We start from the raw sequence: 905,422 nt of genomic DNA on the forward strand, positions 1-905,422 counted from the left end.
CGACCCGGCGGTGCAGCCGCTGGCGGTGGGTCAGGCCGCGGCCCGAGGGGAGCTTGGGCAGCGTGGAGGGCAGGTTCTCGTAGCCCTCCAGACGGATGACCTCTTCGGCGAGGTCGTTGGGGTCGGTCAGGTCGGGCCGCCAGGACGGGACGGTGACGATCAGCTCGTCCTGTCCGTAGACGTCGCAGCCGATCTCCTGGAGGCGCCGGACGACGGTCTCGCGGCCGTAGTCCACACCCGCGACCTTGTCCGGGTGGTCGGCCGGGACGGTGATCGTGTGCGGGGCGGAGGGCGCGATGATCTCGGTGACGCCGGCCTCGGCGGTACCGCCCGCGAGCAGCACGAGCAGGTCGACGGTGCGCTGGGCCGCGGCGGAGGCGGCCTGCCGGTCGACGCCCCGCTCGAAGCGGCGGGAGGCCTCGGACGACAGCTTGTGACGACGGGCCGTACGGGCGATCGAGACCTCGTCGAAGTGGGCCGCCTCGATGACCACGCCGGTCGTGGCGTTCTCGACATCGTCGTGGTCGGCGATCTCCGTGTTCGCGCCGCCCATGACACCCGCGAGGCCGATCGGGCCCCGCTCGTCGGTGATGACGAGGTCCTCGGCGTGCAGCCCCCGCTCGACGCCGTCGAGGGTGACGAGCTTCTCGCCCTCCGCGGCGCGGCGCACGCCGATGGTGCCCTGGACCAGGTTCCGGTCGTAGGCGTGCAGCGGCTGGCCCAGCTCCATCATCACGTAGTTCGTGACGTCGACGGCGAGCGAGATCGGGCGCATGCCGACCTTCTGCAGCCGGCGCCGCAGCCAGATCGGGGAGCGCGCCTCGGGGCTCAGACCGGTGACGGTGCGGGCGGTGAAGCGGTCGCAGCCCATCGGGTCGGAGACCTGGACCGGGTAGCCGAAGGCGTTCGGGGCCGGTACGTCGATCAGGGCCGGGTCGCGCAGCGGCAGGCCGTAGGCGATCGCGGTCTCGCGGGCGACGCCGCGGATGGACAGGCAGTCGCCGCGGTTGGCGGTGACGGCGATGTCGATGACCTCGTCGACCAGCTCCAGCAGCTCGATGGCGTTCCTGCCGACCTCGGTCTCCGGCGGCAGCACGATGATGCCGTGGTTGCCGTCGTCGCCCATGCCCAGCTCGTCGCTGGAGCAGATCATGCCGTGGGACGTCTTGCCGTAGGTCTTGCGGGCGGCGATCGAGAAACCACCGGGCAGCGTGGCGCCCGGGAGGACCACGACGACCTTGTCGCCGACCGCGAAGTTGCGGGCGCCGCAGACGATCTCCTGGGGCTCGCCGGTGCCGTTGGCCTGGCCGACGTCGACGGTGCAGAAGCGGATCGGCTTCTTGAACTCCGTCAGCTCCTCGATGGTCAGCACCCGGCCGACGACCAGCGGGCCCTTGAGGTCGGCGCCGAGCTGCTCGACGGTCTCGACCTCGAGCCCGGCCGAGACGAGCTTCTCCTGGACGTCGCGGCCGGATTCCGTCGCCGGCAGGTCGACGTACTCCCGCAGCCAAGAAAGCGGGACCCGCATCAGATCTCCATCCCGAACGGCCGGGTGAACCGGACGTCACCCTCGACCATGTCTCGCATGTCTTCGACGTTGTGGCGGAACATCAGCATCCGCTCGATGCCGAACCCGAAGGCGAAGCCGCTGTACTTCTCCGGGTCGACGCCGCAGGCGGCGAGCACCCGCGGGTTGACCATGCCGCAGCCGCCGAGCTCGATCCAGCCCTCGCTGGAGCAGGTACGGCAGGGCCGGTCCGGGTTGCCGACGGACTCGCCGCGGCAGACGTAGCAGACCATGTCCATCTCGGCGGACGGCTCGGTGAAGGGGAAGAAGTTCGGGCGCAGCCGGGTCTTCATGTCCTCGCCGAACAGCGACTGGACCATGTGGTCCAGAGTGCCCTTGAGGTCGGCCATGGTCAGGCCCTCGTCGACCGCGAGCAGCTCGACCTGGTGGAAGACCGGGGTGTGCGTGGCGTCCAGCTCGTCGGTGCGGTACACGCGGCCGGGGCAGATCACGTAGACCGGCAGCTCGCGGTCGAGCAGGGAGCGGATCTGGACGGGCGAGGTGTGGGTGCGCAGCACGACACCCGACTCGCCGGTGCCGTCCGGGCCCTCGACGAAGAAGGTGTCGGCCTCGCCGCGGGCCGGGTGGTCCGGGCCGATGTTGAGCGCGTCGAAGTTGAACCACTCCGCCTCGATCTCGGGGCCCTCGGCGACCTCGTAGCCCATGGCCACGAAGACGTCCTCGATGCGCTCCGAGAGCGTGGTCAGCGGGTGCCGGGCGCCCGCCGGGACGCGGTCGTGGGGCAGTGTGACGTCCACGTCCTCCTCGACCAGCACACGGGCGTCGCGCTCGGCCTCCAGCTCGCCCTGACGGGCGGCGAGGGCCTTGTTCACGGCGCCGCGGGCCATGCCGACGCGCTTGCCGGCCTCGGCTTTGGCGTGCGGGGGCAGGGCGCCGATCTCGCGGTTGGCGAGGGCCAGCGGGGAGGCCGGGCCGGTGTGGGCGACCTTGGCCTCGTGGAGCGCGTCGAGGGAGCTCGCTGCGGCGAAGGCGGCGAGCGCCTCGCCCTGCATGCGCTCGATCTCTTCCGGTTTCAACGCCTCGACCTCGACAGGGTCGTACGACTTATTGGGTGCCGACATCTCTTCCCGTGCTTCCGATTGGCTGGCGGATGGTCCCCGTCACCGACTCGCGAGGGCCGCGTGAAGGACACAAAGGTGCCAAAGGCCGAGTCTAACGGGGCGGAGGTGTACGAAGAGCCCGTGGGCCGCTAGGCGAGATACGCCGGGGCCGCCACGGGCAACGTAAATCGGAACTCGGCGCCGCCGCTGGACGCGCGGCCGACCGTGATGGTGCCGCCGTGGGCCTCGACGATGCCCTTGACGATATAGAGCCCGAGGCCCGTGCCGCCGCGCTTGCTGCCCCGCCAGAAGCGGGTGAAGACGCGGTTCATGGATTCCTCCGGGATGCCGGGCCCTTCGTCGCTCACCGTGACCGACGTGCCGGTTTCCTCGCCTTCGCGCGGGGATGCCGAGGGCGTGATGTCAATGGTGACAGTTCCCTCGCCGTGGCGCACGGCATTTTCGACGAGGTTGCTGAGCACCTGGTCGACCTTGTCGGGGTCGGCCCACAGGGCGGGCAGCGGCTGCTCGATGCGCAGCAGGAAACGGTCGGCGGGCTGTCCGGCGGCGACGTAGGCCTGGATGTGCCGGCCGACGGCCGCGCCGATGTCGACGGGCTGGCGGCGCACCTCCAGGCGCCCGGAGTCGATGCGGGAGATGTCGAGCAGCTCGGCGATGAGCCGGGTGACGCGGTCCGCGTCGGCGTCGACGGTCTCCAGCATCAGCCGCTTCTGGTCGTCGGTGAAGCGCTCCCACTTGGCGAGGAGCGTGGCGGTGAAGCCCTTGACGGAGGTCAGCGGCGAGCGCAGCTCGTGGGCGACGGTGGCGATCAGCTCGGCGTGGCTGCGTTCGGTGCGGCGGCGGGCCTCGGTGTCGCGCAGGGAGACGATGACGCGGTGCACGGGTCCGAGGGGCGCGGTGCGCACGTACCGCGCGCAGACCAGTACCTCCCGCCCCCCGGGGAGCAGCAGGTTGCGCTCGGGCTGCCGGACCCGGATGGCGAGGCCGCCGTAAGGGTCGGTGAGCTGCCACCAGCGCCTGCCCTCCAGGTCCTCCAGGGGCAGCGCCTTCTCCAGGTGCTGCCCGAGGGCGTCGGCGGCGCTCAGGGCGGTGATGCGTGCGGCGGCGGCGTTGAAGCAGATGACCCGGCCGTGCTCGTCGGCGACGACGAGGCCGTCGGGCAGCTGGTCGGGGTCGAGGCCGAGGCCGGTCTCGGTGCGGTCGCCGTGCCGGGGCGCGGGTGTGCGGCGCACGTCCCGCCCGTCCGGCGCAGTGCTCGTGCCGACCACGCTCATCCCCGTACCCCACCTCTCAGCCGGCGCAGGGCCCCGAGCTGGTCACCCTACTAGCTCTCGGTGACGGAACGGCACCCTGTGCGGGCGCGCTGTGCACGGGCCGATGCATACAGACATACGGCGGCGGCCGTGGCGAGGTTCAGGCTCTCGGCCTTCCCGTGGATGGGGACGCGTACGACGGCGTCGGCGAGGTCGCGGGTCTCCTCCGGGAGCCCCCAGGCCTCGTTGCCGAACACCCAGGCGGTCGGCCCGCCCATGGTCTGCTCGTCCAGCTCCTCGTCCAGGTCCCGGTCGCCGGCCCCGTCGGCCGCGAGGATCCGCACTCCGGCGTCCTTCAGCCCCGCCACGGCCTGCTCGACGGGCACGCCGACGGCGACGGGCAGATGGAACAGGGAGCCCACGGAGGCGCGTACGGCCTTGGGGTTGTACAGGTCCACGGAGGCGTCGGTGAGGACGACGGCCTCGGCGCCCGCGGCGTCGGCGCAGCGCAGCACGGTCCCCGCGTTGCCCGGGTCGCGGACGTGGGCGAGCACGGCGACGAGCCTCGGCCGGGCGGCGAGGATGTCCTCGAAGGGCGTGTCCAGGAACCGGCAGACCCCGACCAGTCCCTGCGGGGTGACCGTGGTCGAGATGTCGGCGATGACCTCTTCGGAGGCGAGGTGGACACGGGCGCCCGCTTGCCGCGCCTCGCCGATGATGTCGGCGTAGCGCTCGGCGGCCTCCACGGTGGCGAACAGCTCGACGAGGGTCGCCTGCCCTCCGGCCCGATGCCCGGCGGCCTCCCGCACGGCCTGCGGCCCCTCCGCGAGAAACAGCCGGTCCTTGCCCCGGAAGTTCCGCTTGGCGAGCCGCCGGGCGGCGGCGACACGGGCGGACCGGGGGGAGATCAGCTCGGGAGTGACGGGGGGCATCTTCTTCACCTTCGGGAGAGCTTCAGTTTCGCGCCCCGAAGGGGCGCGGGGAACTGCGCGGCCAGCCCCCACCGGCCCACAGCCGAAACGAAGGCTGAGGGCCCCAACAACAGGACCCGCAAGCCATGACAGCCTGCGGGTCCTTCAGTCACGTCGGCCTAGAGCCAGCGCGGCGTCACGCAGCCTTGGGCGCGTTGACGTCCGCCGGCAGCGCCTTCTGCGCGACCTCGACGAGCGCGGCGAACGCACCGGCGTCGTTCACGGCCAGCTCGGCCAGGATCTTGCGGTCGACCTCGACGTTCGCGGCCTTCAGACCCTGGATGAAGCGGTTGTAGGTGATGCCGTTCGCGCGGGCAGCGGCGTTGATGCGCTGGATCCACAGCTGACGGAAGTCGCCCTTGCGCTTCTTGCGGTCGTTGTAGTTGTAGACCAGCGAGTGGGTGACCTGCTCCTTGGCCTTGCGGTAGAGGCGCGAACGCTGACCGCGGTAGCCGGAGGCCTGCTCGAGGATCGCCCGGCGCTTCTTGTGGGCGTTGACTGCCCGCTTGACGCGTGCCACTTGTTAACTCCTTGTAGCGGGGTCGTGGGGGTACACACACGACCCGGAAACGACTGGGTCCCGGTCCTGGCGTACGGCGCTCGGATTCAAGCGCCGGTACGTCACTTGCCGAGAAGCTTCTTGATCTTCGCGGCGTCGCCCGGGGCCATCTCGGCGTTGCCGGTGAGGCGACGCGTCACGCGGGACGACTTGTGCTCAAGCAGGTGGCGCTTGCCGGCGCGCTCACGGAGCACCTTGCCGGAGCCGGTGATCTTGAAGCGCTTGCTGGCACCGCTGTGCGACTTGTTCTTCGGCATAGCGCCGTATCTCCTCGTCGGGTGGCGCTCCGGTGCCCGGTCACGAAAACCGGGCACGGTGGAGCGTCGCTCTTCTATCAGTTACATCCTCGGGGACTTGCGTCCCGCGGGATCACGCCTCGGCGGGCTCCTCGGCGGACGCCTCAGCCTCGGCAGGGTTCTGCGACCGACCGGGGTTCGCCTTCGCTTCCGCCTTCCGGGCTTCCTGCGCCTGGCGGGCCTCGGCCATGGCCTCGGTCTTCTTCTTGTGCGGACCGAGGACCATGATCATGTTCCGGCCGTCCTGCTTCGGGTTCGACTCGACGAAACCGAGGTCCTGGACGTCCTCCGCGAGACGCTGCAGCAGTCGGTAGCCCAGCTCGGGCCGGGACTGCTCGCGACCACGGAACATGATCGTGATCTTGACCTTGTCGCCCTGCTTGAGGAACCGGACGACGTGACCCTTCTTGGTGTCATAGTCGTGCGGGTCGATCTTCGGCCGGAGCTTCATCTCCTTGATGACCGTGTGCGCCTGGTTCTTGCGCGCCTCACGGGCCTTCATGGCCGACTCGTACTTGAACTTCCCGTAGTCCATGAGCTTGCACACGGGCGGACGGGCGTTCGCCGCGACCTCGACCAGGTCCAGGTCGTACTCCTGCGCAAGCTCCAGTGCCTTAGCGAGCGGGACGATGCCCACCTGCTCGCCACTGGGACCGACAAGTCGCACCTCGGGAACGCGAATCCGGTCGTTGATGCGGGGCTCGGCGCTGATGGATCCTCCTCGGTAGCACCACACGGCGGTCTGGCGGACAGCCGCGTACGTCTCTTTTCGTGAGACCTAACCGCGCCGAAGCACAAAAAATGCCCCGGACGATCACAGGCGGGGCTCCCAAAGCAACCGGAGCACCGTCGCGAAGACCGCGGGGCGCGCATCGGGCGACTCCATCGTCCGTACGGAACGATGGTGGCCGCCTGACCGGAAGACCCGCCGTCCCGGAGGACAGTCAGGTGGGAGATCGGAGCCTCCACTTGTGGGCCGGACACAGTCATGTCCGGCCGGTCGCCCACCAGATTAGCAGGATCGCTTGACAAGGGCTAATTGAGGCCGGGTGGGCCTGATGAAGGCACCCGCACGCCCTCGCCTATCGTGTGGGGCATGAGTGAGACCCCTCCTGAGAACACCGACTTCGACGCGATGACCCGGGACATCGCCGAGGTCCCCGCCGTCGAGGTGATCGTGACGGTCGCCGTCAACCTGATGAGCGCCGCCGCCGTGAAGCTCGGGCTGACCGAGGAGGGCGACAAGTACAAGGACCTGGACGAGGCCCGCAAGCTGATCACCGCGCTCGCCGGTCTGCTGGACGCGAGCGCGACCGAGATCAGCTCGTTCCACGCGGCGCCGCTGCGCGACGGCCTGAAGTCGCTGCAGCTGGCCTTCCGCGAGGCGTCGATCGTGCCGGACGAGCCGGGCCAGGGTCCGGGCGAGAAGTACACCGGGCCGGTCTACGGCTAGCCGACGGGGGTATTTTCACCCCCGTACGTACAAGGGCTCGCCCGGAGGGGTGGTCCCGGCCGGCAGCAGTGCCAGGTCGAGGCCCCGCACCAGGCGGGCCCTCAGCGTGTCGTCGGCGGCCAGCCGCTCGGCGACCGCGCGGGCGGCCTCGGCGGGAGCGGCGGCCGGGTCGAGAACGAGGGCGAGGGTCCCGTCGGCCCGGCCGGGCCCGAGGTGGGCGCGCAGCACGGCGGGCTCGGCGGCCACGGCCGCGCGCACGGCCTCGACGACGGCCGGATCGGCGAGCGGGTCGGTGCTCGTGCGGCCCTCGGCGAGGGCGACCAGCGTCGGACCGGTCAGTTCGAAGGGCACCGGTCCGGCGAGGTCGAGCACGACCGTGTCCGCCTTCTCGTGCGCGGCGGCCTCGAGCGCCTGGTGCACGGGTACGGCGACGGGGCGGGCCGCCGGGTCCCAGCGGGCCAGGGAGTCGGTGGAGGTGAAGGCGGGCAGGGCGGTGCGGTCGCCGGCCTTCAGGGTGGGCACGGCCATGTCACTGGTCTTCTCGCGCCGCAGCCCGTTCTCGTCCTCCTCGACCTCGCCGAGCACGGCCACGACGGGAACCAGCAGCCGGGCACCCTTCAGTGCCTCCAGGACCGGGCCCACGGCCGTGCGGTCCTCGGCCCAGGCGGCGAGCGCGGCGCTCAGCCGGGGGTCGGCGGAGCCGTCGTCGTCGGAGAAGCCGGGGTCGGGAATGTTCTTGTTCGCCACGGTCACCGACCCTATAGGGGGGATGCCGCCTGCTTCGTGCGGGGCCGGTGGACGGGCCGGCACCGCCTTCACGGGGATCTCAGCGTTCCCTGACCCCGGATCTCATCCCGTCCCACGGGGCACACGGGCGGCACGGTCTGTGCGAAGGCACGGGCGCTCTCCGCCGCCGACGCCGTATCGTCGGCGGCGTCGCCGTCGGCCTCCTCCTCGGCCACGGCGGGCGAGGAGGCATCGGTGGAACCCGTGACGTCGTCTTCGGCCGCCGGCCGGAAGCGGCTGCCGGCGAAGGTCATGGCATCGGTGGCGGTGCCGTCGGGAGCGAAGGTGTCGGCGGCGGTGCTGGACCTGGAGTCCGGGGCGAGTGCCGCGTACGGCGAGGACACCTTCGACACGGCGAGCATCGTCAAGGTCGACATTCTGGCCACGCTGCTGCTGCGGGCGCAGGACGCGGGGCGGCGGCTGACGGCGACGGAGCGGGCCTACGCCACGAAGATGATCGAGAACAGCGACAACGCTTCCGCGACGGCCCTGTGGCATGCCATCGGGCGGGCCGAGGGGCTGGACGCGGCGAACGAGCGCTTCGGTCTCTCGGCGACCTCGGGTGGTGACGGTGACCTGTGGGGGCTGACGCGGACCACGGCCGCGGATCAACTGGTGTTGCTGCAGCAGGTGTTCGGTGCGCAGTCGCTGCTGAGCGCGGCTTCTCGGACGTACGTCCAGGGGCTGATGGAGGGGGTGGAGGCCGATCAGCGGTGGGGGGTGTCGGCGGCGGCCGTCGGGTCCTCGTGGGCGCTGAAGAACGGGTGGATGCCGCGCAGCGCGACCGGGCTGTGGGATGTGAACAGCATCGGGCGGGTGACGGTGGACGGGGCCGGTCTTCTGGTGGCCGTGCTGTCCAAGGGGACGGTGAGTCAGGCGGAGGGGATTTCGTTGGTGGAGGCCGCGGCGAAGGCGGCGGTGGCCGGGTTCGCCTCTGCGTCGTAGGGGCGCCGGCCGTGTGGCGGGTGCGGGTTGTCCGTAGTCGGTCGCGCCCGCGCGGCGGCAGCCGCACATCGACACAGCCCCTCGCCCCTCAAGGAGTTGCCCTGCGGTTTCTCCACAGGACCAACCCCGCTACCAGGAGCACTCCCCCGATGCTGCCTGCCAGAGGGCCCGCCCAGTCGGAGGTTGAGGTGGTGGACCTGGGGGTGTCCGGGCCCGTGCCGAAGTACCTCTTGTCGTACGACGCCGGGCGCAGGGCCTGTGGCTTGAGCCTGGCCGCCGCCTTGAGGGCGGCCGCGGGGTCGATCATGCCGAAGCCCCGGGAGTCGTCGCGGCCGCCGACCGGGGCGTCCCGGGCCGTGTCCTCCAGGAGTTTCTTGATCTGGGCGGGAGCCAGGTTTGGGTGGGCCGCCTTGATCAGGGCCGCCGCGCCGGAGACGAAGGCGGAGGCGGCCGAGGTGCCCCAGCCCGCGTAGTACTTGTGGTCGGGGTCGGCGATCACGACGTCCACGCCGGGTGCGCTGACCGCGGAGTACCAGCGGCGGGTGGAGAAGGAGGCGCGCGTGCCGTACTTGTCCACGGCGGTGGCGGCGATGACGCCCGGGTAGGCGGCCGGGTAGGAGACGTGGTCGCCCTTGTCGCCCCCGTTGCCCGCGGAGGCCACGACGACCACGCCCTTCTTCAGGGCGTACTGCACGGCCTCGTCCTCGCTCGGCTCCGGGTGCGCGGAGTCGGAGTCGTCGCCGAGGGAGAGGTTGATGACGTCGGCGCCGTGGTCGGCGGCCCAGCGGATGCCGTCGGCGAGGGCGTTGCCGCGGGTGGTACGGGCCTTGGTGCGGGCGGAGTCGCCGTCTTCGAGGATGACCCGCACGGGCAGGATCTTCGCCTCGGGGGCGACGCCCATGACGCCGTCGGTGTCGCCGGGTCCGTGGCCGTGTCCGGCGATGATGCCGGCCATGGCGGTGCCGTGCCGGGCCCAGGTGCGGTCGCCCGGCTCGGCACCGAAACCGATCATGTCCTTGGCGGGCAGGACGTTGCCGGCCAGGTCCGGATGGTCGGCCTCGACCCCGGTGTCCAGGACGGCGACGGTGATGCCCCGGCCCTTGGTGGTGCGCCAGGCCTCGTCGAGGTGGAGGGCGGACAGGCCCCACTGCTGGGCCCGGATGCCGTCGGCGTGGGCGGCCGCGGACGGCAGCAGGACGAGGGCGCCCGTGAGCAGGAGGCTGATCGTCGCGCCCGCGCGGCGGCTGCCGCGCGTCCATCGCCTCATGAGGGCTTCTCCGTGGCCGAGTTGACGGACTGCCGCAGTCGCCGTTCGATGCGGTCGGCCAGACCCTGCGCCTCGTTGCCGAGGCCCGCCTGGGCGGATGCCGAGGTGGCGCCGGAGCTGGTGGCGTCCGCCGCGGGCTGCGGAGAGTCGACGGTACGTCCGTCGGCCCAGCCGGAGACGGAGTAGGCCACGACGGGAGAGTCGGTGAGGACGGAGATGGTCCAGGTGGCGCGCTGCTTGTCGCCGAAGCCGGCCGCGACGGTGCCCTTGGCGGCGTACGGCCGGGGCATCAGGTCGCTGCGGAGGTCCAGGTGCTCGTCGCGGAAGCGGGCGGCGAGCGCGGACATGCTCGCGGAGCCGCCCTTGGTGAACAGCAGGCCGACGGTGGTGACGTAGGTCTGGGTGGCGTCGGTGTAGGTGGCGCGCAGCAGGCGCTGGCAGCCGACGGGGGTGAGGGCCTTGTGCAGCAGCGGGTCGAAGGCGTCGGCGCAGCCGCTGTCCGGGGCGACGGCGATCCGGGTCCAGGTCCGGTCGGCGCCGCCGGGTCCGGCTCCGGTGCCCTGGACGGTGGGCGGGAAGAGCTGGTCGACGGGCACGCTGTGCCAGAGCGTGGTGGCCACGCTGAACTCGTTCCCGGCGGGGCCGTCCCCGCCGTCCCCGGTGAGCCAGCTCCCGGTCACCGCACCGCCGATGAGGCCGAGCCCGAGGACCAGGCAGGCGGCGGCAGCGGCCGTACGGGGCCGCAGCCGTAGCCCCGGTGCCCGCACCCCTGTGCGCTCGCCGTACCCCTCGGGCTCCCCGAAGGACAGGATCGGCCGGGCGGCCGTCGCGGCACTCCAGGAGAACGACGGGTCCGGAGAGGCCGTCGGGGGGTGGGCGGGGTCGCTCGGACTCCACGCGGTCCGGAGATCGCGCGCGCCGGGCACGGACGGGGACACCGGGGAGGACGAAGGGGGCCGCGCCGAGGAAGCCTCGCGGTCGGGGGCCGACGCGGCACCCGCGTACCCGGCGGCGGATCCCGGCGTGCGCCCGGAGGCGGGTGAGACCACGGAACCCACGGAACCCTCGGGCGCCGACCGGATCGGCCGGAGCCGTGCCGTCGTCTCGGACGCGGCCTCCGCAGGCGCTCCGGAGGGGCCAGGCCGGGAGCCCGCGTACGGCGCCGCCGATGAATCCTCGCGGTCGGCGACGGGAGCCGGGGCGGAGGCGGAGAAGGGGGCCGAGGCGGAACCCGAACGCCCGCCGGCAGAGCCCGGCTCACCCGGGCGCCCGGCACCGGACGCCGCCACACCCCCGGGTCGCCGCGCCCCGCCCGCCGACGGAATCGGCCGCAGCCGAGCCGTCGTCTCCGACGGGGACTCCGCGGGGGCCTGCGACGGGCGGGGCTGAGCCCCGGGGCCCTGTCCCGGGCGCGGCGGAACGGAGGTGGCCGCACCACCGACCGTCGGGGCCTCGGGGCGATGGGTCTGAGACCCCGGACCACGCACCGGACGCGGCGGAACGGACGCGACCGCACCATCCACCACCGGAGCCTCCGGACCATGAGACTGAGACCCCGGGCCACGCACCGGACGCGGGACGGAGGTGGTCGCACCGTCGGCCGCCGGGGGCTCGGGGCGGCGAGGCCGGGATCCGGGGCCTTGCGGCGGGCGCGGCGGCTGCGTGGTCGTGTGCGCGTCGTGGGGTGTGCGGCCCGCGCTCGGTGGGGTGTCGGGGAAGCGGGCCGAGGCGGGGGGCGGTGGCGGGCTCACCGGGTCGGTGGCCTCGGGTACGGCGGAGGGGCGGGAGGCGGGGATGCGGGAGGAGCCGGCGCCGGTCGGGCCTTCGGTGCGCCCGCTCTGCGCGTGCCGCTCCCCCGCCGTCCGGCCGGACGCGCCCCGCGCGGCGCGCGGGGCGAACACGGAGGGTTCGTCGTCGAGGTCGGCTTCGAGGTCGCGGAGATCCGGCCTGGTCGCCTGGGCCGCGAAGCCCGTGCCCGGCCTTCCGGCGGCGGGCGCCGGGCCGGCTCCTCGGGCCGGCGATCCCGGCGTGGCCGTGTCGCGGCCGGCAGCCGCGTGACCGGTCGTCGGCCGACCGGCGGGCGTGCCCGATGACGGCGTGCCGGAGGCGGTGGTGTCCTGGGTGGGGGCGGGAGGCGGGGACGAGGGGCGCGGAGGGATCGGGGCGCGGCGCGCTTCCGTGCTCATGCACCCCCCGTTTCCTCGTGCCCGGGCCGTTTCCTCGTACGCGGGCCGTCATGCTTTCCGGCCGCGCCCGGTGGGAGAACTCCGTCCGGGCACGCATACCCGTACGGCTGGACCGGCATCCCGGTTCAGGTGAAGCGGCCGGGTGCGTTCCGCCGTACGTGCGCGTCACTCTACGGGTTGTCCGGAAGAGAACGAGAACCAGTCCGCCAGGCCGGGGCATCTGCCCGGAACGTCCCCCTACCCTGCGGTAATCCTGTCTGGCAGGCTTCCGTCATGACTGCGCCTGCCGCCGCTCGGGCCCGTTACGACCGGGCCACCGCCCATCTCGACGCCCCGCTCGCGATCGTGGACCTGGACGCCTTCGACGCCAACGCGGCCGACCTGGTCCGCCGCGCCGCGGGCAAGCCCGTCCGGGTCGCCAGCAAGTCGGTTCGCTGCCGGGCCCTGCTGGAACGTGTCCTGGCCAGGGACGGTTTCCAGGGGATCATGTCGTTCACCCTGGGCGAGTCGCTGTGGCTCGCCCGCTCCGGGTTCGACGACATCCTGCTGGCCTATCCGTCCGCCGACCGCGCGGGCTTCGCGGAGCTGGCCGCCGATCCCAAGCTCGCCGACGCGGTCACCGTGATGATCGACGACATCGCCCATCTCGACCTCATCGACGCCGCCCGTGACGGCGGGAGTGAAGTGGTGCGGGTCTGCCTGGAGTTGGACACCTCGCTGAAGCTGCTCGGCGGCCGGGTGCGGGTCGGGGCGCGACGGTCGCCGCTGTACTCGCCCGCCCAACTCGCCGAGCTGGCCCGGGCCGTGGCCCGGCGGCCGGGGTTCCGGCTGGTGGGGATCATGGCGTACGAGGGGCACGTCGCCGGGGTCGGGGACACCGTGGCCGGGCGGCCGCTGCGCTCGCGGGCCATCCGGCTGATGCAGGCCGCCGCCCGGCGCGAGCTGGCCGAGCGGCGCGGCGCCGTGGTGCGGGCGGTGCGGGCCGTGGTGCCCGGCCTGGAGTTCGTCAACGGCGGTGGCACGGGCAGTGTGCAGCACACCGCGGCCGAGGACGCGGTCACCGAGATCGCGGCCGGTTCGGGGCTGTACGTGCCCCGGTTGTTCGACAACTACACGTCCTTCTCCGGCCGTCCGGCCGCCCTGTTCGCGCAGCCCGTCGTACGGCGGCCCGGGGTGGGTGTCGTCACCGTGCTCGGCGGCGGATATCCGGCCTCCGGTGTCGCGGGTCGCGACCGGCTGCCGGTGCCGTACCTGCCGGAGGGGCTGAGGTACGACCCGCAGGAGGGCCCGGGCGAGGTGCAGACCCCGCTGCTCGGCTCGCCCGCCGACGACCTGCTCATCGGCGACAAGGTGTGGTTCCGGCACGCCAAGGCGGGCGAGATGTGCGAGCGGTTCGACACGCTGCACCTGATCGAGGGGGACGTGGTGACGGCTACCGTGCCCACCTATCGGGGTGAGGGGCAGACGTTCCTCTGAGGCCGTCGTCGCCGTGGGCAGCGGCCGCCGGAGCGGCGGCCGCTGCCCGGGTCCGTGCCCTACAGAGGCGTGACGTACGCGCCCGCGATTCCGCCGTCCACCAGGAAGTCGGTGGCGTTGACGAAGGAGGAGTCGTCGCTGGCCAGGAAGGCGACGGCGGCGGCGATCTCCTCGGCCTCGGCGAACCGGCCGACCGGGATGTGGACGAGCCGGCGGGCCGCCCGCTCCGGGTCCTTGGCGAACAGCTCCTGGAGGAGCGGGGTGTTGACCGGGCCGGGGCACAGGGCGTTCACCCGGATGCCCTCGCGGGCGAACTGCACGCCCAGCTCGCGGGACATGGCGAGGACGCCGCCCTTGGAGGCCGTGTACGAGATCTGGGAGGTGGCGGCGCCCATCCTCGCCACGAAGGACGCCGTGTTGATGATGGAGCCCTTGCCCTGGCGGCGCATGTAGGGGATGGCGGCCTTGCAGCAGAGGTAGACGGAGGTGAGGTTGACCTCCTGGACCCGCTTCCAGGCCTCCAGGCCGGTCTCCAGGATGGAGTCGTCGTCGGGCGGGGAGATGCCGGCGTTGTTGAAGGCGACGTCGACGCTGCCGTAGGTGTCGTACGCCGTCTTGAACAGCGTCTCGACCTGCTCGGGGTCGGTGACGTCGACCTTGACGAAGAGCCCGCCGACCTCGTCGGCGGCGGCCTTGCCGCGGGCCTCGTCGACGTCGGCGCAGACCACGTGCGCGCCCTCGGAGGCGAGGCGGCGGGCGGCGGCGAGGCCGATGCCGCTGCCGGCTCCGGTGACGACGGCGGTACGGCCGACCAGGCGGCGGCAAACGGTGTTGTCGGTCACTGTGCGGGGCCCTCCGTGCTGATGAAGACGTTCTTGGTTTCGGTGAAGGCGGTCAGGGCGTCCGGGCCGAGTTCACGGCCGAGTCCGGACTGCTTGAAGCCGCCGAACGGGGTCGAGTAGCGGACGCTGGAGTGGGAGTTGACGGACAGGTTGCCCGCGCGGACGGCCTGGGAGACGCGCAGGGCGCGGCCCACGTCCCGGGTCCAGATGGAGCCGGACAGGCCGTAGGGGGTGTCGTTGGCGAGGCGGACCGCGTCGTCCTCGTCGGTGAAGGGGAGGAGGACGGCGACGGGGCCGAAGATCTCCTCACGGGCCGCCGCGCTGTCCGGCCGCCCCCCCGTGAGAACGGTCGGCGGGAACCAGAAGCCGGGTCCGTCGGGGGCACTGCCGCGCAGGGCCGGGGCGTCCTCGGGAACGTACGACCGTACGCGGTCGAGCTGCTGACGGGAGATCAGCGGGCCCATCTGGGTCTTCTCGTCGGCCGGGTCGCCCACCACGACCCCGGCCAGCGCGTCGGCGAGGAAGTCGCGGGCCTCGTCGTACACCGACTCCTGGACGAGGATCCGGGTGCGGGCGCAGCAGTCCTGGCCGGAGTTGTCCAGGAAGGAGAAGGGGTCGAGGGCGGCCTTGAGGTCGGCGTCGGCGAAGACGATGTTGGGGCTCTTGCCGCCGAGTTCGAGCGTGAGGCGCTTGGTCTGGTCGGCGCAGAGCGCCATGATGCGCTTGCCGACCCGGGTGGAGCCGGTGAAGACGATCTTGGCGACGCCCGGGTTGCGTACGAGGGACTCGCCCGCGATGTCGCCGCGCCCGGGCAGGACCTGGAACAGGTGCTCGGGCAGGCCCGCCTCCAGGGCGAGTTCGGCGAGGCGCAGGGCCGTCAGCGGGGTGGTCTCGGCGGGCTTGAGAAGGACCGCGTTGCCCGCCGCGAGCGCCGGGGCCGTGCCCCAGGCGGCGATCGGCATCGGGAAGTTCCAGGGCGCGATGACCCCGACGACGCCGAGCGGTTCGAGCAGGGTGACGTCGAGGCCGCCGGCGACCGGGATCTGCCGGCCGGACAGCCGCTCCACTCCGCCGGCCGCGTACTCCAGCAGATCGCGGACGTTGCCGGCCTCCCAGCGGGCGTTGCCGAGGGTGTGGCCGGCCTCGCGCACCTCCAGCCGGGCGAGTTCCTCGATGTGGCCGTCGACGACGGCGGCGAAGCGGCGCAGCAGCCGGGCCCGGTCGCCGGGCGCGGCGGCCGCCCACGCCCGCTGGGCCCGGGCGGCCCGGGACACGGCCGCGTCGACGTCCTGCTCGACGGCGCCGGGTACGGTCGCGATCACCTCTTCCGTCGCGGGGTTGAGGACGTCGAGTTCATACGGTTGCGACACGTCATGCCTCACATGCGTTCGAAGGAGCGGCGCAGCTCCCAGTCGGTGACCGCGGCGTCGAAGGCCTGCAGTTCGACGCGTGCCATGTTGCGGTAGTGCGCGACGACCTCGTCGCCGAAGGCGGCCTTGGCGATCGGGCTGTTCTCCCAGAGGTCGGCGGCCTCGCGCAGGGTGGTCGGGACGTGCTCGAAGCCGGCGGTGTAGGCGTTGCCGGGGCAGGGCTCGGGCAGTTCCAGCTTCTGCTCGATGCCGTACAGGCCCGCCGCGACCAGTCCGGCGACGGCGAGGTACGGGTTGACGTCGCCGCCGGGGAGGCGGTTCTCGAAGCGCAGGGAACGGCCATGGCCGACCACGCGCAGCGCGCAGGTGCGGTTGTCGTGGCCCCAGGCGACGGCGGTGGGGGCGAAGGAGCCGGGCTGGAACCGCTTGTAGGAGTTGATGTTGGGGGCGTAGAGCAGGGAGAAGTCGCGCAGGGCCGCGAGCTGTCCGGCGAGGAAGTGCCGCATCACGTCGGACATTCCGTCGGGCCCGGCCATCGCGTTCTCGCCGTCGGCGTCCGCGAGCGAGAGGTGGATGTGGCAGGAGTTGCCCTCGCGCTCGTTGTACTTGGCCATGAAGGTGATCGAGACGCCCTCCTGGGCGGCGATCTCCTTCGACCCGGTCTTGTAGAGGGCGTGCTGGTCGCAGGTGACGAGGGCCTCGTCGTAGCGGAAGGCGATCTCGTGCTGGCCGGGGTTGCACTCGCCCTTGGCGGACTCCACGGTCAGGCCCGCGCCCGCCATGTCGTTGCGCAGGCGGCGCAGCAGGGGCTCGATACGGCCGGTGCCGAGGATGGAGTAGTCGATGTTGTACTGGTTGGCCGGGGTCAGGCCACGGTAGTTCGCGTCCCAGGCCTGCTCGTAGCTGTCCTTGAAGACGATGAACTCCAGCTCGGTGCCGACCTGGGCGGTGTAGCCGAGTTCGGCGAGCCTTGCGAGCTGGCGGCGCAGGATCTGGCGCGGGGCGGCGACGACCGGGGAGCCGTCGTTCCAGGCGAGGTCGGCGACGAGCAGGGCGGTGCCGGGATGCCAAGGGATGCGGCGCAGGGTGGCCAGGTCGGGGTGCATGGCGAAGTCGCCGTAGCCGCGGTCCCAGGAGGACATCTCGTAGCCGTCGACGGTGTTCATCTCGGTGTCGACGGCGAGCAGGTAGTTGCAGCCCTCGGTGCCGTGCCGCAGGACCTCGTCGAGGAAGAATCGGGCGGCGAACCGCTTGCCCTGCAGCCGCCCTTGCATGTCGGGGAAGGCCAGGACGACAGTGTCGATCTCACCGCCGGCGACGAGGGCGTGTAGCTCCTCGACACTGAGCGGGGGTGTGCGGTCTGCCACGGGAGAGCCTCCTTAGGCTGCTTCGCGTTTTGCGGCGGGGCCGGGAGCCATAAGGTATTGCCGAGAACCATTGCTTGGGAAGGGGGTAAAGCCGGATGTCGCAGGACGTGGATCCGAGCGGACTGAACGACCGGCTCACTCCGGTGCTGCGGCCGGTGCGGGCGGGCAACGGCTTCGAGGAGGCGCTGGAGCAGATCCTCCAGGTCGTGCGGCTCGGTCTGGTGCCGGGCGGCGAGCGGCTGCCGGCCGAGCGCGAGCTCGCGGAACGGCTCGGGATCAGCCGGGTGACGCTGCGCGAGGTGCTGAAGGTGCTCCAGGACCAGGGCCTGGTGGAGTCCCGGCGCGGCCGGTACGGCGGAACGTTCGTGCTGTCGCGCACGGACGCGGGCGGCGAGGACGAGCTGCGCCGGCGGATCGCCGAGGTCGACATCGAGGACGTACTCCGGTTCCGCGAGGTCCTCGAGGTGGGAGCGGCGGGGCTGTGCGCGGCGCACGGGCTGACCGACGAGCAGGCGGTGCGGCTGCGGGAGGCGCTGGACCGGACCCACGAGGCCCCGCTCGCGGACTACCGGCGGCTGGACACGCTGCTGCACCTGACGCTGGCCGAACTGTGCGGCTCCCCGTCGCTGACCGCGCAGTACGCGGCGGTGCGGGCGAGCGTCAACGACCTGCTGGACTGCATCCCGCTGCTGGTGCGCAACCTGGAGCACTCCCAGCGCCAGCACACCGCGCTGGTGGAGGCGGTGCTGGACGGGGACGCGGACGGCGCGCGGGAGATGATGCGCGAGCACTGCGCGGGCACTGCGGCGCTGCTGCGGGGCTTCCTGGCGTGACCCGGCTCTGCAAAGGTATGCACGTGGACCTTTTGATTTCGGGGAGGGCAGCGTGACCGTACGACCGCTGATCGGTGTGAGTACGTATCTGGAGACCGGTGCGCGCTGGGGCGTGTGGGAGCTGGACGCGGTGCTGCTGCCGGCCGGCTATCCGCGGCTGGTGCAGGAGGCCGGGGGGCTCGCCCTTCTGCTGCCGCCGGACGCGCCCGAGCGGGCCGCCGCGGCGGTGGAGCGGCTGGACGGGCTGGTGATCGCGGGCGGGCCGGACGTGGATCCCTCCCGCTACGGCGCCGAGCGCTCACCCCGTACGGGGCCGCCCGCGCCGGAGCGGGACGCCTGGGAACTCGCGCTGATCGACGCGGCGCTTCGCGCGAGCGTGCCGCTGCTGGGGATCTGCCGGGGCATGCAGCTGCTGAACGTGGCCCTCGGCGGCACGCTGGTGCAGCACCTGGACGGGCACGCGGAGCAGGTCGGCGTGTTCGGCCGGCATCTCGTGAAGCCGGAGCCGGGGACGCTGTACGCGGGGATCGCCCCGGAGGAGACCTCCGTGCCCACCTATCACCATCAGGCGGTGGAGCGGCTCGGGGAGGGGCTGGTGGCCTCGGCCCGTGCGGCCGACGGGACCGTGGAGGCGCTGGAGCTGCCGTCCGGCGACGGATGGGTGCTGGGGGTGCAGTGGCATCCGGAGATGGGCTCGGACCTGCGGGTCATGCGGGCGCTGGTGCGGGCGGCGTCCTGACCCCGCTCACCCCCTGGTCAGCGACAGCAGCTCCCGGGCCGGCCCCGTCGGCCGGTGCCCCGTCGGCCACACCGCTCGCAGGTCCCGGTGCAGGGACACTCCCTCCACCGGGATGCTGACCAGACGCCGCATCGCCAGCTCCTCCCGCACGGCCAGTTCGCTCAGGACCGAGGGGCCCGCGCCGCTGACGGCCGACGCCTTCACCGCCGTCGTCGAGGAGAGTTCGATGAGGGGACGGGCGAGACCGCCCAGGGCCGTGTCCAGGACCTGGCGGGTGCCCGAGCCCCGCTCGCGCAGGATCAACGGCGTGGCCGCCAGCTCCCCGGCCGTCACGGGGCGCCGGCGGCGGGCCCAGGGATGACCGGGGGCCGTGACGACGATCAGGCGGTCATGGGCGATCACGGCGGAGTCCAGGCCCGCCGGGACGGTGAGCCCCTCCACGAAGCCCAGGTCCGCCTCGTCGGCCAGCAGCAGCTCCGCGACCTTCGCCGAGTTGCCCGCGAGCAGCGACACCGCCGTGTCGGGGCGATCGGCGTGCAGGGCGAGGAGCCAGCCCGGGAGCAGGTATTCGGCGATGGTCATGCTCGCCGCGACCCGAAGCCGTGAGTCCCGCCGGTCGCGCAGGGCCCGCGCGCCCGCGTCGAAGGCCGCGGCCGCCTCCACCACCCGCCGGGCCCAGTCGGTCACCAGGGCGCCCGCGTCCGTGAGCCGCGAGCCGCGCGGCGAGCGGTCGACCAGGGCCACACCCAGCTGCCGCTCCATGGAACGGATGCGGCTGCTGGCGGCGGGCTGGGTGATGCCGATCTCCCGCGCGGCCGCCCCGAGGCTGCCCAACCGGGCCACGGCCAGCAGCAGTTCCAGCGCGCCGAGGTCCGGCACCCGGTGCGCCAGCGAGCCGCCGGGCCGGCCGTCGTCCGTCACAAACTCCTCACTCATAAGACCAGCTTATGCCCTGATAGACACGAACTCCCTGGTCAGCGGCGATCGGCGGCGCGAGGCTGGAGTCATGGTCACCGCAGTACATTCCCTTCCCGCCCCTCGCACCGTCAGCGTGAGGCACCTCGGCCCCAACTGGTACGCCTCCGTCATGGGGACCTCCGTCGTCGCCACGGCCGGCGCCGCGCTCCCCGTACACCTCGGCGGGCTGCGCGCCGTCTGCACGGCCGTCTGGGCCCTGTCCTCCGTTCTGCTGGCGACCTTGCTGACCGCCCGCGCCCGGCACTGGGCCCACCACCGCGACCAGGCCCGCGCCCACCTTCTGGACCCGGCCGTGGTCCCCTTCTACGGCTGTCTGTCGATGGCCCTGCTGGCGGTCGGCGGCGGTGCCGTGACCGTGGGCCGGGACTGGATCGGCACCGGTGCGGCCGTCGCACTCGACACCGTGCTGTTCACCGCGGGTACGGCGGTCGGGCTCGCCGCCGCCGTCGCCGTGCCGTACCTGATGGCGGTGCGGCACCGCGTCGAGCCCTCCGAGGCCACCCCCGTCTGGCTGCTGCCGCTCGTCGCGCCGATGGTGTCGGCCGCGCTCGGCCCGCTGCTCGTGCCGCACCTGCCGCCGGGGCAGCCCCGGGAGACCCTGCTGCTGGCGTGCCTGTCGCTGTTCGGGCTGAGTCTGCTGGCCACGCTGCTGATGCTGCCGCTGGTCTTCGCCCGGCTGGTCAGCGGCCCGCTGCCGCTCGCGCTCACCCCGATCCTGTTCCTGGTCCTGGGCCCGCTCGGGCAGTCCACCACCGCGCTCAGCCTGATCGCGGACGACGCCGCCGGGGTCGTACCGGCGCCTTACGCCCGTGGTCTCGGTGTGTTCGCCGTGCTGTACGGGGTGCCGGTCATGGGGTTCGCGCTGCTGTGGCTGGTGCTCGCGACCGCACACGTGGTGCGGGCCCGGCGGCAGGGCATGGGGTTCGCGCTGACCTGGTGGGCGTTCACCTTCCCGGTGGGCACCTGTGTCACCGGTACGGCCGCCCTCGCCCGGCACACGGGGCTCGCGGTGTACGACGCCCTGGCCGTCGGCCTGTACGCCCTTCTCGTCACCGCCTGGGCGGCGGCCGCCGCCGGGACCGTGCGCGGTCTGTTCAGGGGCGAGCTGCTCGCAGGGCCTCGCCCAGCACCCGGGGCGCCTCGGCCAGCGACGGTCCGTACCAGGTCAGGTGCCGGCCGCTGACCAGGGCGCAGCGCAGCCCGGGGAAGGCCTCCGGGCCGTCTTCGGCGGTGAACCGGTAGGGCTCGTCGGGCAGGACCACGAGGTCCGGGTCCGCCGCCCGCAGCTCGTCCGGCGGGACGCGTGGATAGCGCTCGGGGTGGGCGGCGTACAGGTGGTGCACACCGAGGCGGGCCAGGACGTCGCCCGCGAAGGTGTTCCGGCCCAGGACCATCCAGGGGCGGCGCCAGATCGGCACGACCGCCGTCGTACGGGTCCCGGGTTCCGGCGGCGCGGCCCAGGCCGCCTCCGCCTCGTCCAGCCAGCGGGGCCGTACCGGCGCGCCGCACGCGCCCAGCACCCGCTCCAGCTCCCGGAAGGCCTGGGTCACCGTCCGCACCTCGGTGACCAGCACCTCCAGACCCGCCGAGCGCAGGGCGTCCAGATCCGGGGCCCGGTTCTCCTCCTCGTTGGCGATCACCAGGTCGGGGGCGAGGGCGAGGATCCGGTCCGTGTCCGGGTTCTTCGTGCCGCGGATCCGGGCTACGTCGAGCGCCGCCGGATGAGTGCACCAGTCGGTGGCACCGACGAGAGCTCCGGGCACCGTCAGGGCTACGGCCTCGGTGAGGGACGGGACCAGGGAGACGACCCGCACTGAGCAACTCCGGCGATGTCAGCGCGCCCGAGGGGCGCGGGGCTGTGTTTCATGTGAGGCTCCGCCGCGTGGGCGCGACCAGCCACAACGCACCCGCGGACAAGCGACGATCCAAGATCGCCCTGCCGCGGAACTCTCAGCGAGACCTGTCCTGCACGGCCTCGATGTGTTCGGCGACCGCCACCACGATGACCCGGGTGTCCGGCACCGTAGCCCGCCAGCGGTGGCGGACCCCGCCGGTCAGGTAGAGGGTGTCGCCGCGGCCGAGGCGGTACGCGCGGCCCTCGGCCTCGATCTCGACCGCGCCGTCGGCCACGTACATCAGCTCGTCGTTGCGGTGCTGGAACTCGCGGCCGGCGTCGTGGTCGCCGGTGAACTCGGAGGCGTGCAGCTGGTGGTGACCGCGCACCAGGGAGCGCGTGCGCGGATCGAAGTCGCCCTCGGCGATGGCCTCGGCGCGTACGACGTCCACGCTGCACGCCGGGTCGGCGGCCGCGAGGAGTTCCACGGCCGTGGTGCGCAGGGCGTCGGCCAGCTTTTCCAGGGAGGTGCGGCTCGGGCGGGCCCGGTCGTTCTCGACCTGGCTGAGGAAGGGCACCGAGAGGCCGCTGCGCTCGGCGACGACGGCGAGGGTGAGTTCCAGCGCACGGCGACGCCGCCGGACGGCCGCGCCCACCCGCACGGGCTGCTGCTCTTTGTGGTCGCCCATCGCTCCGGCTCCCTCCTTCACTCGTCGTGCCGCCGACGAGGGTGCCCGCCGCCGGGCACACCCCGATGAGTTGTCTGCACCCTACGCATGTTCGGCAAACCGTTTCACGCGGCTGTCACATCCCTGACACGCCCGGGGGCCCGTACCCTCACGGTTCTCGCCAGTGCGGTGGCCGGCCGTGCGGGACGGGTCTCTCCTGCTTCAAGGCTGGAGCGGGCGCCCGTGTTCCCGCCGGTGCGGGGTCCATGGCGCTGTGTAGTTGGCCGGATCCTTGCCGTAGGCGGGGGGCTCTGCGCCGGGGTCCGGACGACGCGAGGGGCGGGCAGCGCCCCACGCCCGTCGACGGACGTACGGCGACACCCGCCCCTCGGACGGCGATCCGGGCCGGTCAGGTCACCCGGTCGCCCGCTTCTCGGCACCCGCCCGGGCAACCGGAGCCCAGGTGTCGGCCAGTCCCGGGTGCTGCCCCAGCCAGGTGCGGACCGCGTCCTGCTCCTTGCCCTTGCCGGACTTCTGGATCTGCGCCTCCAGGCCGGTGAGCTGCTTCTCGGTCATCGAGAAGTTCCTCAGCCACTTGCCGACCTGGGGATTGTCGGCGGCGAAGCCCTTGCGGGCGAGGGTGTGCACACCGTCGCCCTTGCCCCAGGCGCCCTGGGGGTCCTTGAGCTTCTTCAGGTCGTAGTCGCTGTACGCCCAGTGCGGGGACCAGAGCGTGACGAGGACCGGCTGCTTCCTGGCATAGGCGCGCTTCAGCTCGGCGAGCATGGCGGGCGTGGAGCCGTCGACCACGTCGTAGCCGCCCTCGAGGCCGTACTCCTTGAGGACCTTGCTCTTGAGCAGGCCCATCATGCCCGCGCTGGGCTCGATGCCGACGATCTTGCCGCCGAACTCGGAGGCGTGGTCCTTCAGGTCCGCCAGGGAGTTCACGTCCTTGACATAGGAGGGGACGGTCAGCTCCAGGGAGGTGGGGCCGTACCACTTGCCGAGGTCGTCGAGCTTGTCGCCGTACTTCTTCCAGTACTCGGCGTGCGTGGTGGGCAGCCAGGAGTCGGTCTGGAAGTCGAGCTGGCCGGTGGCGAGACCGGTGTAGAGGGGGCCGGCGGCGTACTGGTCGATCGTGACCTTGAAGCCGCGCCGCTCCAGCAGCTCCTTCCAGAGGAAGGTGGAGGCGATGCCCTCGTCCCAGGGGATGTAGCCGATCCTGATCTCCTTGCCCTTGCCGACGTTCGGCCCGGAGACCGCGGAGGTGCCGGCGGAGGAGCCGAAGATCCCCAGGCCGCCCGCGACGAGCGCGAGGACGACCACGCCGGCGACGGCGACCGCCGGGCGCGGCCGGTACGACCACGCGGTCGTCCGGGCCTTGGCGGCGGCCCTGCGGCCTTGCGGGGACAGCTGGGTGCCGAGGGCGCCCGTCATGCGGTCCAGGTAGATGGCGAGGACGACGATGCCGACGCCCGCCTCGAAGCCGGTGCCGATGTCGAGCCGGCCGATGGCCTCGTTGACCGCGCCGCCGAGGCCGCCGGTGCCGACCATGCCGGCGATGACGACCATGGACAGGCCCAGCATGATCACCTGGTTGACGCCGGCCATGATGGTCGGCAGGGCGAGCGGCAGCTGGACGCGCAGCAGGGTGTCGCGCGGGGTGGTGCCGAACGCCTCGGCGGCCTCGACCAGTTCGGCGTCGACCTGGCGGATGCCCAGCTCGGTCATGCGCACGCCGGGGGCGAGCGCGAAGATCAGGGTGGCGACGACACCGGTCGCGGTGCCCAGACCGAAGAAGAGGCTCGCCGGGATGAGCAGGACCATCGAGGGCATCGTCTGGAGCAGGTCCAGGACGGGCCGTACGACCGAGCTGACCGTCTTGGAGCGGGCGGCCCAGATGCCCAGCGGGACGGAGATCACCAGGGCGATGACGGTGGCGACGAGGACCAGGGCCAGCGTGGACATGGCCCGGTCCCACAGGTCGAGCGAGTCGACGAGCGCGAACCCGGCGAAGGCGAGGAGGCCGGCGACCAGGCCGCGCAGCCACCAGGCGACGACCGCGAGAATACCGGCCAGCAGCAACGGCTCGGGCGCGGTCAGGACCGCGTCGATTCCGTCGTACATGCCCTCCACGACCGTGCGGATCGCGTCGAACAGCCAGGACAGGTGGGCGAGCAGCCAGTCGACGCCCGAGTCGACCCAGTCGCCGAGGTGCAGCCTAGGCACGGGTGATCACCTTCCCGTCGTCGCCGCACGCGCTGGGTTCGCCCTGCTCGTCGCCGAGGAAGCCGACGAGGCGCCGCTGGGGTACGACACCGACGAGCGCGCGGTCGGCGTCGAGGACGGCGACCGGGTGGGTCAGGCGGGCGCTGATCGCGCACAGTTCGGCGAACGGTGTGCCGGGGGCGGCCGTCTCGCAGCCGCAGTCGGCCTCGTCGCCGCGGACCTCGGTGTCCATCACGGCGGCGGCGGTCAGCACACGGGAGCGGTCGACGTCCTGGATGAAGGAGGCGACGTAGTCGTTCGCGGGGCGCAGCAGGATGTCCTCCGCGGTGCCGGTCTGCACGATGCGGCCGTCGCGCATGACGGCGATGCGGTCGCCCAGGCGCATGGCCTCGTTGAGGTCGTGGGTGATGAAGACGATGGTCTTCTTCAGGGTCTTCTGCAGTTCCAGGAGCTGGTCCTGCATGTCGCGGCGGATCAGCGGGTCCAGGGCGCTGAAGGACTCGTCCATCAGGAGCAGGTCGGCGTCGGTGGCGAGGGCGCGGGCGAGGCCCACGCGCTGCTGCATGCCGCCGGACAGCTCGTCGGGCCAGGAGCCCTCCCAGCCGGCCAGGCCGCACAGGGCGAGCGCCTCGTCGGCACGGCGCGCGCGCTCGGCGCGGGGCACGCCCTGCACGGCCAGGCCGTAGGCGGCGTTGTCGCGGACGCTGCGGTGCGGGAAGAGCGCGAAGTGCTGGAAGACCATGCTGATCTTGTGCGAGCGCACCTCGCGCAGGGCACGGTCGGTCAGCGCGGTCAGGTCCTGGCCGTCGAAGCGCACGTGGCCCGCGGTCGGTTCCAGCAGGCCGTTGAGCATGCGCAGCAGGGTGGACTTGCCGGAGCCGGACAGGCCCATGACGACGAAGATCTCGCCGGCCTCGACCGCGAAGGAGGCGTCGATCACGGCGGCGGTGGTGCCGTCGGCACGCAGTTCCTCCCGGTCGGCGCCCTGTCGCAGCCGTTCCACTGCCTGGTCCGGTCGTCTGCCGAACACCTTGAACAGATGCTCGACCTCAAGCCTGGGTGACACACGTACCTCTCGTCTGGCGGGACAGGACAGAGGCCGCGCCTTTCCAGAAGCGTCTTGGTCAAACTTTTAAGTGGCTCAGCTCACAGGGGCCCGACCCTTGCGACGGGTGACCGTCAGTGCCGTACGGCATGATGCGAGCGTGACCGGACGACTCATGCTTCTCGACACCGCCTCGCTGTACTTCCGCGCCTACTTCGGCGTGCCGGACTCCGTGAAGGCGCCGGACGGCTCGCCGGTGAACGCCGTGCGCGGGCTGCTGGACTTCATCGACCGACTGGTCAAGGATCACCGGCCGGAGCGGCTGGTGGCCTGTATGGACGCCGACTGGCGGCCGCAGTGGCGGGTGGACCTCATCCCCACCTACAAGGCGCACCGGGTGGCGGTGGAGCACGAGGGCGGGCCGGACGAGGAGGAGGTGCCGGACACGCTCTCCCCGCAGGTGCCGGTCATCGAGGCCGTGCTGGACGCGGCCGGCATCGCCAGGGTCGGCGTCGAGGGGTACGAGGCGGACGATGTGATCGGCACGTTCACCGCCCGCGCGGACGGCCCGGTGGACATCGTCACCGGCGACCGCGACCTCTATCAGCTGGTCGACGACGAGCGCGGGATCCGGGTGCTGTACCCGCTCAAGGGTGTCGGCACGCTGCAGATGACCGATGAGGCGGTGCTGCGCGAGAAGTACGGGGTCGACGGCCGGGGGTACGCGGATCTGGCGCTGCTGCGCGGCGATCCGAGCGACGGGCTGCCGGGCGTGGCCGGCATCGGCGAGAAGACGGCGGCCAAGCTGCTCGCCGAGTTCGGCGATCTGGCCGGGATCATGGCGGCGGTCGACGACCCGCAGGCCAAGCTCACCCCGTCGCAGCGCAAACGGCTCGACGAGGCCCGGCCGTATGTCGCCCTCGCGCCGAAGGTGGTGCGGGTCGCGGACGACGTCCCGCTGCCGGACGTCGACATCGCCCTGCCGCACGCCCCGCGGGATCCGGCGGGACTCGAGGCGCTGGCGGCGCGCTGGGGGCTCGGCGGCTCCCTGCAACGGCTGCTGACCACGCTCGCGGAGTGATCCCTACGGAATATTCCTGCAAAACGCGTTCATGAAGCGTTCCCGGAGCCCCTGTTGAGCGGAGAGAGATGCTAACTTAGGTAAACCTAACCAATGCAGCAGGAGGTCGTGATGGCCGAGCGTCCGGGACGACAGCCGCGCAAGCCCCGTACCGCACGGGTGGTGCGCACCGAGCGGCTCACCCCGCACATGCAGCGCGTGGTGCTCGGTGGCGAGGGACTCGCCGGTCTCCCGGCGGACACCTGCACCGACCACTACGTGAAGCTGCTGTTCGCACCGGCGGGCGTGAGCTACCCGGAGCCCTTCGACCTGGAGCGGATCCGGGCGGAGTTCCCCCGTGAGCAGTGGCCGGTCACGCGGACGTACACGGTGCGCGCCTGGGACCCCGAACACCTCGAACTGACCCTGGACTTCGTCATCCACGGCGACGAGGGCCTGGCCGGGCCGTGGGCCGCCCGGGTGCGGCCCGGGGAGACCGTGCGCTTCATCGGTCCTGGTGGCGCGTACGCGCCCGACCCGAGCGCCGACTGGCATCTGCTCGCCGGTGACGAGAGCGCGCTGCCCGCGATCGCCCGCGCCCTGGAGTCGCTGCCGGCCGGTACCCGGGCGCATGCCTTCGTGGAGGTGTCGGGCCCCGAGGAGGAGCAGAAGATCGACTCCGAAGTGGAGGTCGTCTGGCTGCACCGCGGGGACCGGCCGGTGGGCGAGGCCCTGCTGGAGGCGGTGGAGGCGCTCACGTTCCCGCAGGGCCGGCTGCAGGCGTTCGTGCACGGTGAGGCGACCTTCGTGAAGGAGCTGCGCCGGCTGCTGCGGGTCGAGCTGCAGATCCCGCGCGAGGACCTGTCGATCTCCGGTTACTGGCGCCTCGGCCACAACGAGGACGGCTGGCAGGCCGGCAAGCGGGAGTGGAACGCCCGTATCGAGGCCGAGCAGGAGAGCGGCGGGGCCGCGGCCGCGTAGGACCGGCCCGCTCAGGGCGCCGTTTCGTTGATCTTGCCGAAGGGGACGTGCACGCTCGGGGTGGTCCGCGAGGTGCGCTCCAGGTGGGTCACCTGGTCGTCGAAGAAGATGTGCGGGTTCAGCACCTTCATGACGGCGCCCTTCTCTATGCCGCCGAGGAAGAAGGCGTCGTTGACGGTGACGCCCCACTTCTTCAGGCTCGTCACGGCACGCTCGTGCGTCGGCGCGCTGCGCGCGGTCACGATGGAGACGTGCACCCGGATCCTGTAGTCCGGGTCGTCGCGCCGGCGCTGCTCCTCGCGGCGCTGTATCCGGTTCACACTGGCCAGGAAGTCGCGCAGCGGCCCGGGGTCGTGCGGGGTCGCGGCATTGCGGGCCTCATGGGCGCGGAACTCCTCCAGACCGCCCGTCTGGTACACCTGCTCCGAGGCGTCACCGGCCAGGACGCCGTCGAAGTCGAAGGCGATGCGCAGATCCCGGTCGACGGGGTCGTCCGCGTGCGGGGAGCCGAGGACGTGCCCCGCGGGCAGGCCCGCGGCGACGGCCTCGCGCACATCGTCCCCGTTCGCCGACAGGAACAGCGACATGTTGAAGGCCGTCATGAACGGGTGGGGGGACCGCCCCTGCATGAAGACGGCCCGGGTGATCGGCAGGTCGTGCGCCTGGATGGAGCGCATGACCCGCAGACCGGTGTCGGGGTCGTTGCGCGAGAGGATGATGACCTCGACGAGCGGATCCCCGGGGTCGCCGAGGTCGTTCAGCGACAGCAGCCGCTGGACGAACGCGAACGCGACCCCGGGGCGGAGCGTGTTGTCCAGATTCTCTTCCTGGTAGGCCCGGTAGGCCTCCTCCCCCTGCTCCCGGAACACCGCGTCCGACTCCTCCAGATCGAACAGGGCGCTGGAGGCGACGCCGATGACGAGTCGGTCCGCAAGCTCGTAGGGCGGCATGACCTTCACCTCGGGGCGGGAGAATCGGACGCCCCATCATGTCATCGATCAAGCGGCGGATCCGGGCCCGGAAGCGCTCACACCGACCGCTGGTACGACCTGAGCGCCCTGATCGACAGCCACACCGCGGCCACGGCCAGCGCCAGCAGCGCCCCGCCCCGGTCGGCCACGGCCATCCGGTCGGGGTGTGCGGACAGCGCCGAACGGCCCGCCACCATGGCCCAGTTGAGCGGGTTGAAGTCGGCGACGTGCCGCATCCAGCCCGGCATCTGGGACGGCGCCATGAAGGCGGAGGACAGGAAGGTGAGCGGCAGCAGCAGGAAGGTGTTGATACCGATGACCGACTCGCGTTCGCGCACCAGCATGCCCAGCGCGTTGGACAGCGCACCGAAGACCGTGCCGAGCAGCACGGAGGCCAGGACCAGGACCGCGATGCCGCCGAGTCCGCCCGGGTAGTCGGCACCGCCGAGCAGCCCCAGCAGGACGATGATCACCGACTGGAGCGCGGTGACCAGACCGTTGTTGACGACGTTGCCGTTCATCAGCGCGGCCCTGCTGACCGGGCTGGTCAGGAAGCGGTCGAGGGTGCCGCGCTGGATCTCCTCCAGCGTGCCCATCCCGGCCCACATGTTGGAGCTGAGGGCGCTCATCACCACCACACCCGGCACCAGGTAGTCCAGGTAGGAGGTGGTGCCGAAGCCGCCCAGTTCGACCACCTTCTTGAAGAGGCCGCCGAAGAGGAACAGCCAGATCACCGGCTGGACCAGGGTGATGATCGCATAGGCGGGCTGCCGGGCGAACACCAGCAGCTGACGCTGTGTCATGTACCAGGTCTGTGCAACGGCGTTGCTCATCGCGCACCTCCGGCGGGCACGAGGGTCCCGGCGCTCTGCGCCTCGGCGTAACGACGGCCCGCGTGGCGGAGGTAGACGTCGTCCAGCGAGGGCCGGGCGACGGTCGCGGAGGCGACGGTGACCCCGGCGCGCTCCAGACCGGCGAGCAGCCCGGGCATGGCGGCCGCTCCGTCGTCGGCGCGGACGCTGATCCGGCGCCCCTCGCACAGCACCTCGTGCACGCCGGGCAGTGCGCCCAGGGCGTCGGTGAGCAGCGCGCGGCCCGCCTCGCCGACCGGCTCGCGCAGTTCCAGACGGACTGCGTCGCCGCGCAGTTCGCCCTTGAGCGCGTCCGGAGTCCCCTCGACGACGACCCGGCCGCGGTCGACGATCGCGATGCGCCCGGCGAGCCGGTCGGCCTCCTCCAGGTAGTGCGTGGTGAGCAGGATGGTCAGCCCCTCCTCGCCGGCCAGGCGGCCGATCTCCTCCCACATCGCGGTGCGCGCCTCGGGGTCCAGGCCGGTGGTCGGCTCGTCCAGGAAGAGCACCTCGGGCCGGTGCACCAGCCCGAGGGCCACGTCCAGGCGGCGCCGCATGCCGCCCGAGTAGCCCTTGACCGGGCGCCGGGCGGCATCGGCGAGGGCGAACCGCTCCAGCAGCTCGTCCGCCCGGCGGGTCAGCGTGGCGCCCCGCATCCCGTGGAGCCTGCCCTGGAGCAGGAGGTTCTCGCGGCCGGTCGCCACCGGGTCGGCGCCGGAGTGCTGGGCGACCACGCCGATGGCGCGGCGCACCCGGTCGGGGTGGCGCAGTACGTCGTGTCCGGCGACGGTGGCGGTGCCGGAGTCGGGACGGGCGAGGGTGGTCAGGATCTTCACGGTGGTGGACTTGCCGGCGCCGTTGGGGCCGAGCAGCCCGAAGACGGTGCCGGCAGTGACGGTGACGTCCATGCCGTTCAGGGCGGTGACGTCCCCGGGATAGGTCTTGATCAGCTGGCGCGCCTCGACTGCGGGCGCACGGGTGTTCATGTCGGCTGCTCTCCTCGGTGAGCGGTATCAGCGGATGACGGTCGGCTGATCCGCGCGAAGAGCGCCCGGCTATCCTGGGTGTGCCGCACCTCGATCGCCTGGAGCCGCTTCACGGCGGATTCAGCCCGGGGTTCGAGACCCCGGCAAGGCTGCTGCAACAGCCCTGCCGGGGTCTGTTCGGTTCTGGGTCACTCCTCGGTGTCGTGCGCCTCCAACTCCCGGAACTCGGGCGGGATCTCGCCCGTTTCATGGAACCGCCGCCAGCCGTCGACTCCGGGCAGGGTGCCCTTCCCGATCTCGTCCAGGACGTCGCGCACCCATGTGGCCTGCGCCTGAAGCATGTGCAGCTGGTACTCGGTCTCCACCAGGAAGAGCCGCGGCAGCGTCTCGTACAGCTTCTGCAGGGCCCCGCGACCGCTGGCCACCTGCACCTCCAGGGTCGCGAGCCGCTCCTCCAGGAGCCGGACGACCTCGTCGGGGTGCAGCACCCCCATGAGGGAGAGCGCGGTCTCGAAGATCGGGAACTCCTTGACCGGTACGGCCATGAGGTCGGACATCCACTCGGTCAGCTCCTCGCGCCCGGCGTCGGTGAGGCCGTAGACGGTGCGCTCGGGGCGGTTGCCCTGCCGCTCGACGTCGGTCACCTCGACGAAACCGTGCTTCTCGAGGTTCTGCACGACCGTGTAGAGCGAGCCGTAATTGATCTTCGTACTCGTGTCCTTGCCCTGCCGGCGCAGGGTCTGGGCGATCTCGTACGGATGCATCGGCTTCTGCCAGAGGGTCGCCAGGACGGCGAGCGCCAGCGGATTGCCGAGCTTTCGGCGCTTGACGCCCATGACCACCACCTCGCTTCCGAATATCCGTGGACGAACATATCGCGAGTTCTCCGCCACGGTCAATACACACGATGTATCGCGTTCCGGAGTCCACCGCGAGGCCGGTGGCTTCGCGGCAGGCGCGGTCAGTCTCCGCGCACGCGTGCGTGCAGGTGCATGTCGTGCCAGCCGTCCGCGTGCAGGCAGGCGCTGCGCTTGGTGCCCTCCAGGGCGAAGCCGGTCTTGGCGGCCACGCGGCAGGACGCCTCGTTGGCGGTGGCGTGCAGGAGTTCGAGGCGGTGCAGGCCGATCTCCTCGAAGGCCCAGCGGGTCAGCGTGGTCGTGGAGCGCGCCGCGACGCCCCGGCCCCGGGCCTGTGCCACGGTCCAGTACGCGACCTCGGCCACACCGTCGCCGAGCATGATCTGCCGGAGGGCGACCCGGCCCAACAGCTCGTCCGTGTCCTCCTCCACGACGGCCCACTGGGCGTTGTCCTCGCCCTCCCAGGACGACCGCCACTCCTCGATCCAGGCGGCGGCCTCGTCCTCGGAGTCGCAGGACTTGATGTGCCACTGGTGCAGGACCGGATCCTGGAAGGCGGCATGTACGGCGGGCGCGTCCGAAGCCCGCCAAGGGCGAAGGACCAGGCCGTCGCCGGTCGGGAGGGTGGGCTGCGGGGTACGGGCGAGGACTCCGGCGGTCAGAACCGGGCTGGTGAGGTAGGGCATGATCGGCATCCTGCCAAGGTCCCGGGCCGTGCCCCAACCGTATTCTGGGTGGCGATGAGACGCCGTACGCCACCCCCGCCCGCCCCGCTCCCCCAGCACGACGGAGTCGACCCGGTGCGGGTGCGGCTGCCGTTCGGCGGGCAGTGGGCCACCGTTCGGGAGCATCTGGTGGAGCGGCTGACGGGCGCCGGGCCCGGCGTGGTCGCGGGGATGTTCGACGCGGGGCTGGTGGTGGCGGCCGACGGGCGGGCGGTGGCGCCGGACGCGCCGTACGAACCGGGGATGTTCGTGTGGTTCCACCGGGAGCTGCCCGAGGAGATCACCGTGCCGTTCCCGGTGGAGGTGGTCCACCGGGATGAGCACATCGTCGTCGCCGACAAACCGCACTTCCTCGCGACGACCCCGCGCGGCACGCATGTCGCCGAGACCGCGCTGGCCCGGCTGCGCCGCGAGCTGGACCTCCCTTCGCTGACCGCCGCGCACCGGCTGGACCGGCTCACCGCCGGACTCGTGCTGTTCACGGTGCGGCCCGAGGAGCGCGGGGCGTACCAGACGCTGTTCCGGGACCGGCGGGTGCGCAAGGAGTACGAGGCCGTCGCGCCCTACGATCCCGCGCTCACCCTGCCCCGGACCGTGCGCAGCCGGATCGTGAAGGAGCGCGGGGTGCCGGCCGCCCGGGAGGTCGAGGGCGAGCCGAACGCGGTGACGCGGGTGGAGTCGGCCGGGCACCGGGCGGGTCTTGGCCGGTACCGGCTCATCCCCGAGACCGGGCAGACCCATCAGCTGCGGGTGCATCTGAGCGCGCTGGGCGTGCCCATCCTCGGCGACCCGCTCTATCCGGAGGTGACCGCCCCCGTACCGGCCGGTGACTTCCGGCGTCCGCTGCAACTGCTCGCGCGGAGGCTGGAGTTCACCGATCCGGTCACGGGGGCGGAGCACACCTTCGTCAGCGGGCGGACGCTGTCGGCGTGGTCGGACCCGGCCGAGTGGGCCGACCGGGCGCCGTAGCCGCGCCGCCCCTCGGCATCACTCGCCGCGCCACCAGCGCAGCAGGCGCCGCCACAAGCCGGCGCGGCGGGCCTGCCGCGGTGCGACGGCGGGCTCGGGAACCGGCGGCGGGACCATCGGCCGGGGCTCGGCGGCGGGTGCCGGCTCCGTGCGCGGGGTGCCGGTCTGCCAGGTGGCGCGCTGCGACGGGATGGGTGCGGGGCTGGGCGGGCGCTGCACGTCCTGCTGGGGCTTCGGTTCGAAGCGCACCGGCAGGGCCACCAGGTGCCGGGAGGCGATGGACGACCGCCAGCGCAGGTCCTCCTCGGGGCAGTCCAGCTGGATGTCCGAGAGCCGCGTCAGCAGGGCGTCCACGCCGACGTCGGCGATGGCACGGCCGATGTCCTGGCCGGGGCACTCGTGCGGGCCGCCCCCGAAGGCGAGGTGCGAGCGGTTGCCCTGCATGCTGGCGGACAGGTCCGGGCGGACGCGCGGGTCCACGTTGCCCGGGGCGGGCGCGAAGAGCAGTCCGTCGCCCTTGCGGATGATCTGGCCGCCCAGCTCCGTGTCCTGCTTGGCGAAGTAGCCCAGGACCGTGCTGAACGGCGGCTCGTCCCACAGGGACTGCTCGATCGCCTCCGGCACGGTCATCTGGCCGCCGTTGAGCTGGGCGCGGAAGCCCGGCTCGGTCAGGACCATGCGCAGCGCGTTGGCGAGCAGGTTGGCGGTGGCCTCGTAGGCCGCGAACAGGACGAGGCGCAGATGTTCGCGCACCTCGTCGTCGGTCAGCCCCGCGGGGTGGGTGATGAGGTGACTGGTGAAGTCGTCGTCGGGCCGGGCACGGCGGCGGGTGGTGAGCCGGCTCAGCGCGTCCATGACGTAGGTATGGCTCTGGATGGCGGTCTCGGTGCCCTTGAGGGCGTCGCGGGCGGCCTGCACCATCCGGTCGTTGTACTCCTCCGGCATGCCGAAAAGCTCGCACATGACGGCCATCGGCAGGTGCTCGGCGAACTGGGAGACCAGGTCGGCACGGCCCCGTTCGCAGAAGTCGTTGACCAGTTCCTGGGTGTAGCGGCCGATGTGACGGCGCATGTTGCGGTGGTCGATGGTCGACATGGCGCCGGTGACCGCCGCGCGCAGCCGCTGGTGCTCGTCGCCCTCGGCGTGCGAGCAGATGGGCTGCCAGGCGATGTGCGGCATGAGGGGGTGGTCGGGTTTGACCATGCCCTCCTGCAGCGGGGTCCAGATCCGGCTGTCGCGGGTGTACTGGGCGGGGCTGCGCACCAGGTGCAGGTTCTCGGTGTGCCCGAGGACCACCCACATCGGTACGTCGTCGTGCAGCAGCACGGGCGCCACGGGGCCGTGCTCGTCGCGCAGGCGCTCGTAGAGGTCGTCCAGGTCGGCCGCGTCGGGGCCGTAGAGCCGGTGCGGTCCCCCGGCGCCCAGGCCGTGGGCCGGGCAGCCCGGCGGCGGGCCGGGGACGGGGTCTGTGCCGGTCAGGGATTGCGGTTCAGGCGTCACAGTGTCGCTCCGGAACGGAAGGTGTGGGGGTATTGCGGTATGCGGGTCAGGTGAGGGCGCCGGACAGGGCGAGCGAGTGCAGGAAGCGCATCAGGGTCATCAGTACCTCCTTGCTGGAGGCCCGGCGCCGCACATCGCAGTCCATGATCGGGATGTCCGGGGTCAGGTCCAGCGCGGTGCGCAGTTCCTCGACGGGGTAACGGGGCGCGTCGGGGAAGGAGTTGATGGCGACGACGAAGGGCACCCCGCGCTCCTCCAGGCGTCCCATGACGTCGAAGCTGACTTCCAGGCGCCGGGTGTCGACCAGGACGACCGCGCCGAGCGCGCCTTCGAACAGGCCGTTCCACAGGAACCAGAAGCGCTCCTGGCCGGGGGTGCCGAAGAGATAGAGCACCAGCTTGTCGGTGATGCTGATGCGGCCGAAGTCCATGGCCACGGTGGTGGCGGTCTTGGATTCGGAGCCGTAGTTGTCGTCGACCCCGATGCCGGCCTGGGTCATGGTCTCCTCGGTGGTCAGCGGTCTGATGTCGCTGACCGAACCGACCATGGTGGTCTTGCCGACGCCGAAGCCGCCCACGATCACGATTTTCACCGCGGCCTGCGCCGTGTGCGGCAGATGGTCCTCGGTGCGTGGTCCGGGGATGGTGTCAGAGCCGTTGAAGTCCATGCATCACCGCTTCGAGGATGGAACGGTCGGCGACCGCCTTGCGGACGATCGGGGCGCGCGCCTGCACCAGTTCGGTCGTGATCAGCTCGGTGATCAGGACGGTCATCGCGCTGAACGGCAGATTGAGATAGGCCGAGAGCTCGGCCACGGACAGAGGGGCGGTACAGAGCCGGAGCACTGCCGCCTCCTCCGGTGAGGCGGACGGCGGCGGCGCGGAATGCGCCACGATTAAGGTGACCAGATCGAGTTCGGCCCGGCCGCCGCCGTCGGTGCCGGCGATGGTGTACAGACGTTCGGGATACCTGCGCGGTTGCTCGCCGTCCGCCGGCCCGGCGGGCGGGGGCGGCGGGGGCGGCAGTGGCTGCGGCCGGCGCCGTTTGCGTTGCGGAGGAGTCATACGGCCTGCCCGTTCCGCCGGGGCGGACTGGTGAGGTGAGCGCCCACCCGGACGACCAGGTCGCGCATCATGCCGCCCATCCGGCCCGGCTCGCAGGTCACGTCGGCGAGCACGGCGAGGTAGGCGTTGGCACCGGCGTTCATGAGGTAGAAGTAGCCGCCCTCGATCTCGATGACGACGAGCTTCATGTCACCGGCACCCGGGATCTCCTGGATGATGGCACTGGCGAGGCTCTGTACGCCCGCGCAGGCGGCGGCCACCCGGTCGGCGGCGTCGGGGTCACCGCCATGGCGGGCGATGCGCAGTCCGTCGGCGGAGAGCACCACGATCATCTCGACGCCCGGTACGCCGTCGTTCAGCTGCTTGAGCATCCAGTCGAAGTTGCCTCGCTGCTGGATCACTTGAGGTCCCCCTCGTCGTCGGCCTCGGTGCCGGTGTCCGAATCGTTGAGCAGGTGCGTGTACGCGGTCGGGTTCAGCGTGAAGTCGGTCAGTTCGCTCGCGGTGGCGCCCTCGGGCATGCCCTTCTTCAGGCCGTTCCAGAAGTCGTCGACCCACATGCCCGGCGGCCGCTCCCGGAGCTTCTTGATCTCGGGGTCCATCTCGGGCTCGGGTTCGGGCTCGGGCTTGTGCTGGGACCAGATGGTCGGCCTGCCCTCGCGCTCGGCGCGCTCGATGGCGGCCTGCTCGGCGATCCGCTGGCTGAGCGGGGTCTTGACCCGGCTGCGGCGCTGCGGCAGACCGCCCGCCGTCCACTCGGTGACCTCGGGGACGTCGTCCTCCATGGAGATCCCGGCGGGGATGCGGGGGCTGGTGGGGCGGCGCTTCTTGGGCGGGCGCTTGGGGCCCTCGACCGCGCCGAGTTCGGGCTTCGGCACGGCGGTGGCACCGATGCCGTGGGCGGCGCCGACGCCGGGCTCGGTGGTGGTCATGACGCCCGGTACGACGAGGATCGCGCGGACACCGCCGTAGGCGGAGGCGCGCAGCGAGACCTTCATGTCGAAGGCCTTGCAGAGCCGGCCGACGACGGCGAGGCCGAGGCGCGGGCTGGAGCCCAGGTTCTCCGCGTCGTCACCCGCCATGGCGTCGGTGATCGCCTTCTCGATGCGGGCGCGGGACTCCTCGTTGAGGCTGACGCCGGCGTCCTCGATCTCGATGACGACGCCGGTCTGCACCTCGGTGGCGGTGACGTGCACCTTGGTCGTCGGCGGCGAGTAGCGGGTGGCGTTGTCGAGGAGTTCGGCGGCCGCGTGGATGATCGGCTCGACCGAGGTGCCCTTGATGTTGATGTTGACGATCGAGTTCAGCTCGATGCGCCGGTACTCCAGGATCCGGGACATGGCACCGCGCAGCACGCTGTACAGCGAGACGGGCAGGGGCCACTGGCGGCCGGGGCGCCCGCCGCCGAGCACGGAGATGGTGTCGGCGAGACGGCCGATCAGCGAGGTGCCGTGGTCGAGGCGCAACAGGTCGTCGAAGACCTCGGGGTTGCGGCCGTGGTCCTCCTCCATCTCGCGCAGTTCGTTGGCCTGCTGGTGGACGATGGCCTGGATGCGGCGGGCGATGCTGACGAAGGAACGCTCGGTCGCGTCGCGCATCGAGATCTCGTGGTCGGCGCCGCGCAGCGCGCTGTACAGCAGGACGCGCTGCGACTCGGGGATGTGGCGCAGCTCGGGGTCGAGGTCGATGACCTTGCGCATCACCTCCCTGAGCGATTCTCCGTGGCGCAGCCGGTGCAGCGCGGTGGGCAGGACGTCGGTGGCGAGGCGGACGATCTCCTCGTCGTGGGCGGCGAGGCGGCGCTCCAGATACGCACTGTGACGGGCGTGCTCGGCCTGCGCCTCGCGGAGCTTGCGTCCTCGGCGGACGGCTTCGGCGGCCGTGGCGAGGACCAGAAGCACGGCCACCGCCCCGCACCCACCGACGGCGATCCGGGCCGTGGCAGGTACGAGGGCGACGGCGGCCCCGGTCGCCGCGGCCATCACTATGGCAGGCGGCAACAGCACGCGCGCGTAAGGACGTTCACGGCCGCCGGGAGGCTTTCGAACACTCACCATGGATGCCTTCTGAGACGAATCGGCTGGGTGTCGGAGGAGCTTTTGAGGGGAAGGTTCATGGAACTGAGGGGATCTTCTGGATACTTGGGAACAGACGCACGAATACACCTCAACTCGGTGCGCCGCGGGCGAGCTTAGTCCGAGCGGATCATCGCCGTGTCATATTCGGCAAGCACCTGAAATCGCCCACGCAACAGGAGTACGCTCGGCTCCATTTGTACGCTCGGAGATCATTCGAACACGCCACGTTACGACATACAGGCGTGCGAAGGTGACTCACCGTGATGAGTGAATGAGAGCCCCGATGGACCCCGGACGCCGCCGGCGGCCCAGGATCACGGCCGCGCGCCGGATCGACCGAACGGGGCGGGCGCACCGGTACGGATGACCGGTCTCGCACCCTTCAGGGAAGCCGCCGTCGCGCCCTACGGGGTGCGCTCACGACCGAGCGGCGTACGACAGTGACTGCCTTTGTCGACAAATTGATCGCCCTCTTCGATCGGGCGGTGGACGACGGGCGCGGGCGGCCATCGGCGCACCCGCACCCGTCGTCCGACGACGTCATCCCACGGACGAGTAGGCGACCACTCCGCGGAGCAACGCGTCGACGGCCTTGCGCGCGTTCTTCGCCACGGTCGAGCCCTCCGCGGGAGAAGCCGCGGCGATCTGCCCGAGGACGTCGATGACCTGCTTGCACCAGCGCACGAAGTCGCCCGCCGGCATCTCCGCCTCGCGCAGCACCTCGTCCAGGCCCGTGCCGGAGGCCCACATGTAGGCGGCCCAGGCGAAGCCGAGGTCCGGCTCGCGCTGGCCGACGCCCTCGGTCTGGTTGATCCGGAAATCCTCCTCCACCGCGTCCAGGCGGCCCCAGATCCGGACCATCTCGCCGAGCGCGGCCTTCGCCTTGCCGGAGGGCAGCTTGGGCGCCATGGCGTCGTCGCCGACCCGTGCCTCGTACACCAACGCCGAGACGCAGGCCGCCAGTTCGGCCGGGCCGAGGCCCTCCCAGACGCCCTCGCGCAGGCATTCGCTGGCCAGCAGGTCGAGTTCGCCGTAGAGCCGGGCGAGCCGTCTGCCGTGCTCGGTGACCTCGTCGCCGCGCAGGTAGTCCAGCTCGGTCAGCAGCGCCACGATCCGGTCGAAGGTCCGCGCGATGGTGTTCGTACGGCCCTCGATGCGGCGCTCCAGCTGCGAGGTGTCACGCAGCAGGCGGTGGTAGCGCTCGGCCCAACGGGCGTGGTCCTCACGGTCGTTGCAGCCGTGGCAGGGGTGGGCGCGGATCGCCGTGCGCAGCCGTGCGATCTCGCGGTCGTCGGCGGCCTGCGAACGCTTCTTGCGGGCCCGCTCCGGCGGGATGTGCCCGGCCTTGGCGCGCAGCGCGGAGGCGAGGTCCCGGCGGGACTGCGGGGAGCGCGGGTTGAAGCTCTTCGGGATCCGCATCCGGTCCAGCGGCTCGACCGGTACCGGGAAGTCCATCGACGCCAGCCGTTTGACCTGCCGTTCGGCGGTCAGCACCAGCGGGCGCGGGCCGTCGTGGTGGTCGAAGCCGCGGTGGCCGTTGGAACGGCCGGCGGGCAGGCCCGGGTCCAGGACCAGGGCGAGACCCGCGTACTTGCCGGTGGGCACGTGGATGACGTCGCCCGGCTTGAGCTTCTCCAGGGCGACGGCGGCCTCCGCACGCCGCTCGTTCGCGCCCTGCCGGGCCAGCTCCGTCTCCCGGTCCTTCAGTTCGCGGCGCAGCCGCGCGTACTCCTCGAAGTCGCCGAGGTGGCAGGTCATGGAGGCCTTGTAGCCTTCCAGGCCCTCCTCGTTGCGCTGCACCTGGCGGGAGATCCCGACGACCGACTTGTCGGCCTGGAACTGGGCGAAGGAGGTCTCCAGCAACTCGCGCGAGCGGTGCCGGCCGAACTGCTCGACCAGATTGACCGCCATGTTGTACGACGGCTTGAAGCTGGAGCGCAGCGGGTACGTACGCGTGCCCGCGAGACCGGCCAGGTGCTCGGGGCTCATCCCGCGCTGCCAGAGCACGACCGCGTGCCCCTCGATGTCGATGCCGCGGCGCCCGGCCCGGCCGGTGAGCTGGGTGTACTCGCCCGGCGTGATGTCGGCGTGCTGTTCGCCGTTCCACTTGACGAGCTTCTCCAGCACCACCGAGCGGGCGGGCATGTTGATGCCGAGGGCCAGGGTCTCGGTCGCGAACACGGCCTTGACCAGGCCGCGCACGAACAGCTCCTCGACGACCTCCTTGAACGTCGGCAGCATGCCCGCGTGGTGGGCTGCGATACCTCGCTCCAGGCCCTCCAGCCACTCGTAGTAGCCGAGGACGTGCAGGTCCTCGGACGGGATGGCGGCGGTGCGCTCCTCGACCAGCGCGCGGACCTGTTCCCGCGCCTCCTCGTCGTTGAGTCTGAGGCCCGCGTACAGGCACTGCTGGACGGCGGCCTCGCAGGCGGCGCGGCTGAAGATGAAGGTGATCGCGGGCAACAGCCCCTCGGAGTCGAGCCGCTCGATGACCTCGGGCCGGCCCGGCGTCCACACGCGCGAGCGCTGTCTGCGCTCGCGCTCACGGTCGGCCTCGCGCATCGCCCGGCCGCGTCTGCGGTCCTGGTACGAGGGCCGGGTCGCCTCCATGCGGGCGAGGCGGGCGAGGTCGGGGTTGACGGCCTTCTTGTGGCCCTCGCCCTCCTCGAACAGGTCGTACATCCGGCGTCCGGCGAGGACGTGCTGGAACAGCGGGACCGGCCGGTGCTCGGAGACGATCACCTCGGTGTCGCCGCGGACGGTGTCCAGCCAGTCGCCGAACTCCTCGGCGTTGGACACGGTCGCCGACAGTGACACCAGGGTCACCGACTCGGGGAGGTGGATGATCACTTCCTCCCAGACGGCGCCGCGGAAGCGGTCCGAGAGATAGTGCACCTCGTCCATGACCACATAGCCGAGGCCGAGGAGGGTCTGGGAGCCCGCGTACAGCATGTTGCGCAGCACCTCGGTGGTCATCACGACCACCGGGGCGTCGGAGTTGATGCTGTTGTCGCCGGTGAGGAGGCCGACCATGCCGTCTCCGTAGCGGCGGCACAGGTCGGCGTACTTCTGGTTCGACAGTGCCTTGATGGGTGTCGTGTAGAAGCACTTCTTGCCCTGCATGAGGGCGAGGTGGACGGCGAACTCGCCCACGATCGTCTTGCCCGAGCCGGTGGGGGCGGCCACCAGCACACCCTTCCCCGCTTCGAGCGCCTGGCAGGCCTCGATCTGGAAGGGGTCGAGGCCGAAGTCGTACATCTCGCGGAAGGACGCGAGCGCGGTGGCCTGCTCGGCTGCCCGCCTGCGGGCTGCCGCGTACCGCTCGGCCGGTGAGAGGTCCTCTGTCATCGTGCTTTCGAGCGTACCGGGCGCCACTGACAACAGGACGATCATTATCCGGATCTTGGGCTGATCAACAACGGCGGATGCCCCCGTCCTCGCGGGACGGGGGCATCCGCAGCGCCTCGGTGCGCGGCCGGCTCAGCTCATGGCCGGTGGCGTCAGGTGATGTCGTCGTAGCCGTTGACCCGGTCGGTGTCCGACTGCTCGGGCAGGGCTCGGGTGGCGGAGACGGGCTCGATCTCGCCGATCTCCTCGGGCGTGAGATCCAGCTCGGAGGCCTCGTCGTCGGCGGGCCCCGTGGCCTCCCGACGGGCCTTGCGCCGGTCGTTGATCATCGAGAAGGCCACGGCGATGAAGAACAGCGCCCAGATCGGCGCCGCCAGCGCCAGCATCGTCCCCGGGTCGGGGCTCGGCGTGGCCACCGCCGCGAAGGCGGCGATGCCGACGATCATGCCGCGCCACCAGCCGAGCATGCGCCGACCGGACAGGACGCCGGTGAGGTTGAGCATGACCAGCAGCAAAGGCATCTCGAAGGCGAGTCCGAAGACCACGATCATGCGCGTGACCAGGTCGAGCAGCTCATCCAGCGGCAACAGATTCTCCGCGCCGCCGGGCGTGAGGTCGATCAGCACCTTCGCCGTCATGGGCAGCACGTTGTAGGCGAGGTAGCCGCCGCCGAGGAACAGCGGGAAGCCGAAGCCCACGAACGCGTACGCGTACCTCTTCTCGTGCCGGTGCAGACCGGGCGCGACGAATGCCCACAGCTGGTAGAGCCAGACAGGCGCCGCCAGGACGACGCCGGCCGTCAGCGCGACCTTCAGGGCCAGGGTGAACGGCGCCAGCAGACCGCTGACGGTGATGTGCGCGCAGTGAACGTTCTTGTTCTTGGCCAGCTCTCCGAAGGACTGCCCGCAACCGACCTTGTCGAGCACCGGCTGGGTGATGAAGTTGATGATGTCCTTGTAGAAGAAGGCCGCCACCACCGCGACAACGACGATCGCCAGGACTCCCTTGGCGAGCCGGTTGCGCAGCTCACGCAAGTGGTCCGCGAGCGGCATCCGCCCCTCGGGATCCCTCTCCTTGTTGCGGGCAGACTTGGGCAACCCACATCCTCATCTCGTACAGCGGACCGGATGCCCCGGTCCTCCCGTCAGCGCTGGGTCGTGTCCGTCGGCTCGTTGACCGGCCGGGAGCTGGTCACGTCGCCGGGCGAGGCCTGGATCGTGCGCTGGGCGGGGGTCTGCTCGTCGGCCGGCTGGGCGGAGGTGGTGGACTGCTTGCCCTCGTCCTTCATCGCCTTGGCCTCGCTCTTCAGGATGCGCGCGGACTTGCCGAGTGAGCGCGCCATGTCCGGGAGCTTCTTGGAGCCGAACACGAGGACGATCACCAGAACCAGGAGCACCAGGTGCCACGGCTCAAGTGCGTTGCGGAACATTGGTCTTCACCTTCTCACTGAGGCGGGGCGACGGGGCATGTCCGACCGGTCGGACAAATGTCTGACCATCGTGCTGGCAGCGATCGTAACGCCCGGGGGTGAACGTAGAACAATCCCCGTGCGTACTCCTGCTCTCTGCGGACCGTGCCTCGTACTCCGGGCCGCGACCAGCAGCGTACCTGGCCGGACCGTCAAGGTGACAGGGCGAAGTGACCCAAAGCGCATCACTTGCGTCCCATCAGAGCGCGTCCACGGCGCGGGCCGCGCTCGCCGCCGACCGTTCCAGATCCTCGGCCGCCCTGTTGATACGGCGCGCGGAGTCCGCGACCTGCTGTCCGAGGCGCCGCGCCTCCAGGAAGACCCGAACGGCGAGCACCCCCAGGACGGCGAGACCCAGGAAACCCACGGCTACCGCGAACATCGGCCAGAACATGACGTCGAGCCTAGACGGTCCTAGACCGTGGAGTGCAGCCGCAGGGTCCTGACCCCGCCACCGGTGAGCAGCTCGACGATGCGCTCCCCGGCGGGCTTGCGGACCACGGCCTCGCACTCGGGGCAGGTGAAGGAGTAGAACGTCGTCCGGCTGGTGGCCCCGATGGCCAGCCGCAGGGCGCTCGCGGCGAGCTCGAAGCGGCCCCGGCAGTCCGGGCAGCCCGCCTTGAACACCACGGGGACCGCTCTCTTCATCCCGGCGAAGGCGGCCGCCACCGTCATTTCCCCCGCACCGGACACCGGAGACTCGCTCACAGCCCTCGCTCCTCGTCTTCTGGTCGTTCGCCTGCGGGACCGCCGCAGGCGGCACCGAAAGACCGGCCGTGCCGGCTCCCCGGGCCCGCGGGCGCCCTGCCCCTCGGGACCGGCACGGTCCCGTGGCTCACTTCTGCCTGTCCTACCGGCCGTCGTCCGGACCGCCGGGCACCCCATGCGCCGCGCCCGCCGGTATGTCGTACGCCGCCAGGGCCTGGCTCGCCGCGCGGCGGGCGCTGTCGGCCAGCTCGGGCGGCGAGACGATCCGGCCGTCGCGGCCGAGCCGCAGGGCCAGCCGCCTGAGGGAGGCCGGATCGGGGGTGCGCAAAGTGATACGCAGCCCGCCGTCGGGAAGCTCATCGGCACTGTCGTGGGGGTAGTACTCGGCCACCCAGCGGCCGCCCGGGCCGACCTCGACCACGACCTCCGGATCCTCGGCGGCCGGCTGCACCAAGGCCTCCGACAGGTCCCGCAGCTCGATCTCCGGCGGCGCGGACGGCTCGTCCAGGATCCTGATCTCGGCGACCCGGTCGAGCCGGAAGGTGCGGCGCGCCTCCGAGCGGCGGCACCAGGCCTCGACATAGGTGTGTCCGACGCTGACCAGACGGATGGGGTCGATCTCGCGCTCGGTGACCTCGTCCCGTGCCGGGGAGTAGTAGCGGATCCACAGCCGGCGGCGCTCGGCGATCGCCCGGTCGACGTCGGCGAAGACACCGCCCTCGGACTCGAACGTCACCGACAGGCGGGAGCTGGCACCCGCGGCCTCTCCGGCGGCCGCCTCCACCTTGGCCGTCGCCCGCAGCAGGGCCTGCCGGTCGCCCTCCCTCAGGCCCGGCAGCGTCGAGACCGCGCGGGCGGCCACCAGCAGGGCGGTCGCCTCGTCGGCCGCGAGCCGCAGCGGCTCGGCCGCATCCTCGCCGAGCGCGGCCGGGTTGTGCCACCAGATGCGCTCGCCGTCGGTGTCGATGTCCAGCAGATCGCCGCCGCGGAAGCTGGTGCCGCACATGGGCAGCAGATCGAGGTCGGAGACCAGCTCGTCCTCGGTGATGCCGAAGGCGCGCGCCACATCGGCGATCCGGGCGCCGGGGCGCTCCCTGAGGTAGGTCACCAGGGAGAGCATCCGCCGGGTCTGGTCGATGGCGTTCACGGGCCTGACCGGTTTGCCTGCCATAGTCCTGCTCCGCTCCCCCTCAGCCCTTGGCCACGGCACTCAGCCGGTCCACCACGTCGGCCCGCAGCTCGGCCGGCTCCAGGACCACCACGTCCGGCCCGAACTCCACCAGCCAGGCGTCCAGACCGTGCCCGTACGGAATTTCCAACTCGTCCCACCCGTCGCCGAGTTCCCGGACCTTGGTGGCCTTCGCCCGAAGGGGGTAACCGGCACCGGCACGCAGCCGGATCAGCGCCGAGCGGTCGGCGATCTCGCCCGCCCAGCTCGCGACGGTCTCACGCACGGTGACGACGTCGGGCACCTCGGCGGTGAAGCCCGTACCGCGCGAGCGGACCCTTCCGGTGATCCGGGAAAGCCGGAAGACGCGCTCGGCGCCCCGGTCGCGGTCCCAGCCGGCCAGATACCAGTGGCCGCGCCAGCACTCGAGCGCCCACGGCTCGACGTGCCGCGGCTCGGGATGGGCCGCGGACGCCTTGCGGTAGTCGAAGACGACGGGCCGACGGTCGCGGCAGGCCAGCATCAGCGGTTCGAAGGCGGCCTCGTGCACGGGGATGCGCGGCTCCAGGGCACCGTGCGCCTCGTAGGGGTCGACCTCTTCGGGCAGCCCGGCCGCGCGCAGCTTCTGCAGGGCGCCGCTGGCCGCGCCGGCCAGCCGGGCCTGCTGCCAGACCTTGGCGGCCAGGCCCAGAGCGGCGGCCTCCTCGGCGTCCAGGGTGATGGGGGGCAGGCGGTTGCTGTCGCGGCGGGCGAGATAGCCGACCTCGCCGTCGAGGTTCTCCACCGTCGCGATGACGAGGCCCAGCTCGCGCAGGTCGTCCTTGTCCCGCTCGAACATCCGGTTGAAGGAGTCGTCGGACCCTGCTTCGAGGTAGGCCTCGATGGACTCGCGCAGCTCGCGCTTGCTGAGCGGCCGCCGTGTCCCGAGCAGACACAGCGCGAGGTTCATCAGCCGCTCGGCCTTGGCAATGGCCATCGACGCCCTTCGCCTTCCTCATGGTGCTTCCGACCGATGACCGTACCGCTCCCGTGGGTCGCGGGAAAAGCCGAGGGCCCACGCCCGGGCAGGCATGGGCCCCAGATGATCGGATCCGATCAGACTCCGAGCAGGTCCACCACGAAGATCAGCGTCTCGCCGGGCTGGATCGCCGGGGTCGGGCTCTGGTTGCCGTAGGCGAGGTGCGCGGGGATGGTCAGCTGGCGACGGCCGCCGACCTTCATGCCCTGTACGCCCTGGTCCCAGCCCTTGATGACCCGGCCGCCGCCCAGCGGGAAGCGGAACGGGGTGCCCCGGTTCCAGCTGGCATCGAACTCCTCGCCGGTGCTGAAAGCGACACCCACGTAGTGGACGGTGACGGTCTGACCCGCCTGCGCCACCTCGCCGTCGCCCTCCCAGATGTCCTTGATCTCGAGGTCCGCCGGGGGCTCGCCGCCCGGGAAGTCGATCTCGGGCTTGTCGATGTTCACGTCAAAAGCTCCTGCTTGTGTACGACACGGAACACGGACAGTCTTTCATCCGCGCAGGTCTGCCGCCCGCCACAACCACCGGCGGTGCCCTGCCTACAACGAGGCCAGGATGTCCACCGAGAACACCAGCGTGGAGTCCTTCTTGGCGGGTCCGCCGCTCGGCGGGTTGTCGCCGTAGCCCAGGTCCGGCGGTACGACGACGAGGACCCTGCTGCCCACCTTCTTGCCGGTCAGCCCCTGCGACAGACCCTTGACGACCTGCTGCATCTGCTCCAGCGAGATCTGGCTGAGCCGCCCGGAGCCATACGTCTGCTGAAACGCCTTGCCACTGTCCCAGACCACACTCTTGAACTGGCACAGGATCGCCTGGTCCGCCTTGAGCTCCGGCCCGTCGCCCTCCAGGACGTAGGTCGACACCAGCTTCTTCGGCGGGGCGGACTTCGGAACAGTGATCTTGGGCTCACTGCCGTCGGTGTTGGTGCCGACCTTCGGCAGAGCGGCATCGCTCTGCGCGACCGGCTTGCCCTTGGCGGAGCTCTTGGAGTTGAAGGAATCGATCACATCGATGACGAAGACGAGGGTGTCGGTGCCCTTGATCCCCGCCTGGGAGTTGCCCGACTTTCCGTACCCCCACGTGGGCGGGACCGCGATCTGCACCCGGCTGCCGGTCTTCTTGCCCGCGAGCGCGTACCGCCACCCGTCGATGATGCTGCCCCGGGCGAGCTGCATGACCAGCGGACGGTGACGGTCGTAGGAGTTGTCGAAGACCTTCCCCGTGCTCCAGACCTGGCCCAGGTAGTTGGCCTGGACGAAGTCGAGCTCCGCGACCGTGCGGCCCCCGCCCGCGATGACCGTCTTGACCGCGAGGTTCTTCGAGGGATCCCCCGACCCCTTGGCGACCGTCGGCTTCTCACCGAACTTCGTACCCGCCGTGATCGCCGGCAGCGGACCGTCCACGATCTTGGGCGGCGGAGGGGCCGACGCCGAGGCCGCCGGCTTGGGCGCGGCGGACTTGCTGGAGTCGGACTTGCCGTCGCCGCAGCCGGCGAGCGTGACCAGTCCTGCGGGAACGGCGGCGAGGAGGAGCGAGCGTCGGCGCACGGAGAAGCCTCGTAATCGATCGATCTTGCGGATTGGCGTGCGCGCAACTCTACGACGCGAGAAGGGCGCCGTACCCGAAACGTACGGCGCCCGTGTGGCGTTCCCGTATTCCGACGCGGAAACGCTCGACTCACATACCTTCGTCACATTCCGGCGATGAGCTTCTCCACGCGATCGTCCACCGAACGGAACGGGTCCTTGCACAACACCGTGCGCTGCGCCTGGTCATTGAGCTTGAGGTGCACCCAGTCGACCGTGAAGTCCCGGCGCTGTTCCTGCGCCCGGCGGATGAAGTCACCGCGCAGCCGCGCCCGAGTGGTCTGCGGAGGAACCGACTTGCCTTCGAAGATCTTCAAGTCGTTGCAGATCCGGGCCGCTTGCCCCTTTCGCTCCAGCAGGTAGTACAGCCCACGACGGCGGTGGATGTCGTGGTAGGCGAGGTCTATCTGGGCGACCCGCGGATGGGACATCGTCATGTTGTGCTTGGCCCGGTACCGCTCGATGAGCTTGTACTTCATCACCCAGTCGATCTCGGTGCCGATGCGGTCGAGCTCCTCCGACTCGATCGCCTCCAGCGTACGGCCCCACAGCTCCAGGACCTGCTCGACCGTGCCGGTACGGATACCGCGGCGGTCACAGAAATCGACCGCCTTGTCGAAGTACTCGCGCTGCACCTCCAGCGCCGAGGCCTCCCGGCCACTGGCCAGACGCACCTTGCGCCGGCCGGTGATGTCATGGCTGACCTCACGAATCGCCCGGATCGGGTTCTCCAGGGTGAGATCACGCATCACCGTGCCCGCCTCGATCATGCGCAGCACCAGATCGGTGGCCCCGACCTTGAGCAGCATGGTCGTCTCGGACATGTTCGAGTCACCCACGATGACATGCAGCCGGCGATACCGCTCCGCGTCCGCGTGCGGCTCGTCGCGGGTGTTGATGATCGGCCGGGAACGCGTCGTCGCCGAGGACACGCCCTCCCAGATGTGCTCCGCGCGCTGACTCACGCAGTAGACGGCGCCGCGCGGGGTCTGCAGGACCTTGCCCGCGCCGCACAGCAGCTGTCTGGTCACCAGGAACGGGATGAGGATGTCCGCGAGCCGGGAGAACTCCCCGTGCCGGGCCACCAGATAGTTCTCGTGGCAACCGTAGGAGTTGCCCGCCGAGTCGGTGTTGTTCTTGAACAGGTAGACGTCGCCCGCGATTCCCTCCTCGTGCAGGCGTCGTTCCGCGTCCACCAGGAGTCCCTCGAGAATGCGCTCGCCGGCCTTGTCGTGGGTGACCAGTTCGGTCACATTGTCACATTCGGGTGTGGCGTATTCCGGATGTGACCCCACGTCGAGATAGAGCCGGGCGCCGTTTCGCAGAAAGACATTGCTGCTGCGGCCCCATGACACGACACGGCGGAAGAGGTACCGCGCCACCTCGTCAGGCGACAGGCGGCGCTGTCCCCTGAACGTGCACGTGACGCCGTACTCGTTCTCCAGCCCGAAAATGCGGCGGTCCATGACTGAACATTACGCCCGATCCCCCGAGCTGAAACGGGGTTCGACAGCACGATTTGGATCATTTTCCGATGAAGCCGCAACCACCCCGCCCCGCGCGGGAGCTGCGAGGACCCGTCCGGTGACGAGCAGCACCAGCAGGGACACGGCCCCCGCCGCACCCGGAAGCGCGAAACCCCACAGCGCACCACCACCCTGGACGACCGGTCCCGCCAGCCCCGTTCCGACCGACGCACCCACGGTGAACGTCGTCACAAGCCAGGAGAACGCCTCGGTGACGGTTCCGCTCGGCGCGTGCCGGTCGACGATGATGAACGCACAGGCGATACAAGGCGCCAGGAACACCCCCGACACCGCGGTCAGCAGCACCATCGCCACCACGCCCGGCATCAGCGTCAACGGCAGATAACACACCGCCAGAAGTGCCACCAGCACCCGCAGTCGCCGCTCCGGCGTACCGCTCCACCGCCGCGCGCCGTACACCGTGCCACCCGCCAGTGCGCCCAGACCGAGCGCGGCCATCAGCCAGCCGTAGACCGCGTCACCACCATGAGCGTCGGCGTACGACACCGCGGCCACCGTGATGGAACCGAGCGCGATCCCGACGAACAGGAAGGCACCGAGCAGCGCCAGCAGGCCCGGCGAGCGCAGAGCACCCAGCCAGTGCGCCTCGCGCGGTTCCGAGCGCCACGCGCGCGAGGGCGGCGAGACGACGACGGAGAGCGCGCCGAGGACACCCACCACGTTCAGCACCAGCAGGGCCGCCCGCTCCGACCACAGCGACACGCACAAGGTCACCAGCAGCGGCCCCACGGTGAACATGACCTCCTGCGCGACCGCGTCCATGGCGTACGCCGTGTGGACCTGCTCCTCCCGGCGCAGCACGGAGGGCCACAGCGCACGCAGGCCGCCCTCCAGAGGCGGGGTGAACAGGCCGGCCGCCGCGACCGACGCGTACGCGAACGGCAGCGGGTCGGTGCCCGAGAAGGCGAAGGCCGTCATGGCGAGGGCGGAGGCGACCGCCGCGGGCAGCTGCACACGCGGCTGCCCGTACAGATCCACCAGCCGGCCGAGCACGGGCTGGCCCACGGCGTTGGCGACGCCGTACACCGCCGCGAGGGCGCCCGCCAGGCTGAAGGAGCCGCCCTCGGCGCGCACGAACAGCACCAGGGCGATCGCGGCGGTCGCGTTGGGCAGCCGGCCCACCAAAGTGCCCGTCAGCAGCCGGGCCGCGTGCTTCGCCCTGAGGATCTCCAGGTACCCCGCGGCCATGCCCCGCCTCCAAGTGTTACGTATAACGTCGCTTCTCATACGTACCATGTGCGCTGTTCACAGTCCAGACGACCGACAGTGAGCCACGGGGCGCGAGCACCCGAAGGCACACGACCAGACAACGAGGAGCAGGCCCGCGGTGGCACCCAGCAGCACGCGCCCGACCAGCCGTGACGTCGCCCAGGCGGCAGGAGTCTCCCAGGCGGCCGTCTCACTCGTGCTGGGCGACAAGTGGCGCGGCCGCGTCTCGGAACCCACCGCCGAACGAGTCCGCGAAGCGGCACGCGCACTCGGCTACCGGCCCAACCTCGCCGCCCGCAACCTGCGCCTCGGCCGCACCCGCACCGTGCTGCTCGTGGTACCGGCCCTGACCACCGAATTCTTCGCCGGCGTCTACACCGGCGCGGCACGGGTCGCGGCCCAGAACGGCTTCGGAGTCGTCCTGTACCCCTCCCCCGAAGGCATCGGCCCCGCCCGCGACCCCTTCGCCTCCGCACAAGCCGCCCTCGACGGCGTCATCGCCTCCTCCATGGCCGCCGACGCACTCACCGCCATCCGCGGCGACCAACTCCCCCTGGTCATGCTCGACAGCGACCCGGCAGGCAGCCTCGGCGCGGCAACGGTCAACCTCGACATCGCCGACGGTGTCCGCCAAGTCGCCGAACATCTGCTCGACCTCGGCCACCGCCGCATCCTCCACCTCGCCGCCGACGTCCCCTCCTGGACCTTCGAGATCCGCGCGCGCGAACTCGCGGCACGCCTGGCCGCCGCCCCCGGCACGAACATCCGTACCGCCCCCGCGCCGATCTCCATCGCGGGAGCCCTGGCCGCCACAGAGGCCGCGCTCACCGCACCCGGCCCCCGGCCGACAGCCATCGTCTGCGACGACGACAAACTGGCCGCCGGCGCCTACAAGGCCCTGCGCCGCCTCGGCCTCAGGGTTCCCGACGACGTCTCCGTCACCGGCCTGGACGACCTGGCCCTGGCCACCGCCATCGACCCCGAGCTGACGACGGTACGGCTGGACGCCGAGCTCTTCGGAGAACGCGGCATGAAAGCCCTGCTGGCCGTCCTGGAGGGCCGGGAGCCCGACGGCGGCGACATCCCCGTCGAACTCGTCGTACGAGGCTCCACAGCGCCGCCTCACACGCCCTGAAACGCCGCGTGCCCCGACCGGAGAACCGGCCGGGGCACAACAGGAACGGGACAGGGGCGGACCTACTCCTCCTCGGAGCTCTCCGCCTCGGTCGCCGCGCCGCCCTCCTCCAGCAGACGCGAGAGCTGACGGCCGACGATGCGCTTGAACTTGCGCTTCTGCGGACGCGTACGGTCCAGAACCGCGACCTCAAGGCGCTCCGCCGGAATCTCCCGCTGGCTGCCGTTCGACTCACGGGACAGGGCCTGCACGGCCAGCTTCAACGCCTCGGCCAACGTCATGCCGTCCTGATGACGCTGGTCGAGGTAGTTGCTGATCAGCTCCGCATTGCCACCGACGGCGACCGAACCGTGCTCGTCCACGATCGAGCCGTCATGCGGCAGCCGGTAGATCTGGTCACCCTCCGGGGTCTCCCCGACCTCGGCCACGACCAGCTCCACCTCGTACGGCTTCTCGGCCGCGCTGGAGAAGATCGTGCCCAGAGTCTGGGCGTACACGTTGGCCAGACCGCGGGCGGTCACATCGTCCCGGTCGTAGGTGTAACCCCGCAGGTCGGCGTAGCGAACGCCACCGATCCGCAGATTCTCGTACTCGTTGTACTTACCGGCGGCCGCGAAGCCGATCCGGTCATAGATCTCGCTGAACTTGTGCAGCGCACGGGACGGATTCTCGCCCACGAACACGATGCCATCGGCATACTGCAACACGACCAGGCTGCGGCCACGGGCGATGCCCTTGCGGGCGTACTCCGCCCGGTCGGCCATGGCCTGCTGAGGTGAGACATAGAACGGCGTCGACACCGGTTATCCGTCCCTTTCTGTCATGGTCACTGGATCACCTTCACAAGAAACGGGCCCGCACTCAGAGCAGGGCGGCCTTGGGGCCGTCGGGCTCCTCCAGACGCCGCTGCAGCACCGCACGGGACAGCTCGGAGGTCTCGTCCTCGGTGAGCCGGCGGAAACCGTCCTCGGTGATCACCGTGATGATCGGGTAGATCCGGCGGGCGACATCGGGACCACCGGTCGCCGAGTCGTCGTCTGCCGCGTCGTACAGGGCCTGGACCACCAGGGTCGTGGCCTGCTCCTGGCTCAGATCGTCACGGAACAGCTTCTTCATCGCCCCACGCGCGAAGATCGAACCGGAACCCGTCGCCGCGAAATGCTGCTCCTCGGAACGGCCGCCCGTGACGTCGTAGGAGAAGATGCGCCCCCTCTCCCGGTCCAGGTCGTACCCGGCGAACAGCGGCACCACGGCCAGGCCCTGCATGGCCATGCCGAGGTTGGAACGGATCATCGTCGACAGTCGGTTCGCCTTGCCCTCCAGCGACAGCTGGGCGCCCTCGACCTTCTCGAAGTGCTCCAGCTCCAGCTGGAAGAGCTTGACCATCTCGACGGCCAGACCGGCGGTACCGGCGATACCCACCGCCGAGTACTCGTCCGCCGGGAAGACCTTCTCGATGTCCCGCTGAGCGATGACATTGCCCATGGTCGCCCGGCGGTCACCGGCCAGCACCACGCCACCGGGGAAGGTCACCGCCACGATGGTCGTGCCGTGCGGCGCCTCGATCACCCCCTGGGTGGGCGGCAGCTGCCGCTTGCCGGGCAGCAGCTCGGGCTGGTGCTCCGACAGGAAGTCCATGAACGAAGAGGACCCAGGCGTCAGGAAGGCAGCTGGTAGACGCCCGGTGCCACGAGTATTGGCTTCCACGAGTTTCCTTCCAGATAGGCGGCTGCCCGGCGTACGGCGTCGGGGTTGTCACCCAACTTGCCGATGGCCGAATTGCAGTTGAAGCACAGTACGCCACGGACCCTACCCGTCTTGTGGCAGTGATCCACATGCACGGCGGGGGCATCCAGGCAGATCACGCAGAGCCCGCGCTGAGCGGCGATCATCGCGTCGCGTTCGGACTCGGTGAGGCCGTAGTTGCGCTTGAGGTGGTCCGCCCGCCCACGGACGGCACGGCAAGCCTTGCATCGCGTCGACAGCCCATCGGAAGCGGTCGCGTTACGGTGCCATTCGCTGTGGGACTTGATCTCGCCGCACGACCGGCAGAGCTTGTACCCGTTGGGCACGTCCACCTTCTCGCGCACCGTCTTGCCCCGTGCTTCCTGTCGTCGCCGGTAGTACTCGGCAGCGCACTCGCGACAATTGACCTGCAGGCCGTCAGGCCGAGACCTGTTGCCCGCGAATGCGCCGACCGAAAGTACCTTCTGGCATGTCGAGCACTTCTTCGATCCCCCGTCGTTCATGGATGTGACTACTGTCCACCCTTTTGAACGAACGAGCGTACGAAGTCCTCCGCGTTCTCCTCCAAGACATCGTCGATCTCGTCCAGGACGGAGTCCACGTCGTCGCTCAGCTTCTCGTGACGCTCCTTGAGGTCCTCGGAAGCCTGCGCGTCCTGCGCCTGCTCCTCGACCTCCTCGGTGGAGCGTGTGGCCTTCTGCTGGCCGCCGCCGGTGTCCTTGGTTGCCATAACCCTCACCCCGCTCAGTTCGCCCGACATGGTCGACGGGTCGGCATTCCTGCCGATCGGTGATGATCAGACCCTACAAGCCGGGTCCGACATCGGCCCCGCAGTTTCGACAACGTACGGGGGCCACCTCGATGATTCCCGGGCGGTGGGATTTCCACCCTGTCCGCCCGGGGTGGTGCGTGTGCCCGCTGATCGCGCTCAGCCGCCTGACAGGACCCTGACCAGGTCTTCTGCGGTGCGGCAGCGGTCCAGCAGTTCCTTGACGTGATTTCGCGTTCCGCGTAGCGGTTCGAGGGTTGGAACGCGCTGGAGGGAGTCGCGGCCGGGGAGGTCGAAGATGACCGAGTCCCAGGAGGCCGCGGCCACGTCGTCCGCGTACTGCTCCAGGCAGCGGCCGCGGAAGTAGGCGCGGGTGTCCTCCGGTGGCTTCGTGCGGGCCCGGTCGACCTCGGACTCGTCCAGGAGCCGCTTGATGCGTCCGCGGGCCGCCAGACGGTTGTAGAGGCCTTTCTCGGCGCGTACGTCGGCGTACTGGAGGTCGACGAGGTGGAGCCGGGCGGCGTCCCAGTCGAGGCCGTCGCGGCGGCGGTAGCCCTCCATCAGTTCGCGTTTGGCGACCCAGTCGAGTTCGCCGGCGAGGCTCATCGGGTCGTGCTCCAGCCGGTTGAGGGTGTCCTCCCAGCGGGAGAGGACGTCCTTGGTCTGGTCGTCGGCGTCGGCGCCGAAGCGTTCCTCGACGTACTTGCGGGAGAGCTCGAAGTACTCCATCTGCAGCTGGACGGCTGTCAGGGTCCTGCCGCTACGCAGGGTGATCAGTCGCTTGAGCGAGGGGTCGTGGGAGACCTGGTGGAGTGTGCGGACGGGCTGGTCGACGGCGAGGTCGACCGCGATGAAGCCGTCCTCGATCATGGACAGGACGAGGGCGGTCGTGCCGAGCTTCAGGTAGGTGGAGATCTCGGAGAGGTTCGCGTCGCCGATGATGACGTGGAGGCGGCGGTACTTCTCGGCGTCGGCGTGGGGTTCGTCCCGCGTGTTGATGATGGGGCGCTTCAGCGTCGTCTCCAGGCCGACCTCGACCTCGAAGTAGTCGGCGCGCTGGCTGAGCTGGAAGCCGTGTTCGTGTCCGTCCTGGCCGATGCCGACGCGGCCCGCTCCGGCGAAGACCTGGCGGGAGACGAAGAAGGGGGTGAGGTGGCGCACGATGTCCGAGAAGGGGGTTTCCCGCTTCATCAGGTAGTTCTCGTGCGTGCCGTAGGAGGCGCCCTTGTTGTCGGTGTTGTTCTTGTAGAGGTGGATCTGCTGGGCGCCGGGGAGCTGGGCGGCGCGTTCGGCGGCTTCGGCCATGATGCGTTCGCCGGCCTTGTCCCAGAGGACGGCGTCGCGGGGGTTGGTGACCTCCGGGGCGCTGTATTCGGGGTGGGCGTGGTCGACGTAGAGGCGTGCGCCGTTGGTGAGGATGACGTTGGCGAGGCCGATGTCCTCGTCGGTGAGCTGGCTGGCGTCGGCGGCTTCTCGGGCGAGGTCGAAGCCTCGTGCGTCGCGCAGCGGGTTTTCCTCCTCGAAGTCCCAGCGGGCCCGGCGGGCCCGGTGCATCGCCGCCGCGTAGGCGTTGACGATCTGGGATGAGGTGAGCATGGCATTGGCGTTGGGGTGGCCGGGGACGGAGATCCCGTACTCCGTCTCGATGCCCATTACTCGCCGTACGGTCATGCGGCCCTCCTTGCCCGGCGGAGCCCTCGGTCGTGGGCACCGCTCACGTCCCGCTGGCGCTCCGGTGCGTGTGCGGTGCCCGTCCCCGCACTGCGCGACTCGGCGGTAGGAAAGAGCCTAGAACGCCTTTGCGCTGGTGGGGAGATCATTTGCGTCATTGCCTGCTCCGGTCGTGGCCGGAAAAACAGTCGGCTGCGGGTGCCCGGTGGGGGCACCCGCAGCCGCCCTGCTTTTACAGGTACTGTCCGGTGTTCGCCACCGTGTCGATGGAGCGTCCGGTGTCTGCGCCTTGCTTTCCGGTGATGAGGGTACGGATGTAGACGATCCGTTCGCCCTTCTTTCCGGAGATGCGGGCCCAGTCGTCGGGGTTGGTGGTGTTGGGCAGGTCTTCGTTCTCCTTGAACTCGTCCACGCATGCCTGGAGGAGGTGGGAGACGCGCAGACCCTTCTGGTTCTTCTCCAGGAAGTCCTTGATCGCCATTTTCTTGGCGCGGCCCACGATGTTTTCGATCATGGCTCCGGAGTTGAAGTCCTTGAAGTAGAGGACTTCCTTGTCGCCGTTGGCGTAGGTGACTTCCAGGAAGCGGTTTTCCTCGGATTCGGCGTACATGTGCTCGACCGCCGTCTGGATCATGCTCTGGACGGTGGTTTCCTTGCTGCCGCCGTGTTCGCCGAGGTCGTCGGCGTGCAGCGGGAGGCGCTCGGTGAGGTACTTGCCGAAGATGTCCTTGGCCGCTTCGGCGTCCGGGCGCTCGATCTTGATCTTCACGTCGAGTCGGCCGGGGCGCAGGATGGCGGGGTCGATCATGTCCTCGCGGTTGGAGGCGCCGATGACGACCACGTTCTGCAGGCCTTCCACGCCGTCGATCTCGGCGAGGAGCTGGGGGACGATGGTGTTCTCCACGTCCGAGCTGACGCCGGAGCCGCGGGTGCGGAAGAGGGACTCCATCTCGTCGAAGAAGACGATCACGGGGGTGCCCTCGCTGGCCTTCTCACGGGCACGCTGGAAGACGAGGCGGATCTGCCGCTCGGTCTCGCCGACGTACTTGTTGAGCAGCTCGGGGCCCTTGATGTTGAGGAAGAAGCTCTTGCCGGCGGCTTGGCCGGTGACCTCGGCGACCTTCTTGGCGAGCGAGTTGGCGACGGCCTTGGCGATGAGTGTCTTGCCGCAGCCGGGGGGGCCGTAGAGCAGGACGCCCTTGGGCGGGCGCAGCTCGTGCTCCTTGAAGAGGTCGGGGTAGAGGTACGGGAGCTCGACGGCGTCGCGGATGGCCTCGATCTGGTTGCCGAGGCCGCCGATCTGCTCGTAGCCGATGTCGGGGACCTCTTCGAGGACGAGCTCTTCGACCTCGCTCTTGGGTACGACTTCGTAGACGTAGCCGGAGCGGGGTTCGAGCAGGAGGGCGTCGCCGGGCCGGATGGTGACGTCCAGCAGCGGCTCGGCGAGCCGTACCACCCGTTCCTCGTCGGTGTGCCCCAGCACGAGGGCTCGCTCGCCGTCCTCGAGGATCTCCTTGAGGGTGACGATGTCGCCGACGCTCTCGTACTCCATGGCCTCGACCACGTTGAGCGCTTCGTTGAGCATGACCTCCTGGCCACGCCTGAGGTCGTCGACCTCGACGCTCGGGCTGACGTTCACCCGCAGTTTGCGGCCGCCGGTGAAGATGTCGGCGGTGCCGTCCTCGTTGGCCTGCAGGAAGACTCCGAAGCCGGCCGGCGGCTGGGCGAGACGGTCGACCTCCTCCTTGAGGGCCACGATCTGGTCGCGGGCCTCGCGGAGGGTGTTGGCCAGTCGCTCGTTCTGCGCGGAGACGCCGGCCAGGTTCGTCTGCAGCTCGACGATCCGCTCTTCGAGAATCCTCGTGTGTCGCGGAGAGTCGGCGAGCTTGCGTCGCAGGACGGCGATCTCCTGCTCAAGGTAGGCGATCTGCCCGGCCGGGTCGTCGGACCCTCGTCCCGGGCGGATGCCGCGGTTCATGTCGTCGTCGTGGGCTGCCACGGTCCTCACCTCCTCCAAGGGGAGCTGGACGCTTCCAGACCCTACCTGGGTGGGTGACGATTGAAACCCCTAGATCACAATGACTGTCAAGGTGTGTCGTCGGTCACCCGGTGCGCTCCCTCTCGCACGGAGGGGATACCCACTGAACGTGATTCGGAAGCGACTTGTTCCTTGTCGGGGGTGGTCAAAACCCTTCAGGAGTGGCTGGAGTTGTCCGTTCCGGGCCGGTCGGCCGGTTGGCGAGCGGGATCGGGGTCGCTCGCACGTTCATCACGCTGAGCGACGGTTCGGGTGTCCGGCGTCACCGTCGAGCGGCCTGAGGTGTTCGTCACGGGGCTTGCCGGGGCCGGCGTCCCCGGCCGGGTGTCCGCACCCCGGGGTACCGGAGTGGGGTCCCGGTACCGGTCGAGGCCGGCCGGATCGCGGGCAGAGGTAGGGTCGGGGTGTTCAACAGCCGCTGGAGCGGACCCGGCTGGCCTTGGTGCCGGGGCACGGTCCGGCGCACCGACGGCAGGAGAGATGACCGTGCAACAGGAGGCCCCGGGCGGCGAGGCGCTGGAGGTCTGGATCGATCAGGACCTGTGTACCGGCGACGGGATCTGCGCCCAGTACGCCCCTGAGGTGTTCGAGCTGGACATCGACGGGCTGGCCTATGTGAAGGGCGCGGACGACGAGCTGCTTCAGGACGGAGGGGCGACGACGCCCGTGCCGTTGCCGCTGCTCGTGGACGTGGTGGACTCGGTGAAGGAGTGTCCCGGCGAGTGTATTCATGTGCGCCGGGTTTCGGACAGGGTCGAGGTGTACGGGCCCGACGCCGGCTGAGTCCGGGCCGGGCCCGGGTGGGTCAGACGCTGTGGTCCCCGGCCGGGGTGGAGCGGAGGAACGCGTTGCCGTTCCACTGCCACTTGGCCGGGGTTTTCGTGTCGGGGCAGCAACTGGGCACGTCGGACGAGGAGTAGCCGAGCAGGGTGGCGCCGACGGCTCGCGCGCGCAGGGTGAAGTCGGTGACGGTGAGCCGGTCCTTGGGGTCGACGAGGGTGGCGACGACGCGGGCCTTGCCGCCGTCGGTGCCCCGGGTGAGGACGTAGACGCCGTCGGGCGGGGTGCCCATGGGGGCGTCGCAGTGGACGACGGCGACGGTTTCCGGCCTGCCGTCCCCGTCGAGGTCTCCGGTGGCTTTCTTGACGACCACGGCCTTCACGGGTCCGCATGCGAGGGGGAAGGCCACACCTGTCGTGCTGGGCGGTGCGACGGCTGCGGGGGCCGACTTGACCTCGGTGCCGGGGGCGGGCTGGGCGGCCGTTGCCGATCCGGGCTGGACGAGCGAGGAGAGGGCCACGACGCCGGAGACGGCGGTGGCGGTGGCGACCCAGTGGATGGGGCGGGTGTGGGCGTGGGCGAGCTCCGGAGCGGCGGATTGCTGCACTAGGAGTGTCTCCTGTGAGGGCTGTGCCGGTGGGGGCGGTGGCCAGCATCGTGCCACACGTCACAGGACGGGGGAACGGCGGGGTCGGTACGGATTTTCGCAGGCGGGCGACGTGCGCGCGGGGGGCGTGCGCGTGGTGCCGGCCCGTCAACGGGAGGGCGCCGCGACCGGGTTCCCGGGATCGGTGGGGAACTCGGGCACGGCGCCCTCGCGTTGTGCCGGGTGGGGGCCGGTCAGCGGCCGGTGCCGCCGTCGGCGTTGGGTCCCGCGTAGTCGTCGCCGTAGGCGCCCTTGGCGGGGCGGCGGCGGCGCATGGGCGGCTCGACGCCGTCGGCGAGGCGGCGGGCGGTGAGCAGGAAGCCGGTGTGGCCGATCATGCGGTGGTCGGGGCGGACGGCCAGGCCTTCGATGTGCCAGTTGCGGATCATCGTCTCCCAGGAGGTCGGCTCGTTGAAGCAGCCGATCTCGCGGATGGACTCGACGGTCCGGGCGAGCTGGGTGGTGGTGGCCACGTAGCAGCACAGGATGCCGCCGGGGACGAGTGCCTTGGAGACGGCTTCCAGGCATTCCCAGGGGGCGAGCATGTCGAGGATGACGCGGTCGACGTCGGTGTCGGACAGGTTGTCCTGGAGGTCGCCGACGGTGAGCTGCCAGGCGGGGTGGGGGCCGCCGAAGTAGCGCTCCACGTTCTGCTGGGCGATCTCGGCGAAGTCCTCGCGGCGCTCGTAGGAGTGCAGCATGCCCTGGTCGCCGATGGCGCGCAGCAGGAAGCTGCTGAGCGAGCCGGAGCCGACGCCGGCCTCCACGACGCGGGCGCCGGGGAAGATGTCGGCGAAGGCGAGGATCTGCCCCGCGTCCTTGGGGTAGACGACGGCTGCCCCGCGGGGCATGGACAGGACGTAGTCGGGGAGCAGGGGGCGCAGCGCGAGGTAGGCGACGTTGCCGGTGGTGCGGACAACGCTGCCCTCGGGAGCGCCGATCAGTTCGTCGTGCGGGAAGGAGCCCTTGTGGGTGTGGAAGTTCTTCCCGGCTTCGAGCGTGAACGTGTAGTGGCGGCCCTTGGGGTCGGTCAGCTGAACCTGGTCCCCGACCTTGAAGGGCCCGCGCCTGCGGGCGGCACCGGTCGGTTCGGACATGTGACCAGCCTACCGGGGTTTGTGGGGGCCGCCGACCACTACGAGGGCCTGGCCATGGCCCTCACGAAGGCGCGCTCGACGTCGGCGGCGGACAGGACACCGTAGATCTCGCCGGTCTCCTCGACGACGAGGTATTCGGTCGCCGGGGTGGCGCGCAGGGTGTCGAGCAGTGCCTCTCCGGCCAGCTCTGCGGAGACGCGCATGCCGTCGGTCAGGTCCTGGGCGAGGCCGCTGACGGCGACCCAGGGGCGGCGGTGTTCGGGTACGCCGACGATGGCGGCCTCGCGGACGAGGGAGAGGGGGTTGCCGTCGGCGTCGACGACGACCAGGGCGCGGGCGCCGGCGGCGTTGGCGCGGCGCAGGGCTTCGGAGAGGGGGGTGTCGGTCTGTACGGGGACGGCGCGGCGGGTGAGGGTGCGGGCGCGCAGTTCGGGGAGGTGTTCGCGCAGGCGGGCCATGCGCAGGCTGTTGCCGGCGCCGGTCCAGATGATCGCGGCGAGGATGGCGGCGAGCAGGGCGTCGGTGACGGTGTCCATGCCGCCGACGTCCTCGTTGCCGCCGCCGAGGGCGCCGGACTGGTTGAGCAGCGGGAGGCCGATGAGGACGGAGAGGGCGAGGGCGCGGCCGAACCAGGCGGCGGCGACGGTGCCGCTCATGGGCTTGCCGGTGATTTTCCAGACGACGGCGCGGAGCATGCGGCCGCCGTCGAGGGGCAGGCCGGGGAGCAGGTTGAAGACGGCGACGATGAGGTTGGAGATCATCAGGCCGGCGAGCAGGACGCCGGGGACGGTGTCGGGTTCGACGGTTTTCATGGCCAGGTAGAACAGCCCGGCGAGGACCAGGGAGAGCAGGGGGCCGACGAACGCCAGGACGAACTCGCGGCCCGGGGTCTCGGCCTCCTTCTCGATCTCGGAGACGCCGCCGAAGAACTGGAGCTGGATACGGCGGACGGGGAGCTTGAAGCGGATCGCGGCGACGGTGTGGGCGAGTTCGTGGATGAGGACGGAGGCGTAGAAGGCGACGGCGAAGAAGAGGGACACCAGGTAGCGGGTGGCGCCGAGTTCGGGCAGGACGCGGTCGAGCTGGCCGCCGAAGACCCAGGTGATGAGGGCGGCGACGAGGAACCAGCTCGGTGCGACGTACACGGGTACGCCGAAGGGCCGGCCCATCAGCAGGCCGCCGCCGGGCTCCTTGGGCCGTGGCTGCGGCGGTTCGCCCTTGGCGATACCGGAGTGTGCGAGGGACCGGTGCTCACCGGACCGCGCGTCGCCGCCGCTCCGCGGCTCCGGGGTGGCACCTCCGGCGCCCTCACCGGTCGACGGCTCCGGCCGCGGGGCTTCCCCGGGCTCACCGGTCGACGACTCCGGATGCACGACTCCGTCAACCTCGCCGGTCGCCGGCCCAGGACTCCCCGCTCCCCCGTCCTCACCGGCCCCCGACGCCGAGACGCTCGCTCCCGCCCCCTCGTCGGTCGACGGTTTCGGGCCTGCCGCCGGTGTGTTCTCGGCGGCCGTCGGCTGTGGGTGGACGGGGGCTTCGGGGGCGTCGGTCGTCGGGGCCGGGCTCTCCGCTCGGGTGTGCCCGTCGGCCTGCGGCTCCGGGGTCTGGGCTGTCCCGGGCTCGTCGGGGTGGGGCTTCGGGTTTGTCGGCCGGGTGGACTCGTCGGTGTCCGGTGGCGGGCTCGGGGCCTGCCGGGAGTGTTCGGGGGGCGTGTCCTCGTGGTGGGGTGGGTTCTGTAGGGGTGCGGGGGCGTCGTGGGGCTCCGGCCCGGGGTGGTCGGTGGGTCCGGCTGCCGGGGCCGCAGGTGCTGCGGGGTGCTCGGCCTGCTCGTCGTTGCCGGACCGCGGCTGCCCGCTCCCGCCGCTCACGTCCACGGTGTCCCCTCGATCGAAGCGTCTTCCGCGCCGTGCCGGCCGGAAGGGTCTGTGGTCGATGGTATGCGGCCGTGGTGGCGCGTTCCGCCCCGGCACCCCTTGAGTTTGCTCTGCCGTCGCATGGCCGGCGCGGCACACGGCTGGGTCACTGTCAGTGCCGGGCCGTATGGTCTGTGGTCATGGACAGCAGCATCGAGGACGGGGTCCAGCCGGTGGGCCGGACACCGGCGGACGCGGAGGCGGCCACCGTCAGCAGCAGTGCGGCCGAGCCGGTGGGCGAGCGGGCGGCCATGGCGCCGACCTCGTTGTCTCCCTCGCGCGCGAGTGACTTCATGCAGTGTCCGCTGCTGTACCGGTTCCGGGTGATCGACCGGCTGCCGGAGAAGCCGAGCGAGGCGGCGACCCGGGGGACCTTGGTGCACGCGGTCCTTGAGCGGCTGTTCGACGCGCCGGCCACGGAGCGGACCGCGCCGCGGGCCAAGGCGCTGATCCCGGGACAGTGGGACCGGCTGCGGGAGACCCGGCCGGAGGTCACGGAGCTGTTCGCGGACGATCCGGACGGGGAGCGGCTCGCCCGGTGGCTCGGTGAGGCGGAGCGGCTCGTGGAGCGCTGGTTCACGCTGGAGGACCCGTCGCGGCTGGAGCCGGCCGAGCGGGAGCTGTTCGTCGAGGCCGAGCTGGATTCCGGGCTGCGGCTGCGCGGGATCATCGACCGGGTGGATGTGGCGCCCACCGGCGAGGTGCGGATCGTCGACTACAAGACGGGCAAGGCGCCGCGGGCGGAGTACGCCGAGGGCGCGCTGTTCCAGATGAAGTTCTATGCCCTGGTGGTGTGGCGGTTGAAGCGGGTGGTTCCGCGGCGGCTTCAGCTGGTGTACCTCGGCAGCGGCGACGTGCTGACCTACGACCCGGTGATGGCCGATCTGGAGCGGGTGGAGCGCAAGCTGCTCGCGTTGTGGGAGGCGATCGAGCGGGCGACGGAGTCGGGTGAGTGGCGGCCCCGGCCGACGAAGCTGTGCGGCTGGTGCGATCACCAGGCGCACTGTCCGGAGTTCGGCGGCACTCCCCCGCCGTATCCGCTGCCGGTGCGGGCGCCCGAGTCGGACGCCAGGTGAGCCCAGGGCGAATCAACGCAGACGCGCAGGGCAGAATGGGGCCGGACTAGCGAAGGAGTGTCACGTGGCCATCCGCGTCCTACTGGTCGACGACCAGCCGTTGCTGCGTACGGGTTTCCGGATGATCCTGGAGGCCGAGCAGGATCTCGCGGTCGTGGGTGAGGCCGGTGACGGCTTGCAGGCCCTCGATCAGGTGCGGGCCCTGCAGCCCGATGTCGTACTGATGGACATCCGGATGCCTCGGATGGACGGGGTGGAGGCGACACGGCAGATCACGGGGCCGGGGCGGGACGGTCCGGCGAAGGTGCTGGTGCTGACCACGTTCGACCTGGACGAGTACGTGGTGGAGGCGCTGCGGGCCGGGGCGAGCGGGTTCCTGCTGAAGGACGCGCCCGCGCATGAGCTGGTGCAGGCCATCAGGGTCGTCGCGGCCGGTGAGGCGATGCTGGCGCCGAGCATCACGCGTCGGCTGCTGGACAAGTACGCCACGCATCTGCCCTCCGGCGAGGAGCCGGTGCCGGACACTCTGCACACGCTCACCGACCGTGAGGTGGAGGTGCTGAAGCTGGTGTCGCGCGGGTTGTCGAACGCGGAGATCGCCGCCGATCTGTTCGTCAGCGAGACCACCGTGAAGACGCATGTGGGGCACGTCCTGACCAAGCTGGGTCTGCGGGACCGGGTGCAGGCCGCGGTGTACGCGTACGAGAGCGGGCTGGTGCGTCCGGGCGCGCAGTAGGCCGGTACGACGCCGAGGGCGCCCCTCCCGGGTGGGAGGGGCGCCCTCGGCGTCTGCGGGGCGGGTGTCAGCTCTTGCTCAGTTCCCAGAAGCGGAACACCGTCGAGGCGTCCAGGCAGTACTCCAGGCCGTAGACACCGTCGCGGGCGACCGCGTACTGCTTGGCCTGCCAGATCGGCAGGACGGGCAGTTCGTCGGCGACGATGTTCTGCAGCTTGCCGAAGTCCTGGTCGGTGGCGGCGCGGTCGCTCTGCGCGGCCGTGTGCGGGATGAGGGTGCCGGTGATGGTGTTGTTGCCGTAGTGGTTGCCGAGCACGTTGTCCTTGCCGAAGAAGGGTGCCGTGAAGTTGTCGGCGTCCGGGTAGTCGGGCACCCAGCCCTTCACGTACACGCCGTAGCGGCCCTTGGCGATGTCCTTCTCGTACTGGTCGAAGGGGACGGACTTGACGTCGGCCTGGAAGAGCCCGCTGGCGTTGAGCTGGCCGGCGATGGCCTTCAGCTCCTCGTCGGTGGCGGGGCCGTAGCGCGAGGGCGTGGACCAGAGGGTGAGCCTGACCTTGCCGGTGATGCCGGCGGCGCGCAGCGCGGCGGCGGCCTTGTCCTTGGAGGGGCGGGCGCCGTAGGTGTCGAAGAAGGCCGTGTTGTGCCCGGCGATGCCCGCCGGGATGATCGAGTACAGCGGGGTGGCGGTGCCCTGGTAGACGTTCTTGACGAGGGCGTCGCGGTCGACGAGGTAGGCCATGGCCTTGCGGACGCCGAGCTTGCCGGCGACCGGGTCCTTCATGTTGAAGACCAGGTGCTGGACCTCGGCGCTGGTGCCCTCGACGACGTCGACGCCCTTGCTGTCGTCCTGGCGGTCGAGGCCGGCGATGTCGCTGGCGGTCAGGCCTCGGTAGGCGAGGTCGATGTCGCCGTCTTCGAGGGCCTTCTTCAGGGCGGTGCGGTCGCCGTGGAAGAACTTCAGGGTCACGCCGGAGTTCTTGGCCTCGACGGTGCCCTTGTAGTCGGAGTTGACGGAGAAGACCGCCTGGTCCTTGTCGAAGGAGTCCAGTTTGTAGGGCCCGGAGCCGACGGCCTTGTCGTCGGTGCGCAGGCCGTTCGCGTCGTACTGCCGGTGGTCGACGATGGAGCCGGCACCGGAGGCGATCTTGCTGGGGAAGGTGGCGTCGGGGACCTTGAGCTTGAAGACGACGGTCTTCGTGTCCGGGGTCTCGACCTTGTCCAGCGTGGGGAACATGATCGCCGGGCCGGCGGGGTCGTTGATCTTCAGCATGCGGTCGAAGGAGAACTTCACGTCCTCGGCGGTGAGGCCGTCGCCGTTGCTGAACTTCAGGCCGGGCTTGAGTTCGCACCGGTAGACCATGGCCTGGTCGTCGCTGAAGGAGCAGTCCTTCGCCGCCTCCGGCTGGGGCTCGGTGGCACCCTTGGGGAAGCTGAGCAGCGACTGGAAGACGTTGTTGAACAACAGCCAGGAGCCCGGGTCGTAGCCGGAGGCGGGGTCCGTGGCGAGGACGTCGTCGGACATCCCCATCACCACGGAGGAGCCGGTGCCCCCGGACGTCCCGTTCTGCGAGCCGCAGCCGGTCAACAGGCCGGAGGCCAGCCCCGCCACGATGGGCAGGACTGGCCACTGGTTGCGCATGTTCACTGCATGTGCCTTGTCGTCGTTTCGTCGATCCGGAGCCCCCGTTCCGTGCCCCGGACATGAGGGGTGTCTCCTGGATCCTGTCGACGGCGCGCAGGACACCCCCTTGGGAGAGAGGTCAGCCGCTCACACCGCGGCCGAGCTCCCACAGCTGAAGCGTCGAGGAGGAGTTGAGGGCGTAGGAGACGCCCGTGATGTCGTCCCGTGCGGCGACGTACTGCTTGCCCTGCCACAGCGGCAGCACGGGGACGTCCTCGGCGACGGTGTCCTGAATCTCGGTCAGGGACTTGGTGGCGTTGAGCCGGTCGGCCTCGCGCCGGGACTCGGGGATCAGCGTGCGCTGGATCGTGCCGTTCGAGTACGGCGAGCCGAGGAAGTTGTCCTTGTCGAGGAAGGGCGCGAGGAAGTTGTCGGCGTCGGGGAAGTCGGGGAACCAGCCCATGCCGTAGACGTCGTACTGGCCCTTCCGCTCGGCGGGGCGGAAGGTCGCCCAGGGGTGGCCCTGGATGGTGACGTCGAACAGGCCGCTGCCGTTGAGCTGCTTCTGCAGGATCTCGAACTCCTGCTTGGTGGCCGAGCCGTAGTGGTCGGTGGTGTAGTGCAGCGTCAGCTTGACCGGGCCGGTGATGCCGGCCTTGGTGAGCAGTTCCTTCGCCTTGGCGGTGCTCGGGTTGCCGTACTTGTTGAAGAACGAGTTGGAGTGGCCGGTCAGGGTGGCCGGGACCATCGAGTACAGCGGCTCGGCCTGGGTGCCGTACACCTTGGAGACGACTTCGCCGCGGTTGATGACCTGGGCCATGGCCTGGCGGACGGCCTTGTTCTTCACGGTCGGCGCGTTGGTGTTGAAGGCCAGGTAGCGGATTTCCAGGCCGGGCATGTCGACCAGATCGACCTTGTCGTCGCCACCGCCGTCGAGCTTCTGGATCTGCGCCGGCGACATGGTGCGGGTCATGACGTCGATGTCGCCCTTGTCGATCGCGGTGCCCATGGCCTCCGCGCTGTCGTAGGAGCGCATCACGACCTTGTCGTTGTTCACCTTCACATAGCCCTTGTAGGAGGGGTTCTTGGTGAAGGTGGCGCTGACGATCACGTTGTCCTTGACGTCGGCCTTGAAGGTGTAGGGGCCGGAGCCGTCGACGTCGAAGCCGTCGCGCAGCTTGTCCTTCGCGTAGTCCTTGGGGTCGACGATGCCGGCGACCGGGGTGGACAGCTTGTACGGGAAGGTGGCGTCGGCCGTCTTGAGGTGGAAGATGACCTCGCGCTTGCCCTGGGTCTCGACGGTGTCGATGGTGTTCAGCAGGGCGGAGACACCGCTGTCGGCCTTCAGGCGCAGCGCCCGGTCGATGGAGTACTTGACGTCCTCGGCCGTGACGTCGTCGCCGCTCGCGAACTTCAGGCCGTCGCGCAGCTTGCAGGCGTAGCGCTCGCTGCCGCTGTCGGTGAAGCCGCAGCTCTCTGCGGCGTCCGGCACGGGCATGCCCTCGCCCCTGGGCTGGGTCATCAGGGTCTGCACGGTCTGGCGCAGGATGTTCCAGGTGCCGACGTCGTAGGCGTAGGCGGGGTCGACGGGCGCGGGGGCCTCGCTCGTGGCGGTGAACCGGTCCGTGGTACCCACGACGATGGCGTCGCCGCTCTTGCTCCCGCTGTCGGATCCGCCGCATGCGGCGAGAACCGGGGTGAGCAGGCCGGCCACTGCCGGCAGCACCAAAGTCTTGCGGTTCATGCGGGGGATTCTCCAGAGCTGTTCGTGTCCGTGTACCCGGCATGCATGGGTGGTGCGGCGGATCACGGGGGTTGCGGCGATGTTCTCGCGACGAGATTAGTCCGCGCTCGCAGGGCGGTTCACAGCCGTGTGAGCTGAGGCCCCATCACGCAGTGAAACCGGGTGCGGACAGACCGAAAACCCGACAGCGGCAGGATTAGTGCAGCGTCCCATCAATCGGGACACAAGGGCATGCCGATCCGCCCCGACCGGGGGTGTTCGGCACACTTGGACAGCGTTGTCGAGGCCTGCCGGCGTGGGGAACGTCACACTTCCAACTGGGTTGGGGGGTACCGGAATTCAGCCGGGCAGCCCGCTTCGAATTCCAGTTGGGTGTACTCCCCCAGATTTTTGTCCAAGCCGTCCAATGGACTTTGCACGCTGGGTGAACAACTAGCGCATTTCCGTCATCAGGCCGCGCAGAAATGCCAGGTCGACCTCTTCGAGGGAGGTCACGACGGTGCGCCGCTCGGCCGGGGCGATGGGCGCCACCGAGGGTACGGCGACGACCCGGCAGCCCGCGGCCTCGGCGGCCTCGACGCCGGTCGCGGTGTCCTCGATCACCGCGCAACGGGCCGGGTCGGCACGGAGGCCGGCGGCGGCGAGCAGATACGGGTCCGGGTACGGCTTGGTGCGCGACACTTCGTCGCCGGCCACGGTCAGGGCGAAGTGCTGGGGCCCGAGAAAGTCCAGCACGCGGTCGATGATGCGCCGGTGCGAGGCGGAGACCAGGGCGGTCGGGATCTCGTACTCGTAGAGCTCGGCGAGGAGCCGGGCGGAGCCCGGCATCAACGGCAGGGTGCGGCCGATGCGGTCCTCGAACCCTTCGTTGAGCAGGGTCGTGAGCTCGGCGAGGGTGATGTCGGCGCCGGTGGCCTCGATCAGGAAGCCCGCGCTGCGGGTCATGGGACCGCCGACCACGATGTGGCGCCAGGTGTCGTCCAGGGTGTGGCCGAGGGCCCCGAAGACCTCCACCTCCACGTCCCACCAGAAACCCTCGGTGTCCACCAGGGTGCCGTCCATGTCGAGGAGCACGGCCTGCAGGGCTGATCCTTCGGCCGTACGGGTTCCGAGCGCGGGAACCGTGCTGGTCATCCTGGCGCACCTCCTTGAGGGACGACCAGGCCGGTTCCCAGGAAGGAAACCGGCCTGCGGTGGACCGACCAGTGTACGACTTATCGGATCAGTGCGCTGTGCGGCACGCCTCACCGTGCATTGAAGTACTTCGCCTCCGGGTGGTGGATCACGATCGCGTCGGTGGACTGTTCCGGGTGCAGCTGGAACTCCTCGGACAGGTGGACGCCGATCCGCTCGGGTTCGAGGAGTGCGGCGATCTTGCCGCGGTCCTCCAGATCGGGGCAGGCGCCGTAGCCGAGGGAGAAGCGGGCGCCGCGGTACTTCAGGGCGAACATGTCCTCGATGCCGGCCGGGTCCTCGCCGGCGAAGCCGAGCTCGGCGCGGACACGGGCGTGCCAGTACTCGGCGAGCGCCTCCGCCAACTGCACGGACAGACCGTGCAGTTCGAGGTAGTCGCGGTAGGAGTTGGACTCGAAGAGCTTGGCCGTCTCCTCGCCGATGCGGGAGCCGACGGTGACGACCTGGAGGCCGACGACGTCCGTCTGGCCCGACTCCTCCGGGCGGAAGAAGTCGGCCAGGCACAGCCTGCGGCCGCGGCGCTGGCGCGGGAAGGTGAACCGGGTGCGTTCGTTGCCCCGCTCGTCCAGGATGATCAGGTCGTCGTCCTTGGACACGCACGGGAAGTAGCCGTAGACCACGGCGGCTTCCAGCAGGTTCTCGGTCTGGAGCCGGTCGAGCAGGCCGCGCAGGCGGGGGCGGCCCTCGGTCTCGACGAGTTCCTCGTAGGTCGGCCCCTCGCCGGTGCGGGCCTGCTTCAGGCCCCACTGGCCCTTGAACAGGGCGCCCTCGTCCAGCCAGCTCGCGTACTCCTTGAGCTGGATGCCCTTGATGACGCGGGTGTCCCAGAACGGCGGGGTCGGCACGGGGTTGTCGGTGGCGACGTCGGAGCGGACATGGCCCTCCTCGGGCCGCTCCTCGACCTGGACCGCGGCCGCCTGGCGGACCCGGCGCTGCTTCAGCTCGGGCAGCTGCGCGCCGGGCACGCCTCGCTTGACGCCGATCAGGGCGTCCATCAGACGCAGGCCCTCGAACGCGTCGCGGGCGTAGCGGACCTCGCCCTCATAGATCTCATGCAGGTCCTGCTCGACATACGCCCTGGTCAGGGCGGCGCCACCGAGGATGACCGGGAAGCGGGCGGCGAGGCCGCGCTGGTTCAGCTCCTCCAGGTTCTCCTTCATGATCACCGTGGACTTCACCAGGAGGCCGGACATGCCGATGACGTCGGCGCGGTGCTCCTCGGCGGCTTCCAGGATCGCGGAGACCGGCTGCTTGATGCCCAGGTTGACGACGTTGTAGCCGTTGTTGGACAGGATGATGTCGACGAGGTTCTTGCCGATGTCGTGCACGTCGCCGCGGACGGTGGCCAGCACGATGGTGCCCTTGCCCTCGGCGTCCGACTTCTCCATGTGCGGTTCGAGGTAGGCGACGGCGACCTTCATGACCTCGGCGGACTGCAGGACGAACGGCAGCTGCATCTGGCCGGAGCCGAACAGCTCGCCGACGACCTTCATCCCGTCCAGGAGGGTCTCGTTGACGATGTCGAGAGCGGGGCGGTCCTCGAGGGCCGCGTCCAGGTCGGCTTCCAGGCCGTTGCGCTCGCCGTCGATGATGCGGCGCTTGAGTCGCTCCTCCAGCGGGAGGGCGGCCAGCTCCTCGGCCTTGCCCGCCTTCAGGGACTTCGCGGTGGCGCCCTCGAAGAGCTGCATGAGCTTCTGGAGGGGGTCGTAGCCCTCGGCACGGCGGTCGTAGATCAGGTCGAGGGCGGTGGTGACCTGCTCCTCGTCGAAGCGGGCGATCGGCAGGATCTTGGAGGCGTGCACGATCGCCGAGTCCAGGCCGGCCTTGGCGCACTCGTCCAGGAAGACGGAGTTCAGCAGGATGCGGGCGGCCGGGTTGAGGCCGAAGGAGATGTTGGACAGGCCCAGGGTGGTCTGGACGGCCGGGTGCCGCTTCTTCAGCTCGCGGATCGCCTCGATGGTGGCGATGCCGTCCCCGCGGGACTCCTCCTGACCGGTGCAGATGGTGAAGGTCAGGGTGTCGATGAGGATGTCCTCCTCGCGGATGCCCCAGTTCCCGGTCAGGTCGTCGATCAGCCGTTCGGCGATCTCGACCTTCTTCTCGGGGGTGCGGGCCTGTCCCTCCTCGTCGATGGTCAGCGCGATCAGGGCGGCGCCGTGCTCCCGGGCCAGCTCGGTGACCTTGGCGAAACGGGACTCGGGCCCGTCGCCGTCCTCGTAGTTGACGGAGTTGATCACCGCGCGGCCGCCGAGCTTCTCCAGACCGGCGCGGATGACGTCGACCTCGGTGGAGTCGAGGACGATCGGCAGGGTGGAGGCGGTGGCGAAGCGGCCGGCCAGTTCCTCCATGTCGGCGACGCCGTCCCGGCCGACGTAGTCCACGCACAGGTCGAGCATGTGGGCGCCCTCGCGGATCTGCTCGCGGGCCATCTCCACACAGTCGTCCCAGCGGCCCTCCAGCATGGCCTCGCGGAACTTCTTGGAGCCGTTGGCGTTGGTGCGCTCACCGATGGCCAGGTAGGAGGTGTCCTGGCGGAACGGCACCGTCTGGTAGAGGGAGGCGGCGCCCGGCTCGGGCCGAGGCTCGCGCCCGGGCGGGGTGAGGCCCCGGACGCGCTCGACGACCTGGCGCAGGTGCTCGGGGGTGGTGCCGCAGCATCCGCCGACCAGCGAGAGGCCGTACTCGCGGACGAAGGTCTCCTGGGCGTCGGCCAGCTCGGGCGCGGTCAGCGGGTAGTGGGCGCCGTCCTTGCCGAGGACGGGCAGGCCCGCGTTTGGCATGCAGGACAGCGGGACACGGGCGTTGCGGGCGAGGTAGCGCAGGTGCTCGCTCATCTCGGCCGGGCCGGTGGCGCAGTTCAGGCCGATCATGTCGATGCCGAGCGGTTCCAGGGCGGTGAGGGCCGCGCCGATCTCGGAGCCGAGCAGCATGGTGCCGGTGGTCTCGACGGTCACCGACACGATCACCGGCACGTCCAGGCCGAGGGCGGCAAGGCCCCGGCGGGCGCCGAGGACGGACGCCTTGGTCTGCAGCAGGTCCTGGGTGGTCTCCACCAGCAGGGCGTCGGCGCCGCCGGCGACCAGGCCCTCGGCGTTGCGCTGGTAGGCGTCGCGCAGGGTGGTGTAGGGGGCGTGGCCGAGGGTGGGCAGCTTGGTGCCGGGGCCGATGGAGCCGAGGACCCAGCGGGGCCGGCCGTCCCGGGCGGTGAACTCGTCGGCGACCTCGCGGGCCACGCGGGCACCGGCCTCGGACAGTTCGTACACACGGTCCGCGATGTCGTACTCGCCGAGCGCGGAGTGGTTGGCGCCGAAGGTGTTGGTCTCGACGCAGTCGACGCCCACGGCGAAGTACGCCTCGTGGACGGAGCGGACGATGTCGGGGCGGGTGAGGTTGAGGATCTCGTTGCAGCCCTCGAGATGCTCGAAGTCCTCGAGTGTCGGTTCCTGGGCCTGGAGCATGGTGCCCATCGCTCCGTCGGCGACCACCACACGGGTGGCGAGCGCCTCTCGGAGCGCGGACGCACGGGTCCGGCTGTCGGCGGAAGGGGACGTTGGCAACGAGGCCATGAAGGGGCTCCCTGAGGTGCGACGGCTGTCGGCTATGCGGCTTCCCCGGCATGGGCCGGGCAAGGGGCACGGCGCCAGAGTAACCGGGAGTGGGCTTGGATGGGCATCGGCGTCCACGAGGCGGACGCGGGCGGCGAGTCCGGATGGCCGAGATGCCACGGGCGGGCCACGACCGATGTAACAGGTGTCGTCCGACCATTAGCGGGAGGTCGACATGGACCGGTAGTGTTCGACATTGCCGAACAGTGTGTTGCGCCATGCTGTTCGTCGACGGTCGAAGGGGACGGAGGCAGGACGCGGATGGCACGGAACATCCAGTCGCTCGAACGGGCGGCCGCGATGCTGCGACTGCTGGCGGGCGGAGAGCGACGGCTCGGTCTCTCGGACATCGCCTCGTCGCTGGGCCTCGCCAAGGGCACCGCCCACGGCATCCTGCGCACCCTCCAGCAGGAGGGGTTCGTCGAGCAGGACGACACCTCCGGCCGCTACCAGCTGGGCGCCGAGCTGCTGCGCCTCGGCACCACCTACCTGGACGTGCACGAACTGCGGGCACGGGCCCTGGTGTGGACCGACGACCTGGCGCGGGCCAGCGGGGAGAGCGTGTACCTGGGGGTCCTGCACCAGCAGGGCGTGCTGATCGTGCACCACGTCTTCCGGCCGGACGACAGCCGGCAGGTGCTGGAGATAGGAGCCATGCAGCCGCTGCACTCCACGGCGCTCGGCAAAGTGCTCTCGGCGTACGACCCGGTGGCGCACAGCGAGGCCCTGGAGGCCGACCGCAAGCCGTTCACGGACCGCACGGTGTGCGACATGACGGACTTCGAGCACCTCCTCGACATCACACGCGCGCGTGGGTACGCGGCGGACGTGGAGGAGACCTGGGAGGGCGTGGCCTCGGTGGCCGCGCCCATTCACGACCGGCGCCGCATGCCCGTGGGCGCGGTCGGCATCACGGGCGCGGTGGAACGGCTGTGCCGTGACGGGGAGCTGCGCCCCGAGCTGATCGCCGCGGTGCGCGACTGCGCCCGCGCGGTCTCCCGGGACCTGGGCGCCGGGCGGTTCTGAGCGGCTCCCGACCGGGGCCGATCCATAACGGTGACGAGCGGTGACGACCGGGACGCAAGGCGGCGTCCCGGTTCTCGCCCTACCCTGAAATGGACATATCGGGTGATAAGGCACGTGAGCGCGCAAAGAACAATAGCTGGCAGCGATCAATAACGATCCTGTTTTCGATAACAGAACTCTTGACGCACGCGTAACGCCGAAGCAAGACTCCCGTCCATCGGTCGGCATTGTCGAACACCTACCGGCAATACGCGCTAGAGTGTGACAACGCCAAGGGCCAGCACATCGCTCTCACCCCCGAGGGCAGCTCGAACTCCCGGAGGGACCCGGGGTTCGGTCCCCTGGACGAAGGACAAAGGAGTCGCGGGTGTCCAGCTCCGACATCTTCATCGGCGAGACCATCGGTACCGCCATACTCATCCTGCTCGGCGGAGGCGTCTGCGCCGCCGTGACCCTGAAGGCCTCCAAGGCCCGTAACGCCGGTTGGCTCGCCATCACCTTCGGGTGGGGCTTCGCCGTTCTGACGGCCGTCTACACCTCGGCGCCGCTGTCCGGCGCCCATCTGAATCCGGCCGTGACACTCGCGCTCGCGATCAAGGACAAGGACTTCAGCAACCTCCCCACCTACTGGGGCGGCCAGCTGCTCGGCGCCATGATCGGCGCGGCCCTGGTCTGGGTGGCCTACTACGGCCAGTTCCACGCGCACCTGACCGACAAGGAGATCGTCGGCGGTCCGGGCGCGCAGGCGACGGCGGCCAAGGCCGTCGAGGCCCAGGAGAAGGGCGCCGGCCCGGTCCTGGGCATCTTCTCCACCGGTCCCGAGATCCGGAACGCGGTGCAGAACCTCCTCACCGAGATCATCGGCACCGTGGTGCTGGTGCTCGCCGTCCTCACGCAGGGCCTGAACGACAAGGGCAACGGCCTGGGCACCCTGGGCGCCCTGATCACCTCGCTGGTCGTCGTGTCCATCGGCCTCTCGCTCGGCGGCCCCACGGGCTACGCGATCAACCCGGCCCGTGACCTGGGTCCGCGCCTCGTGCACGCCCTGCTGCCGCTGCCCAACAAGGGCGGTTCCGACTGGAGCTACGCCTGGATCCCGGTGGTCGGTCCGCTGCTCGGCGGCGCGATCGCCGCAGGCATCTACAACGTCGCCTTTGCCTAGGAAGCAACGAGTCCTCGAGCACGCGCCGTACGTACAGCTTCATCACCACGGATCTTTCAGGAGCACACAGTGACCGACGCCCACACCGCAGGCCCGTTCATCGCGGCGATCGACCAGGGCACGACCTCCTCGCGCTGCATCGTCTTCGACAAGGACGGCCGGATCGTCTCCGTCGACCAGAAGGAGCACGAGCAGATCTTCCCGAAGCCGGGCTGGGTCGAGCACAACGCCAACGAGATCTGGACCAACGTCCAGGAAGTCGTCGCCGGAGCCATCCAGAAGGCCGGCATCACGCGTGACGACATCAAGGCCATCGGCATCACCAACCAGCGCGAGACCACCGTGCTGTGGGACAAGAACACCGGTGAGCCCGTCCACAACGCCCTCGTCTGGCAGGACACCCGCACCGACTCCCTCTGCCGGGAGCTCGGCCGCAACGTCGGCCAGGACCGCTTCCGCCGCGAGACCGGTCTGCCGCTCGCGTCGTACTTCTCCGGTCCGAAGGCCCGCTGGCTGCTCGACAACGTCGAGGGCCTGCGCGAGCGCGCCGAGGCGGGCGACATCCTCTTCGGCACGATGGACACCTGGGTCATCTGGAACCTGACCGGCGGTGTCAACGGCGGCAAGCACGTCACCGACGTCACCAACGCCTCCCGCACCCTTCTCATGAACCTGCACACGATGCAGTGGGACGAGAAGATCGCCGAGTCGATCGGCGTGCCGCTGCGGATCATGCCCGAGATCCGGTCCTCCGCCGAGGTCTACGGCGAGGTCACCGGCGGCAGGCTGGGCGACCTGCTCGGCGGCATCCCGGTGGCCTCCGCGCTCGGCGACCAGCAGGCGGCCCTGTTCGGCCAGACCTGCTTCTCCGAGGGCGAGACCAAGTCCACCTACGGCACCGGCACCTTCATGGTGATGAACACCGGTGACAAGATCATCAACTCCTACGCGGGCCTGCTGACCACGGTCGGCTACAAGATCGGCGACCAGCCGACCGTGTACGCCCTGGAGGGCTCGATCGCCGTCACCGGCTCCCTGGTGCAGTGGATGCGCGACCAGATGGGCCTGATCTCCACCGCCGCCGAGATCGAGACGCTCGCGCTCTCGGTCGAGGACAACGGCGGCGCCTACTTCGTACCGGCCTTCTCCGGTCTGTTCGCCCCGCACTGGCGCTCCGACGCCCGCGGTGTGATCGCCGGCCTGACCCGGTACGTCACCAAGGCGCACCTCGCGCGCGCCGTCCTGGAGGCGACCGCGTGGCAGACGCGGGAGATCGCCGACGCCATGGTCAAGGACTCCGGCGACGAGCTGGTGGCCCTGAAGGTCGACGGCGGCATGACCTCCAACAACCTGCTGATGCAGACGCTCTCGGACGTCCTGGACGCACCGGTGGTGCGCCCGATGGTCGCCGAGACCACCTGCCTCGGCGCCGCCTACGCCGCCGGCCTCGCCGTCGGCTTCTGGTCCAGCACCGACGAACTGCGCGCCAACTGGCGCCGGGCCGCCGAATGGACCCCCCAGATGGACGCGGACACCCGCGACCGTGAGTACAAGAACTGGCTCAAGGCCGTCGACCGGACCATGGGCTGGATCGAGGACGAGGACTGAGCGGCCCGGACCGCCCAGTCAGCTCTGACGAGGAGTAAGAACCCGACATGACCAGTCAGTCCACCCTGAAGTCCGTGCCTGCCCTGGGGACCCACCCGGCCTCCGGCTCGAACCCGAGCCGGGCCGAGACCAGGGAGCAGCTCGCCAAGGCGTCGTACGACCTTCTTGTGATCGGCGGCGGCATCCTGGGCATCTCCACCGCCTGGCACGCCGCGCAGTCCGGACTCAGGGTGGCGCTGGTCGACGCCGGCGACTTCGCCGGCGCCACCTCCTCCGCCTCCTCCAAGCTGCTCCACGGCGGTCTGCGCTACCTGCAGACCGGCGCGGTGAAGCTGGTGGCGGAGAACCACTTCGAGCGCCGTGCGGTCTCCCGCCAGGTGGCCCCCCACCTGGCGAACCCGCTCACCTTCTACCTCCCCGTGTACAAGGGCGGGCCGCACGGCGCGGCGAAGCTCGGCGCGGGCGTCTTCGCCTACTCCGCGCTCTCCGCGTTCGGTGACGGCGTGGGTCACCTGCTCTCCCCCGCCAAGGCGGCGCAGGACGTGCCCGAGCTGCGCACCGAGAACCTCAAGGCCGTCGCCGTCTACGGCGACGACCAGATGAACGACGCGCGCATGGCGCTGATGACGGTCCGCGCGGCCGTCGAGGCGGGCGCGGTCGTCCTCAACCACGCCGAGGTCACCGGTATGCGCTTCACCAAGGGCCGGGTCACCGGCGCCGAGCTCCGGGACCGCATATCCGGCGAGGAGTTCGGGGTCAACGCTCGCCTGGTGCTGAACGCGACCGGCCCCTGGGTCGACCACCTGCGCCGGATGGAGGACCCGAACGCGGCCCCGTCCATCCGCCTGTCCAAGGGCGCGCACCTGGTCCTGAAGCGCACCTCCCCCTGGAAGGCCGCGCTGGCGACCCCCATCGACAAGTACCGCATCACCTTCGCCCTCCCCTGGGAGGACATGCTGCTGCTCGGCACCACCGACGAGGAGTTCGAGGGCGACCCGGCGGACGTCGCGGTCACCGAGAAGGACATGGCCCAGATCCTGGACGAGGCCGCGTTCTCGGTCCGGGACCAGCAGCTGCAGCGCGACCTGATCACCTACGCCTTCGCCGGTCTGCGCGTGCTGCCGGGCGGCCCCGGCGACACCGCCAAGGCCAAGCGCGAGACCGTCGTCACCGAGGGCAGGGGCGGCATGCTGTCCGTCGCGGGCGGCAAGTGGACCACCTTCCGGCACATCGGCCGCACGGTGATGAAGAAGCTGGAGGAGCTGCCGGGCCACCCGCTCGGCGACGACTTCGAGCCGATCTCCTCGCTGCCGAAGAAGCTGCCGCTGCCCGGCGTCGCCAACCCGCGCGCGGTCGCCCACCGGCTCCTGGTGGACCACCCGGCGCCCGGCCCGCGGATGGCCGCCGACACCGCCAAGCACCTGGCCACCCACTACGGCTCGCTGGCCTTCGACATCGCCCGCCTGGCCAACGAGAGCCCGGAGCTGGCCGAGCGCGTCCACCCCGACGCCCCGGAGATCTGGGCGCAGGTCGTCTGGGCCCGTGACCACGAGTGGGCCGAGACGCAGGACGACGTGCTGCGCCGCCGTACGACGCTGACCATCCGGGGTCTTGCCACGGACGAGGTCCGCGCCAAGGTCCAGGACCTGCTCGACAAGAAGTAGGCGAGAGGCAGTCCGCCGGAACACGGCGCTCGGCCCCACCGGTCCGCTCCGGTGGGGCCGAGCGCCGTTCAGGACACCGCGTGATCAGGCCGTCGGCAGCTTGCCCTTGCTCGTGTGGACCTCACCCATGAAGTCGGAGTCATGCGAGTTGAGCCGATACACATTGATCCGGACCTGATGGCCCTCCGGGATCGCGAACGGGCAGGACGTGAAGCCGGACGTCTTGCAGTGGCCCTTCAGCTTCCGCGCCGTGACGTCGTACACCTCGGTCCAGATGTAGTGGCCGTCCCTGCTCAGGTCCTGGACGTCCACCCGCTCGTCGTCCCTCGCGGAGTCACGCGGCTCGAACACGACCATCGCCCGCTTCTTGCCGCCCGAGGAGAAGTAGTCGACCGTGTTGGGCTTGGCCGCGGCGTGGGCCGTCGCGACGCCGGAGGTGAGGGCGAGGCCCAGGGCGGCTGCCACCGTGATGCCCGCTCGGGCCATCGGCTTCCTCATCAGCTGTGACACGTGGATGAATCCTGTTCTCTCGACGATCTTTCCGTCACTCCTGTCCCAAGACCCCCGCACCGCGGCCAATGGTTCCCGCGCACGCCGCATAATGTGCGCTGAGACATCCGATGTCTCAGACATGGGGTGGGGTCTGGGACATGGGGCGGGCGACAGGAGGCCGGTCATGGCAGTCACCGACGAGGCGATCGAGAAGATCAAGGGAATGATCGTCTCCGGTGCGCTGCGGCCCGGGGACCGGCTGCCCAAGGAGAGCGAACTGGCCGCCGATCTCGGCCTGTCCCGCAACTCGCTGCGGGAGGCGGTACGGGCCCTGTCGCTGATCCGGATCCTGGATGTGCGCCAGGGCGACGGCACCTATGTCACCAGCCTCGATCCGCAGTTGCTCCTTGAGGCGATGAGCTTCGTCGTGGACTTCCACCGCGACGACACGGTGCTGGAGTTCCTGGCGGTGCGCCGGATCCTGGAGCCGGCCGCGACGGCGATGGCGGCCTCGCGCATCAGTGAGCGGCAACTGGACGCGCTGTCCGCCCAGTTGGACGCGCTCGGGGCCGAACCCTCGGTGGAGGAGCTGGTCGCCTGCGATCTGGACTTCCACCGGGGCATCGTGCAGAGCGCCGGGAACTCGGTGCTGTGCTCGCTGCTGGACGGCCTGTCGGGGCCGACCACCCGGGCCCGGATCTGGCGGGGACTCACCCAGGAGGACGCGGTCGCCCGCACCCTGCGCGAGCACCGGGCGATCCTCGCCGCGCTGCGCGACCGGGACGCGGAGGCGGCCCGCTCCTGGGCGACCGTGCACATCGCGAGCGTGGAGCAGTGGCTGCGGAGCACGCTGTGAGTTCGGCCGGGAGCGCCGTTGGGGTGCGGGCCGTCTTGTTCGTTCCGGCTCGTTGTGGCTGGTCGCGCAGTTCCCCGCGCCCCTGGGCCTGGCACGCCGGCCCGAGTGAGAGCGCTGGGGTGTTCCACGCCGGTGAACGGGGCAGTGATCCGGGCACTCCCCCACGCAAGGGGGCTGCGGGCGCCCCCGCAGGACGCCGTAAGGTTGGTGAGTCAAGCGAGGGCACGTCGGAAGGAGGCACTGGGTGATCGAGCTGGAGGGGGTTCCCGAGCTGATCGACCCAGTCATGGTGGCCGCGTTCGAAGGCTGGAACGATGCCGGCGACGCCGCCTCCACGGCGGTCGCGCATCTGGAACGAGAGTGGAAGGGCGAGGTGTTCGCGGCGCTGGACGCCGAGGACTACTACGACTTCCAGGTGAACCGCCCCACGGTGTTCATGGACGGCGGAGTGCGCAAGATCACTTGGCCGACGACGAGGCTGTCGGTGGTCCGGGTCGGCGGCGAGAAGCCGCGCGACCTGGTGCTGGTCCGCGGCATCGAACCGTCCATGCGCTGGCGCTCGTTCTGCAACGAGCTGCTGGGCTTCGCGCACGAGCTCGGCGTGGAGCTGGTGGTCATCCTGGGCGCCCTGCTCGGTGACACCCCGCACACGCGTCCGGTCCCGGTCAGCGGGGTCACGTCCGACCCGGACCTGGCCCAGCGCATGGACCTGGAGGAGACCAAGTACGAGGGCCCGACGGGCATCGTCGGCGTCCTGCAGGAGGCGTGCACCCACGCGGGTGTCCCGGCGGTGTCGCTGTGGGCGGCCGTGCCGCACTACGTCTCCCAGCCGCCCAACCCCAAGGCCACGCTGGCGCTGCTGAACCGTCTGGAGGACCTGCTGGACCTGCGCGTCCCGCAGGGCGAGCTGCCCGAGGACGCGCGGGCCTGGCAGGTGGGCGTGGACCAGCTGGCCGCCGAGGACAGCGAGGTCGCCGAGTACGTCCAGACGCTGGAGGAGGCCCGGGACACCGCCGAGCTGCCGGAGGCGTCCGGCGAGGCGATCGCCCGCGAGTTCGAGCGGTATCTGCGGCGCCGGGACGTCAGCCCGCCGGGCGGGCACGCGACGGCGGACGGCCCGGACGCCTCGTATCTGCGGGACAACCCGAGTGGCAGGACGCGGCCGCCGAAGCCGCCGAAGCCGGGAGCGTCCGGAACCGCGGAAGGCCCCTCGGAAGGTTTCGCCGAAGGTTTTGCCGAAGGCTCCGCCGGCGGTTCCTCCGGAGGACCTTCGGGAGAACCGTCCGAGGGTCCCGCGGAGGGCTCCTCCGAGGGTCCCGCGGAGGGCTCCGCGGAGCGCGGCGACGAGGACACCTCGGAGGACTGAGTAGCGAAGAGGGGCGGTTCCCCGGTGGGAACCGCCCCTTTGCCGTACCCGGGCTACAACGCCACGCCGAGCAGTGCGTCCACCGCCCGGCTCACCAGGCCGGGCGCGCCGATGTCGGTGCCGCCCTCGGCCTCCTGGCGAGCCGCCCAGCGGTCCACGGCGGCGAGCGCCGCGGGGGCGTCCAGGTCGTCGGCGAGGGCCTCGCGGATCTCCTCGACGAGCGCGTCCGCGGACGGGCCGTCGGGCCGGGAGACGGCCGAGCGCCAGCGCCCGAGACGGTCGACGGCGTCCCGCAGGACCTGGTCGGTCCACTCCCAGTCGGCGCGGTAGTGATGGGAGAGCAGGGCCAGCCGGATGGCCGCCGGGTCGACGCCGTCGCGGCGCAGCCGGGAGACGAAGACGAGGTTGCCCTTGGACTTGGACATCTTCTCGCCGTGCAGGGCCACCATGCCGGCGTGCACGTACGCCTTGGCCATCGGGAACTCGCCGGTGAGCACCTGGGCGTGCGAGGCGCCCATCTCGTGGTGCGGGAAGGCCAGGTCGGAGCCGCCGCCCTGGACGTCGAAGCCCATGCCGAGGTGGTCGAGGGCGATGGCCACGCACTCGATGTGCCAGCCGGGCCGGCCACGGCCGAGGGTGCCGCCGTCCCAGCTGGGCTCGCCCTCACGGGCGGCCATCCACAGCATCGGGTCGAGCGGGTTCTTCTTGCCCGGGCGGTCCGGGTCGCCGCCGCGCTCGGCGGACAGCAGCCGCATGGCGGCCGCGTCGAGGTTCGAGACCTGGCCGAAGTGCGGGTCGGACTCGACGGAGAAGTAGATGTCGCCCTCCAGCTCGTAGGCCGCGCCGATCTCGCGCAGCCGCTCCACGAGCGGGACGATTCCGGGTATCGCCTCGACGGCGCCTATGTAGTGCCGGGGCGGGAGCATCCTGAGGGCGGTCATGTCCTCGCGGAAGAGGACCGTCTCCTTCTCGGCGAGGGCGACCCAGTCGATGCCGTCCCGCTCCGCGCGCTCCAGCAGCGGATCGTCGACGTCGGTGACGTTCTGGACGTAGTGGACCTGCCGCTTGGTGTCGAGCCACACGCGCTGAACGAGGTCGAACGCGTTGTAGGTCGCCGCGTGACCCATGTGGGTCGCGTCGTACGGGGTGATGCCGCAGACGTAGATACGGGCGACGGGACCGGGGTCGAGGGTGACCGAACCGCCGGTCGCGGTGTCGTGGATCCTCAGGTCGCGGCCCTGACCAGGCAGGGCGGGGACCTCGGAAGCGGGCCAGGCATGCATGTACATGAGCCTAACCGGCCGCGAGCTGCGGATACGAACGGGACCGGACCGGATGACCGGATCGGCGTTCTTGCGCCTGGGCCGCCGATGTGCTTACACCGGAGGCCACGGGATGGCCGGCCACTCCCCGCCCGGCTCCGGGTGCCTGCCGGAGGTGAGCAGCGCGTCGACCCGCGCGTGCGTGGCGTCGATCTCGGCCGCCGTGATCAGGCCGGCCAGCCGCCCGTTCAGCTCGCCGCCCTCGGCGAGGCCCTCGCGCAGCCCTTCGAGCACGTCGACGGCCTCTGCCGTGAGGGGTTCCCCGGCCCAGCCCCACAGCAGCGTGCGCAGCTTGTCCTCGGCGTTGAAGGCGACCCCGTGGTCGATGCCGTAGAGCCGTCCGTCCGTGGTGGGCAGCAGGTGGCCGCCCTTGCGGTCGGCGTTGTTGATCACGGCGTCCAGCACGGCGAGGCGGCGCAGCCGCTCGTCGTCGGCGTGCACCAGCAGCGCGGTGCGGCCCTCGCCGACGTCCGCGAACCCGATCGCCTTCCAGCCCGGTCCGGGCTCCTCGCCGTCCACCAGCGCGAGCAGCTCGGCCTCGGCGCTCACGTCGATCCACAGCTGGCACATGCCCTCGCCGTACGGGCCCTCGCGCAGCACGGTCGGGGGGACGAGTCCCCATCCGGTGGCCTCGGAGACCTCGTAGGCGGCCACCTCGCGGCCCGCCAGGGTGCCGTCGGGGAAGTCCCACAGCGGGCGCTCCCCGGCCACGGGCTTGTACACACAGGAGGCTTCGCGGCCGTCGAGGGAGACCGTGCAGAACAGTGCCGCGTTGGACGCCTCGCGGATCCGCCCGCGCACGGTCAGTTCACCGCGGGCGAGCAGCTCCGCGGCGGCCGTGTCGGCCCCCTGGCCGGCGGCCGTCACGCTCCGCGGCGGTATCCGTTCTGGCGCGGACATACGTGTCCTTCCGGATCGAGCGGGAGGCTGCACAGCGGGCACGGCGGCCGCCCGGCGTTGACGACGTCCAGGGCGCGCTTGGCGAAGGCCCTGGCCTGCGCGCCGGTCAGCCGGACCCGCAGCATCGGGGGCCCGTTCTCCTCGTCCTGGAGCAGCCGCTCCTCGGCCTCGGCGAGATCTTCCTCGGTGTCGGCGTCCAGCTCCACCAGGGCCTGCGCCTCGACGATCATGCGTTGTTCCTCGCCGTCCCAGGCCAGGGCCATGGTGCCGACGCGGAACTCCTCCTCGACGGGGGTGTCCAGCGGATCCGTGTCGGCGATCTCGGAGGGGGCCATGGCGGGGACGGCCGCGCTGCCGCCGCTGCGCCGTACGACCTCGTCCAGCAGCTCGTCCATGCGCTCGGCGAGCGCGGCGACCTGGGTCTTCTCCAGAGCCACGCTGGTCACCCGGGCGCCTGCCGTGGCCTGGAGGAAGAACGTACGGCGTCCGGGCAGCCCGACCGTGCCGGCCACGAAGCGGTCCGGCGGATCGTAGAGGAACACCTGACGGGACACGTCCTGTCTCCATTGGATTCGAGAGTTACTGCGGGTGCGGGCCGTACGGGAAGGCGCCTGTGCGGATCGCTTCACCCTACTGCGCCCGACGATCACGGTGCGCCCGCACCGCCCCCGACCGGTGCGTCTTCCCCCGGAGGTTCCTCGCGCGGGGCAAGGGAGGCGAAATCGCCGGTGTCGCCGAGGCGAACGAGAAACGGCCTGAGGCGGGTGTAGCGGATCGCGGTGACGGAACACGGTTCCACGGAGATCCGCTGGAACAGGTCGAGGTGGAGTCCGAGGGCGTCCGCGACGAGCGACTTGATGATGTCGCCGTGCGAGCACATGAGGTAGACGGCGTCGGCGCCGTGGTCGCGCTCCACGCGCGCGTTCCACTCGCGTACGGCCTCGGCGGCGCGGGTCTGCATGGCCCGCAGGGACTCGCCGCCCGGGAAGGCGGCGGCCGACGGGTGCGCCTGGACGACCTCCATCAGCGGCTCGTCCATCAGCTCGGCGAGCTTGCGGCCGGACCAGTCGCCGTAGTGGCACTCCCCGATCCGTTCCTCGGTGTGGGCGCGCAGCCCGGGCCGGGCGTCGAGCAGCGGCCGTACCGTCTCCTGGCAGCGCTGCAGAGGGCTGACGACGACCTCGGAGATCGGCAGTCCCTGGAGCCGTGCGGGCAGCGCGGCGGCCTGCGCGGCCCCGCGCTCGTCCAGGGCGACGCCTGGCGTCCACCCGGCGAGCACGCCCGAGGTGTTGGCGGTCGACCGTCCGTGCCTGAGGAGGATCAGCGTGGGCATGCCGCCCAGGGTAAGCGCATCCCCGTCTCCGGGACGCAGGCGTCCCGGAGGCAAAAGACGACACGGCATGCGGGGGCGGGCGGACGAGGGGAGAATGCGCTCCGTGATCGTGGACTGCGCCATCTACACCCACGGGCACCGCACCGAGGGCCCGGAGGACCTGTCCGACGCGCTGGACGAGGCGCGGGCGGCGGGCGGGTTCGTGTGGATCGGACTGTACGAGCCCTCGGAGCGGGAGTTCGATCTGGTCACCGAGGAGTTCGGGCTGCATCCGCTGGCGGTCGAGGACGCCCTCAAGGCCCATCAGCGGCCCAAGCTGGAGGTCTACGCCGACTCGCTGTTCATGGTCCTCAAGCCGGTGGTGTACGAGCCGAAGGGCGACACGGTCTCGGCGGGCGAGGTCATGGTCTTCGTCGGCGACGCCTTCGTGGTGACCGTCCGGCACGGCGAGGGTTCGCCGCTCGCCGCCGTGCGGCACCGGCTGGAGGAGGAGCCGGAGATGCTCGGCAAGGGGCCCACGGCCGTGCTGTACGCGATCTCCGACGCGACCGTCGACCACTACCTGGAGGTGGCCACGGAACTGCAGACGGACCTGGAGGAGCTGGAGGCGGAGGTGTTCTCGCCGGGCGGCGGCGGCTCGCGCAACACCGCGTCCCGGATCTACACCTTCAAGCGGCAGATCCTGGAGTTCCGGAGGGCCACCGTGCCGCTCGCGCTGCCGCTGACCCGGCTGGCAGGGACGGGCCAGTTCGGTGGCGGGCTGCCGTTCGTGGACGACAAGGCGCGGCCCTTCTTCCGGGACGTGAACGACCATCTCGCGCGCGTGAACGAGTCCGTGGAGGGCCTGGACCGGCTGGTGTCGGACATCCTGTCGGCGCATCTGGCGCAGATGAGCGTGCGGCAGAACGACGACATGCGGAAGATCTCCGCGTGGGCGGCCATGGCGGCCGTCCCCACGATGATCGCGGGTGTCTACGGCATGAACTTCGACCACATGCCCGAGCTGCACTGGCTGTGGGCCTACCCGGTGGTGATCGTGCTGATGGCTTCCCTGGAGGTGCTGCTGTACCGCCAGTTCAAGCGGCGCGGCTGGCTGTGAGGGCCGCTCAGGCGAACTCGGGAGCGGCGGTGGCGGGCCCGCCGAGGGCGTCGCGGTGCTCGGGCATGCGCAGGGTCACCATGCGGCGCCAGCCGCCGAGGCGTTCGTAGGCGTACACGGCGTGGATGCCGGCCGTGAGGGCGACGGACTTCGGCTTCGGCCAGCCGAGGATGCGGCCCATGCGGGCCATGACGGCGAGGCTGACGTCCCGGTAGACGCGGATCTCGGCGAGCGCGCACGCGCGCAGGGTGCGCTGGATCAGCCGGCCGTGCCCGGCGGCGGCGAAGCGCAGCAGTTCCTCGTGGGTGTAGGCGAGGTGGTTGTCCTCGTCGTGGGCGATCATGCGGACGGCCTTGCCGACCTCGGGATGGTCGGCGAAGCAGGCGCGGAGCATCACCATCTGGTCGACGGCGCGCTGTTCGGTGACCCTGCTGTGCGAGAGGTAGACGATGATGTCGCGCACGGCGAGCGGCTCGTCGCGCCGGAGCCTGTCGTGGGCGAGGCCGATGCCGTGCCGCTCCAGGAGCATCGTGTAGTCGGTCCCGGGCGGGACGGGGACGGGTGCGAGGCCGCGCTTCTTCATGAGGGCGTCGAAGATGCGTCCGTGCTTGTCCTCGTCGGCTCCGTGGCGGGCGATCTTGGGGGCGAGGGCGCGTTCGTCCGGCGGTACCAGCGCGGCGATCCGCCCGTTCTCCCAGCCGCCCTGGGCCTCTCCGCCGGCGGCGATGGAGCAGAAGAGCCGGAAGGACTCGTCGTCGTCGAGGATCTCCTGGAACACACTCTTGGCCGACAGCATGGAAGACCCCTCTCTGCGCAGTCCACTCCCTGCACATTCCGCAGGATTCCACAAAGAACGAGTCAAATGCGGACAGATGGGAGTCGCAACAGCAGTGCGCACCGGCTCGGCCGACCGGAGGAACCCCAGGGTCGTAACCGAGCGGCGCCCGGCGCGTTGTTTCCCGTGACGGCCGTGGCGGGGAAGACCCCCGAGCCCCCACCACGGCCGCTGGAATCTCCCGCTCTAGCCGAGCCCGGCGCGCTCCAGGGCCTCGCTGCCGGCCCGGAGCGAGGCGAGCCGCTCGTCGAGGGTGAAGCCGGCGGGGGCCAGCGAGAGGGTGGTGACCCCGGCCGCGGCGTAGGCCCGCATCCGGTCGGCGATGCGCTCCACCGAGCCGAGCAGCGTGGTCTTGTCGATGAGGTCCTGCGGGATGGCGGCCGCGGCGCCCTGCTTGTCCCCGGACAGGTACATCTCCTGGATCTCGGCGGCCTGCTTCTCGTATCCCATGCGGCGGGCGAGCTGGTTGTAGAAGTTCTGCTTGGCGCTGCCCATGCCGCCCACGTACAGGGCGGTGTAGGGGCGGAAGGTGTCGGCGAGCCGGGAGACGTCCTTGTCGTCGCCGACGGCGAGCGGCAGGGTCGGGCAGATGTCGAACCCGTCGAGGGTCTTGCCGGCCTTCTCCCGCCCGGCGCGCAGGTGGCCGACGGTGGTCTCCTCCAGGTGCTCGGCGGACGGGAAGATCACCAGCGCCCCGTCGGCGATCTCACCGGTCTGCTCCAGGTTCTTCGGCCCGATGGCGGCGATGTAGAGCGGAATGTGCTCGCGCTGCGGGTGCACGGTCAGCTTGATCGGCTTGCCCGGGCCGCCGGGCAGCGGAAGCGTCCAGTGCTCGCCCTCGTAGGACAGGCGCTCGCGCGTCATCGCCTTGCGTACGATCTCCACGTACTCGCGCGTGCGCGACAGCGGCTTGTCGAACTTGACGCCGTACCAGCCCTCGGAGACCTGCGGGCCGGAGACGCCGAGTCCGAGCCGGAAGCGGCCCTTGGAGAGCGAGTCCAGGGTCGCCGCCGTCATGGCGGTCATCGCCGGCTGCCGCGCCGGGATCTGGAAGATGGCCGATCCGACGTCGATGCGCTCGGTCTGCGCGGCGACCCAGCTGAGCACCGTGGCGGCGTCGGAGCCGTACGCCTCCGCCGCCCAGCACACCGAGTAGCCCAGTCGCTCGGCCTCCTGTGCCACGGCCAGATTGTCCGCGTCCATTCCGGCACCCCAGTAGCCGAGGTTGATCCCGAGCTGCATGGCCGATTCCCCTTACCCGTGAGTAACGTCCGTTGGCGGGAGACCTTAGCGCGGCGTCGGGGCCCGCGGGCAGTACACGCCTCGGACGAGGGGCTGCTCATCCGGTCGATCATGGTGAACGGAGTTGTCCACAGGCAACCACGTCACCAGTTCTGGCCAGTAATCTCGCGCACATGGAGCAGAGGCATCTCGGCCGCACAGGCCTGCGCGTGTCCCGGATCGGACTCGGCACCCTCACCTGGGGCCGGGACACCGACGAGCACGACGCCGCGGACATGCTGAAGGCGTTCTGGGAGGCCGGCGGAAACCTCGTCGACACCGCGGACGTGTACGGCGACGGTGAGGCCGAGTATCTGCTCGGACGGCTCATAGAGGGCCTGGTGCCACGCCGGGATCTGGTCATCTCCACCAAGGCGGGCAGCGTCCCCGACCCCGACCGCCGGTTCGACGGCTCGCGCGGCCATCTGCTCGCCGCCCTCGACGCCTCCCTGGCCCGCCTCGGCACCGACTACGTCGACGTGTGGCACATCCACGCCTTCGACCCCGAGACCCCGCTGGAGGAGACGCTCCAGGCCCTCGACCTGGCCGTGAGCAGCGGACGCGCGCGGTACGCCGGGGTCTCCAACTTCTGTGGCTGGCAGCTGGCCAAGGCGGCCACCTGGCAGCTCGCCGCGCCGGGCACCCGCACCAGGCTGGCCTGCACACAGCTGGAGTACTCCCTGCTGCAGCGCGGCGTGGAGCGTGAGGTGCTGCCCGCCGCTCTCGACCTGGGCGTCGGCCTGCTGCCCTCCTCCCCGCTGGGCCGCGGTGTGCTGACCGGCAAGTACCGGCACACCACTCCCCCGGACTCGCGCGGCGCCTCCGAGCACCTCGCGCCGTTCGTCGAGCCGTACCTGGACGACACGGCGACCCGCATCGTCGACGCCGTGACGACGGCCGCGGACGGGCTCGCGGTCACCCCGCTCCAGGTGGCCCTCGCCTGGGTCCGGGACCGGCCGGGCGTGGCCGCCCCGATCGTCGGCGCGCGCAACGCGCACCAGCTCACGGCGGCATTGTCAGTGGAGGCCCTTAGTCTTCCTGACGAGATCTGCCGGGCGCTCGACGATGTGTCGGCGCCCGTGCACCGCTATCCCGATCACGACTGGAGCACGCTGTGAGCACGGAGCCGGAGACCACGCAGGAAGCCGGGCCGGAGGTCCCGGAGGTCCCGGAGGCCGAGGGGCAGGAGACGGCGCCCGAGGACGGCCGCGCGGCACAGGGCGGCGAGCCCGGCGGCGACGCCGAAGGCGCCGAGGGTGCCGAGGGCGAAGGCGCGTCGCGGTTGTCCGAGGCGGAGGCCGAGCTGGCCGCGCAGCGGGTCGAGCGGGAGCGGATCGAGCGGCGCAAGGCCGAGCGGCAGGCGCCGATCGACAGCGGCGCCGGGCTGAGCGGCAAGGCGGCCGACCTGCTCGCCGCGGTCCGGGCGGTGGAGAGCGGCGAGAAGCCGGCCGCCACGGTCTTCGCCGGGCCCGCGCCCGCCCCGCGCCGCCCCGCCCCCGAGCCCGTACGCCGGCCGCAGCCCGCCCCGGCCGCCACCGCGCCCGGCGCCCCCGCCCCGGAGGTGGTCGAGGCCGTCCGCCGCGTGCTGGACGAGGGCGGCGCACCCGAGACCCTGGCGCCTCAGACCGCGGCGGCCCTCGGCGAGGGCGCCGACACCGTGCTCCGCGAGGACCCCTGGCAGTTGCTGCGGGTCACCGGCGTACGGCCGGAGCAGGCCGACGGGTTCGCGCGGACGCTGCTGGGCGAGGCGTGCGGTCCGGACGACGAGCGGCGCGCCCGCGCGGTGACCGGCTGGCTGCTGGAGCAGGCGGCGCTCGCCGGGCACACCGCGCTGGAACTGCCGGCGCTCATCGCGGCGCTGGCCCAGCGGGGCGTGCCCGACCCGGACGCGGCCGTGCAGAGCGCGCTCGCGGAGGGCGAGGCGCTGGCCTTCCAGGACGCCCTGGAGGAGCCGGGTGCTCCGGCACCCCGGGACGGCGACGGCGAGCGGGACGACGAGGCCGAGGAGCCGGAGCGTCCGGTGCGCGTCCTCGTCGGCCTGGAGCGGTACGCCCTCGCCGAGGAGAGCCTCGCCGACGGCCTGGCCCGCCTGGTCAACTCCCTGGCGAAGGAGGCCGCCGAGCCGTGGGAGACGGCCGCGGCCGGGGCGCCCGGCGGTGCCGCCGAGCTGGCCCGCGCTCTCGCGGGGCACGGACTGGTGCTGCACACCGGCGGCGAGGCGGCCCGCGCCGAACCGGCCGCGCTGCTCGGTGCCGCCCGGGCCGCGGGCCTGCGCGCGTTCGCCGTCTGCCACAGCGGCGACGGACGCGGTCGCCTCACCGCGCTGCTGGGCGAGGACGCCGAAGAGGGGGCCGTGGGCACGGTGGCCGGTCTGCTCTCCGGCGCCGAGGGGCCCGGCCGGGACGCGGACGGCGCCCTGGACCTCGATCTGCTGATCGTGCTGGACGCACCCCAGCTCGACGTGGAGAGCGCCGCGATGCTGGTGGAGTCGCTGCCGGACGGGGCGCGGCTGGTCCTGAGCGGCGATCCCGCGGTGCTGTGGTCGGCCGGGCCCGGGCGGGTCTTCGCCGATCTGCTCGCGGCCCGCGCCTGCCCGCAGATCGCCTCCCGCCTCCCGGACCCCGGCCCGCTCGGCGAGCTGGTCTCGGGCATCGGCATCGGCGAGCTGAACCAGGTGGAGGCACCCGGCAAGGAGATCGTCATCGTGCCGGTGCGGGACGCGGCCGAGGCGGTGCACCGGACCGTGCAGCTGGTCGCGGACTCGGTGCCGCGGGCGATCGGGGTGCCGCCCGAGCAGACCGTGGTGATCACCCCGGGCCACGGCGGTGCCGCGGGCACCCGTGCGCTCAACACCGCCCTGAAGGGACGCCTCAACCCCGGCCCCGGCCGCTTCGGCGGCTTCGACCCCGGCGACCGTATCGCCTACTCCCCCGCACCGGGCCGTACGGTGCCCGGCCGGGTGGTGAACGCCGACGCCGACGGGCTGCACCTGGAGTGTGCGGGCGCCGCCGTCGTCGTACCGCGGGAGCGGGTGGAGCAGTGCGTACGGCACGGCTGGGCGCTGACCGCGCACCAGGCGCTGGGCAGCCGCTGGCCGGCCGCGGTGGTGGTACTCCCCGGGGACGCCGCCCAGACACTCAGCAGGCCGTGGGTGTACACGGCGTTCAGCCGGGCGGAGCGCCACCTGTCGGTCGTGCACGGTGTGGAACAGGCCCTGCCGAAGGCGGTGGCGGAGATCCCGCCCAAGCCCCGTACGACCCGCCTGCAGACGCTGCTGCGCACCCAGGTCGCATCGGCGGGCTGATCCGCTCGTTCCACCCGCCACGACGGCGATCAGCCGTGACGGCGGAATCCGGCGGTGCCGCACGAGCCCGAGGCTTGTGCGGCACCGCCGGACGCGGCTCATCTCTCGGCGTCCAACGGCTCCAGATCGTCGTCCTCGTCCAGCTCGTCGTCGGCCTCCTCGGCCACGTCGTCGTCCTCGTCGTCCGCGTCGTCCTCGTCGTCGAACACCGCGCTGACGTCGAACCGGCAGACCACCCGCTGCGGGTCGATCTGCTCGAACGGGGCCTCCAGCCACTCACCGGGCTCGGCCGGCTCGTCCGCGGCGGTGACCCAGAGCGTGGAGTCGCCCTCCTCCAGGCCGAACTCCTTGTGCCGGGATGCGATCTCGTCCGGTTCGAACTCGCCGAACAGGATGCCCAGCGCTCCGTGGACCGTGCCGGCGGCATCCTCGCCCGGGCCGCCGTCCTCGTACTCCACCGCCTCGACCCGCTGGGCCTGCGCCAGCAGCCGCTGAGGCTCCGCCACGGCGTAGTCGCGGCGGATCAGGACGCTGATCGCGTTGGGCTCCTCGGGGCCCGCGTACGGCGGCAGCGAGTCCTCCGCGCCGGGGATCTCGAAGGGCGTGACCTCGTCGTAGCGGTCGTAGAGCAGTTCGTCGTACGCCTCGGCGGCCGCGGCCAGCTCGTTGAACGCCTCGTAGACGGCCGGGTCGTCCTCCCCTGACCTGCGTTCGACCGCCGCCAGGTGGCGGTCGAGCGCGGCCTTGATCGCCTCGGCGGCGGCACGTACCTCGGCAGCGGTGGGCTGCGCAGCATCAGACATAGTGCAGACGCTATCCGTACCGGGCACCAGCCCGCACAATAGATGCGATGCCGGAATACGAATTTGTCGACGTGTATGTACCGCGCGGGGTGTCCCGCAAGGAGGCCACACGTCTACTGACGGACCATGCCGAGTACGGACACTGGGAGTTGGACCGACTGAGCCTGCTGCGCGACGGCAGCCGCAGGGTGCGGTTGCGCCGACGGATCATCCGTCAGGTGCGGGCCACGTGGTGAGGCGGTACGCCTGAACGGAGCGGGCCCCGCCATGGCGGCGGGGCCCGCTCCGTTTCCTGTTCCTACAGCCGGTCGCTACATCGAGGCCCGGGCCTTGCGGTACAGCACCGCACCCGCGAGCAGCGTGCCCGCTCCCGCCGGCAGCGCGATGCCCAGCGGCAGGTCACTGCCGGTGTGGGCGAGCTGGGCGGGGCCCGAAGGCAGGCCGGAGCGGCCGCCCTGCTGCTGGGCATGAGACGGGCCGTGAGGCGTGTGTCCCCCCTTGCCGGGCGGAGTGCCCGGGTGACCCGGCGTTCCCGGGTGGCCCGGTGTACCCGGGTGCCCCGGCTGACCGGGGTGACCCGGCTGACCAGGATGTCCCGGCTGACCGGGGTGGCCCGGCTGTCCGGGGTGACCTGGCTGGCCGGGGTGGCCCGGCTGGCCCGGATGCCCCGGGTTGCCGGGGTTCCCGGGCGGGTTCTCGTGTCCGCCGCCCGGCGGACGGCTGTCGTGACCGCCGCCGTTGGAGCAGTCGTTGTCGGTGGTGGCGTTGCCGACGCCGATCACGTTCACGCTGTTGCCGCACGCGTTCACCGGAGCGTCGATCGGCACCTGGACGGTGTTGCCTGAGCCGACGCCGGGCGAATCGCTCGTGCGGCCGCCCGCGTGCGAGCCGCCGGAGCCGCCCTGGCCGCCGTGCCCGGCCGAACCGCCCCCGTCGTGGTTGGCGCACCTGTTGCCCACCGACGGGTTGAGGATCCCGACGACGTTCACGGTGTTGCCGCAGACGTTCACCGGAGCGTGCACCGGCACCTGCACCGTGTTGCCGGACAGTACGCCGGGCGAGCCGATCGCGGAACCGATCGCGCCCGAGTCGGCCTGGGCGTAGCCGCTCGCGGCGGCGATCACACCGGTGGCCGCCGCCACCGTCATCAGGCCCTTGCGGGTGCCCTGTCGCATTTCTGGATTTCCCCTGCCTTCGGTTCTCTTTGCGTTCCGCGAAAGGGAGTTCCGCGGAAAAAGACCGGTCGGCCTCGGAGCGCATGGCGCGCGCTCCTGGGCCGACGGTTCGAAAAGACGCCCCCCCCCTCAGGGAGTCGACGTCACTTGTTGAAGCAGACGTTGCCGAAGGCGGGGTTCAGGATCCCGACCACGCTGATCGTGTTGCCGCAGACGTTCACCGGGACGTGCACGGGCGCCTGGACGACATTGCCCGAAAGGACACCCGGGGAGTGCAGGGCGGCACCCTGGGCACCGGAGTCGGCGGCGGCCATGCCCGCGCCGGCGAGAACCAGACCACCGGTGGCAACAGCGGCAGCGACGATCTTCTTGATCATTATTCCTCCTTGTTGACAATGCGATCCCGTGTTGCAGATCGCATTACCTGTAACGAGGAGGAAGTAATGGAGCTACGAGCTTATGGTCGCATTCACTCTTCTCAGTCGATCTCGTACGGGCGCCCGATTACCTGGGCCCAGAGCGTCACGACGCGTCGATGAACCGGTCGAGCACCCGCACACCGAACTTCAGCCCGTCCACCGGCACCCGCTCGTCCACACCGTGGAACATGCCGGCGAAGTCCAGCTCCGGGGGCAGCTTGAGCGGCACGAAGCCGAAGCCGCGGATGCCGAGGTCGTCGAAGGACTTGGCGTCGGTCCCGGCGGAGAGCGTGAAGGGGATGGCCTTGGCGGTCGGGTCCTCGGCCAGCAGCGAGGACTGCATGGCCTCGACGAGCGCCCCGTCGAAGGTGGTCTCGATCGCCTTGTCGGCGTGCACGTCCTCGCGGCGGATGTTGGGCCCGAGCAGCCGGTCGAGGTCGGCGAGGAACTCCTCCTCGTGGCCCGGCAGGAACCGTCCGTCGATGTGTGCGGTGGCCTCGCCGGGGATGACGTTGACCTTGTAACCGGCGTTCAGCTGGGTGGGGTTGGCGGTGTTGGACAGGGACGCACCGATCAGCTTCGCGATCCCGCCGAGCTTGGCCAGGGTGGCCTCCATGTCCTCCGGGTCCAGCTCGGTGCCGAGCGCGTCGCCCAGTTCGTCGAGGAAGGCCCGGGTGGTCTTGGTGACCCGCACCGGGAACCTGTGCCGCCCGACCCGGGCCACGGCCTCCGACAGCTCGGTGATGGCGTTGTCCCGGTGGATCATCGACCCGTGTCCGGCGGTGCCGGCCACGGTCAGCTTCATCCAGTGCATGCCCTTCTGGGCTGTCTCGATCAGGTACAGCCGCCGCTGCTCGTTCACCGTGAACGAGAACCCGCCCACCTCGCTGATCGCCTCGGTGACGCCCTCGAACAGGTCGGGGTGGTGGTCGACCAGGTGCCGGGCGCCGTAGGTGCCTCCCGCCTCCTCGTCGGCGAGGAAGGCGACGACGATGTCCCGGGGCGGCCGCCGCCCGCTGCGCAGCCGGTCCCGCACGACCGCGAGGGTCATGGCGTCCATGTCCTTCATGTCGACGGCCCCGCGGCCCCACACACAGCCGTCGGCGATCTCGCCGGAGAAGGGGTGGTGGGTCCAGTCGTCCGCGTTGGCCGGTACGACGTCCAGGTGGCCGTGGATCAGGAGGGCGGGGCGGGACGGGTCCTCGCCCTCGATGCGGGCCACCGTGGAGGCGCGGCCCGGGTGCGACTCGAAGATCTTCGGTTCCAGCCCGACCTCGGCGAGCTTCTCCGCGACGTACTCGGCGGCCTTGCGTTCGCCCGGGCCGGAGTGGTCGCCGTAGTTGCTGGTGTCGAACCGGATCAGCTCGCGGCAGAGGTCCACGACCTCGTCCTCACCGGTGACGCCCTTGGCCGTGTCCGTCTCGCTCACGCTGCTTCCTCCCACTGTCACTGCTGGTGGTCTTCCTTCATCCTCTCTCCGGTCCGGCCCGGGCCCAAGGCCGGTCCCGGCCCGTCACACGCCGTTCACGCGGACCGGGCCGCGGGGACGGGGTGTGATCGGCCATCTCCGAAAGCCTGGTAATGTTTCCTCTGTCGCCGCGAGGGAAACCCCGCACGACAGACACCTTGTCCGGGTGGCGGAATGGCAGACGCGCTAGCTTGAGGTGCTAGTGCCCTTTATCGGGCGTGGGGGTTCAAGTCCCCCCTCGGACACCAGAGAAGGCCCCTGCTCAGCAGGGGCCTTCGGCTTTTCCCCCCACGGCTGCGCCGCCAGGGTGGATCATGGGCCGGTGGCGGACGAGAAGAGTGTGGAAGCGGCGGCCGAGGGCTTCGACCGTACGGCGTCGGCGGACGTACTGACGCGTGCCGAGCGGGACCGGCAGAAGGTCGTGGAGAGGTTCCCTCTCGAGGAATGGTCCGGTCTCCCCTTGCGCCGGTACGCGCTCGGCACGGACGACTTCGACCCCGACGGACGGGGCGGCCCCCCGTTCTGCCGGCTGATGGAATACGGGACGGACGCGCTCGGCAGCATGCGCGGCGGCAGCGCGGCGAAGCACATCATCTACCGGAGCAGGCGCAGCGGTGAGTGGCGGCTGCCTGCCCCGCTGCAGAGGGCGAACCCCGAAGAGGCCTGGGAGCTGGTGCGTGGGCAGTTCCTCGCCGCGTTCACCGCCGTGCGGGTCAGGGAATTCCGGGCCATCGACGACATGAACCTGCTGTCCTTCGGGCAGGCGCTGGTCACGAAGTCCCTGGCCACCTACTTCCCGGACGACTTCCTGCCCATCTACTCGGCCGCCCACATCAGGCACTTCACGGATCTGCTCGGCGGCACCGGGCATCAGGCCTACGGGAACGTCCGTTCCTGGCAGGCCAACCAGGACCTGCTCGCACTCGTCCGCCGCAGGCCGGAGTTCGACGGATGGCACCCCCTGGAGGTCATGCGCTTCCTGTACGGCGAGTTCTCGCCGAAGCCCCGGCACCGCGGCACCTGGAAGATCGCCCCCGGGCAGGGCGCCCGGCTGTGGGAGGAGTGCCGGGCGGGAAGGCACATCCGGGTCGGCTGGGACGAGGTCGGCGATCTCGGTGACTACGAGAGCGACACGGAGCTCAAGCAGGCGCTGGACGCCGTCTGGCCGCGGTCGACGGGCGGGAATCTGCGGCTCGCGCGGCAGCTGCTGACGTACCGCGACCTCGAACCCGGCGACCGCGTCGTCGCCAACCGGGGCAAGTCGGAGGTGCTCGCGCTCGGCGAGGTCACCGGCGGCTACACCTACGACGACTCGTACGCGGAGTTCCGGCACAAGGTTCCCGTGGCCTGGGACGAGAGCTACGCCCAGGTCTTCCCGTCGCCCGAGAACGCCTGGCAGCCCACGTTCGCGAAGGTCCCCGACAAGCTTCTGCGGCGCATCAGGGAAGGACGCGCGGCCCTGGCCGCGCTGCCGGTGCCGGTACCGGAGGAGTTTCCCGCAGCGGTGCAGGACGTGCTCGACGCGCTGAAGCACAAGGGGCAGGTGATCCTGTTCGGTCCGCCCGGCACGGGTAAGACGAGGCTGGCGCTGAGTGCCGCGCTGGCGCTGGCCGGGCGGGCGGACGCCATCGACGCGCCGCCCGCCGAACGCGCGGCCGCCGTGGCGGGGCTGCTTCCCGCCCCGGGTGCCTCCGAGGTGACCGGCGTTTCCCTGGTCACCTTCCATCCGTCGTACGGCTACGAGGACTTCGTCGAGGGATACAAGCCCGATACGGCCTCGGACCAGGCCGGGCTGAACCTCAAGTGGCGCGAGGGGATCTTCCTGCGGATCTGCGCGGCGGCCGAGAAGGCGCCCGAGAAGACGTTCCTCCTGATCATCGACGAGATCAACCGGGGCGACCTGCCGCGGGTCCTCGGCGAGCTCGTCACACTGCTGGAGCTCGACAAGCGGGCGATCCCGGTGACCCTGCCCATCAGCGGGCGGCAGGTCGGCATTCCGCCCAACGTCCGGATCATCGGCACGATGAACACCGCGGACCGCAGCGTCGGCCACCTGGACGCGGCCGTCCGGCGGCGCTTCGCGTTCCTGGACGTGCCGCCGGATCTGGACTCCGTCGAGGGCTCCGTGGGCGCGCTCGACCTCGCGGCGTTCCTCGCCGGGCTGAATACGAGGCTGGTCCGCGAGTTCGGTCCCGACCATCAGATCGGTCAGGCGTTCCTGCTGCGCGAAGACCGGCCCGTCAGCACGGAGGAGGAGCTCAGCGCCGTCTTCTACCACGACATCGTGCCGCAGATCGAGGACCACGGCATGGGCCGGCCCGAGCCGTTGCGGGCCGTTCTGGGCGACCTCGTCGACCCGGAGTCCGGCCGTATCGCCCGGATGGCGGCGCAGGACCTCCCCAACAAGCTCGCGGCCGAGTTCACGGAGCCGGACGATGCCGTCGAGCGGTGAGCGCCGCCCGGGGCTCAGGGACGTCCTGCTGGAGGAACACAAGTCCGTTCTTCTGGAGCCCGGCGACCTCACCGAGGCCGATCTGCGCGTCCTCACCGCGCTCCTCGACAAGGACCGGCTCCGGCTGCAGCGGACACCGGCCGGCTGGAAGCTGAGGGCGAAGTCCACGGTCGGGGTCCTCAGGCTGGAGCGCGTGCGTCTGGTCGTCGCTCCGAAGATGGCCATCTCCGGTGCCCGGCTGATGTCCTGGCTCTGCTACGCGAGCGACACCCGGCTGCCGCTCGACGGCCCGGCCCCCAGGAAGTGGCTGACGGGCACGGCCGGTTACGCCGCCGTCGTCCCGCACGCCCTGCTCGCCGAGTGCCGGGCGCTGCTCGACGAGGGGCTGCGGCGTGACTACGTACGGACCGAGCAGGTGCGGCCGGTGCTGCGCGGGCAGCTGGACCTGCGGGCACAGCTGACGCACCGGTACGGCGCCGTCGACCGGTTGCACGTGCGGAACTTCGAACGGCGCGTGGACATCTGGGAGAACCTGATCTGCGGTGCCGCGCTGCGCGCGGCGATACCGCTGGCCGCCGACGCGAACCTGGCCCTGGCCCTGCGGGACCTGGCCGCACGCTTCCCCCGGCCACAGCTGCCGGCGACGGCCCCGCGCCTGCTGGCCCGCGCCCGCTACACCCGGCTCAACTCCCGTTACCGGCCTGCCCACACCTGGGCCGGGCTGGTCCTGGGCGGCGGCGGGGTCACCGATCTGCTGCACGACCGCGGCCTGCCCGCGGGGAGCCTGCTGCTGCGGACGGACCGGCTCTGGGAGGTGGTCGTGCGGCGGATGGCCGCGCGGGCGGCGCGGGAGTTCGGCGGGCGGCACGTGGAGGTCGCCGAGGTCCCCGCGATCAGGACGAGCGACGAGGCCGGCCCGTACCCGCAGCCCTTCCGGCCCGACGCCCTCGTGCGGTTCGAGGATCCGCGGACGCGCTTCCTGCCCGTCGACGCCAAGTACATCGGGTACGACGGGAGGCGGCTCAGCGCCGAGAACCGGCATCAGCTCCTCACGTACATCGCCGGATACACGACAGCGGACGCCCCGCTCGCCGCCCTCGTCCACCCCAGCCCGCAGGGCGCCACGAGCCGGACCGTGCGCATCGACGGACCGGGCGGGCGGCATCTGGGGACGATCAGGGTCCTGGGCATCGACACCCGGCTGGCCCCCGACCAGGCGGCACAGCCGCTGCGGGAGCTCGTCGCGGAGTTCGCGGCGGGCGGCGGCAGCTGACCGGATGCGCGAACTGCCCCTGGATGTCCGGGCCTTGGCGGTGTGTGGGGCATCTCTCGCCCCGTTCGAGAACCAGCAGGTCAGCGGGCTCGGGTCGGCCATTCGGCGGACACACGGACGGTCCTGCCGAGTGGCCCGGCGAAGAGGCGGCGCCTAACGTCGTACTAATATATCCGGCTTGTTACCGAGCTGGAGCCGGACAACCCCAGGCAGACCTGCGGGCCCGCCAGCGCCCCGGAGGCTTCCGGGTTCGAGACGCGAGGACCGGATGGCAGCCATACACGAGGGCAGTGCCCTTGGGCTCGACGAGGAGATCCGCGAGCAGTTCGGCGACAGGGCACGCTTCTCCGCGGGGCCGGCCGCCTCGCCGCGCACGCTGGTGGACGTCTTCGACGCGACCGTGCGGTCGTATCCGGACGAGCCGGCCCTGGACGACGGGACGACGAGCCTGACGTACCGGGCGCTGGCCGCCGAGGTGGAGCGTCTGCGGCAGCGGCTCGCGGGCGCGGGGGTCGGGCTCGGGGACCGGGTCGGTGTGCGGGTTCCCTCGGGGACCAATGAGCTGTACGTGGCGATTCTCGCGGTCCTCGCCGCCGGTGCCGCCTATGTGCCCGTCGACGCGGAGGACCCGGACGAGCGGGCCGAGCTGGTGTTCGGGGAGGCGGAGGTGCGGGCCGTCATCGGGGCCGGGCACTCCCTCTCCGTGCAGGCCGGCTCCGGCTCCCCCGCCGGACGGCCCCGTACCGGGCACGACGCCTGGATCATCTTCACCTCAGGGTCGACCGGGAAGCCCAAGGGCGTCGCCGTCACGCACCGCGGCGCCGCCGCCTTCGTGGACGCCGAGGCGGCCCTCTTCCTCGTCGACGAGCCGATCGGGCCCGGCGACCGGGTCATGGCGGGGCTCTCCGTCGCCTTCGACGCGTCCTGCGAGGAGATGTGGCTGGCCTGGCGGTACGGCGCCTGTCTGGTGCCCGTCCCGCGGTCTCAGGTCAGAAGCGGTGCCGATCTGGGGCCCTGGCTGGTCGAGCAGGAGATCACGGTCGTGTCGACCGTGCCGACACTGGCCGCGCTGTGGGAGCCCGAGACGCTCAACGACGTACGGCTGCTGATCTTCGGCGGTGAGGCCTGTCCGCCCGAGCTGGCGCAGCGGCTGGTCACCGAGGGGCGCGAGGTGTGGAACACCTACGGGCCGACCGAGGCGACGGTCGTGGCCTGTGCGTCGCTGCTCACGGGTGAGGAGCCGGTGCGGATCGGGCTTCCGCTGAACGGCTGGGAGCTGGCCGTCGTCGACGAAGCCGGTGAGCCCGTGCCCATGGGCGGCAGCGGGCAGCTGGTGATCGGCGGGGTCGGGCTCGCGCGGTATCTCGACGCCGAGAAGGACGCCGAGAAGTACGCGCCGCTCACGTCGCTGGGCTGGGAGCGGGCCTATCGCAGCGGTGACCTGGTGAAGGCCGAGCCCGAGGGGCTGATCTTCCTGGGGCGGGCCGACGAGCAGATCAAGCTCGGCGGGCGGCGGATCGAGCTCGGCGAGGTGGATGCCGCGCTGCAGGCGCTGCCCGGGGTCGCCGGGGCCGCCGCTGCCGTGCGCACCGCCCGCAGCGGCAATCAGCTCCTCGTCGGGTACGTCGTCACACAGGACGGCTGGGACCACGCGGCGGCCGTCGAGAAGCTGCGCGCGGAGCTTCCGGCCGCGCTGGTGCCGCTGCTCGCGCCGGTCGCCGAACTGCCGACCCGTACGTCGGGAAAGGTGGACCGGGGCGCCCTGCCCTGGCCGCTGGAGGGCGTGGAGGCCCCCAAGGCCGACCTGTACGGCACCGAGGCCTGGCTCGCCGAGCAGTGGGCGGAGGTGCTGGGCATCCCGGTGACCGGCGCCACCGACGACTTCTTCGCGATCGGCGGCGGCAGTCTGGCCGCCGCCCAGCTCACCACCCGGCTGCGCACCCGCTACCCGAGCGCCGCCGTCCTCGACATCTACCAGCAGCCCACCCTGCGCAAGCTGGCCCGGCGCCTGGAGGCCTCGGCGCAGGACGACGGCGCGCGGCGGACGGTCGCCCCGGTCCCGCCGCGTGCCCAGGCCGTCCAGCTTCTCCTGCTCGTCCCGCTGGTCACGCTGCTCGGGCTGCGCTGGACGGTGCTCCTGGCCGCCGCCGGGAACCTGCTGCCCGGCTACGCCTGGCTGCCGACGGCCCCCTGGTGGCTGCTCGCGGCCTGCGCGCTGCTGTTCTTCAGCCCGCCCGGCCGGATCGCGCTCGCGGCGGGCGGGGCGCGGCTGCTGCTGCGGGGCCTCGAGCCCGGGCGGTATCCGCGCGGCGGGAGCGCGCATCTGCGGCTGTGGACCGCCGAGCGGCTGGCCGAGTTCAGCGGGGCCACCTCGCTGACCGGATCCTGGCTGGAGCGGTACGCGCGGGCGCTGGGCGCCAAGGTGGGGCCCGAGGTGGACCTGCACTCGCTGCCGCCGGTCACCGGCATGCTCCGGCTGGGGCGCGGGGCGGCCGTGGAGTCCGAGGTGGACCTGAGCGGGTACTGGCTGGACGGTGACCGGCTGGAGGTCGGGCCGGTGAGGATCGGCGCGCACGCCGTCGTCGGGACGCGCAGCATGCTGTTCCCGGGCGCGCGGGTCGGCAAGCGGGCCGAGGTGGCGCCGGGTTCCGCGGTCACCGGGCAGGTGCCCACCGGCCAGCGGTGGGCGGGCGCGCCCGCGGTCAAGCTCGGCAAGGCCAAGCGCAACTGGCCCAAGGAGCGGCCGCAGCGGGGCACGTACTGGCGGGTGATGTACGGCGTGGCGGGCATCGCGCTCGGCGCCCTGCCGTTGCTCGCGGGCGTGGCCGCGCTGCTGGTCGCCCGGGTCTTCGTCACCCCCGGCAGCTCACTCACCCAGGCCCTGCGCGGGGCCGCGCTCGGGCTGGTCCCGGCCACGCTCGCCTACGGGCTGGCGTACGCGCTGCTGATCCTGATCGCCGTACGGCTGCTCAGCCTGGGCCTGCCCGAGGGCACGCATCCGACGCACAGCCGGGTCGGCTGGCAGGCGTGGACCGTGACGCAGCTGATGGACCGGTCCCGCCAGACGCTGTTCCCGCTGTACGCCGGGCTGGTCACGCCGGTGTGGCTGCGGCTGCTGGGGATGCGGATCGGGCGGGGCGCCGAGGTGTCGACGGTGCTCGCGCTGCCGAGTCTGACCACCGTCGGCGAGGGGGCCTTCCTGGCCGACGACACGCTGACGGCGCCGTACGAGCTCGGTGGTGGCTGGGTGCGGATCGGGCGTGCGCAGATCGGGCGGCGGGCCTTCCTCGGGAACTCCGGGATGACCGCTCCGGGACGCAGCGTGCCGGACGGCGGCCTGGTGGGCGTGCTGTCGGCGACACCGAAGAAGGCCAAGAAGGGCACCTCGTATCTGGGGCTGCCGCCGGTGAAGCTCCCACGCAGCGCCGCCGACGCGGATCAGAGCCGTACCTACGACCCGCCGGCCCGGCTGCTGTGGGCGCGCGGTCTGGTGGAGCTGTGCCGGATCGTGCCGGTGCTGTGCTCGGCCGGGCTGGCCGCGGGGACGGTGGCGGCGCTGTGTGCGCTGGGCCCGTGGGCCTGGGCGCTGTCGGGTGCGGTGCTGCTCGGGGCGGGTGCCCTGGCGGCGGTCGTCTCGGTCGTCGCGAAGTGGCTGCTCGTGGGGCGGCACCGGACCGGGGAGCATCCGCTGTGGAGCTCCTTCGTGTGGCGCAACGAGCTGGCGGACACGTTCGTGGAGGTGCTGGCGGTGCCGTGGCTGGCCGGGGCCGTGCCGGGGACGCCGGTGATGACGGCGTGGCTGCGCGGGCTCGGCGCGCGCATCGGCAGGGGCGTGTGGGTGGAGAGCTACTGGCTGCCGGAGACGGATCTGGTGACCCTGGAGGACGCCGCCACGGTCAATCGTGGCTGTGTGCTGCAGACGCACCTCTTCCACGACCGGATCTTGCGGACGGATACTGTGGTCCTCCGTGAGGGCGCCACACTGGGCCCTGGCGGGATCGTGCTGCCCGGCAGCACGGTCGGGGCCCGTACGACCCTGGGTCCCGCGTCGCTCGTCATGGCCGCGGAGTCCGTCCCGGACGACACCCGCTGGCTCGGCAACCCGATCGAGGCATGGCGTCCGTGAGCGCGGCCTTCTCGGGGCCGGTGGGCGGTGCACCGGCACGGAGTGGTGGCACAGCGCAGGGAGCGGACACAGCAGTGGCAGTTCAGCAGTCGGTCGGCCCGGACCCGTACTTCCCGGACAACGGTGACTCCCGCTACCGGGTGCACCGCTACGAGCTCACGCTGGACTACCGCCCGGGGCCGAACCGGCTGGCGGGCACGGCCCGGATCAACGCCATCGCGGGACGGGCGGCGCTCACCGAGTTCCAGCTCAATCTGGCCGACTTCAAGATCGGCCGGGTGCGGGTGGACGGCCGGCAGCCGCACTACACGCACCGCGGCGGCAGGCTGCGCATCCGCCCGGCCAAGCCGGTCCGGGCCGGGGCCGCCTTCACCGTCGAGGTGCACTGGTCCGGCAACCCCAGGCCGGTCTCCAGCCCCTGGGGCGGGATCGGCTGGGAAGAGCTGTCGGACGGGGCGCTGGTGGCGAGCCAGCCGATCGGGGCGCCGTCCTGGTACCCGTGCAACGACCGGCCCGCCGACAAGGCGTCGTACCTGATCTCGGTCACCACACCGTCCGCGTACGCGGTGGTCGCGGGCGGGCGCCTGCTGACCCGTACGACGAAGGCCTCGACGACCACCTGGGTGTACGAGCAGGCCGCGCCCACGTCCAGCTATCTGGTCGGTCTCGCGATCGGCAAGTTCCAGACGGTGCTGCTGGGCGACCCGGGACCGGGCGGCATCCCGCAGCACGGGCACATCCCGGCGCATCTGCTCCCGGAGTTCTCCCGGGACTTCGCGCGGCAGCCCGCGATGATGGAGCTGTTCCAGGAGCTGTTCGGGCCGTATCCGTTCGACGAGTACGCGGTCGCGGTGACGGAGGAGGAGCTCGATGTGCCCGTCGAGGCACAGGGGTTGTCGCTGTTCGGCTCCAACCACGTGGACGGCGCGAGGGGTTCGGAACGGCTGGTGGCGCACGAGCTGGCGCACCAGTGGTTCGGCAACTGCGTGTCCATCGCCGACTGGCGGCAGATCTGGCTGAACGAGGGCTTCGCCAAGTACGCGGAATGGCTGTGGTCCGAGCGCTCGGGCGGCCGCAGCACCCAGCAACTGGCCGCCGTCGCACACCAGTTGCTGTCCACGCTGCCGCAGGATCTGCGGCTGGCCGACCCGGGCCGCAAGTCGATGTTCGACGACCGGCTCTACGAGCGGGGCGGCCTGACCCTGCACGCGGTGCGCTGCGCGCTCGGCGACGACGCGTTCTTCCTCATGCTGCGCAGCTGGGTGCGGCTGCACCGGAACGGGACGGTGACGACGGCGGCGTTCACCGCGCATGTGGCCCGGTTCACCCACGGACCGCTGGACGGGCTGTTCCAGGAGTGGGTGTACGGGTCGAAGCTGCCGCCACTGCCGTCGCTCGGCACGCGCACGACGGTCTAGCCGGGGCCGTACCCGCACGCTTCGGTCCGTCGCGACGGCGCCCGGCCCGTACGGCGTCGTCCGGCGGTGCCGGACTCAGCGCGGCCCGGTCGGAGCGGGCCCACCCGCTCCTTGACGTCGGCGATCCCGGCGGCCACGGACGGGCCGTCGGTCACGTCGAACACCGCCGTGCGCACCCGGTCGCCGGGCCGTGCGGCCGCCGATGTCGAAGAGAGGGCGGGCCGTCATCGCCGTATCGCTCCCAGCCGAGCCGTGACGTTCCTAGACGACCAGGGACAGCAGCAGGACCAGACCGCCGGCGACCACCGAGATGATCGTCTCCATCACCGACCAGGTCTTGACGGTCTGTCCGACGCTCAGCCCGAAGTACTCCTTCACCAGCCAGAAGCCGGCGTCGTTGACATGGCTGAAGAAGAGCGAGCCGGAACCGACGGCCAGGACGAGCAGAGCGGTGTGGGTGGTCGACATGTCGGCGGCCAGCGGGGCCACGAGACCCGCGGCCGAGACGGTCGCCACCGTGGCCGAACCCGTCGCCAGCCGGATCGCCACCGCGATCAGCCAGGCCAGCAGGAGCGCCGGGACCGACCAGTCCTTGGAGATCTCCAGGATCATCCGGCCCACGCCGCAGTCGATGAGCGTCTGCTTGAAGCCGCCGCCCGCGCCGACGATCAGGAGGATGCCGGCGATCGGCATCAGGCCCTTCTCGACGGTCTGCTGGAGGCGCTCCTTGCCGAACCCGGCGGGCCGGCCCAGGGTGAAGAAGCCGAGGAGCACGGCGGCGAGCAGCGCGATCAGCGGGGAGCCGATGACGTCCAAGACCCGCTGGGTCATCCGGGTGGGGTCGTCGACGACGATGTCCACCAGGGCCTTGGCCAGCATCAGCACCACGGGCAGCAGCACGGTGGCGAGGGTCGCGCCGAAGCCGGGCCGGTGCTCCAGTTCCTCGGAGGCGCGCTGCGGGAGCATGCGGTCGGGCACCGGGACGTCCACCCAGCGGACGGCGAACCGCGAGAAGACCGGACCGGCGATGATCACCGTCGGTATCGCGACCAGGATGCCGAGCGCCAGGGTCACCCCCAGGTTGGCCTTGACCGCGTCGATCGCGACCAGCGGGCCGGGGTGCGGCGGGATCAGGCCGTGCATCACGGACAGACCGGCCAGGGCCGGGATGCCGATGCGCATGACGGGGTAGTTGCCGCGCTTGGCGACCATCAGCACGACCGGGATCAGCAGCACGATGCCGACCTCGAAGAAGAGCGGCAGACCGATCACGGAGGCGATCAGCACCATCGCCCAGGGCATGGCGCGGCCCTGCGCCCTGGCGAGGATCGTGTCCACGATCTGGTCCGCGCCGCCGGAGTCGGCGAGCAGCTTGCCCAGGATCGCCCCGAGCGCGATCAGGACGCCGACGCCGGCCACCGTGCCGCCCAGGCCGGTGGTGAAGCTGGTGATCACCTTGTCGAGCGGCGCCCCGGCGACGGCCCCGAGCGCCAGCGAGCCGAGGGTCAGGGCCAGGAAGGCGTGCAGCTTGAACTTGGTGATGAGGAAGACGATGACGGCGATGCCCGCCAGGACGGCGATGCCCAGTCGGGCATGACCGGCCGAGGTGATCGGCTGGACGGTGTCCGCTGCCAGCATCCCGACGCTGAGTCTGGTCACGGGGTTCCCTTGCAGGTACGGGGGTGGGTGCTAGGCGGAGGTGTCGGGAAGCGCGTCCAGTGCCCGCACGGCGCGTTCGGTGATCTCCTCGGGGCTGCCGCCGACGTCCACGGCGACTCCGGCCTCGTCGGCCTGGAGTGGTTGCAGCGCGGCGAACTGGGAGTCCAGCAGCGCGGTCGGCATGAAGTGGCCCCGCCGCCGGGACATCCGGTCCTCGATGAGCTTCCGGTCGCCCGTCAGATGCACGAAGACGATCCCTGGGGCCACGGCCCTGAGCCTGTCGCGGTACGACCGCTTCAGCGCGGAGCTGCTGACCACACCGCCCAGCCCGGCCCGTCCGTGCGCCCAGCGGCCGATGGCGTCGAGCCACGGCCACCGGTCGGCGTCGTCGAGCGGGATCCCGGCCGACATCTTGTCGACGTTGGCCTTGGGGTGGAAGTCGTCGCCCTCGGCGTAGGGGACGCCCAGCCGGGCGGCGAGCAGCGGACCGATCGTGGTCTTGCCCGTCCCGGCGACGCCCATCACCACGACGACGTGGGGGGTACGCATCTCTGCCTCGCTGTCTTCCTCGACATCCGACGCCGACATCCGGCGTCGGCCACACTGAAACCCATTAGGTCCGATGAATTCAAGGGTGTGTGACATATAAGTCTGACTTTTTGTGGCTGTGATCCACGCCGTACGCTGAGTGCATGACCACAGCGGGCCGGGGGCTGCACGGCCGTGTACTGGACACCCTCGGCCCAGCGATCACGGCGGGCGAGTACCCGCCGGGCAGCGTGCTGCGCACGGACGAACTCGCCCAGCATTTCGAGGTGTCGCGCTCCGTGATGCGCGAGGCGGTGCGGGTACTGGAGTCCATGCACCTGGTCGAGTCCCGGCGCCGGGTGGGCGTGACGGTGCGCCCCAGGTCCGAGTGGAACGTCTACGACCCGCAGGTCATCCGCTGGCGTCTGGCGGGCGCCGACCGGCCGCACCAGCTGCGCTCGCTGACCGTGCTGCGCTCGGCGATAGAACCGGTGGCGGCGGGTCTGGCCGCCAGGCAGGCCACCGCCGAACAGTGTGCCGAACTCACCGAGTGCGCGCTCGGCATGGTGGCCAACTCACGCGGCCACCGGCTGGAGGAGTACCTGGTCCATGACATCGCCTTCCACCGGGTCATCCTCACGGCCTCGGGCAACGAGATGTTCGCCCGCCTCGGCGACGTGGTCGCGGAGGTGCTGGCCGGCCGGACCCATCACGAGGTGATGTTCGAGGACCCCGACCCGGCGGCCGTCACCCTGCACGTCCGGGTCGCCGAGGCGGTCCGGGCCGGCGACGGCGCCCGCGCCGAGGAGCTGACCCGGGAGATCACCGTGGGCGCCCTCCACGAACTGGACATCCTGGCGCCGTAGCCGGGCCGGCGTTATTCGAGGAAGTCCCCGTCGACGTACGCCCACGCCCCGTCCACCCGCTCGAACCGGCTGCGCTCGTGCAGCGAACCGCCCCGGTAGGAGGCGCGGAAGGTCACGGTGCCGGTGGTGTGGAAGGCGGAGCCGTCGGTGGTGTCCAGGATCTCCAGGCCCGTCCACTTCATCCGGGGATCCAGGTCCAGCCCCTCGGGCCGGGTCCGCGGGTGCCAGGTGCGCAGGAGATGGCCCGCGTCCCCCTTCACGAAGGCGCTGTAGCGCGACCGCATGAGCGCCTCGGCACTCGGGGCGGCGGCACCCGCGTGGAAGCGGCCGCAGCAGGCGTCGTAGGACTCGGGACGGCCGCAGGGGCAGGTGCGCGTGGTCATGCCCCTATTCTGCCCGGGCCAGGGGAGGCGCCCGCCGCCGGTGCGGTGCACAGTGGAAGAGGAGACGCGTCGGCGCGTCCCGCGGCCTCGCGACGCAGTGAGGAGAGACGGACGATGACTCGACCCCTGAGCAGCCGTCCTCCGTCCGTCAAGGAATGGCGGCTGAACCTCTATCTGTCCGAACACGACCCGGACACCACGGCCCGGATCGTCCTGGACACCGGTGACAACGTCCTGGAGAGCCACGCGGAGGCCCGCCGGAACCCCTACGACCGCGCGATACCGGAGATCGGCGACGAACTCGCCGCCGGACGCGCGCTGATCGCCATGGGCCGCCGGCTGCTGCGCGCGGCCGCGGGCGACATGAAGGCGGTCGGAGCGGACGAGACGGAGACTCCCGTGCCGCTGTGGCTGCCCCGGGAATGACGGGGCCCGCCGTGCTCTTCACCGACCGACTCGAAGCGGGGCGGCGGTTGGGCGCCCGCCTGGAGTATCTCCGGGGCCAGGACGTCGTGGTGCTGGGGCTGCCGCGCGGCGGTGTGCCGGTGGCGGCGGCGGTCGCCGAGGCGCTCGACGCGCCGCTGGACGTGTGCCTGGTGCGGAAGCTGGGCGTGCCCGACCAGCCAGAGCTGGGGATGGGCGCGATCGGCGAGGACGGCGTGCGGGTGATCAACCAGGAGGTGCTGCGCCACACCGGCGTCGGCCAGGCGGACCTGGACCGGGTCGAGGCGCACGAGCGCGGGGTGCTCGAACAGCGCGCCGCCCGCTACCGGGGCGCGCACGCGCCGGTGGGCATCGCGGGCCGGACCGTCGCGGTGGTCGACGACGGCGTGGCCACGGGCTCCACCGCGCGGGTGGCCTGCCGGATCGCCCGGGCCCGGGGCGCGGCACGCATCGTGCTGGCGGTCCCCGTGGCACCGCGGGACTTCGCCCCGCGCCTCGGTGCGGACGCGGACGAACTGGTCTGCCTCGACACCCCGCTCGACTTCTTCGCGATCGGCCAGTTCTACGGCGACTTCACGCAGGTCGGCGACGAGGAGGTGACGGCCCTGCTGCGGCAGGCGGCCAGGCGCCAGGAGCGCTTCGGCACGGGACCCGAGGACCGCGAGGCGGAGGTGGCGGCCGGTGCCGTACGGCTGCGCGGGCGGCTCACCCTGCCCTCCGGGGCGAGCGGGATCGTCGTCTTCGCCCACGGCAGCGGCAGCGGCCGGCACAGCCCGCGCAACCGGTTCGTGGCCGAGGGACTGAACCGGGCCGGCCTCGGCACCCTGCTGTTCGACCTGCTCACCGAGGCCGAGGAGCGCGACCGGAGCAACGTGTTCGACATCGCGCTGCTGGCGGGGCGGCTGGCCGGTGCCACGGGCTGGCTGCGCGAGGAACCCGACACCGAAGGGCTCGCCATCGGCTACTTCGGCGCCAGCACCGGCGCGGCCGCCGCCCTGTGGGCCGCCGCGGAGGTGTCGGCGCGCCCCGCGGCGGTCGTCTCCCGCGGTGGCCGGCCCGACCTCGCGGGGGCGCGGCTGCCCGAGGTGACGGCGCCCACGCTGCTCATCGTGGGCGGCGCCGACCCGCAGGTGCTCGGCCTGAACCGGGAGGCGCAGGCCCGGCTGCAGTGCGAGAACCGGCTGGAGGTCGTGCCCGGCGCCACGCACCTGTTCGAGGAGCCCGGCACGCTGGAGCGGGTGACCGAGCTGGCCCGCGACTGGTTCACGGACCACATGGCGCCCGCGCACGTGTAGGCGGGGATCATGCGCGAGGGGGCCGTCACCCTGTTCCTCGCCGGTGACGTCATGCTCGGCCGGGGCGTCGACCAGATCCTGCCGCACCCCGGTGATCCCGCCCTGCGCGAGGACTACGTACGGGACGCCCGCGACTACGTCGCCCTGGCGGAGGCGGCGAACGGTCCGATACCGCGGCCGGTCGGCCACTCCTGGCCCTGGGGCGAGGCGCTGCCGGTGCTGGAGCGTGCCGCGCCCGACGCACGGGTGATCAATCTGGAGACCGCCGTCACCCGGGACGGCGACTTCGCACCGGGCAAGGGCGTCCACTACCGGATGGACCCGGCCAACCTGCCCTGTCTCGGCGTGGCGCGCCCCGACGTCTGCGTCCTCGCCAACAACCACGTGCTCGACTTCGGACCGCTGGGTCTTGCGGAGACCCTGGACTGCCTGGCGGCGGCACGGCTGCGTACGGCGGGGGCGGGCCGGGACGCGGCCCGCGCGTGGCGGCCGGCGAGCGTCCCGCTGCCGGCGGGCGGACGGGTGCTGGTCTTCTCGTTCGGCATGCCCTCAAGCGGTATCCCGCGCGGCTGGGCGGCCACCGCCGAGCGGCCCGGAGTGGCGTTGGTCGCCGCGCCGACCGCTCAGGCCGCGGCCGCCTTCGCGGACCGCCTGCGGCGGGCGGGGCGGCCCGACGACCTCGTGGTCGCGTCCGTCCACTGGGGCTCGAACTGGGGATACGCCGTCTCCCGCGCCGAGGTCCGCTTCGCGCACGCGCTGGTCGACGCCGGTGTGGACGTCGTGCACGGCCACTCCTCGCACCATCCGCGTCCGGTCGAGGTGTACCGGGACCGGCTCGTCCTGTACGGCTGCGGTGACCTCGTCGACGACTACGAGGGCATCGGCGGCTACGAGCGCTACCGGGACGACCTCCGGCTGCTGTACCTGGCCTCGCTGGAGCCCGGCACGGGCCGGCTGACCGGCCTCAGGATGGTGCCCCTGCGGGCGCGCCGGATGCGTCTGGAGCACGCGTCGGCCGGCGACACCGCGTGGCTGTGCACCGCCCTGGACCGGTGCAGCCGTCCCCTCGGCACCCGGGTGGAGCAGGAGGAGGACGGCACCCTCACGGTGCGGCCCCTGCGGTGAGCGGGGAGGTCAGTTCCGGCCGCTCTTGCGTAGGAAGCGGCGCAGGCGGGTCAGCGTCCAGGTGTTGATCACGTCGTCCTTGGTGAGCCAGCCGCGCTGCGCGGTGCCGACGCCGTAGCGCAGGTGGGCGAGGTGGAGGACGGAGTGGGCGTCGGTGTTCACGGCGAACCTCACCCCGTGCCGCCGGGCTCGCAGGATGTCCTCGTCGCGCAGGTCCAGGCGGTCGGGCTGGGCGTTGACCTCCAGCGCGGTGCCGGTGCGGGCGCACGCGGCGAACACCTCGTCCCAGTCGGCGTCGACGCCCGGCCGCTTGCCGATCAGCCGCGTGGTGGGGTGGCCGATGACGTTCACGTACGGGTTCTCGCAGGCCCGCACCAGCCGCCGGGTCATCGCCCGGCGGTCCTGGTCGAAGTGCGAGTGCAGGGAGGCCACGCACAGGTCGAAGCCGGCCAGGAACTCCCCGGGCCAGTCCACCTCGCCGTCCGGACCGATGTTGAGTTCCGTTCCGTGCAGGAGCCGCATCCGGCGCCGGGTGCCGTCCAGCTCCCGCAGCCGCTCGCGCTGGGCGAGGATCTTCTCGTCGGTCATGCGCTGCATGTACAGGTTGGGCGCGTGGTCGGTGACCGCGTAGTACGCGTAGCCGCGTCGGGCGGCCGCCTCCACCATCGTCTCCAGCGACGCGAGGCCGTCGGTGAGGTCCGTGTGGGTGTGCAGGTCGCCGCGGATGTCCCGCTCGGTGAGGATCTCGGGCAGCTCGCCGCGCAGCGCGGCCTCGATCTCCCCGCGGTCCTCCCGCAGCGCGGGCGGGATCCAGGGCAGGCCGAGCCGGGCGTACACCTCCTCCTCCGTCCGGGAGGCGAGCGACTTCCCGCTCCTCGTGTCGAACAGGCCGTACTCGGAGAGCTTCAGACCTTCGCGCACGGCGATGGTGCGGGTGCGGATGTTGTGCGCCTTGGACCCGGTGAAGTACTGCATCCCGGCGCCCCACGACCTGGGCGGCAGCACCCGGAGGTCGACCTGGACGCCCTTGTGGGTGCGGATCGACGTCTTCTTCTCCCCGTGCGCGATCACCTCCGCCGTCGACGGCATCGAGACCAGGGCGTCCATGAAGGGCGCCGACCGGCCGGCCGCGACGAGGACGTCGATGTCGCCGATGGTCTCCCTCATCCGCCGCAGCGATCCGGCGTACGCGCTGCTCTCGCAGCCGGTCACCGCGGACAGCTCGGCGAGGACCTCCTCGGCGGTGTCGAGGGCCAGGTGGACCGGGATGCGGTCGCCCGCCTGCCGCAGCAGCCGGATGCCGTGCAGGATGTTCTCCTGCGTCTTCTCGCCGAACCCCTTCAGATCGGCCAGCGCGTCCGCCTCGATGGCCGCGGTCAGCTCGTCCACCGACGAGATGTGCAGGTCCTCGTAGAGCCGCAGTGCCTTCTTCGGGCCCAGCGTGGGGATCGCGATCAGTTCGCGCACCCCGTCGGGGATCCTCGCCCGGCGTTCCTCGACCGCGGCGACCTTCCCGGTGCGCAGGTACTCGAGCACCTTCTCGGCGATCGACCTGCCCACGTTCGGGATCTCCATGAGCCCGTCGGCGTCCAGTCCCGAGACGTCGGCGGGGTGGCCGCCGATGGCACGCGCGGCCTTCTCGTAGGCGCGTGCCTTGAAGGCGTCGCCTCCCGTGATCGCGATGAGGTCCGCGTACTCCCCGAGGAGCGCCTCGACCTCTTCATTGCGCCGGGCCACCCCTCAAGTCTAGGGACGCCACAACGGGTGCTCCCGCTTCGCCCACTCCCGGCTCACCGACCCCGTCCGCAGCCCGCGCCGCGCCTCCGGGTCCCCCAGTGCCATGCCGATGTGGCCGGCCAGGACCACGCCGATCGTCAGGGCCAGCCAGTCGTGGACGAAGGTCGCCGAGGTACGCCACATCAGCGGGGTGAGGTGGGTGAACCACATCATCAGGCCGGTGCCGAGCATGACCAGGGTGGCGCCGGCGATCCAGGCCGCGTAGATCTTCTGGCCGGCGTTGAACTTGCCCGCCGGGCGCGAGGAGTGGCGCTTGTCCCGGACCAGTGCGGCGCGCAGCCAGGTGCGGTCGTGCGGGCCGAAGCGGTTGAGGAAGCTCAGGTCGGTACGGAGGGCGCGGGAGGCCAGGCCGAGCAGGACGGGCACCGGCAGGGCGAGGCCCGCCAACTCGTGGACGCGCACGACCAGTTCGCGGCGGCCGACGAGCACGGCCAGCTGCGGGATGTAGAGGCAGGCCGCGGTGATCACGCACACGCCCATCAGCGCGGCCGTCGTGCGGTGCACCCACCGTTCGGCGCGGCTGAAGCGGCGGATCCGGGCGTTCGGCGGCGCCGGGGTCTCAGCTCGTACGCTCATCGGTGCGTCCGTTCGAGCGGCCGACCCAGGCGTCGACGTCGTAGCCGAGGTTCTCCCAGTAGCCGGGCCTGACGTGGTCGGTGACGGTGATGCCGGAGAGCCACTTGGCGGATTTGTAGAAGTACATGGGGGCGACATAGAGGCGGACCGGGCCGCCGTGGTCGTGGCCGATGTCCTTGTCCTGCATGCGCAGGGCGACCAGGATGTCCGGGCGGCGGGCCTGGTCGAGTGTGAGGCTCTCGCTGTAGGTGCCGTCGAAGCAGGTGAAGCGCAGGGCCTTGGCGGTCGGCCGTACGCCGGCCGCGTCCAGCAGGTGGGAGAGCCGTACACCCTCGAAGGGGGTGTCCGGGACCCGCCAGCCGGTGACGCACTGGACGTCCTTGACCAGCCGGGTCTGCGGCTGGGCGCGCAGGTCGGCGAGGGTGTAGGTGCGCGGGTGGTCGACCAGGCCGTCGATGGTCAGCCGGTAGTCCGCGGGCCCCTTGTGCGGGACGGACGCGGCGACCGAGTAGTAGCGGAAGCCTCCGCCGTTGGGCAGGAGGCCGGTCAGGCCCGTCGGGTCCTTGCCGGCGACGGCGGCGAGGACGCCCTCCATGCCGCGTTGCAGCACGGGAGCCGAGACCACGCCGAAGGCGCCCAGGCCGAGGGTGCCGAGGAAGACCCGGCGGCCGATCGGCCTGCCCCGTGCGTCGGGTCCCTCGGATGGTTCAGAGTTCACGCATTCATTCGAGCACTTCCGGCCCCCGGGAGGCCAGGGAGGGCGGCCGGCGGTCAGACTTCCGTAAGCACTTCTCACCCGGGGCGTGGAACACCGCGCCTCACAAGGCCGCGCCGAGCGAGCGGCAGCGGGCGGCGCGGAAGGCCTGCCGGCCGTCGCGGTGCGGATAGGACCAGGGGGCCGGGGTGGCGTGCCGGCCGATGCGCTGGAACAGGGCCGCCGCCTCGGCCGGGCGGCCGGCCGAGGACATGGCGTAGGCCAGGTGGTTGAGGTCGAGGTGGCGGCGGGGGTGGTCGTCGTGCTCCCATTCCAGCCACCAGTCGAAGGACGCCCGCAGGATCCGCCGGGCCCTGGGGCCCGACCAGTGCCCGCAGGCGGCCGGGTCGGCGGGGGCGAGGCCGGTGGCGGCCAGGACCCGGTAGCGCTCGGCGTACGCGACCACCGGCAGGACGGCCAGCGGGGAGTCGGCGGGGGCCTCGGCGGCGGCCCGCTCGGCGAGGTCGTACACCTCGTGGGACTCGGCCCGGCCGCTCTGGGGCCGCTCGGCGAGACGGGCGACCAGCAGATGGTGGGCGTGGTGGTGCTCGGGGTGGCGGTCGCGCAGTTCCGCGAAGGCGCCGAGCAGCTCGCTCTCCGGGCCCAGGGTGCGCGCCAGCAGGAGCAGGCCGAGCCAGGGGGTGGGGTCGGCGGGGGCGAGCGCGGCAGCGGCTTCGCAGGCCTCGCGGGCGCGGTCGGGTTCCTCTTTGCCGCGCAGGGCGCGGTGGACCAGGGCCAGGGCGAGCAGGGTGGCGGCGTCGGCGGAGCCCGGCTCGGCGAGCTGCCACTCCCGGGCCCAGGCGGCGGCGTACGGCTCGGCGGCGAGCCCGGTGACGCGGTGGCCGCGGCGGTCCCAGTCGTCGCCGGTGTGCAGCAGCAGCGAGCGGGCGGCCTGCCAGCGGCCCTGGGCCAACGCGGCCCGGGCGGTGCGGAGTCCGGCGTCGTCGAGAGCCTCGTCGAAGGCGCCGCCCTGGGCGCCTTCGGAGGCGGTGGATAAGGCGCCGGAGTCGTCCGGGGCGCTCTCGCCGGACGACTCCGTGAGGGCCCGGCGAGCGCCGAGCAGGGGCAGGGGTGGGGGCACCGCGGGACTTCCTGTTTCTCGGGCTGCTATCGACCGATCACGCACAGCAAACCCTCAGCCAAGGATCGCGTCAAGCGGAACCCGAAGTGTTACTGGCTTCAATCACCTTGACACGAGCGGCACTTGACACATGGGAGCCCTGGTCCGGGTACTCCGGAGGCGGGCGGCGACGGATTTCTGTGGCGTACGCCATGGCGCCGGGCGTCCGGGCGGCTCACCATGGGCCGCACGGTCCCCCGCCGGCGGCCACCCTAGCGACCGACCGGGCGGCGGGACCGGCCAACTGCCCGGTTCCGGGCGCTCTCCGGGGCAATGCGGCCCCGGGAGCGCTACAGTCGGCCATTACGCGTCCATGGTCCGGCCGGATGATCGAGGTACGCAGCGTGTCCGTTCTGGTTCTCCTGCTCGCCGTGAGTGCGGCCTGTTGCGTCGGCTTCGGGTTCGTGCTCCAGCAGAACGCCGCCCAGAAGGCACCGCTCGGCGACTTCCTGTCCTTCCGGCTGCTGCTGGACCTGATGCGGGTGCCGCGCTGGCAGGCCGGCATCGCCCTGATGGTGGCCGGCATGGCGCTGGGCGCGATCGCCCTCGGCAAGGGCGAGATCTCCCTGGTCGAGCCGTTGCTCGCGACGAACCTGCTGTTCGCGCTCGCCCTGTCCCGCCACCAGACCAAGCAGCCTCTGGGCCGCCAGGGCTGGACCGGCCTCGCCCTGCTGGCCGGCGGCGTCACCGCGTTCATCGTGGCGGGCGAGCCGCGCGGCGGCCACGCCGTCTCCGATCCGGTGCGGCACTGGCTGATCATCGGCGCGATGCTCGGCGCGGCCATGGTGCTCACGACGTACGCCAAGCGGTCCCGGCTCAGCTGGGGCCCGGTACTGCTGGCCACCGCCGCCGGGCTGCTGTACGGCGTGCAGGACGCGCTGACCCGCGTGAGCGGCACCCGCTTCGGCGCCGGCGGCCTCACGGAGCTGCTCACCGGCTGGCAGCCCTACGGTGTGCTCGCGCTCGGCGTCACCGGCCTCGTCCTGGTGCAGAGCGCCTTCGAGACGGCTCCGCTGCGCATGTCGCTGCCCGCGCTCACCGCGGCGCAGCCGCTCGCCGGGATCCTGTGCGGGGTGGGCTTCCTCGGCGACCGGCTGCACACCGACACCGGCGCGCTGGCCTGGGAGGCCGCGGGGCTCGCGGCGATCGTCGCCGGCATCGTGCTGCTCGGGCTGCACCCGGCGATGCCGCGCGGTACGGCGCGCAGGGAGCCCGCCCGGGACCTCCAGGCACGCTGAGCCGCCCCGGTCCGGGTCCTGCTTGGATTGGGGCATGAATCCTGCTGACGAGATCCTCGACATCGTCGACGAGCACGACCGGGTCGTCGACCGGGTCCCGCGCGGCGAGGCGTACGCCCGGGGCCTGCGCCACCGGTGCGTGTTCGTCCGGGCCCGGGACGCGGCCGGACGCCTCTTCGTGCACCGCCGCACCGCGACCAAGCTGGTCTTCCCCTCCCTCTACGACATGTTCGTCGGCGGAGTCGTCGGAGCGGGCGAGTCCTACGACGAGGCCGCGCTGCGCGAGGCCGAGGAGGAACTGGGGGTCAGCGGTCTGCCCCGGCCGGAGTTCCTCTTCAAGTTCCTGTACGACGACGGGACCGGTAAGAGCTGGTGGTCGGCGGTGTACGAGGTGCGCTGCGACCTGCCGGTACAGCCCCAGGCGGAGGAGGTCCAGTGGTACGACTTCCTGCCCGAGGACGAGGTGGAGCGGCGGCTCGGCACCTGGGAGTGGGTCCCGGACGGGCTCGCGGCGTACGAGCGGCTGAGGGCGTTCCGCGCCGCCCGGTGAGGCCACCGGTAGGGTCCTGCGCGTGATCGAATTCGTGCGTAACGTCCGGCTCTGGTTCGCGCCGGAACAGGTACGGGAAGAGGGCAGCACTCCCGACTACCGGTTCTCGCTGGCCAACGAGCGCACGTTTCTGGCCTGGTTGCGGACCGCGCTCGCGCTGATCGGCGGGGGTTTCGCGGTGGACCAGTTCCTGCCCGACCTGCGCTGGGCGTGGCGGGTCGGCCTCGCGCTCGCGCTGCTCGGCGCCGGCGTGCTGTGCTCGCTGCGCGCGGTGAACCACTGGGTGCGCTGCGAGCGGGCGATGCGGCGGGGCGAGGATCTGCCGGCCTCCCGGTTCCCGGCGCTGCTGAGTCTGGTGGTCGCGGTGGTGGCCGTGGCGATGGTCGTGGTGGTGCTGGTCGGATGGGAGGGGTGAGCCCACCGGGCCGGGATCCGGGGCTGCAGCCGGAGCGGACCCGGCTGGCCTGGCGGCGTACGACGCTGTCGAGCACCGTGGCGGCCGTACTCGCCGTGAAGACCGCGCTGCACGGTGGCGCCTCGGCCCTCGGGATCGTGGTGTGCGCGCTGTGCTGCGCGCTCTGGCTGGGCTTCCTGTGGGTGGCCCACGACCGCATCCGGGTCCTCGAGACGAGCCCCCGCCCGGCCGCGCTGGCTCCCCGGCACGCGACGACGGCGGTGCTGTGCGCCGTGGCGATGGCGGTGTGCGCGGCCGTACTCGTCTTCTAGCGGCCGTACTCGCGGTCCGGCGGCCGCGCTCGTGGTCTAGGGGGTGGCTTCCTCGGCCGCCCAGTCCACCGTCACCACGATCTTGCCGCGGGTGCGCCCCTCCTGGCTGAGCCGGTGGGCGTCCGCCGTCCGCTCCAGCGGGAACGTCTCCTGGACGTGCACGGACACGGCCCCCTCCTCCGCCAGCCGGGACAGCTTCGTCAGATCCTCGGCGTCGGCGCGGGCGAAGCAGTAGCGGCCGCCGTAGCTCAGCACCTCGGAGTCGGCGATGGACGCGAGCCGGCCCTCGGGCGCGAGCAGGTCGGCGGAGGTCTTCAGCGTCTCGCCGCCGATGGTGTCGAAGGCCGCGTCCACCCCCTCGGGAACCAGTGCGCGCACCCGGTCGGCCAGCCCCTCGCCGTGGGCCACCGGCTCGCCGCCGAGGCCCCGCACGAAGTCGTGGTTGTGCTCGCCCGCCGTGCCGATCACCCGGGCGCCGAGGTGGACCGCGATCTGGACGGCCAGCGAGCCGACCCCGCCGGCCGCCGCGTGCACGAGGACGGTCTCGCCCCGCTCGACCTCCAGCGCCTTGACGAGGACCTGGTAGGCGGTGAGCCCCGCGAGCGGCAGCCCGGCGGCCTCCTCGAAGGACAGGTTGCGCGGCTTGCGGGCCAGAGTGCGCACGGGCGCGGCGACGTACTCGGCGAAGGTGCCCCGGGACAGGAAGTCCTCGCGGACGTAGCCGATGACCTCGTCGCCGACGGAGAACTCCGGCACCGAGGTACCGGGCTGCACCACCACCCCGCTGACGTCCCAGCCGGGGACAACCGGGAAGACGACGTCCAGGACCGCGTCGAGATAGCCCTCGCGGCACTTCCAGTCGACCGGGTTGACGGCCGCCGCGCGTACCTTGACCAGCACCTGGTCCGGCCCGACCTTCGGGTCGCGCACGTCGCCGTACTCCAGCACCTCGGGTCCGCCGTAGCGGCTGTAGCTGATGCCCTTCATGTCCACGACCCTCCGGGGTACTCGTACGCCACGCAACCGGGATGCCCCAATATGCGCCTTTCGCGTGGCAGCCTTTCCGACGTCATCACCCCGTACCACCGAAGGCGAGCACCATGACCACCCTCCACCAGGAACACTCGGCGCACGGCACACACCGCCACGGGCCGGACTGCGGGCACACGGCCGTGCCGCACGGCGACCACCTCGACTACGTACACGACGGACATCTGCACCGGGAGCACGACGGCCACTGGGACGAGTGCGAGCCGGCCGGCCACACCCCGCACGAGGGCCACGAGCACGTGCACCACGAGGAGTGCGGGCACGCGCGCGTGCAGCACGGCGACCACGTCGACTACCTGCACGACGGGCACCGGCACGCCGAGCACGGGGACCACTGGGACGACCACTGACCCTGCCGGCGGGCAGGGACCGACGGCTCCCCGGGAGAAACGCGCCGGGGAGCCGTCGGCCCATCGTGGCTCCGGTCACGTTTCCCCTCACGTTCGACCTGCGCACTGGACGGCATACCGACCGGTCGGCATCATGAGTCGAGTTCCTGTTCATCCCGTTCGTAGGAGTGACGTATGAGCGCCGACCATCCGCCCGGACTCGATCTCGACCGGCTGCGCGGCCTGCTCGACCGTGAGCGGCCGGGGCTGGTGAACGGCCCGCTGACCGGCCGGCTGATCGAGGGCGGCCGGTCGAACCTCACCTACGCGCTCTCCGACGGCACCTCGAAGTGGGTCGTCCGGCGGCCGCCGCTCGGGCATGTGCTGGCCACCGCGCACGACATGAAGCGCGAGCACCGGGTGATCAGCGCGCTGCACCCGACCGAGGTGCCGGTCCCCCGCCCGGTGCTGCTGTGCGAGGACGAGGAGGTGCTCGGGGCGCCGTTCTACGTCATGGAGTTCGTCGAGGGCACCCCGTACCGCACCGCGGCCCAGCTCGCCCCGCTGGGCGCGGAGCGCACCCGCAACGCCGTGCTGTCCCTGGTGGACACGCTGGTCGGACTGCACGCGGTGGACCCCGCGGAGGTGGGCCTCGCGGACTTCGGCCGGCCCGCGGGCTTCCTGGACCGGCAGCTGCGCCGCTGGGGCAAGCAGCTGGACGCCTCGCGCAACCGCGAGCTGGCCGGCATCGACGAGCTGCACGCCGCCCTCGGACGCGCCCTGCCCGCCTCCCCCGCGCCCACCGTGGTGCACGGCGACTACCGCCTCGACAACGTCCTGATCGGGGACGACGACCGGATCAAGGCCATCCTCGACTGGGAGATGTCGACCCTCGGCGACCCGCTGACCGACCTGGGCCTGCTGGTGATGTACAGCCAGCCGCTGGGCATGGCCGAATCCCCCGTGTCCACGACCGCCGAGGCTCCGGGGCACCCGTCCCCGCGGGAGCTGATCGAACGGTACGCCGCGCGCTCGGGGCGCGATGTCTCCGCCGTCTCCTGGTACACGGCGTTCGCCTGGTTCAAGCTCGCCGTGATCCTGGAGGGCATCCACTACCGGTACACGCTCGGCCAGACGGTCGGGCGCGGCTTCGACCGGATCGGCGAACTCGTGCCCGTCTTCATCGACCACGGACTGACCACTCTTCAGGAAGGCTGACCGGACATGGACTTCGCGTTCGACGCGCGTACGGAGGAGCTGCGCGGCAGGCTGCTCGCCTTCATGGACGAGTACGTCCATCCGGCCGAGGCGGTGGCCGAGGAACAGCGGGCCGCGCTGGCGTCCCCCTGGGACACCCCGGCCGTGGTCGAGGAGCTGAAGGCCGAGGCCCGCAGGCAGGGCCTGTGGAATCTCTTCCTCCCCGACGCCGAGTACGGCGCCGGGCTGACGAACCTCCAGTACGCCCCGCTCGCCGAGATCACCGGTCGCTCCCCGCATCTGGCGCCCACGGCGACGAACTGCGCCGCGCCGGACACCGGCAACATGGAGGTGCTCGCCCAGTTCGGCAACGAGCAGCAGAAGAAGCAGTGGCTGGAGCCGCTGCTGGCCGGCGAGATCCGCTCGGCGTTCGCGATGACCGAGCCGGAGGTGGCCTCCTCCGACGCCACCAACATCACCACGCTCATCGAGCGGGACGGCGACGAGTACGTCATCACCGGCCGCAAGTGGTACATCTCCGGCGCGATGAACCCGGACTGCAAGATCTTCATCGTGATGGGCAAGACGGACCCGGACGGCGCCGACATCCGCCGTCAGCAGTCGATGGTCCTGGTGCCGCGCGACACCCCGGGCGTCACGGTCAGGCGCGCGATGCGGGTCTTCGGTTACGAGGACCACTCGCACGGCGGCCACGCCGAGGTGGTCTTCGACCACGCGCGCGTACCGGTGTCGAACCTGATCGGCGAGGAGGGCGGCGGCTTCGCCATCGCCCAGGCCCGGCTCGGCCCCGGCCGGATCCACCACTGCATGCGGCTGATCGGCATGGCCGAGCGGGCGATCGAGCTGATGTGCCGGCGGGCCGTGTCCCGTACCGCGTTCGGCAAGGCGCTGGCCCAGCAGGGTGTGGTGCACAACTGGATCGCGGACGCCCGGGTGACGGTCGAGCAGCTGCGGCTTCTCGTCCTGAAGACGGCGTGGCTGATGGACACGGTCGGCAACAGGGGCGCGCACACGGAGATCCAGGCCATCAAGATCGCCACGCCTCGCGCGGTGGTCGACATCATCGACCGCGCGATCCAGCTGCACGGCGCGGGCGGCGTGAGCCAGGACTTCCCGCTGGCCGAGCTGTACGCGGCGGCCCGCACCCTGATGATCGCCGACGGCCCGGACGAGGTGCACCAGCGGTCGCTGGCGCGCCGGGAGCTGAAGAAGTACCTCTAGGCAAGAGTGCGCGAGGGGCGGTCGCCGCGGGCGACCGCCCCTCGCGTCTGTCTCCGGGGGCTACGGCCGCAGCGCCCGCAGCAGCAGGTCGGCCAGGTGGTCGGCGACCTGCTGGGGGGTCAGGGGGCCGTCGGGGCGGTACCAGGTCGACAGATGGTGGACCGAGCCGAAGTGGTAGTCCACGACCAGGTCGGCCGGGGTCGCCGTGGAGAAGACGCCCTCGCGCTGGCCCTCCTCGATGAGCGCGCGGAAGCGTTCGTGGTAGCGCCGGCGCTCGGCGCGCACCTGCTTGTTCTTCTCCGGGCTCAAGTGGTGCATGGAGCGGAAGAAGATCATCGCGTCGTCGAGGTTCTCGATCGTCGTGACGACGACGTCCGCCGCCGCGCCTCTGAGCCGCTTCTCCACCGGTGCGTCCATGGTGGCGAAGTGGTCCAGCCGCTCCTGCTGGACGCGCAGCACGCGCGCGTACACCTCGTGCAGGAGGTCGTCCTTGGAGCCGAAGTAGTGGTACAGCGCCCCCTTGGTGACGCCGGCCGCCTCCACGATCTCCTGCACCGAGGTGCGGTCGTAGCCCTGCTCGGCGAAGAGGCGAGTGGCGGCGTTCAGCAGCCGCTGCGGAACGGGGGTCCCGTCTCCGTCCGTCGTCCTGGGCACTGCCGCCACCTGCCTTTCCGTCGTTGTCACCGACTGTCGTCGTTGTTCCCGCGCGCGTGGGAACGCAGTTCCCGACGGAGGATCTTCCCACTCGCCGTCTTGGGCAAGTCGGGCAGGATCTCCACCTGGCGCGGGTACTTGTAGGCGGCCAGTCTCTCCTTGCAGTACATCGCGAGTTCATCCGGGTCCGCCTGCGCGCCCGGACGGAGACTGATGTAAGCCCTGACGGTCTCCCCGCGGTAGCCGTCCGGGACGCCGACGACGGCCGCCTCGCGCACCGCCGGATGGGTGTAGAGGACGTCCTCCACCTCGCGCGGCCACACCTTGAACCCGGACGCGTTGATCATGTCCTTCTTGCGGTCCACGACGTACAGCCAGCCCTGCGGGTCCATGAACCCGATGTCACCGGTGCGCAGCTCGCCGTCCGGGAAGGTCTCGGCGGTGGCCTCGGGGCGCCGCCAGTAGCCGGGGACCACCTGGGGGCCGCGTACGACGATCTCGCCCTGTTCGCCGAGGGGGACCTCCTCGCCCCGCTCGTCCACGATGCGCACGAGCGTGTCGGCGCCGGGCAGGCCGACCGACAGCGTTCCCGAGCCGGGGTCGACGGGCGCCTCCAGACGGGGCGGCACGGCGGCGCAGGGGGCGGTGCACTCGGTGAGGCCGTAACCGTTGCGGATGTACGGCCCGAACCGCTCGCGGAACCGCTCCACCAGGGCCGGCGGAAGCGGCGCGCCGCCGGAGGCGATGCCGGCGAAGGACGCGAAGTGCTCGCGGGTGACCCCGGGGTGGGCGGCGAGCGCCATGAAGGCGGTGGACGGGCCGACGGTGTAGTGCGGACGGTGCTCGGTGAACGCCTCCAGGACGACACCCGGCTCGAAGCGGTAGGTGAGCACCAGGGTGCCCGCGCTGTTCAGACAGGCGCCGAACTGGGCCACCATCCCGGTGATGTGGAACAGCGGCGCGAGCGCGTAGTAGACCGGCGGGTCGGGCAGGGCCAGACCGGTCCGCTGGCGCTCGGCGTTGTACATGATGTTGCCGTGCGTGTTGGTGGCGCCCTTGGGGGTGCCGCTGGTGCCCGAGGTGTAACTGATCAGCGCGATGTCCCCGGGACGCGGCGCGCGGCCCTCGGGTGCCTTGCCGCCCTGCCGGGCGACGGTGACCAGGTCGTCGGCGTCTGGGGCCTGGGGCAGCCGCTCGAAACTCAGCACGCGCGCGTCGTCGCGCGTCTGGAAGTCCAGCTCGCACCCGGTGAGCACGATCCGCACCGGCGAGTCGGCGGCCGTCTCCCGCAGGTACGCCTCCCAGGCCCGGTCGGAGCAGATCAGCGCGGCGACCTCGCCGTCGTGCAGGACGTGGCCGACCTCGGCGGACTTGTACATGGGGTTGACGGGCACGACCGTCGCGCCCGCCTTCAAGGCGCCGAGCACGGCGAGCACGAAGTGCGGGGAGTTCTGGAGCAGGACGGCGACCCGCTCGCCGCGCTCCAGACCGCGCCCGGCGAGGTGGGCGGCCACCGAATCGCTCAGCTCGTCGGCCTCGCGGTAGCTCAGCCGGGCGTCGAAGTAGGCGAGGAAGGTGCGGTCCGGGGTCTTTGCCGCCGCGTCGCGCAGGGCGTGCACGAGCGAGTCGGCGGGGGCGATGGGCCCGCGCTGGACGTCGTCGAGCAGGGCCAGCCAGGGCCTGGCCGCGTACGGGGAAGTGCTCACCTCGCGGCCTCCCACTTCTGCTGGACCCGGTTCATACCGGCCAGCCAGCGGTCGGGGGCGGTGGCCCGCGCCTGGTAGTACCCCTCGACCTCGGGGTGCGGCAGGATCAGGAAGCGGTCCTGCTCGATGCCCCGGAACAGCGCGTCGGCGACCGCCTCCGGCTCGATCGCGGTCGACTGCAGCACCAGCTCGCCCGCGCTGCCGGTGGCGGCCAGCATGTCGGTGCGCACGCCCTGGGGGCAGATCGCGTGGACCTTGACACCCCGGTGGCGGTAGGTGAGGGACAGCCACTCGGCGAAGGCCAGCGCGCCGTGCTTGGTGACGCTGTAGGAGGGGGCGCCGATCATGGTGAGGAGTCCGGCGGCCGAGACCGTGGAGACGAACCGGCCGCGACCGCGCTCCAGCCAGTCGGGCAGCAGCTCGTGGGCCGCTCGGACGTGCGCCATCACATTGACGTCCCAGGACAGCGCCCAGGCCTTCTCGTCGAGGGGCTCGCCGGCCGCCGCGCCCTCGAAGGCGACGCCGGCGTTGGCGCAGAAGACGTCCACGGCACCGCCGAGCGCGTCACGGGCCGCGTCGACGATCCCGGAGGCGTCGCCCGGTACGGCGATCCCGCCGATCTCCCGCGCCACCGCCTCGGCCTTGTCCGCGTTCAGGTCGTTGACCACCACCCGGGCACCCTCTGCGGCGAACCTGCGGGCCAGCGCGGCCCCGATCCCACCGCCCGCTCCGGTGACGACCACTCCCGCATCCTGCACGGCTTCCACCATCGGGCTCCTTCGACGCGACACGGCTCGGCAATGGCCAGACTAACCGGTCGGTATGTGTGAGGGAAGGGTGCCTGGGCCAACCTCAAGGGGCGCGGGACGGTGTCCGATACGCGGCTCCGCCGCGCGTGCGCGAGCAACCACTGACGGCCCGCACGCTGCACACGACGGAGGCACCCCCATGCACCTGTCCCGACGGAACCTGCTCGCATCGGCCACACTGGCGACCGTTCCGGTCACACCTCGCCGCCGCGAGCGACTGCACACCGGTTTCGAAAGACTCTCGGCCGACGGCTACACCCTCCTGGCCGGCCAGAAAGTCGGTGTCGTCACCAATCCGACCGGCATCACCCGGGACACCCTGCACATCGTCGACGTCATGCACGCCGACCCCCGCTGCGGACTCACCGCGGTCTTCGGCCCCGAGCACGGCTTCCGCGGCACCGCCCAGGCAGGCGGCTCCGAGGGCCGCTACGACGACCCGGCGACCGGCCTGCCGGTCTACGACACCTATCTGAAGAGCGGCCGGCCGCTGGCCGACATCTTCACCGCGTCCGGCGTCGACACGGTCGTCTTCGACATCCAGGACGTGGGAGCGCGCTTCTACACCTACATCTGGACGCTCTACGACTGCATGGAGGCGGCCCAGCTGGCGGGCAAGCGGTTCGTCGTCCTCGACCGGCCCAACCCCGTGACCGGCCGCTCGGCCCAGGGACCGGTCCTGCACAAGGAGTTCGCCACTTTCGTCGGCCGCCGGCCCATTGCGCAGGCGCACGGCATGACGGTCGCCGAGCTGGCCCGGCTGTTCAACGGGGAGTTCCTGAGCACGCCCGTACCCCTGGAGACCGTCCTGATGACGGGCTGGAAGCGCGGGCAGTTCTACGACGCCTGCGGCCTGCCCTGGGTGCCGCCGAGCCCGAACATGCCGACCCCGGACACCGCGCTGGCGTACTCGGGCACCTGCATGTTCGAGGGCACCAACCTCTCCGAGGGGCGCGGCACGACCCGGCCCTTCGAACTCCTCGGCGCCGAGGACATCGACGGGCGGTGGGCCGCCGCGGTCAACGGACTCGGGCTGCCCGGCGTGCGGTTCCGGGAGGCGTACTTCGCGCCCACCTTCTCCAAGTTCCAGGGCAGGACGATCGGCGGCGTACAGGTCCATGTGCACGACCGGGCCGCCTACGACCCCGTACGCACCGGGATCGCGCTGCTGGTGACCGCCAGGAAGGTCTGGAACGGCTTCGCCTGGCGTCCGGACGACTGGATCGACAAGCTCACCGGCTCCGCCCGGGTGCGGACGATGATCGACGCGGGCGCGGGCACCGACGAGGTGGTGGGCGCGTGGCAGGAGGAGCTGGGGGCGTTCCGGAGCGTTCGAAAGAAATATCTGCTCTACAAGTGACCCGTCGTGTATGGCCAACTCCGCTCCGCCGCAGGACGATGCGCCCATATCGCATCGTTTCGGGGGGACGAGGGAGCCTGACATGGCGGAGCCTGGGATGAGCGTGACTCCCTACTGGGAGCTGACCTTCGACGCGGACGGAGACGTGGACGGCTCCGAACGCGACCGGCTGCTGGCGCAGGTCACGGACCACGGCGTCCGTGACCTGATCGTCTTCGCACACGGCTGGAACAACGACCGTTCGGGCGCGACCGCGCTGTACCGGCATTTCTTCGCGCCGGTTCCGGCACTCGCCCCGAAGGCGCGGATCGGGTACGTGGGTGTGATCTGGCCGTCGATGAGGTTCTGCGACGAGCCGATCCCGGACTTCCCCAGGTCCGTGGCCGCGACGGAGGCGGTGGCGGGTCCGGCGCTGGACAAGGACACCCGGCGCGCCCTGGTGGCGGCCTTCCCGGGCCGGGCCGCCGTGCTCGACCAGCTGGCCGGGATGCTCGACGAACGGCCGGCGGGGGACGCCGAGCTGGCGGAGTTCGGGCGGCTGGCGCGGCTGCTCACGGAGCCCTCGACGGACGGATCGCAGCCGGTGGGCGCGTCGGACACGGGCGAGGAGGGCGAGCCGGCCGCGCTCGGCGGGGACCCGGTCGCGATCTGCTCCGAGTTCGCGCGGGCACTCGCCGGGCTCGGCTCCCCCGGCTCCGCCGACGGGACCGCGGCGTTCGCCCTGCCCAACCCCTGGGAGGGCGCCAAGGAACTGCTGCGCCAGCTGACGTACTACACGATGAAACGGCGGGCCGGGACGGTGGGCGAGCACGGACTCGGGCCCGTCCTCGCACGGCTGGCCGGTGCGGCCGCGGGCGTGCGGGTGCATCTGGCCGGGCACAGTTTCGGCGGCCGGCTGGTGTCGTTCGCGCTGCGCGGGCTGCCCGGCACGGTGCGCACGGTGAAGTCGGTGACCCTGCTTCAAGGGGCCTTCTCCCACTACGCGTTCGCCGCGCGGCTGCCGCAGGACACTCGTGCGGCGGGCGCGCTCAAGGACCTGCAGCACCGGATCGACGGCCCGCTGGTGTGCTGCTACTCGCGCTTCGACTCCGCGCTCGGCACCGTGTATCCGCTGGCCTCGCGAATGTCGGACGACGACCGGTCGGTCGACGGGTTCGATCTCGGGCGGATGCTGGGTGCCCGGTGGGGAGCCATGGGTCACGACGGGGTGCAGGCGGTGCCGGGCACCGTCGGACTCGACCTCGCGGCGGCCCTCGGCGGGCACCTGCCCGCCACGGGCTGCGTGAACGTCGACGCGGCCGCGGTCGTCCGGCGCGGGGGCCCGCCGGCCGGGGCGCACAGTGACATCCTGCACCCCGAACTGGCCCGGGTGGTGCTGGCGGCGGGCCGTATCACCTGACCCGCCGCCGTTCGGACGTCACCGGTGCGAGGTGTACTCCACGACCTGCTGGAAGGTCGGCCGGTTCTGCCAGCCGATCTTGCCGTGCTTGATGCCGCCCAGGGTGCGCTGGTTGATCGAGTCGGCGCACCACTGGTCGCCGGCGGAGCACAGATCGTCGCCGGGGTAGACCTGGGCGGCGGTCAGGCCGGCCGCCTGCTTCAGGGTGCTGATCAAGGCGTCCCGGCAGGCGCCGAGGCTGCCGCCGCCGCAGTACTTCTGCGCGAGCCCGCCCTGCACGGACTCGCCGAGAACCGCCCGGATGTCCTTGTCGACATAGCTCCACCAGCCGTACTGGAAGGAGCTTCCGGCGTGCGAGCCGGTCGGGCCGTGTCCGGCGGACGGTGCCTCGTCCACGGGCAGGTCGGCGGTGAACGCGGTGTACAGATCGCTGCCCAGACCGGGTTCGAACTCGGCCTTCACCAGAAGGGGCCACCAGGCGTCCAGGATGCGGATCGCGTCGGCGTCGGCGTACGTCTTCGAACCGGCCGAGGTCTGCGTGCGCTTGGCGCCCGCGGTCACCCACGCCTGGAGCTTGTTCACGGCGTCGGCGGCCGTGGGGTCGCTCACCGCCGAGGAGTTGATCACCTTCAGCAGTTTGGGCAGCACGTCCTCGGCGCGCAGGTCGGCGAGGGCCGCGTCCGCCATGGCCTGCGCCAGTTTCGTACGGGTCACCCCGCCGGCCGCGACCAGCTTCTTCACCCGGTCGTCGAGGAGGTTGCCGCGGTGCACGGACCCGTCGCCCCAGGACGCGGTCGTGTAGTCCTTGGCCTGCTTGTTGTTCCAGGAGATGTAGTAGTCCTGGTCGACCGAGTTGGGGTGCGCGGAGGCCGGGGTGTAGTCGGCCGTGTTGGTGGCCGGGTCCCAGTTCTTCCACTCGTACGCCGGCTGCGCCCACACCGGGAACTCCGCGTCGACGCCGGCGGCCCGGACCGGGTTGTCACCGCTGTTGTAGTACGCGGTGTGCTGGGAGTCGGCGTAGAACCAGTTGAAGGTGTAGTTGATGTGCTGGGCCGCGCTCTGGAAGTCCTTCGGGCCCTTGACGTAGCCGGGGTCGTTCAGCATCTGGAAGCCGATGATCGAGTCGGCCTCGTGCAGATAGGAGGAGCGCAGGCTGGTGTAGGCGACCTTCTTGCCGCCGACGGTGGCCCGGTACTCGACGGGCCCGTACTTCGTGCGCCACACGCGCATGGTGTACGACCCCGCGGCCGTGCCGTCGGCCAGGGTCGGCTTCCAGGCGTTCTTCTGCTCGACCTTGTCCATGGCGGTACAGGTGCCGTGGTACAGGTAGTGGTAGTCGTCCTGGCACAGCTCGACGGCGTAGGTGTCGATGATGTCCTGGCCCGAGGTGGTCGCGCTCCAGGAGTAGTCCTGGCCGCGGCCCAGTTCGACATACATGCTCAGGCCGGCGAAGGAGGCGCCGCGGGCGCTGATGCCGGGGCCCTGTATCTCCTGGAGCATGAGCAGCTGCGGGGCGAAGTAGCCGGTCTGCGGTCCGAAGACGGCGATGGGGTGACCGCCGGCGGTGTACTTGCCGCTGACGACGAGGGCGTTGGACATGCCGCGCTTCGCGGAGCCGAGCGTGGTCTTGGCGGCCGCGGCGGAGGTGCTCCTGGCGCCGGCGGTGGCGGCGCTGCCTGTGCGGTCGTAGACGAGCGGCTCCTGGGCCACCGAGCCGGCGTCGGGCATGGCCTCGCCCTTGGGGTCGTCGGGCCTGGAGGCGTAGGGGAAGCTCTCGCCGTTGTGGACGGTCAGGGCGGCCTCGGCGTCGTTGCGCTCGCGGAAGGACTCCCAGACCTTGGTGCCCTGCTCCACGCCGTACTTGGACTGGGCCGCGATCAGCGAGAGGGCGTTGTCGACCTCGCCGCCCCCGCCGGAGCCGAACAGCGAGCCGATGACCGAGGCCAGTGCCACGAGGTCGGTGATCTTGAAATGGTCGATGGTGCCGGCGTTGGTGACCGCGTCCTTGTGGCCGGTCAGGTCGTACTCGCCGGGGAAGTAACGGCCGCTGTCGGAGGCGTCGATGTAGGAGTTGATGCCGTCGAGGTAGGCGCCCGCGTCGGTGAGGGCCTGCTGGCCGCGGGCGCCGTTCTTGGCGACGGCGTTGTCGATCTGTGCCTGCAGGTCGGCCTCGGTGTACGGCGCGTTGCGGTAGAACTCCTGCTCAAGGCCCTGGTTGGCAGGCGCGCCGCCGGCGAAGGCGGTCAGCTGGCCACGGCCGACATGCCGGAAGACGTCCATCAGCCACAGGCGGTCCTCGGCCGCCGCGTACCCCGCGCCGAACTCGGTGCCGTACCGGGTGGTGCCTGTGATGTGCGGCACACCGGACTTCTTGTCCCGGACGATGGTCACGTCACCGCGCCCGGCCGGCTTCTCGGTGGAGGCCACCTGGTCGGAAGGGACGCCGAACGAGGCGTCGTCGAAGAAGTTGTTGATCTTCGCATCGGTGAGGCCCGAGTAGCCCGTCGCCAGGTCGGCGTATGGGCCGAGCTGGTCCTCGGCGTGTGCGGGCTGGGTTCCGAAGGCCTGGTTGAGCAGGATCTGGGCGAGGGTCGCGTTGCCGTTCTCGCCGGGCGGCAGGATGTCCGAGCACTGGCCGCCGCAGTAGTCGTTCGAGGCCGTGGCGTTCTGAGCCGCCGCCGCCTGGGTGAGCGGGGAGAGCAGACCGGCGATCAGAACGCAGACGGATGCCGCTTTCAGGAACCCGGTGCGCTTGCGAGGAGTTCTCAGTTTGTCGAACAGCACGTTGCGTGGGGTGCGCCGTGGCATGGCAGCTCCTCCCGACGGGGGTTGGCCGGATGTTACCGCCGGTATCCCCGGGATTGAAGATGAACATGCGTCACCTTCTAGAGTCACTGCAGTCGGTGCCCGGCGGTCAACCCGGGGCGCCTTATGGGAGGGCATCGGAAATCGGATGGAGCCGATTCGCGTGTCGATACGTCTACTCGGCGGCGTTGCGCGGAACTCGTACGGCGACGTCGAAGTGACGGAAGCGGACGCAGGAATGACGGAGGTGCAAGGCGATGGCCGGATTCCGAAGTCTGGCGAGACAGGTGCGCGATCCACGGTGTGATCTGGCACTGCGACGCTACTCACTGCGCAAGTGCCTGGAGCGGTTCGCTCCCTACGGGCACCGGGCGACCTGGGACCACCTGTGTTCCCGGGCCGGTTTCGGTCCGGAGGACCGGTCCCCCGACCCGGCGCGGCTCGTGGCCGCGCTGGAGGAGCTGGAGGCGGCGCGGGCGGTCTGGCTCGGCTATGAGGCCGAGTTCGCCGAGCGCCGCAAGAAGGAGAAGCACGACGGGCTGCGCCGGCCGGGCAGCGTGGACGACTGGCACCGGCTGACCTGGGGCGGGTTCGGGGTCGCCTGGTGCGACGATCCGCGGGTCCACCCCGACGAGCCCCTGGCCGAGGTGCTGCGCCGGCTCATCGCCGCGCTGAACCGTGAACCGGGCTCGGTCTGCCCGGTGTGCGGCGGCGAGCGCCTCGTGTGGAAGTACGGCCTGGACCACGAGCCGTCGTCCGGTCCGGTCTGCGCGGACTGCGGGATCCTCGTGCCCCGGCCCGTGCTCACGCCCCATGCACTGGCCCATGCCAGGCGGGGACGCTTGCTGATGTCGGCCTGATCGGCGAGGGGGGAGGAACCGGGGGGTGCGCTGGGGGATGCCGCACCCCTTGCCGCGACGCGCCGCCCGGGGGTGCGAGACGCGGCCCGGGACCGTTGTCAGTGCCGTCCGGCACCATCGGAGCATGATGCAGGTGTGTCTCAACGGACGCCGCTCGGCCGCCGATGGCGCGTGCGTGCCGTTGTCCCCGGAGGAACTGGCGCGGTCCGCGGCCGAGGCCGTCGCGGCCGGAGCCACGGCGGTTCATGTCCACCCCAAGACGCCGTGCGGGCGCGACAGTCTGTCCCCGCGCGTGGTCGAGGCGACGATCGACGCGATACGCGGCCGGGTGCGGGTGCCGGTCGGCGTGACGACGGGAGCCTGGGCCGCGCCCGACCCCGCGGCCCGGTGCGCACGCGTCGGCTGCTGGTCGGTGCTGCCCGACTTCGCCTCGGTCAACTGGCATGAGCCGGGCGCCGAGGAGGTCGCCGAGCAGCTTCTCACCATGGGCATCGGCGTGGAGGCGGGCATCTGGTCCGGCACGGACGGGGCGGCCCGGTTCGCGGCCTCGCCGCTCGGCCCGAGGGTACTGCGGGTGCTCGCGGAGGTGACCGACCCGGACCCGGCGACCGCGCGGGCCACGGCACACGATCTGCTGGCCGCCCTGGGGGACGCGCACGGCCGTCCGGTCCTGCTGCACGGCGAGGAGGGCGGCACCTGGCCGGTGCTGCGGCTGGCCGGACGACTGGGCCTGGCCACCCGCACAGGCCTGGAGGACACGCTGTTCCTGCCGGACGGCGAACGGGCCTTGTCCAACGCTCAGTTGGTGGCGGAGGGCCTGGTCCAGTACGGGTCGTTCCAGCGGTCCTCGTAGGGCAGGCCGACCAGCCGGGCCCGGATCGCCAGGTCGGCCTCGCCCTGGGCGCGCAGCCGGTCCGAGGCGTGCCGGGCGAGCCAGGACCGCAGTTCGGCGACGCCTACGGCCTCGTCGTCCCGGATCCACCAGGTGAACGGCCAGGAGTCGTCGATCAGGTCGTAGAGCCATGAGCCCGCGCAGCCGACGAGATGGGTGTCGGCGACCGGATGCGGCTCCCACCGGTCGAGCAGTGGGGTCATCGTGCGCAGGATCGAGGCGCAGGTCTCGAACACGTCCTCCACCGGAAAGGGCGGGTCGGGGGTGGTGAGCACGTCGCACCACCAGGCGAGCACGAACGCCTCGACGGCCGATGCCTGCTCGGTGGGCCAGGCACGCCAGTCCACCCGGCTCAGTCCGTGACGGCCGTTGAAGCGGATGCCGTCCATGCTGCCGTCGGCCAAGGCGTGGGCGCACTGCGGCAGCAGGCGTCGCATCACGGCGGCGTGGTCCTCGAAGTGGTCGGGGACCTTGTAGACGAAGCGGCGCAGCAGACCGGTCGGGAGCCTGGTGTACGGAGTCCGCAGAAGGGCCGTCTCCTCCGGTGCGAAGCAGCGCTCGCAGCCGGTCTCGGCGGGGCTGGCGAACCCGTTGAAGACGGTGTCGATGTCCGCGAGGGCGGCGGCAAGGGCGGGTGTGGGCATGGGAGTTCGGCCCCGTTCGGTACTCCGTGCCGGGCGTCGCCGCCGGCCGAAGAGCATGACGCTAGCAGGCCCTAATCCGGTCGCTCCACCCCTTTCCCATGCGGACAGTGGGTGCCGATGAAACCGAACTGAGGAACCGAGGAGTCCCCAGATGTCGACGCTGCGCGTCACCGCCGAAGTGCTGACCGTCCACGAGCATCCGAACGCCGACGCGCTCGAACTGGCCCAGGTGGGCCTGTACCGAGCCGTCGTCGCCAAGGGCGCCTACCGCACCGGCGACGCCGCCCTCTACATCCCCGAACAGTCCGTGCTCCCGTCCGGGCTGATCGAGGAGCTGGGCCTGACCGGGCGGCTGGCGGGCGGCGAGTCCAACCGGGTCAGGGCGGTCCGGCTGCGGGGCGAGCTGTCGCAGGGCATCGTGTGCCGGCCCACTGCGCTCGCGGACGTCGATCTGGCGCGGGCCGCCGCCGAGGGCACCGACTTCGCCGAGCGGCTGGGCATCACCAAGTGGGTGCCGCCGATCCCGCCGACCATGAGCGGAGAGGTGGAGTCCGCTCCCGGCCTGCTGCCATGGGTCGACATCGAGAACATCCAGCGCTACCCGGACATCTTCGCCCCGGGCGAGCCGGTCGTCCTCACCGAGAAGCTGCACGGCTCGGCGTGTCTGCTGACGTATGTCGCCGACGAGGACCGGGTGTACGTGTCCTCCAAGGGCTTCGGGGCGAAGTCCCTGGCCCTGAAGGAGGACCCGCGCAACCTCTACTGGCGGGCGATACGAGGACACGGCGTCGCCGAGACGGCGGCGCGGCTCTGCGAGCGGCTGGGCGCCGCGCGGGTCGGCATCTTCGGGGAGGTGTACGGCGCCGGGGTGCAGGACCTCACGTACGGGGCCGACGGGCGGCGGGAGACGCTCGGGTACACGGCGTTCGACGTGTCGGCGGAGATCGACGGGGCGCTGTGCTGGCTGGACTCCGCCGAGTTGCTCGAGGGTGAGTTGCCCGTGGTGCCACGGCTGTACTCGGGGCCGTACGACATCGAGCGGGTGCTGGAGTTCGCGAGCGGGCGGGAGACGGTGTCCGGGCGGGAGCTGCATCTGCGGGAGGGCGTGGTGATACGGCCTGCCGTGGAGCGGTACAGCGCGGTGACCGGGGGGCGGGCGATCGCCAAGGCGGTGAGTCCCGCGTATCTGACGCGCAAGGGCGGCACCGAGTACGAGTAGGTCTCCGGTTGCCCGGTGCCGCGGCCGGGCGGGGGGTGGGGGGCGCCGGCGGGTTGCCGCCGAGCCGCCCCTACCGCCCCTCGGCCAGGAGGCGCGAGCCCACCCTCCGCTCGCCGAACACATCGTCCGGGTTGGACAGAACACACGTGTCCAAGGACAGACACCCGCACCCGATGCAGTCCGTGAGGTGGTCCCGCAGTCGGTTCAGCTGCTTGATGCGCTCGTCGAGTTCGGAGCGCCAGGCCTCCGAAAGCCGGGCCCAGTCCTCATGGGTCGGGGTGCGTTCCTCGGGGAGCTGGGCCAGGGCCTCGCGGATCGTGGCGAGGGGGATGCCGACCCGCTGGGCCGCGCGCACGAAGGCGACCCGGCGCAGCGTGTCGCGGGTGTAGCGGCGCTGGTTTCCGGAGGTGCGGCGGCTGGTGATCAGGCCCTTGGACTCGTAGAAGTGCAGGGCGGAGACGGCGGCACCGCTGCGCGCGGACAACTGGCCGACGGTCAGCTCATGGATCTTCTCGGGAATCTGGGGCACCCCTCAGAGACTACCCACACGCCTCGGAGGACGAATCGTTGACAGGCGCCCCTCACCCGACCATGCTAAGCAGTTGCTTAGACCTACGAGCGAGAGGCCGGGAACATGGCAGAACCGAGGACCTTCACCTCCCCCGACGAGCTGAAGGCCGCCGTGGGCGAGCAACTGGGCCACACCGACTGGCTGGAGATCGACCAGAAGCGGATCGACCTGTTCGCGGAGGCCACCGGCGATCACCAGTGGATCCATGTGGACCCGGAGAAGGCCGCCGCGGGGCCGTTCAAGACCACCATCGCCCACGGCTATCTGACCCTCTCGCTGCTTCCGCTCTTCGGACCGCAGCTCATCAAGGTCGAGGGCGTGACGATGGGCGTCAACTACGGGACGAACAAGGTGCGTTTCCCCTCACCCGTCCCGGTGGGCTCCCGGCTGCGCGCCACCGCGACGATCACCGGTGTCGAGGACGTCAAGGGCGGCGTCCAGGTGAGCGTCGCCTTCACCGTGGAGCGCGAGGGCGGCGACAAGCCGGTCTGCGTCGCGGAGTCGGTGTCCCGCTACTACCTCTGAGCGCGGCGCGCCCTACTTGGCGCCCACCATCCGCAGCACGAGGTCGGCGTAGAGCGCGCCGACCTCCTCGGGGGTGCGCGGCCCGTCCACGGTGAACCAGCGCGCCACGTCGATGCACAGCGACAGCACGGCGAGCGTGGTGCCGTGCACGTCCAGCACGTCGAACTCGCCCGAGGCCACTCCGTCCTCGACGATCCCGCGCACCTCGGCGTCGACCTGGCGGCGCAGCGCGACGATCTCGGCCCGGGCCTCGGGCCCGAGCGCGTCGAGTTCGTACTGCACGACCCGCGCCGTGGTGCGCCGCCCGGCGTGCCAGCGGACGAAGGAGCTGACGGCGTCGGACAGCCGCTCCGCGGCGCTCCCCTCGCGCCCGGCCGCCGTCCGCAGGATGTCCAGGGCCCTGTCGTGGCCGATCCGGCTGATCCGGTGGAGCAGCTCTTCCTTGGTCTTGTAGTGGATGTAGAGAGCGGCCGGGCTCATGCCGGCGCGGCCCGCGATGTCGCGTGTCGTCGTCGCGTGGTAGCCGCGCTCGGCGAAGGCCTCCACGGCGGCGATGAGCAGCCGCCGGGCCGCGTCAGGGGTGACCTCTTCCCACGGCTCGACCTCGCCGCCGGCCGTCTCCTCCGCCGTACTCATCGCTCGCTCGCCCCTTCCGGTCACAGGAGGTACACCATACCGCCGAAAGTGAGCGCTCGCTTAGTGTGACGCCCAGAGCCCCTAGAGCTTCTCACAGCACCTCAGAGCTTCTCGAAGGGGTCGTGCTCGGCGAGCAGCTTGTCCAGACGGGCCTGGTCGACCCGGCTGACGATCTGCCCGGCCTCCTGGCGGTCCCGGATCACCTTGGCGAGGGTGAAGGCGGAGGTGACGAGGTACAGGACGGCGATCGCCAGGAAGCCGCGCACCCAGGCGTTGGCGTTGAGCTGGTAGATACCGACGGCGGTGGCGGCCATGGCGACCGAGAAGGATGCGACGGCCTGGCCGTAGAACGCGGCCGTGCTCTGCTGCTTGACCGGTGTGTCACTCATGGGAGCCAGCATCGGCGGACGTGGCCCACGCCACATCCGCCGAGATACTCAGGCGGATACTCAGAAAGCGGAGACGCCGGTCAGTGCCCGGCCGATGAGCAGCTTCTGGATCTGGCTGGTGCCCTCGTAGAGCGTCATCACGCGGGCGTCGCGCAGGAGTTTGCCGACCGGGTACTCGTCGATGTAGCCGTAGCCGCCGAAGACCTGCAGGGCGTTGCCGGCGGCGCGCACGGCGGTCTCGGAGGCGAACAGCTTGGCCTTGGAGGACTCCACGGCGAACGGCCGGCCGCGGTCGATCAGGTCGGCCACCCGCCAGGTGAGCAGCCGGGCCGCGTCCACGTCGACGGCGATGTCGCTGATCAGCTCCTGCACCAGCTGATGGCGGGCGATGGGCTTGCCGAACTGCTCGCGCTCGCCCGCGTACTTCACGGCCGCGTCCAGCGCGGCCTGGGCTATCCCGACGCAGCCGGCGGCCACCGACATCCGTCCCTTGGCCAGGGCCGACATGGCGACGGAGAAGCCCTTGCCCTCCTCGCCGATCATCGCCGAGGCGGGCACCCGGACGTCCTCGAGGACCAGTTCGGCGGTGGCCTGGCCGCGCAGGCCGAGCTTGCCGTGGATGGTGCGGCGGGTCAGCCCGGGCGTGGCGGTGGGGACGAGGAAGGCCGAGACACCCTTGTGGCCGGGGGCGTCGGTGGAGCGGGCGAAGAGGAGGACGACGTCGGCCCAGGTGCCGTTGGTGATGAACATCTTGGTGCCGTTGAGGACGTAGTCGCCGCCGTCGCGCACCGCGCGGGTGGTGAGGCTGCCCGCGTCGGAACCGGTGCCGGGCTCGGTGAGGCCGAAGCAGCCGACGCACTCGCCCGCTGTCAGCCCCGGCAGCCAGCGCCGCTTCTGCTCCTCGCTCCCCCACGCCGCGATCGACTTGGCGACCAGGCCCAGGGAGACGGAGACGATCCCGCGGACCGAGGAGTCACCGCGCCCCAGCTCCTCGGTGACCAGGCAGTACGCGAGATGATCGCCGCCCGAGCCGCCGTACTCCTCGTCGACGGTCAGCCCGAGGAAGCCGACCTCGCCGAGCTTCTTCACGATGCCGCGGTCGACCTCCTCGGCCCGGTCCCAGGCGACCACGTGCGGGGCGATCTCGCGCTCCACGAAGTCCCGGGCGAGCTGCCGTACGGCGGCCTGCTCCTCGCTCAGCTCCAGGTTCACCACGCGATCACCCCACACAGACGGAATCTTGAAAACTATACATTTAAATTAGCACTGCTAGTTTCCAGGGAACAGCCCTACTATGTGCGCCATGGCCCGACCGCGCAAGCCCCTTCTCAGCACCGACCGGATCGTCGAGACGGCCCGGGAACTCGTGGACGCGGAGGGCCTGGCGGCCGTCTCCACCCGGCGGCTCGCCGCCGAGCTGGGGGTGAGCGGGCCCTCGCTGTACAACCACTTCCGCACCAAGGACGAGATCCTGGAGGCGGTCGCGGACTCGGTGAGCGCCCTGGTGGACCTGTCGATGTTCGAGGACCGCCGGCACTGGCGGACCGCGCTGCACGACTGGGCCGTCTCCTACCGGGCGGCCCTGCGCGACCACCCGAACATCGTCCCGGTCCTGGCCCGGGGGCCGGGGCGCCGCCCCGCCGCGCTCCGCCTCGCCGACGCGGTCTACGGCGCGATGGTCGACGCGGGCTGGCCGCCGGCCCAGGCGACCTCCATCGGCGCGCTGATGCGCTACTTCATCATGGGCTCCGCGCTCGGCTCCTTCGCCGGAGGCTTCGTGGACGACGCGAGCGCGTACGACCCCGCCGACTATCCCCACCTCGGCCAGGCCCACCTGCTCGCCGAGCAGCAGGAGAAGATCGACGAGCGGGCCTTCGAGGCCGGGCTCGCGGCACTGCTGGACGGACTGGCCCAGCAGTACGAGCAGGTGCGCCAGAGCGTGTGAGGACACTTCGGCCGGCGCCGAAGTGTCGGTGCCCCATGCTGGGTGCATGACCACGAAGGACTCCCGGACCGCCCACGGCTCCCAGGCCGCCGACCTGGCCTCGCTCGCCTCGCTGGTCGCCGACGAGACCCGGGCCGCGTGTCTGCTGGCCCTGCTGGACGGGCGGGCCTGGACGGCGGGTGAGCTGGCCCGGCACGCCGGGGTCGCCGCGTCCACGCTGAGCGAGCACCTGGGCAAGCTGGTGGCCGGTGGGCTGCTCGCGGAGGAACGGCAGGGCAGGCACCGGTACGTCAGGCTGGCCGACGCCCAGGTGGCACAGCTCGTCGAGGATCTCGCCGCGCAGGTGCCGGCGGTGCGGCAACGGCCGCGCACTCTGCGGGAGTCGAGCGCGGGCTCCGCGATGGCCCGGGGGCGTACCTGCTACGACCATCTGGCCGGCCGGCTCGGCATCGCGGTCACGGACGCGCTGACCGAGCGGGGACTCCTTCGGCAGGACACCGGGTTCGCGCTCACGGACGCGGGGCTGGAGTGGTTCGCCACGGTGGGCATTCCTCTCGACCGTCAGGGGCGGCGCCCGCTCGCCCGAGCCTGCCTCGACTGGACCGAGCGGCGGCCGCATCTCGCGGGTGCGGCGGGGGCCGCGCTGTGCCGGCATGCGCTGGATGCCGGGTGGTGCGTGCGGATCGGTTCCGAGCGGGCGGTGAAGGTGACGCCGTCGGGCGGGCGGGTGCTGTTCGAGTTGCTGGGCATCGAGGCGGGATCGGTGTGCTGAGGGCTACGGGGCGGGGCGGCTCTGTGGTGTGCCGGGTGCGGTTCGTTCTTGGCCGGTCGCGCCCACGCGGCGGAGCCGCATATCGGTACAGCCCCGAGCCCCTTCGGGGCGCACAGCTGCGGGCAGTCGTGCCTCCCCCAGTGCCTTGAAGGCCTACCCGTGAACCCCGTCCGATTTCCGCCGGTCCGCCTGCCGGCCCATACCTAGCCTCAGGAGCATGATGAACGCCACGCCACGCCACCACCTCCTCCCCGCCGTCGCAGCGGTCGTCACCGTCGTGCTGTGGGCCTCCGCCTTCGTGGCGATCCGTAGTGCCGGGGACGCCTACTCGCCGGGCGCGCTGGCGCTCGGGCGGCTGCTCTCCGGGAGCGTGGCCCTGGGGATCATCTGCGTCGTACGGCGGGAAGGGTGGCCGCCGAGGTCCGCCTGGCGGGGCATCGGCCTGTCCGGGGTGTTGTGGTTCGGGTTCTACATGGTCGCCCTGAACTGGGGCGAGCAGCAGGTGGACGCCGGCACCGCGGCCCTCGTCGTGAACGTCGGCCCGCTCCTGATAGCCCTGCTCGGCGCCCGCCTGCTCGGTGACCCGATGCCGCCCCGGCTGCTGGCGGGCATGGCCGTGTCGTTCGCCGGTGCCGTGACCGTGGGTCTTTCGATGTCGGCCGGGGGCGGTTCCTCGGTGCTCGGTGTGGTGCTGTGTCTGCTGGCGGCCGTGGGGTACGCCTTCGGGGTCGTCGCGCAGAAGCCCGCTCTCGGCCGGGCGAGCGCTCTGCAGGTGACGACGTTCGGGTGTCTCGTCGGTGCGGTGGTGTGCCTGCCGTTCGCCGGGCAGTTGGTGGGGCAAGCGGCCCATGCGCCTGCCTCGGCCACCCTCGACATGGTGTATCTCGGGATCTTTCCGACCGCGCTCGCCTTCACCACCTGGGCCTACGCCCTCGCCCGGACCACCGCCAGCCGGATGGGCGCGACGACGTACGCCGTTCCGGCCCTGGTCGTGCTGATGTCGTGGCTGGCGCTCGGGGAGGTGCCGGGGCCGCTCACGCTGGCGGGCGGGGTGCTGTGCCTCGCGGGCGTCGCGGTGTCGCGGTCCCGGGCGCGCGGGCGGACGCGGCGGGTCGCGGCCGGGGAGCCGCGACCCGAGAAGGTCGGCTGAACCTCAGAACACCACGAGCGCCCGGCCGCCCTTGCCCGCGAGCATGTTGTCGAAGGCCGCCGGGATGCCCTCCAGGGCGATCCGCTCGGTGACCAGCGCCGAGAGGTCCAGGCGGCCCGCCCGTACATGCCCGGCGAGCAGCGGCAGATCGCGGGCCGGGTCGGTGTTGCCGTAGACGCAGCCGGACAGGGTGCGGCCCCAGTGGAAGATCTCCAGGGCGTTGAAGGTGACCTCCTGGTCCTTGCCGCCGATGCCGACGACGGTGGTACGGCCGCCCCGGCGGGTGACATCCCAGGCGGCGCGGATGCTGACCGCGCGGCCCACGCACTCCACGGAGACGTCGACGCCCTGCTTGTCGGTGAGGGCGCGGATCTCGCGCGCGGTGGCGTCGGAGGCGAGGACGTAGTCGGTGGCGCCCGCCGCCCGGGCCAGCTCCTCCTTCCCGGGGGAGACGTCCACCGCGATGATGCGGGACGCGCCCGCGATCCGGGCCGACTGGAGGGCGGCCAGGCCGACTCCGCCGACGCCGAACACCGCGACCGTCTCGCCGGGCTGGACCCGTGCCGAGTGGTGGACGGCGCCGTAGCCGGTGAGGACGGCGCAGCCGAGGAGGGCCGCGTCGGTGAGCGGGACGCCCTCCGGCAGGGGCAGCACGCAGGACGCGGAGACCACCGTCTCCTCGGCGAACGCGGCGACGTTCAGGCCGGGGTGGAGGTCGGTGCCGTCGGTGGTGCGGGCGTAGACGTCTGCGGCGCCGTTCATCGCGTTGGCGCACAGCCAGACCTCGCCGAGCGCGCAGGCGTGGCAGGTGCCGCAGGAGGGGGCCCAGTTGAGGACCACGGGGTCACCGGGCGAGACATGGGTGACTCCCTCGCCCACGGCCACGACGGTGCCGGCTCCCTCGTGACCGAGGACCGCCGGGACCGGCACCCGCATGGTGCCGTTGGACAGGGACAGGTCGGAGTGGCAGACACCGGCGGCGGCGAGGCGGACGCGGACCTGTCCGGGGCCCGGGTCCGGCAGCTCGATGTCGGTGATCTCCAGGGGGGCGCCTATGGCGGGCAGAACGGCGGCTCGTACGGCCATGACTCTCGGACTTCCTTAGAACTGGAGGGACTTGGTCTGGAGGTACTCGGCGAGTCCGTGCCCGCCCAGTTCCCGGCCGACCCCGGACTGCTTGTAGCCGCCGAAGGGGGCGAGGGGGTTGAACCGGCCGCCGTTGATGTCGACCTGGCCGGTGTCCATGCGGCGGGCGAAGGCGACGGCCTCGGCCTCGTCGGCGGCCCACACGGCGCCCGCGAGGCCGTACACCGTGCCGTTGGCGATGCGCAGGGCGTCCTCCTCGTCCTCGTAGCGCAGGATCGTGAGGACCGGGCCGAAGATCTCCTCCTGGGCGACGGTCATCTCCGGGGTGACGTCGGCGAAGACGGTCGGGCTGACGAAGCAGCCCCGCTCCCGGGGGGATTCGGGGACGCCGGCGACCAGGCGGGCGCCCTCGGCGATGCCCTTCTCGATGTAGCCGCGCACCCGTGCCTGCTGCTTGGCGCTGACGACCGGGCCGATGCGGTCGCCGTACTTGGCGGCCGCGGCCCCGGCCAGTTCGACCGCCTCGTCGTACTGGTCGCGGTGGACCAGCATGCGGGTCCAGGCGCTGCACGTCTGGCCGGAGTTGGACATGACGTTGGCGACGCCGACGCTCACGGCCTTGGCGAGGTCGGCGCTCGGCAGGATGACGTTGGCGGACTTGCCGCCGAGTTCGAGGGCGACCTTCTTGACGGCCGCGCCGGCCACCGCGCCGATCTGCCGGCCGACCGCCGTGGAACCGGTGAAGGAGACCAGATCGACACCCGGGTGCTCGGCGAGGGCCTGCCCCGCGACCGGGCCGAGGCCGGTGACGAGGTTGAACACACCCGCCGGGACACCCGCCTCGTGCACCGCCTCGGCGAAGAGCTGGGCGGTGAGCGGGGTGTCCTCGGCGGGCTTGAGGACGATCGTGCAGCCCGCGGCGAGCGCCGGGGCCACCTTGGCGACGATCTGGTGCAGCGGGTAGTTCCAGGGGGTGATCGCGCCGACGACGCCGATCGGCTCGTGCAGGACGGTCGAGTTGCCGACCTTCTCCTCGAAGGAGTGGGTGGCGGCGAGCTCGGCGTAGGAGTCCGCGACCGCGATCGGCACGCCCGCGTGCACGGTCTGCGAGAACTGCGGCGGTGCGCCCAGTTCGGCGGTGACCGTCTCGGCGATCTCGTCCTTGCGGGCCGTCATGACGTCCCGCAGGGCGGCGAGCCGGGCGGCCCGCTCGGCCGGGGGTGTGGCGGCCCAGCCCGGGAGCGCGGCGCGCGCGGCACGTACGGCGGTGTCGACATCCAGGGCGCCGCCGGCCGGGACCTTGCCGATGACCTGCTCGTCGGCGGGGTTCACGACCTCGATCACGTCCCGGCTCTCGGCGGGGCGCCAGGCGCCGTCGATGTACAGGCCGTCGTGTGCCTTCATGCTGCTTCCTTCCGGGCGGTGCCGTGTCGTCGTCCGGTTCACAAACTAGCGGCGTTAGTTTTCGTGCACCAGACGCCTCATGACATCAGAAGTCGGCCCGTGCCCGGTCGTCCACCCTCCCCACGGACTCCTGGCCGAAAGCCTTCTCGTACGCCGTGCGGATCTCCTCGATCTTCCGGTCGCTCCCGACGGCGTCCCCCACCGGGTACAGCAGGATCAGCTCGTACGACCGCTCCTTCTCGATCCTGCCGCGCGCGTCCCGCCACTGGCCGCGCCCGTTCTGCACGGTCAATCCGTTCGGGAAATCGGGCGTGACCTCGTGGTCGACGAAGGCCATGAACTGCTCGTCGGTGACGGCGGGGCCGCCGTCGGGGCGTTCGGTGCCGAAGAAGAGCTGGGTCTCGACGTACGGCGCGCCGCGCTCCGGTACGACGGGATCGGCACCGTCGAGTGCCGCGTAGGCGGTCGGAGCGGCGAGGGCCAGGAGGAGCCCGACCGCCGCGAGGACGGCCCGGCTTCGGGTGAGATGCACGTTCATGTACGCATCTGTAGCGAAGTCGACGCCTGTGTGCGGGAGTTCCTCATGGACGTCACTCGTCCAGGTCGGGTGGCGAGGCGCCCGCTTCCCGTCCCGACGGATGCTCCGGGACCACCGCCGGCCCGCTTCCGCGGCCGGCCGGCACGGTCAGCGGGTCGCGGACAGATGGGCGAAGACCACCACGTTGCTCGTGTAGCCGGTGCGCCGGCTGAACAGGCCGCCGCAGGTCAGCACGCGCAGCTCCGGGCGCCCGGTGCGCCCGTACACCTCGTCGTCGGGAAAGCCGACCTTGTCGTAGACCTTCACCCGGTCCACGGTGTAGACGGCGGTGCGGCCGTCCGCGCGCCTCGCCTCGATCGGCTTGCCGGGCTTCACCAGAGCGAGCGCGGAGAACACGGCGGGGCCGGTGCTGGTGTCGCGGTGGCCGACGGCGACGGCGGTGCCGGACTCCCCCGGCGTGGGACCGCCCCGGTACCAGCCGACCGCCTTCGGCCCGTCGACCGGCGGTGTCTCCAACTGCCGGTCCCGGTCCAGCCCTACGCCGATGACGGGCGCGTCGACGCCCAGCGACGGGATGCGCAGGGAGGTCGGGCGGGACCGGGACAGCGGGCGGGGCGGGGGCGCCTGGCCTGCCAGGCCCGGCCCCTCCCGGCCCGCCCGGACCGGCCCGTCGTCTCCCCCGCACCGGACGCCCACCGTCACCAGGACGGCGATGAGCAGGGCCGACCTGATGAGGCGGTAGGCGCGGGTCCGGTGCCACGGCCTGCGTCCGCGCCTACGCGGCGCCATGCGGCCGGCGGCGGATCAGCCGGACGTACACCGCGCAGCAGACCGAGACCAGGCCGACCGCCGCCGCGGCGGCCACCGGCGAGAACCCCTCCGTGGTGTCGACCATGCCGCCGCCGCCCGCGTGCACTCCGCCCTTCGGGCCGTCGTCGCGGTCGCCGCCCTGACCCCAGCCCGAGTCGTCGCGGTGGTCGTCGTCGCGGTGGTCGCCCTGCGGGTCCTGCTGGTGGTCCGGCTGGTGGTCCTCGATCTGCCCCGGACCCTGCGCCCCGTCCTGTTTGCCGTCGTGGCAGTTGATGCGGAAGACCTTCTCCTTGGGGGCACCCGCCGTGACCCAGGTGAGCTTGTACTGCCCGTCGGCCAGACCCAGCACATCGGTATGTCCGGCGCCGCCGGTCAGCTGGATGATGCCGGTCACGGTGGCCGTGGTGGGCAGCGGGGGCTGCGCCTGGATGATGTAGGCGATGTTGGGGAGGATGTCGAAGTTGACGGCGTCGAGGTAGAACCTGCACGCCACCGGGTCGTCCTTCGAGACACCGAAGGGCACGCCCACGCGGTGAACCCTGATGTCGCCGTTTTCCCCCTGGGCAGCCGCCGGGGGCGCCGCCACCCATGACGCGCCGGCAGCGGCGAAGGCGGTGAAGGCGACGACGGCACCCGCGCGGGAGAAGGTCCGTGGAAGTGTCTGGGTCGACATACAGGCTCCTCCGTATTAGACGATTTTCATACAAATCGACCTTTCGTTGGGGACTCTCACCCATCCACTCCACGAGCTGTGGCATCAACGCCGGACGCGCCGTCAGATATCCCTCGTGCGGCGCAACGCCGAGCCTCTCCGCCGTGCCCGGGCCACCCGTTCGGCCCCCTCGGACCGCCCCGCACGAGCGCCGGGATCGTCGGCTTCTTCAGGCGCTTGTACAGCGGGTACATCGCCGAGACGGTGATCATGAAGGTGGTCGAGCCGTCGCCGTGAATACTCCAGGTCACAGGGTTGCGGTGAGTTCGACGGGAACGCCGTTGAGGACCGCGTTGCCCGACAGCGGGTCGAGCAGGCTGCCGTCGAGGAGCTGGTTGACGTTGACACCGGGCTCCCGGACCGCATGGCTCATACGGGTCCCGGGGCGGTCGTGGCCCCAGCCGTGCGGGAGGCTCACCACTCCCGGCCGGACGCCGTTCGTGACCTCGGCGGGAGCGACCACTTCTCCCCCGGCCCCCGTCACGCGTACGTCGGCCCCGTCCCGCACGCCCAGGCGCTCCGCGTCCTCGGGGTGGATGTGCAGGGTGCAGCGGTTGGAGCCGCCGGTGAGGGCGGGCACGTTGTGCATCCAGCTGTTGTTGGAGCGCAGATGGCGGCGGCCGACGAGGACGAGCCCGGCCGGACGTTCACCCAGGGCCTCGCGCAGCCGGGGCAGATCGCCGACGATCGGCTCGGGCAGCAGCTCGACCTTGCCGCTCACGGTCTTCAGCGGCTGCGGCAGGCGGGGGCGCAGCGGGCCGAGGTCGATGCCGTGCGGGTGGGCGAGCAGCCGGTCCAGGGTGAGCCCCTCGGGCCGTACGCCGAAGCCGTCGCCGTAGGGGCCGAGGCGCAGCATCAGGTCGAGCCGGCGCTCGGGGCCGGTCTCCCCGGTGAGCTGTCCGGCGAGTTCCCGCGGGTCACGGCCGTACACCGGGGAGTGCGGCTCCTGGACGGCCTTGCCGAGGGTCTGGTCGATGACCATCGTGTCCACGGCGGCCGGGTCGGCACCGTGCATCCCGGTGGCGGCGAGGATCAGCCGGGCGAGGATCTCGGTCTCGGCCATGCGACCGGGTTCGAGGGGGACGGCGGGGCGGCTGTAACGGACCTGGTTGCGCACGGCCAGGGTGTTGAAGGCGAAGTCGTGGTGCGGGCTCTGCGAGGGCGGGGGCGGCGGCAGCACGACGTCGGCGTGGCGCGAGGTCTCGTTGAGATAGGGGTCGACGCTGACCATGAAGTCCAGGGCGTCCAGGGCCTTGTCCAGACGCGCTCCGTCGGGGGCGGACAGCACCGGGTTGGCCGCGACCACGATCAGCGCCCGGACGGATTCGCCCTCCGCGGTGGCGGTGTCGATCTCCTCGGCGAGCGTGGAGAGCGGCAACTCTCCCTTGGCCTCGGGGTGCTGACGTACGCGGGAGTGCCAGCGGCCGAGCGCGAAGCCGCGGCCGGGGCCCGCCGGGCGGGGTGTCCTGTCGGTGGCGGCCTGCGGGAACAGGGCGCCGCCCGGCCGGTCCAGATTGCCGGTGAGGACGTTGAGGACGTCGACCAGCCAGCTCGCCAGGGTGCCGTGCGGGACGGTGCAGCTGCCGATGCGGGCGTAGACGGCGGCGGCGGGTGCGGCGGCGAGTTCGCGGGCGAGGGTGCGGATGAGGGCCGCGTCGACGTCACAGGCTCCGGCGACGGCCTCGGGGGTGAACTCCCGCAGGGCCTCCCGCACTTCCTGGACGCCTTGGACGTGCGGGGCGAGATCCCCTAGCCCGGTCAGGTCCTCCTCGAACAGCACGGTGGCCATCGCGGCGAGCAGCAGGGCGTCGGTGCCGGGGCGGATGGCGAGGTGCCGGTCGGCGAGCTTCGCGGTCCGGGTGCGGCGCGGGTCGACGACGGTGAGCCGGCCGCCGCGGGCCTTGAGGGCCTTGAGCTTGCCGGGGAAGTCGGGGGCGGTGCACAGACTGCCGTTGGACTCGAGCGGGTTGGCGCCGATCAGCAGCAGATGGCCGGTGTGGTCGAGGTCCGGCACCGGGATGGCGTTGGCGTCCCCGAACAGCAGCCCGCTGGAGACGTGCTTGGGCATCTGGTCGACCGTGGAGGCCGTGAACAGGCTGCGGGTGCGCAGCGCGGCGAGCAGCACCGGCGGGTAGAGCGCGCCGGCCATGGTGTGCACGTTGGGGTTGCCGAGGACGATACCGAGGGAGTCGGCGCCGTACCGCTCGACGACCGGGCGCAGGCCCGCGGCGACCGCGTCGAAGGCCTCCTCCCAGGTGGCCTCGCGCAGGGCGCCGTCCTCGCGGACGAGCGGGGTGCGCAGCCGGTCGGGGTCGCCGTCGACGGCGCCGAAGGAGGCGCCCTTGGGGCAGATGAAGCCCTGGCTGAAGACGTCCTCCCGGTCACCGCGGGCGCCGGTGACACGGGTGCCCTCGATGGTGAGGGTCAGCCCGCAGGTGGCCTCGCACAGGGGGCAGACGCGCAGAGCGGTGCGGGACACGGGTCCTCCCGGAGGGTCGGCGGCGGTGCCGCGCGGGCACGGGCGAGCTCGGAGCCGAGCATACCGACCGGTAGGCATGGAGGGGAGCCCCTTGCGGCCTTTGCGAAGCCTCGGGAAGGCTCAGTCGAGCACGCGCCCCAGATAGGCGCGCAGCAGCTCCCGCGTCTCGTGGATGATCGCCTCGTCCCCCTGGGGATCGACCCGGAAGGCCAGTTGCACCAGGGTGTCCGCGCTCTCCACGGCGACGAGGAAGACGCGCCGCAGCTCCTCGTCGGGGGTGCGCCCGAGGTAGCCGGAGAGCAGGCCGGTGAGGCGATCGGCGACCCGGGTGTTGGGCTCGCCGTGCCGGACGCCGACCGGGATCTGGTTGCCGAAGTCCACGAGCGAGAAGCCGGGCGCGGTGCGCTTCATGCTCAGGTACTCGTCCAGTACGGCGTCCATGGCGGCCCGCCAGTCTCCCTGCCGTGCCCGCTTCAGCCGCTCGTTGACGCGCTCGGTGTACCGCTCCAGGTTGCGCTGGGCGAGGGCGTCGGCCATCTGCCGCTTGTTGCCGAAGAAGCGGTAGACCGATCCGATGGGCACCTCGGCGCGCAGGGCGACCGCCCGGGTGCTCAGGGCGTCGTAGCCGACCTCGTCGAGGAGGTCGGCGCAGGCGTCGAGGATCCTGGTCAGCCGTTCGGCACTGCGTCGTTGGACGGGCGCGCGGCGAAGCGATGTCGCGTGGGGCACGGGCTTCATGATGCCTTTCCGCAGGGGACGGGTGAACCTCGCCCCCTGGTACGAAAAAGAATGGTCGGCACACTCATCGGCCGGCGGTGCGGGTCGCGGTGGCCTTTCTGCCCGGGGCGGCTTTCCTGCCCGGGGCGGTCTCCCTGCCCGGAGCGGCTTTCCTGCCCGGGGCGGCCTTCCCGGAGGGCGGTGCGGCCGATTCCGTCTCGGTGCCGGAGGCCGTGATGTCGGCGGTGCTCTCGACCGGCCGGCCGCGCACGGCCCACGCCGTCCCGTCGTCGGCGTACAGACGGGCGGTGACGTGGTGGGTGCCGTGCGGGACGAGGCGGTCGGCCAGATGGCACTTGTACGCCCGCAGCCTGCTCACCAGGCGTCCGTCGACCAGGAGGTAGGCGAGCCCGCGCGCGGGGAGCGCCTTCGGCCGCGCGCCGGCCGACGAGAAGCGGTAGTGGCGCAGCGTCAGCAGGACGTCCCAGCCGCCGACGGGGTCCGGGGCCACCTCTATGGCGACCTCGGGCGCGTCCGCCTTCCCGACCTCCCGCAGGTGCCGGCCGGTGTCGTCCGTGTCGCCGAGGACCTTGCCCACCGGCGAGGGCGAGACGGCACCCCCGTGCCCGTGCGCCCCGCCGGTCCCGCAACCCGCCGCTCCGAGCGGCAGCAGGACGCCGACCGCGAGCGCGGTGAGAGATCTGCGTGTCCACGACATGATCGGGAGCCTAGGACAACGCGTCGGCGTCCGAATCCCCCTGAAGTCTTGTTCTCGCCCTACCACAGAGGGAGGACCGGGGACCCTCTTGCGCCCGCCCCGACTCATTCCTACGGTGTTGCATAGGAATCAGGAGCGCAAGGGAGCGATCATGAGCGGGGACGCACGGAAGACCGCCGAGGGACTGTCGTATCTCTCCGGGTTCGGCAACGAACACGCCTCGGAGGCGGTGCCGGGCGCCCTGCCCGAGGGCCGCAACTCGCCGCAGCGCGCGCCGCTCGGCCTCTACGCGGAGCAGCTGAGCGGCACGGCGTTCACCGAGCCGCGGTCCCACAACCGCCGCTCCTGGCTGTACCGCATCCGCCCGTCGGCCGCGCACCCGGCGTTCGTCCGCACCGAGAACGGCGCGATCCGTACGGCGCCCTTCACCGAGACGGTGCCCGACCCCAACCGGTTGCGCTGGAACCCGCTGCCCGAGCCGCCGTCCGGCACGGACTTCCTGGCGGGCCTGTGGACCCTGGGGGGCAACGGCGACGCGACCCAGCGCACCGGCATGGCGGTGCACCTGTATCACGCGAACTCCTCCATGGAGCGGGTGTTCAGCAATGCCGACGGGGAGCTGCTGATCGTGCCGGAGCGCGGCGGGCTGCTGCTGCACACCGAGTTCGGCCGGCTCCATGCGGAGCCCGCCGAGGTGGCGTTGATCCCGCGCGGGGTGCGCTTCCGTGTGGAGCTGCTCGACGCCTCCGCCCGGGGATATGTGTGCGAGAACTACGGGGCGCCCTTCCAGCTCCCCGACCTCGGGCCCATCGGCGCCAACGGACTCGCCAACGCCCGGGACTTCCGGGCGCCGGTCGCCGGGTACGAGGACGTGGAGGGGCCGGTGGAGGTGGTGAACAAGTTCTGCGGCAACCTCTGGACGGCGACGTACGACCACTCGCCGCTCGATGTGGTCGCCTGGCACGGAAACCATGTGCCGTACGTCTACGACCTGCGCCGTTTCAATGTGATCGGCACCATCTCCTACGACCACCCGGATCCGTCGATCTTCACGGTCCTGACCTCCCCGTCGGACACCCCGGGCCTGGCCGGCGTCGACTTCGTGGTCTTCGCCCCACGCTGGCTGGTGGGCGAGGACACCTTCCGGCCGCCGTACTTCCACCGGAACGTGATGAGCGAGTACATGGGCCTCGTCGAGGGCGCCTACGACGCCAAGGCGGAGGGCTTCGTGCCGGGCGGCGGCTCGCTGCACAACATGATGTCCGCGCACGGCCCGGACCGGGAGACCTTCGAGCGGGCGAGCGCCGCCGAGCTGCGGCCGCAGAAGATCGACGACGGACTGGCGTTCATGTTCGAGACCCGCTGGCCGGTGACGCTCGCCCCGCACGCGGCACGGGCGGACCATCTCCAGCAGGGCTACGACGGTGTGTGGCAGGGACTCGAACGTCACTTCCGGCCGTTGCACTAGCCGGTCCCGACAGGTACGGATAGCCGCGTGACCTCCTTCGCTCCGGATTCGATCGTCCTGAACCGCAAGTTGCCCCTGTGGTACCAGGTGTCGCAGTCGCTGCGCGCCTCGATACTCGGCCGTTCTCCGCGGGACCCGCTGCGGCTGCCCACCGAGGAGCAGCTGGCGGAGCACTACGGGGTCAGCGTGCTGACCATGCGGCAGGCGCTGAAGGAGCTGGAGGACGAGGGGCTGATCAGCCGGCACCGGCGGCGCGGCACGTTCATCGAGCCCGGGGTGCGCCGCGGGGCTCCCGTGCGGCTGCTCGGCTCGGTGGACGCGATCGTGGCCCAGCAGTCCGGCATGACGACCGAGCTGCTGGCCCACGGCCGCGCCCCCGTGCCGACCGATCTCGCCGAGTACTTCCCGGACCTCGCGGAGGTGGCGACGTACCACCGCCTGCGCAGCGACGAGAAGACCGGCGAGCCGACCAATCACGCCGTCAACCACGTACGTCCCGAACTCTCCGCGCGCATCGACCTGGACGACCTGGTCCGCTGGCCGATGACGAAGGTGCTGCGGGACGTGGCCGGGGCGGACATCAGCCGGATCACGGACACCGTGGAGGCAAGGCTCGCCGACCCCGACACCGCACGGCTGCTGCGCGTGCCGCTGCTCAGCCCGATCCTGCACTACACGGGCGTGACGTACGACACCGAGGGCCGGGTGCTCGACGTGGCCGTCATCCACTACCGGGGCGACCGCTTCTCCTTCACGGTGACGCTGGACGCGTGAGCGCTCCACCGGGAGTGCCGCGACGCAAGGTGCCGCGATGTGCCGTTGGTCGTCTGCGGCCACGTGGTGGCGGGTCGCGCCCCGCGGCGGATTCGCCGATCGAGCGCAGCCCCGCGCCCGTTCGGGGCACTGCCGTACCATGCCCAGCGTGACGCACGACGACGCTCCGCTGCTCGCGGACCTCATGCCGTGGTCCGTCGCACCTCTGCGGCCGGGCCGTGCCTGGCCGACGGCACCCGACCCGGCGTCCCTGAAGGCCCGCTGGGAGGCCCTGCTGAAGGCCGAAGGGCCGGACCGGGAGGCCCTGTTCGAGCCGACCCGCGCCCGTACGCCGCACTCGTCGGTGGGCCAGCTGCCCGGCCAGCCGACCGGCACGGAGCGGCTGGCACGCGCCGAGGGCCCCTGCGCGGAGCCGGTACGCGTGCTGACGGCGCCGTTCGACGAACAGTGGCTGATCCCGGACCACCGGCTGATCGACACGGCCCGCCCGGAGCTGTGGCGGGTGGCGGACGAACGGCAGGTGTTCGTGGTCGAGACGGGCACGGAGACGCCCGAGGAGCCCCCCGTGCTGGCGACTTCCCTGCTGCCCACCCTCCGCACCGGCCGCATCCGTCCCCTGTACCGCCGCCCGGGCGGCACGGAACCGAACCTGGCGCCGGGCCTGCTGGACCATCTCTCGGCCCGTCTGGGCGAGCGCCCCGCCCCGTCGGACGTCCTGGCCTGGATCCTGGCCACGATCCGCCCCGACCTCACCGTCCCGCTCACCGAGGACGCCGGACTCTGGTCCCGGGGCGTCGAGTCGGGCCGCCGCATGCTGTGGCTGATGCGCCGCGACGGCGAGCGCCCGAAGCTGCCGGGCGGCCGCCGCCCCTACGTCCGCGCGCCCCTGCCCCGCACCCCCCTGACCCTCCACTACGACCGCGACGAGGAGACCCTCCACCTGGACGAGGGCCGCATCTCCCCCGTGCCGCCCGAGGCCTGGGACCACGAAGTGGCCGGAGTCCGCGTCCTGGAGGCCTGGTTCGCGACCCGCGCGACCCCGGCCGAGCCCGGCACCCTGGCCGCGATCCGCCCCGCGACCTGGCCGCAGGCCTGGACCTCGGAGCTGCTGGAACTGATCACGGTCCTGACCCTGCTGGCTGAACCGCGGCCCCGGCTGACGGAGGTGAAGGCGACCTCACCGATCACGAGGGCCGGCCTCCAGCGGGCGGGCGTGCTCCCCGTCCCGGCGTCGGCCCGCCGCCCGGCCTCGGTCCTCGACCACCAGGAGGAGGGGCCGGAGGGCCAGTTCGCCCTGCTCTAGGAGCGGCCCCGCAGGGCTGCCTCAAGGCGCGCGATGTCTTCCGCGTCCTTCGCACGGCGCGGCCGGGAAGGGTCCCACACGGGCATCATGCGCTTGATCTCGATCTGGGCGCGCGGGCCGACGATCGGCGCCTCCAGCGCGCCGATACGGCCGGGCTCCGCGTCGAGCAGGCCTTCGGGCCAGGGGGTTCCGGCCCAGGGCCCGCCCGCGACCGTGATGCGGCCCTCGGTGTCCTGGGCGAGCAGGGTGAAGCTGGTGTCCAGGCCGTCCTTGACGAAGTCGAGCTGGAGGTCGGGGGGCGGTCCGGGGACGGGCCGGTGGCCGAGCCGGGTGAGGATCCCCTCCAGGGGCGCCGCGTCCCGCGCCCGGGCGAACCAGTCGATGTCGGCGTGGTCGCGCGTGACCTCCCCGAGGAAGAAGTCCATGGCCCAGCCGCCACGCAGCCACAGCGAAACCCCGCGGTCACGCGCGGCCCGAAGAACCTCCGCGATCACGTCGAGCTGACACCGAACACGCTCCTGTTCCACCGAGGCCCCCATCGCCGTCAAGCCGGTCTCACCACAACTCCCCGAGGGCATGGGGCAGTTCCGATACACGGCACCGCCGCGTGGGCGCGACCAGCCGCACACCACCACCCGCACCCGCCGAACCGGCCGGGCTAGCGCGGCGCGAATCCGTCCAGAACCCGTTCCAACGCCCGCTCGAAGACCGCCTCCAGATCGACCGGTCCCGGGTCCTCGCTGAACGCCGCGGCCATCCTCGGGTACGCCCCCGAGGCAATCCGCCCGCCCAGGTAGGCGATGCGCACCGCGTTCTCCTCACCTTCCGACCAGGGCAGCGCGCGCACGCGCTCGGCCGTGTCGAGTTCGTTGCGCACGTAGGCGGTCACGACGCCGTTCAGCATGGCGATCAGTTCGAGCTTGGTGCCGTAGGACGCCTCCATCGGGTCCAGGCACACCAGGCAGTGCTCCAGATAGCGCAGAGCGTGCGGGCTGAAGCCGTAGACCGGGGACATCAGACGCGGCACCCAGGTGTGCCGGTACATCAGCGCCCGCGTCTCGTGCGCCACCCGGAGCAGGTCCGCCCGCCAGTCCCCGCTCGGCTCCCACGGGACGTGCTCCGCGCTGACCGCGTCCACCATCAGCTCGTACAGGTCCTCCTTGCGCGGGACGTAGTTGTACAGCGACATGGTGCCGCAGCCCAGCTCGGCCGCGACGTGCCGCATCGACACCGCGTCGAGCCCCTCGGCGTCGGCGATCCGGACGGCCGCGGCCGCGATGTCGTCGCGCGTGTACGCCGGCTTCGGGCCCCGGCCCGTGCGCTCGGGACGTGCCCAGATCACTTCGGGGACGGCCCCTCGGACTGCCATCGATCATCACCTCGACCTCCATCCTAGTTACGTACAGCGTACGTAGTCGTGTATGGTCACCGCATGACTACTACGTACGCTGTACTTAGTGAAGGTCTCCAGAAGCGCTTCGGCGACGTGCACGCCCTGCGCGGCCTGGATCTGGCGGTGGCTCAGGGGACGGTCTGCGGGCTGCTCGGCCCGAACGGAGCCGGGAAGACGACGGCCGTACGGCTGCTCACCACGCTGCTGCGGCCCGATGCGGGCTCGGCGCGAATCGCGGGTCACGACCTGGTGCGCGAGGCGGCGGCCGTACGGCGCCGGATCGGCGTCACGGGGCAGTACGCCTCGGTCGACGGGGACCTCACCGGCCGGGAGAACCTGCGGCTGTTCGCACGGCTGCACCGGGTGCGCGGCCCGGCCGGGCGGGCCGACGAGCTGCTGGAGCGGTTCGGGCTGTCCGAGGCCGCGGGGCGCAAGGCCTCGGACTACTCGGGTGGCATGCGGCGCCGGCTGGATCTCGCGGCCAGTCTCATCCGGCGCCCCGACGTCCTCTTTCTCGACGAACCGACCACCGGACTCGACCCGGCCAGCCGCAACCGCATCTGGCAGGCGGTGCGCGAGCTGAAGGCGGACGGCACGACCGTGCTGCTGACCACGCAGTATCTGGAGGAGGCCGACCAACTGGCCGACAGCATCGTCCTGGTGGACCGGGGACGGGTGACGCACACCGGATCGCCCACCGAGCTCAAGTCCCTGATCGGGTCGTACGCGGAAGCGGTGGTCGCGGACCCCGACGGGCTGCCGCGAGCGGCCGCCGTGCTCGACCAACTCACCGGCGCCGCGCCCGTGTTCGACCACGAGCGCGGCGCCGTCGGCGCGGTCACCACCGATCCGAGCCTGACCCTGCCGCGTCTGGTGCGCGAACTCGATGCCGCGGGCGTGCCGTTGCTGGACGTGAGCCTGCGCCCGCCCACCCTCGACGACGTCTTCCTGCGGCTCACCGGCGAGTCCGCCCACGGCAAGGAGCTCGCCGCATGAGCGTGTTCGTCCACGACGGCCTGGCGATGACCGGCCGGCAGCTGCGCCGGGTCCGCAACAGCCCGGGCCTGGCGATCCTGACCCAGATCATGCCGATCAACATGCTGCTGTTCTTCGGCTACGTCTTCGGCAGCGCACTGGCGATGCCCGGCCACGAGTACCGTTCCTTCCTCGTACCCGGGCTGCTGGTCGCGACCGCGGCCGGCGGGCTGATGACCGGCATGTTCCAGGCGGCCGCGGACACCCACCGGGGCGTGATGGACCGTTTCCGCACCATGCCGGTGAGCCGGGCCGCCGTACCGCTCGGACAGGCGGTGGCGGACCTCGTGGTCACGGCCGTCGGCACGGTGCCGCTGCTGCTGGTGGCACTCGCGGTGGGGTGGCGGATCGAGGGGTCCGCGCTCGGGGCTGCCGGAGCCGTGGGGCTGCTGCTGCTCTTCCGGTTCGCCTGCACCTGCGCCGGGATCTTCCTCGGGCTGCTCACCCGCAGCGAGGACGCCGCCGGGCAGCTCGGCGCCGTCTCCTTCGTGCTGCCGCTGCTGTCCGACGCGTACATCCCGACGGACCATCTGCCGGGCTGGCTGCGTGCGCTCGCCGAGTGGAATCCGATCAGCGCGGTGACCACCGCCCTGCGGGACCTCTTCGGCAACGCGCCGGTGCCGCACGATGCCGCCTGGCCGGTGGCCCACCCGGTGGCCGGGGCGCTCGCCTGGAGCCTCGCCCTGACCGCGGTGTTCCTGCCGCTGGCCGTGCGCCGGTACACACACGGGCAGCGGTGACCGGCTACTGACAAAGCCGCCGGTCAGGGGAGATCATCCACCCCATGGACCATCTCCCGCTGCCCCTGGAGGGCATCACCGTCGTCGCCGTCGAACAGGCCGTGGCCGCGCCCTTCGCGACCCGGCAGCTCGCCGACCTGGGCGCCCGGGTCGTCAAGGTGGAGCGGATCGACGGCGGCGACTTCGCGCGCGGTTACGACACCGCGGCCGGCGGTCTCGCCTCGCACTTCGTCTGGTGCAACCGCGGCAAGGAGTCCATCGCCCTGGACCTCAAGGATCCGCGCGGTCTCGACGTCGTACGGCGGCTGATCGCGGACGCGGACGTGTTCGTGCAGAACCTCGCCCAGGGGGCCGCGGCCCGGCTGGGCCTGGACGCGGCCACCCTGTGCGCGGCGCACCCGCGGCTGATCGCCGTGGACATCTCGGGGTACGGCGGCTTTGGGCCGTACGCGGACAAGCGGGCCTACGACATGCTCGTGCAGTGTGAGGCCGGGCTCGTGTCGGTGACCGGGACGCCCGAGCAGCCCGTCAAGGCGGGGATTCCGGCGGCGGACATCGCGGCGGCCATGTACGCCTTCTCCGGGGTGCTGGCCGCGCTGGTGCGGCGCGGTACGACCGGGCGGGGCGGGCCGGTGGAGGTGTCGATGCTGGAGGCGCTGGCCGAGTGGATGGGACATCCGCTGCACCACTCGATGCATGGAGGCGAGCCCCCGGCGCGTACCGGGCTCGCGCACGCCGTCATCTCGCCCTACGACGCCTATGCGACGGCGGACGGCGGACGGGTGCTGTTGTCGGTGCAGAACGACCGGGAGTGGCGTCGGCTGGCCGAACAGGTCATGGGCCGACCGGAGCTGGGGACGGACCCGGACTACGCGACCAACGCGGCGCGGGTGACGAACCGGGAGCGGACCGACGAGCTGGTCGCGGGAGCGCTGGGCGTGCTGGCCGCCGACGAGGCGCTGGCCCGGCTGGAGAAGGCGGGCATCGCGTGCGCCCGGCTCAGGAACCTGCACGAACTGGCCGAGCATCCGCAGCTGGCGGCCCGGGAGCGGTGGCGTCAGGTGGGGTCGCCGGTCGGGCGGCTGAAGGCGCTGCTGCCTCCCATCACACTGCCGGGCGGGGACGAGGCACGGATGGGCGACGTGCCCGCGCTCGGACAGCACACCGGGGCGCTGCTGCGTGCCGTGGGGATGACGGACGACGAGATCGCAGCGTTGCGCCGGGACGGCGTGGCGGCCTGAGCGCGGGCCCTCGAAGACTCCGGTGAGGAACGCCGGTTCGCTCGGGACGGGATGCGATACCGCTCAGTGCCCGCCGAACAGCGAGCGACGCAGCCGGCGCAGCGGAGCGAAGAGGGAGACGCGGCTGACCCGCGTGCCTCGGTCGCTGCGCTGGTGCCGGGTGTCACGTGCCGTCAGCTCAAGCATCAGCGAGGTCGCCTCGGCCGCCTTCTGCTGCGATATGGCGGGACCCGCCAACACCGAGAGATGGCGGTCGAGGCGCGAACTGGTCGCGCTGCTCCCGCAGGTGATCGCAGGGACCCTGGCCCTGTTGCGCACTGTTATCTGATCCATGTCACTCCCCACCCGTACGAGTCCACCCGGCCCGGGCAGGGTAACCCTATCGCCCCGGTGGGGCACGCGGGTATCACGACCACAGGATTCACCTTCCTCGCAAGGCGGTTGACCATCCCTCGATGACTACTCTCCGAATCCGACCGATTTCAGGGTGAGTTGAACAAGGGGCTGGCTGGTGGGCTGCGCGGAGCCGCCGTTCGGCTCGACGGTTACGGCGAGTGACGCCGACGACTTGTCGAGACCCTTCGCGACCAAGGGCGTGTCGCCCTCGAAGAGCCCGAGGGAGCGCGGTTGCGCATGGGGGCGCATGGCCCAGAGCTGGTGAACGCGACCGCCGGACGGGGTGCCGTATCCGCTGAGGGTGACGACGGCCCGCCCCTCCGATACGGAAGCGATCACTCCGATACCGCGGCCCCGGGCGTCCTCGCTGCCGGCCGCGCGGGCGTCGGGAGCGGCGAGAACGTGGGCGATCTCACGTGTCTGGGACCGCTCGGCGTCGAGCTGGTCCCGCGTGTGGTTCGCCTGGACGGCGAAGAGGGAGGCGACGACGAGGGCCGCGGCGGCGGTCGCCGTGGCGAAGGGGACGAAGAGGGGGCGCGTGCGGGGGGTACGGGTGCGCGAGGGCGGGGGCTGGGTGCCCCAGACATGCGGCGGCAGCTGGGGCGCGCGCTCCCGGGCGGTCGCCGGTGCCTGCTCCTGCGGGGTGGTGCGGACGGCGGCCAGCACCCGGTCGCGCATCGCGGCCGGTGCGGGGGCGGCCGTGGACCAGGCGAGGCGCACCGCGTCCTCGGACAGCGCCCGCACCTCGGCGGCGCAGCGGTCGCAGCCGTTCAGATGCTTCTCGAAGCGGCGGCGCTCGCCGGGGTCGAGGGCGTCGAGCGCGTAGGGCGCGGCGAGGGAGTGCGGGTCCCCGCGGCCCAGCAGGCGGCCGAGGACGCTCATGCGGCACCTCCCAGGCACTCGCGCAGCCGGGTGAGTCCGTCGCGCATCCGCGTCTTGACCGTGCCCAGCGGCAGCTTGAGCCGCTCGGCCACCTCACGGTACGTGTAGCCGTCGTAGTAGGCGAGGGTCACGGACTGGCGCTGCAGGGCGGTGAGCCGGTCCAGGCAGCGGCGCACCCACTCGCGTTCCAGGCCCGCCTCCACCTCCTCGGCGACATGGTCGAAGGCGGGTTCCCCGGCGCGCAGGGCCTCGCGCTGCTCGCGTTCGCCGGCGGCGCGGGCGCTGCGCACCCGGTCGACGGCGCGACGGTGGGCGAGGGTGAGGATCCACGACAGCGCGCTGCCCCGACGGGGGTCGAACCGGGCGGCGGAGCGCCACAGTTCGAGCAGCACCTCCTGGGCGACCTCCTCGGACTGGGCGGGGTCGCGCACCACGCGCCGTACGAGCCCGAACACCGGTCCGGAGACCAGTGTGTAGAGATCCTCGAAGGCCCTTTGATCGCCGCCCGCCACGAGCACCAGAAGCTCGTCCGCCTCCACCCCGGTCCCCCCTCTGTGGCCGCATCCGGCCGGTCTGCCTCTGACCCCACGCATCCGCACGAGCGCACACCTCCGGCGGGTGATACGGATCGGCGGGCCGAAAACGCGGGTCCGGAACGACGAAAAAAAATCTTCCGCCAGACCAATCCGATCGGCTCCTCCGCTCCGTATTCCCGTCCGTCAAGGCAAGTTGGCACTGAGGACGGACGGCATGACACCTCTCTTCTCCAGGAGCGGCACGGGACGCAAGGGCCTGGTCACGCTCATCTGTGGTGCGCTGGCCGCCGGGGGGCTCGCAGCCGCCGGCGTCGCCACGCTGGAACCCGGGGCGGCCTCCGCCTCCTCCCACCGGGAGGCCCCGCTGATCTCGGGGACCCCGCAGTACGACAACACGGACCTGTACGCGTTCGTCAGCCCGGACAAGCCCGACACCACGACGATCGTGGCCAACTGGATCCCGTTCGAGGAACCGGCCGGCGGCCCGAACTTCTACACGTTCGCGGACGACGCCCAGTACGACATCCACATCGACAACAACGGTGACGCGCAGGGCGAGCTGCTGTTCCGCTACACCTTCAAGACGCACGTCAAGAACAAGAACACTTTCCTCTACAACACGGGGGCGGTGAAGAGCCTCGACGACCCGAACCTGAACATCACGCAGACCTACGACATCGACCTGGTCAAGCTGCACAACCAGAAGGTGGTCTCCAAGACACGGCTCGCGGACAACGTGCCGGTCGCGCCGTCGGACGTCGGCAAGGCGTCGATGCCGGACTACGCCAAGCTGCGGTCCCAGGCCGTCTACAAGACGGCGGGCGGTGCCGCGACCTTCGCCGGGCAGGCCGACGACCCGTTCTTCGCGGACCTGCGCGTCTTCGACCTGCTCTACGGCGGGAACCTCTCCGAGGTCGGGCGGGACACGCTCAAGGGCTACAACGTCAACACGATCGCGCTGCAGGTGCCCAACGACCTGATCCGTGAGTCGTCCAAGCAGCCGATCGTCGGCATCTGGTCGACGACCCAGCGCAGGAACGCGCAGGGCTACTACGAGCAGGTTTCGCGCCTGGGCAACCCGCTGGTCAACGAGGTCGTCAACCCGCAGAAGGACAAGGACAAGTTCAACGCGTCCCAGCCCTGGTACGACGCCCAGTTCCTGAAGAACGTGACCAACCCCGAGCTGCCGAAGCTCATCGAGTCGATCTACAAGATCAAGGCACCCGCCGAGCCGCGCAACGACCTCGTCGACGTGTTCCTCAAGGGCGTCAAGGGTCTCAACCAGCCCCCGTACGTGAAGCCTTCGGAGGAGCTGCGCCTCAACACCTCGATCAAGCCGAGCATGCACCCCAAGCGGCTGGGTGTCCTCGACGGTGACAACGCGGGCTTCCCGAACGGCCGTCGCCTCACCGACGACGTGATCGACGCCTCGCTCCAGGTGGTCGAGGGTGAACTGGTCGGCTCCAAGAACGACCTGGGTGACGCGGTCGACAAGAACGACAAGGGCTTCGAGAAGTACTTCCCGTACGTGGCCGAGCCGACGGAGGGCTCCCGGGGCGCCCTCGCCAAGGGCACGTCCGGCAACGCCGACGTACGCAGTCAGCTCGGCGACGCCCTGCAGCCGGCCGGGTCCTCCTCCGGCGGCTCCGGCAACACGATGCTGATCGCCGCCTCCGCGGCCTCGGGCGCGGCCGGGATCCTGCTGATCGGCACCGCCTTCGCCTGGTGGCGCCGTCGGATGCAGCGCCCGTACTGACCCGCATCCCACCGACCGGCGCGGCCCGTACCCCCCTCCCCCACGGCGGGCCGCGCCCTTCTTTTCGACGACGACCAGGCGACCTAGGAGAGGGCATGGCCCCGCGTATCGATGACGAGGAGTCCGGCGGGCGGACGGTGAGCAAGGGCGCGGGCGCCACCCCGGCGCCCGCCGCCCGCGCAACCGGACCGATCGGGTCCGGAACGGACTCGGCCGTGCCACAGACGCAGCCGTCCGTACCGGACACGACGACGGCAACACCGGAACCGGAGACCTCCCTGCCCGACACGGAGACGGCAACACCGGAGCCGGAGACCTCCGCGCCCGGCGCGGAGGCGGTGGCGTCTGATGCGGTGCCGGAGGCCGTGGCGGCGGAGACGGGCTCTGTGCCCGGCGCCGACCGGCGCGTGGCCGCCGTCCGCCGGCTCGCCTCCGCGGGGCGCCGCCGGCACGCCGCTCAACTCGTCTGCTCCGCCGCGCTGTTGGCCGTCGCGCTGACCGGCGGTGCGATCGCCGTCGGGGCGGCGCGGGACGGCGGGCCCGCCGTGGCGGCCGCGTCCAGTGCCGTCGACCCCGGGGTTCTGGGCGGCGGCAACCTGGACGCGGCCATCGCCTCCCTCCAGACCCATCTGCGGTCCCAGCCCAGGGACTCCGGCAGCTGGGCCACCCTCGGCCTGGCCTACGTGGAGCAGGCACGGACCAAGGGCGACCCCGCCCGGTACCCGCAGGCCGACAAGGCCCTGAGGCGGTCCCTCGCGCTGGCCCCGGGCAACGACCAGGCCCTGGCCGGCCAGGCCGCCCTCGCCGCCGCCCGGCACGACTTCAAGGACACCCTGACCTACGCGGACCAGGCCCTGAAGCAGAACCCGTACAGCGAGCGCGCCCTGTCCTCCCGTGTCGACGCCCTGGTGGAATTCGGCCGGTACACGGAGGCGTCCCGGGCCGTCGACACAGCGGACACCCGCAAGCCGGGCGTACCGGTCTTCACCCGGTACGCGTACGTGCACGAGCTGCGCGGCGATGTGCCGACCGCCCGGCGCGTACTGGAGCAGGCCCTCTCCGTCGCCACGTCACCGGGCGATGTGGCGTACGTGTCCGCCCAGCTCGGCCAACTGGCCTGGAACCAGGGCGACTACAAGAGCGCGCTCGGCTCCTACGCCCGGGCGCTCGCCGCCGACGAGAACTACCTCCCCGCGCTGGAGGGCCGGGCCCGCGCCCAGGCGGCGACCGGCGGACGAGACGAGGCGATCAAGGGTCTGGAGACCGTGGTCTCCCGCTATCCGCTGCCCGGACCGCTCGTCGAACTCGGCGAGCTGTACGAGGCCCGCGGCGCGGCCGGCGACCGGGCCAGGGCACGCGACCAGTACGCACTCGTGGACGCCTGGATCGGCCTCGCGCGCGCCAACGGCGTCAACGCCGACCTCGACACCGCGCTGGCCGCCGCCGACCACGGCGACAAGGCGTCCGCCCTGCGTGCGGCCCGCGCCGAATGGGCCCGCCGGCACACCGTGCACACCGCGGACGCCCTCGCCTGGGCACTGCACGTCAACGGTCATGACCAAGAGGCCCTTTCCTACGCCCGCGGCGCCACGGCCACCGGCTACCGCAACGCCGCCTTCCTCTACCACCGCGGCATGATCGAGCTGGCCACGGGCCACACCAAGGACGGCCGGGCCTCCCTGACGGCGGCCCTGAAGCTGAACCCCGGCTTCTCCCCCTTGGGCGCGGCCGCGGCCCGCAAGGCCCTGGAGGCCGCCCGGTGAACCTCCGTCGCCAGCTCGCCCGCGCCGCGGCCGTCCTCGCGGCCGCCTGTGCCCTGGCGCTCGCCCCGGCCGCGGCCGCGAGCGCCCACCCCCTCGGCAACTTCACCGTCAATCGCTACGACGGCCTCGTCGCCGCCCCCGGTCAGCTCCGCGTCGACCATGTGGAGGACCTCGCCGAGATCCCGGCCACCCAGGCCAAGCCCGGCATCCAGCGGCTCGGCCTGACCGCGTGGGCCGAGCAACGGTGCGCCGAGGCGGCGAAGGGCAGCGCACTCACCGTCGGGGGGCGGCCCGTCACACTGGCCACCGGCGCCGCCCGTGCCCGCCTGCGCCCCGGGCAGGCAGGGCTGAACACGCTGCGCGTGGAGTGCCGGTTCACCGCACCCCTCCCCCGGCAGGAGTCCGTCGCCCTCGGCTTTCACAGCGCGGGTGCCACCGGCGGGCCCGGCTGGCGGGAGATCACCGCGCGCGGCGACCGGATGACGCTCACCGCGACGGACGTACCGGGGAAGTCCGTCTCGCACGAACTCACCACGTACCCGAAGGACCTGCTCTCCTCGCCCGCCGACACCACCAAGGCCTCCCTGCGCGTGCGCCCCGGCGGTCCCGCGCTCGCCGAGGAGCGGCAGGACGCCCCGGGCGCCGGCGTGCTGCCCCGGGGCGCCGACCGCTGGACCCGCGCCCTGGACGACCTCGTCGCCCGCCACGACCTGACCCTCGGCTTCGCCTCGCTCGCCCTGCTCATCGCGGTCGTCCTGGGCGCGATGCACGCCCTCGCTCCCGGCCACGGCAAGACCCTGATGGCCGCGTCGGCGGCGGCACGCGGCGGCCGGGCCCGGCTGCGGGACGTGCTGCCCCTGGCCGCCTCGGTCACGGTGACCCACACCCTCGGCGTGGTCGCCCTGGGCCTGCTCGTCACGGCGGGTTCCGCCGCCACGCCCTCGGTGATCGCCTGGCTGGGCATCGCCAGCGGCGCCCTGGTGCTCGCGGCGGGCGCGAACCTCGTACGACGGGCCTGGCGCAACCGTGCGCACGAACAGGCTCATGCACATGCCCATGAGGAGGTGCGGGAGCGTCAGTTGGCCGGCGTGGGCGCGCACCACGGAACAGCCCACGATCACGATCACGATCACGATCACGACGATGCCCATGCCCACACCCATGCGCACGACCACGACCACGACCACGACCACGACCATCATCACCATCATGGGCACTCTCACCACCACGCCGTCGAGCACACCCATGGCGGCCACACCCACAGCCACCCCACCGCCCCCACCCTCCGCGGCACGATCCTGCTCGGGTTCGCCGGTGGTCTGGTGCCCAGTCCCTCCGCGGTCGTCGTGCTCGTCGGTGCCGCGGCGCTCGGCAAGGCCTGGTTCGGGCTGCTGCTCGTCGTGGCGTACGGCGCCGGTCTCGCGCTGACGCTCACGGCGGCCGGGTTCGCCGTGGTCCGGCTGGGCTCGGGCGTCACCCGGGCGCTGGAGCGGCGCCCACGCTGGAGTGTCCACCCGGTCGCCGCCCTGGTGCGCCGGACCCTGCCGCTCGCTTCCGCGCTGGTCGTCGTCGCCCTGGGTGCCGGATTGGTGCTCAAGGGGGCCGCATCCGCGCTGGGCTGAGCTACTTTTGTGGAGAAATCACGTCAGATGCCGTGGGGGGCGCCCGTGTCCGAAGAACCGGGCCGTGACCGCGTGATCGCGGGCCGCTACCGTCTGCTGTCCCCGCTGGGCGAGGGCGGCATGGGCACGGTGTGGCGCGCCCGTGACGAGGTGCTGCACCGCGAGGTGGCCGTCAAGGAGGTGCGGGCCCCGGCCGGGCTGCCCGTGTCCGACGTCGAGCGGATGTACGCGCGCCTGGAGCGCGAGGCGTGGGCGGCGGCCCGGGTCGCGAACCGCAACGTGGTCACGGTGTACGACGTGGCGATCGAGGGCGGCCGCCCGTGGATCGTGATGGAGCTGGTGCGCGGGCTGTCCCTGGCCGACCAGCTGGAGGCCGAGGGTCCGCTGCCGCCCCAGCGGGCCGCGCACATCGGTGCCGAGGTGCTGGCCGCGTTGCGCGCCGCACACGCCGCCGGGGTGCTGCACCGGGACGTCAAGCCGGCCAACGTGCTGCTGGCGAACGACGGCCGGGTGGTCCTCACCGACTTCGGCATCGCGACGGTCGAGGGCAGCTCGGCGCTGACCATGACCGGAGAGGTGGTCGGTTCCCCCGAGTTCCTCGCGCCGGAGCGGGCGCTCGGGCGCACGCCGGGCCCGGAGTCGGACCTGTGGTCGCTGGGCGTGCTGCTGTACGCGGCGGTCGAGGGCAACTCCCCGTTCCGGTACGACACTCCGCTGAGCACCCTGCGTGCCGTGGTGGACGAGGAGCTGCCGCCGACGCGCCGGGCCGGACCGCTCGCCCCCGTCATCGAGGGACTTCTGCGCAAGGACCCGGCCGAGCGGCTGTCCGCCGAGCGGGCCGAGCGGGACCTGCGGATCGTCGCCGCGGGCGGGGCCGCTGCCCGTACGGAGCCGATACCGGTCCCGCCGTACGACCCGACGCTCGCAGCCCGGCCGCAACGGCCGTCTCCCGCACCGCCGGTGCCGGTGCCCGGCGGACGTCCGCAGCCACGGACCACGGCCGTGACGCCGGACCGCAACCGCCGGACCGGCCTGGTGCTGGTGGCAGGTCTGCTCGCGGTCGTCCTGGCGGTGGCGGGGCTGACGTACGCGCTGCTCAACCGTGACAACGGCGGCAGCAGGGGCAGCGACAGCGCGCAGACCGGCCGGGCGAGCGGCAGGGCGCATTCCCCGTCCCCGAGCACCGGTACGGACTCCGGCGCCGGGGCGCGGCCACCCACGCACAGCGGCGCGACGACGAACAGCCCGCCGGCCCAGTCCGTACAGGTGACTCTCACGGGTTCGCACACCGCGTACGACGGGACCTGCCCGCCGCCGACCGGGCAGGCGCCTACGTTCACGGCGACGTTCACGGTCGGGCGGCTGCCCGCGCAGGTGGAGTACCGGTGGGTGCTGGCGCACGGGTCGGTCTCCGACCCGGGGTGGAAGACGCTGGCGTTCCCGGCGGGCGGCGGGAGGACCCGGCAGGTGCGGGTGGTCGTGAGCGCCTACTCGGAGGGCGGGACGATCGAGAACGGGATCAGCGTGGAGGTGCGCGGTCCGGTGCGGGCCACCTCGAACTCCGTGCCGTTCTCGGTGACCTGCTCGACGGCACCGACGGAGACCCCGTCGGACGGGGCCTCCGCTTCGCCTTCGGGCTCGCCCTGAGGGGTTCGGCCCTACGGCTCAGGACGCGTTCGTCGTGAGCACGGGCAGATAGCCGCCGGACTGGCCGGCCGCGGTGGGGTGGTACGACTCGCCGATGTCGAGCCAGTTGACGCTGTGCAGCCAGGAGTCGCCGGAGCAGATCTCGTGGCTGGAGAACGGGGTGCGCACGTCGCCGTAGACGAAGTCGTGGTCCAGGGCGCGCTTCTGGACGGCGGCGTCGATGTAGTCGGCGGCACCGTTGATCGCGGACCGCTTGGTGTCGGAGAGGCCGAGGCAGGTCTGGCCGAGCAGATAGAAGCGGGGGTAGCCGAGGACGACCACCCGGGCGGAGGGGGCTTTGGCGCTGATCGCGTTGTAGACGGCGTCGAGCTTGCCGGGGAGCGTCGAGTCGACGTAGGCCTTGGCGCTGTTGATCTTGGACAGGCAGGTGCTGTCGGACGAGAGGACACAGGTCGTCATGACGTTGCTGAAACCGGCGTCGTTGCCGCCGATCGTGATCGAGACCAGGGCGGTGGAGGAGTTGAGAGAGCCGAGCTGACCCGCGAGCACATCGTCCGTCGTGGCGCCCGAGCAGGCGTTGAAGGCGAACGAGGACGGGCTGTGGGCGGCGTTCCACAGGTACGGGTACGCCTTGGTGCTGCGGTCGCAGCCACCGCTCGAGCTGATGTAACTGCCCGCTCCCACGCCGGAGGAGTAGGAGTCGCCGAGTGCCACGTAGCCGCCGGTCGCGGCCGTCGGGGAAGCCTGCGCCGTGGCCGCCCCGGTGAGGGCGAGGCCGGTGGCGAGGAGGAGTGAGGTCACGTATGCCGTAAGTCGGGAACGTCTCATGGAACCTCCCTTTAGCAGGATCTCTGCCACAACTGTCGTAGCAACTACGCGTGTTGAACGGAAGTGTCCATGCCAAGAACTTTTGATGCCTCAACAGGATCGGTCCGAGATGTTCACCGAACACATGTTTAAGGACGGACCGTCATCTTGACGGCCCCCCTGGGGCTGGGCCACATTGAAGCCCGGCATCCGGCGCGTCGGGGGGCAAAGTCGCCAATGCAGACCTTACGCATCAAGACACCTTCATCGGACGGCACTTCGGAGGGCGCCGGGCGGGTACGGAGGGGTCCGGGGAGGGACCTGTCTCCGCTGCTCGCGGGAGCCTCGACAGCCATCTGCGCGGTCGGCGCACTGCTCACGCTCACCGACTCCGACTCACCGCTGCGCGCACCGTGCACGCTGTTCTTCCTGCTCACCGCGCCGGCCGTGGCGATCGGGGCGGCGCTGCGCGGGCTCAATCCCGTCGGCCGGGCGCTCAGCGCACTTGCGGGCGCGGTCGTGCTGAACATGCTGGTTGCCCAGGGCATGCTGGCCGTGCACCGCTGGTCGGTGCGCGGTGGGGTGATCGCGGTCGCGTCGCTCAGCCTGCTGCTTCTGCTGCTCGTCCTCACCCGAGGGAAATCGCGTTCGAGGAAACGAACGCAAGATGGAACAACCCAGGCCAAAGTTGTGTAACGGCCCAACCAACAAAAACGTGAGACCTCGGTGCAGGTCTTGCCATTCTGCTTCAATCATCAATACCGTCGTACATCTCACCCGCATCGGTCCGTCGGCACACGGTTCAGGGGAGGGCTCAGGGCCGTGACGTATCGGCGCGGGGCGCGGTAGGGGGGTGCCGTGCTCGGTGACCGTAACTGTTTCCGAGTCGTGCCGCGCGACCGGCTGCCGTTTTCTTCCGGCAGCCCGGCCTGCTTTGCCAGCTCATCTGCGTGCACGGAGATCGCTTTGCCGTGCCGAAGACGAGAACCCCCCTTTCGAACCGGACACACAGCCGGGCCGCCCAGGGGCGGGCGGTCCACCGGACGAGAGGGACACCACCTATGAGTTCCGTTCTGCATCCGCCGAGTTCGGGCCAAGATCCGTTAATGGCCGCCCAATACCGGCCCATCTCCACTCACCTTGCGATCACTCCGCCGGTGAGCGTGGTGATTCCCGCCATGAATGAGGCGGAGAATCTGCCCTACGTCTTCAAGACCCTTCCGGACTGGATACAGGAAGTGGTTCTTGTGGACGGCAATTCCACCGACGACACGGTCGAGGTGGCCCGTTCCCTGTGGCCCGAGGTGAAAGTGGTCGAACAGCGGGGCAAGGGCAAAGGGGATGCCCTGATCACCGGGTTCGAGGCGTGCAGCGGCGACATCATCGTGATGGTCGACGCGGACGGCTCGGCCGACGGCAACGAGATCGTGTCGTACGTCTCCGCCCTCGTCTCGGGCGCCGACTTCGCCAAGGGCTCGCGTTTCGCCAACGGCGGCGGCACGGACGACATGACCTTCATCCGCAAGCTCGGCAACTGGGCGCTGTGCACCATCGTCAACCGCAAGTTCGGCGCCCGCTACACCGATCTGTGCTACGGATACAACGCGTTCTGGCGGCACTGCCTCGACAAGATCGACCTGGACTGCACCGGCTTCGAGGTCGAGACCCTGATGAACATCAGAGTGGTCAAGGCGGGGCTCAAGGTCCAGGAGATCCCCAGCCACGAGTACCTCCGCATCCACGGCACGAGCAATCTGCGGGCCGTGCGGGACGGGCTGCGGGTGCTGAAGGTCATCCTCGAGGAGCGCTCCAACCGCCGTGCCCTGCGCCGACGCGCCCACCACTCGCCGCTGCTGAACACCGGGCAGGGAGAGGCGTCTTGACAGATCCCGGCATCTCCGTCGTGATCTGCGTGTACACCGAGGACCGCTGGGAGGACATCCTCGCGGCGGTCTCCTCGGTGCGCGCGCAGTCGTATCCGGCGCTGGAGACGCTCCTGGTCGTGGACCACAACCCGGTCCTGCTGGACCGGCTGGCCCGCGAGTACAAGGAGTACGAGAAGGGCACGGCGGCCGGTGACGTCCGGGTGCTCGCCAACGCCGGCCCGCGGGGGCTGTCGGCCGGCCGCAACACCGGTATCGCCGCCTCCCACGGCGAGGTGATCGCCTTCCTGGACGACGACGCCGTGGCCGAGCGGGACTGGCTGCGCCGCTTCGCCGAGGGCTACGCCGACCCGCGCGTGATGGCGGTCGGCGGCCGTACGGAACCGGTCTGGGCGTCGGGCCGGCGTCCCGCCTGGTTCCCGGAGGAGTTCGACTGGGTGGTGGGCTGCACCTACCGGGGGCTGCCGCGGGGCCGGGTCCGGGTCCGCAACGTGCTGGGCGGAAACGCTTCTTTCCGGCGCACGGCGTTCACGGCGGCGGGCGGCTTCGCCACCGGCATCGGCCGCGACGGCGACCGGCGCCCGCTGGGCTGCGAGGAGACGGAACTGTGCATCCGGCTCACCCGGGCCCGCCCCGACGCCGTCCTGCTCATCGACGACCGCGCGGTGATCCACCACCGGGTGCCCGAGGCCCGCGAACACTTCGCGTACTTCCGCACCCGGGCCTACGCGGAGGGCCTGTCGAAGGCGCTGGTGGCCAAGAGCGTCGGCACGGACAAGGGGCTGGAGTCCGAACGCCGGTACGCCACCCGGGTGCTGCCGGCCGGGGTCGCCCGCGGTCTGCGGGACGCCCTGCTCGCCCGTCCGGGCGGCGCCGGGCGCGCGGGCGCGATCGTCGCGGGCGTGCTCACGGCGGCGGGCGGCTATGCGATGGGCAGCATGCGGGCGCGGCGGGGCGGGACGACGTTCTCCGTCGTACGGATCGAGGGGGACGCCGTGAACGGCCCGGGCACACCGGCCGAGGGGGACGCCGTGCGCGACCCGGGCCCGAGCAGCGAGGGGGAACTCGTATGAGCCGACCGGGCGTACGGATCGAGGGGGAACGCCCATGAGCGGTACAGCCGTACCGATCCTCATGTACCACGCGGTGGCGACCGCGCCGGGCGACGCCACCCGCGCCCTGTCGGTCGCCCCGGAGGCGTTCGCGGAACAGATGGCGCTCGTCGGCGACCTGGGCCTGACCCCGGTGACGACCGCCGACCTCGCGACGCGCTGGCGCTCCGGCCGCCCGCTGCCCGAGCGGCCGGTGCTGATCACCTTCGACGACGGCTACGAGGGCGTCCACCGCCATGCCCTGCCCGTGCTCGCCGAGCACGGCTTCCCGGCCACCCTGTTCGTCTCCACCGGCTGGATCAAGGGCGCCTACGACACCGGAGGCGCCCTGGACACCATGCTCGACTGGCAGCAGGTGCGCGAGCTCGCGGACGCCGGGATCGAGATCGGCGGGCACAGCCACAGCCACCCGCAGCTCGACCAGCTCGACGACGCCGCCCTGCGTTCGGAGCTGGTGCGCAGCACGGAGATCGTCACCGGCGAACTCGGCTCGCGCCCGGTCTCGTTCGCCTACCCGTACGGCTACTCCAGTCGCCGGGTCCGCCGGGCCGTGCGGGAGGCCGGATACACCCAGGCACTCGCCGTCGGCAACGGTCTCGCCCGCCGCCGGCAGGGACCGTACGCCCTGCAGCGCGTCACCGTCCGCCGCGGCACGGGCGTCGAGGAGTTCGAGCGGCTGCTCCAAGGCCGCGCCATCGCCCGTAACTTCGCCAGGGACCGCGCCCTCACCAAGGGGTACGCCCTCGTCCGCAGAGCACGCCAGGTCCGCCGGAAGGCCATCCGTTCCCGTGTCTGACACGACCACCACAACCGAGGCCGCGTCGCCCGAGAGCCGGGCGCCCGAGCAGCCGGGGCGCCGCATCCGGCTGCCCGGGATGGGCCGCTCGCCCGGCGGCGACCAGCTGTTCCGCAACGCCTACGCGCTGATGCTCAACACCGGCATCTCCGCCGTGCTCGGGCTCGGCTTCTGGCTGGCCGCGGCCCGCTACTACTCCGAATCGGCGGTCGGGCAGGGCTCGGCCGCCATCGCCGCGATGAAACTGCTGGCCGGGCTGACCGCGGTGACCCTGACCGGCGCCCTGGCCCGCTTCATCCCGGTGTCCGGGCAGCGCACCGGCCGGCTCATCTTCCGTACCTACGCGGGCAGTTCGCTGATCGTGGCGCTCGCGGCGGGCGTGTTCCTGATGACCTTGGACGTGTGGGGGCCGTCGTACCGCTTCCTGCACGGGCCGCTGAACGGCCTCGGGTTCATCGCGGCCGTCATCGCCTGGAACCTGCTCACGCTCCAGGACGGCGTGCTGACCGGGCTGCGCAGCGCGCCCTGGGTGCCGGTGGGCAACACCGTGTTCTCGGCGGTGAAGCTGGGGCTGCTCGTCGCGTTCGCGGTGGCGATCCCGACCGCCGGCGTCTTCGTCTCCTGGGTCGCCGCCATCGCCACCTCGGTGGTGCCGCTGGGCTGGCTGGTGTTCCGGCGGCTGGTGCCCCGGCACGTCAAGGCCACCGAGGACCGCGCCGAGCCGCCGACGCTGAAGGAGATCGGGCGGTTCCTCGCCGGGGACTACACCGGCTCGCTCTTCTCGCTCGCCGTGGTCTACCTCATCCCGGTGATCATCGCCTCGCAGGTCAGCTCCGAGGACAACGCCTACTTCTACATCACCACCACCATCGGCGGCACCACCAACCTGCTCGCCATCAACATGGGCGCGTCCCTGACGGTGGAGGGCTCGCACGACCCGGGGCGGCTGGCCGCCAACACCCGGGCCGCGCTGAAGCGGATGGCCCGGATCATGCTGCCGATCGCGGGCGTGCTGTTCGTCGGCGCGCCCTGGATCCTCGGCGTCTTCGGCGACGGCTACGCGCACGCGGCGACCCCGCTGCTGCGCTGGTTCGCGGTCGGCGCGCTGCTGCGGGTCGTGATGGAGACGTACTTCGCGGTGCTGCGCGCGCAGAGCCGCACCTCCGGACTCGCCTGGCTGCAGGGCCTGTTGTGCGTGCTGGTGCTCGGGCTGACACTGCTGCTCCTGCCCCGGATGGGCCTGACCGGTGCGGGCGTCGCCGAGATCTCCAGTCTCGCGGTGATCGTGGCGATCGCCGCGCCGAGGCTGTGGAAGACGGTCCGGGCCGTACCGCAGGCCGCCGCGGAGACGGCGGCACCGGACGGGGACCTCTCCGACCTGGGGGCACGGGAGGCTCCGGCCGCTGCCCCGGCGCACCGGAACAGTCCGGCCTGGGCGCTGGACCGCGACACCCTCGCCCTCGGCATCCACGTCGACTTCGACCACCTCGAACGCCGGCCGGACGTCCGCCCCGGCCCCGGCACCCCGCCCACCGGCACACCCGTACGGCTGCCGGCCGAGGGGCCGGAACCGGGCGCCGAGGCGTCCCTCGGCCCGGCCGAGGCGGCGCTCTTCAGGGAAGCGGTGGTCGACGCGCCGTTCGGCGAGGAGACGGCACCCGAGAGCGCCGCCGGGGAAGACGGCGTACCCGATGAGCCACCGCCGCCCGAGCCGCCGGGTCGCCTGGTGCCCACCCGCTCCGGTCTCGTCCTCGGCTGTCTGCTGATCGCCGCGCTGTTGCTGTACTGGGTGCCCGCGCTGCGGCTCGGCGAGGCCGATCTGGACCGGATGGGCGGGCTCGGCCTGATCTCCGTGCTGCCGCTGCCGACGCTGGTGGGGGCGGGCCTGCTGATCACGGTGTTCGCCGCGCTGCTCTGGCTGCGCCGGGAGCACCGGGCCCTGCTGCTGGTCACCCTGCTGGCGACCGTGGTGTCGCTGCACGCGCTGCCCGCGGTGCTGGAGACCGAGCCGCGGTTCGCAACGGCCTGGCAGCACCTCGGCTTCATCGACTACATCGACCGCACCGGGTCCGCCGTACCGGACCTGGACGCCCGCTGGAGCTGGCCGGGCTTCTTCGCGGCGGCCGCGTTCACCGCCCGGGCGTGCGGGATCGGCGACTTCACCGAGATCATCCGGTGGTGGCCGACGGCCGTCCAACTCGCCTATCTGGCCCCGATGCTCCTGCTGACCCGCTCCCTGCGGGCGAGCTGGCGGGCCAAGTGGACGGGCGTCTGGTTCTTCGTGCTGTGCGGCTGGGTCGGCCAGGACTACTTCTCCCCGCAGGGCTTCACCTATCTCCTCTACCTCGTCTTCGTGGCGATCCTGCTGGTCTGGTTCCGTGCTCCGCACGTGATCTGGGCGAGGTTCCGTCCGGGCGAGGCCGAGGCGGAGCCCACCGACCGGCGCCAGCGGGCCGTGCTGCTCATGGTGGTGATCGGCCTGTACGCGGCGAGCGTCCCGGCGCACCAGCTCACCCCGTTCGTGATGCTCGGGGTGCTCGCGGCCCTGGTGATGCTGGGCCGGTCCGAGCTGCGGGGCCTGCCCGTGCTGTTCGCGGTGCTGGTCGCGGCCTGGGTCGGCTTCATGGCCGAGCCGTACTGGTCCGGGCACTTCAACGACCTCTTCGGCGGGGTCGGCGGGGTCGGCAGTAATGTCCAGACCTCCGTCTCCGGCCGTATCCAGGGCGGGAATTCGACACACAAGCTGGTCCTGTACACCCGGGTGCTGCTGGCCGGCTCGCTGATGGCCTTCGCCTGCTGGGGCTGGTGGCGGCGGCGTTTCCACCGGTACCGCGAGCGGTCGCTGCTGGTGCTCACCTTCGTGCCGTTCCTGGGCTTCGGTATGCAGTCCTACGGCGGCGAGATGGCGCTGCGCGTCTTCATGTTCGCCGTGCCGGGCGCGGCCCTGCTGGCCGCCCTCGCCCTCTTCCCGCGCACCGGCGTCACCGCGAAGGAGCGCGAGAAGGACCGGGTCAGTCTCGCTCCGCTGGCCGCGCTGCTGGCCGGGCTGCTGCTGATGGGCGGCTTCCTGGTGGCGCGCTGGGGCAACGAGTCGTTCGAGCGGACCCGGCCCGGCGAGGTGGCGGCCATGGACTGGGTGTACGCCCATGACAAGCCGACGGTGCGGCTGCTGTGGCTGAGCCAGGACACGGTCAACGACGTCACCCCGGCGATGCCGTGGGGCGCGCGGGACATGGAGCGGGTGAACTATGTGCCGACGCTCGCACCCCCCGACCCCGTGCTGGTGTCGGGCCTGGTCAAGGCGCTCAAGGACGCGGGCCCGAACTCGTATCTGATGATCAACGAGAGTCAGGCCACCTATCTGGAGCTGGACGCGGGCTACCCGGCGACCTGGAAGTCCCGGCTGATCCACAACCTGGACAACCGGCAGGAGCTGACCAAGGTCCTGGTCAACGACGACGTCACCGTGTACGCGCTGCGCAAGCAGCCGGCGGGCCCGGTGCCCAGGCCGAACCCCGGTCCGATCGGGCCGCAGGTGACGTGGACGCCATGGTCGGTGGTCGGCGCGCTGGCCGCCGTCGCGCTGGTCCTGCTGCTCACCACCCGCGAGGTGGTGCGGGTCGCGGTGCGGCCCGGGGTACGGCAACTGCGCTGGCTGCAGGGCACCTTCTGGTTCTCGCTGCCCCTGCTGGCGGTGCTGCTGGCCTCGCTGGTGCAGCGGTTCTCGACGATGAAGTGACGGGTGCGGGGCGGCGGTGGCTCAGCGGTCGAGCCACCGCACCTCGTAGGCCCGCATGTCGAACCGCTTCCCGTCGACCTGCGCGCCGATCGCCCGGTCCAGGGTGTTGACCACGAGGATCGTCCTGTCACTGGCCAGCACCCGCACGTTGGGAACGTCGTCCTGGGCGACGGACACGGTCTCGTACCTGGTGCCGGGCGGGAACGCCTTGTCGAACCGGGACACCAGGTCGTACATGGGCAGTGCCCTGCCCCCGTCGGCGCTGTCGGTCGGCGTCCACAGACAGCCGGGGCAGCCGGGGCCCTTCTCCTTCTCCGGGTTCCAGTAGAAGCCCGAGTCGGCACCGCCCTTGACCATGGCGATCAGCCCGGCCGCGTGCACGGCGATGCGGTGCGCCTCGGACCAGCCCCGGCGTTCGTCCTTGCCGTCGGCGGGCTCGACGTAGTACTCGGCCCACCACAGGGGAAGGTCATGGGTCTGCCGCCGTACCCACTCGCCCACCGCGGTGAGTTTGTCGGTGGCGCCGAACTCGTCGGGCAGCAGGTCGTCGTCGTTGGTGTAGCTGGAGCCGTCGACGACCACGAAGTCGGCGCCGGCCTTGTGGCTGTTCCAGTAGGAGAAGGCGTCGAGGACCCGCTGGTCCAGGGCGCCCCAGGAACCTCTCAGGGTGGTCGAGGCGTTGTCCTTCTGCCGTGGGTCGACGCTGTCCATGACGAGGTACGGCCCGCCGACCATGATGTTCCTGTCGACCTTCTTCAGCGCCTGGTAGACGAGGTTGTACATCTTCGTGTAGCCCTCGTAGTCCCAGCGGCCCTCGGCGTTGTTCCAGAAGCCCTTGAACTCGTTCCAGACGATGAAGTGGCGTACGTCGGGATACCGCTTGGCGACGGTCGCCGCGAGGTCGGCGAAGTCCTGGTAATGCTGCGGTCGCGGCGCCGTCTCCAGGGCGGGCCGGCTCCAGTCGGTGTTGTCGACACCGGCTCTGCCGCCCTTCATCCAGTCCGGCGAGCAGCACAGCGTGACCACGGGGGTGCCGCCGGACCTGCGGATGAAGTCGATGCGGCGGTCCATCGCCCCGAAGTCGTAATGCCCCTTCACCGGCTCGGGGTTGTCGGCTCCCCAGCCCATGATCGCCTGGTCCTGCGGCAGCCCGCCGTCCTTCGACAGCAGCGTCTCGACCCGCCCGGTGGCCGTGTCGCTGCCCTCGTCGGCGCTGTACTGGGTGTGGGTGAAGCCCCAGCCCACGTACGGCCGCGGACGCCCGGGCGGGGTGGCGGGCGTGCCGTGCACCTTGTCTCCGTCGCGCGAGGTGCCGGCAGTGCTCGCGCCGCTCCCGGGCAGCGTGTTGAGCAGGGTCACCACCAGGGCCAGAGCGGCCACTCCCACGCCGAGCAGGGCCGTCAGCCGCCACCGACGAGTCTCCGTATACCACCCATGACGTCCCATCAAGGACAACAGTAATGGCGGGAACCACGGCGGGGGCGGTTCTTCGGGAACACCCGGAGCAGCACCCCGCGAGGGGCGCGGGGCCGTTCTCGACGCGCGGCTCCGCCGCCCGGGCGCGGCCTGCCACGGACGGCCCGCGGTTTCGGTTCTTCCAGCGGAGTCAGCGGTGGAAATGCCGTGCACGCAGGGCATCGGTGCCGGATCATGGCGGCATGTCTGCGAACCCACACGACGCTCTGCCGATCCGGCTCCACGTCGACGACTCCGACTCGCCGTCCGACGTCGTCGACGCGCTGTTCCTCGGCCGCTTCGCGACGGGCGAGCAGCCGTACTCGCACGCGGCCAACATCGACCGGGTGCGCTCCGGCGCGACCCTGCTGCCGGAGGGCGCCCGGGTGCTGCGGGTCGCCCGCGACGACGACCGCAGCGCGACCCTCGCCGAGGGCGACGGCTGGACGCTGCTGGTCTCGCGCTGGAACCGCGGCGCCGACGTCACCGTGACCGCGACCAGTGCCGAACTGGCCAAGGACGTCCTCCACCGGGCCACGGACGGCGCGGCCGACGAGCCGGAGCCGCAGCCGGAGAACGTGACCATGGGCTTCTGGTACGTCTCCCCGAGGCGCGGCCCGCACCGCACCACCCGGCAGATCTCCGCGGGCACCTGGGACGAGGTCCGGCCCAACTACACCGCGCCCGTGGCGGAGGCGATGGACCGCCTGATGAAGACGACGCCGGAGGACATCGCGGGCCGCCTGCTGCTTCTGCACGGTCCGCCGGGCACCGGCAAGACCTCGGCCCTGCGCACGCTGGCCCGCTCCTGGCGGGACTGGTGTCAGGTGGACTGCGTCCTCGATCCCGAGCGGCTGTTCTCCGACGTCGGCTATCTGATGGACATCGCGATCGGCGAGGAGGACAGCGCGGGCAAGGGCCGCTGGCGTCTGCTCCTGCTGGAGGACTGCGACGAACTGATCCGCGGCGAGGCCAAGCACACCGCGGGCCAGGCCCTGTCCCGGCTGCTCAATCTCACCGACGGCCTGCTCGGCCAGGGCCGCAACGTGCTGGTGGGGGTCACCACCAACGAGGACCTGGAGCGCCTGCACCCGGCCGTGGTCCGCCCCGGCCGCTGCCTGGCCCGCATCGAGGTGGGTCCGCTGACCCGGCCGGAGGCGGTGAGCTGGCTCGGTTCCGAGGAGGGCGTCGGCCGGGAGGGCGCGACGCTGGCCGAGCTGTACGCGCTGCGCCGGGGCACGGCGCCCACGTCGGTGCCGGGGGCGCGGGACGCGGCGGACGCGGGCCTGTATCTGTAGAAGCCGGCTCCGGGTGTTTTGATGGATGTATGACCCTGTTCGTCGGCACGTCGGGGTGGCAGTACAAGGACTGGCGGGACATCGTGTACCCGGCGGGGGTTCCGACGCGGCTGTGGCTGGAGGAGTACACGCGGCTCTTCTCCACGGTGGAGATCAACAACGCGTTCTACCGTCTCCCCTCCCGGGAGAACTTCGAGGCCTGGCGGGACCGGGTGCCCGCGGACTTCACCGTCGCGGTCAAGGCCAGCCGCTACCTGACCCACATCAAGCGTCTGAAGGATCCCGCGGAACCGGTCGACCGCCTGATGAGCCACGCGGCGGGCCTGGGCGACCGCCTGGGCCCGGTCCTCCTGCAGCTCCCGCCGACCCTGCGCGCGGACCCGCCCCTGCTGGACGTCTGCCTGGCCTGCTTCCCGCCCCGTACGAGGGTCGCGGTCGAGCCGCGCCACGACTCCTGGTGGACACATGAGGTGCGCGGGGTGCTGGAGTCCCGGGGCGCCGCCCTGTGCTGGGCGGACGTCCAGGCCCACCCGGTGACCCCGCTGTGGCGCACCGCCGACTGGGGCTACGTCCGCTTCCACGAGGGCCGGGCCCGGCCCTGGCCGCGCTATGGCCACCGCTGTCTGGAGACCTGGGTGGACCGCGTCGCGACGACCTGGTCCGACACGCACGACGTGTACGCGTACTTCAACAACGACCCGGGCGGGGCCGCGGTGGAGGACGCGGTGACGTTCGGGAAGGCGGCGAGGCGGGCGGGGCTGAGGGTGACCCGGACACCGGAGCCCGCGGAACTCCGGTAACCGCCCCCCTACTCCCCATATGCCGCCCGCAGGGCATCCCGCACGGCGGCCGACGCCTCCTCCTCCGCCAGCCCCAGCCGGCGCACCCGCTCCGCGTACTCCTGCGCGGCCGCCGCGGCCTGACGCTCCGCCGCCGAGCCGGCGGCGGCCACGAACGTTCCGTTGCGCCCCCGCGTCTCGATCACCCCGTCGCTCTCCAGTGCCCGGTACGCCTTGGCCACCGTGTTCACCGCGAGCCCGAGCGACTCGGCCAGCCCCCGCACGGTGGGCAGCCGGTACCCCACCGGCAGCACGCCGGAGAGCGCCTGCTCGGAAATCTGTGCCCGCACCTGCTCGTACGGCGGCGCGCTGTCATCGATATGGATCTTCAGGCTCACACGGCCGATTGTCCCGTACCCGGCGGAAAATGAGAGGCACCTCGGTACCTCTCCCCGTACGGTGCCTGCCTATGACCGTGATCGTGCGCGAGCTGCGTCCCGACGTCCCGGCCGACACCGAGGCCTTCGCCCGGGTCCGCCATCTCACCCTTCCGTACATCCTGTTCACCGCCGACTCGGCCCGCCACGTGCTCACGCACAGCCATCCCGACGCCCACTTCCGCTCCCTCGTCGCGGTGGAGGACGGCGAGGTGATCGGCACGGCCCAGGTCGCCCTGGTGCACGACAGCCCGGAGCCGGGCCAGGGGTACGTCAACGTGTACGTGCACCCGGACCGGACCCGGCGCGGCGCCGGCCGGCTCCTCGTGCGAGCCGCCGAGGAGCATCTCACCGCCCTCGGCGCGACCAAGCTGTTCAGCTGGGTCCTGGACGAGCCGGGCAACCGCGCCTTCGCCGAGCGGTACGGCTACCGGAGCGGCCGTCCGGCCCACTTCCTCCGCCTCGACCTGGCGGGCGGCACCCTCCCGCCGCTTCCGGAGGTCCCGCGGGGCGTCGAACTGCGCACGGCGGCCGACTTCGCGGACGACCCGCGCCCGCTGTTCGAGCTGGACGCGGCGACGGTGCTGGACGAACCCGGCGACATCGCCATCGAGTTCACGGACTACGACGCCTGGCTCGAGCAGAACTGGAAGCATCCGCTGCTGGACCACGAGCTGACCACGGCCGCGGTGGTGGACGGCCGTCCGGTCGCGTTCACCGTGGCCTACACGGACGGCGCCGGCCGCTACTCCACCGCGATGACCGGCACCGTCCGCGCCCACCGCGGCCGCGGCCTGGCCAAGCTCGCCAAGACCCACTCCCTGTACCGGGCCCGTGCGGCCGGCATCACCGAGGCCTTCACCGGCAATGACGCGGGCAACGAGCCGATGATCGCGATCAACAAATGGCTCGGGTACGAGATCTGCGCGACGGAGGTGCACCATGTCCGCGTACTCGGCTGAGCCCGCGGCCCGGGTCGAGGTCGTCCTGGTCAAGGGCGGCCGTACGAAGATCCGTTACCCGGCCGAGCTGCTGTCCGACGACGGCGTCCATGTCTGCGTCCGCGCCCCGTGGGCGGGTGAGGGCGTCCGCGACTTCGGCTTCGTGCGTTTCGAACCGGGCGACGTGTTCACCGAGCACTACTGGCGCGACCGCTGGTACGCGGTGAAGGAGGTCCGCGCCGGGGACGGCACCGTCAAGGGCTGGTACTGCGACATCACGCGCCCTGCCGTGCGGTCCGGCACGCAGCTGGTCGTCGAGGACCTCGACCTGGATCTGTGGCGCTCCGCCGACGGCACGGACGTACGGCGGCTGGACGAGGACGAGTTCGCCGAGAGCGGGCTGGCGCGCACGGACCCCGAGGCCGCGTCCGCGGCCTCGGCCGCCCTGGACGAGCTGGAGGCGCTGGCGCGCGAACGCGGCTTCGAGGACCTGTCGGCCTGACGTCGTCGTCCGACGCCTTCGCCTCACACCGTGGCCAGCACCGCGTACCGCTCGTCGTCCACGGTCTTCCCCCACAGCAGCGGGTCGTCGGACAGTCGCTCCACGCGCGTGTGCCGGGCGACCGGGGCCAGCAGGGCGGTGAGCCGGTCCGCGGGTATGCCGACCGGGCTCAGGGTCCCCCAGACGCCCTCGACCAGCAGGAGCAGGCCCTCGGGCCGCAGCAGGGTCCGCCAGTGCCCGAGGACCCGCGCGGGGTCGGGCAGCGTCCACAGCACATGCCGGACGAGGACGACGTCGTAGCGCCGCTCCCCCACCGGCGGGGCCGCGGCGTCCCCGTGCAGGACCACCGCGTCGTGTCCGGCGAGTTTGGCCCGGGCCCGCTCGACCATGGCCGGTGACCGGTCGACTCCGGTGACCCGGTGTCCCTGCTCGGCCGCGAGGAGCGACAGGCTGCCGGTGCCGCAGCCGAGGTCGAGGACGTCGGCGGGGTGCCCGGGCAGCCAGGAGCGGAGCCTGGCCGCCCAGGCGGCCCGCACCTCGGGGGCGCGCAGGCCGTGGTCCGGCTCGTCGTCGAAGGCGGCGGCCTCGGCGTCCCAGTCCACCTCGGTACCCACCGCGACCGTGTGCTCACGTTCGTTCGTCATGCCCCCACAGTGACACCTGCCACTGACAGTCCCGACGTGACAGCCGCCACTGACAGACCGGAACCGATGAGGAACTCTCGCCGAAAGGGTCCGCCTCCGTGCCGAACACGGAACCGGGTGGGCACTGAAGGAGGCAGCCATGCGCCGCATGACCGTGCACAAGCCCCTGAAGAGGACCGACAGCCGCCGTATCCGTGAGGAGGCGGAGGAGCGCCCCGCCGAACGCCCGGAGGTGCGCAAGGACATCGCGCGCACCTGGTGGCCGGACGGCTGACGCCGCCGGCATCCGTCAGGCCGGCCGTTTCCGGTAGTGGATGCGGTCGTACGGCCCGTCGACACGCCGCTCCACCACCTCGTAACCGAACCTCGGATAGATCTGCTGGTTCTCCCACATCATCGCGTTCGTGTAGAGCCTGACCTCGGGCAGTGCGAGCGCACGCGCGCGTGCGTCCACGAACTCCAGCAGGCGCCGCCCCGCCCCCTTGCCGTGCGCGTCGGGGCGGACGGCGACGCTGTCGAGGAACAGGTGGTCGTCGTGAGCCTCGATGACGACGAGCCCGATCACCGGCTCCCCGAGGACGAACACCTTGCCCGCGGCGACGTTCGCCGCGTGGTCCGCCTCCATGGGCTGCGGCACCACCCCGATGCGCTCGATGTAGTGCTGGTAGGCGGCGTCGGTGACGGCTTTCACGGCGGGTACGTCGCCCTCCACGGCGAGCCGTATCTCGTTGTCGGTCATGCGCGAACGTTAGCCGCCGGATGCCGGTCCGGGTTCGGCAGTATCCAGAACTGCCAGGCGACCCCGGCGCAGTTGCGGACGTTGATCCCGGCAGGCACTTGCCGTTCGGATGCGTGGTGATCATGAAGGGGTCCGCCGCTTTCACGGCGGTGACGTTGCCGGGGGCCGGCGCGGCGGCGTGAGCCGACGGCTCCGCGGCGAGCAGCGGATTCACCGCAGAATCGATTACGTCACGGGCTCCTTCGGGGGTGTTCGCACTCAGGAGCAGAGATTCACGTGTCGGACGGCCAGGACGTGCCCCGCCGCGTCGATGAGGCGGCTGCGGGCGAGGTGTCCGCCGGCCACCGCATTGGTGATCGCCGTGGCGATCGAGGAGGTCTGGGAGCCGACGTTGCCCCCCAGGTCGAACATGACCATGTCGGCGCCGGAGCGCAGGGCCTGGACGGCGGCGGTGTCAAGGCTGAAGCCGGCCGCGGAGATCGCCTTGGCGCTGAGGGAGTCGGTGACCACCAGCCCCTTGAAGCCCAGTTTGCCGCGCAGCTCGGAGCTGATGACGGTGGGGGACAGGCTCGCCGGATTGGTGCCCAGGCCCGGCACGACGTTGTTGGAGACCATGATGGCCGGGGCGCCGGCCTTGATGGCCGCGGTGAACGGGGGGATGGCCACCTTTTGCAGGGTGGACCAGGGCAGGGTGCGGGCGGGGCCGAAGTCGGAGTTGTAGCTGGAGCCGCCGAGGCCCGGGAAGTGCTTGACAACGGCTGTCACACCTCCGGCGCGCAACCCGTTCATGTACGCGACACCGGCCTTGGAGACCACCGAGGTGCTGCCGCTGAAGGACCGCCAACCGTCGGGATTGGTCTTGCTGGGGGGCACGTTCCTGCCGTCGACGTCGACCACCGGAGCGAGGTCCATGTTCACCTGGGCGGCCGCCATCCTGGTCGCAACCTTGGTGACGTTCTGCTGGATCTGTGCCGGGGTCCAGTGCGTGCCCATGTAGGCGGCCCAGGGCAGGGAACCGACGAGGTTCGCCATGCGCTGGATGCCACCGCCCTCCTCGTCGGTCATCACCAACAGGCCCAGATGGCCCGGTACATGCGTCTTCAGTGTGGTCAGCCTGGAGCCGAGGTCCGACGGCGCCTTGCCACCGAACAGCAGCACGCCGCCCGCACCGGCGCTCACCTCGGAGGTGACGTCGGACACCGAGGTCTCCGACACCGGGACGGCGACGGTCAGCATGGCCAGCCGGCGGTTCGACCACCCGGCCAGCTTCGTGCTGTTGGTGCACGCGGTGGCGGTGGCGGCGGTGGAGAGGTCCGGGGCGAGGGACGGACGGGGCGAGGAAGGCGCGGCGGACGGGGCGGGGCCGCTGGAGTGCGGGGCCGCCTCGGGGGCGCTCGTGCCACAGCCCGCCAGGAGCATCGCCGCCACGGCGGCGGTGCCCAGAATTCGCGCGTTCCCGGCCCGGCCGGGGAGCGGCGGCGGTGCTGTCGTTGTTCTGCGGTCACGGTACGACGGGAGATTCATCGTCCGGCCTCCTTCGGGACTGAGGGCCGCATGAGCATGAGGTGGCCTCTATGGCGCGTAGATGCGCACCAGCCGGCATTTGTTCGCCGGTCCACAGTCGGACTGCCAGGATCTCGCGTCTCGGGGTCGAACGAAAGTCCGGCGGACGCGAGTGCGGCCCGCTCAGGAATTCGACTTCGATCACGCCTCACCTTGGTCGCACCGAGACGGCACCGGGCGGCGGTCGACAGGGGCTCCGCGACACACCTCCGACGCAGTGACCGTCCCCTGCCCTGCCCGCCCCCGCTCCGCCGCAGGTCAGTGGGGGCAGGAGCCGCCGGGAGCCGATCCGGGAACCAACCGAGGCGTCCGACCGCGGACGACCACGAACCGCCACGGACGGTAGCGCCGCTCGGACGCAGGTGGGCCAGGGGGGGGTCCACGTCTCTTCCTGAGCCCTCGGTTAGCCCCGCCTTAAGCCGACCGTGAGGACGCAAAGGGCTCCTGGAGGCAGCGTTCTCGCAGGTCAGAGGCAGGGCTGCTGGGACTCGTCCAGGCGTGGGGAGCCAAACAGGGAGCCACGGTCAGGAATCTGTTCCAACTTTCGCTTCATGGATCAAGGCGGCTCGCTCTGCTCACCGCGCGCGGCACGGCCCCCGTCCGGGCCTGCGCTCCTGGCTCCGCCCCGCTCCAGCCCGGCCGGCGCCCGTGCCGCGCGCACAGCAATCAGCCACCTGCCGTCAGAGAAGGGGTCCGTCGTGGCTGGGGCAGTCGGCTCCACGGCTTTACGGGGCCATGATCGCTCGCGCCAAAGCAGCGCCACCCCAAAGCCGTTCCACCGACCGCGTGCTCTCGTGCCCCCTCCAGATTTCCCGGCACACCCAACGCACTGGGGTGTGAAGGCCTACCCTGGGGCGCACGAACGTCCCGGGATGTCCTGGTAACAGGCGTGCGCGTGACGGGGGTTGGACATGGTCAGTGCGGAGATCGGGCAGTGAGTGGAGCAGGCTAGCCCTGCCGTGACGGCCGCAGTGAGTGCCTACGGGGCGGCGGTGCTGACCCGGGCGCAGGACGCCGCCGCCGACGCCACGGTCGGTATCGGGCAGCGGATCCTCCAGGCGGTGTGGCGACGCCGGGACGAGGCGGGCCGGACCGAGCTAGAACGAGTGGTGGACGAGGCCACCGACGAACAGGACGACGCGTACACCACGGCCGTAGTGAGCAGGCTACTCAAACGCGCGTTGCAGGACGACCCTGAGCTGAGGGAGGAACTGGCCGCGATGCTGCCCGTCCCTGCCGCAGGCACGGTCACCATCACTGCGTCCGGCGAGCGGTCAATCGCCGCACAGCACATCGGCACCGCGATCACTGGTGACGGTCACACCTCACAGCCATGAGCGCAGACGATGCCGTTTCCAGGCGGATCAAGGCCGCCGGGCACCGATCGATCGCGGCCGGACAGATCGGCAACGCCTACACGGGGGACGTGCTGCCTGCCGAGGCGTTGCATGCACCGGAGAAGGTCACGGCGGCCCCAGGCACCTCAAACCTGCCCCCGGCCGCCCTCTGTCTGGGGCGTGAGGAAGAGCTGGCCTGGCTGCGCCACATCTTGACCGACCAGCGTGAGGGTGCGATCACCCAGAGTGGGACAGCGCACGGCTTGGGTGGGATCGGCAAAAGCACCCTCGCACTGCACTACGCCCACCGCTACCGCGGCGAATACACCCTGATTTGGTGGATCAACGCTACCTCTCCGGACTCCATCGAGCAGTCCCTGACAGGAATCACCCGCCGGCTGGTCCCTGTCTGGGCGGCGACGTCAGCCCGCGAGGCACAGGTAGCGTGGGCTATGCAGTGGCTGAGCTGGCATAGGGGCTGGCTGCTGGTCTACGACAACGCTGAGGATCCCGCCGATCTGGAGCGCTACACCGGATCCCTCAACAGTGGGCACCACTTGGTTACTAGCCGCCGCAGCCGAGGGTGGCCGGACGGCGCTGCCACTCTGCTGCTCGGAACCCTGGACCCCGACGACGCCGTTAACGTGCTGTGCACCCTTGCTTTCAGGGACGCCACCCCCACTCTGCGTCAGAGAACTGATGCGCGCGCTCTAGCCGCTGATCTGGGATATCTGCCGCTTGCCCTAAAGCAGGCCGGCTCCTACCTCAACCGAAACCGCGGCATCACCCTCGACGCCTACCGCCGCAGTCTGGGCACCAAGCTGCACAAAGCCGACGATGGCATCTCCGCTGAGCGGACTATCGCCCGAATCTGGCACCTGACGCTGCACATATTGGCTTCGCGTGACCCTTTGGCCGTGGATGTGCTCTACACCGCCGCGTGGCTCGCTCCCGACAACGTCCCTCATGCCCTGCTCGCCCCGCATGGCACCGACCCGGACGACCTTGCCGAGGCCATCGGCACGTTGGCCTCATACAGCATGGCCACCGACACTGGCACCACCCTGAGCATCCATCGCCTCGTCCAAACCGTTCTGCGCACCCCCCAAGACCTCAGTGATCACCGGCCCCATGAAGGGCGCGAGCGAGCTGAACAAGCCCTCGTCCGTCACCTGGCACCACCTCCCGGCCAGGAGACGACCACCGAAGGCCAATGGGATGCTCTTATTCCCCATCTGATCGCTCTCGCCGCCAATACCCCGCCTGGACACCACAGCGACCCTCTCATCGACGCATACGAGTGCGCTGCCTACCGCCTCCACCAGCAAGGCCACACCACCCCCACTATCCCGCTGTGGGAGGTAACTCTGTCCCATCGTGAACGGCTGCTGGGCGACACCCACCCCGACACCCTGACCAGCCGCCACCACCTCGCCTATGTCTACGGGGCGGCAGGGAATCTGCGGCGGGCCATCCCCCTGTACGAGGCCACCCTCGCCCAGCGCGAACAGGTGCTGGGCGACACCCACCCCGACACCCTGACCAGCCGCCACCACCTCGCCACCACCTACAGAGGTCAGCAGGCCGTCTGGACCAGGCGATCCCCCTGCTGGAGACCACCCTGGCTCAGCGCGAACAGGTGCTGGGCGACAGACACCCCGACACCCTGACCAGCCGCAACAACCTCGCCACCGCTTATGAGTCGGCGGGAAACCCAGAGCGGGCGGTCCCCCTACTCGAGACCAACCTCGCCCTCTGCGAGCAGGTCTTGGGCGACACGCATCCCCATGCCCTGGCCAGCCGCAACAACCTCGCTCATGCACGCCGTGCCGCGGAGGCCGTACAGCAGAGGAGTACAGAAACCTCAACGACCGAAGCTGACCCTCAGCAGCCGTCCAGGACCGATTGACCAGCCGATCAGGCCCAGATGACCATCCGGCCGAGAGTTCAGGACGATGAGGTCGTGCCAGACGCGTGCCAGATCGTACGGGGACTCACGGGGAACATCGGAGAATCAACGGACTCGCCACCAGGCATCGAACCCTTTCCGTCGCAGGTCAGCCCACAGCGAGCCTTAGATCACCTTAGCTTCCCAAGCTGAGGTGATAGCGCTGGTGGACATCGTTCACGGGCGCACTCTGGCCAGTGGTCAGGCAGGCGCGGGCCGAGCTCGGGGAGATGGTTCGCCCTGGTCCACAGTGCACATGAAAACAAACCGGTCAGCGAGCAGTCCGCCGCAAGGCAACGCGCCAGGGTCCGCCCGGCCGCGGAGGCGTCCGCAAAACAAGTTTCGAAGCCTCCGTGAACTGCCTCCGCGCCTGATGCGCCAGAGTCATCAACGCAGGCCACGAGTGCCAGTCGCGCTCGAATGGCTCATCCGGGTTTGTCTGATGGTTGAGATACCCGGACGCAGCATCAAAGGCGTTGTCCATCGCAATGACCGCCGCGTCCACCGATGCTGGGCCCAGGATGGCAGCACGATCCAGCGGCTTCGACAAGCCCCGCCGGGCGTCTACGAGGTCTTCCTCTACGGTTATCGCCATCTCATAAGGTTCACCGCCCTGACTATCCAGCCACTCCTCTCGCTCCGGCCAAAGGTCCACTGTGCGTTCGAGTTTGCTGACGGCGGTGTCCCAAGCGTCGAGAAGAGCGACGTAGGCCTCTTGCCGCTGACCGCGCAGCCATTGCTCGTGCTCGACTGCAGCTTGGTCCGTGGTCTGGCGACGGTTGCCATGGACGCCGGTGTAGGCGACGACGACGGTGCCGGCCACACCGAGGGCTGCGGTGAGAATGACGGGCCACTGATCGCTCATGGCGGTCGTCCTGCCGTAGAGGGGCATACACGAAGATGGTCACTCATGCCTTCGTTGGTGCACGGGAAACAGCGCTCCGCAACGCCCTTGTCGAGGTCGCAGGCCGTGGCCGACGGCACGGAGCCCCTTTGACAGCGGCAAGCGGCTTCCGTACCGCTGCTGTACAGCAGCCGAGTACAGCAACCACCGCAACCGCAGGCAACCGTCAACGAATCCCGACGGCCGACTGACCTTGGCCTCAGACTTCAATGACTGACCAACCAATAGTTCGGGACGAAGTGGTCGTGCCCAGATCGTGCAGGAGAGCGGGCGCCAGACCGAGTGTCGGATCCTCAACTGTCGGTCAAGTCTTCATTAGATCCCGCTGACCTCAGGAGTCGCAAGCAATCTCGCCCAAAATTGGTGAGAATCCACATTTCCCGAAATCCGTCGTCCGCAACGAGGCGATTGATTCCGTCATCCACAGCCAGGCCCTCAGAAGTGAGGCGGGCAATTGAAGCATCGAGCACATCGGCGTAACCGGGGATCTCGGCCAAGATCTCTGGGCGGCGCCACCCAGGCCAGCGTACGTTCTTGTCAGGGCCAAGTTCATGGGGTGGCATAAGGGGAGGCTGACGCTCTAGCAACTCCATCAACTTAACTTCCGGCTCATCGATTCGGGCTAGTCCTCGAATCCGCAGTCTCTCTTCGTCGACTTTCGCCTCATCACGCACGCCACGGCCAAGGCAGCGTCCTAGAGCCTGCACTTTGATATCCAGGGGCGTATCCATGGCTGCTTGGACACTCTCTGCCATGAGAGCAAGGAGACGAGGGCTGGACTCAATAGATGAGACGAACCTGTTGAGGTCCATGCCCGCTTCATCGCCACCCACGGATAGCACTCGACTCGCTCGGGCTCGTCGGTACTGCAGGTACTTTTCGATCAGGCGCTGTCCAGCGGCGTCGACTACTTCCTTCGCCGCCAGAGCCGCAGCACCCGCCTCCAGGCCGAGCGTTGCACCGGTGACGCCAGCCCCCACGCTCGTGGTTGCTCTGAGGACCACCTCTGCCGCGTTGCCGACGCTCTCCTCGGGTATGCGATCATCCGTCACGGCGAGCAGGTTACTGTAACGGCCGCCACCTCAAGATGGCTTCAATAGAGCTCGCGCTTCAGCGGGCACAAAGTGCGCGCCCCTACCTGACATCCAGCCCTGACATCAACGACAACAGACAACAGCAACTACGAGCGGCCACGGACGACCTTGGCTCCCAGGCGCCAGAGCCTCATGAGGCCACGTGGACCGAACTCCTAAAGCGGGTGTCGCAGGTTCGAATCCTGCCGGGGGCACAGAGAGAAGGGTCGGCTCAGGAGGAGTTTCCTCCCAGGCCGGCCCTTCGGCCTCTCAGGGGTCGTGCCACAGGCGTGCCACTACGGGCCCGCAGGGTGACACACGAGCGGCCCCCGACCGAGAACCGAGGTCGGGGCCGTTCTCAGGCCGTGCTCGGTCAGCGGGACGCGGGCGGAATGCTCTGGTCGTACTGGAAGACGTTGCGGGGGTCGTAATCTGCCTTGATCGTGCGCAGTCGGCCGAAGTTGGATCCCCAGTAGGCGGTCTCCCAGTCCTGCATGCCGATGTTCGGCACGTTGGCGTAGGCGCCGTCCACGTAGGGGCGCAGCGCCTGGCTGAATTCGGCGATCCAGGCCTGGGCCTTCGGGGTGAGCGGGTCACAGACGCCCGGCTGGTCACTGCGCTTGCCCCAGCCGGCGCCGGGCTCGGCGTAGAAGAGCGCATCGCGGTGCGGGAACGCCGTGCCGCCGCGGGGGGTCCTCCTGACCGCACCCCCGAACGCCTGAACGAAGTAGTTGCTGTCGTCCGTGGGTGCGTCCTTCATGAACGAGGCGATCACGTCGATCGCCTTGGTCGGGAACGGCTTCTTGGTGAATTGCGAGTAGAACTTCCAGTGCGCGGGTTCGGCCGCGATCGAGGTCTGGAAGCCCGCATACACGTGGCCCCAGTTTCCTACCTGCACCGTCACCTTGGGGCTGTCGATCGACAGGATCGGGGCCAGCAGCTTTTTCGCCTCCGCGGGTATTCCTTCCGCGAGGACCGCGAACAGCAGGATCTGGTTCGGGTGAATTTCGAGTTGGGTGCCAAGGCGGTTGTCGATGTACGGCGCCGTGCGCTGGTAAGCCTCGAAGATCCTGCGCAGGTCGCCGACTCCGTCCCACGTGACCTGCATATAGGTGACGCTCTTGAGCGGGGCCAGTTTGTAGGTCAGTGAGGTGACGATTCCGAAGTTGCCGTTACCCGCTCCGCGCAGCGCCCATAGCAGGTCCGCGTTGTGGTTCAGATCGGCCTTGATCACCTTGGCACACTCGTCGCCTTCCGCGACGACGACCTCGGCGCCGATCAGGCTGTCGCAGGCCATGCCGAGCCAGCGGGTGAGGAAGCCGAAGCCGCCGCCGAGCGTCGCGCCGACCAGGCCCACGCTGCCTTCGGTACCGGTCGTCACCGCGAAGTTCTGCTTCGCGAGCGTCGTCACCGCTTCCAGCTGGTTGAGCCCGGACCCCACCGTCGCGACGCGAGCGGCGCTATCGATGTGGACCGACTTCAGCCCGCTGATGTCGATCACGAGGCCGCTGTCGACGTTCGACCAGCCCTCAAGGCTGTGACGGCCGCTCCGGATCCGCAGCGCGACGTCGTTCTGCCGCGCCCACGTCAGGGCGTTGACCACGTCCTGGGTGTTCCTAGCGAAGACGATGACCAGCGGATAGTGGGAGAAGAGCTGGTCCCAGCCGAGGCGCGCGTCCGTGTACCCGGGGTCGTTGGGGCGGACGATGCGGCCGGTCAGCTTCGCCGGCGGGCACTGTTCCCCGTACCCCTCGCTGACGGTGGCCTCGGTCACGGCACTCGCACCGGGGGCTTCGGCCGCCGCAACGACCGGCACGACGACCGCGCCGGCGCCTGCGACCGCCGTCGTCTTGAGCAGTCTGCGACGGGAAAAGTCGTTCACGGTCCGCGTCCTCTCACTCACCAATGGTTACCAATATGCCCCTTATGGACTATTTACGCGAAGTGGACGTAAGCAAGGACGCTCACGGTAAACCGTCTCGACACGCTCGCAACCTCAGACGAGGCGCCTGACGCCGCAGCTCCGCACCTCCCGCGTCGGCCGCGCCCGGACGAAACCCGTCCGCGCACCAGCGAACCGGGGCAGCGCCTTGAGGCGCGCGGAGGTCTGACGGACGACCCGGAGACCTTTCAGGTCCCGCCCCTTAGACCACGGACCATGACGGTTCTCTGGCCGGCCTCGGTGCAGGGCAGCCTGGCGAGGGCCACTGACATCCATCGCTGACACCAACGGGCCCGGACATCGGCGGATCTCGACGGCCGAGTGCAGAGGCACCACAGAGCCACGCCACGGCACCATGGGGGCCGTGATCGAACTCCTAGAGCGGTGATCCGTCCGTAGGTGATGCCGCCCGAAACCCACTGAAGCATTCCGTGCAGCCGCAGCGCAGTCGTGCGGCCACAGCCCTGTCCCGAGTGTCCGGGCTGTAACATCCGCGGCACAGCCAGCCTCACAACCCATCAAAGCACGGACCGCGTTGTTCCCTGCTCGCCCAGCAGAGGCCGACCCATGCGTGAGTGGCGCGTGAGATTAGTGGGCGGAACCACGCCCCACCGTGTTTCAGCAGCTCCGGGGCGCCCTGGAAGCGCGATCTTGCTTGGCCTCCGGAGCCATGTGCACAGGTTGGTGAGGCGAGACGCATAGGAGCCGCCGGGAGCCGATCCGGGAACCAACCGAGGCGTCCGACCGCGGACGACCACGAACCGCCACGGACGGTAGCGCTGCTCGGACGCAGGTGGGCCAGGGGGTTTCCACGTCTCTTCCTGAGCCCTCGGTTAGCCCCGCCTTAAATCGACCATAAGGATCTCCGTCACCCACTCCCAGCAGGCAATTCCACGATTTCTTGGGGCTAGCTTCTGATCGCCCCCACGGGATTCAGACCAGCCCCGAGGACCGTTTCGAGGAGTTCCCCATGTCCGTACGCCGCACGGCCGCCGTCGTCGTCCTCGGCGCGACGCCGCTCGCCCTGACCGCGCTCGCCGCCGCTCCCGCCGCCGCGCACGGCTCGATGGGCGACCCGGTCAGCAGGGTGTCGCAGTGCTACGCGGAGGGACCGGAGAGCCCCGAGTCGGCCGCGTGCAAGGCCGCGGTCGCGGCCGGCGGGACGCAGGCGTTCTACGACTGGAACGGCGTCCGGATCGGCGACGCCGCCGGACAGCACCAGAAGCTGATCCCGGACGGCAAGCTGTGCAGCGCGAACAACGAGGAGTTCAAGGGGCTCGACCTGGCCCGCGCGGACTGGCCCGCGACGAGCGTGAAGAGCGGCTCGTACACCTTCAAGTACCGCGTGACCGCTGCGCACAAGGGCACCTTCAAGGTCTACGTCACCAAGTCCGGCTACGCCCCGACGAAGCCGCTGGCCTGGGCGGACCTGGATCTGGAGCACCCGGTGGCGACGGCCACCGACCCGGTCGCCTCGGGCGGCTTCTACACGTTCTCCGGCACGCTGCCCGAGCGGTCCGGCAGGCAGCTGCTGTATGCGGTCTGGCAGCGTTCGGACAGCCCGGAGGCGTTCTACTCCTGCTCGGACGTCGCGTTCGGCGCCGGCGGCGGCACGGGAGGCGGCAGCGGCACGGGGGACGGAGCCACGGCCGCCCCGACGGCCTCCGCGCCCTCCGACAAGCAGATCGAGGACGGTGCCGACAAGTCGACCATCGAGCACCACGGCCACGGCGACGACGACGCGAGCACGTCCGCCGAACCGACGGCGACGGCGGCGGCCGGCACCCCGGCCAACGGGCCGAAGGCCGCCGGCACCTCCGGGAACCTCGCCGAGACCGGCGGTGACAGCAGCACGTCGTACCTCGCGGTCGGCGGTGCGGCGGCGCTCGCGCTCGGTTCGGCGGCGCTGTTCATGTCGGTGCGCCGACGGGCGGCGGGCGGCCGGCACGGGCGCTGAACCAGGGGTTCCGGGGCCTGTCCGGCGGCTCAGGTCGGACAGGCCCCGGCGGCACGTCAGCTGAAGGCCGACGCGCAGGTGGTGGTGGTCGCGTGGGCCGGGTCGAGCGCGTTGGCCACCTCGTGGAAGGCGATGCGGTCGAACAGGCCGATCGCCACGTGCTCGGACAGGTCGAGCGGGCACAGGTCCTGGAGCAGGACATTGTGCACGTCCGAGCCGCTCAGGTACTGGTCGCGCCAGGGTGTGGCCACCTCGTCGTACTTGGTGGCGATGACGGTGTAGTGCACTCCGGGGACGGTGTCGCCGCCCGCGTTGAGCTTGGTGAGGAAGGCGGAGCGGGCGATCTGGTCGGCGAGGCCGGGGGTGGTGGCCTTGATCAGGTCCTCGGCGCCGGGGAAGTACGGCAGCAGGTGGGTGAGGCCGTCCAGGTCGGTGCCGTGGTTGTCGGGGGCGAGGCCCACGAGGGCGTTCACCTTGGCGGATCCGCCGAGGAACTTCAGGTAGTAGCGGGGCATCATGCCGCCCTGGGAGTGGCCGACCAGGTCGGCCCTGTCGGTCCCGGTCGCGGAGAGCACCTTGTCGACGAAGGCGGACAGTTGCTCTGCCGACTTGTCGATGGGGCCGAGGCCGTAGAAGAGGGGGACGCCGGGCAGCTGGCCGTAGTCGAGGGAGTAGACGCAGTATCCGCGGTCCTTCAGATACGGGGCGAGGGACAGCCAGTTGTCGACGGAGTTGCCCAGGGTCCCGTGGACCAGGACGACCGGGCGGGGATGGGTGACGGAGGGCTTGCAGGACCAGTCGTTCCAGCCCCTGCTGGGGGCGTCGGAGGCATGGGCGGTCGCTGCGGGAACGGCGGCTACGGCGGCGGTCAGAAGCAGCGCGGCGAGGGGTCTGAACACTCGCTTCCAGGGCAGCATCGTGTGATCTCCTTGCGGCTCAAGGGAGGTGCGACGGCCTAACCCTGTGATCCGGATCACGAGGATGCTGTTCACTCGTCAAGTTACGGGCGAGTAGTGCAGATGTGAAGTTACGCGCCAGTAAAAACTTCCAGTGATAACCAGAGGTGCATGCGGCAACGAGGGATCGTCACCGGACGGGCCCGATGGGGCCATAGGGCGCGATCCGCGTCAAACGGTCGCGCACCGCGCGCACTTCACCCTCGCCCGCCTCAGGTCCGTGAATCCGCGGGCCACGACCCCGTCATGGATGCGTTGCGTGAGGTCGCCCGCGACGGCGAGCAGGCCGACGGCACGCGCATCGCTCCGCCGTGGGCCAACCGACACACTCCGCACTGGCGTTACGCCGCCAGCGTCCCCGGCATCACCGCGCGCGGCCCGAACTTCGCCCGCGCGCGGTCGGCGACCTCCTCGATCCGGCGGACCTTGTCGTCCACGGGATCGAAGGTGAGCTGGTAGGAGGCCTGGTCGGCAGGGGCCAGGCCCTCGGCGCGCAGGACGAGCGCACGGACCCGGGCGCGCTGGAGGCCGAGCGCCTCGTACAGACCGTAGGCCGCCCTGGTGAGGGCCGCCGAGTGCGCGGTCGGCTCCTTGAGGGTGCGGCTGCGGGTGGTCGAGACGGGGGTCCCCCCGCTCGAGCGAAGCCGAGAGGGGGGGAGGCCGGCGTAGCGCACGGTCAGGGTCAGAGTGCGGCAGACCTTCTCCACCGCGCGCAGCCGGGCGCCGATCTCCTCGGCGGCCGACAGCAGAGCGCGGCGATGCCGGTCCGGGTCCAACTCGTCCAGGTCGAAGGGCCGTTCGGCGACGAGAGACCGGGATACGGCGTTCGGGACGACCCGGCCGCGGTCGATGCCGCTCGCCCGCTCGCGCAGCTCGCGGCCCGCCTTCGCGCCGATCAGCCGCTGGAGCGTGGACAGCGGCGCCGCGGCGACCAGGCCCAGCGTGTCGAGGCCGTACTCGCACAGGGTGCGGGCGGTCGCCGCACCCACGCCGGGCAGTGCGGCGACGGGCCGGCCGGCGAGGAAGTCCGCGACGGCGTCCGGCTCCTCGGGCACGGCACAGGTCACCCCGGGACGGGCGTCGCGCAGCGCCACGCGGGCCAGCATCGGGCCCGGCCCGGCGCCGATCGCGCAGTCGACGCCGTACAGCGCGAGGGCGCGGACCCGGATCACCGAGGCCAGTTCCACGGCGTCACGCCCGAAGTAGCGCTCGGCGCCGCGGAGATCGGCCAGCGCCCCGTCCGGGGGCAGCGCCTCCACGACCGGGGTGAACTCCTCAAGGAGGCCGAGCAGCCCGGGCAGGGCCGCCTCGCGCATCGGCGGCAGCTGGAAACGTATACAGAGAATGGTCATCCCGCGCTCCCCGGACTCTGGTGCCACAACTTCCGTACCGTCGAAGGCCCTTGCGAGGCCTCCTGGCCCGCGGGCCGCAGATCGGCCCACGGGTGCATCTCGTATCCGGTCGGCAGCTGGATCCGGCGGCCGCCCGTCGGGTCCGCCCCGTCCGGCCGTCCCTGGACGGGCTCGGCCAGCCGGGCGGCCACCTCGTCCAGGCCGCCCTCGGCACGCAGTTCGACCAGCTCCGCGAGGTTCCAGGCGGCGGAGCCCACCACGCTCAGGCTGCGCGGACCCCGCCGCTGCACCACTCCGCGCACCAGCAGCAGCCAGGAGTGGAAGACGGTGTGCGCGCAGGCGTCGTGGGAGTCGTCGAAGAAGGCGAGGTCGACCAGGCCCGTGCCGTCGTCCAGCGTGCTGAAGATGACCCGCTTGCCGGAGCGGATCGGCGGGGTCTGGGTGGCCGCCTTGGCGCCCGCGACCAGCACGGTCTCCCCGTGCCTGGCCTCGCGCAGCCGGCGCGCCGACACCACGCCCAGCTCCTTCAGGAACACCTGGTGGTCGTCCATCAGATTGCGCGAGGCGTCCATGGACAGCACGCCCAGCTCGGCGCTGAGCCGCTCCGCCGAGGTGAGGTCGGGCAGCCCGGCCGACGCCGTCTCGCGCCCGCCGGCCAGAGGGAGCTGGCCGCCGCCCGCACCCCGGGCACCCCGGTGCAGCTCGGTCAGATGCAGTTGCAGATCACGGCGGTTGGCCCCGAAGGCGTCCAGCGCGCCCACCTGAGCGAGCCGCTGGGCCAGCGGACGGCTCGGCCGTGCCCGCTCCCAGAAGTCGAGCAGCGAGGCATACGGCTGCCCCTCGGCGATCCGCGCCGCCTCGGCCTCACTGATGCCGTGCACGTCGGAGAGGGCCAGCCTGAGCCCCCAGACCTCAGGTGATTCAGACACCAGTTCGATCCCGTGTGCGACCCCGGACGCGTTCACGTCCAACGGCAGGATCGGCACCCCGCGCCGCCGCGCGTCCGCCAGCAGCAGCCGCTTCGGATACATCCCGGGGTCGTGCGTGAGCAGCCCGGCGTAGAAGGCGGCCGGGTGATGGGCCTTCAGCCATGCCGACTGATAGGTCGGCACGGCGAAGGCGACGGCGTGCGCCTTGCAGAAGCCGTACGACCCGAAGGCCTCGACGATCTCCCAGGTCCGCCGAATCGTTTCCGCGTCATATCCGTCGGCCGCCGCGTGCTGGGCGAACCACACCTTGATCCGCCCCTGCGACTCCGGATCGGACAGCCCGCGCCGCACCCGGTCCGCCTCACCGCGCCCGCACCCGGTCATGATGGCGACGATGTCGATGACCTGCTCGTGAAAGACGACGACCCCGTACGTCTCCTCCAGCGGCCGCTGAAGGTCCGGGTGCGGATAGCGCACCGGCGCCCGCCCGTGCCGCGCCTCGATGAAGGGCCGCACCATGTCGGCGGCGACGGGCCCCGGCCGGAACAGCGAGATGTCCACGACCAGGTCATGAAAAGTGGCGGGCTGCAGCCGCCCCACCAGATCCCGCTGACCGGGCGACTCGATCTGGAAACAGCCGAGCGTCTCGGCGGACCGGATGAGCCGGTACGTCACCGGATCACCCGGCGGCAGCGCGTCCAGGTCGACCCGCTCCCCCGTCGCCCGCTCCACCTCCGCCACCGCATGCGCCATGGCCGACTGCATCCGCACGCCCAGCACGTCCAGCTTGAGCAGCCCGAGGTCCTCCACGTCCTCCTTGTCGAACTGCGACATCGGCAGCCCCTCGCCGCTGGTCGGCACCACCGGCGTACGGGCGAGCAGGGAGGCGTCGGAGAGCAGCACCCCGCACGGATGCATGGCGACTCCGCGCGGCAGGGCGTCGAGGGCCTCGACCAGCTCCCACAGCCTGCCGTACCGCTCACCTTCCCGCCGCAGCTCCCCTGCCAGTTCCTTCAGCTCGGGCAGTTCCTCCAGCGCGGCACGGGCATCGCGAGCCCGGATGTGCGGAAAGGACTTGGCGATACGGTCGATGTCGGCGGGATCCATGGACAGCGCGGCCCCGACATCGCGGACGGCATGCCGCACCCGATAGGTCTCCGGCATGGAGACGGTCGCCACCCGCTCCTCCCCGAACCGCCCGATGATCGCCCGGTACACCTCCAGCCGCCGCGCGGACTCCACATCGATGTCGATGTCGGGCAGCACGACCCGCTCCTTCGACAGGAAGCGCTCCATCAGCAGCCCGTGCTCGACCGGATCGGCGTGCGCGATGCCGAGGAGATGGTTGACGAGGGAGCCCGCACCGGAGCCGCGCGCGGCCACCCGGATCCCCATCTCCCGTACGTCATCGACCACTTGGGCGACCGTCAGAAAGTAGGAGGCGAAGCCGTGATGGGCGATGATGTCCAGCTCGTCGTGCATCCGCTCCCAGTAGGCACGCCGGTCGGCGTAGCCGTGCAGCACCATGCCCGCCGCCGCCCGCGAGGCGAGCGCCCGCTGGGCGGTGCGGCGGCCGGCGCCGACGAGGTGCGCCTCGGGAAAGTGGACGGTGCCGATGCCGAGATCGTCCTCGGGGTCGACCAGACACTCGTCAGCGGTGGCCCGAGTCTGCTCCAGCAGCCGATGAGCGGTGTCCCGCCGGTAGCCGGCCGCCTCCACGACCCGCTCGGCGACCCGCAGCATGGCCCGCGCGTCCTTCAGCCAGGCCTCACCGGAGTCCAGCTCCTTGCGGGGGTCGATCGGAACCAGCCGGCGAGCGGCATCCAGCACATCGGCGACCTGCCCCTGGCCGGGGTCGGCATAGCGGACGGCGTTGCTGAGCACCGGCCGGATCCGCTGCTCGGCGGCGAAGCCGACGGTACGGGCGGCCAGCCGCAGGGAGCCGGGCCCCGTACCTTCCCGGCCGTGCCAGACGACCTCCAGACGGAGCGCGTCGCCGTAGATCTCGCGCCAGGGGACGAGCAGCCTGGCGGCCCGGTCCGGACGTCCCGCGGCGAGGGCACGCCCCACGTCGGAACCGGGGCCGAGCAGCACGGTCAGGCCGTCACCGCGGTTGCCGGACCAGGGCAGCGAAGGCACACCCTCGCCCTGGTGCGCCACCGTGACGATCCCGCACAGGTCGGCCCAGCCGCGGGCGCCGTCCCGGGCGAGGAAGGTCGCCCGGGAGGCCGGCTCGTCGACGAAGACACCACCGCGCACCGGGGCGCGCCGTCGCTCACGCCGGGGTGCCACCCCTTCCGACAGCGACGGACCGGCCACCGCCAGATCGACACCGAACAGCGGACGGACCCCCGCCTTGGCGCACGCCTTGGCGAAGCGGACCGCGCCGGCGAGGGTGTCACGGTCGGTGAGGGCGAGGGCGTCCATGCCCCGCTCCGAGGCACGCTCGGCGAGCCGCTCCGGGTGCGAGGCGCCATAGCGCAGGGAGAACCCGGAGACGGTGTGCAGATGCGCGAAGCCCGGCACACGCACCTCCCGTACTCGTGAGTCCCGAACGACTCTCGAACATCAGTTCCCACCTCCACCATACCCCTATTCCGAACAAGTGTGCGACATCCATTCGAGCGCCTCCCACCTGCGCAAACGCCCGCGACCTGGTACCGGTGCAACAGCGAAGCCCCGCCCCTCACACCCGGGGCGGGACTTCACGGAACAGGAATGCCCGCGACAGGTCAGCCGATCTGGCTGCCGGTCGCCGACAGGGCCTCGGTGACCGGCTGGAAGAACGTCTCCCCGCCGGAGGTGCAGTCGCCGCTGCCGCCCGAGGTCAGGCCGATCGCGTTGTCGCCCGAGAAGAGCGAGCCGCCGCTGTCACCGGGCTCGGCGCAGACGTCGGTCTGGATCAGACCGCTGACCGTGCCCTCGGAGTAGTTGACGGTGGCGTTCAGGCCGGTGACCGTCCCGTCGTGCACCTGGGTGGTCGAGCCGCTGCGGGTGACCTTCATGCCGACGGTGGCCTCGGCCGCGCCGGTGATCTTCTGGGTCGAGCCGTTGTAGAGGTCGACCTCGCTCGGGTGGGCGGTGTCCGCGGTGTACTTGACCAGACCGAAGTCGTTGCCCGGGAAGTCGGACTGCTCGTTCTTGCCGATGACGTTGCCCGAGGAGTCCGACCAGGTGGAGATGGCCGCGGTGCAGTGCCCGGCGGTCAGGAAGTACGGCTGCCCGCCCTTGACCACGTTGAAGCCGAGCGAGCAGCGCCCGCCGGAGCCGGAGATCGCGTCGCCGCCGGCGATGAAGGGCTTGAACTCCCCCTTCGACCGCTTCAGCTCCGCCTTCGTCCCGAGCCCGTCGACCACCTTGCCGAGCTTGGCCCACTCCGCGCCGGACACCGTCTTGTCGGCGGTGACGACGACCTTGTTGGTGACCGGGTCGGTGGCCCACGAGGTGCCGGGGATGGTCGCGTCCGCCTTCAGGGTCGCCCGCGCGCCGTCGAGTTCGGCGAGGGAGTGGGCGACGACTCTGGCCTTGGCGCCGGCCGCCTGGACGGTCTTCGCGGCACCGGCGTCGAGCACGTTGACGACGAGGCGCTTCGCCCGGGCGTCGTAGTAGCTGCCCGCCGCGTCGGACCCGAGATTCTTGACCAGCGTCGAGGCGAGCTTTCCGGCCGCGGGCGCCGACAGGGCCTGCGCTTCCGGAGCGGACTTCGAGGGTTCGCTGGCGTTCGCAGTCTGGAAGGTGACACCCGCGGCGACCAGTGCGGCGATTCCCGCACCGGCCAGCACGGCCCGCCGCCCGGGTATGCGTCTGTGCTTCAACTCACGTCCTCCTGTGGGGGGTCGGCCCGGAGGATGTGGGGACCTCGCGGACCGGAAGGCTGGTTGACGGGCGCCTACTCTTCCGAACCGCACAGGGAGCACACAAGGTCGAGTTCAGGACGCGCACACGAGGAGCTCGTACGCGCCCGTCGCATTTGATCGAGGACAGTCACCCCAGGGAATTCGCACTGCAAACACTACGCGCGAGTAACTCGTCGGCGGACAGTGACCGTCGCTCCTGGCCGGAAACCGCCTCAGGCCCGTTGACGCGGAGCCCCGGGCAAGCGCGGGCCCCCGCACGCGAATTGCGCGCGGGGGCCCCGAACCGACGGATACCCGTACTCGTACCCGTCTCCGTCAGGGAAGGGTCACACCGTAGTAGCTCAGCGCCTCGGTGACCGGCTGGAAGAAGGTCGTGCCGCCGGAGGTGCAGTCGCCGCTGCCGCCGGAGGTCAGGCCGTAGGCCACGCTGCCTCCGTAGAGCGGGCCGCCGCTGTCGCCGCCCTCGGCGCAGACCGTGGTCTGGATCAGGCCGTGGACGATGTCACCGCTGCCGTAGTTGACGGTGGCGTTCAGCGCGGTGACCCGGCCGCTGTGCGTGCCGGTCGTGGAACCGCGGCGGTAGACGGTCGTCCCCACGGACGGGGTGGCCGCGCTGCTGATGGTCTGGCCGCCCACCGCGCTCGGGTGCGCGATCGAGGAGTTGGTGTAGCGCACCAGCGCGAAGTCGTTGTCCGGGAAGCTGTAGCCGACGTTCGTGCCCAGCACGGTGCTGTGGCCGGAGTTGCTGTACCAGGTCGAGGCGACCTGACCGCAGTGACCGGCGGTCAGGAAGTAGTAGGTGCTGCCGCTGTGCACGTTGAAGCCGAGCGAGCAGCGGTAGGAGCCGCCGTAGATGGCGTCGCCGCCGCTGATCAGCTTCCTGAACTTGCCGGGGGTGTGCTTGATGGTCAGCGCACCGGCGTTGCCGCCGGCCTGCTGCTTGATCTTGGCGATCTCGGCCTTGGAGACCGTGCTGTCGACGGTGACGACGACACGGTCGGTCCTGTTGTCGACGGCCCAGGCCGTGCCGGCGACGTCGGCCTTGAGGACGGAGTCGCTCGCCGTGGCGAGCTGGCCGGCGCTGAACGTGTGGTCGTCGCTGGCGTTCGCGGTGGGGGCGGCGAACGCTGCTGCGGCCAGGAGGCCGGTGGCCACGGCGGTCAGCCGGGTCCGTCTTGCCGTGCGGCTGTGGGGAATGGTGCGCTTGATCCTCACTTTTCGTTCCCTCCCAGGGGAAGTCGGGGGCCCGCGTGGGGGTCGGGGCCCGTGAGGCGCAGCCAGGAACAGGTTCGACAATCCGAACACACATGCCCCTGACAAGCGCTGATGGGGAGTATTCGGCCGAACGGACGGTAGGCACAAGAGTGCCTTTCGGCCGTCGACCTTTGAACCACTTTTTAAATGATGCCCACTGACATCACCTCAGACCGCGCTCTCCCGCCTCGATCTCCACATTCAGCCGATTGCCGGTGGCGGGAAGGGGCGGATGAGGCGTCCGGTGCCCGTGGGTACAGAGAGCGGCAGCCGGTGTCGCCGCTCGTGGCACCGGCGAGGATGCCCGCGCTCGCGTCCGTCCGCGGTGCGGAACCCCACGGTCGGCACCACCCCGTCACCATCCGCCACCCGTATCCCGGGAATGTCCGGAAGTCGGCCCTCGGATGACCCTCGACGCGCCTGCCGTCGGCCACGGACACCACCGTGGCGGCGACCTCGCGGGCGAAGGCGGTCTCGTGCGTGACGACATTCGCCGTCGCGTCGTCTTGGACCAAGTCCCTTATTTCTTTGACGACTTCATAGCCCGGCTCGGAATCCGGCGCCGCAGTCGGCAGGTCGGACAACGGTGGCTTCGGCTCCAGCGTGAGCGCCCGCGCCGAGCGAACCGAAGCTCCTCTGGACGGATCCGATGTCGGCCATGACGCTCGTCGCGGAATTCCTCGGAGTCGGGGGTTCATGCGGCTGCGCGGAGGGCGAGTTCGGACAGGAACCGCAGCGCGGCCCGCGCCGTCGCGTCGTTCTGCCGGAACGCGGGCCCGCCGGTACGCGGCCGGGTGAAGGCGCCGGGGGTACGGGCGTCGGTGTACGGGCCGAGCGCGAAGCGCCGTGGATGCGGTCGCCCGGACGTGTCGAGGATCCGCCCGTCGGCGGGGTCGACACGCAGCAGCCCCTCGGGGGTCTCGGCGGCCCCTTCGGCGTGCAGTTCCCTCAGCAGCGTGTCGCGGGCCCGCCCCACGGTCGGCTCGGGCAGCCGGGCCTCGACCAGGGCCCGTGCCTCGACGGCGAAGCCCGGCACGGTGGGGCTCGTGGCCCGGAACACGCCGTCGTCGGCGGTGACGGTCATGCCGGCGCCGACGAACCGCAACAGGCCGGCCCGGGACAGCGCGAGCATCTGCCGCAGCCGGGGTCCGGGCGGACCCGAGGCCAGAAAGCTGAAGAAGCCGTGCCACCAGGGGCCGATGTCCCCGAGTCGCACCAGCTGCCCGTAGACGGACAGCAGGCCGAGGAAGAGGCCCAGATCGGCACTGTGATCCGGATCGTGACGTCGGCTCAGATCACGTTCGACATAGCCGCGCAGGCCCTCCTGGAACTCCTCGTGCGAGGCGTGGCGCACCCCGTCGAGGGGATGGTCGAGCGCGGTGAGGTCGAGGCGGTCGGCCGGGCCGGGTACGGCGGCGGCGACGAGCGCCCGGAACTCGGCGGGGCCGGCGGCGGCCGCGTACTTCTTCTCGAAGTCGGCCCATCTCATCGCCGTGCGCTCGGGGTGGGCGGTGAACAGGCGGTGGTAGTGGGCGAAGCCCAGCTCCTTCTCCACCAGCGGCCACACATCGCGCCGGAAGTCGAAGCCTCCCGGCCTGGCCAGCAGTTCCCCGACCTCGGCGGGCCCGAGGAAGCGGGGCAACGGGGGCCGGGCGCCGGTCCAGTCGTAGCCGATCTTCGAGTGGTACGGCACTCCGCGCCGCGAGCCGACATACAGCACGGGTTCGCGGCCCGAGGGGAGGTAGGTGTCACCCTCGTAGCGCCCGCCCCGTCCCTCGGTGAGCAGCACCATCAGGTCGACGAAGGCGAGGCCGAAGCCCCGGACGAGGACCGCCTCGCCGGCCTGCAGCGGGGTCAGGTCGCTGTCGGCGGTGAAATCGGGCGGCAGGTGGACCAGGCCGTGCTCGCGGGCGTAGGCCGCCAGCTCGGCCTGCTGGGGGCCGAGTTCGGCGTCGAGGTGGCCGAGGGCGAGGACGACCAGGTCGGCGAGGAGGGGACGCGGGCGGCCCTCCAGCCACACCTGCTGGCGTCCCTCGCGCGGGCCGCTGACCCGCAGGGCACGCCGGGCGTGGTGGTGGACGGTGATGCCCGGAGGCAGCTCGGCGCGGGCCCGCTCGTACGCCCAGCGCAGATAGCGGCCCTGGAGCTGCCGGTCGGCGAAGGTACCGCCGTCCAGGCCCGCCCATTCGCGCAGGGTGGGACCCTCGCGCACCGGACCGTCCATGGGCACCGTGTCGTCGGTGAACATGGTGACGTCCTCGGCGTGCGAGTTCATCCACAGCAGCGGCGACTGCGCCTGGCGCCAGATGCGTCCGCCGCCCGGCGGGTGGGGGTCGACCAGGTGGATGTCGAGGTCCGAGCCGGCGTACAGCTCGGGGGCGTTCGCGGCGACGCGTTCGAGGAGTCCGGTCCCCCGCGGTCCGGCTCCCACGATCACCAGCCGGGGCCTCATCGGGCGGACTCCGTCGCGACGGCGACCGGGCCGAGCGGGATGACGGTCCTCACCCCGAGGATCCGCGGGTACAGCGCTCCGTTGCCGGACCCCGACAGCGGTTGCGGCAGGACCGGCATCGACCGGAACAGCCGGACGTACCCCCGGCCGGCCGTGCGCGGCACCGGGTTGGCAGACAGCCAAAAGACGCGCCGCGGGACGATCGTCGGGGTGTCCGCGCGCTCGGGCGCCCGGGGTGCGGCGGGGACTTGGGCGAGGGTGTCGAGTGGCATGCGAAGGCTCCGTGGTGGAGTCCCCCGCTCGGGCGAAGCCGGGAGTGGGGGAAGGTCGGACACGGTGGTGCCTTCACAGCGCCGGGCCGCGCGGCGCGGATACGGCCGAGCCCCTCAGCAGGGCCGTCCGTCGAGAGTACGTGGACGTTTCGGTCCGGTGTCAAGGCCGTCCGCACGGTGAGCCGTACGTCTCAACTCGGTTGACGCACAAGCGGATGCCTGTTCCACTTGGCCCATGCGTCCACAGCAGTGGCTGGTCACCCGCTCCCACATCGACTTCGGTCGCGTGTGGTCCTCGTCCTGTTGAGCTGACCCCCTGCGCACGCCTGCCCCGCGGCGGGCGTACTCGCGTTCTCCCTCTTCACGCACACGCCTTCACACGCGCACCCCCTCCCCTCGCGCTCCGCACCCGTTCCGCTCTCAGGAGACCACCACTCGATGCGCACACCCATGTGTCAGTTCCCCGCGGCGGCCGGCCCACCGCGCGCTCAGCAACCATCACAAGGGCAGCAACAGTCACACCCATCGCAGCCGTCGCAGCCGTCGCACCCATCGCAAGGGCAGTCGCAGTCGCAGTCGTTGCAGCACCCTTCCCGCTTCTTGCGGGACCACGGCCCCTCGTACTCGTCCGCGCAGCACATCTGGCAGCTGCAGCACAGCACCAGGAACATCCCGCAGCCGGGCAGAAATCCACGGGACTTCGGCGGATGGTGCTCGACGGGGCCGAACGCCCGGTCCACCGAGCGCCGCAGCTCGTGCGCGAGCAGGAGATGAACGAGCTTGCCGTCGGTGAACTCGGCCTCCCGCAGGGCGAGCCGGATGCCGTGCAGGGCGTCCTCGGCGAGCCGGCGCGCCTCGGTCGGAGACGTACCGGTCGCGGTGAGCGGATTCCACGCACCCGAACGCGCGTCGGCCTCTCTGTCCTCGACGGCGTCCAGGAGGTGCGCGAGCCGGCCGAAGAGGCGGCCTGCCTCGGCGAGCGGCTCGGCGTTGGCGGGCCGCCCGGCCAGTACCGCGGTGTGCGCGAAGGCGGCCGCGGTGGCCGTCTCGGTGGGCTCGGTGACCGTCAGGATCGGCGTGCCGGGCCCGGCCAGGGTCTCGATGCCGAGCTGCCGGTCGACGGCGTCGACGAGGACGTCGGTGTCGAAGCCGACCGCCGATCCGCTGTGCGCCCCGGCCCGCCCCCAGCTCGCGGCGACTCGGCGCGCCGCGGCCGCGACCGGCCTGCGTGCCAGCAGCCCGTCCCGGTCGGCGACATGGTCGCGCACCTTGGCGGAGGCGAGCACCAGCGAGACGGCGGCGGCGAGCCGCGCCCCCTCGCCCTGCGCGACGGACGCCGTACGCATCCCGCGCAGCGCGCACGGCCCGGCCGTACGTCTGGAACCGCTCACCGCTCCGGCCTGAGCCTCCGTCAGAACCGATATGAGAAGCCCGTCATAGTTGGTGACGATCCGCGCCAACTGCCCGTGATCCTTGCGCAGCGCGAGACACAGCCCGCACAAGTGCGCCATCCATTGGGCCTTGAGACTCTCTCCGAGCCGGTGACCGCACGGCCTGACGATTCCGAACACGATGATCCCCCGTGGTGTGCTGCGACGTTGAGCTGCGGCATCGTATCGACCGACTGTCGGTTCGTATCAGCGCGCACGTTCACCCGGACGCCCCGTATATCACCCATCCGCCGATGACAATCATATTTCACTCACAGTCAGCAGCCGTACGAGTCACGACCCTTGGGGCACAAGGACTCTCGACGGATCGTCTGTGCACCAGTACCGTCACAAACCCCCCGCGCGGCGTCTATCCGCTTGGCGCGCCGTCCGCATCATGGATGACCATAGGGATGCGGATACAAGAAGGACCGCTGTGAGAGGAGGCGTCCATGGGATCGGTACGCAAGGCGAGTGCGTGGCTCGGCCTCGTCGACGACAACGATGACGAGCGCTACTACGACGACGACTACTCCGAGGGCACCGAGTCCGGGAACGCCTGGGTCACGGACCCCCGGGTGAAGGTGGCCACGGACACGGCCGAGGAGAAGGGTCACCGGATCGGCACGATCACCCCGGACAGCTTCCGGGACGCCCGTGCCATCGGCGAGCTGTTCCGCGACGGTGTCCCGGTCATCATGAACCTCACGGCGATGGAGCCGTCCGACGCCAAGCGCGTGGTGGACTTCGCCGCCGGGCTGACCTTCGGCCTGCGGGGGACGATCGAGCGGGTCGCGAACCGGGTCTTCCTGCTGACGCCCCTGAACACGGAGATCGTCAGCGGTGAGCCGGCGGCCCACCGGGAGGACGGCTTCTTCAATCAGAGCTGAGGCAGGGCCGCTCACCGGCCCTGCCCCACCCCTGGGGGGATCAGCGGAAGGCGTCGAGCCCGGTGAGCGCCTTGCCCAGCACGAGCTGGTGCATCTCGACGGTGCCCTCGTAGGTGAGCACCGACTCCAGGTTGGTCGCGTGCCGCATGACGGGGTATTCGAGGGAGATCCCGTTGGCACCGAGGATCGTCCGCGCCGTACGGCAGATCTCGATGGCCTCGCGGACGTTGTTGAGCTTGCCGAAGCTGACCTGCTCGGGACGCAGGCGGCCGGCGTCCATCCGCCGCCCCAGATGGTGGGCGAGCAGAATCCCCTTGTGCAGTTCGACCGCCATGTCGGCGAGTTTGGCCTGGGTGAGCTGGAAGCCGCCGATGGGCCGGCCGAACTGCTCCCGCGTCCGCGCGTACTCCAGGGCCGTCTCGAAGCTGCTGCGCGCCGCTCCCATCGCGCCCCAGACGATGCCGTAGCGGGCGTGCGAGAGACAGCTGAGCGGTCCGCGCAGTCCGGTGACCCCGGGGAGCACGGCGGTGGCGGGCAGCCGCACGTCGTCCATGACGAGTTCGCTGGTCACGGAGGCACGCAGGGACCATTTGTGCTTGATCTCGGGGGCCGAGAAGCCGGGGCGGTCGGTCGGTACGACGAACCCGCGGATCCCGTCCTCGGTCTGCGCCCAGACGACGGCCACCCCGGCCACGGACCCGTTGGTGATCCACATCTTGCGGCCGCTCAGCACCCAGTCGTCGCCGTCGCGCTTGGCGTGGGTGCGCATGGCGGCGGGGTCGGAGCCGTGATCGGGCTCGGTGAGCCCGAAGCAGCCGATCACCTCGCCGGCCGCCATGCGGGGCAGCCACTCCCGCTTCTGCTCCTCGCTGCCGAACCGGTGGATCGCGTACATGGCGAGCGAGCCCTGCACGGAGACCAGGGACCGGATGCCCGAGTCGGCGGCCTCCAGCTCCAGACAGGCGAGGCCGTACTGCACGGCCGTGGCGCCCGCGCAGCCGTACCCGGTGAGGGACATGCCGAGCGCGCCGATGCCGCCGAGTTCGCGGGCGAGTTCCCTGATGCCGGGCAGCTCGCCCTTCTCGTACCAGTCGGCGACGTACGGCAGCACGCGGTCGTCCGCCCAGCTGCGGACGGTGTCCCGGATGGCGAGGTCCTCCGGATCCAGCAGGTCGTCGATCCCGAGCGGATCGGCGGGATCGAACGGGGGCAACTTCGCGGACGCGGACATGGAACACCCTCCGGCACACTCAGGCACAGTGAAAACTAGCAGCGCTAGTTACAACTCCGCAGCCGACGTTACGGCGCAGTGTCCCGTACGTCCAGAGCCGGGGTCAGGCCGACACTCTCGGCTGTGCGGCCTCCCGCGGGGCGGGCAGTTCCACCCCGGCGCGCCGCTGCGCGCTCTCCTCGCCGCACTGCATCACCCGCGGCAGCCGCAGCGCCATCACCGCACCCAGCAGCAACAGGCCCGCGCTCACCAGCAGCGTGACGTGCAGCCCGTGCACGAAGGAGTCCCGCGCCGCCCGGCGCAGGGCATCCCCCACGGGTCCGCCGATCCGCCCGGCGACCTCGTACGCCTCGCCCAGCGAGTGGCCCGCCGCGGCCGACTCGCGCGAGGGCACGCCCGGCACCGAGGCGAGACCGGGCGCGTAGGCCGCGTTCATCACGCTGCCCAGCAGCGCGATCCCGATCCCGGCGCCCAGCTGGTACGACGTCTCGCCGATCGCCGCCGCCCCGCCGGCCTGCTCGGCCGGGGCCTCGCTCAGCATCGACTCGTAGGCCCCGAAGAGCGTGGTCTCCAGGCCGAAGCCGAGCGCCACGAAGCCGAACAGCAGCAGGCGCGCGTTGTCGGTGCCGCCCATCGCGGTCAGCGTCACGACCGCGGCGGCGGTGAGGCAGAAGCCGAAGCACACCATGCGGCGCGGTCCGAAGCGGCGCAGCATCCGCGCGCCGGCGAGGCCCGCCGCCATCGCCGCGATCGTCAGGGGCAGCAGCCTCAGGCCCGTCTCCAGCGGCGAGAGGCCGAGCACCAGTTGCAGGTACTGGGCGGCTATCAGCTCCAGGCCCACCAGCGCGAGCATCGCCAGCACGATGCAGCCCACCGACGTGCTGAACGCCGGCCGCCGGAACATCCGCAGGTCAACCAGCGGATGCGGGCGCCGCCCCTGGCGCCGTACGAAGAAGACGAGCAGCGCCGCGCCCACCAGCAGCGGCACCAGGGTGAACGGGCTCGCCACCGGCTCCCCGCCGCCGAGCCGCTTCACCCCGAGGACGACACCGAACAGGCCGACCGCCGCCGTCAGCGCGCCGACCACGTCCCACGGGCCGTCGCGCTCGCCCCGCGACTCGGGCAGCAGCATCCGACCGACCGGCAGGCTGACCAGCATCAGCGGGATGTTGACCAGGAAGACCGCGCCCCACCAGAAGTGCTCCAGCAGGAAGCCGCCGAGCAGCGGTCCGACGGCGGCGCCGACGGCGGCCACCGCGCTCCAGATACCGATGGCCAGGGCGCGCTCGCGCCGGTCGGGGAATACCTGACGGAGGATCGACAGGGTCGCGGGCATGATCATCGCGCCGCCGACGCCGAGCAGCGCCCGGGCGAGGATCAGCGTCTCGGCGGTCTGTGCGAGCGCGGCCACGGCGGAGGCGACCCCGAAGAGGGCGTAGCCCAGCAGCAGGATGCGCCGGCGGCCGACCCGGTCGCCCAGCGTGCCGAAGAGGATCAGCAGCGAGGCGCAGACCAGCGGGTAGATGTCGACGATCCAGAGCAGTTCTATGGCACCGGGCCTGAGGTCCTCGGTGACGGCGGGGACCGCCACATGCAGTACGGTCGCGTCGAGGGCGACGAGCAGCAGGCTCACGCAGAGGACGACGAGGACGACCCAGCGGTTGGTGGCACCGGCCCCGGCCGCCCGACGGCGCGGCCGAACGGCAGCCGTGGTCGTCCCGGACATGTACGTACCTCCCAGATGATCCCTCGCGTGCTGCGGATCGACGGGGTGGGGACTTCCCCGTCGTACGGCCGGAGAGGAGCGGTGTCTCCGGCCTGCGCGAACCCTCGCGAGTGACTCGTCAGCGTACGCGAGTTCGCCGCGCGGACGCGTGGCGGACCTCTCACACGCGGGACCGAACCCGTGTGGCGTACGCCACTTCGCCTGCCCTTGACCACGCCCCGGCGAGCGGCCCGGTTCCCGGTCCCGTCGATAATCGGGCCCGTGACCGATCTTGACACGCGCGCGACCCCCTTCCTGCGCCGGGCGGCGCCGGCCCTTCTCGGGTACGCGGCCGTCCGCGCCCTGGGCCTGGTCGTGCTGGCCGGATGGAGCGCCGCGCGCGGCAAGAGCGCGTACACGCTGCTGACCGCGCGCTGGGACTCCCTCTGGTACACGCGGGTGGCCGAACTGGGGTACGGCTACGAGGTGCGGCTGCCGAACGGCGACGTCCACTCCAACCTGGCGTTCTTTCCGCTGCTGCCCTGGCTGGAGCGGCTGCTGCACGCGGTCGCGCCGCTGTCGTACGCGGACGCCGGCTTCGTCGTCGGCCTGCTCGCCTCGCTGGCGGCGGCCGGAGGGATCTTCGCGGTCGCCGAGCACGTGTACGGCCGCCGGGTCGGGGTCTGCGCGGTGCTGCTGTGGGCGGTGCTGCCGGTCGGGATCGTGCAGTCGATGGCGTACAGCGAGTCCTTGTTCACGGCGCTGGCCGCGTGGTCGCTGTACGCGGTGCTGACCGGCCGGTGGGTGAGCGCGGGCGCACTGGCGGCGCTGGCCGGGCTGACCCGGCCCGTGGGGCTCGCGGTGGTCGCGGCGGTGTGGGTGGCGGGCGTGATCTCGTTCGTGCGAGACAGAAGCACGCGGGGCGCACACGCCGAGCGCGTGGCGGACGCAGATGGCGCGCACGAGACACAGTGCGCCCCTTCTTCTATGGAAGGCGCGCACGGAGAGACGCACGCCCCTGCTCTCGCCAGCGCACCGGCCTGGCGGCGCGCCCTCGGTATGCTCTTCGCTCCCCTGGGCGCCGCCGGCTATGTGCTCTGGGTCGGCCACCGCACCGGCAAGGGCCCGCTCGGATATCTCGATGTGCAGGCCGGCTGGCGCAACGGGTTCGACGGCGGATACGCCTTCGCCCGCTTCGTGGCCGACAAGTTCACGTCATTTCCGTCGGCCCTCGCCGGCACGGGTCTGATCATCGGCGTCGCCCTGCTGATCTGGCTCTATGCGGCCGGCGTACGTCAGCGCCAGCCCGTGGCGCTGCTGGTGTACACGGGTGTCGTCCTCGCGCTCGCCCTGTGCGCGTCGAGCTACTTCGGGTCGAAGCCGCGGCTGCTGATGCCCGCCTTCCCGGTGCTGTTCCCCCTCGCGCGCGCTCTGGCCCGGCCGCGGACGTCCAGATCGGTGCTGGTCACAGCCGGCGTGGCGGCGGCGACGGCGGTCTACGGGGCCTTCTGGCTGAACGGTTCCGGTCCTCCATGATCAACTCTGCCGCGTCGATGAGCACCCTCTGAATTCCATCCCATGATTCGGTGAACGAATTCATAAGCACCCAAAAACCGACCGCGCAACATGATCAAAGGAATTGCAGGAAGCAGGCCCACGGGATTGCGGAATCCTAGGAATTCGGACCGCGCCTGAGAGGTTTCCCACATCACATCGTCATCACAAACCCGCTGTATCGACCGGGAACAGAGCTCACTCGCTGTAACGTCGATTGGGTGCGTACCGAACGAAACCTCACCCGGAGTCTGGACCGGGTGTTCGCCAGGCTGGACCGTGAGCCGGAACGACCGGCTCACATCGATGTGCCGCGGATGAGCCGGCACCGGGTCGTGCTGTTCACCGCGACCCTGGCCTTTTACCTGGCGATCATCTGGGCCGTGGTGATCACGTCATGGCTGGTCCGGCTCGACTGGCAGGTCATGTTCTTCCGGCCGTACCAGCAGTGGCCGCAGATCCACGCCTTCCTCGACTACTACGTGGTGCTCGGCCAGCGCGGCCCCACCGCCGTCATGGTCGCGGCCTGGCTCGGCTGGCGCTCCTGGCGCCAGCACACGCTGCGACCGCTGCTGACCCTGGCCACCTCGCTGCTGCTGCTGAACATCACGGTCGGCGCCGCCAAGCTCGGCATGGGGCGGCTCGGTCCGCACTACGCGACCGTCATCGGCTCGAACGAGATGGGCCTGGGCGGCGATATATTCCCCAGCGGCCACACCGCCAACGCGGTGGTGACCTGGGGAATCCTGGCCTATCTGGCCTCCACCCCGAGAGCCCGCCGCTGGCTGTCCGCGCTCTCCGCGATCACCTCCCTCGGCGTCGGTCTCACCACGGTCTACCTCGGTACACACTGGCTGAGCGACGTGCTGCTGGGCTGGGCCGCGGGCCTGCTGATCCTGCTCGCCCTGCCCTGGTTCGAGCCGCTGATCGCCAGGACCGAGACCGCGCTCTTCGACCTGCGCGACCGCCTGCGCGCCCGCCGCGGCCGCACGGCGCCCGTACCGGCCGCCCCGGTCACGCCGTCGCCGGTACTGCTCAAGCCGCTTCCCGCGCCCGCGGAGCGGTCCGCCCCGGCGCGCGAGCCGGTGTCGTCGGCGCGCGGCCCCCGGGCTCCGATCCACCGGACGCCGAGCCCGCACACGGTCCGCTCGGAGCGCACCCCGGTCACCCCGGTGGGCAGCCGCCGGCCGCCGCACGCCGACCGCCTGCCGCGCGGCACCTCCCAGCCGGCCCGTCCCGTGACGGGCGGCTGAGGCTCGGCCACGGCGGCGGGGTCCGGTACGCACAGCCCACCCCGGCCGCCACGGCGAAGGCCCCGCCTCCCTCTTCGGGAGGCGGGGCCTTCGCCGTCCGGGCGAGGAGTCTCAGCCCTTCCAGGCACGGGCCACCCGGCCGTCACGCACCTCGAAGTTGAGCCGACCCACCCGGTACTCCATGGTGATGATCGCGCCCGGCGGCAGGGACCGTACGGTCGACCACCCCCGCTCCCGGGCGAGCCGCTCGGCTCGTGGGGCGTCGAGGCCGACGTACCCGTCCGGACTGTCCTTGGGCTCCGCTGGCGGAGTGGGGATCGGTGCCATGCGGCCACGCTAGGCCGCATCGGGCGGCGACGGAAGCGGTAACCGGCGCCGGGCACCCCGGGTCCCTCTCCGGTCACACTTCTGTCACAGGTTCCCGACACCCGTTTCCGCCGAACTCCATCACACGTACGGGGGTTTCCGTTCCGCTCGCCGGGGCAATCGAACAGAATTCCCGCGTGTCGGATCGCCTCCCGAATTACCCGGCCGAAAACCTACGAGTAGTGACCGAAGGCGGCACCGAGGAGCGATTCTTCCGGAATCCGGCACATTGCGACGCGAGCTGACGCCGTATAGGAAATTCACGGATTCCGCACACAATCACCCTGCGCCCTCTGCCGGAGCATCGGCCCGGCACGAGGAGGGGCGGCCGGTCCGTCTACCCACCGCCCGCGCGGTCCCCTGTACGCGCGCCGGGTTCCGCGGCCCGGGCCAGCGCGGCATCGAGCCGGTCACGAACCGTCTTGATGACCTCGTTCATCTCGGTGGGCTCGAGCACCTCGAACGGGACGCCCATCATCATGATGTGAATGACCATCATCTCCAGGTTCGGCGCGCCGCTGCGCAGGACGCACGCGTCGTCGCCGTCGGCCTCCAGCGTCCCCGCGGACGGTGAGATCCGCTCGGCCGCCTGGTGCAGCGGCACCAGCAGCCGAACGGCGGAGTGCGTGGCGTACGCCCGCGTGGAGACGCCCTTCGAGACATAGGCGGCGAGATCCTCGGCGGGCGGCTCGCGCGGGGTGAACCGGGGGCCGTGCGGCGGCTTCGGGGTGAGGCGGTCGACGCGGAAGGTCCGCCAGTCCTGCCGGTCCACGTCCCAGGCGACCAGGTACCAGCGCCGCTCGGTGCACACCAGCCGGTGCGGTTCGACGGTGCGGCGGCTCGAGGTGCCGTCGTGGCTCAGGTAGGCGAAGCGCAGCCGCTCGGCGTCCCGGCACAGATGGGCGAGTTCGGTGAGCACGGCCGGGTCGACGGGGGCCGACGGCGGACCGGGGCGCAGCATGGGCACGGTGAAGGCGTTGAGGGCGCTCACCCGGCGGCGCAGCCGGTTCGGCAGCACCTGTTCCAGCTTGGCGAGGGCGCGTACGGAGGACTCGCCGATGCCCTCGATGCCCTGTCCGGCGGCGGTGCGCAGGCCCACGGCGACCGCGACGGCCTCGTCGTCGTCCAGCAGCAGCGGGGGCAGTTCGGCGCCCGCGCCCAGCTGGTAGCCGCCGCCGATGCCGGGGCTGGCGTTGACCGGGTAGCCCAGCTCGCGCAGCCGGTCCACGTCCCGGCGGACGGTGCGCGGGGTGACGCCGAGCCGCTCGGCGAGTTCGGCGCCGGACCACTCGCGGTGGGCCTGGAGCAGCGAGAGCAGGCGAAGCAGTCGTGCCGAGGTCTCCAACATGGGGCCGAGTCTGCCAGCGGATGCGGACAGCCGCTGTCCTGGAAGGGGACAGCGGCTGTGCGCGTCAGGTGACCGGCACCCGGGGCCCGTTCAGAGCGCGAGGCGCTGGCCGGGCACGATCAGGTTCGGGTCGTCGCCGATGACCTTCTTGTTGGCGGCGTAGATCCGCTGCCAGGTGGTCCCGTGCCGGGCGGCGATGGCGCTCAGGGTGTCGCCCTCGCGGACGGTGTAGGCACCCCGGGAGGCGCTGCGGTCGGTGTGAGCGGCCGGGCGCTCCGGCGTCTTCCCGGCCGCGGCGGACTTGGCCGGTGCGGACTTCATGGGAGCGGACTTCACGGGAGCGGACTTCGTCGTCACGCTGCCCTTGCCGGCGCTCGTGCCGGACGAGGAGGCCGCCGGTGCGGCGCCGTAGGCTCCGGCGCGACCCGAGCAGACCGGCCAGGCGCCCCAGCCCTGGGCGCGCTGGACCTTGGTGGCGACGGCGATCTGGGCGCTCCTGGAGGCCTGGTCGGCCGTCGGGGCGTAGGCGGTGCCGCCGTACGCGCGCCAGGTGCCGGCGGAGAACTGGAGCCCGCCGTAGTAGCCGTTGCCGGTGTTGATGTGCCAGTTGCCACCGCTCTCGCACTGGGCGATGCGGTCCCACACTCCGTTGTCCGCCGCGGCGGCGTTGCCGCTCACGGCCAGCAGGCCCAGCGGGGCCAGCAGCGCCGCCCCGGCGAGGGCGGCCGTCGTACGGCCCTTGCGGGCGCTGTCGTGACGATCGGTGGTGCGGGTGGTATCGGCACACTCGGACATGTAATTCCCTCTCCACGAACCCGGGCTCCCCCGGACGAGGCGCGCCTTGCCGCGGATGACCGCGGTTCCTCGCGCCCGTCCCGTCCGCCACGACCGGTGCGGCGACATTGCTCTGCCTGATGCCGGTCGGCGGACGTACCCGAGCGGTGCTCGTTGCACACGGCGGAGGAATGTAGGGAGGTAGGGCGGCCGATATCAACCAACTCGCTGTCATTCCAGGCCAGTTCGCCGTTACCCAAGGTATCGGCGATTTTCGGCCAGCCATTTCATGCGCTGATTTCACCATTTATCGACCACCCATCGAAGGGGCCTGTGACCCACTTCACCCTTTCAAGTTCCTTGACAGCGCGAAGAGTTGACCGTGAGTGGCCGGTTCCGTACCGGAGGTGACCCTGTGCGGCGGATGGTTCGATTCCGTTCTCCCCAGAGCGTGACTCCCACCACAGGACGCCCGTTGTCTTCTTCATGAGCCCGGAACGCCGGGGCTCAGGGGCCGGGAGCCACCCGGTCGACCCAGCACCGCATCCCGAGGGAGCCACCGTGCCGCGCATGCTCGACGTCAGTGACGCCGTACGCGCCGAGATCGGCGACGAAGAAGCCGACCGGCTGCTCGCCGGAGAGAACGCACCGGGCAGCTACGACTGCACCTCCTGCCGCACCCCGGGCGACTCCGAGCAGGAGCGCACCAGCACCGTTCTGTTCGTCGGCGACGAGACCGCCGTCCTCGCCTTCGCCCACGCCAGCTGCCTGCCCTCCCAGGTCGTCCAGGTCACCGAGGAGCAGCTGCAGGGCGCCGTCCGCTCCATCGGCGGCACCGGCAGCGACATGGCCGCCGGCGGTGCGCACCAGACCGCGCCCGAGCAGGCCGTGCTCGGCGTGACCAGCGGACTCGTCCTGATCGAGGGTGAGCTGCACCCCGCGCTCGTCGTCGAGCCGACCGCGCCGATCGTGCGTCCGGGTTCCACCGGGGCCGGTGACGACTTCCTCCCGCTCCTCATCGAGCAGGGCTTCATGCCGGTGACCGAGCTGGCGTCCGTTCCTCCGGTGCTGCACGGCTGGTCGGTGCTGCTCGCCGTGGGCCGGCTGCACGCGGTGCTCCAGCCCGGTCCCGACGGCGGGCAGCCGGTGGCCTGGTGGCAGGCGCACCAGCCGCTGCAGGTGACCGACAGCTGGCGGGCGGCGGCCAACAAGCACCAGCAGGTGCTGATGTTCGCGGCGCCGGTGGGGGCGATCGGGCGGCAGCCCCGGGAGGATCTGCTGCGGGAGGCGCTGGACAAGGCGGCGGCGAACGGGCAGTTGGTCGCCGCGGCGCTTCCTCTCGCGGGGACCTGAAAATCGCCTGAGGGGCGAGGGACTGCGGTGCGTTCGCGCGTGCGGGTGCGCCGCGGCTTCTCGCGCCGTTCCCCGCGCCCCTAATTGTCCGACCGCATCTCTTTAAAGTTCCGGTCGTTTGGACATACGTGCACGCATACGACACTCCTCCCCGTCGGTCCCCCTTCTCCTCCGTACCCTCCGCCCGGTCGGGGCAGGAGGGAGCCGGTGTGCCATCGGCCACGCCGATCTACGACTCGCTCTACGCGGAGTGGGTCAAGACCTTCCGTACGCTGCCAGGGGACCGCAGCGGAGAGGAGGAGCTCGGCTTCGTCGCCTTCGGGAGTCTCGGCCTCCCGGACGTCACGGGCTCGTACGGCGGCCACCGGCCGGGGTCGTTCAGCAGTTCGTACAGCGCCTACAGCGCGGGGGCCTACAGCGCCCGGCAGCAGTCGCAGTGGCAGCGGGTCGGCACCCTCGGGCGACAGCAGGACACCGGGATGCACTACGTCCCGGCGGCGCTGCCGCCGGGACCGCGCCGCGGTGCGTGACGTACGGCGAAGGGCGGCCCTCGTACCCCGGGGCCGCCCTTCGCCGTACAGTGCCGCGTCGGCTACTTCTTCTTCGTGCCGCGCTTCTCGCGCACCCGCACCGAGATGTGGATCGGGGTGCCCTCGAAGCCGAACTCCTCGCGCAGACGGCGCTCGATGAAGCGCCGGTAGCCCGCCTCGATGAAGCCGGAGGCGAAGAGGACGAACCGCGGGGGCTTGGTGCCGGCCTGGGTGCCGAAGAGGATGCGCGGCTGCTTGCCGCCCCGGACCGGGTGCGGGTGCGCCGAGACCAGCTCGCCGAGGAAGGCGTTCAGACGGCCCGTGGGAACACGCGTCTCCCAGCCCGCCAGCGCCGTCTCGATGGCCGGGACCAGCTTCTCCATGTGCCGGCCGGTGCGGGCCGAGACGTTGACCCGGGGCGCCCAGGCGACCTGGCCCAGCTCGGTCTCGATCTCCCGCTCCAGGTAGTAGCGGCGCTCCTCGTCGAGGGTGTCCCACTTGTTGAAGGCGAGGACGACCGCGCGGCCCGCCTCCACGGCCATGGTGACGATGCGCTGGTCCTGAACCGAGATGTTCTCGGAGGCGTCGATCAGGATGACGGCCAGCTCGGCCTTCTCGACGGCGGCCGCGGTGCGCAGCGAGGCGTAGTAGTCGGCGCCCTGCTGGAGGTGGACGCGCTTGCGGATACCGGCGGTGTCGACGAACTTCCAGGTCACGCCACCCAGTTCGATCAGCTCGTCGACGGGGTCACGCGTGGTGCCGGCCAGTTCGTTGACGACGACGCGCTCCTCGCCCGCCACCTTGTTCAGGAGGGAGGACTTGCCGACGTTCGGGCGGCCGATGAGGGCGATGCGGCGCGGGCCGCCGACGCCTGCGCCGCCGAAGGTCTGCGCGGGCGCATCCGGCAGCGCCTCCAGGACGGCGTCCAGCATGTCGCCGGTGCCGCGGCCGTGCAGGGCGGAGACGGGGTGCGGCTCGCCGAGGCCCAGGGACCACAGGTAGGTCGCGTCCGCCTCGCCGCTCGGGCCGTCGACCTTGTTGGCGGCCAGCACCACGGGCTTGCCGGCCTTGCGCAGCAGCCGTACGACCGCCTCGTCGGTGTCGGTGGCGCCGACCTTGGCGTCCACGACGAAGACGACCGCGTCGGCCGCCTCGATCGCGTACTCGGCCTGGGCGGCCACGGAGGCGTCGATGCCGAGGACGTCCTGCTCCCAGCCGCCGGTGTCGACGACCTTGAAGCGGCGGCCCGCCCACTCGCCCTCGTAGGTGACGCGGTCGCGGGTGACGCCGGGCTTGTCCTCGACGACCGCCTCACGGCGGCCGATGATCCGGTTCACCAGGGTCGACTTGCCGACATTGGGGCGGCCGACGACGGCGAGCACGGGCAGCGGGCCGTGACCCGCCGCCTCGATGGCACCCTCGACGTCCTCGATGTCGAAGCCCTCTTCGGCGGCGAGCTCCATGAACTCCGCGTACTCGGCGTCGCCGAGAGCCCCGTGCTCGTACTCGTGCTCGGCCGAGCCGTCGGGCTGGATCTGGTCGTTCATGAAGTCCGTACCTCGTCGTTCATCGTGGTGATCGGTGGAGCCGCCCGCCAGGGGCTGATCCACTACTCAAGTGTCGCTTAGCGCCCGGTCAGGCGCCTGGCGTTTTCCAGGTGGCTGGTGAGCTGCTTCTGGATGCGCTCGGTCGCCTCGTCCAGCGCCCTGCGCGTGCGCCGCCCGCTGCCGTCGCCCGCGTCGAACGGGTCGCCGAAGACGACGTCGACACGGGAACGCAGCGGGGGCAGTGCCTTTATCAACCGGCCGGGCCGATCGGAACTTCCCAGGACCGCCACGGGCACGATCGGTGCCCCGCTGCGGACCGCGAAGTACGCCAGCCCGGCGCGCAGCGAGGCGAAGTCGCCCTCGCCCCGGGTGCCCTCCGGGAAGATGCCGAGCACTCCCCCGTTGTCCAGGACGCCGAGGGCATCGGTGATCGCGGCGCGGTCGGCGGACACGCGGTCCACCTTCAGCTGGCCGATGCCGGTCAGGAACGAACCCAGCGGGCCGACGAACGCCTCCTTCTTGATCAGGAAGTGCGTCGGCCTGGGCGACACGCCCATGACCATCGGGCCGTCGATGTTGTGGGAGTGGTTCACGGCGACGATCGCCGGGCCGGTCGCGGGCAGCTTCCAGGCGCCGAGCACCCGCGGCTTCCACAGCCCGTTCATCAGGCCGACCCCGATGCGCCGCCCGACCTCGGCGCCCCGCTCGGACGGAACGCTCACTTCCCGGCCCGCTTCTCCTCGACCAGGGTGACGACGCACTCGATGACCTGGGCGAGGGTGAGCTCGGTGGTGTCCACCTCGACCGCGTCGCCGGCCTTGGCGAGCGGCGAGGTCTTGCGGCTGGAGTCGGCCGCGTCCCGCTTGATGAGCGCCTCGCGGGTGGCGTGGACGTCGGCGTTCTTCAGCTCGCCGCTGCGGCGGGCCGCGCGGGCCTCCGGGGAGGCGGTGAGGAAGATCTTCAGGTCGGCGTCCGGCAGCACGGTCGTACCGATGTCGCGGCCCTCGACGACGATGCCCTGCTCCGCGCCGGCGGCCAGCGAGCGCTGCAGCTCGGTGATCCGGGAGCGCACCTCGGGCACCGCGCTGACCGCGCTGACCTTGGAGGTGACGTCCTGAGTGCGGATCGGGGCGGCCACGTCGACGCCGTCGACCGTGATGGTCGGGGCGGACGGGTCGGTGCCGGAGATGATCTCCGGCTTGCCGGCGACGGCAGCGATGGCGGTCGGGTCCTCCAGGTCGATCCCGTTGGACACCATCCACCAGGTGATCGCCCGGTACTGGGCGCCGGTGTCCAGGTAGCTCAGGCCGAGCTGCGCGGCCACGGCCTTCGACGTGCTCGACTTGCCCGTGCCGGAGGGGCCGTCGATCGCGACGATCACGGACTTGGCGGTCGGGGCGCCGTTTTCCACGGGGGGACACCTTCCTGGTGCGGTGCGATGAGCGGGGTGCGGGGAGCGGGAGTGCCCTGCACAAGGTTACTGGGTGCGGGTCACTCGTCCGGACGGCCCGCGGGCGCCGCCCGCTCCCGGGCGCATCCGGCACGTCCGGCGGCCACGGACGAGGCCCCGCGGAGCCGGCGCGGGGGCTGGGGGGCGGCAGCCCCGGGAGCGGCCACCCCCGGCACGCGGCTACTGCCGCAGCGCCCACCCCCGCTCGGCCAGCGCGGCCCGCAGCACCGGCACCGCCTTCGGCTCCACCATCAGCTGCACCAGACCGGCCTGCTGCCCCGTCGCATGCTCGATGCGCACGTCCTCGACGTTGACCCCGGCCTGTCCCGCGTCCGCGAAGATCCGGGCCAGCTGCCCCGGCTGGTCGTCGATGAGGACCGCCACGACCTCGTAGACCCGCGGAGCGGACCCGTGCTTGCCGGGCACCCGCACCTGTCCCGCGTTCCCGCGCCGCAGCACGTCCCGGATGCCCGAGCTGCCCTCGCGCCGCTTGTCCTCGTCGGAGGACTGCAGGGCGCGCAGGGCCCGCACGGTCTCCTCCAGGTCGGCGGAGACGTCCGTGAGGAGGTCGGCGACCGGGCCGGGGTTGGCGGAGAGGATGTCGATCCACATGCCCGGGTCGGAGGCGGCGATCCGGGTCACGTCCCGGATGCCTTGCCCGCACAGCCGCACGGCGGCCTCCTCGGCGTTCTCCAGACGCGCGGCGACCATGCTGGAGACCAGGTGGGGCATGTGCGAGACGAGCGCCACGGCGCGGTCGTGGGCGTCGGCGTCCATGACGACCGGCACGGCCCGGCAGTGCGAGACCAGTTCCAGGGCGAGGTTGAGCACCTCGGTGTCGGTGTCCCGGGTCGGGGTGAGCACCCAGGGGCGGCCCTCGAAGAGGTCGCCGGTGGCGGCCAGCGGGCCGGACTTCTCCCGGCCGGACATGGGATGGGTGCCGATGTAGCAGGACAGGTCCAGGCCGCGGGCCTCCAGCTCGCGGCGCGGGCCGCCCTTGACGCTGGCCACGTCGACGTAGCCGCGGGCCACACCCCGGGTCATGGCGTCGGCGAGGAGCGCGGCCACGTGGGCGGGCGGGGCCGCGACGATCGCGAGGTCCACCGGGGCCTCGGGGACCTCGTCGGTGCCGGCGCCGAGCGCGGCGGCCGTACGGGCCTGCGCGGGGTCGTGGTCGGTGAGGTGGACGGTGACGCCGCGCTGGGTCAGGGCGAGCGCGGCGGAGGTGCCGATGAGCCCGGTGCCGATGACGAGTGCGGTCCTCACTGGGCGATGTCCTTGCGCAGAGCGGCGGCGGCGCCGAGGTAGACGTGGGCGATCTCGGCGCGGGGCCGGTCCGACTCGACGTGGGCGAGGACCCGCACGACCCGGGGCATGGCGCCCTCGATGTCCAGTTCCTGGGCACAGATCAGGGGCACGTCGACGATGCCGAGTCCCCGGGCGGCGGCCGCCGGGAAGTCGCTGTGCAGGTCGGGGGTGGCCGTGAACCAGATGCTGATCAGGTCGTCCGCGGCGAGTGAGTTCCGCTCCAGGATGGCGGTGAGCAGGGCGCCCACCTGCTCGTCCATGTGCCCGGCCTCGTCCCGCTCCAGTTGGACGGCCCCCCGGACCGCTCGTACCGCCACGGCGCTGCTCCTTGCTGAGATGCGTATCGGCTCTTGGTCCGTCCAGCGTAGTCAGCCCGCGTCGGTCGGGCGCGCGGCGACCGGTCGCTGAGACAGTGCAGAGATTCCGGTATTTCCTTTTTGATCACTATGTACGTTCGGAGTGATGACATGTCCCAGTGCTCGACCCGCCGCAACGTTCTCGCCACGGGCGCGGCCGCGTTCGCCGCCGTCGGATGCGTGGGATGCGGCGGCACCAAGACCAAGAGCCCGTCGTCCCCGAGCGGGAGCGCGAGCCCCTCGTCCCCGAGCGGGAGCCCGAGCCCCTCGTCCTCGGGCGGGAGCGCGAGCCCCCGGTCCCCGGGCGGGAAGGCGCTGGGGAACACGAGCGACATTCCCGTGGGCGGCGGCAAGGTCTTCAAGGAGCAGAAGGTCGTGGTCACCCAGCCGACGGCGGGCGACTTCAAGGCCTTCTCGGCGATCTGCACCCACATGGGCTGCGAGGTGAACCGGGTGGCGGACGGCACGATCGACTGCCCCTGCCACGGCAGCAAGTACCACGTCGCCGACGGCTCGGTGGCGCACGGTCCGGCGACGAGGCCGCTGCCCGCCGAGACGATCAAGGTCGAGGGAAATTCGATCCGCCTGGTGTGAACGGCCCGCGTACGCTCCGGGCATGCGACCGAAGGACCCCGAGCGTCTCGTACGCGACCACACGATCTACGCCTGCGTCATGGGTTCGCGGGCCTTCGGCCTGGCCACGGAGGCCAGCGACACCGACCGGCGGGGCGTCTTCCTCGCCCCCACTCCCCTGTTCTGGCGGTTCGAGAAGCCGCCGACCCATGTGGAGGGGCCGGGTGAGGAGCGGTTCTCCTGGGAGCTGGAGCGGTTCTGCGAGCTGGCGCTGCGCGGCAACCCGAACATCCTGGAGTGCCTGCACTCCCCGCTCGTGGAGCACATCGACGACACCGGCCGCGAGCTGCTGTCCCTGCGCGGCGCGTTCCTCTCCCGGCACGCCTACGACACCTTCACCCGCTACGCCCTCGGCCAGCGCCGCAAGCTCGACGCCGACGTCCGCACGACGGGTGCCCCGCGCTGGAAGCACGCGATGCACCTGCTCCGCCTGCTGATGAGCGCCCGCGATCTGCTGCGCACCGGGGAACTGCGGATCGATGTCGGCGAGCAGCGGGAGCCCCTGCTCGCCGTGAAGCGGGGCGAGGTCTCCTGGACGCGGGCCGAGGAGTGGATGGCCTCGCTCGCGGCCGAGACCGAGGAGGCGCTGCGCCGCACCCCGCTGCCGCCGGAGCCGGACCACGCGCGCGTGGCCGACTTCGTCTTCCGGACGCGGCGCGCCTCAGCCCTCCAGGCGGAGGCGGACCACCAGGTCGTGCAGGGCGTCGTGGGCGGTGGGCGCGTCGGGCAGGTCTGAGGCGGCCTGCGCCTCGTCGAGCACGGCGTGCAGCCGCTCCACGTCGGCCTCCGCGCGCATGTGGTCGAGCTCGGCGGTGCCGTGCTCGCGCTCCGCCTTGGCGGCTATCAGCTCGGGCAGATAGCCGGGCGCGCCCACCTGGTCCAGGAGCGTGGGCAGATGGGCCTGGACCTCGCCGCTGCGCATGAGGTGTATGCCGGTGAGCAGCACGCGGAACGTGTAGAGCAGCGGCTTGAGTTCGCCGGTCTTCTCGAACAGCCGCCACTGGGTCACGGCGAAGCCCCGGTAGTGGTGGGCGTGGTGGCTGGTGAGGACGCCCGGCACGAGCGCGGTGAGCTCCCGGTGCGCGTCGGTGCTGTGCGCGACCAGGGGGGAGAGCAGCTGCTCCAGCACATAGCCGTTGCGCCGGAGCATCAGCCGTACGAACTTGCGCAGGTCATGGGTGACGAGGTCCATCTCGACGCCGAACCGCACCCAGACCCGCGACCGTGTCTCCTCCGGCTCGCGCAGCCCGACCAGATCGGCGGCGGGCAGCAGGTGGACACCGCGCAGATCCAGGTCGGAGTCCTCGGAGGGGAAGCCGTACAGGTGGGCTCCGGAGACGGTCGCGAACAGCAGCGGGTCGGGCTGTTCGGCGATCACCGATGTCAGGTTCAGGTCGAGGTCGTCGATCATGCGCCTAAGCGTCCCAGAGCGCCCCCAGCGTCAACAGGTCGCCTCCGTACTCGATCCGGTCGGCCCACTCGGCCGGCCAGGCGTCCGCGCCCCGCCAGGCGCCCGCGAAGGCCCCGGTGAGGCAGGCGATCGAGTCCGAGTCGCCCGAGGAGCAGGCGGCCCGGCGCAGGGCGGTGACGGGCTCGTCGGGGAAGAGCAGGAAGCACAGCAGTCCGGTGGCGAGGGCCTCTTCGGCGATCCAGCCCTCGCCCGTGGCCAGGCACGGGTCGGTCTCCGGGGAGTGGGTGCGCACGGCCTCCTGGAGGCGGCCGAGGATGTCCAGGCACTCGTCCCAGCCGCGTGCGATGAAGTGCTCCGGGCTGGGGTCGTGGGAGCGGGTCCACAGGTCGCCGAGCCAGGTGTGGTGGTAGCGGGTGCGGTTGTCGTGGGCGTACGAGCGCAGCTGTCCGACGAGTCCGGCCGGGTCGGTGCCCTGGGCGAGCAGGCGGACGGCGCGGGCGGTGAGGTCGGAGGCGGCCAGCGCGGTGGGGTGTCCGTGGGTGAGCGCGGACTGCAACTGGGCGGCGCCGGCGCGCTGTTCGTCGCTCAGGCCGGGGGTGAGACCGATCGGGGCGACGCGCATGTTGGCGCCGCAGCCCTTGGAGCCGATCCGGCTTGCCTCCTGCCAGACCCGGCCCTCCTCCTTGAGCAGGGCGCACGCGGTCAGGCAGGTGCGGCCGGGGGCGCGGTTGTTCTCGGGCGACTGGTACCAGTCCACGAACTCCTCGCGCAGCGGCCGCTCCAGCCGCTTCGGCGCGAGCACGCCCCGGTCCATGGCGGTCCTGAGCGCGCGGCCGACGGCGAGGGTCATCTGGGTGTCGTCGGAGACGAGGGCGCGCGCGGGCAGCTCCATCTCCCGCCAGGGCCCGCACTTGGCGAGGATCGTGGGCACGTCGTTGAACTCGGTCGGGAAGCCGAGGGCGTCCCCGAGGGCGAGGCCGAGCAGCGATCCGGTGGCGGCGCGCTTGCTCGTCCGAGTGGTGGTCATGAGCGGGGTCCTTCCCGGGACGGTCGGAGCAGGGGCGGGTGCAGGGCGCCTGCGGTGCCCGCGCGGTAGAGCGCGGCCGGTTTGCCGCGGCCTCCGGTCAGCCGGGCGGCGCCGGGGACGGGTTCGACGAAGCCGGGCGTGGCGAGCACCTTGCGGCGGAAGTTGGGCCGGTCCAGGGCCGTGCCCCACACGGTCTCGTAGACCTGCTGCAGCTCGCCGAGGGTGAACTCGGGCGGGCAGAAGGCGGTGGCGACGCAGCTGTTCTCCAGCTGGGCGCCGATCCGGTCGTGGGCGTCGGCGAGGATCCGGTCGTGGTCGAAGGCGAGCGGCCCGGCCGTGCCGTACGGCTGCCAGCGGGCCTGGGCCGCGTCACCGCCGCCGCGGGGCTCGGGGGGCTCGGGGAGCAGTGCGGTGAAGGCGACGGAGACGACCCGCATCCGGGGGTCGCGGTCCGGCTCGCTGTAGGTGCGCAGCTGCTCCAGGTGGAGTCCGGAGACGTCGGCCAGACCGGTCTCCTCGGCGAGTTCGCGCCGGGCGGCCGTCTCGGCGGACTCGTCGGGCAGCACAAAGCCGCCGGGCAGCGCCCAGTGGCCGGCGTACGGCTCCTGCCCGCGCTCGACCAGCAGCACGTGCAGGGCGCCGGTGCGGAGGGTGAAAACGGCGAGGTCGACGGTGACGGCGAAAGGTTCGTAGGCGTACTTGTCGTAGCCCTCCATGGCCGGCCGGTCCTCCTTTATGGTCAGCATGACTAATAGTCGTCATGACTATAAAGAGTGGCCATGGTGATCCGCAACCCCCTCAGCGCCTCCCGCTGCCCCGTTCCCGCATACGACGACGGCCGGTCCCGGGTACCCGGGACCGGCCGTCGGAAAGCCGTGCAGGCGCCTTCTAGAGGTCGACCTCCTTCATCAGCATGCCGACCTCGGTGTTGGACAGGCGGCGCAGCCAGCCCGACTTCTGGTCGCCCAGGGTGATCGGGCCGAAGGAGGTGCGCACCAGCTTCTCGACCGGGAAGCCCGCCTCGGCGAGCATGCGGCGCACGATGTGCTTGCGGCCCTCGTGCAGGGTCACCTCGACCAGGTAGTTCTTGCCGGTCTGCTCGACGACGCGGAAGTGGTCCGCGCGCGCGTAGCCGTCCTCCAGCTGGATGCCGTCCTTGAGGCGCTTGCCCAGGTCGCGCGGGATCGGACCCACGATGGCGGCGAGGTAGGTCTTCTTCACGCCGTACTTGGGGTGCGTGAGTCGGTGCGCCAGCTCGCCGTGGTTGGTGAGCAGGATGACGCCCTCGGTCTCGGTGTCGAGCCGGCCGACGTGGAAGAGCCGGGTCTCGCGGTTGGTGACGTAGTCACCGAGGCACTGGCGCCCCTCCGGGTCCTCCATCGTGGAGACGACGCCGGCGGGCTTGTTGAGCGAGAAGAACTGGTACGACTGCGTCGCGACCGTCAGGCCGTCGACCTTGACCTCGTCCGTCTCCGGGTCGACGCGGCGGCCCTGCTCCAGGACGATCTCGCCGTTGACCTCGACGCGGGCCTGCTCGATCAGCTCCTCGCAGGCGCGCCGGGAGCCGTAGCCCGCGCGCGCGAGGACCTTCTGCAGCCGCTCGCCCTCCTGCTCGGCGCCCGGGAAGGTCTTGGGGAGCTTGACGTCCTTCTTGCCTGCGTAGCGCTCGCGGTTGCGCTCCTCTGCACGCGCCTCGTACTCGCGGGAGCGTCCCGGAGCCGTACGCCCGCCGCTCTGCTGAGGCTGCCTGGGCTGGCCCTTGGCGCCGCCGCGGGCCGCGCCGCCGCGCCCGGACTTGGGACCGTCCGTGCTCGCGCCGGGGCCGACGTCGTAGCGGCGCTCCTCGGGGCGGGGCTTGCGGGGACGGCCCTGCCCCTGCCGCTCGTCCCTGTTGTTGCCGGCACCGCGGTAGTTACCGCGCCCGCCGCTCTTTCCGCTGCCGCTGCTTCGCATCAAAGTTCCGTCTTAGTCGTCCGCATCCTGACCGCCGGGCGCGTCGGGCGCGTCCGGGTCGAACGACGGGACTCCCTCCTGGGTCTCGGCCTCGATCGCCTCCGCCTCCGGGAGGAAGGGCGCGAGCTCCGGAAGCTCGTCCAGGCCGCGCAGGCCCATCCGCTCCAGGAAGTAGTTCGTCGTCCTGTACAGGATCGCACCTGTTTCGGGTTCCGCGCCCGCCTCCTCGACCAGACCGCGCTGCAACAGGGTGCGCATCACACCGTCGCAGTTGACTCCGCGCACGGCTGAGACGCGACTGCGGCTGACCGGCTGGCGGTAGGCGACGACCGCGAGGGTCTCCAGCGCGGCCTGGGTGAGGCGGGCGGTCTGGCCGTCCAGCACGAGCCGCTCGACGGCGGTCGCGTACTCGGAGCGGGTGTAGAAGCGCCAGCCGCCCGCGACGAAGCGCAGCTCGAAGCCGCGGCCCTGCACGGTGTACTCGTCGGCCAGCTCGCGCAGCGCGTCCGCGATCTGCCGCCTGGGCCGTTCCAGGATCTTGGCCAGGTGCTCCTCGGTCGCGGGCTCGTCCACGACCATGAGGACCGCCTCCAGGGCGGGCTTGAGATCAAGGCCGGCGACGGTACCGAGGCCCGCCGGCACTTCCGCGGTCTCCTCACTCATGCCTTCTTCTCCTCCTTCGTCTCCTTGGGCGCCTCGGGCGGCCGGTCGAACTCGTCGGTGACCATCGGCGCCGCCTCCGCGTCCCCGCCGGTCCAGCGCACGAGCAGCTCCCCGAGCGCGTCCTCCTGCTCCAGCGCGACGGCCTTCTCGCGGTACAGCTCCAGCAGGGCGAGGAAGCGGGCGACGACGGTGAGGGTGTCGTCGGTGTCCGAGACGAGCGCGCGGAAGCTGGCCTCACCGAGCTCCCTGAGCCGCCCGACCACGATCCGCGCCTGCTCCTGAACGCTGACCAGCGGGGCGTGGATGTGGTCGACGTACACGGCCGGCTTGGGCCTGGGCTGCATCGCCTTGACGGCGAGCTTGGCGAACCCCTCGGCGCCGATGCTGATGACGACCTCGGGCAGCAGCTCGGCGTGGTGGGGTTCGAGGCCGACGGTACGGGGGTAGCGGCGGGCCTCGTCGTCGAGGCGCTCGGTGAAGATGTCGGCGATCCGCTTGTACGCGCAGTACTGGAGCAGTCGCGCGAACAGCAGGTCACGGGCCTCCAGCAGCGCCAGGTCGGCCTCGTCCTCGACCTCGGCGGTGGGCAGCAGCCGGGCCGCCTTGAGATCGAGGAGGGTCGCGGCGACGACCAGGAACTCGGTCGTCTGGTCCAGGTCCCAGTCCGGTCCCATGGCCCGGATGTGCGCCATGAACTCGTCGGTGACCTTGGAGAGGGCGACCTCGGTGACGTCCAGCTTGTGCTTGGAGATCAGCTGGAGGAGGAGGTCGAAGGGGCCCTCGAAGTTCGAGAGGCGGACCTTGAAGACGCCGTCGGCCGACGCCGGCGGTTCCTGATCCCCTGCGGATGCGGGGGGCGGGGCCGACCCGGCCTCGGGCTCCGGTGCAGGCTCGGGCTCGGGCTCCGGTTCGGATTCCGGCTCCGGTACGGGCTCCGGTTCGGGTTGCGGCTCCGGCTCCGGTGCGGATGGCTCCGGCGTCGGCGCGGGAATCTCCGGCTCGGCAAGGTCCGGCTCGAGAACGTCCGGCTCGGCGGCCTCCGCGGTCGTCCGGAACGGCTCGACGCTCCCGGCTCCCGGCCCCCGCCCCAGCACACGTCGGCGGCCGGCGCCGGCGCCGGGGGCGGGTACGGGAGCGTCGTTCGAGGTCATGGCCCCCGCAGGCTACCGCTACCGCCCGCGCAGCCGCCGTACCAGGATGCTCGCGTCCCCTCGGGACTCCAGGTCGGCCAGGACCACGGCGACCGCCTCCCGGACGATCCGGCCGCGGTCGACGGCGAGCCCGTGCTCGCCTCTGAGGACCAGTCGCGCGTGCTCGAGGTCCATGAGTTCCTCGGCGGACACGTACACCGTGATCTTCTCGTCGTGCCGCTCGCGCCCGCTGGGCCGCCGGGACGCCGCGCGCCCGCGCTTGCGCGGCTGAGCGGCCGCGGCGGGGGCGGCAGAACCTTCCTGCGCCGTCTGTCGGCGTGCCGGGCGGGTGCGGGACTCGCCGGCTTCGGCCGGCTCCGGCTCGACCGCCGCCACATGCTCCGCGCCCTCGCCGTCCCCGCCCTGCGCGGGCACCGACTGCGGTGCGTCCTCCGCCCCTGCGGTGGCGGCCACCGGATCGCTCTCTCCCGCGGGAGCCGGCACCCGGGCCTCGCCGTTGGCCGCGCGCCGGGGCGAGGACGGCTGGAGCGCCATCCCCCCTGTCGTGCGGAACAGTTCGTCGGCCCCGGGCAGACTCACTCGGCGTGACACCGGGCGAGCACCTCCCTGGCGAGCTGGCGATAGGCGGCGGCACCGACGGAGTTGGAGGCGTACGTGGTGATCGGCTCACCGGCGACCGTGGTCTCCGGGAAGCGGACCGTGCGGCCGATGACCGTGTGGTAGACGTGGTCGTCGAACGCCTCGACCACACGGGCCAGGACCTCGCGGCTGTGGACCGTGCGCGAGTCGTACATCGTGGCGAGGATGCCGTCCAGTTCCAGCTCGGGGTTGAGCCGCTCCTGGACCTTCTCGATGGTCTCGGTCAGCAGGGCCACACCGCGCAGCGCGAAGAACTCGCACTCCAGCGGCACGATCACCTTGTGCGCGGCCGTCAGCGCGTTGACGGTGAGCAGGCCGAGCGAGGGCTGGCAGTCGATCACGATGTAGTCGTAGTCGGGCAGCAGCGGCTTGAGCGCCCGCTGCAGGGTCGACTCGCGCGCGACCTCGGAGACCAGCTGGACCTCGGCGGCCGACAGGTCGATGTTGGAGGGCAGCAGGTCCATGTTGGGGACCGCCGTCTTCAGCAGGACCTCGTCCGCGGACATGCCCCGCTCCATGAGCAGGTTGTAGACGGTGAGGTCGAGCTCCATCGGATTGACGCCGAGACCCACCGACAGCGCGCCCTGCGGGTCGAAGTCCACGAGCAGCACGCGCCGGCCGTACTCCGCGAGCGCGGCACCCAGGTTGATGGTCGACGTCGTCTTGCCGACGCCGCCCTTCTGGTTGCACATCGCGATGATCTTCGCGGGGCCGTGGTCGGTCAGCGGGCCCGGAATCGGGAAGTACGGCAGCGGGCGTCCGGTCGGACCGATGCGCTCACGGCGCTGGCGGGCCGCGTCGGGCGCGAGCGTGGCCGCGTACTCCGGGTCGGGCTCGTACTCGGCGTCGGGGTCGTAGAAGTGCCCCTCGGGCAGTTCGTCGTAGTCGGCGAAGTGGTTGTGGGGCGCGCCACTTCCGTCGCCGGCCATGGCGTTCACGTGATGGCCATCCATGCTCTGGTGTGCTGTCCGGGCGGTCTGTGGCCCCGGACTCTGGTGGGCTGCGAAGGTGCGCACTGCTACGGAGCCGACAGCCTCGAATCCCGCGGGGCCATGGCCCCGTACAGGCATTCCTGGTTGACCACCCCCGGGAGAAAATGTCGACTCATTCACAAGTCGTCTTACCTCCTTGGTGACCAGGGAACTTCTAGACAAGGTCAGCGTGGCACCATGCCGACGGTTGGCGACTCTATGGCGTGTCGGCGGTCCGCAGCAACACAATCCGCCGGACCCGGCAGGATGTGTCGGCAATGAAACATCCCGCTGTCAAGGGCGTACGGCCGTCGCACAGCAGGTTTCACCGGTGTGCGAATCGGTCGAAGGGTTACGTTCGAGGCGAGTTGACCAAGAGTCGCCAAGTGACCATACACACATCCGGCCGGACCTTGTCGGGCAAGGTCCGGCCGGGTGCGCACGGTTGACGACCTGAGTTGACGTATCGCCTTTTACCTGTCGGTGACTTAGCGACTCACCGGGTCGGACGGTCAGCCGAGCAGGGACTCCAGCTCCACGTGCTCCAGACCGTGGGCCTCGGCGACCTCCTTGTAAACGACCTTGCCGTCATGGGTGTTGAGACCCTTGGCGAGCGCGGCGTCGCGGCGCAGCGCCTCGACCCAGCCATTGTTGGCCAGCGAGACGATGTACGGCAGCGTGGCGTTGGTGAGGGCGTTGGTGGAGGTGTTCGGCACCGCGCCCGGCATGTTGGCGACGCAGTAGAAGACCGAGTCGTGGACCCGGAAGGTCGGCTCGGCGTGCGTGGTGGCACGCGAGTCCTCGAAGCAGCCGCCCTGGTCGATCGCGATGTCGACAAGAACACTTCCGGGCTTCATGCGGGACACCAGCTCGTTGGTGACCAGCTTGGGAGCCTTGGCGCCCGGGATCAGGACGGCACCGATGACGAGGTCGGCGTCGAGGACGGCCTTCTCCAGCTCGAAGGTGTTGGACATGATCGCCTTGACCTTCGTACCGAAGATCTTGTCGGCCTCGCGCAGCTTGTTGATGTCGCGGTCCAGCAGGGTGACCTCGAAGCCCATGCCGATGGCGATCTGGGTGGCGTTCCAGCCGGAGACACCGCCGCCGATGACGACGGCCTTGGCCGGGGTCACGCCCGGGACGCCGCCCGGCAGCACACCGCGGCCGCCGGCCGGGGCCATCAGGTGGTAGGCGCCGACCTGCGGGGCCAGGCGGCCCGCGACCTCGGACATCGGGGCGAGCAGCGGCAGCGCGCGGTTCGGCAGCTCGACGGTCTCGTAGGCGATGGCCGTGGTGCCGGACTCGATGAGCGCGTCCGTGCACTCCTTGGAGGCGGCCAGGTGCAGGTAGGTGAAGAGGATCTGGTCCTTGCGGAGGCGGTGGTACTCCTCGGCGATGGGCTCCTTGACCTTCAGCAGCAGGTCGGCGGCGGCCCAGACCTCGTCCGCGGTCTCCAGGATCTCGGCGCCGGCGGACACGTACTCGCTGTCCGTGATCGAGGAGCCGAGGCCGGCACCCCGCTCGATGACGACCTGGTGGCCGTTGCGCACCAGCTCGTGCACACCGGCGGGGGTGATGGCCACCCGGAACTCGTTGTTCTTGACCTCGCGGGGGATGCCGACCTTCACGTCGATCACGGTCCTTGGCTCAGAGGGTATGGGGGGTGCATTACAAGACATACCCAGGCATGCGGGGGCATACCGGGAGACACCGCAGGAGAACGAGCGGCAGAGCCAGTTTAATGAAGGTGTTCCGAGTGTCTAGCCTTTCATTGCATCAATCTTGGCTGGATGCACTACGGATTTCGCAGGCGTCAGCGTCATCTTCCGAGGTGGACCCGTCTTCGGGCTCCTCCTCGCGCAGCATGCGCTCGGCCATCGCGCGGTGCAGGTGGGCGGCCGTGGGGTCGCCGAGCCGGTCCAGGGTGTCGGCGAGCCGGAGCCGCAGCGCGGCCTGCAGCCGGACGTCGTCGGCGCGCCGTGCCCACTCCACCGCCTCCTGGCAGGTGCGCAGCGATTCCTCGGGCCGTCCCGCGTACTCCTGGACCCGGGCCACCTCGCTCAACGCCCGCGCGTGGGCGGCGACATCATCGTTCTTGCGGTACCCGGCGGCGGCCGCCCGCCAGTTCCTGAGCGCCTCGCCGTAGCGGCCCGCGTAGGTGTGCGCGGTGGCGATCCGGCCGTACAGCCGGGCGGCCTCCGCGCGCTCGCCCCGCGCCAGCCGCTCACCGAGGGCCCGGCCGAACCAGTCGGCGGCCCGGTCGTAGTCCCCCAGCTCCTGGTGGGCGCCGCCTACGGATTCCATCGCGCGGCGGGTCGCGTACGGGTCGTTCGCCGCGCGTGCGGCGTCCAGGGCGGCCCGGTAGCGGGCCAGCGCGGCCTGGGTACGGCCGGTCTGCGCGTCCAGATCGCCCAGGTTCAGCAGGGCCGCGGCCTTCTCCCGGTGCAGCCCGCGCCGCTCGGCGACGTCCAGGACGAGGCTGTGCACGCCGTACAGGTCAGAGGCGGCCGCCTGGGTGCCGAAGTGCGCCGCCATGGCCCTGACCAGCTGGGACATCAGCCGGCGGGCGAGGGTGTCCAACTCCCCGTCGGCCACGGCCAGACGGACGGCGGCCAGCAGCGCGGGCCTGCGCACGCGCAGCCACTCGGCGGCCGCGCGCGGGGTGGGGAAGCGGAGCGCCGGGGGCGTCTCCTGCAGCTTCTCCCGGGCCTGCGGGCTGTCCGTCTCGGTGATCGCCCGGCACGACTGCAGCAGCCGTACGGTCCGCTCCAGCATGCGGGCGCGGGCCAGCTGCAGCTCGGCCGGGCGCTCCTGGCTCTCGGCCCGGGAGCGCAGCAGCGGGTGCAGACAGCCGGGGACGTCGTACTCGGGCAGCGGGGAGTCCACGGTGCGCAGCAGGCCGAGGGTGACCAAGTCGTCGAGAGAGGCGCGGGCGGCTTCCACCGAGCAGCCGGCCAGGGCCGAGGCGGTGTGCGGGTCGATCAGGCCGGCCGGGGCGAGACAGAGCAGTCGCAGTATCCGGGCGGCGGGGCCGGGCAGCTGGTCGTAGACGAGCCGGAAGACACGGGCGAGGGGGCTGCCGTCGACGCTCTCGGCGCCCGCTTCGGGGTCCGTGTGCATCCGCTTGGCGAGGTCGGACACGGCCGCCTGGGGCCGGGAGCTGAGCCAGCCGCCGGCCAGGGTGAGCGCGGCCGGGTGGCCCTGGCAGGCCTCGGCCAGGCTCTCGGCGGAGCGCGGGTCGACCGTGATGCGGACGGAGCCCGCGTAGCGGGCCAGGAATTCCACCGCCGACTTGGTGTCCAGGCCCCCCAGGGTGCAGGGGCGGACGTCGGCGATGCCGGTGAGCGGGCCGTCCGAGACGGCGACCACCAGGCAGTCGGGGGCGTCCGGCAGCAGCGCGTCGACCTGCTCGGCCCCTGCCGCGTCGTCCAGCAGGAGCAGCGCGCGCCGCTCGGCGAGGGCCGCGCGCAGCGCCTCGGTCAGGTCGTCCTCGCCGGCTCCGGCGGGGGCCCGTACCTCCAGCGCGGCGAGCAGCTCGCGGGCGGCGCGTTCGATCGGCACCGGGGTGCCGTCGGGCTCGCTGAGCCGGGCCCGCAGCACTCCGTCGGGGTAACGCTCGGCGACCCGGCGCACGAGTTCCTCGGCGAGGGCGGTCCGGCCGGAGCCGGGGCGGCCCGCGATGAGGAGCACGCGCGCGCGGGGGACTTTCCGGCCGGAGAGGGTGTCCAGGCCCGCGCGCTCGATGTCGGCACGCAGCTCTTTCAACTCCCGTGTACGGCCCAGGAAATGGTCCCGCACGGCCGCAGATGCCGGCAGCCGCGAGGTGCCTGTGTCCACCGCCTGTTCCGTCACGGGCCACACTCCCGTCCCACCGCATGCGCAAATCCGCCGGGTCCTTCCGGTACGGGGGTTGCACCTGCTCTTCGGCTCACTCACGAAGAGCCTAGTTCACGCTCTGCGACGTTCCGTGAAGAGCAGGGCGGGCACGTCCCCCGATCGGATCAGGCGATCGTCACACCATCGCGCGAAAGGGTGAGTTCAGGACGCGAACGGACGCGCGGGCCACGGCGCGTCGGCCGGGCGCAGGGCGTCCAGCCCGTCCGCGCCGCGCGCGGCGACCAGGGAGAGGACGCCCACGACGAGGCAGTTGTTGTGCACGTCACCGGCGAGCACCCGGCGCACCAGCTCGTCGACCGGCACGCGCGCGTACTCCATGTCGGTCTCCTCGTGCTCCGCCTCGAAGCGCTCCCCCTCCGCCTCGGCCAGATCGCGGGCGAGGAAGATCCGCACGGCCTCGTCGCAGCCGCCGGGGGTGGTGTACACGTCGGTCAGCACCCGCCAGTCCTCGGCCTTGACGTGCGCCTCCTCGTACAGCTCGCGCTGGGCGGCGTGCAGCGGGTTCTCGCCCGGCACGTCGAGCAGGCCGGCCGGGATCTCCCACAGCTTGTGCCGCACCGGGTGGCGGTACTGGTTGATGAGCAGGACCCGGTCCTCCTCGTCCAGGGCGAGGACGGCGACCGAGCCCGGGTGCACCTGGTAGTCGCGGCGGACCACCGAGCCGTCGGGCATGACCACCTCGTCCGTGCGGACGGAGGTCTTGTTGCCCGTGAAGGGCGTCTCCGTCGAGCGGATCTCCCACTCCTCGGGGGTGTCCTTGATCGTCATGCCCTGCTCCTCCACACATGCACAAGCGGCTGGGGTGCGATCGTTCTGAACGCGCGCGCCCCAGCCACCGTACAACTCATGTGTTACTTCGAGATCTTCCGCTCGACGGCGGCCTTCACCAGGCCCGCGAAGAGCGGGTGCGGACGCGTCGGCCGCGAGCGCAGCTCGGGGTGCGCCTGCGTGGCGACCAGGTAAGGGTGCACGTCACGGGGGTACTCGACGTACTCCACGAGCTTGCCGTCGGGCGACGTCCCGGAGAACAGGATGCCCGCCTTCTTCTCCAGCTCGGCGCGGTAGGCGTTGTTGACCTCGTAGCGGTGGCGGTGCCGCTCCTCGATGTACTCCTTGCCGTCGTAGACCTCGCGCACGATGGAGCCCTCGGCCAGCTTGGCCGGGTACATGCCGAGCCGCATGGTGCCGCCCATGTCGCCCTCGCCGGCGACGATGTCCATCTGCTCGGCCATGGTGGAGATGACCGGGTGGCCGGTGGCCGGGTCGAACTCGGTGGAGTTGGCGTCCGGGATGTCGGCCAGGTTCCGGGCGGCCTCGATCACGATGCACTGCAGGCCCAGGCAGAGGCCGAGCAGCGGGATCTTGTTCTCGCGGGCGAAGCGGATGGCACCGACCTTGCCGAGCACACCGCGGTCGCCGAAGCCGCCCGGGATGCAGATGCCGTCGACGTCGCCGAGCTGCGCCTTGGCGCCCGCCGGGGTCTTGCAGTCGTCCGAGGTGACCCACTTGATCTTGACGCGGGCCTTGTTGGCGAAGCCGCCCGCGCGCAGCGCCTCGGTGACCGACAGGTACGCGTCGGGCAGGTCGATGTACTTGCCGACCAGGGCGAGGGTGATCTCGTGGTCGGGGTTGTGGACGCGGTCGAGCAGGTCGTCCCAGGTCGTCCAGTCCACGTCCCGGAAGGGCAGGTCGAGCTTGCGGACGACATAGGCGTCCAGGCCCTCGGTGTGCACGACCTTCGGGATGTCGTAGATCGAGCGGGCGTCGGGGCAGGCCACGACGGCGGCCTCGTCCACGTCGCACATCAGCGAGATCTTGCGCTTGATCGCGGTCGGCACCTCGCGGTCGCAGCGCAGCACGATCGCGTCGGGCTGGATACCGATGTTGCGCAGCGCGGCGACGGAGTGCTGGGTCGGCTTGGTCTTCAGCTCGCCGGAGGGGCCGATGTAGGGCAGCAGCGAGATGTGCACGACGAAGACGTTGTCCCGGCCGACCTCGTGGCGGACCTGGCGGACGGTCTCCAGGAACGGCAGCGACTCGATGTCGCCGACGGTGCCGCCGACCTCGGTGATGACGACGTCCACCTCGTCGGTGGCCATGCGCCGGATGCGGTGCTTGATCTCGTTGGTGATGTGCGGGATGACCTGGACCGTGTCGCCCAGGTACTCGCCGCGCCGCTCCTTGGCGATCACCGTCGAGTAGACCTGACCGGTGGTGACGTTGGCGGAGCCGTCCAGGTCGCGGTCGAGGAAGCGCTCGTAGTGGCCGATGTCCAGGTCGGTCTCGGCGCCGTCGTTGGTGACGAACACCTCACCGTGCTGGAAGGGGTTCATCGTGCCCGGGTCGACGTTCAGGTACGGGTCGAGCTTCTGCATCACGACGCGCAGACCGCGGGCCTTGAGCAGCATGCCCAGGCTGGAGGCGGTGAGGCCCTTGCCGAGCGAGGAGGCGACACCCCCGGTGACGAAGATGTGCTTGGTCGTCGTGGATTTGGGCGTCATGGCCAAGAGGGGGCTCCCGTGGTCGCTGTCTGTGATGCGTTGCGGCCCCCTGCCCGGAGATTTCCGCGCTTTCACGCTTTTCTCAGGGAGGAGCCGTCGCTGCGGTTCGGGGGTTTGTCGCCCACCGGTCCACGGGCTACCAGCGTAACAGCGCCTCGGGGTGATGGCTCCCGGCCACGCTCCGCGCTCGTGCCGACACGCAACCCTCGCCGCACCCGTCACATGCGTCGACACAGACGCGCAGCCGACACAAGGGCTTCATCCGTTGCTCACCCGTTCGGCCCACACGGGTTGCCCGGAGCGGCACGCAGATCATCTACGTGCGTCGTATCCTGCTCGGACACTCGCTGCCGAGCCCGGCCGGAAACGACGGCACACCCCCGCCTGCATCACCCGGAACAACGAGAGCGCGGCAGTTCGTTGAGCAAAGACTGTCGTGTTGCCTCAGGGCTCGGCGGGCTGCTTTGCTTCACCGCTCAACGACGCACAACAACGACCCCTTGACCGCACTAGCGACAGCCCCCTGTGCGGGGGTGACGTGGCCGTTCGACTGGAGTTGCACGTGGCCGGGCGCATCGAAGATTACGCACTCATCGGAGACATGCAGACCGCTGCGCTGGTCTGCCGGGACGGCACAGTGGACTGGCTGTGTCTGCCCCGCTTCGACTCGCATGCCATCTTCGCCGGCCTGCTGGGCACCGAGGAGCACGGCTTCTGGCGGCTCGGCCCGGCGCACGCCGCCGATTCGCAGCCGCCCAGGGCCGCCCGGCGGACCTACCGGGGCGACTCGCTGATCCTGGAGTCGGAGTGGGACACCCCGCGCGGCACCGTGCGGGTGACCGATTTCATGCCCCCGCGTGACGGCGCCCCGCAGCTCATCCGGATCGTGGAGGGCGTCACCGGCCGGGTGCCGATGCGCTCGGCCCTGCGGATGCGGTTCTCCTACGGCCGGGTGGTGCCCTGGGTGCACAAGCACGAGGGCCGGACGGTGGCGGTGGCGGGGCCGGATTCCGTGTGGTTCGACACGGAGGCCGAGACCTACGGCAAGTCACTGACGACCTACGCCGACTTCACGGTCGCCCCCGGCGACCGGATCGCGTTCACGATCTCGTGGCAGCCCTCGCACAAGGAGCCGCCGCCGCTGCCGGAGCCGGAGCAGTCGCTGGAGGCGACGGAGGAGTTCTGGCGCGACTGGGTGGAGCACTGTACGTACCACGGTCCGTACCGCGAAGCGGTGATCCGCTCGCTGATCACCCTGAAGGCGCTGACGTACGCGCCGACCGGCGGCATCGTCGCCGCTCCCACCACCTCCCTGCCCGAGGACATCGGGGGCGTGCGCAACTGGGACTACCGCTACACCTGGCTGCGGGACGCGGCGATCACCCTGTCCTCGCTGCTGCGCACCGGCTACCGCGAGGAGGCCCGCGCCTGGCGCGAGTGGCTGCTGCGCGCGGTCGCCGGCGACCCGGAGAACCTGCAGATCATGTACGGCATCGCCGGTGAGCGCGAGCTGGGCGAGGCCGAGCTGGACTGGCTGCCGGGCTACGAGGCCTCCGCCCCGGTCCGGGTCGGCAACGGCGCCGCGCACCAGCTCCAGCTGGATGTGTACGGCGAGGTCACCGAGGCTCTGCACCTGGCGCACATGACGGGCCTGGCCCGCAACGACTACGCCTCCCTGCTCCAGCTGAAGCTGATCCGCTACCTGGAGGACCACTGGCAGGAGCCGGACGAGGGCATCTGGGAGGTGCGCGGCCCGCGCCGGCACTTCGTGCACTCGAAGGTGATGGCCTGGGTCGCGGTGGACCGCACCATCAAGCTGATCGAGTCCGGGGACGCGGACGGCCCGCTGGAGCGCTGGAAGGAGCTGCGCGACGACATTCACCGGGACGTCTGCGAGAAGGGCTACGACCAGGAGCGCAACACGTTCACCCAGTCCTACGGCTCCAGGGAGCTGGACGCCTCGCTGCTGCTGATTCCGCAGATGGGCTTCCTGCCGCCGGACGACAAGCGGGTGATCGGCACCATCGAGGCGATCCAGCGCGAGCTGTCCACCACGGACGGGTTCATCCTGCGCTACCCGACGGAGGGCGAGGACGAGGGCGTCGACGGCCTGCCGGGCGACGAGGGCGCCTTCCTGGCCTGCTCGTTCTGGATGGCGGACGACCTGGCGATGATCGGCCGGGTGGACGAGGCCCGCAAGCTGTTCGAGAAGCTCCTCGGGCTGCGCAACGACCTCGGCCTGCTCGCCGAGGAGTGGGACCCGCGCCTGCAGCGCCAGGTCGGCAACTTCCCGCAGGCCTTCAGCCACGTCCCGCTGATCGACACCGCACTGCGGCTGACGGCTTCGGGGGCGTACGGCGGCTGAGGCGCGTGCGGAGTGGCTCCGCTCACGTGAGTTCCACGACCAGCGGCGGACCGGCACGGCCAAGGGCGGGCGCGGAGAGGAACCCGCGGCTCGGGCCTAGGCTGGAGGCGCACGGGGGTGTCCCTTCCGGAAGGGGACCGCCATGGTCCGTTCCAAGGCGGGCACGGCTCTCGCGGCACTGCGCGAGGACCTGTCCGGCCAGGCGTTCACCCCCGGGGATCCGGGCTACGACCAGGCCCGCACCGCCTTCACCAAGCTGCCCGACCGGCGGCCTGCCGTCATCGCGCGGTGCGCGGACGAGGCCGATGTGATGCGGGCCGTGCGCTTCGGGAGGGAACTGGACCTGCGGATCGCGGTGCGCGGCGGCGGCCACGGTCTGGCCGGTGCCCTGGTCGACGGGGCACTCGTGGTGGACCTGCGCCGGATGCGGCGGGTGACCGTCGACCCGGTGGCCGCGACCGTACGCGCCGAGGGCGGTGCCACGGTCGGCGATGTGGGCCGGGCCACGCGGCGCTGGGGCCGCACCGCGGGCGGGACGCGCAGTCCTGCCATCGGTGTGGGCGGCTTCGTACTGGGCGGGGGCATCGGCCTCCTCGACCGGAGCATCGGCCTCGCCGTCGACAACCTGCTGGGCGTGGAACTCGTGACCGCCGGTTCCGAGCGGGTACGGGCCGGGGCCCAGAAGCACGCCGAGCTGTTCTGGGCACTGCACGGCGGCGGCGGCAACTTCGGCGTCGCCACGGCCCTCACCCTGAGGCTGCGCCTGCTGCCGCGTGTCTGCCCGGCGCTGCTGCTGTGCCGGCCCCGGTCCGGCCCCGCCGTGATCCGGGCCTTCCGCGAGGTCGTCCGCACCGGCCCCGACCGGGTGAGCGGCGCCGTCACCCAGGTGACCGCGGGCCTGCCGATGTACGCCGTCCTGCTCACCTACGCCGGGGACGAGGCGGATCTGCGCAGGCTGGCCGCGCCGCTGCTGGCGCTGCCGCACGAGGCCGAGGTGTGGGGTGCCGAGGCGTACCGTCTGCTGGATTCGCCGTCCGGCATGCGTGCCCACTGGTCGGCGGAGTGCCTGACCGGTCTGCCGGACGAGCTGGTGGACGTCTTCTGCGCCCGCACCGAGGCCCGACCGGTGCCGGCCTGGTCGCGGCATCTGCTCTTCCCGCTCGGCGGTGCGGTCGCCGCCGGGCCCGCCGGGTATCCGGTGCCGTACCGGGACGCGGCCTGGGTGGTGCATCCCTTCGCCTGCTGGCCGGACCCGGCCGACGACGAGCGGGCCGTCGCCTGGGTGCGGGACGCCTGTGCCGACGTCCGGCCCTGGAGCACGGGCGCCGTCTGTCTCGGTCTCGTCGGCGACGAAGGCCCCGAGCGCGTCCGCGCGGGTCTGGGCGCCGGGAACCTGCTGCGGCTGGAGAAGGTGAAGCGGGCCTACGACCCCGACAACGTGTTCCGCTTCAACCACAACATCCGGCCCGTGTAGCCCGTAGCGCAGGCTGTCGTCCGGGCGTTCGCGCAGGTAGCGTCCGCTGCATGGACAGCGGTACGGAGAGCAGATTCGCCACCCAGAGCGCGGGGATCACCGTTCAGCGGGCACTGGAGCTGCCGGGGCTGCGCAGCGGACTCCCGGAGATCGTGGCGGGCGCCGACCGGCTGGGGCGCACGGTGCGCTGGGTGCACGCGGGCGAGGTGCCGAACATCGCCTCGCTGCTCAAGGGCGGCGAGCTGCTGCTCACCACCGGCTACGGCCTCGGCACCCGCCCGGCCGAGCAGCGGGCGTTCGTGCGCACGCTCGCCGAACGCGGCATCGCGGCCCTGGTGGTGGAGCTGGGCCCGCGCTTCACCCGGCTGCCCGCCGCCCTGGTGGACACGGCCCGCAGCGCGGGACTGCCGCTGGTCCAACTGCACCGCGAGGTGCCGTTCGTGACGGTCACCGAGGAGATCCACACCGAGATCGTCAACGGGCACTACGCGCTGCTCCAGCGGGCCGAGGAGGTGCACCGGCGGTGTACCGAGGCGCTGCTCGGCGGTGGCGGGGTGCCCCAGGTGCTGGGCATCCTGGCCGACTTCGGCGCGAATCCGGTGTTCCTGGAGACGGCGGACGGCCGGCTGCTGTACGCCGCCGGCTCCGGCCCCGAGGGCGCGGATCCGCTGCAGGTGTGGGAGGGGCTGCGCGGTCCGCACAAGGACGCCCCGCCACCGGCCGGTTCGGTGCTCGTGGACGTGCCCGGCGGCGGCCCGGGGGCGGGGGCGGTACGGGCCCGGCTGGTGCAGCTGCCGGTGTGTGCGCCGCTGGCTCCGGTGCACCGGATCGCCGCCGAGCGGGCCGCGGGCATCCTGGCCGTGGTGCTGATGCAGGCCAGGCAGGAGGAGGAGCTGGCGGCGCGCGGGCGCGGCGACTTCCTCACCGACCTGGCCGAGGGCCGGATCGCGGCGGAGGACGCGCCGGCCCAGGCCCGGGTACTCGGTTTCAAGCCCGGCGACAGCCCGCTGCTGCCCGTGGTGATGCGTGTCGGGGACTCGCTGTCCCCCGGCGGCAGCTGGGCGGTGCTGGCGCGCGCGGTCGCCGAGGAGCTGGCCTCGGTGGGGGTGCCGGTGCTGCTGGGCGTCAGGCCGGTCGAGGGCCGGGTCCCGGTGCTGCTCGGGCTGCGCTCGGAGTCGGAGCGCTCGGCGGTCGCGGACCGGGTGTCGGCGGCGCTGCGGGCGGGCGTCGAGCGGGCCGGGATGCGGCGGCCGGGCGCCCCGCCGCCGGTCGTGGTGGTGGGGGTGGCCGGCGGCTGGGCGGCCGCGTCGGCCGGGCTCAGGCACGCGGCGGAGACGGCGACGGCGGCCCAGGGCCTGACCGACCGCCCCTGGTACGACGCCCGCCGCCTGGACATCGACCTGCTGCTGTGGCGGCTGCGCGACCACCCGGACCTGGCGGCCTTCGTGGACCGCGCGATCGGCCCGCTGCGCGACCACGACCACCGCTCCAAGCCGCCGCTGCTGCCCACTTTGGAGACCTATCTGGCGCACGCGGGCCGCAAGGCGGAGACCGCCCGCGAACTGCACCTGAACCGGCAGACCCTGTACAACCGGCTGGCCCGCATCGGGGAGTTGCTCGGCACCGACCTCGACGACCCGCAGACGGTACTCGCGTTGAGCCTCGCCCTGCGGGCCCGCCGGCACGCGCCCTAGACCATGGGCCTCGGCTGGGTCAACTCGTCGTAGACGCTGAGGACTTGGGCGACGGTCTCGTCCTCGGTCGGCCAGGTCGCGGCCTGCCGCAGGCCCCGCTCGCGCAGCAGCTCGCGCCGCTCCGGATCCGCGAGCAGCCGTACGACGGTGTCCGCGAGGGTCTCCGCGTCGCCGTACGGGACGAGTTCGGCCCCGTCGCCCACCAGGTCCGGGATGCCGCCGACGGCAGTCGCGACGAGCGGTACGCGCGCGTACAGGGCTTCCTGGGCGAGGACGGAACGCGACTCCCAACTGCTGGTCAGCAGCGCCAGATCGGCGGCCGCGAGCAGTTCGGGCACGTCCTCGCGCCGCCCGATGAGCCGCACCGGCAGCTCCTCGTCCTCGATCCGCCGCTGGAGCTCCGGCCGCAGCGGCCCCTCCCCGGCGACGGCGACCAGCGGTACGGGGTCGAGGTCCCGCCAGGCCCGGGCCGCGTCCAGCAGGACGTCGTAGCCGCGCTGCCGGTCGAGGGATCCGACGGCCATGAGCAACGGACGGCCGGTGGCGCCGAGTTCGGCACGGAGCTTGGGCGGACGCGGGTCCGGGTCGTCGTGGGACGGGGATCCGCCCGCTGGAACGGAACCGGGAACGGGCAGCGGACGGCGCCTGCCGGGCAGGGTCACGGCCGCGAGCCGGGCGTCCCGTGCCCCCGTGCCGCGCGCCCGGTCGACCAGGTCGGAGGTGGTGCCGAGGACCACCGCGGCCGTGCGCGCCACGCGCCGCTCCAGCAGCCGCAACAGATGTGCCCGCGCGCCCTCGGCCCGCGCCCGGTCGTGCCAGGTGACCACCAGCGGGGTGCGGCGCCCGCTGAGCGCGAGCACGGCACGGAAGGAGGCGTGCAGCCCGTGGGCGTGGACCAGATCGGCGTCCGCGCAGGCCGCCCGGAGTGCGGCGACGGAGGCCGGGTCGCTGCTGCGCGGGACGTGCACGTGCTCGGCGCCGACCCCGGTGAAGTCGTAGGCGCGGTCGGCCTCCACGGGGGCGCACACGGTGACCCGCACGCCCCGGGCGACTAGCCCCTCGGCCAGGGAGCGCACGTGCGCGCTGCTGCCGGCGTTGCCCCCGCCCAGCACCTGCACGGTGCGCAGCGGCGACTGGCCGTGCGGTGCGTTGCTGCTCAAGGGGCTCACGGGGGCCGGGGCTCCTGATTCGGCGCGGGGCGGTCACAAAGAAACGTACAGAAAGCAGTGGGCGGAGAGGGGCGGAAGGATGTACCGCGCGCCTCCCGCGCGGACTGCGCTCGACCCGCCGTCCGCCTCGCGTTCTCTGCCAAGCATGCCAGGACACACGGCCGTTCCGGGAAATCCGGGGAGGCGCACAGCGCGGCGGGCCGGAGCAGTGCGCCGGAGCACGTCACCCACACGGGTGAGAAAGACCCCGCCTCAACGGCACGGTCTCCACGCCCGAACCGCGAGGTCAGAGGCTCACAGCACCCTCACCGGGCCATCCACCCGGCCCTCCGCGCATCGCGACAGCCGCCACCACCGTAGCGCGCGCCCGCGGATCACCGGTCATCGACAAGGGCAGCTTCCTTCCTCGCACAAGCGTTCATCACATCACCCCATGGACGTCGCCCGGCCCTCGGAGCACACACGGCTGTCAGTGCCCCCTGTCACGATGCGCATACCGAAAGCGACGTCGCTCAATTGGGGGGCACATGGCGAAGAGGTCGAGGCAGCAGGCACGGAAGCCGAGAGCGGCCAAAGGAGTGGCGATCTATCACGACATGAAGGTGTACGAGAACTTCGAGCGCAGCGCCCGGCGCATCTTCGAGTGCGTGCAGGACGCCCAGCGCAGGTCGCCCGGAGCCCGCCGGTACCTGTACCTGGACGTCCAGGGACACCGCAACGAGGCCGGCGGATACGACCACGACGCCTTCGAGTTGATGCAGGAGTTCACCCTGGGCTTCCTCGGCGACTACCTCACGGAGATCCACACCCCGCTCTGTCACGCCCGCAATCCGAAGCGGCAGCGCAACGACCTTCCCGATGTGCTGCGGATCCACTACCCGGACGACGGCAGCGACTACGGCTACAACGCCTCGGCGCTCCCGGTGAAGCCCAGGGAACGGCACCCGGCCGACCGCAAGTCCCCGCCCACGGTGAAGGCCATCGCGAACTATCTGGGCCTGGAGGACCCGGCCTGCCTGGTGTGCTGGCGCAAGCCGGTGGAGCGGGCCCATGTCGTGCCGATCCAGCTCGGCGGATCCATGGACGTACGCAATTTCGCCCTGCTCTGCCCGGCCCATCACGCCGAGGCTCCGGACGTCGCCGACGCCGAGAGTTTCTGGGCGTGGGTGGACTACGCCGAACTCAGAGACAGTCCGGACAAATGGCTCGACGCCCCTGACGAGCTCAAGGGCCGGCTCCAGGACCTCGGCGTCGCCATCGGCGTCGGCGAGCGGGAACCTCTGACCTTCTTCTCCGCTGTGAAGCACGAGCTGAAGGCGCTCTACGGCTGGACCGACGGCGACTTCACCGTGACGGACTGGGCCGCCCTGATGGACGAGTTCCACAAGGTGCTGGAACAGGCCACAGGACGTCACTTCGCGGTGGAGAAGAAGGTGTCGACCCACGCGTGGGCGTATCACATGGCCCGCCGGCGGCTGAACGGAACGGAGTGAGGCTCCCGGACGGGCAGGCGGCGCGACCGCGTGCCCGTCCGGCGTTCGTCAGAGGTCGGCCCTGGCCGTCGCCAGCAGTTCCTCCGCGTGGGCGCGCGCCGTCTCCGAGTCCTCCTGGCCGGCCAGCATCCGGGACAGTTCGCGGACCCGCTCCTCGCCCTCCAGCACCTTCACGCCGGAGCGGGTGACCGAGCCGTCGTTGGTCTTCTCGACCAGCAGCTGCCGGTCGGCGAAGGCGGCGACCTGCGGCAGGTGGGTGACGACCACGACCTGTGCGGTCTTGGCGAGTTTGGCCAGGCGCCGCCCGATCTCGACCGCGGCCTTGCCGCCGACACCGGCGTCGACCTCGTCGAAGAGGTACGTCGGCACGGGGTCGGTGCCCGCGAACACGACCTCCACGGCCAGCATCACGCGGGACAGCTCACCACCGGAGGCGCCCTTGGCGATGGGCCGCGGCGGGGCGCCCGGGTGCGGGGCGAGCAGCAGCTCGACCTCGTCCACGCCCGAGGGCCCGTACGCGACGGCGCGCCCGCCGACCTCGACGCCCTCCGGGTCCTCGGTCTGCCGGATGTCGAAGGACACACGCGCGTGCGGCATCGCCAGCGAGGCCAGCTCCGCGGTCACGGCGGCGGCGAACCGCTCGGCGGCCTCCGTCCGCGCGTCCGTCAGCGCCTGGGCGAGCCCGCCCAGTTCGGTGCGCAGCGCGTCCCGCTCGGCGGTCAGCTCCTCGATCCGCTCGTCGTCGCCGTCCAGCTCGGTCAGGCGTGCGGCGCTCTGCTCGGCCCAGGCGAGGACGGTGTTGATGTCGTCGCCGTACTTGCGCGTCAGGCCGGTGAGCGCTGCCCTGCGCTCCTCCACGGCGGCCAGCCGCAGCGGATCGGCGTCCAGGTCGTCGGCGTACCCGGCCAGCTCGCCGGCCACGTCACCGAGCAGGATCCCGATCTCGCCGATGCGGTCGGCGAGGGAGGCGAGCGCCGGGTCGTGGGACCTGACGGCCTCCAGGGCCCGGTGCGCACCCGCGACGAGGGTCGAGGCGTCGATCCCCTCGGGGTCCTCGGGATTGCCCGCGAGAGCCGCGTGCGCGGCGGTGGCGGCGGACGACAGCGCCTCGGCGTGCCCCAGCCGCTCGGCCTCCTCGGCCAGCTCCACGTCCTCACCGGCCCGCGGCTCCACGGCGGCGACCTCGTCGAGCCCGTAGCGCAGCATGTCGGCTTCCTGGGCGCGCTCACGCGCGCGCGTGACGATCTCCTCCAGCTCGGCGGAGGCGGCCCGCAGCCGACGGTAGGCCTCGGTGTACTTGGCGAGCGGTACGACGACCGCGTCCCCGGCGTACCGGTCGAGGGCCTGCCGCTGCCGGGACAGCTTCAGCAGCCCCTGCTGGTCGGTCTGCCCGTGCACGGCCACCAGATCGTCGGCCAGCTCGGCGAGCAGTCCCACGGGCACGCTGCGCCCGCCCAGGTGCGCCCGCGAGCGGCCCTCGGCGGAAACGGTACGGCTGATCAGCAGGGCCCCGTCGTCCAGCTCGGCCCCGGCCTCCTCGGCCCGTACCAGGGCGGCGGCGTCCCCGGGGACGGCGACCCGCCCCTCCACGACCGCCTTCTCGGCCCCGATCCGCACGAGCGCCGGGTCCGCCCGCCCGCCGAGCAGCAGCCCCAGGCTCGTGACCACCATGGTCTTGCCCGCACCCGTCTCACCGGTGACGGCGGTGAACCCCGGCGACAGCTCGACGACGGCATCGTCGATGACTCCGAGCGACCGTATCCGCATCTCCTCCAACACGGACAAGACCTTACGAGGTCGGAGGGCAGGAGTGCGACGGGCCCCGGCACGGTTGTGTGAAGGTGCAGGTGACGAATGTGTATCGGCCTCGCATTGTCACCCGGGCGAGTGCTACGGCAGCACCGTCAGCGCCTTCAGCAGCGCGACGCCGTCGGGTACGCCGTGTCCGGTGACGGCGTCGTAGCCGGGTTTGACGGGGTAGCCCACGGCCGGCGGGTGCGAGCCGTTGTCGTGGCCGACGGCGATGTCGCGGCAGACGGTCTGGCCGAGCATCGTGCCGTTGGTGCCCCTCTCGTAGAGCCGCGGCGTGAGGAAGCGCTGCCGCTTCTCCGCCGGGAGCAGGGCGTCGACGCGCGCGATCAGGGCGGCCCACAGGGGCGCCGAGGCGCTGGTGCCGCCGTTGGGCGAGGGCCGGCCCAGCAGGATCAGGTCGTAGAACGGCGGGCCGGCGAGCGCGGCGACGTCCGGCACGACCCGTCCCTTGACGCTGCCCGGGTTCAGGGAGTCGACGTTGATGTGCTGCTGGTAGTCCGGGCGTACGAACCGGGTGGAGACGCCTCCTCCGCTGGAGCCGCCGCCCTTCCTGGTCCGCCGTCCGGGCGCCTGCCACCAGGCGACTTCCTGGCCGTGGGGGTCGATCATCGTGCCGCCGACACCGAGCACGTACGGGCTGGCGCTCGGGAAGTCGACGTGCGCCCGGCCGTCCGGGATCTGGTCCCCCGCGCCGTCGTCCCCGGACGCGCTGCAGACCGTGATGCCCTTCTTCGAGACGCCCTTGAGACGCTTGTCGATCTCGTCGAGCGCGGTCTGCGACCATTCGGGCGACTCGTCCGCCAGGCCCCAGCTGTTCGAGACGACGACCGGGTTGTCCGCGATGGTCTGGTCGAGGACGTCGATCCAGCCCCGCTGGTCGAACGGGGCGAAGTAGACCGAGATCTGCGCCGCCGGGCAGAGGGCGGCGATGATCTCCACGTCCATCATCACTTCGCTGGTCGCGTCGAAGTAGTCCTGCTGGTCCTGGGGCGGCAGCTGCCTCAGTTCCTGGAGCGACCGCGGCGGTTCGATACCCAGGGCCACCACGTCGATCTGCGGCACCGGCCTGTTGTGCGCGGCGCAGAATGCCTGGATGTCGTCGTGGAAGATGCCTCCGAGGAACTCGAAGACGACGAGCTTCTGCCCTTCCCCGTCACCCGCCGGGAAGTTGTACAGCTTCTCCAGATCCTCGGGCGTGAAGGACCCGTTGAAGCCCGAGCCCGGGGCGACGGCGGCGCGGCGGGCCACCCGGCGCTGGTCGAGGCCGAAGACGCCGGTCACGACTCCCGCCAGCTCGGCCGGGATCTGCAGCTGGCCCTCGCGGCCCCGGAAGTCGCCCTGCTCGAGGCTGTGGTAGATGCCGAGGTCCGCCTTGAAGGCGGCGTTCATGGCGGACACGGGTCCACTCGCCACGATGCTGCCCGGTTCGAGCCGGACCTGGTCCACCGAGAGGCCGTACCGTTCGAGAACGGCCTTCGTCTTCTGGGCGTCCTCGCGCCGCTCACCGGGGATCTCGCCGGCGGCGGCCACGTCCCCGCGCAGGGTGAGGGTGACGGTCACCTGGTCCTGTGGGTCCGCGGCCCGTACCCGGGTCGCGTCGGCCTTGGCCGGCCGCGTGCTGCCGGCCAAGGCCACATGCTGCTCGTTCATCGTCGTCTCCTAGGTGCCGGCCCGCCTCTGACCGGGCTCGCCGGCTCGCGCCCGGACCGCACTACTCACCCATACATATCCGGACATGCCGGAAACATATGCCAGATGTGGGCCGGGCCACCCGGACAGGGCATGCCCGGCCGGGGCGGAGCGGACGTGAGCGACGCCTCAGTGCGGCGCCCCCCGCCACCCGGACACGGGCAGCGCGAACTTGGCGACCAGCCGGTCCGTGAACGACGCATGGTGCAGCCGAGCCAGCCGCACCGGCACGGCGCCCCGCCGCACCTCCACCCGCGCCCCCGGCGGCAACTCGACCGTCCGCCGTCCGTCGCACCACAGGACCCCCGGCGGAATGTGCGGCAGCACCTCCACCGCGAGCACCGAATCCGGCGACGTGACCAACGGCTTCGCGAACAGCGCGTGCGCGCTGATCGGCACCATCAGCAGCGCCTCCACCTCGGGCCACACCACCGGTCCCCCGGCCGAGAACGCGTACGCGGTGGACCCGGTGGGCGTGGACAGGACGATCCCGTCGCACCCGAACCCCGTCACCGGACGCCCGTCGATCTCCAGCACGACTTCCAGCAGCTTCTCGGCACCGGCCTTCTGCACGGCCGCCTCGTTCAGCGCCCAGTCCGTGTGCACGATGTCCCCGTTGCGGTGCACGACGACATCGACGGTCATCCGCTCCTCGACCTCGTACGACCGTGCCACCACCCGGTCGACCACCCGGTCGAGGTCGTCCCGTTCGGCCTCCGCGAGGAATCCGACGCGCCCGAGGTTGACGCCGAGCATCGGCACCCCGGAGGCCCGGGCGAACTCCGCGCCGCGCAGCAGGGTGCCGTCGCCGCCGAGCACGATCAGCAGTTCGCAGCCGTCCAGGCACTGCGGTGTCGCCTCCTTGACGAGTTCCACCTCGTCGGGCAACGGCAGGTCGCGCGCCTCCTCCTCCAGCACCCGCACCCCGATGCCGGATCGCAGCAGCCCTTTGACCACCAGTTCGGCGCTGCGGATCGCCGCAGGCCGCCCGGTGTGGGCGAGCAGGAAAACAGTACGCGCTCGGTTCTGTGTCAACGCGGCCCCTCCGCCACTGCACGGTCGACTTCGGCCGGGTCCAGTTCGGGGGCCCCGGACCGCAGCCAGAGAAAGTACTCGACATTGCCCGAGGGACCGGGCAGCGGACTCGCGGTGACTCCACGCACCCCGAGCCCCAGCTCCCAGGCCTTCTCGGCCACCCCCCGCACGGCGTCCGCCCGCAGCTGCGGACTCCGTACGACACCCCCGCTGCCCAGCCGTTCCTTCCCCACTTCGAACTGCGGCTTGACCATCATCACCAGGTCGGCGTCCGGCTTCACGCACCGCTTCAGGGCGGGCAGCACCAGCCCGAGCGGAATGAAGGACAGATCACCCACGACAAGATCCACAGGATCCCCATCGATCGCCTCGAGCGTCAACTCCCGCACGTTCGTACGGTCCTTGACGGTGACGCGTTCATCGTTCTGGAGCGACCAGGCGAGTTGGCCGTATCCGACGTCCACGGCGACGACGTGTGCGGCGCCCGCGCGCAGCAGGACGTCGGTGAAGCCGCCGGTGGACGCGCCGGCGTCCAGCGCGCGCCGGCCCTCGACCACGAGCCCCCGGGGTACGAACACCTCAAAGGCGCCGGCGAGCTTGTGGCCGCCCCGGGAGACGTAGTCCGGGTCGCCCTCGTCGGCCTGGACCACGATCGCCGCGGCGGTCTCCACCTGTGTGGCCGGCTTGGTCGCCACGGTCTTGCCGACGGTGACCCGCCCGGCGACGATCAGCTGGCTGGCGTGCTCGCGCGAGCGCGCCAGCTTCCGGCGGACCAACTCCGCGTCCAGACGGCGGCGTGCGACTCCTGCCACGTTCGGTTCAGCTCCTGCTTTCGTACGGTGATCGATAGGTGTGACCCGAAGGGTCTCACCGAGGGGCGGCGGTCGGGTGACCGGTGGGAACCGGTGGTCCCGGGCGGGCGTCGAGCGCGGTCAGCGCGTCGCGCAACCCCCGGTGTACATCCTCGTACACCTCGATGTGCCCGTCGGTGGCCAGGTGGTCGGTGTCGGCCAGCCGCTGCAGCTGGGCGTCGACCTCGGCGTTGCCGGTGGGGGTGCGCGGGACGTTCAGGGGGGCCGGTGCGGCAGGGTCGTACTCGGGCTCGGCCGCTGTGACGATCTCGGCCTCGGACACGGACTCGCTCATGCCCAGACGCTACCCCGAACCGCTGGGGTACCGTCGTGCGCGATGGCCACGATCGAGGAGTGCCGCACCGCGCTGGGAAAGTTCTCGGACAACATGCAGGGCGCCGAGGGCGATGTCCGCGCGGCAGCCGCCCTGGACCGCTCGGTGAGCTGTCACATCACCGACCTGGACGTCACCTTCGCCGGCCGGCTGACCGGCGGCCGGATCGCGGTGGACGAGACCCTCCCCGGGCCGCCGCGGGAGAAGGCGCAGATAAGACTCGCCATGGCCGGGGACGACCTGGTGGCGCTGGTGGGCGGTGAGCTGAACTTCGCCACCGCCTGGGGCTCGGGCCGGGTGAGGCTGGAGGCGAACCTGCTGGACCTGTTCCGGCTCAGGAAGCTGCTGTAGCGGCGTCCTCCCGGGCGGCGTCGCGTGCCTTCCTGGCGGCCGGCACGACCAGCGGAGTGCCGGTCTCGGGGTCGTCGATGACCTGGCAGCGCAGCCGGAAGACCTCCTCGACCAGTTCGGCCGTCACGATGTCGTTCGGCGCGCCCTCGGCGATCACCCGGCCGCCGCGCAGGGCGATGAGATGGGTGGCGTACCGGGCGGCGTGGTTGAGGTCGTGCAGGACGGCGACCAGGGTGCGGCCCTGGGTCTCGTGCAGCTCGGCGCACAGGTCGAGGATGTCGATCTGGTGCTGGATGTCCAGATAGGTGGTCGGCTCGTCCAGGAGCAGCAGCGGGGTCTGCTGGGCGAGCGCCATGGCGATCCACACCCGCTGACGCTGGCCTCCGGACAGCTCGTCGACGTACCGGTCGGCGAGTTCGGCGACGCCCGTCTGCGCCATGGACTCCCGCACGACCCGCTCGTCCTCGGCGGACCACTGGCGCAGGATGCCCTGGTGCGGGTAGCGGCCGCGGCCCACGAGGTCGGCGACCGTGATGCCGTCGGGTGCGATGGAGGACTGGGGCAGCAGGCCGAGCGCGCGGGCGACCTTCTTCGCGGGCATCGACTGGATGACCTGCCCGTCGAGCAGCACCCGGCCCTGGCTGGGCTTGAGCATCCGCGACAGGGCCCGCAGCAGCGTCGACTTGCCGCACGCGTTCGGGCCGACGATCACCGTGAACGAGTTGTCCGGGATCTGAACCGACAGCTGCTCGGCGATGACGCGCTGGTCGTAGGCGAGGGTGACGTTCTCGGCGGACAGGCGGTTCACAGTGCTCCTTCGGGTGTTCTGGTGCGAGCCGCTCATATCCGGCCCGCCCTGCGCTCGGTGACCAGCAGCCACAGCAGATAGCCGCCGCCGAGGACGCCGGTGACCACGCCCACGGGCAGCTGGTCGGCGCCGAAGGCGCGCTGCGAGGCCCAGTCGGCGGTGACCAGCAAGGTGGCGCCCATGCAGAGGGAGGGCATCAGGTTCGGCCCGGGCGAGCGCGTGAGGCGCCGGGCGAGCTGCGGCGCGGTGAGCGCCACGAAGCTGACGGGTCCCGCGGCGGCGGTGGCGGCCGCGGTGAGCAGGACGGCGGAGACCATCAGCACCAGCCGTACGCGCTGCACGCGCACCCCGAGGGCGCCCGCGACGTCGTCGCCCATCTCCATCATCCTCAGGCCCCGCGCGCCCACGAGGACCAGCGGGACGAGGACGGCGCACAGCCACAGCAGCGGCCAGACCTGGTCCCAGTCACGGCCGTTGAGGGAGCCGGTCATCCACACCACCGCGCGGGCCGCGTCGACCAGGTCCGCCTTGGTGAGCAGGTAGCCGTTGACCGCGGTGGCGACCGCGGAGACGCCGATGCCGACCAGGACCAGCCGGTATCCGTGCACGCCCTGCTTCCAGGCGAGCAGATAGATGGCGAGGCCGGTCACCAGGCCGCCGGCCAGGGCACCGAGGGTGACCTGTGTGGTGCTGCCCGACATCAGCACGATCACGACCAGCGCGCCCGCCGTCGAGCCCTGCGAGAGGCCCAGCACGTCCGGGCTGCCCAGCGGATTGCGCGAGACCGCCTGGAACAGCGCACCGCCCAGGCCCAGCGAGGCACCGACGAGCAGGCCGACCAGGACACGGGGCAGCCGCAGCTCGTTGACGATGAAGTCCTGGTACGCCGTGCCGTTTCCGGCCAGTGTGTCGATGACGTCGGACGCCGGGATCTTCGCGTCGCCGGTGCCGATCAGCGCCACCCCGGCGGCGCACGCGGCGGCCAGCAGCAGCACGACGACGATCAGCGCGCGCACGTCCAGGCGCAGCGAGAGCCCGCCGGGGGTGCGTACGGTACGGCTCCTGGAGAGTGTCTTCACAGCTGGGCCGTCCTCCGCCGTCGTACGAGAAAGATGAAGACCGGGCCGCCGATGATCGCGGTGACGATGCCGACCTGGAGCTCCGAGGGGCGGGCGACGACCCGGCCGATGACGTCGGCGCCGAGCAGCAGCACGGGCGACAGGACGGTCGCGTACGGCAGGATCCAGCGCAGGTCGGGACCGGTGAAGGAGCGCACGACATGCGGGACCATCAGGCCGACGAAGACGATCGGGCCGCAGGCGGCGGTCGCGGCACCGCACAGCACGGTGGCGGCCACCATGGCGAGGGCGCGGGTGCGGTTGAGGTTCGCTCCCAGGGCGCGGGCGGTGTCGTCGCCCATCGCGACGGCGTTCAGCGGCCGGGCCAGCGCGAGCGCGAGGACCGTGCCGACCGCGAGGAACGGCAGCACCTGGAGGACGGTCGAGTTCGTGGCCGAGGCCAGCGAACCCACGGTCCAGAAGCGCATCTTCGCCAGCGCCGCGTCGTCCGTGATCATCACGGCCTGGAGATAGCCGTACAGCGCGGCGCTGATCGCCGTACCGGCGAGCGCCAGCCGCACCGGCGTGGCGCCCCGGCTGCCGCCGAGGAACCAGACCAGCGCACCGACCGCCGCCGCACCGGCGAAGGCGAACCACACATAGCCGGTGAGGCTGGTGACGCCGAGGTAGGTGATGGCCGTGACGACGGCGGCCGAGGCACCCGCGTTGATGCCGAGCAGCCCGGGGTCGGCCAGCGGATTGCGGGTGAGCGCCTGGAGCACGGCCCCGGACAGGCCGAGCGCGGCACCGGCCAGCAGACCGAGGACCGTGCGCGAGAGCCGCTCGCCGACGACGACGTCGCCGTATGTGCCCGTGTCGTGGAACAGGCCGTGCCAGACCTGGTCGAGTGAGAGCGCTTTCGCCCCGATCGCGATGCTCGCCACGGCGACGAGCACCAGGATCGCGACGGAGGCGAGGAGCCCAAGGGCCCGCACCGCCCGGCGATTTGGGGGCGCGGGGGCGGTCTCCGCGCGCTGTTCCGGAGGACTGTCGACCAACACGAGGTTAGGTTAGCCTACCCTCGCATGTGATCTCGATCCGGAGACCGCCGAAGAGTCAGAGCCCGAGCCGCGCCAGTACCTTGCCCCCGTCCAGCTCGCAGGAACCGTCCCCGGCCGCGGTCCAGGCCGCCGCGCACAGCGCCCGCAGTCCGTCGAGCGCCCCGCCGTCGCCCTCCAGCTCCAGCTGCTCCGCCCCGGCGGACGCCGTCCAGCCGCCGCAACGGAAGCCGTCGCCTTCCCGGGTGATCTCCGGCTGGCCGGTGAGCAGCCCGCGCAGATCGGCGTCCACGTACGTCGGCCGGTGCTCCGGCCCCGCCGCGAGCAACTGGGGGCCGTCGGTGACACCGGTCAGCACCAACAGCGAGTCCACCCCGCCGTTGAACGCGCCCTCGATGTCCGTGTCCAGCCGGTCCCCGACGACCAACGGCCGCTCGGCGCCCGTGCGCAGGATCGTCTCCCGGTGCATCGGGGGCAGCGGCTTGCCCGCCACCTGGGGCTCGGCGCCGGTCGCGATCCGTACGACCTCCACGGCCGCCCCGTTGCCCGGCGCGATGCCCCGCCCGCTGGGAATCGTCAGGTCGGTGTTGGACGCGAACCACGGCACCCCACGCGCCACGGCGTACGACGCCTCGGCGAACCGCCCCCAGGGCAGCTCGGGCCCGCCGTACCCCTGCACCACCGCCGCCGGATCGTCGTCCGCCGACTCCACCGGCACGAGGCCGCGCTCGCGCAGCGCCACCCGCAGCCCCTCACCACCGACGACCAGCACCCGCGCGCCGGCCGGCACCTGCTCGCTGATCAGCCGCGCGACGGCCTGCGCCGAGGTGATGACGTCGTCCGCCCCCGTCGGTATCCCCAGCTCCGTCAGATGCCGAGCCACCGCGTCCGGCGTCCGCAGGGCGTTGTTGGTGACATAGGCCAGATGCATCCCGCCCGCGCGGGCGCTCGCCAGCGAGTCGACCGCGTGCACGATCGCGTTCCCGCCCGCGTACACCACCCCGTCCAGATCGAGCAGCGCCGTGTCGTACCCCTCGCTCAGGGGCCTCCCCGTGCCCTCGGGCCTCGTCCTGACGCCCTGGCTCATTCCACATCGCTCCTCGCTCGACCGTCTTTCCCCGATCATGCCCCACACCACTGACACACGTACGATGCCGGGATGAACACTGCAGGTCACTCGGAAGCAACGGCGCACCGAGGCCTGGAACTCAACCCGTTCCGAGGCCTTCGATACGACCCCGACCGGGTCGGCAGCCTGGCCTCCGTCACCTCCCCGCCCTACGACGTCGTGGTACGCCCAGACGGCCTGCACCACCTCCAGTCGGCCGATCCGCACAACATCGTCCGGCTGATCCTTCCCCAGGACGGCACCCCCAGCGCCCGCAACGAACAGGCCGCAGACACCCTGCGCCGCTGGCGCACCGAGGGCGTCCTGACCACCGACCCGGAACCCGCCCTGTACGTGTACGAGCAGCGGGACGGCAACGGCATGCTCCAGCGCGGTGTCATCGGCGCTCTACGCGTGTCCGACCCCTCGGAGGGCGTGGTGCTGCCGCACGAGGACGTCATGCCGCCGGTCGTCGCCGACCGCGCGGCCCTGATGCGCGCCACCCGCGCGAATCTGGAGCCCCTGCTGCTGACCTACCACGGCAACGGCGCGGCGGCCGACGTCGTCGAGCGCACGGCGGAGCGGCCCCCACTGCTGGCCACCACCACCGAGGACGGCTTCCACCACGCCCTGTGGTCGGTCACCGACCCCGCCGACGTCACCCGTATCCAGTCCGACCTGGCCAACCACCAGGCCCTCATCGCCGACGGCCACCACCGCTGGGCCACCTACCGGCAGCTGCGCGCCGAACACCCCTCCCCCAGCCCCTGGGACCACGGCCTCGTCCTCCTGGTCGACACCGCCCGCTACCCGCTGCGCGTGCGCGCCATCCACCGCCTGCTGCACGGCCTGCCGGTCGCGGACGCGCTGGCGGCCCTGGACGGCCTGTTCCGGGTACGACAGCTCGCGGCACCGCTGCCCGAGGCCCTGGACGCGCTCGCGGACGCGGCCTGCTCGGGCAACGCCTTCCTGCTGGCCGGTGACGGCGGCTTCCACCTGATCGACCGCCCGGATCCGGACCTGCTGGCCCGGACGATCCCCGCGGACCGCCCGGCCGCCTGGCGCTCGCTCGACGCCACCGTCCTGCACGCCACGCTCCTCGAACACGTCTGGCGCATCCCCGAGGACTCTCCCGCCGACATCGCCTACATCCACGACACGGCCGCGACGGTCGCGAAGGCGGAGCGCGACGGCGGTACGGCCGTCCTGATGCACCCGGTCCGCGAGGAGGTCGTACGCGACCTGGCCCGTCAGGGCGTGACGATGCCCCGCAAGTCCACGTCGTTCGGCCCGAAGCCGGCGTCGGGGCTGGTACTGCGGGCACTGGAGATCTGAGCCCGGACATGCGGAAGGGCGGGACCGCCGGGGTCCCGCCCTTCGTCACATGGCCACCGTCACCCGGTCACCGTAACCCGCTCACGGGCTCACATCAGTCCTTGTCGTCCTGCCCGGGCGTGTCCGCGGATTCGGCGCCCTCTTCGCGCTCGGTCCCGGTCGCGTCCTCGTCCGCGGCCTCGGCCCCGGTCACGTCCCCGGTCACGCCGGTCACGTCCCCGGTCACGTCCTCGGTCTCGTCCAGTGCGTCGACGAACTCCACACCGTCCAGCTCGGCGAGCCTGTCGGAGGCGTCCGTGCTGCCGTCCCGGTCAGCCTCGACGGCCTTGGCGAACCACTCGCGTGCCTCGTTCTCCCGGCCGGCGGCCAGCAGGGCGTCCGCGTAGGCGTAGCGCAGGCGCGCGGTCCACGGCTGGACGGAGTTGGAGGCCAGCTCGGGGCTCTGCAGGGTCACGATGGCAGCGTCCAGCTGTCCCATGTCACGCCGGGCACCGGCCGCGACGAGCCGCATCTCGACCTGCCCGGCCTTGTCCAGCTTGTGCACCTCCGGAGCGCCGGCCATGTCCAGCGCCTTCTCCGGCCGCCCGAGGCCACGTTCGCAGTCGGCCATCACCGGCCACAGCTCCACGGTGCCGGTCATGCGCCGCGCGGCGCGGAACTCGGCGAGGGCCTCGGAGTACTTCTGGTTGGCGTACGCGGCGAACCCGGCGGCCTCGCGTACGGCGGCCACACGGGACGCCAGGCGCAGTGCCACCCTGGAGTAGCCGTACGCGCCCTCGGGGTCCTCGTCGATGAGCCGGGCGACCATCACCAGGTTCTTGGCGACGTCCTCCGCGAGCGTCTTGGGCAGGCTCTGCAGCTCCTGCCGTACATCCTTGTCGATCTCGTCGCCGGTGACGTCCTCGGGGATCGGCAGCCGCTTGATCGGCTCACGGTCCCGGTCCCGGTCACGCTCGTCGCGGAAGCGGCCACCGCCACGCCGGTCGTCCCGGCCACGGAAGCCACCGCCCGGGCGCCCGCCCCGGTCGTCACGGCGGTCGTCACGGCGGTCGTCACGGCGGTCGTCACGGCGCGGGCCGCGGCTGCGGTCGCCGCGGTCGTCACGGCCGCGGAAGCCGCCACGATCACCGCGGTCGCCCCGCTCACCGCGGTCGTCGCGGGCACGGTAGCCGCCGCGGTCGCTGCGGAAGTCGCCTCGGTTGTCGTCCCGACGGAAGCCACCGCGCTCACCACGGTCACCACGGGCGTCGCGGTCACCACGGGCGTCGCGGTCGTCGCGTCGGCCGTAGCCGCCACGGTCGTCACGGCGGTCGTCACGCCGATCATCGCGGCGGTCGTCCCTGCGGTCGTCACGGCGGAAGTCGGAGCGCTCGCCGCCGCGGCGGAACCCGGGACGGTCACCCTCGCGTCGGTCATCGCGGCGGTCGTCACGTCGGTCGTCGCGCCGGTCGTCGCGGGCACGGTAGCCGCCGCGGTCGCTGCGGAAGTCGCCTCGGTTGTCGTCCCGACGGAAGCCACCGCGCTCACCACGGTCACCACGGGCGTCGCGGTCACCACGGGCGTCGCGGTCGTCGCGTCGGCCGTAGCCGCCACGGTCGTCACGACCCCGGAAACCACCACGGTCACCGCGGTCACGGTCGTCACGACGGCCGTAACCCCCACGGTCACCCCCACGGTCACCGCCGCGCTCGTCGTCGCGACGGAAGCTACGGCGGTCGTCGTCACGGCGGAAGGAGGGCCGGTCGTCACGGCGGAAGCCACGGTCACCGCGGTCACCACGGGCATCGCGGGCGTCGCGGTCACCACGGGCATCGCGGTCGTCGCGTCGCCCGTAGCCGCCACGGTCGTCACGACCCCGGAAACCACCACGGTCACCGCGGTCACGGTCGTCACGACGGCCGTAACCCCCACGGTCACCGCCGCGATCGCCGCCACGGCTGCCACCGCGGTCGTTCCCATGGCCGCTGCCACGGCGCGGACCACCGCGGTAGCCGCCACGGTCGTTGCGGTCACCACTGTCCCGTCGCCGCTGGTCGCGCTCCGGTCGGTCCTCAGGCGAGTTGGTGGACATGGTGACTCCTGTCTTCGGTACCGCAAGCATTGTAAAAACGAAAGGACCCCTGGTCCCAGCTGAACGCTGGGACCAGGGGTCCTCCAAAGATTGTTCGGCGGCGTCCTACTCTCCCACAGGGTCCCCCCTGCAGTACCATCGGCGCTGTGAGGCTTAGCTTCCGGGTTCGGAATGTAACCGGGCGTTTCCCTCACGCTATGACCACCGAAACCCTAATGGTTTCGAGCGAACAAGCACACTCTTCATTTGTGTGTTCAGCTCTCAGCCGGCAACCGTTCGTTGCCTCAGAACATACACAGTGAACGCGAGCATCAATGGACAAGCCCTCGGCCTATTAGTACCAGTCAACTCCACCCGTTACCGGGCTTCCATATCTGGCCTATCAACCCAGTCGTCTACTGGGAGCCTTACCCTCTCAAGGAGGTGGGAATACTCATCTCGAAGCAGGCTTCCCGCTTAGATGCTTTCAGCGGTTATCCCTCCCGAACGTAGCCAACCAGCCATGCCCTTGGCAGAACAACTGGCACACCAGAGGTTCGTCCGTCCCGGTCCTCTCGTACTAGGGACAGCCCTTCTCAATATTCCTACGCGCACAGCGGATAGGGACCGAACTGTCTCACGACGTTCTAAACCCAGCTCGCGTACCGCTTTAATGGGCGAACAGCCCAACCCTTGGGACCGACTCCAGCCCCAGGATGCGACGAGCCGACATCGAGGTGCCAAACCATCCCGTCGATATGGACTCTTGGGGAAGATCAGCCTGTTATCCCCGGGGTACCTTTTATCCGTTGAGCGACGGCGCTTCCACAAGCCACCGCCGGATCACTAGTCCCGACTTTCGTCCCTGCTCGACCCGTCGGTCTCACAGTCAAGCTCCCTTGTGCACTTACACTCAACACCTGATTGCCAACCAGGCTGAGGGAACCTTTGGGCGCCTCCGTTACCCTTTAGGAGGCAACCGCCCCAGTTAAACTACCCATCAGACACTGTCCCTGATCCGGATCACGGACCCAGGTTAGACATCCAGCACGACCAGACTGGTATTTCAACGACGACTCCACAAACACTGGCGTGCCTGCTTCAAAGTCTCCCAGCTATCCTACACAAGCCGAACCGAACACCAATATCAAACTGTAGTAAAGGTCCCGGGGTCTTTCCGTCCTGCTGCGCGAAACGAGCATCTTTACTCGTAGTGCAATTTCACCGGGCCTATGGTTGAGACAGTCGAGAAGTCGTTACGCCATTCGTGCAGGTCGGAACTTACCCGACAAGGAATTTCGCTACCTTAGGATGGTTATAGTTACCACCGCCGTTTACTGGCGCTTAAGTTCTCAGCTTCGCCCCACCGAAATGGAGCTAACCGGTCCCCTTAACGTTCCAGCACCGGGCAGGCGTCAGTCCGTATACATCGCCTTACGGCTTCGCACGGACCTGTGTTTTTAGTAAACAGTCGCTTCTCGCTGGTCTCTGCGGCCACCCCCAGCTCGAGGAGCAAGTCCCCTCACCAGGAATGGCCCCCCTTCTCCCGAAGTTACGGGGGCATTTTGCCGAGTTCCTTAACCATAGTTCACCCGAACGCCTCGGTATTCTCTACCTGACCACCTGAGTCGGTTTAGGGTACGGGCCGCCATGAAACTCGCTAGAGGCTTTTCTCGACAGCATAGGATCATCCACTTCACCACAATCGGCTCGGCATCAGGTCTCACCCTGCATGAGTGGCGGATTTGCCTACCACTCGGGCTACACCCTTACCCCGGGACAACCACCGCCCGGGCTGGACTACCTTCCTGCGTCACCCCATCACTCACCTACTACAAGTCTGGTTCGTCGGCTCCACCACTTTCCTTTCCCCGAAGGGTCCGGAACGGCTTCACGGACTTAGCATCGCCTGATTCAATGTTTGACGCTTCACAGCGGGTACCGGAATATCAACCGGTTATCCATCGACTACGCCTGTCGGCCTCGCCTTAGGTCCCGACTTACCCTGGGCAGATCAGCTTGACCCAGGAACCCTTAGTCAATCGGCGCAAACGTTTCTCACGTTTGTATCGCTACTCATGCCTGCATTCTCACTCGTCAACCGTCCACGACTACCTTCCAGTGCCGCTTCACCCGGCAGACGACGCTCCCCTACCCATCACAGCACCCGTTGGGGCTATACGCTGCAATGACACGACTTCGGCGGTACGCTTGAGCCCCGCTACATTGTCGGCGCGGAATCACTAGACCAGTGAGCTATTACGCACTCTTTCAAGGGTGGCTGCTTCTAAGCCAACCTCCTGGTTGTCTGTGCGACTCCACATCCTTTCCCACTTAGCGTACGCTTAGGGGCCTTAGTCGATGCTCTGGGCTGTTTCCCTCTCGACCATGGAGCTTATCCCCCACAGTCTCACTGCCGCGCTCTCACTTACCGGCATTCGGAGTTTGGCTAAGGTCAGTAACCCGGTAGGGCCCATCGCCTATCCAGTGCTCTACCTCCGGCAAGAAACACACGACGCTGCACCTAAATGCATTTCGGGGAGAACCAGCTATCACGGAGTTTGATTGGCCTTTCACCCCTAACCACAGGTCATCCCCCAGGTTTTCAACCCTGGTGGGTTCGGTCCTCCACGAAGTCTTACCTCCGCTTCAACCTGCCCATGGCTAGATCACTCCGCTTCGGGTCTTGAGCGTGCTACTAAAACGCCCTATTCGGACTCGCTTTCGCTACGGCTTCCCCACCCGGGTTAACCTCGCAACACACCGCAAACTCGCAGGCTCATTCTTCAAAAGGCACGCAGTCACGAGATGCAGCAAGCTGCATCCGACGCTCCCACGGCTTGTAGGCACACGGTTTCAGGTACTATTTCACTCCCCTCCCGGGGTACTTTTCACCATTCCCTCACGGTACTATCCGCTATCGGTCACCAGGGAATATTTAGGCTTAGCGGGTGGTCCCGCCAGATTCACACGGGATTTCTCGGGCCCCGTGCTACTTGGGTGTCTCTCAAACGAGCCGCTGACGTTTCGACTACGGGGGTCTTACCCTCTACGCCGGACCTTTCGCATGTCCTTCGCCTACATCAACGGTTTCTGACTCGTCCTGTTGCCGGCAGACAACAGAAGAGAGATCCCACAACCCCGCATGCGCAACCCCTGCCGGGTCTCACACGCATACGGTTTGGCCTCATCCAGTTTCGCTCGCCACTACTCCCGGAATCACGGTTGTTTTCTCTTCCTGAGGGTACTGAGATGTTTCACTTCCCCTCGTTCCCTCCACACTGCCTATGTGTTCAGCAGCGGGTGACAGCCCATGACGACTGCCGGGTTTCCCCATTCGGAAACCCCCGGATCAAAGCCTGGTTGACGACTCCCCGGGGACTATCGTGGCCTCCCACGTCCTTCATCGGTTCCTGGTGCCAAGGCATCCACCGTGCGCCCTTAAAAACTTGGCCACAGATGCTCGCGTTCACTGTGCAGTTCTCAAACAACGACCAGCCACCCATCACCCCGAACCAATCAGGTCCGAGTTCACTGGGGCCGGCGACTGAGGAAAAATCCATTCCCTCAGACACCCAACAGCGTGCCCGACACCCTCGCCTCTTCCCTCATCCGTTCCACGCCGAAGCAGTACTAGGAGGAGAAGCAATCCGAGAAGCGCCGAATAATCAACGTTCCACCCATGAGCAACCAGCACCGGACATTCGCCGATGTACTGGCCTCTGACCGAGCGAACCCGGTAAGAAGTGCTCCTTAGAAAGGAGGTGATCCAGCCGCACCTTCCGGTACGGCTACCTTGTTACGACTTCGTCCCAATCGCTAGTCCCACCTTCGACAGCTCCCTCCCACAAGGGGTTGGGCCACCGGCTTCGGGTGTTACCAACTTTCGTGACGTGACGGGCGGTGTGTACAAGGCCCGGGAACGTATTCACCGCAGCAATGCTGATCTGCGATTACTAGCAACTCCGACTTCATGGGGTCGAGTTGCAGACCCCAATCCGAACTGAGACCGGCTTTTTGAGATTCGCTCCACCTCACGGTATCGCAGCTCATTGTACCGGCCATTGTAGCACGTGTGCAGCCCAAGACATAAGGGGCATGATGACTTGACGTCGTCCCCACCTTCCTCCGAGTTGACCCCGGCGGTCTCCTGTGAGTCCCCATCACCCCGAAGGGCATGCTGGCAACACAGAACAAGGGTTGCGCTCGTTGCGGGACTTAACCCAACATCTCACGACACGAGCTGACGACAGCCATGCACCACCTGTACACCGACCACAAGGGGGGCACTATCTCTAATGCTTTCCGGTGTATGTCAAGCCTTGGTAAGGTTCTTCGCGTTGCGTCGAATTAAGCCACATGCTCCGCTGCTTGTGCGGGCCCCCGTCAATTCCTTTGAGTTTTAGCCTTGCGGCCGTACTCCCCAGGCGGGGAACTTAATGCGTTAGCTGCGGCACCGACGACGTGGAATGTCGCCAACACCTAGTTCCCACCGTTTACGGCGTGGACTACCAGGGTATCTAATCCTGTTCGCTCCCCACGCTTTCGCTCCTCAGCGTCAGTAATGGCCCAGAGATCCGCCTTCGCCACCGGTGTTCCTCCTGATATCTGCGCATTTCACCGCTACACCAGGAATTCCGATCTCCCCTACCACACTCTAGCTAGCCCGTATCGAATGCAGACCCGGGGTTAAGCCCCGGGCTTTCACACCCGACGTGACAAGCCGCCTACGAGCTCTTTACGCCCAATAATTCCGGACAACGCTTGCGCCCTACGTATTACCGCGGCTGCTGGCACGTAGTTAGCCGGCGCTTCTTCTGCAGGTACCGTCACTTTCGCTTCTTCCCTGCTGAAAGAGGTTTACAACCCGAAGGCCGTCATCCCTCACGCGGCGTCGCTGCATCAGGCTTTCGCCCATTGTGCAATATTCCCCACTGCTGCCTCCCGTAGGAGTCTGGGCCGTGTCTCAGTCCCAGTGTGGCCGGTCGCCCTCTCAGGCCGGCTACCCGTCGTCGCCTTGGTGAGCCATTACCTCACCAACAAGCTGATAGGCCGCGGGCTCATCCTTCACCGCCGGAGCTTTCAACTCTCACAGATGCCTGCGAAAGTGATATCCGGTATTAGACCCCGTTTCCAGGGCTTGTCCCAGAGTGAAGGGCAGATTGCCCACGTGTTACTCACCCGTTCGCCACTAATCCACCCCGAAGGGCTTCATCGTTCGACTTGCATGTGTTAAGCACGCCGCCAGCGTTCGTCCTGAGCCAGGATCAAACTCTCCGTGAATGTTTTCCCGTAATCGGGATGAACACCACGAGAGCGGTGCGAGAGGAGGAATGATCCCCTCGCACACAGCGTCCTCGCTGTGTTATTTCAAAGGAACCTCGTCCCAGCAGATGCTGGAGACGGGGTATCAACTAATCTGGCGTTGATTTTTGGCACGCTGTTGAGTTCTCAAGGAACGGTCGCTTCCTTTGTACTCACCCTCTCGGGCTTTCCTCCGGGCTTCCCTTCGGTGTTTCCGACTCTATCAGATCTTTTCTCGATCCGATTTCCTCGGTGCTTTCCAGGTTCCCGCTCTCGCGTTTCCCTTTCCGGCGGTTCCGACTCTATCAGATCCTTTCGGCGTCCGATTCCCGGTCGGCGGGATTGTCTGGAGGTTTTTGGACTTTCGTCCGTCGGCCTTTCGACATTCACTACGCTAGCCCATTTCCTCGGCGACTCATAATCGAGTCTCACGAGTTCGAATTTTGGGCACGCGGGCGCGCCAAAATCGACCCCGTTGAGGGCTTGTAGCTGAGTAGTGGGTGGCCGCTCCGGCTGCAGGCGAATGCCGTACCCGGTTCAGCGGCTCGGGCTACATTACGCACCTCGCAAGGCCGCGTCAACTTGGTCGGCGCCTCGGCGCGTGGGCCCGATAAGGGCTCACCGTCGGGTCGTTGGCGATCCAGAAGCGCCACGGGTGCGCGTCGCCGTTTCCGCCCTCGCCGGCGACTCCGGTGCGCGGACCGCTTCGTACCTGGTCGGAGGGGGCGGGTGTACCCGTCAGCATGCGCAAGGGGGAGTCCCCCGAGGCGCAGGCGTCGGTGCCGTCCAGAGCTCGGTCGACCTCCAGGGCCGTGGCCAGGCGCGCCGGACCCTTGGCCAGTTCCTTGTCGTTCCGGGCCGAAAGTCGACGTTTGCGAGCCAGCTCGGCGCCGTCGACCACCTCACCCGCACGGAGCAGCACGGCGCTCGCCCGGCCCTCGGGTCCGCAGACGAGGTTCATGCAGTGCCACATGCCGTAGGTGAAGTAGACGTATACGTGTCCGGGGGGACCGAACATCACCTCGTTGCGGGCGGTGCGCCCGCGGTACGCGTGCGACCCCGGGTCGTTCGGTCCGTCGTACGCCTCCACCTCGGTGAGGCGGACGGCGATCGGACCGTCGGGAGTCGTCCGGACCAGGATGCGGCCGAGGAGATCGGGAGCGACCTCCAGTACGGGGCGGTCGAAGAACTCTCGGGGCAGTGGCATACGGTCCGGGGGCGCGATCATGCCGTCCGAGCGTAGTCCAGACGGGTCAGCGGGCCGGCGGAACCAGTCGTGGGCGGATCGCGTTTGTACGGGTCGAGGTCCATTCGTAAAGGGAGAGTCATGGCGTTTAAGAAGCTGCTCGCGAGCCTCGGGGCCGGTGGGGCCTCGGTCGAGACGGTACTGACCGAGATCAACGTGGTGCCGGGTGGTGTCGTCCAGGGTGAGGTGAGGATCCAGGGCGGATCCGTGAACCAGGACATCGAGGGGCTGTCCGTGGGCCTGCAGGCCCGGGTGGAGGTGGAGAGCGGCGACGAGGAGTACAAGCAGAACATCGAGTTCACCAAGGTGCGGCTCGGCGGTGCCTTCGAGCTGCAGGCGGGGGCCGTGCACGCGGTGCCGTTCGGGCTGGAGATCCCCTGGGAGACACCGGTCACGATGATCGACGGGCAGGCGCTGCGCGGGATGCACATCGGGGTGACGACGGAACTCGCGATCGCGCGCGCCGTGGACTCCGGTGATCTGGACCCGATCAACGTGCACCCGCTGCCGGCGCAGAAGGCGATTCTGGACGCCTTCATCCAGCTCGGCTTCCGCTTCAAGAACGCGGACATGGAGCGCGGCCACATCCGGGGTACCCGGCAGCGGCTGCCGTTCTACCAGGAGATCGAGTTCCACCCGCCGTCGCAGTACCGGGGTCTGAACCAGGTCGAGCTGAGCTTCGTGGCCGACGAGCACGCCATGGACGTCGTCCTGGAGATGGACAAGAAGCCGGGGCTGTTCAGCGAGGGCTCGGACACCTACCGCTCCTTCCAGGTGGGTCTGCACGACTTCCACGGGACCGACTGGGCGGCTTACCTCAACCAGTGGCTGTCCGAGGTCGGCAGCAAGCGCAACTGGTTCTAGGCTCTGACCGACTGAACGAAAACGATCAGGAGGTACCGAGGTGACCGAGCTCAAGCGGCGGCCGCTCCCCCACGACTTCCACCCGCCCGTACCGTCGTTCACGGTGACCAGCGAGGACGTCGCGGAGGGCGCGACGCTCGGGAGCGCCCAGGTCTACGCGGAGGGGAACCTCTCGCCGCAGCTGCGGTGGGAGGGCTTTCCGGCGGAGACCAAGAGCTTCGCCGTGACCTGCTACGACCCCGACGCGCCGACCGGCAGCGGATTCTGGCACTGGGTGCTGTTCGACATCCCCGCCTCCGTGACGGAGCTGCCGGTGGGGGCGGGCGGCGGCAAGTTCGAGGGTCTGCCCGAGGGCGCGGTGCACGCGCGCAACGACTACGGGACGAAGGACTTCGGTGGTGCCGCTCCGCCGCCCGGGGACGGCCCGCACCGGTACGTCTTCACGGTGTACGCGGTGGACCAGGAGAAGCTCGGGCCGGACGCGGACGCTTCTCCCGCCGTCGTCGGCTTCAATCTCCGTTTCCATGCGATCGCGCGCGCCCAGCTCATCGGTGAGTACGAGAATCCCGCTCAGGGCTGACGCAGCGCACTGATTCAGCCGAGCGTTCATGGAACGTTCGCCCGTCTCCGGTCTTGGAAGTGATCGGAGACGGGCATTTTTTATTGCGTTGTCCATCTCGGCGCGCCCGTCCAGAGTTGATCCAAGCCCGCCGGGGGGTGGGCAGGTGCACACGGGAGGTGGGCTGGATGCGTGACACGTTGGTCCTGAACGCGAGCTTCGAGCCGCTGTCGACGGTGACTCTGAACCGAGCCGTCGTCCTGGTCCTCCAGGACAAGGCCGTCGTCGAGCAGGCCCATCCCGAACTGCGGATGCGCGGTGCCGATGTGGACATACCCGCGCCGCGGGTGATCAGGCTGTGCAGATATGTACGGGTGCCGTTCCGAAGACAAGCTCCCTGGTCGAGGCGGGGCGTGCTGGTCCGGGACCGGCACCGGTGCGCGTACTGCGGGCGCAGGGCGACGACCGTGGACCACGTGGTGCCGCGGGCGCAGGGTGGGCAGGACACCTGGCTGAACACCGTCGCCGCCTGTGCGGAGGACAACCACCGCAAGGCCAACCGGACTCCGGACGAGGCGGGCATGGCCCTGCTGCGGGAGCCGTTCGAGCCGACTCCGGCGGACGCGATGCTGCTGGCGCTGCGGGAGGACGACTTCAAGACGCTGCCGGAGTGGCTGGCGCAGCCGGCGGCGTAGCCGGTCAACTCCGGGTGTACCGCGAAAGTTGCAGGAACCGGTGGCGTACGGCGTCCGTTGCCCGCCAAGGTCAACCCGGTGCGGGACGACGGCCGGGTGGCCGCGTCCGTAACTTCTTGCACCAGCACACCACGGCGGGTCCCGGCTGACCGGGCCCGCGTGGGCCGCGGGTCGATGGAGGGGCCCGAACGGGGGGACCCCGACCCGCGGCGTGCGGAAGGGACGATGACGTCATGAGCAAGCTCAGCCTGCGCACCCGGGCCGCTCTGTCGGCCACCGCCGTCGTGGCGGCGACGCTCGGGTTCTCCGGGATGACCGCCGGAGCGGCCCAGGCCAACACCCATGCGCCGACGCTCAACTCCGGCTCCTCGGGCCACGGCGTGTGGTGCGTCCAGCGCATCATCAACCGCAACTACCCGGGGGCGGTGCAGGAGGACTCGCAGTACGGCAGCTACACCAAGGCATGGGTGAAGTACTTCCAGGAGCACCACGGACTGACCGGCCGCAACGCCGACGGCATCGTGGGCAAGAAGACGGGCAACGCGCTGCTGAAGTCCATCGGCGGCGACAGGTACTGCTACAAGTACCTGCCCACCTCGTACTGACCGCCGCCCCTGGGTTTCGCCGGACGGCGGGGCCCGCGGGGTGAGCGACGGCCCGCCTTCCTCAGGAAGGCGGGCCGTTGTCGTGTGTGTCGCCGTGGTCAGTCGATCTGCGGCTTCTCGCGGCGCTCCGCGCCCGAGCCGCCGTTGCCCGACGAGCCCTGGGCACCGTTGCCCGAGCCGCCGCCCAGCGGGCCGAAGTTGCCCATCGCACCGGACAGGCCCTTGAGGGCGTCGCCGATCTCGCTGGGGACGATCCAGAGCTTGTTGGCGTCGCCTTCGGCGATCTTCGGGAGCATCTGGAGGTACTGGTAGGAGAGGAGCTTCTGGTCCGGGTCGCCGGCGTGGATCGCCTCGAAGACCGTGCGGACGGCCTGGGCCTCGCCCTCGGCGCGCAGGGCGGCGGCCTTGGCCTCACCCTCGGCGCGCAGGATCTGGGACTGCTTCTCACCTTCGGCGGTGAGGATGGCGGCCTGGCGCGTACCTTCGGCGGTGAGGATCGCGGCGCGCTTGTCACGGTCGGCGCGCATCTGCTTCTCCATCGAGTCCTGGATGGAGGTGGGCGGTTCGATGGCCTTCAGCTCGACGCGGTTGACGCGGATGCCCCACTTGCCGGTGGCCTCGTCGAGGACGCCGCGCAGGGCCGCGTTGATCTCCTCACGGGAGGTCAGGGTGCGTTCGAGGTCCATGCCGCCGATGATGTTGCGCAGCGTGGTGACGGTGAGCTGCTCGATGGCCTGGATGTAGCTGGCGACCTCGTAGGTGGCGGCGCGGGCGTCGGTCACCTGGTAGTAGATGACCGTGTCGATGTTCACGACCAGGTTGTCCTGGGTGATCACCGGCTGGGGTGGGAAGGGGACGACCTGTTCGCGCAGGTCGATGCGGTTGCGGATGGTGTCGATGAAGGGGACCACGATGTTCAGGCCCGCGTTCAGCGTCCGCGTGTAGCGGCCGAAGCGCTCGACGATGGCGGCGCTGGCCTGTGGGATGACCTGGATGGTCTTGATCAGGGCGATGAAGACCAACACCACCAGAATGATCAGGACGATGATGACCGGTTCCATCGTGTTCCCCGTACCCCTCTCCGCCTCGGCGCTTCGGCAGATCTTGTGGTTGTTGAAGATCTTGCTGGACGAGTCTGACAGACCGTCGCGGAACTCGTGGGCGGTTCCGTCCAGTTGAGTCCTACGAGGTCAGCTGGAGGTCGGCCGGCTCAGATGACGATCGCGGTGGCCCCTTCGATCTCCACGACGTCCACCTCCTGGCCCGCTTCGTAGGCGCGGCCGGTGTCGAGGGAGCGGGCCGACCAGACTTCTCCGGCGAGCTTGATCCGGCCGCCGGAGCCGTCCACGCGCTCCAGGACGACCGCCTGCTTGCCTTTCAACGCGTCTACGCCGGTGGCCAGTTGGGGTCGCTGTCTGCTGTGCCTGGCCGCGATGGGCCGGACGACGGCGATGAGGGCGACCGAGACGGCGAGGAAGACGAGGACCTGGACCACGACGCCGAGGCCGAGGGCGGCGACGACCGCGGCCGCGACCGCGCCCACCGCGAGCATGCCGAACTCCGGCATCGCGGTGACCACCAGCGGGATTCCGAGCGCCGCCGCGCCGACGAGCCACCACGCCCATGCGTCGATGTCGTTCACATGGTCATGGTAGGACCGCGGGTCGGGCGGCGGACAGGGCGCGAACGGGAGTGGGTCGTCGTCAGGACAGCGGCAGGCCGTGCGCGGTCCAGCGGTCGCCGACCTGCTCGACGACGAGCGGGAGGCCGAAGCAGCGGGAGAGGTTGCGGGAGGTGAGTTCGAGTTCGATCGGGCCCGCGGCGAGGACCTTGCCCTGACGGATCATGAGGACGTGGGTGAAGCCGGGGGCGATCTCCTCGACATGGTGGGTGACCATGATCATCGAGGGGGCGATGGGGTCGCGGGCGAGTCGGCCGAGGCGGCGCACCAGGTCCTCGCGGCCACCCAGGTCGAGGCCGGCGGCGGGCTCGTCGAGCAGCAGGAGCTCGGGGTCGGTCATCAGGGCACGGGCGATCAGGGTGCGCTTGCGCTCGCCCTCGGAGAGGGTGCCGAACTTGCGGTCCACGTAATCGGTCATGCCAAGGCGGTCGAGGAAGGCGCGGGCGCGCTGCTCGTCGACCTCGTCGTACTCCTCGTGCCAGCCGGCGGTCATGCCGTAGGCGGCGGTGAGGACGGTCTGGAGGACGGTCTGGCTCTTGGGGAGCTTCTCGGTCATGGCGATGCCGGCCATGCCGATGCGCGGGCGCAGCTCGAAGACGTCGACCTTGCCGAGGGTGTCGCCGAGGATGGTGGCGGTGCCCTTGCTCGGGAAGAGGTAGCTGGAGGCGACGTTCAGGAGGGTGGTCTTGCCGGCGCCGTTGGGGCCGAGGATGACCCAGCGCTCGCCCTCCTTCACCGACCAGGAGACCTGGTCCACCAGAGCCCGGCCCTCGCGGACCACGGATACGTCCTGAAGCTCCAGAACATCGCTCATGAGCGCGTTGTCTCCCCTTGCAGTGTGGCCGGTCTCGGCTGTCGCGTACGCCTGTGGCTCGGTCCGCCGCGCCGGTGGGCGCAGCCCATATGAAATCTACGCCACCAGTGCCACGCTCCATTCCATCGGTCCGGTCCTTAGGGTGGAGGCATGCTCTCGGAACCGCGTTCAGGACGCTTCACAGCATGGGGAAATGCCCTTTTTGCCGGACTTGCCTCTCCGGATGACGCCGCGCTCGCCATCGTGGGCGAGGACGCGGTGCACCGGGTGGAGGGGTTGCCGGGTGAGTCCGCGCCGGTCGGGCTCACGCTGGCGCTGGGGCGGCTGCGGACGCTGGGGGTGACCGGCCTGCGGATGGCGCTGCCCGCGCCCGGGCATCCGCTGGGGCTGAGCGGTCCGCCGGAGTTCAATGCGCGGGCGTTGGAGGCCGAGGAGGCGGTGGTCTGCTTCGGTGCCGCGTTCGGGCTGGTGCCTGAGGTGTACGAGGCCGGGCCCGAGGGTGATGTACATGTCGAGGTGGTCTGGCAAGTACTGCCGGTGCGGGAGGCGCCGCCCGCCGATGTGCCGTCGCTGGGAGAGGCGGAGCGGGAGCTGGCGGAGGCCCTCCGGGAGGCGACCACGGTGCTGTCGCGGCTGGATGTCGCCGGGTCGGGCCCGGTGGCGGAGGCGGCGATCGACGCGTACCGGGCGCGGGCCGAGCGGGGGCGCGAGGTGCTGGCGCCGGGGTACCCGCCGCGTGCGGTGCGGGTGCTGGAGCTGGCTCAGCGGGTCGGGCTGCTGGTGTCCCTGGCGCACGACAGGGGGCACGGGGCGGCGGTCAGCTCCGGCGAGATGGTGGCGCGGTCCGAGGCACTGCGGCCGGTGGAGCGGACGGCTCGGCGGGCCCAGGTGGCGGCATACAACGCGATCGTCGAGGAGCGGGAGCGCGGAGTCCGCTGAACGCCGGTTCTTCGGTGTCCCGGATCGTCCGGCGTCCCCGGCTCCTCGGTGTCCCTGATTCATCGGTGCCGGGCCCGGGGGCGGGGGCGATGTGGCCGGGAACCTGACAGGCCTCCCGGTGGATCCGGGAGGCCTGAGGTCGTCTACGGCGGTGGCTCAGTGGTTCGAGCCGAGGTTGCCGAAGGCCGGGTTCAGCACGCCGACCACGTTCACGCTGTTGCCGACCACGTTGACCGGGACGTGCACCGGGGCCTGAACGACGTTGCCCGAGGCGACACCCGGAGAGCCGAAGGCGTCACCGTTGGCGCAGGCGCCGTCCGTGGCAGAGGCCATCCCCGCACCGGCGGCCAGCAGACCACCGGCCACCATCGTCACGGCCGCTGCCTTCTTCAGGTTCTTCACTGTCTAAGCCCTCCTTGGCGATCACCGCGGCGGTTCGCCGCGGCACGCACTGAGAAACGGCGGGGATCGCCTGAGGATGCGCCATGCGGGTGACATTCCCACGACGGTATGAATCTCAGCCCGGAGCGGAACCTTCCGAGTTGCCGTACGTGAGGCACTGGGGAAGGCGTTTCAGCCCGTCACGCCATGGCGTACGGCCCACAGGGCGGCCTGGGTGCGGTCGGCGAGGTCAAGTTTCATGAGGATGTTGGAGACATGCGTCTTGACGGTCTTCTCGGACAGGACGAGGGCGCGGGCGATCTCACGGTTGGAGCGGCCGTCGGCGATCAGGCCGAGCACCTCGCGCTCCCGTTCGGTCAGCGAACCCCCTCTCCCCTGGCCCGAGTTGGCCTCCTCCTGGGAGAGCAGCGCGCCGGCGACCTCCGGCTGGAGCAGGATGTGACCGGCGTGCACGGAGCGGATGGCGGCGGCGAGCGCGTCGGGGTCCACGTCCTTGTAGACGTACCCGGCGGCGCCCGCGCGCAGGGCGGGGACGACCGTGCGCTGCTCGGTGAAGCTGGTGACGATCAGCACGCGTGCGGGGTTGTCGAGTTCGCGGAGCTTGCGCAGGGCGTCGATGCCGTCCATGCCCGGCATCTTGACGTCCATGAGGACGATGTCGGGCCGCAGTTCCTCGGCACGGGCGACTCCCTCGGTGCCGTCGGCGGCCTCGCCGACGACCTCGATGTCGTCCTGCACCTCCAGGAAGGTGCGCAGACCCCGGCGCACGACCTGATGGTCGTCGACGAGCAGGACCTTGATCGCGTCAGCCACCGGGGACCTCCATCTCGATCGTGGTGCCCTTGCCGGGGGCCGATTCCACGGCCAGCGTGCCGCCGACGCCGCTCGCCCGGTCCCGCATCGAGACCAGGCCCAGGTGGCGTCCGGCGCGGCGGACCGTCGTCGGGTCGAAGCCGCCGCCGTCGTCGGTGACGCGCAGGACGGCTCCTGGGCCGCGCCGCTCCATGCTCACGTGGACGTGCTCGGCGCCGGAGTGGCGCAGGGCGTTGTGCAGGGCTTCCTGGGCGACCCGCAGCACGGCCTCCTCCTGCGCGGCGGGCAGGGCGCGGCAGCCGGCGACGGCGAAGGTGACGCGCGCGGTGTGGGCGCGGTCGAGGACCTGTATCTGGGTGCGCAGGGTGGCGATCAGGCCGTCCTCGTCCAGGGCGGCGGGACGCAGCTCCACGACGGCGGCGCGCAGTTCGTCGGCCGCCTCGGCGGCGAGCGCGGCGACCTGGTGCAGCTCGCCCTTGGCGCGGGCGGGGTCGCGGTCCACCAGCGCGGCCGCGGCCTGGGCGGTCAGCCGCAGGGAGAAGAGCTTCTGGCTGACCGCGTCGTGCAGTTCGTGGGCGAGCCGGGAGCGTTCCTCGGCGATGGTCAGCTCGCGGCTGCGCTCGTAGAGGCGGGCGTTGGTGAGCGCGATGGCGGCGTGCTGGGCGAGGGTGGAGAGCAGTTCCTCGTCCTCCGCGGTGAAGCCGCAGCCGCCCTCCGGCTTGGAGCAGCGCTTGTTCGCGAGGAAGAGCGCCCCGATGACGTCCTCGCCGTCCTTGATCGGCAGTCCCAGGAAGTCGGACATCTCCGGGTGGGCGGACGGCCAGCCCTCGAAGCGCGGGTCCTTGCGCACGTCGGCGAGGCGCTCGGGCCGGGCCTCGTGCAGCATCGCGGCGAGGATGCCGTGCTGGCGGGGCAGCGGGCCGATGGCCTTCCACTGGGTGTCGCTGACGCCGTCGACGACGAACTGGGCGAAGCCGCCGTGGTCGTCGGGGACGCCGAGGGCGGCGTACTGCGCGTCGAGCAGCTCGCGGGCGGAGGCGACGATCGTCTTGAGGACGTCGCGCACCTCCAGATGCCTGCTCATGGCCAGCAGCGCGGAACTCACCGCGGCGAGGCCGGACCGGGGGCCTTGACTCATGTCCTCACGGTACCGGCGGGGTGTGACAGTGCGGATCGGTCCTGTGACGGCCATGTCCCAGGGCGCTGGGCCTAGGTCCGGCGGTCTAGGTCCTCGGCCCCGGACCTGCGGTGTACGCCGAAGGACCGCGCCGCTCTGCGGCCCGCGCCCGAGGCGGCGCGGGGGGTGCCGTTCCTACGTTGTGGCCACCGCCCGGAAGAGGGCGGCACACGACGAGGGGATGGTTGTCATGCCGGTAGCGATCATCACGGGGGCCTCCAAGGGGCTGGGGCGGGCGCTCGCCGAGGCGCTGGCCGCGCGGGGCTGGGACCTGGTGCTCGACGCGAGGAGCGCGGGGCCCCTGAAGGAGGCCGCGGAGGCGGTCGCGGGGCACGGGACGCGCGTGACGGCGCTGCCCGGGGACGTCACGGACGCCGGGCACCGGGCCGAGCTGGTGGCCGCCGCGCGGACGCTGGGCGGTGTCGACCTGCTGGTGAGCAACGCCAGCGCGCTGGGCGCCGAGCCGCTGGTGCGCCTTTCGGACCTGCCCCTCAAGGGGCTGCGGCGGGCTCTGGAGGTGAACGTGGTGGCCGCGCTGGGCCTGGTCCAGGAGGCGCTGGGGCCGCTGCGGGAGTCGCCGGGGGGCGCGGTGATCGCGGTCAGCTCGGACGCGGCGGCGGAGGCGTACGAGACATGGGGCGGCTACGGCGCCTCGAAGGCGGCCCTGGACCAGCTGGCCGCGGTGCTCGGCGCGGAGGAGCCGGGGCTCAGGGTGTGGGCCGTGGACCCGGGGGACATGGCGACGGACCTGTACGCGACGGCCGTACCGGACGACGACGAGCCGCGGCCGGCGCCCGTCAGCGTCGTACCGGCGTTCCTGCGGCTGCTGGACGAGCGGCCGGCGAGCGGGCGGTATGCGGCGCCGTCACTGGTGGAGGGGCGATGACCATCGCTCTGGGGGTGCCCGGGGAGCTGTCGGCGCGAGTGCCGGCCGAACAGCGCGGGCCGGGGCTCGACCGGGACGCCGTGCGGCTGCTGGTGTCGCGCGGCACCGAGGTGTCGCACCACGGCTTCGCCGAGTTGCCGCGGCTGCTGCGGGCGGGGGACCTGCTGGTGGTGAACACCTCGCCCACGCTGGCCGCCGCCGTGGACGGGCGGATCGGGCACGCGCGCGTGGTGGTGCACTTCTCCACGCGCGGGGACGACGGGCGGTGGGCGGTCGAACTGCGGGAACCGGACGGGCGGGGCACTACGCGCGCGCGTAGGGAAAGCGGGGCGCGGAGCGCTCCTCGCAAGGGTGGTGACGGGAGACGGGCGGGCATACCCGCGGGAACGGAGGTGCGGCTGCCGGGCGGGGCGCGGCTGGTCCTGGAGGAGCCGCTGAGCGGGCGCGGCGAGCGGCTGTGGTGGGCGCGGGCGTCCGGGGCGGAGGTCCTCCAGGTGCTCGGGGAGCACGGGCGGCCCATCCGCTACTCCTATACGGAGCGGGACCAGCCGCTGTCGGTGTACCAGACCGTGTTCGCACTGCCCTCGCCGGACGGGTCGGGCAGCGCGGAGATGCCGAGTGCGGCGCGGCCCTTCACCGCGCGGCTGGTGGCCGAGCTGGTGAGCCGCGGCATACAGATCGTGCCGGTCACGCTGCACACCGGGGTGGCGTCGGCAGAGGCGCACGAGCCGCCGTATCCGGAGCGGTTCGCGGTCCCGGAGGCCTCGGCGCGGTCGATCAACGCCGTCAAGGCCGGCGAGGGGCGGGTCATCGCGGTGGGGACGACGGCCGTGCGGGCCGTGGAGTCGGCCACCGGGCCGGACGGGGTGGTGCGGGCGGCCCGCGGCTGGACCGATCTGGTGGTCACCCCCGAGCGCGGGGTGCGCACGGTCGACGGGCTGCTGACCGGGCTGCACGAGCCGGAGGCCTCGCATCTGCTGATGCTGGAGGCGGTCGCGGGGCGGGCCGCGGTCGACCGCGCGTACGAGGAGGCACTGCGCGGGCTCTACCTGTGGCACGAGTTCGGCGACGTCCACCTCATCCTCCCGGAGGAGAGCCCTCACCCAGAGCGTTGCGACGGCAACTCATGGTGAGACCGTTACGTCTCCGATGTGAGCCCGCGCATAGGGTGCACATCACGTACGAACGGACATAGGAGATAAAGCATCCCCGGGTGAACGGGACAGATAATCCAGTCTGTCCCGTTTTGCCCTTCCCCGATCCACTACCGCGGATCGTACGTCACACCTTTGCCAGGGCATTTTGCGGCCGCTAAGAATTGCTCTCGTCGCTCAGCGCCGTGGGTTCTCCCCCGCGGCGTTCGTGCGGGAGGAGCCGATTCCCCCGGCGGACGCAGGAGCGACCTCCGCGCTACTCGAAGAGGTCTGTCAGCCATGCCCAAGAACATCCTCAGCCGTGGTCATAGTCGTACGCTGACCAAGCAGCACAAGATCGCCATCGCCGGTGTCGCCACGCTCGGTGCCGCCGCCGTCGCCCTCTCGGCCGTCCCCAGCAGCGCCAAGACCATCACCGCCGGCGCCCCGGCCGCGGCGGCCCAGGTGCAGTACGCCGCCCAGCCGGTCAAGGACGTCAAGGGCACGCTGACCGACCAGCTCGCCACCCAGACCGTCAAGCTCGACGCCTTCGCGGCCAAGAAGGCCGCCGCCGACGCGCTCGCCAAGAAGCAGGCCGCGGCGAAGCAGGCCGAGGCCAAGCAGAAGGCCGCCGCCGCGGCCGCCGCGAAGGCTGCCCAGGAGCGCGCCGCCAAGGAGGCCGCGAGCCGCTCCGCGCAGCGCCCCGAGGTGCAGCTGGTCGCCGCCAAGACCTACTCGAACAACCTGGACGGCTGGATCCGCCAGGCCCTGGACATCATGAAGTCCAAGGGCATCCCGGGCAGCTACAACGGCCTGCACAAGAACATCATGCGCGAGTCGTCCGGCAACCCCATGGCCATCAACGACTGGGACGTCAACGCGATCAACGGCATCCCGTCGAAGGGCCTGCTGCAGGTCATCCCGCCGACCTTCAACGCGTACCACGTCGCCGGCACGTCCTGGGACATCTACAACCCGGTCGCCAACATCACCGCCGCCGCCAACTACGCGGCGGACAAGTACGGCTCGATCGACAACGTGAACAGCGCGTACTGAGGCCTGGCGCGGGACCTCTGACACACGCGGAAGGGCGGCACCCCTCGGGGGGATGCCGCCCTTCACGTTGTGCCGACCGCGGTCACTTCGGCACCGCGGTCACTTCCGCATGACCTCCGGCTCGTGCCGGCGCAGGAAGCGGGCCACGAAGAAGCCGCAGATCACACCGAGGACGATCAGCGCGACCATGTCCAGGCCCCAGGCCGAGGCCGCGTGGTCCCACAGCGGGTCCGTGCTGCCCGGGTCGTCGTTGTTCGGCGCGATGTTGTTGAAGTCCAGCGTGGCGCCCGCGGCGGCCACCGCCCAGCGCGACGGCATCAGGTACGAGAACTCGTTGACGCCGAGGGTGCCGTGCAGGGTGAAGAGGCAGCCGGTGAAGACGACCTGGATGATCGCGAACATGACCAGCAGCGGCATGGTCTTCTCGGCGGTCTTCACCAGCGAGGAGATCACCAGACCGAACATCATCGAGGTGAAGCCGAGCGCCATGATCGGCAGGCACAGCTCGAACAGCGTCGAGCCGCCGAGGACGAGCCCCTGGTCAGGGATCTCACGGCTGGAGAAGCCGATCACGCCGACCATCAGGCCCTGGAGCACGGTGACCGCGCCGAGGACGACCACCTTCGACATCAGGTAGGCCGACCGGGACAGGCCGGTCGCGCGCTCCCGCTCGTAGATGACCCGTTCCTTGATCAGCTCACGGACGGAGTTCGCGGCACCCGCGAAGCAGGCGCCGACCGCGAGGATCAGGAGCACCGTGGTGGCCGTACCGTTCGGGACGTGCTGGCCGGTGCGCGGGTTGATCGCCTCGTTGACCAGCAGGCCCCGGTTGTGGTCGATCAGGAGGCTGACCGCACCGAGCACCGCCGGCAGGATCACCGTCAGCGCCAGGAATCCCTTGTCGGAGGCGATGACCGACACATAGCGCCGGATCAGGGTCATCAGCTGCGAGCCCCAGCCCTGCGGCTTGGGCGGCTTCATCGCCTGCGGCGGAGGCATGTGTACGGACTGCGGGGCGACCGCGTCGATGTCCGCGGCGTACATCTGGTAGTGCTGCGAGCCCTTCCAACGGCCCGCCCAGTCGTAGTCGCGGTAGTTCTCGAAGGCGGAGAAGACGTCGGCCCAGGTGTCGTAGCCGAAGAAGTTCAGCGCCTCCTCCGGCGGGCCGAAGTAGGCGACCGCGCCGCCCGGCGCCATCACCAGGAGCTTGTCGCACAGCGCCAGCTCGGCCACCGAGTGGGTGACCACGAGGACCGTACGGCCGTCGTCGGCCAGGCCCCGCAGCAGCTGCATGACGTCGCGGTCCATGCCCGGGTCGAGGCCCGAGGTCGGCTCGTCCAGGAAGATCAGCGACGGCTTCGTGAGCAGCTCCAGGGCCACCGAGACGCGCTTGCGCTGGCCGCCGGAGAGGGACGTGACCTTCTTGTCCTTGTGGATGTCCAGCTTGAGCTCGCGCAGCACCTCCTCGATGCGGGCGTCGCGCTCCTGAGCGGTGGTGTCGGACGGGAAGCGCAGCTTGGCCGCGTACTTCAGAGCCTTCTTGACGGTCAGCTCCTTGTGCAGGATGTCGTCCTGCGGGACCAGACCGATGCGCTGGCGCAGCTCGGCGAACTGCTTGTAGAGGTTCCGGTTGTCGTACAGCACCTCGCCCTCGTTGGCGGGCCGATAGCCGGTGAGCGCCTTGAGCAGGGTCGACTTGCCGGATCCCGACGGGCCGATGACCGCGATCAGCGACTTCTCCGGGACGCCGAAGGAGACGTCCTTCAGGATCTGCTTGCCGCCGTCGACCGTGACCGTCAGATGGCGCGCCGAGAAGGAGACCTCACCGGTGTCGACGAACTCCTCGAGGCGGTCGCCGACGATACGGAAGGTGGAGTGACCGACACCGACGATGTCCGCCGGGCCGAGCAGCACCGAGCCGCCCTTGGCGATCGGCTGGCCGTTGACGTACGTGCCGTTGTGCGAGCCGAGGTCGCGGATCTCGAAGCGGCCGTCGGGCGTCGAGTGGAACTCGGCGTGGTGCCGGGAGACCTGCAGGTCGGAGACGACCAGCTCGTTCTCCAGGGCACGGCCGATGCGCATCACGCGGCCGACGGCGAACTGGTGGAACGTGGTGGGGCTGCGGTCGCCGTAGACCGGCGGCGCCCCCGCGCCACCGCCGGGTGCCTTCTGCGCGTACTGCTCGGGCGGCCCGCTCTGCTGCTGCGGGAAGGGTGCGACCGGCGCGGCCTGCGGCTGCTGCCAGTCGCCGGGCCCGGCCTGGTGCGGCACCTGCTGGGCCCAGCCGGGGCCCGCGCCCTGGGCGGCGTACGGCGCCGCCTGCGGCTGCTGCTGGGGCTGCGCGACCGGGGCCGCGGCGCCGGAGAGGTTCAGGCGCGGTCCGTCGGTCGCGTTGCCGAGGTGCACCGCCGAGCCGGGACCGAGCTCCATCTCCTGGATCCGCTGGCCCTGCACGAACGTGCCGTTGGTACTGCCATGGTCCTCGATGACCCAACTGCGGCCGTTGAAGCTGACCGTGGCGTGCCGCCAGGAGACCCTGGCGTCGTCGAACACGACGTCTCCTTGCGGATCGCGTCCGAGTGTGTAGGACCTGGACGAATCGAGCGTCCAGGTCCGTCCGTTTGATTCCAGTACGAGTTCCGGCACTCCATGCCCCACTGAGTTGTCCCCCGAGTTACCCCCATCACAGGGAGTCTAGGGATGTCGAACATCGTGGGGAACTATTTCAGGCTCGGCGCCGTGACCGAAAGTCGGGCCTTGTGAAGGGCGCCCGCGCGCGCTTCAACTCGCCCCGTTGACGGGGTTGAAACCGGGCCGGAGAGTGGTAATCCCCCGCGAGGGGGACAAGGGCGGCGACGGTGCCGCGCCGCGGATCGGGGGGTCTGCCATGAGCGCTGCCACAGGCGTCGGGACCGCACGACGAGACACTTCTCTGCCATGGGCGGACATCCTGCTGTCCGCGATCGCCGCCGTGAGCTGGGCGTTGATGGGGATGGCGGGCACGGCCGCGCTCGGTCTGCATCTGCTGCGGGCCGACGCGGCGGGCTCACTGGGCCCCATGACGGCGGCGGTTGTGGCGCTCGGGGCGGGTGGTTCGATCTCACCGGCGGGCGATGTGTCCGCTTTCGGACTGAAAGGCGCCCAGGCGCACACGGCCGTCGAGATCACGCCACTGGGCGTCAGCCTGGTGGGCGCACTGCTGCTCTCGTGGTTCTTCCTACGGTCCCTGCGCACGGCCGGAGTTGTCATCGCACCCGTCGAACTCCTCGCGCGCGCGGGCGCGGTGGTCGCGCTCTTCGTGGCCATGCTCGGCGGGCTGGCCTGGGCCGGGCACGACGTCATCACGATCGACGGCGGCTCGCTCGGCCTGGACAAGCTGCCCGGCGGGGGCGGCAAGGGGGGCGGCCTGCACATCCCGGGCCTGGGGGACATCGGCGGGCTGCTGCCGGACCGGATCGGGGACCTGATTCACGCCAAGGCAGCCGTCGGCTTCACCGTGGACAGCGCGCCCACGCTCCTCGGCGGCCTCGGCTGGTCCGCCGGCATCCTGCTGATCGCCCTGCTCGCCTCCCGACGCACTCCCCTGCCGCGCGGCTGGGAGGCCGTGCACCGGGTGGTGCGGCCCGCCGTCTCGGCGCTCGTCACCGTGCTGCTGGTGGCCGTCGTCGCCGGGTTCGCGGCGGCGGCGTACGCGGCGATCGGCGACGACCACCCGCGCCGGATCGCGGGCGCGGCCCTGCTCGGCGCCCCGAACGGGGTGTGGCTCGGCGTCCCCCTCGGCCTGTTCGTCCCCTGGGACGGCAGGGCCACCGGCGCGCTGGGCAAGCTGCTGCCCCACCCGCTCGACCAACTGCTGAGCGCGCGGTCGGACCAGCCCGTCACCCTGGGCCGGCTGGCCGGTCTCGACGGACGGGTGTGGCTGCTCGCGGTGGCGGCGGCGCTGCTGATGCTGCTGGCCGGGGTGCTGACGGCGGTGCGGACACCGGTGCGGGGCTCCTCCGGTGGGCCGGGAGGCGCCCTGGGCTTCGCCGGGCGCTGCGCCCTGCGGCTCGGGATCGCGAACGCGCTGGTCCTGCCCCTGCTCGCCTGGCTGACGGACGTCTCGGTGGACGCCTCGCTGTCCGTGCTGGGCTTCGACGCCTTCGGCGCGGGCATCGAACTGCACGGGCACCTGGGCATGGCGCTGCTCCTGGGCGCCGTGTGGGGCGCGGGGGCCGGCGCGGCCGGAGCGCTGCTGGCCTGGGTGACGGGGGCCGCGGGGAGCCGGGTCGTGGGGCCGGGTACGGGTGAGGCACGGGGCGCGCCGGCCACGGCGGCGGACGGGAGCGGGCAGGCCGGGTACGCCGGAGGTGCCGCGGGACACCCCGAGTACGGCGGCGGGGTCGCCGGGCCCCCTGGCCACGGCGGCAGGCCGGCCGGGCGCGGCGGCGCGGTCGGGCACTCGGGGTACGGCGGCACGGCCGGGCCGTATGCGCCGGGCAGGCCGTACCGGCCGCCGAACCCCGACACGAACCCCTATCTCCAGGTACCGGAGGGACTGCGGGCGCGGCCCGAGGACGCGCGGCCGCCGTCGGCCGGGGACGACATGTACGGCGCCCCCACCGTCGCCCGGCCCTACGATCCGCCTCCGCCCCGCAGCCGTCCCGGCGGGCGCGCGCGTGATCGTTCGCGGGAGGGGCCGGACGACGGGCCGCCGCCTCCGCCGCCCCCGCGACCGCCCAGAACGCCCGGCAAGTGAGCCCGCGGCACCGATCAGGAGCAGGCACCGCCGCTGGTCGCGGGTGGGCTGTGCGCCGGGGCGCCGGCGGTGGCACAGTCGTGATGAGCCCTGGCTCCTCGTCCCCGAGCTCCGGCTTCCCGGCCGGGACGGTCGGGCCGTCGCCGGGAGGCAAGATCCCTTACATCGGCCGGACACCCATTGTTCCGTGTCCGTCAGGCGGACCTCAGGGGCAGAAGGCACTGGGTGCCGGATACGGTGGTGACACCATGAGCGCTTCGCAGACCTCCGAGGTCCCCACTCTCCTCGTCAAGATTTTCGGCAAGGACAGGCCGGGCATCACGGCCGGCCTCTTCGACACCCTGGCCGCGTACCTCGTCGACGTGGTCGACATCGAGCAGGTCGTCACCCGGGGCCGACTGGTGCTGTGCGTCCTGGTCACCCAGCCGCCGGCCGGCCTGGAGGGCGACCTGCGGGCGACCGTGCACAGCTGGGCCGAGTCGATGAAGATGCAGGCGGAGATCATCTCGGGGCACGGCGACAACCGCCCGCGTGGTCTCGGCCGCTCCCTGGTGACCGTTCTGGGCCACCCCCTCACCGCCGAGTCGACCGCCGCCGTCGCCGCCCGGATCGCCAAGGCCGGCGGGAACATCGACCGTATCTTCCGCCTCGCCAAGTACCCGGTGACGGCGGTGGAGTTCGCCGTGTCCGGTGTGGAGACGGAGCCGCTGCGCACGGCCCTGGCATCCGACGCGGCGGCACTGGGTGTCGACATCGCGGTCGTCGCGGCGGGCCTGCACCGGCGCGCCCAGCGGCTGGTCGTCATGGACGTGGACTCCACGCTCATCCAGGACGAGGTCATCGAGCTGTTCGCCGCGCACGCCGGCTGCGAGGACAAGGTCGCCGAGGTGACGGCCGCGGCCATGCGCGGGGAGCTGGACTTCGAGCAGTCGCTGCACGCGCGCGTGGCGCTGCTGAAGGGGCTGGACGCCTCGGTGGTGGAGAAGGTGCGCGACGAGGTGCGGCTGACGCCGGGCGCGCGCACGCTGATCCGCACCCTGAAGCGCCTCGGCTATCAAGTAGGTGTCGTCTCCGGCGGGTTCACGCAGGTCACGGATGATCTGAAGGAGCGGCTGGGGCTGGACTTCGCGCAGGCCAACACGCTGGAGATCGTCGACGGGCAGCTGACCGGGCGGGTCACCGGCGAGATCGTGGACCGCGCGGGCAAGGCGCGGCTGCTGCGCCGGTTCGCCGCGGAGGCCGGGGTGCCGCTGTCGCAGACGGTGGCGATCGGCGACGGCGCCAATGACCTGGACATGCTGAACGCGGCCGGTCTCGGTGTCGCCTTCAACGCCAAGCCGGTGGTCCGCGAGGCCGCGCACACGGCGGTGAACTTTCCCTTCCTGGACACCGTCCTGTATCTGCTGGGCGTCACCCGTGAAGAGGTCGAGGCGGCCGACACGCACGACGAGGACTGAGCGGCCTCGGCCCCGTTCGCCGTACACGGCGGGAGGGCCCGGCACCGCAACGGTGCCGGGCCCTCCTGACGTGGGTGCCGTCACTCGGAGGGTGCCCAGTACTCCGTCAGTGTGGCCACGCCCGGCTCCAGGCCCTTCCAGGCACCGTCGAAGGTCAGCATCGCGAAGCCGGCGGCGGGAAAGCCGCGGCGGTTCATCCGCTCGCGGGCCTCGCCCTCGAAGTCACCCGCGAGGACCTCGGCCAAGCCGTGCACGCCCGGGTTGTGACCGATCAGGATGGCATTGTGCACATCGTCCGGGATCTCGTTGAGCACGGCGATCAGCTCGCCGGGCGAGGCCTCGTAGACCCGCTCCTCGTAGAGGGTTTTCGGCCGGTGCGCGAGTTCGTGGACGGCGAGCTTCCAGGTCTCTCGGGTCCGGACGGAGGTGGAGCACACGGCCAGGTCGAAGGTGATACCGGTGTCGGCCAGCTTGCGGCCGGCGACCGCGGCGTCCATGCGGCCCCGCTCGGCGAGCGGGCGGTCATGGTCGGACACCTGGGGCCAGTCGGCTTTCGCATGCCGGAAGAGGACGATCCTGCGGGGTTCTGCGACGCTCATGGGACCCAGCTTCGCATGAAACAGGCCACCTGGCGCAGGGAGTTGACATGCGGATTCACCGCGTGAGGGGGCTCCCCGTCAGCGCGCGAGGAGCTGCTGCACGCGCTCGAAAAGGTGCGTGATCGCCGGGTCGCCGCTCGCCGCGTGGGCGTCCGAGGGGTTCAGTATCAGCGCGAGCAGCGCGATGAAGGCGAGCGCGGGCAGGGCGAGCGCCCACCAGGGCAGCCGGATGTCGACGCTGCTCGTGGTCGCCGGGTGGAGCCGGGTGTGCGAGCGGGCCGGCATGATCGCCTCCGTGGATCCTCGAGTGGCCTTGACCGCCTGGTGCGGTCACATCTCGAAGCTACGGAACATCGGGCCGCCAACCCATCCGGGCATCCACCCAGTTGACCCTGACCCTGGCCCCCTAGGGGATGGTGGGGTTAGCCCCACCCGAGGTCGCCGGGCGCGCCGGAGCGGGTCAGGGCGAGGCGATCGTCGCGATGACGGCGATGATCACGAAGATGGCGAGGAACGCGCCGAAGACGAGCAGCATTTTCTTCTGGCTGTTCTTCGGGTTCGGGTCGAGCACTGGCTGCATGCGCCCAGTCTCGCACCCTTCGTCCGGAACGGATCCGCGGGGGGCGGGAGACGGGGCGGCGGATGGGCCGATCGGCGGATCGACGAATCTGCGGATCGGCGGATCGGGGCGGGACGGACTAGCGGGCCGCCTCCTCCTCCACCGTACGGTTGCGGCCGGCCAGGAACCCCACCGCCATTTGGGGCAGCATCAGGCCGGCCATGAGGGCGATCGGCAGCCCCCAGCCGCCGCTCTGCTGGTAGAGCACGCCGACGAGCAGCGGGCCGGGGATGGAGATCAGGTATCCGGTGCTCTGCGCGAACGCGGACAGCTGGGCCACGCCCGGACCGGTCCTGGCCCGCATGCCGACCATCGTCAGCGCCAGCGGGAAGGCACAGTTGGAGATGCCGAGCAGCAGGGCCCAGGCCCAGGCGCCGGCGGCCGGCGCGAAGTACAGGCCGGCGTAGCCCGCGAGGCCGCAGACGCCCAGGGCCAGCGCGATCGGCCCCTGCTGGGGCAGCCGGGTGGCGAGCCGCGGGATGACGAAGGCCAGCGGCACGCCCATCACCATGGTGACGGCGAGAAGCAGTCCGGCCGTGCCCGCCGGGACACCGGCGTCCCGGAAGATCTGCGCCATCCAGCCCATGGTGATGTAGGCGGCGGTGGCCTGGAGGCCGAAGAAGACGGCGAGCGCCCAGGCCGTGCGGCTCCGGGTGATGCGCAGCGGGGCCTGCGCTGGCCGCTCCTCCGCCTCCCGCGGCCGCTCCCTGGGCGTACCCGCCGGGGGCTCCTGGGCCGGGGCGGCGTCCCGCTCCCGGACCAGCGGCAGCCAGGGCAGCACGGCGGCTGCCGCGAGCCCCGCCCACACCGTGAGCCCGGACTGCCAGTCGCCGCCCAGGGCGTCGGTCACGGGCACGGTCACCGCGGCGGCGAGGGAGGTGCCGAGGGCGAGGGCCATGGAGTACAGGCCCGTCATGGAGCCGACCCGGTCGGGGAACCAGCGCTTGACGATGACCGGCATGAGCACGTTACTGACGGCGATGCCCATGAGGGCGAGGGCGCTGGCGGCCAGGAAGCCGACCGTGCTCCCGGTGTACGGCCGTATCAGCAGGCCGGCGGTGATGGCGACCATACCGGCGCACACCACGGCGCCCGCTCCGAAGCGGCGGGCCAGGCGTGGCGCGGTGACACCGAAGACGGCGAAGCAGAGCGGGGGCACCGAGGTCAGCACCCCGGCCACGCCGCCGCTCATGCCGAGGCCGTCGCGGACCTCCTCCAGGAGCGCGCCGAGGCTGGTGATGGCCGGGCGGAGGTTCAGCGCGGACAGCACGATGCCGACGACGACCAGACGTGTCGCCCACGCGCGCGTGGGCGGTGTCCGCCCTGGACCCGCCGCCGTGGCCGTACCGGGTTCGGGCGACGGCTTCCGGGCCGAAGACATCGCCGTACGGGTTTGCGCGGTCCGGGTTTCCTCACTAGCCATGCCGCCCATCATAGAATCATGGGATGATTGGTTGTCCACTCCCGGGAGGCCCCCGCCCGGGCTCCTCGTGCGAAGGTGTGCCATGCCCTTGAGCCACCCGCGCCGTTCGGCGCTGTCCGAGCAGGTCATCGCCGCGCTGCGCGGTCAGATCGCGTCCGGCGAGTGGCCGGTTGGCTCGCGCATCCCGACCGAGCCGGAACTGGTGGAACAGCTCGGAGTCGCCCGCAACACCGTCCGCGAGGCCGTCCGCGCGCTCGCGCACAACGGCCTGCTCGACATCCGCCAGGGTTCGGGCACCTATGTCGCGGCGACGAGCGAGCTGGCCGGCGTGATGCACCGCCGGTTCGCCGACGCCGACCCCCGGCACATCGCCGAGTTGCGCTCGGCCCTGGAGTCGTCGGCGGCGAAGCTGGCCGCCGAGCGGCGCACCGAGAAGGACCTCAAGCAGCTGGACACGCTCCTGACGCGCCGCGAGGAGGCCTGGGAGGCCGGCGAGGCGGAGGCGTTCGTGACCGCCGACGCGACCTTCCACCTGGCCGTGGTGGCCGCCTCGCACAACGACGTCATGACGGCGATGTACGCCGACCTGGGCGAGGTGCTGCGGGACTGGCTGCGCGCGGACGTCGGCGCGGAACTGACGCCGGAGACGCACATGGACCACGCGCGGCTGGTGGACGCGATCCGCGCGGGCGACGCGGAGGCGGCGGCCACGGAGGCCGCGAGCTATCCGTTCCTGTGCCGGCCGGACCGGTTCAGCGCGCCTTCTGGTGGCTGATCCACACCGAGCGGACGTTCTTCCAGCAGCGGCCGGTGAGCCGTACGGTCATGGCGGGCCCCGTGTCCACCGGGGCGCTGTCGGTGTCGATGTCCCACCAGCGGTCGCACTCGATGTGCAGGCGCACCCGGTCCGTGTCGACGTAGGGGTTGTGGCAGTAGGCCACCACATGGGAGCCGTGTACGGCCGTGCGGCAGGTGGCGCCGAACAGGGTCGGCGCGGACGGCTTGCCGTCGCCCGCGCGCGCGCGGGACATCGCGTCGTACGGCAGGGAGATCACGAGAGCTGCGGCCACGGTCACCGAGGCCAGGCTGCGGGGCAGGCGCACAAGGGAACCTCCTCGGCCGGGCTGCGGAGGGACGCGCGAGGTGAACGCGTAATCCAGCGTGCGCCGCTCGCTCCTGGCTCCGCCCGGCCGGATGGGCCGAACGAGTGACGTCCCGCCCCGCGGTACGGAGAAACGGGTGACGCCCGGCTCCCCGGGGTGCGGAGAAACGACCGGCGCCCCGCCTCCGCGGGTGCGGAGAACGGGGCGCCGGTGTCAGACGAAGGTCACGCGCCGATGGCGTGCAGACCGCCGTCGACGTGGACGATCTCGCCGGTGGTCTTCGGGAACCAGTCGCTCAGCAGGGCGACGACACCGCGGCCGGCCGGCTCCGGGTCCTTCAGGTCCCACTCCAGCGGGGAGCGGGTGTCCCACACGGACGCCAGCTCCGCGAAGCCCGGGATGGACTTGGCGGCCATGGAGCCGATCGGGCCCGCCGAGACCAGGTTGCAGCGGATGTTCTGCTTGCCGAGGTCGCGCGCCATGTAGCGGCTGGTGGCCTCCAGGGCGGCCTTGGCCGGGCCCATCCAGTCGTACTGCGGCCAGGCGAACGAGGCGTCGAAGGTGAGGCCGACGACCGAGCCGCCGTTCTGCATCAGCGGCAGGCAGGCCATGGTGAGCGACTTCAGGGAGAACGCCGAGACGTGCATGGCGGTGGAGACCGACTCGAACGGCGTGTTCAGGAAGTTGCCGCCGAGCGCGTCCTGCGGGGCGAAGCCGATGGAGTGGACGATGCCGTCGAGGCCGCCCAGCTCCTCGCCGACGACGTCGGCCAGCCGGGCCAGGTGCTCGTCGTTGGTGACGTCCAGCTCGATGACCTTGGCCGGCTTCGGCAGCTTCTTGGCGATGCGCTCGGTCAGCGTGGGCCGCGGGAAGGCGGTCAGGATGATCTCGGCGCCCTGCTCCTGGGCGAGCTTGGCGACGTGGAAGGCGATGGAGGACTCCATCAGCACACCCGTGATCAGGATGCGCTTGCCCTCGAGGATTCCGCTCATGGTGATCAGTGACCCATTCCCAGTCCGCCGTCAACGGGGATGACGGCTCCAGTGATGTACGAGGCGTCGTCGGAGGCCAGGAACCGCACCGTCGCGGCGACCTCCTCGGGCTGCGCGTAACGGCCGAGCGGCACCTGCGACACGATGGTGGCGCGCTGCTCGTCGGTGAGCGCCTTGGTCATGTCGGTGTCGACGAAACCGGGCGCGACGACGTTGAAGGTGATGTTGCGCGAGCCCAGCTCACGGGCGAGGGAGCGCGCGAAGCCGACGAGACCGGCCTTGGAGGCGGCGTAGTTCGCCTGGCCGGGGCCGCCGTACAGCCCGACGACCGACGAGATGAGGACGACGCGGCCCTTCTTGGCGCGCAGCATGCCGCGGTTGGCGCGCTTGACCACGCGGTAGGTGCCCGTGAGGTTGGTGTCGATGACCGAGGTGAAGTCCTCCTCGCTCATGCGCATCAGGAGCTGGTCCTTGGTGATGCCCGCGTTGGCGATCAGGACCTCCACCGGGCCGTGCTTCGCCTCGATCTCCTTGTAGGCCTGCTCCACCTGCTCGGGGTCGGTGATGTCGCACTTGACGGCCAGGAAGCCGGCCGGCGGCTCACCCGAACGGTACGTGATCGCGACCTTGTCGCCGGCGTCGGCGAAAGCGCGGGCGATGGCGAGGCCGATGCCCCGGTTACCTCCGGTGACGAGAACCGAGCGGCTCAACGGATCACCCTTTCGATAGCGGTCTGAAGCGGTCCGACAACCCGCCCGAACACCTGGATGGCAGGCGGCTTCATCGAAAACCTATCGGTAGCGCCCCTTCCGTGGGCAAGCGGGCACCGACAGTGGCGCAGGGCAGTCCCTGTCGGATCCCTACAGAAAGGACCCGCACGGGAGCGAAACGTGTGGTCCGCCGTGCCGCTCCCACGACATGATCGGATCCGACAGGCGACGACAGCAGGGAGACCTCCGTGCCTCATTCCATCGACGAAGCCTTCACGGCGCTTCCGCTAAGGGCCCTCGCGGACGCCGCGCTCGCACGCGCGCGTGCGCTCGGGGCCGCGCATGCGGACTTCCGGTTCGAGCGGGTGCGCAGCGCGTCCTGGCGGCTCAGGGACGCCAAGCCCGCCGGATCGTCGGACGTCACCGACCTCGGGTACGCGGTCCGGGTCGTGCACGGCGGTACCTGGGGCTTCGCGTCCGGGGTGGACCTCACCCTGGACGCGGCCGCCAAGGTCGCCTCGCAGGCGGTGGCGATGGCGAAGCTCTCGGCACAGGTGATCAAGGCCGCCGGTTCGGACGAGCGCGTGGAGCTGGCGGACGAGCCGGTGCACGCCGAGAAGACCTGGATCTCGTCGTACGAGATCGACCCCTTCTCGGTGCCCGACGAGGAGAAGACCGCGCTGCTCACGGAGTGGAGCAGCCGGCTGCTGGCGGCGGACGGCGTGAACCACGTGGACGCCTCGCTGCTCACCGTGCACGAGAACAAGTTCTACGCCGACACCGCGGGCACCGTGACCACCCAGCAGCGGGTGCGGCTGCATCCGGAGCTGACGGCCGTGTCGGTCGACGAGTCGAGCGGCGAGTTCGACTCGATGCGGACCATCGCGCCGCCCGTCGGGCGCGGCTGGGAGTACCTGACCGGGACCGGCTGGGACTGGGACGCCGAGCTGGCGCGGATCCCGGAGCTGCTGGCCGAGAAGATGCGGGCACCGAGCGTGGAGCCGGGCCTGTACGACCTGGTGGTCGACCCGTCCAACCTGTGGCTGACCATCCACGAGTCCATCGGGCACGCCACCGAGCTGGACCGAGCACTCGGCTACGAGGCCGCCTACGCCGGCACCTCCTTCGCCACCTTCGACCAGCTGGGCAAGCTGCGGTACGGCTCCGAACTGATGAACGTCACCGGTGACCGCACCGCCGAGCACGGCCTGGCGACCATCGGGTACGACGACGAGGGCGTCCAGGCGCAGTCCTGGGACCTGGTGAAGGACGGCACGCTCGTCGGCTACCAACTGGACCGCAGGATCGCGAAGCTGACCGGGTTCGACCGGTCCAACGGGTGCGCCTTCGCCGACTCCCCGGGGCATGTTCCGGTGCAGCGCATGGCCAATGTGTCCCTGCGGCCGGATCCCGCCGGACTGTCCACCGAGGACCTGATCGGGGGCGTCGACCGGGGCATCTACGTCGTCGGGGACCGGTCCTGGTCGATCGACATGCAGCGGTACAACTTCCAGTTCACCGGGCAGCGCTTCTTCAAGATCGAGAACGGGCGGATCACCGGGCAGCTCAAGGACGTGGCCTACCAGGCCACGACCACCGACTTCTGGGGGTCGATGGCCGCCGTGGGCGGTCCGCAGACCTATGTCCTGGGCGGCGCCTTCAACTGCGGCAAGGCCCAGCCGGGCCAGGTCGCCGCGGTGTCCCACGGGTGCCCGTCGGCCCTGTTCAGGGCAGTGAACATCCTCAACACGACACAGGAGGCCGGTCGATGAGCGCGCCCAGCAACAAGGCGAACAAGCCGCACGAGGTCGTCGAGCAGGCGCTCGCGCTGTCCCGGGCGGACGGCTGTGTCGTCATCGCCGACGAGCACTCGACCGCCAACCTGCGCTGGGCGGGCAACGCCCTGACCACCAACGGTGTCACCCGCGGTCGTACCCTCACGGTGATCGCGACCGTGGACGGCAAGGAGGGCACGGCCTCCGGTGTCGTGTCGCGGTCGGCGGTGACGGCCGAGGAGCTGGAGCCGCTGGTGCGGGCGGCCGAGGCCGCCGCGCGCGGGGCCGGGCCGGCCGAGGACGCCCAGCCGCTGGTCAGCGGCGTTCCGGAGGCGCCGGACTTCACGGACGCGCCCGCCGAGACCTCCTCCGCCGTGTTCGCGGACTTCGCTCCGGCGCTCGGCGAGGCCTTCGCACGCGCGCGTGCCGGCGGCCGTGAGCTGTACGGCTTCGCCAATCACGAGATGATGTCGACGTACGTGGGCACGTCCACCGGGCTGCGCCTTCGGCACGACCAGCCCACCGGCACTCTGGAGCTGAACGCCAAGTCCCCGGACCGTACGCGCTCGGCGTGGGCGGGCCGCTCCACGCGGGACTTCAAGGACGTCGACCCGGGCGCCCTGGACGCCGAACTGGCCATGCGCCTCGGCTGGGCCGAGCGGCGCGTGGAACTGCCCGCGGGCCGCTACGAGACGCTGCTGCCGCCGACCGCGGTCGCCGACCTGATGATCTACCAGCTGTGGTCGGCCTCGGGGCGGGACGCGGCCGAGGGCCGGACGGTGTTCTCCAAGCCGGGCGGCGGCACCCGGGTCGGCGACAAGCTGGCCGAGCTGCCGCTGACCCTGCGCAGCGACCCGAACGAGCCGGGCCTCGAGTGCGCGCCCTTCGTGGTCGCCCACTCCTCCGGCGGCGACCAGTCCGTGTTCGACAACGGGCTGCCGGCGCACGCCACCGAGTGGATGAGCGAAGGCGTGCTGAAGCACCTGACCACCACCCGGCACAGCGCGGGTCTGACCGGTCTGCCCGTCGCCCCGGCGCTCGGGAACCTGATCCTGGACGGCGGGCAGGACCGCTCGCTGGAGGAGATGGTCGCGGCGACCGAGCGCGGGCTGCTGCTGACCTGCCTGTGGTACATCCGCGAGGTCGACCCGGCGACGCTGCTGCTCACGGGCCTGACCCGGGACGGCGTGTACCTCGTGGAGAACGGCGAGGTGACCGGCCAGGTGAACAACTTCCGGTTCAACGAGTCGCCGGTGGACCTGCTGGGGCGGGCCGCGGAGGCGGGGCGGACCGAGAAGACGCTGCCGCGGGAGTGGAGCGACTGGTTCACCCGGGCCGCGATGCCCGCGCTGCGGATCCCCGATTTCAACATGAGCTCTGTCAGTCAGGGCGTATAACCTCGTAGTCGGTCGTCACCCGACGGCCCCGAGATCACCGAGGAGACACGAGAACCGTGACGGACATCGTCGACGAGCTGAAGTGGCGTGGGCTGTTCGCCCTGTCCACCGACGAGGACGCTTTGCGCAAGGCGCTCGCGGACGGTCCCGTCACGTTCTATTGCGGTTTCGACCCGACGGCGCCGTCGCTGCACGTGGGGCACCTGGTGCAGGTGCTCACCGTGCGCCGGCTCCAGCAGGCCGGGCACCGGCCGCTGGCACTGGTCGGCGGCGCCACGGGCCTGATCGGTGACCCGCGCCCGACCGCGGAGCGCACGCTGAACGACCCGGAGACGGTGGCCGGCTGGGTCGGCAGGCTGCGCGCGCAGATCGAGCCGTTCCTGTCCTTCGAGGGCGACAACGCCGCGGTCATGGTGAACAACCTCGACTGGACCGCGGGCCTGTCCGCGATCGAGTTCCTGCGGGACATCGGCAAGCACTTCCGCGTCAACAAGATGCTGACCAAGGACTCCGTGGCCCGCCGCCTGGAGTCCGACCAGGGCATCAGCTACACGGAGTTCAGCTACCAGATCCTGCAGGGCATGGACTTCCTGCAGCTCTACCGGCGCCACGGCTGCACGCTCCAGCAGGGCGGCAGCGACCAGTGGGGCAACCTCACGGCCGGCCTCGACCTGATCCACCGGCTGGAGCCGGACGCCGAGGCGCACGCCCTGGCGACCCCGCTGATGACCAAGGCGGACGGCACCAAGTTCGGCAAGACCGAGGGCGGCGCCGTCTGGCTCGACCCGGAGATGACGACGCCGTACGCGTTCTACCAGTTCTGGCTGAACGTGGACGACCGTGACATCTCGAAGTACATGCGGATCCTGTCCTTCAAGTCCCGCGAGGAGCTGGAGGAGCTGGAGCGGCAGACCGAGGAGCGTCCGCAGGCCCGTGCCGCGCAGCGCGCGCTGGCCGAGGAGCTGACGACGCTGGTGCACGGCGCGGACCAGACCGCCGCCGTGATCGCCGCGTCCAAGGCGCTGTTCGGCCAGGGTGAGCTGACGGAGCTGGACGAGCGGACGCTGGCCGCGGCGCTGTCCGAGGTGCCGCACGTCCAGGTCGCCGAGCTGGGCCTGGTGGTCGACCTGTTCGCCGCGGTCGGTCTGGTGGCCAGCAAGTCCGCGGGGCGGCGGACCGTGAAGGAGGGCGGGGCCTACGTGAACAACGTGAAGGTCACCGCCGAGGACGCGGTACCCGCGAAGGAGGACCTGCTTCAGGGGCGGTGGCTGGTGCTGCGGCGCGGGAAGAAGAACCTCGCCGCCGTGGAGGTCGTTTCCGCGTAGCGCCGTAGGGGCGTGGGTGACCTGCGGGCTGCGGCCTGTCGCGGTTGCTCACGCTCGTGCGGCGGGGCCGCATGGCCATGCGGCCCCGCCGCCCCTGAGAGGCGTGGGGCGTTCAGGTTCGTTGCTTTCTCTTGCCCAGCGTCGCCACGTAGAGCGAGTCCACGGCGAAGACGATGATGATCGCGGCGATCACCTGGAATGCGTGGCGGCTCCAGTCGATGCCGGGGGTCGCCGCGACGCCGAAGGCGCGGGCGATCGAGTTGCCCGCGATGGCGCCCAGCATGCCGCAGATGGTGGTCAGCCACAGGGGACTGTGCTGCTTGCCAGGAATGACCGCCTTGGCGATGACACCCAGCACGAGTCCCACGATGATCGCCCACAACCAGCCCATGGCTTCCTCCTCTTACGGCTCGACGTGAGCATTACGGTCAGTCTGGGTCCGCCCGCCGTACGGCGCATGTCGGGTTCCCCCGTACGAGCCAGGGCCGAGGGCATTCGCGCAGGCAGGAGGCGACCCGGTCTCGATGGCCGCGGGGGCGCGGCGTACCGTGGAAGGTGTTCCGGGCCGGTTCCCCTCCGGGTCCGGACGACCAAGGTGCGGGCCGGGGAGAGTCCGATGCGGGCGGATGGTGACAGGTGATGCGGAAGCAGCGCGGCGACGTCCAGGTGTTCCGGATCACCGGCGCCCGGACCGGACTGGCCGAGGACGTACGGGGCCGGCAGCGGCGGTATGTCATCTCGATGACGATCCGCACCGCCTCGGTGATCCTCGCGGCCACGCTGTGGAACGTCGAACGGTACGTCGCCATCGTGGCGCTGGTGTTCGGTGCGCTCCTCCCCTATGTCGCCGTGGTGATCGCGAACGCGGGCCGCGAGCGGCCGCCCTCCCTTCCCTCGACGTTCGTCACCGTGCCGACGCCGCCGATGATCGCGCCACCACGAGCGGAGGACGAGGCCGCGCAGAGTGAATCCGTTCCGGAGGATGTGCCGCCGGATCCGGCGGCGGGTGTGCGGGGTGAACGGCCAGGCAGCGCCTGACCACGACGGATACGGAAATGCAGGTCGGGGGCACTGCGTCAAGCTCAAGAAAAGCTCAGATCAATCGTGTAGTTCCAGTGCCGAGCGGTGGCTTACCCGTGACATACTGCGTACGCGCTCCGCATCCCCCGTCGGAGCGACGGACCGACGCCGGGCAGCTCCCCCCGTGGCTGCTCGGCGTCGCCTTGTTTGCGGGGCTCTGCGAGACGGAACCAGTGACGAAGCCGTGAGTGACGAGAACCCCATCTGCTCCGCCAAGGGGTGCCGTGCCGATGCCGTGTGGGTGCTGGCGTGGAACAACCCGAAGATTCATACGCCGGAGCGGCGCAAGACGTGGCTCGCCTGCGAGGAACATCGCGAGCATCTTTCGCAGTTTCTCGGGGTGCGGGGGTTCCTGAAGGACGTTGTGTTGTTGGCTGAGTGGGAGGACCGGGCGGAAGAGGGCGGCTGAGGTCGTCTCCGGGCCGCGAGCGATCACGGGCTGGTGGCGCCCTCGGGCGGAGCCGGATATCGATGCGGCCGCGCGCCCCTTCGAGTGAGCCGCTCAGCCGCCGATCGCGGACATCGGCCGGTCCGGCTGCACGAACGACGGGTCGTCCAGGCCCGCCCCCGCCTTCTTCCCCCACATCGCCAAGCGCCAGATGCGGGCGATCTCCTCGTCGGGGGCTCCGGAGCGCAGGGCCGTTCTCAGGTCCGTCTCCTCCGCGGCGAACAGACAGGTCCGTATCTGACCGTCGGCGGTGAGGCGGGTGCGGTCGCAGGCCGCGCAGAACGGGCGGGTGACCGAGGCGATCACGCCGACCCGCTGCGGGCCGCCGTTCACCAGCCAGCGCTCCGCCGGTGCCGAGCCGCGTTCGTCCGCGCCCTCCGGGGTGAGGTCGAAGCGGGTGCGCAGGGAGGCCAGGATGTCCCCGGCGGTGACCATGCCCTCGCGCTTCCAGCCGTGCTGGGCGTCGAGGGGCATCTGCTCGATGAAGCGCAGTTCGTACTCGTGCTCCAGCGCCCAGGCCAGCAGGTCCGGGGCCTCGTCGTCGTTCATGCCCGGCATCAGGACCGCGTTGACCTTGACCGGGGTGAGGCCGGCCTCGCGGGCGGCGAAGAGGCCCTCGATGACGTCCTTGTGGCGGTCGCGGCGGGTGAGGGTCTTGAAGACGTCCGGGCGCAGGGTGTCCAGGGAGACGTTGACCCGGTCCAGGCCCGCCGCCTTCAGGGCGGACGCGGTGCGCTTGAGGCCGATGCCGTTCGTCGTGAGGGACGTCTGGGGGCGGGGGGCCAGGGACGCGACCCGCTCGACGATGCCGGCCAGGCCGGGGCGCAGCAGAGGCTCGCCGCCGGTGAAGCGGACCTCCTCGATGCCGAGCAGGCGGACCGCGATGTCGATCAGGCGGACGATCTCGTCGTCGGTGAGCAGATCGGGCTTGGCCAGCCACTGCAGCCCCTCTTCGGGCATACAGTACATACAGCGCAGATTGCACCGGTCGGTCAGCGAGACCCTCAGGTCGGTGGCCACGCGGCCGTAGGTGTCGATGAGCACGTGGGCCCCCTCCCTCGATCCGGAGCATTTGTTTTCCGTTACCTGCGAGCCTACGTGAGACCGCTGACAACGACAGCGACCCGATCCGACGAGGTACGCCACGGCCGCGTCGTAGGACCGTACGATCCCGGACGACGCGGCCGTCGTAGGAACGTCAGTGCGCTCCCGTCCCGGTCAGGGACCGCACCTCCAGCTCCGCGTACTTGCCTGCGTCCGGGACCTCCTTGGAGAGCAGGGTGCCCACGGCGCCCAGGAGGAAGCCGACCGGGATCGAGATGATGCCCGGGTTCTCCAGCGGGAACCAGTGGAAGTCGACGTCGGGGAACATCGAGGTCGGCTTGCCGGAGACCACCGGCGAGAACAGCACCAGGCCGACCGCGGTGACCAGGCCGCCGTAGATCGACCACAGGGCGCCCGCGGTGGTGAACCGCTTCCAGAACAGGCTGTAGAGGATGGTCGGCAGGTTGGCGGAGGCGGCGACCGCGAAGGCGAGGGCGACGAGGCCGGCCACGTTCAGGTCTCGGGAGAGGGCGCCGAGGACGATCGAGACGGCACCGATGCCGACGGTCGCGTAGCGGGCCGCGTTGATCTCCTGCTTCTCGGTGGCCTGTCCCTTCTTGATGACGTTGGCGTAGATGTCGTGGGCGAAGGAGGAGGACGAGGCCAGGGTCAGGCCCGCGACGACCGCGAGGATCGTGGCGAAGGCGACCGCGGAGATCGTGGCCAGCAGGATCGCTCCCCAGTCGGAGTCCACACCGCCGAGGTGCAGGGCGAGCAGGGGTGCGGCGGTGTTGCCCGCCTTGTTGGAGGCGATGATCTCGTCCGGTTTGATCAGTGCGGCGGCGCCGAAGCCGAGGGCGAGGGTCATCAGGTAGAACGCGCCGATCAGGCCGATCGCCCAGATCACGGACTTGCGGGCGGCCTTCGCGGTGGGGACCGTGTAGAAGCGGATCAGGATGTGCGGCAGGCCCGCGGTGCCGAGGACCAGGGCGATGCCGAGCGAGATGAAGTCCAGCTTGGTGGTGCCGGTGGCGCCGTACTTCAGGCCGGGCTCCAGGAACGCCGAGCCCTTGCCGCTGTTGTCGGCGGCCTTGCCCAGCAGATCGGAGACGTTGAAGTGGAACTTCAGCAGGACCAGGAAGGTCAGCAGCAGGGCGCCCGCGATCAGCAGCACCGCCTTGACCATCTGGACCCACGTGGTGCCCTTCATGCCGCCGATGGTGACGTAGACGATCATCAGGACGCCGACCAGGGCGACGATGCCGATCTTGCCGCCGTCGCTGGTGATGCCCAGCAGCAACGACACGAGCACGCCCGCACCGGCCATCTGGGCGAGCAGGTAGAAGATCGACACGACGATGGTGGAGGTGCCCGCGGCCGTACGGACGGGCCGCTGGCGCATCCGGTAGGCCAGCACGTCGCCCATCGTGTAGCGGCCGGAGTTGCGCAGCGGCTCGGCGACCAGGAGCAGGGCTACGAGCCAGGCGACCAGGAAGCCGATGGAGTAGAGGAAGCCGTCGTAGCCGAAGAGGGCGATGGCGCCCGCGATGCCGAGGAAGGACGCGGCGGACATGTAGTCGCCGGAGACGGCGAGGCCGTTCTGGAAGCCGGTGAACTGGCGCCCGCCGGCGTAGAAGTCGGCGGCGTCCTTGGTCTGCCGGCCCGCCCAGACGGTGATGACGAGGGTCGCGGCGACGAAGACCGCGAACAGGGTGATGATCAGCGGCCGGTGCTCGCTCGCCTCGCCGGCGGCGAGCAGGGTGTGCTGTGCGGGGCTCATGCTCCGCCCTCCATCCGGGACTTGATGGCCTCGGCCTTGGGGTCGAGCTTGGCGGCGGCGTGCCGTGCGTACCACCAGGCGATGAGGAACGTGGTGAGGAACTGGGCGAGACCCAGGACGAGGGCCACGTTGACGTTGCCGGCCACCTTGGTGCCCATGAAGCCGCCCGCGTAGTTGGAGAGCAGGACGTAGAGCAGGTACCAGGCGATGAACGCGACGGTCAGGGGGAAGGCGAAGGAGCGGTGGGAGCGGCGCAGTTCACCGAACTCCGCGCTCTGCTGCACCTCGGCGAACTCCTCGGTGGAGGGAAGGTGGACTTGGGGTTTCGCGGGGGGCGGTGTCTCGGTGGCCACGGAGTCTCCTCGCATTGCGGGCATGCGCTGTCTGATCTCGCAGGAACGGGGATCACGTTACCGGGTGTCACCGGATGACTCCCCATGGTGATTCCGATGAGGGCACGATCCTGGTGGGCCCTCTGCCCACGGTCACGGCGCCACGCGAGGAGCGGTTCAAGTCCGCCGCGCCCTTCCGGAGATCAGCGCGTGGGGATAGCTTCGCCCCTGCACCACTCGTCATGTACCTGCCCGAGCGCCGCTGTGTCTCGGGGGGTTTCGTATCCGGATGATGTGGAGATCCCATGGTTCATCTGCGCTCCAGACGCCGGCTCGCGCTCGCCGTGCCGGTCGTGCTGTCCCTGACCGCTTCGCTCGGCCTCCTGCCGGCGGCGGTCTCGGCGGCGGCCCCGGCACCGACGGCGGCGCGGGCGGCGGACGGCCCGGCCCTCGCATACGTGGTCAACACCAGGACGGACCACCACACGATCGAGTCGGCGCGGCAGGCGATCACCCACAACGGTGGCACGGTCGTGGCGAGTTACGACCGGATCGGCGTGATCGTGGCCCACTCCGCGAACCCGGACTTCGGCACGCGGATGCGCGCGATACGCGGAGTGCAGTCGGCGGGAGCCACCCGCACCGCGCCCCTGAGCGCCGCGGGCACGACGGACGAGGGTGCGGTTCAGGTGCTGTCCAAGGCGGAGGCCGCGAAGATCGCCGGGGCCGCGGCGCCGGGCGAGGAGCCCCTGGAGGCGGACCAGTGGGACCTGCGGGCGATCGGCGCCGACAAGGCCGCCGACATCGACCCGGGCAGCAGGAGCGTGACCGTCGGTGTCATCGACACCGGCGTCGACGACACCCATCCGGACATCGCACCGAACTTCTCCGCCTCCCAGTCGGCGAACTGCGTGAGCGGCAAGGCGGACACGACCTACGGCGCCTGGCGGCCGGTGGACGCCGACCACTACCACGGCACTCATGTGGCGGGCGAGATAGCCGCGGCCCGCAACGGCATAGGCGTGGCGGGTGTGGCGCCGGGAGTGAAGGTCGCGAGCATCACCGTGGCCCAGCCCGACGCGACCTCGCTGTTCTACCCGGAGAGCGTGGTCTGCGCCTTCGTGTTCGCCGCCGACCACGGCATAGAGATCACCAACAACAGCTACTACGTTGATCCGTGGCTGTACAACTGCATGGACGACCCCGATCAACGTGCCATCGTTGACGCGGTCAACCGTGCGCAGATGTACGCCCAGCGCAAGGGCACGCTCAATGTGGCCTCCGCCGGCAACTCCAACGACGACCTCGACGCGAACGCTCTCACGGACGCGTCCAGCCCCGACGACTCCACCGCCGCGCACCGGACGGTCGACCCGCACGAGTGCTTCGACGTGCCGACCCAGCTGCCCGGTGTGGTCACCGTGAGCGCGGTGGGGGTCAAGGGCGCCAAGTCGTACTACTCCAGCTACGGCCAGGGCGTGGTCGACGTGGCGGGGCCGGGCGGCGACAAGTACCAGATCCCGGACACTCCGTCGAAGAACGGCCGCATCCTGTCCACGCTGCCCAACGACCAGTACGGCTTCCTCCAGGGCACGTCGATGGCCTCCCCGCACGTGGCCGCCGTGGCCGCGCTGCTGAAGTCGGCCCATCCGCACGCCGCCCCCGCCCGGCTGCGGGCCCTTCTGAAGGCCCAGGCGGACAACCCGGGCTGCCCGAGCGCCCCCTACGACGGGGACGGCGACGGGGTCGTGGACGCGACCTGCGTCGGCGGCGCGCGCGTCAACGGCTTCTACGGCTTCGGGATCGTCGACGCGCTGCGCGCGGTCCGTTAGACGCCCCTCGCCCACCGCCCCTCGCTCATAGATTGATTCAATCAATACTGCATAGTGCAGTCATGACTGGAATCAAGTTCGCATGGTCCGCCCTGGGCGGCGATCCCGCCCTCGCGGAACAGGTCACCACCGTGGTGCGGGAGGGCGCGCTTGCGGCGCGCCTTCCCGTGCGGGAGCTGGCCCGCGCGTGCGTCGGCGCGTGCGCGCTGGCCGCCGCCGAGCTGGGCGCGCGGCGCGCGGGGCTCGGCGAGGTACCGGAGGTACTGGTCGACGACGGTGCGGTCGCCGCCGCCTTCCACAGTGAGCGGCTCCTCCAGGTCGACGGACGGACCCCGGTAGCCTTCGCTCCCCTGTCGCGGTTCTGGCGGACGGCCGACGGCTGGGTGCGCACCCACGCCAACTATCCGCACCACCGGGCCCGGTTGCTCGGCGCGCTCGGCCTGCCGGAGACGGTCTCCGTGGAGGAGGTGGCCACAAGGATCGCCGAACGGCCCGCCCTGGAGGTGGAGGCGGCCGTGTACGGCGCCGGCGGCCTCGCCGTGGCCCTGCGCACCCCGAAGGAGTGGGCGGCCCACGAGCAGGCCGCCGAGGTGGCCGCACGGCCGCTCGTCGAGCGCGAGCGCCTGGACTCCGCGCACACGCGCGTGCTCACCCCGCCGGCCCCCGGCGCCTCTCCCCTGCTGCCCGCCGCCGGGCTCCGCGTCCTCGATCTCACCCGGGTCCTCGCGGGCCCGGTCGCCACCCGCACCCTCGCGCTGCTAGGCGCCGACGTGCTGCGCGTGGACGCCCCGCACCTGCCCGAACTCGCCGACCTGCACGCCGACACGGGCTTCGGGAAACGGTCGGCGACCCTGGACCTCGCCACCGACCGAGACACCTTCGAGGAGCTGCTCGCCTCGGCGGACGTCGTGGTCACCGGCTACCGTCCGGGGGCCCTGGACCGGTTCGGGCTCTCCCCCGAGGCGCTGGCCGAGCGGCGGCCCGGTCTGGTCGTGGCGCAGGTGTCGGCCTGGGGCGCCTACGGGCCCTGGGGCGGGCGGCGCGGCTTCGACAGCCTGGTGCAGGTCGCGACCGGGATCGCCGTCACCGAGGGCTCGGCCGAACGGCCCGGCGCGCTGCCGGCGCAGGCCCTGGACCACGGCACCGGCTATCTGCTGGCGGCGGCCGTGCTGCGGGCGGTGACCGAGCAGTCGTACGACGGAGGCGGCCGGCTCGTGCGGCTGGCCCTCGCCCGGTCCGCGCACTGGCTGGCCGACGGAACGGGCACGGACCCGGCCGGGAACGCCGCCCCCTACGAGGGCCCGGACGCCTGGCTGACCGAGACCGACAGCCCCCGCGGGCGGCTGCGGCACGCCAGGCCGGCGGTCTCCTTCGCGGGCGGTCCCGCCGGCTGGACGTGCCCCGCGGTGCCGTGGGGTTCGGACCCGGCCCGCTGGGCATGAGCGGGCGGGCGGCCGGAAACGTACGTATGGGTGGAATGCCGTAGCCCCAGTCGTTTTCCGGGAGTTGCCCGGTTCTGCGGCGGCTGGCGAAGATCACGGGGTGACCTTGTTACGACCGAGTGCCGATGCCGCCGACGCGAACGACCCGGCCCGACGCCCCGGCACCGGCCGGGCCGCCGCGGTCCTGGTCCTCGTGACCCTTGCCGCCCTGATACCCCTGCTCGGGCCGACCGCCGCGCTGCACGGCACCGGGGAGGCCGCCGCTCCCGGCGTGGGGGGCATCGCACTGCTGCGCGGGGTGCTGTTCGCCGCGCTGTGCGTCCCGCCGGGCGAGCTGTTCGTGCTCCGGCTCGCCCGGCGGCTGCCCGGTGCCCCGTCCGAACGGCCGCACAGCTGGGCGGTGTTCTCGAACGTCACCGGGTTCGCGGCCGCACTGCTGCTCGCCTCGGTGGTCGCCACCGGAAATCTCGTCCCGCACAGCCTCGGCCAGATCGACGTCGGCGGCCTGTACGACTCCCGTGACGGCAGGCTGGCCCTGCTGGAGGTCAACGCCTTCCTGGTGGCGGGGCTGTGCGCGCGCTCGCGCCGCCCGGCGGCCCAGGTGTGGCCGCTGGGTGCGGTGGTGGTCGCGGAGGCGCTGCGCGCCCATCCCCCGGCCGAGCAGAGCCCGCTGACCGGTTCCGGTCTGACGCTGGTGCATCTGACCTGCGCGGCGCTGTGGGTGGGCGGCCTGCTGCACGCGCTGCGGACCCTGCGCCGATGGCAGGGCGACCCGGCCGGGGCCGTGCTGCTCGGGCTCTACGCGCGCGTGGCGGCCGTCCTGCTCGCGGTTCTCACCGCGACGGGCGTGTGCAGCGCGCTGCGGCGTATGCCGAAGGCCACGATCCTGGACCAGCTGACGACGACGGCGTACGGACGCACCCTGCTGGCCAAGGTGATCCTGGTCGCCGTCGTCGCCGGGCTCGCCCTGTGGGCGCGGATCCGGCTGCGCCGGGCGGCCGACCCGCTGACCGCGTACACCTCGGCCCGGGCCGAGGTGATCGCCCTGGGCGCCGTGGTCGCGGTCTCGGGTCTGCTCACGGCGCTGCCGCTGCCGATCCGCTGGTCCTGACGGGGTTACCGGTCGTTGGTGACGAGCACCTTGAGTGCCGTGCGCTCGTCCATCGCCTTGTAGCCGTCCGGCACGCCCTCGATGTCGACGGTCATGTCGAACACGGGCGAGGGGTCGATCGTGCCGTCGAGGACGTCGGGCAGCAGGTCGGGGATGTAGGCGCGGACCGGTGCGACGCCGCCGCGCAGGGCGATGTTCCGGTCGAACATGACGCCGAGGTCCAGGCCGGTGCCGCTGCCGTGGGGCACGCCGACGAAACCGATCGCGCCGCCGTCGCGGGTGATGTCGACGGCCGTACGCATGGACTGTTCGGTGCCGACGGCCTCGACGACGGCGTGCGCGCCCTGTCCGCGGGTGAGTTCCCGGACGGCCTCGACGGCCGCGTCCCCGCGCTCGGCGACGACGTCGGTGGCGCCGAAGCGGCGCGCGATGTCGGTGCGGACCTCGTGCCGGCCCAGCGCGATGATCCGCTCGGCGCCGAGCCGCTTGGCGGCCAGCACGGCGCACAGGCCGACCGCGCCGTCGCCGACCACGGCGACCGTGGCACCGGGGCGTGCGCCCGCACCGAGGGCCGCGTGGTGGCCGGTGCCGAGGACGTCGGAGAGGGTCAGCAGGGCGGAGAGCAGGTGGTCGTCGGAGGCCGCCTCCTTGGGCAGCCGGACCAGGGTGCCGTCGGCGAACGGCACGCGCACGGCCTCGCCCTGGCCGCCGTCGTAGCCGACGGAGCCCCAGAAGCCGCCGTGCTCGCAGGACGTCGTCAGGCCCTCGCGGCAGTAGTCGCAGACGCCGTCGGACCACATGAAGGGCGCGACCACCAGGTCACCGCGCCGCACGGTGCTCACCTCGGAGCCGGTCTCCTCGACGACGCCGAGGAACTCGTGCCCGATGCGCTGCCCCGGCTGCCGGGCCGCCTCACCCCGGTACGCCCACAGGTCGCTGCCGCAGATGCACGCGCGCAGCACGCGCAGCACGGCGTCGGTGGGCAGCTGCACCACGGGCTCGGGCACGTTCTCCACTCGCATGTCGTACGGAGCGTGGATGGTGGTGGCGCGCATGGCGAGGATCCTTCTCGTGCGGGGTGTCGTGCGGTGCGCTCAGGGGGTGGTCGAGCGCACTTCACCGTACGCCGTCGCCCTCGCGGGCCGCTCGCCGAGGGTGCGCCGGACCAGCGGGTCCGGCGCGACGCCGCGCTAGACCCCCGCCGCCCCCAGCAGGCTCCCGGCCGCGTAGGTCACCCCCATGGCGAGCGCGCCGCCCACCACGTTCCGCAGCACCGCGCGCTTCGGGTGGGCCGCTCCCAGCCGGGCGCTGCTCCACCCGGTGAGAACGAGCGCGCCCAGCACGGACACCACGGTGACCGGGACCCGCCAGCCGGCCGGGGGCAGGACGATGGCCAGCAGGGGCAGCAGCGCGCCCGCCGTGAAGGCCAGGAAGCTCGCCCAGGCCGCGTGCCAGGGGTTGGTCAGCTCGTCCGGGTCGATACCGAGCTCCACGCGCGCGTGCGCCCTGAGCGCGTCCCGCGCGGTGAGCTGCTCGGCGGCCTCCCGGGCCACGCCCGGGGACAGGCCGCGTCTGCGCAGCAGCTCGGCGAGTTCCTCCAGCTCGGCCTCCGGCTGCTCCCTCAGTTCCCTTTTCTCCACGGCCAGCGCGGCCATCTCCGAGTCGCGCTGGGTGGAGACGGACACGTACTCACCCGCCGCCATGGACATCGACCCGGCGAGCAGCCCGGCCAGGCCGGCGGTGAGCAGGGCGGCCCGGTCCTGGGTCGCGCCGGCCACGCCGACGACGAGTCCCGCGGTGGAGACGATGCCGTCGTTCGCGCCCAGCACGGCCGCGCGCAGCCAGTTCAGCCGGGATCCGAGCGCGCCGCCGTGGGGTTCGTCGTGGATCGGTTCCTCCGTCACACGACGGAGGATCGCACCCCGAGCGGCACCGGACGCGCACCGACGCTCCACCCGCTCCGGAGGGCACCGCACGCGCACCGGCATTCCGCCAGGGAGCCCCGGACGGGCTCCGTCACCACACCCGGACCGACGCCCCCCGCGCGAACACCGGGCTCGTCGCGTCCGCCGGTGGTTCCTTCAGTGGCTCGGCGATCTCCGCCACCGTCGGTCCGACCCGCGCCGCGACGGGGTCCAGGACGTCCAGGTCGAAGCCGTAGACACGGGCCGCGTTGCCTCCGAGCATGGCCGCGACCTCCGCGTGCGGGACGCCGGAGTAGGCGAACCGCAGGCCCTCGCGGGTGTACGGGTAGGTGCCCTCGTCGTGCGGGTAGTCGCTGCCCCACATGATCTTGTCGATGCCGATGCGGTCGCGGAGCGGGACCTCGTGCGGGCGCATGAAGCTCGCGCCGACGTAGCAGTGGTCGCGCCACACCCGGGACGGCGCCTCGCCCATGCCCTCGGCCAGGCCCGCGCCGAACTTGGCCTCGGCGGTGTCGGCCTCGGTGGCCGCCGAGACCAGGCGGCCGTGGTAGTAGTCCAGCATGTCGAGGACGCCGGGGATCCAGCCGGAGCCCTGCTCGGTGAGTACCAGCTTCAGCCCGGGGTGACGGCGGAAGACGCCGCCGAAGACCAGGTGCCACAGCGCGCGGTGGGAGAACCAGGTCGTCTCGACCATGAAGACCGCGCGGGCGGCCGGTTCGTCGCCGAGCGGCGGGGAGGCGGAGCCCGCGTGGTGGTTGACGGGGACGCCGAGCTCCGCGCAGGCGGCCCAGATCGGGTCGTACGCGCGCGAGTACAGCTCGGGCAGGCCGGAGCCCGGCGGGGTGCCGGGCAGCATCAGGCCGCCCTTCAGGCCCGCCCCGGCCGCCCACCTGATCTCCTTCGCGGCCTCCTCGACATCGCCGAGGAGGATCTGGAAGACGCCGGCCCGGCGGCCCGGCGCGGCCGCGCAGAAGTCCGCCAGCCAGCGGTTGTGGGCACGCAGGCCCGCCCACCGCCGTTCGAGGTCCTCGGCGGTCTGCGGCTGCGTCATCAGCGAACTCGACGGGAAGAACGGCGGGATGGTGTTCGGGAAGATCACCTCCGCGACGATCCCGTCCGCCTCCAGCTCCGAAAGGCGCCGCTCGGAGTTCCAGTTCCGGTCGGCCGCGTCGGCGAGCAGGTCCTCGTGCGGGTTGACGTAGGTGGCCGCCCAGACGTCGAAGTCGTCGTGGTACCGCTTCTCCAGGTACGGCTTGTAGTCCAGGAGATCGGCCCCCGCGTGGCAGTCGGCGGAGATCACTGTGTAACGGTCGCTCATCGCGTCACCCCCAGCACCGGGAAGTCGTGGTCGGTCAGCCAGTGCCGGCCCGTCTCGCGCGAGCGCGCCCAGGAGGCCTCCACGGCCGCCTGGTCGGCCGGCTGGCCGAGGTCTGCCGGGGTCGGGCCGATGCGGCGGGCCAGCGGGGCGAGCCTTTCGACGTCGAAGCCGAAGGCCTTTGCCGCCGCCAGGCCGAGCATCCGGCGGGTCTCGCTCACCGGGATGTCGTGGAAGGTGCGGCGCAGCCACGCGCGCGTGTCGGGCCAGGTGCCCTCGGGATGCGGGAAGTCGCTGCCCCACAGGATGTTGTCGACGCCGATCTCGTAGCGCTGGGCCAGCTCGCGCCGCTTGGTGTTGGTGGCGCAGACGAAGACCTGCCGGTCCAGGTACTCGTGCGGCGGCCGCTTCAGCTCCTGGAACGGGGAGAGCTTCTTGCCGCCGTGCGCGCCGAGATAGAGGCGGTCCATGAACCACAGCAGGTTCGGCAGCCACCAGCAGCCCGACTCGGCGACGCCGAACCGCAGACCGGGGTGGCGTTCGAAGACGCCGGACCACAGCAGGAACCACAGCGGCCGGGCGGGCCACCAGGTCACCTCGCTGACGAAGATGCCGAGGTGATCGCCGTACTCGTGGCGCGGCGCCGATCCGGAGTGGGTCAGCACCGGCATCCCGCACTCGGCCGCCGCCGCCCACACGGGGTCGTACCGGCGGTCGTGGTACGGCTCCCTGTCGCCCCACAGGGCCGGGATCATCAGCGCGCCGAGCCCGGACTCCTTGGCGCGGCGGACCTCGGCGACGACCTCGCGGACCTCGCCGGTGATCGGCAACAGGGCCACTCCGCAGTGCCGTTCGGGGTGCTCGGACACGAACTCCGCCAGCCAGCGGTTGTGCGCCTTCGCGCCCGCCATGCCGAGCTCAGGGTCCTGGTCGCCGGACAGACCGAGGCCCACGCCGAAGGGAGCCGCGGTCCGGCTGTCGACGGCGTCGGCGTCCGGGAAGACCACCTCGGCGGCCACACCGTCCCCGTCCAGTTCCTTGAGGCGCTGCGCGGTGTCCCAACCGCCGCGCAGTCCCTCCTCGTTGTCCTGGAACCACTTGTCCGCGAACGCCTCGTTGCGGACGCCGAGCCGTGTCATCTCCTCGCGGCGCCGGTCGCGGCCCGCGAGGAACTCGTCGAAGTCCCGGTGGAAACGGGACTCCAGATAGGGCCGGTACTCCTCGGTGGGCAGCCCGGCATGGCAGTCGGAGGAGATGATCAGGTACGGGTCCTGGTCGGTCATCGCAGTCCCCTCTCAGTCCAGGATGCTGCATCCCCCGGGGGCAACCCCCGGACCCCCGGCCGAGCAAGGCTCCCCTCGGCCGAGGGGTACAGCAGCGATCAGTCAAGGATGAATTGTTCGAGGTACGACGGGTTCGCGCGGTCCAGCATCGAGTGCGCCCGCGCGCGGATCTGGGCGTCGCTGTGCTCGCTCGCCGGCAGCAGCCAGAAGCGGCCGGCGCGGATGCCGTCGACGACCAGGCCGGCGACCTCCTCCACGGGCGTGAAGCGCACCTCCTTGCCGGCCTCGCGCATCGCCGCCTCCCACTGGTCCAGGCTCCGGTACGGCGTCTTGCGGGGGCGCTGCTTGGCGTAGCGGGCGGGCCGGTTGCGGTGGGACTCCCACAGACCGGTGCGCAGCATGTGCGGCCCCGGGAAGAGCACCGAGGCGCCCACGCGCGCGTGCTCCGCCTTCAGATGGGCGTACAGGGACTCGGTCATGGTGACGACGGCCGCCTTGGTGACCGCGTAGACGGAGGCGGTCGGCAGCGGCGCGATGCCTCCGTCTCCGGAGGATGTGTTGACGACATGACCAGGTTGACCCGACTTGATCATCCGTGGCACGAACGCCTGGATGCCGTGGAAGACGCCCCACACATTGACGGCGAAGGCCCACTGCCAGTCGTTCGGTTCGTGGTCCCACATGCGTCCTTCGGCGCCCGAGCCGACCCCGGCGTTGTTGCACAGCACATGCACGGCGCCGTAGGTCTCGTACGCCGACTCGGCCAGTTCCAGGACCTGTTCGCGCACGCCGACGTCGACCACGCGCGCGTGCGCGTCGGCGCCCTCGGCGCGCAGGTCCGCGGCGGCCTTGTCCAGCGCGGCCTCCTCGACATCGGCCAGGACCACCTTCAGCCCCTCGGCGGCGAACCGCCGTGCCATCGCCAGCCCGATCCCGCTCGCCGCCCCGGTGACGACGGCGACCTGTCCCGCCCTCAGCTCCACGGCCGCTCATCTCCCCACGTCGCCCTGGCCGACTCGGCTCGCGGCCGGGGGGCCGGGGGCCGCCCCCCGGGCAGACACGGCATCACGCGCTCCCTTCGGGCGGCCCGTCGTGGATCTGGAGCGGGTCGTCGTAGCGCTGGTGGACGTACGGCAGCAGGGCACGGGCGTCGACCCGTTCGGCGACCCGGCCGCTCTGGTCGCTGGTCTTCTCGCCGATGGTGATCTCCAGCAGGCGCAGCACCGGGAGGTCGGCGACGGGGTCGTACACGGACTCGCGGAGCACCACGTCCCCGGTGACCCGCTCCAGCCGGCGCACCTTCTCGTTGCGTACGCAGTGCACCAGCACGGGGTCGCCGTCGAAGCCGGAACCGTCCACGGCGGGAAGGAACTTGAAGTAGAAGTCGGTCTTGCGGGACGGCTCCGGCAGGGGCAGCGCCCCGCTCGCCGTGCCGCGCACCTCCACGAACGCGATGCCGTGCCGGGCCAGCGACGCCCGTACGGCAGAGCCCTCGCGCCCGACCGTCACCTCGCCGAGCTTCTTGGGCTCCCCGAAGACCTCGCGGCCGCCGGTGAGGGCGCGCTCGTGGGTCATCGGCATCACCAGCGGATACCAGCCCTCGACACCCGCGTGGGCGGCGGCGACCGCGAAGGAGCCCGCGCCGAGCGGGTATCCCGGCAGGTCGACCTCGCTGATGTTCACCCGTACCAGGGGCCGTGAGGTCGGTTTGAGCGGGGGTGGCAGCACCGCCGCCACCGCGTCCGGGTCGGTCTCCCAGAGGGCCACCACACCGGTGGACCAGATCTCCGGGAGCCGCGCACTCGCGGTGCGTGCGGCGGCGATCTCCCGCTCGGTCCGTGCGCCGTACCGTACGTGTGCCATACGTCGTACCGCCCTTCTTCTGACGGACCGTCATCTGTAACACAGTTACAGCAGACCGCGCGCGGGGTAAATACACGTGCGCCCACGGGAGTCGGGAGGATCATGCCGAGAGCGTCGAGCGGACCGCGTGGACCGCGGGCCGCGCTGAGCCGGGACGAGGTGCTGGAGACCGCCGCGGGCCTGGTGAAGCGGCACGGCCCGCAGGCGCTGACCATGCGGGGGCTCGCCGCCGAGCTGGACACCGCCGTCACCTCGATCTACTGGCACGTCGGCGGCCGCGAGGCCCTTCTGGACGCCCTGGTGGAGCGGACCGTGGCGGATCTCGGCGAGATCCGCCCGGAGGGCCGCACACCCGAGCAGCGGGTCGTCTCCGTCGCCCGCGCCCTGCGCCGGCAGCTGCGCGACCATCCGCACCTGGTGGCCCTGGTGCACGAGCGCGGACTGACCGAGCGGATGTTCCTGCCCGCCCAGCAGGTCCTGGTCCGCGAGGCGCACGCGGCGGGGCTGCGTGGCGCACGGGCCGCCGATTTCGTCCGGGCCGTGCAGTTCCAGGTCGTCGGCCATGTGCTGGTCGAGCGCAACCGCGAGCGCGCCCCGGCGCAGCACCCGGACGAGGAGGAGCTGTGGAGCGCCGAGACCGCCGGCGCCGACCCCGCCCTGGCCCGCGCGCTGGCCCGCCCCGTGGACGCGGAACGGCTGTTCCTCACCTCCGTACGGGCCCTGGTGGGGGCACTGCTCGCCTCGCGCGGGCACTGACGGGAAGGCCGAACCGTCCCGCGGGTCGGCCGCGTTGCGGGCACGCACACGTGTGCGCCGTCCGAGCGGGAGGGCGGGCGTGAGAGGGCGGGGTCGGCCCTGAGGGACAGCACTGTCGGTCGCGGCCCGTATCCTCAGTGACCATGCTCGAAGACCGTGCGACCGCAGTGTCCTCCCCCACCCAGTGGCCGGCCGCGTATCCGAAGGGATACGCGGTCGTTGACGTGGAGACCACCGGCCTGGCCCGGGACGACCGGATCATCTCGGCGGCCGTCTACCGGCTGGACGCGCGCGGCGAGGTCGAGGACCACTGGTACACCCTGGTCAATCCGGAGCGCGATCCGGGCCCCGTGTGGATACACGGCCTGACGAGCGAGGTGCTCGAAGGGGCACCGCTCTTCGCGGACGTCGCCGAGGAGTTCGCCGCCCGCCTCGACGGCCGGGTGCTGGTCGCGCACAACGCGGTCTTCGACTGGCAGATGATCGCGCGCGAGTACGCGCGCGTGCGGCGCGAGGCGCCGGTGCGTCAGCGGCTGTGCACCATCGCCCTGTCGAAGGAGCTGGGGCTGCCGCTGCCCAACTTCAAGCTGGAGTCCTTGGCGGCCCACTTCGGGGTGGTCCAGCAGCGGGCGCACCACGCGCTGGACGACGCGCGTGTGCTCGCCGAGGCGTTCCGGCCGAGTCTGCGGGCCGCGGCGGCGGGCGACGTACGGCTGCCGCTGCTGGAGTGCCGGCCGCTGACGGAGTGGTCGGACACGCCCCGGATCGGCCGGCAGGCGAGCGGCGGGTACGGCGGGTACCGCCCCGGCAGCTGGCGCCCGTCCCGGAAGCGGCCGGCCTGCCCCTACCCCAACCCGGGCCGGTACGAGGACGGCAAAGGCCTCAAACAGGGCATGCGGGTGGCGTTCTCCGGCGACACGTCCACCGAACGGGAGCTGCTGGAGGACCGGGCGACCGAGGCCGGACTGCATGTGGCGACGAGCCTGTCCCGGCTGACCAGTCTGCTGGTCACCAACGACCCCGACTCCGGCACCTCGAAGGTGGTCAAGGCGCGGCAGTTCGGTACGCCGGTCGTCGACGAGGCCGCCTTCGGGCAGCTGCTGCGGGACGTCGAGCCCGCCGACGAGTGATCGTACGAAAGAGTGATTGGCTCACGACTCACCCGAAACCCCCTCGCCACGGCCCCGGGAAGGGCTCACCCTGTGGCGCATGGCCAAATGTGAAGTTTGCGGCAATGAATACGGAATGACCTTCGAGGTCCACGCCCAGGGCGCAGTCCATGTCTTCGACTGCTTCACCTGTGCCATCCACCGTATGGCGCCCGTCTGCGAGAACTGCAAGGTCCCGATCATCAACCAGGGCGTGGAGGCCGACGGCTCCTTCTTCTGCGGCGCCCACTGCGCCCGCGAGAAGGGGAAAGTGGGGATCGTCGACCGAGTGTGACCCGGTACCCGCGCGATCGCACCCCACGACCGAGTTGTACCGTCGTGGGGTGCACCGCTACCGCTTCCTGCTGACCCGCCAGTGGGTGATCCTCACCCTCGTCGCGATCGCGCTGATCCCGACGATGATCAGGCTCGGCTTCTGGCAGCAGCACCGGTACGAGGAGCGCACCGCGCGGAACAACCTGGTCTCCGACGCGCTGCACGCCAAGCCGGTCCCGGTAGAGCGGCTGACCTCGCCCGGGCACGCCGTGACCCGCACCGAGAAGTACCGCACCGTCACCGCGACCGGCACCTTCGACACCTCCCGGGAGGTCGTGGTCCGGCGCCGGACCAACTCCGACGACGAGGTCGGCTTCCATGTCCTGACCCCGTTCGTCCTCACCGACGGCAAGGTGCTGCTGGTCAACCGCGGCTGGATCCCCTCGAACGGCGTGCAGACCGCCTTCCCCAAGATCCCCGCGCCGCCCGCCGGCCGGACCACCATCTCCGGGCGTCTGAAGGCCGACGAGACCACCGCGGCGAGCGGCATCAAGAACGTCAAGGGGCTGCCGGACCGGCAGATCATGCTGATCAACAGCGCGGAGGAGGCCCGGCGGCTCGGCGCGAAGGTGCTCGGCGGCTACGTCGAGCAGACGGCCCCCGAGGCCAAGGACGGCTCCCCGGAGCAGATCACCGACCCGGGCAGCGAGGACGCCCCGCTGAACTACGCGTACATGATCCAGTGGTGGCTGTTCGCCGCCGGCGTGCCGGTGGGCTGGTGGTTCCTGGTCCGGCGCGAGATCCGCGACCGCGAGGAGGCCGCGGCCGAGCAGAAGCCGGAGGAGACGGAGGAGACGGCGCCGGCCACCGTGTGATCCCGGGCCGGCGCCCCGGGAACGTGTCACTCCCCCGGCGCACCACCTGATTGGCCCCCAGGCCCGGCGGGAAACCGCATCCCGTGAACGCGCGCATCGAGGACTACGCCCTCATCGGTGACGAGCAGACGGCGGCACTGGTCGGCCGGGACGGCTCGATCGACTGGCTGTGCCTGCCCCGCTTCGACTCCGGTGCCTGCTTCGCCCGGCTCCTCGGCAACGAGGACAACGGCCACTGGAGGATCGCGCCGAAGGGCGCGGACACCTGCACGCGCCGCGCCTACCGGCCCGACACCCTCGTCCTCGACACCGAGTGGGAGACCGCCGAGGGCACGGTGCGCGTCACCGACCTGATGCCGCAGCGCGACCGCGCCCCCGACGTCGTACGCATCGTGGAGGGCGTCAGCGGGCGCGTCACCGTGCACAGCACGCTCCGCCTGCGCTTCGACTACGGATCCGTCATCCCGTGGATGCGCCGCTCCGACGGCCATCGGGTGGCCGTCGCCGGACCCGACTCGGTGTGGCTGCGCACCGAGCCGCATGTGGACATGTGGGGCGAGGATTTCGGCACCCACGCGGAGTTCACCGTCGCCGAGGGCGAGCGGATCGCCTTCGTGCTCACCTGGCATCCCTCGCACGAGCCGCGCCCCCCGCTCGTCGACCCCTATCAGGCGCTGAGCACGAGTGTCCGGGACTGGCGGCGCTGGACGTCGCGCTGCCGCTACGACGGGCCGTACCGGGACGCCGTCGTACGGTCCCTGATCACGCTCAAGGCCCTCACCTACGCCCCGACCGGCGGAATCGTCGCCGCGGCCACCACCTCGCTGCCCGAGGAGCTGGGCGGTGTGCGCAACTGGGACTACCGCTACTGCTGGCTGCGCGACTCCACCCTCACCCTCGGCGCCCTCCTGTCCGCCGGCTACCACAAGGAGGCCGAGGCATGGCGGGACTGGCTGGTGCGCGCGGTCGCGGGCGACCCGGCGGACCTGCAGATCATGTACGGGCTGGCGGGCGAGCGACGGCTGCCCGAGTGGGAGCTGCCCTGGCTGCCCGGCTTCGCCGAGTCCGCGCCCGTACGGGTCGGCAACGGCGCCGTCGACCAGCTCCAGCTGGACGTGTACGGCGAGGTCATGGACTCGCTGTGGGTGGCCCGCGGCGCGGGACTGCCCACCAAGCCGCACATGTGGGCGATCCAGCGCACTCTGATGACGTTCCTGCAGTCGGCGTGGCGCCAGCCCGACGAGGGCCTGTGGGAGGTGCGCGGCGGCCGGCGCGATTTCGTCCACTCCAAGGTGATGGTGTGGGTGGCCGCCGACCGCGCCGTACGGACGCTGGAGCGGCACCCGGAGCTGAAGGGCGACCTCCCGGGCTGGCGGGCGATGCGCGCCGAGGTGCACCGGGAGGTGTGCGAGAAGGGCTACGACTCCCGGCGCAGGACCTTCACCCAGTACTACGGCTCGCGCGAGCTGGACGCCGCCCTGCTGCTCATCCCCCGCGTCGGCTTCCTGCCGCCCGACGATCCCCGGGTGACCGGCACGGTCGACGCGATCCGCGCGGACCTGGGACGCGGCGGCTTCGTGCGCCGCTACGACACGGACGCCGTCGGCGTCGACGGAATGCCGGGCGGCGAAGGCGCCTTCCTCGCCTGCTCGTTCTGGCTCGCCGACGCCCTGCACATGACGGGCCGCACAGACGAGGCCCGGGACCTGTTCGAGCGACTGGTGGGCCTCACCAACGACGTGGGACTGCTGGCGGAGGAGTACGACCCGGAACTGGGCCGCCAGGTGGGCAACTACCCGCAGGCGTTCAGCCACATCGCGCTGGTGAACACCGCTCTGACGCTGTCCGGGGGCGAGGGGGCAGGATAGGGGCCATGGATCTTGGACTGAAGGACCGGGTGTACATCGTCACGGGCGCCACGCGCGGGCTGGGCAACGCCGCCGCGCGGGAGCTGGTCGCCGACGGGGCGAAGGTGCTCATCACCGGGCGGGACGGCAAGCGGGTCGCGGAAGCGGCCGCGGAACTGGGCCCGAACGCGCTGGGCGTGGCCGTCGACAACGCCGACACGGGTGCGCCCGAGCGGCTGATCGAGGCCGCCCGGGAGCACTTCGGCGGCTTCCACGGGGTTCTTGTCAGCGTCGGCGGGCCGCCGCCCGGATTCGTCGCCGACAACACGGACGAGCAGTGGCGGGACGCGTTCGAGTCGGTGTTCCTCGGCGCGGTCCGGTTCGCTCGCGCGGCGGCGGCCGAGCTGGAGCCGGGCGGGGTCATCGGGTTCGTGCTGTCCGGGTCGGTGTACGAGCCGATTCCGGGGCTGACGATCTCCAACGGGCTGCGGCCGGGGCTGGCCGGGTTCGCCAAGTCGATCGCCGATGAGCTGGGGCCGCGCGGGATCCGGGTCGTGGGGCTGCTGCCGGCCCGTATCGACACGGACCGTGTGCGTGAGCTCGATACGCTGTCCGCGGATCCTGAGGCCACTCGGGCGGCGAACGAGTCACGGATTCCTTTGCGCAGGTATGGGAAGCCCGAGGAGTTCGGACGGGTTTCGGCGTTTCTGCTGTCTCCTGCCGCGTCCTATCTGACGGGGATCATGGTGCCTGTGGACGGGGGCATGAGGCACGGGTTCTGAGGATTCGGTTTCGAGTGCGGCGGTGTGGGGGCTGGTCGCGCCCACGCGGCGGAGCCACATGTCGATACAGCCCCGCGCCCCAGGGAAATTCGCCTTCCGCAGGCGTCAAGTCACCCTGTCCGCACGGTGTTTGACCGCCCTCAGCCGTACTTCCGCCGGAAGCGACGCCAAACCGGCCGACTCCCGCGCATGCCTCAGGGCCTGGGCCGCGAAGTCGCTCAGTGAGGAGCCGGGGGCCACGTGCGGCTCCAGCCGGAGCCAGGCTCGGGCCTCCGGTTTCGTGCGGCTCCGGCCCGTCAGGAGGACCTCGGTGCGGGCCACCCCGTCCTGTAGGGCGGCGTCCGCGGCCAGGACGGACTCCAGGGTCCTGCCCCGCAGCAGAGCGCCCTCGCCGTCGCCGGTGTCGACCAGGACCTCGGTCAGGCGGCGCCTGCGCAGGACGGCGGTGAGCCACCACAGGGCGAGCAGGACGAGGACGGCCAGGACCGCGATGACGGTCGGCCACCACCCGCCGGCAGCCTGCCGGCGGGTGCGCTCGGCGTGGCTGAGCAGGACGTCGTGCGGGCCGGAGTGGATCCACCAGTGCGGCGGCCGTACACCCAGGCCGACGACGAGGACCGAGGCGCCCCCGGCGAACAGCAGCAGACCCACGAGTGCGAGCAGGACGCGGTTGACGACACCCCTGCGCATCCGCCTCACCCCCTCCGTCCGGGCCGTCGGACGTGCACCGACAGCGCGGGCGGACGGGCCAGCCCGAGCCCACGGAGCGTGTCGGCGAGTACCGCGTCCAGATCCGCGTGTACGTCGTCCAGGTCCCGGAAGTGCGAGACCGCGCGGACGGCGGCCTTCTTCCGGCGCATCCGCACCCGCACCGCCCGTACGCCGGAGACCTCCATGGCGCGGTCGCGCAGCACCAGCGCGGCCGCCTCGCGCCGCAGTCCGGCGCGGACGTCGGGGTGCGGGCGCCGCATGGGCAGCAGGTCCCGCAGGCCGGGCGTGACGGCGAGCGCGATCAGCCACAGGCCGACGGCCGCGGCGATGCCCGCGCCGACCAGCACCCAGGTGTCGTCCAGGGGCCGCTCGGCGAGCTGCCGGGCCAGCGCGCGGCGCCAGTGCATCGCGGGACGGTGGGCGCGGACGGCGGCGATGTCGTACAGGAACACGCCCGCGCCCGCCAGCAGGAGCGCGGCGACGATGCCCGCCGGGACGCGGCGCGCCGACCAGAAACGCCCACTGCCGTCGGGGAGCAGGGGCGGCGGGGCGGGCGGGGTCTTGTCGAGGACCGGGGGCGGCCGGGTGGTGCTCTCGGGTGGTCGGGGCTCGCTCATGGCGTCCTCCCGTGTGGCGCGCCGGGTGCCGGTGCCAGATGCAGCCGCTCCACCTGGACGGCGACCTCCGGCACCTCCATGCTCACCAAAGCGCCTACCCGTTCCACGACTTGGCGACGCACGGCGGCGCAGCGGGTGCCGATGTCGCAGGGGTAGCCGAGTTCGAGATGGACGCGGACGCGGGCCGTTTCCTGATGCACGACGACCGTGGCGTACGGGGCCGCGGCGCCCGCGGGCAGCGGGGCGAGGGCCTCGCGTGCGGCCTGCGCGGCGATCTTCGCGACGACCCGGTCGGCGATCCGGGTGGCACCACGCTCACCCGGCGGCAACGGCTCCAGGGGCAGGCGGGCCGTGCCGGTCTCCGCACTCATGGCGGTCACCGCCGCCGGTCACGCCGGTCGTCGCGGGTGCGGAAGAAGTCGCCGAGTTCGATGTCACCCTCCGCGAACCGGCCGGCGACGAACCCGATCGCGCCCAGCGCCGCCACCAGCAGGAAGGCTCCGAACCCGCCGAAGTACCCGGCGAAACCCAGCGCCATCCCGGCGATCATGCCGACCACGGCCATGCTCATGCAGCACTCCTCAGCTCATCGGACGGGCTGCGTCCGGTGCTGTGATGCCTCAGATGCCTCACTGGATCCGGGGCTCCGGCTCCTCTTCCTCTTCATCGGGCAGCTTGACGTCGCTCACGGCGATGTTGACCTCGACGACCTCCAGCCCGGTCATGCGTTCCACGGCGGCGATCACGTTCTCCCGCACCGCGCGGGCGACCTCGGAGATGGACACGCCGTATTCCACGACGATCTCCAGGTCGAGCGCCGTCTGGACCTCGCCGACCTCGGCCTTCACACCCCGGGCCACCGACTTCGAGCCGCCCGGCACCCGGTCGCGCACGGCTCCGAAGGTGCGGGAGAGTCCGCTGCCCATGGCGTGTACGCCAAGGACGTCGCGGGCGGCCAGCCCGGCGATCTTCTCCACGACCCCGTCCGCGATGGTCGTCCGGCCCCGGGCCGCCGGGTCCCCGCCGCCGCGCCGCGTGGTCTTGCGGGTCGACGTCTGGGGTTCGTTGTCACCGTCTGGGGTCGTCGCCATCTCGGTCATCGCCGTACGTCCCTTTCGGTCGTCGTCCTTCGACCACCGTAAGCAAGGTTGCTCGGTTGCGCGCCGAGTGTGCGGCAGGCTGGAGGAATGACGGCGGACCGGTGGGCGCGAGAGGTACGGCATCAGCTGGGGCTGGGCAGGCTGCTGCCGCTCGGCGGCCCGCCGGACGGGGTGTGGATCGCGGAGTCGGCCGCCCGGGCGGTGCTGGGACGCGCGGCGGCCGGGGTACCGGATGCGCGGCTGGGCGCGCTGCGGATCACGCTCGCCGATCCGGAGAACGTCTGCGAGCCGGCCGTACCGGCCCCGCCGAGCGCGCTTGCGCCGGGCCCGCTGCGGGTGACGGCGGACTTCGCCGCCACGGCGGCCGAGCCGTTGCCGACGACGGCCGCCCGCCTGCGGCAGGCGCTGGCGACGGCCGCCGTGGAGCGGCTGGGCCTTGCGGTGACGGAGGTGGACCTGCGGGTGACGGCCCTGCTGGACACGGCGGACGACCGGCCCGCCGAGGCACCCGCGGCGCAACCGCCGCCCGCCCGCGAGACCACGGATCCGGACGAGAACCGCGTGGCCGCGGCCGCCCTCACCGTCCCCGGGGTCACCCGTCCGACCGGCTCACTGGGCGGCCTGGGGCGCGCGGCGCACATCGAGGAACACCACGTGGGCGGCACGGCGCTGCCCCGCCGCCACGTCCGGTTGGAGGTGGCGGTGGGGACGGACTACCGAGCGGTGGACGTGGCCCGCCAGGTGCGCGCCGCGGTACGAGACGCGCTGGAGGACCGTCCGACGGTGGCGGTCCTGATCACGGCAGTGGTCTGAGCCGACGGCCGCTTCGCCGGGTGCCTGCCCGACGAACGTGTCATTCGCCGACGCCGGCCAGGTCCCGCAACCGCCGAGCCTGCGCGGCCCGCTCAGCCGCACGCTGCTCCTCGTAGGTACGACCGGCCGCACCGCGCAGCAACGCCTTCGTCTCCACCACCGCATCCCGCGGCGCGGCCAGCAGCGCCGCGGCCAAGTCCCGTACCGCGCCGTCGAGTTCCGCGACGGGCACCGCGAGATTGGCCAGCCCGGACGCCACCGCCTCCTCGGCGTGCACAAAGCGCCCGGTGGCGCAGATCTCGAGCGCGCGGGCGTACCCGACCAGTCCCACCAGCGGATGCGTGCCGGTCAGGTCGGGGACGATGCCGAGGCTGGTCTCGCGCATGGCGAACTGCACGTCGTCCGCGACGACTCGCAGGTCACAGGCGAGCGCGAGCTGGAACCCGGCACCGATGGCGTGCCCCTGGACAGCGGCGATGGACACGATGTCGTTCCGTCGCCACCAGGTGAACCCCTCCTGGTATTCGGCGATGGTCGCGTCGAGCCCGGCGTCGTCACGGCGCGCAAGCTCGGTGAAGGTCGGCTCGCCCGGAATCCCCTCCGGGGTGAACATCTGGCGGTCCAGCCCGGCGGAGAAGGACTTGCCCTCGCCGCACAGCACAACGACCCGCACGGAGCCCGGCAGCAGCCGGCCGGCCTCGGCCAACGCCCGCCACAGGGCCGGGCTCTGCGCATTGCGCTTGGCCGGGTTGGTCAGCGTCACCGTGGCGAGCGTGTCGTCGACGGTGAGCCGTACGCCGTCCTTGTCGAGTACAGGAGCGAGGTCCTGGTCGGGCGAAGCCATGGGGCGCCTCCGATGAGTGCAGTCATCACGCATTGCCGTTACGGCATGCTAAGTGACTGCACAGTAACCACCCGGCCGATCAGACAACCGACCGGGTGGCCACCATCGAAGGCGATGGGCCGCCCGGAGTCAGGACGATGCGGCCTTCTTGCCCCGGGTCGCTCCGCCACGCCCACGGAGCGTGACGCCCGACTCGCTGAGCATCCGGTGCACGAAGCCATACGAGCGGCCGGTTTCCTCGGCCAGCGCCCGGATGCTCGCACCGGAGTCGTACTTCTTCTTCAGGTCTGCCGCGAGCTTGTCGCGCGCGGCGCCGGTCACCCGGCTGCCCTTCTTCAGAGTCTCGGCCACCCGTGCCTCCTCATGGGAAGTGCGCTCTGGTCTCCTCATGATCACCCCTCCGGGGCGTGATGGCCACCCATTCGGCAAGGTCCGTGAGACATCGTTGTGACGACAGGAGCACATCCCCACAAGCGGAATCCATGATTCAAAGGCGGTATGTCCGCAGGGCCGAACGAGTGGATTCATGAAGTGCCAGGTCAGAGACGCGAAGCGGCCGATCCCTTGGAGGCCAAGGGATCGGCCGCGAAATCGATGTACGACACACCTCGATACGAGGAGATCTCACACAGATGGTGGATCACGTATCGGCCGAATGATCCATACGCAGTGGATCAATCTCTCGATCAAGCCAAGGCGACGAGATCCGCGTAGTCGGAACCCCACAGGTCCTCGACACCGTCCGGCAGCAGGATGATCCGTTCCGGCTGGAGGGCCGCGACGGCACCCTCGTCGTGGGTGACGAGGACGACCGCGCCCTTGTAGGTGCGCAGCGCGCCGAGGATCTCCTCGCGGCTGGCGGGGTCGAGGTTGTTGGTCGGCTCGTCCAGGAGCAGCACGTTCGCCGAGGAGACGACCAGGGTGGCCAGGGCGAGCCGGGTCTTCTCGCCGCCGGAGAGGACGCCGGCGGGCTTGTCGACGTCGTCGCCGGAGAACAGGAACGAGCCCAGCACCTTGCGGACCTCGACGAGGTCCATGTCGGGGGCGGCCGAGCGCATGTTCTCCAGGACCGTGCGGTCGGGGTCCAGGGTCTCGTGCTCCTGGGCGTAGTAGCCCAGCTTGAGGCCGTGGCCGGGGACGACCTCGCCGGTGTCGGGCTGTTCCACCCCGCCGAGCAGACGCAGCAAAGTGGTCTTGCCGGCGCCGTTGAGGCCGAGGATGACGACCCTCGACCCCTTGTCGATGGCCAGGTCGACGTCGGTGAAGATCTCCAGCGAGCCGTACGACTTCGACAGGCCCTCGGCCATCAGCGGGGTCTTGCCGCAGGGCGAGGGCTCCGGGAAGCGGAGCTTGGCGACCTTGTCGGACATCCGGACCTCTTCGAGGCCGGAGAGCAGCTTCTCGGCACGGCGGGCCATGTTCTGCGCGGCGACCGTCTTGGTGGCCTTGGCGCGCATCTTGTCGGCCTGGGCGTTGAGCGCGGCGGCCTTCTTCTCGGCGTTGGCGCGCTCCCGCTTGCGGCGCTTCTCGTCGGCCTCGCGCTGCTGCTGGTAGAGCTTCCAGCCCATGTTGTAGACGTCGATCGTCGAACGGTTCGCATCGAGGTAGAAGACCTTGTTGACGACCGTCTCGACCAGGTCGACGTCGTGGGAGATCACGATGAAGCCGCCGCGGTACGTCTTCAGGTAGTCGCGCAGCCAGATGATCGAGTCCGCGTCGAGGTGGTTGGTCGGCTCGTCGAGCAGCAGGGTGTCGGCGTCCGAGAACAGGATGCGGGCCAGCTCGATGCGGCGGCGCTGACCGCCGGAGAGCGTGTGCAGGGGCTGGCCGAGCACACGGTCGGGGAGGTTGAGCGCGGCGGCGATGGTGGCGGCCTCGGCCTCGGCCGCGTACCCGCCCTTGGTGAGGAACTCGGTCTCCTGGCGCTCGTACTGCTTGAGGGCCTTCTCGCGGGTGCCGCCCTTGCCGTTCGCGATGCGCTCCTCGTTCTCGCGCATCTTGCGGATCAGTACGTCGAGGCCGCGTGCGGAGAGGACGCGGTCGCGGGCGAGGACGTCGAGGTCGCCGGTGCGGGGGTCCTGCGGGAGGTAGCCGACCTCGCCGGAGCGGGCGACGGTGCCGGCGGCCGGGATGCCGTCGCCGGCGAGGACCTTGGTGAGGGTGGTCTTGCCTGCGCCGTTGCGGCCGACGAGGCCGATGCGGTCGCCCTTGGCGACACGGAACGTGGCGTTCTCGATGAGGATGCGCGCACCGGCGCGCAGCTCGATACCGGAGGCGGAGATCACGGACAGACTCCAGGGCGGGGTGGATTGACGGTATGGGCGGCTGAGGACGTTCCCGCCGTCTAATGCGCGAGGAGAATGGCCATGGGGACAAGTCTAACGGGGCCGTGCAAGCGGTTTTTCTACGTCCATGCGTTCGGGCCGGCCGCTCGGCCCGGCGCCCGGGACGGAGCGGCGTTGTCAGTGGGGGCTGCAAGACTTTGGACCACGGCAGAACCGGCGCACGAAGGAGTGATCGGCATGGCAGGCACGGGCGGACGGCCGAGCATCTATCCGTCGCTGCTGTACGCGGACGCGAAGGCGGCGATCAGAGAGCTCACGGAGGCCTTCGGCTTCACCGAGCTGTCGGTGTACGAGGCGGCGGACGGCACGGTGATGCACGCCGAGCTCGTCCAGGGCAACGGCGCGGTGATGGTCGGCTCCAAGGGCCGGGGCGGCCGGTTCGACGCGGCGATGAAGGACGCGGGCCCCACGGGGGTGTACGTCGTCGTGGACGACGTCGACACTCATCACCAGCGGGCCGTCGAGCACGGCGTGGAGATCCTCATGCCCCCGACGGACCAGGACTACGGCTCGCGGGACTACATGGCCCGTGACGCCGAGGGCAACATCTGGAGCTTCGGGACGTACGCCCCCGAGATCGGCGCCTGAGCGGCCCGGTCCCGCCGGCTATCCGCCGGTGTGCACCTGGAAGGCGGCCCGGCGCACGGCCTTGGCGAGGGCGGGGTCGGGGTGGGCCGCGGCGAGAGCGACCAGGACCTGCACGGTGCGCGGATGGCCGACGGCGCGGACCTCGTCCAGCAGCACCGGGACGGTGGGCTGCACGGCGGCCTCCAGGTGCCGTACGAGCATCTCCGTCTCGCCGTGGTCGGAGACGGCGGCCGCGGTGTCGACCCACAGCCAGGTGGCCTCCTCGCGGGTGAGGACCTCGTGGGCGTCCTCCGGGTCGATGCCGTCGTGCTCGGCCAGCCACAGCAGGGCGTACGGCCGCAGGGCCGGCTCGTCCACGACGGAGCGTACGTCGGGCTCGGCGGGGGCACCGACGACGCGCAGGGCTTCGAAGGCGAGACCGCGCAGCAGGGCGTCCTCGCCCCGGGCGGCGCCGAGCAGTTCGGTGACGGCACTGCCGACGGGACGGGCGGCGAGCCAGGCGCGGTATTCGGCACGGGCCGCGTTGGGACGCAGCTGCGCGCAGCCGCGGAGCATGTCCTCGGCGGACTGCTCGATGTTGCCGGCGGGGCTCTGCGCGGCCACGCAGATCTGCTCCAGCTTGACCCAGACCGCCCAGCTGCCCAGCGGGGTGAGGGTGGCCTGGCCGTCGCCGTAGGTCAGGGCGCCGACGGAGGCGAGGGCCTTGACGGCCCAGTCGAGGAGGGGAGCGAGCGGGGTGTCCCCGGCGGGTGCGGCTTCCCCCTGTCCCAGGGACTCGACGGGCCCCGGGGACTCGGCGGAGCCCGGCTCGTAGGGGACCTCGCAGCGCTCGGTGCGCAGTTCGGTGACCCGCTGCTGGAGCAGGTCGAGCAGCTGCTCGACCGGGACGGGACCGGCGGAGAGCTGGAGGAAGGAGAGCACCTGGGGCATCGCCGAGACGACCTCGGCCACGGCCGCCGGCTCCTGGTCGGCCGGTTCCGGGCTGGCGAGCGACCAGGCGTCGAAGAGGGCGACCCAGCCGCGCAGTACGGCGCTGTCGTCACGGTCCCAGGCGCGCAGTCGCCAGCCGGGACGCGCGCTGTCCCCGTGCACCTCGATGAGTCCCGCGAGGCGCGCGGTGTCCCAGTCGGCGCGGATCCGGGCGGCGCTCAGGCCGAGGTCGTCGGCGGCGCATTCCGCGGTGGCGTCGGAGAGCGTGGCCTTGCCGTCGGTGGAGGCGCCGTTGCGGCCAGGGCCGAGGGCGGCGTCGGCCCAGCGGGCGACACGAACCGCGCCGGCCAGGCCGGTGCGCGCCAATCTGGCCAGTTCGCCGGGGGCCGGGGTGCCCTCCGGCGGCCGGGGGGCGGGGCGGCGCGGGCGCCGCTGGTTCACAGCTCTGGGGGCGGCGGCCAGGGGTCGCGGTCGGACGAGTCGAAGCCTGGAGTCGCGCGGGATACGGGACGTCACGGGTGCAGTCTTCCGGTTGACGGTCCGAAAACCCAAACGGAATGTCACTGGGGGCGACGGGGCTGGCCAACGCACATGGCCCGATGCCGGGCGAAGAGTCGTCTTCCGGCCAGTCGTACGACCTTAAACGGAACGGCTGGAACCGGGGCTTCCGACTTGTGCCGAGGGATCGGGGCGCGCTCACATCAGCGGGGTCAGGAACCGGCGCAGGCGCTCCTCGTACTCCTTGGGGTCCGCGTTCCACATCGCCGCGTGCGGGGCCTCGGGCACGGTGTGCAGGGCGACGAGGTCGGGACGGCGGGCGGCGAGGCGGCGGGAGTACTCCCAGGGGGCGACCGTGTCGTCCGGGCCGTGGACGATCAGGGTGGGTACGGCGAGCCGGCCCTGGTCGGCGGCCTCGGCGAGCCCGTCGGTGTGCAGCCCGGCCCGGCCCTGCGCGGCCCGCACCGCGAGCGGCAGCAGCGGCTCCGGTGTGTGCCGGGCCTGGGCGAGGGCCCGCAGGGTGGCCGGCCAGCTGAGCACCGGCGAGTCGAGGACCAGCCCGGCGACGCGCTCGCGCACGGCGGAGTGCTCGGCGGCGCGCAGGGCCATGGTGGCGCCGGTGGACCAGCCGAGGAGGACGACCCTGCGGGCACCGTAGCGGACGGCGTAGCGGATCGCGGCGTCCACATCGCGCCACTCGGTCTCGCCGAGGTGGCCCAGCCCGTCCGGCGGGCGCGGGGCGCCGAGGTCGCCGCGGTAGGCGAGGGCGAGCACCGGCAGGCGGCGGCCGTGCAGGAACCCCATGACGTTCATGGCGTGCTCGCGGGTGGTGCCGAGGCCGTGCACCGCGATCACCCAGGTGTCCCGGAAGCCGGGCACGAACCAGGCGGGCAGGGCACCGAGTTCACCGGGGACGTTTATGTCGGAGTGGTCGATGCCGAGGGCGGCGCCCGGATCGCCGACGTACAGGTTCGGGGTGAGCCAGACCGCGTCGCCGGGGGCGAGGGTGCCGTGCGTGACGCGTACGAGACGGCGTACGACGGTGTCGGCGGTGTGCTCCGCCGCCTCCAGGACGGGACCGACGACCGCGTGGGAGCCGTCGCCGGCCAGGCCGTAGGTGCCGGGGCGCAGGGAGGCCAGGTCGCGGGTGAGCGCGATCCGGCCCGCGGCGGTGCCGTGCACGGTGAGCCGGGGTTCGGTGGGCAGGGGGCGGCCCGCGGGCGCCTTCAGCGCGGCGTCGCTGGCGAATCGGCCGGCGGCCACGGACACGGCGCCGGCGGCCAGCACCGCGGTGAGTGCGGCTGCGGTCGCTTTGACGGTGCGCACGGATCCAGTGTCGTGGCGCGCCGGGCCGACGGCCAGCGGAGGGCCCGGCCGTCACGACGGATCCGGACGAGGGTGCGGTCACCCCCGCTGGCCGTACCCCTTCAAACGTGCCCCGGCCTCTTCCATCTGTTCCTCCGTCAGCAGGGAGGGCGCGCGGCCCGGCGCCGCGGACGCCGTCAGCCACAGCCGGCACATCCACTCCAGCTGGGCGGTGCGGTCGTAGGCCTGGTCGAGGGTGGCGCCGTAGGTGATCATGCCGTGGTTCCGCAGGAGGCAGCCGGAGCGGCCGGCGAGGGCGCTGAGCATGTTCTCGGCCAGTTCGTCCGTGCCGTAGGCCGCGTAGGGGGCGACCCGGGCGGGGCCGCCCATGGCCGCGGCCATGTAGTGGATCGGGGGCAGCTCGGTCACGAGGGTGGAGACGGCCGTGGCGTGCACCGCGTGGGTGTGGACGACGGCGCGGGCGTCGGTGGTGCGGTAGACGGCCAGGTGCATGGGCAGCTCGCTGGTCGGCACGAGCGTGCCGAGCACCTGGCATCCGTCGAGGTCGACGCCGGTGATGTCGTTCGGGGTCAGCCGGTCGTAGGGCACGCCCGACGGGGTGACCAGCACGAGGTCCCCGACGCGCGCCGACACATTGCCGGAGGTGCCGACGACCAGCCCGTCGGCGACGGTCCGCCGGGCCGTCGCGACCACGCCCTCCCACAGGTGTGACTCTTCCGCTTCCGGATCCCGTCGCTGTTCAGCCATGCGGGGATCCTGCCAGCCGGCCCGGCGCCGCGGGGTCCCGTGGCGTGAATCGGGCCTGAATTCGTACTCCCGAGCGGGCGCCGGACGGCGCGCCGCTCGCCCGTCTCGGCGGCGGCCCGCGGGGTGACCAGGATCTCTTTCGCGGGCCGCCGAGGCGACCGCGGGCCTTCGCGCGCGGCCGGCAGCCATGGGGCGCCTGGGATGTCGACCCGAACACGACCCCGACAACCCGCCACTGACATCCTGAAGCCCGCTTCAGTTCACTTTCCGTTCACCCAGGTTGCCTACGGTCCAACAGCCAATGACCTCGAACGATTGCCTGGGTAAATGGAAAACTTCTCGCTGATCCTCGCGATTGTGGTGGTAACCGCACTCGCGTTTGATTTCACGAACGGTTTCCACGACACCGCCAACGCGATGGCCACGACCATCTCGACCGGTGCGCTCAAGCCCAAGGTCGCGGTGGCCATGTCCGCCGCCCTCAACCTTGTAGGCGCCTTCCTCTCCGTGGAGGTCGCCAACACGATCTCCAAGGGTCTCGTCGACGAGAACGGCATACGTCCCGAGGTCATATTCGCCGCGCTGGTCGGCGCGATCCTCTGGAACCTGGTGACCTGGCTGGTGGGACTGCCCTCCAGCTCCTCCCACGCGCTGATGGGCGGCCTGATCGGCGCCACCGTCGCCTCCGCCGGCTTCGGTGCCGTCCACGGTGACGTCCTGGTCACCAAGGTCCTGCTCCCGGCGGTCGCCGCCCCGGTCGTGGCGGGTCTCGCGGCGATGTTCGCCACCCGGTTCTCCTACGGCATCGGCCGCGGCGCCGAGGGCGAGGCCACCCGCAAGGGCTACCGCGCGGGGCAGATCGCCTCGGCCGGCCTGGTCTCCCTGGCCCACGGCACCAACGACGCCCAGAAGACGATGGGCATCATCACCCTGGCGCTGATCGCGGGCGGCGCGGTCGCCCCCGGCTCCAACCCTCCCACCTGGGTGATCCTCTCCGCGGGCCTGGCCATCGCGCTCGGTACCTACATCGGCGGCTGGCGCATCATCCGCACCATGGGCAAGGGGCTGACCGACCTGGAGCCGCGACAGGGCTTCGCCGCCCAGACCAGCGCGGCCACCGCCATCCTGGCCTCCTCCCACCTCGGCTTCTCCCTCTCCACCACCCATGTCGTCTCCGGCTCGGTGATGGGCGCGGGCCTCGGCCGCAAGGGCGGTGTGGTCCGCTGGTCCACCGCGACCCGCATGGCCGTCGCCTGGGTGCTCACCCTCCCGGCCGCCGCACTGGTCGGCGCGGGCGCCGAGTCCGTCACGGACCTGGGCGACTGGGGCACCGCGGTCGTCGCCGTCTTCCTCGTCGGCGCCAGCGCCACGATCTGGAAGATCTCCCGTCGCCAGGTCGTCGACCACACCAACGTCGTGGCCGACGACACCGCCGAGCCGGCCGGCGTGGTGACCACCGCCATCGCCGCGGTGACCCCGCCGCCCGCGGGCACCGTCACCGAGGGCCTGACGGCCACGATCCCGTCTCCGGCCGCCGCCACCGACCCGGCCCCCGCCGCTCCGGCGACCCCGCCGGCCGCCACGGTCTGACCCGAGCACCCGGTAACTGAAGGAAGCATCCCCATGAAGATCGACTGGGCGGCCCTCGGCTCCGTCTTCGGCGTCAGCCTCGTGTTCACGGTGGGCCTGGTGGCCCTGTTCACCCTCGGCATCAACGGCCTCGCGCGCCGCGAGAAGGCCGCCGCACAGGGCGGCTCCGCCGCGCTGGCGGTGACGGGCGCGTACGTGTGCTTCGCGGCCTGCGCGGCCGCGGTGGCCTACGGGATCCATTTGATCGTGGCCAAGGCCTAGTTCCCCGGAGTCCCTCCTGCGCCCTGCCGGGCCGGCACGTCAGCCGGAGCGGCAGGGCGCAGGTGTGTCCACGGCGGGCGGGACCCGCCCACCACCTCCGGCGGTACGACCTGACCGTCGTCCGGCGGCAGTTCGGCCACGTACGCCACCGTGCGTCTCCCCCGCGTCCGTTGCATCCCGTATGAGACGTACGCACCCTTGCCATGCTCACGGTGTGTGAGCACAAGAGGGATCCCCGAACGTCGCCCGGAGGAGGGGGAATTCACCGCGACCCGGTCGTCGGGCACGGCCCGGCGGGCCGGCGATGTGGGCCTCAGCACAGTCCACCGTCCCAGGTCAAAGGCAAGTTGACGGCCCTTCCGGGTGCGTGGTGGACTGCCCACGCCATGTACGGCGGCAGAAGAGGAAGCCGGTGCGAATCCGGCGCGGTCCCGCCACTGTCACCGGGGAAGAACATCCCCGGGAGCCAGGAACTCTCACCGCCGGTCTCGTCGAACCAGGGCGCGGACACCCTGAGTGAGGACACATATCGCCATGCTCGGCCGCCGATCGAGGACCAGTACCGGACCCGCCCCTGAGCCCACGGCCGGCTGAGCCGATGGGTGCCGATCGCTCATACGCGTACGGCGCCGCCGCCGGCCTTCTCGGCGACCTGTTCCTCGGCGATCCGCGCCGCGGGCATCCGGTCGCCGTGTTCGGGCGCGCGGCCGCGGCCGTGGAACGCGTGCTGTGGCACGACCACCGTGGCTGGGGCGCCCTGCACACCGCCGTGTGCGCGGGCGGCGCCGTGGCGCTGGGGGCCGTCGCCGAGCGGGCCGTACGCCGCTCCCCCGCCGCCTCCGTCGCGCTGGCCGGTGCCGCCACCTGGGCCGTCGTCGGGGGCACGTCGCTGGCCCGGGAGGCCCGGACCGTCGGGCGCGCGCTGGAGGCCGGGGACATCGAGGCGGCGCGGGCGCGGCTGCCGCATCTGTGCGGCCGGGATCCGCAGGCCCTCGACGCCGACGGGATCGCCCGGGCCGTGGTCGAGTCCGTCGCCGAGAACACCTCCGACGCCGTCGTGGGTGCGCTGGTGTGGGGTGCGGTGGGCGGGGTGCCGGGGCTGCTCGGGTTCCGGGCCGTCAACACCCTGGACGCGATGGTGGGGCACAAGTCGGCCCGCTTCCGGCGCTACGGCTGGGCCTCCGCCCGGCTCGACGACCTCGCCGGCTGGCCGGGGGCGCGGCTGACCGCCGTACTCGCGGCCGCCGCCGGACCCGACCCGCGCGGCGCCCTGCGCGCCTGGCGGGCCGACGCCCGCAAGCACCCGAGCCCCAACGCCGGGCCCGTCGAGGCCTCGTTCGCGGGCGCTCTCGGTGTGCGGCTGGGCGGCACGCTCTCCTACGGCGGACGCGTCGAGCACCGGCCCGTGCTCAACGGGGATTCCGGGCGGGCCGTCCAGGTCACCGACATCGACCGGGCCGTACGGCTCTCCCGCCGCGTCGGCCTGCTCGCGCTCGGCGCGACGGTCGCCGCGCGCCGACTCGTGAAGGGACGTGGGAAGTGAACGGTGGTCTCCTCGTCGCCGGTACCACCTCCGACGCCGGCAAGAGCGTCGTGACGGCCGGGATCTGCCGGTGGCTGGTGCGCCAGGGCGTCAAGGTCGCGCCCTTCAAGGCGCAGAACATGTCCCTGAACTCGTTCGTGACGCGCGAGGGCGCCGAGATCGGGCGGGCGCAGGCCATGCAGGCCCAGGCCTGTCGCGTCGAACCGACGGCGCTGATGAACCCCGTGCTGCTCAAGCCGGGCGGCGAACAGAGCAGCCAGGTGGTGCTGCTGGGCAAGCCGGTGGGCGAGCTGAGCGCGCGCGGGTACCACGGAGGGCGCCGGCAACGGCTTCTGGGCACGGTCCTGGACTGTCTGGCCGAGTTGCGGGGCACGTATGACGCGGTGATCTGTGAGGGGGCCGGTTCGCCCGCGGAGATCAATCTGCGGCGGACCGACATCGTGAACATGGGGATCGCGCGGAACGCGCGGCTGCCCGTGCTCGTCGTCGGCGACATCGACCGGGGCGGTGTCTTCGCCTCGTTCTTCGGCACGGTCGCCCTGCTCTCACCGGAGGACCAGGAACTGGTCGCCGGGTTCCTGGTGAACAAGTTCCGCGGGGATGTCAGCCTGCTGGAGCCGGGGCTGGACATGCTGCACGGGCTCACCGGACGGCACACCTACGGCGTGCTGCCGTTCCGGCACGGGCTCGGCATCGACGAGGAGGACGGGCTCCGGGTCTCCCTGCGCGGCACCGTCCGCGAGTCGGCCGTGGCTCCCCCCGTCGGCGAGGACGTGCTGCGGGTCGCCGTCTGCGCGGTCCCGCTCATGTCGAACTTCACGGACGTGGACGCCCTGGCCGCCGAACCGGGCGTCGTGGTGCGGTTCGTGGACCGGCCGGAGGAGCTGGCGGACGCCGATCTCGTGGTGATCCCGGGAACGCGCGGGACGGTACGGGCTCTGGAGTGGCTGCGCGAGCGGGGCCTGGCCGACGCGCTCGTCCGCAGGGCCGCCGAAGGCCGCCCTGTCCTCGGGGTCTGCGGCGGCTTCCAGATCCTCGGCGAGCACATCGAGGACGAGGTCGAGTCGCGCGCCGGCAGCGTCCCGGGACTCGGAGTGCTCCCGGTGCGGGTGCGGTTCGCCCGCGAGAAGACCCTCACCCGGCCGGTGGGGGAAGCCCTCGGCGAGCGCGTCGACGGGTACGAGATCCATCACGGGGTGGCCGAAGTGACCGGCGGGGAGCCCTTCCTGGACGGCTGCCGGGTCGGCCGGACCTGGGGCACCCACTGGCACGGCTCGCTGGAGTCGGACGGTTTCCGGCGGGCCTTCCTGCGCGAGGTGGCCGCCGCCGCGGGCCGCCGCTTCGTGCCGGCCCCCGACACCTCGTTCGCCGTGCTGCGCGAGGAGCAGCTCGACCGGCTCGGCGACCTGATCGAACAGCACGCGGACACGGACGCGCTCTGGCGGCTCATCGAGTCGGGCGCGCCGCAAGGACTGCCTTTCATTCCACCGGGAGCGCCCGCATGAGCACAGTGTTGTTGTTGTCGACCGCCGACACCGATCTGCTGGCGGCCCGGGCCTCCGGCGCCGCGTACCGGATCGGCAACCCGACCCGGGTGGACGTCGCGGAGGAGCTGCCGGGCCTGGTCGAGGGCGCCGGCATCGCCGTCGTACGGCTGCTGGGCGGCAAGCGCGCCTGGGAGGACGGGCTGGCCGCGCTCAGTGCCTCCGGGATCCCGACCGTGCTGCTGGGCGGCGAGGCCGTGCCGGACGCCGAGCTGATGGCCGAGTCGTCCGTGCCGGCGGGTGTCGTGGCCGAGGCGCTGAAGTACCTGGTCGAGGGCGGCTCCGCGAACCTGACCGAGCTGGCCCGGTTCCTGTCCGACACCGTGCTGCTGACCGGTGAGGGCTTCGAGGAGCCACGGAAGATGCCGGAGTACGGGGTGCACGGCGAGCGTGACCTCGTCGCGGGCCGCCCCACCGTCGGCGTGCTCTTCTACCGGGCCCACGAGCTGAGCGGCAACACCGCCTTCGTGGACACCCTGTGCGACGCGATCGAGGCGCACGGAGCCAACGCGCTTCCCGTGTACTGCGGTTCGCTGCGCGGCGCGGACGCCGGGCTGTACGAGATCCTCGGCCGGACCGATGCCCTGGTCGCCACCGTCCTCGCCGCCGGCGGTACGCACGCCTCCGAGGCGTCGGCGGGCGGCGACGAGGAAGCCTGGGACATCGGAGCCCTCGCCGACCTGAACGTCCCCGTGCTGCAGGGTCTCTGCCTCACCTCCTCGCGGGCCGCCTGGGACGAGTCGGACGCCGCCCTCTCCCCCATGGACGCGGCGATGCAGGTCGCGATCCCGGAGTTCGACGGGCGGCTCGTCACCGTGCCGTTCTCCTTCAAGGAGCAGGGCCCGGACGAGGTCCCGGTGTATGTCGCCGATCCCGAGCGGGCCGGGCGCGTGGCCGGAATCGCCGTACGGCACGCCCGGCTCGGGCACAAGGCGAACGCCGACAAGCGGCTCGCGCTCGTCTTCACCGCCTACCCGACCAAGCACTCGCGCGTCGGCAACGCGGTCGGCCTGGACACGCCCGCGTCGGCGGTGCGCGTCCTGGACGCCCTCAAGGAGGCGGGCTACGGCCTGACCGAATACCCCGCGGGCGGCGACGAGTTGATCCACCGGCTCATCGAGGCCGGCGGGCACGACGTCGAGTGGCTGACGGAGGACCAGCTGGCCGCCGCGCCCGCGCGCGTGCCGCTGGCCGACTACCGGGCCTGGTTCGACAGGCTCGACCCGGAGCTCAGGGACGCCATGCTGGAGGCGTGGGGCGAGCCGCCGGGCAGTCTGTACGTGGACGGCGACGACATCGTGCTCGCCGCCCTCCGGTTCGGGAACGTCGTCGTGATGATCCAGCCGCCGCGCGGCTTCGGCGAGAACCCGATCGCGATCTACCACGACCCCGACATGCCGCCCTCGCACCACTACATGGCGGCCTACCGCTGGCTGGAGAACAGTTTCGGCGCGGACGCGATCGTGCACATGGGCAAGCACGGCACGATGGAGTGGCTGCCCGGCAAGGGTCTCGGCCTCTCCCGGGGCTGCGCGCCGGACGCCGTCCTCGGCGATCTCCCGCTGATCTACCCGTTCATCGTCAACGACCCCGGCGAGGGTACCCAGGCCAAGCGGCGCGGGCACGCCACGGTGGTCGACCACCTCGTACCGCCGATGGCCCGTGCCGACACCTACGGCGACCTGGCCAAGCTGGAGCAGCTGCTGGACGAGTACGCGCTCGTCTCCGATCTGGACCCGGCGAAGGCCCCGGCCGTGCGGGCGCAGATCTGGACGCTGGTCAAGGCGGCCGAACTCCACCACGACCTGCACGTGGACGAGCAGCCGGAGGACGGCGACTTCGACGAGTTCGTCATGCACATCGACGGCTATCTGTGCGAGATCAAGGACGTGCAGATCCGCGACGGGCTGCACATCCTGGGCGGCGGGCCGGTCGGCGAGCCGCGGGTGAACCTGGTCCTCGCCGTGCTGCGCGCCTCGCAGGTGTGGGGCGGGCGGGCGAACGCGCTGCCGGGGCTGCGGGCCTCGCTGGCCGAGCACTTCGGGCTCGTGGAGAAGGAGTTGCTCGCCGAGCCGGGCGCGCCGGTGAAGGTGCCGGTCGAGCTGACGGATCTGGTCGAGGGCCCGTCCCGTACGGCCGCCGACGCGATCGATCTGCTGGAGCAGCTGTGCCGGCGGATCGCGGAGGCCATGGAGGCCCGCGGCTGGGCGGTGGCCGAGAGCGCGCCGCTGGTCCGCGAGGTCCTGGGCGCCGAGCTCCGGGACGCGGTCGCCGTGCTGGAGTTCGCCTGCACGGAGGTGGTCCCGCGGCTCGCCCGCACGACCGACGAGATCGGCCACATCCTGCGCGCGCTGGACGGCGGTTACGTCCCGGCGGGCCCGTCCGGATCGCCGACCCGCGGTCTGGTCAACGTCCTGCCGACCGGTCGCAACTTCTACTCGGTCGACCCCAAGGCCATCCCCTCCCGGCTGAGCTGGGAGGTCGGCCAGTCGCTCGCCGACTCGCTGGTGCAGCGGTATCTGCAGGACACCGGGGAGTACCCGAAGTCCGTCGGCCTCACGGTGTGGGGCACGTCGGCGATGCGCACCCAGGGCGACGACATCGCCGAGATCCTGGCGCTGCTGGGCTGCCGCCCGGTCTGGGACGAGGCCTCGCGCCGGGTGACAGGGTTCGAGGTGATTCCCCCGGCGGAGCTGGGCCGGCCGCGCATCGACGTCACGGTCCGTATCTCCGGCTTCTTCCGGGACGCGTTCCCGCATGTGGTCGGGCTGATCGACGACGCGGTGCGGGCGGTGGCCGAGCTGGACGAGCCCGGCGAGCAGAACTTCGTGAAGGCGCACGCCGACGAGGACACCGCCGGGCACGGCGACCGGCGGCGGGCCACGGCCCGTATCTTCGGCTCCAAGCCGGGGGCCTACGGCGCCGGTCTGCTGCCGCTGATCGACGCCCGCAACTGGCGCTCCGACGCCGATCTCGCCGAGGTGTACGCGGTGTGGGGCGGTTACGCGTACGGGCGCGGACTCGACGGGCGGGCGGCGCGCGGGGACATGGAGACCGCGTTCAAACGGATCGCGGTCGCCGCGAAGAACGTCGACACCCGCGAGCACGACCTCGTCGACGCCGACGACTACTTCCAGTACCACGGCGGCATGGTCGCCATGGTCCGCCATCTGACCGGCGCCAACCCCGAGGCCTACGTGGGTGACAGCGCCGTACCCGACCAGGTGAGGACCCGCACGCTCGGCGAGGAGACCCACCGCGTCTTCCGCGCCCGCGTGGTCAACCCGCGCTGGATGGCGGCCATGCGCCGGCACGGCTACAAGGGCGCCTTCGAGATGGCGGCGACCGTGGACTACCTCTTCGGCTACGACGCCACGGCGGGCGTGGTCGACGACTGGATGTACGAGAAGCTCAGCGCCGAGTACGTCTTCGACCCGGAGAACCGGGACTTCATGAAGAAGTCCAATCCGTGGGCGCTGCGCGGGATCACCGAGCGGCTGCTGGAGGCGGCGGACCGCGGGCTGTGGGCCGAGCCGGACGCGGACACGCTGGAGCGGCTGCGCGCCACCTATCTGGAGCTGGAAGGCGACTTGGAGGGCGAGGAGAAGTGAGTACCCCGTTTCCGTTCACGGCCGTCGTCGGCCAGGACGACCTGCGGCTCGCGCTGTTGCTGAACGCCGTGTCGCCGGCGGTCGGCGGTGTGCTGGTGCGCGGCGAGAAGGGCACGGCCAAGTCGACGGCGGTGCGGGCCCTTTCGGCACTGCTGCCTGAGGTGTCCGTGGTCCCCGGGTGCCGCTTCTCCTGTGATCCGGCCGCGCCGGACCCGTCCTGCCCGGACGGGCCGCACGAGACCGGTGCCGGTGCGCCGCGGCCCGCGCGGATGGTCGAGCTGCCGGTCGGCGCCTCCGAGGACCGGCTGGTGGGCGCACTCGACATCGAGCGGGCGCTCGCCGAGGGCGTGAAGGCGTTCGAGCCGGGCCTGCTGGCCGACGCGCACCGCGGGATCCTGTACGTGGACGAGGTCAACCTCCTCCACGACCACCTGGTCGACCTGCTGCTGGACGCGGCGGCCATGGGCGCGTCCTACGTCGAGCGCGAGGGTGTCTCGGTACGGCACGCGGCCCGCTTCCTGCTCGTCGGCACCATGAACCCGGAGGAGGGCGAGCTGCGGCCGCAGCTGCTCGACCGGTTCGGGCTGACCGTGGAGGTCGCGGCCTCGCGGGAGCCCGACCAGCGGGTGGAGGTCGTGCGGCGCCGGCTGGCCTACGACGACGACCCGGCCGGGTTCGCCGCACGGTGGGCCGACGACGAGGCCGCCGTACGCGGGCGGATCGTGGCGGCGCGGGAGCTGCTGCCACAGGTGCGGCTGGGCGACGGGGCGCTGCGGCAGATCGCGGCGACCTGCGCGGCCTTCGAGGTGGACGGCATGCGCGCCGACATCGTGATGGCGCGAACGGCGACCGCGCTGGCCGCGTGGGCCGGGCGGACGGACGTGCTCGCCGAGGACGTCCGGCAGGCCGCGCTGCTCGCGCTGCCGCACCGGCGGCGCAGGAACCCGTTCGACGCGCCGGGGCTCGACGAGGACAGGCTCGACGAGACGCTGGAGCAGTTCTCCGGGGACGACGCGGACGGCGACGAGGATCCCGACCCGGACGGGCCCGGAGGCGGCGGTGGGCAGCCGGCGCCCGACAGCGGCCCGCAGAGCGACGGCGGCAGCGGCGCGCGGCCCGAGACCGGCGAGGGCGGCGAGCCGCAGGCCTCCGGGGCGCGGGAGCAGTCGCCCGTACGGGCGGCCGAACCGTTCCGTACCAAGGTGCTGAGCGTGCCCGGGCTCGGCGAGGGTGCCGCCGGGCGGCGCTCGCGGGCGCGGACCGAGCACGGGCGGACGACCGGGGCCCGGCGGCCCCGGGGCACGCTGACCAAGCTGCATCTGGCGGCGACCGTGCGGGCCGCCGCCCCGCACCAGCGGGCGCGCGGGCGGTCCGGGCCGGGTCTTGTGCTGCGCCGGGACGATCTGCGGCAGGCGACGCGGGAGGGGCGCGAGGGCAACCTCGTGCTGTTCGTGGTCGACGCCTCCGGGTCGATGGCGGCGCGGCAGCGGATGAGCGCCGTGAAGGGTGCCGTGCTGTCCCTGCTGCTCGACGCCTACCAGCGGCGGGACAAGGTGGGGCTCGTGACCTTCCGGGGCGCCTCGGCCGATGTCGCCCTGCCGCCGACCTCCTCCGTGGACGCGGCGGCCGCCCGCCTCGAATCGCTGCCGACGGGCGGCCGTACCCCGCTCGCGGCCGGGCTGCTCAAGGCGCACGAGGTGCTGCGGGTGGAGCGGCTGCGCGATCCGGCGCGCCGGGCACTGGTCGTGGTGGTGACCGACGGGCGGGCCACCGGCGGCCCGGAACCGGTCGCGCTGGCCGGGCGTGCGGCGCGGCTGTTCGCCGCCGAGGGTGTCGCCTCGGTCGTCGTGGACTGCGAGTCGGGGCCGGTGCGGCTCGGGCTCGCCGGGCAGCTCGCGGGTGAGCTGGGCGGTACGGCCGTCACGCTGGACGAGTTGCGGGCCGACTCGATCGCCGGTCTGGTCAGGGACGTGCAGGGGACTTCTAGGAGGGTCGCGTAATGCCGCAGGGACAGCCGAGTGTGGTTCCGGACGACGGGCTGACGACCCGGCAGCGGCGCAACAGGCCGCTGGTCGTCGTCCACACGGGCATCGGCAAGGGCAAGTCGACGGCCGCGTTCGGGCTTGCGCTGCGCGCCTGGAACCAGGGCTGGCCGATCGGGGTGTTCCAGTTCGTCAAGTCGGCGAAGTGGAAGGTCGGCGAGGAGAACGCGCTGCGCGTGCTCGGCGCCTCCGGCGAGGGCGGGACCGTCGACTGGCACAAGATGGGCGAGGGCTGGTCCTGGGTCCAGCGGGACGCCCAGATGGACAACGAAGAGAAGGCCCGGGAGGGCTGGGAGCAGGTCAAGCGGGATCTGGCGGCCGAGACGTACCGGCTGTACGTGCTGGACGAGTTCGCGTACCCGATGCACTGGGGGTGGGTGGACACGGACGAGGTCGTGGAGGTGCTGCGCGACCGGCCCGGTACGCAGCATGTGGTGATCACCGGGCGGAACGCGCCCGGGAAGCTGGTGGACTTCGCGGATCTGGTGACCGACATGTCCAAGGTCAAGCACCCCATGGACGCGGGGCAGAAGGGCCAGAAGGGCATCGAGTGGTGAGTGCCGTTCCCCGGCTGGTCATCGCCGCGCCGTCGTCCGGCAGCGGCAAGACCACCGTCGCCACGGGGCTGATGGCCGCGTTCGCCGCGCGGGGGCTCGCCGTGTCCCCGCACAAGGTCGGGCCCGACTACATCGATCCCGGGTATCACGCGCTCGCGACCGGGCGGGTGGGCCGCAACCTGGACGCGTACCTGTGCGGCCCCGAGCTGGTCGCTCCGCTGTTCCTGCACGGGGCGCGGGGCTGCGATCTCGCCGTCGTCGAGGGTGTGATGGGGCTGTACGACGGGGCCGCGGGCGAGGGGGAACTCGCGTCCACGGCCCATGTCGCCAAGCTGCTGCGGGCGCCGGTGGTACTGGTCGTGGACGCGTCGTCGCAGTCGCGGTCGGTGGCGGCGCTGGTGCACGGGTTCGCTTCCTGGGATCCGGAGGTGCGGCTCGGGGGCGTGATCCTGAACAAGGTGGGGTCGGACCGGCACGAGTCGCTGCTGCGGGAGGCGCTGGATTCCTCCGGGGTGCCTGTGCTGGGTGTTCTGCGGCGGGTGCCTCAGATGGACACGCCTTCTCGGCATCTGGGGCTGGTGCCGGTCACCGAGCGGCGCTCCGCCGCGGTCGACTCCGTCGGGGCCATGGCAGCGCAGGTGGCTCAGGGGTGTGACCTGGGCGCACTGGAAGCACTCGCGCGCAGTGCCGGTGCCCTCCCAGGGGGCTTCGCCCCCTGGACCCCCGCTGGGCCGGACCGGCAACCGACGCCCGGCCCACCGGTGGTGGCCGTCGCCGGCGGGCCCGCCTTCACCTTCTCCTACGCCGAGCACACCGAGCTGCTCACCGCCGCCGGTGCCGAAGTGGTCACCTTCGATCCGCTTCGGGACGAGCAACTGCCCGAAGGGACGGCCGGGTTGGTCATCGGGGGCGGTTTCCCCGAGGTGTACGCCGCCGAGCTGTCCGGCAACGAGCCGCTGCGCAAGGCGATCACCGAGCTGGCGCTCGGCGGTGCGCCCGTCGCCGCCGAGTGCGCCGGGCTGCTCTACCTCTGCCGGGAGCTGGACGGCCGGCCCATGTGCGGCGTGCTGGACGCGACCGCGCGGATGACGGAACGGCTCACCCTGGGCTACCGGGACGCGGTGGCCGTCGGGGACAGTGTGCTGGCCGTCGCGGGGACGCGGATGCGGGGGCACGAGTTCCACCGCACGGTCGTCGAGCCCGGCGCCGGCGCGGCTCCCGCCTGGGGCGTGCGGACCCCGGTGCGGCGGGTCGAAGGTTTTGTGCAGCAAGGTGTGCACGCGAGTTATCTGCACACGCACTGGGCGTCCGAGCCCGGTGTGGCCCGTCGGTTCGTGGAGAGGTGCCGGACGTCATGAGCAGCAGGCTGATCGGTGTCGGGGTCGGTCCCGGTGACCCGGAGCTGGTGACCGTCAAGGGGGTCGACGCGCTGCGCGCGGCCGACGTCGTCGTCGTACCCGTGATGGCCGCGTCCGATGGAACGGATGGCGGCGAACGGGGGCGGGCCGAGGCGACCGTGTTGCACTACGTGCCCGAGGACAAGGTCGTCCGGGTGGTGTTCGCGCTGAACGAGCGGACCGACCGGGCGCGCCGGGAGGCCGCCTGGGACGCGGCGGGCGAGCGGGTCGCCGGGCTGCTGCGCGCGCACGGGTCCGTCGCCTTCGCCACCATCGGGGATCCAAACGTGTACTCGACGTTCACGTATCTCGCGCAGACGATCACGGAGCTGGTGCCGGGTGCCGTGGTGGAGACGGTGCCCGGGATCACCGCCATGCAGGACCTGGCCGCCCGGTCGGGGGCGGTACTCACGGAGGGTACCGAGCCGTTGACGCTGGTGCCGGTGACGGCGGGCTCGCAGGTGCTCAAGGAGGCGCTGGCCGGGCCGGGGACCGTCGTGGCGTACAAGTTCGGGCGGCAGGCCGCCGAGGTCGCCGAGGCGCTGCGGGAGACCGGGCGGATCGGGGACGCCGTGTGGGGGTCGGCGCTCGGGCTGCCGGAGGAGTCGGTGCGGCCGGCCGCCGAGTGGGACGGGGAGCCGCTGCCCTACCTCTCGACGCTGATCGCGCCGCCGCGGCGCGACGGCGGGCGGGGCGGGAAGCTGTGAGGCGGCCGGTGCGGTCAGCCGCCGGAGATGCCGACCACCAGCCAGATGAAGGCCGCGCCCGCCACCGTGCACAGCAGGGTGGAGCGGGCCGGGTGCTCGTGGTGGGCCTCGGGCAGGATCTCGGCGGCGGCGAGGTAGAGCAGTACGCCGCCGAAGAGGCCGAGATAGCCGCCGAGCACCGGTTCCGGGATGTGGAAGAAGGCGGTCGACAGGGCGCCCACGAGGGGTGCGCAGGCGTCCGCCACGAGCATGCATATCGCCCGGCGGCGCGCGTTGCCGTACAGGCTCGTGATGGTGAAGGTGTTGAAGCCGTCGGCGAAGTCGTGCGCGATCACGGCGAGCGCGACGGAGGTGCCCATGCCGCCGCCCACCTGGAAGGCCGCGCCTATCGCCACGCCGTCCATGGCGCTGTGGCCGACCATCGCGGCGGCCGCCGTGAGGCCCACCTCGGGCGCCCGGTGGTTGTGCTCGGCGCCGCCGTGGGCCGCCTGGCGCACGGCCAGGGTGCGTTCCACCAGATGGGCCAGCAGGAAACCGGCCACGAACAGCAGCAGGGCCGTGGGTACGCCGAAGACCTCGCGGCTCGCCGCGCGCAGTGCCTCGGGCAGCAGGTCCAGGCCGACCACGCCCAGCATCAGGCCGCCGGCCAGTCCGAGGACGAGATGGCGACGGTCGGTCACGCGCTGTGCCGTCCAGCCGCCGGCCAGCGTCATCAGGAACGCGCCGAGCGCGACAAAGACCGCCATAGGCCCTTGCTATCCGATGGAAGCGCCTTCGCGCACATCCGCGGCCACGCCGACCGCCCCAGACCGTGACATTCCACCCGCTTACGCCTTGCGTTTCCGTATGAGAGGACCCCTTCCCATGGCCGATGCCCCCACCGGCAAGGTGACGTTCGTCGGTGCCGGCCCCGGCGCCGCCGATCTGCTGACGTTCCGGGCCGCGCGCGCGATCGCGGAGGCGGACGTGGTGATCTGGGCCGCGAGCCTGGTCCAGGCGGAGGTCCTGGAGCACGCGCGCGAGGACGCGGAGATCCTGGACTCGGCGGCCATGTCCCTGGAGGACGTCGTGGCCGTGTACGAGCGGGCCGCTGCCGAGGGGCTGAAGGTGGCCCGTATCCACTCCGGCGACCCGGCGCTGTGGGGCGGCACCCAGGAGCAGCTGGACCGGTGCGCCGGGATCGGGATCGAGACGGAGGTCGTGCCCGGCGTCTCGTCCTTCTCCGCCGTCGCCGCGCTCGCGCGGCGTGAGCTGACCATCCCGGAGATCGCCCAGTCCGTGATCCTGACCCGGCTCGGCGGCGGCAAGACGCCGATGCCGCCCGGCGAGGAGGTGCGCGAGTTCGCCCGGCACGGCACCACCATGGCCGTCTTCCTGTCGGCGGCGCGCAGCGGCCAGCTGGTGCGCGAGCTGCTGGAGGGCGGCTACCCGACGGACACCCCCGTGGTCGTCGCCTACCAGGCGACCTGGCCGGAGGAGCTGGTCGTGCGGTGCACGATCGGCACGCTGGAGGAGACGGTCAAGGAGCACAAGCTCTGGAAGCACACGCTCTTCCTGGTCGGCCCGGCGCTGGACGCCCACGGGACGCGTTCGCACCTGTACCACCCGGGGCACTTCCACGGCTACCGCAAGGCCGACCCCGAGGCCCGGCGGGCGCTGCGCGAACGGGGTGCGAACAGTTGATCACGGTCGTCGGTACGGGGACGGGGGCGCCGCCGGTCCCCGAGGACGCCCTCGCCGGTGCCGCTCTGGTCGTCGGCGGGCGGCGGCATCTGGACGCCGTACGGCTGCCCGAGGGCGCGGAGCGGATCGTGCTCGGGCCGCTGGCGCCCGCCCTGGACGCGATCGGCGAGTACGTCGGCAAGGAACTGCCGGTTCTCGTGCTGGCCTCCGGGGATCCCGGGTTCTTCGGGATCGTGCGGGCGCTGGCCGAGCGGTTCGGGTCCGGGCGGCTGGACGTACGGCCCGGGGTGTCGTCCGTGGCGACCGCGTTCGCGCGGCTCGGGCTGCCGTGGGACGACGCGGTGGTGGTGAGCGCGCACGGGCGTGATCCGCGCACGGCCGTCAACGTGTGCCGGGCGCACCCGAAGGTGGCCGTGCTGACCGGGCCGGGGGCCGGGCCCGCCGAGCTGGGTGCGGCGGTCGGGAACGGCCGTGTCCTGGTGGTGGCGAGCGCGCTCGGCGATCCGGATCACGAACGCGTGGAGCGGGTGACGCCCGCCGAGGCCGCGGCCCGGGACTGGGGCACGGCGGTGAGCGTGGTGCTGTGCCTGGACGAGACGCGGGCGCTCGGTGCCGTGCGCACGGTCGCCGGGGTGTCCGCGCGGCCGGACCGATGGGCGCTGGACGAGAGCGAGTTCGCGCACCGGGACTCGATGATCACCAAGTTCGAGGTGCGGGCCCTGGCACTCGCCCGGCTCGGGCCGCGCCCGGGCGACCTGGTGTGGGACGTCGGCGCGGGCTCGGGCTCGGTGGCCGTGGAGTGCGCGCGGCTCGGCGCGGCCGTGGTCGCCGTCGAGAAGGCCCCGGACGGGGTCGAGCGGATCCGTGCCAACGCGCACGCCCACGGTGTCGACGTGGACGTGGTGCACGGCTCGGCACCGGCCGCGCTGGCCGGGCTCGGCGACGATCCCGACGCCGTGTTCGTCGGTGGCGGAGGGTGCGAGCTGCCCGCCGTCGTCACCGCGTGCGCGCGGCGGGCACGGCGGACCGTCGTCGTCGCGATGGCCGCCCTGGACCGGGTGCCCGCGGCGCGCGAGGCGCTGACGGCCGCCGGATTCACCTGTGACGGGGTGCTGCTGCAGTCGTCGCGGCTCGCACCGCTGCCGGGCAACGTGACCCGGCTGGCGGCGACCAATCCCGTTTTCCTGCTGTGGGGCGTCAGAACCCCGGCGTCTAACGAAGGAGTGACTCAGTGATCGGCCTCATTTCCGCCACCGCGGCGGGGGCGGCGGCGCGCGACCGGCTGGCCGCGGCCTGGCCGGACCGTACCCGGGTGTACGACGGCCTGGCCGGGGAGGCCGTGCGGGCCGCGTTCGCCGAGTGCGAGCAGCTGGTGTGCTTCCTGGCGACGGGCGCGACGGTACGGCTGCTCGCGCCGCTGCTGGCCGACAAGGCGGCGGACCCGGGTGTGGTCTGCGTGGACGAGGCAGGCCGGTTCGCGGTGTCGCTGGTCGGCGGGCACGGCGGCGGCGCCAACGAACTCGCCCGCGAGGTGGGCGCGTTGCTGGGGGCCGAGCCGGTGGTGACGACCGCGACGGACGCGGTGGGGCTGCCGGGTCTGGACACGCTCGGGTTCCCGTACGAGGGGTCGGTGGCGACGGTGTCCCGGGCCCTGCTGGACGGCGAGGAGGTCGTCCTGGAGGCCGAGGTGCCGTGGCCGCTGCCGCCGCTGCCGAGCGCGCCCGAGGGGTCGTACACCGTCCGGCTCACGGACCGTGCCGTCGAACCGGGCGAGCGTGAGGTGCTGCTCAGGCCGCCGTCCCTGGTGGTCGGGGTCGGCGCCTCCAAGGGTGCGCCGGTGGAGGAGATCCTCGGGCTGGTCGAGGACGCGCTGCGGGAGGCGGGGCTCTCGCCGAAGTCCGTGGCCGAGCTCGCCACCGTGGACGCCAAGTCCGAGGAGCCGGGCCTGGTGGCCGCCGCCGAGCGTCTTGGGGTGCCCCTGGTGACGTACCCGGCCGAGGAGCTGGCGGCCGTGGCGGTACCCAATCCGTCCGACGCGCCGCTCGCGGCCGTCGGCACCCCGTCCGTCGCCGAGGCGGCCGCGCTGCTGCGTGGCGGTGAACTCCTGGTCCCCAAGCGGAAGTCCGCGGCGCGGCCGGCCATGGCCACCTGTGCCGTGGTACGGCGTCCGGGGCGCGGGCGGCTCGCGGTGGTCGGGCTGGGCCCCGGTGCCCGGGATCTGCTCACCCCGCGCGCGGCGGCCGAGTTGCGGCGGGCCTCGGTGCTGGTCGGGCTCGACCAGTACGTGGACCAGATCCGCGACCTGCTGCGGCCCGGCACCCGGGTGCTGGAGTCGGGGCTCGGCGCGGAGGAGGAGCGGGCCCGCACGGCGGTCGCCGAGGCCCGCAAGGGGCACGCGGTGGCGCTGATCGGCAGCGGGGACGCGGGTGTGTACGCCATGGCCTCCCCCGCGCTCGCCGAGGCGTCCGACGACATCGACGTGGTCGGTGTGCCGGGCGTGACGGCCGCGCTGGCGGCCGGGGCGATCCTGGGCGCGCCGCTGGGCCACGACCATGTGTCGATCAGCCTGTCCGACCTGCACACGCCGTGGGAGGTCATCGAGCGGCGGGTGCGGGCCGCGGCCGAGGCGGATCTCGTGGTCACCTTCTACAACCCGCGTTCCCGGGGCCGCGACTGGCAGCTGCCCAAGGCGCTCGCGATCCTCGCGGAGCACCGGGAGCCGGCGACCCCCGTCGGTGTCGTGCGCAACGCCTCGCGGCCGGACGAGTCGAGCCGGGTGACCGCACTGGCCGCGCTGGACCCGGCGACGGTCGACATGATGACGGTCGTGACCGTGGGCAACACGGCGACCCGGGACATCGCGGGGCGCATGGTGACGCCGCGCGGCTACCGCTGGCAGACATCGCGGGAGGACGCCAAGTGAACCGTGTGGTCCACCCCATCGAGCAGGAGTCCTTCCGGCGGCTGCGGGCCCGCCTGGACACCTCGCACTTCCCGCCGCTGACCCGGGCGGTGGTGGAGCGGGTCATCCACTCCGCCGCCGACCTGGAGTACGCGAGCGACCTCGTCATGGACGAGGGCGACCTGGTACGGGCCCACGCCGCGCTGCACTCCGGGGCGCCGGTCGTCGTGGACGTGGAGATGGTCGCGGCCGGTATCACCAGGCGGGAGACCGTCTGCCGGCTCAAGGACGCCGGGTCGGGGCCGGGGCTGACCCGTTCGGCACACGCGGTCCGGCTCGCGTACGAACAGGTCGGGCCCGGCGCCCTGTGGGTGATCGGCTGCGCGCCGACCGCCCTGGAGGAACTGCTCACGCTGGACGCCTCCCCCGCGCTCGTGATCGGCCTGCCCGTCGGCTTCGTCGGCGCGGCCGAGTCCAAGGAGGCGCTGCGTGCGAGCGGGCTGCCCGCCGTGAGCAACGTGTCCGAGAAGGGCGGTTCGGCGGTGGCCGCGGCCGCGCTCAACGCCCTGCTGTACCACCCCCTTTCATCTTCCGAGGAGACATCGTGACCACCCCGCCGCCCGCCCTGCTCATCGCCGGCCACGGCACCCGGGACGAGGCCGGGGCCGAGGCGTTCCGCGACTTCGTGCGGCAGCTGCAGCTTCGGCTGTCCGAGGTTCCGGTCGCCGGCGGCTTCATCGAGCTGTCCCCGCCGCCGCTCGGCGACGCCGTCGCCGGGATGGTGGCCCGGGGCGTACGACGGTTCGCGGCCGTGCCGCTGATGCTGGTGTCCGCCGGGCACGCCAAGGGGGACATCCCGGCGGCGCTGGCCCGCGAGAAGGAACGCCACCCGGGCATCTCGTACACCTACGGCCGCCCGCTGGGCCCGCACCCGTCGCTGCTGTCGGTCCTGGAGCGGCGGCTGGACGACGCCCTCGGCGGGAGTGCCCGTACGCCCGAGGACCGGGCCGATGTGACCGTGCTGCTGGTGGGTCGGGGCTCCACCGACCCGGACGCCAACGCCGAGGTGTTCAAGGCGGCGCGGCTGCTGTGGGAGGGGCGCGGGTACGCCGGTGTGGAGACGGCGTTCGTGTCGCTGGCGGCGCCGGACGTGCCGAGCGGGCTCGACCGGTGCGCGAGGCTGGGGGCGAAGCGGATCGTCGTCCTCCCCTATTTCCTGTTCACCGGGATCCTGCCGGACCGAGTGCGGGAGCAGACGGAGGGCTGGGCGGCCGCGCATCCGGAGACCGAGGTGCGCTCGGCGGACGTCATCGGGCCCGAGCCGGAGCTGCTGGACCTGGTGATCGAGCGGTACGAGGAGGCGATCAAGGGTGATCTGCGCATGAACTGCGACTCCTGCGTGTACCGGATCGCGCTGCCGGGCTTCGAGGACAAGGTGGGGCTGCCGCAGCAGCCGCACTTCCACCCGGACGACGACGGCCACCACCACGGGCACCACCACCACGGCGGGCACTCGCACAGCCATGCGCACTGAGCACACCACGGCCGCCGGGGACGCCCTGCGCCATCACGGGGACGCCGAGGTCCGGGACGACGGAGCGGGGCTGGTCGATCTCGCGGTCAATGTCCGCGCGGACACGCCTCCGGTCTGGCTGCGGGAGGAGATCGCCCGTTCGCTGTCCTCGCTCGCGGCCTACCCGGACGGGCGGGCCGCACGGGCGGCGGTGGCGGCGCGGCACGGGCTGCCCGTGGAGCGGGTGCTGCTGACGGCGGGCGCGGCGGAGGCGTTCGTGCTGCTGGCGCGGTCGCTGGAGGTACGCAAGCCGGTGGTGGTGCATCCGCAGTTCACCGAGCCGGAGGCGGCGCTGCGGGATGCGGGGCACACCGTGGCCCGGGTGCTGCTGCGGGAGGCGGACGGCTTCCGGCTGGATCCGGGGGCCGTTCCGGAGGACGCCGATCTGGTGGTGATCGGGAATCCGACCAATCCGACGTCGGTCCTGCACCCGGCCGCCGCGATCGCCTCGCTCGCCCGTCCGGGGCGGATCCTGGTGGTCGACGAGGCGTTCATGGACGCGGTGCCCGGTGAGCGGGAGGCCCTTGCCGGGCGGACCGATGTGCCCGGTCTCGTCGTGCTGCGCAGTCTGACCAAGACCTGGGGGCTGGCCGGGCTGCGGATCGGCTATGTGCTGGCCGCGCCGGAGACGATCGCCGAGCTGGAGCGGGCCCAGCCGCTGTGGCCGGTGTCGACGCCGGCGCTGGCGGCGGCGCGGGCGTGTGTGGCGCCGCGGGCACTGGCGGAGGCGGCGCACGCGGCCCACCGGATCGCGGCGGACCGGGCCCATCTGGTGGCGGGGCTGGCCGCCTTCGCCGACCGGGGTGTGCGGGTGGCCGGTCCCGCCGAGGGGCCGTTCGTGTTGGTGCGTACGGCGGGCGCCGCCGCGGTACGACGGCGGCTGCGCGAGCTGGGCTACGCGGTCCGGCGCGGGGACACCTTCCCCGGCCTCGACGACGACTGGATCCGCATGGCCGTACGGGACAAGGCCACGGTGAACGGATTCCTGGCGGGGCTGGACCGCGCGCTGGGCTGACCCCGCCAGGAGTTCCGTCAGCTCTTGCGGCGGCGCGCCACCGCCACCGCTCCCCCGCCCGCCAGCACCAGCGCGAGCGCACCGCCCGCGATGTACGGCGTTGCCGAGCTGCCGCCCGTCTCCGCGAGGTCGGCACGGGCACCCTGGGGCTTCACGCCGGCGGCCGGGTCGTGGCTCGGTACCGGGTGTCCGGTGGGCGGGAACATCGGTGACTCGCAGGTCGCCTTGGCCAGAGTAATCGTTCCTTCGACCTCGGCCACGTTGAGCTTCAACGGGTTGACGGAGACCTTGAGTTCGAGGGCCGTCGCGGCCGCCGTGCGGGTCGTGGTGGCGTGCCGGGAGAGGTCGAGGCGGACCTCGCCGACGCCGGGCACCTTCACCTCGGTCGGGCCGCCGGCGGTGAGCGTGACACGCTTGCCGAGGACCGTGACGGCGCCGAGCACGTCCGCGGTGGCGACGGGCGGCTTCCCCACCGCGCAGGTCGCCTTCGCCGTGACCGTGCCGACCTCCACGAGGGAGAGCAGGGGCAGGCCCGGGACGTGCAGCCTGGCGTCGGCGACGCGGACCGAGCCCTCGGCGAGCCGGTCGTTCACCGTGGCTCCGGCCGACGCCGCCTGAGCGCCGAGGACGGTGAACGGACTGCCGCCGTTCACCCCGTCGAGCCGGGCCGTCAGAGCGGTCTTCCGGGCGCTCTCGGGCGCCTGGACCTCATTGAGGGTGACCGCGAGCGGGACGTTCACGGTCTTGTTGAGCAGGGACACGTCGAGTCCGGTGCGGAGCACGACGGCGGAGGCGCGACCGTGGCCACCGGTCGCGTGCGCGGCGCCCGCGCCCAGGACCGCGGGACCCGCGGCCAGGGCGGTGACCGTCGCGACCGTGGCGAGACGGCGTGCGGGCATACGGAAGTTGTTGCTGTTCAAGGCGGGGGACCCCCAGACGGAACATGCTTGGGACTCGTCAACCTTGTACGCACTGTGGGTGAACGGTCAGCCGTCCTGGGTTACTTCACTCCAACGTGAATACCCGCACGCTCCTTCGAATCACCGGGCACACGCGTTCCCCTACCCGACCACGACCCCGTTCAGCACCACTCGGCGCGGCGCCGCCAGCACCCGTACGTCCGCCCGCGGATCGGACTCGTACACCACCAGGTCGGCCGGTGCGCCCTCCTCGAGGCCGGGGCGGCCCAGCCAGGCCCGGGCGCCCCAGGTCGTCGCCGACAGCGCCTGGACGGACGGTATGCCCGCGGTGACGAGTTCGGCGACCTCGGCAGCCACCAGGCCGTGCGCCAGCGAGCCGCCCGCGTCCGTGCCGACGTACACCGGGATGCCGGCGTCGTACGCGCCGCGCACGGTGTCGTAGCGCCGCTCGTGCAGCCGGCGCATGTGCGCCGACCAGAGCGGGTACCTGGTCTCGCCGCCGGCCGCGAGCCGCGGGAAGGTGGCGATGTTGACCAGGGTCGGGACGATCGCGACACCGCGTTCGGCGAACAGCGGGATCAGGTCCTCGGTGAGGCCGGTGGCGTGCTCGACGCAGTCGATGCCCGCCTCGACCAGGTCGCGCAGCGAACCCTCGGCGAAGCAGTGGGCGGTCACGCGGGCGCCGAGGCGGTGGGCCTCGGCGATGGCCGCCTCCACCGCCTCGCGGGGCCAGCAGGCGGACAGGTCGCCGAGGTCGCGGTCGATCCAGTCGCCGACCAGCTTGACCCAGCCGTCGCCGCGCCGGGCCTCCTGGGCGACGTACGCGACGAGGTCCTCCGGCTCGATCTCGTGGGCGTAGTTGCGGATGTAGCGGCGGGTGCGGGCGATGTGCCGGCCGGCCCGGATGATCTTCGGGAGGTCGTCGCGGTCGTCGATCCAGCGGGTGTCGGAGGGCGAGCCCGCGTCGCGGATCAGCAGGGCGCCGGCCTCGCGGTCGGTCAGCGCCTGCTTCTCGGCGGTGTCGGTGTCGACCGGGCCCTGCTCGTCCAGGCCCACGTGGCAGTGCGCGTCGACCAGGCCGGGCAGGGCCCAGCCCTCGACGGTCCGGACGTCACGGACGCCGGCGGGGCGGTCGTAGGACACCCGGCCCCCGACCACCCACAGCTCGTCACGGACGTCCTCCGGTCCCGCCAGGACCCGGCCCCTCACGTGCAGTACCGCGCGATCGCTCATGTACGGAACCTTAGCCAGCGGGCCCCTACTCTCCGGAAGTCCCCTCTTCCACGTCGGCCATCGCCGGGTCCAGCAGGCGGGACAGGAAGTGGCGGGTCCGTTCGTGCCGCGGGCTGCCGATGACCTGCTCGGGGCTGCCCTCCTCGACGATCACACCGCCGTCCATGAAGACGACCCGGTCGGCGACCTCGCGCGCGAAGGTCATCTCGTGGGTGACGACCATCATCGTCATGCCCTCGGTGGCGAGCATGCGCATGACGGCGAGGACGTCGCCGACCAGTTCCGGGTCGAGCGCCGAGGTCGGCTCGTCGAAGAGCATGACCTCCGGGCCCATGGCGAGCGCGCGGGCGATGGCCACGCGCTGCTGCTGGCCGCCGGAGAGGGAGGAGGGATAGGCGTCGGCCTTCTCGGACAGCCCGACCCGGGCGAGGTTCTCGGCGGCGACCGCGGCGGCACTCGCCTTGTCCCGCCCGAGGACCCTGCGCTGCGGGAGCGTGAGGTTCTCGGTGACGTTCAGGTGCGGGAACAGGTTGAACTGCTGGAAGACCATGCCGATACGGCGGCGTACGGCGTCGATGTCGACGTCGGGGTCGGTCACCTCGGTGCCGCCGACGAAGACCTGGCCCTCGGTGGGCTCCTCCAGCAGGTTGACGCAGCGCAGCAGCGTCGACTTGCCGGAGCCGGAGGGGCCGATGACGCAGACGACCTCGCCCTGGCCGATCTCCAGGTCGATGCCGCGCAGGACGTCGTTGTCGCCGAAGGACTTGTGCAGCCCGCTTACCTGGATCTCCGGGCGGCTCACCGGATCGCCTCCTGGGACTTGGACTCCATACGGCGTACGACGAAGCTGAGCGGGATCGTGACCAGCAGGTAGCACAGACCCGCGACCAGGATCGGCGTGGAGTTGGCGGTCGTACTGGCCAGGTCGCGGCCGTACTTGGACAGTTCGCGCTCCTCCAGGGTGACGCCGAGGAACAGCACCAGCGAGGAGTCCTTGAAGAGGAGCACCAGTTCGTTGGTGAGCGGCGGGAGGATGATGCGGAAGGCCTGCGGGAGGATGATCGAGACCATGGCCCGGGCGGGCGAGAAGCCCAGCGAACGGGCCGCCTCCATCTGCCCCTTGGGCACGGCCTGGATGCCCGCGCGGATCGTCTCCGCCATGTACGCGGCCGAGACCAGGCCGAGCGCGAGGGCGACCTTGCCGTAGGTGCCGCCGGGGATCTCCGTGCCCGGGAATGCCAGGGGCACGGCGACACCGACGAAGATGAAGATCAGCAGGGCTGGCAGGCCGCGGAAGATCTCGATGTAGACGCTCGCGACCCAGCGGTAGGGCCCGACCGAGGACAGCCGCATCAGCGCGATGACCATGCCGAGGACGAGCCCGACGACGAAGCCGGACAGCGTGTAGAGCACGGTGTTCTTCAGCGCCAGCGTGATGACGTCCGGGAACATCTGCTTCGCGATGTCGGCCTGCGCGAACTGGTTCTGCAGCCGTCCCCAGTCCGCCGTGGCCGCGAAGGCGATCACGGCGGCGACGAAGACGGCGTACTGCGCGCCCCGGGACAGCCGGCGCCTCTGGCGCCGGGTGAGTCCCTTCTTCTTCGGCTGGAGTCTTACGTCGGTATCGGTCATGAGGCGGCGGGAGAGGCGACGGAGGCGTTGTACGGGCCGATCCACTGCTCGTAGAGCTTCTTGTAGGTACCGTCGGCCTTGGCGTTCTTGATGGCCTTGTCGATGGCCTCGCGCAGGGCGGTGTTGCCCTTCTTCACCGTGAAGCCGTACTGCTCGCCGGTCTTGAGGTTGTCGACGACCTTGAACTTGTCCGCGTTGGCCTTGTCCTTCAGCCAGCCCTGGACGACCGGGAAGTCGATGACGACCGCCTGGACCTGTCCGGTGCGCAGGCCGTTGAGGACCGCGTCGGAGGACTCGAAGGAGATCGGGTCGTAGCCCTTGCCCTTGACGTAGTCCTCGCCGGTGGTCTGCGCCTGGGCGCCGAGCTTCTTGCCCTTGGCCTTGACGTCGGCGAGGGAGTTGATGCCGCTCTTCTTGTCGACGAGGACGGCCTGGGTCGCGTCGAAGTACGGGTCGGAGAAGTCGACGTTCTTCTTCCGCTCCGGCGTGATCGTCATGCCGGCGGCGGCCAGGTCGCACTCGCCGGAGTTCAGGAAGGCCCCGGTCTTGAAGTTCTCGAACGGCGTGTCGAGGATCTGCTGCTTGACGCCGAGGTTCTTGGCGACGAGGTCGATGAGGGAGACGTCGAAGCCCTGCACCTTGCCGTCGATCTCCGACTGGAACGGCGGGTACGGCAGGTGGGTGCAGGTGGTCAGCTGACCGCCCTTGACGAGGTGGACTCCCTTGACGGTCGTCGGGCCGCTGCCCGAGTCGCTGGAGGAGCAGCCGGCCACGAGCACGAGCCCGGCCGTCGCGGTGGTGGCTGCCAGAAGGCGGGTCCGGCGTCCGAGCGTTTTCATGGGGTGATCTCCGTAGGGGGGAAGTATGGGTTCCGATTATAAGGAAGAGTTTGAGCCTCTCAAACCAAACCCATGGTTACGAAGCCGTTCGCCTTAAGATCGGTGGAGTCGATCGCTGTGACCGAAGCCCGTGAACGGAGAGAGAAGCGCCGTGACCCACCCCTTCCTCGACCTGCCCCCGCTCAGTGCCGAGCGCTTCGCCGCCATCGAGGACCGGGTGGCCCGGTTGCTGGAGACCCGGCAGGACGTGGTGATCACACAGGGCGAGGCGCTGCTGCCCCTGGAGGGCGCGATCCGCGCGGCGGCCCGTCCGGGCACGACCGCGCTGAACGTGATCACGGGCCCGTACGGGCAGACCTTCGGGAACTGGCTCCGGGACTGCGGCGCGACCGTGCACGACCTGTCCGTCCCGTTCCACACGGCGGTCACCGCGTCCCAGATCCGGGAGGCCCTCGCCGAGCACCCGGAGATCGACTTCGTCTCACTCGTCCACGCGGAGGCGGCGACCGGCAACACCAATCCGGTCGCGGAGATCGGCGAGGTGGTGCGGGAGCACGGCGCGCTGTTCTACCTGGACGCGGTCGCCTCCGTCGGGGCGGAGCCGGTGCTGCCGGACGCGTGGGGCGTGGACCTGTGCGTGATCGGGGCCCAGAAGGCGATGGGCGGCCCGGCGGGTGTCTCGGCGATCTCGGTGAGCGAGCGGGCGTGGTCCCGGATGGCGGCCAACCCGAACGCCCCGCGCCGCTCCTACCTCTCCCTCCTCGACTGGAAGGAGCGCTGGATCGACGGCGGCCGCAAGGCCCTGCTGCACGCTCCGGCCCAGCTCGAGATGCTGGCCCTGGAGGCGTGCCTGGAGCGGATCGAGACGGCGGGCGCGCGGACGGTGATGGCCCGGCACGCGTCCGCCGCCGCGGCGACGCGGGCGGGCGCGGCGGCCCTGGGCGGGGGCATCGAGCCCTACGTCCACGAGGCGAGGGACGCGGCGCCGGTCGCGACGACGCTGCGGGTCCCGTCCGGGGTGGTGGCCTCGGAGCTGGTGGCCCGGGCCCTGGCGAGCGACCCCGCGCTTCCGCTGGCCGCCGGCGGCGGCGCGCTCGCCGAGGAGATGATCCGCGTCAACCACTACGGCCCGGACGCGACGCCGGGCGCCGTGCACAGCTGCCTGTCGGCGCTGGGCGCGGCCCTCGCCGAGCGGGGACCGACGGTGGATCTGGAGGGTGCCCGCCGCGCGGCGGACGAGGCATGGCGGTAGCGGCGTCCGGCTGAAGGACGAGGCCCGGCCCTGCCGCGGCCCGACCGCAACCGCTGCAGGCCGGAACGGGACGGTCCGCGCGAAGACGCGCGGACCGTTGTCAGTGCCGCGTGCCAGGCTGTCTTCATGACCACGAGGACTCCCGGCACCCTTCCCGACGGCCGCCCCGTCCCCCTGATGACCGGCCCCGAGCGCCCCATGCTGGAGAGCTGGCTGGACTTCCACCGGGCCACTCTGGAGCTGAAGTTCCGGGGACTGGACGACATACAGGCGCGGCTCGCCCCGGCCGAGCCGTCCGCGCTGACGCCGCTCGGGCTGGTGCAGCATCTCGCCGAGGTCGAGCGGAACTGGTGGCAGCGCGTGGTGGCGGGGCTCGATGTGCCACCGGTGTTCGAGGAGGCGACGGGGTACGCCCTCGATCCGGGGCGCGGGCTCGACGAGGCGTTCACGGCGTGGCGCGGGGAGGTCACGCGGGGGCGTCGGCTGCGTGCCGCGCGGTCACTGGAGGACACCGGGCGGATCACCGACGGGCCGATGACCGGGGCCGAGGTCAGTGTGCGGTGGGTGCTCATTCACCTCATCGAGGAGTACGCCCGGCACAACGGGCACGCCGACATACTGCGTGAACGCATCGACGGAACCACGGGCTTCTGAATTCAATTTACCTTCACAATTCCCGCTTATTCCCCGGACGATAGCTCCCCGTATTCTTCTGCCCGCTTTTTTCGAGGTTAAACAGAGAGTTTTTCATACGGGCTTCTAACAGGTTTCCGCATTGTGACACACTCCACAGCGGGTATCTTTTGTACAGATTTATGGTGGTGCAATTCTGGCATTTCACCGCCCCTGCCCTCATCCCTCCCCCCGCTGCCGTCAATGCGCCCGTGCATTCCTGAATTTGCCTCGCTAAATTCGTGCCGCATGACTGCCGCACAAGCAGACCTGTTCATCGACCGACCGGCGGTGTCCGACGGACCCGCGCTGTGGCGTATCGCCAAGAACTCGGAAACCCTCGACCTGAACTCCTCGTACAGCTATTTGCTGTGGTGCCGGGACTTCGCCGCCACCTCGGCGGTGGCGCGTGGCGCGGACGGCGAGCCCGTCGGTTTCGTGACCGGGTACGTGCGGCCCGACCGTCCCCGCGTCCTGCTCGTCTGGCAGGTGGCCGTCGACGCCGCCCACCGGGGGCGCGGCATCGCCGCCGCGCTGCTGGACGGGCTGACCGCCCGGCTCACCGGCGAGCGCCTGATCACCGGCATCGAGACCACCATCGCCCCCGGAAACACGGCCTCCGAGCGTCTGTTCACCTCGTTCGCCGCCCGGCACGGAGCGGACCTCGACCGCGAGGTGCTGTTCCCCGCCGACCTGTTCCCCGACGGCCAGCACGATGCCGAAGTCCTGTACCGCATCGGTCCGTTGACCCCGTCCACCGCCCTCTGAGGAGCGATTCACCGTGACCATCACCCAGCCCGACCTCAGCGTCTTCGAGACCATCGAGTCCGAGGTGCGCAGTTACTGCCGCGGCTGGCCCACCGTGTTCGACCGGGCGCAGGGCAGCCGGATCTACGACGAGGACGGACACGCCTACCTCGACTTCTTCGCCGGTGCCGGCTCACTCAACTACGGCCACAACAACCCGGTACTGAAACGGGCGCTGATCGACTATCTGTCCCGGGACGGGGTGACCCACGGCCTGGACATGTCGACCAAGGCCAAACGGTCCTTCCTGCAGACCTTCCAGGACCTGGTGCTGCGCCCGCGCGACCTGCCCTACAAGGTCATGTTCCCGGGCCCGACCGGCACCAACGCCGTCGAGTCGGCGCTGAAGCTGGCCCGGAAGGTGAAGGGCCGGGAGGCGATCGTGTCGTTCACGAACGCCTTCCACGGGATGTCGCTGGGCTCCCTGGCCGTCACCGGCAACGCCTTCAAGCGGGCCGGCGCGGGCATCCCGCTGGTCCACGGCACGCCGATGCCCTTCGACAACTACTTCGACGGCACGGTGCCGGACTTCCTGTGGTTCGAGCGGCTCCTGGAGGACCAGGGCTCCGGTCTCAACAAGCCGGCCGCGGTGATCGTGGAGACCGTGCAGGGCGAGGGCGGCATCAACGTGGCCCGGCCCGAATGGCTGCGCGCCCTCAAGGACCTGTGCGAGCGGCAGGACATGCTGCTGATCGTCGACGACATCCAGATGGGCTGCGGCCGGACGGGGGCGTTCTTCTCCTTCGAGGAGGCCGGGATCGTGCCCGACATCGTCACCGTGTCCAAGTCGATCAGCGGCTACGGCCTGCCGATGGCGCTGTGCCTGTTCAAGCCCGAGCTCGACGTCTGGGAGCCGGGCGAGCACAACGGCACCTTCCGCGGCAACAACCCCGCGTTCGTGACCGCCACCGCGGCCCTCGAGACGTACTGGGCCGACGGCTCCGCGATGGAGAAGCAGACCCGCGCCCGCGGCGAGCAGATCGAGCAGGCACTGATCTCGATCACCGAGGAGAACCTCGCCGATGTGAAGGAGTACCGCGGCCGCGGTCTGGTGTGGGGTCTGGAGTTCCACGAGAAGGCGCGGGCCACCCGGGTCGCCCGGCGGGCCTTCGAACTCGGCCTGCTCATCGAGACGTCCGGCCCGGAGGGCGAGGTCGTCAAGCTGCTGCCCGCGCTCACCGTCACCCCCGAAGAGCTGGACGAGGGCCTCAGCATCGTCGCCCGCGCCATCCGCGAGACCGTCTAGCGCCATCCACCGAGGAGGAAGCACAGCACCGTGATCGTCCGATCGTTCAAGGACATCGAAGGCACCGACCGGCATGTGAAGGCCAAGTCCGGCACCTGGGAGAGCAAGCGGATCGTCCTCGCCAAGGAGCGGGTCGGCTTCTCCCTGCACGAGACGGTCCTGTACGCCGGGACCGAGACGTCGATGTGGTACGCCAACCACATCGAGGCCGTCGTCTGCGTCGAGGGCGAGGCCGAGCTCACCGACCACGAGACCGGGAGGACGCACACGATCACTCCCGGCACCATGTACCTCCTGGACGGGCACGAGCGGCACACGCTGCGCGTCAAGGAGGACTTCCGCTGCCTCTGCGTGTTCAACCCGCCCGTCACCGGCCGGGAGGACCACGACGAGAACGGCGTCTACCCGCTGCTCACCGAGCCCGAGGAGGTGTGACCCATGACCACCGTCACCGACCTGTACCCCAGCCGCGGCACGAGCGAGGTGACCGTCCCGCGCCAGGACCCGGTCGTCTGGAGCTCCCCGGACACGCCCGGCCCGATCACGACGGCCGACCTGCAGTCGTACGAGCGTGACGGCTTCCTCGCCGTCGACCAGCTGATCACCCCGGACGAGGTCGGGGTCTACCGGAGCGAGCTGGACCGGCTCGTCGCCGACCCGGCGATCCGCGCCGACGAGCGCTCGATCGTCGAGCCGAAGTCCAAGGAGATCCGTTCGGTCTTCGAAGTGCACCGGATCAGCGAGGTGTTCGCGCGCCTGGTGCGCGATCCGCGGGTGGTCGGCCGGGCCCGGCAGATCCTCGGCTCGGACGTGTACGTCCACCAGTCCCGGATCAACGTCAAGCCGGGCTTCGGCGCGAGCGGCTTCTACTGGCACTCGGACTTCGAGACCTGGCACGCCGAGGACGGCCTGCCGAACATGCGCACGGTGTCCGTCTCGATCGCGCTGACCGAGAACTACGACACCAACGGCGGGCTCATGATCATGCCGGGCTCGCACCGCACGTTCCTGGGCTGTGCCGGGGCCACGCCCGAGGACAACTACAAGAGGTCGCTGCAGATGCAGGACGCGGGCACACCGTCCGACGCGGCGCTGACCACGCTGGCGAGCGAGTACGGCATCCGGCTGTTCACCGGCCGGGCGGGCTCGGCGACCTGGTTCGACTGCAACTGCATGCACGGGTCCGGCGACAACATCACGCCGTTCCCGCGCAGCAACGTCTTCATCGTCTTCAACAGCGTGGAGAACGCGGCGGTGGAGCCGTTCGCGGCGCCGGTACGGCGGCCGGAGTTCATCGGCGCACGGGACTTCACTCCCGTGCGGTGACGTGACGCGCGTCGTTCCAGGGGCCTCCGTGCGACAGCCGGAGGCCCCTGGCGCGTTCCACCGCGCGAGGTACCCGGGTCAGCCGGACAGCGCGCTCAGCAGACGATCCACGTCGGCGGGCGTGTTGTAGAGGTGGAAGGACGCGCGCAGGTTGCCCGCGCGGTCGGAGACCTCGATGCCGGCGCGGCTCAACCCGGGCTGGCGGTCGCCGAGTCCGGGCACCGAGACGATCGCCGAGCCGGGGGCGGGCAGGGGTTCGTGGCCGAGGGCCGCGAGTCCGTCCCGGAACCGGTCGGCCAGGGCCAGGTCGTGGGCCTGTACGGCGGCCACGCCGAGTTCCTCGATCAGGGCCAGGGAATGGCGCACTCCGGTGTAGGTGAACAGGGCGGGGCTGACGTCGAACCGCCGTGCGGAGTGGGCGAGTTCGGCCACCGGGCCGTAGCAGCTGTTCCACGGCTCCTCGGCCGCGACCCAGCCCGCCAGCAGCGGGGAAAGCCCGCCGAGGTCCTCGGGGACGACGAGGAAGGCCGCCCCGTGCGGGCCGAGCAGCCACTTGAAGGTCGTGGAGACGGTGAAGTCGTGGGCATCGGCCCGCATGGGCAGCCAGCCGGCGGACTGCGAGAAGTCGACGTAGGTGCGTGCCCCGTGGGTCCGGGCGGCCTCGCGCAGGGCGGACAGATCGGCGATCCGGCCGTCGGCGGACTGGGCGGCGCTGACCGCGACGAGTGCGGTGCCGGGCCGCACGGACTCGGCGAGCCGCTCCAGCGGGACCGCGCGGACCTTGAGGTCTCCCCGGGTGTAGAAGGGGTTCACGACCGAGGTGAAGTCGTCCTCGGCGGTCAGGACTTCGGCGCCGGCGGGCAGGGAGGTGGCGACCAGAGCGGTCTGGGTGGCCACCGAGGGTCCCGCCGCCACCCGGGTCACCGGCACTCCGGCGAGCCGGGCGAACGCGGCCCGGGCCAGCTCGACGTCCTCGAACAGCGGATCGAGCGGCCTGCCCTCCGCCCGGATGGCCACCGCCTCGCGCAGTGCGGCGACGGTACGGGCGGGCAGCAGGCCGCTGCTCGCGGTGTTGAGGTAGGTGTTCTGCGGGGTGAACTCGGCGCGGACGAGGTTCTCGAACGTCTCCGTGGTCTCCATGGGTCCACTCTGCGGCCCCATGAAGTCGTAGTCCATTGCGGATTTTTACGTGGAGTGGCTTAGGAGTGCTTATACATCGGCGCGACCTGCGGTTTCTCAGTGCTGCGGCACCGCGCACCCGTCCGGGCCGCATGCCTCGGCATCATCCTGGCCGACCGGCTCCAGCGGGGAACGCTCACCCCAGGCCTGGCTCAGCGCCTGGGTGAAGACCTCGGCGGGCTGGGCGCCGGAGACGCCGTACTTCCGGTCCAGGACGAAGAAGGGCACGCCGTTCGCCCCGAGCTGGGCGGCCTCGCGCTCGTCGGCGCGGACCTCGTCGGCGTAGGCCGCCGGATCGGCGAGCACCTCGCGGACGGCGTCGGCGTCCAGCCCGGCCTCGACGGCCAGCTCCACCAGGCGCACGTCGCCCTCGGTGAAGACGGACCGTTCCTCGGCGAAGTTGGCGCGGTACAGGATCTGGATCAGCTCGTCCTGGCGGCCCCGCTCCTTGGCGAAGTGCAGCAGGCGGTGCATGTCGAACGTGTTGCCGTGGTCACGGCCCCGGGTGCGGTAGTCCAGGCCCTCGGCGGCGGCCTGGGCGCCCAGATTGTCCTCGCCGGCCTGGGCCTGCGTCTCGCTCATGCCGTACTTCCTGGTGAGCATGGTGATCACCGGCTGCACATCGCCCTTGGCGCGGCCCGGGTCCAGCTCGAAGGAGCGGTGCACCACCTCGACCTCGTCGTGGTGCGGGAAGGCGGCGAGCGCCTTCTCGAAGCGGGCCTTGCCCACGTAGCACCAGGGGCAGGCGATGTCGCTCCAGATCTCGACGCGCATGTCTTCGGCTCTCTCCAGGTCGTACGGGCGTGGAGGCTCTCTCCGCCCAGTACGTGAACGTTCAAACAGCGGCGTTCATTCCCCGGGCACGGCTCATTTCCCGGGCACGGCGAAGCGCAGGAAGAGGTGGTGGTCGCCCTCGGCGGGCGGGTTCTCCGGGTCGGGGAGCCAGCCCTGGCGGGCGTAGAAGGCCTGGGCGCGGGCGTTGTCCGTATGCACGTCGAGGACGGCCGTGCGCTTGCCGTCGGCCTGCCACTCCTCCACGCAGGCCGCGTGCAGGGCCATGCCGATGCCGCAGCGCCAGTGGTCGGGGTCGACATGGAACTGGAAGAGCTTGACCGTGTCCGCGGGTGCGCCGTCCGGGGTGCGGAAGGAGGCGACGCCGACGATCCGGCTCTGCGCGACGGCGCAGAGCACGTGCCCGTCGGACCGCTCGATGGAACCGCGCCAGGCCTCGGCCCAGTCGACGTCGGCCTGCGGGACGCCGTCCGGGTAGTACGTCGAACGGGCGCGGAAGTGCAGATCGGCGATGGTCTCGGCTTCGGCGGGCAGGGCGGTGCGGATCACCCGGGCGCCGGTCACACGTTCACTGATCATGCAACGGAGGACGTGACGGCACCGGGCCCGGTTCCATGGCGGCTGAACTGGGCGCGGTAGGCGCTCGGCGTGAGACCGGTCCGGCGGACCAGATGGGCGCGCAGCGAGTCGGCGGTGCCGAGACCGCAGGCGGTGGCCACCTGGTCCATCGGCAGGGTGGTGGTCTCCAGGAGTTCCTTGGCCCGCTCGATGCGCTGGTGGAGCAGCCACTGCAGGGGGCTGACCCCGCTCTCGGCGTGGAAGCGGCGGGTGAGGGTGCGCACGCTGACGCCGGCGTGCCGGGCCAGGTCGGTGAGGGTGAGCGGCTTGTCGAGGTTGCGCATGGCCCAGCCCCGGGTGTCGGCGCAGGCGGTGCCCCGCTCGGGCGGCAGCGGGGTGTGGGTGAACTGGGTCTGGCCGCCGGGGCGGACCGGCGCGACCAGGGCGAGCCGGGCGACCTCGTTGGCGACGGCGGCGCCGTAGTCGGTGCGGATGATGTGCAGGCACAGGTCGATGCCGGCGGCGTAGCCGGAGGAGGTCAGGAACGGCCCGTCCTGGGCGTAGAGGACGTCTCCCCGGACGTCGATGTCGGGGTGGCGCCGGCGCATCTCCTCGGCGTGGGCCCAGTAGGTGGTGGCCGTGCGGCCCTTGAGCAGGCCGGCTTCGGCGAGCGAGAAGGCGCCGGAGCAGATGGAGGCGATCCGCCGGTCCGTCCCGGCGGCCTCGCGCAGCGCCGCCACCACGCGCGGGTCGGGCGCGAAGGGCTCCCCGGTGCCCGCCACGATCACCGTGTCCGCGTCCCGCAGCGCCTCCAGGCCGTGCGGCACCTGCAGGGTGAGCGAGCCGGTGGTGGGTACGGCCCCGGGGTCGGGGGCGCAGATGACCACCTCGTACCCGGGCCGCCCGGCCACCTGGACCTTCTCGAACAGCAGCTCGGGAATGGCGAGGTTGAACATCGACACGGGCGGCGAGGCGACGACGGCGACACGAAGCATGGCCAGAACCTCCGGATGCGTGGCATTCAGGCCACTACTGTACGCCGGGAAAGATCCGCAGCATGGAGCCATGCCAACGAACGAGACCGTCAGGAAACCCGGACTCTCCGAAATACAGGGCGAGTTGAGGGGTCAACAGTCACCCGCACTCGCCCTCACCGCCGCCCTGCTCGGCTTCGCGCTGATCACCCTAGACGCGTCCGTGGTGAACGTGGCCCTCCCGGCGATCGGCTCCGCGCTCGGCGGCGGCCTTGCCGGACTGCAGTGGGTGGTGGACGCCTACACCCTGGCCTTCGCCGCCCTGATGCTCTCCACGGGCGCCTTCGCGGACCGGGTGGGGGCGAGCAGGGCCTACGCCCTCGGCATCGCGGTGTTCACGCTGGCCTCGGCGGCCTGCGGCCTGGCGCCGGGCCTGCCGGCGCTGATCGGCGCGCGGGTGGTGCAGGGTGTGGCGGCGGCCGTGGTGCTGCCGGCTTCGCTGTCCCTGGTGCGGCAGGCGTACACCGATCCGGCCCGGCGGGCCCGGGCGGTGGCCGCCTGGGCGGCCGGGGGTTCGGTCGCGGTGGCGCTGGGCCCGGTGGCGGGCGGCGCACTGACCACGGCCTGGGACTGGCGGGGGATCTTCTTCATCAATCTGCCCCTCGGCGCGGTCGCCCTGGCCCTGCTGCTGCGGGCGCCGCGCTCGGAGCGCCGGCCCGCACCGCTCGACCTGCCGGGCCAGCTGTCGGCCGTGGTCGCCCTGACGGCCGTCACCTTCGCGGTGATCGAGGGCGGTACGACGGGCATCGCGGCCTTCGCCGTGGCGGTCGCCGCCGGCGTCCTGTTCGTCCGCACCGAGGCACGGCAGCCGCACCCGGTCGTCCCGCTCGGGCTGTTCCGCGACCGGGCGGTGCGGGTGGCGGTCGCGGCGGGGGCGGCGTGCAGTGTGGCGTTCTACGGCGTGGTGTTCGTCTTCTCGCTCTTCTTCCAGCAGGTGCAGGGCCGTTCGCCGCTCTACACCGGGCTGGTGTTCCTGCCGATGTCCGGGCTGATCGCGGTGACGAACGTGGTGTCCGGGAAGCTGGCCGGGCGGTACGGCCCGCGTCTGCCGATGCTGCTCGGGCAGGCGCTCGCCCTGGCGGGCCTGCTCGGTCTGCTCAGCGTCGACGCCGGCACGTCCGCCGGCGTGGTGGCCGCGCTCCTCGTCCCCATGGCCCTCGGCTGCGCGCTGACCATCCCGCCGCTGACGGCCGTGATGCTGGACGCCGTACCGGCCGAGCGCGCCGGTCTCGCGGCCGGGGTGCTCAACGCGGCGCGGCAGGTGGCCGGAGGGCTGGGCATCGCGGTGTTCGGTTCACTGGTGGCGGGCGGCTTCGTCGCCGGGATGCGGGCGAGCCTGGCGCTGGGCGCGGCCCTGTTCGCGCTGACCCTCGTCCTCAGCTTCCGTCTCGCAGATCGCTCGGCCAGGCGGGCCTGAACCGGAGGTGGTCGTACGTCACGACACACCCCTCCCCCATCGGCGACTGCGTCATGAAGCCGACCAGCGCCGCGCCGGTCTCCTTCTCCTCGCCCAGCGTGAACAGCCGGACGAAGGTCCAGCGCTCGCCGTCCCGGGAGGCGTGGAAGGCGAAGGCACGTCCGGTGCGGCTGACCCGCAGCCACACTGAACTCCCCTGGACGGTGAAGGAGTTCGCGTCGTCGGAGTGGCCCCGGGTGACCACCGTACAGACGGTGGGCACGTCCGGGGAGTACTCCAGACAGAGCTTGGCCCAGGCGCGGTCGCCGACATGGACGTAGAGCACTCCGGCGTCGAAGGAGGCACCGAACCCGACGGTGACCCGCGCGATCAGCTGGAAGTCCCCCTCGGGCGCCCCGAGCAGCCGGGGCGCGTCGGAGGCGGGGTCCAGGGCTTCACCGATGGGGGGCACGAACCGGTCCTGCCGGGGCTCGGCCCACCCCGTGAGCACACCGCCCTCGTAGGACCAGTCTCCGTCGGGCCCGTAGGTCCGCAGGGGGAAGGGAAGTTCGGGAAGCTCTATGTCCATCGCCAAAGTGTCGCAGGCAGGGAGACGCGGAGATCGCGGGTGCCGGTGCCGGTGCCGGCGGCGAAGGCCACCTCGGCATGCCGGGCCGGCGCCCGGCCGGTGGTGGCCAGGTCCGCGGGCGCCACCGCCGGCCACAGCCGGGTGCGGACCGGCAGCCCGAGCCGTGTGCCGCCCGAACACCACCGCGGCCCTGGCCGAGGCCGTGCGCACATCCCGGTACCTCTACCGGCGCTACCGCTCCAGAACCCCGTTGAACCGCCGAGGAAGCCCCAGCGGATTCTCGTCATGGAGCTCCTTGGGCAGCAGAGCCTCGGGCGTCCCCTGATAGACGACCGGCCGCAACCACCGCTCGATGGCCGTACCGCCCACGGACGTGGACGTGGAGGTGGTCGCGGGGTACGGCCCTCCGTGATGCTGGGCCGGAGCCACGGCGACACCCGTCGGCCACCCGTTCACCAGCACCCGCCCGGCCAGCGCCGTCAGCTCCGCGAGGATCTCGGCACCACGCCCCTCGCCCGCGGCCTCCGCACCGGACAGGTGAACCGTCGCCGTCAGGTTGCCCGGCAGCCGCGACAGCACCGCCGTGGCCTCGTCCGCGTCCTCGTACCGGACCACCACGGTCACCGGCCCGAAGCACTCCTCCAGCAGCAGGTCGTACGCCCCCTCCTCGGCCAGCTTGCGCGCCGGAACCGTGAGGAAGCCCGCGCTCACCGAGTGCTCGCCCCCCGCGCCCGGCGTGACCGGCGTCTCCACCTCGGGCAGCTGTGCGCGCTCGGCGACGCCCGCGATGAAGTTGTCCCGCATGCGGTGGTCGAGGAGGACACCCGCGTCGGTGTCGGCGACGGCGGCGGTGAGGGCCTTGACGAGGCCGTCGCCCGCCGCGCCGGACGGCACCAGCACCAGACCCGGCTTCACGCAGAACTGGCCGACACCCAGGGTCATGGATCCGGCGAGCCCGGACCCGATGACCTCCGCCCGCTCGGCCGCGGCCGCCTCGGTCACCACGACCGGGTTCAGCGAGCCCAGTTCACCGTGGAACGGGATCGGCACCTCACGCGCGGCGGCCGCGTCGAACAGCGCCCGCCCGCCGCGCACCGAGCCGGTGAAGCCCGCGGCGGCGACCAGCGGGTGCCTGATCAGATCGACGCCCGCGTCGAAGCCGTGCACGAGGCCTACGACGCCCTCGGGGATGTCGTGTTCGGCCGCGGCCCGGCGCAGCACCTTGGCGACCAGCTCGGACAGGGCCGGGTGGTCGGGGTGGGCCTTGACCACCACCGGGCAGCCCGCGGCCAGCGCGCTCGCGGTGTCGCCTCCGGCGACGGAGAAGGCGAAGGGGAAGTTGGAGGCGGAGTAGACGGCCACGACGCCCAGCGGGACCTTGTGGCGGCGCAGGTCCGGGACGGGCGGGGTGGCGGTGTCGTCGGGGTGGTTGATGACGACGTCCAGGAACGCGCCCTCGTCGACGATGTCGGCGAAGGACTGCAACTGGTAGGTCGTACGGGCGAGTTCGCCGGTCAGCCGGACGGGGCCGAGGGCGGTCTCGGCGTCGGCCGTCTCGATCAGGCCGTCCCGGGCGGCGTCCAGGCCGGCCGCGGCCGAGCGCAGGAAGGCGGAGCGGACCGAGCGGTCGGCGAGGGCGGCTCGCGCGGCGTGTGCCGCCTCGACGGCCGCGTCCACCTCCTGGGCTGTGGCCTCCACCGCAACCTGTTCACGCTGCTTCCCGGTGCGCGGGTCGACGCTCCAGACTGGTGCTGCTGCCACCGCGGATCCCTCCAAGTAAGGCCGCACTTTCGAGGTCAACCATCAGCCGCGTTCGATATACTGAACGCCGTCTCCGATGATGAATAAGCTGCTCGGAGACTATATATCCAGGTCCTCGTCGAACGAAGGGGTCAAGGTCGATGTCGGCAGGCGAGACAGGCGGCGGGGCGCAGGTCAAGTCCGCGGTGCGGACCGTTGAATTGCTCGAGTACTTCGCCGGCAAACCCGGCATGCACTCCCTCGCGGCCGTCCAGGAGGCCGTGGGCTATCCCAAGTCCAGTCTGTACATGCTGCTGCGCACACTCGTGGAGCTGGGCTGGGTGGAGACGGACGCGACGGGCACACGGTACGGCATCGGGGTGCGGGCGCTGCTGGTCGGCACGTCCTACATCGACGGCGACGAGGTGGTGGCGGCGGCCCGGCCGACCCTCGACCGCCTCTCGGACGACACGACCGAGACGATCCACCTGGCCCGTCTCGACGGCACGAACGTGGTCTACCTGGCCACCCGCCAGTCGCAGCACTACCTGCGCCCTTTCACCCGCGTCGGCCGGCGCCTGCCCGCCCACTCCACATCGCTCGGCAAGGCGCTGCTGGCGACCCACACCGACGAACAGGTCCGCAAGCTCCTCCCGGAGACCCTCCCCGCGCTGACCGAGCACACGATCACCGACCGCGAGAAGCTCATCGAGGAACTGCACCAGGTCCGCGAGCAGGGCTTCGCCGTCGACCGGGAGGAGAACACGCTGGGCCTGCGCTGCTTCGGCGTCGCGATCCCGTACCGCACCCCGGCCCGGGACGCGATCAGCTGCTCGGTACCGGTGGCCCGTCTGACCCCGGCCCACGAACAGATGATCAAGGACGCCCTCTTCGACGCGAGGGACCGGCTGACGCTGGCGACGCGAAGGCTGTGATCAGCAGGACTCCGCCCGGCAACCCCGGCTGCCCGAATCCGAGCACCGCCGGCCGCCACTGCGGTGGCCGGCGGTGTCGTGTCCGACTCGGGCCGTTGGTGTCTCCCCCGAGCGGCGGAGCCGGATCATCGTCGCGCAGGAAGTGCGACGGAATGGGGACGCGGGAGCGTTGAGGCATGACTTCCTCCACCGTCACCGCCGTCATCGGCTCGCGGCGCGCCCCCGTCCTGCGGCTCGTCGCCATCGCCGCCTGTCTGCCGTATCTCTGCCTCAAGGTCGCCTGGATCGCCGGAAGTCATCTCGGCATCCCGGCCGGCAGTCCGCTGCTGAAGAACCGGGCGACCATGGCCCTGGCCAACGGGCTCACCGTGCTGATGGACGCGGCCGTCATCGTGCTGGCGCTGTTGCTGACCCAGCCGTGGGGACGCCGGGTGCCCGCCTGGCTGCTCGCGGTGCCGATGTGGGCCGCCACCGGGCTGCTCGCGCCGATCATGGTGGGGTTCCCGCTGCAGTTGATCACCCACGGGGGTTCGCAGAGCAGCGGTGACGACCGGCCGTTCCTCGACGGGTGGGTGTTCGGGGTCGTGTACGGAGGATTCATCGTCCAAGGGCTCGCCCTGGGCACACTGTTCGTCGGGTACGCCCGCGAGCGGTGGGGGTACCTGTGGCAGGGGCGGATGCGGGAACTGCCCGCGCAGAGCACGGCGGCCGCGCAGCGGCTGACCGCGGTGGCGGCGGCCGTACTCGCACTGATCCCGGCCGCGCTCCGGCTGCTGTGGGCCTGCGGGATGACGGCCGGGCGGAGCATGAGCGACGGCCGGCTCCTGGAGCTGATGTACGTCGGCTTCCTGGCCGCCGCCGCCACCGGCGCCTGCCAACTCGCCTTCCGCCGCGGCCGCCGGCTCCCGGTCGCCGTGCCGCTCGCCCTGGCCTGGACCGGCTCCGGGGCCGTGGCCTGCTGGGGCGGCTGGATGGTGCTCGCCTCCCTGGTGAACTCCCACGACCTCGCCGACCGCCCGGCACCGGCGTCGAGCCTGACCTACGCTGTCCAGATGATCGTCGGCCTGCTCGTGGCGACCGTCGCCGCGCACTACTTCGCGGACCGGTCCGCCAGGACCCCACAGTGACCGAGGCGTTGAGGCTCCTGTTCGGCGGGCGGGCGCGGCGTCGCTGGATCCATCTGATCCTGGGCGGCGCGCTCGCCATGCCGTACGTCCTCGTCGGCTCGGTGATCGTGGGGCCCTTCACCGGCGTGAACGACGTCTTCGGCTCGCTGCCCCTGCAACTCGCCTCGTTCGCCGTCGGGTTGCCGATCGCCACCGTCACCTCGTTCTTCCCGCTGACCCGGCCGCTGGAGGTCGGCGCCGCCCGCGCCCTGTGCGGCGTCGACGCGGACGCCCTCGCCCACGGCCCGGCCCGCACCCGGGCCGAACGAGGCCGTACGGCCGCCTGGTTCACGCTGCATCTGGGGCTCGGCGGGATCATCGCGGGGATGTCGCTGGCCGTTCCGCCGTTCGCGGTGGTGCTGATCGTGCTGCCCCTGTTCGCGCAGCTCCGCGACTCCCCGCTCGGGCTGCCGGACGCCCTCGACCATCCCTGGGCCCTGGCGCTCTGCCCCGTCGCGGGCCTGGCCACGCTGGTCGCCCTGGCCGCGTGCGCCGCCGCCTGCGGGGCTCTGCTCGCCCGCTGGGCACCCGTCCTGCTGGGGCCGACCCCCGAGGACCGGCTCGCGGCGGCCGAGGCACGCGCCGCCGACCTCGCCGTGCGCAACCGGCTCGCCCGCGAGCTGCACGACTCCGTGGGCCACGCGCTGAGCGCCGTCACCCTCCAGGCGAGCGCCGCCCGCCGGGTCCTGGACAGCGATCCGGACTTCGTCCGCGAGGCGCTCGCCGCGATCGAGGACACCACCCGGCGCACGGTCGGCGAACTCGACGCGGTGCTCGGCGTGTTGCGGGACGGCGACGCCCCGGGCACCGCGCCGGCGCCGACCCTCGCGGCCGATCTGGCCGGGCTGCTGCGCCGGACCAGGGCGGGCGGACAGCGCGTCACGGCCACCGTCGACGCCGACCCCGCCGCCCTGCCCCCGCTGGTCTCCCGGGAGGCGTACCGGATCGTCCAGGAGGGCCTGAGCAACGCCCTCAAGCACGCGGACGAACCGGTCGGCCTGCGTATCTCCACCTCCGACGGCCACCTGGAGATCACCGTCGAGAACCCCCTCGGCGCCCGCCGCGCTCCGCGCCCCGGCGGCGGCCACGGCCTGCGCGGCATCGCCGACCGGGTCCGGTTGCTGGGCGGTACCTCGCACGCGGGCGCGTCCGACGGTGCCTGGCGTCTGCACGTCCGGCTGCCGCTGAAGGGAGCCGCGTGACCGAGGAAGGAACCCATGTGACCGACGAAGGGACCCACGTGACCGACGAAGGGACCGGCATGAGCCGGCCCGCGATCCGGGTCGTCCTCGCAGACGACGAGCGCATGGTCCGTACGGCCCTGCGCGCCATCCTCTCCGCCGAGCCCGGCCTGGAGGTGGTCGGCGAGGCGGCGACCGGCGCCGAGGCCGTGTCCGTCGTACGGGAGCTGCGCCCCGACGTCGTCCTGATGGACGTCCGCATGCCCGAGATCGACGGCATCCGGGCCACCGAGCAGATCCTCGCCACGCTCGACGAGCCGCCCCGGGTCGTGGTCGTGACCACCTTCGAGAACGACTCGTACGTGTACGACGCGCTGCGCGCCGGGGCCGCCGGGTTCCTGCTCAAGCGGGCGGACGCCGACGCGCTGGTCCAGGCGGTGCGGCTGGTCGCGCGCACCGACAGCCTGCTGTTCCCGTCGGCCGTACGGTCCCTCGCGGCCGAGCACGCGCGCAGGGCGGCGCGGCCTCCGGCGTGGGTGAGCAGGCTCACGGGGCGGGAGAGCGAGGTGCTGCGGCACATGGCGGGCGGGCTGACCAACGCGGAGATCGCCCGGCGCATGGAGGTCGGCCCCGCCACCGTGAAGTCGCACGTCGCGGCGGTGCTGGCGAAGACGGGCACCCGGGACCGGACGCAGGCGGTGATCGCCGCGTACGAGGCCGGTTTCCTGAACGTGGGATGAGAAAAGCGGGCGCAGGGGAACGATTGCCCCCTTCTCGATCGTCTAGTCGAGCGGGATGAACAAGACGATCAGGCGAGCGTCCGTCTTCGCGCTGCTGCTCGTGCTCGCCCTGCTGGTCAGGGCGACCTGGGTGCAGTACTACGACGGCAAGGCCCTCGCGGAAGACAACGACAACCGGCGGAACGCGATCGGGACGTACTCACGCCCGCTCGGGAACATCATCGTGGCCGGCGACTCGATCACCGGCTCGGCACGGACCAAGGGGGGCGATCTCGCTTACAAGCGCACGTACAAGAACGGCAAGCTGTATGCGGCGGTGACGGGCTACGCCTCGCAGGCCTACGCCCCGACACAGCTGGAGGGCATCTACAAGGACCTGCTCAACGGCACGGACAACCGGCTGAAGACCGTGCTGGACACGGTCACCGGCAAGCGCGCCGACCCGGGCAACGTGCTCACGACGATCGACCCGGCGGTGCAGAAGGCGGCGTACGATGCGCTCGGCGGCAACAAGGGCGCGGCCGTCGCGATCGACCCGAAGACCGGCAAGATCCTCGCGGTGGCGTCGACCCCGTCCTACGACCCCGCGCAGCTCACCGACGCGAACACGGCCGGGTCGGCCTGGAAGCTGCTCAACGCGGACAAGGACAAGCCGCTCACCAACCGGGCGCTGCGCCAGCCACTGCCGCCGGGCTCGACGTTCAAGCTGGTCGTGGCGGCGGCCGCGCTGGAGAGCGGGCTGTACGAGAAGGTGGACGACCCCACCCGCAGCCCCGACCCGTACACCATGCCGGGCACGACGCGCCCGCTGGAGAACGAGAACAGGTCGGCCCCGTGCGAGAACGCCTCGATCCGGGTCGCCCTGCGCTACTCCTGCAACAACGTCTTCGGCAAGATGGCCGTCGACCTCGGCCAGGACAAGGTGAAGGCGATGGCCGAGAAGTTCGGCTTCAACGACGACGAGCGGGATGTGCCCGTGCGGGCCTACGCCAGCGTGTACCCCTCGGACATGGACAAGGCGCAGACCGCGCTCTCCGGCATCGGCCAGTTCGACGTCACCGCGACGCCGCTGCAGATGGCCATGGTGTCGGCCGCCATAGCCAACGGCGGCAAGCTGGTCTCGCCGCATATGGTCTCGCAGATCACCGACAGCGACGGCGACGTGCTGAAGGACTACGACGACAGCGCGGACACGAAGCAGATCGTCAGCTCCGGCACGGCCGAGCAGTTGCGGTCGGCGATGGAGACGGTGGTGAAGGACGGCACCGGTACGAACGCGCTGATCGACGGGGCGACCGTCGGCGGCAAGACCGGTACGGCCCAGCACGGCGAGAACAACAGCAAGACGCCGTACGCCTGGTTCACCTCGTACGGCAAGTCGGACGGCAGCGGCAAGGAGGTCGCCGTCGCGGTGATGGTGGAGCAGTCGGATGCGGCGCGGTCGGAGGTCAGCGGTAACGGGCTGGCCGCGCCGGTGGCGAAGGCGATGATGCAGGCGGCGTTGAAGTGAGGAGGCCGCGCGATCAGCCGCGGGTCCACTGTGGCTGATCGCGCCCACGCGGCGGAGCCGCATATCGACACAGCCCCGCGCCCCTCCGGGGCGCCTACCTGACCCCCAGAATCTGCTCCACCGGATCGATCGCGAAGTACACCAGGAACAGTGCCGACACCCCCCACAGCAACCAGTTGACCTCCTTCGCCTTGCCCAGCACCGCCTTGATGAGGACGTACGACACGAAGCCCGCGCCGATGCCATCGGTTATCGAGTAGGTGAACGGCATCGCGGCGATGGTGAGGAACGACGGGATGGCGATCTCGTGCGTGTCCCAGTCGATGTGCTTGACATGGGTCATCATCAGGAAGCCCACCGCGATCAGCGCGGGCGCGGCCGCCTGGAGCGGGACGATGGTCAGCAGCGGGGTGAGGAAGAGGGCCAGTCCGAAGAGGCCGCCGGTGATCAGGTTGGCGAAGCCGGTGCGGGCGCCCTCGCCGACTCCGGCCGCGGACTCGATGTAGGCGGTGTTGGAGGAGGCGGAGCCGGCACCGCCGGCGACCGCCGCGGCGCCGTCGATGAACAGCACGCGCCCGATCCCCGGCACCTGCCCCTTCTCGTCGAGCAGTCCGGCCTCGGCGCTGATGCCGACGATGGTGCCCATGGCGTCGAAGAAGTCCGACAGGATCAGGGTGAAGACCAGCAGGACGGCGGTGAGGACACCGGCCTTGGCGAAGCCGCCGAACAGGCTGAAGTGACCCACGAGTCCGAAGTCCGGGGTGTCGACGATCCTGTCCGGGACCTTGGGGGTGGTCAGGCCCCAGCTCTTGATACCGGCGACGGCGTCGATGACGATCGCGACGACGGTCATCGTCACGATGCTGATGAGGATCGCGCCCTTCACCTTGCGGGCCAGCAGAGCGATGGTCAGCAGGACACCGAGACAGAACACCAGCACGGGCCAGCCGGTGAGGCGGCCGACGGCGCCGAGCTGCACGGGCACCGTGGTGTTCGCGGCGTCCGGGACGCGGCTGACGAACCCGGCGTCGACGAAGCCGATGAAGGCGATGAACAGTCCGATGCCGACGCCGATGGCCTGCTTCAGCTGCTGCGGGATCGCGTTCATGATCGCTTCCCGGAGTCCGGTGAGGACCAGGAGGCAGATGAGCAGGCCTTCGAGGACGACCAGCCCCATCGCGTCGGGCCAGCTCATCAGCGGGGCCAGCTGGAAGGCGACGACGGCGTTGAGGCCGAGGCCTGCGGCGATCGCGAGGGGCAGGTTGCCGCCGACGCCCATCACGATCGTCATCACACAGGCCACCAGAGCGGTGGCGGTGACGAGTTGGCCGGTGTCGAGGTGGTGGTGGAACTTGTCCTCGGCGCTGCCGAGGATGATCGGATTCAGGACAAGGATGTAGGCCATGGTGAAGAACGTGGCGAAGCCGCCGCGTATCTCCCGGCCGAAGGTGGATCCCCGTGCGGAGATCTCGAAGAACCGGTCGAGGCTGTTCGCCGCGGGGAACGCGGCCCTTGGCCGGTCGGCCGCCTTCTTGGTGTCGGACATGCGGGCGCTCCTTGTTGCCTGGCCGATCGTGCGCGGAACCTGGCTGGATTGTTCCCGCGTTGAACGCGTTTCAGGTTTTCACCGTGTTACGGAATCAGAGTCGGCCCGCCAGACCATGTTCGAGACCCTGTACAAACCAAGCGGTTGATCACGCAATGCGGGAGAAGACCGAGAATCCCGACATCGCGGGCGCGGTCGACGTCCAGGAGGCGCTGCGCAGGCAACTCACGTCCCTCACCGTGAACCCCCGCCACGGCACGGTGCTGCCGGTGACGGGGGCCGGGTACGAGCGGCTGCTCAGGACGTACGGCTGAGCGTCAGGAGACGAAGTACGTCGGGTTGGGCAGCTTGTAGGTGCGGTCGGCGTAGCCGCCGTCCAGGTCCGAGTACTGGTCGCCGAAGTTGGCGATGACCTCGTACCCGAGGTCGTCCTCGATGTGCTTGCGGGTGCCGGACTTGTACTGCACCGTCGTGCAGTTCCAGGCGCCCGGGGTGGCGCAGTCGCCCAGGTAGGCCGGCGGGTTGGCCTTGTCCTTGAGGAACATGTGGTCGGCGTCGAGGTTCACATCGGCGCCGATCTTCTTCAGGTTCGCGACGGCGGCGGTGCGCTGCGCCTCGCTGAGACCGGAGTTGTAGAAGACCTCGACGCCCTGGGACTCGGCGTACCGCACCAGCTCGGGGCTGCCGAACACCGCCGGCCGGTCGGCCTTGTTCACGTAGTCGTTCCACGTGGTGGGGTTGAACGTGTAGTTGTAGCGCTTCTCGTAGTCGAGGCTGAGCAGCAGCGTGTCGTCGATGTCGAAGACGACGGCCGGCTTCTCCCCGTGACGGACCGCCTTGCGGGCCGCCCTGTCTATGTAGCGCTTGGCGTCGCGGTCCATGCGCGCCAGGTCCTTGGCGTACGGGCTGTCCGGGGACGCCTGGTAGACGCCGTTGCTGTCGGCGGTGGTGCCGTAGTACGTGTCGATGTCCTTCGCCAGGAGCCCGATGTTGTAGGGCTCGTGGGTCGAGTTCGCCGTCGACTGACCGGCCGTGGCCGCGCCGGCACCGTACAGCGCACCGCCGGCGAGAGCACAGGCAGCAGCGATCGCGCCCGCTCTGAGGGACTTCCGCATGGATTCTCCGGAATGTGTTTGGTGAGTGTTGCACCAGGTCACGCACTGTCTACGCGCATCACGCACCGCTCCGCGAGCCTCGTTACCCGATCGATATCGGATTCGGCGGTTTCGACGGAAGTCCCCCCGCTCTCAAGGCAGTCGAGCGATCCCGGCCGTGCCGGCTTGTACGCCCCGTCCTCCGCCACGGCTACGGCTTGGGCGATGACTGTTCTCCGTTCTCGGTCATCACCATCCGATCGTCGGAGCCGCGGTCGAGGGTGGCTCAGCCCGCGTACGGGTCCGGCACCGTGCCGGGGCGGGCCAGGAACTCGAAGTCGCAGCCGGTGTCGGCCTGGGTGATCTGCGCGTTGTAGAGCAGGCCGTAGCCGCGCTCGTGACGGACGGGCGGTGGTGTCCACCGCGTCCGCCTGCGCTCCAGCTCCGCGTCGTCCACATGGAGCCGGAGGGTGCGGGCGTCGACGTCCAGGGTGATGAGGTCTCCGTCGCGCACCAGCGCCAGCGGTCCGCCGATGTGCGACTCCGGTGCCACGTGCAGCACACAGGCGCCGTAACTCGTCCCGCTCATACGGGCGTCGGAGATCCGCACCATGTCCCGTACGCCCTGCTTCAGCAGATGGGCCGGCAGGGGGAGCATGCCGTACTCGGGCATGCCGGGACCGCCCTTGGGTCCGGCGCCCCGCAGCACCAGCACACTGTCCGCGGTGATGCCGAGCGACGGGTCGTCGATGGTGCGCTGCATGGTCCTGTAGTCGTCGAAGACGACCGCGGGTCCGGTGTGCCTGAGCAGACGGGGCTCGGCGGCGATGTGCTTGATGACGGCGCCGTCCGGGCAGAGGTTGCCGCGCAGCACGGCGACCCCGCCCTCGCTCGCGACCGGGTTGTCGCGGGGGCGGATGACGTCGTCGTCGTGCACCCGCGCGCCCCGCAGCTGCTCGCGCAGGGTGTCGTACGACACCGTCGGCCGGTCGAGGTGGAGCAGGTCCGGGATCCGGGAGAGGAAGCCGGGCAGGCCGCCCGCGAAGTGGAAGTCCTCCATGAGGTGGCGCTGTCCGCCGGGGCGGACATCGGCGAGGACCGGGACCGTGCGGGCGATGCGGTCGAAGTCGTCCAGGGTCAGCCTCACCCCGGCCCGGCCCGCCATGGCGATCAGATGGATCACGGCGTTGGTGGAGCCGCCGAGACCGAGCACGGTGGTGACCGCGTCCTCGAAGGCCTCACGGGTCAGGATCGTGGAGAGTCCGCGGTCCTTGCGGACCAGTTCGACGACGGTCAGGCCCGCCCTCGCCGCCATCCGGTCGTGCCCGGAGTCGACGGCCGGGATGCTGGACGCGCCCGGCACGGTCACGCCGAGCGCCTCGGCGGCCGCGGTCAGCGTGGATGCCGTTCCCATGGTCATGCAGTGGCCGGGCGAGCGGGCGAGGCCGCTCTCCAGCTCGGCCATCTCGCAGTCGCCGACGAGGCCGGCCCGCTTGTCGTCCCAGTACTTCCACATGTCGGTGCCGGAGCCGAGGACCTCGCCCCGCCAGTGCCCCGGGAGCATGGGCCCCGCCGGTACGAAGACGGTGGGCAGGTCCACGGAGGCCGCGCCCATCAGCAGCGCCGGGGTGGACTTGTCGCAGCCGCCCATCAGGACGGCGCCGTCCACGGGATAGGACCGCAGCAGCTCCTCGGTCTCCATCGCGAGCAGGTTGCGGTAGAGCATCGGGGTCGGCTTCTGGAAGGTCTCGCTGAGGGTGGAGACCGGGAACTCCAGCGGGAAGCCGCCCGCCTGCCACACCCCGCGCTTGACGGCCTGGGCCCGCTCCCGCAGATGCACATGGCAGGGGTTGATGTCGGACCAGGTGTTGAGGATCGCGACGACCGGCTTGCCGAGGTGTTCTTCGGGCAGGTAGCCGAGCTGGCGGGTGCGGGCGCGGTGGCTGAAGGAGCGGAGCCCGTCGGTGCCGTACCACCGATGACTTCTGAGTTCCTCCGGCCGCTTCACAGGGACCATCCGGCGACGATGGCGGCGACCTCGGCACGCTCGTCCTCGGGCAGCTGTCCGCTCGGCGGACGGACCTCCCCGCGGCACAGGCCGAGCGCGGCGAGGGCCTCCTTGACGACGGTGACGTTGTGGGCGGAGCCGTGGGCGGCGCGCAGTTCCTCGAAGCGGCGGATCTGTTCCCAGACCTTCATGGCGGCCGGATAGTCGCCCGTTCGAAGCGCTTCCCTCATGGTCAGCGAAACGGCCGGGGCGACGTTCACGAGTCCCGAGGTGAAGCCGGTGGCGCCCGCGGAGAAGTAGGAGGGGGCGTAGGGTTCGGCGAGGCCCGCGACCCATACGAAGCGGTCCAGGCCCGCGTCCCGCGCGAAGGCCGCGAACCGTGCGGCGTCCGGGACGGCGTACTTCACTCCGACGACGTTCGGGCAGTGGTCGGCGAGTTCGGCGAGGCGGGCGCCGGGCAGCCGGTCGTCGCGGATGTAGGGGACCACGCCCAGGCCGGGCACGGACTCGGCGATGGCGCGGTGGTAGTCGACCCAGCCGGCGGCCGAGATATACGGGTGCACCGGCTGGTGGACCATCACCATCCGGGCGCCGAGGTCGCGGGCATGGCGGGCGGAGGCGATCGCGGTGGGCAGGTCGTGGCCGACGCCGGCCAGGATCACGGCGCGGTCGCCGGCCTCCGCCACGGTCAACTCGGCGACCAGGCGGCGCTCTTCGGGGGTGAGGGCGTAGAACTCACCGGTGTTGCCGTTCGGGGTGAGGGTGGTGATCCCGGCGTCGAGCAGGCGGCGCAGCAGGGCCCGGTGGGTGTCCCGCGCGACGGAGCCGTCCTCGGCGAAGGGGGTCACCGGGATGGCCACCACGTCGGCCAGGGCCGCCCGTTGGGTCTCGAACGTCACGCCGCTCATTCCTGGCCTTCCTCCGGCCGGGGCTCGGGAAAAGCCCGCTGGACGAACGACTCGATGTGGGCGTGCAGGGCGCTCGCGGCGCCGTCCGCGTCGCGGTCCAGGGCGAGCCGCAGGATCTCCCGGTGCTCGGCGGCCTCCCGGTCCCAGGAGGGTTCGGCCGCCCAGGCCACGGCCGAGACGAGGGCGGCCTGGTCGCGGACCTCGTCCAGCATCCGGCCGAGCAGCGGGTTGCCGCAGGCCAGGTAGAGGGCGCGGTGGAACTCCCGGTTGGCCAGGGAGCGTTCGGCGGTGTCGGCGGCGGCGTCGGCCCGGGTGAGCGCGTCACGGGCGGCGTCGAGGGGGGCACCGCGCCGCACGGCCCGCCGCAGCGCCTCGGGCTCCAGCAACAGCCGCACGTCGTAGACCTCGCGTGCCATGTCCGCGTCCACCATGCGCACCGTGACGCCCTTGTACTGGCTCATCACGACGAGACCGGTCCCGGCGAGGGTCTTCAGCGCCTCCCGGACCGGGGTCTTGGACACCCCGAACTGCGCGGCGAGCTCCGTCTCGACCAGGGCCTGACCTGGCGTCAACCGTCCGGTGAGGATGCGGTGTCTGATCGCGTCCAGCACATATTGCGTGCGGGAGGGGATCGGGGTGGGCACAGAGGTCATGCGGCCCTCTCGGATCTCACATATCGCGTCTCATATATGACGTACGAAGGACGACGCGTTGAAGGTAGGAGGGGGCGCGTGCTGCGTCAATGCCTGTGACAAAGGAAGTCGGGGATGCCGGGCGGCGGTTCAGACGGTGCGGATGTCGCCCTCGACGGCCGGGTATGTCGGCCGGCCGGCGACCCCGGCCGCGCGGGCGGTGGCCGCCTCGCGGGTGAGCGTGGGGCCGACGTGGGTGACGAGGAGTTCGCGCACGTGCGCGTCCCGGGCAGCGCGACCGGCGTCCTCCGGCGTCAGATGGACCTGTTGGACGTGTTCGCCGTCGCGATGTGCGTCCAGGTCCGCCTCGCACAGGAACAGGTCGGCACGGGTGGCGAGTTCGGTGAGCGCGGGGCAGGGCCCGCTGTCCCCCGAGTACGCCAGCACGCTGCCCTGGCTCTCCGCGCGCAGCCCGTACGCCTCGGTGTCGTGGGCGACGGCGCGGGCGGTCAGACGGAGGTTCCAGTGCCGCACGTCGTGGCCGTCGTGCAGGTCCCGGAAGTCGAAGACACCCTTCAGGAACTCGACGTCCGCACGGCCGAAGAAGCCGGCCAGCCGCCGCGCGCAGTCCTGGGGCGCGTACACGGGGATCGGCGCGTGCGGGGTCATCCCGCCGAAGGCGAAGGCGTAGGCGGCGGCGAGCAGGTCGGCACTGTGGTCGGCGTGCAGATGCGAGATCCAGATCGCGGTGAGCCGGGCGGGATCCGTGTGCCGCTGCAACGCGGCGAACGTACCTGGCCCCGCGTCCACCCACACCTCGGCGCCGCCGCCGGACACCAGGTAGCCGGAGCAGGGCCGGTCCGGACCCGGGTGCGGGGAGGCGGTGCCGAGGACGGTGAGCGTGAGGGGCATGGGAGGGAGAGTACGACGCCCTGAGGGCCGCGGTGTCCCGCAGGGCCCGGTGTCACGGACGCCACTGCGGATCCCGCCCGCTCAGCCCCACCGCCCGGTCCAGCGGGGGCGCCTCGCCCGGAACCGGGACGACCGGGCCGAAGGGGCTGTCGCCGCGGTCCGGGTCGTCGGCCGCGGCGAACAGGAAGACGAGGGCGGAGTCCAGGGCGGCGGGATCGGGGGCGTAGGACCGGCCGGTCGCGCGGGCCAGGTCCCAGCCGTGGATCACCAGCTCGTCGGCGACGATCGCGCCCGCGATCGCGCCCGGCAGGTCCACCCCGCCCGCGCGGGTCATGCCGGTCCAGGCGGCCGGGTCGCGCCAGGCGTCGGCGAGGTCGTCCAGCGCCTTGGCCAGCTCCTCGCGCCAGCCGGGCCCGATGTCCGACCCGGCCACGTCCGGGCTGGTGTCGGTGGTCGTGCCCAGGTCCTTGCGGGCCGCGTCCCGGAAGGCGACGGACAGTCCCAGCAGGTGGCCCAGCAGATTGCGTACCGCCAGGCCGGGGCACGGTGTGAGGGCCGACAGCTGGTCGTCGGTCACCGCCTCGGCGAGCCGCGCCACGATCCGGGTCTGAGGGCCTAGGTCGAGAAGGGTGTCGGTGGTCATGCCTTGCTCCTGGGAGGTAGCGGTGACTGTACGGAGGGCAGACCGGTCGGTTCGCCGGAACTCATCGGTGCCCTGCGGCCGCGCAGCCGTTCCCACGGTGACCGGCCGCCCCCGAAGCACCACACCGCGATCACCGGATCGCACAGCGCGCAGCCGAAGGACGAGTCGTGGGCGAACGGGATGATCGGGTGGCCCTTGAGGTGGTGGACCACGTCCCACGCGGTGTGCAGCAGCCAGCCGACGCCGATGAACGTCCAGGAGTCCAGCCCCCGGTAGGCGACGTAGGTGGCCACCGCGGTGAACGCGAACTCCCAGCCGCCGAGACCTCCGCCGCTGAGGTAGGCGGCACCGGCGCCGGCCACCATGACCGCGTTGAACCGGCGCCGGTGGCGTTCCGGGAGGAGTGACATGAGCAGGATGCAGAGGAGGCCGACGAGGATCGGGGCGATGTAGCGCATGGGGTCGACGGTAGGGACGGGGCCATGGGTGTCCCAGGGGCATTACTGACGGGTTCCGACGGATTGTCGCCGCCGCGCGCGGTACGCGGACCAGGCAGGTGACCGATCCGCGCACACCCCCCTTAGACCCACGATGACCAGGCATGACGACTTCTTGGACCGTGGTCCGCGTGCTGCGCGACCGCAACGGCCGGCTGTATCTCACGGGTTTGCTGGTGTCCGCCTTCGGCAGCTCCTCGCTGTGGCTGGCGTCGGGTGTGTGGGTCAAGGACCTCACCGGTTCCGACGGCCTGGCCGCCCTGTGCATGCTCGCCCTGTGGGCACCCACCCTGGCGGGCCCCGCGCTCGGCACCCTCGCCGACCTCCACCGGTCTCGGCTTCGCTCGACCGGGCGGTGCCCCCATCGCCCAGGGTCCCTCCTCATCACCCTGAACCTGGGCCTGGCAGCCCTCCTCCTCACCCTCTTCACCGTCGACTCGCCCGGCGGCCTGTGGCTGCTGTTCGCCGTGCTGTTCCTGTACGGCGCCGCCGACGTCGTCGTCGATGCCGCCGCGTCGGCGCTGGTCACCGCCGTGGTCTCCCCGGACCTCCTGGGCGACTTCAACGGCCTGCAGCTGACCGTCAGGGAGGGCATGAAGCTCGTCGCCCCGCTGACCGGCGCGGGCCTCTACGCGGTCTACGGCGGACCGGCCGTCGCCTGTCTCGACGCGGTCACCTTCGTGCTCGCCGCCGGGCTGTTCGCCCTGCTGCGTGTGCGCGAGGAGCGGCCGGTGCGCTCCGGCGACGGCTGGTGGCGGGAGACGGCGGAGGGCGTCCGTCACCTGTGGGGGCACCCCGGGCTGCGTCCGCTGGTGCGGGCGGGCGGTACGACGATGCTGCTCGCCTCGCTGAGCAGTACGACGCTGTACGCCGTGGTGGACCGTCTCGGGCACTCCCCCGCCTACGTGGGCGTGCTGTACGCCGTCCAGGGCGCGGGCTCGGTGGCGGTCGGGCTGGTCTCCGGGCCTGCGCTGCGGCTGCTGGGCGCGCGCCGGTTCGCGGCGGCGGGGATCGCGCTGACGGCGGCGGGGGTGGCCGCGCGCGCCGTGCCGTCGGCCCCGGTGGCCCTGCTGGCGGGTGCGGCGAGCGGCCTCGGTCTGCCCTGTGTGCTGATCGCCGCGCTGACCGCCGTGCAGCGCGAGACCCCGGGGCCGCTGCTGGGCCGGGCGACGGCCACCGCCAACACGCTGATCTTCACGCCGAACGTGATCGGGCTGGCCGCCGGGGCCGGTCTGGTCGAACTGGCCGGCCCCGGACTGCTGCTGCCCCTGTACGCTCTGGGGCTGCTCCTTACGGCCGCCGCGCTCGCCTAGGGGGTGTCTTCTCTCTCCCCCGGCGCTCGGCTTCGCTCGCGGAGGGAACCCACTTCCCGCCGACGCGATCCGGAAACCATCCCCTGGCCCGCGGCGAGCGCCACGCGTACCGCCGCGAGGTCCCCGTCCGACGCCAATCCGGCGTGGTAGAGCCGCAGTTCCGTCGCGCCCTCGGCACGCGCGCGTGCCGCGTCCGTCGCGAGCGTGCCGGGGCTGCCGCCCATCCCCGAGACCACCGTGAAGTTGGCGGCCAGGACCGTCCGTTCGCGCGCGTGCTCGGCGAAGGGCGCCAGCAGGGACGTACCGCCCGTGCACGGCACCACCACGCCGTCGGCGACGGAGAGGATATGGGCGGGGTCGACGCCGGCGTTGGCGCCGCAGTGGTAGGAGACCGGATCGGCGTGCAGCAGGATCCGGAAGCCGGCCGGTGCGGCGGTGCGTACGGCGGTGACGGCCTCCTCCTGGAGGGTGCGGGCGGTGGTGTCGCGCCACGCGCGCGTGGCGGCCGCCGTGTCCTCGCCGAGGAGCTTCTCGACCGCCGGCCAGCCGCCGTCGTCCGCGGCCTCCCGCCACAGCGGCTCCAGTGCCGTGCGTACGGCGGCCGCCAGCTCGTCCGCGTCCAGGCCCTGTGCCCCGTAGCCGGTGCGGCAGGAAAGGCAGAAGCACAGGGACATCAGGTACTGCCCGGCCTCCCCGAGGCCGACCCCGGACGTCTTGTCGTGCGCGTGCAGATGCTGGAGGCCGTACCAGCCGAGGGACTCCAGCTCGGTGCCGTGCGCGCCGGGGCGCACGGCGGCCTCGGCGGCCAGGTCGACCAGGTACGCGCGCGTGGCGGGCTGCGCGATGCAGGGCGCCCACGGGTAACGGTCGCCGTAGGCGTTGACGACCGAGGTGTCCGGATGTTCGGCGCCCAGGCGGGAGTTGTGCGCGAGGACGACCCAGGTGTGCACCTCCAGTCCGGCCGCTGCGAGGGCCTCGGCCGCCTCGCCGTAGGCATCACCCGGGGCCCAGCGCCCGGCGGGGTAGGGCCGCAGACCGCGGCCCGCCCAGCGGTCGCCGGGGGGATAGAGGGCGGCCGCGTACTCGGCGGTGACGACGCGGTGGCGGGGGTGGCGGGGGGTCAGGGTGCGGGTGGAGTGGTAGACGGACGCGAGGGTCGCTTGCCGTACGCCGAGTGCGGCGGTCCGGGCGGGGGCCTCGGGGTCACCGTTGACGTCCCAGGGGTAGACGAACGCCGACGCCTTCACGCCTCCCCCAGCAGCGCGTATCCCCGCTCGATCAGCTGGGCGAGCTGCTTGACGTGGTCCTCGCCCGGCTCGTGCAGCGGGGGTCGGACCTCGCCCACCTCCAGGCCGCGCAGCCGTACGCCCGCCTTGACGAGGGAGACGGCGTAGCCGCGGCCCTGGGCGCGCAGTTCCGCGAACGGGCGGTAGAAGCCGTCCAGGAGGCGGCGCACGGTGTCCTGGTCGCCGGCCCGAAGGGCCCGGTGGAAGGCGAGGGCGATCTCGGGGGCGAAGCAGAAGACGGCCGAGGAGTAGAGGGTGACGCCGAGGGCGCGGTAGGAGAGCTGGGTCAGCTCGGCGGTGGGCAGGCCGTTGAAGTACAGGAAGTCGCCGGGGACCTCGGTGCGCACGGTGCTGACGATCCGCTGCATCAGGTCCAGGTCGCCGAGGCCGTCCTTGAGGCCGATGACGCCGTCGGTGCGGGCGAACCCGGCCACCGTCCGCGGGGTGAAGACGGCGTTGTCGCGCTGGTAGACGATCACCGGAAGGGCGGTGGCGGCGGCGATCTCCCGGTAGTGCCGCAGCAGGCCCTCCTGGCCCGCGAGGACGAGGTACGGCGGCATGGCGAGGAGCCCGTCGGCGCCCGCGGCCTCGGCGAGCCGCGCGTAGCGGACGGCGAGCGCGGTGCCGTAGCCGACGCCCGCGATCACCGGGACACGTCCCCCGGCCGCCTCGACGGCCGCCCGGACGCAGACCTCGAACTCCTCCGGCAGCAGCGCGTGGAACTCCCCGGTGCCGCAGCAGGCGAACACGGCGGCGGCGCCGGCCGCGACACCCCTGCGCACATGGGTGCGGTAGACGTCGAGGTCGAGGGAGCCGCCCTGGCCGTAGGCCGTGACGGGGAAGAAGAGCGGCCCCTTCGGGTCGCGGAGCCGGGCGGCGAGAGGGGCTGGCGTCACGGGCGCTCCCTGTCGGTGCATGTTTCTGATCGGCGTCTATATTTCTGAACGGCTTCACGCTACGGGCCCGTCTCGGGGCGGGTCAAGCGGGCAAACCCGCTACACGGCACCGGATTTCCCCACTCCACGGCACACTTGACTGGGCCTGTCACCGCTCTCTAGCGTGTCCATGAATGTGAATCGCGTCCACACATGCGACCGACGTTCGTCAAGGAGATCGAGGATGCCCGCTCCCCGCACCGTTCTGCTCACCGGCGCCGCCGGCGGGCTCGGCACCCTGATGCGGTCCCTGCTGCCGGAGTACGGCTACACGCTGCGCCTGTTCGACGTGCGCCCCGTCGAGGACGCGCCCGGAGCCATCACCGCGGACCTCACCGACAAGGAGGCGCTGCGCGAGGCGGTGCGAGGCGTGGACGCCGTCCTCCATCTCGCGGGCATCTCCCTGGAAGCGCCCTTCGAGAAGATCCTGAGGTCGAACATCGAGGGCACCTACAACCTCTACGAGGCCGCGCGCCTCGAAGGCGTGCCCCGGATCGTCTTCGCCTCCTCCAACCACGCCGTCGGCTTCACCCCGGCCCCGCGCGAGGGCGACCCGCCGATCCCCGTCGACACCCCGCGCCGCCCGGACACCTTCTACGGCCTGTCGAAGTCCTTCGGCGAGGACCTGGCCCAGCTCTACTGGGACAAGCACGGCCTGGAGACCGTCTCGGTGCGCATCGGCTCCTGCTTCCCGGAGCCGAACAGCGTGCGCATGCTGTCGGTGTGGATGAGCCCGGCCGACGGCGCCCGGCTCTTCCACGCGGCCCTGACCGCCGAGGAGGTCGGCCACACGGTGGTCTACGGCTCCTCGGCCAACACCCGCCTGTGGTGGGACCTCACGTCGGCGCGGGCGCTCGGCTACGAGCCGCAGGACGACTCCGAGCCGTACGCAGAGAAGCTGATCGCCGAGCAGGGCGAGCTGGACCCGGACAACCCGGCGCACAGCCACCTGGGCGGCCACTTCGTCAGCGACCCCCCTATTTGGCCGTACTGAGCACCGGCGAGGCGGAAAACGATCGCTCACGAGGGCGGGCGGGCACCGAACGGGCCCGCCCGCCGCCGCATTCGGGCACCCGGGCCGCCCGCTCTCACCCCTCGCCGCGGAGCCGTGCAGGTCCGAGGCGGGCACGGCGCTTCGCAAACGGGCGCACACGGGCAGTATCGGGCGGCCAGCAGACCTGGTCAGTGCCGCGCACCCACTGTAGAACTTCCCCCATGGGCCCGAACGGGCAGCTCCACAGGGAAGTGGGTGACGAGATGAGCACGAGGACGGCGGAAGAGCGCCAGCGCGAGATCGTACTGGCCGCACGGGCCACCGGCTCCGTCGACGTCACCGCGCTCGCCGCCGAGCTGGGCGTGGCCAAGGAGACCATCCGGCGCGATCTGCGCGCCCTGGAGGACCACGGACTGGTCCGCCGTACTCACGGCGGCGCCTACCCGGTCGAGAGCGCCGGTTTCGAGACGACACTCGCCTTCCGCGCCACCAGCCACGTGCCCGAGAAGCGCAGGATCGCGGCCGCCGCGGCCGAGCTGCTCGGGGACGCGGAGACGGTCTTCGTCGACGAGGGCTTCACCCCGCAGCTCATCGCCGAGGCCCTGCCCACGGACCGGCCACTGACCGTGGTCACCGCCTCCCTGCCGGTCGCGGGCGCCCTCGCCGAGACCGGGAACATGTCGGTCCTGCTCCTCGGCGGGCGGGTCCGGGCCGGCACGCTGGCCACCGTCGACCACTGGACGACGAAGATGCTGGCCGGCTTCGTCGTCGACCTCGCCTACATCGGGGCCAACGGCATCTCCCGCGAGCACGGCCTCACCACCCCCGACCCCGCGGTCAGCGAGGTGAAGTCCCAGGCCATCCGCGCCGCACGGCGCACCGTGTTCGCGGGCGTGCACACCAAGTTCGGAGCGGTCAGCTTCTGCCGGTTCGCCGAGATCGGCGCACTGGAGGCGATCGTCACGAGCGCGCAGCTTCCGGCGGCCGAGGCCCATCGCTACTCCCTGCTGGGCCCGCAGGTCATCCGGGTCTGAAAAACAAACCCACTCCCCTGATACACCTTCACACCCTGTAGTGCCCCATATATACCGTTAAATCCAGATACATTCAGGAGCGATCCATGCGCACCCCGAGCCGACGGAGGCCGCGAGCCACGCTCGCCATGGCCGCCGCAGGGACGCTGCTCGCCCCGCTGCTCTCCGGCTGCTGGGTCGGTGCGGGCGGGACCGGTTCCGGCGGCGATTCCATCAATGTCCTGATGGTCAACAACCCCCAGATGACCGAGCTGCAGAAGCTGACCGCCGCGCACTTCACGAAGGACACCGGTATCAAGGTCAACTTCACCGTCCTGCCCGAGAACGACGTCCGCGACAAGATCAGCCAGGACTTCGCCAACCAGGCGGGCCAGTACGACGTCGCCACGCTGTCCAACTACGAGATCCCGATCTACGCCCGCAACGGCTGGCTGCACGAGATGGACTCGTACACCGCGAAGGACCCGGGCTACGACGAGCAGGACGTCCTCAAGCCCATGCGCCAGTCCCTCACCGCGGCCGACGGCAAGCTCTACGGCCAGCCCTTCTACGGCGAGTCGTCCTTCCTGATGTACCGCAAGGACGTGTTCGCCGCGAAGGGCCTGACGATGCCGGCGCACCCCACCTGGCAGCAGGTCGCCGACCTCGCCGCCGAGGCGGACGGCGCGCGGCCCGGGATGAAGGGCATCTGTCTGCGCGGACTGCCCGGCTGGGGCGAGCTGATGGCGCCGCTGACCACCGTCGTGAACACCTTCGGCGGCACCTGGTTCGACAAGAACTGGAAGGCTCGCCTGGACTCCCCCGAGTTCGAGAAGGCGACAAAGTTCTATGTCGATCTCGTCCGCGGCCACGGCGAGTCGGGCGCGGCCCAGTCCGGCTTCGCCGAGTGCCTCAACGACATGACCCAGGGCAAGGTCGCCATGTGGTACGACGCCACCTCCGCGGCCGGCCTGCTGGAGGCGGCCGACTCCCCCGTCAAGGGCAAGCTCGGCTACGCCCCCGCCCCCGTGGAGAAGACGGACTCCTCCGGCTGGCTCTACACCTGGGCCTGGGGCATCCAGAAGGCCTCCCGCAACCCCGACAAGGCCTGGAAGTTCGTCTCCTGGGCGTCCAGCAAGGGCTACGAGCAGCTGGTCGGCCGGACCAGCGGCTGGTCCGACGTCCCGGCGGGCAAGCGGGCCTCGACCTACACGAACGCCGACTACCGCAAGTCGGCCGCCGCCTTCCAGGAGATGACGAAGGAGGCCATCGAGAGCGCCCGCCCCAGCGACCCCGGCGTGCAGCCGCGCCCCGCGCCCGGCATCCAGTTCGTCGGCATCCCCGAGTTCACCGACCTCGGCACCAAGGTCTCCCAGGAGATCAGCGCGGCCATCGCCGGACGCCAGTCCACCGAATCGGCCCTGAAGAAGTCCCAGCAGCTCGCCGAGAAGATCTCCAAGGAGTACGAGGGACGATGACAGCGACGACAACGGCCCCCCTGGCGACCGCCCCCGTAAGAACTATGAAACAACCCTCGGCCCGGCTGCGTGCCTGGGCGACGCGGGGACCGCTCCTGCCGGCCCTCGTCTTCATGATCGTGGTGACCCAGCTGCCGTTCGTGGCCACGCTGGTGATCTCCTTCTTCGACTGGAACGCCCTCTATCCCAAGGCCCGCCACTTCACCGGCCTCGACAACTACCACCAGGTGCTGACCGACGCGGACCTGCGCCACTCGGTGTGGACGACCGTGCTGCTCACGGTGGCGGTGGTGCTGGCCAGCCTGGTCCTCGGCCTGGCGCTGGCCCTGCTCCTGGACCGGAAGTTCCGCGGCCGGGGCGTCGTACGCACCCTGCTCATCGCACCGTTCCTGGTGGTGCCCGTGGCCGCGGCCCTGCTCTGGAAGCATGTGCTCTACAACCCCGAATACGGCCTGTTCAACGGGTTGTTGCACTATGTGGGCGGCCCACAGCCGGACTGGATCTCCAAGACCCCGCTGCTCGCGGTCGAGGCCTCCCTGGTGTGGCAGTGGACGCCGTTCATGATGCTGATCCTGCTCGCCGGGCTGCAGAGCCGGGACCACGAGCAGATCGAGGCCGCGCGGGTGGACGGCGCCAACGACTGGCAGGTCTTCCGCCATCTGACGCTCCCGCACCTGCGCCGCTACCTGGAACTCGGCGCCCTGCTGGGCTCGATCTACATCGTGCAGAACTTCGACGCGGTGTTCACGATCACCTCCGGCGGCCTCGGCACCGCCAACCTGCCCTACACCGTCTACCAGAGCTTCTACCAGGCCCACGAGAACGGCCTCGCCTCGGCCGCCGGCGTCCTGGTGGTCATCGGCTCGATCATCATCGCGACCTTCGCCCTGCGCGTGGTCTCGTCCCTGTTCCGCCAGGAGGTGTCCCGCGCATGAGCGATCTCGCCGTACGCATCGGAAAGCACCGGGGTCTGAGCCTCGGACTGGTGGCCTGGCTGGCCGGCATCGTCTTCTTCCTGCCCATCGCCTGGATGGCGCTGACGTCCTTCCACTCCGAGGCGGACGCGGCGACCAACCCGCCCTCCTTCGCCGCCTCCCTCACCCTGGACGGCTACCGCGAGTTCTTCGGCACGGGCGGCGGGGCGAGCCCGTGGCCCGCGCTGATCAACTCCACGGTCGCCTCGGTGGCATCGACGGTCTGCGTACTGCTCCTCGCCCTGCCGGCGGCGTACGCGCTGTCGATCCGGCGGGTGCGGAAGTGGACGGACGTCCTGTTCTTCTTCCTGTCCACGAAGATGCTGCCGGTCGTGGCCGGTCTGCTGCCGATCTACCTGTTCGCGAAGAACACCGGGATGCTGGACAACATCTGGTTCCTCGTCATCCTCTACACCTCCATGAACCTGCCGATCGCGGTGTGGATGATGCAGTCCTTCCTCGCCGAGGTCCCGGTGGCGGTGATCGAGGCGGCGCAGATCGACGGCGCCCGGCTGCCGACGATCCTCGCGCGCGTGGTGGCCCCGATCGCCCTGCCCGGCATCGCCGCAACCGCCCTGATCTGCTTCATCTTCAGCTGGAACGAGCTGCTCTTCGCCCGAGTCCTGACGGGCGTGGTGGCCGAGACCGCCCCCGTCTTCCTGACCGGCTTCATCACCAGCCAGGGCCTGTTCCTGGCGAAGGTGTGCGCCGCGTCGCTCGTCGTCTCCCTGCCGGTGCTCGCCGCGGGGTTCGCCGCCCAGGACAAACTGGTCCAGGGCCTGTCGTTGGGAGCTGTGAAATGAAGGCCGCCGTCATCGAGTCCGTGGGCCGTGCCGTCGTCGCCGAGGTCCCGGACCCGACGCCAGGGCCCCGCGAGGTGGTCGTCGAGGTGGCCGCCTGCGGACTGTGCGGCACCGATCTGCACATCCTCCAGGGCGAGTTCGCGCCCAAGCTGCCGCTCGTGCCCGGGCACGAGTTCGCGGGCGAGGTGGTCGGGGTCGGCACCCAGGTCACGGAGCTCGCCATCGGCGACCGGGTGGCCGTGGACCCCTCCCTGTACTGCTACGAGTGCCGCTACTGCCGCACCGGCCACAACAACCTGTGCGAGCGGTGGGCTGCGATCGGCGTCACGACGGCGGGCGGGGCGGCCCGGTACGCGGCGGCGCCCGTGGCGAACTGCGTGAAACTGCCCGAGCATGTGCGCACCCAGGACGCCGCCCTGGTGGAGCCGCTGTCCTGCGCGGTACGCGGCTACGACGTCCTGAACTCCCGGCTCGGCGCCCACATCCTGATCTACGGCTCCGGGACCATGGGCCTGATGATGCTGGAGCTGGCCAAGCGCACGGGCGCGGCGAGCGTGGACGTGGTCGACCTCAACCCCGACCGGCTGCAGACGGCTCGCCGTCTCGGCGTCTCGCGCGCGGCGAGCGGCGCGGACGAACTGGACCGCCCGCAGGGCTGGGACGTGGTCGTGGACGCGACCGGCAACGCGGGGGCGATCCAGGACGGCCTGGGCCGGGTGGCGAAGGCGGGGACCTTCCTGCAGTTCGGGGTGGCCGACTACGCGACGCGGGTGACGATCGATCCGTACCGCATCTACAACCAGGAGATCACCATCACCGGTTCCATGGCGGTGCTGCACAGCTTCGAGCGGGCGGCCGAGCTGTTCGCGAACGGGGTACTGGACCCGGAGGTGTTCATCAGCGACCGCATCCCGCTGGAGCGGTACCCCGAGGCGCTGGAGCAGTTCGCGGCCGGGGTGGGGCGGAAGATCGTGGTGGTGCCCTGAGCCGATCGGGGGTCCCATAGGAAGGCGTCGGCGCGAAGCGCTGTCGTTGAGGGGTGGTGGTCGGGTGACGGGTGGGCGGTAAGGGAACGGTAAAGCGGTGTCGTTCGTTCACCCGGCATGACAGCTATGACCCCTGGCTCGAACATCCCTCTGTCGGCCGCCCGCGTGACGGTGGACGTCGCCGCGCCGGTGCGGCTCGACGTGTCGGGCCTGCTGCTCACCACCGACGGCAAGGTGCGCTCCGACGACGACTTCATCTTCTACAACCAGCCCGCCGGACCGGGCGTGACCTACACCTCCGGCGGCGGCGCGGCGCCCGACGCGATCACGGTCGACACCGGTGCCGTGCCGCCGGACATCGAGAAGATCGTGGTCACGGCCAGCCCGGACGCGGCCGGCCAGACCTTCCAGGGCATCGAGCCGACGGCCACGGTCCGGGACGCGGACGGCGGCTCGGTCCTGGCCACGTTCACACCGCCGCAGCTCGGCGCGGAGACGGCGCTGGTGATCGTGGAGATCTACCGCCGGGGCGGCGCGTGGAAGGCCCGCGCCGTCGGCCAGGGGTACGCCGACGGGCTGGCGGGCATCGCGACGGACTTCGGTGTGACGGTGGAGGAGCCCACCGCGGCCCCGGCGGCTCCGCCGCAGCCGGCCGCCGCCCCACCGGCACCCGCCGCACAGGCCCCGGTCACGCCCCCGGCGCCGGCCGCCCCGCCGGCCCCGCCCGCTCCCGGCGCCGGGAAGATCAACCTGGACAAGGGCCGGGTCAGTCTCCAGAAGAACCAGACCGTGTCCCTGGTCAAGGGCGGGCGTCCGCTGCTCTCCCTCGTGCAGATGGGCCTGGGCTGGGAGCCCGCGTTCCGCGGCCGGGACATCGATCTGGACGCCTCGGTCATCGCCTACGGCCCGCAGCGCAACGCCGTCGACAGCTGCTATTTCGGCAAGCTGACGATCCTGGGCGGCGCGGTGCGGCACTCCGGTGACAACCTCACCGGCGAGGGCGGGGGCGACGACGAGGTGATCACGGTCGACCTCGGCCGTATCCCGCAGGAGGTCACCGGCCTGGTCTTCACGGTCAACTCCTTCTCCGGCCAGAAGTTCACCGAGGTCGCCAAGGCCTACTGCCGCCTGGTGGACGCGGCGACCGGCGAGGAACTGGTGCGCTTCGACCTCACCCACGCCGAGCCCCAGACGGGCGTGATGATGGCCAAGCTCATCCGGCAGTTCTCCGGCGAGTGGGACATGACGGCGATGGGCGAGTTCGTGAAGGCGCGCACGGTACGCAACATGGTCGAGCCGGGGGCACGGGCGCTGTGACACCGTGCCGGACCGGGGCGGGGGAACGGCGGCCCGGTCCCCCGCCCCGGTCCGGCCACCGCGCGGGCTTCATCCGCAAGCGCGCCCCTCGTCGGAGATCGCCCAGGTGATCCGGTCGGTGGCCACGGGCGACACCCTGCTGACGGTCGGTCCGGAGACGGTCAAGGCACACGTTGGCCGACGCCACGGTGGCCGACCCGCCTCGCGCCGCGCTCACCGCTCCGGCCGCAGCCCCTCCGTCAACAACGTCAGATAGCGGCGGATCTCGCGCCCCTGCCCGTTCGCCAGCTCCGAGGCCGTGGCCACGCCGTGCGCCAGCCGCAGCACCTCGATCGGCTCCAGGTCGGCCCGCAGCGCCCCCTGTGCCTGGGCCGCCCCCACCAGCCGCGTCGCCGCGCCCTTCACCGACGTGCCACAGGCCGTCATCGCGACCGAGCCGCCGTCCGTGACCGCCGAGCCCAGCAGGGACTTCAGCCCGCGCACCTGGATCGTGGCCACGCACAGCTCGTTCAGCCACTCCATGAGCGCCTCGTACGGCGGCAGCTCCTCGGCCAGCTCGTCGGCCCGCGTCCCCAGCGCCTCGATCCGGTCCACGTACGCGGCCTCCAGCAGCGCCTGCCGCGTCGGAAAGTGCCGGTAGAGCGTGCCCGAGCCGACGCCCGCACGCTTGGCGATGTCGTCGAGCGACGCGTTCTCCCCATGCTCGGCGAAGGCCTCCGCCGCCACCTTCAGCAACCGCTCGTAGTTGCGCCGAGCGTCCGCGCGCATGGGCCTGACCTGCGGCATCCAGATACTCCTTGCGAACCGGGGATCCTCTTCGCAGCCTACCGAGCATCCACCGAAGACAGCTCCGGCTCATCTTCGCGGGCACTGCGCGCTGTTCGGGCGCGGCAACCGCCGTCAGTGCCGTCAGTGCCGCTCCGGCGGCTCGTAGCCGCCGGTGACCGGGTCCGGTCCGAGGTCTCGGCGTACCGTTCCGGTGCCCAGGCCGACCGTGGCGCGCGTGCGCATGGGGCCGTCGCCGCGGCGGGAGAGGAGCACGATCTCGGCCACGCGCGCGTGCAGTACGCCGAGCCGGGCGGCGCATTCGGCCGCGAGGACGCGCGGGACGCGGGTGCGCCCGAGCGAGAGGTGCGGGGTGAAGCGCGGGAAACGGTCCGTGCAGCACGGGAAGGGTTCCCCCAGCGCGCTCCGGAGCTCCGTCCAGGGCGCGGCACCGGCCGCCGCGGGGTCGAGCCACACGGTGGCGTGGGACCGGTGGCGGAAGGCACGGACCCCGCTCAGCCGGATGTCGAAGGGCTCGCACCCGGCGGCCGCGGCGGCCAGCAGCGGGAGCGCCGCCGGGAAGTCCTCCTCCGGTACGAAGCCGAAGAGCAGGTTCACATGGGGCGGCCAGCGGCGGATCTGCGGGTCGTGCTCGGCGCGGATGTGCTGGATGGCGGGCCAGAGTCCGGCCGGGGGAAGCCAGGCCACGGCTGTCCGGGGCGTGGGTACCGACTCGATGCGGCCGAGGGGTCCGGCCGGGCCGGGCGGGCCGGGCGTCGGGGGGCGGGGCACACCGCCATCATGGCCCCGCCCGCCGACGGCCGCCGCCCCTGGACCGAGGCGGGTGGCTCACGCAACCGATGTCTGCACGGAGGCCCAAGCGCTGGAGAAGCGCTCGACTTCAGCCCCACGCTCGTGCTCGTGCTTCTTCCACGCCGGACGCTTGTGCTCGTGCTTCTTCCACGCCGGACGCTTGTGCTCGTGCTTCTTCCACTCCGGGCGCTTGTCCTCGTGCTTCTTCGCCGCCGGACGCTTGTGCTCGTGCTTCTTGGCCGCAGCGGGCTTGTGCTCGTGCTTGTTCACCGCCGCGGGCTTCTGGTCATGCTTCTTCGCCGCGGGCTTCTTCTCCTGCTTCTTCGCCGCGGGCTTCTGGTCCTGCTTCTTCACCGCGGGCTTCTGGTCCTGCTTCTTCACCGCCGCGGGCTTCTGCTCATGTTTCTTCGGCGCCGGACGCTTGTGCTCGTGTTTCTTCGCCGGATGCGGAGTCACGTTCGAGTCGGTGTCCTGCTCGATGTACGGGGCATCCCATGTGACCACGGCGGTGGCTTCCGCGGAGGCCACCGCGGAGACCTCCTGCGGACCATCGGAGTCGTCGGCGTGGCCGACGCCGACGCCGAAGGTGGACAGCCCCGCCACCACCGCGGCTACGAGTGCGGCGCGCTGGAACTTGCGCATGCTTTGACCTTTCTCACCTGAGCCTGAATCCTTGTCAGTATTGACTACTCAGCGTGAGAATATACGCACCGATCGTAGCAACTTGTGATCTTAGAGCGGGCGCCGCGTCAACCCCTCGCATGGGCCAAGCCCGCCCGGAACCAGAACAGGGCTCAGGCAAGCCACGGCCAACGCCCGTCGCAGCCACCCTCGATCAGTGAAACCATGCGGAAGGCGGCATCCGAAAGACCCGCGAACACGTGCCGGTTTCCGGTGCCCGACGGTCCGTGGCCCGCCCGGTAACCCTCCAGGTTCCAGGTGTAGACCGGGACATGGGCCGGGATCTGGGCGGTCGGGTCGCCGTGCTGGTGCGCGGTGTACTGCTCGTCGGTGACGATCAGCACCCGGTCGTGCTTCCTGTAGTGCCGGCGCACCGCCTCGGTGGTGTCGGTGCCGCCCAGGTTGCCGAAGCGCTCCAGGATCTTCAGCACCGACTCGCCCTTGCGGAAATCCACCTTCGCGCTGGACGAGCCGAACTCGACGAGGTCGGCGTCGGCCGCCCGCAGCGCGAGCGCGGAGCCGAAGATCGCCGCCGCGTCGGCCCGGGTGAGCTGAGCGCGCTCGGACACCTGCGACCAGAACATCGAGCCCGAGCGGTCGACCAGCACCAGGGTGCGGCCCGGCAGCGCGGGCACGTTGGCCAGCGAGTGACCGAGCGCCCGCTCCAGCGGGTACGCCCAGCGCAGCGAGGGTGCGTGCCGGTACGCGGCGAGGTAGCGGAACGGGAACTGCCGCGAGCGTGCCACCTGCTCCGGGTCGCTGATCTTCGCCGCGACCTGGGCGGCGACCTCGTCCGAGACCCCTGCCTCGTCGAAGTTCCGCAGGTTGCGGACCAGCGCCATCGCGCCCATGGACGGGATCAGGGCCTCCCAGGCCGCCTTGTCCATCGGGCCCTGCAGCCAGCCGGCCAGCGCCTCCCAGGTGATCCCGGCCGCCGCCAGCCGCTCGGCGCCACCGGGCGCGGTGACGACCGCCCGCCGCTGCTCGACGGGCAGCGCCATCAGCTCGCGATGGGCCGTGAGCACCGGCAGCGACGCGGGCGGCACGGCGCTGTCCGGGTTGTGCCGCCGGTCGAGCGCGTACCGGAACAGCTCGCCCTGCCACGGCTTGTCCGCGTCCGGCGCCGCGTGCACCAGGTTGAGGATGTCGCCGAAGCGGTAGCCCTTGGACGCCGTGTCGTACTTGAGCAGCGACTTGGCGTGGTAGAGCCGTCGTACGGCGTCGGCGACGCCGCGCTTGACGGGCTTGGGGACGGCGCGGCCGTAGGTCGCCGTCCAGTAGGCGAGCAGCTCGCCGGGCTCGTCCGGGCGCTGGAGCACGGAGTCCACGACCTGCCGGTTGGACGGGCCGTCGGTGGCGCCCGCCGTCAGCCGGGCGTGCACGTACTCGGCGGCTCCCACGAGGGAGGCCGTCCGCATGTTGCCCTCGCCACGCAGCCAGCCGAGCAGACCTGCCGTCCATTCCGGGTCGCTGACGGCGAGCTCGCGGACGAGACGGGTGAACCGGTCGTCACGGTCGGCGCCGCTCTCGTAGAAGGTGTCCTGCGAGACGAAGTTGGAGACCGCGAGAAGGAAGAGTTCGGAGCGCGGCTCGCGCTCCTGGCCCCGGCCGCCCTCATAGGTCCGCAGGATCCGGCCCGTCGATGTCACCGCCGACTTCAGCTGCGCCTTGGCGGCACGCGTGTTGAATCGCGCCATGGTGAATTCCCCCGAATTCGTTCGTGTTTCGGAGGGAGGCACAGCAAATGGAGGGTGCCCGAGATCGGGAGTCGGCGACGGACTTGTCCGGACGCTCTTCCATTGAGCTACACCGACCCGGGGTCGGATGACGGGAATCGAACCCGCACGCTTCCGGTCCGATGAAGTAACCGCTGCCTGCGCACCGGACACCCACCATGTGCTGCGCCTCCCGAGATCAATTCGGCGGCGGTCGTGGATTCTCTTTGCAAAAGAAGGAACCGCAGCCTGCGCACCGGGAGGTGCGTGAAGTTTTCGGTGTCCAGAGATCGAGGCCGGCGGAACCGACGTGTTGGTGCTCTGACCCCTGAGCTACACCGGCCCGTTGAGCCGGTGGCGGGACTCGAACCCGCGGCCTCCCCGTTATGAGCGGAAGTAGGTCCTGCCTGTCGCACCTGGACGAGGATCACTCTAGGAGGGGAACCGCGGGGCGAGCGAGCGAATAAATTACCGCGCGGAGGTCAGTCGCACTTCTGGCGCTTCCAGGGCCCGGTGATGGCGAGCATGATGCCCGGCTCCTGGATGTTGGCGAACAGGGTCCGGCCGTCCGGGGAGAAGGTGACGCCGGTGAACTCGCTGTACTCGGGCTTCTCCACGGTGCCGATGTTCAGCTCGTTGCGGGCGATCGGGTAGGTGCGGCCGCTGTCGGTGGCGCCGAACAGGTGCTGGACGCCCTCGCCGTCCTCGGCGATGACCAGGCCGCCGTACGGGGAGACGGTGATGTTGTCGGGGCCGTCGAAGGCGCCGTCCTTGGACGGGTCCGGGTTGACGCCGAGGAGGACCTTGAGCGTCAGGGTGCGGCGCTTGGGGTCGTAGAACCAGACCTGGCCGTCGTGCTGGACGGGGCTCTCCGCGCGGGCGAAGGAGGAGACGATGTAGACACCGCCGTCGCCCCACCACATGCCCTCCAGCTTGCGGGCGCGGGTGACCTGGCCGTCGGTGAACTGCTTGCGGACGGAGGTCGTCCTGGCGTCACGGTCGGGGACGTCGACCCAGTCGACGCCGTAGACCGTGCCGATCTTCGTGGCCCGGGACAGGTCGTCCACGAACTTGCCGCCGGAGTCGAAGCACTTGAAGGCCTGCAGGACGCCCGCGTCGTCGGCGAGGGCGCGCAGCTTGCCGCGGCCGTGGCGGAAGTCCTCCGGCGGGGTCCAACGGTAGAGGAGGCCGTTGGGGCCGGCCGCGTCCTCGGTGAGGTAGAGGTGGCCGCGCTTGGTGTCCACCACGACGGCCTCGTGGGCGTAGCGGCCGAGCGCCTTGAGGGGCTTGGGGTCGTGGTTGGCACGGCGGTCGGCGGGGTCGACCTCGAAGACGTAGCCGTGGTCCGTGGTCATGCCGTTCTGGCCGGCCTTGTCCTCGGTCTCCTCGCAGGTCAGCCAGGTGCCCCACGGGGTGTTGCCGCCCGCGCAGTTGGTGGAGGTGCCGGCGATGCCCACCCACTCGGCGACGTGGTCGCGGCGCACCTCGACGACCGTGCAGCCGCCGGAGGCGGCCGGGTCGTACACGAGGCCCTCGGTGAGCGGCACCGGGTACTTCCAGTTGGCGCGCGGGCCCTTGAGCTCGTGGTTGTTGACTAGGAGGGTGGCGCCGCGAGGGCCGTCGAAGGTGGAGGTGCCGTCGTGGTTGGAGGGGGTGAACTCGCCCGACTCCAGCTTGGTCCTGCCGCTGTAGGTGATGATCCGGTACTTGAAGCCGGCGGGGAGCGCGAGGATGCCGTCCGGGTCGGGGATCAGCGGGCCGTAGCCGACGCCGCGGTGGCCGTGCGCCGACTCGCCGTCCACGGTCTCGATGTCGTCCGTGGCGGCGAGGGCGTTCGGGGCGGTGGCGAGGGCGCCGACGCTGCCCGCCAGTGCGACCCCGGCACCGGTGATCGCGGATTTCCTGGCGAAGTCCCTGCGGGTGAGCGACATGGTGTCTCCTGTGACGGTGGGCGTGCCGTGGAGGGTGGCGGACCTCGTTGCGGCGCTCACGCTCCCGCCACCTTCTGAACGGGAGTTGAACACCCGGCTGCTTCAGAGACCCCTGTTCCATGAATCCGTATGCACAGCCCCATGGCCGCCCAAAGCGCCGGCCATGTCTTACCCGCCGTCACCTACTCCTTCGTCCCCGCCGTAACGGCGCTCAGCCCAGCCGGCGCGGTCCGGCGGGGCCCTCAACCGCCTTGCTGGGAACGCGCCTTGAACGCCGCCTTCCGCGCTTCCTTCGCCACCTTCTTGTCCGGGTGCAACCGCCCCATCGCCTCCAGCACATCCGCGGTGGCGGGATGCTCCACCCGCCAGGCGGCCGCGAAGAACCCGCGGTGCTGCTCGGCCAGGCCCTCCACCAGCGCCCGCAGCTCCTCCGAGTTGCCCTCGGCGGCCAGCTGCGCGGCGACCGTGTCGATGGTCAGCCAGAACACCAGTTCCTGGGAGGGTGCGGGCACGTCGGAGGCACCCCGCTCGCTCAGCCATACCCGGGCGAGCCCCCCCAGCTCGGGATCGTCGAGAACGTCCCGCAGCGCGGGCTCGGCCTCCGCGCCCACGAGGGACAGCGCCTGCTGGCAGCGCAGCCTGCGCAGCGGTGCACCGGCGTCGCCGCCGCGCGCCGCCGCCAACAACTCCCGGGCCGCGGCGAGCGGTTCACGGCGGGTCAGCCACTGCTCGGTCTCGGCGCGCGCGGCGGACTGCCCGAAGTGCGCGGTGCCGTCGAGCAGCGCGTCCGCGCCCTTGTCGGAGAGTTCACCGACCGCGGGCGCCTGGAACCCGGCCTCCAGCAGCCGGGCCCGCAGCCCGTACGCGCCGAGCGGGGTGAGCCGGACCATGCCGTAGCGGGAGACGTCGGTGTCGTCCACGGGGGCGGCGGGCTCCTCGCCGGCGTCCTCCATGTCCGCCATCAGCGCCTCGTCGACGGGCTGGTACGCCACGAGCCCGGCCGGCTCCAGCATCCGGAACTGGTCGTCCAGGCGCATCATCGCGTCGGAGACCTGCTCCAGGACGTCGTTGGTGGGCTGCCCCATGTCGCTGGGCACGATCATCGAGGCGGCGAGGGCGGGCAGCGGCACCGGAGCCTCGCCGGGGCCGTCCTCACCGACGGTCAGCAGATAGAGGTTGCCGAGGACGCCGTCGAGGAACTCCGCCTCGGCCTCCGGGTCCCAGTCGAGTGACGAGAAATCGACCGTGCCGCCCTCGTCCATGGTGTCGATCAGATCGTCGAGGTCGGGCACGCTCGCGTCCGCGATGACGGTCTCCAGGGCGGCGAGCCAGACGGCGAGCACGTCGTGCGGCGAGCCGCCGGTGAGCAGCGCGAGCTCCTCGCCGGCGGCCACGGTCCCGGCCTCCTCGTCGGTGATCTCCACCAGCCCGGCGTCCACGGCCACCCGCCAGGCCTCGCTCGCGTAGGCGGCGGCGTCGTCCCCGCCGAGGCCGAGCAGTTCGGCGGCGGCCGGCAGCTGCTCCTCGACCAGGCCGCCGCCGGCGTCCACGCGGGTGTCGGGCCCGGCCCAGCGGGCGAGGCGGGCGGCCCGGGAGAGCAACGGCGTGGACAGCGCGGCGCGCGCCAGCTCCGCTTCGGGGTGCAGCCGTACGGGCGGCAGGGGGGAGCTGTCTGACATCGGCTGGTTCTCCTCGGACCGTGAACGGACTCAGCCGCTCAGCCTAGACGGATTTCCACCCATGCCGCCCGGTTCATCTCTCCGTCGGTGGCCGTACATGGCCGAAACCTTGACAACTCCCGTCAGCAGGCAGGAGATTGACGCGCGTAGAAGTTGGGGGGACAACTGTTCACTCTGCTCTACGCGTGTCACAGAGGGCTACGTCCCCTGCACGCTCCCGTTCCATCCTCGTCCCGGCGCTCACGCATGTCCCCGGAGGGAACCCTTGCCGAGCAGGTCTTCCGCGCGCCTCGCCGCGCTCACCGTCGCCGCCGTCTGCAGCGCGACGTCCGCAGTCGTCCTCACCTCGCCGGCCCACGCCGACTCGGTGCGCATCCACGACGTCCAGGGAACGACCCGAATATCGCCGTACGCGGGCCAGAAGGTCACGGACGTCCCCGGCGTCGTCACGGCCACGCGCACCTACGGGTCCTCCAGGGGTTTCTGGATCCAGGACCCGACGCCGGACGACGACCCGGCCACCAGTGAGGGCGTGTTCGTCTTCACCAGCTCCACGCCGAAGGTCGCGGTCGGCGACTCGGTCACGGTGACCGGCACGGTCTCCGAGTACGTCCCGGGCGGTACCTCCTCCGGCAACCAGTCGGTGACGGAGATCACCAAGCCGACGGTCACCACCGTCTCCACCGGCAACGCGCTCCCGGCGCCGGTCGTGATCGGCAAGGACTCCGTGCCGGACGAGTACGCCCCCAGCGGCGACACGGCCGCGAACGGCTCGATCAACGGCCTGTCCCTGGACCCGTCGAGGTACGCCCTGGACTACTACGAGTCCCTGGAGGGCATGAACGTCCAGGTCGCCGACGCCCGCGTGGTCACCGGCACCGACCCGTACAGCGAGCTGTGGGTCACGGTGAAGCCGCGCGAGCACCGCACCCACCGGGGCGGCACGCTCTACGGCTCCTACGACTCCCAGAACACCGGCCGGCTGCAGGTCCAGTCGCTGGGCGCGACCGCCGACTTCCCGAAGGCGAACGTCGGCGACACCCTGGAGGGCGCCACGACGGGCCCGCTGGACTTCAACCAGTTCGGCGGCTACGCCCTGGTCGCGAGCAAGCTCGGCACGCTGAAGAGCGGCGGTCTGCAGCGGGAGACCACGCAGAAGCAGGCGCGCGGCGAGCTGGCGGTGGCGACGTACAACGTCGAGAACCTCGACCCGTCGGACGCCACCTTCGACCAGCACGCCGCCGCGATCGTGAACAACCTGCAGTCGCCGGACATCGTGTCCCTGGAGGAGATCCAGGACAACAACGGTGCGAAGGACGACGGCACGGTCGACGCGAGCCAGACCGTGAACAAGCTGATCGACGCGATCGTCGCGGCGGGCGGCCCGAAGTACGACTGGCGCTCGATCAACCCGGTCAACGACCAGGACGGCGGCGAGCCGGGCGGCAACATCCGCCAGGTGTTCCTGTTCAACCCCGAGCGGGTGTCCTTCGTGGACCGTCCGGGCGGCGACTCCACCACCGCCGTCGGTGTCACCAAGGTGAACGGCAAGGCGCAGCTGACCGTCTCGCCGGGCCGGATCGACCCGGCGAACGAGGCCTGGAAGAACAGCCGCAAGCCGCTGGCCGGCGAGTTCGTCTTCCGCGGCCGGACCGTCTTCGTGATCGCCAATCACCTCAACTCCAAGGGCGGCGACCAGGGTCTGACCTCGCAGTACCAGCCGCCGGTGCGCGGCTCGGAGGTCCAGCGCCACGCGCAGGCGACCGAGGTGAACGCGTTCGTCAAGGACATCCTGTCCGTGCAGAAGAACGCGGACGTCATCGCGCTCGGCGACATGAACGACTTCGAGTTCTCCGGGACCGCGAAGATCCTCGAAGGCGACGGCGAGCTGTGGTCGGCGATCAAGTCGCTGCCGAAGAGCGAGCGCTACACCTACGACTACCAGGGCAACGAGCAGGTTCTGGACCAGATCCTGATCAGCCCGGCGATCCGGCGCGGCTGCGACTTCGAGTACGACAGCGTGCACGTCAACTCGGAGTTCAACGACCAGATCAGCGACCACGACCCGCAGGTGCTGCGGTTCCGTCCGTAACTCCCGCTCAGGACTGGCTGAACACGCCGTTCAGCCAGTCCTGCCAGGCGCTCTCGTTCGCCTCGGCGTCGGCGTCCGGCGCGAAGTCGTGGACGCTGATGCCGACCGGGACGCCCCAGTGGCCGCGTCCGAAGAAGCGGATGAGGGCGTTGTCGGTGCGCAGCCCGATGAAGTACGGGTTGCGGTAGTCGAGCACGGCGTCCAGGGTCCGCCCGCCGGGGCCCTGGACGATGACCTTCGTACCCGCGGCCGCGTCGTCCGCGAGGCCGAGGGCGTGACCGACGGCGGCGAGGGCCCGCGGGGTCTGCGAGGCCACGGGCCCCTGCAGCTGGGCGAAGGTGACCGGGCGGGGCGCGAAGTGCGTGAGGTACTCGCACAGGGTGTGCAGATAGAAGTTGGTGTGCTTGCTCGCGCCGTCGTACTGGTTGTTCCAGTCGTCGGTGAAGATGCCGCTGTGCACATAGCGCACCCAGGCGCGGCGGCCCTCGTCGCGCGGCTCGATGGTGTAGTCGAGCTGGTTGACGGACTGGACCGGGAAGCCGACGTCCTCGCTGCGGTTGGTGTAGCGGTGGGGCGGGTCCCAGGCGGTGACGGTGGATCCGAAGGGTCCGCTGCCACCCACCCGGGGCTCGGGCGGGTCCATCGGCCACAGGTATCCACCGGTTCCGGTGGTGACGGCCTCCCAGACCTTCTCGGGCGGGACGTCGACCTCGAACTCGCGGACGATCTCGAATTCCTTGGACATGGCGGGGCTCTCCTGCTCGAAAAGGCTTACTGGGGGTCGAGTTCGGGCTGGTCCTTGACCGTGGGATGGAGGGCCACGACGATCCGGTGGTCGCGGCCGCCCTCGGCGTCGGGGGCGTCGTACTTGCGGATCAGGGCGCTCACGCCCGCCGTCAGCTCCTGCACGAAGGCCGCGCGGTCGGCGGCGGAGGCGAAGCGGAGCTCGCCGTCCAGGGCGTAGGTCGCCAGCCGTTTGCGGGCCCTGTCGGCGCCGGTGATCAGCGCGCCGACGTCCCGCACCAGACGGGCGCCGAGCGCGAGCAGCCAGCGCGCGGAGAGCTGGTCACGGAAGCGGTCCGGATCCGGCTGCACGGGGGCGAGCGCGGCCGGCGAGATGACGTACGACGCGGCGGTCGCGCGCATCAGCCGCTCGGTGACGTTGCCCTTGCGGCGCTCCCCGGCCAGCTCCACCAGGCCGTGCCGCTCCAGCGCCTTGAGGTGGTAGTTCACCTTCTGCCGGGGCAGTCCGACCTGGCCGGCCAGCATGGCGGCGGAGGCCGGCCCGGCGGCCAGCTCTGCGAGCAGCCGGGCTCGTATCGGGTCGAGCGACACGGCTGCGGCCTCGGGGTCCTCGATCACGGTCACGTCCAGCATGCGCCCACCCTCCCACCGAAAACTTTTTTTGTCCAGGCGGATCAAGTTGTCGGTGGGAGGGTGGCGTGAAGCCCCTGGCCTCCGGGGGGACCGGGTGAGGTCAGTGGTGCCGGCGGCGCAGCACGCCCACCGTGGCGAGGGCGGCGCCCGCCGCGCCCGCGACCATCAGGGGGCGCGGGTGCCGGAGTACGGCCTGGGTGGCGCTCGAGCGCAGCTGTACGGTCGCCGCGCCGGCCTTGTCCCTGAGGTCGGCGGCGCGGGTCAGCGCCCGGCCCTTCACATCGGCCCTGCCGAGCCGGCTCCTGGCCTGCTCGATCTGGTGCCGCAGCTCGTCGGGGCCCTTGGCGCCCGAGCCGTGCGGGTTCCTGTGCGTCATCGCTGTGCCCTTTCCCTGATCGCGTCCGGCCGGACGCGTCCGATCGCGGTGTGGAGCCTCCTCTCGGCATGGAATCCGGGTACCCCGGCCGGGACCGTCAGTCCCGCTCCGCTCCCCCGGCGCCGCGTTCGCCGAGGCGGGCGAGTTGGGTCTGGAACCAGTCGAGGCGCGCCTGCAACAGGGCGGCCTCGGCGACGAGTTCTGGTACGCCGGGCTCCCCTTCGGCCGGCAAGTCGGCGGGCGGGACCGCCGCGGGGCCGCCGCCCGCGACCACCCGCAGCCCCTCACCGGCCAGCCGGGCGAATCCGGCGAGCGAGACGGAGGCACGACCGCGCACACAGGGCGCGCAGGCGGGCGCGAGGGCCCGCCAGCCGGGCCTGCCCCAGCCCGCGTCGGCGAGCGCGCCCGCGGTGGCGCCGCAGTCGCACGGACCGGGGGCCGCCGTGCGCACGCGCTGCCGGGCGTAGCGGAAACCGCGCTCGAAGCGGATGTAGGCACCGAGTACGGAGACTTCCAGCAAGGCCGCGGCCCGGTGCTCCGCGGTGCACAGCAGAGCCTCGGCGGCCGTGCGGTCGTGCACGCAGTGGAAGCCGCAGTCGCACAGGCGCGCGGGCGGGCGGTGCCTGCGCCCGTAGACGCAGGAGGCGTCGTCGAGCACGCCGTACGGCAGCGCGCCGCCCAGTGACACACCGGTGAACCCGGCCCGGGTGCCGTCCTGGGACAGCACCGGGTGGGCGATCTTGTAACCGGTCGGCGGCTCCGTCGGGCGTTCCACCGGGAGCCGCAGCCTCATCGGGCCGCCGGTACCTCTTCGCGGGCCGGCTCGGCCGGGGCGGTGAGGGTGATCTCCTCGGGGAGTCGCGGCTCCTCCTCGTGGGCGAGCGGCCGCTCCTCGGCGACTCCGATGGCCAGTGCCTTGCCGAGCTTCATGGTGCCTCCCATGACCGACGACGATGACCGTCCCGGCCCATAGTGACCCATGAAGGGCCGAGTTGGACACAGGGACTTCGGCCGCCTCGCCCAACCCATCAGCAATACTTAGCAATATCTCGTAGAAGAATTAAGTAGTGCTTCAGTGTTGTGCTGCCGAGACTACTCTCATGACGAACCGACGCAAGCCCTTCGGACGCACCCTGTGCGCGATGATCACCCCGTTCACCGAGACGGGCACGCTCGACCTGGAAGGTGCTCGGCAGCTGGCCGGCCACTTGGTGGCGCGGGGCTGCGACGGGCTGGTCCTGAACGGCACCACGGGCGAATCGCCGACCACCTCCGACGCGGAGAAGGCGGAGCTGATCGCGGCCGTCCGGGAGGCGGTCGGCGAGGGCGTCGCGCTGGTGGCGGGCGTGGGCACCGCCGACACGCGGCACACCGTCGAGGCCGCCCTCGCGGCCGAGAAGGCGGGCGCCGACGGTGTGCTGGTGGTGACGCCGTACTACAGCAGGCCGCCGCAGGAGGCGGTGGAGGCGCACTTCCGTCAGGTCGCCGACGCCGCCGGTCTGCCGGTGATGCTCTACGACATCCCGGGCCGCACCGGCACCCGGATCGAGCCCGAGACGATGATCCGCCTCGCGGAACACCCGCGGATCGTGGCGGTCAAGGACTGCTCCTACGATTTCCTCGGTACCCAGAAGGTGCTGGCACGCACGGACCTGGCGTACTACGCGGGCTGTGACGAGCACATCCTCGCGCTGTACGCGGTGGGCGCGGCCGGGTGCGTGAGCACGGTCGCCAACGCCGTGCCGGGCCATGTCGCCGCGATCCTCGACGCGTTCGACGCGGGCGAGACGGCCCGCGCGGCCGAACTGCAGCTGCGGGCCATGCCGTTCATCGAGGCGATGATGGGCGCGGGCCTGCCCGGCACGGTCACCGTCAAGGCCCTGCTGCCCGCACTCGGCCTGCCCGCCGGCCCGGTGCGCGCCCCGCTGCTGCCCGCCGGCCGGGAGACGGCCGACGGGCTGCTGGCGCTGCACGAGGAGCTGACGGCGGTGTGATCAGCGGTCCGCGAAGACCGGCTGCCAGTACCCGGAGGCGTCGTCCATGTCCCGCTTCTGGTAACCGCTGAGCGGGACCACCTTCGCGCTGCCGATCGTGACCAGCACGAGCCGGGGCCGGTACCGCTCCTCGTGCGGGTCCCGCTCCCAGGCGATGAGCCGCTTGTCGTCCGCCCAGGCGAGCAGCTCCGCCCCGCGCACCCGGGTGATCTCCTTGCCGGTCAGCGGATCGCGGATCGAGGAGTAGGAGGTGCCGTGCGGCTCCGCCACCAGCCCCCAGGCCGCGAGCCGCCCGTCCGGGGACAGCCGGGCACTCACGTCCCACCTCAGACGGCGCTCGTTCCCGGGCGCGGCGACTTTGCGGCCCGTGACGTCGTAGAACTGCTCCATTCCGTCCCGGGGGCCCACGACGCGCCCGTACAGCAGGTCGCCGGCGCGGCCGAAGGCGAAGTCCTCCCGGCCCTGGACGGCCCGGTCGGGCGCGACACGGGCCCAGGTCCCCCTGCCGGAGGCCACGTCCAGCACCTCGAAGCCGGTCCGGGGTGTGGACCCGAACCGCGGACCCCACGTAAAGCGGCCCGTGTGCGCGTCGGTGATCTTTACGAAGATGTCGGGATTCCCGCTGTACGTCGTGGCGACCAGCCTGCGGCCGTCAGCCGAGAAGGCGAGCCCCCCGACGGCGTGGGACACCGGGATCCACCGCTCGACCTCCCCCGTCGCGAGGTCGAGCAGGCCGATGCGGGCGGCGGGCAGCTCGCGCTCCAGCACGGCGGCGGTCCTCAGACCCGGGGCGACGGCCACGACCGACCAGCGGGCGTCCTTCTCGTACCGGCCGGTCCCGGGGTTCAGCAGCCAGTACGTGCGCTCGCCGACCGCGAGGTCGGCGGACTGCCGCACGGTCCGGGTCGTGTAGTACGCGGCCAGCGCCGACCGTCCGGCCGCGATCAGGTCGCGCGGCGGCGACTGGTCCGGCCGGGCGGACACCGCACCGGAGTGGAGCACGCTCGAGGGCCGTTCGTCGCCCTTGCCCGAGTGCGGCAGGGGCGCCCCGGCCGTCACGGCGACCAGCGCGACGGCGGCCGCGGCGGCGGTGACCCCCGCGGCGGCCGCGAACCGGCGGGCGCGTCGGCGCCGCCGGGCGGCCAGTACCCGCTCGACGAACCCCGGGCCGGGCGGCGGCTGCTCGCAGGCCTGCTCCCACAGGGCGTCGCTCAGCAGTTCCTCGATCTTCACGAACGCACCTCCACGGGCGAGAAGTCACGGGACGGCCGCCGCTCGGCGCCGCTGTCCCGGCCGAACACGGCCAGCTCCGGCGCGAGCGTGCGCAGCCGGGCCAGGGAACGATGGGTGGTGGACCGTACGGTGCCCACCGAGCAGCCCAGCAGCCGGGCCACGTCGGCCTCGGGCAGGTCCTCGAAGTACCGCAGCACCAGCACGGTGCGCTGGCGGGCGGTGAGCCGGGACAGGGCCGTGCGCAGCACGAGCCGCAGCTCGGCGGCGCCGGACGCGTCCGGCGCCGTGGGGGCCTCCGGCAGCTCGGCGACCGTGACCTCGCGCCGCGGCCACTTCAGCCGCCAGCGGCCGACCTGCTGCCGATAGAGGATCCGCCGGACGTAGGCCTCCGGTTGGTCGATCCGCTGCCAGCGCCCGGCCGCCTTGACCAGTGCGTTCTGCAGCAGGTCCTCGGCGGCGTGCCGGTCTCCGCCGGTCAGCAGGACGGCCGTCTTCAGCAGCGCCGACGACCGGCCGGCCACGAACTCCCGGAAACTCTCCTGCGCCTGGGCATCCATCGTCACCTTCTCTTCCCCCGGGCCGACCCGCTGTCGGAGCCCCGCATCCCCGCTGACGCGTGGGCGAGTGCGCCGCTATGCCTGCCCGGCGGAAAAAAATCTCCGCGCCCCGCCCGCCCCGCGCACCCTACGGTGAGCTCGTGAGCCATCCCTTGTTGTTCCTGGACGTCGACGGCCCCCTCAACCCGTACGCGGCCCGGCCGGAGCGCCGCCCCGAGGGCTACACGACGATCAGGGCGGACCTGCATGCGCGCCGCCCCCTGCGGGTGTGGCTGAATCCGTCCCACGGCCCGGCGTTGCTGTCGCTCGACTACGAGCTGTGCTGGGCGACGACCTGGATGGCCGAGGCCAACCGCTGGATCGCGCCGGTCCTCGGCCTGGGGGTGCTGCCGTACGTCGACTTCGGCGCCGATCTCTTCGCCGAGCGGCCGGACGGGGTGCACTGGAAGACGGAGGCGATCGTCAGGCATGCCGCGGGCCGGCCGTTCGCGTGGGTGGACGACGAACAGGGCCCGGCGGACACCGCCTATGTGGCGACGCACCATCCCGGACCGGCTCTGCTGCACCACGTCGACCCGAGAGTCGGCCTGCGCACACAGGACTTCACGACGCTGGCGAAGGCCACGGCCGGGCTCGGGACACGTCGGTGACGACCCATCGGGCGAAGGAGGCTGGTCGCGTTCTTCCGCAAGGACGTGATCTTGCCACCGAACCAACAAGTACGGCTGGGTCCGTGGCGACCACGGGTCCAAACGCACGAGCGCCCTCCCAGGCCGTGGAAGGGCGCTCGACGATGACCAATGCCGACCACTGCCGACAGCTCGGCAGCGGTCGGAGCGTTGATCGACGAGGCGGCCGCGGGTCATGGCCGCCGATGGTCAGTTGTGGCTGTGCAGGATGTCGTTCAGGCCGCCCCACACCGCGTTGTTCGGACGGGCCTCGACGGCACCGGTGACCGAGTTGCGGCGGAAGAGGATGTTGGACGCGCCGTTGAGCTCACGGGCCTTGACGATCTGGCCGTCGGGCATCGTCACCCGGGTGCCCGCGGTGACGTACAGGCCGGCCTCGACCACGCACTCGTCGCCGAGCGCGATGCCGACGCCCGCCTCGGCGCCGATCAGGCAGCGCTCGCCGATGGAGATGATCACGTTGCCGCCGCCGGACAGCGTGCCCATGGTGGACGCGCCGCCGCCGATGTCCGAGCCGTCGCCGACCACGACACCCGCGGAGATCCGGCCCTCGACCATGGAGGTGCCGAGCGTGCCGGCGTTGAAGTTGACGAAGCCCTCGTGCATGACCGTGGTGCCCTCGGCGAGGTGCGCGCCCAGCCGGACCCGGTCGGCGTCCGCGATCCGCACGCCCTTCGGGGCGACGTAGTCGGTCATGCGCGGGAACTTGTCGATCGAGGTGACCTGGAGGTGCAGGCCCTCGGCGCGGGCGTTCAGCCGCACCTTCTCGACGTCGTCGACGGCGACCGGGCCGAGCGAGGTCCAGGCGACGTTGGCGAGGTGCCCGAAGATGCCGTCCAGGCTCTGGCCGTGCGGCTTGACCAGGCGGTGGGAGAGCAGGTGCAGGCGCAGGTAGACGTCGTGCGCGTCGATCGGCTTCTCGTCGAGCGAGGCGATGACCGTACGGACCGCGACCACCTCGACGCCCCGGCGGGCGTCCGGGCCGATGGCCGCGGTGGCGCCGGCGCCGAGCAGCTCCGCGGCCCGCTCGGCGGACAGCCGCTCGGTGCCGGCGGGGCCGGGCTCCGCGACCAGCTCGGGGGCCGGGAACCAGGTGTCGAGAACGGTGCCGTCGGAGGCGAGGGTGGCGAGGCCGGCGGCGACGGCGCCGGTGGTACGGGAAGCAGTGTCGGTCATGCAGGAAACCTAACGTGGGGAAGGCCGTCGGGGCGAACCCGTGCGGGGGGCGTCTCAGGTGCCGGGCGCCGGTTCAGGGGATCACCCGAGCCAGCACGGCACGCGCGTACTCCTCGTCGTACGAACCGCCGGTCAGCAGCACCTGAAGACAGATGCCGTCCATCAGCGCGAGCAGGGCCCGGGCCGTGACCGCGTCCGTGCGCCGGGCGAGCCCGGCCGCCGCCTCCTCGGTCCACTCGGCCGCGACGGGGCGCAGCGCGGGCCGCCGCAGCGCGGCCAGATACAGCTCGTACTCCAGCTCCACGCCCGTGCGGTCGCCGCCGAGCCACTCCCCCAGCGCCCGGGCGAGGTCCGTCGCGAGGTCGCCCCGGCCGCCCTCGGGCAGCCGCTCGGCCAGCACCTTGGCGAACCCCTCGTTCGCCTGCCGCAGCGCGGCCACCATCAGCTCTTCCAAGGTGGCGAAGTGGTACGTCGTGGAGCCCAGCGGCACATCCGCCTCGGCCGCGACCGTGCGGTGGCTCAGCCCCGCGATGCCCTTGCTGGCGACCACCCGGATCGCCGCGTCGATGATCCGCTGCCGCCGCTCGGGGTCGTGGCGGCGGGGCATCAGTGAGCGCCTCCCATGTTCAGCACCACCACTCCCCCGACGATCAGCAGGATCCCCGCGACCTTGGTCGCGCTCAGCCCCTCTCCGAACAGCAGCAGACCCAGGACGGCGATGCTCGCGGTGCCCACCCCGGACCAGATCGCGTACGCGGTGCCGATCGACACGGTCTTCAGTGTCCGGGCGAGCAGCGCGAAGGCGACGAGGTAGCCCAGGGCCGTCACGAGGGAGGGCCAGAGCCGGCTGAACCCCTCGCTGTACTTCATCGCCGTCGTCGCGACGACCTCGGCGGCTATGGCGCCGGCGAGCAGCAGGTATCCCATGTGTACAAGCGTACACAACGTTGCGTACGGACGTACACATAACAAGTCTCACTTTCGCCACGGCCGACGGCGGCTGTCTGCCCAGAACACCGACCTGTACCGGGCGGACTCGGCGTTCCTGCTCGTGGACGCACTGGCCTGAGCACACGAAAGCGGCGGCACCCTTCGGTGCCGCCGCTTCACACACGCGGATGTCTCAGACGTTGAACCCGAGCGCCCTCAGCTGCTCGCGACCGTCGTCCGTGATCTTGTCGGGGCCCCACGGCGGCATCCAGACCCAGTTGATGCGCAGCTCGTTGACGAGGCCGTCCGTGGCGGACTTGGCCTGGTCCTCGATGACGTCCGTCAGCGGGCAGGCCGCCGACGTCAGGGTCATGTCGATCGTCGCGATGTTCGCGTCGTCGATGTGGATGCCGTAGATCAGGCCGAGGTTGACGACGTCGATGCCCAGCTCGGGGTCGACGACGTCGTACAGCGCCTCACGGAGTTCTTCCTCCGAGGCCGGCTTCATCTCAGCGGTGTCGGTCATGCCGTCTTCCTTTCGGCGTCGGCGCCACCCAGCGCCTGGGCCGTCGCGTCCTTCCACGCCATCCAGCTGAGGAGGGCGCACTTGACCCGGGCGGGGTACTTGGAGACACCGGCGAACGCGACCGCGTCCTCCAGCACCTCCTCCATCGCGTCGTCCGGCTCGATCCGGCCCTTGGACTGCATCAGCTCCAGGAAGGTCTCCTGGATCTTCTGCGCCTCGGCCAGTTCCTTACCGACGAGGAGCTCGTTCAGGACGGACGCCGAGGCCTGGCTGATGGAGCAGCCCTGGCCCTCGTACGAGACGTCCTTGATCGTCGTTCCGTCGTACCTCACACGAAGGGTGATCTCGTCGCCGCACGTCGGGTTCACGTGGTGCACCTCGGCGTCGCCATCCCTCAGACCACGCCCGTGCGGGTTCTTGTAGTGGTCCAGGATGACTTCCTGGTACATCGAATCCAGCTTCACGGTCTCAGCTCACGCCTCTCAGCCGAAGAAGTTCCGTACGTGCTCCAGCCCCTCGACCAGTGCGTCGATCTCGGCCGGCGTGGAGTACAGATAGAACGACGCTCGCGTGGTCGCAGGAATTCCGTAGCGCAGGCAGACGGGGCGGGCGCAGTGGTGGCCGACCCGGACCGCGATGCCCTGCTCGTCGAGGACCTGGCCCACGTCGTGCGGGTGGATGTCGCCGAGGGTGAAGGAGATCGCCGCGCCGCGGTCCTCGGCCGTGGTGGGGCCGATGATCCTCAGGTCCGGGACCTCCGCCAGGCGCTTGACCGCGTACTCGGTGAGCGCGTGCTCGTGGGCGAGGATCTTGTCCATGCCGATCGAGTTGAGGTAGTCGATCGCGGCGCCGAGACCGACCGCCTGGGCGATCGGGGGCGTGCCCGCCTCGAACTTGTGCGGCGCCGGGGCGTACGTCGAGGAGTGCATCGACACGGTCTCGATCATCTCGCCGCCGCCCAGGAACGGAGGCAGGTCCTCCAGCAGCTCCTGGCGGCCCCAGAGCACGCCGATGCCGGTCGGGCCGCACATCTTGTGGCCGGTGAAGGCCACGAAGTCGGCCTGGAGGGCCTGGACGTCCAGCGGCATGTGAGGCGCCGCCTGGGAGGCGTCGATGCAGACCAGCGCACCGACCTCCTGGGCGCGGCGGACTATCGCCTCGACCGGGTTGACCGTGCCCAGGATGTTGGAGACCAGGACGAAGGAGACGATCTTCGTCTTCTCCGTGATGACCTCGTCGATGTTGGACAGGTCCAGGCGGCCGTCGTCGGTGAGGCCGAACCACTTCAGCTTCGCGCCCGTGCGCTGCGCGAGCAGCTGCCACGGCACGATGTTGGAGTGGTGCTCCATCTCCGTGATGACGATCTCGGTCTCGTGGTCCACCCGGTAGGGCTCTTCGGCCCAGCCCAGCATGTTCGCCACGAGGTTCAGCGACTCGGAGGCGTTCTTGGTGAAGATCACCTCGTCGCGGCTGGGCGCGTTGATGAACTCGGCGACCTTGTCACGCGCGCCCTCGTACAGCGCCGTGGCCTCCTCGGCGAGCACATGCACACCGCGGTGGACATTGGCGTTGTAGCGCTCGTAGTACTCGCTCAGGGCGTCCAGCACCTGGCGCGGCTTCTGCGAGGTCGCCGCGTTGTCCAGGTACACGAGCTTCTTGCCGTCGTGGACCAGACGGTCCAGGACGGGGAAGTCCTTGCGGATCGCCTCGGTGTCGAGGAGGCCCGGCAGCTGTGTCACGCGGATGCGCCACCCTTCGTGTAGGCCTCGTAGCCCTCGTCCTCCAGCTTGTCGGCGAGCTCGGCACCGCCGGACTCGACGATGCGGCCGCCGGAGAAGACGTGGACGTAGTCGGGCTTGATGTAGCGCAGGATGCGCGTGTAGTGCGTGATCAGCAGGGTGCCGACCTCGCCGGTCTCGCGGACGCGGTTGACGCCCTCGGAGACGATGCGGAGCGCGTCGACGTCCAGGCCGGAGTCGGTCTCGTCGAGGATCGCGACCTTCGGCTTGAGCAGCTCCAGCTGCAGGATCTCGTGGCGCTTCTTCTCACCGCCGGAGAAGCCCTCGTTGACGTTGCGCTCGGCGAAGGCCGGGTCCATGTTGAGGCGCTCCATGGCCCCCTTGACCTCCTTCACCCAGGTGCGCAGCTTGGGGGCTTCGCCGCGGATCGCGGTGGCGGAGGTGCGCAGGAAGTTGGAGACCGAGACGCCGGGGACCTCGACCGGGTACTGCATCGCCAGGAACAGGCCCGCGCGGGCGCGCTCGTCGACGGACATCTCCAGGACGTCCTCGCCGTCGAGGGTGACGGTGCCGCTGGTGATCGTGTACTTCGGGTGACCCGCGAGCGAGTAGGCGAGGGTCGACTTGCCGGAGCCGTTGGGGCCCATGATGGCGTGCGTCTCGCCCTGCTTCACGGTGAGGTCGACGCCCTTGAGGATCTCCTTCGTGGCGTTGTCGGCCTCGACGGTGACGTGCAGGTCTCGGATTTCAAGCGTTGCCATGGGTGCCTCAGGACTCCTGGGTGAGGGAGACGAGAACGTCGTCCCCTTCGATCTTTACGGGGTAAACGGGGACGGGGCGCGTCGCGGGGAGGCCGGACGGCTTACCGGTGCGCAGGTCGAAGGCGGAGCCGTGCAGCCAGCACTCGATCTGGCAGTCCTCCACCTCGCCCTCGGAGAGCGAGACGTTCGCGTGCGAACAGATGTCGTAGATCGCGAACACCTCCCCCTCGGTCTTCACGACCGAGACCGGCGTGCCGTCGAGTTCCACCCGCTTGGGGGTGTCCTCCTCCAGCTCGCTCAGCCCGCAGGCGCGCAGGAACGTCGACGGGGCAGTCATGCGACCGACGCCTCCAGCTCCTCTTCGATCTTGGCGATGAGGCGCTCCTCGATGTCCGCCACGCCGATCTGCTGGACCAGCTCGGCGAAGAAGCCGCGGACGACGAGGCGGCGGGCATCGTGCTCCGGGATGCCGCGCGCCATCAGGTAGAAGAGCTGCTCGTCGTCGAAGCGGCCGGTGGCGGAGGCGTGTCCGGCGCCGACGATCTCGCCGGTCTCGATCTCCAGGTTCGGCACCGAGTCGACCCGCGCGCCGTCGGTCAGCACCAGGTTGCGGTTCATCTCGTAGGTGTCCGTGCCCTCGGCGCTGGCCTCGATCAGCACGTCACCGATCCACACGGCGTGCGCGTCCTCGCCCTGGAGCGCGCCCTTGTAGACGACGTTCGACTTGCAGTGCGGGGTGTTGTGGGTGACCAGGAGGCGGTGCTCCTGGTGCTGGCCCGCGTCGGTGAAGTACAGGCCGAAGAGCTCGGCCTCGCCGCCGGTGCCGGCGTACTCGACGCGCGGGTGCAGGCGGACGACGTCGCCGCCGAAGGTGACCACGAACGACTTGAAGGTGGCGTCCCGGCCGATCAGCGCGTTGTGCTGGCCGACGTGCACGGCCTTGTCGTCCCAGTCCTGGACGGAGACGACGGTCAGCTTGGCGCCGTCGCCCAGGATGTAGTCGACGTTGGCGGCGAGCACCGCGTCACCGGCGTGGTCGATGACGACGACGGCCTCGGCGAAGGCGCCCAGCTCGATCACCTGGTGGCCGTAGGCGACCCCGCCCTGGCCCTGCACGGCGATGCGGATCGGCTCGGTGAGCACCGTCTCCTTGGGGACGGTGACCACGCCGGCCTGCTCGAAGGCGGAGTACGCCTGGGCGGCGACGCGGTCCACCGGGGTGCCCGCCCTGCCGAGCCGCGCGTCGTCGCGGCCGACGGTCTCGACGGTGACGCCCTCGGGGGCCTCGACGGCGACCTTCACGCCCGCGCCGTTCGCGACGGCGGTGCCGTCGTGCAGACCGCGCAGCCGCTCCAGCGGGGTGAACCGCCACTCCTCCTCGCGGCCGTGCGGGACCGGGAAGTCCGCCACGTCGAAGGACGGGGGCGCGCTCATGCGCGTGGCGACGGTCGACTCGGCGGCCACCGCGATCTGGCCCGCGGTGGTGGAGCCCACGGGGATGTTCTGAGCCTCAGCCATGGCTGTCGTAGTGCTCGCTTTCTCAGTAAGACGTGTGCTGACCGTGGGGCGGGCCTTAGCCGACCGCGCCTTCCATCTGCAGCTCGATCAGCCGGTTGAGCTCAAGGGCGTACTCCATCGGCAGCTCCTTGGCGATCGGCTCGACGAAGCCGCGCACGATCATCGCCATCGCCTCGAACTCGGACAGACCACGGCTCATCAGGTAGAAGAGCTGGTCCTCGGAGACCTTGGAGACGGTCGCCTCGTGCCCCATGGACACGTCGTCCTCGCGGACGTCGACGTACGGGTACGTGTCGGAGCGGGAGATGGTGTCGACGAGCAGCGCGTCGCACAGCACGTTCGACTTCGAGCCGTGGGCGCCCTCGCCGATCTCGACCAGGCCGCGGTACGAGGTACGGCCGCCACCGCGCGCCACCGACTTGGAGACGATGTTGGAGGAGGTGTTCGGCGCCATGTGGACCATCTTGGAGCCGGCGTCCTGGTGCTGGCCCTCGCCCGCGAAGGCGATGGAGAGGGTCTCGCCCTTGGCGTGCTCGCCCATCAGGTAGACGGCCGGGTACTTCATCGTCACCTTGGAGCCGATGTTGCCGTCGATCCACTCCATGGTCGCGCCCTCGTAGGCCACGGCGCGCTTGGTGACCAGGTTGTAGACGTTGTTCGACCAGTTCTGGATGGTCGTGTAGCGGCAGCGGGCGTTCTTCTTGACGATGATCTCGACCACGGCGCTGTGCAGCGAGTCCGACTTGTAGATCGGGGCGGTACAGCCCTCGACGTAGTGCACGTAGGCACCCTCGTCGACGATGATCAGGGTCCGCTCGAACTGACCCATGTTCTCCGTGTTGATGCGGAAGTAGGCCTGGAGCGGGATCTCCACGTGGACGCCCGGCGGGACGTAGATGAAGGAGCCACCGGACCACACGGCGGTGTTCAGGGAGGCGAACTTGTTGTCACCGACCGGGATGACGGTGCCGAAGTACTCCTTGAAGAGCTCCGGGTGCTCCTTCAGCGCGGTGTCGGTGTCGAGGAAGATGACGCCCTGCTCCTCCAGGTCCTCGCGGATCTGGTGGTAGACGACCTCCGACTCGTACTGGGCCGCGACACCGGCGACGAGGCGCTGCTTCTCGGCCTCCGGGATGCCCAGCTTGTCGTAGGTGTTCTTGATGTCCTCGGGCAGGTCCTCCCAGGACTCCGCCTGCTTCTCCGTGGAGCGCACGAAGTACTTGATGTTGTCGAAGTCGATGCCCGACAGGTCCGAGCCCCAGTTCGGCATGGGCTTCTTCTCGAAGAGGCGCAGGCCCTTGAGGCGGAGCTTGGTCATCCACTCCGGCTCGGACTTCTTCGCCGAGATGTCCCGGACCACGTCCTCGTTCAGACCACGCTTCGCAGAGGCGCCGGCCTCGTCGGAGTCGGCCCAGCCGTATTCGTACTTGCCCAGGCCCTCGAGTTCGGGGTGGGCAGTCTCCGTGGGGAGAGTCATGCGGGGTTCCTCCCGGCCGTGCTTGCAGATGCTTGTTGGCTCTGGTGATCGGTCTTCGAAATCTTGGGGATGAACGTCGTACAGACGCCGTCGCCATGGGCGATGGTCGCCAGTCGCTGGACGTGGGTCCCCAGCAGTTCGGCGAAGATCTCCGTCTCCGCCTCGCACAGCTGCGGGAACTGTTCCGCCACGTGGGCGACCGGGCAGTGGTGCTGGCACAGCTGCTCGCCGACCGGTGCGCTACGCGCCGTAGCAGCGTACCCGTCCGCACTCAGGGCCTTGGCCAGCGCTTCGGCGCGCTTGTCGGGGCCGACGCCCTCGACGGCCTTGCGGTACGCGCCGGCCTGGGCGGCGATCCTCGCGCGCGCGAAGGCGGCGACCGCCTCGGCGCCGCCCTCACGCTCGGCGATCCAGCGCAGGGCGTCCACGGCGAGCTTGTCGTACGACTGGTCGAAGGCGTCGCGGCCGCAGTCCGTCAGCGCGAAGACCTTGGCGGGGCGGCCACGGGTCCGGGCGCCGTACACGCGCTGCTCGCGCGCCTCCACGACGTCGTCGGCGACCAGGGCGTCCAGATGGCGCCGCACGGCGGCCTGGGTCAGGCCCAGCCGGCCGGCCAGCTCGGCGACGGTCGACGGGCCGTGGTCCAGGATGGACCGCGCGACTCGGTTGCGCGTCGAGCGCTCTCCGGTCGCCAGCTCCTCGTGCGGGGTACCCACCGGGGTCTCCCGAGCCTCGCCGACGTTTTTCACAACGCCATTGTTGCGTAATTCCTCGGAGGCTGACAAGCCGCGTCCCGATCACCGGACGGTGCCCTGCATCACTTAGGCATACCTAATCTGACCTGCGGAAACGATCTTCTGATCGATCATCCGGCACGGGCCACCAGGCTATTTCGGTGGCGCGGGACGGGCCCGTCGGGGAGACTCCCGAATCATGCCCATACCCCCTCCGACCGGCCCTCTTGTCACTCGCGACACCGTCGCCGCACAGCTGCGCCTGCTGGGTGTGGAGACGGGCGAGATCCTCCTGGTGCACACCTCGCTCCGTTCCCTCGGCTGGGTCAACGGAGGGGCCGTCGCCGTGGTGCGGGGGCTCCTGGACGCCCTCGGTCCGTCCGGCACGCTCGTCGTCCCGACCCAGACCGCGGACCTGTCCGACCCGGCCGTGTGGAGCAGCCCTCCGGTGCCCGAGGAGTGGTGGGACAGGATCCGCGCCACGATGCCCGACTACGACCCGCTGATCACCCCCACACGCGGGGTCGGCGTACTCCCGGAGACCGTGCGCACCTGGCCCGGCGCCCGGCGCAGCGCGCACCCGCAGACCTCGTTCGCGGCACTCGGGCCGCGCGCCGCGGAGATCACCGAGGGCCACGCCCCCGACTGCCGACTGGGCGAGCGCAGCCCGCTCGCCCGGCTGGAGAAGCTGGCCGCCCGGGTCCTGCTGCTGGGCGCGGGCTACGACGCCTGCACCAGCTTCCACCTCGCCGAGTACCGCATACCGTCCCCGCTGGTACGGGTGGGCCGGCCTGCGCCGGGCGGCGGCTGGGAGACGGTGACCGAGGTGTCGATCACCTCGGACCGCTTCGACGAGCTGGGCCACGACTTCGAACGGGACCGGCCCGTCGTGCGGGGAAGGGTCGGCGCGGCCGACGTACGGCTGTTCCCGGTGGCGGACGCGGTGGCCTACGCCGAGCGGTGGCTGCCCGTGCACCGGCCCCGTGCGGAGGAGTTCCCGCACCCGGCCGTCTGAACACCGCGGCATCGCCTTAGACTCCGGATCCATGCGAAGTGAGCCCGCCCGCCCGTCTCCCGACCCCCACCCCTCGACGAGACGCTTCGCGCCGCACCCGCTCATCGAGGTCCAGGCCCTGGTGAAGCGGTACGGCACGAAGACCGCGGTGGACGGCCTCGACCTGGTGGCCCAGGCGGGGGTGACCGCCGTACTCGGCCCCAACGGGGCGGGGAAGACGACCACGGTCGAGACCTGCGAGGGGTACCGGAAGCCGGATTCGGGCACGGTGCGCGTCCTGGGCCTCGACCCGGTACGGCAGTCCGCCGAGCTGCGTCCACGGATCGGCGTGATGCTGCAGTCCGGCGGCGTGTACTCCGGTGCCCGGGCGGACGAGATGCTGCGGCACGTCGCCCGGCTGCACGCGCACCCGCTGGACGTGGACGCGCTGATCGAACGCCTGGGACTCGGCTCCTGCGGGCGCACCGGCTACCGCCGGCTGTCCGGCGGCCAGCAGCAGCGGCTCGCGCTCGCCATGGCCGTCGTCGGGCGCCCGGAGCTGGTGTTCCTGGACGAGCCGACCGCCGGCCTCGACCCGCAGGCCCGCCGGGCCACCTGGGACCTGGTCCGGGACCTGCGCGCCGACGGCGTCTCGGTGATCCTGACCACGCACCACATGGAAGAGGCCGAGCAGCTCGCCGACGACGTGGCGATCATCGACGGCGGCCGGGTCATCGCCCAGGGCTCCCCCGAGGAGCTGTGCAAGGGCGGCGCCGAGAACACCCTGCGCTTCACCGGCCGCCCCGGCCTCGACGTGGGCTCGCTGCTCAAGGCGCTCCCGGCCGACTGCACGGCCGCCGAGCTGACCCCTGGCGGCTACCGGGTCGTCGGCAAGGTGGACCCGCAGCTGCTGGCCACGGTGACCTCGTGGTGCGCCCAGCACGGGGTGATGCCGGACCGGATCTCCGTGGAGCGGCACACTTTGGAAGACGTCTTTCTCGAGCTCACGGGCAAGGAATTGCGCTCATGACGACCGCGACGGGTACCTACGCCCCCAAGCCGGGCGCCGCCCCGCTCCCCCGCATGATCGCGGCCCAGGCGGCGCTGGAGACCAGGATGCTGCTGCGCAACGGCGAGCAACTGCTGCTGACGGTCGTGATCCCGACCCTGCTGCTGGTCCTGTTCAGCTCCGTGGACATCGTCGACACCGGCAAGGGCAAGGCGGTCGACTTCCTCGCCCCGGGCGTCCTGGCCCTCGCCGTGATGTCGACGGCGTTCACCGGGCAGGCCATCGCGACCGGCTTCGAGCGCCGCTACGGCGTGCTGAAGCGGCTCGCCTCCTCCCCGCTGCCCCGCTGGGGCCTGATGGCCGCGAAGACGGCGTCCGTCCTGGTCACGGAGGTCCTCCAGGTGATCCTGCTGACGGCGATCGCCTTCGCGCTGGGCTGGTCCCCGCAGGGCGCTGGGACATTCACCAGCGTGCTCGCCGTCCTGCTCCTGCTGGTCCTCGGCACCGCCGCCTTCTCCGGGCTCGGCCTGCTGATGGCGGGCACGCTGAAGGCGGAGGCGACCCTGGCCGCCGCCAACCTGGTCTTCCTGCTGCTGCTCGTCGGCGGCGGCGTGATCGTGCCGCTGGAGAAGTTCGGCCCGGCCGGGCAGCACGTCCTCGGGCTGCTGCCGGTCTCGGCGCTCTCGGACGGCCTGCGGGACGTGCTCCAGCACGGCGCCGGAACGCCGTGGGGCGATCTGGGGATCCTCACCGTGTGGGCCGTGCTGGGGCTCGCGGCCGCGGGAAAATTCTTCCGCTGGGAGTGACCCTCGTGAAAGCGTGCACAAGCGGCGGCCTACGATGGTGCGCGTGCCAAAGCTGACCCGCGCCGACGCCGTAGCGGCCCTGCGCAACCCGCTCGCCTTCATCGCCGACCGCTGGACCCCTGCCCCCCGCACGGTCCGCAGGGCGGCGCTCGCCGCGCTCGTCATGTCGGTGGTCATCGTCGTCACCGGCGGTGCCGTCCGCCTGACCGGCTCGGGCCTGGGCTGCCCGACCTGGCCCGAGTGCACCGACGGCTCACTGACGCCGACGAGCGCGCTGAGCTATCACAGCGCCATCGAGTTCGGCAATCGCATGCTGACCTACGTGCTGTGCGCCGCGGTCGGCTGGGCGATCATCGCCGCGCGCGCCGGAAAGCCGTACCGGCGCGGCCTGACCCGGCTGGGCTGGGCGCAGTTCTGGCTCGTGATGGGCAATGCGGTCCTGGGCGGCATCGTGGTGCTCGTCGGCCTCAACCCGTACACCGTCGCGGCGCACTTCCTGCTGGCGACGGCCCTCATCGCGGTCGCCGTGCTGATGTGGCAGCGCGCCCGCGAGGGCGACGGCGCGCCCCGGCCGCTGGTCGGCAAGGCCGTGCAACAGCTGGTCTGGTTCCTCGTCGTCGCCTCCGTCCTGCTGATCGCGGTCGGCACGTTCGTCACCGGCGCGGGCCCGCACGCGGGCGACACCAGTGACGTCAAGCGCATCCCGATCGACTGGGAGACCATCGCCAAGCTGCACGCCGTGCTCGCCTGGATCGTGGTGACCCTCACCTTCGCCCTGTGGTTCGTCCTCAAGGCCGTCGACGCCCCCAAGGGGCCCCTCGACCGCACCCGCGACCTGTTCCTGATCCTGCTCGGGCAGGGCGTCATCGGCTACGTCCAGTACTTCACGCACCTGCCCGAGGTCCTCGTCGGCCTCCACATGTTCGGCTCGTGCCTGGTGTGGATCTTCGTGCTGCGCGTTCTGCTGTCGCTGCGGGAACGCCCTCAGGACGCCCTGGACGTGCCCGGTCCCTCGGCCGGGGTGACGGTGGGCACGCGCGCGTGAGTCACCCGTACGTGTTCACCAGCGCGTCGATCGCGGGACCGAGGTAGGCGCGGGTCAGCTCGGCGCGGCGGTCGGGCCAGCCGGCGTCCGCCGGGGCCGGCTCCTCGTAGCGCCGGCGCGTGATGTCCTCGACGACCTCCTCGGGCGCGCCGAGAGCGGGCAGTTCGGCGAGCGCCTCCCGCTTGGAGATCAGCCGCCCGTCCCGCAGGGTCACGGTGGCCCGAGCGAAGGTCAGCAGCCCCAGGTCGACCCAGATGTCCTGGCGCCACAGCCGTGCCTTGTCGACCGCGGGCCGCCAGAAGCCGCGCTGGTCGTCCACGACGAAGTCGTTGAGCTGCCGGTCCGGTACCGCGGGGAGCAGTCCCGCCGGTGCCCTGCCGTGCAGCACCCGGCCGAAGTCGTGCAGCTCGCGCCGGGTGACGGGGGTGACCGGCCGGCGCATGACATGTCCGTGGGCCCAGGTCAGGTGCGAGCGGCCCGGGTCCTGAAGCGTGGCCGGCGTGAGGTAGCTGCAGTGCAGCCGTCCGGCGAGCGGCTCGGAACGCAGCCTCCGGTGCAGCGTCACCACCCGCCGTACGGTGCTCAGGCTCCGCGGGCCCGGCAGGACCGCGATCAGATCCAGGTCGCTGCGGCCCTCCTGGTAGTCCCCGCCGGCCAGTGAGCCGTGCGCCCAGACGGCGACCGGGCTCAGGTCCGAAAGCGCGTGTAAGAAGCGGGCGAGGAGCGCGTCGGTCGGCATCGCACCATTCTGTACGGCACCCGCACTTCCGTACAGCGCTCAGCCCTCACCCCTCAGCCCGTACACCCGCCGCGCGGTGTCCGCCGCGACCATCCGGGCCACCCGCTGCGCGTCCCCGAGGCTCCACGCGCCGTCGGCGACCCAGGTGCCCAGCACCCGGGCGAGGGCCTCGCGGAACAGACGGGCGCCGACGACGTGCAGCTCGGGCAGGCCGTGGGCGCCGCTGGAGAAGAGGATCTTGCCGAAGGGGGCCAGCTCCAGGATCTCGGCGAGCACCGTGGCCGCGCGGGCGCCGGTGCGCACGAGGGCGGCGCCCGAGTCGGCGTACACATGCGGGAAGACACCGGCCAGGTGGGCGGCGTGGCGGTGGTACGGGTAGCCGTGCAGCAGGATCAGGTCGGTGCCGAGGCCCGCGGTGGCCCGGACGAAGTCGGTGAGCAGCACCGGGTCCGTGCGGTCGATGCGCGAGCCCGGTTCGCCGAGGCCGGCGTGCAGTTGAAGGGGCAGCCCCGAGGCGACGGCGATCCACAGCAGGTGCCGCAGCAGCACCGGGTCGGTCAGCTCGCCGCCCACCCGCCGCCCGGCCAGCCAGCGGGCCGCCGCACCTCGCACCTCCCCCGGCCCGGGCGGTTCGGGCGCGAGGGCGAGGCCGTGTCTGAGACCCGCGACGGAGGTGAAGGCGACGGCCTGCCCGGCGGCTCCGTGCACCGATTCGGCGAGATTGGCGAGGAAGGACTCGACGGTGCCGGAGGTGTCGGCGACCTGCTCCGCGAGCAGTTCGAGGCGGACGATCTCATGAGCCTGGGCGGCACCGGCCGACGCCATCTCGGTGGGGCCGGTCAGGTCGCCGGGCAGGCCCGTGTCGACCAGATACGTGGTGATGCCGCTGCCGCGCAGCAGCCTGCGGCCCGCCTCCAGGACGCCCAGTTCACGGCGCCTGGCCAGGTAGTGGGCGGGCGCACAGTGCGGTTCCAGGCCGAGGAGGGGCGGGCACCAGCGCCGTACGGCGAAACCCGTCTGGGTGTCGAAGAGGGTGGTGCCGGCGGCGGGCGGACCCTCGGTGCGGGCCAACTGGGCCTCGAAGGTGCCGAGGCCCAGCTCCGTTCGCAGTACGCCGTGGCAGTACTGGTCCACCAGGGACGGCGTCTCGATCATTCCGGCTCCCCGTGGGTCGTGGTCTTACACGTCCTAACGGGTGAACGGGATTGAGGTCGCGGTTCGGGCTCGGGAGTGCGCGTGGCTGCGCGGCTTCGGGCCGGATCCGGCCGGTCGCGCCCACGCGGCGGAGCCGCACACCGATACAGCCCCACGCCCCCGAGGGGCGCGCTGGTCAGCCGCCGAGCTGAATGCCCGCCATCCGCTTCCACTCGTACGGGCCCGTCTTCACCTTCGCCGCGAACTCGCCGTCGAAGGACTCGTGGACCGTGATGCCGGACTTCTCCACCGCCTGCTGGGCGATCTCGGTGCTGGGTGCCACCAGGTCGCCCCAGCCGCCGTCCTCGCCGACCAGGACGATGCGGGCGCCGCGCTCGCCGATGTGGGCCACCTGGCCCTCGGCGCCGCCGTGCGCCTTGGCGAAGGCGCTGATCTGGTGGGCGAGCCGGGTCGCCGTGCGCTCGGCCTTCGGGTCAACCTGCTGCGTGTCTGCCATGACCTGGATGCTACTCACGAGTAGATCGGCTGGCGAGAGCAGGCCCCTGTGACGTGTGTCAGCGCAGGAAGGGGTCCACCGCGACGGCGACGAACAGGATCGACACATAGGTGATCGACCAGTGGAACAGCCGCATCTCCTTGAGCTTCACGCCCGTCACCTCGGCCCTCGCCCGGTTCTGCAGGCCGTGCGCCTCCCACAGCCAGAAGCCGCCGGCAGCGAGCGCGACCACCGTGTAGAACCAGCCGGTGTAGCCGAGCGGGGTCAGCAGCAGGGAGACGACGACCATCACCCAGCTGTAGATGACGATCTGCCGGGCGACCACCTTGTTGGAGGCGATCACCGGGAGCATCGGCACGCCCACGCGCGCGTAGTCCTCCTTGACCTTCATGGACAGCGGCCAGTAGTGCGGCGGTGTCCAGAAGAACATGACGAGGAAGAGGATGATCGGCGCCCACGACATGGAGTTCGTGACGGAGGACCAGCCGATCAGCACCGGGAGACAGCCGGCGATGCCGCCCCACACGATGTTCTGGGACGTACGCCGCTTGAGGATCATCGTGTAGACGACGACGTAGAAAAGGAGCGCTCCGAGGGACAGCCAGGCGCTCAGCCAGTTGACGGTCAACCCGAACAGCAGCGTCGAGACGACCGCGAGGGTGATGCCGAAGGCCAGGCACTCGGGCGGGCTGACCATGCCGGTCACCAGCGGGCGCTGCGACGTACGGTCCATCAGGGCGTCGATGTCCCGGTCGATGTACATGTTCAGCGCGTTGGCGCCGCCCGCCGAGAGGTAGCCGCCGACGCAGGTCAGCAGCACCAGCTTCAGATCGGGAACACCCCGCTGCGCCAGGAACATCACCGGAACGGTGGTGATGAGCAGCAGCTCGATGATCCGCGGCTTGGTCAGCGCCACGAACGCCTTGACACGGGCCCCGAACGGCCGGTGAACCGGGCCCCGGCTCGCACCACCGAGCTCGCCCTCCCCCAGAGCCTTAAGGGCCTGGGAGGTGCCCCCAGGACGGGATTCGACGGCCGTCACGCACACCCCTGACAGAGACATCCCAGCAAGCCTCCCCGTGTGAAGTCCCGGTAAAGGCTCGCGCGTACCACGCCACTTTAGACGTTGCCCATACCCCGGCCTTCGCGGGGGTGGGGTCGTGTTGGCGGGCGTCCCATCAGAGGGGTCATAGGGCTCGATTGAGCGGTCAGATGAGCGGCTCCGTATTCATGTGCCGAATGCGTTCTCGGCCAGTCGGGAGGCGGATCGCACAGAGTCCCGGCAGTCTGGAATCACTCGAAAAAATGCACGTCCTCACGGGGGTAGGCTCAGCACGGCCGGTGGGGCAGAAGCGCACCGGCAGCCGGGGTGGGCGCATGCCCCGAGGACCGGCGACCTGACATGTGGAGAGGAGCCCTGACCCAGGGTGAGCACCAAGCCGACCACCACAGACCTTGAGTGGAACGAGCTGGACCAGCGGGCCGTGGACACCGCCCGCGTCCTGGCCGCCGACGCCGTACAGAAGGTCGGCAACGGCCATCCCGGTACGGCGATGAGCCTGGCGCCGGCCGCCTACACCCTCTTCCAGAAGGTGATGCGGCACGACCCCGCCGACCCGGAGTGGGTCGGGCGCGACCGCTTCGTGCTGTCCGCCGGCCACTCGTCCCTGACCCTCTACACGCAGCTGTTCCTGGCCGGTTTCGGTCTGGAGCTGGACGATCTGAAGGCGTTCCGGACGTGGGGGTCGAAGACCCCGGGCCACCCGGAGTACGGGCACACCAAGGGCGTCGAGACGACGACCGGCCCGCTCGGTCAGGGTGTCGCCAACGCGGTGGGCATGGCCATGGCCGCCCGCTACGAGCGCGGTCTGTTCGACCCGGACGCCGCGCAGGGCGAGTCCCCCTTCGACCACTTCGTCTACTGCATCGCCGGTGACGGCTGCCTCCAGGAGGGCATCTCCGCCGAGGCCTCCTCGCTCGCGGGCCACCAGCGGCTCGGCAACCTGGTCCTGCTGTGGGACGACAACCACATCTCGATCGAGGGCGACACCGAGACCGCCGTCTCCGAGGACACCGTCAAGCGCTACGAGGCCTACGGCTGGCACGTGCAGCGGATCGCCCCGAAGCCGGACGGCGACCTCGACCCGCACGCCATCTACAACGCGATCGAGGCCGCGAAGAAGGTGACGGACAGGCCGTCCTTCATCGCGATGCGCTCGATCATCGCCTGGCCGGCCCCGAACGCGCAGAACACCGAGGCCGCGCACGGCTCTGCGCTCGGCGACGACGAGGTCGCGGCCACCAAGCGCGTCCTCGGCTTCGACCCGGAGAAGACCTTCGACGTCTCCGCCGAGGTGCTCGGCCACACCCGCGAGGCCCTCGACCGCGGCCGCCAGGCCAAGACCGAGTGGGAGAAGTCCTTCCAGGAGTGGCGCGACAACAACGCCGAGCGGGCCGCCGAGTTCGACCGCATCAGCCAGGGCGAGCTGCCCACCGGCTGGGAGGAGAAGCTCCCGGTCTTCGAGGCGGGCAAGGGCATCGCGACGCGTGCCGCCTCCGGCAAGGTGCTGCAGGCGCTCGGCGCGGTCGTCCCCGAGCTGTGGGGCGGCTCCGCCGACCTCGCCGGGTCGAACAACACGACCATCGACAAGAACAGCTCCTTCCTGCCGGCGGACAACCCGCTGCCGGAGGCCGACCCGTACGGCCGGACCATCCACTTCGGCATCCGCGAGCACTCCATGGGCGCGGAGATGAACGGCATCGCCCTGCACGGCAACACCCGGATCTACGGCGGCACGTTCCTCGTCTTCTCCGACTACATGCGCAACGCGGTGCGCCTGTCGGCCCTGATGCACCTGCCGGTGACGTACGTGTGGACGCACGACTCGATCGGCCTCGGCGAGGACGGCCCGACCCACCAGCCGGTCGAGCACCTGGCCTCGCTGCGCGCCATCCCGGGCCTGAACGTCGTCCGCCCGGCCGACGCCAACGAGACCGCGATCGCCTGGCGCGAGATCCTCGCGCGCTACACCAAGGAGTTCGGCAAGGGCGCCCCGCACGCCCTCGCGCTGACCCGCCAGGGCGTGCCGGTCTACGAGCCCGACGACGACGCGGCCAAGGGCGGCTACGTCCTGTTCGAGGCCGACGGCGGCGAGGCCCAGGTCATCCTGATCGCCACCGGTTCCGAGGTGCACGTCGCCGTCGAGGCGCGCGAGCAGTTGCAGGCCGACGGGGTACCGACGCGGGTCGTGTCGATGCCGTCCGTGGAGTGGTTCGAGGAGCAGGACCAGGGGTACCGGGACAGCGTCCTGCCGCCGCACGTGAAGGCGCGGGTCTCGGTCGAGGCAGGGATCGGTCTCACCTGGCACAAGTACGTGGGGGACGCCGGTCGCATCGTTTCCCTGGAGCACTTCGGTGCTTCCGCCGACGGCAAGGTGCTCTTCCGCGAGTTCGGCTTCACTGCCGAGAACGTGGCCGACAAGGCCCGGGAATCCCTCGCCGCCGCCCAGCGCTGACGCTCATATACGACACGTAGGAGATGTAATTCCATGACAGACGCACTCAAGCGCCTCTCCGAGGAAGGCGTCGCGATCTGGCTGGACGACCTGTCGCGCAAGCGGATCACGTCCGGCAATCTCGCCGAGCTGATCGACCAGCAGCACGTCGTGGGCGTCACCACCAACCCGACGATCTTCCAGAAGGCGATCAGCGGCGGCGACGGCTACGAGCAGCAGCTGTCCGACCTCGCCGCCCGCAAGGTCACCGTCGAAGAGGCCATCCGCATGATCACGACGGCGGACGTCCGCGACGCCGCCGACATCCTGCGCCCGGTCTTCGACGCCACCGACGGCCAGGACGGCCGGGTCTCCATCGAGGTCGACCCGCGCCTGGCCCACAACACCCGGGCGACCGTCGCCGAGGCCAAGCAGCTGGCCTGGCTGGTCGACCGCCCGAACACCCTGATCAAGATCCCGGCCACCAAGGCGGGTCTGCCCGCGATCGCCGAGACGATCGGGCACGGCATCAGCGTCAACGTCACGCTGATCTTCTCCCTGGAGCGCTACCGCGCGGTCATGGACGCCTACCTCACGGGCCTGGAGAAGGCGCGCGAGAAGGGCCTGGACCTCTCGCTGATCCACTCCGTGGCGTCCTTCTTCGTGTCCCGCGTGGACACCGAGATCGACAAGCGGCTGAACGCCCTGGGCACCGACGAGGCGAAGGCGCTGCGCGGCAAGGCCGCCGTCGCCAACGCGCGCCTCGCCTACGAGGCGTACGAGGAGGTCTTCTCCTCCGACCGCTGGAAGGCCCTGGAGAACGCGGGCGCCAACAAGCAGCGTCCGCTGTGGGCGTCGACGGGTGTGAAGGACCCGGCCTACCCGGACACGCTGTACGTCACCGAGCTGGTCGCGCCGAACACGGTCAACACCATGCCGGAGGCCACGCTGGAGGCCACCGAGGACCACGGCGAGATCACCGGCGACACCGTCTCCGGCACCTACGCAGAGGCCCGCGCCGACATCGACGCGCTGGAGAAGCTCGGCATCTCCTACGACGACGTCGTACAGGTGCTGGAGGACGAGGGCGTCGACAAGTTCGAGGCGTCCTGGAACGACCTGCTGAAGTCGACCGAGGCGGAGCTCAAGCGCCTCGCCCCCTCGGAGGGCTGAGTTGTCACCCCTTGCTGGTTCCGGAGCGAACCCGCTTCGTGACCCCGCCGACCGACGGCTCCCGCGTATCGCGGGGCCGTCGGGCCTGGTGATCTTCGGCGTCACGGGCGACCTGTCCCGCAAGAAGCTGATGCCCGCGGTGTACGACCTCGCGAACCGGGGTCTGCTGCCGCCGGGCTTCTCCCTGGTGGGCTTCGCCCGCCGCGACTGGGAACACGAGGACTTCGCCGAGGTCGTGCACGACGCGGTCAAGGAGCACGCGCGCACGCCCTTCCGTGAGGAGGTCTGGCAGCAGCTCATCCAGGGGATGCGCTTCGTCCAGGGCACCTTCGACGACGACGACGCCTTCGAGCGGCTGCGCGCCACCATCGAGGAGCTGGACAAGGCGCAGGGCACGGGCGGCAACTTCGCCTTCTACCTGTCCGTGCCGCCGCGCTCCTTCCCGGTGGTCATCCAGCAGCTGAAGAAGCACGGCCTGACCGACCAGAGCGGCGGCTCCTGGCGCCGGGCGGTCATCGAGAAGCCGTTCGGCCACGACCTGAAGTCGGCCGAGGAGCTGAACAAGGTCGTGCACGAGGTGTTCGAGCCGGACCAGGTGTTCCGGATCGACCACTACCTCGGCAAGGAGACGGTCCAGAACATACTGGCGCTGCGTTTCGCCAACACGATGTTCGAGCCGATCTGGAACCGGTCCTTCGTGGACCACGTGCAGATCACCATGGCCGAGGACATCGGCGTCGGCGGCCGCGCCGGCTACTACGACGGCATCGGCGCCGCCCGGGACGTCATCCAGAACCACCTGCTCCAGCTCATGGCCCTGACGGCCATGGAGGAGCCCGCCTCCTTCGGCGCGGACGCGCTGGCCGCGGAGAAGGAGAAGGTGCTCGGCGCGGTCCGGCTGCCGAAGGACCTGGGCCGCAGCACCGTCCGCGGGCAGTACGCGGCAGGCTGGCAGGGCGGCGAGAAGGTCATCGGCTACCTCGAGGAAGAGGGCATCGACCCGAAGTCGAAGACCGACACCTACGCGGCGATCAAGGTCGAGATCGACAACCGCCGGTGGGCGGGCGTCCCCTTCTACCTGCGCACCGGTAAGCGTCTCGGCCGCCGCGTCACCGAGATCGCCGTCGTCTTCCAGCGGGCCCCGCACTCCCCCTTCGACCACACGGCGACGGAGGAGCTGGGCCAGAACGCGATCGTGATCCGTGTCCAGCCGGACGAGGGCATCACGGTCCGCTTCGGCTCCAAGGTGCCGGGCACCTCGATGGAGATCCGGGACGTGTCCATGGACTTCGCCTACGGCGAGTCCTTCACGGAGTCCAGCCCGGAGGCCTACGAGCGGCTGATCCTGGACGTGCTGCTGGGCGACGCCAACCTCTTCCCGCGCACGGAGGAGGTCGAGCTGTCCTGGAAGATCCTCGACCCGATCGAGACGTACTGGGACAAGCACGGCAGGCCCGCGCAGTACAAGTCGGGCACCTGGGGCCCCGCCGAGGCGGACGAGATGCTCGCACGAGACGGACGGAGCTGGCGCCGGCCATGAAGATAGACCTGACCGGCACCACCGCCGGCGCGATCAACAAGGCGCTCGTGCAGGGCCGCCGCGCCATCGGCACCCCCGCCGTCGGCATGGTCCTCACCCTCGTCATCGTCACCGACGAGGAGAACGCCTACGACGCCCTGAAGGCGGCCAACGACGCCTCGCGCGAGCACCCCTCGCGCACGCTGGTGGTCATCAAGCGGGTCTCCCGTTCCCCGCGCGACCGTACGACGTCCCGTCTGGACGCCGAGGTCCGGGTGGGCGCGGAGGCGGGCACCGGTGAGACGGTGGTGCTGCGGCTGTACGGCGAGGTGGCCGACCACTCCGACTCGGTCGTCCTGCCGCTGCTGCTGCCGGACGCCCCGGTCGTCGTGTGGTGGCCGGTGAACGCCCCGCTGGACCCGGCGAAGGACCCGCTGGGCGCGCTCGCCCAGCGCCGGGTCACCGACACCTACGCCGCCGAGCAGCCGGTGCGGGAGCTGTCGGCCCGCGCCGATGCGTACACGCCCGGCGACACGGATCTGTCCTGGACCCGGATCACGCCCTGGCGCTCGATGCTGGCGGCCGCCCTGGACCAGGTGGTCTGTGACGTGAAGGCCGTCGAGGTGGAGGGCGAGGAGTTCAACCCGAGCTGCGAGCTGCTCGCGATGTGGCTCGCGGACCGTCTGGACGTCCCCGTCAAGCGCTCGCTGTCCTCGGGACCGGGTCTGACCGCCGTCCGCATGGACACCAGCTGCGGAGCGATCGTCCTGGACCGTGCCGACGGCTCGCTGGCCAACCTGGCCATCGAGGGCCAGCCGGCCCGCGCGGTGGCGCTCAAGCGGCGGGACACCGCCGAGCTGATCGCCGAGGAACTGCGCCGGCTCGACCCGGACGACACCTACGCCTCGGCGCTGCGCTACGGCGTGGACCGGCTGGCCTCGGGCGCCGAGCCCGCCGCGCCGGAGCCGGTGGCGGAGCCCGAGGCTCAGGCCGCCGAGGCTCCTGCCAAGAAGGCGGCCGCCAAGAAGGCCCCGGCGAAGAAGGCGGCGGCGAAGTGAGCACTCCACAGCTGGTCGTGCACCGCGACAAGGAACTGATGGCGCAGGCCGCGGCGGCCCGTCTGATCACGAAGATCGTGGACGCGCAGGCCTCCCGGGGCCAGGCGTCCGTGGTCCTCACGGGCGGCCGCAACGGCAACGGCCTGCTGGCCGCGCTGGCGGCGGCGCCGGCCCGGGACGCCATCGACTGGAGCCGGCTCGACCTGTGGTGGGGCGACGAGCGCTACCTTCCCGAGGGCGACCCGGAGCGCAATGTCACGCAGGCCCGCGAGGCCCTGCTGGACGCCGTCCCCCTGGACCCGGAGCGCGTACACGCAATGCCCGCCTCCGACGGCCCGTACGGTGCGGACGTGGAGGCGGCGGCCGAGGCCTACGCCGCGGAACTGGCGAAGGCCGCCGGGCCGGAGAACCACGGCTCGGTGCCCACCTTCGACGTGCTCATGCTGGGCGTCGGCCCGGACACCCATGTGGCCTCGCTCTTCCCGGAGCTGCCGGCCGTGCGGGAGACGGAGCGCACGGTGGTCGGCGTGCACGGCGCGCCCAAGCCGCCGCCGACCCGGATCAGCCTGACCCTCCCGGCGATCCGGTCGGCCCGCGAGGTATGGCTGCTCGCGGCCGGCGAGGACAAGGCGGAGGCCGCGGCCATCGCCCTGTCGGGCGCGGGTGAGATCCAGGCTCCGGCGGCGGGCGCGTACGGGCGCTCGCGAACGCTGTGGCTGCTGGACGCGGCGGCGGCTTCGCAGTTGCCCCGGTCGCTGTATCCGCCCGCGTCGCCGTAGGTTTCGTGCACGGTCCAGGGGGCGGAGCCCCCTGGACCCCGGCCTATGCCCACCCACCGGCTGACTCGGTGGGTGGGGCGGGGCCCCCAGGCAGGTCGAGACGGCTACTTCACCGACCCGGCCATCACGCCCTGCACAAAGTGCCGCTGGAACGCGAAGAACACCACCACCGGCACGATCAGGGACAGGAACGCGCCCGGGGCCAGTACGTCGATGTTGCTGCCGAACTGGCGGATCTGGGACTGGAGTTCCACGGTCAGGGGCTGGGACGAGCTGTCGGCGAAGAGCAGGGCGACCAGCATGTCGTTCCAGACCCACAGGAACTGGAAGATGGCGAGCGAAGCGATGGCCGGACGCCCTACCGGCAGGACGAGCCGGGTGAAGATGCGCCACTCGCTGCCGCCGTCCATCCGCGCCGCCTCCAGCATCTCCTTGGGCATCTCCGCGAAGTAGTTCCGCAGCAGGAACACCGCGAAGGGCAGGCCGTAGGCGACGTGGAAGAGGACGACCCCGGGAATCGTGCCGAACAGGCCCAGCTGTCCGAAGAGTTTGGCCACCGGCAGCAGGCCGATCTGCACGGGTACCACCAGCAGGGCCACCACCAGCAGGAAGAGCGGCTCGCGGCCGGGGAAGTCCAGCCAGGCGAAGGCGTATCCGGCCAGTGCCGCGATGACGACGACCAGGGTGGTCGCCGGCACCGAGATCAGCACGGTGTTCCAGAACGCCTGGGTCATGCCGGAGTTCTTCAGCAGTGCCGAGTAGTTGTCGAAGGACAGCTGGCCGGGGCTCGCCAGGGCGGTCCACCAGCCGCCCTTCGCCGTGTCCTGGGCCGACCGGAGGGACGACACGAACAGTCCCGCCAGCGGAGTCAGCCAGACCAGGCCGATCACCACGAGGAAGGCCTGCACCAGACCGTTGCCCAGGCCGCGCCTGACCGTGTTCATGGCCGAGCTCATCGCTGACTCCTTCGGAAACGGCGGACGTTGAACACCATCGCGGGGATCACCAGGAGCAGGAGCAGCACACCGAGCGCGCTGCCGAGGCCCTGGTTGTTGCCGCCGCCGAAGGACACCAGCCACATCTGGGTCGCCAGCACGGTGGCGTCCTCCTGCACGGGTCCGGGCGCGATGATGTAGACGAGGTCGAAGACCTTCATCACGTTGATCACGAGGGTCACGAAGACCACGGTGAGGACGGGGGCGAGCAGCGGGACGGTGATGCGGCGGAAGATCTGCCACTCGTTGGCGCCGTCCATCCTCGCGGCCTCCAGAGCGTCCCGGGGAAGGGTCGACAGACCGGCGCCGATCAGCACCATCGCGAAGCCCGTCCAGATCCACAGGTACGCGCCGATGATCGCCGGGGTGACCAGGGTCGGGCCGAGCCAGGAGACGCCCTGGTAGGGCGGCGCGAAGTTCGACGCGGGCAGCTTCACCGTGTACGAGCCCTCCCGGAGCCCGGGGAAGCGGAAGGAGCCGTCGGACGCGGAGGTCGTGCTCCCGACGGTCTTCCCGTCGCGCAGCGCCTCGACCTTCAGTCCGGGCAGGCCGCTCTCCTTCGGGTCGACCTTGCCCTGCCTTCCTCCCCCGCCGGGTGTGAAGTCCAGGTAGACGACACCGCGCACCTCGCCGGCGGCGGCCTTCTCCGTCGCGGCCGGGTACGCGGGCGACGCGCCCCTGGGCAGGTCCTTGGGCAGCACGCCGACGATCGGAAGCGTCACCGGGTCGCCCGGCGAGGCGGTCGTACGGTACGAGCCGTCCCGGTCCTGGGTGAGCAGCCCCGCACGCCCCCGCGCCGTCGGATACGACGAGGTCCCCTCGAAGGCGTCGTGGACGGAGACCACGGCGGCGTTGAGGACACCCTTGCCCGGGTCCTCGTCGTAGGCGAGGCGGAAGATGATGCCGGCGGCGAGGAAGGACACCGCCATCGGCATGAACAGCAGCAGCTTGAACGCCGTCGCCCAGCGGACCTTCTCCACCAGGACGGCCAGGATCAGGCCGAGGCCGGTGAGCAGGGCCGGGGCGACGACCACCCAGATCGTGGTGTTCCGGATGGCCTTCAGGGTGGCCGGGTCGCGGAACATCTCGGTGTAGTTGTCGCCGCCGACGAAGCGGGTGCCGGAGGCGTCGAAGAAACTGCGGCCGACGGAGAACAGCACCGGGTAGACGACCAGCGCGCCGAGCAGGAGCAGGGCGGGGAAGACGAAGAGCAGGGCGACGATCCGGGCGCGCCGCCGGCCGCGGCGCCCGGGGGCCGCGCCGGCGGCCCGCGGGCTCGCCTTCTCGGATACGAGCGTGGTGGCGGTCATTCTTCAGCTCAGTCCTGGTAGGCCTTGGCCGCGGCGGACTCCAGCTTCGCCGCGGTCCCCTTCGGGTCGGAGGGGTCGCGCAGGAAGTCCTGGAGCAGCTTCCACTCGCCGGCGCCCTTGGTGCCGCCGAAGGCCGCCGGTGCCTGGTCGGACATGTCGAAGCGGACCGAGTCGCCCGCGCCGACCAGGGACTTGGCGGTGGCCCGGGCGACGTCGTCGGCGTAGGACGCGAGGTCGAGCTTCTTGTTCGGGGACAGGAAGCCGCCCGCCTTCGCCCACACGGCCGCGGCCTCGGGGGTGGCCAGGTACTCCAGGAGCTTCATGCCGGCCTTGGCGTTCTTGCCGTCCTTCAGGACCACGGCCGCGTCGCCGCCGCTGACCACGGGTGCGGTGCCGCCGCCGACCGCGGGGAACGGGAAGAAGTTCGCGTCCTTGCCGATGCTCTTCTGGAACTGGTCGTGGGCGACCCCGGCGACGAAGTCGCCCTCGTAGACCATGCCGGCCTCCGGCTTGGGGCCGAAGACCTTCTCCACGGAGCTCGGGAAGTCGGTGTTCAGGGCCCCCTTCTGGCCGCCCGCGACCAGCTGCTTGTCCTTGAAGAGCTTGCCGAGCGTGGTGAGCGCCTGGACCACGCTCGGGTCGGTCCACTTCAGCTTGTGGGCGGCGAGGGCGTCGTACTTCTGGGGTCCGGCCTGGGAGAGGTAGATGTTCTCGAACCAGTCGGTGAGGGTCCAGCCGTCCTGGCCCGCGACGGCGAAGGCGGCGAGCCCGGAGTCGGAGACGGTGTGCCCGGCCTTGAGCATCTGGTCGTACGTCTTCGGCGGCTTGACCCCGGCCTGGGCGAGGGCGTCGGGGCTGTACCAGACGGTCGACTTGTGGGCGGCCTTGAAGTAGAGGCCGTAGAGGGTGCCGTCGACGCTGCCGTACTTCTTCCACACGGGCGCGTAGTCGGCGGTGACCGTCTGCTGGGCGGCCGGCGAGAGCGGCTTGAGCCAGCCCTTCTTCGCGAACTGCTGGAGCACGCCGACCTGCGGGACCATCACGACGTCGGGTGCGTTGCCGCCCTCGATCTTGCTGCCGACGACGGTGGAGACGTTGTCGCCGGTGGAGACGAACTGCGTCTTGGCGCCGGTCTTCGCGGAGAACGCGTCGAGCACCTTCTGGAAGTTCTTCTGCTCGCTGCCGGACCAGACACCGGCCACGGTGACGGTCTGGCCGCTGAGCGCCTTGTCGCCGCCGCCCGCGGAGACGTTGCCGCCGCCGCAGGCGGTCGCGCCGAGGGCCAGGGCGAGGGCGGTGCAGCTCGTGAGCAGGGTCGTACGTCGTCGCATCATCGTTGATGTCCCTTCGAAGGAGTGGGAACTGACGGGGATCAGAGCTGGTCGCTCAGCCACCAGGCGGCCGTCGAGCCGGGCAGTACGCCGGCCGGACACGGACCGCTGGACAGCAGGGGGGTGCCGGAGGCCGGCGCGGGTGTGGGGGACGTACCGAAGTTGACGGCGCAGACCAGGCCGTCGCCGCGGACGAAGCCGAGGACGCCGGGCGGGGTGTCCAGCCAGCGCAGCGTTCCCTCGCCCAACTGGGGGAGCGAGGAGCGCAGTTGGAGGCCGTCGCGGTACAGGTGCCAGAAGGAGCGGGTGTCGGCGAGGGCCCGGTCGGTGGCGTGCTCGGCGAACCAGTCCGGCTGCGGCAGCCAGGGCTTGGCACCCTCGACTCCGGAGGTGAAGCCGAACGGGGAGGCCTGTCCGGACCACGGCAGGGGCACCCGGCAGCCGTCGCGTATGCGGGCGCGGCTTCCGGTGCGGCGGAAGATCGGGTCGGTGAGCACGTCGTCGGGCAGGTCGACGACCTCGGGCAGGCCCAGTTCCTCGCCCTGGTAGATGTACGCGGCTCCGGGCAGCGCCAGCATCAGCAGCGCGGCGGCGCGGGCGCGGGCGGGGCCGAGGCCGCTGCCCTCGGGGGTCGGTTCGCCGTAGCGGGTGACGGTGCGGACCTGGTCGTGGTTGTTGAGGACCCAGGTGACCGTGGAGCCCGTGCCCGCGATGTCCTCCATGGCCTCGGAGATGACCTTGCGGAAGGAGTCGGCGTCCCAGGGGGCGCCGAGCAGGTCGAAGAAGAAGGCCTGGTGGAGTTCGTCCGGGCGGACGTACTGGGCGTGTTCGCGGGCGGTGGGGACGGAGACCTCGCCGACCAGGAGGCGTTCGCGGCCGTCGCGGGCGGTGTACTCCTCGCAGGTGGCGCGCCACTGTCGCCACACGTCGTGCACCTCGGGCTGGTTCCAGGCGAGCGGGTTGACCGAGTCGCGGGTGCGGGCGTCGGCCTCCGGGTCGTCGGAGTCGGGCAGTTCGGGGTGCTTGTAGAGGCCGGCGGCGACATCGATGCGGAAGCCGTCCACGCCGCGGTCGAGCCAGAAGCGCAGGACGCGGTCGAACTCGGCGGGGACCTCGGGGGTGCGCCAGTTCCAATCGGGCTGTTCGGGCGTGAACATGTGCAGGTACCACTGGCCGGGGCGGCCGTCCGCCTCGACGACGCGGGTCCAGGCCGGGCCGCCGAACATGGCGTGCCAGTTGTTGGGCGGCTCGCCGCCGTCCGGGCCGCGGCCGTCGGCGAAGTGGAAGCGGGCGCGGGCCGCGCTGCCGGGTGCGCTGTTCAGTGCCTCGCGGAACCACGGGTGCTCGCTGGAGCAGTGGTTGGGGACGATGTCCAGGAGCACCTTGATGCCGATCCGCCGGGCGGCCGCCACCAGCAGGTCGAACTCGGCGAGGTCGCCGAAGAGCGGATCGACGTCGCAGTAGCAGGCCACGTCGTAGCCGTGGTCGTGCTGCGGCGAGGGATAGAACGGGCTCAGCCAGATCCCGTCGACACCGAGCTTCTTCAGGTACGGCAGTCCGGCGCGGACCCCGGCGAGATCACCGATGCCGTCACCGGTGCTGTCCAGGAAGCTGCGGACGTACACCTGGTAGATCACCGCGTCACGCCACCAGCGGCACTTACTCAACATGTATGCATGTTAGGTAGGCGTGGCGCGGAGGTGTCAATGAAAAGAACAGATGCTACTGCCGAGTTGGGGCGACAAATACGGACTTACCTGGGCATCCGACCGGCAGATGAGATATCCGCGTTACCTAACAAGTAACTATCGACGGGAGATGGCGGCCAGCTCGCGGGCCAGTCGCCGCACCGCCGCCGCAGGCGTCTCGTGCCCGGTGAGCGCGTCCTGCACGACCGCCTGCACCACCAGGCTGACCTGGTCGTAGTGCGGGCTCTTGGGACGCGGAGCGGCCGTGAGGACGGCCGAGCGCAGGGTGGGCAAATAGGGGAACCGCCGTACCAGCGCGGGGTCTTCGTACAGCGCGGCGCGGACGGGGGGCAGCGCGCCCCGGGTGAGCACCTGCCGCTGAACGGGCTCGCTGGTCAGGTACGCGATCAGCCGCGCCGCGGAGTCGGGGTGCCGGGCGTGCGTGTTGACGGCCAGATCGGAGCCGCCGAGGACGCTCGTCCCCGGTCCGTGCGGCCCGGGCAGCGGCACGGCGCCGATCCGGCCGGCGACCCTGGAGCCCCTGGCCGAGGCGACGGCGTAGGCGTAGGGCCAGTTGCGCAGGAAGAGCAGACGGCCGTCCTGGAAGGCCTGCTTGGACTCTTCTTCCTTGTACGTCAGCGCCTTTTCGGGGATCCATCCCTCGCGGATCCCGCGGGCGAGGAAGCCGATGCCCTCGCGGGCGGCGTCCGAGTCGACGGTGACACGGGTGCCCTCGTCGCCGAGGATCGTGCCGCCCGCCGAGTACACGGCCTCGGCCGCGTTGACGGTCAGTCCCTCGTAGGGCAGGAACTGGCCCGCGTAGCCGTCGAGGCCGTACTTGGGCGCGATGGTCCTCGCGTCGTGCTCCAGCTCGGCCCAGGTACGCGGCGGGGGCACGCCCTCCTTGGCGAGGACGTCCTTGCGGTACAGCAGCAGTCCGGCGTTGGTGACGTACGGCACGGCGTACAGCCGCCCCTGGTACGTGGCCGTGTCCACCACCGGCGGCAGGAAGCTCTTCAGCGGGAAGCGGTCCGGGGGCAGCGGGCGGATCCAGCCGGCCGCCGCGAACTCCGAGGTCCAGTTCACGTCGATGTTGAGGACGTCGAACCGGCCCCGGTCACCGCCGCGCAGGTCGGTGGTCATCTGCGCGTGGGTCTCGTCGGCGGAGTCCGGCAGCTCGACGAGGGTGACCTTCTCGGCGGGATGGGTGCGGTTCCAGCCCTGGAGGAGCGGGCCGAGATAGCCGGTGAGATCGCCGGCGGTGGCCAGGGTGAGCGGGCCGCGACCGCCGGGGGCGCTCTCGTCGGCGTGCGCACCCGAGGCCACGTACCCGGTCAGGACCACGGCCAGAACGAGGAGCCCCCTACCGGCGGCGCGCATCCACCGCATAGGTTCCTCCCTGAACACGTACACCCGGCCGCGGGCACCCTTGCCCGGGGTCAGAGGCCATGTATACCTGTTAGGTATGGGCGATACTAGGGCCTGGAGCACATTGAGCAGACAGGAGGACAGCACGAGTGCGCCTGCCCCTCCTGGCACTCCTCGCGCGCGGCCCGGCCCACGGCTATGAGCTGAAGCAGGACCTTGAGCTCCTGCTGGGCTCCGCGTACCCTCAGCCGAACGTCGGCCAGATCTACGTGACCCTCGGCCGCCTCGAGAAGTCGGGACTGATCGAGGGCGAGGACGTCGAGCAGTCCAGCCGACCCAACAAAAAGGTCTACCACCTCACCGACGCCGGGCGCGAGGCGCTGCACGCCTGGTTCGAGGAGACCGAGGACGAGCCGCGGGTACGGGACGAGTTCTTCATGAAACTGGCACTCGCCCCGCAGACCGGTCTCGCCGACCAGATCGCCCTCATCAACAAACAGCGGCGCCAGTACCTCAACACCATGCGCAATCTGTCGAAACTGGCCGCGGCCGAGAACCGGGACAACCGAATCGCCCATCTGCTCATAGAGGGCGCGATGCTGCACCTGCAGGCCGACCTCGACTGGCTGGAGCGGTGCCAGGAGGAACTGGAGGAGCCGGAGTGAGTGACGTCTCCTCTCCTGTGCACGGGCACGCTCCCGTGCTGCGTGCCGAGGCCCTGGTGAAGACCCACCACGGCGAGGGCGCGCCCGCGCGTGCCGTGCGCGGGGTCGACCTGAGCGTCGCGCGGGGCGAGTTCGTGGCGATCACCGGCCCGTCCGGGGCCGGGAAGTCGACGCTGCTGCACCTGCTCGGCGGGCTGCAGCGACCGGACGAGGGCAGCATCTGGCTGGACGGCGAGCGCACCGACTCCTACAGCGAGGCGCGCTGGGCGGTGGAGCGGCGGAAGGCGATCGGGATCGTCTTCCAGTTCTTCAACCTGGTGTCGAACCTGTCGGTCGCCGACAACGTCGAGCTGCCCGCCCTGCTCGCCGGCGTCCCGCCGAAGCGGGCTCGCGCCGAGCGCGAGGCGCTCCTTTCCGAACTGGGCCTCACCGGCAAGGAGCGCAGCATGCCGGGCGAGCTGTCCGGCGGCGAACAGCAGCGGGTCGCGCTCGCCCGGGCCCTGGTCAACCATCCGCCGCTGCTGCTGGCGGACGAGCCCGCCGGCAGCCTCGACAGCAAGGGCACCCGCGAGGTGATGCGGCTGCTGACCCGCTTCCACGGGCGCGGGCAGAGCATCGTCCTCGTCACCCATGACGCCCGGCTGGCGAGCGCCGCCGACCGCGTGATCAGCTTCTTCGACGGCCGGATAGCCGACGACGCCGCGCTGGACGGCACTCCGTCCCGCCGCGGCGGTACCTCCGGTGTGCTGGAGCTGAGGGACTGATGGCGCACCGACCACCCGGCAGCGGGGACTGAGCCGTGCGAGCCACCCTGCGCTGGGCCCACTCCGATCTGCGCACGCACCGCGGCGAGGCGCTGTTCATCACGCTCGCCACCGCGGGCATCGTCGCCTCGCTGCTGCTGGCCGCCGCCCTCTTCGGCTACGCCACCAACCCCTGGCAGCGGGTCTTCACCCAGGCCCACGGGGCACATGTGTGGATCCACACGGCCGCCTCCGCCGACGCCGGCAAACTCGCCCGGCTGGACGGCGTCCAGTCCGTGGCCGGCCCCTACCGCACCGAGTCCGCCACCGTGGCCGTCCGCGGCACCCGCGCCTCCGTGGAGCTGCGCGGCACGCCCCGGCTGCCCTCCGTCGACCGCCCGCTGCTCACCGCGGGCCACTGGCTGGATCCGGCCGAGCCGGACGGTGTGGTCCTGGAGAGCAGCCTGGCCCGCGCCCTGCTGGCCGAGCCCGGCGACACCCTGACCCTCACCGGCACGGCCCGCAGCCTCACCGTCGAGGGCATCGCCGACAGCGCCGAGCCCCGCTACAGCCCCGGCGAACAGCCGGGACTCGTCTGGGCTCTGCCGCCCGCCGTCCGTGCCCCCGGCGGCCAGGTGACGGGGCTGCGCCTCGCCGATCCGGGCGACACGGACTACGCGGTGCAGCGTGCCGTCACCGTGCTGGGCGCGGGCGCGGTCGGCGAGGTCTCCACCTGGCAGCAGGCGCGGGCCGAGGCGCAGGGCGAGAACCGGCTCCTCGGGCAGGTGCTCGGACTGTTCGGCCTCGGTGCACTGGTCGCCGCGGGCTTCGCCGTGCACGGGGCGATCGGCACCCGCATCCGCGGCCATCTGCGGGACATCTCGGTCCTGAAGGCGATCGGCTTCACCCCCGGGCAGGTGGTACGGATCTTCCTGCTCCAGCACCTCGCCTACGCCGCTCTCGGCGCGGTGGCCGCGGCCGCGCTCACCGAGACCCTGGGCGGCCGGGTCCCGGGGCGGATCGGTGACGCGGTGGCGGTGTGGGCGGGGCTGCCCGGGCACACCGCGGCCCTGGTCGCCGTGTCCGTGGGCGCGGTGCTGTTCATCGGTCTGACGACGGGACTCGCGGCCTGGCGGGCGGGCCGGGTGCCGCCGGTGCCGGTGCCACGCCCCTCGGCCGCGGGGGGCGGGCGGCTGACCGGCCTGGCCCGGCGGGCTCTGGGACTGCGCCTGCCGGCCGCGCTGGTGCTGGGCTGCCACAAGGCGTTCGCGGGCCGTGGCCGGTCGCTGGCCGGAGTGGCCCGGCTCGCGCTGCCGCTGCTGCTGATCGTGGTGGCGCTCAGCGCGTGGACCACCATCGACCGGTTCCACACCAGCCCGGAGCGGATGGGCCTGCCGACTGCGCTCACCGTCCGCTCGGACGCAGGCGTGAGCGATCCGGACGTACGGGCCCTGCTGGCGGCGGACTCCAGGGTCGCCGACGCCTATCCGGGCGTCGAGGTGGCCGCCCTCGTCCCCGGCCAGACCGGGACGATCGCCCTGCGCGGCCTCGGTACCCGCACCCGGCCCTATCCGTACACCCTCGCCGAGGGCCGGGCCGCGCGCGGACCGGACGAGGCGGTGGCCGGTCAGGGCCTGCTGGACCTGCTGCATGTGCGGGTCGGCGACTGGGTGCGGATGACGGTCGGCGAGCAGCCGCAGATCCTGCACATCGTCGGCCGGAGCATCGAGCCGCAGAACGCCGGCCGGGTCGTGACGACCTCCCTCGACACCCTGCGCGAGAACGACCCCCGGGTCTCACCGGTCTTCTACCAGCTCCGTCTGCGGCCGGGCGCCGACCCCCAGCGGGTCGCGGCCGCCCTCACCACGGCCGGCCGCGGGCACCTGGACGTGCACGCCGTGCCGAACCCGGCCGACGGGCTGTCCCCGCTGCGCGCGGTGGTCACCGGGCTGATCGCCGTCCTCGCCCTCATCGGGCTCGTCGAGCTGCTCACCACCATCGGCGGGAGCGTCCGGGAGGGCGAGCGGGACATGCTGGCCCTCAGGGCGATCGGCATGTCCCCCCGGCAGATCACCGCGATCACGGTCACGGCGACGAGCTGTACGGCGCTGGCCGCGGCGGTCGCCGGTACGGCACTGGGGCTGCCGCTGGGCCGCCGGCTGATCGACGCCCAGGGAAGCTCCAGCGGCATCGGCGCCGGCATCGCCCGCTCGCCCTCGCCCGGCCTGCTGCTCCTGCTGGGCGCGAGCGCCGTGCTGGGGGCCGCCGCTCTCGCCGCCCTGCCCGCGGCCCGGGCGGCCCGCCGACGGCTGGCGGATACGCTGAGTGCCGTGGCCTGACGGCCGGTGCGGGCGGCTCGGAAGGAGGCGTGACTCAGACGGGGACGTGGCACGAAAAGAGGTCTGGCCCGGGAGTCCGGCTCAGGAGGAAGCCTTCCGCCATTCCTCGGGCCGCGCCCGGATCTTGGCCAGCAGCGTGTCGAAGATCTGCCCGTCGAAGAGCACGCCGTTGCTCTGCGGCGGGATGCGTACGCCGTTGATCTCCGCGGTGGGGGTGCCCGGACCATTGGGCTCGGCGGCCCCGCCCGCACGCTCGTACGCCTTCTCGGCGGCGGTCACGAACGAGCGGTACTTCATGGTCTTGACGGCCGAGTCGAAGGCGGGCCCCCGCAGCCCGTCGATCCGCCCGGCCAGCTCGAGCAGATAGGCGTCGGTGAATCCGTCCACGCTCTCCTCGGGCTGGTGGGCGTAGAGCATGTCGTGGTACTCGGCGAACTTGCCCGCCTCCAGCGCGGCCCGCAGGGCGTTCACCGCCTTCTTCGAGCCGCTGCCGCGGAGCCGGTCGTCCAGGAAGGAGGCGAGGGTGTACTGGGTCCTCGTCTCCCGCCGGAGGGTGGCCGCGCGCAGCTTCGGCCCGCCGCCCTTGGTCTCGAACTCCTCGCACACCGGGCATCGCGGGTCCTCGTACAGGTGCACCGTGACCTTGGCGTGCGGGTCGCCCACCGTGATGGTCGTCCCGTCCTTCTCCAGCCGCGCCGGCACGTCCTTCAGACCGGAGTAGGCCGGCTCGGCCACCGTCGTGGCCGCGGGACCCTTGTCCTCGGACTCCGCCTGCTCATGTCCGCTCCCGCAGCCCACGGCCGACATCCCCAGCACGGCCACCGCGGCCACCGCGGCGAACTCCCGACGCCTCATGCGCACATCCTCCCCTTGGATTCAATGGAAACCCTAGGGGATGACCAGCGAAAACGCACAAAACAGTCGCCGCGGCGGCCATAAGCGAGAGTCAGCTCCGACCGCGGAGCTCCCGGTACCTGGCGACGAGCGCCTTGGTCGACGCATCCAGGCCGGGGACCTCCGCGCCCTCGGTCAGGGCCGGTTCCACCCGCTTGGCGAGGACCTTGCCCAGCTCCACGCCCCACTGGTCGAAGGAGTCGATGTTCCAGACGGCGCCCTGGACGAACACCTTGTGCTCGTAGAGGGCGACGAGCTGGCCGAGGACGGACGGGGTCAGCTCACGCGCGAGGATCGTCGTCGTCGGCCGGTTGCCCTGGAAGGTCTTGTGCGCCACCAGCTCCTCGGCGACGCCCTCCGCACGGACCTCCTCGGCGGTCTTGCCGAAGGCGAGGGCCTGGGTCTGGGCGAAGAAGTTGGCCATCAACAGATCGTGCTGCGCCCTGAGTTCGGCGCTGAGCTCGGCGACCGGCTCCGCGAAGCCGATGAAGTCCGCCGGGATCAGCTTCGTGCCCTGGTGGATCAGCTGGTAGTAGGCGTGCTGCCCATTGGTGCCGGGCGTGCCCCACACGACCGGGCCGGTCTGCCACTCGACCCGCTTGCCGTCCCGCGCCACGTACTTGCCGTTGGACTCCATGTCCAGCTGCTGGAGATAGGCGGTGAACTTGGAGAGGTAGTGGCTGTACGGCAGCACCGCGTGCGACTGGGCGTCGTGGAAGTTGTCGTACCAGATGCCCAACAGGCCGAGGAGCAGCGGGACGTTGGCCTCGGCGGGCGCGGTGCGGAAGTGATCGTCGACCAGGCGGAAGCCGTCGAGCATCTCCCGGAAGCGGTCCGGGCCGATGGCGATCATCAGGGACAGGCCGATCGCGGAGTCGTACGAGTACCGGCCGCCGACCCAGTCCCAGAACTCGAACATGTTGTCCGGGTCGATGCCGAACTCGGCGACCTTCTCGCCGTTGGTCGAGAGGGCCACGAAGTGCTTGGCCACCGCGGACTCGTCACCGAGCGCGGCCAGCAGCCACTTCCGCGCGGAGGTCGCGTTGGTGATCGTCTCGATGGTGGTGAAGGTCTTGGACGCGACGATGAACAGCGTCTCGGCCGGGTCCAGGTCGCGGGTGGCCTCGTGCAGGTCGGCGCCGTCCACGTTGGAGACGAAGCGGACCGTGAGGTCGCGGTCGGTGAAGCTGCGCAGCACCTCGTAGGCCATCGCCGGGCCCAGGTCGGAGCCGCCGATGCCGACGTTGATCACGTTCTTGATCCGCTTGCCGGTGTGCCCGGTCCAGGCGCCGGAGCGGACCCGCTCGGCGAAGGCGCTCATCTTGTCCAGCACGGCGTGCACCGCCGGGACGACGTTCTCCCCGTCGACCTCGATGACGGCGTCCCGCGGCGCGCGCAGCGCGGTGTGCAGCACCGCCCGGTCCTCGGTGACGTTGATCTTCTCTCCGCGGAACATGGCGTCCCGCAGGCCGAAGACGCCGGTCGCGGCGGCCAGCTCGCGCAGCATCCGCAGCGTCTCGTCCGTGACCAGGTGCTTCGAGTAGTCGATGTACAGATCACCGACCTGCAGGGTGTACCCGGCGCCGCGCCGGGGATCGGCGGCGAACAGATCCCGCAGATGGGTGTCGGCCAGCTCCTCCCGGTGCTTGGCGAGAGCGGTCCACTCGGGCGTCTGGTTGAGCCTGGTACGGCCGTCTGCGTTCATTTCCGACTTCAGCCTTCTTTCGTCCCTGTCCCAGCTGTTCCAACCTAATTGATCACCCCGGGGCGCGAGCCGTCGTGACGTCGTCGTCCGGCGCAACAACAGGTACGTCCGGCTTGCGCGCCGGTATCAGGGCGGTGACGGACAGGACGAAGAAGGCGGCCGTGAGCAGAGGCGGGGTGTTGCGGCCCCCGGCGGTGGCGACGGCGCCGCCGAGCAGGGCGCCCAGCGGGGCTCCGGCGACGGCCAGCGTGCGGAACGCGGAGCTGACCCGGCCGACCATGTCGGCGGGGGCGCGTTGCTGCATCAGTGTGGTCGTGTTGACGTTCCACAGCATGCCCATGCTGCCGAAGACGGCGAGGGCGGCCACCAGGGCGGTCAGGCTGCGCACGGTGCCCATGACGAGGAGCGCGCCGATCTGCACGGTGCCCGCGAGCAGCACGGTCCGCAGCGGGCCGAGCCCGGCCGTGATCCACCGGTTCAGCACGCCCCCGGCCAGGCCGCCGACCGTGTAGGCGGTCGCCACGGCCGCGTATCCCGCGCTGCCCGCGTGCAGCCAGCCGGTCACCAGGATCACCAGGGTGGCGATCAGGGCACCCATGCCGATGTTGCACAGGGCCGTGGCCGCGCACAGCCCGCGAAGGGCCCGGTCGTGCCACAGGGTGCGCAGCCCGGCGGCGATCTCCCGGCGCAGGGTGCTGCCCGCCGCTCTCGCAGCGCGCTCGGGGGCGGCGGTCCGCAGGGCGGCGACCAGGGCGGCGGCCAGGAGGAACGTGGCGGCGTCGGCCAGGAACGGGACAGCCGCTCCGGCCGCGATCAGCACCGGCACGGCGGGCGCCCCCACCAGTCCGCCGGCGATCTTCTGTCCGGTCATCAGCCGGGCATTGGCACTGCCGAGGGCCTGCCGCTCCACCAGGGAGGGCAGCAGGGCCGTGGCCGCATTGTCGAAGAGGGTCTGCAGGGTGGTCAGTGCGAACGCCAGCGCGATCAGCAGGGCGATCGAGGCGTGCCCCAGGGCTACGACCACGGCGAAACCCGCCACCAGCAGTCCCCGTACCGCATCCACGGTCCACATCGCGCGCCGCTGGTCCACGCGGTCGGCGACGGCCCCGCCGAGCAGCCCGAAGACGATCCAGGGCAGATAGCCACAGGCGGTGACCGAGGCGATGAGCAGGGGCCGGTCGGTCAGCGAGGCGGCGAGCAGGGGCAGCGCGGCCGTACGCAGCGCGTCACCGAAACTGGAGAGCACGGCGGCGCTCCACAGCCGCCCGAACCCGCCGTGCCATACGGGCGCACGTCCGCCCGTTCGCTCGACCGCCGTCACAACTCCCCCTCATGGTTCTCGCCTTCACGAAAACCGTAGGGGGCACCACTGACAATCGGCCGGGCGCGGACGGAGGAAGACGGCTCCGGCCAGCCACCCGCGGGTGCCCGGCCGGACCGTAACTTCTAGATCTCGCCGCGCAGTTTGGCGAGCGCCTCGGCGAGGATCGCCTCGCCGTCCGCGTCGCTGCGCCGCTCCCGTACATACGCGAGGTGCGTCTTGTACGGCTCGGTGCGCGGCGGGTCCGGCGGGTTGTCCCGGTCCTGACCGGCCGGGAAGCCGCAGCGCGGGCAGTCCCAGGTCTCGGGCACCTGTGCGTCGCTGGCGAAGCTCGGCTGGGTCTCATGCCCGTTGGAGCACCAGAAGGAGATGCGCAGACGCGGCGCGGACTCGCCGCGCTCGGCCTCGCCCATCGGCCCCGCCCCGACCCGGCTTCCCCGGATCGCGTTGCCACTTGCCACGGTCATAACTCCCTGCGTGATGGTGCCGCGAAGCGAGTCGACGTTTCGCTTCGCCGCGAGCGCCTCAGTCTACGTAAGGCCCAACGCGCGTCCAGTGATTGGAGTTACAACCCCCACATCCAGACGCAAGCCCCATGATAGGCCGCGCTCACAAGCGCGTACCGAACATGGGGCCTTACGTGCGGAATGTATATGTTTGTGAGCCGCTGATCGGCTGTGTGCGCGCTGTCAGCGAGTCGTCGGGTGTCAGCCGTTCGACTTCATCAGAAGACCGAGCACGATGATGCACGCGAACCACAGCACACCGATCACGATGGTGATGCGGTCGAGGTTGCGCTCGGCGACCGAGGAGCCGCCGACGGAGGACTGCATGCCGCCGCCGAACATGTCGGAGAGGCCGCCGCCCTTCCCCTTGTGCATCAGCACCAGCAGCATCAGCAGCAGGCTGAAGACGATCAGGGCGATCGAGAACCCCAAAACCACGGCTGGACCAACTTCCTCGGATTCGGATGGAGTGCGGGGGCACGGCCCTGGGCCATGCCCCCGCAAGGGTACGACGGATCGTCGCTACCGCCTACTCACAGCTCGTCCTACTGATCGCGGAACCGCACGATCTTGACGAACTCGTCGGCGTCCAGCGAGGCACCGCCGACCAGGGCGCCGTCGATGTCGGCCTGCGCCATGATCTCGGCGACGTTGCCCGACTTCACGGAGCCGCCGTACTGGATACGGACCTGGTCGGCCAGCTCCTGCGAGTACAGCTCGGCGATCTTGGCGCGGATGGCGGCGCAGACCTCCTGCGCGTCCTCGGCGCCGCAGACCTTGCCCGTTCCGATGGCCCACACGGGCTCGTAGGCGATCACGACGGTCTCGGCCTGCTCGGCCGGCAGACCCTTCAGACCGACCTCGACCTGGGCGAGGGTGTGGGTGACGTGGTTGCCCGCCTCGCGGACGTCCAGCTCCTCGCCGACGCACAGGATCGGGGTCAGGCCGTGCTTGTAGGCGGCCTTGACCTTGGCGTTCACCAGCTCGTCGGTCTCGCTGTGGTGCTGGCGGCGCTCGGAGTGGCCGATCACCACGTAGGTGCACTTCAGCTTGGCCAGCATCGGGCCGGAGATGTCGCCGGTGTAGGCGCCGGAGTCGTGCTGCGAGATGTCCTGGGCGCCGTACTTGATCTTGAGCTTGTCGCCGTCGACCAGGGTCTGCACGGAGCGCAGGTCGGTGAAGGGCGGCAGGACGGCGACCTCGACGGCCTCGTAGTCCTTGTCGGCCAGGGCGAAGGCGAGCTTCTGGACGTGTGCGATGGCCTCGAGGTGGTTGAGGTTCATCTTCCAGTTGCCCGCCACCAGCGGCGTGCGCGTGCTCATTGAGGTCAGTCCTCCAGTGCGGCGAGGCCGGGGAGCGTCTTGCCCTCGAGGTATTCGAGGGAGGCGCCGCCACCGGTCGAGATGTGGCCGAATGCGTTCTCGTCGAAACCGAGCGTGCGCACGGCGGCGGCGGAGTCACCGCCGCCGACGACCGTGAAGCCCGGCGATTCGACGAGGGCCTGGGCGACCGCCTTGGTGCCCTCGGCGTAGTCGGGGTGCTCGAAGACGCCCATCGGACCGTTCCAGAAGACGGTGGCCGCGTCGGCGAGCTTCGAGGCGTACAGCTTGCGGGTCTCCGGACCGATGTCCAGGCCCTCCTGGTCGGCGGGGATCGCGTCCGCGGCGACGGTGGTGGGGTTCGCCGGAGCCTTCGTCTTCAGGTCCGGGAACTCGGGCGACACCAGGACGTCGACCGGGAGCACCAGCTCCACGCCGTTCTTCTCGGCGCGCTCCATGTACTCGGTGACGGCCGGGACCTGGTCCTCCTGGAGGAGGGAGATGCCGACCTCGTAGCCCTTGGCCTTCAGGAAGGTGTAGGCCATGCCGCCGCCGATGAGCAGACGGTCGGCCTTCCCCAGCAGCTCGTCGATGACGGCGAGCTTGTCGGAGACCTTGGCGCCGCCGAGCGCGACGACGTAGGGGCGCTTGACGTCCTCGGTGAGCTTCTTCAGGACGCCGACCTCGGTGGCGATCAGGTAGCCGGCGAAGTGCGGCAGCCGGGCCGGGAGGTCGTACACGGAGGCGTGCCCCCGGTGCACGGCGCCGAAGCCGTCGCCCACGTAGACGTCCGCGAGGCCGGCGAGGGCGTCGGCGAACGCGCCGCGCTCCGCGTCGTCCTTGCTGGTCTCACCCGCGTTGAAACGCAGGTTCTCCAGCAGCGCGACCTCCCCGTCCCCCAGTGCGGCGACGGTGGCCTTCGCGCTGTCGCCGACCGTGTCGGCGGCGAACGAGACGTTCTTGCCCAGGATTTCACCGAGTCGCTCGGCGACGGGGGCGAGGGAGAACTGCGGGTCCGGGGCGCCCTTGGGACGGCCCAGGTGGGAGGCGACGACCACCTTGGCGCCCGCCTCGGCGAGCTTGGCGATGGTCGGGGCGACGGCGCGGATCCGGCCGTCGTCGGTGATGGTGGCGCCGTCCAAGGGGACGTTGAGGTCGGCGCGGACGAAGACCCGCTGGCCGGCTACGCCTGCGGCGAGGAGTTCGTCGATCGTCTTCATGAGTGAGGCTCCCGAGGGCTGATGGTGCTCCGTGATCGTAGTCATGGCTGTTCTGTACGTGCGTCAGGGCCCGGGCCGCGCGTCCCTGCGCTGCCCGGGCCCTGCACTCACGCTGAGGTGCCTGATACGGCGATCAGAGCTGGCCGCCGACGAAGACCGTGAGGTCCACGAGGCGGTTGGAGTAGCCCCACTCGTTGTCGTACCAACCGATGACCTTCACGTTCTTGCCCTCCTGGACCATGGTCAGGGAGGAGTCGAAGGTGCAGGACGCCGGGGCGTTGACGATGTCGGAGGAGACGATCGGGTCCTCGGTGTAGTCGAGGAGACCCTTCAGCTCGCCCTCGGCGGCCTTCTGGAAGGCGGCGTTGACCTCTTCCTTGGTGACCTCGCGGCCGAGCTCGACGACCAGGTCGGTGACCGAGCCGGTCGGGACCGGGACGCGCATGGCGATGCCGTCCAGCTTGCCCTTGAGCTGCGGCAGGACCAGCGCGGTGGCCTTCGCGGCACCCGTGGTGGTCGGGATGATGTTCTCGGCGGCGGCACGGGCGCGGCGCAGGTCCTTGTGCGGGAAGTCCAGGATGCGCTGGTCGTTCGTGTACGCGTGCACCGTGGTCATCAGACCCTTGACGATGCCGAAGTTCTCGTCGAGGACCTTCGCCATCGGCGCCACACAGTTGGTGGTGCAGGAGGCGTTGGAGATGACGTGGTGGTTGGCCGCGTCGTACTTGTCCTGGTTGACGCCCATCACGATGGTGATGTCCTCGTCCTTGGCCGGGGCCGAGATGAGGACCTTCTTCGCGCCGCCGGCGATGTGCTTCGCGGCGTCTTCCTTCTTCGTGAAGATGCCGGTCGACTCGATGACGATGTCGACGCCCAGCTCACCCCAGGGGATGTCGGCCGGGTTGCGCTCGGAGAGCACCTTGATGGTGTGGCCGTCGACCGTGATCGTGTCGGCGGTGTGGGTGACCTCCTGCTTGAGGCGGCCCAGGATGGTGTCGTACTTCAGCAGGTGAGCGGTGGTCGCGGTGTCACCCAGGTCGTTGACAGCCACGATCTCGATGTCGGCACCCTGCTCCAGCAGTGCGCGGAAGTAGTTACGCCCGATACGGCCGAAGCCGTTGATGCCTACGCGGATCGTCACGAACCGATCTCCTCGTTGGTACGCCGGCCATGCGGTGCCGGCGAGCTGTATTTGGGATGTCCCCGACCACCCCCGACCCTACCTCTCTGAGGCCCCCGGAGCGGCATCGAGATGCCGCATACACGGGCAGGCGGTCCGTACCGGCCAGTAGGGTACGGACCACCCCGGATCGGGAGTCGTTTCGCCGCCCTTTGTTACGTAATGCCGGTGCCCGTTGACGCTCTTTTCACTCGTTCGTGAGCGGGTCGGCTCACCTGATGAGGTCCCCTTTCACGCACCGATGAGTGAGGGTCCCGCTCACATGTCGAATACGGCTGTCTCATCTGTCGAACGAGGCGAACGCCTTCTTCAGCAGGGCCGCCCGGTCGGCCGCCGACGGCACCTGTTCCAGGCCGAAGCCGAGCAGCACGGTGTCCTCGGTGGTCACCGCTCCGTAGGTCTGGAAGAGCGTTCCGGTGCGCTTCCAGTCCTTCAGCACCGCCGGGCTGCCCGCGGGCGGTCCGGCCACCCTCCAGGCACCCAGGGACGTCTCGAAGCCCTCGGCCTCCTTCACCGCGCCCCCGGCGGCGAGCGAGGTGTCGTCGGCCAGGACACCGTGTCCGCCGGTGCCCGGGTCGGTGATGTAGCTGATCGAGACCTCGACGGACTTGCCCGCGTACGCGCTCAGATCGAAGCTCACCTGCCGCCAGCCGCCCGAGCTGCCGGTGAGGCTGTTCCAGGAGCCGGTGGTGCCGGTCGCGGTGCAGGCGTTGCCGGAGAGCGTGAGGTAGTGCTTCAGCCAGGGGTGCTCGCCGATCAGGAACCCGGACCCGCATTCGGACGGCACGGCGTTCTTCGTGGCGCCGCCGGCCTCCGGCAGGGTCGTCCAGTCGTCGGCGCCCACGGTGTGGATCTCGACGACCGCGTGGTCGTAGCCGGGCTCGGTGTCCCACATCAACTGGGTGCGCAGGGCGGGCTTGTCGGCGGCGCTGACACCGGTGAGGTCGATGGTGCGGGTGAGGCGCTTGTAGGCGTCGTCGGTGTGCACGGCAGCGGCCATGGAGGAGCCGGCGTACGGGCCGTACGGGCTGACGGTCCCGGCGAAGCGGCCCGCGCCCGCGCTCTTGAACTGCGGGTACCTGGCCGCGGGCAGCTCGTCCGAGGTGACACCGTAGGTGCCGGCCTTGTCGAGCGGGTTGCCCGACGCGTCGCCGAGGGGGCCGCTGTAGCCGCCGAGCGAGCCCGAGCCCGTGAAGCCGGTGGCCCCCTTGGTCGACGTACGCGAGTACGCGCCGAGGTAGTACTGGCTGAAGTCGTCGGAGGGGGTGCCGTCGCCGAGGTCGACGCTGCCGCCGGCCAGCTCACCCGCCTCGATCAGCCGCCCGCCCTCGTTGAGGTAGGCGCGCAGCTGGAGCTGGGTGGCGTTGCCCGGGCCCTTCGCGCCCGAGTAGTGCACGACCGTCCTGAAGTGCCCCAGCACCCCGAGCGCGTCCGGGGCGCCCTGGGTGGCGACGTCCCACACGATCGCCCTGTGCCCGGCCTCCCTCAGCGCGTCCGCGTACGTCCGCGCCTGCTTGGCGGACGCGCCTTCCTCGGCGACGACGAGGGTGTCGGCCTTCGGCCGCTTCGCGACGGTGTAGGTGAAGTGGGAGCTGGCGACCTTCCTGCCGCTCCTCGTCTTGCCGGTGAACCACACCTCGACCTTGTCGCCCGGTCCGCCGTCGCGCACCTTGGCCCGGTACTCGTCGAAGTAGAGGTTGTCCCCTCCGCCGTAGGTCTCGCCGCCCTTCCAGGGCCGCAGGGCCTGGTCGAGCGTACGGCCGCCGTTCACGCGGTACTTGAGTTCCTTGTCGCGCACCGCCTTGCGGACGACCACGGACACCTGCTGGCCGGCGCCGCGGGAGTACGACGTGGGGAACGCGGCCGGCGTGAAGTCGGCGGCGCTCAGACCGACCGAGGAGACCGGCCGGTCGGGGTGGGCGGCGGTCTCGGCGACGGAGAGCGCGAACGGGACGTTCTTCTCGAACTCCCGCTGGATCAGCTTCTCGTCGTCGGGGAAGTTGAAGACCGACTGGCAGTCGTCGGGGTTCCAGGCGTCGTTCGGGTCGACGTCGGACGCGGTCTCGCAGGTCGACATCTCGGGGGTGAACATCGCCATGCCGTCGACGTTCGAGGCGTGTCCGTCCGCCTCGCCGTTGGTCGTGTACAGCTCCGAGGAGACCTGCGACCGGTATCCGGGGATGGCCGGACGGTCGGGGGTGCCGGCGAGCGCCTTGTAGAGGACGTCGTCCGGGGTGGGGGTGGCGACCTGCCAGCCGACGCCGTAGAGGAGGAGTTCGGCGGCGGAGTGGTAGTTGACGCCGTACGCGAACCCGACGCGCTTCTCGAAGGCGTCGAGGGCCCTGGTCTCGGGCTCGGACTCGGGACTCGCGCCGCGGTAGGTCTCGCTGGTCGGGTTGGGGGACGACCCCTCGTCGTCGTAGCCCCACTTGTAGGCGAAGTTGCGGTTGAGGTCGACGCCGTCACCCGTACTGATGACGCCGTCGCCGTTGACGTCGCGGAGATTCTTGCGCCACAGGCGGGCGGCGGAGTTCTTGAAGGTGTAGTCGTAGCCGTCGGGGTTGGCCGACAGGACGAACCACAGCTCGGTGGAGTCGACGATCTTCTTGATGCGCCGGTCCGTCCGGTAACGGTCCAGGTAGTAGTGCATCAGACGCCGGGTCATCTCCGGCGTGATCCACTCGCGCGCGTGCTGGTTGGACATGTACAGCACGGCGGGCTTGGAGCCGTCCTTCGACTTCTTCGCGTTCCCGGTCAGTTTGAGCGCGAGGATGTCCTGGCCGTTGACGGTCCTGCCGATGGACTCGACCTTGGCGAGGCCGGGATGGGCCTCAGCGGTCCGGAGGATCTCCTCCTTGAGGCCGCCGCTTCCGCTGTAGGGCCGGAACACCCCCTGGGAGGCGCCCTGCACGTGCGCCGCCGCCTTGGCCGAGAGGGTGTGCTCGGTGAGGGCGACGCCCTGTTTCCTCAGCTTTCGGGCCTGCTGGTCGGTGAGGTAGACCTCGACGGTGGCCTTCCCCTTCCCGGCCACCTGCTCACCGAGTTCGTTGCCGTCCTGTCCGGCCTTGAGGAGCAGGGGAACCTGCTGCCGGGTGACTTCGGCGCGGAAGACCTTGACCTCGTCGGGGCCGGGCCCCGGGGAACTCCCGTTCTGTGCCTGGGCGATGGGTGCAAGGCTCGCCCCGCCGAGCAGGAGCGCGCCGACAGCGAGGATCGATCTCGCTCTGTGTCTCATGAACCCCCCTAGCGGTGGTCCGCCACAACGGCGAACAGGTTGCCAGGCTCATGTCACTCGATGATCGAGTCAAGGGCGCCTCATGGACACGCAAACGCCGGTGCCGACCACCCGGATGGGCGTCGGCACCGGCACATCGGGTACGGCAACCGGGTCAGCCCGCCAGGTTGTCCGCCAGCTCCTCGCTGAGGTTGGCCTCCGTGCCCGGGATGCCGAGGTCGGAGGCGCGCTTGTCGGCCATCGCCAGCAGCCGGCGGATCCGGCCCGCGACCGCGTCCTTGGTGAGCGGCGGGTCGGCGAGCGCGCCCAGCTCCTCCAGGGAGGCCTGTTTGTGCTCCATACGCAGGCGCCCGGCGGCCGCGAGGTGATCGGGCACCTCCTCGCCGAGGATCTCCAGGGCCCGCTGGACCCGGGCACCGGCGGCCACGGCGGCGCGGGCCGAGCGGCGCAGGTTGGCGTCGTCGAAGTTGGCCAGCCGGTTGGCGGTGGCCCGCACCTCGCGGCGCATCCGGCGCTCTTCCCAGGCCAGCACGGACTCGTGCGCACCGAGGCGGGTGAGCAGGGCGCCGATCGCGTCACCGTCGCGGACGACCACCCGGTCCACCCCGCGCACCTCGCGGGCCTTCGCGGCGATGGACAGCCTGCGGGCGGCGCCGACCAGGGCGAGCGCGGCCTCCGGCCCCGGGCAGGTGACCTCCAGGGAGGAGGAGCGGCCGGGCTCGGTCAGCGAGCCGTGCGCCAGGAAGGCCCCGCGCCAGGCCGCCTCCGCGTCACAGGTGGCCCCGGAGACCACCTGCGGGGGCAGCCCGCGGATCGGACGGCCCCGGCCGTCCACCAGACCCGTCTGGCGGGCCAGCTGGTCGCCGCCCGCGACCACCCGCACCACGTACCGCGAGCCACGGCGCAGCCCGCCGGGCGCCATCACGATCAGCTCCGAACTGTGGCCGAAGATCTCCAGGATGTCCCGCTTGAGCCGGCGGGCCGCCATGGCCGTGTCCAGCTCCGCCTCGATCACGATGCGCCCGCTCACCAGGTGAAGGCCGCCGGCGAACCGCAGAATGGCGGAAACCTCCGCCTTCCTGCAGCAGGTCCGGGTGACGGGGAGCCGGGAGATCTCGTCCTTCACCGCTGCCGTCATCGCCATGGGCCGATCCTTCCATGCATCCGAAAAATACGGTCGTACGCGGCGGCCAGGAGCTCCGGGTCGTGCCGGGGGCTCCCGTCGGTCCGGGCCACCTGCGCCAGCTCGACCGCGGCTCCCAGCCGCTTGGCGGCCTCGGTGAGCGAGTCGCGGTCGGGCACCGCGGCCTCGTCGGCCAGCACCACGTCCAGGGCGAGTTTAGGGGCGTGTCGCCCCAAAACCTCCAAATGACGCTGCGGGGAGAAGCCCTCGGTTTCTCCGGGCTGCGGGGCGAGGTTCAAGGACAGCACGCGGCGCGCCTTGGTCTCCGTGAGAGCGTCCAGCAGCTCGGGCACCAGCAGGTGCGGGATGACCGAGGAGAACCAGGAGCCCGGGCCGAGCACCACCCAGTCCGCGTCCAGCACCGCCGCGACGGCCTCCGGGACGGCGGGCGGGTCGTGCGGCACCAGGTGCACGGACTGCACCTCGCCGGGCGTGAGGGCGACGGTCGCCTGCCCGCACACGGTGTCCACCTCGTCGGGCCGGGCCGGGTCGTGCCCCTTGACCAGGGCCTGCAGCTCCAGCGGCACGGCGGACATGGGCAGCACGCGCCCGTGCGCGCCGAGCAGCTTGCCGACCAGGTCCAGGGCCTGCACATGATCGCCGAGCTGCTCCCAGAGAGCGACGATCAGCAGATTGCCGACCGCGTGCTCGTGCAGGTCGCCCTGGGACTGGAAGCGGTGCTGGATGACCCGGGCCCAGGTCTGGCCCCAGTCGTCGTCGCCGCACAGCGCAGCGAGGGCCTTGCGCAGATCACCTGGCGGCAGCACGCCCAGCTCGTCGCGCAGGCGCCCGCTGGATCCGCCGTCGTCGGCCACCGTGACGACGGCGGTCAGGTCGCCGGTGATCCGGCGCAGCGCGGCGAGCGAGGCGGACAGGCCCATGCCGCCGCCGAGGGCGACGACCTTGGGCTGGGCGCCGCGCCGGCGGGCCCGGCCGCCCCGCGCCTCGGCGATCCGGCCCGCCCGGACCTCCGCCGCGGTGCGGCCCGAACGGCCCTCGGGCACCACCCGGCGCAGCCTGCTCAGCCGCGGTGTACGTTCCGTCATTCCCGTCCCATGTCCCGGTGTACGACCACCGTCTCCACGCCCTCGGCCGCGAGACGCGCGGCGAGCTTCTCCGACACGGCCACCGAGCGGTGCTTGCCGCCGGTGCAGCCGATGGCGATCGTCACATAGCGCTTGCCCTCGCGCCGGTACCCGGTCGCGATCAGCCGCAGCAGCTCGGCGTACCGGTCGAGGAACTCCTTGGCGCCGGGCTGGTTGAAGACATAGGCGGACACCTCCTCGTTGAGGCCGGTGAACGGGCGCAGCTCCGGGACCCAGTGCGGATTGGGCAGGAACCGCATGTCCGCGACCAGGTCGGCGTCGACCGGGAGGCCGTACTTGAAGCCGAAGGACATCACGGTGGCCCGCAGCTCGGGCTCTTCCTCGCCGGCGAACTGCGCGTCCATCTTGGCGCGCAGCTCGTGCACGTTGAGGCTGGAGGTGTCGATCACCAGGTCGGCGTCGCCGCGCAGCTCGCGCAGCAGCTCACGCTCGGCGGCGATGCCGTCGACGATCCGGCCGTCGCCCTGGAGGGGGTGCGGACGGCGCACCGACTCGAAGCGGCGCACCAGGGCCTCGTCGGAGGACTCCAGGAAGACGATCCGCCGGGTCACGTTCCGGGTGGCGAGGTCGGCGAGGGATTCACGCAGATTGTCGAAGAAACGCCGGCCGCGTACGTCGACGACGACCGCGATCCGCGCCACGTTGCCCTGGGAGCGGGCACCGAGCTCCACCATGGTGGGGATCAGGGCGGGCGGGAGGTTGTCCACGACGAACCAGCCGAGGTCCTCCAGACACTTCGCGGCCGTCGACCGGCCCGCTCCCGACATGCCGGAGATGATCACCAGCTCGGGGATGGCCGCTTCGGGGGCCCCGGCCGGTGTGACGTCCGTACTCACCTGTGCTCCGTTGTCCTGGACCGCCTCTGGCGGCTCGGCGGCCGTCTGATCTCGGTCCGCTGTGGGCTGTGCGTCGTGCTCGGTCATGTCTCCTGCCCCCGTCGTTCGTCCGGGAGGCCCGCGGTTACGGGCTCCCCCGAGGAACCCCCCGTCGTATCGGGTTCCTCGTCATCAATGATCTCTCCGGTCGCCGTGTTCACGGCGGGTGCGGCCGGGGCCGCCCGGGCGAGCGCCGCGGCGATCGTCTCGGCCGTCTTTCGGCCTATGCCGGGCACCTGCTGGATCTGTTCGATTGTGGCGGACCGCAGCTTCTTCACCGAGCCGAAATGCTTGATGAGCGCCTGTTTGCGTGTCTCGCCGAGGCCGGGCACCTCGTCCAGGGGGCCGGAACGGAAGCGCTTGGCGCGTTTGGTGCGCTGATAGGTGATCGCGAAGCGGTGGGCTTCGTCGCGGACGCGCTGGAGCAGATAGAGGCCCTCGCTGGTGCGGGGCAGAACCACCGGGTCGTCCTCGCCGGGCACCCAGACCTCCTCCAGGCGCTTGGCGAGACCACAGACGGCGATGTCGTCGATGCCGAGCTCGTCCAGCGCCCCCCGGGCCGCCGCGACCTGCGGCTGACCGCCGTCGACCACGACGAGCTGAGGCGGATAGGCGAACTTCCTGGGGCGGCCCTCGTCGTCCTTGAGGGCGCCGGTGAGGGGGTCTCCGTCGGTGAGCGCGTTCTCGCCTTCGGTCCACTCCCCCGTCTTCTCCTTCTCGGCGAGATAGCGCCTGAAGCGGCGGGTGATCACCTCGTGCATGGAGCGGACGTCGTCCTGGCCGACGAAGCCCTTGATCTGGAAGCGGCGGTACTCGCTCTTGCGCTGCAGGCCGTCCTCGAAGACGACCATGGAGGCCACCACGTCGTCGCCCTGCAGATGGGAGATGTCGTAGCACTCGATCCGCAGCGGGGCGCTGTCCAGGTCGAGGGCCTCGGCGATCTCCTCCAGGGCCCGCGAGCGCGTCGTCAGGTCGGAGGCGCGCTTGGTCTTGTGCAGGGCGAGCGCCTGCTGGGCGTTGCGCTGCACGGTCTCCATGAGCGCCTTCTTGTCGCCGCGCTGCGGGATGCGCAGCGACACGTTCGACCCGCGGCGGCCGGTCAGCCACTCCTGGACCGGTCCGACCGGCTCGGGCAGCGCCGGGACCAGGACCTCCTTGGGGACGGCATCGCCCGTCTCCTCGCCGTACAGCTGCTGCAGCGCGTGCTCGACGAGGGCGGAGGTCGTGACCTCCTCGACCTTGTCGGTCACCCAGCCGCGCTGGCCGCGCACCCGGCCGCCGCGCACGTGGAAGATCTGGACGGCCGCCTCCAGCTCGTCCTCCGCGACGGCGATGAGGTCGGCGTCGGTCGCGTCCGCGAGCACGACCGCGTTCTTCTCCATGGCCTTCTTCAGGGCCTCGATGTCGTCGCGCAGGCGGGCCGCCCGCTCGTACTCCATCTCCTCGGCCGCCTCCATCATCTGCTTCTCCAGACGGCGGAGGTAGGTGCCGGTGCGGCCCGCCATGAAGTCGCAGAACTCCTCGGCCAGCTCACGGTGGTCCTCGGGGGCGATCCGGCCGACACAGGGGGCCGAGCACTTGCCGATGTAACCGAGCAGGCACGGGCGGCCGGTGCGGGTGGCGTTCTTGAAGACGCCGGCCGAGCAGGTGCGCACCGGGAAGACCCGCAGCAGCAGGTCCACGGTGTCCCGGATGGCCCATGCGTGGCCGTACGGTCCGAAGTACCTGACGCCCTTCTTCTTGTGACCGCGCATCACCTGCACGCGCGGGAACTCCTCGTTCATCGTCACCGCGAGGTACGGGTAGCTCTTGTCGTCGCGGTATTTGACGTTGAAGCGGGGGTCGTACTCCTTGATCCAGGAGTACTCCAGCTGCAGTGCCTCGACCTCCGTGGACACCACGGTCCACTCCACGGACGCGGCGGTGGTCACCATCGTCCGGGTACGCGGGTGCAGGTTCGCCAGGTCCTGGAAGTAGTTCGCCAGGCGCTGGCGCAGGCTTTTCGCCTTTCCGACGTAGATCACCCGGCGGTGCTCGTCACGGAACCTGTACACCCCCGGGGAGTCCGGGATCTCACCCGGCCTGGGGCGGTAGCTGGAGGGGTCGGCCATGTCTCACACCCTACTGGCGAGCACCGACACCGCGTCGGGCCTGTGGACAACGCCCACGGACGGCCGTCCGGGCGGCGCCCACCGGTGCGGTCGCCTCGCCTCCCGGACCCCTGAGGCGGCATTCAGGCCATGCCGCACCCCTGCGGACCCGTCCCCCGGCGCACCCGGGCACGCGCGCCCGGGGCCAGGGGCGGCCCCGGCACCCGCTCGGGGGTCGCGGCTCGGCCAGGAGCGCGCAGTGACCGGTCCGAGGTGTTGTCGGGGCCTGGTCAACACGCTTCAATGCGGGGGAACTCGGGGCCGTGCACGCCGGAGTACACACCCGGCGACGCATGCACGGGCGCCAACCGCGCCCACGGGGGTGGCCCCGCACATCCGCTCCAGCGGTCTGACCAGCCGCCGTGACAACTCAGAGAAAGGCCCCTGTGCATGCGGCACGCCACAGAGCACGCGGACGTCCCCACCGCGGAACTGGACACGGCCCTGCGGGGCGGCCCCTTCCACGTGGCGCTCCGGGCCGCGATCGCCGCCCGCGGGCTGCCGCTCCAGCGCGTCCAGCACCATCTGTCACGCCACGGGGTCAAGGTAGGGGTGACCAGCCTGAGTTACTGGCAGCAGGGTGCCCGCCGCCCGCAGCGCCCGGAGTCGCTGCGCGCCGTACGGGCCCTGGAGGAGATCCTCCAGCTGCCGGACGAGTCCTTGATCCGGCTCCTCACGGAGTCCGGCATACGCAACGCCACCGGCCGCACCTCGGGCCGCTCGTACCGCTCCCTGATCGAGGCCGCCGACGTCCTGAACCGGCTCCAGGCCGAGCTGGGCTGGTCCCTGGACGGCGGACTGCACACCCTGGGCCACCACGAACGCGTCCGGATCGGCGCCCACCGCCAACTCGCGGCCCGCGAGTCCCACCACATCGTGCGGGCCCACCGCGACGGCGTCGACCGCTTCGTCGCCGTCCACCACGGCGACCCGGGCTGCAGCCCGCGCACGATGACGGTGCACGCCCTGGAGAACTGCCGCACGGGACGCGTCCGCCTGGACCAGGACACGGGTGTGCTGGTGGCCGAGCTCCTCTTCGGCACCCGGCTGCGCTCCGGCGACACCTTCCTCTTCCGGTACGCCGTCGAGGACGGCACGGCCGGGGTCTCACGCGAGTACGTGCACGGTTTCGGGTTTCCCGGCGGTCAGTACGCGCTCCAGGTGCGCTTCGACGGGGCCGCGCTGCCGATGCGCTGTCACCGGTTCACCCAGCACTCGCCCGCGGCCCCGCGCAGCGGCCGGCACGAGCTGCCCATCAGCGGACCGCACCACAGCGTCCACGTGGTCGAGCCTCGGATCCGGCCGGGGCTGCTGGGCATCGCCTGGGACTGGGAGTGAGTGCCCGGCTCTTGCCCTGGCCGTACGGGCCGATCAGGCACCCGGGCCGGCGACGATCCTGCCGTTCGTGGTCCTGACCGGCAGCTCGTTCAACGGCTCGGTGGCCGGGGCCTGGACCACCTTGCCGGTCACGGCGTCGAACTGGCTGCCGTGGCAGGGGCAGATCAGGGTCGTTCCCTGGAGCTTGTTGATGGGGCACCCCGCGTGCGTGCAGATCGTGCTGTACGCCTTGAGGGCCCCGCTCCCGTCCCGGCTCACCACCACATTGTGTTCCCGGTAGAGCTTGGCGCCGCCCTTGGAAACCTCGCTCTCGGCGCCGAGGTCGACCGGCGCCGTCGGAGTCGCGTCGGCCGAGGCACCGCCGGGGGCCGCGCAGGCGGCCAGCCCGAGCCCGGCGACGGGGGCCACGGCGGCTCCTCGAAGGACGGTACGACGACTCGTGGGCGGATGCGACGGTCGGGCGGGCATCAGGGACTCCGTCTCCACTGGTCAGGGGGTGTGCAGGCCGACGATACCCGGACAGAACGGCCGGGTGGGGGGCGGGGCCCCGCCGAGGGCGGGAGCGGGCCGAGGGCGGGGGCGAGTCAGGGGTATCAGGGGAGGTGAGCGCGAGCGGGGCCATGAATGAGCGCGAAATGGGGCGCGTAAACGTTTGCGTAAGCGTTTACGCGGGGCCGTTGGATGGGGTACCTTCCCGGCCTGAGGCCCGCTCGCGGCACCGTGGCGCAGTGGCTGCGGCCCCGCCGTCACGTGGGCGCGAGGCGATGCGGTCACGCGGTCATGTCGCGTGACCGTGCGGTCGTACGGTCCACCGGTCCAGTGAGGGGAACGCGATGCCCACCATGGCGGACGTCGCCCGGAGCGCGGGAGTCTCCGTGGCCACCGTCTCCCACGTGCTCAACGGCACGCGTCCGGTACTGCCCCACACCCGCCAGGCCGTGCTGGAGGCCGTCGACGCCCTCGGCTACACGCCCAACACCCTCGCCCGCTCCCTGGTGACCTCCCGCACCCGCTCGATCGGCCTCGCGGTGTCGGCGATCAGCAACCCGTACTTCACGGAGATCCTCCAGGGCGTCGAGGCCGCCGCCCTGGACGCGGGCTACAGTCTGCTCATCGCCGACCCGCACGACGACCCCGTGCACGAACGCAAGGTCGTCCAGCTTCTGCACGAGCGCCGAGTGGACGGCATGATCGTCGCCCCTTCCGCGAGCCCCCGGGATCTCGTCGCCTACCTGAGCCGCCACGCCGTGCCGACGGTGTTCCTGGACCGGGTGCTCACGACGGGTGACCGTCCCACAAGCGCGCCACACCTCGATCAGCCCTCGGGGGACCACCACGGCGACGGCTCACCCTCCCCCGGCCGACCCTGTTTCGATCAGGTCTGTGCCGAGAGCACCGGTCCGACGGCCCGCCTCGTCACTCACCTCGCCGGGCTCGGCCATCGCCGGATCGGCCTGGTCACCGGGCTGCCCGGACTCAGCACCACGAGCGAGCGGATCACCGGCTACCGGCAGGCCGTCGCCGACGCCGGCCTCGCCCTCGACGAGGATCTCGTGGTGTCCGGCAACTCCGAGTCGGCCGGCGCCGAGCGGGCCACGGCCACCCTGCTCTCCCTCCCCGCGCCGCCCACGGCCCTGGTCACCGCCAACAACGCCATGACCATCGGTGCCCTGCGCGCCCTGCGCCGTCAGGGTCTGGTCGTGCCGGACGACATGGCCCTGTGCTGCTTCGACGACTTCGCCTGGGCCGATCTGTTCTCACCCCGGCTCACCGCCATCGCCCAGCCCAGCAGGGAGATCGGCGCCCAGGCCGTCCAGGTGCTGCTGGACCGGCTGGCCGCACCGGACCGACCCGCCCGGACCGTACGGCTGCCCTGCGCCTTCGTCCACCGCACCTCCTGCGGATGCCCGGAGGGCCGGGACCAGGCCGAGGGCCCCGGGCCGGACGAGCCCGGCGGCCGAACCGAACCATCCGCGCTGCCCGAGAAGGGAACCATCTCGTGATCGTCGTCGCCGGTGAGGCACTGATCGACCTGGTACCGCACGGCCCGGGGGCCCTGGCGGACCTGAAGCCGGCGCTCGGCGGCGGCCCGTACAACACCGCCGTGGCCCTCGGTCGTCTGGGCTCCCCGACCGCCTTCTGCTCCCGCACGTCGCACGACGCCTTCGGTGAGGCCCTGCTCGACGGGCTGCGGCGGGCGGGGGTGGACGTGTCGGGTGTGCAGCGCGGTCCCGAGCCGACCACCCTCGCGGTCGCCACCGTCGACGCCGGTGGCTCGGCCGCGTACTCCTTCTATGTCGACGGCACCGCCGACCGCCTGTTCACCGCGCCGGCCGGCCTGCCCTCCGGCACGCGCGCGGTGTCCTTCGGCACCTGCTCGCTCGTCCTGGAACCGGGGGCGAGCGCCTACGAGGAGCTGATGCGGTCCGCCGCCGGACGGGGCCTGTTCACCGCGCTGGACCCCAACGTCCGGGCCGGTCTGATCCCGGACGCGGACGCCTATCGGGCGCGTTTCAAGAGCTGGCTGCCCTCGGTGACGCTGCTGAAGCTGTCGGAGGAGGACGCGGAGTGGCTGGGCGGCACGCCGCGCGAGTGGCTGGCCGCGGGACCGTCGGCCGTCGTGGTCACCCGGGGCGGCGACGGTCTCACCGTCCACACCCGGGAGGCCGCGGAGTACTCCGTACCGGGCGAGAAGGTCGAGGTCGTGGACACCATCGGCGCCGGTGACACGGTGAACGCGGCCCTGCTGCACGGTCTGTCCGCCCAGAACGCGCTGTCGCCGCAGGGGCTCGCCGGCCTGGGCGCGGACGGCTGGCGGCGGCTGCTGCGGTTCGCGGCACGTGCGGCGGCGATCACCTGCTCGCGGGCGGGGGCGGAACCGCCGTACGCGGCCGAGCTGGGCGAACTGTGATCTCGATGTAGTGGTCAAGGTGCGGCCGGACATGCGGTGCGCGGAACGGGTTGAGCCTGTCGAACCGCAGGGCCGGGGTGTCTGATGGTGGAACGAGCGGTGCCCCGCGGGGAGTTCCCGCGGGGCACCGCTTATTTGATGATGTGTCAGAGCGAGGTCCGTATCGCGCCGGAACCTGTCTCAGGCCTTGCGGGCCCGCGTCGTCTTCTTCGCGGGTGCCGCCTTCTTCGTGGCCGTGGCGGCCTTCTTGGTCGCCGTGTTGTTGGCCTTGGCCGTCACCGTCCTCTTCGCCGTCGACTTGGCGGCCGCCGTCTTCCTGACCGCCGTGCCGCGCGGCGCCTTCACCGGTTCCGCGTCGCTGATGCGGTCGGCACCGAGGACGTCGCGCAGGAACTTGCCCGTGTGACTGGCCGGGACCCCGGCGACCTGCTCGGGCGTGCCCTCGGCGACCACGAGGCCACCGCCGGCGCCGCCCTCCGGGCCCATGTCGACAATCCAGTCGGCGGTCTTGATCACATCGAGGTTGTGCTCGATGACGATGACCGTGTTGCCCTTGTCGACCAGACCGGACAGGACCTTGAGCAGCTTGCTGATGTCCTCGAAGTGCAGACCGGTGGTGGGCTCGTCCAGGACGTAGACGGTGCGTCCGGTGGAGCGCTTCTGCAGTTCGCTGGCGAGCTTCACGCGCTGCGCCTCACCGCCGGACAGGGTGGTCGCGGACTGGCCGAGCCGGACGTAGCCGAGGCCGACGTCCTTCAGCGTCCTCAGGTGCCGGGAGATGGCCGGGACGGCCTCGAAGAAGTCGGTCGCCTCCTCGATCGGCATGTTCAGCACGTCGGCGATGGACTTGCCCTTGTAGTGGACCTCCAGGGTCTCCCGGTTGTACCGGGCGCCGTGGCAGACCTCGCACGGGACGTAGACGTCCGGGAGGAAGTTCATCTCGATCTTGATCGTGCCGTCGCCCGCGCAGTTCTCGCAGCGGCCGCCCTTGACGTTGAAGGAGAAGCGGCCGGGCAGGTAGCCGCGGACCTTCGCCTCGGTGGTCTCGGCGAACAGCTTGCGGATGTGGTCGAAGACGCCGGTGTAGGTGGCCGGGTTGGACCGCGGGGTGCGGCCGATGGGCGACTGGTCGACGTGGACGACCTTGTCGACGAGGTCGTCGCCGTCCACGCGCGTGTGCCGTCCGGGGACGTTGCGCGCACCGTTCAGCTCGCGGGCCAGGTGCGTGTAGAGGATGTCGTTGACCAGCGTCGACTTGCCGGAGCCGGACACGCCCGTGACGGCTGTGAACACACCCAGAGGGAAGGACACATCGATGTCCTGGAGGTTGTTCTCACGGGCGCCGTGCACGGTGAGCCGGCGGGACGGGTCCTGCGGGCGGCGGATGTCCGGCAACGGGATGGACTTCTTGCCGGACAGGTACTGACCGGTCTGCGACTCGTCGTTGCCGAGCAGCTCCTTCAGGGAGCCGCTGTGCACGACCTTGCCGCCGTGCTCACCGGCGCCGGGGCCGATGTCGACGATCCAGTCGGCGACCTTGATGGTGTCCTCGTCGTGCTCCACCACGATGAGCGTGTTGCCCATGTCGCGCAGCCGGACCAGGGTCTCGATCAGCCGGTGGTTGTCCCGCTGGTGCAGACCGATGGAGGGCTCGTCCAGGACGTACAGGACGCCGACGAGGCCGGAGCCGATCTGGGTGGCCAGGCGGATGCGCTGCGCCTCGCCGCCGGAGAGGGTGCCGGCCGCGCGGTTGAGGGAGAGGTAGTCGAGGCCGACGTCGACCAGGAACCGCAGCCGCTCGTTGACCTCCTTGAGGACCCGCTCGGCGATCTTCTTGTCGCGGGCGTTGAGCTTCAGCTCGCCCAGGAAGTCCGCGCAGTCGCTGATCGACATCGCGGAGACCTCGGCGATCGACTTCTCCATGATCGTGACGGCGAGGACGATCGGCTTCAGGCGGCTGCCCTCGCAGGAGGGGCAGGGGACCTCCCGCATGTAGCCCTCGAAGCGCTCGCGGCTGGCGTCGCTCTCGGCCTCGCTGTGCCGGCGCTTGACGAACGGCACCGCGCCCTCGAAGGGCGTGGTGTAGACGCGCTCGCGGCCGTACCGGTTGCGGTACCGGACCTCGATCTGGGTCTTGTGGCCGTGGAGCAGGGCCTTCTTGGCGCGCTGCGGCAGACCGGCGAAGGGGATGTCCGTCCGGAAGCCCAGGGCGTCCGCGAGGGCGCCGATCAGGCGGCCGAAGTAGTCCTTGGTGTGCCCGTGCGACCAGGGATGGATGGCGCCCTCGTCCAGGGACTTGTCCTCGTCCGGGACGATCAGCTCCGGGTCGACCTCCATGCGCGTGCCGATGCCGGTGCACTCGGGGCAGGCGCCGAAGGGCGAGTTGAAGGAGAAGGAGCGGGGCTCCAGCTCCTCGAAGGACAGGTCGTCGTACGGGCAGTACAGGTGCTCCGAGTACATGCGCTCGCGCTCGGGGTCGTCCTCCGGGAGGTCCACGAAGTCGAGCACGATCATGCCGCCGGACAGGCCGAGGGCAGTCTCCACGGAGTCGGTGAGACGGCGCTTGGCGGAGTCCTTCACCGTGAGGCGGTCGACGACCACCTCGATGGTGTGCTTCTCCTGCTTCTTCAGGGCGGGCGGGTCGGACAGCTGGATGGTCTCGCCGTCCACACGCGCGCGCGAGTAGCCCTTGGTCTGGAGGTCCGCGAAGAGATCGACGAACTCGCCCTTGCGCTCGCGCACGAGCGGCGACAGCACCTGGAAGCGGCTCCCCTCCGGCAGCTCCAGGACCTTGTCGACGATGGCCTGCGGCGACTGGCGCGAGATGGGGCGGCCGCACTCGGGACAGTGCGGCTTGCCGATACGCGCGAAAAGCAGACGCAGGTAGTCGTAGACCTCGGTGATGGTGCCGACTGTCGAGCGCGGGTTGCGCGAGGTCGACTTCTGGTCGATGGAGACCGCCGGGGACAGACCCTCGATGAAGTCGACGTCGGGCTTGTCCATCTGGCCGAGGAACTGCCGGGCGTACGAGGAGAGCGACTCCACGTACCGGCGCTGCCCCTCGGCGAAGATCGTGTCGAAGGCCAGAGAGGACTTGCCCGACCCGGACAGGCCCGTGAAGACGATGAGCGAGTCGCGAGGCAGGTCGAGCGAGACATTCTTCAGGTTGTGCTCGCGCGCGCCACGGACGATGAGACGGTCGGCCACGCCGGTCCGCACCTTTCTTGAGAGAAGTGACAGGGGCGGGGCCCCCGTGCTTCTTCGAGACTAGGGGGAGCCACTGACAACGCCGGTCGGATTTCCCGGTTGCATAACAACCTCCGGACATCCAGCATGCCCGACGCCGCCTCCGACGATATAGCACGTGCTTTCGATTTGCGGGCGGGGTTCACCACCTTCACCCAAAGGTGTGGCGGGGCTAGGGTCAGGCCCATGATTGATCACGCTCATGACCTGGCCTGTGTACGTGACGCGACGGAGCGGCTCCTCACCGCTGTCGCCGCACTGGACAACGCGTCGCTCGCCGAGCCGTCACGGCTTCCCGGCTGGACCCGCGGGCACGTCCTCGCTCACCTCGCCCGCAACGCGGACGCGCTCGTGAACGTCCTCGAAGGGCGTCCCATGTACGCGAGCGCCGAGGTGCGCGACGCCGACATCGAGCGGGACGCCCCGCGCCCTCTGGACATCCAGCTCGCCGACGTGCGCGAGAGCTCCGGCCGCTTCCGGGAGACGGGGGCCGCACCGGCCGACTGGACGCGCACGGTGGAGCTGCGCAACGGGGTCACCGACTCCGCGTCCCGGGTGCCGTTCCGGCGCTGGGTCGAGGTGGAACTGCACCACGTCGACCTCGGCGCCGGGTACGAGCTGGAGGATCTTCCGGCCGAGTTCACGGAGCGGGAGATCGACTTCCTGACGCGGCGGTTCTCCGGGCACCCCGGCGTCCCGGCGACCCGCGTCACGGACGGCACGCGCGCGTGGAGCACGGGACGCGAGGCGTCCGAGCCCGAGGTCACGGTCAGCGGCGCTCCGGCGGACCTGCTGGGCTGGCTCGCCGGGCGCCGCGAGGGGGCCGCCCTGAAGGCGGTGGGCGGCGCGCTGCCGCGACTGCCTCCGTTGTAGGCCGACGACGGTCCTTCGAGCACCCCCCGGCGATAGGCTGATCGACATGATGTACACCGGAGAGGTCAAGGTCGGCGGACCGGCAGAGGTGCACGAGCTGAAAGACCTGATGATCACCAAGATCGCGGTCGGCCCGATGGACAACAACGCCTATCTGCTGCGCTGCCGGGCCACCGACGAGCAGCTCCTCATCGATGCCGCCAACGAGGCACACACACTGCTCGCCATGATCGGTGACGACGGCATCGCGTCCGTCGTCACCACCCATCAGCACGGCGACCACTGGCAGGCGCTCGCCGAGGTCGTCTCCGCCACCGGCGCCCGTACGTACGCCGGACGGGACGACGCCACGGGCATCCCGGTGCCCACCGACGTCCTGGTCGATGACGGTGACGTCATCACGGTGGGGCGCGTGGAACTCACCGCGCGCCATCTCGTCGGGCACACCCCGGGCTCCATCGCGCTGGTCTACGACGACCCGCACGGCCACCCGCACGTCTTCACCGGGGACTGCCTCTTCCCGGGCGGAGTCGGCAACACGCGCAAAAACCCGAAGGCCTTCGCCAGTCTGATCCACGACGTGGAGACGAAGATCTTCGGCACGCTGCCGGACGAGACCTGGGTCTACCCCGGGCACGGCAACGACACCACTCTGGGAGCGGAGCGGCCGCATCTGCCGGAGTGGCACGCGCGCGGGTGGTGAGCGCCGGGCGCCCAATAGTCCGGAGCGCTTGGCTCGGGTGCGACTGCGGCTTCGCCGTGGCTCGTCGCGCCCACGCGGCAAGCCACACAGGGATGCAGCCCCGCGCCCCTATGCCCTGCGCACGCAGCTCGAGTTGAGGGCGTTTTCGCGCGCCCGCGCACACCTCACTCACCCATGCGCCCCGCGCATACCTCACCGCACGCGCCCCGTGTGAACGCTTCGCACGCGCCGGGCGCGCGTGCGCGCTCCCTGGGGCCGCCGGCACACAGTCAACTGGTGGCAGCCCCGCACAGGATGACGGCTCCTGCGCGGTAGGGGCCGCCGGTCTTCCAACCCCGCCCTCGACCGGCGGCCCAGGCCGCTTCAGGAGCGGTGTTCACACGAGTGCAACACCGGTTCCCACTATGCGGACAATGAACCCCGTGACCTGGACAAACGGGGGGTTCGCTGCCAATCTCCCGCCATGCACCCTGCCTCTCGCGCACTGCGCCGCGCGGTAGCCGCCGCCACCGTAGCCCTGCTCGCCACCGCTGTCGGCTGTGCTCCGCAGCCCGAGGACAAGGCGTCGGCCACCCCGTCCGGGTCGGCCGCGAAGAGCTGTGCCAAGGGCGAGTTGGCCACCAGGACGTCCGGGAAGCTGACGATCGCGACGGACGAGCCCGCGTACGAGCCGTGGTTCAAGGACGACAAGCCCGCGAACGGCAAGGGCTTCGAGTCCGCGGTCGCCTACGCGGTGGCGAAGCGGCTCGGCTACGACACGAGCGCGGTGCTCTGGCAGAGCGTGCCGTTCAACAAGGCCTTCGCGCCCGGCGTGAAGACGTTCGACTTCGACATCAACCAGGTGTCGATCAGCACCGAACGCAAGAAGGCCGTGGACTTCTCCTCCGGTTACTACGACGTGCGCCAGGCCGTCATCGCGCTGAAGGGCGGCAAGGCCGCCGCGGCGAAGAGCATCGCGGACCTGAAGAACCTCAAGCTGGGCGCCCAGGTGGGCACCACGAGCCTCGACTACATCACCGATGTGGTGAAGCCGAAGCAGGAGGCCGCCGTGTACGCCAAGAACGACCAGGCCAAGTCCGCGCTGAAGAACGGTCAGGTCGACGCCGTCGTCACCGACCTGCCGACCGCGTTCTACATCACCGCGGCCGAGGTGACGAACGCGAAGATCGTCGGCCAGTTCGAGAACCAGGGCGGCACGCCCGAGCAGTTCGGGCTCGTGCTCGACAAGGGCAGCGCACTGACCTCGTGCGTGACCGGCGCCGTGGACGCCCTGCGCAAGGACGGGACGCTCGCGAAGATCGAGAAGCAGTGGCTCTCCGACGCCGTCGACGCCCCGGTGCTCAAGTGACCGTCACCAAGGGCGAGTCCACCCCTCAAGGGGCGGACGACGAGGGTGACATGACCGGTGGCGCCCGGGGCGGGGCACCCGTCGCCGACGACGGCTACGTGCCCTCGGAGCGGCGGCTGGAGCGCGAGCGCTACAAGAGGGCACGCGCACGCCGCGCCACGGCGATCGCCGCGCTCTCCACCCTGGTCACGGCCGCCGTGCTCTACCTGGTCGTCGTCGACGCGCCGGGCTGGCCACGCACCAAGGAGACGTTCTTCAGCGCTCAGTACGCGCGCGAGGCGTTCCCGAAGGTCCTCGAAGGGCTGTGGCTGAACGTCCGACTCCTGCTCGTCTGCGGCGCCGCCGTGCTGATCCTCGGCATGCTGATCGCCGTCGCCCGTACTCTGCGCGGCCCGGTGTTCTTCCCGCTGCGCGTGCTGGCGGCGGCGTACACGGACTTCTTCCGCGGTCTTCCGCTCATCATCAACTTGATGATCGTGGTGCTGGGCGTACCCGCGCTGCGGCTGCAGGGCGTGACGGTCGATCCGGTGCTCCTGGGCGGTACGGCGCTGACGCTGACGTACTCGGCGTACGTGGCCGAGGTGTTCCGCGCCGGCATCGAGTCCATCCACCCCTCGCAGCGTGCCGCGGCCCGCTCCCTGGGCCTCACCAACCGGCAGGCCCTGCGCCATGTCGTGCTGCCCCAGGCGGTGCGCCGTCAGGTGCCGCCGCTGCTGAACGACCTGGTGTCGCTGCAGAAGGACACCGGCCTGGTGTCGATCGGCGGCGCGGTGGACGCCGTTCGGGCGGCCGACATCATCGTGGGCCGCAGCCTCAACTACACGCCGTACATCGTCGCGGGCCTGGTCTTCGTGGCGCTGACCATCCCGATGACCCGCTTCACGGACTGGGTGACGGCCAGGATGGACCGGCAGCGGGCTCAGGGAGGATCGATATGAGCACGGCACCCCCGGACGGCTCCCCTGTGCTGCGGATGGAGTCGGTCCGCAAGACCTTCGGGGGGTCGGTCGTGCTGCGGGACGTCGACCTGGAGGTCGCTCCGCACACGGTGACCGCGCTGATCGGCGCCTCCGGTTCGGGCAAGTCCACGCTGTTGCGCTGCGCCAACCTCCTGGAGGAGATCGACGACGGCGCGATCTGGCTGGACGGCGAGGAGATCACCGACCCGCGCGCGGACCAGGACGCGGTACGACGCCGTATCGGCGTAGTCTTCCAGGCCTACAACCTCTTCCCGCACATGACCGTGCTGGACAACATCACGCTCGCCCCGCGCCGGGTACACCGCGTCTCTCGCGCGGAGGCCGAGGAACGGGCCAGGGAGCTGTTGGAGCGCCTCGGGCTCGGCGGCAAGGCGGACGCCTACCCGGACCGGCTGAGCGGCGGCCAGCAGCAGCGTGTGGCGATCGTACGGGCCCTCGCCGTACGGCCCCGGCTGCTGCTGCTCGACGAGATCACCGCCGCGCTCGACCCCGAACTCGTGGGCGAGGTACTGGACGTGGTCCGTGGTCTGAAGGACGAGGGCATGACCATGGTGCTGGCGACGCACGAGATGGGCTTCGCCCGGGACGTCGCCGACCAGGTTTGTTTTCTGGACGGAGGGGTCGTGTTGGAACGCGGCACCGCGGACGAGGTGTTCGGCGACCCGCGGCAACAGCGCACGCGTCGCTTCCTGCGGCGGATCGTGGAAGCCGGCCGCCTGTAGTCCCGCGCGGGCTACGCGCCGGCCCGCGCCGCCCCGGCCAGGGCGGCGACCCGTTCCACGCCGAACACGTAGCCCTGCACCCCGCAGCCCGCGATCACACCGTCGGCGCGCAGCGAGACGTACGAGTGGTGTCGGAACGACTCGCGCTGGTGGATGTTGGAGATGTGCACCTCCAGCACGGGCATGCCGTCGCAGGTGTTGAGTGCGTCCAGAATCGCGACCGACGTGTGGGAGTAGGCGCCGGGGTTGATGACGATCCCGCAGTGGTGGAGCCGGGCCTCGTGGATCCAGTCGACGAGCTCGCCCTCGTGGTTGGACTGCCGGAAGTCCACCGTGCCGCCGTGCGCGGCCGCCGCCTTGGCACACATCCCCTCGACGTCGGCCAGTGTGTCCTTGCCGTAGATCTCGGGCTGGCGCTGGCCGAGGAGGTTCAGGTTGGGCCCGTTGAGGATCATGATCGGGGCGTTGGCCAGGGTGCGGGGCACGGTTCCTCCGGTCCGTTCGGGGCGGTGCGTCGATGACCGCCGCTCGGACCCGGTCTATCACGGTGTCCCCGGCGGGCGACGGGCCGCGCGCGCCGTCCGCCTCGGCGCACACCGCGGTCCCGTTGATCACCTCCACGCGCCCCCGTAACCCTCGGTCACTGTGGGTAGTTGACGCCACATGCACGAAGTACGCGCCGTAAGGGCTCCCTCCATGCCGCGGCTCGCCGCGGCCTCGCTCGCCGGGACCGCGATCGAGTTCTACGACTTCTTCGTCTACGGGACCGCCGCGGCCCTGGTCCTGGGGCCGCTGTTCTTCCCGACGTTCTCGCCGGTGGCGGGGACGCTGGCGGCGTTCGGGACGTTCGGGGTGGGGTTCGTGGCCCGGCCGCTGGGTTCGGTGCTGTTCGGGCACCTCGGCGACCGGCACGGGCGGCGGCCTGTGCTGGTCGGCTCGCTGCTGCTGACCGGCGCCTCGACGGTCGCGGTCGGGTGCGTACCGACGTACGAGTCCATCGGCGCGACGGCCCCCGTTCTGTTGCTCGTGCTGCGCTTCCTGCAGGGGCTGGGGCTCGGCGGGGAGTGGGGCGGGGCGGTGCTGCTGACCGCCGAGCACGCGCCCCCTGCACGGCGTGCCCTGTGGTCCAGCTTCCCCCAAGTGGGGCCCGCGTTCGGCTTCGTGCTCGCCAACGGGGTGATGCTCGTGCTGTCGGCCGCCCTGACCGACGCGCAGTTCGCGCAGTGGGGCTGGCGGGTGCCGTTCTGGGCGGCCGGTGTGCTGGCGCTGGCCGGGCTCTGGCTGCGCTCGTCGCTCGCCGAGAGCCCCCGGTTCCTGGAGATCGACGACCACGCGCGCGTGCCGCTCTTCGAGGTCGTACGGCACGACTGGCGGCTGGTGCTGCTGACGGCGGGAGCACTGACCGTCGGATACGCGGTGTTCTACGCGGTGACGACGTGGTCGCTGGCGTATGCGACCGGACATCTCGGAGTGAGCCGCACCGTCATGCTGACCTGTGTCATGGCCGCCGTGGTCGTGAAGGGTGCGCTGACACCCCTCATGGCGCTGCTCGGCGATCGCTGGGGGCGCCGTCCGATGTGCCTGGCGGGGTGCACGATGTGCGCCCTGTGGATGCTGCCGATGGTCGCGCTGCTGGCGACGGGCGAGCCGCTGCTGATGTTCCTCGGCATCCTGGGCGCGCTGATCGCCTTCATCACCATGTTCGCGGTGATCGCCGCATATCTGCCGGAGCTGTACGAGGCCCGGGTCCGCTGCACGGGTGCCGCGGTCGGCTACAACCTCGGCGGGGTTTTCGGCGGCGCGCTCACCCCGATCGTGGCGACCACCCTCGCGGAACACGGCGGCCGCGTTCCGTGGGGCGTGGGCGCGTATCTGACGGGCATGGCGCTGCTCAGCCTCGGCTGCTTCGCGCTGCTTCCGGAGACGCGGCCGATGCCCGTACCGGCGGTGGAGCCGGCCACGGGCTGACCGGGCAAGCCGCGCTACGGGTTGATCGCCAGCTCCAGGTAGGCCGCGAACAGCACCAGATGCACACCGCCCTGCAGAGGTGTGGCCCGGCCCGGGACCACCGTCAGGGAGCTGACCACCACTGTCAGCGCCAGCAGCAGCATGTGGGTCGCACCGAGACCGAGGACGAGTGGACCGGACAGCCAGACCGAGGCGAGCGCGACGGCGGGGATGGTCAGGCCGATGCTGGCCATCGCCGAGCCGAGTGCGAGGTTGAGACTCGTCTGCACCCGGTCGCGGCGGGCGGAGCGCAGGGCGGCGATCGTCTCGGGCAGCAGCACGAGCAGGGCGATGATCACGCCGACGACCGCCTGGTGAAGACCGGCCGCCTCCACTCCGGACTCGATGGTGGGCGACACCCCCTTGGCCAGGCCGACCACACCGATCAGGGCGAGGCCGAGCAGTCCGAGGCTGATCCAGGCGGTTCGCGCCGACGGGGGCTCGGCATGGGTGTCCGCGGTGATGACCTCCCCCTGCCGGGTGATCGGCAGGAAGTAGTCGCGGTGCCGCACGGTCTGGGTGGCCACGAACAGGCCGTAGAGGATGAGCGAGGACAGTGCCGCGAACGTCAGCTGCACGGTGGAGAACTCGGGCCCGGGCTTGCTGGTGGTGAAGGTCGGCAGCACCAGGCTGAGCGTGGCCAGAGTCGCCACGGTCGCCAGGGCGGCGCCGGTGCCCTCGGGATTGAAGACCGCGGTGCCGTGACGCAGGGAGGCGACGAGGAGGCAGAGCCCGACGATGCCGTTGCAAGTGATCATCACAGCGGCGAAGACCGTGTCGCGGGCCAGGGTGGAACTCTTGTCGCCGCCGTCCGCCATGAGGGTGACGATCAGGGCCACCTCGATGATCGTGACGGCGATGGCGAGCACCAGCGAGCCGAAGGGCTCGCCGACGCGGTGGGCGACCACTTCGGCATGGTGCACCGCGGCCAGAACGGACCCGGCGAGGATCAGGGTCACCAGCGCGACGACCGCGCCGGGCAGATCCCGGCCCCAGGTGAAGACCAGCAGGACGACCGCGAGCACCGGCACGAGGAACGTCCACTGCGTGGTGAGCGACCTGAGCCGAGTGATCATGCAGCGATGGTTACAGACCGCTTCAGGGTTCGCATTCCGTTCTTTTCGGATCCCTTCTCATCCTTTCGGCGCGAGACCCCGGCGCGGGTGCGCCCGGGGCCTCGCAGGGTCGGGCGACTGTTGGCGCGCCCCTACGGTCGGAGGTCGACGCTGTCCTTCGCGGCGCTGTCGCTCCCACTGCGCGCGGCCTCGGTGGCCGCCTGCTTCCTGGTGGCCATCAGGCTGGTGATCGTGGTGACCACCAGGACCACGCAGATCACGCCGAGCGAGACCGGGATGCTGATCTCGGGGACATGGACACCGGACTCGTGCAGCGCGTGCAGCACCAGCTTGACGCCGATGAAACCGAGGATGATCGACAGGCCGTACGACAGATGGACCAGCTTCTTCAGCAGTCCGCCGATGAGGAAGTACAGCTGTCGCAGGCCCATCAGGGCGAAGGCGTTGGCGGTGAAGACGATGTACGGGTCCTGGGTCAGGCCGAAGATCGCGGGGATGGAGTCCAGCGCGAACAGCACGTCCGTGGTGCCGATGGCGAGCATCACGACCAGCATCGGGGTCATGACCCGCTTGCCGTTCTGCTGGATCCACAGCTTGGTGTCGTGGTACCGGTCGGCGACGCCGAACCTGCGCTCCGCGGCCTTGAGCAGCTTGTTCTCCTCGTACTCCTCGTCCTCCTCGTCGGTACGGGCCTCCTGGATGAGCTTCCAGGCGGTCCATATCAGGAAGGCGCCGAAGAGGTAGAACACCCAGGAGAAGCTGGCGATGATCGCGGCTCCGGCCGCGATGAAGACGGCCCGCAGGACCAGGGCTATGAGGACACCGACGAGCAGGACCCGCTGCTGGTACTGCGAGGGCACCGCGAACTTCGCCATGATCAGGACGAAGACGAAGAGGTTGTCGACACTCAGGGACTTCTCGGTGATGAAGCCCGCGAAGAACTCGCCGGCCGGCTGACCGCCGCCGAAGACGAGCAGGCCGAGTCCGAAGAGCCCGGCCAGGGCGATCCAGACGACGGTCCAGATTCCGGCTTCCTTGATCGACACGTCATGGGGCTTGCGACCGATGAAGAAGTCGATCGCGATCAGGGCGGCGAGCCCCACGATGGTCAGGACCCACAGGGTCATCGAGACTTCCACTGCACCTCCGGCATTGCGTAACGGCAAACATCAGGGCTGTCGCTGCCGGAGGTCTCTTCCACCCGCGATGGGGCCGACGTCCCGGGATCCTCGTCGATCCGTACTGACGGGTGCGTCGCAGTCAGGGAGTACTCCCCTCCGTACGGAAGACCATACCCAATGACCAAGAAAAGGTAAAGTATCAGGTAAAGAAACATCCAAATTGGCTGGTCGGAGCCGCTTTACCTGTGCTTGGTGCGAGCCGCTGTCGCCTCGGCGAGCACCTGCTGGAGGATGCCGCTGCCGGACGGCACCAGCGAGGGCTCGTACGTCCAGGCATGGCCCACCCAAGGGTCGGCGAGGTGATCGTCGGGCATGGGGGTGAGCCGCATGAGCGAACGCCACAGTGGGTCGAGCAACGGGCCGTAGGCCGCGGCGTCCTCGCGATCCGCGACCATCACCAGGTGGACGCCGACGGCGGGACCCTCGTCGGCGAGATAGCGAAGCTGGGTCACGGCCCGGTCGTCGAAGCCGTGCGGGAAGTCATTGACGATCAGGAGCTGCTGCGCGGTGTCGACATCGGGTGGCAGCGACTCGGCCGCGTCGCCCCGGACCGCCATCTGCATCAGATCGACATGTCTGGTGAGCCGGCCCAGGACGTCCGCCACGCCGACGGCACCGGTCGCGGGCGGCGCGGCCAGGGCCCCGGCCCGGGTCAGAGGCTGGAGCGCCTGGGCCCCGGCACCGGCCGGATCGATGACCTGTACGGCGAACTCCCCCGCCGGGTGGACGGCGAGCAGCCGGGCCGCGAGGGCCACCGCGGTCTCCATGGCTAGCCGGCGCAGCTCAGCGGTGTCCGGGACGGTGTCGTCGGGACCTGCCACCGGGCCGCCGTCGATCCACAGGCCCCGCTCCAGCGGCAGCCTGACCAGCATCGGGATACGCAGCGGGATGCTCTCGGGGAGATGGAGATCGCCGAGCCGCAGGGCCAGCGGCGGCTCGGCCGGCACGCGGTAGCCGTGCCAGACGGGGTTGTCCCAGCGGGCGTAGGCCGGCGGGAGCGCGGGCTCGACGACCTCGGACTCGGCGGTGAGCTGGGCGAGGTCGCGGTCGAACGCCGCCCGGGCCTGGTCGACCAGCTGGGAGTGCCGGGCATGGGCCGCCTCGCGAGCGGCCTCTCCCGCCGCGCCGAGCCGGCTGCGCGGGTCGGTGAGGACCTGGTCGAGTTCCTTCTCCAGGCGGGAGTCGGCGAAGTCGACGGCGCTGCGGTACGCGGCCGTGGTGCGGGCCAGGTCCTCGAACATGCCCCAGATCTGGTTGTACAGACGCTCCTCCATCGACCAGCCCACCGCGTCACCGGCCACGGGCCGGGCGGGCTGCCCGTCCTGGGCCGGACCCGGAGTGGGCGCGGGCGGGGGCGGAGCGGTGTGCCCACGGCGGCCGGGGTGGGTGTAGTCGACCGGGCCACCGGAAGCCGGTACACCGTGCGTGTCAGGAGTGTCGTAGGACGGCGTGGGCGCGGATGCCGTGGCATCCGGGACGTGCTGCGGTGGTGGTGCCGGTATCGCTCGGGCCAGGCTCCGCGTCACCGCCTCCTGGATGTGCGCCGCGAGTTCTCCGGCCTGAGGCAGGCCCTGGTCGGAGAGGAGTGCGGTGAGGCCCCCGGCATAGCCCTGGCCCACCGCGCGTACCTTCCAGGCGCCCTGCCTGCGGTACAGCTCCAGAGCGACGACCGCCGACTCGGCGTCCAGGCCGGAAAGGGTGAAGCGGGCGATCCCGGTGCCGTCGAGGCCCGTGACGACCGTCGTCGGAGCGGCGACCGCGCCGAACCGCAGCGTGCCTCCCGGCCGTTCCGGCAGGGCGAGGAGCACCGAGACGCGGTGGACCGCCTCGGGCAGGGCGGCCAGGTCGACGGCCAGACGGTGCTCGGTGGCGGCCTGCCCCGAGACCTCGATGCCGGGCAGGGCGGGGGCGCCGGGGTGAACCACCCACGAGGCACCCGGCACGGCGCCGTGCTCGTCGCCGAGCGTGGCCCCCGCCAGGATCGGCACCGCGGCCGAGACCCGGATCTCCAACCGGACCTGGGACAGCGGATGGTTCTGTCCCCGCACCAGCTCGGCCGTCATCGCCGTCGCCCCCTGTGTCGTGTTGTCGTACGCGCCTGCCCGGTCGAGCCGGCCTTCTACAGGTGCGGCAGGATCGCCGGCATCAGGTCCTGGAAGGTGCGGCCGTTGGCCGGGGTGCCCAGCGCGGTCATCGTCCAGCCCGAGCCCACCCGGTGCACCTTGGCCATGATCTGGGCGGTGTACTCGCCGCCGCCGTTGAGCGTGTAGCGGGCGAGCTCTTGGCCGTTGGTCTCGTCGACGAGGCGGCAGAACGCGTTCTCCACCTCTTGGAAGGTCTGGCCCGTGAAGGAGTTCACGGTGAAGATGATCTGGTCGATGTGGACCGGGACGCGCTGCAGGTCCACGAGGATGGACTCGTCGTCGCCGCCCTGGCCGACACCGCCGACGAGGTTGTCGCCGGTGTGGCGCACGGAACCGTCGTCGCTCACCAGGTGCCGGAAGAAGACGACGTCGACCGGCTGCTTCTCGGCGAAAAGGACCGCCGAGGCATCCAGGTCGATCTCACGGGTGCGCGAGCCGAACAGGCCGCGCCGCTTCGCCGCCTGCCAGCCGAGACCCATGCGCACCGCGGTCAGGCTGGCCCCGTCCTGCTTCTCCAGGCTGATGGCCTGACCCTTGGTCAAGTTGACGGACACGGCTGGTTCCCCTCTCGGTGTTCCCCTGTTGCCACGCACTGCGCGGTGTTCAAGAACCCTACGCAGGTGCACTGACAGTGCCGAACCCCGGCCCGCGCTTTGTGTCGGTGTTGCAACACAGGCCGCATATGCCGAGGTCCGACCCCCTTGCGAGAGCTCAGGCGAGGCCCGCTTCCCGCATCTGGCGCAGTTCCTTCTTCATCTCGGAGACCTCGTCGCGCAGCCGGGCGGCGATCTCGAACTGCAGCTCGGCGGCGGCGGCGCGCATGCGCTCCGTCATCTCCTCGATCTGCTCGGCGAGTTCGGCCGCCGGGCGGTCCGTGGGCACCGCGGCCTGTGCCTTGCCCTTGGCGGACTTGGCGCCCTTGCCCGCCTTCGCGCCCTTGGCCGCCCTGTCGCCGAGCGACGGGACCGGGGCCTTGGCGCCCTTGCCGTCCTTCAGCTTGCGGTAGCCGGAGCCGAGCAGCTGCTCGGTGTCGATCTCCTCGCGGGCGATCTGAGCGACGATGTCGTTGATCTTCTTGCGCAGCGGCTGCGGGTCGATGCCGTTGGCCTTGTTGTATTCGACCTGCTTCTCCCGGCGCCGGTTGGTCTCCTCGATGGCCTTCTCCATCGCCGGAGTGATCTTGTCGGCGTACATGTGGACCTGACCGGAGACGTTGCGCGCCGCACGGCCGATGGTCTGGATCAGCGAGGTACCGGAGCGCAGGAAGCCTTCCTTGTCGGCGTCGAGGATCGCCACCAAGGACACCTCGGGCAGGTCGAGGCCCTCACGCAGCAGGTTGATGCCGACCAGGACGTCGAACTCGCCGGAGCGCAGCTCGCGCAGCAGCTCGACGCGGCGCAGGGTGTCGACGTCGCTGTGGAGATAGCGCACCTGGATGCCGAGTTCCAGGAAGTAGTCGGTGAGGTCCTCGGCCATCTTCTTGGTGAGCGTGGTGACCAGGACGCGCTCGTCCTTCTCGGTGCGCTTGCGGATCTCGTGCACCAGGTCGTCGATCTGCCCCTCGGTGGGCTTGACCACGACCTCCGGGTCGATGAGGCCGGTGGGGCGGATGATCTGCTCCACGACACCGTCGCCGCGGGACAGCTCGTAGGTGCCCGGAGTGGCCGACAGATAGACCGACTGGCCGATGCGCTCCTGGAACTCCTCCCACTTCAGCGGCCGGTTGTCCAGGGCGGAGGGCAGCCGGAAGCCGTGCTCGACGAGGGTGCGCTTGCGGGAGGCGTCACCCTCGTACATGGCTCCGATCTGGGGGACGGTGACATGCGACTCGTCGATGACGAGCAGGAAGTCGTCCGGGAAGTAGTCCAGCAACGTGTTGGGCGGGGAGCCGGGCAGGCGGCCGTCGAAGTGCATCGAGTAGTTCTCGACACCGGAGCAGGTGCCGATCTGGCGGAGCATCTCGATGTCGTACGTGGTGCGCATCCGCAGGCGCTGGGCCTCCAGCAGCTTGCCCTGCTTCTCCAGCTCGGGCAGGCGCTCGCCCAGCTCCTTCTCGATGTCGTTGACGGCCCGCTCCATGCGCTCGGGCCCCGCGACGTAGTGGGAGGCTGGAAAGACGTACAGCTGCCGGTCGTCGCTGATGATCTCGCCGGTGACCGGGTGCAGCGTGGACAGCGCCTCGATCTCGTCGCCGAACATCTCGATGCGGACGGCCAGCTCCTCGTAGACCGGGAAGATCTCGATGGTGTCGCCGCGGACCCGGAAGGTGCCTCGGGTGAAAGCCATGTCGTTGCGCGTGTACTGGATGTCGACGAAGCGGCGCAGCAGCTCGTCGCGGTCGAGCTCGTCGCCGACCCTGAGCGGGACCATGCGGTCCACGTACTCCTGCGGGGTACCGAGGCCGTAGATGCAGGACACCGAGGCGACCACGATGACGTCACGGCGGGTGAGCAGCGAGTTCGTCGCCGAGTGGCGCAGGCGCTCCACCTCCTCGTTGATCGAGGAGTCCTTCTCGATGTAGGTGTCCGACTGCGGGACGTAGGCCTCGGGCTGGTAGTAGTCGTAGTACGAGACGAAGTACTCGACCGCGTTGTTCGGCAGGAGCTCGCGGAACTCGTTGGCCAGCTGGGCGGCCAGCGTCTTGTTCGGCGCCATCACGAGGGTGGGGCGCTGGAGCTTCTCGATCATCCACGCCGTGGTGGCGGACTTGCCGGTGCCGGTCGCGCCGAGCAGGACGACGTCCTTCTCACCTGCCTCGATGCGCCTGGCCAGCTCGGCGATGGCCGCCGGCTGGTCTCCGCTGGGCTGGTAGGGGCTGACGACCTCGAAGGGCGCCACCGTGCGTTCGATGTGGGAAACGGGCCGCATGTCATCCACCGTACGACCCCCCACTGACAACGGGTCCCGATCAGCGGTTCTGAGGGGTTCGGGACTCGTGGTGCCCCGGATCACGGACCGGGTGTCCACCGGAATGGAGTGACGGATGACGGACGTGGTGGGAGGCGACGGCGGCGGCCGGAACACCCGGTTTGTCCTCCACCACGACCCCGGTCGGCCTGCCCATGACCATCAGCGGGTCGAACATCACGACGACGCCGGCGAGGAGCAGGAAGGCGAGCGGACCGATCAGCATCGGTGCGAGCACCGAGGCCGGCGAGCCGCCGGCGCCCGAGGTGCCGTGGAGGTGGACTTCGAGGGCCGCCATGCCGGTGTAGTGCATGCCGCTCACGGCGAGACCCATCACGAGGCTCGCACCGACGCTCCACATGAAGCCCCGGACGCGCCCGGCGGCCCACAGCGCGGCGGTAGCGGCCACGACCGCTATGACGACGGAGACCGCGACCGTGACCGTGTTGTAGGTGAACCGCCCGTCGAAGTGCATGCCGGCCATGCCGAGGTAGTGCATGGAGGCGACACCCAGGCCGGTGATCGTGCCACCGGTGTACAGGGAGGTACCGGTGGCGCCCCGGTACCCGACGATGAAGATCCCGATGCCCACCATGACGATGGCGAGACCGAGGCTCGCATAGGTGATCGGCACGTCGTAGTGGATCGGTGTCTCCTTGATGGTGAAGCCCATCATGGCGACGAAGTGCATGGTCCAGATGCCGGAGCCGATGGCGGCCGAGCCGAGGGCCAGCCAGGCGGGCCTGCGGGAGTGCGTGACCAGTAGGGACCGGGTGGTGCAGCGCAGGCCGAGGGCGCCACCGAGGCAGGCCATCGCATAGGCCACCAACGGGGTGACGACCCCGTAGCTGAATCCGTCGACCGTGCCTTGCATGCGCGGCTGCCCTTCCGCCCTCTTGCGTCCCGGAATATCTCGAATGCGCCCCCGTCCCAGGACCGCGGCGGCGGTCAAGGTTGACGCAGAGAGTATGACCCCCACCGGAATGGTCGAACGATTTTCCGGCAAAGAAACACGTCTCTGACTCACTTGTGCGGCACCGGTGTGCGGACTTGGACATCTCCATTCAATGTGTGGCCGTCCTGCACCCGGGTGTCCTTGACCCTCTGCTGTCAAGCTGGTGCTGTCGGTATTCGCTCGACGCGAGGAGTACGCATGCACGCGCGCGTAGTCGCCGCCATCACCACGGCGGTCCTGGGGATGGCCGCCCTGCTGAGTCCCATGCCCGTCGCCCGGGCGGGCGAGTCCGGCAAGCCCACGGTGATCGCCCACCGCGGAGCCTCGGCCTACGCTCCGGAGAACACCCTGGCCTCCATCGACAAGGCGGCGAAGCTGGGGTTCTCCTGGGTCGAGAACGACGTCCAGCGCACCAAGGACGGCGAACTGGTCGTCATCCACGACGACAGCCTGGAGCGCACCACGAACGTGAAGAAGGTCTTCCCGGGCCGGGCGCCCTGGAAGGTGAAGGACTTCACCGCCGCCGAGATCGCGCGCCTGGACGCGGGCAGCTGGTTCTCCCCCGCCTACGCGGGCACGCGCGTGCCGACCCTGCGGCAGTACATGTGCCGGGTCGAGCACAACCACGAGAAGCTGCTCCTGGAGATCAAGAACCCGGAGCTGTACCCCGGGATCGAGCAGCAGACCCTGAAGCTTCTCGGCAACGCGGGCTGGCTGGACCGGCAGCACCTCGGACGGCTGATCGTGCAGAGCTTCAGCGCCGACAGCGTGCGCACCGTCCACGATCTCAAGCCGGCGCTCACCACCGCCTACCTCGGCAGTCCGACCGTGGCGCAGCTGTCCCGGTACACGCCCTTCACCGACCTGATCAACCCGTCGTACGGCTCGCTCTCCCCGGCCTACGTCTCCGCCGTGCACAGCTTCGAGGGGCCGCACGGCAAGCCGCTCGGTGTGTTCGCCTGGACGGTGAACGACGCTGCCACGGCCCGGAAGGTCACGGACTACGGCGTCGACGGGCTCATCACCAACAAGCCCGACGTGGTCCGGGCGGCGCTGGAGGCGGACTGAGTACTCCGGCGCGGCGGGCGTTGTCAGTGGCGGGTCGTACCGTGGGCGCATGGACAGCCATGGGCAGGACGAGCAGCGGGTCGTGTGGGCCGTCGTGGGCACCGGCATCGGCCCGTTGATGCTGGCGGCGACCCGCGACGGACTGGTCAACGTCGTCTTCCACGCCACGGACGCGGTGCGCGAGCGGGCTCTGGAGCGGCTGGCGGCCCGGCTGGGCACCGAGCCCGCCGAGGACCCGGACTCACCGCTGCTGGCCGAGGCGATACGGCAGGTCGAGGCGTACTTCGCGGGCGAGCGCCACGACTTCGACCTGCCCTTGGACTGGTCGCTGATCTCGGGTTTCAACCGGCAGGTGCTGCGCGAGCTGGCCTCCGGCGTGCCGTACGGGACCGTGGTCGGGTACGGCGATCTGGCCGGACGGGTGGGGCAGCCGGGCGGGGCCCAGGCCGTGGGCGCGGCGATGGGTGCCAATCCGCTGCCGGTCGTCGTGCCGTGCCACCGGGTGGTGGAGAGCGACGGCGGCATCGGCGGCTTCGGGGGTGGCCTGGAGGCCAAGCGGAAGCTGCTCGCCCTGGAGGGTGTGCTGCCCGAGCCGCTGTTCTGACGCCGGCGCCGGCCGAGGTGCCGGGCCTCGGGTCCGACACCGGCGCTAGGCGTAGTGCCGGGCCTCGAAGACGTTGCCGTCCGGGTCGCGGAAGTAGAAGTTGCGCGTGGCCTTCCCGCGGGCGCCGAAGGAGTCGTGGCCGATGTCGCTCATGGGGACGCCGTGTGCGTCCAGGCGGGCGCGCAGGGCGTCGAAGTCGGCGGACGACAGGGACAGACAGACGTGATTGACGGGGTGGCCCGCGCTGTCGGCGGAGCCGGGGAGCATGTTCATGCGCTCCGCGATGCCGCGCGGCGCGAGGTCGAGGATGGTCTCCTCGTTGACGCGGACGGAGGGGAACGACACCTTTCCCTCACTGAACTCGGCGACCCTCATGGGCTCCAACCCGACGGCTTTCTCGTAGAAACCGGCCGCCGCGACGGGGTCGGACACCCACAGGACGACGTGATCGAGACGCGTGGTGTGGTTCGCCATGCGGCCCAGGCTGGTGGTATCCCCCACAGACCGCAAGCGTTTAGCCGAGCGTGCCGCCCGCCAGAGATGAGGGAGGACCGACGGACAGGAGGCGGGCGCGTGATGCTTTTGGTGTCGGAGGAAGTCCGGGCGGCGATCGACGCGCGGCGGCCGGTGGTGGCCCTGGAGTCCACGATCATCGCGCATGGGCTGCCGCGTCCGCGCAATCTGCAGGTGGCGCTGGAGCTGGAGGACGCGGTCCGGCAGGAGGGCGCCGTACCCGCGACCATCGCCGTACTGGACGGGCGCCCCAGGGTCGGCCTGGACAAGGAGCAGCTGGAGCGGGTGGCGAACGAGGAGGGCATTCGCAAGCTGGGCCATCGCGACCTCCCGCTGGCCGTGGCGGCGGGGGTGAGCGGGGCGACCACGGTGTCGGCGACGGCACAGCTGGCGGCGCTGGCCGGCGTGCGGGTGTTCGCCACCGGCGGGCTGGGCGGCGTGCACCGGGAGTGGACGGTGACGCAGGACGAGTCGGCCGATCTGGGCCTGCTGGCACGGACGCGGATCACGGTGGTGTGCGCGGGCGTGAAGTCGATCCTGGACGTGCCGGCGACGCTGCAGCGCCTGGAGACGCTGGGCGTGGCGGTCGCCGGATACGGCACCGACCGGTTCCCCGGCTTCTATCTGTCGGACTCCGGGCATCCGGTCGACTGGACGCTGCGGAGTCCGGTTCAGGTCGCGGACGTCATGCGGGCACAGGACGCGCTCGACGCGGCGGATTCGGCGCTGATCGTCGCCAACCCCGTGCCGCAGGAGCAGCAGCTCGATCCCGGGCTGCACGCGCGTGTGCTGGCCGACGCGCTGCGCGCCCTGGAGGAGCGGGGGATCACCGGCCAGGCGGTCACACCGTTCCTGCTCGACCATCTGGTCCGGCACACGGACGGCGCCTCGCTGGACGCCAATCTGGCCGCCGTACGCGGCAATGTGCGGCTGGCGGCGCGGATCGCCACAGCGTGGACCAGGGCGTGACCACGGGCCGGGACGGGGCGCTGCTGGTCGTCGGGGACGTCGTCACGGACGTCGTCGCCCGGCACCGGGGGCCGCTGGCGGCCGGCACCGACACGGCCGCCTCGATCCGGACGCTGCCGGGCGGTGCGGGCGCCAACGTGGCCTGCTGGGCTGCCCACGCGGGCTGTGCGCAGGTACGGCTGCTGGGCCGGGTGGGCGCGGACGCGGTGCAATGGCACGAGCGTGAACTGCTGGCGGCCGGGGTGCGGCCCAGGCTGGTGGTCGACCCGGACGCGGCGACCGGGACGGTGATCTGCCTCGTCGACGCGGGGGCGTCGGCCGAGCGGACGTTCCTCACGGACAGTGGGGCGTCCCTCCGGCTCGAACCCGCCGACTGGTCGGACGCGTTGCTCGACGGCGTCGCCCGGCTGCACCTGTCGGGCTATCTGCTGTTCTCGGAGCCGAGCCGGGCACTCGCCGAGACGGCCCTCGCGGCGGCACGCGCGCGGGGCGTGCCGGTCAGCCTGGATCCGGCATCGGCGGGCTTCCTGGTGACGCTCGGCGTGGACCGTTTCCTGACCTTCGCGGAAGGGCTGGACGTGCTGCTGCCCAGCCGGGACGAGGCGTTCCTGCTGACGGGTCTGCCCGACTGGGCCGACGCGGCGGCCAAGTTGAGCCGGCTGGTTCCGCTGGTGGTGGCCAAGTCGGGTGCGGACGGGGCGCTGGTGGCCCGTGCCGGGACCGTGGTCGCGCGGGTTCCGGCCGCACCGGCGGCGCCTGTGGACACCACGGGCGCCGGCGACGCGTTCACCGGCGCGTTCCTCGCCGCGCTGCTCGCGGGCGCGGATCCGAAGGAGGCGGCGGCGCAGGGGTGCGGGGCGGGAGCGCGGGCGGTGGAACGGCTGGGCGGCAGACCGCCACACCCGGACACCGGCGGACAGGCGACACGCAACGACCGGATTCGCGGGGCGCTCGGCTGAGCCTCACGCCACCAGCGGGCGCCCGCGCGTCGGACAGCCAAGCCTCGCTCCACGACCCAACTCCCCCACACCGAACGGCTCAGCCTCACACCATCACCAGACTCCCGCGCCACGAACAGCCAAGCCTCGCTCCACGAGCCAACTCCCGCACACCGAACGGCTGCCGTGTCCTGGCTCACGCGCCGCACCCCCGGCTCGAGGGCCACCACGCCCTTGCCTCGCCCACCCACAGACGTATGCGGCCAGGCCTTGCGGAATCGCTGCCGGGCGCAGTCTCTAGGCCTTGCGGCCCCAGGCCGAGATCATCGGCGCGGTGGCGAGGTCCATGCCGCCCGCTTCCACGTTGGCCAGGTGCCGGTCGACGTCCTCGTCGGTGGCGAGACCCGCGTCGACGAGCCGGTCGCGGATCTGCCGGACCGTGGCGGCCTCCAGGGCGGCGCAGGCGGGCGAGGTCATGGGGAAGTAGGCGTCGGCCTCCACATCGCGCAACCCGGCCTCGCGGAGCAGACGCGGAAGCTTGCGGCCGTACGACAGGTCGGCGCCACGATCGGCGAGCAGCTTGCGGAAGCCGTGGCGCAGCCGGTTGGCGAGCTGCTGCTCGGGGCCGTGCTCGTCGGGGCAGATCAGGGGCTGGAGGGCCGGATCGGCATCCTCGATCAGCAGCCATCCGCCGGGCCGCAGTGCCTTGATCATGGATTGCAGGGCCCTGGCCCGGTCCGGGACATGGACGAGGACCAGCCGGGCGTGCACCAGGTCGAAGCCCTCGCCCGGCGGCTCCTCCGTACCCACGTCGTGGACGCGCGCCTCGACCGGGGGACGGACCGCGGCGGTGAGGAGCGAGGTGTCGAGGTCGGTCGCGACGATCCTGCCGTCAGAGCCGACCTTCTCGGCCAGCCAGGACACGACCGAGGTACCGCCGGCCCCGACCTCCCAACAGCGCATGCCCGGTCCGATCCCGAGGGCCTCGACATGCCGGAAGGTCGTCGGATCGAAGAGAGAGGCGAAGGCGTCGAACCGCTCTCCCGCCTCCGCCTGCCGGTTGTCCAGGAGGTACCCGTCGGATCGCGTCATGCCGCGATCATCCCACTCGTCCCGGTGTATCCGGAGCGGTCAGCTCGTTGTCCACAGGCGGGAACAAAGCGGAGGCCGCCATTCCCACAGGCTGACCCGCACTTTGCACCGGACTGGCAGACTTGCCGGGCAAGGCGCGGAAGCATTGTGCGAGGAGATCCAGGCAAGGAGATCCAGATGCCCATGGCAGGGAATCTGCGGAAGGTCACGGGGCTGGGCAGGGTCGGCGGCCTGCGCAATATGGCGCGGCTGACCCGGCTGCGGCCCCGCGTGGACCTGAGCCATCCCGCCCGGTCACCGCTGGGCTCCTCGGTGGTTAACTGCGTGACGTACCAGGAAGGTGCCCGAGTGCCGGGGTGCACCGACCTGGTGGATGCCGTGGAGAAGGTACGCAAGAGCGGTGAGGGGTTCGTCTGGCTGGGACTGCACGAGCCGACGGACCGTGAGTTCGCGGGGATCGCCGAGCTGTTCGACCTGCACCCGCTGGCGGTGGAGGACGCGGTGGAGGCCCATCAGCGCCCGAAGGTGGAGCGGTACGGGCATACGCTCTTCGCGGTGTTCAAGACCGTCTGTTACGTGGAGCACGAAAAGCTCACGGCGACGAGCGAGGTGGTCGACACCGGCGAGATCATGGTGTTCATCGGCGAGGATTTCGTCATCACGGTACGGCACGGGCGGCACGGCTCACTGGGCCCGCTGCGCGAGGAGCTGGAGGCCGATCCGCAGCAACTCGCCAAGGGGCCGGCGGCGGTGCTGCACGCGATCGCCGACCATGTCGTGGACGACTATCTGAGCGTCACGGACGCGGTGCAGGCCGACATCGACCAGGTCGAGACGGACGTGTTCTCGGAGAACGGCGCGCGGGCCGATCCCGGGCGGATCTACCAGATGAAGCGTGAACTCCTGGAACTGAAGCGGGCGGTGGTGCCGCTGGCCCGCCCGGTGGAGGATCTGGCCACTCAGCCGATACGCGTGATCGACCCGGAGATTCAGGCCTACTTCAGGGACGTGCTCGACCATCTGATGCGGGCCAAGGAGCAGATAGCCGCGTTCGACGAACTGCTCAACTCCATCCTGCAGGCACATCTCGCGCAGGTGACGGTCGCGCAGAACGAGGACATGCGGAAGATCACGGCCTGGGCTGCGGTGATCGCCGTGCCGACGATGGTGTGCGGGGTCTACGGCATGAACTTCGACCACATGCCGGAGCTGCACTGGCGGTTCGGCTATCCGCTCGTCATGGGCGTGATGGCGGCGGCCTGTCTCGCGCTGTACCGGGGCTTCAGGCGCAACGGCTGGCTCTGACCGCTCACACCGAGAAGGACACCACCTTCCGCGGGACGATCCTGATGATCACGCGGGCCTCGTCGTCGTTCTCCGCCGGCGGGTCGATGCCGAGGTACTTGTGCGACAGCTCGTACGGGAGCCGTTTGCCCTCGTCCGGGAGGATCTCGGCGACACCCCGGATCTCGGCCGAGCTGTAGGGGTTGGCCAGATCGAAGACCGTCAGGCTGATGCGGGGGTCACGGCGGAGGTTGCGCACCTTCTGGCGGCCGTCGACGGACGAGAAGAGCACGGCGTCGCCCTCGCGCTTGATCCAGACCACCGAGTTCTGCGGGGCGCCGTCGGGGCCGAGCGTGGCGACGCTTGCGAAGTTCTTGCCGTCGAGGAGGGCGCGGACGGAGTCACCGAAGGCGACGGCACTGTGCGATGAGGTCGTCATGCCGCCACTCTAGTTACATGCACACGCATGCAAAAGGGGGTTTCTGATTCCCGCGGGTCAGCCGCTCCACGCGGGATGCCTCGGGTCGTCGGCACGCACGAGGATGTCGGCCACGCCGGCAGGATCGCTCTCGGCCTCGTAGCGCTCGAAGGCGGGGAGCGTCCAGTGGTCGGCCTCCGGGGTACGACGGCGCAGAGCGCTCGGAGAGAGGAGGAGATGGACGGTCAGGTCGAAGGGGAACCAGTGACGCAGGAGGAGGGGGCCATGGAGCAACAGCACTCCACGGGGCGGGAGTTGGACATAAGGGCTGCGGGTGGCACGGTCGGTGGCCGGGTCCCACAGGTCGGGCAGGATACGGCCGTTCCCTCCGGGATCGAGGGGGCCGAAGACCTCGCGCCACAGGGCACTCGTGTCGAACCAGCCGCTGTAGTACGACTCCGCGTCCCTTCGCCCATGCTCCAGGCGGAGTGAAGCGGGACGCAGGAAGCCCTCGGCACCGACGACCAGCGAGGGCCTGCCCCGCACACGCAGTGCCTGGGCAACTCGCTCGGCAAGGTCGCCCGGGCCGGCGGCCGACGCCCCGTCGAAGCCGACACGCGGCCAGGCACTTCCGTCGGCCGGCTTCACCTCGAGCAGCCGGTCGGCAAGCAGCTCGGCGAGCCGGTCCCAGGTGATCGCTTCCAGTCGCACAACGCCCATGATGCCGGGTGGGGTCGGTGGGCGACGGCGGGAGGGCCCTGCCGCGGTCACGGGACCGGCGGGCGGTCGGCCGGTGGCCGGTGACCAGTCGGCCGGTTACGGATGGCCAGTCGGCCGGTGCCCGGTCAACCGACGGCCGGTGGCCGGTGGCATTCCTGACGGCGAGGCCCGGCTGCCCCCGGCGGACCTCGCGGTGACGATGGTGGGCGGGATCGCCACGCGGGTACTGCACCGCGCACGGGTGTCGGTGTTCAACCACCAACGGACAGAAGGACGAGCAGAAGAGCGAGCAGGAGAGAAGGAAGGAGGACGTGGAAGGAGGACGTGGAAGGAGGACGTGGAAAGGAACGTGGAAAGGCGGCGAAGAAGACCGGGTGGGCCGGCGTGGGAGCCGGGGGCTGTGACGGGGAAAGAACCGCGTATGGCGCGTTACGCAACTCCCCTCCTTCCCAGTGGACTTGTCGTCATCCAGCCCTTGCGGAGCAAGCGCTGTGCCGGGTGCCGGCGTGGGCCGCTCTCGCTCCTCGTGCTGGAGGACGGGGCGCCGCGCTGCCTCGTCTGCGCGGACCTGGGGCATCTGGTGTTCCTGCCGCGGGGCGACACGGCACTCACCCGCAGGGCGCGGGAGGAGAGCACGCTGTCGGTGGTCGTGGTGCGGTTCAACCGGCGCCAGAGCCGGTACGAACGGCAGGGCGTGCTCGTGGAGGAGACTGCGCTGGCCCGGGCCGAGGCGCGGTGTCTGGCGGACGCCGAGGCCAGGCGCCGGCGACGGGCGCGGGACGCGCGGCGCAGGGCGGCGGAGGACGAGCGGTTCGCGGCGGCGTTCGCGGCGGAGATCCGCAGGCTCTTCCCCGGGTGTCCGGACAAGCGGGCTCGTGCCATGGCGGCGCACGCGTCCGTACGAGGCAGCGGACGGGTCGGACGCAGCGCGGCCGGGCGGGCGCTGTCCGAGGGAGCGGTGATCTCGGCGGTGGTAGCGGCGGTACGGCATGTCGACACGCCGTACGACCAACTGCTGATGAGGGGGGTACCGAGGTACGAGGCGCGGCGGCGGATCGCGCCGACCGTGGAGAACGTGCTGCGGGGGTGGAGCGAGGCGGCCGACGTCGGCTGAGAACCCCAGCCGACAGGGGGTGGGCGGGGGGGTGCCCCTATGACTTTGGTCAAGGGGTGATCGGGGTTGGGGGTTGGTAGAAGGTGCCGTCGCGGAGCATGGCGAAGAGCACGTCGGCCCGACGTCTGGCGAGGCAGAGGAGGGCTTGGGTGTGGTGCTTTCCCTGGGCGATCTTCTTGTCGTAGTAGGTGCGGGAGGTCGGGTCGGCCAGGGCAGCGAAGGCGGAGAGGAAGAAAGCCCGCTTGAGCTGCTTGTTTCCCCGGCGGGAGGGCTGTTCGCCGCGGATCGAGGAGCCCGAGCTTCTCGTTGCCGGGGCGAGGCCGGCGTAGGCGGCCAAGTGGGCGGCGGACGGGAAGTTGGTGCCGTCGCCGACGTCGATGAGGATGCGGGCTCCGGTCCTGATGCCGATGCCGGGCATGGACATCAGGACCTGGGAAAGAGGGTGGGCCTCCAGGAGTTCCTCGATCCGGTGAGCGAGGAGTTTGCGCTGGTCGAGGACTGCTTGGAGCGAGTCGGCCAGGCTGGGGACGATCAGCGCGGCTGCGTCCGTGCCCGGGACGATGACCGTCTGTTCGTCGAGTGCGGTGAAGACCTCGTCGATCAGCCGTTCCGTCATCCTGGGAGCCTTGGGGCGGATCAGGGTGATCAGCCTTCGGCGTCCGGCCTTGCGGATCTGGGCTGGGGAGCCGAACTGGCTGAGCAGTTTCAGCACGGCGGGGTGCTGCATGCGCGGGCCCAGGACGCGTTCGAGGTGAGGGTGGACCTGGGTGAACAGGCCGCGGAGCCGGTTGGACAGTCGGGTGGCTTCGGCGGCGAGGTCGTCGTCGAAGCCGACGATCATCTCCAGCTCGGCGACGGTGGCGTCGTCCAGGTCGAGCGAGCGCAAGGTGTGCGGCATGGCGCGGGCTGCGTCCGCGATGATGAATGCGTCGCGGGCGTCGGTCTTGGCCTCGCCGGGGTAGAGGTCGGCTATCCGCCGCATCGTGAGGCCGGGCAGATAGGCGACCTGGCAGCCCATGTCGCGGGCGACGGCCAGCGGCAGGGCCCCGATCGTGGCCGGCTGGTCGACGACCACGAGGACGGTGCCGTGCTTGGCCTGCAGTTTCGCGAAGACCTCACGGAGTTTGGGCTCGCTGTTGGGCAGCCGCTTGTCGAAGGCTTTCTTGCCGGCCGGGGTGACGGCGGTGGCGTGGTGTTCGCCCTTGCCCACGTCCAGGCCGAGGTAGACGTCGATGTCGCGGGTGTCGATCACGTGCAGTGTCCTCCGGTCGTACTCGTCCGGCCCTGCCACGGCACTGATCGCCACATCCACATTACGAAGAGCCTCCCGACCTGGGGAAAGGCCGGTGGTCATGCCCCTAATCAGCGGTCTGTCAGTGCCTCCGGAGCTGGTGACACCACCCCCCAGGCCATGCACTCGACAAGGGGAGGCAGTCATGCCAACTCCGAAGGCCGGTAACCCCGTTGCGGGGCCACGAAGACGGTAATGGGGAGGCTCCACCAGACAGGGAGCGGATTAGGTACGACTCCGCCAGGCTGAGCACGTTCGGCACCGCCGGGCCGCGCCGTCGTGGCCGCGCACGGTCACGGCGGGTTTTCAGGCCGGGCCGAGTACAGAACGTGCGGAGCCGAGCACTGGAGCTGCCCCACCAAGCACACAACCCACGGAGCCGAACACAGCACCCACCCCACCAAACACACAACCCACGAAGCCGAACACAACACCCACCCCACAGAGTGCAGAACCCCTCAGCCCACGTGCTGCTCCCCCCGACCGAGATCGCGACCTGGACGTTCGCGCATGCTCGTGCGGTGCTCGGCCATGGTGGGGCGGTGGTCCCACGCATTCACTGGAAGAAGGGCCGGCGCCGAGTCTCGGCCCGGGACGGTGTGGTCGTGATCGTGATCGACGGGCCGTTCTTCGTGTTGATCGTGCTGGGTGTGCTGGGCACCGGGCTGGTGGCCGGTGCCTTCTGCGGATTCTCGACCTTTGTGATGCGGGGCCTGTCCGCGCTGCCGCCCGCGCAGGGTGTCGCCGCGATGAAGGCGATCAACGTGGCCGCCGTGCGGCCCGCCTTCATGCTGGTGTTCACCGGTTCGGCGGTGCTGTGCGCGATGATCGCGGTGGTGACGTTCGTGGTGTGGCCGGACGACGGGAAGGCGGAGCTGCTGCTGGGCAGCGCGCTGTATCTGTTCGGCTCCTTCGGGCTGACCATGACCGCGAACGTGCCCCGTAACGACAGGCTGGCGGGGCTTGCCCCGGGCAGCCCCGAGGCCGCGGCGTACTGGCCGGTCTATGTGCGCGAGTGGACGTTGTGGAACCACGTCCGCACGGTCGCCTCCGCCGCGGCCGCCGTCGTGTACGTGCTGGCCCTTGCCTGAGCGTCCGCTGCGCGGGATCGGGGTGCGGGCCGTCCCCGCGCCGAGGGAGGTCTTCGGAAACCGCTCTCCGCCACTCTGCGCGGGTGTCGGCGGCGACGTATCGTGGCCGAAAGAGTGCCGCCCACCGAGGCACGGCCCGTCGTACACCCAGTACCTCCCGGTACACGTACGCGAGGAAGACGACCATGGCCGATCCCAAGGGGTTCATGACCACGCCGCGCCAGGAGTGGCCGCGGCGGCCGGTCGAGGAACGGGTCCGGGACTGGGACGAGGTCTACGTCCCGGGGGCGCTGCTGCCCATCATCAGCAAGCAGGCGGACCGCTGCATGGACTGCGGCATCCCCTTCTGCCACGACGCCTGCCCGCTGGGCAATCTGATCCCGGAGTGGAACGACCTGGTCTCCCGCGAGGACTGGCGGGCGGCGAGCGACCGGTTGCACGCGACGAACAACTTCCCCGAGTTCACCGGCAGGCTGTGTCCGGCGCCCTGTGAGGCGGGGTGTGTGCTCGCGATCAACCAGCCGGCCGTCACCATCAAGAACGTCGAGTGCGCGATCGCCGACCGGGCCTGGGAGGAAGGTTTCACCCCGCCGCGGCCTCCGGATCGGCTCTCGGGCAAGACCGTCGCGGTGATCGGCTCCGGGCCGACCGGGCTGGCCGCGGCGCAGCAGCTGACCCGGGCGGGGCACACCGTCGCCGTGTACGAGAAGGACGACCGGATCGGGGGGCTGATGCGGTACGGCATCCCCGAGTTCAAGATGGAGAAGCGGCATCTGGAGCGGCGTCTTGAGCAGATGCGGGCCGAGGGGACGAGGTTCCGTACGTCGACGGCGGTCGGCCGGGATGTTCCGGCGGACGATCTGCGCACGAGATACGACGCGGTGGTGCTGGCCACGGGCGCCACGGCGTGGCGGGAACTTCCGGTTCCGGGCCGGGAGTTGACCGGGATACACCAGGCGATGGTGTACCTGCCGCTGGCCAACCGGGTGTGCGAGGGGGATCTGGAGGTCTCGCCGCTGTCCGCGGCCGGCAAACATGTGGTGATCGTGGGCGGCGGGGACACCGGTGCCGACTGTCTGGGGACCGCGGTGCGCGAGGGGGCCGCGTCCGTGACCCAGCTGGACATCTACGCACAGCCGGGTGCGGGGCGCGACGAGGACATCGAGCCGTGGCCGACGTACCCGAAGGTCTACCGGCTCTCGGCCGCGCACGAGGAGGCTCGGGATCTGCGGACGGCTCCGGCGGCGGACGCGGACGCGCGGCTGTTCGCGGCGTCCACGCTGCGCTTCGACGGGGACGACAGCGGGCATGTGCGCTCACTGCACCTGATCGAGGTGGACGAGCGTCGGCAGCCGGTGGCCGGCACCGGGAGGTCGCTGCCCGCCGACCTGGTGCTGCTCGCGCTCGGCTTCTCCGGGCCCGACCGGGAGGACGGGCTCGTCGATCAGCTGGGGCTGATGATGGAGCCGCGGGGCACGATCGCCCGCGACGGCGGCTTCGCGACCAACGTCGCCGGCGTGTTCGCCGCCGGGGACGCGGCGCGCGGTCAGTCGCTCATCGTGTGGGCGATCGCGGAGGGGCGGGCGGTGGCGGCAGCCGTGGACCGCTATCTGACGGGGAGTTCACGGCTGCCGGCGCCGATATCGCCGTACGACCGCCCGATGGCCGTGTAGCCGACGGAGCCGGCGGCACGGGGGGCGGGCCGTGGTGCCTTCGGCCACCGGGTCGCGAGCTCAGCGGCGGCGTTCGTCCGTGCCCGCGACCTTGCCCGTCGCCAGTGCCATGCGGTTCCACGTGTTGATCGCGAGGATCAGGGCGAGTACGCGGGCCAGTTCGGCCTCGTCGAAGTGGGCGGCCGCCTCCTCGTAGGCCGCGTCGGGGACGCCTGCGTCGGCGACCAGGGTGACCGCCTCGGTCAGGGCGAGAGCCGCCTGTTCCTTCGAGGTGAAGAAGTGCCGGGCCTCGCGCCAGACCGCGACCATGTGCAGCCGGTCCTCGCTCTCACCGGCCTTGCGGGCGTCGTTGGTGTGCATGTGGAGGCAGTAGGCGCAGTGGTTGAGGTGCGAGGCACGGATCTGGATCAGTTCGACGAGCGCCGGGTCGAGGCCTTCGCGCGCGGCGGCGTCGAAGCCGATGAGGGCGCGGAACGCCTTCGGGGCCGCCTTCGCGAAGTCCAGGCGGGTGCGGCCGGCCTCGGCGGCGGTGATCGCCGCGCCGGTGCCGGCGGCGGGGGTGGTGGTCGTGGTGTGCGCGGTGTCGATCGTGTTCGTCGTCATGTGATTCAACCTACGGGCCCGAAAGACCGGCTGTAGGGTGCATTTCCATGGCGGAATCGTGGGTCAATTCGGCGGAGCGGATCGGTGTCGACCTGCATCTGGAGCTGCCGGGGCCGGGCGGGCGGCGGGCGGCGCTGATCCGGGCGCTGCGCGAGGCCGTGCGGGGCGGGCGGCTGGCGCCAGGCACCCGGCTGCCGCCGTACCGTTCGCTCGCCGCCGATCTGGGCGTGGCCCGCAACACCGTCGCGGACGCGTACGCGGAACTGATCGCGGAGGGCTGGCTGACCGCCCGGCAGGGTTCCGGGACCCGGGTCGCCGACCGGGCCGTACCGCTGCGGCCTGCCGAGCGAGTGCCCGTGAAGGCACCTGCACGCGCGCGTGGGACGCGGCACGACCTGAGGCAGGGCACGCCGGACGCGTCGGCCTTCCCGCGCGCGGCCTGGTCGGCCGCGTACCGCAGGGCGTTGCAGGCGGCGCCCAACGAGGCGTTCGGGCCGGGGGATCCCGCCGGGCGCCGGGAGCTGCGGGAGGCACTCACGGAGTACCTGGCACGCGCGCGCGGGGTGCGCACCGACCCGGACCGGATCGTGATCTGCTCCGGCTTCGCGCACGCGCTGCGGCTGCTGTTCGGGCAGGGCGCAGGGCAGACCGCGGGCCAGGGCTCGGGCGGCGTGCTGCGCGGTCCGCTGGCCGTGGAGGCGTACGGGCTGGACTTCCACCGGGGGCTGCTCGCCGCGGCGGGCGTGCGGACCGTACCGCTTTCGCTGGACGAGCACGGGGCGCGGGTGGACGGGCTGGGCCGGGAGCGGGCCGTGCTGCTCACGCCCGCGCACCAGTTCCCGACCGGAGGTCCGCTGCACCCGGAGCGCCGCGCGGCGGTGATCGACTGGGCACGCGCGCGTGGAACGGTGGTTCTGGAGGACGACTACGACGGCGAGTTCCGGTACGACCGCAGACCCGTGGGCGCGCTCCAGGGCCTCGACCCGGAGCGGGTGATGCACATCGGTTCGGTCAGCAAGAGCCTGTCCCCGGCGCTGCGACTGGGCTGGATGGTGCTGCCGGAGCGGTATGTCGGGCCGGTGCTCGCGGCCAAGGGCGAGCGCGAGGGCTGGGCGAGCGTGCCGGATCAGCTCGCCCTCGCGGACTTCGTGGCTTCCGGGTCCTACGACCGTCATGTGCGGCGCATGCGGCAGCACTACCGGCGCCGGCGTGACCGGCTGGTCGCGATGCTCGCCGCGCGTGCGCCGCACATCGAGGTGACGGGTATCGCGGCGGGGCTGCACGCGGTGCTGAGGCTGCCGTCCGGCACCGAACGGTCCGCGGTGAAGGCGGCCGCCTGGCAGGGGGTCGCCCTGGACGGACTCGCCGCCTTCCGGCACCCGGACACGGACATGCCGGCGCCCGACGGTCTGGTCGTCGGATACGCCACGCCGCCCGAACACGCCTACGGCGCGGCGCTGGAGGCGCTGTGCGGGGTGCTCCCGCCGGGGTGAGGGTTCAGCGAACGGGGTCGACGCGCGGCCGGACCCGCCGCCCGCCCGCGACCCTCGTCATCAAGTCAGCATCGTCATAAGGGTGTTGAGTGAAAAAACAACAATCATCGGCCGTTCAGGAGAGCAGGAAGTCGGCCTCCCCCGCCTTGGCACCTTCGATGAAGGCGGTGATCTCGTCCGTGGTGTAGATCAGCGCCGGTCCGTCGGGGTCGGTCGACTGGCGTACGGCGACCCGGCCGTCGGCGAGCTTCATCGCCTCCAGGCAGTTGCCGCCGTTGCCACCGCTCCAGGGCTTGTGCCACCCTTCGCTGCCCAACTCCCGTGCGGGCATGCCGTTGTAGACACGACCGCGCGGCGTGATGCGATCCATTCACAGCTCCTTGCGGAGATCCCGGAGGATCTCCTTCGTGCGTTGTGCCGTGGCGGCCTGCGCCGCCATGCGGTCCATGACCTCCAGGTGGGTCGCCACCTCGGAGCGCGCGTCCAGGTAGACGGCGCCGGTCAGGTACTCGCTGTAGACCATGTCCGGCAGTTCCGCCATGGCGAATCGGAAGAGCACGAAGGGCCCGTACGTGCCCGGGTGCGGCCCGTTGGCGAACGGGGCGACCTGGAGCGTCACATGGGGCAGCTTCGTGGCCTCGAGCAACCTGTCGATCTGCGCGCGCATCACCTCCGGGCCGCCGACCGGGCGGCGCAGGGCGGCCTCGTCCATCACCGCCCAGAAACGGGGAGCATCGGGACGGGTGAGGAGTTCCTGACGTCTCATGCGCAGCGCGACATGGCGCTCGATGTCGTCGGGGCTCGTCTGGCCGATGGCGCCCGACTTCAGCACACCGCGCGCGTAGTCCTCGGTCTGCAGCAGGCCGGGGACGAAGTGCGGCTCGTAGGAACGGATGAGACTGGCCGCGCCCTCCAGGCTGACGTACATCGAGAACCAGCCCGGCAGGATGTCGTGGAACCGCTGCCACCAGCCGGGCCTGTTGGCCTCCTCGGCCAGTTGGACGAAGACCTCGGCCTCGTCGTCGGGAACTCCGTAGGCCTTCAGCAGCAGTTGCACGTACGGGATCTTGAGGGCGACCTCGGCCATTTCCATACGGCGGACGGTGGCGGGGGCGACGCGGAGCACCTGCGCGGCCTCCTCGCGCTTCAGCCCGGCGCGTTCCCGCAGGTCCAGCAGGCGCCGGCCGAGGACCACCTGGCCCACGGTCGGCGCGGACCGCGGTTCGCTCACGCTCCCACCTCCACCTGAAGAGTCCGCTCCGGCCAAAGAATCCCGTACAGCCCTGCGGCGCCGTTCGAAGACTCATTCGAAGATCCGGCCGGATCACCGACGGTCCCAATTGGCGCCGCTCGAGGTGCTGTTGCGAGCAGTGTGCCACGCTCCTTGACCGAGTCACAGCGCACTCTGCATTTTTCAGAGTGACACTTGCCAAGTGTTCACGGCGGGGAGATAGTGGCAAGCGTGATTCCGTCCGCGCCCTTAGGAACAGACGCCGCCACAGACCGCCCCGGTCTCGGCGCCGATGGGGGTTCCCCCACTCGAACACGTTCGAGAGCGGTGGAGGGAGCAGTCCCTGGTGGGGGCGCCGCCGGGCGCCGGTTCCGCTTCGAGCTGGCCGCGCATCCGGGTTCCCCCGGCCAGGCGCGGCGCCTGACGCGTTCCCGGCTGACCGGCTGGTCGGTCTGCGCGGACACCTGCGACACGGCGGCTCTGGTCATGTCCGAGCTGGTGACCAACGCGATCATGCACACCGTGAGCAGTCGCGTGGTCTGCGAACTGCACGATCACGACGACACGGTACGCATCGCCGTGCTCGACGAGGGCCGTGCTCCTGGCGAACCCCACCCGTCCCCGCAGCGACCCGATGAGGAGCACGGGAGGGGGTTGCTTCTCGTCGACGCGCTGTGCCGGGCCTGGGGCGCCCAGGAGCACGGCCCGGGGCTGCTGGTCTGGGCCGAGCTGGCCCGCCGGGCCGACGCCGCCCAGGACGCCGCCGAGCCGTCCAACGACCTGGGCTGGGGTCCCCGCTCCAAGCCGGGCCCCACGCCCGCTCCGGGCGATGAGGAGGAAGCGGCGGCCGGGCACGGGGCGATACCGGCGGCGCGGCGCCACGGGCAGGCACCGCGCGGGACACCGCCGGGGCGGCACCGGGCCTGGGGGCAGCCGTGAGCGGCACCGGCGAAACCGGCCGGCCGCTGGGCCTGGACACCTTGATCCACCTCGGACGCCGCAGGCACACGCAGGACCCGGTCCACCGCCTGCCGGTCCCCGAGGGCATGACGGCACCGCTCGGCTGTGACGCGGTGGCCGTACCCGACCGCCTGGGACCGCTGATCGTGCCGCGGCTGCCACGGGTGGGATGTGTGTACACCGACGGCGCGCACTGGTGGTGGATCGTTCCGTCGGACTCCGACTACGCCCTCCCCTGGCCGTCCCCCGCCCACTACGCCCCCGGCGCCCTGGTCCCGGCCTCCGCCCGCCTGATCCACCGCCCCGAGGGCACGGTCCCCTACACCCCGCCGATCCCCCTGTACCTCGCCCTGTGCCGGGTCATGGGCATGGCACCCGACTGGTCCCGCGCCGTCTCGGCGTGACACCGCACCGCGTCCCGCACCGTCGCGCAGGACGCCCGGCCGGCCTCGGCGGCCGGTAGGGCGGTGAGCCGCCGCAGTGCCCGCCTGACGCCGTACACCCGACGTACGCCCCGGCTCGTGCCCGCCGGCCGCGCCCTGCCCCGCTCAGCACCCCCTTCACGCCCCCGGTACTCCCTCTTGCGCCCTGCCCCCGCGCCGTGCCGCCCGGGATAGTGGCCGTCCGGTCATGGCCCGGGGGAGGACGTTCGGTGGGGAAGCGACATGGGGCGGGCAAGCCTGAGCCCTCGGCGTCGGAGCGGCTGTTGTTCGGGGGGCCGCTGCGGTACGACATGGGCTGGAACGAGCACGCGGACGCGTTCCTGGAGCTGAGCTTCCGGGCGATGCTGGTCAGACTCCCCGGCATGCTGGCCTCCAGCCTGCGGCTCGCCCGGACGGCGGACCCGCGGGCCGCGGGCCTCGTGCTGGCCGCCGAGGCGGGCCGGGGCGTCGCCCAGGCGGTGAGCCTGCTGGCCGTGAACAACGCGCTCGGGAAGCTGCTCGCCGGACCCGACATCGGCGAGCGGCTGCGCGCGGCGGCTCCCGCCCTGGCCGTCATGGCCGCCGTGATGCTGGTCGCGGCGCTGCTGCGGGCCGCGTCGACCTATGCCACCGGACGGCTGGAGCCGAAGGTGGAGCGGGTGGCGACCGAGCTGTACCTGGAGCGGGCGGCGGACGTGGAGCTGGCCGCGATCGAGGACCATGCCTTCCACAAGCTGCTGGACACCGCCCAGTACGGCGCCCGCTCCGCCCGCAGCATGATCACGTACGGCGCCCGGGTGATCAACGCGGTGATCTCCCTGATCGCGGCGGCCGGTGTGCTCACCGTGCTGCATCCGGCGCTTCTGCCGCTGCTGGTCACCATGACCCTGCCCAGCGCCTGGGGCGCCCTGACCAACGCCCGCCGCCGCTACGAGTCGTTCCACACCTGGGTGCAGCACGCCCGGGCCGGCCATCTGATCGGCAACCTGCTCACCGAGCCCGCCGCCGCCCCGGAGATCCGGGTGCACGGAGTCGGCCCGTTCCTGCTGCGGCACTTCCGCTCCATGTCGGAGACCGCCGAGGCGGAGCAGGCCCGGCTGTCCCGGCTGGCCGCCCGGACCGGGCTGATCGCGGCCGCCTGGACCGGGCTCGCGACCGTCGCGACGTACGCCACGCTGGGCGCGCTGCTGCTGGGCGGCGCGATGGCCCTGTCCGTGGCCGGTACGGCGGTGATCGCGATCCGTACCGGGTCGGCGAGCCTGGACACGCTGGTGCTGGAGATCAACGAACTGCACGAGGAGGCCCTCTTCGTGGGCGATCTGCAGCGGCTGTACACCGAGGCGGCCGAGCGGGCGATCCCGTCCGGCGGCCTGCCGCTGCCCGAGAACCCAACGGAGATCCGGTTCGAGAACGTCACGTTCGGCTATCCGGGTGAGGCGGCCCGGCCCGCCCTCGACGACGTGACCCTCACGCTCCCCCTCGGCCGGATCATCGCGCTCGTCGGGGAGAACGGCTCGGGCAAGACCACCCTGGTCAAGCTGCTCGCGGGCCTGTATACCCCGGACCGGGGCCGGATCCTGTGGGACGGCGTCGACGCGGCCGGTGCCGACCGGCGGCTGCTCGCCGAGCGCATCGCGATGGTGGCCCAGGACTTCAAGCGCTGGCCGTTCACCGCCCGGGTGAACGTGGCCGTCGGCCGCTCGTCGGCGCCCCTGACCGAGGAGCGGCTGGCCGCGTCGGTCGCCGAGGCGGGGGCCGAGGAGGTGGTCGCGGATCTGCCGCGCGGCCTGGACACCCTGCTGGCCCGCAACTTCAGCGGCGGGCACGAGCTGTCCGGCGGTCAGTGGCAGCGCCTGGGCATCGCCCGGGCCGCCTACCGGCGCGGGCGCATCCTGATCGTGGACGAACCGACGGCGGCTCTGGATGCGCGGGCCGAGCTGGAGGTGTTCGACAAGATCCGGGCGCTGGCGGGCAGCGGTCAGACGGTCGTCCTGATCACCCATCGGCTGGCCTCGGTCCGCCACGCCGATCTGGTGCACGTGCTGGAGCACGGGCGGCTGGTGGAGTCCGGCACTCCGGACGAGCTCCTGGCCCGGGGCGGTGTCTACGCGGAGCTGTACACGCTCCAGGCCGAGCAGTTCACGGCGAAGGTGCCTGCCCCGAAGCCGGCCTGAGCCGTCTCACTCCGCGCCGGCGCCGCCCCGCACGATCACCAGGAACGTGTCCGTCGCGAGGTCCATGACCACCTCGGCGGGCAGGCCTTCGAGACGCCGCGCGTGCGCGAACTCCTCGGCGGGCCACGATCCTCGCGGGCCGCCGGCGGGAAAGCGTTCGAGCACGGTCCGCCCGTTCACCATCTCGCACCTCCGGAAAGCGTCGTACCTGTGGGAGTTAACGCCCCGGGGAAGGGAATCGGCTCGGTCGGTGACGGGACTGAGACATTGTTGACACTCGTTCACGTCGGACCGTGAGGATCCGTGCACTTTGCGACACGAATGACACGTTCGGCGACGCGGTCGGGACCGTGCGTGTCAGTCGTCGTGGGCGTCGTGATTCCGGAGCCGGTCGCCGTCCTGTGCCGACCGGTACCGCACGGGCAGTTTCCTCAGCCCTCGTGCGCGCAGCGAGGGGCGCCAGTTCACCTCGTCCTCGGCGAGGGCCAGTTCGGGGAACCGCTCCAGCAGGGCCGCGAGGGCGATCTCGGTCTCCATACGGGCCAGGGGTGCGCCCAGGCAGTAGTGGATGCCGTGGCCGAGGGCGAGATGACCCGAGGCGTCACGGGAGAGGTCGAGGCGGTCGGGGTCGGGGAAGCGGGCGGGGTCGCGGTCGGCGGCGGACAGCGAGACCCAGACCGTCTCGCCCGCCGGGACGGTCACCCCGGCGATCGTCACGTCCTCGACCGGGAACCGGCGCATGGCGAGCAGCATGGGGCCCTCGTACCGGGCGAACTCCTCGACGGCGCCGGGGAGTCGGTCCGGGTCCTCGCGCAGGGCAGCGAGCTGGTCCGGGTGCTGGAGGAGGGCGAGCACGGCGTTGCCGATGAGCTGGACCGTGTTCTCGTACCCGGCGAAGAGGATGAGGAAGGCCAGGGACATCAGCTCGTCCTCGCCGAGCCGGTCGCCCTCGTCGCGTACGGCGATCAGGTCGGAGAGGAGGTCGTCGGCGGGCGCCTGGCGCTTGGTCTCCAGCAGCCGGGTGAGGAAGCCGAGCATGGCCGCCATCGCCTCCTTGGCGGCCTGGGGGCGGGCCAGGTCGGGAGCCGTGAGGCCGTCGGTCCACTGCCGGAAGTCCAGCCGGTCCCCCTCCGGGATGCCGAGCAGGTCGCAGATGACGGTGATCGGCAGCGGGGCGGCGTACGAGGCGACGAGGTCGGTGGTGCCGTGCGGGCCGAGGGCGTCGAGGAGCTGGTCGGCGGTGCGCCGGACCGGCGCGCGGAGCTGCTGGACACGGCGCGGGGTGAAGGCCCGGCCGACCAGGCGCCGGATGCGGGTGTGATCGGGCGGGTCCATGTTGAGCAGGTTGACGTCGAGGGCGGGCGGCAGCGAGAAGCCCTTGTACGTGCCCGGAGTGGCGTGCCGTTTGTCGAGCGAGAGCCGTGGGTCGGCGAGCGCTGCCTTGACGTCCTCGTACCGGGTGACGAGCCAGGCGGGGGTGCCGTCCGGTCCGGTGATGCGGTGCACGGGCGCGGTGTCGCGCAGGCGCCGGTAGACGTCGTAGGGGTGGTCGAGCAGGCCGTCCGCGAGATCCATGGCGGTCAGCCTACGTGGACTCAGGTGTCGTAATCCTGGACGCGGTGCCCGTGGCTCCGGTCCACCAGGGCGGGCAGCCGCTGTTCCAACTCCCTTACGGTCGACCGCACATCGAGGGTGAGCAGTTCACGGTCGCGCATCAGGACACGGCCGTCGACGACGGTGGTGCGGACGTCGGCGGAGCGGGCGCTGTGCACGAGGGTGGCGGCGAGGTCGTGGACCGGCTGGGTGTGCGGGCCGCTGAGGTCGACCAGGACGATGTCGGCGCGCCGGCCGGGGGCGAGGCTGCCGATGCTCTCGCCGAGGCCGACCGCGCGGGCGCTCTGCAGCGTGGCGTGATGCAGGGCCTGACGGGAGGTCAGCCAACGCGGGTCGCCCTCGGCGGACTTCTGGATCAGGGCGGTCAGGGCCATCGACTCCCACACGTCGAGGGTGTTGGTGGAGGCTGCGCCGTCCGTGGCGAGTCCGACGGGGACGCCGATCGCGCGCAGGGACCGTACCGGAGTGGTGTCGGGCCAGGCGAACTTGAGGTAGACGCGGGGTGCGGTCGCCACCGCCGTACGGCCGCCCGTGCGGGCGAGCAGCGGCAGGTCGCGCTCGATGATGCCGGTGCCGTGGGCGATGAGCAGGTCGGTGTCGAGGAGTCCGCTGCGGTCGAGGACCTCGACGGGCGTGACGCCGTGCCGGGCGAGGCTGGTGTCGGTCTGGTCGCGGTTCTCGGCGGCGTGGAGGTGGACGGGCAGGCCGTGGGTGCGGGCGAGGTCGGCGGTGGCGGCGAGGTCGGCGTCGGTGACGGTGTAGGGGGCGTGCGGGGCGAGGGCGGTGGTGATGCGCCCGCCGGCCGCGCCCCGGTGGTTCAGCGCGAACTCCAGGGACCTCTCCCGCCCTTGCGGGCCCTGGGAGGAGAAGTAGGCTTCGCCGAGGTGAGCGCGCATCCCGCACTCGGTGACGACGTCGGCGACCGCGTCCATGTGGAAGTAGTGGTCGGCGAAGCAGGTGATCCCGCCGCGGATCATCTCGGCGCAGGCGAGCCTGGCCCCGAGCTCCACGTCCTTCTCGGTGAGGTTGGACTCGGCTGGCCAGACGACGTCGTTGAACCACTCCTCGATCGGCAGGTCCTCGGCGAGTCCGCGCAGGGCGACCATCGGCGCGTGCGTGTGGCAGTTGACGAGTCCGGGCAGCGCGACCTGCCCGCGCGCCTCGATCCGCTCCGCCGCCGCCAGGTCCGCCGCGCCGGCCGCGTCGGTCACGGCCTCGATCACCCCGTCGCGTACGACGATCGCGGCGTCCTCGCGGAAGGCGATCCGCTCCTCCTCGTCGTGCACGAGGACGGTGCAGCCGGTGATGACGAGGTCGGCGGGAGAGGCGCTCATGGGCCCAACGTACGACGGTGCCGTGCCGCGAGGTGAGCCGAACCGCGCATCCGGGCGCTATGCGGCGGCGGGCAGTCCGGACCACTCCGGACGCTGCTCCAACTCGTCGAGCAGCTGCCGCAGTTGCCGGGTGTGCCGTGGCGTGAGGCGGCCGGTGTCGTCGAGGTGCACGGCGCAGGCCGTGGTGGTGTCGACGAGCCGTTCGAGGACGGCGGCGACGGCGTCCGTGCCCTCGGTGTGCCGGGCGAGGGCGGGCAGTTCGGCGGCGGCCAGCGCGATCGTGGTACGGGCCTCGGCGAGGGTGCGATACGCCTCGCGGCGCAGCGCCCACCGTTCGGCGCGGTCGCCGGACTCGCTCAGGACGTGCACGAGATAGGCGTGCGCGGCGCTCCCGGCGGCGGCGAGCCGGGCCCGCACCCCGCCGCCGCGCTCCCCCGGCATCGGCAGATGCCCGACGATCAGCACGAGCGCACAGGCCAGCAGCGTCTCCGCGATCCGGCCGGCGGAGGCCTGCGGCTCACCGCCGACCATGACCAGGGCGAGGACGAGGACGGTGACGACGGCGGTCAGCGCGGCGAAGTTCCGGGTGGCGACCGGGACGAGGGCCCCGCACACCGCCACCAGCACGATCAGGCCCGCGGGGCGCGGCAGCAGCGCGGCGAACCCCGCGAACACGAGGGCGCCGAGCACGGTCCCGGCGGCCCGGCCGAGCACGCGGGAGGCGAGCGGCCCGAGGTCGGGCTTGACGAGGAAGACGGCGGTGGCGGGCAGCCAGTACCAGTGCTGGTGCTGCCCGTACCAGCGGGCGTGGTGCAGGGCCTGGGCGATGGCGGCGCTGGCCCCGAAGCAGAGGGCGACACGCAGCCCGTACTCGCGCCCGCCGGCGCCGAGCGCGGCCCGGACGGCGCCCTTCGCACCGCGCCGCCGGGCGAACAGTCGGCGTTCGCCACCCTCAGCCCGCACGGCACCCCCGGCATCCCGCCATCCGGAGAACACCCGGCGTTCGCCACCCTCGGCCCGCACGACGTCCTGGGCATCCCGCCGCCGGGCGAACACCCGGCGGGCACCGCCCTCGGCACGGTCGAAGGTCTCCGCGGCACGCAGCAGGGCGTCGTCCAGGGCGCGCAGGGCGGGCGCGGACCTGCTGGGGGCGGGCAGCGGACCGGTGCCGGTGTTGCCCCGGACCGCGGCCGCGAGCCGCCGGGGCCCTTCCGCCGCCCGCGCGGAGACGGGCTCGCCCGCCCAGGCGAGGGCGGTGGCGGCCTCGGCGAGGGGCAGCGCGGCGGCGTACTGGGCGTGCAGCCTGCGCTCGGCGGCGGAGCTGGCGTGGCGGCGCAGCCGCGGTCCGGCGAGGGCGTCCTGGGCGTGGTCGAGGGCGGCGGTCAGCGCGGCCCGCCGGGCGGTGGCGTGCGCACCGCCCACGGCGTCGAGCAGCGCGGCGACGGCGTCGTACACGTCGGCGACCGCATCCCGCTCCCCGTCGAACCGGAAGTCCCCGCCGATCGCACCCGGCGTGGGCAGCGCCAGCCGCAGCACGAGCAGCCAGCCGGCCCCGGCGAGGAAGGCGAGAGCCCGCTGCCAGCCGCTCTCGGCCGCGGGCATCCCGGCACCGACGGCGGCGGTGACGAGCAGTTGCGTGCCTGCGGCGGAGGCGACGGGCCCGACGGCGCTGATGCCTCCGGCGATCAGCCCGAGCACGGTCAGCAGCAGGGTCAGCGGCACGGCGGTCAGCTGCTGCCCGGCGTACGTCCCCACCAGCAGCCCGAGGGCTCCGGACAGCGCGGGCACGCCGAGCCGCCTGACCGAGGCCCGACGGCTGCCGGGCCGGTCGTTGATGCCGGCGAGCATCGCGGCGATGGCGGCGAGGACGCCGTCGGCGACCCGGCCGCCGAGCACACCGGCGAGCAGCAGCGGCCCGGCGGCGAGCGCGCCCCGGGTGACCGCGCTCCAGGGGACGGGCCCGCGCTGGGAGCGGAAGGCGTGGGCGAGCCAGGGCGGCAGTGACGGGGCGGCGGGGCGCGACACGGGGCTCCTGTTCATACGAGGGCGGGGGTGGGCCTTCGGACGACGGCGGCCGGGCGGTGGGGTGTGCTGCCCACGGTAGATCGCGTTCACCGAGCAAACGGGACAATCACGTTTCGGGGAGGTGAAAGGTGCCGGGGAGGGCGGTTTCTTTATGAACGCAATTCCCTCGGCGACCAGAGGGAGAGACCAGAAGGGACCGGAAGGCAGCGGAAGAGCCCGGAAAAGGAGCGGACCCGAGGGCGTAGCCTGCCCTCGGGCCCTGTGATGCCGCCCATGTGCGCACGCCGGCCCGCTGAAGAGCCCGGATCAGTCTCACGGCGCCGCGTCCTGCCTTTGGACCACCACGCATCGAGCTGCGCGGACTGGACTTGAACCAGCATCTCGGCGCACCGGGGTCCGGGCCCGGTGGTTCCGGCGATCGGCGGCGAATGCTGAGTCTGGAGCGAGAGTCTGAGATTGAACGCGGTCCGCCCTTCAGGCGGGGGACCGCTCATCACGACAAGCCTCAGCTTCAGCTTGCGCTCCTCGCGCACCCCGGCCGCGAAGGACCGGGGAGTCTTCAGTTTATCGGAGTCGGCCTCAGCCGAAGAGGTAGCCGAACACGGCGTCACCGACCCGCTGGTCGACGACGTCGACGCCGTTCGCCTCCTCACGGGCGAACTTCACGGCGTGCTGCAACTTCTCCACGCGGTCGAGGAGTTCGTTGACACGGCGGGCCGGGAGGGCGCCGGAGAACTTCACGGTGGTCCAGTAACCGACCGGCACGTCCTCGTAGTAGACCTCGACCTGCGCGGGATGCTTCTCCGTGGCCTCGGCCTTGACGTGGTTGCGCGGCACCTTCTTGGTGCGCAGTGTCCGCACGGGCTCGGTCTTCCACGCGTCGGTGGAGGGGTCCTGCACCCAGGACTCCGAGGCGTCGAGGACCGGCAGCCTGCGGACCAGGCCGTTGAGGTCGGCGAGCTGCTTCTCCAGGAACAGCAGGTACGACACCGGCACGTCGGCGACGAGCACCCGGCCCTCGACCCGCACATCGGCGCGGGCCGCACAGTTGGCCCAGTCCTTGGTGGCGGTCACGTCGAAGAGCCGGGTCAGGATCGCGGCGGTCTCGCGCAGCGCGTCCTCGGCCTTCACCTGCACCCGGGTGGACTCGGGCGGCAACTGCTCGCCCTCCTCGTCCTTCGGCTGGTACGTCCGCGCGATACCGGCCAGCAGAGCGGGCTTCTGCAGGCCCTGGTGAGCGGCCGTCAGGTCCTGCTGCGCCTTGGACTTGACGCCCTTCTCGACTGCGATGATCTGGTTGAGTTTCGCCACGCGGTGGACGTTAGCAGCGACATCGGGCGCGATCCCAAGGATTATCGGCCCGCAGGACCGGCCCGGTGCCGGAGGGCACGTCACGGTGTCGTGGAAATTCGGATGCGGTCGTCGCCGCCGGAACCGATCATCGGGAAGTTGCCCCTGAGCGTCGTAGGAGCCGCTTCCGTGATCCAGCGCGTCACCGCCCCCGCCCTCTTCCCCCCACCCGCCTACTCGCACGCCTCCGTCGTCGAAGCGGGTACCAGGCTCGCCTTCCTCGCGGGGAGCGTGCCGCTCGACGAGAAGGGACGGTTGGTCGGGGCCGGGGATCCCGTGCGGCAGGCCGAGCGGGTCATCGGCAATCTGCGGGAGCAACTGCACGCGGTGGGCAGCGACTTGGCGCATGTCGTGTCGACCGACGTGTACGTCGTGAGCGGTGAGCCCTCGGTGCTGTCCGCCGTCTGGGAGGTGGTCGAGGCGTCGGGGCTCAGTGCCGGGCCGCACTCGTCGACCCTCCTCGGCGTGGCCTGTCTCGGGTACCCGGGGCAGTTGGTGGAGATCACGGCCACGGCCGTCGTGCCCGAGGAGGCACGCCCCGTGAGCGGGGGTGCCCGGCCGGAGGCCGTGCTGCGCCGGGCGGCCGACCCGGACTCCGCCGCCGTCGCCGATGTGTGGCTGCGCTCCTACACCGCCGCGTTGCCCACGGTGGTCCGGGCGCACTCCGACGACGAGGTGCGCCACTACTTCCGGGAGGTCGTGGTGCCGTCGCAGGAGACCTGGGTCGCGGAGGCGGACGGCGCCGTCGTGGGCATGATGGTGCTCGACGGGGACATGCTGTCCCAGCTGTACCTCGACCCCGACTGGCGCGGCCGCGGCATCGGCGACCGCTTCGTCGCCCTGGCCAAGGAGCGCTGTCCGGACGGGCTCGGCCTGTGGACCTTCCAGGTCATCACGCCCGCGCATCGCTTCTACGAACGGCACGGGTTCGTCGCCGTCGAGTACACGGACGGCAGCGCCAACGAGGAGCGGGAGCCGGACGTGCGGTACGAGTGGCGGTCGCGGGCCGCCGACGTCCCGGGTCACGGCGGCTAGGGCAGTCCGGCCGCGTCGGCCGCCGCGCACAGCACCTCGCGCAGCATCCCGGGGGTGAGCCGGCCGGTGAAGGTGTTGCGCTGGCTGACATGGAAGCAGCCGAAGACGTCCAGGTCCCCCAGGGTGACGCGGGTGCCGTGGGCGAAGGCGGGGCGGGGCCGGGGCACGGGCCAGCCCGCCTCCGCGAACGCGGGCAGTGCGGCCTGCCAGCCGAAGGCGCCGAGCACGACGGCGGCCCTGAGGGCCGGGCACAGCAGCCTCAGTTCCTGGACCAGCCAGGGGCGGCAGGTGTCGCGTTCGCCGGGGGTGGGCCTGTTGGCGGGCGGGGCGCAGTGCACGGGCGCGGTGACCCGGACGCCGTACAGCTCCAGGCCGTCGTCGGCGCGGACGGAGGTGGGCTGCGAGGCCAGGCCCACGTCGTACAGCGCCTGGTAGAGCACGTCTCCGGAGCGGTCACCGGTGAACATGCGGCCCGTGCGGTTGCCCCCGTGCGCGGCGGGCGCCAGCCCGATGATCACCAGGCGGGCGTCGGCCGGCCCGAAGCCGGGCACCGGCCGCCCCCAGTACGTCCAGTCGGCGAACGCGGCCCGCTTGGTCCGGGCCACCTCCTCGCGCCATTCGACCAGCCGGGGACAGGCCCGGCAGTCCGCGACGCGCCGGTCGAGCCGGGCGAGGGCGCTGCTGTCGTCCATACCGCCACGGTATGCCCGGCGCGGTCGGGCGGCCCGGGGCACGGCGACCCGGGGACGGCGGCCTTCGCACAGGCGCGGCGTCCCCGCGTCAGGTGACGGTGAGGGTCGCTCCGAGATGGATGCGCGCCGAGGAGCTCCCGATCTTGATCTCGAAGGTTCCCGGCTCCACGACGGTGCGCAGTCGTTCGTCCACCAGGGTGAGATCCCGGCCCGCCGTGATGCCGAAGCCGACCGTGACCCGTTCACCGGGCTCCGCACGAACCTTTCGTACCCCGCGCAGCCGGATGTACGGCAGCGACACCGACGCCTGGTTGTCGGTGACATACAGCTGGACCACCTCGGTCCCGGCCCGCCGTCCTGTGTTGGTGATGTCGACGAGGACCCGGGTGGTGCCGTCGATCCCGATGGAGTCGCGGGTCAGCCGGACGCGGTCGTAGCGGAAGGTCGTGTAGCCGCGTCCCGCGCCGAACTCGTACAAGGGCGTGGAGGGCATGTCGATGTAGTCGTCCGCGTCCGCCCTGGCACGCTTGCGGTCGTAGGACATCGGCAGTTGACCCACGTGGCGGGGGAACGTGACGGGCAGGCGGCCGGTCGGCTCGGTCTCGCCGAACAGCGCCTCGGCGACCGCCCGGCCCCCCCATTACCGTCTTCGTGGCCCCGCAACGGGGTTACCGGCCTTCGGAGTTGGCATGACTGCCTCCCCTTGTCGAGTGCATGGCCTGGGGGGTGGTGTCACCAGCTCCGGAGGCACTGACAGACCGCTGATTAGGGGCATGACCACCGGCCTTTCCCCAGGTCGGGAGGCTCTTCGTAATGTGGATGTGGCGATCAGTGCCGTGGCAGGGCCGGACGAGTACGACCGGAGGACACTGCACGTGATCGACACCCGCGACATCGACGTCTACCTCGGCCTGGACGTGGGCAAGGGCGAACACCACGCCACCGCCGTCACCCCGGCCGGCAAGAAAGCCTTCGACAAGCGGCTGCCCAACAGCGAGCCCAAACTCCGTGAGGTCTTCGCGAAACTGCAGGCCAAGCACGGCACCGTCCTCGTGGTCGTCGACCAGCCGGCCACGATCGGGGCCCTGCCGCTGGCCGTCGCCCGCGACATGGGCTGCCAGGTCGCCTATCTGCCCGGCCTCACGATGCGGCGGATAGCCGACCTCTACCCCGGCGAGGCCAAGACCGACGCCCGCGACGCATTCATCATCGCGGACGCAGCCCGCGCCATGCCGCACACCTTGCGCTCGCTCGACCTGGACGACGCCACCGTCGCCGAGCTGGAGATGATCGTCGGCTTCGACGACGACCTCGCCGCCGAAGCCACCCGACTGTCCAACCGGCTCCGCGGCCTGTTCACCCAGGTCCACCCTCACCTCGAACGCGTCCTGGGCCCGCGCATGCAGCACCCCGCCGTGCTGAAACTGCTCAGCCAGTTCGGCTCCCCAGCCCAGATCCGCAAGGCCGGACGCCGAAGGCTGATCACCCTGATCCGCCCCAAGGCTCCCAGGATGACGGAACGGCTGATCGACGAGGTCTTCACCGCACTCGACGAACAGACGGTCATCGTCCCGGGCACGGACGCAGCCGCGCTGATCGTCCCCAGCCTGGCCGACTCGCTCCAAGCAGTCCTCGACCAGCGCAAACTCCTCGCTCACCGGATCGAGGAACTCCTGGAGGCCCACCCTCTTTCCCAGGTCCTGATGTCCATGCCCGGCATCGGCATCAGGACCGGAGCCCGCATCCTCATCGACGTCGGCGACGGCACCAACTTCCCGTCCGCCGCCCACTTGGCCGCCTACGCCGGCCTCGCCCCGGCAACGAGAAGCTCGGGCTCCTCGATCCGCGGCGAACAGCCCTCCCGCCGGGGAAACAAGCAGCTCAAGCGGGCTTTCTTCCTCTCCGCCTTCGCTGCCCTGGCCGACCCGACCTCCCGCACCTACTACGACAAGAAGATCGCCCAGGGAAAGCACCACACCCAAGCCCTCCTCTGCCTCGCCAGACGTCGGGCCGACGTGCTCTTCGCCATGCTCCGCGACGGCACCTTCTACCAACCCCCAACCCCGATCACCCCTTGACCAAAGTCATAGGGGCACCCCCCCGCCTCGCCGGGCAGCCAGGCGATCAGGAGTGCGGGCAGGTGTGCGGCGGCCCAGCGCGGGGCCAGCGCTCTGCCGGTGACCACCACGGCGGCGGTCGGCGTACCGGTCGCGCGGACCTCTTTCAGGAGCCTCTCCTGGAGGCCGGTCAGCTCCAGCGTGGCGCTGTCCTTCAGTTCGCCGTCGGTACGGTCGGGAGAGAAGTAGCCGCCCCTGGTCCGTTCGCCGACCACCACGACCGCCGCGTCCGCCTGCCGCGCCGCCGCACGGGCCGCCGCCAGGCCGGAGGCGTCGTCCCCGGTGATGTCGCAGCCACGGACGTGCACGATCCGTACGTCGTCGCCCACCAGTTCCTGGAGCGCTTCGCGGATCGAGGGAACCGGATGCAGGGTGGGGAAGGCGTTGTACTCGCCCAGCAGGTTCAGCCCGTCGTCCGCGAGGGGGCCGATCAGAGCGAGCGTGCGCACCCGGTCGCGGGACAGTGGCAGCAGCTCCTTGTCGTTCTCGAGGAGGACGAGGGACTCCCGGGCGGCCGCGCACCACCCGGCTCCGCCCCGCACCGCGGCCCGGACGGCCCGGCCGACCGGTCGGATCCCCGTCGGCCAGGGGCCCGCCGCCGTCCGCTCGCCGGAAAACGGATCCGGGTCTCCCGCCCCGGCGGGCTAAGGTCGGGAACATGGCTTCCGAGGACGCGGACGAGAACGTGCACGGTGACAGCGGCGGGCCTGGCGGGACGGCTCCCGCCCAGGACGCCGGGGGTTCCGGAACCGCCGGCGCCCAGCCGCTCGATCCCGAGATCGCCGCCGCGGTGGCCGCCGCCGAGGCCGCCGGAGCGGCCCGGGGCGAGACCGTACGGATCGACAGCTGGATCTGGGCCGTCCGCCTGATCAAGACCCGTTCTCTGGGCGCGGCCGCCTGCCGTGGCGGGCACGTCCACGTCAACGGCGAGCGTGTGAAGCCCGCCTACTCCGTGCACGTCGGCGACGAGGTGCGGCTGCGGCACGAGGGCCGGGAACGGGTCGTGATCGTCAAGCGCCTGATCCGCAAGCGGGTCGGCGCTCCGGTGGCCGTCCAGTGCTATGTCGACAACTCCCCGCCTCCCCCGCCCCGCGAGGCCATCGCCCCCGCCGGCCTGCGCGACCGCGGCACCGGCCGCCCCACCAAGCGGGACCGCCGCGAGCTGGAGCGACTGCGCGCACTGCGCGGATCGGGCGGACCGCTGATGGGCGGACCTGGCGGGCCTGGCGGCGGGCCGCAAGGACCCGGCGGGCCGGGCGGGCGGCCGCGGGGCCGATAGGCCACAGCCGCCCCGCGCGCACGTCCTCTCCACGCCCGCGCATCCCCCTGTCCCGCACACCGGTGACGTCGGCCGGGCCCCCGCGCCCCTGCCGACGTCATCGGCGAAGTCCCTTACGGGTCACGCCCGTCGGCCCGCCCCCAGCAGCCGCAGCAGTTCCGCGTTGCTCCCGCGCCGGGCCCAGGCGATCAGGACGAGCGGCACGATCAGGATCAGCGGGGTCGCCGCGTACTGACCGTCGAAGACGGTGAGCTGGACGATGAACGCGCCGACCATGAGCGCGCTCAGCGCCACCGCCGCCACCGACTGCAGCACCGGCACCAACAGGGCGACCGCGCCCGCCAGTTCGAGCGCGCCGATGGTGTACATGCCCACACCGCCCCAGCCGATCTTGTCGAAGGACTCGACGGCCGACGGGTGCGCGATCAGCTTGGGCAGCGCGCTCGCGATCCCGTAGAAGAGCGCGAGCAGCACCTGCACCGCACGCAGGGCGATCCGGGCGAACCGACCACGGGCGGTCCCGGAAACGGCGGAGGTGGAAGTGACGGGAGCGGTGGTCTCGGACATGGGGGTCTCCTGGGGGAAGCGGTCCCGGTTGCTGTCACCGAGGTAGACCGGCCGCGCCCCGAGAACTCATCGCCTTTCACCCCACCGGTTCCGCCCTCTTCCCCGTCCCGGTCGGCGTCGGGGTCGTCACCGCCACGGCGGAAACCGTCCGTGAGGAACTCCCGGGCCGCGCCGGGGAACGGTCGCGGGCGGACGGCGTGAGCGGACCGTGGAAGCCGGGGGTGTGGAGGTTCAGGCAGGCCGTCCCCGGTGCCGCGTCCAGGCCGGCCGCCGCGAGCACCGGCGCGGTGCGCCGCCCGAGTCGCGCCCGCTCGAACCGCATCCGGCCCAGCTAATACAGCTCCCCGCGGAAGTGGTGGGCGAGCCGACGGCGGCTGCACCCCGGCCAGACCGTGCCGTCTGCGGTGCACCGCCAGGTGACGGCCCAGGTCGGCCAGGGTGCGCCGGGAGATCTCGGGCGGGATGCCCCGCTCCCGGTGGTGGGCGAGCCTGTGCGGAAGCGCGGCGAGGAAGACGTACACGGCGAAGGCGTCCCGCAGCGCGGCCGGGGCGGACGCCGACAACTGGCAGCTGGCAGCGGTCGGACGTGCGGCCCGTCTCGTCCGGGTCCCGGAGCAGTTCCTCGACGCGGTCGTCGAGGAGTCCCGGCGTGCCCGGGTCACCCGTCACCGTGCGCCGCTGCGCGACCAGTTCGTTGCTGCCCTCGTGCGGGACGGCCAGGTCGAGGAGTGTCTCGGGCAGGTCGTCGGCATCCGGCGGCACGGTGCGTCCCCTCTGTCACGAACGTCGTTGGTGCACGCCTTCGACGAAGAGTACGTTGCAGGGAGGAGTGGTGATCCGATGCGTACGGGCAGTGAACCGGCGACCGCGCGCAGTGCGCTGCGGGCGCGGTTCTGGCTGAGCGTGTGGGGGCTGGTCTGGGCGATCTTCGGCACGGCGGCGTTCGCGCTGGCCGGACGCCCCGGCTGGGCGGCCGCCTGCGGGGTGCTGTGGCTGGTGGCCACCATCGACATGGCCATGATCCTCCGGCACATCCGGCAGGGTCCGCACTACCAGCCGGGCCCGGACATACCGCCGTATCGGCCGCCGGACGGCGGTCCGCCCAGCCCGGGGCCGCCGCGGCACCGCCATCCCTGACCGGGTCTCGCGTCCCTCGCCCGCAGGTCAGTGCTCGAAGCGGGCCGCCTTCAGGTACTGCGGATTGGGGTCGAGCGCGGCCGCCAGCCGGAAATGGCGTTTGGCCTGGTCGGATCGGCCCTGGCGTTCATAGGTACGGGCGAGCGCGAAGTGCGCGAACGCGTTGTCCGGCTCGCGCTCCAGCACGATCGTGAACTCCAGTTCGGCGGGCCGTAGTTGAGCGGCGGCGAAGAAGGCGCGCGCACGCAGCAGTCGGGCCGCGGTGTTCTCGGGATGGGCGGCGATGACTCCGTCGAGCAGCTTCACCGCGCCGCGCGGGTCCCGTGCGTTGAGCAGATGCTCGGCGGCACGGAAGTCGATGACATGCGTCTCCGGGGTACGTCCGGTCGAACCGCTGGTCTCGTGCACGGCACAGTCCTTCCCTCGCTGCGGCCGTTCAACGCCCGGTCGCGGCCCGCTATTCCGCGCCGCCGCCCGGACGGCTGTCCTGCGACGCCGTCCGGGACGCGCGCGACCGTCGCACGAGCTCGTCCCAGACCTCCGCCACGCGCCCCCTCAGCACGTCCAGGGGTACGTCGTTGTCGATCACGATGTCGGCGATCTCCCGGCGCTGTGCGCGGGTCGCCTGCGCGGCCATACGCGCGCGTGCGTCCTCCTCGGTCATCCCGCGCAGCCGCACCAGCCGGTCGAGCTGGGTCTCGGGGCTCGCGTCGACGACGACCACGACGTCGTACAGCGGTGCCAGGCCGTTCTCGGTGAGCAGCGGGACGTCGTGGATCACGACGGCGTCGCCGGCCGCGGCGCTCTCCAACTCCTGGGAGCGGGCGCCCACCAGGGGATGCACGATCGAGTTGAGGACGGCCAGCTGGTCGGGGTCGGCGAACACGATGGAGCCGAGCCTGGGCCGGTCCAGGCTGCCGTCCGTGGCGAGAACGTCCTCGCCGAAGGCCTTCACCACGGCCGCGAGACCGGGTGTTCCGGGCTCGACGACCTCACGCGCGATGCGGTCGGCGTCGATCAGCACGGCCCCGTGCTCCACGAGCAGCCGTGACACCTCGCTCTTGCCGGCACCGATCCCGCCGGTCAGGCCCACTTTCAGCATGAGCGGAAGCTTAGGCCCTGGCACGGACAGGGCCACCACCGGCACCTGCCCGCAGCGAACGGCCGTGGCGGGCGCCCTAGTTCTCGCCCTCCCGCTCCGCCAGGAACCGCTCGAACTCGCGCCCGATCTCGTCGGCCGAGGGGATGTCCACCGGTTCGGCGAGCATGTTGCCCCGGGTCTCGGCGCCCGCGGCGGCGTCGTACTGGTGCTCCAGGCCCTGGATGAGCGCGGTCAGCTCCTCGTCGCCCTCCTGGATCTGCCGGTCGATCTCCGTCTGCGTGCGGTGTGCGTCGGTGCGCAGGGAGTGCGCGACACCGGGCAGCACCAGGCCGGTGGCGGCCGTGATGGCCTCCAGGACGGTGAGCGCCGCGTCCGGGTAGGCGGAGCGGGCGATGTAGTGCGGAACGTGCGCGGCGACGCCCAGGACGTCGTGCCCGGCCTCCATGAGGCGGTACTCCAGCAGCGACTCGGCGCTGCCGGGCACCTGCGCCTCGTCGAAGGGGCTGCGGTGGCCCGGGACGAGATCGGTGCGGCTGCCGTGCGGGGTGAGGCCCACGGGGCGGGTGTGCGGGACGCCCATGGGGATGCCGTGGAAGTTCACGGACAGGCGGACCCCGAGCCGCTCCACGATCTGTCGTACGGCCGCGGCGAAGCGCTCCCACTCCACGTCCGGCTCGGGGCCGGACAGCAGCAGGAAGGGCGCCCCCGTGGCGTCCTGGACGAGCCGGACCTCGATGCCGGGCTCCTCGTACTCGGTCCAGCGGTCCCGCTTGAAGGTCAGCAGCGGACGGCGGGCCCGGTAGTCCACGAGCCGGTCGTGGTCGAAGCGGGCCACGACCTGGTGGGGCAGTGAGTCGAGGAGCCGGTCGACGATCTGGTCGCCCGTCTCACCCGCGTCGATGTATCCGTCGAAGTGGTAGAGCATGACAAGGCCGGCCGACTCCTGGGCGAGCGCCATGTCGACGACTGCCAGGCCCTTCGGCTCCCATGCGTACAAACCCTGCGGATCAAGCACTGTGACCGCTCCTCCTCGTGTTCGTCATCGACAACACGCCCTGGAACAGGGTCATTCCCACAACACGCCGTTGATCAGCAATCTCTCGGAGTGGAGGGAACGAAGGGTACCCGCAACCCCCTGGGGGCGCGGGGAAGTGCGCGACCGGCCACAGACGGACCGGCAGCCGAAGAACGACCTCTGGCACCCGGAAACGCCCGAGGGGCCGCACCTCGAAAGGTACGGCCCCTCAGCGCTATCGGCTAAGCCCGGCGGCTGGCGATCAGCTCTGGCCGCCGGCCAGCTTCTCGCGCAGCGCGGCCAGCGCCTCGTCCGAGGCCAGGGCACCAGAGGTGTCCGCACCCTCGGAGGAGTACGAACCGCCACCGGACGCGGCCGGAGCGGCGGCCTCGCCACCCTCGGCGGCAGCGGCAGCGTCGGCCTCGCGGGACTTGATGACCTGCTGCTGGTGCTGCTCGAAGCGGGTCTGCGCCTCGGCGTACTGGCGCTCCCACTCCTCGCGCTGCTTCTCGTAGCCCTCGAGCCAGTCGTTGGTCTCGGGGTCGAAGCCCTCGGGGTAGATGTAGTTGCCCTGGTCGTCGTAGGACGCGGCCATGCCGTACAGGGTCGGGTCGAACTCGACCGAGGCCGGGTCGGCACCGAAGGACTCGTTGGCCTGCTTCAGCGAGAGGCTGATGCGACGACGCTCGAGGTCGATGTCGATGACCTTGACGAAGATCTCGTCGTTGACCTGGACGACCTGCTCCGGGATCTCCACGTGGCGCTCGGCCAGCTCGGAGATGTGGACCAGACCCTCGATGCCCTCGTCCACGCGGACGAACGCACCGAACGGAACCAGCTTCGTGACCTTACCCGGGACGACCTGGCCGATCTGGTGGGTGCGGGCGAACTGCTGCCACGGGTCTTCCTGGGTCGCCTTCAGCGACAGGGAGACGCGCTCACGGTCCATGTCGACGTCGAGGACCTCGACGGTGACCTCCTGGCCGACCTCGACAACCTCGGACGGGTGGTCGATGTGCTTCCAGGAGAGCTCGGAGACGTGGACCAGACCGTCGACGCCACCCAGGTCCACGAAGGCACCGAAGTTGACGATCGAGGAAACCACACCGGAACGGACCTGACCCTTCTGGAGGGTCGTGAGGAACGTCTGGCGGACCTCGGACTGGGTCTGCTCCAGCCAGGCACGGCGGGACAGGACCACGTTGTTGCGGTTCTTGTCCAGCTCGATGATCTTGGCCTCGAGCTCCTTGCCCACATAGGGCTGGAGGTCGCGGACGCGGCGCATCTCGACCAGGGAGGCCGGGAGGAAGCCACGGAGGCCGATGTCGAGGATGAGACCACCCTTGACGACCTCGATGACGGTACCGGTGACGATGCCGTCCTCTTCCTTGATCTTCTCGATGGTGCCCCAGGCACGCTCGTACTGGGCGCGCTTCTTCGAGAGGATCAGGCGGCCTTCCTTGTCCTCCTTCTGGAGGACCAGGGCCTCGATCTCGTCACCGACGGCGACGACCTCGTTCGGGTCGACGTCGTGCTTGATCGAGAGCTCGCGGCTCGGGATGACACCTTCGGTCTTGTAACCGATGTCGAGCAGGACCTCGTCCCGGTCGACCTTCACGATGACGCCGTCGACGATGTCGCCGTCGTTGAAGTACTTGATCGTCTCGTCGATCGCGGCGAGGAAGGCTTCCTCGTTACCGATGTCGTTGACCGCAACCTGCGGGGTGGTGGCGGTGGTCTCGGTGCTGCTCGTCATGTGGGAAAGGGCTCCGGTACGGACATTGAAGTCGTAGGTACTGCTTGCGCCAGGAGCCCGTTTCGCTCTGCCGAAGCCGGACAGCCAAGGAAGCGCCCCACCAGAGACTGGTGATGGCGCCTCGACAACCGAGGGGACATACAACAGATGCGAGCGCAGCCTGCTACGTCTGAGGAGCGCAGGCTCGCAGCGCAACTTGTAGCATACGGGGGCAGCCGGACAGGGTCAATGCGCGAAGGCGCCCACCCGGGGCGGATCGCCGCATACCCGGCACAAGAATCGTCCCAGGAGGCCACGCAGGGCTGCGGGACCCCTTCCGTGACGCGCGCCCGGCGGGTTGCACGGAAGAGTACGACGAGGGAGCCGATCATCCAAGAGCCCGAAGCGCTCGACCCTGAGGGGTTCGAGCCGGAAGCCACCCGACGCGACGCGGGAGTCGCGGAGAGCGCCAGCGCCAATCGGGGCTGGTGGGACCGCAACGCGGACGAGTACCAGGTCGAGCACGGCACGTTCCTCGGGGACGACCGCTTCGTGTGGGGCCCGGAGGGCCTGGACGAGGTGGAGGCCGAGCTGCTCGGCCCGCCGGAGGAGCTGAAGGGCAAGGACGTCCTGGAGATCGGCGCGGGTGCGGCGCAGTGCTCGCGCTGGCTGGCCGCCCAGGGCGCCCGCCCGGTGGCGCTGGATGTCTCGCACCGCCAGCTCCAGCACGCCCTGCGCATCGGCGGATCGTTTCCCCTCGTCTGCGCCGACGCCGGCGCGCTGCCCTTCGCGGACGGCTCCTTCGACCTGGCGTGCTCCGCGTACGGGGCGCTGCCGTTCGTGGCCGACCCGCGGCTGGTCCTGCGCGAGGTGGGCCGGGTGCTGCGGCCGGGCGGCCGGTTCGTCTTCTCCGTGACGCACCCGATCCGCTGGGCGTTCCCCGACGAGCCCGGCCCCGAGGGCCTCTCGGTGGCCTCGTCCTACTTCGACCGCACGCCGTACGTGGAGCAGGACGAGGAGGGCCGCGCGGTCTACGTCGAGCACCACAGGACGCTCGGCGACCGCGTCCGGGACATCGCGGTCTCGGGCTTCAGGCTGGTGGACCTCGTGGAGCCGGAGTGGCCGGCCTGGAACACCTCGGAGTGGGGCGGCTGGTCCCCGCTGCGCGGGAACCTGATTCCCGGGACGGCGATCTTCGTGTGCGAGCGGGACTGACCCCCTTCGCGTGCTCCTGGCGTCCCCTTCGCGTCCTCGCACGCACGCGTGGGCCGCGTTTTCCGGCCGTACGACACTAGGGGCGTGATCCGTTACGACGCCCTGGACGCGCTGCCCGTGCGCGCCGCCCTGCCCGCCCTCACCGACGCCCTGGACGCGCACGGCACCGCCGTCCTGGTGGCGCCGCCCGGCACCGGCAAGACGACGCTGGTCCCACTGGTGCTCGCGGGCCTGGTCGGCGGCGGTCCCGCGCGGCGGGTCGTGGTGGCCGAGCCGCGGCGGATCGCGGCGCGCGCGGCCGCCCGGCGGATGGCGTGGCTGCTGGGCGAGAAGACCGGCGGGAGCGTCGGCTACACGGTGCGCGGCGAACGGGTCGCGGGGCGGCACACGCGCGTGGAGGTCGTGACCACCGGTGTGCTGCTGCAGCGGCTGCAGCGGGACCAGGAGCTCGCGGGCGTCGACGTCGTGGTGCTCGACGAGTGTCACGAGCGGCATCTGGACGCCGACACGGTGGCCGCGTTCCTGTGGGACGTACGGCAGGCGCTGAGGCCGGAGCTGCGGCTGGTGGCCGCGTCGGCGACCACGGACGCGGGGGGCTGGGCGCGGCTGCTCGGCGATGCTCCGGTGGTCGAGGCCGAGGGGGTCTCGCACCCCGTGGACGTGCTGTGGGCGCCGCCCGCGCGTCCGGTACGGCCGCCGCACGGCATGTGGGTGGATCCGGCGCTGCTGGCACACGTGGCGTCGGTGGTGCGGCGGGCGCTGGCCGAGCGGGAGGGCGACGTACTGTGCTTCCTGCCCGGCACGGGCGAGATCGCGCGCGTGGCCGGGCAGCTCGGCGGTCTGGGGGCGGTGGACGTGCTCCAGGTGCACGGGCAGGCGCCGGCCGCCGTGCAGGACGCGGTGCTGGCGCCCGGGGAGCGGCGCCGGGTGGTGCTGGCCACGTCCGTGGCGGAGTCTTCGCTGACGGTGCCCGGGGTGCGGGTGGTGGTCGACTCGGGGCTGGCGCGGGAGCCGCGGGTGGATCATGCGCGCGGCCTGAGCGGGCTGACCACGGTACGGGCGTCCCGCGCGGCCGGGCGGCAGCGGGCGGGGCGGGCCGGGCGTGAGGCGCCGGGCGCGGTGTACCGGTGCTGGACGGAGGCCGAGGACGGCCGTCTGACGGCCTTTCCCGCGCCGGAGATCAAGGTGGCCGATCTGACCGCGTTCGCCCTTCAGGCGGCCTGCTGGGGCGATCCCGACGCCTCGGGGCTGGCGCTGCTGGATCCGCCACCGGGCGGGGCGATGGCGGCGGCGCGGGATGTCCTGTCGGCCGTGGGGGCGGTGGACTCCGACGGGCGGGCCACCGAGCGAGGAGTGCGGCTGGCTCGGCTGGGGGTGCATCCGCGGCTGGGGCGGGCGCTGCTGGACACGTCGGGCGAGGGGGCCGAGGTTGTCGCTCTGCTCTCGGAGGAGGTGCCGCGGGAGTACGGGGACGATCTCGCCGGTGCGTTGCGGAGGGCTCGGCGTGGTGGCGACGCCTATGCGGGGCGATGGGTCGCGGAGGTGCGGCGGCTGCGGGCCGTCTCGGGGGAGTTCGCCCACCCGCTCACCCGTGACCGCCGCCCAGAAGGCACCGCCCAGGCCGGACCGGACACCCCGGCGGGAGCAGGAGACCGTCGGCCGCGAGGGGGCGCCGGGGCCGGCGGGTGGGGCGGGGCCGGGGAGGACGGGCTCGTCGGGCTCGTCGCCGCTCTTGGTTTTCCCGAGCGGGTCGCCAAGTCGGACGGGGGGTCGTATCTCATGGCCTCGGGGACGCGGGCCGAGGTGGCCGAGGGGTCGGCTCTGCGCGGAGCGCCCTGGATCGTCGTCGCCGTCGCCGACCGGCCCGCCGGGAAGGGGCACGCGCGCGTGCGGCTCGGGGCAGCCGTGTCCGAGGAGGTGGCCCGGGCCGCGGCCGGAGCGCTGCTGACGGAGCGGGACGAGGTGCACTGGGCCGACGGGGACGTCGTGGCCCGGCGCGTCGAGCGGCTGGGAGCCGTCGAGCTGGCCGTGCGGCCTCTGAGGGACGCCGGACCGGCCCTCGTACGCGCGGCGCTCCTCGACGGGCTACGGCAGGACGGGCTCGGGCTGTTGCGCTGGTCACCGGAGGCGCAGACGCTGCGGCAGCGGCTGGCGTTCCTGCGCGCGCACCTCGGGGAGCCGTGGCCGGACGTGTCGGACGAGGCGCTGCACGCGCGCGTGGACGAATGGCTGGAACCTGAGCTGAGCCGGGCCCGGCGGCGGGCCGATCTCGGGCGGATCGACGCCGGGCAGGCGCTGGCGCGGCTGCTGCCCTGGGCGAGCGGGGAGGCCGCCCGCCTTGACGAGCTGGCGCCCGAGCGGATCGCCGTACCGAGCGGGTCCAGGATCCGGATCGACTATCGGGACCCCGAGCGGCCCGTGCTCGCGGTGAAGCTGCAGGAGATGTTCGGGCTGCGGGAGACACCGGCCGTCGCGGGGGTGCCGCTGCTCGTGCACCTCCTCTCCCCCGCCGGACGGCCCGCCGCCGTCACCGCCGACCTCGCCTCCTTCTGGAAGGACGGCTACAAGGGCGTGCGCGCGGAGTTGCGGGGGCGCTATCCGAAACATCCGTGGCCGGAGGACCCGGCGACGGCCGAGCCCACCCGGCACACCAACGCGCGGCTCAGGCGCTGACCGGTTCGGGTTCCGTCGTCTGCGCGGGGGCCGGGTCCTGGGGGCGGCGGCCGCGTGCCTCCAGGTACAGGGCGAGGGAGAGGAGCAGCAGGCCGAAGGCCAGCGAGCCCCAGGGGACGTAGGAGGTGAGCGTCAGGATCAGGGTGCGGTTGTGCTTGACCAGGGCGACCGTGTGCTCGATGTAGTCCTCGCGCATCTTCACGTCCCCCGCGAACGCCGTCACCTTGGCCCGGCCCCCGAGCAGGGTTCCGCCGCGCAGTTCCTCCTTGTGGAGCTCCTCGGCGTACACGGGTGCTCCGGTGACCGGTTCGACCCAGAACTTGCGGACCGTGCTGTACCAGCGGGTGGTACCGGTCTTGGCCACCGACTGGGGGGTGATGCCCTGCACGGGCATGGCCTTCGGGAAGGGCACCTTGGTCCAGGGGACGGTCTGTTCGAAGTAGTAGACCTTCACGCCGCGGAAGGTCTGCGTGCCCTTGTAGTGGATGGGGCTGGTGGTGCGGGTCTGGGCGTCGAAGTACTCGTAGTCGCGCTTCTGGGTGAGGAAGGGCCACTTGAACTCGATGCCGTCCCGTTTGACCGGGTCGCCGTCGACCGCCTCGCCGGTGGCGTGGACGGGATCCTGGCTGTGGGCGTCGAAGATGTAGCGCTCGGGGACCTTGGAGACCATCTTGCCGTCGGGGCCCTGGACGTAGGACAGGCTGTCCCAGACGACGACCGGCCGCCCCGCCGTCCTCTCGATCTTCTTGGCGGCCTCCACATCGCCCCTGAGGGTCTGCACGATGGTCACCTTGGAGACCTTCTTCGCGCGCATCGTGCCGTAGTCGAGGAGGGTGGCGCCCTTGGCCTCCACGACCATGTCCTGGTACTGGTTCGCCGGGATCCGGGCCAGACGCGGGAAGGCGTACCAGCGCATCAGCGGGGACAGCGCCGCGAAGAACACGGCGCAGGCGAGCAGGACCAGGCTTGCCTTGCGGCGCATTCCGGCCTCCCTCCCGGACGGGCGCTGCTACGGGTGCGAGGGCACCGTCGTCAGCAGCGGCTTGGGGGACGTCCGGCCCGTCGGCGCACCCATGGCGGTGATCGCCAGGACCAGGGCGAGCGCGAGGGCGAGACCGGACGCGGCGGCGATCAGGGCGCGCATGCGGGGCCTCCCGGCGGACGGTTCCTGATGAATCGTCAGATGCAGGTGCGGCAGGCACCGTAGCAACGGGCGGCCGAGATGAGAACAGGTTGCACACACGGACAAGGGCGCCCTCTCCGTGGCGGAGGGGGCGCCCTGTGGCCCTGTGTGCCGTCCGTACCGTCAGGAGGTCGCGGACGGGGACGGGCTCGGCGAGGGGCCGGCCGAGGTGTCGGTCGCGGCGACCTTCAGCTCGACGGTGAGCGTCGCGCCGCCGGTGGTGGTGATGCGGAGCAGGAAGGTGCCGGTGGTGTCGTCCGCGTAGAGCTTCGGCAGGGTGAGCAGGCCCTTGTCGTCCGTCCGGAGGTCGGTGAGGGTGCGTACGGTCTTGCCGTCGGCGTCCTTGAAGTAGGGGCCCTTGTCGTTCTCGGTGGCGTCGTCGGCCGACTTGATCAGGGTGGCGGTGGCCGCGACCTTGTCCGCGACGGCGCCCTTGTACGTCGCCTTCACCTGGACCTGGTCGGCGAACTCGCCGCCCGGAGTGCAGGTCAGCGGGGTGTCGCTGGTGCGGGCGAGAGTGTCGGCGGCGCGGTCGGTGACGGTGGCCGTGTAGTCGACGCCCTTGGTCTTGTGGCCGACGACGGCGGTGGTGATCTTGAAGTTGCCGGTCTTCTCGCCCGCCTGGAGCGCGGGCGCGACCGCCACGCCCTTGGCGTCGGTGGCGATCGTGGCCACGGTCTCGCCGCCGACGAAGGTGGCGTCGGTGTCGCCGGTGATGGTGAACCGGATCCGGACCTTGCCGACAGCCTTGCCCGCCTTGGTCTCCGCGCGGGTGCCGATCCGTAGGCCGAACGCGTCACCGGCCATCGCGGTGAGCTTGCCGGTGTCCGCGTCCTCCAGGTGGTCCACGGTCTCGGAGGGGGTGGGCGGCTTCGGGGCCGGCGGCTTCGGGTCCGGGTTCCCGTTGCCGCCGCCCGGCTTGCCGGGGTCGGGCTTGCCCGGGTCAGGTTTGCCCGGGTCGGGCTTGCCGGGGTGCGACGGGCCGTGGCCCGGCTTGGACTTCGGCGTACCGGAGGGCTTCGGGGTGCTGTCGTCGCTGCGGTGCCGGGGCACGCCGCCGGTGCCGTCGGGCACGGAGTGGATGCCCTTGCGGTAGTACTCCAGCCACCTCAGGACCAGGTTCAGGTAGTCCTGCGAGTTGTTGTAGCCGAGGATCGCGCTGTGCAGGCCGGCCTCGGTGGACATGTCCCGGCCGTCGCGGCACAGGTAGTGGCCGGCGGCGAGTGCGGCGTCGTAGACGTTGTTGGGGTCCTTCTTGCCGTCGCCGTTGCCGTCGCGGCCGGCCCAGGCCCAGGTGGACGGGATGAACTGCATCGGGCCGACGGCCTGGTCGTAGGCGCTGTTGCCGTCGTACTCGCCGTGGTCGGTGTCCTTGATGAGCGCGAAGCCGTTGCCGTCGAGCTGCGGGCCGAGGATCCGGCTCAGCGTCGTGCCGTTCGCGTCGACGAGGCCGCCGCGGGCCTGGCCGGACTCGACCTTGCCGATGGCGGCGAGCAGTTGCCAGGGCAGATTGCACTCCGGCTTGGAGGAGCGCAGTTCGGCCTCGGCCTTCTTGTAGGCGTCGAGGACCGTGGCGGGGATACCGGCCTCGGCCTCACCCCGGGAGACGGGCGTGCCGACGGTGGGCGACGGGCTGGGGTTGGGGCTGTTGAGAGGCGGCAGGTCCGTGTAGTACGGCGAGTTGCCGGTGGCGTTGTCGTCGGAAGCCGCGTCCGGCACGGGGGTGCTGGCCCCGGCCGCGGCCTGTCTGCCGCTGCCCTCGCCGGTCACCACTCCCGGAGCCTGGGACGCGGACAGAGCCGCGACCGCTGCCGCGGCCACGGCGGTGGTCGCCGCCCCTTTGCGCAGCCGCCTGCCAAAATGCGCCGCCATAGAGTGAACCCTCCCGTGGACGTGTTGCGTCCGTCTCCGTCTGACTGCCTCGCCCTGGTGTGACGGTTGACCCGGCGTTCTGGTTTCCCTGTGCCGCCCTTCCATTCGTGCGACGCGTGTTCGACCATGCGGCGGGGCAGACAACCCAGGTGACCCTACGACAACTTGCTGTACGCAGGGACCCGTTCGCGCCCGGTTTTTACCGTTTGGCCAACTCACGTTGCCCTGGGTGCCCTCGAGTGAGGCTCACGCATACTGGACGGACGTGATCAACGGTTCCGGCGCCGGGGCCGACAACCGTTCCAGGGGGCCCTGTTGCCGTTCACGCTCAGCCATGCGGCGGCCGTGCTGCCCGGTATCCGGCAGGACGGCGGCGGCCGGGGCCGGTTGGTGCCCGCGGTGCTCGTCGCGGGCTCGTTCGCGCCCGACATGACCTACTACGCGGCGAGTGTCCTGTCGGGCGGGATGGAGTTCGGGACGGTCACGCACTCCTTCGCGGGTGTGGTGGGCGTGGACGTGCTCATCACCTGGGCGTCGGTGGGGCTGTGGCTGCTCGTCCGGGAGCCGCTGGTGGCGCTGCTGCCCCGGCGCGGCCAAGGGCGCCCGGCGGCACTGCTGCGCTGCGGTGCGCCCCGCACGCGCGTGCGGGGCTCTTCCGTGCTGTGGTGGTACGTCTCCGCCGTGCTCGGCGCGCTGACGCATGTCGTGTGGGACGCGTTCACGCATCACGACCGGTGGGGGTCACGGCTGATTCCGGCTCTTGGGCGGAGTGCGGCGGGCATGCCGATGTACTCATGGCTGCAGTACGGCACGTCCGCGGTGGCCGCCGTGGTGATCGCCGTGTTCCTGGCACGTGCGCTGCGCGGGGCGCCGGGCGGTGAGCCGGTGGGAGTGCCCGTGCTGTCCGTACGGGACCGGTGGCGGGCCTTTGCCGTGATCGGCGGCTGTGCGCTGGCGGGCGCGGTGCAGCGGGCCTCGCGGTGGTGGAAGTACCAGGGCGCCGCCGCCAGTCCCTGGGACCTGGTGCCCACGTTGTGTTTCGGGGTCGGCGCCGGGCTGGTCCTCGGGGTGCTGGTGTACGCGGCCGGGGTCAGGGTGTGGCGCCCGGCCCCGGCTCCGGACGGTCCCGGTGCGGCGGTCGGTGCGGACCGGGGCCGCCCGGTGGCTCGGTGACGCGGGCCACGAGGACCGGCGCCACGAAGACGGTGAGGGTGCGCCGGGGGCGGACCCTCGGGATCAGGGTGAGCAGAAGCGCGAGGTAGCCGCGGGCCAGGTCCGCCCGGGCCCGCCAGTCGGGGGCGGCACCGTCCGTCCTGGCGACCCGGGCGGCGAGCCGGCGCCGGAGGTTCGCCGCGGCCCTGCGGACCGTCGCGGGCAGGTCGGCGGGGATGCGGGCGGTGCTCGCGTCGGCCGCGAGGGGCGGGACCGACGAGGCAGGCGTGGCCTGGGCCGAGGCGGTGTCCGCCCGGGCCGGGGTGCCGTGGCGTGCCTCGGGCGTCCGGCGGTGGAGCATGCGTATACCCATGCCCGCAGTGTTGCGGCTGCGGGGGGCGGGGGGCGTTTTGGCGGGGGCCACGTGAGTGAAGCGCCCTGCGAGGGTTCGGCCGGTTCGGGTGCGGGCGGGGGCCAGGAGAGCCGTGGGTGCTGTGCGGGCCGAGGGGCCTGTGGGCGGGTCGCGGTGGGGCCGTGCACCGCCGGAACGCGTCGTGGGGGTTGATCACCGTTGCGGCGGAGAAGAAATTGCCACCGCCGCGATGCGAGAGAAGCAGGCCTCGGGGTCGCGGCAGGGGGATGACGTCGGCCTTGGCGCTCGCCGGACGTCACGACAGCGGGGCAGCAGGCACGGGCCTCGCCTGCCGTCACGGTAGGGGAGCAGAAGCCGTCTGCCTCGGTACCTGCCAGTCGCCGCGGCAGGGCGGAGGGAAGAAGTCGTTCCCTTCGTCGCCCGCCCGCACCGCGGCGGACGGGAAACGTGGGCCCCTGGCAGACGATCGCCGGCGCAGCTGCGGGAGAAGGCCCCGCGCCGGGCATCCGGCCGGACTCGCGGTGGCGGAGGCCGTTGCCGCAGGGTGGCGGCAGCGGCCTCCGCCGGGGCCGTGGAGGCTAGTGCGCTGCCGACTCCCAGTCCGGGCCCACGCCCACGGAGACGTCGAGGGGCGCCCTCAGGTGGACCGCTTCGGCCATCTCGCGGCGGACGATCTCCTCGGTGGCCTCGCGCTCGCCGGGGGCGATCTCCAGGACGATTTCGTCGTGGACCTGGAGCAGCATGCGGGACTTGAGGTCCGCCTCGCGCAGGGCCCGGTCGACCTTGAGCATGGCGATCTTGACGATGTCCGCCGCCGTGCCCTGGATCGGCGCGTTCAGGGCCATGCGCTCGGCCGCCTCGCGGCGCTGGCGGTTGTCGCTGTTGAGGTCGGGGAGGTAGCGGCGGCGACCGAAGAGGGTCGCCGTGTAGCCCGTCGCCCGGGCCTCGTCGACCGCGCGGCGGAGGTAGTCCCGGACCCCGCCGAACCGCTCGAAGTAGGTGTCCATCAGGGCGCGCGCCTCGGCCGCGTCGATGTTCAGCTGCTGGGAGAGGCCGAAGGCGGAGAGGCCGTAGGCCAGGCCGTACGACATCGCCTTGATCTTGCGGCGCATCTCCGCGTCCACCGCGTCCCGCCCGACCGAGAAGACCTGCGAGGCGACCGTGGTGTGCAGGTCCTCGCCGGAGGTGAACGCCTCGATGAGGCCCTCGTCCTCGGAGAGGTGGGCCATCACCCGCAGCTCGATCTGGCTGTAGTCGGCGGTCATCAGGGACTCGAAGCCCTCGCCGACCACGAAGCCACGGCGGATCGCCCGGCCCTCGTCGGTGCGGACCGGGATGTTCTGCAGGTTCGGGTCCGTGGAGGACAGGCGGCCGGTCGCGGCCACCGTCTGGTTGAAGGTGGTGTGGATACGGCGGTCGCCCGCGATGGTCTTGATCAGGCCCTCGACCGTGACGCGCAGCTTCGCCTGCTCGCGGTGCCGGAGCATGATCACCGGCAGTTCGTTGTCGGTCTGGGTGGCGAGCCAGGCCAGGGCGTCGGCGTCGGTGGTGTAGCCGGTCTTGGTCTTCTTGGTCTTGGGCAGGGCCAGCTCGCCGAAGAGGACCTCCTGGAGCTGCTTGGGCGAGCCCAGGTTGAACTCGTGGCCCGCGGCCGCGTGTGCCTCCTTCACGGCCTGCTGGACGGCACCCGCGAACGTCTGCTCCATCGCTTCGAGGTGCGCGCGGTCGGCCGCGATGCCGTGGCGCTCCATGCGGGCCAGCAGAGCGGAGGTGGGCAGCTCCATGTCCCCCAGGAGGTCGGCGGCGCCGACCTCCTCCAGGCGCGCCTCGAAGGCCTCGCCCAGGTCGAGGACGGCACGGGCCTGGATCATCAGCGCCTCGGCCTCGGCGCCGTCGTCCGCGCCGAAGGCCAGCTGGCCGTCGGCCGCGGCGGCGGGGGCCAGCTCGCGGTGCAGGTACTCCAGGGACAGCGCGTCCAGGTCGAAGGAGCGGCGGCCCGGCTTGACCAGGTAGGCGGCGAGCGCGGTGTCCATGCCGACGCCCTCGACGCTCCAGCCGTGCTCGGCGAAGACGCGCATGGCGCCCTTGGCGCTGTGGAACACCTTGGGCCGGGCGGCGTCGGCGAGCCAGGCCGCGAACGCGTTCTCGTCGGCCTCGTCCAGCTCGGCGGGGTCGAACCAGGCGGCGGCGCCCTGGGCCGCGGCGAGCGCGACCTCGGCGACCGAGCCGGTGCCCAGCGCCCAGGTGTCGACGGTGGCGACGCCGAGGGTCCCCGTGCCGTGCTCGGCGAGCCAGGGGGCCAGCTCGCCGGTGCCGAGGACCGTGCCGTCCAGTTCCACGCCCTCCGCGGCAACCGGGGTGACCTCGGCCTCCTCGGAGCCCGGGTCGACCGCGAAGAGCCGCTCGCGCAGGGAGGGGTTGCGGATCTCCAGGGTGTCCAGGACCAGCGCGACGGTCTTGCGGTCGTACGGAGCCCGCTCCAGGTCGGTGACCGTCTTCGGCAGCTCGACCTGCCGCTCCAGCTCGGTGAGGCGGCGGTTGAGCTTGACCGACTCCAGGTGGTCGCGGAGGTTCTGCCCGGCCTTGCCCTTGACCTCGTCGACACGCTCGACCAGCTCCGCGAACGAGCCGAACTGGTTGATCCACTTCGCCGCGGTCTTCTCGCCGACGCCGGGGATGCCGGGGAGGTTGTCGGACGGGTCGCCGCGCAGGGCCGCGAAGTCGGGGTACTGGGCGGGCGTCAACCCGTACTTCTCGACAACCTTCTCCGGGGTGAAGCGGGTCAACTCCGAGACGCCCTTCGTCGGGTACAGCACGGTCGTGTTCTCGGTGACCAGCTGGAAAGAGTCGCGGTCGCCGGTGACGATCAGCACCTCGAAGCCCTCGGCCTCGGCCTGGGTGGCGAGGGTGGCGATGACGTCGTCCGCCTCGAAGCCCTCGACGGCGAAGCGCGGTGCGTGCATCGCGTCGAGCAGCTCGCCGATCAGCTCGACCTGGCCCTTGAACTCGTCCGGGGTCTTGGAGCGGTTCGCCTTGTACTCGGTGAACTGCTCGGAGCGCCAGGTCTTGCGGGAGACGTCGAACGCCACCGCGAAGTGCGTGGGCGCCTCGTCGCGCAGGGTGTTGGCCAGCATCGACGCGAAGCCGTAGATCGCGTTCGTCGGCTGGCCGGTCGCGGTCGTGAAGTTCTCCGCGGGCAGCGCGAAGAACGCGCGATAGGCCAGCGAGTGCCCGTCCATGAGCATCAGCCGGGGACGGGTGCCGCCGGGGTTCTTGTCGGTCTTCTTCGATGCTGTCTCTGCCACGCCCCCGATCCTGCCACGGCCCACTGACACTCCGGTGCGGTCGGCTCCGCCGGGGTGCCGGGGACGTCCGCCGGCGGCCGCTCGTCGCGAGAGGAAACCGTGCGGGGAAACGGCGAGAGGAAGAGGGACAAGAGGAGGGGCACGCCACGGCGGTGGAGAGCGGGCGGGTGTGACGGTCGTCACCATGAGGGGGGTTCGGCACCGCCGGACAGCGCCGTCGGGGCGCATCGCCGTTGCGGCGGGAAGAAGATGAGCGGCACCGGGCGCCCGAGGCCTCGCGGTCCGGCAAACCCGGCTCTCTCGATTGTCGGCGGCCCGTGGGAGGATCGGGACCTTATTACTCACACGCAGTGCGAAGAGGAGCGTGCGATGGCGACGAAGCCTCCCACGGGTGATCCGGTTCAGGACGCGCCGCAGGTAGCGGAGCCGAAGCACGCGGCGGCGGGGCTGCCCGCCATCGGGCACACCTTGCGCATCGCCCAGCGGCAGATGGGCGTGAAGCGCACCGCGCTGACGCTGCTGCGGGTGAACCAGAAGGACGGCTTCGACTGCCCGGGCTGCGCCTGGCCGGAGCCGGAGCACCGGCACAAGGCGGAGTTCTGTGAGAACGGCGCCAAGGCGGTGGCCGAGGAGGCCACCCTGCGCCGGGTCACGCCCGAGTTCTTCGCCGCGCACTCCGTCGCCGACCTGGCCACCAGGAGCGGCTACTGGCTGGGCCAGCAGGGGCGGCTCACGCACCCCATGTATCTCCCCGAGGGCGGCGAGCGCTACGAGCCGGTGAGCTGGGAGCGGGCCTTCGACATCATCGGCGAGGAGATCGCGCGGCTCTCCTCCCCCGGCGAGGCCGTCTTCTACACCTCGGGGCGGACCAGCAACGAGGCCGCGTTCCTGTACCAGCTCTTCGCGCGCGAGCTGGGCACCAACAACCTCCCCGACTGCTCGAACATGTGCCACGAGTCGTCCGGCTCGGCACTCAGCGAGACCATCGGCATCGGCAAGGGCAGCGTCCTGCTGGAGGACCTCTACAGGGCCGATCTGATCATCGTCGCGGGGCAGAATCCGGGGACGAACCACCCGCGCATGCTCTCCGCCCTGGAGACGGCCAAGGCGAACGGCGCGAAGATCATCAGCGTCAACCCGCTGCCCGAGGCCGGCCTGGAGCGGTTCAAGAACCCGCAGACCCCGCAGGGCATGCTCAAGGGCGCCGCGCTCACCGATCTGTTCCTGCAGATCCGCATCGGCGGCGACCAGGCGCTCTTCCGTCTCCTCAACAAGCTGATCCTGCAGACGGAAGGCGCGGTCGACGAGGAGTTCGTGCGCGAACACACCCACGGGTACGAGGAGTTCGCCGCCGCAGCGCAGGCCGCCGACTGGGACGAGACGCTCACCGCGACCGGCCTCACGCGCGGGCAGATCGAGGAAGCCCTGCGGATGGTGCTCGCCTCGCAGCGCACCATCGTCTGCTGGGCGATGGGTCTCACCCAGCACAAGCACGCGGTCCCGACCATCCGCGAGGTGGTCAACTTCCTGCTGCTGCGCGGCAACATCGGGCGTCCGGGCGCGGGCGTGTGCCCGGTGCGCGGCCACTCGAACGTGCAGGGCGACCGCACGATGGGCATCTTCGAGCGGCCCGCCCCGGCCTTCCTGGACGCGCTGGAGAGGGAGTTCGGGTTCGCGCCGCCGCGTGAGCACGGCTTCGACGTCGTACGGGCCATTCGCGCGCTGCGCGACGGCGAGGCGAAGGTGTTCTTCGCCATGGGCGGCAACTTCGTCTCCGCCTCTCCCGACACGGAGGTCACGGAGGCGGCCATGCGGCGCGCCCGGCTGACCGTGCACGTGTCGACCAAGCTCAACCGTTCGCACGTGGTCACGGGCGCGCGTGCCCTGATCCTGCCGACGCTCGGCCGTACGGAACGGGATCTGCAGGGCAGTGGCGAGCAGTTCGTCACCGTCGAGGACTCCATGGGCATGGTGCACGCCTCGCGCGGGCGGCTCGCGCCCGCGAGCGGGCAGCTGCTGTCCGAGCCGGCGATCGTGTGCCGGATGGCGCGCCGGGTCCTGGGCGAGAACAGCGTCGTGCCGTGGGAGGAGTTCGAGAAGGACTACGCGACGATCCGCGACCGCATCGCGCGCGTGATCCCCGGCTTCGAGGACTTCAACGCCCGCGTGGCCCGCCCTGGCGGCTTCGCGCTGCCGCACGCCCCGCGCGACGAGCGCCGCTTCCCGACGGCGACCGGCAAGGCCAACTTCACGGCGGCGCCGGTGGAGTACCCGGAGCTGCCCGAGGGCCGGCTGCTGCTGCAGACGCTGCGTTCGCACGACCAGTACAACACCACGATCTACGGCCTGGACGACCGTTACCGGGGCATCACCAACGGCCGCCGGGTGGTGCTGGTGAACCCGCAGGACGCGCGGGCCCTGGGGATCGCCGACGGGTCGTACGTCGACCTGGTGAGCGAGTGGAAGGACGGCGTGGAGCGGCGGGCGCCGGGCTTCCGGGTCGTGCACTATCCGACGACCCGGGGCTGCGCGGCGGCCTACTACCCGGAGACCAATGTGCTCGTGCCGCTGGACGCCACCGCCGACACCAGCAACACCCCGGCCAGCAAGTCCGTCGTGGTCCGCCTCGAGAGCCAGGAGGGCGAGCGCCAGGAAGGCGGGAGCCAGGAGGGCGAGAGCCTCGCGACACGCCGTCTGGAACAATTGGTGACCGACTGAGCGTTTGCTCAGCCAAGAGACAGGCGTACGACGAACGGAGCCGGGCCCATGGGTGAGCAGCAGCAGGTGAAATTCCCGCAGGAGGTCATCGACGAGTACGCCGCACTCGGCGTCGACCTTCCCGCGCTGTTCTCGGCGGGCCACCTCGGGGCGCGGATGAGCGTGCAGATCCTGGAGGCCTCGGCGGAGCGGGTCGTCGGGACGATGCCCGTGGAGGGCAACACCCAGCCCTACGGCCTGCTGCACGGGGGTGCCTCCGCGGTGCTGGCGGAGACCTTGGGCTCGATCGGCTCCATGCTGCACGGCGGCACCTCGAAGATCGCGGTCGGCGTGGACCTGAACTGCACGCACCACCGCGGCGTCCGCTCGGGTCTGGTGACCGGCGTGGCCACGCCCGTGCACCTGGGCCGGTCGACGGCGACGTACGAGATCGTGATCAGCGACGAGGAGGGCCGCCGGGTGTGCAGCGCCCGGCTGACCTGTCTGCTGAGGGACGTCCGCAAGGGCGACGAGGTGCACGTACAGGGCAAGGGCGCCTGACAGCGTCCCGGCGGGGCCGTCGGGCCCCGCCGAACCGTCACCCCCGCCCGGTCGGCAGGACCACCGGGCCGAAGAACCGCCCCTTGGAGTGACCGGCATGGGGCACGCGCCTCGAAGTGGCGTCAAGAGAGCGGCACCGCTGGCCAGTTGACGGCCCGCCAGGTCCTCAGTGGCCCGCGGAGGCCGGCCCGGCGGCCGACGGCCGGCCGCGCCACCCCAACCGGCAACGCCGCCAGCCGCGTTCCGCACCCCGCGCCCGGAATCGCGAAGAAGTTCCGAAGCCTCGACTTCCCTTCGCCGACGTAACTCTACGTAATACGCGTGCAATACACATTTGCGCTTTCCCCCCTGGTTCCCCTTGTACACGGCGCTCCTCCGCAACCCCGGAAGTCGCCTGCAGCAACGGTGACGCGTAATCACCAAAACCACTGAGACACCTGAACAGATCATGGTGAATCCTGCAGGTTCTCAGAATGCGGACGGGGCGAATCGGCCTGAATTCCAGCTTTCCCCCCGCGCTGCACCGCTCTGCATTACCTCGTGTCATAACAAGAGCGTCACAGCCTTGGTCAAGCTCTCCTCCACGTTCCCCACACACGCTTAGAGTCACGGCCAGTCACCGCTCCACCGCGAGTGCGGTACCGGCGCGGCACCCGTCGTTCCTCGACAGAGGGGGCGAACGTGCCTGCGGAAAGGATCGATTGTGCGACAGCGTTCTCTGGTGATTCTTACCTCCGTGCTGACCACCGGAGCTCTGACCCTCACCGCTTGTGGCTCCCGCGACAAAGACAACAAGGGTGGCGGTGACGGTGGCAACGTGACGGTCACGATCGGCGTCGACGCCCCGCTGACCGGCCAGAACTCCGCGACGGGACTCGGTATCCAGTACGGCGCCCAGATCGCCGTCGACGACGCCAACAAGAACAAGACCGTCCCGGGCGTCACCTTCAAGATCAAGGCCCTGGACGACAAGGCGATTCCGGCCACCGGCCAGCAGAACGCCACCCAGCTCGTCTCGGACAAGAACGTGCTCGGCGTCGTCGGCCCGCTCAACTCCGGTGTGGCCACGCAGATGCAGCAGGTCTTCGCCACGGCCAACCTGGTGCAGATCTCGCCGTCCAACACCGCGCCCGAGCTGACCCAGGGCAAGAACTGGCAGACCAGCAAGTCCCGTGCGTTCAAGACCTACTTCCGCACCGCGACCACCGACGCGCTGCAGGGTGCCTACGCGGCGGACTACGCCTACAACGGCATCCACAAGAAGAAGGCGTTCGTCGTCGACGACAAGCAGACCTACGGCGCGGGCCTCTCCAAGATCTTCAAGGAGCAGTTCACCAAGCAGGGCGGCAAGGTCATCGGCACCGACCACATCAACGTGGGCGACCGCGACTTCTCCACGCTGGCCACCAAGATCAAGAACTCGGGCGCCGACCTGCTGTACTACGGCGGCCAGTACGACGAGTCCCAGGTGCTGACCAAGCAGCTCAAGGACGCCGGCGCCAAGATCCCGCTGTTCGGCGGTGACGGCATGTTCACCCCGACCTACATCAAGACCGCGGGCAAGGCGGCCGAGGGCGACCTGGTGACCTCGATCGGTGTCCCGGTCGACACCCTGCCCGCCGCCAAGGACTTCGTGGCCACCTACAAGGCCAAGAAGTACCCCGGTGACTACGGCACCTACGGCTCCTACGCCTACGACGCCACCACGGCGATCATCAAGGCGGTCGCCTCGGTCGTGAAGGACGGCAAGATTCCGGACGACGCCCGCGCCCAGGTCGTCGACGGTGTCCAGAAGAGCTCCTTCGACGGCATCTCCGGCAAGATCGCGTTCGACGAGTACGGCGACACCACGAACAAGCAGCTGACCGTCTACCAGGTCACCAAGGGCGCGTGGAAGTCCGTCAAGAGCGGCGTCGCCAACCCGAAGTAACCAAACCGAACTCTCCGCACCACCAGGGCCGCGCGGCGCAGACCACCGTCACCGCGCGGCCCGCCTTCTACGCCCCCCTTGACTCTCCCCACCACATGGAGGCCATGCGGTGAACACCCTGCCGCAGCAGCTGGCCAACGGGCTGTTCCTCGGCTCGATGTACGGGCTGATCGCCATCGGCTACACGATGGTGTACGGCATCGTCCAGCTCATCAACTTCGCCCACGGCGAGATCTTCATGACCGGAGGTTTCGGCGCCCTCACGGTCTACCTCGTCCTGCCGGACGGCATATCCATGTGGATAGCCCTGCCGGCGATGCTCATCGGCGGCGCACTGGTCGCCGTGCTCATCGCCGTCGGCGCGGAGCGCTTCGCCTACCGTCCACTGCGCGGCGCACCACGCCTCGCCCCCCTGATCACCGCGATCGGCCTGTCGCTCGCTCTGCAGCAGGCGGTCTTCAACTGGTACCACGTCGACGGCGACGCCAAGTCCGCCCGGGTCTTCCCGCAGTTGCCGTTCGGCCCGCTGCACATCGGCTCCGTGACCGTGCAGAGCGGTGACGTCTTCCTGATCATCGCCGCCCCGCTGTGCATGGCGGTCCTCGCCTTCTTCGTCCGGCTCTCCCGCACCGGCCGCGCCATGCAGGCCACCGCCCAGGACCCGGACACCGCCCAGCTGATGGGCATCGACACCAACCGCATCATCGTCATCGCCTTCGCCATCGGCGGCTTCTTCGCCGCCGTCGCCGGTGTGTCGTACGGGCTCAAGTACGGTTCCGTCTCCTACGACATGGGCTTCATCGCCGGTCTGAAGGCGTTCACCGCGGCCGTCCTCGGCGGTATCGGCAACATCTACGGTGCCATGCTCGGCGGTCTCGTCCTCGGCGTGGCCGAGGCCATGGCCACCGCGTACATCTCCAACATCCCCGGCATGCAGCAGCTCGGCGGAGGCGGCTGGGCCGCCGTGTGGGCCTTCGTCCTCCTCATCCTCGTACTCCTCTTCAGGCCACAAGGCCTGCTCGGCGAACGCGTCGCGGACAGGGCGTGAGCAGCATGACCGACACCACCACCAAGGCTCCGGCCGCGGCCGGGCGCGGGCCCGTCCCGCTGCCCGCGGCAGTCGCCCGGCTGCTCATCGCCGTCGGCGCCGTGGGCACCATCGCCAGCACCTTCCTCAGCTGGACCTGGACGCCCGACTTCCCGGGCGACCTGACCTTCTACGGCTACCCGGCCGGCCTGCAGATCCTCGCCCTCGTGGGCGGAGCCCTCACCCTGCTGTTCGGGCTCACCCTGTGGAACGTGAAGGGGCTGCGCTGGCTGAACCCGGCGAACGCCACCTCCCCCGTCCTGCTGACGGCCCTGTCGGCCTTCGCCGTCTGCTGGTTCACCGGCATCGCCATCGCCGTCGACCTCGGCGGCCTGGTCAACCTCGACCCCGGTGGCTTCGTGGCGATGGCGGCCTCCGCGCTGCCCGTCGTCGGCGCCCTGGCCCTGCCCCACCCGGCTCCGGGCACCGGCGTCCGCGGCTACCTCACCAAGCCCCAGCAGCCCCGCCCCGGCAAGCTGTCCCCGCTCGCCGAGCGCGGCATCATCACCGCCGGCACCGCGATCGCCCTGGTGGCCTTCACCTACGGCATCGGCATCGACAACGACGCCAGCGAGACCTTCATCGGCTTCCTGCTGCTCCTCGTCTTCGCCGCCTGGGGCCTGATGCACACCGGTCTCGTCGACCGCTTCGCGACGATCTCGGCCCAGCACAAGGCGTTCGCCTCGACGCTCGCCTTCGTCGCCGCGGTGGTCTTCCCCTTCACCCAGAGCGACGACCACAACGCCAACGTCGGCGTGAACATCCTGATCTTCGCCACCGTCGCCCTCGGTCTGAACATCGTCGTCGGCCTCACCGGTCTGCTCGACCTCGGTTACGTCGCGTTCCTCGGCGTGGGCGCCTACGCGGCCGCCCTGGTCTCCGGTTCGGAGTACTCCCGGTTCTCCGGTGTGCACTTCCCGTTCTGGGCCGCCGCCCTCACCGGCATGGCCGCCTCGCTGGTCTTCGGTGTGCTGATCGGTGCGCCGACCCTGCGGCTGCGCGGCGACTACCTGGCCATCGTCACGCTCGGCTTCGGTGAGATCTTCCGTATCACCGTCAACAACCTCGACGGTGACTCCGGACCGAACATCACCCGCGGCCCCAACGGCATCACCCAGATCCCGGACCTGAACATCTTCGGGTTCAACCTGGGCGAGGCACACGACATCGGCGGGTTCACCCTGGGCCGGTTCGCCAACTACCTGTTCCTGATGCTCATCGTCACGGCGATCGTCGTGCTCGTCTTCACCCGCGCCTCCGACTCCCGCATCGGCCGCTCCTGGATCGCCATCCGCGAGGACGAGACCGCCGCCACCGCCATGGGCATCAACGGCTTCCGCGTCAAGCTGGTCGCCTTCGCCCTCGGCGCCTCCCTCGCGGGCCTCGCCGGCACGGTGATGGCGCACGTCAACTACAGCGTGAACCCGCAGCCGTACCAGTTCGCGGGCGCCGCCCCGCCCAACTCGGCCTTCCTGCTGGCCGCCGTCGTCCTCGGCGGCATGGGCACCGTCAGCGGCCCGCTGCTCGGCGCGAGCGTGCTCTACCTGGTCCCGGAGAAGCTCCAGTTCCTGCAGAACTACGAGCTGTTCGCCTTCGGTATCGCGCTGATCCTGCTGATGCGCTTCCGGCCGGAGGGCATCATCGCCAACCGCCGCCGCCAGCTGGAGTTCCACGAGACCGGCCAGCTCGACGTCCCGGCGCAAGCGACGCTGAGCGACGATCCGGCCGTCACCAAGGCAGGGGCGTGAAGAACCATGACGACACCTGTACTCGAAGCCCGTGACGTCACGATGCGCTTCGGCGGTCTGACCGCCGTCCGGTCGGTCGACTTCACGGTCAACAGCGGCGAGATCGTCGGTCTGATCGGCCCGAACGGCGCCGGCAAGACCACCTTCTTCAACTGCCTCACCGGCCTGTACATCCCCACCGAGGGCACGGTCGCCTACCAGGGCAAGGTGCTGCCGCCCAAGCCGCACCTGGTGACCCAGGCGGGCATCGCCCGTACGTTCCAGAACATCCGGCTCTTCGCCAACATGACCGTCCTGGAGAACGTCCTCGTGGGCCGCCACACGCGGACCAAGGAGGGCCTGTGGTCCGCGCTGCTGCGCGGCCCCGGTTTCCGCAAGGCCGAGAAGGAGTCCGAGGCGAAGGCCATGGAACTCCTGGAGTTCGTCGGCCTCGCCGCCAAGCGCGACCACCTCGCGCGCAACCTGCCCTACGGCGAGCAGCGCAAGCTGGAGATCGCGCGGGCGCTGGCGAGCGAGCCGGGCCTGCTGCTGCTCGACGAGCCGACGGCCGGCATGAACCCGCAGGAGACCCGGGCCACCGAGGAACTGGTCTTCGCCATCCGGGACAAGGGCATCGCCGTCCTCGTCATCGAGCACGACATGCGCTTCATCTTCAACCTGTGCGACCGCGTCGCCGTGCTCGTCCAGGGCGAGAAGCTCGTCGAGGGCACCTCGGACGTCGTCCAGGCCGACGAGCGCGTCGTCGCCGCCTATCTGGGTGAGCCCTTCGAGGGCGACCCCGGGGAGGCGGAGGCCGCCGAGGTCGAGGCCGCGGAAGCCGCCGCCGAGGCCCAGTCGGCCGACGCGGAGAGCGCGGAGGCGGACAGCACCACCAGCACCACCAAGGGAGAGACCCAGTGACCGCACTGCTGGAGGTCGAGGACCTCAGGGTCGCCTACGGCAAGATCGAGGCCGTCAAGGGCATCTCGTTCAGCGTCGAGGCCGGCCAGGTCGTCACCCTCATCGGCACCAACGGCGCCGGCAAGACGACGACCCTGCGCACTCTGTCCGGTCTGCTCAAGCCCATCTCGGGAAAGGTCGTCTTCGACGGCAAGCCCCTCACGGGCGTCCCCGCGCACAAGATCGTCGCGCTCGGGCTCGCCCACTCCCCCGAGGGCCGGCACATCTTCCCTCGCCTGACCATCGCCGAGAACCTCCAGCTCGGCGCCTTCCTCCGCAAGGACAAGGAGGGCATCGAGAAGGACATCCAGCGCGCCTACGACCTCTTCCCCATCCTCGGGGAGCGCAGGAAGCAGGCCGCCGGCACCCTCTCGGGCGGTGAGCAGCAGATGCTGGCGATGGGCAGGGCGCTGATGTCCCGGCCCAAGCTGCTGATGCTGGACGAGCCGTCCATGGGTCTGTCGCCGATCATGATGCAGAAGATCATGGCGACGATCACCGAGCTGAAGTCCCAGGGCACGACGATCCTGCTGGTCGAGCAGAACGCGCAGGCGGCGCTCTCGCTCGCCGATCAAGGGCATGTCATGGAGGTCGGCAGCATCGTGCTGTCGGGGACCGGCCAGGATCTGCTGCACGACGAGTCCGTGCGCAAGGCCTATCTCGGCGAGGACTAGACGCTCCGCCGGCAGCGGCGTGCACAGCCACGGGTCCGTCGTAGCTGGTCGCGCCCCGCGGCGAAGCCGCTGATCGACGCAGTCCCGCGCCCCTTGAGGGGCGCGGAGGCCCGCGCCCCCTTCTCCGGGGCGCGGGCCTCTTCGTTCAACTGCGGGGTCAGCCCTTCTTGGCCGCCTTCTTCTCCTCGTTGTCCGCGATGACCGCCTCGGCGACCTGCTGCATCGACATGCGGCGATCCATGGAGGTCTTCTGGATCCAGCGGAAGGCGGCGGGCTCGGTCAGGCCGTACTCGGTCTGCAGGATGGACTTCGCGCGGTCGACCAGCTTGCGGGTCTCCAGCCGCTGGGTGAGGTCGGCGACCTCCTGCTCCAGCTGCTTCAGTTCGGTGAACCGGGAGACGGCCATCTCGATGGCCGGTACCACATCGCTCTTGCTGAACGGCTTCACCAAGTAGGCCATGGCGCCCGCGTCCCGGGCCCGTTCCACCAGGTCACGCTGGGAGAAGGCGGTGAGCATCAGGACCGGGGCGATGGACTCCTCGGCGATCTTCTCGGCGGCGGAGATGCCGTCCAGCTTAGGCATCTTCACATCGAGGATCACCAGGTCCGGCTTGTGCTCCCGGGCCAGCTCCACGGCCTGTTCTCCGTCGCCCGCCTCGCCGACGACGGTGTAGCCCTCCTCCTCCAGCATCTCCTTCAGGTCGAGGCGGATCAGGGCCTCGTCCTCGGCGATGACGACACGGGTCGTCAGCGGAGGCACGTGCGACTTGTCCTCGTCGGGCGCGTCTACGGGCTGGGGCGACTCGGCGGTCACGGGGGCTCCTCGTTCAGGGCACGGGTGCTGCTTACAAGAGCCTACCTAGCTACGGTATGGTGGACGCGCGGAGGGTCGGGGGAAACCTTTGATTCTGCGAGCCCCGGTAGCCCAATTGGCAGCAGGCAACGGATTCAAAACCCGTACAGTGTCGGTTCGAGTCCGACTCGGGGCACTTTTCCTTGGATTCCAAGGTCAGCGTTTTGAACGGGCCCCTCCTCATGAGGGGCCCGTTGCCGTTCCTCGGGGCGCTACTTGGGGCTGTCGTCCTCGGCGATGTGGTGCACCCGGACCATGTTGGTCGAGCCGGAGACGCCGGGCGGGGAGCCCGCCGTGATGACCACGACGTCGCCCTTGCGGCAGCGGCCGTACTTGAGCAGCAGTTCGTCCACCTGGTCGACCATGGCGTCCGTGGAGTCGACGGGCGGGCCGAGGAAGGTCTCCGCACCCCAGGTCAGGCTGAGCTGGGAGCGGGTGGCCGGCTCCGGGGTGAAGGCCAGCAGCGGGATGGGCGAGCGGTAGCGGGACAGCCGGCGGGCCGTGTCTCCCGACTGGGTGAAGGCCACCAGGAACTTCGCGCCGAGGAAGTCGCCCATCTCGGCGGCGGCCCGGGCGACCGCGCCGCCCTGGGTGCGCGGCTTGTTCCGCTCGGTCAGCGGCGGAAGGCCCTTGGCGAGCAGGTCCTCCTCGGCCGCCTCGACGATCTTCGCCATGGTCCGCACGGTCTCGATCGGGTACTTGCCGACGCTGGTCTCGCCGGAGAGCATCACCGCGTCCGTGCCGTCGATGACCGCGTTGGCCACGTCCGAGGCCTCGGCCCGGGTCGGGCGGGAGTTGTCGATCATCGAGTCCAGCATCTGGGTGGCCACGATGACCGGCTTGGCGTTGCGCCGGGCCAGCTTGACGGCGCGCTTCTGCACGATCGGCACCTGCTCCAGCGGCATCTCCACGCCGAGGTCGCCGCGCGCGACCATGATGCCGTCGAAGCAGGCCACGATGTCGTCGATCGCGTCGACGGCCTGCGGCTTCTCCACCTTGGCGATCACCGGGAGGCGGCGGCCCTCCTCGTCCATGATCCGGTGGACGTCCTCGGCGTCCTTGCCGGAGCGGACGAAGGACAGGGCGATCACGTCGAAGCCGGTGCGCAGCGCCCAGCGCAGGTCGTCCTCGTCCTTCTCGGAGAGGGCGGGCACGGAGACGGCGACGCCGGGGAGGTTCAGGCCCTTGTGGTCGGAGACCATGCCGCCCTCGACCACCCGGGTGTGCACCCGGGGCCCGTCGACGGCGGTGACCTCCAGGCAGACCTTGCCGTCGTCCACGAGGACGCGCTCGCCGGGAGTGACATCGGCGGCGAGGCCGGCGTAGGTGGTGCCGCACCGGTGGCGGTCGCCCTCCACGCCCTCCTCCACGGTGACCGTGAAGGAGTCGCCGCGTTCAAGGAGTACGGGGCCTTCGCTGAAGCGGCCGAGCCGGATCTTCGGACCTTGAAGGTCGGCGAGGATTCCGACGCTGCGGCCGGTTTCGTCGGCCGCCTTTCGTACGCGCTGGTAACGCTCCTCGTGTTCGGCGTGAGTGCCGTGGCTGAGGTTGAACCGGGCGACGTCCATTCCGGCCTGGACCAGTGCCTTGATCTGGTCGTACGAGTCGGTGGCGGGCCCCAGAGTACATACGATCTTTGCTCGGCGCATGATTCGACCCTAGGCCTTACCCGTCGGTAGAGAATCCGGGCTACATGACCACTCAACAACCTTTGCGTAAAGGGTTATTGACAAGTGTTGAATTGTGCGGCGACCCGCTCCTATGAGCGATTTTTTTCGGGCGTCACATCTCGGCCCGCGCAATTCACAGCCGTGGCGGCACCAGAGTGAATTGCGCGCTGATCTGAGCGGTCACGCGCAGACGTGAGGGTTCCAGATCGAGAGGCTCGGCCACTTCGGCCGTATCGGCCATGCTCATGCGGCGGACACTCCGCCCGAAGGCCGCGCCGGCGGGCCGTGGGCGCTCGGCGCCGGTGTCGGCCAGTTCGACCAGGGCGGCGATCGAGGTGCCCAGCGCCTCGGCGTACTCCCGGGCCCGCTGGACCGCGTCGGCGACCGCCCGCCGCCGGGCCTCGGCATGCACCGGCGAGCCGGGACGCAGGGACCACCAGGGGCCGTCGACCCGGGTCAGCTCCAAGTCGGCGAGTCGGGTGGTCAGTTCACCGAGGACGGTGAAGTCGGCGAACTCGGCACCGAGGTGGACCCGGCCCTGATAGCTGCGCACCCGCTCGCCCCGGCCGTGCTCGGTCAGTTCGGGGGTGATGGAGAAGGCGCCGGTGGACAGCTCCTCCACCGCGTCCCCGCAGGACTTCACGAGGTCGAGCACGGCGGCGTTGCGACGGGTGAGGTCGTCGAGGGTGGAACGCCGGTCGCGGCCGCGGGCGCTCACCGTCACGCCGATACGGGCGACCTCGGGTTCGACCTCGAACTCGGCCTCGCCGCGGACGACGAGGAGGGGAGCGTCGGGGGTGCCGTACGGGGCGGCGGCCTGAGAGGTCATACGCCCCACTCTGTCACGCACCTCCCGCTTCGGCGGCCGCAGTTCACCCGACAGGTCACCTGATCGCAACCTCGTGGACCTGTTGCGGCACGTCATGCTCAGGTCAGAATCTACGCGCGTCGTTGACCGTTTCCCAAGGAGATCAAGAGATGCCGTTGAACCGCCGGAAGTTCCTGAAGAAGTCCGCCGCGACCGGGGCGGGAGCGGCGATCGCCGGTGCGACGGCGGCTCCGGCGGCCGAGGCGGCACCGGTCGCGCGGCCCGCCCGGCACATGAAGCGGTACTCCCTCACCGTCATGGGCACCACGGACCTGCACGGCCACGTCTTCAACTGGGACTACTTCAAGGACGCGGAGTACGCCGACAAGGCGGGCAACGCGATGGGCCTGGCCCGGATCTCCACCCTGGTCGACCGGGTCCGCGAGGAGAAGGGCCACTGCAACACGCTGCTGCTGGACGCCGGCGACACGATCCAGGGCACCCCGCTGACGTACTACTACGCCAAGGTCGACCCGATCACCGCCAAGGGCGGCCCGGTGCACCCGATGGCCCGGGCGATGAACGCGATCGGGTACGACGCGGCGGCCCTCGGCAACCACGAGTTCAACTACGGCATCGAGACGCTGCGGAAGTTCGAGGACCAGCTGGACTTCCCGCTGCTCGGCGCCAACGCGGTCGACGCGAAGACGCTGAGGCCGGCCTTCCCGCCGTACTTCATGAAGAAGTTCCATGTGCCGGGCGCCCCTCCGGTCAAGGTCGCCGTCCTCGGCCTCACCAACCCGGGCATCGCGATCTGGGACAAGGCCCATGTGCAGGGCAAACTGGCGTTCGAGGGCCTGGAGGAGCAGGCCGCGAAGTGGGTTCCGAGGCTCAAGTCACTGGGCGCGGACGTGGTCGTCGTCTCGGCCCACTCGGGTACGTCGGGCACGTCGTCGTACGGCGACCAGGTGCCCTACGTGGAGAACGCGGCCGCCAATGTGGCCAGGCAGGTGCCCGGCATCGACGCGATCCTGGTCGGCCACGCGCACGTGGAGATCCCGGAGCTGAAGGTCACCAACGAGCGGACGGGCAGGACGGTCGTCCTGTCGGAGCCGCTGTGCTACGCCGAACGGCTGACCCTCTTCGACATCGAGCTGGTCTTCAGCAAGGGGAAGTGGGAGGTCGAGTCGGTCTCCGCCTCGCTGCGCGACTCCAACACGGTCGCCGACGACCCGAAGATCACCAAGTTGCTGAAGGACGAGCACGCGAAGGTCGTCGCCTATGTCAACCAGGTGGTGGGCCGGGCGACCGAGACCCTGACGACCGTCGAGGCCCGCTACAAGGACGCCCCGATCATCGACCTGATCACCAAGGTCCAGGAGGACGTGGTCAAGACCGCGCTCTCGGGCACCCCGTACGCCTCGCTGCCGGTGATCGCACAGGCCTCGCCGTTCTCCCGGACGTCCGAGATCCCGGCCGGCGACGTGACCATCCGGGATCTGTCGAGCCTGTACGTGTACGACAACACGCTCGTCGCCAAGCTGCTGACGGGCGCGCAGCTGCGGGCGTACCTGGAGTACTCGGCGGAGTACTACGTCCGTACGGCCGCCGACGCCGCCGTCGACGTGGAGAAGCTGACGAACGCGGGCGGCCGTCCGGACTACAACTACGACTATGTCTCGGGTCTGTCGTACGACATCGACATCGCCCAGCCGGCCGGGTCCCGGATCAAGAACCCGACCTTCAAGGGTGCCGCGCTGGACGACGCCCAGCAGTTCGTGCTGGCGGTGAACAACTACCGTGCCAACGGCGGCGGGGCCTTCCCTCATGTCGCGTCGGCCAAGGAGCTGTGGTCGGAGTCGACGGAGATCCGCACCCGGATCGCGGAGTGGGTCACCGCCAAGAGCGTCCTGGACCCGAAGGACTTCGCGTCCGTGGACTGGCAGCTGACGCGGAACGGCACTCCGGTCTTCTAGAGACCCGGCTCCGCCCGCGTATCGCCTGCCCTGTCACCTCCCCTCGACGAGCGGAATCAGCTGCTTCGCCTTCCTGGGGTGCGGAACCCTGCCCAGCGGCTCCTGAAGTCCGAACGTGGTGAAGGCCGTTCGGGTCGGCAGCGGGTACGCCTCCCTGCCCGTGAGGGAGTTGAGGATGGTGGCGCTGCGCCAGGCGGCGAGGCCGAGGTCGGGGGCGCCGACGCCGTGGGTGTGCAGCTCGGCGTTCTGGACGTACACCGATCCGGTCACCGAGGGGTCCGTGACCAGCCGGAAGTCCTCCTCGACACGCGGGCGTTCGCCGCTGTCGCGGCGCAGGTAGGGGTCGAGTCCGGCGAGGATGCGGCCGAGGGGGCGTTCGCGGTATCCGGTGGCGAGGACGACGGCGCCGGTGGTGAGCCGGGAGCGGCTGCCCTGCTGGAGGTGCTCCAGATGGAGTTCGACCTTGGTGGTGGCGATGCGCCCGGCGGTGCGGACGCGGACGCCCGGGGTGAGGACGGCGTCGGGCCAGCCGCCGTGCAGGGTGCGCCGGTACAGCTCGTCGTGGATGGCGGCGAGGGTGCCGGCGTCGATGCCCTTGTGCAACTGCCCCTGGGCGGCGACGAGCCGGTCGCGGACGGGTTCGGCGAGGGCGTGGAAGTAGCGGGTGTAGTCGGGGGTGAAGTGCTCCAGGCCGAGCTTGGAGTACTCCATCGGCGCGAACGCCTCGCTGCGGCCGATCCAGTGCAGTTTCTCCCGGCCGGCCGGGCGGTGGCGCAGCAGGTCGAGGAAGACCTCGGCGCCGGACTGCCCGGAGCCGACGACGGTGACGTGGTCGGCGGCGAGGACGGCGGCGCGGTGTTCGAGGTAGTCGGCGGCGTGGACGACCGGGACGCCGGACGCCTCCACGAGGGGCTTGAGGGGGTCGGGCACGTACGGGGCGGTGCCGACGCCGAGGACGATGTTGCGGGTGTAGGTGCGGCCCAGGGACTCGGCCTCGCCGTCGGCGCCGAGCTGGGCGAAGTCGACCTCGAACACGTCGCGTTCGGGGTTCCAGCGGACGGCGTCGACCTGATGGCGGAAGCGCAGTCCGGGGAGGTTCTGGGAGACCCAGCGGCAGTAGGCGTCGTACTCGGCGCGATGGATGTGGAGGCGTTCGGCGAAGTAGAAGGGGAAGAGCCGCTCCCGGGTCCGCAGGTAGTTGAGGAAGCTCCAGGGGCTGGTGGGGTCGGCGAAGGTCACCAGATCGGCGAGGAAGGGCACTTGGACGGTGGCGCCCTCGATGAGCAGGCCCGGGTGCCAGGCGAAACCGGGGCGCTGTTCGTAGAAGACCGCGTCGAGGTCGGCCAGCGGGTGGGCGAGCGCGGCGAGCGAGAGGTTGCACGGTCCGATGCCGATGCCGACCAGGTCGCGGGGGGAGTCCGGCTCTTGGCGTGGCGAAGGGATGGTCATCAGAGGGTCGTTCCTTCGGAGGTCGGTCCTTCGGGGGTCGTTCCTTCTACGAGCTTGAGCAGCTGGGCCAGTTCGTCCGGCCGGGTGTGGGGGTTGAGGAGGGTGGCCTTGAGCCAGAGGCGGCCGTCGGGGCGGGCCCTGCCGAGGACGGCCCGGCCCTCGTGCAGCAGCCTGCGGCGTATCGCGGCCACGGCGGCGTCGTCGGCGTCGACGGGCCTGAAGAGGACGGTGCTGATGACGGGCCGGTCGTACAGCTCGAAGCCGGGGTGGTCCTGGACGAGGGCGGCGAACGCGCGGGCGCGGGCGCAGACCTGGTCGACCAGGTCGCCGAGGCCGCTGCGGCCCAGCGTCTTCAGGGTGACGGCGATCTTGAGGATGTCCGGGCGGCGGGTGGTGCGCAGCGAGCGGTCGAGCAGGTCAGGGAGCCCGGCCTCGGTGTCGTCGTCGGCGTTGAGGTAGTCGGCGTGCTGGTGGAGTACGGCGAGCTCGCGGGGCCGGGCGACGGCGAGCAGGCCTGCGGCGACCGGCTGCCAGCCGAGCTTGTGCAGGTCGACGGTGACGGTGTGGGCGGCTTCGAGTCCGGCGAGCTTCTCGCGGTGCCGGTCGCTGAAGACGAGGCCCCCGCCGTAGGAGGCGTCGATGTGCAGGCGGGCGCCGTGTGCGGTGCACAGGCCGGCGATCTCGGGCAGCGGGTCGATGAGGCCGGCGTCGGTGGTGCCGGCGGTGGCGGCGACCAGCAGCGGACCGGAGAGCGCGGTGAGGGCCTCGTGCACGGCAGCGGGGTCGAGGACGCCGTTCGGGGTGGGGACGACGATCGGGTCGGGCAGGCCGAGCAGCCAGGCGGCGCGCGGCAGGGAGTGGTGGGCGCCCGCCCCGCAGACCAGTTGGACGCCGCCGCCGTGGGTCTCGCGGGCGAGCAGCAGGGCGAGGTGGTTGGATTCGGTGCCGCCGGTGGTGACCAGGGCGTCGGCGAGGCCGATCTCGTGCGCCAGGGCGCGGGTGACCTCGGCCTCCAGCACGGAGGCGGCCGGGGCCTGGTCCCAGGAGTCCAGGGACGGGTTGAGGGCGCTCGCGGCCAGGTCGGCGGCGGTGGCGACGGCGAGCGGCGGACAGTGCAGATGGGCCACGCACAGCGGTTCGGCGGGGTCGGCGGCACCCTCGGCGAGCGCGTGGACGAGGGCGCGCAGGGCGCCGGGGTCGCCGTCGTCCGGCAGTACGTCCCCGAGGACGTCGGCGACGCGTGCCGCGACGCTCCGGGGCCCTCCGGCGGGCAGCGGTCCGCCGCGCGCCCGGCCCCCGGCCGTGAGCGCGTCGAGGACGGTGTCCAGAAGCTGACGGAGGGCTTCGGGGCCATCGGGTCCTGAGGCCAGGGGCGGCGTACTCACGGGCTCTCCTCCGGGGCGCGGGGGCAAGGGGACGTCCATGCGGTTTCCGGCCTGTACGACGGCTGTTGCGCGAACGTTCGACTGCGGGGGCGGGAGCTTGCGTACGAGGGGTCGTGTACGGGCGCTTCTGTACGGTGACTTCCATCTTGTACGGGAAGATGGCCGCGCGTCCGGAAAGCCCAACGATCACAACCCGAAAGTGGGTACTTCACGTACGGGGAAAACGCGTTGGGGCGGTGGTCGCTCGCCGCTAACGTCGGTCGGGTGGTTGACGCCTGGATGATCGACGTGCCCGGTGAGCGGGTGGTGGTGCGTGAGCCGGGTCCGGCGGACGAGGCCCCGCTGCTCGCGCTCTTCGAGGAGTGCGAGGACTGGTTCGTGGCGGCGACGGGGCTGCCGTCGGGGCCGGGTGACGTGCAGAGCCTGTTCTACTCGCTGCCCGAGGGCGCGCACCCCGACGACAAGGTGCTCCTGGTGCTGGAGCGGGACGGCGTGGTCGCGGGTCTGGTGGACGCCGTACGGGACCATCCCGAGCCCGGTGCGGTGGCGGTGGGCCAGTTCCTGCTGGCGCCCTGGGCGCGGGGCAGGGGCCTCGGCCGCGCGCTGGCCGAGACCCTGCTGGCCCGGGCCGGGGAGGTGTCCCTGGTCACGGCGTCGGTTCCGGACGGCTGGCACTCCGGTGCGCGCTTCCTGGAACGGCTCGGTTTCACCCTGGACGCCGCCGCGCCGGCACCCACCGAGGTGGGCAACCGGCGGGCGGGCCCGCGCGAAGGGGGCCTGCGGCGGGCCGAGTTGCGTCCTGGCCGCTAGGCCCCGCCGTCAGGGCTGCGGGCGGAAGTCCTCGCTGTGGTCCTCGGCCCACCGGGCGAAGGTACGGGCGGGGGTGCCGGTGATCTTCTCGACCGTGCCGGTGATCTCCGGCGGGACGCCGATGCTCTCCTCGAAGTTCCCCAGCAGCCGGTCGAGCATGGGCGGCGGAACGTGCGGGAACAGTTCCCGTCCCGCCTCCCGCGGCGGCACCTCGACGAACGTCAGTTCCCGGCCGACGGCCCGCCCGATCGCCGCGACCTGGTCGGTGTTGGTGGTCGCCTCGGGGCCGGTCAGCCGGTGCGCGGCGCCCTCGTGGCCGTCGTCGAGCAGAGCTCGCTCGGCGACGGCGGCGATGTCGTCCTCGTGGATGGGCGCGCTGAGCGCGTCCGCGAAGACACCGCGGACGGCGCTCTCCCCGGCGCGGATCTGCGGCGCCCACTGGAGGGCGTTCGTGGCGAACGCGTTGGGCCGCAGGAACGTCCAGGCGAGCCCGCTCTCGCGGATCCGCCGCTCGACGTCGGCGTGCATGACGTGAATGGGGTGGGTCTCGTCGGCGCCCTCCTGGATGATGCCGCTGGAGAGCAGCACCACGTGCCGCACCCCGTGCTCACGGGCCGCCTCGAGCAGGTCGGCCGCGCCGGCCTGGGCGTACAGGAAGAGCTTCGTCGCTCCGGCGAACAGGGCGGCGGGCTCGGCCGGATCGAACCGCACCACCTCGGCCCGCTCGGGCAGTAAGACCCGCCGCGGGTCTCGGGCCAGCGCCCGCACGGGCGCTCCGGCGGCGAGGAGACGGGCGGCAAGGGAACGGCCGACGTTGCCGGTCGCACCGGTCACTACGATCACGGTTGTGCCTCCAGGGTTCGGGTCGATCGTCCTTGACCCACCGAGCCTAGGAAGGACGATCGGCCCGCCGCATCGTCGGCAAGGACCAGCCGTGCCCTACGTCGCGGGTCCTACTCCCCCCGCACCCGCAACGCCCGTGCCAGGTCGTCCAGTTCGTCCGCCAGTCTCCGGCGCAGGGCGGGAACCGGGTCGGCCTCCCGCAGGCAGGCCTGTCCGAGCGCCAGGTGCTCGGCGTCCACGGCGTACTGCGGGAAGCCCCAGCGGCCGGCGGCGACGGCGATGGCCGGGCCGCGGCGGGCGGCGAGCGCGACCACGTCCTCGTAGTAGCGCGGCACGTACTCCCGGACCAGGTCGGCCTGTTCGGGCTGCCAGAAGCCCCGCGCGGTCGCCGTGAACAGGTAGTTGGACAGGTCCTCGCCGGTGAACATCGCCTCCCAGGCCGCGCGCTTGGCCTCGGGGTCGGGCAGCGCGGCGCGGCAGGTGGCGGCGCCCTCCTGGCCGCTGGCCGAGGGGTCGCGCTCCAGCTCGGCGGCGATGGCGGCCTCGTCGGTGGCACCGAGCACGGCGAGCCGGCCGAGGATGCGCCAGCGCAGCTCGGGGTCGAGCTCGGGCCCGCCGGGCACCGTGCCGTCGGCGAGCCAGGCGGCGATGGTGTCGGGGTGGGCCGCCACGTCGATGAGGTGCCGTACGGCGATCAGGCGCAGGCCGGGGTTGTCGCCGTCCTCAGTGCGGCGCATCAGGTCGCGGCAGAGCGAGGTGAGGGCGGCGAGGGCGGCCGGGCGGTCCTCGGGGCGCAGATAGCGGTCGGCGATGTGGGCGCAGGCGAAGGCGAGGACACCCTGGACGAGGGCCAGGTCGGTCTCCAGCGGGAGGTGAGCGCGGGCCGCCTCCAGGTAGACCGCGGGCGCGAGTTCCCCGTCCCGGACGGCGTCCCTGAGGGCGTTCCACACGACAGCGCGGGTGAGCGGGTCGGGCAGCCCGGACAGGCCGGTGCGGACCGCCTCGAAGGACTCGTCGTCGAAGCGGATCTTGGCGTAGGTCAGGTCGCCGTCGTTGAGCAGGAGCAGCGCGGGGCGCTTGCCGATGGGCTGCGGGTCGGTCTGCGGGAGGTCGATGCCGACGCGTTCGCGCAGCATGAGGCGGCCCTTGTCGGTGAGGTCGCGGTCGTACAGGCCGACGCTGACGCGGTGCGGGCGGCTGCCCGCGCGGTCGACGCTCAGGGTGCAGGCACCGTCGGCGGACTCCACGCCCGGGGTGAGGGTGTCGACGCCGGTGGTGCGCAGCCAGGCATCGGCCCAGGCGTGCACGTCGCGTTCGGTGGCGGCGGCGAGGGAGTCGATGAAGTCGGCGAGGGCGGCGTTGGCGAACTTGTGCCGCTGGAAGTGGATGTTGATGCCGGCGAGGAAGTCCTTCTCGCCGAGCCAGGCCACCAGCTGGCGCAGCGCGGAGGCGCCCTTGGCGTAGGAGATGCCGTCGAAGTTGAGCAGGGCGGCGGCGGTGTCGTCGACGGCCTCGGGGGCCACCGGGTGGGTGGAGGGGCGCTGGTCGGCGTCGTAGCCCCAGGCCTTGCGGGTGACGCCGAACTCGACCCACGGTTCGGTGAAGCGGGTCGCCTCCAGCGTGGTCTGGTAGCCCATGTACTCGGCGAAGGACTCGTTCAGCCAGATGTCGTCCCACCACCTGAGGGTGACGAGGTCGCCGAACCACATGTGGGCCATCTCGTGGGCGATGACCATGGCGCGGATCTGCCGCTCGGTGTCGGTGACGGCCGAGCGGTAAATGAAGTCGTCGCGGAAGGTGACCAGGCCCGGGTTCTCCATGGCCCCGGCGTTGAACTCGGGCACGAACGCCTGGTCGTAGGAGTCGAAGGGGTAGGGCTCCTCGAACTTCTCGTGGTAGCGGTCGAAGCACGCGCGCGTGATCTCGAAGATCTCCTCGGTGTCGGCGTCGAGGTGCGGGGCGAGGGAGCGGCGGCAGTGGATGCCGAAGGGCAGGCCGCGGTGCTCGGTGCGCACCGAGTGCCAGGGGCCCGCGGCGACGGCGACGAGGTAGGTGGAGATCAGCGGGGTCGGGGCCGCCTTCCAGCGGCCCTCGCCGAGGTGCTCGGTGATGCCGTTGGCGAGGACGCTCCAGCCCTGCGGCGCGGTGACCGTGAGGTCGAAGACGGCCTTCAGATCGGGCTGGTCGAAGGCGGCGAAGACCCGCTGGACGTCGTCCAGGAAGTGCTGTGTGTAGACGTAGGTCTCGCCGTCTGTGGGGTCGGTGAAGCGGTGCATGCCCTCGCCGGTGCGGGAGTAGCGCATGACCGCCTCGACGCGCAGCTCGTGCTCGCCGGCGGTGAGGTTCCTCAGCGGCAGTCTGTCGTCATGGAAGGACTCCGGGTCCAGGGGTTGTCCGTCGAGCGTGGCGGAGCGCAGCTCGGCGGGCTTCAGCTCGACGAACGTGTCCCCGTCGGACCGGGCGCCGAACCTGATCACGGTACGGGAGCCGAAAGTCTCGTCCCCCGTGGTGAGGTCGAGCTCGATCGTGTAGCGGTGGACGTCGAGGAGCTGTGCTCGGAGCTGCGCTTCGTCGCGCGTGATGACGGACATGCAGGCCATGCTGCCTGATGGCACCGACAGCGCACAGGGGCGGATCGGTACACGGCATATGTCCGTTCCCGTGCCCCTCCTGCCCCGTCTGCCGGTGCCGTGGCTCAGCCGGCCGAGGCGGGCTGCTCGTTCGCGGTGTCCTCGGCGATGGACTCGTGGTGCCGGATCACCTCGGCGATGATGAAGTTCAGGAATTTCTCGGCGAAGGCCGGATCGAGCTTGGCGCTCTCGGCGAGGCTGCGCAGCCGCTCGATCTGGCGGGCCTCGCGGGCCGGGTCGGCGGGCGGCAGCTGGTGCACCGCCTTGAGCCGGCCGACCTGCTGGGTGCACTTGAAGCGCTCGGCGAGCATGTGGACGACGGCCGCGTCGATGTTGTCGATGCTCTCGCGCAGCCGCTCCAGCTCCTGGCGGACCTCGGGGCCGACGTCACCGGTACCGGTGTTCCTGATGGTCATGGGCGTCAACCCTAAAGGGCCCGGCGCGTCCCGTTCATCGAACGATCAGCATACGGTCAGCCGTGCAGCATCGGAGGATCGTCCGGATCCGGGATCCGGTCGCTCCAGCCGCCGGGGACGCTGCGCCCCTGCTGGGCGCGGAAGCGTACGGGGGCGAGGCCCACCCGGCGGGTGAAGAGGCGGGAGAAGTAGGCGGGGTCGTCGTAGCCGACGCGGCGGGCGACGGCGGCGACGGGCAGTTCGGTGGCGGCGAGGAGTTCCTTGGCGCGGCCGAGGCGGATGCCGAGGAGGTAGTCCTTGGGGCTGCATCCGGCGGCGCGGCGGACGGCGCCGCGCAGCTCGGCGGCGGTCATCCCGTGCCGGGCGGCGTGTTCGGCGACGCTCATCGGCCTGCAGGCGTCCCGGGCGAGCGCCTGGAGCACCTCGTCGCCGTCGGGGGCGAGGTCGGCGCGGGCGCGGCGCAGAGCGACCAGGAGCTCGTGGACGGCGGCGGCGGTCTCCACCTCCAGCAGCGGGTTGCCGCGGCGGGCGGCGCGGGCGATGCGGGCGACGACCGCGCGGGGTCCGGCCGCGTCCGAGAGCGCGACGACGGGCCGCTCGGGCTCGATGTAGCCGAGCTCGGTGTAGGTCGCGGCGGCGGGCCCGGCGAAGTCGACGAAACCCTCGTCCCAGCCCGTGTCCGGGTCGGGCCCGTAGTGGTGCGGCACGCCGGGGGTGAGCCACAGCAGCGCGGGCGCGGTGACGGTCGTACGGCGGCCGTCGGCGCCCCGGTACCAACCGCCGCCCGTGCTGATCACGACGGCCACATGGTGGTCGAGGGTGCGGGGGCCGACCGTGGGCAGCGCGCCGTACTGGAGACCGACGCCGAGGCAGACCAGGCCGAGGCGGTGGTGGGCGGGGCCGGGACTGAGGAACCGCATCCAGGTGTGGTACATCGGCGCTCCTCCCGGCGTCGGCGGACTTTTGTCCAAGCAGCGCCGATCTTCGTCCATGGTGCCGAGCGCCGCCAGGGCCGAGGCTTTCGCGCATGAGCGAGTTCACGGTGGGGGAATCCGACTTCCTGCTCGACGGGCGCCCCGTACGGCTGCTGTCCGGCGCGCTGCACTACTTCCGGGTGCACGAGGGGCACTGGCGGCACCGGCTGGAGATGCTGCGGGCCATGGGCCTCAACTGCGTGGAGACGTACGTCCCGTGGAACCTGCACCAGCCGGGCCCGGGCCGGTACCGGGACGTGCGGGCGGTCGGGCGGTTCCTGGACGCGGCCCGTGCGGCCGGCCTGTGGGCCATCGTGCGGCCGGGACCGTACATCTGCGCCGAATGGGAGAACGGCGGGCTGCCGCACTGGGTGACGGGCGAGCCGGGTACGCGCGCGCGTACCCGTGACGAGCGCTTCCTGTTCCACGTACGGAACTGGTTCCACCGGCTGCTGCACGAGATCGTGCCCCGGCAGATCGACCGCGGCGGGCCGGTGATCATGGTGCAGGTCGAGAACGAGTACGGCAGCTACGGCTCGGACGCGGACTATCTGGAGCAACTGGCCGGCCTGCTGCGGGTCAAGGGGGTCACCGTGCCGCTGTTCACCTCGGACGGCCCCGAGGACCACATGCTGACCGGCGGCTCGCTGCCGGGAGTGCTCGCCACGGTGAACTTCGGCTCCCACGCGCGCGCGGCCTTCGAGACCCTGCGCCGGCACCGTCCGGAGGGCCCGCTGATGTGCATGGAGTTCTGGTGCGGCTGGTTCGACCACTGGGGCGGTGAACACGTCGTACGGGATCCGGACGAGGCGGCCGGGGCCCTGCGGGAGATCCTGGAGTGCGGGGCCTCGGTGAACCTGTACATGGCGCACGGCGGCACGAGCTTCGGGGGCTGGGCGGGCGCCAACCGGGGCGGCGGCGAGCTGCACGCAGGTCCGCTGGAGCCGGACGTGACCTCCTACGACTACGACGCCCCCGTCGACGAGTACGGGCGCCCCACGGAGAAGTTCCGGCGCTTGCGCGAGGTGCTCGCGGCGTACCACCCCGGTCCTCTCCCCGAACCGCCCTCACCACCGGCCCCGTTGGGCGCTCCGGCGGACGTGGTGCTCACCGCGTGGGCGCCTTTGGGCGACGTACTGGAGGCGCTCGGCGGAGAGGAGACCGTCACGCCCGTGCCACCGACGTTCGAGGAGCTGGGCGTCGCCCGGGGCCTCGTGCGCTACGAGGTCGGCGTGCCCGGGCCGCGGCGGCCGTACCCGCTGACGGTCCGCGGGCTCAGGGATCTCGCGGTGGTGTACGTCGACGGCGAGCGGGCCGGGGTGCTCACCGAGGACGAGCCCCGGTTGAAGGAGCCCGTCGCGGGTCCCGCGCGCGTGGAGCTGTGGGTGGAGTCCCTGGGGAGGGTCACCTACGGTCCGCGCTCCGGTGAGGCGAAGGGCATCACCGGGGGCGTCCTGCACGAGCGGCAGTATCTGCACGGGGTACGCGCGCGTGGACTGGATCTGGACGCCTTCGACGACGGTGTGGAGGTGGTGCCCTTCGGTACGCCGCCCGGGGACGGCGCACCGGGGCTGTACCGGGGCACCGTCACGGTCGGCGGCGCCGGGGACGCACGGCTCGAACTGCCGGGCTGGACGCGGGGCTTCGTCTGGGTGAACGGTTTCGGCCTGGGCCGCTACTGGTCCGTGGGACCGCAGCGGTCCCTGTACGTCCCCGGTCCGGTGCTGCGGGAGGGCGAGAACGAGGTGTGGGTGCTGGAACTCCAGGAGGCGGGGCGGGGCCGGGGGCGACCGTCCGCGCCGGGTCTGCTGCCGGTCCGAGCGGTGCGCGGCGGGCGGACGCAGGGAGTGGATGTCACGGCCACGCCGGGCAACCCGAGCGGCGAAAATCCGGTCACCCCCGAATAGAGTGGAAGGGAGTTCCGAGCGTCTTTTGGGGGTCGGACGTGGCGAACGGTGGACCGGTCGAGCACGGGTACCCGCATCTGGAGACGGTGCGGGCCGCCATCACCGCGCTGTACAGACGGCTGTCGTACGACACCGTCCAGACCTTCTCGACCAGCGTGGTCCCCGCCGACGTGACCTTCTGCGACACGGATGATCTCCATCTGGGGGCGCAGCGGGTGGCCCGGGAGATCGTGCGGCACTTCCGGCTGCCGGACGCCCGGCTGGTCGTCGGCTTCCGGGAGATGACCCATGCGGCGAACGTCGAACTGGCGGCGGGCCCCGAGTACTTCGTCGAGCTGAACGACCGCTTCCGCACCCACCGCAGGGACATCGGCGCGGCCCTCGCCCACGAGGTGATGCACGTCTATCTCCACCGCCTCGATCTCTCGTTCCCCACCACGGCGGAGAACGAGATCCTCACGGACACGGCGACGACCTACCTGGGGGCGGGCTGGCTGCTGCTGGACGCCTTCCGCGAGGACCGGGACTCCTCCCAGAAGCTCGGTTATCTCACTCCGGAGGAGTTCGGCTACGTCCTCGCCAAACGGGCCCTGCTCTTCGGCGAGGATCCCTCCGTGTGGTTCACCAGCCCGCAGGCGTACACGGCCTACGTCGCGGGCATGGCCCAGGCCCGGCGGGACGAGCAGCAGCCGCCGCTGACCGCGGCCGGCTGGGTGGGGCGCCGCCGCTACGCCCACGACCGCCGCCATGCGCCCGGAGTGCAGCCGTCCGCGGCCTACGCCTTCACCGCCGAGCCCGGCCCCGGCGGCCACCTGCGGGTGTCCTTCCCGTGCCCCACCTGCCACCAGCGGATCAGGGTGCCGGTGCGGGGGCGGGTCCGCGCCCGGTGCGGACTGTGCCGGACGGTACTGGAGTGCGACACCTAGCTCCCGTGCCCCCCGGCTCCCCCGCTCCCCCGCTCCTCGGCTCCGTACGCCACCCCCGGCGGCTCCGCCTCCGCCAGCAGTTTCCGTGCAGCCTCCCCCGCCTCGGCCGGGGTCCGGCGCGCCCTCTTGTCGGCGCCGGGACCCGGGCGCCAGCCCTCCATGACCGTGATGCGTCCGCCCTCCGCCTCGAAGACCCGGCCGGTCACACCGGCGCTCGCGGCGGAGCCGAGCCAGACGACCAGCGGGGAGACGTTCTCGGGAGCCATGGCGTCGAAGCCCGCGGCCGGAGCCGCCATGGTCTCGGCGAAGGTGCGTTCCGTCATACGGGTGCGGGCGGCCGGGGCGACGGCGTTGACCTGGACGCCGTAGCGGGCCAGTTCGGCCGCCGCGACGAGTGTCAGCCCGATGATCCCGGCCTTGGCGGCGCTGTAGTTCCCCTGCCCGACCGACCCCAGCAGGCCCGCTCCGCTGCTGGTGTTGACGATCCGGGCCGCCCGGGTGCGCCCGGCCTTGGCCTCGGCCCGCCAGTGCGCGGCGGCGTGCTTGAGGGGCAGGAAGTGGCCCTTGAGGTGGACGCGGAGCACGGCGTCCCAGTCGTCCTCGTCGAGGTTGACCAGCATGCGGTCGCGCAGGAAGCCGGCGTTGTTCACCAGGGTGTCCAGCCGGCCGTACGTCTCGACGGCCGTCCGGACGAGCGAGGCGGCGCCCTGGGTCGTCGCGATGTCGCCGCCGTGCGCCACCGCGTCCCCGCCCGCCGCCCTGATCTCCCTGACGACGGCCGCCGCCGGGCTGTCGGCCCCCGGTACCCCGTCCAGCCCGACGCCCAGGTCGTTGACCACGACCCGGGCGCCCTCGGCGGCGAAGGCGAGGGCGTGGGCGCGGCCCAGCCCCCGTCCGGCCCCGGTGACGACGACCACTCGTCCTGCGCAGATTCCGCTCATCCCAGGTCTCCTTGCCGGCGGTCTTCTCTGTTGGCGCTCGCGGCGTCCAGGAACGCGGGCCGCTCCCCACCCCCGTGCACGAGCAGGCTGGCGCCGCTGATGTAGGCGGCCGCGCCGGAGGCGAGGAAGACGGCGGCCGCGCCGACGTCCGCGGGGGTGGCGAGCCGTCCCAGCGGGACGGTGCCGGAGACGGCGGTGAGGCCGTCGGGGCCGCCGTAGTGCAGGTGGGACCGCTCGGTGCGGACCATGCCGACGACCAGCGTGTTGACACGGACCTCCGGTGCCCACTCCACGGCCATGGAGGCGGCCAGGTTCTCCAGGCCCGCCTTGGCCGCTCCGTAGGCGGCCGAGCCGGGCGAGGGCCTCGCGCCGCTCACACTGCCGACCATCACGACCGAGCCCCGGGTGCGCCTCAGCTGCTCGTAGGCGGCCAGGGAGGCGGTCAGCGGGGTGACCAGGTTCAGTTCGATGACCCGGGCGTGCCGCTCGGCGTCCGCGTCGGCCAGCCGCCGGTACGGGGTGCCGCCCGCGTTGTTCACGAGCACGTCGAGCCGGGGCAGTGCGTCGAAGAAGGCGCGGACCGCGGGGGCGTCGCGCAGGTCGAGGGGGGTGAACGTCACGCCGTCGAGGGGCTGTTCGGGGGGACGGCGGGCGCAGACCACCACCTGGGCGCCGGCTGCGGCGAAGGCTCGCGCGATGCCCGCCCCGACCCCTCGGGTGCCGCCGGTGACCACGACGGTTCTGCCGCGCGGCGCGTCGTCCACAGGCCCTGCCGACGGGTTCGCGGAGTTTTCCACAGGGCCTCCCGCTCGTCTTCGGTGACTGCTAGCTTCGAAGCCTCACACCTAACAAATGTTTGGTGGAAAGGCGTTGAGTGCGAAGGTAGCTGATGCGTCCATGGGTGTCTCCACCTCGTCCCCGGAAAAGGGGATTTCGCTCGTCACGGCCGACTTCCCGCCGGTGAACGCGCTGCCGGTGAGCGGCTGGTTCGCGCTGGCCGACGCGGTCCGGGCGGCCGGCCGGGACCCCGGCGTGCGCTGTGTGGTGCTGGCGGCGGAGGGGCGCGGGTTCAATGCGGGCGTGGACATCAAGGAGATACAGGCGCACGGCGACCGGGCCCTGCTCGGCGTCAACCGGGGCTGCGCCGAGGCCTTCGCCGCGGTGTACGAGTGCGAGACACCCGTGGTGGCGGCGGTGCAGGGGTTCTGTCTGGGCGGCGGCATAGGCCTGGTGGGCAACGCGGACGCGATCGTGGCGAGCGAGGACGCCCGCTTCGGGCTGCCCGAGCTGGACCGGGGCGCCCTGGGCGCGGCGACCCACCTGGCCCGGCTGGTCCCGCGGCACCTGATGCGCGCCCTGTACTACACCTCGCGCACGGCGACCGCGGCCGAACTGCACGCCCACGGCTCGGTGTGGCGGGTGGTGCCGCGCGCGGAGCTGCGCACGGCGGCCCTGGAGCTGGCCCGCGAGATCGCCGCCAAGGACGGCAGGCTGCTGCGTCTGGCCAAGGCTGCCATCAACGGGATCGACCCGGTGGACGTGCGCCGCAGCTACCGCTTCGAGCAGGGCTTCACCTTCGAGGCCGCGCTCAGCGGTGTGGCCGACGAGGTCCGGGACAGGTTCGGGAAGGAGGGCGCATAGGTGAGCGACAAGACGATGACCGCCGACGAGGTGGTCTCCCGGCTGCGCAGCGGCATGACCCTCGGCATCGGCGGCTGGGGTTCAAGGCGCAAGCCGATGGCCCTGGTCAGGGCTCTGCTCCGGTCCGGGATCGGTGACCTCACGGTCGTCTCGTACGGCGGCCCGGAGGTCGGCATGCTGGCCGCGGCCGGGCGGATCCGCAAGCTGGTCACGGCCTTCGTCACCCTCGACTCCGTCCCGCTGGAGCCGCACTACCGGGCGGCGCGCGAAAGCGGGGACTTCGAGCTGGCGGAGGTGGACGAGGGGATGTTCCTGTGGGGGCTGCGGGCGGCGGCGAACCGGCTGCCGTTCCTGCCGGTGCGGGCGGGACTCGGCTCGGACGTCATGCGGGTCAACCCGGGCCTGAGGACGGTCACTTCGCCGTACGAGGACGGGGAGACGTTCGTGGCCGTGCCGGCCCTGCGGACGGACGCGGCCCTGGTGCACGTCAACCGGGCCGACCGGCTGGGCAACGGCCAGTATCTGGGCCCCGACCCGTACTTCGACGACCTGTTCTGCGAGGCGGCGGAGGAGGCCTACGTCTCCTGCGAACGGCTCGTCGACACGGCGGAGCTGACGAAGGAGGCGGCCCCGCAGTCCCTGCTCCTCAAGCGGCTGTCGGTGAGCGGTGTGGTGGAGGCCCCGAACGGGGCGCACTTCACGTCCTGCGCGCCGGACTACGGCCGGGACGAGGAGTTCCAGCGGGAGTACGTGTCCACGCCCTGGCCGGAGTTCGCCGAGCGGTTCCTGTCCGGGGACGAGGAGGCGTACCGGTCGTCGGTGCGGGCCTGGCGGAAGGAGCGGCCGTGAACGCCGTGAGCCGATCCGAGTACTGCGTGATCGCCTGTGCCGACGCCTGGCGCGGTGCCGGGGAGATCCTGGCGAGCCCGATGGGCCTGATCCCTTCGCTGGGCGCCCGGCTGGCCCGGCTCACCTTCGCCCCGGACCTGCTGCTGACCGACGGCGAGGCGCTGCTGGTCCGCCCGGACGGCACGCCCGAGGGCTGGCTGCCCTACCGGCAGCATCTGGCCCTGGTGGCGGGAGGCCGGCGGCACGTGATGATGGGGGCGAGCCAGATCGACCGCCACGGCAACCAGAACATCTCCTGCATCGGCGACTTCGGACGGCCCCGGCGACAGCTGCTCGGAGTGCGCGGAGCGCCGCTCAACACGCTCAACAATCCGACGAGTTACTGGATCCCGAGGCACTCGCGGCGGGTGTTCGTGGAGCGGGTCGACATGGTGTGCGGGGTGGGGTACGACCGGGCGGCGGAGCTGGGCGGCACGGCACGCTTCCACCGCATCCCCCGGGTCGTCTCCGACCTCGGTGTCTTCGACTTCGCCACCCCGGACCACTCGATGCGGCTGGCTTCTGTGCATCCGGGGGTCGGTGTGGAGCAGGTGCGCGAGGCGACGGGCTTCGAGCTCACGGTGCCGGACGAGGTGCCGTACACCCGGGAGCCCACCGCCGAGGAGCTGCGGCTGATCCGTGAGGAGCTGGATCCGGACGGGGCACGGGCGCGTGAGGTGCCCGAGGGGGCGAGGGGGTGATGGAGACCGCGCTGACCCGGCTGACCGGGGTGCGCCATCCGGTCGTGCAGACCGGGATGGGCTGGGTGGCCGGCCCGCGGCTGGTCTCGGCGGCGGCGAACGCGGGGGCGCTCGGCATCCTGGCCTCCGCGACGATGTCCCCCGACCGGCTGCGGGGCGCTGTACGGGAGGTGCGGGCGCGTACGGACGCACCGTTCGGGGTGAATCTGCGGGCCGACGCGGCCGATGCGCCCGAGCGTGTGCAGATCATGCTGGACGAGGGCGTCCGGGTGGCCTCCTTCGCCCTCGCACCCTCCGCCGAGCTCATCGCCCGGCTCAAGGAGGCCGGTGTGGTGGTCATCCCGTCCGTCGGGGCGCGGCGGCATGCCGAGAAGGTGACCGCGTGGGGTGCGGACGCGGTGATCGTGCAGGGCGGCGAGGGCGGCGGGCACACCGGTGAGGTGGCGACGTCCGTGCTGCTGCCGCAGGTGGTGGACGCGGTGCGGATACCGGTCGTGGCGGCGGGCGGCTTCTTCGACGGGCGCGGTCTGGTCGCGGCGCTGGCGTACGGGGCGGCCGGGGTGGCGATGGGCACGCGGTTCCTGCTCACCTCGGACTCGACGGTTCCGGACGCGGTGAAGGCACGGTATCTGGCGGCGTCGGTCCGGGACGTGACCGTCACCCGGGCGGTGGACGGGCTGCCGCACCGGATGCTGCGCACGGAGCTGGTGGACACGCTGGAGCGGTCCGGGCGGATACCGGCCCTGGTCCACGCGGTGCGGCGGGCGGCGGGTTTCCGTCGGCTGTCGGGGCTCACCTGGCGGCAGATGGTCCGCGACGGGCTGGCCCTGCGGCACGGCAAGGAGCTGTCCTGGAGCCAGGTGCTGCTGGCGGCGAACACGCCGATGCTGCTGAGGTCGGCGATGGTGGACGGCCGTACGGATCTGGGGGTGATGGCGTCCGGACAGGTCGCCGGACTGATCGACGACCTGCCGTCGTGCGCCGAACTGGTGGAACGGATCGTGAAGGAGGCGGAGGAGGTGCTGGCGGAACTGGAGGCACTCAGAGGCGTTCGATGATCGTCACGTTCGCCTGGCCGCCGCCCTCGCACATGGTCTGGAGGCCGAAGCGGCCGCCGGTGCGCTCCAGTTCGTGCAGCAGGGTCGTCATCAGCCGGACGCCGGTCGCGCCGAGCGGGTGGCCGAGGGCGATGGCGCCGCCGTTGACGTTCACCTTCTCCGGGTCCGCGCCGGTCTCCTTCAGCCAGGCCAGGACGACCGGGGCGAAGGCCTCGTTGATCTCCACGAGGTCGATGGCGTCGACGGTCAGCCCGGTCTTCCTCAGGGCGTGCGCGGTGGCCGGGATGGGCGCGGAGAGCATGCGGATGGGGTCCTCGCCACGCACGGAGAGGTGGTGGACGCGGGCGCGCGGGCGCAGGCCGTGGTCCCGTACCGCCCGCTCGGAGGCGAGCAGCAGAGCCGCGGCTCCGTCGGAGACCTGGGAGGAGCAGGCCGCGGTGATGGTGCCGCCGTCGAGGACGGGCTTCAGCGCGGCCATCTTCTCCGGTGAGGTGTCCCGGCGCGGGCCCTCGTCGACGGTGACCTCGCCGTAGGTGACGGTCTCGCGCTCGAAGCGGCCCGTGTCGATGGCCCACACCGCGCGCCGGTGCGAGCGCAGGGCGAACTCCTCCTGGTCCTCGCGGCTGATGCCCCACTGGGCGGCGATCATCTCGGCGCCGGTGAACTGGTTGACGGGCCGGCCGCCGTAGCGGGCGCGCCAGCCGGTGCTGCCGAGGAAGGGGCCGTCGGTCAGGCCGAGGGGTTCGGCGGCCTGCCGGGAGGCGAAGGCGATGGGGATCTGCGACATGTTCTGCACCCCGCCGGCGACCACCAGGTCCTGGGTGCCGGAGAGCACGGCCTGCGCGGCGAAGTGCACGGCCTGCTGGGATGAGCCGCACTGGCGGTCGACGGTCACGCCGGGCACCTCCTCGGGCAGGCCGGCGGCCAGCCAGCAGGTGCGGGCGATGTCCCCGGCCTGCGGCCCGACCGCGTCCAGGCAGCCGAAGACGACGTCCTCCACGGCGGCCGGATCGATCCCGGACCGCTCGACGAGCGCCCCCAGCACATGCGCGCCCAGGTCGGCCGGATGGACCCGGGCGAGCCCTCCCCCGCGCCGCCCGACGGGCGTGCGGACCGCTTCGACGACATAGGCCTCGGCCATGGCGACTCCCTCACAGGAAAGGGGTGTTGAGCGTGATGTCATTCGCGTACGGCGATCCCGTCCAGCACCATCGACAGGTACTGGCGGGCGATCTCCTCCGGGCTGTGCTGTCCGCCTGGCCGGTACCAGGACGCGGCGACCCACACGGTGTCCCGGACAAACCGGTAGGTGAGCCGCACGTCCAGGTCGGCGCGGAAGACCTGCTCGGCGACTCCGCGTTCCAGCGTGGACAGCCACGCCTTCTCGAACCGGCGCTGCGAGTCGGCGAGAAAGGCGAAGCGGTCCTGCGCCACGAGCTGCTTGCTCTCCTTCTGGTAGATCGCGACCGCGGCGCGGTGCCGGTCGATCTCCCGGAAGGACTCGGTGACCAGGGCCTGAAGGGTCTCGCGGGGCCCGAGTCCGGAGGCCAGGACGGTGTCGTAGCCGTCCCACAGCTCGTCGAGGAAGGTTCGCAGGATCTCTTCCAGCATCGACTCCTTCGAGTCGAAGTGGTAGTAGAGGCTGCCCGCGAGCATCCCGGCGTGGTCGGCGATGGTCCGGACGGTGGTGGCGTTGTAGCCCTGTTCGGCGAAGACCTCGGCGGCGGTGTCGAGGAGTTCGCTGCGGCGCGCCTGGGCGGCGGCTGCCGCGGGCTTCTTCGGGGCGGTCACCTGGGGCTTCTTCTTGGTCGGCACGAACCCATTGTGGTCTGCCCGCCATCAGGGGTGCTGACTGCTGACGGCGACGACCTCGCCGGTCAGGTACGAGGAGTAGCCGGAGGCCAGGAACACGATCACGTTGGCCACTTCCCAGGGCTCCGCGTACCGCCCGAAGGCCTCCCGCTCGGTCAGCCGCTCCAGCAGTTCGGCGGAGGTGACCTTCGCCAGGTGCGGATGCATGGCGAGGCTGGGCGCCACCGCGTTCACCCGCACCCCGTAGGCGGCCGCCTCGATCGCGGCGCACCGGGTCAGCGCCATCACGCCGGCCTTGGCGGCGGCGTAGTGGGCCTGCCCGGCCTGGGCGCGCCAGCCGGCCACGGAGGCGTTGTTGACGATCACCCCGCCGCCCGTGTCCCGCATGGCGCGCAGGGCCGCGCGGGTGCAGCGGAAGGTGCCGTTCAGTGTGACGTCGAGGACGCGGGACCACTGCTCGTCGGTCATGTCGACGAGGTCCGAAGTCCCGCCGAGGCCCGCGTTGTTGACGACGATGTCGAGGCTTCCGTGCTCCCGTACGGCCGCCTCGAACAGCGCCCGGACCTGGGCCTCATCGGTGACGTCACAGGGAACCGCGGCGACCGCGCCCCGGAACTCCCGGCCCAGCAGGCCCTCGTGCTCCTTGAGACGGCGCGTGTGCGCGTCGCTGATCAGCACCCGGGCGCCCTCCTCCAGGAAGCGGCGCGCGGTCGCCCCGCCGATCCCCGCGCCGGCCGCCGCGGTGATGACGGCGGTGCGCCCTTTCAGCAGCCCGTGCCCGGGCTCGTACGCCGGACTCTCGACGCCTGTCATAGGGCCACGCTAACCTACCAAACACTTGTTAGGGAAGGACGGTGACGCGACCGTGGACCTGACCCACACCCCGGCCGACGAAAAGTTCCGCGTCGAGGCCCGCGCCTGGCTGCGGGCACATGTGCCCCGCGCCCCGCTGCCCTCCCTGGAGACCGCGGAGGGCTTCGCGGCACACCGCGCCTGGGAGGCCGAGCTGGCCGCGGACCGCTGGTCGGTGGTGTCCTGGCCCGAGGAGTACGGCGGGCGTGCGGCCTCCCTCATCGGGTGGCTGGTCTTCGAGGAGGAGTACTGGGCGGCGGGCGCGCCGGGCCGCGTCGGCCAGAACGGCATCAGCCTGCTCGCCCCGACCCTCTTCGACCACGGCACCGAGGAGCAGCGGGCGCGGGTGCTGCCGCCGATGGGCCGCGGCGAGGTGGTCTGGGCACAGGCCTGGTCCGAACCGGAGGCGGGCTCCGATCTGGCTTCGCTCACCTCCAGGGCGGTGCGGACGGACGGCGGCTGGCTGCTGAGCGGCCAGAAGACGTGGTCCTCGCGGGCGGCCTTCGCCGACCGGGCCTTCGGCCTGTTCCGCAGCGACCCGGGCGCGCCCGAGCCGCACCAGGGGCTCACCTATCTCATGTTCGATCTGCGGGCCCCCGGCGTCACCGTCCGCCCGATCGGCCGCCTGGACGGGAAACCGGCCTTCGCGGAGCTGTTCCTGGACGAGGTGTTCGTGCCGGACGAGGACGTGATCGGCGAGCCCGGCCGGGGCTGGCGGATCGCGATGGCGACGGCGGGCAACGAACGCGGCCTCACCCTGCGCTCCCCCGGCCGCTTCCTCGCCCCGGCCGCCCGGTTGCTGGAGCTGTGGCGGGCACGGGGCCGCCCGGAGTCCGCCCGCGTCCGGGTGGCGGACGCGGTGATCGGCGCCCGCGCCTACCAGCTGTTCACCTACGCGGCCGCCTCCCGCTTCCTGGCCGGCGCCCCGCTCGGCCCGGAGTCCAGCATGAACAAGGTGTTCTGGTCCGAGTACGACCTGGCGCTGCACGAGACGGCGCTCGATCTGCTGGGCGAGGAGGGCGAGTCGGCGGACTCGGCCTGGGCGGAGGGGTACGTCTTCTCCCTCGCCGGGCCCATCTACGCGGGCACCAACGAGATCCAGCGCGACATCGTCGCCGAGCGTCTGCTCGGCCTGCCGAAGGGACGCCGCTGATGCGCTTTCTCCTCGACGCCGAGCAGCGCGCCTTCGCCGACTCGCTGCACGCGATGCTGACTGCGGCGAACACCCCGTCGGTGGTCCGGGACTGGAGCCGTGGCGACCATGCGAGCGGACGCGCGCTGTGGCGCCGTGTCGCCGCGGCGGGGGTGTTCGCCCTCGCGGTGCCGGAGGAGTACGAAGGGCTGGGGCGGCGCCCGGTGGAACTGGCCGTCGCCTTCGTGGAGCTGGGACGACACGCGGTGCCCGGACCGCTGGTCGAGACGGTCGCGGCGGCCGTGCTGCTCGGCGAGGACCGGCCGGCCAAGCGGTTCCTGCCCCCTCTCGCGGCGGGTGAGACCGTCGCGACCGTGGCGGCACCGACCGGGTACGCCCTGGACGGCGACGCGGCCACGCTGCACCTCGCCCCGACCGGCGCGGGCCTGTATCTGTCCCCGGGCCCCGGTCCGGTCCGCCCCGGTCTCGACCCCGCCCGCCGCCTGACCCCGCTGGCCCCCGGCGGCGAACTCCTCACCCCCGGCCCGCCGAACGGCCACGCCCTCGTCTGGGCCCGCCTCGCGACCGCCGCGCAGGCCCTCGGTGTCGGCCTCGCCCTGCTCGACCGGACGGTCGCGTACGTCGGGCGGCGCACCCAGTTCCGCGTCCCCATCGGCTCCTTCCAGGCCGTCAAACACCGCCTGGCCGACGCGAAGATAGCCCTGGAGTTCGCCCGGCCCCTGCTCTTCGGGGCGGCCCTGTCCCTGCGCCCGGCGGACGTTGCCGCCGCCAAGCTGAAGGCGTGCGAGGCGGCGTACACGACCGCCCGCACCGCGCTCCAGCTGCACGGCGCGATCGGGTACACGGCGGAGTACGACCTGTCGCTGTGGCTGACCAAGGCGCGCGCCCTGCGCACGGCGTGGGGCACGCCCGAGGAGTGCACGGACGCGGTGCTCGAAGACGCCGGTCGAGCCGTCGGGGCATGAGGCGGGTGAGCGAGGCCGGGGCGCGCCCCGCCGGGCGATGCGCTCCTCGATGCCCCGCAACCGCTCCAGTGGACGTGATCCCGGTGCCGGGCACCTCCTCACCCGCCCTCGGCGGAGACTTCGGCGCCCTGGAACTCGCCCTCACCGAGGATCGGTTCAGGCGGACCGGGGACGGCGTCGGCGTATGACTCAGGCCGGCCGTACGACGCCGGCGGCGCGAGCGGCCGCCAGCCAGTGGGGGAACTCGCCGACGAGACGGTCGTACAGCTCGGCGTCGGAGACCCGCCGGGGATCCTGGCCCGCGTGGAAGAAGCCGGCGTTGTCCACGATCCGTTTGCCGGGCACCGCCAGCTCGTCCAGTTTCCGCAGGAACTCGAACTGGCGGCTGCCCGGGTCGCCGAAGCCGACGAACTGCCAGAACAGCGGGAGACCCGCCGCCTTGCACAGGTAACGCTCCGCGGCGAGCTTGTTGACCGGGCCGCCGTCGGTCTGGAAGACGACCAGCGCGGGCTCGGTGGCCCCGCTGTCCAGGTAGTGGTCGATGACGGCGTCCATCGCCAGGTGGTAGCTGGTCTTGCCCATGTGCCCGAGCCCGGACACGATCCGCTCGATGCGGCCCTCGTGGCCGTCGAGGGCGATGTCGGTGACCGCGTCGATGTCCGTGGAGAAGAACACCACCGGCACCCGGCCGTCGTCGTCCAGATGCGCCGACAGGCCGAGCACCCGGTCGGCGAGCGCCTGCACACTGCCGTCCTTGTAGTACGGCTTCATGGAACCGGAGTAGTCGACCACCAGGTACACGGCGGCCCGCAGCCCGTCGAGGCCGTGCTTGCGCAGACAGACCCCGGCCGACCGGTACGGCCCGACGAGCGCGGGGGCGGCCTCCTCCACCTTGCGCAGACTGATCGCGGCCATGGTCCCCCCTCGGCGTTCCTGGAAGGCGAGCCTATGTGATCACCCGCCCCTGTCGTCGCCCCCGTCACCAGGGTTCGCTGCCGGGTCTCACGGGTGGCGCGGCGGCCCAGCCGCGGGGGCTCAGTGGGCCCACTCGCGGCGCAGCACCTCCTCGGCCGGTTTGCCGTGCGGGGTGTAGGCCAGGCGGGCCGGGGTCTCGCCGCTGCCGGGCCAGTCGTCCCACATCCACCAGCACACGCCGGCCCACCAGGCGCGGCCCTCGAAGGAGTCGAGGAGCGCACGGTAGGCGGCGGCCTGTTCGGCGTTCGCGGGGTGGGTGCTGACGGTCCAGGAGTACGGGGCGGTGGTCGTGCCGCGCTGGCTGACGTAGCCGGCCTCGGTGAACAGGATCCGCCGGCTCTGGCGTGCGGAGTACGCGGCGAGCCGCTTCCCGATGGGCACCCAGGCCCGGCTCAGCCGGGCACTGTCGCTGGTGGGCCTGTCGGACAGCGGCCAGTAGGCGTCGATGCCGATGAGGTCGAGGTCCTTCCAGAAGTGGATGTGCTGGTACTCGTCGTAGTTGGCGGCGTAGGTCAGCGGCCCGTCGTAGTGGTCGCGGACCGCCTCGATCACCTTCCGCCAGGCGCCGGTGTCGCCGGAGACCCCGGCGAGTTCGGTGCCGACCGAGAACTGCTCGGTGCGGGTGTCGGCGGCGAGGCGAGCGTAGTGGGTGATGAAGCGGCGGTACGCGGCGAACCAGGCGGCCCGGTCGCGCGGGCGGATCCCGGCGCGGTCCGCGTCGCCGGGCAGGTCCACGTGCGGCTTGATCATCACCTTGAGGCCGGCCGCGTGCGCGCGCCCGACGATCCGGCGCAGGCTCGCGTCGCTCGCCGTCTCCTCGGTGGTGTGCAGGGCCGTGTCGGTGACGCGGTTCTGGTACCAGGTCGGGGTGAAGGTGACCCAGCGGGCCCCGGTGGCCCGGATGTCGCGCAGATAGCGGGGGGCTGCGGGGCTGTCGTAGTCGGTGCGGTACCAGGAGGGCAGCGCGAAGCCGCGCATCGTCGGCGTGCCGGAGCCGGGCCGGGCGGCACGGGAGCCGCCGTGGCCGGACGCGTCCATGTCCGCGGGCGAGCAGCCGGGGACGGCGAGGAGGACCGCCGCCATGACGGCGACGGCCCTCCTCCTCGTGGCGGGCGCCGTCACAGCGCCGCCGGGCTGACGAAGGTGTAGCCGAGTGCCTTGATGCCGTCGACGGTGTCCTTCAGCGGCTGCAGCGGGTAGTAGGGGTGGTAGAAGAAGCTCGCCACTCCGTCCCGTACGGCCAGGTTCGCCTTCGCCGACGCGATGAGGTCGGCGGGCAGCCGCGCCGGGTGGTTGTTGTAGGCCTCCGGCTCGTAGTTGCCGATGTTCTCGGGCAGCACCTTGGTGCCGTACACGTCCTTCACCTCGTACGGGAAGAACTGGCCGATGAACCGGTTCGGGTCGGCCGAGGACCCGCTGAGCGTTCCCGCGAAGTAGAGGGAACGCTCCAGGCGTGCCGAGAAGTCGGCGCCGAAGACCTTGTAGTCGGCCGCGGAGCCCGCGTAGTGCGGGGTGGTCCACAGGGTCGGCTTGGGCAGACCCGCCGCGGTGAACTGCAGCAGTGCGCTGGTGACCCTGCTCTGCGCCCAGAGTGCGGAGTCCTCGGCGACCGGGCCGTCGTAGACGACGTTGTTCGCGGCGTCGATGTGCGCCCGGTAGAACTCGAAGTCGTCACCGGTCACCCCGTTGTAGGGATTGGCGATGTTCTTGTACTGGTGCGTGTAGCCGTGGTCCATCAGGACCGCTCCGCGCGCCAGCATGTACGTCAGGGCGCTGACCACCTGCGGCCGTTGCGCGAGGGTGACCGTCTGCGGTACGCCGTTGTTGTAGGTGCCGTTGGGGTCGGTGTAGACGGGGATCACGTTGATGCCGTAGGGGATGTGCTCCGCGAAGAGGTAGTCGGCCATCGTGCGCAGCTCGGTGGGATCCGAGTCCGGGCTGATGTCCTCCAGGCGCACCATCGCCCGGTGCCGCTCGGCGGTGGCCGGGGCGAGGGCGTCGAAGAGCAGGTCCTCGAAGGCGATGACGCGATCGCTCTCGGAGACGTAGACGAAGGGGATCTCACCGATGTAGGTGAGGTTGGCGGAGCGGACCGCCCAGCCGAAGGTGTGCCCGCTGGAACTGTCCAGGCCCTCCGCGAGCCGGGTGACGGCCGGATACCCGGGGCCCGTCAGGATGTCGGGGCGCAGCACTCCGCCGTCCTGGCCGGCGGGGATGGTGCGGGTCAGGGTCTGGCCGCGGTACGTCACCTGCGTGACGTCGCCGACCGAGCCGCCGTCCTGGTAGTACGACGTCGTGGGGTCCCAGCCGTACTGCTGGGTGAACCGGGTGACGCCCACCGAGCCGGCCATGCCCCAGATGTTGGCGCCCATCCAGATCACCGGCTTCGTGCCGGCGAAGGCGTCCTGGTAGAAGGCGGCGGGGATGGCGTCCGGGACGTCGCCGCCGTAGTAGGTCGAGCCGATGTAGATCACGGCGGAGTACGAGTCGATCATCCCGGCGGTGTACTGCTGGACCGGCTTGGCCGTCACCGTGCCGAAGTGTCCGGCGAGGTTGGCGGTGGCCATCGCGTACAGCTCGCCCAGTTGCCCGTAGGGGCCGGTGGTGTCGTAGAGCACGAGGGCGCTCGGGTCGGCGGCGGCGTCCGCCGTGGCGAGCGGGGCGGCAGCCTGCCGGGCCAGGGCACTCTTGGCGCTCGCGGTGCGCGCCGGGGCCGCGGTCGCGTGCGCGGTCCTGGTGGTCTTCCGGTACCGCCGGGCGTGGCGGGCGGTGTCCGCCTTGAGCTGGGCCTGCGCCCAGCCCTTGAGGTTGACGCGGTTGAGTCCGGACGTGGTGCCGCGCTGCTCGCCCGGGCGGCGGCTCCCCCCGGCCGCCTGGGCGTCGGCGGCCAGGAATGTGCCGCTGAGCAGGGCCGCGACGAGCAGCAGGACGATGGAAATCCTGGAGGTTCCCCGCCTCCGGGACGAGATCAGAGGTCTCACGAATCTTCCCCCCACTTTGCCAATCATTGGCAAAGGATTTTTCCGGATGGAAGCCACCGATTATTCTGGCGGCCAAGAAGGGCGTCAATGGGTCACATGGTGAATTCGGGTGGCCCATCAGACATCGTCGGAAGATCCGACATGCCCTTTTTCAGGTTTCCCTTCTGATGCGCCCCCGACGTCTGCTACGTTCACCTTCGCGCGTTGGGGACGCGCATCGAAATGTGGGGGGAAAATGTACGGACGACCCGCCCTGGGGGCACTGCTGCCCCTTGCCGGGGCGATGGCCGCACCGGAAGCAATACCAGGCTTACCTTTGGCCAGAGCGCTACAGGAGATAGCCGGAGCCGGATTTCTGTTCTACTGCCTGACCGCCTTCCTGATACTGCTGGCCCGGATACGATTGCGCCGCCAAGCGCTGCGGCAGGCGCATGCCGGGGGCAACCGTGATCATTGAGTTGCTCCTGTGGTCGAGCATCACACTGATCGTGATGGCCGGCTGTTACAACACCAGCCTTTTCCTTCTCTCACGGCGCAGAATTCGCCGCTCCCGGACCGACCGGAGACCGCGCTTCTACGTATTTCTGCTCGCCTGTCTGAACGAGGAGAAAGTACTTTCCGAAAGCCTGGCGCGCATCACTTCTCTGCCCGCCGGGAATTTCATGGCACTGGTCATCGACGACGGTTCGGACGACCGCACCGGCGAGATCGCGCTGGCCGCGGATCCGGCCCTGGTCCGGCTGCACCGGCGTACCCCGCCGAACGCCCGCCGGGGCAAGGGCGCCGCGCTCAACGACGGCGTACGGCACCTCAGGGAGTCCGGCCTGCTGGCCGGGCATGACCCGGCGGACGTCGTCCTGTGCGTGGTCGACGCCGACGGACGGCTGGACCCGCACGTCGTGCAGTCCGTGGATCCGTGCTTCGACGATCCCGCCACGGGCGCGGTCCAGATCTGCGTCCGTATGTACAACCGGGGGCAGGGGCTGCTGGCCCGCATGCAGGACATGGAGTTCGTCGTGTACGGCGACGTGTTCCAGAGCGCGCGCCGCTTCATCGGCAGCGTGGGCATGGGCGGCAACGGGCAGTTCATGCGGCTGTCCGCGCTCAACACGCTGAACGCCGTGGATGGTGCCGGCCCGTGGAGCGACAGCCTCACCGAGGACCTCGACCTCGGCGTGCGGCTGATCGCCAAAGGCTGGACCAACATGCACTGCACCACGGCCGCGGTCTCCCAGCAGGCCGTGCTCAGCCTGCGGCGCCTGATCCGGCAGCGATCCCGCTGGTTCCAGGGCCATCTGCAGTCCGCCGGTCTCGTCCCGCTCATCCTGCGGGAGGTACCGACCCGGCCCGCGCTGGACATGCTCTACCACCTGTCCAGTCCGGTCCTGATCCTGCTCACCTCGCTGCTGCCGGTCTCGTTCCTGGTCGCCCTGGGCGCCACCGTCACGGCCTCGGTCCAGGTGGGACATCCGCTCGTCTCGCCCATGTGGCTGCTCGGCCCGTATCTGCTCTCGTTCACGACCGCCTACGCGTACGGGTTCATCTACGCCAAGCGGGAGCGCGAACTCGGGCTGGTGCGCAGCGTCCTGCTCGCCCACGTCTTCGTCTTCTACGGCTACATCTGGTTCGCCGCCGGCTGGTGGGGGTTCTGGCGGATGCTCACCGGCAAGCAGACCTGGCTGAAGACCGCGCGCACCTGAGGACGCCCGTACCTCGCCCGCGGCCTTCCCGCCGCGCGTCTCTCATCTCTCATCTCTCATCTCCGCACCGCTCACACCCTGACGCGGTCCTGTGACGACCGCGCATGCCCTAGGGGGGCCTGTCATGTCCACACATCCGTCAGTCGTGCCCGTACGCGCCATGCTCGTGCTCGGGACCCGGCCGGAGGCGATCAAACTGGCGCCGGTGGCGCGGGCGATGGCCGACGACACACAGTTCGAACCGATCGTCGTCACCACCGGCCAGCACCGCGAGATGCTCCAGCAGATGCTCGGCCTGCTGTGCGTCGACGTACGGATCGCCCTCGATGTGATGCGCAGCCGCCAGGAGCTGTCCGAGCTGACCGCCCGGCTGGTCGGCGAGCTCGGCGAGGTCATGCGCGACCAACGGCCGGACCTGGTCGTGGTGCAGGGGGACACCACGACCGCGCTGGCCGGCGCCCTGGCCGCCTTCTACGAGAAGATCCCGGTCGCCCATGTCGAGGCGGGACTGCGCACCGGAGTCATCGACAACCCCTTCCCGGAGGAGCTCAACCGCAGCCTGATCGGCCGCATCGCCCGCTGGCACTTCGCCCCGACCCCGCGCGCGGCCCGGCACCTGACCGACGAGGGCGTCTCCGCCGAGCAGGTCTTCACCACCGGCAACACGGTGATCGACAACCTGCTGTGGGTGCTGGCCGAGGGGACCGGGACCTCCGCGTTCCGCACCGGCGCCAAGCGGATCCTGGTCACCCTGCACCGGCGGGAGAACCAGGGCGAGCGGATGCGCGGCATGGGCCGGGCGCTGGCCCGGCTCGCCGGGCGCGGTGACGTGGAGATCGTGCTGCCGCTGCACAAGAGCCCCGCGGTACGGGACGCGCTGCTGCCCGAACTCGACGGCCACACCGGCATCTCGCTCGTCGAGCCGCTCGGCTACCTGGACTTCGCGGCGACGCTGGCCGAGTGCGACCTGGTCCTCACCGACTCCGGCGGTATCCAGGAGGAGGCCCCCAGTCTGAGCAAGCCCGCGCTGGTGCTGCGCACCACCACCGAGCGTCCGGAGGCGGTCGAGGCGGGTGCGGCCCTGCTGATCGGCACGGACCCGGACGCCATCGTGAGCTGGGCCGAGCGGCTCCTCGACGATCCGGCGCAGTACCGCAGGATGGCGGCCGCGGGCAATCCGTTCGGCGACGGGCTGGCCGCCACCCGCGTACTCGCCCAGCTCGCCGAGGACTTCGCCGCCGAAGTGCCGGTCGGCCTCACCGCGTCCGGGCCATACTCGGCGGCATGACATCGTCACCCCTGCGTCCCCGCCGCCGGATCCCGCCGATTCCGCAGGGGCGCAGGGGCCGTCTTCTCACGACCCTGGCACTCGCGCTCGCCCTGACCGCACTGCTGTCGGTCACCCTGAGCCAGTGCCGGGGCAACGGCTCACCGCCGCCCGAGCCGTGGATCGACGGCACGACGCACGGCCGCTGGCTCTCGGTGTTCAACGGCCACGGCACCAACCTGGGCGACGACGACTCCCTGTCGCTGTCCCCCAGGGCCGCCGAGGACCCCGGCACCACGCACGCGAGCCTCGTGGTGAGCACCGCCTCGTACAGGGACGTGCGGTACGAGGCGCGGATGCGGACCGTGCGACAGCTGCGCGATCCCGACCCGAACCCGTGGGAGGTCCCCTGGCTGGTGTGGGCGTACACCGACCCGGAGCACTTCTACTACATCACCCTCAAGCCCAACGGCTGGGAGCTGGGCAAGCGGGATCCCGCGTATCCGGGGGGCCAGCGCTTCCTGGCCACCGGGAAGACCCGGTACCCCGTGGGCGACTGGTACGAGGTGCGGGTCGGGCAGCGCGGCGCGGTGCTCGCGGTGTCCGTCGGCGGGAAGCCGCTGGTGACGTTCACGGACACCGAGCGCCCGTACCAACACGGCAGAGTGGGGGCGTACACCGAGGACGCGACGGTGAGGTTCCAGGGCCTGGTGGCGCGTTGACGCCGAAAAGGCGACGGCACCTGCCCAGTCCGGTCGGGGACTGCGGGCAGGCGCCGTCAGTGTTCCGTACGCCTTTGTACGGGACGTTCTGATGAACCGTCAGACCATCAGGGCACGGTCCGTCGGGCGGATCGGCGCCGGCAGGTCGCTGGCTCCGGTCAGGTGGCGGTCGACGCCGCGGGCGGCCGAGCGGCCCTCCGCGATCGCCCACACGATCAGGGACTGGCCGCGACCGGCGTCACCGGCGACGAACACGCCCGGCACGTTGGTCTGGAAGTCGGCGTCCCGGGCGATGTTACCCCGCTCGTCGAGTTCGAGACCGAACTGCTCGACCAGGCCGTTGTCCCGGTCGGTGCCGGTGAAGCCCATGGCGAGGGTGACCAGCTGGGCCGGGATCCTGCGCTCGGTGCCCGGCTTCGGGGTCAGCCTGCCGTCGACGAACTCGACCTCGCTCAGGTGCAGCCACTGGACGTTGCCGTCCTCGTCGCCCTCGAAGTGGGTGGTGGAGACGGAGTAGACCCGCTCGCCGCCCTCCTCGTGGGCGCTCGTCACCTTGTAGAGCATCGGGAAGGTCGGCCAGGGCTGGGCGACCGCGTTCCGCTCGTCGCCCGGGCGGGGCATGATCTCCAGCTGGGTGACGGAGGCCGCGCCCTGGCGGTGGGCGGTGCCCACGCAGTCGGCGCCGGTGTCACCGCCGCCGATGACGACGACATGCTTGCCCTCGGCCGAGATCGGAGCGGTGACGTAGTCGCCCTCCTGGACCTTGTTGGCCAGCGGCAGGTACTCCATCGCCTGGTAGATGCCCTTGAGGTCACGGCCGGGCACCGGCAGGTCGCGGGCGGTCGTCGCGCCGACGGCCAGGACCACGGCGTCGTACCGCTTCTTCAGGTCCGTCGCCTTCAGGTCACGGCCGATCTCGATGCCGGTGCGGAAGCGGGTGCCCTCCGCGCGCATCTGCTCGATACGGCGGTTGATGTGCCGCTTCTCCATCTTGAACTCGGGGATGCCGTACCGGAGGAGGCCGCCGACGCGGTCCGCGCGCTCGTAGACGGCGACGGTGTGGCCGGCCCGGGTCAGCTGCTGGGCGGCGGCCAGGCCCGCCGGGCCCGAGCCGATGACCGCGACCGTCTTGCCGGACAGGCGCTCGGGCGCCTGCGGGGCGACGTCACCGGTCTCCCACGCCTTGTCGATGATCGAGACCTCGACGTTCTTGATGGTGACGGCCGGCTGGTTGATGCCGAGCACACAGGCCGACTCGCAAGGGGCCGGGCAGAGGCGACCGGTGAACTCCGGGAAGTTGTTCGTCGCGTGCAGGCGCTCGGAGGCGGCCGCCCAGTCCTCGCGGTAGGCGTAGTCGTTCCACTCGGGGATGAGGTTCCCGAGCGGACAGCCGTTGTGGCAGAACGGGATGCCGCAGTCCATGCACCGGCTGGCCTGCTTGCTGATGATCGGCAGCAGGGAACCGGGGACGTAGACCTCGCTCCAGTCCTTGACGCGCTCGGCGACGGGGCGGGTCCGGGCGACCTCACGGCCGTGGTTCAGGAAGCCCTTCGGGTCAGCCATTGATCGCCGCCTCCATCATCTTCTCGGTGATCTCGGTCTCGGTGAGACCCGCTCGCTCGGCGGCGTCCTTGGCGGCGAGCACTGCCTTGTACGTGCTGGGGATGATCTTGCTGAACCGCGCCACGGCCGTGTCCCAGTCGGCGAGCAGCTTCTCGGCGACCGTCGAGCCGGTCTCCTCGGCGTGGCGGCGCACCACGTCGTGCAGCCACTGCCGGTCCGTCTCGTCCAGCGCCTCGACGGCGTCCGCGTTGCCGACGTTGACGTTGTCGCGGTCGAGGTCGATGACGTAGGCGATACCGCCGGACATGCCGGCCGCGAAGTTGCGGCCCGTCTCGCCGAGGACCACCGCGCGACCGCCGGTCATGTACTCGCAGCCGTGGTCGCCCACGCCCTCGGAGACGACCAGTGCGCCGGAGTTGCGGACGCAGAACCGCTCACCGGTCCGGCCGCGCAGGAACAGCTCGCCGCCGGTGGCGCCGTAGGCGATGGTGTTGCCCGCGATGGTCGAGTACTCGGCGAGGTGGTCGGCCGCGCGGTCCGGGCGGACGACGATCCGGCCGCCCGAGAGGCCCTTGCCGACGTAGTCGTTGGCGTCGCCTTCGAGGCGCAGCGTGACACCGCGCGGCAGGAACGCGCCGAAGGACTGGCCGGCCGAGCCGGTGAAGGTGATGTCGACGGTGTCCTCGGGCAGGCCCGCGCCGCCGAACTTCTTCGTCACCTCGTGGCCGAGCATGGTGCCGACCGTGCGGTTGATGTTGCGGATGGCGACCTGGGCGCGCACCGGCTGGGCCTCGGTCGCGTCGTTCGCGGCCAGAGCGTCGGCGGCCAGCTTGATCAGCTCGTTGTCCAGGGCCTTCTCCAGGCCGTGGTCCTGGGCGATCAGCCGGTGACGGACCGCGCCCTCGGGCAGCTCGGGCACGTGGAAGAGCGGCTCCAGGTCCAGGCCCTGCGCCTTCCAGTGGTCCACGGCGCGCGCCACGTCGAGGACCTCGGCGTGGCCGACGGCCTCCTCGATGGAGCGGAAGCCCAGCTCGGCGAGGATCTCGCGGACCTCCTCCGCGATGAACTGGAAGAAGTTCACCACGTATTCGGCCTTGCCGGCGAAGCGGTCGCGCAGGGTCGGGTTCTGGGTGGCGATGCCGACCGGGCAGGTGTCCAGGTGGCACACGCGCATCATCACGCAGCCGGAGACGACGAGCGGCGCGGTCGCGAAACCGAACTCCTCGGCGCCGAGCAGCGCGGCGATGACCACGTCACGGCCGGTCTTCAGCTGACCGTCCGTCTGGACCACGATCCGGTCGCGCAGGCCGTTGAGCAGCAGGGTCTGCTGGGTCTCGGCGAGGCCCAACTCCCAAGGACCACCGGCGTGCTTGAGCGACGTCAGCGGGGAGGCACCCGTACCGCCGTCGTGACCCGAGATGAGCACGACGTCCGCGTGTGCCTTCGACACACCCGCCGCGACCGTGCCGACGCCGACCTCGGAGACCAGCTTGACGTGAATCCGCGCCTGCGGGTTCGCGTTCTTGAGGTCGTGGATCAGCTGGGCCAGGTCCTCGATGGAGTAGATGTCGTGGTGCGGCGGCGGGGAGATGAGGCCCACGCCCGGCGTCGAGTGACGCGTCTTGGCGACCCACGGGTAGACCTTGTGGCCGGGCAGCTGGCCGCCCTCGCCGGGCTTGGCGCCCTGGGCCATCTTGATCTGGATGTCGTCGGCGTTGACGAGGTACTCGCTCGTCACGCCGAAGCGGCCGGAGGCGACCTGCTTGATGGCGCTGCGCCGCGCCGGGTCGTACAGGCGCTCCGGGTCCTCGCCGCCCTCACCGGTGTTGGACTTGCCGCCCAGCTGGTTCATGGCGATGGCGAGGGTCTCGTGCGCCTCCTTGGAGATGGAGCCGTACGACATGGCGCCGGTGGAGAAGCGCTTGACGATCTCGCTCACCGGCTCGACCTCGTCGACGGAGATCGGCTGGCGGCCGGCGGCGCCGGACTTGAAGCCGAACAGGCCGCGCAGCGTCATCAGACGCTCGGACTGCTCGTTCACTCGCTCGGTGTACTTCTTGAAGATGTCGAAGCGGCCGGTGCGCGTGGAGTGCTGGAGGCGGAAGACCGTCTCCGGGTCGAACAGGTGCGGCTCACCCTCGCGGCGCCACTGGTACTCGCCGCCGATCTCGAGGGCGCGGTGCGCGGGAGCGATACCCGAAGCCGGGTAGGCCTTGGCGTGGCGGGCGGCGACCTCCTGGGCGATGACGTCGATGCCGACGCCGCCGATCTTGGTGGCCGTGCCGTTGAAGTACTTCTCCACGAAGGCCTCGTCCAGGCCGACGGCCTCGAAGACCTGGGCGCCTCGGTAGGAGGCGACGGTGGAGATGCCCATCTTGGACATGACCTTCAGGACGCCCTTGCCGAGGGCGTAGATCAGGTTGCGGATGGCCTTCTCGGCCTCGATGTCCGACAGGAAGGTGCCCGCGCGGACCAGGTCCTCGACGGACTCCATCGCCAGGTACGGGTTGACGGCGGCGGCGCCGAAGCCGATCAGCAGGGCGACGTGGTGGACCTCGCGGACGTCTCCGGCCTCGACCAGCAGGCCCACGTGGGTGCGCTGCTTGGTACGGATGAGGTGGTGGTGGACGGCCGCGGTGAGCAGCAGCGACGGGATCGGGGCGTGCTCGGCGTCGGAGTGGCGGTCCGAGAGGACGATCAGACGGGCGCCGTTCTCGATGGCCGCGTCGGCCTCGGCGCAGATCTCCTCGATGCGCGCGGCGAGCGTGTCACCGCCGCCGGAGACCCGGAACAGGCCCGACAGGGTCGCGGCCTTGAAGCCGGGCATGTCGCCGTCGGCGTTGATGTGGATGAGCTTGGCCAGCTCGTCGTTGTCGATGACCGGGAAGGGCAGCACGACGGACCGGCAGGAGGCGGCGGTCGGGTCGAGCAGGTTGCCCTGCGGGCCGAGCGAGGAGCGCAGCGAGGTGACGAGTTCCTCGCGGATCGCGTCCAGCGGGGGGTTGGTGACCTGCGCGAAGAGCTGGGTGAAGTAGTCGAACAGCAGACGCGGGCGCTCGGAGAGGGCCGCGATCGGCGAGTCGGTGCCCATGGAGCCGATCGGCTCGGCGGCGGCCTTGGCCATCGGCGCGAGGATGACGCGCAGCTCCTCCTCGGTGTAGCCGAAGGTCTGCTGGCGGCGGGTGACCGAGGCGTGGGTGTGGACGATGTGCTCGCGCTCGGGCAGGTCGCCCAGCTCGATCTCGCCGGCCTCCAGCCACTCGCCGTAGGGCTGCTCGGCGGCGAGGGAGGCCTTGACCTCGTCGTCCTCGATGATGCGGTGCTCGGCGGTGTCGACCAGGAACATCTTGCCGGGCTGCAGACGGCCCTTGCGGACGACCTTGGCGGGGTCGATGTCGAGGACGCCGACCTCGGAGCCGAGGACGACCAGGCCGTCGTCGGTGACCCAGTAGCGGCCGGGGCGCAGGCCGTTGCGGTCGAGCACGGCGCCGACCTGGGTGCCGTCGGTGAAGGTGACGCAGGCGGGGCCGTCCCAGGGCTCCATCATCGTGGAGTGGTAGCCGTAGAAGGCGCGCCGGACCGGGTCCATGGAGTCGTGGTTCTCCCACGCCTCCGGGATCATCATCAGCACGGAGTGCGGCAGCGAACGGCCGCCCAGGTGGAGCAGCTCCAGCACCTCGTCGAAGGAGGCGGAGTCGGAGGCGTCCGGGGTGCAGACCGGGAAGACGCGCTGCAGGTCGCCGTCGCCGAACAGGTCGGAGACCAGCTGCGACTCGCGGGCGCGCATCCAGTTGCGGTTGCCCTTGACGGTGTTGATCTCACCGTTGTGGGCGACGAAGCGGTAGGGGTGCGCGAGCGGCCACGACGGGAAGGTGTTCGTGGAGAAGCGCGAGTGGACGAGCGCGACCGCGGAGCCGAAGCGGCGGTCGGACAGGTCCGGGAAGAAGGGCTCGAGCTGGCCGGTGGTCAGCATGCCCTTGTAGACGATCGTGCGGGCGGAGAGCGACGGGAAGTAGACACCCGCCTCGCGCTCGGCGCGCTTGCGCAGCACGAAGGCCTTGCGGTCCAGCGCGATGCCCTCGCTGGCTCCGTCGGCCACGAAGATCTGGCGGAAGGCCGGCATGGTGGACCGGGCGGTCGCACCCAGCAGCTCGGGCGCGGCGGGGACCTCGCGCCAGCCGAGGACGGTCAGGTCCTCCTCGGCCGCGATCGTCTCGATCCGCGAGACGGCGTCCTCGGTCCCGTCCTCGGGCAGGAAGGCGATGCCGACGGCGTACGAGCCCGCCGCGGGGAGGTCGAATCCGGCCACCTCACGGAAGAAGGCGTCCGGCACCTGGGAGAGGATGCCCGCGCCGTCACCGGAGTCGGGTTCGGAGCCGGTGGCGCCGCGGTGCTCGAGGTTACGCAGAACCGTGAGCGCCTGTTCGACCAGCGCATGGCTCGCCTCGCCGGTGAGGGTGGCCACGAAGCCGACGCCACAGGCGTCGCGCTCGTTGCGGGGGTCGTACATACCCTGCGCAGCAGGGCGAGCATCCATGAACGACCAGTTCTGGCCATTCACGGAATGCTGGGACGGCTGGCGCGGCGTACGCATCGGCTCTCCCGTCGTCGTCATGTGGCATGTGGCAAGTGCCGAGGGACGACGTTGGCCCTCTGCGTGGAGTGCGAAATTTCGTGCAGGTTACATGATGGGGCGGTTCTCGGGAACCGGATACAGCGTTCCAGCATGCGGACGCCGCACGAGTTACGGCAGGTGCCGCGGGGTCACGGCGGGCGCCGCACACAGGCGGCGGAAAGTATGGGGGAGCCGAGCAGGACAAGATCGATCAGATCCGCGCCTATCGGCCCGAAGGGCGGAGGAAGTGTCTTCACCTCTCCCGCGAGTGCGCCGCAGGCGTCATTGCCCACAGCGCTTACGGCTCATGCCCGGTGGTCACGCATCTGAAACCAGCGAGTAACGGCTACTTATGCGGCTCAATGTATAAGTACCGGCCGAGCTATCCTACGGCCGTTCCGATCAGGGTGCCCAGGGCGTACGTCACACCGGCCGCCGCACCGCCGAGCGCGAGCTGCCTGAGCCCGCTGTACCACCAGGTCCGCGCGGTCACCTTGGCCACGACCGCACCACAGCCGAAGAGCCCGGCGAGCGCGAGGAGCACGGCCGGCCAGAGGGCGGCCGCCCCCAGCAGATACGGCAGGACGGGCAGCAGGGCGCCGAGCGCGAACGACCCGAAGGACGACACGGCGGCCACCAGCGGCGACGGCAGATCACCGGGGTCGATGCCCAGCTCTTCGCGGGCATGGATCTCCAGGGCCTGCTCGGGATCCTCGGACAGCTGCCGGGCAACTTCACGGGCCAGTGCGGGCTCGACACCGCGGGCCACGTACAGTGCGGCGAGCTCGGCCTCCTCGTCCTGCGGGTGCTTGCGCAGCTCGCGCCGCTCGACGTCGAGCTCGGCCTCGACGAGCTCACGCTGGGAGGCGACGGAGGTGTACTCGCCGGCCGCCATGGAGAAGGCGCCCGCGGCGAGCCCCGCGAGCCCGGTGATGACGATCGTCTGGTGACTGACGGAGCCACCCGCCACACCGGTCATCAGGGCGAGGTTGGAGACCAGGCCGTCCATCGCGCCGAAGACGGCGGGGCGCAGCCAGCCGCCGTTCACGTCGCGGTGCGTGTGGTTGTCGCGGTGCGCCTCGTGCAGCGGCGCCTCGGTTTCGATGATGGCCATGCGGGGTCCCCCAGGAAGCTTAGCCAAAGCTAACTTTGGACGAGTTCTACTTTTCGACAACACCGAACATACGCCGATCATTTCCCTGGCGCCAGCAAGGAAAGGCTGAGCTAACCTGCGGTTTTACCGTCGAATGCTCATCCGTGATGGTCTTGGCTCAGATGTCGAGTGGGTGATGCGGGCCCCGTAGAGGCACGCGCGGGCCGTGTCCGTGGGACACATCCGCAAAGGGGCTCCCAGGCCCCTGCTCGAAGGAGAGGCCGCCCATGGCATCGATTGCCTGCACTCCCCCGCTCGCGGCGCCGGGGGACGCCGCCGGACTCCGCGAACGGGCCCGTGGCGCGCTGCTGGGCCTGGCCGTGGGTGATGCGCTCGGGGCGCCCGCGGAGAACCTCAGGCCCTCCGAGATCCGCGCCCGCTGGGGCCGTATCACGGGGTACGTCACCGAGCGGCCGGCCGGCACCGACGACACCGAGTACGCGATCTTCTCGGGCCTGCTGCTGGCCCGGCACGGCTCGGCACTCACCCCCGCCCATGTCGAGGGCGCCTGGCACGAGTGGATCGCCGACCGGGCCGAGGGCCCCTTCCGCGGTGCGGGCTTCAGCGAGCGCGGCACGCTGGAGAACCTGCGCCGGGGTCTCGCGGCCCCCATCTCCGCCCAGCACCGCCATGCCTGGAGCGACGGTCTGGCGATGCGGGCGGCCCCCTTCGGCGTCTTCGCGTCGGGCCGCCCCGCCGAAGCCGCGCGGCTGGTCGCGATCGACGGCTCGGTCAGTCATGACGGCGAGGGCATCTACGGCGGTCAGGCGGTCGCGGCGGGAGTGGCGGCGGCGATGGCGGGCGCCTCGCCCGCGGTGGTGATCGCCTCGGCCCTCGCCGTCGTCCCCGACGACTCCTGGACGGCCCGCTCCCTGCGCCGCGCGGTGACCGTGGCCCACCGGGGCGAACGCGCGGTGCGCTCAGCGGTGGTGATCGGTGGCTATCCCTGGACCGACCTGGCGCCCGAGGCGGTCGCCCTCGCCTTCGGCGCGTACGCGGCGGCCGACGGGGACTTCCGGGAGGCGGTGCTCACGGCGGTCAACATGGGGCGCGACGCGGACACGACGGCGGCGGTGGCGGGCGCGCTGTCCGGCGCGACGCAGGGGCTCTCGGCCATCCCCCCGGAATGGGCCGCGGCCATCGGCCCGGCCCGGGGCCGCTGCCTGCCGTCCATGGCCGGCCACCACATCCTCGACGTGGCGGAACTACTGGTTCCGGAGGAGGGCGGGAAGTGGGGGGCGGGGGTGGTGGTACCGGGATGTCTGCCGGAGGGTCTGCGACCGGCGGCAACGGAGGGAACCCCACCCACCGGCGAGCCACCGGAGCCCGGCCCGCCCACCTCCAGGCCGGCCACGCTGCTCCGCACCATGCCCCAGCCACCCGAACCGACCACACCCCTCAGCCCCTCCCCTCAGCCAACCGAACCCACCGCACCCCTCCGACCGACCTCCCGACCAGCCGAACCCACCACCCAACCAATCGAACCCACCACACCCCTCTGTCCCATCACCTCGCCAACCGCGCCGACCACACCCCTCTGTCCGTCCTCTCAGGCGACCGAGCCCGCCCCACCCCTCCCGACCGCCTGCAAGTCGACAGAGCCCACCACCCGTTCGACCGAATCCGCCCCGCCCCTCCCTCCCGCTTCTCAGCCGGCCGAGTCGGGATGGGGGTCCCCCGCGCGAGCGCAGCCGAGCGTGGGGGAGGGTGGGCGGAGGTCCGGGGGGCCGGGGGGCGGAGCCCCCTGGTGGGTGCGGGGAACTCCGGGCAGCCGGAGAACGAGGCACTGTCGTGACGCGCCGTATCGAGGGGCTGCTCCTCGGCCTCGCCGCGGGAGACGCCGCCGGCTGGCCCGCCGCCCGGCACCGAGCCGCCCGCATGCCCGAGTGGACCCGCAGACTCACCCGCGAGCTGGACACCTTCGCCGAGCACAACGCCACCACCACCCTCCCCGTACCGATCGCCCTCAACCAGCCCCCCGAGCCCCTGCGTCTCGGCCCCTCCGACGACGCCGAGTGGGCGGCGTTCGCCGCGGAGGCGGTCCTGCGGGCCGGCGACGACGACGTACTCGGCGACCTGAGCCGGGACCGCCGTATGCGCACCGCCATCGACCTCACCTGGACCGCCGTGGCCGCGGAGGTCGCCGCGGCGGCGGACCGCGCCCCCGAGGTCGAGTCCGCCGTCCTCCCCCTGCGCGCCCGCATCTCCGTCCGCGCCGGCCTCGGCAACCTTGCCGCCGGCCTGCGCCCGCCTGCCACCGGCCACGACAACCCGCACTACTTCGACGACGCGGCCTGTGTCCGCGCCTGCGTCCTCGCCGTCGCCCACCCCGGCGACCCCGGACGCGCCGCCGACCTCGCCGAGTTCGACGCCCGCTACACCCAGGACGGCGACGGCGTGCACGGCGCCCGGGCGATGGCGGCGGCCCTCGCGCTCGCCCTCACCGGGACCGACCCGGGCACCTGCGTCGCGGCCGCGCTCGCCGAACTCCCCGCCGAGACGGAGATCGGCCGCAACACCCGCCACGCCCTCGTCCTGGCCCAGGAGAGCGAGTCGGCCTTCGCCCTCGTCCCGCTCCTGGAACACCAGATCGTCGACCACGTCTACAGCTACGGCATCGCCGCCGCCGAGACCGTACCCGTCGCCCTCGCCCTGGCCACGGCCGCGCGGGGCCGTATCGCCGAGGCCGTCCCCGCCGCCGCCTGCCTGTCCCGGGTCGCCGACTCCGCCCCGGCCCTCGCGGGCGCGCTCACCGGCGCCCTGGGCGGCGGCGCGGCCGTCCCGGCCTCCTGGCGGGACGCCTGCCGCACCCTGTCCGGCTGCGCCCTGCCCCGCCTCACCGGCACCGATCTGGTGGAACTCGCCGGACTCCTGGAAGCCGCACAACGGGCCCGACCAGGAGGATGATTCGGGGCATGACGCCCATAGGAGATGAATCGCGCGAGACCGGTCTGGCCGAACGGGTCACCGCGGCCCTGGTCGGAGCCGCCGTCGGCGACGCGCTCGGCGGTCCCGTGGAGGGCTACTCCCCCGAGCAGATCACCGACCGCCACGGCGGCCGCGTCCACGGCATCGTCGGACCCTGGCACGGCGACGCCTGGCGCACCGCCCGCCCCCTCGCCCCGTACCACAAGGGCGACGGACACGTCACCGACGACACCTTGATGACCCACGCGCTGGTCCGGGTCTACGCCCGCGTACGCGACCACCTCGACGCGTACGCCGTCGCCGACCACCTGGTGCCGGACCTGATGACCAACCCGCGCTGGATCCCGGAGCTCGAGGCCGAGGCGCTGCCGCTGCAGCGCCTGTTCCTCGCGGAGAAGTGGCTCGTCGCGCGGCTGGCCTACGGTCACGTGGACCCCCGGGAAGCGGGCGTCGGCAACATCGTCAACTGCGGCGCGGCGATGTACATGGCCCCCGTCGGCCTGGTCAACGCGGCCGACCCGGCCGCCGCGTACGCCGAGGCGCTCGACATCGCGGGCGCGCACCAGTCGTCGTACGGCAGGGAGGCGGCCGGGGTCTTCGCCGCGGCCGTCGCCGCCGCCTGCGCACCGGACGCGAGCCCGGACTCGGTCGTGGCCGCCTGTCTGTCCCTGGCGAGGGACGGCACGCGCACGGCGATCGAGAAGGTCTGCGAAGTGGCGGGCGGACACGGCGACTTCGAGTCGGCACTGGTCCCGCTCCGCGCGGCGATCGCCCCGTACGACACGGTCGGCCCCGACTACCGCGCCCCCTCCCTCGGTGCGCGGCGCCCCTCCCGACTGCACTCCGTCGAGGAACTCCCGATCGCCCTGGGCATGGTGCTGGTCGCGGACGGCGACTTCCGGCAGGCGGTCCTGGGCTCGGTCAACTACGGCCGTGACTGCGACTCGATCGCGACGATGGCCGGTGCCCTCGCGGGCGCCCTCGGCTCCCCCGTACCCGAGGACTGGGCGAAGGCGGTGGCGGAGGCGAGCCGCCTCGACCTGTGGGAACCGGCCCGCACACTGACCGAGGTCACCCGCGAGATCTTCGAACGGGACGTGAACCGCCGGCGCGCACACGAGCGGGCCTTCACGGCGCTCGGAGGCACGCCATGCTCCGACTGACCTGGGTCCAGCCGGAGGACCTCCTGGGCCACGAACTCCACCAGGCCCGCCTGGACGGCCGCGAGCCGTCGAGGATCGAGGCACGATGGCGCGCGGCCGGAGGCCTGGACGCCCCCGACCGGGCGGGCGCCTCACCCGCACGGGTCTCCCGCTATCTGCGCCTGCTGGCAGAGGACCTGCTCGACGAACTCGCCGATCTGCCCAGCACGTTGACCGAGGACGAGCCGACGGACCTGGCGAGGATCAGGGCACTGTGCCCGGACTGGCCGAAGCCGCCCGCGGGCCCCCGCCCGGCCCCCGCCCCGCTCGCCCTCGAAGCGGCCTGGCTGGGCCGGGCCATCGGCTGTCTGCTCGGCAAGCCCGTGGAGAAGCTCCCGCTGGACGGCATCCGCGCCCTCGCCCGATCGGCCGACAACTGGCCGCTGTCCACCTGGTTCACGGCGCGGGGCGTCCCCGAGTACCTGCTGGCCCGCCACCCCTGGAACCGCCGCTCGGCCCGGACCTCCCTCGCCGAGAACATCGACGGCATGCCCGAGGACGACGACCTCGACTACCCCCTCCTCAACCTGCTCCTGCTCAAGCGCCACGGGAAGGCCTTCACCACCACCGACGTGGCGAGGCTCTGGCTCGAAGAACTCCCGCCCGGCCGCGCCTTCACCGCCGAGCGCGTCGCCTTCCGCAACCTCCTCTCCGGTATCGAGCCCCCGCACACCGCCCGCCACCGCAACCCGTTCCGCGAATGGATCGGCGCCCTGATCCGCGCCGACGTCCATGGCTGGACCAACCCGGGCGACCCCGCGGCCGCCGCCGCGCAGGCGTACCGCGACGCGGTCCTCACCCACACCGCCAACGGCGTCTACGCGGCGATGTTCACGGCCGCCACCCTGGCCTCGGCGGCCACCGGCACCGACGACGTCCACGCCTGCCTGCGCACCGGCCGCGGTGTGGTCCCGCCCCGCTCCCGCCTGGCGAGGGCGATCGACCACGCCCTCCGGCTGGCCGCGCGCCACCGGGACTTCGACGACGTCGTGGACGAACTCCACGCCGCCTACGGCCCCACCCACCACTGGGTCCACGCCCTGCCCAACACCGCGCTGATCGTCGCCGCGCTCACCCACGCGGACGGCGACTTCACCGGCTCGATCTGCCGTGCCGTGTCGGGCGGCTGGGACACCGATTCCAACGGCGCGACCGCGGGCAGCGTCTGCGGCCTCCTCGCCGGTTCCCCGAGCGCGCTCCCCGAGCACTGGCGGGCCCCGCTGAAGAACCGGCTCGCCACCACCGTCGCCGGCTTCGACGGCACCGGCTTCGACACCCTCGCCCACCTCACCCACCTGGAGGCGATCCGCCCATGACCCACATCGCCGTCCTCGGCAGCTCGAACATGGACCTCGTCACCTACGTCACCAAGGCACCGCAGCGCGGCGAGACCGTGACGGGCCGGGACTTCCGTACGACCCCCGGCGGCAAGGGCGCCAACCAGGCGATCGCCGCCGCCCGCGCCGGCGCCACGGTCTCGATGATCGGCGCGGTCGGCAACGACGCCTTCGGCCTGCGCCTGCGCGACACCCTCGAACACTCGGGCGTGGACACCGACTTCCTGCGCACGATCGAGGGCCCGTCCGGCACCGCGCACATCGTGGTGGACGACGAGGGCGGCAACTCCATCGTCGTCATCCCGGGCGCCAACGGCACCGTCGACCACCTCGCCCCGGGCGACGAGGAAGTGATCGCCTCCGCCGACGCCCTGCTGCTCCAGCTGGAGATCCCGCTGGCCGCGGTCGTCGCGGGCGCGCAGGCGGCCCACCGGCACGGTGTCCGTACAATCCTCACCCCGGCCCCCGCCCAGCCGCTCCCCCCCGAACTCCTCGCCGCGACCGACCTGTTGATCCCGAACGAGTACGAGGCGGTCACCCTCACCGGCCGCACCGACCCGGGCGAGGCGGCCGCCGCCCTGCTGGACCTGGTCCCGGAGGTCCTCGTCACGCTCGGCCCGACCGGCAGCCTGTATCTGGCCCGGGGCGCCGAACGGCTGGTGGTGCCCGCGCCCCGGGTGAAGGCCGTGGACTCCACCGGCGCGGGCGACACCTTCGTCGGCGCGCTCGCGGTGGCCCTCGCCGAGGAGAAGCCGGTACGCGAGGCCCTGTCCTGGGCGGCGGCCGCGGCGGCCCTGTCCGTGCAGCGGGAGGGAGCGTCGGCGTCGATGCCGTACCGCCCGGAGATCGAGGCCCAGTACACCGCATGAGCACGACCACGCAGACGACCGCGCGTACGCGCCCGCACCACCAGCCTCTGGACGGCCTGCGGGTCCTCGACCTGGCGACCCTCTTCGCCGGACCCATGGCGGCCACCCTGCTCGGTGACTTCGGCGCCGAGGTGATCAAGGTCGAGCATCCGGTCCGGCCCGACCCGTCCCGGGGCCACGGCCCGGCCAAGCACGGCGTCGGGCTGTGGTGGAAGGTGCTCGGCCGCAACAAGCGCGCCATCACCCTCGACCTGTCCAAGCCCGGCGGCCGCGCCACCCTGCTCCGGCTCGCCGCGACCGCCGACGTGGTGATCGAGAACTTCCGCCCCGGCACCCTGGAGAAGTGGGGCCTGGGCTGGGCGGAGCTGTCCGCCGCCAACCCGCGGCTGATCTTGGCCAGGGTCACGGCCTTCGGCCAGTTCGGCCCGTACGCGCACCGGCCCGGCTTCGGCACGCTCGCCGAGGCGCTGAGCGGTTTCGCGGCCCTCACCGGCGAACCGGACGCGCCACCGACGCTCCCTCCCTTCGGTCTCGCGGACTCGGTCGCGGCCCTGACGACGGCGTACGCCGTGCTGACGGCCCTGGCCGCCCGTGACCGGACCGGCGCCGGGCAGGTCGTGGACATGGCGATCATCGAGCCGATCCTCGCCGTCCTCGGCCCCCAGCCCACCTGGTACGACCAGCTCGGCCACGTCCAGGAACGCACCGGCAACCGGTCCGCGAACAACGCCCCGCGCAACACCTACCGCACCGCCGACGGCACCTGGGTCGCCGTCTCCACCTCCGCGCAGTCGGTGGCGGAGCGGGTGATACGGCTGGTGGGCCGGCCGGAGCTGATCGAGGAGCCGTGGTTCGCCACGGGCGCGGAGCGTGCCGCGCACGCCGATGTGCTGGACGAGGCGGTGGGCTCCTGGATCGCGGCCCGCACCCGCGCCGAGGTGCTCGCGGCCTTCGAGCGGGCGGAGGCGGCCGTCGCCCCGGTCCAGGACGTACGGGACGTGATGGCGGACCCCCAGTACCGGGCCCTGGACACGGTCACCACCGTCGCCGACCCGGAGCTGGGCCCGCTGCGCATGCAGAACGTCCTCTTCCGGCTGTCCGCCACACCCGGCGCGATCCGCTGGGCCGGGCGCCCGCACGGCGCCGACACCGACGCGGTGCTCACCGAGCTCGGCCTCACCCCGGCCCGCCTGCGAGCCCTGCGCGAGGAGGGCGCCGTATGACGCCGCTGCCGCTCACCTGGCTCTACGTCCCCGGCGACCGCCCGCACGTGGTGACCAAGGCGCTGGCCGCGGGCGCCGACGTGGTGGTGATCGACCTGGAGGACGCGGTCGCCCCCGACCGCAAGGAGTACGCCCGCGCGGCCACCGCCGAACGCCTCCGTGAGCCGCAGCCGGTCCCGGTCCACGTCCGCGTCAACGCCCTGGACGGACCCTGGGCGTCCGCGGACCTCGGGTCTCTGACCGCACTGCCGGGAGTGTCCGGACTACGGCTGCCGAAGGTGACCTCCCCGGACGAGATCAGGCAGGTCGCCGTGACCACCCCGCTCCCTCTGTACGCCCTCCTGGAGTCGGCCCTCGGCATCGAGCACGCCTACGCGATCGCCACCGCCCACCCGTCCCTGCGGGGCGTCTCCCTCGGCGAGGCCGATCTACGGGCCGACCTGGGCGTACGGGCCGAGGCCGGCCTCGACTGGCCGCGCTCCCGGGTGGTCGTCGCCGCCCGCGCGGCAGGGCTGGCCCCGCCGCCCCAGTCCGTCCATCCCGACATCCGCGACCTGGACGGCCTCGCCGCCTCCTGCGCCCACGGCCGCGCCCTCGGCTTCCTGGGCCGCGCGGCGATCCACCCGCGCCAGCTGCCGGTGATCCAGCGGGCCTACCTCCCCACGCCCGCGGAGATCGAGGAGGCGGAGACGATCGTCAAGGCAGCGGCGTCGAACGAGGGTGCCCAGGCCCTCCCCGACGGCCGCTTCATCGACGCGGCGGTGGTGGCGATGGCCCAGCGGACCCTGTCCTCGGCGCGCCGGGGATGACGTCCGCTCCGTCCGCCCGCACACGCCGAGGGCGCCCGGGGAATTCCCCGGGCGCCCTCGGCGTCGTACGGCCGCGCGGCTCAGCTCTTCTTCGGCGCGGACTCCGCCTCGTCCTTCGGTGACGCGTCCGACTCCTTCGGCGCCTCTTCCGACTCGCCCGACTCGACCTCCGAGGTGCCGGAGTCCTGCGACTCGGGCTCGCTCTCCGCGGCGGGCGCCTCGGCGGCCCCGAGCGGTTCGACGACCGCTTCCCGGCCCGGCCGCTTCTTCGACGACACCACGATGTACGTCACCGCCAGCAGGAACACGATCAGCGCGGTCCAGTCGTTGAGGCGGAGGCCCAGGATGTGGTGGGCGTCGTCGACGCGCATGTACTCGATCCAGCCGCGGCCCACGCAGTACGCGGCGACGTACAGGGCGAACGCCCGGCCGTGACCCAGCTTGAAGCGGCGGTCGGCCCAGAGGACGAGGAATCCGACGCCGAGGCACCACAGCGACTCGTACAGGAAGGTCGGGTGGTAGTAGCCCGGCACCCGGCCGCCCTCGGAGGAGGTGATGTGCAGCGCCCAGGGCACATGCGTCTCGCGCCCGTACAGCTCCTGGTTGAACCAGTTGCCCCAGCGGCCGATGGCCTGCGCGAAGGCGATGCCGGGAGCCACGGCGTCGGCGTACGCGGGCATCGGGATGCCCCGGCGCCGCGCGCCGATCCACGCGCCGAGCGCGCCCAGGGCGATCGCGCCCCAGATGCCCAGGCCGCCCTCCCACACCTTGAAGGCGTCCACCCAGTCACGGCCCTCGCTGAAGTACAGCTCGTAGTCCGTGATCACGTGGTAGAGCCGGCCGCCGACGAGACCGAAGGGGACGGCCCAGACCGCGATGTCGGCGACCGTGCCGGTCCGCCCGCCCCGGGCGATCCAGCGCTTGTTGCCGAGCCAGACGGCGACGAAGACGCCGATGATGATGCAGAAGGCGTAACCGCGCAACGGAATGGGCCCGAGGTAGAGCACCCCGTGCGACGGGCTGGGAATGTAGGCAAGGTTCATGGCAAGGTCGACGCTACCGTGCCGGGCCGGGAGGGCGGCAAGCAGCCCGGCAACGGGTCCATAACGGGGACATGAGAATCACTTACCCCTGGTGCGCCTGCTCCACCATCTGCTTCAGCTTGTCCGGCGTCAGCGTCGGGTCCTGGTAGATGTTCTTCCCGTCCAGCAGGACGGTCGGCGTGCTGGAGAGCTTGGCGGCCTGCATGGCCTTGTGGGACTTGTTCACCCAGCTGTCGTGGGTGCCGTCCTCGACGCACTTGCGGAACGCGGGGGTGTCCAGGCCCTTCACCTTGCCGGCCAGCTGGATCAGCTTGTCGTTGCCCGCGAAGGCGTCGTCGGTCTCCTCAGGCTGGTTCGCGTACAGCACGTCGTGGAAGTCACGGAACTTTCCGGCGTCCTGGGCGCAGGCCGCGGCGTTGGCCGCGCGCAGGGAACCGGTGCCGCCGAGGTTGCCGTCGATCAGCCGGACCAGGTGGTACTCGATTCTGACCTTGCCCGAGTCCACCAACTCGTGGAGCGTCGGCCGGTACCTCGTCTCGAAGGCCTGGCAGGCCGGGCAGCGGAAGTCCTCCCAGACCGTGAGCGTCGACTTGGCGCCGTCCTTGCCGACCGGGATCGCGAGGCTGTCCTTGCCCTGGGCGCCGGAGGGCGCCACGACGGGCCCCGCGCTGCTCCCCTTCTCCTTGCCCGCGTTCGCGGCGATCACGCCGACCACCGCTGCGAGGCCGAGGACGCAGACGATGCTCGCGCCCACGATCAGCGTGCGCCGTCGCTTGTCCGCGGCCTTCTGCTTCTCGCGCTCGACCGCCAGCCGCTCCCGGGCGGCGCGCTTTCCGTCACGGTTCTTCTCGCTCACACCCCCAGAACGAACCGGGGAGGCGCAGCGCGCCTCCCCGGCCTGAGGTCCACCCGTTCGAGTGACCGACACATTCCGTTACGGACTGATGCGCATGACGAACGGATAATTACGGACGGTCACGCCTGTCCGCGCACACCCTGCGCCAGCTCACCGGCGAGCGTACGGACCGCTTCGAGGCCCGCGGCGTGGTCCGGGGCGTCCAGCATCCGCTTCACGAACGCCGAACCGACGATGACGCCGTCGGCGAATCCGGCGACCTCGGCGGCCTGGGCCGCGTTGGAGACGCCGAGCCCGACGCACACGGGCAGCGGTGTGCCGGTGGCGCGGGTGCGCTCGACCAGGTCCTGGGCCTGCGTACCGACGGACTCGCGGGTGCCGGTGACACCCATCAGCGAGGCCGCGTAGACGAAGCCGCTGCCCGCCGCGGTGATCTGGCCGAGCCGCTCGTCCTTGCTGCTGGGCGCGACGACGAAGACGGTCGCCAGACCGTGCTTGTCGGCGTGCTCCCGCCACAGCGCCGACTCCTGGACCGGCAGGTCGGGCAGGATGCAGCCCGCGCCGCCCGCCTCGGCCAGCTCGGTGGTGAAGCGCTCGACGCCGTAGCGGTCGATGGGGTTCCAGTACGTCATGACGAGCACCGGCTTGCCGGTGGCCGCGTGGGCCTCGCGGACCGTGCGCATGACGTCGGCGATCTTCACACCGCCCCGCAGGGCGATGTCGTCGGCGGTCTGGATGACCGGACCGTCGAGGACGGGGTCGCTGTGCGGCAGCCCGACCTCGACGACGTCGGCGCCGCCGTCCAGGGCGGCCTTGATCGCCTCGATGCCGCCGTCCACGGTCGGGAACCCGGCCGGGAGGTAGGCGATGAGGGCGGCGCGGCCCTCGGCCTTCGCACCGGCGAGGGTGTCGGTCAACAGCCGGCTCTTTCCGCCGACAAATGCAGCGCCGCTCACTTGGCGTCCCCCTCGATCTCGGCGGTGTCGGCTTCGTTGGCGGCCACCTCGGCGTCGGTGTCGTAGAGGCCGAAGTAGCGCGCCGCGGTGTCCATGTCCTTGTCGCCGCGGCCGGACAGGTTGATCACGATCAGCCCGTCCTTGCCCAGCTCCTTGCCGACCTCCAGGGCACCGGCGAGGGCGTGGGCGCTCTCGATGGCCGGGATGATGCCCTCGGTGCGCGACAGCAGGCGCAGGGCCTGCATGGCGGCGTCGTCGGTGACCGCGCGGTACTCGCCGCGGCCGGTGTCCTTGAGGTAAGAGTGCTCGGGCCCGATGCCCGGGTAGTCCAGACCGGCCGAGATGGAGTACGGCTCGGTGATCTGGCCCTCCTCGTCCTGCAGGACGTAGGAGCGGGAGCCGTGCAGGATGCCGGGCTCGCCCGCGGTCAGGGTCGCCGCGTGCTCGCCGGTCTCGATGCCGTGCCCGGCGGGCTCGCATCCGATGAGCCGGACGCCCTCGTCGGGGATGAAGGCGTGGAAGAGGCCGATGGCGTTGGAGCCGCCGCCCACGCAGGCGACGGCGGCGTCGGGAAGCCGCCCGGCGCGCTCCAGGAGCTGCCGACGCGCCTCGACGCCGATGACGCGGTGGAAGTCGCGGACCATGGCCGGGAAGGGGTGCGGGCCGGCGACCGTACCGAACAGGTAGTGGGTGTGGTCGACGTTCGCCACCCAGTCCCGGAACGCCTCGTTGATGGCGTCCTTGAGCGTACGGCTGCCGGACTTCACGGCGACGACCTCGGCGCCGAGCATGCGCATGCGAGCCACGTTGAGGGCCTGGCGCCGGGTGTCGATCTCGCCCATGTAGATGGTGCAGTCGAGGCCGAACAGGGCACAGGCGGTGGCGGTCGCTACGCCGTGCTGGCCGGCGCCGGTCTCCGCGATGACCCGGGTCTTGCCCATGCGCTTGGTGAGCAGGGCCTGGCCGAGGACGTTGTTGATCTTGTGGGAGCCGGTGTGGTTGAGGTCCTCCCGCTTGAGGAAGACGCGGGCGCCGCCGGCGTGTTCGGCGAACCTCGGCACCTCGGTGAGGGCGCTGGGGCGGCCGGTGTAGTTCATGAGCAGGTCGTCGAGTTCACGGGCGAACTCGGGGTCGGCCTTCGCCTTGTCGTACTCGACGGCGACCTCGTCCACGGCGGCGACGAGGGCCTCCGGGATGAACTTTCCGCCGAACGCGCCGAAGTAGCCCTCGGCGCTGGGCACCTGGCCGGTGGGGTCAGGGATGAAGAACTGGCTGGGCATGCGGATACCTCGCAGGGGCGTCGGCCCCGGGTAGCTGGACTTGGGGTACGGGTACGCGTGCGCTGCTCCGAGGGCGCTTTCCCACCCGCCCGCCCTCACTGTCGGCAGGGGCGAGCAAGACCCTGAGGACTGCCCCGCAAACCGACCGAACGACGGACCGACCGAACCGCTCCTCACCCGACCGAGCCGCGGCCCTGGTGGGCCACTCCCCAGCCGACCGAATCACGAGCCCTGGGGGCCGCATTCGACCGACCGGGCCAGGAGCCCGGCGGGCCACTCCTCAACCGGCCGAGTCACAGCCCATCGAACTGGACCGCCCCTCGACCGACCGAATCACAACCCCATCGGGCCGCTCTCCAGCCGACCGAATCACAAGCCCATCGGGCCATTCATCAGCCGACCGAGTCGGAAGCCCGTCAGGCCGCTCCTCGACCGGCCGGGCCACAGCCCATCGGCCTGCCCCTCAAACGACCGAATCACGAACCTGTCGGGCCGCTCTCCAGCCAACCGGGTCAGGAGCCCGTCAGGCCGCTCCTCGACCAGCCGGGCCACAGTCCGTCGGCTGCTCCTCGACCGGCCGAGGCGGGAGCCCGGCGGACCGGCCCTCGACCAGCCGAATCACGAACCTGTCGGGCCGCTCCTCAGTCGAGCGGGGCGCAAGCCCATCGGGCCGTTCGTCAGCCGGTCGAGGCGGGAGCCCGTTGGGTCGCTTTCCGGTCGGCCGAGGCGGGTGGTGGGTGGGCAAAGGTCCTCGGGGTTCGGGGGGCGGAGCCCCCGAGTGGTCCGGGCAGCAGGGGCACGGGTCAAGCGGCGTTCGCGGTGGAACGTCGGCTCAGCTCGCGCACGCGACACCGCGCCATCGCATGCCGTTCACTTGGCCGGGCTCGTCGCCGATCACATAGCGGACCCGCCGCCCGTGCACCCGTCGCGCGGGGGCACGGCAGCCACGGGGCCGGCAGCCACGGGCGAGGCGGGCATACGGGTCCCGTGTCGCCGGGGTGATCGGAAGCATCATCGGGGCCAGCCTAGCGGGAGATCAGCCCCGCCCGTGCCGCAGCGCGGGATGCTCGCCCGCCGCGACCAGGTCGGAGACGGCGGCCTTCGGGTCACGCCCGGTGACGAGGGACTCGCCGACCAGGACCGCGTCCGCGCCGGCGTTCGCGTAGGCGATGAGGTCGTGCGGTCCGCGTACGCCGGACTCCGCGACCTTCACGATGCCCTCGGGAATCTCCGGTGCGATCCGCTCGAACGTCCCCCGGTCGACCTCCAGCGTCTTCAGGTTGCGCGCGTTGACGCCGATGATCCGGGCACCCGCGTCCACGGCCCGCTCGACCTCGTCCTCGTCGTGCACCTCGACGAGCGGGGTGAGTCCGATGGACACCGCACGCTCGATCAGCGACTCCAGGGCCGGCTGCTCCAGGGCGGCGACGATCAGCAGGGCGAGGTCCGCGCCGTAGGCCCGGGCCTCCCAGAGCTGGTACGACGTGACAATGAAGTCCTTGCGCAGCACCGGGATGTCCACGCGCGCACGGACGGCCTCCAGGTCCGCCAGCGAGCCGCCGAAGCGGCGCTGTTCGGTGAGCACGGAGATGACGGCAGCGCCGCCCGCCTCGTAGTCCGCGGCGAGCCCGGCAGGGTCGGCGATCGCGGCCAGCGCGCCCTTGGAGGGGCTGGAGCGCTTGACCTCGCAGATCACCTTGACGCCGTCGCCCTTGAGTGCGGCCACCCCGTCCTTGGCGGCAGGAGCCTTCGCCGCACGCTCCTTGAGCTCGTCGAGGCTGACGCGTGCCTGCCGCTCCGCGAGGTCGGCACGGACTCCGTCGATGATCTCGTCGAGCACACTCACGCGAGCGGCCCCCTTTCAGACGGTTGTTCCTTCGGGTTTTGAAAACCCTTGGTCACTGCGATGGTATCCGCAGGTGCACGAAGGCCCTGCATCCGATCCATTTCGGTCCCACAACCTGGACCGTCCGCCGGACGATCATGGATGCAGCCAGCCGCCGACCGGCAGGTTCCGGACCACGGTGAAGACCAGGAGCAGCGCGACGACGACCCGCACCTGCGCCGAAGACAGCTCGAAGCGCACCGGCAGGCCACGCACCGCGCGGACCACCCAGACGGTCCACAGCACGGCGAAGCCCAGGTAGGCGGCCACGCCCGCCGCGTTGTCCCGCAGGGCGGCGAGGAAGTCTCCGTGGATGAAGGCGTGCGCGCTGCGCAGTCCGCCGCAGCCGGGGCAGTACAGGCCGGTGAGCCGGTACAGCGGGCACACCGGGTAGTGGCCGGGCTGGTTGGGATCGACGGTGCCGACGTACGCGAAGGCCCCGGCGACGGCGGCGAGCAGTCCGCCCGGGACAGCCAGCCGCCGCCACGCGGAGGCGGGCGGGACCGGGTGCGGGACGGTCTGCGGGGCCGGGATCGGGGCCGTGCGGCTGTCGGCGTTCACGCTGGCATTGTGCCTCGGGGCTCGCGCGAACGCGCGCGAGGGGCGACCCGCGGCCTCTTCGGCCGCGGGTCGCCCCTCGTGGGAAGCGGTGGGGCTCAGCCCTCGGCGGCGGCCGGCTCGCGGGTCGCGGCGGGGGCCGCGTGCGCGACGACGAGCGGCTGCTGCTTCGGCTGGCCGAGGCCCATGGCGCGCATGGCGGCGCCCACGACGCCACCGAGGACCACGATCGCCATGCCGGCCCAGAAGCCGACCGGCTGGGCCATCACCATGAAGGCGCCCGCGACGCAGAAACCGATGAAGGCGATGGTGACGCCGGTCCAGGCGGCCGGGGTGTGACCGTGGCTGCTGCCCGCCATGACTTGCTCCTCGTTGCTGTGTACGTGTCGTAGTTCGAGCCGTACGTTTCGAGTCGTACGTTTCGTACGGTTGCGAGCCCGCCCGTCACTGTCCGAGCCGACGCTCACCGCCCATTGTCCCGTACGCCTACGCGTGCCGGACGCGGGGGTGGAGTCTGGTTCGCCACATCCGGCGGCCCGCGGCGGCGTCCGCGGTGCGGCTCAGACGCCGGTCGGATCCTCGCCCCGGTCCAGGGCCTTCCAGATCTCCTCGGGGCGCTCGGGGTCCACCGGGCGGGCCTTGCGCCGGGGGCGGTCGGCCCCGCGCTCGTAGCGGCCGGACATGGCGGGCCACAGGCGGCCGTAGCGCAGGGCGAGCAGCCCGGCGAGCAGGATCAGGGCGCCGCCGGCGGCCGCGACGTAGGGCCAGCCGGTATGGGTGAGGGCGGTGACGGTCGCCGAGGTGTCGCCGGTGGCCTGCGCCGCCTTCTCGTCCAGCGCGGAGCCGTCGCGGGCCCCGGCGAGCGCGGCGACGACGATGCCCGCGCCGGAGAGCGCGAGCAGGCCCGCGACGACGAGGCGGCCGGCCCTGCGGACGGCGAAGACGGCGACGAGCGCGGCGAGACCCACTATGGCGAGGGCCGCGGGGACACCCGTGACGTCGCTTCCCTTGGCGGTCAGCGGGAGCGCGCCGCCGGCCACCGTGGCGGTGCCGTCCGCCCAGCGCTGCCGGGTCGCGAGCAGCGTCACGGCCGCGCCGAGCGCACCGCACAGCAGGGCCACGGCGAGGCTCCGCCGGCCGGACCGGACGGGTGCGGCGGCTTCGGATGGGGGGTGAGGTACGGCAGTCACGTACTCCACTATCGCCTGAACCCCGGGCGAACCGTCACCCGGGGTTCAACTCGGGCCGCTCAGGCCTTCGTAAGGCGGTTGGCCGTGTGCACCGCGCGCAGCACCGCCGCGGCCTTGTTGCGGCACTCCTGGTCCTCGGCGACCGGGTCGGAGTCGGCGACGATGCCCGCGCCGGCCTGGACGTAGGCCGTGCCGCCCCGGAGCAGGGCCGTGCGGATGGCGATGGCGGTGTCGGAGTCGCCGGCGAAGTCGAGGTAGCCGACGCAGCCGCCGTACAGGCCTCGCCGGGAGGGTTCGAGCTCGTCGATGATCTGCATCGCGCGGGGCTTGGGGGCGCCGGAGAGAGTGCCCGCCGGGAAGCACGCGGTCAGCACGTCGAAGGCGGTACGGCCGTCCGCGACCGTGCCGGTGACGGTCGAGACGATGTGCATGACGTGCGAGTAGCGCTCGACGGACATGAAGTCCACGACCTCCACCGAGCCGGGCTCGCACACCCGTCCGAGGTCGTTGCGGCCGAGGTCGACCAGCATCAGGTGCTCGGCGCGCTCCTTGGGGTCGGCGAGCAGCTCCTCGGCGAGGGCCTGGTCCTCCTGCGGGGTGGCGCCGCGGTGCCGGGTGCCGGCGATGGGGTGGACCATCGCCTGCCCGTCCTCGACCTTCACCAGGGCCTCGGGGGACGAGCCGACGACGTCGAACGCGTCTCCTTCCCCGTGGGGGAACCGGAACAGGTACATGTACGGCGACGGGTTGGTCGCCCTGAGGACCCGGTACACGTCCAGCGCGCTCGCCGTGCACGGGGTCTCGAAGCGCTGGGACGGCACGACCTGGAAGGCCTCGCCCGCGCGGATGCGCTCCTTGACGTCCTCGACGGCCGCCTGGAAGTCGGGGCCGCCCCACAGGGCGGTGTACTCGGGCAGCTCGGAGGGCGGCAGGACGGCCGGGGGCTGGGCGACCGGGCGGGAGAGGTCGGCCTCCATGGCGTCCAGGCGGGCCACGGCGTCCGCGTAGGCCTCGTCCACGCCGGTGTCGAGGTCGTTGTGGTTGATCGCGTTGGCGATCAGCAGGACCGAGCCCTCCCAGTGGTCCATGACGGCGAGGTCGCTGGTGAGGAGCATGGTCAGCTCGGGCAGCTTCAGGTCGTCGCGATCGCCGGGGCCGATCTTCTCCAGGCGCCGGACGATGTCGTAGCCGAGGTAGCCGACCATGCCGCCGGTGAAGGGCGGCATGCCCTCCTGATGCGGGGTGTGCAGGGTCAGGAGGGTGGCGCGCAGGGCCGCGAGCGGGTCCCCGTCCACGGGGACGCCGACGGGTGGGGTGCCGAGCCAGTGGGCCTCGCCGTCGCGGGTGGTCAGCGTGGCCGCCGAGCGCACGCCCACGAAGGAGTAGCGGGACCAGGAGCGGCCGTTCTCCGCGGACTCCAGCAGGAAGGTGCCGGTGCGCTCGGCGGCGAGCTTGCGATAGAGCGCGACCGGGGTGTCGCCGTCGGCGAGGAGCTTGCGCGTGACCGGGATGACACGCCGGTCGGTGGCGAGCTTGCGGAAGGTCTCGAGGTCCATGGCGGCTGACCTTACTGACCGGATGCGGGCCGGCCGGAATCGGCGTCCTTGAGGAGCACGTCGGCGTCGAAGCAGGTGCGGTCACCGGTGTGGCAGGCGGCGCCGACCTGGTCGACCTTGACCAGCACGGTGTCGGCGTCGCAGTCCAGGGCGACCGACTTCACCCACTGGAAGTGGCCCGACGTGTCGCCCTTGACCCAGTACTCCTGGCGGCTGCGCGACCAGTACGTGCAGCGGCCCGTGGTGAGCGTGCGGTGCAGCGCCTCGTCGTCCATCCAGCCGAGCATCAGCACCTCACCGGTGTCGTACTGCTGGGCGATGGCGGGCAGGAGGCCGTCGGCACTGCGCCTGAGGCGCGCGGCGATCTCCGGGTCGAGGCGGCCGGAGGCAGAACCGTCACGCGAAGCGCCTCGACGCGGGGCGGTGGTCGGGTGACGGGCGGGCGGGGGCGAGCTGGTCATGAGTGCCATTGTGCCGCGACCCACTGACGGTGACGGTCCGTGTCCACTTCGCGGACGCACCGTGTGGTCGTACGCTGATCTCATGTCGACCTTCGCCCAGCGTGAACGGCTTCTGTTCGCCGACCTCTTGGAGACCGCCGGTCCGGACGCCCCGACCCTCTGCGAGGGTTGGCGGACGCGGGACCTCGCCGCGCATGTGGTGGTGCGCGAGCGCCGTCCGGACGCCGCCGGGGGCACGCTGATCAAGCCGCTCGCGCCGCGTCTGGAGAAGGTGATGAGCGAGTACGCCGCGAAGCCGTACGAGGAGCTGATCCAGCTGATCCGTACCGGCCCGCCGCGCTTCTCGCCCTTCCAGCTCAAGCAGATCGACGAGGCGGCCAACACCGTGGAGTTCTACGTCCACGCGGAGGACGTCCGCCGCGCCCAGCAGGACTGGACGCCCCGGGAGCTCGACCCCGTCTTCCAGGAGGCCCTGTGGTCCCGTCTGGAGCGCACCGCCCGCCTGCTGGGCCGGGGCGTGCCGACGGGCCTGGTCCTCAGGCGCCCGGACGGCCAGACGGCCGTCGCCCACCGGGGCGCGCCGGTGGTGACGGCGACGGGCGAGCCGTCGGAGCTGCTGATGTTCGCCTTCGGCCGGCAGAGCGCGGCGAAGGTCGAGCTGGACGGCGACGAGAACGCGATCGCCAAGCTGCACGAGTCCAGGCAGCTGGGCATCTGAGAGGCCGGCCATGATCAAGGTCGGGATGACCGGTGTGTACGTCGACGACGTGGCGAAGGCACACGCCTTCTACACGGACGTCCTCGGCTTCGAGACCCGCACCCATCTGGACCTGGGCGGCGGCACACTGTTCATCACGGTCGGCGCGCCCGGCGGGGCCCAGCCGGACCTGCAGCTGCTGCTGGAGCCGGGTGACGGGCCCATCGCGGAGCCGTACCGCCGGGCCCTGTACGAGGCGGGGATCCCGTGCATCGTCTTCTCGGTGGACGACATCCAGGCGGAGTACGAGCGGCTGCGCGGCCTCGGTGTGCGCTTCGCGCACGAGCCGCAGGACCAGGGGCCGGTGATCGCCGCCGTGCTCGACGACACGGTCGGCAATCTGATCCAGCTGGCCCAGCCGTCCCACGGCTGAGTTCAGCGGGGCAGCTCGGCCCGGCGCAGGCCCGGGACAGCGAGGGCAACGAGCCCGCCGAGGCCGCAGACGACCGCGCTGACCACGTACACCGGGCCGAGGCCGAAGGCCCCGGTCGCGGCGGCGGCCACGGGCATGCTCAGCGGGGCGAGGCCGAGGCTGACCAGGCTGGAGACGGCGGTGACGCGGCCCAGGAAGGCGGGGTCGGACTGGGTCTGCAGCAGTGCCCCGCACAGCGCGCCGCTGAGCCCCGCGAGCAGCCCGATGAGCAGGGCCACTGCGACGGCCCCGACGAGGCTCGGGACGTAGGCGAGGGCGCCTATGGCCACGGCGCCCGTGGTGCACGCGCACCCGGTGACCAGTCCGGCGCGCGGCACCCGTCCCCGGACCGCCAGCAGCAGCGAGGCGGCCGCCGCGCCGGCGCCGAAGCCGGCCAGCACCCAGCCCATGCCGGAGGCGCCCCAGCCGCGCCGGTCGGCGAGCAGGGTCAGGCCGACGTTGAGGGGGCCGACGAAGCCGAGGTCGCCGAGGGCGATGGCCAGCATCAGCGGGGCGAGGACGTGGTGGCGGCGGATGTGGTGCAGGCCGGCTCCGAGATCGCTCCAGGCGGTCCCTGCCGACCCGGGCGTGTCGTCCTTCGGCAGGTCCCGTACGCGCACGGAGAGCAGCAGCGGCACCGATACGGCGATGAGCAGCCCGGCGAGCGCGAAGGCGGCGGACGCTCCGCCCACCGCCACACCGAGTCCGCCGAGCGGGGCGCCGACCACGCCGGCGAATCGGATGGCCAAGCCCCGCATGCCCTGGACCCGAGCGAGCTGGCCCTTCTCGGCGAGGCGGGCCGGGAGGGCGCCCACGGCCGGCATGAACACGGCGTCGACCGTGCCGAAGACCAGCGCCAGCAGGGCGAGCGGCCACAGCCCGGGGCCGGCGAGGAACAGCAGGGCGGCCACGGCGAGGACGGCCGCACAGCGCACGGCATCGCTGCCGATGACGACCCGGCGCGGCCCGAACCGGTCGGCGATCACTCCCCCGCCGAGCATCAGCACGGCCCTGGGCAGCGCGCCGGCGGACATCACCAGACCGGCCTGAGCGGGCGTTCCGGCCTGGACGGCGGCCCAGGACAGGGCGAGGTAGTAGACGCTGTCGCCCAGCATCGAGGAGGTGTAGGCGGCGAGCCAGCGCAGGATGTCGGGGTCGCGGTGGGCGTGTGCGGTGGCCGGGGGTAAGAGCGTGGCGCTCACGGAAGGGGGTCCTTTCAGACGCGGAACGGGAATCCGTACACGTGCAGCGCGACGTGCTCGCGCCCTTCCTTTTCACCGGCGGCCTCACGGGCTCGCCCCTGCTCGTCGTAGCGCTTGAGCAGGTCGTGCAAGTCCTTCTTCAGCTCGGCCAGTTCATCTGCGGTCAGCCTGAGCAGCGACTCGGAGTCATGGGCGGCCTCGCTCCACTCCGGTCCCCAGTCGGACCGCTCGCCGAGGTAGCCCAGGTACATCTCGGCGCGCTGCTCCAGGAACATCCGGGAGGCCGCCAGGTGCGCCGCCGCCTTTTCCGGAGCGTCCTGGAAATCCTCGTCGCGGATGGAGACGCCGTCGGAGGAGGGCTGCCACCAGCGCTCACGCCCGTCCGCGCTGCGCGGCTCGGCCTCCTCCACCAGTCCGTGCTCGGCCAGCTTGCGCAGGTGATAGCTGACCAGAGACACCGCCTCGTCCACCTGCTCGGCGAGTTGCGAGGCCGTCGCCGCCTTTCCTGTCTGCCGAAGCTCGGCGCAGCGTCACCGCACAGGGTGTCCCGCCGCCCGCAGGGTCTCCTTCACCTCGCCGATCCGCAGGTCCCCGAAGTGGAACACGGAGGCCGCCAGTACCGCGTCCGCGCCCGCCTCGACGGCCGGCGGGAAGTGTGCCAGCCTGCCCGCGCCGCCGGACGCGATCACCGGGACGGTGACGTGCTTGCGGACGGCCGCGATCATCTCCAGGTCGTAGCCGTCCTTGGTGCCGTCGGCGTCCATGGAGTTGAGCAGGATCTCGCCCGCGCCGAGCTCGGCGGCCCGGTGCGCCCACTCGACGGCGTCGATGCCGGTGCCGCGGCGGCCACCGTGGGTCGTCACCTCGAACGAGCCCGATGCGGTCCGGCGCGCGTCCACCGACAGCACCAGCACCTGTCGGCCGAAACGCTCGGCGATCTCGCGGATGAGGTCGGGGCGGGCGATCGCGGCGGTGTTCACGCCCACCTTGTCGGCGCCGGCCCGCAGCAGCTTGTCCACGTCCTCGGCCGTGCGGACGCCGCCGCCGACCGTCAGCGGGATGAACACCTGCTCCGCGGTGCGGCGCACCACGTCGTACGTCGTCTCCCGGTTGCCGGAGGACGCGGTGATGTCCAGGAACGTCAGCTCGTCGGCGCCCTCGGCGTCGTACACCTTGGCCATCTCGACGGGGTCGCCCGCGTCGCGCAGGTTCTGGAAGTTGACGCCCTTGACGACCCGGCCGTCGTCCACGTCCAGGCAGGGAATGACTCGGACCGCCAGGGTCATGAATCCACGGCTCCTCTGTATGCCTCTAGCTCTACTTCGACCAGGATGCGCGGGTCGACGAAGCCCTCCACGACCAGCAGGGTCGACACCGGGCGCACGGAGTCGAAGATCTCCTTGTGGGCCCGGCCCACGGCATCCACGTCCCGCACATGGGTCAGGTACATCCGCGTACGGATCACGGACTCGATGCCGAGCCCGAACTCGGCGATCGCCTCCAGCGCGCCGGTGAAGGCCACCTTGGCCTGTTCGTAGGGATCGCCCTCCCCGTACAGCACTCGGCCCTTGAAGGACGTCGTACCGGCCACCAGCACCCGATCACCCGCCACTACGGCGCGGGCGAACCCGAAGCTCTCCTCCCAGGGACTCCCGCTCTGCACGCGCCGCACGGCATCGCTCATGACGACACAGCCTCCAAGGCCTCTTCCAAGGTGAACGCCTTGGCGTACAGGGCCTTCCCGACGATGGAGCCCTCGACACCGAGGGGTACCAGCTCGGCGATGGCACGGAGGTCATCCAGGGACGACACGCCGCCGGAGGCCACGACCGGGCGGTCCGTCGCCGCGCAGACGTTCTTCAGCAGCTCCAGGTTCGGGCCCTGCAGGGTGCCGTCCTTGGCGATGTCGGTGACGACGTAGCGGGCGCAGCCCTCCTTGTCGAGGCGCTCCAGCGTCTCGTACAGGTCGCCGCCGTCGCGGGTCCAGCCGCGGCCGCGCAGGGTGGTGCCGCGCACGTCCAGGCCGACCGCGATCTTGTCGCCGTGCTCGGCGATGACCTTGGCGACCCACTCGGGGGTCTCCAGGGCGGCGGTGCCGAGGTTCACCCGGGTGCAGCCGGTGGCGAGGGCGGCGGCGAGGGTGTCGTCGTCGCGGATGCCGCCGGACAGCTCCACCTTGATGTCCATCGCCTTCGCGACCTCGGCGATCAGCTCCCGGTTGTCGCCCGTACCGAAGGCGGCGTCCAGGTCGACCAGGTGCAGCCACTCGGCGCCGGAGCGCTGCCAGGCGAGGGCCGCCTCCAGCGGGGAGCCGTAGGACGTCTCGGTGCCGGACTCGCCGTGCACGAGGCGGACGGCCTGGCCGTCGCGGACGTCGACGGCGGGGAGCAGTTCGAGCTTGGCCATGGTCTACAGGGTTCCGATCCAGTTGGTGAGGAGCTGGGCGCCGGCGTCGCCGGACTTCTCGGGGTGGAACTGGGTGGCCCACAGGGCGTCGTTCTCCACGGCCGCCACGAACGGCTTGCCGTGCGTCGACCAGGTCACCTTGGGCGGGTGCATGACCGGGTTGTGGGTCTCCAGGGTCCAGTCGTGGACCGCGTAGGAGTGCACGAAGTAGAAGCGGGCGTCCGCGTCGAGGCCCGCGAACAGCTCCGAGTCCGCCGGGGCGTCGACGGTGTTCCAGCCCATGTGGGGCACGACGTCGGCCTGGAGCGGCTCGACCGTGCCGGGCCACTCGTCCAGGCCCTCGGCCTCCACTCCGTGCTCGATGCCGCGCGCGAACAGGATCTGCATGCCGACGCAGATGCCCATCACCGGGCGTCCGCCGGACAGCCGGCGGTCGACGACCCAGTCACCGCGGGCCGCGCGCAGCCCCTGCATACAGGCGGCGAAGGCGCCGACGCCCGGTACCAGCAGGCCGTCGGCGTTCATCGCCTTGTCGAAGTCACGCGTTATCTCGACGTCGGCCCCCACGCGCGCGAGGGCGCGCTCGGCGGAGCGGACGTTGCCGAAGCCGTAGTCGAAGACGACGACTCGCTTGGCGCTCAATTCCACACCTCCAGCCGCATGACGCCCGCGACGAGGCACATGGCCGCGCCGATGGAGAGCAGCACGATGAGGCTCGTGGGCATCTTCTGCTTGACGAAGGAGACGATGCCGCCGACGAGGAAGAGGCCGACGACGATCAGGATCGTGGACAGACCGTTCATGGGTTTACAGCGCGCCCTTCGTGGAGGGGAGGATGCCGGCCGCGCGCGGGTCGCGCTCGCTGGCGTAACGCAGGGCCCGGGCGAGCGCCTTGAACTGGCACTCCACGATGTGGTGCGCGTTGCGCCCGTAGGGCACGTGCACGTGCAGCGCGATCTGCGCCTGGGCGACGAAGGACTCGAGTATGTGCCGGGTCATCGTCGTGTCGTACTCGCCGATCATCGGCGCCATGTTCTCGGGCTCGGTGTGCACGAGGTAAGGGCGGCCGGACAGGTCGACGGTGACCTGGGCGAGGGACTCGTCCAGGGGGACGGTGCAGTTGCCGAAGCGGTAGATCCCCACCTTGTCGCCGAGCGCCTGCTTGAAGGCGGCGCCGAGCGCGAGGGCGGTGTCCTCGATGGTGTGGTGGGAGTCGATGTGCAGATCGCCGTCCGTCTTCACGGTCAGGTCGAACAGGCCGTGCCGGCCGAGCTGGTCGAGCATGTGGTCGTAGAAGCCGACGCCGGTGGCGATGTCGGTCCGCCCGGTGCCGTCGAGATCGATCTCGACCAGCACCGAGGTCTCCTTGGTGGTCCGTTCGACTCTTCCGACGCGCGCTTCGCGGGTCATGCCTCAAGCTCCTTCTTCACTTCACGGACCGCGTCGAGGAACGCGTCGTTCTCTTCGGGGGTTCCGGCGGACACCCGCAGCCATCCCGGTACGCCGTTGTCCCGCACCAGGACCCCTCGGTCGAGGATCTTCCGCCAGACCTCGTGGGCGTTCTCGAACCGGCCGAACTGTACGAAGTTCGCGTCGGACTCCACGACGGCGTAGCCCGCCGCGCGCAGCTCGGCGACCAGCCGGTCCCGCTCCGCCTTGAGCTGCTCGACGTACTTCAGCAGCGTGTCCGTGTGCTCCAGGGCGGCCAGGGCGGTCGCCTGGGTGATGGCCGAGAGGTGGTACGGCAGCCGGACGAGCTGGACGGCGTCCACGACCGCCGGGTGCGCGGCGAGGTAGCCGAGGCGCAGGCCCGCGGCGCCGAACGCCTTCGACATGGTGCGGGAGACGACCAGGTACGGCCGGCCCTCCAGCAGCGGCAGCAGCGAGTCGCCGTGGCTGAACTCGATGTAGGCCTCGTCCACGACCACCATCGACGGCCCGGCCGCCTGGGCCGCGTCGTACAGCGCGAGGACCGTCTCGGGCGGGACCGCGTTGCCGGTGGGGTTGTTGGGGGTGGTGATGAAGACGACGTCGGGCCGGTGCTCGGCGATGACCCGCTCGGCCGCGGCGAGGTCGATCGTGAAGTCCTCGGAGCGCGGGCCGGAGAGCCAGGCCGTACCGGTGCCGCGCGCGATGAGCGCGTGCATCGAGTACGACGGCTCGAAGCCGATGGCGGTGCGGCCCGGTCCGCCGAAGGTCTGCAGCAGCTGCTGGATGACCTCGTTGGAGCCGTTGGCCGCCCACACGTTCTCGATGCCGAGCGGGTACTTGCCCGTCCTCGTCAGGTACTTGGCCAGCTCGGCGCGCAGCTGGACCGCGTCCCGGTCGGGGTAGCGGTTCAGGTCGCGGGCCGCCTCCCGTACCCGCTCCGCGATGCGCTCGACGAGCGGCTCGGGCAGCGGGTAGGGGTTCTCGTTCGTGTTCAGCCGTACGGGGACGTCCAGTTGGGGCGCGCCGTAGGGGGACTTGCCGCGCAGCTCGTCCCGTACGGGGAGATCGTCGATTCCGAAGCTCACTTGCTCGTCGGTACCTTCCAGCCGAACCTCGCCTTGACAGCCGCGCCGTGCGCGGGCAGGTCCTCCGCCTCGGCCAGCGTCACCACGTGGTGCGCGACCTCGGCCAGCGCGTCCTTCGTGTAGTCGACGATGTGGATGCCGCGCAGGAAGGACTGGACGGACAGGCCCGAGGAGTGGCAGGCACAGCCGCCCGTGGGCAGGACGTGGTTGGACCCGGCCGCGTAGTCGCCGAGCGAGACCGGGGCCCAGGGGCCGATGAAGATCGCGCCGGCGTTCCTGACCCGGTCGGCGACCCGGGCGGCGTCGGCGGTCTGGATCTCCAGGTGCTCGGCGCCGTACGCGTCGACCACCCTGAGACCTTCCTCGATGCCGTCCACCAGCACGATCGCGGACTGCTTGCCCGCGAGGGCCGGGCGGATGCGGTCCTCGACGTGCTTGGTGGCCGCGACCTGCGGCTCCAGCTCCTTCGCCACCGCGTCGGCCAGCTCGACGGAGTCGGTGACCAGCACGGCCGCCGCGAGCGGGTCGTGCTCGGCCTGGCTGATCAGGTCCGAGGCCACGTGCACCGGGTCGGCGGTGTCGTCCGCGAGGACCGCGATCTCGGTGGGGCCGGCCTCGGCGTCGATGCCGATCTTGCCGGTGAAGTAGCGCTTGGCGGCGGCGACCCAGATGTTGCCCGGGCCCGTGACCATGTTCGCGGGCGGGCAGGACTCGGTGCCGTAGGCGAACATCGCGACGGCGGTGGCGCCGCCTGCCGCATAGACCTCGTCCACGCCGAGCAGGGCGCACGCGGCGAGGATCGTCGGGTGCGGCAGGCCCGCGAACTCCGCCTGGGCCGGGGAGGCGAGCGCGATCGACTCGACGCCTGCCTCCTGCGCCGGCACCACGTTCATGATCACGGAGGACGGGTAGACCGAGCGGCCGCCGGGCGCGTAGAGCCCGACCCGCTCGACCGGCACCCACTTCTCGGTCACGGACCCGCCGGGCACGACCTGGGTGGTGTGCGTGCTGCGGCGCTGCTCGCGGTGGACCAGGCGGGCGCGGCGGATCGACTCCTCCAGGGCCGCGCGCACGGCCGGGTCGAGGGCCTCGAGCGCTTCTGCGAGCGCCTGGACCGGGACACGGACGGATTCCAGCCGTACTCCGTCGAACCTCTCGGCGAAGTCGATCAGCGCCGCGTCGCCCCGATGATGCACGGCCTCGCAGATCGGGCGCACCTTCTCCAGGGCGGCCTGAACGTCGAAGTCGGCTCGGGGCAGCAGGTCGCGCAGGGCGGGGCCCTCGGGAAGGGCGTCGCCGCGCAGATCGATTCGGGAGATCACGGTTCCAATTCTCTCAGACCGGGGTCGGCGGCCGTCCGTGCGTATCAATGGCTGATACAGAACCTGGCCGGAAGCCGGAAGATCACCCTCACGTCTAGTGTTCCGGGCGTCACTCAGCGGGCATGAACGGGTGTACGACACAGGTGACCCACAAGTAGGCAGGGAAGAAGGAAGAGCGGTGACCGAGGGGGCCGGCCTGCGCGCCGGGGACCTGCCGGACGACCTGACCGCTGCCGAGGCGGGCATGTGGCAGGCCTTCCGCAACGGCAGCGTGTACGACCTGAGCAGCGGGGACGCCGCTGTCGACGATCCGCACGGAGCGCACCCCTGGGGGCCCGAGCGGAGCGTGCGGGCGCGTATCGTCTGCTGGCTGCTGCTGGACGGGCCGCCCGCGCTCGCGGGCCGGGTGTCCTCGCTGAAGCTGGCCGGTGTGCGGATCACCGGCACGCTGGACCTGGCGGGCGGCACGGTCATGCCGTACATGGAGATGCGCGGCTGCCGCTTCGACCACGAGATCCTGCTGCCCGAGGCCCGCTTCACGACCGTGCGCCTGGTGGACTGCGCGGTGCCGCGCCTGGAGGCGGCCCGGGTGCACACCGAGGGCGATCTGCACCTGCCGCGCTGCCGCTTCCAGAACGGGGTGCGGCTGACCGACGCGCACATCGGCACCGATCTGCTGCTCAACCAGGCGGTCGTGTACCGGGACCGCAGCGGCCGCTCGATCGCCGCGGACGGCATGACCGTCGGCCAGGACCTGCAGGCGGAGCTCCTGGAGTCGCACGGCGAGTTCAGCCTGCGCAGTGCCAAGGTCGGGGTCTCGCTGAGCCTGCGCGGAGCGAAACTGGCCAATCCGTACGCGCGGCTCGCCCTGAACGCGCCGCAGCTGACCGTCGGGCGCACCCTGTATCTGACCCCGGCCGGTGTGGGCAGCCCGCTGCTGAGCGGGACGACTCCCGCGCGCGGGACGCGGATCCAGCGCTTCGAGGCCCAGGGCGGGGTACGGCTGGACGACGGCCGGTTCGGGGACGCCATCGACCTGGAGCGGGCCCGGTTCGTCCTCACCGACGACCAGGTGCTGTCGCTGCGCCGGGTGCAGACGCCGGAGCTGCGCTTCCTCGGGGACGGCCCGCAGCGCGGCCAGGTGCTGCTGTCCGGCGCGCGGATCGTCAACCTGGTGGACCGCGCCGACAGCTGGCCGGGCCCGGGCAGTCTGCACATGGGCGGTTTCACGTACGAGAACCTGGTCCCGCGGGGCCCCTTCCCGCTGACCCGGCGGCTGGACTGGGTGACCGCGGCCACCGCCGAGTACAACCCGGAGCCGTACGAGCGGCTGGCCGCCGTGCTGCGCGCGGCCGGGGAGGACGAGGATGCCCGCGAGGTGCTGCTCGCCAAGCAGCGCCGGCGCCGCGAGACGCTGCCGCTGGCCACCAAGTTCTGGGGTTACGTCCAGGACTGGACGGTGGCCTACGGCTACCGCCCCGGCCGGGCCGCGGTGTGGATGGCGGTGCTGTGGGCGGCGGGCACGCTCGCGTTCTCGCACGCCGCCCACCCGCCGGTGAACTCCGGCGGGCATCCGTCCTGGAGCCCCGCCCTGTTCACGCTGGATCTCCTGTTACCCGTGATCGACCTGGGCCAGGTCGGCCAGTGGCAGCTGCGTGGCGGCTGGCAGTGGCTGTCCGCGGCGATGATCATGCTGGGCTGGATCCTGGCGACGACGGTGGCGGCGGGTGCGACCCGGCTGCTGCGGCGGAGCTGACGCCCGATTCGCCGACAGGTCGCCCACAAGGGACGAACAGACACCTTTTACCTGTCTTTGACCGTCGGCCGTACAACCTTCCATGACTTGTCCGGAGCCTCTGGCGCAGCCACGACCAGCGGACTTTCAATGGTCGACACCATGGCTCTGCTGCCGGCGTTCCTCCGCCCCACACGGATGACACGACGTGCCTCGCGCCCTGCCGCGCCCCCGTCGGCCGGTGACGAGGCCGTCCTCGACGCGCCTGACGAGCGTCTCTCCCCCGCGCTGGTCGCGGCCGGCCGGGGCGAGTACGGCGCCGCCGCCGCGCTGCTCGCCGCCACCCGCGCGGCCGCCGAGTGGGAGGACCGCGACCGCTGGACCAAACGCCTCGCCGCCTTCGCCCGCTCACGCCCCGAGTGGTTCGAGGAATGGCGCGCGGCCGCCCCCGAGGACCCCGACACGCTGCTGGTCGGTGCCCAGCTGGCGGTGGACCGCGTCTGGCCCTCCCCGGCCCGCGCCGAGCTGCTGCGCGAGACCAGCCCGCTGATCACGGCCGCGGCCCGCGCCGACGACCGCGACCCGGTGCCGTGGCGGATCGCGCTCGACCACGCACGCGGCTCCCGGGCCGGCCACCGCTATTTCGAGGAGCTGTGGGAGGCGGCGGTCCGGCGCGCCCCGCACCACTACGGCTGCCATGTGGCCGCCCTGCGCTATCTCGGCACCTTCTGCTGCTCCGTATGGGGCGACGCCCCCCACACTCCCCGTGATTCGCACCGCGAGTGCTTCGACTTCGCCGACCTGGCCGCGCAGGACGCCCCGACCGACTCGCTCGTGCAGGCTCTGCCGGCCCGGGCGGCCTTCGCCTACCTGACCGACGACCGCGGTCCCGCGCTGCCGCGCGAGCGGCTGGACGCCGCGGCCGACCGCGCGGTCGCGCTCTCCGCCCGGTTCCCGGCGGCCGACCCCTGGCCGGCCGAGACCCGCAACAAGCTGCTCTACGTCCTGCTGCGGCTGGAGCGCTGGGACGACGCCCGCGCCCAGCTGCGGCTGATCGGACCGTACGCCACCTCCTTCCCCTGGGACCGGATCTCGGACGACCCGCTGGGCCTCTTCCTGCGGCTGCGCGAGGAACTCCTGAACGGGACCGGCGGGCCGGGTCTTGAGGGCCTGCTGCCCGCTCCGCCGAGACCACGGAGCGGGCGGGGCGGACACGCCCGCTCCGGTGACCATTAGGCTGGGGCGCCGTGACCACCGTCCGTCTCCCGCTCTTTCCGCTGAACTCGGTGCTGTTCCCGGGGCTCGTGCTTCCGCTGAACGTGTTCGAGGAGCGCTATCGCGCCCTGATGCGCGAACTGTTGAAGACCCCCGAGGACGAGCCGCGCCGGTTCGTCGTCGTGGCCATCCGCGACGGCTACGAGGTGGCGCCCAGCGCTCCGGGCATGCCGGACCCGACCACACAGCCCGAGCGCGGCCCGGCGGCCGGGTTCGGCCCCGACCCGCTCATGGCCTTCCAGCAGGTGGGCTGCGTGGCGGACGCGGCGACCATCCGGGAGCGTGCCGACGGCACCTTCGAGGTGCTGTCGACCGGGACGACCCGGGTGCGGCTGCTGTCCGTGGACGCGTCGGGCCCGTTCCTGACGGCGGAGCTGGAGGAGCTGCCGGACCAGCCCGGCGACGAGGCGGGCGCACTGGCGGACGGGGTGTTGCGCGCCTTCCGCCAGTACCAGAAGCGGCTGGCGGGCGCCCGCGAACGCTCGCTCTCGACGGGCGCCGACCTTCCGGACGACCCGTCGGTGGTCTCCTACCTCGTCGCCGCGGCGATGGTCCTCGACACACCGACGAAGCAGCGGCTGCTCCAGGCACCGGACATCGCCTCCCGGCTCCGGGACGAGCTGAAACTGCTTCGCGCGGAGACGGCGATCATCCGTAGCCTGCCCTCGTTGCCCGCGTTCGAGCTGACGCGGACGCCGACCAGTCTGAACTGAGGGAACCGAGGCCGACACCCCGATGGCGAAGAAGTCGAAGAAGCAGCAGTCCGGTGGCACCCCGGCGACCGTGGCCCTGACGACGGCGGGCGTGGACTACACGGTCCACGCCTACGACCACGACCCCTCCCACGCCTCCTACGGCGAGGAGGCCGCGGAGGCGATGGGCGTCCCGCCCGACCGGGTCTTCAAGACCCTGGTGGCCGACGTGGACGGCGCCCTGACGGTGGCGGTGGTCCCGGTGTCCGGCACGCTGGATCTCAAGGCCCTGGCGGCGGCGGTGGGCGGCAAGCGGGCCACCATGGCCGACCCCGCCCTCGCCGAGCGCACCACCGGCTATGTCCGCGGCGGCATCTCCCCGCTGGGCCAGCGCAAGAAGCTGCCGACGGTGCTGGACGACTCGGCCGACACCCACCCCACGATCTGTGTCTCGGCGGGTCGCAGAGGCCTGGAGGTCGAACTGTCCCCCGGCGACCTGGCCGACCTGACGGCAGCGGTACTGGCACCGATCGGCAGAGGCTGATAGCCGGGCCACTGAGCCGACCGATCCCGGAACGACCCACCGGGCCCGGAACGACCACGTGACGAGACCTTCAGGCCGAGCAAGCCCGGAGTGACCACGCGCCCGGCCCTTCAAACCGACCGAGCCTGGTGGGCGGGTGGGAGGCCGGGTCCGGGGCGGAACCCCGGCTACGGCTGCTCCGGGTACATCGGCTCGGGATCCCGCGGCCCGAACAGCGCCGTGAGCCCGAGATGCACCAGCAGCCCGGCCAGCGGCCAGGCCAGCAGCGCGCCCTTCGCCCCCAGCTTCAACGGCGCCGAGAAGGTGACCCCCTTCCCCACCGCCTTCGCGTGCGCGATCACATCGGACTCGGGGCCCAGCCACACCCCCAGCCGCCAGGCGAGCAGCGACCCGAGCAATCCGCCGAGGCCGAGTGCCACCACGGCCGGCACGCCCCCACGCCGCCGCAGCAGGAACACCACCACCCCGCTGACCAGCCCGAAGGCCAGCCCCAGCAGCGTGAACGTCCCGTCCACCCCGATGGCCTGCTCCCCCTCGGTGTCCTTGAGGTAGACGACCCAGCTGCGGTCGAGCTCCTCGCCCACGAGCGGCACATGCGGCGCCAGCCACGACCACAGCAGCCCGAGCAGCACTCCGCCGAGTGCCACGGCCACCGTGATCACGACGGCCTCCCGCACTTCTGTCTTCATTCCAGGGCCGTCCTCTTCGTACCAGCCCGCCACCGGCGCCCCGGCAGGCGGAGCCTGCCGGACCTGGTGCGGGGAGTCGTCGTGCGGCGGCGGAGGCGGCGTCAGCGGTGCGGTCACCCCGCCATCGTGCCAGGTCGCGCTGTGCGCCGCGTCACCGGACGGCCGCCCTGCGGTACGCCCAGGCCGCCACGGCCAGCGAGACGACCCCGACGCCCGCGCACACCCCCAGGTCAGCGAGGACGACGGCCCAGTCGGGGTGCGCCCCGAAGGTCCGCGCGTAGGCCTCCACGCCGTAGGTCGACGGCAGCAGATCCCGCGCCAGCCGCACGATCTCCGGCATCCGGTCGGCCGGCAGCACGCCCAGCAGCAGCGCCGCGGACATGCCCAGCTGTCCGAGCAGTGTGGCCAGCTCGGGCCGCGGCGCGAGCAGCCCGCAGGCGGCGCCCAGCCCGGCCAGCGCTGCCCCGGCGAGCGGGATCACGGCCACCAGGATCCACAGGTTGGACAGCGGCAGACCGAACAGCACACACCCGAAGACGGCGGTCACCAAGGTCCCCGGCACGGTGAAGGAGGCGTACGCCCCCGCCGCGCCCAGCACGACCGCGGCCGGCGGCACCGGCAGCGTGGCGTAGTGATCGAGCCCGCCGCTGGCCCGCAGCTGCCCGAAGTACTGCGACAGCAGATTCAGCGCGACATAGGCGACGACCAGCACCGACGACCCGGCCACCACGGACCGCGCCTCGCCGGCGCTGTCGACGACGCCGCGCATCATCACGGTGATGCCGACGGACTGGAAGGTCGCCACGAACAGCAACGGGATGCGGGCCACCCGGGCCCGGGACAGCTGCGCCCGGTAGACGGCCACCAGCGAGGGCCACAGCCGTGCGGGCGGCCCGAGTTCGGCCGCGCCCCGGGCCGCCTGTGGCACGGCCCGGGCATCGCCCGGCAGCACCTCGGCGGGTACGACACTCACGACGACCTGCTCCTCTTCCCTACGGCGGCCATGCCACCGTCCCACAGGGACCATACGGATACGACAAGCCGCGCGCTCATGCCTTCACCAGCCCCTGCCGTGCCGCGCCGCCCAGCGCCAGATAGACGTCCTCCAGGCTGGGCGTGGCGAGGGTGAAGTCGTCCAGGGCGGCGAAGGCGGCCCCGCCGGTCACCGTGGCGACGGCGGCCCGTGCCTCCTCGGGCGCCAGCCGCAGCGTCCAGCGCCGGCCGGACTCCACGGCCCGCTCGCGCAGCACGGCGACCTCGGGCACGTCCAGTGGCGCGGACTCCCGCCACACCAGCTCGACCCGCACCTCGCCGGAGACCTGTTCCTTGAGTCCGGCCGGGGTGTCGCAGGCGATGACCCGGCCCTGGTCCAGGACGGCGACCCGGTCCAGGACGGTCTCGGCCTCGATGACGTTGTGGGTGACCAGCACCACGGTCGTACCGTGCTCGGCCCGCCGCCGGTCCACGGCCGCCCACACCGCGCGCCGGGCCACCGGGTCCATGCCGGTGGTCGGCTCGTCCAGCACGAGTAGCGGGCGCCGGCCGACGAGGGCGGCGGCGAAGCAGGCGAGCCGCCGCTGGCCCCCGGACAGTTTCTTCAGCGCCCGCCCGGCGATCGGCGTGAGCCCGAGTTCCTCGATCACCGCGTCCCGCTCGGCGCGCGCCCCGCGTACGTCGAGTCCGCGCAGCCGTCCGGTGGTCTCCGCGGCCAGGGAGACGGTCAGCTCGTCGAGCGCGGAGGACTCCTGGCCGAGATAGGCGAGGATGCGCGCGGCCCGCTCGGGGTGGCGCACGATGTCATGGCCGAGGATCTCGACGCTTCCGGCGTCGGGGCGCAGCAGTCCGGTGAGCTGCCGTACGAGGGTGGACTTGCCGGCGCCGTTCGGCCCGAGCAGCCCGAAGATCTCTCCGCGGCGCACGTCCAGGGTCACGCCGTCGGTGGCCCGCACCTCGGGAGTGGCGGGCGTCCCGCGCCGTCCCTTGACGGGCGGATAGGTCTTGCCGAGTCCGCGCACGCGTACGGCCTCGTCATGCCGAAGTGCCTGTCCCGCGCGCGTACTCACAAGGGACGAGACTACGGGGTCCGAACCCTTTACTCGTCTTTGGGGGCTCGTCCCGCTCCGCCGCGGAGCGGAACCCCGCCGCGACGGCGATCAGCCACGACGGCGGAGACCGGCGGTGCCGAAGCCACCGCACCTGCCCGCGACGGCCCGCTCACTCCCCGGCAGGGGCGTGCTCCGCCGCCGCCGGCACATCGAACTCGCGCCAGAAGCCCGCTCGGATGGCGTAACGGTCGTGATCGTCGATCTGGTCGTCCTTGTGCGCGAGCAGGCCGAAGCGGGCGGCGTACCGCAGCAGCTCGCCGTCGATGCGGTGCGGGATGCGCGGATACATCGAGGACAGCCTCTGCAGATGGCCCTGGTCGCCGAGCCGGGACATCCACCGGCGGGCGAAGACCTGCCCCACCTCGTACGGGTCGCCGCCGACGGTGGTGATGTCCTCCTCCCGGTCGGCCCACCGCTGCTCGGCGGTGGTCAGCTGGGCCAGAGTCGGCATGGAGGCGACCTCGGGCGGCTCGGAGACCGCTCCCGGACGGTCCACCCAGCCCTTGTCGGAGGACCACCTCAGGGTCGCGGTCGTCGGATGCTGCACGCCCTGCGCACCGGGTGCGCGCAGGGCGGCGAGGTCCTTCGGGGTGGGTACGCCCTTGGGGGCGGGCACCCGCTCCTGGGCGCCGTTCTCCGACGCGGCGGCCGGCGGGCGGGCGCCCTCCTCGGCGGACCGCTCGGCGGCCGCGGCGAGCGCGGACTCGGGCAACGGCGCGGAGAGGATGGCCGCGATCTCGGGGCGGGGCGCGGGCGGCGGCGCGCAGACGCCGGTCAGTTCCTTGGCGCGGACCGCCTGGGTGATCCAGGCCCGGTCCAGGACGCGCCGCTCGTCGGCCTCGGCGACCAGGTCCTCGGACTGGTTGTAGTCCCCGTCGGCGGCCTGCACCGCCCACAGGTGGACGGCGACGCCGTGCTCCTTGGCGGCCATCATGCCGGGCAGCAGATCGCCGTCGCCGGTGACCAGGACGACGTCGGAGCAGGCGCGGTTGCGGGCCAGTTCGGTCAGCTCGGCGTGCATGGCGGCGTCCACGCCCTTCTGCGCCCACCGTCCGTCACTGCGAGTGAGGGCGCCGAGCCGGACGGTGACCCTGGGCATCACGCGCAGCCGCCGGTGCTCCGGCTGGGGAACGCGGTCGGGGGCGCCGTCGAACCAGTAGATGCGCAGCAGCGGGCGCTCGGTCTCCGACTCGGCGCGTTCGCGCAGGGCCTGGATCAGCGCGGTGTGGTCGACGGTGATCCGGGACCGCGAGGGCTCGCCGGCGAGGAGGCTGGCGGCGGCACCCAGCAGATACCCGGCGTCCACCAGGACGATGCAGCGGTCCACGCGACTCACCCTCTTCCCAGGAGGCTTTGCTTCGGACTTCCTTCGAGTCTGCCCGACTGCGCGAGGGTTAACGGCCCGAACTCGATCTTCGGCGTGGCGTTACAGCATTCCCTGGCCCGTCCACGCTGTTACACACGGTAATTATCCGACATGCGCCTGATGTCAGCTTATGTGAATCTGATCCCGGCCCTGGCCCCTAGATCCCCCGCAGGAGGCAGATCACCATGGCCAAGAACAAGAACCGCAAGCAGGGTGGCCCGCAGAGCCGCGCCTCGCAGGCCGAGCAGGCTCAGGAGCGCGCACAGCGGTCGTCCACGGAGGCGCACGAGTCCCCGATGCACGTCCCGGGCAGCCCGTCGGACGTTGCTCGTAAGCAGCAGAAGCGCTTCGGCCACAACTAAAGGGCACTTGAAGCCCAGGCACACGGAAGGGGCGCACCCGCAGAGGGTGCGCCCCTTCCCGTCGCATTCGCTCAGCCCGCCAGGCAGGAGGGGCCGAGCAGCACCTTCAGATCGCCGAAGAGGGCCGGGTCGGGCTTGACCCGGTGCCGGTCCAGGCGCAGCACGGTGGTCTTGCGCGGGCCCTGGAGCCTGATCCGGACCTCGCTGTCGCCCTTGTGATGGCTGAGGATCTCGCCGAGGCGGCTGACCATGGGCGGGGTGACCCTGGTGGCGGGGATGGTGAGGATCACCGGGGCGTTGGTGCCCGCGTTGGAGAGGTCCGGGACCATCAGCTCCATGGCGACGAGCCGCGGCACGTCCTCGCGCTTGTCGAGGCGGCCCTTGACGAACACCACGGCGTCCTCGACCAGCTGCGTGGACACCAGCTGATAGGTGGCCGGGAAGAACATGCACTCGATGGAGCCGGCGAGGTCCTCGACGGTGGCGATGGCCCAGGCGTTGCCCTGCTTGGTCATCTTGCGCTGCAGGCCGGAGATGATGCCGCCGATGGTGACGACCGCGCCGTCGGCGTGCTCGCCGCCGGTGAGCTGGGCGATGCCCGCGTCCGCCTTGTCGGACAGGACGTGCTCCAGGCCGAAGAGCGGGTGGTCGGAGACGTACAGACCGAGCATCTCCCGCTCCTGGGCGAGCAGGTAGGTCTTGTCCCACTCGTCCTCGGCGAACTGCACGTCGAGTCCGAAGCCGGGCTCGCTGCTCTCCTCCTCACCCATGCCGCCGAAGAGGTCGAACTGCCCCTCGGCCTCCTTGCGCTTGACCGCGACCACGTTGTCGATCATCGGTTCGTACTGGGCCGTCAGCCCCTTGCGGGTGTGCCCGAGGGTGTCGAACGCTCCCGCCTTGATCAGCGACTCCGTGGTGCGCTTGTTGCACGCGACCGCCTCGACCTTGTCGAGGTAGTCGGGGAAGGAGGCGTACTTGCCCTTCGCCTTGCGGCTCTTGATGATCGACTCCACCACGTTGGTGCCGACGTTGCGCACGGCTTCGAGGCCGAAGAGGATCACGTCGTCGCCCTGGGCGGCGAAGTTGTGCACCGACTCGTTGACGTTCGGCGGGAGCACCTTGATGCCCATGCGGCGGCACTCGTTGAGATAGATCGCCGACTTGTCCTTGTCGTCCTTGACGGAGGTCAGGAGCGCGGCCATGTACTCGGCGGGGTAGTTCGCCTTCAGATAGGCGGTCCAGTACGACACCAGGCCGTACGCGGCCGAGTGGGCCTTGTTGAAGGCGTAGCCGGCGAACGGGACCAGCACGTCCCACAGGGCCTGGATCGCCTCGTCGCTGTAGTCGTTCTTGCGGGCGCCGGCCTGGAAGATGGTGAAGTTCTTCGCCAGTTCCTCAGGCTTCTTCTTGCCCATCACCCGGCGGAGGATGTCGGCCTCGCCGAGCGAGTAGCCCGCGATGATCTGGGCGGCCTTCTGCACCTGCTCCTGGTAGACGATCAGGCCGTAGGTGACCGCCAGGACCTCTTCGAGGGGCTTCTCCAGCTCCTTGTGGATCGGGGTGATCTCCTGGAGCTTGTTCTTGCGCAGCGCGTAGTTGGTGTGCGAGTCCATGCCCATGGGACCCGGGCGGTACAGCGCCGACACGGCGGAGATGTCTTCGAAGTTGTCGGGCTTCATCAGGCGCAGCAGCGAGCGCATGGGGCCACCGTCGAACTGGAAGACGCCGAGGGTGTCGCCGCGCTGGAGCAGTTCGAAGGTCGTCGGGTCGTCGAGCGGGAGGCCCAGGAGGTCGATGTCGACCCCCTTGTTGACCTTCACCATCTTGACGGCGTCGTCCATGATCGTGAGGTTGCGCAGGCCCAGGAAGTCCATCTTCAGCAGGCCGAGCGACTCGCAGCTCGGGTAGTCCCACTGCGTGATGGTGACGTTGTCGGTGTGCCTCACCCAGACCGGGACATGCTCGGTGATGGTCTCGCTGGACATGATCACGCCGGCCGCGTGCACGCCCATCTGCCGGACCAGGCCCTCGACGCCCTTGGCGGTGTCGATGACCTTCTTCACGTCCGGCTCGTTCTCGTACATCCCGCGGATCTCGCCCGCCTCGCTGTAGCGCGGGTGCGAGGGGTCGGTGATGCCGTTCAGGTCGATGCCCTTGCCGAGGACGTCGGCGGGCATCGCCTTGGTGAGCCGGTCGCCCATGGCGTACGGATAGCCCAGCACGCGCGCGGAGTCCTTGATCGCGTTCTTGGCCTTGATCTTGCCGTACGTGCCGATCATGGCGACCTTGTCGGCGCCGTACTTCTCCGTCACGTACCGGATGACCTCGACGCGCCGACGCTCGTCGAAGTCGATGTCGACGTCGGGCATGGAGACGCGCTCGGGGTTCAGGAAGCGCTCGAAGATCAGGCCGTGCGGGATCGGGTCGAGGTCGGTGATGCCCATGGCGTAGGCGACGATCGAGCCGGCCGCGGAGCCTCGGCCGGGGCCGACCGCGATGCCGTTGTTCTTGGCCCACATGATGAAGTCGGCGACCACGAGGAAGTAGCCGGGGAACCCCATCTGGATGATGACGTCCATCTCGTACTCGGCCTGCTTCTGGCGGTCGTCGGGGATGCCGCCGGGGAAGCGGCGCTCCATGCCGCGGCGGACCTCCTCCTTGAACCAGGTGACCTCGGTGTAGCCCTCGGGGATGTCGAACTTCGGCATGAGGTTCTTCGCCTCGAACATGCCGGAGGTGTCCACCATCTCCGCGACCAGGAGCGTGTTGGCGCACCCCTCCTGCCAGGCGTCCGAGGAGTCGATGGCGTACATCTCGTCCGTGGACTTCAGGTAGTAGCCGGTGCCGTCGAACTTGAAGCGGTCGGGGTCGGAGAGGTTCTTGCCGGTCTGGATGCACAGCAGGGCGTCATGGGCGCCGGCCTCGTGCGCGTAGGTGTAGTGCGAGTCGTTGGTGACCAGCGGCGGGATGCCGAGCTTCTTGCCGATCTCCAGGAGACCGTCGCGGACCCGGTGCTCGATCTCGATCCCGTGGTCCATCAGCTCCATGAAGTAGCGGTCCTTGCCGAAGATGTCCTGGTAGTCGGCGGCGGCCTTGAGGGCCTCGTCGAACTGACCCAGGCGCAGCCGCGTCTGGACCTCTCCGGAGGGACAGCCGGTGGAGGCGACGATCCCCTCGGACCACTGGGAGATCGTCTCCTTGTCCATCCGGGGCCACTTCTGCAGCCAGCCCTCGGCGTAGGCGTCGGAGGAGAGCCGGAAGATGTTGTGCAGACCCGTCTTGTTGGTGGCCCACATCGTCTTGTGGGTGTAACCACCGGAACCGGAGACGTCGTCCCGCTTCTGGTGCGGCTGGCCCCACTGGATCTTGCGCTTGTTGCGCCGGGACTCCGGTGCGACATACGCCTCGATCCCGATGATCGGGGTGATTCCGGCCTTCTGCGCGGAATGGAAGAAGTCGTACGCCCCGTGGAGGTTGCCGTGGTCGGACATGGCGATGTGCGTCATGCCCATCTCATTGCAGGCGTTGAACATGTCCTTGAGCCGCGCGGCACCGTCCAGCAGCGAGTACTGGGTGTGGACGTGCAGGTGCGTGAAGGGCGGCTTTGACACGGTATGGCCTCCAACGGAAAACACTGGGGGACGGGCGGGCGGACAGTTCTGGGGTCAGCGTCGAAGTCTATGCCCCGGGACTGACACTCGCGGGCTATCCCTGCGTACCTTCATGCGGGAACCGGGCACTCCCGCGTGGCGTCGCCCGTTGGGTACGGCAGAAACGCTGTCGTACAGGCAATGCACCAGGAGGCACCCCGCGATGTCGGTCCCCCAGCTCAACGACGAGCCGCGCGGCGAGGAGATCCTCGCCGTCTTCGACACCGCCTTCGGCAGGCTCCTGGCCGCCGACCCGGCCGCGTTCCGGGTCAAGTTCCGGAAGATGGCGGCCTCGGCCTTCGCGTTCTACCGGGGCACGGCGTGCCTCTTCTACCACGACCTCGACGCGGAGAAGCGCGGCGGCCCGTACCTGGACGACCGCACCTCACGCGTGTGGATCCACGGCGACCTGCACGCCGAGAACTTCGGCACCTACATGGACTCCAACGGCCGCCTGGTCTTCAACGTCAACGACTTCGACGAGGCCTACGTAGGCCCGTTCACCTGGGACCTCAAGCGCTTCTCCGCCTCCATCGCGCTCATCGGGTACGCCAAGGCGCTCAGCGACGAGCAGATCACCGAGCTGGTGACGATCTACGCCGCCGCCTACCGCGAGCGCATCCACGCCCTGGCCACGGGCGCCAAGAGCGACGAGGTGCCGCCGTTCACGCTGGACACCGCGCAGGGTCCCCTCCTGGACGCGCTGCGTGACGCCCGCTCCCTGACCCGCTTCGAGCTGCTGGACTCGATGACCGAGATCCGTGAGTTCGAGCGCCGCTTCGCGCCGGGCGGCGGCTCCATCGAGCTGGACGCGGCCACCCGCTACAAGGTGCTGGCCGCCTTCGACGGCTACCTGGAGACACTGCCGGACTCCTCGCTGGCCCGCCCGGACTCGTACCGGGTGAAGGACGTCGTGGGCCGCCGGGGCATCGGCATCGGCTCGGCCGGCCTGCCGTCGTACAACATCCTCCTGGAGGGCCACAGCGACGCCCTGGAGAACGACGTCGTGATCTACATCAAGCAGGCCCAGACCCCGGCCGTCTCCCGGCACATCACGGACCCGGCGATCGCGGAGTACTTCCAGCACGAGGGCCACCGCACCGTGATCTCCCAGCGCGCCCTGCAGGCGCACGCCGACCCGTGGCTGGGCTGGACCGAGCTGGACGGCGCGGGCCAGCTGGTCGCCGAGGTCTCGCCGTACGCGGTGGACCTGGGCTGGGGCGACATCGACGACCCGGAGGAGATCGCGGCCGTCGTCGCGGACCTGGGCCGGGCCACGGCCACGATGCACGCGGCGGCGGACGACACCTCCGGCGAGTCCCTGGTGCCGTTCTCCACCGAGCGGGCCATCGACGCGGCGCTCGCGGCCGACGAGGAGGGCTTCGCTCCCCTGCTGGTGGACTTCGCGCACCGTTACGGCGCACGCGCGCGTGCCGACCACCAGATCTTCGTCGACCTGTTTCGCAACGGCCGGATTCCGGGGCTGTAACCTTCGCGGACTCACAGGCACTCTTTAGGGGTCCCTTACCCGCGTACGTGACAGACTCTTCTCTCGCTATGGACATATCCGGGACCCAGCTCAGAGCCGTGCGCACGGCGCTGTTCACGGCCGTGGTCGTGACGCTCAGCACCGCGTCGCACGTGCTGCTGTCCCGGGCCCCGCTGCCGGCCGCGACCGTGGCCGCGGTCGCCGCCGGTGTCTTCGCCGGCGCGTACGCGCTGGCGGGCCGCGAGCGCGGCTTCGGCCGGATCGCGGCCCTGCTGATCCCGCTGGAGCTGGCCGCGGACACGGTGTTCACCACCGGCCAGCACACCTGTTACGGCAGGGCGGGCGGCCCGATCGCCGGCCCCCTGCGCGCGGTCGGCCTGGACATGCTGTGCCAGGGCGGTGCCGTGGGCACCCCGCTGGCCCAGGTGACCGGCGCCCACGACCGCCCGGGCGCACTGCTCGCGCACGCCAGTCCGGCCGCCGCCTGGCTGCTGCTCGCCGCGCACGTCGGCGTGGGCCTGCTGGCCGCCGCCTGGCTGCGCCGGGGCGAGCGAGCCCTGACCCAGCTGGTGCGCGCGGTCGCCGCGACCACCTTCCGGCCGCTGCTGATGGCGGTGGCCGCCGGCGGCGTGCGGTTGTCTCCCGCGCGGCGGCTGCCGCGTCCGGCCCCTCGGCCGGCCGCCGTCCGCGATCTGCTTCTCGTGCACTCCCTGGGACGGCGGGGACCGCCGTGCTCGACCGCTTTCGCCCTCGCCTGAGCACGGGCGACGAAGGCAACTGAGCACGACCGGTTCCCCACACGTATCTCGCGTACGGCATGTGCGCGTCCCACATGGAGATCACCAATATGAGCAAGCGGAACACACAGTCGGCGAAGACGGCGGCCCGGGAGCGGCTGCGCGCGGAGCGCGAGCGGCAGGCCAAGCGTGACAAGGTCAGGCGACAGGTCGTCGTGGCCGCCTCGGTCGTGGGCGTGCTGGCCGCGGCGGGCGGCATCGGCTACGCCGTCGTCCAGATGAACAAGCCCGGCTACTGGGAGGGTCTGAAGGACGCCAAGGTCGTCGCCCCGGCCAACACCACGGGCGACAAGGGCACCACGGTCGTCATCGGCAAGGACACGGCCAAGAAGACCCTCAAGGTCTACGAGGACCCGCGCTGCCCGGTCTGCTCCCAGTTCGAGCAGAGCGTGGGCACGACCGTGAAGAAGGACATCGACGACGGCAAGTTCAAGATCCAGTTCATCGGTGCCACGTTCATCGACAACCACGACAACGGCGTGGGATCCAAGAACGCGCTGAGCGCCCTGGGCGCCGCGCTCAACGTCAGCCCCGAGGCCTTCCTGGAGTACAAGCGCGCGCTCTACTCGGCGAAGTTCCACCCCGATGAGAACACCGACGCGTTCAAGGACGACTCCTACCTCATCAAGGCCGCCGACACCGTGCCCGCGCTGAAGAACAACACGAAGTTCCAGGACGCGGTCAAGAAGGGCACCTACGACGCCTGGGCGATGGCCATGTCGAAGACCTTCGACGACGCCGCCAAGGACGGTGTGAGGGGCACCCCGAGCTTCGTCATGGACGGCAAGAAGCTCACCGTCGGCACCCAGGGCGGCCCGCCCATGTCCCCGGAGGACTTCGACAAGGTGGTGGACGCGGCCCTCAAGGGCTGATCACCCGTCAAAAACTGGCCACCGCGTGAAGAGCGGGCGAACTTTCGAAGTTCGCCCGCTCTTACGCATACCAATCAGTAAAACTGCTCAGTAACCTGATCGGCCGTGACCAGTCGATACAGATCATTTTCGGCCTCCGAGGGCATCAACTCCCTCTCGCCCCGCCGCCGTACGGTCGTCAAGGCCGCGGCGGCGACCGCTGTTCTGGCCGGCCCGCTCGCCGCCGCCGCCCTTCCCGCGCGTGCCGCCGACCAGGCGCCCGCCTTCCTGCACGGTGTCGCCTCCGGCGATCCCCTGCCCGACGGCATCCTGCTGTGGACCCGCGTGACCCCCACCCCGGAGGCGACACCGGGCTCCGGAGTCGGCCCGGACACCGAGGTGAGCTGGGTCGTCGCCAAGGACAAGGCGTTCAGCAGCATCGTCGCCAAGGGGTCCACCACCGCGAGGGCCGCCTCCGACCACACCGTGAAGGCCGACATACGCGGCCTGGAGCCGGCCACCGACTACTGGTTCCGCTTCTCGGCCGGCGGCACCGACTCCCCGGTGGCGCGCACCCGCACCGCGCCGGCGGCGGACGCTTCCGTGTCCGGCCTGCGCTTCGGCGTGGTCTCCTGCGCCAACTGGGAGGCGGGCTACTTCTCCGCCTACCGCCACCTCGCGGCCCGCAGCGACCTGGACGCCTGGCTGCACCTCGGCGACTACATCTACGAGTACAAGTCCGGTGAGTACGGGACCCGGGGCAAGGTCGTGCGCCCGCACGCCCCGGCGAACGAGATCATCACCCTCACCGACTACCGGATCCGGCACGCGAAGACCAAGACCGACCCCGACCTTCAGGCGCTGCACCTGAAGGCGCCGGTCATCGCGATCTGGGACGACCACGAGTTCGCCGACAACTCCTGGTCGGGCGGCGCGGTCAACCACACCGAGGGCGCCGAGGGCACCTGGACGGCCCGCCAGGCCGCCGCCAAGCAGGCCTACTTCGAGTGGATGCCGGTCCGCCCCGCGATCGCCGGCACCACCTACCGGCGGCTGCGCTTCGGCAAGCTCGCCGACCTGTCCCTGCTGGACCTGCGCTCCTTCCGCTCGCAGCAGGCCTCCGCGGCCAGCGGCTCGGTGGACGACCCGAACCGTACGATCACCGGACGCGCCCAGCTCGACTGGCTGAAGGCGGGGCTGAAGGCCTCCGACACCAAGTGGCGGCTGGTCGGCAACTCGGTGATGATCTCGCCGTTCGTGGTCGGCTCCCTCACCGCCGACCTGTTCAAGCCGCTCGCCAAGCTCCTCGGCCTGCCCCAGGACGGCATCGGCGTCAACACCGACCAGTGGGACGGCTACACCGACGACCGCCGCGAGCTGCTGGACCACCTGCGCTCCAACGCCATCGGCAACACCGTCTTCCTGACCGGTGACATCCACATGGCGTGGGCCAACGACGTGCCGGTGGACGCGGGAACCTACCCGCTGTCGGCCTCGGCGGCGACCGAGTTCGTGGTGACCTCGGTGACCTCCGACAACCTCGACGACATCGTGAAGGTCCCCGAGGGCACCGTCTCCGCGGTCGCCTCGCCGGTCATCAGAGCCGCCAACCGGCACGTCCACTGGGTGGACACCGACCGCCACGGCTACGGCGTCCTGGACATCACCGCCGACCGCACGCAGATGGACTACTACGTCCTGTCCGACCGCACGGACCCGAACGCGACCTCCAGCTGGGAGCGTTCGTACCGCACCCGCAGCGGCACGCAGAAGATCGAGCGCACCTACGACCCGGTGTAACCGCGCGAAGCCGACCGGGCCGTCCCTACGCGGCCCGCAGGTCGTCGAGGAAGCCGAGCGCCACCCGCCAGGTGGCCTCGGCGGCCTCCCGGTCGTAGTCAGGCAGCCCGGGGTCGGTGTAGAGGTGGCCGGCTCCCGCGTACCGGTAGACCTCCACATCGGCGCCGGCCCGGCCCATCTGGAGATACCAGGCGCTCAGCCAGTCGTCCGTCTCGAACGGGTCGGGCTCGGCCACGTGCAGCTGCACCGGCAGCTCGTCCGCGTACGCGCCCGGCGCGATGTCCGACGTGCCGTGCAGAAGCAGCAGCCCGCGCGCCCTGTCGTCGCCGAGGGCGAGGGTCTGCGCGATGGAGGCGCCGAGCGAGAACCCCGCGTACACGAGCCCCCGCTCCGAGTACGGAGCCGCCGCCAGCACGGCCCGCTTCAGCAACTCCTCCTTGCCGATCTCCTCCTTGAACCCCATGCCCTCCTCGACCGTGTCGAAGGTGCGCCCCTCGAAGAGGTCCGGGGTCCACACCTCGTGGCCCGCCGCGCCCAGCCGTTCCGCGGCGTCGCGGACCGCGGGCCTGAGCCCGTAGGTCGAGTGAAAGAGCATGATGTTCATGAGGCCATGGTGCCAGCCGGGTACGACAACGCCGTACCGCGAACGTCCCGGCAAGGCCGGCGAACGGGGCCCGGGGCTCGCGTCGGCACCACGGAAAGCCGCCGGCGGCGAAAGGATCCCCACGGCAGACGCCGGCCTCTCAGCCCCCTGGAAGCGGGCGGGCGCGGGCGGGAAGGCCACGGGTCAGAGCAGGCTGCGCGCGTCGAGATGCCTCAGCACCCGGTCCACGATCTCCGGATCCGCCCCCGGCTCGCTCCGCGCCGCCAGCACCTCGTGCCGCGCCGCGCTCAGCATCTCCCCCTGGATCCGCCGCACCCTCTTCAGCCGCTTGGCCCGCTGGTGCTGCGCTTCGCGCCGCTCCTCCTCCCCCATGTCCGGGCTGATCCGGATCCCGATGTCGAAGGCCCGCCGCAGCATCTGCTCGGACAGCTCCTCCGGGAGCTCCTCCACCTGCTCGATCTCCCGCAGCCTGCGCTTGGCCGCCCTCGCCGCCCGTACGGCCAGTTCCTTCTCGAAGTCCTTCTCCCGCTCGGAGTCGGCCCGCACCCCGAGCCGCTTCACCAGCCAGGGCAGCGTCAGCCCCTGCAGCACCAGCGTGGCGACAATCACTCCGAAGGCGATGAAGACCAGCTCGTCCCGGTCGGGAAAGGGGGACCCGTCGCGGGTCCTGAGGGGGATGGCGAGCGCCAGCGCCACCGAGGCCACCCCGCGCATCCCGGACCACCACATCACGACGGTCTCCCGCCAGCTCATCGGGATCTCCTCGTCGTAGTCCCGCCAGGCGTGCAGCCGTTTGGTCAGCCAGGTCGCCGGCATCAGCCACACCAGCCGGACGACGACCACGACCCCCGTGACGGCCGCCGCCCAGCCGATCAGCTCGCCCCAGCGCCCGGTCGCCGTCCGGATCGCGTTGTGCAGTTCGAGGCCGATCAGCCCGAAGGCGACACCGGTGACGAGTGTGTCGATGATGTCCCAGAAGGCGTACCCGGCCAGCCGGGTCATCACGGCGTCGGCGTCCAGGGCGTACTCGGCGAGGAACAGGGCCGTGGTGAGCACGGCGAGCACCCCCGACCCGTGCAGCTGCTCCGCGAGCACATAGGAGGCGTACGGCACCAGCAGGGTCAGCCCGATCTGCAGGGTCGCGTCGCCGAGCAGGTCCATCAGTCTGTTCGCGCCCCAGCCGAGCGCCAGCCCGACGACGACCGCGACCACGGCGGACAGCACCAGGTCCAGGCCGGCCCGCCAGACCGAGAACCGACCGCTGACGACCGCGGCGATCGCGACGTGGTACAGCACGATGGCCGTGACGTCGTTGAAGAGCCCCTCGCCCTCCAGGATCGACACCAGCCGGCGGGGCAGTCCGAGCTGCCCGGCGACGGCGGTCGCGGCGACCGGGTCCGGCGGGGCGATCAGGGCGCCGAGCGCCACGGCGGCGGCGAGCGGCAGCCCCGGCACGATCGCGTTGGCGACGTACGCCACGCACACCGTCGTGACGAACACGAGGGCGACGGCCAGCAGGAAGATCGGGCGCTTGTTGGCCGCGAACTGCCGCCACGAGGTCCGCCGTACGGCGGCGTAGAGCAGCGGCGGCAGCAGCGCGGGCAGGATCAGCTCGGGCGGGATGTCCACGTCGGGAACGAAGTCGGCGACCGCCAGGATCCCGCCGAAGAGGGTCATCAGCACCGGTGCCGGCAGCCCCAGCCGGTCCCCCACCGGCACGCTCACCAGCGCCCCGAGCAGCAGCACGAACAACAGGACCGGCTGATCCACGGCGAGCGCTCCGGAACTCGACGATTCACATGGCAGGCCTCAAGACTGCTACAGAGCGCGCCGCATCGCCCGGTGTGGAATGCCGGCGTCCGGGAACTCCGGGCCGTACGCCTCGTAGCCCAGGCGCTCGTAGAAACCCAGGGCCCGGGTCTGCGCGTGCAGGTCCACCGCGGCCAGGCCACGCGCGCGTGCCGCGTCCTCGATGGCCCGTACCAGGGCCACGCCGACGCCCAGCCCACGCGCCCGACGGGTCACGGCGAGCCGCCCCAGGGAACCCACGGAGGCGTCCTGGCCGGTCTTCTTCATGGCCGCCTCGCCGTGCAGCAGACGCCCGGTGCCGAGCGGCACACCGTCCTCGCGGACCGCCAGCAGGTGCACGGCGACGGCGTCGTACGCGTCGTACTCGATGTCCTGCGGGACGCCCTGCTCGACTACGAAGACGTCCTTGCGCACCGCGAAGCAGGCCTCACGGTCGGCGGGGTCCTCGGCGGTCCGGACGGTGTACGGCGTGCTCACGCGTATGTCTCTTCGCGCACCTGGTCGAGGGCCGTCTGCAGGTCCTCCGGGTAGTCGCACGCGAACTCCACCCACCGGCCGTCCCCGGGGTGCTCGAAGCCGAGCCGTACGGCGTGCAGCCACTGCCGGGTCAGGCGCAGCCGCTTGGCGAGGGTGGGGTCGGCGCCGTAGGTCAGGTCGCCGACGCAGGGGTGGCGGTGGGCGGACATGTGGACGCGGATCTGGTGGGTGCGGCCGGTCTCCAGCTTCACGTCCAGCAGGGAGGCGGCGCGGAAGGCCTCGATGAGGTCGTAGTGGGTCACCGAGGGCTTGCCGTCGGCCGTGACCGCCCACTTGTAGTCGTGGTTCGGGTGGCGGCCGATGGGCGCGTCGATGGTGCCGCTCGTCGGGTCCGGGTGGCCCTGGACAAGGGTGTGGTAGCGCTTGTCGACCGTGCGCTCCTTGAACTGGCGCTTGAGCGACGTGTACGCGTACTCGGACTTGGCGACCACCATCAGGCCCGAGGTGCCGACGTCGAGGCGGTGCACGATGCCCTGGCGCTCGGCGGCGCCGGAGGTGGAGATCCGGTACCCGGCGGCCGCGAGACCGCCGATGACGGTCGTGCCGGACCAGCCCGGCGAGGGGTGCGCGGCCACACCGACCGGCTTGACGATGACGACCACGTCCTCGTCGTCGTGCACGATCTCCATGCCCTCGACCGGCTCGGCCACGACCTGCACGGGGGCGGGCGCCCCCGGCATCTCGACCTCGAGCCAGGCACCGCCGCGCACCCGCTCGGACTTGCCGACCACCGTGCCGTCGACCTGCACCTTGCCTGCCGCGGCCAGCTCGGCCGCCTTCGTACGGGAGAAGCCGAACATGCGGGAGATGGCGGCGTCGACGCGCTCGCCCTCCAGGCCGTCGGGCACGGGCAGGGTACGGATCTCGGGAATCGTGCTCACCCGTCGAGTATGCCGGACGGGTCCGACAACCTCGTACGAGAGTCCCGCGGCCTCAGTCCTTGTGGACGGTGCCGTCGGGGTCCAGACCGCGGAAGGACAGCAGCACGATCAGGATGCCGCCGCACACGATCGCCGAGTCGGCCAGGTTGAACACCGCGAAGCCCTTGGGCGCGATGAAGTCCACGACCTCGCCCTCGAAGATCCCGGGCGCACGGAAGATCCGGTCGGTGAGGTTGCCGAGCGCGCCGCCGAGCAGCAGGCCGAGCGCGACCGCCCAGGGAAAGCTGTAGAGCTTGCGGGCCAGCCGGATGATCACCACGATCACGGCGGCCGCGATCAGCGTGAAGATGATCGTGAAGGCCGCGCCGAAACCGAAGGCCGCGCCCGGGTTGCGGATGGCGTGCAGCTCCAGCAGGTCCCCGACCACCTCGATCGGCGCGTGGTGCTCCAGCTTCGCGACCACGAGCATCTTGCTGATCAGGTCGAGGGCGTAGGCGAACGCGGCCACCACGAACAGCACGGCGATCCGTCGCCCGCGGCCGGTCCGCTGCCGCGCCGGCGCCTCCTGCGCGCCCGCGCCGGACCCGGCGGGCGCTCCGGCCGCCGCCGTCCGCTCGCCGCCGTCGTCCGGGGTGTCCGGCATACCGATGATGCGCTCCGCCTCTGCCACGTGAGTCCCTCAACCTAGGTGCCTGCCTCGGCACGAGACTACGGCACGCTCCGGCGGCCCCCCGTGCTCAGGAGCGGCGTTCCTGCTTCTGCTTGCACTCCACGCACAGGGTGGCCCTCGGGAACGCCTGCATGCGGGCCTTGCCGATGGGGTTGCCGCAGTTCTCGCACAGACCGTAGGTGCCCGCGTCGAGCCGCTCCAGGGCGCGCTCGGTCTGGATCAGCATCTCGCGCGCGTTGGCGGCCAGTGCCATCTCGTGCTCGCGCGTGATGTTCTTGGTCCCGGTGTCGGCCTGGTCGTCGCCGGCGCCGTCCCCGGAGTCCCGCATCAGTCCCACCAGGGACTCCTCGGAGGAGCTGATCTCGGTCTTCAGCCGCAGCGCCTCGGCCGTCAGCTCCGCACGGGCTTCGGCGACCTCTTCCGGGGTCCAGGGGTCCTCACCGGGGCGCACCGCCAGCTCGCCGGGCTCCGCCGCGGCGATCCGCGCCTTGGGTACGGCGGTCTGCTCCGCCGTGGCCGTGCCAGGAGTCTTCTTCGCAACCACTGTCGTGGCTCCCGTCTGCTTCGCGGCCCGCGCCGCGCCCGCTTTCTTGGCCGTGCTCTTCTCGGCCGCCCCCGTGGAGACGTCCCCGGCGGCCGTGCTCCTCGCGCCGGTCTTCTTGCCGCCCTCCGTCGCCTTCACGGCCGTCCCCTCGGCGGTGGTCTTCTTCGCGGCCGCCGCCTTCACGGCCGTCTTCCCCGCACCCGCCTTCTTCGTGCTCGCCTTCTTCGTGCTCGCCTTCGTGGCCGCCGCGGCAGCCGTCCCCTTCGCGCCGGCCTTCTGTCCGGCCGTCCTCGAAGCGGTCGTCTTCGCGGCGGCTGCCTTCTTGGCCGTCGCCTTCTTCGCCACGGCCGCCTTCGTGACCGGCGCCTGCTCGGCCGATGCCTTTTCGACCGGCGCCTTCTCGGCGGTGTGCTTGTTGCCCGAGTCCTTCTTCCCGGCCTCCGCCGCGGTACCCGGTTTCCGCCCGCCCTCCTCGTCCACGACCACCTTGTCCACAGCCGTCACCTTCTTCACGGCAGCGTGCGCGTTCTTCTTGCCGCCGGCCTTCCCGGCCTCGCCACCGGAGGCAGCCGTACCGCCGGAGACGGCCGCGCCCCGGGTGCGACCGGTCGCCGGCTGCTGTACGACGGTCTTTTTCGCCACCATGGCCGCGGCCCCTTCACATATTGTGATCTTGCTCGCGAATCGTGCTGGGACGATAAATCGACTTGAGTCCTCCGGCAACGGGGCACGCCGCCCGATTCGCCTGCCCCGCGCCCCCCGCGCGGCGGACCTGCATGCGTTGTGCCCAGCTCCCCGCCGGGTAATCCGCCGGGCCGGGCGTCGCCCAAGGTGAGCGGCCGCGACCTCGCCATTCGGGTCACACGTCTCCTGGCCCCGCCGGCCGCCCGCCCGCCGGAGAAAAGCGGTCGGCCGGTGTCCGCGCGGAGCCGTACACTGGGCGGAGCGAAAAGCGTGGATGGGGACGAGTAGCGGCGTACGCAGCCCAGAGCGACCCGGGGACGGTGTGAGCCCGGGGGCGAGCGCGACGTGAAGATCACCCCGGAGCCGCCGGAAGAACGCCGTGGAGTACCCACCGCGGCGAGTAGAACCGGCATCGCGACCCCAATGAGGGGGCTCACCGGCGCGTACGGCGCGGCGGAGGGCCAAGGAGGGTGGTACCGCGGGAGCGCGCCGCACACGGCGTAGACAGGATCGAAGGCTCTCGTCCCTCCGACGGAAGGCAGCAAGTCCGTTGGAGGATGCTCGCAGATGACAGCGCCGACGTACCGCCAGGTGCCCGCACAGGTCGACCTGCCCGCTCTTGAGCACGCCGTGCTCGACTTCTGGCGCGACCAGAAGATCTTCGCCAAGAGCCTGGAGCAGTCCGAGGGCCGCCCGGAGTGGGTGTTCTACGAGGGCCCGCCCACCGCGAACGGCATGCCCGGCGCCCACCACATCGAGGCACGCGTCTTCAAGGACGTCTTCCCCCGCTTCCGCACCATGCGCGGCTACCACGTGGCCCGCAAGGCCGGCTGGGACTGTCACGGGCTGCCGGTGGAGCTGACGGTCGAGAAGGAGCTCGGCTTCAGCGGCAAGCAGGACATCGAGGCGTACGGCATCGCCGCCTTCAACACCAAGTGCCGCGAGTCCGTGCTCCGCCACACCGACGCCTTCGAAGAGCTCACGGCCCGCATGGGCTACTGGGTCGACCTCAACGACGCGTACGTGACGATGGACCCCGAGTACATCGAATCGGTCTGGTGGTCGCTCAAGGAGATCTTCACCAAGGGCCTGCTGGTCCAGGACCACCGCGTCGCCCCCTGGTGCCCGCGCTGCGGCACCGGCCTGTCCGACCACGAGCTGGCGCAGGGCTACGAGACGGTCGTCGACCCGTCCGTGTACGTCCGTTTCCCGCTCACCTCCGGTCCGCTCGCCGGCGAAGCCGCGCTCCTGGTGTGGACGACGACCCCGTGGACCCTGGTGTCCAACACGGCCGTCGCGGCGCACCCCGAGGTCACCTACGTCGTCGCGACCGACGGCGCGGAGAAGCTCGTCGTGGCCGAGCCGCTCGTCGCCAAGGCGCTCGGCGAGGGCTGGGAGGTCACCGGCCAGACCTTCACGGGCGCCGAGATGGAGCGCTGGACGTATCAACGTCCGTTCGAGCTGGTGGAGTTCCCGGAGCCCGCGCACTACGTGGTGAACGCCGAGTACGTCACCACCGAGGACGGTACGGGTCTGGTCCACCAGTCCCCCGCCTTCGGTGAGGACGACCTCAAGGTCTGCCGCTCCTACGGCCTGCCCGTGGTCAACCCGGTCCGCCCCGATGGCACCTTCGAGGAGGATGTCCCGCTGGTCGGAGGCGTCTTCTTCAAGAAGGCGGACGAAAAGCTCACCGAGGACCTCCAGCAGCGCGGCCTGCTCTTCCGGCACACCCCGTACGAGCACAGCTACCCGCACTGCTGGCGCTGCCACACCGCGCTGCTCTACTACGCGCAGCCCTCCTGGTACATCCGCACCACGGCCGTCAAGGACAGGCTGATCCAGGAGAACGAGAAGACCAACTGGTTCCCGGAGACGGTCAAGCACGGCCGCTTCGGCGACTGGCTGAACAACAACATCGACTGGGCGCTGTCCCGCAACCGCTACTGGGGCACCCCGCTGCCGATCTGGCGCTGCGAGGACGACCACCTCACGGTCGTCAGCTCCCGCGCGGAACTGACCGAGCTGACCGGCACCGACCAGTCGGGCCTGGACCCGCACCGCCCGTACATCGACGAGGTCACCTTCGCCTGCCGTCACGACGGCTGCGGGAAGACGGCCACGCGCGTGCCCGAGGTCATCGACGCCTGGTACGACTCGGGTTCGATGCCGTTCGCGCAGTGGGGCTACCCGCACAAGAACAAGGAGCTGTTCGAGAGCCGGTACCCGGCGCAGTTCATCTCCGAGGCGATCGACCAGACGCGCGGGTGGTTCTACACCCTCATGGCCGTCGGCACCCTCGTCTTCGAGAAGTCGTCGTACGAGAACGTCGTGTGCCTCGGCCACATCCTCGCCGAGGACGGCCGCAAGATGTCCAAGCACCTGGGCAACACCCTGGACCCGATCCCGCTCATGGACCGGCACGGCGCGGACGCGGTGCGCTGGTTCATGGCGGCCGGCGGCTCCCCGTGGGCGGCCCGCCGGGTGGGCCACGGCACCATCCAGGAGGTCGTGCGCAAGACGCTGCTGACGTATTGGAACACGGTCGCCTTCCAGGCGCTCTACGCCCGTACGTCCAACTGGGCTCCCAGCGCGGCGGACCCGGCCCCGAGCGACCGACCGCTCCTCGACCGCTGGCTGCTCTCCGAACTGCACGCGCTCACCGACCAGGTGACGCAGGCGCTGGAGGCGTACGACACCCAGCGCGCCGGCAAGCTGCTGTCCGCGTTCGTCGACGACCTGTCCAACTGGTACGTCCGCCGCTCGCGTCGCCGCTTCTGGCAGGGCGACAAGGCCGCGCTGCGCACACTGCACGAGGTGCTGGAGACGGTCACCAAGCTGATGGCCCCGATCACCCCGTTCATCACCGAGCGGGTGTGGCAGGACCTGGTCGTGCCGGTGACCCCGGGCGCCCCGGACTCGGTCCACCTGGCGTCGTGGCCGGCGGCGGACCTCGGCGCGATCGACCCGGATCTGTCGAAGCAGATGGTCCTGGTCCGCCGGCTGGTGGAGCTGGGCCGTGCCACGCGCGCGGAGTCGGGCGTCAAGACGCGCCAGCCGCTGTCCCGGGCCCTGATCGCCGCCACCGGCTTCGAGGCGCTCGACCGCGAGCTGCACACCCAGATCACGGAGGAGCTGAACGTCTCCGCGCTGGCGTCCCTCTCCGAGGTCGGCGGCTCGCTGGTGGACACGACCGCCAAGGCGAACTTCCGCGCCCTGGGCAAGCGGTTCGGCAAGCGGGTGCAGGACGTGGCCAAGGCCGTCGCGAACGCCGACGCGGCCGCGCTGTCCCTCGCCCTGCGCGAGGGCACGGCGTCGGTGGAGGTCGACGGCGAGACGGTCGCCCTCGCCCCGGACGAGGTGATCATCACCGAGACACCGCGCGAGGGCTGGTCGGTCGCCTCCGACTCCGGCGCCACGGTCGCGCTGGACCTGGAGATCACGGAGGAGCTGCGGCAGGCGGGCCTCGCCCGTGACGCGATCCGGCTGATCCAGGAGGCCCGCAAGAACAGCGGACTGGACGTGGCCGACCGGATCGCGCTGCGCTGGACCTCGACCGACCCCGCGGTCCTCGCGGCGCTGACCGAGCATGCCGGACTGATCGCCGAGGAGGTCCTGGCGACCGACTTCGGTCAGGGCGAGGCCGACGAGACGTACGGCGATGCCTTCACCGACGAGGGCCTGTCGCTGACGTTCCGGCTGCGCAAGGCATAGCAGGGGCCTGGGAAGGGCCCGGCTCCCCGTGGGGGCCGGGCCCTTCCCCGTGCGCGAGAAGCCCGATGCGCCCACGGCCGGCGAGAGCGACAGCCGGTGCTCCGGTGGCCGGCCCGCGTACAGCATGCCGATCCCGGAATCGTTCGGGTGCCCGCCGAGGACGAAGCCGCCCGCCGTGAGGACGGCACGGATCGCCTCGGTCGTCGCGTCGCGCACCACCGCCTCGAACCCGCACACGGGGTCGAGGCAGCGCCGCTCGGCCCGGCACCGCGAGGCGGCCGACCGCAGCGCGGGGGCCGGATCCCGGCTGACGCCTGCCCGCCCCGGGGAACCGTGTGCTCGTTCATCGCGGTCACGCTACGACATCCGGTCGACACCCCCGTCAACACGCGTAAAAAGGGCGGGGCCCCGGACCGAAGTCCGGGGCCCCGCCCTTTGAACGCTGCCGACGCCGTTGTCGTACTAGTGCCCGGTGCTCAGTTGTCGTCCTCGTCGATCAGGAACCCGCGCATCGGCGAGGGAGCCTGACCCATCGGGGACGGACCCTGCGGACGGACCGGGGCCATCGGCTGGGTCATCGCCGGGGTCATCTGCTGCTGACCGCCGTAGGACGGAGCGGACGGCGCAGGGGCCCCACCCATCGTCTGGTTGCCGCCGTACGACGGGGTGCTCGCACCGGCCGGGGCCATGGAGGGCGCCGGGGACGGCGGGAGCGAGGCGGTGGCCGGGGTCCGCGGCGGGGCCAGCGAGTCGTCGGCCTGCGTCTCCAGCTGGCGCAGCTGCGACTCCAGGTACGACTTCAGACGCGTGCGGTACTCGCGCTCGAAGCCGCGCAGGTCCTCGACCTTGCGCTCCAGCGTGGCGCGCGCGGACTCCAGGGAGCCCATGGCTACGCGGTGCTTCTCCTGCGCGTCCCGCTCCAGGGCGTCGGCCTTGGCACGGGCGTCACGCTCCAGACCCTCGGCGCGGCTGCGGGCCTCGCCGACGATCTTGTTGGCCTCGGAGCGAGCCTCGGCGATCGCCTGGTCGGCGGTCTGCTGGGCCAGCGAGAGGACTCGGGCGGCGCTGTCGCCACCAGGGCCCTGACCGGGGCCGCCCATCGGGCCGCCCATGGGGCCGCCCATCGGGCCGCCCATCTGCTGCTGCATGGGCGGCTGACCGCCCATGGGGCCCTGACCCATCGGACCCTGTCCCATCGGCCCCTGACCCATCGGACCCTGGCCCATCGGACCGGGACCCTGCGGGCCGCCCTGACCGCCGGGACCAGCGGGCAGCTGCGGGGCACCGCTCGGCAGCTGGGGCGGGCCACCCATGGGGCCACCCATCTGCTGCTGCGGCGGGCCCGATATCCCGGCGGGCACCGGCGCGCCGGGACCTCGCATCCCCTGCTGGGGAATGCCCTGCTGCTGGTCCTGCTCCGGAGGCTTGCGCATGTTCTGCTGGTTCTGGGCAGCAGCGCGCGTGGCCGCGGCCAGTTTGGCGCGCAGGTCCTCGTTCTCACGAAGCAGACGGGTCAGTTCGGCTTCGACCTCGTCGAGGAAGGCATCGACCTCGTCCTCGTCATAGCCTTCTCGGAGGCGGACGGTCGTGAACTGCTTGTTCCGCACGTCCTCGGGGGTCAACGGCATCTCTTCACCTCAACGTAGTCATCGGCAGTCGGCAAGACCGTATCGTCAACCCTCATCACAGAAAGCTCCGCGCAACAGAGATGAGAATGTAGACGATGATCATCAGTACGAAGAAGGACAGGTCGAGCGCCACGCCCCCGAGACGCAGCGGCGGGATGAACCGCCGCAGAAGCTTCAGCGGTGGATCGGTGACAGTGTAGGTGGCCTCCAGGACGACCACCATCGCCTTGCCGGGTTGCCACGAGCGGGCGAACTGAAAGACGTAGTCCATGACCAGCCGGAAGATGAGCACGACGAGGAACACCATCAGCGCGATGTAGATCACCTGCGCGAACACGCTCATGGTCTGGGCTTCCCTCTCCCCTGTTTCCGTGCTTCCTACCGGTGGTACGTCTCAGCTCTGGTTGAAGAACCCGCCCTCTGCGATGCGGGCCTTGTCCTCCGCCGTGACATCGACGTTAGCAGGAGACAACAGAAACACCTTCTGCGTCACCCGCTCGATGCTGCCGTGAAGACCAAACACCAAACCGGCCGCAAAGTCGACAAGTCGCTTCGCATCTGTGTCATCCATCTCAGTCAGATTCATGATCACCGGGGTGCCCTCACGGAAGTGTTCCCCGATGGTACGGGCCTCGTTGTAGGTCCGCGGGTGAAGCGTGGTGATCCGGTACGGCTCTCGTTCGGACACAACCTTGGGCATGATCACCGGTGCGTTCTTCTCGAGGGACTGTCGTTCTTGTGTGATGGATGCCACGGGCGCGATGCGCGCCGGACGCCCGGATTCCGCAGCGAGCGAAGTCGAACGGGCCACCGGTTCGCGCGGCGCCGGCGGTTGCACGATTCGCACCTCTTCGTCCCTTTGGGACTGATGTGCGCTGTGCGACTGGTGTGACGATTCATGCCGTCGGTGGTCCCGCTCGGGCTCCGGGTCCAGCTCGGGTTCGAAATCGTCGTCGGGGTCGAATCCGCGGCCGTCGTACCCATCGTCCTCCACGAGGCCGAGGTAGACCGCCATCTTGCGCATCGCGCCGGCCATGCTCTGAGTCCTCCGCTCTGTGGTGGATCGACTGACGACTGCCAATTGCCCGCGATCCACGCGGTCGTTGTGCCCGCCTTCGCAGGCACTGACCATATTTTCTGCTGTGGTCCGACTTCTTGGCGACGTTACCCGAGCCTGGGGCGGACTCCGAGTACCGCAGTGCCGACGCGCACATGTGTCGCTCCGGCGGCCACGGCCTGTTCGAGGTCCGCACTCATCCCTGCCGACACCATGGTTGCAGTCGGATGGGCCCGGCGCAGGTCAGTCGACAAATCCATGAGGCGCCCGAAAGCCGCCTGTTCGCGCCCCGCGTACTCCCCGGTGAGCGGAGCGACGGTCATCAGACCGTCCAGCCGCAGACCCGGAGCCCGGGCCACCAGGTCGGCCAACTCTTCGATTCCGCCGGGCGCGACGCCGCCACGCTCGCCCCGCTCGCGTTCACCGGCGTCGAGCGCGACCTGGATGAGGCATCCCACCTCGCGCTCCACCCCCAGGGCCTCCTTCGACAGGGCCGTGACGAGCCGGGCGCGGTCCACCGACTGCACGACATCCGCGTAACCGACCACGGAACGCACCTTATTGGTCTGCAATTGACCGACAAAGTGCCATTCAAGGGGCAGATCCGCACAGGCGGCGGCCTTCGGGGCGGCGTCCTGGTCGCGGTTCTCGGCGACGTGACGCACACCGAGTTCCGACAGAATCCGCACATCGCTCGCCGGGTAGGTCTTGGTGACCACGATCAGGGTCACCTCCTCCCGCCCCCGCCCGGCCGCCGCACACGCGGCGGTGATGCGCTGTTCCACTTTCGCCAGATTTCCGGCGAGTTCGGTCTTACGGTCCGTCATGCCCCATCAGTCCAGCCAGACGTAACCCGCGAGCCGCCCCGTGGTGCGGTCCCTGCGGTACGAGAAGTGGTCGCCCGATTCCAGCGTGCACACCGGCGAGTGCGCCCGGTCGCGCACCCCGAGCCGGTCGAGCTGCGCGTCCACGCCCGCGCTCACATCGACCGCGGGCGTGCCCCAGCTCGTCTCGGCGTGCGCCGTCGGCTCGACGGCGGCCACCTCGGCGCGCATGTCCTCCGGTACCTCGTAGCACCGGCCGCAGACCGCCGGTCCGGTGCGGGCGACGATCCGGCCCGGCTCGGCACCGAGTTCGACCATGGCCCGTACGGCGGCGGGGACGACCCCCTTCACCATGCCGGGCCGCCCGGCGTGGGCCGCGGCCACCACCCCGGCGACGGGGTCGGCCAGCAGGACGGGCACACAGTCGGCGGTGAGCACGGCGAGTGCGAGTCCGCGGCGGGCGGTGACGATCGCGTCGACCTCCGGGACGGGCCTCCCCATACCCCAAGGGGCGTCCACGACGGTCACATCGGCGCCGTGCACCTGATTCATCCAGACGACCGAACCGGCGCCCAGACCGAGTGACGTCGCCACCAGCTCGCGATTGGCCCGTACCGAGCCGGCATCGTCCCCGACCGCTCCGCCGAGGTTGAGCTCCTCATACGGAGCGGCGCTCACCCCGCCCCACCGGTCGGTGAAGGCGAAGTGCGCGCCGCCCGCGCTCTCGCGCTGTCCTATCACTTCAGGAAGTCCGGCACGTCCAGCTCCTCGGCCGCGCTGTCCGTGTAGGTCCGCGGCGCCGGTGTGACCGGCGGGGCGACCGGGATGTCGGGCACCGGCTCGGGCGCCGGCTCCGGCTCCTCCTTCGGGGTCACGCTGCCGAGCGAGCCGAAGGACGGGCGGCTCTCCGGCTGCCTGACCGGAGCGGGCTCTTCACGCCGGGCCGGGGCCGAAGTGGAGGACGAGCCGAGGACGTTGTCCCGGCGGGCCGGCGGCTGACCACCGTCGAAGCCGGCCGCGATCACGGTGACCCGGACCTCGTCGCCGAGGGCGTCGTCGATGACCGCACCGAAGATGATGTTGGCCTCGGGGTGGGCGGCCTCGCTGACCAGCTGAGCGGCCTCGTTGATCTCGAACAGACCGAGGTCGGAGCCGCCGGAGATGGAGAGCAGCACGCCCCGGGCGCCGTCGATGGAGGCCTCCAGGAGCGGCGAGGAGATCGCCATCTCGGCCGCGGCCACCGCGCGGTCGTCGCCGCGGGCCGAGCCGATGCCCATGAGGGCGGAACCGGCCTCGGACATGACCGACTTGACGTCGGCGAAGTCGAGGTTGATCAGGCCGGGGGTGGTGATGAGGTCGGTGATGCCCTGGACACCGGAGAGCAGGACCTGGTCGGCCGACTTGAAGGCGTCGAGGACCGAGACCTGGCGGTCCGAGATGGACAGCAGCCGGTCGTTCGGGATGACGATGAGGGTGTCGACCTCTTCGCGCAGCTCGGCGATGCCGTCCTCGGCCTGGTTCGCGCGGCGCCGTCCCTCGAAGGTGAACGGGCGCGTGACCACGCCGATGGTGAGGGCGCCCAGCGAGCGCGCGATGTTGGCCACGACGGGTGCCCCGCCGGTGCCGGTGCCGCCGCCTTCACCGGCCGTCACGAAGACCATGTCGGCCCCCTTGAGGACCTCCTCGATCTCCTCGCGGTGGTCCTCGGCGGCCTTGCGGCCGACGGCCGGGTTGGCTCCGGCGCCGAGTCCGCGGGTGAGTTCACGGCCGACGTCGAGTTTGACATCGGCGTCGCTCATCAACAGCGCCTGTGCGTCGGTGTTGATGGCGATGAACTCGACACCCTTGAGACCGACCTCGATCATCCGGTTGATGGCATTGACACCACCGCCGCCGACACCGATGACCTTGATGACTGCGAGGTAGTTCTGCGGTGCTGCCACGTCGAAGGCCTCTCGCCTCGAATTACGTTGTCGCCGCCGGGCGGTGCCCCGCGCCGGGACGACGGATGCCGAATGGGACGGTCCGAACGCCGACCCGAACCCTAACCCTGAAGTTTAGGGTTACCAGTGTGTCTGTTCCCTGGAGTCTTCTGAACAGGACACTAAGTCGACAAGTGGCGCCCGTTCAACGAACACGCCGAACCTCCCGTTTTTCTTTTCACCCTATGTGATCAGCCGTAGCAGTGCCCAACCAGGGTGCTGGCCTGCGCTGATGTGCGTCAACTCCCGGATGACGCAGGGGCGGTGGGGACACTGATGTCGAAGTGCCGCGCGCGGGGGGCCGCTTTCATGAGAGCCGTGAGGGCCCGCGCCTTGGCGCGGCCGCTCTCGCTGCTGCCCCAGGCCACCGTCCGGCCGTCGCCCAACTCCAGCGAGATGTCGTCAAAGGAACGGACTTGGACGGTCCGGGTCCCCCGGGCGACCGCGGACGGCAGGTCGCCGCCGACCCGGACCGCCTCGCGCACCAGCCGGTCGGTGCCGAAACGCCGGAAGCTGGCGGCACCGGAGCCCTTCCGGGAGGCGGTCAATTCCAGCAGCGGAACGCCTTTCGGCGCCTGTGAAACCGTGGCGAAACGGACACCTTCATGGTCGACTTCAACGAAATTCCCGGCTTTCCGGACAAGTAGCACCGGGGTCCGCTCGGTCACTTTCAGGCCGATTCCATCAGGCCAGACACGGACGACATCCACCGTGTCAATTCGGGGCAATTTCCGGCGAAGCCGGGCTTCGATGGCGCCCGTGTTGACGGAAATCAGCGGCTCTCCGAGCGGTACGGAGGCGACCTCGCGGACCTCGGCGGGCGTCAGGACGAGGGTCCCGGAGACCGAGACACGGTCCACGCGCAGCCACTGGGAGCCGTACAACACCCAGACGGAGCCACCGCCGAGGACCACGAGGGCGACCGCCAGGATGACGATCACACGAAGGCGAGCCTTCCTCGACCTTCGTGCGGGCGGCGGGCCGGACGACTCCTGCTGGCGGTCACCGCGCTCGGCGGTCGTCGGTCCGGCCACGCTCACAGCCCTTTCGTCATATGGTCCTATCGGCGCGAGGCGATGGCCTCGTACACCATGCCGACGAGCAGCTCGTCGGCGTCCCGGCGGCCGAACTCACCGGCGGAGCGGGACATCTCGTACAGCCGGTGCGGGTCGGCGAGCACGGGCAGGACGTTCTGCTGCACCCACTCGGGCGTGAGTTCCGCGTCGTCGACGAGGAGCCCGCCGCCGGCCTTGACCACCGGCTGGGCGTTCAGCCGCTGTTCGCCGTTGCCGATGGGCAGCGGGACATAGGCGGCCGGGAGTCCGACGGCGGAGAGTTCGGCGACGGTCATCGCGCCCGCGCGGCAGAGCATCATGTCGGCCGCGGCGTACGCGAGATCCATCCGGTCCAGATAACTTACCGGGATATAGGGGGGCATTCCCGGCATCTGGTGCACCTGCGGCAGTTCGTTCTTCGGGCCGACCGCGTGCAGGATCTGGATGCCGGCCTGCTGGAGCCACGGAGCGACCTGCTGGACGACCTCGTTCAGGCGCCGGGCGCCCTGGGAACCGCCGGAGACGAGCAGCGTGGGCAGGTTCGGGTCGAGGCCGAAGCGGGCGCGGGCCTCGGGGCGGACTGCGGCGCGGTCCAGGGTGGCGATGGAGCGGCGCAGCGGGATGCCGATGTAGCGGGCGTCGCGCAGCTTGCTGTCCGGGGTGGAGACGGCGACCCGGGCCGCGTACCGCGAGCCGATCTTGTTGGCCAGGCCGGGCCGCGCGTTGGCTTCGTGGATCACGATGGGCACACCGAGGCGCTTGGCGGCCAGGTAGCCGGGCAGCGCGACGTAGCCGCCGAAGCCGACCACGGCGTCGGCCTTGGTCCGCTCCAGGATCTGCTCGGCGGCCTTGATCGTGCCGCGCAGCCGGCCCGGGACGGTGATCAGCTCGGGCGTGGGCTTGCGGGGCAGCGGCACCGCGGGAATCAGCGCCAGCTCATAGCCGCGCTCCGGAACGAGCCGGGTCTCAAGACCCCGCTCCGTGCCCAGGGCCGTGATCCCCACGGTCGGGTCCTGCCTGCGCAGGGCGTCCGCGAGGGCGAGCGCGGGCTCGATGTGGCCGGCGGTCCCCCCACCAGCGAGTACGACATGCACCGAAATTCACCGCTCTCCGGACGAGCGCGCCGCGGAGGCACGCCGTCGCATCGTGTTCCATCTCCGAGGCCCCCGCTCGACACCGGGGCCTCCCGCCCGCTTTCTACCAAAGCGAGGTTGCCGCATCGCAAGCGCCGCCCGCGCAGCGGGGTCGTCGCGTGCAAAGGCGATCAGCAGCCCGATGGCGAACATGGTCGGCAGCAGGGCGGATCCTCCGTAGGAGAACAGCGGGAGGGGGACTCCGGCGATCGGCAGCAGGCCGAGCACCGCACCGATGTTGATCACGGCCTGAGCGATGATCCAGGTGGTCACACCTCCCGCGGCATACCTGACGAAGGGGTCCTCCGTGCGTCCGGCCACGCGGATACCCGCATAGCCTAGAGCCGCGAAGAGGGCGAGCACCGACAGCGTCCCCGCCAGGCCCAGTTCCTCACCGGTGACGGCGAAGATGAAGTCGGTGTGGGCTTCGGGGAGTTGCCCCCATTTTTCCACACTTGCGCCGAGGCCCGAACCGAAGAGTCCGCCGGAGGCGAGGGCGTAGATGCCGTGCACGGCCTGCCAGCAGTCGGCCACCCCGGACCTGGGCTCGGTGGCGCCGATGCAGGCGAGGCGGGCCATCCGGTTGGGGCTGGTCTTGATGAGGATCACCCCGATCCCGCCGGCGATCGACAGCACCCCGGCGAACAGCCGGGTGGGCGCCCCCGCGAGCCAGAGCAGGCCGAACAGGATCGCGGTCAGGATGATCGCGGTGCCCATGTCGCCGCCCAGCATGATCAGCCCGAGCAGCAGGAAGGCCACCGGGACCAGCGGCACCAGCATGTGCTTCCACTGGGTCAGCAGCTTCTTCTCCTGCTTGCGGGCGATCAGGTCGGCGCCCCACAGCACCAGGGCGAGCTTGCCGAACTCACTGGGCTGGATCTGGAAGGAGCCGCCGAGGGAGATCCAGTTCTGGTTGCCGTTGACCGCCATCCCTATCCCGGGCACCTGCACCAGGGCCATCAGGAAGACGGCGCCGGCGAGGATCGGGTAGGCGAGCGCCCGGTGCAGCTTCACCGGCATACGGGAGGCGACGAGCAGCAGGGCGCCGCCGATGGCCGCCGCCAGGAACTGCTTGCGGAAGAAGTACGACCCCGGCAGCGAGAGCTGCAGCGCGGTGATCTGGGAGGCCGAGTAGACCATCACCAGGCCCAGCACGGTGATCAGCACGCTGCCGCCGAGGATCAGGTAGTAGGCGGTCAGCGGGCGGTCCCAGGCCTTGCGCGCGCGCAGATAGAGCCGCAGCAGGGCGCTCTCGCGCGACGGCCGGGGTGCGGCGGTACGTCCGGACGCCCGCTGCACGGGCGGCCCGCCGGTGCGGCTACCGGGCATCAACGCCTCCACTGAACGTCGGCCGTCCCACGCGTCCCTCCCAAGATCCGCCCCGGCGGGCGGCCGGGGTCAGGCGTCGAGTTCGCGGACCGCCGCCGCGAACGCGTCACCGCGCTGGTTGTAGTTGGTGAACATGTCCATGGAGGCGCAGGCGGGGGCGAGGAGCACCGTGTCACCCTCAGACGCTAGCCGCTTCGCCTCCGTCACCGCCTGGAGCATCGCCCCAGTGTCGGTCCGGTCGAGGTCGACGACGGGTACCTCCGGGGCGTGTCGCGCAAGGGCGTCGCGGATCAGGGCGCGATCGGCGCCGAGCAGGACGACGCCGCGAAGTCGTTTTGCCGACTTGGCGACCAGCTCGTCGAAGCTCGCACCCTTCGCCAGACCGCCCGCAATCCATACAATCGACTCATATGACACCAACGAGGCTTCCGCGGCGTGCGTGTTGGTCGCCTTCGAGTCGTCCACGTACGCCACCCCGTCCAGATCGGCGACGTGCGCGATGCGGTGGGCGTCGGGCCTGAAGGCCCGCAGGCCGTCACGTACGGCCGTGGCGGGCACCCCGAAGGCGCGCGCGAGGGCCGCGGCGGCAAGGGCGTTGGCGATGTTGTGCGGGACCGGCGGGTTGACGTCGGAGACCTCGGCCAGCTCCTGCGCGTTCTTCTGCCGGTTCTCGACGAAGGCCCGGTCGACCAGGATGCCGTCCACGACACCGAGTTGGGAGGGGCCCGGGGTGCCGAGGGTGAACCCGATGGCCCGGCAGCCCTCTTCGACGTCGGCCTCGCGCACCAGGTCCTCGGTGAGCTTGTCGGCCACGTTGTAGACGCAGGCGACCCGGTTGCCCTCGTAGATCCGGCCCTTGTCGGCGGCGTAGGCCTCCATCGAGCCGTGCCAGTCCAGGTGGTCCGGGGCGAGGTTGAGCACGGCCGCGGACTGGGCGCGCAGCGAGGGCGCCCAGTGCAGTTGGTAGCTGGACAGCTCCACGGCGAGGACGTCGTACGTCTCCTCGCCGAGGACCGCATCCAGCAGGGAGACGCCGATGTTGCCGACGGCGGCCGTCCTGAGGCCCGCGGCCTTCAGGATCGACGCCAGCATCTGCACGGTGGTGGTCTTGCCGTTGGTGCCCGTCACGGCCAGCCAGGGGGCCGCGTCCGGACCCCGCAGGCGCCAGGCCAGCTCCACGTCGCCCCAGACGGGTACGCCCGCCTCGGCAGCCGCGAGGAACAGCGGCTTGTCGGGCTTCCAGCCGGGCGCGGTGACGATCAGCTCGGTGCCTTCCGGCAGGGTCGCCCCGTCGCCGAGGCGCACGGTGATGCCGAGCGCCTCCAGCTCCGCGGCCTGCTCACGCGCGCGTGCGTCGTCGCCGTCGTTGACGACCGTGACGATCGCCCCGCGCGCGTGCAGCACCTTGGCCGCCGGGACGCCCGAGACACCGAGCCCGGCGACGGTGACGTGCTTGCCCTGGAACTCAGAAGATCCCGAAGGCACCGAGGAGGTCACTTTTCCGCTGCCCATCCTGCATAGAAGAGGCCCAGTCCGACAATTACACAGATGCCCTGGATGATCCAGAACCGGACCACCACCAGGACCTCGGACCAGCCCTTGAGTTCGAAGTGATGCTGCAGTGGCGCCATGCGGAAGACGCGCTTTCCGGTGAGCCGGAAGGAGCCGACCTGGATGACGACCGACATGGTGATGAGGACGAACAGGCCGCCCATGATGGCCACCAGCAGCTCCGTGCGGGAGAGGATGGCCAGGCCGGTGAGGACGCCGCCGAGGGCGAGCGAGCCGGTGTCGCCCATGAAGATCTTCGCCGGCGAGGTGTTCCACCACAGGAAGCCCAGGCAGGCGCCCATCAGCGCGGAGGCGACCACGGCGAGGTCGAGCGGGTCGCGCACCTCGTAGCAGGCGTGGGGGTTGGTCAGGGTGCCCGCGTTGGCGCAGGACTCCTGGAACTGCCAGACGCCGATGAACGTGTAGGCGCCGAAGACGAGCACGGAGGCGCCGGTGGCCAGGCCGTCCAGACCGTCGGTGAGGTTCACGCCGTTCGACATCGCGAGGATCATGAACAGCGCCCAGATCACGAACAGCACCGGGCCGATCGACCAGCCGAAGTCCGTGATGAACGACAGCTTGGTGGAGGCCGGGGTGTTGCCGCGCGCGTCGGAGAACATCAGCGACAGCACGGCGAAGGAGATGCCGACGATCAGCTGGCCGGCCATCTTCGCCTTGGCCCGCAGACCCAGCGAACGCCGCTTGACGATCTTGATGTAGTCGTCCAGGAAGCCGACCAGGCCCATGCCGACCATCAGCCCGAGCACCAGCAGCCCGGAGAAGGTCGGCGGCTTGCCGGTGATCACCTTGCTGAGGAAGTAGGCGGCGACCGTCGCCAGGATGAAGGCGATACCACCCATGGTCGGCGTACCGCGCTTGCTGGCGTGCTCGCGCGGGCCGTCGTCACGGATGTACTGGCCGTAGCCCTTGCGGGCGAGCAGCTTGATCAGCAGCGGGGTGCCGACCAGCGTCAGAAAGAGGCCGATGACTCCCGAGAACAGGATCTGGTTCATCATCGGGCGGCAACCTCACCCTCGGCGCCGGTCTCGGTCAGCGCCTGCGCGACGCTCTCGAGCCCCACCGAACGGGACGCCTTCACGAGTACGACGTCCCCTGGGCGCAGCTCGCTGCGCAACAGGTCGACCGCCGCCTGTGCGTCGGACACGTGCACCGACTCCTCACCCCACGAACCCTCGTTATATGCGCCCAGTTGCAGCCAGGAGGCCTCAGTCCCCCCGACCGCGACGAGCTTGCTGACGTTGAGCCGGACGGCGAGCCGTCCGACGGCGTCGTGCTCGGCGAGCGCCTCGTCCCCCAGCTCGGCCATCTTGCCGAGCACCGCCCACGTGCGGCGCCCCTGGCCCATGGCCGCGAGCGCCCTGAGGGCGGCCCGCATGGACTCGGGGTTGGCGTTGTAGGCGTCGTTGACGATGGTCACGCCGTCCGGTCGCTCGGTGACCTCCATGCGCCAGCGGGAGAGGGAGCCCGCCTCGGAGAGCGCGAGGGCGATCTCGTCTGCGGACATGCCCAGCTCATGGGCGACGGCGGCCGCGGCGAGCGCGTTCGACACGTGGTGCTCACCGTACAGGCGCATGGTCACATCGCTTGCACCGGAGGGTGTGCGAAGTCTGAAGGCGGGCTGTCCACTGTCCGTGAGTCGCACGTTCTCGGCGCGAACGTCCGCTTCGGCCGACTCTCCGAAAAGGACCACCTTCGCCTTGGTACGGGGAGCCATGGCCCGGACCAGCGGGTCGTCGGCGTTGAGGATCGCGGATCCGTCCTCGGGCAGCCCTTCGATGATCTCGCCCTTCGCCTGGGCGATCTGCTCGCGCCCGCCGAACTCGCCGATGTGGGCGGTGCCGACGTTGAGGACGAGGCCGATCTTCGGCGGCGTGAGGCTGGTGAGGTAGCGGATGTCGCCGATGTAGCGCGCGCCCATCTCCAGCACGAGGTACCGCGTGTCGTGCGCGACCCGGAGCGCGGTCAGCGGAAGGCCGATCTCGTTGTTGAGATTCCCCTCCGGCCAGATCGTGGGCGCCTTGCTGTTCAGCACCTGGGCGATGAGGTCCTTGGTGCTCGTCTTGCCGGCGGATCCGGTGAGCGCGACGAGGGTCGCGCCCGCCTTCGCCACGACGTGGCGCGCGAGGGCGCCCAGCGCCTTGGTGACGTCGTCCACGACGATCGCGGGCAGGCCGACGGGACGCGACGCCAGCAGGGCGACCGCGCCCGCCTGGACGACAGCCTGCGCGAAGTCGTGGCCGTCCACGCGCTCACCGACGAACGCGGCGAACAGGGTGCCGGGCACCACCTCTCGGGAGTCCCGGACCACCGGCCCCGTGACCTGGACGGACGGATCCGGTATGTCGTGCGTCTGCCCGCCGACGACTGCTGCGATCTCGGCGAGGGAGAGGGCGATCACAAGTTCATCCCTGGGTCTTCTGGATAGCTTCGCGAAGCACCTGGCGGTCGTCGAAGGGACGGACCACGCCGGCGATGTCCTGGCCCTGTTCGTGGCCCTTGCCCGCGACCAGCACCGTGTCGCCGGGGGCGGCGCGGCCCACGGCGGCGGCGATCGCGGCGGCCCGCTCCTCGAAGAGGAGCACCTCGCCGCGCTCGTGCGCGGGCACGGAGGCCGCGCCCTGGAGCATCGTCGCGAGGATCGCCAGGGGGTCCTCGGAGCGGGGGTTGTCGGAGGTCAGTACGGCCGTGTCGGAGAGCCGGGCCGCGGCGGCGCCCATCGGGGCGCGCTTGGTCTGGTCGCGGTCGCCGCCGCAGCCGAGGACGACGTGCAGCCGGCCCTTGGTGACCTTGCGCAGCGCCTTGAGCACCGACTCGACGGCGTCGGTCTTGTGGGCGTAGTCGACGACCGCGAGGTAGGGCTGCCCGGCGTCCACGCGCTCCAGACGGCCGGGGACACCGGGTACGGCGGCCACGCCGTCGGCGGCGGCCTGCGGGTCGAGGCCGGCCGCGGCGAGGGCGACGACGGCGGCGAGGGTGTTCGCCACGTTGAAGGGGCCCGGCAGCGGCGACCTGGCGTGGACGCGCTCGCCCTCGGGGCCGACGACGGTGAACGTCGAGTCCATGGGGCCGACCTGGACGTCCTCGGCGCGCCAGTCGGCGTCCGGGTGGCCCTCGGCGGAGAAGGTGACGACCGGGACGGTGGCCTCCTCGGCGAGCCGGCGGCCGTACTCGTCGTCGGCGTTGATCACACCGAGCCTGCTGCGTTCCGGCGTGAACAGCTGCGCCTTGGCCCGGTAGTAGTCCTCCATGTCGGAGTGGAACTCCATGTGTTCCGGGCTGAGGTTGGTGAACACGGCGATGTCGAAGACGCAGCCGTCGACCCGGCCGAGCACCAGGGCGTGGCTGGAGACCTCCATGGCGACCGCCTCGACGCCGCGTTCACGCATGACGGCGAACAGGGCCTGCAGATCGGTGGCCTCGGGGGTGGTGCGCTCGGACTTGATGCGCTCCTCGCCGATGCGCATCTCGACGGTGCCGATGAGTCCGGTGGCGCGGGCGGTCTTCAGTCCGCCCTCGATCAGGTACGCCGTGGTGGTCTTGCCGGAGGTGCCGGTGATGCCGATCTGGAGCAGGTCGTCGCCGGGGCGGCCGTAGATCGTCGCCGCCAGTTCGCCCATCCGCGCGCGCGGGTCGTCCACGACCAGGACCGGCAGTCCGGTCGCGGCGGCGCGCTCGGCGCCCGACGGGTCGGTCAGCACGGCGGCCGCGCCAAGGCCGGCGGCCTGGGTGACGAAGTCGGCGCCGTGCAGGCGGGCACCCGGGAGGGCGGCGTACAGGTCGCCGGGGCGGACGGCGCGCGAGTCGTGGGTGATCCCGGTGATCCCGGCGGCGCCGACCGGAGCGGCGGTACCCAGCTGACCGGCCAGTTCCGCGAGGGGTGTGGCAGAGACGTGGACCGGTCGCGGCGGTCCCGGATATGTCACGGAAGCGCCCTTCTGGGTGGTTTGGGACTGATCAGCGTGTGGCACGGCGGTGAGCGTACCGGGCGCACCCGCTCCGGAGCGAAGTGAGGGGCGCGGGGTGCCCTGGTTCCCGGGGTCGGGGGTGATCGTTGTCACGAGTTCGTTCCTGGATCCTTCGGGGTGCTGATCAGGGCTTGTAGGTGACGGGCAGGTTCGCGGCCTTCGCCCCGGTCGGCGGTACCTGGAGGGTCTTCAGGGCGAACTCCATCACCTGCTTGTAGATGGGGCCACAGATCTGGCCGCCGTAGTAGCTGCCGGAGGTGGCGTTCTGGATCGCGCAGTAGACCGTGATCCGCGGGTTGTCCGCGGGTGCGAATCCGGCGAACGACGAGGTGTAGCCGCGATACCTGCCGGTGGCCGGATCCACGCGGTTGGCGGTGCCGGTCTTGCCCGCGACCCGGTACCCGGGAATGCGGGCCCTGATGCCGGTGCCCTGCTCGTCGTCCACGACGGACTCCAGCATCTGGGCGAGCGTCGCGGCGGTCTTCTCGCTGACCACACGGGTCTTCTTGGGCTGCGGGGCGGGGGTGAAGCGCCCGTCGGCGCCCTCGGTGCCACGCACCAGGGTCGGCTCGATACGGACCCCGCCGTTGGCGATCGTGGAGTACACGGAGGCGGCCTGCATGGCACTGAGGGAGAAGCCCTGGCCGAAAGGAATCGTGTACTGCTGCGACGTCGACCACTTGCCGGAGGGCGCGAGGATGCCCCGGGTCTCGCCGGGGAAGCCGAGCCCGGTGGACGTGCCGATGCCGAACTTGCGCAGATACGAGTACAGGGCCTTGTTGGCCTCCTGCTGGGTCCTGCCCAGCTGGCCGGTGGCGAGGATGGTGCCGATGTTGCTGGACTTGGCGAGCACGCCGTTGAGCGTGAGGTACCAGGTGTCGTGGTCGACGTCGTCCTGGAAGAGCCGGTCGCCGCGGTGCAGCCGGTTCGGCACGACGACGTGGGTGAGCGGGGTGGCCGCGTTCTCCTCCAGCACCGCCGCCATGGACATCACCTTGGCGGTCGAGCCGGGCTCGTAGGCGTCCTGGACGGCCGCGTTGCCCATGGCCTCGCCGTCGGCCTTCGCGAGGTCGTTCGGGTCGAAGCCGGGCGAGTTGGCCATGGCCAGGATCTCGCCGGTGCGGGTGTCCTGGACGATGACGTAGCCGCGGTCCGCCCTGGACTTCCTCACCTGCTGGGTGATGGCGTTCTGGGCGGCCCACTGGATGTCGCGGTCGATGGTGAGTTCCGCGTCGGAGCCCGGCACGGCGGGGGTCTCCGTCGATCCCACGGTGGGCACCTCGCGGCCGCCGGACTGGGCGTAGCGGATCTTGCCGTCCTTGCCGGACAGCTGCTTGTTCAGCTCCTGCTCGATGCCGCCGCCGCCCCGGCCGTCGGCGTTGACCCAGCCCAGCACCCCGGCGGCGAGGTCGCCGTTGGGGTACACACGCTGGCTGCTCGGATCGGCGAAGACGCCGGCGAGCACGTTGGCCGTGTTCTTGTCGGTCCCGGCCTTCTTGGCGAGCGCGGCCTTCAGGTCCCTGATCTGCTTCCAGACCTGCGGGGTCTGGCGGGTGGCGAGCCGGGTGTAGCGCGACAGCTTGTTCTCGGGCCTGAGCTTCTTGACGATCGTGGCCTGGTCCTGGTTGAGGATCGGTGCGAGCAGTGCGGCCGCCTGCTCGGGGCCGTCGTCGATCTTGAGCTGCTTGACGGCGAACATCGTCGGGTCGGCCGTGATGTCGTACGCGTTCTCGCTGATCGCGAGGGCCACGCCGTTGCGGTCGGTGATCCCGCCGCGGTCGGCGGCGATGGTGTGCACGACGTACCGGTTCTGTTCGGCCTTGGCGGCGTACGCGCTGGCGTCGACGGCCTGGACCTGGAGCAGCCGTACGACGAAGGCGAGCATCACCAGCGTGAGCGCGAGGCCGACCAGGCGCAGCCGGGGGCGGGGCCTGCCCAGCCGGATGGGCGGCGGGGGCATGGGCCGGGCACCGCTCGGCCTGCGGACCGGACGGGCACCGGGCCCGGGCTGCCGCCGGACCGCGCCCCGCGGCCGGGGAGGCTTCGCGGGGCCGGGCACACGGCGCCGGGGCGGTTCCCTGTCGGACACTTGCGTCACCTGCCGGGGGTCGGGGTGGGCGCGGGCTGGAGGGTGGAGAGCGGCGCCACCGCCTCTGCCGTCGGGGTGGTCACCGGGGCCGGGGCCGAGGGGGTGGGCGTCACGAGGGGCTGGGACGGCGCGGCCGACGGGGCCGGGGAGGGGCCGGTGGCGGGCTGGATCACCTCGGGTGCGACCGGGACGCTGAAGGTGGCGGGCTGGGGGCTCGCGACACCCGGTACGCCCTTCACGGTGCCGTCGGGGCCGAGGAAGGCCGGGTCGCCGCCGGGCACCATGCCGAGCTGGCGGGCACGGCGCTGGAGGGCGTCGGGGGACGAGTAGGCGTCGATGTCCCGCTGGAGGGCCTGCTCCTCGTCGGTGAGGTTCTTGGTCCGCTTCTGCAGGGCGTCGAGTTTGAACGAGCCTTCGCTGAGCGCGGAGTTCAGTACCAGCAGTCCGATCAGGCCACCGCCGAGCAGCAGGACGACGAGGAGGACGAACGGGGTGCGGGCCGCGCGGGCCCGGCCCGCCGGAAAGAGCCGGGCCAGCCGGGCGGCCCTCCCCCTCAGTCTGGGTTTCCTGCTCACTGGCCCTCCGCCAGCACAGTCGATCCGGTGCCACCGGCCCTCCGGTGGGTTCGGAAACCCAACCGACCCGATTCGCTCACTCGGCGTCCTCTCTGATGCGCTCGGCGCCACGCAGCCGGGCCGGAGCGGCCCGGCGGTTCTCGGCGACCTCTTCCTCGGTGGGAAGTTCGGCACCGCGCGTGAGCAGCTTGAGCCGTGGCTGGTAGCGCTCGGGCACGACCGGCAGGCCGGGCGGGGCGGTGGACGCGGCGCCGGCCGCGAACACGTGCTTGACCAGCCGGTCCTCAAGAGAGTGGTACGACAGCACGGCGACGCGTCCGCCGACGGCGAGGGACTTCACGGCGGCCGGGATCGCCCGCTCCAGGACGGACAGCTCGCCGTTGACCTCGATGCGCAGCGCCTGGAAGGTGCGCTTGGCCGGGTTGCCGCCGGTGCGCTTGGCGGCCTGCGGCAGCGCGTCCCTGATCAGCTCGACGAGCCGCGCGCTGGTGCTGAACGGCTCCTTCTCGCGCTCGCGGACGATCGCGGAGACGATCCGCTTGGCCTGCTTCTCCTCGCCGTACGCGCGCAGGATCCGTACCAGCTCGCCCGCCGGATAGGTGTTGAGGACCTCGGCCGCGCTGATCCCGGTCGTCTGGTCCATGCGCATGTCGAGGGGGGCGTCCTGGGCGTAGGCGAAGCCGCGGTCGGCCTCGTCCAGCTGCATGGAGGAGACGCCGAGGTCGAACAGGACGCCCTGCACACGCGGGAGGCCGAGCCTGCGCAGCACGTCGGGCAGCTCGTCGTACACGGCGTGCACGAGGGTGGCGCGCTCGCCGAAGGGGGCGAGCCGCTCGCCGGACAGCCGCAGCGCCTCCTTGTCCCGGTCGAGGGCGATCAGCCGCGCCTCGGGGAACCGGGTCAGCAGCGCCTCGCTGTGGCCGCCGAGGCCGAGGGTGCAGTCGACGACCACCGCTCCCGGCCGCTCCAGGGCGGGTGCCAGCAGATCCAGGCACCGCTGGAGCATCACCGGGACGTGTCGACTCTGGCTCAAAGGTGCCTCTCAGTTCCGGCGGGCCATACGCACCGCCGGGTCCCCGCCCGCTCGATGAAGGGGAGGCCTGCCGGCGCCGGAAGCGTCAGCCGACCGGGAGCGGGAGGAGGCCGAGCCGTACGTACGCGCCGCGCACGTGGGGAGACGGTCCGGGCGGGTGCCGGGATCTCCGGGGGTTTCACCAGCAGGGAGGGCCACGCCTCCCGCTTCGCGTCACTTTAGTCCACCGTGTCGCGCGGTCAATCAACCGGCCTGCGCGTCGCGTACCGCATCCCGGTGGGTGCCGCAATTCGAGCGGAATCACCTGCGCGGACCCTGTTTGCCCTCCGTGTGGGTTAGCTCACAACAAGCCACGATGACGTTCTTTGTCCACTCTCACAGCGGGCCAGGGCCGGAGGTGACCAGTAACGTCATGAGTATGACGACTTCCGCAGCAGTTCCCACTGGATCCGAAGGCGCCATAACCAGCGACGGCACCGTGACGGACCGCCTGGTGGAGGCCAATCAGCGGTACGCCACCGCCTTCACCGACCCCGGAATGGACGCCCGTCCCGTCCTGCACGTGGCCGTGGTCGCCTGCATGGACGCCCGACTCGACCTGCACGCCGCGCTCGGCCTGGAGCTCGGCGACTGCCACACCATCCGCAACGCGGGCGGCGTGGTCACCGACGACGTCATCCGCTCGCTCACCATCAGCCAGCGCAAGCTCGGCACCCGCAGCATCGTCCTGATCCACCACACCGGCTGTGGTCTGGAGTCCCTCACCGAGGACTTCCGCACCGAGCTGGAGATGGAGGTCGGCCAGCGTCCCGCGTGGGCGGTGGAGTCCTTCCGGGACGTCGACCAGGACGTGCGCCAGTCCATGCAGCGGGTGCGTACCTCGCCGTTCCTGCTCCACGCCGACGACGTGCGCGGCTTCGTCTTCGACGTGCGCACCGGCCTGCTGCGCGAGGTCGACCCGGCCTGAGCCCGGCCCGACCGGGCGCACCGGCCTGCCCAGAACACCCCGCCGTACGCACGCATTCGGCCGCTCGGCATCGAAAACGGTGGTCGAAATGGCCGTAAGACCGACATCGTGCGGGCAGTTGTCCACAGTCGAGTGACACGAATCGGTAACGGCAGCAAGAATGCGGGTGTGGCGTCGCACGGAACTATTTCCGCGCGGTGTCCGTGTTTCGGGGTGGGCCGGTTTCGCATCGCAGAGCGGCGGCCCGAGTAAGAACGGGCCGAGGAGGGCCGGGTGACGACCTATGACGATCGAGCGAGCCTCACTGATCTGACCGCCACTGTGGAGCGCGTCCGCAGTTCGGTGGAGGGTGTGATCGAGGGCAAGCCCGAGGTCGTACGGCTTTCGCTGACCGTACTGCTCGCCGAGGGACACCTCTTGATCGAGGACGTCCCCGGGGTGGGCAAGACGATGCTCGCCAAGACGCTGGCGCGGTCCATCGACTGCTCGGTGCGGCGCATCCAGTTCACGCCCGACCTGCTGCCCTCGGACATCACCGGTGTGTCCATCTGGGACCAGCAGCGCCGGGACTTCGAGTTCAAGCCGGGCGCCATCTTCGCGCAGATCGTGATCGGCGACGAGATCAACCGCGCCTCGCCCAAGACCCAGTCGGCGCTGCTGGAGTCCATGGAGGAGCGCCAGGTCACCATCGACGGGCAGACCTACGAACTGCCCAGTCCCTTCATGGTGGTGGCCACCCAGAACCCGGTCGAGATGGAGGGCACCTATCCGCTGCCCGAGGCCCAGCGCGACCGCTTCATGGCCCGCGTCTCCGTCGGCTACCCGAGCGTCGAGGCCGAGCTGCAGATGCTGGACGTACACGGCGGTGTCTCCCCGCTGGAGGACCTGCAGCCGGTGGCGCACGCGCACGAGATCGTGAAGCTGATCGAGGCGGTGCGCGGCGTGCACGTCTCGGAGGCGGTGCGGCGCTACGCGGTCGAGCTGGTCGCGGCCACCCGCACCCACCCCGACCTCAGACTCGGCGCCTCCCCGCGCGCGACGCTGCATCTGCTGCGCGCGGCCAGGGCGGCCGCCGCCCTGGCCGGCCGGGAGTACGCGCTGCCGGACGACATCCAGGCCCTCGCCGTCGCCATCCTCGCCCACCGGCTGCTGCCCACCGCCCAGGCCCAGCTCAACCGGCGTACGGCCGAGCAGGTGGTGCTGGACATCCTGCAGCGCACGCCGGTTCCCGCGGCTCCGCAGCAGCAGAGCGGCTTCGGTGGTCTGGGGCGGTCGATCCCGGCCTATCCGCAGCAGCCCCCGCGGAGTCTGTGATGAGCATCGGGGGGACGGGGCGGGAGGGCGCCGACGGCGGGGAGGCGGGCGGTGTCCGTACGGCCCTGGCGGGGCTGACCACCCGCGGCCGTTCCTTCCTGGCGGCCGGCATCGCGGCCGCGATCTGCGCGTATGTCCTGGGCCAGGGCGAGCTGCTGCGGGTCGGCCTGCTGCTGGCCGTGCTGCCCCTGCTCTGCGCGACCGTGCTGTACCGCACCCGCTACCGGGTGTCCGGCAGCCGCCGGCTCTCCCCCGCGCGCGTACCCGCCGGCAGCGAGGCCCGGGTGCACCTGCGGATGGACAACGTCTCCCGGCTGCCCACGGGCCTGCTGATGCTCCAGGACCGGGTGCCCTACGTCCTCGGGCCCCGGCCCCGCTTCGTACTGGACCGGATGGAGCCGGGCGGCCGCCGCGAGGTGTCCTACCGGGTCCGCTCGGACCTGCGGGGCCGCTATCCGCTGGGGCCGCTGCAGCTGCGGCTGACCGACCCGTTCGGCATGTGCGAACTGACCCGGTCCTTCTCGACGTTCGACACGCTGACGGTCATCCCGCGCGTGGACCCGCTGGCACCGGTCCGCTTCAGCGGCGAGGCCAAGGGGTACGGCGACGGGCGGCAGCGCTCGCTGGCCCTGGCGGGCGAGGACGACGTGATCCCGCGCGGGTACCGCTACGGCGACGATCTGCGCCGGGTCCACTGGCGCTCCACGGCGCGCTACGGCGAGCTGATGGTGCGCCGTGAGGAGCAGCCGCGGCGCTCGCGCTGCACGGTGCTCCTGGACACCCGGGGCATCGCCTACGAGGGCGCGGGACCCGACTCGGCCTTCGAATGGGCCGTCTCCGGCACCGCCTCGGCCCTCGTGCACATGCTCGAACGGGGCTTCTCGGTGCGCCTGCTCACGGACAACGGCAGCTCGGTGCCCGGCGAGGGCGCCGACGGGTTCGCGGGCGCCGGGCAGGAGACGGCGGACGCGGCCGGGCTGATGATGGACACCCTCGCGGTGATCGACCACTCCGACGGCACGGGCCTGTCCCGGGCGTACGACGTGCTGCGCGGCGGGAGCGAGGGGCTGCTGGTCGCCTTCCTGGGCGATCTCGACGAGGAGCAGGCCGCGGTGGTGGCCAAGATGCGCCAGCGCAGCGGCGGCGCGGTCGCCTTCGTACTGGACCCCGACACCTGGGTGCGCGAGGCGACCGACGTGCCGGGCCCGGGCGACAGACACGAGGAACGGCTGCGCATGCTGCGCGAGGCGGGCTGGACCGTGCTGAGCGTGCCGCGCGGCGCCTCGCTGAACGATCTGTGGCGGCAGGCGGACCGGGAACGCTCGGGCCTGGCCGCCGTGAGCGGGGAGGCACTGTGATGAGCGGGCGGGCACGATTGGCGCTGTGCGCCGCCGCGGCCACGCTGATGGCCTCGTGCGCGCTGCTGCCCCTCGTCGACCGGCCCACGTGGCTGCTGCAGGCGGTCCTGCTGGTCGCCGTGCAGACCGGGGTGGGCGCGGCGGCCCGGCGGGTGCCGCTGGCACGGCCGCTGACCGTGGCGGCACAGGCCTTGGTGACGCTGATGCTGCTGACCCTGGTCTTCGCCCATCAGCAGGCGATCATCGGACTCGTCCCCGGCCCGGACGCCTTCCGGCACTTCGACGACCTGTTCCAGCAGGGTTCGAACGACGTCAGCCAGTACGCGATACCGGCACCGCTCACCGACGGCATCAAACTGATGCTGATCGGCGGGGTCCTGGGCATCGGCCTGCTGGTGGACGCCCTCGCGGTGACCTTCCGCAGCGCGGCCCCGGCCGGTCTGCCGCTGCTCGCGCTCTACTCGGTGGCCGCCGGGCTGTCCCACGGCGCCGCCGACTGGCTGTGGTTCCTGGTCGCGGCGGCCGGCTATCTGATGCTCCTGCTCGCCGAGAGCCGGGACCGGCTCGCGCAGTGGGGCCGCGTCTTCGGCGGCGGGCCCCGCACCCCGGGCGATCCGGAAGGCGGCGCGGTGGCCCCGGTGCGCTCCGGGCGCCGGATCGGCGCGGTCGCCCTCGGCGTCGCCCTGGTGGTGCCGCTCGCCCTGCCGGCGATGCAGGGCGGCCTGCTGGACGCCGCCGGGGCGGGTGCCGGGCCGGGCCACGGGAGCGGCGGCACGATCTCCGCGGTCAACCCGCTGGTGTCGCTGCGCGACAGCCTGAACGTGGACAACGACCGACAGGTGCTGTCCGTGAGGACCAGCGCCAACGATCTCTCGGACATGTACCTGCGGATCGTGTCCCTCGACGACTTCGACGGCACGACCTGGAAGCCGTCCCAGCGTCACATCATCGGCGTGCCCGGCCTCTTCCCGACTCCGGCCGGCCTGGGCGCGGACGTCAGGCGCACCGCCGTGAGGTCGACGATCACGGCCGCGGACTGGTACGCGCAGGACTGGCTGCCGATGCCGTACCCGCCGTCCAAGGTGCGGATCGACGGCAACTGGCGTTACGAACCGGTCGGCATGACGCTCGTCGGCGACCACGGCCAGAACACACGCGGCGAGACCTACCAGGTGACCAGCCTGGACGTGCAGCCGACGGCCGGGCAACTGTCCGACGCGCCGCAGCCGCCGGCGGCCCTGAAGCGTGAGTACACCAAGGTGCCGTCCGGGCTGCCGAAGGTGGTGGCCCGGACCGCCAAGGAGATCACCGCGGGTGCGGCCAGCCACTACGACGAGGCGGTCAAGCTCCAGGACTACTTCGCCGTGACCGGTGGATTCCAGTACGACACCCAGGTGGAGATCGGCCACGGCCCGGACGCCATCGCGAACTTCCTGAAGAAGAAGCAGGGTTTCTGCGTCCACTTCTCCTTCGCGATGGCGGCGATGGCCCGCACGCTCGGCATCCCGGCCCGGGTGGCGGTGGGCTTCGCGCCCGGCACCCCGCAGGCGGACGGCACGGTCTCGGTGACCCTGAAGGACGCGCACGCCTGGCCCGAGCTGTACTTCGAGGGCGTTGGCTGGACCCGCTTCGAGCCGACCCCGACCCGGGGCACCACACCGTCGTACACCCAGTCGGACACGCCCGGCAGTTCGTTGCCGAACGAGTCCCTGCCGTCCCACAACTCGTCCACGGCGCCCTCGGCGGCCCCCTCGCCGAGCGACAGCTGCACGGCCCGGCTGCACAAGCTCGACGCGTGCGACAGCCCCTCCGCGGCGGCGGCCACGCACAGCGGTGGTGGCGACGACCGGAGCTGGCTGTGGTACGCGCTGGTCGGGCTCGGTGCCCTGGCCGTCCTGGCGGTTCCGCTGTCGCCCCTGCTGTGGCGGGCGCGCCTGCGGGCCCTGCGGCTCGGCGCGCACGCGCGGACCGATGAGGGCGCGGCGGCACACACGCTGGCGGCCTGGCAGGAGCTGACCGACAGCGCCTGGGACGTCGGCATCCTGCCGGACGAGTCACAGACCCCGCGCAGGGCGGCGGCCCGGATCGTCCTGCTGAGCCACCTCGACGCGACGGCCGCCGCCGCGGTGCACCGGGTGGCCGACGCGGTGGAGCAGGTGCTCTACGCGCCCCGGCCGCGCCCGGTGGCGGGCCTGGCCGAGGACGTGCGCCGGGTGATCGCCGCGTTGAACGGCACGGTGAGCGGGCGCACCCGGCTGCGGGCACGGATCGCGCCGCGCTCGGCCGCGCGGGTGCTGTGGGCGGTGTCGGCCTGGTGGGCGGCGCTCAGGACACGCGCGTCGGCGGCCCGGCCGACGCTGCGCAGGACTTCGGGGCAGCAGGGCTGAGAGGCGGGTACGCGTGAGGGGTGACCACCGGCTGGTGGTCACCCCTCACTGATGTCTGCCGCTTGGGCTAGTGTCCCTGCTGCTCGTCCCGACGGCGCTGCCAGCGCTGCTCGATCCGGTCCATCATGGAGCGCTTCTGCCGAACCTGGCGGCGCGGCGCACCGGCAGGCTGCTCACCCGGCTTCGGGGCCTTCCGCCAGCCCGTGACGGCGAGCACGGCACAGCCCAGCATGACGAGGAAGCCCACCACGCTCACCCAGATCTGCTGTGCGACCATTCCGGCCATGAGGAGCGCGATACCCACGAGGAAGCCCGCAGCCGCCTGGTAGACCCGCCGCCGGGTGTACGTCCGCAGCCCACTTCCCTCAAGCGCCGACGCGAACTTGGGATCTTCGGCGTACAGCGCTCGCTCCATTTGCTCGAGCATGCGCTGCTCGTGCTCCGAGAGCGGCACGGAGTCCTCCTCATCGTGCAGTCGCCGGGGCGACCCGGGGGTCCCTTCAGGATAGGCAGGGAATCGCCCCCGTGAAACCCGCCCCTCTACGCCAATTGGCCAACCGGATTCCGCCATGACCGGCCCGGCTCGCTGAGGCTTCCATTCCCCGGCGGCCGACCCGTCATGCCGGACGGTATACCTCGATCATACGGCGCAAACCGCTCGATCGGGCGTCTTGTGGCGTACTCCATCTGCTGCCGAGCGCCTGATCAGCGGCGGGCGCCGCCGAGGCACTCAGGCCCCCGCGGCACCCGGCGTCTCACCGAGCACATGGAGCTGGGTGGCGACGGAGTGGAACGCCGCCAACTCGGCCGCGGCGGCCTCCAGCTTCAGCAGGGCGTCGAAGGCGCCGGGCTCGGTGTCCACCAGGACGCCGGGCACGAGGTCGGCGAAGACGCGTACGCCGTGCACGGCACCGATCTTCAGGCCCGCGCCCTCGACCAGCGCGGTGAGCTGCTCGGCGGTGAAGCGGCGCGGCATCGGGTCCCCGGCGCCCCAACGGCCCTGCGGGTCCTCCAGGGCCTGCTTGGCCTCCTTGAAGTGACCGGCGAGCGCCCGGGCGAGGACGGCGCCGCCGAGACCCGCGGCGAGCAGGCTGAGGACGCCCTCGGAACGCAGGGCGGCCACCGCGTTGCGGACACTCTCGGCGGGGTCGTCGACGTACTCCAGGACGCCGTGGCACAGCACGGCGTCGTAGCCACCGCGCTCGACCACGTCGAACAGGCCGTGGGCGTCGCCCTGGACGCCCTTGACCCGGTCGGCGACGCCGGCCTCGGCGGCGCGGCGCTCCAGCGCGAACAGCGCGTTCGGGCTGGGGTCGACGACGGTGACGCGGTGGCCGAGGCGGGCGACGGGCACGGCGAAGTTGCCGCTGCCGCCCCCGGTGTCGAGCACGTCCAGCGAGTCCCGTCCCGTGGCCTTGACCCGGCGGTCGAGGGCGTCCTGGAGGACCTCCCAGACCACGGCGGTACGGAGGGAGGCGCGGGGTCGCATCGGGTCCGGCACTGCAGTTGACTCCTCGGCGCGGCACCGCCTGTTGCCCGGCGGCGCGAACGGGGTGCCTCCCCGGCCCGGGTGCGGGAGGGAGGAAGGCTTCAGCGCCCTCCACCCTATTGCCTCCGGGGCCGTGCCCGGCCACCCGCCGGGCTACGGCCCCGGCCGTCTCGCACGGCGGACCGTTCGTGGTCAGCCCGCGTCCGGGAGGTCGCCGCGGGCACCCGGGGCGGTGTGCTCGCCGGTGTCCTGGCGGGGCTGGGGCAGCACGGGCTGGAGCACCAGCATGCGCTCGACGATCCGCAGGAACATCGCCACGTCGCGTATCAGGTCGTCGGCGTCCCGCCGGCCGGCCGCACCGTGGATGCCGGCCTCGGCGCGGGCGCGGCGGGCGGCGCCGGAGGCGAAGAGCGCGCTCCACTCGGTCAGTTCGGGGGCGATCTCGGGGAGCACCTCCCAGGCGCTGCGGATGCGGGCGCGGCGGCGCGGGGAGGTCTCGGGCCGGCCCCGGGCGGCGAGGACGGCGGCGGCGGTGCGCAGGGCGGCGAGGTGAGCGGTCGCGTAGCGCTCGTTGGGTGTTTCCAGGACGGTGGCCTCTTCGAGGCCGGCCCGGGCCTGGGCGAGCAGTTCGAGGGCGGCGGGCGGGGCCGTGGCCCGGCGGAGCACGGGGTGCACGTCGCTCGCCGGGCCGGTCAGTGAGGGGGCAGGGCCGGTGGCGCGGCGCCGGTGGGCGGCGGCTGCGGACGAGCTGGCCATGACGAACCTCCTGTCGTCTGGGTGACAGCACGGATGCCGTATGTGCCCATCGTGCGGTATGGCACTGACAATCCGTTCTGACCTGCGCCTTTGCCTCGCTCGTAGGTTCGGGCGTATTTTTGCACTGACCAGTCAGTTCAAAGAATGGCAAGCAGGCAGGGGGGCTTGTGGACGGCGTGGACGTCACAGCCAAGGGCCTCGGGCTCAAGGGGCCGCAGGGGTGGGCCTTCCGCGACATCACCCTCGAGGCCGAGCCCGGCTCGCTGATCGCGATCGAGGGACCGTCCGGCTCCGGCCGTACGAGTCTGCTGCTCGCGCTCACGGGACGGATGAAGGCCACCGCGGGAGCGGCGACGGTGGGCGGGTTCGCGCTGCCCCGGCACATGGCGGCGGTGCGCCGCGTCGGCGCCGTGGCCAACGTGGCCGGTGTCACCGACCTGGAACCGGCCCTGACCGTCGGGGAACATCTGCGCGAACGGGCGCTGCTGCAGCGCAGGTTCGGCGGCTCGCTGAGCGAGCTGCTGCGGCCCCGCGCACAGCGCGCCCACGAGGCACGGCTGCGCGTCGACGCGGCCCTGGCCGCCGCCGGGCTCGACCCGGAGAAGCTGCCCAAGGGATCCCGGACTGCCGTACGCGACCTGGAGCGGCCCGAGGAGCTGCGCCTGTCCGTCGCGCTGGCCCTCCTCGGCCGGCCCCGGCTGCTCGGGGTCGACGACATCGATCTGAAGCTCTCCGACGCCGAACGCGCCGAAGTCTGGGACCTGCTGCGGTCCCTCACGCGCGCGGGAACCACGGTCGTGGCCGTGTGCCGCACCGCCCCCGAGGACTGCGTCCGCGTACCCACCGGACGGCGCGCGGAGAGCTCCGGCCGGAGCGACACGAAGAACGACCGGAGCGACGACGACAGCGACGAGAAGGAGGAGGCCGATGCGCTCGCCGAGGCTGGCCGCGCTTGAGCTGAGGCGCTTCGGGCGGGGCAGGCTGCCGCGCGCCGCCCTCGTCGCGCTGCTCGTACTGCCCCTGCTGTACGGCGCCCTGTACCTGTGGTCGTTCTGGGACCCGTACGGCCGTCTGGACCGCATCCCGGTGGCCCTGGTGAACGACGACAAGGGCGCCACCGCGGGCGGGAAGAAGATCACGGCCGGCGACGACATCGTCGACGGGCTGCGCGACAGCCGGACCTTCGCGTGGCACGAGGTGAGCGACGCCGAGGCCCGCCGGGGCGTCGAGGACGGCACCTACTACCTGTCGCTGACCATGCCGTCCGACTTCAGCGAGCGGATCGCCTCCAGCTCGGGCACCTCCCCGGAGACGAGCGCGCTGAGGGTGCGCACGAACGACGCGAACAACTACATCGTCGGCCAGATCTCCCGCACGGTCTTCAACGAGGTCCGCTCGGCCGCGTCCACCAAGGCGTCCCGGACCTTCCTGGACAAGATCTTCATCTCGTTCTCCGGCATCCATGACAAGACCGTGACGGCCGCCAAGGGCGCCGACCGGCTCAAGGGCGGCATCGGGAAGGCGGAGAAGGGCTCCAAGGACCTCGCGGACGGGCTGAAGGACGCCAAGAGCGGCAGCGGCGACCTGGCCAAGGGACTGAAGAAGCTCAACAAAGGCGCGGGCGACCTGGAGAACGGCTCGCGACGGGTCGCGGACGGCACCCAGACGCTCGCCGACAACGTCAACGGCGTCTACGAGAAGGCCGGTCCGTTCCTGAAGGACAACGAGAAGACCATCGGGGACACGGCCCAGCTGGTCGCCGACTCGGCCAAGGCGGTCCGGCACAACCTCGACGTGCTGGTGAAGCTCGCGCCGGGCGCCGCGAAGGCCGCGCACGCCTCCTCCGCCGTCCTGGACGAGGTCTACCGGACACGCTGCGAGAGCGCGGCCATCCCGGACCCCGTCTGCCCGGACCTGAAGAAGGCCAAGCAGGCGGCCGCCGACGTGGCCACCGTCGCCGACGACCTCAACACCCTGATCGCCGACCAGGACGGCGACCTCAAGACGCTGAAGGACAACCTCGGCACGCTGCAGAAGCAGGCCCAGGCCCTCTCCGACCGCGCGCCGCACCTCTACGAGGACGTGAACGACGCCGTCAAGAAGATCAACAAGCTGAACGACGGCGCGGCCGAGGTCGCCGCGGGCGCGAAGAAGCTGCACTCGGGCCTCGGCACCGCCCAGACCGGCTCGGCCACGCTGGACAAGGGCATCGGCACGGCCGCGTCGGGCGCCGAGACCCTCAACGGCGGCATGTACAAGCTGGTCGGCGGTTCCGGGAAGCTCGCCGGCGGGCTGCACGAGGGCGCGAAGAAGATCCCGGACTACGACAGGCGGGACCGCGACCAGCGCACCGGCGTGATGGCCGACCCGGTCCAGCTCGCCTCCCACGATCTGCACAAGGCGCCCAACTACGGCACCGGGTTCGCCCCGTACTTCATCCCGCTGTCCCTGTGGGTGGGCGCGATGGTGGCGTACATGCTGATCCCGCCGCTCAACCGGCGTGCTCTCGCGGCCGGTTCGCCGGCCTGGCGGATCGCGCTGGCCGGCTGGCTCCCGGTGGCCGCGGTGGGCGTGCTGCAGACGGCCGCCCTGATGTCCGTGCTGCACTGGGCGATCGGCCTGCAGATGGCGCGGGCGGCCGGCACGGTCGGCTTCCTGTTCCTCGTGGCGGCGTGCTTCGCCTCGATCGTGCAGTGGCTGAACGCCCGCTTCGGCGCGGCCGGCCGGATTCTCGTCCTGGCGCTGCTGATGCTCCAGCTGACCTCGGCGGGCGGCACGTATCCCGTGCAGACCAGCCCGGGCTTCTTCAACGCCATCCACCCGTTCCTGCCGATGAGCTACATCGTGGCGGCCCTGCGCCGGCTGATCACGGGCGGCGGACTCGGCCCGGTGTGGCAGGCGTGCGGTGTGCTGGTCGCCTTCACCGCGGGCGCCCTCGCGCTCACCGCGCTCGCCGCCCGGCGCCGCCAGGTGTGGACGCTGGACCGGCTGCACCCGGAGCTGAGCCTGTGATCTCCAAGCGTGCCCCGCACGCGCGCGTACCTGTGAGAATCAGGGCCATGGAAAGCAGCAGCGCCACGTCCGGCGGCAGCACGCGCCGCGAGGCAACCCGGCAGAAGCTCTACGAAGCGGCCGTCACGCTCATCGCCGAGCAGGGCTTCTCGGCCACCACGGTGGACGAGATCGCCGAGCGGGCCGGGGTCGCGAAGGGCACGGTCTACTACAACTTCGCGAGCAAGTCGGTCCTCTTCGAGGAGTTGCTGCGGCACGGCGTGGGCCTGCTCACCGCCTCCCTGCGGGAGGCGGCCGAGCGGACCGCGGCCGAAGGCGGCAGCAAGGTGGACGCCCTGGACGCGATGGTCCGCGCGGGCCTGGTCTTCATCGACCGCTACCCGGCCTTCACCCAGCTGTACGTGGCCGAGCTGTGGCGCACCAACCGCGCCTGGCAGTCCACCTTGATGGTGGTGCGCCAGGAGGCCGTGGCCGTGGTCGAGGGGGTGCTGCGCGAGGGCGTGGCGGCCGGCGAGTTCAGCGAGGAGATCGACGTCCAGCTGACCGCGGCCGCGCTGGTCGGCATGGTCCTGGTGGCCGCGCTGGACTGGAAGTCCTTCCAGCCGGAGCGCTCCCTGGACGATGTGCACGCGGCCCTGTCCCGGCTGCTCCAGGGGCGTGTGAGCGGCAAGGGCTGAGCGGGCGGGGAGCACGCGGAAGGCGCCGGTCCGTTGCCGGACCGGCGCCTTCCCCTTTCCCCCGTACTTCCCGTACTCCCCCGTACGGTTTTCCCCCGATGGTCCCCCGTGGTGGTCTGCCCCGAGTCCCCCGTGCCTCGCTTCCGCCGACGGATCGGCGGAAGGAGCGGCCGGGGCGGGCCCCGTTCCGCCGCCCCGTGTCGGCGGTGCCGGGCCGCGCCCCTTGCCGTGCCTCCACTCTCCCGTCGACAGGGGGCGCGGCCCATCCGCGCCCGTACTCATCTCGCCGTCTGAGTACGGATACTCAGCCGTGCGTTCTCAGGCCCGGGACGCCGCCCCGCCGCCTGGGTACGATCGCGTCCGTGTCGGTACTCCCCCTGGTGTTCACGAGCGGCTGGGCCAGCGGCATCAACGCCTACGCGGTGGTGCTGCTGCTCGGCCTTTTCGGCGTGACGGGGGTGAGCGACGATGTCCCGCAGACGTTGCAGCGCCCCGAGGTGCTGATCGTGGCGGGCGTGCTGTTCCTGTGCGAGGCGGTCGCCGACAAGATCCCGTACGTCGACTCGGTGTGGGACTCCGTGCACACGGTGGTCCGGCCGCTCGCGGGCGCCTGGGTCGGGGCGCTGCTGGCCGGGCACGGCGGCTCGCTGCCGGACGTGGCCGCCGGGCTGATCGGCGGTTCGACCGCGCTGGCCAGTCACACCGTGAAGGCCGGTACGCGGATGGCGGTCAACGCCTCGCCCGAGCCGTTCAGCAACATCGTCCTGAGCTTCGCCGAGGATCTCGGGGTGGGCGGCGTCGTCGCGTTCGCGATGTTCCATCCGGAAGCGGCGGCGGTCATCGCGGCGGTGCTGCTCTTCTCCGGGCTCGTGGTGCTGGTGTTCCTCGTCTCACGCATCCGGCGCTTTCTGCGGCGCCGGGCCCGGCGCCGGGAGGAGCGGCGGCCGGCCTCGCGGGTGTCCGGGCCACCGGGCTGACCGCCCGCGCACAGCCCGTGGACCGGATTGTCGGTGGCGGTCGATAAAGTCGCAGGCATGGCACGGATTGCGGTGATCGGCGCCGGGATGGGCGCGATGGCGGCCGCTGCCCGGCTGGCCGTCGCGGGCCACCGGGTGGCGGTGTACGAGCGTACGGAGACGTACGGCGGTGCGGTGCGCCGCTTCGAGCGGGACGGGTTCGGCTTCGACACCGGCCCGGGGCTGCTGACGCTGCCCGCGGTCTACCGCGATCTGTTCGTCAAGACCGGCAAGGAGCCGCTGGAGGACCGTGTCGAGCTGGTCCAGGTCGACCCGAGCTCCCGGCACGTCTTCGCGGACGGCACCGAGTTCTCTCTGCCGAACGCCTCGCGCGCGGGTGTCGTCGCGGCCCTGGACGAGGCGCTGGGCGCGGGGGCGGGGCAGCGCTGGGGCGACTTCCTGGTGCGGGCCCGCGAGGCCTGGGACCGCTCCCGGCGGCCCCTGCTGGAGGAACCCCTGTGGCCGAACTGGCAGGTGCTGGCCGAGCAGGAGCCGTATCCGGCCGTCCCGCACAAGCGTCTGCTGCGCACACGGCGGGCGGGCACCCTGGCCGAGATCGGCGCCTGGGAGCTGCGTGACGAGCGCCTGGCGGCCCTGCTGGAGAGTCATGTGCTCGCGTACGGGCTGGATCCCCGGACCGCTCCGGCGAGCGCGGCCGTGCTGCCGTACATGGAGCACGCCTTCGGCACCTGGTATGTGCGCGGCGGCATCCGGGAGTTGGCGCGGGCGGTGTACGAGCGGTGCCTGAAGCGGAAGGTCGAGTTCTTCTTCGGCGCCGAGGTCACCGGGATCGTGGAGAAGGACGGCCGGGCCGCGGGGGTGGAGCTGGCCGGAGGCACCTCCCAGGCTCTCGGCACCGGGGCAGGGACGGTGGCCGAGGCGGACTTCGTGGTGGCCGGCGTCGCTCCGGACGTCCTCGGCCGGTTCCTCCCGGGCGCGGCCGTTCACGGTGCCGGCGGGATCGCGCCGCAGCGCGGGATGCCGAGCCGGCTGACGGTGCTGCTGGCCCTGCGTGGCGGGCGGCCGCAGGGGGTGGCCCACCGGACCGTGGTGCACGCGCAGGACCGTGAGTCCGAGCGGGAGCTGCTCTTCGGCAGCCCGGGCGGGTGGGTGGCGCGCCCCACCGTCACCGTGCTGCGCCCCGACGACCCGGCGCTGGTCCCGGACGCGGCTCACGAGTCGATCGTCCTGGTCGCGACGGTCCCCGCTCAGTCGGGGGAGACGGGCCGGGCCGAGCGGGAGCTCTTCGACCGCCACGCCGAGGACATGATCGAAGCGGCCGAGCGTGCCGTACCCGGGCTGCGGGATCGCATCCTCTGGAAGGAGGTGCGCACCCCCGTCGCCGTCGAGGAGGCCACGGGCGCGATGGGCGGCGCGATACCGGCCCCGGCGCTCGCGGCCGGTGCCGGACGCCTGCTGCACCCCGGCAACACCACCGGGCTGCCCGGCCTGTTCACCGTCGGCGGCTGGTCACACCCCGGCGGCGGCCTCCCGCATGCCGGCATGTCGGGTGCGCTGGTGGCCGGGCTGATCGTGGAGGGCCCGGACTTCCGCGGCTCCCAGTGAGCGCGGCCGCGCCTCAGAAACGGTACTGCTCGTCGTATCCGGGGCCCGGTTGCGGTTGCTGCCCGTTGCCCTGGTACGGGTGGGGCTGCTCCTGCGGGAGCTGGCCGCCGTAGGTCTCGTCGGTGCGCTGCTGCGGGACCCACACCCCGTCGGCCGGCGTCTGGCCGTAGCCGCCGGTGGCGTACGGGTCCTGGCCGTAGCCCTGCTGGCCGTACTGCTGCTCGTAGCCGGTGCCGTACGAGTCGCCGCCGTAGGGCTGGGAGCCGATGTACGGGTCGGAGTAGTTGGCGTACTGCTGCTGGTCGCCGGCGCCGTAGCCGTACCCCTGCTGGGCGTAGGCCGACGAGTAGTCGTAGGCGTAGCCCTGCTCGCCGCCCTGGGCGGCGGACGCGTAGCTCGGGTTCTGGGGCTGGGCGGCGCCCGGGTAGGCGGTGTCGCCGTAGACGCCGTAGGAGCCGGTGTCCTCGGGCATGGGCTGGGGCTCGTAGACGGCGGTCATCTCGGCGGCGGTGGGCTCGGGCGGGCGCGGGGTGAAGACGTCGTCGCGGTCGTAGTCGTCGTCGCCGTGCGCGAGCTGGTCACGGCGGTAGTCGACGTCCTGGTCGTCGCCCTCGGCGGCCTCCAGGCCGGAGACCTCGAGGCTCGGGTCGTGGCGGTCCGCCTTGCCGCGGCGTCGCTTGCTGCCGCCGCCCTCGGCCTCGGGGTCGGGCCGCTTGACCGCCCAGCCGGCGGCGAAGCCGCGGCGGAAGGACAGCGTGACGTAGGTCTGGCCGAGCGCGAACGCGATCGCGCCCACGCCGATGACGACGACGGAGTGCATCAGCACGCCCAGCACGACGCCGAGGAAGCCCGCGAACGCGAGCAGCCGCCAGCGCAGCCTCGCCTTGTACTGCAGCAGCACCTCGCTGAGCAACCACAGTGCGACGATGCCGAACGCGATGTAGAGGACCGTCCAGCCCATGTACGCCCCTCTCCCAGTGGCCGCTACGCAGTGTGTCGTACGGCCGTGCGGCCGGTCTAGGTCTGCGGTGGGTGGTGCAGGCCCAGGTTCTCGTAGATTTCCAGGGTCGCCGTGGAGTTGTTGAGCGTGATGAAGTGCAGCCCTGGCACTCCCTCGGCCAGCAACCGTGCGCAGAACTCCGTGGCGAACTCGATGCCAATGGAGCGTACCGCCGCCGGATCGTCCTTCGCTGTGAGGATCCGCTCTTTCAGGTCGTCCGGGAACTGCGCGGTGCTGAGCTTGGGCAGCCGCTCCAGCATCTTCACGCTGGTGACCGGCAGGATCTCGGGGATGACCGGGGTGTCGCAGCCCGCGGCCTCGACGCGGTCGCGCAGCCGCAGGTACGACTCCGGCTGGAAGAACATCTGGGTGATGGCGTAGTCGGCGCCCGCGCGGCACTTGGCGACGAAGTGCGCGACATCGGTGTCCCAGTCGCTGGAGCGCGGGTGCATCTCCGGGAACGCGGCCACGCCCACGCAGAAGTCGCCCGACTCCTTGATGAGCCGGACGAGTTCGGCCGCGTACGTGAGGCCGCTCGGGTGCGCCACCCAGTCGCCCATCGGGTCGCCGGGCGGGTCTCCGCGCACGGCGAGCATGTTGCGGATGCCCGCGTCGGCGTACTGGCCGATGATGTTGCGCAGCTCGGCGATGGAGTGGTCGACCGCGGTGAGGTGGGCGACCGGTGTGAGCGTCGTGTCGACGACGATCTGCTGGGTCTCCTTGACCGTCGTCGTGCGCGTGGTGCCGCCGGCACCGTAGGTCACGGAGACGAAGTCGGGGGAGACCGCCTCGACCCTCCGCAGCGCGTTCCACAGGTTCCGCTCGCCCTTGGGGGTCTTCGGCGCGTAGAACTCGAACGAGTACGTCGTCTTGCCGGCACCGAGGATGTCGCGCACGGTGCGTGCGCGATCAGTCCTGGTGGATGCGGTTCCGAGGGCCATACCCGCAGGTTAGCCAGGGGTGGGCGGTCCCCCAACCGGGAGCCGGAAATTTGCCCGAATTGTCGACCTTCCGTCCACCCCTTGGACAAAATCCGGACAGCCGCCGGACAGAAGCAGGCCAGGGAGCCGGACGGCGGCCCGCACGGGGACCCGCCCCGGCCGGCCCTTATACCTGTCGCAGGCGCTTGGCGAACTCCGCCGCGGCGGCCCCGGGGTCGCCCGCCTCGGTGATCGCCCGCACCACGACCACCCGTCGGGCACCGGCGTCCAGCACCTCGTCCAGGTTGCCGAGGTCGATGCCGCCGATGGCGAACCAGGGGCGTTCGGTGCCCAGGGCGGCGGTGTGGCGCACCAGGTCGAGGCCGGGCGCGTGGCGGCCGGGCTTGGTGGGGGTGGGCCAGCAGGGGCCGGTGCAGAAGTAGTCCACGCCCTCCTGGACGGCGGCCGCGGCCGCCTCGGACTCGGCGTGCGTGGAGCGGCCGATCAGGACGTCGTCGCCGAGGATCGCGCGGGCCGCGGGGACCGGCAGGTCGCCCTGGCCCAGATGGAGGACACCGGCGGAGGCGGCGTGGGCGACGTCGGCCCGGTCGTTGACCGCGAGCAGCTTGCCGTGCCGGGCGCAGGCGTCGGCGAAGACCTTCAGATGCTCCAGCTCCTCGGCGGCCTCCATGCCCTTGTCGCGCAGCTGGACGATGTCGACACCGCCGGCCAGGACCGCGTCCAGGAACTCGGCGAGGTCGCCCTGCCGCCTGCGGGCGTCCGTGCAGAGGTAGAGGCGGGCATCGGCGAGCCTGCCGCGGGTGGTGTCGGACATGGGTGGATCCCCCCGTGGTCGGTGTCCATGGGTGCCAGGGGGTGGCGTACGGGCCGTGGCCGGTACGCCACCCGTGGTACGGGTCGGTTCAGACGGCGAGCGCCTGGGCGCGGCGCTTCACCTCCGTGCCGCGATTCTCGCTCAGGGCCTGCGCGGGGGTGCCGGGCAGGGTGGGGTCGGGGGTGAAGAGCCACTCGATCATCTCTTCCACCGTGAAACCGTCGTCCCTCAGGAGCGTCAGGGTCCCTGACAGGCCCTTGACGACCTTGTCCCCGTCGATGAAGGCGGCGGGGACGTGCAGTGCCTTGTTCTCGCCTCGGCGTACGGCGATGAGCTGGCCCTCCTTGACCAGCTGCCGTACACGCGTCACGTCGACGCCGAGCTGTTCGGCGATGTCGGGGAGGGTGAGCCAGGCGGGGACGAGAGCATCCATCTTTGCGTCAATCTCGGTCACGGGACCTAGCGTAGGCGCTCCGCCGGATCGGCCGCGATGGGCGGTGCCGGGATGTGTCGTCGGGCGTCCGCGGCGCCGTTGTGGCTGGTCGCGCCCACGCGGCGGTAGCCGCACATCAGACACAGCCCCGCGCCCCCTCAGGGGCGCTGACCCTCAGGGCGCCGATTACTCGGCGGTGGCCTCCTTCAGGGGACGTGCCGGGTCGGTCAGGGCCTCTGCGTCCATTCGGCGGCCCGCCTCGATCAGCCGTCGGCCCTGGGCCAGATCGCGTGGCCGGCCCACGGCCAGCAGGGCCACCAGCCGGTCCTCGCGCAGCCAGCACACGCTCCAGGCCGGGCCCGCCGGGTCGCCGCGCCACACCAGGCGGTCGGCCGCGGGGTGGTGGCCTGCGTACTGGACGAACCGGCCGAACTGCTCCGACCAGAAGTACGGCACCGGGTCGTAGACCACGGGCGTCGCCCCCAGGATGTTCGCGGCGACCGTCCGCGGCCCCTGGAGGGCGTTGTCCCAGTGGTGGACCAGCAGCCGGGTGCCGTACCGGGCCGAGGGGAAGGAGGCGCAGTCGCCGACCGCGTACACGTCCTTCGCGGAGGTGCGCAGGTGGGCGTCGGCCACGACCTCGCCGTGCGCGCCCAGCTCGATGCCGGAGCCGGCCAGCCAGGCGGTGGCGGGGCGCGCGCCGATGCCGACCACGACGGCGCCCGCGGGCAGCCGGGTGCCGTCGGCGAGCACCACGGTGCCGGGCTCGACGCGCTCCACGCGCGCGTGGGTGCGCAGCTCGGCGCCGCTGTCGGCGTACCAGGCGGTCATCGGCGCGGCCACCTCGGCGGGCAGCGCACCGGCCAGCGGCCGGTCCGCGGCCTCGACCACGGTCACCGCGCAGCCCGCCTCCCGGGCCGCCGTGGCGAACTCGGCGCCGATCCAGCCGGCGCCGACGACCACGATGTCGTGCTGCCGGGCGAGTACCGGCCGCAGTCGTTCGGCGTCGTCCAGGGTGCGCAGCAGGTGCACGCCGGGCACTCCCTCGGTGCCCGGCAGCCGGATCGGTTCGGCGCCGGTGGCGAGGACCAGGACGTCGTAGGGCACGGGACCGGCCTCGGTGTCCAGCTCGTGGTCGCCGGGGCGCACGCCCAGCACCTCGCAGCCGAGGCGCAGTTCGATGCCGAGCGACTCGAAGTCGACCTCGAAGGCGGAGCCCTCGGACGTGCCGAGCAGCACGGCCTTGGACAGCGGCGGCCGGTCGTAGGGCTGGTGCGGCTCGGCGCCGATCAGGGTCACGGTGCCCGTGCAGCCCTGTTCCCGCAGAGCCACCGCGGTCTGTACGCCGGCCATGCCCGCGCCGACGACGACCACGCGCCGCCTCTGTGAAGTGCCCTGTCGGGATGTCTGCTCGCTCACCCGATCACCATAGACAACTGACGAATCGTCAGTCAGCGGGCGTGCTCCGTGACCTGTTCCACAACACTCGTACCGCTGCCGGGCCGCGACTCCCACTCCCAGGTCTCCGCCAGCCGCACCCGCCCGTCGGGCAGCTCCACGACCGTCGACACACAGTGCCCCGAGGAGGTGGTCCCGTCGCGCCCCAGCTGCACGTACCGGAAGTCCAGCCGGTCGCCCTTACGGGTCCCGACCAGATGGCCGCGCACGATGTCGCCGCCCGCGTACTCGGCCCAGATCTCGCCGTCCTTCTCGTGATACGCGAACCGGGTGTGCGTACCCACCTGACCTGCGGCTTGGTCCGCCACGGGGGCCATGATCAGTCCGTCGAGCGAGCGGGCCATGGGCAGGGGCTCCCTTACGAGTGACGAGTACCGCGGGCTAGGGTGGCCACCGTACAAGCACTCGCGGGAGCCCGGACGCACCGGGCTGAGAGGGAGGCTGGCGGCCTCCGACCGTACGAACCTGATCCGGGTCATGCCGGCGAAGGGAGGGGCTGGACGCCCATGTCGTCACGTACGTCCGACGTCCTCGTCATCGGGGGCGGAATCATCGGCCTGGTCACGGCCTGGCGTGCCGCGCAGCGCGGGCTCGCCACCACCGTGGTGGACCCCGAGCCCGGCGGCGGAGCCGCGCGGGTCGCGGCGGGGATGCTGGCCGCGGTCACCGAACTGCACTACGGCGAGGAGAGACTGCTCGCCCTCAACCTGGAATCGGCCCGCCGCTATCCGGACTTCGCGGCCGAGCTGACCGAACTGACCGGTCACGACCTCGGCTACCGCCGCTGCGGCACGCTCGCCGTCGCACTGGACGCCGACGACCGCGCCCATCTGCGCGAGCTGCACGATCTGCAGCGGCGCTCGGGCCTGGAGTCGGAGTGGCTGTCGGGGCGGGAGTGCCGGCGCCTGGAGCCGATGCTCGCGCCCGGGGTGCGCGGCGGGCTGCGGGTCGACGGGGACCACCAGATCGATCCGCGGCGGCTGGCGTCGGCCCTGGTGGCCGCGTGCGAGCGGGCCGGGGTGGAGTTCCACCGGTCGTGGGCCGAGCGGCTCGATGTGGCGGGGGACCGCGCCGCCGGCGTCACCACGGCGGACGGCACCGGGCTCGGCGCGGGGCAGGTCGTGCTCGCGGGCGGGAGCCTGAGCGGGCGCCTCGCGGGTGTCCCGGACGCCGTGCTGCCTCCGGTGCGGCCGGTGAAGGGGCAGGTGCTGCGGCTGGCCGTGCCCCGGCGGTACGCGCCGTTCCTGAGCCGCACCGTACGGGCGGTGGTGCGCGGCAGCCATGTCTACCTGGTGCCCCGGGAGAACGGCGAGCTGGTCGTCGGCGCGACCAGCGAGGAGCTGGGCTGGGACACGACGGTGACCGCGGGGGGCGTGTACGAGCTGCTGCGCGACGCGCACGAGCTGGTGCCGGGGATCACCGAGCTGCCCCTGACCGAGACCCGGGCGGGACTGCGCCCGGGCTCCCCCGACAACGCGCCGCTGCTCGGCCCCTCCGGCCTGGACGGGCTGCTGCTGGCCACCGGGCACTATCGCAACGGCGTGCTGCTCACGCCGGTCACCGGGGACGTCATGGCCGAGCTGCTGGCCGGCGGCGAGCTGCCGGAGGAGGCCCGTCCGTTCACGCCGGGGCGCTTCGGCGCCCGGCCCATGGATCGACCCGCGCTCATGGAACAGCCCGCCCGCATGGAGCAGCCCGTATGAACCCCTCCGTCACGATCTCCGTCAACGGGGAGCACCGGGAGATCGCTTCCGGCACCGCGCTGGACGTCCTCGTCAGGACCCTCACGGTGGCGCCCTCCGGAGTGGCGGCCGCCGTCAACGAAACCGTCGTCCCGCGCGCGCAGTGGCCGCTCACGTCCCTCTTCGAGGGAGACCGCGTGGAGATCCTCACCGCCGTCCAAGGAGGCTGACCCATGGCCGACGATCCCTTCGTCCTCGGCGGTGTGCCCCTCGGCTCCCGGCTGATCATGGGTACGGGCGGTGCGCCGAGCCTGGACGTCCTGGAGCGGGCGCTGGTCGCCTCCGGTACCGGGCTGACCACGGTGGCGATGCGGCGGGTCAATCCCGAGGTGCACGGCTCGGTGCTGTCGGTGCTGGAGAAGCTGGGCATCCGGGTGCTGCCGAACACGGCGGGCTGTTTCACCGCCGGGGAGGCCGTGCTGACCGCCCGGCTGGCCCGGGAGGCCCTCGGCACCGACCTGATCAAGCTGGAGGTCATCGCCGACGAGCGGACGCTGCTGCCGGATCCGGTGGAGCTGCTGGACGCGGCGGAGACGCTGGTCGACGACGGTTTCACGGTGCTGCCGTACACCAACGACGATCCCGTGCTCGCCCGGAAGCTGGAGGACGTGGGCTGTGCGGCGGTGATGCCGCTGGGCTCGCCGATCGGCTCCGGGCTCGGCATCCGCAATCCGCACAACTTCCAGCTGATCGTGGAGCACGCGCGCGTGCCGGTGATCCTGGACGCGGGCGCGGGTACGGCGTCGGACGTGGCCCTCGCGATGGAGCTGGGGTGCGCGGGCGTCATGCTCGCCTCCGCCGTCACCCGGGCGCAGGAGCCCGAGACGATGGCGGCCGCCATGAGGCACGCGGTGGAGGCGGGGCGGCTGGCCCGGCTGGCCGGGCGGATCCCGCGCCGCCATTTCGCGGAGGCGTCCTCCCCGGTGGAGGGCCGCGCGCAGCTGGATCCGGAGCGCCCTGCCTTCTGAGCGGACGGCGGCAGGGTCACAGCTCTGCTGCATTCCGTCACCGGAACGGGCGAGCGGGCGGGAGTGTCGGTCGCCCCTCGTACACTCGCCTGCGTGGATACGACCCTTCAGGACCCCCTCGTCGGGCAGGTGCTCGACGGCCGGTATCGCGTCGACGCGCGGATCGCGGTCGGTGGGATGGCCACGGTCTACCGGGCCCTGGACACCCGCCTGGACCGGATTCTCGCGCTCAAGGTGATGCACCCGACGCTGGCGGCCGACGGGTCGTTCGTGGAGCGGTTCATCCGGGAGGCCAAGTCGGTCGCCCGGCTGGCCCACCCCAACGTGGTGCAGGTCTTCGACCAGGGCACCGACGGGTCGTACGTGTACCTGGCGATGGAGTACGTCGCCGGGTGCACCCTGCGGGACGTGCTGCGCGAGCGCGGCGCGCTGCAGCCCCGGGCCGCGCTGGACATCCTGGAGCCCGTGCTGGCCGCCCTCGGCGCCGCGCACCGGGCCGGGTTCGTGCACCGGGACATGAAGCCCGAGAACGTGCTGATAGGGGACGACGGGCGGGTCAAGGTCGCCGACTTCGGCCTGGTGCGGTCCGTGGACACCGTGACCAGCACGACGGGTGCCGTGCTCGGGACCGTGTCGTATCTCGCGCCCGAGCAGATCGAGCAGGGCACCGCCGACCCGCGCGTCGACGTGTACGCCTGCGGTGTCGTGCTCTACGAGATGCTGACCGGCGGCAAGCCGCACTCCGGGGAGTCCCCCGCCCAGGTGCTGTACAAGCACATCCACGAGGACGTGCCCCCGCCCTCGGCGCTCGTGCCGGGGATGCCGTACGAGCTGGACGAGCTGGTCGCCTCGGCCACCGCGCGCACCCCGGACGTGCGGCCGCACGACGCGGCGGCACTGCTCGGCCAGGTGCTGCGCGCGCGTGCCGAGCTCAGCACCGAGCAGCTGGACGCCCTGCCGCCGCAGGCGCTGTCGGCGGAGCACGACAATGCCGCGGACCGAACGAGCGTGATCCCGCGCTCGCTGACCGTGCCCCGACCGCTGCCCGTCAACGAGGACGAGGAGGCTCCCGCGGCGGGCGTCCAGCACACCAGCCGGCTGGACGGCCCTCCGGCTCCTCCGCGGCGGCGGCCGTCGCGCCCCCGGCGCGGGCTCGTCACGATCATCGCCGCGATCCTGGTGGTCTTCGGCGTGGGTGCCGGGGTCTGGTACATCAGCTCCGGGCAGTTCACCAAGGTCCCGCAGCTGCTGGCCAAGACCGAGGACCAGGCCAGATCGCGGCTGAAGGCGGCCGGGCTCGACGTCGGGCGGGTCAGGCTCGAATACAACGACACGGTCGAGCGCGGCACGGTCATCCGCACCGACCCGGCGGCCGGGGCCCGGATCCGCAGCAACGACTCCGTGACCCTGATCGTCTCCCGGGGCCCCGAGATAGTGAAGGTGCCGGACCTGGCGGGGGTCCCGCTGGGGAAGGCACAGGCGAAGCTGAAGGCGGCCGGGCTGGAGCCGGGCATGGTCAACCGGGCGTTCAGCGGCAGCGTCGCCAAGGGCTCGGTGATCAGTACCAACCCGGAGGCGGGCGTCAAGCGGCATGCCGGCTCGGCGATCACGCTCCTGGTCAGCAAGGGCGACCCGATCGACGTTCCCGATGTCACCGGCGACGACCTGGACGACGCCAAGCAGGAGCTGGAGGACGCCGGCCTGAAGGTGACCATCTCCACGGAGCAGGTCAACTCCGAGTACGACAAGGGCAAGGTGGCCCGGCAGTCCCCGGCGGGCGACAGCCAGGCCGCCGAGGGCGACACGGTGACGCTGACCCTGTCCAAGGGCCCGGAGATGGTCGAGGTGCCGGACGTGGTCGGGGACAGTGTGGACGACGCGCAGAAGGCGCTGGAGGACGCCGGCTTCAAGGTCGAGAAGGACCGGGGTCTGCTCGGGCTCTTCGGAGACACCGTGAAGAAGCAGTCGGTGGAGGGCGGCGAGACGGCCCCCAAGGGGGCGACGATCACGATCACCATCCGGTGAAAGGGGACGGCGCGCCGCGTGACACCCTGAACGGGTGAGCATCAAGCAGTCCCCCGCCCCTGCCGGCGGCCCCGGAGCCGGTCCTTCCCGCAACCCCGTCGGCGGTCACGTTCCCGTGGCCGGCGGTCTGAACTCCGTGGGCCTGTCCTACGCCCGTGACCTCAAGGCCGAGACCGTGCAGGTCTTCGTGGCCAATCCGCGCGGCTGGGCGACCCCGGCCGGCAATCCGCGGCAGGACGAGGAGTTCCGGGCGGCCTGTGCGGCGGAGTCGATCCCGGCGTATGTGCACGCCCCCTACTTGATCAACTTCGGCTCGCACACCGAGGCGACCGTGGAGAGGTCGGTGGAGTCGCTGCGGCACTCGCTGCGGCGCGGGCGGGAGATCGGCGCGCTGGGTGTGGTCGTCCACACGGGCAGCGCGACGGGCGGGCGGGAGCGGGCCGTGGCGCTGAAGCAGGTGCGGGAACATCTGCTGCCGCTGCTGGACGAGCTGACCCACGACGACGACCCGTTCCTGCTGCTGGAGTCGACCGCCGGGCAGGGCGCCTCGTTGTGCTCGCGCACCTGGGACTTCGGACCGTACTTCGAGGCGCTGGACGCCCATCCGAAGCTGGGGGTGTGCCTGGACACCTGTCACATCTTCGCCGCCGGGCACGATCTGACCGGGCCGGACGGCATGCACCAGACCCTCGATCTGCTGGTGGACACCGTCGGCGAGGGCCGGCTGAAGCTGATCCACGCCAACGACTCCAAGGACGTGGTCGGCGCGCACAAGGACCGGCACGAGAACATCGGCGCCGGGCACATCGGCGAGGACCCGTTCCGGGCGCTGATGAACCACCCGGCGACCGAGGGCGTACCGCTGATCATCGAGACGCCGGGCGGCAAGGAGGGGCACGCGGCGGATGTGGAGCGGCTGAAGAAACTGCGTGACGCCTGAGGGCGCCTGATCAGTCCTCCGTCTCGAACAGCACGTGCGTCGTGTCGACGAGGTGCACCACGAGCACGATCAGCAGACCGTCACTGATGACGTACTCCACTGCCATGGTGTGGGTCAGCGCGAGCGAGCGGGTGTTCTCGTCGTTGGAGATCGCCGAGGAGATCTTGGTGCGGGGGTCCTTGGCCAGTATGGCGAGTCCGCGCTGGAGTACCTCAAGGCGGTCGTCCGGAAGGCTGTCGCGAACGCGCGCCGCAGCCTCCGAGAAGATCACGTTGAAGACGGCCATCGGCGCTCCCTGCACGGTTGTCGGAGTAACCGGCAACGAGCTTACCGGCACGGTCACTCTGTCGCCGGATTCTCGCAGCTGTGCGACCTGCTGCTCCGGATCTCGCTCATGATCGCCTTCGCGGTGACCACCCCGGTCGACAAGTGGACGACCGGCCGGGGCAAGGGGCACGCGGTGGTGCACCGGTTCCACCACTGAGGCGGTCAGAGCTCGGGGCCGTCCCCCGGCCCCTCCTGGTAGGAGTAGCGCTGTTCCTTCCAGGGGTCGCCGATGTTGTGATAGCCGCGCTCCTCCCAGAAGCCGCGGCGGTCGGCGGTCATGTACTCCACGCCCCGCACCCACTTGGGGCCCTTCCAGGCGTACAGGTGGGGGACGATCAGGCGCACCGGGAAGCCGTGCTCGGCGGTGAGGAGTTCGCCGTCCTTGTGGGTGGCGAAGACGGTGCGGTCGGAGTCGAAGTCCGCGAGGCGCAGATTCGAGCTGAATCCGTACTCCGCCCACACCATCACATGAGTGACGTCGGGGGCCGGCGGGGCCAGGTCGAGGATCGTCCGGGCGGGGACGCCGCCCCACTCGGCACCGACCATGCTGAACTTGGTCACACAGTGCAGATCGGCCACCACGGTGGTGTACGGCAGGGCCGTGAACTCCTCGTGGTTCCAGGTGTGCTTGTCACCGTCGGCGGTGGCGCCGAAGACCCGGAACTCCCAGCGTTCGGGCCGGAACTTCGGCACGGGTCCGTAGTGCGTGACCGGCCAGCCACGCTGCAGTCGCTGCCCCGGCGGAAGCTCGGACCCTGCCGCTGCCCCAGATTCTCGCTCCACCGGATGACCCATGTATCCATCCTGACAGACCTGGGGCAGTGCCCTTGACCACCGTCCATGAATCGGACAACTCCTATCAAGTCAGTGCGTACTTACTAAGTGCGCACTTACTGGACGATCTTCCCCACCGGTGTCATCATGCCGCCGCACCCCTCACCCGTCCCTCCGTGTGGAAGGAGCCGCTGCGATGCAGGGCGACCCCGAGGTCATCGAGTTCCTCAACGAACAGCTCACCGGCGAGCTGACCGCGATCAACCAGTACTTCCTGCACGCGAAGATGCAGGAGAACTTCGGCTGGTACAAGCTCGCCAAGTACACGCGGCACGAGTCGTTCGACGAGATGAAGCACGCCGAGGTGCTCACCGACCGGATCCTGTTCCTGGAGGGGCTGCCCAACTACCAGCGGCTGTTCCATGTGCGGGTGGGGCAGACCGTCAAGGAGATGTTCGAGGCCGACCGGCAGATCGAGGTGGAGGCGATCGACCGGCTCAAGCGGGGCATCAAGGTGATGCGCGAGAAGGGCGACATCACGTCGGCGAACATCTTCGAGGACATCCTCGCCGACGAGGAGCACCACATCGACTACCTCGACACCCAGCTGGAGCTGCTGGAGAAGCTCGGCGAGGCGCTCTACCTCGCCCAGCTGATCGAGCAGCCGGAGAGCTAGGCGGCCTCGTCCAGGCCGGAGAGGTCCTCCAGACCCGTGAGGACGGGGCGGCCCTGGTCGGCCAGTTCACGGCGCGGGCAGGCGCCACGGCCGAGGATCGCCTGGATACGGCGTACACACGAACCGCAGTCGGTGCCCGCCTTGCAGGCGGAGGCGATCTGGCGGGGGGTGCAGGCACCGTCCTCCGCGTGCTGCTTGACCTGAGCCTCGGTGATGCCGAAGCAGCTGCAGACGTACACGGGGATCCACCTCCCGACGGGACGATTCGTATGGCCATCCCGCTTGATCGGTGAGGCTAACCTAACCTTACCCGCCGCGCAGAAACCGCAAAAGTGCGGTGGGGCGTGGATCGCATGTGATCCGCGCCCCATCGCACCTGCCGATCTCGGTCACTGATCCCGGTACATCTCCGCGACCAGGAATGCCAGGTCCAGCGACTGGCTGCGGTTCAGCCGAGGGTCACAGGCCGTCTCGTAGCGCTGGTGCAGGTCGTCGACGAAGATCTCGTCGCCGCCGCCCACGCACTCGGTGACGTCGTCACCGGTGAGCTCGACATGGATGCCGCCCGGGTGGGTGCCCAGGCCCTTGTGGACCTCGAAGAAGCCCTTGACCTCGTCGAGCACGTCGTCGAAGCGGCGGGTCTTGTGCCCGGAGGCCGCCTCGAAGGTGTTGCCGTGCATCGGGTCGGTCACCCAGGCCACCGTCGCCCCGGACGCCGTGACCTTCTCGACCAGCTCCGGGAGCTTGTCGCGGATCTTGTCGGCGCCCATGCGGACGATGAAGGTCAGCCGGCCCGGCTCCCGCTCGGGGTCCAGGCGGTCGATGTACCGCAGCGCCTCCTCGGCCGTGGTGGTCGGGCCGAGCTTGATGCCGATCGGGTTGCTGATCCTGGACGCGAACTCGATGTGCGCCCCGTCCAGCTGCCGGGTGCGCTCACCGATCCACACCATGTGCCCGGAGACGTCGTACAGCTTGCCGGTGCGGGAGTCGACCCGGGTCAGGGCGGACTCGTAGTCCAGCAGCAGCGCCTCGTGCGAGGAGAAGAACTCGACGGTCTTGAACTCCTCCGGGTCGGTGCCGCAGGCCCGCATGAAGTTCAGCGCGTTGTCGATCTCCCGCGCGAGCTGCTCGTAGCGCTGCCCGGACGGGGACGACTTCACGAAGTCCTGGTTCCAGGCGTGCACCTGGCGCAGGTCGGCGTAGCCGCCGGTGGTGAAGGCGCGCACCAGGTTCAGCGTGGACGCCGAGGCGTGGTACATCCGCTTGAGCCGCTCCGGGTCCGGGATACGGCTGGCCTCGGTGAAGTCGAAGCCGTTGACGGAGTCGCCCCGGTACACCGGGAGCGTGACCCCGTCGCGGGTCTCCATCGGCTTGGAGCGCGGCTTGGAGTACTGCCCGGCGATACGGCCCACCTTCACCACGGGCACGGAGGCCGCGTAGGTCAGGACGGCACCCATCTGGAGCAGCGTCTTGAGCTTGTTGCGGATGTGGTCGGCGGACACGGCGTCGAAGGCCTCGGCGCAGTCGCCGCCCTGGAGGAGGAACGCCTCTCCCTTGGCGACGGCTGCCATCCGGGCGCGCAGCTGGTCGCACTCGCCCGCGAAGACGAGCGGCGGATACGACTCGAGGTCCGCGATCACTGCGCGCAGAGCCTCGACGTCGGGGTACTCGGGCTGCTGCGCCGCGGGCAGGTCTCGCCAGGTGTTGCCAGCGCTCGGGCTGGTCTTAGCGTTCACGGTCACGACCTCAACATTACGGGGTGATGTCGTGCCTTCCCGCCCGTGCCCAGCAAATGAGACACCGCATACACAGTGCGGACATGCGGTCGCGGACGTGCGGTAGGGTGCGTCGCATGTTCGCGCTTTCGACCCAGAACTGGTGGTGGACCGCTCATCCGGCGGCCCACTGACTGCGCGTACGCAAGACTTCGCGAAGGCCGCCCGAGGGGCGGCCTTCGGCGTATCCGGGGTCGTTCCTCTTCATCGAGATGGATCACGACCCATGAACCTGCCGGACCTGCTGCACGACCCCCGCCCCTTCGCCCTGCTCCGCCGTCGCACCCCCGGCCGCGACGAGAACACCGTGGAGGTGTTCCTCGGGCCGGTCGCCGCGTACGAGCGGCTCGCCGAGCTGCCTGAGGAGGGCCTCGTCCTGGTCCCCTTCCGGCAGATCCGCGAGCGCGGCTTCGACGTCCGCGACGACGGCACCCCGCTGCTCGTGCTGACGCCCGAGGAGTCCTGCGAGATCCCGCTCGCCGAGGCACTGCGCTCGCTTCCCGGGCACGAGGTGCGGGTCGAGGGCGGGGGCTTCGACGTCGGCGACGAGGAGTACGGCGAGATCGTCGGGCGGGTGCTGCGCGAGGAGATCGGCCGGGGCGAGGGGGCGAACTTCGTGATCCGGCGGACCTACGAGGGCGAGATCCCGGGCTTCGGCCGCGCCGACGCGCTGGCGCTGTTCCGGCGGCTGCTGGAGGGCGAGCGGGGCGCGTACTGGACGTTCGTCGTGCACACCGGGGACCGGACGCTGGTGGGTGCCAGTCCCGAGGTGCACGTCCGCATGTCCGGCGGGACCGTCGTCATGAACCCGATCAGCGGGACGTACCGCTATCCGGCCGGGGGGCCGACCCCGGAGCACCTGCTGGACTTCCTCGCCGACGGCAAGGAGATCGAGGAGCTCTCCATGGTCGTCGACGAGGAACTGAAGATGATGTGCACCGTCGGCGACATGGGCGGGGTGGTCGTCGGCCCGCGTCTGAAGGAGATGGCCCACCTCGCGCACACCGAGTACGAGCTGCGCGGGAAGTCCTCCCTGGACGTGCGGGAGGTGCTGAAGGAGACCATGTTCGCGGCGACGGTCACCGGGTCGCCGGTGCAGAACGCCTGCCGGGTGATCGAGCGGCACGAAGCCGGCGGCCGGGGCTACTACGCGGGCGCCCTGGCCCTGCTCGGGCGGGATTCCGGGGGCGCCCAGACCCTCGACTCCCCCATCCTGATCCGTACCGCCGACATCTCGGCCGACGGCCGGCTGCGCGTCCCGGTCGGCGCGACGCTGGTACGCGGCTCGGATGCGGCGGGCGAGGTGGCGGAGACCCACGCGAAGGCGGCGGGGATCCTCTCGGCCCTCGGGGTGGCGCCGTCCCGGCCGCGCGAGGAGCGGGCGCGGCCCCGGCTGGCCGACGACCCCCGGGTGCGGGCCGCGCTGGACGGGCGCCGCGCGTCGCTGGCGCCGTTCTGGCTGCGGATGCAGGAGCGGTCGGCGGACCTGGAAGGGCATGCCCTGGTGGTCGACGGCGAGGACACCTTCACGGCGATGCTCGCGTATGTGCTGCGGTCGAGCGGGCTGGACGTCACCGTCCGGCGGTACGACGAGCCCGGGCTGCGGGAGGCCGTGCTCGCGCACGAGGGGCCGGTCGTCCTCGGTCCCGGCCCGGGTGACCCCGGTGACCTGGACGATCCCAAGATGCGCTTCCTGCGTGCCCTGACCGCGGAGGTGATCCGGGAGCACCGCCACGGTGTCCTCGGGGTCTGCCTCGGGCACGAGCTGATCGCGGCGGAGCTGGGCCTGGAGATCGTACGGAAGGAAGTGCCGTACCAGGGCGCGCAGACGAAGATCGACCTGTTCGGCCGGGCGGAGACCGTCGGCTTCTACAACAGCTTCGTGGCGCGGTGCGACGAGGAGGCGGCGCGGGAGCTGGCCGCGCACGGGGTCGAGGTGAGCCGGGCCGCGAACGGCGAGGTGCACGCGATCCGGGGCCCCGGGTTCTGCGGGGTGCAGTTCCACCCGGAGTCGGTGCTGAGCCTGAACGGGGCCGCGGTCGTGCGGGAGCTGCTCGGTCAGCTGCGCCGCACGACCGTGTAGCCGTCCGGGGGCCGCCGTCAGCCGAAGAACACCCCGACCTCTTCGTACAGCTTCGGGTCCACGGTCTTCAGCCTGGCCGTGGCGTCGGCGATCGGGACGCGGACGATGTCGGTGCCGCGCAGGGCGACCATCTTGCCGAAGTCCCGGTCCCGGACGCAGTCGATGGCGTGCAGGCCGAAGCGGGTGGCGAGCCAGCGGTCGAAGGCGCTCGGGGTACCGCCGCGCTGGATGTGCCCGAGGACGGTGGTACGGGCCTCCTTGCCGGTGCGCCTCTCGATCTCCTTGGCCAGCCACTCGCCGACCCCGGACAGCCTGACGTGCCCGAAGGAGTCGAGCGACCCGTCCTTGAGGACCATGTCGCCGTCCTTCGGCATGGCGCCCTCGGCGATGACGACGATCGGGGCGTACGACGCCTTGAAGCGGGAGGTGATCCAGGCGCACACCTGGTCGAGGTCGAAGCGCTGTTCGGGGATGAGGATGACGTTGGCGCCGCCGGCGAGGCCGGAGTGGAGGGCGATCCAGCCGGCGTGGCGGCCCATCACCTCGCAGACGAGGACCCGCATATGGGACTCGGCGGTGGTGTGCAGCCGGTCGATGGCCTCGGTGGCGATGCCCACGGCGGTGTCGAAGCCGAAGGTGTAGTCGGTGGCGGACAGGTCGTTGTCGATGGTCTTGGGCACGCCGACGCAGGGGACGCCGTACTCGTCGGACAGCCGCGCGGCCACGCCCAGGGTGTCCTCGCCGCCGATCGCGACGAGGGCCTCGATCTCCAGCTTGGCCAGGTTGTCCTTGATACGGCGGATGCCGTTCTCCTGCTTGAGGGGGTTGGTGCGCGAGGAACCGAGGATGGTGCCGCCGCGGGGCAGGATGCCGCGCACGGCGGGGATGTCGAGGCGGACGGTGTCGCCTTCGAGAGGTCCGCGCCAGCCGTCCCGGAAGCCTACGAAGTCATATCCGTACTCCTGCACGCCCTTGCGGACGATGCCCCGGATGACGGCGTTGAGCCCGGGGCAGTCGCCGCCTCCGGTCAGTACTCCGACCCGCATGGAAATGTCCCTTCGCCGCGGTTGCCTGACGCTCAGTCACGGTAATGGTGACTCGCGTCACACAGCGAGAGGCGGGAAGGGTGATTCCGGTGAATTGTCAGGAGGCGGCTTGACCAGGCGGTTTCACGCCTCGTCGAGCCCGCGCTCGATCGCGTACCGCACCAGCTCCACCCTGTTGTGCAGCTGGAGCTTGCCGAGGGTGTTCTGGACGTGGTTCTGGACGGTGCGGTGGGAGATGACGAGGCGTTCGGCGATCTGCTTGTAGCTCAGGCCCTTGGCGACGAGCCGCAGCACCTCCGTCTCCCGCTCGGTCAGCCGGGGCGCCCCCGGCTCGTCCGCGTCGGAGGCGGGCGCGGGCTCGGAGGCCAGGCGCCGGTACTCGCCGAGGACCAGGCCGGCCAGGCCCGGTGTGAACACAGGGTCGCCGACGGCGGTGCGGCGCACCGCGTCCAGCAGTTCCTCGGTCGACGCCGACTTCAGCAGATAGCCGGTGGCGCCGGACTTCACCGCCTCCAGGACGTCGGCGTGCTCACCGCTCGCGGACAGGACCAGGACGCGCAGGGCGGCGTTGTGGGCGACCAGTTCCTTGCACACCTGGACGCCGGGCTTGGCGGGCAGGTTGAGGTCCAGGACGAGGACGTCGGGGGCGGCGGCCTTGGCGCGGCGGACCGCCTGCTCGCCGTCGCCGGCGGTGGCGACCACCTCGAAGCCGGACTCGGCCAGGTCCCGGGCGACCGCGTCGCGCCACATGGGGTGGTCGTCGACCACCATGACCTTGATCGCGTCCTGTCGCTCGCTCATCGCTTCTCCGCCTTGTCCCACGAGACCTTCGGTACCTTCAGTTCGACCTCCGTGCCCTGCCCGGGGACGGAGATCAGCTCGGCGCTGCCGCCCAGGTCGCGCAGGCGTCCCCGGATCGAGAGGGCCACGCCGAGCCGGCCCTCGCCCTCCGCCTGGGCGAGCCTGCCCTCGGCGATGCCGGGGCCGTCGTCCCGGACGGTGACCACGATCTCCTCGGGCTCGTCCTCGACCAGGATCCAGGCCCGGGCCTCCGGGCCCGCGTGCCGGCGCACATTGTCCAGGGCGGCCCCGACCGCCGCGGCCAGCTCCCGGGCCGCCTCGGGCGGCAGCGGCACCGGGGCGCCGGGCTCGGCGAGGCTGACCCGGGCGCCCGCGTAGGGGGCCAGCAGGGAGCGCAGGTCCACGGGGCCGTCGTCGTCAGGTTCCTCGACCGTGCGGACGACGGCGCCGGCGGCCGTGTCCTCCGAGACCCGGGAGACGGGCAGCAGACCGCCGGAGACCAGCGTGCGCAGCGCCACCTCCTGCTCGCCCGCCATGCGCCCCAGCTCGGCCGCCTCGCCGCCGATGACCGCGCCGCGCCGCTGCACCATCGCCAGCACCTGGAGCACGCTGTCGTGGATGTCCCGGGCCAGCCGCTCCCGCTCCCGGGTCGCCGCCTCGATCTCCAGGGCGCGGGCGAGGGTGCGTTCCGAGGCGCGGGCGACCTCCACGACATAGCCGATGGCCACGGAGGCGATCCAGACCAGCAGGACGGCGTGCACCGTGTCCCGGCTCGGCGCGCCCCGCTGGACGATGTTGGCGACGGCGACCGGCGTCGAGGCGAACGCCGCCCAGCGCCAGCCGCCCTTGATCGCGAAGGCGAGGACCGCGCCGGCCGTCCATATCGACGGCAGCGTCGGACCGCCCGCCACGATGCGCGCGTGGGAGGCGGCGACCGGCGTGAGGAGGATGCCGGTGAGCGCGAGGGTCAGGTCGACGGCGAGGAAGCGCCGGGTGCAGTGTGCGGCGCTCATGACCTTGGGCAGGGTGGCCAGGGTCCAGACGAAGAGGACCGCGTAGTAGCCGATGGCGACCCAGGGGCGTACGAACATGTCGTACGCGGAGACGAACAGGCCGATCGCGTACAGCATCGTCAGCACGCGGTACCCGGCGAGCGCACGCCACAGGGGCAGCTCGACCGACATCCTCATGACCCGCTCACGCTTGGGCATGGCCCCCCGATCCCCCGGTTCCCCCGCTAGCCCTCGGCCTGCTTCTTCTCCGCCTATTCCGCCTTGTCCGCCTTCTCGGCCTTCTCGGCTTCCTTCGCCGCCTTCGCCGCCTCCGCGATCTGCCGCTTGGCGGCGGTCGCGTACACGTCGACGTACTCCTGGCCGGAGAGCTTCATGATCTCGTACATGACCTCGTCGGTCACCGCGCGCAGCACGAACCGGTCGTGCTCCATGCCGTGGTAGCGGCTGAAGTCCAGCGGCTTGCCGATCCGGATGCCCGGGCGCATCAGTTTCGGCACGACCTTGCCGGGCGGCTGGATCTTCTCGGTGTCGATCATCGCCACGGGGATGACCGGAGCGCCGGTGGCGAGCGCCACACGTGCGAGGCCGCCCGGCTTGCCCCGGTACAGGCGGCCGTCGGGCGAGCGGGTGCCCTCGGGGTAGATCCCGAACAGCTCGCCGCGCTCCAGCACCTCTATGCCGCTCTTGATCGCCGCCTCGCCCGCGCCGCGCGCCCCGGAGCGGTCCACCGGGAGCTGTCCGACACCCTTGAAGAAGGCCGCGGTGAGGCGGCCCTTGACGCCGGGGGTGGTGAAGTACTCGGCCTTCGCGATGAAGGTGACCTTGCGGTCGAGGACCGCGGGCAGGAAGAACGAGTCCGAGAAGGACAGGTGATTGCTCGCCAGGATCGCGGCGCCTTCGGCCGGAATGTTCTCCAGGCCCTCCACCCAGGGTCTGAACGCGACCTTGAGCGGCCCTCCGATCGCGACCTTCATCGTGCCGTACAACACCCGCGTGCCTCCTGTTTCCGTCGATCAGACCTTAACCCGGACCGCCGTCAATGACCCCGACGACCCTGGTCGGTGTCAGTGCGGTCGCGTACGGTGAAGCACATCCGCCCGTTCTGCACGCATCTCAGGAACAGGAGCCCAGAAGGTGCCGGTTCTTCCCGGAGCCGAGCCGTACCGCCACGAGGGCGGGGAGGTGGGAATCCTCCTCTGTCACGGCTTCACCGGCTCGCCCCAGTCGCTGCGCCCCTGGGCGCAGCACCACGCGGCACACGGTCTGACCGTGTCCCTGCCCCTGCTGCCCGGGCACGGCACGCGCTGGGAGGACTTGCAGGTCACGGGCTGGCAGGACTGGTACGCGCAGGTGGACCGCGAGCTGCGGCTGCTGGGCGACCGCTGCTCCCGGGTCTTCGTCGGGGGCCTGTCGATGGGCGGAGCACTGGCCCTGCGGCTGGCGGCCGAGGAGGGCGAGCGGATCGCCGGGGTGGTCCTCGTCAACCCGGCGAACCGGGTGCACGGCCTGTCGGCGTACGCCCTTCCGGTGGCCCGGCACCTCGTGCGGACGACGAAGGGCATCGCCAGCGACATCGCCAAGGGCGGCCCGGCCGAGCTGGGTTACGACCGGGTGCCGCTGCACACGGCGCACTCCCTGCGGGTGTTCCTGCGCCGGCTGGACGGCAGGCTGCCCCAGGTCACCCAGCCGTTGCTGCTGCTGCGCAGCGTCCAGGACCATGTGGTCCCGGCGGCCGACTCGGCCCGCGTGCTGAGCCGGGTGTCGTCGACGGACGTAACGGAGATCGTGCTGGAACAGAGCTACCACGTGGCGACGTTGGACCACGATGCGGACCGGATCTTCGAGGAGAGCCTCGCCTTCATCGGCCGGCTCGCACCCAGTGTCGGCAAGGAAGGGACGGCCGCAGTTGGCTGAGCACGACTCCGACCGCGAGGATCGCGAGCCGGACGAGAAGAAAGTGCCCTTCGACGAGGAGGCCGCCTGGCAGGCCATCGTCGCGGGGTACGGCGAGGAGCCCGCGGACCCGCCGGGCGCCAAGCCCTTCAAGCCGGTGGAAGACCTCGCGCTGCCCGAACAGGACCCACCGGGCGAGGGCGCCGACGGTTCCGGGGAACCGCGGCCGCTCGGCAGCTCGGTCTCGTTCGCGCCGGGCATCGGCCCGCGCGACTACACCACGCCGGAGCCGTCCGAGGACGACTTCGACGAGGACGACGAGGGCCACTTCGTGCCGCCCGAACCACCGCCGCTGCCGACCGCCGACACCACCGCCAGGTTCGCCTGGCTCGGGGTCGTCGGCGGCCCCCTCCTGCTGCTGCTCGCCGTGCTGCTGGGCTGGGAGATGACGTGGTGGCTGACCACCCTCGGCATCGGCGGGTTCCTCGGCGGTTTCGTGACGCTGGTGGCCCGGATGCGGACGGACGACGACGATGACGTCGACCCGGGAAGCGGTGCCGTGGTCTGACGCGCGCTACGACGCCGGGATCTTGAGGGCGGCCAGGACCGGGAGGTGGTCCGTGGCCGCCCTCAGGTCCCGCTCCGTGATCCCCGGCACTGCCTGCGGCACACCGCAGCCGAGCACCTCGATGCCCTTGGTGGCGAAGACGGCGTCGATGCGCCGGTGGGGGGCGGAGCGGGTCCAGGTGAACTCGCCGCCCCAGGGGGCGGTGGTCCGGCAGTCCTGGAGAGCGGCGGCGAGGTGCCGGAAGGTGGGGCCGTCGGGGCGCTCGTTGAGATCACCGCCCGCGACGACGTGCTCCACGCCCATGTGGGCGAGCCGGTCGAGGAGCATCCGGCCCTGCTCGTAGCGCTCGTCCGTCCGCAGGCTGAGATGGCAGCTGATGACGCCCACGCGGGCCGAGCCGAAACGGACCACGGCGGTGGCGAGGCCACGCCGGTGGAGTCCGGGGGTGAGCGGGAGGAGTATGTCGTCCGTCCGCTCGACGGTGGCCCGCAGTGAGCACAGGATCGCGGGGCCCGCGGCCGTGGCTCCACCGGTGAGGACGACCTGGCCCGAGGCCGCCGCGAGCCGGGCGAGTTTCTTGCGCCACCGGAAGAAACGGGGGGCTTCCTGGATGAGGACCAGGTCGGGGGCGCAGGCGGTGATCACTCTGGCCAGGGCGTCGGTGTCGTCGCGCAGGGAGCGGATGTTGTAGCTCAGGACGCGGATGAGGGCTGAACCGTCGGGCTCTGTACGGGAGTTGGGGAGCTGCGGGGTTGCCATGCCGTCAATTTACGCTGCATGGAGTTGGGGCGCCCGATGGATCGGGGCGCGAGGTTCGTGGGCGACTGCCGACCGTTCGTGGCTTGTCGCGCAGTTCCCCGCGCCCCTGTGCGGCCGAGGTTTCTTACATGATCGGGTCGGGTTCGCGGGCCAGGTCCGCCGCGCCCACCAGGCCCGCCTTGTTGCCCAGCCGGGCCGCGATGACGTCGGCGACCGGGCGCCAGTTGCCGCCCACCAGCCAGCGCTTGTAGGACTTGCGGATCGGGTCGAGGACCAGTTCGCCCTCGTCGGAGAGGCCGCCGCCGACGATGAAGGCGGAGGGGTCGAAGAGGGAGGCGAGGTCGGCGAGGCCGGCACCGGCCCAGCGGGCCAGCTCGCGGTAGGAGTCGACGGCGACCGGGTCGCCCTGGCGGGCGGCCATGGAGATGTGCTTGCCCTCGATGCCCTCGGGGGTGCCGTCGCCGAGGCCGAGCAGGATCTCGGCGTGCTCGGGGGTGGCGTTGGCGCGCTGCTTGGCGTAGCGGACCAGGGCGCGGCCGGAGGCGTACTGCTCCCAGCAGCCCTGCGAGCCACAGCCGCACAGCAGGCCGTCCGGGACCATCCGGATGTGGCCGAACTCGGCGGCCACGCCGAAGTGGCCGCGGCGCAGCTTGTTGCCGATGATGATGCCGCCGCCGAGGCCGGTGCCGAGGGTGATGCAGATGACGTTGCGGTGGCCCTTGCCCGCGCCGAACTTGTACTCGCCCCAGGCGGCGGCGTTGGCGTCGTTCTCGACCACGACGGGGAGGCCGACGCGGGCCTCGACCTGCTCCTTCAGCGGCTCCTGACGCCAGTCGATGTTGGGCGCGAAGTACACCGTGGAGCGCTGCCGGTTCACATAGCCGGCGGCACCGATACCCACGCCGACGATCTCGTGCCCGGCGCGCGCGCCCTCGACGGCGGAGGCGATGGCGTCCACGATCGCCTCGGGCGTGCCCGGGGTCGGCACCTTGTGGGTCGAGAGGATGTTGCCTTCCTCATCGACCACGCCGGCCGCGATCTTCGTGCCGCCGATGTCGACGCCGATGGTGAGTCCCATGAATCCCTCAGTTTCGGTCGAGCCCCGCTACGGCCAACCGTACCCGAGGCCCTGCCGCGGGAGGGCTTCAGTCCAGGTCGATGCGCTCGCCCGGACCGGTGCCCTCGCCCCGGTCGGGACCGTCGGGCCAGTCGTCCTTCGGACCGGCCGCGCCGGTGGTCCAGCGGCGCTCCTGGGTCTGGACGGCGGAGCGGTAGGCGGCCAGCAGCTCGGAACCGGCCGCGGCGAGGTGGTCGAAGACCTCCGGGTTGCGCTCGATGACGGGTTCGACGGCGGCCTTCGCCTGCTGGACGACCTGCCGCACCACCTGCTGGGCGGCGGGTCCGGCGACGGCTCCGAGGAGCGGTGACTGGAGGCCGGACAGCTTGTCGGCCACCGTGTCCACGAACCTGCGCAGCTCCTCCGCGGCCGAGCCCGGGGTCTGGCCGTGCTCGGCGCGGCGGCGGGCCTGCTCGGCGGCGAGGTCCTCGGCACAGGCCGTGGCCCAGGCGTCGGCGTCGGTCGCCTTCCCCGTCCGTTCGGCCTCTTCGTAGGTGTCGGGTGCGGGGCGCTCTTCGCTCATGGCGGACTCCTGACTACGGTTCGCCCCTACGACGTTACCCGAATAGGCGTACGGCGTTCATCGTCCGAAGGAGGGCCACAGGTCGGGGTCCGGGGCGAACCGGATGCGCAGCTCGCCCTCCCGCAGTCCCGCGCCGGCGACGGTGCAGCGGCGCAGGGCGGACGGGAGCGGAACGATCCGCCGGAAGGGGCCCGCGGTGATCACGAGTTCGTCGCCGCGCCGGATCAGGTCGAGGTCCTCCCGTATCGCGCCGGGCAGCGGGATGTGCCAGACCAGCACGCCGTCGTCGGCGAGCCGGTCGGCCACGGGCCACTCGACCGGGGCGGGCGCGGGGTTGACGGCGGGCACGGCGAGGGCGGCGAGGTCGTCGGCGCCGCGCGGATCGCGGCCGAGGTGGAGGACGGTGCGGGCGTCGTGGTGCTCCTCCCAGTCGGCCAGGGCCTTGCGCTGCTGGGCGAGGAGCGTCAAGAAGGGCGCGAAGCCCGCTGGGGGGTGGTGCTCTGGCGACGGGTGGGCGGACGAGGTGTCGGGCGCGCTCTCGGGCAGGACACGGTTGGCGATCAGGGCCTCGGTGCGCAGGCCGCGCAGGGCGAGGCCGAGGGTCGCGGTGCGGACGGCGTCGGCGCCGGCGGGGCCGGGTTCGGCGACCAGGCGTACGGCCGTGTGCGGGTCGGTGAGCACCGCCTCCACGGCGCCCAGTTCGACGTCCCAGCGGGCAGCCGTCTCGTAGAGCCACTCGGCGGGCATGGGGATGCCGGCCAGGCGGCCGAGGACCGGGCGCAGGGCGCGGGCCGCCTGCCGCTCGGGCGGGAGCAGGCGGCGCAGATAGCGGCGCATCTCCTCGGGGAGGGCGAGGAGGGCGAGGGCCTGCGGGAGGGGCGGGAGGTCGGCGACGAGGAGGTCGTAGCGCTCGGAGAGGGCGGCGTCGCGCAGGGCACGCAGGAAGGACAGTTCCTCGGCGCCGGGCAGCGGGGTGACTTCCTCGGCGTCCAGGCGGGCGGCGCCGAGGAGGTCCAGGACGTTCGCGGCGCGGGTCTGGAAGGCGGTGAGGTCCTGCCGGAAGCGGTCGACCGCATCGGGCCTCCACACGGTGAGGAGCGGGGCGGCTTCGACCGGAGCCGGTCCCGTCCCGGTGCCCAGTGCCACGCCGAGGGTGTCGGTGTGATCGGCGCTGAGCAGGAGGGTGCGGGCGCCTTCGCCCGCGGCGCGCTGTGCGGTGGCGGCAGCGATGGTCGTACGGCCGCTGCCGCCCGGGCCCATGATCAGGATGGTGCGCATGAGGGTGAACGGTAGTGGAGCGGGGGCGCCGGGTGTCGCGCCTGGGCGGCGCTCACCTGGCACCCGGCACCGCAAGGCCGTGCCCACCCTCCCCATCGCTCTGCGGAACGACTGCCCACGGCAGGGGGGAGAGGCACGACCGCGCGCCCGCGAGGGCAGCGGTTCAGCGCCGCTCGGCGGTCAGCTTCCCGACTCCACCCTCTTCTTCAGGCCCGCGAGAGCGCGGTCGATGATCACCTTCTCCGCCTTCCGCTTGATCATGCCGAGCATGGGGATCTTGACGTCGACCGTGAGCTGGTAGGTGACCTCGGTGGCGTCGGCGCCGGCCGACTTGAGGATGTAGGAGCCGTCCAGGGAACGGAGCATCTGGGACTTCACCAGGGTCCAGGAGACCTCGTTCTCTCCGGTCCAGGTGTAGCCCAGGGTCTGGTCGTCCTTGATGGCGCCGGCGTCCATGACGAGCCGGACCTGCTCGGCGCGGCCCCGGTCGTCGGTCTTGAGGACCTCCGCCTCCTTGACCTCCCCGGTCCAGTCCGGGTAGCGGGCGAAGTCGGCGATCACCGCCATGACATCGGCCGGAGCCGCCTCGATCGTGATGCTCGAACTGGTGTGTTCCGCCATCGCCGTGGCTCCTCCAGATACGGACCTAAGAGTGTGCAGCGTGAAGGCTACCGCGCCGCCGACCAGCCGCCTTCACCGCCTTCACCGCATCTCCCGGTCCTCACCATTCGAGCGCCCAGGGCCTGCCCGTACCGGCGAAATGCCCCACGTTCACGCACTCGGTCGCCCCGATCCGCATCCGGCGCACCAGCGGCTGGTGGACGTGGCCGAAGAGGGAATAGCGCGGCCTGGTACGGCGGATCGAGTCCAGCAGGGCCCTGCTCCCCCGCTCGAAGCGGCGCGCGACGGTGTCGTAGACCAGCTCGGGCACCTCCGGCGGGATGTGTGTGCACAGCACGTCCACCTCGCCGACCGCCTCGATCTTCGCCGCGTACTCCTCGTCGTCGATCTCGTACGGCGTCCGCATCGGGGTGCGCAGGCCGCCGCCCACGAAGCCGAACGTCCAGCCGCCGATCTCCACCCGCTCCCCGTCCAGCACCGTGGTGCCGGGTTCCGCGTACTCACGCCACAGGGGCGGCATGTCGACATTTCCGTATGTCGCGTACGTAGGCGTCGGAAACGCGGCGAACATCTCGGCGTACTGCTTGCGCACCGCCTTCTCGATCGCGGTGGCCCGGTCGGAACCGATACCGGCCCACAGCCGGGCACCGAAGGCGCGCGCCTCCTCGAAGCGGCGGGCGGTGCGCAGCTCGACGATGCGGTCGGCGTTCTCCTTGCCGAACAGGTCGGGGAAGATCCCGCGCGAGTGGTCGGCGTAGTCGAGGAAGAGGACGAGGTCACCGAGGCAGATCAGGGCGTCCGCTCCGTCACCGGCCCGGGCCAGGTCACGGGCGTTGCCGTGCACGTCGCTGACCACATGGACGCGGGTCCTCCGGTTTCCGGAGCGTGTGGGTGCCATGGTGATCAAGCGTAAGTGTGTGGGGTGTGCGTGAACAGTGCCGGTCCGTCACCCGGTTACTCGCCGGTCGCTTAGGCCGTGGACTACTGTGCGCGAAGGAACGCCATCCCGTGTGACGCAGCGAACATCTCGTCGGGACCCCCTGTCGTAGAAGCCATACCGGCGGGTAACGTCCGGGCAGTCCAGTCGTGCTCTGGGTTTCAGCCAAGCGTGAAGCTCCGGAGCACTAGCCCGAGCCTTGGACCGCACCGTCGCATCACACAGTGTCGTGGCGCCGGCGCCCTATGAGGAGCAGCAGTCTTGCGCGAGTTCAGCCTTCCGGCTTTGTACGAGGTCCCCGCGGACGGCAACCTGACCGACATCGTCCGCAGAAACGCCGCGCAGCATCCCGACGTCGCCGTCATCGCCCGCAAGGTCGGCGGCGCCTGGCAGGACGTGACGGCCACGCAGTTCCTGGCCGAGGTGCACGCCGCCGCCAAGGGCCTCATCGCCGCCGGCGTGCAGCCCGGGGACCGGGTCGGCCTGATGTCGAGGACGCGCTACGAGTGGACGCTCCTCGACTTCGCGATCTGGTGCGCCGGCGCGGTCACCGTGCCGGTGTACGAGACCAGCTCGCCGGAGCAGGTGCAGTGGATCCTGTCCGACTCGGGCGCGACCGCCTGTGTCGTGGAACTGGACGGCCACGCGGCCGCGGTGGACGCGGTGCGCGACACGCTGCCCGCCCTCAAGCACGTCTGGCAGATCGAGGCCGGCGGCCTGGAGGAGCTGGGCCGGCTCGGGCAGGACGTCGCGGACGCGACCGTGGAGGAGCGCTCCTCGCTCGCCCGCGCCGACGACCCGGCGACCATCGTCTACACGAGCGGTACGACGGGCCGCCCCAAGGGGTGCGTGCTGACCCACCGCAGCTTCTTCGCCGAGTGCGGGAACATCGTGGAGCGGCTGCGGCCGCTGTTCCGCACCGGTGAGTGCTCGGTGCTGCTCTTCCTCCCGCTCGCGCATGTCTTCGGACGGCTCGTGCAGATCGCGCCGATGATGGCGCCGATCAAGCTGGGCTGCGTGCCGGACATCAAGCACCTCACCGACGAGCTGGCCGCCTTCCGGCCGACGCTGATCCTCGGCGTACCGCGCGTGTTCGAGAAGGTCTACAACTCCGCGCGCGCCAAGGCGCAGGCGGACGGCAAGGGCGCGATCTTCGACAAGGCCGCGGACACCGCGATCGCCTACAGCAAGGCGCTGGACACCCCGTCGGGCGCGCCCCTGGGCCTGAAGATCAAGCACAAGGTCTTCGACAAGCTGGTCTACAGCAAGCTGCGCGCGGTCCTCGGCGGCCGGGGCGAGTACGCCATCTCCGGCGGTGCCCCGCTGGGCGAGCGGCTCGGCCACTTCTTCCGCGGCATCGGCTTCACGGTGCTGGAGGGCTACGGCCTGACCGAATCCTGCGCGGCGACCGCGTTCAACCCCTGGGACCGGCAGAAGATCGGCACGGTCGGCCAGCCGCTGCCGGGCTCGGTGATCCGGATAGCGGACGACGGCGAGGTGCTGCTGCACGGCGAGCACCTGTTCAAGGAGTACTGGAACAACCCGGGCGCGACCGCGGAGGCGCTCGCCGACGGCTGGTTCCACACGGGTGACATCGGCACCCTCGACGAGGACGGCTACCTCAGGATCACCGGTCGCAAGAAGGAGATCATCGTCACCGCGGGCGGCAAGAACGTGGCCCCGGCCGTGATCGAGGACCGCATCCGGGCGCACGCGCTGGTCGCGGAGTGCATGGTGGTGGGCGACGGGCGGCCGTTCGTGGGCGCGCTGGTCACCATCGACGAGGAGTTCCTGGGCCGTTGGGCCGAGGAGCACGGCAAGCCGGCGGGCTCCACCGCGGCGTCGCTGCGCGAGGACGCGGACCTGATCGCCGCGATCCAGGACGCGGTCGACGACGGCAACGCCGCGGTGTCGAAGGCGGAATCGGTGCGGAAGTTCCGCATTCTGTCCTCCCAGTTCTCGGAGGAGTCGGGCCACCTCACCCCGTCGCTGAAGCTCAAGCGGAACGTGGTGGCGAAGGACTACGCGAACGAGATCGAGGCGATCTACGCGAAGTAGTCGCCCGTCCGGAAGAGCGTCATGGCGCGGTGTCCTCGGCGAGGACCCGCGCCATCGTGCGTTCGGCGAGGGCGGTGATGGTGACGAAGGGGTTCACGCCGAGGTTGCCGGGCACGAGCGAGCCGTCGGTGATGTAGAGCTTCGAGTACCCCTTGACCCGGCCGTAGTCGTCGGTCGCCTTCCCGAGGACGCAGCCGCCCAGCGGGTGGTAGGTGAAGTCGTCCGCGAAGATCTTGCTGGTCGAGCCGAAGAGGTCGTACCGGTAGATGGTCAGGTTGGCCGCGTTGATCCGGTCGAAGAGCTTCTTGGCCATGGCGACCGACACGGCGCTCTGGGCCGGGGTCCAGCCCAGCTTCACCGCGCCGGACGAGGAGTCGTACGAGAACGACGCCCGCTCGGGGTTCTTGGTGATCGCCAGGTACAGGCTGATCCAGTGCTCGAACCCCATGGGCAGCGGGGCGATCTCGGCGAAGACCGGGTTGTCGGCGTTGGCCCAGTCGTCGATGCCCATCACCGGCATGGTCGCCTCGTTGGCGCCGACCGTGTCCCAGACGTGGTTGGCGCGGCCGAGCATGGTGTTGCCGTTGGTGCCCCAGCCCGCGCCCACGCCGGAGTTCAGGTTCGGCAGGGTGCCGGTGTCCCGGGCGCGGACGAGGAGTTCGGTGGTGCCGAGGCTGCCGCCGCCGAGGAAGAGGTACGTGCAGCCGTACTGCTTGGTCTCCACGACCTTGCCGGTGGTGTCGATGCGGTCGGCGGTCAGGACGTACGATCCGTCGCTCGCCCTGGTGACCGCCTTGACCTTCTCCAGGGTGTGGATGGTGACGTTGCCGGTACCGAGGGCGGCGGCCAGGTAGGTCTTGTCGAGGCTGCGCTTGCCGTAGTTGTTGCCGTAGATGACCTCGCCGGCGAGCGCGGACCTGGTGGCGGTGCCGGCGGCCTCGCGCTGCATGTAGCCGAAGTCGTAGACGTTCGGCACGAAGGTGGTCTTCAGGCCGGCGTTGGCGGCGGCCTTACGGGAGGTGCGGGTGAACTTGTACCACTCCGTGGACTCGAACCAGGCCGGGTCGACGGTGTTGACGCCGAGCATGGAGCGGGCGCGCGGGAAGTAGGTGCCGTACATGTCGTCGGCGTCGACGGTCGGGAACTGCTCGGCGAAGTAGGACTTCAGCGGGGTGACCGCCATGCCGCCGTTGACCAGGGAGCCGCCGCCGACGCCACGGCCGACGTAGACCGACATGTTGTCGTAGTGCACGCGGTCGAGGGCCCCGGGGTAGGGGCTGATGTCCTTGTTGACGAGGTCCAGCCACAGGAAAGTGGCGAGCGGGGCCTCCGTGCGGGTGCGGAACCACATGGAGCGCTGGTCGGGGGCGCTGGTGGAGCAGAACACCTTGCCGTCGCTCCCGGCGGTGTTCCACAGGCGGCCCATCTCCAGGACGAGGGTGCGGATGCCGGCCTGGCCGAGGCGGAGAGCGGCTACGGCGCCGCCGTAGCCCGAACCGACGACGATGGCGGGGGCGGATTCGGCGGCGTCGGGCTCGGCCGCGCGGGCCGACTGCAGGCCGATACGGGTGAAGCCGAGGGCTGCGGCCGTCTGCAGGGCCGCCATACCGAGGATTTGACGTCTCGTCAGCTGACGCTGAATCAGTTTTCCTGTCATGCGCGCAGCATGTGCGGATTTTCCGGTTCCGCCAAGGGGCTCCGCCGGGCCGGACGCACCTGGAAGGCCGGCGCCGTGTCAGCGCTGCTCGCCCCCCACGGCGTCCTTGCCGGCGGCCCAGGCCCGGAGAGCCTCCGCGTGCTCCCGGATCAGCGACATCCGGGCTTCCCACTCCGCACCGTTGCGGTGATCGGGGTGGGCCGTGATCTGACCGCCGTGCTTGCGGTACATCAGCCCGGTGTCACCGATGAACCATCCGTCCGCCAGAGCGTCCAGACCGAGGAGAAGACCGGTGTCGCCCGAGGCGGGCAGGGCCATCCAGCCACCCAGCAGCGCCATCAAAGGGCGCCGGACGCAGAGCGTGGCGGGGTGGACGTGAGGGCGACGGTGCTCGGCCCAGAAATCGAATGCGCTCCCCCGCAGAAGCCTGCCCGGCCGCGGATCGCTGAGCTCGAACGACACGGTGCTGCCGTCCTCGAGGAGATCGACGACCCGGGACGTCGTCCAGCCCACCGAAGCGTGTTCCTCCAGCACGGCGACGTCACGCGCGAGTGCCCCGGGGGTGAGCTGATCGTCGGAGTCCAGGGTCTTCACGTAGCGGCCGGTCGACCGGGCGAACGCCATCGTTCGTGCCACGTGCGGGCCGCCGGCTCGCGACGCCGAGACGCGGATGCGCGGATCGTCCGCCGGAAGATGCGACCGCGCGCGGACGTCGCTCCCGTCCTCCTGCACGCACCATTCCCATGACCATCCGTCGGGAAGGTCCTGGGAGAGCAGGGAGGCGTACGCGTCGGGAAGGAAGCGCGCGGCGTCGCCGTGCACAGGAGTCACGACCGAGACGATGTTCATGAGGACCTTTCGACATGGTTCGTGTGCCGCTGCGGCTGGGCAGGGCGACGTCCTCGGAGGCCGGCGCGGCGGGCCGTCCGCTAGAGCAAGTCCCTGAGCTTCTCGGCCAGCAGGTCCCAGCGCCACTTCTCCTCGACCCACTGGCGGCCCCGCTCGCCCATGCGGCGGCGCAGCTCGGCGTCGGCGAGGAGGGCGACGATGCGTTCGGCGGCCTCGGCCGGCTCGCCGCCCCGCACGACCCAGCCGGTCTCCCCGTCGAGGACCGCGTCCGGCGCACCGCCGGAGTCACCCGCGACGACCGGCAGCCCGGTGGCGGAGGCCTCCAGGTAGACGATGCCGAGGCCCTCGACGTCCAGGCCGCCGCGCCGGGTGCGGCACGGCATGGCGAAGACGTCCCCGGCGCCGTAGTGCGCGGGCAGCTCGGACCAGGGCACGGAGCCCGTGAAGCGGACCGATGCCTCGACGCCGGTCTCCCGGGCCAGTCGGCGCAGATCCCGCTCGTAGGGTCCGCCGCCGACGACGAGCAGTACGGCGTCCGGCTCGGCGGCCAGGATGCGGGGCATGGCCCTGATGAGCGTGTCCTGGCCCTTGCGCGGCACCAGGCGCGAGACGCACACGACCACCGGCCGCTCGGTGAGCCCGAGCCGCGCTCGCACCTCGTCGCCGCCCGAGCCGGGGTGGAAGGTCTTCTCGTCGACTCCCGGCGGCAGCTGCACCATGCGCCCGGCCGCGTCGGGTGTGAGCGCGGTCGCGATCCGGGAGCGGGTGTACTCGCCCAGGTACGTGATCGTGTCCGTGGACTCGCCGATCCGGCGCAGCAGCTGCCGGGCGGCGGGCAGCTGGGCCCAGCCGGCCTCGTGCCCGTGGGTGGTGGCCACCAGGCGCCGGGCACCCGCCTCGCGCAGCGCGGGCGCCATCAGGCCGAGCGGCGCGGCCGCCCCGAACCACACCGAGGTGCAGCCGTGTTCGCGCAGCAGCCCGACCGCCCGCCGGGTCGCGGCCGGTGTGGGCAGCAGCATGGTCGTACGGTCGCGTACGACGGTGAAGGGCTGCTCCGCGTCGAAGGCTTCCGTGGCCGCGATGCCCTCCCGGCCACGCTTCCAGGTGGAGGCGTACACGACGAGCCGTCCCGGGTCCAGACGGAGGGCCATGTTGTGCAGGAAGGCCTGGATGCCGCCCGGGCGGGGCGGAAAGTCGTTGGTCACGATGAGCGTGTTGTGCATCGCCGCGGACTCTACCGGGCCGAGGTGTCCCCCCACCCGCCCACCCGACTCGCGCTCACTCGAAAACCCCGGCCACAGACCGCAGCCGGGACTCGCGACCGGCCGTCGGGGGCGGAGGCGGGAAGGGCAGGGGACGGAGGGCCGGGGGGCGGAAGGCCGGACGACGCAAGAGCCGGAACACGGAAAGGCCCAGGGACGCAAGATCCGAGAGCGGGTGGGCATGGGATCGGGGGGTTCTCGGCCCCGCTTCATGGCTCGTGCGCGGTCGGCCGGGGAATCATGGTTTCCCAGGGCCACGGCATGCGACGGACAGGGGCGCGGGTGAAGAGGACGGGCGGGCAGGCCGCGGCGCTGCTCGGGGCCTGGTGTGTCAGTCGGCTGGTGCTGCTGCTCCTCGTGCTCCGGATGCTCCCCTTCCCCGGCGTGGACGTCACGACCGATGTGTCGGTGATCTACCAGGGCTGGTACGGGGTGCTGCGCCAGGGCACGTTCCCGGTGGGCGACGTGGCCTGGCAGTATCCGCCCGCCGCCGCCCTCCCGATCCTCTCCCCGGCCGCCCTGCCCTTCCTGGCCTACCCGCACGCCTTCTTCGCACTGGTGTGCCTCGCCGATCTGACCGTGCTGTCCCTGTTGCTGTACACGGGCCTGCGCCCCGGCCGGTCGCCGCGCGGGGCCTGGACCTGGGTCGCGGGCGTGCCGCTGCTCGGCCCGACGGTCTACGCCCGCTACGACCTGATGGTGACCGCGGTGGCCGTGGCGGCCCTGCTCGCCGGGACGCGGCGCCCCCGTGTGCTGGGCGCGCTGGCCGGCCTCGGGGCGCTGCTGAAGGTGTGGCCGGCGCTGCTCCTGGCGGGTGCCACGCGGCCGCGGGCGTGGACGTGGGCCGCGGTGACCGCGGGCGGCCTCGGCGCGCTGTTCGCCGCGGCCATGCCCGGCGCGTTCGGCTTCCTCGCCTTCCAGCGGGACCGGGGCACCGAGGTGGAGTCGCTGGGCGGCCTGGTCTTCCATGTCGCCCGGCGGTTCGGCTGGCCGGGCGAGGTGCTGCTGAACTACGGCTCGATCGAGTTCCTCGGCCCGTACGTCGGCCTGGTCAGCAGCGCCGCGATGGCACTGACCGGGGCGGCCTTCGGCTGGCTGGTGCTGTGGCGGCTGCGGGCGGCCCGGTTCGCGCCGCACACGCTCGCGGACGCGGCCTTCACGGCGGTGCTGCTGTTCACCGTCACCAGCCGGGTGATCAGCCCGCAGTACCTGGTGTGGCTGATCGGCCTGGCCGCCGTGTGCCTGTGCTTCAGGGCGAGCCGGATGGGCGCACCCGCCTCGCTGCTCCTGGCCGCGGCCCTGCTCACGGTCATGGAGTTCCCGATCGGTTTCGCGCACGTGGTCGTGAGCGACCCGTACGGCGTCACGCTGCTGCTGCTCCGCGACGGGCTGCTGGTCGCTGCCACGCTGATCGCGGCCCGGGAGCTGTGGCGGCGCGCGGTGCCCGCGGCCGCCGGGACTCCGCTGCCCCGTCAGACGACCCGCGCGAAGGAGACCTCCGCCTCCTGACGGCCCGCCCGTCGCAGCAGCACCGTCACGGCCCCGCACTGCACGGCCATCGCGAGGGCGAGCGCCAGGCAGACGCCGGGCAGGCCGAGGCCGGCGAGGACATGGGCCAGGGGCAGCTGGACGGCGGTGCCGAGCAGGGTGACCCTGAGCAGAGCCGGTGCTCCGCCGCTGCCCTCGAAGACCCCGCCGAGCGCGATGAAGCAGGACATCAGCAGGAGGTAGGGGCCGACGCAGCGCAGGAACAGGACGCCCTGACGGGCGGCTTCGGGTCCGGCGCCGAACGCGGCCATGATCCAGGGGGCGGTGGCGGCGAACAGCACGGCGGCGCCCAGCCCGAGGGCCGCGGACACGAGCATCGCCTGCCGGCCGATGGCCCGGCGTGCGTCCTTGCCCGCGCCCCGGGTGTGCGCGGTGTGGATCGCGGCGGCCTGCCGTACCGAGTAGAAGGCCATCGTGGCGACGTACATGACCTTGTACGCGATCGCGTACGCGGCCACCGCCGGCACACCGAGCCGCGCCACGATCGCCACCAGCATCAGCGCCCCGCCCTGCCGCACCGTGAAGTCGGCGGACATGGGCAGGCCGGTGGTGAGGGTGCGGCGCAGGGCGGCGAGACGGGGGTGCCCCCGGATGAGATCGTTCGAGCAGGAGGAAGGCCCCGTCGGGCGGGACCGCGCGGCCGTGCGCAGCAGGGCGTTGCGGCCGAGGGCGCGCAGGCCGGCCGCCAGGGCCGCACAGCGGCACAGCACCGTGGAGGCGGCGGCGCCCCGGACGCCGTAGAAGTGGATCAGCACGGGGTCGCAGAGCAGGATCAGCCCGTTGGCCAGCAGGGCGAGCCGCATCGGGGTGCGGGTGTCGCCCGCGCCCTTGAGGATGCCGTCGACGAGCTGCTGGGCGAAGAAGACGGTCATGCCCGGCAGGGAGATCGCGAAGTAGGCGGTCGCGAGGTGCAGGGCCGCCGACCCGCCGCCGCCGAGGACCAGGCGGGCCAGCGGCTCGCGCAGCAGCAGCCCGCCCACCGCGACCAGCGGTGTGACCAGCCCGCACAGCGCCCAGCCGCCGCGCACCGCGGCCCGCACGGCGTCGGGATCGCGGGCGCCCCTGGCGTGCGCGATCAGCACGGTCGTCCCGGAGGCGAAGACCATCGCGACTCCGAGCAGCAGGTTCTCGGTGTTGGTCGCGACGGCCACGGCGGCCACGGCGGCACCGCCGAGCCGGGAGACCCAGACGGTGTTGATGATCCCGGAGGCGACGGAGGCGAGGAGCGAGAAGTAGACGGGCCGGGCGAGCGAGACGAGCCGTGAGCGATGAGCGTTCATCATGTCCCCCTGCATCGAGCCACCTCTTATCGTGTTACCTCTAAACGAGGTAGCTCGATAAGAGGTAGCATGGCCGTCAGGTCCGCTGCAAGGAGGAATTCGCGTGCTGGAGCTGTCGATCCTGGGGTTCCTCGCCGAGGGACCCCTGCACGGCTACGAACTGAAGGAGCGCATCACGGCGCTGAGCGGCCATGTCCGCCCGGTCAGCGACGGCGCCCTCTATCCGGCCATCAACCGGCTCGTCGCCGCGGACAAACTCGATCAGCGCGCCGAGGAGGGCGCCGGCGCCGCCCCGCGCCGGATGCTGTCCCTCACCGAGCGGGGCCGCGCGGATCTGCTGGAGCGGCTGCGGCACCCCAAGCAGGTGGAGATCACCGACCACGTCCGCTTCAACACGGTGCTGGCCTTCCTCGGCCGGCTGCCCGACCCGGCCGAGCAGGCCGCGGTGCTGCGCCGCCGGCTGGACTTCCTGCAGACCCCGGCGAGCTTCTTCTACCGGGATGGCGAACCGGTGCGCGCGGAGGAGGCCGGTGACCTCTTCCGGCAGGGCATGCTGCGGGTCGCCCGGGCCACCGGCACGGCGGAGCGGGCGTGGCTGCGCGAGGCCATCGAGGTCCTCGGTCAGCCGAGCTGATCGCGCACGTACTCCCGCCACCGCGCGGTGAACGCCTCGGGCGTCGTCCCGAGCACCTTCGTCAACGCCTCGTCGAGAGCGCCCTCGCGCTTCGGGTGGGCGCCGACGGACCGGTAGAAGGCGCCGAGCCGGGCCGGACCCCAGTGATCGGCGATCATCCGGCAGGCCAGCCAGCCGCCCTCGTAGGCTTCGGCGAGGTGGACCGGGTCGCTGCTGAAGCGGAAGTCCCGGTCGACGGGGAGCGCCGAGGGCACAGTGCCGTCCTGGACGGCACGGGCGAGTTCCGGCGCGGCCTCGGGGGGCGTACGGCCGGTGCCGAGGTAACCGATCCAGTCGGCGTAGCCCTCGGAGAGCCACAGCGGGGTGGCGGTGGTGGTGTGCGCGCGGGTGGCCACATGGGTGGTCTCGTGGGTGAGCACGACCTGCTTGCCGACGCCGCCGAGCAGGGCGTACGCGTCCGGGTTGACGACCACCCGGTCCGCGGGCGCGGCACCGGACCCGCCCACCTCCCCGGTGGTGACCGCGGCGATGCCCCGGTAGTTGGCGGCGGGAGAACCGAGCAGGGCCGCCATCCCCTCCAGCGTGTGCGGGACGAGGACGACGACCCGGCGCGCCCAGTCGGTGCCCCAGGCACCGGAGACGGCCGGGACGGCGCGGTCGGCGAGGCCGGCGTACCCGCGCAGCACGCCGGCGCTCTGGCCGGTCCCGAGCACCAGGCTGTGCGCGCCCTCGACGGCGGTCACCGTGCCCTCGTCCCACAGCTGCCGACCGGCCCCCCGCGCGGGCCGGTCGGCGGTCACGTACCACCTGCCGTCGGCGGTGCGGCCGAGGGCGAGGGTGCGGCGGACACTCACCGGGGCCCGGTCGTAGCCGGCGACCCGGTAGCGCAGATCGGCGTCGGCGGTGGCGCCGGAGCCGCCGCGGCGCAGGCCGGTCACCCGGTAGGTCCAGGAGGCCAGCGGGAGCGCGCGCAGGCGGGTGTACTCGCCACGGGTGCCCGTCACGCCGTAGGCCCTCTCGTCATGGCCGAGCAGGGCCGCCGAACGCGCGTCGAGCACCCGCTGGACCTGGGCGCGCGCGGAGTCGGCCGCCGTTCGCCCGCCGCATCCGGACAGGGGCGCCGTGAGCAGCAGACAGAGTCCCACCGCCGTGGAACGCCACACCCGCCGGGCTCGCCCGCGATCAGCCATTTTCCGATCGTACGGTGCGCGGTGGGAGGTCAGGGCCGGGTGACCGAGGTGATGGGCATCATCCCGACCGGGTCGTAGCGCACCGGCGCCCCCGGGTAGGGCGCGTGGACGACCTGGCCGTTGCCGACGTACATCCCCACATGGCTGGCGTCGCCGCGGTAGACGACCAGGTCGCCGGGGCGCGCCTGGGAGAGCGGGATATGCCGGCCGGCGTAGCGCTGCTCCTGCGAGGTGCGCGGCAGATGGACCCCGGCCCGTGCGTACGACCACTGCATCAGGCCCGAGCAGTCGAAGCCGGAGGGCCCGTTGGCACCCCAGACGTAGGGGCGGCCGAGGGCGGAGAGGGCGGCGGCGACGGCGGCCGAGGCGCGGGAGTCGGTGGCGACGGCGCCCACGCCCGCGTCGGTCAGGCCGGGCACGCCGGGCAGGTCGGCGCGGACGGAGCGGGAGGCCCGGTCGTAGGCGACGCGTTCGGCGGCGGGCAGGGAGTTGAGCAGCTGCCGGGCCTTGGCGAGTTTCTGCTCGACGGTCCGCTTGTGCGCGGCGACGGCCCTGCGGCTCTGCTCCAGGGCGGCGAGCTTCCCGGCGGCCTCGGAGCGCTCCTGGGTGAGGTCACGCATCGCCGACCGCAACTCGCTCAGCCGCTCGGACTGCTCGGCACCGATGCGGTCGAGCGTGGTGGCCTTGTCGAGGTAGTCGGCCGGGTCGTCGGAGAAGAGCAGGGCGACGGCCGGGTCGATGCCGCCGGAGCGGTACTGGGCGCCGGCCAGCGAACCGAGCCGCTCGCGCAAGGTGTTGATGCGCTGCTGCTGCCGGGCGATGTGGTCCTGGGCTTCCTTGACCTCCCGGCGCAGCGTGTCGGCCCGCTCGTCGGCCTTGTCGTAGGCCTGGGTCGCCTTCTCGGCCTCGGCGTAGAGGCGGTCCACCTCGGCCCGGGTGCTTCCGTGCGGGGCCGCTTGGGCGGGTACGGCACCGAGTGCGGTGGCCGCGGCCGCGAGCGCGCACAGGGCGGCACCGGCGCCCCGGTCGAAGCCGGACGGTACAAGGCGGCGATGGGACCCCACGGCAGTCCTTCTGCTGGCGGACAGAGACGGCGTCCCCGGCGCCGGGGACGGGGAGGCCCCTGCGCCGGGGAAACGCGCCAGACAGTAGCCGTGCGACAGGGCGGCGGCGAAACACCCCGGTACACCTCGGTGACCGCACAAAACGGGACGCCCCGCCACTGACGCAGGTCATGGGCGGGGCGTGGAGTCAGTTCCGGTTCCCGGGATTCGCCCGTTCGGACGTCACCCGGTCCTGACTTCAGGAGGGATCAGATGCGGACGCCGAACTCGAACGTCATGTTGCTCATCGCCTCGTAGCGCACCACGGCGCCGGTGTGCGGAGCGTGCAACACCTGGCCGTTGCCCGCGTACAGACCGACGTGGTGGTAGTCGCCGAAGAAGATGACGAGGTCGCCGACCTTCAGCTGGCTCTGGTCGTAGATACGTGTCCCCGCATTGGCCTGCGCCTCGGAGGTGCGCGGTATCGAGACGCCGGCCTGGGCGTAGGCCCAGGAGGTCAGGCCGGAGCAGTCGTAGGAGGAGGGGCCGGTGGCGCCGTAGACGTAGGGCTTGCCTATCTGGCTCTGGGCGGCCTGGAAGGCAGCCTCTGCGCGGCCGGAGGCGGGCGGGGCGTCGCCGAGGTTCACTCGCTCGCTGGAGGAGCGGTCGGCGCGCTGCTGCTGGGCGGCCAGCTCCGCCTTCTCCTTGGCGGTCAGGGAGTTGAGCAGCTTCTGCGCGTCGGCGAGCTTGCCCTGGACTTCCTTCTTCTTGTTGCCCAGTTCCGTGCGGGTGGCGGCGAGGTCCTTGAGCTTCTCGGCGGCCTCGGCGCGCTCCTGGGCGAGTTCGCGCTGTTTGTCCTGAATCTTCTTCAGGGCCTCGACCTGCTGGCTGCTCAACTGGTCGAGCGTGGAGGCCTTGTCGAGGAAGTCGTCCGGGTTGGAGGACAGGAAGAGCTGGACCGAGGAATCTATGCCACCGGAGCGGTACTGGGCCGTCGCCAGCGAACCGAGGCCGTCGCGGAGCTTGTTGAGCTCCTGCTGACCGCGGGCCACATTGTCCTGAATGGTGGATATTTCCTTTTGCAGCTTCTGCTGCTTCTCCTTGGCCCCGTTGTACTTCTCGGTGGCCTGCTCCGCCTGCTCGTAGAGCTTGTCGACCTTCGCCTTGACCTCGTCCTTGCCGAGCTTCTCGCTCGGTGCGGCATTGGCGGCGTTCGCGCTGAGCGCGACGGCGGCGGCTGCCGCGGTGGTCAGCACGGTCACGCGCGTGCGGCTCGGCTGCTTCAGTCGACGGTGGGACGCCACGGAGGACGAACTCCTTCTTGTGAGTGTTCACCCGTTCGGAGGTTCGAGCCCAGACCCTAGTGACCCACTTGTGATCAGTTCAAATCCTCGCACCAAAAAACACCGTGACGCAATGCATTCTTTGCACACAACTCACATCCAGTGATGCTCGATTGACCCTATGTGGCGTGCAGGTCAGGTCAATTCGGGCATTGTGCGCACGCGTTGAATCTTCAGGACAGTCGCTTGAGAAGTACCGCAGAGGCGACCGGTCGGGCACCCGCCCTGGCGACGCCGTCGGCCACCTCCCGGTCGGTCGAGGCGACGATGACCGGACGGCCCGGCGGCTCCGCGCGCACGAGCTGGCGGATCAGCTCGTCCGCCGTGACCCCCGGCTTGGAGAACAGCACCCGCACCCCGCGCGGCGGCGCGAGCAGCACCGGCGCCGCCAGCTCGGCCCCGTCGAAGACACACGTCACCTCGGCGCCGGTCTGCGCGGCGAGCGCCGAGAGCTGGCCGAGGAGCCTGAGCCGCTGCTTCTCCAGCGGCATCTGCGGATAGCCGGTCTTGGTGACGTTGTAGCCGTCGACCACCAGATGCGCCTGCGGCAGCGCGAGCAGCTGGTCCAGGATCGCGGGGTCGTTCTCGGACAGCGCCCGGGCCGCGATGTCCTTCGGGGTCATCCGTCCCGGTTCGACCGCGTCCACGGTCTCGGCCGGGCGCACCGAGACCGGCGGCAGCGCGAGTTCCCGGCGCAGCCCCTGGGTGGCGTCCAGCAGGGTGTCGAGCAGCAGCCGTACCCGCATGTCCTCGACGCTGCGGCTCTCCCGGGCCGCCCTGCGGGTGGCCTCCAGCGCGGCCTCGGCCTCGCCCAGACGGGTCTTGAGCCGCCGGGACTCGCTCTCGGCGGCCGACACCTGCGCCTGCCCCTCGGTGCGCACGGCCTCGATCTCGCCCCGGACCTTGCGCAGCGCGGCCTCCCCGCGCTTGACGTCGCTGAGCGCGGCACGCAGTTTTCGGTGAAGCGATTCCGCTTCCTTCTTCGCCGACTCCAGCTCGGTGCGCAGCCGTTCGGCTTCGGCCCGGGTCTGCTCCCGGGCCTGGGCGAGTTCGGCGCGCAGCCGCTCCAGTTCGGCCCGGCTCTCCTCGTCGGCCCGCTCGGCGTCCGCGCGCTGGGCCTCCTCGCCGGCCGCGGCGACCAGCTTCACCCAGCCCGCGGGGCGCAGTACGTAGGCCGCGGCCGCCACGTCGAGCGGGTCCGCGGCCGGGGGCGGCGAGCCGGAGTCGAGGGCGCCGGAGAGTTCCGGCTGCGCCTCTCTGAACTTCTCCCCGATCCGCTGCCGGAACAGCGCATCGGTCTCCACCGCGGCCGCCATCGCGTTCCCGGCGAACTTGGCCCGCCGACTCGGGGTGAACCGGGCGTACTGCCTCAGCTGGGCGGGCAGTTCGCCGACCGTCAGCCCGCCGAAGCCGTCCGACACGATCTGCACGACCCGCCGGCGCACGCCGTCGGGCAGCGGACGGTCAAGCACCTCAGCGGTGCCGTCGCCCGGCCCCCCGCCTGCGGTCTCCACCATCCGTCACACCCCAATACCTGTACGGGGCCCGCTCCGCTCAGGAGCCGGCGCCCGGCCTGTCCACGAGCTCCACCTGGTCCACCGCGTTGCACCAGCGGCAACGCACCGACTCGATGGTCTCACTGACCACCTCGCGCTCCTCGACCGTCGGCTCACCGGCCAGGTCGAGGTGGACGTACTCGACGACCTTCGACGAGCGGGTCACGTCGAAGCGGGTGAGGTTTCCGCAGAGGGTGCAGCGCCATCGCGTCGTGGCGGTCGGCAGGGGAACCGTCATCGTGGCTGTTCGCTTCCTTACTCGGGTCCGTCCGCGCCGCTCCCCGACGCGTGTGGCTCGTAACCCTACGGCCTGGCGGGTCCTCGCCGCCCATCTGTTCACGGCGGCGAGGCGGTCTGTCGGCATGCGTCCCGTTACGTCATGCTCTGTAGTCATGATCAACGCCAGGAGCACAGCGGCGGGCAGAGCCCTCAGGGCGGTCCGGGCGGTCCGGGGTGCCTCCGCCCCGATGACATACGGCCTCATGGCCCTGTGCTGCCTGATCTTCGTGCTGGGCCCGGCCTCGGGGCTGACTCCGGCGTACGGCTCCGGGGACGCGCTGACGGCGGCGCAGCGCACGTACTTCCGGCGCTGGGGAGTGGTCCCGGAGCAGCTGTTCGACGGGCCCGCCCGAGACGTCCTCACGCCGGCCACCGCGCTGTTCGTGCACGGCAGCTGGGTACATCTGCTCGGCAACATGCTCTTCCTCTTCGTCTTCGGGACGATGACCGAGGAGCGGATGGGCCGGCTGGAGTTCACCCTCTTCTACGTCGGCTGCGGCTACCTGGCCCTGCTGGGGTACGCGGCCGCCAACGCCGCCTCCGAGCAGTCGCTGGTGGGCGCCTCCGGGGCGATCTCGGCGGTCCTCGGAGCGTTCCTCTACCTGTTCCCCCGCGCCCGTGTCACCAGTCTCCTCCCCTTCCTGCTCTTCCTGCCGATGCGATTCCCGGCCTGGGTCGTGCTGCCCTTCTGGGCGGCTCTGCAGTGGCTCGCGGCGGGGCGTTCCGCGCAAGGGCCGGGGGTGGCGTACCTGGCGCATCTGGTGGGGTTCGGGGTGGGCTTCGTCTATGCGTGGGCGCGATTCCGTACGACTAGAGTGAAGGCCGCCGCAGCTCCGGTACCCGAGGGAGAGAACCAGTCGTGATCACCGCGATCGTCCTGATCAAGACCAGCGTGGACCGGATCCCCGAGATCGCGGAGCAGATCGCTTCGCTGGACTCGGTGAGTGAGGTCTTCTCCGTCACCGGTACCTATGACCTGATCGCCATGGTCCGGGTGCGGCAGCACGAGGATCTGGCCGAGGTGATTCCGGGGCGGATCAGCAAGATTCCGGGGGTCGAGGGCACGGATACGCATGTCGCTTTCCGGACGTACTCGCAGCATGATCTTGAGGCGGCGTTTTCGATCGGGTTGGACAACTGATCGGTTCAACGCCGCCTGGGCGTCTGCGAGGCGCGGTCGTCTTGCGGGTGCGGGTGCGTTGTGGTTTCTCGCGCAGTTCCCCGCGCCCCTGGGGCTGCCCTTCAGGCCGGCTTCAGACCGCGGGGACGCAGCGGCCTTCCTCGGTGCGGTACTGCCACTTGGCGCCGTCGCGGACCAGTTCCTTCACCGCCTTGACGAAGCGGTCCACGTGTTCGTCGGGCGTGCCCGCGCCGAAGCTCACCCGGATCGCGTTCAGGGACTTCTCGCCGGGGGCCGCCTCGGGGGCGCCGCATTCGCCCTGCGTCTGGGGGGCGGAGCCCAGCAGGGTGCGGACCAGGGGGTGGGCGCAGAACAGGCCGTCGCGGACGCCGATGCCGTACTCGGCGGAGAGGGCGGCGGCGAAGTGGGAGCTGTTCCAGCCGTCCACGACGAAGCTGATCACACCGACGCGCGGGGCGTCGTCGCCGAAGAGGGAGAGGATCCTGACCTCGGGGACCTCGGCGAGGCCCTCGCGGACCTCGGCGATCAGGTGCCGTTCACGGGCGACGAGGCTGTCGAAGCCGGCCTCGGTCAGCGCCTTGCAGGCGGAGGCGATGGAGTAGGCGCCGATGACGTTCGGGGAGCCCGCCTCGTGGCGGGCGGCGTTCTCGTGCCACTGAACGGCCACTCCCCCGTCCTCGCGCCGGGTGACCTTGCGGCTCGCGCCGCCGCCCGCGAGGTACGGCTCGGCGGCGACCAGCCAGTCGGCGCGGCCGGCCAGGACGCCGGAGCCGAAGGGGGCGTACAGCTTGTGGCCGGAGAAGGCGACCCAGTCGACGTCCAGCTCCTGGACCGAGACCGGGTGGTGCGGGGCCAGCTGAGCGGCGTCCAGGACGATCCGGGCGCCGTGGGCGTGGGCGGCGGCGGCCAGCTCGCGCACCGGCCACAGCTCGCCGGTGACGTTGGAGGCGCCGGTGACACAGACCAGGGCCGGGCCGTGGGGGTCCCGGTCGGCCAGGGCCCGCTCCAGGGTCTCCACGGCCTGCCGCGGGGTGCGCGGGGCGTTGAGGTAGGTGACGCGGGCGTCCTGCCAGGGCAGCAGGGAGGCGTGGTGCTCGGTCTCGAAGACGAAGACCTGGCAGTCGGCCGGGAGCGCGCGGGCGAGGAGGTTGAGGGAGTCCGTGGTCGAGCGGGTGAAGATGACCTGGTCGGCCTCGCGGCAGTCGAGGAACTCGGCGACCGTCCCGCGGGCGTTCTCGAACAGGTCGGTGGAGAGCTGGGAGAGGTAGCCGGCGCCACGGTGGACGCTGCCGTAGTACGGCGCGTAGGCCGCCACGTCGTCCCAGACGCGCTGCAGGGCGGGGGCGCTGGCCGCGTAGTCGAGGGCGGCGTAGGCGACTTCGCCGCCGGTCACGAGCGGGACAGTGACATCACGGCCCAGAACGGGCAGGTGGGCGCAAATGGACTGGGCGGAGGCAGCGGTGGAGACGGACATGGGGAACTCCCGTGAATGGCAAGGCGGAACCGCCGTGCGAGCGGGTGTGGCTCAAGCACGGAGGAAGTGAAAAGGGGGATGCGGAGGCGGGGCTCTACGCCCTATCGCATTCGCTTGCTCACGGGAGGCTCCTCGACGACCAGGACCCCTGGTGTGCGAGGGGTCCGCGCTTGCCGTAGACCTCGCTGCCTACGGCCTGGTCTTCACCCGGGGCACCCCGCCACGGACGGAGGGTTGCCGGACAGCCGGCCGGGGCCTTGTGGCTGTCACTCATGACCTGGACAGGAACGTACGTGAAGTGATCGCGGTCCCGCAACTCCTGTCCGGATCGCGGGACCGCGCCTCGGATCCGTTACCTGTTGCTCGCCGCCACCCAGCGCTCCAGCGTCCGCTTCGCCGCGGCCGAGTCGATCGACTCGGCCGCCTCGGCCATACCGGCCCGCAGCTGATCGGCCAGCGGCGCCCCGGTCGGCCGCAGAGCGACGAGCGCGGCCGCCGAGTTCAGCAGTACCGCGTCCCGGACGGGGCCCTTCTCGCCGTCCAGCACGCGCCGGGCCACTTCCGCGTTGTAGGACGCGTCGGCGCCGCGCAGGGCTTCCACGGGGACGAGTTCGATGCCGACGTCCCGCGGGTCGAAGCTCTCCTCGGTGACCTTGCCGTCCCTGACCACCCACACCCGGGAGGTGGAGGTGGTGGTCAGCTCGTCCAGGCCGTCGTCCCCGCGGAAGACCAGCGCGGAGTTGCCGCGCTCGGCGAGGACCCCGGCCACGATCGGCGCCATGCGCGGATCGGCGACACCGACGGCCTGGGCCCGCACCTTGGCCGGATTGGTCAGCGGACCGAGGACGTTGAAGGTCGTACGGATCCCCAGCTGGCCGCGCGCGGGGGCGACGTACCGCAGCGACGGGTGGAACTTCACCGCGAAGCAGATGGTGATGCCGGCCTCTTCGGCGACCTCGGCGACCCGCTGCGGGGTCAGGTTCAGATTGATGCCGAGCTTCTCCAGGACGTCGGAGGACCCGGAGGCGGAGGACGCGGCGCGGTTGCCGTGCTTGACGACCTTCGCTCCCGTGCCGGCGACCACGATCGAGGACATCGTGGAGATGTTCACCGTCTTGGCGCCGTCGCCGCCGGTGCCGACGATGTCGACGGCCGGCCCCGGCACCTCGATCACGTTGGCGTGCTCGTACATGGTCCGCACGAGGCCGGTGATCTCCTGCACCGTCTCGCCCTTGGCCCGCAGCGCCACCATGAATCCGGCGATCTGCGCGTCGGTCGCCTCCCCGCGCATGATCAGGTCCATCGCCCAGGCCGTGTCGTCGGCGGTGAGGTCCCGGCCGTCCAGCAGCCCGTTCAGCAGGGCGGGCCAGGAACGGCCCGCCGCGGTGTCGCCTCCAGCGGGGGTCACAGCGCTCATAGCCGCTCCTGTGTGTCTAGCAGAACAGTGTGATCCCACCCTATCCAGCCCGGGGCACGGCGAAGGGCCCCGTCCGGAAGCCGGACGGGGCCCTTCTGCGTGGCGTGGCGACGCGGGGATCAGTGGTGGCCGTGGCCGCTCGTGATCTCCTTGTACTCCTCGACGGACGGCTTCGGGATCTGGTTGTCCTCGCCGTAGTAGGCGTTGCTGAGCTTGGCGCGCAGCTTCTCGGACGTCTTCACCTTCCGCTCGACACCGTTCTCGTCGACCGTCGGGCCGATCTCGGCCGGCTCGTACTGGTGGTGGGCCGTGAGGGTGTGCAGCTGCTCCTGGCTGAGCGGCTCGTGGACCTCGATGAACTCACCGTGCGGCAGACGCTTGATGATGCCGGTCTCGCGACCGTGCAGCACCTTCTCGCGGTCGCGGCGCTGCAGGCCGAGGCAGATCCGCTTGGTGGCGATGAACGCGATGACCGGTCCGGCAAAGAAGAAGATCCGGACGAACCAGGTCACGTCGTTGATCGACAGGTGGAAGTGGGTGGCGATGAGGTCGTTGCCACCACCGACCAGGCCGACCATGTACACCGTGACCCAGGCGGCACCGAAGGCCGTACGGGTCGGGGCGTTGCGCGGGCGGTCCAGGATGTGGTGCTCGCTCTTGTCGCCGGTGACCCAGGACTCGATGAACGGGTAGACCGCGATCACGCCCAGGACCAGACCGAAGAGGACCAGCGGGATGAACACGCCGAGGACCAGCGTGTGACCCCAGAAGTTGATCTCCCAGCCCGGCATGTAGCGGACCAGACCCTCGGCGAAGCCCATGTACCAGTCGGGCTGGGCGCCGGTGGACACCTGGTCGGGGCGGTAGGGACCCATGGCCCAGATCGGGTTGATCTGGGTCACCGCGGCGATGGCCGCGATCACACCGAAGACCAGGAAGAAGAAGCCGCCCGCCTTGGCCATGTACACCGGCAGCAGCGGCATGCCGACGACGTTCTTCTCGCTCTTTCCGGGACCCGCGAACTGCGTGTGCTTGTGGTAGAAGACCAGGATCAGGTGGCCCACCATCAGGCCGAGCATGATGCCCGGCAGCAGCAGGATGTGGATCGAGTAGAACCGGGCGACGAAGTCGTGACCGGGGAACTGACCGCCGAAGAGGAAGAACGAGATGTACGAGCCGACGATCGGCATCGACAGGATCGCACCCTCGGTGAAGCGGACACCGGTGCCGGAGAGCAGGTCGTCCGGGAGCGAGTAACCGGTGAAACCGGTGAACATGCCGAGGACGAACAGCAGGAAGCCGAACAGCCAGTTGATCTCACGCGGCTTGCGGAACGCGCCGGTGAAGAACACGCGCATCATGTGCACGAACATGCCGGCGAGGAAGATCAGCGCGGCCCAGTGGTGGATCTGCCGGATGAGCAGACCACCGCGCACGTCGAAGGAGATGTGCAGGGTCGAGTTGAACGCCTCGGACATCAGCTGTCCCTGGAGCGGGACGTAGCTGCCGTGGTACTCCACCTCGTTCATCGACGGGTGGAAGAACAGCGTCAGATAGACACCGGTCAGAATGATGATGAGGAAGCTGTACATGCAGACTTCGCCCAACATGAACGACCAGTGGTCGGGGAAGATCTTGCGCATGTTGGACTTGGCCAGGGAGTAGATCCCGAGCCGGCCGTCGGCCCAGTCCGCGATCCGCTCGCCTGCCGGGGCCTTGCCGCGGCGCTCGTTGTTCTCGTTGGTGCTCATCCGCGCTCCCAGAATGCAGGACCGACGGGCTCCTCGAAGTCGCCGAGCGCCTGGAGGTAACCCTCGTCGTTCACGCCGATGCGCAGCTGCGGCAGGGCGTGACCGGCCGGGCCGAAGATCACTCGGGCACCGTCGGAGAGGTCGAAGGTGGACTGGTGGCACGGGCACAGCACGTGGTGCGTCTGCTGCTCGTACAGGGAGATCGGGCAGCCGACGTGGGTGCAGATCTTCGAGAACGCGACGATGCCCTGGTGCGACCAGTCGAGCTCGCGCTTGTCCTTGATGTTGTCCGGCTGCAGCCTGATGATCATCAGGGCGGCCTTGGCGATCTCGTTCTGGAACTCCTCGTCGGTCTCCTCCAGGCCCTCGGGCTTGGCGAAGGTCAGCGAACCGACGGCGACGTCCTCGGGACGCAGCGGCTGGTTCGTGTTCATGTTGACGAGCAGCTTGCCCTTGGCCCACAACGTGTGGCGCAGCGAGGTGCCGGGCAGCGGACCGAGGTCGCGCAGCAGCATGACGCCGGAGAGCGGCACGAGGGCCAGCGCGCCGAACATCGTGGTGCGGATCAGCCCGCGGCGGCCGATCGCCGACTCGTTGGCGCCCTGCTTGAAGTCCGCGTGGACCTTCGCACGGACCTCGGGAGAGGCCGCGATCGCGTGGCGCTCGTCGGCGACCTCCACGTCGGACATCAGGGTGCGGGCCCAGTGGACCGCGCCCGCGCCGATGCAGAACAACGCCGTACCGAGGGTCAGACCGAGCGCGAAGTTCAGCGCGCTGATGTGCCCGAGCGGGAAGACGAAGATCGACTTGTCGTGCGGGATCGTCACGTACGAGACGATGAAGCCGATGGTGGCCAGCATCGACACCGTGAACAGCAGGGCCACCACACGCTCGGACCGCTTGGCGGCCCGCTCGTCGATGTCCTGGATCCGGTGCTCGTGAGGCGGCAGCCCCGGGTCGGCGAACGGGTTCCGCTCGTCCGCGACCGCTACGGCGCGGCGCTCTTCGTCCTGCTCAGCGGGCAGGTTCTCTTCTGGAATGTCTTGGCTACTCATGACTTCTTGGCCTTTGCGGTCCGAGCGGCGACCCAGACGGCTACCGCGACCAGCGCGCCGAGGCCGAAGATCCAGGCGAACAGACCCTCGGTGACCGGACCGAGGCCACCCAGCTCCATGCCGCCCGGCTGCTCCGTCTCGCTGCTGTTGATCGCGTGCAGGTACGCGATGACGTCCTTCTTGTTCTTCGACGACAGGGTGGTGTCGGGGAAGGACGGCATGTTCTGCGGGCCCGTCTGCATGGCCTCGTAGATGTGCTTCGCGTCGACACCCGTCAGGTCCGGCGCGAACTTGCCCTTGGTGAGGGCACCACCCTTGCCGGTGAAGTTGTGGCACTGCGCGCAGTTGGTGCGGAACAGCTCGCCGCCCTTGGCGATGTCCGCCCCGTCCGGGCCGTACTGCTCCTTCGTCGGCACCTCGGGACCGGCGCCCAGCGACGCGATGTACGCGGCGAGCTGGTCGATCTGGTCCTGCGTGTAGATGTTCTTCTTCTTTACGACCTGCGGGCCCTGCGAGGTGGCCGCCGGCATACGGCCGGTGGCGACCTGGAAGTCGACCGCCGCGGCGCCCACGCCGATCAGGCTCGGGCCGTCGGAGGAGCCCTGGCCACCGGTGCCGTGGCAGCTGGCGCAGCCGACCTCGTAGAGCTTCTTGCCCTCCTTGATGGTCAGGGACTGGGAGGTTTCATCGGCCTGTGCCTTGCTCGCGGGTGCGAACGCGGCGTACAGCCCCCCAGTGGCCGCCAGCGCGAAGAGTAGGACGACGACCGCCGCCAGCGGATGGCGTCGTCGTGCGGAGAGCTTTTTCACGGATTACCCCGGTGTCAGGATCTTCTGCGTCGATGCTTCTGGATGTGCGGGAGCGGTCCCGGCTACTTGATCAGGTAGATCGTGGCGAAAAGGCCGATCCAGACCACGTCGACGAAGTGCCAGTAGTAGGACACGACGATGGCTGCGGTCGCCTGCTCGTGCGTGAACCTCTTGGCCGCGTAGGTGCGGCCGAGGACGAACAGGAAGGCGATGAGGCCGCCCGTCACGTGCATGCCGTGGAAGCCGGTGGTCAGGTAGAACACCGAGCCGTACGGGTCGGAGGACAGCGAGATGCCGTCCTTCTTCACCAGCTCCGTGTACTCGTAGATCTGACCGCCGATGAAGATCGCACCCATGATGAAGGTGAGGATGAACCAGCCACGGAGCTTCTTCACGTCCCCGCGCTCGGCGGCGAACACGCCGAGCTGGCAGGTGAGCGAGGAGAGCACCAGGATCGTGGTGTTCGTCGCGGAGAAGGGCACATTGAGCGCCTCGGCCATGTGCTTCCAGTGCGCCGGACCCGTCACCGATCGCAGGGTGAAGTACATCGCGAAGAGGGCCGCGAAGAACATCAGCTCGGAACTCAGCCAGATGATGGTTCCGACGCTGGTGAGGTTCGGCCGGTTGACCGACGGGTGCGCGTGCCCGGTTTCTACTGTCGTTGCTGTCGCCACGACCGACATTATGTCGGTCGCTTATCCCGCCCTCACTCCGGGGGGTGCCGTTCGGAGTGTTGCTGCCCTCCGAACCGGTGTTGACGTGGTGTTCATGGGAGTAACATCCGCACCGAACGGCCCTGTCCGTAGGACGCTGACGTCTCGGAGGAAGCATGCAGCCGACCGCTACGGTGCTGGTGTACAGCGACGACTCCAATACGCGGGAACAGGTGCGGTTGGCGACCGGCCGGAGGCCGGCTCCCGATGTTCCCCTGGTCGAGTTCGTGGAGTGCGCGACTCCTGAGGCGGTCGTGCGGGAGTTGGGCAAGGGCGGCATCGATGTGTGCGTGCTCGACGGTGAGGCCGTGCCCATGGGGGGCATGGGGGTGTGCCGGCAGATCAAGGACGAGGTCTTCAACTGTCCGCCTGTGCTCCTGCTGATGGGGCGGCCTCAGGACGCCTGGCTGGCCACGTGGAGCAGGGCCGACGCGGCGGTCACCCTGCCGGTGGATCCGGTGGAGTTCGCGGCGGCGCTGGCCGGTCTGCTCCGTCGGAAGAGGTTGCTGAGCGCCTAGCCGCGCGGGGCGCGAGGCGGCTGTGCGGCTGCGGCCCGGTGGGGGCTGATGCGCAGTTCCCCGCGCCCCTTGGGGCGCCTACAGGGCCGTTGGCTGGAGGCGCAGCGCATCCTGTGGTGAAGGGCCGTCGGGGGCGTCGTTGACGAGGGCGCTGCCGGTGCGCCATTTCTTCCAGTCGACGTTCCAGTCGCCGAAGCCGTTGCCGAAGGGCTCCATCGGGTCGCCGTTGGAGTTGACGACCCTGACGATGTCGCCCTCGTGGATGTGGTCGAAGAACCATTCGGCGTTGCCGGTGCTCATGCCGGTGCAGCCGTGGCTGACGTTCTCGTAGCCCTGGGAGCCCACGGACCAGGGCGCGGCGTGGACGTATTCGCCGGACCAGGTCACCCGGGTGGCGTAGTAGACCGGCAGGTCGTAGGAGTCGGCGCTGCCCTCGGCGATGCCGACCGTGGTGCCGCGCATCCGTACGAAGTACTGCTTGGCCAGGACGACTTTGACGCCGTTGCGCGTCTCGTAGCCGGCTTTGCCCGTGGTGACGGGGACCTGGTTGATCTGCTGGCCGTTCTGGAAGAACGTCAGCTGGTGGGCCGCGGCGTCCGTGACGGCCTCGATCCGGTCGCCGGTGGTGATCTTCAGGGCCTTGGACTTGCCGCCCCACAGACGGTCGCTGATCTTGACGCCGTCCAGGTTGCTGTGCACCTGGATCGTGGCGTGCACGGGCCAGTACTCCTTGGGGCGGTAGTGGAGTTCCTTGTCGCTCACCCAGTACCAGGAGCCCTGCACGGCCGGGGTGGAGTCCACCCTGAGGGCGCGCTCCACGACGGCCCGCTGTGCCTTGTCCTTGACCGGCTGGTCCAGCTGCGCGGTGACGGGCTGCCCGACGCCGTACTGGCCCGCGTCCGGGCCGAAGGTGACGTTCAGGCGCTTTTGGGCGGTCGGCCTGCTGGTGTCGAAGGCGAGGACCTTGCGGCCGGGCGCGCCGTCGTCGTCCTCGATGCTCACGGTGACCGTGTAGTGGGCGTTGGCGGCCAGCGGGGAGGTGCTGTGCCAGCGGCTCCCGTCGGCGGCCAGTTCGCCCGCCACATAGCGCCCTGTGGAGTCCTGGGCGGTGACGTCGGTGATCCGGTCGTCATCGCTGTTGGCGGTGACCTCCAGCGGCTTGTCCGGGTCGGCCCGCTTCCCCTCACCGGTGGGGCTGTTGAAGGAAACCTCGTCCGCGGCGTCGTACGGCTTGGCCGACAGGGGGTTGCCGTCCGAGCCGCAGCCGATGACGCCCGCGCCGAGGGCGGTCACCAGCAAGGCGCAGCTGACGACGGTGCGGGTCCGCGGAGTGCTGTTCATACGATCACGCTATGAGGTGGAGAGCGTACTGGCGCGGCACGTAACTCGTACGAGGGACGGACACCCCGGCAAAGGGAGGAGCCCGGACCTCCTGGCGGAGTGTCCGGGCTCCCGATGCGCTGGGCGCGTGCTACTGGGTGCGGTTCTCACCGTGGTAGTACTCGAACACCCAGCCGAAGAGACCGATCAGGATGATCGGTGCCGAGAAGTACAGCAGCCACCAGCCGACCGCGACACCGAGGAAGGCCAGCGCGCCGCCGAACCCCAGGGCGAGCGGCTGCCAGCTGTGCGGGCTGAAGAAGCCCAGCTCGCCCGCGTCGTCCGCGACGTCGGCCTCCTTGTCGTCCTGGGCACCCGCGTCGACCCGCCGGGCGGTGAAGCCCAGGTAGAAGCCGACCATGATGCACAGGCCGAAGGCCAGGAAGAGCGCAGTGGTACCGGCCGGCTCCTTCGACCACACGCCGTACACGACGGCCATGATCAGGACGAAGAAGCTCAGCCAGATGAACATCCGGCCCTGGATCTTCACTTGCCGGCCTCCTTGCTGCCCGCGATGGCGCCGCCGTGACCGGCGTGCTCAAGCTGCTCGAGGGCGGCGATCTCGGGGTGGTGCAGGTCGAACGCCGGGGATTCGCTGCGAATCCGCGGCAGGGTGAGGAAGTTGTGCCGCGGGGGCGGGCAGGAGGTCGCCCACTCCAGCGAACGGCCGTAGCCCCACGGGTCGTCGACGCCGACCGGCTTGCCGTACTTGGCCGTCTTCCACACGTTGTAGAGGAACGGCAGGATCGACAGGCCGAGCAGGAACGAGCTGATGGACGAGATCGTGTTCAGCGTGGTGAAGCCGTCGGCCGCCAGGTAGTCGGCGTAACGACGCGGCATGCCCTCGGCACCCAGCCAGTGCTGGACCAGGAAGGTGCCGTGGAAGCCGACGAACAGCGTCCAGAAGGTGATCTTGCCGAGGCGCTCGTCGAGCATCTTGCCCGTCATCTTCGGCCACCAGAAGTGGAAGCCGGAGAACATCGCGAAGACGACCGTGCCGAAGACCACGTAGTGGAAGTGGGCCACCACGAAGTACGAGTCGGAGACGTGGAAGTCCATCGGGGGCGAGGCGAGGATGACACCGGTCAGACCACCGAAGGTGAAGGTGATCAGGAAGCCGGTGGCCCAGAGCATCGGTGTCTCGAAGGACAGCGAGCCCTTCCACATCGTGCCGATCCAGTTGAAGAACTTCACACCGGTCGGGACGGCGATCAGGAAGGTCATGAAGGAGAAGAACGGCAGCAGCACACCGCCGGTGACGTACATGTGGTGCGCCCACACCGTCACGGACAGACCGGCGATCGCGATGGTGGCCGCGATCAGACCCATGTAGCCGAACATCGGCTTGCGGGAGAAGACCGGGATGACCTCGGAGATGATGCCGAAGAACGGCAGCGCGATGATGTACACCTCTGGATGGCCGAAGAACCAGAAGAGGTGTTGCCACAGCAAGGCTCCGCCATTCGCGGCATCGAAGACATGCGCTCCGAATTTACGGTCCGCCTCCAGGGCGAACAGCGCGGCCGCGAGGACCGGGAAGGCGAGCAGGACCAGCACGGCGGTCAGCAGCACGTTCCACACGAAGATCGGCATGCGGAACATGGTCATGCCCGGGGCACGCATGCAGATGATCGTGGTGATGAAGTTGACCGCGCCGAGGATGGTGCCGAAGCCGGAGAAGGCCAGACCCATGATCCACATGTCGGCGCCGATACCCGGCGAGCGGACCGCGTCCGACAGCGGGGAGTAGGCGAACCAGCCGAAGTCGGCCGCGCCCTGCGGGGTGAGGAAGCCGCCGACCGCGATGGTCGAGCCGAACAGGTAGAGCCAGTAGGCGAACATGTTCAGTCGCGGGAAGGCGACGTCCGGCGCGCCGATCTGGAGCGGCATGATCCAGTTCGTGAAGCCGGCGAACAGCGGCGTCGCGAACATCAGCAGCATGATCGTGCCGTGCATCGTGAACGCCTGGTTGAACTGCTCGTTCGACATGATCTGCAGGCCCGGACGGGCCAGCTCGGCGCGCATGAGCAGCGCCATCACGCCGCCGATCAGGAAGAACGCGAACGACGTGACGAGGTACAGCGTTCCGATCGTCTTGTGGTCGGTGGTCGTCAGCCACTTCACCACGACATTGCCGGGCTGCTTGCGCCTGACCGGCAGCTCGTTCTCGTACGAGTCCTCAGCTGCCGCGGCACCCTGGGGTTCGTTGACGATGCTCACAGGTTGTTCGTCTCCCGGTTCTTCTCGTGCGGCGTCTGCGCGATGCCGGCGGGAATGTAACCGGTCTGCCCCTTCTTGGCGAGGTCCTTGAGGTGCTGCTCGTAACGCTCGGGGGAGACGACCTTCACGTTGAACAGCATCCGGGAGTGGTCGACGCCGCAGAGCTCGGCGCACTTGCCCAGGAAGGTGCCCTGATGGTTGGGAACCACCTGGAAGGCATTGGTGTGGCCCGGGATGACGTCCTGCTTCATGAGGAACGGCACCACCCAGAAGGAGTGGATGACGTCACGCGAGGTGAGGACGAAGCGGACCGTCTTGCCTTCGGGGAGCCAGAGCGTCGGACCGGGGTTGCCGGTCTGCGGGTTCCGCGAGGCGGGCGTACCGGCGTCGTAGACACCGCCGGCGTTCGCCGGGAAGTCCTTCTTGAACCGGTCCGGAATGGCGTCCAGGTTCTTGTCGGTCTTCGCGTTGCCGGGGACACCGGGAACGTTCTCGACGTAGTTGAAGCCCCAGCTCCACTGGTAGCCGACCACGTTGACCGTGACGTCGGGCTTCTTGGAGAGGTCCAGGAGCTTCGACTCGTCCCGGGCGGTGAAGTAGAACAACACCGAGATGATGATGATCGGGACCACCGTGTACAGGGCCTCGATCGGCATGTTGTACCGGGTCTGCGGAGGTACCTCGACCTTGGTGCGGCTGCGCCGGTGGAAGAAAGCACTCCACAGGATCAGGCCCCACACCAGCACGCCGGTGGCCAGTGCGGCAGCCCAGGAGCCCTGCCACAGGGAGAGGATCCGCGGAGCCTCTTCCGTGGTCGGGGTGGGCATGCCAAGGCGGGGGAAGTCCTTGTATGTGCAACCGGTAGCGGTCGCCAGGACCAGGCCCGCGGTCAGTGCCTGCAGCAGCTTCCGCCGCATCGGGCGCCGCGGCGAGCGGTCGGAGCCGTTGGGACTCACGTAGCGCCTTCCCGAGAGTCTCGCCCGCGCGGTCGGCTGCGGCCTTCTCGCTGGTCGGTCGCCGCCCTGCGTCGGGCAGGGGTTTGGATGTTTATGCGGACCAAACCCTAGCCGACGGCTTCCGGGGGTTCGCGGGGAGGGGGGCATACGCGCCGCCGGTCACTCCTTAAGGGTGGGATTGAGCTCCTAATAGCTCGGGTTGTCGCGGTTTGGCGTGCGGCCGAGGGTGGCATTGTGGCTGGTCGCGCGGTTCCCCGCGCCCCTTGAGGCCGGCCGCCGCTCCGAAGATTTACCGTTGCCGTGTGTCCTACTTCGACGCTGCATCCAGTGCCCCGCTCCATCCAGTGGCCCGTCAGGCCCTGTTGGCCTCTTTGGATGACGGATGGGCCGATCCCGCCCGTCTCTACCGGGAAGGGCGGAAGGCGCGGATGCTGCTCGACGCCGCTCGGGAGGCGGTCGCCGAGGCGGTGGGGTGCCGGGCCGACGAGGTGGCGTTCACCTCCTCCGGGACCCGGGCCGTACACACCGGCATCGCGGGGGCGTTGGCGGGGCGGCGGCGGGTGGGGCGCCACCTGATCGTGTCAGCGGTCGAACACTCCTCGGTACTCCATTCGGCGGAAGCGTTCGAGGCCGGGGGCGGAACGGTGAGCACGGTGGCCGTCGACCGGGCCGGAGCGGTGGATCCGTCGGCCTGTGCGGCCGCGCTGCGGCAGGACACCGCGCTGGTCTGTCTGCAGTCGGCCAATCATGAGGTGGGGACCGTGCAGCCGGTCGCCGAGGTGGGTGAGGTGTGCCGGGCGGCCGGGGTGCCGCTGTTCGTGGACGCGGCGCAGTCGCTGGGGTGGGGGCCGGTCGAGGGTGACTGGTCGCTGCTGGCCGCCAGTGCGCACAAATGGGGCGGGCCCTCGGGTGTGGGGCTGCTGGTGGTGCGCAAGGGCGTGCGGTTCGTGGCACAAGGGCCCGTGGACGAGCGGGAGTCGGGGCGTGCGCCCGGTTTCGAGAACCTCCCGGCGATCGTGGCGGCCGTGGCCTCCCTGCGCGCGGTGCGGGCCGAGGCGGCCCAGGAGGCGGTACGGCTGCGGGAACTGACGGAGCGGATCCGCGCACGGGTGCCCGAGGTCGTACCGGATGTGGAGGTGGTGGGGGCTCCCGAGCGGCGCCTGCCGGGAATCGTCACCTTCTCCTGTCTCTATGTCGACGGAGAGGCCCTGCTGCACGAGTTGGACCGGGAGGGCTTTTCCGTCTCGTCCGGATCGTCCTGCACGAGCAGCACCCTGACGCCCAGCCATGTGCTGAAGGCGATGGGGGTGCTGAGCGAGGGGAACGTACGGGTGTCGTTGCCCCCGGGGACGGCCGAGGAGGATGTGGAGCGGTTCCTGGGCGTGCTGCCGGGCGTCGTGGCCGGGGTCAGGGAGAAGCTGGGGGCGCCTGCGCCCGAGACGGCCGTACGGGCCGAGGAACTGGTCGTCGACTCTCTCGGCAAGCGGTGCCCGATTCCGGTCATCGAGCTGGCCAAGGTGATCGGGGACGTGCCGGTGGGGGGCACGGTGCGGGTGCTGTCGGACGACGAGGCGGCCCGGCTGGACATTCCCGCGTGGTGCGAGATGCGGGGGCAGGAGTACGTGGGCGAGGAGCCGGCGGAGCGGGGTACGGCGTACCTGGTCCGCCGGCTGAGCTGAGGCGCCCCGAAGGGCACCGGCACGGTGTCAGCCCAGGTGAGCCTGGACTTCCTCGGCCGCCTCGACGCCGTACGCCTTGGTGAACCGGTCCATGAAGTGCGCCCGGCGCAGCTGGTACTCCTGCGTGCCCACCGTCTCGATGACGAGGGTCGCCAGCATGCAGCCGACCTGGGCCGCGCGCTCCAGGGAGACGCCCCAGGCCAGGCCGGAGAGGAAACCGGCCCGGAAGGCGTCGCCGACGCCCGTGGGGTCGGCCTTGCGCTCCTCCTCCGCGCAGCCGACCTCGATCGGGTCCTCGCCGACCCGCTCGATGCGCACGCCGCGCGAGCCGAGCGTGGTGACGCGGTGGCCGACCTTGGCCAGGATCTGGGCGTCGCTCCAGCCGGTCTTGGACTCGATGAGGCCCTTCTCGTACTCGTTGGAGAACAGGTAGGTCGCCCCGTCCAGCAGTATCCGGATCTCCTCGCCCTCCATACGGGCGATCTGCTGGGAGAAGTCGGCGGCGAAGGGGATCGAACGGGAGCGGCACTCCTCCGTGTGGCGGAGCATCGCCTCCGGGTCGTCGGCGCCGATGAGGACCAGGTCGAGGCTGCCGGCCCGGTCGGCGACCGTCTTGAGCTCGATGAGGCGGGCCTCGCTCATCGCGCCGGTGTAGAAGGAGCCGATCTGGTTGTGGTCGGCGTCGGTGGTGCACACGAAGCGGGCGGTGTGCAGGGTCTCGGAGATACGGACCGAGTCGGTGTCCACACCGTGCCGGTCGAGCCAGGCACGGTAGTCGTCGAAGTCGAAGCCCGCGGCTCCGACCAGGATCGGCTTGGTTCCGAGCTGACCCATGCCGAAGGCGATGTTCGCGCCTACGCCGCCCCGGCGTACGTCCAGGTTGTCGACCAGGAAGGAGAGCGAGACCGTGTGCAGCTGGTCCGCGACGAACTGGTCGGCGAAGCGGCCGGGAAAGGTCATGAGGTGGTCGGTGGCGATGGAGCCGGTGACTGCGATGCGCACGACAGGCATTCTCCTGCGGGAGGCTGGATTGACAGTTCACGCTACCCGCTCACGGGCTGTCACTGACAGCTGGCAAAACTACCCGATAGTAGGTCTTTCTTCGCGAGCTCGGGCGTGGCTACGGTGCCGTCATGACAAACCTCAAGGTCAACTCCAGCGCCCCGGCCGACCTCGAGGGCGACCTCGCCTCGCTGCGCGGGGACTGCGCCCGGATGGCCCCGCGCTGGACGGCTCCCGAGCACGCCGACTCCCGTCCGGTGCCTCCGTCCAAGATCCACGGGGTCCGCGTGCCGGCGCGCTCCGCCCGGCTCCTTGACGCCATGTCCGACTACGGCGACTGACACCAGGGGCGCACAGCCGGGAACCGTGCGCTCCCCTCGCGCGTCCCATCGCCGTCCCCCGTGCCGGGGACGTGGGACACGATGCAGCGAGGAGCGATGCGGTGAACACCGAGCGACCGGAGCACCCCGAGGAGCCCGAGGCCTCCGAGGTTTCCGAGGAAGCCAGGAACTCTGACGAGGCCAAGGTGCCCGAGGACGCCTCCGCTTCCCCGGACGCCGAGGTTTCCGACGACGCCGGGGCGGCCGGGGACTCCGGGGCAGCCGGGGCCTGTGCGGACTCCGGAGCAGCCGAGGCGGCCGGGGACTCCGGGGCAGCCGGGGTCTCCGGTGAGAGCGCGGCCGCCGGGGCGGACGACGGTGGAGCCGGCCAGGTCGAAGAGGTCGGCGAGGTCGGGGGCGGAGGCGCCGGAGAGCGGGCCGGGCGGCGCCGCTCCCCCGCGGTCGTCGCCTCGGTCGCGGCGGCCGTCCTGCTGGTCGGGGGCGGAAGCGCGTACCTCGCCGCGAACCATGCCTCGGGCGGCCGTACGAACGCGGGCGCGTCCGGCGACGGCCAGAACCCCGCGCCGCTCACCCTGGACGGGTGGGCGCAGGGCGGCACGGGCGGGATCGCGCCCGGGGAGCCGAATCCGTACGGCGCGACCTATGTGGCCGCGGGCGAGCTGCCGAGCGGTCCCGGCTCGGCACCGGTGTACGTGCCCGGGGCGGAGGTCGGCAAGGACCAGGTGGCGCGGCTGGCCGAGGCGCTCGGTGTGGACGGCACGCCGGTGGCCGAGGGGCGGATCTGGCAGGTCGGCGCCGGGAAGGACGGTTCCGGGCCGACCCTGCAGGTGAACCGGGACGCGCCGGGCAGCTGGACCTTCAGCCGGTACGCGCCCGGGACCGACAACTGCAAGAAGATCACCGTCTGCGTGCACGACCCGATGACCCCGGCCGGTACCCCGGTGAGCGTGGCGGCCGCGGAGAAGGCGGCGGCGCCCGTGCTGAAGGCGCTCGGGCAGGACGACGCGAAGATCGACGCGAGCCAGATCATGGGCGCCCAGCGGGTGGTCAACGCGGACCCGGTGGTGGGCGGGCTGCCCACGTACGGCCTGACGACCGGCCTGACCGTGGACAAGCAGGGCGAGCTGATCGGCGGACACGGTCAGCTGGCGGCGCCGGTGAAGGGGGACACGTACCCCGTCCTGGACGCGACGAAGACGCTGGAGCTGATGAACAAGGCGCCGAAGAGCGACCACCGCATGGGCATCGGCGGCTGTGCCACTCCGATGCCGCTGAAGGACCGGCTGGAGCAGCCGTGCGGCGGGTCGGCGCCGGCGCAGCCGGCCGACCGGGCCACGGTCGACAAGGCGGTGTTCGGGCTGGCCGCGCGCTCGGCCGGCGGGCGGCAGCTGCTGGTGCCGTCATGGCTGTTCCAGGTGCGGGAGTCGGCTGCGGGAGGCGCGTTCACGGTGACGTATCCGGCGGTCGATCCGAAGTACCTCGCGGCACCGTCGGCCCCGGCCGCCCCTTCCGCCCCTTCCGCCCCTTCCGCCCCTTCCGCCCCTTCCTCAGGGTCCGCCGCGCCCAAGACGCGTGAGGTGAAGGTGGACGGCTACACCGCCGACGACCGCGAGCTGACCGTGAGCTTCATGGGCGGGGTGTGCGCGGACTACACGGCCTCGGCGAAGGAGAGCGGCGGCCGGGTCACGGTCACCGTGACCGAGAAGCCCTGGCCGGACAAGGTGTGCATCCTGATCGCCAAGCAGTACGTGAAGACCGTACGGCTGGACGCTCCGCTCGACGGCCGGACCGTGGTCGGCGTCGACGGCAAGCAGATCCCGAAGGCGAAGCCGGGAGCACTGCGGCCGCAGGCGGCCCGCTAGCCAACCCGCGCAACGCGAAGGCGGCGGCCCCCTCGGAGGGGGCCGCCGCCTTCGCCGTCAGGCTGTGGCCGGCTCAGCTGAAGGAGTCGCCGCAGGCGCAGGAGCCCGTCGCGTTCGGGTTGTCGATGGTGAAGCCCTGCTTCTCGATCGTGTCCACGAAGTCGACGGTGGCGCCGCCCAGGTACGGGGCGCTCATGCGGTCGGTGACGACCTTGACCCCACCGAAGTCCTTCTCCACGTCACCGTCAAGCGAGCGCTCGTCGAAGAAGAGCTGGTAGCGCAGGCCGGAGCAGCCGCCGGGCTGGACGGCGACGCGCAGCGCGAGGTCGTCGCGGCCTTCCTGGTCGAGCAGCGCCTTGACCTTGGACGCGGCGGCGTCGGTCAGGATGATGCCGTCGGTGACGGTGGTGGTCTCGTCCGATACGGACATCTACATCTCTCCCGGGTTGTACGGAGACTGCTTGCCGACCAGTGCAACCGGCGTTTCCGCGGATTCATTCCGGGCCGGGCGTTCGCGTGGTCGCGTTTTTGCTTCTTCCCTCATGCTCGCACATGCCCGAGAGCGCGGACAGCGGCCCGAAGGGGGACCCGAGGAACCCTGGCGGGATTCACGTCACATCGACGCTATGGCCGTCGTCAAAGTGACGTGAAGCAGTTATGATAGATAGCGTCAGTTAGACGAAAAGTAGAAAGGGTGTGTGTCGTGACCACCGCCCAGACCCCGGATCTCGACGTACAGCCGACTCCGCTCGCACTGCTGCTGCTCGGCCGTGAGGCCGACCCGAAGAGCGAGCGGGGCGTCGAGTGTCCCGGCGACCTGCCCTCGCCGTCCGACCCCGACCTGGTCGAGCGCGCCCGCGCGGCCAAGGAGAAGCTCGGCGACAAGGTCTTCGTGCTCGGCCACCACTACCAGCGCGACGAGGTCATCCAGTTCGCCGACGTGACGGGTGACTCCTTCAAGCTGGCCCGGGACGCGGCGGCGCGCCCGGAGGCCGAGTACATCGTCTTCTGCGGTGTGCACTTCATGGCCGAGTCGGCGGACATCCTGACGTCCGACGACCAGAAGGTGGTCCTGCCGGACCTCGCGGCCGGCTGTTCCATGGCTGACATGGCCACGGCCGAGCAGGTCGCCGAGTGCTGGGACGTGCTGACCGAGGCGGGCATCGCCGAGCAGGTCGTACCGGTCTCGTACATGAACTCCTCGGCGGACATCAAGGCGTTCACCGGCAAGCACGGTGGCACCATCTGCACCTCGTCGAACGCCAAGCGCGCCCTCGACTGGGCCTTTGAGCAGGGCGAGAAGGTCCTGTTCCTGCCCGACCAGCACCTGGGCCGCAACACCGCGGTGCGGGACATGGGCATGTCCCTGGACGACTGCGTGGTCTACAACCCGCACAAGCCGAACGGCGGGCTGACCGCGGACGAGCTGCGTGCCGCGAAGATGATCCTGTGGCGCGGCCACTGCTCGGTCCACGGCCGCTTCAACCTGGACTCCGTGAACGACGTGCGCGAGCGCATCCCCGGTGTGAACGTCCTCGTCCACCCCGAGTGCAAGCACGAGGTCGTGGCCGCGGCGGACTACGTCGGCTCGACCGAGTACATCATCAAGGCCCTGGAAGCGGCCCCGGCCGGCTCCAAGTGGGCCATCGGCACGGAGCTGAACCTGGTCCGCCGCCTGGCGAACCGCTTCGCGCCCGAGGGCAAGGAGATCGCCTTCCTCGACAAGACGGTCTGCTTCTGCTCGACCATGAACCGCATCGACCTGCCCCACCTGGTCTGGGCCCTGGAGTCCCTGGCCGAGGGCAACCTGGTCAACCGCATCGAGGTCGACAAGGAGACGGAGGCGTTCGCCAAGCTGGCCCTGGAGCGGATGCTGGCGCTGCCGTAGGGGTATGGCCCGTACGCGGGTCAGGGGCGCTTCCCGGTGTCGGGGGGCGCCCCTTTCGTGCCACGTTCCGGGGAACGGATCCCGATCTCTCGTCCGGGCCGGACACCACGGACTCTCTCTGAGCCCGGCGACCGCTCACGTCCCGCCCGGGTCCTGCGAATCCCCCGCGTTCTCCGCCGTGTCCCTCCCCGGCCCCGAGACCATCGCAGCGACCAGGGCGCCCAGCACCTCGGCGCGCCGTTCCTCGCTGAGCGGGGCGTCGGCGACGAGGCGTTCCGCCGCCAGGTAGCGCGAGAACTCCAGCGGCTGGTGGAAGTAGGCGCGCAGATGGCCGGCCGCCGCTTCCTGGGAGCGGATGAAGGTGCGACTCACATAGCCCGCGAGGCCGGCGGCCACCGCTCCGAGGCCGCCTGCCACCACGCTCCCCGCCGTCGTACCGGCCCTCAGCGCCACGGCCACGAACGCGGCGAGCAGCACGAAGCCGAGCACCATGGCGAACTGGGCGTTGCGGAACGAGCGCGCCGCCTGGCCCAGGGCGATCTCGTGGTAGAGGTCGAGGCGCCGGTGCGTGACGGCCCACAGCTCGGGGAGCGTGAGCCGCGTGCCTGCGAGGTCCGCGCCGTCCCGGGCACTCCCGCTCCGCAGCCCGTCCGCATACGGCCCGGGCTCGGCGGACATGTGCGAACCGCCCGGCGCCGGGCGCAAGGCTCGCTCCAGGCCCTCTTCCGCCTCCCGCACCCGTTCCCGCCCCTCGATGACGCGGCGCAGCTCGGCCCGGGACGGCTTCCACAGCTCGTAGGTGAGCAGGCCAAGGCCCAGCACCACCATCAGGACGGCGAAGAACACCCCCAGCCCCGCGTGCGCACCGACCGCGTAGCTGATCCCCGCCGCGGATGCGACGCCTGCGACGGCGGACGTCATCATCACCACCGCAGAGGTGGTGCGGCCGAAGCGCTTTCGAGAGCGCGCGTCGGACGACGGCCGAGATGCGGTTGCCGGATCTTCGCCCATGAATGATCAGCATGCACAGCCACCGCCGAACCGTCCACGGAATCAAGGGATTCGGCCACGGAAACGGCGAACGGCCGGGCCCGCACCATGTGCGCGCCCGGCCGCCGGGACAACCGGTTGCCTACACTCCCGCGGGCTCCGGCTCGTCCGAGACGGACTCGGTCCGGGCCGGCGTGCCCTTCTTCGCGGCCCGCTTCTTCGCCCGCCGCTCCTTGCGGAGCTCCAGCATCGCGTAGAGGGTCGGGACGAGGAGCAGGGTGAGCAGCGTGGACGAGATCAGACCGCCGATCACGACCACGGCCAGCGGCTGGGCGATGAAGCCGCCCTCGCCGGTGACGCCCAGGGCCATCGGGAGCAGGGCGAAGATCGTCGCCAGGGCCGTCATGAGGATCGGGCGGAGCCGGTGGCGGCCGCCCTCCACCACGGCCTCGACGACGCCGTAGCCCTGCTTGCGGTACTGGTTGATCAGGTCGATCAGCACGATCGCGTTGGTCACCACGATGCCGATCAGCATCAGCATGCCGATCATCGCCGGGACACCCATCGGGGTGCCGGTGGCCACGAGGAGACCGATCGCGCCCGTCGCCGCGAACGGGATCGAGACCAGCAGGATCAGCGGCTGGGCCAGCGAGCGGAACGTCGCCACCAGCAGCATGAAGACGATCGCGATCGCCGCCAGCATGGCCAGGCCCAGGTTCTTGAACGCGTCGTCCTGGTCGGAGGAGACACCGCCGATCTGCGCCTCGGCACCCGCAGGGAGCTTCAGGGCCTTGATCTTCGACTGGAGCTGGGTGCTGACCGCGCCCGTGTTGTCCCCGGTCGGGCGGGCCGTGATGGTCGCGGCGCGCCGGCCGTCGATGCGGGTCATCGACACGGGGCCGTCCACCAGCTCGACGTTCGCGATGTCACCGAGCTTCACCGGGCCGAGGCGCAGCGCCTTCAGCTGGGCCAGGGTGGTGGCGGGCTTCGCCGACTTCACGACGACGTCGCGCTCGGTGTCGTCGAGGATCGCCTTCGCCGTCGTCGTACCACGCACGGCCTGGGCGACAGCGGCGCCCAGCTTCTGGTCGTCGAAACCGGCGGCGGCCGCCTTGGCGTTGGCCTTGACCGAGATCCGCGGCACGCTCTGGGCGAGGTCGCTGGTGACGTCCGTGACGTGGTCGAGCCCGGCCACGGTGGAGCGCACCCGGTCGGCGGCCTCGCTCAGCACCTTCGGGTCGGACGCCTTCACCACGACGCTGAGGTCCTGGTTACCGAAGCCGTCACCGGCCGACACGGTCGTCGTACCGATGCCCTTGAGCTTGTTCAGCTCGGCCTCGAGGTGCTTCTGCACGTCGTTGTAGGACTTCGAGTCCTTCAGCATGACCTGGTACGACGCCTGGTTGGTGTCCGTGCCGCCGCCGAAGGCCGCCATGAAGCCGGAGGAGCCGACGGTGACCTGGTAGTCCTTGACGCCCTCGGTGGAGGCGAGCAGCTTCTCCACCCGCTTGGCCTGCGCATCGGTGGCCGCGAGGCTGGTGCCGGGCTTCAGCTCCTGCTTGACGGTGAGGACTTCCTGCTCGCCCTGGTCGAAGAAGTTGGTCTTCAGCAGCCCGGACATGCCGAACGTGACGACCAGGACCACGATCGCGATCAGCACGCTGGTGAGGCGGCGACGGGTCGCGAAGCGCAGGACGGGGACGTAGAAGCGCTGGAGGCGGCTCTTCGCCTCCTTCTCCTCGGCCCGGCGGCGGGCCTCCTCGGCGTCCTCGGGGGTGCCCTTCGGGGCGCGCAGGAACCAGTACGACAGGACGGGTACGACCGTCAGCGAGACGAGCAGGGAGGCCAGCAGGGCCGCCGTGACCGTGATGCTGAACGAGCCGAACAGGGCACCCACCATGCCGCCGACCAGGCCGATCGGCAGGAAGACGGCGACCGTGGTGAGGGTGGAGGAGGTGACCGCGCCCGCCACCTCGCGCACGGCGTTCAGGATCGCGTCCTTGCGCTCCTCGCCGTAGCCGAGGTGCCGCTTGATGTTCTCCAGGACCACGATCGAGTCGTCGACGACGCGGCCGATGGCGATGGTCAGCGCGCCGAGGGTGAGCATGTTCAGGGACAGGCCGCGGGTCCACAGCACGATCAGCGCGAGGACCACGGACAGCGGGATGGAGACCGCCGTGACCAGCGTCGAGCGGACCGAGGCCAGGAAGACCAGGATGATCAGGACCGCGAAGAGCAGGCCGAGCGCACCCTCCGTGGTCAGGCCCTTGATGGACTTGGACACCGCCGGGCCCTGGTCGCTGACGACCGTGAGCTTCGCACCCGCGCCGAGGTCCCGCCGCAGATCGGGCAGCTGGTCCTTGACCGCGTTCGAGATGGAGACCGCGCTGCCGTCGTGGTCCATGGTGACGTTGACGGCGAGGCTGGGCCGGCCGTCGGTGCGGGTGATGGAGTCGGCCGGGGCAGGCTGCTCCTTCACCGTGGCCACGTCGCCGAGGCGTACGGGCTTCTTGCCGGCCTCGCCGGTGACCATCAGGTCCTGGATCTGCTTCAGCGAGGTGAAGCCGCCGCCGACCTGGACGGTGCGGTTGGCGCCCTTCTCGTCGAAGGAGCCGGCCGGGACGGTCGCGCCGCCCGCCTGCAGGGCCTGGCCGAGGGCGGCGGAGGTGAGGCCGGCCTGCGCCAGCTTCGCGTCGTTCGGGGTGACGGCGACCTGGAGGTCACGCTTGCCGGTGATCTGGACACGGCCGACGCCGTCGATGTCCTTCAGGGTCGGGACGACCGTCGTCTCCAGCTGGTCGGCGAGGGCCTGCTGGTCCTTGTCGGAGGTGACGGCGAGGACCACGGTCGGCATGTCGTCCGTGGACCCGGAGACGACCTGCGGGTCGACCTCGTCCGGGAACTGGTTGCGGGCCCGGTTCACGGCCTGCTGGACGTCGGAGACGATCCGCTTGGTGTCGTTGCCGTAGTCGAAGGACGCCATGATCACGGCGTTGCCCTCGCTGGCGGTGGAGGTGACGCCGGTGATGCCGTCGACGCCCTGGAGGTTGTCCTCGATGGGCTCGACGACCTGCTTCTCGACGACGTCGGGCGAGGCGCCCTGGTACGGCGCGACGACCGACACCATGGGCAGGTTGATGGTGGGCAGCAGCTGCTGCTTGATCTGGGGTATCGCGATCAGCCCGAAGACGAGCGCGACGATGGACATGAGGCCTATCAGGGCCCGCTGCGCGAGGCTGAATCTGGACAGCCAGGACATGGTTCAGGGTCTCGTTTCCGTGAGCGGCAGAAGCGGCAGGCGCAGCCGGGCGCCCACCCCACCACCCTGGGCCATGCCGGACCGGGTTTTCGTAGGCCCCGGGTCCATTTCCTTATCCGGCCCCTACTCCGCGCGCAGTACGCGCGGGTGGAGATCAGTCCATCCTCGGGCGTACCAGCCCCGACTCGTACGCGATGACGACGAGCTGGGCCCGGTCCCGGGCGCCGAGCTTGGCCATGGCCCGGTTGACGTGCGTCTTGACCGTCAGCGGGCTGACCTCCAGGCGTTCGGCGATCTCGTCGTTGGAGTGGCCGCCGGCGACCTGGACGAGCACCTCCCGCTCCCGGCCGGTGAGCGCGCCGAGCCGCTCGGAGCGGGCGGGATCGCGGCCGTCGTCGCCGTCGCCCTGGGCGAGGAAGCGGGCGATCAGGCCCTTGGTGGCGGCGGGGGACAGCAACGCCTCGCCACCGGCGGCGACCCGGATGGCGTTCAGCAGTTCCTCGGGCTCGCTGCCCTTGCCGAGGAAGCCGGAGGCGCCCGCGCGCAGCGACTGGACCACGTAGTCGTCGACCTCGAAGGTGGTCAGGATGACCACGCGGACCTGGGCGAGCGACGGGTCGGCGCTGATCAGACGGGTGGCGGCGAGGCCGTCGGTGCCGGGCATCCGGATGTCCATGAGGACGACGTCGGCGCCCCGCTCCTTGGCCAGCCGGACCGCCTCGGCGCCGTCGGAGGCCTCACCGACCACCTCCATGTCGGGCTCGGAGTCGACCAGGACCCGGAACGCGCTGCGCAGCAGTGCCTGGTCGTCGGCGAGCAGGACACGGATCGTCATACGGGCTCCCCCGGGGCCGTGGTGCGGGTCTGGACCGGCAGGATCGCATGGACGCGGAAGCCGCCGCCGTAGCGGGGTCCGGTGGTCAGGGTGCCGCCCAGGGCGGTGACCCGCTCCCGCATGCCGAGCAGTCCGTGCCCGCCGCCGGCCCCGGGCTCACCGGCCGCGCCCGCGCCGTCGTCCAGCACCGTGACCTCGATCCGCGGTCCGACGCGTACGACGCTGACCTCGGCGCTGGCGTCCGGGCCCGCGTGCTTCTGCGCGTTGGTCAGGGCCTCCTGGACGATCCGGTAGGCGGCCAGGTCGACGGCGGCCGGGAGTTCGACGCCCTGGTCGGCGCGGGCCACCTCGACCGGGAGCCCGGCACTGCGGAAGGTGCCGGCCAGTTCTTCGAGACGGCTGAGGCCGGGAGCGGGTTCGGTGGGCGCCTCGGGGTCGCCGGACTGGCGCAGCAGGCCGACCGTGGCGCGCAGCTCGCCCAGCGCGGAACGGCTGGCCTCGCGGACGTGGGCGAGGGCCTCCTTGGCCTGGTCGGGCCGTTTGTCCATGACGTGCGCGGCGACTCCGGCCTGCACATTGACCAGCGCGATGTGGTGGGCGACCACGTCGTGCAGATCGCGGGCGATGCGCAGCCGCTCCTCGGCGACGCGGCGGCGGGCCTCCTCCTCGCGGGTGCGCTCGGCGCGCTCGGCGCGCTCCCGGATGGCCTGGACGACCGCGCGGCGGCTGCGTACGGCGTCCCCGGCGGTGGCGCCGATACCGGTCCAGGCGAGCACGCCGAGGTTCTCCTGGGCGTACCAGGGCAGGGTGCCGCCGAGCATGGCGGCGGCCGTCAGGACGGTCATGGTGAGCAGGCCGACGCGCCAGGTGGTGGTGCGGTCGGTGGTCGAGGCGACGGTGTAGAGGGCGACGACCGCGGACATGGCGACCGGGGCGCGCGGGTCGCCGGTGACGGACTCGACCACGGACAGAGTGCCGGTGAGGGCGAGGACCGTCTTGGGCGCGCGGCGGCGGAAGACGAGTGCGGCGGCGCCGAGGGCCATCAGGACCAGGCTGAGCGGGTCCGGGGTGCGGACGCCCCAGGTGACGCCGTTCTCCCCGCGGGGCACCACGAAGGATCCGGCGACCATGCACACCAGCACGCCGGCGGCGATGGCCGCGTCCAGCGCGAGGGGGTGTGCCTTGAGGCCGCACCGGGCGCGTTCGAGAGTGCTCACCTTGTGAACAGTACGGGGCGCTGCGGCGAAGGTCTGCCGGCGTGCACCGGGTGCCGCCGCGCCCTGAAGGGGCGCGGGGAACCGCGCGATCAGCCGCATGCGGCCCGCAGCCGCCGTACGGCACGGCCCCGAGCTATTAGGCGTTCGGTCGGCTGACTGACCATCAGCTGTCAAGCGCTGTTGGCCGAGCCTGCTCAGCCTTCTCGTCGGCAATCGCACCCCCGTCGACGAAAGGCAGCCCCCGTGCGCCCTCTTTCGCTCCGCGTGCTCTGGTCCGCGGCCGCCCTCTCCCTCGCCTCGGCCACCGGCCTGGCCGGCCCCGCCCAGGCCATCACCTACGGCACGCCGACGATCAAGCTGTCGGCGGCCTGTCTGTCGGGCGCCGTCGGCAGCACCGGCGACCCGACGGTCACCCTCACGCTCGCGCAGAGCGGCGCGGACGCCTCCACGCTGACCGTGACGGCCACCAGGAGCAGCCGCACCTCCGTGGCGGCCACGTCCGACGTCAAGATCACGGGCACCGGAAGCAGCCGTACCGTCTCGGTCACCGCACACGGCCAGGGCTATGCGGACCTCACGCTGAAGGTGACGGGCCTCGGCGGCAGGACGGCCACCACGACGCTGCACTACGCGGCTTCCCCGAGCGTCCGGTACTCCGCGGACGCCCGCTATCTCACCGGCGCCTCGGACGCCTCCGCCGCGGTCGACGTCGGGGGCGGCTACATCGTCGTCGGCAACGACGAGGACAACACCCTGCGGCTGTACGACGGCTCGGCCTCCGGCGCCCCGGTGAAGACCTGGGACCTGGACAGTGCGCTGGGTGCCGACAAGGAGGTCGACATCGAGGGCGCCACCCGTGTCGGGAACACCATCTACTGGACGGGTTCGCTCGGCAACAACAAGGACGGCGTGTACAAGCCCGACCGCAACACGGTGTTCACCACCACGGTCTCCGGCTCGGGCGCGGCCACCTCGCTCTCCTTCGGCACGGCCGGGCACCGCCTGCGCGACGACCTGGTGGCCTGGGACGAGGCGAACGGCGACCGGTACGGCTTCGCCGCCGCGACGGCCGACGGACAGACCCCGAAGCAGGTGGACGGCTTCAACGTGGAGGGGCTGGAGTTCGCGCCGGGCTCGGCCACCACCGCCTACGTCGGCTTCCGGGCTCCGCTGGTGCCGCCGCAGTCGGGCGGGAAGGCGCTGATCGTGCCGGTGACCGACATGGACCGGGTGGTCCACGGTGCCGAGGCCACGTTCGGTACGCCGATCGAGCTGGACCTCGGCGGTCTGTCCATCCGTGATCTGCGCCGGAACGACAAGGGGCAGTTCCTGATCCTCGCCGGATCCTGGGCGGCCGACGACAACAGCGACCCGTACGCCCTGTACGAGTGGGACGGGGTCGCCGGACACCAGCCCGTGAAGAAGCTGGACCTGCCGACCACGGACGTGGGCGGCTGGGAGTCCGTCGTGTCCGTGCCCGACCTGGAGGTCTCCGGGGCCCGGGTGCAGCTGATCACCGACGACGGGTCCGCCGACCTCTACGGCGACGGCGTCGAGGCGAAGGACCTCAGCCACCCGGAGTGGCAGAAGTCCCGCAGCACCTGGTTCACCCTGAGCTGACCCGGGCCGGGCTCAGCCCGGGATCAGCCCGTCGTCGCTGAGCATCTGCCGGACCTCGTCCAGGGAGGCGTCCGCCGCCGGCAGGATCAGCTCCGAGGGCTCCAGCGCGTCGTCCGGCAGCGGAGTACCGAGCTGCCGGACGGCGTCCAGGAGAGCGGCGAGCGTGCGGCGGAAACCCTCCTCGTCACCGCTCTCCATCTCCGCCAGCAGCTCGTCGTCCAGCTTGTTGAGCTCGCTGAAGTGGGAGTCGGCCAGCTTCACCTGGCCCTCCCCCATGATCCGTACGATCACGTCGCCTCCTCGGCTCCGGGCCCCGGCGCCGGGCTACTGCTTGTCGAAGCGCGGGGTGTCCTGCGGGTGCTGCTGGGACTGCGCCTGGCCGGTGCCGCCCTCGATCGCCTGCTGCGGCGATCCTCCGGCCAGCTCCGCCTTCATGCGCTGCAGCTCCAGCTCTACATCCGTACCACCGGAGATGCGGTCCAGCTCGGCCGTCAGGTCGTCCTTGGCCATGCCGGTCGGGTCGTCCAGGGCGCCGGAGGCGAGCAGCTCGTCGATGGCGCCGGCCCGGGCCTGGAGCTGGGCGGTCTTGTCCTCGGCGCGCTGGATGGCGAGGCCGACGTCGCCCATCTCCTCGGAGATGCCGGAGAAGGCCTCACCGATCCGGGTCTGGGCCTGGGCGGCGGTGTAGGTGGCCTTGATGGTCTCCTTCTTCGTACGGAAGGCGTCGACCTTGGCCTGCAGCCGCTGGGCCGCCAGGGTGAGCTTCTCCTCCTCGCCCTGGAGGGTCGTGTGCTGCGTCTCCAGGTCCGTCACCTGCTGCTGCAGGGCGGAACGGCGGGAGAGCGCCTCACGGGCCAGATCCTCGCGGCCGAGCGCGAGCGCCTTGCGGCCCTGGTCCTCCAGCTTGGACGACTGCTGCTGCAGCTGGTTGAGCTGGAGTTCGAGGCGCTTGCGGGAGGTCGCCACGTCGGCGACTCCGCGGCGCACCTTCTGCAGCAGCTCCAGCTGCTTCTGGTACGAGTAATCGAGGGTCTCGCGCGGGTCCTCGGCCCGGTCAAGGGCCTTGTTCGCCTTCGCGCGGAAGATCATCCCCATACGCTTCATGACACCGCTCATGGGCTTCGCGCGCCCCCTTCTGACGGACTCCAGCTCACCGATGCTGCGACAGAACCCACAGTACGGGCCCTGACTCCATTACCGCACTGTTCCGGGGGTGATGCGCTCATCCCCAAGAACGACTGCGGACGATATCGCTCCGGCGTGAGGAGTAGGTGAGCCTCGGGGTGAGGTCCTCCGGCATCCTCGGTGACCGCCGGGTGAAGCGTCTGCAACGTCCCCTCTGTCCCCCTACAGACGTCCGGTGTTGCCGGATCGTTCCCCGGTCGACTGGGGTCCATGCGCGGGTAGCCCTTACGCTTGGGTTTTGTGTTCCGTAGCCGTGCCAAGGAAGAGAAGGCCCCCGCCGACAAGGCGGCGGTGACCGACTCCAAGCAGCCCCGAGACCCGCAGGCCCCCAAGGGCAGGCCCACGCCCAAGCGCAGCGAGGCCCAGTCCCAGCGCCGCAGTGTCGCCAACACGCCGACGACGCGCAAGGACGCCGCCAAGCGTCAGCGCGAGGAGCGCCGTCAGGCGCTGGACCGGCAGCGTCAGGCGCTGGCCGGCGGCGACGAGCGGTACCTGCCGGCCCGCGACAAGGGTCCGGTCCGCAAGTTCGCCCGGGACTGGGTGGACTCACGGTTCAACGTGGCGGAGTTCTTCCTGCCGCTGGCCGTGGTGATCCTGGTGCTGAGCGTGGTGCGGGTGCCCGCGATCCAGGCCGTGGCGCTGTGGCTGTGGCTCGTCGTGATCGTGCTGATCGTGCTCGACGCGGCCGTCAGCGGAATCCGGCTCAGGAAGCGGCTGGCGGAGCGGTTCCCCGACCAGAACCGCCGGGGCGCCGTCCCCTACGCCCTGATGCGCTCCCTCCAGATGCGCCGGCTCCGGCTGCCCAAGCCGCAGGTCAAGCGCGGAGAGCGGCCCTGAGCGCAGACGCCTTCACCGGGGGTGCGGCCGAATCCTGGCTGCACAAGCTGGGCGGGCTGCGTGATGTCGTACGGCAGGAGCTGGTGGCCCGGCAGCTCGACGAGCAGATAGCCGGGCGGTTCCCGGTCGGGCAGCGGCTGCGGGTGCTCGACGTGGGGATGGGCCAGGGCACACAGGCGCTCAGGCTGGCCCGGCTCGGTCACCAGGTGACCGGCGTCGAGCAGGAGGCCACGATGATCGCGGCCGCGCGCGAGGCCCTCGCCGGTGAGCCGGAAGGTATCCGCGAGCGGGTCCGGCTGGTGCAGGGCGACGGGCGGGACACCGGTGTGCACTTCCTGCCGGGCAGCTTCGACGTGGTGCTCTGCCACGGCGTCCTGATGTACGTCGAGGAACCCGACCCGCTGGTGGCCGGTCTGGCCCGGATGCTCGCACCGGGCGGGCTGCTGTCGCTGCTGGTGCGCAACGGCGACGCGCTCGCCATGCGGCCGGGCCTGTCCGGGGACTGGGCGGGAGCACTGTCCGCCTTCGGCACCACCGCCTACCGCAACCGCCTCGGCCTCGATGTACGCGCCGACCGGCTCTCGGCGCTCACCGCCACGCTCGCCGGCATCGCCGCCCCGCTGCACGCCTGGTACGGCGTACGGGTCTTCACCGACACGGCGGAGGACGACGCGGAGATCCCCGGGGACCTGGAGACCTTGCTGGCGGTCGAGGAGCGTGCCGGGCGGACGGATCCCTACCGGGGTGTCGCGGCGCTGCTGCACCTGTGCGGGGTGCGGGGCTGAGCCCGTTCGGACGTACCCGACAGGCTCGGTGATCATCCCGACGTGAGACTCGGGGCATGGACGCATCCCGTACCCGTGCCCTGTGGAGGGTCGCCTGCGCCGCCGTCCTCCTGTGTGCCGCGCCGACGGCCTCCGGCTGCACGGCCCCGAAGCCGCCCGCCGAGAAGGGCGACTCGACCACCCCGGCCGCGCTCCCCCTGTCCGCGGTCGACCTGCAGAACCAGTACCTGAAGGTCATCAGGGAGGTCCTGCCGTCGGTCGTGCAGATCCAGGCGAGCCATGATCTGGGCTCCGGTGTGGTGTACGACGCGCAGGGGCACATCGTCACCAACGCGCATGTGGTCGGCTCCGAGAAGAGCTTCGAGGTGACCACCGCCAACAGCGAGGAGCCGTTCACCGCCCGCCTGGTGTACTCGTACCCGGACCAGGACCTTGCGGTGATCAAGCTGGACAAGGCGCCCGCCGGGCTGAAGCCGGCGGTGCTCGGGAGCTCCGAGAGGGTGGAGGTCGGCCAGATCGTGCTGGCCATGGGTTCACCGCTCGGGCTGTCGTCCAGCGTGACCCAGGGCATCGTCTCGGCGACCGGACGGACCGTCAGCGAGGGCAGCTCGGGCGGGGGCACGGGCGCCACCATCGCGAACATGGTCCAGACGTCGGCCGCGATCAACCCGGGCAACAGCGGGGGCGCCCTGGTCAACCTCGACGGGCGGGTCGTCGGCATCCCCACGCTCGCCGCCACCGATCCCGATCTGGGCGGCAGCGCGGCGCCGGGCATCGGGTTCGCCATCCCGGCGTCGATGGTGAAGACGGTCGCCGGCCAGATCGTCAAGAGCGGCAAGGTCGTCGACTCGGGGCGGGCCGCGCTCGGCGTGACCGTGCGGACGGTCGTGGACGACAGCTACCAGCCGGCCGGGGTCGCGCTGGTCAGCATCAGGAGCGGCGGGGCGGCCGACAAGGCGGGGCTGCGGCCGGGCGATGTGATCACCAAGCTGGACGGCACAGCGGTCACCACGACCACGGAGCTCTCCGAGGCGCTGGCGGCGGACAGACCGGGGCAGCGGTTGAAGGTGGCCTTCCAGCGCGAAGGCGACGAGAAGAGTGCGGAGGTGACGCTGGGCGAGCAGTGAGGAGGGGACACCGCCCCTCCTCACCCCTCCCGTCGGGCTACGACGCGTCGGCGTGCAGGTTCATCGGGCCGTAGATCTCGGTGTTCTCCTCGAACAGCCGTACCTGGTCCGCGCCGCCCTCCAGCAGCGCCTTCCAGTACTCGCCGATCCAGGACTCGGCGTCGCCCTGGGTGGTGAAGTCCTCCGGCTGCACCGCGGGCTGGACCTCCGTCCCGTCGGCCTTCTCGAACCGCCACGTCCATGCCGTCATGTGAGCCTCCTTTGATCCACGTCGCCGTCCGAGCGTATTCGCTCCGCGGGGTCGGCCGTTAGATCACCTCAGGTCGTGCCGAGAACTGCGGGCCGGTGGGGGCTGGTCGCTCCCCCGAGTTCTCGGCTTCGCTCGAACCCGGGGGGGACCCCATCGCGGCGGAGCCGCACATCGATACGGCCCCGCGCCCCTTAGGGCGCTGCGGATGAGCGGCGCCTGCGAGGACGGGTGAAAATCGATCTCGTGGAAGTGACTTTGCTCGGTACCGGTGCTCCTGCGGGGCTGCCCCGCCCCGACTGTCCCTGTGCGGTGTGTGCGAGCGCGTTGGGGGCGGACGCGCGGGCGGCCACCGCGTTGCTGGTGGACGGGACGCTGCTGCTCGATCTGACGCCGGGGGCGGCGTTCGCGGCCGCGCGGTCCGGGCATTCGCTGGGCGGGGTACGGCAGGTGCTGCTGTCGCATCCGCACGACGGGCCCGCGATGGAGGTGCCGGCCGGGCTGCCGCAGCCCGGGCGGGTGCCGGACGGGCGGGAGTTGGCGCTGCTGACGGGGCATCGGGTGCGGGCCGTGGCGATGGACGCGGGCGGCACCGGGTACGCGGTGACCGGGCCGGACGGTCAGCGGCTGCTGTACCTGCCGCCGGGCGGGGCGCCGGCCGGTCTGGAGGAGGCCACGGCGGAGACGTACCACATGGTGCTGGCCGACGTCGTGGGCCGCCCGGACGCGCTGGCCCGGCTGCGGGCGGTCGGTTCCCTCACGCCTACGACGGATGTGATCGCCGTTCATCTGGACCACGACGTGCCGCAGGGCGCCGAGGTACGGCGGCGGCTCGCGGCGGCGGGGGCGCGGGCCGTGCCGGACGGTACGACGCTGGTGGTCGGGGCGTACGAGGAGGTGCCGGACGTGCCGCGGCGGACGCTGGTGCTGGGCGGGGCGCGCTCGGGGAAGTCGGTGGAGGCCGAGCGGCGGCTGGAGGCGTTCCCCGAGGTGCTGTACGTGGCGACGGGCGGCACGCGCGGCGGCGACACCGAGTGGGCGGAGCGGGTGGCCGCGCACCGGGAGCGGCGGCCGGGGTCCTGGCGTACGACGGAGACGACCGATCTGGTGCCGCTGCTGGCCGTGGAGGGGCCGCCGCTGCTGATCGACTGTCTGTCGCTGTGGCTGACGGACGCGATGGACGAGGTCGGGGCGTGGGACGACGCGGAGTGGGCGGACGGCGGCGAGAAGGCACTGCGCGAGCGGGTGCGGGAGCTGATGTCGGCGGTGCGGGCCACTCGGCGGACCGTGGTGGCCGTGTCCAACGAGGTGGGTTCCGGGATCGTGCCGGCGACGGCGTCCGGGCGGCGGTACCGGGATGAACTCGGACGGCTGAACGCGGCGTTCGCGAGTGAGTGCGAGCAGGTGCTGCTGGTGGTGGCGGGGCAGGCTGTGGTGCTGCGGGGCTGAGAAGGCCAAGAGCCCCGAAGGGGCGCGGGGCTGTATCGATGTGCGGCTCCGCCGCGATGGGGGTCCCCCCGGGTTCGAGCGAAGCCGAGAACTCGGGGGAGCGACCAGCCCCCGCCGGGCCGCGGTCAGCCGACGGCGTCCGTCCCCTTCCGGGCCACGACCCGGTACGCGTTGGAGACGCGGGTGAGGCCGGACAGGGGGGCGAGAAGGTGGTCCACGGCCGAGGCCAGCGCCAGCGCGGGCGCTGCGGGGGCTCTCAGGATCGGGTGGAAGTGGGCCAGCACCAGGGAGAGCGCCGCTGAGAGGTCGTAGGGGATGTGGGGGGCTCTGCGGTCCGTGACGAGGACCGTGCAGCCCTGGGCCTCCAGTTCCGCGCGCAGGTTGGCCAGGGGCATCAGGTGGAGGTGGCGGGGCTGGCCGTAGGGCAGCCACCATCTGCCGAGCAGTGTGGCGAACGCGCAGCGCGGGTCGGGGACTTCGACCACGAGGTGGCCGCCGGGACGCAGCGCGGTGAGGGCGGCGCGCAGTTCGGCGCGGGGGTCGGGGGCGTGTTCCAGGTGGTGGAACATGCTGAGCACGTCGTAGCGGGCGCGCAGCCGGGCCGCCATCCCCGGGGTGGTCAGATAGCCGCGGTGGGCCTCCTCGACCCGGCCCTCCAGCAGCGCCTGTTCCACACGGGCGGTCGGGTCCAGACCGTCGAAGCTGGTGTAGGGGAAGAACTCCTTCGCCGCCTCCGGGAAGCGGGCGTGGCCCGTGCCCACGTCCAGCCAGCTCTCCGGCTCGTGCAGCGCCGACAGCGCGTGGGCCGTGGCGCGGTGGCGGCGGCGGACCGCACCGGCGGAGAGGATGCGGGCGGCGAACTCCTCCAGGTGCCGTTCGTAGAAGTCCCGGTGGTAGAAGGCGAGGCCCTCCGCCGTGAGCCGGGGGTTCTGGAAGGCGTGGCGGCAGTCGCGGCACTCGTCGACGGCGAAGGTGCCCGGCCGGTGCCGCAGCGGGTCGGTGGCGCGCATCCGGGTGCGCAGGCGCGGGGATCCGCACCACGGGCAGTCCTCGCGGTGCGGCTCCTGGAAGGGGTCGTTCGGGCCGGTGGCCCGCGGGGCGAGGGGCGAGGGCGGCATGGGCGGCTCCCTTTGCGACATTCCGCTGCAAACCGGAACGTATGGGATCCCGATCTTGGGTGCAAAGACGTCGCGAGGGTGTGGTGGCGGTGTGGCGCGGAAGGCGTCGATCGCTGCCGGTACTGTTCGGCGAATGAGCAGCCTTAATCTGGACGACTTCACCGATCTGATCGAGCGCCCGGACGGTGGCGTGCGCCGTGACGCCGAGGCCCGGCGGGAGCGCCAGATCGTGCCGCCCGGGGCGCTCGGGCGCCTGGACGAGCTGGGCGAGTGGCTGGCCGCCGCGCAGAGTGCCGTACCGGTGCGGACGGTCGAGCGGCCGCGGGTGGTTCTGTTCGCCGGTGACCACGGGATCGCCGGACTCGGTGTCTCGGCGCGGCCCGCGGGCAGCGCCGCGGAGCTGGTGCGGGCGGTGCTGGAGGGGGGCAGCGCGGTGTCGGTGCTCGCGCGCCGCCTCGACGTGCCGGTGCGGGTCGTGGACATGGCTCTGGACTGCCCGCCGGACGCCTTCCCGGAGGACGTCGTACGCCACCGGGTACGGCGTGGCAGCGGTCGCATCGACATCGAGGACGCGCTCACCCCGGACGAGGCCGAGGCGGCCTTCCGGGCGGGTGTCGCCGTCGCCGACGAGGAGGCCGACTCGGGGACGGACCTGGTGGTGCTCGGTGATGTGAGCGTGGGCGGGACCACGGCGGCCGCCGTGCTGATCGCCGCGCTGTGCGGGACCGACGCGTCGGTGGTGACCGGGCGGGGCGGGCAGGCCATCGACGACCTGGCGTGGATGCGCAAGTGCGCGGCGATCCGGGACGCGCTGCGCCGGGCGCGGCCGGTGCTCGGGGATCAGCTGCAGCTGCTCGCGACCGTGGGCGGGGCCGATCTGGCCGCGATGACCGGGTTCCTGCTGCAGGCGGCGGTGCGGAAGCTGCCGGTGATCCTGGACGGTGTGGTCGCCGCCGCGTGTGCGCTGGTCGCCCAGCGGGTGGCGTTCCGGGCGCCGGACTGGTGGCTGGCCGGGCACGACAGCGGGGAGCCCGGGCAGGCGAAGGCGCTGGACCGGATGGCGCTGGAGCCGTTGCTGGAGCAGGGCGTGAAGGTCGGCGAAGGGGTGGGGGCGCTGCTGGCGCTGCCCCTGGTGCGGGCCGCCGCCGCGCTGGCCGCCGAACTGCCCGAGAAGGCTCCGGAGGAGGCCGGGGAGGACAAGGAGAAGGCGGCGGAGCAGGCGGACGAACAGGCGGACGAGTAGCGGGCCCCACGCCCGAGCCGGCGCCGCCGGACCGCAACCGGCCGAACCGGGCGTTCTCGTGCGGGCGAAGCCGCGCGGCGACGGTGAGGGCGTCAGCCGGACCGGTGGGAAAAGTGTGGTTCGCCGGGGCAGCCCCATATGATCCTCCCCCATGGGAGATGCCCGAATTGCCGTGGAGCAGCAGGCCGAGCCGGAACGGGCCGGTGAGCAGGGGCGGCGGTCCACCGGGGCTTCACAGCGGGCCGCCGCCTTCGCCGTCTGGTACTTGAGAGCCGTCGCCTTCGTCAACTTCCTCAGCGCGGTGTGGGTGTCACTGGGCCAGGACGTGCGCCGGCACAACCAGGAGAACTTCTTCACGCCGTACCTGCTGACCGCCGGGTTCGCCTCGGGCGTCTTCACCGCGTTCCTCGCGATCACCATGCGGCGGCGCAAACGGGCCGCATGGATCCTGAACCTGGTGCTCAGCGGGTCCTTCCTGGCCCTGTTCGCCTTCGCGATGGCGTTCCCCGAGATCAGACAGTACGCACAGAACTGGATCTCCCTGGTCCTGACGGCGGCCTTCGTCGCGGCCCTGCTGACCGGGCGGCGGGAGTTCTACGCCAAGGGCGACCGGTCCAATCCACGGCTCGCCGCGACGGTCGCCGTCGGCGGCGGGCTGCTCGCCTCGCTGCTGGCCGGGGTCCTGGTGACGATCACCAACCAGGCGCCGGACGCGGCCCGTTCGACGTTCCTGGAGCGCTGGCACTACGGCACCCTGCGGCTGGTGTCGGTGGCCGCGGACGAGAACCACTTCCCGGGGATCGAGCCGCCCAACTGGGTCAATGTGGCGATCAACGTGCTCAGCACGATCCTCGTCCTCGCCGTCTTCTACGCCGCCTTCCGCTCCCGGCGGGCCGTCGACCCGCTCACCGAGGACGACGAGACACGGCTACGGGCCCTGCTGGAGCGGCACGGCGAGCGGGACTCGCTCGGCTACTTCGCGCTGCGCCGGGAGAAGAGCGTGGTGTGGTCGCCGACGGGCAAGGCGGCCGTCGCCTACCGGGTGCTCGGCGGGGTGAGCCTCGCCTCCGGGGATCCGCTGGGTGACCCGGAGGCGTGGCCGGGGGCGATCGCGCCGTGGCTGGCCGAGGCGCGGGCGCACGGGTGGATCCCGGCGGTGATGGGGGCGGGCGAGGAAGCGGGGACGGTCTACGCCCGGCACGGGCTCGACGCGCTGGAACTCGGCGACGAGGCGATCGTGGAAGTGGCCGAGTTCACCCTTGAGGGACGGGCGATGCGGACCGTCCGGCAGGCCTACAACCGGGTCGGACGGGCCGGGTACGAGGTGCGCATCCGGCGGCACGCGGACATCCCGGCACACGAGATGGCGTACCTGATCGAGCGCGCGGACGACTGGCGGGACGGGGCGACCGAACGCGGCTTCAGCATGGCGCTCGGCCGGCTCGGGGACCCCGGGGACGGGCAGTGCGTGATGCTGGAGTGCACGGACGCCGAGGGGACGCTGCGCGCGCTGCTCTCCTTCGTGCCCTGGGGACCGCAGGGCCTGTCCCTGGACCTCATGCGGCGCGACCGGGACTCCGAGAACGGGCTGATGGAGTTCATGGTCATCGAGCTGTTGCGCCGGGCCGGCGAGATCAAGATCACCCAAGTCTCACTCAACTTCGCGGTGTTCCGGTCGGTCTTCGAACGTGGCGCGCGCCTCGGTGCCGGTCCGGTGCTGAGGCTGTGGCGGTCGCTGCTCAGCTTCTTCTCCCGCTGGTGGCAGATCGAGTCGCTGTACCGCGCCAACGCCAAGTACCGGCCCATCTGGGAGCCGCGGTTCCTGCTCTTCGAGAAGAGCGCGGACCTGCTGCGCATCGGCCTCGCCGCGGCCCGCGCGGAGGGCTTCCTGGAGGCGCCGGGACTGCCGAAATGGCTGCACCGCAGGCACCTGGAAACGCACCGATGAGGAACCCTTGATGAGGACGCTCGCCCGCTGGGCCCATGCCGAGTGGGGGCTGCTGTACGTCACCGTGCGCGAGCCCCTGCTCAAACGGAGCCTGCGGGCGGCTCCGATGACGTTCTGGGCGGTGTGCCTGACCGCGCTCCTGCAGTACGTGCAGAACCGGCCGTGGGGCTATCAGTTCGTGCAGAACGTGGGTGCGGTACGGGCCGAGGACCCGCTGGGGCTGGCCCTGCTGCGCACGCCCCTGTCGCTGTTCGTCCCGGCGCTCGACCTTCCGGTGTGGGGTGCGCTGGCGCAGATCCTGCTGGTGTTCGGGATCGCCGAGATCTGCCTGGGCTGGTGGCGGACGCTGACCATCGCCTACGTCGCCACGCTCGCCGGGACGCTGTACGCGCGCCTCGGCATCGCGCTCGGCCCGCACGCCCCCTTCGGCCTTCCCTGGACGGACGCGCAGGTCGTGGACACCGGTCCGTCGGCGGCCGTGGTGGGGCTCGCCGTGTTCGTGGCGTGGCGGTACGGCGCCTACGTGACGGCGGGCGCGGTGACCGTGGCGATGGTCGCCGAGGTGCTGATCAAGGAGAACCTGGCGGGCAAGGAGCACCTGGCCGCGCTGATGGCCGTGGGGACGCTGTGCCTGCTGGCCGCGGCGCGGCACCGGTACGGGCGCCGGCTGCGGCCGCGTCACCGGTGGCCGGGCAGCCGTACCGGGCGCGGGTCGGGCTTGCCGCCGATCCAGTCCTGAAGGATGCGCCGGGGCCGGGCCCAGCGGCGGTCGTGGCGGTAGGCGCGCAGGGCGGCCTTGGCGCGGGCGCGGGGCCTGCGGCCGTAGAAGCGGCGGGCCCAGAGGGAGCCGGGGCGGGCCAGGCGGACGGCGCCGACGAACGCGATCAGGGGCACGATCACGCCGAAGATCGCGACGCGGGTCTTGCCCTTGCCCAGCGCGACCAGGGAGCAGAGGAAGTTCGCGCCGATGTTGGCGATGACGGTGCCCCGGTCCTGGAGTTCGTCCGCGGACAGGTCGTTCACGCCGAACGGTGAGAATCCGGCCAGCAGCAGGCCGACCAGGGCGGCGGTGAGCACGACGGCCTCGACGCTCTGGCGGCCCTCCTCGCTCCAGTAGACGTCGGCCAGGTGCAGGATCAGCGCGAACTCGTCCAGGACGAGGCCCGCGCCCATGCCGAACAGGACCGCGGCGACGGCCCCGCCGACGGCGTGCCGGTCGCTGGCGACGGCGCCGAAGCCGCCGACGATCGTCAGGACGACCCCGGGGACCACGTGGTGGATGTGCAGCCCGCCCGCCTCGACGTTGCCGAAGGGCCCCTTGCCGGCCCGGATCATCCGGGTGATGACCCGGGTGACGAGGAAGGTGACGACGAAGGCGGTCAGGGCCAGCAGCAGTGGAAGCTTGCCCGGCTCAAGAATGTTCCGCTCCCACCACTGCCCCATGTGCGCACTTTATCCCCGGGTGCGACAGGGGGTTCTCCGACGGCCCGGTACCCTGCGCCGGTGCTCAAGACCTCCCCTCTCGACGGCCTTCGCTTCGCCTTCGGCACGCTCACCGTGCTGCCCGTCCGGGTGCACCGCTGGGACCGGCAGGCCGCCCGCGGGGGCATGCTGAGCGCCCCGGTGGCCGGACTGGTCGTCGGCGGCTGTGCGGCGGGGCTCGGGCTGCTGCTGCTCTTCCTGGGCGCCGGTGAACCGCTCGCCGCCGTCGCCTCGGTCGCCGTACCGGCGGCGCTGACCCGAGGGCTGCACCTGGACGGGCTCGCGGACACGGCGGACGGGCTGGGCAGCGGCAAGCCCGCCGAGGACGCACTGCGGATCATGAAGCGGTCGGACATCGGGCCGTTCGGAGTGATCACCCTCGTCCTGGTGCTGACGGCCCAGGCCGCCGTACTGGCGCAGCTCTACGGCGACTCCTGGGCGCGCGGCGCCGCGGCGGCGGTGACCTCGGCGGTCGCGGCCCGGCTCGCACTCACCTGGGCCGCCCGCACCGGGGTGCCCGCGGCCCGCCCGGAGGGGCTCGGGGCAGCGGTCGCCGGGGTGGTGCCGGTGCCGGGCGCGCTGGCCGTCGCGGCCGTCTGCACGCTCGCCGCGGCCGCCTGGGGGACGGCCTTCGGCCCGCACGGCGCACTGCGCGCCGCGGCCGCGGTGCCGCTGTCCCTCGCCGCCGCCGAACTCCTGCTGCGCCACTGCACGCGCCGGTTCGGCGGGGTCACCGGTGACGTGTTCGGCGCTCTCGCGGAGACGGCGGCGACGACCGCGCTCGTGGTGCTGTCCCTGGGTCGCTAGGCTCTTAGCCGGTACACGGACAAGAAGTGTGTGATCGGGGGACATCCGTGTTGAAGCTGCGCCGTGCCGCGGCCTGGTTCATCGACTTCGCTCTGGTGGTGACGGCGGCCTGGCTGCTCGCCGTGTTCACCTTCCACCGGATCACCGGGCTCGTGACCGACGTACCCGAACTGGCCACCCGGGGCGGCTTCGACCTGCTGACCTCGCGCGGGGACGTCGTCGACGCCTCCAAGGCGTTCGGTCTCTCGCTGTGGGACACGGTGGTGCTCGACGTGGAGGAGGCCTTCGGCGCGCTCGTCGTCGTCACGTTCCTCTACCAGTGGGCCTGTCTCACGCTGCTCGGCCGCACCCTCGGCAAGGGCCTGCTGGGCCTGCGGGTCACCCCGCGCCGCTCCCGGCACTGCGTGCGCCGGGCCGCCGTCACCACCGCCGCCGACGTCGCCGTGTACGCCCTGGCCTGTGTGCTGCTGATCGAGGGTCACTTCGTGCTGTCGGTGGTGGTGTGGGGGGTCGCGGTGGTGCTGTTCCTGGTCAACGCGCTGCCCGTGCTCTCCCCCGGCGGCCGCTCCCTCGCCGACCTGCTGGCCGGCACCTCGGTCGAGGGGATCCTCCGACGGGCGGAGCACACAGCGTGGGGCGGCGTACCCCGGGGGTGAGCGGGGGGCGCCCGCCGACGCGGAAAGGCCGAAAGTGACCGCGGCGCCACGCGCGGGTGAACACCCGCAGGAATGAGCGAGCGGGCACACGCGCGTAGTCTCGTTCCGGGTGTTCGCCGACAGGGTGAAGGCCCCGGTTGCCACATGCCCCCAGGCCTGGACCTAGGGTCGGCTCTCGGGCCCGGTCGACCCACCCCCCTTCGGCCACAGCAACTTCACATCGGAAGCGAGATTTCACCACCGTGACTGCTCTGACTCTCAGCACCGCCGCGGCGCCCGGCCTGCGGGCCGACGCGATCGTCGTCGGTGTCGCCAAGGGCGCCAAGGGCCCCGTTGTCGCGCCGGGCGCCGAGGCCGTGGACAAGGCGTACGACGGCAAGCTCGCCGGCGTTCTGGAGACCCTCGGTGCCTCGGGTGCCGAGGGCGAGCTGACGAAACTGCCCTCCCCGGCCGGCTTCAAGGCACCGATCGTGGTGGCGGTGGGCCTGGGCGCGGAGCCCGAGAAGGACGCCGGATACGACGCCGAGGCCCTGCGCAAGGCGGCCGGCGTGGCCGCCCGGGCTCTCGCCGGCTCCAAGAAGGCCGCGTTCGCCCTGCCCGTCGACGGCCCCGGCGCCGTCGGCGCGATCGGCGAGGGCGTCCTGCTCGGCGCCTACTCCTTCGACGCCTACAAGGACGGCGCCAAGGACGCCAAGGCCAAGAACGGCAAGACGCCGCTGGCCGAGGCCGCGCTGCTGGGCGGCAAGCCGCGGGACGCCGCCCACAAGGGCGCCGTCGCCCGCGCCGTCGCGGTCGCCGAGGAGCTGAACCGCTCCCGCGACCTGATCAACATGCCGCCGAACGACCTCACCCCGGCGACGTTCGCCGCCGAGGCGCAGACCGCGGCCAAGGAGCACGGCCTCAAGGTGCAGGTGCTCGACGACAAGGCCCTGGCCAAGGGCGGCTACGGCGGCCTCCTCGGCGTCGGCGGCGGCTCGGCCGCGACCCCGCGCCTGGTCAAGCTGTCGTACACGCACCCGAAGGCCGACAAGCACCTCGCGTTCGTCGGCAAGGGCATCACCTACGACTCGGGCGGCATCTCGCTGAAGCCGGCCGGTCACAACGAGACGATGAAGTGCGACATGAGCGGTGCCGCCGCCGTGTTCGCCGCGGTCGTCGCCGCCGCGCGCCTCGGCCTGGAGGTCAATGTCACCGGCTGGCTCGCGCTGGCCGAGAACATGCCGTCGGGCACCGCCACCCGCCCCGGTGACGTGCTGCGCATGTTCAGCGGCAAGACCGTCGAGGTCCTCAACACCGACGCCGAGGGCCGCCTGGTCCTGGCGGACGCGCTGTGGGCGGCCTCGCTGGAGAAGCCGGACGCGATCGTGGACGTGGCCACGCTGACCGGCGCGATGGTCCTGGCGCTGGGCAGCCGGACGTTCGGGATCATGGCCAACGACGAGGCATTCCGCGCCGCGGTGCACGAGGCGGCGGAGGAGGTCGGCGAGCCGGCCTGGCCGATGCCGCTGCCCGAGCACCTGCGCAAGGGCATGGACTCGCCCGTCGCCGACCTCGCGAACATGGGCGAGCGCATGGGCGGCGGGCTGGTCGCCGGTCTGTTCCTGCGCGAGTTCGTGGGCGAGGGGATCACCTGGGCGCACCTGGACATCGCGGGCCCCGCGTTCAACGAGGGCGGGCCGTTCGGTTACACACCGAAGGGGGGCACGGGTTCGGCCGTACGGACGCTGGTGCGTCTCGCCGAGCTGACAGCCGCGGGTGACCTGGGCTGACTCGCCTGAGGGCTCGGTCCGCTCCGTAGTACGGCGACCGCAGGGGCGTGGGGGTTGTTCGCGCAGTTCCCCGCGCCCCTTCGGGTCTGCCACCGCCTGCCTCCTCGCAGGTGAACCCCCGGGAGGGCGGGTTGCGCCCGCGCGGCGGAGCCGCGCGTCGAACACGGCCCCGCGCCCCTGCGGTCGGATGCCCCCGGCCTTCATTTCAAGGGGACGTGGGGTGTCTCACACCCCGGCCCGGCGTCTCGTCCGCCTCGAACAAGTGCAAAGATGGAGCCCGGCAGGACAGGGCCCCCACCGAAGGGCCGAAGCATCAAGCGGCCGGACACCAGCCGCCCGCCGGTCATCGTCGACCGGCCTACGGCGCACATGCATGGAGGACGTGACGTGGCGAACGACGCCAGCACCGTTTTCGACCTAGTGATCCTCGGCGGTGGCAGCGGTGGTTACGCCGCGGCCCTGCGCGGGGCGCAGCTGGGCCTGGACGTCGCCCTGATCGAGAAGGACAAGGTCGGCGGCACCTGCCTGCACCGGGGTTGCATCCCCACCAAGGCCCTGCTGCACGCGGGCGAGATCGCCGACCAGGCCCGCGAGAGCGAGCAGTTCGGCGTCAAGGCCACCTTCGAGGGCATCGACGTCCCGGCCGTCCACAAGTACAAGGACGGCGTCATCGCCGGCCTGTACAAGGGTCTGCAGGGCCTGATCGCCTCCCGCAAGGTGACCTACATCGAGGGTGAGGGCCGGCTGTCCTCCCCGACCTCCGTCGACGTGAACGGCCAGCGCGTCCAGGGCCGCCACGTCCTGCTGGCGACCGGCTCCGTGCCGAAGTCGCTGCCGGGCCTGGAGATCGACGGCAACCGGATCATCTCCTCCGACCACGCCCTCGTCCTGGACCGCGTGCCGAAGTCCGCGATCATCCTGGGCGGCGGTGTCATCGGCGTCGAGTTCGCCTCGGCGTGGAAGTCCTTCGGCTCGGACGTCACCGTCATCGAGGGCCTGAAGCACCTCGTCCCGGTCGAGGACGAGAACAGCTCGAAGCTTCTTGAGCGCGCGTTCCGCAAGCGCGGCATCAAGTTCAACCTCGGCACCTTCTTCCAGAAGGCCGAGTACACCCAGGACGGTGTGAAGGTCACCCTCGCCGACGGCAAGGAGTTCGAGGCCGAGGTCCTGCTCGTCGCCGTCGGCCGCGGCCCCGTCTCCCAGGGCCTCGGCTACGAGGAGCAGGGTGTCGCCATGGACCGCGGCTACGTCCTGGCCGACGAGTACATGCGGACCAACGTTCCGACCATCTCCGCCGTCGGCGACCTCGTCCCGACGCTCCAGCTCGCGCACGTCGGCTTCGCCGAGGGCATCCTGGTGGCGGAGCGTCTGGCCGGTCTGAAGGTCGTTCCGATCGACTACGACGGTGTGCCGCGGGTGACGTACTGCCACCCGGAGGTCGCCTCCGTCGGTATCACCGAGGCCAAGGCCAAGGAGATCTACGGCGCGGACAAGGTCGTCGCTCTGAAGTACAACCTGGCGGGCAACGGCAAGAGCAAGATCCTGAACACCGCGGGCGAGATCAAGCTCGTCCAGGTGAAGGACGGTGCCGTGGTCGGCGTCCACATGGTCGGCGACCGCATGGGTGAGCAGGTCGGCGAGGCCCAGCTGATCTACAACTGGGAGGCGCTGCCGGCCGAGGTCGCCCAGCTCATCCACGCCCACCCGACGCAGAACGAGGCGATGGGCGAGGCGCACCTGGCGCTCGCCGGCAAGCCGCTGCACTCCCACGACTGAGCCTTCGGTCAACGGGCGCGACGACACAGACTTCCGCAATTCGTTAGGAGCAACCGAAACCATGGCGGTTTCCGTAACCCTTCCGGCGCTCGGTGAGAGCGTCACCGAGGGCACTGTCACCCGCTGGCTGAAGGCAGAGGGCGAGCGCGTCGAGGCCGACGAGCCGCTGCTCGAGGTCTCGACCGACAAGGTCGACACCGAGATTCCCTCGCCCGCCGCCGGTGTGCTGGCCTCCATCAAGGTCGCCGAGGACGAGACGGTCGAGGTCGGCGCCGAGCTGGCCGTCATCGACGACGGCACGGGCGCGCCCGCTGCCGCTCCGGCCCCCGCGGCCGCCGAGGCTCCGGCCCCGGCCGCAGAGCCCGCCCCGGCCCCCGTCGCCGAGGCCCCCGCCGCCCCGGCCCCGGCCGCCCCCGCTGCCCCGGCCGGTGGCGCCCAGGGCACCGACGTGGTCCTGCCCGCGCTCGGTGAGTCCGTCACCGAGGGCACCGTCACCCGCTGGCTGAAGGCGGTCGGCGAGAGCGTCGAGGCCGACGAGCCGCTGCTCGAGGTCTCCACGGACAAGGTCGACACCGAGATCCCGGCGCCCGCCTCCGGCGTGCTGCTGGAGATCGTGGTCGGCGAGGACGAGACCGCCGAAGTCGGCGCCAAGCTCGCCGTCATCGGCGCCGCGGGTGCGGCTCCGGCCGCCGCCCCGGCCCCCGCCGCTCCGGCCCCGGCCCCCGCTGCCCCGGCCCCGGTGGCTCCGGCCGCCCCGGCCCCGGCCGCTCCGGCGCCCGCGCCCGCCCCGGTCGCCGCCGCCCCGGCTCCGGCCGCCCCGGCCCCCGCGCCGGTGGCTCCGGCCCCGGTCACCCCGGCTCCGGCCGCTCCCGCCCCCGCCGCCCAGGCGACGGACGAGGGCGCCTACGTCACCCCGCTGGTGCGCAAGCTCGCCGCCGAGAACGGCGTCGACCTGGCCGCTGTCAAGGGCACCGGCGTCGGCGGCCGTATCCGCAAGCAGGACGTCATCGCCGCCGCCGAGGCCGCGAAGGCCGCCGCGGCCGCTCCGGCCCCGGCCGCTGCCGCCGCCCCGGCCGCCGCCAAGAAGGCTCCGGCGCTGGAGGTCTCCCCGCTGCGCGGCCAGACCGTCAAGATGACCCGCATCCGCAAGGTCATCGGCGACAACATGGTCAAGGCGCTGCACGAGCAGGCCCAGCTGTCGTCGGTCGTCGAGGTCGACGTCACCCGCCTGATGAAGCTGCGCGGCCAGGCGAAGGACTCCTTCGCGGCCCGCGAGGGCGTCAAGCTCTCCCCGATGCCGTTCTTCGTCAAGGCCGCCGCCCAGGCGCTGAAGGCCCACCCGGTCATCAACGCCCGGATCAACGAGGCCGAGGGCACGATCACCTACTTCGACACCGAGAACGTCGGTATCGCGGTGGACTCGGAGAAGGGCCTGATGACCCCGGTCATCAAGGGCGCCGGTGACCTCAACATCGCCGGTATCGCCAAGGCCACGGCCGACCTGGCCGGCAAGGTCCGCGCCAACAAGATCACCCCGGACGAGCTGTCCGGCGCGACCTTCACCATCTCCAACACCGGCTCGCGCGGCGCGCTGTTCGACACGATCATCGTGCCGCCGAACCAGGTCGCGATCCTCGGCATCGGTGCCACGGTCAAGCGTCCGGCCGTCATCGAGACCGAGGAGGGCACGGTCATCGGCGTCCGCGACATGACCTACCTGACGCTCTCCTACGACCACCGCCTGGTCGACGGCGCCGACGCGGCCCGTTACCTGACGACGGTCAAGCAGATCCTCGAGACCGGCGAGTTCAGCGCCGAGCTGGGTCTGTAAGGCTCGGGAGCCGCACAGCGGTACGGCAGAGCCCCCGTCCGGAGTCCTTCTCCGGGCGGGGGCTCTGCGCGTACCGACGGTCGCTCGTGCCGTCCTCTCGACCTCCATGCCCAGCTCGGCGGCGCCGACGGCGTACTCGCTCTCGTCGAACCCGTCCGTGCGCGGAATGCTTCCCCACAGGGGCGGGCACCTCTCTGTAACAGGTATCACCTGTGGCGAGAGCTACCGTGCCCCGCCCGTCCGGGGCCCACGGCCGTATTGTCTAAGGGTCCCGCCGACCCGCCGGGTCCGCACTGCCAAGGAGCCCCCCATGACCGCGCCCGTCGTCCACTCGCTGCGCGAGCAGATCCGCGAGCACATCGTGGAGGGGATCGTCAGCGGGCGCTGGCAGCCGGGCGAGCGGATCGTCGAACGGCGGATCGCCACCGAGCTGGAGGTCAGCCAGACCCCGGTCCGCGAGGCCCTGCGCGAGCTGGAGTCGCTGCGCCTGATCGAGTCCGCGCCGAACAAGGGCGTCCGGGTGCGGAACCTGACCGCGGCCGACCTGGAGGAGAGCTACCCCGTCCGGGCCGGCCTGGAGGCCATCGCGGCGGAGCTGGCGGCCGACCGCCTCGCGGAGGACTGCTCGGCCCTGGAGCCGCACGTGCTGGCCCTGTACGAGGCCGACCGCGAGGCCGACGGCACGGCCCAGGTGCGCCACACGGTCGGCTTCCACCGCGAGCTGGTCCGCGCGGCGGACAACTCGGTGCTGCTGCACACCTGGGAGGGCCTGGGCATCGAGGTCTTCACGGCGCTGTCGATCCGCTGGCTGGGCACGGTGCAGCAGTCGTACGCCGAGGAGCACGAGGAGCTGGTGCAGGCCTTCAAGCGGCGGGATCCGCGGATCGCGGAGCTGGTGAAGGCCCACGTGCTGGGCTGCGCTCCGCGCGCCTGAAGCAGCCGAGCATCCCCGCGCTCACCTGCGAAAACACTGCCGTGACACGGCACCCGGTGCCCACTTCAAAGGCACCCGGTGCCTATTTTCTCGGAATCAAGAGGTTTTCACCCTCAACCCTTTGATCGATCATCGATCAGGGAGTTACAGTCGCCGACGGACTTCCACCGAAGTCCGCTGCCCTGTCCTGCCAAAGACCAAGGGCACCCCCGAACCCTTACCGATGAGGGAACCCCCTTCGACTGAGGAAGGCGGCGACATGACCGACCCCAACGCCATCCAGCCGAGCGCGCTCGACCAGCTCCCCGACCGCGATCCCGAGGAGACCGCCGAGTGGCGGGCCTCCCTGGACGCCGTCGCCAGGGAGGCCGGGCCGCACCGCGCCGCGTACCTGATGCGACGCACGCTGGAGCGCGCCGAGGCGGGCGGCATCGCGCTGCCGAAGCTCCTCGAGACCGACTACGTCAACACCATCCCCACCGCCGCCGAGCCGGACGTCCCCGGTGACGAGGCGATGGAGGCCCGGATCACGGCCTGGAACCGCTGGAACGCGGCCGCCATGGTGACCCGCGGCTCGAAGTACGGCGTCGGCGGCCACATCGCCACCTTCGCCTCCGCGGCCTGGCTCTACGAGACCGGCTTCAACCACTTCTTCAAGGGCAAGGAGTCCCAGGAGGCCGCCGGCTCCGGCGACCAGCTGTACATCCAGGGCCACGCCTCCCCCGGCATCTACGCCCGCGCCTTCCTGGACGGCCGGCTGAACGAGGGCCACCTCGACAACTTCCGCCAGGAGTCCGGCGGCAACGGCCTGCCCTCCTACCCGCACCCGCGCCGCCTGCCCTGGCTGTGGGAGTTCCCGACGGTGTCGATGGGCCTCGGCCCGCTCTCCGCGATCTACCAGGCGCGCTTCAACCGCTACCTGACCAACCGCGGCATCAAGGACGTCTCCGCCTCGCACGTGTGGGCGTTCCTCGGCGACGGCGAGATGGACGAGCCGGAGTCGACGGCGGCCCTCGCGCTCGCCGCCCGTGAGGAGCTGGACAACCTCACCTTCGTCATCAACTGCAACCTGCAGCGCCTGGACGGCCCGGTCCGCGCCAACTTCAAGATCGTGCAGGAGCTGGAGGCCCAGTTCCGCGGCGCCGGCTGGAACGTCGTCAAGACGCTGTGGGGCTCGGCCTGGGACGAGCTGTTCCAGCTCGACACCACCGGCGCGCTCGTACGCCGCCTGCGCGAGGTACCGGACGCGCAGATCCAGACGTACCAGACCCGCGACGCCGCCTACATCCGCGCCGACTTCTTCGGCAAGGACCCGGCGCTCGCCGAGATGGCGCGGCTGCTGAGCGACGACAAGATCCTCGAGATCTTCCACCTCTCCCGCGGCGGCCACGAGGCCCGCAAGGTCTACGCCGCGTACAAGGCCGCGGTCGAGCACAAGGGCGCGCCGACCGTGATCCTGGCCCAGACGGTCAAGGGCCACACCCTCGGCGAGGGCTTCGCGTCGAAGAACGCCAACCACCAGATGAAGAAGCTGACGGTGGACGAGTTCAAGACGATGCGGGACCTGCTGGACCTGCCGATCAAGGACAGCGACTTCACCGACGGCCAGGTTCCCTACGGCCACCCGGGCGCCGACTCCGCCGAGGTCCGCTACCTCCAGGAGCGCCGCGCGGCCCTCGGCGGCCCCGCCCCGGCCCGCCGCGTCCACCCGCTCGCCCCGCTGCCCGCCCCCGCGGAGAAGGCCTTCGCCTCCTTCGACAAGGGCTCCGGCTCCCAGAACGTGGCCACCACCATGGCCTTCGTCCGCCTGGTCAAGGACCTGGTCCGCGACAAGGAGACGGGCAAGCGCTGGGTGCCGATCGTCCCCGACGAGGCGCGCACCTTCGGCATGGAGTCGCTGTTCCCGTCGCTCGGGATCTACTCCCCCAAGGGCCAGACGTACGAGCCGGTCGACCGCGACCAGCTGATGTACTACAAGGAGGCCAAGAACGGCCAGATCCTCAACGAGGGGATCACCGAGGCCGGCTCGATGGCCGACTTCATCGCCGCGTCCACCGCGTACGCCACACACGGCGAGGCGATGATCCCGTTCTACATCTTCTACTCGATGTTCGGCTGGCAGCGCACGGCCGACCAGATGTGGCAGCTCGGCGACCAGCTCGGCCGCGGCTTCCTGGTCGGCGCGACGGCGGGCCGTACGACCCTGACGGGCGAGGGCCTGCAGCACGCCGACGGCCACTCCCCGGTGATCGCGGCCACCAACCCGGCGGCGCTGACGTACGACCCCGCCTTCGCCTACGAGGTCGCGGTCGTCGTACGTGAAGGTCTGCGCCGGATGTACGGCGAGGCCAAGCCGGGCGAGGACCAGAACGTCTTCTACTACCTGACGGTCTACAACGAGCCGCTGCCGCAGCCGGCCAAGCCGGCCGGGCTCGGCATCGACGAGGGCATCGTCAAGGGCCTGTACCGCTTCAACACGGCGGAGTCCGCGGGCGTGACCGCCCCGGCCAACGCGCCGCGCATCCAGCTGCTCGGCTCGGGTACGGCGATCCACTGGGCCCTGCGGGCGCAGCAGCTGCTCGCCGAGGAGTGGGGCGTGGCCGCCGACGTGTGGTCCGCGACCTCCTGGTCGGAGCTGCGCCGCGACGCGATGGAGGCCGACGCGGCCCTGCTGCGCGGCGAGGAGCGCGTGCCGTACGTCCGTCAGGCGCTGCAGGGCGCCGACGGCCCGGTCCTCGCGGTCTCCGACTACATGCGCCAGGTCCCGGACCAGATCGCGCAGTGGGTCGAGCAGGACTGGTCCTCGCTGGGCGCCGACGGCTTCGGTCTGTCGGACACGCGTGAGGCCGCCCGCCGCCACTTCGGCGTCGACGCCGAGTCGATCGTCGTCGCGGCCCTGGCCCAGCTCGCCAAGCGCGGCGAGGTCAAGGCGACAGCGGTGAAGGAAGCCCGGGAGAAGTACGGGCTGTAGTCACCGACGAGGTGCTGTGAAGGGGTACGGCTGCTGCCGTACCCCTTCTCGTTCTCTCCTCGGCTTCGCCGCCTTCGCTGTCGGTGGCCCCCGGCATCATGAGGTCATGCGTGCCGCCCGCCTCATCAAGATGGTGCTTCTCCTCCAGTCACGGGTCTCCATGACCGCCGCCGAGCTGGCCCGGGAGCTGGAGGTGTCGGAGCGGACCGTGACGCGGGACGCGCAGGCGCTGTCGGAGGCGGGGGTGCCGGTGTACGCGGACCGGGGACGGGCCGGCGGGTACCGGCTGGTGGGCGGATACCGGACGCGGCTGACGGGGCTGGCACGCGGCGAGGCGGAGGCCCTGTTCCTGAGCGGGGTGCCGGGGGCGCTCAGGGAGATGGGGCTCGAGGACGCCGCCTCCGCCGCCCGGCTGAAGGTCTCCGCCGCGCTGCTGCCCTCCGTGCGGGACGCCCCGGAGAGCGCCGCCCAGCGGTTCCATCTGGACGCGCCCGCCTGGTTCCGGGAGCCGCGGACGCCCGCGCTGCTGCCCGTGATCGCCGAGGCGGTGTGGGACGACCGGTGCGTCAGCGCCCGGTACCGGCGGCGCGACGGTGAGGTGGAGCGGACGCTGGAGCCGTACGGGCTCGTGCTGAAGGCCGGCGTCTGGTACCTGTGCGCGCGGGTGGCCGACGACGGCTCCGTCCGGACCTACCGCATCGACCGGTTCACCGCCGTCGACGCCCTCGCCGGGCGATTCCCCCGGGACCCGGACTTCGACCTGCCCGGCTGCTGGGCCGAGCAGGCCGAGCGGTTCGCCCGGTCGATCCTGCGCGCCGAGGTCGTCGTACGGCTCTCCCCCGAGGGCGTGCGCAGGCTGCCGTACGCCCTCGAACCGCTCTCCGTGCGGGAGGCGCTGGCGGGCGCGGGCGAGCCGGACGCCGAGGGGTGGGTGACGGTGACCGCGCCGGTGGAGTCGGAGGAGGTGGCGCACTCCCAGCTGTCGGCGCTCGGGCCCGAGGCCCAGGTGCTGGCGCCGGCGAGCCTGCGGGAGCGGTTCGCGCGGGACGCGGCCGCGCTCGCCGCGCTGTACGGGCATGCGGACGCCTGATAACGATCCGCCGCACTCCGCGTGCGTCCCACCGGCCGAGGCACGATGCTGGTGCCGTGATGGACGAGACGGAGTTCTGGGAGCTGATCGACACCACCCGCGAGGCCGCCGAGGGCGACCCCGAGGAGCAGGCCGACCTGCTCGTGGACCGGCTGCTCCAGCTGGACCCGGACATGGTCCTGGACTTCGCCCGCCACTTCGAGGCCCGCTACAACCGGGCCTACCGCTGGGACCTGTGGGGCGCCGCCTGGGTGCTGCTGGACGGGGCCAGCGACGACGCGTTCGACTTCTTCCGGTGCTGGCTGATCGGCCAGGGGCGGGAGGTCTTCGAGGGCGCCGTGCACACCCCGGACTCGCTGGCCGGACTGCTGGGCGACTTCGACGAGGAGATCGACGGCGACGGCGAGGAGCTGGGCTACGCGGCGGACGAGGCGTACGAGCAGCTCACCGGTACCGTCGCCCCGGACCTGGGTATCGCGCCGGCGCCCGCCGAACCGGAGGGAACGCCGGTCGACTTCGAGAACGAGGCGGTCCTCGCCGGGCTCTATCCCAAACTTTGGGAGCGTTTCAAGGGCTGATTCCGCCACCAAACTCGACCGAAAACGTTCCATCAGGCCCGCCGAACGACCCTCTTACCGGTCTGAGCTGCGGATTCAACCACTTCCGCGGTATCTCCCGCCCCACAGGACACACCGTCAGAAACCGTGCGCCAGGGGCGTGTTCCACGTTTTCCGTGCGCCGGGGGTAGGCTGAGCCACATTCCGCAGGGCAGCCAGGTAGCAGGACGCCCCGAGCAGGTTGCCACCGGCAGTCTGCCAGGTGGCAACCTGCCGGTGGCGGCTCGAAGTCATCCTCGACAAGAATCGGGACCGCGAGGAGATGACATCGAAAGATCCGGCTCTGGAACGGCGCAGGGTGCGTCTGGCCCTGCGCAACTACCGCAATGACGCGCACATCAGCCAGCCCGAGGTGGCCGAGCGCCTGTCCTGGTCACCGTCCAAGGTCATCCGCATCGAGGGCGGCTCCGTAGGGGTGTCCGTGACCGACCTGCGCGCCCTCCTCGATCTCTACGGCGTGACGGACGACGCGATCCGCCGCGACCTGGAGCAGGCCACCCGGGACAGCCGGCGGCCGCCCTGGTGGAGCGCGTTCCGGGAGGTGGTGAGCCCGCAGTTCGCCACCTACCTCGGCCTGGAGGGCGCGGCCTGCGAACTGTCCTCCTACGACCCGACGCTCGTTCCCGGCCTGCTGCAGACCGAGGGCTACGCCCGCGCCCTGCTGGCGGACGGCCGGCGCCCGGCCGACCGGACCGACGCGATCGTCCGGCTGCGGGCCGAGCGGCAGCGGCGGCTGCTCCAGGAGTCGGCCGAGCCGCGGCTCAGGTTCCTGGTGGACGAGGCGGCGCTGCGCCGCTTGATCGGCGGGCCGCAGACCATGCGCGAGCAGCTGGAGCGGCTGAAGTCCGCGGCCCGCGTCCCGCACGTGGAGCTGAGTGTCGTGCCCTTCACCCTGGGCGCGCACCCGGTACTGCGCAACGGCTCGATCGCGCTGACGTTCCGGGGCGGCGACGACGTGCTCTTCGTGGAGGGCCCGAGCGGCGCGCTGACGACCCGCGACGACCAGGACGCCGTCGACGAGTACCTGGCGAGGTTCGAGGAGTCGCGCCACGAGGCCGTGTCCGGCGACGCGGCGATCGGCTTCATCGACGAGGTACTGGCCCAGTACCCGTCCTAGCACTTCCACCGCACTGGAGACAGTCGGGCAGAGATCGGAGAGGGCCCGTGGCGGGTGTCTTCACCTGGATACGGCAGTGGCGGGCGGGCGACGGCGCCGGCCCCGGCGCACCTGTGCCCGGGCCCGCGGGCGAGCCGACGGAGCGGGCCGGCGAGGAGATACCGGGCGACACACAGGACCCGGACCCTCCGCTGCCCGAGCCGGGCGGCGGGCCCCGGGGCGGCAACGACATCGCCTCGCCCCGGGACGTGCTGCCGGAACGGCCGCCCACCGTCAACGACCTGGTGCTCTACTTCATGCACTCGGTCTTCGGCTCCGACCTCGCCCTGAAGAGGTTCCTCAAGGTCCTCACCCGCCTCGCCGTCATAGGCGTGGTGGGCTACGCCGCCGTATGGGTCGTCTCCCTCGTCATCCACGTCCTGTTCCAGAAGATCGCGCCGGGATCCGCCCCGTCCCTGGGCAGCCTGAAATGGAGCGTCACCGGACTGGGCAGCGGCACCGCGCTCGTCTTCGGCGGCCTGCGAATACGCAGGTGGCGCAAGAGCCGTGGGCAGCGCCCCGCTATTCCTCCGCCCGGAACCGCTGAGGAAGCCGGCGAGCGGCAGCCGTAGCCCCCCGGTCGAGCAGCACCCCCGCGAGGGCCGCCGTCACCGCGCCCGAGACCCCCCAGACCCACGGCCGCAGTTCCGGTGCCACCGCCAGCGAGAGCAGAACGCCCACCAGCGTCGCCGTGCCCCCCGAGACCACGAAGCCGATGACGAGCAGGACGACCAGGGGCAAGAGCGCTCTGCCCCGCGGCCGGTCCGCGTTCCCGACGGGAAGCGACGTCTTGGCGGAATCCCCCATCTCGCCCCCAGGCGACTGAATTGGACTCTGGTGGTGATGCGGATGTCTTGTCACTGCTGGGCCCAATCGAAGCACAGCCACCCCCCGTCCCTGTCCTCACCCCGGTCCCATGGCCGGGAAACGCCCCTCACGCCGGCCCTTCCAGGGTTCTACCGCATAACGCGCGCAGGAACTCCTCCCAGGCCGGAGCCTCGAAGGCGATGAGATGCCCGTCCGGACGATGCGACGCACGCACCCGAACTCCCCCGTCCGTCAGGGCGACTTCCACGCACTCGTACGGATCGCACGCACTGCTTTTGCGCCAGCCGAGCGCGAGCAGGTCACCGTCACCCACCCCTGACTCCCCCTCACCCCACGGTCGGCGACCGGACGGTTGGAGGCCGCTACGTGCCTGGAAACCCCCGTATTTCCCGCTTGCGCCGATCCGCACGCACCGTACCGCACACGCGCGGAGCCCCGCAGGATGACGGCGGGAGTGGCCAGTGCGCGGCTCGACCCGACCGCCGGTCACTCACTCCTGCCTCACTTTTGCCCTGAAAAGGCTAGGCTGTCCGAAGCCGTGCGCCAAGTTGCAATCAAGCCCGATTTCCTTGTCACACAAGGGACTTGACGCCCTCCCGGGCCGGCGCGTGCAGCGGCGGCGCGGCGTTGGCCCGGTCGAGGGCCGAGGCGGTGGCCGTGGCCGGACCGACCACGACGGCCGCGGCGGCACGGACCACGGTCCAGGGTCCGCGCACCATCCGGGCCCACGGGGAGCCCGCCCCCGCATTCCCCCGCGCCCGTGCGTCCTGCCGCCGGGTACGACCGCCCATCGTTGCCCCACCTCCAGTCGGTGCGCCCCTGGGTGAGCGCGTGCCTCGACGGTAGGGCGGCGGGCTCAGCGGGCCCGGTGAGCCGGCTGTGACACTCCTGTGCGCGCGTGGCGCGTCGTCGTACGGCCCTGCAGCCGGGCCGCGGTCCGCCTGATCTCCGGGAGCCGGGCGGCCAGGGCGGCGCCGGGGCAGCTGGTCCGGAAACCGTCGTTGTGGCCGGCCACGACGGGCAGCGAGGCGGTGGCCCCGGCCTTGTAGCGGCTCTGGCCGTTGCTGGAGACCAGACGGGTGCGGGTGCGCGGGTCGATGTCGGCGAGGCCGAGTTTCCAGGCGGCGAGGGCGGCGATCGCGTCGGTCATGGCGCGCGGGACCGGAACGCCGTCGGTGAAGGTGCCGAGGGCGGCGACACCGGCGGTGCGGTGGTTGAAGCCCTGGGCGTGGGCGCCGGTGACGGGCCGGTCGACGCCTCCGGCGCGGCCCTCGTAGATGGTGCCGCAGCGGTCGACGAGGAAGTTGTAACCGATGTCGTCCCAGTTGCGGATGCCGGTCTGGCCGGCGTACAGGGACCGGATGATGCGGGGTGCGTCGGCGCAGTCGTAGGTGTTGGGCGAGTCGGTGTGGTGGACGAAGACGGCGACCACCTTGTCGTCGTAGCGCGGGGGCGGCTGGCCGTGCCCGGCGGTGGTGCGGTCCAGCCAGAGGGAGCGGGGCACGATGCGTGGCCGGGCGGCGCGGTGGGCGGCGGCGGGCCGGCCCGCCGCCGGGCCGGCCGGCTTGAGCGTCGTGGGGCGCTCGACGCCGCCGGCACACAGGGTCAGCGCGAGCGGGGCGGTCAGACCGGGCAGACATCCGAGCAGCACCAGCAGGCTGCCGGACCCGTGAGCGGCCCGCCGCCTCGGTGCCCGCGGTGTTCGTCGGAAGACACGCATGGACCCACTGTCGGGCCGATCTTCGCGGCCCGCGATGTGTGCTGTGCCACCCGGTGGAACCATCGTCCTGGTCCAGGACGTTTCTGGGGGTATACGCACACGTGGCCGGTTCGCTGTCCGGTGGCCTTTCACGCGCGCGTGACTGATCATCGGGCCCGTCCCGCCCGTATGAAAAGGGGTCCGAGAGAAAGGCGGCTCCGTGGACCTGCTCGACCTGGTGCTTGTGCTGGTGATCCTCGTCTACGCGGCGTCCGGATACCGGCGTGGGCTGGTGACCGGCTGTGTGTCGCTGGCCGGGTTCGTGGGCGGTGCGGTCGTCGGTGTGTGGGTGCTGCCGTGGGTGACCGGTCTGGTGGCGCGGGGATCGGCCGAGGCGACCGTGCTGGCGGTGCTGACCGTGCTGGTGCCGGGAATGGTGGGACACGAGCTGGCGGGCCGGCTGGCCCTGCGGCTGCGCCGGGAGCTGGACCGGGAGGGGCGGGGTCCGCTGCGGGTGGTGGACGGCATAGGGGGTGCGGCGGCCAACTCGGTCGCGGTACTGATCGTGGCCTGGGTCGCGGCGAGCGTGCTGGCCGCGTCCTCGTCGCAGACCCTGTCGACGGCCATACGGAACTCGGCACTGCTGGGCGCGGTGCAGCAGACGATGCCGGACACGACCCCCGTGTGGTTCTCCCGGGCCACGTCCGCGCTGGCCGAGGCGGGCTTTCCGCAGGTCTTCAACCCGTTCGAGAACGAGTCGACGGCCCAGGTGGCCCGGCCCACCGGCGACAGCGTCACGCCCTCGGCGACGGACGCGGCCAGACGGAGCACGGTGAAGATCGAGGGCGCGTCCGGCACGGAGGGCCGGGAGGGCAGCGGCTTCGTGTACTCCTCGCGGCATGTGATGACGAACGCGCACGTGGTGGCGGGCATAGAGCACCCGAGCGTGCGGGTGGGCGGGGTCGGGCGGTCGTACGAGGCCCGGGTGGTGCTCTTCGACCCGGACCGGGACGTGGCGGTGCTGTACGTGCCCGGGCTGCGCGCCCCGGTGCTGCGGTTCGACGGGAGCGCGGTGCGCGGCGACGCGGCCGTGGTCGCGGGCTATCCGCAGGACGGCAGCCTGAACCTGCAGGCGGCCACGGTGGCGAACCGGGTGCGGGCGACCGGCCAGAACATCTACAACGACCGCACGGTCACCCGGGAGATCTACTCGATCCGCTCGACGGTCCGGCCGGGCAACTCCGGCGGCCCGCTGCTGACCACCGGCGGCCGGGTGTTCGGCGTGGTCTTCGCCCGCTCCACCTCGGACGCCGAGACGGGGTACGTCCTGACGGCGGACGAGGTGTCCGGCGACGCCGGGCGCGCGGCCACGGCGACGACGCCGGTGGACACGGGCCGGCTGATCACCTCGTAGCGCTCACGCGGCGCTCACAGGGAGCGGCCCATGATCACGTCGTCGACGTACTCCCCCTGGAGCAGGAACTCCTCGGGCAGCACGCCCTCGACCACGAACCCCTCGGACGCGTAGAGCCGGCGGGCCGGGGTGTTGTGCCCGAGCACGCGCAGGGTGATGCGGCGCGCGCCGCGCACCCGCGCCTCCTCGATCGCGGCCCGGATCAGCGCACGGCCGACGCCCTTGCCCCGGGCCTCGTCGCGGACGGCGAGTCCCTGGATCTGGCGTACGTGCGCGTTCGCGGCGAGCGGGGTCGGGAAACCGAGGAGGACATAGCCGACGAGGCACCCGTCGAGCTCGGCCACCAGCGTGTCCTCGGGGGTGTGCCGCTCGCCGAAGAAGGGGGCGTAGGGCGGCCTCGGCTCGGGGACGACCGCGTGCAGCGTCGACCAGGTGACCCTGTCGAGGAGGGCCAGCTCCCGGTCGTCCCCGGGCAGGGCGATGCGTATGTACGGCTCCGGCATGACGGCCACCTTAGACGCGAAGGTGAAGGATGGGGGCATGGAACGTTCGCGAATCGCGGTGGCCGGCGCGTCCGGTCTGATCGGCAGCGCCCTGGTACGGTCCCTGGCCGCCGACGGGCACGAGGTGGTGCGCCTGGTCCGCCGCGCGCCCCGGGACGGGAGCGAGGTCCGCTGGGACCCGGAGCGGCAGCGGGTGGACGCGGGCGGGCTGGCCGGCTGCGACGCGGTGGTCAACCTCGCGGGGGCGGGGATCGGCGACCGGCGCTGGACGCCCGAGTACAAGCGGCTGATCCGGGACAGCCGGGTGCTGGGCACGGCGGCGCTGGCCGAGGCGGTGGCCTCGCTGGACGTCCCGCCGCGCGTGTTCGTGAACGGCAGCGCGATCGGCATCTACGGCGACACCGGTGACCGGGCCGCGGACGAGGACACACCGCCCGGGGACGGTTTCCTGCCGTCCCTGTGCGTGGAGTGGGAGGAGGCTGCGGCGCCCGTGCAGGAGGCGGGCGTGCGGACGGTGTTCGTGCGCACGGGGCTCGTGGTCGCGCGCGGCGGCGGGGCCTGGGGGCGGCTGTTCCCGCTGTTCAAGGCCGGTCTGGGAGGGCGCATGGGCGACGGGCGGCAGTACTGGTCGTACATCGCGCTGCACGACGAGGTCGCCGCGATCCGGCATCTCGTCGACCACGGGACGCTGTCCGGGCCGTTCAATCTGACCGCGCCGCGGCCGCTGACGAACCGTGAGGTCACCGAGGCGATGGGGCGGGTGCTGCGCCGGCCGACGCCGTTCGCCGTGCCGGCTCCGGTGCTGCGGACGGTCCTCGGCGAGATGGCCGGGGAGGTGCTGGGCAGCCTGCGGGTGGTGCCGAGTCGGTTGCTGGAGTCGGGGTTCACCTTCGCGTTCCCCGGCATCGAGGACGCGATCCGCGCCGCCTGACATCACATCAGGATCCTTCTGAGACCTCCTGCGACCTCTTGTGACCGCATGCGACCGGCGTGCGACCGTGCCCTGTCGATGCGCGACTGTCCTTGACCGATCACGGCCCTAACCTCGACCCGAACTCGGGTATCCCCGGGGCCTGTTGGGGGCATGACGTCTCCACCGGCCGCGCAACCACAGGAGGGGCCTCGTGCTTGAGCCCGCGAACCAGGTGGACGTCGTCATCGTGGGAGCCGGAATCGCCGGACTCTCGGCGGCCCATCGGCTCACCAGCGCAGGAGTAACGACCGCAGTCCTGGAGGCCGCCCCTTACCCGGGCGGCCGTATGTCGACCGAGAAGGTCGACGGCTTCCGGCTCGACCGCATCGGACAGCTTCTGTCCACGTCCTACCCCGAGCTCCGCCGCACCCCGGGGCTCGGCTCGCTCACCCTGCGCCGCTTCGCGCCGGGCGTCCTGCTGCACCGCGACGGACGCACGCACCGGGCGGGCGCACCGGCGGCCGGAGGGAGCGCAAGGGGCGCACTCCATGTGGTGCGCGCCCTGGCAAGCGCCCCCCGGGGTTCTGCGGCCTCGCCGGGCCGGGCCGGTGCGCCGTTGGGCGGCGCGGTCGACCAGGCCCGGCTCGGCACCGCCCTGGGCCGGATCGCCGCCACCCCCGTAGAACGACTGCTGTCCCGGCCCGAACTGCCCGCCGCGCAGGCCCTCGCGGCGCGCGGGGTGCCCGCCCGGACGATCGAGGGCTTCCTGCGTCCGCTGCTCGCCGCGCTGCTGTGCGACCCGGAGCTGACCACGTCCAGCCGGTGCGCCGACCTGGCGCTGCACTCCTTCGCCGGGGGGCGGCTGTGCGTACCGGAGGGCGGCGCCGAGGCGCTGCCGGAGCAGCTGGCCCGCGCGCTGCCGGCCGGCATCGTGCACACCGGGGTGCGGGTCACCTCCGTGTCCACGACCTCGGTGACCACGGCCGAGCACGGTGAGATCCGCTGCCGCGCGGTGCTGCTGGCGACCGACGCGCGGGCCGCGGCCGAGCTGCTGCCGGGCCTCAGGGTGCCGGGCTTCCATCCGGTGACGATCCTTCACCACACCACGGACGATCCGTCGGCGGTCTTCGCGACGGGCACGTCGCTGCTGCTGGACGCCGACCGGGGCGGCCCGGTGGCGCACACTGCGGTACTCAGCGCCGTGGACCCGAGCCGGGCGCCGGCCGGCCGGGTCCTGATCTCGTCGACGGTCCTGGGCACCCCGCCCGAGGGCATCGACACCGCCGTCCGTATCCACCTCGCCCGGCTCTACGGCACGTCGACGCGCCGGTGGGAGACGCTGGCGGTGCATCACACGCCGGAAGCGGTACCGGCGATGCGCCCGCCGCACGACCTGCGCCGCCCCGTGCGCCTGCTGGCGGGCCTGTACGTCTGCGGCGACCACCGCGACACCAGTACGGTCCAGGGCGCGCTGCACTCCGCCCACCGGGCCGCGTCGGCGATCCTGGCGGATCTGGGGGCGGCAGGGTCGATGCACCATGGGGATCCGGCACCGACCATGCCCAGGGCGGCGTGACCCCCTGAGGGGGCGCGGGGAACCGCGCGACCGGCCGCGACGGCGAGCACCGGGCGAAGAGCCGCAACCCGCGACGGCGGGTGGCGAAGCCCGGTTCGGCACCGCCGTCGCGGCGGAGCAAGGCGGGTCAGCCCAATGCCGCCACCTTCTCCCGATACCCCCTCGCCGGCGCCGCGTCCCGATACGGCTCCAGTCGGCGTTCGAAGTCCCGCACGTACTCGATCGCGCGAGCGCTCCGCATCTCCGCCGCCTGGCCGGCCGCCTCCGCGGCCAGCGTGCAGGCCTGGTCGAGTTCGCCGAGGCCGAGCCGGGCGGTGGCGAGGACGACCCGGCAGAAGAGGCGGCTGCGGGCGTAGGAGGGGGCGCGCAGCTGGAGGGAGCGCTCCGCGTGCTGCGCGGCCGCCCGGAACTGCTGCAGATCACGGTGGCAGTGCCCGAACTCGTCGGCCAGCTGCGCCTCGTCGAAGAACCGGGCCCAGTACGGCACCTCGTCCCCGGGCCGGGCCGCCTCCAGGGCGCGCTCGGCCCGCACCAGCGCCCCGGTACACGCCCTCACCTCCCCGAGCACCCCGTGCGCGCGGGCCTCGGAGGCGTGCAGCAGCGCCTGCACCACCGGCGGCGCGCCGGTGCCGACTCCCTGCTGCGCCACCCGCGCCAGCTGCACCGCCTCCCTGCCGTGTCCGAGGTAGACGGCCTGGCGGCTCATGGTGACGAGCACGTAGGAGCCGTAGGCCCGGTCCCCGGCCGCCTGGGCGAGGCGCAGGGCCTGGACGAAATAGCGCTGGGCGAGCCCGTGCGCGGCGATGTCGTACGAGGTCCAGCCCGCGAGCCGGGTGAGGTCGGAGGCCGCCGCGAACAGCCGGCGGCCGGTCTGCTCGTCATAGGTGCCGCGCAGCATCGGCTCGCACTCGTGCTCCAGATAGCGCACCAGGGCCTGGCGCGCGTGGCCGCCGCCGTACGCGTCGTCGAGGGTGCGGAACAGCTCGCCGACCGAGCGCAGCGCGGCGATGTCGCCGCCGGTCACCTTGTGGCCGGGGGCGCGGGTGGCGTGCCCGCGGGGCCGGGACAGGGCCGGTACGGCATCCGGGCGGTCCTTGGCCGCGCCGGGGCGCAGCTGCGCCGGCACCCGGGCCAGCGGCTCGCGGGAGACCCTGTCGTCGGGCTTGCCGATCAGCCAGTCCCGGCTGGGCACGACCAGCCCCGCCGGAGTGAAGGCGATCTTGCGCAGCTCGGCGTGGCTGCCGGAGTCCTTGCGCCAGAGCCCGCCGACGATGTCGACGGCCTCCTCCGGGGTGGCCGCGAACTCCAGGCCGGCGTACACCGGCGCACAGGCGTCCAGGCCGAGATCCTGGGCCGTGAGGCGACGCCCGAGCCGGCGCGTGAAGACCTCGGCGATCAGGGCGGGCGTGGTACCGCGGGGCTGCTGGCCGCGCAGCCACCGGGTGACCGACGTCTTGTCGTATCTGAGATCCAGCCCATGCTCCAGACCGAGCTGGTCGACGCGACGAGCCAGACCCGCGTTGGAGAACCCCGCCTCTGCGATGAGCGCGGCGAGCTGGCGGTTGGGGGTGCGCTGCGCGGGTCGATCCGTCATCTGCGGTGCGGTCTCCTGCCTTCCGGGCTTCTGAAGTGCCGGGATTGCCTGTGAGCAGCCCATATGGCCTATTGGACGGCGCGAATGTAGCGGAGAGTGAGCAGGTGATCGCACAGCTCGCCACACATTCATCCGATCGTGTGAGGATTGCCCGCAGGGCTGACGTACGCCGGTCGGACGTACAGTGGCGTGGGCGCGTTACAGGCCTGACACCGGTTCGCTGAGGGAGGCGCTTGCCGTGAGTGAGTTGCGGTTCGTCCGCATGGGGTTCGGTGCGGATGCCGTCGATTACCAGGAGGCCTGGGACGAGCAGCGCCAGGTGCACGCCGCCCGGTTCGCCGACGAGGTCCCCGACACCGTGATCCTCCTGGAACACCCCCCGGTGTACACCGCGGGCCGGCGCACCGAGGACAGCGAGCGCCCGCTGGACGGCACCCCGGTCATCGACGTGGACCGCGGCGGCAAGATCACCTGGCACGGCCCGGGCCAGCTGGTGGGCTACCCGATCCAGAAGCTGCCCCGCCCGGTGGACGTCGTCGCCCATGTGCGGCGCCTCGAGGAGGCGATCATCCGCACCTGCGCCGAGTTCGGCCTGGAGACCACCCGGGTCGAGGGCCGCAGCGGCGTGTGGGTGCTCGGCGATCCGGTCGAGCAGCGGCCCGCGCTCGGCGGACTCTCCCTGGACTTCGACCCGCGGCTGAACGACGAGGAGTTCGACCCCCGCCTCAACGGCCCGGAGTACGCGCCCTCCAACGCCGGCCAGCGCCGCGAGGACCGCAAGATCGCCGCGATCGGCATCCGGGTCGCCAAGGGCGTCACGATGCACGGCTTCTCCTTCAACGTGAACCCGGACAACCGCTGGTTCGACCGGATCATCCCGTGCGGGATCCGGGACGCGGGGGTGGCATCCCTCGCGAACGAGCTCGGCAGGGACATCACGATCGAGGAGGTCCTGCCGGTGGCCGAGCGGCATCTGCGGGACGTACTGGAGAACGCGGACCCCAAGCCGCGGGTGATCGAGAAGGCATCTGCCTGACCGAGGGAATGCGCCCTGCGGCCATGAGGTTGGCCTCACCGGTAGGGCTCAGTTAACACGGGCGTACGCTGGTGTACGCCGACGAATCGAAGATTACTCAAAGCAATCAGCAGGGAGCCGACGTGTCCGCAGTCGCACCCGACGGACGCAAGATGCTGCGCCTGGAGGTCCGCAACAGCCAGACCCCCATCGAGCGCAAGCCCGAGTGGATCAAGACCCGGGCGAAAATGGGTCCCGAGTACACCAAGATGCAGAACCTCGTGAAGAGCGAGGGCCTGCACACGGTCTGCCAGGAAGCCGGCTGCCCGAACATCTACGAGTGCTGGGAGGACCGCGAGGCGACCTTCCTCATCGGCGGCGACCAGTGCACCCGGCGCTGCGACTTCTGCCAGATCGACACCGGCAAGCCCGAGGCCCTGGACCGCGACGAGCCGCGCCGCGTCGGCGAGTCCGTGGTCACGATGGACCTGAACTACGCCACCATCACCGGCGTCGCCCGCGACGACCTGGAGGACGGCGGCGCCTGGCTGTACGCCGAGACCGTGCGCCAGATCCACCGGCAGACGGCGGACCGCGAGGGCGGCCGCACGAAGGTGGAGCTGCTGGCTCCCGACTTCAACGCGGTTCCGGAGCAGCTCGCCGAGGTCTTCTCCTCCCGCCCCGAGGTCTTCGCGCACAACGTCGAGACCGTGCCCCGGATCTTCAAGCGGATCCGGCCCGGCTTCCGCTACGAGCGCTCCCTGAAGGTCATCACCGAGGCCCGCGACTTCGGCCTGGTCACCAAGTCCAACCTGATCCTCGGCATGGGCGAGACCCGCGAGGAGGTCAGCGAGGCGCTCCAGCAGCTGCACGACGCCGGCTGCGAGCTGGTCACGATCACCCAGTACCTGCGCCCCTCCGTGCGCCACCACCCGGTGGAGCGCTGGGTCAAGCCGCAGGAGTTCGTGGAGCTGAAGGAGGAGGCCGAGCAGATCGGCTTCTCCGGTGTGATGTCCGGCCCGCTCGTGCGGTCCTCCTACCGCGCCGGGCGCCTGTACCGGATGGCGATCGAACAGCGTCAGTCGGCCGCTCCGCAGCCGGGCGGTTCGCACATCGCCGCCCAGGCGGTCTGAGCAGGGTGTGTGAATTCACGCACAAGTAATTACCGGCCAGTAATGGCCGAGTCGACGCGGTCCTGACCGTCCTCGCTGATGAGGGCGACCATCAGGGCCGCGTCAGCGTTTCGGTGCTCTGTATCAAGGCTTCATTGGTGTTTGACCGGTCGGACACGCCCTGGTAACACCAATCAGTGACTCTGGTATCACACCTCGTACACCCGGACCGAGGGGGGACCTCGACCATGCAGGCCGCGCCCGTACGCGCCACCGCCATCCCGTCCTTCACCGACGCGCTGCGCGCCGTCGAGTCTTTGCTGATGAGCGGCGGGCAGCGCACCGCCCGCCGCAACGCCTGGACCTCCGTGCTGGAGGACCGCCGCCGCGCGAAGGACCGGGTCGAGGCGGAGCGCGTCCTGGAGCAGGCCGCCACCCGCCCCTGACCCCCCGCCCCACCGGGCACTGCCGTCGTGGGCACTCCCGGGGCCACGTAGACTTCGTGGCATGGCGAGGAAGGAAACCGCGGCGGACGCCGCGAACGCAGGGCGGCTGAAGCAGATCGCCCTCACGTACAAGATGACCCGCAAGGCCGACAAGAAGATCGGTCTTGTCCTCGGGGCCGTCGGCATCGGCACCCTCGGTGTGTTCCTCGCGATCGGCTTCCTGATCGGCCACCCGGTCTATCTGGGCATCCTGGGCCTGCTCCTCGGCCTGCTCGCGACGGCGATCGTGTTCGGCCGCCGGGCCGAGCGGGCCGCCTTCGGGCAGATGGAGGGCCAGCCGGGCGCCGCGGCGGCGGTACTGGACAACGTCGGCCGGGGCTGGACGACGACCCCCGCGGTGGCGATGAACCGCAGCCAGGACGTGGTGCACCGGGCCGTCGGCAAGGCCGGCATCGTGCTGGTCGCCGAGGGCAACCCGAACCGGGTGAAGAGCCTGCTGGCCGCCGAGAAGAAGAAGATGAACCGCATCGTGGCGGACGTGCCCGTGCACGACCTGATCGTCGGCACCGGCGACGGCCAGGTCGAGCTGAAGAAACTGCGCACGACCATGCTGAAGCTCCCGCGCGTGCTCACCGGCCCCCAGGTGACCACCACCAACGACCGGCTGCGCGCGATGGGCGACCTGATGAGCAACATGCCGCTGCCGAAGGGTCCGATGCCGAAGGGCATGCGGATGCCGAAGGGCGGCCCGAAGGCCCGCTGAGCCTTCTCGTACGACGAAGGGGGGCGCCCGGTGTGACACCGGGCGCCCCCCTTCGTCGTACGGGCGCTAGGCGCGGACCTCGACGGTCTGCGCGATGCGGTCGTGCAGGCCGCGGCCGTCCCGGTCCCAGATCAGCGCGGGGATCGCGAGGCACAGCAGCACGGTGCGCAGCAGGGAGCGCAGCGGGTTGACCGTGCCGGTCCGAAGGGCCACGACCCGGATGCCGAACAGGCGCTTGCCCGGGGTGAAGCCGATCGTGCCGACCGTCAGGGCGCTCATCACGAAGAAGACGAGCAGCGCCCAGTTGCTGGTGGCGGGGCTGTAGCCGTGCGTGATCAGGCCGTATGCGATCAACACGCACAGGCCCCAGTCGACGGCCAGTGCCCCGAGCCGCCTGCCGGGCCGGGCGATCGAGTTCGGTCCCTCCTCGGGGAGGCCGAGCTGCTCGCCCCGGTATCCGAAGTCGGCACCGGCTTCTTCCATCGCCGCGCGCGGCCCGGACAGCCACGATCCGATTGCTTGCCTGTTGTCCACCCGAACACGGTACTGCGCCCGGTTTCGGGCACGGCGCCGAGGGGTGTGTCGGCGCTACGGTGGAACCGTGGCCGGTTAACTTCTGCGAAACAAATGGGTCACGCCCGAGAAATCACCCGTCCCTAGGGTCGAGACCAGCGTGTGCCACCGCACTGGCCGCACGAACGATCTACCACCCCGGCGAGGACGGTCGGGAGTAGGAGGAGCTGGATGTTCCAGAACGCCGACGAGGCCAAGAAGTTCATCGCGGACGAGGACGTCAAGTTCGTCGACGTCCGCTTCTGCGACCTGCCGGGCGTCATGCAGCACTTCACGGTGCCCGTCGAGGCGTTCGACCCGGACGAGGAGCTCGCCTTCGACGGATCGTCGATCCGTGGTTTCCAGGCCATCCACGAGTCCGACATGGCGCTGCGCGCGGACCTGTCGACCGCCCGGGTCGACCCCTTCCGCCGTGACAAGACGCTGAACATCAACTTCTTCATCCACGACCCGATCACGGGCGAGCAGTACTCCCGTGACCCGCGCAACGTGGCGAAGAAGGCCGAGGCCTACCTCGCCTCGACCGGTATCGCGGACACCGCGTACTTCGGTCCCGAGGCCGAGTTCTACGTCTTCGACTCCGTCCGCTTCGCGACCAGCGCGAACGAGTCCTTCTACCACATCGACTCCGAGGCGGGCGCCTGGAACACCGGCGCCCTGGAGGACAACCGTGGGTACAAGGTCCGCTACAAGGGCGGCTACTTCCCGGTCCCGCCGGTCGACCACTTCGCCGACCTGCGCGCCGAGATCTCCCTGGAGCTGGACAAGGCCGGCCTGAAGGTCGAGCGCCAGCACCACGAGGTGGGCACCGCCGGCCAGGCGGAGATCAACTACAAGTTCAACACGCTGCTCTCCGCCGCCGACGACCTCCAGCTCTTCAAGTACATCGTGAAGAACGTGGCCTGGCGCAACGGCAAGACCGCGACCTTCATGCCGAAGCCGATCTTCGGCGACAACGGCTCGGGCATGCACGTGCACCAGTCGCTGTGGAGCAACGGCGACCCGCTGTTCTACGACGAGGCCGGTTACGCGGGCCTGTCGGACACCGCCCGCTACTACATCGGCGGCATCCTCAAGCACGCTCCGTCGCTGCTGGCCTTCACCAACCCGACGGTGAACTCGTACCACCGTCTGGTGCCGGGCTTCGAGGCGCCGATCAACCTGGTGTACTCGCAGCGCAACCGCTCGGCGGCCATGCGTATCCCGATCACCGGCTCGAACCCGAAGGCCAAGCGCGTCGAGTTCCGCGCCCCGGACTCCTCCGGCAACCCGTACCTGGCCTTCTCCGCCCTGCTCCTCGCGGGCCTGGACGGCATCAAGAACAAGATCGAGCCGGCCGAGCCGATCGACAAGGACCTCTACGAGCTGGCTCCCGAGGAGCACGCGAACGTGGCCCAGGTCCCGACGTCGCTGCCGGCCGTCCTCGACTCGCTCGAGGCCGACCACGAGTTCCTCCTCCAGGGCGACGTGTTCACGCCGGACCTGATCGAGACGTGGATCGACCTCAAGCGCACCACCGAGATCGCGCCGCTGCAGCTGCGTCCGCACCCGCACGAGTTCGAGCTGTACTTCGACGTGTGACCGGGCCGCGCGGCCCGCGTCGCGCGCTTCGGCCATGAGGGCCGCCATCCGGAATCGCTCCGGGTGGCGGCCCTCGGCCGTGTGTGGTCCGTTACCTCCGCCGTCAGCCGACGACCACCACTACGACCGGGTTGCTGTTGAAGCCGTAGCCGTTGCCGTAGCCGAACCCGTTGCCGTAGCCGAAGCCGTTGCCGTAGAAACCGTTGTTGCGGAAGCCGAAGCCGTTGCCGTAGAAGCAGTTGCCGAACCCGCCGTAGAAGCAGCCACGGTTGGTGGAGACCTGGGTCGGGGTGGCTGCCGACGCGGTACCGGCGGTGCCGATCGCGATTCCGCTCGCCATCAGAACACCGATGGCGGACGCGGCGGCAAAACGCCTCACGCGGTGTGCATTCATCGATCTGCCCTCCTTCCACCCCCTCGTGCGGTCGTCATCGAGGCACGAGACGGATGGCCACGGACCCGGAGCACGATGCCCGGCGTGGTCGTTGGTATTGCCGCCCGTGTAGTGGAATCAGGGCTCTCAGTCCCCTGCGATTCGGGGGATTGCGCTGTCTGGCGCACCCTGTGGCGCGGCTCTCATCTGTAGATGCTAGCCGCCCGGCGACCACCCAGCATCCCGGGAGATCGGCGGGAGGTGACGGCCGAGCGCGCAACCTTCGGCGCTTCCCATGTTTCCTACTCTTGGGGGATCATCCTCCTGGTTCTGTCCGACGAGAGAGGTTGAACGGGGATGACCGAACAGGACGACTGGGAGCGCGAGTTCGATCACAGGTGGGCGAATTCCGCCGAGCACAAGGAGCCCTCGGCGCGGGCCCGGATGCTCGCCGCCCGCTGGAAGGAGAACCCGCCCGACCCGGCGCCCTTCCGCGCCGACCCGGAGTCGGCCGCGCCGCGGCGCTCGTCGTGGGTGTCGACGGTGGTGGTGCTCGGCTGTGTGGCCGCGGTGATAGTCCTGCTGGGGTACGCGCAGATGCGCTCCCCCTATTAAGGGGACGGCGGGTGCAGGAGGAGATCAGGGACGGGGCGGCGGCCGCACGGCGGCTGGTCGCGGGTGCCGGGCTGCGGGACGTCCTCGACACCGGCGATCCGGCGGCCTGGCTGGCGCTGGACGAGGGCGCGCGGGCCGACGAGTGGTCCTTCCCCCCGTACGTCGTGCCCTCCTGGGAGGAGACGGACGGCGGGCGCTCGCTGACCGCCGTCCTGCGCGGCGACGGCCCGCTCACCGAGGGGCAGCTCGCGCTCGCCCTGTGTCACCGTGACGGCCGGATCCGGCACAAGGCGCTCGGGCGGGTCGCCGGGCTTCCGACGCTGCTGCCGCTGGTGGCGGTGCGGTGCACGGACTGGGCGCAGCCGGTGCGGGAACGGGCCAGGAAACGGCTCGCCGAGGCCCTGGACGCGCGGACGGCCGCATGGCTCGCCCCGCTGGTCCGGCGCCTCGGCGACCGCCACCGGGGCGACTTCGCCCTCGGTCTGCTCGGCGAGGTGCTGCGGCGGGCGCCCGGCGAAGGGCTGACCCCGCTCCTGGCCTCCCCCGACCGCCCCGTACGCCGTTTCGCGTACGGACTCGCCGTCGAGGAGGGGTTCCTCTCCCCGGCCGCGCTGGCCCGCGCGGCGGCCCGGGACGACGACGCCGTCGTCCAGAGCCTGTGCGCCGAGGCCGCCCTCGCCGCCGTGACGGACGAGGACGCGGAAGACGTGCTGGGGGCGCTGCTCGGTGCCCCGGGCCCGCGGGCCCGGTCCGCCGGAGTGACCGCGCTGCGCAGACTCCGGCGGCCGGAGCAGGCCGTCGGGTTTCTCGCGGACCGGTCGGCGCTGGTGCGGGCCTGTGCCCGGTATGTCGTGCGGCAGTACGGGACCGATCCGCTGCCCTGGTACCGCGAGCGGTGCGCCGGCCCCGGTGACCCGGCACTGCCGCCGGGTGCCGCCGTCGGGCTCGCGGAGTGCGGGACCCGCGCGGACGCCGCCCTGCTGTGGCCGCTGCTGGACCACCCGGCGCCCGGCGTCCGGGCGAGGGCGGTGGCCGGGCTGCGCCTGCTGGACGTGACGGACGTACCGCGGATGCGGCGGATGCTGGACGATCCGGCACCGGGGGTCGTCGGCGAGGCCACCCTCGCCCTGCTCCCCTCCGCCGCGCTGCTGCCGCAGGCGTGGCTGGCCGCCCGGCTGGCGCCGGAGCGGCCCCGGTGCGTGCGCGTGTCGGCGCAGCGGCTGCTGCACGCGCACGGCGAGGTCGCACGGCTGCGGGCGGCGGTGACCCTGCTCGGCGACGCGGACGAGCGGCTGCGGACGCGGGCCGAGCTGACCGTGCGGCGGGCCCTGCGGTGGGGTGCGCGGAGCCGGTCCGGGCCCGAGGTCGCGGAGCTGCTCGCCGAGGCCCGCTCCCGCCTCGGCCGAGCGCCCCGGCGCACAGGAAGCCTTTGCTGCCCCTAGATCTGCGCGCGACCTCCTCATGGCGGTCCGCAGGTGCACACTGGACAGCGGGACGAGTGCGTGACTGCGGGGTGATGCAGATGCAGAGCCGCTTCCAGAGCGATCGGCGGCTGACCGTGCGCATGACGGTCACGCTGTTCCTGCTCGGGCTGCTGTACGTGGCGTTCGTCGCCGCGTTGATCGTGTTGCTGAAGTCCTGGCTGCTGGTCGTCGTCCTGGTCGGCGCGATGTTCGTGGCGCAGTTCTGGTTCTCCGACCGGATCGCGATGTTCGCCATGCGCGGGCGGGTCGTGGAGCGGGAGGAGTATCCCGAGCTGCACGCGGTGGTCGACCGGCTGTGCGCGATCGCGGACATGCCGAAGCCGGTGGTCGCCGTGTCCGATATGGACATGCCGAACGCGTTCGCGACCGGCCGCAATCCCGATCACGCCGTGGTCTGTGTGACCACGGGGCTGCTGCGGCGGCTGGAGCCCGCCGAGCTGGAAGGCGTGCTGGCGCACGAGCTGTCGCACGTCGCGCACAAGGACGTCGCCGTGATCACGGTCGCGTCGTTCCTCGGCGTGATCGCCGGGCTGATCGTGCGGTTCGCCTTCTACTCGCAGGTCTTCGGCGGGGGCCGCAGGGACCAGAACACCGCGATCGTGTTCGCCGGGGTGATGGGGGTATCGGCGGCCGTGTACGCGATCAGCTTCCTGCTGATCCGGGCCCTGTCCCGGTACCGGGAGCTGGCGGCCGACCGGGCCGCCGCGCACCTGACCGGCCGGCCCTCGGCGCTGGCGTCGGCGCTCACCAAGGTCTCCGGGGAGATCGCCCGGATCCCGACCAAGGACCTGCGCACGGCCCAGGCCTTCAACGCCTTCTACTTCACCCCCGCGACCGGCAAGGAGCCCGGCATCGAGCGGTTCTTCTCCACCCACCCGACGCTGGAACAGCGCCTGGAGCAGCTGGGCCGTATCTCCACGGAGCTGGGCGAGGCGGCCGCGCCGGGCAAGGCGGGCTGAACCTTGGGGCTGCTGGACATCCTGCTGGGCCGTACGAAACCGGTCGCACCCGATCTGGACCAGCTGTTCGCGCTGCCGTCGGCGGCCGTGACGCTCCAGGCGGCGGCCGGGTTCACCCCGACCGGCAACGGCGCGGTGTGCTTCGCCACGGTCGAGGGCGCGGCCTTCGAGCAGACCCACCGGGAGGTCCAGGCGCTGCTCGACGCGGACGCCGAGCGCGCCGGTCCTCCGGTGGAAATGAGCCAGGACGGCTACGGCTACTCCTGGCTGCTCTCCCGGCGGTCCCCCGACCAGCTGCCCCAGCTGGTCAACGACCTGCACGCGGTGAACAGCTCGATGGAGGCCAACGGCTTCGGACCGCAGCTGCTGTGCTCCCTGGCCGCGTTCGCGGACGACACCGGCCGCATGCTGGCCCTCGTCTACCTCTACAAGCGCGGCACCTTCTATCCTTTCGCGCCGCTGCCCGGCACCGCCGATCGACGGGACAGCGCGCTGGAGCTGCAGATGAAGGCGGCTCTCGCGAGCGACCTCAGGATCGAGCAGGACCTGAGCCGCTGGTTCCCGGTGTGGGGCGCCCCCGGCCTGTGACCGGCGGCGCCCCCGGGGCTCACCTGCTCTTCTCCCGCTCCTGGCGCCGGGCCTCGAAGGGGCGCTCGCGGCGGTAGCGGCGCTCCCACTTGGCCTGGCGGTCCCGGCGCTCGCGGTAGGCCCGGTAGGAGTCGGGCGGCGTGCCCGAACCGGCCGGCGGGGCCGCGCCGGGCGAGCCCCGACCGTGCTTCACGTACAGATAGAGCAGCGCGGCGGCGGCGAGCCACCAGATGTGGTTTCCGAATCCGAGAATCACCAGGACGACGGTCCCGGCGACGACGATGCCAGTCATGACGGACCTCCGTGGGGTGAGTGCGGCGTGCGTGCGGGAAGGGGAACGTGTCGGCTTCGCGACGTTTGTTCAGCGTAGGGAGACCGCTACCACGGGTGCACCTCGTTTTCCGTGCCGTCCGGCGGATGTGAGTGAATGGCACGTATGAGCGAACTCCCGGGTCTCCCTTGCGAGTACGACGCGATCACGCACATGTACGACGGTGAGCGGCTCAGCGCGGTGAGGGCCGGCCCGCGCGGACGGGCGACCGCCGTCCTCCTGCACGGGGCCGGCAACGGCAGCAAGGAACGGCTGCTGCCGCTGCTCGCCGAGTTCGCCGCGCACGGCTGCCACGCCCTGGCTCTCGACTTCTCCGGACACGGGGAAAGCACCGGAGAGCTCTCGGAGTTGAGCCTGCGGCGCCGGTTCGAGCAGGCGGCGGCGGTGATCGACGCGCAGGCTCCGGCCCGCGACCCGCTGGTCCTGGTGGGGTTCAGCATGAGCGGACAGACGGTGGCGGACCTCGCCCGCCACTACGGACAGCGGGTGGCGGCCGTGGGCCTGTGCGCACCCGCCGTCTACGCACCCCAGGCCTGGGACGTGCCCTTCGGTGACGGCCGGGGCCGGTTCAGCGAGATCATCCGCACCCCCGGCAGCTGGCGCGACTCCCCGGCCCTGGAGGTGCTGCGGGCGTACGAGGGCCGGGCGGTGCTGGCGGTGCCGGGCACGGACGAGGTCATCCCGCCGGAGGTGACCGAGGCCGTACAGGAGGCACTGGCGGCCCGCGCCCAGTACACGCGCTTCGAACTCCCGGACGCCGAGCACCGGTTGGGGCTCTGGTTCCGCGACCACGCCGGGGACCGGCGGGAGTTCGCCGCAGCCCTGCTCGGCGGGCTGGAGGAAGCGGGCTGGGCGGCGACACGGCGCTGGGTGGCCGAGCGGCTTCCGCGGGGCCGTACGGTCGCCGGCTCCCAGCGGCTTGCCGGGGGCTGGTCCTCCCAGATGCGCGGGCTCACCCTCGACGACGGCGAGGAGCTGGTGCTGCGCACCTTCGTGAAGCCGTTCTTCCGCCGGCACGCCCTGGGCCTGCTGTCCCGGGAGGCAGCCGTCCTCGGTCTGCTCGCGGGGCAGGAGGGCATCCCGGCACCGGCTCTGGTCGCCGTGGACGCCACCGGCGACCACTGCGACCACCCCTCGCTGCTGATGACCCGGCTGCCGGGCCTGGTGCGGGTGGACGAGGAGGACCGGGAGGCGCTGGACCGGCGTCTGGACCTGCTCGCCGCCCAGCTGGTCCGGATCCACGCGGTCGAGCCCGAGGACCGTCCGCGCACCTATCAGGCGTGGACGTCGGCGGAACGGCTGCGCACCCCGGACGGCGGGATGTGGGCACGGGCGGTGGACGTGATCCGCCGCGACCCGCCGCCGTACCGGGGCCGCTTCCTGCACCGGGACTACCACCCCGGGAACGTGCTGTTCACGGGTGCCGGGGACGGGCTGCGGGTGAGCGGGGTCGTCGACTGGGTGGAGACCTCGTGGGGGCCGGCCGACCTCGACGTCGCCCACTGCTCGACGGCGCTCGCCCTGTTGCACGGCCCGGCGCGGGGGCTCGCCTTCCGGGACCGGTACGAGGCGCGGGGCGGCCAGGGCCTGGCGGACGGGCCGGACCACCTCTACTGGCGGCTGCTGGACGCCCTGGCCTACTTTCCCGACGCCGGGAAACTGGCCCGGCCGTGGCGCGAGCTGGGCCGTACGGATCTGACACCGCGGGTGATGCGCGAGCGGCTGGAGGCGTACGTGGGCGGGCTGCTGGAGCGGTACGCCTGACCCGGCCGGTCCCGGCTCACACCCCCGGCTCCGCCGTCACCACGCCCGCCCCGATGGCCGCGCCGAGGGCCGCGTGGTCGGCGGCGGTCTGGGCGGCGTAGGCGAGGGCGAAGTCGGCGACGGCGCGGTCGAAGGTGTCGGCGCCGCCGAGGTAGGCGGCGATGGCGATGCGGTCGCCGGAGCGGGCGTGGGCGCGGGCCAGGGTGGTGCCGCACAGCCGGGCGTAGGCGAGCAGGTCGGCCGGGTCCATGCCGGCGACCTCGGCGGAGCCCTTCGTGTCGCGCAGCCTGCGCCAGTAGAAGGCGCGGCCCTGGGGTCCGCTCATCCAGCCGAGGAAGATGTCGGTGGCGGACTGCAGCAGCCGCTGCCCGGCGACCACCCGGTGCCCGGGATGGACGTACGGCCCGCTCGGCAGATGTTCCTCCAGCACCGACGTCCGTGCCTCCTTGATCTGCAGGAACAGCAGGTCGTCGGTGTCCCGCCCGGTGAGCAGCACGATGAAGCAGCGCAGGCCGACGCTGCCGATACCGACGATCTTGCGGGCGGCGTCGGTGAACCGGTAGCGGTCCAGGAGATGGCGGCGCTCCTCGGGGAGGGTGGAGCGGTAGTCGCTGAAGGTCTTGCGCAGGGAGGCCATGTCCGGGGCGCCGGCGGGTTCCAGGAGCGGCGGGTCGTGGATGATCCGGCGCCGCCCGTCGACCAGCTCCGTCAGCTTGCCGTAGGCCTGGAGGCTGGTGCGGCGGCGGGTCCGGGTGAGGCTGGATTCCAGGCGGCGCCTGTGGCGGGCGGAGTGGACGAGGGGCAGCAGACGGTCGCCGTCGACCTGTTCGTACCAGACGGCCAGCTCTCCGAGTCCGGCCAGCCGGCGCATCGCGGTGCGGTACCCGGTGACGGCCGCCTGGGCCGCGGCTCGCATCTTGGCACCGCTGTGGCCGTTCTCCCTCGCGGCCACCGCCACACTGGCCGCGAGCCGCTTGACGTCCCATTCGAAGGGCCCGGGAAAGGTCTCGTCGAAGTCGTTCAGGTCGAAGAGCGGGGTGCGTCCCGGGGAGGCGTAGAGCCCGAAGTTCAGCAGGTGGGCGTCGCCGCACAGCTGCACCGTGAGCCCGGTGTGGGGCTGGACGGCCAGGTCGGCGGCCATCACCGCGGTGGCACCGCGCAGGAAGGCCAGCGGCGAGGCGGACATCCGTCCGTAACGTATCGGCAGCAGCTCGGGAAGCCGGTCGCGGCCCTGTCGCTCCAGTACGGCCACGGGGTCGGGCCGGTCGGCGGACGGGATCCACAAGGCGTGTACGGAGCGGGGGACCTTCTTGCGGGCCTGTCTGCCGCACTGGGCGCGGGCCTCGGGGGTGCCGCGCGGAGGACGGGCCTCGGGAGTGGCACGCCGGGGGCGGACCTCGGTCATGCTCATACGGCGGCCTCCTTCTGCGGTTCCCCGCGTTTGCCGTCACCTCCTGCTGGAAGTGAAGGCCGGACGGGCGGGCCCGCGCATGCGGAGCGGGGCGAACGGGTGAAGGGGCCGGTTGTCAGTGGCATCGGCGACCATGAGGGCAGGACAGCGCGGACGGGACGGACGGGACGGGAAGGCCGGCATGAGCGACGTACGACGGCGGCACATCGGTACGGCTGAGCGGCGGGCCCGGCTGGCCCTGCGGCACCGCCTCGCGCCCACCGCCCGGGCGACGGACCCCGAGGAGGTCGCCGCCTCCCTGGTGGCGCTGCACGGCACGGACCCGGCGACGGTGTTCCTGGCGGTGGCGGCGCGGCTGGCCGACCCGGCCAAGGCGGTCCCGGAGACGGAGCGGGCGCTGTACGAGGACCGCGCGCTCGTCCGCATGCACGGTATGCGCCACACGGTGTTCGTGTTCCCGACGGAGCTGACGGCGGTCGTGCACGCCTCGACGGGCCTCACGGTGGCGGCCCGTGAACGCGCCTCGCTCCTCAAGGACATGGCCAAGGCGGGCGCCCCCGACGCGGCCTGGCTGGCGGAGGTCGAGACGGCCACGCTGGCCGCGCTGGCCCGGCGCGGCCAGGCGACGGCGGCGGAGCTGGCGGCGGACGAGCCGCGTCTGCGCGAGCAGTTCGTGTACGCGGCCGGGAAGAGCTACGAGGGCGTGCACACGGTCTCCTCGCGCCTGCTGCGCGTCCTCGGCGTCGAGGGCAAGGTGGTCCGCGGCCGACCGCTGGGCTCGTGGACGTCCAGCCAGTTCCGCTGGGCACCGGCACCGGAGCACCCGGAGCTGGACGCGGCCCGGGCGCAGGCGGACCTGCTGGACAGGTGGCTGAGAGTCTGCGGCCCGGCGACGGAGGCGGACCTGAAGTGGTGGACGGGCTGGCGGGTGACGGAGGTCCGCAGGGCCCTGTCCGCCGTCGGCGCGCGGGAGGTGACCCTGGACGAGGGCACGGGCTACGTCGCCGACGGTGACGCGGACCCGGTTCGGGCGCCCGAGGAGCCCTGGGCGGCCCTGCTCCCCGCCCTGGACCCGACGGCCATGGCCTGGCAGCGGCGCGACTGGTACCTCGCGCCGGAACTGCGCGGGGACCTCTTCGACCGCAGCGGCAACGTGGGTCCGACGGTGTGGTGGAACGGCCGGGTGGTGGGCGGCTGGGCCCAGCGCGCCGACGGCGAGATCGTCTGGCGCGTCACCGAGGAGGGCGCGCGCCGGGAGGCCGAGGCGGCGGTCGCGGCGGAGGCCGGGCGGTTGCGGGGGTGGCTGGGGGCGACGCGGGTGACTCCTCGGTTCCGTACGCCGCTGGAGCGGGAGTTGACGGCGTGAGGTGGGTCTTCGGCCTGCGGTGGCGACGGCGTCGGGTGCCCCGGCAGCGCGGGGCACCCGGCGCCGGCCTCACCGGCTGTAGCGCATGAACGCCCGCACCATGTGGCACGTCGTGTCCGACGGCGGGTGCACGCCGATCTCCTCCGCCGTGCTGCGGATGGTCTCGTTGCGGGCCTGGTTCGGCAGGTAGACCCCGGAGTCGAGCAGGGCTATGGCGAGGCGCATGGCCTTCAGGCGCCGGTTGTGCGTGACGTACCACTCGCGCGGCCGCCCGGCCGGGAGCGGACGCTTCTCCGTCGGTGTGTAGGGCGAGTCGAACAGCACGGAACGCTTGGCGGTGGACTGGGTCGGCAGCGGCTTGGACTTCAGGGCGGCAGCGGGCACGGGCATCCTCCTGTCGTGGTCAGGGCACCCGCCGGAACTCCCGGCGACGCCCTCGAACACTGCCTCTATTCTACTGGCCGGCACTGACATCCAGACAGTCCGCAGGGTGCGGCAAACGTCCAGGTGAGAAAATGAATTGAGGCCCCGTCACAGCAGGTTCGGGTGAGGCGCGCGAGGCGCCGGATAATTCGAACAGAGCCATCGGTGAAGGGGCGTCAGCCCGGGCCGGGGCCGGCCATGGCCCGGGCACGCAAGGCACGTTTGTCCACCTTGCCGTTCGCGGTGAGGGGCAGGCGCCGCGTCCACCAGACGGCGGTCGGCCGGTGTGCCGGGGCGAGCCTCTCCGCCACCAGTGCGCATGCCTCGGCGGCGGCCTTCCGGCTCGCCGCGCGGCCGGGTGCCGGCACGAGGAAGGCGCAGACCTCCTCGCCCGTCCCGGCACTGGGTCTGCCGACCACGGCGGCCTGGGTGACGGCGGGGTGCCGGGCGAGGGCCGCTTCGACGGGCAGGCTGTAGACGTTGTCCCCGTCGACCACCACCATGTCCTTGGCCCGGTCGTCGAGGTAGAGATAGCCCTCGCCGTCGAGGTGTCCGAGGTCGCCGGTGCGCAGCCACCCGTCCCGCAGCACCTCGGCCGTGAGGTCGGGCCGCATCCAGTAGCCCGACATCAGGGCGGCCGAGCGCACCCATACGTCGCCGGTCCGTCCGGCGGGCAGGGGCCGCCCGGCCTCCCCTGCCTCCCGTATCTCGATCTCCACGCCGGCCGCCGGGCGGCCCGCCGAGCCGAGCAGCCAGGGCCGGTCCGCGACGGCCGCCGTGTGATCGGCGGGGTCCAGCCGGGTGACGACCGCGGCCTCGGTCGTTCCGTAGCCCTGCTGCCAGCGACAGCCCCAGGCGGCGACCGCCTGCCGCAGCCGCTGCGGCAGGATCGGCGCAGCGCCGTAGCTGATCGCTTCGAGGCCCTCGATCCCTTCGGCGGTGCGGGGGTCCTCGAGGAGCCGGTAGATCATGGGCGGCATCAGATAGGTCGACGCGGGCCCCAGCCTCCGGCACGCGGCCGCGAGCCGCCCCGCGTCGAAGGCGGACAGCACTTCCACCCGCCCGCCGGCCCGCCACTGTTCCAGACAGCGGCCGCCGGAGCGTGCGGCCAGGGAGGTCACCGACACGAAGGTCCCTGGATCGCGATCCCCTTCGGTGCCGTACGCACCGGAACGCGCCGCCAGCGCGCGGAAGGTGGTGGCGACGCCCTTGGGCCTGCCGGTGGTGCCTCCCGTGTACGTCACGCGGGCGATGTCGTCCTCGCGGGCCGCGAGGGGCACCGCGACCGCCTCACGACGCGCGGCCCGCCCGAGCAGCTCGGCCAGAGCCAGCCGCGGTGCGCCCGTGTCCGGCACCGGAACGCCGTGCACCACCAGTCGCGGGCGGCAGTCCCGGAGCAGATGCTCCACTCCGTACGTGGACGCGTCCCGCACCACCAGGGTCAACCGCGCGCCGAGGACATGGGCGGCGGTCCGCAGGAGCAGGGCCTGGGCCCGGTTCTCGCCCAGCACACACGCCAGGCCGGATCCGCGGCACACCCCCGCGTCGCCCAGCACACCGGCGATCCGGTAGACCTCCGCGAGCAGTGCGCCATGGTCGAGCACACGACCGCCGAGGCCGAAGCCCCCGAGCGCCGGGCGTCCGACGTGACCCTCCAGCCCCTCGACGAGCCGGGTCACGTATGCCGCCGCCACGCTCCCATGGAAAGCCCAGGAGAGCCATGAGGCAACATGAGGCCATTTACCATGACACCGGACGGCGACCGAGGCGAGAGACGCTTCTCCCCTACCGTGGTCCCATGGAAATCTGGATCAATCCCGCCTGCTCCAAGTGCCGCAGCGCGATCAGCCTGCTCGATGCCGAGGGAGCCGACTACACCGTCCGCCGCTATCTGGAGGACGTGCCGAGCGCGGACGAGATCAAGGCCGTGCTCGAACGGCTCGGTCTCGAGCCGTGGGACATCACCCGCACCCAGGAGGCCGCGGCCAAGGAGCTGGGGCTCAAGGAGTGGGCCCGGGACGAGACTTCGCGGGACCGGTGGATCACGGCCCTCGCCGAGCACCCCAAGCTCATCCAGCGCCCGATCATCACCGCCGACGACGGAACCGCCCTGGTGGCGCGCACCGACGAGGCCGTGCAGGAGGCGCTCTCCCGGAGCGAGAGCTGAAGCAGGCTCAACTTCACTGTGACGCAGGTTACTTCAGTTACTCCTGCAACCGCTGAGTAACCCCGTTCGGTATCTCGTACATAGCGGCGTACGCACCCCTACCTCTTCAGGAGGCGCGTTATGTCGCGCAGGAGAACTCTCAGCACGAAGAAGAAGATCGCGCTGCTCGTCAGTGCCGCGGCGGTGGCGGGCGGCGGGGCCTTCGCGCTGGCGTCCACCTCGAACGCCGCGCAGAGCCCGCAGAACGCCAAGACGCTGTCCGCCGGGGACTCGAACGTCTGCCAGGGGCTGGCCACGGCCCATGGCAACAACGACAAGTTCATCGCGGACCAGAAGGCACATCCGGACGCGCAGTCGGCGGCCCGGATCGCCAACCGCGAGGCGGTCCTCAAGCAGATCGAGGTCCAGCAGAAGGCGGCCGGCTGCACGGTTGGGGAGTCGGCTCAGGGCTCCCAGGCGGCGCAGAACGGCAACGCCCAGCAGGGCAACGGTCAGCAGATGGGCCACCAGGGCAAGGGCCAGCAGGGTAACGGGCAGCAGGGCAACGGGCAGCAGGCGGGTCAGCAGGGCGCGCAGGGCGGTGCCGCGGGGGACAACGGCGCAGGCGCCGCCGCGGCCTCCGGTCAGCAGGTGTGCAAGGGCTCGACCGTCACGCTCTCCGGCGAGGGCGGCGCCCCGGCCGCATCCAGCGGCACGTTCCCGGCGGGGACGACCCTGAAGGTCACCAACCTGGACAACAACAAGTCCACCACGGTGAAGGTCACTTCCCCCTCCGGCAGTTGCGTCCTGCTCAACAACGCGGCCTTCGAACAGGTCCGGGAGCCGGGCAAGTTCCTCATCCGCCACGCGGTGATCGAGAAGGTGGGGTGAGGCTCAGCGGACCGACAGGAAGTCGGTGAGGCGGCGGGCCAGGGCGGCGGGTGCTGCCTGCGGCAGCGCGTGGTGTGAGACATCCGGCAGTACGGCGGTCTCCACGTGCGGCAGCATCGCGGCGGCCCGGGCGGCCACCTCACGGGAGTCATGGGTCCTGCTGTTCGCGGCCACGAGCAGCAGGACCGGCACGTCCAGGGCGCGCAGCGCCTCGGGCGACGGCCGCGGTCCCGTCACCGGCTTTGCGGACGGAAATCCCGCGGCCGCCTCCTGGAGGGTGAGCCAGTCGGGGTCCAGGGCGGCCCCTCCCCCGGTCTCCCACTCCAGGAAGGCGCGGACCCGGCGGGGCGAGGGCCGCAGCAGCATCGGCAGGGCATGGAGCAGGTACGCCGCCCGGTATCCGGCGAAGCACTGGGTCGGGTCCAGGAGGAACAGGCGGCGTACCCGGGACGGTGCGCGCAGCGCGTAGTGCAGGGCGATCCAGGCGCCGTAGGAGTGTCCGCCCAGGTCGGTGCCGGCCACGCCGAGGCCGTCCAGGAGAGCGTCCAGCCAGGCGGCCAGGTCGGCGACCGTGCGGGGGTGACGGTCGGCGGCCGGGGCGCTCAGGCCCGGGGCGCCGATCAGGTCGGGGGCGTAGATGCGGCGGGTCCGGGCCAGTTCCGCGGTCTGGGCGTACCAGGACACCGAGGTCGCCGGGCCGCCGCCGGGCAGCAGGAACAGCGCGGGCGCTTCGCGCGGGCCGCAGGCGTTGACCCGGGTGTCGCCGAAGGGCGTGGCGACCGTCAGCGCCTCGTGCCGGGCGGGCCATTTCGCCAGGACGTCGTCGTACGCGCCCCGGAAGACCTCGCTGTCGTATCCGGTCATGGGACCGCCCCCTATTATCTCGTTCAGCAAGATATTCGCTCGGCGAGATAATAACCTCGGAGGCCCCGCGTGCAGCCCGATATGGAGATCGTCCACCTGCTGCGTGCCGCGGCCGTCGAACTCGGCCTGCACAGCGCCCGGTTCGCGCAGCACAACGGCATGCACCCCACGGACGTACGCGCCCTGATCGCGCTGATGGACGCGCGGCGGGCGGGCGCGGAGACGACCGCGGGGCGGCTCGGGGCCGCGCTCGGGCTCAACTCGGCGGGAACCACGGCGCTGCTCGACCGGCTGGAGCGGGCGGGCCATGTGCGGCGGGTGCGCGGGGAGACCGACCGGCGCAGGGTCGTCGTGGAGGTGACGGACGGCGCCGTGGACCTCGGGTGGGCCTTCTTCGGGCCGCTGATCGAGCGGTCGGTGGAACTGCTGCGCGGCTACGACGACCATCAGCGGGCCGCGATCCGGGACTTCCTCGACGGGGTGCGGACGGCCGCGGCGGAGGGCACCCATACCCCGCCCACCGACACCTCACAACGTGAGCCGCAGCACGGAAACACCAGGTAACACGGGGTTCACACACGAGCAATGACCGGGAAATCGCCTGTTGACAGGCTGCCGGGCAGTTCGACGCGGCGCCCCGGTGCCGCAGCGCCGCAGCACCCGCACCGAGTGCGCCCGACCCACCCCCGAAGGATGTGTCCCCGTGACCTTCAAGGCCGAGTACATCTGGATCGACGGCACCGCGCCGACGGCCAAGCTCCGTTCGAAGACGAAGATCATCACGGGTGCCCCGGCCGGTCTCGACGCGCTGCCGATCTGGGGCTTCGACGGGTCCTCCACCAACCAGGCCGAGGGCCACTCCTCGGACCGCGTGCTCAAGCCGGTCTTCACCTGCCCGGACCCGATCCGCGGCGGCGACGACGTCCTGGTGCTGTGCGAGGTCCTCGACATCGACATGACCCCGCACCGCTCCAACACGCGTGCCGCGCTGGCCGAGGTCGCCGAGCGGTTCGGCGCGCAGGAGCCGATCTTCGGCATCGAGCAGGAGTACACCTTCTTCGACGGCGCCCGTCCGCTGGGCTTCCCCGAGGGCGGCTTCCCGGCCCCGCAGGGCGGCTACTACTGCGGTGTCGGCGCCGACGAGATCTTCGGCCGCGAGATCGTCGAGGCCCACCTGGAGAACTGCCTGAAGGCCGGTCTCGCCATCTCCGGCATCAACGCCGAGGTCATGCCCGGCCAGTGGGAGTTCCAGGTCGGCCCGGTCTCCCCGCTGGAGGTCTCCGACCAGCTGTGGGTGGCCCGTTGGCTGCTCTACCGCACCGCCGAGGACTTCGGCGTCTCCGCGACCCTGGACCCGAAGCCCGTCAAGGGCGACTGGAACGGCGCGGGCGCGCACACCAACTTCTCGACCAAGGCGATGCGCGAGGGCTACGAGGCGATCATCACCGCCTGCGAATCGCTCGGCGAGGGCTCCAAGCCGCTCGACCACGTCAAGAACTACGGCGCCGGCATCGACGACCGTCTGACGGGCCTGCACGAGACCGCCCCGTGGGACAAGTTCTCCTACGGCGTCTCCGACCGCGGTGCCTCGGTCCGCATCCCGTGGCAGGTCGAGAAGGACGGCAAGGGCTACATCGAGGACCGCCGCCCGAACGCCAACGTCGACCCGTACGTGGTGACCCGCCTGCTGGTGGACACCTGCTGCGCCGCGCTGGAGAAGGCCGGCCAGGTCTGATCCGTCCCGCTTCGCGAAGGGGCGCCCGCCGTCACGGTGGGCGCCCCTGCCGCGTTCTCGTCCGGATGCCGAGACGGCGTGCCGGGCCGGGCAACCGGCGGGAAGCCGCTGATCAGGCGGATCATGTGCCCCGAAGGGAGGTGGGCGACGTCAACTCCGTACCAAGGAAGCGTCCAAGCAGTGAGAGAAGCCTGCTGCCCCGGACCCCTGTCTGCTTCAATGGACCCATGGCCAGCTACCGGAACACCACCGCGACGGGTCGCCATGACCTCGAGCCGTTCTGGCCCTCCCGTCAGCACCACGACTTCGACCGGGTGTGTTGCCGCGCGATGAACGCGCGGGCCCTCTAAAGCCGTACACCCGGCCTTCGGCCAGCGCGAAACGACGTACGTCCCCCGGCGCCCCCGACCACACATCGCGGCCGCCGTCCCGCCCGACGGACCCCTCGCGCGAAAGAGCAGACCTCTCATGGCGACCACTCGTTCTCTCTCCACCGCCTCCCCCCTGTCCGCCCCCGCCCGGCACCGGCTGCGGGCCGTCGACCGGGACGAGGTCGTGGACGTCGTGGACCTCCTGCCCCCGGGCGCCACCTGGCTGCCCGCGCCGCAGCACACCCTGCCCACCCTCCCCGGACAGCCGCCCATGGTCGGGTACCTGGTGCTGGTCCCGGCGGACCAGCGGCCCCCCTTCCTGCCGGTCGCGGTGCCGGACGCACCGGAGACGGCCGCCGGGGCGGACGTCGAGACGGACGCCGAGCCGCTGGTGCGGATCGACCCGGGCCGGCGCACCGCGAGCGTCGACGGCCGCGAACTCGACCTCACCTACCTGGAGTTCGAGCTCCTCGCCCACCTGGTGGCCCACCCGCACCGGGTGCACACCCGCGACCAGCTGGTCACCACGGTGTGGGGGTACGGCCACATCGGTGACGGCCGCACCGTCGACGTCCACGTCGCCCGGCTGCGCCGCAAGCTGGGCGACCGGCACCGCCAGGCGATCCAGACGGTGCGCCGGGTCGGCTACAAGTACGCGCCGCCGGCCGGGCGCTGACCGTCTGCTGAGAGCAGAGCGCGGTTCCCTCCCGCGGCTTTCGCGGGCACAGTCACCGGTATGAGACTTCTGATGCTCGGTGGTTCGGAGTTCGCGGGACGGGCCGTGGTGGAGGCGGCGCTCGGGCGCGGCTGGGAGGTGACCGTCTTCAACCGGGGGCGGCACGCTCCCCTCCCGGGGGTGAGGGTCTTGAGCGGGGACCGCACCGCGCCCGGCGGACCGGCCGCCCTGGCCGAGGGCGAGTGGGACGTCGTCGTCGACACCTGGTCGAAGGCGCCGCGCGCGGTGCGGGACGCAGCGCGGCTGCTGCGGGACCGCGCCCGGCGGTATGTGTACGTGTCGAGCTGCTCGGTGTACGCGTGGGCCCCGCCCGCCGGATACGCCGAGGACGCGCCGCTGGTCGAGGGCGCCGAGGCCGGCGCAGGACAGACCGACTACCCGCGGGACAAGCGGGGCGGCGAGCTGGCCGCGCTGGACGCCTTCGGCGCGGACCGCTCGCTGTTCGTACGGGCCGGGCTGATCCTCGGGCCGTACGAGAACATCGGGCGGCTGCCGTGGTGGCTGACCCGGATCGCGCGCGGCGGCCCCGTGCTGGCGCCGGGCCCGCGCGACCTGCCCCTCCAGTACGTAGACGTCCGCGACCTCGCCGAATGGATTCTGGGCGCCGCCGAACAGGAACTGAGCGGACCGTACAACCTGATCAGCCCGCAGGGGCACGCCACGATGGGCGAGCTGCTCGACGCGTGCGTGGCGGTCACCGGCGCGGACGCGGAGCTGCGCTGGACCGATCCGAAGGCCGTGCTCGACGCGGGCATCGAGCCGTGGACCCAGCTGCCGGTGTGGGTACCGCCGGGCACCGACATGCACGACGCCCTGCACGGCGCGGACGTCTCCCGCGCCGTGGCGACGGGCCTGAGGTGCCGTCCTGTCGCCGAGACGGTCGCCGACACCTGGACCTGGCTGCGGTCCATCGGCGGCGTCGCCCCGCAGCGCCCGGACCGGCCGCCGGTGGGCCTCGATCCGGAGGTGGAGGCGAAGGTGCTGGCCGGTGCGGGGGGTGTTGCTGACACCACCCCCTGAAAGGGGGGACCGGCCCAGTGCCGGCGCCCGCCGGGGTCGGCGAGACTGACAGCATGAACAGCAACACGAAAAACGACGGCCTGCGTACCCGCGTGGGGGACATGCTGCTGGCCGCCGGACGGGGGTTCGTGCTGGCCGTGGTCTCGCTGCCCCTGGCCGTCCTCTGCTTCACCCTGGCGGCCGTGTCGATCGCGCTCGTCCCGGCCGGCCTCGGCATCTTCACCACACCGCCGGTCCTGACCGGCGTACGCACCTTCGCCAACTGGCGGCGGGTCCTGGCCGCCGAGTGGAGCGGAGTGCGCATCCCGGTGAAGTACCGGCCGATACCCGAGGGCGCCGACCCCTGGCAGCGCACGGTGATGATGCTGGGGGACACCGCGACCTGGCGTGATCTGCGGTGGCTGCTGGTGGACATGACGGCCGGGTTCGTCACGGCACTGCTGCCCGCCGTATTGGTGTTCTACCCGCTGGAGGGCTTCGTGCTGGCGGCCGGGCTGTGGCGGGTGATCTCGGATGCGGAGGGCGGCCCCTACTGGTACGGCTTCGTACCCGTCGACAGCCAGGCGACCGCGTTCGCGGCCGCCGCCCTGGCCGCCGTACTCCTCGTGGTCGCCTACCGGTTCACCCCTGCCCTGCTGACCGCCCACTTCCGGCTCACCCGCGCCGTCCTCGCCCCGAGCCAGGCCGAGCTCACCGAGCGGGTGCGGGTGCTGACCGAGACCCGGCGGGACGCCGTGGACACCTCCGCCGCCGAGCTGCGCCGCATCGAACGGGATCTGCACGACGGGGCGCAGGCCCGGCTGGTCGCCATGGGTATGGACCTCGGCACCGTCGAGGCGCTGCTGGAGAAGAACCCGGCCAAGGCGCGCAAGCTGCTCGCCCAGGCCCGCCAGAACTCCGCCGAGGCCCTGGAGGAACTGCGCGACCTGGTCCGCGGCATCCATCCGCCGGTGCTGGCCGAGCGCGGACTCGGGGACGCGGTGCGGGCGCTGGCACTGCGGCTGCCCCTGCCGAGCGAGGTGAACGTGGAGCTGCCCGGCCGCGCGGAGGCACCGGTCGAGTCGGCCGCCTACTTCGCGGTCAGCGAGGTCCTCACCAACGCCGTCAAGCACTCCGGTGCCGAGCGCGCCTGGGTGGACCTGCATCACACCGATGGGATGCTGCGGATCACCATCACCGACAACGGCAAGGGCGGCGCCGTGATCGGCGCGGGCTCGGGGCTCGTCGGGGTCGAGAGGCGACTGGGTACATTCGACGGCGTTCTGGCCGTCAGCAGCCCCGCGGGCGGTCCCACTCTGGTGACCATGGAGATCCCGTGCGCGTTGTCCTAGCCGAAGACCTCTTCCTGCTGCGGGACGGACTGGTCCGGCTGCTGGAGGCCTACGACTTCGAGATCGCGGCGGCCGTCGAGTCCGGACCCGAACTCACCCGTGCGCTGGCCGAGTTGCAACCGGACGTCGCCGTGGTCGACGTACGGCTGCCGCCCACGCACACCGACGAGGGTCTGCAGTGCGCGCTCCAGGCCCGGCGGGAGCGGCCCGGGCTGCCGGTGCTGGTCCTCTCCCAGCACGTGGAGCAGCTGTACGCACGGGAGTTGCTGGCCGACGGCAGCGGCGGGGTGGGCTATCTGCTCAAGGACCGGGTCTTCGACGCCGAGCAGTTCGTGGACGCGGTGCAGCGGGTGGCCGGGGGCGGTACGGCGATGGACCCGCAGGTGATCCAGCAGCTGCTGTCGCGCCGGGCGGCCGACGACCGGCCGCTCGCCCACCTGACCCCCAGGGAGCGGGAGGTCCTCGAACTGATGGCACAGGGCCGGTCGAACACGGCGATCGCCGGGCAGCTGGTGGTGACGGAACGGGCCATCGCGAAGCACACCTCCAACATCTTCACCAAACTGGGCCTGGAGGTGTCGGACGACGACAATCGCCGCGTTCTGGCCGTGCTCGCCTACCTGGACCGCGACCACTGATGCTCTGTTCAACTTCCGCTGCTCAGAGGGCATTTGAGGCCCGTGGGCGGGGTATTCCTCGGATAAATTTGTGAGACGGCTGAACACCTCTGAGGCGGCGTCCGTATGGAAGGGCGCCGCTTCACTCCTGTCGGGCGCCTCGATGCTGCCCCGCAAGGAAGTCAGAGGAGTTCCATGGGACGCAACACACGAAAACGCCGTACGCCGCTGGCCACCAAGGCCATTGCCGCATCGGCGGCCCTAGCGCTCGGTGGGGGCGGGCTGATCTGGGCGAACTTCTACGCTTCGGCGCACGAGCCGAACAACCAGACGTGGGGAGGCAACTCGACCAAGGCCGCCACGGCCCAGGTCGCGACGATCTCCTGCCCGGACGTCGGCCAGAAGCTGACGAACGTGCCCTGGCGCGCACGCCAGGGCGTGGCGACGGAGCTGGCGAACCTCGACAAGCAGATCACCGAGGCCTACAACCGGCTCGCTTCCACCCGCCAGTCGCAGACGAACGATCCGAGCTTCGTGCAGAACGCGATCGTCGGCCCCCTCAAGGACAAGCGGGCCGCGACGATCGACCGGATCAGGATGGACATCCAGCGGGTCGGCGGTTCCTTCAACAGCGCGCTGAACCAGCTCGCCGCCTGTACGACGCAGTCCGCCAACCAGACCACCGCCGGTGGCCAGCAGCAGAACGGCGGCCAGCAGCAGAACGGCGGGCAGCAGCAGAACACCGGTGGGCAGCAGCAGAACGGCGGCCAGCAGCAGGGCAACGCCGGCCAGCAGCAGAACATCGGCGGGCAGGCCGGCAACGGCCCGGTCGCGGCCGACTTCGTGGACATCACGAAGGTCGCGCCGAACGTCCAGGGCAAGCCGCGCCAGACCGGCAACGGCTCGAACGGTGTGTTCATCACGCGCTGCGGTGTGAACGCGAACAAGAACCACAACACCGACAACGTGATCGTGGCGCCCGGCGTGACCAACGGCGCGCACCACCTGCACGACTACGTCGGCAACCAGAAGGTCAACGCGTTCGCCAGCAACCAGACGTTCCTGCAGGGCGGCACCAGCTGCCAGAACAGCAACGACCTGTCGTCGTACTACTGGCCGGTGGTCCGCGTCCAGGACGGCTCGCAGGACTTCGACCAGAACGCGGACGGCGGTGGCAAGGAAGGCAACGTCGGCAAGATCCTGACGCCGGTGAAGGCGCAGATCAAGTACGTCGGCAGCCCGGTCAGCAAGGTCGTCGCGATGCCGCAGTTCCTGCGCATCATCACCGGTGACGCCAAGACCACCACCAACGGTCTGGCCAACGCCAACGCGCACTGGAGCTGCACCGGCTTCGAGAACAAGGTCCAGCTGACGACGCAGTACCCGATCTGCCCGCAGGGCAGCCAGGTGGTGCGTACGTTCGCCTTCCAGAGCTGCTGGGACGGGCAGAACATCGACAGCGCCAACCACCGTACGCACGTGGCCTTCCCCGATCCGGCGAGCGGCGTGTGCGGGAACGGCTTCAAGGCGATCCCGCAGCTCACGATGCGCCTGGTGTACAACATCACCCCGCCGACCCTCCAGAACGGCCAGGTGAAGAACGCCTTCGCGGTCGACGGCTTCCCGGAACAGCTCCACAAGCCGGCCACCGACCACGACGACTTCATCAGCGTCACGACCGGCGGCCTGGCGAACAAGATCGCCAACTGCATCAACAACGGTCAGCGGTGCGCGTAACCCCCTAGTGGAAACGGGCGGTGGGATCCTCCCACCGCCCGTTTTCGCGTGTGTGCCCCGGCGCCGGGTCAGCCGCTGTGCGCGTGGTGGTCGGTGCCGATCTCCACGTCACCGCCGAGCGTGCCGCGCAGCGCCTTGACGACCCCGTTGTCACCGACGGCGACCCACTTGCGGCCGACCAGGTAGTAACCGCCGTAGTCCTTGGCGTCGTTGATCCACTCGCGCTGGCCGCGGTCGGTGGCGAAGGTCGCGAGGATGAACCTGCCGTCGGTGTTCTTGCAGATGGCCTGGCGGATCTCGTCGGCGTCGGTCTGCATGTTCGGCTTGCACTTCACCTCGGCGGCCAGGCTCTCCAGGCTGCCGGTGGCGGTGGGCGGCACCTTCCGCGTGTCCCCGCCGCTGCCGCAGCCCGTCAGCGCCAGTACGGCCGCGGCGCCCGCGACGGCGAGCATCGGTCGCGTCAACCTCATCTGTTCCTCCGGTCTGGTGCGCAGAAGCATGCCGCAGAGAGCCCCGGCGAGGAGCCCCGCCCCTGGATACGGCCGCCGCGCGCGATGCGCTCAACGCGACCGCCGCCCGGGCCGCCTTCGACGACCACGGGCGGGAGGCGGCGGAGGCGGCGGAGCGGGCCGGTGACCAACCTACGGTTCGCTCGTTTTCCCGGACGTGCAGTCACAGGATGTAGCCCAGCGCAACGCACCCGCCTCCGCCGGGACCGCAGGCCCGGTAGTCGACGTCGAGCAGGCCGAGGCCGCGCTCGTCGAGCACTATCCCCGGCTGGTCCGGCTCGCCTACCTCGTACTGCCGCCCCGCCTCGGCCGCAGCCGCCGGGTGCTGACGGCACACGCCCTCACCCAGCGCGCCCTGCCCCGGGGCCGCAAGCAGACATCGGTGATCCCGGCCCAGTCCTCGGGCCGGGACGGCGACCCCGGGTACGCGTTCCTGCGCCTGCGTGTGCTGCGTGCGGCGCTGGAGGTGGCCCGCCCCCGCAAGGGCGTGCCGAGGCTCTCGCAGCTGCCGCCGCTGCTCCCCCAGGTGTGGGGCCTGCGCCTGTTCCCGCGCTCCGGCGGCTCCGACGAACTCGCCCTGGACCAGCGGCTGTCCGCGCTGTCCGGCCCGGCGCGCGCCGCGTATGTGCTGCGCGGCCTGGAGAAGCTGCCCGACGCCGACATCCGCAGGATCCTGGAGGCGGCCGGGATCGAGCAGCCCGACTCCGCCCTGGCAGAGGCCAACGAGGTACCCGGACAGGACGCGCTGCTCTCCTCCCCCGAGTACGACCCCTGCTCGCTGCAGGCCCGGCCCACCGACCTGATGCGCCGGCGCCAGCACGCCAAGGCCGCGCTCGCCGCCGCGGCCGCGCTCGCGGTGTGCGGGGCGCTGGTGGCCATGCCGGGCACCGGCTGGGGCCCCGACGGCGCCGCCGCGCCCCTGTACGCCCAGAACCCGGCGGCCGAGGCGGCTCTGAACCCGGGCAAGCTGACCCGGGTACCCCCGGCGGCGTGGCAGTCCGCGGCCCGCACCGACTTCTCCGTATGGCCCGCGCGCGGCCCGCTCACCGGCGACAAGGACCTGCTGCGCCGCGCCCTGGCCGTCTGGGCCCGCCCCGGGGAGACGGTCCGCGTCTCGGCCACCCCCGGCACCCCGACCGGCGGCCCGGCCGGCCCGCCTCAGCTGCTGTACGCGGGCCTGGTGGACGCCGCGCGCGTGGTGGTGCTCTACGACGGCCTGCGCATCGCCCGCTACGCCGAGCCCAAGGACGGCTCCTCGGGGGCCGCACTCGACTTCGCGCGCGCCGACGGCGCGACCAGCGCCGAGGCGAGCGCGCTGGTGCTGGGCCGCTCCGACGGCAACGTCCGGTATCTGACCGCCCCATGGGTGAAGAAGGCCGCCGAGCGCGACCTGATGAAGCCGGGCGCGGCCGCGACGCCCCTCGCCATGACCGACGGGGTCACCGCGCCGCTGGCCAGCCCCGCGCTGCAGCCCGGCAGCTGCACCTCGTGGAACGTGCTGCAGCTGACCGACGCGGCCGGCACCCGGCTCGCCACCGATCTGGGCGAGCTGGTCCCGGCCCGCCTCACCGCCGGACACCCCGGCGCCATCGGTGAGGCGTCCAGCCCGGAGGGACTGCGCGCCTGGGCGCCGTTCGCCTGCTCGCTGTCCATGGAGCGCTCCGCGGGGGTGCGCAGCGTCAACGCGTGGCAGTTCGCGAACCAGCCCCTGCCCGAGGGGAGCGGTACGGGTGTGTGGATGTGCGCCCGTGCCGAGACCTGGCGCGGCGACGGCACGGCCGCGTGGGCCCAGTTCCAGACGCCGGGCGGGCCGGTCGGAGCGCTCGTGGCCAGGGGCGCGGACGTGCCGGCCTGCGGTCCGCGCGACCCGAATGTGCTGGCCGGGGTGCTGTGGAAGGCCAAGGCCGGGAACTGGTACCTGCTGGCCGCGGGCGGCCCGGACACCACATCGATCCGCACCAGCGGAGGGGTCACCGCTTCGGGACCGGGGCCGTTGCTCGCCGTCCGGGCCAAGCAGGGGGCGCAGGCGCAGCTGAAGGGCACGCTGAAGGGCGGCAGGCCGATCGACGGACTCCACTAGTTGACACTGGCGTCAACAAGGTTCCGCACGGGGGTTCTCAGACGACCTACCCGTCAGTACATTGACGCCATGTCTAACACGCAGGCCCGGCCGGTGGAGTCCGAGCGCATACCGCTCAAGGCCCGCAATGTGTCCTTCTCCTGGGAGGACACACCGCTGCACTGGGTGCCCGGCGACCCGTTCTCCACGCACACCATCAACGTGCTGCACCTGTTGCTGCCCGCCGGTGAGCGGTGGTTCGTGCATGTGTACAAGCAGGTGCTGCCGCTCATCCGGGACGACCGGCTCCGCGAGGACGTCGTCGGCTTCATCGGGCAGGAGGCGATGCACTCCCAGGCCCACGACGAGGTCCTGCCGCACCTGCGCGAGCAGGGGCTCGACCCGACGCCGTACACCGCGCAGGTCGACTGGTTCTTCGAGAAGCTGCTCGGCGACCGCACACTGCCGCCGGGCCGGGCGCGCCGCTGGTGGCTGCTGGAGCGGGTCGCGCTGATCGCGGCGATCGAGCACTACACCGCCTTCCTCGGCGACTGGGTGCTCAACGCCGCCGAGCTGGACCGGCGCGGCGCCGACCCGACCATGCTGGACCTGCTGCGCTGGCACGGCGCCGAGGAGGTCGAGCACCGCTCCGTCGCCTTCGACCTGTTCACGCACGTCGACGGCAGCTACCGGCGGAGGGCGCGCACCTGGGCGACGGCCTTCACCGCCCTGGTGTTCCTGTGGCAGCGCGGGATCCGCTTCTTCCTGGAGAACGATCCGACCCTGGTGGATCCCAAGGCATCCCTGAAGGACTTCTACGTCCGGGGCCGGCAGGGCACCCTGCCCGCCACCGGCGACATGCTCAAGTCCATCCCGCGCTACCTCAGCCGCTCCTACCACCCCTCCCAGGAGGGCTCCACCGCGCAGGCCGTCGCCTACCTGGCCTCCTCCCCCGTCGCGCTCGCCGCCGAGAGGGCCGTGTCGTGATGCCGAAGCCGCGCACCGTCGCCCTCGTCGCCGGCGCCGCCCTGCTGGCCCGGCGGGCCCTGCGCCGCCGCGTGAAGGCCTCGCCGCTGTGGCCGCTGCCCGCCCTGGACCCGCCCCTCTCCGGCCGCCCCCGCTCACGAGCCCTGCGGCTGCTGCTCACCGCCCACGAGAGCGTCGCCGAGGGGGTCGTACAACTACGGCTGGAAGGACGCGGGTTGCCGCGCTGGGAGCCCGGTGCGCACCTCGACCTGGTGCTGCCGTCGGGGCTCGTACGGCAGTACTCGCTGTGCGGCGACCCCGGGGACGCCTCCTCGTACACGGTCGCCACCCGGCTGGTCGAGGACGGGCGTGGCGGCTCGCGCGAGGTGCACGAGCAGCTCGCCGAGGGCATGGAGCTGGAGGTGCGCGGACCGAGGAACCGCTTCCCTCTTGTGGACGCGCCCTCGTACGTCTTCGTCGCCGGCGGCATCGGCATCACACCGATCCTGCCGATGCTGCGGGCCCTGCCCGACGGCACCGACTGGCGGCTGCTGTACGGCGGGCGGACGCGGGCCTCGATGCCGTTCCTGGAGGAGGTCCGCACACTCGCCGGAAAGAGGCTGACGCTCGTCGCCGAGGACGAGGACGGCCGCCCGGACCTGGGCGCGCTGTTCGCCCGGGTCCCCGAGGGGACGGCCGTGTACTGCTGCGGCCCGGAAGGACTCATGGCGGCGGCGGAGGCACATCTGCCCGAGGGCGCCACGCTGCACCTGGAGCGGTTCGCGCCCCGCGCCTCGGCCGACGGCAACACCGGCTTCGAGCTCGAACTCCGGTGTAGCGGGCGGACGTTGACGGTCCCCGCCGACTCCACCGTGCTGGCCGCCGTACGCCGTGCACTCCCGGACACCGCCTACTCCTGTGAGCAGGGCTTCTGCGGAACCTGCCAACAGCGGGTGCTGGAGGGCGAGGTGGACCACCGGGACGAGCTGCTGACGGATGCGGAGCGTGCCGACTCGATGCTGATCTGTGTATCGCGGGCGAGGAGTGAGCGCCTCGTGCTCGACCTGTGACGGAATGATGTGAATGCCGGTGCGGGTCCGGACCGTTGACGGCCGGATCCGATCGGTAAGGTGTTCGCATGAGTACCGGGGTTCGCCGCAGGATGGGTGTCGAGGAGCGACGGCAGCAGCTGATCGGTGTCGCGCTCGACCTGTTCAGCCGACGCTCGCCCGACGAGGTCTCCATCGACGAGATAGCCTCGGCGGCGGGCATCTCACGTCCGCTGGTCTACCACTACTTCCCCGGCAAGCTCAGCCTGTACGAGGCCGCGCTGAAGCGTGCCTCGGAGGATCTCGCGGGCCGGTTCGCGGAGCCGCACGAAGGTCCGCTGGGGGCCCGGCTGCTGCGCGTCATGCGCCGCTACTTCGACTTCGTGGACGAACACGGCCCCGGTTTCTCGGCGCTGATGCGCGGCGGCCCGGCGGTCGGCTCGTCCACGACCAACGCGCTCATCGACTCGGTACGCCAGGCCGCCTACGAGCACATCGTCGCGCACCTCGGCGTGACCGAGGCACCCGCGCGCCTCGAACTGGTCGTCCGCTCCTGGATCTCGCTCGCCGAGTCGACGGCGCTGATCTGGCTGGACGGCCGGCGCATCCCGCGCGGCGAGCTGGAGCTGCAGCTCGTGCACGACTTCGCCGCGCTGGCGGCGGTGAGCGCCGCCTACGACGCGGACATGGCCGCCCTGCTGAGCACGATGGTCAAGGACGAGCCGGCCGACGGGCCCTTCGCGGAGCTCGTCGGCCGGCTGCTGTCCCTGGCGCCCTGAGGGCCGCCTACCGGTCGAACTTCCGGTACGACGGATCCAGCTCGCGGACCTCGGCGGAGCCGTGCAGGGTGACCCCGTCCTGCGGCTCTACATGCTTGCGGAGCAGTTCCAGCACGGTCTCCGTGAGCCTCGCCTTCGTATCCTCGCCGCGTCCGGCGAGAAGACCGATGGTCACGCGCACGATGGCGTGCCGCTCGTCCATGTCCTCGTATCCGTACGCGGCGTACCCCTCCCGGAAGATCGTCTTGCAGGCCTCCGGCTTGGCCCCCGCGATCTCGACCACCGCTTCGTGCAAGGCCCGCGCAAGGCCCTCCTCGTCGAAGGAATCCGCACCGGCGGTGTAGTCGACGGTGATCTGCGGCATGAGCACTCCTGTTCTACGGCGACGGCCCGACCCTACTTCGCCGCCCGGGTGAACACCGCCACGGTCCGCGCCGGAACGGTGAACGTGCCCGAGCCGGCCGCGTAGGAGGAGGTCTTCACCACCGGATCGGCGCCGGCCGCCTGCACCGGGTGCAGCCGGTAGGCGGTACCGGCGAGCGCGTCGATCCGCTGCTCCTGCCGCTGCGGGGTGGCGTTGAAGACCACGATCAGGCCACCGAGGCGCATGGTGATCACGCCGGGCGTCTCGTCCTTCCCCGACAGCGGGAAGGACAGCTGGTCCTGCACCTGTGCGGCCGTACCGAAGGAGAAGGCCTTCTCGCTCGTACGGATCCGCAGCAGGTCCTGGTAGGCCGCCGAGGCCCCGGTGATCTGCGGGCAGCCCACCTTCACCGCGGCGAGCAGCGGCTTGGCGTAGCTCCACTTGGACTGGTTGTCGGCCGCCATGGGCAGCCCTCGCCCGAAGCCGTTGCCGTCGGCACAGTTCCAGTGGATGGCGTTGAACCAGTCGCCGCTGTCGAAGGAGTTGCGGTCCAGGGACTTCGAGCGCAGCAGGTCGGTGCCCGCCTGGGAGAGCGACGGCCCCTGCGAGAGGGCGGCCGTGGCCATCGCCAGGACCTGCATCCGGGCCCGGTCGGACGCGGAGGTGTCCTTCGGCAGTTTGTAGGCCAGGGCGTCGAACAGCGACTCGTTGTCGTGCGCGTCCACGTAGGCGAGCGCGTCGCCCGGCGCGTCCGCGTAACCGGCGGGCGAGCCGTTGTAGTCGACCTCGGAGCCCTTGACCCGCTTGCCGTCGGTGCCGGTGAAGGCGAAGGACTTCAGATTGCCGGTCAGACCGACCTTGATCAGGTCCTGGTAGTGCAGCAGCCGGGCCTTCTGCTCGGCCGAAGTACCGTTCGCCGCCGATCCGTTGGGGTCGGTGTACAGCCCGGACGCGAAGCCCTGGACGCCGGGGTCCGAGTCGAAGGGGCCGCCGCCGCGCACCGCGTCACGGGCGCGGTCGGAGAAGGTGGCGATGCCGGTGCCGGCCATGTTCGCCTGCGTGGCCTGCACGAACCGGGCGTCGTTCGCGACCTCCCCGAAGTTCCAGCCCTCGCCGTACAGGATGATCTTCTTGCCGTCGACGCCGTCCTTCTCGGGGGTCAGCGCGTCGAGGGCCTTGCGGACGGCGAGGATGTTGGCCTTCGGGTGGTGGCCCATGAGGTCGAAGCGGAACCCGTCGACCTTGTACTCCTTGGCCCAGGTGACGATCGAGTCCACGACCAGCTTGCCCATCATCGCGTTCTCGGGCGCGGTGTTGGAGCAGCAGGTGCTGTCGGCCACGCTGCCGTCGGCGAGGAGCCGCTGGTAGTAGCCGGGCACGATCCGGTCCAGGACGGAGGTGTCCGCCTGGCCGCTGGCCGCGGTGTGGTTGTAGACGACGTCCATGACGACCCTGAGGCCGTCCTCGTTGAGCGCCTGGACCATCCTGCGGAACTGGACGGTGCGGGCGGTGCCGTTCGGGTCGGTGGCGTACGAGCCCTCGGGGACCGTGTAGTGGTACGGGTCGTAGCCCCAGTTGTAGGCGTCCTTCGCGGCGGTCTTCGCCACGCACTCCTGCTGCTTGTCGGAGTCGGCCGGGTAGGAGGCCAGGTCGCAGTCGGTGCTCGCCTGGTCGGCCTTCTTCTCCGGGATGCCGGCGATGTCGAAGGCGGGCAGCAGGTGGACGTACGAGGTGCCCGACTCGGCGAGCCGCCTGAGGTGCCTGGAGCCGTCGCTGTTCCGGTCCGTGAAGGCCAGGTAGGTGCCCTGGTCCCGCGCCGGGACGGTCTTGTCGGCGACCGAGAAGTCCCGGATGTGCAGCTCCTGGATCTGCGCGTCCTTCAGCGGTACGGCCTTGGGCTTGCGCAGATCCGACCAGCCGCCCGGGGCGAGGGACCGGTCGTTCAGGTCGGCGACCAGGCTGCGCTCGGAGTTCGCGGTCAGGGCGACCGAATAGGGGTCGGTGACCTTGTTGGTGACCACCTTGCGGACGCTGGGCGCCCAGACCCGCACGACGTACCGGTAGGGCTTGCCCTTCCAGGAGGCGGGGCCGGTGACGGACCAGACGCCGGTGGTGGCGTTCCGGTGCATCTTCACGGCCGTACCGTCGAGGTCGAGGTGGACCGACTGGGCCGTCGGCGCCCACACGGACAGGGTCGGCCTGCCGTCGTGGAAGACCGGCCCGAGCGTGCTCGCCGTGGCGCCGGAGTACAGGTCGTCCAGCACCCCGGCGATCTGCACACCGGTCGCGGCCAGCACGGCACCGTTCGCGGCGCGCTGCGAGGCCACCAGCTGCCCGCCGAGCGCCGCGCGCACCCGGTCCCGGTCGCGCGGGTCGACGGACCAGGCGGCGTAGTCCTTCAGATGCGGGAACCTGGCCTTCTGGGCGTCGGTGAGCGTGGTCCTGGTCAGACGCAGCCAGCGCTCGTCGTCGCTGCTCAGCGCCCCGTCCTTCACGGTGATCGAGCCGTCGTGGGAGTACAGCAGCTGGGTGGAGGCGGCACCGTCGACGCCGTTCCAGGCGACGGTGTTCCGGTCGATCCAGATCGCCTTGGACGTGGTCAGGTCGAGGGCGGCCGCGCTGCCCGCGGGCTGCGGCAGCAGGTACTTCTCCTGGCCGTTCAACAGCCACACCTCATGGCCGTCGGACTTGAGGTCCAGCGACTGGTCGGCGGAGAGATCCTTGTCGTCGCCCTTGTGGATGATGTAGCTGAGGCTGGTGGCACCCTCGGTGAGCGGCACCTCGAAGACCGCGCCATAGGCATCAGTCTTCACCGGCTTCAGGGGGTTCGACCAGTCGGTGGGGTTCGCGGCACCCGTCCAGACGTGCAGGCCCCAGCCGTCGTAGTTCCCGTCGGCGCGGTGGTAGTGGATGACGGCCTTGGTCTTGTCCTGGGCGGGATAGTCCGGCCTTTTCGTGAGTACGTCCGCCTTGCCCTGCTCGACCCAGACCTCACCGGTCCTGGTGACGTCGATGGACCGGTCGGCGGAGACGTCCTTGTTGCCGTCCTTGTCGATGACCAGGAAGCCGACGTTCGAGGCGCCCGGCTTGAGCTTGACGTAGGCGAAGGCGCCGTAGGCGTCACGGCCGACGAAGGGGTGGCTGTTCGGCCAGCTGGTCGCCTCGCCGTCGGCCAGGTCGCCCCAGGCGTAGAGGCCCCAGCCGGTGTAGTCGCCGTCGGTGCGCTTGTAGTGGACGATCGCGTAGTCCCGCGAGGAGGCCGTGGGGACCTCGGGCGCGGGCGGGGTGCCGGTGGTGCCGCTCGCCAGGGCGCTCGCGGTGTGCCCGGCCGAGTCGATCACGACGGCCTTGTAGCGCAGGGCGGTACCGGCGGGTACGTCCTTGCCGATGACCTGGGTGACCTTGTAGGGGGCGTGGTCGGCGGAGCCGAGCGTCCGCCACGGGCCGCCGCCGACCTGGGCGGCGAACACGACCCGGTTCAGCTGACCGCCGTCCACACCGGCCGTGACGTCCACGGTCCCGGTGGCCCCGGCGGCCGGGGCCTTCAGGGTGATCGTCGGCTTCGCGGACGGTGCGGCGAGGGGGCCGGTGGCCTTGAGGACGACGGCGGAGCCGGCCGGAACGGTGACGGTGACCTTGCGGTCGGCGTCGCTCCTGACCGTCGCGTCCGTGCCGTAGACGCCCTGGTACGACATGCCGGCCGAGCCGGTGGCGAAGGCCGCGGACTTCTCGCTGTCGGCGTTGTTGAGGGCGACCACGTACTCGGCGCCCGTCCTCGCGTCCGTTCGGGTGAAGGCGTAGATCCCGGCGCCGTCGGCCGCGTACCGCTCGGTCTGGACGCCGTCCGTCAGGGCCGGGTCGGTCCTGCGGAGCCGGGCGAGGGCGGCGATCTCCTTGTACAGCGGTGCGCTCGTGTCGTAGGAGTCGCTCGCGTGGGTGCGTCCGGTGCCGATCTCGTCGTCGTCCAGGTAGTCGGCGACCTTGGAGGCGAACATCGTCTGGCGGGCGTCCTTGTCGCCGCCGGAGCCGGTGAAGCCCTGCTCGTCGCCGTAGTAGACGACGGGGTTGCCCCGGCTGAGGAACATCAGCTCGTTGGCGAGCTCGTCCTTCTTCAGGATCTCGGCATCCGTCGCCTTCGGGTTGTCCTGCTTCAGGAAGAACCCGATGCGGCCCATGTCGTGGTTACCGAGGAAGGTGACCTGCTCGTACGCGTTGGCCTTGTCGGTCGTGTACGTGTAGTCGTCACCGAAGACGCCCGCGAGCCGCCGCGCGCTGCCGCCCTGGGAGGCATAGGCGCGGGCCGCGTCCTGGAAGGGGAAGTCGAGGGTGGCGTCCAGGCGGCCCTGGGTGACGTACGGGGACGTGATGGAGGTGTCCGCCGAGTACACCTCGCCGAACATGAAGAAGTTCTTCCGCCCGTGCGCGGCCGCGTACGCGTCGAGCGCGGTGGCCCACTGGGTCCAGAACTCCATGTTCACGTGTTTGACGGTGTCGATCCGGAAGCCGTCGACACCGAAGTCCTCGACCCACCGCTCGTAGATCCTCTCCATGCCGTGGACGACCTCGGGACGCTCGGTCCACAGGTCGTCCAGGCCGGAGAAGTCGCCGTAGGTCGTGGACTCCCCGGCGAACGTCGAGTCGCCCCGGTTGTGGTACATCGTCGGGTCGTTGAGCCAGGCCGGGACCTTGCTGTCGCCGGTGACCTTCGGGGTGTACGGGAAAGAGGCGCGGGAGACGGCCGGGAACTTCCTGGTGCCGTCCGCGTGGTCGCTGTCGTCGAAGGGCCTGCCGTCCTTGGTCAGGTAGGGAAAGGCGCCCTTGGACAGGTAGTCGGAGGACTTCTCCTCATGGCCGACGACGTCGGCGGTGTGGTTGGTGATGACGTCGAAGAAGACCTTCATGCCCTTGCCGTGCGCCTTGGCGATCAGGGTCCGGAGGTCCTTGTTCGTCCCGAAGTGCGGGTCGACCTGGGTGAAGTCGGTGATCCAGTAGCCGTGGTAGCCGGCCGAGGCGTTGGGGCCCGTGCCCTGCACCGGCCGGTTCTTGAAGATCGGCGCCATCCAGATGGCGGTGGTACCGAGGCCCTTGATGTAGTCGAGCCGCTTGGCCAGGCCCTTGAGGTCGCCGCCCTGGTAGAAGCCCTTGTCGGTGGGGTCGTAGCCGGTGCTGAGCCGGGAACCGGTCAGCCCACCCCGGTCATTGGACCTGTCCCCATTGGCGAAACGGTCCGGCATGACGAAGTAGAACTGCTCGCGGGTGTCGTCGTGCCGGGCGGGCTGGGCGGCGAGGGCCGCGTCCGAGGGGGGTGCGGGCGGAGTGGGTGCGGCGTGGGCCGCCAGTGGCTGGATCAGGGCGGCGGCGAGGGCTACGGCGGTCACGGCCGCGGCCCGTCTCGCTCGCGGGGTACGGCGCGTGCGGGGCGCCGGCCATCTCGGTATCACAGGCGGTAACTCCTTGCGATTACGGCTCTCTTGGGTCCGACCCCGGCGCGACCGTATCCCTAACGAAAGGTTTACAGCAAGGGTCTTGAAACTCACGGCAAGAACTTTCACCACGTTCTTTGGCGTGCCCTCTCAACAGGTCCACTCTCACCAGTGCTTAGCCGGTGGAGGTCTGGGCCGCACATCCCGGACTCGGCCCCGGCCCCGGACGCCACCGCAAGCCCTCGCCATGACACGAGGACGCTTCCGCGCGTCGGACCGTCGTGACCTGGGAGTCCGGGACGAACCGCTCGTACACGACGGGCGGTTCGTCCGGCTGCACGACGAGCAACACCTGGAAGTAGTCTCCCCGGCTCAGCAGCTCGACTTTCCGGCGTAGATCGCGAGCGCCGTGTTCGAGCCCAGGGTGGCGGTGAACTGCCCACTGGAGTTCACCGTCACCGTCGTGTTGTTCTGGACGTTGCAGTACGTGCCCGCGGGCAGCGACGTCTGGTACGTCCGGCTCAGCGGCGAGGACTCGTGGTTGATCGCCACGTATCCCTTGTTTCCCCGCCCGAAGGCGATCGCGTTGTTGCCGTTGTCCCACCAGTTGGAGACGGCCTGGCCCCCGGTCGCGTTGCGGAAGGCGACCATGGACTTGATCTCCGGCCAGGCGTGCTGGCACTTCCAGCCGTCCTGCCAGCAGGCGTTCACCGTGCCGCCGTTGGGCGGGCCGGCGTCCGCGTCCGACCACTCGTAGCCGGAGTTGATGTCCGGGGCGCCGTAGGGGTAGGCGAGCATGAAGACGTTCGCCAGGGTGTAGTTCGCGCCGTCCTTGTAGTTCAGGGTCGAGCCGTTGCGCTCCGTGTCGTGGTTGTCCACGAAGACGCCCGCCACCGAGCTCTTCAGATAGCCCCAGCCCTCTCCGTAGTTGGTCAGATACGCCAGCTTCTCGTTGTTGAAGACGCGCTTGAGGTCATAGGCGTAGCGGAACTCCTGGACGTCACCGTTGCCGGTGTATTCGGAGGGCTGGACGGCCTCGTTGGCGCCGTAGATGACCTCCTGCTTCCAGTAGACGGAGGGGTTGGTCAGGCGGCTCTTGATGTTGGCCAGGTCGTCGGCGGGGATGTGCTTGGCCGCGTCGATGCGGAAGCCGTCCACGCCCAGGGAGAGAAGGTCGTTCATGTAGCCGGCGATCGTCTTGCGGACGTACTCCTCGCCGGTGTCCAGGTCGGCCAGGCCGACCAGTTCGCAGTGCTGGACGTTCCAGCGGTCCTGGTAGTTGGTGACCTGGGCCGTGCAGTCGTCGAGGTCGGCGGAGGAGTACAGGCCCGGGTAGTCGTACTTCGTATACGACGAGCCGCCGGTGCCGGTGCCGGATCCGGCCGCCATGTGGTTGATGACGGTGTCGACGACGACCTTCACACCGGCCGAGTGGCAGGTGTTCACCATGTCCTGGAACGCCGTGCGGTCACCGAGGCGGCCCGCGATCTTGTACGACACCGGCTGGTACGACGTCCACCACTGCGAGCCCTGTATGTGCTCGGCGGGCGGGGAGACCTGGACGTATCCGTAGCCGGCCGGACCGAGGGCGTTGGTGCACTCGCGGGCCACCGAGGCGTACTTCCACTCGAAGAGGACGGCGGTGACGTCCTTGGTGCCGGGCGGGGAGGCCTGCGCCGCAGTCGGGTACATGCCAATCGCTGCTGCGGTCGCGAGGGCGAGTGCCGCGGGGAGGGTTCTGCGTGCCATGTGGGGGTCCTTCGTCCTTGAAGGCGCTTGCTGCAATGTTTCAGCAAACTTGCGGTGACGCAGATGTTAAAGGCCCGCTGTCTGAAAGACAGCGGGCCGTTGTGAAGTTGATGCAAAAACTTACAGACGGGCCGTCAGGCCACGGTCGTCCACCACACCGTCGTGTCGGCCGGCACCTTCGTCTCGCCGTCCGCCTCGGTCAGCTCGCCGCTGGTGAGCAGGACACGGCCGTAGGACGGGGTCGTCACCGACTCGCCGGTCGTGTTCGCGACGCACACGAACTCGCCCCGGCGGAAGGACAGGACGCCCTCGGGGGCCCGCAGCCACTCCACTGCCTCGCCCGCGCCCAGATCGGGCTGGGACCGGCGGACGCTCAGCGCCGAACGGTACAGCTCCAGGGTCGAGCCGGGTACTCCCGTCTGTGCCTCCACGCTCAGTTCGGCCCAGGTCGACGGCTGGGGCAGCCAGCTGCCGCCGCTGCCGAAGCCGTACGACGAGCCCTCGCGGGTCCACGGGATCGGCACCCGGCAGCCGTCGCGGAAGCCGTCCTGGCCGGCGCCGCGGAAGTACGCCGGGTCCTGGCGCACCTCGTCGGGGAGGTCCACGACGTCCGGCAGGCCCAGTTCCTCGCCCTGGTAGATGTACGCCGAGCCGGGGAGCGCGAGCATGAGGAGGGTGGCCGCCCTCGCCCGGCGCAGGCCCAGTCCGCGGTCGCCGGCCGTGCGGATCTGGGTGCCGAGGCCCGGCGGGTTGGCGAAGCGGGTGGCGTGCCGGGTGACGTCGTGGTTGGACAGGACCCAGGTGGCGGGGGCGCCGACCGGGCGCATCACCTCCAGGGTGCGGTCGATGACCGTACGGAGTTCCTTCGCGTCCCATTCCGTCGACAGGTACTGGAAGTTGAAGGCCTGGTGGAGCTCGTCCGGGCGGACGTAGTTGGCGGTGCGCTCGACGGTCGGGGTCCAGGCTTCCGCCACGAAGATCTGCTCGCCCGCGTACTCGTCGAGGATCGTGCGCCACTGGCGGTAGATGGCGTGCACGCCGTCCTGGTCGAAGAACGGCATGACATCGTTGCCCAGCAGTTTCAGCTGGTCGTGGGAGCCGAGGTCCGGGAGGCCGTCGGCCTTCACCAGTCCGTGGGCGACGTCGATCCGGAAGCCGTCGACGCCCATGTCCAGCCAGAAGCGCAGGATCGAGCGGAACTCGTCGCCGACCGCCGGGTGTTCCCAGTTGAAGTCGGGCTGCTCGGGGGCGAAGAGGTGCAGGTACCACTCACCGGCCGAGCCGTCCGGTTCGGTGACCCGGGTCCACGCCGGGCCGCCGAAGATGGACTCCCAGTCGTTGGGCGGGAGTTCGCCGTTCTCTCCCTTGCCCGGGCGGAAGTGGTAGCGGTCGCGCAACGAGGAGCCGGGGCCCTCGGCCAGAGCGCGCTTGAACCACTCGTGCTGGTCGGAGGAGTGGTTGGGGACGAGGTCGACGATGACGCGCAGGCCCTGTGCGTGGGCGTCGCGGATCAGCGCGTCGGCGTCGAGCAGGTTGCCGAACATCGGGTCGACGGCGCGGTAGTCGGCGACGTCGTAGCCGGCGTCGGCCTGCGGGGAGGCGTAGAAGGGGCTGAGCCATACGGCGTCCACGCCGAGGTCGCGCAGGTAAGGGAGTCTGGAGCGTACGCCTTCCAGGTCCCCCATGCCGTCGCCGTTGCTGTCGGCGAAGCTGCGCGGATAGACCTGGTAGATGACCGCGTCCCGCCACCAGTCGCGGCGCTGGGCGACGGTGGCGACGGCGGAGTCGTCGGCCGGGGCTGCAGAGTGCTGCTGGCTCATGGCTTCCTTGATGCGTAAGGGAATTCGGGTCATGGGCGTGGGTACGGTGGCGCGGGCCGTGGGCCGGGGCTGGGTGTGCGAGGCGGCCGCGGTGTCAGCGGGGTCGGATGGGCACCGCGGCCGCCTACCCGCGCGCGAAAACGCGCGGGAGCCGTTGTGCGACAGGGGACTCAGCCCTTGGTGCCGCCTGCGGTCAGGCCGGTGACGAGGTTCTTCTGCACCAGGTAGAAGAACACGGACACGGGTATCGCGATCAGTACCGCGGTCGCGGCCATGTAGTTCCACTGCGCGTCGTGCTCGCTGACGAAGGTCTGCAGACCGACGGCGAAGGTGTACTTGGAGTCGTCGAGCATGAAGGTGGTCGCGAAGGCGACCTCGCCCACGGCGGTGATGAAGTTGTAGAAGGCGGCGACGGCGAGCCCGGGACGGGCCAGCGGCAGGATCAGCCGGAAGAAGGTGCCGAAGGGGGTGAGCCCGTCCACGCGTCCGGCCTCGTCGATCTCGAAGGGGATGGTGTCGAAATATCCCTTGAGCAGCCAGGCGCTGTACGGCACGGCCGTGGTGCAGTTGATGATGATCAGCGACCAGTACGTGTCGATGAGGTCGAGCTCGCTGAAGATCTCGTACATCGGCACGATCAGGATGGCGATCGGGAAGGCCTGGGTGAGCAGGAGGACCCACATCAGCGACTTGTAGCCGGGGAAGCGCATGCGCGAGACGGCGTAGCCGGTGGTGGCCGCGACGAAGACACCGATGAAGGTGGTGCCGAGAGCCACGATCATCGTCGACTTGAACCAGTCGAAGAAGGCGGTGTGCTGCAGCACGAAGCTGTAGTTGGAGAAGGTGAGCTTGCCGAGGATCTTGCCCGGGTGCAGGTAGTCGTCCTTGTCCGGACCGAGGGACAGGAAGATCAGCCAGGCCACCGGGGCCAGCGCGATCAGGCTCGCGAGGACGAGGCCGCCGTGCAGCAGGACGGCGCCGAGCGGGCCGCGTTCGCCGCGCCGGCGGGTGCGGCGCCGGGGCTCGGCGGTGGGGGCGGGCCCGGCCTCGGTCTTCTCAAGGGTCGTGGTGCTCATGGCGGCGGCTCCTGCGGCGTCAGGCGGCGAGCTGGTCATTGCGCTTCAGCCAGCGGAAGTAGAAGGAGGTGAAGACGGTCAGGATCGACAGCAGCAGGACGCCGTACGCGGCGGACTGGGCGAAGTCGCGCGGCTGCTGTCCGAAGCCCAGGTAGTAGGCCCAGGTGACGAGGATCTGGGCGTCGGGCGCACCGGTGGGGCCGAACAGCAGGAAGATGATGGCGAACTGGTTGAAGGTCCAGATGATGCCGAGCAGTACGACGGTGGAGCTGACCGAGCGCAGGCCGGGCAGGGTGACGTGCCGGAACTGCTGCCAGGCGCTGGCGCCGTCCATCTCCGCGGCCTCGTAGAGCGTGGAGTCGATGGACTGCAGGCCGCCGAGCAGGGAGAGCATCATGAACGGCACACCGCACCAGGTGTTGACCATGATCGCGGCGAATCGCTGCCAGAAGGTGTCCTCCAGCCACTGCGGCTGGGGCAGGTGGAGCGAGCCGAGGAACTGGTTGAGCGCGCCGGAGTCGGCGAGCATGATCCGCCAGGAGAAGACGGTGACGAAGGTCGGCACGGCCCAGGGCACGACCAGCATCAGGCGGTAGAAGGTGCGGCCGCGCAGCTTCTGGTTGAGCATGAGCGCGAGGCCCAGGCCGATGGTGTAGTGCAGGGCCACGCAGGCGACCGTCCAGAAGACGGTCCACAGGAAGTGCGACCAGAACCGGTCGTAGGACAGCGGGCCGAACAGGATGTCCTTGTAGTTGTCGATCCCGATGAACTTGTACGTGGCGTCGATGTGGTTGACGCCGATCGTGCGCGCCGAGTTGAGGCTGTTGGCGTCGGTGAGGGTCAGGTAGAGACCGCGTAGCAGCGGATAGCCCACGATGACGCCGAGCACGACGACGACCGGCGCGATCATCGCGTAGGCGTACCAGTGCTTCTGGAATCCGTATCTGATGCGCTGGCCCAGGCCGGGCCGCGGCGCGCGGTCACCGGGGCGGTTGCCGGTGGCGCGGTCGATGGCGACTGTCATGTTCGACACCTTCGGGAGATCAGGGGGCGGGCCTGGGCACAGGCCGGTGGCCGTCGGATCCTTCCCCCCTCAGGAGGATCCGACGGCCACGCGGGCGTCACTTGCTGAAGTCGGGCACCAGCTTGGTGATGGCGACCTCGGCGTTGCTCAGACCCTTGTCCAGGGACTCCTTGCCGCCGGCGACCTTGGGCAGCTCGATGTCCAGCGGACCCCACAGGGAGCTGTACTCGGGCAGGGCCGGACGGGGCTGCGCGGCGGCCAGGACACCCTGGTAGCCGGCGATGCCGGGGTCGGCCTTGACCTGTGCGGTGAAGGCGTCGGAGCGGGTGGGCAGCGTGGAGTTCTTCAGGGCGATGGTCTCCTGGGACTTCGCCGAGGTCATGAACTGCACGAACTTCAGCGCCGCGGCCTGGTGGGCCTTGTCGGAGCCGGCGTAGACCGAGAGGTTGTGGCCGCCGGTCGGGGCGCCCGCCTTGCCGGCGGAGCCGGCCGGGACGGTGGCGATGCCGAGGTTGCCCTTGTCCTTGAAGGCCGAGCCCTTGTAGAAGTTGGTGATCTCCCAGGGTCCCTGGATGATCGCGGCGACCTTGCCGTTGACGAACGCGTCCTGGATGTGGGCGTAGGCGTCGGCGGTGGTGTCGGCCTTGTGCAGGCCCTTGCCGGAGAAGGTGCTCAGCCAGGTGCCGTAGGCCTTCTTGGCGGCGGCCGAGTTCACGGTGATCTTCTTGGCGGCGGCGTCGACGGTGTCGGTGCCCTCGCCGTAGAGGAAGGACTGGGCGTAGTAGGCCTGGGTGGAGCCCCAGTAGCCGTCGACACCGGTCTTGCCCTTGACCTTGGCGGCGTCGGACTTCAGCTCGTCCCAGGTCTTGGGGGCCTCGGTGATGCCGGCCTTCTTGAACAGGGCCTTGTTGTAGACCAGGGCAAGGGTGTCGGTGACCAGCGGCACGCCGTAGGTCTTGCCCTCGTACTGGGCCTGCTTGATCAGGTTCGGCTGGAACTTGGCCTGGTCGGCGAGGGCGTCCGTGCCGTCCAGCGGCAGCAAGTAGCTCTTCTTCGCGAAGGCGGGGGTCCAGCCGACCTCGGAGCGCAGGATGTCGGGGGCGCCCTTGGAGCCGGCGGCGGTGTCGAACTTGTTCTGCGCCTGGTCGAAGGGGACGTTGACGTACTTGACCTTGATGTTCTTGTTGGCGGCCTCGAACTGGGAGACCAGGGCCTTGTACGTCGGTGCCTCATTGGTGGCGTTGGAGGTGTCCCACCAGGTGATGGTGACCGGGCCGTCCGACTTGCTGTCGCTGTCGCTCCCGCCGCACGCCGTCGCCGCCAGGGCGAAGGACGCCACCAGCGCGGAGGCCGCTATGCCACGCCGCATGAGTTCTCCTTGAGGGTTAAGCCCGTGGGATGCAGGGAGCAGTCCCGTCCGATGTCCCTGCGGTCTTGCCGACTGCGCCGTTGCGGCGGCCGGGCGACTGGAACGTAACAGCGATGTAAGCGCTGCGAAAGACCTTGCAGAAAAAAAGTGCAAGGAGCCACAACGGTTACCGCCCCGTGACCTGTGGTCGACCGGGGTGTAACGCGGTATTGAAGCCGTTGGGCGGACTGGGGGACACTTGTGCAAGACTCTGCAAGTTCTTGCCGCCACAAACTCGAGGGAGCGCGATGACGCAGCAATCCACGGCAGGCCGTTCGGTCGCTCGCGCACGGCGTCCCGTCGGTGTGCAAGGCGAGGCGCGGCCGGTACAGTCCGGTGGCGTGACCACACGGCTTGCGGACATCGCTGCGCAGGCGGGGGTGAGCGAAGCGACCGTCAGCCGCGTCCTCAACGGGAAGCCGGGCGTCGCCGCCACCACCCGCCAGTCCGTTCTCGCCGCGCTGGACGTGCTCGGCTACGAGCGTCCGGTACGGCTGCGGCAGCGCAGCGAGGGCTTGGTGGGCCTGATCACCCCGGAGCTGGAGAACCCGATATTCCCCGCGCTCGCGCAGGTCATCGGCCAGGCGCTGACCCGGCAGGGCTACACCCCGGTGCTCGCCACCCAGACCCCGGGCGGGTCGACGGAGGACGAGCTGACCGAGATGCTGGTGGACCGCGGGGTGGCGGGGATCATCTATGTCTCCGGGCTGCACGCCGACACCACCGCCGACATGCAGCGCTATGAGCGGCTGCGGGCGCAGGGTGTGCCGTTCGTGCTGGTGGACGGGTTCTCGCCGAAGGTGCAGGCGCCGTTCATCTCCCCGGACGACCGGGCGGCGATGACGCTGGCGGTCACGCACCTGGCGTCGCTGGGGCACACCCGGATCGGTCTTGCGCTCGGCCCGAAGCGTTTCGTGCCGGTGCAGCGCAAGATCGAGGGCTTCGTGCGCGCGGTGCAGGACCAGCTGGGGCTGAGCGCCGAGACGGTCGAGACGGAGCTGGTCCAGCACTCGCTGTACACCCTGGAGGGCGGTCAGGCGGCCGCGGCCGCGCTGATCGAGCGGAACTGCACGGCGGTGGTGTGCGCGAGCGACATGATGGCGCTCGGTGCCATACGGGCGGCCCGGCAGCTGGGCCTGGAGGTGCCCCGGGACGTGTCGGTGGTGGGCTTCGACGACTCCCCGCTGATCGCCTTCACCGACCCGCCGCTGACCACGGTCCGCAAGCCGGTCCCGGCGATGGGACAGGCGGCGGTGCGCACGCTGCTGGAGGAGATCGGCGGGACGCCCGCGCCGCACAGCGAGTTCGTGTTCATGCCGGAACTGGTGGTGCGCGGTTCGACCGCTTCGGCACCGGCCGACCGGGGTGAGCGCGGTGGCGGCAGGTGACCGCGGTGACGCCGGACGGCCGTAGTGACCGTATGTGCGGCTGACCGGGGAGCCTTGGGGGCGGACGTCCTCCCTGTGCGGTAGAACGTGCGGGGCGGACCCAACCTTGGGATGATCTGGCGAGGAAGCCTTTTCTGGCAGACTTGGTGCCTATGAGTGACTCGGCCGTTACGGAACCGGAAGGTCGCGAGGAGGTGGCCGTTCCGCGGACCGACACGGGCGAGGACAGACAGGGTTTCCGGCTTTTTCCGGGCCGGCCGCGGCATCCGCGTCGGCCCCGGTTGTGGTTCGAGATCCTGCTGATCGGGGTGAGTTACTGGACCTACTCGCTGATCCGCAACGCCGTCCCGGAGCAGAAGGCCGAGGCGCTGCGCAACGCCGACTGGGTCTGGCGGGCCGAGCACGGTCTGGGCATCGCCGTCGAGGAGTCGGTCAACCATGCCGTGAACTCGGCGACTTGGCTGATCATCGGCATGAACTACTACTACGCCACCCTGCACTTCGTCATCACTCTGGGTGTCCTGGTGTGGCTGTATCACTGGCATCCCGGCCGCTACGCGGCGACCCGGCTGGTGCTGTTCGCGACCACGGGCGTGGCCCTGGTCGGCTACTACCTGTTCCCGCTCGCTCCGCCCCGGCTGATGCACGGCGGGCTCTTCGTGGACACGGTCATGGTGCACCACACCTGGGGCTCGATGGCCTCGGGCGATCTGAAGCACATGTCCAACCAGTACGCGGCGATGCCGTCGATGCACATCGGCTGGTCGCTGTGGTGCGGGCTGACGGTCTTCGCGCTGGCGTCCGTGCCCTGGGTGCGGGTGCTGGGGCTGCTCTACCCGACGGGGACCCTCCTGGTGATCGTCGCCACGGCCAACCACTTCTGGCTGGACGCGGTCGGCGGGGCGCTGTGCCTGGCCTTCGGCTTCACGGTGGCCAGGCTCTGGTACGGCAGCCTGCCCCACGCCCTGCCGAGACTGGTACCGGCCCCGGCCGCCGCCGCGCCGGCTCAGGTCCCGGCCGCGTAGAACAGCTCCTGCACGACCGTGCGCGCCCTGCGGGTCGTACGGCGGTAGGCGTCCAGCATGTCTCCGGCGTGCCCGGCGCCGTAACCCAGGTAGCGGCCGACGGCGGCCAGCTCGCGGGGCTCGGTGGGGAAGGTGTCACCCGCCCGGCCGCGGACCAGCATGACCGCGTTGCGCACCCTGCTCGCCAGCACCCAGGCCTCGTCCAGCACGGCGGTGTCCGTGGCGGACAGCAGCCCGGCCTCACGGGCGGCGGCCAGGGCCGCGCGGGTGCGGGTGGTGCGCAGGCCGGGCTCGCGCCAGCCGTGGCGCAGCTGGAGCAGCTGGACGGTCCACTCGACGTCGGAGAGACCGCCGGGGCCGAGCTTGGTGTGCAGCCTCGGGTCGGCGCCGCGCGGCAGGCGCTCGGACTCCATCCGGGCCTTCAGCCGGCGGATCTCCCGGACCGCCTCGTCGTCCAGGCCGTGCTCCGGGTAGCGCAGTGGGTCGATCAGCTCGGTGAAGCGGCGGGCCAGGTCCTCGTCCCCGGCGACCGGCTCGGCCCGCAGCAGCGCCTGCGACTCCCAGACGAGTGACCAGCGGCGGTAGTAGGCCTCGTACGACTTCAGGGTGCGCACCAGCGGCCCGGACTTGCCCTCGGGGCGCAGGCCGGCGTCGATGAGCAGCGGCGGGTCGGCGCTGGGCAGCTGCAGCAGGCGGCGCATCTCGGCGACGACCTTGTTGGCGGCGGCCGCCGCCTCCTGCTCGTCCACGCCGTCCTGGGGCTCGTGCACGAAGAGCACGTCGGCATCGGAGCCGTAGCTGAGTTCGTGGCCGCCGAAGCGGCCCATCCCGATGATCGCGAACCGGGTGGGCAGGGTGTCGCCCCAGCCGTCGCGGACCACCGCGCGCAGGGTGCCCGCGAGGGTGGCCGCGGTCAGGTCGGAGACGGCGGCGCCGACCCGGTCCACGAGGGCGCCCTGGTCGGCCTCGGCCGGGCTGGTCTCGGTGCCGTACGAGGAGACGATGTCCCCGGCGGCCGTCCGGAACAGCTCGCGGCGACGGACGCCGCGGGCCGCGGGGACGCCCTGCTCGGCGTTCTCGGCGCGGCCCACCGCGGCCAGGATCTCCTGCTCCAGCTGGGCGCGGTCGCGCGGCCCGAGACCGCCGCTGCCGCCGTCGCCGTCGCCGAGCAGGGCCACCGCTTCAGGGGCGCGCATCAGCAGGTCCGGGGCGAGCCGGCCCGCCGACAGGACCCGGGCCAGGTTCTCGGCCGCCGCGCCCTCGTCCCTGAGGAGCCTGAGGTACCAGGGGGTCTTGCCGAGCGCGTCGGAGACCTTGCGGAAGTTCAGCAGGCCGGCGTCCGGGTCGGCGGAGTCGGCGAACCAGCCGAGGAGGACGGGCAGCAGGGTGCGCTGGATGGCGGCCTTGCGGGTCACGCCGGAGGCGAGGGCCTCCAGGTGGCGCAGGGCGGCGGCCGGGTCGGCGTAGCCGAGGGCGACCAGGCGTTCGCGGGCCGCCGCGGCGCTCAGCCTCGCCTCGCCGGGGGCGAGCTGGGCGACCGCGTCGAGCAGCGGGCGGTAGAAGAGCTTCTCGTGCAGCCGTCGTACGACGCCGGTGTGCCGCTTCCACTCGCGGTGCAGCTCGGTCACCGGGTCGGTGCGCAGGCCCAGGGAGCGGCCGAGACGGCGCAGGTCCGGTTCGGCTTCGGGGACGAGGTGGGTGCGGCGCAGGCGGTAGAGCTGGATGCGGTGCTCCATCGAGCGCAGGAAGCGGTAGGCCTCGTCGAGGCGGGCGGTGTCCTCGCGGCCCACATAGCCGCCGGCGGCGAGGGCCTGGAGGGCGTCGAGGGTGGTGCCGCTGCGCAGGGTCAGGTCGGTGCGGCCGTGCACCAACTGGAGCAGCTGGACCGCGAACTCGACGTCCCTGAGGCCGCCCGGGCCCAGTTTGAGTTCGCGGTCCACCTCGGCCGCGGGGATGTTCTCCACGACCCTGCGGCGCATTTTCTGTACGTCGGCGACGAAGTTCTCGCGCTCGGCCGCCTTCCAGACGAGGGGTTCCAGCGCGTCGACGTAGGCCTGCCCCAAGGTGGCGTCCCCGGCCACCGGGCGGGCCTTGAGCAGCGCCTGGAACTCCCAGGTCTTGGCCCAGCGTTGGTAGTAGGCGAGATGGCTGCTGAGGGTGCGGACGAGGGGGCCGTTGCGGCCCTCGGGGCGGAGGTTGGCGTCCACCGGCCAGATCGAGCCCTCGATGGTCGTCTCGGAGCAGATCCGCATCATGTGCGAGGCCAGTCTGGTGGCGGATTTGAGCGCTTTGCCCTCGTCGGCGCCCTCGGCCGCCTCCGCCACGAAGATCACGTCCACGTCGGAGACGTAGTTCAGCTCGTGTCCGCCGCACTTGCCCATCGCGATCACCGCGAGGCGGCAGGCGGCGGCGTCCTCGGGGGCGGCGGCGCCTGCCAGGGCCAGGGCGGCGCGCAGGGTGGCGGTGGCGAGGTCGGCCAGTTCGGCGGCGGTCTCGGCGAGGTCCGTGGTGCCGCACACGTCGCGTGCCGCTATCGACAGCAGGCAGCGGCGGTAGGCCACGCGGAGGGAGATGGGGTCGGTGGCCGCTTCCAGTCCGCGCTCGAACTCCTCCACGCCGGGGTGGAGGTCACGGGGCTCATAGGTGACCAGGACCTGCCAGTCGCTGGGGTGGCGGGCGAGGTGGTCGGCGAGGGCGGCGGAGGCGCCGAGGACACCGAGGAGGCGGTCGCGCAGGGGCTTGGCGGCCGTCAGGGTGTCCAGCAGTTCGCGGTGGGCGGTGGGGTCGGGCTGGGCCTCCAGGAGGCGGGCCAGGCCGTGCAGGGCCAGGTCGGGGTCGGCGGTGGCGCCCAGGGCCTCCAGGAGGACCGGGTCGTCGCGCAGCGGGGACAGCTCGGCGCTGTCCAGGAGGCGCTCGGCCGCGGAGGGGGCGGTGAAGCCGTGCCGCAGCAGTCGCGTGAAGGTACTGCTCCTGCGCCCCGGCGTCATCCGCGGCCTCCCCTGGAGTCTCGGTCGTCCTGGCCAGAGCCTATCCGGAGCGGGCGTCTCAGGCTCTGGGGCGGTTCTCGTGCCGTGGCCGAGCGGGTGCGTGGTCCGCATGCCCGCGGCGGCCTGAACGGGTGGATCGCGGCTCGGGTCGCGCCCGATGCCGGGAGCCGGGGCCGCGGCCACATCCCCTCCGGAAGCGGCCGGGGAGAGACCATGCCGGGCCCCGTGGGCGAGCTCGACGTCCGCCACGGCGGCGAAGGGACCTCGGCGCATCCCTGGTCCGACGCCGGGGCGCAGTCGGAGGGGGCTGAGCTGTTCTGGATCTCGACGGTACGGCCCGACGGGCGGCCGCACGTCACCCCGACGCCCGCGGTGTGGCGGGACGGTGCCCTGCGCTTCGGCACCGGGCCCGTCGGGCGCGAGGCCCGCTGGAAGAAAAGCGGGTCACCGGATCGCCGTGTCGGGGGCGGGTGAACTGACCCGGCGGCAGGCGTAGTTCATCCGGTCTTCATCCTCCCGGTTGGGCCATGTGGGGCGCGGGAATGTTCGTGTGTGCATGCTCTGTCCGCACCGCCAGCCCCGTCGTTCCCCCCACCCGGAGGTTGATGTGTCCGGCAGTTCCGTGTACCGCCGTGCCCGTACGCTCGTGGCCTCGGCCACCGCCCTCGCCGCTGCCGCGATCGGACTGTGGACCGGGCTCGGTGGCGAGTCCGCGCACGCCGCGAGCGCCGTTCCCAGCCCGGACCACGTGATCGTCGTGGTCTTCGAGAATCACGCCTACAGCCAGGTCATCGGCTCTTCCAGCGCCCCGTACATCAACTCGCTGAAGTCCGGCGGCGCCAGCCTCAGCCAGTCCTACGCCGAGACCCACCCGAGCCAGCCGAACTACTTCGCCCTGTTCTCCGGCTCCACCCAGGGCATCACGGACGACAGTTGCTACACCCCGGGCTTCTCGTCCGCGCCGAACCTGGCCTCCGAGATGATCGCCGCCGGGCGCAGCTGGGCCAGCTACAACGAGACCCTGCCGAGCCAGGGTTCGACCACGTGCAGCAGTGGCAACTACGCGCGCAAGCACAACCCGTGGTTCGGCTTCGGCAATGTGCCGACCTCAAGTGCCAAGACCTTCTCCCAGTTCCCGACGGACTACTCGACGCTGCCCCAGCTGTCGTTCGTGGTCCCGAACCTGTGCAGCGACATGCACGACTGCTCGGTGTCGACCGGTGACACCTGGCTGAAGAACAACCTCGGCGCCTACGCCACCTGGGCCAAGACCCACAACAGCCTGCTCGTCGTCACCTTCGACGAGGACAACCGGCTCAGCGGCAACCGGATCCCGACCGTCCTGTACGGGCAGCCGGTCACCGCGGGGTCGTCGTCCTCCACCACCTACGACCACTACGACCTGCTGCGCACCCTGGAGGACAGCCAGGGTCTGAGCACGCACGCGGGCAACGCGGCGTCCGCCTCGGACATCACCGGCATCTGGGCGTCCTGAGGTGTACGTAGCGGACAGCCGCGCGAGCAAGGCGCCGGTGTCCGCGGAAGGCGCCGCCCGGTACGCAGTTGCCGGGCGGCGCCGTGCCGCGGTCGCCCCCACCGTGCTCGCTCTCGGCGCGGTCAGCCTCGTCACCGACGTGTCGTCGGAGATGGTGACGGCGGTGCTGCCGCTGTACCTGGTGACGGGACTCGGTCTGTCGCCGCTGGGGTTCGGGCTCCTCGACGGGATCTACAACGGCTTCTCGGCCCTCGTACGGCTGGTGGGCGGGCATCTCGCCGACCGGGGCGGCGGGCGGCACAAGTGGGTGGCGGGGCTGGGGTACGGCATCTCCGCACTGTGCAAACCGCTGCTGCTCGTGGCGCAGACGCTGACGCCGATCGGGCTGATCCTGGCGGCCGACCGCACCGGCAAGGGGCTGCGTACGGCTCCCAGGGACGCGCTGATCTCGCTGGCCAGTACGCCGGAGAACCGGGGGCGCGCCTTCGGGGTGCACCGGGCGATGGACACCGCGGGCGCCCTGCTCGGGCCGCTGGTGGCCTTCCTGATCCTGCGGGCCACCGTGGACGGCTACGACGCGGTGTTCACGGTCAGCTTCTGTGTCGCGGTGCTCGGCGTGCTGGTGCTGGTGCTCTTCGTGCCGGGGGGTCGTCAGGAGGCCGGCGGCGGGGACGGCGCGCGGCCCACCCTGCGTGCCGCGGTGGGGCTGCTGCGGGGACGCGACCTGCGCCGTATCGCGGTCTGTGCCCTGCTGCTGGGCCTCGCCACGGTCAGCGATTCCTTCGTCTATCTGCTGCTGCAACGCCGTCTGGGCGTGCCCGACCGCTGGTTCGCGCTGCTGCCGCTCGGTACGGCGGCCGCCTTCCTGCTGCTGGCCATGCCGCTCGGCCGGCTGGCGGACCGGGTGGGCCGGTGGGCCGTCTTCCTGGCCGGTCACGGGGCCCTTCTGGTCGCGTACGCGCTGCTGCTCACCTCCTGGCACGGCACGGCCCTGCCGTATGTCGTCCTGGCCCTGCACGGCGGCTTCTACGCGGCCACCGACGGGGTGCTGATGGCGGCTGCCTCGGAGGGGGTGCCCGAGGCGCTGCGCTCGTCCGGGCTTGCCGTCGTGCAGACCGGGCAGGCGCTGGCCCGCTTCGCCTGCTCGCTGCTGTTCGGCACGGCCTGGACCCTGTGGGGCGACCGGGCGGCGCTGGCGGGGGCGGCGGGGGCGCTGCTCGTCTGCGCGGTCTTCTCCGTCGTGGTCCGTCCGAAAGGTGCCGTCGCCGTATGACCGTACGCAGTCGCATCCTGATCCTGGTCTCGGCCGTCGCCGTACTGGTGGCGGTCGGGGTGGCGTCCGTGCTGCACGCCTCGGCGCGGGCCGAGCGGCGCGACCATGTGCAGGCGGGCGGGCCGAAGGTCACGTCCGGCACGGTGACGCTGACCGGGCACGGGCGGATGGTGTTCCGCAACATGGCGTGGGGACCGCACCGGGACGAGCTGACACGGGTCCCGGAGTCCGACCCGGCCGGGGCGCGCACCGCCTCGGGCGTCAAGTGCCTGCGCTTCTACGCCGCTTCGGGCACCGGCGTCTGTCTGCAGGCCGTGCACGGGCCGGTCTCCGACACCTACCGCGCCCTGATCCTCGACGCCCGCCTGCACACCCGGGACCGCTACGACGTCCCGGGCATCCCCTCCCGCGCCCGGGTCTCCCCCACCGGGCACTTCGCCGCCTGGACGGCGTTCGTGGGCGGTGACTCGTACGCCGGCACGAACTTCTCCACGCGCACGGCGATCGCGGACACCCGCACGGGTGAGCTGATCCCGTCCCTGGAGGCATTCCGGATCGTCAAGGACGGGCATCCGTACCGGGCGACGGACGTCAACTTCTGGGGCGTGACGTTCGCGGCGGACGACCGCACGTTCTACGCGACACTGGCGACCGAGGGCCGTACGTATCTGGTCCGGGGCGACCTGCGCACGCGCACCGTGACCGCCGTGCACGCGAACGTCGAGTGCCCGTCCCTCTCCCCCGACGGCACCCGCGTCGCCTACAAGAAGCGGGTCAAGGGTCTGTCCAAGGACGCTCCTTGGCATCTGTACGTCCTCGACCTGCGCACGATGCGCGAGACCGCGCTGGCCGAGCCGAGAAGCGTGGACGACCAGGCGGTGTGGAAGGACGCCCGTACGATCGTCTACGCCCTGCCCGGGGACTACGGCGCGGATCTCTACCAGGTCCCGGCGGACGGGTCGGGCCGGGCACGGCGGATCAGCACGGCGGCCGTGTCGCCCGCGTACCTGCCCTGATCGAGGCGGCGGGCGGGGCACAGTAGGGGCCATGAACGAGGACGACAGGAACCTTCTGGGCCGGGGCAGGGTGGCCACCCGGCTGCCCGCCCAGGACCTCGGCCGGGCCCGCCGCTTCTACGCCGAGGTCCTCGGTCTTCGGCCCGTCGACGAACGACCCGGCGGGCTGCTGTACCGGTGCGGGGGAACGGACTTCGTCGTGTTCGCGTCGACGGGGTCCTCGCCCGGCACGTTCACCCAGATGGCCTGGGAGGTCGAGGACATCGAGGCGGTGGTGGCGGAACTGCGGCGGCGCGGGGTGGTCTTCGAGGAGGTCGACGTGCCCGGCTTCCGCACCCGGGACGGGATCGCCGAGGTCGACGGGAACTATCCGAGCAAGGGCGCGCGCGGCGAACGCGGCGCCTGGTTCCGCGACAGCGAGGGCAACCTGCTGGGCATCGGCCAGCCGATGCCCTGAGGTTCCGTCCCTCGCGAGGCGCTAGGACAGCGGGCCGGGCGGATACCCCGGGCCGGGGCCGGAGGGCGGCGGGCCCCACTGGGGTGCGGGGGCCGACATGGCGACGAGCCGACGGCGGTGGCGGCTGCGTCGGACGGCGGTGACGATGGTGATGGTCGCGGCCGCGGCGACCGCGGCGAGGAAGCAGCCGATCCCCGCGAGGATGCCGCCGACCATGGACCCCACCCGGGGTTTGTCTCCCAGCGCGAACTCGGCCGGCCGCTCCGAGGTGCAGGTGAGCGTGTACTCGCCGCTGCTGCCGGGCCTCACCTCGAAGACGCGCTCCCAGGTGCGGGACCCGAGGGTGACGTGGTAGCTGCTGTCCGGCTGGGTCATCGACCCGGGCGGCAGCTGTGGGATCCGGCAGTCGACCCGGCCCTGTCCGGACTGGGAAACGTAGATCGCCTTGGTCTCCCCCTGGACAAAGCCGAACGTCCGCGAGTCACCGCTGGAAAAGCTCCGGGCGGTGTCGACCGCGTGCACCGCGTCCTTCAGCGTCACCGCGATGAAGGCGACACCGGCACCGGCCAGTACGAGCGCCAGCAGTGCCGCCACCACGTACCAGATACGCCGAGGCCGCACGTCCTTCGCCGGAATGTTCGGCGGCATGTGCGGCGGGCCGCCGTACGGTGCCCCCCAGGGAGTCTGTATCGCCACAACGTCGCATGATAGGGCAACCGTTTCAGGGGTCGCGGCCCCGTTCGGTGGTCCATCACTGCGCACTTACGACGGCCCTGGCGCGGACAAAAGCCGTGAGGCCGCCGGTCCACGACCGACGGCCCCACGGGATCGTTTCGCCGGAAAACCGCTCTGGCCTGCGCCTAAAGCACCGGCAGGTTCTTCCGCAGCTCGAACGCCGTGACCTCCGAGCGGTACTCGTGCCATTCGGCCCGCTTATTGCGCAGGAAGAAGTCGAATACGTGCTCGCCGAGCGTCTCGGCGACCAGGTCGCTGCGCTCCATGAGGGTCAGGGCCTCGCCGAGGTTCTGGGGCAGGGGCTCGATGCCCATCGCGCGGCGCTCGGCGTCCGAGAGGGCCCAGACGTCGTCCTCGGCGCCCGGCGGGAGTTCGTAGCCCTCCTCGATGCCCTTGAGGCCCGAGGCGAGCAGGAGGGCGTACGCCAGGTACGGATTCGCGCCGGAGTCCAGGGAGCGGACCTCCACGCGTGCGGAGCCGGTCTTGCCGGGCTTGTACATGGGGACCCGGACGAGGGCCGAGCGGTTGTTGTGGCCCCAGCAGATGTACGAGGGGGCCTCGCCGCCGGCGCCGGCCGTGCGCTCGGAGCCGCCCCAGATGCGCTTGTAGGAGTTCACCCACTGGTTGGTGACCGCGGAGATCTCCGCCGCGTGCTTGAGCAGACCCGCGATGAAGGAGCGGCCGACCTTGGAGAGCTGGTACTCGGCGCCGGACTCGTAGAACGCGTTGCGGTCGCCCTCGAAGAGGGAGAGGTGGGTGTGCATGCCGGAGCCCGGGTGCTCGGAGAAGGGCTTCGGCATGAAGGTCGCCTGGACGCCCTGCTCCAGCGCCACCTGCTTCATGACCAGGCGGAACGTCATGATGTTGTCCGCCGTGGAGAGCGCGTCGGCGTAGCGCAGGTCGATCTCCTGCTGGCCGGGGGCGCCCTCGTGGTGGGAGAACTCGACCGAGATGCCCATCGACTCCAGCATGGTGATCGCCTGGCGGCGGAAGTCCATGCCGACGTTGGTCGGGGTGTGGTCGAAGTAGCCCGAGTTGTCGGCCGGGGTGGGGCGGGAGCCGTCCAGCGGGCGGTCCTTCAGCAGGAAGAACTCGATCTCGGGGTGGGTGTAGAAGGTGAAACCCAGGTCGGAGGTGCGGGCCAGGGCACGCTTGAGCACATAGCGCGGGTCCGCGAAGGACGGGGAGCCGTCCGGCATGAGGATGTCGCAGAACATGCGGGCCGTGCCGGGGGTCTCCGCGCGCCACGGCAGGACCTGGAAGGTCGAGGGGTCCGGCTTGGCGATCATGTCGGACTCGTAGACCCGGGCGAAGCCCTCGATGGCGGAGCCGTCGAAGCCGATGCCCTCGTCGAAGGCCTGTTCCAGCTCGGCGGGGGCCACGGCCACGGACTTGAGGAAGCCCAGCACGTCCGTGAACCACAGGCGTACGAACCGGATGTCACGCTCCTCCAGGGTCCGGAGCACGAACTCCTGCTGCTTGTCCATCTTCAGCTTCCCCATCCTTGCTGGTCAGGCCGCCTTGCCCCGGGTGTCGCCGGAGGCGGTCGGGCACCTGAGCATCACACCACAACAGCGTTTCACGCGCGTTGCGGCCCTTGATCGCCCGTCCGACCCCGGCCTGAACGCCTCGCGTCCGGCAGAGGTACTGCTCTGCTGCCCATCTTGCCTGCTCGGACCGACATCCGTAATGGCCAGTCCGCTTCCTTGCGCGCCGGTCCGCGCCCCCACGTGAGCGAGGCCACGCCCGTTTAATTTGCATCTCAGATGCAAGTTTAAATACGGTGCCGATCAGTCGAGCCGTGAGGAGCCCCGATGCTGTCCGAGCAGTCCGCAGTCACCGTCCGTGCCACGCTTCCCGCCGTCGGCGCGGCCATCGGCGAGATCACCGAGCGCTTCTACGCCCGGCTCTTCGCCGCCCACCCCGAACTGCTGCGGGACCTCTTCAACCGCGGCAACCAGGCCTCCGGCGCCCAGCGGCAGGCCCTCGCCGGTTCCATCGCCGCCTTCGCCACGCAGCTGCTGGAGCACCCGGACCGGCGGCCGGACGCCATGCTCGGCCGCATCGCGCACAAGCACGCCTCCCTCGGTGTGGCGCCCGAGCAGTACGCGGTGGTCCACGAGCACCTCTTCGCCGCGATCGCCGAGGTCCTGGGCGAGGCCGTCACACCCGAGGTCGCGGCCGCCTGGGACGAGGTGTACTGGCTGATGGCGAACGCGCTGATCGCCGTCGAGAGGCGGCTGTACGAGGAGAGCGGCAGCCGTGGCCTCAGGCGGTGGGAGGTCGTCGAGCGCGTCCCCGAGACCGCGGACGTGGTCACGTTCCGGCTGCGGCCGCTCGACGGGGGCCCGGTGGCCGCCTTCCGCGCCGGGCAGTACGTCTCCGTCGGCGTCGCCCTGGCCGACGGCGCCCGGCAGATACGGCAGTACAGCCTCTCCGGCGCCCCGGGCACGGCGCTGCGCCAGATCAGCGTCAAGCGCGTGCACGGCGGTACGGCACCCGACGGCGAGGTCTCGAACCACCTCCACGCGCGCGTGGCGGCGGGCGACGTCCTGGACCTCTCCGAGCCGTACGGCGACCTGGTGCTCGGCGACGCCGAGGACGGGCCCCTGCTGCTCGCCTCGGCCGGCATCGGCGTGACCCCGATGGTCGCGATGCTCGCCTCGCTCGCCGCCGACGGCCACCGCGCCCCGGTCACGGTGGTCCACGGCGACCGCTCCCCCGCCGACCACGCCCTGCGCACCGACCACGAGGCGTACACCGCCAAGCTCCCGGACGCGTCCGCGCACTTCTTCTACGAGCGCGCGGCGGAGCCCGGCACCCGCACCGGCCTGGTCGACCTCTCCGGCATCGCCGTACACCCCGGCACGCGCGCGTACCTGTGCGGCCCGCTGCCCTTCATGCGCGCGGTGCGCACCCAGCTCATGCGGAAGGGCGTGGCCGCGGCCGACATCCACTACGAGGTGTTCGGGCCCGATCTCTGGCTGGCCAAGGGCTGAGAAGCCCCGGCCGGCCGGTCCGCGATACGGGCGTGAAGCCGCTGATCACCCGCCGGCGCCGGGCACGGCTCCGGATCCGGCGCCCGGCTCCGGGGCACGGCGCGCGTCCGGCCACCTGAGCCGGGTCCGCACGCCCGCGGATCCGCCGCGCACATGCGCCGTGGCCCGTGAGGGCATGGGTGGGCGTACGACCGGAATGCGGTGGCCGTGGTCCCTCCGCGTGGCGCCGGCCGCAGGCCCCTCACGCCCCGAAGCTGCGGGCCCCCTCGCGGCCGATCCGCTGGTTCTCGGTCACGTACGGGCGCAGCTCCTGCTCGTAGGAGGCGAAGGCCTTGCCGTGGTCGTCGCAGGCGGCCAGGTGGCGGGCGAGGGCGTGGGCGCCGATCAGGGCCTGGGAGGTGCCCATGCCGGAGGTCGGGGCGGCGCAGTAGCCGGCGTCGCCCACCAGCACCACGCGGCCCTCGGACCAGCGGTCCAGGTGCACCTGGCCGGCCGAGGAGAAGTAGAAGTCGCTCGCGGCGGACATGTCCTCCAGCAGCCGGGGGACGAGCCAGCCGGCGTCGGCCAGCCGCTCACGGGTGACGCGCTCCTGTTCCGCGCGGTCCAGCAGGTCCAGCGCCGGGGAGTCGCTCCCGAAGGACAGACTGACGGCCGCCCGGTCCGGGTCGGCCGCGCTGAACATGTAGACCGCCCGGCCGGGGGCCTGCCACAGCGCTCCCCGGTGGTCCAGGCCGAGGTGGTTCACCGCGCTGAAGCCCGCGCCCGAGAGGCCGAGGTGCCGGATCACCTCGGAGTGCGGGGCGAAGACCAGGCGGCGTACCACGGAGTAGATGCCGTCGGCGCCGACCAGCAGGTCGTAGGTGTCCGGCTCGGACCGCTCGAAGCCGACCCGGACGCCGTGCGCGTCCTGTTCGACGCGGTTGATCGAGTCGTCGAAGACATAGCGCACCGACTGCGCCGTGTGCTCGTGGAGGATGCGGGTCACCTCGCGCTTGGGGACCTCCAGCTCGCCGGCGAAGACCTCGGCCGGCAGCTCGCCGACGCGGTTGCCGTCGGGGTCCAGGAGGTCGGTGCCGGTCATCCCGGTCGCATGTGCGCGGACCTCCTCAAGGATGCCCAGCTCCTCGAGCACCTCGAAGGCCGCGCCCCGGAAGTCGACGGCGTAGCCGCTGTCGCGCAGGGCCGGAGCGCGCTCGACGACGGTCACCTCGTGGCCGTCGCGGTGCAGGAACCAGGCCAGGGCGGGTCCGGCGACGCTGGCGCCGGAGATCAGGATCCTCATACGTACCCCCGTAGTCGATCCACATGGAGGTCTCAGCGTTCACGAGGCCGGTGGAATCGATCAAGGAGCTTTTCCGGCCAAGCGCCGGGACAGGCCCTCAGTCGCCCCGCGGCCCTCTGGAGATGCCCAGGAGCAGGGGGCCGGTCGGATCCGCCACGATCTCCCGCACGGTCACCGGGTCCAGCGCCGCGAAGAACGCCTCCTGGGCCCGGCGCAGGGCGCCCCTGAGGCGGCAGGCGGAGTTCAGGGGACAGGGGGTCGTGCCCTCGCAGTCGACCACGTCGCCCTCGCCCTCGAAGGTGCGGACGATCGCGCCCACGGACGCGTCGCGGCCCTGTTCGGTGAGGGCGAGTCCGCCGCCCCGGCCGCGGCGGGCGTCGACCAGGCCGAGGTGCTGGAGTTCCGCCACGACCTTCGCGGCGTGCGTGTAGGGCACGTCCATGTCCGCCGCGACCTGGCGGGTCGTCGGGCTGACGGTGCCGGAGACGGCGAGCCGCATGAGGACCCTGAGGGCCAGGTCGGTGGAGCGCAGCAGCCGCATACCGCGAGGGTAGGTAATGTGCATCCCGGGTTCAAATTATCCCGTTGTCCCGCCCTCCCTACGGAAGTGCCGGCCGCGCCCATTACGATCGGCGAGCCCCACCCTTCTCGTCCCTTTCCCCCAGAAGGACTGGCCTCATGGGTTCCGCCAAGAACAGCAGCAGCGCGGCGCGCAAGGCGCGCATAGAAGAGATGCGGCGTACCGAGCGTGCCCGCGAGCGCCGCAGCCGGGTGCTCACCATCGCGGCCAGCGTGGTGGTCGTCGCAGGCCTCGTGGTCGGCGGCGTGGTGCTCGTGAACTCCCAGTCGGACAAGAACGACTCCACGGTGAGCGGCGACGCGAAGAGCTCCGGGGACTCCGGGCACTTCACCGACGGCAAGGACGGGGTGAAGACCTGGTCCGGCAAGCTGGCGCGGACGCATGTGACGACCCATGTGACGTACCCGATGCACCCGCCGGTCGGCGGCAACCACAACCCGGTCTGGCTGAACTGCAACGGCGACGTCTACACCAAGCCGGTGCAGGACGAGAACGCCGTGCACGCGCTGGAGCACGGCGCGGTCTGGGTGACGTACACCGGCAAGGCGGCCAAGGCGGACGTCGACGCGCTCGCGGCCAAGGTGAAGAAGACGCCGTACTCGCTGATGAGCCCGTACGAGAACCAGGCCGCCCCGCTGATCCTGTCGGCGTGGGGCCACCAGGTGGCCGTGAAGAGCGCGAACGACCCCGAGGTGAACAAGTTCTTCGCCACCTATGTGCAGGGCCAGCAGACGCCCGAGCCGGGCGCCTCGTGCACCGGCGGGGTCATGAAGTGAGGCGCCTGCACATCGGCTGGGCGGCGGGCGCGGCCGCGGCGGTGCTCGTCGCGGCCGGCGCGATCACCTACGCGGTCGCCGAGGACGGCGGATCGGACCCGAAGACGCCCACCGCCGGGTCCGCCGACGCCGGGTTCGCGCGGGACATGGCCGTCCATCACCAGCAGGCCGTAGAGATGTCGTACATCGTGCGCGACCGCACCCGGAACGAGGAGGTGCGGCGGCTCGCGTACGACATCGCGCAGACGCAGGCCAACCAGCGCGGGATGCTGCTCGGCTGGCTGGATCTTTGGGAGTTGCCGAAGGTGTCCGCCGATCCGCCGATGACCTGGATGGGCATGGGCGACATGGCCTCGGGCAAGGACGGCGCGCTGATGCCGGGCATGGCGACCAACACCGAGATGAAGAAGCTCGGCACGCTCAGCGGCAAGCAGGCGGAGATCTTCTATCTGCAGCTGATGACGGACCATCACAAGGGTGGTATCCACATGGCCGAGGGCTGTGTCGCCAAGTGCGACGTCGGCGTGGAGAAGAGGCTCGCGCAAGGCATGGTCGACGCGCAGCAGTCGGAGATCCAGCTGATGGCCGGGATGCTCAAGGAGCGTAGAGCGCAAGCGCGTTCGTGACCGGCGCGCAAGCCCTTTCGTCACATCGCCGCAGGAACGAAAGGGCCAAATCCCCCCACATGAACATTCCTTGGGCTTCTCTTGACCTTCACGTTCCCCTGGCATGAACGGTTCATCGAAAGAGTGACCCCCATCGTGTGATCGAACCGCGGGTCGACGCCGCCGCGGGCCCGCGCCCGGATCCACGACGTACCGACCACTACATGCATGCGAACCGCATCGCAGGGGGTTCTATGAGATCCAACCGTGCCAAGGCGCGCGCCGGTGTGAGCATGGCAGCGACACTGCCCATGATCGCCGGTGCTCTGGCGCTCGGCATACCCGCGGCGCACGCCGCGGACACCCCGGCCCGTGACGCGCTGGCGGGCACCAAGCCCGCCTGGGCCACGGCCAAGGCGGACAAGGGTGCGACCGCCGACAACGCCCAGGTCAACGCCCGGGTGTACCTGGCCGGCAAGGACCGGGCCGGACTCGCCGCCTACGCCAAGGCCGTGTCCGACCCCAGCTCGCCGCTCTACGGCAAGTACCTGAACGCCAAGAAGGCGCAGGCCCGCTTCGGTGCCACCAAGGCCCAGGTGGCCGCCGTCAAGTCCTGGCTGAAGTCGGCCGGACTGCAGGTCACCGAGGTCACCGCGCACTACGTCGCCGTCTCCGGTGACGTGTCCGCCGCCGAGAAGGCGTTCGGCACCCAGCTGCACAACTTCACCAAGGGCGGCAAGACCTACCGCGCCCCCGCGAAGTCCGCGTCCGCGCCGGCCGGCCTGAAGGGCGCCGTCCTCACCGTCACCGGTCTGGACACCGCGCCGCACAAGTCGACCCACGACGACCAGCTGCCGCCGCCGGACGCCGTGTTCAAGAACTCCGGGCCGTTCTCCTCGTACTACGGCTCGAAGATCGCCACCACCCTCCCGGACGCCTACGGCCAGAAGATCCCGTACGCGATCAAGGGTTACACCGGCAAGCAGCTGCGCTCCGTCTACGGCGCCGGCGACTACACCGGCAAGCACGTCCGCGTCGCCATCACGGACGCGTACGCCTCGCCGACCATCGCCTTCGACGCCGGCAACTACGCGCTGAAGAACGGTGACGCGGCCTGGAAGACCGGCCAGCTGCACCAGGTGCTGCCGAACAACTACACCAAGACCAAGGAGTGCGGCGCGGCCGGCTGGTACGGCGAGGAGACCCTCGACGTCGAGGCCGTGCACGCGGTCGCGCCGGACGCCGACGTCACCTACGTGGGCGCCGCGTCCTGCTACGACGCCGATCTGCTCGACTCGCTCAGCAAGGTCGTCGACAACCACCTGGCCGACATCGTCTCCAACTCCTGGGGCGACATCGAGGCCAACCAGACGCCGGACCTCGCGGCCGCCTACGACCAGGTCTTCCAGCTGGGCGCGGTCCAGGGCATCGGCTTCTACTTCTCCTCCGGCGACGACGGCGACCAGGCCGCCAAGTCCGGTACGAAGCAGGTCGACACCCCGGCCAACTCGGCGTGGGTGACGGCGGTCGGCGGTACCTCGCTGGCCGTCGGCAAGGGCGACTCGTACCAGTGGGAGACCGGCTGGGGCACCGAAAAGGCGACCCTGTCGGCCGACGGCAAGAGCTGGACGAACTTCCCCGGCGCCTTCACCTCGGGCGCGGGCGGCGGCACCAGCAAGAACGTGCCGCAGCCGTACTACCAGAAGGGCATCGTCCCGAAGGCGCTGGCCACGGCCAACAACGCCGCCGGCAACCGCGTCGTCCCGGACATCGCGGCCATCGCCGACCCGAACACCGGCTTCCTGGTCGGCCAGACCCAGACCTTCCCTGACGGCACCGAGCAGTACAGCGAGTACCGCATCGGCGGCACCTCGCTGGCCGCCCCGGTGATCGCGGCGGTCCAGGCGCTGGCCCAGGAGGCCGGCGGCGGCAAGGCGCTCGGCTTCGCCAACCCGGCGATCTACGCCAAGTACGGCAAGAAGGGCATGTTCCACGACGTCACGGACAACCCGACCGGCTCCGGCCTGGCGGTGGCCCGTATCGACTTCGTGAACGGCCTGGACGCCACCGGCGGCCTCGCGACCTCGGTCCGCACCCTCGGCAAGGACAGCTCGCTGTCCGCGGTGAAGGGCTACGACGACGTGACGGGCGTGGGTTCGCCCGCGGACGGCTACGTCCAGTCGTACGGCACGAAGCACTGACGCTCCGCTGAGCGGCGGGGGGCGTGGGGTCCTGGTGGCCTCGCGCCCCCTTTGCGTTACTGCGACTTGTGAGAGGTGATGAAGGGGGTCCAGGCGGTGGGGGCTGCTTCGACGCAGGCGTCCTCGAAGTCGCTGCTGTAGGTCGACTTGTACCGGCGGGTGTTACGCAAGTCGGGCATGATGCTTGCCATTTCTGTAGTCCTCGGCCGCTCGCTCGATGATCCTCAGGGACGTCTCGGTATCCAGGGCGGCAGCCTTGAGCCGGCCGTATGCCTTCGAGTACTGCCTCACCAGCACCGGGTCATCGATCAACTGGCCGCTGTCCATGCTCTCCGTGTACATGACCGACGGAGCGTCGGCAAAGGTCATGAACTTCGCCGGGCCCATCATGAAAGGGTGCGCGCCCGAATTCCGCAGTACCAACTGTGTAAATGTCCGGCGCTTGCGCAGCACCTCCACGATGTGGGCGAGCTGTTCTGCCATCTCGTTCGGCGGAAGGATCGGCTCCCACAAGATGGACTCGTGCAGAACAACCCAGCTTTCGGGTGAGTCCTTGTCCTCGAAGAGCCACGCGCGGCTCCGCCGACCAGCGACCTTCGCCGCCAGGTCTTCCTCGGACTCCGTAGGGTAGGCCGCCAGGACGATGGCCCTGATGTACGGCTCCAGTTGAAGCGGCCCCGGAATCAGTCTCGGGTCCCACTCCTCGATCTCCCGCGCCTGCTCCTCCAGTTCCAGTACGTCGGCGAAGTACTCGGCGTAGCCACCCTTCCTCGCCTTCCGGACGTCCTCGCAATGCCGCTCGAAGAACCCGTCCGTGCTCAGCACACGATCCACATGCCGAGCGAGATCCAACGGAATACGCCGCTGCCCGCGCTCGATGTCACTCAGGAGCGACTTGCCGTAGAAACTGCCTTCGACCAGCTTCTCCAAGGACAGCCCGGCTTTCTCCCGTTGCCACCGCAGCTCCTTGCCATGGAAGTCCAGGACGCTGATCGAGCCGTCGATGTCCTTACGCCGCGCCACGCTCACCCCCGTCACTCGCCGTGCTTTTTCCGCTGTTGGCGTCGCGTACGTGAAACGTCTTCCACGCTAGCGAGCGCCGCGACAGCCTGTGCGGGATTCATCACACTCCGCACAGAAGGTTGCCGACCCCGATGCCCGACCGCTCCCCCACCGCCTACGACGTCACCCTCTGCGTCGAGGACCTCCGCACCGCCCTCGCCCTGCACGGCATCACACTGCCGTCGCTCCGCGTCGACCTGCCGGGCTTCGCCGGGACGTACGCCCCGCCCGCCGGGCTCGTCACGCTCGGAAACTGCAACACGGCCACGGCACGCGCCCTCGCCGCCGCACTCAGGAAGACGGCGGACCGATGAGGACCGCGCTCGAACTCCGTATGCTCGCCACGCCGAAGGCCGCGCCGGAACTCCGTCACCATCTCCGCGAGCACGGCTACGACGTCCGACTGTGTGCGACGGAGTTACTGACGAACGTGATCGACCACGTCGGCGAGGGCACACCAGTGACCGTCCGGGTCATCGGCACGGCACGTCACGGCCGTACCCGCATCGAGGTGACCGACCCCGACCCGCGCACCCTGCCCGTCCTGCTGTCCGCCACGGAGGCGGAGGTGTCCGGGCGGGGCATGGCCCTCCTCGACGCTCTTGCCGATCGGTGGGGCGTGGACCAGGCACCGGACCGCAAGACGGTCTGGTGCGAATTGAGGAACGGGAGCGACGCCGGGGAACCCGAGGCAGGCCCGTCCGCACCCTTGCCACCGGAGTGCCCGAGCGGCAGGGTGAATTCGTGATCATTCCCTTCTTACGTGACGACACGCAGGGCTCGGTGACGGTGACACTGGAGCGCGTGGACGACCCCACCGTGATCGGCAAGCATCCCTCGGCCCATGACTTCCCGAGTTGCACCGCCGCGGTGGACTATCCGGGAAAGGGGTATCGGGCCCTCTTCGGCTGGGTCCAGTTGGTGCGTTCGACGGACAACCCCTCCGCCGGGGCGGCCTTCGACATGGACCCGTTCTACCTCTTCGAGGACGCGCCGTCGCCGTACGCGTTCTTCGGCATCAATCCCACCCTGTTCGACGCGCCGTCCCGGGCCAGTCGGGATCCACTCGACTGGACGGCCCACAGCTTCCTGGCATGGACACCGATGGACGACACCGAACGGCGAGTCCTGCCGCTGGCCGGCTTCTCCTGGGGGTTCGGCATCGACTCGGCCGGTCGCATCACATTGCGGGAGGTTGAGACACTCGCACCTGTGGACTGGGACGCGCACCTGCCGTACCTCGGCACCTCGCACCCGGGCTGGGTGTTCGAGAAATGGCAGGACACCCTTTCCGGCTGACGTGGGAACTCGTGGCCGGCGTGCGACCGGACGGCCGGCCACGGTTCCTCCGCTTCGGTCAGTGGTGCAGTGCACCCGACGGCTCGGGTACGTGTGTGGCGACCACCCGTCCGGCGTGCGCAACCTCCCGACGCCGGTCCACCGCATACGCCACGGCCGCGACGCCCAGCCCCAGCACCGCAAGCGCCGCCCCGGCAACCGCCGGAGACGTGACCCCGAAGCCCGCCGCGAGCGCCAGCCCCCCGATCCAGGCGCCGCCGGCATTCGCCAGGTTGAAGGCCGCCTGGTTGGCAGAGGAGGCCAGGGAGGGGGCCGCGGCGGCCTTCTCCATGACCATCAGCTGGAGCGGGGAGCCGGTGACGAACGCCGCCATGCCGAGCAGGGCCACGGCCAGCGCCGCGCTCCACTCCGCTCGCATCAGGAGCGGGAACAGCAGCAGCACCGCCACCAGCGAGGCCAGACCGCCGAAAAGGGTGCCGCGCATCGAGTGGTCCGCCAGTCGTCCGCCCAGCAGGTTGCCCGCCGTCGCGCCGACGCCGAACAGGGCGAGCAGCACCGTCACGCCGGACTCGGCGAAACCGGCGGAGTCCGTCAGCATCGGGGTGACGTAGCTGTAGGCGGCGAAGAGGGCGCCGAAGCCCGCCACCGTCGTCCCGAGGGCCAGCCAGACCGGGAGGGAGCGAAGGGCCGCCAGTTCGCCGCGCAGACCCGTCGACGGGGCATGGGTGTGGTCGTGCGGGATCAGGAGGGCGAGCGAGGCGATCGCGGCCAGGCCGATCGCGCTCACACCGAGGAAGGTGGCCCGCCAGCCGAGGTGCTGGCCCATCAGCGTGGCGGCGGGGACGCCCGCGATGTTGGCGACGGTCAGGCCGAGGAACATCAGGGACACGGAGCGGGCCTTGCGCTCCGGCGCGACCAGGTTCGTGGCGACGACCGCGCCCACGCCGAAGAAGGCGCCGTGCGGCAGTCCGCTGAGGAAACGGGCGGCCAGGAGCGAGTCGTAGCCGGGGGCGAGCGCGGAGAGCGCGTTGCCCGCGACGAACAGGGCCATGAGGGCCATCAGGACCTTGCGGCGGGACATCCGCGCGGTCACGGCGGCCAGCAGCGGGGCGCCGACGACGACGCCCAGCGCGTACGCCGAGACCAGGTGCCCGGCGGTGGGGACGGAGATGTACAGGTCGTCCGCGACGTCGGGCAGCAGGCCCATCATCACGAACTCGGTGGTACCGATACCGAAAGCGCCGACGGCCAGAGCGAGCAGGGCCAGGGGCATGAAGGGCCTGTGCCTTTCAGGGGAGAGGGGAGTTCCGTGCAGTCTATGTTCAGCTGCGGAACAAAGTCTCCCGGGCCCGGTATTCCGGCCGGTTACGAGGACGTGTCCAGCTTCACACGGGCAGCCACCGGAAGGTGGTCGCTGTTGGTGCGCGGCAAGGTCCAGGAACTCGTCGGCTCGACGCCCTTCACCATGATCTGGTCGATCCGCGCCATCGGGAACGCCGCCGGCCAGCTGAACCCGAAGCCGCTGCCCGCCGCGCCCTGCGTGGAGCGCAGCTGCGAGGTGACGGCGTTGAGCGCGCGGTCGTTCATCGTGCCGTTCAGATCGCCGAGCAGCACGACCCGCTTCAGCGTCTCGTCGGCGATCGCCTCGCCGAGCGCGTCCGCGCTCTTGTCCCGCTGCCGGGCGGTGAACCCGGCCTCCATCTTCACCCGGACCGAGGGCATGTGGGCCACGTAGACCGCGAGCGGGCCCTTGGGGGTCGTCACGGTCGCCCGCATCGCGCGCTCCCAGCCGAGCCTGATGTCGACGGCCTTGACGCCGCTCATCGGGTACTTGCTCCACAGGCCGACCGTGCCGACGACCGCGTGGTACCGGTACGTCGACGCGAGCGCCTTCTCGTACACCGGCACGGCGGACGCGGGCAGTTCCTCCAGGGCCAGCAGGTCCGCGCCGGAGGAGGCGACGTCGCGGGCGGTCGCGGACGGGTCGGGGTTGTCGGCGTTGACGTTGTGGGTGGCCACCATGAGGTCGCCGCCGCCGCCCGTCTTGTCGGTGAGCAGCCCGCCGAAGAGGTTCAGCCACACGACGGCCGGCAGCACGACGGCGATGAGAGCCGTGGCCGACCTGCGGATCAGGCCGAGGACCAGCAGCACCGGGATGAGCAGGCCCAGCCAGGGCAGGAACGTCTCTGTGAGGCTGCCGAGGTTGCCGATCGCGTTGGGGACGTGCGAGTGCACGAGCATCACCAGGGCCAGCAGCAGCGCGAGGACGGCGAGGACGATGCCCCGGCGCCAGATGCGCGGATCGCCGCGCCAGCCGACGAGCAGGCGACGCATCAGGCGCCGAAGCCGGGTTCCCGGTCGCTCGGGCCCCGAGCCGCCGTTGTCCGTCTCCGTCATGTACGCCTGCTGCGCCATACCGTCTGCCTCACTGCCTGCCGTGCACACACCGTCGTCCCCCCGTGCTCTACCGACCCTAGGGGATGATCGGCCCCGTTCCCGCCGTCCCATGACGGCCGTACGGAAGACGAGGACGAGGGAGGTGGGGCGGGGGGTTCCGGTTACCCGCCGGATGGGCGTGGTCTGTGACGAAACGCGCACATTAGTGCTACGAGAATGTTGAGCTGACGGGTCGTAGACCCTGCAGGACCGTGTCCACGATCTCCTCGGCGAGGCCCTCGGGCAGATCGGCGTCGGGGCGCATGACGGAGCGGACCAGCATGGGGCCGACGAACATGTCGTTGGCCAGGTCCAGGTCGACGTCGGCCCGCAGTTCGCCGTTCAACTGCCCTCGGCGCAGCACTTCGCGGCCGAGTTCACGCCGGGGCCGTATGACGTTCGCGTGGTACGCCGTCCAGATCTTGGGGCTGCTCTTCATCTGGGCGTACGCGTTGTGCATGATCACCGAGGCGCGGCTGAGCAGACCGCGCTGGCGCAGGGATTCGAGCAGGACGACGAGGTCGTCGCGCATGGAGGTGCCGGGGAGTTCGGGGTCGGGGGGCTCCGCGGCGCGGATGACGTCGACGAAGAGCTCCTCCTTGCCGCTCCAGCGGCGGTAGATGGTGGCCTTGCCGACCCCGGCGGTGCGCGCGACGCGCTCGATGGAGAGTTCGGCAAGGGGTACGCCGTCCTCCAGGAGCTTCATCACGCCCTCCAGGATGGCGCGTTCCACGGCCTCGCTGCGCGGGCGGCCCCTGACGGGACCGTCCGGCCGCGGCCGGCTCTCGGCAAGGCTCACTCGTCCGTCCTTTCACTGTGCTGCGCGTATTGTCCCGCAGCGGCCTCCTTCCCCCGTCGGTACGCCGCGCGGTCTCAGTCGGCGGCCACGACCAATTCCTGTTCCTTCCTGTCCTCCTGACCGGCCGGCGGCTTGCCCGGCAGGAACAGGACCGTCACCAGTGCGCCGATGAGCGCGACACCCGTACCGCACAGGGCGGTGAGGTGCATGGCGTGCAGGAACGCGTCGTTGGCGGGGGTGACGAGCGCCCGGCCCTGCGGGCCGAGCTTCTCGGCCACGCCGAGGGTGGCCTCGATGGACTCGCCGGCCGTGCTCCTGAGGCCGGACGGCAGCAGGTCGAGCTTGCCCTCGATGCCGTTGCGGTACGAGGCGGAGAGCACCGAGCCGAGGACGGCGATGCCGAGCGCTCCGCCGACCTGGCGGAAGGTGTTGCTGAGCGCGGAGGCGGAGCCGGCCTTCTCGCGCGGCAGGGCCTGCATGATGACGACGGAGGTCGGCGTCATGATGTGCGCCATTCCGGCACCCATCAGGAAGAAGACGATCTCCAGCAGCCAGATCGGCGTGGCCGCCTCGAAGGTGGCGAAGGCGGCCAGCGTCGCCGCGATCACCACCAGGCCCGCGGTGGTCGTGGCCTTGTTGCCGAACCGCTCCACCACCAGCCGGGCACGCGGCGCGAAGATCATCTGTGCGGCGGCCAGCGGCAGCATCAGCAGACCGGACTGCAGCGGGGAGTACCCGCGCACGCTCTGGGTGTAGAAGACCGAGAAGAACGTGACACCCATCAGCGCGAAGAAGACCAGCGCGATGGCGGCCATGGCGGCCGAGAAGACCGTGTTCTTGAAGTAGGTGACGTCCAGGGACGGGTGGCTGCTGCGCTTCTCGAAGACGACGAAGCCGGTGAGGACGACGAGACCGGCGACGATGGTCGCCAGCACCTTGGCGTCGGTGAAGTCGGCCAGCTCGCCGCCCTTGATGATGCCGTAGACCAGCAGGACCAGGCCGACGACGGACAGCACCACGCCGACGGGGTCGAGACGGCCGGGCCTGGGGTCGCGCGAGTCGGGCACCAGCCACACCATCAGGGCGAGCGCGATGATCACGATCGGCACGTTGATGAGGAAGACCGAGCCCCACCAGAAGTGGTCCAGCAGCGCGCCGCCGGTGATCGGGCCGATGGCGATGGCGAGGCCGACGCCGCCGGCCCAGATACCGATGGCCTTGGGCTGCTCCTCGCGCTCGAAGACGTTCATCAGCACGGCGAGGGTGGCGGGCATCACGAAGGCGGCACCGAGGGCCATCAGGGCGCGGAAGGCGATCAGCTGGCCCGGGGAGCCGGACTCGGCGGCCAGGGCCGAGCCGACACCGAACACGAGCAGGCCGCCGAGCAGGACCTTCTTGCGGCCGAGGCGGTCGCCGACGAGGCCGGCGGTGAACAGCAGACCGGCGAAGACCAGGGTGTAGGCGTTGATCGCCCACTCGATCTGGCTCTGGGTGGCACCGAGGCCGGTGGGCGCCGGGGTGGAGATGGTCTTGATGGCGACGTTCAGGATCGAGTTGTCGAGCACCACGATGAGCAGGCTCAGCATCAGCACGCCGAGGATCGCCCAGCGGCGCCGGTGCACCGCTTCCGGTATCCGGGAGGCAGGGACAGGACTTGTCATGCGTTCGAGCCTAGAGCCTTTCCAATACGGGACCGTCTCGTATCTGAATTCCTTTACCGAGGCCTTACACAGCGGGCGGACGGCGCTGCGGGGATCACAGGGGGTCCCCCCTGGCCCTGACTGGCACGAGGTGCCACCATGGACACGATCCGGGGACGCCGTCAGGGCGCCTCGAGATGACTGAAGGAGCCGTTGCCATGACGCAGCTTTCGGCTGCCCAGAACAAGCCTTCCGACGGCAGCAATGCGCTGTACGGGGGGAAGGGCACCCGCCGCATCACCGTCCGCGACATCGCCCTCGCCAAGGAGCGGGGCGAGAAGTGGCCCATGCTCACCGCCTACGACGCGATGACCGCGTCCGTCTTCGACGAGGCCGGGATCCCGGTGATCCTGGTCGGCGACTCGGCGGGCAACTGCCACCTCGGGTACGAGTCGACCGTGCCCGTCACCCTCGACGAGATGACCATGCTGTCCGCGGCCGTCGTACGCGGCACCCAGCGGTCCCTGATCGTCGGCGACCTGCCCTTCGGCTCCTACCAGGAGGGTCCGGTGCAGGCGCTGCGCTCGGCGACCCGGCTGGTGAAGGAGGCCGGGGTCGGCGCGGTCAAGCTGGAGGGCGGCGAGCGGTCGCACGAGCAGATCCGGCTGCTGGTGGAGTCCGGCATCCCGGTGATGGCCCACATCGGGCTGACCCCGCAGTCCGTCAACGCGATGGGCTACCGCGTGCAGGGGCGGGGCGAGGAGGCGGCGCAGCAGCTGCTGCGGGACGCGAAGGCGGTGCAGGACGCGGGGGCGTTCGCGGTGGTGCTGGAACTGGTTCCCGCGGAGCTGGCGGCCGAGGTGACGCGGGTGCTGCACATCCCCACGGTCGGGATCGGCGCGGGTCCCCAGACCGACGCGCAGGTCCTGGTCTGGACGGACATGCTGGGGCTGACCTCCGGTCGGGTGCCGAAGTTCGTCAAGAAATACGCGAACCTGCGTGAGGTCATGGGCAACGCGGTGAAGGAGTTCGCGGAGGATGTCGTCGGCGGGGCGTTCCCGCTGGAGGAGCACTCCGTCCACTAGGCCATTGCGGAAACACCCTGGCAGCCCGCCGACCGTCCCCCGTCGGCGGGCTGCCGCATTGCGAACTCGCTCTCGGGAACGCCCGGTCGACCGACCGTGACGCGCCAAGGTGGGCGGAGAGGGGCGGAACCCCGGGATGTCGGCGGGATGTAGGGGGCTTGTCGGTCGTTTGTCGGTGGGGTCTGACAACGTCTCGGGCATGACGCGAATCGATGACGCCCCCGTCGGCGCAGGCCAAGCGGTGACGGTACGGGGACTGGTCAAGCACTACGGCGAGACCAAGGCACTGGACGGTGTCGACCTGGATGTGCGGGAGGGCACCGTGATGGGGGTGCTCGGGCCGAACGGCGCCGGGAAGACCACCCTGGTACGGATCCTGTCCACCCTGATCACCCCGGACGCCGGGCAGGCCACCGTGGCCGGGTACGACGTGGTGCGCCAGCCCCGGCAGCTGCGCCGGGTGATAGGGCTCACCGGTCAGTACGCCTCGGTGGACGAGAAACTGTCCGGCTTCGAGAACCTGTACATGATCGGCCGGCTGTTGGACCTGTCCCGCAGGGATGCCCGCGCCCGCGCCGACGAGCTGCTGGAGCGGTTCTCGCTGACGGAGGCCGCCAGGCGCCCGGCGAGCACGTACTCGGGCGGTATGCGGCGCCGGCTGGACCTGGCCGCTTCCATGATCGGACGCCCGGCCGTGCTCTACCTCGACGAGCCGACCACGGGGCTCGACCCCCGTACCCGCAACGAGGTGTGGGACGAGGTCAAGGCGATGGTCGGGGAGGGCGTCACCGTCCTGCTCACCACGCAGTACATGGAGGAGGCCGAGCAGCTCGCCTCCGAGCTGACCGTCGTCGACCGCGGCAAGGTCATCGCGAACGGTGCGATCGAGGAGCTGAAGGCCAAGGTCGGCGGTCGCACGCTGCGGGTCCGCCCGGTGGACGCGCTGCAGCTCTCACCGCTCGCCCAGATGCTCGACGAGCTGGGCATCACCGGGCTCGCGACCACCACGGTCGACCGCGAGACCGGCACGCTGCTGGTGCCGATCCTCAGCGACGAGCAGCTGACCGCCGTGGTCGGCGCGGTCACCGCGCGCGGCATCACGATCTCCTCCATCACCACCGAACTGCCCAGCCTGGACGAGGTGTTCCTGTCCCTCACCGGCCACCGTGCCGGTGCCCCGCAGGACGCCACGCCCGCCGACTCCCGCGAAGAGGTCGCCGTATGAGCGCCACGACCACCGCCACCGGCGTCGTCGACGTCCGCATCCCGCTGCGCGGGCACCTGCGGCACACCGGCGCGCTCATCCGCCGCAACCTGCTGTGGATCCGCCAGGATCCCGAGTCGATGTTCGACGCCCTGCTGATGCCGGTCGTCTTCACGCTGCTGTTCGTGTACGTCTTCGGCGGCTCGATCGGGCAGGCCCTGGGCGGCGGTCAGGACAGGTACGTGCAGTACGTCATCCCCGGCATGCTGGCGATGATGAGCATGACGATGTCGCAGGGCGTCGGCACCGGCTTCAGCCAGGACTTCAACAGCGGTGTCATGGACCGTTTCCGGTCCATGCCGATCGGGCGCGGCTCGGTGCTGTTCGCGAAGATCGCGGTGGAGCTGGGCCGGATGCTGCTCGCCACCGTCCTCCTGATGGTCGTCGCCCTCCTGGTCGGCTTCCACATCACCCACTGGGCCGGCCTGTTCGCGGCCGTGGGCCTGTCCGCGCTGTTCGCCTCGTCGATCATGTGGGTGTTCCTCACCCTGGGCGTCGTCCTGAAGAGCGCCCAGTCGGTGCAGGGGCTCGGCTTCCTGGTGCTGTTCCCGCTCCAGTTCGGCTCGTCGATCTTCGCCCCGACCAAGTCGATGCCGACGTGGCTGCAGCACTTCACCGACTACAACCCGCTGTCCACGCTCGCGGACGCGGCACGCGGCCTGATGAACGGCGGCCCGGTCGCCCACGACCTGTGGGTGACGGTGGGCTGGTCGGTGGCGATCACCGCCGTGATGGCGCCGGTCGCGATCCACAAGTTCCGTACCAAGACCTGAGAACCTGCGGCTCAGACCAGGGCGGTGGCCTCCACGAGGGAGAGGCCACCGCCCTCGGCGTACGCGGCCTCGTACGCGGGCCCGTCGAGCGTCTCCCGGATCCGGGCCTCGGTCAGCTCGTGCACCCGGCGCTCCGCGGTGGAGGCGACGTGCCCGGCCGGCAGCAGGGCGTCCGCGGCGGCCAGGCACCGGGCCGCGTCCACGGCCCCGGTGCCGCCGTCGCGGGCGGCCAGGGCCATCGCGGCGACGGTGAGGCAGACGGAGGGCAGATGCGGGGTGATGATCTGGCACATCGGGTCGCCGGTGGCGAGCCGCAGGGCCTGGCGGATCCGGGCCAAGGCCTCCTCGCCCCGGCGCTCGAGGGCGTCCAGCCAGGCCTCCTGGTTGAGGATCAAGGCGTCGAAGACGACGAAGTGGCCGCCCCTGAACTCCTCGTGCAGCAGCCGGAACTGCTCGCGCGCCTCGGGGATGCGACCGGTCAGGCTGAGCCAGCCGGCGAGGAAGAGCCGGGCGGTGGGCATCGCCTCGTTGTGGGAGCCGTCGTGACGGGCGATGACGTCGCGCAGCAGCCGCTCGCCGCGCTCGGCGTGGGCCCCCTCCATCTCCATGAGCACACTGCCCAGCCGGGCTTTGAGCACGTCCGTCTGGGCACGGGCCCCCAGGCGTTCGGCGTGTTCGATGGCCGCCGCGTAGTCCGCGGCGGCCTGTCCGTAGACGCCCTTGCGTTCGAGGGACTCGCCGCGCGCGGACAGCGCCTCGGCGGTGCCCCATTCGTCGCCGAGCCGGCGGTAGATCTCCAGCGACTCGTCGGCGTCGGGGACGGCGTCGTTGGCCCAGGCGGTGCTGTTGGCAAGGAGGCTGGCGCGTATCTGCAGGGCGCCGGCCAGCTCCCACTCGTAGCCGGGGGTGTCCCGGCAGGTCCGCACGACGGCGTCGACGATCCCGCGCAGCCGGTGGGCGCCGCCGGTCAGCATCTCGGCAAAGAACCACATCATGCCCGGGGCCCGGCAGGTCTGCGGCATGCCGGGCTCGTAGACCTGGGTGATGACGCGCAGCTTGGTCTGCGCCTCGGGGGTCCCCCAGACCTCCGTCAAGGCGTCCGTGTAGGCGAGGTGGGAGAGATGCACGCCGCGCCGGGCCTCGATGAGGAGTTCGCCGGTGAACGGGGGCGGGGTTTCCGTGCAGCGCTGATACACCGGCCGGGCACGGCGCGCCGGCTCGGTGAACGGGTCGGGGCCGAGCGCCATGACCTCCTCGCACCAGGCGCGGGCCTCGATGCGCTGGTCGCGCATCTGCCAGAACCAGACCAGGGACAGCACCAGGCTGAGCCCCTCCTGCTCGTCGCCGACGGCGACGGCGTGTCTGAAGGCGGTGCGCAGGTTCTCGTACTCCAGCTGGAGCCGGTCGAAGGCGGTGCGCTGTGCGGGGCCGCGCAGCAACGGGTCGGTGGTGCGGGCGAGTTCGCGGTAGTACGTCAGGTGGGCGCGCTCGGCGTCGGCCCGGCGGCCGGTCTCGGCCAGCTGCTCGGCCGCGTACTCGGCGACGGTCTCAAGCAGCCGGTAGCGCATCGCGCCGTCGCTCGCCGGGGCGGCCACGACCAGGGATTTGTCGACCAGGGAGCCGAGCGCGTCCAGGGCGGCCGGGCCGCACACGGCCTCGGCGGCGGCGAGGTCGCAGCCGCCCGCGAAGACCGACAGGCGGCACAGGACGTCCCGTTCCTCCTCGTCCAGCAGGTCCCAGGACCAGTCCACCACGGCGCGCAGGGTCTGCTGGCGGGGCAGCACGGTGCGGCTGCCGCTGCGCAGCAGCCGAAAGCGGTCGTCCAGCCGGTCGGCTATCTGGCGGGGCGTGAGCACGCGCAGCCGGGCGGCCGCCAGCTCGATCGCGAGGGGCAGCCCGTCGAGCCGGCGGCAGATCTCGGCGCATGCCCCGGGGTCGTCCGCGACCCGGAATCCGGGCCGGGCAGCCAGGCCCCGGTCGGCGAGCAGCCGCAGCGCGACCGGCTCGGGCAGCGGCTCCACCGGGCGCACCAGCTCGCCGGGCACACCGAGGGGTTCGCGGCTGGTGGCCAGCACGGTGAGCTCCGGGCAGCGGGCCAGCAGGCTCTGCGTCAGCCGGGCGGCGGCCTCCACGACGTGCTCGCAGTTGTCGAGAATGATCAGCATCCGGCGCCGGACGCAGTGTTCCACGAGCCGCTCGACGGGGTCGCCGTGCCGCTCGGCGGCCGCGCGGATGGCCTCGACTCCGGCGCCGTGCAGCACGGTCTCGCGGGCGCCGATCGCGGTCAGCACGGCCTGCGGTACGGCGTCCGGGTCGTCCACGGGCGCCAGTTCGGCCAGCCACACCCCGTCCCGGGCGGTGTGCCGCACCGCCTCGGCGGCCTGCTGGGACAGGCGGGTCTTCCCGGCTCCGCCGGGACCGAGCAGGGTGACGAGGCGGGCGGCCGCGAGGTCGGCGCCGATGGCCGCGATGTCGGCTTCCCGGCCGACGAAGGAGGTGAGCCGGGCGGGCAGGTTGCCGAGCGCCGGGGCCGACTCGGCCTCCCGCGGGGGTCCCGCCAGCAACTCGGCGTGCAGGGAGCGCAGTTCGGGGCCCGGGTCGGAGCCGAGCCGGTCCGCGAGAAGCTGTCGTACGTCCTCGTAGGCGGCGAGCGCCTCGGCCGGGCGGCCGGTGTCGCGCAGGGCTCGCAGCCGCAGCGCCTGGAGCGGCTCGTCCAGGGGGTGGCCGTCGCACAGGGCGGTCAGCTCGGGCAGCGACTGCTCGGCGTGGCCGAGGGCGAGGGCGGCGGAGTGCCGGGCGCGCTGCGCGTCCAGGCGGCGGGTCTCCCAGCGGGCGGCCTCGGCGGTGCGGTCGGGCAGGTCGGCGAGGGCCGGGCCACGCCACAGGGCGAGGGCGTCGTCGAGGACGACGGCGGCCTTGGCCGGGTCGCCGTCGCTCAGCGCGCGCATCCCCTCACCGGTCAGCCGGTCGAACCGGCCCAGGTCGATGTCGTCGGGGGCGGCGGCGAGCCGGTAGCCGCCCTCGGCCGAGGCGACGGCGTCCGCGCCGAGGGCCCGGCGCAGCCGGCCCACCAGCGCCTGCAGGGCACCGGCGGCGTCGGCGGGCGGATCGGCGCCCCACACCTCCTCGACCAGCACGCCCGCCGGTACGGTACGGGCGGACCGCAGGGCGAGCACCGTGAGCAGGGCACGCAGCCGCGCCCCGCCTACCGGGACGGGCGTGCCGTCGGGGCGGAGTGCCTGGGTGGGGCCGAGAAGGCGATAGCGCACGGGGTCCATTGTCTCTGGAGCGCTCAGGACCGGTCACCGGGCGCGGCGACGCGGTGTCCGGGATCCTCAGGGCCGTCCGCGACCTCCAGGGTGACGAGGGCCCCGTCGGTACGGCGGGCGCGGCGCGGGCCCGTCTTCGTGCCGGACTCCTCGTGCCGGAACCACTTCGGGCAGGTGTCGACGCGTTCCAGGGACACGGTGCCGGGCACGGGTTCGAGGGTGCGCGAGCCAAGGCGTTCCTCGGCGTACTCCTGGTGCACCAGGTCGATGGAGCGGACGCGGCCGGTGGTCTCGTGCTCCGCGCCGCCGTGGTTCTCCACCCACGCCCGGGCGCCGTGGTACCGGCCTTCGTCCAGATGCTCCTCGTCGAGTCCGGCCAGCCGCCAGCCCACCTCGTCGCCCACCGAGAAGGGCCTGCCGCAGCATTCCATCTGCCAGTCCTCGTAGAACACCTTCATCATCGGCATCCCCCCAGCTTCCGGGAACCGGCGGGCGATCGCGAGACGTTTTCCCGGCGAGCCCCCGCCGGGTACGGTCGGGCTCCCGACCGTCCACGTCCCCAGGAGCCGGAACGATGACCACCGCCACCACCCGCCGCGGCGACCGGAGAGTCAGTCCCGTCTTCGCCGGGATCCTCGCCGTGACAGCGGTGACCGGCTGGGCCACCTGGACGGGCTTCGCCGCACAGCCGGGCATCGCGGTGTTCCTGTTCGTGACGGCGGCCTGGATCGTCTCCCTGTGCCTGCACGAGTACGCGCACGCACGCACCGCCCTGCACAGCGGTGACATCACGGTCGGCGCGAAGGGCTACCTCACGCTGAACCCGCTGAAGTACACGCACGCGCTGCTGAGCATCGTGCTGCCCGTGGTGTTCCTGATCATGGGCGGGATCGGTCTGCCGGGCGGCGCCGTGTTCATCGAGCGCAGCCGCATCCGGGGCCGCTGGCGGCACAGCCTGATCTCGGCGGCGGGCCCGCTGACGAACGTGCTGTTCGCGGCGGTGTGCGCGGCGCCCTTCTGGCTGCACGCCCTGGACGGCGTGCCCCACGTCTTCCAGTACGCGCTGGCGTTCCTCGTGCTGCTCCAGGTGACGGCGGCGATCCTGAACTTCCTGCCGGTGCCGGGCCTGGACGGTTACGGAGTGATCGAGCCCTGGCTGTCGTACAACGTCAAGCGCCAGGTGGAGCCGTTCGCGCCGTTCGGGCTGCTGTTCGTGTTCGCGCTGCTGTGGGTGCCGTCGATCAACAACGTGTTCTTCGACGCGATCGACGCGATCCTGCGCGGCCTGGGCGTCGACAACTTCTCCCGGGCCTGCGGCTACGAGCTCTACCGCTTCTGGCGCGGCACCCCGGAGATCTGCACGTTCAGCCCGTGACGGACTTGCCCCGCCCGGCGCCGGCCCGGTCACGCTTGATGTAGTACCAGGTCATGTTGGATGACAGGCCCGCCAGCAGTACCCAGACGATCCCCAGCCAGCTGCCCTGGACGAACGAGACGACCGCGGCGGCGACGGCGAGGACACAGACGACGAGCGTGTAGAGGGCAATGCGGGGCATCGGGGGTCGGCTCCTTGCGGGGGACACTGCTACGACGACCAGTGTCCCCCATCGATCCCCGCACCTCGTACGTCGGCTCACACGTCGGTGACGCGGAGCCCGGCGTGTGCCTTGTAGCGGCGGTTGACGGAGATCAGGTTCGCGACCAGGGACTCGACCTGGTGGGCGTTGCGCAGCCGGCCGGCGAAGACACCGCGCATGCCGGGGATGCGCCCGGCCAGTGACTGGACGATCTCCACGTCGGCGCGCACCTCGCCCAGGACCATCACATCCGTGTCGATCTGCTCGATCTCCGGGTCCTGGAGCAGCACGGCCGACAGGTGGTGGAAGGCGGCGGTGACCCGGGAGTCGGGCAGCAGGGCGGCGGCCTGCTGGGCGGCGCTGCCCTCGTCCGGCTTGAGCGCGTAGGCGCCCTGCTTGTCGAAGCCGAGCGGGTTCACACAGTCGACGACGAGCTTGCCGGCCAGTTCCGTGCGCAGGGACTCCAGCGTCTTGCCGTGGCCCTCCCACGGCACGGCGACGATCACGATGTCGCTGCGACGCGCGGTCTCGGCGTTGTCGGCGCCCTCCACGCCGTACCCCAGCTCCTCGGCGGCGGTCTGCGCGCGCTCGGCGGCCCGCGAGCCGATGATCACCTTCTGGCCGGACCGGGCGAGCCGGTAGGCGAGGCCCTTGCCCTGCGGGCCGGTGCCGCCGAGCACGCCGACGACCAGCCCTGAGACGTCGGGCAGGTCCCAGGGGTCCTTGGCGGGGGCCTTCGCGGGAGTCTGTGCGCTGTCGGTAGAGGTCATGGGCCGACTCTACGTCCGTGGCGTGTACGGCACCGGGTCAGGTGAGCCGCGTCACGGGCACCCGGCGGAAGGTGATCGTCTCGTAGGCGCTGAAGTCCCCGGTCTCGTAGAGGAGTCCGACGGTGCTCCGGTCGATGCGGACCAGGTCGGAGTAGGCGGCGGGCAGTCCGTCGACCGTGAAGGCGGTGCGCCAGGTGGTGCCGCCGTCACCGGAGGCACGGATGGTCATCAGGGCGCGGAAGGAGGGGTCGGCCGGGGCGGAGAGGAGGAGCAGGTCGGGGTCGCGGAGCTGCAGGACGCTGGCCTCGCAGACCGGGGTGGTGAGGCCGGCCTGCGGGCGGAAGGGCTTGACCAGCGTCCTCCCGCCGTCCGCGGAGTGGGCGTCGGCGCGGTTGCCGGGTGAGGGAGAGTCGTTGCGGGTGTTGAAGTAGACGCGGCCGTCGGGGAGTTCGGCGGCGGTGGTCTCGTTGGCGTTGATGTACCCGTCGGTGTTGTCGTCGAGGTAGCCGAGGTACCAGGTCTCGCCGCGGTCGTCGCTGAGCAGGCAGTGGCCGCCGTTGTACTTGGCCTCGGCGCCGGTGTCGGTGCCGGTGGGCGGCAGGGTGTGGTTGCCGGGGACGAGCACCCGCCCCGAGGCGAGCTGGAGGGCGTGGCCGGGGGTGGTGGCGTACCAGCGCCATCCGGGCTTCTTCACCTGCGCGGTGATCTCCCTCGGCTTCGACCACGTCACGCCGTCGTCGTCGCTGTACTGCGTCCACACCCGCCGGCCGTCGGCGTCCTTGACCCGGCCGCGAAGGATGGCGTCCTCGGTGGCGGTGGCCGCGGCACGGACGTGGACGAGCAGGATGCGGCCGGTGTCGAGGACGACGGGGGCGGGGTTGCCGGCGAGGTTCTTCCCGTTGCTCGCGGCGATCCGCAGCGGGCCCCAGGTGCGGCCGCCGTCGGTGGACCGCTTCAGCACGATGTCGATGTGCCCGTGGTCGGCGGCGGAGCCGGCCCTGCCCTCGCAGAACGCGAGCAGCGTGCGGACGGGAGTGCCGCCGGCCGAGCGGAGCCGGGCCTGGGGGTGCGTCGCCACGACGGCCGGGATACGGAAGCTCGCGTATCCCTCGTGGCCCGCGCGAAAGGGAACGGACACGTCGGTCATCAGAGGGCTCCTCGCACGGGACACGGGACAGGCGACAGGGATAGAGATATGCGACACGGACAGCAGTGATCGAAGCGCGGAGGGTAATGGTCCGTCACATCCCCGGGCCGGGCGAATTCGGAGTGAACTCCACGTCACGAGTGACCGGTTGCGGCAGGATGCGGTCGCATGGACGCCGTACGGGTCGCCTTGTTGCGCGAAGTGCTCGCCGGGACCGAGTGGTTGGGGGCCACGCGGCGGTTCGCCGGGGTGCTGCGGGGATCGGTGGTGGCACACGGGGGCGGGCTGCTGCTGGTGGGCACGCCCGAGTACGAGCCCTGGCATCTGGCCGCGCACCTGGTGGACGAGGCCGCGTGGTCGGGCACGCCGGAGCTGGCTCCCACGCTCGTACGACATCACGCGCGCCCTTCCGATCCCGCGCACCTGTCCGTCGGGCCGGGCCGGATCGAAGAGGCGCGACGGGGTGAGACGCTGCTGGTGGTCGCGCCCGAGGAGCCGGCACAGCTGCTGGAGAGGGTGCATGCGGCACGCCGGGCCGGGGTGACGGTGCTGGCGCTGGGGGCGGGCGGGGGTGAGCTTTCCGCGATGGCCCATGACACGCTGGCCGTGCCGGAAGGGGCGGAACTGGACCTGGACAGCGTGCAGCACCTGGTGAGCGCGGCGGCCGGCGAGAACGGAGGCCCTCCGAGGACGCGGCGGAGTTTCCGTGACCGACTGTCCCGCCTGGCCGAAATCCTGACAGCACCGCCTGCTGCCCCTTGGTGACCCCGCCCACCCGCCTCGGCCGACCGAAAAGGCACCGCACCGAACACGCCCGGACCGACGAGCACGCGGTGCGACTGCGCGAGCAGCGCACCGCCACCCTGCCCGCGCAGGTGTGATCAGTCCTGGTCGCCGTCCCGGTCACCGCGCGCGGAGGCGTCGTGCCAACGGGGGTCGTTCTCCCACTGGAGGTTGCGCTCGGCCGCCGTCTCCAGCGCGTGCTGCGCCTCCTGCGGGGAGGCGTACGGCCCGAAGCGGTCCTTGCCCGGGCAGTCCGGGCCCTCCTCGACCTTCTTGTGCTCCAGGCAGTAGTACCACTCGCCCGGCTTGCCGACGGTGCGCTTCTTGAACAGGGCCATGGACAGCTCCTCTCGCCACCGCCATGTTCCCCCATGCGCGCTGGTTAGACTCGCTGGCATGTCTGGCCAGTCGCTGCTCGTACCAGGGGAGCTCTCTCCCACCCGTTCGGTACCCGGAAACATCCGCCGCCCCGAGTACGTCGGCAAGCCCGCGCCGACGCCGTACACCGGGCCCGAGGTGCAGACCCCGGAGACCATCGAGGCGATGCGTGTCGCCGGCCGTATCGCCGCGCAGGCGATGGAGGAGGCCGCGAAGATCATCGCGCCGGGTGTGACCACCGACCAGCTGGACAAGGTCGCCCACGCGTACATGTGCGACCACGGCGCCTACCCGTCCACGCTCGGCTACCGCGGCTTCCCCAAGTCGCTGTGCACCTCGGTCAACGAGGTCATCTGCCATGGCATCCCGGACTCGACGGTCCTCAACGACGGCGACATCGTCAACCTGGACGTGACGGCGTACATCGGCGGGGTGCACGGCGACAACAACGCGACCTACCTGGTCGGGGACGTGGACGAGGAGAGCCGGCTGCTGGTCGAGCGCACCCGCGAGTCCTTGAACCGGGCGATCAAGGCGGTCAAGCCGGGCCGGCAGATCAACATCATCGGCCGGGTCATCGAGTCGTACGCCAAGCGCTTCGGCTACGGGGTCGTACGCGACTTCACCGGGCACGGGATCAGCTCGTCGTTCCACTCCGGCCTGATCGTCCCGCACTACGACAGCCCGCACGCGACGACGGTCATGCGGCCGGGCATGACCTTCACGATCGAGCCGATGCTGACGCTGGGCAGCTACGAGTACGACATGTGGGACGACGGCTGGACCGTGGTGACCAAGGACCGCAAGCGGACGGCCCAGTTCGAGCACACTCTGGTGGTGACGGAGACGGGTGCGGAGATCCTGACACTCCCCTGATCGCCGCCGCCCGGCCACCGTCCCTTCCCGCCCGATCGCCGCCGAGCCCGCCCCCTGACGGGGGCGGGCTTTCTCTTGTACGCTTTTGCCGACAACTTGTCGGCAACTTTCCCGACAGACCGTCGGCAAAGGCATTGACTTAGGTAAGCCTTACCTTAGAGGATCTGTTCATGGACTCCTTCTCGGCCCTGATCCGTACCGCGTCCCACGAGCAGCACGTGGAGGCGGAGACCTCGACGTTCATGAGCGACCTGCTCGGCGGCCGGCTGGGCATGGCGGCGTACGCGCGGTACACCGAGCAACTGTGGTTCGTCTACGCGGCACTGGAGAGCACGGCCGAGCACCTGGCCACGCATCCGGTGGCGGGGCCGTTCATCCGGCCGGAGCTGCTGCGTCTGCCCGCGCTGGAGCGGGACCTGGCGCATCTGCGGGGCGCCGACTGGCGGTCGGGCCTGTCCGCGCTGCCCGCGACCCGGGCGTACGCGGACCGGATCCGGCAGTGCGCCGAGCGCTGGCCGGGCGGTTACGTCGCCCACCACTACACCCGCTACCTCGGCGATCTCTCCGGCGGACAGATCATCCGGGACCGCGCGGAGAAGACCTGGGGCTTCGCCAAGAAGGGTGACGGGGTCCGTTTCTATGTGTTCGAGCAGATCCCCAACCCCGCCGCGTTCAAGCGGGGTTACCGGGAACTGCTGGACGGGGTCGCCGCCGACGATCTGGAGAAGCAGCGGATCGTGACGGAGTGCAAGACGGCGTTCGCCCTGAACACCGGGGTCTTCCGGGCGCTGGGCGAGGAGTTCCCGCTGTCCGCCTGATCCCCGCCGGGCCGGGCGCGGGTCACCCGGCCCAGTCGGCCGGCGACGGCCGGGCGTATTCCACGGGGCCGCGCACGCCGGGCCTCGCCGAGAGCGGCGTCGGCGTGCTGCGAGACGCGGGCTTCGGGGACGCGCTGCGGCCGTAAGGGGCCGCGAGGGAAGGGCTGTCGCGGTCAGCGTTCCAGGAAGACCCGGCCGCCGACCTCCACCCAGCCGTTCGGCTGCGGCGCGGTCAGGATCTGGGAGCCCCTGCCCTGCGTGATGTTCAGTGCGCGGCCCAGCCGGTCGGTGAGCAGCAGCGCCGCCGCGCCCGTCGCCTCGTCCTCGTCGATGCCGTCGCCCCGGCCGGGGAAGGCGCGGGCGCGGATCCGCCCGGCCGCCTCGTCCTCCCAGGCCCAGGCGTAGATCCACTCCCCGGCCGGCGGCACGTCGAGGGCGTCGACCTCGGCGGCGGTGGGGTACTGGCGCAGGGTGCGCGGCGGAGCCCACTCCGCGCGGGCCTCGATCCAGCTGAACTCACCGTCCAGGCGAGCCCCGACCACCCCTGCGGGCGTGACCAGTTCGGGCACGTCCAGCAACCAGGCCGCGCCGACGCAGGGATGACCGGCGAAGGGCAGGCGCAGGGTGGGGGTGTAGATGTCGATGACCCCGCGCTCGGGGTCGTCCACGAACACGGTCTCGCTGAAGCCGAGCTTCGCGGCCAGTTCCTGCCGGTCGGCGCGCTCGGGCAGCACCGAGCCGTCACGGACGACGCCGAGTTCGTTGCCGTAGCCGCCGTTCGGTCCGCAGAAGACGCGGAGTACGTCGTAGTCAGTCACTTGGAAATTGAAACATCGCGGCGGTGGCGAGCGCGTCCCAGGCGGGGGCGCCGCCGGGGAGCGCCCAGGTGCGCGTGCAGGCCACCTCGTACGGCAGGCCGGAGACGGTGTCGCCGTACGACCGCAGCATGGTCTGCCGTTCCGGCTCCGCGCCGGGGCGGGCGGCCAGTCGCGCCAGCCGATCCTCGTACCACTGGCTCACCTCGTCGGCGGTCCGGCGCCAGTCCTCCTCGCCCGGCGCCCGGATCAGCACCACGCAGGGCGGGGTCCGTCCCTCCGCGAGTGCGGCGACGGCCCGGTCGTGGCCGTCGAGGATCACCCAGCCGTCGAGGAGCGTGACCTGCCACAGGAGAACCGGCGCGAGAGTGCCCTCGCGCGCGTGCTTCCGGTAGGCCTTCACGCGCGGATCGTCCTCCGGCGACAGCTCCCGCAGCGGTACGACGCCCTCCCAGCCGCCCTCGCACCAGTCCAGATGACCGCCGGGCCAGTCCCGCAGGAAGTCGCCCGACCAGACATACGCCGGAAACCGGTCGCGCACCCCGAGGTGCCAGCGCCCCTCGTGCAGCGGTCCGTCCTGTGGCGCCTCCTCCAGCCAACGCGCGTACCGGTGGACCCAGTTGCCCGGCCGGCGCTGCCATGCGGAGCGGATCCGCGGCAACGGTGAGCGGTAGCCCGCCAGCCGGTGCACGAAGAGACCCTCCCGCGAACAGCCGCCCTCTTCCTCGCGGCCCAGGATCACCGGCCGGTCCCCCTGCCGCAGCAGCACCCTGCCGCCGGGCGCGCACTCGAAACGCAACGGCGGCAGCCCGGTCCGGCCTCGTACGTCCAGTACCAGGCCACCCGGCCCCAGCAGTTCCCTGTGCGACCTGTCCATGCCGGCCAGTCTCGGGCACGGCACGGAGTGTCCGACAGCGGATTACGCCTTGCTCTCGCGGCCCTTGAAGCGCACCGGACCTGAAACACCAGGAGTCGGCGCCGCGTCTGTGCCGGGAAAGGGCGCGCGCCGGTGACGCGGTGGTCGTGGTGGTGCACGATCCGGCGCTGGAGCGGCCTACGCGCACCGGGTCGCGATCCTGTGCGCCGGTCGTGTCACGGCCGACGGTCCGCCTGCCGAGGTTTTCACCGAGCGACTGCTTTCGGACGTCTGCGACCAGCCGGTTGAGGTGTTCCCGCATCCCCGCACGGGGGCGGTTCTGGTAACCCCCGCACCGCGCTGCTTGACCTTCTCTTTACTCTTTCTTGGGGTCTGTTTTGAGCCGCCGAGATCAAGCCGTGCCTGTGAGATTTCCGTGAGAGCTGAATCGCGACCCGGCCGGGTAGAGGTGAGGTAAGCCTCATGTAAGTTAGGCCAGCCTCACCACACCATCCCCGCTTGGAGCCTGCATGCGAGCCGTCCGACTCACCGTCACCGCAGCCGCCACCGTGGCCGCTCTGACCGCCATCACGGCCTGCACGGCGAAGAGCGACGCCAAGGACGGCGACGCGATCCAGGTGACCGCAGCCGATTCCAAGTGCGACACCTCCGCCACGTCGGTTCCGGCCGGCCAGGTCACGCTGAAGATCGAGAACAAGGGCTCGAAGGCCACCGAGGTCGAGATCCTCTTCCCGGACGACCGGATCGTCTCCGAGAAGGAGAACATCGGCCCGGGCACCAAGTACACCCTGACCGCCGAGGTGAAGGCCGGCGCGTACGAGATCGCCTGCCGCCCGGGCATGAAGGGCCACGGCGTCCGGCAGAAGCTCACCGTCACCGGCTCCGGCAGGACCGCCCAGCGCAACCCGAAGCTGGACAAGGCCGTTGCCGACTACCGCGAGTACGCCCAGGAGCAGGCCGACGCCACCGTGCCGCTCGCCGAGACCTTCGCGAAGGCGATCAAGGCCGGCGACATGGAGGCCGCCAAGAAGGCGTACGCCCCCTCGCGCCTCGGCTGGGAGCGCACCGAGCCGATCGCCGAGTCCTTCGGTGACATCGACCCCAAGACCGACACCCGCGCCGACGGCCTGGAGGCCGGCCAGAAGTGGACCGGCTGGCACCGCCTGGAGAAGGCCCTCTGGGCGGACAAGAAGATCGGCGCCGAGGAGAAGACCCTCGCCGACCAGCTGGTGACGGACCTGAAGGACTGGCAGGAGCGGGTCGGCAAGGCCGAGATCACCCCGACCTCCATGGCCAACGGCGCCAAGGAGCTGCTCGACGAGGTCGCCACCGGCAAGGTCACCGGCGAGGAGGACCGCTACGCGCACACCGACCTGGTCGACTTCAAGGCCAACGTGGAGGGCGCGCAGAAGGCGTACGAGCTGCTGAAGCCGGTCGCCGAGCAGAACGACAAGGCCCTGACCACCGAGCTCGACAAGCAGTTCACCGGGCTGAACACGCTGCTCGACAAGTACCGCTCCGACAAGAAGGCGTACGACTTCGTCTCGTACGACAAGGTCACCAAGGACCAGCGCAAGGAGCTGTCGGACGCGGTCAACGCCCTCGCGGAACCGCTGTCCAAGCTCGCCGCCACGGTCGCGAAGTAAGAAGGAGCAGACGGTCATGACCGAGACCCAGAACAGCTCCTCCCCCTCCCGCCGCGCGCTGATCGGCTGGGGCGGTGCCGGGCTCGCGCTCGGTGCCGCCGCGGCCGGCGGTGCGGTGGCGGCGGCCAAGGCGGGCAACGACGTGGATCCGACGGCCGCCGAGGCGGGCGGCGCGGTGGAGTTCCACGGCGCCCACCAGGCCGGCATAGCCACCCCCGTGCAGGACAGGCTGCACTTCGCCGCGTTCGACGTGAAGACCGACGACCGCGCCGAGTTCGTGCGGATGCTGAAGGACTGGACCGAGGCCGCGCGCCGGATGACCGCCGGGAAGGCGGTCGGCGAGGGCGCGTACGGCGGGCTGGCCGAGGCGCCGCCGGACGACACCGGCGAGGCCCTCGGGCTCAAGCCGTCGCGGCTGACGCTGACGATCGGCTTCGGCCCGTCCCTCTTCGAGAGGTTCGGCCTCGCGCACCGGCGCCCCGAGGCCCTGGTCGACCTGCCCCAGTTCCCGGGCGACAACCTGGACCGGACGCGTACCGGCGGCGACCTGTGCATCCAGGCCTGCGCGGACGACCCGCAGGTGGCTGTGCACGCGATCCGCAACCTGGCTCGCATCGGCTTCGGCAAGGTCGCCATCCGCTGGTCGCAGCTCGGCTTCGGCAAGACCTCGTCCACGACTCCGGACGCCCAGACGCCCCGCAACCTCATGGGGTTCAAGGACGGCACCCGCAACATCGCGGGCACCGAGACGGACCGGCTGAAGAAGTTCGTGTGGGTCGGCGACGGCGACGGTCCCGGCTGGATGGAGGGCGGGTCGTATCTGGTCGCCCGGCGCATCCGGATGAACATCGAGACCTGGGACCGGACCTCGTTGCAGGAGCAGGAGGACGTCTTCGGCCGGGACAAGGGTGAGGGCGCCCCGGTCGGCAAGGCGAAGGAGCGCGACAAGCCGTTCCTGAAGGCGATGAAGCCCGACGCGCACGTCCGGCTCGCCCACCCCGACTCCAACGGCGGGATCACGATCCTGCGCCGGGGCTACTCCTTCACCGACGGCAGCGACGGCCTCGGCCGCCTGGACGCCGGCCTGTTCTTCCTGGCCTACCAGCGGGACGTCCGCAAGGGGTTCATCCCGCTGCAGCGCAGGCTGTCGGCGCAGGACGCTCTCAACGAGTACATCCAGCACGTGGGTTCGGCGGTGTTCGCGGTACCTCCCGGCGTCCGGGACAAGGACGACTGGTGGGGCCGGACGCTGTTCTCGAAGGAGGCGTAGCCCGTGTTCTCCAACTACCTGATCGGCCTGCGTGAGGGTCTTGAGGCGTCGCTCGTCGTCTGCATCCTGATCGCCTACCTGGTCAAGACCGGCCGCAGGGACGCCCTGAGGCCGATCTGGATCGGCGTCGGCATCGCGATCGCCATCGCGATGGGCTTCGGCTGCGCGCTCGAATTCGGCTCGCAGGAGATGACGTTCGAGGCACAGGAGGCGCTCGGCGGTTCGCTGTCGGTCGTCGCGGTCGGCCTGGTGACCTGGATGGTGTTCTGGATGCGGCGCACCGCCCGGCACCTGAAGTCCGAGCTGCACGGCAAGCTGGACGCGGCCCTCGCGATGGGCACGGGCGCGCTGGTCGCCACCGCGTTCCTGGCCGTCGGCCGTGAGGGCCTGGAGACCGCCCTGTTCGTATGGGCCTCGGTGCACGCGGCGAGCGACGGCACTCCGCGCCCGCTGATCGGCGTGGCCCTCGGCCTCGCCACGGCGGTCCTCCTCGGCTGGCTGTTCTACCGGGGCGCCCTGAAGATCAACCTGGCCAAGTTCTTCACCTGGACCGGCGGCATGCTGGTCGTGGTCGCGGCGGGCGTGCTGGCGTACGGCTTCCACGACCTGCAGGAGGCCAACTGGATCCCGGGCATCGCCGACCTGGCCTTCGACATCAGCGGCACCATCGAGCCGGACAGCTGGTACGGCACGCTTCTCAAGGGCGTGTTCAACTTCCAGCCCGACCCGACCGTGGTCCAGGTCACGGTGTGGCTGCTGTACCTGGTCCCGACACTCGCGATCTTCCTCGCCCCGGTAGGGTTCGCCTCCGGGAAGGGGAAGGTGAAGGCACCTCATGACCAGGGAACGCAGCCGTCGAAGGCTCCGCAGGCGTGACCGGAGCGCGCTGATAGCGGCCTCGCTCACCGCTTTGTCGTTGTCCGCGAGCGGATGTGTGGTGGTGCACGGGGAGCGCGAGGTGCTCCCCGCCGCCACCCGCGCCGAGGCCGCCAAGGCCCTCACACGGTTCACGGACGCGTACAACAAGGCCGACAAGGCCTACGACAGCTCCCTGGACGAGGACTACGTCACCGGCGCCCTCGCCGACATCAACGCCGCCCGGCTGAAGGCCGGGCACGCGAACAACCCCGGCGGCAACCCGAACCACACCCCGCTGAAGCTGACGGACACGAAGTTCACCATCGTCAAGAAGGCTGGCTGGCCCCGCTGGTTCGTCGCCGACGCCAAGGCCAACCAGGCCGGCAACTTCCGCTGGCTGCTGGTGTTCACCCGCAGCGACCTCGGCGGCCCGTGGCAGGTGGCGTATCTGACGCTGGTCAAGCCCGGTGACGTACCGCGGTTCAAGACGGACGCGGACGGGTTCGCCGAGGCCGTGCCCGGCGGCGCCGCCCAACTGGCCGTCCCGCCGCGCGAGCTGAGCAAGGACTACGCGGCCTATCTGAAGAGCGGCGGGAAGACGTTCGCGGACGGGCCCAGCACCAGCGGCTGGCGCACGTACCGCAACGCGCAGGCCAAGAAGCCGGGGCTGGTGCGGCAGTACGTCGACCAGCCGCTGACCCGCGGCGACTACGCGCCGCTCGCGCTGCGCACGGCGGACGGAGGGGCGGTGGTCTTCTTCACGACGCACCACTACGAGAAGCGGACCTCGGCCCCGGGCACCACGGTGCCGATCCCGAACAAGGACGTGAAGGCCCTGATCAAGGGTGAGGTCGAGCAGTCGCTGACGCTGGAGTACATCTCCAACGAGGTCGCCTTGGACCCGGCGGGCAGCGCTCAGGTGTCGGTCCTGGGGCAGGTCCGGGGACTGACCGCCGCGCAGGGCGCGTAGGCCCGTCGGCCGGTCTAGTGCCGCGGGGGCCAGGCGGTGCCCGCGTGCTCGGCCTCGGAGCCGACGTGGCGGGCGCAGGCGTCCGTGAGCATCTCGAGCAGGCTCAGCGGGTCGGGCAGCGCATGCTCCGGGCCGCGTACCCAGCGCACCTGCTGGCCGTCGTCGCCGGGCAGCCGGGCGGGCGGTACGAGGACGTAGGAGCCGCGGCAGTGCCAGCGCAGCCCCGGGTGCTCGTCCATGGTCTCGGGGCGGCAGTCCAGCTCGCAGGGCCACCACTCGTCCTCGTCCTCGGGGGTGCCCCGGGTGAGGGTGAAGAACAGCATGCGGCCGTCGTCGCTCTCGGCGACCGGGCCGACCTCCACACCGCTGTCGAGTAGCCGCTCCAGCGCCTCCCGGCCGGCCTCCACGGGCACGTCCAGGACGTCGTGCACCATGCCGGTCGCGGTGATGAAGTTCGCCTCCGGCTGGTGCCGGGCCCAGCGCTCGATCTGCCCTCGGTCGGTCGTGGACTGCGTCTGCCAGGCGAACGACACCGGGTGCCGGGCCGGGGTGGGACAGCCCACGCGGTCGCAGGAGCAGCGGTAGCCGGGGGCGGGGTGTGCGGCGGGCGCGAGCGGCAGTCCCGCCGCGGCGGCGGCGAGCAGCAGGGCCTCACGGCCCCCGTCGTCGGCGGTTTCCTTCGGGCGGCGTCCGAGCAGCCACTGGGAGAGTTTGCCCCGCCGGCCCGACCGGCCGCCGAACGTCGCGCTCATCTATCGCCTCCGTCGCCGTGGTCGCCTCGCTGTGGTGCGGACAGCATGCCTCATCGTCCCATCTTCCTGCCTCCCGGGGGCCCACACCCCGGACCTGGAGAAACCGGACGAGACGCGACTCACACAAGCGCCGGAGGGGAAGCGGCACGCACGACCGGGGGCGCGGGGCCCATTGCCGCTCGGCCGCGGCGGGCAGCCGGGCGAGGTGCGAAAGCGGACGAGACCGGTAGCCGGGCGAGGTGGGAAGGCTGCCCGGCGCGGGTCCCGCCGCCGGAGGCAGGGAGCTCAGCGAGTCGGGTGGGTGGGCGAAGGATCAGCGGGGTGCCAGACCGTGCAGGGCGTAGTCGATCAGCGTGTCCGTGTAGGCGTGCGAGATCGGGGCCGTGCGCTGGAGCCAGCGTTGGGCGAGGGGGGAGACGAAGAGTTCCAGGGCGATGCGCGGGTCGATGCCGGGGCGTACCGCTCCGCTGTCCTGGGCCGAGCGCAGCCTGTCGACGTACAGCTGGAGCTGGGGTTCGAGCAGCTTGGCGACGAACTCGCGGCCCAGTTGCTCGTTGACCACGCCCTCGGCGGTCAGCGCGCGGGCAGGTACGTCGAAACGGGGATCGAGGAGTTCGTCCACCGTGGCCCGCAGCACCGCCTTGAGGTCGGCGGCGAGGTCACCGGTGTCCGGGATCGCGTACGGCTCCTGCCCCGCCTCCCGGGCCGTCTGCTCGCCGAGGTCCAGGAACGCCTCCAGCAGCACGTCCGCCTTCGACCCCCACCACCGGTAGATCGTCTGCTTGCCGACCCCGGCCCGGGCGGCGATCCCCTCGACGGTGGTCTTCGGGTATCCGACCTCGCCGACCAGGGCGAGGGCCGCGGCGTAGATCGCCCGGCGGGACTTCTCGCTGCGGCGGGTGGCGTCGGGGGCAGGCTTCTTGACCATGGGTCGAAGCTAACAAGCCCCTATGACACCGGGTCCCCGGACTCCGCGGTACCCGGCGGCCACGCGTCCCCCCAGTCGGCGTCCCGGGCCGCCTTGTACAGGTCTCCGTGCCGCTTGGTGACCGTCGTACGGCGCAGCCGCTCGTCCGCCTCGCACAGGTCGAGCAGCACCTGGCCCTTGCGGATCTGCGGCCGCCGCACCACCCGCGCGGGGGCCGGTTCGGCCGGCAGCCGGGTCGCGGCGACGTAGCTGAACTTCTCGTCCTCGTACGCCAGGGACCCGCCCTTGACCTGGCGGTGCAGGGAGGAGCGGCTGACCCGGGCCGAGAAGTGGCACCAGTCCGTGCCGGGGACGATGGGGCAGGCGGCGCTGTGCGGGCAGGGGGCGGCGACCCGGAATCCGGCCCGGATCAGGCGGTCGCGGGCCTCGATGACACGGTCGTAGCCCGCGGGCGTGCCGGCCTCCACGATCACGACGCTCTGCGCGGCGGCCGCGGCCGCGTCGACGAGGGCGGCGCGGTCGGCCTCGGCGAGTTCGTTCAGGACGTACGACACGGTGACGAGGTCGGTGCTGTCCAGGGTGAGCGCCGCTCCGATGCGGGCGCGCTGCCAGCGGGCGTCCCGCAGCGCCGGGTTGGCCGCCGCGATCTCCCGGCCGAGGGCGAGCGCGGGCTCGGCCCAGTCCAGCACGGTCACCGGCCGCGTGCCCTCCCAGGTCGCGGTCACCGCCCAGGTCGCCGCGCCCGTGCCGCCGCCGACGTCCACGTGGCTGCCGGGTGTCCACCCGGGCACGGCGTCCGCGAACGCCTCCAGCGCCGAGCGGACCGCCTCGAAGGTGGCCGGCATCCGGTAGGCGGCGTAGGCGGCCACGTCGGCGCGGTCGCGCAGGATCGGGGCGTCGGTCGGGGTGGCCCCGCGGTAGTTGGCGATCAGCCGTTCCACGGCTCCGGCGGCGGACTTCGGCGGGAGTCCGTCCAGCAGCGCGGCCAGGGATGCGCGCAGGGTGTCGGCCGGGTCGGCGGGAGCGTTCACCCGGTGATTCTCTCAGGTGCCCGGCAGGGTCCGGGCCGCACGCGGCTCAGGCACCGCGTACCGCTCGCGCCAGCCGCGTGGCCGCGGCCGCCCGCGGTCCGCTGTCCGGGGGCCGTCTGCGCGGGTGGACGGTGTTGGCCAGCAGGATCAGGAACGTGTCCGTCGCCGGGTCCAGGACCAGGGAGGTTCCGGTGAAGCCGGTGTGGCCGGCCGCGCCCCTGCCCGCCAGCTCGCCCATGAACCACGGCTGGTCCAGGGCGAACCCGAGGCCCGGCGGGGTGAACAGGAGTTCCACGAAGTCGGGGCCGAGGATGCGCGCGGGGCCGTACGAGCCGCCCGCGAGCAGGGCCCGGCAGAAGACCGCGAGGTCACGGGCGGTGGAGAACAGGCCCGCGTGGCCCGCCACCCCGCCGAGCGCCCAGGCGTTCTCGTCGTGGACGACGCCCCGCAGCATCCCACGGTCCGCCTTGGCCCAGGGCCGCCGCTGGTCCTCGGTGGCGGCCGCGCCGGGGCAGGGCCCGTAGACGGTGGCCGTCATCCCGAGCGGACGGGTGATGCCGTCCTCGATCAGGACGTCGAGGCTGCGGCCGGTGATCCGCTCCAGGACGAACTGGAGCAGGAGCATGTTCAGGTCCGAGTAGAGGTACCGGCCGGGATCGAACGTGGGGGCCTCGGCACGGAGCAGGGCGAGGCGGGCCCGGTCGTCGGGGCAGTCGTACAGCGGGAGTTCGGGGCGCAGCCCGGAGGTGTGGGTGAGCAGCTGCCGCACGGTGATGTCGTGGTGGGCGGCCGCGGTGAACTCGGGCAGATAGGCACCGACCCGGGCGTCCATGCCGAGGGTGCCGCGCTCGATCTGCTGCACGGCGGCGACGGACGTGAACAGCTTGGTGAGGGAGGCCAGGTCGAAGGGGGTGTCGACGGTGGCCGGGACCCGGGCGGCGGGCGGCAGTTCGACACCGGTGCCGGTCTCGGGGTCGTAGGAGGCGTAGCGCACCGCCCAGCCCGCGGCCTCGGCCACGGCGATCACGGGGCCGCGGCCGGCCAGCACGACGGCACCGGCCGCCCAGGGGTGGGCTCCGGTGGTCAGGGCGTGCACCTCGCCGGCCAGGTGCCCGAGTTCGGTGGGGTCGAGCCCGGCTCGTTCGGGTGTGCCGACGCGCAGTCTCGGTGCGCTCAGTTCTGGTCTCCCTCCGACCCCGCACATGTGTTCCAGGGACGGCACATTCCCATGAAACAGGCCGCCGCGACCAGCGCTCCCGCCAGTTGGACGAGCGCCATGGGCACGGCCGTGCGCTCTCCGGCGACCCCGACGAGCGGGGAGGCCACCGCTCCGACGAGGAAGGAGGAGGCGCCGAGCAGTGCGGAGGCGGAGCCGGCGGCGTGCCGGGTGCGCAGCAGGGCGAGGGACTGGGCGTTGGGCAGGGTCAGGCCCATCGCGGACATGAGGACGAACAGGGCGGCGGCGACCGGGGCCAGGCCGACCTCGCCGAAGGCGCCCGCGGTCATCAGCAGCAGGGCGGTCGTGGCGAGCACGATCAGCGCGAGGCCGGTGGCGAGCACCTTGTCCAGGCTGACCCGGCCCACCAGCACCTTGCCGTTGACCTGCCCGGCGATCATCAGTCCGACGGAGTTGAGGCCGAAGAGCAGGCTGAAGGTCTGCGGGGAGGCCCCGTAGATCTCCTGGATCACGAACGGCGAGGCGCTTATGTAGGCGAACAGCGCGGCGAAGGCGAACCCGCCGGTGAGCATGTAGCCCGTGAACGGCAGGTCGGCGAGCAGGCCGCGCATCGCGCGCAGGGCCTCCCCCACTCCCCCGCCGATGGGGGTCACCCCGCTCGGGCGAAGCCGGGAGTGGGGGCGTTCGGCGGGCGGCAGCGTCTCGGGCAGCCGCAGCCAGACGAGGGCGGCGAGCGCGGCCCCGACCACGGTGAGGACGACGAACACGCCCCGCCAGTCCGTCACCCTCAGGATCTGCCCGCCGATCAGCGGTGCCACGATCGGCGCGAGCCCGGAGATCAGCATCAGGGTGGAGAAGAAGCGGGCCATGGCGACGCCGTCGTAGAGGTCGCGTACGACGGCCCGTGCGATGACGATGCCGGCCGCGCCCGAAAGGCCCTGCGCCAGCCGGAAGGCCACCAGGGTCTCGACGTTCGGCGCCACCGCGCACAGGGCGGTGGCGAGGAGGTAGACGGCGAGGCCGGACAGCAGCGGGCGGCGGCGTCCCCAGCGGTCGCTCATCGGGCCGACGACCAGCTGCCCGAGCGCCATGCCGGCCAGGCAGGCGGTGAGGGTGAGCTGGACGGTGGCGGCGGGGGCGTGCAGGGAGCGGGTGACCTCCGGCAGGGACGGGAGGTACATGTCCATCGCCAGCGGGGGCGTGGCGGTGAGTCCGCCGAGAACGAGGGTGACGAGCGGGCCGGTGCGGCGGGTGGCGGGGGCCGACGGCTGCGCGGTGGTGGGCTCGTGTCCCCTCTCCGGCGTCGGCGCCGCCGCGTGCTCGGCCATGTGTCCCTCCCTCTGCGAAACAGTCGGCACCCATGTTCTCAGTTCGCACACACTGCCGAGACGCACATGAACGCGGGCGGGACGCGACGGGGACGGAGCGTGCGCGGTCCGGATCCGGAGGGGCACGGGTAGCCGTATGGCGGACACTCGATTCCGTATGGCGGACTTCCCGCCTACGCTGCGGAGCCATGACTGACAGGCAATCGAAGATCGCTGTGGTGACCGGCGCCGGTTCCGGCATCGGCCGGGCCGTCGCCGTCGAGCTGCTGCGCGCCGGCTGGTCGGTGGCGCTGGCAGGCCGGCGCATGGAGACGCTGGAGAAGACGGTGGCACTGGTGCCCGGTGCGCCCTCGCTCGCCGTGCGCACCGACGTCTCCCGGCCCGAGGACGTGGAGGCGCTGTTCGCGGCGGCCGCGGAGCTGTTCGGGCGTATCGACCTGCTGTTCAACAACGCGGGGACGTTCGGCCCCGGCGGGGTGCCCGTCGAGGACCTGCCGTACGACGCCTGGCGGCACGTGGTGGACACCAACCTCAACGGGGCGTTCCTGTGCGCACAGGCGGCCTACCGGCGGATGAAGGAGCAGGACCCGCAGGGCGGCCGGATCATCAACAACGGTTCCATCTCGGCGCACACGCCCCGCCCCCTCTCGGTCGCCTACACCGCGACCAAGCACGCCCTGACCGGCCTCACCAAGTCGCTGTCCCTCGACGGGCGGCCGTACCGCATCGCGGTCGGCCAGATCGACATCGGCAACGCGGCCACCGACATGACGGCCCGGATGGAGGCGGGGGCGCTCCAGGCGAACGGGGAAGTCGTCCCGGAGCCGGTGATGGACGTGGCCGACGTGGCGCGCACCGTGCGACACATGGCCGAGCTGCCGCTGGAGGCGAACGTGCAGTTCGCGACGGTGCTGGCGACGGCGATGCCCTACATCGGGCGGGGCTGAGCCCGACGCCTCAAGTTACACAAGCGGAATTTGAACATCCGCAGTATTGCGGCCGCTCTGGCGCCTATGCTCAACTTTCCTCCACCAGAGCTTCACACTTGGAGCATGGGGGTTCCGTAGCCATACCGAGGGGGGAGACGGCAGCCGTTCCACCGGACCGGAAGTTGGGGGTGGACCTCGCGTGGGACCGCGGGGTACGCACCGGTGGGTGGAACGGCTGCCGCGCAAACCTCCGGCGGCTCGCGGGCATCGTGCCCCTGCCCTGTCGGTTGCGCCGCGGAGCCGGTGCGTCCCCACTCCGCCCGGCGGCTCAGCGGCGGTGTCGGCCGCCGGACTCGGCCTTCGGCTCCGTCTCCGTCTCGGCCTCGATCCCCTTGTCCGGGTCCGGCTTCGCCGCCTCCGCCGCACGCGCCGTCCTGACCTTGCGCCGCAGCGCCCACGCGCCCGCTCCCAGCAGGGCCGCCGTCCCCGCGGCGCCCTCCAGCAGCCGCAGTGCCGAGGGACCCTTGGACGCCGAACCGGAGGCACCGGCCGCGCCCGCGGCCCCCGACTTCCGCGACGCGTGGCCCGCCCTCGCCCCGCCCTCGCTGATCGGTTCGACCAGCGCGCCCACCGGCTGCGCGGAACTCCCGCGCCCGAAGCCCCAGTCGAGCAGCGCGGCGGTCTGCTCGTAGACGGCGTTGCTGCCGGTGGCCGGATGCATCACGGTGACCAGCAGGGTCCGGCCGCCCCGGGTGGCCGCGCCGGTGAAGGTGTTGCCGGCATGGCTGGTGTAGCCGTTCTTCACCCCGATGAGGCCCTGGTACGTCGTCAGGCCCCACGCCCCGGTCAGCAGACGGTCGGTGTTCTGGATCTGGAAGGTCTTCTTGCCGCCGGCCGGGAAGTTCGCGGTGCGCGTGCCGCAGTAGCCGCGGAAGTCGGTGTCCTTCAGACCGTGCCGGGCGAACAGCGTGAGGTCGTACGCCGAGGAGATCTGCCCGTTGTGGTCGAAGCCGTCGGGGCTGACCACATGGGTGTCCAGGGCCTGCAGATCCTCGGCCCTGGCCTGCATCTCGGCGACCGTCTTCGCGACGCCGCCGTTCATGTGCGCGAGCACGTGCACCGCGTCGTTGCCGGAGCGCAGGAACACGCCCTGCCACAGCTGCTCGACGGTGTAGGTGAGGCCGGGCTTGATGCCGACGAGGCTGGAACCGGCCGGGACGTCGGCGAGGTCGGCGTCGGTGACCTTGTACCGCTCGGTGCGGTCGAACTTCTTCAGCACGGTGTCCGCGAACAGCATCTTCAGCGTGGACGCGGGCGCCAGGCGCTGGTGCGCGTTGTACGAGGCGAGCACCTGACCGCTCTCGCAGTCGGCGACGAGCCAGGAGCGGGCGGTGAGGATCTTGGGCAGTCCGGTGGCACCACTCACCTGGATCCCGTCGCGAGCCAGTCGCTCACCGCCGATGACGGTGGCATCGGCCGCCGAGGCGGGAGCTGCCGCGGACAGGGGGAGGGCGGCGGCCGTCAGTCCGAGGACGGCACGCCGGCTGGGCCGGGAACAATCGCGCACTCCGGGACCGTACACCGCGCCCAGCAGCGGTTTCCGGGTAGGACCCTCCGTGGCCCAGGAATTTGCTGTCTTATGAAAATCCTTTCATACGCCCCGCTTTCTCAGCTCTGGCACATCTTTTACCCAGTGCGCCTCAAAGGTTCCTCGCCGGCTTGTGGCCGTGCCACAGCGGACGCCGAGAATTTCGAGTGCCAAGTCGCTCTACGGCCTGACGTCGTCGTACGAAGTCCTGGGACCGCTCAACGCCCGAGCAGGCGGTCGATCTCGGCCGACTGCGCCGCGGTGAGCGGCCCCTTGGCGATCGCGCCCGCGTTCTGCTCGGCCTGTGCGACGGAGCGGAACCCGGGGATCGGAATGGTGCGCCGGCTGCGCGCCCACAGCCAGGACAGGGCCCCCTGCGCGAGCGTACGGCCGTCGCTGGTCAGCACCTCCCGCAGCGCGTCGACCCGGGCGAGCCACGCGGGATCGGCCCCGGACCCGTCCCCGAACCCCTGCAGCCACGCGGGCGGCCTGCTCCGGATGTCCCCGGCCTCCATCGCTCCGCCACGCTTCCCGGTCAGCAACCCCATGGCGAGCGGGCTGCGGTTGATGCTGGCGAGCTCCGACTCCTCACACAGTGCCAGCATTTCGGGCGCGTCCTGCAACACGTTGAGCGTGTGCTGTACGGCGGCGCAGTGCTTGCCTTCGGCGAAGACGGCTGCGCGGGCGGGGTCGTCCGTGCTCCAGGCGTAGGCACGGATGAGCCCCTTCTCGACGAACTCCTCGCACAGCTCGCGGAGTTGAGCCGCCCGCTCCGGCTCAGCGTCGGAGAGGTGCAGTTGGTAGAGGTCGACGTAGTCGGTGCCGAGGCGACGCAGGGACGCGGTCAGGGCACGGCGGGCGTAGGCCGGGGAGTCGTCGGCGCCGATGTGGGTGCGGGTCGGCTCGTCGAAGACGTTGCCCCACTTGGTGGCGACGACGACATCGGCGCGGCGCTTGCCGAGGGCTCGGCCCAGGACGCGTTCGCTGTGGCCGGCGCCATAGGTGTCGGCGGTGTCGAAGAAGGTGACACCGAGATCGAGGGCACGGTGGATCGCCCGTACGGACTCCTCGTCGTCGACCCTGCCCCAGCCGAGGGGCTGCCCGTCGGCGGACTGCCACTCGCCGCCGATGGCCCAGCATCCGAACCCGAGGGCACTCACTTCGATCCCTCCCCCGCTCTCGGCTTCGCCCGAGCGGGGGGACCCCCATCGCCCCAGAGTCCTGGTCGTGGTCTTCACGCCTGCGTCCATGCCCGTGTCCATGCCTACGTCCATGCCTACGTCCATGCCTGTGGACACTAGGAGTTGAAGCGCACGCGAGGACAAGCCCTCGGGCGGTGCGTCGTTCCGGGCCTACGCCTGCCCGGTCTCGAAGCGGGAGATGTGGCCGTCGGGTGTGATGGTGAAGCGCCAGGCGGTGCGCATCTCGCCCCAGGTGTCGTTGCGGTACTGGGCGACGAGCGCACGGCCGCCGTCGGACTCGGTGTCGACGTCCATGTGGCCGTTGGAGGTGAAGATCTCCCGGTCGATCCAGTCGTCGAGGTCACGGTCCGAGCCGTCGTCCGACATGGTCGCGTCGGGCGTCAGCAGGTCGAGGAACGCGTCGCGGTCGTGCGCGTTCACGGCGGCGACGAAGGCACGGACGGCCGGGTCGCTGAGCTTGGAGGTCTGAATCGCCATGCCAGCCAGACTCACACCGCTCCCCTGGCCCCGCCACCCGAACGCCGTCCAGGACGGGCCCGCCCGCGTACGGGATGCGACGGTGGAAACCCGGGAGGGGACCTCGTACCTGCTGATGGGGAGCCACCGTGACCTGTTACGACCGACGTGATCTGGGCCTGTTGCTGCTCCGGCTGGGGACGGGCGGGGTGCTGGCCGCGCACGGCGCGCAGAAGCTGTTCGGCTGGTTCGGCGGGCACGGCCTGGAGGGAACCGGTCAGTTCATGGAGTCCGTCGGCTATGTGCCCGGCAGGGCCAGTGCGACGGCGGCGGGCCTCGCGGAGACGGGCGGCGGCACTCTGCTGGCGCTCGGTCTGGCGACCCCGGCGGCGGGAGCGGCGGCGGCCGGCGCGATGACCGGGGCGGCGGCGGTCCACAAGCCGAACGGCTTCTTCGCCCAGGAGGGTGGTTACGAGTATGCGGCGACCCTGGGCCTGGCCGCGGCCGGCCTCGCCGTCGCGGGACCCGGCCGCCTCTCCCTCGACCACGCGCTCGGCCATGTGTTTGATCGCGGCTGGATGGTCCCGGTGGCTCTGGGGGTGACGGCGGTGGCCACGGCGGTCGTGGTGGGCGCGCGGAACGCCCGGATGCGGCAGAAGGTGGAGGGGGAGCAGGAGGTGTTGTTCGAGGATTAGACCGTCCGAGGCATGGCAGGCTGCGGGACATGGGCGATCAGAACACCTCCGCGGGCCTCTGGACGACGATCGACGAACTCTGGAGCCGCCTGGAGGAGACCCGCAGGCACGCCGGGCAGGAGGGCGTGCTGCTGCGCGTCCTCAAACTCTCCGAGGAGGTCGGGGAGGTCGCCGAGGCGGTGATCGGGGCGACCGGCCAGAACCCGCGCAAGGGGGTCAGCCACACGTGGGAGGACGTCCAGAGCGAACTGAGCGATGTGGTGATCACGGCGCTGGTGGCACTGCGCACGCTGACACCGGACGCACAGGAGGTGTTCGAGCGCCATCTGAGGAGGGTCCGGGACCGGCCGCTCGGTCCTTCGGCCTGAGCCGGGCCGCCCTGCCGGGCCGTGCGACCGGCCTCAGAGGGCGCGCAGCAGCCAGGTCAGTTCCAGCTCACGCGCGGTCAGCGCGGCTGCCTCGCGGAGCTGGTCGGCCTCGGCTCCGGGAGGCAGTTCGCCGGCGAGGGTGAGGGCCGCGGCCGCCGTCTGCGGACGGGCTCCGAGGGCTGCCCGCAGGTGGTAGGACCTGCGCAGCCTGGTGATGCCCTCTTCCCGGTCCCGCTCCAGGAGGCGGGCGCCGATGTGGCGGGCGCCGTACGACTCCAGCAGCGTGTCGCCCTGCTTCCGGGCCTGCTCCATGGCCTGCTGGTAGGCGGTTCCCGCCGTGCCGGGATCCCCGTCGACGTTGTCGGCGAGCACCCCGAGCCAGAACACGGCCCAACCGGACAGCCGTGCGTCGGCCGTGGCGGCGGTGAAGTCCTCGCGGGCCCGTCGCAGGTCGTCGGCGCGGGGGTCCAGGCCGAACAGCAGCCGCGTGTAGCGCACCTGTGCGCGGAGGAATCCGGCGAGCACCGGGTCGGACGGCACCAGCGCGCCGACCGCCTCCTCGGCCGCGGCCTCACCGTCCAGCCGCCACCAGTGGCGGTCCACCAGGATCTCGGCCCGCTCCGCGAGCGCGTCCGCCGACAGCAGGGCGAGCGCCTCGTCCCAGCGGCCCGCGCGGTGCAGCATGCGCGCGACCGTGGTTCCACTGCCCGGCGTGTAGGTGGCATCAGTCATCATGGTGCCTACTCTTCAGGCGTGGAATGTAGGTGGTCAAGTGCATTACGTCGACTACATCGGGAATCTGACCCGACTCGCGGTCGAAATCGTCAACGGCGACGGCCCCGGCGAGCTGCGCCGGGAGATGTTCCGCCAGCACCGGATCCCGGAGCCGGACGCCGGGCGGCTCGCCGCCTTCCTGCCCCTGCTGCGCGATGCGGTGCGGGCCGCCGCCGAGGGCGGACCGACCGGCCCCGTCAACGCCCTGCTGGAACAGCACCCACCGCTGATCCGGGTCGACGACCACGACGGCGAGGGCTCACCGCATCTGCACTTCGCCCCGAACGGCGAGGACGCCGTGGTCTGGCTCGGCCGCAGTTGCGGCGCCGCACTCGCGCACGTCGTCTGCGGCGACCCGGCCGTGACGATCGGCCGCTGCCATGCCGCCGCCTGCGCACGCTTCTACGTCGACGACTCCCGCAACCGCACCCGGCGCTTCTGCTCCAACGCCTGCGCCAGCCGGACCACCGTCGCCGCCCACCGCGCCCGCCGCAAAGCCGCCGGCTGACCCGCAGGCAGAGCCGCAGGCCGAGCCACCGGCTGGCCCGCAGGCCGACCCGCAGGCCGAGCCGTGGACGGCCAGGATCCGGCCGCGGCCGCTCACCCGCGATTCGCTCGCCTCACCGGATCGCGTTCGCGCGGCATCCGGCGCGGATCACCCGCCGCGCCTACCGACCGGCGGCGACGGTCAGAAGGGGGCGGTAGTGACCGGGGGGATGCGGTTCCCCGATGGGCACTCCGCCGACTTCGACCCAGGCGTGGGCCGAGAAGGGATTGGTGCGGACGCCGGTGCACCAGGTGGGCCAGGTGCCGCGCGCCCGGCACAGGAGAGCGGTGGCCACCGAGCGCTGCAGACACGCCTGTCCCGCGCAGCGCAGGCTGACCGCGACCACGGCAGCGCGAGCCGCCCCGGCCTGTTCCGCGGTGGCCGGGGCGGCGCCGCGGCGGGCGAACTCCAGCACGGCGCGCAGCCGGGCCGGCGTGAGCCCGCTGAGGATCCGGGCGACGGCCACGGCCAGCAGGGGAAGCACGCGGCGGTGCGGGGGAAGCCGGTCACGGCGGGCCAGCGCGGCCGGGATGCTCATCGGCTCTCCCGCAGCAGGTCGGCCGAGCGCAGCGAAGCCAGCAGCGCGGCGACGTCGTCGCGGGCGCGCGTTTCGGGCAGGGCGTGCTGGGAGGCCAGGGCCGAAGCCGCCTGCTCGGGAGTGTCCCCGCCGGTGAGGCGGCGCAGGACCGACAGGCCTGTGGCGTTCAACTGCCAGTACCGGCCGGTGCGTTCGTGGAGGAGTACGGCTCCGTCGTCCGTCTCGGCGAGGGACACGTGCGGCATGAGGGCGAAGGTGTGGCTCATGTGCGGTGGTGCCGCCTTTCAGGATCGGGCTCGGGCCAGGTGGCGAGCGGCGCGGAACCAGGTTTCGCAGCCGAGGAGTTGCTCGACCGCGAAGTTCCGGCTCAGGTCGGCCTGCGGGGTGAGCAACTGCGTTCGGACCGCGTCCGCGGAGATCAGGCCCGCTCGGGCGAGTTCCGAGTCCGCGAAGAGTTCGAGGAGTGCGTCCCGGCTGCGGCTGAGCCCCGTGCGCAGGTCCTCGTCGAAGGCGCCCTTGGTGGTTCTGGTGCGGACGCGTTCGGGCAGGACGTCCCGCATCGCCTCGGCCAGCAACGGCTTGTACTCCCAGGGGGTGCACCGCTCGTGCAGGCGTACGGCCAGGGCGGCCTCCACGACCCGGTCGTCGAGGTAGGGCAGGTGCAGCCGGATCCCCGCCCGGCCGAAGAGACGGGCGGTCTGCCGGTACGCCGGTGCCGTCGCCCGCAGGGCCACCAGGAACTGGTGCTGGCCGCGATCGGCGGCCAAGGGGCGGGCGAGGCGGGCGGCCTGCCGCAGCTGCGATCGGGCCGCGTCGACCGCGGCGTCCGTCACCCAGGCGGGAGCGCGCAGCGGCAGCAGCCCCCAGCCGAGGGGCGGGTGCCGCCGGGCCGCGGCGGGGCCGGTGAGGGAATCGGCCTGCTCGCGCCACCAGTCCGCCACGGAATCCGTGCGCGCGAGCTCCGTGAGCGCCGCGCGCCGGGGCCAGCGGTGCAGGGCCTGGTAGCCGCGCAGATGACGTACCGCGAGCAAGGGGCGGCGGCGCAGCAGCCGGTGCAGATAGCCGGGGAGCCTGCCGAACAGCTCGTCCGCGCCGTGCCCGGCCAGGTGCGCTCGCGAGCCGCGTTCGGCCAGGAGGCCGGCCGTGTGTCTCATACGGGCCAGGGTCCGGGTGAAGAGATACGGCTGTTCGGTGTCGGCGAGGTCCGCGGGACGCGCGAACAGGGCGGGCAGTTCCTCCTGCCGCACGACCGTGTGCGAGGCGTGCTCCAGCAGGTCCGCCGAGTGTGCGGCGAAGGCCGCGTCGTCGTTGCCCGGGTCCGCCTCGGCCCAGCGGAAGGTGAGCAGCCCGGGTCTGCCGCGCGCGCCGAGGAAGCACAGGGCGGTGGAGTCCATGCCGCCGGACAGGTCCGAGCTGAGCGGCACCTCGTGCGACGTACGGGATCGCACGGCCTCCTCCAGTGCGGCGCGTACGGCCGACGCGCCCTGATCGAGCGGGAGTTCCGGCTCAGGAGGTGACCACCAGGGGAGTACTTCCGCGCGGCCGCCGGCCATGACCAGACGGTGGCCGTCGGGGACCGTGGAGACCCCGGACCACACGGCGGCGGTTCCGAGCGGAGCGGGCAGCAGGCCGACGGTCGCGAGCCGCGCGGCCAGCAGGCCTTCGTCCACGCCCGCGCCGGTCAGCCGCGCCAGGACGTCGGGGCGGTCCGAGGCGACCGGCCGCCCGTCGATCCGGGCGTGGAAGACCTGGCGCAGACCGGTGACGGTGCCGCACACGCCGACGCCCTCCGGGGCGGCGACGATCACATGACAGCTGCCGGACAGCTGCCGGGCCAGCGTGTCCGCGTCGGACAGCGCACGCACGCGTCCGGCCAGCCGGGTGAGCGACACGGTGGTGACCGGGCAGTGCCCGATCACCACCACGCGCACCGAGCCCGCCCGGGCCAGTACGACTTCGTCCGCGTCCCACCGGCCCACGATCCAGGGCTTGCCCGACGGGTGGGCGATGACCTGCGGTGACTCGAAGAGCCACGTGGGGTCGGTGGTGCAATCGTCGGACAGGACGACGAACCCGGTGCTCATGTCACTCCGTCCGAGCCGGCCGCTTCCTCAGAAGCCCTGCCTGGCGAGGAAGTCGCTGTGGTCGTGGCCGAAGCCGAGGGTGTCCTCCGAGAACTCCCCGACGGCCGTCAGCGCGGGCGGCTCATAACCCTGCCGAACCGCCGGCTCCTCGCGGTGCTGCTCCTGGATCTCCATGGTTCTCCTTCCATACGGTCTTTTTGGACTGCGGGCAGGAAGAAAGCTGCGGGCAGGAAGAAACACATGGAATGCCGAAGCCGGAATTCGGCGAGAAGCTGCTTCACCGCGCATGCGTACACCGCAAGGCCGCCACTTGGGAGACAGGCCTGATTGCGCTGGTCCCCCACATCCCCGTTCAAAACCGGAGTGCCGAATTCCCGCGCACTCCCCACCCGTTTTTCTTCGATCAAGAGAGTCGCACCCTCGAAGATCCCCGCACAACAGTACGAGCCTCAGATGACCGAAAAGGCGCCCCCCAAAGCTTCTTCACACACTGCCCGACGAGCGGAAATCACCCGGACCGGGCGGTGGTTGGCCGAAAGAGAGCGCCGCTGTCCGGGCGGAACCGGGCCCCTCGACCGTCCGCCGGCGAATTCTCCCCCGGAAGACGGACGGATTGCGCGTGCCGGAAGACATTCCACGGATCCCAGTGCGCCTTGACCCGCTGCAGCCGCTCGTAGCGTACATATCCCGGTAGAAGTCGCGGATCCAGGCCAGGCGTGGCGATTCCGGGGTCGATCAGGGCGTCCCGGCAGTCGAAGGCCCCGTCGTGATCGGCGTCCTCTCCCGAGGTCCGATACGGACCGACGGCGCCCGCGCACGCTCTCACGCGCCGGGGGCGCCCGCCGCCCGGCGGGCCGTCGCTCGGCGAGATCCGCTGCAGAGCGCCCCTCGCCGCAGTACAACTCCTGGCCACCGCACAACCCTTCGCCCCTCCGCCTCATCTTGCCTTCCGGCAGCAGCCGAACTGACCTGAAAGCAGGATCACTTGCCCAGTACGCCCTCTCCCCTCGTCCGGCGCGGTACGGCCGTAGCCGCCGCTTTCGGGCTGGTCACCCTGGCCGGGCTTCAGGCGGCCGATGCGGCACCGGCCGCCGGCACCGGGCCCGCGGCCCTCCACTGGTCCACCTGTCCCGCGGGCTCCGAGGCGCCCCGCGGCACGTACTGCTCCACCCTCGAGGTCCCCCTCGACTACGCCAAGCCCGACGGCCGGCAGATCAAGCTCACGCTCTCGGTGGCCGGCGATGTGAACGCCCCGCACACCCTCGTGGTCAACCCCGGCGGGCCGGGCGAACCGGGTATCGGAACGGCGAAGCTGGTGTGGAGCTCGCTGCCCCAGGACGTCAGCGCGAAGTACAACGTGGTCAGCTTCGATCCGCGCGGCGTCGGTGCCAGCACCCCGGTCTCCTGTGGGGACACCAAGAAGCTGATCAAGCATCCGGCCGCGCCGTACACGCCCGGGAGCGCCGCGCAGGAGGAGGCGCGGCGCACCGTGGCCCGCAAGGTCGCCGAGCAGTGCGCGGCGAACGCCAAGGACCTGCTGCCGTACATCACCACGGAGAACGCGGCCCGCGACATGGACCGGATCCGTACCGCGTTGCACCGCGGCAAGCTGGACTATCTCGGGTATTCGTACGGGACGAGGCTCGGCGCCACGTACGCGACGCTGTTCCCGTCCCGCACCGGGCGCATGATCCTGGACAGCGTCGTCGATCCGACCGTCACCACCTACGCCTCGCAGTACGAGCAGGATCCGGCGCTCCAGCACCGGGCCGGCCAGTTCTTCGCCTGGGCGGCCAAGAAGGACGGCACCTATCACCTGGGCACCACCGCGGCGAAGGTGTCGGCCACGTGGGACGCCGTCCGCAAGAAGCTGGACGCCCACCCCGCCGGAGGCAGGGCGGGCAGCGCCGAGCTCGACGATCTGCTCGCCTCCTCCATGTACACCGATCTGTTCTGGAGCGACGCGGCCCAGGCCGTCTCGGACTACCGGCGCGGGGACGCGAGCACGCTGCTCGGCGCGACCGACCAGCTCGGCCCCGGCGCCGTGAGCCCGGCCCAGCTCGCCTACAACTGCGTGGACGACGCGTGGCCCCGGGACTGGGCGACCTGGCACAAGGACACGACGGCGGCCGCCCAAAAGGCCCCGCTGTTCGCCTGGCTGAACAGCTGGTACAGCGCGCCGTGCGCTTTCTGGAAGGCGCCGACGGCCCGGCCCGTGAAGATCGGCTCGGTGAAGGTGCCGCCGGTCCTGCTGCTCCAGTCGAAGGACGACCCGGCGACGCCGGTCGAGGGGGCGCGGCGCATGCACCAGGCGCTGTCCGGTTCCCGGCTCGTCGTCGCGGGCGGCGGCAACCACGGCCAGTACCTGTTCGACGGCAACACCTGCATGGACCGCCACGGCAGCCGCTACCTGCTCACCGGCCGACTCCCGGCCACCGACAGCACCTGCCCGGCGACTCCGGCGCCTTGAGAGGTGGCGGACGAGTCGAACGGTACGCCGGGCACATCGCATCGGACGCACGCGTCTGACCTGCTCTTCTGCGAGCCCAATCGACGGTGACCTGCCGGGCCGGGTCGCAGAGGCGATCTGGTCCCGAGCCAGGTACGCGAAGGCCTCCAGGACGGTCGTCCCGGAGGCCTGACCGGTACCGACTCCGGTCAGCCGCCGGGTCCCGACGATCCGGACGGAGCTGTCCGGCGGTCTCGTGGACAGGACCCCGGACGATACGGCGGGGCGGGCACATGGCCTGAGCCGGCAGACGAGTCGGGCTGTACGCCGGGTTCTGTTCCGAGGGGTCCTCGCGGGCCCCTCGGCGACGGCCATCCATCTAGGGCCGACGTTGCCGCCGACCTCGTGCGGTCTACCCGCGGACTCGGGCGGGCAGCCCTCGAACGTCCGCGCAGAGCGCTTTTCACGGCGCTCCTCTTGACCTTGCTCCGGGTGGGGTTTACCTAGCTGCCCAGGTCACCCTGGGCACTGGTGGTCTCTTACACCACCGTTTCACCCTTACCCGGCGCCTGAGCGCCGGGCGGTTTGCTTTCTGTGGCACTGTCCCGCGGGTCACCCCGGGTGGCCGTTAGCCACCACCCTGCCCTGTGGAGCCCGGACGTTCCTCGGGAAGCCCCCTAAGGGGACTCCACGCGGCCGTCCGCCCGGCTCGTCTGCCGTGTCGACCATGGTACCGGGCGGGTGGACCGGCGCGGACCGGAGGCGGCCGTCGCCAGGACCGAGCCCGTCAGGATGAGGGCGAAAGAGGCCAGCACGGACATGCTCAGCGGCTCGTTCAGGAGCAGCGCGCCAGCCGCCACGGCCACCGCCGGGTTGACGTATGTGATCACCGTCGCCCGTGTCGGGCCCGCCTCCTTGATCAGCTCCAGGAAGGCCACGAAGGCGACCGCCGTGCAGATCACGCCCAGGCCGGCCAGGGCCGCCAGGACGGACGGGGAAGGGAGGGAGGACGGGCGGGTCAGAGCCGCCGCGGGGGCGTAGACCAGGGCCGCCAGGGTCAGGCAGGCCGCCGTCAGATGGAGGGACGGGACCTCCTTCAGGCGGCGTGCGGCTATCAGGGGCGCCGTCGCGTAGCCCAGGACCGTCAGCAGCACCTCGGCCAGGGAGCGGGCGTCGCCGCCGGTCAGGTGCGGGAGGGTCAGGACCGTCACGCCCGCCAGGCCCAGCATCAGGCCCGTGACGCGGCGGGCTCCCAGGTGTTCCGCGTCCGGCGAGACGAAGAAGCGGGAGACGACCACTCCGACTATCGGCACGCCCGCTATCAGCAGACCCGCCGTCGAGCTGGACAGGTGCCGTTCGGCGTCGGTGAGGGTGAACCAGGGCCCCATGATCTCCAGGACCGCGAAGGCCAGCACGGGGCGCCAGTGGGCGCGGACGGTCCGGGCGAGGCCGCCCTGGCGCAGGGCGAAGGGGAGCAGGAGGACCGCGCCGAGCGCACAGCGCGTGAACACCACCACCGGCGGCGACACCGCGTCCACCGCCACCTTGATCATCAGATAGGGGATGCCCCAGACCACTCCCATCAGGGAGAAGAGAAACCAGCCGCGTGCAGTCATACGGCGAGTTTCGGCCGCCTTCTCCTCAGCTGTCTTGAACGCTGTTGCGGTAGGCCGCCGGGGTCACCCCGAGCACCCGCCGGAACCAGCGCGTCAGGTGCGCCTGGTCGGCGAAGCCCACCAGCCCCGCCACCTCGGCGGGGCGCAGGCCGGCTTCCAGGAGTCCGCGCGCCTTGCTCACCCGGTGCTGGGCGAGCCAGGCGTACGGCGGTATCCCCATCGTCGTGCGGAAGGCCCGTAGCAGCTGGTAGCGGGAGAGGCCCAGGTCGGCCGCGAGCAGGGCGAGGGAGGGCGGGGCGGTGAGTTCGTCGGCGAGGCGGTCCCGTACGACGTGCGCGATGTGATCCCCGCCCGGGACCGGGTCGGTCGGCACGCGTGCCGTGGAGTGGCGGCAGGCCAGGGCCGTCAGCAGCCAGGGGAGGCGGGACTCGGTCTCCAGCGGGTCGGGGCAGGCGCTGAGTTCGGTGTGGGTCACGCGCAGCGTGGTGGCCAGTTCGGGGTCGTCCAGGAGGGGTTCGCGAAAGTGCGGGAGGCCGCCGAGGGTGCCGTCGGCCAGCAGGGACGGCTCGGCGTACAGGGCGCGGTAGGCGTAGCCGTCGGTGGTGGTGCCGGGTCCGCCGGTGTGCATCTCGCCGGGTTCGAGGACGACGATCGTGCCGGGGCCGGTGCGGATGTGGCCGCCCCGGTAGTCGATGACCTCGGAGCCGCCCACGCAGACGCCGATGGTGTACTCGTCGTGGGCGTGCGGGGCATAGACGTGGCGGCGGAAGCTCGCGGTCAGAAGGTCGAGCGGAGGGCCGCAGCGGCCCAGCCGCGCCCGCGTCCACAGCGCCTCTTCCGCCATCGCACACCCCCTCGTCGTACCGCCCGCTAAGGGTGCAACGCGTTCAGGCCCCGCTTCCATGCCGCGTCCAGGTCGGCGTCCGCGGAAAACCGGCCGTGGATCTCCAGGATGACCATGCCGTGGGCGAAGGCCCAGACGGCGCGGGCGAGGTCCTGGTCGCCCGCGCACGTCCGCAGCAGCGGCAGGGCGGCCCGGTCCTCCAGGCCGGCCGGGAGTCCGGCGCGCGGCAGAGGGCGTTCGGTGGCCAGGCGGTACAGGTGGGGGTGGGCGAGGGCGTAGGTGCGGTAGGCCTCGGCGAGCGCCTCCAGCGAGCCGGGGGCGCGGGCCTCGGCCGCCTCCAGGGTCTCGGCCGTCTCGGCGAGCAACTGCGCGGTCAGCTCGGCCTCGACGGCGTGCTTGTCGGGGAAGTGCTTGTAGAGGGAGGGGGCCTTGATGCCCAGGCGGTCGGCGAGGGTCCGCATGGTGAGGGCGGCGGGCCCGGACTCCTCCAGGAGGGCCCGGGCGGCCGCGGCGATCTCCCGTGCCCTCGGCGTCAGACGCTCAGCCACGCTGGTGGCCCTCCTTCGTGCGCAGCCCGTATCCGAAGGCGCGATCGTACGAGATGTGGGCGAGCCAGCCGCACAGGGCCGCGAAGGCGGGGGCCCAGGTGACGGGGGCCGCCGTGCAGAGGAGCAGGAGTGCGAGCGGGATCAGGGCGCGGTGCATCGCGTTGTAGTACGGCACCGCGCGCGGCGCGAGCTGCCCTTTGGCCATGCGGGGCGCCTCGTCCAGGGCGACCAGGAAGGTGAGGTCCGGCAGGACGAGGAAGAGGAGGGCCGCCCCGCCCGCGAGCCAGCCGTGGTTGACGCCCTCGAGGACCGCGAAGGCCGACCAGAACAGGGCGCTCGCCAGCCATGCCGCGCGGCGGACGACGGGGAGGGCCGAGCGGGTCGGGGTGACGGTCGCCGTACCGGTCATGACTGCCTCCGATGGGGGTCGGGTCGCACGACGCCAGGCTAACGCCGTTAGCCGCGACAGTATGGCTAACAGCGTTAGCCGTCAAGGCCCTCTACGGCAGCGCCCGGTCCAGCGCGTCGAAGGCGGCCGCGATCCGCGCCCGGTGGTCCTCGGCGATCTCCTCCGCCCGCTCCCCCGCCAGCAGCCGGCGCGCGGTGGCGACATAGACCGAGCGATAGGCGCCGACCGTCAGCGCCGCGAGGAGGTCCGGCTCCGGGACCCCCGCCTCCGCGAAGGCCCCGGCGAGCGCCGTCTCCACCTCCTCGATCCCCTCCCGGGCGCGGGCGCGCAGACCGGGCGAGTCGATGACGATCCGCCAGAAGGCCGGGAAGCGGTCGGCGACCCCGCTCAACGGGTGGCGCAGGTCTAGGAGTTCGAGCGCGAGGCGGCGCAGCGCGGCGAGCGGGGTCTCGCCGGGGGCGCGCCGTCACACCGCCTCGCCGAAGGTCTCGACGGCCTCCGGGATGCGGTCGAGGAACAGGTCCTGCTTGCGGGGGAAGTAGTTGAAGACCGTCATGGCGGAGACACCGGCCGCCCGGGCCACCTCCGTGACGGTCACCTTGTCGAAGCCGCGCTCCACGAACCGCACCGTCGCCACGTCGGAGATCCGCTGCCGCGTCTGCCGCTTCTTGCGCTCCCTCAGGGAGAGTTCCGCATCTTCGCCATCCACCATGAGGAAATCAGGACGGGCTGACCGAGTCGCTGGAACATTGGCTCGGGACACCTGTGTCCCGCGCTTGACCCTGCCGCGACGTCAACGTCTGTACTGATCTCATGCGGATCGGAGAACTCGCCGCCGCCGTCGGCGTCACGACGCGCACGGTGCGGCACTACCACCACCTGGGCCTGCTGCCCGAACCCGAGCGCCTCCCCAACGGGTATCGGGACTACACCCTGCGGCACGCCGTCGTCCTCGCCCGGATCCGGCGGCTGACCGAGCTGGGGGTGGGCCTGGCCGAGGTACGGGACGTGCTCGCCGACGACGCCGGCAAGGACCTGGTGGAGGTGCTCACCGAACTGGACGAGGACCTGGCCCGGCAGGAGGCGGAGATCCGGGGGCGCCGGCAGCGGCTGCGGGCGCTCCTGGAGGCCGGGGCCGCCGGGGAACTGCCCGCCGACGGACCGCTCTCCCCCGAGCTGGCCGGACTCCTTGCGGGGCTGCCCGACCCCGGCCCCTCCCCCATGGCCGCCAAGGACCGCGAGATGCTCGCCCTGTTCGAGACCGCGGCAGACCCCGAGGCCCGGGCGCGACTGCTGGCCGCGCTGCGCGGCGCCTTCGGCGCCCCGGACGCCCTGACGCGGGCTCAGGAGGCGTACGCGCTGCTCGACGCGCTCGCGGACGCCGCTGCCGACGACCCGCGCGTGGAGCGGGCCGCGAGGGCGCTGGCAGACTGCATCCCGGCGGAGATGCTGCCGTCGGAGGGCGTGGACGAGAGCGACGCGTTCCTGCGCGCGTTCTACGCCGACTTCGCGCCCGCGCAGGCGGCGGCCGTCCGACGCGCCCTGTCCATGCTCACCGAGGAGCGGCCGTGAAGACCCTCCGCAGCCTGGTCCGGCACGAGGCACGGCTGTTCGCGAGCCTCGCCCTCTGGCTGACCCGGCGCACCCATGGGGCGGACGGCGGGCGGGCGTTCGGGTACGCGCGCGGCCAGGGGGCGACGACGGCCGGGCTGGTCGTCGTCTGCGTGGTCGAGACGTTCGGCATGGCCGTGCTGCTGCGCGAGTGGCCCACCGCGCACCGGGTGGTGCTGGCCCTGGACATCTACACCGTGGTGTTCGTCCTCGGTCTGCACGCGGCCACCGTGGTCCGCCCGCACGTCCTGACCCCGGACGCCCTGCGGGTGCGCTACGGGGTCCATGTGGACCTGCGCATACCCCTGACGGCGCTCTCGGCGGTGCGCCGGGAGACCCGGATCACGCACCGGCACGCCGACGGCGAACTGGACCTGGCCGTCAGCTCGCAGACCTCCGTCACGCTCGAACTCTCCGCGCCCGTCGCCCATGTGCCCCTCTTCGGCCTCCCCCGCGAGGTGAGCGTGGTCCGGCTGCACGCCGACGACGCCAAGGCGTTCGTGGGCGCTCTCACGCGGGCACGAACAGAACCTTCGCCGGACCCGGATCCGCCCGGGTGAGCCGGACCCGCAGCCGCTGCCCGAGCGAGAGGTGCTCGCCCTCGATCCGGCCGATGACCGCCGGGGAGGCCAACTGCACGGTGCCGACTCCCGGTTGACGGTCCGAGAGCTCCACCACACAGGCGTCGAAGACGTCCCCGACACGGCCCCTGAGGAGCGCGGCCTCGACCAGGTCGACGCACTCCCGCTCGACCGTGGCCGCGCGGCGGCTGCCCTCGGCCATCTGCCGGGGCAGGGTGTCGAGCGCGGCGAGCACCCAGTCGGCCGGGGGGTGACCGGCGGCGGCCGCGAGGCACAGTTCGGCGGTGTAGCGGTCGGCCAGCCGGCGCAGCGGGGCCGTGCAGTGGGCGTAGGGGGCGGCGACGGCGGCGTGCGTGGCGATCGCGGGCAGCTTCCCGTCCCGGAAGACCGTGTAGCCCGCGCCGCGCAGCAGGGTCGTGCACTCCTGGAGGAAGGCCGCGTGCTCGGGGCGGTGCGGGTCGAGGGTGCGGATCAGCGCCGCGTACGAGACATGGTGCGGCCAGTCGATGTGCAGGGCGGTCGCGGTACGGCGCAGCCGGGCCACTGCGCCGTCGGGGGCGGCCGGGAGGGTGCGCAGGACTCCGGTGCCGGTGGCCAGCATCAGATCGGCGGCGGCCATGCCGGTGAGCAGGGAGATCTGGGCGTTCCAGCCGTCCGCGGGCAGCGGGGCGCGGAAGGTCAGCTCGTAGGTGTGGTCCCGTTCGGTGATCTCCTGCTCGGGGACGTTGAGGGAGATGCCGCCGCGCTCCACCTCCAGGCGCTCGCGGGCCTGCCCGATCTCCCTGAGCAGCGCCACCGGCTCCTCGGCCGTCCCGGTGTCGATCTGCCGCTGTACGCCCGCGTAGTCGAGCTTCGCCCGGCTGCGGACCAGGGCCCGGCGCACGTCGACGGCAGCGGTACGGCCCTCCGTGTCCAGGTCGAGGGTCCACAGCACGGCCGGGCGCGGCCGGTCGGGCAGCAGGCTGGCGGCGCCCTCGTCGAGCACGACGGGGTGCAGCGGGACCCTCTCGTCCGGGAAGTAGAGCGTGTTCGCCCGACGGTGCGTCTCCGCGTCCAGGGCGCCGCCGGGTGCGACGAAGGCGGCGACGTCGGCGACGGCGTACCGGACTCGGTAGCCGGTGCCCCGCCGGGACAGGTGCATCGCCTGGTCCAGGTCGGTGGAGGCGGGTGGGTCGAGGGTGAAGAAGGGAAGGTCCGTGGCGTCGTACGGGGACGGGGCGGGCGTCTTCGCCGCACGCTCCGCCTCCTCCTGGACCTCGGCCGGGAAGCTCTCCGGGATGCCGAGGCCGGCGCGGAGCGCGGCGAGCGCGGCCCTGAGGGGGGCCTCGGGGGCGCCGGTCACGCGGATGGGGCGGCGGGGCATACAGCGAGCGTAGGGCGAGGTCACGGGAGCGGCACGCCGTACCCTTGCGCGGAGGTCTACATAAGGAGTACCCGTGCTTGTCCTGCTGCCGCCGTCGGAAGGCAAGGCGTCCTCGGGCCGTGGCGCCCCGCTGAAGCCGGAGTCACTGTCCCTGCCGGGGCTGACGGACGCGCGGGAGGCCGTACTCACGGAGCTGGTCGAGCTGTGCGCCGGGGACCCCGGGCAGAACGAGAAGGCGCGCGAGGTGCTCGGGCTGAGCGAGGGGCTGCGCGGCGAAATCGCGAAGAACGCGGGGCTGCGCACGGCCGGGGCGCGGCCCGCGGGGGAGATCTACACGGGTGTGCTGTACGACGCCCTCGGTCTTGCCTCCCTCGACGCGGCGGCGAAGAAGCGGGCCGCACGGTCTCTGCTCGTGTTCTCGGGGCTGTGGGGCGCGGTGCGTGTCAATGACCGCATCCCCTCCTACCGGTGCTCGATGGGCGTGAAGCTGCCGGGGCTCGGGGCGCTGGGCTCCCACTGGCGCACGCCGATGGCGTCGGTGCTGCCCGAGGCCGCCGGCGACGGGCTCGTCCTGGACCTCCGGTCCGCGGCGTACGCGGCCGCGTGGAAGCCGAAGGGCGAGGTCGCCGGGCGGACGGCGACGGTACGGGTGCTGCACGCGCCGACGCGGAAGGTCGTCAGCCACTTCAACAAGGCGACGAAGGGCCGGATCGTACGCAGCCTGCTGTCGGCCGGGGCCGCGCCGAAGGACCCGGTCGCGCTGGTGGAGGCGCTGCGGGACCTCGGGTACGAGGTGGAGGCGCAGGCGCCGGAGAAGGCGGGGAAGCCGTGGGCGCTGGACGTGCTGGTGGAGGAGATCCACTGAGCGGCCTGTGAGCAGCCGCCCATCGTATTGCATCATGTGCAACACCCTTTGCGCATGATGCTGCCCCTGGGCACGATGAGGGCATGACCTCACCGCCGCCCTCCTCTTCGGCTGCCTCCGTGCTGGATCTCGCGCCCGTCGTGCCCGTGGTGGTCGTGCCGGACGCCCGTGCCGCCGTACCGCTGGCGCGGGCCCTGGTGGCCGGCGGGCTGCCCGCCATCGAGGTGACCCTGAGGACCCCGGCCGCGCTGGACGCGATCCGGGCGATCGCCGAAGAGGTGCCGGACGCCGTGGTCGGGGCGGGCACGGTCATCGCTGCGGAGCAGGTGACGCGGTGCGTGGCGGCAGGGGCACGGTTCCTGGTCAGTCCGGGGTGGACGGACGCCCTGCTGGGCGAGATGCGCGGATCCGGGGTGCCGTTCCTGCCCGGGGTGTCGACCACCTCGGAGGTCGTCGCGCTGCTGGAGTTCGGGGTGCGGGAGATGAAGTTCTTCCCGGCGCAGGCGGCCGGCGGTACGGCCTATCTGAGGTCGCTGGCCGGTCCGCTGCCACAGGCCCGCTTCTGCCCGACCGGCGGCATCGGACCGGCGACCGCGCCGGAGTATCTCTCCCTGCCCAACGTCCGCTGTGTGGGCGGCAGCTGGATGGCCCCGGCGGACGCGGTGGCCGCCGGGGACTGGGGCCGCGTCCAGGAACTGGCGCGGGCCGCCGCCGGACTCAGGGGCGCAGGTGGGACGTGTCGTTGAACAGCCGCACGCTCGCGTTGCCGTCCGCGTAGTACGCCACCGCCGACAGGGAGGCGGCGGACAGCTCCATGCGGAACAGCGACTCGGGCGGAGCGCCGAGGGCGAGCCGGACGAGGGTCTTGATCGGGGTGACGTGCGTGACCAGCAGGACGGTGCGGCCGGCGTAGGCCGCGACCAGCTTCTGCCGGGTGGCCTCCATCCGGGTGGCGGTCTCGGCGAAGCTCTCGCCACCGCCGGTGGGATGGGCCTCCGGATCGGCGAGCCAGGCGTTCAGGTCGTCCGGGTGGCGCTCGCGGACCTCGCCGAAGGTGAGGCCCTCCCAGGCGCCGAAGTCCGTTTCGCGCAGCCCGTCGTCGATGGTGACGTCGAGGCCGAGGCGGGTGGCGACGAAGCCGGCGGTCTCCTGGGTGCGGGCGAGCGGGGAGGCGACGACGGCCTGGATGGTGCCGCGTCTGGCCAGTGCCTCCGCGACGCGCCGGGCCTGCTCGCGGCCGGCGTCCGAGAGGGAGGGGTCGGTGCCACCGCTGCCGGAGAAGCGCTTTTGGGGGGTGAGGGGGGTTTCGCCGTGGCGGAGGAGGACGAAGGTGGCGGGGGCGCCTAGATCTGGGGCGGCGCTCCAGCCGGGGCGCTGCTCGCCGGGAGGTGCCGCTGCGTCCACCCGTGCCGCCTGGGGGTCCCCCCAGGCCCTTGAGGCACTGGGGGAGGGACGACTGCCCGCAGCGGCGTCGGCACCCGCTCCGGCGCTCGCCAGGGCCGCTCGGGCCTTCGCCGCGCCCGCCGCCGCGTCGCCGGGTGGGCCCGACGGCTCCGGTGCGGCGCGCGGGGTGTCCAGGGCCGCCCTGGACTGCGACGGCGACCACTGCTCGCCCCTCGCCCCCGCGTCCATCGCCTCGTTGGCCAGGCGGTCGGCGTGTTTGTTCTGTTCGCGGGGGATCCACTCGTAGGTGATCTGTTCCGCGGGGAGGACCCGGCCCGCCTCCGCCGCGAGCGGCTTCATGGCGGGGTGCTTGATCTTCCAGCGGCCCGACATCTGCTCGATGACGAGCTTGGAGTCCATGCGGACGTGGATCCGGGCGGTCGGGTCCAGGGCGTGCGCCGCGCGCAGGCCGGCCAGCAGGCCCCGGTACTCGGCGACGTTGTTCGTCGCGACGCCGATGTACTCGGCCGCCTCGGCCAGCGTCTCCCCCGTCGCCGCGTCGATCACCACAGCGCCGTAACCCGCGGGCCCCGGGTTGCCCCGTGACCCGCCGTCCGCCTCGACGATGAACTCCCGCACCGCCTCAGCTCCTTACAGACCCGACTCGGCCGTACGCACCAGGATGCGACGGCAGTTCTCGCAGCGGACCACCGTGTCCGGCGCCGCCGAGCGGATCTCGTTCAGCTCGGTGATCGCCAGCTCCTGGCGGCAGCCCTGGCAGGTGCGGGCGTACAGCTTGGCCGCGCCGATGCCGCCCTGCTGCTCGCGCAGCTTGTCGTACAGCTTGAGCAGGTCGGCGGGGACGGAGCCGGCGACGATCTGGCGCTCCTTGGTGACCGTGGCGGCCTCACCGTCGATCTCCTCGAAGGCCGAGTCCCGGCGGCCGCCGGCGTCGTCGATCTTCGACTGCGCGGAGGCGACGCGCCCGGTCAGTTCGTTCACCCGCTCCTGGGCGGCCTCGCGGCGCTCCATGACCTCCAGGACGACGTCCTCCAGGTCGCCCTGCCGCTTGGCGAGCGAGGCGATCTCGTGCTGGAGGTTGGACAGGTCCTTCGGCGAGGTGACCGCGCCGGAGTCCAGGCGCTGCTGGTCGCGGGCGGCGCGCTGGCGCACCTGGTCCACGTCCTGCTCGGCCTTGGTCTGCTCGCGGGCGCAGTCGCTCTCCTCGGTCTGCGCGGCGACCAGCAGATCGCGCAGCTGCGTCAGGTCCTTGGTCAGCGACTCGATCTCGGCGTGCTCGGGCAGCGACTTCCGCTTGTGCGCCAGCTGCTGCAGGCGGACGTCGAGGGCCTGGACGTCGAGGAGTCGGATCTGGTCGGCGGGCGCGGCGTTCAGTTGGGGGCTCCTGCGGAATCAGAGGGGGCGCGCGAAGCGCTCGCTGGAAGGGTGGTGGCGGGCGTCGGGTGGGCCGTGGAGGCCGCGTGGGCGGTCCAGGGGTCGGTGACCGTCTTGGAGACATGGACCCTGAGGTCCCAGCCGTGACGGTCGGAGATCTCGTCGAGCTGGGCTGCGGCCAGCTCGCACCAGGGCCACTCGGTGGCCCAGTGCGCCGCGTCGAGCAGCGCGAGGGGGCTGTGGAGTACGGCTTCGGAGGCCGGGTGGTGGCGCAGGTCCGCGGTGAGGAAGGCGTCGACGCCGGCCGCGCGGACCTGGTCGAAGAGGCTGTCGCCGGAGCCTCCGCTGACGGCGACCGTGCGGACGAGGGCCTCGGGGTCGCCGGCCACCCGGATGCCCTGCGCGGTGGCGGGCAGCCGCTCGGCCGCCCGGGCGGCCAGCTCGCGCACGGTCAGCGGGTGGTCGAGTTCGCACACGCGGCCGAGGCCACGGCGGCCCTCGGGGTCGCTCGGGTCCGGCACGAGGGGGCCTACGACCCGCAGGTCCAGCGCCCCGGCGAGCGCGTCGGAGACGCCCGGGTCGGCGGTGTCGGCGTTGGTGTGGGCGACGTGCAGCGCGATGTCGTTCTTGATCAGCGTGTGTACGACCCGGCCCTTGAAGTGCGTGGCCGCGACCGTCGTCGTACCGCGCAGATAGAGCGGGTGGTGGGTGACCAGCAGGTCGGCGCCGAGCTTCACCGCCTCGTCGACGATCTCCTGGACGGGGTCGACGGCGAACAGGACCCGGGTGATCTCCTGGCCGGGGTCGCCCACGACCGTGCCGACCGCGTCCCAGGACTCGGCCCGCTCGGCGGGCCACAGGTTCTCCAGCGCGGCGATGACTTCAGACAGACGGGGCACGGAGAAAAGGCTACCTGGCTGTTCTGCGGGGCTGTACCGCTCAGGTCACCCGGGGCCCCGCGCAGCACATGGGTCTCCCTTCCCTCAGGCGAATCGCTTCTGCGCCACACGTATGTGTGAAGCCCGGGTCCGCCGGTCCCACGTCTGTGCGTGCGAAAACTAGCTTCGTCGCCGGAGGTGACCGAACGATGACGGCCTGTGCGATCGAACCGCCCCCCGCCGGCGCGCCCGGTACGGACGACGGTGCGCCGGGGGCGGGGTGCGCCATCACGGCGGACGGCGCGTACGCGGCCCGCCTCGCGCTGGACGGTGACTCCTGGTTCCCGGAGCGCTGGACCCTGGACGGCCCGGAGCCGTACGCGGTGCCGCTGCCCGGCAACCAGCCGGAGGAGCCCGGCACCCGGGTGCAGCCGATGGCGGACGGGCGGGTGCTGATCCACCGGCTCGTCGAACGGCGGCACGTCTTCTCGCTGCTGTACCCGACCGGCCCCGGCACCGGCGAGCTGCCGGTGGGCGCGGTGGAGTGCCCGGAGCCCGGCACCCGGCTCCGGCTGCTGCCGCCGGCGCCGTGCGGCAGGCGCGCCTATGCCCTCGCGGCCGGTGCGCGCTCCACGGCGGTGTGGCTGGTGGCGGGCGGTCCCTTCGGGCCCGAGCAGCTGGCCGAGGTCCCCGGACACTGCTCCGGCGGGGTCTGGCTGGACCGCGCCGGGCTGATGCTCGCCCTGGACCGGAAGCTGGGCGGGCACACCAAGACGGTCGTGGTGAACCTGGAGCGCGGGGGTGAGGTCTCGCCGCTGCTGCAGATCGCGGACCGCAGCGACGACCGGCTGCTGCTCGCCGACCCGGACAGCGGACTGCTGCTGATCTCCTCCGACGCACCCTCCCCGGGGCAGGAACGATTGGGCTGGGGGGTCTTGGGAAGCACGCTGCCGGTGCGCTTCCTGGAGTGCCTGCGGGTACCCGACTGCGCGGTGACGCCGTTCGCCATTCAGCCGGGGCAGGTGCTGACGCCGGAGAGCTGCGCGGTGGCGCTGCGCATCGACGGACCCTTCGCCAGCTGGGTCGGCATCTGGCGGCCCGCCGAGCGGCAGGTATGTCATCTGCCCGCGCCCGAGGGGTGGTTGACCGGGTCCGGCATGTGGACACGGGACGGGGTGCTGCGGCTGCCGTACGCCACGAGAGAGGTCCCGTGCGGCGTGGCGGAGCTGTCGGCGCACAGGGGGGAGCCGGAGGACTTGTGGGTCGCGGACGGTGCCGCCGGGGCGAGGGTGTCCGGGGGCGCGGGTCCGGAGGGTCCGGTCGGCAGCGATACGGCTGCCGGGGCGCCCGAGGTGTCCGGGAAAACGGCCGGTCAGGACCCCCAGGAGCCTGCGGCGGCCCGCCCCGTGCCGCTGCAGCAGGCACCGCTCGGACGACTTGTAACGAAGTAGCACCGGTCGGCGTGCCCGCCTGGATTCGACCCGAGGTGTGCCGGTTAAACTCGCCCGGCTGTAAGAGATCATGTTGACGGGGTGAGTTCTTCCGATGAGCGAGACCAGCACGACGCAGCAGCTGTCTGCCGACTCTCAGGAGGCGGTCGGCCACGGTCGTCACCGGGGGCCGGTCGCGGCCCAGGAGAGCGAGACGGCTCCGCACGGCCGGCACCGCAGGCCGGCCGAAGAGACGGCCGAGACGGCTGCCTGACGGTTGTACGGGAGAGGGGCTTTCCGCCGCCCGGCGGAGAGCCCCTCTGGCGTTTCACTCCCGCTTGAGCCCCAGCACCTCCGCCGCCGCGAACGTCTCCCCCGGCGGCCGTTCCGCGTAGTGCGGGCCGAGCAGGGCGTCCAGTTCGTCGTACGTGAACGTCTCCTGCTTGCTGTCGAACTGCGCCCGCACACGCGGCCGTTCCACGACGGCGACCATGCCGCCGTGCACGACGAGCAGCTGCCCGTTGACGCGTGCGGCGGCGGGCGAGGCCAGATAGCCGACGAGCGGGGCGACATGCTCGGGGGCCAGCGGATCCAGGCCCCGCTCCGGCCGGGCGAGGCCCGCGAAGACGTCCTCGGTCATACGGGTGCGGGCGCGCGGGCAGATCGCGTTGGCTGTCACGCCGTACTTGGCGAGGGCGAGAGCCGTGGAGGTGGTCAGGCCGACGATTCCGCCCTTGGCCGCCGCGTAGTTGGGCTGCCCGGCGGAACCGGCGAGAAACGCCTCGGAAGAGGTGTTCACGATCCGCCCGTACACCGCTGCCCCGGCCGCCTTGGACCGCTCCCGCCAGTGCGCGGCCGCGAAGTGGGTGGTGTTGAAGTGCCCTTTCAGGTGGACGCGGATCACCGAGTCCCACTCGTCCTCGGTCATGGAGAAGACCATGCGGTCGCGCAGGATGCCCGCGTTGTTGACCAGGATGTCGAGCTTGCCGAACTCGCGGGCCGCCAGCTCGACCAGGTCACGGGCCTCGGCGAAGTCGGCGACGTCCCCGGTGTGGGCGATCGCCCGGCCGCCCGCGTCGCGGATCTCGGCGGCGACCTCCTCGGCGGGCCCGGCCGAGGCCGCGCCGCTGCCGTCGCGGCCCGGCCGCCCGTAGTCGTTGACGACGACGGCCGCACCGAGCCGGGCGAGTTCGAGGGCCTCGGCCCGGCCGAGACCACGGCCCGCGCCGGTGACGACGGCGCAGAGGCCTTCCAGTGGCAGTGACATCTACGGAGTCCGTCCTCAGATCTCGATGCAGGTACGCAGGGCCGTCCCGGTACGCATCTGGTCCAGTGCCTCGTTGATCTCCGCCAGCGGCACCCGGTGGGTGATCAGGCCCTCCAGGTCGATGCGGCCCGCCCGCCACAGGGCGATGGTGCGCTCGTAGGAGCGCAGGACGTCCCCGCCGCCGTACATGGACGGCAGGATCCGCTTCTCGTCGAAGAACAGCTCGAACATGTTGAGTTGCAGGAAGTCGTCCATGGCGCCCGCGCCGACCACGACGAGCGTGCCGCCGCGCCGGGTGTTCTCGTACGCGGTGCGGGCGGTGGCCGACCTGCCGACGACCTCGAAGACGTAGTCGAAGCCCTCGCCGCCGGTGACCTGCTGCTTAGCGTCGGCCAGCTCCTCGGGCGCGACGGCTCTGGTGGCGCCGAACCTGAGCGCGGCCTCGCGCCGGGCGGCGACCGGGTCGACGGCGACGATCTCGGCGGCGCCCTTCAGCCGGGCCCCCTGCACGGCCGAGATGCCGACGCCCCCGCAGCCGATGACGGCGACCGACGAACCGGCCTCCAGAGCCGCGGTGTTGAGGGCGGCGCCGAGCCCGGTCGTCACACCGCAGCCGATGAGGGCCGCGATGTCGAAGGGCACGTCCTCGGGGATCGGCACCGCGCAGCCCGCGTCCACGACGACCTCCTCGGCGAAGGTGCCGGTGCCCGCGAAGCCGAATACGTCGGTAGCGCTGCCGCCGGTGCGCTTGAAGTTGGGGGTGCCCGCGTTCATGAACCCGGCCAGGCACAGTTCGGTCTGGCCGCGTTTGCAGGCGGGACAGGCGCCGCAGGCGGGCAGCCAGCAGATGACGACCCGGTCGCCGGGCTTCAGGTGCCTGACGTTCTCGCCGACCTCGAGGATCTCGCCCGCGCCCTCGTGGCCGGGCACGAACGGGGCCGGCTGCGGCAGCACCCCGTTCATCGCGGACAGGTCCGAGTGGCACAGCCCGGTGGCCCGCACCCGGACCCGGACCTTGCCGGGGCCAAAGCCCACCGCCTCGATGTCCTCAAGGACCTCCAGCTTGTCCTGGCCGATCTCGTGCAGTACGGCTGCGCGCATGGTGCGGCTCCCCTCGACAGTGGGCTGGCTAGGAGTGTTCGACGACGGTGTCGGTGAGGACCGGTGCGCCGGCCCGGTCCACCGCGCCCACCTCGACCCGCACCCGGCCGTCCTCGCGCCACATGCGGATGCGCAGGGTCTCGCCCGGGTACACGACTCCGGCGAAGCGGGTGGCGTAGGAGCGGACCCGGGTCACATCGCCGCCGAGCAGCGTGTCCACGACCGCCTTCAGCGTGATGCCGTAGGTGCACAGCCCGTGCAGGATGGGCTTGTCGAACCCGGCGAGCTTGGCGAACTCGGGGTCGGCGTGCAGTGGGTTGTGGTCGCCGGAGAGGCGGTAGAGCAGGGCCTGGTCGGCGCGCAGGGGCCGCTCGACGGCCCGGTCGGGCTCGCCGGCGGGCGGGTCGAGCCGGGCGGAGGGCCCGCGGTCGCCGCCCCAGCCGCCCTCGCCGCGGACGAAGATCTGGGCGTCGTTGGTCCACAGCGGGCCCTCGGCGTCGGCGACCTCGGTGCGCATGACGAGGACGGCGGCCTTGCCCTTGTCGTACACCGCGGCGATGCGGCCGGTGGCGGTGGCGGTGCCCTCGGCCGGGATGGGGCGGTGGATCCGGAGCGTCTGGCCGCCGTGCAGGACCTTGGCCAGGTCGACGTCGATGCCGGGCATGGACAGGCCGCTGATCACCCCGGGCGAGCCGGCGCCGGCGACGGTGGCGAAGCTGGGCAGGACGTGCAGCCGGGATTCCAGGGTGTAGCGCAGCTCGTCGGGATCGGTGGCGGGGCTGTCCTTGTCCGGGTTGGCGCCGGCGCCGATGCCGAGGTGGTAGAGCTGGACGTCCTTGGCACTCCAGCGGATCTCGCCGGTCCGGGGCTCGGCGGCGAGGGCCTTGGCTGCGTCGATGGGCATGGGGCTCCTGACGGGTCTCAAGACCTCGGTGCGGACGTCCGCACCGTCGGCCGCACCGAGGTCGTCCACGGGGCGGATCTAGAACGCGTTCCAGTCCGGCGCCCCCTGTATAGCCCAGCACTCCGCAGTTGTGAAGACTCCTGACGTCGCGTCAGATGGTGGGGCCGTGACATTTGTACTGCCCGAGTGCGGACATCCGCATCTGCCGGGCGGGCGCCCGGATGCCTAACGTCGTAGGCATGGCACAGACGCGAAGCGCTGCCGCTGTCGCTGCGGCCCGGCTCACCGGTTCTCGGTGCGATCATCGTGCTGACCATCTGGCTGATCGGGGGAACAGGGAAATGTCGTGGTGGGCGGAGACGAGACGCCGCATCCAGGACCTGCGCGAGGCGCGGGCCCGCTGGCAGGCGGACATGGAGCGCTTCAGGGCCGAGCAGAAGGCCGCCCGGAAGAACGGGGGCGTCCCGGAGACCGATCACCCGGGCCCGCCGCCCACCGGCTTCGCCCTGCTCCCCTGGCTGCTGATGGGCATGGGGGCCTTCTCCAACCTGCTGCAGGGCAAGACCCCCAACCCGTGGGTCGGCGGCCTGGGCCTGCTGGCCTTCAACTCCCTGTACGTCTACGTCACCTTCCGCGCCTTCGACCGTGACAAGCGCGAGGCGGTCTCCACGCGGGTGGCGCTGGGGCTGATGGGCCTGATCACCACGGGCCTGGCCGTCGGGTACGGCGGCAACTGGCTGATGTTCTTCCCGCTGCTGGGCCTCGCGACCGGCGCTACGTTGCGCGGCCCCTGGCTGGGCCGTACCGGCGTGCTGCTCGCGATCTACGCGGGAGCCGTCTCCGGCGTCCGCGACGGCTGGGGAGACGCGTCGAACATCGGCTACGCGACCTTTCTGTCGAGCATGGTGACCGCCGCGATCCTCGGCCTGTCCGAGGCCGTGCGCGAGCTGCGCGCCGCCCGGGAGGAGCTGGCCCGGCGGGCGGTGGAGAAGGAGCGGCTGCGGTTCTCCCGCGATCTGCACGACCTGCTCGGCCACACCCTGTCGGTGATCGTGGTGAAGTCGGAGGCGGCCCGGCGGCTGGCGCCGCGCGACATGGACGCGGCGCTGACGCAGATCGGTGACATCGAGTCGGTGGGCCGGCAGGCCCTCACCGAGATCCGCGAGGCGGTGACCGGCTACCGCGAGGGCAGCCTGGCCACCGAGCTGGCCCGGGCCCGCTCGGCGCTGTCCGCGGGGAGCATGCAGCCGGTGGTGAGCCAGTCCGGAATCCCGCTGGCCCCGCAGACGGAGGCGCTGCTCGGCTGGGTGGTGCGCGAGGCGGTCACCAACGTGGTCCGGCACAGCGATGCCACCCGCTGCGAGATCACCGTCGAGAGCACCGCCGAACAGGCGAGGCTCACCGTCACGGACAACGGCAGCGGCAAGGCCGTCTCGCGTCCTCGCGAGGGCATCGGCGGCACCGGCCTGAAGGGACTGACCGAGCGCCTCGCGGCGGCGGGCGGCTCCCTCACGGCCGGCCCGTCGCCGCGCGGCGGCTTCACGGTCACCGCCGAGCTCCCGGTGGATCCGGCGCAACTGACCGCCGCGGGAACGGCTACGGCGCCCAGGGCGAGCTGACGGCCCAGCTCACATCGGCGCTCCACGAGGTGCCGCTGTCGAAGTCGTTCGACCCGCCGTCGCTCGCTATGTAGACGTTGTAGTCGTAGTGGCGCAGGTATCTCGTCGGGTAGTTGTACGAGGCGAACGAGGTGCCGGTGCCGCTCTTGCCGGTGTGCGGACAGAAGGTGGCGTCGGCCCGGAACCGGCTGGTGCCGTCCATGGGCTGCCGGTGGAGCCGGTAGTCGTAGTGGCGCAGGAAGTCACCGGGATAGTTCCGTGACTCGAAGGAGACACAGGAACTGTCGGCGAGCCCCCGGCGCACGATCCAGGTGGCGTCGTTCTTGTCGAGGGACGAACTTCCGGACGTCACCGGGGAGAGGACGGCCGCGTTGTCCTGATGGCGGACATAGTCGCCGGTGCAGCAGGACGTCGTCGCGCGCAGCGAGATCTCCGAGCCGGGGTTCAGGGTGCCGGTGCTGCCGGTCGCGCCGCCGTAACCGACGGAGACGATGTTGCTCTGTACGGCGTTGTCGGCGGCGTCGGTCGGGATGCCGGAGGTCATCACGCCTTCGAAGAAGGACCCGATGGAGCCGTTGCTGTTGTCACCGCCGGTGCCGAGGACGATCGCGCCCTCCTGGTGCATCGGCGAGTAGCCGCTCGTGGTCGGCTCGCCCCCGGAATAGGTGGTGGTCAGTCCGCCCGATTGCGCATTGCCGTATTTCAGCGCGAAATGATTCTGCCCGTTGTTCTTCAGCAGCGCGGTCACGAACGGCAGCGGTCCGGTGCCCGTATCGGACGTGTTCTCGCTGTATCCGGCATCCGACTGGAACAGCCCGTTCTCCAGGTCGGCCTGCACCCAGGGCCCCTGCCCGTAGCACGGGGAGAACCAGCACTCGGTGCCGAAGTTGATGGCGTCCATGTGGCCGTTGCCGGTGTCCTTGTTGTTCGTCTCGGCGTTGCCGTAGTCGAAGCAGCAGCGGTTGTTGACATGGGTGCCGGAGGTCACCATGTACATCCCCTCGGCCTGCCCGTTCACGGCCACGCCCGAGGTGGAGTTGTCCCGGTAGCCCATGCCGGCGGAGATCTCCAGGCCGTAGACCTGGTGCCCGCCGACGGTCACCGGCAGGGCGTCCGCGGGCGCCCCCACATCGGCCGCGCCGGCCCCGCCCGCGCCCTCCACGGTGAGGTTGTTGTGGCGCGGGGACTGGTCGTAGATCTCGGTGATGATGCAGGTCGTGCGGGAGCAGAAGGAGTCCTGGGCGGCCGCGTCGGCGTACCCGCCGGCCGACAGCAGGCCGATGTTCGCGGTGGCGCCGTCGGAGGCCCGCTTCACCTGGTAGAGCGAGCCGCTGTACGACGCGTACAGCGCGCGGACCAGGCTGTGCGCGGCGACGCAGGGCGTGCCCGCGGCGGCGTAGACGTCACAGGGCAGCGGGCTCGCGGCGGCGGCCTGCGGGGCGCCGACGCCGACGACGAGCGCGGCGATGGTCGCGAAGACCGCGAGCACGGAGAGGGCGGCGCTGCGCAGCCGCCGTGGACAGGAGCGCGGAAGTCCTGGGAACACGTGCACCTCTTCGGTTCCTCGTAGGGGGTGCGGGGGTCGGCCGGGTTGGTCGATATACCGAACGTCGTTCGATCGAAATGCCGAACCTAATCGACGTCGAAATACCGAACAATTACCGGAAATGCAGAGGCGATTGTTTGCGCACCGTCGAGAGGCGTCAACCCCCGGGACACCGATCGATGAAGAGTCTTTGACTGACGGCCCTTTGGCCGCCCTTGGCTACGCTTGCGCCGTGAAGAACATCCGAGTCCTGCTCGCCGAGGACCAGGGCATGATGCGCGGCGCCCTCGCCCTGCTGCTCGGCATGGAGGACGACATCGAGGTGGTCGCGCAGGTCTCGACCGGCGACGCGATCGTTCCGGCGGCGCTGCTGCACCGGCCGGACGTGGCCCTGCTGGACATCGAGCTGCCGGGCATCAGCGGTCTGGACGCGGCGGCCGAGCTGCGCGAGCAGGCGCCCGGCTGCCGGGTGCTGATCCTGACGACTTTCGGGCGGCCCGGCTATCTGCGCCGGGCCATGGAGGCCGGGGCGGCCGGGTTCCTCGTCAAGGACGGACCGGTGGAGGAGCTCGCCGCGGCGATCCGGCGGGTGCTCACCGGGGAGACCGTGGTCGATCCGGCGCTCGCCGCGGCCGCGCTCAGCGCCGGGCCGAATCCGCTGACGGCCCGGGAGTGCGATGTGCTGAAGGCGTCGGCGGACGGGGCGACGGTCGCGGACGTCGCCGCGAAGCTCCGCCTGTCCGAGTCCACGGTCCGCAACTACCTGTCGTCCGCGATCGGCAAGACCGGGACGCGCAACCGGGCGGAGGCGGTGCGGGAGGCCAGGCAGCAGGGGTGGCTGTGACCTCCCGGAGGTACTACTTCGTCACCTCCACCGATGCGTAGGCCGTCCCGTCCGGCTTGGTCACCTCCGCCGAGGCGTAGGACGTCCCTTCCGGTGCCACGCACGTGAACCAGTTGGCTCCCTGGAAGCCGTCCACCACGCGGATCGCCGACCCCGTGTCGTGGGCGGAGAAGCCCTCGGCCGGCTCGGCCACGGACGTCGTGCCGTCCTTCCAGTGGCAGGTGACCTGCCGGGCGGTCTTGGCGACGATGCCGACCACCAGTCGTCCGGAGCTCTCGCCGCCGTATCCCAGGCGGGTCGCGACGGACTGCATGTCCGCGCCCGAGAACCGCTCGAACTTCTTGAACGAGTTGAACATGACCTGCTGTGGCTGGTTCTCGCCCCAGCCCCGGGTCGCGAAGTACGAGATCTTGCCGACCAGGTCGGCGGCCCTGTGCGCATCCGCCGGCCTGAGGCCCAGCTCGCCCATGGCGTCGAACTGCCGGGCCGCCTCGTCCTCGTTGCGCGGCGCTCCCCACACCTGGACGGCGACGTGCCACTCCTTGCCCTTGTACACGCCCCGCGCCAGCTCGGTCCGCTGCGGCTCGTACACATGCCGCGCCTCGGCCGAGGCCGGTGGCTTCGCCACGTTCGCCTGCCGGTCCGCATGGCCGCCGTCCGGCAGCCCCGTCACCGCCAGCGCGCCCGTCGTCCCGGTCACCACCAGCGCCGTGGCCGATGCCACCGCCCACCGCCGCGCCCTGCGCCGCCGTCCGCCGCGCAGCACCGCCTGCACCGGGGCCGTACCGATCTCGACCCCGTCCGCGGCGTCCGCGAGGAGGAGGGCGATGTCCGTCTGCGTCGTCATGTCGTTCATCTCCCGGTCCGCGTTCATCACTTCCGCCCTCCCTGCGTCACCATCTCCGCCAGTCCGGGCAGGACGCGGAGTTTCGCGATGCCCTTGGCGGCGTTGCTCTTGACCGTGCCGACCGAGCAGCCCATCGCCTCCGCCGTCTGGGTCTCCGTCAGGTCCTCCCAGTAGCGCAGGACCACCGCCTCCCGCTGCCGCGCGGGCAGCTGGGCGAGCGCCTTGAGCAGAGCGCCGCGGTCGTCGGCCTGTGCGATCCGGTCGCCCGTCTCGGGCACCTCGCGCACCAGGCCCGAGTCGTCCTTCGGTGCCAGGAACTCCTTGAGTCTCCGTCTGTGCCTGCGCGCATGCGCGTTGATCATCACGCGCCGTACGTACGCCTCCGGGTCGTCGGCGGAGTTGACCTTGCGCCAGTGCACATAGACCTGTTCCAGCGTCGACTGGACCAGGTCCTCCGCGGCGTGCTGCTCCCCCGTGAGGAGAAACGCCGTGCGCATCAACCGCGGCCAGCGGCCGATCATGAAGTTCTGGAACTCCTCGTCCCGAGCCTGCTTCCGATCCCCCATGGGCACCTCCTAGACGTCAAAAGGAGTCCACGGGCCCCTCGGACCGTTGCCTCATTTCGCGGGACTCGGAGAAATCCTCCGCGGCAGCCACAGCAGCATGAGCACCGCCCCGCCCAGCAGCACTCCGGTCCCGGCCCGGAACGCCAGCGCGTACCCCTCGGTCAGCGCCTCGGCCCCGACGCCGTCGCCGGTGCGGGCGGTGCGCGCCGCGGCGATCGTCGACATGACCGCGAGCCCGAGCGAACCGCCCATCGTGCGCGAGGTGTTGACCAGACCGGACACCAGCCCGGCGTCCGAGGGCGCGGCCCCCGAGGTGGCCAGCGCGGCCAGCGGCGTCGCCGAGAGCCCGGCGCCCAGCATCATCAGGATCCCCGGGATCATGATCGAGGTCAGGTAGCCGCCGTCGGCGGTCATCGTCGACTGCCACGCGAACCCGGCGGCCGCCACCAACGCCCCCAGCACGGCCACGTTGCGGGCACCCAGCGTCGGCAGATAGCGGGGCGCCAGCTTGGAGCCGAGCACCACCGCCAGGGAGCTGGGCACCAGCGCGAGTCCGGCGCCGAGCGGGGAGTAGCCGAGCACGTTCTGCGCGTACAGCGTCATGAAGAACCACATGCAGAACATCGCCGAACCGCTCAGGAACATCGCCGTGTTGGCCGAGGCCACCGAGCGCAGCCGGAACAGTCCGAGCGGCATCAGCGGGGCCGCCGTGCGGGCCTCGACGGCGAGGAACGCTCCGACCAGCGCGAGTCCCACGGCCAGCGGCACCAGCGTGGCCGCGGCCGTCCACCCCTCGGCCTCGGTCTGCGAGATGCCGTAGGCCAGCGTCGCCAGCCCCGCCGTCACCAGCAGCGCGCCCGGCAGGTCGAGCCGGCGCCCGTCCCCCGTCCGGCTCTCCGTCAGCCACCTCAGCGAGCCGGCCAGGACCACCGCGCCGACGGGCACGTTGATCAGCAGCACCCAGCGCCAGGACAGCGTGTCCACCAGCACCCCGCCGACCAGTCCGCCCGCGGCCCCGCCGCCCGCGCCCACCGCGGTCCAGGTGGCGATCGCCCGCGCCCGGGCCGGCCCCTCGGGCACCGCCGCCGTCAGCAGCGTCAGTGTCGAGGGCGCCAGCACCGCCGCGCCCAGCCCCTGCACGGCCCGCGCCAGCAGCAGCTGCCAGCCCTCCTGGGCGAGCCCGCCGCCCAGCGAGGCCAGCGTGAACAGGCAGAGCCCGACCAGGAACATCCGCTTACGGCCGTACAGATCACCGGCCCGCCCGCCGAGCAGCATGAACCCGGCGAAGGCGATGGCGTACGCGTTCACCACCCACTGCAGACCGGAGGCGCTCAGCCCGAGGTCCGTGCGCATCGACGGCAGGGCGACGTTCACCACGGACACATCGAGTACGACCAGGAACTGTCCGGCGCAGGCCAGCGCCACCACCAGCCAGGTGGGGGGCGTGACACGGCGGGATATGAGGGGCGGAATGCCGGCGGCTTCGAGCATGAGTGTCATGCTCTCAACCCGGTTACGGTCCTTGCATCGGCATTTCGGACCACCGCCGCCTGGGCCGTACGACCTACACCCGGACTACACCGCCCGCAGCAGGGTCACCACCGCCGCCCCGCCGAGACCGATGTTGTGGGCGAGGCCCACCCGGGCTCCGGGCACCTGCCGTTCCCCCGCCTCGCCGCGCAGCTGCCAGACCAGCTCGGCGGCCTGGGCGAGGCCCGTCGCGCCCAGTGGATGTCCCTTGGAGATCAGCCCGCCGGACGGGTTCACCACCCAGCGGCCGCCGTACGTCGTCGCCCCGGACTCCACGAGCTTGCCGGACTCCCCCGCCGGGCACATGCCGAGCGCTTCGTAGGTCAGCAGTTCATTGACGGAGAAGCAGTCGTGCAGCTCCACGACGTGCACGTCCTCGATGCCGAGCCCGGCCCGCTCGTACGCCCGCCGGGCCGCCTCGCGGGACATCGGCTGCCCGACGACGTCGATGCAGGAGCCGGACGCGAAGGACTCCTCGGTGTCCGTGGTCATGGCCTGCCCGGCGATCTCGACCACCCCGGTCAGGGAGCGCTCCTCGGCGAACCGCCCGGAGACCACCACGGCCGCCGCCGCGCCGTCCGACGTCGGTGAGCACTGCAGCTTGGTCAGCGGCCGGTGCACCGTGCGCGCGGCGAGGACGTCGGCCACCTCGTACACGTCCCGGAACTGGGCGTAGGGGTTGTGCGCCGAGTGCCGGTGGTTCTTCGCGGCGACCGCCGCGAGCTGGGCCTCGGTCGTGCCGTACTTCTCCATGTGCTCGCGGGCCGCGTCACCGAAGATCTGCGCGGTGGGCGGGGTCATCTCGAAGCCGTGCCGGGCGGCCATGATCCCGTAGTGCCGGGCGACCGGGGAGGTCGAGCTCCAGTCATCAGCGGCTCCGCCGCGGGCTCCTCCGTCGGCCCCTCCCCCGAGCGCGCCCTTCTTCATCTTCTCGAAGCCGAGGGCCAGCACGCAGTCGCAGGCCCCACCCTCGACCAGTTGCCGGGCCAGCATCAGCGCGGTCGCGCCGGTCGCGCAGTTGTTGTTGACGTTGTAGACGGGGACACCGGTGAGACCCAGCTCATAGGCGGCGCGCTGGCCGGCGGTCGAGGGCTGGAAGCAGTAACCGACGGGAACCTGTTCCACATCGGAGTAGGTGATGCCGGCGTCCGCGAGCGCCGCGCCCCCCGCCTCCCGCACCATGTCCCAGTACTGCCAGTCTCGCGTCTCGGGCTTCTCGAAGCGGGTCATTCCGACCCCGGCGACATAGGCCTTCATGGCGCGCCAGACTAGAACGCGTTCCATAAACACACCAGAGTCTGACGGCAGATCAGAAACCCATGGATCGGTCAAGGATTCATTAGGGGCCCGAAGCAACGGAATAGTTGCCTGTGCATACGAGGTTTAGCCAGCACTTATCTCGCGCGGAAGGCCATTGCTCAATGACCCACACGACGACCGACCAGCCCGGCCGGAGGACAAGCGGGGCCGTGGTCCCGGTGCTCGCCTTCGCGGGCATCGTGGTCGCGGTGATGCAGACCCTGCTCGTGCCGGTCATCAAGGACCTGCCGCAGCTGCTGGACACCGCCCCCAGCAACGCCACCTGGGTCCTCACCTCGACCCTCCTGTCCGGCGCCGTGGCCACCCCGATCATGGGCCGGCTCGGCGACCTCTACGGCAAGCGGCGCATGCTGATCCTCAGCCTCGCCGTGATGGTGGTCGGCGCCCTGGTCAGCGCGCTCACCAGCCAGCTGCTCACGATGATCGTGGGCCGCACCCTCCAGGGCTTCGCCATGGGCGCGATCCCGCTCGGCATCGGCCTGATGCGGGACATGCTGCCGCGCGAGAAGCTCGGCTCGGCCATGGCCCTGATGAGCTCCTCCATAGGCGTGGGCGGCGGCCTCGCGCTGCCCGCCGCCGCCCTGGTCGCGCAGCACACGAACTGGCACGCCCTGTTCTACGGCGCCGCGGGGCTCGGCGCGCTCTCCATCGTCCTGACCCTCCTCGTCGTACCGGAGTCCCCGATGCGCGCCGAGGGCTCCTTCGACCTGCTCGGCGCGCTCGGCCTGTCGACCGGCCTGGTGCTGCTCCTGCTGCCCATCACCAAGGGCAGCGACTGGGGCTGGTCCTCCGGCACCACGCTCGGTCTGTTCGCGGCGTCCGTCGCCGTACTCCTCCTGTGGGGCCTGTACGAGCTGCGCACGAAGGCACCGCTGGTCGACCTGCGCACCACCGCCCGCCGTGAGGTGCTGCTCACCAACCTGGCCTCGATCATGGTCGGCGTCAGCTTCTACGTCGTCTCGCTCGTCCTGCCCCAGCTGCTCCAGCTGCCCAAGGCCACCGGCTACGGCCTCGGCCAGTCCATGGTCGTCGCGGGCCTGTGCGTGGCCCCGCTGGGCCTGACGATGATGTTCACGGCACCGGTGTACGCCCGCCTGTCCGCCCGCTACGGCCCGAAGACCACCCTGATCATCGGCCTGCTGATCATCGCCATCGGCTACGGCGGCGGCCTCGGCCTGATGGACGCGGCCTGGCAGACCATCGTCACCTCGGTCGTCCTCGGCGCCGGCATCGGCCTCGCCTACTCCTCGCTGCCCGCCCTGATCGTCGGCGCCGTCCCGGCCTCGGAGACCGGCGCGGCCAACGGCCTGAACACCCTGATGCGGTCCATCGGTACGTCCGTCTCCAGCGCCGTCATCGGCATGGTGCTGGCCAACACGGCGAACAACGTCGGCGGGATCGCGATCCCGACCATGCGCGGCTTCCACGTCTCCTTCCTGATCGCCACCGCCGCCGTCGCGGTCGGCCTGCTGCTCGCGGTGTTCCTGCCGAAGGCCTCCCGCCCGGCCGAGCAGCACACTCAGCTGCGGGCGAGCAGCGAGGAGGACGCGGTGCTGGAGCGGGCCGAAGAGGTGCTGCGGGGCTTCCGGGGCCGGGTTCTGGATGCCGCGGGTGTGCCGGTCGCCCGGGCCAAGGTCACGCTGATCGACCGGCGGGGGCGGCAGGCCGGTGCGACCGTCTCCGGCGAGGACGGCAGCTATGCGGTCGCCGTTCCGGCCCAGGGTGCGTATGTGCTGGCCGCACGGGCTGCCGGGCACGGTCCGCTGGCCTCTTCCGCCACGCACTCCGGGGAGGAGCGGGCTGTCGATCTGGATCTTTCGTTGCCCGGGGAGGTTGTGAGCGCGTAGCGCTCCGCGGGGTGCCGCGACAGGCCGTCCGACGTCTGCGGCCGGCGTCGTGGCCGGTCGCGCCCACGCGGCGGTGGCCGCATGTCGAACACAGCCCCGCGCCCCTTCGGATACGCACCCCCTGTCGATCAGCGGCCGGGGGTGCGGCAGCATGGGCGCCCTGATCGCCGTACGACCGGAAGGGCGCCCATGTCCACCCCCGCACCCAAGCCCGAGATCCTGGCCGCGTTCGAGGCCGCCAAGGGATTCATGCCCGTGGACGAGGGGCTGGCCCTGTATGCGGCCGCTGTGGAGGCGGGCGGGCTGGGTCTCCCTCTCCTGGAGGTCGGCACGTACTGCGGACGCTCGACCGTCCTGCTCGCCGACGCGGCCCGCGCGGCCGGTGTCACCGCGCTCACCGTCGACCACCACCGGGGCAGCGAGGAGCAGCAGCCGGGCTGGGACTACCACGACCCGGAGACGGTGGACCCCGAGATCGGCCTGATGGACACGCTGCCGACGTTCCGCCGGACCCTGCACAGGGCGGGCCTGGAGGAGCACGTGGTCGCGCTGGTCGGCCGCTCGCCGCAGATCGCGAAGATCTGGAACTCCCCGCTCGGTTTCGTCTTCGTCGACGGCGGTCACACCGACGAGCACGCCACCGCCGACTACGAAGGCTGGGCGCCGCATGTCGCGGAGGGCGGGTACCTCGTCATTCACGACGTCTTCCCGCACCCCGAGGACGAGTTCACCGGCCAGGCGCCCTACCGGGTCTACCTGCGCGCGCTGGAGTCGGGCGCGTTCACGGAGACCTCCGTGACGGGATCGCTGCGCGTGCTGCGGCGGACCCGGACGGGGATCTGACGCTCGCGGGCAGCGGACACCCCGGCCCGGCCACCCGTTGGGCCCCGTGCGCCATGTGAAGGATCTGTGTGGCCGCTAGGGTGGCAAGCGTGTCGTACGTAGGCCCGGACTTCGATCCCCCACAGCCCCGCCGGCCTCGGCGCGGGCCGCTGACCGTCGCGCTCGCCGCGCTGGTGCCCGGTGCCCTGCTGGGCTGGCTGGTGTACGAGGCGGTGGGCGGGTCCGGGGGTTCGGGCGGCTCGGACAAGGCGGGGGCCTCGGCCTCCGCGGCCTCGCCGAGCACGGCCAGGCCCTGGTCCGCGCCCGCCGCCGACGACGGCAAGCAGGCGAGCCGCTCTCCGTCGTCCCCGGCGCCCGACGGGTCCCTGAAGGGCAAGGTCGTCGTCATCGACCCGGGCCACAACCCCGGCAACTTCCAGCACACGGCGGAGATCAACCGCCCGGTGGACATCGGCACGAACAAGAAGGAGTGCGACACCACCGGCACGTCCACCAACTCGGGCTACACGGAAGCCCGGTTCACACTGGACGTGGCCCACCGGCTGCGCGCGATCCTGGAGGAGCAGGGCGCCACCGTGAAACTGACGCACGACGGGGACAGCCCGCCCTGGGGCCCCTGCGTCGACGAGCGGGCCCACATCGGCAACGCGGCGCACGCGGACGCCGCCATCTCCATCCACGCCGACGGCTCGGCCGAGGGCAACCGGGGCTTCCACGTCATCCTTCCGGCATCCGTGCACGCCGGCGCCGCCGACACCCGCCCCATCGTCGGGCCCTCCCGCGATCTGGGCGAGCGCGTCGCGGGCAACTTCCTGCGCGTGACGGGCGAACCCCCCTCCAACTACGAGGGCGACGGTACCGGTCTCGTCACACGTCAGGACCTGGGCGGTCTCAATCTGTCAACAGTCCCCAAGGTCTTCATCGAGTGCGGCAACATGCGGGATAGCAAGGACTCGGCACGGCTGACCAGCGACGCCTGGCGGCAGAAGGCCGCGCAAGGGATCTCTGAGGGAATCGTGAGTTTCCTGCGCGAGTCCTGACCGGCGGCCGGAACCGGCCGGACAGCGGGATCTTGCGGACGATAGTGTCTACCGACGACGAGACGACCTACGAAGGACCTGAAGTGAATATCCGCTCCCTCACTCGAGGCGACGGCGTGGTGATCGGAGCAGCGGTGTTGCTGTTCATCGCCTCGTTCCTCGACAACTACTCGTACGACGGGGCAGACGGCCTCGACCTCCCGAACCTGTGGGTCAGCGGACCGATCCTGCTCAGCGTCGTCTTGGCGGGGATCATCGGTGCGGCGCTCGTCGTCTTCACCCGGATCGCGCCGCAGCCGCTCAAGGTGGCGGGCCTGGATCTCGGCCAGTTGGGCGTGGCGCTCACCGTCTTCGCCGCGTGGAGCGCCCTCGGCAACGTCATCGACCCGGCCGGCGGCGCGAACAACATCAGCGGCTTCACCGGCAACGGTCCCAGCGCCGGCACCGGCCTGGTCCTCGCGCTCATCGCCACCGTGGTCATGGCCGCCGCGGCGATCGCCACCCCGATCGCCCCGGCCCTGCAGGCCTCGCTGGTCCCGGCCGCCAAGCCGGCCGCCCCGCAGCCCTACGGCGCCCAGCCGCCCGGTGGTTACGGCTACCCGGGAGCCCCTCAGCCGCAGCAGCCGTACGGTGCGCAGCCGCAGCCGGGCCAGCCGTTCGGGCAGCCGGGCGCACCGGGTGCGCCGGGTGCGCCGGCCACCCCGGCCGCCTCGGCCGCCCCCGCGGCGCAGCCCGCCCCCGCGGACTTCTCCCCGTTCTGGTTCGCGGTGCCGGTGACGCGTCCGCTGTTCGCGGAGGACGGGTCGCCGACGCCGATCGCCGAACTGGCGCCGGGCACCTGGTACCTGGCGGTCGAGCAGCGCGGTGCGCAGCTGATCGCGCAGACCCAGGACGGTCGCCGCGGCGTGCTGCAGGACACCTCCGGGATCCAGCACGGCTGACGCGTCCGTACCGTCACGCACGGCCCCTCGCCCTTCCGGGCGGGGGGCCGTTGCCGTACAGTCGCCTCCCCGACTCGAACTGACGGAGCGTCAGGAGGCAGGCATGCGGCTCGGTCTGGCACTCGGCTACTGGGGGCGCGGTCCGGACGCCGGTCATGTGGCGCTGGCCCAGGAGGCGGAGCGGCTCGGGTACGGCTCGGTGTGGACGGCCGAGTCCTGGGGCTCGGACGCCTTCACGCCGCTGACCTGGATCGCCGCGCGGACGTCGACGATCGGGCTGGGTACGGGCGTTGCCCAGATGGCGGCGCGTTCCCCGACCACCACCGCGATGCACGCGCTCACCCTGGACCATCTCTCCGGGGGGCGGATGACGCTGGGGCTGGGTCTGTCGGGCCCACAGGTGGTGGAGGGCTGGTACGGCCGCCCGTTCCCGAAGTCGCCGCTGACCGCGACGAGGGAGTACGTGGACATCGTGCGGCAAGTGTTGCGGCGCCAGGCGCCGGTGGAGTCGGACGGGCGCTTCCATCCGCTGCCGTACCGGGGGGCGGACGGCACGGGTCTGGGCAAGGCGCTGAAGTCGATCACCCATCCCCTGCGGCGCGATCTGCCCGTCCTGCTGGGTGCGGAGGGCCCCAAGAACGTCGCCCAGACCGCCCGGATCGCCGACGGCTGGCTGCCGTTGTACTGGGCGCCGACCCGGCCCGAGGTGTACGGGGAGGCGGTGCGGGAGCTGCCCGAGGGGTTCGTGGTCGCGCCGATGGCGCGGGTGAAGGTGTGCGACGACGTCGCCGAGGGGCTGCTGCCCGTGAAGGCGATGCTCGGCTTCTACATCGGCGGGATGGGGCACGCGGCACGCAACTTCCACGCCGATCTGATGGCCCGCATGGGCTACGGGGAAGCGGCGCGGCGCATCCAGGACTTGTTCCTGGCCGGGCGGCGCGAGGAGGCGGTGCTGGCGGTGCCGGACGCGTTCGCCGACGAGATCTCCCTGGTCGGCCCACGCGAACGCATCGCGGAGCGGCTGGAGTTGTGGCGGAAGGGCCCGGTGACGGACCTGCTGGCCCTGTCACCGGACCCGCACACACTCCGGGTGCTGGCGGAGCTGAACGGCTAGCCGCCGCTGAGCTGGGAGGCCGACGGCACCTGGTCCTTCACCGGGGCGCCGGCGCTCTGCCCGGCGTCCTTGACCTTGTTGATGAGGTCCTCGAAGGTGCCGGCCGCGGCCACGTCACCGCCGCGCAGCTTGGCCGGCAGACTCTTGAGCGCGTCGATGCCGGCGGTCAGCGGGGCGAGGGCCTTGGAGAGCTGGGGATCGCCCTGGGCGTTGCGCACGGCCGCCTTGAGACGGTTGTAGGCGAAGGTGCCGGCGAGACCGGCCTTCACCAGGGCCAGCTTGCGGCCGTGGGCGCCCTTCTTGAACTTGCCCTCCTTCCAGGGCTTCACGATCCACTGGTAGGTGGCACCGGCCGCCAGCGCCGCGTTCGCGACGAAGCGTGCCTTGGCGAACTTCTGGCGTTCGGCGGACGTGGTCGGGCTGGGCGTGGCCGCGCCGACGGCGACCATCTGTACGGTGCCCTTCGTACCGGTCTTCTCGCTGCTGCCGTAGGCGGTGGAACCGGCCAGCAGCGCGCAGCACAGGATCAGCGCCACAGTGAGGCGCCGTATCGGTATGGCCACGGGGTCCTCCGGACGTGACTCCCCGAGCGGGTGTTACCTCCGGCAGGTTCACCCGAACGGCCGCCCCGCGCCACTCGGGCGACCCGGCCCGGGCCCCACCTGCGCCGTTGCCGGACCCCGGGTCCGGAACGGTCAGCGGCAGCAGTCGGGGGCGAGCCCGGACGGCAGGTGTTCGCCGCCGAAGACCGCGCAGGTGGCGTCGTGACCGCCGAGCGCGGCGACGGCCAGCAGGAGTGAGCCGGCCGTCCAGGTGGTGAGTTCGCGGGGCCAGATCGCGTCGTCGTCGAAGACGTAGCCCGTCCAGTACAGGCCGCTGTCCGTGTCGCGCAGGTGCTGGATGGACTGGAGGATCTCCAGGGCGCGGTCCGACTCGCCCATCGCCCACAGGGCGAGGGCCAGTTCGCTGGACTCGCCGCCGGTCACCCAGGGGTTGGGCACCACACAGCGCACGCCCAGACCGGGCACGACGAAGCGGTCCCAGTCCGCCTCGATGCGGGACTTGGCCTCCGCGCCGGTCAGCGCACCGCCGAGGACCGGGTAGTACCAGTCCATCGAATAGCGGTCCTTGTCCAGGAAGCGCTCGGGGTGGCGGCGGATCGCATGGCGCAGCGCGCCCACCGCCAGTTCCCAGTCCGGCTGCGGCTCTTCGCGCTGGTCGGCGATGGCGAGCGCACACCGCAGGGCCTGGTGGATCGAGGAGCTGCCGGTGAGCAGCGCGTCCGCGGTGGGCGTGCCGTCGTCCTCGCGCCGCCAGCCGATCTGGCCTCCGGGCCGCTGCAGCCGCAGCACCCACTCCACGGCCGCGTAGACGCACGGCCACATGCGGTCCAGGAACGTGTCGTCGCCGGTGGACAGGTAGTGGTGCCAGACGCCTACGGCTATGTAGGCGACGAAGTTCGACTCGCGGGCACGGTCGGTGACGTCGTCATGGGCCCCGTCGGCGTAGGCCGCGTACCAGGAGCCGTCCTCGTTCTGGTGGGCGGCGAGCCAGAGGTAGGCACGCTCGGCGGCCTCGTGCTCGCCCGCCGCGTCCAGCGCCATCGCGGCCTCGGTGTGGTCCCACGGGTCGAGGTGGTGCCCTCGGAACCACGGGATCGCGCCGTCCTCCCGCTGCACGGCGAGGATGCCGCGTACGGTCGCGGCGGCCTGCTCGGCGGTGAGGACCCCGGGCAGGACGAGGTGTTCTGTCCGGGGGGTGGTCACTTGGCGGCCGCCTCGGAGATCTCGGTCTCGGCCTCGGTCTCGGCGAGCCGGGGCAGGTGGGGCTTGGTCGCGTAGAGGACGAAGCTCTTGCCGATGACCGGGTTCAGCGCCTGCTCGGCGATCCGGGTGGCCAGCGGCTTCTTCATGATGTCCCAGACCAGCAGCTTGTGGTACGCCTTGACCGGCAGCGCCTTGTCGTTGTCCACGCCGAAGGCGCACTTGAGCCACCAGTACGGCGAGTGCAGGGCGTGCGCGTGGTGGGTGCCGTACGGCTTCAGGCCCGCCTCGCGGACCTTGGCCAGCAGTTCGTCGGCCTTGTAGATGCGGATGTGGCCGCCCTCGACCTCGTGGTAGGCGTCGGACAGCGCCCAGCAGACCTTCTCGGGGCCGTAGCGCGGCACGGTGACGGCGATCCGGCCGCCGGGCCTGAGCACGCGCACCATCTCGGCGAGCACGCCCTTGTCGTCGGGGATGTGCTCCATCACCTCGGAGATGATGACGACGTCGAAGGACTCGTCCGGGAAGGGCAGCGCGAGGGCGTCGCCCTCCATCGCGGTCGCGGTCGCGCCCTCCGGTGCCTCGCCGGCCTCCTTCATCGCCGCGAACCACTTGGCGACCTCGCGGATCTCCTCGGCGTTCTGGTCGAGCGCCACGACCTGCGCGCCGCGCCGGTAGCACTCGAAGGCGTGCCGGCCGGCCCCGCAGCCGAGGTCCAGGACACGGTCGCCGGGGGCGAGCGGGAACCGGGAGAAGTCGACGGTCAGCACGTGGCCCTGCTTTCGGAAGAGATGCCGGTGTCGGTCGTGGAGGCTGTCTGGGCAGCGCTCGCCGCGATCGCGGGGCGGCCGGGTTCCGCGACCGCGGAGCGGGCGATGGCCTCGCGGTAGCGGGAGACCGTCCCCTCGGCGGCGCGGGCCCAGGTGAACCGCTCCAGCACCCGCTCCCGGCCCGCGCGGCCGAGTCTGGTGCGCAGTTCCGGGTCGCCGAGCAGCCGGCTGAGGCCGGCGGCCAGCGCGCCCGCGTCGCCCGGGGGCACGGCCAGGCAGGTCTCGCCGTCGCGGCCCGCGACCTCGGGGATGGCGCCGCCGGTGGTGGCGACCAGCGGGGTGCCGGTGGCCATGGCCTCGGCGGCGGGCAGTGAGAAGCCCTCGTAGAGCGAGGGGACGCAGGCGACCTCGGCCGAGCGGATCAGGTCGACCAGCTCCGCGTCGGAGATGCCCTTGACGAAGTCGACGGCGCCGTCGAGGCCGTAGCGCTCGATGGCCTGGGCGACCGGGCCCTCCTCGGGGCGCTTGCCGACGACGACGAGGTGGGCGGCCGGGTGCTCGGTGCGCACCTTCGCGAGCGCCTCCACGAGGAAGACCAGGCCCTTGAGCGGCACGTCCGCGCTGGAGGTGGTGATGATCCGGCCGGGCACCTCGGCCACGCCCGGATTCGGCGCGAACAGGTCGGTGTCGGCGCCGATGTGAACGACGTGGATACGGTCGTCGCGGACGCCGAGGTGGTCGACGATCTCCTGGCGGGAGGTGCCGGAGACGGTGAGCACGGAGGGCAGGCGGCGGGCGACGCGCTTCTGCATCCGGGTGAAGGCGTACCAGCGGCGCACGGAGTAGCGGCGCTGCCAGCCCTCGGCCGCGTCCAGCTCCAGCTGCCGGTCGACGGTGATGGGGTGGTGGATGGTGGTGACCAGGGGCGCGCCGATGTCGCCCAGCAGCCCGTACCCGAGCGTCTGGTTGTCGTGGACGACGTCGAACTCGCCGCGGCGGGCACGCAGATGGCGGCGGGCACGCAGGGAGAACGTCAGCGGCTCGGGGAAGCCGCCGGTCCACATGGTGGCGACTTCGAGGGCGTCGACCCAGTCCCGGTACTCGTCCCGCTTCGGGGTGCGGAAGGGGTCGGGCTGGCGGTAGAGGTCGAGGCTCGGCAGCTCGGTCAGGCTCAGACCCTCGTGGCCCTCGTCCAGCACGGGATACGGCTGTGAGCCGATGACCTCGACCCGGTGGCCGAGGTGGGCCAGCTCACGCGAGAGGTGCCGTACGTAGACGCCCTGGCCGCCGCAGAACGGGTTCCCTTTATAGGTGAGAAGCGCGATGCTCAGGGGTCGCTCGCCGTCGGCGGCGAGGTCCGGTCGGGGACCCGCCTGACTGGCCTCAGCGGTCACTCTGGGCCCCCTTCTGCCTGCACTTGTCCCGCGAGACTACGACGGGACGCTAATCTAGAACAAGTTTCAGACTTGATCGTTCAAGAGGCTCTGAATCTACCGGCAGGTAGGGGCACTGGGAGCAGTGGATCAGGTGATTCACGCCACGACGCGGACCCCCTCCGTGCAGGATGATCACAAGCCCTACAGACGCCCTCACCGACTGTCACGGAACGGGACCCATGCCTGCGGAATCCAAGGTGGAAGCGCACAGCGCCCGGCCCTCCTCGCCGCCGCTGACCGAGCGGCAGGAGGCCCGCCGCCGCCGGATCCTGCACGCGAGCGCACAGCTGGCCAGCCGGGGCGGTTTCGACGCCGTGCAGATGCGCGAGGTCGCCGAGTCCTCGCAGGTGGCCCTCGGCACGCTGTACCGCTACTTCCCGTCCAAGGTGCATCTGCTGGTCGCCACCATGCAGGACCAGCTGGAGCACATGCACGGCACGCTGCGCAAGAAGCCGCCGGCGGGCGACACGGCGGCCGAGCGGGTCGCGGAGACTCTGATGCGGGCCTTCCGCGCCCTGCAGCGCGAGCCGCATCTGGCCGACGCCATGGTCCGCGCCCTGACCTTCGCCGACCGCAGCGTCTCCCCCGAGGTCGACCAGGTCTCCCGGCAGACCACGGTGATCATCCTGGACGCGATGGGCCTGGAGCACCCGACCCCCGAGCAGCTCTCCGCCGTCCGGGTCATCGAGCACACCTGGCACTCGGCCCTGATCACCTGGCTGTCGGGCCGCGCCTCGATCGCGCAGGTGAAGATCGACATCGAAACCGTCTGCCGCCTGATCGACCTGACGGAGCCGGGCGCCTCGCGCTGACCGAAGATGCGGATGAACGCCAGGATGCTCGCCCTTGCCGACGCCGGGCTGCCTTCGGTCCGGCCGGACGACGTTCCCCCCGCATACCGCGCGCTCGCGGAAGAGGGCTGGACCGTGGACGCGGACGGCGCCTGTCTGCTCTCGGCCCTGCGAGCCGGCTGGAGCGGGTCCGCGGCCGGCGAATTCGGGGACGTCGTTCACTTCGAGGCCACGGTGAACGGGCGCGCCATGATGGACCACGACCTGCCCGCCGACGGCCCGGAAAGACGGCACCGACTCCTTCGGCGCTCCGTCGCTTACGCCTGTCTGGCCCTGCGGGCCGCCCCCGCGGAAGGCGGGCATGCCGTCCTCGGGTACGTCTCCCTCTCGGAGGGCGGGCTGTCGGACGACACTCCGACTTCGCACGTCACCTTCTGCACGCGCCGCCCGGACGTCCTGCCGTATGTCGACCGGATCGAGGACTACTCCGGGGAAGCGCTGCTGGAGCTCTCCAGGGACGATGCCGTGGAGCTCCTCGCCGCGACCGCGGGGCCTGCCCCGCGGTCGCGGCACTCCTAGTCCTCGGGCGGGAACACCGGCTCCCCGCTCCCCACCAGCGTGATGACGATCGCCTCCACCGGGCAGCTCTCGGCCGCCTCCAGGATCTGCTCGCTCGCGTCGGTGTCCGGATCGGCGGGGTGGGACTGGCGGGCGGAGTCGAGGCGGAAGCCGTCCGGGGCGTGGTGGACGCACTGGGCCGAGCCGATGCACACGGACCGGTCGACCTCGACGTGCCAGCGGTCGCCCATCCCTACGCCCCCGCCGGCAGGTGGATCATCTTGTGTTCGAGGTACTCGCCGTAGCCCTCGGGGCCGAACTCCCGCCCCAGACCGGAGTTCTTGTAGCCGCCGAACGGGCCCAGCATGTCCAGGCTGAAGGTGTTGACGGAGTAGGTGCCGGTACGGACCTGCCGGGCGACCTCGATGCCGCGTTCGACGTCGGCCGTCCACACGCTGCCGGACAGGCCGTAGTCCGAGTCGTTGGCGATCTTCACAGCCTCCTGTTCGTCGCCGTAGGGCAGGAGACAGATCACGGGGCCGAAGATCTCCTCGCGGGCGATCCGCATGGAGTTGTCCACGTCGCCGAAGAGGGTCGGTTCGACGTACCAGCCCTTCTCCAGGCCCGCCGGGCGGCCGCCGCCGGTGAGGATCTTGGCGCCCTCCTCCTGGCCGATGCGGATGTAGTCGAGATTGCGCCGCTGCTGCCGCTGGGCGACCAGCGGGCCGACCTGGGTGGCCGGGTCGAGCGGGTCGCCGACCTTCAGGGCGCTCGCCGCCCGGGCGAAGGCGTCCGCGTAGTCGTCGTAGCGGGCGCGCGGGACGAGGATGCGGGTCTGGGCGACACAGGCCTGTCCGTTGTTCATCCAGGCCGCCGGGACGATGCCCGCGACCGCCGTCGCCACGTCCGCATCGGGCAGCACGACCGCCGCGGACTTGCCGCCCAGCTCCAGCGTGACCCGGGTGAGATTGCGGGCGGCCACCTCCATGACCCGCTTGCCGGCCGCGACCGAGCCGGTGAAGGAGACCTTGTCGATGCCGGGGTGCCCGACCAGGTACTCGCTGACCTCGCGGTCGGCGGGGAGGATGGAGAGCACACCCTCGGGCAGGCCTGCCTCGCGCGCGATCTCACCGAGCAGGTACGCGTCCAGCGGCGACTCGGGGGACGGTTTGAGTACGACCGCGCAGCCGGTGAGCAGCGCGGGGGCGAGCTTGGCGGCGGCGACGAACTGCGGGACGTTCCAGGGGACGACGGCCGCGACCACGCCGACCGGCTCGCGCCGCACGAGGATCGGGCCGAGGACCCCGTCCCTGCGCTCCTCGTGGGTGAAGTCCCGGGCGACCCTGATCGCCGCGTCCCACACCATCATCGCGCCGAGGGCCTGGGCCAGCACGCTCCAGGAGTACGGGGAGCCGTTCTCGGCGGAGATCACCCGGGCGATCTCCTCGTGCCGCGCGGCGATGCCGTCCTTGATCCGGGTGACGACCTCGATCCGCTCGGCCGGCGAGGCGCGCGGCCAGGGACCCTCGTCGAACGCGCGGCGCGCGGCGGCCACCGCCCGGTCGACGTCCTCGCGACAGGCGTGCGGCACCCGGCCGATGACCTCCTCGGTGTGCGGGGAGATCACCTCGATGACGTCCTCGCCCCGGGGATCGCTCAACTCCCCGCCGATGAACAGCTGTCCGTGTTCCACGAGCTCGGTCATGGCCGACTGCCTCCCGCCGCACCGCACATTTCTGACGCTGTTTCAGGACTGATACCAGTTCTAGTTGCAGTAAGCCAGACTGCGAGACGGATACCGGAGACCGGGAAGCGAACGGTGGCTCACCGGCTCGCACGCGCGCTCCGCCGCTCGAACCTGCGGTGCGAGGGCGTCAACCTGTTCCTGGCCGACGGCGAGGCCGCCTTCCAGGAGGTCTTCCATGTGCACCTGCATGTCTTCCCCCGCTTCGCCGGAGACGGCTTCCGGATCCACGCGGAGTGGCGGGCGCGAGAGCGGGGCGAGCTCGACGAGAGCGCCGGCGCCGTCCGCGCCGGCCTCTCGGCACTCACGCCCGGGTGACGCCGGCAGCCCGGGCCGGCGGAGCCTCGAATCGGCTTCCCCGGCAGGGATCTGACGCTTCATCAGTTCTGGTTATAGTGGGCAAAGGTCGCACGTGGCACCGGCGGTGGGGTGGAGGGCATCAGATGGTGAAGACGTTCGATCACGGCGGGGGCACACTGTCCGTTCAGGTGCCCATTCCGGACAATCCCCTGGGCTACACGCTGGTGTACGTCGTGGACACCGACCGGGGGCCGGTGCTGGTCGACACCGGCTGGGACGATCCGGCGTCCTGGGACACGCTGGCGGCGGGGCTGGCGGACTGCGGTACCTCGGTGGCGGACGTGTACGGGGTCGTCGTCACACATCACCACCCGGACCACCACGGGCTGTCGGGGCGGGTGCGCGAGGCCTCCGGTGCCTGGGTGGCGATGCACGCGGCGGACGCGGCGATCGTGCGCCGGGCACAGCGGACGCGTCCGGAGCGCTGGTACGCGTACATGGCCGACAAGCTGACGGCCGCCGGGGCGCCCGAGGAGCACGTCGCTCCGCTGCGCGCCGCGCGTAGCCGCCGCCGTACCCTCCCCGGTCTCTCCTCCGCGCTGCCCGACCGTGAGATCGTCCCCGGCGAGCTCCTCGGTCTGCCCGGCCGCCGGCTGCGGGCGATCTGGACCCCGGGGCACACGCCGGGGCACGTCTGCCTGCACCTGGAGGAGAAGCACCCCGCCGGACTTCCGGGGCACGGGCGGCTGTTCAGCGGTGACCACCTCCTCCCGGAGATCACCCCGCACATCGGCCTGTACGAGGACCCCGACGACGCCACGGTGAGCGACCCCCTCGGTGACTACCTGGACTCCCTGGAGCGGGTGGGGCGCCTCGCCGCGGCCGAGGTGCTCCCCGCCCACCAGCATTCCTTCACCGACGCGCCCGGCCGGGTGAGGGAGTTGCTCGCCCATCACGAACAGCGCCTCACCGGCCTGCTGACCCTCCTGAGCGAACCGCTCACCCCCTGGCAGCTGGCCGAGCGCATGGAGTGGAACCGGCCCTGGCCCGAGATCCCCTACGGATCGAGGACCATCGCGGTCTCGGAGGCCGAGGCCCATCTGCGCCGTCTGGTGAAGCTGGGCCGGGCGGAACCGGTGCCGGGGAGCGACCCGGTGGCCTACGTGGCGCTGTGACCGGCCGGCGGGGCCGGCATGCCGACGACCGCCGTCGGACCGCGAACCGGCCGCGAGCGGGGCGCCGCGCAGCCGCGTGCCGGGGTGCCGGCGCCGGTCCGTCGGGCACCGTGCCGGCGGGCGGGGGCGCGGCGGGCGCCGTGCTGACACTGCGGCCGGAGGGGCGCGGCGCCCGGTGATGCCGCCGGCAGCGGGCCCGCAGGCACCGGCGCACGTGCCGGCGGCGATCACCTCCGGGCTGCCGACCGCGCTGCCCGCCGGCGCGGGCGCCCGTCATCGGGCCGGGGACGGGGTGCCCCGGCCGTGGGCGTGCG

Annotated in this window: 831 protein-coding genes, 2 tRNA genes, 3 rRNA genes, 1 other RNA gene, 9 pseudogenes and 3 riboswitches (2 of these 849 cut by a window edge); of the genes and pseudogenes, 357 read left to right on the plus strand and 489 right to left on the minus strand. The window is 71.4% G+C overall.

Annotated elements, in window-relative coordinates:
* From pheT to infC, 7 genes are all read right to left on the minus strand, one after another.
* Positions 1-1,528, minus strand: partial view of a phenylalanine--tRNA ligase subunit beta gene (gene pheT, locus AVL59_RS34570; protein ID WP_067312635.1) — the 5' portion only. The gene continues 986 nt to the left of window position 1, outside the view; only the first 1,528 of its 2,514 coding nucleotides appear in the window; its start codon is at positions 1,526-1,528; the stop codon falls past the left edge of the window.
* The gene (pheS, locus tag AVL59_RS34575) at positions 1,528-2,649 is read right to left on the minus strand and encodes a phenylalanine--tRNA ligase subunit alpha (protein WP_067312637.1); all 1,122 of its coding nucleotides are present in this window, start codon (positions 2,647-2,649) and stop codon (positions 1,528-1,530) included. The genes pheT and pheS overlap by 1 nt, the downstream gene beginning before the upstream one ends.
* Positions 2,650-2,777: 128 nt before the next feature.
* Positions 2,778-3,923 carry a sensor histidine kinase gene (locus AVL59_RS34580; protein ID WP_067312639.1) on the minus strand — a complete coding sequence of 382 codons (1,146 nt, stop codon included), beginning with the start codon at positions 3,921-3,923 and terminating at the stop codon, positions 2,778-2,780.
* Between the two features lie 50 nt (positions 3,924-3,973).
* Positions 3,974-4,834, minus strand: coding sequence for a TrmH family RNA methyltransferase (locus AVL59_RS34585; RefSeq protein ID WP_067318098.1), 861 nt, complete (start codon positions 4,832-4,834; stop codon positions 3,974-3,976).
* Between the two features lie 175 nt (positions 4,835-5,009).
* Positions 5,010-5,393, minus strand: a complete 384-nt coding sequence (rplT, locus tag AVL59_RS34590) for a 50S ribosomal protein L20 (RefSeq protein WP_055492778.1) — start codon at positions 5,391-5,393, stop codon at positions 5,010-5,012.
* 101 nt (positions 5,394-5,494) lie between these two features.
* Positions 5,495-5,689 (minus strand): 50S ribosomal protein L35, encoded by a 195-nt coding sequence (rpmI, locus tag AVL59_RS34595; protein ID WP_003977225.1) that lies wholly within the window; start codon positions 5,687-5,689, stop codon positions 5,495-5,497.
* Between the two features lie 112 nt (positions 5,690-5,801).
* Complete coding sequence (gene infC / locus AVL59_RS34600) at positions 5,802-6,464, minus strand: translation initiation factor IF-3 (RefSeq protein ID WP_078630469.1); 663 nt, start codon at positions 6,462-6,464, stop codon at positions 5,802-5,804.
* Positions 6,465-6,824: 360 nt separating this feature from the next.
* Between infC and AVL59_RS34605 the strand changes: the two genes are divergently transcribed.
* On the plus strand, positions 6,825-7,181 hold the full coding sequence (locus tag AVL59_RS34605; RefSeq protein WP_067312641.1) for a DUF1844 domain-containing protein: 357 nt from the start codon (positions 6,825-6,827) through the stop codon (positions 7,179-7,181).
* Between the two features lie 15 nt (positions 7,182-7,196).
* On the opposite strand, the gene AVL59_RS34610 is transcribed toward AVL59_RS34605, so the two are convergent.
* Positions 7,197-7,928: an SseB family protein gene (locus AVL59_RS34610; protein WP_067318100.1), complete on the minus strand. Its 732-nt coding sequence runs from the start codon at positions 7,926-7,928 to the stop codon at positions 7,197-7,199.
* A gap of 99 nt (positions 7,929-8,027) precedes the next feature.
* Here AVL59_RS34610 and AVL59_RS34615 point away from each other — a divergent pair, with 99 nt between their 5' ends.
* Positions 8,028-8,912 carry a serine hydrolase gene (locus tag AVL59_RS34615; protein ID WP_067312643.1) on the plus strand — a complete coding sequence of 295 codons (885 nt, stop codon included), beginning with the start codon at positions 8,028-8,030 and terminating at the stop codon, positions 8,910-8,912.
* 88 nt (positions 8,913-9,000) lie between these two features.
* Here the strand turns inward: AVL59_RS34615 and mycP are convergent, their stop codons facing one another.
* A complete protein-coding gene (gene mycP / locus AVL59_RS34620; protein ID WP_067312645.1) occupies positions 9,001-10,179 on the minus strand; it encodes a type VII secretion-associated serine protease mycosin in 1,179 nt (392 codons plus the stop codon).
* Positions 10,176-11,228: a hypothetical protein gene (locus AVL59_RS34625; protein ID WP_237281766.1), complete on the minus strand. Its 1,053-nt coding sequence runs from the start codon at positions 11,226-11,228 to the stop codon at positions 10,176-10,178. The genes mycP and AVL59_RS34625 overlap by 4 nt, the downstream gene beginning before the upstream one ends.
* A 1,410-nt stretch (positions 11,229-12,638) precedes the next feature.
* Here AVL59_RS34625 and AVL59_RS34635 point away from each other — a divergent pair.
* On the plus strand, positions 12,639-13,841 hold the full coding sequence (locus tag AVL59_RS34635) for an amino acid deaminase/aldolase (RefSeq protein WP_067312651.1): 1,203 nt from the start codon (positions 12,639-12,641) through the stop codon (positions 13,839-13,841).
* A 59-nt stretch (positions 13,842-13,900) separates the two neighbouring features.
* On the opposite strand, the gene AVL59_RS34640 is transcribed toward AVL59_RS34635, so the two are convergent.
* Genes AVL59_RS34640 through AVL59_RS34650 form a run of 3 tightly spaced genes read right to left on the minus strand, consistent with a single transcriptional unit; the run spans position 13,901 to position 17,420 of the window.
* Entirely contained in the window at positions 13,901-14,683 is a 783-nt protein-coding gene (locus AVL59_RS34640; protein WP_067312653.1) for a 3-oxoacyl-ACP reductase, read from the minus strand.
* Positions 14,680-16,053: an aldehyde dehydrogenase family protein gene (locus AVL59_RS34645; protein WP_067312655.1), complete on the minus strand. Its 1,374-nt coding sequence runs from the start codon at positions 16,051-16,053 to the stop codon at positions 14,680-14,682. Before AVL59_RS34645 ends, AVL59_RS34640 begins: the two co-directional genes overlap by 4 nt.
* An 8-nt stretch (positions 16,054-16,061) precedes the next feature.
* Positions 16,062-17,420 carry a glutamine synthetase family protein gene (locus AVL59_RS34650; protein WP_067312656.1) on the minus strand — a complete coding sequence of 453 codons (1,359 nt, stop codon included), beginning with the start codon at positions 17,418-17,420 and terminating at the stop codon, positions 16,062-16,064.
* 95 nt (positions 17,421-17,515) lie between these two features.
* On the opposite strand from AVL59_RS34650, the gene AVL59_RS34655 reads away from it, so the two are divergent.
* Both AVL59_RS34655 and AVL59_RS34660 read left to right on the plus strand, forming a co-directional pair.
* The gene (locus tag AVL59_RS34655) at positions 17,516-18,253 is read left to right on the plus strand and encodes a FadR/GntR family transcriptional regulator (RefSeq protein WP_067312658.1); all 738 of its coding nucleotides are present in this window, start codon (positions 17,516-17,518) and stop codon (positions 18,251-18,253) included.
* A gap of 52 nt (positions 18,254-18,305) precedes the next feature.
* Positions 18,306-18,992: a gamma-glutamyl-gamma-aminobutyrate hydrolase family protein gene (locus tag AVL59_RS34660; protein ID WP_067312660.1), complete on the plus strand. Its 687-nt coding sequence runs from the start codon at positions 18,306-18,308 to the stop codon at positions 18,990-18,992.
* A 6-nt stretch (positions 18,993-18,998) separates the two neighbouring features.
* Here AVL59_RS34660 and AVL59_RS34665 read toward each other — a convergent pair whose 3' ends face one another.
* Positions 18,999-19,928 carry a LysR family transcriptional regulator gene (locus AVL59_RS34665; RefSeq protein WP_067312662.1) on the minus strand — a complete coding sequence of 310 codons (930 nt, stop codon included), beginning with the start codon at positions 19,926-19,928 and terminating at the stop codon, positions 18,999-19,001.
* Between the two features lie 70 nt (positions 19,929-19,998).
* Here AVL59_RS34665 and AVL59_RS34670 point away from each other — a divergent pair, with 70 nt between their 5' ends.
* Complete coding sequence (locus AVL59_RS34670; RefSeq protein WP_067312664.1) at positions 19,999-21,153, plus strand: TDT family transporter; 1,155 nt, start codon at positions 19,999-20,001, stop codon at positions 21,151-21,153.
* Here AVL59_RS34670 and AVL59_RS34675 read toward each other — a convergent pair.
* The 4 genes from AVL59_RS34675 to AVL59_RS34690 form a co-directional block, all read right to left on the minus strand.
* Positions 21,065-21,784 (minus strand): helical backbone metal receptor, encoded by a 720-nt coding sequence (locus AVL59_RS34675; protein ID WP_067312666.1) that lies wholly within the window; start codon positions 21,782-21,784, stop codon positions 21,065-21,067. The two genes, AVL59_RS34670 and AVL59_RS34675, sit on opposite strands and share 89 nt — an antisense overlap.
* 136 nt (positions 21,785-21,920) lie before the next feature.
* A complete protein-coding gene (locus AVL59_RS34680; protein WP_067312668.1) occupies positions 21,921-22,493 on the minus strand; it encodes a helix-turn-helix domain-containing protein in 573 nt (190 codons plus the stop codon).
* Between the two features lie 393 nt (positions 22,494-22,886).
* A complete protein-coding gene (locus tag AVL59_RS34685; RefSeq protein WP_067312670.1) occupies positions 22,887-24,701 on the minus strand; it encodes an ABC transporter permease/substrate binding protein in 1,815 nt (604 codons plus the stop codon).
* A complete protein-coding gene (locus AVL59_RS34690) occupies positions 24,694-25,767 on the minus strand; it encodes a quaternary amine ABC transporter ATP-binding protein (RefSeq protein WP_067312672.1) in 1,074 nt (357 codons plus the stop codon). Before AVL59_RS34690 ends, AVL59_RS34685 begins: the two co-directional genes overlap by 8 nt.
* Positions 25,768-25,906: 139 nt before the next feature.
* On the opposite strand from AVL59_RS34690, the gene AVL59_RS34695 reads away from it, so the two are divergent.
* On the plus strand, positions 25,907-26,827 hold the full coding sequence (locus AVL59_RS34695) for a 5'-3' exonuclease (RefSeq protein WP_067312674.1): 921 nt from the start codon (positions 25,907-25,909) through the stop codon (positions 26,825-26,827).
* Between the two features lie 111 nt (positions 26,828-26,938).
* Positions 26,939-27,787, plus strand: a complete 849-nt coding sequence (locus AVL59_RS34700; protein ID WP_067318102.1) for a siderophore-interacting protein — start codon at positions 26,939-26,941, stop codon at positions 27,785-27,787.
* An 11-nt stretch (positions 27,788-27,798) separates the two neighbouring features.
* On the opposite strand, the gene AVL59_RS34705 is transcribed toward AVL59_RS34700, so the two are convergent.
* From AVL59_RS34705 to AVL59_RS34725, 5 genes are all read right to left on the minus strand, one after another.
* A complete protein-coding gene (locus AVL59_RS34705) occupies positions 27,799-28,737 on the minus strand; it encodes a 5'-nucleotidase (protein WP_067318103.1) in 939 nt (312 codons plus the stop codon).
* Between the two features lie 77 nt (positions 28,738-28,814).
* Positions 28,815-29,591 (minus strand): ABC transporter permease, encoded by a 777-nt coding sequence (locus AVL59_RS34710; protein ID WP_067312676.1) that lies wholly within the window; start codon positions 29,589-29,591, stop codon positions 28,815-28,817.
* Positions 29,588-30,595 carry an ATP-binding cassette domain-containing protein gene (locus tag AVL59_RS34715; RefSeq protein ID WP_067312678.1) on the minus strand — a complete coding sequence of 336 codons (1,008 nt, stop codon included), beginning with the start codon at positions 30,593-30,595 and terminating at the stop codon, positions 29,588-29,590. Before AVL59_RS34715 ends, AVL59_RS34710 begins: the two co-directional genes overlap by 4 nt.
* 188 nt (positions 30,596-30,783) lie before the next feature.
* Complete coding sequence (locus tag AVL59_RS34720; RefSeq protein WP_067318105.1) at positions 30,784-31,431, minus strand: PadR family transcriptional regulator; 648 nt, start codon at positions 31,429-31,431, stop codon at positions 30,784-30,786.
* Between the two features lie 125 nt (positions 31,432-31,556).
* Positions 31,557-32,138 carry a GNAT family N-acetyltransferase gene (locus AVL59_RS34725; protein ID WP_067312680.1) on the minus strand — a complete coding sequence of 194 codons (582 nt, stop codon included), beginning with the start codon at positions 32,136-32,138 and terminating at the stop codon, positions 31,557-31,559.
* 54 nt (positions 32,139-32,192) lie between these two features.
* On the opposite strand from AVL59_RS34725, the gene AVL59_RS34730 reads away from it, so the two are divergent.
* A complete protein-coding gene (locus AVL59_RS34730; protein WP_067312682.1) occupies positions 32,193-33,146 on the plus strand; it encodes an RluA family pseudouridine synthase in 954 nt (317 codons plus the stop codon).
* Between the two features lie 18 nt (positions 33,147-33,164).
* On the opposite strand, the gene AVL59_RS34735 is transcribed toward AVL59_RS34730, so the two are convergent.
* From AVL59_RS34735 to AVL59_RS34810, 16 genes are all read right to left on the minus strand, one after another.
* A complete protein-coding gene (locus tag AVL59_RS34735) occupies positions 33,165-34,646 on the minus strand; it encodes a cytochrome P450 (RefSeq protein WP_067312684.1) in 1,482 nt (493 codons plus the stop codon).
* Positions 34,647-34,692: 46 nt separating this feature from the next.
* The gene (locus tag AVL59_RS34740; RefSeq protein WP_067312686.1) at positions 34,693-35,313 is read right to left on the minus strand and encodes a GTP-binding protein; all 621 of its coding nucleotides are present in this window, start codon (positions 35,311-35,313) and stop codon (positions 34,693-34,695) included.
* The gene (locus AVL59_RS34745; RefSeq protein WP_067312688.1) at positions 35,294-35,710 is read right to left on the minus strand and encodes a DUF742 domain-containing protein; all 417 of its coding nucleotides are present in this window, start codon (positions 35,708-35,710) and stop codon (positions 35,294-35,296) included. The genes AVL59_RS34740 and AVL59_RS34745 overlap by 20 nt, the downstream gene beginning before the upstream one ends.
* The gene (locus AVL59_RS34750) at positions 35,707-36,111 is read right to left on the minus strand and encodes a roadblock/LC7 domain-containing protein (RefSeq protein ID WP_067312690.1); all 405 of its coding nucleotides are present in this window, start codon (positions 36,109-36,111) and stop codon (positions 35,707-35,709) included. Before AVL59_RS34750 ends, AVL59_RS34745 begins: the two co-directional genes overlap by 4 nt.
* On the minus strand, positions 36,108-37,766 hold the full coding sequence (locus AVL59_RS34755; protein WP_167549310.1) for an ATP-binding protein: 1,659 nt from the start codon (positions 37,764-37,766) through the stop codon (positions 36,108-36,110). The genes AVL59_RS34750 and AVL59_RS34755 overlap by 4 nt, the downstream gene beginning before the upstream one ends.
* A 561-nt stretch (positions 37,767-38,327) precedes the next feature.
* Complete coding sequence (locus AVL59_RS34760; RefSeq protein WP_067312694.1) at positions 38,328-41,180, minus strand: DEAD/DEAH box helicase; 2,853 nt, start codon at positions 41,178-41,180, stop codon at positions 38,328-38,330.
* 107 nt (positions 41,181-41,287) lie between these two features.
* Entirely contained in the window at positions 41,288-42,232 is a 945-nt protein-coding gene (gene tatC, locus AVL59_RS34765) for a twin-arginine translocase subunit TatC (protein ID WP_208870493.1), read from the minus strand.
* 47 nt (positions 42,233-42,279) lie between these two features.
* Positions 42,280-42,564: a Sec-independent protein translocase subunit TatA gene (tatA, locus tag AVL59_RS34770; RefSeq protein WP_067312697.1), complete on the minus strand. Its 285-nt coding sequence runs from the start codon at positions 42,562-42,564 to the stop codon at positions 42,280-42,282.
* Between the two features lie 238 nt (positions 42,565-42,802).
* Positions 42,803-42,997, minus strand: a complete 195-nt coding sequence (locus AVL59_RS34775) for a hypothetical protein (RefSeq protein ID WP_067312699.1) — start codon at positions 42,995-42,997, stop codon at positions 42,803-42,805.
* 20 nt (positions 42,998-43,017) lie between these two features.
* Positions 43,018-43,278, minus strand: a complete 261-nt coding sequence (locus AVL59_RS34780; protein ID WP_067312701.1) for a hypothetical protein — start codon at positions 43,276-43,278, stop codon at positions 43,018-43,020.
* A gap of 175 nt (positions 43,279-43,453) precedes the next feature.
* Positions 43,454-44,482 carry a helix-turn-helix transcriptional regulator gene (locus AVL59_RS34785; protein WP_067312703.1) on the minus strand — a complete coding sequence of 343 codons (1,029 nt, stop codon included), beginning with the start codon at positions 44,480-44,482 and terminating at the stop codon, positions 43,454-43,456.
* 19 nt (positions 44,483-44,501) lie between these two features.
* Positions 44,502-45,455, minus strand: a complete 954-nt coding sequence (locus AVL59_RS34790; RefSeq protein WP_067312705.1) for a helix-turn-helix transcriptional regulator — start codon at positions 45,453-45,455, stop codon at positions 44,502-44,504.
* Positions 45,456-45,574: 119 nt separating this feature from the next.
* Complete coding sequence (locus AVL59_RS34795) at positions 45,575-45,946, minus strand: FKBP-type peptidyl-prolyl cis-trans isomerase (protein WP_067312706.1); 372 nt, start codon at positions 45,944-45,946, stop codon at positions 45,575-45,577.
* Positions 45,947-46,039: 93 nt separating this feature from the next.
* Positions 46,040-47,047 (minus strand): FKBP-type peptidyl-prolyl cis-trans isomerase, encoded by a 1,008-nt coding sequence (locus tag AVL59_RS34800; RefSeq protein ID WP_067312708.1) that lies wholly within the window; start codon positions 47,045-47,047, stop codon positions 46,040-46,042.
* 143 nt (positions 47,048-47,190) lie between these two features.
* On the minus strand, positions 47,191-48,552 hold the full coding sequence (gene pafA, locus AVL59_RS34805; RefSeq protein ID WP_067312710.1) for a Pup--protein ligase: 1,362 nt from the start codon (positions 48,550-48,552) through the stop codon (positions 47,191-47,193).
* A gap of 9 nt (positions 48,553-48,561) precedes the next feature.
* Complete coding sequence (locus AVL59_RS34810; protein WP_067312712.1) at positions 48,562-49,821, minus strand: MFS transporter; 1,260 nt, start codon at positions 49,819-49,821, stop codon at positions 48,562-48,564.
* Between the two features lie 139 nt (positions 49,822-49,960).
* On the opposite strand from AVL59_RS34810, the gene AVL59_RS34815 reads away from it, so the two are divergent.
* Positions 49,961-50,977, plus strand: a complete 1,017-nt coding sequence (locus AVL59_RS34815; RefSeq protein ID WP_067312714.1) for a LacI family DNA-binding transcriptional regulator — start codon at positions 49,961-49,963, stop codon at positions 50,975-50,977.
* 62 nt (positions 50,978-51,039) lie between these two features.
* Here AVL59_RS34815 and prcA read toward each other — a convergent pair whose 3' ends face one another.
* The 6 genes from prcA to arc form a co-directional block, all read right to left on the minus strand.
* The gene (gene prcA / locus AVL59_RS34820; protein ID WP_067312716.1) at positions 51,040-51,777 is read right to left on the minus strand and encodes a proteasome subunit alpha; all 738 of its coding nucleotides are present in this window, start codon (positions 51,775-51,777) and stop codon (positions 51,040-51,042) included.
* Between the two features lie 61 nt (positions 51,778-51,838).
* Positions 51,839-52,684, minus strand: a complete 846-nt coding sequence (prcB, locus tag AVL59_RS34825; RefSeq protein WP_067312718.1) for a proteasome subunit beta — start codon at positions 52,682-52,684, stop codon at positions 51,839-51,841.
* Positions 52,636-53,226, minus strand: a complete 591-nt coding sequence (locus AVL59_RS34830) for an endonuclease VII domain-containing protein (protein ID WP_067312720.1) — start codon at positions 53,224-53,226, stop codon at positions 52,636-52,638. The genes prcB and AVL59_RS34830 overlap by 49 nt, the downstream gene beginning before the upstream one ends.
* Positions 53,227-53,234: 8 nt before the next feature.
* On the minus strand, positions 53,235-53,453 hold the full coding sequence (locus tag AVL59_RS34835) for a ubiquitin-like protein Pup (RefSeq protein ID WP_030608326.1): 219 nt from the start codon (positions 53,451-53,453) through the stop codon (positions 53,235-53,237).
* A 198-nt stretch (positions 53,454-53,651) separates the two neighbouring features.
* Positions 53,652-55,163, minus strand: coding sequence for a depupylase/deamidase Dop (gene dop / locus AVL59_RS34840; protein ID WP_372450393.1), 1,512 nt, complete (start codon positions 55,161-55,163; stop codon positions 53,652-53,654).
* A 232-nt stretch (positions 55,164-55,395) separates the two neighbouring features.
* Complete coding sequence (gene arc / locus AVL59_RS34845) at positions 55,396-57,162, minus strand: proteasome ATPase (protein WP_067312723.1); 1,767 nt, start codon at positions 57,160-57,162, stop codon at positions 55,396-55,398.
* Between the two features lie 519 nt (positions 57,163-57,681).
* Between arc and AVL59_RS34850 the strand changes: the two genes are divergently transcribed.
* Positions 57,682-57,984 (plus strand): ferredoxin, encoded by a 303-nt coding sequence (locus AVL59_RS34850; RefSeq protein WP_067312725.1) that lies wholly within the window; start codon positions 57,682-57,684, stop codon positions 57,982-57,984.
* A gap of 22 nt (positions 57,985-58,006) precedes the next feature.
* Here AVL59_RS34850 and AVL59_RS34855 read toward each other — a convergent pair whose 3' ends face one another.
* The 3 genes from AVL59_RS34855 to AVL59_RS34865 form a co-directional block, all read right to left on the minus strand.
* Positions 58,007-58,588: a hypothetical protein gene (locus AVL59_RS34855; RefSeq protein WP_067312727.1), complete on the minus strand. Its 582-nt coding sequence runs from the start codon at positions 58,586-58,588 to the stop codon at positions 58,007-58,009.
* 233 nt (positions 58,589-58,821) lie between these two features.
* Entirely contained in the window at positions 58,822-59,724 is a 903-nt protein-coding gene (locus AVL59_RS34860) for a tRNA (adenine-N1)-methyltransferase (protein ID WP_067312729.1), read from the minus strand.
* A 38-nt stretch (positions 59,725-59,762) separates the two neighbouring features.
* Positions 59,763-61,598 carry a site-2 protease family protein gene (locus tag AVL59_RS34865; RefSeq protein ID WP_067312731.1) on the minus strand — a complete coding sequence of 612 codons (1,836 nt, stop codon included), beginning with the start codon at positions 61,596-61,598 and terminating at the stop codon, positions 59,763-59,765.
* 179 nt (positions 61,599-61,777) lie between these two features.
* Here AVL59_RS34865 and AVL59_RS34870 point away from each other — a divergent pair, with 179 nt between their 5' ends.
* Together AVL59_RS34870 and AVL59_RS34875 are read left to right on the plus strand one after the other, a co-directional pair.
* Entirely contained in the window at positions 61,778-62,713 is a 936-nt protein-coding gene (locus AVL59_RS34870; protein ID WP_067312733.1) for a RecB family exonuclease, read from the plus strand.
* A 64-nt stretch (positions 62,714-62,777) separates the two neighbouring features.
* Positions 62,778-63,449: a response regulator gene (locus tag AVL59_RS34875; protein ID WP_067312735.1), complete on the plus strand. Its 672-nt coding sequence runs from the start codon at positions 62,778-62,780 to the stop codon at positions 63,447-63,449.
* Between the two features lie 67 nt (positions 63,450-63,516).
* Here the strand turns inward: AVL59_RS34875 and AVL59_RS34880 are convergent, their stop codons facing one another.
* The 4 genes from AVL59_RS34880 to metH all read right to left on the minus strand — a co-directional run bounded on the left by AVL59_RS34880 (position 63,517) and on the right by metH (position 71,577).
* Positions 63,517-65,097, minus strand: coding sequence for an ABC transporter substrate-binding protein (locus AVL59_RS34880; protein ID WP_067312737.1), 1,581 nt, complete (start codon positions 65,095-65,097; stop codon positions 63,517-63,519).
* A 115-nt stretch (positions 65,098-65,212) separates the two neighbouring features.
* Positions 65,213-66,817, minus strand: coding sequence for an ABC transporter substrate-binding protein (locus tag AVL59_RS34885; protein ID WP_067312739.1), 1,605 nt, complete (start codon positions 66,815-66,817; stop codon positions 65,213-65,215).
* A 432-nt stretch (positions 66,818-67,249) separates the two neighbouring features.
* On the minus strand, positions 67,250-67,951 hold the full coding sequence (locus AVL59_RS34890; RefSeq protein WP_067312741.1) for an HAD family hydrolase: 702 nt from the start codon (positions 67,949-67,951) through the stop codon (positions 67,250-67,252).
* A gap of 110 nt (positions 67,952-68,061) precedes the next feature.
* Positions 68,062-71,577, minus strand: coding sequence for a methionine synthase (metH, locus tag AVL59_RS34895; RefSeq protein WP_067312743.1), 3,516 nt, complete (start codon positions 71,575-71,577; stop codon positions 68,062-68,064).
* A 300-nt stretch (positions 71,578-71,877) separates the two neighbouring features.
* Between metH and AVL59_RS34900 the strand changes: the two genes are divergently transcribed.
* The 4 genes from AVL59_RS34900 to AVL59_RS34915 all read left to right on the plus strand — a co-directional run bounded on the left by AVL59_RS34900 (position 71,878) and on the right by AVL59_RS34915 (position 77,076).
* Entirely contained in the window at positions 71,878-72,642 is a 765-nt protein-coding gene (locus AVL59_RS34900; protein ID WP_067312744.1) for an IclR family transcriptional regulator, read from the plus strand.
* A gap of 367 nt (positions 72,643-73,009) precedes the next feature.
* Positions 73,010-73,804, plus strand: a complete 795-nt coding sequence (locus AVL59_RS34905) for an MIP/aquaporin family protein (RefSeq protein ID WP_066996351.1) — start codon at positions 73,010-73,012, stop codon at positions 73,802-73,804.
* A 69-nt stretch (positions 73,805-73,873) separates the two neighbouring features.
* Positions 73,874-75,412, plus strand: a complete 1,539-nt coding sequence (gene glpK, locus AVL59_RS34910; RefSeq protein ID WP_067312746.1) for a glycerol kinase GlpK — start codon at positions 73,874-73,876, stop codon at positions 75,410-75,412.
* A 47-nt stretch (positions 75,413-75,459) separates the two neighbouring features.
* Positions 75,460-77,076 (plus strand): glycerol-3-phosphate dehydrogenase/oxidase, encoded by a 1,617-nt coding sequence (locus AVL59_RS34915; RefSeq protein WP_067312747.1) that lies wholly within the window; start codon positions 75,460-75,462, stop codon positions 77,074-77,076.
* A gap of 84 nt (positions 77,077-77,160) precedes the next feature.
* Here the strand turns inward: AVL59_RS34915 and AVL59_RS34920 are convergent, their stop codons facing one another.
* The gene (locus AVL59_RS34920; protein ID WP_159400177.1) at positions 77,161-77,586 is read right to left on the minus strand and encodes a hypothetical protein; all 426 of its coding nucleotides are present in this window, start codon (positions 77,584-77,586) and stop codon (positions 77,161-77,163) included.
* A 166-nt stretch (positions 77,587-77,752) separates the two neighbouring features.
* Between AVL59_RS34920 and AVL59_RS34925 the strand changes: the two genes are divergently transcribed.
* Together AVL59_RS34925 and AVL59_RS34930 are read left to right on the plus strand one after the other, a co-directional pair.
* Positions 77,753-78,424, plus strand: coding sequence for a FadR/GntR family transcriptional regulator (locus AVL59_RS34925; RefSeq protein WP_067312751.1), 672 nt, complete (start codon positions 77,753-77,755; stop codon positions 78,422-78,424).
* A 244-nt stretch (positions 78,425-78,668) separates the two neighbouring features.
* A complete protein-coding gene (locus AVL59_RS34930; protein ID WP_079147156.1) occupies positions 78,669-79,790 on the plus strand; it encodes a PAC2 family protein in 1,122 nt (373 codons plus the stop codon).
* Positions 79,791-79,843: 53 nt separating this feature from the next.
* Here the strand turns inward: AVL59_RS34930 and mshC are convergent, their stop codons facing one another.
* From mshC to AVL59_RS34950, 4 genes are all read right to left on the minus strand, one after another.
* Complete coding sequence (gene mshC, locus AVL59_RS34935; RefSeq protein ID WP_067318107.1) at positions 79,844-81,073, minus strand: cysteine--1-D-myo-inosityl 2-amino-2-deoxy-alpha-D-glucopyranoside ligase; 1,230 nt, start codon at positions 81,071-81,073, stop codon at positions 79,844-79,846.
* A 93-nt stretch (positions 81,074-81,166) separates the two neighbouring features.
* Positions 81,167-82,012, minus strand: a complete 846-nt coding sequence (locus AVL59_RS34940; RefSeq protein ID WP_208870495.1) for an SCO1664 family protein — start codon at positions 82,010-82,012, stop codon at positions 81,167-81,169.
* Complete coding sequence (locus tag AVL59_RS34945; RefSeq protein WP_067312755.1) at positions 81,976-82,566, minus strand: DUF3090 domain-containing protein; 591 nt, start codon at positions 82,564-82,566, stop codon at positions 81,976-81,978. Before AVL59_RS34945 ends, AVL59_RS34940 begins: the two co-directional genes overlap by 37 nt.
* Positions 82,567-82,658: 92 nt before the next feature.
* Positions 82,659-83,345, minus strand: a complete 687-nt coding sequence (locus AVL59_RS34950; protein ID WP_067312756.1) for a histidine phosphatase family protein — start codon at positions 83,343-83,345, stop codon at positions 82,659-82,661.
* A gap of 103 nt (positions 83,346-83,448) precedes the next feature.
* Here AVL59_RS34950 and corA (AVL59_RS34955) point away from each other — a divergent pair, with 103 nt between their 5' ends.
* The gene (gene corA, locus AVL59_RS34955; RefSeq protein WP_067318109.1) at positions 83,449-84,444 is read left to right on the plus strand and encodes a magnesium/cobalt transporter CorA; all 996 of its coding nucleotides are present in this window, start codon (positions 83,449-83,451) and stop codon (positions 84,442-84,444) included.
* 7 nt (positions 84,445-84,451) lie between these two features.
* Here corA (AVL59_RS34955) and AVL59_RS34960 read toward each other — a convergent pair whose 3' ends face one another.
* Both AVL59_RS34960 and AVL59_RS34965 read right to left on the minus strand, forming a co-directional pair.
* Positions 84,452-85,240, minus strand: coding sequence for a hypothetical protein (locus tag AVL59_RS34960; protein ID WP_067312758.1), 789 nt, complete (start codon positions 85,238-85,240; stop codon positions 84,452-84,454).
* Positions 85,241-85,465: 225 nt separating this feature from the next.
* Positions 85,466-86,521, minus strand: coding sequence for an LLM class F420-dependent oxidoreductase (locus AVL59_RS34965; RefSeq protein WP_067312759.1), 1,056 nt, complete (start codon positions 86,519-86,521; stop codon positions 85,466-85,468).
* 173 nt (positions 86,522-86,694) lie between these two features.
* Here AVL59_RS34965 and AVL59_RS34970 point away from each other — a divergent pair, with 173 nt between their 5' ends.
* Both AVL59_RS34970 and AVL59_RS34975 read left to right on the plus strand, forming a co-directional pair.
* Positions 86,695-87,678, plus strand: a complete 984-nt coding sequence (locus tag AVL59_RS34970; protein WP_067312761.1) for an aldo/keto reductase — start codon at positions 86,695-86,697, stop codon at positions 87,676-87,678.
* A complete protein-coding gene (locus AVL59_RS34975; protein WP_067312763.1) occupies positions 87,675-89,864 on the plus strand; it encodes a helix-hairpin-helix domain-containing protein in 2,190 nt (729 codons plus the stop codon). Before AVL59_RS34970 ends, AVL59_RS34975 begins: the two co-directional genes overlap by 4 nt.
* A 98-nt stretch (positions 89,865-89,962) precedes the next feature.
* Here the strand turns inward: AVL59_RS34975 and AVL59_RS34980 are convergent, their stop codons facing one another.
* Complete coding sequence (locus tag AVL59_RS34980; RefSeq protein ID WP_067312764.1) at positions 89,963-90,667, minus strand: hypothetical protein; 705 nt, start codon at positions 90,665-90,667, stop codon at positions 89,963-89,965.
* A 47-nt stretch (positions 90,668-90,714) separates the two neighbouring features.
* Here AVL59_RS34980 and AVL59_RS34985 point away from each other — a divergent pair, with 47 nt between their 5' ends.
* On the plus strand, positions 90,715-90,903 hold the full coding sequence (locus tag AVL59_RS34985) for a DUF5703 family protein (protein WP_014671721.1): 189 nt from the start codon (positions 90,715-90,717) through the stop codon (positions 90,901-90,903).
* A 75-nt stretch (positions 90,904-90,978) separates the two neighbouring features.
* Here the strand turns inward: AVL59_RS34985 and AVL59_RS34990 are convergent, their stop codons facing one another.
* From AVL59_RS34990 to AVL59_RS35000, 3 genes are all read right to left on the minus strand, one after another.
* Positions 90,979-91,842 carry a chaplin family protein gene (locus AVL59_RS34990; protein ID WP_067312766.1) on the minus strand — a complete coding sequence of 288 codons (864 nt, stop codon included), beginning with the start codon at positions 91,840-91,842 and terminating at the stop codon, positions 90,979-90,981.
* A gap of 143 nt (positions 91,843-91,985) precedes the next feature.
* A complete protein-coding gene (gene chpH / locus AVL59_RS34995; RefSeq protein ID WP_067312768.1) occupies positions 91,986-92,219 on the minus strand; it encodes a chaplin ChpH in 234 nt (77 codons plus the stop codon).
* 145 nt (positions 92,220-92,364) lie between these two features.
* Positions 92,365-93,690, minus strand: a complete 1,326-nt coding sequence (locus tag AVL59_RS35000; RefSeq protein ID WP_067312770.1) for a M20/M25/M40 family metallo-hydrolase — start codon at positions 93,688-93,690, stop codon at positions 92,365-92,367.
* A 199-nt stretch (positions 93,691-93,889) separates the two neighbouring features.
* On the opposite strand from AVL59_RS35000, the gene AVL59_RS35005 reads away from it, so the two are divergent.
* From AVL59_RS35005 to AVL59_RS35025, 5 genes are all read left to right on the plus strand, one after another.
* Positions 93,890-93,977 (plus strand) — tRNA-Leu (locus AVL59_RS35005).
* 74 nt (positions 93,978-94,051) lie between these two features.
* Positions 94,052-96,181 carry an AAA family ATPase gene (locus tag AVL59_RS35010; protein WP_067312772.1) on the plus strand — a complete coding sequence of 710 codons (2,130 nt, stop codon included), beginning with the start codon at positions 94,052-94,054 and terminating at the stop codon, positions 96,179-96,181.
* On the plus strand, positions 96,165-97,454 hold the full coding sequence (locus AVL59_RS35015) for a 5-methylcytosine restriction system specificity protein McrC (protein WP_067312773.1): 1,290 nt from the start codon (positions 96,165-96,167) through the stop codon (positions 97,452-97,454). Before AVL59_RS35010 ends, AVL59_RS35015 begins: the two co-directional genes overlap by 17 nt.
* Positions 97,455-97,722: 268 nt before the next feature.
* Positions 97,723-101,580, plus strand: a complete 3,858-nt coding sequence (locus tag AVL59_RS35020; RefSeq protein WP_067312775.1) for a Pls/PosA family non-ribosomal peptide synthetase — start codon at positions 97,723-97,725, stop codon at positions 101,578-101,580.
* A gap of 74 nt (positions 101,581-101,654) precedes the next feature.
* On the plus strand, positions 101,655-102,998 hold the full coding sequence (locus tag AVL59_RS35025; protein ID WP_067312777.1) for a M1 family metallopeptidase: 1,344 nt from the start codon (positions 101,655-101,657) through the stop codon (positions 102,996-102,998).
* Positions 102,999-103,090: 92 nt separating this feature from the next.
* On the opposite strand, the pseudogene AVL59_RS56190 reads toward AVL59_RS35025, so the two are convergent.
* From AVL59_RS56190 to AVL59_RS35040, 3 genes and pseudogenes are all read right to left on the minus strand, one after another.
* Positions 103,091-103,198: pseudogene (locus tag AVL59_RS56190) on the minus strand (gluconate 5-dehydrogenase); the annotation flags it as partial.
* Between the two features lie 61 nt (positions 103,199-103,259).
* Entirely contained in the window at positions 103,260-104,657 is a 1,398-nt protein-coding gene (locus AVL59_RS35035) for a GntP family permease (RefSeq protein ID WP_067312780.1), read from the minus strand.
* A 30-nt stretch (positions 104,658-104,687) separates the two neighbouring features.
* Positions 104,688-105,206, minus strand: coding sequence for a gluconokinase (locus tag AVL59_RS35040; protein ID WP_067312782.1), 519 nt, complete (start codon positions 105,204-105,206; stop codon positions 104,688-104,690).
* Between the two features lie 143 nt (positions 105,207-105,349).
* Here AVL59_RS35040 and AVL59_RS35045 point away from each other — a divergent pair, with 143 nt between their 5' ends.
* Positions 105,350-106,051, plus strand: coding sequence for a FadR/GntR family transcriptional regulator (locus AVL59_RS35045; protein ID WP_067312784.1), 702 nt, complete (start codon positions 105,350-105,352; stop codon positions 106,049-106,051).
* 11 nt (positions 106,052-106,062) lie between these two features.
* Here the strand turns inward: AVL59_RS35045 and AVL59_RS35050 are convergent, their stop codons facing one another.
* Entirely contained in the window at positions 106,063-106,434 is a 372-nt protein-coding gene (locus tag AVL59_RS35050; RefSeq protein WP_067312786.1) for a YchJ family protein, read from the minus strand.
* Positions 106,435-106,548: 114 nt separating this feature from the next.
* Between AVL59_RS35050 and AVL59_RS35055 the strand changes: the two genes are divergently transcribed.
* The 3 genes from AVL59_RS35055 to AVL59_RS35065 are packed head-to-tail and all read left to right on the plus strand — an operon-like array spanning position 106,549 to position 109,298.
* Positions 106,549-106,860, plus strand: coding sequence for a dsRBD fold-containing protein (locus AVL59_RS35055; RefSeq protein WP_067312787.1), 312 nt, complete (start codon positions 106,549-106,551; stop codon positions 106,858-106,860).
* A gap of 11 nt (positions 106,861-106,871) precedes the next feature.
* Complete coding sequence (locus AVL59_RS35060; RefSeq protein ID WP_067318111.1) at positions 106,872-108,173, plus strand: phosphoribosyltransferase family protein; 1,302 nt, start codon at positions 106,872-106,874, stop codon at positions 108,171-108,173.
* A 9-nt stretch (positions 108,174-108,182) separates the two neighbouring features.
* A complete protein-coding gene (locus AVL59_RS35065; RefSeq protein WP_067312789.1) occupies positions 108,183-109,298 on the plus strand; it encodes a CapA family protein in 1,116 nt (371 codons plus the stop codon).
* 9 nt (positions 109,299-109,307) lie between these two features.
* On the opposite strand, the gene polX is transcribed toward AVL59_RS35065, so the two are convergent.
* The 4 genes from polX to AVL59_RS35085 all read right to left on the minus strand — a co-directional run bounded on the left by polX (position 109,308) and on the right by AVL59_RS35085 (position 113,506).
* Complete coding sequence (gene polX / locus AVL59_RS35070) at positions 109,308-111,035, minus strand: DNA polymerase/3'-5' exonuclease PolX (RefSeq protein WP_067312791.1); 1,728 nt, start codon at positions 111,033-111,035, stop codon at positions 109,308-109,310.
* A 9-nt stretch (positions 111,036-111,044) separates the two neighbouring features.
* Positions 111,045-111,671 carry a cytochrome b/b6 domain-containing protein gene (locus tag AVL59_RS35075; protein ID WP_067312793.1) on the minus strand — a complete coding sequence of 209 codons (627 nt, stop codon included), beginning with the start codon at positions 111,669-111,671 and terminating at the stop codon, positions 111,045-111,047.
* Entirely contained in the window at positions 111,655-112,389 is a 735-nt protein-coding gene (locus tag AVL59_RS35080; protein ID WP_067312795.1) for a molybdopterin-dependent oxidoreductase, read from the minus strand. The genes AVL59_RS35075 and AVL59_RS35080 overlap by 17 nt, the downstream gene beginning before the upstream one ends.
* Positions 112,390-112,489: 100 nt before the next feature.
* The gene (locus AVL59_RS35085; protein WP_067312796.1) at positions 112,490-113,506 is read right to left on the minus strand and encodes a hypothetical protein; all 1,017 of its coding nucleotides are present in this window, start codon (positions 113,504-113,506) and stop codon (positions 112,490-112,492) included.
* Positions 113,507-113,889: 383 nt separating this feature from the next.
* Here AVL59_RS35085 and AVL59_RS35090 point away from each other — a divergent pair, with 383 nt between their 5' ends.
* The 4 genes from AVL59_RS35090 to AVL59_RS35105 are packed head-to-tail and all read left to right on the plus strand — an operon-like array spanning position 113,890 to position 116,059.
* Positions 113,890-114,783 (plus strand): DMT family transporter, encoded by an 894-nt coding sequence (locus AVL59_RS35090; protein ID WP_067318113.1) that lies wholly within the window; start codon positions 113,890-113,892, stop codon positions 114,781-114,783.
* 34 nt (positions 114,784-114,817) lie between these two features.
* Positions 114,818-115,333 (plus strand): NUDIX hydrolase, encoded by a 516-nt coding sequence (locus tag AVL59_RS35095; protein WP_067312798.1) that lies wholly within the window; start codon positions 114,818-114,820, stop codon positions 115,331-115,333.
* A gap of 22 nt (positions 115,334-115,355) precedes the next feature.
* Positions 115,356-115,748 (plus strand): YidH family protein, encoded by a 393-nt coding sequence (locus AVL59_RS35100; protein ID WP_067312800.1) that lies wholly within the window; start codon positions 115,356-115,358, stop codon positions 115,746-115,748.
* Positions 115,736-116,059 carry a DUF202 domain-containing protein gene (locus AVL59_RS35105; protein ID WP_067312802.1) on the plus strand — a complete coding sequence of 108 codons (324 nt, stop codon included), beginning with the start codon at positions 115,736-115,738 and terminating at the stop codon, positions 116,057-116,059. Before AVL59_RS35100 ends, AVL59_RS35105 begins: the two co-directional genes overlap by 13 nt.
* 36 nt (positions 116,060-116,095) lie before the next feature.
* On the opposite strand, the gene AVL59_RS35110 is transcribed toward AVL59_RS35105, so the two are convergent.
* Positions 116,096-117,046 carry an NADP-dependent oxidoreductase gene (locus AVL59_RS35110; protein ID WP_067318115.1) on the minus strand — a complete coding sequence of 317 codons (951 nt, stop codon included), beginning with the start codon at positions 117,044-117,046 and terminating at the stop codon, positions 116,096-116,098.
* 113 nt (positions 117,047-117,159) lie between these two features.
* On the opposite strand from AVL59_RS35110, the gene AVL59_RS35115 reads away from it, so the two are divergent.
* The 3 genes from AVL59_RS35115 (at position 117,160) to AVL59_RS35125 (ending at position 119,877) form a co-directional block, all read left to right on the plus strand.
* Positions 117,160-117,459: a hypothetical protein gene (locus AVL59_RS35115; protein ID WP_067312803.1), complete on the plus strand. Its 300-nt coding sequence runs from the start codon at positions 117,160-117,162 to the stop codon at positions 117,457-117,459.
* A gap of 174 nt (positions 117,460-117,633) precedes the next feature.
* Positions 117,634-118,656, plus strand: a complete 1,023-nt coding sequence (locus tag AVL59_RS35120; RefSeq protein WP_067312805.1) for a phosphotransferase family protein — start codon at positions 117,634-117,636, stop codon at positions 118,654-118,656.
* Positions 118,657-118,662: 6 nt separating this feature from the next.
* Positions 118,663-119,877, plus strand: coding sequence for an acyl-CoA dehydrogenase family protein (locus AVL59_RS35125; protein ID WP_067312806.1), 1,215 nt, complete (start codon positions 118,663-118,665; stop codon positions 119,875-119,877).
* A 60-nt stretch (positions 119,878-119,937) separates the two neighbouring features.
* Here the strand turns inward: AVL59_RS35125 and AVL59_RS35130 are convergent, their stop codons facing one another.
* From AVL59_RS35130 to AVL59_RS35140, 3 genes are read right to left on the minus strand one after another with little or no spacing between them, the layout of a single operon-like run.
* Positions 119,938-120,531 carry a TetR/AcrR family transcriptional regulator gene (locus AVL59_RS35130; protein WP_067318117.1) on the minus strand — a complete coding sequence of 198 codons (594 nt, stop codon included), beginning with the start codon at positions 120,529-120,531 and terminating at the stop codon, positions 119,938-119,940.
* Between the two features lie 26 nt (positions 120,532-120,557).
* Positions 120,558-122,237: an AMP-binding protein gene (locus AVL59_RS35135; RefSeq protein WP_067318119.1), complete on the minus strand. Its 1,680-nt coding sequence runs from the start codon at positions 122,235-122,237 to the stop codon at positions 120,558-120,560.
* On the minus strand, positions 122,234-123,007 hold the full coding sequence (locus AVL59_RS35140) for an SDR family oxidoreductase (protein WP_067312808.1): 774 nt from the start codon (positions 123,005-123,007) through the stop codon (positions 122,234-122,236). Before AVL59_RS35140 ends, AVL59_RS35135 begins: the two co-directional genes overlap by 4 nt.
* Positions 123,008-123,185: 178 nt before the next feature.
* Between AVL59_RS35140 and AVL59_RS35145 the strand changes: the two genes are divergently transcribed.
* Positions 123,186-124,406 (plus strand): exo-beta-N-acetylmuramidase NamZ family protein, encoded by a 1,221-nt coding sequence (locus AVL59_RS35145; protein ID WP_067312810.1) that lies wholly within the window; start codon positions 123,186-123,188, stop codon positions 124,404-124,406.
* A gap of 82 nt (positions 124,407-124,488) precedes the next feature.
* Positions 124,489-125,805, plus strand: coding sequence for a serine-threonine protein kinase (locus tag AVL59_RS35150; RefSeq protein ID WP_067312812.1), 1,317 nt, complete (start codon positions 124,489-124,491; stop codon positions 125,803-125,805).
* 18 nt (positions 125,806-125,823) lie between these two features.
* On the opposite strand, the gene AVL59_RS35155 is transcribed toward AVL59_RS35150, so the two are convergent.
* A complete protein-coding gene (locus AVL59_RS35155; protein WP_067312813.1) occupies positions 125,824-128,613 on the minus strand; it encodes a penicillin acylase family protein in 2,790 nt (929 codons plus the stop codon).
* A gap of 254 nt (positions 128,614-128,867) precedes the next feature.
* Here AVL59_RS35155 and AVL59_RS35160 point away from each other — a divergent pair, with 254 nt between their 5' ends.
* Together AVL59_RS35160 and AVL59_RS35165 are read left to right on the plus strand one after the other, a co-directional pair.
* Positions 128,868-129,470 (plus strand): hypothetical protein, encoded by a 603-nt coding sequence (locus AVL59_RS35160; RefSeq protein WP_067312815.1) that lies wholly within the window; start codon positions 128,868-128,870, stop codon positions 129,468-129,470.
* Positions 129,471-129,594: 124 nt separating this feature from the next.
* Positions 129,595-130,323, plus strand: a complete 729-nt coding sequence (locus AVL59_RS35165) for a 3-keto-5-aminohexanoate cleavage protein (protein ID WP_067312817.1) — start codon at positions 129,595-129,597, stop codon at positions 130,321-130,323.
* Here the strand turns inward: AVL59_RS35165 and AVL59_RS35170 are convergent.
* Positions 130,269-131,006, minus strand: a complete 738-nt coding sequence (locus AVL59_RS35170; RefSeq protein WP_067312819.1) for a hypothetical protein — start codon at positions 131,004-131,006, stop codon at positions 130,269-130,271. The genes AVL59_RS35165 and AVL59_RS35170 overlap by 55 nt on opposite strands.
* A gap of 151 nt (positions 131,007-131,157) precedes the next feature.
* Here AVL59_RS35170 and AVL59_RS35175 point away from each other — a divergent pair, with 151 nt between their 5' ends.
* Positions 131,158-132,225 (plus strand): RNA ligase (ATP), encoded by a 1,068-nt coding sequence (locus tag AVL59_RS35175; protein ID WP_067312821.1) that lies wholly within the window; start codon positions 131,158-131,160, stop codon positions 132,223-132,225.
* 70 nt (positions 132,226-132,295) lie between these two features.
* Here the strand turns inward: AVL59_RS35175 and soxR are convergent, their stop codons facing one another.
* Positions 132,296-132,754, minus strand: a complete 459-nt coding sequence (soxR, locus tag AVL59_RS35180; RefSeq protein WP_067312823.1) for a redox-sensitive transcriptional activator SoxR — start codon at positions 132,752-132,754, stop codon at positions 132,296-132,298.
* A 105-nt stretch (positions 132,755-132,859) separates the two neighbouring features.
* On the opposite strand from soxR, the gene AVL59_RS35185 reads away from it, so the two are divergent.
* On the plus strand, positions 132,860-133,321 hold the full coding sequence (locus AVL59_RS35185; protein ID WP_067312824.1) for a MaoC family dehydratase: 462 nt from the start codon (positions 132,860-132,862) through the stop codon (positions 133,319-133,321).
* A 12-nt stretch (positions 133,322-133,333) separates the two neighbouring features.
* Here the strand turns inward: AVL59_RS35185 and AVL59_RS35190 are convergent, their stop codons facing one another.
* The 3 genes from AVL59_RS35190 to AVL59_RS35200 form a co-directional block, all read right to left on the minus strand.
* Positions 133,334-133,957 (minus strand): TetR/AcrR family transcriptional regulator, encoded by a 624-nt coding sequence (locus AVL59_RS35190; RefSeq protein WP_067312826.1) that lies wholly within the window; start codon positions 133,955-133,957, stop codon positions 133,334-133,336.
* Positions 133,958-134,058: 101 nt separating this feature from the next.
* On the minus strand, positions 134,059-134,346 hold the full coding sequence (locus AVL59_RS35195) for a YiaA/YiaB family inner membrane protein (protein ID WP_067318121.1): 288 nt from the start codon (positions 134,344-134,346) through the stop codon (positions 134,059-134,061).
* A gap of 60 nt (positions 134,347-134,406) precedes the next feature.
* Positions 134,407-135,558, minus strand: coding sequence for an acyl-CoA dehydrogenase family protein (locus tag AVL59_RS35200; RefSeq protein WP_067312828.1), 1,152 nt, complete (start codon positions 135,556-135,558; stop codon positions 134,407-134,409).
* Between the two features lie 91 nt (positions 135,559-135,649).
* Here AVL59_RS35200 and AVL59_RS35205 point away from each other — a divergent pair, with 91 nt between their 5' ends.
* The 3 genes from AVL59_RS35205 (at position 135,650) to AVL59_RS35215 (ending at position 138,213) form a co-directional block, all read left to right on the plus strand.
* A complete protein-coding gene (locus AVL59_RS35205; protein WP_067312829.1) occupies positions 135,650-136,291 on the plus strand; it encodes a TetR/AcrR family transcriptional regulator in 642 nt (213 codons plus the stop codon).
* 46 nt (positions 136,292-136,337) lie between these two features.
* Complete coding sequence (locus AVL59_RS35210; protein WP_067312831.1) at positions 136,338-137,063, plus strand: ArsR/SmtB family transcription factor; 726 nt, start codon at positions 136,338-136,340, stop codon at positions 137,061-137,063.
* A 217-nt stretch (positions 137,064-137,280) separates the two neighbouring features.
* Positions 137,281-138,213: a DMT family transporter gene (locus tag AVL59_RS35215; protein WP_099053173.1), complete on the plus strand. Its 933-nt coding sequence runs from the start codon at positions 137,281-137,283 to the stop codon at positions 138,211-138,213.
* Between the two features lie 3 nt (positions 138,214-138,216).
* Here the strand turns inward: AVL59_RS35215 and AVL59_RS35220 are convergent, their stop codons facing one another.
* From AVL59_RS35220 to AVL59_RS35255, 8 genes are all read right to left on the minus strand, one after another.
* Positions 138,217-139,299, minus strand: coding sequence for a Zn-dependent alcohol dehydrogenase (locus AVL59_RS35220; RefSeq protein ID WP_067312834.1), 1,083 nt, complete (start codon positions 139,297-139,299; stop codon positions 138,217-138,219).
* A 15-nt stretch (positions 139,300-139,314) separates the two neighbouring features.
* Positions 139,315-140,703: an aldehyde dehydrogenase family protein gene (locus AVL59_RS35225; RefSeq protein WP_067312836.1), complete on the minus strand. Its 1,389-nt coding sequence runs from the start codon at positions 140,701-140,703 to the stop codon at positions 139,315-139,317.
* Positions 140,704-140,788: 85 nt separating this feature from the next.
* Positions 140,789-141,241, minus strand: a complete 453-nt coding sequence (locus AVL59_RS35230) for a DUF3574 domain-containing protein (protein ID WP_067312838.1) — start codon at positions 141,239-141,241, stop codon at positions 140,789-140,791.
* A gap of 147 nt (positions 141,242-141,388) precedes the next feature.
* On the minus strand, positions 141,389-142,030 hold the full coding sequence (locus AVL59_RS35235) for a class F sortase (protein ID WP_067312840.1): 642 nt from the start codon (positions 142,028-142,030) through the stop codon (positions 141,389-141,391).
* The gene (locus AVL59_RS35240; RefSeq protein ID WP_067312841.1) at positions 142,017-142,724 is read right to left on the minus strand and encodes a hypothetical protein; all 708 of its coding nucleotides are present in this window, start codon (positions 142,722-142,724) and stop codon (positions 142,017-142,019) included. The genes AVL59_RS35235 and AVL59_RS35240 overlap by 14 nt, the downstream gene beginning before the upstream one ends.
* Positions 142,725-143,010: 286 nt before the next feature.
* On the minus strand, positions 143,011-145,242 hold the full coding sequence (locus AVL59_RS35245) for a molybdopterin oxidoreductase family protein (protein ID WP_067312843.1): 2,232 nt from the start codon (positions 145,240-145,242) through the stop codon (positions 143,011-143,013).
* Positions 145,243-145,362: 120 nt separating this feature from the next.
* Positions 145,363-145,980 carry a TetR/AcrR family transcriptional regulator gene (locus tag AVL59_RS35250; RefSeq protein WP_067312845.1) on the minus strand — a complete coding sequence of 206 codons (618 nt, stop codon included), beginning with the start codon at positions 145,978-145,980 and terminating at the stop codon, positions 145,363-145,365.
* A gap of 64 nt (positions 145,981-146,044) precedes the next feature.
* A complete protein-coding gene (locus AVL59_RS35255; protein ID WP_079147158.1) occupies positions 146,045-146,677 on the minus strand; it encodes a hypothetical protein in 633 nt (210 codons plus the stop codon).
* Positions 146,678-146,828: 151 nt separating this feature from the next.
* Here AVL59_RS35255 and hmgA point away from each other — a divergent pair, with 151 nt between their 5' ends.
* The 3 genes from hmgA (at position 146,829) to AVL59_RS35270 (ending at position 150,222) form a co-directional block, all read left to right on the plus strand.
* Complete coding sequence (gene hmgA, locus AVL59_RS35260) at positions 146,829-148,145, plus strand: homogentisate 1,2-dioxygenase (RefSeq protein WP_067312846.1); 1,317 nt, start codon at positions 146,829-146,831, stop codon at positions 148,143-148,145.
* A 27-nt stretch (positions 148,146-148,172) separates the two neighbouring features.
* Positions 148,173-148,919, plus strand: coding sequence for a GntR family transcriptional regulator (locus AVL59_RS35265; RefSeq protein ID WP_067312848.1), 747 nt, complete (start codon positions 148,173-148,175; stop codon positions 148,917-148,919).
* A gap of 139 nt (positions 148,920-149,058) precedes the next feature.
* The gene (locus AVL59_RS35270) at positions 149,059-150,222 is read left to right on the plus strand and encodes a type ISP restriction/modification enzyme (RefSeq protein WP_067312850.1); all 1,164 of its coding nucleotides are present in this window, start codon (positions 149,059-149,061) and stop codon (positions 150,220-150,222) included.
* Here the strand turns inward: AVL59_RS35270 and AVL59_RS35275 are convergent.
* Together AVL59_RS35275 and AVL59_RS35280 are read right to left on the minus strand one after the other, a co-directional pair.
* Entirely contained in the window at positions 150,219-150,749 is a 531-nt protein-coding gene (locus AVL59_RS35275) for a nucleotidyltransferase domain-containing protein (protein ID WP_237281767.1), read from the minus strand. The genes AVL59_RS35270 and AVL59_RS35275 overlap by 4 nt on opposite strands.
* Before the next feature lie 131 nt (positions 150,750-150,880).
* Entirely contained in the window at positions 150,881-151,591 is a 711-nt protein-coding gene (locus AVL59_RS35280; RefSeq protein ID WP_067312853.1) for a TetR/AcrR family transcriptional regulator, read from the minus strand.
* A 63-nt stretch (positions 151,592-151,654) separates the two neighbouring features.
* On the opposite strand from AVL59_RS35280, the gene AVL59_RS35285 reads away from it, so the two are divergent.
* The 3 genes from AVL59_RS35285 to AVL59_RS35295 are packed head-to-tail and all read left to right on the plus strand — an operon-like array spanning position 151,655 to position 154,631.
* Positions 151,655-152,611, plus strand: a complete 957-nt coding sequence (locus AVL59_RS35285; protein ID WP_067312855.1) for an ATP-binding cassette domain-containing protein — start codon at positions 151,655-151,657, stop codon at positions 152,609-152,611.
* Positions 152,608-153,390, plus strand: a complete 783-nt coding sequence (locus AVL59_RS35290; protein ID WP_067312857.1) for an ABC transporter permease — start codon at positions 152,608-152,610, stop codon at positions 153,388-153,390. Before AVL59_RS35285 ends, AVL59_RS35290 begins: the two co-directional genes overlap by 4 nt.
* A gap of 44 nt (positions 153,391-153,434) precedes the next feature.
* Positions 153,435-154,631, plus strand: coding sequence for a CaiB/BaiF CoA transferase family protein (locus tag AVL59_RS35295; protein ID WP_067312859.1), 1,197 nt, complete (start codon positions 153,435-153,437; stop codon positions 154,629-154,631).
* Between the two features lie 63 nt (positions 154,632-154,694).
* Here the strand turns inward: AVL59_RS35295 and AVL59_RS35300 are convergent, their stop codons facing one another.
* The 3 genes from AVL59_RS35300 to AVL59_RS35310 form a co-directional block, all read right to left on the minus strand.
* The gene (locus AVL59_RS35300) at positions 154,695-154,964 is read right to left on the minus strand and encodes a hypothetical protein (protein ID WP_067312861.1); all 270 of its coding nucleotides are present in this window, start codon (positions 154,962-154,964) and stop codon (positions 154,695-154,697) included.
* Between the two features lie 126 nt (positions 154,965-155,090).
* Positions 155,091-155,909, minus strand: a complete 819-nt coding sequence (locus AVL59_RS35305; RefSeq protein ID WP_067312862.1) for an anti-sigma factor — start codon at positions 155,907-155,909, stop codon at positions 155,091-155,093.
* Entirely contained in the window at positions 155,906-156,448 is a 543-nt protein-coding gene (locus AVL59_RS35310) for a sigma-70 family RNA polymerase sigma factor (protein WP_067312864.1), read from the minus strand. The genes AVL59_RS35305 and AVL59_RS35310 overlap by 4 nt, the downstream gene beginning before the upstream one ends.
* 211 nt (positions 156,449-156,659) lie before the next feature.
* Here AVL59_RS35310 and AVL59_RS35315 point away from each other — a divergent pair, with 211 nt between their 5' ends.
* The 4 genes from AVL59_RS35315 (at position 156,660) to AVL59_RS35330 (ending at position 163,233) form a co-directional block, all read left to right on the plus strand.
* Positions 156,660-158,201 (plus strand): DUF4331 domain-containing protein, encoded by a 1,542-nt coding sequence (locus AVL59_RS35315; RefSeq protein WP_067312865.1) that lies wholly within the window; start codon positions 156,660-156,662, stop codon positions 158,199-158,201.
* 95 nt (positions 158,202-158,296) lie between these two features.
* Complete coding sequence (locus tag AVL59_RS35320) at positions 158,297-159,964, plus strand: tetratricopeptide repeat protein (RefSeq protein WP_237281768.1); 1,668 nt, start codon at positions 158,297-158,299, stop codon at positions 159,962-159,964.
* Positions 159,961-161,586, plus strand: a complete 1,626-nt coding sequence (locus tag AVL59_RS35325) for a HoxN/HupN/NixA family nickel/cobalt transporter (protein ID WP_067312867.1) — start codon at positions 159,961-159,963, stop codon at positions 161,584-161,586. Before AVL59_RS35320 ends, AVL59_RS35325 begins: the two co-directional genes overlap by 4 nt.
* A gap of 45 nt (positions 161,587-161,631) precedes the next feature.
* Positions 161,632-163,233, plus strand: a complete 1,602-nt coding sequence (locus tag AVL59_RS35330; protein ID WP_067312869.1) for a serine/threonine-protein kinase — start codon at positions 161,632-161,634, stop codon at positions 163,231-163,233.
* 18 nt (positions 163,234-163,251) lie between these two features.
* Here AVL59_RS35330 and AVL59_RS35335 read toward each other — a convergent pair whose 3' ends face one another.
* Positions 163,252-164,061: an SGNH/GDSL hydrolase family protein gene (locus tag AVL59_RS35335; RefSeq protein WP_067312871.1), complete on the minus strand. Its 810-nt coding sequence runs from the start codon at positions 164,059-164,061 to the stop codon at positions 163,252-163,254.
* A 147-nt stretch (positions 164,062-164,208) separates the two neighbouring features.
* Here AVL59_RS35335 and AVL59_RS35340 point away from each other — a divergent pair, with 147 nt between their 5' ends.
* From AVL59_RS35340 to AVL59_RS35360, 5 genes are all read left to right on the plus strand, one after another.
* Entirely contained in the window at positions 164,209-164,736 is a 528-nt protein-coding gene (locus AVL59_RS35340; protein ID WP_308281858.1) for a hypothetical protein, read from the plus strand.
* 365 nt (positions 164,737-165,101) lie between these two features.
* A complete protein-coding gene (locus AVL59_RS35345; RefSeq protein WP_067312872.1) occupies positions 165,102-165,923 on the plus strand; it encodes a glycosyltransferase family 2 protein in 822 nt (273 codons plus the stop codon).
* Complete coding sequence (locus tag AVL59_RS35350; protein ID WP_237281769.1) at positions 165,920-166,996, plus strand: glycosyltransferase family 2 protein; 1,077 nt, start codon at positions 165,920-165,922, stop codon at positions 166,994-166,996. The genes AVL59_RS35345 and AVL59_RS35350 overlap by 4 nt, the downstream gene beginning before the upstream one ends.
* A 34-nt stretch (positions 166,997-167,030) precedes the next feature.
* Positions 167,031-167,831, plus strand: coding sequence for a polysaccharide deacetylase family protein (locus tag AVL59_RS35355; RefSeq protein WP_067312874.1), 801 nt, complete (start codon positions 167,031-167,033; stop codon positions 167,829-167,831).
* Complete coding sequence (locus AVL59_RS35360) at positions 167,824-171,570, plus strand: lipopolysaccharide biosynthesis protein (protein ID WP_067312876.1); 3,747 nt, start codon at positions 167,824-167,826, stop codon at positions 171,568-171,570. Before AVL59_RS35355 ends, AVL59_RS35360 begins: the two co-directional genes overlap by 8 nt.
* Positions 171,571-171,591: 21 nt before the next feature.
* Here the strand turns inward: AVL59_RS35360 and AVL59_RS35365 are convergent, their stop codons facing one another.
* Positions 171,592-173,016: a GH39 family glycosyl hydrolase gene (locus tag AVL59_RS35365; RefSeq protein WP_067312878.1), complete on the minus strand. Its 1,425-nt coding sequence runs from the start codon at positions 173,014-173,016 to the stop codon at positions 171,592-171,594.
* A gap of 212 nt (positions 173,017-173,228) precedes the next feature.
* Between AVL59_RS35365 and AVL59_RS35370 the strand changes: the two genes are divergently transcribed.
* Both AVL59_RS35370 and AVL59_RS35375 read left to right on the plus strand, forming a co-directional pair.
* Positions 173,229-174,323, plus strand: coding sequence for a DUF5925 domain-containing protein (locus AVL59_RS35370; protein WP_067312879.1), 1,095 nt, complete (start codon positions 173,229-173,231; stop codon positions 174,321-174,323).
* 29 nt (positions 174,324-174,352) lie between these two features.
* The gene (locus AVL59_RS35375; protein WP_067312881.1) at positions 174,353-175,123 is read left to right on the plus strand and encodes a DUF72 domain-containing protein; all 771 of its coding nucleotides are present in this window, start codon (positions 174,353-174,355) and stop codon (positions 175,121-175,123) included.
* Positions 175,124-175,131: 8 nt separating this feature from the next.
* Here AVL59_RS35375 and AVL59_RS35380 read toward each other — a convergent pair whose 3' ends face one another.
* Positions 175,132-175,500, minus strand: a complete 369-nt coding sequence (locus AVL59_RS35380; RefSeq protein WP_067312882.1) for a GntR family transcriptional regulator — start codon at positions 175,498-175,500, stop codon at positions 175,132-175,134.
* Between the two features lie 71 nt (positions 175,501-175,571).
* Between AVL59_RS35380 and AVL59_RS35385 the strand changes: the two genes are divergently transcribed.
* Entirely contained in the window at positions 175,572-176,501 is a 930-nt protein-coding gene (locus tag AVL59_RS35385) for a GNAT family N-acetyltransferase (protein WP_067312884.1), read from the plus strand.
* The gene (locus tag AVL59_RS35390) at positions 176,482-176,982 is read left to right on the plus strand and encodes a ribonuclease FAU-1 family protein (RefSeq protein ID WP_067312886.1); all 501 of its coding nucleotides are present in this window, start codon (positions 176,482-176,484) and stop codon (positions 176,980-176,982) included. The genes AVL59_RS35385 and AVL59_RS35390 overlap by 20 nt, the downstream gene beginning before the upstream one ends.
* Positions 176,983-177,005: 23 nt before the next feature.
* Here AVL59_RS35390 and AVL59_RS35395 read toward each other — a convergent pair whose 3' ends face one another.
* Complete coding sequence (locus AVL59_RS35395) at positions 177,006-177,626, minus strand: class I SAM-dependent methyltransferase (protein ID WP_067312887.1); 621 nt, start codon at positions 177,624-177,626, stop codon at positions 177,006-177,008.
* Positions 177,627-177,765: 139 nt separating this feature from the next.
* On the opposite strand from AVL59_RS35395, the gene AVL59_RS55765 reads away from it, so the two are divergent.
* Positions 177,766-177,900 carry a hypothetical protein gene (locus tag AVL59_RS55765; protein WP_099053175.1) on the plus strand — a complete coding sequence of 45 codons (135 nt, stop codon included), beginning with the start codon at positions 177,766-177,768 and terminating at the stop codon, positions 177,898-177,900.
* A 15-nt stretch (positions 177,901-177,915) separates the two neighbouring features.
* On the opposite strand, the gene AVL59_RS35400 is transcribed toward AVL59_RS55765, so the two are convergent.
* Positions 177,916-178,365, minus strand: coding sequence for a GNAT family N-acetyltransferase (locus AVL59_RS35400; RefSeq protein WP_067312889.1), 450 nt, complete (start codon positions 178,363-178,365; stop codon positions 177,916-177,918).
* A gap of 258 nt (positions 178,366-178,623) precedes the next feature.
* A complete protein-coding gene (locus AVL59_RS35405) occupies positions 178,624-179,889 on the minus strand; it encodes a glycoside hydrolase family 3 N-terminal domain-containing protein (protein ID WP_159400178.1) in 1,266 nt (421 codons plus the stop codon).
* 998 nt (positions 179,890-180,887) lie between these two features.
* On the opposite strand from AVL59_RS35405, the gene AVL59_RS35410 reads away from it, so the two are divergent.
* The 3 genes from AVL59_RS35410 to AVL59_RS56755 are packed head-to-tail and all read left to right on the plus strand — an operon-like array spanning position 180,888 to position 183,174.
* On the plus strand, positions 180,888-181,265 hold the full coding sequence (locus AVL59_RS35410; protein WP_237281770.1) for a hypothetical protein: 378 nt from the start codon (positions 180,888-180,890) through the stop codon (positions 181,263-181,265).
* Positions 181,262-182,935, plus strand: a complete 1,674-nt coding sequence (locus AVL59_RS53750; protein WP_067312894.1) for a tetratricopeptide repeat protein — start codon at positions 181,262-181,264, stop codon at positions 182,933-182,935. The genes AVL59_RS35410 and AVL59_RS53750 overlap by 4 nt, the downstream gene beginning before the upstream one ends.
* Positions 182,875-183,174 carry a tetratricopeptide repeat protein gene (locus AVL59_RS56755; RefSeq protein WP_372450395.1) on the plus strand — a complete coding sequence of 100 codons (300 nt, stop codon included), beginning with the start codon at positions 182,875-182,877 and terminating at the stop codon, positions 183,172-183,174. The genes AVL59_RS53750 and AVL59_RS56755 overlap by 61 nt, the downstream gene beginning before the upstream one ends.
* A gap of 310 nt (positions 183,175-183,484) precedes the next feature.
* Here AVL59_RS56755 and AVL59_RS35420 read toward each other — a convergent pair whose 3' ends face one another.
* The 3 genes from AVL59_RS35420 to AVL59_RS35425 all read right to left on the minus strand — a co-directional run bounded on the left by AVL59_RS35420 (position 183,485) and on the right by AVL59_RS35425 (position 187,072).
* Positions 183,485-184,078, minus strand: coding sequence for a hypothetical protein (locus AVL59_RS35420; protein ID WP_159400179.1), 594 nt, complete (start codon positions 184,076-184,078; stop codon positions 183,485-183,487).
* Positions 184,079-184,410: 332 nt separating this feature from the next.
* Positions 184,411-185,169: a hypothetical protein gene (locus AVL59_RS52785; RefSeq protein ID WP_159400180.1), complete on the minus strand. Its 759-nt coding sequence runs from the start codon at positions 185,167-185,169 to the stop codon at positions 184,411-184,413.
* A gap of 394 nt (positions 185,170-185,563) precedes the next feature.
* The gene (locus AVL59_RS35425) at positions 185,564-187,072 is read right to left on the minus strand and encodes an FAD-binding oxidoreductase (protein WP_067312897.1); all 1,509 of its coding nucleotides are present in this window, start codon (positions 187,070-187,072) and stop codon (positions 185,564-185,566) included.
* A 1,030-nt stretch (positions 187,073-188,102) separates the two neighbouring features.
* On the opposite strand from AVL59_RS35425, the gene AVL59_RS35430 reads away from it, so the two are divergent.
* Entirely contained in the window at positions 188,103-189,089 is a 987-nt protein-coding gene (locus AVL59_RS35430) for a lytic polysaccharide monooxygenase auxiliary activity family 9 protein (RefSeq protein WP_067312899.1), read from the plus strand.
* 56 nt (positions 189,090-189,145) lie between these two features.
* On the opposite strand, the gene AVL59_RS35435 is transcribed toward AVL59_RS35430, so the two are convergent.
* From AVL59_RS35435 to AVL59_RS35470, 8 genes are all read right to left on the minus strand, one after another.
* Positions 189,146-190,006, minus strand: coding sequence for an esterase/lipase family protein (locus AVL59_RS35435; RefSeq protein ID WP_067312901.1), 861 nt, complete (start codon positions 190,004-190,006; stop codon positions 189,146-189,148).
* A gap of 380 nt (positions 190,007-190,386) precedes the next feature.
* Entirely contained in the window at positions 190,387-191,397 is a 1,011-nt protein-coding gene (locus AVL59_RS35440) for a DNA polymerase Y family protein (protein ID WP_067312903.1), read from the minus strand.
* Entirely contained in the window at positions 191,394-194,852 is a 3,459-nt protein-coding gene (locus AVL59_RS35445) for a DNA polymerase III subunit alpha (protein ID WP_067312904.1), read from the minus strand. The genes AVL59_RS35440 and AVL59_RS35445 overlap by 4 nt, the downstream gene beginning before the upstream one ends.
* Before the next feature lie 206 nt (positions 194,853-195,058).
* Positions 195,059-196,141 carry a S1 family peptidase gene (locus AVL59_RS35450; RefSeq protein WP_067312906.1) on the minus strand — a complete coding sequence of 361 codons (1,083 nt, stop codon included), beginning with the start codon at positions 196,139-196,141 and terminating at the stop codon, positions 195,059-195,061.
* A gap of 357 nt (positions 196,142-196,498) precedes the next feature.
* On the minus strand, positions 196,499-197,398 hold the full coding sequence (locus tag AVL59_RS35455; RefSeq protein WP_067312907.1) for a S1 family peptidase: 900 nt from the start codon (positions 197,396-197,398) through the stop codon (positions 196,499-196,501).
* A 733-nt stretch (positions 197,399-198,131) separates the two neighbouring features.
* The gene (locus AVL59_RS35460) at positions 198,132-199,889 is read right to left on the minus strand and encodes an FAD/NAD(P)-binding protein (RefSeq protein WP_067312909.1); all 1,758 of its coding nucleotides are present in this window, start codon (positions 199,887-199,889) and stop codon (positions 198,132-198,134) included.
* Entirely contained in the window at positions 199,886-200,161 is a 276-nt protein-coding gene (locus AVL59_RS35465; protein ID WP_067312911.1) for a hypothetical protein, read from the minus strand. The genes AVL59_RS35460 and AVL59_RS35465 overlap by 4 nt, the downstream gene beginning before the upstream one ends.
* A 488-nt stretch (positions 200,162-200,649) precedes the next feature.
* Positions 200,650-201,732, minus strand: coding sequence for a DUF5685 family protein (locus AVL59_RS35470; RefSeq protein WP_079147161.1), 1,083 nt, complete (start codon positions 201,730-201,732; stop codon positions 200,650-200,652).
* A gap of 311 nt (positions 201,733-202,043) precedes the next feature.
* Here AVL59_RS35470 and AVL59_RS35475 point away from each other — a divergent pair, with 311 nt between their 5' ends.
* Positions 202,044-202,481: a cell division protein SepF gene (locus AVL59_RS35475; protein WP_067312916.1), complete on the plus strand. Its 438-nt coding sequence runs from the start codon at positions 202,044-202,046 to the stop codon at positions 202,479-202,481.
* 40 nt (positions 202,482-202,521) lie between these two features.
* Here AVL59_RS35475 and AVL59_RS35480 read toward each other — a convergent pair whose 3' ends face one another.
* A complete protein-coding gene (locus AVL59_RS35480; RefSeq protein ID WP_067312918.1) occupies positions 202,522-203,712 on the minus strand; it encodes an acyl-CoA dehydrogenase family protein in 1,191 nt (396 codons plus the stop codon).
* Positions 203,713-203,815: 103 nt separating this feature from the next.
* On the minus strand, positions 203,816-205,438 hold the full coding sequence (locus AVL59_RS35485) for an MFS transporter (RefSeq protein ID WP_067312920.1): 1,623 nt from the start codon (positions 205,436-205,438) through the stop codon (positions 203,816-203,818).
* Between the two features lie 261 nt (positions 205,439-205,699).
* Here AVL59_RS35485 and AVL59_RS35490 point away from each other — a divergent pair, with 261 nt between their 5' ends.
* Together AVL59_RS35490 and AVL59_RS35495 are read left to right on the plus strand one after the other, a co-directional pair.
* Positions 205,700-206,953 carry a mannosyltransferase family protein gene (locus AVL59_RS35490; RefSeq protein WP_067312922.1) on the plus strand — a complete coding sequence of 418 codons (1,254 nt, stop codon included), beginning with the start codon at positions 205,700-205,702 and terminating at the stop codon, positions 206,951-206,953.
* 239 nt (positions 206,954-207,192) lie between these two features.
* Entirely contained in the window at positions 207,193-208,224 is a 1,032-nt protein-coding gene (locus AVL59_RS35495; RefSeq protein WP_067312923.1) for a phosphatase PAP2 family protein, read from the plus strand.
* A 111-nt stretch (positions 208,225-208,335) separates the two neighbouring features.
* Here AVL59_RS35495 and AVL59_RS35500 read toward each other — a convergent pair whose 3' ends face one another.
* The 3 genes from AVL59_RS35500 to AVL59_RS56920 form a co-directional block, all read right to left on the minus strand.
* Positions 208,336-208,551 carry an I78 family peptidase inhibitor gene (locus AVL59_RS35500; protein ID WP_067007469.1) on the minus strand — a complete coding sequence of 72 codons (216 nt, stop codon included), beginning with the start codon at positions 208,549-208,551 and terminating at the stop codon, positions 208,336-208,338.
* Positions 208,552-208,927: 376 nt separating this feature from the next.
* On the minus strand, positions 208,928-209,938 hold the full coding sequence (locus AVL59_RS35505) for a helix-turn-helix transcriptional regulator (protein WP_067312925.1): 1,011 nt from the start codon (positions 209,936-209,938) through the stop codon (positions 208,928-208,930).
* A gap of 90 nt (positions 209,939-210,028) precedes the next feature.
* Positions 210,029-210,733, minus strand: a complete 705-nt coding sequence (locus tag AVL59_RS56920) for a LysM peptidoglycan-binding domain-containing protein (protein WP_067312927.1) — start codon at positions 210,731-210,733, stop codon at positions 210,029-210,031.
* 540 nt (positions 210,734-211,273) lie between these two features.
* On the opposite strand from AVL59_RS56920, the gene AVL59_RS35515 reads away from it, so the two are divergent.
* Both AVL59_RS35515 and AVL59_RS35520 read left to right on the plus strand, forming a co-directional pair.
* Positions 211,274-212,065, plus strand: coding sequence for a hypothetical protein (locus AVL59_RS35515; protein WP_067312929.1), 792 nt, complete (start codon positions 211,274-211,276; stop codon positions 212,063-212,065).
* 128 nt (positions 212,066-212,193) lie between these two features.
* Complete coding sequence (locus AVL59_RS35520) at positions 212,194-212,595, plus strand: hypothetical protein (protein WP_067312930.1); 402 nt, start codon at positions 212,194-212,196, stop codon at positions 212,593-212,595.
* 62 nt (positions 212,596-212,657) lie between these two features.
* Here the strand turns inward: AVL59_RS35520 and der are convergent, their stop codons facing one another.
* From der to aroH, 5 genes are all read right to left on the minus strand, one after another.
* Complete coding sequence (gene der / locus AVL59_RS35525) at positions 212,658-214,142, minus strand: ribosome biogenesis GTPase Der (RefSeq protein ID WP_067312931.1); 1,485 nt, start codon at positions 214,140-214,142, stop codon at positions 212,658-212,660.
* A gap of 77 nt (positions 214,143-214,219) precedes the next feature.
* Positions 214,220-214,807 carry a lysophospholipid acyltransferase family protein gene (locus AVL59_RS35530; RefSeq protein ID WP_067318127.1) on the minus strand — a complete coding sequence of 196 codons (588 nt, stop codon included), beginning with the start codon at positions 214,805-214,807 and terminating at the stop codon, positions 214,220-214,222.
* A gap of 53 nt (positions 214,808-214,860) precedes the next feature.
* Positions 214,861-215,553 (minus strand): (d)CMP kinase, encoded by a 693-nt coding sequence (cmk, locus tag AVL59_RS35535; protein ID WP_067312933.1) that lies wholly within the window; start codon positions 215,551-215,553, stop codon positions 214,861-214,863.
* Between the two features lie 219 nt (positions 215,554-215,772).
* Positions 215,773-216,858, minus strand: a complete 1,086-nt coding sequence (locus tag AVL59_RS35540) for a prephenate dehydrogenase (RefSeq protein WP_067312935.1) — start codon at positions 216,856-216,858, stop codon at positions 215,773-215,775.
* Positions 216,855-217,217 carry a chorismate mutase gene (aroH, locus tag AVL59_RS35545; RefSeq protein WP_067312936.1) on the minus strand — a complete coding sequence of 121 codons (363 nt, stop codon included), beginning with the start codon at positions 217,215-217,217 and terminating at the stop codon, positions 216,855-216,857. Before aroH ends, AVL59_RS35540 begins: the two co-directional genes overlap by 4 nt.
* A gap of 150 nt (positions 217,218-217,367) precedes the next feature.
* Here aroH and AVL59_RS35550 point away from each other — a divergent pair, with 150 nt between their 5' ends.
* Both AVL59_RS35550 and AVL59_RS35555 read left to right on the plus strand, forming a co-directional pair.
* Positions 217,368-217,850, plus strand: a complete 483-nt coding sequence (locus AVL59_RS35550; RefSeq protein ID WP_067312938.1) for a Rieske (2Fe-2S) protein — start codon at positions 217,368-217,370, stop codon at positions 217,848-217,850.
* A 22-nt stretch (positions 217,851-217,872) separates the two neighbouring features.
* Positions 217,873-218,625: a nucleotidyltransferase domain-containing protein gene (locus AVL59_RS35555; protein ID WP_067312943.1), complete on the plus strand. Its 753-nt coding sequence runs from the start codon at positions 217,873-217,875 to the stop codon at positions 218,623-218,625.
* Here AVL59_RS35555 and AVL59_RS35560 read toward each other — a convergent pair.
* The 12 genes from AVL59_RS35560 to AVL59_RS35615 all read right to left on the minus strand — a co-directional run bounded on the left by AVL59_RS35560 (position 218,551) and on the right by AVL59_RS35615 (position 232,102).
* Entirely contained in the window at positions 218,551-219,300 is a 750-nt protein-coding gene (locus tag AVL59_RS35560) for a nucleotidyltransferase domain-containing protein (protein WP_067312945.1), read from the minus strand. The genes AVL59_RS35555 and AVL59_RS35560 overlap by 75 nt on opposite strands.
* Before the next feature lie 4 nt (positions 219,301-219,304).
* Positions 219,305-220,327: an ADP-ribosylglycohydrolase family protein gene (locus AVL59_RS35565; RefSeq protein WP_067312947.1), complete on the minus strand. Its 1,023-nt coding sequence runs from the start codon at positions 220,325-220,327 to the stop codon at positions 219,305-219,307.
* Complete coding sequence (locus AVL59_RS35570) at positions 220,324-221,073, minus strand: NUDIX hydrolase (RefSeq protein ID WP_372450394.1); 750 nt, start codon at positions 221,071-221,073, stop codon at positions 220,324-220,326. The genes AVL59_RS35565 and AVL59_RS35570 overlap by 4 nt, the downstream gene beginning before the upstream one ends.
* Before the next feature lie 142 nt (positions 221,074-221,215).
* Positions 221,216-222,280 (minus strand): pseudouridine synthase, encoded by a 1,065-nt coding sequence (locus AVL59_RS35575; protein WP_067312950.1) that lies wholly within the window; start codon positions 222,278-222,280, stop codon positions 221,216-221,218.
* Positions 222,281-222,292: 12 nt separating this feature from the next.
* A complete protein-coding gene (scpB, locus tag AVL59_RS35580; protein ID WP_067312952.1) occupies positions 222,293-222,943 on the minus strand; it encodes an SMC-Scp complex subunit ScpB in 651 nt (216 codons plus the stop codon).
* Positions 222,940-224,094 (minus strand): segregation and condensation protein A, encoded by a 1,155-nt coding sequence (locus tag AVL59_RS35585; RefSeq protein ID WP_067312954.1) that lies wholly within the window; start codon positions 224,092-224,094, stop codon positions 222,940-222,942. Before AVL59_RS35585 ends, scpB begins: the two co-directional genes overlap by 4 nt.
* Positions 224,095-224,112: 18 nt before the next feature.
* Positions 224,113-224,685 (minus strand): hypothetical protein, encoded by a 573-nt coding sequence (locus tag AVL59_RS35590; protein WP_067312956.1) that lies wholly within the window; start codon positions 224,683-224,685, stop codon positions 224,113-224,115.
* Positions 224,670-225,803, minus strand: coding sequence for a ParA family protein (locus AVL59_RS35595; protein WP_079147162.1), 1,134 nt, complete (start codon positions 225,801-225,803; stop codon positions 224,670-224,672). The genes AVL59_RS35590 and AVL59_RS35595 overlap by 16 nt, the downstream gene beginning before the upstream one ends.
* Positions 225,804-226,216: 413 nt before the next feature.
* Entirely contained in the window at positions 226,217-227,341 is a 1,125-nt protein-coding gene (ald, locus tag AVL59_RS35600) for an alanine dehydrogenase (protein WP_067312958.1), read from the minus strand.
* Between the two features lie 139 nt (positions 227,342-227,480).
* Complete coding sequence (locus AVL59_RS35605) at positions 227,481-229,556, minus strand: tetratricopeptide repeat protein (RefSeq protein WP_067318129.1); 2,076 nt, start codon at positions 229,554-229,556, stop codon at positions 227,481-227,483.
* Positions 229,557-229,742: 186 nt separating this feature from the next.
* Complete coding sequence (locus AVL59_RS35610; protein WP_067312960.1) at positions 229,743-230,369, minus strand: NUDIX domain-containing protein; 627 nt, start codon at positions 230,367-230,369, stop codon at positions 229,743-229,745.
* A gap of 83 nt (positions 230,370-230,452) precedes the next feature.
* Positions 230,453-232,102 carry a CTP synthase gene (locus tag AVL59_RS35615; protein ID WP_067312961.1) on the minus strand — a complete coding sequence of 550 codons (1,650 nt, stop codon included), beginning with the start codon at positions 232,100-232,102 and terminating at the stop codon, positions 230,453-230,455.
* A gap of 562 nt (positions 232,103-232,664) precedes the next feature.
* Here AVL59_RS35615 and AVL59_RS35620 point away from each other — a divergent pair.
* From AVL59_RS35620 to AVL59_RS35630, 3 genes are all read left to right on the plus strand, one after another.
* On the plus strand, positions 232,665-234,467 hold the full coding sequence (locus tag AVL59_RS35620) for a glycoside hydrolase family 15 protein (protein WP_067312963.1): 1,803 nt from the start codon (positions 232,665-232,667) through the stop codon (positions 234,465-234,467).
* Positions 234,468-234,609: 142 nt separating this feature from the next.
* Positions 234,610-235,941 (plus strand): FAD-binding oxidoreductase, encoded by a 1,332-nt coding sequence (locus tag AVL59_RS35625; protein ID WP_067312965.1) that lies wholly within the window; start codon positions 234,610-234,612, stop codon positions 235,939-235,941.
* Between the two features lie 50 nt (positions 235,942-235,991).
* Positions 235,992-237,635, plus strand: coding sequence for a PucR family transcriptional regulator (locus tag AVL59_RS35630; RefSeq protein ID WP_067312968.1), 1,644 nt, complete (start codon positions 235,992-235,994; stop codon positions 237,633-237,635).
* Here the strand turns inward: AVL59_RS35630 and AVL59_RS35635 are convergent.
* On the minus strand, positions 237,632-238,804 hold the full coding sequence (locus tag AVL59_RS35635; RefSeq protein WP_067312971.1) for a glycosyltransferase family 4 protein: 1,173 nt from the start codon (positions 238,802-238,804) through the stop codon (positions 237,632-237,634). The two genes, AVL59_RS35630 and AVL59_RS35635, sit on opposite strands and share 4 nt — an antisense overlap.
* A 578-nt stretch (positions 238,805-239,382) precedes the next feature.
* Between AVL59_RS35635 and AVL59_RS55235 the strand changes: the two genes are divergently transcribed.
* On the plus strand, positions 239,383-240,297 hold the full coding sequence (locus AVL59_RS55235; protein WP_237281771.1) for an HNH endonuclease signature motif containing protein: 915 nt from the start codon (positions 239,383-239,385) through the stop codon (positions 240,295-240,297).
* A 48-nt stretch (positions 240,298-240,345) separates the two neighbouring features.
* Here the strand turns inward: AVL59_RS55235 and recN are convergent, their stop codons facing one another.
* From recN to AVL59_RS35665, 5 genes are all read right to left on the minus strand, one after another.
* On the minus strand, positions 240,346-242,064 hold the full coding sequence (gene recN, locus AVL59_RS35645) for a DNA repair protein RecN (protein WP_067312974.1): 1,719 nt from the start codon (positions 242,062-242,064) through the stop codon (positions 240,346-240,348).
* 123 nt (positions 242,065-242,187) lie between these two features.
* On the minus strand, positions 242,188-243,759 hold the full coding sequence (locus AVL59_RS35650; RefSeq protein ID WP_067312975.1) for a S53 family peptidase: 1,572 nt from the start codon (positions 243,757-243,759) through the stop codon (positions 242,188-242,190).
* A 168-nt stretch (positions 243,760-243,927) separates the two neighbouring features.
* Positions 243,928-244,833, minus strand: coding sequence for an NAD kinase (locus AVL59_RS35655; protein ID WP_067312977.1), 906 nt, complete (start codon positions 244,831-244,833; stop codon positions 243,928-243,930).
* Entirely contained in the window at positions 244,830-245,645 is an 816-nt protein-coding gene (locus AVL59_RS35660; RefSeq protein WP_067312978.1) for a TlyA family RNA methyltransferase, read from the minus strand. Before AVL59_RS35660 ends, AVL59_RS35655 begins: the two co-directional genes overlap by 4 nt.
* A 55-nt stretch (positions 245,646-245,700) precedes the next feature.
* Positions 245,701-245,979, minus strand: coding sequence for a hypothetical protein (locus AVL59_RS35665; protein WP_067312980.1), 279 nt, complete (start codon positions 245,977-245,979; stop codon positions 245,701-245,703).
* A 42-nt stretch (positions 245,980-246,021) separates the two neighbouring features.
* On the opposite strand from AVL59_RS35665, the gene AVL59_RS35670 reads away from it, so the two are divergent.
* A complete protein-coding gene (locus AVL59_RS35670) occupies positions 246,022-246,369 on the plus strand; it encodes an SCP2 sterol-binding domain-containing protein (RefSeq protein ID WP_067312982.1) in 348 nt (115 codons plus the stop codon).
* Here the strand turns inward: AVL59_RS35670 and AVL59_RS35675 are convergent.
* From AVL59_RS35675 to AVL59_RS35690, 4 genes are read right to left on the minus strand one after another with little or no spacing between them, the layout of a single operon-like run.
* Positions 246,353-247,213, minus strand: coding sequence for an ABC transporter ATP-binding protein (locus AVL59_RS35675; RefSeq protein WP_099053177.1), 861 nt, complete (start codon positions 247,211-247,213; stop codon positions 246,353-246,355). The two genes, AVL59_RS35670 and AVL59_RS35675, sit on opposite strands and share 17 nt — an antisense overlap.
* Positions 247,210-248,256 (minus strand): FecCD family ABC transporter permease, encoded by a 1,047-nt coding sequence (locus AVL59_RS35680; RefSeq protein WP_067312985.1) that lies wholly within the window; start codon positions 248,254-248,256, stop codon positions 247,210-247,212. Before AVL59_RS35680 ends, AVL59_RS35675 begins: the two co-directional genes overlap by 4 nt.
* Positions 248,253-249,296: a FecCD family ABC transporter permease gene (locus AVL59_RS35685; protein WP_067312987.1), complete on the minus strand. Its 1,044-nt coding sequence runs from the start codon at positions 249,294-249,296 to the stop codon at positions 248,253-248,255. Before AVL59_RS35685 ends, AVL59_RS35680 begins: the two co-directional genes overlap by 4 nt.
* Before the next feature lie 55 nt (positions 249,297-249,351).
* Positions 249,352-250,380 carry an HAD hydrolase-like protein gene (locus AVL59_RS35690; RefSeq protein WP_067312990.1) on the minus strand — a complete coding sequence of 343 codons (1,029 nt, stop codon included), beginning with the start codon at positions 250,378-250,380 and terminating at the stop codon, positions 249,352-249,354.
* Between the two features lie 72 nt (positions 250,381-250,452).
* Between AVL59_RS35690 and AVL59_RS35695 the strand changes: the two genes are divergently transcribed.
* On the plus strand, positions 250,453-251,736 hold the full coding sequence (locus tag AVL59_RS35695) for a DUF1015 domain-containing protein (protein WP_067312992.1): 1,284 nt from the start codon (positions 250,453-250,455) through the stop codon (positions 251,734-251,736).
* Between the two features lie 94 nt (positions 251,737-251,830).
* On the opposite strand, the gene AVL59_RS53765 is transcribed toward AVL59_RS35695, so the two are convergent.
* From AVL59_RS53765 to AVL59_RS35725, 5 genes are all read right to left on the minus strand, one after another.
* The gene (locus AVL59_RS53765) at positions 251,831-252,652 is read right to left on the minus strand and encodes a tetratricopeptide repeat protein (RefSeq protein ID WP_237281944.1); all 822 of its coding nucleotides are present in this window, start codon (positions 252,650-252,652) and stop codon (positions 251,831-251,833) included.
* 1,247 nt (positions 252,653-253,899) lie between these two features.
* Positions 253,900-254,016, minus strand: a 5S ribosomal RNA gene (rrf, locus tag AVL59_RS35710).
* A gap of 105 nt (positions 254,017-254,121) precedes the next feature.
* Positions 254,122-257,241 (minus strand): 23S ribosomal RNA (locus tag AVL59_RS35715).
* Between the two features lie 302 nt (positions 257,242-257,543).
* Positions 257,544-259,069, minus strand: a 16S ribosomal RNA gene (locus AVL59_RS35720).
* The 16S, 23S and 5S rRNA genes sit together here, the layout of an rRNA operon.
* Positions 259,070-259,667: 598 nt before the next feature.
* Complete coding sequence (locus tag AVL59_RS35725; protein ID WP_067312994.1) at positions 259,668-260,318, minus strand: DNA-3-methyladenine glycosylase; 651 nt, start codon at positions 260,316-260,318, stop codon at positions 259,668-259,670.
* A gap of 99 nt (positions 260,319-260,417) precedes the next feature.
* Here AVL59_RS35725 and AVL59_RS35730 point away from each other — a divergent pair, with 99 nt between their 5' ends.
* The 4 genes from AVL59_RS35730 to AVL59_RS35745 all read left to right on the plus strand — a co-directional run bounded on the left by AVL59_RS35730 (position 260,418) and on the right by AVL59_RS35745 (position 263,059).
* On the plus strand, positions 260,418-261,200 hold the full coding sequence (locus AVL59_RS35730) for a sporulation protein (protein ID WP_067312996.1): 783 nt from the start codon (positions 260,418-260,420) through the stop codon (positions 261,198-261,200).
* Between the two features lie 40 nt (positions 261,201-261,240).
* On the plus strand, positions 261,241-261,780 hold the full coding sequence (locus AVL59_RS35735) for a YbhB/YbcL family Raf kinase inhibitor-like protein (protein ID WP_067312998.1): 540 nt from the start codon (positions 261,241-261,243) through the stop codon (positions 261,778-261,780).
* 167 nt (positions 261,781-261,947) lie between these two features.
* Positions 261,948-262,454 (plus strand): HNH endonuclease, encoded by a 507-nt coding sequence (locus AVL59_RS35740; protein ID WP_067313000.1) that lies wholly within the window; start codon positions 261,948-261,950, stop codon positions 262,452-262,454.
* A gap of 233 nt (positions 262,455-262,687) precedes the next feature.
* Complete coding sequence (locus tag AVL59_RS35745) at positions 262,688-263,059, plus strand: peptidoglycan-binding domain-containing protein (protein ID WP_067313003.1); 372 nt, start codon at positions 262,688-262,690, stop codon at positions 263,057-263,059.
* A gap of 98 nt (positions 263,060-263,157) precedes the next feature.
* Here the strand turns inward: AVL59_RS35745 and AVL59_RS35750 are convergent, their stop codons facing one another.
* From AVL59_RS35750 to AVL59_RS35760, 3 genes are all read right to left on the minus strand, one after another.
* Positions 263,158-264,120: an SPFH domain-containing protein gene (locus AVL59_RS35750; RefSeq protein WP_067313005.1), complete on the minus strand. Its 963-nt coding sequence runs from the start codon at positions 264,118-264,120 to the stop codon at positions 263,158-263,160.
* A 149-nt stretch (positions 264,121-264,269) separates the two neighbouring features.
* Positions 264,270-264,701, minus strand: coding sequence for an NfeD family protein (locus AVL59_RS35755; protein ID WP_067313007.1), 432 nt, complete (start codon positions 264,699-264,701; stop codon positions 264,270-264,272).
* 61 nt (positions 264,702-264,762) lie between these two features.
* The gene (locus AVL59_RS35760) at positions 264,763-265,554 is read right to left on the minus strand and encodes an ABC transporter ATP-binding protein (RefSeq protein WP_067313009.1); all 792 of its coding nucleotides are present in this window, start codon (positions 265,552-265,554) and stop codon (positions 264,763-264,765) included.
* Between the two features lie 150 nt (positions 265,555-265,704).
* Here AVL59_RS35760 and AVL59_RS35765 point away from each other — a divergent pair, with 150 nt between their 5' ends.
* Positions 265,705-266,493: a hypothetical protein gene (locus tag AVL59_RS35765; protein WP_067313011.1), complete on the plus strand. Its 789-nt coding sequence runs from the start codon at positions 265,705-265,707 to the stop codon at positions 266,491-266,493.
* 156 nt (positions 266,494-266,649) lie between these two features.
* On the opposite strand, the gene chpE is transcribed toward AVL59_RS35765, so the two are convergent.
* The 3 genes from chpE to AVL59_RS35780 all read right to left on the minus strand — a co-directional run bounded on the left by chpE (position 266,650) and on the right by AVL59_RS35780 (position 268,846).
* Positions 266,650-266,895, minus strand: a complete 246-nt coding sequence (gene chpE, locus AVL59_RS35770) for a chaplin ChpE (RefSeq protein ID WP_067313013.1) — start codon at positions 266,893-266,895, stop codon at positions 266,650-266,652.
* Positions 266,896-267,066: 171 nt separating this feature from the next.
* Entirely contained in the window at positions 267,067-267,708 is a 642-nt protein-coding gene (locus AVL59_RS35775) for a response regulator (protein ID WP_067313015.1), read from the minus strand.
* Positions 267,701-268,846, minus strand: coding sequence for a GAF domain-containing sensor histidine kinase (locus tag AVL59_RS35780; RefSeq protein ID WP_067318137.1), 1,146 nt, complete (start codon positions 268,844-268,846; stop codon positions 267,701-267,703). Before AVL59_RS35780 ends, AVL59_RS35775 begins: the two co-directional genes overlap by 8 nt.
* A 229-nt stretch (positions 268,847-269,075) precedes the next feature.
* Between AVL59_RS35780 and AVL59_RS35785 the strand changes: the two genes are divergently transcribed.
* The 3 genes from AVL59_RS35785 to AVL59_RS35795 all read left to right on the plus strand — a co-directional run bounded on the left by AVL59_RS35785 (position 269,076) and on the right by AVL59_RS35795 (position 271,960).
* Entirely contained in the window at positions 269,076-269,771 is a 696-nt protein-coding gene (locus AVL59_RS35785) for an SDR family NAD(P)-dependent oxidoreductase (protein WP_067313017.1), read from the plus strand.
* Entirely contained in the window at positions 269,768-270,904 is a 1,137-nt protein-coding gene (locus AVL59_RS35790; protein ID WP_067313019.1) for an S-adenosylmethionine:tRNA ribosyltransferase-isomerase, read from the plus strand. The genes AVL59_RS35785 and AVL59_RS35790 overlap by 4 nt, the downstream gene beginning before the upstream one ends.
* A gap of 300 nt (positions 270,905-271,204) precedes the next feature.
* Positions 271,205-271,960 (plus strand): transglycosylase SLT domain-containing protein, encoded by a 756-nt coding sequence (locus tag AVL59_RS35795; RefSeq protein ID WP_067313021.1) that lies wholly within the window; start codon positions 271,205-271,207, stop codon positions 271,958-271,960.
* Between the two features lie 99 nt (positions 271,961-272,059).
* On the opposite strand, the gene AVL59_RS35800 is transcribed toward AVL59_RS35795, so the two are convergent.
* Positions 272,060-274,606: an ABC transporter ATP-binding protein/permease gene (locus tag AVL59_RS35800; RefSeq protein WP_067313023.1), complete on the minus strand. Its 2,547-nt coding sequence runs from the start codon at positions 274,604-274,606 to the stop codon at positions 272,060-272,062.
* 241 nt (positions 274,607-274,847) lie between these two features.
* On the opposite strand from AVL59_RS35800, the gene AVL59_RS35805 reads away from it, so the two are divergent.
* On the plus strand, positions 274,848-276,698 hold the full coding sequence (locus tag AVL59_RS35805; RefSeq protein ID WP_067313025.1) for a streptophobe family protein: 1,851 nt from the start codon (positions 274,848-274,850) through the stop codon (positions 276,696-276,698).
* 248 nt (positions 276,699-276,946) lie between these two features.
* Complete coding sequence (gene serB / locus AVL59_RS35810) at positions 276,947-278,155, plus strand: phosphoserine phosphatase SerB (RefSeq protein ID WP_067313027.1); 1,209 nt, start codon at positions 276,947-276,949, stop codon at positions 278,153-278,155.
* An 80-nt stretch (positions 278,156-278,235) separates the two neighbouring features.
* On the opposite strand, the gene AVL59_RS35815 is transcribed toward serB, so the two are convergent.
* The 4 genes from AVL59_RS35815 to AVL59_RS35825 all read right to left on the minus strand — a co-directional run bounded on the left by AVL59_RS35815 (position 278,236) and on the right by AVL59_RS35825 (position 280,796).
* A complete protein-coding gene (locus AVL59_RS35815) occupies positions 278,236-278,754 on the minus strand; it encodes a SixA phosphatase family protein (RefSeq protein WP_067313031.1) in 519 nt (172 codons plus the stop codon).
* Between the two features lie 78 nt (positions 278,755-278,832).
* Positions 278,833-279,039, minus strand: a complete 207-nt coding sequence (locus tag AVL59_RS35820; RefSeq protein WP_067313033.1) for a hypothetical protein — start codon at positions 279,037-279,039, stop codon at positions 278,833-278,835.
* 175 nt (positions 279,040-279,214) lie between these two features.
* Positions 279,215-279,334 carry an SGM_5486 family transporter-associated protein gene (locus AVL59_RS55480; RefSeq protein ID WP_099053178.1) on the minus strand — a complete coding sequence of 40 codons (120 nt, stop codon included), beginning with the start codon at positions 279,332-279,334 and terminating at the stop codon, positions 279,215-279,217.
* Between the two features lie 118 nt (positions 279,335-279,452).
* Entirely contained in the window at positions 279,453-280,796 is a 1,344-nt protein-coding gene (locus tag AVL59_RS35825) for a CynX/NimT family MFS transporter (protein ID WP_099053346.1), read from the minus strand.
* Positions 280,797-280,878: 82 nt separating this feature from the next.
* Here AVL59_RS35825 and AVL59_RS35830 point away from each other — a divergent pair, with 82 nt between their 5' ends.
* Complete coding sequence (locus AVL59_RS35830) at positions 280,879-281,571, plus strand: FadR/GntR family transcriptional regulator (protein WP_067313036.1); 693 nt, start codon at positions 280,879-280,881, stop codon at positions 281,569-281,571.
* Here the strand turns inward: AVL59_RS35830 and AVL59_RS35835 are convergent.
* The 3 genes from AVL59_RS35835 to fabG all read right to left on the minus strand — a co-directional run bounded on the left by AVL59_RS35835 (position 281,549) and on the right by fabG (position 283,601).
* Positions 281,549-281,899, minus strand: coding sequence for a hypothetical protein (locus tag AVL59_RS35835; RefSeq protein WP_067313038.1), 351 nt, complete (start codon positions 281,897-281,899; stop codon positions 281,549-281,551). The genes AVL59_RS35830 and AVL59_RS35835 overlap by 23 nt on opposite strands.
* Before the next feature lie 224 nt (positions 281,900-282,123).
* Positions 282,124-282,891 (minus strand): enoyl-ACP reductase FabI, encoded by a 768-nt coding sequence (gene fabI / locus AVL59_RS35840; RefSeq protein WP_067313040.1) that lies wholly within the window; start codon positions 282,889-282,891, stop codon positions 282,124-282,126.
* A 5-nt stretch (positions 282,892-282,896) separates the two neighbouring features.
* The gene (gene fabG, locus AVL59_RS35845) at positions 282,897-283,601 is read right to left on the minus strand and encodes a 3-oxoacyl-[acyl-carrier-protein] reductase (RefSeq protein WP_067313042.1); all 705 of its coding nucleotides are present in this window, start codon (positions 283,599-283,601) and stop codon (positions 282,897-282,899) included.
* A 248-nt stretch (positions 283,602-283,849) separates the two neighbouring features.
* On the opposite strand from fabG, the gene AVL59_RS35850 reads away from it, so the two are divergent.
* The 3 genes from AVL59_RS35850 to tyrS are packed head-to-tail and all read left to right on the plus strand — an operon-like array spanning position 283,850 to position 288,098.
* The gene (locus tag AVL59_RS35850) at positions 283,850-285,373 is read left to right on the plus strand and encodes a TldD/PmbA family protein (RefSeq protein ID WP_067313045.1); all 1,524 of its coding nucleotides are present in this window, start codon (positions 283,850-283,852) and stop codon (positions 285,371-285,373) included.
* Positions 285,370-286,773 carry a metallopeptidase TldD-related protein gene (locus AVL59_RS35855; protein ID WP_067313047.1) on the plus strand — a complete coding sequence of 468 codons (1,404 nt, stop codon included), beginning with the start codon at positions 285,370-285,372 and terminating at the stop codon, positions 286,771-286,773. Before AVL59_RS35850 ends, AVL59_RS35855 begins: the two co-directional genes overlap by 4 nt.
* A gap of 56 nt (positions 286,774-286,829) precedes the next feature.
* Positions 286,830-288,098: a tyrosine--tRNA ligase gene (gene tyrS, locus AVL59_RS35860; RefSeq protein WP_067313048.1), complete on the plus strand. Its 1,269-nt coding sequence runs from the start codon at positions 286,830-286,832 to the stop codon at positions 288,096-288,098.
* Between the two features lie 112 nt (positions 288,099-288,210).
* Here the strand turns inward: tyrS and AVL59_RS35865 are convergent, their stop codons facing one another.
* Positions 288,211-288,489, minus strand: a complete 279-nt coding sequence (locus AVL59_RS35865) for a GlsB/YeaQ/YmgE family stress response membrane protein (protein WP_067313049.1) — start codon at positions 288,487-288,489, stop codon at positions 288,211-288,213.
* A 248-nt stretch (positions 288,490-288,737) separates the two neighbouring features.
* On the opposite strand from AVL59_RS35865, the gene AVL59_RS35870 reads away from it, so the two are divergent.
* Entirely contained in the window at positions 288,738-289,136 is a 399-nt protein-coding gene (locus AVL59_RS35870) for a DUF3099 domain-containing protein (RefSeq protein WP_067313051.1), read from the plus strand.
* 226 nt (positions 289,137-289,362) lie between these two features.
* Positions 289,363-289,587: a hypothetical protein gene (locus AVL59_RS35875; protein ID WP_067313052.1), complete on the plus strand. Its 225-nt coding sequence runs from the start codon at positions 289,363-289,365 to the stop codon at positions 289,585-289,587.
* Between the two features lie 93 nt (positions 289,588-289,680).
* Here the strand turns inward: AVL59_RS35875 and moaA are convergent, their stop codons facing one another.
* The 3 genes from moaA to AVL59_RS35890 form a co-directional block, all read right to left on the minus strand.
* Positions 289,681-290,670: a GTP 3',8-cyclase MoaA gene (gene moaA / locus AVL59_RS35880; protein WP_067313054.1), complete on the minus strand. Its 990-nt coding sequence runs from the start codon at positions 290,668-290,670 to the stop codon at positions 289,681-289,683.
* Positions 290,671-290,824: 154 nt separating this feature from the next.
* Positions 290,825-292,450, minus strand: a complete 1,626-nt coding sequence (locus tag AVL59_RS35885; protein WP_067313056.1) for a solute symporter family protein — start codon at positions 292,448-292,450, stop codon at positions 290,825-290,827.
* The gene (locus AVL59_RS35890) at positions 292,447-292,803 is read right to left on the minus strand and encodes a DUF485 domain-containing protein (protein WP_067313058.1); all 357 of its coding nucleotides are present in this window, start codon (positions 292,801-292,803) and stop codon (positions 292,447-292,449) included. The genes AVL59_RS35885 and AVL59_RS35890 overlap by 4 nt, the downstream gene beginning before the upstream one ends.
* 284 nt (positions 292,804-293,087) lie before the next feature.
* Here AVL59_RS35890 and AVL59_RS35895 point away from each other — a divergent pair, with 284 nt between their 5' ends.
* The 3 genes from AVL59_RS35895 to AVL59_RS35905 all read left to right on the plus strand — a co-directional run bounded on the left by AVL59_RS35895 (position 293,088) and on the right by AVL59_RS35905 (position 297,167).
* On the plus strand, positions 293,088-294,614 hold the full coding sequence (locus AVL59_RS35895; RefSeq protein WP_067313060.1) for a S8 family peptidase: 1,527 nt from the start codon (positions 293,088-293,090) through the stop codon (positions 294,612-294,614).
* A gap of 62 nt (positions 294,615-294,676) precedes the next feature.
* Entirely contained in the window at positions 294,677-296,056 is a 1,380-nt protein-coding gene (locus AVL59_RS35900; RefSeq protein ID WP_067313061.1) for a CoA transferase, read from the plus strand.
* Between the two features lie 100 nt (positions 296,057-296,156).
* Positions 296,157-297,167, plus strand: coding sequence for a CopD family protein (locus AVL59_RS35905; protein ID WP_067313063.1), 1,011 nt, complete (start codon positions 296,157-296,159; stop codon positions 297,165-297,167).
* A gap of 5 nt (positions 297,168-297,172) precedes the next feature.
* Here AVL59_RS35905 and AVL59_RS35910 read toward each other — a convergent pair whose 3' ends face one another.
* From AVL59_RS35910 to AVL59_RS35935, 6 genes are all read right to left on the minus strand, one after another.
* Positions 297,173-298,222 carry a zinc-dependent alcohol dehydrogenase family protein gene (locus tag AVL59_RS35910; RefSeq protein WP_067313065.1) on the minus strand — a complete coding sequence of 350 codons (1,050 nt, stop codon included), beginning with the start codon at positions 298,220-298,222 and terminating at the stop codon, positions 297,173-297,175.
* Between the two features lie 135 nt (positions 298,223-298,357).
* Entirely contained in the window at positions 298,358-299,071 is a 714-nt protein-coding gene (locus tag AVL59_RS35915; protein ID WP_067313068.1) for a VIT1/CCC1 transporter family protein, read from the minus strand.
* A gap of 112 nt (positions 299,072-299,183) precedes the next feature.
* Positions 299,184-300,410: an amidohydrolase family protein gene (locus AVL59_RS35920; protein ID WP_067313069.1), complete on the minus strand. Its 1,227-nt coding sequence runs from the start codon at positions 300,408-300,410 to the stop codon at positions 299,184-299,186.
* Positions 300,407-301,690 carry an amidohydrolase family protein gene (locus AVL59_RS35925; RefSeq protein WP_067313071.1) on the minus strand — a complete coding sequence of 428 codons (1,284 nt, stop codon included), beginning with the start codon at positions 301,688-301,690 and terminating at the stop codon, positions 300,407-300,409. The genes AVL59_RS35920 and AVL59_RS35925 overlap by 4 nt, the downstream gene beginning before the upstream one ends.
* Positions 301,691-301,788: 98 nt before the next feature.
* Positions 301,789-302,673, minus strand: coding sequence for an SDR family NAD(P)-dependent oxidoreductase (locus AVL59_RS35930; protein WP_067313073.1), 885 nt, complete (start codon positions 302,671-302,673; stop codon positions 301,789-301,791).
* 82 nt (positions 302,674-302,755) lie between these two features.
* Complete coding sequence (locus AVL59_RS35935; RefSeq protein ID WP_067313075.1) at positions 302,756-303,553, minus strand: acetoacetate decarboxylase family protein; 798 nt, start codon at positions 303,551-303,553, stop codon at positions 302,756-302,758.
* Positions 303,554-303,655: 102 nt separating this feature from the next.
* Between AVL59_RS35935 and AVL59_RS35940 the strand changes: the two genes are divergently transcribed.
* From AVL59_RS35940 to AVL59_RS35965, 6 genes are all read left to right on the plus strand, one after another.
* Entirely contained in the window at positions 303,656-304,309 is a 654-nt protein-coding gene (locus AVL59_RS35940) for a TetR/AcrR family transcriptional regulator (protein WP_067313077.1), read from the plus strand.
* A 143-nt stretch (positions 304,310-304,452) separates the two neighbouring features.
* Positions 304,453-305,439: a DEDDh family exonuclease gene (locus tag AVL59_RS35945; protein ID WP_067318139.1), complete on the plus strand. Its 987-nt coding sequence runs from the start codon at positions 304,453-304,455 to the stop codon at positions 305,437-305,439.
* 79 nt (positions 305,440-305,518) lie between these two features.
* Positions 305,519-305,752: a hypothetical protein gene (locus tag AVL59_RS35950; RefSeq protein WP_067313079.1), complete on the plus strand. Its 234-nt coding sequence runs from the start codon at positions 305,519-305,521 to the stop codon at positions 305,750-305,752.
* 49 nt (positions 305,753-305,801) lie between these two features.
* Entirely contained in the window at positions 305,802-306,608 is an 807-nt protein-coding gene (locus AVL59_RS35955; protein WP_067313081.1) for an SURF1 family cytochrome oxidase biogenesis protein, read from the plus strand.
* Positions 306,609-306,691: 83 nt separating this feature from the next.
* Positions 306,692-308,476 (plus strand): glycoside hydrolase family 15 protein, encoded by a 1,785-nt coding sequence (locus AVL59_RS35960; protein WP_067313082.1) that lies wholly within the window; start codon positions 306,692-306,694, stop codon positions 308,474-308,476.
* Positions 308,477-308,481: 5 nt separating this feature from the next.
* Positions 308,482-309,237 (plus strand): SDR family oxidoreductase, encoded by a 756-nt coding sequence (locus AVL59_RS35965; protein WP_067313083.1) that lies wholly within the window; start codon positions 308,482-308,484, stop codon positions 309,235-309,237.
* A 105-nt stretch (positions 309,238-309,342) separates the two neighbouring features.
* Here the strand turns inward: AVL59_RS35965 and amaP are convergent, their stop codons facing one another.
* The 5 genes from amaP to AVL59_RS35990 are packed head-to-tail and all read right to left on the minus strand — an operon-like array spanning position 309,343 to position 311,665.
* Positions 309,343-309,927, minus strand: coding sequence for an alkaline shock response membrane anchor protein AmaP (gene amaP, locus AVL59_RS35970; protein ID WP_067313085.1), 585 nt, complete (start codon positions 309,925-309,927; stop codon positions 309,343-309,345).
* Between the two features lie 5 nt (positions 309,928-309,932).
* The gene (locus tag AVL59_RS35975) at positions 309,933-310,565 is read right to left on the minus strand and encodes a DUF6286 domain-containing protein (RefSeq protein ID WP_067313086.1); all 633 of its coding nucleotides are present in this window, start codon (positions 310,563-310,565) and stop codon (positions 309,933-309,935) included.
* Entirely contained in the window at positions 310,562-310,936 is a 375-nt protein-coding gene (locus AVL59_RS35980) for a hypothetical protein (RefSeq protein WP_067318141.1), read from the minus strand. The genes AVL59_RS35975 and AVL59_RS35980 overlap by 4 nt, the downstream gene beginning before the upstream one ends.
* Positions 310,937-310,941: 5 nt before the next feature.
* Complete coding sequence (locus AVL59_RS35985) at positions 310,942-311,136, minus strand: hypothetical protein (protein WP_067313087.1); 195 nt, start codon at positions 311,134-311,136, stop codon at positions 310,942-310,944.
* Between the two features lie 58 nt (positions 311,137-311,194).
* On the minus strand, positions 311,195-311,665 hold the full coding sequence (locus tag AVL59_RS35990; protein WP_067313089.1) for an Asp23/Gls24 family envelope stress response protein: 471 nt from the start codon (positions 311,663-311,665) through the stop codon (positions 311,195-311,197).
* 87 nt (positions 311,666-311,752) lie between these two features.
* On the opposite strand from AVL59_RS35990, the gene AVL59_RS35995 reads away from it, so the two are divergent.
* Entirely contained in the window at positions 311,753-312,478 is a 726-nt protein-coding gene (locus AVL59_RS35995) for a nucleopolyhedrovirus P10 family protein (protein ID WP_067313090.1), read from the plus strand.
* A gap of 40 nt (positions 312,479-312,518) precedes the next feature.
* Here AVL59_RS35995 and AVL59_RS36000 read toward each other — a convergent pair whose 3' ends face one another.
* The 3 genes from AVL59_RS36000 to AVL59_RS36010 all read right to left on the minus strand — a co-directional run bounded on the left by AVL59_RS36000 (position 312,519) and on the right by AVL59_RS36010 (position 315,607).
* Positions 312,519-313,322, minus strand: a complete 804-nt coding sequence (locus AVL59_RS36000; RefSeq protein ID WP_067313092.1) for an enoyl-CoA hydratase/isomerase family protein — start codon at positions 313,320-313,322, stop codon at positions 312,519-312,521.
* A gap of 129 nt (positions 313,323-313,451) precedes the next feature.
* The gene (locus AVL59_RS36005) at positions 313,452-313,673 is read right to left on the minus strand and encodes a helix-turn-helix domain-containing protein (protein WP_004002281.1); all 222 of its coding nucleotides are present in this window, start codon (positions 313,671-313,673) and stop codon (positions 313,452-313,454) included.
* A gap of 335 nt (positions 313,674-314,008) precedes the next feature.
* Positions 314,009-315,607, minus strand: a complete 1,599-nt coding sequence (locus AVL59_RS36010) for an ABC-F family ATP-binding cassette domain-containing protein (RefSeq protein ID WP_067313093.1) — start codon at positions 315,605-315,607, stop codon at positions 314,009-314,011.
* Positions 315,608-315,844: 237 nt separating this feature from the next.
* On the opposite strand from AVL59_RS36010, the gene AVL59_RS36015 reads away from it, so the two are divergent.
* Positions 315,845-316,255, plus strand: a complete 411-nt coding sequence (locus AVL59_RS36015) for a VOC family protein (RefSeq protein WP_067313094.1) — start codon at positions 315,845-315,847, stop codon at positions 316,253-316,255.
* A gap of 18 nt (positions 316,256-316,273) precedes the next feature.
* Here AVL59_RS36015 and AVL59_RS36020 read toward each other — a convergent pair whose 3' ends face one another.
* The 3 genes from AVL59_RS36020 to AVL59_RS36030 all read right to left on the minus strand — a co-directional run bounded on the left by AVL59_RS36020 (position 316,274) and on the right by AVL59_RS36030 (position 319,756).
* The gene (locus AVL59_RS36020; RefSeq protein ID WP_208870498.1) at positions 316,274-317,701 is read right to left on the minus strand and encodes a hypothetical protein; all 1,428 of its coding nucleotides are present in this window, start codon (positions 317,699-317,701) and stop codon (positions 316,274-316,276) included.
* A 180-nt stretch (positions 317,702-317,881) separates the two neighbouring features.
* Positions 317,882-319,009 (minus strand): alpha/beta hydrolase, encoded by a 1,128-nt coding sequence (locus tag AVL59_RS36025; RefSeq protein WP_067313098.1) that lies wholly within the window; start codon positions 319,007-319,009, stop codon positions 317,882-317,884.
* A gap of 78 nt (positions 319,010-319,087) precedes the next feature.
* Positions 319,088-319,756, minus strand: a complete 669-nt coding sequence (locus AVL59_RS36030; RefSeq protein ID WP_067313100.1) for a class II aldolase/adducin family protein — start codon at positions 319,754-319,756, stop codon at positions 319,088-319,090.
* A 327-nt stretch (positions 319,757-320,083) separates the two neighbouring features.
* Between AVL59_RS36030 and AVL59_RS36035 the strand changes: the two genes are divergently transcribed.
* From AVL59_RS36035 to cobI, 9 genes are all read left to right on the plus strand, one after another.
* Positions 320,084-321,346: an inorganic phosphate transporter gene (locus tag AVL59_RS36035; protein ID WP_067313101.1), complete on the plus strand. Its 1,263-nt coding sequence runs from the start codon at positions 320,084-320,086 to the stop codon at positions 321,344-321,346.
* Positions 321,347-321,379: 33 nt separating this feature from the next.
* Positions 321,380-321,607: a hypothetical protein gene (locus AVL59_RS36040; protein ID WP_067313103.1), complete on the plus strand. Its 228-nt coding sequence runs from the start codon at positions 321,380-321,382 to the stop codon at positions 321,605-321,607.
* Between the two features lie 354 nt (positions 321,608-321,961).
* Positions 321,962-322,102, plus strand: a riboswitch (cobalamin riboswitch).
* Positions 322,103-322,205: 103 nt separating this feature from the next.
* Entirely contained in the window at positions 322,206-323,150 is a 945-nt protein-coding gene (locus AVL59_RS36045; RefSeq protein WP_067313104.1) for a cobalamin biosynthesis protein, read from the plus strand.
* Entirely contained in the window at positions 323,147-324,655 is a 1,509-nt protein-coding gene (locus AVL59_RS36050) for a cobyric acid synthase (protein WP_067313106.1), read from the plus strand. The genes AVL59_RS36045 and AVL59_RS36050 overlap by 4 nt, the downstream gene beginning before the upstream one ends.
* Positions 324,652-328,305 (plus strand): cobaltochelatase subunit CobN, encoded by a 3,654-nt coding sequence (cobN, locus tag AVL59_RS36055; protein WP_067313107.1) that lies wholly within the window; start codon positions 324,652-324,654, stop codon positions 328,303-328,305. The genes AVL59_RS36050 and cobN overlap by 4 nt, the downstream gene beginning before the upstream one ends.
* The gene (locus AVL59_RS36060) at positions 328,302-330,305 is read left to right on the plus strand and encodes a putative cobaltochelatase (RefSeq protein WP_067313108.1); all 2,004 of its coding nucleotides are present in this window, start codon (positions 328,302-328,304) and stop codon (positions 330,303-330,305) included. The genes cobN and AVL59_RS36060 overlap by 4 nt, the downstream gene beginning before the upstream one ends.
* Positions 330,305-330,904 (plus strand): cob(I)yrinic acid a,c-diamide adenosyltransferase, encoded by a 600-nt coding sequence (gene cobO, locus AVL59_RS36065; protein ID WP_067313110.1) that lies wholly within the window; start codon positions 330,305-330,307, stop codon positions 330,902-330,904. Before AVL59_RS36060 ends, cobO begins: the two co-directional genes overlap by 1 nt.
* Positions 330,898-332,262, plus strand: coding sequence for a cobyrinate a,c-diamide synthase (locus AVL59_RS36070; protein ID WP_067313112.1), 1,365 nt, complete (start codon positions 330,898-330,900; stop codon positions 332,260-332,262). Before cobO ends, AVL59_RS36070 begins: the two co-directional genes overlap by 7 nt.
* Positions 332,259-333,008, plus strand: a complete 750-nt coding sequence (cobI, locus tag AVL59_RS36075) for a precorrin-2 C(20)-methyltransferase (RefSeq protein ID WP_067318143.1) — start codon at positions 332,259-332,261, stop codon at positions 333,006-333,008. The genes AVL59_RS36070 and cobI overlap by 4 nt, the downstream gene beginning before the upstream one ends.
* A gap of 14 nt (positions 333,009-333,022) precedes the next feature.
* Here the strand turns inward: cobI and AVL59_RS36080 are convergent, their stop codons facing one another.
* Positions 333,023-333,754, minus strand: a complete 732-nt coding sequence (locus AVL59_RS36080; protein WP_067313113.1) for a ZIP family metal transporter — start codon at positions 333,752-333,754, stop codon at positions 333,023-333,025.
* A 118-nt stretch (positions 333,755-333,872) separates the two neighbouring features.
* Here AVL59_RS36080 and cobM point away from each other — a divergent pair, with 118 nt between their 5' ends.
* The 6 genes from cobM to cobC are packed head-to-tail and all read left to right on the plus strand — an operon-like array spanning position 333,873 to position 340,181.
* Positions 333,873-334,691: a precorrin-4 C(11)-methyltransferase gene (gene cobM / locus AVL59_RS36085; protein WP_067313115.1), complete on the plus strand. Its 819-nt coding sequence runs from the start codon at positions 333,873-333,875 to the stop codon at positions 334,689-334,691.
* On the plus strand, positions 334,688-335,926 hold the full coding sequence (locus AVL59_RS36090) for a bifunctional cobalt-precorrin-7 (C(5))-methyltransferase/cobalt-precorrin-6B (C(15))-methyltransferase (RefSeq protein ID WP_067313117.1): 1,239 nt from the start codon (positions 334,688-334,690) through the stop codon (positions 335,924-335,926). The genes cobM and AVL59_RS36090 overlap by 4 nt, the downstream gene beginning before the upstream one ends.
* Positions 335,923-337,614, plus strand: a complete 1,692-nt coding sequence (cobJ, locus tag AVL59_RS36095; protein ID WP_067313118.1) for a precorrin-3B C(17)-methyltransferase — start codon at positions 335,923-335,925, stop codon at positions 337,612-337,614. The genes AVL59_RS36090 and cobJ overlap by 4 nt, the downstream gene beginning before the upstream one ends.
* Positions 337,611-338,201 carry a precorrin-8X methylmutase gene (locus AVL59_RS36100; protein ID WP_067313120.1) on the plus strand — a complete coding sequence of 197 codons (591 nt, stop codon included), beginning with the start codon at positions 337,611-337,613 and terminating at the stop codon, positions 338,199-338,201. The genes cobJ and AVL59_RS36100 overlap by 4 nt, the downstream gene beginning before the upstream one ends.
* Positions 338,198-339,127: a sirohydrochlorin chelatase gene (locus AVL59_RS36105; RefSeq protein ID WP_067313122.1), complete on the plus strand. Its 930-nt coding sequence runs from the start codon at positions 338,198-338,200 to the stop codon at positions 339,125-339,127. Before AVL59_RS36100 ends, AVL59_RS36105 begins: the two co-directional genes overlap by 4 nt.
* Positions 339,117-340,181, plus strand: coding sequence for an Rv2231c family pyridoxal phosphate-dependent protein CobC (cobC, locus tag AVL59_RS36110; protein ID WP_067313124.1), 1,065 nt, complete (start codon positions 339,117-339,119; stop codon positions 340,179-340,181). Before AVL59_RS36105 ends, cobC begins: the two co-directional genes overlap by 11 nt.
* A 17-nt stretch (positions 340,182-340,198) precedes the next feature.
* Here the strand turns inward: cobC and AVL59_RS36115 are convergent, their stop codons facing one another.
* From AVL59_RS36115 to AVL59_RS36135, 5 genes are all read right to left on the minus strand, one after another.
* Positions 340,199-341,101 carry an SCO1860 family LAETG-anchored protein gene (locus tag AVL59_RS36115; RefSeq protein ID WP_067313125.1) on the minus strand — a complete coding sequence of 301 codons (903 nt, stop codon included), beginning with the start codon at positions 341,099-341,101 and terminating at the stop codon, positions 340,199-340,201.
* 141 nt (positions 341,102-341,242) lie between these two features.
* On the minus strand, positions 341,243-342,334 hold the full coding sequence (locus tag AVL59_RS36120; protein ID WP_067313127.1) for an amidohydrolase family protein: 1,092 nt from the start codon (positions 342,332-342,334) through the stop codon (positions 341,243-341,245).
* A gap of 25 nt (positions 342,335-342,359) precedes the next feature.
* The gene (locus tag AVL59_RS36125) at positions 342,360-343,136 is read right to left on the minus strand and encodes an amino acid ABC transporter ATP-binding protein (RefSeq protein ID WP_067313129.1); all 777 of its coding nucleotides are present in this window, start codon (positions 343,134-343,136) and stop codon (positions 342,360-342,362) included.
* Positions 343,133-343,966 carry an amino acid ABC transporter permease gene (locus tag AVL59_RS36130; RefSeq protein ID WP_067313131.1) on the minus strand — a complete coding sequence of 278 codons (834 nt, stop codon included), beginning with the start codon at positions 343,964-343,966 and terminating at the stop codon, positions 343,133-343,135. The genes AVL59_RS36125 and AVL59_RS36130 overlap by 4 nt, the downstream gene beginning before the upstream one ends.
* Positions 343,963-344,805, minus strand: coding sequence for a transporter substrate-binding domain-containing protein (locus AVL59_RS36135; RefSeq protein ID WP_067313135.1), 843 nt, complete (start codon positions 344,803-344,805; stop codon positions 343,963-343,965). The genes AVL59_RS36130 and AVL59_RS36135 overlap by 4 nt, the downstream gene beginning before the upstream one ends.
* 151 nt (positions 344,806-344,956) lie before the next feature.
* Here AVL59_RS36135 and AVL59_RS36140 point away from each other — a divergent pair, with 151 nt between their 5' ends.
* The 6 genes from AVL59_RS36140 (at position 344,957) to thpD (ending at position 350,108) form a co-directional block, all read left to right on the plus strand.
* Positions 344,957-346,057: a pyridoxal-phosphate-dependent aminotransferase family protein gene (locus AVL59_RS36140; protein ID WP_067313137.1), complete on the plus strand. Its 1,101-nt coding sequence runs from the start codon at positions 344,957-344,959 to the stop codon at positions 346,055-346,057.
* 126 nt (positions 346,058-346,183) lie between these two features.
* Complete coding sequence (locus tag AVL59_RS36145) at positions 346,184-346,711, plus strand: DinB family protein (RefSeq protein ID WP_067313139.1); 528 nt, start codon at positions 346,184-346,186, stop codon at positions 346,709-346,711.
* 267 nt (positions 346,712-346,978) lie between these two features.
* A complete protein-coding gene (ectA, locus tag AVL59_RS36150) occupies positions 346,979-347,497 on the plus strand; it encodes a diaminobutyrate acetyltransferase (RefSeq protein ID WP_067313141.1) in 519 nt (172 codons plus the stop codon).
* A 13-nt stretch (positions 347,498-347,510) separates the two neighbouring features.
* Complete coding sequence (gene ectB / locus AVL59_RS36155) at positions 347,511-348,782, plus strand: diaminobutyrate--2-oxoglutarate transaminase (RefSeq protein ID WP_067313143.1); 1,272 nt, start codon at positions 347,511-347,513, stop codon at positions 348,780-348,782.
* A 30-nt stretch (positions 348,783-348,812) separates the two neighbouring features.
* The gene (locus AVL59_RS36160) at positions 348,813-349,217 is read left to right on the plus strand and encodes an ectoine synthase (protein WP_067313144.1); all 405 of its coding nucleotides are present in this window, start codon (positions 348,813-348,815) and stop codon (positions 349,215-349,217) included.
* A gap of 3 nt (positions 349,218-349,220) precedes the next feature.
* Positions 349,221-350,108: an ectoine hydroxylase gene (thpD, locus tag AVL59_RS36165; RefSeq protein WP_067313145.1), complete on the plus strand. Its 888-nt coding sequence runs from the start codon at positions 349,221-349,223 to the stop codon at positions 350,106-350,108.
* A 78-nt stretch (positions 350,109-350,186) separates the two neighbouring features.
* Here the strand turns inward: thpD and AVL59_RS36170 are convergent, their stop codons facing one another.
* The 4 genes from AVL59_RS36170 to AVL59_RS36185 form a co-directional block, all read right to left on the minus strand.
* Positions 350,187-351,248: an aminotransferase class V-fold PLP-dependent enzyme gene (locus AVL59_RS36170; RefSeq protein WP_067313146.1), complete on the minus strand. Its 1,062-nt coding sequence runs from the start codon at positions 351,246-351,248 to the stop codon at positions 350,187-350,189.
* Positions 351,249-351,344: 96 nt separating this feature from the next.
* Positions 351,345-352,061, minus strand: coding sequence for a DsbA family oxidoreductase (locus AVL59_RS36175; RefSeq protein WP_067313148.1), 717 nt, complete (start codon positions 352,059-352,061; stop codon positions 351,345-351,347).
* 93 nt (positions 352,062-352,154) lie between these two features.
* A complete protein-coding gene (locus AVL59_RS36180; protein WP_208870499.1) occupies positions 352,155-352,658 on the minus strand; it encodes a GNAT family N-acetyltransferase in 504 nt (167 codons plus the stop codon).
* The gene (locus AVL59_RS36185; RefSeq protein WP_067313150.1) at positions 352,655-353,632 is read right to left on the minus strand and encodes a GlxA family transcriptional regulator; all 978 of its coding nucleotides are present in this window, start codon (positions 353,630-353,632) and stop codon (positions 352,655-352,657) included. The genes AVL59_RS36180 and AVL59_RS36185 overlap by 4 nt, the downstream gene beginning before the upstream one ends.
* A gap of 70 nt (positions 353,633-353,702) precedes the next feature.
* Between AVL59_RS36185 and AVL59_RS36190 the strand changes: the two genes are divergently transcribed.
* Entirely contained in the window at positions 353,703-355,088 is a 1,386-nt protein-coding gene (locus tag AVL59_RS36190) for an MFS transporter (protein ID WP_067313151.1), read from the plus strand.
* Here the strand turns inward: AVL59_RS36190 and AVL59_RS36195 are convergent.
* Positions 355,048-355,656, minus strand: a complete 609-nt coding sequence (locus tag AVL59_RS36195) for a DUF1349 domain-containing protein (protein WP_067313153.1) — start codon at positions 355,654-355,656, stop codon at positions 355,048-355,050. The genes AVL59_RS36190 and AVL59_RS36195 overlap by 41 nt on opposite strands.
* A 231-nt stretch (positions 355,657-355,887) precedes the next feature.
* Positions 355,888-357,417: an aldehyde dehydrogenase (NADP(+)) gene (locus AVL59_RS36200; RefSeq protein WP_079147165.1), complete on the minus strand. Its 1,530-nt coding sequence runs from the start codon at positions 357,415-357,417 to the stop codon at positions 355,888-355,890.
* A gap of 140 nt (positions 357,418-357,557) precedes the next feature.
* On the opposite strand from AVL59_RS36200, the gene AVL59_RS36205 reads away from it, so the two are divergent.
* The 5 genes from AVL59_RS36205 (at position 357,558) to AVL59_RS36225 (ending at position 362,928) form a co-directional block, all read left to right on the plus strand.
* A complete protein-coding gene (locus AVL59_RS36205; protein WP_067313156.1) occupies positions 357,558-358,331 on the plus strand; it encodes an IclR family transcriptional regulator in 774 nt (257 codons plus the stop codon).
* A gap of 176 nt (positions 358,332-358,507) precedes the next feature.
* The gene (locus tag AVL59_RS36210) at positions 358,508-359,458 is read left to right on the plus strand and encodes a hypothetical protein (protein ID WP_067313158.1); all 951 of its coding nucleotides are present in this window, start codon (positions 358,508-358,510) and stop codon (positions 359,456-359,458) included.
* Entirely contained in the window at positions 359,455-360,699 is a 1,245-nt protein-coding gene (locus AVL59_RS36215; RefSeq protein ID WP_067313159.1) for a sensor histidine kinase, read from the plus strand. Before AVL59_RS36210 ends, AVL59_RS36215 begins: the two co-directional genes overlap by 4 nt.
* Before the next feature lie 59 nt (positions 360,700-360,758).
* On the plus strand, positions 360,759-361,418 hold the full coding sequence (locus AVL59_RS36220) for a response regulator transcription factor (RefSeq protein ID WP_067318148.1): 660 nt from the start codon (positions 360,759-360,761) through the stop codon (positions 361,416-361,418).
* Between the two features lie 55 nt (positions 361,419-361,473).
* A complete protein-coding gene (locus tag AVL59_RS36225; protein WP_067313161.1) occupies positions 361,474-362,928 on the plus strand; it encodes a peptidoglycan D,D-transpeptidase FtsI family protein in 1,455 nt (484 codons plus the stop codon).
* Positions 362,929-363,022: 94 nt separating this feature from the next.
* Here the strand turns inward: AVL59_RS36225 and AVL59_RS36230 are convergent, their stop codons facing one another.
* Complete coding sequence (locus tag AVL59_RS36230) at positions 363,023-364,474, minus strand: NCS2 family permease (protein WP_067313163.1); 1,452 nt, start codon at positions 364,472-364,474, stop codon at positions 363,023-363,025.
* Between the two features lie 155 nt (positions 364,475-364,629).
* Here AVL59_RS36230 and AVL59_RS51835 point away from each other — a divergent pair, with 155 nt between their 5' ends.
* The gene (locus AVL59_RS51835; RefSeq protein ID WP_162494767.1) at positions 364,630-364,788 is read left to right on the plus strand and encodes a glycoside hydrolase family 43 protein; all 159 of its coding nucleotides are present in this window, start codon (positions 364,630-364,632) and stop codon (positions 364,786-364,788) included.
* A 3-nt stretch (positions 364,789-364,791) separates the two neighbouring features.
* On the opposite strand, the gene AVL59_RS36235 is transcribed toward AVL59_RS51835, so the two are convergent.
* From AVL59_RS36235 to AVL59_RS36265, 7 genes are all read right to left on the minus strand, one after another.
* Positions 364,792-365,589, minus strand: coding sequence for an HAD family acid phosphatase (locus tag AVL59_RS36235; RefSeq protein ID WP_067313165.1), 798 nt, complete (start codon positions 365,587-365,589; stop codon positions 364,792-364,794).
* Positions 365,590-365,854: 265 nt separating this feature from the next.
* Positions 365,855-367,585, minus strand: coding sequence for an L-arabinonate dehydratase (gene araD, locus AVL59_RS36240; protein ID WP_067313166.1), 1,731 nt, complete (start codon positions 367,583-367,585; stop codon positions 365,855-365,857).
* On the minus strand, positions 367,573-368,484 hold the full coding sequence (locus AVL59_RS36245; protein WP_067313168.1) for a dihydrodipicolinate synthase family protein: 912 nt from the start codon (positions 368,482-368,484) through the stop codon (positions 367,573-367,575). Before AVL59_RS36245 ends, araD begins: the two co-directional genes overlap by 13 nt.
* Positions 368,481-369,137, minus strand: coding sequence for a GntR family transcriptional regulator (locus AVL59_RS36250; protein WP_067313170.1), 657 nt, complete (start codon positions 369,135-369,137; stop codon positions 368,481-368,483). Before AVL59_RS36250 ends, AVL59_RS36245 begins: the two co-directional genes overlap by 4 nt.
* A gap of 129 nt (positions 369,138-369,266) precedes the next feature.
* Positions 369,267-370,028, minus strand: coding sequence for an MBL fold metallo-hydrolase (locus AVL59_RS36255; protein ID WP_067313172.1), 762 nt, complete (start codon positions 370,026-370,028; stop codon positions 369,267-369,269).
* A 52-nt stretch (positions 370,029-370,080) separates the two neighbouring features.
* The gene (locus AVL59_RS36260) at positions 370,081-370,671 is read right to left on the minus strand and encodes a TIGR03086 family metal-binding protein (RefSeq protein WP_067318150.1); all 591 of its coding nucleotides are present in this window, start codon (positions 370,669-370,671) and stop codon (positions 370,081-370,083) included.
* The gene (locus AVL59_RS36265; RefSeq protein ID WP_208870500.1) at positions 370,668-371,129 is read right to left on the minus strand and encodes a DUF6010 family protein; all 462 of its coding nucleotides are present in this window, start codon (positions 371,127-371,129) and stop codon (positions 370,668-370,670) included. Before AVL59_RS36265 ends, AVL59_RS36260 begins: the two co-directional genes overlap by 4 nt.
* A gap of 143 nt (positions 371,130-371,272) precedes the next feature.
* On the opposite strand from AVL59_RS36265, the gene AVL59_RS36270 reads away from it, so the two are divergent.
* A complete protein-coding gene (locus AVL59_RS36270) occupies positions 371,273-372,481 on the plus strand; it encodes an MFS transporter (RefSeq protein WP_067313174.1) in 1,209 nt (402 codons plus the stop codon).
* Here AVL59_RS36270 and AVL59_RS36275 read toward each other — a convergent pair.
* Together AVL59_RS36275 and AVL59_RS36280 are read right to left on the minus strand one after the other, a co-directional pair.
* Positions 372,478-373,728: a hypothetical protein gene (locus tag AVL59_RS36275; RefSeq protein ID WP_237281772.1), complete on the minus strand. Its 1,251-nt coding sequence runs from the start codon at positions 373,726-373,728 to the stop codon at positions 372,478-372,480. The genes AVL59_RS36270 and AVL59_RS36275 overlap by 4 nt on opposite strands.
* On the minus strand, positions 373,725-374,663 hold the full coding sequence (locus AVL59_RS36280) for a 5-dehydro-4-deoxyglucarate dehydratase (protein ID WP_067313176.1): 939 nt from the start codon (positions 374,661-374,663) through the stop codon (positions 373,725-373,727). The genes AVL59_RS36275 and AVL59_RS36280 overlap by 4 nt, the downstream gene beginning before the upstream one ends.
* A gap of 223 nt (positions 374,664-374,886) precedes the next feature.
* On the opposite strand from AVL59_RS36280, the gene AVL59_RS36285 reads away from it, so the two are divergent.
* The 7 genes from AVL59_RS36285 to AVL59_RS36315 all read left to right on the plus strand — a co-directional run bounded on the left by AVL59_RS36285 (position 374,887) and on the right by AVL59_RS36315 (position 382,267).
* The gene (locus AVL59_RS36285) at positions 374,887-375,696 is read left to right on the plus strand and encodes an NAD-dependent epimerase/dehydratase family protein (protein WP_067313178.1); all 810 of its coding nucleotides are present in this window, start codon (positions 374,887-374,889) and stop codon (positions 375,694-375,696) included.
* Between the two features lie 263 nt (positions 375,697-375,959).
* Entirely contained in the window at positions 375,960-376,730 is a 771-nt protein-coding gene (locus tag AVL59_RS36290) for a DeoR/GlpR family DNA-binding transcription regulator (protein ID WP_067318152.1), read from the plus strand.
* A gap of 86 nt (positions 376,731-376,816) precedes the next feature.
* On the plus strand, positions 376,817-378,187 hold the full coding sequence (locus AVL59_RS36295; RefSeq protein WP_067313180.1) for an ABC transporter substrate-binding protein: 1,371 nt from the start codon (positions 376,817-376,819) through the stop codon (positions 378,185-378,187).
* Positions 378,184-379,122, plus strand: coding sequence for a carbohydrate ABC transporter permease (locus AVL59_RS36300; RefSeq protein WP_067313182.1), 939 nt, complete (start codon positions 378,184-378,186; stop codon positions 379,120-379,122). The genes AVL59_RS36295 and AVL59_RS36300 overlap by 4 nt, the downstream gene beginning before the upstream one ends.
* Positions 379,119-379,964: a carbohydrate ABC transporter permease gene (locus tag AVL59_RS36305; RefSeq protein ID WP_067313184.1), complete on the plus strand. Its 846-nt coding sequence runs from the start codon at positions 379,119-379,121 to the stop codon at positions 379,962-379,964. Before AVL59_RS36300 ends, AVL59_RS36305 begins: the two co-directional genes overlap by 4 nt.
* Positions 379,961-380,950: a zinc-dependent alcohol dehydrogenase family protein gene (locus AVL59_RS36310; RefSeq protein WP_067313186.1), complete on the plus strand. Its 990-nt coding sequence runs from the start codon at positions 379,961-379,963 to the stop codon at positions 380,948-380,950. The genes AVL59_RS36305 and AVL59_RS36310 overlap by 4 nt, the downstream gene beginning before the upstream one ends.
* Before the next feature lie 126 nt (positions 380,951-381,076).
* The gene (locus AVL59_RS36315) at positions 381,077-382,267 is read left to right on the plus strand and encodes a TerD family protein (protein ID WP_067313187.1); all 1,191 of its coding nucleotides are present in this window, start codon (positions 381,077-381,079) and stop codon (positions 382,265-382,267) included.
* 213 nt (positions 382,268-382,480) lie between these two features.
* Here AVL59_RS36315 and AVL59_RS36320 read toward each other — a convergent pair whose 3' ends face one another.
* The 6 genes from AVL59_RS36320 to AVL59_RS36345 form a co-directional block, all read right to left on the minus strand.
* Positions 382,481-383,053 (minus strand): TetR/AcrR family transcriptional regulator, encoded by a 573-nt coding sequence (locus tag AVL59_RS36320; protein WP_067313189.1) that lies wholly within the window; start codon positions 383,051-383,053, stop codon positions 382,481-382,483.
* A 123-nt stretch (positions 383,054-383,176) separates the two neighbouring features.
* Positions 383,177-383,824, minus strand: coding sequence for a 2'-5' RNA ligase family protein (locus tag AVL59_RS36325; protein ID WP_237281773.1), 648 nt, complete (start codon positions 383,822-383,824; stop codon positions 383,177-383,179).
* Between the two features lie 57 nt (positions 383,825-383,881).
* Positions 383,882-384,487 (minus strand): hypothetical protein, encoded by a 606-nt coding sequence (locus AVL59_RS52790; protein ID WP_067313191.1) that lies wholly within the window; start codon positions 384,485-384,487, stop codon positions 383,882-383,884.
* A 152-nt stretch (positions 384,488-384,639) separates the two neighbouring features.
* Positions 384,640-386,223, minus strand: coding sequence for a TROVE domain-containing protein (locus AVL59_RS36335; protein ID WP_067313193.1), 1,584 nt, complete (start codon positions 386,221-386,223; stop codon positions 384,640-384,642).
* A 500-nt stretch (positions 386,224-386,723) separates the two neighbouring features.
* Entirely contained in the window at positions 386,724-388,172 is a 1,449-nt protein-coding gene (locus tag AVL59_RS36340; protein WP_067313195.1) for an alkaline phosphatase PhoX, read from the minus strand.
* Positions 388,173-388,414: 242 nt separating this feature from the next.
* Positions 388,415-389,851 carry a hypothetical protein gene (locus tag AVL59_RS36345; RefSeq protein ID WP_067313197.1) on the minus strand — a complete coding sequence of 479 codons (1,437 nt, stop codon included), beginning with the start codon at positions 389,849-389,851 and terminating at the stop codon, positions 388,415-388,417.
* Positions 389,852-390,116: 265 nt separating this feature from the next.
* On the opposite strand from AVL59_RS36345, the gene AVL59_RS36350 reads away from it, so the two are divergent.
* Entirely contained in the window at positions 390,117-391,943 is a 1,827-nt protein-coding gene (locus tag AVL59_RS36350; RefSeq protein ID WP_067313199.1) for an endonuclease/exonuclease/phosphatase family protein, read from the plus strand.
* 7 nt (positions 391,944-391,950) lie between these two features.
* On the opposite strand, the gene AVL59_RS36355 is transcribed toward AVL59_RS36350, so the two are convergent.
* The 5 genes from AVL59_RS36355 to AVL59_RS52795 all read right to left on the minus strand — a co-directional run bounded on the left by AVL59_RS36355 (position 391,951) and on the right by AVL59_RS52795 (position 394,638).
* Positions 391,951-392,688 carry an SRPBCC family protein gene (locus AVL59_RS36355; RefSeq protein ID WP_067313201.1) on the minus strand — a complete coding sequence of 246 codons (738 nt, stop codon included), beginning with the start codon at positions 392,686-392,688 and terminating at the stop codon, positions 391,951-391,953.
* A 26-nt stretch (positions 392,689-392,714) separates the two neighbouring features.
* Positions 392,715-393,320, minus strand: coding sequence for an ArsR/SmtB family transcription factor (locus tag AVL59_RS36360; RefSeq protein WP_067313203.1), 606 nt, complete (start codon positions 393,318-393,320; stop codon positions 392,715-392,717).
* A gap of 100 nt (positions 393,321-393,420) precedes the next feature.
* The gene (locus AVL59_RS36365; protein WP_067313205.1) at positions 393,421-393,696 is read right to left on the minus strand and encodes a hypothetical protein; all 276 of its coding nucleotides are present in this window, start codon (positions 393,694-393,696) and stop codon (positions 393,421-393,423) included.
* A gap of 97 nt (positions 393,697-393,793) precedes the next feature.
* The gene (locus AVL59_RS36370; RefSeq protein WP_067313207.1) at positions 393,794-394,489 is read right to left on the minus strand and encodes a hypothetical protein; all 696 of its coding nucleotides are present in this window, start codon (positions 394,487-394,489) and stop codon (positions 393,794-393,796) included.
* The gene (locus AVL59_RS52795; protein ID WP_159400182.1) at positions 394,486-394,638 is read right to left on the minus strand and encodes a hypothetical protein; all 153 of its coding nucleotides are present in this window, start codon (positions 394,636-394,638) and stop codon (positions 394,486-394,488) included. The genes AVL59_RS36370 and AVL59_RS52795 overlap by 4 nt, the downstream gene beginning before the upstream one ends.
* Before the next feature lie 158 nt (positions 394,639-394,796).
* Here AVL59_RS52795 and dapA point away from each other — a divergent pair, with 158 nt between their 5' ends.
* Complete coding sequence (gene dapA, locus AVL59_RS36375; RefSeq protein ID WP_079147166.1) at positions 394,797-395,690, plus strand: 4-hydroxy-tetrahydrodipicolinate synthase; 894 nt, start codon at positions 394,797-394,799, stop codon at positions 395,688-395,690.
* Here dapA and AVL59_RS36380 read toward each other — a convergent pair whose 3' ends face one another.
* Both AVL59_RS36380 and AVL59_RS36385 read right to left on the minus strand, forming a co-directional pair.
* A complete protein-coding gene (locus AVL59_RS36380; protein ID WP_067313209.1) occupies positions 395,691-396,923 on the minus strand; it encodes a hypothetical protein in 1,233 nt (410 codons plus the stop codon).
* Positions 396,920-397,480, minus strand: coding sequence for a SigE family RNA polymerase sigma factor (locus AVL59_RS36385; protein ID WP_067313211.1), 561 nt, complete (start codon positions 397,478-397,480; stop codon positions 396,920-396,922). Before AVL59_RS36385 ends, AVL59_RS36380 begins: the two co-directional genes overlap by 4 nt.
* Before the next feature lie 140 nt (positions 397,481-397,620).
* Between AVL59_RS36385 and AVL59_RS36390 the strand changes: the two genes are divergently transcribed.
* On the plus strand, positions 397,621-398,130 hold the full coding sequence (locus AVL59_RS36390) for an HAD domain-containing protein (RefSeq protein ID WP_067313213.1): 510 nt from the start codon (positions 397,621-397,623) through the stop codon (positions 398,128-398,130).
* Positions 398,131-398,358: 228 nt separating this feature from the next.
* Here AVL59_RS36390 and dapD read toward each other — a convergent pair whose 3' ends face one another.
* The 11 genes from dapD to AVL59_RS36445 form a co-directional block, all read right to left on the minus strand.
* Complete coding sequence (gene dapD / locus AVL59_RS36395; RefSeq protein ID WP_067313215.1) at positions 398,359-399,345, minus strand: 2,3,4,5-tetrahydropyridine-2,6-dicarboxylate N-succinyltransferase; 987 nt, start codon at positions 399,343-399,345, stop codon at positions 398,359-398,361.
* A gap of 73 nt (positions 399,346-399,418) precedes the next feature.
* Complete coding sequence (locus AVL59_RS36400) at positions 399,419-399,952, minus strand: TetR/AcrR family transcriptional regulator (RefSeq protein ID WP_067313217.1); 534 nt, start codon at positions 399,950-399,952, stop codon at positions 399,419-399,421.
* Complete coding sequence (locus AVL59_RS36405) at positions 399,952-400,272, minus strand: DMT family transporter (RefSeq protein ID WP_067313219.1); 321 nt, start codon at positions 400,270-400,272, stop codon at positions 399,952-399,954. Before AVL59_RS36405 ends, AVL59_RS36400 begins: the two co-directional genes overlap by 1 nt.
* 196 nt (positions 400,273-400,468) lie before the next feature.
* On the minus strand, positions 400,469-400,801 hold the full coding sequence (locus AVL59_RS36410) for a metal-sulfur cluster assembly factor (protein WP_067313221.1): 333 nt from the start codon (positions 400,799-400,801) through the stop codon (positions 400,469-400,471).
* The gene (gene sufU / locus AVL59_RS36415) at positions 400,798-401,265 is read right to left on the minus strand and encodes a Fe-S cluster assembly sulfur transfer protein SufU (protein ID WP_067313223.1); all 468 of its coding nucleotides are present in this window, start codon (positions 401,263-401,265) and stop codon (positions 400,798-400,800) included. The genes AVL59_RS36410 and sufU overlap by 4 nt, the downstream gene beginning before the upstream one ends.
* 18 nt (positions 401,266-401,283) lie before the next feature.
* Entirely contained in the window at positions 401,284-402,540 is a 1,257-nt protein-coding gene (locus tag AVL59_RS36420) for a cysteine desulfurase (protein WP_067313225.1), read from the minus strand.
* Positions 402,537-403,301, minus strand: coding sequence for a Fe-S cluster assembly ATPase SufC (sufC, locus tag AVL59_RS36425; RefSeq protein WP_067313227.1), 765 nt, complete (start codon positions 403,299-403,301; stop codon positions 402,537-402,539). The genes AVL59_RS36420 and sufC overlap by 4 nt, the downstream gene beginning before the upstream one ends.
* Before the next feature lie 7 nt (positions 403,302-403,308).
* Positions 403,309-403,638 carry a non-heme iron oxygenase ferredoxin subunit gene (locus AVL59_RS36430; protein ID WP_067313229.1) on the minus strand — a complete coding sequence of 110 codons (330 nt, stop codon included), beginning with the start codon at positions 403,636-403,638 and terminating at the stop codon, positions 403,309-403,311.
* On the minus strand, positions 403,635-404,819 hold the full coding sequence (gene sufD / locus AVL59_RS36435; RefSeq protein WP_067313232.1) for a Fe-S cluster assembly protein SufD: 1,185 nt from the start codon (positions 404,817-404,819) through the stop codon (positions 403,635-403,637). Before sufD ends, AVL59_RS36430 begins: the two co-directional genes overlap by 4 nt.
* 55 nt (positions 404,820-404,874) lie before the next feature.
* Positions 404,875-406,296, minus strand: coding sequence for a Fe-S cluster assembly protein SufB (gene sufB / locus AVL59_RS36440; RefSeq protein ID WP_067313234.1), 1,422 nt, complete (start codon positions 406,294-406,296; stop codon positions 404,875-404,877).
* On the minus strand, positions 406,293-407,045 hold the full coding sequence (locus AVL59_RS36445) for a helix-turn-helix transcriptional regulator (protein WP_067313236.1): 753 nt from the start codon (positions 407,043-407,045) through the stop codon (positions 406,293-406,295). The genes sufB and AVL59_RS36445 overlap by 4 nt, the downstream gene beginning before the upstream one ends.
* A 184-nt stretch (positions 407,046-407,229) precedes the next feature.
* Between AVL59_RS36445 and AVL59_RS36450 the strand changes: the two genes are divergently transcribed.
* From AVL59_RS36450 to AVL59_RS36465, 4 genes are read left to right on the plus strand one after another with little or no spacing between them, the layout of a single operon-like run.
* Entirely contained in the window at positions 407,230-408,045 is an 816-nt protein-coding gene (locus AVL59_RS36450) for an AAC(3) family N-acetyltransferase (RefSeq protein ID WP_067313238.1), read from the plus strand.
* Positions 408,046-408,076: 31 nt separating this feature from the next.
* Positions 408,077-409,054, plus strand: coding sequence for an ABC transporter ATP-binding protein (locus tag AVL59_RS36455; RefSeq protein ID WP_237281774.1), 978 nt, complete (start codon positions 408,077-408,079; stop codon positions 409,052-409,054).
* On the plus strand, positions 409,051-409,839 hold the full coding sequence (locus AVL59_RS36460; protein ID WP_067313240.1) for an ABC transporter permease: 789 nt from the start codon (positions 409,051-409,053) through the stop codon (positions 409,837-409,839). The genes AVL59_RS36455 and AVL59_RS36460 overlap by 4 nt, the downstream gene beginning before the upstream one ends.
* Positions 409,840-409,873: 34 nt before the next feature.
* Positions 409,874-410,884, plus strand: coding sequence for a COX15/CtaA family protein (locus tag AVL59_RS36465; RefSeq protein ID WP_067313242.1), 1,011 nt, complete (start codon positions 409,874-409,876; stop codon positions 410,882-410,884).
* A gap of 1 nt (position 410,885) precedes the next feature.
* Here the strand turns inward: AVL59_RS36465 and AVL59_RS36470 are convergent, their stop codons facing one another.
* The 4 genes from AVL59_RS36470 to AVL59_RS36485 all read right to left on the minus strand — a co-directional run bounded on the left by AVL59_RS36470 (position 410,886) and on the right by AVL59_RS36485 (position 414,322).
* On the minus strand, positions 410,886-411,623 hold the full coding sequence (locus tag AVL59_RS36470) for a nucleotidyltransferase domain-containing protein (RefSeq protein ID WP_067313244.1): 738 nt from the start codon (positions 411,621-411,623) through the stop codon (positions 410,886-410,888).
* 39 nt (positions 411,624-411,662) lie between these two features.
* Positions 411,663-412,778, minus strand: a complete 1,116-nt coding sequence (locus AVL59_RS36475) for an amidohydrolase family protein (RefSeq protein ID WP_067313246.1) — start codon at positions 412,776-412,778, stop codon at positions 411,663-411,665.
* A gap of 175 nt (positions 412,779-412,953) precedes the next feature.
* Positions 412,954-413,274: a hypothetical protein gene (locus tag AVL59_RS36480; RefSeq protein WP_067313248.1), complete on the minus strand. Its 321-nt coding sequence runs from the start codon at positions 413,272-413,274 to the stop codon at positions 412,954-412,956.
* A 58-nt stretch (positions 413,275-413,332) separates the two neighbouring features.
* Complete coding sequence (locus AVL59_RS36485; protein ID WP_067313250.1) at positions 413,333-414,322, minus strand: heme o synthase; 990 nt, start codon at positions 414,320-414,322, stop codon at positions 413,333-413,335.
* A gap of 379 nt (positions 414,323-414,701) precedes the next feature.
* On the opposite strand from AVL59_RS36485, the gene tkt reads away from it, so the two are divergent.
* Genes tkt through pgl form a run of 5 tightly spaced genes read left to right on the plus strand, consistent with a single transcriptional unit; the run spans position 414,702 to position 421,297 of the window.
* Positions 414,702-416,789, plus strand: coding sequence for a transketolase (gene tkt / locus AVL59_RS36490; RefSeq protein ID WP_067313252.1), 2,088 nt, complete (start codon positions 414,702-414,704; stop codon positions 416,787-416,789).
* A gap of 33 nt (positions 416,790-416,822) precedes the next feature.
* Entirely contained in the window at positions 416,823-417,941 is a 1,119-nt protein-coding gene (gene tal / locus AVL59_RS36495; RefSeq protein WP_067313254.1) for a transaldolase, read from the plus strand.
* Position 417,942: 1 nt separating this feature from the next.
* The gene (gene zwf / locus AVL59_RS36500; protein WP_067313256.1) at positions 417,943-419,481 is read left to right on the plus strand and encodes a glucose-6-phosphate dehydrogenase; all 1,539 of its coding nucleotides are present in this window, start codon (positions 417,943-417,945) and stop codon (positions 419,479-419,481) included.
* Positions 419,478-420,518 (plus strand): glucose-6-phosphate dehydrogenase assembly protein OpcA, encoded by a 1,041-nt coding sequence (opcA, locus tag AVL59_RS36505; protein WP_067313258.1) that lies wholly within the window; start codon positions 419,478-419,480, stop codon positions 420,516-420,518. The genes zwf and opcA overlap by 4 nt, the downstream gene beginning before the upstream one ends.
* A complete protein-coding gene (gene pgl, locus AVL59_RS36510; protein WP_067313260.1) occupies positions 420,515-421,297 on the plus strand; it encodes a 6-phosphogluconolactonase in 783 nt (260 codons plus the stop codon). Before opcA ends, pgl begins: the two co-directional genes overlap by 4 nt.
* 104 nt (positions 421,298-421,401) lie before the next feature.
* Here pgl and AVL59_RS36515 read toward each other — a convergent pair whose 3' ends face one another.
* The 5 genes from AVL59_RS36515 to AVL59_RS36535 all read right to left on the minus strand — a co-directional run bounded on the left by AVL59_RS36515 (position 421,402) and on the right by AVL59_RS36535 (position 428,010).
* On the minus strand, positions 421,402-422,241 hold the full coding sequence (locus AVL59_RS36515; RefSeq protein ID WP_067318160.1) for a carbohydrate ABC transporter permease: 840 nt from the start codon (positions 422,239-422,241) through the stop codon (positions 421,402-421,404).
* 8 nt (positions 422,242-422,249) lie between these two features.
* Positions 422,250-423,602 (minus strand): ABC transporter permease, encoded by a 1,353-nt coding sequence (locus tag AVL59_RS36520; protein WP_067313262.1) that lies wholly within the window; start codon positions 423,600-423,602, stop codon positions 422,250-422,252.
* Between the two features lie 8 nt (positions 423,603-423,610).
* Positions 423,611-424,936 carry an ABC transporter substrate-binding protein gene (locus tag AVL59_RS36525; protein ID WP_067313264.1) on the minus strand — a complete coding sequence of 442 codons (1,326 nt, stop codon included), beginning with the start codon at positions 424,934-424,936 and terminating at the stop codon, positions 423,611-423,613.
* Positions 424,937-424,974: 38 nt separating this feature from the next.
* The gene (locus tag AVL59_RS36530) at positions 424,975-426,603 is read right to left on the minus strand and encodes a glycoside hydrolase family 13 protein (RefSeq protein ID WP_208870502.1); all 1,629 of its coding nucleotides are present in this window, start codon (positions 426,601-426,603) and stop codon (positions 424,975-424,977) included.
* A 135-nt stretch (positions 426,604-426,738) separates the two neighbouring features.
* Positions 426,739-428,010, minus strand: coding sequence for an ABC transporter substrate-binding protein (locus AVL59_RS36535; RefSeq protein ID WP_067313266.1), 1,272 nt, complete (start codon positions 428,008-428,010; stop codon positions 426,739-426,741).
* A 128-nt stretch (positions 428,011-428,138) separates the two neighbouring features.
* Here AVL59_RS36535 and AVL59_RS36540 point away from each other — a divergent pair, with 128 nt between their 5' ends.
* From AVL59_RS36540 to AVL59_RS36550, 3 genes are read left to right on the plus strand one after another with little or no spacing between them, the layout of a single operon-like run.
* A complete protein-coding gene (locus tag AVL59_RS36540) occupies positions 428,139-428,654 on the plus strand; it encodes a PadR family transcriptional regulator (RefSeq protein ID WP_067313268.1) in 516 nt (171 codons plus the stop codon).
* Positions 428,651-429,418: an ABC transporter ATP-binding protein gene (locus AVL59_RS36545; protein ID WP_237281775.1), complete on the plus strand. Its 768-nt coding sequence runs from the start codon at positions 428,651-428,653 to the stop codon at positions 429,416-429,418. Before AVL59_RS36540 ends, AVL59_RS36545 begins: the two co-directional genes overlap by 4 nt.
* A 35-nt stretch (positions 429,419-429,453) precedes the next feature.
* Positions 429,454-431,736 carry an ABC transporter permease gene (locus AVL59_RS36550; RefSeq protein WP_067313272.1) on the plus strand — a complete coding sequence of 761 codons (2,283 nt, stop codon included), beginning with the start codon at positions 429,454-429,456 and terminating at the stop codon, positions 431,734-431,736.
* Between the two features lie 81 nt (positions 431,737-431,817).
* Here AVL59_RS36550 and AVL59_RS36555 read toward each other — a convergent pair whose 3' ends face one another.
* The 13 genes from AVL59_RS36555 to uvrC form a co-directional block, all read right to left on the minus strand.
* The gene (locus AVL59_RS36555; RefSeq protein ID WP_067313274.1) at positions 431,818-432,591 is read right to left on the minus strand and encodes a DsbA family protein; all 774 of its coding nucleotides are present in this window, start codon (positions 432,589-432,591) and stop codon (positions 431,818-431,820) included.
* Positions 432,592-432,682: 91 nt separating this feature from the next.
* Positions 432,683-434,335: a glucose-6-phosphate isomerase gene (gene pgi, locus AVL59_RS36560; protein ID WP_067313276.1), complete on the minus strand. Its 1,653-nt coding sequence runs from the start codon at positions 434,333-434,335 to the stop codon at positions 432,683-432,685.
* Positions 434,336-434,387: 52 nt separating this feature from the next.
* Positions 434,388-435,656, minus strand: coding sequence for an MFS transporter (locus tag AVL59_RS36565; protein ID WP_067313279.1), 1,269 nt, complete (start codon positions 435,654-435,656; stop codon positions 434,388-434,390).
* Positions 435,657-435,781: 125 nt separating this feature from the next.
* Positions 435,782-436,117, minus strand: coding sequence for an RNA polymerase-binding protein RbpA (locus AVL59_RS36570; RefSeq protein WP_003976875.1), 336 nt, complete (start codon positions 436,115-436,117; stop codon positions 435,782-435,784).
* A 246-nt stretch (positions 436,118-436,363) separates the two neighbouring features.
* Positions 436,364-436,600 (minus strand): preprotein translocase subunit SecG, encoded by a 237-nt coding sequence (gene secG, locus AVL59_RS36575; RefSeq protein WP_079147168.1) that lies wholly within the window; start codon positions 436,598-436,600, stop codon positions 436,364-436,366.
* A 107-nt stretch (positions 436,601-436,707) separates the two neighbouring features.
* Entirely contained in the window at positions 436,708-437,484 is a 777-nt protein-coding gene (gene tpiA, locus AVL59_RS36580) for a triose-phosphate isomerase (RefSeq protein WP_067313283.1), read from the minus strand.
* Between the two features lie 5 nt (positions 437,485-437,489).
* On the minus strand, positions 437,490-438,701 hold the full coding sequence (locus AVL59_RS36585) for a phosphoglycerate kinase (RefSeq protein WP_067313285.1): 1,212 nt from the start codon (positions 438,699-438,701) through the stop codon (positions 437,490-437,492).
* Positions 438,702-438,834: 133 nt separating this feature from the next.
* Positions 438,835-439,842 carry a type I glyceraldehyde-3-phosphate dehydrogenase gene (gene gap, locus AVL59_RS36590; RefSeq protein ID WP_067313287.1) on the minus strand — a complete coding sequence of 336 codons (1,008 nt, stop codon included), beginning with the start codon at positions 439,840-439,842 and terminating at the stop codon, positions 438,835-438,837.
* A 319-nt stretch (positions 439,843-440,161) separates the two neighbouring features.
* Positions 440,162-443,116, minus strand: a complete 2,955-nt coding sequence (locus AVL59_RS36595) for a M14 family metallopeptidase (RefSeq protein WP_079147169.1) — start codon at positions 443,114-443,116, stop codon at positions 440,162-440,164.
* Positions 443,117-443,270: 154 nt separating this feature from the next.
* On the minus strand, positions 443,271-444,260 hold the full coding sequence (gene whiA / locus AVL59_RS36600) for a DNA-binding protein WhiA (RefSeq protein WP_067313289.1): 990 nt from the start codon (positions 444,258-444,260) through the stop codon (positions 443,271-443,273).
* A complete protein-coding gene (locus AVL59_RS36605; RefSeq protein WP_067313292.1) occupies positions 444,251-445,345 on the minus strand; it encodes a gluconeogenesis factor YvcK family protein in 1,095 nt (364 codons plus the stop codon). The genes whiA and AVL59_RS36605 overlap by 10 nt, the downstream gene beginning before the upstream one ends.
* Complete coding sequence (gene rapZ / locus AVL59_RS36610) at positions 445,342-446,328, minus strand: RNase adapter RapZ (protein ID WP_067313294.1); 987 nt, start codon at positions 446,326-446,328, stop codon at positions 445,342-445,344. The genes AVL59_RS36605 and rapZ overlap by 4 nt, the downstream gene beginning before the upstream one ends.
* Positions 446,325-448,391, minus strand: coding sequence for an excinuclease ABC subunit UvrC (gene uvrC / locus AVL59_RS36615; RefSeq protein ID WP_067313296.1), 2,067 nt, complete (start codon positions 448,389-448,391; stop codon positions 446,325-446,327). Before uvrC ends, rapZ begins: the two co-directional genes overlap by 4 nt.
* Before the next feature lie 429 nt (positions 448,392-448,820).
* Here uvrC and AVL59_RS36620 point away from each other — a divergent pair, with 429 nt between their 5' ends.
* The gene (locus AVL59_RS36620; RefSeq protein WP_067313298.1) at positions 448,821-449,768 is read left to right on the plus strand and encodes a hypothetical protein; all 948 of its coding nucleotides are present in this window, start codon (positions 448,821-448,823) and stop codon (positions 449,766-449,768) included.
* A gap of 33 nt (positions 449,769-449,801) precedes the next feature.
* Here the strand turns inward: AVL59_RS36620 and AVL59_RS36625 are convergent, their stop codons facing one another.
* Positions 449,802-450,236: a Rieske (2Fe-2S) protein gene (locus AVL59_RS36625; protein WP_067313300.1), complete on the minus strand. Its 435-nt coding sequence runs from the start codon at positions 450,234-450,236 to the stop codon at positions 449,802-449,804.
* Between the two features lie 365 nt (positions 450,237-450,601).
* Here AVL59_RS36625 and AVL59_RS36630 point away from each other — a divergent pair, with 365 nt between their 5' ends.
* Together AVL59_RS36630 and AVL59_RS36635 are read left to right on the plus strand one after the other, a co-directional pair.
* Positions 450,602-451,771: a LacI family DNA-binding transcriptional regulator gene (locus AVL59_RS36630; RefSeq protein ID WP_067313302.1), complete on the plus strand. Its 1,170-nt coding sequence runs from the start codon at positions 450,602-450,604 to the stop codon at positions 451,769-451,771.
* Entirely contained in the window at positions 451,768-452,679 is a 912-nt protein-coding gene (locus tag AVL59_RS36635) for a carbohydrate kinase family protein (RefSeq protein ID WP_067313304.1), read from the plus strand. The genes AVL59_RS36630 and AVL59_RS36635 overlap by 4 nt, the downstream gene beginning before the upstream one ends.
* 180 nt (positions 452,680-452,859) lie before the next feature.
* Here AVL59_RS36635 and uvrA read toward each other — a convergent pair whose 3' ends face one another.
* Positions 452,860-455,886, minus strand: a complete 3,027-nt coding sequence (gene uvrA / locus AVL59_RS36640) for an excinuclease ABC subunit UvrA (protein ID WP_067318166.1) — start codon at positions 455,884-455,886, stop codon at positions 452,860-452,862.
* A 225-nt stretch (positions 455,887-456,111) separates the two neighbouring features.
* Here uvrA and AVL59_RS36645 point away from each other — a divergent pair, with 225 nt between their 5' ends.
* The 5 genes from AVL59_RS36645 to AVL59_RS36665 all read left to right on the plus strand — a co-directional run bounded on the left by AVL59_RS36645 (position 456,112) and on the right by AVL59_RS36665 (position 460,551).
* Positions 456,112-456,798 (plus strand): maleylpyruvate isomerase family mycothiol-dependent enzyme, encoded by a 687-nt coding sequence (locus AVL59_RS36645; RefSeq protein WP_067313306.1) that lies wholly within the window; start codon positions 456,112-456,114, stop codon positions 456,796-456,798.
* A gap of 46 nt (positions 456,799-456,844) precedes the next feature.
* Positions 456,845-457,501 (plus strand): MBL fold metallo-hydrolase, encoded by a 657-nt coding sequence (locus tag AVL59_RS36650; RefSeq protein WP_067313307.1) that lies wholly within the window; start codon positions 456,845-456,847, stop codon positions 457,499-457,501.
* Between the two features lie 463 nt (positions 457,502-457,964).
* Positions 457,965-458,849 carry an ABC transporter substrate-binding protein gene (locus AVL59_RS36655; protein WP_067313309.1) on the plus strand — a complete coding sequence of 295 codons (885 nt, stop codon included), beginning with the start codon at positions 457,965-457,967 and terminating at the stop codon, positions 458,847-458,849.
* A complete protein-coding gene (locus tag AVL59_RS36660; protein ID WP_067313311.1) occupies positions 458,846-459,787 on the plus strand; it encodes an amino acid ABC transporter permease in 942 nt (313 codons plus the stop codon). Before AVL59_RS36655 ends, AVL59_RS36660 begins: the two co-directional genes overlap by 4 nt.
* Positions 459,784-460,551 (plus strand): amino acid ABC transporter ATP-binding protein, encoded by a 768-nt coding sequence (locus AVL59_RS36665; protein WP_067313313.1) that lies wholly within the window; start codon positions 459,784-459,786, stop codon positions 460,549-460,551. Before AVL59_RS36660 ends, AVL59_RS36665 begins: the two co-directional genes overlap by 4 nt.
* Positions 460,552-460,562: 11 nt before the next feature.
* Here the strand turns inward: AVL59_RS36665 and aroQ are convergent, their stop codons facing one another.
* Positions 460,563-461,036, minus strand: a complete 474-nt coding sequence (gene aroQ / locus AVL59_RS36670) for a type II 3-dehydroquinate dehydratase (protein WP_067313314.1) — start codon at positions 461,034-461,036, stop codon at positions 460,563-460,565.
* A gap of 211 nt (positions 461,037-461,247) precedes the next feature.
* Between aroQ and AVL59_RS36675 the strand changes: the two genes are divergently transcribed.
* On the plus strand, positions 461,248-462,519 hold the full coding sequence (locus AVL59_RS36675) for an MFS transporter (protein ID WP_067313316.1): 1,272 nt from the start codon (positions 461,248-461,250) through the stop codon (positions 462,517-462,519).
* 14 nt (positions 462,520-462,533) lie between these two features.
* Here the strand turns inward: AVL59_RS36675 and AVL59_RS36680 are convergent, their stop codons facing one another.
* From AVL59_RS36680 to AVL59_RS36705, 6 genes are all read right to left on the minus strand, one after another.
* Positions 462,534-463,634 (minus strand): calcium:cation antiporter, encoded by a 1,101-nt coding sequence (locus AVL59_RS36680; RefSeq protein ID WP_067313318.1) that lies wholly within the window; start codon positions 463,632-463,634, stop codon positions 462,534-462,536.
* A 131-nt stretch (positions 463,635-463,765) separates the two neighbouring features.
* Positions 463,766-464,773 (minus strand): TerC family protein, encoded by a 1,008-nt coding sequence (locus AVL59_RS36685; protein ID WP_079147170.1) that lies wholly within the window; start codon positions 464,771-464,773, stop codon positions 463,766-463,768.
* 221 nt (positions 464,774-464,994) lie between these two features.
* Positions 464,995-466,878, minus strand: coding sequence for a TerD family protein (locus AVL59_RS36690; protein ID WP_067313321.1), 1,884 nt, complete (start codon positions 466,876-466,878; stop codon positions 464,995-464,997).
* Positions 466,879-466,934: 56 nt separating this feature from the next.
* Positions 466,935-467,513: a TerD family protein gene (locus AVL59_RS36695; protein ID WP_067313323.1), complete on the minus strand. Its 579-nt coding sequence runs from the start codon at positions 467,511-467,513 to the stop codon at positions 466,935-466,937.
* A gap of 157 nt (positions 467,514-467,670) precedes the next feature.
* Complete coding sequence (gene uvrB / locus AVL59_RS36700; protein WP_067313325.1) at positions 467,671-469,827, minus strand: excinuclease ABC subunit UvrB; 2,157 nt, start codon at positions 469,825-469,827, stop codon at positions 467,671-467,673.
* A 40-nt stretch (positions 469,828-469,867) separates the two neighbouring features.
* The gene (locus AVL59_RS36705) at positions 469,868-470,740 is read right to left on the minus strand and encodes an MHYT domain-containing protein (protein WP_067313327.1); all 873 of its coding nucleotides are present in this window, start codon (positions 470,738-470,740) and stop codon (positions 469,868-469,870) included.
* Positions 470,741-471,019: 279 nt separating this feature from the next.
* Between AVL59_RS36705 and AVL59_RS36710 the strand changes: the two genes are divergently transcribed.
* Positions 471,020-471,889: a glycerophosphodiester phosphodiesterase gene (locus tag AVL59_RS36710; RefSeq protein ID WP_067313329.1), complete on the plus strand. Its 870-nt coding sequence runs from the start codon at positions 471,020-471,022 to the stop codon at positions 471,887-471,889.
* Between the two features lie 49 nt (positions 471,890-471,938).
* Complete coding sequence (locus AVL59_RS36715; protein WP_067313331.1) at positions 471,939-472,493, plus strand: methylated-DNA--[protein]-cysteine S-methyltransferase; 555 nt, start codon at positions 471,939-471,941, stop codon at positions 472,491-472,493.
* Positions 472,494-472,538: 45 nt separating this feature from the next.
* Here the strand turns inward: AVL59_RS36715 and AVL59_RS36720 are convergent, their stop codons facing one another.
* On the minus strand, positions 472,539-472,967 hold the full coding sequence (locus AVL59_RS36720) for a VOC family protein (RefSeq protein WP_067313333.1): 429 nt from the start codon (positions 472,965-472,967) through the stop codon (positions 472,539-472,541).
* A 99-nt stretch (positions 472,968-473,066) separates the two neighbouring features.
* Between AVL59_RS36720 and AVL59_RS36725 the strand changes: the two genes are divergently transcribed.
* Both AVL59_RS36725 and AVL59_RS36730 read left to right on the plus strand, forming a co-directional pair.
* Positions 473,067-473,975, plus strand: a complete 909-nt coding sequence (locus AVL59_RS36725; protein WP_067313334.1) for a pseudouridine-5'-phosphate glycosidase — start codon at positions 473,067-473,069, stop codon at positions 473,973-473,975.
* The gene (locus tag AVL59_RS36730) at positions 473,960-474,934 is read left to right on the plus strand and encodes a carbohydrate kinase family protein (RefSeq protein WP_067313336.1); all 975 of its coding nucleotides are present in this window, start codon (positions 473,960-473,962) and stop codon (positions 474,932-474,934) included. The genes AVL59_RS36725 and AVL59_RS36730 overlap by 16 nt, the downstream gene beginning before the upstream one ends.
* Before the next feature lie 276 nt (positions 474,935-475,210).
* Here AVL59_RS36730 and AVL59_RS36735 read toward each other — a convergent pair whose 3' ends face one another.
* A complete protein-coding gene (locus AVL59_RS36735) occupies positions 475,211-476,005 on the minus strand; it encodes a methyltransferase domain-containing protein (protein ID WP_067313338.1) in 795 nt (264 codons plus the stop codon).
* 177 nt (positions 476,006-476,182) lie between these two features.
* Here AVL59_RS36735 and corA (AVL59_RS36740) point away from each other — a divergent pair, with 177 nt between their 5' ends.
* Positions 476,183-477,310, plus strand: coding sequence for a magnesium/cobalt transporter CorA (gene corA / locus AVL59_RS36740; RefSeq protein WP_067313341.1), 1,128 nt, complete (start codon positions 476,183-476,185; stop codon positions 477,308-477,310).
* 4 nt (positions 477,311-477,314) lie between these two features.
* Here the strand turns inward: corA (AVL59_RS36740) and AVL59_RS36745 are convergent, their stop codons facing one another.
* On the minus strand, positions 477,315-477,728 hold the full coding sequence (locus AVL59_RS36745) for a PPOX class F420-dependent oxidoreductase (protein WP_067313343.1): 414 nt from the start codon (positions 477,726-477,728) through the stop codon (positions 477,315-477,317).
* Positions 477,729-477,785: 57 nt separating this feature from the next.
* A complete protein-coding gene (locus AVL59_RS36750; protein WP_208870503.1) occupies positions 477,786-478,427 on the minus strand; it encodes a nucleoside/nucleotide kinase family protein in 642 nt (213 codons plus the stop codon).
* A 421-nt stretch (positions 478,428-478,848) separates the two neighbouring features.
* On the opposite strand from AVL59_RS36750, the gene AVL59_RS36755 reads away from it, so the two are divergent.
* The gene (locus AVL59_RS36755) at positions 478,849-479,541 is read left to right on the plus strand and encodes a DUF2293 domain-containing protein (protein ID WP_079147171.1); all 693 of its coding nucleotides are present in this window, start codon (positions 478,849-478,851) and stop codon (positions 479,539-479,541) included.
* 49 nt (positions 479,542-479,590) lie between these two features.
* Here AVL59_RS36755 and AVL59_RS36760 read toward each other — a convergent pair whose 3' ends face one another.
* Positions 479,591-480,793: an IS110 family RNA-guided transposase gene (locus AVL59_RS36760; protein WP_443732255.1), complete on the minus strand. Its 1,203-nt coding sequence runs from the start codon at positions 480,791-480,793 to the stop codon at positions 479,591-479,593.
* Positions 480,794-481,443: 650 nt separating this feature from the next.
* Between AVL59_RS36760 and AVL59_RS36765 the strand changes: the two genes are divergently transcribed.
* Together AVL59_RS36765 and AVL59_RS36770 are read left to right on the plus strand one after the other, a co-directional pair.
* On the plus strand, positions 481,444-481,923 hold the full coding sequence (locus tag AVL59_RS36765) for an anthrone oxygenase family protein (protein ID WP_067318172.1): 480 nt from the start codon (positions 481,444-481,446) through the stop codon (positions 481,921-481,923).
* A gap of 185 nt (positions 481,924-482,108) precedes the next feature.
* Positions 482,109-483,596 (plus strand): glutamate synthase subunit beta, encoded by a 1,488-nt coding sequence (locus AVL59_RS36770; RefSeq protein WP_067313345.1) that lies wholly within the window; start codon positions 482,109-482,111, stop codon positions 483,594-483,596.
* Positions 483,597-483,656: 60 nt separating this feature from the next.
* Here AVL59_RS36770 and AVL59_RS36775 read toward each other — a convergent pair whose 3' ends face one another.
* Entirely contained in the window at positions 483,657-484,199 is a 543-nt protein-coding gene (locus tag AVL59_RS36775; protein ID WP_067313347.1) for a carboxymuconolactone decarboxylase family protein, read from the minus strand.
* Between the two features lie 47 nt (positions 484,200-484,246).
* Here AVL59_RS36775 and pdxR point away from each other — a divergent pair, with 47 nt between their 5' ends.
* The gene (gene pdxR / locus AVL59_RS36780) at positions 484,247-485,692 is read left to right on the plus strand and encodes a MocR-like pyridoxine biosynthesis transcription factor PdxR (RefSeq protein ID WP_067313348.1); all 1,446 of its coding nucleotides are present in this window, start codon (positions 484,247-484,249) and stop codon (positions 485,690-485,692) included.
* Positions 485,693-485,807: 115 nt separating this feature from the next.
* Here pdxR and AVL59_RS36785 read toward each other — a convergent pair whose 3' ends face one another.
* Positions 485,808-486,062, minus strand: coding sequence for a DUF397 domain-containing protein (locus AVL59_RS36785; protein ID WP_067313350.1), 255 nt, complete (start codon positions 486,060-486,062; stop codon positions 485,808-485,810).
* A complete protein-coding gene (locus AVL59_RS36790) occupies positions 486,063-486,923 on the minus strand; it encodes a helix-turn-helix domain-containing protein (RefSeq protein WP_067313352.1) in 861 nt (286 codons plus the stop codon). It abuts the gene before it with no gap.
* A 195-nt stretch (positions 486,924-487,118) separates the two neighbouring features.
* Between AVL59_RS36790 and AVL59_RS36795 the strand changes: the two genes are divergently transcribed.
* The 3 genes from AVL59_RS36795 (at position 487,119) to AVL59_RS36805 (ending at position 490,479) form a co-directional block, all read left to right on the plus strand.
* Entirely contained in the window at positions 487,119-487,862 is a 744-nt protein-coding gene (locus tag AVL59_RS36795; protein ID WP_067313354.1) for an ATP-binding protein, read from the plus strand.
* Complete coding sequence (locus AVL59_RS36800; RefSeq protein WP_067313356.1) at positions 487,859-488,287, plus strand: hypothetical protein; 429 nt, start codon at positions 487,859-487,861, stop codon at positions 488,285-488,287. Before AVL59_RS36795 ends, AVL59_RS36800 begins: the two co-directional genes overlap by 4 nt.
* Positions 488,288-488,616: 329 nt before the next feature.
* Positions 488,617-490,479: an ABC transporter ATP-binding protein gene (locus tag AVL59_RS36805; RefSeq protein ID WP_245384512.1), complete on the plus strand. Its 1,863-nt coding sequence runs from the start codon at positions 488,617-488,619 to the stop codon at positions 490,477-490,479.
* 6 nt (positions 490,480-490,485) lie between these two features.
* On the opposite strand, the gene AVL59_RS53350 is transcribed toward AVL59_RS36805, so the two are convergent.
* The 5 genes from AVL59_RS53350 to AVL59_RS36825 all read right to left on the minus strand — a co-directional run bounded on the left by AVL59_RS53350 (position 490,486) and on the right by AVL59_RS36825 (position 496,763).
* Positions 490,486-490,662 (minus strand): hypothetical protein, encoded by a 177-nt coding sequence (locus AVL59_RS53350; RefSeq protein ID WP_099053180.1) that lies wholly within the window; start codon positions 490,660-490,662, stop codon positions 490,486-490,488.
* A 174-nt stretch (positions 490,663-490,836) separates the two neighbouring features.
* On the minus strand, positions 490,837-492,054 hold the full coding sequence (locus tag AVL59_RS36810) for a cytochrome P450 family protein (RefSeq protein WP_067313360.1): 1,218 nt from the start codon (positions 492,052-492,054) through the stop codon (positions 490,837-490,839).
* Positions 492,055-492,074: 20 nt separating this feature from the next.
* Positions 492,075-493,427, minus strand: coding sequence for an amidohydrolase (locus AVL59_RS36815; RefSeq protein WP_067313362.1), 1,353 nt, complete (start codon positions 493,425-493,427; stop codon positions 492,075-492,077).
* A gap of 57 nt (positions 493,428-493,484) precedes the next feature.
* Positions 493,485-495,467 (minus strand): FUSC family protein, encoded by a 1,983-nt coding sequence (locus AVL59_RS36820; RefSeq protein ID WP_079147173.1) that lies wholly within the window; start codon positions 495,465-495,467, stop codon positions 493,485-493,487.
* Positions 495,468-496,031: 564 nt separating this feature from the next.
* On the minus strand, positions 496,032-496,763 hold the full coding sequence (locus AVL59_RS36825; protein WP_067313364.1) for a DUF7873 family protein: 732 nt from the start codon (positions 496,761-496,763) through the stop codon (positions 496,032-496,034).
* Positions 496,764-496,931: 168 nt separating this feature from the next.
* Between AVL59_RS36825 and AVL59_RS55240 the strand changes: the two are divergent.
* Both AVL59_RS55240 and AVL59_RS55245 read left to right on the plus strand, forming a co-directional pair.
* Positions 496,932-497,336 (plus strand): annotated as a pseudogene (locus AVL59_RS55240) (RidA family protein); the annotation flags it as partial.
* 33 nt (positions 497,337-497,369) lie between these two features.
* Positions 497,370-497,837: a GNAT family N-acetyltransferase gene (locus AVL59_RS55245; protein WP_237281945.1), complete on the plus strand. Its 468-nt coding sequence runs from the start codon at positions 497,370-497,372 to the stop codon at positions 497,835-497,837.
* On the opposite strand, the gene AVL59_RS36835 is transcribed toward AVL59_RS55245, so the two are convergent.
* The 3 genes and pseudogenes from AVL59_RS36835 to AVL59_RS55775 all read right to left on the minus strand — a co-directional run.
* Positions 497,834-498,529, minus strand: a complete 696-nt coding sequence (locus AVL59_RS36835) for a uracil-DNA glycosylase (RefSeq protein WP_067313366.1) — start codon at positions 498,527-498,529, stop codon at positions 497,834-497,836. The genes AVL59_RS55245 and AVL59_RS36835 overlap by 4 nt on opposite strands.
* An 88-nt stretch (positions 498,530-498,617) precedes the next feature.
* Positions 498,618-498,866, minus strand: a complete 249-nt coding sequence (locus AVL59_RS55770; RefSeq protein ID WP_257785141.1) for a fibronectin type III-like domain-contianing protein — start codon at positions 498,864-498,866, stop codon at positions 498,618-498,620.
* A gap of 123 nt (positions 498,867-498,989) precedes the next feature.
* Positions 498,990-499,154: pseudogene (locus AVL59_RS55775) on the minus strand (glycoside hydrolase family 3 C-terminal domain-containing protein); the annotation flags it as partial.
* Between the two features lie 250 nt (positions 499,155-499,404).
* On the opposite strand from AVL59_RS55775, the gene AVL59_RS36845 reads away from it, so the two are divergent.
* Positions 499,405-500,607, plus strand: a complete 1,203-nt coding sequence (locus AVL59_RS36845; protein ID WP_443732255.1) for an IS110 family RNA-guided transposase — start codon at positions 499,405-499,407, stop codon at positions 500,605-500,607.
* Here the strand turns inward: AVL59_RS36845 and AVL59_RS36850 are convergent.
* On the minus strand, positions 500,577-501,188 hold the full coding sequence (locus tag AVL59_RS36850) for a glycoside hydrolase family 3 protein (protein WP_067313370.1): 612 nt from the start codon (positions 501,186-501,188) through the stop codon (positions 500,577-500,579). The two genes, AVL59_RS36845 and AVL59_RS36850, sit on opposite strands and share 31 nt — an antisense overlap.
* 116 nt (positions 501,189-501,304) lie before the next feature.
* On the opposite strand from AVL59_RS36850, the gene AVL59_RS36855 reads away from it, so the two are divergent.
* On the plus strand, positions 501,305-501,925 hold the full coding sequence (locus tag AVL59_RS36855; RefSeq protein WP_067313372.1) for an RNA-binding S4 domain-containing protein: 621 nt from the start codon (positions 501,305-501,307) through the stop codon (positions 501,923-501,925).
* A gap of 120 nt (positions 501,926-502,045) precedes the next feature.
* On the opposite strand, the gene AVL59_RS36860 is transcribed toward AVL59_RS36855, so the two are convergent.
* Positions 502,046-502,492: a DoxX family protein gene (locus AVL59_RS36860; protein WP_067313373.1), complete on the minus strand. Its 447-nt coding sequence runs from the start codon at positions 502,490-502,492 to the stop codon at positions 502,046-502,048.
* Positions 502,493-502,926: 434 nt separating this feature from the next.
* Positions 502,927-503,154: pseudogene (locus AVL59_RS56195) on the minus strand (acyltransferase domain-containing protein); the annotation flags it as partial.
* 178 nt (positions 503,155-503,332) lie between these two features.
* Here AVL59_RS56195 and AVL59_RS36870 point away from each other — a divergent pair.
* Positions 503,333-503,629, plus strand: a complete 297-nt coding sequence (locus AVL59_RS36870; RefSeq protein WP_067318179.1) for a DUF6343 family protein — start codon at positions 503,333-503,335, stop codon at positions 503,627-503,629.
* A gap of 27 nt (positions 503,630-503,656) precedes the next feature.
* Here AVL59_RS36870 and AVL59_RS36875 read toward each other — a convergent pair whose 3' ends face one another.
* From AVL59_RS36875 to rpsA, 4 genes are all read right to left on the minus strand, one after another.
* Positions 503,657-504,037 carry a tetratricopeptide repeat protein gene (locus tag AVL59_RS36875; RefSeq protein WP_067313377.1) on the minus strand — a complete coding sequence of 127 codons (381 nt, stop codon included), beginning with the start codon at positions 504,035-504,037 and terminating at the stop codon, positions 503,657-503,659.
* Positions 504,038-504,086: 49 nt separating this feature from the next.
* Positions 504,087-504,731 (minus strand): dephospho-CoA kinase, encoded by a 645-nt coding sequence (gene coaE / locus AVL59_RS36880; protein WP_067313379.1) that lies wholly within the window; start codon positions 504,729-504,731, stop codon positions 504,087-504,089.
* 76 nt (positions 504,732-504,807) lie between these two features.
* Positions 504,808-505,746 (minus strand): PAC2 family protein, encoded by a 939-nt coding sequence (locus tag AVL59_RS36885; protein WP_067313380.1) that lies wholly within the window; start codon positions 505,744-505,746, stop codon positions 504,808-504,810.
* Positions 505,747-506,008: 262 nt separating this feature from the next.
* Positions 506,009-507,502, minus strand: a complete 1,494-nt coding sequence (rpsA, locus tag AVL59_RS36890) for a 30S ribosomal protein S1 (RefSeq protein ID WP_067015219.1) — start codon at positions 507,500-507,502, stop codon at positions 506,009-506,011.
* 369 nt (positions 507,503-507,871) lie between these two features.
* Here rpsA and AVL59_RS36895 point away from each other — a divergent pair, with 369 nt between their 5' ends.
* On the plus strand, positions 507,872-508,696 hold the full coding sequence (locus AVL59_RS36895; RefSeq protein WP_067318181.1) for a class I SAM-dependent methyltransferase: 825 nt from the start codon (positions 507,872-507,874) through the stop codon (positions 508,694-508,696).
* An 84-nt stretch (positions 508,697-508,780) separates the two neighbouring features.
* Positions 508,781-511,369, plus strand: coding sequence for an ATP-dependent helicase HrpB (gene hrpB / locus AVL59_RS36900; RefSeq protein WP_067313382.1), 2,589 nt, complete (start codon positions 508,781-508,783; stop codon positions 511,367-511,369).
* Here the strand turns inward: hrpB and pgfA are convergent.
* The 3 genes from pgfA to AVL59_RS36910 form a co-directional block, all read right to left on the minus strand.
* Positions 511,359-512,351, minus strand: a complete 993-nt coding sequence (gene pgfA / locus AVL59_RS36905) for a cell envelope lipid trafficking protein PgfA (protein ID WP_067313383.1) — start codon at positions 512,349-512,351, stop codon at positions 511,359-511,361. The two genes, hrpB and pgfA, sit on opposite strands and share 11 nt — an antisense overlap.
* A gap of 27 nt (positions 512,352-512,378) precedes the next feature.
* The gene (locus AVL59_RS51850) at positions 512,379-512,513 is read right to left on the minus strand and encodes an SPW_0924 family protein (protein ID WP_107407402.1); all 135 of its coding nucleotides are present in this window, start codon (positions 512,511-512,513) and stop codon (positions 512,379-512,381) included.
* A 162-nt stretch (positions 512,514-512,675) separates the two neighbouring features.
* Positions 512,676-514,424, minus strand: a complete 1,749-nt coding sequence (locus AVL59_RS36910) for a lytic transglycosylase domain-containing protein (RefSeq protein ID WP_067313385.1) — start codon at positions 514,422-514,424, stop codon at positions 512,676-512,678.
* A gap of 315 nt (positions 514,425-514,739) precedes the next feature.
* Here AVL59_RS36910 and AVL59_RS36915 point away from each other — a divergent pair, with 315 nt between their 5' ends.
* Positions 514,740-515,597, plus strand: a complete 858-nt coding sequence (locus AVL59_RS36915; protein WP_067313387.1) for a DUF4184 family protein — start codon at positions 514,740-514,742, stop codon at positions 515,595-515,597.
* Here the strand turns inward: AVL59_RS36915 and AVL59_RS49825 are convergent.
* Both AVL59_RS49825 and polA read right to left on the minus strand, forming a co-directional pair.
* Positions 515,515-515,949: a hypothetical protein gene (locus AVL59_RS49825; RefSeq protein WP_208870504.1), complete on the minus strand. Its 435-nt coding sequence runs from the start codon at positions 515,947-515,949 to the stop codon at positions 515,515-515,517. The two genes, AVL59_RS36915 and AVL59_RS49825, sit on opposite strands and share 83 nt — an antisense overlap.
* Before the next feature lie 578 nt (positions 515,950-516,527).
* Positions 516,528-519,254: a DNA polymerase I gene (polA, locus tag AVL59_RS36925; protein WP_067313390.1), complete on the minus strand. Its 2,727-nt coding sequence runs from the start codon at positions 519,252-519,254 to the stop codon at positions 516,528-516,530.
* Between the two features lie 369 nt (positions 519,255-519,623).
* Here polA and AVL59_RS36930 point away from each other — a divergent pair, with 369 nt between their 5' ends.
* The 7 genes from AVL59_RS36930 to AVL59_RS36960 all read left to right on the plus strand — a co-directional run bounded on the left by AVL59_RS36930 (position 519,624) and on the right by AVL59_RS36960 (position 528,890).
* Positions 519,624-521,972, plus strand: coding sequence for an FdhF/YdeP family oxidoreductase (locus tag AVL59_RS36930; RefSeq protein ID WP_237281776.1), 2,349 nt, complete (start codon positions 519,624-519,626; stop codon positions 521,970-521,972).
* A 48-nt stretch (positions 521,973-522,020) separates the two neighbouring features.
* Positions 522,021-522,512, plus strand: a complete 492-nt coding sequence (locus AVL59_RS36935; RefSeq protein ID WP_067313392.1) for a hotdog fold thioesterase — start codon at positions 522,021-522,023, stop codon at positions 522,510-522,512.
* Between the two features lie 718 nt (positions 522,513-523,230).
* Positions 523,231-524,442 carry a branched-chain amino acid ABC transporter substrate-binding protein gene (locus AVL59_RS36940; protein WP_067318183.1) on the plus strand — a complete coding sequence of 404 codons (1,212 nt, stop codon included), beginning with the start codon at positions 523,231-523,233 and terminating at the stop codon, positions 524,440-524,442.
* 109 nt (positions 524,443-524,551) lie between these two features.
* A complete protein-coding gene (locus AVL59_RS36945; protein ID WP_067313394.1) occupies positions 524,552-525,490 on the plus strand; it encodes a branched-chain amino acid ABC transporter permease in 939 nt (312 codons plus the stop codon).
* Between the two features lie 5 nt (positions 525,491-525,495).
* A complete protein-coding gene (locus AVL59_RS36950) occupies positions 525,496-527,277 on the plus strand; it encodes a branched-chain amino acid ABC transporter permease (RefSeq protein ID WP_067318185.1) in 1,782 nt (593 codons plus the stop codon).
* Positions 527,278-527,283: 6 nt separating this feature from the next.
* Positions 527,284-528,177: an ABC transporter ATP-binding protein gene (locus tag AVL59_RS36955; RefSeq protein WP_067313395.1), complete on the plus strand. Its 894-nt coding sequence runs from the start codon at positions 527,284-527,286 to the stop codon at positions 528,175-528,177.
* Positions 528,174-528,890 carry an ABC transporter ATP-binding protein gene (locus AVL59_RS36960; protein WP_067313397.1) on the plus strand — a complete coding sequence of 239 codons (717 nt, stop codon included), beginning with the start codon at positions 528,174-528,176 and terminating at the stop codon, positions 528,888-528,890. The genes AVL59_RS36955 and AVL59_RS36960 overlap by 4 nt, the downstream gene beginning before the upstream one ends.
* Before the next feature lie 157 nt (positions 528,891-529,047).
* Here AVL59_RS36960 and AVL59_RS36965 read toward each other — a convergent pair whose 3' ends face one another.
* The gene (locus AVL59_RS36965) at positions 529,048-529,704 is read right to left on the minus strand and encodes an ANTAR domain-containing response regulator (RefSeq protein ID WP_067313399.1); all 657 of its coding nucleotides are present in this window, start codon (positions 529,702-529,704) and stop codon (positions 529,048-529,050) included.
* 100 nt (positions 529,705-529,804) lie between these two features.
* On the opposite strand from AVL59_RS36965, the gene AVL59_RS36970 reads away from it, so the two are divergent.
* Positions 529,805-529,879 (plus strand) — tRNA-Leu (locus AVL59_RS36970).
* Positions 529,880-529,955: 76 nt separating this feature from the next.
* Here the strand turns inward: AVL59_RS36970 and pyk are convergent.
* Together pyk and AVL59_RS36980 are read right to left on the minus strand one after the other, a co-directional pair.
* Positions 529,956-531,392: a pyruvate kinase gene (pyk, locus tag AVL59_RS36975; RefSeq protein ID WP_067313400.1), complete on the minus strand. Its 1,437-nt coding sequence runs from the start codon at positions 531,390-531,392 to the stop codon at positions 529,956-529,958.
* Between the two features lie 154 nt (positions 531,393-531,546).
* The gene (locus AVL59_RS36980) at positions 531,547-532,242 is read right to left on the minus strand and encodes an SIMPL domain-containing protein (RefSeq protein WP_067313402.1); all 696 of its coding nucleotides are present in this window, start codon (positions 532,240-532,242) and stop codon (positions 531,547-531,549) included.
* 149 nt (positions 532,243-532,391) lie between these two features.
* On the opposite strand from AVL59_RS36980, the gene AVL59_RS36985 reads away from it, so the two are divergent.
* Positions 532,392-534,197: a bifunctional metallophosphatase/5'-nucleotidase gene (locus AVL59_RS36985; RefSeq protein ID WP_067313404.1), complete on the plus strand. Its 1,806-nt coding sequence runs from the start codon at positions 532,392-532,394 to the stop codon at positions 534,195-534,197.
* Between the two features lie 33 nt (positions 534,198-534,230).
* Here AVL59_RS36985 and AVL59_RS36990 read toward each other — a convergent pair whose 3' ends face one another.
* Positions 534,231-535,646, minus strand: a complete 1,416-nt coding sequence (locus AVL59_RS36990) for a lysine N(6)-hydroxylase/L-ornithine N(5)-oxygenase family protein (protein WP_067313405.1) — start codon at positions 535,644-535,646, stop codon at positions 534,231-534,233.
* Positions 535,646-537,031: a pyridoxal phosphate-dependent decarboxylase family protein gene (locus AVL59_RS36995; RefSeq protein ID WP_099053182.1), complete on the minus strand. Its 1,386-nt coding sequence runs from the start codon at positions 537,029-537,031 to the stop codon at positions 535,646-535,648. Before AVL59_RS36995 ends, AVL59_RS36990 begins: the two co-directional genes overlap by 1 nt.
* A 264-nt stretch (positions 537,032-537,295) precedes the next feature.
* Here AVL59_RS36995 and AVL59_RS37000 point away from each other — a divergent pair, with 264 nt between their 5' ends.
* Positions 537,296-537,841 (plus strand): GNAT family N-acetyltransferase, encoded by a 546-nt coding sequence (locus tag AVL59_RS37000; protein ID WP_237281777.1) that lies wholly within the window; start codon positions 537,296-537,298, stop codon positions 537,839-537,841.
* A 9-nt stretch (positions 537,842-537,850) separates the two neighbouring features.
* Here the strand turns inward: AVL59_RS37000 and AVL59_RS37005 are convergent, their stop codons facing one another.
* The 4 genes from AVL59_RS37005 to AVL59_RS37020 form a co-directional block, all read right to left on the minus strand.
* On the minus strand, positions 537,851-538,684 hold the full coding sequence (locus AVL59_RS37005) for an NAD(P)H-binding protein (RefSeq protein ID WP_067313411.1): 834 nt from the start codon (positions 538,682-538,684) through the stop codon (positions 537,851-537,853).
* 110 nt (positions 538,685-538,794) lie between these two features.
* Entirely contained in the window at positions 538,795-541,275 is a 2,481-nt protein-coding gene (gene pepN / locus AVL59_RS37010; protein WP_067318186.1) for an aminopeptidase N, read from the minus strand.
* 104 nt (positions 541,276-541,379) lie between these two features.
* Positions 541,380-541,730, minus strand: coding sequence for a chorismate mutase (locus AVL59_RS37015; RefSeq protein WP_067313413.1), 351 nt, complete (start codon positions 541,728-541,730; stop codon positions 541,380-541,382).
* A 56-nt stretch (positions 541,731-541,786) separates the two neighbouring features.
* Positions 541,787-542,665 carry a helix-turn-helix domain-containing protein gene (locus tag AVL59_RS37020; RefSeq protein WP_067313415.1) on the minus strand — a complete coding sequence of 293 codons (879 nt, stop codon included), beginning with the start codon at positions 542,663-542,665 and terminating at the stop codon, positions 541,787-541,789.
* 92 nt (positions 542,666-542,757) lie between these two features.
* Here AVL59_RS37020 and AVL59_RS37025 point away from each other — a divergent pair, with 92 nt between their 5' ends.
* Positions 542,758-544,611 carry a glycoside hydrolase family 35 protein gene (locus AVL59_RS37025; protein WP_079147176.1) on the plus strand — a complete coding sequence of 618 codons (1,854 nt, stop codon included), beginning with the start codon at positions 542,758-542,760 and terminating at the stop codon, positions 544,609-544,611.
* 38 nt (positions 544,612-544,649) lie between these two features.
* Positions 544,650-545,537 (plus strand): hypothetical protein, encoded by an 888-nt coding sequence (locus tag AVL59_RS37030; RefSeq protein ID WP_067313416.1) that lies wholly within the window; start codon positions 544,650-544,652, stop codon positions 545,535-545,537.
* On the opposite strand, the gene AVL59_RS37035 is transcribed toward AVL59_RS37030, so the two are convergent.
* Together AVL59_RS37035 and AVL59_RS37040 are read right to left on the minus strand one after the other, a co-directional pair.
* The gene (locus AVL59_RS37035) at positions 545,534-546,478 is read right to left on the minus strand and encodes an SDR family oxidoreductase (RefSeq protein WP_067313418.1); all 945 of its coding nucleotides are present in this window, start codon (positions 546,476-546,478) and stop codon (positions 545,534-545,536) included. The genes AVL59_RS37030 and AVL59_RS37035 overlap by 4 nt on opposite strands.
* Positions 546,475-547,275 (minus strand): SDR family oxidoreductase, encoded by an 801-nt coding sequence (locus tag AVL59_RS37040; protein WP_237281778.1) that lies wholly within the window; start codon positions 547,273-547,275, stop codon positions 546,475-546,477. Before AVL59_RS37040 ends, AVL59_RS37035 begins: the two co-directional genes overlap by 4 nt.
* A gap of 100 nt (positions 547,276-547,375) precedes the next feature.
* Here AVL59_RS37040 and AVL59_RS37045 point away from each other — a divergent pair, with 100 nt between their 5' ends.
* The 4 genes from AVL59_RS37045 to AVL59_RS37060 are packed head-to-tail and all read left to right on the plus strand — an operon-like array spanning position 547,376 to position 550,766.
* On the plus strand, positions 547,376-548,119 hold the full coding sequence (locus AVL59_RS37045; RefSeq protein WP_067313422.1) for an enoyl-CoA hydratase family protein: 744 nt from the start codon (positions 547,376-547,378) through the stop codon (positions 548,117-548,119).
* Positions 548,120-548,968 carry a CoA transferase subunit A gene (locus AVL59_RS37050; protein WP_067313423.1) on the plus strand — a complete coding sequence of 283 codons (849 nt, stop codon included), beginning with the start codon at positions 548,120-548,122 and terminating at the stop codon, positions 548,966-548,968.
* Entirely contained in the window at positions 548,965-549,708 is a 744-nt protein-coding gene (locus AVL59_RS37055; RefSeq protein ID WP_067313425.1) for a CoA-transferase subunit beta, read from the plus strand. Before AVL59_RS37050 ends, AVL59_RS37055 begins: the two co-directional genes overlap by 4 nt.
* Positions 549,708-550,766, plus strand: coding sequence for an NAD(P)H-dependent flavin oxidoreductase (locus tag AVL59_RS37060; protein WP_067313427.1), 1,059 nt, complete (start codon positions 549,708-549,710; stop codon positions 550,764-550,766). The genes AVL59_RS37055 and AVL59_RS37060 overlap by 1 nt, the downstream gene beginning before the upstream one ends.
* Here AVL59_RS37060 and AVL59_RS37065 read toward each other — a convergent pair.
* From AVL59_RS37065 to AVL59_RS37075, 3 genes are read right to left on the minus strand one after another with little or no spacing between them, the layout of a single operon-like run.
* Positions 550,750-551,907, minus strand: coding sequence for an acetyl-CoA C-acetyltransferase (locus AVL59_RS37065; protein WP_067313429.1), 1,158 nt, complete (start codon positions 551,905-551,907; stop codon positions 550,750-550,752). The genes AVL59_RS37060 and AVL59_RS37065 overlap by 17 nt on opposite strands.
* Before the next feature lie 38 nt (positions 551,908-551,945).
* Positions 551,946-552,581, minus strand: a complete 636-nt coding sequence (locus AVL59_RS37070) for a TetR/AcrR family transcriptional regulator (protein ID WP_067313431.1) — start codon at positions 552,579-552,581, stop codon at positions 551,946-551,948.
* Between the two features lie 24 nt (positions 552,582-552,605).
* Entirely contained in the window at positions 552,606-553,391 is a 786-nt protein-coding gene (locus tag AVL59_RS37075; RefSeq protein WP_067313433.1) for an SDR family oxidoreductase, read from the minus strand.
* Between the two features lie 52 nt (positions 553,392-553,443).
* Here AVL59_RS37075 and AVL59_RS37080 point away from each other — a divergent pair, with 52 nt between their 5' ends.
* Positions 553,444-554,583: an acyl-CoA dehydrogenase family protein gene (locus tag AVL59_RS37080; protein WP_067313434.1), complete on the plus strand. Its 1,140-nt coding sequence runs from the start codon at positions 553,444-553,446 to the stop codon at positions 554,581-554,583.
* Positions 554,583-555,548 (plus strand): acyl-CoA dehydrogenase family protein, encoded by a 966-nt coding sequence (locus tag AVL59_RS37085; protein ID WP_067313436.1) that lies wholly within the window; start codon positions 554,583-554,585, stop codon positions 555,546-555,548. Before AVL59_RS37080 ends, AVL59_RS37085 begins: the two co-directional genes overlap by 1 nt.
* A 189-nt stretch (positions 555,549-555,737) precedes the next feature.
* Here the strand turns inward: AVL59_RS37085 and AVL59_RS37090 are convergent, their stop codons facing one another.
* From AVL59_RS37090 to AVL59_RS55780, 4 genes are all read right to left on the minus strand, one after another.
* Positions 555,738-556,463 (minus strand): VWA domain-containing protein, encoded by a 726-nt coding sequence (locus tag AVL59_RS37090; RefSeq protein WP_067313438.1) that lies wholly within the window; start codon positions 556,461-556,463, stop codon positions 555,738-555,740.
* A 120-nt stretch (positions 556,464-556,583) separates the two neighbouring features.
* On the minus strand, positions 556,584-557,606 hold the full coding sequence (locus AVL59_RS37095; protein WP_067313440.1) for a glycoside hydrolase family 113: 1,023 nt from the start codon (positions 557,604-557,606) through the stop codon (positions 556,584-556,586).
* 35 nt (positions 557,607-557,641) lie between these two features.
* Positions 557,642-559,504 (minus strand): DUF2334 domain-containing protein, encoded by a 1,863-nt coding sequence (locus tag AVL59_RS37100; RefSeq protein ID WP_237281779.1) that lies wholly within the window; start codon positions 559,502-559,504, stop codon positions 557,642-557,644.
* A 328-nt stretch (positions 559,505-559,832) separates the two neighbouring features.
* Positions 559,833-559,958, minus strand: a complete 126-nt coding sequence (locus AVL59_RS55780) for a hypothetical protein (RefSeq protein WP_257785113.1) — start codon at positions 559,956-559,958, stop codon at positions 559,833-559,835.
* A gap of 37 nt (positions 559,959-559,995) precedes the next feature.
* On the opposite strand from AVL59_RS55780, the gene AVL59_RS37105 reads away from it, so the two are divergent.
* The 3 genes from AVL59_RS37105 to AVL59_RS37115 all read left to right on the plus strand — a co-directional run bounded on the left by AVL59_RS37105 (position 559,996) and on the right by AVL59_RS37115 (position 563,193).
* Positions 559,996-561,204: a glycosyltransferase gene (locus AVL59_RS37105; RefSeq protein WP_237281947.1), complete on the plus strand. Its 1,209-nt coding sequence runs from the start codon at positions 559,996-559,998 to the stop codon at positions 561,202-561,204.
* A 124-nt stretch (positions 561,205-561,328) separates the two neighbouring features.
* Positions 561,329-562,492 (plus strand): non-hydrolyzing UDP-N-acetylglucosamine 2-epimerase, encoded by a 1,164-nt coding sequence (gene wecB, locus AVL59_RS37110; RefSeq protein WP_067313443.1) that lies wholly within the window; start codon positions 561,329-561,331, stop codon positions 562,490-562,492.
* Positions 562,489-563,193 carry a calcium-binding protein gene (locus AVL59_RS37115; RefSeq protein ID WP_237281780.1) on the plus strand — a complete coding sequence of 235 codons (705 nt, stop codon included), beginning with the start codon at positions 562,489-562,491 and terminating at the stop codon, positions 563,191-563,193. Before wecB ends, AVL59_RS37115 begins: the two co-directional genes overlap by 4 nt.
* A gap of 99 nt (positions 563,194-563,292) precedes the next feature.
* Here the strand turns inward: AVL59_RS37115 and AVL59_RS37120 are convergent, their stop codons facing one another.
* From AVL59_RS37120 to AVL59_RS37130, 3 genes are all read right to left on the minus strand, one after another.
* Positions 563,293-564,756, minus strand: a complete 1,464-nt coding sequence (locus AVL59_RS37120) for a glutamate synthase subunit beta (protein WP_067313445.1) — start codon at positions 564,754-564,756, stop codon at positions 563,293-563,295.
* Positions 564,749-569,350, minus strand: a complete 4,602-nt coding sequence (gene gltB / locus AVL59_RS37125) for a glutamate synthase large subunit (RefSeq protein ID WP_208870505.1) — start codon at positions 569,348-569,350, stop codon at positions 564,749-564,751. The genes AVL59_RS37120 and gltB overlap by 8 nt, the downstream gene beginning before the upstream one ends.
* A gap of 403 nt (positions 569,351-569,753) precedes the next feature.
* Positions 569,754-570,485 (minus strand): VIT1/CCC1 transporter family protein, encoded by a 732-nt coding sequence (locus AVL59_RS37130; RefSeq protein WP_067313449.1) that lies wholly within the window; start codon positions 570,483-570,485, stop codon positions 569,754-569,756.
* A 266-nt stretch (positions 570,486-570,751) separates the two neighbouring features.
* Between AVL59_RS37130 and AVL59_RS51855 the strand changes: the two are divergent.
* The 7 genes and pseudogenes from AVL59_RS51855 to AVL59_RS37165 form a co-directional block, all read left to right on the plus strand.
* Positions 570,752-571,591, plus strand: a pseudogene (locus tag AVL59_RS51855) (ADP-ribosylglycohydrolase family protein); the annotation flags it as partial.
* 640 nt (positions 571,592-572,231) lie between these two features.
* Positions 572,232-573,431, plus strand: coding sequence for an ADP-ribosylglycohydrolase family protein (locus AVL59_RS37140; RefSeq protein ID WP_418361210.1), 1,200 nt, complete (start codon positions 572,232-572,234; stop codon positions 573,429-573,431).
* An 8-nt stretch (positions 573,432-573,439) separates the two neighbouring features.
* Positions 573,440-574,615, plus strand: a complete 1,176-nt coding sequence (locus AVL59_RS37145) for an ADP-ribosylglycohydrolase family protein (protein ID WP_067313454.1) — start codon at positions 573,440-573,442, stop codon at positions 574,613-574,615.
* Positions 574,603-575,970: an ADP-ribosylglycohydrolase family protein gene (locus AVL59_RS37150; RefSeq protein WP_067313456.1), complete on the plus strand. Its 1,368-nt coding sequence runs from the start codon at positions 574,603-574,605 to the stop codon at positions 575,968-575,970. Before AVL59_RS37145 ends, AVL59_RS37150 begins: the two co-directional genes overlap by 13 nt.
* Positions 575,967-576,860: a ribokinase gene (rbsK, locus tag AVL59_RS37155; RefSeq protein ID WP_067313458.1), complete on the plus strand. Its 894-nt coding sequence runs from the start codon at positions 575,967-575,969 to the stop codon at positions 576,858-576,860. The genes AVL59_RS37150 and rbsK overlap by 4 nt, the downstream gene beginning before the upstream one ends.
* On the plus strand, positions 576,857-578,083 hold the full coding sequence (locus AVL59_RS37160) for a CaiB/BaiF CoA transferase family protein (RefSeq protein WP_208870506.1): 1,227 nt from the start codon (positions 576,857-576,859) through the stop codon (positions 578,081-578,083). The genes rbsK and AVL59_RS37160 overlap by 4 nt, the downstream gene beginning before the upstream one ends.
* Complete coding sequence (locus AVL59_RS37165; RefSeq protein WP_067313459.1) at positions 578,080-578,892, plus strand: HpcH/HpaI aldolase/citrate lyase family protein; 813 nt, start codon at positions 578,080-578,082, stop codon at positions 578,890-578,892. The genes AVL59_RS37160 and AVL59_RS37165 overlap by 4 nt, the downstream gene beginning before the upstream one ends.
* Positions 578,893-578,972: 80 nt before the next feature.
* Here AVL59_RS37165 and lgt read toward each other — a convergent pair whose 3' ends face one another.
* The 11 genes from lgt to hisI form a co-directional block, all read right to left on the minus strand.
* Positions 578,973-579,935: a prolipoprotein diacylglyceryl transferase gene (gene lgt, locus AVL59_RS37170; RefSeq protein ID WP_067313461.1), complete on the minus strand. Its 963-nt coding sequence runs from the start codon at positions 579,933-579,935 to the stop codon at positions 578,973-578,975.
* Between the two features lie 82 nt (positions 579,936-580,017).
* Positions 580,018-580,791, minus strand: a complete 774-nt coding sequence (locus tag AVL59_RS37175; RefSeq protein WP_067313463.1) for a DsbA family protein — start codon at positions 580,789-580,791, stop codon at positions 580,018-580,020.
* Positions 580,792-580,910: 119 nt separating this feature from the next.
* The gene (trpA, locus tag AVL59_RS37180; protein ID WP_067313465.1) at positions 580,911-581,747 is read right to left on the minus strand and encodes a tryptophan synthase subunit alpha; all 837 of its coding nucleotides are present in this window, start codon (positions 581,745-581,747) and stop codon (positions 580,911-580,913) included.
* Entirely contained in the window at positions 581,744-583,027 is a 1,284-nt protein-coding gene (gene trpB, locus AVL59_RS37185; RefSeq protein ID WP_067313466.1) for a tryptophan synthase subunit beta, read from the minus strand. The genes trpA and trpB overlap by 4 nt, the downstream gene beginning before the upstream one ends.
* A gap of 832 nt (positions 583,028-583,859) precedes the next feature.
* A complete protein-coding gene (gene trpM, locus AVL59_RS56770) occupies positions 583,860-584,042 on the minus strand; it encodes a tryptophan biosynthesis modulator TrpM (protein WP_079147177.1) in 183 nt (60 codons plus the stop codon).
* A 21-nt stretch (positions 584,043-584,063) separates the two neighbouring features.
* Positions 584,064-584,873, minus strand: coding sequence for an indole-3-glycerol phosphate synthase TrpC (gene trpC, locus AVL59_RS37195; RefSeq protein WP_067313470.1), 810 nt, complete (start codon positions 584,871-584,873; stop codon positions 584,064-584,066).
* 135 nt (positions 584,874-585,008) lie between these two features.
* Positions 585,009-585,473 (minus strand): DUF2752 domain-containing protein, encoded by a 465-nt coding sequence (locus AVL59_RS37200; protein ID WP_372450352.1) that lies wholly within the window; start codon positions 585,471-585,473, stop codon positions 585,009-585,011.
* 95 nt (positions 585,474-585,568) lie between these two features.
* Positions 585,569-585,829: an HGxxPAAW family protein gene (locus AVL59_RS37205; protein WP_067313471.1), complete on the minus strand. Its 261-nt coding sequence runs from the start codon at positions 585,827-585,829 to the stop codon at positions 585,569-585,571.
* 201 nt (positions 585,830-586,030) lie between these two features.
* Positions 586,031-586,669, minus strand: coding sequence for a TIGR02234 family membrane protein (locus AVL59_RS37210; protein WP_067313473.1), 639 nt, complete (start codon positions 586,667-586,669; stop codon positions 586,031-586,033).
* Between the two features lie 50 nt (positions 586,670-586,719).
* Positions 586,720-588,216 carry an anthranilate synthase component I gene (locus AVL59_RS37215; RefSeq protein WP_067313475.1) on the minus strand — a complete coding sequence of 499 codons (1,497 nt, stop codon included), beginning with the start codon at positions 588,214-588,216 and terminating at the stop codon, positions 586,720-586,722.
* Positions 588,217-588,227: 11 nt separating this feature from the next.
* Positions 588,228-588,677: a phosphoribosyl-AMP cyclohydrolase gene (gene hisI, locus AVL59_RS37220; RefSeq protein ID WP_237281781.1), complete on the minus strand. Its 450-nt coding sequence runs from the start codon at positions 588,675-588,677 to the stop codon at positions 588,228-588,230.
* An 82-nt stretch (positions 588,678-588,759) separates the two neighbouring features.
* On the opposite strand from hisI, the gene AVL59_RS37225 reads away from it, so the two are divergent.
* Both AVL59_RS37225 and AVL59_RS37230 read left to right on the plus strand, forming a co-directional pair.
* Positions 588,760-589,395, plus strand: a complete 636-nt coding sequence (locus AVL59_RS37225) for a TIGR03085 family metal-binding protein (protein WP_067313477.1) — start codon at positions 588,760-588,762, stop codon at positions 589,393-589,395.
* A gap of 10 nt (positions 589,396-589,405) precedes the next feature.
* Positions 589,406-589,807 (plus strand): glyoxalase/bleomycin resistance/extradiol dioxygenase family protein, encoded by a 402-nt coding sequence (locus AVL59_RS37230; RefSeq protein ID WP_067313479.1) that lies wholly within the window; start codon positions 589,406-589,408, stop codon positions 589,805-589,807.
* 2 nt (positions 589,808-589,809) lie between these two features.
* Here AVL59_RS37230 and AVL59_RS37235 read toward each other — a convergent pair whose 3' ends face one another.
* The 10 genes and pseudogenes from AVL59_RS37235 to hisD all read right to left on the minus strand — a co-directional run bounded on the left by AVL59_RS37235 (position 589,810) and on the right by hisD (position 597,292).
* A complete protein-coding gene (locus tag AVL59_RS37235) occupies positions 589,810-591,048 on the minus strand; it encodes an MFS transporter (RefSeq protein WP_067313480.1) in 1,239 nt (412 codons plus the stop codon).
* A 14-nt stretch (positions 591,049-591,062) separates the two neighbouring features.
* Positions 591,063-591,554 (minus strand): annotated as a pseudogene (locus tag AVL59_RS37240) (helix-turn-helix domain-containing protein); the annotation flags it as partial.
* A 24-nt stretch (positions 591,555-591,578) separates the two neighbouring features.
* On the minus strand, positions 591,579-592,334 hold the full coding sequence (gene hisF, locus AVL59_RS37245; protein ID WP_067313484.1) for an imidazole glycerol phosphate synthase subunit HisF: 756 nt from the start codon (positions 592,332-592,334) through the stop codon (positions 591,579-591,581).
* Positions 592,331-592,732 carry a RidA family protein gene (locus AVL59_RS37250; RefSeq protein WP_067313486.1) on the minus strand — a complete coding sequence of 134 codons (402 nt, stop codon included), beginning with the start codon at positions 592,730-592,732 and terminating at the stop codon, positions 592,331-592,333. The genes hisF and AVL59_RS37250 overlap by 4 nt, the downstream gene beginning before the upstream one ends.
* Positions 592,729-593,454: a bifunctional 1-(5-phosphoribosyl)-5-((5-phosphoribosylamino)methylideneamino)imidazole-4-carboxamide isomerase/phosphoribosylanthranilate isomerase PriA gene (gene priA / locus AVL59_RS37255; protein WP_067313487.1), complete on the minus strand. Its 726-nt coding sequence runs from the start codon at positions 593,452-593,454 to the stop codon at positions 592,729-592,731. Before priA ends, AVL59_RS37250 begins: the two co-directional genes overlap by 4 nt.
* A gap of 3 nt (positions 593,455-593,457) precedes the next feature.
* Positions 593,458-594,102, minus strand: coding sequence for an imidazole glycerol phosphate synthase subunit HisH (gene hisH, locus AVL59_RS37260; RefSeq protein WP_067313489.1), 645 nt, complete (start codon positions 594,100-594,102; stop codon positions 593,458-593,460).
* Complete coding sequence (locus AVL59_RS53355) at positions 594,093-594,257, minus strand: hypothetical protein (RefSeq protein WP_167549311.1); 165 nt, start codon at positions 594,255-594,257, stop codon at positions 594,093-594,095. The genes hisH and AVL59_RS53355 overlap by 10 nt, the downstream gene beginning before the upstream one ends.
* Before the next feature lie 4 nt (positions 594,258-594,261).
* Positions 594,262-594,864: an imidazoleglycerol-phosphate dehydratase HisB gene (hisB, locus tag AVL59_RS37265; protein WP_067313491.1), complete on the minus strand. Its 603-nt coding sequence runs from the start codon at positions 594,862-594,864 to the stop codon at positions 594,262-594,264.
* Positions 594,861-595,970, minus strand: coding sequence for a histidinol-phosphate transaminase (locus tag AVL59_RS37270; RefSeq protein WP_067313493.1), 1,110 nt, complete (start codon positions 595,968-595,970; stop codon positions 594,861-594,863). Before AVL59_RS37270 ends, hisB begins: the two co-directional genes overlap by 4 nt.
* Entirely contained in the window at positions 595,967-597,292 is a 1,326-nt protein-coding gene (hisD, locus tag AVL59_RS37275) for a histidinol dehydrogenase (protein ID WP_067313495.1), read from the minus strand. Before hisD ends, AVL59_RS37270 begins: the two co-directional genes overlap by 4 nt.
* A gap of 178 nt (positions 597,293-597,470) precedes the next feature.
* On the opposite strand from hisD, the gene AVL59_RS37280 reads away from it, so the two are divergent.
* The 4 genes from AVL59_RS37280 (at position 597,471) to ybaK (ending at position 601,538) form a co-directional block, all read left to right on the plus strand.
* Positions 597,471-599,048, plus strand: coding sequence for an oxidoreductase (locus AVL59_RS37280; RefSeq protein ID WP_067313496.1), 1,578 nt, complete (start codon positions 597,471-597,473; stop codon positions 599,046-599,048).
* 129 nt (positions 599,049-599,177) lie between these two features.
* Positions 599,178-600,263 (plus strand): hypothetical protein, encoded by a 1,086-nt coding sequence (locus AVL59_RS37285; RefSeq protein WP_099053184.1) that lies wholly within the window; start codon positions 599,178-599,180, stop codon positions 600,261-600,263.
* Between the two features lie 11 nt (positions 600,264-600,274).
* On the plus strand, positions 600,275-601,015 hold the full coding sequence (locus AVL59_RS37290) for an LON peptidase substrate-binding domain-containing protein (RefSeq protein WP_067313498.1): 741 nt from the start codon (positions 600,275-600,277) through the stop codon (positions 601,013-601,015).
* Positions 601,016-601,037: 22 nt separating this feature from the next.
* Positions 601,038-601,538 carry a Cys-tRNA(Pro) deacylase gene (gene ybaK, locus AVL59_RS37295; protein WP_067313500.1) on the plus strand — a complete coding sequence of 167 codons (501 nt, stop codon included), beginning with the start codon at positions 601,038-601,040 and terminating at the stop codon, positions 601,536-601,538.
* 167 nt (positions 601,539-601,705) lie between these two features.
* Here ybaK and AVL59_RS37300 read toward each other — a convergent pair whose 3' ends face one another.
* From AVL59_RS37300 to AVL59_RS37315, 4 genes are all read right to left on the minus strand, one after another.
* Complete coding sequence (locus AVL59_RS37300) at positions 601,706-602,344, minus strand: AAA family ATPase (RefSeq protein WP_067313502.1); 639 nt, start codon at positions 602,342-602,344, stop codon at positions 601,706-601,708.
* Positions 602,345-602,378: 34 nt separating this feature from the next.
* Positions 602,379-603,200 carry an ABC transporter permease gene (locus tag AVL59_RS37305; protein ID WP_067313504.1) on the minus strand — a complete coding sequence of 274 codons (822 nt, stop codon included), beginning with the start codon at positions 603,198-603,200 and terminating at the stop codon, positions 602,379-602,381.
* A 76-nt stretch (positions 603,201-603,276) separates the two neighbouring features.
* Complete coding sequence (locus tag AVL59_RS37310) at positions 603,277-604,290, minus strand: ABC transporter ATP-binding protein (RefSeq protein WP_079147179.1); 1,014 nt, start codon at positions 604,288-604,290, stop codon at positions 603,277-603,279.
* A 151-nt stretch (positions 604,291-604,441) separates the two neighbouring features.
* Complete coding sequence (locus AVL59_RS37315) at positions 604,442-605,659, minus strand: NYN domain-containing protein (RefSeq protein ID WP_067318199.1); 1,218 nt, start codon at positions 605,657-605,659, stop codon at positions 604,442-604,444.
* Between the two features lie 224 nt (positions 605,660-605,883).
* Here AVL59_RS37315 and AVL59_RS53360 point away from each other — a divergent pair, with 224 nt between their 5' ends.
* Positions 605,884-606,060, plus strand: coding sequence for a hypothetical protein (locus AVL59_RS53360; RefSeq protein ID WP_167549312.1), 177 nt, complete (start codon positions 605,884-605,886; stop codon positions 606,058-606,060).
* A gap of 71 nt (positions 606,061-606,131) precedes the next feature.
* On the opposite strand, the gene dnaE is transcribed toward AVL59_RS53360, so the two are convergent.
* A complete protein-coding gene (gene dnaE, locus AVL59_RS37320) occupies positions 606,132-609,671 on the minus strand; it encodes a DNA polymerase III subunit alpha (RefSeq protein WP_067313507.1) in 3,540 nt (1,179 codons plus the stop codon).
* Between the two features lie 202 nt (positions 609,672-609,873).
* On the opposite strand from dnaE, the gene AVL59_RS37325 reads away from it, so the two are divergent.
* From AVL59_RS37325 to AVL59_RS37340, 4 genes are all read left to right on the plus strand, one after another.
* Positions 609,874-611,199 (plus strand): DUF2252 domain-containing protein, encoded by a 1,326-nt coding sequence (locus AVL59_RS37325; RefSeq protein WP_067313509.1) that lies wholly within the window; start codon positions 609,874-609,876, stop codon positions 611,197-611,199.
* A gap of 68 nt (positions 611,200-611,267) precedes the next feature.
* Entirely contained in the window at positions 611,268-611,957 is a 690-nt protein-coding gene (locus tag AVL59_RS37330; protein WP_067313511.1) for a hypothetical protein, read from the plus strand.
* 89 nt (positions 611,958-612,046) lie between these two features.
* The gene (locus AVL59_RS37335) at positions 612,047-612,868 is read left to right on the plus strand and encodes a thioredoxin domain-containing protein (RefSeq protein ID WP_067313513.1); all 822 of its coding nucleotides are present in this window, start codon (positions 612,047-612,049) and stop codon (positions 612,866-612,868) included.
* A 105-nt stretch (positions 612,869-612,973) separates the two neighbouring features.
* The gene (locus tag AVL59_RS37340) at positions 612,974-614,647 is read left to right on the plus strand and encodes an alkaline phosphatase D family protein (RefSeq protein ID WP_067313515.1); all 1,674 of its coding nucleotides are present in this window, start codon (positions 612,974-612,976) and stop codon (positions 614,645-614,647) included.
* 25 nt (positions 614,648-614,672) lie between these two features.
* Here the strand turns inward: AVL59_RS37340 and AVL59_RS37345 are convergent, their stop codons facing one another.
* The 6 genes from AVL59_RS37345 to AVL59_RS37370 form a co-directional block, all read right to left on the minus strand.
* Positions 614,673-615,251 (minus strand): dienelactone hydrolase family protein, encoded by a 579-nt coding sequence (locus AVL59_RS37345; RefSeq protein WP_067313517.1) that lies wholly within the window; start codon positions 615,249-615,251, stop codon positions 614,673-614,675.
* 183 nt (positions 615,252-615,434) lie between these two features.
* Positions 615,435-617,021, minus strand: coding sequence for a Na+/H+ antiporter (locus AVL59_RS37350; RefSeq protein WP_067313519.1), 1,587 nt, complete (start codon positions 617,019-617,021; stop codon positions 615,435-615,437).
* 48 nt (positions 617,022-617,069) lie between these two features.
* Positions 617,070-617,537 (minus strand): GNAT family N-acetyltransferase, encoded by a 468-nt coding sequence (locus AVL59_RS37355; RefSeq protein WP_067313520.1) that lies wholly within the window; start codon positions 617,535-617,537, stop codon positions 617,070-617,072.
* Entirely contained in the window at positions 617,534-618,478 is a 945-nt protein-coding gene (locus tag AVL59_RS37360) for an RluA family pseudouridine synthase (RefSeq protein WP_067313522.1), read from the minus strand. Before AVL59_RS37360 ends, AVL59_RS37355 begins: the two co-directional genes overlap by 4 nt.
* Positions 618,479-618,530: 52 nt before the next feature.
* Positions 618,531-619,148 carry a signal peptidase II gene (lspA, locus tag AVL59_RS37365; protein ID WP_067313524.1) on the minus strand — a complete coding sequence of 206 codons (618 nt, stop codon included), beginning with the start codon at positions 619,146-619,148 and terminating at the stop codon, positions 618,531-618,533.
* A gap of 67 nt (positions 619,149-619,215) precedes the next feature.
* On the minus strand, positions 619,216-620,337 hold the full coding sequence (locus AVL59_RS37370) for a TraR/DksA family transcriptional regulator (protein WP_067313526.1): 1,122 nt from the start codon (positions 620,335-620,337) through the stop codon (positions 619,216-619,218).
* Positions 620,338-620,943: 606 nt separating this feature from the next.
* Between AVL59_RS37370 and ileS the strand changes: the two genes are divergently transcribed.
* Positions 620,944-624,087, plus strand: a complete 3,144-nt coding sequence (ileS, locus tag AVL59_RS37375; protein WP_067313527.1) for an isoleucine--tRNA ligase — start codon at positions 620,944-620,946, stop codon at positions 624,085-624,087.
* A gap of 476 nt (positions 624,088-624,563) precedes the next feature.
* Here the strand turns inward: ileS and AVL59_RS37380 are convergent, their stop codons facing one another.
* The 16 genes from AVL59_RS37380 to rsmH form a co-directional block, all read right to left on the minus strand.
* Entirely contained in the window at positions 624,564-625,715 is a 1,152-nt protein-coding gene (locus AVL59_RS37380; RefSeq protein WP_067313529.1) for a DivIVA domain-containing protein, read from the minus strand.
* 55 nt (positions 625,716-625,770) lie between these two features.
* Positions 625,771-626,058 (minus strand): YggT family protein, encoded by a 288-nt coding sequence (locus AVL59_RS37385; RefSeq protein WP_066992668.1) that lies wholly within the window; start codon positions 626,056-626,058, stop codon positions 625,771-625,773.
* Positions 626,059-626,109: 51 nt separating this feature from the next.
* On the minus strand, positions 626,110-626,751 hold the full coding sequence (locus AVL59_RS37390; protein ID WP_023551436.1) for a cell division protein SepF: 642 nt from the start codon (positions 626,749-626,751) through the stop codon (positions 626,110-626,112).
* Between the two features lie 128 nt (positions 626,752-626,879).
* Positions 626,880-627,599, minus strand: a complete 720-nt coding sequence (locus AVL59_RS37395; RefSeq protein ID WP_067313530.1) for a YggS family pyridoxal phosphate-dependent enzyme — start codon at positions 627,597-627,599, stop codon at positions 626,880-626,882.
* Positions 627,600-627,605: 6 nt separating this feature from the next.
* Positions 627,606-628,337, minus strand: a complete 732-nt coding sequence (gene pgeF, locus AVL59_RS37400) for a peptidoglycan editing factor PgeF (RefSeq protein ID WP_067313532.1) — start codon at positions 628,335-628,337, stop codon at positions 627,606-627,608.
* Positions 628,334-629,539, minus strand: a complete 1,206-nt coding sequence (ftsZ, locus tag AVL59_RS37405) for a cell division protein FtsZ (RefSeq protein WP_067313534.1) — start codon at positions 629,537-629,539, stop codon at positions 628,334-628,336. The genes pgeF and ftsZ overlap by 4 nt, the downstream gene beginning before the upstream one ends.
* A 278-nt stretch (positions 629,540-629,817) precedes the next feature.
* The gene (locus AVL59_RS37410) at positions 629,818-630,612 is read right to left on the minus strand and encodes a cell division protein FtsQ/DivIB (protein WP_067318201.1); all 795 of its coding nucleotides are present in this window, start codon (positions 630,610-630,612) and stop codon (positions 629,818-629,820) included.
* 26 nt (positions 630,613-630,638) lie between these two features.
* Complete coding sequence (murG, locus tag AVL59_RS37415; protein ID WP_067313536.1) at positions 630,639-631,727, minus strand: undecaprenyldiphospho-muramoylpentapeptide beta-N-acetylglucosaminyltransferase; 1,089 nt, start codon at positions 631,725-631,727, stop codon at positions 630,639-630,641.
* 6 nt (positions 631,728-631,733) lie between these two features.
* Positions 631,734-633,095, minus strand: a complete 1,362-nt coding sequence (gene ftsW, locus AVL59_RS37420; RefSeq protein WP_067313538.1) for a putative lipid II flippase FtsW — start codon at positions 633,093-633,095, stop codon at positions 631,734-631,736.
* 69 nt (positions 633,096-633,164) lie between these two features.
* Entirely contained in the window at positions 633,165-634,607 is a 1,443-nt protein-coding gene (gene murD / locus AVL59_RS37425) for a UDP-N-acetylmuramoyl-L-alanine--D-glutamate ligase (protein WP_208870507.1), read from the minus strand.
* On the minus strand, positions 634,589-635,662 hold the full coding sequence (mraY, locus tag AVL59_RS37430; RefSeq protein WP_067313541.1) for a phospho-N-acetylmuramoyl-pentapeptide-transferase: 1,074 nt from the start codon (positions 635,660-635,662) through the stop codon (positions 634,589-634,591). Before mraY ends, murD begins: the two co-directional genes overlap by 19 nt.
* Positions 635,659-637,065 carry a UDP-N-acetylmuramoyl-tripeptide--D-alanyl-D-alanine ligase gene (locus AVL59_RS37435; protein WP_067313542.1) on the minus strand — a complete coding sequence of 469 codons (1,407 nt, stop codon included), beginning with the start codon at positions 637,063-637,065 and terminating at the stop codon, positions 635,659-635,661. Before AVL59_RS37435 ends, mraY begins: the two co-directional genes overlap by 4 nt.
* A 4-nt stretch (positions 637,066-637,069) precedes the next feature.
* Positions 637,070-638,725, minus strand: coding sequence for a UDP-N-acetylmuramoyl-L-alanyl-D-glutamate--2,6-diaminopimelate ligase (locus tag AVL59_RS37440; RefSeq protein ID WP_208870508.1), 1,656 nt, complete (start codon positions 638,723-638,725; stop codon positions 637,070-637,072).
* A 31-nt stretch (positions 638,726-638,756) separates the two neighbouring features.
* Positions 638,757-640,721 (minus strand): peptidoglycan D,D-transpeptidase FtsI family protein, encoded by a 1,965-nt coding sequence (locus AVL59_RS37445; protein WP_067313546.1) that lies wholly within the window; start codon positions 640,719-640,721, stop codon positions 638,757-638,759.
* A 5-nt stretch (positions 640,722-640,726) separates the two neighbouring features.
* Entirely contained in the window at positions 640,727-641,296 is a 570-nt protein-coding gene (gene ftsL, locus AVL59_RS37450) for a cell division protein FtsL (RefSeq protein WP_067313547.1), read from the minus strand.
* 76 nt (positions 641,297-641,372) lie between these two features.
* On the minus strand, positions 641,373-642,329 hold the full coding sequence (gene rsmH, locus AVL59_RS37455; RefSeq protein WP_079147180.1) for a 16S rRNA (cytosine(1402)-N(4))-methyltransferase RsmH: 957 nt from the start codon (positions 642,327-642,329) through the stop codon (positions 641,373-641,375).
* Between the two features lie 418 nt (positions 642,330-642,747).
* Between rsmH and AVL59_RS37460 the strand changes: the two genes are divergently transcribed.
* From AVL59_RS37460 to AVL59_RS37475, 4 genes are all read left to right on the plus strand, one after another.
* A complete protein-coding gene (locus AVL59_RS37460) occupies positions 642,748-643,296 on the plus strand; it encodes a beta-class carbonic anhydrase (RefSeq protein WP_079147181.1) in 549 nt (182 codons plus the stop codon).
* A gap of 273 nt (positions 643,297-643,569) precedes the next feature.
* Positions 643,570-644,610 (plus strand): AAA family ATPase, encoded by a 1,041-nt coding sequence (locus tag AVL59_RS37465; RefSeq protein ID WP_067313553.1) that lies wholly within the window; start codon positions 643,570-643,572, stop codon positions 644,608-644,610.
* Positions 644,610-645,968: a DUF58 domain-containing protein gene (locus tag AVL59_RS37470; protein WP_067313554.1), complete on the plus strand. Its 1,359-nt coding sequence runs from the start codon at positions 644,610-644,612 to the stop codon at positions 645,966-645,968. Before AVL59_RS37465 ends, AVL59_RS37470 begins: the two co-directional genes overlap by 1 nt.
* A complete protein-coding gene (locus AVL59_RS37475) occupies positions 645,968-648,355 on the plus strand; it encodes a transglutaminase TgpA family protein (protein WP_067313556.1) in 2,388 nt (795 codons plus the stop codon). The genes AVL59_RS37470 and AVL59_RS37475 overlap by 1 nt, the downstream gene beginning before the upstream one ends.
* Positions 648,356-648,422: 67 nt before the next feature.
* Here the strand turns inward: AVL59_RS37475 and AVL59_RS37480 are convergent, their stop codons facing one another.
* From AVL59_RS37480 to AVL59_RS37490, 3 genes are all read right to left on the minus strand, one after another.
* Positions 648,423-648,809 carry a DUF3040 domain-containing protein gene (locus AVL59_RS37480; RefSeq protein ID WP_067313558.1) on the minus strand — a complete coding sequence of 129 codons (387 nt, stop codon included), beginning with the start codon at positions 648,807-648,809 and terminating at the stop codon, positions 648,423-648,425.
* A gap of 276 nt (positions 648,810-649,085) precedes the next feature.
* Complete coding sequence (locus AVL59_RS37485; RefSeq protein ID WP_067313559.1) at positions 649,086-649,856, minus strand: methyltransferase; 771 nt, start codon at positions 649,854-649,856, stop codon at positions 649,086-649,088.
* A gap of 180 nt (positions 649,857-650,036) precedes the next feature.
* A complete protein-coding gene (locus tag AVL59_RS37490; RefSeq protein ID WP_067313561.1) occupies positions 650,037-650,600 on the minus strand; it encodes an SAV_6107 family HEPN domain-containing protein in 564 nt (187 codons plus the stop codon).
* A 167-nt stretch (positions 650,601-650,767) separates the two neighbouring features.
* Between AVL59_RS37490 and AVL59_RS37495 the strand changes: the two genes are divergently transcribed.
* The 5 genes from AVL59_RS37495 to AVL59_RS37515 all read left to right on the plus strand — a co-directional run bounded on the left by AVL59_RS37495 (position 650,768) and on the right by AVL59_RS37515 (position 656,871).
* Positions 650,768-651,556: an ATP-binding cassette domain-containing protein gene (locus AVL59_RS37495; RefSeq protein WP_067313563.1), complete on the plus strand. Its 789-nt coding sequence runs from the start codon at positions 650,768-650,770 to the stop codon at positions 651,554-651,556.
* On the plus strand, positions 651,528-653,612 hold the full coding sequence (locus AVL59_RS37500) for a YhgE/Pip family protein (protein ID WP_067313565.1): 2,085 nt from the start codon (positions 651,528-651,530) through the stop codon (positions 653,610-653,612). Before AVL59_RS37495 ends, AVL59_RS37500 begins: the two co-directional genes overlap by 29 nt.
* Before the next feature lie 47 nt (positions 653,613-653,659).
* Entirely contained in the window at positions 653,660-654,289 is a 630-nt protein-coding gene (locus AVL59_RS37505) for a TetR/AcrR family transcriptional regulator (protein ID WP_066992729.1), read from the plus strand.
* 362 nt (positions 654,290-654,651) lie between these two features.
* Complete coding sequence (locus AVL59_RS37510; protein WP_067313567.1) at positions 654,652-655,266, plus strand: DUF4126 domain-containing protein; 615 nt, start codon at positions 654,652-654,654, stop codon at positions 655,264-655,266.
* 57 nt (positions 655,267-655,323) lie between these two features.
* Complete coding sequence (locus AVL59_RS37515) at positions 655,324-656,871, plus strand: phytoene desaturase family protein (protein WP_067313569.1); 1,548 nt, start codon at positions 655,324-655,326, stop codon at positions 656,869-656,871.
* A gap of 13 nt (positions 656,872-656,884) precedes the next feature.
* Here AVL59_RS37515 and AVL59_RS37520 read toward each other — a convergent pair whose 3' ends face one another.
* The 6 genes from AVL59_RS37520 to AVL59_RS37545 form a co-directional block, all read right to left on the minus strand.
* On the minus strand, positions 656,885-657,832 hold the full coding sequence (locus AVL59_RS37520; protein ID WP_067313571.1) for an SCO2102 family sporulation regulator: 948 nt from the start codon (positions 657,830-657,832) through the stop codon (positions 656,885-656,887).
* Between the two features lie 56 nt (positions 657,833-657,888).
* Positions 657,889-658,812, minus strand: a complete 924-nt coding sequence (gene metF / locus AVL59_RS37525) for a methylenetetrahydrofolate reductase [NAD(P)H] (protein WP_067313573.1) — start codon at positions 658,810-658,812, stop codon at positions 657,889-657,891.
* A 166-nt stretch (positions 658,813-658,978) separates the two neighbouring features.
* Positions 658,979-659,626 carry a thiamine phosphate synthase gene (gene thiE / locus AVL59_RS37530; protein WP_067313574.1) on the minus strand — a complete coding sequence of 216 codons (648 nt, stop codon included), beginning with the start codon at positions 659,624-659,626 and terminating at the stop codon, positions 658,979-658,981.
* Positions 659,627-659,714: 88 nt separating this feature from the next.
* Positions 659,715-660,080, minus strand: a complete 366-nt coding sequence (locus AVL59_RS37535) for an Rv2175c family DNA-binding protein (protein ID WP_067313576.1) — start codon at positions 660,078-660,080, stop codon at positions 659,715-659,717.
* 165 nt (positions 660,081-660,245) lie between these two features.
* Positions 660,246-661,478 (minus strand): NAD(P)/FAD-dependent oxidoreductase, encoded by a 1,233-nt coding sequence (locus AVL59_RS37540; protein ID WP_208870510.1) that lies wholly within the window; start codon positions 661,476-661,478, stop codon positions 660,246-660,248.
* 32 nt (positions 661,479-661,510) lie between these two features.
* Positions 661,511-661,861, minus strand: a complete 351-nt coding sequence (locus AVL59_RS37545) for an avidin-fold protein (protein ID WP_067313580.1) — start codon at positions 661,859-661,861, stop codon at positions 661,511-661,513.
* A gap of 53 nt (positions 661,862-661,914) precedes the next feature.
* Positions 661,915-662,026, plus strand: a riboswitch (TPP riboswitch).
* Here AVL59_RS37545 and thiO point away from each other — a divergent pair.
* From thiO to AVL59_RS37570, 5 genes are all read left to right on the plus strand, one after another.
* Positions 662,024-663,220, plus strand: a complete 1,197-nt coding sequence (gene thiO / locus AVL59_RS37550) for a glycine oxidase ThiO (RefSeq protein WP_067313582.1) — start codon at positions 662,024-662,026, stop codon at positions 663,218-663,220. Its footprint overlaps the riboswitch before it by 3 nt.
* On the plus strand, positions 663,217-663,429 hold the full coding sequence (thiS, locus tag AVL59_RS37555; RefSeq protein ID WP_067313584.1) for a sulfur carrier protein ThiS: 213 nt from the start codon (positions 663,217-663,219) through the stop codon (positions 663,427-663,429). Before thiO ends, thiS begins: the two co-directional genes overlap by 4 nt.
* A gap of 3 nt (positions 663,430-663,432) precedes the next feature.
* Positions 663,433-664,227 (plus strand): thiazole synthase, encoded by a 795-nt coding sequence (locus AVL59_RS37560; RefSeq protein WP_067313585.1) that lies wholly within the window; start codon positions 663,433-663,435, stop codon positions 664,225-664,227.
* A 93-nt stretch (positions 664,228-664,320) separates the two neighbouring features.
* The gene (gene pknB, locus AVL59_RS37565; protein WP_067313587.1) at positions 664,321-666,252 is read left to right on the plus strand and encodes a Stk1 family PASTA domain-containing Ser/Thr kinase; all 1,932 of its coding nucleotides are present in this window, start codon (positions 664,321-664,323) and stop codon (positions 666,250-666,252) included.
* Between the two features lie 34 nt (positions 666,253-666,286).
* Positions 666,287-667,192: a deoxyribonuclease IV gene (locus AVL59_RS37570; RefSeq protein ID WP_067313589.1), complete on the plus strand. Its 906-nt coding sequence runs from the start codon at positions 666,287-666,289 to the stop codon at positions 667,190-667,192.
* A 10-nt stretch (positions 667,193-667,202) separates the two neighbouring features.
* Here AVL59_RS37570 and AVL59_RS37575 read toward each other — a convergent pair whose 3' ends face one another.
* Positions 667,203-667,478 carry a hypothetical protein gene (locus AVL59_RS37575; RefSeq protein WP_067313590.1) on the minus strand — a complete coding sequence of 92 codons (276 nt, stop codon included), beginning with the start codon at positions 667,476-667,478 and terminating at the stop codon, positions 667,203-667,205.
* A gap of 87 nt (positions 667,479-667,565) precedes the next feature.
* Here AVL59_RS37575 and AVL59_RS56925 point away from each other — a divergent pair.
* A pseudogene (locus AVL59_RS56925) lies at positions 667,566-667,676 on the plus strand (DUF4396 domain-containing protein); the annotation flags it as partial.
* 5 nt (positions 667,677-667,681) lie between these two features.
* Here AVL59_RS56925 and AVL59_RS37580 read toward each other — a convergent pair.
* The gene (locus tag AVL59_RS37580; RefSeq protein WP_067313592.1) at positions 667,682-668,314 is read right to left on the minus strand and encodes a sulfite oxidase-like oxidoreductase; all 633 of its coding nucleotides are present in this window, start codon (positions 668,312-668,314) and stop codon (positions 667,682-667,684) included.
* Between the two features lie 175 nt (positions 668,315-668,489).
* Here AVL59_RS37580 and bfr point away from each other — a divergent pair, with 175 nt between their 5' ends.
* Positions 668,490-668,969, plus strand: coding sequence for a bacterioferritin (gene bfr / locus AVL59_RS37585; RefSeq protein ID WP_067313594.1), 480 nt, complete (start codon positions 668,490-668,492; stop codon positions 668,967-668,969).
* Here the strand turns inward: bfr and AVL59_RS37590 are convergent.
* Positions 668,966-669,208, minus strand: coding sequence for a (2Fe-2S)-binding protein (locus tag AVL59_RS37590; RefSeq protein WP_067313596.1), 243 nt, complete (start codon positions 669,206-669,208; stop codon positions 668,966-668,968). The two genes, bfr and AVL59_RS37590, sit on opposite strands and share 4 nt — an antisense overlap.
* Before the next feature lie 150 nt (positions 669,209-669,358).
* Entirely contained in the window at positions 669,359-670,711 is a 1,353-nt protein-coding gene (locus tag AVL59_RS37595) for a class II 3-deoxy-7-phosphoheptulonate synthase (protein ID WP_067313598.1), read from the minus strand.
* Positions 670,712-670,821: 110 nt separating this feature from the next.
* Here AVL59_RS37595 and AVL59_RS56775 point away from each other — a divergent pair, with 110 nt between their 5' ends.
* Entirely contained in the window at positions 670,822-670,878 is a 57-nt protein-coding gene (locus tag AVL59_RS56775; RefSeq protein WP_078912442.1) for a trp operon leader peptide, read from the plus strand.
* Positions 670,879-670,970: 92 nt separating this feature from the next.
* Positions 670,971-672,827, plus strand: coding sequence for an anthranilate synthase family protein (locus tag AVL59_RS37600; protein ID WP_067313600.1), 1,857 nt, complete (start codon positions 670,971-670,973; stop codon positions 672,825-672,827).
* Between the two features lie 17 nt (positions 672,828-672,844).
* Here AVL59_RS37600 and AVL59_RS37605 read toward each other — a convergent pair whose 3' ends face one another.
* The 4 genes from AVL59_RS37605 to AVL59_RS37620 all read right to left on the minus strand — a co-directional run bounded on the left by AVL59_RS37605 (position 672,845) and on the right by AVL59_RS37620 (position 676,673).
* Positions 672,845-673,873 carry a 6-phosphofructokinase gene (locus AVL59_RS37605; RefSeq protein WP_067313602.1) on the minus strand — a complete coding sequence of 343 codons (1,029 nt, stop codon included), beginning with the start codon at positions 673,871-673,873 and terminating at the stop codon, positions 672,845-672,847.
* Positions 673,874-673,996: 123 nt separating this feature from the next.
* Complete coding sequence (locus AVL59_RS37610; protein ID WP_067313604.1) at positions 673,997-674,674, minus strand: response regulator; 678 nt, start codon at positions 674,672-674,674, stop codon at positions 673,997-673,999.
* A complete protein-coding gene (gene macS / locus AVL59_RS37615) occupies positions 674,671-675,885 on the minus strand; it encodes a MacS family sensor histidine kinase (protein WP_067313606.1) in 1,215 nt (404 codons plus the stop codon). The genes AVL59_RS37610 and macS overlap by 4 nt, the downstream gene beginning before the upstream one ends.
* 53 nt (positions 675,886-675,938) lie before the next feature.
* Positions 675,939-676,673, minus strand: a complete 735-nt coding sequence (locus AVL59_RS37620; protein WP_067318202.1) for a lysophospholipid acyltransferase family protein — start codon at positions 676,671-676,673, stop codon at positions 675,939-675,941.
* 148 nt (positions 676,674-676,821) lie between these two features.
* On the opposite strand from AVL59_RS37620, the gene AVL59_RS37625 reads away from it, so the two are divergent.
* Both AVL59_RS37625 and AVL59_RS37630 read left to right on the plus strand, forming a co-directional pair.
* Positions 676,822-677,601, plus strand: a complete 780-nt coding sequence (locus tag AVL59_RS37625) for an alpha/beta hydrolase (RefSeq protein WP_067313608.1) — start codon at positions 676,822-676,824, stop codon at positions 677,599-677,601.
* The gene (locus AVL59_RS37630) at positions 677,594-678,148 is read left to right on the plus strand and encodes a hypothetical protein (RefSeq protein WP_067313610.1); all 555 of its coding nucleotides are present in this window, start codon (positions 677,594-677,596) and stop codon (positions 678,146-678,148) included. Before AVL59_RS37625 ends, AVL59_RS37630 begins: the two co-directional genes overlap by 8 nt.
* 6 nt (positions 678,149-678,154) lie before the next feature.
* Here AVL59_RS37630 and AVL59_RS37635 read toward each other — a convergent pair whose 3' ends face one another.
* The 6 genes from AVL59_RS37635 to AVL59_RS37660 form a co-directional block, all read right to left on the minus strand.
* Positions 678,155-678,907, minus strand: a complete 753-nt coding sequence (locus tag AVL59_RS37635) for an endonuclease/exonuclease/phosphatase family protein (protein WP_067313612.1) — start codon at positions 678,905-678,907, stop codon at positions 678,155-678,157.
* 124 nt (positions 678,908-679,031) lie between these two features.
* Positions 679,032-679,985 (minus strand): ROK family glucokinase, encoded by a 954-nt coding sequence (locus AVL59_RS37640; RefSeq protein WP_067313614.1) that lies wholly within the window; start codon positions 679,983-679,985, stop codon positions 679,032-679,034.
* A 67-nt stretch (positions 679,986-680,052) separates the two neighbouring features.
* Entirely contained in the window at positions 680,053-680,547 is a 495-nt protein-coding gene (locus tag AVL59_RS37645) for a DUF5304 domain-containing protein (protein WP_067313616.1), read from the minus strand.
* A 57-nt stretch (positions 680,548-680,604) separates the two neighbouring features.
* Positions 680,605-681,825 (minus strand): ArsA family ATPase, encoded by a 1,221-nt coding sequence (locus AVL59_RS37650; RefSeq protein WP_067313617.1) that lies wholly within the window; start codon positions 681,823-681,825, stop codon positions 680,605-680,607.
* Positions 681,826-682,005: 180 nt separating this feature from the next.
* The gene (locus tag AVL59_RS37655; protein ID WP_067313619.1) at positions 682,006-682,446 is read right to left on the minus strand and encodes an SRPBCC family protein; all 441 of its coding nucleotides are present in this window, start codon (positions 682,444-682,446) and stop codon (positions 682,006-682,008) included.
* Positions 682,447-682,546: 100 nt separating this feature from the next.
* Positions 682,547-683,344 (minus strand): metallophosphoesterase family protein, encoded by a 798-nt coding sequence (locus tag AVL59_RS37660; protein ID WP_067313621.1) that lies wholly within the window; start codon positions 683,342-683,344, stop codon positions 682,547-682,549.
* A gap of 300 nt (positions 683,345-683,644) precedes the next feature.
* Between AVL59_RS37660 and AVL59_RS37665 the strand changes: the two genes are divergently transcribed.
* Entirely contained in the window at positions 683,645-685,441 is a 1,797-nt protein-coding gene (locus tag AVL59_RS37665; protein WP_067313622.1) for an AMP-dependent synthetase/ligase, read from the plus strand.
* Positions 685,442-685,460: 19 nt separating this feature from the next.
* Here AVL59_RS37665 and AVL59_RS37670 read toward each other — a convergent pair whose 3' ends face one another.
* The 3 genes from AVL59_RS37670 to AVL59_RS37680 form a co-directional block, all read right to left on the minus strand.
* A complete protein-coding gene (locus AVL59_RS37670) occupies positions 685,461-687,098 on the minus strand; it encodes a GMC oxidoreductase (RefSeq protein ID WP_455568916.1) in 1,638 nt (545 codons plus the stop codon).
* 78 nt (positions 687,099-687,176) lie between these two features.
* Entirely contained in the window at positions 687,177-687,947 is a 771-nt protein-coding gene (locus tag AVL59_RS37675) for a glycosyltransferase family 2 protein (RefSeq protein ID WP_067313626.1), read from the minus strand.
* An 80-nt stretch (positions 687,948-688,027) separates the two neighbouring features.
* On the minus strand, positions 688,028-689,170 hold the full coding sequence (locus AVL59_RS37680) for a glycosyltransferase family 4 protein (RefSeq protein ID WP_067313628.1): 1,143 nt from the start codon (positions 689,168-689,170) through the stop codon (positions 688,028-688,030).
* A 300-nt stretch (positions 689,171-689,470) separates the two neighbouring features.
* Here AVL59_RS37680 and AVL59_RS37685 point away from each other — a divergent pair, with 300 nt between their 5' ends.
* Complete coding sequence (locus tag AVL59_RS37685) at positions 689,471-690,718, plus strand: glycosyltransferase 87 family protein (RefSeq protein ID WP_067313630.1); 1,248 nt, start codon at positions 689,471-689,473, stop codon at positions 690,716-690,718.
* On the opposite strand, the gene AVL59_RS37690 is transcribed toward AVL59_RS37685, so the two are convergent.
* A complete protein-coding gene (locus AVL59_RS37690; protein WP_067318204.1) occupies positions 690,682-692,037 on the minus strand; it encodes an MATE family efflux transporter in 1,356 nt (451 codons plus the stop codon). The genes AVL59_RS37685 and AVL59_RS37690 overlap by 37 nt on opposite strands.
* Positions 692,038-692,140: 103 nt before the next feature.
* Between AVL59_RS37690 and AVL59_RS37695 the strand changes: the two genes are divergently transcribed.
* The gene (locus AVL59_RS37695) at positions 692,141-692,671 is read left to right on the plus strand and encodes a PadR family transcriptional regulator (protein ID WP_067313632.1); all 531 of its coding nucleotides are present in this window, start codon (positions 692,141-692,143) and stop codon (positions 692,669-692,671) included.
* On the opposite strand, the gene AVL59_RS37700 is transcribed toward AVL59_RS37695, so the two are convergent.
* From AVL59_RS37700 to AVL59_RS37720, 5 genes are all read right to left on the minus strand, one after another.
* Positions 692,659-693,861 carry a hypothetical protein gene (locus AVL59_RS37700; RefSeq protein ID WP_208870511.1) on the minus strand — a complete coding sequence of 401 codons (1,203 nt, stop codon included), beginning with the start codon at positions 693,859-693,861 and terminating at the stop codon, positions 692,659-692,661. The genes AVL59_RS37695 and AVL59_RS37700 overlap by 13 nt on opposite strands.
* A gap of 29 nt (positions 693,862-693,890) precedes the next feature.
* A complete protein-coding gene (locus AVL59_RS37705) occupies positions 693,891-694,925 on the minus strand; it encodes a C40 family peptidase (RefSeq protein ID WP_079147183.1) in 1,035 nt (344 codons plus the stop codon).
* 248 nt (positions 694,926-695,173) lie between these two features.
* Positions 695,174-696,208, minus strand: a complete 1,035-nt coding sequence (locus tag AVL59_RS37710) for a C40 family peptidase (RefSeq protein ID WP_067313633.1) — start codon at positions 696,206-696,208, stop codon at positions 695,174-695,176.
* Positions 696,209-696,420: 212 nt separating this feature from the next.
* Positions 696,421-697,764, minus strand: coding sequence for an NYN domain-containing protein (locus AVL59_RS37715; RefSeq protein ID WP_067313635.1), 1,344 nt, complete (start codon positions 697,762-697,764; stop codon positions 696,421-696,423).
* A 37-nt stretch (positions 697,765-697,801) separates the two neighbouring features.
* Positions 697,802-698,041, minus strand: coding sequence for a hypothetical protein (locus tag AVL59_RS37720; RefSeq protein WP_014672226.1), 240 nt, complete (start codon positions 698,039-698,041; stop codon positions 697,802-697,804).
* A gap of 154 nt (positions 698,042-698,195) precedes the next feature.
* Between AVL59_RS37720 and AVL59_RS37725 the strand changes: the two genes are divergently transcribed.
* Both AVL59_RS37725 and AVL59_RS37730 read left to right on the plus strand, forming a co-directional pair.
* Positions 698,196-698,945 (plus strand): rhomboid family intramembrane serine protease, encoded by a 750-nt coding sequence (locus tag AVL59_RS37725; protein WP_079147184.1) that lies wholly within the window; start codon positions 698,196-698,198, stop codon positions 698,943-698,945.
* Positions 698,942-699,223: an Lrp/AsnC family transcriptional regulator gene (locus AVL59_RS37730; protein ID WP_067313638.1), complete on the plus strand. Its 282-nt coding sequence runs from the start codon at positions 698,942-698,944 to the stop codon at positions 699,221-699,223. Before AVL59_RS37725 ends, AVL59_RS37730 begins: the two co-directional genes overlap by 4 nt.
* A gap of 112 nt (positions 699,224-699,335) precedes the next feature.
* On the opposite strand, the gene AVL59_RS37735 is transcribed toward AVL59_RS37730, so the two are convergent.
* The 6 genes from AVL59_RS37735 to ctaE all read right to left on the minus strand — a co-directional run bounded on the left by AVL59_RS37735 (position 699,336) and on the right by ctaE (position 706,412).
* Positions 699,336-700,697, minus strand: a complete 1,362-nt coding sequence (locus tag AVL59_RS37735) for an aminotransferase class V-fold PLP-dependent enzyme (protein ID WP_067313640.1) — start codon at positions 700,695-700,697, stop codon at positions 699,336-699,338.
* A 161-nt stretch (positions 700,698-700,858) separates the two neighbouring features.
* Positions 700,859-700,975, minus strand: a riboswitch (SAM riboswitch).
* 74 nt (positions 700,976-701,049) lie between these two features.
* On the minus strand, positions 701,050-702,114 hold the full coding sequence (trpD, locus tag AVL59_RS37740; RefSeq protein WP_067313641.1) for an anthranilate phosphoribosyltransferase: 1,065 nt from the start codon (positions 702,112-702,114) through the stop codon (positions 701,050-701,052).
* Between the two features lie 119 nt (positions 702,115-702,233).
* Positions 702,234-703,865: a cytochrome bc1 complex cytochrome b subunit gene (gene qcrB / locus AVL59_RS37745; RefSeq protein WP_067313643.1), complete on the minus strand. Its 1,632-nt coding sequence runs from the start codon at positions 703,863-703,865 to the stop codon at positions 702,234-702,236.
* On the minus strand, positions 703,862-704,920 hold the full coding sequence (gene qcrA / locus AVL59_RS37750; protein WP_067313645.1) for a cytochrome bc1 complex Rieske iron-sulfur subunit: 1,059 nt from the start codon (positions 704,918-704,920) through the stop codon (positions 703,862-703,864). The genes qcrB and qcrA overlap by 4 nt, the downstream gene beginning before the upstream one ends.
* A complete protein-coding gene (gene qcrC, locus AVL59_RS37755) occupies positions 704,917-705,729 on the minus strand; it encodes a cytochrome bc1 complex diheme cytochrome c subunit (RefSeq protein WP_067313647.1) in 813 nt (270 codons plus the stop codon). The genes qcrA and qcrC overlap by 4 nt, the downstream gene beginning before the upstream one ends.
* A gap of 62 nt (positions 705,730-705,791) precedes the next feature.
* On the minus strand, positions 705,792-706,412 hold the full coding sequence (ctaE, locus tag AVL59_RS37760; RefSeq protein ID WP_066992847.1) for an aa3-type cytochrome oxidase subunit III: 621 nt from the start codon (positions 706,410-706,412) through the stop codon (positions 705,792-705,794).
* A 146-nt stretch (positions 706,413-706,558) separates the two neighbouring features.
* Here ctaE and AVL59_RS37765 point away from each other — a divergent pair, with 146 nt between their 5' ends.
* Complete coding sequence (locus tag AVL59_RS37765; protein ID WP_067313649.1) at positions 706,559-706,960, plus strand: response regulator; 402 nt, start codon at positions 706,559-706,561, stop codon at positions 706,958-706,960.
* A 78-nt stretch (positions 706,961-707,038) separates the two neighbouring features.
* Here the strand turns inward: AVL59_RS37765 and AVL59_RS37770 are convergent, their stop codons facing one another.
* From AVL59_RS37770 to ctaC, 4 genes are all read right to left on the minus strand, one after another.
* A complete protein-coding gene (locus AVL59_RS37770) occupies positions 707,039-708,301 on the minus strand; it encodes a L,D-transpeptidase (protein ID WP_067313650.1) in 1,263 nt (420 codons plus the stop codon).
* Positions 708,302-708,431: 130 nt separating this feature from the next.
* Positions 708,432-708,830, minus strand: coding sequence for a cytochrome c oxidase subunit 4 (locus AVL59_RS37775; RefSeq protein WP_067313652.1), 399 nt, complete (start codon positions 708,828-708,830; stop codon positions 708,432-708,434).
* Positions 708,827-710,560 (minus strand): aa3-type cytochrome oxidase subunit I, encoded by a 1,734-nt coding sequence (gene ctaD / locus AVL59_RS37780; RefSeq protein WP_067313653.1) that lies wholly within the window; start codon positions 710,558-710,560, stop codon positions 708,827-708,829. Before ctaD ends, AVL59_RS37775 begins: the two co-directional genes overlap by 4 nt.
* Positions 710,557-711,516, minus strand: coding sequence for an aa3-type cytochrome oxidase subunit II (gene ctaC, locus AVL59_RS37785; RefSeq protein ID WP_067313655.1), 960 nt, complete (start codon positions 711,514-711,516; stop codon positions 710,557-710,559). Before ctaC ends, ctaD begins: the two co-directional genes overlap by 4 nt.
* 302 nt (positions 711,517-711,818) lie before the next feature.
* Here ctaC and AVL59_RS37790 point away from each other — a divergent pair, with 302 nt between their 5' ends.
* Entirely contained in the window at positions 711,819-713,195 is a 1,377-nt protein-coding gene (locus AVL59_RS37790) for a cysteine desulfurase/sulfurtransferase TusA family protein (RefSeq protein WP_079147185.1), read from the plus strand.
* A 27-nt stretch (positions 713,196-713,222) separates the two neighbouring features.
* Here the strand turns inward: AVL59_RS37790 and AVL59_RS37795 are convergent, their stop codons facing one another.
* Positions 713,223-714,197, minus strand: a complete 975-nt coding sequence (locus AVL59_RS37795; protein ID WP_067318210.1) for a carbohydrate kinase family protein — start codon at positions 714,195-714,197, stop codon at positions 713,223-713,225.
* Positions 714,198-714,328: 131 nt separating this feature from the next.
* Between AVL59_RS37795 and AVL59_RS37800 the strand changes: the two genes are divergently transcribed.
* Together AVL59_RS37800 and AVL59_RS37805 are read left to right on the plus strand one after the other, a co-directional pair.
* Entirely contained in the window at positions 714,329-714,538 is a 210-nt protein-coding gene (locus AVL59_RS37800; protein ID WP_067313658.1) for a hypothetical protein, read from the plus strand.
* A gap of 101 nt (positions 714,539-714,639) precedes the next feature.
* Positions 714,640-716,400, plus strand: a complete 1,761-nt coding sequence (locus AVL59_RS37805) for a hypothetical protein (RefSeq protein ID WP_067313660.1) — start codon at positions 714,640-714,642, stop codon at positions 716,398-716,400.
* A gap of 73 nt (positions 716,401-716,473) precedes the next feature.
* Here the strand turns inward: AVL59_RS37805 and AVL59_RS37810 are convergent, their stop codons facing one another.
* Complete coding sequence (locus AVL59_RS37810; protein ID WP_016435777.1) at positions 716,474-716,830, minus strand: HesB/IscA family protein; 357 nt, start codon at positions 716,828-716,830, stop codon at positions 716,474-716,476.
* A 273-nt stretch (positions 716,831-717,103) separates the two neighbouring features.
* Between AVL59_RS37810 and nadA the strand changes: the two genes are divergently transcribed.
* Positions 717,104-718,288: a quinolinate synthase NadA gene (gene nadA, locus AVL59_RS37815; RefSeq protein WP_067313662.1), complete on the plus strand. Its 1,185-nt coding sequence runs from the start codon at positions 717,104-717,106 to the stop codon at positions 718,286-718,288.
* A 135-nt stretch (positions 718,289-718,423) separates the two neighbouring features.
* Here nadA and AVL59_RS37820 read toward each other — a convergent pair whose 3' ends face one another.
* The 4 genes from AVL59_RS37820 to AVL59_RS37835 form a co-directional block, all read right to left on the minus strand.
* Positions 718,424-719,209 (minus strand): hypothetical protein, encoded by a 786-nt coding sequence (locus AVL59_RS37820; protein ID WP_159400185.1) that lies wholly within the window; start codon positions 719,207-719,209, stop codon positions 718,424-718,426.
* Between the two features lie 211 nt (positions 719,210-719,420).
* Positions 719,421-722,537, minus strand: coding sequence for an efflux RND transporter permease subunit (locus AVL59_RS37825; RefSeq protein ID WP_067313665.1), 3,117 nt, complete (start codon positions 722,535-722,537; stop codon positions 719,421-719,423).
* A 154-nt stretch (positions 722,538-722,691) separates the two neighbouring features.
* Positions 722,692-723,372, minus strand: coding sequence for a response regulator (locus tag AVL59_RS37830; RefSeq protein ID WP_067313667.1), 681 nt, complete (start codon positions 723,370-723,372; stop codon positions 722,692-722,694).
* Positions 723,369-724,589 carry a sensor histidine kinase gene (locus tag AVL59_RS37835; protein WP_067318213.1) on the minus strand — a complete coding sequence of 407 codons (1,221 nt, stop codon included), beginning with the start codon at positions 724,587-724,589 and terminating at the stop codon, positions 723,369-723,371. Before AVL59_RS37835 ends, AVL59_RS37830 begins: the two co-directional genes overlap by 4 nt.
* Before the next feature lie 309 nt (positions 724,590-724,898).
* Between AVL59_RS37835 and AVL59_RS37840 the strand changes: the two genes are divergently transcribed.
* Positions 724,899-726,209 carry a DUF3616 domain-containing protein gene (locus AVL59_RS37840; RefSeq protein ID WP_245383095.1) on the plus strand — a complete coding sequence of 437 codons (1,311 nt, stop codon included), beginning with the start codon at positions 724,899-724,901 and terminating at the stop codon, positions 726,207-726,209.
* Between the two features lie 12 nt (positions 726,210-726,221).
* On the opposite strand, the gene pspAA is transcribed toward AVL59_RS37840, so the two are convergent.
* Positions 726,222-726,500: a PspA-associated protein PspAA gene (gene pspAA, locus AVL59_RS37845; protein WP_067313670.1), complete on the minus strand. Its 279-nt coding sequence runs from the start codon at positions 726,498-726,500 to the stop codon at positions 726,222-726,224.
* 33 nt (positions 726,501-726,533) lie between these two features.
* A complete protein-coding gene (locus AVL59_RS37850; RefSeq protein WP_079147188.1) occupies positions 726,534-727,325 on the minus strand; it encodes a PspA/IM30 family protein in 792 nt (263 codons plus the stop codon).
* A gap of 309 nt (positions 727,326-727,634) precedes the next feature.
* Between AVL59_RS37850 and AVL59_RS37855 the strand changes: the two genes are divergently transcribed.
* From AVL59_RS37855 to AVL59_RS37865, 3 genes are all read left to right on the plus strand, one after another.
* Positions 727,635-728,231 carry a DUF3043 domain-containing protein gene (locus AVL59_RS37855; RefSeq protein ID WP_067313672.1) on the plus strand — a complete coding sequence of 199 codons (597 nt, stop codon included), beginning with the start codon at positions 727,635-727,637 and terminating at the stop codon, positions 728,229-728,231.
* A gap of 83 nt (positions 728,232-728,314) precedes the next feature.
* Positions 728,315-729,016, plus strand: a complete 702-nt coding sequence (locus AVL59_RS37860) for a class I SAM-dependent methyltransferase (protein ID WP_067313674.1) — start codon at positions 728,315-728,317, stop codon at positions 729,014-729,016.
* Positions 729,017-729,072: 56 nt separating this feature from the next.
* Positions 729,073-730,143 (plus strand): S1C family serine protease, encoded by a 1,071-nt coding sequence (locus tag AVL59_RS37865; RefSeq protein WP_067313676.1) that lies wholly within the window; start codon positions 729,073-729,075, stop codon positions 730,141-730,143.
* A 37-nt stretch (positions 730,144-730,180) separates the two neighbouring features.
* Here the strand turns inward: AVL59_RS37865 and AVL59_RS37870 are convergent, their stop codons facing one another.
* Entirely contained in the window at positions 730,181-730,393 is a 213-nt protein-coding gene (locus AVL59_RS37870) for a hypothetical protein (protein ID WP_067313677.1), read from the minus strand.
* Between the two features lie 243 nt (positions 730,394-730,636).
* Between AVL59_RS37870 and AVL59_RS37875 the strand changes: the two genes are divergently transcribed.
* A complete protein-coding gene (locus tag AVL59_RS37875; protein WP_067318217.1) occupies positions 730,637-731,839 on the plus strand; it encodes a bifunctional adenosylcobinamide kinase/adenosylcobinamide-phosphate guanylyltransferase in 1,203 nt (400 codons plus the stop codon).
* 125 nt (positions 731,840-731,964) lie between these two features.
* Here AVL59_RS37875 and AVL59_RS37880 read toward each other — a convergent pair whose 3' ends face one another.
* The gene (locus AVL59_RS37880) at positions 731,965-732,957 is read right to left on the minus strand and encodes a class I SAM-dependent methyltransferase (protein WP_067313679.1); all 993 of its coding nucleotides are present in this window, start codon (positions 732,955-732,957) and stop codon (positions 731,965-731,967) included.
* Between the two features lie 133 nt (positions 732,958-733,090).
* Here AVL59_RS37880 and cobT point away from each other — a divergent pair, with 133 nt between their 5' ends.
* The 3 genes from cobT (at position 733,091) to AVL59_RS53770 (ending at position 736,887) form a co-directional block, all read left to right on the plus strand.
* A complete protein-coding gene (gene cobT / locus AVL59_RS37885; RefSeq protein WP_067313681.1) occupies positions 733,091-734,200 on the plus strand; it encodes a nicotinate-nucleotide--dimethylbenzimidazole phosphoribosyltransferase in 1,110 nt (369 codons plus the stop codon).
* Between the two features lie 151 nt (positions 734,201-734,351).
* The gene (locus AVL59_RS37890; protein ID WP_067313683.1) at positions 734,352-736,148 is read left to right on the plus strand and encodes a phosphatidylglycerol lysyltransferase domain-containing protein; all 1,797 of its coding nucleotides are present in this window, start codon (positions 734,352-734,354) and stop codon (positions 736,146-736,148) included.
* Between the two features lie 10 nt (positions 736,149-736,158).
* Complete coding sequence (locus tag AVL59_RS53770; protein ID WP_067313684.1) at positions 736,159-736,887, plus strand: hypothetical protein; 729 nt, start codon at positions 736,159-736,161, stop codon at positions 736,885-736,887.
* Here AVL59_RS53770 and AVL59_RS37900 read toward each other — a convergent pair.
* Positions 736,827-737,591 (minus strand): hypothetical protein, encoded by a 765-nt coding sequence (locus AVL59_RS37900; protein ID WP_067313686.1) that lies wholly within the window; start codon positions 737,589-737,591, stop codon positions 736,827-736,829. The two genes, AVL59_RS53770 and AVL59_RS37900, sit on opposite strands and share 61 nt — an antisense overlap.
* A gap of 60 nt (positions 737,592-737,651) precedes the next feature.
* On the opposite strand from AVL59_RS37900, the gene AVL59_RS37905 reads away from it, so the two are divergent.
* The 11 genes from AVL59_RS37905 to AVL59_RS37955 all read left to right on the plus strand — a co-directional run bounded on the left by AVL59_RS37905 (position 737,652) and on the right by AVL59_RS37955 (position 751,809).
* The gene (locus AVL59_RS37905; RefSeq protein ID WP_079147190.1) at positions 737,652-738,437 is read left to right on the plus strand and encodes an adenosylcobinamide-GDP ribazoletransferase; all 786 of its coding nucleotides are present in this window, start codon (positions 737,652-737,654) and stop codon (positions 738,435-738,437) included.
* Positions 738,438-738,484: 47 nt separating this feature from the next.
* Positions 738,485-739,093, plus strand: coding sequence for an RDD family protein (locus AVL59_RS37910; protein ID WP_067313690.1), 609 nt, complete (start codon positions 738,485-738,487; stop codon positions 739,091-739,093).
* 242 nt (positions 739,094-739,335) lie between these two features.
* Positions 739,336-740,862, plus strand: a complete 1,527-nt coding sequence (locus tag AVL59_RS37915; protein WP_067313691.1) for a leucyl aminopeptidase — start codon at positions 739,336-739,338, stop codon at positions 740,860-740,862.
* Between the two features lie 387 nt (positions 740,863-741,249).
* Positions 741,250-742,638, plus strand: coding sequence for a dihydrolipoyl dehydrogenase (gene lpdA, locus AVL59_RS37920; RefSeq protein WP_067313693.1), 1,389 nt, complete (start codon positions 741,250-741,252; stop codon positions 742,636-742,638).
* Between the two features lie 61 nt (positions 742,639-742,699).
* Positions 742,700-744,469 carry a 2-oxoglutarate dehydrogenase, E2 component, dihydrolipoamide succinyltransferase gene (gene sucB / locus AVL59_RS37925; protein WP_067313695.1) on the plus strand — a complete coding sequence of 590 codons (1,770 nt, stop codon included), beginning with the start codon at positions 742,700-742,702 and terminating at the stop codon, positions 744,467-744,469.
* Positions 744,470-744,779: 310 nt separating this feature from the next.
* Positions 744,780-745,403 carry a GntR family transcriptional regulator gene (locus AVL59_RS37930; protein ID WP_067313697.1) on the plus strand — a complete coding sequence of 208 codons (624 nt, stop codon included), beginning with the start codon at positions 744,780-744,782 and terminating at the stop codon, positions 745,401-745,403.
* A gap of 259 nt (positions 745,404-745,662) precedes the next feature.
* The gene (gene aceE, locus AVL59_RS37935; protein ID WP_067313698.1) at positions 745,663-748,374 is read left to right on the plus strand and encodes a pyruvate dehydrogenase (acetyl-transferring), homodimeric type; all 2,712 of its coding nucleotides are present in this window, start codon (positions 745,663-745,665) and stop codon (positions 748,372-748,374) included.
* Positions 748,375-748,480: 106 nt separating this feature from the next.
* On the plus strand, positions 748,481-749,464 hold the full coding sequence (locus AVL59_RS37940; RefSeq protein ID WP_067313700.1) for a helix-turn-helix transcriptional regulator: 984 nt from the start codon (positions 748,481-748,483) through the stop codon (positions 749,462-749,464).
* A gap of 59 nt (positions 749,465-749,523) precedes the next feature.
* Positions 749,524-750,042 carry a DUF4240 domain-containing protein gene (locus AVL59_RS37945; RefSeq protein WP_067313701.1) on the plus strand — a complete coding sequence of 173 codons (519 nt, stop codon included), beginning with the start codon at positions 749,524-749,526 and terminating at the stop codon, positions 750,040-750,042.
* 301 nt (positions 750,043-750,343) lie between these two features.
* Complete coding sequence (locus AVL59_RS37950; protein WP_067318219.1) at positions 750,344-751,198, plus strand: helix-turn-helix domain-containing protein; 855 nt, start codon at positions 750,344-750,346, stop codon at positions 751,196-751,198.
* A 47-nt stretch (positions 751,199-751,245) separates the two neighbouring features.
* A complete protein-coding gene (locus tag AVL59_RS37955) occupies positions 751,246-751,809 on the plus strand; it encodes a hypothetical protein (protein ID WP_067313703.1) in 564 nt (187 codons plus the stop codon).
* Here the strand turns inward: AVL59_RS37955 and AVL59_RS52810 are convergent.
* From AVL59_RS52810 to AVL59_RS37960, 4 genes are all read right to left on the minus strand, one after another.
* The gene (locus AVL59_RS52810) at positions 751,760-752,044 is read right to left on the minus strand and encodes a hypothetical protein (RefSeq protein ID WP_159400186.1); all 285 of its coding nucleotides are present in this window, start codon (positions 752,042-752,044) and stop codon (positions 751,760-751,762) included. The genes AVL59_RS37955 and AVL59_RS52810 overlap by 50 nt on opposite strands.
* A 127-nt stretch (positions 752,045-752,171) precedes the next feature.
* Positions 752,172-752,378 carry a DUF397 domain-containing protein gene (locus tag AVL59_RS51030; protein WP_208870512.1) on the minus strand — a complete coding sequence of 69 codons (207 nt, stop codon included), beginning with the start codon at positions 752,376-752,378 and terminating at the stop codon, positions 752,172-752,174.
* Between the two features lie 259 nt (positions 752,379-752,637).
* The gene (locus AVL59_RS52815; protein ID WP_159400187.1) at positions 752,638-752,856 is read right to left on the minus strand and encodes a hypothetical protein; all 219 of its coding nucleotides are present in this window, start codon (positions 752,854-752,856) and stop codon (positions 752,638-752,640) included.
* Between the two features lie 65 nt (positions 752,857-752,921).
* Positions 752,922-753,785, minus strand: coding sequence for a peptidoglycan recognition protein family protein (locus tag AVL59_RS37960; protein WP_079147193.1), 864 nt, complete (start codon positions 753,783-753,785; stop codon positions 752,922-752,924).
* Between the two features lie 199 nt (positions 753,786-753,984).
* Between AVL59_RS37960 and AVL59_RS37965 the strand changes: the two genes are divergently transcribed.
* Positions 753,985-755,178: a MarP family serine protease gene (locus AVL59_RS37965; protein WP_067313705.1), complete on the plus strand. Its 1,194-nt coding sequence runs from the start codon at positions 753,985-753,987 to the stop codon at positions 755,176-755,178.
* 14 nt (positions 755,179-755,192) lie between these two features.
* On the opposite strand, the gene AVL59_RS37970 is transcribed toward AVL59_RS37965, so the two are convergent.
* A complete protein-coding gene (locus AVL59_RS37970; protein ID WP_067313707.1) occupies positions 755,193-755,681 on the minus strand; it encodes a GNAT family N-acetyltransferase in 489 nt (162 codons plus the stop codon).
* A gap of 37 nt (positions 755,682-755,718) precedes the next feature.
* Between AVL59_RS37970 and AVL59_RS37975 the strand changes: the two genes are divergently transcribed.
* On the plus strand, positions 755,719-756,612 hold the full coding sequence (locus AVL59_RS37975; protein ID WP_067313709.1) for a TIGR01777 family oxidoreductase: 894 nt from the start codon (positions 755,719-755,721) through the stop codon (positions 756,610-756,612).
* Positions 756,613-756,805: 193 nt separating this feature from the next.
* On the plus strand, positions 756,806-758,170 hold the full coding sequence (locus AVL59_RS37980) for an NAD(P)/FAD-dependent oxidoreductase (RefSeq protein WP_067313711.1): 1,365 nt from the start codon (positions 756,806-756,808) through the stop codon (positions 758,168-758,170).
* A gap of 127 nt (positions 758,171-758,297) precedes the next feature.
* Here the strand turns inward: AVL59_RS37980 and AVL59_RS37985 are convergent, their stop codons facing one another.
* Positions 758,298-759,764, minus strand: coding sequence for a regulator (locus AVL59_RS37985; protein WP_067313713.1), 1,467 nt, complete (start codon positions 759,762-759,764; stop codon positions 758,298-758,300).
* Positions 759,765-760,002: 238 nt separating this feature from the next.
* On the opposite strand from AVL59_RS37985, the gene lipB reads away from it, so the two are divergent.
* The 4 genes from lipB (at position 760,003) to AVL59_RS38005 (ending at position 763,100) form a co-directional block, all read left to right on the plus strand.
* Positions 760,003-760,800, plus strand: a complete 798-nt coding sequence (gene lipB / locus AVL59_RS37990) for a lipoyl(octanoyl) transferase LipB (RefSeq protein ID WP_067313715.1) — start codon at positions 760,003-760,005, stop codon at positions 760,798-760,800.
* A gap of 122 nt (positions 760,801-760,922) precedes the next feature.
* Positions 760,923-761,912: a lipoyl synthase gene (gene lipA / locus AVL59_RS37995; RefSeq protein ID WP_067313717.1), complete on the plus strand. Its 990-nt coding sequence runs from the start codon at positions 760,923-760,925 to the stop codon at positions 761,910-761,912.
* Positions 761,913-762,139: 227 nt separating this feature from the next.
* Entirely contained in the window at positions 762,140-762,337 is a 198-nt protein-coding gene (locus AVL59_RS38000; RefSeq protein WP_067313718.1) for an SCO2195 family GlnR-regulated protein, read from the plus strand.
* Between the two features lie 61 nt (positions 762,338-762,398).
* Positions 762,399-763,100: a DUF4191 domain-containing protein gene (locus tag AVL59_RS38005; RefSeq protein WP_067313720.1), complete on the plus strand. Its 702-nt coding sequence runs from the start codon at positions 762,399-762,401 to the stop codon at positions 763,098-763,100.
* Between the two features lie 66 nt (positions 763,101-763,166).
* Here AVL59_RS38005 and AVL59_RS38010 read toward each other — a convergent pair whose 3' ends face one another.
* A complete protein-coding gene (locus AVL59_RS38010; RefSeq protein ID WP_067313721.1) occupies positions 763,167-763,634 on the minus strand; it encodes an RDD family protein in 468 nt (155 codons plus the stop codon).
* A 210-nt stretch (positions 763,635-763,844) separates the two neighbouring features.
* Here AVL59_RS38010 and glnA (AVL59_RS38015) point away from each other — a divergent pair, with 210 nt between their 5' ends.
* A complete protein-coding gene (gene glnA, locus AVL59_RS38015) occupies positions 763,845-765,254 on the plus strand; it encodes a type I glutamate--ammonia ligase (RefSeq protein ID WP_067313723.1) in 1,410 nt (469 codons plus the stop codon).
* Between the two features lie 103 nt (positions 765,255-765,357).
* Here glnA (AVL59_RS38015) and AVL59_RS38020 read toward each other — a convergent pair whose 3' ends face one another.
* Positions 765,358-765,648 (minus strand): hypothetical protein, encoded by a 291-nt coding sequence (locus AVL59_RS38020; RefSeq protein ID WP_099053189.1) that lies wholly within the window; start codon positions 765,646-765,648, stop codon positions 765,358-765,360.
* A 336-nt stretch (positions 765,649-765,984) separates the two neighbouring features.
* Here AVL59_RS38020 and AVL59_RS38025 point away from each other — a divergent pair, with 336 nt between their 5' ends.
* The 4 genes from AVL59_RS38025 (at position 765,985) to pspAB (ending at position 769,273) form a co-directional block, all read left to right on the plus strand.
* Positions 765,985-766,242 (plus strand): SCO2583/SCO2584 N-terminal domain-containing protein, encoded by a 258-nt coding sequence (locus tag AVL59_RS38025; RefSeq protein ID WP_067313725.1) that lies wholly within the window; start codon positions 765,985-765,987, stop codon positions 766,240-766,242.
* 11 nt (positions 766,243-766,253) lie between these two features.
* On the plus strand, positions 766,254-767,684 hold the full coding sequence (locus AVL59_RS38030) for a hypothetical protein (RefSeq protein ID WP_237281783.1): 1,431 nt from the start codon (positions 766,254-766,256) through the stop codon (positions 767,682-767,684).
* A gap of 80 nt (positions 767,685-767,764) precedes the next feature.
* A complete protein-coding gene (gene htpX / locus AVL59_RS38035) occupies positions 767,765-768,685 on the plus strand; it encodes a zinc metalloprotease HtpX (protein WP_067318227.1) in 921 nt (306 codons plus the stop codon).
* Between the two features lie 3 nt (positions 768,686-768,688).
* A complete protein-coding gene (gene pspAB, locus AVL59_RS38040; RefSeq protein ID WP_067313727.1) occupies positions 768,689-769,273 on the plus strand; it encodes a PspA-associated protein PspAB in 585 nt (194 codons plus the stop codon).
* A gap of 19 nt (positions 769,274-769,292) precedes the next feature.
* Here the strand turns inward: pspAB and AVL59_RS38045 are convergent, their stop codons facing one another.
* On the minus strand, positions 769,293-769,565 hold the full coding sequence (locus tag AVL59_RS38045; protein ID WP_067313728.1) for a hypothetical protein: 273 nt from the start codon (positions 769,563-769,565) through the stop codon (positions 769,293-769,295).
* A 144-nt stretch (positions 769,566-769,709) separates the two neighbouring features.
* On the opposite strand from AVL59_RS38045, the gene AVL59_RS38050 reads away from it, so the two are divergent.
* Complete coding sequence (locus tag AVL59_RS38050; RefSeq protein ID WP_099053190.1) at positions 769,710-771,368, plus strand: alpha/beta fold hydrolase; 1,659 nt, start codon at positions 769,710-769,712, stop codon at positions 771,366-771,368.
* Positions 771,369-771,384: 16 nt separating this feature from the next.
* On the opposite strand, the gene AVL59_RS38055 is transcribed toward AVL59_RS38050, so the two are convergent.
* Complete coding sequence (locus AVL59_RS38055; protein WP_067313731.1) at positions 771,385-772,779, minus strand: DUF2252 domain-containing protein; 1,395 nt, start codon at positions 772,777-772,779, stop codon at positions 771,385-771,387.
* A 181-nt stretch (positions 772,780-772,960) separates the two neighbouring features.
* Between AVL59_RS38055 and AVL59_RS38060 the strand changes: the two genes are divergently transcribed.
* Entirely contained in the window at positions 772,961-774,145 is a 1,185-nt protein-coding gene (locus tag AVL59_RS38060) for a winged helix DNA-binding domain-containing protein (protein ID WP_067313733.1), read from the plus strand.
* A 69-nt stretch (positions 774,146-774,214) separates the two neighbouring features.
* On the opposite strand, the gene AVL59_RS38065 is transcribed toward AVL59_RS38060, so the two are convergent.
* Both AVL59_RS38065 and AVL59_RS38070 read right to left on the minus strand, forming a co-directional pair.
* Positions 774,215-774,529, minus strand: coding sequence for a hypothetical protein (locus AVL59_RS38065; protein ID WP_067318229.1), 315 nt, complete (start codon positions 774,527-774,529; stop codon positions 774,215-774,217).
* A gap of 215 nt (positions 774,530-774,744) precedes the next feature.
* Positions 774,745-776,262, minus strand: coding sequence for a class I adenylate-forming enzyme family protein (locus AVL59_RS38070; RefSeq protein ID WP_067313735.1), 1,518 nt, complete (start codon positions 776,260-776,262; stop codon positions 774,745-774,747).
* 104 nt (positions 776,263-776,366) lie between these two features.
* Between AVL59_RS38070 and AVL59_RS38075 the strand changes: the two genes are divergently transcribed.
* Both AVL59_RS38075 and AVL59_RS38080 read left to right on the plus strand, forming a co-directional pair.
* The gene (locus tag AVL59_RS38075) at positions 776,367-776,735 is read left to right on the plus strand and encodes an arsenate reductase family protein (RefSeq protein ID WP_067313737.1); all 369 of its coding nucleotides are present in this window, start codon (positions 776,367-776,369) and stop codon (positions 776,733-776,735) included.
* A gap of 120 nt (positions 776,736-776,855) precedes the next feature.
* A complete protein-coding gene (locus tag AVL59_RS38080; RefSeq protein ID WP_067313739.1) occupies positions 776,856-777,605 on the plus strand; it encodes an RlpA-like double-psi beta-barrel domain-containing protein in 750 nt (249 codons plus the stop codon).
* Positions 777,606-777,608: 3 nt separating this feature from the next.
* Here AVL59_RS38080 and AVL59_RS38085 read toward each other — a convergent pair whose 3' ends face one another.
* On the minus strand, positions 777,609-778,469 hold the full coding sequence (locus AVL59_RS38085) for an alpha/beta fold hydrolase (protein WP_067313741.1): 861 nt from the start codon (positions 778,467-778,469) through the stop codon (positions 777,609-777,611).
* A gap of 81 nt (positions 778,470-778,550) precedes the next feature.
* Here AVL59_RS38085 and AVL59_RS38090 point away from each other — a divergent pair, with 81 nt between their 5' ends.
* The 8 genes from AVL59_RS38090 (at position 778,551) to AVL59_RS38120 (ending at position 786,016) form a co-directional block, all read left to right on the plus strand.
* Positions 778,551-779,033 carry a MarR family winged helix-turn-helix transcriptional regulator gene (locus AVL59_RS38090; RefSeq protein ID WP_067313743.1) on the plus strand — a complete coding sequence of 161 codons (483 nt, stop codon included), beginning with the start codon at positions 778,551-778,553 and terminating at the stop codon, positions 779,031-779,033.
* A gap of 139 nt (positions 779,034-779,172) precedes the next feature.
* Complete coding sequence (gene glnII / locus AVL59_RS38095; protein WP_067313745.1) at positions 779,173-780,204, plus strand: glutamine synthetase; 1,032 nt, start codon at positions 779,173-779,175, stop codon at positions 780,202-780,204.
* Between the two features lie 227 nt (positions 780,205-780,431).
* The gene (locus tag AVL59_RS56200) at positions 780,432-780,554 is read left to right on the plus strand and encodes a hypothetical protein (protein ID WP_281065138.1); all 123 of its coding nucleotides are present in this window, start codon (positions 780,432-780,434) and stop codon (positions 780,552-780,554) included.
* 118 nt (positions 780,555-780,672) lie between these two features.
* Positions 780,673-781,251 carry a winged helix-turn-helix domain-containing protein gene (locus AVL59_RS38100; RefSeq protein ID WP_067313747.1) on the plus strand — a complete coding sequence of 193 codons (579 nt, stop codon included), beginning with the start codon at positions 780,673-780,675 and terminating at the stop codon, positions 781,249-781,251.
* A 60-nt stretch (positions 781,252-781,311) separates the two neighbouring features.
* Complete coding sequence (locus AVL59_RS38105; protein ID WP_067313748.1) at positions 781,312-782,331, plus strand: NAD-dependent epimerase/dehydratase family protein; 1,020 nt, start codon at positions 781,312-781,314, stop codon at positions 782,329-782,331.
* A 53-nt stretch (positions 782,332-782,384) separates the two neighbouring features.
* Positions 782,385-783,662 carry a sensor histidine kinase gene (locus AVL59_RS38110; protein ID WP_067318231.1) on the plus strand — a complete coding sequence of 426 codons (1,278 nt, stop codon included), beginning with the start codon at positions 782,385-782,387 and terminating at the stop codon, positions 783,660-783,662.
* The gene (locus AVL59_RS38115; RefSeq protein WP_067313750.1) at positions 783,647-784,300 is read left to right on the plus strand and encodes a LuxR C-terminal-related transcriptional regulator; all 654 of its coding nucleotides are present in this window, start codon (positions 783,647-783,649) and stop codon (positions 784,298-784,300) included. The genes AVL59_RS38110 and AVL59_RS38115 overlap by 16 nt, the downstream gene beginning before the upstream one ends.
* Before the next feature lie 174 nt (positions 784,301-784,474).
* The gene (locus tag AVL59_RS38120) at positions 784,475-786,016 is read left to right on the plus strand and encodes a DUF1996 domain-containing protein (protein ID WP_067313752.1); all 1,542 of its coding nucleotides are present in this window, start codon (positions 784,475-784,477) and stop codon (positions 786,014-786,016) included.
* 68 nt (positions 786,017-786,084) lie between these two features.
* Here the strand turns inward: AVL59_RS38120 and AVL59_RS38125 are convergent, their stop codons facing one another.
* Positions 786,085-786,486: a hypothetical protein gene (locus AVL59_RS38125; protein WP_208870513.1), complete on the minus strand. Its 402-nt coding sequence runs from the start codon at positions 786,484-786,486 to the stop codon at positions 786,085-786,087.
* Between the two features lie 196 nt (positions 786,487-786,682).
* On the opposite strand from AVL59_RS38125, the gene AVL59_RS38130 reads away from it, so the two are divergent.
* The 4 genes from AVL59_RS38130 to AVL59_RS38145 all read left to right on the plus strand — a co-directional run bounded on the left by AVL59_RS38130 (position 786,683) and on the right by AVL59_RS38145 (position 791,378).
* Positions 786,683-788,605 carry a hypothetical protein gene (locus AVL59_RS38130; protein WP_067313756.1) on the plus strand — a complete coding sequence of 641 codons (1,923 nt, stop codon included), beginning with the start codon at positions 786,683-786,685 and terminating at the stop codon, positions 788,603-788,605.
* Positions 788,606-788,674: 69 nt separating this feature from the next.
* Complete coding sequence (locus AVL59_RS38135; protein ID WP_067313757.1) at positions 788,675-789,571, plus strand: metal-dependent hydrolase; 897 nt, start codon at positions 788,675-788,677, stop codon at positions 789,569-789,571.
* Complete coding sequence (locus AVL59_RS38140) at positions 789,571-790,620, plus strand: PDR/VanB family oxidoreductase (protein ID WP_067313759.1); 1,050 nt, start codon at positions 789,571-789,573, stop codon at positions 790,618-790,620. Before AVL59_RS38135 ends, AVL59_RS38140 begins: the two co-directional genes overlap by 1 nt.
* Positions 790,621-790,688: 68 nt before the next feature.
* A complete protein-coding gene (locus AVL59_RS38145; RefSeq protein WP_099053192.1) occupies positions 790,689-791,378 on the plus strand; it encodes a TetR/AcrR family transcriptional regulator in 690 nt (229 codons plus the stop codon).
* A 7-nt stretch (positions 791,379-791,385) separates the two neighbouring features.
* Here the strand turns inward: AVL59_RS38145 and AVL59_RS38150 are convergent, their stop codons facing one another.
* The 7 genes from AVL59_RS38150 to AVL59_RS38180 form a co-directional block, all read right to left on the minus strand.
* Entirely contained in the window at positions 791,386-791,742 is a 357-nt protein-coding gene (locus tag AVL59_RS38150; protein ID WP_067313762.1) for a 5-carboxymethyl-2-hydroxymuconate Delta-isomerase, read from the minus strand.
* Positions 791,743-791,774: 32 nt separating this feature from the next.
* On the minus strand, positions 791,775-797,183 hold the full coding sequence (gene pulA, locus AVL59_RS38155; RefSeq protein WP_067313764.1) for a pullulanase-type alpha-1,6-glucosidase: 5,409 nt from the start codon (positions 797,181-797,183) through the stop codon (positions 791,775-791,777).
* A 354-nt stretch (positions 797,184-797,537) separates the two neighbouring features.
* Positions 797,538-798,914, minus strand: a complete 1,377-nt coding sequence (locus tag AVL59_RS38160; RefSeq protein ID WP_208870514.1) for an alpha-amylase — start codon at positions 798,912-798,914, stop codon at positions 797,538-797,540.
* A 134-nt stretch (positions 798,915-799,048) separates the two neighbouring features.
* The gene (locus tag AVL59_RS38165) at positions 799,049-800,734 is read right to left on the minus strand and encodes a glycoside hydrolase family 13 protein (RefSeq protein WP_067313768.1); all 1,686 of its coding nucleotides are present in this window, start codon (positions 800,732-800,734) and stop codon (positions 799,049-799,051) included.
* Positions 800,735-800,904: 170 nt separating this feature from the next.
* Positions 800,905-801,810, minus strand: coding sequence for a sugar ABC transporter permease (locus AVL59_RS38170; protein WP_067313770.1), 906 nt, complete (start codon positions 801,808-801,810; stop codon positions 800,905-800,907).
* Positions 801,811-801,829: 19 nt separating this feature from the next.
* Complete coding sequence (locus AVL59_RS38175) at positions 801,830-802,834, minus strand: carbohydrate ABC transporter permease (RefSeq protein WP_067313772.1); 1,005 nt, start codon at positions 802,832-802,834, stop codon at positions 801,830-801,832.
* 97 nt (positions 802,835-802,931) lie between these two features.
* Positions 802,932-804,203, minus strand: coding sequence for an extracellular solute-binding protein (locus AVL59_RS38180; RefSeq protein WP_067313774.1), 1,272 nt, complete (start codon positions 804,201-804,203; stop codon positions 802,932-802,934).
* Positions 804,204-804,583: 380 nt separating this feature from the next.
* On the opposite strand from AVL59_RS38180, the gene AVL59_RS38185 reads away from it, so the two are divergent.
* Positions 804,584-805,630, plus strand: coding sequence for a LacI family DNA-binding transcriptional regulator (locus AVL59_RS38185; RefSeq protein ID WP_067313776.1), 1,047 nt, complete (start codon positions 804,584-804,586; stop codon positions 805,628-805,630).
* Positions 805,631-805,782: 152 nt separating this feature from the next.
* Positions 805,783-806,655, plus strand: a complete 873-nt coding sequence (locus tag AVL59_RS38190) for a phosphatase PAP2 family protein (RefSeq protein ID WP_208870515.1) — start codon at positions 805,783-805,785, stop codon at positions 806,653-806,655.
* Here the strand turns inward: AVL59_RS38190 and AVL59_RS38195 are convergent.
* The gene (locus AVL59_RS38195; RefSeq protein ID WP_067313778.1) at positions 806,637-809,642 is read right to left on the minus strand and encodes a bifunctional [glutamine synthetase] adenylyltransferase/[glutamine synthetase]-adenylyl-L-tyrosine phosphorylase; all 3,006 of its coding nucleotides are present in this window, start codon (positions 809,640-809,642) and stop codon (positions 806,637-806,639) included. The two genes, AVL59_RS38190 and AVL59_RS38195, sit on opposite strands and share 19 nt — an antisense overlap.
* A 213-nt stretch (positions 809,643-809,855) precedes the next feature.
* Between AVL59_RS38195 and AVL59_RS51035 the strand changes: the two genes are divergently transcribed.
* The 5 genes from AVL59_RS51035 to AVL59_RS38220 all read left to right on the plus strand — a co-directional run bounded on the left by AVL59_RS51035 (position 809,856) and on the right by AVL59_RS38220 (position 813,883).
* A complete protein-coding gene (locus tag AVL59_RS51035; RefSeq protein WP_167549313.1) occupies positions 809,856-810,116 on the plus strand; it encodes a pyridoxamine 5'-phosphate oxidase family protein in 261 nt (86 codons plus the stop codon).
* A 133-nt stretch (positions 810,117-810,249) separates the two neighbouring features.
* The gene (locus AVL59_RS38205) at positions 810,250-811,137 is read left to right on the plus strand and encodes an alkaline phosphatase family protein (protein ID WP_067313781.1); all 888 of its coding nucleotides are present in this window, start codon (positions 810,250-810,252) and stop codon (positions 811,135-811,137) included.
* A 1-nt stretch (position 811,138) separates the two neighbouring features.
* Positions 811,139-812,410: an MFS transporter gene (locus AVL59_RS38210; RefSeq protein WP_208870516.1), complete on the plus strand. Its 1,272-nt coding sequence runs from the start codon at positions 811,139-811,141 to the stop codon at positions 812,408-812,410.
* A complete protein-coding gene (locus AVL59_RS38215; protein ID WP_067313783.1) occupies positions 812,407-813,426 on the plus strand; it encodes a TolB family protein in 1,020 nt (339 codons plus the stop codon). Before AVL59_RS38210 ends, AVL59_RS38215 begins: the two co-directional genes overlap by 4 nt.
* Positions 813,427-813,457: 31 nt before the next feature.
* Entirely contained in the window at positions 813,458-813,883 is a 426-nt protein-coding gene (locus tag AVL59_RS38220) for a VOC family protein (protein WP_067313785.1), read from the plus strand.
* Positions 813,884-813,904: 21 nt separating this feature from the next.
* Here the strand turns inward: AVL59_RS38220 and AVL59_RS38225 are convergent, their stop codons facing one another.
* Positions 813,905-814,579 (minus strand): serine/arginine repetitive matrix protein 2, encoded by a 675-nt coding sequence (locus AVL59_RS38225; RefSeq protein WP_067313787.1) that lies wholly within the window; start codon positions 814,577-814,579, stop codon positions 813,905-813,907.
* Positions 814,580-814,743: 164 nt separating this feature from the next.
* Positions 814,744-816,105: a type I glutamate--ammonia ligase gene (glnA, locus tag AVL59_RS38230; RefSeq protein WP_067318237.1), complete on the minus strand. Its 1,362-nt coding sequence runs from the start codon at positions 816,103-816,105 to the stop codon at positions 814,744-814,746.
* A gap of 327 nt (positions 816,106-816,432) precedes the next feature.
* On the opposite strand from glnA (AVL59_RS38230), the gene AVL59_RS38235 reads away from it, so the two are divergent.
* On the plus strand, positions 816,433-817,617 hold the full coding sequence (locus AVL59_RS38235) for a globin domain-containing protein (protein WP_067313789.1): 1,185 nt from the start codon (positions 816,433-816,435) through the stop codon (positions 817,615-817,617).
* A 241-nt stretch (positions 817,618-817,858) separates the two neighbouring features.
* Here the strand turns inward: AVL59_RS38235 and AVL59_RS38240 are convergent, their stop codons facing one another.
* Together AVL59_RS38240 and AVL59_RS38245 are read right to left on the minus strand one after the other, a co-directional pair.
* Positions 817,859-818,899: an FAD-dependent monooxygenase gene (locus AVL59_RS38240; protein ID WP_067313791.1), complete on the minus strand. Its 1,041-nt coding sequence runs from the start codon at positions 818,897-818,899 to the stop codon at positions 817,859-817,861.
* Between the two features lie 97 nt (positions 818,900-818,996).
* Positions 818,997-819,440, minus strand: a complete 444-nt coding sequence (locus AVL59_RS38245; protein WP_067313793.1) for an Rrf2 family transcriptional regulator — start codon at positions 819,438-819,440, stop codon at positions 818,997-818,999.
* 137 nt (positions 819,441-819,577) lie between these two features.
* Here AVL59_RS38245 and AVL59_RS38250 point away from each other — a divergent pair, with 137 nt between their 5' ends.
* The 3 genes from AVL59_RS38250 (at position 819,578) to AVL59_RS38260 (ending at position 823,061) form a co-directional block, all read left to right on the plus strand.
* On the plus strand, positions 819,578-820,255 hold the full coding sequence (locus AVL59_RS38250) for a DUF3105 domain-containing protein (RefSeq protein WP_067313795.1): 678 nt from the start codon (positions 819,578-819,580) through the stop codon (positions 820,253-820,255).
* Complete coding sequence (locus AVL59_RS38255; RefSeq protein WP_067313796.1) at positions 820,252-820,881, plus strand: DUF305 domain-containing protein; 630 nt, start codon at positions 820,252-820,254, stop codon at positions 820,879-820,881. The genes AVL59_RS38250 and AVL59_RS38255 overlap by 4 nt, the downstream gene beginning before the upstream one ends.
* A 233-nt stretch (positions 820,882-821,114) precedes the next feature.
* Positions 821,115-823,061, plus strand: a complete 1,947-nt coding sequence (locus AVL59_RS38260) for a S53 family peptidase (protein ID WP_067318239.1) — start codon at positions 821,115-821,117, stop codon at positions 823,059-823,061.
* Between the two features lie 162 nt (positions 823,062-823,223).
* Here AVL59_RS38260 and AVL59_RS38265 read toward each other — a convergent pair whose 3' ends face one another.
* Positions 823,224-824,084, minus strand: coding sequence for a helix-turn-helix domain-containing protein (locus tag AVL59_RS38265; protein ID WP_208870517.1), 861 nt, complete (start codon positions 824,082-824,084; stop codon positions 823,224-823,226).
* 131 nt (positions 824,085-824,215) lie between these two features.
* Here AVL59_RS38265 and AVL59_RS38270 point away from each other — a divergent pair, with 131 nt between their 5' ends.
* From AVL59_RS38270 to AVL59_RS38280, 3 genes are read left to right on the plus strand one after another with little or no spacing between them, the layout of a single operon-like run.
* Positions 824,216-824,437, plus strand: a complete 222-nt coding sequence (locus AVL59_RS38270; protein ID WP_067313798.1) for a hypothetical protein — start codon at positions 824,216-824,218, stop codon at positions 824,435-824,437.
* Positions 824,434-824,871: an ATP-binding protein gene (locus AVL59_RS38275; protein ID WP_067313799.1), complete on the plus strand. Its 438-nt coding sequence runs from the start codon at positions 824,434-824,436 to the stop codon at positions 824,869-824,871. Before AVL59_RS38270 ends, AVL59_RS38275 begins: the two co-directional genes overlap by 4 nt.
* A complete protein-coding gene (locus tag AVL59_RS38280; RefSeq protein WP_067313801.1) occupies positions 824,868-825,422 on the plus strand; it encodes a hypothetical protein in 555 nt (184 codons plus the stop codon). Before AVL59_RS38275 ends, AVL59_RS38280 begins: the two co-directional genes overlap by 4 nt.
* Before the next feature lie 58 nt (positions 825,423-825,480).
* On the opposite strand, the gene AVL59_RS38285 is transcribed toward AVL59_RS38280, so the two are convergent.
* From AVL59_RS38285 to AVL59_RS38300, 4 genes are all read right to left on the minus strand, one after another.
* Positions 825,481-826,695, minus strand: a complete 1,215-nt coding sequence (locus tag AVL59_RS38285) for an MFS transporter (RefSeq protein WP_067313803.1) — start codon at positions 826,693-826,695, stop codon at positions 825,481-825,483.
* Positions 826,696-826,787: 92 nt separating this feature from the next.
* A complete protein-coding gene (locus tag AVL59_RS38290) occupies positions 826,788-827,756 on the minus strand; it encodes an endonuclease/exonuclease/phosphatase family protein (RefSeq protein ID WP_067318243.1) in 969 nt (322 codons plus the stop codon).
* A 271-nt stretch (positions 827,757-828,027) separates the two neighbouring features.
* On the minus strand, positions 828,028-828,657 hold the full coding sequence (locus AVL59_RS38295) for a TetR/AcrR family transcriptional regulator (protein WP_067313805.1): 630 nt from the start codon (positions 828,655-828,657) through the stop codon (positions 828,028-828,030).
* 74 nt (positions 828,658-828,731) lie between these two features.
* Positions 828,732-830,318: an MFS transporter gene (locus AVL59_RS38300; protein WP_208870518.1), complete on the minus strand. Its 1,587-nt coding sequence runs from the start codon at positions 830,316-830,318 to the stop codon at positions 828,732-828,734.
* Positions 830,319-830,515: 197 nt separating this feature from the next.
* Between AVL59_RS38300 and panB the strand changes: the two genes are divergently transcribed.
* The 3 genes from panB to AVL59_RS38315 all read left to right on the plus strand — a co-directional run bounded on the left by panB (position 830,516) and on the right by AVL59_RS38315 (position 833,419).
* Entirely contained in the window at positions 830,516-831,382 is an 867-nt protein-coding gene (gene panB, locus AVL59_RS38305) for a 3-methyl-2-oxobutanoate hydroxymethyltransferase (RefSeq protein WP_067313808.1), read from the plus strand.
* Positions 831,383-831,581: 199 nt separating this feature from the next.
* Positions 831,582-832,607 (plus strand): ATP-binding cassette domain-containing protein, encoded by a 1,026-nt coding sequence (locus AVL59_RS38310; protein WP_067313810.1) that lies wholly within the window; start codon positions 831,582-831,584, stop codon positions 832,605-832,607.
* Complete coding sequence (locus tag AVL59_RS38315; protein ID WP_067313811.1) at positions 832,604-833,419, plus strand: ABC transporter permease; 816 nt, start codon at positions 832,604-832,606, stop codon at positions 833,417-833,419. Before AVL59_RS38310 ends, AVL59_RS38315 begins: the two co-directional genes overlap by 4 nt.
* Before the next feature lie 11 nt (positions 833,420-833,430).
* Here the strand turns inward: AVL59_RS38315 and AVL59_RS38320 are convergent, their stop codons facing one another.
* Both AVL59_RS38320 and AVL59_RS38325 read right to left on the minus strand, forming a co-directional pair.
* A complete protein-coding gene (locus AVL59_RS38320) occupies positions 833,431-836,697 on the minus strand; it encodes a BTAD domain-containing putative transcriptional regulator (RefSeq protein ID WP_067313813.1) in 3,267 nt (1,088 codons plus the stop codon).
* A 14-nt stretch (positions 836,698-836,711) separates the two neighbouring features.
* A complete protein-coding gene (locus tag AVL59_RS38325; RefSeq protein WP_237281784.1) occupies positions 836,712-837,155 on the minus strand; it encodes a DUF6578 domain-containing protein in 444 nt (147 codons plus the stop codon).
* A gap of 107 nt (positions 837,156-837,262) precedes the next feature.
* Here AVL59_RS38325 and AVL59_RS38330 point away from each other — a divergent pair, with 107 nt between their 5' ends.
* Entirely contained in the window at positions 837,263-838,063 is an 801-nt protein-coding gene (locus tag AVL59_RS38330; RefSeq protein ID WP_067313817.1) for a site-2 protease family protein, read from the plus strand.
* Here AVL59_RS38330 and AVL59_RS38335 read toward each other — a convergent pair.
* The 3 genes from AVL59_RS38335 to AVL59_RS38345 all read right to left on the minus strand — a co-directional run bounded on the left by AVL59_RS38335 (position 838,053) and on the right by AVL59_RS38345 (position 840,182).
* Positions 838,053-838,244 carry a hypothetical protein gene (locus AVL59_RS38335; protein WP_067313823.1) on the minus strand — a complete coding sequence of 64 codons (192 nt, stop codon included), beginning with the start codon at positions 838,242-838,244 and terminating at the stop codon, positions 838,053-838,055. The two genes, AVL59_RS38330 and AVL59_RS38335, sit on opposite strands and share 11 nt — an antisense overlap.
* A 77-nt stretch (positions 838,245-838,321) precedes the next feature.
* Entirely contained in the window at positions 838,322-839,035 is a 714-nt protein-coding gene (npdG, locus tag AVL59_RS38340) for an NADPH-dependent F420 reductase (RefSeq protein ID WP_067313824.1), read from the minus strand.
* 37 nt (positions 839,036-839,072) lie between these two features.
* Positions 839,073-840,182, minus strand: coding sequence for a sialidase family protein (locus tag AVL59_RS38345; RefSeq protein WP_067313826.1), 1,110 nt, complete (start codon positions 840,180-840,182; stop codon positions 839,073-839,075).
* 168 nt (positions 840,183-840,350) lie between these two features.
* On the opposite strand from AVL59_RS38345, the gene AVL59_RS38350 reads away from it, so the two are divergent.
* Positions 840,351-840,947 carry a hypothetical protein gene (locus tag AVL59_RS38350; protein ID WP_067313828.1) on the plus strand — a complete coding sequence of 199 codons (597 nt, stop codon included), beginning with the start codon at positions 840,351-840,353 and terminating at the stop codon, positions 840,945-840,947.
* Between the two features lie 116 nt (positions 840,948-841,063).
* On the opposite strand, the gene AVL59_RS38355 is transcribed toward AVL59_RS38350, so the two are convergent.
* Positions 841,064-841,303 (minus strand): hypothetical protein, encoded by a 240-nt coding sequence (locus AVL59_RS38355; RefSeq protein WP_067313829.1) that lies wholly within the window; start codon positions 841,301-841,303, stop codon positions 841,064-841,066.
* A 58-nt stretch (positions 841,304-841,361) separates the two neighbouring features.
* Between AVL59_RS38355 and map the strand changes: the two genes are divergently transcribed.
* Positions 841,362-842,219, plus strand: a complete 858-nt coding sequence (gene map / locus AVL59_RS38360) for a type I methionyl aminopeptidase (RefSeq protein WP_067313831.1) — start codon at positions 841,362-841,364, stop codon at positions 842,217-842,219.
* Between the two features lie 170 nt (positions 842,220-842,389).
* Positions 842,390-843,037 (plus strand): biliverdin-producing heme oxygenase, encoded by a 648-nt coding sequence (locus tag AVL59_RS38365; protein WP_067313833.1) that lies wholly within the window; start codon positions 842,390-842,392, stop codon positions 843,035-843,037.
* Positions 843,038-843,210: 173 nt separating this feature from the next.
* Here AVL59_RS38365 and AVL59_RS38370 read toward each other — a convergent pair whose 3' ends face one another.
* Both AVL59_RS38370 and AVL59_RS38375 read right to left on the minus strand, forming a co-directional pair.
* Positions 843,211-843,855 (minus strand): PhzF family phenazine biosynthesis protein, encoded by a 645-nt coding sequence (locus tag AVL59_RS38370; RefSeq protein ID WP_067313834.1) that lies wholly within the window; start codon positions 843,853-843,855, stop codon positions 843,211-843,213.
* On the minus strand, positions 843,848-844,729 hold the full coding sequence (locus AVL59_RS38375; RefSeq protein ID WP_067313836.1) for a hypothetical protein: 882 nt from the start codon (positions 844,727-844,729) through the stop codon (positions 843,848-843,850). Before AVL59_RS38375 ends, AVL59_RS38370 begins: the two co-directional genes overlap by 8 nt.
* 68 nt (positions 844,730-844,797) lie before the next feature.
* On the opposite strand from AVL59_RS38375, the pseudogene AVL59_RS55260 reads away from it, so the two are divergent.
* The 5 genes and pseudogenes from AVL59_RS55260 to AVL59_RS38395 form a co-directional block, all read left to right on the plus strand.
* Positions 844,798-845,060: pseudogene (locus AVL59_RS55260) on the plus strand (hemin ABC transporter ATP-binding protein); the annotation flags it as partial.
* A 178-nt stretch (positions 845,061-845,238) separates the two neighbouring features.
* On the plus strand, positions 845,239-846,375 hold the full coding sequence (gene efeO / locus AVL59_RS38380) for an iron uptake system protein EfeO (protein WP_067313837.1): 1,137 nt from the start codon (positions 845,239-845,241) through the stop codon (positions 846,373-846,375).
* Positions 846,376-846,391: 16 nt separating this feature from the next.
* Positions 846,392-847,645: an iron uptake transporter deferrochelatase/peroxidase subunit gene (efeB, locus tag AVL59_RS38385; RefSeq protein ID WP_067313839.1), complete on the plus strand. Its 1,254-nt coding sequence runs from the start codon at positions 846,392-846,394 to the stop codon at positions 847,643-847,645.
* 3 nt (positions 847,646-847,648) lie between these two features.
* Positions 847,649-848,521, plus strand: coding sequence for an iron uptake transporter permease EfeU (efeU, locus tag AVL59_RS38390; RefSeq protein ID WP_067313841.1), 873 nt, complete (start codon positions 847,649-847,651; stop codon positions 848,519-848,521).
* Complete coding sequence (locus tag AVL59_RS38395) at positions 848,481-849,473, plus strand: SCO2278 family lipoprotein (RefSeq protein ID WP_067313842.1); 993 nt, start codon at positions 848,481-848,483, stop codon at positions 849,471-849,473. The genes efeU and AVL59_RS38395 overlap by 41 nt, the downstream gene beginning before the upstream one ends.
* A gap of 14 nt (positions 849,474-849,487) precedes the next feature.
* On the opposite strand, the gene AVL59_RS38400 is transcribed toward AVL59_RS38395, so the two are convergent.
* The 5 genes from AVL59_RS38400 to AVL59_RS38420 form a co-directional block, all read right to left on the minus strand.
* Entirely contained in the window at positions 849,488-850,225 is a 738-nt protein-coding gene (locus tag AVL59_RS38400; RefSeq protein WP_067313844.1) for a bifunctional DNA primase/polymerase, read from the minus strand.
* A 313-nt stretch (positions 850,226-850,538) separates the two neighbouring features.
* The gene (locus AVL59_RS38405) at positions 850,539-851,153 is read right to left on the minus strand and encodes a TetR/AcrR family transcriptional regulator (RefSeq protein ID WP_067313845.1); all 615 of its coding nucleotides are present in this window, start codon (positions 851,151-851,153) and stop codon (positions 850,539-850,541) included.
* Positions 851,154-851,173: 20 nt separating this feature from the next.
* Entirely contained in the window at positions 851,174-852,184 is a 1,011-nt protein-coding gene (locus AVL59_RS38410) for a small ribosomal subunit Rsm22 family protein (RefSeq protein ID WP_067313847.1), read from the minus strand.
* Between the two features lie 46 nt (positions 852,185-852,230).
* Positions 852,231-853,388: a serine hydrolase domain-containing protein gene (locus AVL59_RS38415; protein WP_208870644.1), complete on the minus strand. Its 1,158-nt coding sequence runs from the start codon at positions 853,386-853,388 to the stop codon at positions 852,231-852,233.
* Positions 853,358-854,689 (minus strand): multidrug effflux MFS transporter, encoded by a 1,332-nt coding sequence (locus tag AVL59_RS38420; RefSeq protein WP_067313848.1) that lies wholly within the window; start codon positions 854,687-854,689, stop codon positions 853,358-853,360. The genes AVL59_RS38415 and AVL59_RS38420 overlap by 31 nt, the downstream gene beginning before the upstream one ends.
* Before the next feature lie 188 nt (positions 854,690-854,877).
* Here AVL59_RS38420 and AVL59_RS38425 point away from each other — a divergent pair, with 188 nt between their 5' ends.
* A complete protein-coding gene (locus tag AVL59_RS38425) occupies positions 854,878-855,636 on the plus strand; it encodes an SDR family oxidoreductase (RefSeq protein WP_067313850.1) in 759 nt (252 codons plus the stop codon).
* Between the two features lie 310 nt (positions 855,637-855,946).
* Here AVL59_RS38425 and AVL59_RS38430 read toward each other — a convergent pair whose 3' ends face one another.
* The 3 genes from AVL59_RS38430 to AVL59_RS38440 form a co-directional block, all read right to left on the minus strand.
* The gene (locus AVL59_RS38430; RefSeq protein WP_208870519.1) at positions 855,947-857,185 is read right to left on the minus strand and encodes a D-alanyl-D-alanine carboxypeptidase family protein; all 1,239 of its coding nucleotides are present in this window, start codon (positions 857,183-857,185) and stop codon (positions 855,947-855,949) included.
* 239 nt (positions 857,186-857,424) lie between these two features.
* Entirely contained in the window at positions 857,425-858,456 is a 1,032-nt protein-coding gene (locus tag AVL59_RS38435; RefSeq protein WP_079147489.1) for an aldo/keto reductase, read from the minus strand.
* A gap of 102 nt (positions 858,457-858,558) precedes the next feature.
* Complete coding sequence (locus AVL59_RS38440; protein ID WP_067313855.1) at positions 858,559-858,885, minus strand: nuclear transport factor 2-like protein; 327 nt, start codon at positions 858,883-858,885, stop codon at positions 858,559-858,561.
* 128 nt (positions 858,886-859,013) lie between these two features.
* On the opposite strand from AVL59_RS38440, the gene AVL59_RS38445 reads away from it, so the two are divergent.
* Entirely contained in the window at positions 859,014-859,559 is a 546-nt protein-coding gene (locus AVL59_RS38445) for a DoxX family membrane protein (protein WP_067313856.1), read from the plus strand.
* 29 nt (positions 859,560-859,588) lie between these two features.
* On the plus strand, positions 859,589-859,927 hold the full coding sequence (locus tag AVL59_RS38450) for a MazG-like family protein (protein WP_067313858.1): 339 nt from the start codon (positions 859,589-859,591) through the stop codon (positions 859,925-859,927).
* 33 nt (positions 859,928-859,960) lie between these two features.
* Here AVL59_RS38450 and AVL59_RS38455 read toward each other — a convergent pair whose 3' ends face one another.
* Positions 859,961-860,662, minus strand: coding sequence for a hypothetical protein (locus AVL59_RS38455; RefSeq protein WP_079147199.1), 702 nt, complete (start codon positions 860,660-860,662; stop codon positions 859,961-859,963).
* Positions 860,663-860,699: 37 nt separating this feature from the next.
* On the opposite strand from AVL59_RS38455, the gene AVL59_RS38460 reads away from it, so the two are divergent.
* The gene (locus tag AVL59_RS38460; protein ID WP_067313860.1) at positions 860,700-861,209 is read left to right on the plus strand and encodes a CGNR zinc finger domain-containing protein; all 510 of its coding nucleotides are present in this window, start codon (positions 860,700-860,702) and stop codon (positions 861,207-861,209) included.
* Positions 861,210-861,369: 160 nt separating this feature from the next.
* Here AVL59_RS38460 and AVL59_RS38465 read toward each other — a convergent pair whose 3' ends face one another.
* The 5 genes from AVL59_RS38465 to AVL59_RS55265 form a co-directional block, all read right to left on the minus strand.
* On the minus strand, positions 861,370-861,786 hold the full coding sequence (locus AVL59_RS38465; RefSeq protein ID WP_067313861.1) for a lasso peptide biosynthesis B2 protein: 417 nt from the start codon (positions 861,784-861,786) through the stop codon (positions 861,370-861,372).
* The gene (locus tag AVL59_RS38470) at positions 861,783-862,052 is read right to left on the minus strand and encodes a lasso peptide biosynthesis PqqD family chaperone (RefSeq protein WP_067313863.1); all 270 of its coding nucleotides are present in this window, start codon (positions 862,050-862,052) and stop codon (positions 861,783-861,785) included. The genes AVL59_RS38465 and AVL59_RS38470 overlap by 4 nt, the downstream gene beginning before the upstream one ends.
* 18 nt (positions 862,053-862,070) lie before the next feature.
* A complete protein-coding gene (locus AVL59_RS38475; RefSeq protein WP_067313865.1) occupies positions 862,071-863,870 on the minus strand; it encodes an asparagine synthase-related protein in 1,800 nt (599 codons plus the stop codon).
* Positions 863,871-863,897: 27 nt separating this feature from the next.
* Positions 863,898-864,044 carry a lasso RiPP family leader peptide-containing protein gene (locus tag AVL59_RS52820; protein WP_159400188.1) on the minus strand — a complete coding sequence of 49 codons (147 nt, stop codon included), beginning with the start codon at positions 864,042-864,044 and terminating at the stop codon, positions 863,898-863,900.
* Between the two features lie 334 nt (positions 864,045-864,378).
* Positions 864,379-864,783 carry a BBE domain-containing protein gene (locus AVL59_RS55265; RefSeq protein WP_099053194.1) on the minus strand — a complete coding sequence of 135 codons (405 nt, stop codon included), beginning with the start codon at positions 864,781-864,783 and terminating at the stop codon, positions 864,379-864,381.
* 72 nt (positions 864,784-864,855) lie between these two features.
* On the opposite strand from AVL59_RS55265, the gene AVL59_RS38480 reads away from it, so the two are divergent.
* Complete coding sequence (locus AVL59_RS38480) at positions 864,856-866,340, plus strand: alpha/beta hydrolase (RefSeq protein ID WP_067313867.1); 1,485 nt, start codon at positions 864,856-864,858, stop codon at positions 866,338-866,340.
* Positions 866,341-866,626: 286 nt separating this feature from the next.
* On the opposite strand, the gene rnpB is transcribed toward AVL59_RS38480, so the two are convergent.
* From rnpB to AVL59_RS56790, 7 genes and pseudogenes are all read right to left on the minus strand, one after another.
* An RNA gene (rnpB, locus tag AVL59_RS38485) (RNase P RNA component class A) lies at positions 866,627-867,031 on the minus strand.
* 118 nt (positions 867,032-867,149) lie between these two features.
* Positions 867,150-867,935 (minus strand): annotated as a pseudogene (locus AVL59_RS56780) (DMT family transporter); the annotation flags it as partial.
* 25 nt (positions 867,936-867,960) lie between these two features.
* Positions 867,961-868,779, minus strand: coding sequence for an AraC family transcriptional regulator (locus AVL59_RS38500; RefSeq protein WP_067313872.1), 819 nt, complete (start codon positions 868,777-868,779; stop codon positions 867,961-867,963).
* A gap of 26 nt (positions 868,780-868,805) precedes the next feature.
* Positions 868,806-869,315: a TetR/AcrR family transcriptional regulator gene (locus AVL59_RS38505; RefSeq protein WP_067318249.1), complete on the minus strand. Its 510-nt coding sequence runs from the start codon at positions 869,313-869,315 to the stop codon at positions 868,806-868,808.
* Positions 869,316-869,319: 4 nt separating this feature from the next.
* On the minus strand, positions 869,320-869,736 hold the full coding sequence (locus AVL59_RS38510; RefSeq protein ID WP_067313874.1) for a DUF4260 family protein: 417 nt from the start codon (positions 869,734-869,736) through the stop codon (positions 869,320-869,322).
* A 91-nt stretch (positions 869,737-869,827) separates the two neighbouring features.
* Positions 869,828-870,127 (minus strand): hypothetical protein, encoded by a 300-nt coding sequence (locus AVL59_RS56785; protein WP_372450350.1) that lies wholly within the window; start codon positions 870,125-870,127, stop codon positions 869,828-869,830.
* A 75-nt stretch (positions 870,128-870,202) separates the two neighbouring features.
* Complete coding sequence (locus tag AVL59_RS56790) at positions 870,203-870,448, minus strand: TetR/AcrR family transcriptional regulator (RefSeq protein WP_372450349.1); 246 nt, start codon at positions 870,446-870,448, stop codon at positions 870,203-870,205.
* 101 nt (positions 870,449-870,549) lie between these two features.
* Between AVL59_RS56790 and AVL59_RS38520 the strand changes: the two genes are divergently transcribed.
* Both AVL59_RS38520 and AVL59_RS38525 read left to right on the plus strand, forming a co-directional pair.
* The gene (locus AVL59_RS38520; RefSeq protein ID WP_067313875.1) at positions 870,550-871,308 is read left to right on the plus strand and encodes a MerR family transcriptional regulator; all 759 of its coding nucleotides are present in this window, start codon (positions 870,550-870,552) and stop codon (positions 871,306-871,308) included.
* On the plus strand, positions 871,305-871,907 hold the full coding sequence (locus tag AVL59_RS38525; RefSeq protein ID WP_067313877.1) for a hypothetical protein: 603 nt from the start codon (positions 871,305-871,307) through the stop codon (positions 871,905-871,907). The genes AVL59_RS38520 and AVL59_RS38525 overlap by 4 nt, the downstream gene beginning before the upstream one ends.
* Here the strand turns inward: AVL59_RS38525 and AVL59_RS38530 are convergent.
* Complete coding sequence (locus AVL59_RS38530) at positions 871,858-873,291, minus strand: RNB domain-containing ribonuclease (protein ID WP_067313879.1); 1,434 nt, start codon at positions 873,289-873,291, stop codon at positions 871,858-871,860. The two genes, AVL59_RS38525 and AVL59_RS38530, sit on opposite strands and share 50 nt — an antisense overlap.
* A gap of 73 nt (positions 873,292-873,364) precedes the next feature.
* Between AVL59_RS38530 and yaaA the strand changes: the two genes are divergently transcribed.
* Positions 873,365-874,156 (plus strand): peroxide stress protein YaaA, encoded by a 792-nt coding sequence (gene yaaA / locus AVL59_RS38535; RefSeq protein WP_067313881.1) that lies wholly within the window; start codon positions 873,365-873,367, stop codon positions 874,154-874,156.
* Between the two features lie 83 nt (positions 874,157-874,239).
* On the plus strand, positions 874,240-874,902 hold the full coding sequence (eda, locus tag AVL59_RS38540; protein ID WP_067313883.1) for a bifunctional 4-hydroxy-2-oxoglutarate aldolase/2-dehydro-3-deoxy-phosphogluconate aldolase: 663 nt from the start codon (positions 874,240-874,242) through the stop codon (positions 874,900-874,902).
* Here eda and AVL59_RS38545 read toward each other — a convergent pair.
* The 3 genes from AVL59_RS38545 to AVL59_RS38555 are packed head-to-tail and all read right to left on the minus strand — an operon-like array spanning position 874,874 to position 877,833.
* Positions 874,874-876,178, minus strand: coding sequence for a bifunctional RNase H/acid phosphatase (locus AVL59_RS38545; protein ID WP_067313885.1), 1,305 nt, complete (start codon positions 876,176-876,178; stop codon positions 874,874-874,876). The two genes, eda and AVL59_RS38545, sit on opposite strands and share 29 nt — an antisense overlap.
* A 12-nt stretch (positions 876,179-876,190) precedes the next feature.
* Positions 876,191-876,934, minus strand: coding sequence for a zinc ribbon domain-containing protein (locus tag AVL59_RS38550; protein ID WP_079147200.1), 744 nt, complete (start codon positions 876,932-876,934; stop codon positions 876,191-876,193).
* Positions 876,931-877,833: a Nif3-like dinuclear metal center hexameric protein gene (locus AVL59_RS38555; protein ID WP_067313889.1), complete on the minus strand. Its 903-nt coding sequence runs from the start codon at positions 877,831-877,833 to the stop codon at positions 876,931-876,933. Before AVL59_RS38555 ends, AVL59_RS38550 begins: the two co-directional genes overlap by 4 nt.
* Positions 877,834-878,021: 188 nt before the next feature.
* On the opposite strand from AVL59_RS38555, the gene AVL59_RS38560 reads away from it, so the two are divergent.
* Together AVL59_RS38560 and AVL59_RS53370 are read left to right on the plus strand one after the other, a co-directional pair.
* Positions 878,022-879,263 carry a hypothetical protein gene (locus AVL59_RS38560; protein ID WP_067313891.1) on the plus strand — a complete coding sequence of 414 codons (1,242 nt, stop codon included), beginning with the start codon at positions 878,022-878,024 and terminating at the stop codon, positions 879,261-879,263.
* 94 nt (positions 879,264-879,357) lie between these two features.
* Positions 879,358-879,516, plus strand: coding sequence for a hypothetical protein (locus AVL59_RS53370; RefSeq protein ID WP_099053195.1), 159 nt, complete (start codon positions 879,358-879,360; stop codon positions 879,514-879,516).
* A gap of 54 nt (positions 879,517-879,570) precedes the next feature.
* On the opposite strand, the gene AVL59_RS38565 is transcribed toward AVL59_RS53370, so the two are convergent.
* The 3 genes from AVL59_RS38565 to AVL59_RS38575 are packed head-to-tail and all read right to left on the minus strand — an operon-like array spanning position 879,571 to position 882,514.
* The gene (locus AVL59_RS38565; RefSeq protein ID WP_067313894.1) at positions 879,571-880,509 is read right to left on the minus strand and encodes a 3-oxoacyl-ACP reductase; all 939 of its coding nucleotides are present in this window, start codon (positions 880,507-880,509) and stop codon (positions 879,571-879,573) included.
* Positions 880,510-880,524: 15 nt separating this feature from the next.
* Positions 880,525-881,610 (minus strand): Zn-dependent alcohol dehydrogenase, encoded by a 1,086-nt coding sequence (locus tag AVL59_RS38570; RefSeq protein ID WP_067313896.1) that lies wholly within the window; start codon positions 881,608-881,610, stop codon positions 880,525-880,527.
* Between the two features lie 28 nt (positions 881,611-881,638).
* Positions 881,639-882,514 carry a MaoC/PaaZ C-terminal domain-containing protein gene (locus tag AVL59_RS38575; RefSeq protein WP_067318251.1) on the minus strand — a complete coding sequence of 292 codons (876 nt, stop codon included), beginning with the start codon at positions 882,512-882,514 and terminating at the stop codon, positions 881,639-881,641.
* A gap of 341 nt (positions 882,515-882,855) precedes the next feature.
* Here AVL59_RS38575 and AVL59_RS38580 point away from each other — a divergent pair, with 341 nt between their 5' ends.
* Positions 882,856-884,133 carry a sensor histidine kinase gene (locus tag AVL59_RS38580; RefSeq protein WP_067313897.1) on the plus strand — a complete coding sequence of 426 codons (1,278 nt, stop codon included), beginning with the start codon at positions 882,856-882,858 and terminating at the stop codon, positions 884,131-884,133.
* Here AVL59_RS38580 and AVL59_RS38585 read toward each other — a convergent pair.
* A complete protein-coding gene (locus tag AVL59_RS38585; protein WP_067318253.1) occupies positions 884,111-885,679 on the minus strand; it encodes an alpha-L-arabinofuranosidase B in 1,569 nt (522 codons plus the stop codon). The genes AVL59_RS38580 and AVL59_RS38585 overlap by 23 nt on opposite strands.
* Before the next feature lie 232 nt (positions 885,680-885,911).
* On the opposite strand from AVL59_RS38585, the gene AVL59_RS38590 reads away from it, so the two are divergent.
* The gene (locus tag AVL59_RS38590; RefSeq protein WP_208870520.1) at positions 885,912-886,523 is read left to right on the plus strand and encodes a response regulator transcription factor; all 612 of its coding nucleotides are present in this window, start codon (positions 885,912-885,914) and stop codon (positions 886,521-886,523) included.
* Between the two features lie 13 nt (positions 886,524-886,536).
* Here the strand turns inward: AVL59_RS38590 and AVL59_RS38595 are convergent, their stop codons facing one another.
* From AVL59_RS38595 to AVL59_RS38610, 4 genes are all read right to left on the minus strand, one after another.
* Positions 886,537-887,397: a hypothetical protein gene (locus AVL59_RS38595; protein ID WP_208870521.1), complete on the minus strand. Its 861-nt coding sequence runs from the start codon at positions 887,395-887,397 to the stop codon at positions 886,537-886,539.
* Positions 887,397-887,936, minus strand: a complete 540-nt coding sequence (locus AVL59_RS38600) for a SigE family RNA polymerase sigma factor (protein ID WP_067313902.1) — start codon at positions 887,934-887,936, stop codon at positions 887,397-887,399. Before AVL59_RS38600 ends, AVL59_RS38595 begins: the two co-directional genes overlap by 1 nt.
* A gap of 51 nt (positions 887,937-887,987) precedes the next feature.
* A complete protein-coding gene (locus tag AVL59_RS38605; protein ID WP_099053196.1) occupies positions 887,988-889,436 on the minus strand; it encodes an MFS transporter in 1,449 nt (482 codons plus the stop codon).
* Between the two features lie 75 nt (positions 889,437-889,511).
* On the minus strand, positions 889,512-890,723 hold the full coding sequence (locus AVL59_RS38610; protein WP_067313903.1) for a thiolase C-terminal domain-containing protein: 1,212 nt from the start codon (positions 890,721-890,723) through the stop codon (positions 889,512-889,514).
* A 164-nt stretch (positions 890,724-890,887) separates the two neighbouring features.
* Here AVL59_RS38610 and AVL59_RS38615 point away from each other — a divergent pair, with 164 nt between their 5' ends.
* The 5 genes from AVL59_RS38615 to AVL59_RS38635 all read left to right on the plus strand — a co-directional run bounded on the left by AVL59_RS38615 (position 890,888) and on the right by AVL59_RS38635 (position 896,571).
* The gene (locus tag AVL59_RS38615; protein WP_067313904.1) at positions 890,888-892,633 is read left to right on the plus strand and encodes an MFS transporter; all 1,746 of its coding nucleotides are present in this window, start codon (positions 890,888-890,890) and stop codon (positions 892,631-892,633) included.
* 189 nt (positions 892,634-892,822) lie between these two features.
* Complete coding sequence (locus tag AVL59_RS38620; RefSeq protein ID WP_067313905.1) at positions 892,823-893,476, plus strand: class I SAM-dependent methyltransferase; 654 nt, start codon at positions 892,823-892,825, stop codon at positions 893,474-893,476.
* Between the two features lie 89 nt (positions 893,477-893,565).
* The gene (locus tag AVL59_RS38625) at positions 893,566-894,516 is read left to right on the plus strand and encodes an N-acetylmuramoyl-L-alanine amidase (RefSeq protein ID WP_067313907.1); all 951 of its coding nucleotides are present in this window, start codon (positions 893,566-893,568) and stop codon (positions 894,514-894,516) included.
* An 83-nt stretch (positions 894,517-894,599) separates the two neighbouring features.
* Positions 894,600-895,457 carry a hypothetical protein gene (locus AVL59_RS38630; protein WP_067313910.1) on the plus strand — a complete coding sequence of 286 codons (858 nt, stop codon included), beginning with the start codon at positions 894,600-894,602 and terminating at the stop codon, positions 895,455-895,457.
* A 103-nt stretch (positions 895,458-895,560) separates the two neighbouring features.
* The gene (locus AVL59_RS38635; RefSeq protein WP_067313911.1) at positions 895,561-896,571 is read left to right on the plus strand and encodes an LLM class F420-dependent oxidoreductase; all 1,011 of its coding nucleotides are present in this window, start codon (positions 895,561-895,563) and stop codon (positions 896,569-896,571) included.
* Here AVL59_RS38635 and AVL59_RS38640 read toward each other — a convergent pair.
* The 4 genes from AVL59_RS38640 to AVL59_RS38655 all read right to left on the minus strand — a co-directional run bounded on the left by AVL59_RS38640 (position 896,568) and on the right by AVL59_RS38655 (position 900,498).
* Positions 896,568-897,134 (minus strand): hypothetical protein, encoded by a 567-nt coding sequence (locus AVL59_RS38640; RefSeq protein ID WP_067313912.1) that lies wholly within the window; start codon positions 897,132-897,134, stop codon positions 896,568-896,570. The genes AVL59_RS38635 and AVL59_RS38640 overlap by 4 nt on opposite strands.
* Positions 897,135-897,266: 132 nt before the next feature.
* Positions 897,267-898,337: a prenyltransferase/squalene oxidase repeat-containing protein gene (locus tag AVL59_RS38645; RefSeq protein WP_067313913.1), complete on the minus strand. Its 1,071-nt coding sequence runs from the start codon at positions 898,335-898,337 to the stop codon at positions 897,267-897,269.
* Positions 898,334-899,104 (minus strand): class I SAM-dependent methyltransferase, encoded by a 771-nt coding sequence (locus tag AVL59_RS38650; protein ID WP_067313915.1) that lies wholly within the window; start codon positions 899,102-899,104, stop codon positions 898,334-898,336. The genes AVL59_RS38645 and AVL59_RS38650 overlap by 4 nt, the downstream gene beginning before the upstream one ends.
* A complete protein-coding gene (locus tag AVL59_RS38655) occupies positions 899,098-900,498 on the minus strand; it encodes a glycosyltransferase family 4 protein (protein ID WP_067313917.1) in 1,401 nt (466 codons plus the stop codon). The genes AVL59_RS38650 and AVL59_RS38655 overlap by 7 nt, the downstream gene beginning before the upstream one ends.
* 221 nt (positions 900,499-900,719) lie before the next feature.
* On the opposite strand from AVL59_RS38655, the gene AVL59_RS38660 reads away from it, so the two are divergent.
* Both AVL59_RS38660 and AVL59_RS53775 read left to right on the plus strand, forming a co-directional pair.
* Positions 900,720-901,352 carry a TetR family transcriptional regulator gene (locus tag AVL59_RS38660; protein WP_067313919.1) on the plus strand — a complete coding sequence of 211 codons (633 nt, stop codon included), beginning with the start codon at positions 900,720-900,722 and terminating at the stop codon, positions 901,350-901,352.
* Between the two features lie 12 nt (positions 901,353-901,364).
* Positions 901,365-901,910 carry a hypothetical protein gene (locus tag AVL59_RS53775; RefSeq protein ID WP_067313921.1) on the plus strand — a complete coding sequence of 182 codons (546 nt, stop codon included), beginning with the start codon at positions 901,365-901,367 and terminating at the stop codon, positions 901,908-901,910.
* On the opposite strand, the gene AVL59_RS38670 is transcribed toward AVL59_RS53775, so the two are convergent.
* Positions 901,907-902,140, minus strand: a complete 234-nt coding sequence (locus tag AVL59_RS38670; protein ID WP_067313923.1) for a ferredoxin — start codon at positions 902,138-902,140, stop codon at positions 901,907-901,909. The genes AVL59_RS53775 and AVL59_RS38670 overlap by 4 nt on opposite strands.
* A 2-nt stretch (positions 902,141-902,142) precedes the next feature.
* Entirely contained in the window at positions 902,143-903,594 is a 1,452-nt protein-coding gene (locus AVL59_RS38675) for an aldehyde dehydrogenase (protein ID WP_067313924.1), read from the minus strand.
* A gap of 114 nt (positions 903,595-903,708) precedes the next feature.
* Between AVL59_RS38675 and AVL59_RS55270 the strand changes: the two genes are divergently transcribed.
* Both AVL59_RS55270 and AVL59_RS38685 read left to right on the plus strand, forming a co-directional pair.
* Positions 903,709-903,951, plus strand: coding sequence for an HIT family protein (locus tag AVL59_RS55270; protein ID WP_237281789.1), 243 nt, complete (start codon positions 903,709-903,711; stop codon positions 903,949-903,951).
* 125 nt (positions 903,952-904,076) lie between these two features.
* Positions 904,077-905,108 carry an MBL fold metallo-hydrolase gene (locus AVL59_RS38685; RefSeq protein ID WP_067313926.1) on the plus strand — a complete coding sequence of 344 codons (1,032 nt, stop codon included), beginning with the start codon at positions 904,077-904,079 and terminating at the stop codon, positions 905,106-905,108.
* A 273-nt stretch (positions 905,109-905,381) separates the two neighbouring features.
* On the opposite strand, the gene AVL59_RS38690 is transcribed toward AVL59_RS38685, so the two are convergent.
* A protein-coding gene (locus AVL59_RS38690) for an FAD-dependent monooxygenase family protein (protein WP_067313928.1) crosses the window boundary here: on the minus strand, positions 905,382-905,422 show its 3' portion. Its footprint extends 1,444 nt past the window's final position; only the last 41 of its 1,485 coding nucleotides appear in the window; its start codon lies beyond the right edge, outside the window — the gene reads right to left on this strand; it ends in the stop codon at positions 905,382-905,384.

Origin of the sequence: Streptomyces griseochromogenes, from assembly GCF_001542625.1 — a bacterium.
Classification (GTDB): domain Bacteria; phylum Actinomycetota; class Actinomycetes; order Streptomycetales; family Streptomycetaceae; genus Streptomyces; species Streptomyces griseochromogenes.

Coding starts and splice junctions, on each gene's coding strand:
- pheS (WP_067312637.1), bottom strand. CDS start 2,649: ATGTCGGCACCCAATAAGTCGTACGACCCTGTCGAGGTCGAGGCGTTG.
- AVL59_RS34580 (WP_067312639.1), bottom strand. CDS start 3,923: ATGAGCGTGGTCGGCACGAGCACTGCGCCGGACGGGCGGGACGTGCGC.
- AVL59_RS34585 (WP_067318098.1), bottom strand. CDS start 4,834: ATGCCCCCCGTCACTCCCGAGCTGATCTCCCCCCGGTCCGCCCGTGTC.
- rpmI (WP_003977225.1), bottom strand. CDS start 5,689: ATGCCGAAGAACAAGTCGCACAGCGGTGCCAGCAAGCGCTTCAAGATC.
- AVL59_RS34605 (WP_067312641.1), top strand. CDS start 6,825: ATGAGTGAGACCCCTCCTGAGAACACCGACTTCGACGCGATGACCCGG.
- mycP (WP_067312645.1), bottom strand. CDS start 10,179: ATGAGGCGATGGACGCGCGGCAGCCGCCGCGCGGGCGCGACGATCAGC.
- AVL59_RS34635 (WP_067312651.1), top strand. CDS start 12,639: ATGACTGCGCCTGCCGCCGCTCGGGCCCGTTACGACCGGGCCACCGCC.
- AVL59_RS34655 (WP_067312658.1), top strand. CDS start 17,516: ATGTCGCAGGACGTGGATCCGAGCGGACTGAACGACCGGCTCACTCCG.
- AVL59_RS34665 (WP_067312662.1), bottom strand. CDS start 19,928: ATGAGTGAGGAGTTTGTGACGGACGACGGCCGGCCCGGCGGCTCGCTG.
- AVL59_RS34670 (WP_067312664.1), top strand. CDS start 19,999: ATGGTCACCGCAGTACATTCCCTTCCCGCCCCTCGCACCGTCAGCGTG.
- AVL59_RS34680 (WP_067312668.1), bottom strand. CDS start 22,493: ATGGGCGACCACAAAGAGCAGCAGCCCGTGCGGGTGGGCGCGGCCGTC.
- AVL59_RS34700 (WP_067318102.1), top strand. CDS start 26,939: ATGGCCGAGCGTCCGGGACGACAGCCGCGCAAGCCCCGTACCGCACGG.
- AVL59_RS34705 (WP_067318103.1), bottom strand. CDS start 28,737: ATGCCGCCCTACGAGCTTGCGGACCGACTCGTCATCGGCGTCGCCTCC.
- AVL59_RS34710 (WP_067312676.1), bottom strand. CDS start 29,591: ATGAGCAACGCCGTTGCACAGACCTGGTACATGACACAGCGTCAGCTG.
- AVL59_RS34715 (WP_067312678.1), bottom strand. CDS start 30,595: ATGAACACCCGTGCGCCCGCAGTCGAGGCGCGCCAGCTGATCAAGACC.
- AVL59_RS34720 (WP_067318105.1), bottom strand. CDS start 31,431: ATGGGCGTCAAGCGCCGAAAGCTCGGCAATCCGCTGGCGCTCGCCGTC.
- AVL59_RS34725 (WP_067312680.1), bottom strand. CDS start 32,138: ATGCCCTACCTCACCAGCCCGGTTCTGACCGCCGGAGTCCTCGCCCGT.
- AVL59_RS34730 (WP_067312682.1), top strand. CDS start 32,193: ATGAGACGCCGTACGCCACCCCCGCCCGCCCCGCTCCCCCAGCACGAC.
- AVL59_RS34740 (WP_067312686.1), bottom strand. CDS start 35,313: ATGGACTTCAACGGCTCTGACACCATCCCCGGACCACGCACCGAGGAC.
- AVL59_RS34745 (WP_067312688.1), bottom strand. CDS start 35,710: ATGACTCCTCCGCAACGCAAACGGCGCCGGCCGCAGCCACTGCCGCCC.
- AVL59_RS34755 (WP_167549310.1), bottom strand. CDS start 37,766: ATGGTGAGTGTTCGAAAGCCTCCCGGCGGCCGTGAACGTCCTTACGCG.
- AVL59_RS34760 (WP_067312694.1), bottom strand. CDS start 41,180: ATGATCGTCCTGTTGTCAGTGGCGCCCGGTACGCTCGAAAGCACGATG.
- tatA (WP_067312697.1), bottom strand. CDS start 42,564: ATGTTCCGCAACGCACTTGAGCCGTGGCACCTGGTGCTCCTGGTTCTG.
- AVL59_RS34775 (WP_067312699.1), bottom strand. CDS start 42,997: ATGTTCTGGCCGATGTTCGCGGTAGCCGTGGGTTTCCTGGGTCTCGCC.
- AVL59_RS34780 (WP_067312701.1), bottom strand. CDS start 43,278: ATGACGGTGGCGGCCGCCTTCGCCGGGATGAAGAGAGCGGTCCCCGTG.
- AVL59_RS34785 (WP_067312703.1), bottom strand. CDS start 44,482: ATGGCAGGCAAACCGGTCAGGCCCGTGAACGCCATCGACCAGACCCGG.
- AVL59_RS34790 (WP_067312705.1), bottom strand. CDS start 45,455: ATGGCCATTGCCAAGGCCGAGCGGCTGATGAACCTCGCGCTGTGTCTG.
- pafA (WP_067312710.1), bottom strand. CDS start 48,552: ATGGACCGCCGCATTTTCGGGCTGGAGAACGAGTACGGCGTCACGTGC.
- AVL59_RS34810 (WP_067312712.1), bottom strand. CDS start 49,821: ATGGCCGCGGGGTACCTGGAGATCCTCAGGGCGAAGCACGCGGCCCGG.
- AVL59_RS34830 (WP_067312720.1), bottom strand. CDS start 53,226: ATGAACGACGGGGGATCGAAGAAGTGCTCGACATGCCAGAAGGTACTT.
- AVL59_RS34835 (WP_030608326.1), bottom strand. CDS start 53,453: ATGGCAACCAAGGACACCGGCGGCGGCCAGCAGAAGGCCACACGCTCC.
- dop (WP_372450393.1), bottom strand. CDS start 55,163: ATGACCGTACGGCGAGTAATGGGCATCGAGACGGAGTACGGGATCTCC.
- AVL59_RS34850 (WP_067312725.1), top strand. CDS start 57,682: ATGACCGTGCAACAGGAGGCCCCGGGCGGCGAGGCGCTGGAGGTCTGG.
- AVL59_RS34860 (WP_067312729.1), bottom strand. CDS start 59,724: ATGTCCGAACCGACCGGTGCCGCCCGCAGGCGCGGGCCCTTCAAGGTC.
- AVL59_RS34870 (WP_067312733.1), top strand. CDS start 61,778: ATGGACAGCAGCATCGAGGACGGGGTCCAGCCGGTGGGCCGGACACCG.
- AVL59_RS34885 (WP_067312739.1), bottom strand. CDS start 66,817: ATGAACCGCAAGACTTTGGTGCTGCCGGCAGTGGCCGGCCTGCTCACC.
- AVL59_RS34890 (WP_067312741.1), bottom strand. CDS start 67,951: ATGACCAGCACGGTTCCCGCGCTCGGAACCCGTACGGCCGAAGGATCA.
- metH (WP_067312743.1), bottom strand. CDS start 71,577: ATGGCCTCGTTGCCAACGTCCCCTTCCGCCGACAGCCGGACCCGTGCG.
- AVL59_RS34900 (WP_067312744.1), top strand. CDS start 71,878: ATGGCACGGAACATCCAGTCGCTCGAACGGGCGGCCGCGATGCTGCGA.
- AVL59_RS34915 (WP_067312747.1), top strand. CDS start 75,460: ATGACCAGTCAGTCCACCCTGAAGTCCGTGCCTGCCCTGGGGACCCAC.
- AVL59_RS34925 (WP_067312751.1), top strand. CDS start 77,753: ATGGCAGTCACCGACGAGGCGATCGAGAAGATCAAGGGAATGATCGTC.
- mshC (WP_067318107.1), bottom strand. CDS start 81,073: ATGCATGCCTGGCCCGCTTCCGAGGTCCCCGCCCTGCCTGGTCAGGGC.
- AVL59_RS34940 (WP_208870495.1), bottom strand. CDS start 82,012: ATGTCCGCGCCAGAACGGATACCGCCGCGGAGCGTGACGGCCGCCGGC.
- AVL59_RS34950 (WP_067312756.1), bottom strand. CDS start 83,345: ATGCCCACGCTGATCCTCCTCAGGCACGGACGGTCGACCGCCAACACC.
- AVL59_RS34960 (WP_067312758.1), bottom strand. CDS start 85,240: ATGCTGTCGGCCAAGAGTGTGTTCCAGGAGATCCTCGACGACGACGAG.
- AVL59_RS34965 (WP_067312759.1), bottom strand. CDS start 86,521: ATGCAGCTCGGGATCAACCTCGGCTACTGGGGTGCCGGAATGGACGCG.
- AVL59_RS34970 (WP_067312761.1), top strand. CDS start 86,695: ATGGAGCAGAGGCATCTCGGCCGCACAGGCCTGCGCGTGTCCCGGATC.
- AVL59_RS34980 (WP_067312764.1), bottom strand. CDS start 90,667: ATGTCTGATGCTGCGCAGCCCACCGCTGCCGAGGTACGTGCCGCCGCC.
- AVL59_RS34985 (WP_014671721.1), top strand. CDS start 90,715: ATGCCGGAATACGAATTTGTCGACGTGTATGTACCGCGCGGGGTGTCC.
- AVL59_RS34990 (WP_067312766.1), bottom strand. CDS start 91,842: ATGCGACAGGGCACCCGCAAGGGCCTGATGACGGTGGCGGCGGCCACC.
- chpH (WP_067312768.1), bottom strand. CDS start 92,219: ATGATCAAGAAGATCGTCGCTGCCGCTGTTGCCACCGGTGGTCTGGTT.
- AVL59_RS35015 (WP_067312773.1), top strand. CDS start 96,165: ATGCCGTCGAGCGGTGAGCGCCGCCCGGGGCTCAGGGACGTCCTGCTG.
- AVL59_RS35020 (WP_067312775.1), top strand. CDS start 97,723: ATGGCAGCCATACACGAGGGCAGTGCCCTTGGGCTCGACGAGGAGATC.
- AVL59_RS35040 (WP_067312782.1), bottom strand. CDS start 105,206: ATGCGTACCCCCCACGTCGTCGTGGTGATGGGCGTCGCCGGGACGGGC.
- AVL59_RS35045 (WP_067312784.1), top strand. CDS start 105,350: ATGACCACAGCGGGCCGGGGGCTGCACGGCCGTGTACTGGACACCCTC.
- AVL59_RS35050 (WP_067312786.1), bottom strand. CDS start 106,434: ATGACCACGCGCACCTGCCCCTGCGGCCGTCCCGAGTCCTACGACGCC.
- AVL59_RS35055 (WP_067312787.1), top strand. CDS start 106,549: ATGACTCGACCCCTGAGCAGCCGTCCTCCGTCCGTCAAGGAATGGCGG.
- AVL59_RS35065 (WP_067312789.1), top strand. CDS start 108,183: ATGCGCGAGGGGGCCGTCACCCTGTTCCTCGCCGGTGACGTCATGCTC.
- AVL59_RS35075 (WP_067312793.1), bottom strand. CDS start 111,671: ATGAGCGTACGAGCTGAGACCCCGGCGCCGCCGAACGCCCGGATCCGC.
- AVL59_RS35095 (WP_067312798.1), top strand. CDS start 114,818: ATGAATCCTGCTGACGAGATCCTCGACATCGTCGACGAGCACGACCGG.
- AVL59_RS35105 (WP_067312802.1), top strand. CDS start 115,736: ATGGGAGGGGTGAGCCCACCGGGCCGGGATCCGGGGCTGCAGCCGGAG.
- AVL59_RS35110 (WP_067318115.1), bottom strand. CDS start 117,046: ATGAAGGGCATCAGCTACAGCCGCTACGGCGGACCCGAGGTGCTGGAG.
- AVL59_RS35115 (WP_067312803.1), top strand. CDS start 117,160: ATGACCACCCTCCACCAGGAACACTCGGCGCACGGCACACACCGCCAC.
- AVL59_RS35120 (WP_067312805.1), top strand. CDS start 117,634: ATGAGCGCCGACCATCCGCCCGGACTCGATCTCGACCGGCTGCGCGGC.
- AVL59_RS35125 (WP_067312806.1), top strand. CDS start 118,663: ATGGACTTCGCGTTCGACGCGCGTACGGAGGAGCTGCGCGGCAGGCTG.
- AVL59_RS35140 (WP_067312808.1), bottom strand. CDS start 123,007: ATGGTGGAAGCCGTGCAGGATGCGGGAGTGGTCGTCACCGGAGCGGGC.
- AVL59_RS35145 (WP_067312810.1), top strand. CDS start 123,186: ATGCACCTGTCCCGACGGAACCTGCTCGCATCGGCCACACTGGCGACC.
- AVL59_RS35150 (WP_067312812.1), top strand. CDS start 124,489: ATGGCGGAGCCTGGGATGAGCGTGACTCCCTACTGGGAGCTGACCTTC.
- AVL59_RS35155 (WP_067312813.1), bottom strand. CDS start 128,613: ATGCCACGGCGCACCCCACGCAACGTGCTGTTCGACAAACTGAGAACT.
- AVL59_RS35160 (WP_067312815.1), top strand. CDS start 128,868: ATGGCCGGATTCCGAAGTCTGGCGAGACAGGTGCGCGATCCACGGTGT.
- AVL59_RS35165 (WP_067312817.1), top strand. CDS start 129,595: ATGATGCAGGTGTGTCTCAACGGACGCCGCTCGGCCGCCGATGGCGCG.
- AVL59_RS35170 (WP_067312819.1), bottom strand. CDS start 131,006: ATGCCCACACCCGCCCTTGCCGCCGCCCTCGCGGACATCGACACCGTC.
- AVL59_RS35175 (WP_067312821.1), top strand. CDS start 131,158: ATGTCGACGCTGCGCGTCACCGCCGAAGTGCTGACCGTCCACGAGCAT.
- AVL59_RS35185 (WP_067312824.1), top strand. CDS start 132,860: ATGGCAGAACCGAGGACCTTCACCTCCCCCGACGAGCTGAAGGCCGCC.
- AVL59_RS35190 (WP_067312826.1), bottom strand. CDS start 133,957: ATGAGTACGGCGGAGGAGACGGCCGGCGGCGAGGTCGAGCCGTGGGAA.
- AVL59_RS35195 (WP_067318121.1), bottom strand. CDS start 134,346: ATGAGTGACACACCGGTCAAGCAGCAGAGCACGGCCGCGTTCTACGGC.
- AVL59_RS35205 (WP_067312829.1), top strand. CDS start 135,650: ATGGCCCGACCGCGCAAGCCCCTTCTCAGCACCGACCGGATCGTCGAG.
- AVL59_RS35210 (WP_067312831.1), top strand. CDS start 136,338: ATGACCACGAAGGACTCCCGGACCGCCCACGGCTCCCAGGCCGCCGAC.
- AVL59_RS35215 (WP_099053173.1), top strand. CDS start 137,281: ATGATGAACGCCACGCCACGCCACCACCTCCTCCCCGCCGTCGCAGCG.
- AVL59_RS35220 (WP_067312834.1), bottom strand. CDS start 139,299: ATGGCCGTACGAGCCGCCGTTCTGCCCGCCATAGGCGCCCCCCTGGAG.
- AVL59_RS35225 (WP_067312836.1), bottom strand. CDS start 140,703: ATGAAGGCACACGACGGCCTGTACATCGACGGCGCCTGGCGCCCCGCC.
- AVL59_RS35230 (WP_067312838.1), bottom strand. CDS start 141,241: ATGAACGTGCATCTCACCCGAAGCCGGGCCGTCCTCGCGGCGGTCGGG.
- AVL59_RS35235 (WP_067312840.1), bottom strand. CDS start 142,030: ATGGCGCCGCGTAGGCGCGGACGCAGGCCGTGGCACCGGACCCGCGCC.
- AVL59_RS35240 (WP_067312841.1), bottom strand. CDS start 142,724: ATGTCGACCCAGACACTTCCACGGACCTTCTCCCGCGCGGGTGCCGTC.
- AVL59_RS35250 (WP_067312845.1), bottom strand. CDS start 145,980: ATGAAGCCCGTGCCCCACGCGACATCGCTTCGCCGCGCGCCCGTCCAA.
- AVL59_RS35255 (WP_079147158.1), bottom strand. CDS start 146,677: ATGTCGTGGACACGCAGATCTCTCACCGCGCTCGCGGTCGGCGTCCTG.
- hmgA (WP_067312846.1), top strand. CDS start 146,829: ATGAGCGGGGACGCACGGAAGACCGCCGAGGGACTGTCGTATCTCTCC.
- AVL59_RS35270 (WP_067312850.1), top strand. CDS start 149,059: ATGCCCAGCGTGACGCACGACGACGCTCCGCTGCTCGCGGACCTCATG.
- AVL59_RS35280 (WP_067312853.1), bottom strand. CDS start 151,591: ATGGCAGTCCGAGGGGCCGTCCCCGAAGTGATCTGGGCACGTCCCGAG.
- AVL59_RS35285 (WP_067312855.1), top strand. CDS start 151,655: ATGACTACTACGTACGCTGTACTTAGTGAAGGTCTCCAGAAGCGCTTC.
- AVL59_RS35290 (WP_067312857.1), top strand. CDS start 152,608: ATGAGCGTGTTCGTCCACGACGGCCTGGCGATGACCGGCCGGCAGCTG.
- AVL59_RS35295 (WP_067312859.1), top strand. CDS start 153,435: ATGGACCATCTCCCGCTGCCCCTGGAGGGCATCACCGTCGTCGCCGTC.
- AVL59_RS35300 (WP_067312861.1), bottom strand. CDS start 154,964: ATGGATCAGATAACAGTGCGCAACAGGGCCAGGGTCCCTGCGATCACC.
- AVL59_RS35305 (WP_067312862.1), bottom strand. CDS start 155,909: ATGAGCGTCCTCGGCCGCCTGCTGGGCCGCGGGGACCCGCACTCCCTC.
- AVL59_RS35315 (WP_067312865.1), top strand. CDS start 156,660: ATGACACCTCTCTTCTCCAGGAGCGGCACGGGACGCAAGGGCCTGGTC.
- AVL59_RS35320 (WP_237281768.1), top strand. CDS start 158,297: ATGGCCCCGCGTATCGATGACGAGGAGTCCGGCGGGCGGACGGTGAGC.
- AVL59_RS35335 (WP_067312871.1), bottom strand. CDS start 164,061: ATGAGACGTTCCCGACTTACGGCATACGTGACCTCACTCCTCCTCGCC.
- AVL59_RS35345 (WP_067312872.1), top strand. CDS start 165,102: ATGAGTTCCGTTCTGCATCCGCCGAGTTCGGGCCAAGATCCGTTAATG.
- AVL59_RS35355 (WP_067312874.1), top strand. CDS start 167,031: ATGAGCGGTACAGCCGTACCGATCCTCATGTACCACGCGGTGGCGACC.
- AVL59_RS35365 (WP_067312878.1), bottom strand. CDS start 173,016: ATGGGACGTCATGGGTGGTATACGGAGACTCGTCGGTGGCGGCTGACG.
- AVL59_RS35370 (WP_067312879.1), top strand. CDS start 173,229: ATGTCTGCGAACCCACACGACGCTCTGCCGATCCGGCTCCACGTCGAC.
- AVL59_RS35375 (WP_067312881.1), top strand. CDS start 174,353: ATGACCCTGTTCGTCGGCACGTCGGGGTGGCAGTACAAGGACTGGCGG.
- AVL59_RS35385 (WP_067312884.1), top strand. CDS start 175,572: ATGACCGTGATCGTGCGCGAGCTGCGTCCCGACGTCCCGGCCGACACC.
- AVL59_RS35390 (WP_067312886.1), top strand. CDS start 176,482: ATGTCCGCGTACTCGGCTGAGCCCGCGGCCCGGGTCGAGGTCGTCCTG.
- AVL59_RS35395 (WP_067312887.1), bottom strand. CDS start 177,626: ATGACGAACGAACGTGAGCACACGGTCGCGGTGGGTACCGAGGTGGAC.
- AVL59_RS55765 (WP_099053175.1), top strand. CDS start 177,766: ATGCGCCGCATGACCGTGCACAAGCCCCTGAAGAGGACCGACAGCCGC.
- AVL59_RS35400 (WP_067312889.1), bottom strand. CDS start 178,365: ATGACCGACAACGAGATACGGCTCGCCGTGGAGGGCGACGTACCCGCC.
- AVL59_RS35405 (WP_159400178.1), bottom strand. CDS start 179,889: ATGAATCTCCCGTCGTACCGTGACCGCAGAACAACGACAGCACCGCCG.
- AVL59_RS53750 (WP_067312894.1), top strand. CDS start 181,262: ATGAGCGCAGACGATGCCGTTTCCAGGCGGATCAAGGCCGCCGGGCAC.
- AVL59_RS35420 (WP_159400179.1), bottom strand. CDS start 184,078: ATGAGCGATCAGTGGCCCGTCATTCTCACCGCAGCCCTCGGTGTGGCC.
- AVL59_RS35430 (WP_067312899.1), top strand. CDS start 188,103: ATGTCCGTACGCCGCACGGCCGCCGTCGTCGTCCTCGGCGCGACGCCG.
- AVL59_RS35435 (WP_067312901.1), bottom strand. CDS start 190,006: ATGCTGCCCTGGAAGCGAGTGTTCAGACCCCTCGCCGCGCTGCTTCTG.
- AVL59_RS35440 (WP_067312903.1), bottom strand. CDS start 191,397: ATGACCATTCTCTGTATACGTTTCCAGCTGCCGCCGATGCGCGAGGCG.
- AVL59_RS35460 (WP_067312909.1), bottom strand. CDS start 199,889: ATGAGGCCCCGGCTGGTGATCGTGGGAGCCGGACCGCGGGGGACCGGA.
- AVL59_RS35465 (WP_067312911.1), bottom strand. CDS start 200,161: ATGCCACTCGACACCCTCGCCCAAGTCCCCGCCGCACCCCGGGCGCCC.
- AVL59_RS35475 (WP_067312916.1), top strand. CDS start 202,044: ATGGGATCGGTACGCAAGGCGAGTGCGTGGCTCGGCCTCGTCGACGAC.
- AVL59_RS35480 (WP_067312918.1), bottom strand. CDS start 203,712: ATGTCCGCGTCCGCGAAGTTGCCCCCGTTCGATCCCGCCGATCCGCTC.
- AVL59_RS35485 (WP_067312920.1), bottom strand. CDS start 205,438: ATGTCCGGGACGACCACGGCTGCCGTTCGGCCGCGCCGTCGGGCGGCC.
- AVL59_RS35500 (WP_067007469.1), bottom strand. CDS start 208,551: ATGGCACCGATCCCCACTCCGCCAGCGGAGCCCAAGGACAGTCCGGAC.
- AVL59_RS35505 (WP_067312925.1), bottom strand. CDS start 209,938: ATGTTGGAGACCTCGGCACGACTGCTTCGCCTGCTCTCGCTGCTCCAG.
- AVL59_RS56920 (WP_067312927.1), bottom strand. CDS start 210,733: ATGTCCGAGTGTGCCGATACCACCCGCACCACCGATCGTCACGACAGC.
- der (WP_067312931.1), bottom strand. CDS start 214,142: ATGAACGACCAGATCCAGCCCGACGGCTCGGCCGAGCACGAGTACGAG.
- AVL59_RS35530 (WP_067318127.1), bottom strand. CDS start 214,807: ATGAACGGGCTGTGGAAGCCGCGGGTGCTCGGCGCCTGGAAGCTGCCC.
- AVL59_RS35550 (WP_067312938.1), top strand. CDS start 217,368: ATGTCCCAGTGCTCGACCCGCCGCAACGTTCTCGCCACGGGCGCGGCC.
- AVL59_RS35555 (WP_067312943.1), top strand. CDS start 217,873: ATGCGACCGAAGGACCCCGAGCGTCTCGTACGCGACCACACGATCTAC.
- AVL59_RS35560 (WP_067312945.1), bottom strand. CDS start 219,300: ATGATCGACGACCTCGACCTGAACCTGACATCGGTGATCGCCGAACAG.
- AVL59_RS35565 (WP_067312947.1), bottom strand. CDS start 220,327: ATGACCACCACTCGGACGAGCAAGCGCGCCGCCACCGGATCGCTGCTC.
- AVL59_RS35570 (WP_372450394.1), bottom strand. CDS start 221,073: ATGCTGACCATAAAGGAGGACCGGCCGGCCATGGAGGGCTACGACAAG.
- AVL59_RS35575 (WP_067312950.1), bottom strand. CDS start 222,280: ATGCGAAGCAGCGGCAGCGGAAAGAGCGGCGGGCGCGGTAACTACCGC.
- scpB (WP_067312952.1), bottom strand. CDS start 222,943: ATGAGTGAGGAGACCGCGGAAGTGCCGGCGGGCCTCGGTACCGTCGCC.
- AVL59_RS35585 (WP_067312954.1), bottom strand. CDS start 224,094: ATGACCTCGAACGACGCTCCCGTACCCGCCCCCGGCGCCGGCGCCGGC.
- AVL59_RS35595 (WP_079147162.1), bottom strand. CDS start 225,803: ATGCCTGTACGGGGCCATGGCCCCGCGGGATTCGAGGCTGTCGGCTCC.
- AVL59_RS35610 (WP_067312960.1), bottom strand. CDS start 230,369: ATGACGATCAAGGACACCCCCGAGGAGTGGGAGATCCGCTCGACGGAG.
- AVL59_RS35615 (WP_067312961.1), bottom strand. CDS start 232,102: ATGACGCCCAAATCCACGACGACCAAGCACATCTTCGTCACCGGGGGT.
- AVL59_RS35625 (WP_067312965.1), top strand. CDS start 234,610: ATGGTCCGTTCCAAGGCGGGCACGGCTCTCGCGGCACTGCGCGAGGAC.
- AVL59_RS35630 (WP_067312968.1), top strand. CDS start 235,992: ATGGACAGCGGTACGGAGAGCAGATTCGCCACCCAGAGCGCGGGGATC.
- recN (WP_067312974.1), bottom strand. CDS start 242,064: ATGCGGATACGGTCGCTCGGAGTCATCGACGATGCCGTCGTCGAGCTG.
- AVL59_RS35650 (WP_067312975.1), bottom strand. CDS start 243,759: ATGAACGAGCAGCATGTGGCCTTGGCCGGCAGCACGCGGCCGGCCAAG.
- AVL59_RS35665 (WP_067312980.1), bottom strand. CDS start 245,979: ATGAGCGAGTCCGTGTCCGAGGCCGAGATCGTCACAGCGGCCGAGCCC.
- AVL59_RS35670 (WP_067312982.1), top strand. CDS start 246,022: ATGGCCACGATCGAGGAGTGCCGCACCGCGCTGGGAAAGTTCTCGGAC.
- AVL59_RS35675 (WP_099053177.1), bottom strand. CDS start 247,213: ATGAGCGGCTCGCACCAGAACACCCGAAGGAGCACTGTGAACCGCCTG.
- AVL59_RS35690 (WP_067312990.1), bottom strand. CDS start 250,380: ATGAGCCAGGGCGTCAGGACGAGGCCCGAGGGCACGGGGAGGCCCCTG.
- AVL59_RS35695 (WP_067312992.1), top strand. CDS start 250,453: ATGAACACTGCAGGTCACTCGGAAGCAACGGCGCACCGAGGCCTGGAA.
- AVL59_RS35725 (WP_067312994.1), bottom strand. CDS start 260,318: ATGATCGCGCCCCCGGACCGTATGCCACTGCCCCGAGAGTTCTTCGAC.
- AVL59_RS35730 (WP_067312996.1), top strand. CDS start 260,418: ATGGCGTTTAAGAAGCTGCTCGCGAGCCTCGGGGCCGGTGGGGCCTCG.
- AVL59_RS35740 (WP_067313000.1), top strand. CDS start 261,948: ATGCGTGACACGTTGGTCCTGAACGCGAGCTTCGAGCCGCTGTCGACG.
- AVL59_RS35745 (WP_067313003.1), top strand. CDS start 262,688: ATGAGCAAGCTCAGCCTGCGCACCCGGGCCGCTCTGTCGGCCACCGCC.
- AVL59_RS35750 (WP_067313005.1), bottom strand. CDS start 264,120: ATGGAACCGGTCATCATCGTCCTGATCATTCTGGTGGTGTTGGTCTTC.
- AVL59_RS35760 (WP_067313009.1), bottom strand. CDS start 265,554: ATGAGCGATGTTCTGGAGCTTCAGGACGTATCCGTGGTCCGCGAGGGC.
- AVL59_RS35765 (WP_067313011.1), top strand. CDS start 265,705: ATGCTCTCGGAACCGCGTTCAGGACGCTTCACAGCATGGGGAAATGCC.
- AVL59_RS35780 (WP_067318137.1), bottom strand. CDS start 268,846: ATGAGTCAAGGCCCCCGGTCCGGCCTCGCCGCGGTGAGTTCCGCGCTG.
- AVL59_RS35785 (WP_067313017.1), top strand. CDS start 269,076: ATGCCGGTAGCGATCATCACGGGGGCCTCCAAGGGGCTGGGGCGGGCG.
- AVL59_RS35790 (WP_067313019.1), top strand. CDS start 269,768: ATGACCATCGCTCTGGGGGTGCCCGGGGAGCTGTCGGCGCGAGTGCCG.
- AVL59_RS35795 (WP_067313021.1), top strand. CDS start 271,205: ATGCCCAAGAACATCCTCAGCCGTGGTCATAGTCGTACGCTGACCAAG.
- AVL59_RS35805 (WP_067313025.1), top strand. CDS start 274,848: ATGAGCGCTGCCACAGGCGTCGGGACCGCACGACGAGACACTTCTCTG.
- serB (WP_067313027.1), top strand. CDS start 276,947: ATGAGCGCTTCGCAGACCTCCGAGGTCCCCACTCTCCTCGTCAAGATT.
- AVL59_RS35815 (WP_067313031.1), bottom strand. CDS start 278,754: ATGAGCGTCGCAGAACCCCGCAGGATCGTCCTCTTCCGGCATGCGAAA.
- AVL59_RS35820 (WP_067313033.1), bottom strand. CDS start 279,039: ATGCCGGCCCGCTCGCACACCCGGCTCCACCCGGCGACCACGAGCAGC.
- AVL59_RS55480 (WP_099053178.1), bottom strand. CDS start 279,334: ATGCAGCCAGTGCTCGACCCGAACCCGAAGAACAGCCAGAAGAAAATG.
- AVL59_RS35825 (WP_099053346.1), bottom strand. CDS start 280,796: ATGGCTAGTGAGGAAACCCGGACCGCGCAAACCCGTACGGCGATGTCT.
- AVL59_RS35830 (WP_067313036.1), top strand. CDS start 280,879: ATGCCCTTGAGCCACCCGCGCCGTTCGGCGCTGTCCGAGCAGGTCATC.
- fabI (WP_067313040.1), bottom strand. CDS start 282,891: ATGAGCGGAATCCTCGAGGGCAAGCGCATCCTGATCACGGGTGTGCTG.
- AVL59_RS35855 (WP_067313047.1), top strand. CDS start 285,370: ATGAGCGCGCCCAGCAACAAGGCGAACAAGCCGCACGAGGTCGTCGAG.
- AVL59_RS35865 (WP_067313049.1), bottom strand. CDS start 288,489: ATGGGCTGGTTGTGGGCGATCATCGTGGGACTCGTGCTGGGTGTCATC.
- AVL59_RS35870 (WP_067313051.1), top strand. CDS start 288,738: ATGCGGAAGCAGCGCGGCGACGTCCAGGTGTTCCGGATCACCGGCGCC.
- AVL59_RS35885 (WP_067313056.1), bottom strand. CDS start 292,450: ATGAGCCCCGCACAGCACACCCTGCTCGCCGCCGGCGAGGCGAGCGAG.
- AVL59_RS35895 (WP_067313060.1), top strand. CDS start 293,088: ATGGTTCATCTGCGCTCCAGACGCCGGCTCGCGCTCGCCGTGCCGGTC.
- AVL59_RS35900 (WP_067313061.1), top strand. CDS start 294,677: ATGACTGGAATCAAGTTCGCATGGTCCGCCCTGGGCGGCGATCCCGCC.
- AVL59_RS35910 (WP_067313065.1), bottom strand. CDS start 298,222: ATGCGCGCCACCACCATCCACGCTCCGTACGACATGCGAGTGGAGAAC.
- AVL59_RS35920 (WP_067313069.1), bottom strand. CDS start 300,410: ATGAGCGACCGTTACACAGTGATCTCCGCCGACTGCCACGCGGGGGCC.
- AVL59_RS35925 (WP_067313071.1), bottom strand. CDS start 301,690: ATGACCGACCAGGACCCGTACCTGATCATCTCCTCCGACTGCCATGCC.
- AVL59_RS35935 (WP_067313075.1), bottom strand. CDS start 303,553: ATGGCACACGTACGGTACGGCGCACGGACCGAGCGGGAGATCGCCGCC.
- AVL59_RS35940 (WP_067313077.1), top strand. CDS start 303,656: ATGCCGAGAGCGTCGAGCGGACCGCGTGGACCGCGGGCCGCGCTGAGC.
- AVL59_RS35945 (WP_067318139.1), top strand. CDS start 304,453: ATGCTCGAAGACCGTGCGACCGCAGTGTCCTCCCCCACCCAGTGGCCG.
- AVL59_RS35950 (WP_067313079.1), top strand. CDS start 305,519: ATGGCCAAATGTGAAGTTTGCGGCAATGAATACGGAATGACCTTCGAG.
- AVL59_RS35965 (WP_067313083.1), top strand. CDS start 308,482: ATGGATCTTGGACTGAAGGACCGGGTGTACATCGTCACGGGCGCCACG.
- amaP (WP_067313085.1), bottom strand. CDS start 309,927: ATGCGCAGGGGTGTCGTCAACCGCGTCCTGCTCGCACTCGTGGGTCTG.
- AVL59_RS35975 (WP_067313086.1), bottom strand. CDS start 310,565: ATGAGCGAGCCCCGACCACCCGAGAGCACCACCCGGCCGCCCCCGGTC.
- AVL59_RS35980 (WP_067318141.1), bottom strand. CDS start 310,936: ATGAGTGCGGAGACCGGCACGGCCCGCCTGCCCCTGGAGCCGTTGCCG.
- AVL59_RS35985 (WP_067313087.1), bottom strand. CDS start 311,136: ATGAGCATGGCCGTGGTCGGCATGATCGCCGGGATGGCGCTGGGTTTC.
- AVL59_RS35990 (WP_067313089.1), bottom strand. CDS start 311,665: ATGACCGAGATGGCGACGACCCCAGACGGTGACAACGAACCCCAGACG.
- AVL59_RS35995 (WP_067313090.1), top strand. CDS start 311,753: ATGACGGCGGACCGGTGGGCGCGAGAGGTACGGCATCAGCTGGGGCTG.
- AVL59_RS36000 (WP_067313092.1), bottom strand. CDS start 313,322: ATGGCTTCGCCCGACCAGGACCTCGCTCCTGTACTCGACAAGGACGGC.
- AVL59_RS36015 (WP_067313094.1), top strand. CDS start 315,845: ATGGCAGGCACGGGCGGACGGCCGAGCATCTATCCGTCGCTGCTGTAC.
- AVL59_RS36030 (WP_067313100.1), bottom strand. CDS start 319,756: ATGGCTGAACAGCGACGGGATCCGGAAGCGGAAGAGTCACACCTGTGG.
- AVL59_RS36035 (WP_067313101.1), top strand. CDS start 320,084: ATGGAAAACTTCTCGCTGATCCTCGCGATTGTGGTGGTAACCGCACTC.
- AVL59_RS36040 (WP_067313103.1), top strand. CDS start 321,380: ATGAAGATCGACTGGGCGGCCCTCGGCTCCGTCTTCGGCGTCAGCCTC.
- AVL59_RS36045 (WP_067313104.1), top strand. CDS start 322,206: ATGGGTGCCGATCGCTCATACGCGTACGGCGCCGCCGCCGGCCTTCTC.
- cobN (WP_067313107.1), top strand. CDS start 324,652: ATGAGCACAGTGTTGTTGTTGTCGACCGCCGACACCGATCTGCTGGCG.
- cobO (WP_067313110.1), top strand. CDS start 330,305: ATGCCGCAGGGACAGCCGAGTGTGGTTCCGGACGACGGGCTGACGACC.
- cobI (WP_067318143.1), top strand. CDS start 332,259: ATGAGCAGCAGGCTGATCGGTGTCGGGGTCGGTCCCGGTGACCCGGAG.
- AVL59_RS36080 (WP_067313113.1), bottom strand. CDS start 333,754: ATGGCGGTCTTTGTCGCGCTCGGCGCGTTCCTGATGACGCTGGCCGGC.
- cobM (WP_067313115.1), top strand. CDS start 333,873: ATGGCCGATGCCCCCACCGGCAAGGTGACGTTCGTCGGTGCCGGCCCC.
- cobC (WP_067313124.1), top strand. CDS start 339,117: ATGCGCACTGAGCACACCACGGCCGCCGGGGACGCCCTGCGCCATCAC.
- AVL59_RS36120 (WP_067313127.1), bottom strand. CDS start 342,334: ATGAGCGATCGCGCGGTACTGCACGTGAGGGGCCGGGTCCTGGCGGGA.
- AVL59_RS36130 (WP_067313131.1), bottom strand. CDS start 343,966: ATGACCGATACCGACGTAAGACTCCAGCCGAAGAAGAAGGGACTCACC.
- AVL59_RS36135 (WP_067313135.1), bottom strand. CDS start 344,805: ATGAAAACGCTCGGACGCCGGACCCGCCTTCTGGCAGCCACCACCGCG.
- AVL59_RS36145 (WP_067313139.1), top strand. CDS start 346,184: ATGACCACGAGGACTCCCGGCACCCTTCCCGACGGCCGCCCCGTCCCC.
- ectA (WP_067313141.1), top strand. CDS start 346,979: ATGACTGCCGCACAAGCAGACCTGTTCATCGACCGACCGGCGGTGTCC.
- thpD (WP_067313145.1), top strand. CDS start 349,221: ATGACCACCGTCACCGACCTGTACCCCAGCCGCGGCACGAGCGAGGTG.
- AVL59_RS36170 (WP_067313146.1), bottom strand. CDS start 351,248: ATGGAGACCACGGAGACGTTCGAGAACCTCGTCCGCGCCGAGTTCACC.
- AVL59_RS36175 (WP_067313148.1), bottom strand. CDS start 352,061: ATGCGCGTCGAGATCTGGAGCGACATCGCCTGCCCCTGGTGCTACGTG.
- AVL59_RS36180 (WP_208870499.1), bottom strand. CDS start 352,658: ATGATCAGTGAACGTGTGACCGGCGCCCGGGTGATCCGCACCGCCCTG.
- AVL59_RS36185 (WP_067313150.1), bottom strand. CDS start 353,632: ATGCTTCGTGTCGCCGTCGTCGCCTCGCCGCCCGTGTCGATGTTCAAC.
- AVL59_RS36190 (WP_067313151.1), top strand. CDS start 353,703: ATGCCAACGAACGAGACCGTCAGGAAACCCGGACTCTCCGAAATACAG.
- AVL59_RS36195 (WP_067313153.1), bottom strand. CDS start 355,656: ATGGACATAGAGCTTCCCGAACTTCCCTTCCCCCTGCGGACCTACGGG.
- AVL59_RS36205 (WP_067313156.1), top strand. CDS start 357,558: ATGTCGGCAGGCGAGACAGGCGGCGGGGCGCAGGTCAAGTCCGCGGTG.
- AVL59_RS36210 (WP_067313158.1), top strand. CDS start 358,508: ATGACTTCCTCCACCGTCACCGCCGTCATCGGCTCGCGGCGCGCCCCC.
- AVL59_RS36220 (WP_067318148.1), top strand. CDS start 360,759: ATGAGCCGGCCCGCGATCCGGGTCGTCCTCGCAGACGACGAGCGCATG.
- AVL59_RS36225 (WP_067313161.1), top strand. CDS start 361,474: ATGAACAAGACGATCAGGCGAGCGTCCGTCTTCGCGCTGCTGCTCGTG.
- AVL59_RS36230 (WP_067313163.1), bottom strand. CDS start 364,474: ATGTCCGACACCAAGAAGGCGGCCGACCGGCCAAGGGCCGCGTTCCCC.
- AVL59_RS51835 (WP_162494767.1), top strand. CDS start 364,630: ATGCGGGAGAAGACCGAGAATCCCGACATCGCGGGCGCGGTCGACGTC.
- AVL59_RS36235 (WP_067313165.1), bottom strand. CDS start 365,589: ATGCGGAAGTCCCTCAGAGCGGGCGCGATCGCTGCTGCCTGTGCTCTC.
- araD (WP_067313166.1), bottom strand. CDS start 367,585: ATGGTCCCTGTGAAGCGGCCGGAGGAACTCAGAAGTCATCGGTGGTAC.
- AVL59_RS36245 (WP_067313168.1), bottom strand. CDS start 368,484: ATGAGCGGCGTGACGTTCGAGACCCAACGGGCGGCCCTGGCCGACGTG.
- AVL59_RS36250 (WP_067313170.1), bottom strand. CDS start 369,137: ATGACCTCTGTGCCCACCCCGATCCCCTCCCGCACGCAATATGTGCTG.
- AVL59_RS36255 (WP_067313172.1), bottom strand. CDS start 370,028: ATGCCCCTCACGCTCACCGTCCTCGGCACCGCCTCCCCGCACCCGGGT.
- AVL59_RS36260 (WP_067318150.1), bottom strand. CDS start 370,671: ATGACCACCGACACCCTTCTCGACCTAGGCCCTCAGACCCGGATCGTG.
- AVL59_RS36265 (WP_208870500.1), bottom strand. CDS start 371,129: ATGCGCTACATCGCCCCGATCCTCGTCGGCCTCCTCTGCATCCTGCTC.
- AVL59_RS36270 (WP_067313174.1), top strand. CDS start 371,273: ATGACGACTTCTTGGACCGTGGTCCGCGTGCTGCGCGACCGCAACGGC.
- AVL59_RS36285 (WP_067313178.1), top strand. CDS start 374,887: ATGCCCGCTCCCCGCACCGTTCTGCTCACCGGCGCCGCCGGCGGGCTC.
- AVL59_RS36290 (WP_067318152.1), top strand. CDS start 375,960: ATGAGCACGAGGACGGCGGAAGAGCGCCAGCGCGAGATCGTACTGGCC.
- AVL59_RS36295 (WP_067313180.1), top strand. CDS start 376,817: ATGCGCACCCCGAGCCGACGGAGGCCGCGAGCCACGCTCGCCATGGCC.
- AVL59_RS36300 (WP_067313182.1), top strand. CDS start 378,184: ATGACAGCGACGACAACGGCCCCCCTGGCGACCGCCCCCGTAAGAACT.
- AVL59_RS36305 (WP_067313184.1), top strand. CDS start 379,119: ATGAGCGATCTCGCCGTACGCATCGGAAAGCACCGGGGTCTGAGCCTC.
- AVL59_RS36310 (WP_067313186.1), top strand. CDS start 379,961: ATGAAGGCCGCCGTCATCGAGTCCGTGGGCCGTGCCGTCGTCGCCGAG.
- AVL59_RS36315 (WP_067313187.1), top strand. CDS start 381,077: ATGACCCCTGGCTCGAACATCCCTCTGTCGGCCGCCCGCGTGACGGTG.
- AVL59_RS36320 (WP_067313189.1), bottom strand. CDS start 383,053: ATGCCGCAGGTCAGGCCCATGCGCGCGGACGCTCGGCGCAACTACGAG.
- AVL59_RS52790 (WP_067313191.1), bottom strand. CDS start 384,487: ATGCGCAAGTTCCAGCGCGCCGCACTCGTAGCCGCGGTGGTGGCGGGG.
- AVL59_RS36335 (WP_067313193.1), bottom strand. CDS start 386,223: ATGGCGCGATTCAACACGCGTGCCGCCAAGGCGCAGCTGAAGTCGGCG.
- AVL59_RS36340 (WP_067313195.1), bottom strand. CDS start 388,172: ATGTCGCTCACCCGCAGGGACTTCGCCAGGAAATCCGCGATCACCGGT.
- AVL59_RS36345 (WP_067313197.1), bottom strand. CDS start 389,851: ATGTCAGACAGCTCCCCCCTGCCGCCCGTACGGCTGCACCCCGAAGCG.
- AVL59_RS36355 (WP_067313201.1), bottom strand. CDS start 392,688: ATGTCCAAGGAATTCGAGATCGTCCGCGAGTTCGAGGTCGACGTCCCG.
- AVL59_RS36360 (WP_067313203.1), bottom strand. CDS start 393,320: ATGCTGGACGTGACCGTGATCGAGGACCCCGAGGCCGCAGCCGTGTCG.
- AVL59_RS36365 (WP_067313205.1), bottom strand. CDS start 393,696: ATGACGCACAGGAACCCGCACGGCTCGGGCGCCAAGGGCCCCGACGAG.
- AVL59_RS36370 (WP_067313207.1), bottom strand. CDS start 394,489: ATGAGGCTGCGGCTCCCGGTGGAACGCCCGACGGAGCCGCCGACCGGT.
- AVL59_RS52795 (WP_159400182.1), bottom strand. CDS start 394,638: ATGGGAGGCACCATGAAGCTCGGCAAGGCACTGGCCATCGGAGTCGCC.
- dapA (WP_079147166.1), top strand. CDS start 394,797: ATGACGAACCGACGCAAGCCCTTCGGACGCACCCTGTGCGCGATGATC.
- AVL59_RS36385 (WP_067313211.1), bottom strand. CDS start 397,480: ATGGATGCCCAGGCGCAGGAGAGTTTCCGGGAGTTCGTGGCCGGCCGG.
- dapD (WP_067313215.1), bottom strand. CDS start 399,345: ATGACCGACACTGCTTCCCGTACCACCGGCGCCGTCGCCGCCGGCCTC.
- AVL59_RS36400 (WP_067313217.1), bottom strand. CDS start 399,952: ATGCCCCGCCGCCACGACCCCGAGCGGCGGCAGCGGATCATCGACGCG.
- AVL59_RS36405 (WP_067313219.1), bottom strand. CDS start 400,272: ATGGGATACCTGCTGCTCGCCGGCGCCATAGCCGCCGAGGTCGTCGCG.
- AVL59_RS36410 (WP_067313221.1), bottom strand. CDS start 400,801: ATGACCGACACCGCTGAGATGAAGCCGGCCTCGGAGGAAGAACTCCGT.
- sufC (WP_067313227.1), bottom strand. CDS start 403,301: ATGGCAACGCTTGAAATCCGAGACCTGCACGTCACCGTCGAGGCCGAC.
- AVL59_RS36430 (WP_067313229.1), bottom strand. CDS start 403,638: ATGACTGCCCCGTCGACGTTCCTGCGCGCCTGCGGGCTGAGCGAGCTG.
- sufD (WP_067313232.1), bottom strand. CDS start 404,819: ATGGCTGAGGCTCAGAACATCCCCGTGGGCTCCACCACCGCGGGCCAG.
- sufB (WP_067313234.1), bottom strand. CDS start 406,296: ATGACTCTCCCCACGGAGACTGCCCACCCCGAACTCGAGGGCCTGGGC.
- AVL59_RS36450 (WP_067313238.1), top strand. CDS start 407,230: ATGCCCATACCCCCTCCGACCGGCCCTCTTGTCACTCGCGACACCGTC.
- AVL59_RS36455 (WP_237281774.1), top strand. CDS start 408,077: ATGCGAAGTGAGCCCGCCCGCCCGTCTCCCGACCCCCACCCCTCGACG.
- AVL59_RS36460 (WP_067313240.1), top strand. CDS start 409,051: ATGACGACCGCGACGGGTACCTACGCCCCCAAGCCGGGCGCCGCCCCG.
- AVL59_RS36465 (WP_067313242.1), top strand. CDS start 409,874: ATGGTGCGCGTGCCAAAGCTGACCCGCGCCGACGCCGTAGCGGCCCTG.
- AVL59_RS36470 (WP_067313244.1), bottom strand. CDS start 411,623: ATGCCGACCGACGCGCTCCTCGCCCGCTTCTTACACGCGCTTTCGGAC.
- AVL59_RS36475 (WP_067313246.1), bottom strand. CDS start 412,778: ATGATCGAGACGCCGTCCCTGGTGGACCAGTACTGCCACGGCGTACTG.
- AVL59_RS36480 (WP_067313248.1), bottom strand. CDS start 413,274: ATGGCAGACACGCAGCAGGTTGACCCGAAGGCCGAGCGCACGGCGACC.
- tal (WP_067313254.1), top strand. CDS start 416,823: ATGACAGACGCACTCAAGCGCCTCTCCGAGGAAGGCGTCGCGATCTGG.
- opcA (WP_067313258.1), top strand. CDS start 419,478: ATGAAGATAGACCTGACCGGCACCACCGCCGGCGCGATCAACAAGGCG.
- AVL59_RS36515 (WP_067318160.1), bottom strand. CDS start 422,241: ATGAACACGGTCAGGCGCGGCCTGGGCAACGGTCTGGTGCAGGCCTTC.
- AVL59_RS36520 (WP_067313262.1), bottom strand. CDS start 423,602: ATGACCGCCACCACGCTCGTATCCGAGAAGGCGAGCCCGCGGGCCGCC.
- AVL59_RS36525 (WP_067313264.1), bottom strand. CDS start 424,936: ATGATGCGACGACGTACGACCCTGCTCACGAGCTGCACCGCCCTCGCC.
- AVL59_RS36530 (WP_208870502.1), bottom strand. CDS start 426,603: ATGTTGAGTAAGTGCCGCTGGTGGCGTGACGCGGTGATCTACCAGGTG.
- AVL59_RS36535 (WP_067313266.1), bottom strand. CDS start 428,010: ATGCGGTGGATGCGCGCCGCCGGTAGGGGGCTCCTCGTTCTGGCCGTG.
- AVL59_RS36555 (WP_067313274.1), bottom strand. CDS start 432,591: ATGAGGCGTCGGGAGTTCGCCGCGGTGGCCGCGGTGGCCGTGCTGGGG.
- pgi (WP_067313276.1), bottom strand. CDS start 434,335: ATGAACGCAGACGGCCGTACCAGGCTCAACCAGACGCCCGAGTGGACC.
- tpiA (WP_067313283.1), bottom strand. CDS start 437,484: ATGAGCACGCGCACGCCGCTGGTGGCGGGCAACTGGAAGATGAACCTC.
- AVL59_RS36585 (WP_067313285.1), bottom strand. CDS start 438,701: ATGAAGACGATCGACGAACTCCTCGCCGCAGGCGTAGCCGGCCAGCGG.
- AVL59_RS36595 (WP_079147169.1), bottom strand. CDS start 443,116: ATGAGACACAGAGCGAGATCGATCCTCGCTGTCGGCGCGCTCCTGCTC.
- whiA (WP_067313289.1), bottom strand. CDS start 444,260: ATGGCGATGACGGCAGCGGTGAAGGACGAGATCTCCCGGCTCCCCGTC.
- AVL59_RS36605 (WP_067313292.1), bottom strand. CDS start 445,345: ATGACGGAACGTACACCGCGGCTGAGCAGGCTGCGCCGGGTGGTGCCC.
- rapZ (WP_067313294.1), bottom strand. CDS start 446,328: ATGACCGAGCACGACGCACAGCCCACAGCGGACCGAGATCAGACGGCC.
- uvrC (WP_067313296.1), bottom strand. CDS start 448,391: ATGGCCGACCCCTCCAGCTACCGCCCCAGGCCGGGTGAGATCCCGGAC.
- AVL59_RS36620 (WP_067313298.1), top strand. CDS start 448,821: ATGCGGCACGCCACAGAGCACGCGGACGTCCCCACCGCGGAACTGGAC.
- AVL59_RS36625 (WP_067313300.1), bottom strand. CDS start 450,236: ATGCCCGCCCGACCGTCGCATCCGCCCACGAGTCGTCGTACCGTCCTT.
- AVL59_RS36630 (WP_067313302.1), top strand. CDS start 450,602: ATGCCCACCATGGCGGACGTCGCCCGGAGCGCGGGAGTCTCCGTGGCC.
- AVL59_RS36645 (WP_067313306.1), top strand. CDS start 456,112: ATGATTGATCACGCTCATGACCTGGCCTGTGTACGTGACGCGACGGAG.
- AVL59_RS36650 (WP_067313307.1), top strand. CDS start 456,845: ATGATGTACACCGGAGAGGTCAAGGTCGGCGGACCGGCAGAGGTGCAC.
- AVL59_RS36655 (WP_067313309.1), top strand. CDS start 457,965: ATGCACCCTGCCTCTCGCGCACTGCGCCGCGCGGTAGCCGCCGCCACC.
- AVL59_RS36665 (WP_067313313.1), top strand. CDS start 459,784: ATGAGCACGGCACCCCCGGACGGCTCCCCTGTGCTGCGGATGGAGTCG.
- AVL59_RS36675 (WP_067313316.1), top strand. CDS start 461,248: ATGCCGCGGCTCGCCGCGGCCTCGCTCGCCGGGACCGCGATCGAGTTC.
- AVL59_RS36680 (WP_067313318.1), bottom strand. CDS start 463,634: ATGATCACTCGGCTCAGGTCGCTCACCACGCAGTGGACGTTCCTCGTG.
- AVL59_RS36690 (WP_067313321.1), bottom strand. CDS start 466,878: ATGACGGCCGAGCTGGTGCGGGGACAGAACCATCCGCTGTCCCAGGTC.
- uvrB (WP_067313325.1), bottom strand. CDS start 469,827: ATGCGGCCCGTTTCCCACATCGAACGCACGGTGGCGCCCTTCGAGGTC.
- AVL59_RS36705 (WP_067313327.1), bottom strand. CDS start 470,740: ATGCAAGGCACGGTCGACGGATTCAGCTACGGGGTCGTCACCCCGTTG.
- AVL59_RS36710 (WP_067313329.1), top strand. CDS start 471,020: ATGCACGCGCGCGTAGTCGCCGCCATCACCACGGCGGTCCTGGGGATG.
- AVL59_RS36715 (WP_067313331.1), top strand. CDS start 471,939: ATGGACAGCCATGGGCAGGACGAGCAGCGGGTCGTGTGGGCCGTCGTG.
- AVL59_RS36720 (WP_067313333.1), bottom strand. CDS start 472,967: ATGGCGAACCACACCACGCGTCTCGATCACGTCGTCCTGTGGGTGTCC.
- AVL59_RS36735 (WP_067313338.1), bottom strand. CDS start 476,005: ATGACGCGATCCGACGGGTACCTCCTGGACAACCGGCAGGCGGAGGCG.
- corA (WP_067313341.1), top strand. CDS start 476,183: ATGCCCATGGCAGGGAATCTGCGGAAGGTCACGGGGCTGGGCAGGGTC.
- AVL59_RS36745 (WP_067313343.1), bottom strand. CDS start 477,728: ATGACGACCTCATCGCACAGTGCCGTCGCCTTCGGTGACTCCGTCCGC.
- AVL59_RS36750 (WP_208870503.1), bottom strand. CDS start 478,427: ATGGGCGTTGTGCGACTGGAAGCGATCACCTGGGACCGGCTCGCCGAG.
- AVL59_RS36755 (WP_079147171.1), top strand. CDS start 478,849: ATGGCGCGTTACGCAACTCCCCTCCTTCCCAGTGGACTTGTCGTCATC.
- AVL59_RS36770 (WP_067313345.1), top strand. CDS start 482,109: ATGGCCGATCCCAAGGGGTTCATGACCACGCCGCGCCAGGAGTGGCCG.
- AVL59_RS36775 (WP_067313347.1), bottom strand. CDS start 484,199: ATGACGACGAACACGATCGACACCGCGCACACCACGACCACCACCCCC.
- pdxR (WP_067313348.1), top strand. CDS start 484,247: ATGGCGGAATCGTGGGTCAATTCGGCGGAGCGGATCGGTGTCGACCTG.
- AVL59_RS36785 (WP_067313350.1), bottom strand. CDS start 486,062: ATGGATCGCATCACGCCGCGCGGTCGTGTCTACAACGGCATGCCCGCA.
- AVL59_RS36805 (WP_245384512.1), top strand. CDS start 488,617: ATGGGCTGGAACGAGCACGCGGACGCGTTCCTGGAGCTGAGCTTCCGG.
- AVL59_RS53350 (WP_099053180.1), bottom strand. CDS start 490,662: ATGGTGAACGGGCGGACCGTGCTCGAACGCTTTCCCGCCGGCGGCCCG.
- AVL59_RS36810 (WP_067313360.1), bottom strand. CDS start 492,054: ATGGATCTCGCGGACGGCCTGCTCGACCACCCCTACGACGTCTACCGG.
- AVL59_RS36815 (WP_067313362.1), bottom strand. CDS start 493,427: ATGAGCGCCTCTCCCGCCGACCTCGTCATCACCGGCTGCACCGTCCTC.
- AVL59_RS36820 (WP_079147173.1), bottom strand. CDS start 495,467: ATGAACAGGAGCCCCGTGTCGCGCCCCGCCGCCCCGTCACTGCCGCCC.
- AVL59_RS36835 (WP_067313366.1), bottom strand. CDS start 498,529: ATGGACGACAGCAGCGCCCTCGCCCGGCTCGACCGGCGCGTCGCGGAC.
- AVL59_RS36855 (WP_067313372.1), top strand. CDS start 501,305: ATGGCTTCCGAGGACGCGGACGAGAACGTGCACGGTGACAGCGGCGGG.
- AVL59_RS36860 (WP_067313373.1), bottom strand. CDS start 502,492: ATGTCCGAGACCACCGCTCCCGTCACTTCCACCTCCGCCGTTTCCGGG.
- AVL59_RS36870 (WP_067318179.1), top strand. CDS start 503,333: ATGCGTACGGGCAGTGAACCGGCGACCGCGCGCAGTGCGCTGCGGGCG.
- coaE (WP_067313379.1), bottom strand. CDS start 504,731: ATGCTGAAAGTGGGCCTGACCGGCGGGATCGGTGCCGGCAAGAGCGAG.
- rpsA (WP_067015219.1), bottom strand. CDS start 507,502: ATGACGAGCAGCACCGAGACCACCGCCACCACCCCGCAGGTTGCGGTC.
- pgfA (WP_067313383.1), bottom strand. CDS start 512,351: ATGCGCCGCAAGGCAAGCCTGGTCCTGCTCGCCTGCGCCGTGTTCTTC.
- AVL59_RS51850 (WP_107407402.1), bottom strand. CDS start 512,513: ATGCGCGCCCTGATCGCCGCCGCGTCCGGTCTCGCCCTCGCGCTCGCC.
- AVL59_RS36910 (WP_067313385.1), bottom strand. CDS start 514,424: ATGGCGGCGCATTTTGGCAGGCGGCTGCGCAAAGGGGCGGCGACCACC.
- AVL59_RS49825 (WP_208870504.1), bottom strand. CDS start 515,949: ATGGGTATACGCATGCTCCACCGCCGGACGCCCGAGGCACGCCACGGC.
- AVL59_RS36930 (WP_237281776.1), top strand. CDS start 519,624: ATGGCGACGAAGCCTCCCACGGGTGATCCGGTTCAGGACGCGCCGCAG.
- AVL59_RS36935 (WP_067313392.1), top strand. CDS start 522,021: ATGGGTGAGCAGCAGCAGGTGAAATTCCCGCAGGAGGTCATCGACGAG.
- AVL59_RS36950 (WP_067318185.1), top strand. CDS start 525,496: ATGACCGACACCACCACCAAGGCTCCGGCCGCGGCCGGGCGCGGGCCC.
- AVL59_RS36955 (WP_067313395.1), top strand. CDS start 527,284: ATGACGACACCTGTACTCGAAGCCCGTGACGTCACGATGCGCTTCGGC.
- pyk (WP_067313400.1), bottom strand. CDS start 531,392: ATGCGCCGAGCAAAGATCGTATGTACTCTGGGGCCCGCCACCGACTCG.
- AVL59_RS36980 (WP_067313402.1), bottom strand. CDS start 532,242: ATGACCTCTCAGGCCGCCGCCCCGTACGGCACCCCCGACGCTCCCCTC.
- AVL59_RS36985 (WP_067313404.1), top strand. CDS start 532,392: ATGCCGTTGAACCGCCGGAAGTTCCTGAAGAAGTCCGCCGCGACCGGG.
- AVL59_RS36990 (WP_067313405.1), bottom strand. CDS start 535,646: ATGACCATCCCTTCGCCACGCCAAGAGCCGGACTCCCCCCGCGACCTG.
- pepN (WP_067318186.1), bottom strand. CDS start 541,275: ATGTCCGTCATCACGCGCGACGAAGCGCAGCTCCGAGCACAGCTCCTC.
- AVL59_RS37015 (WP_067313413.1), bottom strand. CDS start 541,730: ATGACCATCAGGAACACCGGTACCGGTGACGTCGGCCCCGAGGTCCGC.
- AVL59_RS37020 (WP_067313415.1), bottom strand. CDS start 542,665: ATGTACCACACCTGGATGCGGTTCCTCAGTCCCGGCCCCGCCCACCAC.
- AVL59_RS37025 (WP_079147176.1), top strand. CDS start 542,758: ATGAGCGAGTTCACGGTGGGGGAATCCGACTTCCTGCTCGACGGGCGC.
- AVL59_RS37035 (WP_067313418.1), bottom strand. CDS start 546,478: ATGAGCGGAATCTGCGCAGGACGAGTGGTCGTCGTCACCGGGGCCGGA.
- AVL59_RS37045 (WP_067313422.1), top strand. CDS start 547,376: ATGGGTGTCTCCACCTCGTCCCCGGAAAAGGGGATTTCGCTCGTCACG.
- AVL59_RS37060 (WP_067313427.1), top strand. CDS start 549,708: ATGGAGACCGCGCTGACCCGGCTGACCGGGGTGCGCCATCCGGTCGTG.
- AVL59_RS37065 (WP_067313429.1), bottom strand. CDS start 551,907: ATGGCCGAGGCCTATGTCGTCGAAGCGGTCCGCACGCCCGTCGGGCGG.
- AVL59_RS37075 (WP_067313433.1), bottom strand. CDS start 553,391: ATGACAGGCGTCGAGAGTCCGGCGTACGAGCCCGGGCACGGGCTGCTG.
- AVL59_RS37085 (WP_067313436.1), top strand. CDS start 554,583: ATGCGCTTTCTCCTCGACGCCGAGCAGCGCGCCTTCGCCGACTCGCTG.
- AVL59_RS37090 (WP_067313438.1), bottom strand. CDS start 556,463: ATGGCCGCGATCAGTCTGCGCAAGGTGGAGGAGGCCGCCCCCGCGCTC.
- AVL59_RS37095 (WP_067313440.1), bottom strand. CDS start 557,606: ATGGCGGCGGTCCTCCTCGCCGTCCCCGGCTGCTCGCCCGCGGACATG.
- AVL59_RS55780 (WP_257785113.1), bottom strand. CDS start 559,958: ATGATCACGGTTGCCCCCGGCATGCGCCTGCCGCAGCGCTTGGCGGCG.
- AVL59_RS37105 (WP_237281947.1), top strand. CDS start 559,996: ATGGCCGGCTGTTACAACACCAGCCTTTTCCTTCTCTCACGGCGCAGA.
- wecB (WP_067313443.1), top strand. CDS start 561,329: ATGTCCACACATCCGTCAGTCGTGCCCGTACGCGCCATGCTCGTGCTC.
- AVL59_RS37115 (WP_237281780.1), top strand. CDS start 562,489: ATGACATCGTCACCCCTGCGTCCCCGCCGCCGGATCCCGCCGATTCCG.
- AVL59_RS37120 (WP_067313445.1), bottom strand. CDS start 564,756: ATGGCTGACCCGAAGGGCTTCCTGAACCACGGCCGTGAGGTCGCCCGG.
- gltB (WP_208870505.1), bottom strand. CDS start 569,350: ATGCGTACGCCGCGCCAGCCGTCCCAGCATTCCGTGAATGGCCAGAAC.
- AVL59_RS37130 (WP_067313449.1), bottom strand. CDS start 570,485: ATGGCCATCATCGAAACCGAGGCGCCGCTGCACGAGGCGCACCGCGAC.
- AVL59_RS37145 (WP_067313454.1), top strand. CDS start 573,440: ATGACGCCCATAGGAGATGAATCGCGCGAGACCGGTCTGGCCGAACGG.
- AVL59_RS37150 (WP_067313456.1), top strand. CDS start 574,603: ATGCTCCGACTGACCTGGGTCCAGCCGGAGGACCTCCTGGGCCACGAA.
- rbsK (WP_067313458.1), top strand. CDS start 575,967: ATGACCCACATCGCCGTCCTCGGCAGCTCGAACATGGACCTCGTCACC.
- AVL59_RS37160 (WP_208870506.1), top strand. CDS start 576,857: ATGAGCACGACCACGCAGACGACCGCGCGTACGCGCCCGCACCACCAG.
- AVL59_RS37165 (WP_067313459.1), top strand. CDS start 578,080: ATGACGCCGCTGCCGCTCACCTGGCTCTACGTCCCCGGCGACCGCCCG.
- lgt (WP_067313461.1), bottom strand. CDS start 579,935: ATGAACCTTGCCTACATTCCCAGCCCGTCGCACGGGGTGCTCTACCTC.
- trpB (WP_067313466.1), bottom strand. CDS start 583,027: ATGCCCAGCCAGTTCTTCATCCCTGACCCCACCGGCCAGGTGCCCAGC.
- trpM (WP_079147177.1), bottom strand. CDS start 584,042: ATGATGCTTCCGATCACCCCGGCGACACGGGACCCGTATGCCCGCCTC.
- AVL59_RS37205 (WP_067313471.1), bottom strand. CDS start 585,829: ATGGCGGGCAGCAGCCACGGTCACACCCCGGCCGCCTGGACCGGCGTC.
- AVL59_RS37215 (WP_067313475.1), bottom strand. CDS start 588,216: ATGGACCTCGAGACCTTCCGCAAGCTCGCCACCGACCGGCGTGTCATC.
- hisI (WP_237281781.1), bottom strand. CDS start 588,677: ATGACCAGCTCGCCCCCGCCCGCCCGTCACCCGACCACCGCCCCGCGT.
- AVL59_RS37225 (WP_067313477.1), top strand. CDS start 588,760: ATGTCGACCTTCGCCCAGCGTGAACGGCTTCTGTTCGCCGACCTCTTG.
- AVL59_RS37230 (WP_067313479.1), top strand. CDS start 589,406: ATGATCAAGGTCGGGATGACCGGTGTGTACGTCGACGACGTGGCGAAG.
- hisF (WP_067313484.1), bottom strand. CDS start 592,334: ATGACCCTGGCGGTCCGAGTCATTCCCTGCCTGGACGTGGACGACGGC.
- AVL59_RS37250 (WP_067313486.1), bottom strand. CDS start 592,732: ATGAGCGATGCCGTGCGGCGCGTGCAGAGCGGGAGTCCCTGGGAGGAG.
- priA (WP_067313487.1), bottom strand. CDS start 593,454: ATGGCCAAGCTCGAACTGCTCCCCGCCGTCGACGTCCGCGACGGCCAG.
- AVL59_RS53355 (WP_167549311.1), bottom strand. CDS start 594,257: ATGAACGGTCTGTCCACGATCCTGATCGTCGTCGGCCTCTTCCTCGTC.
- hisB (WP_067313491.1), bottom strand. CDS start 594,864: ATGACCCGCGAAGCGCGCGTCGGAAGAGTCGAACGGACCACCAAGGAG.
- AVL59_RS37285 (WP_099053184.1), top strand. CDS start 599,178: ATGGTCGACACCATGGCTCTGCTGCCGGCGTTCCTCCGCCCCACACGG.
- ybaK (WP_067313500.1), top strand. CDS start 601,038: ATGGCGAAGAAGTCGAAGAAGCAGCAGTCCGGTGGCACCCCGGCGACC.
- AVL59_RS53360 (WP_167549312.1), top strand. CDS start 605,884: ATGGCCAAGAACAAGAACCGCAAGCAGGGTGGCCCGCAGAGCCGCGCC.
- AVL59_RS37325 (WP_067313509.1), top strand. CDS start 609,874: ATGTCGGTCCCCCAGCTCAACGACGAGCCGCGCGGCGAGGAGATCCTC.
- AVL59_RS37330 (WP_067313511.1), top strand. CDS start 611,268: ATGGACATATCCGGGACCCAGCTCAGAGCCGTGCGCACGGCGCTGTTC.
- AVL59_RS37335 (WP_067313513.1), top strand. CDS start 612,047: ATGAGCAAGCGGAACACACAGTCGGCGAAGACGGCGGCCCGGGAGCGG.
- AVL59_RS37345 (WP_067313517.1), bottom strand. CDS start 615,251: ATGAACATCATGCTCTTTCACTCGACCTACGGGCTCAGGCCCGCGGTC.
- AVL59_RS37370 (WP_067313526.1), bottom strand. CDS start 620,337: ATGGTGGCGAAAAAGACCGTCGTACAGCAGCCGGCGACCGGTCGCACC.
- ileS (WP_067313527.1), top strand. CDS start 620,944: ATGACAGCGCCGACGTACCGCCAGGTGCCCGCACAGGTCGACCTGCCC.
- AVL59_RS37380 (WP_067313529.1), bottom strand. CDS start 625,715: ATGCCGTTGACCCCCGAGGACGTGCGGAACAAGCAGTTCACGACCGTC.
- AVL59_RS37385 (WP_066992668.1), bottom strand. CDS start 626,058: ATGAGCGTGTTCGCGCAGGTGATCTACATCGCGCTGATGGTGTTCCTC.
- AVL59_RS37390 (WP_023551436.1), bottom strand. CDS start 626,751: ATGGCCGGCGCGATGCGCAAGATGGCGGTCTACCTCGGCCTCGTGGAG.
- AVL59_RS37395 (WP_067313530.1), bottom strand. CDS start 627,599: ATGACGGACCGTAAGACCGAACTCGCCGGAAATCTGGCGAAAGTGGAA.
- ftsW (WP_067313538.1), bottom strand. CDS start 633,095: ATGCCCGGTAGCCGCACCGGCGGGCCGCCCGTGCAGCGGGCGTCCGGA.
- murD (WP_208870507.1), bottom strand. CDS start 634,607: ATGGGCAGCGGAAAAGTGACCTCCTCGGTGCCTTCGGGATCTTCTGAG.
- mraY (WP_067313541.1), bottom strand. CDS start 635,662: ATGATGAACCAGATCCTGTTCTCGGGAGTCATCGGCCTCTTTCTGACG.
- AVL59_RS37460 (WP_079147181.1), top strand. CDS start 642,748: ATGACGACTTCCGCAGCAGTTCCCACTGGATCCGAAGGCGCCATAACC.
- AVL59_RS37470 (WP_067313554.1), top strand. CDS start 644,610: ATGAGCATCGGGGGGACGGGGCGGGAGGGCGCCGACGGCGGGGAGGCG.
- AVL59_RS37475 (WP_067313556.1), top strand. CDS start 645,968: ATGAGCGGGCGGGCACGATTGGCGCTGTGCGCCGCCGCGGCCACGCTG.
- AVL59_RS37490 (WP_067313561.1), bottom strand. CDS start 650,600: ATGGCCAGCTCGTCCGCAGCCGCCGCCCACCGGCGCCGCGCCACCGGC.
- AVL59_RS37500 (WP_067313565.1), top strand. CDS start 651,528: ATGCGCTCGCCGAGGCTGGCCGCGCTTGAGCTGAGGCGCTTCGGGCGG.
- AVL59_RS37505 (WP_066992729.1), top strand. CDS start 653,660: ATGGAAAGCAGCAGCGCCACGTCCGGCGGCAGCACGCGCCGCGAGGCA.
- AVL59_RS37515 (WP_067313569.1), top strand. CDS start 655,324: ATGGCACGGATTGCGGTGATCGGCGCCGGGATGGGCGCGATGGCGGCC.
- AVL59_RS37520 (WP_067313571.1), bottom strand. CDS start 657,832: ATGGGCTGGACGGTCCTCTACATCGCGTTCGGCATCGTCGCACTGTGG.
- metF (WP_067313573.1), bottom strand. CDS start 658,812: ATGGCCCTCGGAACCGCATCCACCAGGACTGATCGCGCACGCACCGTG.
- thiE (WP_067313574.1), bottom strand. CDS start 659,626: ATGTCCGACACCACCCGCGGCAGGCTCGCCGATGCCCGCCTCTACCTC.
- AVL59_RS37545 (WP_067313580.1), bottom strand. CDS start 661,861: ATGGCCCGCTCGCTCGACGGACTGATCATGGCCCCCGTGGCGGACCAA.
- thiO (WP_067313582.1), top strand. CDS start 662,024: ATGTCGTCACGTACGTCCGACGTCCTCGTCATCGGGGGCGGAATCATC.
- thiS (WP_067313584.1), top strand. CDS start 663,217: ATGAACCCCTCCGTCACGATCTCCGTCAACGGGGAGCACCGGGAGATC.
- AVL59_RS37560 (WP_067313585.1), top strand. CDS start 663,433: ATGGCCGACGATCCCTTCGTCCTCGGCGGTGTGCCCCTCGGCTCCCGG.
- AVL59_RS37575 (WP_067313590.1), bottom strand. CDS start 667,478: ATGGCCGTCTTCAACGTGATCTTCTCGGAGGCTGCGGCGCGCGTTCGC.
- AVL59_RS37580 (WP_067313592.1), bottom strand. CDS start 668,314: ATGGGTCATCCGGTGGAGCGAGAATCTGGGGCAGCGGCAGGGTCCGAG.
- bfr (WP_067313594.1), top strand. CDS start 668,490: ATGCAGGGCGACCCCGAGGTCATCGAGTTCCTCAACGAACAGCTCACC.
- AVL59_RS37600 (WP_067313600.1), top strand. CDS start 670,971: ATGAACCTGCCGGACCTGCTGCACGACCCCCGCCCCTTCGCCCTGCTC.
- AVL59_RS37605 (WP_067313602.1), bottom strand. CDS start 673,873: ATGCGGGTCGGAGTACTGACCGGAGGCGGCGACTGCCCCGGGCTCAAC.
- AVL59_RS37610 (WP_067313604.1), bottom strand. CDS start 674,674: ATGAGCGAGCGACAGGACGCGATCAAGGTCATGGTGGTCGACGACCAC.
- macS (WP_067313606.1), bottom strand. CDS start 675,885: ATGCCCAAGCGTGAGCGGGTCATGAGGATGTCGGTCGAGCTGCCCCTG.
- AVL59_RS37635 (WP_067313612.1), bottom strand. CDS start 678,907: ATGGCAACCCCGCAGCTCCCCAACTCCCGTACAGAGCCCGACGGTTCA.
- AVL59_RS37640 (WP_067313614.1), bottom strand. CDS start 679,985: ATGGGACTCACCATCGGCGTCGACATCGGCGGCACGAAGATCGCGGCC.
- AVL59_RS37645 (WP_067313616.1), bottom strand. CDS start 680,547: ATGAGCGAAGAGCGCCCCGCACCCGACACCTACGAAGAGGCCGAACGG.
- AVL59_RS37650 (WP_067313617.1), bottom strand. CDS start 681,825: ATGCGCACCATCCTGATCATGGGCCCGGGCGGCAGCGGCCGTACGACC.
- AVL59_RS37655 (WP_067313619.1), bottom strand. CDS start 682,446: ATGGCGGAACACACCAGTTCGAGCATCACGATCGAGGCGGCTCCGGCC.
- AVL59_RS37660 (WP_067313621.1), bottom strand. CDS start 683,344: ATGGCACCCACACGCTCCGGAAACCGGAGGACCCGCGTCCATGTGGTC.
- AVL59_RS37670 (WP_455568916.1), bottom strand. CDS start 687,098: ATGACAGGAAAACTGATTCAGCGTCAGCTGACGAGACGTCAAATCCTC.
- AVL59_RS37675 (WP_067313626.1), bottom strand. CDS start 687,947: ATGAACATCGTCTCGGTCGTGACTCCTGTGCACGGCGACGCCGCGCGC.
- AVL59_RS37680 (WP_067313628.1), bottom strand. CDS start 689,170: ATGCACAACACGCTCATCGTGACCAACGACTTTCCGCCCCGCCCGGGC.
- AVL59_RS37685 (WP_067313630.1), top strand. CDS start 689,471: ATGCGACGGACAGGGGCGCGGGTGAAGAGGACGGGCGGGCAGGCCGCG.
- AVL59_RS37690 (WP_067318204.1), bottom strand. CDS start 692,037: ATGAACGCTCATCGCTCACGGCTCGTCTCGCTCGCCCGGCCCGTCTAC.
- AVL59_RS37700 (WP_208870511.1), bottom strand. CDS start 693,861: ATGGCTGATCGCGGGCGAGCCCGGCGGGTGTGGCGTTCCACGGCGGTG.
- AVL59_RS37715 (WP_067313635.1), bottom strand. CDS start 697,764: ATGGTGGAGACCGCAGGCGGGGGGCCGGGCGACGGCACCGCTGAGGTG.
- AVL59_RS37720 (WP_014672226.1), bottom strand. CDS start 698,041: ATGACGGTTCCCCTGCCGACCGCCACGACGCGATGGCGCTGCACCCTC.
- AVL59_RS37725 (WP_079147184.1), top strand. CDS start 698,196: ATGATCAACGCCAGGAGCACAGCGGCGGGCAGAGCCCTCAGGGCGGTC.
- AVL59_RS37735 (WP_067313640.1), bottom strand. CDS start 700,697: ATGTCCGTCTCCACCGCTGCCTCCGCCCAGTCCATTTGCGCCCACCTG.
- trpD (WP_067313641.1), bottom strand. CDS start 702,114: ATGAGCGCTGTGACCCCCGCTGGAGGCGACACCGCGGCGGGCCGTTCC.
- qcrB (WP_067313643.1), bottom strand. CDS start 703,865: ATGAGCACCAACGAGAACAACGAGCGCCGCGGCAAGGCCCCGGCAGGC.
- qcrA (WP_067313645.1), bottom strand. CDS start 704,920: ATGAGTAGCCAAGACATTCCAGAAGAGAACCTGCCCGCTGAGCAGGAC.
- ctaE (WP_066992847.1), bottom strand. CDS start 706,412: ATGTCGGTCGTGGCGACAGCAACGACAGTAGAAACCGGGCACGCGCAC.
- AVL59_RS37765 (WP_067313649.1), top strand. CDS start 706,559: ATGCAGCCGACCGCTACGGTGCTGGTGTACAGCGACGACTCCAATACG.
- AVL59_RS37770 (WP_067313650.1), bottom strand. CDS start 708,301: ATGAACAGCACTCCGCGGACCCGCACCGTCGTCAGCTGCGCCTTGCTG.
- AVL59_RS37800 (WP_067313658.1), top strand. CDS start 714,329: ATGACAAACCTCAAGGTCAACTCCAGCGCCCCGGCCGACCTCGAGGGC.
- AVL59_RS37810 (WP_016435777.1), bottom strand. CDS start 716,830: ATGTCCGTATCGGACGAGACCACCACCGTCACCGACGGCATCATCCTG.
- AVL59_RS37820 (WP_159400185.1), bottom strand. CDS start 719,209: ATGACGTCCGCCGTCGCAGGCGTCGCATCCGCGGCGGGGATCAGCTAC.
- AVL59_RS37825 (WP_067313665.1), bottom strand. CDS start 722,537: ATGTCCTGGCTGTCCAGATTCAGCCTCGCGCAGCGGGCCCTGATAGGC.
- AVL59_RS37830 (WP_067313667.1), bottom strand. CDS start 723,372: ATGACGATCCGTGTCCTGCTCGCCGACGACCAGGCACTGCTGCGCAGC.
- AVL59_RS37850 (WP_079147188.1), bottom strand. CDS start 727,325: ATGAGCGGTGTCATGAAGCGTATGGGGATGATCTTCCGCGCGAAGGCG.
- AVL59_RS37865 (WP_067313676.1), top strand. CDS start 729,073: ATGGACGCATCCCGTACCCGTGCCCTGTGGAGGGTCGCCTGCGCCGCC.
- AVL59_RS37870 (WP_067313677.1), bottom strand. CDS start 730,393: ATGACGGCATGGACGTGGCGGTTCGAGAAGGCCGACGGGACGGAGGTC.
- AVL59_RS37880 (WP_067313679.1), bottom strand. CDS start 732,957: ATGCCGCCCTCGCCCCTCGCCCCGCGGGCCACCGGCCCGAACGACCCC.
- cobT (WP_067313681.1), top strand. CDS start 733,091: ATGAGCAGCCTTAATCTGGACGACTTCACCGATCTGATCGAGCGCCCG.
- AVL59_RS37890 (WP_067313683.1), top strand. CDS start 734,352: ATGGGAGATGCCCGAATTGCCGTGGAGCAGCAGGCCGAGCCGGAACGG.
- AVL59_RS53770 (WP_067313684.1), top strand. CDS start 736,159: ATGAGGACGCTCGCCCGCTGGGCCCATGCCGAGTGGGGGCTGCTGTAC.
- AVL59_RS37900 (WP_067313686.1), bottom strand. CDS start 737,591: ATGGGGCAGTGGTGGGAGCGGAACATTCTTGAGCCGGGCAAGCTTCCA.
- sucB (WP_067313695.1), top strand. CDS start 742,700: ATGGCGGTTTCCGTAACCCTTCCGGCGCTCGGTGAGAGCGTCACCGAG.
- AVL59_RS37930 (WP_067313697.1), top strand. CDS start 744,780: ATGACCGCGCCCGTCGTCCACTCGCTGCGCGAGCAGATCCGCGAGCAC.
- aceE (WP_067313698.1), top strand. CDS start 745,663: ATGACCGACCCCAACGCCATCCAGCCGAGCGCGCTCGACCAGCTCCCC.
- AVL59_RS37940 (WP_067313700.1), top strand. CDS start 748,481: ATGCGTGCCGCCCGCCTCATCAAGATGGTGCTTCTCCTCCAGTCACGG.
- AVL59_RS37945 (WP_067313701.1), top strand. CDS start 749,524: ATGGACGAGACGGAGTTCTGGGAGCTGATCGACACCACCCGCGAGGCC.
- AVL59_RS37950 (WP_067318219.1), top strand. CDS start 750,344: ATGACATCGAAAGATCCGGCTCTGGAACGGCGCAGGGTGCGTCTGGCC.
- AVL59_RS52810 (WP_159400186.1), bottom strand. CDS start 752,044: ATGGGGGATTCCGCCAAGACGTCGCTTCCCGTCGGGAACGCGGACCGG.
- AVL59_RS52815 (WP_159400187.1), bottom strand. CDS start 752,856: ATGGGCGGTCGTACCCGGCGGCAGGACGCACGGGCGCGGGGGAATGCG.
- AVL59_RS37960 (WP_079147193.1), bottom strand. CDS start 753,785: ATGCGTGTCTTCCGACGAACACCGCGGGCACCGAGGCGGCGGGCCGCT.
- AVL59_RS37970 (WP_067313707.1), bottom strand. CDS start 755,681: ATGCCGGAGCCGTACATACGCATCGCCCTGCCCGGGGACGACCGGGAG.
- AVL59_RS37975 (WP_067313709.1), top strand. CDS start 755,719: ATGGAACGTTCGCGAATCGCGGTGGCCGGCGCGTCCGGTCTGATCGGC.
- AVL59_RS37985 (WP_067313713.1), bottom strand. CDS start 759,764: ATGACGGATCGACCCGCGCAGCGCACCCCCAACCGCCAGCTCGCCGCG.
- AVL59_RS38000 (WP_067313718.1), top strand. CDS start 762,140: ATGCAGGCCGCGCCCGTACGCGCCACCGCCATCCCGTCCTTCACCGAC.
- AVL59_RS38005 (WP_067313720.1), top strand. CDS start 762,399: ATGGCGAGGAAGGAAACCGCGGCGGACGCCGCGAACGCAGGGCGGCTG.
- glnA (WP_067313723.1), top strand. CDS start 763,845: ATGTTCCAGAACGCCGACGAGGCCAAGAAGTTCATCGCGGACGAGGAC.
- AVL59_RS38020 (WP_099053189.1), bottom strand. CDS start 765,648: ATGAATGCACACCGCGTGAGGCGTTTTGCCGCCGCGTCCGCCATCGGT.
- AVL59_RS38025 (WP_067313725.1), top strand. CDS start 765,985: ATGACCGAACAGGACGACTGGGAGCGCGAGTTCGATCACAGGTGGGCG.
- htpX (WP_067318227.1), top strand. CDS start 767,765: ATGCAGAGCCGCTTCCAGAGCGATCGGCGGCTGACCGTGCGCATGACG.
- AVL59_RS38045 (WP_067313728.1), bottom strand. CDS start 769,565: ATGACTGGCATCGTCGTCGCCGGGACCGTCGTCCTGGTGATTCTCGGA.
- AVL59_RS38050 (WP_099053190.1), top strand. CDS start 769,710: ATGAGCGAACTCCCGGGTCTCCCTTGCGAGTACGACGCGATCACGCAC.
- AVL59_RS38055 (WP_067313731.1), bottom strand. CDS start 772,779: ATGAGCATGACCGAGGTCCGCCCCCGGCGTGCCACTCCCGAGGCCCGT.
- AVL59_RS38060 (WP_067313733.1), top strand. CDS start 772,961: ATGAGCGACGTACGACGGCGGCACATCGGTACGGCTGAGCGGCGGGCC.
- AVL59_RS38075 (WP_067313737.1), top strand. CDS start 776,367: ATGGAAATCTGGATCAATCCCGCCTGCTCCAAGTGCCGCAGCGCGATC.
- AVL59_RS38080 (WP_067313739.1), top strand. CDS start 776,856: ATGTCGCGCAGGAGAACTCTCAGCACGAAGAAGAAGATCGCGCTGCTC.
- AVL59_RS38085 (WP_067313741.1), bottom strand. CDS start 778,469: ATGACCGGATACGACAGCGAGGTCTTCCGGGGCGCGTACGACGACGTC.
- AVL59_RS38090 (WP_067313743.1), top strand. CDS start 778,551: ATGGAGATCGTCCACCTGCTGCGTGCCGCGGCCGTCGAACTCGGCCTG.
- AVL59_RS56200 (WP_281065138.1), top strand. CDS start 780,432: ATGGCCAGCTACCGGAACACCACCGCGACGGGTCGCCATGACCTCGAG.
- AVL59_RS38100 (WP_067313747.1), top strand. CDS start 780,673: ATGGCGACCACTCGTTCTCTCTCCACCGCCTCCCCCCTGTCCGCCCCC.
- AVL59_RS38105 (WP_067313748.1), top strand. CDS start 781,312: ATGAGACTTCTGATGCTCGGTGGTTCGGAGTTCGCGGGACGGGCCGTG.
- AVL59_RS38110 (WP_067318231.1), top strand. CDS start 782,385: ATGAACAGCAACACGAAAAACGACGGCCTGCGTACCCGCGTGGGGGAC.
- AVL59_RS38120 (WP_067313752.1), top strand. CDS start 784,475: ATGGGACGCAACACACGAAAACGCCGTACGCCGCTGGCCACCAAGGCC.
- AVL59_RS38125 (WP_208870513.1), bottom strand. CDS start 786,486: ATGAGGTTGACGCGACCGATGCTCGCCGTCGCGGGCGCCGCGGCCGTA.
- AVL59_RS38135 (WP_067313757.1), top strand. CDS start 788,675: ATGTCTAACACGCAGGCCCGGCCGGTGGAGTCCGAGCGCATACCGCTC.
- AVL59_RS38140 (WP_067313759.1), top strand. CDS start 789,571: ATGCCGAAGCCGCGCACCGTCGCCCTCGTCGCCGGCGCCGCCCTGCTG.
- AVL59_RS38145 (WP_099053192.1), top strand. CDS start 790,689: ATGAGTACCGGGGTTCGCCGCAGGATGGGTGTCGAGGAGCGACGGCAG.
- AVL59_RS38150 (WP_067313762.1), bottom strand. CDS start 791,742: ATGCCGCAGATCACCGTCGACTACACCGCCGGTGCGGATTCCTTCGAC.
- AVL59_RS38160 (WP_208870514.1), bottom strand. CDS start 798,914: ATGGCACGCAGAACCCTCCCCGCGGCACTCGCCCTCGCGACCGCAGCA.
- AVL59_RS38165 (WP_067313768.1), bottom strand. CDS start 800,734: ATGAGCCAGCAGCACTCTGCAGCCCCGGCCGACGACTCCGCCGTCGCC.
- AVL59_RS38170 (WP_067313770.1), bottom strand. CDS start 801,810: ATGAGCACCACGACCCTTGAGAAGACCGAGGCCGGGCCCGCCCCCACC.
- AVL59_RS38175 (WP_067313772.1), bottom strand. CDS start 802,834: ATGACAGTCGCCATCGACCGCGCCACCGGCAACCGCCCCGGTGACCGC.
- AVL59_RS38180 (WP_067313774.1), bottom strand. CDS start 804,203: ATGCGGCGTGGCATAGCGGCCTCCGCGCTGGTGGCGTCCTTCGCCCTG.
- AVL59_RS38190 (WP_208870515.1), top strand. CDS start 805,783: ATGAGTGACTCGGCCGTTACGGAACCGGAAGGTCGCGAGGAGGTGGCC.
- AVL59_RS38195 (WP_067313778.1), bottom strand. CDS start 809,642: ATGACGCCGGGGCGCAGGAGCAGTACCTTCACGCGACTGCTGCGGCAC.
- AVL59_RS51035 (WP_167549313.1), top strand. CDS start 809,856: ATGCCGGGCCCCGTGGGCGAGCTCGACGTCCGCCACGGCGGCGAAGGG.
- AVL59_RS38215 (WP_067313783.1), top strand. CDS start 812,407: ATGACCGTACGCAGTCGCATCCTGATCCTGGTCTCGGCCGTCGCCGTA.
- AVL59_RS38220 (WP_067313785.1), top strand. CDS start 813,458: ATGAACGAGGACGACAGGAACCTTCTGGGCCGGGGCAGGGTGGCCACC.
- glnA (WP_067318237.1), bottom strand. CDS start 816,105: ATGGACAAGCAGCAGGAGTTCGTGCTCCGGACCCTGGAGGAGCGTGAC.
- AVL59_RS38235 (WP_067313789.1), top strand. CDS start 816,433: ATGCTGTCCGAGCAGTCCGCAGTCACCGTCCGTGCCACGCTTCCCGCC.
- AVL59_RS38240 (WP_067313791.1), bottom strand. CDS start 818,899: ATGAGGATCCTGATCTCCGGCGCCAGCGTCGCCGGACCCGCCCTGGCC.
- AVL59_RS38245 (WP_067313793.1), bottom strand. CDS start 819,440: ATGCGGCTGCTGCGCTCCACCGACCTGGCCCTCAGGGTCCTCATGCGG.
- AVL59_RS38250 (WP_067313795.1), top strand. CDS start 819,578: ATGGGTTCCGCCAAGAACAGCAGCAGCGCGGCGCGCAAGGCGCGCATA.
- AVL59_RS38260 (WP_067318239.1), top strand. CDS start 821,115: ATGAGATCCAACCGTGCCAAGGCGCGCGCCGGTGTGAGCATGGCAGCG.
- AVL59_RS38270 (WP_067313798.1), top strand. CDS start 824,216: ATGCCCGACCGCTCCCCCACCGCCTACGACGTCACCCTCTGCGTCGAG.
- AVL59_RS38275 (WP_067313799.1), top strand. CDS start 824,434: ATGAGGACCGCGCTCGAACTCCGTATGCTCGCCACGCCGAAGGCCGCG.
- AVL59_RS38285 (WP_067313803.1), bottom strand. CDS start 826,695: ATGCCCCTGGCCCTGCTCGCTCTGGCCGTCGGCGCTTTCGGTATCGGT.
- AVL59_RS38290 (WP_067318243.1), bottom strand. CDS start 827,756: ATGCGTCGCCTGCTCGTCGGCTGGCGCGGCGATCCGCGCATCTGGCGC.
- AVL59_RS38300 (WP_208870518.1), bottom strand. CDS start 830,318: ATGACAAGTCCTGTCCCTGCCTCCCGGATACCGGAAGCGGTGCACCGG.
- panB (WP_067313808.1), top strand. CDS start 830,516: ATGACGCAGCTTTCGGCTGCCCAGAACAAGCCTTCCGACGGCAGCAAT.
- AVL59_RS38310 (WP_067313810.1), top strand. CDS start 831,582: ATGACGCGAATCGATGACGCCCCCGTCGGCGCAGGCCAAGCGGTGACG.
- AVL59_RS38315 (WP_067313811.1), top strand. CDS start 832,604: ATGAGCGCCACGACCACCGCCACCGGCGTCGTCGACGTCCGCATCCCG.
- AVL59_RS38320 (WP_067313813.1), bottom strand. CDS start 836,697: ATGGACCCCGTGCGCTATCGCCTTCTCGGCCCCACCCAGGCACTCCGC.
- AVL59_RS38325 (WP_237281784.1), bottom strand. CDS start 837,155: ATGCCGATGATGAAGGTGTTCTACGAGGACTGGCAGATGGAATGCTGC.
- AVL59_RS38330 (WP_067313817.1), top strand. CDS start 837,263: ATGACCACCGCCACCACCCGCCGCGGCGACCGGAGAGTCAGTCCCGTC.
- AVL59_RS38335 (WP_067313823.1), bottom strand. CDS start 838,244: ATGCCCCGCATTGCCCTCTACACGCTCGTCGTCTGTGTCCTCGCCGTC.
- npdG (WP_067313824.1), bottom strand. CDS start 839,035: ATGACCTCTACCGACAGCGCACAGACTCCCGCGAAGGCCCCCGCCAAG.
- AVL59_RS38345 (WP_067313826.1), bottom strand. CDS start 840,182: ATGACCGACGTGTCCGTTCCCTTTCGCGCGGGCCACGAGGGATACGCG.
- AVL59_RS38350 (WP_067313828.1), top strand. CDS start 840,351: ATGGACGCCGTACGGGTCGCCTTGTTGCGCGAAGTGCTCGCCGGGACC.
- AVL59_RS38355 (WP_067313829.1), bottom strand. CDS start 841,303: ATGGCCCTGTTCAAGAAGCGCACCGTCGGCAAGCCGGGCGAGTGGTAC.
- map (WP_067313831.1), top strand. CDS start 841,362: ATGTCTGGCCAGTCGCTGCTCGTACCAGGGGAGCTCTCTCCCACCCGT.
- AVL59_RS38365 (WP_067313833.1), top strand. CDS start 842,390: ATGGACTCCTTCTCGGCCCTGATCCGTACCGCGTCCCACGAGCAGCAC.
- AVL59_RS38375 (WP_067313836.1), bottom strand. CDS start 844,729: ATGGACAGGTCGCACAGGGAACTGCTGGGGCCGGGTGGCCTGGTACTG.
- efeO (WP_067313837.1), top strand. CDS start 845,239: ATGCGAGCCGTCCGACTCACCGTCACCGCAGCCGCCACCGTGGCCGCT.
- efeB (WP_067313839.1), top strand. CDS start 846,392: ATGACCGAGACCCAGAACAGCTCCTCCCCCTCCCGCCGCGCGCTGATC.
- AVL59_RS38395 (WP_067313842.1), top strand. CDS start 848,481: ATGACCAGGGAACGCAGCCGTCGAAGGCTCCGCAGGCGTGACCGGAGC.
- AVL59_RS38400 (WP_067313844.1), bottom strand. CDS start 850,225: ATGAGCGCGACGTTCGGCGGCCGGTCGGGCCGGCGGGGCAAACTCTCC.
- AVL59_RS38405 (WP_067313845.1), bottom strand. CDS start 851,153: ATGGTCAAGAAGCCTGCCCCCGACGCCACCCGCCGCAGCGAGAAGTCC.
- AVL59_RS38415 (WP_208870644.1), bottom strand. CDS start 853,388: ATGTGCGGGGTCGGAGGGAGACCAGAACTGAGCGCACCGAGACTGCGC.
- AVL59_RS38420 (WP_067313848.1), bottom strand. CDS start 854,689: ATGGCCGAGCACGCGGCGGCGCCGACGCCGGAGAGGGGACACGAGCCC.
- AVL59_RS38425 (WP_067313850.1), top strand. CDS start 854,878: ATGACTGACAGGCAATCGAAGATCGCTGTGGTGACCGGCGCCGGTTCC.
- AVL59_RS38435 (WP_079147489.1), bottom strand. CDS start 858,456: ATGGACGCAGGCGTGAAGACCACGACCAGGACTCTGGGGCGATGGGGG.
- AVL59_RS38440 (WP_067313855.1), bottom strand. CDS start 858,885: ATGGCGATTCAGACCTCCAAGCTCAGCGACCCGGCCGTCCGTGCCTTC.
- AVL59_RS38450 (WP_067313858.1), top strand. CDS start 859,589: ATGGGCGATCAGAACACCTCCGCGGGCCTCTGGACGACGATCGACGAA.
- AVL59_RS38455 (WP_079147199.1), bottom strand. CDS start 860,662: ATGATGACTGATGCCACCTACACGCCGGGCAGTGGAACCACGGTCGCG.
- AVL59_RS38465 (WP_067313861.1), bottom strand. CDS start 861,786: ATGAGCATCCCGGCCGCGCTGGCCCGCCGTGACCGGCTTCCCCCGCAC.
- AVL59_RS38470 (WP_067313863.1), bottom strand. CDS start 862,052: ATGAGCCACACCTTCGCCCTCATGCCGCACGTGTCCCTCGCCGAGACG.
- AVL59_RS38475 (WP_067313865.1), bottom strand. CDS start 863,870: ATGAGCACCGGGTTCGTCGTCCTGTCCGACGATTGCACCACCGACCCC.
- AVL59_RS52820 (WP_159400188.1), bottom strand. CDS start 864,044: ATGGAGATCCAGGAGCAGCACCGCGAGGAGCCGGCGGTTCGGCAGGGT.
- AVL59_RS38500 (WP_067313872.1), bottom strand. CDS start 868,779: ATGGCGGAAGAGGCGCTGTGGACGCGGGCGCGGCTGGGCCGCTGCGGC.
- AVL59_RS38510 (WP_067313874.1), bottom strand. CDS start 869,736: ATGACCGGTACGGCGACCGTCACCCCGACCCGCTCGGCCCTCCCCGTC.
- AVL59_RS56790 (WP_372450349.1), bottom strand. CDS start 870,448: ATGGTGGATGGCGAAGATGCGGAACTCTCCCTGAGGGAGCGCAAGAAG.
- AVL59_RS38520 (WP_067313875.1), top strand. CDS start 870,550: ATGCGGATCGGAGAACTCGCCGCCGCCGTCGGCGTCACGACGCGCACG.
- AVL59_RS38530 (WP_067313879.1), bottom strand. CDS start 873,291: ATGCCCCGCCGCCCCATCCGCGTGACCGGCGCCCCCGAGGCCCCCCTC.
- eda (WP_067313883.1), top strand. CDS start 874,240: ATGACCTCACCGCCGCCCTCCTCTTCGGCTGCCTCCGTGCTGGATCTC.
- AVL59_RS38560 (WP_067313891.1), top strand. CDS start 878,022: ATGACGGCCTGTGCGATCGAACCGCCCCCCGCCGGCGCGCCCGGTACG.
- AVL59_RS53370 (WP_099053195.1), top strand. CDS start 879,358: ATGAGCGAGACCAGCACGACGCAGCAGCTGTCTGCCGACTCTCAGGAG.
- AVL59_RS38565 (WP_067313894.1), bottom strand. CDS start 880,509: ATGTCACTGCCACTGGAAGGCCTCTGCGCCGTCGTCACCGGCGCGGGC.
- AVL59_RS38570 (WP_067313896.1), bottom strand. CDS start 881,610: ATGCGCGCAGCCGTACTGCACGAGATCGGCCAGGACAAGCTGGAGGTC.
- AVL59_RS38575 (WP_067318251.1), bottom strand. CDS start 882,514: ATGCCCATCGACGCAGCCAAGGCCCTCGCCGCCGAGCCCCGGACCGGC.
- AVL59_RS38580 (WP_067313897.1), top strand. CDS start 882,856: ATGTCGTGGTGGGCGGAGACGAGACGCCGCATCCAGGACCTGCGCGAG.
- AVL59_RS38595 (WP_208870521.1), bottom strand. CDS start 887,397: ATGAACGCGGACCGGGAGATGAACGACATGACGACGCAGACGGACATC.
- AVL59_RS38600 (WP_067313902.1), bottom strand. CDS start 887,936: ATGGGGGATCGGAAGCAGGCTCGGGACGAGGAGTTCCAGAACTTCATG.
- AVL59_RS38605 (WP_099053196.1), bottom strand. CDS start 889,436: ATGACACTCATGCTCGAAGCCGCCGGCATTCCGCCCCTCATATCCCGC.
- AVL59_RS38610 (WP_067313903.1), bottom strand. CDS start 890,723: ATGAAGGCCTATGTCGCCGGGGTCGGAATGACCCGCTTCGAGAAGCCC.
- AVL59_RS38615 (WP_067313904.1), top strand. CDS start 890,888: ATGACCCACACGACGACCGACCAGCCCGGCCGGAGGACAAGCGGGGCC.
- AVL59_RS38620 (WP_067313905.1), top strand. CDS start 892,823: ATGTCCACCCCCGCACCCAAGCCCGAGATCCTGGCCGCGTTCGAGGCC.
- AVL59_RS38635 (WP_067313911.1), top strand. CDS start 895,561: ATGCGGCTCGGTCTGGCACTCGGCTACTGGGGGCGCGGTCCGGACGCC.
- AVL59_RS38660 (WP_067313919.1), top strand. CDS start 900,720: ATGCCTGCGGAATCCAAGGTGGAAGCGCACAGCGCCCGGCCCTCCTCG.
- AVL59_RS53775 (WP_067313921.1), top strand. CDS start 901,365: ATGAACGCCAGGATGCTCGCCCTTGCCGACGCCGGGCTGCCTTCGGTC.
- AVL59_RS38670 (WP_067313923.1), bottom strand. CDS start 902,140: ATGGGCGACCGCTGGCACGTCGAGGTCGACCGGTCCGTGTGCATCGGC.
- AVL59_RS38675 (WP_067313924.1), bottom strand. CDS start 903,594: ATGACCGAGCTCGTGGAACACGGACAGCTGTTCATCGGCGGGGAGTTG.
- AVL59_RS38685 (WP_067313926.1), top strand. CDS start 904,077: ATGGTGAAGACGTTCGATCACGGCGGGGGCACACTGTCCGTTCAGGTG.